Here is an 877,855-nt window from a genome sequence, read left to right as displayed (position 1 = left end):
AATACCTTCCCCCTCGGAACTAGCTTGATGACTTTACTATAGCAAAAAATCAGACTTTTCCACAAGCACAGGCGCCATCATAACATTCATGATCTCTCGAGGTGGTTTTTCCACAGCGATGAGCCACCTCTGATAAATATGTGGAAAAAACAGTAGAAACAGTGGAAAGCTTATCCATGGCTTGCAAAAAATGTCAAAAAAGGCTACACTAAATGACGATATGCCAAAGCGAACATTTCAACCACACAAGCGACATCGCGCCAAGACGCACGGTTTTCGAGCTCGTGTTTCGACCAAGGCTGGTCGCGCTGTTTTAAAGCGCCGTCGCCTCAAGGGTCGCGCCAAGATCGCTATCTAACTGTAAACTCCCGCCTCGCCTAATAGGGCGGGATTTTGCTATACTGGATCTATGTTACGTCACATTAACCGATTTCATGGTCACGGTAGTTTGCGCTATGTCTATACACGTGGGCGAGCGATTCGCTCGTCACAACTCACCATGAAATATATCGCCAATTCACGCCGCCACCATGGTCGGTTTTCGGTAGTGATTAGTAAAAAAGTGCTCAAGTCTGCCGTTAAGCGCAATCGTGTTCGCCGCCGAATTTACGAAATTATCCGACTCGAGTTGCCGCATATTCGGGGTGGGTTTGATGTTGTCATTATGGTGTTTTCGCCGGAGGTGTTACTGATGCCGCATGACGATCTGAAGACGGCAGTAAAGCAACTCTTTTCGCAAGCCGGGCTATATAAATAGCGCTACCTCTGGTATAATGGGCGTATGAATATATTTGATGTGGTTATTGTACAACCAATTTTTAATTTGCTGATGGCAATTTACGCGCTAATTCCAGGCGGTGATTTTGGGGTTAGTGTTGTACTATTTACAATAATTGTGCGGCTACTGCTGTGGCCACTGGTTAAGAAGCAGCTTCACCAAGCTAAAGCGATGCGTAAAATACAGCCTGAGCTTGCCAAGCTAAACAAAAAATACAAGAACAATCCACAGATGCGGGCGATGGCGATGATGGATGTGTATAAAAAGCATAATATCAAGCCGATGAGCTCTATTTTGGTGCTTCTTATTCAACTACCGGTACTGATCGCTATTTATCGCGTGGTGCAGATATTTGTGATGCAGCGATCAGAGCTCGCCAAGTATACCTACGATCTCATGGAGCAGTGGGGGCCGGTCAAGCACTTGATCGCTAATCCGGATCACTTTAATCAGAATTTCCTAGGACTGATGGATCTAACAAAGCAGGCATTGTCATCAAGCGGCGCGTCAATCGGGCTGCTTATCCTTGCCTTGGTGGCGGCTGTTCTGCAGTACCTGTTATCAAAGCAAATGTCGCCAAGTTCGGACAGCAAGAAGCGACTACGTGATGTGCTGATGGAGGCCGGTGAAGGCAAGAACGCCGACCAAACCGAAGTTAACGCCATTGTCACGCGCAAAATGATGAAGGTTATGCCGGTGTTTATGTTCCTTATTATGATCAGTCTGCCGGGGGCGCTGGCGCTCTACATGGCAACCTCAAATATCGCTGCTTATATCCAAAACGCCATTATTCTTAAGCAAGACGGTACAGAAATGCAACAAATTGCCGGCGAAAAGCGTTCGCCAAAATCTACGAGCAAGTCAGCAACCACGTCAGTGAAAAAATCAAAAGTCGCTTCGCAACGAGCGGCCACAGCGACTGAGGCGAACATTACGCGGATAAAGGCGAAGGATTAAGGAGGCTATATGGATCAAATCGCGACCATTGAATTTGTCAAGAAATATCTGGAGGACTTTCTGGCGTTCTTTGATCTCAATCTGGATGTTGATGTTAGCGTTGAAGACGATGTTATCAAGGCCGTTGTGCCATCGAGTGAGCGCAATAGCTTGCTCATTGGGCGGAATGCGGAGACGTTACGGAGTCTACAGACGGTGGTGTCAGCAATTTTGCGTAACCGTCAGGCGGCGCTGGTGCGAGTGAATGTTGATATTGCTGATTATAAGAAGCAGCATGCCGAAAAGATTGCCGACAAGGCGCGCGGCTGGATCGAAGAAGTGCGACGGACGGGCGAGACGAAAATTATTGAACTAAATTCGGCTGATCGCTGGGTGGTACACCACGTGGCGAGTGATTATAGTGATATTGAGACCCACTCCGAGGGCGAGGGGCGTGCGCGACACTTGGTGATTTCACAGAAGAGTTCTTAATCTTTGAAAACAACGTTAGTATAGAGCAGATAGTTCCAGATGAGGCTGGCGACAGTGGCGATGAGTTTGCTGGCGAATAGTGCTACCGGCTGACTGAGGTTAAAGCCAATGAAAATTGGCGCGAGTAGCGCAATAATGATAGTCTGAATTACCCAGAGACCAAACAGGGTGACGAGGGTAAAGAGGAGTAGCTGACGGCGAACATTGCCGGTGCGTGAGCGAAAGGTGAATGATCGATTGGCGACGAAGCTGAAACTAAAGGCGATGGTTGTCGAGATAATATTAGCTAATTCTTTCGGTGTGCTGATAAACCAGGTCAACATAAACAACACACCAAAATCAATGGTGGTGTTGATGGTACCGATGAGGAGGTAGCGAAGTTTGGTGGCATGGTTGGTGATGTAGTGTTTGAAACGAGCCATAATGATAAGTATAACCCATAAACCCTAGTTGGTGCGATGTTTTTTAGCGGCAATAGCCTCCTTGAAAGCAGCGATGAGGCGATCGGTATTATTCTGCCAGGAAATAGTATTGAGATGAGCCTGAACCGCAGTTTTCATATCAAGGCGTGCTTTTTGCGGGTCAGCGATGATAGAGAGCATTTTTTTCATGAAGTCGTCGGGATTTTTAGGCTGAGCGTAAAGAACCGCATTTCCACCAGCCTCGCGGAGCACAGGAATATCGGAGGCAACAACCGGCGTACCGCTAGTCAGCGCCTCAACAATCGGTATGCCGAATCCTTCGTAAATGGAGCTCATGCAAAAAAGGTCTGCTTGCTGATAAAATGCAGGTACATATTCCTGGGGAATGTATCCCGGGCGGATAATATGTTCACCTGCAGCTTGAGCCTCAGCGATAGCATGTTCAGTAGTCTCGGTCTTCCAGCCCTTACCACCAGCTAGCACTAATGAATACTGTTTGCGGATTTTGTTTGGTAGAGCGCGAAAGGCGGCAATCATTGTCGGTAAATCTTTGCGTGGCTCGAGATTGCCAATTGAAAAGATATACCGCTTGGTTGGTAAGTTGTATTTGGCGACGACGTTAATTGTACCCGGTTGAGAATAAATTGGGTCAGCTGGTATTGGTGTGACGATAATTTTCGAAGCTGGTACGCCGTATTCGGCGATAATTTCTGATTTGACTGACTCCGAGACGGTAATGATGAGGTCGGCTACTCGGGTTGCATGGGCGACACGGCGGCGTAAATGAGCTAGGTTGCGCCGTTCAATCGTCTCAGGAAAATAGAGATAGCCGAGGTCGTGAATAACGACGGCAGTGATAGCTGCTTTACTGGTTGTCCAGCGGTCAAAATTTGGAAAAATAGCGACGTCGACAGGTGATGACAAGAGGTCGTACGGTAGCGGCAAACCATAACTTTGGAGCTTGGCAAATAGCCGCTGGGGCATGAGCGTGTGTTTTTCATGCTTGATTGAGCTGTCTAGAATAGGGTCCCGATGCTTGCTCAAAAAATTAAAATAAAATGCCGAAACCTCAGTTTCTGGCGGTGAATAGCGAGCGAGGCTATTGGTCAACATACGAGTGTAATGACCAACCCCGGATATATTGGGAGCGGTGAGAGCGGCGGTTTCTACACGAATCTTCATAGGTATATTATAAACCGTTTTTATACAAAGGAATAAATTGTGTTTTAACGATAGTGTGAAAAACAAACGAGGCAAGATATTGACGGCGGGCAGCGGTGGCTAGACGTGCGCGAAGCTCGGGGTTAGAATATAGCTGCTCCATGGCATCATGTAGCGCCACTGAGTTCTTTGCGGGGACGAGGAGGCCGGTTTTATTATGATGAATAATCTCTGGATTGCCGCCAACGTCAGTGGCGATAATTGGTAGCTGGAGCATACTAGCCTCAACGAGTGAAACACTAAACCCCTCGTGGTATGTTGGATGAAGATATACGTCAGCGGTGGCAACTTCAGGGAGGGGGTCTGTTTGGTGGCCACGAAAGGTGACCGGTAACCCTTTGGTCTGTTTCTCAAACCGTGAACGATCTGGTCCGTCACCGATCAGAATGAGGCGCGTGTCGTGATGTGTAGCGTGAAGTCGTTTGAATGCAGCGATCGCTTCACTAACTCCCTTATCAACAACTAGGCGACCGGCGATACAGAACGTGAACGGGCGGCTTTTGATGGGTGTGTGTGTTGGTTTCTGGTCGTTGACACCATTATAGATAACGGTTAATTTACGATGAATTGGTGAGGTTAACGGCAGATTATCAGAAACGAGACGGCATTCACTCTGGCTAACGAGGGTAATTGCGTCGGCAAAGCGTGCCGCCCAAGCAACCAGCTTACCAGTCGGGTTTTTATACCATACGCCGAGCTGCTTCCAGACATGTTTGAGGTCGGCGTGATCAGTCCAGATAACATGGGCACCGATAAGCTTACCAGCGATTGACCCAGCAATAAAATCATCCTTACTCTGCAGGTGAACAACGTCAGCTTTGTAGCGATGAAATTGGATAATATAATACGACGTAAGCAGCAGTTGCCATAACACATATAGCGGTGTTAGTATAACTCGCCAGCCGCTCCAGTTTTGTCGAGACCACCACCAAGAGCGGTGATAAGTCAACCGTTCGTACTTAGCGTAGTCACAGAGTGCCGTGTGGTGACTAAAAATAACCGGCAAATGACCTATTTTTTGTAATTCTTGACCTAAGAACACTGGAAATCGCTCGCCACCACCAAAATCATGAGGTGCGGCATTTCGTACGATAACAACTCGTAACCGATTCATTTTACAAGTATATATCTTTTTGGTGTAATTTGGTATAATCAGGGAGTGAAACATCTCTTTGGTAATGAAAGAAATCGGGCAATTTTGCGCGCAATGGTTAGCACAGACTTTAAGGTTCGCTACCAAAATTCTGCCCTCGGATACGTATGGTCGCTTCTGAAGCCGCTGTTCATATTCGGCATCTTATATGTATTGTTTACCTATGCGTTCCCACAGGGCAGTAAAGGGATTGAATATTTTGGCGTCTGGTTATTGATTGGCGTCGTGCTATGGAACTTTTTCTCTGAGGCAACGATGGTAGGTACTCGTTCGGTAGTGGAAAATGGGCAACTAATTCGTAAAGTAGCAATCCCAAGACACCTCTTAGTGGTTGCCAGCTCCGTATCGGCGCTGATTAACCTTGGCTTAGGGATGATTGTGGTGATAATTTTTGCACTACTAAGTGGTCTAATGCCAACTTTGTTGTGGTTGCTACTAATTCCGATAATTGCTCAGCTATTTTTACTATCAATTGGCCTATCTCTGCTACTCTCGGCACTCTACGTAACGTTTCGTGATATCGCGTATATCTGGGAGATTTTGTTGCAGGCTGGGTTTTACGCCAGTGGTATTATTTTTGCCATTATTTATATGCCTACAGTCATCCAGAAAGTCGCGTTTTTGAACCCTGTTACGCAAATTATTCAAGACGCCAGGCATACACTGATGCCTAGTAACCCCGCCTCTCAGACAATTTGGCAAACATTTCATAATCCGTTGTTGTGGTTTATTCCGATTATGATAACCATCGGGCTGTTTGGGCTGGGGTGGTGGCATTTCCAGCGCAAGCAACGTTCATTTGCGGAGGATATTTAGATGACGAAGCCGGCTATTGTAATTAAGGATATACATAAAGAGTTTATATTGCCACAGACCAAAAACTCAAGCATTAAGCATGCCTTTGTTAATATTATCAAACGAAATAAAAAGACCGTCCAAAAGGTATTGGACGGGGTTAGTTTTACTATTAATCAGGGTGATTTTTTCGGGGTTGTTGGTCGGAACGGCTCAGGAAAAAGCACTATGCTTAAAATCCTCGCTGGTGTGTATCAACCGACGAGCGGTAGCATTCAGCTACATGGTAAGCTGACACCATTTATTGAATTGGGTGTTGGCTTTAACCCGGAGCTGTCTGGCCGAGATAATGTTTTTTTGAACGGAGCACTACTTGGGTTCACCCGCAAAGAGATGGAGGCGATGTATGATGAGATTGTTGCCTTTGCTGAACTTGAACCGTTTATGGATCAGAAGCTGAAAAATTATTCGTCAGGTATGCAGGTACGATTGGCGTTTTCAGTAGCAATCAAGGCGCGTAATGATATCATGATTTTTGATGAAGTGTTGGCTGTCGGTGATGAGGCATTCCAGTACAAGTGCATCGACATATTTGAGCAATATAAAGCCAGCGGCCAAACGGTCGTCCTGGTGACACACGATATGGAAACAGTCAAGAAGTTTTGTAATCGTGCTGTACTAATCCAAGACGGCACAATTATCAAAGAGGGAGACCCGGTGCGGGTGGCTGACGAGTATAGTCGGCTCAATCAAGCAGTGATTGACGCAAGTATTGATAGAAATCGGCAATATACTGGTAAAAATGTTGATATTACGATCCGTGACGCGACGGGTAAAAAACAGCGTAGCTTTAAGGTTGGCGAGACCATCTCGTTTGATATCGCTTGGCATCATGATAAGACACGAGCAATCATGGTTGATTTGTATCGCAAGGACAGTGATTTGGTATCGAATTTTATTACTAATCGTGAAGGGTTTGCTAGGCTACCGAAAGACAAAAAACTGACACTCGATATCGAAGCAAATTTAGGCCCGGGATCGTACTATGTTGACGTTAATCTTCTCAATCACGATGGGTCAGTAAAGTATGACGTTGCTTATCGTGCCGAGGAATTTACTATCACGAAAGACTTTTCAGTAGTTGGGCAGTCGTTTGGGGGATTAACATTGATTCCGCGGCAGTGGCGCCACGATCACAGATAGAAAAGGATAGCCCGTCCAATAGTTTGGTGATATTCTGTCTTCGTACTGCTAAGCTGCTGTTTTTGTTTTTCGACGTGATGGTCGAAGCTTAATCTTGATGATATCAAGCCCCCACTTAACAACGATCTTGGAGGCAGTGCGCCCGGTTGATGCCACGTTCCAAAGCTGACGGAGCCCCTTACCAACCTGTCCCTTTTGAAGCATACGATAGCCGATACGCATTAGTACAAACGTATAGGCGTGCTTGTGGCTAATTCCAAAATCATGGTTAATTGGATTTTTGATATAATAGGCGAAAGCACGTTTGATGTCGGCACGACTAGTGACCGTCGGCTGAACGATATCCCAGTTGCGAAGCGAAAACTTTTTAGCGAGACGATTTTGCTCATCGCGCCGTTTAGCCGAGATGCTGCCGTCACTAATGCGATAGCGGAAAACGGGGTAAGGTACGTTAGCAAGTTCACCGTGTTCGGCAAATTTACTAAACAGGTCATAATCCTCGGCTGGACAGGTGTCAGGGTAAAGACCAGCGTCAAGTGCCGCCTGGCGGCGATAAACAACCGATGAATGGCAGAATTGATTAAAAATGCAAAGACCAAGTCTGATATCTTCATTACGAGCAACGTTAAAAATAAAACCAGTCGGCACGCTGTCTTGGTTTATAATTTCTGCGCCTCCGCCAACCAGAACTAGGTTTTTATTTGCTTCAAGCATAGCAACCTGAGTTTTCAATTTGTGCGGCAACCACTCGTCGTCGCCATCAATACGGGCAATGTAAGTACCGCGCGCTTCGGTAATGCCGCGGTTGAGTGAGGCTACTAGGCCGCTATTTTTTTGATTAATGAGGCGAATGCGGCCATCTTCTTTTTGAAGGCGCTGAACGATTTTTTTTGTATTATCGGTTGAGCCATCATTAATAATAAGGTACTCGAAATCAGTAAAATCTTGTGACAGCACGGAGCGAATTGAGGACTCAATGTATGTTTCGTCATTATAGGTGGCGGTAATAATTGACACCAATGGTGGTTTAACTTGGGATTTCTGTGCATTCATACGGGATATTATAGCATCTTTATTGGCAAAAATATTGAAAACCCAGCGATTAACTGTTATGCTTAAGCTGATAGGATAAAAACAGGGGAAATAACACTATGCGAGTTAAACAAACAACGTCAAAGAAGACCAGGGCTATAATCATTAGTTTAGTGAGCGCGGTCGTCGTAATTACTATTGCGGCGGTTGTTTATGCAGTAACGCGACCACAACGAGCAGAGCAAGCTAAGGAGGGTGCTGCTTCATCCCAGACGAAAGAAAACGATAATAAGAGTGACGATAAGAAGGTTGATGACAATAAGACGAAACCAGAAGAGCGGGATGGTCGTAGTCCTGATAAACCAGCTGGCCCCAGCGAGCAACGCGGTTCAAAACAAGCAGTAACGCCGATTGTGAGCGGCTACGGCCTCAGTGGCGACGGCCAGCGCCTACAAATTGATGGTGGCGTTAACGCTATTGTCGAAAATGGCGGCAGCTGTACCTTCACGGTCTACTGGTCCGGTGGTCAAGTTTCGCGCCAAACTGGTGCATCCGCTGGTCCGAGCTCAACGAATTGTCGGATGGCCGAGATTCCACTATCAGAATTACCATCGGGCACTGATATGTCGATAAAAGTTACTTACTCATCAAGTGCATATATTGGAGAATCTACAAATGGGCCGTCGTTCCGCAAGGAGGGGTTACGGTGATTCAGTTACAGAGTATGAAACCGTCCTGGCTAAAGCGTGTCGGATATACACTGGCCGTCGTTGGTGTTGTTAGTCTAGGGATTATTTTTTGGCCAAAAACAGGGGCGTTGTCGCCATGGAGTCCCGGGCGAATTATTGATGACAATGTTTTTTATGATACTAATACATTTTCAAGCGTTCAAGATATTCAAAACTTTATCAACAGTCATACGCCAGCCTGCGATACATGGGGGACTGGGCCATCTGAGTATGGCGGAGGTACGCGAGCGCAATATGCAGCTAAACGCGGTTGGCACGGTCCACCATATGCCTGTCTGCGGGATTATCACGAAAATCCAAGTACGAAAGAGACCTCGTTTGAAAGGGGCGGCGGTTGGTTTGCTGGCGGTCTGTCGGTGGCCAATATTATTTGGAATGTATCAAAAGAATTTGGTATTAATCCGCAAGTAATGCTGGTGACACTAAAGAAAGAACAGGGGTCACTGTTTACTGATGTCTGGCCACTCAAGAGTCAGTATAAGTATGCTATGGGCTTTGCTTGTCCGGACAGCGGGCCGGGTAATACAGCGAATTGTTCAAACGAGTATGCCGGTATGTATAATCAGCTACGGATGGCGGCGCGCCAATTCCGGCTATATACTAATCGTCCGGGCGAATATCGCTATAAGGCTGGTCGGTCAAATTACATCCAGTATAGTCCAAACGCGGCCTGTGGCGGCTCATGGGTATATATCGAGAATCAAGCAACAGCCAACTTGTACAACTACACCCCATATCAGCCAAATCAAGGTGCCCTTGACGCCTATCCAGGGACGGCCCACTGTGGAGCATATGGTAATCGTAATTTTTGGCGCTTCTTTAATGAATGGTTTGGTTCGCCGCTGAAATCTGTGCGAATTGAATCGCCGCTGTCAGTGAGAACGGAGGGGACCGGGTCAAAACTATTTACGGACATGACAATAACCGCATCGTTTACTATCCGTAACGCCACAAATCAGCGCCGCGACTTGGGGACCATGGCGATAGCTGCCCGTGATAGCAAGTGGAATAACTATGACTTTGGTAGCCAACGGGTTATTCTTGAGCCATGGCAGACATATACCTACCGAGTGACAACTAAGTTAACCAAAGAGGAGAATTATAAATTCTGGATCACAAATTACCGTGAGGGCAACGGTTGGAGTAATAATTATCCAGAATCAGCTCCGGGCCATAGCCGCGAAGTGTCGACGTTTGTGCAGACGGCGCCAACAGTAACTTCCCCAGTAACTATTCAAAATCAACGGACACACGTTGGGCAATCAACACGGATTCGCTTCACGGTTAAAAATAATAGTCCGAAGCCAATCGACCTCGGTTATTTTGGCGCGGCAATTACTAGTCCGAGCGGACGAAATGCTGATGCCAGTTTTGATACAGTCAACAGCCTTGCGCCGGGTGCAACCTATGCCTATGACCAAGAGTTTATTCCACGAGAAAGTGGTCTATACAAGGCGCGCATCAGTGGCACTCTCGATAAGGGGATAACTTGGACCGAGGCGCAGTATCCGGTGCCGACACCAGCTAGTGCTGGTAATCGGGCGCAGTTCACCATTCTCCCCAACCCCACACTCACCCAGGGTATCACTTTCTCTAATCCCTCTCCACGTGCCGGTGAGCCAGTCACTACCACCTTTAAGATCAAGAACTTTGCCAGCCAACCCATCACTACCACTAACCGCACCTGTCTCATTATGCGCAACCAACATGGAGCAAACTATGATCTCGGCTGCCTCCAACCAACCACCATTCAACCTGGTCAAGAACAAGAATTCAAGACCACTCGTCCCTTTCCAGTTGGTGTCTACCGCGCCTACTTCTCCACCTTTGACGGCCGCACGTGGCACGAATATGCTGCTCCACCGCTTGAGACTGGTAATGAGGCGGTGAAGGGGGAGATGAGAGTGCTGCAGGATGTTGTCATGTCACAGGGGTTATCGATAACACCAGCGCCAGCGCGTGCTGGTGACAAGCTGACTGGCTCATTCACTTTGCGTAATCTTAGTTCGGCGGTGTCGCAGACTGATCAGCGCTTGTGCTACATTATTCGGGGTCCACGTGGTGAGAATCATGACCTTGGCTGTCAATCAACAAAAGGAATTGCCCCACAAAGTAGTGTACAGTTTTCGCTCGGTCGTCCTTTTAACAAACTGGGCACGTATAGAGCCTTCTTTGCGTTATACGATGGTAGCCGCTGGCACGAAGGGGTGGCGCTGCCAGGAGTGAACGGTAAGGAGGTGACCAGCTTATCGTTCACCATTCTCCCCAACCCCACACTCACCCAGGGTATCACTTTCTCTAATCCCTCTCCACGTGCCGGTGAGCCAGTCACTACCACCTTTAAGATCAAGAACTTTGCCAGCCAACCCATCACTACCACTAACCGCACCTGTCTCATTATGCGCAACCAACATGGAGCAAACTATGATCTCGGCTGCCTCCAACCAACCACCATTCAACCTGGTCAAGAACAAGAATTCAAGACCACTCGTCCCTTTCCAGTTGGTGTCTACCGCGCCTACTTCTCCACCTTTGACGGCCGCACGTGGCACGAATATGCTGCTCCACCGCTTGAGACTGGTAATGAGGCGGTGAAGGGGGAGATGAGAGTGCGCGAGTAGAGCGGACAATTATCGCTTAAGCATACGCCTAACTTCTGTCAAAAACCTTTTTTGTGAAAAATCACGTAGCGCCTGCTTTCGTAGAGATTGGGCGTTAGCAAACGCTGTCTTAGGATTGTCCAGAACAACAGTTAACGCTTCAGCGTAGGCTTTTGGATTGGTGATATCATCAACAATCTGTCCATATGTACCAACAAAGTCTGCCACTCCACCAACTCGCGCTGCTACGAGCGGCAATCCGCGCAGAGCTATCTCAATTGGCGTATTTGGCATGCCGTCAAAGAGCGATGTGTAGAGAAAGGCGTCATAGTTGTCAACAGGCAGTGACGGTACACCATTAAAGCCGCCGCGGTAATGAACCCGTGGATGTGACGGTAGTTTATGGGTGGGAAACTCGCTCGATGCGTCACCGTACATATCAATGTGGACATCATCAGGTAATAGATCAGCGATAGCTGCAACTAGTTGAGGTAATTTCTCTGGTGATAGGCGGGACGCCCAAAGAATACGCCTTTGACCAGCCAACTTTGCTATCGGTGTGTACGTGCTGCTATCAAGTGGTTGATGGTGAACGGTAATTGCATCCGCGTCATAAGCATATTCATTAACCCACATCGACTTGACGGCTTCATTATCGGTGGTTATCTCAGAGAGCAGGTGATAAATCTGTGGCAGATGACTGTGTGAAAAACCAAATATTCGTCCAGTTTCATCGGTGCTTTGGCTATAGGACGTAGCAATAACTTTTTTACCAGTGGCCTTGATATATACTGCGTGATCTCGCACAAAATCATAGGCTAGCTCTGAATTGAGGATATGGAGCACCGGCACGTGGATATTTTCGATCAGTTGCTCTAGCAGTCTATATTTTTGCTCTATCGGGAAGAATCGGGTAATTGTCCCAAACGGCACGAAATCTACGTCGATGTTAAGTCGTGGTCGCCACTCTGAGTAATTAGCGTCAACTTCATTTGTGGCAATAACCAAAACTTTCTTGCCGAGTGACGCAGCGGTGTTGGCGTAGTTAAGAGCAAATAGATCAGCACCACCACGCTTGAGCCACGGTACGAACAGCACATAATCATAGGTGTCGTTTCGTAAATCACGACATATTTGCCAATACGCCAAGCCAACACGATAATGATCATCAGTAATTGTGTGGTATACTGTCGGCAATGGATGTGGTGGAAAAATTAGTTTCTCAATATGATGTAATGCTCGCCATTCAGCATCAAGCCACGCTGGCAGCACCTCGGTCGCCGGTGTCGACTTCTTTTTTTTGAGCACATTGCGTCCGCGTCGGATAATTGCGAGCGGTCGCTTGACTAACCCCAGTGGGATGCGAGAACGAACCATCAATTCCTTAATGGTATTTTTCGTTTGGCGCCGCCGCTCTGAGGCAGGCGTGGCAACCGAGTCAAGCTTGATGGTACGAAAGTGCGATGGACTAAAGAGGGGGTGGGCGTGGAGCACTGAGCGGCTAGTTTTTTGGCGTGCCCATTCCGAGCCAGTGGCCTTACGGCGAACAAAGATAGCGGTTTCCGGAATGAGGACATTTTTGATACCATGCTGGATGAACTGGCAGCTCATAAACCAATCTTCATAGCCATATCCGGGGCTGTTTGGTGTGTATGGAAACTGGCGAAGTAAAGTACTTGGTGCAATAATGACCGAGTTCCATCGTCCCGAAAGTACGCTCAATAGAGTGTCGCGGTCTTTATTAGTGTAGCCAACTTTTTCAACAATGGCATTTGCCCCCTCAAACTCAATAGTATAGGCACTATGGGCAACATATTTACCGTAGGAGTGGTTTGTTAAAAATTGCACACCATCTCGTAGCCAGTTGGCACTCATCAAATCGTCGGCATCGATAAACGCAATAAAACGGCCATGCGCCTTGGTGATGGCACTATTGCGAGATTGAGCGAGGTCACCATGATTCCATTGGTATATAGCGATCGGCAGGGCGGTATAATTACTGAAGTAGCGAATAGTTTCTTCATCACCGCGGTCGATTGATACAATTATTTCGTAGGAAATATCGCTATCACGAAGCAGGCTGACAGCACGTTCAATGGAGCGCATAGTTTTATGAGCAATAAGGCCTTCGTGATGGGCGGTAACAATGATAGATAAAAGTGGTTTCATGACGCTATTATAATTTAGGTAGTCACTTTAGTCTATCGTTAAGTTATGATACTATATGGTAAGTATTATGGAGCGAAAAAAGAGCATACTGTTTTTTGGAGTTGTCTGGGGAGTTTTGTTTTTATCTTTCTTTGGTAATATTTTTGGAGTCGGTTTGTGGCGCGAATGGTTTGATGGCTTTCAGCGCGACTCATCGGCCATAGTAGAAAAGACGGCCCGTTGCAAGGAAAAATCTGGTTATAGCGGGCCGCTAATCGTTGCTAAAAATGAGGATTATAATTCAGTCATGACGACTGGGGATTGTGATGCCAGCCTGCTCAAACCGTATGCTTCGCAATACGGTCTACAGGCGAGAATAATTACCGCACTAGCACCAAACGATAGTGCGAAATTGCCGGTATATTTTAAGAAAGTTAATGCGGTTCTGTCTGCAGCCATGGCAGCTCTTATGGCTCTGGTAGCTCTTAGGGTTAGGAAATTATTTGGTTTTGTTGTTGCAGCAGTATTCGCGACACTGGTTGCATTTAGCCCGTGGATTGTCGGCTACGCGCAAAATATGTATTGGATAGAGCCACTCATGTTTGCTCCGTTTGCCTTTGCTTTTCTGAGTTACTCATACTGTAAATCATCGAAGAAAATGTGGCTATTCTACCTCGGTGAAACCATATTACTATTCTTAAAACTTCTGGGCGGCTATGAGTATATATCAACAATTGCTATATCTGTACTTGTACCAATCATATTCTTTGAGCTCGTCAATAATAAACAAAAAGTTATCAGCCTCTGGAAGCACGCCGTCATGACATGTATCGTGGTTGTTGTGGCCTTTGTTGGTGCGTACGCAACCAACTTTATGGCACTCTCTGATTACTATCACTCCTCAGACACCGCCCTCAAGATGATTAATGAGCGGGCATCGGAGAGAGGGCTTTCGGGAATTAGAAAGATGCGAGCTCATGCTATTGGTAACTTAAAGACGCTGCTACCTGAGTCATATACATTTGCCGATCGATTTATTAATATGGAGGAGCTGGCAAAAGATAAAGGATCAACATATCAGTATCTAGCAATAAACGCCGGCAATTATGTACTGTTGCCAGCATTAAGCTTGCCGCTATCGATCAAGGGGTATTTGGTGAGATCGTTCAGTCGATACTCGTTTGGGTACTTGTGGGGTATTTAGTGTTATTCTATCTTAAGAGGCGACACCCGTCTTTCAAGTATTATCGTTCATTCCTATGGTCGTTACACATTTCATTAGCTGGGGCACTGAGTTGGTTAATTCTTATGCCTGGACACGCTTTGCCTCACGCCCACATTAACGGTATCGTATTCTATATGCCGCTGCTTCTGTTTGTCTATATGGTAGTTGGCTTGTATATTGGTAACATAGTTAAAAAACGGAGAAAACGTGCGTAACAAAACGGTGATAATTGGCGGTGGTTTTTATGGATTGAGTGTAGCGCTGTACCTGTACGACACCTTGGGCGTCAAGAATATCGATATTTTAGAAAAAGAAAAACAGACGATGACTCGGGCGTCATATGTTAACCAAGCCAGGGTACACAATGGCTATCATTACCCGAGAAGTATTCTAACGGGATATCGTTCGGCAGTTAATTTTCCACGCTTTACGAAACAGTTTGGAGCGGCAATTCATTCAGATTTTAATAAATACTATGCTGTTGCCAAGCATCTATCCAAGGTTAATGCACATCAATTCAAGAATTTTGCGGATAAGATTGAGGCAGATATAGCGGTAGCTCCGCCAAACATTCAAAAAATGTTTAATAAAAATCTCATTGAAGAAGTCTTTAAGGTTAAAGAATATGCCTTTAATGCCCACGCCCTGAGAGACGACTTACTGCGGCAAATTAACGATCGTCCGGGGATAACGCTTCACACGGGCTGTCGCGTTACGATGATTGATGAAACGCCAGATGGACTGTGCGTTATTACTGATGGTGGCAAATTCAGGGGCGACTTCGTATTAAATTGCACGTATGCTAACATTAACACGCTCCATCGTGCATCAAATATACCGCTTGTTGGCTTGAAGCATGAAGTTACAGAAATGTGCTTAGTAAGTTTGCCGGAGCACCTAAAGGACTTTAGTATTACGGTGATGGACGGTCCGTTTTTCTCTATTATGCCGTTTCCCTCCAGGGGATTATATACACTCTCTCATGTCAGGTATACGCCGCACGAGTCATGGGTTGACAACGAGGATACGCCGGCTGAAAAAATTGACACGCACGCCTATCTCGACAAAAGTTCTTTCCAGAGTAATTATAAACAAATGTATAACGATGTGGTGCGTTTTATCCCAGCCCTCAAGGACATGAAATACGAGGAGTCGATCGTTGAAGTAAAGACAGTGCTCGTTAAGAGTGAAGATGATGATAGCCGTCCTATTTTGTTTAAGGCCCATTTGGGTTACAACGGGTATGTTTGTATAATGGGCGGTAAGCTAGATAATATTTACGATGTGTACGAGGAGTTAGACAAGCTATATGGCAAAAAATAGTTCGACTAAGACAAATAAAAAATCGAGTAAACAAGATATCTTTGTGTCGGTTATTGTCGTAACGCGCGACTTTGATGGTTTTCCCGACTATTGTCGCAGGCTCTCACAGAGATTAATGGGTAGCTACACAAATTATGAGATTATAATTGTCGATAATGATTTGAGTCAAAATAGTGTGGTTGCTGTTAGTGGTCTTCTTGATGAACTGCCATGTATGCGGCTTATCCGCCTCTCTCGACAATACACATATGATATCGCCATTATCGCTGGTCTTGAAGGGGCAATTGGCGACTATGCGGTAGTAACTAATCCCGCTATTGACGGTATAGAGGATGTAATGAACATTGTTGAGGCGAATAAAAAACACGATATCGTACAGGGTGTTGCCGACATAACCACAAAGCGCCTTCTGTCAAAATCTGGTATCGGTCGCAGGTTGTTTTATTGGTATAATCGCAAATACATCAATATAGATATTCCACTACAAGCAACATATCTTATATCTCTCAATCGTCGTGCCATACGAGCGATAACTCTATCAACTCGACATGATAGCCACATTCGGCACATGATCAGGACTATCGGCTATTCATATACCGAGTATACCTATTCACCTCTGGTTGATCCTGTAAAAAAACATGGCTTCGGGCGAGGGACACTAGAGGCGCTCGATATCATTACCAGCCACTCGACACACCCGCTCCGCTTTATGTCGTGGGTTGGGTTCTTTGCCAGTGTTGTAAATATGATGTATGCGCTTTATGTTGTGGTCATAGCTCTCACCAAAAAGAATGTTGCAGAGGGCTGGGTGTCGACGTCGCTTGAGCTATCAGGAATGTTTTTTATCCTATTTTTATTTATGGTAATTCTGTCTGAATACATTGGTAAAATACTAGTAGAATCGCGACGAGATGCCAGGTATTATGTGCTTGACGAGCTGAGCAGTACAACGTCACTAGCGAACGCAGAAAGGAAGAATATTACATCATGACAAAAGCTCCGACCAACAAGCAAGATCGTATCCGCCGAGATCATCCAGAGTGGGAGTTTCCAGACTTTGAGGTAAATGAAATAAACAAGAAAAAGCACAAATATTGCGTGTGCGTTTTCGTCATTAATGAGGGAGAGCGTGTTCAAAAGCAACTACAAAAAATGAAGCCGCTAGCAAAACAGATTGATATTGTAGTGGCTGACGGCGGTAGTACTGATGGTTCGCTTGAAACTGATTTTTTGAAATCTCAAGACGTGCGCGCTTTATTGACAAAGAAAGGCAAGGGCAAATTAAGCGCACAAATGAGAATGGCGTTCGCCTGGGCTCTTTCTGAGGGTTATGAAGGAGTGGTCGTTGTTGACGGTAATGGCAAGGATAGTGTAGAGAGAATTCCTGACTTTATTAAGCTGCTCGATCAGGGATATGACCACATTCAGGGTTCACGATTTATACCAGGCGGCAAGGCGGTAAATACGCCGCTTTCGAGAGAGATAGGCCTTCACCTAATCCATGCGCCGCTGATAAGCCTGGCGGCCGGCCAGAAGCATACCGATACCACAAATGGCTTTCGTGCGTATAGCGCAAAGCTACTCAAAGACCCGGACATTGCTGTATTTCGTGATATATTTCAAACCTATGAGCTTCATTACTATCTTGCCATAGAGAGCAGCCGCCGCAAGCAGTATAAAACAGCCGAAACACCAGTGGTACGAACCTATCCGAAGAAGGGCAAGACGCCAACAAAAATCAGCCCAATTAAGGGAAACATGCACGTTCTGAGGGTGTTATTCTATGCGGTGGTCGGAAAATATCGCAAGCATAAAAAATAGCTTCTCAAAATTTCACATCCAGTCTGCGTTAGTAGCAGTGAGTATACTAGCGCTGCTTGTCATTATTTTCTATCCCGGATATATGTCGCCCGACTCCATCAGCCACCTTGAGCAAGCCACGGGTGTAGCCCATCTCACCGATTGGCATCCGCCAGTGATGACGCGACTGTGGGGGCTTTTGATTGGGGTAACTGGTCACATCTCATCTATGTTAATTTTTCAGCTGATGCTGCTTGTCGCGGCTATGTTTATGTTATCGATTCTCGTGTATCGGCACACTCGTAATCGCGCATGGGCTCTTTCTACCTACATGATTTTGCTACTGCCTAATATAGTGAACATTGCTGGCGTCATATGGAAAGATGTTCAGATGGCATTCAGTCTGACGTTGGCGGTGATGCTCATCTGGTTCGCTATAAGTAGTAAAAAACCGTTAGGACGTATTGCTACATATGGGATTATCGGACTGGCGCTATTATTGATTCTCTATGCTGGCATGTTACGATATAACGCATTGTTTGCGGTGCTGCCTATCTTGTTTGTGCTACCGAGATTATTTACCAAGCGACTTCCTGTATGGAGCGGTCTTGCCGGTGTAATAATTGGTTTAGTGGTAACGATTGGTGCCACTGCTGTTATTAATCAGTCCAGTGAGAAAACCCATCCGATTACCGCCATACAACTTGATGATATAGTTCACGTTGCTAATTTTGATAGAGAACATCACGGTCGGTGGTCTATGTATAAAAAAATTCATGACACCTGTCGCGATAAAACAAAAGATATTATGAATTCTTATATCATATGTACAACGGCCACTCAGCGAGAAGCACTCAAAAATGAACATCAAGGTGTATTTAATGATTGGCTATCGACGATCATAAGACATCCAATAAGATATGCATCATATCGGTTGGCAACTTTTTCGATATTTCTCTTTCCGCAACCAGAGCGTATGTATATTTTTCAGTCTGGTATTGAGCAAAATCAGGTCGGTGCCGCGGTAAAGAATGAATATGCCATCAGTGGCCTAGCGGCATATGTTAAAGGCGGTGCTCAGGCGAATATCCCTCTGATTTTCCAGCCGTGGTTGTATCTTGCTGTCCTTGTCTTCATTTACTATAAGAGCAGGAGAATACGAGAACAGGTACAGCGACACTTTATCCGTGCAGTGGCCTTGTCGGGTCTTATATATATCGTGGCATACGTTCCTATGGCGGTGGCGGTTGATTATCGGTATATTTACTGGTCGGTCTTTGCAACGATATTGTCCGGACTATTCACGATAATATTAAGCCGACCAAAGAAAGAAGGCCGCCGCTCGTAGCTAGCGTTTATTAATCCCTTCGCATTTATTAGCGTTATGTAGGCAAAAGTTACTTTGATAGATATACAGGTTATTTTGGGCGGTGACCTCGCGGTAAGATACGTCTTGTATTTCCAGAGAAGCTCCCGGTATCAAACTATAAACTTTTGGCGAAATTCGTATGGATGAATCATTTGGTGCCAGTGCCACAGGGAAGCTCCAGCTCGTGTCGTATTGTGGTAGCGACACAGGATGTTTTTGTAGTGATGATCCAGATAATTCTAGGAGGTACCTCGGTAGTTTAGCGGTCATAGGTAGAACGCTTCTAGCGCTGTAGCGAACCGACACCTCAAACACGCGTATATTGTTTGCGGCACCAGCAGTAATGACATAATCTCCGTTTGTGTCTTTTTGTATGCGGTGTTTCGGATGGCTCGTCTTTTTCTGTGCCGCAGTACCCGCCCGGCGTTTCCACAAAACATGAGAATCATTTGTTGCAACGATAGTATAGTTGTCCTGAAGCGCTTTATAAAATTCCCAGTGACGAGTCCACAGCCACTCCTCATACTTAAAATATGAGGGATTTAGGGTTATGACGTAATCAGGCTTTTGTGTTATAAAATCTTGAGTGTAGTGATTTCTTCTGGCGGGGCCTAGGGCGTGTATAATATAGTCTTCACCCCCTGAAGATCCATTCTTCTGTTGGCGAATCGAATCATAAACACTGGTGTAGGTAGACCAGACACGTGCCCCCTTTTCAATATGTGGAGCAAAGGCCTCGAGGCGCTTCCTCCAGGCGGTGCTGACATATTCAGCATCATCAGTAGAATGCCTGGCCTTTCTTGACTCAGTAATAATGTGTCTTAGCGGTATCCAATCAATTTTTTGTAGAAATACCGCGGTGTTGTATCCTAGGGCGATGATGCTACCAAGCAATAACCCGAATGCTAAGACCGAGAAGCCTTTACTTTTAGCGCTAGGAGTCGATTTTTTTACTTGAATCAGGTTATATATTACACGAGTTACTATCGCCACAAGAATAACTCCCGCTGCTCGCTCTAGTGGTATGAGCTGCGCACTGGGTGCCCAGTAACCAGTGGCAGAAACAGCAAACACCACCAGGCCATATAGTAGCAAGATAGAGAAAACGAACGTTTCTTTTTTGGACAGTAGAGCTTTCTTTACACCAATTATATAGGCAACAACACCGCCGATAATGATGGGCAGCATGTAGAATAGCATCCTGTTGGTGAATAACTGATCAAGATTGCTTAATTGCAAAAAATTATTTGGTGGAGCACCAAAGTACCATCCTTGGTCGCCTGAAACTTCAACGAGTGCATAGTAAAGTGCCTCGTGTGCGTGGCCAAGCGTCATAATTGAAAGCACGACATATATGGCCAGTGCTACACCACATAACTCGCCAACAAATGCCAGCACCCGCTTTTTTATCATCTCTTTGGAACGAATATACTGAATCGCTCTGATGAGCACATAAGCAAGAATGAATGCAAGGCCTTGTTCGGTTCCGCAGGCGACGGAAATCCCCATGAGGGTATAGAGAATAGGATAATAAAAGTCGACTCTCGTCTTATGTTTACCGATGTTAACGCGCCAGTCTGGGTGCCATAACATAAAAGCCGCCGTGATGAATGGAAATGCTGTCCTAAGGCCTAGAAGGGAATTACCTGCCCAAATCGCATCGATGCACAGTAGTGAAATGACGGTAAATATACTTGTTGTAAAGACTGCTTTCTTTACGTTTCTGAAATAGGCCCAAAATAGCAAGAAAGACGAGATGAGGAATAGGAGCGGCGACAGCAACAACTTTGCGACCTCCACAGCAAACAAGTTGTGACCCATGATGTAGAACAAGGGAAAGTGAAGCAGGGGAACTCCTACCCCGTGAAAGAATGGAAAGTCTCGTGCTAAAACTTCACCATCAAGTAATCGACGGAGGGGGTTGTATAGCTGGAACGTCCCATTGGCCGCATAGGAATCCATCGCCAGGCCATTCCCGAGAGCTGCGAACACAGCGTAGCCTACGAAAACCAACAAGTGGGTAATACTTACAAATACTGCGGTAAAAAGCAGTGCTTGTTTAAGAGTTATCTGGCCTAAAATTTTAGGTTTCTTCATAGTGCCTAAACCATTCTATAATTGATAGTGCCGCATGTCCATACTGGCTATCGTTGTGTTTTATATAAAATCTGACATAATTGTAGCCAGGAGGAATATACTATGAAGACTGCCTTAATTGGGTACACTGGCTTTGTCGGTGGAAATATAAAGAGTCAACATGAGTTTGACGATTATTATAACAGTAAAAATATAGCTGATATTGAAGGTCAGGAATACGACCTGGTGGTGAGCGCTGCAAACCGTGCGGAGATGTGGCGGATTAATCAGGAGCCAGAGGTCGACCGGGCGGAGATTGAAGATTTTATTTCACATATTAAAAAAGCAAAGATTAAAAAGTTCGTGCTGATCTCGACAGTCGGTGTTTATAAAAACCCAAATGGTGCTAACGAAGATACACCCATTGAAACCGAAGGGCTTTTGCCATACGGAGTTAATAGGTATTATCTTGAGCAATTCTGTCGTGAGAACTTTGACACAACAATTGTTCGCCTGCCGGGGCTATTTGGCGATGGGCTGAAGAAGAATGTTATTTATGATCTGATGAACAATAACATGGTTGAGAAAATTCATGCTGATGGTATGTATCAGTACTATAATCTCGCCAATATTTGGCGCGATATCACCATTGCTTTAGAGAATAATCTGCCACTGGTTAATTTTGCGACGCCACCAGTCAGCACGCGGGAAGTCGCCAAGGTTGCCTTTGGTATGGAGTTTACTAACACGCCGGAGGGAGTAACACCGGCCTACTGGGATATGCACAGTAAATATGCTGAGGTGTATGGCGGCGAGGGCAATTATCTATATACAAAGGCAGAGGAGCTAGCTGGTATCAAGGAGTTTGTTGCAAAAAATAAGTAATCATGGTATAATGCGGGTATGAATTCGAAGGAGTCAATGAAGCTTGCTATCTCGAATATTGCTTTTGGTGAAGATCAACAAGAAGCACTGAAGCGTGTGTCGCAGTGTGGTGTTGACGGTCTTGTGGTTGCACCGACGATAATTTGGCCAAGCTTACCAGAGATTGCCAATCTCTCTGGGCAGGAGCTTAAAGATCGACTTGGGACTTTGAAGCGGAAAGCTGGAGAATATCGCAATCGTCTCGGGGATCTCGGTCTGGCGGTTGTTGGGCTGCAATCTTTGACATACGGAGTTGGAGAGAATGCGAAGATTTTCGGTACTGAAGAAGAGGGTAAAAATCTAACAGAACATCTAAAGAGACTAACCGACCTTGCTGGGTCACTCGGTGCAGACTCGATGTCATTTGGTTCACCGGGGTTACGCAACCCGGGAGAGCTTAGTGGCGAGCAGGCTATGGAGAGAGCGGCTGAACTGTTTGGCAGAGTTGCTATTGCGGCCCATGATAACGATACGCAGATAGCAATCGAGCCGCTATCAGGCTATGGCAACAAGTTCGTGGAAAACCTAAAACAGGCCAGGAAACTGGCTGATCGCATCGACCATCCGGGGTTTGGAATTCATCCTGATACAGCAGCGATGTATGGTGCTGGGGACATGCCAGAGGATTTGGCTTCACTGATTCATAACCATAGAGATAGTGTACGCGGTATTGATGCCAGTGCTCCGGAGCTGAAGCGGCTTTCACTTGCGCCGGAGGTTCTCCAAGGAGGCTATATGGATGCCCTCAGAGAGGCTAATTATGATGGCTGGGTATCAATCGAAATGAGAGGTCCTTTGAACCCGAAGGTTCTTAAGGAAGAGATCAAAATCTTCAAAAAGCAATGTGGTCTCGCGGCATAGCCCATAGGATAAATAGTGGTATAATTACCATATGAAACTAGCTATATCGAACATCGCATGGACAAATGAAGAAGAAGCGGACGTCGCCGCAAAGTTGCGGGAGCTTGGCGTGCGCTACGTCGAGATCGCGCCGACGAAGCGTTGGGATGATCCGACCAAGGCGACTCCCGAGCAAATTAACGAATATGTCGAGTGGTGGAAGGGATATGGCATTGAGATCGCAGCCTTTCAGTCGATGCTGTTTGCACGCCCTGACCTAAAGCTGTTTGAATCAAGCGAGCTTCGTGACGAAATGCGGCAATATTTGGCTGACTTTTTGCGACTAGCTGGAGATATGGGTGCTGGTCGATTGGTGTTTGGTTCGCCAAAGAATCGACAGCGCGGTGCGATGTCAGTAGAAGAGGCGGACGGTATCGCAAGCCGTTTCTTTGCTGAGCTCGGTGATGTCGCCAAGGAGCATAACACCATGCTCTGTATCGAACCGAATGCACCTCAATATAATTGTGACTACGTGACAACAGCAGATGAAGGCGCACGGCTGGTTCGTACGATTAACTCGGAGGGGATTGGCCTACATCTTGACACGGCATGTATGGCGCTGGCTGGCGATGATATTGGCGAATCGATACGAAACAATGGCGATATCTTGAAGCATTTTCACGTTAGCGCTCCGATGCTTGATCGAGTTTATGATCGAGACGATGTTGACTATCGCGCTGCAGCTGATGCGCTAAAGTCCATTGGCTATGAGGGTGTTGTGTCAATCGAAATGCGTCCGGGTGAACAGGGAGAGAACGTGAAGCGTGTAGAGGACGCAGTATCGTTTGTGCAAAGCGTTTTTGAAGTGTAAGAGGACTGATCTGTCATTGACAAATTAAACTTATATGTTAAAATGATAGTATGAGTAAAGTTAAGAGCCCTCCTATAGAGGGAGCACCAGTTGTTATGGTGACGGGAACAAAGTATAATTATAATGATCTCCGTCACGGCCTCGCACGCATGACTGTAAAGAGATGTGTCAAAGACCATGAGCTGCCATGCGTTGTGGTTGATGCGTCGCCTGATCCGCGTATTGCAAAGGGGCTCGGTCAGCTTGGGGCTACCGTAGTATGTGTTAAACCAGAAGAAGGAGGAATTCCCAAGCAGCGACAGATTGGTGCGAGGTGTGTACTAGATCAAGGTGGAAATAAAATTATCACCTCCGAGCCAGAGAAAACGGGTATGCCAGATTTTGCAGAAGAGATTAGTAGGATGCTGGGGGATGGTGACTCACAGGATGATAATTCAGGGGATGGCCACTCAGTTGTCATTATCGGACGGACGGAGCGTTCGAAAGAATCAATGCCGCCATTCCAGCGGCGTACCGAAGAATTGGCTGGCTGGGTGCTTGAACGTACGCTAGGTTTGCCGCCGGATGCGCTCGCTGGTCCACGAGGTTATAGTCGTCAAGGAATACAACATCTGCTGAGATACCCATCAGATAGACCGGGGATGAATAACTGGATTTATATGTATGATAATCCCCTAGCAGCAAGGGCTAATGGAGAGCGTGTTGGCGCAATTGAGGTTGACCTGATATATCCAGAATCGCAGGTTGAGCAGGAAACAGACAATCCTACTTTCGATAGGAAGCGATATGAACAGTTTGCACTCCAGCTTGACTATTTGCTGAGAAGGCCTGAGGTCAAACAGCCAGCTTATGACTTGCGCAATATGGTGCTAGGGAGGCTTGCGCTGATGTCAGAACAGCCAACGGATAAGGAAATAAAAGAATTCTTTAACACACTAGAAGCCGAAGCGAGGGGCTTTGGCTATAAGAACAACAAGGATACGCAGTACCTCAGTTTATAAATATTATTGGATGGACACAGAGTTCGCCAAAGAATAGGTGGTGTTTGTGCGCCTAACTCGGTATACTATATAGTATGATAGCTGTAATTATTGCCGGTGGTTCAGGCACGCGTCTCTGGCCACTCTCAACCTCTACTCAACCAAAACAACTTTTGGCGTTAACTAGTGAGCGCACCATGGTCCAACAAGCCTATGACCGGGCGAGAAAGCTCGGTGATACTATCTACGTGGTGACCGAGGCCAGCCACGCCGGGGCGCTGCGGGCACAGCTACCGGAATTGCCGGACGAGGCCTTTCTGATCGAGCCGGGACGGCGGGGGACAGCGCACTGTATCGTGTTTGCGCTGGATTATATCAATCGTCATCATGACCAGACTGAGCCGATTGCCTTTATTCATTCTGATCATAATGTGCGTGACACCCAGGGGTTTGCCCACTCGTTTGATACAGCAGCGCGCATTTCTCGTGAGCGTGGTTGTATTACGCTTATCGGCATTGAGCCGACCTTCCCGTCGACTGGCTTTGGTTATATTCAGCGCGATGGGGTGATTGATGCTCAAGCGGGCGTCTATAATGTCGAGTCGTTCAAGGAAAAACCTGATTACGAGACGGCGAAGCAGTATGTCGAGTCGGGAAATTATTTGTGGAATTGTGGCTACTTTGTTGGCTCGGTTGAGGTGTTTATGAATGAAATGCAGCGGAGTGCCCCAGATCTGTGGTCAAATTACCAGACGTTAGCGTCAATTGCTGACTTCGGTAGCGAGGCCTACAATCACGCGTACCTGGCGCTAGATAATCAAGTCATCGACATCGCCCTGATCGAAAAAGCTCATCAGCTGGCTATGGTATCGGCCAGCTTTGACTGGATGGATATCGGTAATTTCAAGGATCTACACGACGCGGTTACCAAGGATGAGGCGGGTAATTACGCATATGGTGACAACATTCATACCATCGACGTCGCCAATACCTATATTCGTAATGAGCAGCCAGACAAGCCGGTGGCGGTGATCGGCCTTGATAATGTAGTGGTGGTCAACACGCCAGACGGTGTGTTGGTGGCGCGGCGGGATGTGGCCGCCAAGTGTGGTGACATCGCAAAGCAGTTGCAAAAATAACCCAGCAGCCGAGCCACGACCTAAACGACTAGGGCATGCCTAATTTGAATGAGTTAGGATTATCCACTATGAGTTGGTGTCTTTACGGCCATACTGTTTATACACCGCCAGCGTCTGCTCGGCCATTCGCTGCCACGAGAAAGTTTTGACGTACTGTTTACCCTTCTTGATGAGGTCACGACGTCGCTTCTCGTCAGTCAGAAGTTCGTCAATTGCCCGCGCTATGTCCTCAACGCTATACGGATCAAAGTAGTGAGCCGCCTCACCATGTGTTTCTGGCAGGCAAGTAGCAGTGCTCGAGGCAACCGGTGCGCCGTGTAGCATGGCTTCGAGGCCTGGTAGACCAAAGCCCTCGCTTAGTGACGGGAAGCAATACACAGCTGTATGCTCGTACATCCAGCGCAGTTGCTCGTCCGACACAAAACCGGTGAAGACGACATTTGTAATACCACGTTCAGTAACATACGCCTCATGGCGAGCATAATTGCCGTCCTTTTTACCCGCTAATGCCAGTATCAACTCAGGATGCTTCTGCTGTAGTAGCACAAATGCATCGATCAGCCGCCGCAAATTTTTATGCGGCGTCGGCCGGCCAACATACATGATGAACTTTTTGCCAACCAGCTCTTTGACCGGATCATTGCCCTTTGGTAGCTCGTCAGCGGATTCAAGTGTCACGGTAATCTTGTCCGGACTGACCCCGGTAAAATCCACCAAGTCACGCTTGACGAATTCAGAGATGGTGATGATATGAGCTGACTTTCGGGCAACTTTTTTGTTGACCCATTTATAAATTTGCTGCTTCACCCAAAAGACTACCGGGTTCTTGTCGGGGTTGCTGAACCGAACGGTGGTCAGGTCTTGCATGGTGGTGACGACTGGGCTGGCCCGGTACCACACGGGCTGCTGAACCATCGCAAAATGCACGAGATCTGGGCGCAGCTCCTCCAGCTGTTTCTTAAAGCTACGTTGCTCGGCAAATGAAAATTCAGCAAATGGACAGGCGACTTTCTGAAAGCGTGGGTTATCAGCCTGCCAGCTGTCCATATCTTTTGGCTTGAGCAAAATGATGTAGTCATTTCGGTTGTCGATTTTTTGTAGGTAGTGAATCAGCCGTTCGACGTAACGGCCGGTGCTCGTCCGCAATGTACGAGCATCAATGGCGATGCGCATGAGCGCCCCTCCTTTCGTTGGTTACAATTTTCTTTATGGCAGTCGTAAAGGCATGTTCGGCAAATGGTTTAGCGGAGGTGGCGATGGCTCGCGGCGAGACTCGCTGGTCGGGCAGTGTTTGGAGCGTTGCCACCAAGCTCTCAACGGTTTGTTCGGCGAAAAACCAGCCGTTCTTACCAGGGTTGATATAGTCCAGTGCGCCACCAGCTTGATATGCTACCACTGGCAGTCCAGCGGCCAAGGCTTCAACTGGTGCTACACCAAAATCTTCGTGGGCGGTAAATAGGAATAGGTCAGCTTGTTGAATGGCGGCAGCCCGGGCCTCGTCACTGACGTAGCCAAGAAAGCGCGTCGAGTCACCCGCCAGCTTCTCCAGCCGCTCACGGTCAGGCCCATTACCCATGATGTCGAGCGGCCAACCGAGCTGCTGACAGGCCTGAATTACCAAGTCCAGCCGCTTCATCGGCACCAGGCGTCCCCACACTACGCAGCGTGGTCGGGCAGGTAGCGTCACGGAGCGCGGTCGGGTTTTTGCGAGTGCCATAAAGCTGGTTGTTTGCACCGGCGGAAAGACGACGATGCTGTCCCGGCCATAAAATTGCTTGATATCAGCCTGAATGGCGGTGGAATTGGCCAAAAAGACATCAACCCTCTGCGCCGCCTGATAATCACGCCGCCGGAGGGGTCGGACCAGCAGCCGCAAGCCCAGTCGCGCCAGCCACCGTGGTCGAAAGCTCGGTCGACGCAGGTATTCCTGATAGTGCCGCCAATAAAAATGCGTCGGCGTATGACAATAACAGATATGTCGTTGATCGGGGCGGGTGGTTCGGATAAACTTGGCCTCACCGTTACCAGAACTGGAGATGATAATATCAAATTGCCCGAGATCCAGCCGCGCAAACCATCGCTGCCTGAGCACCGGCAGTAGTCGCCTGAGCTGAGCAAATGGCCAATGCTGTAAATAACCAGTCACTACCTTGTTATCAAGTTTTTTTCGCCACGTTCTCGAGCAATACGAGGTATAAATTGGGGCGTCAGGATAGAGCCGGTGTAGCGCCAGGACAACCTGCTCGGCACCGCCACCATACAGCCAGTCATGAACGATCGCGATGGTCGGCTGGGTGCGCATCACGGCTCCTTCTTAAAGATGACCAGGCAGGTCTTGAGAAGAATGGTGATATCCAGCCACAAACTCCAGTTTTGTACATAATAGAGATCCAGCCGCCGCCGCTCTTCAAAACCGATACTGCGCCGCCCCGACACAACCGCTAGGCCAGTCAGGCCAGACTTGACCGTCAGTAGCGTGTGCTTTTTCTCGTAATTGCTCAGCTCGTGCGGCACCAGCGCCCGCGGCCCAACGAGGCTAATATCGCCCTTGATAACGTTAAATAACTGCGGCAGTTCGTCGAGGCTAAACCGGCGAATGAAACGACCGACTGGTGTGACGCGAAAGTCGTGGTTGAGCCTATCACCATTTTGCCGATATTCATCGATCAGCTCCGGTTTGCCAATCATCGCGAACACCTCCTCGTCAGTTTTGCCGTCAAACTTGGCGTAGTGCGAGCGAAATTTATATACCTTGAACGGGCGATTAAACTGGGTTAAGCGTCGCCGCTGCTGTCCATGCATCAGTACGGGGCCGCGCGGGTCGCCGAGCTTAACGGCGATTGCCACCAGTAGCATAATCGGCGAGGTAATGATAATGCCGATGGTCGCACCGATGAGATCCATCAACCGTTTGACCACGCGTCCGTAGCCGGTGGCCAGCGGCGTTGGGTGAATGTACGCTAGCGGCACGGAATTGATAATCTCGACCGTATGCCGTGCGGTCATCAGGCCATCGAGGGCTGGCGCTTGATAAAAATCGAGATAGTGCTGCTCGGCCAAGTTATAGTGCGCTTCGCTGCGAGCGGTGTCGGTCTGGATAATGGCGTCAATTTTATCGCGAGTCAAGGCCGATGCCAATGTCGAACGCCGCAAACCCTTGAGCCGTGGCGGGATTAGTCCGTCTTTAGAAATAATAGCACTGAGGTGAAAGCCGGTTGACGGATGGGCGCTAATAAACTCGGCCAGCGTCCGCGTCGATTCGGCGTTGCCGACCAGCGCCACGCGCTTGATGCCGATATTTTTGCGCAGCAGATGTAGCCTGACGATATTGGCAGCGCTACGCAGGATGAGCAAGATGACAAAGCTGATGATCAGCGCATAAATCACCACCATCTTGGCCGGAAAGAGCGGTGTGTTACTAAAGAAGCTAAAGGAAATCATCATCATGATGCCGCAAACCGCCGCCATACCCAGTCGCCAAAATTCACGCAGCGGATGAATATAGTGCTCACGGTCGTATAGCCCAAAAAACGAGAACAAGACAACCCACAGCGGCAGCATCAGCACAATCGACGTGATAAACTCCAGCGCTCCAATTTGCACATGGAAGGGTCGCGTGTCGAGTGATACGCGCATGATGTATGCCGCCGTGAACGCACCAACTAGCGCCAGTACGTCCAGCCCGATCAACACCAATTTGAAGTAAAAATCAGAGTTCTTCTTCATGACCTTTGGGGTGATTATACAAGAAAATACCAATCCATGCAAGGCAATGTACCGAGTTGATCAAGCTGCCAAAAAACCAAAAGTGGATAGCGATAGCCGTCGTTAGCAGTAAGGCAAATCGCCCCCATTGCTTTAGTAGCCATTGGCCGCTGCGCCATAGCGCGACGGTGAGCAGTACTAGTAGCGGTATCATACCGACAACGCCGATATTACTAAGCAGCAAAACGTAGAAAATATACACCGTATGATCGGTCGACACCGGCTGATGCAGCCGATGTTGGATAAAACTGCCGAGATTGCCAAGGCCAGTCCCAAAGAGTATGGTGCGCGGATTTGACGCCCAGGCTCGGAGCGCCAGTCGAGCGGCGTTGAGTCGGTCATTAGCTGAAGCGGTGACGAAACCCGATGGCTGGAAATTGGCTGATGGAGCGAGCGGGTTTGGCTGGGTGGTGGGCGGTGACGGTGATGATTGCGGTGCCGTGGTCTCGTTGGTTGGTGGTGCTTGCGGTGAGGGTGTGCCACCCGGCGTTGGGATGGTATTTTTTTGCGGTAATTTGATGCGGCCGAGCGACAACTGGTCGAGCATACTCACCGCGGTATTATAGGCAATGTGCGGTGTGTTGTGATAGCGAATCACCGCTGAGACCAGTAGTAGGGTACATCCAACCACGAATCCGGCCGTGATGATGCCGAGTTGACGCCACGCATCGTGATGAGATGCCCGCGCCGCGTCAGTAGTATTGTCCCTATTTCTCCCGCACCGCTGCCAGCAGCGGACAACGCCGTACACGATGCCTGCGCCAATTACCGCGATAAACGCGCCGCGCGAGAACGTCAGACTGATCGCCACGCTGCTACCAAAAACGCTCCAGCCTGCCAGTCGCCGTTCTCGCCAGCACAGTCCGACGAACAGGGCTGGTAATAAGCTGCTTGCTAAAAATTGCGGCTCAGCGGCAAATAGATTGATCCTGACAAAGCCAAACACGCCGGCGTGACAACCCGAGCAGAGCGTACCGAATGCCGTTGGTTCAATATGGGCGATGATGAGCTGCAGCACCGCTAACACACCGAACACAATGCCGCTCCACAAGCCAATTGTCATGAGGCGGCGCTGATCACTCGCCGATAATGCCCGGTACATCAGGGCAGCACATACTGCGGTTATCAGCAGCAATAAAAGCGATGCCGTATATAATGCGGTACGCGCTCGGACATAAGATAATAACAGCCCAACGATACTAGTGATAGCCAGCATGCCAATGCCGAGCCACCACCATCGCCCTTGGGGCCACAGTCGCTGGCGCACCATTATGCCAAGACCGCAGCCAACAACGCCGATCACCGCCACTTGATATAGTCCGATGCGAAACGACGGAAAATCGAGCATCGCCAGGCTGATGCTCGGCTGTAGTGACAGTGCGCCGCCAAACAGCACGGCGGCCAGTAGCCACACATATATCGTCGATGATACTCGCTTCACCTCTTTAGTATAGCGCAAATAATGCGGGCAGGTTATACTAAAAGCATGCAGCCAACAAAAAAGCAAAAAATACTGCTGGATTTTATCGATGGATTTATCAAGGGCAATGGCTATAGCCCGACACTGCGGGAAATTATGCGGGCGTTGGGGTATAAGTCGGTTTCAACGGTGGCAAAGCATGTTGATAATTTGGTGGCGGCTGGGATGTTAGATAAGCGCGACGGCGAGGTGCGGTCGTTGGTACCGCGGCAGGCAGAAAAAGAGGCGTGGTGGCAGAATTTAGTGAAGGAGATTAAGCAGCGGGAAGCGGTAGATAATGAGAAATCGCGCTCGGAGGCAGAAATCTTGAAAAAAGCCCTGGAAATTGTCCGCCGGTAACTTTACAACTGATTGAAAACTCGCTATAATACGACACGTATTCCGGGGTAGCTCAGCGGTAGAGCGGTTGGCTGTTAACCAATAGGCCGCGGGTTCGAACCCCGCCCCCGGAGCCAAGAAAAGACACTTCTACGGAGGTGTTTTTTCTTTGCTAGGTAAACGGTCACGAAGGGACGTCAAAGAGTCGAGCGGCTTACAGCGAAATTACAGATTGCTTAGCTATCATATACTCATCACTAACAGAAAGGATGATCATGAACAAGGTGAAAGCAAGCGAAATCAACTTAACCACTAACGAGGCACTGGTGTTGCAGCAAGTCTACGAAGACGGCGGTGACGATGCAGCCACGCTGGCAGCACAAATGGGCATGCCGCGCCGAACGGCGATGCATGTGCTGGCAGACTTGCGGCAGCTGGTTCAGCGCATTTGGCCGGAGGCGCAGGCGATAGTATACTAAGGAATATGAGATATATCTTGTTGCTTCGGGGTATCAATGTTGGCGGTAAAAATAAAGTTTCCATGAAAGACCTCACAGCAAGCCTCGAGGATCTGGGGTATCAGCATGTCGTCACTTATATCAATAGTGGTAACGTTATATTTGACACTGATGACGAACTGACGACAATCAAAGATGATATCGCTACCATATTAGGGCGTTTTCCATTTACTATCAAACACGTCATTTTGACGAAAGATGAGTATTTAAACGAAGTATCTAATCTGCCAGAGTGGTGGCACCAGCCCCTGGCGCGGAAAGATGTATTATTCTATACCGACGACATCGACCCTGAATATATCAAGGAGCGGATCGGTCAAATGCCGCTTCATGATGAAATCGTTCATTTTGGTAAAAAGGCGGTATTTTGGGGTAAATATAATGAGAAGGAATTTTTGCGTACCTCATACCATAAGTTACTAATGAAAGAAAAGTTTTACCCACTGATCACTATTCGCAATGGGCGAACATTTGATACGTTAGGAAAGATGCTGGGGTAGGCTATGCGGATTTTACAGATTGAACAGTATGAGTAAAGATAACGCAAAAGCAGTAATTTTTGATGGTGACGGCACGCTTTGGCGGCCTACTGGCGCGGATAAAAATTCCCGGCCAGATAGTATCTATAAAGGTGATCAGGTTGAGAAACATAGCCATAACAACTTAAGCTTAGTCGATGGCGTGTATGATTTCCTGAAAAATCTTCGGGCTTGCGGATATAAAATATTTATTGTTTCAGCCCACCCCGTCCCAGGACCAGAAGCACTTGAAGAGTTAAAAGCCAAAATTGTTAATCTTAATATCAAGAGGCTTGTTGATGGATTTTTCTGTTCGGACGGTAGCGATAGAAATGGCAAAATGTATGTGATACGAGATATCGTGCGAGATTTTAATCTTGATGCTAGAAATGTATATATGGTCGGCGACAGCTACTATTATGATTACGAAGCTGGTATTAACGCTGGGGTAAATAGTTTTTTCATAAAAAACGACTATTGCAAGCAGCCTGTACCACTACCAGATGATGTGCAGGTTATTGATGTGATTACGGATTTGGCGGTGGAGTAGTATCGTCCTAAGCGATCTGGTACTAGCGAGATAGATTGACCGCTAATTGAGTCATTGGCACACCGCCTACTCCCCGATCAAGTCAATCTTTGCTATACTATTTCATATGATGAAATTATTTTCACAACATCACCATCATCTCCACGTGTAAGCAGGAGGTGTCTTGTTGTTGTGGTATGCCTCCTGCGGGAGGTTTTTTGATTGATTAATTTTAGGAAAGGAAATATATGATACCAGATAAATTAAAGCCAGGCGATGAAGTAAGGGTAGTTGCGCCGGCGCGTTCGGCTAGCGATATTGACGAAAGAGTTTTAGATCGGGCGAAAGCGGCGTTAGAATCACTGGGTCTAAAGGTTACGTTTAGCAAAAATGCTTTTTCTCAGAGTCAGCGAGGTTGCCCGACGGACGACGAAAAGGTTGAAGATTTACAGGAAGCGTTTATGGACGAAAACGTGAGGTGTATTCTGGCGGCTATCGGCGGGTTTAATTCAAATCAGATGCTGGGTAAAATTAACTGGCAAATTATTAAAGACAATCCGAAGATCTTTGGTGGCTTTTCTGACATCACCGTTCTTAATCACGCTATTTTAGCTAAAACTGGGTTGGTGACTTATACGATGCCAAATTTCTATTGTTTTGGTTTGCCGCCGGAAAATAGTTATTCATTGGAATATTTTCAGCGGTGTTTGTTTGCAGATCAGCCGGCAGAACTTGTCGTTCAACAATCGGAGACATTTTACGATTTTCCGTGGAATTATGACGAAGTTTCGCCGCGCCAAGCTTTGGAAAATGACGGGCCGCGAGTTGTGCAGAGCGGGTCGGCTGAAGGGGTAATGATTGGCGGCAATTTGTGTAGTCTAAATCTGTTGAATGGTACGGAGTATTTTCCGAAAGTTGAAGGCGATGTTATTTTGTGTATTGAAGATGATAGCTACGACTCAATCACCGAAACGTTTGAGCGCCACGTGCAGGCGTTGATGCAACAGCCGTTTTTTCGTCAAGTAAAAGCAATTTTAGTTGGGCGTTTCCAGGGAGAATCTCGGGCGACCGACGATATGATTAGCGACATCATTCTTTCAAAGAATATCGATTCAAAAATTCCAGTGATAGTTAATCTTGATTTTGGTCACACCGACCCGAAGTTCACGTATCCGGTTGGCGGTAAATGTGAGGTTGTAGCGGAAGGTGATACTAAAATTGTCATTCGTTGTGACGATTAATTTCTTTTTGAGAGGGGTGTTTTCAGTAATTTTTCAGATCTATGTACTAAAGTCGAGAAAGAGGATAGTTAGCTAATGAGAATTTTACTAATAGAAGATGACACGGCGATTGCGCGGTTGCTGAAAGAGGGTCTGGAGGATGAAGTTTATGCGGTCGATGTGGCGCATGATGGCGATGAGGGGTATCGGACGGCGATGGCGGACGACTATGATGTGATTATTCTTGATGTGATGCTGCCGGAGATGAATGGTTATGAAGTTTGCCGGGCGCTACGTCAAGATGGCAATCAGACGCCGATTTTGATGTTGACAGCGCGTGATGCCGAGCGGGATATTGTCGAAGGCTTGGATATAGGTGCTGATGACTATCTGGCGAAGCCGTTTAGCTTTGAGGTGTTGTTGGCGCGTATTCGCGCTTTGCTGCGCCGTCCGAATGAGAAGTTGGAAGAAGTTTTGCGGGTCGGTGATTTGACGCTTGATCCGAGTTCGAAAAAAGTAATGCGTGCCTCACAAGAGATTAACCTGACTGCCAAAGAATACGGCGTCTTGGAATATTTGATGCGTAACGCCAGTAAGGTCCTGTCCAAAGAGCAAATTATCTCGCACGTGTGGGATTTTGATGCCGATGTGTTGCCGAACAATGTTGAGCTATTCATTATGTTTTTGCGGCGAAAAATCGACAAACCATTTGACTCAAAATTGATTCACACCGTCCCCGGCTTTGGCTATAAACTGGAGGATAAATCATGAAACAGCAGCGCGTCAGGCGGCTAGCGCTGAGCTATTTGGCGGTGATTATGACACTGTCACTGGTTTTTAGTGTGATTATTTATGCTATCACTTCTGTACAATTAAGTCGGCCGTTGCCGCCGAGCGAACACGCTCAGCAACTGCCAGAGCTTATCGAACGTCAGTTTAGTCGCCGCCTGGAGCGGCGCAACCGCGAGACGCGCGGGTCGGTGATCGTGTCGCTGGAGGCACTCAATAGCATGATGTTACTGGTTGGCTATTGGCTGAGTGTGCTGCTTGTCCCGAGCAGTTGGATGAGCAGCCATATGACGACTGGTTGTAAAATCCACAGGCCAGTGACGGTGATGCAGATGAACTGGACGATTGGCTGGCGGACTTGCGGCATAAGGGATTAATGGCAATCGACCAGTCTTATGGCGACGCCTGGGTACGACTAACTACGCGTGGCAAACGACTGGTGTAGCGAATTTGGCAGGAGGTGCAGGCAATGGCCGTTTAAGGTTTGCCTAATCTAAAGATTTTATTGTAGTTTGGTAGGCATGCCTAGCAGAAACACGTTTATAGGCTGTGCTATAATTTTACTATGACACCGTTGCTGGCTAGAAGTTAAGAAAAACTATAAAAAGATACAACACTGTAGGAATTATGAAAATCTGGCACTCAGGACGAGAATCAAAATTACTCGACGATATTATCGCCGGGCGGAAGACGGTTGAAGGTCGATTGAATCGCGGAAAGTTTGCCGAGTACCGAGTCGGTGATAAGATTCACCTGCGCCGCGATGTTCGCGATGCCGAAGGAATACTACACGACGGCGAACCAGATCAAGCACGCGTGGAGATTATCGCTATCCGCCACTACAATTCCTTTTTAGAAATGGTGCAGGCCGAGGGTTACCACCGTGTTATTCCGCACGCCACCAGTGCCGAAGCTGCCGCTGCCGAATACAACAAATATTATTCCGCTGCTGACCAAAAACATTATGGCGTGCTAGCAGTGGAAGTTCGCTCATTGCTTTAATCTTTCAGTATGACTATAATATACTGAAACCATAGAAAATAATGACTATAAAAGGAGTCGTTATGGATGATACTTCACCGCTGATGTTACACGGGCTGACCAAGCGCTTTGGTCATAAACTGGCAGTCGACAATGTGTCGCTGGAGCTACGCGAAGGCGAGGTATTTGGTTTTCTTGGGCCGAATGGTGCGGGTAAAAGCACGACGATTCGGTCGGTGATGGATTTCTTGAGGCCGACGGATGGCTGGGTAGAGTTGCTGGGCGGACAGAGCGTTGAGGAGCGAACGGCCCTTCATGATCAGGTTGGGTATCTAGCGGGCGACATCGCGCTGTATGAAACTATGACTGGTCGGAAATTGCTGAAGTTTTTGGCGCGGACAGGTCGAAAGGTTGATTGGTACTATGTTGATGAACTAGCTAAGCGTTTTGAGGCGGTGCTAGATCGACCAATTCGTCAGCTTTCCAAGGGTAATCGTCAGAAAATTGGTCTGATTCAAGCTTTTATGCACCGCCCGAAACTGCTGATTTTGGATGAGCCGACCAGCGGGCTAGATCCGCTGATGAAGCAGGTATTTTACGATTTGGTGCACGAAGTTTCCGAGCAAGGTGCCACGGTGTTTGTCAGCAGTCACGACCTGGCTGAAGTGCAAAAGATTTGTCACCGTGTTGGCTTTATTCGCGATGGAAAATTGATCGCCATTGAACACATCGCGACCATAAAGCACCTGTCAACACACCGCTACATTGTGACCTTTGCTAAAAAACCGCTTCTAACGGCAGCCAAAAAACTACCGTCCATCACCGACGTTCAACGTCGCGGCGACGAATACGAATTCACCGTCAAAGGTGACGCGGCAGAGTTTGTTTCATTCATCGCCGAACATAAACCAAAAGTCCTGCGCGAATCAGAACTAGAATTAGAAGAACTATTCATGCGGTATTATGAAGGCGAGGAGGCAAAGCGATGATGCGGCAGACGGTGCGGCAAAATTACAAATTGCCGCTGTTTTTGGGCGTTGGAATTAGCGTTGTGGCAGTATTGTTTTCAGCGTTGTTCAATAAATTTAGCGATCAGCTAAGCCCGTTCATCGACATGATGCCGGCTGGTATGAAAGCGGTGGTTGGCGATTTGGCGATTGGCACCACGCCAGAAGGCTGGCTGAGTATTGAGCTGTTTCCACTGGTGGCGATGGTCGGCGTGGTGATTACGGCGATTATTTTGGGTGCTGGGGTAATTGGTCGGGAAGAGGATTTAGGGACATTGGAGTTACTCCTCGCTAGTCGACGGACTCGCGTGATGATTGTACTGCAAAAATATGCGGCGATGGCGGGGTTATTGGTGATTCCTCCGATGTTGTTGTGCATGACGATTGCGCTCATTGGTCCGCTGTTCGACTTTCATCCAAACCTCACTCACGTTGCCGGGGCCTGTGTGAGCTTGTGGCTTTTGGGCCTTAGTTTTGGTAGTCTCACCTTTGTCACCCAGGCGGTGACGGGCCGGCGCGGGCTGGCTATTGGCGTTGGCAGCCTGCTTTTTCTAGCAATGTACGCCCTGTCGATTACTGCTAAATTGATTGAAAGCTGGAAAGCTTACGACGTTTGGTCGCTGATCCATTACTACAACATTCCGGGCAGTTTGATGGACGGATTGGACCTAGGAAAATTGGTAGTCTTAATCTTTGTGAGCTTAGCGGCGCTTGGCGTGGCAGCGATTGGCTTTTATCGGCGAGATACGGGAGTGTAATTCGTTATATGACTGACATAGATCTGTTTGATTATATGGCGCAATAGAACAGGTATATGGTAAATGTTATAATTTCCATATGGAAACCTTGCCTCGCCCTGATAAGTTGCTGACCGACAGATCATTGCAGTGTGCTGCAACGGAGCTCGGTGTCGATGTATCTGATTTACAAATTACCTCGGTGAGCGGCGGTTTTTCGCGTAATCGCCGCGCCTTGGTGTCGGCGGGCGATAAGACAATTTTTGTCAAAGAGGTTGATGTCGATTTACTGCCGGACGACGGCGAGCGGGAATTAGCTTGGCTGAAAAAAGATTATGAAGTGACGCGGTTATTGCAGAAACTTCACCCGCAATATGTGGCCGATTGGACTATGCTGGCTGGTGATGGACATGTGCTGATGACAACCAGTTATGCGTCAGCCGACGGCTGGCTATGGCAGCCGCCAGCGGAAAAATTTGTGGTGAAACGATATATTTTAGCGGTGGTAGCGGCAACTCGCGAGCTGGAACAAACAGAGTTACCATACGAGGTGATTGAGGAACTGCAGCTGCAACCATTTGTAGCGGCGGAGCTTGGCTTGGATGACGGCATTGATCGAATTATTACTGAGGCTGATATTCACCGTCAGTTGATTGATAATTACCGAATATTATTGCCAGAACAATCAGAAGTCAACCAGCAGCGCTGCCAGAAGATGATGGAGTTACTGAATAGGAATGATGGATTAGTCGATATTTCGGTACGTGCTAAACAATTCGCCAAACAGCCAGAGGATTGTTTTAATCATTCCGATGTACGCAGTGATAACTTGGCGTTTCATCCGCAAACTGGTGAGCTGAAATTGGTCGATTGGAATTGGGCTTCCTATGCGCCTCAGGGGTCTGGGGCGACGGAATTTCTGGTTGATATGGCGCGCCATGGTCAGGATGTAACACCATGGCTAGACGAACTCAATGCGGAGATGTTAGCGGCATTTGTTGGCTTTTATCTTATCCGTAGCCTCAAGCCGCCGCTCCAGCCGGGCGATACTCTTCGCCAAATGCAGGCGCTGTCAGCGGCCACCGCTTATGATTTACTGGAGCGCACGTGACGACCTCACTTATCATTCTCCGCGGTAATTCTGGCTGTGGTAAAACCAGCACGGCGCGCCTACTCCAGCGTCAACTAGGCTACGGCACGATGCTGGTGTCGCAGGATGTGGTGCGGCGGGAGATGCTTCGCGTGAAAGACAGTGAAAGCAACCCGGCAATTCAACTGATGTATGATCTATGCATGTACGGCAATAACGTTGGTTATACGGTGATTTTGGAAGGTATTTTGAGTAGTAAAAAATACGGCGCGATGCTGCATCGGCTGCTGAATGATTTTCAGGGCGAAAAGTTGATTTACTATTTTGACATATCGTTTGAGGAAACGGTGCGCCGCCACGCTACCAAGCCAAATGCTCATGAATTTGGTGAATCGAAGATGCGCCAGTGGTGGAAAGATCAAGATATTTTGAATGTACCGGGCGAGCAGCGAATTGGCGAACAGCTGACTCAGGCCGAAATTGTTGATATGATTCACCGCGACGTCTTAGCATTATCAGAGGGAACAAATACTTCCGCATCTCGCATGTAAATAATACAATGTATTTTCGTTGACAAACGCTATATATCGCGTGTATATTCTATATTAAGCACTACATATAGTGTTTTAGAAAATAAATAATGTTTTTTGCAACACAAGCCCCTCGGGGAGGTTGGGGCTGGTTTGCTATTACCATAATAAGGAGGGGTATGTACAAATCAATCAAAAAACGCGACGGTCGGACTGTCAAATTTGACCGTAAAAAAATCGAAAAAGCCATCGAGAAGGCGGGCCTGGAGACTGGCGAATTTGATGCCAAGCAGGCCGTCAAATTGACCGATAAGGTACTGGCGGTACTAGAAACCCGCAACCCAAAACGCTTGCCGGGTGTCGAGGATATCCAGGATGTCGTTGAGGATGTCTTGATTGATTCCAAGTTCAAGAAAACCGCCAAGGCCTACATTATCTACCGCGACCAGCACAAAAAGCTGCGTGAAATTACATCCAGCGCGCACGTCGATTTGATCGATAAATACGTTAACAATCTAGACTGGAAAGTCAAAGAAAATTCCAACATGGGCTATAGTTTGCAGGGCCTGAATAACTACGTTTCGGCGGAAATTACCAAGACCTACTGGCTGGATAAGATTTATTCGCCAAAAATCGGCCGGGCGCATAAAGAGGGTGATTTGCATATTCACGACCTCAATTTGCTGAGTGTTTACTGTGTTGGCTGGGATCTGATGGATTTGCTGCGCCAAGGTTTCACCGGTGTTAAAAACAAGGTTGCCTCCAAACCGGCTAAGCATTTCCGCTCGGCTCTTGGGCAGGTGGTCAATTTCTTCTACACTCTGCAGGGCGAGGCGGCTGGCGCTCAGGCATTCTCTGACTTTGATACACTCTTGGCGCCGTTCATTCGCGCTGACAAGCTGAGCTATGACGAGGTTAAACAGGCATTGCAAGAATTTGTCTTTAACGTTAACGTACCAACTAGGGTTGGTTTCCAGACGCCGTTTACCAACATCACGCTTGATCTAGAATGTCCAAAGCACATGGCCGGCAATCCGGTGATCATCGGCGGCGAGATGCAGGATACTAACTACGGCGATTACCAGGAAGAGATGAACATGCTTAATAAAGCATTGCTTGAGGTATTGTCTGAAGGCGACGCCAACGGCCGCGTCTTCACCTTCCCGATTCCGACGGTCAATATCACTAAAGATTTCAACTGGGATAATCCGGTCATTGAAAATCTTTGGGAAGCCAGCGCCAAGTACGGCATTCCGTACTTCTCAAACTTCATCAATTCCGACATGGATCCAGAAGATGCGCGCTCGATGTGCTGTCGCTTGCGCATCGATAATCGCCAGCTGGAGTATCGCGGCGGCGGTCTGTTTGGTTCGAATCCGATGACCGGTTCAATTGGCGTGGTGACGATTAACCTGCCGCGCCTAGCGCTGAAATCAAAGAACGAGAAAGAATTTTTCAAGGGTCTGGGCGAACTCATGGATATGGCGCGCGACAGCCTGGAGACCAAACGCAAGGTGCTGGAGCAGCTGACCGATTCGGACATCAGCCTGTATCCGTACACCAAGTTTTACCTGCGCGATATTAAAAAGCGCTTCAATGAGTATTGGAAGAATCACTTCTCGACGATTGGCTTGATCGGTACGAATGAGGCAGCGCTGAATTTGCTGGGCGTCGACATTGGTACCGAAAAGGGCAAGGCGTTCGCCGAGAAAACTCTTGATTTTATGCGCGATCGGCTGGTCGAATACCAGAAAGAAACTGGCAATAATTACAATTTGGAAGCAACGCCAGCTGAGGGTACGACTTACCGCTTAGCGCAAATTGACAAAGCCAGCTTCCCTGATCGAGCACACTTTGCTAATGGCCTGGGTGCGGCAGTCAAACATCCGTTCTACACTAACTCCAGCCACTTGCCAGTCAATTACACCGATGATTTGTTTGAGCTGATGGATTTGCAGGATAATTTGCAAACCAAATACACGGGCGGCACGGTGATTCACTTCTTCCTAGGCGAGCGTATGGATGATCCACAGACGCTGAAGAAACTGGTTAAAACGATTTGCGAAAATTATAGATTGCCGTACTTTACCTTTACGCCAAGTTTCTCAATCTGTGCTAACCACGGCTATATCGTCGGCGAACATCCGGCTTGTCCGAATTGCGGCGAAAGTACTGAGGTCTACTCGCGGGTGGTTGGTTTCTTGCGCCCAGTTTCCCAGTGGAATAACGGTAAGCAAGCTGAATTTGACATGAGGGAGCATTATGACGATGCCGCCGAACACCAGCGAGCTAGCGCCGTCGCTGTCCCAGCTTAAGGTGTCGATCGGCGGGATTCAGAAGCTGTCGCTGGTTGACTATCCGGGGCACGTGGCGGCAGCGCTGTTTCTGTCGGGTTGCAATATGCGTTGTGGCTATTGCCATAATCCTGAACTGGTACTACCTGAGCGGTTAGCGCCGAGTATCCCAGTTGAAGAGGCGATGATATTCTTAAAATCGCGTATTGGCCGGCTAGACGGCGTGGTGATTTCTGGCGGCGAGCCGACGGTTAACGAAGATCTGCCCGTGCTTTGCCGGATGATTAAAAAGCTGGGTTTTGATGTCAAACTAGACACCAACGGCACGCATCCTGACATGGTGCGCGGTATGGTCGAGGAGGGGACGATTGACTTCATCGCCATGGACGTTAAGGGGCCGCTGGAAAAATACGTGGAGATTGCGGCGCGGCCGATTGATCTGGAGGCGATCAAGGATAACGTGCGGCTGATGATTGATTCGGGAATTGGCCATGAATTTCGAACGACAATCGTTCGTGAGCAGCTGGAGGTAGCGGATTTTGAAAAGATTGGCGAGCTGGTTAGAGGCGCCAAGCGATTCGCTTTGCAGCATTTTCGCACCGGCACCACCATTAGTCCGAAGTTTGCCAACTATCACACGTTCACTGACGAAGAATTTAGGGCCGCCCAAAAAATAATGGAAAGGTATGTCGAAGAATGCGTGATTCACTAACTGTCGAAATTGTGCGCGTGCGCCAGGAAAACCCCGAGGTGACGACGCTGTATGTTGTGCGGCCATTCGACTTTATGGCGGGGCAATACATCACAGTGTTCATTGCGGGTAGTCAGGTGCGCGAAGGCAAGGCCTATAGTATTTCTTCGCGCCCGCACGAGGAATTGATGTCGATTACCGTGAAAAATGTTGGCGGTGAATTCTCGAGCTATTTGTGTTCGCGCCAGGTTGGCGATACGCTGCACATTAGCCAGGCGTACGGCGATTTCAACCCGCAAACCGAGCGACCATTGGTTGGCATCGCGGCGGGGTGCGGACTCAGCCCGATTTGGAGTATCTTGGCGGACGCCAAGCAGCCAACTTTTCTCTATTTGAGTCAAAAATCGCCGGAATATATGGTGTTCTCGGAGGAGTTAGCAGCGTCGAATATTACGGTCAAAAAGTTTAGCACGCGTCAGCAGGTTGAGGAACGAGACGGCTGGCATAATGGGCGGTTTGAGGTGGCGAACATTGTGAGTGAGGTGCCAAGTGAGGCGCACTTTCTGGTTTGTGGCAGCTTACCGTTTGTGCGTGATGTTTGGCAAAAACTAACCGCCGCTGGCATCGATGAATCACACATTTCAACGGAGACATTTTTTGAGCAATGATTGGGGCGATGACTACAGTAGAATTATCACCGACAGGAGCTAATGGTGATAATTTCGATGTGTTTTCGTCGTTGCGAGATGGTGCTATTGGTGAGGATTTTTCGTCTGGTGTTGGCGAAACGGTGGCTGATAATGTTGAGCAGTTTGATTTGGTGGCGGTCGCTAGTGGTGAAGAAGAACTACCTTCTACTGAGGAAGTATCGGCGTCAATTGGTCAAACGGCATGTGTGACATGTGTTGGTTGTCCATATCTTAGCCAGTGTGTAAAACCTCAGGCGTTAGCCATGAAGCGGGAGTCGGAAAGACAGGAGAATATATCTACTGATATGAATTCTGCGGGTGAAGAGGCGGTTCCTAATTTAATGGAAATGACACCAAAAGAAAGCTATCTGGAGAGATTATTAGCTCCAGATGACTTCGATAGTTTGGATGAAAGTGGACGCGGGGAATTGGTGATGGCGGGATATTCAGAGCCTATCGATTATCAAGAGTCTATTATTAAAAAAGTACCTGAGCCAGCGGCAGCAGAGACGAAGCCTATAGATTTAACAACTAAGACAGATGAGCCGACTGAGCAAATTGTGCAGCAGGAACGAGAAACCAAAACTTCAACTAACGAGCCGGTCGAAGTTTCGGGCGAGGATGTGGATACTGAAGCAGCAGAAACGCCATTCTTTGGATTAAAAATGGCTCCAGAAACTATCGCTGACGATATTAAAGATGTCGGGGAAGCTCTGTCAGAAAGTACTAGGAACGTGCTCAGCGATATATCTGGCGAGGAACATTTTACCGAGCCAACAGAGGAAAGTCGTCCGTCAATAGAAATAAAGCAGCAGACTTCTGTTATTGTCTCTGATACGGTAGACAAAGAAAATGAGCAGCTGGCATCTGAATCTTCAGATATACTGATGCAAACGAAAACGAGAACTGTGCCGTCATCGCCAGCGGTAAGCGAGGATACTCAAACTGGTGATGAGAATCGCAATTCGCTGAAAAATGAAACAGCTTATCATACGGCTAGCGACGATAAGGACACTGCTAGTGTTGTGGAAAATACATATGACGGCGATGATGCTGCTGCAGTGTCTGACATAAAACCATCATCAATTGAACATCCGAAAGAAAATAACGTTGTTGCGGCAGCGCCAAAACTGTCTGATTCTGAACCGAGACAAACGGCAGCAAGCAGCTTCACGTCAGCTTCTGAACAGCGGTTGGCGGCGCAATTTGATGCAACAGGGATAGATAAGCTGCCGTCAGGATCAATTGATGGTTCTAATGTAAAGCCGCTACAAAATACGCAGCCTCGTGAAGCTAAACTTGGCATGGCGGCAGATTATGATGACTCTATCCAAACTCTTGACGGCGCCAATAATGAACAGCCCGGTAACTTGACGCCGGACGTAGATGATGTGCCGCTATCTCAGGAGCGAACGGTCGCAGCTAGCGTGCCGGCGGAATACGATAAAAACGAGACGTACCAATCGCCAGACAGTTATTCTATTAGTCAATCTGGCAGAACACTGCAAGCTATATTGTCACAGGAGCAGATGCTTGTCGAAAGTAGCGAGAACTCTTTGATTATCGGCGACCGTGCCAACTTTGACAGTAATTTGGTACAGCCGAAGATTGATGATGTAGAAACAGATGTATTCGTAGCGAATGATGTGGTAAATACAACAAATAAAACTGATATGGCGGCATCTGTAGAAATGATAGACATTGCGTCGAATCTACCAGATAAACACACAGCAGTTGATAGAAATGGCGCTCAACTTGCCGTTGATCTGTCGCAGGAATTGGGTGATGAATTAGCGGTTGATACGGATGCGAGCGAGCCGCAAATTCCTGTCTTTAGGCAACTTGATTGCTATGACACCACCGCGGACATCGGTCGCAGTGAAGATAAGATTTGGGCTGAGGAAGAGGTATTTTTTGTGAAGCAGGATTTGCCGGGGGTAGAGCCAGAACTAACTTGGGCTGAAGCGGTGACGGTCGCGCCGATGGAAGCTATTATAGTGCGTGAAGAAGCCGATGATTTGAAACTCTCCTTAGACGACGAGATTGGTATTGATATGGATTCCGTGGAGCAGTTGGACAACTTCAAGACATCATCAGTTCCTGAAATCACCAATGATTATGAGCCAGTAGAGCATATAGCTATTCCTATCTCGCCGGCTATTGAACTAATACGTGATGTTGAGCTGGACGAGCTAGCAGTGGAAATTTCAGAGGAGCGTATCATGCCTCGCGAGGAACATGACAGTATAGCTATGGAAGCATCGGAAAAAAGCGCTTTACCGCGTGCGGATGATGAAGTTGAAACTATAATTACGGATACCAGCGATGTAGAGCCATCTATTGATTTACCTGAAACGCAAGAAGGACTTGCTGCTACTGAAGTATCTGAGGCAGTAGAATCTGAATTGGACGAACAGGATGATTTGGCGGTTACCGGCGCGGTTGACGGTTACGGTTATAATAACGAAACGAGTGCCGTGAGTGACAATGTTTTGGTCGTAAAAAGCCGTCAATCCTCTGGCCTATGGCCAGACGACAGCCGGCTCAATCCAGAAAATAATAAAATCTCAAAGGGTAGCAGCACTAGTATTGCTTCGTGGTTGACAAAATTAGTTGGTACAGTAGCAGTTTATGTGGCCTGCAGCAGGCGGGAAAGTAGACTTAGTCTGTGGTAGATGTCGTAGTATACCAACAAGATTTATATTATAAATATGAACATGAAAGAAATGATAAAAAATATCGTAAGGTGGTTGGTAAAAGTATCGGCAAACATTCCGTATATATTGGCGGTCGCGTTGGGTGTAGTATTATTTTTGACCTCTTTTATGATGGATGACGTTATAGTGCTTAAGAAGCTATCTGATTTACTGTTAGATTTGAGTGCAAGCCTCCTATCGATACCTATAATTCTCTATTCTTATGAGGTGGTAAAAAATAAAATTGATCATTCTCGCAATAAGGATATATCTGAATATGTAAAGATGAATGTAGATCGTGAAATCGTTACTTTATTAAAGAGTCTTGCTCCTCTGATTATGAAGGAAGATGCAAATACGTCTCGAGTATGCGAGCTATTAAAGATTACGAAGAGTAAAGCGATGAAATCCCTTCAGGATTATCATCCGCTGGTTTTTTATCTTGCTACGGACTGGGGGTGTATAGAAGACCGATTTATGGACATGATAGCAAGTGAATTAATCTATGATAATCTGTCTGTTGAAGAGAGAAATATATTTGTGAAAATAGTCAGAGAACTCAGAAACTTAGACTATCTTACCGATCCAAAGTTCTTTAGGGTTGCCGACAAAGAGGACGCTAAGCTATTTACTATTCAAGGCAGAAATATTGATCCAAGTACAAAATTTGAGGAAAGGTTTTTGTTGATGCGAAAAATGAAAATCGAAAACACGGCGATGGTTATTGGATTTAATGACATAAAACACGGTAAATATAAAGTATCACTTACAACTCCTATGATGGGAAGTGCGGCTGTGAATGAGAATATCGTTGAGAGTATACTCAATATACGATCCTACCTAGAGGTTTGGCTTGATAAGCGTGGTAATGAGATATTGTTAGATTCTAGGAATTTTCGTACCAGAAAGACAAAGAATAGAGATAGGCTTGAGAGACTAGAATAGCATGATTGATGTGAAATTTTAAGGTTTTGTGGACATTAGGTTGTTTATATTTTATTCAAAGAACAAAATGATGAACTGTTAGTGATAGTATGATTCTGCGAAATACGCTGTAGTATCGGTATGGATTTGTCTGGAGTGTATGAGAAGATTAAGTGTAAATTGCAATTTTGCTTGTGAGTTATGATATATAAAATCTAAATGGCTATGTCATATTACTATTATATAGTGAATAGGTAACAACGAAGCCATCTAATTTGTTGTGCTAAATGTCGCTGCTCTTTTAGTCTAGTCTGTTACAATAAGTATATGAAAGTCAACTCGCTGCTGTTGATAGCTAAAGAGGCATTTGAAGAGCGTATTGTGAGTTGTTGTGCTTATGACCAGATAATTCAGACGATAAGTTTATGTTACGGACGATCGTGGTGGAAAATCGTGCGTGCTCATCAGGTATGTTATGAGCAACTATTTCTATATATGGTTGGTATAGTGAGGATAATAAAAGCACGGGATATATGATGAAAGTACAGGATCGTCATCCCAACGACCGTCCCCGTGAGAAACTAGCGCGTTACGGTACGGCGCGGCTGAGCGACTTGGAATTGTTGATGGCGATTATTGGTAGCGGCAATAAGCAGGCGGATGTTGGTAAAATTGCGCGCGAGGTGCTGAAAATTTTGCGTCAAAAAGGCGGTGATGTTTCGTACGATGATCTACGCAGCGTGGTTGGCTTGGGCGAAGCGAAAATCCCGGTGATTCTGGCGAGCTTGGAGCTGGCGCGACGGTATTTGCTGGACAGCGACCAGCCAATTATTGACAGCCCAGAAAAGGCCGTCGAGCTACTGGCCGACATTCGCAACAAAAAGCAGGAATACTTTGTCTGCTTGACGCTGGACGGTGCGAATCGCCTGATTGCCAAGCGGGTGGTGACCATCGGCACGCTGACCGCCAGCCTGGTGCACCCGCGCGAGGTCTTCGCCGACGCCATCGCCGACCGCGCCGCCAGCATCATCGTGGCGCATAATCATCCGAGCGGGAGCTTGGAGGCCAGTCAGGCTGATAGAGAAGTAACAAACCGTTTGCGGCAGGCAGGTGAATTGTTGGGGATTAGTTTGGTTGATCATATAATTATCACGAAAGATCATTTTCAAAGCATAATTTGATTTTATTGATATAAAACCTCTATCAAGCATAGTATAATATTCCCATGACATCGGGGGATAATTTTAAAGAACAAGAACGTACTAAGCTTCACAATACTATTTGGAAAATTGCTAACGAATTACGCGGATCGGTCGATGGTTGGGACTTTAAGGCGTATGTGCTAGGTTTCTTATTCTATCGGTTTATATCGGAGAATTTAGCTAATTATATAAATGCCGAAGAGCGCAAAACTGGCGTGGCTGATTTTAATTATGCTGAACTGAGCGATGATCAGGCGGAGTTTGGTCGTGAGGATACGGTAAACGACAAAGGATTTTATATTTTACCAAGCGAACTGTTTGAAAATGTCCGTAAGCGCGCCAAAAATGACGAAAATTTGAACGAGACGCTCAGTAAAATATTCCGTAACATTGAGCAATCAGCTAAAGGTTTTGATAGTGAGGATGATTTTCGCGGGTTGTTTGACGACTTGGACGTCAATAGCAATAAACTTGGTCCGACCGTCACCAGGCGCAATGAGCGATTGGTGAAATTGATGAACGCCATCGGTGAATTAGAGCTTGGTAAGTTTGAGGATAATACGATTGACGCTTTTGGCGACGCATACGAGTATCTGATGACCATGTATGCTGATAATGCTGGTAAATCTGGTGGTGAGTTCTTTACGCCGCAAGAAGTGAGTGAACTTTTGGCAAAAATTACTGTTGTCGGCAAGACATCGGTGAATAAAGTGTATGACCCGGCAGCAGGCTCCGGTTCGCTACTGCTAAAGTTTGCGAAAGTTCTGGGTAAGGATAATGTCAGGCAAGGCTTTTACGGGCAAGAGATTAACATTACTACGTATAATCTTTGCCGTATCAACATGTTCCTGCATGACATTAATTATGAAAAGTTTAATATTGCGCATGGTGATACGCTGAAAGATCCGAAACACTGGGATGACGAGCCGTTTGATGCGATTGTCTCGAATCCGCCATATAGTATCAAATGGGACGGCGACAGTAATCCGACGCTCATCAACGATCCTCGCTTTAGCCCAGCTGGAGTGTTGGCGCCGCGCAGTAAAGCTGATTTGGCATTCACGATGCATATGTTGAGCTGGCTCAGCGAGAGCGGTACGGCAGCGATTGTTGAGTTTCCTGGCGCACTATATCGCGGCGGTGCTGAGGCAAAAATCCGTAAATATTTGGTAGAGAGTAATTATGTTGATGCCGTTATCCAACTGCCACCAGACCTGTTCTTCGGTACGACGATTAGCACTTGTATCCTTGTTTTGAAAAAGAGCCGGGTGACAAATGACGTATTGTTTATCGATGCTAGTGCTGAGTTTGTGCGAAAAGGCAATAAGAATAAGCTGAGCGAGGAAAACAGGCAAAAAATATTGGATAGTTTTACGAATCGGCAAAATATCGACTACTTTGCGAAAGTTGCTGCTTATGAAGATGTCGCCGCCAATGACTATAATCTATCAGTGAGTTCGTATGTTGAGGCAGAAGATACACAAGAAGTGATTAATATTACTGAGCTCAATGCTGACATTGCAAAGATCGTAGCTCGCCAGTCGGAGTTGCGCACAGAGATCGATGCGATAGTTGCGGACCTTGAAAGAGATAATGATGATGCGAGATAACGGCAATGTCATTGTCTACGTTGACGATAACGGTAAACCGCAAGTTGATGTCCGGTTTCAGGACGAGACGGTTTGGCTGACGCAAGCGCAGCTGGTTGATTTGTATCAGTCAAGTAAAGCGAATGTTAGTGAGCATATAAAAAATATTTTTGACGAGGGCGAACTTGATCCTGCAGCAACTGTTCGGAAATTCCGAACAGTTCGAACTGAGGGTGATCGTCAGGTAGAGCGTGAATTAGAATACTATAACCTCGACATGATCATCTCGCTTGGCTACCGCATCAGGTCAAGCATCGCTACGAAGTTTCGCATCTGGGCGACCGATCGTTTGCGGGAATATATCATTAAAAGCCTCAAGTTTTTGAGCGATTTTATAATAGTTCTAGATCGTGTAATCAATATGTTCGTATTGACATTTGTATACACGTTTGTTAGTATAATAAGTGCATCACCCCGTGTTGGATTTTCCTCAGCGGGGCTTTTTGTTATAGCGGAGGGACATAATGTCTAGAAATCTACGTAGTAATCAAAAGAAAGTATTTATAGATGGTGAAAATTTTCGCCAAAGGGTAGTTGAATTGTTATGTAATCAGGATGCTATCGAAGATAAAAACATAAACTTTTCACTAGACGTACGCGGTTTAATCGAGGATGTTTTAGGGATTAACGGCGTTGAAATCAATTACTATGCATCAGAAATTAAGATGCCAAGGGGCTATACTCCATCCACAAGGATTCAAGGGCGGGTGAATAAAATCAAGGAAAATTCACGTCGTTGGGTTGCAATGTTGAAGCAGCAAAATATTAATTATATCAAAGCTGGTAATTTGAAGGTGAAGGAGGGTAAGGAATGCAACCACTGCCACAAACCCCAAGAGATTTTGCAGGAGAAGGGTGTTGATGTCCGTATGGCTTTAGATATGCTCGAAATAGCATATAAAACGAAGAATGTAGATATTGTGTCTGTTAGCTCTGACGCCGACCTCTGTCCAAGCTATGATAAAATTAGGAAACATAAACGTAAAACAACCTATATTTGTTTTTCGGATAGCATCAATCGTGCAGTTGCTGCGGCAACAGATGAGACTATTACCATTACACCACAGAAAGTCATGAGCTATTTTCAGAAAGAATCGGCATGAAAAGTATTCAAATAGAAATAAAAAATGGTTATGGTATTGTTGATTTTAATCATGACTTTGTTTATGAAGATGGCAAGAACGGAAATTATTGTCATTTCTATGGTTTATATGCTCAAAATGGTACTATGAAATCATCATTTGCGAAGACACTCTCTAATTATAGTAAAGAAGAGGCGGTTGCTGATGAGATCTATCAAATACCTGGTAGCTGTGTTGTTTCGGGAATAAAAAGAGAAAACATACTTTCATATCCGAGTTACGATGGACGGGTGTATCTGTCTGAAAGCGCTACGCATCTTGTCGCCAATCAGGAAGCTAAGGATGTTTATGCTAAGGCTTCGAAAGATGTTATTGAAGCGTTTGGTAAACTAAAATCCAAAATCTCAGAGGTAACAAAAACGAAAGGCGACGATAGTGAAGCCATCATTGAAGACTATTACCGTAGATTTGTTAGTAAAGAGCAGGTGAATAGTGTTACGTTACCTGCGGTCATTACACTATTAAGGGCAAATATTCCTGAAATCAAGCAAGGTAAAATACAGTTTTGTGACATACCCTTAAATGTATTTAACAGCGATAATTTTAGGAAATTTATAACCAAGGAAAAATATCGCGGGACTTTTGGTAGATTGGTAAAAGCTTACGATGAAATGCGCTCCTCTCCTACGTATTTTAGGGAAGGGTTTGATTCAAGTAGTGCTAGTAAATTAATAAAAGCGCTTGAAAAATCAAAGTATTTTAATGCAAAACATGAAGTTGTATTAAGAGACAATGAAGATAGAGCGACAAAGAATATAAACAGTAAAGAAGAGTTAGAAAATTATCTCAAAACAGATCTTGATCGGATCATTGAAAAATATCCCAATCTTAGAGATGCGCTCAACCAACTTATAGCAGATTTTTCAGTTGGCACAAACGGCGAAGCCCGACGAATTATTGAGGATAAATCACGCAGAGACATATTGCTATTTATGGGTGATGAGGATCGATTTTACAAAAATATGTGGTTTGGTTATTTAAGCGGGTGTATTGAAGAGATTGAGAATCTACTGAAAGTTCATGATGATTCTAAATCAAAGATTGAAGAGGCCTTGGAAAAGGCAGATAAAGCTGATACAGAGTGGAAGGATGTCATTGATATTTTTAATGATCGGTTTAGTTCACTACCGTATAGGATAAATATTGCAAATAAAAAGGATACGATAGTAGAGGACTTGGTGCCGCCAATCTTTGAGTTTAAGTTTAGAAATCCACGCAATCCTAATATGCCATACAGGGAGCGTCCAGATAACTCAGGTCAATTAAGTATGCTTGGCAGGGTTTTAAGTAATGGCGAGCGTAAGGCACTTTATTTGTTAAATATAATTTTTGATGTAAAAAAGAAGCTCAAGGACGGTGTAGATACTCTGCTAGTTCTGGATGACGTCGTAGAATCTTTTGACTACAGAAACAAATATGCATTTTTTGAATATCTACAGGAACTGGCATCTCAAAACAGTCACTTATATATTATTTCACTAACTCATAATTTTGATTTTTTCAGGCTTGTGTATGAAAAGTTATATCCGAAAAACGAGGAGCAGTTTAGAATAGTTATTTCAGATGAGAATAATAACCTTAGTGCTGAAGAAATGTTTGATCCTCGTGTATTTGGAAATTATAAAAAAGATGCCGCCACATACAAGTCTGCCTGGGTGACAATGATACCATTTGCTAGAAATATTGTTGAGTTTCAGTATGACAAAACTCACGACGACTATAAAGAATTGACCAAGGCTCTTCATACCATTAGTAGTGATGTGACCGTAGGAGATATTCAGCAATGCCTACAGCTCATAATATCAGTTACTGGCACGCCATTCGATGAGTCTTTAAATATCCATGAGTCTATTATTCTGCATGCTAAAGAAGTAGCAGCTGACACATCCGATGGTTTTAGTCTAAAAGATAATCTAGTGCTGGCTATTGGTACGCGCTTGTGCATAGAGCGATATATTATCAGTAAGATATCAGAAGAAGATTACAGGAATGCTGTAAGCAAAGAGCGTGATCTAACTCGTAAGCTACTGATACTTTATAGTAACAACTGCTCGGATCCAAATAAGCAAACTTTATCAAAAATATTTAATAAAGCTGCGGTCATTGTTGATGGTACTATACATATTAACTCATTTATGTACGAACCTTTGGTTGATGTCGGCACGTGGGAGATGAAAAAGATGTTTAATGACATATATCACAGAACTAATCCCCTAGGAGAGTTATGAGCAAAATTGACGATTTGATTAAAGAGTTGTGCCCAGAAGGGGTAAGGTTTCAAGAATTGGGCAAGGTTGCTAAGTTCTGTAGAGGTAAGTCGCTTTCTAAGGCGGCAATTGGTACTGGCAATGCGCCAATTATTCTATATGGTGAAGCTATACACTACATATGGCAACTATATTGTTGACGTCGTTTCTCGTGCTGACTACAAAACTGCTATTAAAGGTACAGAGGTCGTCCGAGGCGATATTATTATGCCGATAACCAGCACCACTAAAGAAGCACAAATTGGCAAGGCTTCTGCGATATTGATGGACGAGAGTATATATTTAGGCGGTGATGCTATTGCTCTAAAGCACGACCAGGAGCCCGGCTATTTAGTACATTTGCTGAATAGTCAATGGTTTGAGCCTCTGAAAATGCGTGAACGCACTGGAACAACGGTATCTCATCTCTCGCCGAAAGGTATTGCAAAGATAAAAATCCCTGTTCCGCCTCTTGAGGTTCAAAAAGAGATTGTGCGGGTGCTAGACTCGTTTACAGAGCTAGAAGCGAGAAATAAGCAGTATGAATACTATCGCAATAACCTCATGACTTTCGATGAAAACACCAGTGGGGTACAGTGGAAAACACTGGAGTCGGTTTGTGAGTCTGTATCTGCAGGGGGGGATTTGCCAAATAATTATATGAAGGGAAATGCTCAGCCTACAAAAGAATTTCCATACCCAATATATTCAAATGGAACAGAACAGAATGCCTTATATGGATATTCAGACTCGTATAAAATTGATAAAAAGGCTGTTACAATTTCAGCCCGGGGTACTATTGGTTATCATGCGGTTCGCGGTGAGAAATTCACGCCAATTGTACGGTTGATTACTCTAATACCAAACACAAAGATAATTACTATAAAATTTTTAAACTATGCTCTTGATATTACTGAAATTGGTCACAGCGGGGGAAGTATCCCTCAGCTAACAGTGCCGAATGTTAAAAAAATAAATATTCCTGTACCGACGCTTGCGGTGCAGGAAAGGATTGTTTCGATCCTAGATAAATTTGAAAAACTCACCAACGATATTTCCATCGGTTTGCCAGCGGAGATTGAAGCCCGCCGTAAGCAATATGAATATTACCGCAATAAATTATTAACATTCAAAGGGTTGGAGTGCTCAAAATGAAGTATGATGTAATTGCTGAAAATAGCGACAGTACCGTCGTCAGCGACTATGTCTCGCCATACCAGCGGGCGACGAGTTATCAGAGCGAGGCGGAATTAGAGCGAGAGTTAATCAGGCAATTGCAAGCGCAGGCGTATGAATATTTGCCGATCAAGAGTGAGACTGACTTGACAGAGAATCTGCGCACGCAGTTGGAAAAACTGAATGATTACACGTTTACCGATGCTGAGTGGAAGCGGTTCTTCGCGGAGCGGATCGCCAATGGTAATGAGAATATTGCTGACAAGACCTTCAAAATTCAGGAAGATAGTACACAATTGCTACAACGTGATAACGGCGAGGTGATTAATATCCGCTTGTTGGACAAGACGAATATCCACAAGAATTGCCTGCAGGTAATCAATCAATACGAGGTGTCGGGTGTACGAGATAACCGCTATGATGTGACACTGTTGGTGAATGGTTTGCCGCTGGTGCATATTGAGCTAAAAAGGCGCGGCGTGCCCCTAAAGGAAGCTTTCAATCAGATCAATCGCTACCAGCGGGATAGTTTTTGGGCGGGTAGCGGGCTGTTTGAATATATCCAGTTGTTTGTGATTAGTAACGGCACTCATACGAAATATTACAGCAATACGACGCGCTGGCAGCATATCAATGAGGCGGGTAAATCGGATTCGCATCGCAGTAAAAAGACCAGTAATAGCTTTGAATTTACCAGCTGGTGGGCGGATGCTAATAATCGCCCGATTACCGATTTGATAGATTTTACAGCAACTTTTTTATCTAAACATACGCTACTTAATGTGCTGACGAAGTACTGTGTATTTACCAGTGATAAATTATTGCTGGTGATGCGCCCATATCAGATCGTGGCGACCGAGCGTATTCTGAATCGCATCCAGATTGCTACAAATTACAAAAAGCTCGGTACGATTGAGGCTGGCGGTTATGTGTGGCATACCACAGGCAGTGGTAAGACGTTGACTAGTTTTAAGACGGCTCAGCTGGCAAGCAGGCTCGACTATATCGATAAAGTGCTTTTCGTGGTTGACCGTAAAGACCTCGATTACCAGACGATGAAAGAGTATGACAAGTTCCAGGAAGGGGCGGCGAATAGCAATACCAGTACGCGGGTTCTGACGAGGCAATTGGGTGATCCGAATGCTAAGATTATTATTACTACTATTCAAAAACTCGACACATTCATCAAGCACAATCAAGGACACAAGGCTTTTGATGATCACATGGTTATCATCTTTGACGAGTGTCACCGTTCGCAATTTGGCGATATGCATCATGCCATCACCAAAAGTTTTCGTAATTATCATTTGTTTGGTTTTACCGGTACGCCGATATTTGCTGATAATGCGTCCAGCGGCGGGCGAGTTGATCTACGAACCACCGAGCAAGCGTTTGGCGATAAACTGCATACCTATACCATAGTCGATGCGATTACTGATAAGAATGTGTTGCCGTTTCGGATTGACTATATTCGGACAATTCGCGAGGCAGACGAGGTTGATGATCAACAGAAAGTGCGAGATATTGATCGTGAGCGGGCATTGAACGCTCCGGAGCGTATTCGTAATGTCGTGCAATATATCCGTGACCACTTTGATCAAAAAACCATGCGCAATGCCAAATATTACGCATTTACACGGCTGATGAATGTACATGAAGTTGCGTCGGCGCAAAATAGAGTGGCAGTTGAAGAGGCAAAAGATAAAATTCGGCTGAGCGGATTTAACTCAATTTTTGCGGTGAGCTCAATCGAGACAGCAAAACTTTATTATAATGAGTTTAAGCGCCAGCAAGCTGAGCTTCCTGAAGTTAAACGCCTGAAAATCGCTACGATTTATAGCTACGGAGCGAATGATCCTGATCTGGAAATGGACGGTATGGATGATGAAAATTCGGAAAATACCGATGGATTGGACGTCTCGTCACGTGATTTTCTGGAGGGTGTAATTCGTGATTATAATGCAACGTTTGGTACGAATTATGATACCAGTGCCGAGCGATTTCAGAATTATTATAAGGATGTGAGCCTGCGGATGAAGAATCGAGAGATTGATTTATTGATCGTAGTGAATATGTTTTTGACGGGTTTTGATGCCACGACGTTGAATACGCTGTGGGTTGATAAAAACTTGCGGATGCACGGGCTGATTCAAGCTTATTCGCGGACGAATCGTATCCTTAACTCAATTAAAACCTATGGAAATATTGTAACGTTTCGCAATTTGGAGAAGGCGACTAATGAAGCTTTAGCACTTTTCGGCGACAAAGATGCGAAAGGCATTGTGCTATTGCGTCCTTTCCGAGATTATTATGAAGGCTATGAAGACGCTGGAAAGAAAATGTCGGGCTATGTTGATTTGATTACTGAGCTAAAAAATAAATTTCCAGTGGGTGAGATAATTGCCAGCGAGCAGGAGCAGAAAGAATTCGTAAAGCTGTATGGTGCAATTCTGAGAGTAAAAAATATTTTGTCGAGCTTTGATGAGTTTATTGGAAAAGAAATTTTGAGCCAGCGAGATGTGCAAGATTATCATAGTATGTACATCGACCTCTACAACGAGCTGCGGCCGAAATCGGATGAGAGTAAGGAGAATATCAATGATGATTTGGTATTTGAGATGGAACTCATTAAACAAGTTGAGATAAATATAGATTATATCCTGGAGCTGATTCGGCAGTATCATGATAGTCATTTGAATAATAAAGAGATTTTAGTCGATATTGATAAAGCGGTTAACTCATCTATGGAATTGCGTAATAAGAAGGATTTGATAGAGCAGTTTATTGCGTCGCTCACGGTTGATAGTTCGGTCGATGGCGACTGGCAGGAGTTTGTGAAATCAAGGAAAATCAAAGAACTAGACCAGATCATTGATGATGAAAAATTAGATAAAAAAGCGACGTATACGTTTGTTGAAAATGCTTTTCGCGACGGATATATACAATCAACTGGCACAGGGCTGTCAGGGATACTGCCGCCAATATCGCGATTTTCGGCTGATGGAGAGCGCAGTAAAAAACGCGAAACGGTATTGGAAAAACTGAGGAATTTCTTTGATCGCTTCTTTGATATTTCGAGCGGGAAGCTGTAGGCTCTGATAAATTATAAAATGAGAGCCAGTTACAAGCCTGGCTCTCATTTTATTTTAGTGCTTCTCAGAATAGCCGGGCTGATTTTTTGAGATGTACGAATTGAGACCGTGCCCTTGTTGTGCTAGACTCTTCATCGTCTCAACAGCGTCAGCTCCTGCGCTCTCATAAGTGTAGGTGTATACAGTGTATTTTCCAGATTTGAACTGTACTGTAATACTCTCTTCTTCTATGCTGTAAGCAACTACATTTGAATTACCATTAATATTCTTATACGGTTTCATAAATGAATCTCCCTAATTATTTTAACTAACTTGCGCCGCCATTACCCGCCATATTGCGACTGGTTGATTTTATATTTGTGACTACTCGCAGGTAACACAAATTGACCACGTTATGAATCGATAACACAAGTCGACCCACCCTCCATAAAAGTGTTCACTATTGAGAATAGAGCACAGCTCTATATTTGTCAAGTTCACCCGAAAAATTATTGATATTTATGTAGTGGGTGTTGTATAATAAAACACATGCACCACATCCAAAAGAAATTATTAGAACTAGCAAAGACCAATAACTTGGCAGAATGTACATTGCGTAGAACAGCTGAACTCATTGGCGATCCAGATATGAGTCCTGGTCAGATTCAGCATCATCTATTGCAGCTTGAAAAACGAAACCTACTTTTTATAAACAGAAAGAATAAAACCCAACGGCTGGAATCACCAGTGGAGGACGATAGGTTTGTTTTAGTGCCAATTGTTGGCTCGGCAAGTTGTGGTCCGGCACTCAATTATGCCGAGGAATGCTATGAGGGGTTTCTAAGGATTTCTAAACAGCTATTGGGCAAGCAGACCGCACAGCTTAAAAACAGGTATATGGCAGTGAAAGCTGATGGTGAATCCATGAATAATGCTCGTATCGGCAAGTCAAAACAACCGATAAACAGCGGTGATTTTATTCTCGTAGATGTTACGCAAAAGTGTGCCGATGATGGGGATTATGTTTTGTCTATTATTGGCGGTATGGCTAACATAAAGCGTCTTAAAAAACATGAGGAATATATATCGTTAGAATCTGAATCTCTTACTCCCGAGAGGTTTCCGCCTATTATTGTCGATCAGTCAGAGAATTGTATGATTAATGGCAAGGTGATTGCTGTCTATAAAAATACAAGTGATTAAAGCGAGCCTGCTTGTCGTTGCAGGGGTAATTAATAGAAAGGATTGTAAATATGCGTCAAATAAAATGTCCGAATTGCGGTCAAGTATTTGAAATAGACCAAGCGAGTTACGCCGATATTGTTAAGCAGGTTCGCGATCAAGAATTTACGCGTGAGATTGCTGAGCGCGAGAATTTATTGCTTACAGATAAAGAAAACGCCGTACAATTAGCAGAGCAAAAGACTCGCAGCGAGCTCCAAAAGCTACTGTCTGAGAAAGAGGCCGAACTAGCAAGCTTGCAAGCAGAGAAGAAAGCAGAAGCTGCTCGAATTAACTCTGAGAAACAATCAGAAATATCATCGCTGAAGTCTGAACTAGAGAAAGCACAAGGCGATAAAGAGCTAGCTTTAGAGCGGTTACGCTCAGAAGCTGATAAAGAGTTAGCGCAAACTAAGTCGCAGAGCGATCAAATAATTGCGGACTTAAACGCAAAAATCAAGGCTTTTGAGACCGAGAAAGATTTGGAGGTTAACCGGGCGGTTAGCGCTGTTGAGCGTGAGCGCGATAATTTCAAGCTGCAGCTAGCCGCTAAAGAGAATGAGCGCCAGCTCGTTGAGTCAAATTTGAAAGACAAATACACGGCAGAGCTAAAATCGAAGGATGAACAAATTGCTTATTACAAAGATTTTAAGGCTCGTTTGTCGACCAAAATGTTGGGTGAGACGCTTGAACAGCATTGTGAGACTGAATTTAATAAACTGCGCGCTACAGCCTTTCCGCACGCATATTTTGAGAAAGACAACGACTCTCGTACTGGCAGTAAGGGAGACTATATTTTTCGAGAAAATGATGAATCCGGCAATGAGATTATATCCATCATGTTTGAGATGAAAAACGAAAATGACCAGACTGCCACTAAAAAGCATAATGCAGACTTCCTCAAAGAGCTGGATAAAGATCGTCGCGAGAAGAACTGTGAATATGCAATCTTAGTGTCATTACTTGAGGCGAATAGCGAATTATATAATGTTGGTATCGTTGACGTGTCGCACCGTTATCCAAAAATGTTCGTGATTCGACCGCAATTTTTTATACAGATAATTATGCTGCTGCGCAATGCAGCGCTTAATGCTCTGAAATATAAATCAGAGTTGGCATTGGTGCGTGCACAAAATCTGGATATTACGCATTTTGAAGAGGATATGGAGAAATTTAAGGCTGGTTTCGCGCGCAACTATGACTTGGCAAGCCGTAAGTTTACTGATGCTATTGAAGGAATAGATAAGACCATTAAGCAACTAGAGAAAACTAAGCAGGCGCTTTTATCGTCTGAAAATAATCTTCGTTTAGCTAATGATAAGGCTCAAGAATTAACGATTAAAAAACTTACCCGTAATAATCCAACGATGGCGGCAAAATTTGAGGAGGCGAGAAAAAAAGAGGAGAACTAATGGATACGACCGCACAGGTATATCAGTCAGGCGAGCCTCATACAAAATCGCTCTGCGCCCGCTGTTCCGGTTGCCTAAGTGCTTACAAGTGGTTTCCCGAGCGGCGGATTGAGGAGTGGCGCGATTATATCGCTCGGGCGGTGTATGGTGCTCCGATTACGCATGACAAAAACAGTAATCAATATGCAATTATCAGTAACATTGCGTATAATTTGCAATATCTGGATTATTTGAATCAGAATATTAAGGAGCAGTTTTTATCCCGCGTCTTGCTGGCACAGACTTTTAAGACGTTTGCGATTACGGCGACGCAGGTGGTTGAAGGTTTGCTATATCTGAAGATTATGAACAGTCCGTACGCGCTGCCGCCGTATGAAAAGATAAGTTTGACTGGCATGATTGAACTGGCGTGGCAGAAAAAACTGGTTATCACCGATAAAGATATGTATATCAACATGAATTGCCTGAAGAAGCGGCGCAATAAAATTCATCTGCATGCCGCGCTTGATATTTCTGATGCCGATTATGCCATGTTCGGGCGGCTGGGTTATTTGAACGATACCAAGATTATTGTCCGCCGGTTTTTGCAAAGGTTTTTTGAAATTGATGAAGCGACGCGCCGAGAGATTTTTCATTTTTGGAGGATACGCCAGACACCAACCATACGGTCGATAAATACAATCACGATTATCAAGACACTTTCCCGAGCGGCGTAAAAATATTTAAGGAGGACGTATGAATAGAACCGACAACTCTATCACAGCTGCCCGCGCCATCATCCGCATTGGCGATGCTGCCAGGAGTGCCAATGATTATAGTTTGCTGGGCGCGCTGTATGAGATGGTGAAGCAACTGTCACAGCATGGCGTTAAGGACGATGACGTCGATATGGATTTGTTGCTGGAATATGTCGAGGCGGCAGATGGTTGCGACTACTGCCGAGCGGGCGACAGTAAGCCGAGTGTTGACGAATTAACAACAAAAATCAATCAGCAGCTAGCACGTCGCGGCCAGGTGCAGGTGGAGGCGAGCGATCGGTCAGTGTTGAAGTTTGAGCCAGTGGTCCATCTGGTGACAGCGGCGTATGCTAAAAACGAAGATGGCGTGACGTCGGGCTTATCGATAGCACTGGTTGTCAATCAGGACGGTTCGGTGAATCTGCCGCGCGACCATTTTCTGAATGCGGAGCTGCTCGATTATTTCGATGAAAATCACCCAGTCGATTGGCGTTCAGCTGAGCACGACTTGCCGTCAAAGCTGCATGGTTATCATTTGGTAGCAGGTTCGGTGGAAGTACAGGAGATTTTGCCGCGGGAGCTGGAGGTGATATCGTTCTAGGGTGATTTTTTGAATACTATGATAAATTAAGTAAAGAAATGATGACAGAAAATATTATGCCGGTATTCATAGCTATAGCAGGAGGTTTTCTTGTTGAAGCGTTTTTTCAGCTAGTAAAATACAAGGATTCTCTTAATAACAAGAACCCAATAATATACACATCGTCAGCAGTTAACTATCTGTCAGTTCGACAATTTGTTAGTTATGGACGCAGGAAGTGGCTTAGCTACTTCCTGTTTCGAACACTTCCAGTTGCTGTTATAGTTCTTCTGGTGGTATCTATAGAGCAGCGCTATTTTAGGGTGGGTGAGCCTTGTGTTTATGCGCTTATATCAACAATAACTTCACTAATTTTTAGAGATTCTCTGGGGGTATTTAAAAAGAAAAAGTTTATTAGCGAGAGATTAATTTATGTCGCCAATGTTTTATTCGTAATATGCACAGGGTCCTTTATAGGAGTCATAAGTAATATTGTCGATTTGTCAATTATTGCACCAAGCAGCATCAATAGCTTATTCGACAATTTATGGTCAAGTATGGTTGTAGCCATGCTGGTTCTTTTATATTTTCGCATAACTAACATGGGTAATAGTCATGATGTTGCGGAAAACGAAAATAACATAGCTTTTACCAATTATGTCGTCAGGTCATTTTATGATATTTATAATAATTATCATGAATCTATAGACCTGTATTGTAAAGATGAATCATGTAATAAGCTTCTATTGTATTGCATATTGGTATACGAGGATATGAATAGGCCACGAGTAATTCGGAAAATAGAAAATGCTATAGTTACATTTTTCAAGTGTGAGCTTACGGTTGGTATTGCGCAGGTCAAATCTAAAAAGCCACTTACGGATATTGAAAGCATCAAGATTGCCGCCGGGATATTAAGAGATACTCGTGATTGTGATATGTATGATACTACAGAGGTAAAGAGGGCTATTGGAGCTTATAATTCAGGAGAAACCTACTCCCAGACTGTAGTTGAGATTATGAATATTGTTCGTCAATACTTTAGCGTAGAAGATATAGAGAAATAATAACTAGATAACCAATGAAAATCTCCATTCTCCTCAAACCCAACTCCCGTCACCGCGAAGAGGTGGTGGTTGGTGATGATGGCGTGTTGACGATTTACACTAAGGCGCCAGCCATTGAAGGGCGGGCGAATCTGGCGGCGGTAAAATTACTGGCGAAGTATTTTAGCGTGGCGCCATCAAAGGTAAAATTAGTGCGTGGCGCAGCTTCTAAATACAAGGTTTTTGAGGTGGACGTTTTAAAACGGGATAGTTGAATATATAATTGTTTTATGGATGAGCTGCGTGATCAGATAAGAAGTGAGCTTGCTAAAGTTAGTGATGGTAACTTGTTTGAAGAGTGTGTTGGCATAGCGTTTACAAATACAATACCAGGATTTACTCCAGTGTCTGGTCCTGGAGATTTTGGTAGAGATGGAGAAATCCCGGCTAAAGAGGTAGGCTGTCCACTTGCTTGTACTATTCAAGAAAATCTAAAGGCAAATGTATTAAAAACGATACGAAGCTATAAGAAAAGTGGTGGGAAAAGTACTTTTATATATGTAGCGACAAATCGAAAAATTACCAACAGTCAGAAGCAGAAGCTACGAGAAGCAGTTCGTAAAGAAGGTTTTGAGGTGGTAACTATATACGATGAGGAGTTTTTTGTTAATTACTTATATGCTCACTCAGAACTGCGCATGAAGTTATTAGGAATTCAAGGACGACTACCTGCACTTTCTAACATTGCAGTAAAATCTAGAATTTCTTTTGATAATTTACCACTAGTAGGTCGTGATGAAGAAGAAAAAAAGATCAGAAGCATAAAAGGCGATCGCATGATATCTGGTCAACCAGGGAGTGGTAAAACATATCTTGCTCAAGAATTTGCTTCGAAACGTAAAGGATTGTTTGTTATTGACTACAATCTATCACGAATAACAGATGAGATTAGGCAGCAAACTCCATGCTATATATTATTGGATGATGCGCACGATCATCGGGATATTATAGAAGGGCTTATGTATATCAGAAGTAATTTAGGTTTTTCTTTTGATATTGTTGCTATAACTTGGTCTTCGGAAGAAGATTCGATACGAACTTTATTAGGAGTTAGTAGTACTAATATTATTCAATTACAACCGCTAACACGGAATGATATAGTCAAAATTATTGATCTACGTGGTTTAATTGATGAATCTGATAACGTAAAACGTGAAATAGTAGATCAGTCAAAAGGAAAGCCTGGACTTGCTGTTGCTCTGAGCGGCTTATATATTCAGGATGATTGGCGAAAAGTTCTTCGGGGAGATTCGCTCAAAAATATTGTTGTAAATGGATTTCAGAATAGACTAGGAAAAGAAACCGCAACTATATTAGCTTTTATCGCTCTTGGTGGAGATGGTGGTATTAGTATGTCTAATCTGTCCAATAGCTGTGGCATTGGCATTGTTCAAATCAAAAACATACTCAATGAACTTGCTTACGGTGGAATTATCAATGTGAATCGTGACAAAACCATTATTGTCGAACCCGAGTCTTTACGATATCCATTAGTGAGAGACGCTTTCTTTACCGACCTTATGCCTCTTGATTTTGAGGAATATATAGATAAGTATCTTGATAAGAGCGAGGTTTTATCGGTTGTTTTAGCGGTTGTCCTTCGTGGAGCATCTGTTGATGCAGATAGGATAAAGGTCTATTTGAATTCATCAATTGATAATAAGGCATGGGCATTATACGCCGCATTAGGTAGAACAGAAGCCGAATACGTAGCTGAGTGTAACCCAGACGCTATATTTAAACAATCTAACATTACACTATATTGGCAACCTGAGATAACCGTTGGAGTGTTACTAGATAGGGCACGAGATGATAAGCGAGCACTTCGGCTGCTGCGAGACTGGGTTAAATCTGGGAGACCTGGTTTTAATAATGAAGCTTTTACAAGAAGAAAACTCCTTATTGAAATACTTGAATATAAAGTAAAATACGGCTATGACGATCTCCTATCTATTGGTGAGGCACTATCAATTTCTATAACACCGCACTATGAAACCTGTGAGTCTGATCCTGGTATGGGTGATACGATGAAATTTATTCAGGGGCATATACATCCTGATGAAATGAAAGAAATAAACTCTTTGAGAGAGCTGATCGTCAGTATTTATAGTAAAACGAAAAGTGACGTTGTATTTGCCAAAGCACTTGCGGCAATTGATAGCTGGATATATACCAGACAAAAACTGTCAGAATCAACGAATAAGATAATGAAAGAAACTGCAAAGAATTTGCTTATGGATATCTACGAGGCTTCATGTGGGCATAATCTTGTGCAGCGGCGTATTCGGCAGATGGGTTTGAAACTAGGCATAGATTTACATGTAAAGATACCTGAATATTATAATATACTTTTTCCGTATAAAACTTATTCTAATCTAGAGGGTTCAGATTTCCAAGACCACATGAACGCGTTAAATAAATTAGCCAAGGGTTGGATAGAAGAATCTCCCGTGGACTGTGCGGAAAGACTAAAATCTTTATGTATTGAGGCGGATAACGCGAGTATAGCTTATACAAACAATTTATATTGGATTAGTCAAGTTTTGGCTAAGAATATTCCTGATGATAGGTTAATTGAGTGGGCTAAAGCCTTTATTAGCTATACGTCATTAGTGCAAATAGTCTGGAGTATAGTGGATAAGATTGCAGAAATTAAAACCAAAGGATATGAGGGGTTTCTAAGGCAAACATTACTAAATGATATTTATAGACCTGCTGTAGTATGTGCTGTTGTAGAGCGTCTTGATATTAGTGAAAATTTTGCATTATTTGAAGAAGTATCTCCTTATTTTAATACTTGCTCTGATCAACTAGCGACGGCATGTTTGCAAGGTTGTCTAACTACAGATGTTCAGGTCTATATTCTTGAACATGTCAATGAGAATGCAGCCGTGCATATATGTGATTACATTATGTATAAATTTAATAATCAAAAAGAAGAAATTCCTAAAAATCTAAAGTTACTAGTGGAGCAGGCGGTTGTTAGCTACTCAATGTGTGATTATGAAACCTCATCTGTAGTAGGCCATATTCTAAGTCGTAATATTCAACTAATCAAACCGTGGTTTTTAGAAAAAATTAATAGACTATCAGATGGTTATGCGAAATCTCATCACATAGAGAATGTAGCTGTAGACTGCGTAAAACATTTAGAATTGGGTGATAGGAAAGATTTTTTGGTAAAAATAGACAACTCATCGGGCAATATTAACTTGGTTAATGCTTTAGTTGGTAGTAGTATTGAATTATATGCAATACTACTTAAAAATGGAAATGCTAATAATTTTCATTTATCTCCTCTAAGCTATATGTCTGAGTGGTGGGTAAAGTTTGCATTACAAGCTTTAGCTGCAGGTTACTCTTGTCAAGAAATAAAGCATAATAGTTATCTAACATCTTCGAGCTGGTCTGGTAATGAATCTGATATGTTAAAAGCGCAAAAAACTAAATTAGAGAAAGACTTTGACAAAACTGATGATGAGAATATAAGAAGTATAATACAAGAATATATAAATGATTTAGATATAAGAATAGAAAAGGTAATGATAGAAGAGCGAGAGAAGGAAGTCAGAGGTCTTTTATAGGTCTTATATCACGGATACCCAGCTCCTGCCGCCATATTGCCGAGTAGTCCCTGTACCGTTACAAACGAATATCCTTGCTGCTTCAGTGCGTTGAGGATGCACGGTACGGCACCGACTGATGTTTGGTGAATGTCGTGCATCAGGATGATGGCTCCGGGGCGAGCGCCAGCGACGGCGCGCGAGCAGACGATGTCGCTGTTGCGATCAGCCCAGTCGCGAGTGTCGACCGACCACAAGATTGACGACATACCGCGCAGGCGAAGTTGCTCTAGGACAACGCCGTTAACTGCGCCATAAGGCGGGCGCATAACAGTTGGTTTAACTCCGGTGGCTTGTTTGATGGCGTCATTGGTACGGTCAATTTCGCCGGCAATTTGGTCAACCGGTAGCTTAGGCAGTTCCGGGTGCGACCACGAATGATTGCCTAGTTGATGGCCGCGCGCATGCATGCGCCGCAGTACATCAGCTTGCGCGGAAACTTTGCTGCCGATCAAGAAAAAGGTGGCCTTAGCGCTATGCTGGTCTAAAATATCTAGCAGCTGCGCGGTGTACGGTCCTGGCCCGTCGTCAAACGTCAAGGCTATCACTTTACCCCCAGAATTCGCGGCTGGCGGCGCGGCGGGCGCTGGCTTTGGTTTTGGCTCGGGCGGCTTGGGAATGTTAGCCAGCTTCCGGGCTGTCGGATTTTGCAGATATTTGGCAACGGCAGCAGTCGGCACTTTGATGGTCAATTCACCGTAGGCTGACGGCAAGAGCGACGCCTGTCCAATTGGCCAAGCCAAGGTGTTACCATCATCAGTGATGGTGAAGTTCGATAACGCCTCCTTGGTGATCATCTCATCAAGATTCGCTTCTGGTTGCTGGCGCTGCCTGATGGTTTGCGCGACGTCGTGCCGGGCAGCTGTCACGATTGCCTTGATGGCTTCCTCTGATTTTTCAGTCAAATTATCCAAGTCAATCACCTCACCAGACTTCTTGTCAAACGTCCAAAAATGCGTTAGTGACACCGGATGCGCGCCGTGCATGTCTTGTTTAATATTGACGATGATCGACAGGGCGACGGAATTATTATGCGTAACTTGATAACTGATCGTCTCTGTCATTGGTCGGTCGAATGTCGGAGCGTTAGTGGCGGTGTGGCGAAAATCGCCGTCAGCACGGTCGATTACTCGGGCGATGAGTTTGTTGATTTTGGAATTGCTGGTGATTGGGTATTCGATCGAGACTTTTTCGTGTTTGGTGTCGCGCGTTACGAACTTGGAGCGGATGCCAGCATAGCGTGAATCGGCGAAGTAATATTTTTCATCTTCCAGGACCGTCGGGCGCTGCGCTGGTGGTTGTTTGGAGTGGAAGTAGAACAATACACCTATCGCGGTTACCACCAGTAAAAGCAGTGTGGTGAATAAAATACTGCTCAGCCCGGGTCGGTTCGCAGGAGCTGTATTGGTTTTTGACCCGCGACTGGGCCGAGCTGATTGTCGTTTTGCCGATGATTTTTGAGGCTTACTTTGTATTTTTTTGGTGGGCATCAGTCCGCTCCGCCGGCTTTCAAAATTGCCTTCAGTCCATTTTCGCCGCCCATAAATCCACTGGCGACATAGTCATTGACTACCATGTATGGTAGACCACTCACGCCAAGCGAGAGGGCTTTCTTGGTATTATTCTCAATCTCGTTTTGGTGCGGTTTCTTAGTCATACAATCAGTAAATTTTGCCTCGTCCATACCGACATTTTTGGCAGAAGTCAGGAAATATGCCAATGGCAGAGGCGGAATTTTTTGCGGTGTGGCGACGTTCTTTACGCCAATTCCCTTATCAAAATAATCACGTTTGATGCGCGGCACGATGTCGTGGGTATATTGCCAATATTTGTCTTGGTCGGCGGCACAGAACGCAGCGTGGGCGCCAGATTCGGTGTTGTTAGTGACCTCCTTGAGCAGCGTGACTACGCGGTGTTCATAACGAACTTTGCCTGATTTGATATAGTCATTCTTGAAAAAATTGGTGTTGGTGGCCGCTTCGACTTCGGCGCAAAACGAACAAAAATAATCAGTGTAATCGACGAACACGTGCTTGGCGCTCGCGGAGCCTTGCGACATTTTTTCATTCCACGGCTTGCCGTCACCAATGTGGCGATTTGGTGGGCGATTGACAATACCATAAATAAATAGTGCTACAATTCCCGTAATCATAATCCCCAGGATGACCCAAATAAGTGCTATGCCGGCTGTTTTTTGTCGATTCATAATTCCTCCTGTTTTGCTAATTCGGTATGCATAAAGGCGATTTGTCCAGATTTGTAGAGTGAAAAGAGGCTCAGAAGTAGCGCTAAGATCAGAACGAGAGTGCTGGCGACAGTGGCGGCAGTGGCTGCGGCGGCGCCTGAGAAGAATACGGCAACGAGCGGCAGGATGAGTGACGTGCCGCAGGGAACGCAGCCCAAACCGATAGCGGCAGCCACGGAGGCCAAGCCACTAAGCCCGACCTGTCTAGTGACCGACTGTTCACTACGCTTATTTTTCTTGGCAGTGAAAATGACGACGGTAATCGACAGACCCTGGAGGATTGACACCATGAGCAATAGTGCACCGTTTGGCGAGGTGAAACCTTGTTTGAATATGTCAATAAACATGGTTCCCAAAAGGGCAACCTTATCCAGTATTGGCAGCCGCGACATCATCAGCGGGCCGTAAAAATTAGCGTTGATGGCAAAGAAAATAATGAGCGCAAAAAGCAACGATAAAACAACTGCTAGTAGTAAGTATTGTGGCAAGCTGAGAATTTTGCCAATTCCCAACAGAGCTGACTTAACCGATCGCTGTTTACGGTATACCCGGCAAAATTGTGTCATGAACCTATTATACGCCAAAATTGAATAATAGTCTGTATTCTGGCGAGGTGGGCTACTGGTCGTGGCGGTTTGGTGGGGTGAGCTATCTGTGATGGGGCGGGTGCCGTGTCAATAGAGTGAATGGACGTTGTAATAGCAACTATACACCGAGTATATAAAACTCTTACAATAACTAAACACTGGGTGTATAGTAAGAGTATGAGCGTTCAATATACACTGTTAGGTTTTTTAGCGGAAGAGTCAAATTACGGCTATGAGTTGAAGAAAAAATATGACGGCTATTTTGGCAAAGATAAGCCAATTTTAACTGGTCAGATATATTCAACTTTGGCGCGGCTCAAACGCGATAACAAGGTCAAAGAGATTGCCGATACCAGCGAATCGGGCGGGCCGGATCGGGTTCGGTATGAAATTACCGATGAAGGCAAGCAGGATTTACAAGCATGGTTGGAATCACCAGAGGCGCCGTCACCACAGCTGCAAGCGACGATGTATATCAAAGCGGTGCTGGCCATTCTGAAGGACGGTGACGCGTCACCGTATCTGGATAACCAACGGCAGGCGCATATTCAGCGGATGCGCGAGCTGACAGCGCAGCGGCGCGATAGTAGCTTGTCGGACATGCTGCTGATCGACCATGCTTTGTATCATTTGGAGGCGGATTTGCGCTGGATTGAATTAACTATTTCGCGTTTAACGCGGCTAAAGGAGGAAATTTTGCATGAGCAAACCAATAATTAGCGCTAAAAATATTAAGAAGTCGTTCGGGCAAACGCACGCGCTGCGCGGCGTCAGCTTGGATGTCGAGGCGGGCGAGGTGCTAGCGATTATGGGTCCGTCAGGTTCTGGCAAGTCGACGCTGCTGCATAGCTTGGCGGCGATTACTAAGGTTGATAGCGGCGAGATTGATTTCGACGGACGGCGGATCGACAAACTGAGCGATGATCAGCGCAGTATTTTACGGCGCACCAGCTTTGGCTTTGTCTTTCAGTTTGGACAGTTGGTGCCAGAGCTGACAGCGCTGGATAATGTGGCGCTGCCGCTGCTACTGAACGGCGTCAAGCGTAAAGAGGCCTATCAACGGGCGAGAACATGGCTTAACAATGTTGAGCTGAGTGACAAGGCCGACAGTATGCTCGGTGAATTGTCAGGCGGACAAATGCAGCGGGTAGCGATTGCCCGGGCCATGGTGATTGAGCCAAAAGTACTATTTGCCGACGAGCCGACAGGTTCGCTGGACAGCCTGAACTCAGAAAAGGTCATGGAATTGTTCATCAAAACTGCCAAAGAGCACGGCACAACAGTCATCATGGTGACGCACGAGCCGACGATTGCTGCTTATGCTGACCGGGAAATTATCGTGCGCGATGGGCAGATTTCTGGTGTTGATATAGCGGTAAATACATCAAGCAAGCCCGGTAAAACCAATGCGGGGGCTGTCAAATGAGTGTCAGTTGGATGTTATTAAAAAAGTCTGGTCGCCAATCATTCGCGCGTCTGGGCTTGACTACGGTGGCGGTGGCACTGGGGATCGTACTGGTGTGCTACTTTACGGCTGGTGTCAACGGTCTAATGGGGCGTGCTAGTGGACTAGCAATTAATACGGCGGCGTATCAGGCGAGCCGTGGCGCACCTTCGCAAAAACCGATTGATGGCGTTGAACCACTGAAAGTTGGCGGTACCCGGCGCGGTGATGCGTCGAAGTGGCGCGGTCAGTACATCCAGTCTTATTCAATGTATAGTACGGCTAAATCGCCGCAGTTTGCTAAGCTGAAAACGCCGCGTCCTGGCGAATATTACTTATCAAAAGCGTTGGCTGATGCGGTCGCTAAACACCCAGAGGATAATATCTTGGCGCGTTTTGGTAAAAATACCAAATACCTCGGCGTAATTCCTAGCGAATATGTTGCCAGCCCGGATGCATTGATGATGGTACGTGGCGCGAGCGCCGAGGAAGTGGCCGAGAGCGATGCTTTTACCAAATCTCAGGGACAGCCATCATACTTTGCTGATGTTTATCGGACGGACGCTAACGGATTAAAATCGGATGCTAAAATAGACCCAGTTGCTGTCATTGTATTTGGCGTCGGCGGGACGATTCTGCTGTTTCCAATTGTCATTTTCGTGTCAGTAGCGACACAGCTGGGCGCCGCACAGCGCGAGAAACGCTATGCTGCTTTGCGGCTGATCGGCGCGACTAAACGGCAAGTATCGCGAATATTGATCCTAGAGTCGCTGTTGGCGTCGGTGGTTGGCGTGATCATCGGGCTGGGCGCGTTCTGGCTGATACAAGCGCCGCTGCAGGATTTCAAGATGGACGGCATGCGGTTTAATCCTAGTGATCTGGCGTTAACTGGCACGCAATACGCGCTGATTATCGGTTTGACGCTGGGGCTAACGATGTTTGTCAACTGGCGGCGGATGCGCCGGGCGCAGATTTCGCCGCTGGGCGTGTCGCGTTCGGTTGAAAAGGTAAAGAAATTGCGCGCTTGGCGGGCGCTGGTGCCGGCACTTGGTATCGCGTTCTTTGCTTGGCTGTCGTCGAAGCCAGGGCGGGATTGGCTGGCGGCTAATAAAGAATCAGCTCTGCCGTCGGTACTATTGATGGCGGCGCTGCTGCTGGTGATGTTCGGCTTGATTCTGGCTGGCGGCTGGCTGACTAATAAGCTGTCGCTGCTGGCAGCGCGCTGGGCTAATAACGCTTCAATGCTGATTGCCGGTAAGCGTACGGCGGTGCACTCGCGAACAATTTTTCGCAGCGTCAGCGGCGTGGTATTGGCGCTATTTGCGGGCAGCTTTTATCTGACGGCGACCAGCGGTATTGAAGGCTTAAACGCTCAAGCTATCAAGGATAACGGCTTTTCGCAATTAAAGCGCGGCACGGCAGTTGTTATCGGTCAGTCGTTACCGGGTGATATGACAGAGCAGCTCAAACAGAAAACTTACATCACGTCGGTGGCGATGATCTATCCGCGTGAGGACGGTGACGCGATTCGCTGCCAGGATTTGGCGACGTACACTGAACACACTTGCCCGAATAATGCCCGACCAGACCAATTTGCGCTGTTGAATTTTGATAAGCCGGTGGTCAAAAATGTGTCGCTAATTAACGATAAGGTTGATACGAACGGCGCTAAAGAATATTTGGTGACATTGAAATCAGACAATGATATCGAGAAGTTGCGAACCTTGGTGACGGCGAAAGCCAATCAGTACGATTTAACCTATGCAGTGAGCGGTACTGATGCCAAGAAGCCGCATATCAATCCAACGATTCGCGAGTTTGCCGACTTAGCCTATGTCGGTATCGGCGTGACGCTGTTCGTGGCGGTGGCGAGCTTGATCGTCTCGACGATTGGCGGGCTGATGGAACGCCGTCGCTCGCTGTATACGTTGCGGCTGGGCGGTATGCGCCTCGCTCAATTGAAGCGCTTGGTGATGGTTGAATCGGTGGCGCCGCTGCTGACCACCTCGATTCTGTCATGCGGTTTTGGCGTGTGGACGGGAGCAGTATTTACCAGCACATTCTCGACGACGCTGAAGCCAGTGCTGACGCCAATGTACTTTGCCATCGTTGGTATCGGCCTGGCGGCGGCTATCATTGGTATTTACTTGATCCTGCCGATGGTCGACAAGCTAACGCGGGCGGAAGCTAATCAAACCGAGTAGTTTTCTCGCGGAGGTAATCTAACGAAAAGCGTTCCAGTTGGCGGCTGGGACGCTTTTTCTTGCGCTGCATTGAACGAGACTTCCGGACGTTTGCAGTCAAATGCGGCCGTACGACGATGGGAGGATGTTAATCAGGGAAATAGGTGAAAATTAATTATTGTTTTTGGAACTTCACGCGGTCGTTAATTATATTCACTTTTACTGCCATGCCGTCATGAATTCGCCCGTCGATTAACTCCAGCGCTAATGGATCAAGCACTCGCTTTTGCACTAAGCGCTTGAGCGGACGGGCGCCAAAGGCCGGGTTATAGCCGTCGCGGGCCAACATGTCGCGGATACTATCGTCAAACTCTAGCATGATGTCGCGGCTGTCTTTAACTTGGCGGGCGACGCGTTTCAGCTGGACATCGACAATTGCTCGCATCGCCTCTGGTCGAATGCGGTCGAAAATGACGATATCATCGATGCGGTTGAGGAATTCTGGGCGGAAGTGCTGCCTGAGCACCTCAAGCATTTGATTATCGAGTGCCGACAAATCGTCGCCAGAAAAATCCATGATTGTCTGCGAGCCGACATTGCTGGTCATGATGATGACCGTGTTAGAAAAATCGACTGTTCGCCCCTGGCCATCAGTCAAGCGGCCGTCGTCGAGCACTTGCAAGAGTACGTTAAAGACGTCGGGGTGGGCCTTCTCGATTTCGTCAAACAGCACCACGCTGTAGGGGCGGCGGCGCACTGCTTCGGTGAGTTGGCCGCCTTGGTCGTAGCCCACGTAGCCTGGCGGCGAGCCAATCAGCCGAGCCACGGCGTGCCGCTCCATGTATTCGCTCATATCGATGCGGATCATGGCGTGTTCGTCGTCAAATAATTCGCGGCACAGGCTACGGGCAACTTCTGTTTTGCCCACGCCTGTGGGGCCGAGGAAGAGGAAGGAACCGATTGGCCGGTTGGTATCACTGAGGCCAGCGCGCGAGCGGCGGATGGCACTGGCGACTGCGGCGATGGCTTTGTCTTGACCAATTACTTGGGTGCTAATATGTTCCTCTAATTTGGCTAGTTTGCTGGATTCGGTCTCAATCAGTCGCTCCACCGGGATGCCCGTCCAGCGTGCCACTACGCTGGCGATGTCATCAGGAGTAACTTCTTCGCGCAGCAAGCGGTCAGCCGGCGGGATAGCCGCCAGTTCCTGGCGAGCGGCGACAAGCTTTTTCTCCAGCTCTGGCAAATCGCCGTATTTGATGCGGCTGGCGGTGGCTAGATCGGCGTCGCGCTCGGCGATTTCCAGTTGCGAGCGCAGACTATCCATTTTTTCAGTAGCGGTATTGACGGTCTGGAGGATATCTTTTTCGTGCTGCCATTTATTGTCAATCACTTCGGCTTGAGCCCGAAGGTCAGCGATTTGCTGCTTGATTTCCTCTGTGCGGGCCTTGGCGTGGTCGGATTTGTCTTTTTTCAGCGCGGCTTCTTCAATTTCCAGCTGCAAGCGGCGGTTATTCAGCCGGTCCAGCGCAATCGGCACGCTCTCCAGCTGCATCTTCAGAGCGCTGGTTGCTTCATCCAGCAAATCCACTGCCTTATCAGGTAAAAAGCGATCAGGCAGATAGCGGGTGGACAGCCGCGCCGCCGCCACGATGGCATCGTCAGAAATTTTGACGCCGTGATGGACTTCATACTTTTCCTTCAAACCGCGCAAAATCGCCACGGTATCGTCAAAACTCGGCTCGCCGACGTACACTGGCTGAAAGCGCCGTTCCAGGGCTGCGTCTTTTTCGACATGCTGGCGATATTCCGCCAAGGTTGTCGCACCGATCATGTGTAGTTTGCCGCGGGCCAGGGCGGGTTTGAGCATATTGCTGGCGTCCATGCTGCCTTCGGTTTTTCCGGCACCGACCATGGTGTGAATTTCATCAACGAACAAAATAATTTCGCCGGCGGCTTCTTCAACTTCTTTCAAAATTGCTTTGAGGCGTTCTTCAAACTGGCCGCGAAAGCTCGCTCCCGCCAATAAACTAGAAATTTCCAAAGAGATCAGCCGCTTGTCCTTTAGTGACGCTGGCACGTCGCCCTTGACGATGCGCTGCGCCAGAGCCTCGACGATGGCGGTTTTACCGACACCCGGCTCGCCGATGAGCACGGGGTTGTTCTTGGTGCGCCGGCTGAGAATTTGCATAGTGCGGCGAATTTCCTCATCGCGCCCGATGACCGGGTCGAGTTTATGTTCCCTAGCGAGCGCTGTGATATCGGTGCCGAATTTCTCCAGCGGCTGCTCAAGCTCTTCTTGCATATTTGGTGGCATAGGTCCTCCTTTGATTCTTTGGGCTTTTCCAAGTCCGTATTTATGATACGCCGCGGCAAGAGACAGAGCGGGGATAATTGATATGATTATCATAGCAAATTAGCACTCTCAGCGCAAGAGTGCTAACTTAGTTTACTGATTGATGGACCTGTCCTATACTGTCGGTATGAGTCGTTATATTTTGATGTCGATTCAAACCCGCTATGCCGAGAAAATTTTTCGTGGTGAGAAGCGGTGGGAGTTTCGTAAATCCTTGCCGCGCCACAGCAAAGACGATGAGCTAACCGTAGTCGTTTACTCGTCAGGGGGCGACCGAGCGGTTATTGGCGAATTTCGGGTTGGACGTGTCATGCGCTGTCCATTGGATGAGTTGATGCGGCTTACTGGGTATGATGCAGATGAGCAAGCCGTGCAGTGGTTTTCGCGCTATTATGCGGGGCGGAAACAGTGTGGCGCGTTAGAGATACTGGCGCCGGTGCGCTACAACCAGCCAATTTCTCTGGCGCGGTTGCGTCAATCTATGCCAGCATTTCGCCCGCCGCAAAACTTTAGGTATATTTGGCCGGGTAGTGAGCTGGCGGCGCTACTTAATGGCATTAGTGTGATGCGCCCAGATACTCCTCCCAAACCCTTAAAATACCGTCGCTAAACTCTGGCAAGATTTGCTCCTCATCAACCAATTCTCTGATAAACTCGTAATATGTTCGCTCTTTACTACGGATGTCGCTGGAAAAGAACAATCCTACGATCTCATCGTTATGCTGCTTGTCTAGTTCCTTATATATATTTTCAGCCGGGCGACCTGCACTTCGCGCTTGGGCTAATTGCTCGATAAATCCGTGATAACACTTGTACGCCGACCAATACTCCTGGCGATGCCGATGTTTGACATAACGCAGCGAACCTATCAAAATATCCAGATATTCATGCTGCCGGGGCGATTCTGTCCATGTTTTGACGGACTTTTTATCTGGTTGTTTGGCGTGGTTATTGTTGAACAGCAAGGCTGAGTTCGGGAATAATTTGGTTTGATTAGGCAAGGAAAAACCAATGTCAAGTTTATGAAACAAGCTCATACCGCTCAGGAAAAACGATCGGGCGATTTCATGATTGTTCTGAGAAATAGTGTACGTCGCAATAATACCAAACTGACCTTCGAGGGTTTTGCGCGTGTAGTCCTCGGCGCCAGTCGGAAAGCTGGTGATGGCTGTCATATCGATGTCGGAAAATTCATCGTCATCCAGTGTTGCCCGCGAGCCGAACATATACAATTTGTCGATATATGGATTGGCAGTCAGCGCTGTAAGTAGCTTTGGTGGTATGGGAATATTACACATCTGCTATAATAGTACTATTCCATGAATCATAGCAAAAGGGGTACTTCATGAACATTCTCGTTACTGGCGGTGCTGGGTATATCGGCAGCCACACTATCATCGAACTATTGGCGTCGGGTCACGGCGTGGTGGTGGTTGATAATTTATCAAATTCATCTGCCGAGAGTTTGCGGCGGGTTGAGGAGATTACCGGCCAGTCGGTGCCGTTTTATGAGTTTGACCTATGTGATCGGACACGGCTGGCGGAGTTGTTTAGGTCTGAGGCAATTGACGCAGCGATTCATTTTGCGGGCCTGAAGGCTGTCGGCGAGTCGGTGGAAAAGGCGCTGCTCTATTATCAGAATAATTTGGAAAGCACATTGACGTTGCTGGATGTCATGCAGGGATTTGACGTGAAAAAGCTGGTCTTTTCCAGCTCGGCAACGGTGTATGGCGACCCGGCGCAGCTGCCGATTACCGAGGATATGCCGCTGTTGGCTACTAATCCGTACGGGCAAACCAAGCTGATGATTGAACAAATTCTACGCGATGTGGCGGCGACCAAGCAGGGCTGGCAATTCACTTCACTGCGTTATTTCAATCCCGTCGGCGCCCATCCGAGCGGCCGTATCGGCGAAGATCCGTCGGGCATTCCGAATAATTTGCTGCCGTTCGTATCGCAAGTGGCGGTCGGCAAGCGCGATCACTTAAGCGTGTTTGGCGACGATTATGACACGCCGGACGGCACGGGTGTGCGCGATTATATTCACGTGGTTGATTTGGCGCGGGCGCATGTGGCGGCGTTGGAACATTTGGGTGATCCGGATGAATATAAAGTGTATAACATCGGCACTGGCCGCGGCACGTCGGTGTTGGAATTGGTGAAAGCGTTTGAAACATCGTCTGGTAAGGAAGTCCCATACCAAATCACGCCGCGCCGGCCGGGCGACATTGCCGCATGTTATGCTGACCCGGGATTGGCAGAGACAGAGCTGGGCTGGCGAGCGGAATTAACGATTGAGGACGCCTGCCGCGACGCCTGGAATTGGCAGAGCAATAATCCGAACGGTTATGAGACGTGATTCCCTTGACATACTTATTCAATCCGGCGGGGCGACTCGTCGGATTTTATATGGGCGAGACGTTTATTTATGAACTGCTCAAGATTCGCCGCTCGTAGTAAGTTGAGCGTTTGGCGAGCTCAGCATTGAGCTGGTCAATGCCGCCAAATTGTTCGACCAGTGTCTGGCGATTTGAGAACAAATTAGTACCCAGCCCCATACGGTCACCATCTACTGTCACGCCCAGTGCCGCCAGGGTCGACGGATACATGTCAAAGGCAGCGAATTGGCGGTTGGTGGTGTGAGTTGGCCGAACGGCGGGGTTGATGAAGGCGTTATAGACAGTTCGTTGGTAGGGAGCACCGGCAATCTTTTCTTCATAATATGGCGTCTGCATGCCGAGGTGGTCGCCGCTGATGATGATGGTAGTGTTAGCGTAAAATGGCTGTTGCTTGGCCCACTCGACGAAGGACGCGATTTGTTTGGAGGCGCAGGAATGAACATTGTCGTATTTCGCTTCAAATTGCTCCTTGCAAACGTCTTTATCCATCCAGCCATCGGTGAAGTGCGTGTCAACGGTCAGCATTTGCAGGTTGAATGGCTTGTCCGATTTGCTGAGGCGAGTGGCTTCATCGCGGGCAAATTGGAAAAGCTTTTTGTCTTCGTAGCCCCACCACACCTCGTAGTTTTGTGGGATTAAACCATGCTTTCGGGCATAGGTGAGGTCAATGATGTGGTAATCGCCGTGTTGCTCCAGTAGTTTATCGCGCCCGCCGAAGGCTTTGTTTGAGCCCATGAGGAATGATTGGTTGTAGCCGGCTTTTTCAAGCACTTGCCCAAGGGTATAAGCGCCCGGCAAGAATTTATTAAAATCACCCATGCCATTACGGTCGCGGTCACCGAACACACCGCCGTCTTTGAGTGGCACACCGGCGGATTGAGCGGTCATGCCTGCCACCGTCCAAGTGGTACCATGTGCAGGTAGGGCGCCGCCGAGGCCTGAGGCTCGGTGTGAAAAGGAGGTATTAGTTAGTGCCAATTTCTCCAGCTCTGGAATGACTGATTTGTCGCTCATGCCGCCGTTGGCTTTGGAGGCCGGTGTATTTTCCAGCGACTCGACGTAGATATAAATTAAGTTGCGTTTGGTGCTAGGAAACGTCAATTTGACGCCGCGCGGATCGACATAATGCTGATCATAGATCTTTGACGACTGGGCGAGGGCGATGACGTAGGCGGGGATGCTAAAACTTTGAACCAACAGTGCTAGGCTGATCATGAATAGGCCGCCTGCGTAATAGGCTTGGTGACGCAAGCGGAGCGGTCGTTTTTTCCAACGTAGTTTGAGAATGATTGGTAGTAGTAAAATGATGAGCAGCCCAATGACGTAGGGGATATTTTCCCAGACGGCTGAGGTAAAGCTGCTAGACTGCCCACCCGCCAGGCCGTTCTTGAAATAAAATAAAATCTCGTCAATCTTGGCGTCACGAAATTGCACAATTTTATAGCGGCTAGCGACAAAGAAAACGGCGCTACATAGTAATAGCAAGACGATAGCCACGCGAATGATAATGCGGTTGTTGGCGCCGCGGCCAGACGGAGAGGTGCTCATAATAATATTATACAACTTTTGGCTGGGTACGTGGGCTGGTTTGGGGGCTTATCATTTCTTCTCAAAGCGCGTATACTAAATAAGCATGAACAGAACGAAAACGCGACGCCGTGGGTTTGGCATTAGTTGGGGGATAGGCCTGGGGCTGTTTGTGGCGTTGATTGGCTTTATGGCGTTTGATATTTTGCAGCGCGAAGGTGGATTTGGTAAAAGTAATGATGTGTTGGTGATGGGCACCAACGCTGGATTCAAGCCGTTTGAGTACAAGCAGGGCAATGAAATTGTTGGCTTTGATGTTGATTTGGCAAAGGAAATTGCCTGCAGCGTGAATAAAGAGCTAAAGATTGAAGACATGGCGTTTGACGGATTGCTGCCAGCGCTGGAATCAGGGCAAATTGACATGGCGGTGGCTGGCATGTCGGTGACGCCAGAGCGTGCCAAAAATGCGTTATTTTCTGAGCCGTATTATTCAGCCTCGCAGCGGATCATTGTCAAAAAGGGTAGTCCGATTCGGAATCGACATCAACTGACGGGCAAGAAAATTGGTGTGCAGCTAGGCACGACAGGTGATACGCTGGCCAGGAAGATTGTCGGCGCTAACGTGTCGCAATTTCCAACCGCGCCAAGCGTGTTGACAGAGCTCAATGCTGGCGGCGTCGAGGCGGTTATTTTGGATGATGCGCCCGCGGCTCAATACACGACTGGCTTTCCAGACCTAGAAATTTTGCCGGGCGAGTTATCAAGTGAGCACTATGCAATTGCTATCAAAAACAATAATCACGACTTGCTAAAAAAAGTCAACCGAGTGTTGGCGGAGATGAAAAAGGACGGTCGGTATGACAATCTCATTCGCAAACATTTTGGGCCAAGGGCGCTTGAATCGATGAAGAAAAAGGAGCTTGAACCATGAATTTCCTGGAAGTGATTTTTGGCGACGGTCGGTGGCTCTATTTGTGGCACGGTCTAGAGGTAACCTTGGTATTGACCGTTTTGTCACTACTGTTAGGCACGGCCATCGGTGTCATCATCGCTCTCCTGCGAACCTCGGACGTGCGACCGTTTAAGTCACTCGGTCGCTATTCGTGGACCAAAGGGCTGAGCCGCTGGAATCCGCTGGCGTGGCTTGGCAAAGTGTATGTCGACATCATTCGAGGGACGCCGCTGCTGGTTCAGCTGTTGATTATGTACTACGTCGTCTTTGGTTCGTATCAGTTTATGCCGAAGATCTTTGTGGCAGCGATTGCCTTTGGTATCAATAGTGGTGCGTACATTGGCGAGATTATCCGCGGTGGTATCGAAAGTGTTGATAAGGGGCAAATGGAAGCAGCGCGTTCGCTGGGCTTTAGTCGTTGGCAGGCCATGCGTTTGGTGATTTTGCCACAAGCGCTCAAAAATTCGTTGCCAGCGCTGATCGGCGAATTCATCGCCCTACTGAAAGAGACGTCGGTGGTTGGCTGGATTGGGCTGAATGATATCATGCGCGGCGCTGACAATATTCGGTTTCAAACGGCCACGGCGTTTCAGTCATTGTTTGCCGCAGCGGTGATGTACTTGGCATTGACCGCGATATTTACCCGCGTGATGACGCGAGTGGAGAGGAGATTGAAAGATGGCAGTGAATAAGGTGAAGGAAGCGGCGCAGCCGAGCACCGAGCGCCCAGCGATCATTACGGTGGCTAACCTCAAAAAACAGTTTGGCAGTAACCGTGTGCTCAGGGACATTGACGTTGAAGTTCATGAAGGCGAAGTGGTCGTGGTTGTTGGTTCAAGCGGCTCTGGTAAATCAACCTTTTTGCGCTGCTTGAATTTGCTGGAGACGCCGACGGGCGGGCGCATTGTCATCGATGGTGTGGAAACGACAGCGCCAAAAGTCGACCTGAACGCCCTGCGCCAAAAAGTTGGTATGGTGTTTCAATCATTCAATCTGTTCCCGAACTTGAGCGTGCTGGATAATATCAAACTAGCACCGCGGAAATTACGCAAATTGTCTGACCGGGCGGCAACTCGCTTGGCGAAGAAATTACTCGCAGACGTGGGATTGGCGGACAAAGCCGGGGCCTTCCCTTCGCAGCTCTCAGGCGGGCAAAAGCAGCGTGTCGCCATCGCTAGAGCCCTAGCCATGGAGCCGGATATCATGTTGTTTGATGAGCCAACTTCGGCGCTTGACCCCGAGATGATTGGCGAGGTGCTGGATGTGATTCGTGAGGTTGCTGCCAAAGGTATGACCATGGTTATCGTCACGCATGAAATGAAGTTTGCGCGCGAAGTAGCTACGCGGATGATTTTCCTGGACAAGGGTGAGATCATCGAAAACGGTCCACCAGAGCAGGTGATGGATCATCCAGTGACCGAGCGGGCGCGGAAGTTTTTTGGCGTCAAGGATAACTAACAGGAGGTCCAGATGAAACATGCGAAAACAGCCAAGAACTATACCAAATGTATGCTTCTTGTTGCGGTAGTTGCTGGTATCATTGCCATCGTCATATGCGGTTGGTATATCTGGTCGCGCCCGCAGACGCCCGTATCACCACAACCGTCAGACGCCGCTCGTTTCAAGGCCGCTTACTCCCGCGTGGCTGATGACAATCGCTTCGTCTTTGCTTCGGCTGGTGAGGTTTTGGAGAAGTTTGAATCAGGCAGTGGCTTGATTTTCCTTGGTTTTCAGCAGTGCCCGTGGTGTCAGCAGTTAGCGCCAATCGTCGATGAAGCTGCCAAAGCCGAAGGGCTGGACAAAATTTACTATCTCGACATTCGCCATGCCCGCGAAACCAATGATGATACCTACAAAAAATTAGTTGAGAAACTAAAACCGCATCTTCGCACTGATGAGAATGGCCAACCGCGCGTGTATGTTCCTGACGTGACGGCACTGAAGGATGGTCGTGTGGTCGGTCATTTTCTCCAGGAGACTACCGCTGACGGCGAAAAGGCTACGCCTGATACTTATTGGACACGTGAGCGCCGCGCTCGGGCGGTCGAGCAGCTGAGGCAGATGATTCGGGCTATGCGGTAGTACGATATAGCTATTTTCAAAATAATAATTTTATGTTATAACACAAATATGGATACCGAGCGTGGAGCAGCATGTCGCCTTTTGGTTGAGACAACTAGAAGGCCGTTTTTGCCTGACATGTCAGAGCAAGTTGATCATATGTCCAGGGAGTTTTATCCAGAGCTTGATTTAGACAATAAACCATTGCTGTATGTTACACCGAACTTTCCCCCTGTCGCTACAGCTGAGCCACACAGAGATTTATCACGTGAAGGCTCGTCTCGCAACGGAGCATTTACCGTAAATGCGAAAACAGTTAGTGGCTCCAAGGAAGAGTTTGCTATTAAGCGGCTTCCACTGACAACTGCTCTTGCCGAGGTCGCCATGACCCAGTATGTTAGTACGCAGGGACTGGCCCCCTTCTCAATTCAAGCACTTATGATAGCAGGGAAGCCTAGTAGTTCCAAGGACCGTTCGGCATGGATCATGACTCGATTCGATGAAAAAGCGGTCAACTTTGAGGGTCTTGCATGGCGTGAAATGAACTCAGAGAATATCAAACAGCATTTAGTGGATGCTCTTCTGGCATTATCTGCGTTGCATAAAATACATATTGCTCACAAGGATGCTTTTATGCGTAATCTTGTCCGGCTGTCGGGTTCTGATGGTGATAATTCAGCGACTCGCTATATTGACTTTGAATATGCGAGAAGTTTTCGTGGTTATGTTGAGCAAGTTGATCATGGTGAGGATATTTTTCGCGCGCAAGGATATATCAATAGATCAGTTCAAGGTGACCTCCGGTCGTTACTTATTGACGCTATATCAGTTTTGGCGAATCAGCTCAACCAGTCTCCAGCCGATAGGTGGAAGCTATTAGAAAAATGTCTGGGCAGTTACCGAGAAGTGGTGTCTGCGAGTGAAAATTCACCCGCACTTAAGGAGGCGGCTGTTCATGCAATAACCACCCTACAGCGCGACTATATGTAGCAAATTATCCGAAAACTGGCTATAGTAAAATCTTTGGTAAATAGTCTCGGTGGGATTGTTACAATTCACTCATTATCTGAACATCAGTCGATTCATTAACCAGCCAGTTTAGGTCAACCTCTGTTAGGTAACTCGGCAAAATCCGTGTGGTTTTCGGATCGACAAAGCCGCATTCCGCCACTTCCTCGACGCCGTGCGATGTTTTTTCCAGATTGACGTGCTGGTAATCACGCCAGTTGGTGATGGAGAAGAAAAATTCGAGCTGCTCGGTAACGCCGTGTTTAGACGAGGGGTTGGTGTCGGTAAATTGTTGGATGAATAATAGCTTGCCAATGGTTGGTTTGACGCCAGTTTCCTCGATCATCTCTCGGCGTAAACCGTCCAGCAAACTCTCGCCCAGCTCCAATCCGCCGCCCGGCGTACACCAAAACTCTCGCCCCGCCCCGCTATTGGCGGTTAATTTCTGGCAAAAAATCTCGCCCTGATCGCTTATGATAATTCCGCGTACGTTAACTCGTCGCTGCATATAACCTCCTTTGCTTTTATACTTGCCAGAGGTTCTAGGTGGTGAACATACGCTTTAAATAATTACCGTGGTCGGGGTGATCCGATTTGAACGGACGACCTCACCGTCCCGAACGGTGCGCGCTACCAAGCTGCGCCACACCCCGACGCTAAAAATAGTATAAGCCGAGCGGGTAATTTTGTCCAATCGGGTTAGTGTTGGGTAGTATATAAAATAAACATCGGCCTTAGATGATAAAAGAGTAGTATTTCCATTCTGGATGAAGCCATCAGCTCGGTCGACACTCACACCGAAGTGCTCATCCAAAAAGCCATGGACAAGTTGATGCAGGGCAAAACCAGCTTCGTCATCGCTCATCGGCTGAGCACTATCCGCGACGCTGATTTGGTATTGGTCGTCCGCGATGGCAACATCATCGAGCAAGGCAAGCACGACGAGCTGCTGAAGAAAAACGGCTTTTACGCTGAGCTTTATAATAGTCAGTTTGCTGAGTGATGACAATGATAGATGATGCTTATAAACTTAATAAATATTACATAGTTACTCTTTGGTCAGTTAAGGTTTTTCTGCTAAGTTCATTGTAAGCTAAGAACAAATCAATCAACCAAAGTTAACTAAAAAAGGATTGTGATACGGTTGCGCCCTAGTAAAGTAATTTGAGATATAATATATTGTGAATTATGCGTATAACACTAAAAGATGTTGAGAATAATGTAAAACCTCTTGGTGATAAGTTGACCTACAACAAAGATTTTATATTTGATTTGCTAGCTGCCTACGGTCGAGCACCAGCCAACATTACACGTCTACGCAATGGTCAGCTCAATGTTGCTGAAGATAGGGTTAACGAGATCGCTCAGAAGGGAGTTGTCTATTTTAAACCCGTGGACGTTTCGGACAATGAATTATATGCGGTCGTTGACGACCTAAAGACTAGCCCCTCTATCGTTCGCTATAGTATTAGGTTTATTATTGTTACTAACTATAAAAAACTCCTTGCAATAGACACTAAGACAAGCGAGCCACTCGATATTGAGCTTCAGGAAATTGACAAGCACTACACATATTTTCTGCCCTGGGCGGGAATGGAGAAAACACAGTTTATCGCTGATAACCATGCCGATGTTAGGGCTGCCGAGAAGATGGCAAAACTTTTTGATATACTCGTTGCCCATAACAATTACAAGACTGCCGATGAGTGGCATAACCTTACGATATTTTTTACCCGTTTACTATTCTGTTTCTTTGCAGAGGATACTGGAATATTCCAAAAGAACCAATTTGTTGATGCTGTTGGATCGTACACACAAGAAGACGGCTCTGACATGCATGAGTTTTTACTGGTGTTATTTGAGGCATTAGACGATGAGGATAAATCAGTCTACCCAGCTTATTTAGCGGCATTCCCGTATGTAAACGGTCGGTTGTTTTCCAAAGACTTTGCTGTGATACCACAGTTTAATAAGCAGGCTCGTGATCTGCTAATTGAAGCTTCGAGCAAGCTCGATTGGAGCGATATTAATCCTGACATATTTGGTAGTATGTTTCAGGCAGTTATCCGCCCAGGAAAACGGGTTGGTCTGGGTCAGCATTATACTAGTGTGCCTAATATCATGAAAACAATTGAGCCATTATTTCTCGATGAATTAAAAGAAGAGTTTGATAGAGTATTTAACGACAATAAGAGGCTGGAGCGGCTACTGGAGAGGATCGGTAGCATAAAAGTGTTTGACCCAGCCTGTGGTTCTGGCAATTTCTTGGTTATCGCCTACAAAGAATTACGCAAACTTGAGCATGCTATTCTTGAACGGAAGGGTGAGCTAACAGGTATGATGCAGCAGGCTCTGCTTGGCTCTCGTGTAGATATTGAAAATTTTTATGGTATTGAGATTGACGATTTCGCTCACGAGGTTGCAATCCTTTCACTTTGGCTTGCTAAGCACCAGATGAATATGGAGTTTACTGAAAAGTTTGGCATCGACTTGCCTCTCATACCCCTGAAAGAAACTGGAAGTATCATACACGGTAATGCGGCCCGAATTGATTGGCAAGACGTGTGTCCAAATAGTGCCAATGATGAAGTGTATATTATTGGCAATCCACCTTATGTTGGTGCAAAATTACAAAATTCTACCCAAAAACGAGATTATGAATATGTGTTTTATGACGAGCCATACTCCAAAAATCTTGATTACATTGCGTTATGGTTTATTAAGGGTGCTCGATATATTGCTGGCTCAAATGCTCAATTAGCATTTGTCGCCACTAACTCTGTGACACAAGGTGAACATGTAGGGCTCATGTTTCCAAAGATTTTTGAGTATGGTGTAGAAATTGGTTTTGCGTACACTTCATTCAAATGGGAAAATAATGCCAAGCATAACGCGGGGGTAACAGTATGCGTTGTGAGTTTACGCAATCCAAGTACAAAACCTAAGTATATATTTACTGAAGGGGTCCAGACTCAGGTAGATAATATCAACGGATATCTTGCTGCTGGTCGATCAGATTTGTTTATCAATCGGCGAAATCACTCCATATCTAATCTACCAGATATGGTGTTTGGTTCTATGCCAAGAGACGGTGGATTCTTAGTATTGTCGCCAGCCGACCGCAGAATACTACTATCAGAGTCAAAGGAGTCCGCAAAATATATCAAGAAATATCTTGGAGCTGCAGAGTATATTCGCGGCATAGACCGATACTGTCTATGGATTACGAGTGATCAGTACGACTCAGCAAGTATGATACCTGGCATCAAACAAAGGTTAGAGAAAGTAGCTAACAACAGAGCTGGAAGTAATGCTAAAAGCACCCGTGACTACGCCAATCGACCATACCGTTTTGTACAAATTAGTTATAAACCGACCAGCTCAATAATCGTCCCTCGTGTTTCTTCAGAGCGTCGTGAGTATTTGCCGATAGGCTATCTAAGCAAAGACACTGTCATATCTGATGCCGCTAACGCTGTTTATGATGCTGAGCCATACATTTTTGGGCTGCTCTCAAGTCGCATGCATATGATGTGGGTACGCGCAGTAGCTGGTCGACTTAAAACAGATTTTCGATATTCTTCTGCTATCGTATACAACAACTTTCCAGTTCCAGTATTGACCGATATAGAAAAGGCTAATATCGAAGAAAAATCATTTGCTGTTCTGGATGCTCGCGAGAATCATCCAGAAAAGACTATTGCCGAAATGTACGACCCAGATAAAATGCCCGATGATTTGCGTCTTGCACATCAGGCGCTTGATGGCGTCGTGGATAAAATCTACCGCAAGAAACCATTCGAAAGTGACGAGGAACGCCTTGCATACATATTTAACTTATATGAAACTATAACATCAAAAGAGAGGTCTGCATGAACACCAAAAAACGGCCAGTAAATGTTATTAGTATTGAATATAATCAGACTGGCAATAGTGTCTGCACTAACAGCATGGGTATGCGCGAAATGCAACGGCGTGTGTATGAGCAACGTCACTCTAAATATCTACTCATAAAGGCGCCTCCAGCATCTGGTAAATCTCGTGCCTTGATGTTTGTTGGTCTAGATAAGCTATTCAATCAAAATCGTCGCAAGATCATCGTATCAGTACCAGAACGCTCTATAGGTGCTTCTTTTGAGACAACTGATCTGAAGTCACATGGCTTTTTTGCTAATTGGGAAGTTGACGATAAGAATAATCTGTGCACTCCTGGTGCTGAAAAAAGCAAAGTTGAAGCATTTGTGGCATTTATGAATAGTAATGATCCTATCCTTATCTGTACGCACGCTACGCTGAGGCTTGCTTTTGAAGCTTTGTCGCCAGACGCATTCAATGGTTGTGTATTAGCAATTGATGAGTTTCATCATGTATCATCAGATGTTGGCTCTAGCCGGCTTGGTAGTCTACTCCGAGATGTTATGAGTGGTAGTGATATACATATTATCGCCATGACTGGTTCATATTTCCGCGGTGATGCCGTACCTATTCTACTGCCAGAAGACGAAGCTAAGTTCTCACCAGTGACATTTAATTATTATGATCAACTAAATGGTTATGAGTATTTGAAATCACTAGGTATTGGTTACCATTTTTATCAAGGCCAATACACTTCAGCTATTCATGAAGTGCTTAACACTGATAAAAAAACTATTATACACATACCAAATGTTAATAGCGGTGAATCGACTAAGGATAAAATAGAGGAAGTTGGTCAGATCCTTAGTGTTATTGGCGAGGTGGTTTATCAAGACGATGATACGGGCATTATCCACGTTAAGCGACATGAGGATGGTAAGATCATCAAGGCTGCTGATCTTGTGGATGATACTGACCAAATAAAGCGTGCGAAAACCTTAACTTACCTGAGTCAAGTCGCTAAGGAGGATATAGGCGCTGTCGACATTATTATTGCTCTAGGTATGGCTAAAGAAGGTTTTGATTGGCCTTTCTGTGAACATGCTCTAACTATTGGTTATCGTGCATCACTGACAGAGATTATCCAAATTATTGGTCGTTGTACACGTGATAGTTCCAATAAAACGCAGGCTCAGTTTACTAACCTAATTACTGAACCCGAGGCTACTACTGATGAAGTGAAGCTATCTGTTAATAATATGCTAAAGGCTATCACGGGATCATTACTCATGGAGCAGGTACTCGCACCAAATTTTAAGTTCAAGACAAAGACGACTGGCGATGATGCTTCAACCCGTCCTAAGGGGATTATCAGTATTCGTGGATTCAAGGAGCCAAGCAGCGATCGAGTAAAACAAATTATCGAAACCGACCTTAACGACTTAAAGGCTAATATATTACAGGATGAAATCATCATTAAGGCCTCTGCTACTAATCTTGATCCACAGGTTACCAACAAGGTGTTAATCCCAAAGATCATCCGTGAACGATACCCGGATTTAACCGAAACACAGATAGAAGAGCTTCGCCAGCAAGTTGTGGTCGATTCAGTAATTAAGAATGGTGAGACAAAAGAGGTGGGCGATCGGCGTTTTATCAAGATGGCTGATAAGTTCGTCAATATTGATGAAATCAACATTGATCTTATTGACTCGGTAAATCCGTTCCAGAAAGCATTTGAGATTCTGTCTAAATCTGTAACCACTCAGGTATTGCGTGTTATTCAAGAAGCTATCGCTGCAACACGAATTGATGTAACTGAAGAAGAAGCAGAATTGCTTTGGCCAAAAATCAACTTATTCTATGAATTGCATGGCCGTAAACCAGATATTAATTCGCGAAATGAGCAAGAAAAGCGCATGGCCGAAGTATTGTCCTATTTACAGCGCAAAAAACGTGAAGATATAGCTTCAGGAGGTAGTAATGTCTGATAGGCTTAGAAGGATTTTTGATAGTGACGAACACGATTTACTTAAAATCAGTCCGCAAACACAGGCGTCCACTCCTGATGATAGATTGGCTGATGCATTTCTAGAGATCAACGACTTCTATGCTGAATATGGTCGTATCCCAGAAGTGAGTACCACTGACGTATATGAGCGCAAACTTGGTGTTCGGCTTCGTGCTTTAATTTTGGACGATGATAAAACTAAGATACTAGAGGGTCTAGATATCCATGGGCTATTAAAGCCAGTGCCAGCCCCCGAAACTCTAGATGAGATATTTGCTGGTGACAGGTTTGGTTTACTTAATGACCAAACTGGTATATTAACTATGCGTAATGTTCCAGCTAATATTAAGAAAGCTGAAAATATAGCGCGGGCACGTAAAAGTAGAGACTTTGCTAAATACGAGCAAGGGTTTAAGGATGTTCATTCTGGGTTAATATCTGGTGAACTATTGCGTAGTAGTATCAGCAGTGAATATCAGATATTGCCAGGCAGATATTTTGTATTTAATGGTCGGCTGGCGTATGTCGAAAGTCGTGACAATAACTTCAAGGTTAATGGCAAAGTTAACGCGCGCTTGCGTGTTATATATGAAAATGGCACAGAGTCTAATATTCTACTTCGTTCATTTGCACGAACGCTCTATCGAGCAAAAGAAGGTGCGAGAATCGTACCCGCTAATTATCAAACAGATTTGGAGTGGAGTGATGAGACGAACAATGACCAAGTGACTGGTTATATTTATATCCTAAGATCACTCAGTGAAGAACCTCAAGTGCAAAACCTACAAAACCTCTATAAAATAGGTTATACTACTGGCTCTGTCGAAAATCGGATAAAGAATGCGCAAAATGATCCAACCTATCTCAATGCGCCAGTAGAAACGGTCGCTAGATACAAGTGCCTCAATATGAATACTCAAAAATTAGAACACCTTATCCATCATTTCTTTGCCGAGGTAAGACTAAATATATCACTGAAATTACCAGATGGTACTAACTACACACCAAATGAGTGGTATATTGTACCGCTGGATGTGTTAGATAGAGTGATTGAATTGATTAGTAACGGCGAAATTGTCAACTACTATTACGACTCTGGTCTACATGACATAGTACTCGATAAAGATTAAAACGCCAAAGACTACACAAAATTTTCGATAATAGATACAATAGTTGTAGTAATTTCATCAGTTCAAAACGAAAGGTGGATGAAGAGTGAAAAAACGAACAGCAATTGATCTTTTCAGTGGGGCTGGTGGATTAACGCAAGGCTTAAAGCAGGCTGGTTTTAATGTTATTGGCGCCATTGAAAGTGTGCCAACCTACGCCGAAAGTTATCAAATGAACCACCCAAGGGTTAATCTCAAGGTTAGTGATATTACAAAGGTGGACCCGATTAAATATATGGAAGAGCTCGGCTTAATGAGTGGAGAATTAGATTTGCTAGCTGGCTGTCCGCCGTGTCAGGGCTACTCAACGATAGGTACTCGCAATAGAGGTCAAAGAAATGACCCGAGAAACGAGCTTATCTATGAGGTGTTTCGTTTTGCGACAGCGCTTCAGCCAAAGACTATCATGATGGAGAATGTACCAGCACTCAATAAGGATGTTCGATTAAAAAGATTAATTGAAGAGCTTAAAAATATTGGTTATCACGTCGACCATAAGGTATTAAAGATGTCTAACTATGGAGTCCCCCAGGGTCGTAGGCGTATGATTATGCTAGCTTCTCGACTTGATAATATAAAAGTTGTAAAGCAAGAAGTTGACGAAGATAAAGTAGTAACTGTTCGCGACGCTATATCACTTCTGCCAATTGCTGGGTTGAGTAATGATCCACTGCATGATGCCTTGAGTAATCCTACTGAAAAAGTGAAAAGACTTATTACTATGATTCCAAAAGACGGCGGTAGTCGTACCGATCTCAGTGAAGAATATCAACTTGAATGTCATAAACGAACGAATGGATTTAAGGATGTCTATGGTCGTATGGCGTGGGATAAGCCTGCACCGACTATTACGGGAGGATGTAATAACCCGTCAAAGGGTCGATTTTTACATCCAGAGGAAGATCGTGTTATTACACTTCGAGAGGCAGCGCTTTTGCAGACATTCCCTGTTAATTATAAGTTTTCGTTCAGATCGGGCAAAGCTGGTGTTGCTACGATGATTGGAAATGCTTTGCCGCCAGCATTTATTGAGTTTCATGCACGTAATATAATAGAGCATCTCAATACAACTTGTTTGTGTTAACTTTTTATACTATTTAGTGTTCAATAAATTATCTCTAGAACAATTAAATCACGAGCTCCGCCGCAAAATATCCAACACGCCAAATTTTCCAGTCAGCATAGCTTGGTCGATGGTGTGCGGCGTGAGGGCAGCGATGAGCTCTTTTGGTTTGGTGTCGCTTGGTAAGTCCAGTGTCGTGTTCAGCGCGTACACGTAAAATTGATAGCGGTGTGTGCCAAACGGCGGCTGCGGCCCGCCCCAACCAGGACGGCCCCAACTGGTAACCCCTTCGACGGCGCCTAGGGACAGTGACTCGCTAGTAATTTCAGTGGTTTTGCTCGGCAAATTCCAAACCGTCCAATGATAAAATCCATCGCGCCCAGGCGCATCAGGGTCATGGCAGACAACTACCAGACTTTTGGCGTCTGTTGGCACGTCGCTGATCTCGAGCGGCGGGCGTTGGTTGCCGCCGAGCTTGGAGTAAACTTTTGGTATTTTAGCGTTTTCGGCGAACGCAGGACTAGCAATTTTCATACTATGATTTTAGCATGAAGAGAAACTGGTATACTAATAGTAGTAATGATCACCGACCGACTCCTCGCCAAATATCCCATCATTTCCAATCAAGTTGACGCCAAAGAACTCGGCGTTTTGCTGCGGGAGCTGGAGACGGTGCTACGAAGCGGCGCGACTGGTAACGTTGTGGAGTTTGGTTGTTATGTCGGCACAACTAGTTTGTTCATTCGGCGGCTATTGGACGCCTATAATTTTGCTGGTGAGTTTCATGTTTACGATTCGTTTGCTGGCCTACCAGAAAAAACTCAAGCAGACAACAGCGCTGCCGGCGAGCAGTTCAAAGCTGGCGAATTGTTGGCGCCGCGCAAAACCTTCATCCAGAATTTTAAAAAGGCTGGCTTGAAACTGCCAATTATTCACAAAGGCTGGTTTGCTGATTTCACTCCTGAGGACGTGCCGGAAAGTATCAGTTTTGCGTTTTTTGACGGCGATTTTTATGAATCAATTGCCGATTCATTTCGCCTGTGCGACGGCAAGTTTCAGAAAACGGCGACTATCATCGTTGATGACTATGCCAATGAAGCCTTGCCGGGCGCCGCGCGGGCGGTCGATGAGTGGCTGAGGCGCCACCCGGCTCGGCTGACAGTCGAGTCGTCGTTAGCCATCATTCGGCGGTGAGCTAGCCTCTGGATGACGCTTGCGTTCTGGTCGGTATATGCTATATTGTTAGTATAACCATAAACAAAAAGGGGATGGGGGTATGGATCCATTACATATTACATCAGAAATTGGCCGACTCAAGGCGGTGCTGTTGCATCGTCCGGGCGAAGAATTAGAAAACTTAACACCAGACTACTTGACTGATCTGCTGTTTGACGACATTCCGTATTTGCAGGTCGCCCAAAAGGAGCATGATGCGTTTGCTGGGGTGCTGCGTGATCACGGTGTCGAGGTGTTGTATCTCGATCAGCTGGTGACCGAAGCGCTATATACTGATCAACTACGTGAGCAGTTTGTTGATGAAATGTTGGCAAATTCGAAGCAAGGGTCACGCCGCGTCACCAGGGTGCTGCGCCAGTTCCTGCTGGATCTACCGACGAACGCGATGGTGCGTAAAATTATGGCTGGTGTGCGCAAGGATGAGATCACGCTGCCGCCAGACCAGCACCAGCAATTGCATAATATGATTGAGAAAAATCACTATCCATTCTATCTCGATCCAATGCCAAATCTATACTTTACCCGCGACCCAGCTGCGACCATCGGTCATGGTCTGACGATCAACAAGATGCACTGGCCAGCGCGTCGCCGTGAGTCGCTGTTCATGCGCTACATCATTGATCATCATCCGCGGTTTGCTAATAAGAATGTGCCGGTGTGGTATGATCGTCACGAAAAGTTCTCAATCGAAGGTGGCGATGAGCTGGTATTGAGCAGTGAAGTGATGGCCATCGGCGTATCGGAGCGCACCACGGCTGAGGCGATTGAAAAGATGGCGACGAAACTGTTTGCTGGCTCTGGCTTTAAGAAAGTCGTTGCCATGGAGATTCCAAAGTCGCACGCCTTCATGCACCTGGACACGGTATTTACTATGATTGATCGGGACAAGTTTACCATTCATCCAGAAATCCGCGATCGTGGCGGCAAGATGAATTGTTTCGTATTGGAAAAGGTTGAGGGTCAGCCGTTCCCGCGCATTACGCATGAGACGGATCTCGAGCATGTCTTGCGAGTAGCCTTGGGCCTACCGAGCGTTACCCTGATCGAATGTGGCGGCGGCGATCCGATCGCAGCAGCCCGCGAGCAGTGGAACGACGGCTCCAATACCTTGGCGATTGCGCCGGGCGTGGTGGTGACGTATGACCGCAACTACGTCACCAACCAAAAACTGCGCGAGCACGGCGTTGAAGTTATTGAAGTCAGCGGTGCTGAGCTTGGTCGCGGCCGCGGCGGTCCGCGCTGTATGAGTATGCCGCTAGTACGGGAGGATGTATAATGGCACAAAGTTTGAAAGGGCGATCATTTTTGACACTGGGTGATTTTACCGCGGGTGACATTCGGTTGCTACTAACGACGGCGAATGAGTATAAGCGGATGAAGTACGCTGGTACGCCGCATCGGATTCATGAGGGCAAGAATATTGCGCTATTGTTTGAAAAAACCTCAACCAGGACGCGCTGCGCCTTTACGGTGGCGGCTAACGACCTCGGTATCGCGCCGGAATATCTTGGCAAGGACGATATTCAGCTTGGCAAGAAAGAGACGGTCGAGGACACCGCCAAGGTGCTGGGCCGGATGTTTGACGGTATTGAGTTCCGCGGTTTTGCACACAAAACGGTAGAAGATCTAGCGAAGCACGCCGGCGTGCCAGTATGGAATGGATTGACTGATAAGTTCCATCCAACGCAGATTCTAGCCGATTTTATGACTATCGAGGAGCACCTTGGTCGGCTGCACGGCGTCAAGCTGGTGTTTGTCGGCGACGGCCGCAACAATATGGCGAATAGTTTGCTGCTCGGCTCGGCAATTATGGGACTGGACTTTCGGATTTTAGCGCCGCGTGAATTGTTCCCTGAGGAGGGCCTCGTCCATCACGCGCATGAGCTAGCGCACCAGAACCACGGGCGGATTACTATCACTGATAATTTTGAGGAAGCCCTGCGCGGTGCCGATGTCGTTTACACCGATGTCTGGGTGTCGATGGGCGAAGAGGATAAGTTCGCCGAGCGCATCAATCAGCTGCGTCACTTCCAGGTTAATCGCGACATGCTGAACCTCACCGGCAATCCTGAAGTCAAGTTCATGCACTGCTTGCCGGCCTTTCATGATGCGTTGACCACGACCGGCCAGCACATCAGGGACGATTTCGGGCTAGAGGCGATGGAGGTGACGGATGACGTCTTCCGTTCGCCGAATTCGATCGTCTTTGACCAGGCGGAAAATCGTATGCATACCATCAAGGCGGTTATCGCTTTGACGCTGTAGATGTCTAATACAGGAGTAAAGGAGGCTCCGGACATGGTAGAAAAAATGAAAAAAGTAAAGAAAAAGCTTCTGCGCTCGCCGTCAGCATTCGCAGGACTGTTCTTAGTCATTATTATAATGGCCGGACTGACGTGGGTGATCCCGTCGGGCTCTTATGAGACTAAGAAAGACCCAGACAATCCGTCAAAGACGATTCGCGTGTCTGGTACATACAAAGAGTCGGAAAAGGTCAAAACTGAGAAAGGCGAAAACGGGAAGGAGACCGTAACAGGCGATGTTCGTCAGGGTGCATGGGATGTTGTTACTGCTCCAGTTAAGGGCATGGCCGAGAAACTTGATGTGATCATCTTTGTGATGATCCTTGGTGGTTTCTTGGGCGTAGTGATGAAAACTGGCGCGCTGGACGCCATGCTGGGATCTATGCTTTTGAAAATGAAAGGCAAGGAAAAGTGGCTGATTCCTATCTTGATGATATTTTTTGCTATCGGTGGTACCACCTACGGCATGCAAGAGGAAACAGTGGCGTTTTATGCGCTCATTATCCCGATCATGATTGCTGCTGGCTACAACGCGATGACAGCTGTTTTGGTGATTGTGCTAGGTTCGGGCGCTGGTTTAATTGGTTCGACGATTAACCCGTTCTCAACCGGTATTGCTGCCCGCACTGCCGATATGCCACTGGCTAATATTTTCCCAATTCAATTTACAGTGCTTGGGCTAAGTTTGATTGCGGCAATTATTTTCACCATGCGCTACGCCGCAAAGGTTAAATCTGGCAAATATGCCAAAGATGATCGCACAAAACCAACCGTTGCAACTACTTTGGACATGAATAATGTGCCAAAGTTTACCGGTACGCGTAAAGCGATTATGGCAGTCTTTGGACTAAGCTTTCTGATAATGGTTCTGTCGCTGATTCCATGGGAAGATTTTGGCATCAAAATCTTTAGCGATTTTCATGCATGGCTTGCTAGCCTGCCGGTCTTCGGTGCGCTGATGGGAGCAAGTCATAATGTAGCGCTCGGCAATTGGTATTTTAGTGAGATATCAGTTCTGTTCTTGCTGTCGGCAATTTTGGTTGGTTTTATTTACCGAAAAGAATTCAGAAAGCAGAACATAGCGTTGGTTGATACCTTTATAAAAGGTATTGGCGATCTGCTCCCAGTAGCATTGATTATTGCGGTGGCAACAGGTGTGTCGGTGGTGATGAATAATGGTGCTATTCAAGATACAGTCATTCACTGGGGCGAAGACCTACTGAAATCGGCGGGTAGCAGTGTTATTGGTATTTTGGCGTTCATATTCTATCTGCCAATGAGCGTATTGATTCCTTCATCGTCCGGTCTAGCTGCAGCAACCATGCCAATTTTAGCGCCGATTGCTGACCTGGTTGGCGCAGGCAAGGATATGATCGTGGCCGGTTATACGACGGCTGTTGGTTTGGTCAACTTGATAGCGCCGACGATTGCTTCGTTGATGGGCGGTTTGGCCCTAGCTGGCGTGTCGTACCGTAAATACCTGCTGAGAACGCTGCCGATTATAGTTGTGTTTGCGATAATCTGCATGGGCACTATTGCAGTGTTTGGAGTGTTGTAATTTATGGCACGAACCATTGTCGTCGCGCTTGGAGGCAATGCCCTGCAACGTCAGGGCGAGGCTTCGTCCCAGGCGCAGCAGCGAGTGGCTGACGAGACAATCGCCCAGCTCCTACCGCTGATTCAAGCCGGACACCGCGTAGCCATCGTCCATGGCAATGGCCCGCAGGTTGGTAACATCGTTCTGCATGAGGAAGCGATTAACACCGAAGCGGTGCCGAGCTTGCCGCTAGAAGATTCTGGTGCGATGAGTCAGGGGCTGATCGGCTTTTGGCTGCAGCAGGCGATGCACGATGCGCTGGCAACTCGCGGTGTGCATGATAAGTATGCAGTGAGTATCGTTACTCAGACGGTGGTTGATCAGGCTGATCCAGCATTTCAAAATCCGACCAAGCCGATCGGGCCATTCTATTCAGAAGAAGAGGCCAAAAAAGTGCAGGCCGAGCGTGGTTATACAGTACGTGAGGACTCGGGTCGTGGCTGGCGGCGCGTGGTGCCGTCACCGAAGCCTCAGGAAATTGTCGAGGCTCCCGTCATCAAGGCGCTGGTTGACGCCGGTGTGTTGGTGGTCTCGACTGGCGGCGGCGGCATTCCGGTGCTACGTGATGCATCGGGCCAACTGAGCGGCGTAGCTGCGGTAATTGATAAAGATTTTGGCGCGGCCAAGCTAGCGGATATGCTGGAGGCCGATACGCTGCTAATCCTGACGTCGGTTGATGCGGCCAAGATCAACTTTGGCCAGCCAACAGAGCAGGCGCTTGGCGAGGTATCGGCCGAGGAGCTGCAGCAGCACATTGATGCTGGGCAGTTTGCGGCCGGCTCAATGCTACCGAAGACCCAAGCGGCACTGAGTTTTGTGGCTGGTGCTTCGGGGCGCACGGCGATTATCACCTCGCTCGAAAAAACCGCTGATGCCATCAATGGTGTCGCCGGTACGCGCATCAAGAGTTAGCTCTCATATAAATAAACATTCAAAACCACCAGTCGGACAGCTCGGCTGGTGGTTTTTGATGATGGTCTCCGCAAGCTTATTGTCATCTAACCGGTACCAAAATATTTCAAATGAGCTATACTGAGTACATGATAGAATATCTGCATTCAACAGGTGAAGCAATTGCGCCGATTCAGACATTGCGTAGCGGCAGTTGGCTGCGCTGCGAGCGACCGACCGAGCAGGAAGTATCCGAGTTGCTGACGCTGGGAATGGACGAGGATATGATTAGTGACGCGCTCGACCCGCACGAGGTGCCGCGTATTGAGTTTGATGATGAGTGGACGTACTTGATCGCCCGGCTACCGGATACGGACGATGATTTTAATGATTTTACCACGCCAATTTTGTTCGGCATCCACAAGGAGTATGTGGTGACATTGTCGCGCGATAGTCTGGGTCGGCTGTGGCAGCCGTTTATCGATAAGACGCGGGTGCGGACATCGCGGCGGATTGAACTGGTGGTGGCGATGATTGAGGCGGTATCAAGTCAGTACCAGCGGCGGGTGGCGACGATCAATCGTCAGATGCGGGCGGCGACTGACGATATTCATACCTTGCGGGCGCGTGATATCGTCACCTTGACTGAATATGAGCGCAAGTTAAATGACTACCTGGATGCCTTGCTGCCGATGAACTGGGCGATTGAGCGGCTGATTGCCAATCGCAGTTTGCGACTCAAGGATGACGACAAGGATGACGTCGAAGATATTTCCATCGACCTTGAACAGGTAATTAGCCGTTGTAAATCGCTGCTGCGAACCATCACCAATGTGCGTGATAGCTACCGGGCGGTGATGGACACCCGCCTGAATGAGACGATTCGGCTGCTGACGGTGATCACGGTGGCGCTGACTATTCCAACCATGGTGGCCGGGCTGTATGGCATGAATGTGCCCTTGCCGGCCGCGGAGAGTCCGGTGACCTTTTGGGTGGTTATCGGCGGCAGTGCGCTGGCAGCACTGGCGATTGGCTATTATTTTTTGAAGCGGCGCTGAGATCCTCGGCGGGATGGCGCTTGTGCTTACCATTGTTTTTAGGTATAATAAAGCAACATGGACATCAAGAAACTAATTCACTTTTTTAAGGATAAATTAGCGCAGCTGCCGGCTATGCGCGAGCTGCACGATCCTGAGAATTCGCGGTTTGTTGCTTGGTGGAGTGAGGTGATGGCGACTGGCGAGGAAATGGGCGACGCCTATATGCACCGAGTGATGCGGATCGAGTTTTTGCCGGCGATCGTTTCCGAGGGTGGGGATAATTCTGAGGAATTTGCTCAGGCCTATCAGCGCGGCATGGACGAAGCGGAGGCCTTGATGCGGGCAACGATTGAAGGCCTCGAAAACCTCCAACGCAAAGCCGAAGCCGCCAAGCGTAGTCCCAAGCATGCTCACGAAGTGGTCTCGCCTTACGTTGCTCTCAGCGACGAGCAGGTCAAGCAAGTCACTCAGGCAATGCGCCTCGATCGGTATGATGGCCAGACGCAGCGGACGGTCAAGCGCCTCCTCGAGGAGCTCAAAAATGGTGGCAAGAACAAGGACGCCATCATTGATGCGGTGACGTGGCTGGCTGAGCAGCAGCCCGATGCATTGGTGGTGTTTCTGCTAGCGGCAAGTCACGCGGCGTAATGCGGCGACTCGGTTAGGCGTGGGCGATCCCGCACCAGACGGGCCAGGCTTATTCTGCCTTATTCTGCCAGTACGCCATACCCCAACAGTCCATCGTAGCGCTTATCGCGGTTGACGAACACGCGGATGCGGTTCATCTCGTTACCGCCAACAGTGGTTAGAACGCCGTCGTTATTTTTGAGGACGATATTCGTATGGTCGCCAAACACCGGTGAATTGCGGTAAATTGCCACGTCGCCGGGACGCGGTTGATAGCCAGAGCCTGCGGGCTTGAATCGACCGACCGCTTCGTAATATTCGCGCAAGGTAAACGTTCCTGGGATGCGTCAGCCGCCAGTGTGCGGATTCTTTAGCGGCGCGCCCGCCTGCTGCATGATCCAGCTCACAAAATCGGCGCACCACGCTTCACGGACGCCTTGGCTGAACTTGGTGCCGGCGGATTGTGCTTCGAATTCGGTTTTGGCTAGGCTGATAATTTTTTGCCGGGTCGGATGTAAATTTGTGGTATCAATCTGCGGGAATGTCGCCTCGCCGCGCGATGGATCAATGCTGCCGGCCACCCTCAGCGAGTGAAGTTTATGAGTAATTTTTGGCCAATACAGCGCACCGAGACTGATACAAACAGCGATTAATGGTATCAGCACCAGTGCAAATACGTACCGTTTCTTGAGGCGACTGCGCGGCCGCGTGATGGAGAGGTGGGGCTTCTTCGGCATATGGTTAGTATAACGGTATCGTGTCGGCTTGGCTAGTCCTCCCGGGTTGCATACCTCACGCAGAGTGTTATAATGACTAACTAAAGATAGGCTGGCAGGGAGTCATTCTATCGCTAAGGTATGCGGTGCTAAAACAGAGCGCGGAAAGGAGTTTGTATGGCTCAACCCGAACCAATCATAACAGTTGACCAACTCGTCAAGACGTACGATGGCAAGAATGTCGTCGATAGCGTGTCGTTTGAGGTCCAGAAAGGCGAGATCTTTGGCATCCTCGGGCCAAATGGTGCTGGTAAGACGACGACGCTAGAGATGCTCGAGGCACTGAGGGCGATTGATGGCGGCACGGCGATCATCGACGGAATTGATGTTGCTAAGGAGCCGAAGCACATTAAAAACATCATCGGCATCCAGCTGCAATCGACGATGTTTTATGACAAGCTGACTTTGCGCGAACAATTGAAAATGTTTGCCAGCCTGTACGGACAAACGGTCGACGCCGACGCGCTGCTGGCCAAGGTGCAATTGACCGACAAAGCCAAAAGCTATGTCGAGCAGCTCTCAGGCGGGCAAAAGCAGCGCTTCGCCATCGCGTCGACGCTGGTTAACAATCCGACGGTGCTGTTCCTCGACGAGCCGACCACTGGCCTCGACCCGCAGGCTCGCCGCAATCTCTGGGATTTGATCAAAGAGATTCGCGATGAAGGTATTACTATCGTGCTGACGACTCATTACATGGACGAGGCCGAGCTGCTGTGCGACCGTTTGGCGATTATGGATAATGGCAAGATCATCACCATTGATACGCCGCATAATCTGATCAAGCAGCTACTGGCGCGCGGTTTCAAGAAAAAGCAAGTTGTCGAGCAGGCCAATTTGGAGGACGTATTTATTGACTTAACAGGAAAGGCGATTCGGGATTAGTATGAAAAAATATTGGACTGGTGTATTCGGGCAAGTACGCGCCCAGCAAAAACGTTTCGTCCGCGATAAAATGTCGCTGTTCTTTACCTTCCTGTTTCCGCTCATCTTCTTGTTGGTATTCGGTTCGATTTTTAATAATCAATCGACCAGCTTTGACATTGCGATTATCAATAATTCGCAGACAGAATTTGCTAAAAACTTTGTCAAAGGTGCTAAAGAAAACGCCAAAGACTCGATTCTTAAAATCAAAGATGTCAAGGATATGGATGAGGCCCGTGAGAAGATGAAGCGTTCGGAACTGAACGGTATCATTGAACTGCCGAGCGATTTTGGCGAAGTGAAGGGTGAGGGCAGAGATGCTCGCCCGACTGGCACAATCAACGTTCTGTACGCCAAAGGTTCCGAGCAAACTGGTAGCGCCTTAACGGCGGTGATGAATCAGATTGCCAATGAAATAAATAAGCATTTGGGCCAGCCAGAGGCACCGCTCAAGGCTGCGGGCAAAGCGGTCGGCGACGAGCGGTTGAAGCCATTTGACTATACATTCACTGGACTGTTGGCATTTAGTTTAATGAGTATGGGCATCTTTGGTCTAGCCAACCAGATGCCGGCCGAAAAGCAGCGTGGCTCCTACCGCCGACTGCGTGCGGCGCCGTTTACCTCGGGTCAGCTGATTATTTCTATGGCGATTCACTACACGATTATTTCGCTGCTTAGCCTAACTATGATGGTTGTCGTTGGCATGTTGATGTTCCAATTTAATATGCGCGGCGATTGGGGGCTCTTTGTCCTTATGGCGGTGCTGGCGGCCTTTATGATGGTAGGCTTGGGCCTGTTGATCGGCGGCTGGGCAAAGAACGAAAATCAGTCCGCACCGCTGAGCAACTTACTGTCTTTCCCGATGATGTTCTTGTCTGGTGCATTCTTCCCGCTGTACATGTTCCCAGAGTGGTTACGCGGTGCCGCCCAGTTTATCCCGATGACGCCGATTACTGATGGTTTCCGTTTGATCATGACTGAGCATGCCAGCTTCATCGAGGCCCTGCCGCAAATCGGTGCTGTCGCCGCCTGGACTCTCGTTATTTACATCGCCGCGATCAAGCTGTTTCGGTGGGAATGAAATTTGAGAGTTGACGGTAGGGTAGCTACCGCTCCTGCTCTTGTCTTGTTAATCCAGACTTAATTCTATGTGCTGTTAGCCACGAATCGAGTTCAGTGTAAAACTTCTCAGGATTACAACCGAAGAATTGATGTCGCAATCGCGATGAAATACGCTCGTGTAGGGAATGTGGTTGGTAGATTCGCAGATGTTTGAGCGGTGCCATAGTTATCGTACTCGAAATTCCATCCCATTGAGCTATTGGTAAAATTGATACAAGTTTGTTATCAATTGATGGATCAATGTCGCAGGCCGATCCATTAATAAATACACGAAGTATAGCGTGTCTCTCGTTTCGACATTGACGTAGTTTAAGAATACGATCAGGTATTGGTAAATCCTGCCAATTAAATACGCCAATCAACAACTGGCTTGCTATGTCAACTTTTTGTAATTCTCGCTGTAAATACACGCATTTTTGGTAGCATGACCACATTCCATTATTACCACTTGTTCCGTATGGTAAGTCGCGGATCTTCTCGAATAAGATAACTGCTTTTTGAATATTCATAAGGCGAATGGTTGGGCTAATGTGCAGAATAATATTTTCATGATGTATAATAACACATATGAAGTGGCTTGATGATATTGTCGATCAGTTTCGAAATATGGATAAAGAGGTGCTCGTTTCCTCAGGTGCATCGCCATCGGGCGTGTATCATGTGGGGCATTTGCGCGAAATCGTTATCGCTGACGCCGTAGTGCGGGCGCTGAAGCAAGCAGGCATTCGGGCGCGCCATGTTCACGTCTCGGATAATTTAGATGCTTTTCGCAAAGTGCCAGTTAATCTGCCAGCTAACTACGAACAGTACTTGGGTATGCCGCTCTGTACGGTACCATCACCAGATGATCAATATGATTCGTGGGGAGATTTTTGCCTGAAGCCATTTCTTGATAGTGCTAATAAAATTGGCATCACCATGGACGTAGTCTATGCCAGCGATAAATATCGCAGCGGGTTTTTTGTGCCGGCCATCGAGCGCTCGCTGAGCCGCATTGACAAAGCTAAGTCGGCCATCCAGGAGGTATCGGGTCGGCAGCTGGATGATCAGTGGTCGCCAATTCAGATCATGGAGCATGGTCGGCTAAAAAATCGCCGATTCATCAGCATGGATAGCGATGCTAAAACGATCACCTATCGTAGTCATGATGACTCGGAGCACACAGTTCGGTATGACGACGGGCAAGTAAAGTTGGATTGGCGGCTGGACTGGCCGGGGCGGTGGTGGCTACTCGGCGTTGATGTTGAGCCGTTTGGCCGTGATCATGCGACGAAGGGCGGCTCGTACGATACTGGTAAGCGGATTGCTCGTGAAGTTTATGATATTGATGCGCCAGTACCAGTGCCATATGAATTTATTAATCGCACTGGTGATACGAAAAAGATGAGCGCCAGCAAGGGTACTGGCGTGAACGCACACGACGTTGTTGATATGCTGCCACCTGAGGTAGTGCGCTACTTTATCCTTCGATATTCGCCAGCCAAGCGGTTGTATTTTGACGAGACCGATAGTCTAGTGCGGTTGGTTGACGACTTTGCAGCGATGAGGCAGCATCCGCAAAATGAACTTGATGAACGGTTGCTATTCTTGTGTACTGATGGGTTGAACCAGCCAGCGGTTAGTTCAGTTCCATTTTCGCATCTAGTTATTTCATATCAAGCGGCTCTGTGCGACACAGCAAAAACGGTGGAGATTTTGCGGCGTAGTGCGGAATATGCGGACATTGTTGATGAGGAAGAGATGGTGATTATCACCGAGCTAGACTACGTCAGTCGGTGGCTGGATCAGTGGGCACCTGAATCGCTGAAATTTCGCCTCGCAGACAAGGTAAATCCAGATGAGTTTTCAGCAGAAGAAAAAGAATACCTGCGGCAACTAGCTGACGATATTGCCGAGGCGCCAGCCGAAGCTGACGGCAATTGGTTCCATCAAGCGATTTACATCTACAAAGAAAGCGGTTTGCTGCCGCCGCGGGAACTATTCACCACCATCTATCGCGTATTAATCGGCAAAGATTCCGGCCCGCGCGCTGGCTGGTTCTTGTCGATCTTGCCAAGAGACTGGCTGGTTGAGCGGCTGCGGCTGGTCAAGTAAGAGTTTTGGCGAGGCTGGGTTGGGACTGAGCTATCAGTAGCACTATAAGACGTGACAATAGATAAAGGAGACAGCATGACATTTGAAGAAGTACAAAAGTTAGTAATGAGTCACGTCTGTGCTCGTCAGTGGGATAAGACGAAGGATTCACGTGGTTTAGCAATTTCGTTATCGTTGGAGGCCAATGAGTTGCTTGAATATTTTCAATGGAACGACACGCATATTGGCACAAAAGAAGATATGGCAAGCGAGCTGGCTGACATCATTATCTATGCGATTCAATTTGCCGACCGATTTGATGTCAATATTTCCGAAGCGGTTGCTGCAAAAATTGCTAAACTAGATGAAAAGTATCCAGTTGAAATTTTTGAGATCAAAGACAAAGCCGAACAAAATCGCCGCTTGCTAGAGGCTAAGAAAAATTATAAAAAGGATACGACGCTGTAAGGCCGCTACCGTAGAATATCATTGCGGCTGTTTTGCATTGTAAGTATCAGGACAGCTTGGGTCGATAGACTTCACGGCACGGTGTCACTTGCGGCAGCTCGGCTTGACACCCACCGCCCATCCGGCGTAAAATATTGCACTTGGGTGCATAGTGTAAATCATATTGGGTAGTTGAGAACTCTTACATTTATGGGCTACTGATACTTGAATAACATGAAAGGTAACAAACAATGCTACACGAATTATCGATCAGAAATAAATTAATCGTCATGAGTGCGGTGATGAGCGCACTGTTTTTGGTGGCGCTGGATCAAACGATTGTCTCGACGGCGCTGGCGGCGATTGTCAAGGAATTTAATAGCTTTTCGTCGCTTGGCTTCATCGTGACTGCTTACATGTTGACCACCACGGTGACCGTGCCGCTGGCTGGTAAGTTGAGCGACATGTATGGCCGCAAGCCGCTGTTACTCGCCGGAGTGAGTATCTTTACCATCGGCTCGCTACTGAGCGGCCTGGCGCCGACAGTCGAGTGGCTGATTGCGTGGCGGGCGCTGCAGGGCATCGGCGGCGGTATCATCACTGCAAACGCCTTTACCATTGTCGGCGACCTCTTTCCGCCAAAGGAACGTAGTAAATGGCAAGGACTGTTTGGTGCGGTCTTTGGGATGAGTTCAGTAGCCGGGCCGTTAATCGGTGGTTGGCTGACAGATGGTGTGTCGCTATTTGGCATGGTCAGTGATTGGCGCTGGACGTTCTTGATCAATGTGCCGATCGGCGTGATCGCTACCGTGCTCATCATTCGCTACTGCCCGCAGATCAAGCATGACCGCACGCACAAGCCCGATTACCTCGGCGCGCTGTTTATCACCATTGCTCTGGCGACACTGGTGCTGGCGGTAGACAACACAGAGATGATCTTTAAGGGACTAATCGAGCGTGGTGTTAGCCTAGTGCTGATTCAGGGTGTGCTGCTGACGATATCAGTACTGGCGGCGCTGGGCTTTATTGTGATTGAGCGGCGAGCCAAACAGCCGATTCTGCCGCTACGGTTCTTTGCCAATCGGACATATAGTTTGATTATGGCGGCGGCTAGCCTGTTTGGCGCGGCCTTTATGGGGGCAATTTTATATCTAACACAGTTTAACCAGCAGGTGTTTGGCGCCACTGCCTCGCAGGCTGGGCTGATGCTGCTACCGATGGTAGCGGGTATTATGACGAGCTCGATCACGGTTGGCCGGCTTGTCGCTCGGACTGGCAAATATAAGCGCTGGATCGTCGGTGGCTTTGGCGTGACGGCGGCCAGCGTGGCGGCCCTGACTATCTTGCAGCCTGAGTCGCCATACTGGCATGAGGCAGTGGTGATGGCGCTGGCCGGGCTGGGCTTGGGGGCGGCGATGCCGATCTTGACCTTGGTGGTGCAGAATGAGTTTACGCAAAAAGACCTCGGTGCGGCGACCTCCAGTGTGCAGCTATTTCGTGGGCTGGGTTCGACAATTGGTGCGGCCGTGTTCTCTGGCGTGCTGACTGCTGGCATTGTGGCGCATGTCGGTGATCCTAATCAGCTGCCATATATTCAGAGTTTACAGCGCTCACCGGCTGCCCAGCAGATGCTGTCCGGCGAATTGAATGCTGACGTGCTGCTACGGCTAAATGCTCAAAAAGAGACGATCGCTCAGGCGGCAGCTCAAGGATTTGAGCGCTTGCCAGCACCGGCCCAGACCCGGGCAAAACAGCAGTTTAACCAACAGCAGGAGGAATTTACCGATGTTATTCTCCACGCCTTTGCTGATGGGCTGCATCAGGTATTTTTGATCAGTTCGGGGCTGATGGTTGTCGCGATGATTATGGTAATGCCGGTTCGGGAAAAGCGACTGCGCGGCTAATTGCCAGAGTGGTATTTTTTGGGGTATAATTTTCTCATGACGGTGGGCTACTTTGAGCGGCGATGTATGGGTGATTCGTTGGGGCGAACGCATCAGTTTCATCGTGGCGTCTGGGCGCATGTCAGCGGCACGCTGCGCCCAAGCGAACTCGCCGAGCAGTTTGGCCTTGACGAAAATATCGTCCGTGACGCGGCCGATGTGCGCGAACTACCGCGGATGGAATATAGCGGCGGCATTGAGTACGTCTTTGTGCGGCTGCCGCTCGTTCGGGACGACGCTATAAAGACCGCGCCGCTGCTGGCTGCTGTATCGAAAACCCAGTTTGTGACGATTAATCCTGCTAATAATTTCTCGCCGCAAGCCGCTGAGCCGTTTCTCACGACCACGACCGACAAGCCCGGTGCGCTCCTCGCAGCGACTATCGCTTGTGTGGTGGCTGCGTATGAGCAGCAGATCCATGACCTTGCTGGTAATATCGCTGCGGCCCGGCACCGGCTGTCGCGCCATGAGGTAAAAAATGCTGACTTTATCGAGTTTGTAGCCATCGAAGATAGCCTCAACGAATTTCATTCAAGTCTCGAGGGCTTAGCCAGCGTGCTCGGCCAATTGGCGCTCAATCGCCGTGGTCTGTTCACGGTGCGCGACCTCGAGGCGCTGGGCGATCTGGTGCTGCACGTCAAGCAATTACTCGTCATGGTCGCCGCCAACAGCCAGACCATCACCAGCATCCATAACGCCTATTCAACCATCGCCAATAATGTCCTCAACCAGCGAATGAAAGTCTTGACCGCCATCACCATTCTCCTGGCGATCCCGAATGTGTTTTACGGTATGTACGGCATGAATATTGCCCTGCCGTTTCAGGGCGAGGCGTGGGCCTATCCGGTGATTACCGGGTTTACGGTGCTGCTCATCGGCATTGTATATATCTTCGCCAAGCGGCTGCGCTTGTTTTGAGGTTGGCATCAGGGGTCAGACCAGAGGTAGTTCCCGCTTGACGTTCGTATCAGTCTTTGCTATCATGGCTGATGTGTCTCGCGCCGAAGCATATCGCTGCTTATCATAAAGTGGGCAATAAAGGTCGAAGCGCGTGAGGCTGCACTAGTACAAAGGAGTACGAAACACATGCCAATAGCAATCAATGTTGTGTCGACCAGTCGGCGCAAAAAGGTCGCAGTGGATGTGGTGTCTGCCAAATGGCAAACATACATAGCACAATAAGTGCGCATGTCCTAAAAAGGGACGGCATAAAAATCACCCCACAGGCACCGGGGTGATTTTTGCATTGGGTTTGTTTCGGCCAGTGGTTTCGGCTTGAGGTTAGCTTTTTGCTTTATCAACTGCGACACCGGCTTTTTTCAGGGCGTCTTTGACGGCGTTTTCGATAGAGCTAGAGTCGGTTAGATTGAGCTTATTGCTGTTGATGAAAAAGGTTGGCGTGCCATCAATTTGTAACTGTCGCCCGACTGCCACGTCAAAGTCAATTTTCTTCGTAACAGCACCGGAGGCTAGGTCAGCATTGAATTTATCAACATTCAGGCCCAGCTGCTTGGCGTAGCCACTGAAGACGTCGGTGCGTTCTTTGGCACGGGCATTACTCCATGCGCCTTGGTTGGTGTAGAGCAAGTCGTGCATCTCCCAGAACTTGCCCTGCAGCCCAGCTGCCTCGGCGACCGCCGCCGCCGCTCGGGCGTTTGGATGGAGCGACGGGATTGGATAATTACGAAAGACCAGCGCGACGTGATCCTTGTATTTCTCGGCCACGCGCTTGGCTTCTGGTGCAGCAGTGCGGCAGCCTGGGCACTGGTAGTCGCCGTATTCGATCATCAAGACTTTGCCATTGGTGTTGCCGATAGTGTGCTCACCGATGTCGCCAGTACGTGCTTCGGCTGGCATAACGCGCAGGGCGGCGTCGCGCGAGATATCACTGACATTCAAGCGATTCTGTGTTGACAAATAAATCATACCGCCGACGATAGCCGCGACAACGATTGCAAAGATAGCCCAGGTTTTTCCGTTCATACTTCCTCCAAATTAACTCTGGCTATTATAGCATAAAAAGTATACAATGAACAGCATGAGCGATATTTTGCTAGGAATCCTGTATGCCGTAATCCTCGTGCTGCTGCTCATCGTGATGGGTGTCCATCCGCAGGCCTCGTCACACAGTAAGTTTGAGCTGCAGCGGCGAGCGCGCCGTGGTGATCAGGATGCGCAGCATTTGTTGAAGCGACATGCGCTGATGCGGGATATTTTTTCGCTGCAGCGGGTGATCGCAGCGGTGCTGCTGGTGACGCTCAGTGTCATCGGTGTGGAGTTGTTTCATTGGCTACTGGGTATTATTATCTCGCTAGTGATCGCATTGGAGATAGGAGCAGTGGCGCGGATTTCATTATGGCAGCAATATTCCCAGCGGCTCTACGAGCGGTATGAGGGGCGAATTTTGGCGCTGATCGAGAAATTTCCGACGTTGTTTGCAATGATTCGCTCGGTGGCGCCGATGCCCAATGACGGCTATGATATTGAGTCAAAAGAAGAGCTCGTCACTATGGTCGAGCAGGCGGGCGAGGCGCTCAGTCGGGACGAGAAAAAGATGGTCATCGGTGTATTGTCGTTTGATACGGTGCCAGTCAAGGAAGTGATGACGCCGCGTAGCGTGATTGATACGGTGGATCAGGACGAGGTATTGGGGCCACTGGTGCTGGACGCGCTGCACAAGACCGGGCATAGCCGCTTTCCGGTGACCAAGGGCGATATTGATCATATAGTGGGGATGCTATATATTCAGGATTTATTGACAATTAACCGTTCGTCGACGAGCAAGCGGGCACGAACCGTCATGGAGAAAAAGGTGTATTACATCCGCGAGGATCAGACATTGCAACACGCGCTGGCGGCGTTTCTGCGAGTGCGGCATCACTTGTTCATCGTGGTGAATGAGTTTCGCGAGACGGTTGGTATCGTCAGCCTGGAGGACGTGCTTGAGCGGATACTGGGACATAAGATTGTTGATGAGTTTGATGCGCACGAGGATCTGCGGCGGGTGGCGCAACGTAATCCACGCCATAACAATCGGACAAAACATGTCCGTGACGTCGCATAATCCGGCCGATATGCTATACTAGAACTAATGAATCCGAACCAGACTAACCCCGAGCCTGATTATACCCAGCCGGTTGCGTATGATTCTGACGGTCGGCCGCTGTATCATCATCCGCCGGCTGACGTGACACCGCCACCGGTGACGACTGCACCGCCAATCGAGCCACAGCCAACCTCGCACGTCACCATCCAGCCAGAGATGATCGAGGGGCAGAATTTCAATCCACAGATTCGTGCCCAATACGCTAACGAACCAAATGTTGTTCATGCTGCGCGGCCGATTGAGCCGACCGTTCCCGCAGTCAGCCCAGAGACCAAGGCGCGTCACGACCAGTCCGTTCGTGATTATCCGCAGCTCAATCTCAGTGAGGGCGAGTATGTCATCCTCGACATCAAGCGTCACCCGATTGGTATGGTTATTCCTACAGCCATCACCCTCCTGTTGGTCGTGGTGTTGCTGGTATTTGCGGCCTCATTCTCGTCGCTAACCGCTAATATTCCGCTGTTTCCGGCGGTGAATCCGGGGGCAGTGCTGGGTATCGCGCTACTGCTCGTTGCCTTGGTGGTGCTGGGCGGCGCGATCACTCTGTGGGTGTATCTACAGAATCACTTTTTCATGACTAATGAAAGCGTCATCCAGGAAATCCAACAGAGCCTCTTCGTTCGGCACGAGCAGACAGTGAGCCTCGGTAGCATTGAGGACGCCAGCTTTTTCCAGGCCGGCATCGCCCAGACGATCTTTAACTACGGCACCATTCGCCTCAGTACTGAGGGTGAGGAGACGACTTATATTTTTCATTACGTGGCCAATCCCAAGCACCAAGTGGCCATCCTCAACAATGCCATCGAGGCTTTCAAGAATGGCCGGCCAGTCTGTTACGATTAGTTTGGTCACGATTTAGTTATTTGTGGCGGCTGTCTTTGACGAAGTCTGCCTCACCATCAAGCATGGCTCTGAGCGAATATGATTTACATTTACCGCTGTGGCAATTAGTCGGCTCGTAGCGATAGGCGCTGCCATTGTCGCCAAGCTTTTTACCACTCGGATCCTTGAGTAATTCCTTGTCCATGGTCGGTAGTGTCTCGTCGGTAATTTTTTCCGGATAAGAGCCGTGCTGCTTGTAATAGGCTTCTTCGAGGCTATAATGCATGGCATTAATAGCGGTTTTTTTCCGGTCGTTTTGGTGCTCGCGTTGGATCGTCACTAGCTGGGTGAACGCCACCGCCGTGGCTACACCGAGAAATATAATCGCTACCAACACCTCGATCACCGTAAAGCCTGCTTGTCGTTTCATGTTGTCCATTATAGCAAAGTTTCACCGCTCGCGGTAGGCGCTTGATTTATGGTATACTATACAGCATAAGATAACGGAGGGAGAGGTATGGCTAGCACAGCGAAAACCGATGACAAACATCAAACAGACGCCGCAACTGGTACAGCTCAGGCACCAGAAAAGAAGGTTGATGACGGGAAATTAAAAGCGCTGGGCCTGGCCATGGATCAAATCACCAAACAGTTTGGCGATGGCTCCATCATGAAACTCGGCGAGGCGCACAAAGTTGACGTTGAAGTGATTCCGTCGGGTTCGCTAAGCCTCGATTTGGCGCTAGGCGGCGGCTATCCAAAGGGTCGCATCATTGAAATTTACGGCCCCGAGAGTTCGGGTAAGACAACTCTGACACTGCACGCTATCGCCGAAATCCAAAAGCAGGGCGGCACAGCAGCCTTTATCGACGCTGAGCACGCACTTGACCCGAGCTATGCCAAGCGTTTGGGTGTGGATACCGAAAATCTGTTGGTATCGCAACCAGACAACGGTGAGCAGGCTTTGGAGATTACTGAAACCTTGGTGCGCTCAAATGCCGTGGATCTGATTGTGGTGGACTCAGTGGCGGCATTGACACCGCAAGCAGAAATTGATGGTGATATGGGCGATTCGCACATGGGTCTGCAGGCACGGCTGATGAGCCAGGCGCTGCGTAAACTAACTGGTATCATCAACAAGTCGAAAGCGACGGTGATTTTCATCAACCAGATTCGCATGAAGATTGGCGTGATGTTTGGCAATCCTGAGACCACGACGGGTGGTAACGCGTTGAAGTTTTACGCCTCGCAGCGGGTGGATATTCGCCGGATTGGGCAGATCAAGGTTGGCGATGACATCCTCGGTAACCGCACCAAGATCAAGGTGGTGAAAAATAAGATTGCGCCGCCATTTCGCATCGCTGAGTTTGACATTATGTATAATGAAGGTATTTCTAAAACTGGTGATATTCTGGATTTGGCAGCTACACATGGTATCATAGAAAAGTCAGGTGCCTTTTACAAGTATAACGGCGAGACCATTGGTCAAGGCCGTGATAAAACTAAGTTGTATCTGAAAGAAAATCCTGAGGTTCTGGCGGAAATTGACCAGAAGGTTCGGGAGAAAGTAAAAGAAGGAGAAAACTAGTGCGCGCAGCAGAAACCGCATATCCAGTCGAAAAACATATGGCATCAGTCAGCCTCGTCTTTGATAATGAGCAGAATGCGTATCTTCGGGACTTGTCAGAAACAATGAATCTTGACTTTGGTGAGTTTATCCCACATGTGACATTGATTAACGTGACTGAGCAAGATATGCCACGCCTCAAGGCGGCCGCTGCGGCGCTGCCGGTCCTCGGGAGGTTGGTGCTTGATGGAGTCAACTTCCTGCCAGATAAGGCGGGCTGTGTTTGGGTGGAGCTGCGCACGCAGAAAACTGCCTGGATGGTTGAGGCGCGCCAGCAATTACTCGCGGCACTGGATGGTATTCACCCAGGGCTGGATGTTGATGGGTTCCGCCCGCACATCACGCTTGGTTGCGTCGAGGCCGGTACGCTGGACGACGTTAATATGAGCGCTATTCCAGGGCAACTACCGGTCATCACTGAGCCGCGTGCCGCTGCTTGCTACAACGGCGTGCACGGTAAGGTTGTCGAAGTAGTCGAGTAGCCTCTGCCAGTAGCGAGCTCACCGTCTTCGCGTTATAATATTTTTATGAAAATCACTGACATCTCGCTTCAGGCTCGTGATAAAAACCGCGTTAACGTGAGTGTCGACGGCGAGTATCGCTTTAGCCTCGATGTCTTTCAGGTGGGCGAGCTGGGGATTAAAGTTGGGCGCGAATATACCGACGACGAATTGACAGCACTGGAGAACGAGAGTCAGTTTGGTAAGTTGTACGCGCGCGCTATGGAGTATTGCTTGGCGCGGCCGCGCTCGGTTAAAGAAGTGCGCGATTATTTGTGGCGTAAAACCAGGCCGACCAAAAAGCGCTCGCCAAAGACTGGTGAAATTACTGAGCGTCCAGGCGTGAAACCGGAAATTACCGAGCGGGTGCTGGCGCGGCTGATTGAAAAAAAATACCTCGATGATGAGAAGTTTGCGCGCTTTTGGCTGGAACATCGTTTTTTACAGAAAGGCACTAGTGTCAGGCGGCTAAAATTGGAACTAGCGCAAAAGGGGATTGACCGCGAGACGATAGAACAGTTAGTTAGCGAAAATATCCGCTCCGACGACGAGGAGCTGCAAAAAATTATCGCTAAAAAACGCCACAAATACGCCGGCGCTCAACAAAAATTTATGGCGTATCTGGCCCGTCAGGGATTTTCGTATGATGATATCCGGGCGGCGCTTGGTGGTGAGCCTGACGAGTAGGCGAACCGTGATCAGGCGCTGCGACCTAATTGCTCGCGCAGCCACCCGTCGATTGTCCCGGCACCCATACCGAGTACCAGCGCGCCGCGCGCTCGTTGCTGTTCAATCGTGTGCCATAGCGCCTCGTCTAGCTGCGCGATATGTACCTTGTCCGTTGTCAATTGGCGCGTCAATTCCTCCGGTGTCAGCACCGGCAGGTTTGGGTCTTCGCGGGTCAAATACGTCGGCAGCCAATATATCTCGTCAGCATGCATGAAAAGCTCATCAGTGTAGCGTTCACGAACTTCGTGCTGGCGAATATTTTGGTGTGGCTGGTAGACGAGCACCACGCGGTCATTTAGCTCATGAGCCAGCTGCAGCGTAGCGGCAATCTCCGACGGATGATGGCCGTAGTCGGTGTAGAGATTGTCAGCTAGCTTCTCAAAGCGCCGGCCGGTACCCGGAAAGGTGTTGAGTGCCGTGATAATCGCCTCAGTCTCAATCTCAAGGGCAGCCGCCTCTCGCACCGTCATCACCGCCCGTGCTGCCAGCGTGCCGTTATGCCGGTTGTGTTCGCCAGCCAGCGTTGTCTGGGGATCAGTCTGCTCAAGCACTGTTACGTTGGCCGGAGTAAATACGTCAGCGTCCTCTCGCCACGCGACCACCCGCGTCGACTGCTCGCCAAATTGCCGAAACGCCGCTCGGTAATCATCTGGCGTCGGAAAGGTGTCGGGATGGTCATAATCGACTGCGGTAATGAGGCTCAGCCACGGCGAAAAGTGAAGGAAATTACGATCAAACTCGTCGCATTCATACACCAAAAACTGACTGGCCGGATCAAACCGACCGCTCGGGCCAAAACTAAGCGTCGAGCCAACTAGGTAGCTCACCGGCACGCCGAGCTGCTGCAGGGTCCACACCAACATACCGGTCGTCGTCGTCTTGCCGTGCGTACCGGTGACGGCGATGAGCTTGAGCTGCTTGTCGGCGATAATCTGAGCGAGTAGCTCGTCACGCTTGCTGGTGCGAATCCCTAGCTGCCTGGCCAGTACCAACTCTGGATGATCCGCTGGCAAGGCCGCCGTATACACGAACCAGTCAAAGGGTGCCTGCTGATGTTCGCTATGTAAAAACTCGCCTGACTGGTCAAACGACACGGTGATCCCATCCCGTCTGAGTGCCTCCGTCATCAAGCCGGCCGCTCGGTCAGAGCCACAGACTTCGTGTCCAGCGCCGATGGCCATTTCTGCCAGTGGCCCAATCGCCACGCCACCAATTCCCGAAAAATAAATTCTCATAGCGTCATTATACCACTGACGCTAGCCCCGTGTCGCATTCACCCAGTATCTTTGGTATAATGGACTTGAGAAAGGTGGGGAATGGCAGATAAGCGAGGCACGCGTCGGGCGATCCGGCGGCTGGAAGAAATCAAGACATGGCAGCTGGTCATTTTGCTGGTGATGGCGTCGTTTGTTAGTGCGACATTCCTCAGGCTAAATAATATTGGCATGATCGAGCGCCGTGACGCCGTCATTAACGCCGACAAGGAGGGCGACGAGGGCGCGCTGGAGCGGCGGGTGTACGACTTGCAGCGCTACGTGGTCGCGCACATGAACGCCGATCCGGGACGCATCGCTCTGGAGCACTCGTACAAGCGGGCCTACGAGGCGGCCTGGAAAGAGTTTGAGTCAAAGTCGGCCTCTCGTTCCAGCAACGACACGGTCGCCAAAGTCCGCCAAGTGTGTGACGCTCGAGCACAGGCTGGCGGTTGGGGGCGATTTTATGCTACGGCCGACCCGCGCTACGTCAGCTGTATCAATGATGAATGGGCGAAGTACCCGGCTGCTTCGTCGCTTGACCTCAAATTTACACCGCCATCCACCGCGCCGTATTATCAGACATTTGTGCCGCCGCTCTGGTCATCGGACTTGGCGGGCTGGTCATTGGTGGTAACAGGGGTAATTGTGCTGATTATCATTGCTCGACTGGTGGCTTTGGCGGTATTGAAACTGCTGCTTCGATATCGTCAAAAACCGCTTTAGGCTTGACAGGGGTCAACAGAGGCGCTAATCTAGAATAGTATAATACTAACAGGAGGTATACGAATGGCTTATAAGCACACAAACTCAAAAGGCATTACATACTACTTGCATAAAACCGAAGTCACGCTGCGCGGTGGCAAAACGCAGACGATTTATTTTTTCGCCAAGGTTGAAAAGAACGCCAAGGGCGAGCCATGCGACTTGCCAGATGATCGGATCGTTACCGAAAATCCACGCAACGGCTTCTTGACGATCAAAAAGAAGAAATAAGCACTTGCATTATACACCTGGTTACCAGTACAATAGTATCAAACAAACAGGTGCCTCAAAGACTCTCGCTCATGCGGGAGTCTTTTTGTGGTGAGGGGGCTATGGAGCCAAGATAGTATTGCTTTTATGAGTAAAATGTGATATTTACTAATTATGAGTGAACTGTTGCAGACTGGTGAGCGGGGCCGTGAACTAACTGATGCGGAGTGGAAAAGGGTTGATGAACTTGTCGATAAAACAGGCTGTTCATATTATGGAGCGCGATGGGCACTTGGGCTTAAACCGCCGGCTGATCAGAACGCCCATGCGGTTGATGAGCGACTATCTGATCAGAATATCCCCGCGGATAAGAAGCCACGATCTCGCAAACGCAGTTATTTTGCAGCGTTTGATACACGCACGCAACAAGCCCATGACGCATCAGGACAGGGCCCGTTAACCGAGGAACAAAAACAGACAAATAGGGACGGAATTGTAATGGCGCGCGCTGCATTCAGGAAGGCGCGAGCGGCTTGACGGTCGGTAGTGGGGGGAATTGACGGCACTTCTCACTTGGCCGCTTTTACGGTATAATATCGCTCATGGGGGTGTAGCTCAGCGGTTAGAGCAGCGGGCTCATAACCTGTTGGTCGCTGGTTCGATCCCAGCCACCCCCACCACGAAATCACCCAAGTAAATGGAGGTAATATGGAGGATCCGAAGCTTCCAGAGACAGATCATATTAGTGCTGGTGGTGTTGATTTCAGCGATGCTCTGTGGGCGCTCGTAGAACGTGGAGCTACTGAAGAAAGCGCCACGCGTATTCTTTGGGATGCTATTGAGGATGGAGAGCTAGATATTGATAGTAGCGGCACACTGTCTATTCCTAAGCAATTGACAGGAGATGATTAAGAAAGAGAAAAATCAGCGTTCATTTGATATACACAACGATGCACCTGAGAACAAACTTGCAATGGGCAGAACGCCCGTTTGGTGACCCAGAGCGCCCGTTTAGTCGAGAACGAAGTCTCGTGGCTGCGCTCGATGTTGAGTGGACAAAGAATTTCCGGGTTCGGGGAGCATCAAAACCGTTTTGCTACTCGTGGTCCATCATTGACCTTGCACATTTTGATTCGCTGGAGGATCAGAGCCTACTTGAATTTGGGTTCAAGTCAGTCTATCTAGAATCAGAAGACGAGGTGCCGCGGCTTCTGGAGATGATCGAGCTAGATATCGCTTCCTTGCGGACATTATCCAGCGTGACCTTTGCAGGCCACCAACTCTGTGCCGATTTGTCAGTACTGAAACGGTCGTCGCCAATTGCGACGGAACAGGTGGATTGGCTATACGACAAGTGGAGAGAGCGGCGGCAAAACCAGGCGGTAATTGATACGAGGTACGATGTCGATCGTCTGACGCCGATAGCCAGTCGGCGCCTCGTCGATGTGGCTGAGGATCTTGGGCTTGACGTGACGCAGCCAGAGCTCGCGAAGGGCTCGATGACTAAGCTACACAAAACCTACCTCGAAACACATCAGGCGGATATCTTTGAAAAGCTTGCCGTACTCAATCTTCGCCACAGCTTATCGACGGCGCTCATTGCCGCCATATATCTCGATGCTGCGGTGCCACGTCCCTTGAATGTTAACAACCTCCTGAGCGACCATCTGGCATGTGAGTTTGACTATGTGAATTCTTCCGAGTTTATGGAACTAGTGCACTGAGTTTACTACAGGCGGTCGGAATGGACTGGTAATTTCGCTAGATTGCTACTAGCCCCCCTACCGCTTGGCCCTTACTAATGTTTAGCCATTTATGCTATGATCACCCAGTAAAATCATCTGCAGATCCGCCCATCTTGACTAACCCCGCCCGACCCCTCATAATATAGCCATACCTTCTGATAAAACCAACATGAACACGCTGAAACTCAAACGATTTTGGTACCACGTGCGTCACGATTATTTGACGCTGAATAATGTTGTGGTTGCGGCGGCGGCGCTGATCGCGCTGAGTTGGGCGTGGGGGTCGATTGAATCGATGCAGCGCAATTATGAATTGCAGCAGATGGTCGATCAAAAAAAGTACCAGCTGACGGTCGAGAAATTGCGCACTGAACTGTTGGCATATGAATCAAAATATTATGAAAGTGACGAATACCTCGATCTCGCAGTGCGCCAGCGCCTGGGCCGTGGCTCGCCTGGCGAAAAGTTGCTGATCGTGCCGTCAACCGACGCGGCCAAGCAGCAACCGACTGCCCATAATACGCCGCAAAAGCAACCGACCAGTAACTTCCAGCAGTGGATCAATTTCCTCTTTGGTGCGCGGCGGACGAGTCAGAACTTGCAAAAATAATTCGTGTTTGCTAAGATGGACAATGTGCCGCGGGGTAGAGCAGCCTGGTAGCTCGTTTGGCTCATAACCAAAAGGTCGTAGGTTCAAATCCTACCCCCGCAACCATGTTTATTGATTTTTCGGCCTCATGAGTTGAGGTCGTTTTTAATATCCTTAGCGTATTGATCTACCGACAAGTTTCGTCGATCCAGTCAAGATACGGCTGTGATCCAGCAGTGATATCAAATGAGATTATCTCTGCCACGTCATAGCTATGGAGTGACCTGACTACTCTTTCAATTGCTGCGAAGTCATCTTTGCGCGACTTGATAAGCATCAAGATCTCTGCATCGCATTCAAATTTTCCTTGCCAAGTGTAGGTTGACTGAACCGGCAGCAGCTGCACGCACGCGGCCAGTTTTTGCTCGACGAGGGCCTTGGCGATGTTCTTCGCTTCACTCTCTTTTCCTACTGATACCATGGTCATGGAGTATTTACTCCTTACCATCACGCTGCCAATTTCCCCGCCGCAATACGCACCGCCTCTGACCAGGCAACGAAGCAGTTTGGCGTGCTCATCAGTTGTTTGGCGGTCAGGCCGTGGCGGATGGCGAGGCTGAGGCCAGTCATCAAGTCGCTAGCGCCCGGTGCAACGATGGTGGCGCCGAGCAGGACGCCTTTTTTGTCGCTGATCAATTTGACGAACCCACTGCGTCGGTCGGTGATGTTGCTGCGAGCGGTCAAGGTCAGTGGCGCAAGGGCAATACTTACTTTCAAATCACGGCGCAGACAGTCGTCCTCGTCTAGTCCCGTTCGGGCGATCTGCGGGTCGGTGAATGCGATCGTCAAGCGCGGTGTATCGTCAAGCGCGATGAAATTACGGTGTAGTAGGTTATGTGCAGCGGTGCGGCTATGGCTGAGAATGGTATGTGTCTGCGCCTGAAGGTCGACGACGCTACCGGCCGCAAAGATGTGCCGTGCCGAAGTCTGCATCGCTTCGCTGACTTGAATGCCATGTTCGGTATATGCTACGCCCGCATTTTCTAGGCCAATGTCAGTTGTCGGCAAGCGGTCATCGGCGATGAGGATCTCGTCAACACGCACTGAATGCTGCTGGCCACCACGAGCGTAGGTGACGCGCTTTGCGATACCGTCTTTCTGGACGGCGACCAGCTTTGTCTGGGTGAGGATGTTCATGCCGCGCTGTGCCTTGGCATCAGCGGCGATCAGCTCGCCAACTTCTTGATCAAACTCGGGCAAGATGCGTCCGGCAGTTTCGGCGACATACACTTTGCTGCCAAAAGTCGAGAACAAATATGCCAGCTCCATCACCGTTGTGCCAGAGCCAACAACGAACAGTGTTTTGGGCGGGCGCTTGAGCGAGAGGATGGTTTGCGGTGTGTGATAAGCCACTTCGTCGAGGCCCGGGATGTGATCATCGCGCCAGGTTGAGCCGCTAGCGATCAGGAATTTGCGCGCGGATAGGTGGCGGCGGCTGACGGTAATCTCGTTGGGACTGAGAAAGTGGGCGCTGCCGGTAAAGACGCTGATGCCTTGTTTCTCGTAGTAACTGCGGTTGCCGCCGGTGCCAGTGCGCTTGATGGCGGTGTCTTTCCAGGCGAGCAGCGACGGATAATTATAGCCGACTGTGCTGGTGCGCAGGCCAAACTTGGCCGCTGTTTTGGCCTCGTGATAGACGTCAGCGGTATAGAGTAGGGCGCCAGTCGGAATGTCGCCCCAGTTTGGGGATTCGCCGCCAAAGGTACCGCGCTCAATGATGGCGACTTTCTTGCCAGCGCGCGCCAAGATGGTTGCGGCCGGTGAACCGCCAGCACCGCTGCCGATAACAATTACATCATAGTCAAAAGTTGGTTTTTGTGCCATGTGCCCCCTACATGATCGTCTTATGGTGTTGATAAACAAATGCTGCGTCGGTGTGTAGTTTCTGTAGCAGCTGCGTCGCGCGGTGTCGGATGTCGTTTGTGGTAATTTCTGGTCGGGTCTCACACCAGCTCATCACGCCGAGGGTGACTGACTTGGCGATGTCATCAGCTTGGCCTTCGGGTGTGCGGATACTCAGGCAGGTCGCCATGATAGAGTGGTGGAGTTTTGTCGGATCAAACTCTTCGCTTGGTCGCTTGCCGCGCTTGACAACATCAATAATTGGTCGGTTTGGGTGCCCTTCTGACATCAAAAACCTCCGTAGCTGACGATGCCAAGTACTCGATCAACGAATAAAAAGCCGCCCAAGATGATCAAGCTGCCGCCAGCTGTAAATTGTAAGAAACGTTTATGCGCCATCCGCCACTGTTGTAGACGGGCGAGGGAATGGCCGCTACCGACCAGCACCAAGACGACGACCAGTGATAGCAGCGATATGACGACGTAGAGGGCGATGGCGATAAGGCGCCACTCGGTTGATGGTAATAGGACCGTTGCTAGTCCCGCCGCCGCCATCGGCCCAATGATGAATAGTAATTCAGCTACCACGCTCGCCATCCCGAGACTAAAGGCCTCGGCGCTGTGACGCGTTGTTTTTGAGCGCTTTGATAGGTAGGTCGCGAAGCTGCGCGGCAACCACAAGGCCGTGCCCCCACCCCGTCGGTAGTACACTGCCCAAGTCGCCACGCCCAGTCCAACCATCAGCCCGCAGACGATGGCCGCCACCAGTTGCTCGGCCTGAGCGGCGTGATGAATGACCAGCGACAGATAGTAGACGATCGCTGATATCAGCAGCGCTGTCAGCACCAACACTCCACACACGAATCCATTCATCAGTCGCAATACTTTCCGGCGGGCGGTTTGCTTGCCGAGGGAATGGCCGCTGAGCAGGGTCAAGACGCTGACGCTGAGCTGAAAACTAGCGTGGATCAGTGCCGAGAAGGCGACGATGGCGAGTGATGAAATAATAGCCGGGGTCATGTTTGTGTAAAATCCTCTCCCTCCAGTTTATCACAAGCGGTTTGGCGAGGGAAGCCGATAGGTGATGTCGAGCGAGCGATTACGTGAGCTGTCATACTATTGCACTTATGTCAAATGTGTGCTATAGTAAAGTCACGGTTTAACAAACACAGAAAGGCAACAACATGGATATCACTGAGCACGAGCTCGGGCAGTTTTTAGATGCGGTCAATAACGACCAGCTACGGACATGGCAGCGCTGGCGGACGTGCGAGGAGCTACGTTCGTTGGTGATGCGGCGACTGGAGCTGCTGGACGAAGAAGGCGTGGAGCTGGCAGCTTAGCTCTGTGGCAGTACGGATCGGCCTTTGTTTGGGTAGCAGTTTGGTCTCATCTGACAGATAGGCTTTCGAGGCGGTTGAGATTTTGCGCCTCGTTTGGTACAATTGGTGACGTGTGGCACCGTAGCTCAGCTGGTTAGAGCGCAGGACTCATAAGCCTGAGGTCGGTGGTTCGGGTCCACCCGGTGCTACCAGAATTGTTTTTATCCGCGGTTTGTATAGACCGCGGTATTTTAATATGTGGATGACACATTGCGCACTCTATTGCAAGAGTTGACGATATGATGATATACTTGTGAAAATAATACTTAGAGTTGGCTCACGATATCTCACGTATCATCTGGGCGATTGCTCGGGCAAATCGCTCGTGACCCGCTGCTGTCCAGTGCAGCCCATCTACACCAGCTTCGGCACATACGTTAGCATCGAAAAACGCAACGTTGTGTTTAGTAGTATAGATTCGGATTTTTTCAGGCAGTGCAGCTAGTGTCGCCACGGCTGCCTCGTTAAAGTGCCACGCCGATCGCGGTACGATTGCCTCGTTGAACAGCCCAGCAGGGTCTGGAATGAGCGGCGCAACCAGCAGCGGCGTGACGTCTGATTCGTGACAATACGTGACGTAGTGCGCCAGTGCCGTCACGATCGCCTCAACTGGTCGCTGGTGGTAGAGCTGAGCATCATTTGTTCCCAGCATGATGATGACGATGTCGGGCTGATGACTGGCCAGGCACGGCGGAAAATACGTCCAGCCATTTCTTGACGGCTTGGCTGGGTTGGGATGATCAAGGTCAGTCCGCCGACCGCCTAGCCCCTCCTCGATGACATAATATTGGCGTGCCTCGTCCGCTAGCAGCGCCCCCAGTCGCCGCGGCCAGCGCACTGACTCGTCATATCGCGTGTTCGTATCGGGCCGCTGCCCAAAGGTGTTGGAATCACCAAAGCAGAGGATGGTTATCTCGTTCTTTTTATCCATAAAAATATTTTACCATTGCCACATGTTTTGTTGATAGCCATTACTTGTCTTTGTCATGACAACAGGCTGATTGCCGCCACTTGTTACCCGATATTTATCGACTTCTCCAATTTCTTCTAGAAGCGATATGGCTGTATGGCCAGATTCAATTGGGTACATGCTGCCCTGTTCGGCAGCAGCTTGCATTTTATCGTACTCAAGCCCTATTGACATCCAACGAGCCTCAGACTCTTCCCTTAGTTTACTTAACAGGGTTACCATGCGGTGAAAGCGTCGATCTGAAAAATCTTTCTCAGCAGAAGTACCAATCGTTGTAATCCTGCCCCCCCAACGAGACACCCGGCACCAATCTGTTTCATATGAGTTAAGAGAAACGCTCCATCTGCTTCGGCGATCTTTTTGTCGAGCGCATCATTTCCACGGTAGCTGTCACCATAAGCACTGCTAAAAAGTGTGTACAGCGCAAACCTTCCAAGCGCATTATCAAGCTCGGAGTTATTTATATGTTCAAGCTTGTAGTCATGACTATCGGGTTGTATAGACATGAACATATAATATTATATAATTTAATATTATACAATAGACTATAGGCTGTGTCATAATATCCTCATGAAGCGACTGATTGCGGTATCGGGTGGGGTGGACAGCGTGGTACTCCTCGACAGCGTATTGCGGCATGGGCAGGACGAGGTAGTGGTGGCTCACTTTGATCATGGAATTCGGGCAGAATCGGCGGCTGATGCGCGGTTCGTGGTGGGGCTCGCGAGCCGGTATAATGTGCCATATGTTACCAGGCGTGAAGAATTGGGCGCGGCAGCCAGTGAGGATACGGCGCGCCAGCGGCGGTATCAATTTCTCTTTAATGCGGCGGCACGCTGGGGCGGGCGCGTGACGACGGCCCATCACCAGGATGACGTGATTGAGACGATAGCACTCAATCTGCGGCGTGGTACGCGCTGGCGGGGCTTGGCGGCTATGGGCGATCAGCGGATTGAGCGGCCGCTATCGGAATGGACAAAGCAAGACATATATGATTATGCACTGCGCCACCGGCTGGAGTGGGTGGAGGACGCGACGAATCAGTCAAATGCTTATCTGCGTAATCAGCTGCGTCGGCAGCTTCATATGAAATTGACTGATCAGCAGCGGGCGGCGCTTGGTCAGTTATGGCACCAGCAGCGGCAGTTATGCCGAGAGATTGACCAAGAGACGCTGCGGTTGTCGCCACGCCTCAGCAGTCGTTATTTTTGGGCGCATATCCCAATTGAGCCGGCGCGCGAGCTGCTCCACCGAGAAGTGCAGCGACTGACTGGCGTGTCGCTGCTCTCAGCACAGCTGGATCGACTGTTGATCGCCATCAAAACTGGCCGAGCAGGAACGGTGTGGCAGCCAACCGCCAGCGTGCGGGTGAAATTATCCGTAAAAAGTGTTACAATAAAACGAGTGACTCGCTAGGACGAAAGAGAAAGGATTATGTGACGTATGGCAGGAAAGACGCCAAAGAATACTAAGAAAGGGGTCGGGCAGGTTGCTCGGCTGGGACTGTTTTGGGCAATCATTGTTTTTCTTGGGCTGGCAGTGTACGCGGCGCTGTCACCAAATAGCAACTTGAAGAATGTGGCATTGACCGATGTAGTGCGACGGGCAAATGCCGGGGAAATTGCCAAGATTGATATTCAGGGCAATGATCTGAAAATTACTCCCAAAGGCCAAAAACAGCCGACCGAGAAATCAGTCAAGGAATCCGGTAGTACGATTTATGAGCAAGGTTTGAACAAGGACGCCAAGGTCGAAATTAACGTTCTGCCGCCATCGCAAACCGGTGAGGTGCTGTGGAACCTGACAGTGATGATCGTACCGGTGGTGATCATCGTGATCTTCTTCATGTTCATGATGCGCCAGGCGCAGGGGCAGAATAACCAAGCGATGGGCTTTGGCAAATCAAAGGCGCGGCTGTACGGCGAGGACAAAGAGAAGGTGCTGTTTGAGGATATCGCCGGCAATGATAATGCCAAGCAGGACCTGCAAGAAGTCGTCGATTTCTTAAAGCACCCGAAAAAATACAAGGAGCTGGGTGCTAAGATCCCGAAGGGCGTCTTGCTAGTCGGTAATCCGGGTACCGGTAAAACCATGCTGGCGCGGGCGGTGGCTGGCGAGGCGGGCGTGCCGTTCTTCTCAATTTCTGGCTCGGAGTTTGTCGAGATGTTTGTCGGTGTTGGTGCCAGCCGGGTGCGTGATCTCTTTTCAAAGGCCAAGAAAAATGCGCCGTGCATCATCTTTATCGACGAGATTGACGCGGTGGGCCGCAAGCGCGGCTCGGGTATGGGTGGCGGACACGATGAGCGCGAGCAGACCTTGAACCAGATTCTAGTGGAAATGGATGGCTTTGACGGCGACACTAATGTGATCGTGCTAGCGGCGACCAACCGAGCGGACGTGCTGGACCCAGCATTGCTGCGGCCGGGTCGGTTTGATCGGCGAGTGACAATTACCCTGCCGGAGCGCAAAGACCGCGAGGCGATTCTGAAAGTTCATTTCAAGAAAAAGCCAACCGACGAGACAGTTGACCTCGATAAATTGGCCGCCAAGACAGCTGGCTCATCGGGGGCGGATCTCGCTAATATCGCCAATGAAGCAGCAATTATCGCTGCACGCCGTAACAAGAAGAAAATTACCAACGAGGAGTTGACCGAGGCGTTCGAGCGGGTGGCTATCGGCCCAGAGCGCAAAGCCAAGGTGATGAATGACCACGAGAAGGAATTGACGGCGTATCATGAAGCTGGCCACGCCATTGTTGGTCACGTCTTGCCAGACTCCGACCCAGTTCACAAGGTGACGATTATTCCGCGCGGCGGCACTGGCGGTGTAACCTGGTTCCTACCGCCAGAGGATAAGAGCTACACCAACGTCTATGAGTTCAAGGATATCTTGGCTCGGGCCATGGGCGGCCGAATTGCCGAGCAGATTATCTACGGTGATGATGGTATCACCACCGGCGCTGGCTCAGACCTGCGTAAAGCCACCGAGATTGCCCGTGATATGATCATCGAGCAGGGTATGGGTAAGGGCCTACGCGACCAAGTATTTCACGAAGACAACGGCGGGCTGATGTTTGATAAGATGACCCGCGAGCGGCCGTACTCGGATGAGACTGCTAAACTGATCGATCAGGAAGTGTCGCAGCTGATCACCGAGGCCAAACAACGGGCGATGCTGGTGCTTAAAGCCAATCGTCCGTTCCTCGATAAATTGGCTGAGGCACTGCTCAAAGACGAAACCTTGGAGGAAGCGGCGGTGGACGAGATTCTTTCAGGAACGAAACTGCCAAAGGAAGCAAAATTGCACGCATAAATTGTTATGGGGCGTGTTCGTAACGTTGTCAATAAGATCAATCAGCGGCTGACGGTCAAGTTAGCCGCCACGATTTTGGCGAGCTCGATGTTGCTGTCGAGCCTGCTAGGGCTGCTGCGCGATCGCTTTTTGAATGCGGCGTATTTCCCGAACGAGAAGGCTCACTTGGCTGGCTATCCGGTCGGGCTGGATGCCTATACGGCAGCGTTCATGGTGCCGGATTTTATGTTTGCGATTCTAGTGTCGGGGGCGCTGAGCGTCACTTTCATCCCGGTGTTTAATGAACGATGGATCAAGGGCAACAAGCAGTCAGCCTGGCAAATTAGCTCGAGCATGATTAATTTGATGGCATTGGTGACGCTGGTAACGAGTGTTCTAATCATCATTTTTGCTGATCCGCTGATGAAATATCTGATCGCGCCAGGGCTGAGCGAGGCTGGTCACGCATTGGCAGTCAGTATGATGCGAGTGATCGCGGTAAATCCGCTGATCTTTGCGGTGGCAGCGGTGATCGCTAGTATCCAGCAAGCGGTCGGTCGCTTCACCTTCTATGCGCTGGCGCCGATGCTGTACAATGTCGGGATTATCATCGGTACGCTATGGTTTACCAATGGCATTAATCTGTTCGGTTGGCAGATCTTTGATGGTGGCATTATGGGCGTGGCGCTCGGCGTGGTGCTCGGGTCGGTGCTGCAGCTCATCGTCAGTGCGGTTGGATTGATCGGCCTCGGTTTTGATTATGATTTCAAGATTTATTGGCGTAATCACGGCTTCCGCAAAGTTTTGTCGCTGCTACCAGCCCGCTCGATTGATCAGGGGATGGATTATGTGGTTAGTCTGGCCGAAGTCAACTTGGCGTCGCGGATGGGGGACGGTGTCATTCGTCGTTATAATCAAGCCTTGACGCTACACATGATGCCGATCAACCTCATTGGTGTCGCTATTTCCAACGCTGCCTTTCCGCAGCTAACTGAACGCCTTGCCTCAGAGCGGCCGGATCTATTTCGCAGAGACTTGCGGTCATTTCTCAGGACGGTGATCTGGATGATTATCCCGATTTGTGTGGTGACATTTTTCGCCCGTGGCTACGTGGTGCACTTTATCAATAATAATGGCGATCCGGTCATGGCGAACATTCTCGGCTGTTTGGTAATGGCGATTTTATTCAGGACGGTATACCACATGGTGGCGCGCGGATTTTATGCGCAGCAGGACACCAAGACGCCGATGTATGTGTCGATTTTTGCGATTGTGCTGAATGTGGCGCTGGCGGTGATACTTGGCTACTACGTGAAACTTGGCCCGTATGGTCTGGCGTGGGCACAGTCGGTCGTGGCCTTTGTCGAGGTGGTGATTTTGTGCGTCATTTTAGGGCGGCGCATGCCACAGCTGTTTGATGCGACGTTTGTCAAAGCGGTCGCCAAGATGGCGTTAGCCGCGGTGCCGCTAGCGGTGGCGTGCTACGTCAGCGTGTTGGTAATTCCGTTCCGGGCGTCGGATGACAGCTTTTTAGGGGCGCTGCCCAAGTTTGGGGCGATCACGATTTTCAATTTTGTCGTGTACGGTGCATTGTCCAAGTGGTTAAAGCTGCCAGAAATCGACCCGGTCTTGGCACGAATTAAACGGCTGCTGTTTTCGCGATTTGATATGAGCAAGTTGAGGCGCTGATGAAACCGCTGACTAGTATTCGCAATTTTTGCATCATCGCCCACATCGACCACGGCAAGTCGACGCTGGCGGACCGGATGATGGAGATGACGGGGACGGTGGAGAAGCGCGAGATGAAATCGCAGCTGCTGGATAGTATGGATTTGGAGCGCGAGAAAGGGATTACTATTAAGTTGGCGCCGGTGCGGATGAAATATGAATATCAGGAGGTGAAAGTGAGTGGCACATCACCGCTCCCATCGTCGAAGACTCTTGCAGCGTCTTCACGTCGGTCGCTAGACGCGGGTCCTGCCAGTCGATCCGCCCCTTCTTCTGAAAAATCAGAGATTTCTTCAGAAGCGGGCGCTACCCCATCGACTACTATCCGCTTAGCGCAGTCTGATTCTCGGGCTTGTGCAGATGTTGGCGTGAATGGGCTGGTTCAGTCAACTGTCTACGACCTCAATCTCATCGACACACCTGGCCATGTCGATTTTAGCTACGAAGTTAGTCGCTCGTTGCAAGCCTGCGAGGGTGCAGTGTTGGTGGTTGACGCCAGCCAGGGCATTCAGGCGCAGACGCTGGCGAATGTGTATCTGGCGATGGAGCAGGACCTCACGATTATCCCGGTGCTCAACAAGGTTGATTTACCCGCCGCTGATGTACCGCGCGTATCCAAGCAGGTGATCAATTTGCTGGGCTGCGATGAAAGCGAAATTATTCACATCTCAGCCAAAACTGGCCAGAATGTTGATCAGGTTTTGGAGGCAATTGTTGAGCGAATTCCAGCACCGACTGGTCAGCCAGATGACCCGACGCGGGCGCTGATTTTTGACAGTTATTATGATGATTACCGCGGGGTGATTTTGTACGTCCGAGTGGTTGACGGCCAGATTAAAAAGGGTGAAGCGATTCACATGATGGCAACTGGCGCCAATGGTTTGGCACTAGAAGTCGGCCATCTCAGTCCTAGCATGATCCCCGACCCATCGCTTGATACCGGTGAAATCGGCTACATCGTCACTAACCTGAAGACTACGCGCGAGGCGCGGGTGGGTGATACGGTAACCTTAAGTAAATACTGTAATCTGTAATTGATGATGAATAAATTTCCGTCAATAAAATTTACTAAATAGGTAAATAGCTAGTGTTTGATTGTAAAGATAAAACATGCTAGTATACTCGATATGAAAGAATCAAAGGAGATTTTTCTGGTGTCAGCAGAATTGCCTGGTTGCGGCAGCAGTACTATGACCCGCGCTATAGCAGAAGGGTGTCGCGGCGTAGATGGGGGGGGTGAGGTGTATGTTGTCAATATTGGTCAATCTATTCGACAGACACTTGGTGTAGAGACAGAAGAGCAGCTTAAAGAGAAATTAAGTCAGGTTAAGGACCCTGAGGCCTTTGATGCTCAGTTTTATCAAAATCTCCCAGAAGACAGGACTTGTGTCATTGATGGTAAGCTAGCAACTATAGCTGGACTTAGGTATATAGAACCTACCGATAGAGAGATAGTTACTGTAGACCTGACAAGTCACCCGCTGATTAGCGCTAAAAGGATAACTCAACGTGAGACCGGGCAATCTTTTCCTGAGACGGTATTGAACCGTGATAGTTTAAGAGGCCTATTAGCTCGATATGTGCTTATACAAGAAAGAGCAACTCATGATTCTGTAATGCGTTCACGGATGGAGAGTAGAGACCAAGGTCGGCGGCCTAATCGAACTCATAAAATTAATTCAGGAGAATTATCTTATCATGAGGCTGTAGGTCTTGTTGTGTCTGGCGAGAACGATAAGCAAGGTGTGCCAGACTGGGAACTGGAGGCTCTTTGGAAAACTGTGCGAGACCTGCAAATCGCTAGAGACACATTGGGGAGTAAGGTTCATCCAGCAGATGATAACCATTTTAGATATAACTTTGAGAGCATAAAGTATAAGATAGATAGACTTAGTATTATGGTGGCTGATACCGCAATCTCGTCTATCCGGCATGATATAAAAGATACTGTCATCGACGGATGGTCGAGCTTGATGATGAAACATACTCCAAGATTTTTTATTGATCATGGTGGCAATTTATCTGTAGACAATAGGTCTCAGCGATGGACTCCAGAACACTATAAAATAGCCGAAGCTTGGCCTATATTTAGCACTTTGCTAAAAGATAAAACTATCCTTGATCCTTTTGCTGGCGCAGGAACGTTGGTTAATTTACTAGCTTCACGAGAGATCCCTAAAGAGGTGTATACGACTGACTTGTCTTATGAAGACGGTAGAGAGCTAGAGGGGCTAGGCAAGTTTTATGCTCCTAAATTAAATCGCAAAATGTGGGAATTATTGTTTGATGATTTACCATCTTGGTATAAGCCTAGTCGCTCTATTATTAAAGAACCCATAGCTAGTGACGTACGAATACTACCGTTTGAAGATAAGACTATAGATTATATTGTTACTGATCCTCCGTATGGTAAAAATTGTTCTGGCGGGTGCGATTTGTTGGTAGATTCAATAAATGAGATGAGACGGGTTACTCGGGAGGGTAGTATATTGCTAATTCCAACAGATTGGGTAGATAAATTGCAGACTGCGGGTATAGAGGTCAAGCAGTTAACCCTGGATGTTTCACGGGGGTCGTCTAGTTTAGCGACTTGCTATGTTTATATTCCATCAAGTGTAAGTTAATTAAGATTAAAGAAGGAGAAACCATGAATCCACAAACAATAAGCTTAACTGAATTACAAAAACACCTCGATCAAACGTGTAAAGAAAAAGGATGGGATAAAAATTCTGTTACCGAAGTATTCTTATTGTTTACCGAGGAAGTTGGTGAGTTGGCGAAAGCAATTCGCAAAGAGACGGGATTTAAGGGTGAGAAAAAGCCTGACAATCACGACAATCTGCGCGAGGAGTTTGCGGACGTGTTGAATTATTTGATGGAATTGGCAAATCGGTTTGACGTCAATTTGGCGGAAGTGTATTTTGAGAAGCACAAGATCAACCAGACGCGGCAGTGGAAATAATATATACTATTATTGAAAGGTGCAGATGTAATAAAATGCACGAAATAGGTATTGATATATCTGTTGTTGGCAATTATGAGTAACTTCAAAAACTTTACAGAGAAAATTAGATGCCGCGTGATTCCGATAACACGCGACCGCCGCGTGTGGCTGGACGAAAAAGTTGTCGACGATGATTCGTATTGTATGTTTATGAATGGACGATCATACGAACTCGGTGAAGAATATGATGACTTTTTGTATGTCACTGCTGATAACTTTGCCGAGCTAGCAGATGTTATCCTCCGCGAGTTGTACGCGCGTGGATTTTCGTCGTCAGATTACAAATTAATCAACGAAAATCGTGTCCATCTGGACTATAGTTTTATAAGCGATGACACGCCTTGGATCGTCTGGCGCAATGTCGATGCGATAGTTACGGGCGACGTTACCGATGAAAACGATCATCGCCGCGACAAAACTAAACGCGGTCGGTGGATGAGCTACGCTGAATTGGTCCAGACTATTGGCAGGAATCAAGCTCATAAGATTTTTGAGCAGTTATAAATTAGACCGCAGTATGTAAGGAATAATTCGCCGAGAATAAGTGAGTGTGCAAGAAGCGATTTACTGTGCGTTTATACAAAAACACTGAGCTGATATAATAACACATAGTTATGACTGAAAATATCGCCATCCAGCCCCTCCCCGGCTACAAAGAAGTCAAACCCTTCGTCTACGCGGGCTTTTTCCCGGTTTCCAACGAAGATTATAATGATCTCAAGGAGGCAATCGAGAAGTTGAGCCTGAGCGATTCGGCGCTGCAGTTTGAGCCGGAAAATTCGCCAGTGCTGGGTTATGGCGTGCGGATTGGCTTCCTTGGCTTACTTCACATGGATATCATTCGTGAGCGGCTGGAGCGCGAGTATAATCTGGATCTGCTCGTCACTAACTTGAAAACCACGCGCGAAGCACGGGTGGGTGATACAGTGACACTGAAAAAGTCTCGAGAGCGTATACATGCCGCGTAGCCAGCTAGCTCTCACTGATCAAGACTGGCACCATCTTCACGTGCTGTGGGAATATCTTTGCGTTGAGAGTCGGCTACCGGCGCGGGCGGATGCTATCGTGATCGGTGGCGCGGGATCTATGATTGATAGCGCTGAGCGAGCGGCCGAGCTATATCATGCGGGAGTGAGTCAACGGATCGTGGTGTCAGGATTTGCTAATCCCTATCATGGGGCAACAGAAACCGAAGCAACGCTGCTGGGGCGACAGCTCCAATGTTTGGCGGTGCCGAACTCGGCAATCCTGTTTGAACACCACGCTGCTAATACCGGCGAAAATATCACTCGTTCGGCTCAGTTGCTGGCGGGGGCGGCAATCCAGGCTAAGGATATCATTTTAATCCATAAACCGTATATGACGCGTCGATTTTTGGCAACTGCCGAGGCTCAGTGGCCGTATCCGCGGCCGCGACTGTATGTAACTAGTCAGCCGACAACAGTAGAAGCATATTATCGCCTATACGAGGCAACTTATGGCAGTGCCGCCATGATGCTGACGTTGATGCTGGGTGATTATGAGCGGATAAAGACCTATCCTACCAAGGGATTTTCGACGCCTCAGCCGTTATCTCCCTCGGCGGACACGGCTTGGCAGGCGCTCGTGGCGCGTGGTTTTTTGCCGAAGGCGCAGTAGATCAGGCGCCTAAGATAGTAGAATAAACTATGATTATGGCGCATGGAGCAGCTCGATAGTACTAAGCGTAAGTATGATGACGAGATTGTCTTTCTCAAAGATAAAACAATCGGAGCAAAAAATGTTGGCGAGCGTGAAGTTGAACATGGTGAGCAGGGGTGATTTTTGTCGCTGCTGGTACGAAAAATATTTGAGGATAAAAATCAGTTAATGATAGCGGCGCGTATCAAGGCGCAGCTTACTTTTGTTTTGACGGCAAGGAGTTGAAGGATTTGCTGGATGCAGTACTGTAGAAGTGATGTAGCTTTTATAACCGAGGAGTAAACCATGAATCCACAAACAATTGGCCTAACTGAATTGCAAAAGCACCCCGCGGATACGTGTCGCGAAAAGGGCTGGGATAAAGTTTGGTCAACGTGGTGGAAGCATATTTCGAGAAGTACACGATCAAGAGAGTGTGCCAGCGGGATAAGTCTTCCGTACCAGCTGACTTGACTAGCAGGTAGTTTATTTGACAAAAAGTAAGCGCTATGCTATAATTTGATTTACTATGATGCTGGCAGGTTTTTGTATGAGCTTTCTCAGTTTTAAGATCCAGAAGGATTGGCGGCGTGTCATCTAGCGAGGCGCTTGTTCTGCCAGAAAGAATGGCGCAATATGTTGATGCTGGTCGATTGCGCGATAACTTTCATAATCATCCGGAGAGTCAGAGAGATTTATCAGGGGGCCAGCAGCTAGCTGTTCAGGAGATACGAGCATGTCTTGAGCAATTGCCACTTTTTCACTATACTGACTCAGGTGATTTCCCTGGGCGGTTCATGGAGAGGGGGATACTGCCAAGTAGTCGGTTATCAGGCTGTAGAACTAATACATACGGGCTTGATCGCCATTTTGGTCTTGACCAGTTCGTATTTTCGAGCCTTTATCTGAGAAATGCCTATCACTATGGCGCAAAAATGTTATCTATAGATCCACAGCTAAAAATAATAGACACCATGCTCGTCACGCCTCATGACTTAAACGATACGGTGCATACTGCCAAAACCGACCCGAATAACCTTAGTAAAGAAGATTGTAGAAAAATTGACGCGTATTTCGACTCGATGATGTTTGGGGCGGATTGGCTCGATATCCTTGCTCGTCAAGCGCTGGATTTATTTGTAGAGAAGATGCGGACATCTAGAGATGAGGTGGAAGAGGGCGTGGAAATGGCTCTTCTGCCACTAGGTTTTGATTTGTGCTATGGAGAGTGGAAGCACTATGGAGCAATTGATCCAGGAAATATTGTTGATACATATGATTGCTCTCGTGATATATTGGAAAATCCATGTGCCGACGATGATGTCATAAGCATGGCATGGCTGCCGCATGGTTTGGTGCTCAGTAAGTACCGTCTACTAGATGATGGAGCTGTGATGAGTACGTGGCATGATGTGCTTTCAAGCCACGATGTTGAAGGCGTAGACGTCAAGGCTCTGCGTCAGTTTTGGAAGCGTATTGGCGAGCTGGCGCTTTCATAAGTAATTTGTCAGTGAACCAATGTAAGCTATGGCGTGGCCTGATCGCTGAAAAGAGAGTTTTAAAGCTTGCGGCCAACCAAGCCTTGCTTGACAATAATAGCTTATGTTTTGTGTAGTCGGTGCTGTCGTATAATATTAGAAAGAAGGTATATGAAAAAGGCAGGATTATTTATGGTAGGTATCGTGAGGGCTGCCGTGCTGTCTTTTGGAATGACAATGGTGAAGCCAAGTACGACACACACAAATCCAGTAAACTATAGCAGAATATACAGGTCACGGGGCCAGTGTAAGATAGCCAGGACAAAGATGAACCGGTATACGGCGGCGTTAAAATGTGTTTGGGTACAGATTGGGCCTCCAGACGTGACGTTTTGGACGCTCTACTTCCGTTCACCAATTGGGGATATGATATAAGCGCATGTGCCACTACTAAGCGTATGATCCTTGGCTTTCCCGACCTTGCTAAGAAGCTACATGTGTGAGATATGACCATGGCGAAGATAGTAGTAGAGCTTAAAGAAGTCAGTGCGCTATCTGATGGTTACTTTCGAGTCTACGAGTTCTATAGTCCGGAGCAGCAGGCAATGATTATGAGAAAAGCACAGGAGAATGGGTTATTTGCGCCTCCATCACCAGAGGGATATGTCATGATAAGTACGGCAACAAAGCGCCTTGGGGTGAGTTTGAAATTGGTGAGAGATGCCATAGATTCACTGAACCTACAGCGTGAAATCTATAGATTTGTCGCTGAAAGTGGTCAGGTGAGAATTCGTGAAGGCTTGTCACCGGAGCAAGTTGATAAGATAGGTAAGTATCTCAGAAGTGAAGGCTATACGAAGTCGGCTCCTGAAGGGTATCGAGTAAAAAAAGAGATCATGCGTGAGTTACATTGTAGCGCCCCTCGATTTGATAGGGTAGTTGATAGTTTAATAAGGAACGACCCCAATTTTGGACAGCCGTCACGATACCGTGCTAAGGGGAAAGGCGGTGGTATGAGTAAAGCGTTAGGCTATTTCTACAGCCCCGAGCAACAGGCGAAGATTGGTGCAATGCTTGAGAAAATTCGCCAGGGCGCTCAATGATAAGATTACTGAGTTATATCCGAATCAATCACTGTCCAGCCCAGTACTACCAGCACTAGTTGCTCAGTGAGTTTAACAAATGGCGAAGCACGTAATATCAAATCGATCACTGAACCACCAATAGTTATGATTGACAAATAAATAATATTATGATAAAATTAAGACCATGAGTCAACTGAATTTTAATCGCTTGAGAAATGATATAGGAGAGTCTGTTGTCTATGATGTAGTCCCAGATTCAGAGAGAGAGGGTTATAAGTATTGGCGTGGCTTGAGTTTGGCACGATTGGCGCTGGAGCTTTCACGGGGTAATCGCACCTTTCAGTTTGGTGCTGATGGCGTCCATTTCGCAGATTTTCATTTATATGCGTACAATGTAGCACGTGACATTGCTGCTGGTGCAAGCCCTTTGCAGACTCAACCAGAAGATTGTTCCGCCATTCAGCAGACTATCGGCGAACGGTTTACCAGTAAAACACCCCACCCAGCACTAGTCGTTGCATATGCGCGACCAAATGCTTACACAGTACCATCAGATAAGGGTGAGTGTCGTGGTGTTAAATTGTATGGTCGACTGACCGACTTAGATGAGTATTCCCAAGAGTTTATTCAAGATTATTTTGGTCTCAGTTCACTTGCATCAGAAGTAAGCGAGCGGCGGCATTATATCATCTAGCAATTGATGGTATAATAATCCAAGTAAATGTCTCATATTACCGTCCAGCCCCTCCCCGGCTACAAAGAAGTTAAACCCTTCGTCTACGCGGGCTTTTTTCCGGTGTCTAACGAAGATTATAATGACCTGAAAGAGGCTATTGAAAAGCTGAGTCTGAGCGATTCGGCGCTGCAGTTTGAGCCGGAGAATTCGCCAGTGCTGGGCTATGGTGTGCGGATTGGTTTCCTAGGTTTATTACACATGGACATCATTCGTGAGCGGCTGGAACGTGAGTATAATCTGGACCTCATCGTCACCAATCCGAGCACGGATTATCAGGTCAGTTTAACTAACGGCGAGGAGCTGGATATCAAGTCAGCCAGCGAATTGCCCGATCCAGCACAAATCACCGAGGTTCGTGAGCCGTGGATTGATGGCGAAATTGTGGTACCGCAGGACTACATCGGTGCAGTGATTCAGCTGATTGTCACCAAGCGTGGTCGGCAGAAAAACCTCAGCTACATCGATGAGCGGGCGCTGATTTCCTTTACGGCACCGCTGGCAAATCTGCTGACGGATTTTTATGATCAATTGAAGTCGGTGACCAGTGGCTACGGCTCGTTTAACTATGAGCTAGCGGGCTATCAGCCGGAGGATTTGGTGCGCGTTGATTTCTATGTGGCGGGCGAAATGGTCGATGCACTCAGTGTGATGTGCCACCGCTCGGAGGCGCCAGGCTTGGGCCGGGAGATCGTCAAAAAGCTCAAAGAGGTGGTGCCACGCCAGAGCTTTGAAGTGGCATTGCAGGCGGCGATTGGCGGCAAATTCATCGCTCGCGAAAACATCGGCGCCTACCGCAAAGACGTCACCGGCTATCTCTACGGCGGCGACGTCAGTCGTAAGAAGAAGCTCCTCGCCAAACAAGCCCGCGGCAAAAAACGTATGAAACGCTTCGGCAAGGTTGACATTCCGTCAGAAGCGTTTACAATAATGTTGAGGAGAGATTAGTGAGAGTAAAAGGATTTAAGCCGCAAGAATGGCTAATTGATAACCTGTATCAGGCCTCAACGTTGGCTAATAAGAATGAGCGCCCTTATGCTGATAGCAATATTTCAGTTGAGGAAGTTAAAATTAGTGGTCTCAGACCAACCCAATATTATGCAATCGGATCGGGGGTAGAGAATCAATGGTGGTTGCGTAGAGCAACTCTTGAAGCCGGTGAAGACACACTGCGGATGGAGAAAGGGGGAATCATCATAGATGAGAAAAAAGGGGCTGGAGTGATGCTTCCGCCTATCGTTGAAGAATATGAGCATGAGGGCCTACTGCTTGTTGATGGGATGCATCGGACAACATTGGCGAGCTGTTTAGGCATGAAGACCATCTTGGCTGTAGTAGTGAGAGACATTAATCCTAAATTTGCCGTTCTACAGCGTCAATTGCCAAACGAATGGAGCGAAGTGGTCATGTTTCCAACACTTGAAGCTTTAAAGCGTGCTCGCCAGAATGGTTTTGTTCATCGCAGAAAAGGCTATGCACCGAAGAAGAAAAATGTAGCATATCGTGATTTTTCATCTTTCACTGGCAGAGGTAAAGATGAACGAAAATAAGAAACCAATTATCTATCTTGATATGGACGGCGTGCTGGTGGACTTTACGTCGGCCTTGACGAAGGTTCCGCCTGAGATGCTTGAGAAGTTTGCGGGTGAGTATGACAATATTCCGGGTGTTTTTGCATTGATGGATCCGATGCCAGGTGCTCTTGAGGCGGTAGACGCTTTGAAAGAAAAGTATGATTTATACATCCTGTCGTCATCGCCATGGGAAAATCCGACGGCGCTAGGCGATAAGCTGGCGTGGGTGAAACAGTATTTTGGCGGCGATGGGCCGGAGAATATTTTCTTTCGTAAAGTTATTTTTTCGTCGGTCAAACAGCTGAGCCGCGGTGATATCTTGATCGATGATCGGACGGCCAGGGGTGCTGCTGAGTTTGTTGGCTGGCACATTCATTTCGGTACTCCGCAGTTTCCTGATTGGCAATCAGTACTGGACGAGTTGCTCTAGCAGCTCGGCGGCGCGCTGCTTGAAATCACCGAGCATAACCAGTATAATGGTGACAGAATCAATCAGAGGAAGGAGAGTCATATCGACCAGCTGACCGTAATCATTTTCGGTATCGACATCTCCCAAAGGATGGGGTGGCGCTGATGAAGTTGATGAAGCTATTCAAAAAAGCTCGGCTCGGCAACCGTCGTAAGGGCGAGGTGTCAGATGTTGACGCGGAAGCATCAGTGTCGCGTCAGCGCCCGGTGGCTACTTCAGTACCCGCCGCATCTCCCACATCACCCGCGCCACGTTCTCCTCACTCCGCTCCGGCTCGGCGTCATAGTATTCAACGGCAAACTGTAGCCGCGCAGCCGGCTCGTCCTTCGGCTGCATCTCGCGTCGTGTCGCCGCAACCCGCTACTCAGTTACCTCGCTCGCGTTCTGCCGCTCCTCAAAAGACTCCCGCTCTCAATCCACCGGCTAAACCTCACCCTAAAAAACCAGCAGTCTTTCATGACATTATGCCGCCGCGTGGCGTCCAGCGCTCGCGAAGTGCATCATTTACCAAGCCGTCCGTCAAGCCTCAGCCGCCGAAGCACGCCCTCTCACCGTCACGCGCTTCACTGATCAAGCCCACTACTTCGGTGCCAGCTCCGGCCAAGCGTCCGCTCAATAAACTTTCTTCCGTTAAAGCTCAGCCGGTCAAACCGCTCTCGTCACATCCGCCGCACCCGCCGCTGACGAAGCCGCCGCTTTCATCTCAGACTCCGAGCCCGACTCGCCCGCTCAATCCTGCAGCGGCCGCACCTCGTGCTGACGCACCACGCACTGGCGCGCAATCGACCGTCAAGCGCCCACTATCCCAGCCGCACCAACTGCTAACCCAGCCAAAATTACCGCCACAGCCAAAGGAGCTGACTCACCCGCAAGCCACCGCTCATTCCCGTGCTCACATCGCTGTGCCGTCTCGTCGCCCTCAGCTAACGCATCGTCCGCCGCATATTCGGGCGATGGACATGGTACATAGATAAGAAGTCGCAGCTGCTCCCGGAAGCTTAGGCAATAATCTGGTATAATACTCATATGTCAGATCTTGAACGTGTCATCAGGGAATACCAGCCGACCGAAGCGGCCGTAGCGCTGGTGCGAGATACTAAAATTGCGCTACTGACCGGTATTTCCGGCGCGGGCAAGGATACGATCAAAAGACGGTTGTTGCGATCGCCGTCATTTCGTGATATCGTGTCGCACACCACGCGGGAGCCACGGGCAAATAACGGTCAGCCAGAGCGCGACGGCGTCGATTATCATTTTATTGATCAAGCAACCGCACTGACCATGCTCGAGCACCATCAGTTCATTGAGGCCAAGTTCGTCCACGGCAAGGTGTATGGTACCTCGACAGCCGAGCTGCAGTTAGCGCACGACCATCAGCAAACGGCGATCACTGATATTGACGTACAGGGTGTGGCTGAGTATGAGCAATTGGCGCCGGGTTGTATCGCTATCTTTATCGTGCCGCCGGATTATCCGACATGGCTGGAGCGATTGAAGCAGCGGTACGCGACGGAAGCAGAATTTCAAACGGCCTGGCCGAAGCGCCGCCAGTCGGCCATCGCCGAGCTCAGTCACGCGCTGGAGGTGCCGTATTACCACGTGATTATCAATGATGATTTGAGCCGAGCGGTGCGAGTTTGCGGCGAAATTATTGAGCGCGGTGACGTGTTCAATCGGCGTGATGACGAGGCGCGGTTGATAGCGCGGGACCTTCTTGATTATTTGATGGGTGAGGACGCAGTCTAGATGGCGACGAAGAAGTCGTCGTTTTCGCTGAGACGACCGTTTTGGTCGTTGTCGGGGTTGCTTGACCAGATCTTTTTCTTATTAGCCGGTGCGGCGTCGTTCTGGCTGGCGTGGCTCGTGTGGCGCGAGGGTTGGCATTCGGGCGGCTGGTGGATGGTTGGGCTGTTTGTGGTGGTGTGGCTGATTACGGCTTACCTGGCACTGCCGCGGCTGCATCGTATCCTGAGCAGCTTGTACGTACCGAATTATTTCATCGGGCGGACACGGACGGCGGACGGACTGCTGGGTGATCCAGTTAATCTAGCCTTGCGCGGCTCGGAGGCACAGGTCCATCAAGCGATGACCGCGGCTGGCTGGACGTTAGCGGAGGAAATAACCGTGCGTTCATCATGGCGGATGATGGTGGCAATATTGACGCGGCGTAGCTATCCGCAGGCGCCGGTCTCATCACTGTTTTTATTTGGTCGGCGGCAGGACTTTACCTACCAGCAGGAGGTTGATGGCAATCCCGGCAAGCGCCATCACGTGCGTTTCTGGCGTTGTCCACAAGGCTGGCTGCTGCCGGGCGGTCACCGAGTGGACTGGCTGGCGGCGGGCACGTACGACAGAAGTGTCGGTTTTAGTCTATTTACTCTGCAAATCACTCATAAGATTGATGAGAATACTGACATTGAGCGGGATTATATCGTCCAGTCGGCTTTGAAAGCGCGCGCCTCGATCGAGGTGACCACCTTGAAAGATTTTTCCACCGGGTATCATTCGCGCAACGGCGGCGGCGACACCATTCAGACCGATGGTGATCTGCCAGTGCTTGAGGTCGGGCGAGTGCGCGCCAACAAGTCATTGATAGAGGAGCGCGACGAGGTGATTCTCGATGCTACTTCGCACGAGGTGATGCCAGTAGCACACGACACATTGATACAGCAATTTTGGAGTCGGCGGCCGCCACAGATTGCGTTTGGCGTGGTGGCAATGTTTGCGGCGCTGGCGGTCAGTATCATCAACACTGTTGTTGAGTTACTTGCGATTGACCAATTTCATAGCCAGACGGTGGCTGAACTGATGGTGGATGGTCAGGTGAATGACGCGGCGGTGATTGCCAATTGGCTGATTGGTTCGTCGATTATCATTGGCGTGGTGTGGGTGATTACGACCATCGTGCTGGTGAGCCGGACATTTAGCGGTAGCAATCGATTGCGGCTGGTATTGATGATGATATCCGGGCTGGCAGTTATCGCTAATTCATTCACGTTGACCATCGGCAAGATAACCTGGTCGACAGCCAGTACGCTGCTGTTCATTGGGCTGAATATTGTAGCGGTGCTGATGTTTTCGTCAGATGCTGCCAGGCGATTTACGCGAGCGCGTAGCCAAGCCAGGCGCGCGGCAAGGTCGCATTAGCACTCGCCTTGCAAGAGTGCTAAATGTGCGATATAATAGGAGTATGACCGAACGTCAACAGGCGATTTTAGCTGCCATTATTGAGCAATACGCCGAAATTGCGGCGCCAGTTGGCAGCGTGACGCTAGCCAAGTTGTTTGGCGTGTCCAGCGCTACGATTCGCAGCGAAATGGCCAAGCTCGAGGAGATGGGATTTATTGAAGCGCCGCATACTAGCGCTGGTCGAATTCCTACGGATAAGGGCTACCGGTTGTACGTCAATGGCATCACCGATGCCCAGATGACGGAGCTGCCGAGCGGCATCGATCGCAGTGCGAGAGCGATCGAAGCGCATGTTAACTCGCACGTTGATACGTCTGATCGAGCGATTCGTAGTGCTGTCGATAGCCTGGTTGAATTGACTGGTAATTTTGGTTTCGCCTCGTTTGGTGATCATCTATATATGAATGGTATGACGCAGTTGTTTAGCCAGCCGGAGTTTGTCGAGGGTGATCACGTGCAAGCGATTGCCAGGTTGATTGATAATATTGAGCCGTGGCTACGTGAAGCGGCACCGAACCACCCGCTCAATGTGTTTATCGGCAGCGAAAATCCGATTGGTAAAAGTTCTGGAGCAACGTTGATTATTAGTAGGTTTTGTTCAAAGTTTAGTAATAATAGTTACATCGGCGTGATCGGTCCGACGCGGCAGAATTACCGTCGAACGATGGAGCTGGTTAGGCGAACCGGTGCGATGTTGGAGGAGGTATTGTAATGGCTGAATGGATTGGCGGACTACTGAGCGGCTTGCCAACGTGGCTAGTGGTGATTATTTTGATTATTATTTTCATGGCTATGATCGCGTTCTTTCCCTGCACATATGGCGACGAGCCGTTTTGGCCGTTTAGAAGGAGGAAAAAATGACGAAAAATAAGACCAAGAAAACTGAAGATTTGGAGCAGCAGTTGGGCGAGTTGACGTTGGATTTGCAGCGGACGCGGGCGGATTTTGAGAATTATCGCAAGCGTGTAGAGACAGAGAAACAGTCGGCGCACCAAATGGGCCAGGCTAAGTCCGTGATGAAACTGCTGCCGGTAATTGATACGATTGAGCGGGCGATTGCCAATGTGCCAGAGGAATTACAGGATAATGCCTGGGCGAAGGGTGTGGCTGGTTTGGGTAAACAGCTCGATAAGCAACTCAAAGAAATCGGCCTCGAGAAAATTGACGCTAAACCCGGTACGCTATTTAATCCCGAGCTGCACCAAGCTATTCAATTTGACGAAGAAGCAGAGGGCGACAAAGAAGTGATCGCCGAGGAGCTCCGCGCTGGCTATACGCTGGACGGCGCAGTGATTCGCGACGCGATGGTTAAGGTGACGCGCCAACCGTCAGCGCCAGAACAGGCGGAAACCGAACCAAACGCCGCCGCACCGGCGGAATAATTAGCAACTAGTAAAAACCTGAATTAGCACTCTTGACATGAGAGTGCTAATTATTTATACTGAAATAGTTGGCACTCGTGAATAAAGAGTGCTAAAATGAATATAAGAAAAACCAGATGTGATCAAAACAAGAAAGGGGAATCATATGGGTAAAATTATCGGAATTGACCTCGGTACGACCAACAGTGCCTTTGCGTATATGTTGGCGGGCAAGCCAGAGGTCATCGCTAATGCCGAGGGCAACCGCACCACGCCGTCAGTGGTAGCGATTAATAAAAAGGGCGAGCGCCTGGTCGGACAAGTGGCGCAGCGTCAGCGTGTGACTAATCCAAAGAACACCATTTACGGCGTGAAACGCTTTATTGGCCGTAAGTTTGATGACAAAGAAGTCCAAAAAGACCGTGGCCTTATGCCGTTTAAGATCGTCAAGAAGGGTGCGGGTGTGGCCGTGGAAATGGGTGGCAAGGAATACACGCCAGAAGAAGTCTCAGCCATGATCCTCGGCAAAATCAAGGCTGATGCCGAAGCCTTCCTCGGCGAAAAAGTCACCGAAGCAGTCATCACCGTTCCAGCCTACTTTGACGATTCACAGCGCCAGGCCACCAAAGACGCTGGTAAAATTGCTGGCCTGGAAGTTAAGCGTATCATCAATGAGCCGACGGCTGCTGCTCTGGCGTACGGCCTGGAAAAAGGCAAAAATGACGAGACCATCGTGGTGTTTGACCTCGGTGGTGGTACCTTCGACGTTTCCATCCTGGAGCTCGGCGACGGTGTGTTTGAAGTGAAGGCGACCAATGGTGACACTCACCTCGGTGGTGAGGACTTTGACAACGTCATTGTTAATTACTTCCTCGATGATTTTAAATCTAAAGAAGGCATCGACCTATGCAAAGACAATGCAGCTATGCAGCGTCTGAAGGATGAAGCTGAAAAAGCCAAGAAGGAGCTATCGACAGTCACTGAATACGAAGTTAACATTCCGTTTATCACCGCTGATGCTGACGGGCCAAAGCACTTTGAGTTGAGCCTAACGCGGGCTAAATTGGAAGATTTGGTGAAGGATTTGTTAGATCGCCTCGATGTGCCAGTCGAAAAGGCGCTGAAAGACGCTAAATTATCCAAATCTGATGTCAATGAAATCGTCATGGTTGGCGGTATGACCCGGATGCCAGCAGTGGTTGAGCGTGTCAAGAAACTGTTCGGCAAAGACCCAATGCAGGGTGTTAACCCAGACGAAGTGGTAGCTGTCGGTGCAGCCATTCAGGGTGGTGTGTTGGCTGGCGATGTCAAGGATGTGCTGTTGCTGGACGTGACACCACTGAGCCTCGGTATTGAGACGATGGGCGGCGTGTCGACCAAACTGATCGAGCGTAACACGACCGTGCCAACCAGCAAGAGCGAAGTGTTCTCGACTGCTGCCGACAACCAGCCGCAAGTGGAGATTCACGTCTTACAAGGTGAGCGCGAATTTGCCAATGACAACAAGAGCTTGGGCCGCTTTGTACTTGACGGTATCGCGCCAGCACCACGCGGCGTGCCGCAGATTGAAGTGACGTTCAATATTGACGCGAATGGTATCCTCAACGTCACCGCCAGGGACAAGGGCACTGGCAAGGAGCAATCAATTACCATCCAAAACTCTGGCAACATGAGCAAGGAAGATATCGAAAAAGCTCAGAAAGAAGCTGAACTCCACGCTGATGAGGACAAGAAAAAGCGCGAAACCGTTGACGCTAAAAACCAGCTAGAAAACGCCATCTACCAGGCAAAGAAAATGCCAGACGAGTTTAAGGATAAGATTTCTGACGACGACAAAAAAGCGATTGACGAAGCGGTCAAGGAAGCAGAAAAGCACAAAGACGCTGACGACAAAGACGAGCTAGAGGCGGCAGCCAAAGCACTGCAGGATACCATCATGCCAATCGGCGCCAAAATGTACCAGCAAGCTGCCGATGATAAAAAAGCCGACGAGTCTAAAGACGACAAAAAGTCTGACAAGGACGAGCCGGTCGAAGGCGAGGTGGTTGACGAGAAGTAATTTCGGTATCAGCTCATAACATAAACTACCCCCTTTCTATCGGGGGTAGTGTTATATTCTCATAGGCTCAACAGGCTTACACCGCCGCCAGTCAATTGTGCTAATGTGAAAGAGCCGCACCCTCCAACAAATCACTATACGAGCCAACCACTAAATCCATAGCCTTGATACCAAGTTCATGCATGTAGTGTGAGCATTGCTGCTCCAGCTCCTCGGCGTTTCGTTCGCCGTCGGTATCGATAGCTTCAATTTCAACAAAATTCCCGAGACCCTTAACGGTATCGATATGAAACTTGACATTGTCGATGAAGTAAATCTCGCGTTGCTTATCGACAACCACCCGTACACCGAGAGCCGCCGTCAGCACCTCGCCAATATTTGAGTCCGGCGCCACGGGTGATAAGTTGATGGTCGATTGCTTCGGCCCGTTGGTGTCCGCCCGCTGATAAAAGATAAGGTTATTTTCGATCGGCCCTTGACGTAGCTTTAGGCGTCCTTCGGGTACATCAAAATATGTGTCAATTTGATGGTCAGTCCCCTTAAAGTCTGCGCCATGTTCATGCAGATAGTGACGCACTGCTTCTTGATCGGCGCACCGAGCCTTGATTTCTGAATTGATAATTGCTGTCTGTTTCATAACACCTCCTATATTTAAGTATAGCACGGGCGAGGCTAGCACTCTTGCATGTCGAGTGCTAAAAGCGTATAATAAACACATATGAGTAAGCGCGATTATTATGAAGTATTAGGTGTGGCGAAAACCGCTTCTGAGGATGAGATTAAGAAGGCTTTTCGTAAGGCAGCGGTGAAGTACCACCCCGACAAAGAAGGCGGCGATGAAGCCAAATTCAAAGAGGTCAACGAGGCATATGAAGTCTTAAAAGACAAGCAAAAGCGCCAGCGCTACGACCAGTTTGGCCATGCTGGGGTCGGCGGTGCAGCAGGCGGTGGCTTTGGCGGCAATCCATTCGAAGGATTTGGCGGCTTTGGCGGGCAAAACGTGCAGTTTGACTTTGGTGGCGATGGCGGCATGTTTGGCGATATTTTTAGCCAATTTTTTGGTGGCGGCGCGACTGGTTCACGGGGCGGTCGTGATGTTGAAACCAATGTGACGCTGACCTTTGAGGAAGCGGTGTTTGGCACAGAAAAGAAGTTGAGCATAACGCTCGATGCTGAATGTGAACACTGTCATGGTGATGGCGTCGAGCCGGGCCATAGCTTGAAGACCTGTGAGGACTGTAAGGGCTCTGGTCAGCAGACTCGCGTCATGAACTCGATTTTTGGACAAATTCAGCAAGCAGTCACTTGTCCAACCTGTCATGGCCGCGGCAAAATCCCAGAGCAAAACTGTTCAGTCTGTGGCGGCAAGGGTACAACTCGCCAGCGCCAGGAGATTACGGTCAAGATCCCAGCTGGCATTGACGATGGCGCGACGATCCGCCTGCATGGTCGCGGTGAAGCTGTTCAAGGCGGCCCACGTGGCGATCTATACGTTCACATTCGCGTCAAAGCCCATAAGAAGTTCACGCGTGAAGGCGACATTATTCTGTCAGAAGAGCATATCTCAATGGTTGACGCGGCATTGGGTACGGAAATTGATGTGGAGACCGTGGACGGTACGGTGCGGATGAAAATCCCAGCCGGCACCCAGTCGGGGACAGACTTTAAGCTATCAGGCCACGGCGTGCCGCACTTGAGAAACGATGAACGCGGCCCGCACATTGTCGGTGTCATCGTTGATACGCCAACCAAACTGAGCAAGAAACAGCGTGAATTACTGGAGCAGTTTGATGGTGCGAGGAAGCGGGGGTTGTTCTCGTAGTTGGATTGATAGTAATCAAGTAAGTAGATGGAGCTATCTCTAAAAAGCAGCCATCGCAAAGGTGGCAGGCTCTATGCTAATATTGACAGATTGTGTTATTTTTCGTATAATTCGGGTGATATGAAAATCTTAATTCTTGCTGCAGGATCTGGCACTCTCCGGCGCCTTAGAGCGCTAGTTGATAGAGTTGGAGTTTGTCTAGTCGATGCTACGGTTGTAATTAGTACAATCCCTGACCTGTTTTTCTGTGTAGATGGTAACAATACCTGTATAGTCGACACTGTCAGCGGTCATGATGTTTCAGAATTTGATTTAGTAGTTTTTCGGGCTGTAGCTGAGAATGATAATGTATATTACGAGGAGGCCTTGGCTGTTGCTCTTTACTGTCAAAAGCACGGAACTGCCTTTATTGATGAATGCTTGTCTGGCGGGTACCTGAGGGCTCGTAAGTTGGCGACAATGATGAAATTATGGGCTGAGGATATATTTGTACCGACAACACTATTCGGATCAGCGCATGCCATGGCAAAAAATATTGATAAGGTAGGTTTGCCAGCGATCCTAAAAGCTACGGACGCGACTCACGGTAAGGATAATTATAAGATAGACAGTGTGGACGAGATTGCAACGATTATATCATCATGGCCTAAGAAGCGATTTTTGCTTCAGAATTTTATTCCAAATGATGGTGATTATAGAATACTGGTGGTTGGTGAGGAATTTAATATTGAACATAGACGAGCTGCCGCGGGTCGTCATGTTAATAATGAGTCGGCCGGAGGTACATCTACACCAGTAGATACGATGGAAGGTCTCGAGACAGCACTTGTTACTGCAAGGAAATCCGCTAGGGTTTTAGGGCTTGGTGTGGCGGGTGTGGATATTATAATAAGTCCCGATGGCACCCCGTATGTGATAGAAGTCAATCGCGCGCCGCAGATAACCTCAGATAAAGAGGCGATAGCCTGGGCAAATGGCCTGAAGGGGTTGCTTGGTGGATAGTGTCGGCGTGACCGAGAAAGTATCGGTAGGTAAGTACCGTAATATACCCGCAAAGATCGACACGGGGGCAGATGCGTCCGTCATATGGGCAAGTAATATCAAAGTTACTAGAGATGGTATATTGAAGTTCACACTTTTCGGAAAAGGTTCTCCCTATTATTCTGGAAGATTATTACGGCGTACCGATTTTGGGGTAGCAAAAATAAAGAGTAGTAACAGTACATGTCAGATACGTTACCGCACCCATCTTACCGTTGTGGTTGCTGGTAGAAAGATTCGTGCGCTCTTTTATCTAGCTAATCGTTCAGAGCAAAAATTTCCGATCCTCATAGGCAGGCGTACTATAGCTGGAAAATTTCTTGTTGATGTTTCTAAAAAAAATATTAAGCTCCAATCACCTAGAAAGACCGGGTTAAACGACGAACTGCGGAGTGATCCATATAATTTCCATAGAAAATTTATAAAAGGAAGAGAGGGCAAAAAGTGAAACAGACAACTCGGATTATTGCCATAGCTGGAACCAAAGGAAAGACTACATGTGTGCGCGCACTACATTATGCAATAAATGCAGTGCATGATGAAGCTGTCCTCGGCGTTGATACGCATAGGATTATGCTAGGGGGTGATCCGCTGATGTCGAAAGAAGATTTTACTGATTTATTTGGCCTTGGTACGGCTGTCGCTCCAGGTAAGGCTCTTTTAGCACTAAGGGGTCAAAAAAAACCAATAGCCGTGCTAGAGGCATCAGTTGGGGTCCATGATAAAGGCCTGGCTTACTTTAGTCATGAGATCGGTATATTTACTAATGTTTTTGATGATCATATCAAGCAGGAAGGCAAGATAACTAGTCGTCGTGAGCTAGCAAATGCTAAGGCGTCGTTTATTCTGCATAAGATTGCTGCATCTGGTACTGCTATATATAATGCTGACAACGACATGATAGCTGAACAGCTTTGCCAGATACCGAGCGACGATGTCATCCGTGTTGCATGCACGCTTGGGAAGAGTCGTGATTTCGAGGCTGACTATATTGCGACGATTCAAGATAATAAAATAGTAATTCTTAGCGACGGTCGTGAGTCCATGTCCGTCGACATAGAAACTATGCCATGGCTCTACCAAGGGAAACATCAACCCAGTCTGTATAATGGAATGTTCATATTGTCTGCTTTATGGAGATTCTACAAGGACGAGCCAGCACAACTCCAGAGGGCGATCAATGCTCTGACTGGGTATATACCGGATCCAAATGGTGCACGGATGGTGATTCGAGAAGCTGCGAATGGAACGAAGGTAATTATTGACTTTGCGCATGAGCGTGAGTCTCTTAAGCAGATCGCAGAATTTGCGCGCAATAGTATACCTGCGGATGGTAGGGTCATTGGTGTTCTGCGTATGAATAATGCAAGGGGAGATGATCACATCAAGAGGTCGGCTGATTATTTTGTAGGCTTTTATGATAAGTTGTTTATTTATGATATGGCTAGTAAGGATGGGGATAAAGGTCGAAAAGTGGGTGATGTCCCAAATATAATTGCTGAATCTGCGAGGGCAAATAATGTACCGGTGGAGGTTATTACCGATCATAGAGAAGCGCTTAACGCTGCACGACAGGAAGCTCTTGAGGGTGACGCAGTGGTCTATATCGTTCATAATCATCTAAATGCGTTGGCTGTTGTAGATGACATATTTCATGTAAAGGGAGCATGATATGAATATTGCAATCCTCAGTAACGGTAACATCAACTACTCCACCCTCCGACTCAGAGAAGAGGCCGAAAAACGCGGGCATCAAGTTAAGGTTATTAAGTATAAAAATTGCTACGTGTCAATTGATGAGCGGCATCCGAAAGTTATTTATCGTGGTAAGGAGATCGGTAATTTCGATGTGCTCATCCCGCGGATTGCTAGTTATATGACGCGCTACGGGACGGCGGTATTGCGGCAGCTAGAGATGGCGAATCCGCAGGCGTTTTTTATGAATCGGTCAATCGCCATTACGCGGGCGCGGGATAAACTGCGCTCGACGCAGTTACTGGCGCGGGCTGGTGTGGCGATCCCGAAGACGGTGTTCTCGCGTAATGAAACGGACATCGATGTGCTACTGGATGAGATTGGCGGTACGCCGGCGATTATCAAGCTGGCGCGCGGGACACATGGCAATGGCGTGGTGTTAGCCGAGACGATCAAGGCCGCCAAGTCGGTCATGCAGGCGTTTTATCTCAGCAATTCTGACGGCACAAACGTGCTGTTGCAGGAATTTATCAAAGAGTCGGCCGGCACCGATATTCGGGCGTTTGTGGTCGGTAGTCAAGTGGTGGCTAGCATGAAACGGCAGAGTTTGGACGATGATTTTCGCAGTAATTTACACAAAGGCGGTGAGGGAACGGTCGTCAAGTTGACGCCTGATGAACAAAAGATGTGCGTTAAGGCCGCCAAGGCAATGGGCCTGGTAGTGGCCGGCGTTGATTTTATGCGCTCAAGTCGTGGTGCATTGGTGCTGGAGGTGAATGCTAGTCCAGGATTTGGCATCGAAAAGGTGACGGGCCGCAATGTGGCTGGTCGGATTATTGATTATATTGATCGCAACGCCAAGCGCGGTAACAAAAAAGATAAAGTCGGCGCCTGAAGATAAACTTGCTATAATGGGAGTATGAATGCGAAGTCGGCGTCGATAGTGCAGCGGATCATCGTTTGGGTGATCGTACTCGGTGTGCTGGCCGGGGTCGGCTACGGCGTATGGGCGGTGTCGCGCCAGATGAATAAGACGTACACGACTGTTGATATTGGTAAGGGTACATTTCGAGTAGAGGTCGCTGATACGGACGAGACGCGGGCGCGGGGCTTGGGCGGTCGGCAGGAGCTGGGTAAGAGCGAGGGGATGTTGTTCGTGGCCGAGAAAGACGGTGATATACCAATTTGGATGAAGGATATGCGCGTCCCGATTGATATTATCTGGCTAGATGCCAAGAAAAAGGTCGTGCACGTCAAGCGTGATGTCTGGCCTGACAATGAGCCGCATGAGGTATATCACACGCCAGTTCCGGCGCGGTACGTGTTAGAGCTGCCGGCGGGTAGTGCCAAGGAGCATGGTATCAAGCCGGGCGTCACTGCGCGGTTTACGACGGAGGGGAAGCGATGAGTGTAGTGTTGTTATTTGGTGGTGTAGCCGTGGTGGTAGCGGCGCTAGCTTTCGTGTTAAACCGGCGATTTGGCGTGTTGGCGCTGGCACTAGCGGCTGGTGCACTGTTGGCAGAATTATGGGCGGAGTGGCTGGCCGGGGTGATCGGCGGGCTAGGTGTTAGTAGCGTAGTGGGATTGCCGAACGGTGTTATCGCGACGATTATCCTGACGGTGGGGCCGCTGGTGCTATTATTAGTTACTGGGCCAAAGGGGCCTGGCAAGTTACTGCGGCTAATCTCGGCAGTGCTAGTCGGCGTGCTAGCAGCGGCGATGCTGGTGCGGCCACTGGGCAAGTTTATGAGCTTGGATGCGGATGCGATGAAGACATACAAATTGCTGAGCGACTGGTGGCGCTATGCGGCGACCGTTGGGCTGGTAGCGGGGCTGCTTGATATGAGTGTGCCACTCAAGGCCAAGGCGCCCGCCTCCAAGAAAACAAAGCGTTGAAAATGCTGCTTCTCTGTGATAAAATGTGAAAAGTCGCGTTCTCGCTTCGTTGCGCTGCGCGTCATGTGCGGGCCCATAGCTCAGTTGGTTAGAGCACCTGCCTTTTAAGCAGGGTGTCCCGGGTTCAAGCCCCGGTGGGCCCTCCACGTGGAGTACAATCCTAGTTCATGAACTAGGATTTTTATTGTATCCATTTCAGGTGATTTGATGTAAGTCTGGCCGCGCTTCGCGTATACTAACAATATGAAGTCTCTCGGCCTCACTCAGCGTTTGCATGTGTCGTGGCTGTTGGCGGCGGCTGGTGTCGGCATCGTCATCGGCGTTATCAGCGTGATGCGAGCGCCGTACGGGTTGTTCGCTGGTTGGATGTGGTTAGTAGCGGGAATGGTATTGGCCCTAGCGGCGCTCGTTGGGGCGCGGCGCTGGCTGGTCGTAGTAGCCTTGATCGGCGGAGCGCTCATTGGACTGTGGCGAGGCAGTCTGGGGCAGGTCGGCCTAGAGCACTATCAAACGCTAATCGGTCAAACGGTGCGGCTGAGCGGGCGGGTACTGGAAGATCCTGATGTCGATAAAAAGGAGCAGACAGTGCTGCGCCTGGGTGATATCATGAGTAATGATCGGCGGCTACCTGGTAGTGTCTGGGTGGTGACGAGACATAACCAGGCGATTAAACGCAGCGACGTGGTCACTGTGCGGGGTGTGCTGAGCGATGGGTTTGGGGCGTTTGCGGCGCGGATGTCGCGGGCAGCGGTTGAACGAGTGACGCGCGAGCAGCCGGGCGACGTGGCAGTGGGCGTGCGTGATTGGTTTGCGGAGCGGGTGCGACGGTACGTGCCGGAGTCGGAGGCGGCGCTGGGCCTCGGGTTCTTGATGGGTTTACGGCGGGCATTGCCGCTGGAATTGATGACGGCGCTGCAGGTCGCAGGCTTGACGCACGTTATCGTGGCCAGCGGCTATAACTTAACAATTTTAGTGCGGCTGGCGCGGCGACTGTTCGTTCGGGTGTCGAAATATCTGGCGGCACTGAGTGCCGGTGTGATGATCATTGGCTTTATGGCGATGACCGGCCTCAGTCCGAGCATGTCGCGGGCCGGGCTGGTGGCGAGCCTCAGCCTAGCCGCGTGGTATTATGGCCGGACGATTCATCCGTTGGTGCTGCTACCAGTCGCTGCGGCGATGACGCTACTTATCAATCCGCAGTTTGGCTGGAATGACCTCGGTTGGCAATTGAGTTTCGCGGCGTTTAGCGGGGTGATTATCCTGGCGCCGCTGCTGCAGCGATACTTTTTTGGTACGAAGCCGCCCGGGGTGATCCGGCAGATTATCGGCGAGACGGTGTCGGCCCAGATCATGACGTTACCGCTGCTGGTAGCGTCGTTTGGTGTGATTAGTAACGTGGCGCTGATCGCGAATGTGCTCATTCTGCCATTGGTGCCGCTGGCGATGCTGCTGACCTTTGTGGTTGGTGTGTGCGCGGATGTGTCGGTGGTGGCTGGACTCGTCGCCGCGCCGACGACGTGGCTGCTCCAGTATATGGTCGGCGTCGCCACGTGGCTGGCAGGGCTGGACTGGGCGCAGCTGGAGGTGAACTTGAGCTGGCTATGGGTAATCATTACCTACCTCGTCATTATCGGGGCAATGTGGTGGATGCGGCGACAGACCGGGCTGCGGCTGCGTGAGAGTAATGTGGTTGAGTAGCCGTGGACGATTGTGGCAGGCTGCCGATCTCGCTCATGCTTGAGGAAACCTGATAAGTGTACTACTATCAGGTTATTCGGCTGATCACTTGGGACGGGTGGGTACAGGTTCAATCCTCGGGCGATGGCTAGAGAGGTATAACATTATTCAATCTGGAGGAATGAAATGGGCAAAGAAAGAATAGGTGGAGATAGCAGTAATCAAGGCCAGGATCTAGCAGCTTCATGGGAGAGGCTAGCAGCCGCATCGAATAATTATGGTGAGCAACAGCCTGATGAGGTTGAAGTCCGTGGGGATATGCAAGGTGGTGACGAGACGCAGGGGGAGCAAGGAGTAGCCGCTCCGATGACACTTGAGGAGTTTTGTCGAATATATACGACAATCGACAATGTATATAACGAATACAGCGATAAAACGCATGAGACCAAGCGAGGCGATCAGCGGCAACGCGCGGAAGTTTTAGCTAACCAAGAAAGACAAATTAAGGAAGCTCGGAAGGAGTTCGACAGGCGGTGTAGGGAAATTAGAGAAGCAGCGTCTGTGCAGATGCAGCAAATTCAGGAGTCAACGAAGGTCGCCCAGACCTTGGCTGTGATTAAAGAAGAAAGTTCGAAACGCATGAATGAGGCGATAGCACCCCTCGTTGCAGCCGATAAGGCTAGCGATGAGACGTTACGTCAATTTATTCATGACTTTGATGAGCAGCGGGAGCGAGGCGAGCTGACACCTGATGACGTAGAGTTATCGTATTTTGTGATGGCTATTGCCAAAAGGAACTCCCGACATCGAAAAGATGTCCTGCAGACCAACGCAGACCTTGAATGTGAGGAGGTTACTCCTCTGGATGCGGAGTTAGGCGAGGCATCTCCTGGGGTATATTTAACAAATAATTGTGAAGCTTTGTCAGGGGAGCGTCAGTATCCTGTTCTACAACCTCCGCTGGATGTGTTGGAGCGGAGGAGTGGGAATATGATCGAGGGATATGTCAGAGGTATACTACAGAAATATGTTGATAAGGGGATTATCTCTCGTCAGTATGGTGTATATATCAACAAAGAAGAATATCACGATGGTGTGCATATCTGGGAGGTACGCATAGAATCAAATTGTGGTGGCTTCGTTCTCTCAGAAGACACCACCAACCAGGTCGATAGTTAACCCCTCGTCCATTTTCTGCTATACTAAAAGAAACGAATTTTCTGGAGGCATAGACACATGGCAGGACACAGTAAATGGGCGACGACACACCGGCAGAAAGCGATTGTTGATGCAAAGCGTGGTGCGATTTTCACGAAATTGGGTAATCAAATTGCAATTGCGGCGCGTGGCGGTACCGATCCGACATTGAATGCAAGTTTAGCAATGGCCATTGAAAAAGCCAAGGCAGCCAACATGCCGAGTGCTAACATTCAGCGGGCGATTGACCGCGTGGCTGATAAAAGCGCGGCGGCACTGGAGGAAATTGCCTATGAAGGCTATGGTCCTGGCGGCGTCGGCATCATCATTGAGACGGCGACCGACAACCGTAACCGTACCTTGCCAGAAGTCAAAACGGCGTTGGTGAAGAACGGCGGGCGCATCGCTGACGCTGGTAGTGTGGCGTTTCAATTTACTCGCAAGGGTGTGATCACCGTAGAGGGCACGGGCGAAGAATTGCTACTGCAAGTGCTGGATGCTGGTGCTGAAGATGCGGTCGAGGAAGACGGCGAGATCATTGTTTACACGGAGTTGAAGGATTTGGCGAGTGTTAGAAATCAGTTGGCTGAACAGGGTTTGAAGGTGAAAGACGCCGAGCTGCGCTACATCGCTAACACGCCAGTTGAGATTGCTGATATGGAAACCGCACAGAAATTGATGAAGGTAGTTGATGCGCTGGACGACTTGGACGACGTGGTGAATGTGCATACCAATGCTGATATCACTGCGGAGTGACCTGCGTTTAGGCCATGTATTGACTATGTATTGAGCGCCCCCGACGGTGCTCTTTTTGCGTTTCGGAGGAATTTCTTTTACAATAATAATTAGTCAACATAAGCCAAGCAGGGAGTTCACGATGAAGGTTTTGACCCGCCTACTACTTATGTCAACGATAATTGCGCTGGTGTTTCAGCCGGTGGTAGCGTTTGCGAGTGACTCCCCGCCAGAGGCCACACCTCCTGCTAGTGACTTGACACCGGTTGCGCCAACGGACACGCCTGCGCCCCAGCCAGCCAATCCAGTACCCAGCCCGGCGGCTCCGACCAGGCCACTAGCCCCAGCGGCGGCCACGCCGGATATAGCTTCTGGCGGTACGTCTATGTCTACACCCGCTCCGTCAACACCGCCGGCAGACCCATCAACACCCACCCCGGTCAGGCCAACGCCTTCTGAACCTCCTGCACCGTCAGCCGCGGCTCGCGCATCAGCCAGGCTCTTGATCACCAAAGTCGGCCTCAATGCAGCGCGCGGTACCTACGTCGAACTCTATAATCTATCGTCAGGGCCAGCCAATATCGCTGGTTGGACGCTGCAGTATGTTAATCAGAAGGGACAGGTGACGACGCTCAAAACAATCTCGACCGACCTAGTAGTACCGGCGGGTGGGGCGTTGGTGGTCGGTGATAGACAGCTAGCTGATGAGCAGGCTGACCTGCGGTTTGATAGCAAGAAAGTGCTGGCAAAAACCGGCGGCTCTGTCAAATTGGTGATGAGTGATGGGCGGGTGTCGGATCTGGTTGGCTGGGGCGCGGCCTCAGAGCGTGAGGGCAGCCCGATTAAGCTAGGCGGCAAGCTACACGCCTGGCGCTGCCAAACAAATGGCGTGGTGACTGATACGGATAATAACGTCAGCGATTTTTCGGTCGGCGAGGCGCCGCGCCTTCGTGAGCTGCCAGCGTGCAGTGAGCCTGACGAGCCGCGTCCGCCAGTTGATCCGGCGCCACCGAGTAATCGCTGCAGCGGCTTGAAATTACACGAGATCGCGACCAATGTCGACGCACCGTTTATCGAGATTATTAATGCCGGGACCAGCGACCTCGACCTTACGGGCTGCACCATTCTCGTCAAAGGTCGGGGTAAGCACAAGGACACGACGCACACGTTCAGGGGTGTTGAACTGGCGGCCAGGGCGCTGCATGTCGTTCGGCTGGCAGAGACAAATCTCAAATTAACAAAGACCGGCGGCGGCGAAGTGTACGTGCTGGACGAGAGCGGCAATGAAATTGACCAGACATCATTTGCTGGCGCGGCCAAGGACTCGTCGTGGAGCCTGCTTGACGGGGAATGGAAGGTGACATTTTGCCGACACCGGCTCAGCCCAACGAATTCAAGCAGTGGCCAGATTGTAAGGCGGGCTATGTGCGTCACGAGCTCACGGGCCGTTGTGTCAAGGAGCCGGTGGAGCCAGTGCCGACGCCGTGCCGTCCGGGGCAGTACCGTTCACCGACAACGGGCCGCTGCCGTAATATCGTGAACGAGCCAGAACTCGCGCCGTGTAAGCCCGGCCAATATCGTTCACCAGAAACCGGTCGGTGCCGCAACATCAGCAAGCTCAAAACCCAAACGCCGTGTCGTGAAGGGTATTATCGGAGCGAGATAACCGGTCGGTGCCGGTCAATTGCAGCCGCGGCCGCCAAAACCCTAAAGCCATGTCCCGATGGTAAGTTTCGTAATCCCGCCACCGGGCGCTGTAAGAAAATTGCCGCTGATAGTGACGTGTTAAAGGAGTGTGCCGAAGGCTTTGAGCGCAATCCAAAGACGAAGCGCTGCCGCAAGGTCGCGCTGGCTACTGCACCGAAACCCGGCTTTGCGCCGGAGCAGGTCAAGCAGGTGACGGGCGCGATGTGGGGCTGGTGGGTGCTCGGCGGCGTCAGTCTGCTGGCGGTTGGTTATGCTGGCTGGCAGTGGCGCTGGGAAATTGGCCGGGCTGCTGGCTGGCTGAAACACGCTATCACGCGCGGCAAGCGATAATTTGGTGAGTAGCTCGTCGAGGTGGTCATCGCATTAATCACTGTCACCGGCCAGGTGTTATAATAAACACATGAGAATTATTGGCATTGATCCAGGGACTGGCATTTTGGGCTTTGGCGTGATTGACGCGAGGCAGGGCGGCTACCGGCTGGTGACGGCTGGCGTGATCAAGACGCCGGCACACACACCGCTAGACGAGCGGCTGGCGGAGATTTTTGATGGCCTGACGGAGATTATCGCTGAGACTAGACCTGAGGTGATGTCAATTGAAAAATTATTTTTTGCGCGCAACGTTACTACCGCTATTTCTGTGGCTCATGCTCGTGGTGTAGCAATGTTGACTGGGCATAAAGCGGGCCTCGTGATCAGTGAATACACGCCGCTACAGATTAAACAGACGCTAACTGGCTATGGCAAGGCTGATAAAAAGCAGATCCAAGAAATGGTACGCCTCAACCTAGGCCTTAGCCAGGCGCCTAAGCCAGATGACTGCGCCGACGCGCTCGCGGCGGCCATCACTCACGCAGCGATGACGCGCCCCAGCGTGGTATAATTGATATATGGTGCAATTAGGCAAGGGAAAACGAGCTCCGATAAAGAAGCAGCCGCCGCACATGGGTCGGTATGCCAATCTCGGTCAAGTCAAGGCAAAACCTGGTAAATTACCGCGTCAACACAAACACTTTTTGTGGTTTTGGCGGCTGAGCCGGCCGAAAAAAATTATGGTGTGTCTGCTGCCAATTCTACTGTTTTTGATCATCGTGCCGATTGCCAGCTATCTTTACTATGCCCGCGACATTGCTGATCAGGAGCGGCTGATGAACCGCAATAATACCGGTATCGTGCTGACCGACGCCAAGGATAAGGTGATTTATAGCGTTGGTAATGCCGAGCGGCGGAATTTGGTGCAGCTGAATGATATCTCCGAGAGTATGAAAAAGGCGCTGATCGCCAGTGAGGATAAGGATTTTTACAAGCACAGCGGCTTTAATATTTTCAGTATTTTCCGGGCAGCGATCACGCGGCACGGTGGCGGGTCGACCTTGACGCAACAGCTGGTCAAGAACAATTTGCTCAGCAATGAACATAGCTTTATGCGCAAGTACCAAGAGCTATTCATGGCTATCGCCATCGAGCAAAATTACAGCAAAGAGCAGATCTTGATGATGTACCTCAACTCGGTGTACTTTGGTGAAAATGCCTTTGGTATCGAGGAGGCGGCCAAGGTGTATTTCAATAAATCGCCAAAGGATTTAACACTGGCTGAGAGTAGTATGCTAGTTGGCGTGCTACCGGCACCAAGCCGCTATTCGCCGATCAGCGGTAATGCCGAATACGCCAAGCAGCGCCAAAAGACGGTGCTCGGTCGGATGCAGACCGAAGGCTTTATCACTGAGGAACAGAAGCAGCAGGCGGAAGCCACGCAGCTGGCATATACTGGCGGCGGTGCGGCTCACACAAATTCCGAAGCGCCGCATTTTGCCGAGATGGTCATCAAACAGCTCAGTGACAAATACGGTTACGAAAAAGTCATGCGTTCAGGCTACCGCGTCAAGACCTCGCTGAATCTCGACACGCAGCATCTCCTCCAGGAGAATATCACCAAACAAATGAAGCAGATCAATCGCCTCGGTGGCACCAACGCCAGCGGTATCGTCATTGATCCAAAAACTGGCGAAGTGCGGGCTCTGGTCGGTAGTGCTGATTACAATAATGCCGAGTGGGGTAAGGTCAATATGGTGACCACGCCGCGGCAGCCTGGCTCGAGCTTCAAGCCGCTGTATTATGCACAAGCGATGGCTGATGGCGTGATTACGCCGGCAACAATTTTTGATGATAAGTTAACCGACTTTAATGGCTACGTACCCTATAATGCTACCCGCCGCTGGAATGGTAAAGTGACGACGCGCAAGTCACTCAGCTGGTCGCTGAACATCCCGAGCGTTCTGATCATGCAAAAGTATGGCATCAATCGTTCCATCCAAGCCGCCAAGAAGCTCGGCATTAGCACACTCGACGAAAACAAAAATTACGGATTGTCACTGGCACTTGGCTCGGCTGAGGTGCGCCTGAGCGAGATGACTAATGCCTACGCGGCCTTTGCCAATGGCGGTACGCAGTACGAATCACTCAATCTCATCACCGAAGTTAGGGACAAATTCAACAAAAACGCTTCGTGGAAAACAGCCAATACGCGCCAAGCGATCAGTCAGGGTGGCGCCTATCTTATCTCCAGTATCTTGTCGGATAATGCCGCGCGGGCGGGGATGTTTGGTAGCAGCCTGACGGTGGGCGGTAAAACGGTCGCTGTCAAGACGGGTACCACCAATGATAACCGCGATGCTTGGACAATTGGCTATACGCCGCAATATGCTGTCGGCGTGTGGGTCGGCAATAACAACAATAAGGTCATGAACAGCGGCGGTTCGGATGTGGCGGCACCAATTTGGCGGGCGACGATGACCAAGCTGCTGGCAGGCGCGAAAACTGGTTTTGATGTGCCAAACGGCGTTGTCCAGCGAAACGTCTGTAGTAGTAATGGCGGCCTGGCTGATGATTCTAGCCCCGGTGCTTACAAAGAATATTTCCTCTCGAGCGCCCTCCCGACCGAGAAATGCGATCAGACCAAGCCAAAGATCGAGGTGTGTAACCTCGCGACCAAGCAAATGGAGTCAATTTTTGAAGATCAATTTGACGCCGCTAAATATTCCAAGAACGCTGCTGATTGTCGGCAGACGTCCACTACTAAGCAGATCACCGTCTGTGACCTAGCCACCAAACGTCTCATTACCATCAGCGAAGACAAATTTGATGCGACGAAACATTCGCGAAAGACTGCGTCGTGTGGTAGTACCGGCGATGACGACCAAAATCCGGGCGGCGGTAATGGCAGTGGCGGTGGCAGCGGTGGCGGTTCAGGCGGTGGCAGCGGCGGCACCTCGCCCGGCCCAACCAATCCTCCGGGCGGCGGAGACAGACGACCGTGATCGCCCACCTCTCTGGCACGATCGCTGAAAAGTTTGGCGCGGGCAGCATCGTGATTGACGTTCACGACGTCGGCTATGAAGTGAGCGTGTCGGCTGGTGATTTCGAGGCGGTGGCGCTGGATCAAGACGCTAAGTTTTATACCTATCATCATGTGCGTGAGCAAGCGGAAGAATTGTTTGGCTTTTCAAGTCTGGCAGCGAAGAAATTGTTTGAAATGCTGATCACCGTTCAGGGTGTCGGGCCGAAGGCGGCGCTAGCCATTCTCAGCCTTGGCGATGCGGAGCACGTACGCAACGCTATTGCTAACGCCGATAGCGCCTTCGTGCAAAAAGCTGCTGGTGTCGGCAAAAAAACTGCTGAGCGCGTGGTGGTTGATTTGAGCGATAAAGTTGGCCTACCGACGCAGTACGGCCGAGCGGCCGCGCCAGTCCAGACTGAATTGAATACTTCCGACGAAGCGTTAGAGGCACTAATGGCGCTGGGCTACACCTTGGCTGACGCCACCAAGGCGCTGGAAAATATCGATGTCAACCTGCCAACGGCACAGCGGGTGACCGAGGCGTTGAAGAAGTAGGGTCTCTTTATTTGAAATATTTAGTTCGTGATGTTGTTTATGGAGTTTGTGTTTTTGGATTCGTTGGGAGACACTTGAGGGGTGATTACTACTACATCTTAACGTAGGTCTCATTCTCAGGGTGCTATAATAGACATATATGGAAGATACAAAATTTTCTCTTAATCAAACGCCAATTAGCACTATTCTGGCCTGGGTAGAAAGCGGTGCAATTGCTATTCCGGAGATCCAGCGGCCGTTTGTATGGATGAGTTGGCAGGTACGCGATTTGATGGATTCGTTATATCAAGGCTATCCAGTCGGCTATATCATTACTTGGCAAAACCCAGACGTGAAGCTGAAGGATGGGTCGACGTCGCAGGGCAAACGTATTTTGATTGATGGCCAGCAACGTATCACTGCACTCAGGGCAGCGATTAGCGGGCTTGATGTGATAGATAAAAAATATAAGAAAAAACGGATTGCTATATCGTTTAATCCGCTGACTGAGGAGTTTCGTACTCGTACAGTTTCAACTATTCGCGGTAAAGAATGGATTAGCGATATTGCTGAAGTGATGGTAAACGGCTATGATACGCTGACGTTTGTTGAAGAATATGCAGAAAAAAATCCGTCGTTAACGCGCCAAGAGGTTAATACGCGACTTAACCGTTTGATCCAAATTAAAAATAAGCAAATTGGCGAAATCCAGCTTAGTCCGTCTTTGGATATCAATATAGTAAATGAAATATTTGTCCGAATTAATGCCAGCGGCGTTAATCTCAGTAATGCCGATTTTGCAATGAGTAAAATTGCGGTTTATGAGAACGAGCCGGGCGATGAAATGGGCATGAAACTCCGTAAATTTATTGATTATTTTGCACATCTGTCGGTTGCCCCCGAGCAGTTTGATATTATTAAGGAAAACGATACAGAATTTGCTAAAACTGATTATTTTACGAAAATATCTTGGCTTAAAAATGAAACAGACGACCTGTATGACCCATCATATAATGATATTATTCGGGTTGTTGGTTTGACGCAGTTTGCAAGGGGCAAACTTGGCGATATCGTGGCATTGCTTTCGGGCCGTAATTTTGAAACTCGCCAGGATGAAAAAGAAATTGCTGACGAGTCCTTCCGAAAGCTTGAGAAGGGTTTGTACCAATTTACAAACGAAAATAAATTTAAGCATTTTGTGCAAAACATTTTGCGCGGCAGCGGTTATGACGAACCTAGTATGTTGATTGCTCGCAATGCCGTTAATTACGCCTATGCAATGTACCTGCGGCTATTTGATATTGGCGAAAATCATGCCGAAGCTAATTCGCTAGTTCGTAGATTGCTGGCAATTTCGTTACTGACTGGTCGCCATTCCGGTAGTTTTGAAACTAAGTTTGAGCAGGATATTAAACGGATTCAAAATCCTGGAGATTTGGCTAAATTTGTTGCTACGCTGGAAAAGCAGGAATTATCTGATATATTTTGGAACTCAACATTGGTTGACGAGCTTGATAAGCCGACGATAAATAATCCGTTTTGGCACATGTTTGTTGCGGCGCAGAATAAATTACTAAAGCAAGGCTTCTTGTCGAAAAATAATATTGCCAGAGATTTGGCGACTGATGACGTGCATCACATTTTTCCTAAAAATTATTTAGTTAAGCATGGCTATGATAAAACTAAATACAATAGAATTGCTAATTTTGTACATCTGCGCAATGATATAAATATTTCAGTCGGAGATTTAGCCCCTCGCGATTACTTAAGCGATATTTTAAGTAATAAAAATGACCATCACAGTGATATTACTGGCGAGGATGAACTAAAAAGCAACTTTAGTGATAATGCAATTCCAATTTTATTAATGAAGGCGGTGGCCGTTGATTATGAAGAATTTTTAAAACAGCGGCAGCGACTGATGGCTAAGATGCTAAAAGAATATTACAGGAGCTTATAATGGCAATTCAAAGAATAGTCGATACCAGCCCGCATGACGACGATTCCGAGGAGCAGCGGATTGAAGTCAGTCTGCGCCCGCAGAGTTTTAATGAATATGTTGGCCAGGAGCGATTGAAACGTAATTTGCGCTTAGCGATTGACGCGGCGAAGAAGCGCGGTGAGCCATTGGATCATGTGCTGCTGTACGGCCCGCCAGGATTGGGCAAGACCACCATGGCGACAGTGATCGCTAACGAGATGGGGACAAATTTGCGCATCACCAGCGGCCCGGCCATTGAAAAGGCGGGTGATTTGGCGTCAATTTTGACGAATTTGGCGGACGGCGACATTTTGTTCATCGATGAAATTCATCGACTCGGCCGGGCAGTGGAAGAGATTTTATATTCGGCGATGGAAGATTTCAAGCTGGATATCGTCATCGGTAAAGGCCCGGCAGCCCGGTCAATTCGGTTGGATTTGCCGCGGTTTACGGTCATCGGCGCGACAACGCGGACGGGTAGTTTGGCAGCGCCGCTGCGCGATCGGTTTGGACATATTTACCGACTGGAATTTTACGAGCCAGAGGATATCGCTAAAATTGTGACACGGAGTGCAGCCATCCTGGAGTCGTCGATTCGGCGCGAAGCAGCGAACCTGTTGTCGACACGGGCTCGCTTGACACCGCGCATCGCTAATCGCCTGCTCAAGCGCGTGCGCGACTATGCCGACATCAACGGCGATGGCATAATTGATGTAAAAACGACAACGAGTGCTTTGGAAATGTTGGAAGTGGACGAGCTGGGATTGGACCCAGCCGACCGCAATTTACTACAGTCAATTCTGGAAAATTATGGTGATAATCCGGTGGGGCTGACGACCATTGCTGCGCTGACAGGTGACGAAGCGACGACGATTGAAGACTTTTACGAGCCGTATTTGCTACAAATTGGCTTTATCGAACGCACGCCGCGCGGCCGGCGGGTGACGCCAAAGGCGAAAAAACACATCAATATGCTATAATAACAGATATGAAAAAGAGAGTTTTGGCGATACATACCCCTGATAGTGTTGGAGAAATGACTACGGTGGCTGGCTGGGTGCATTCCCGGCGTGATCACGGTGGGCTGATTTTTATTGACCTGCGTGACCATACTGGGTTGGTGCAGCTAGTGATTAATCCTGAGCAGGCGGAAGCGTTTCGTTTGGCGGAAAGCCTGCGTGATGAGTTTGTGATTCGCGTCAGCGGTGTGGTGGCAGAACGTGGCAAGGGTCTGAAGAATCCAAATATCGCCAGCGGTAATGTGGAAATTGTAGTGGAAAACCTGGAAATTTTAAACCGTGCTGAAACTCTGCCAATCCAACCGTTTGCTGAGGAAAACCGAGCGGGCGAAGACTTGCGTTTTAAGTATCGCTACCTTGACTTGCGCCGTCCAAAGATGCAGGACATGCTGAAAAAACGTGCCGAAATGTACCGACGGATGCATCAATACATGGATGACCACGATTTCATCGAGATTCAGACGCCGATTTTGGCAAATTCTAGCCCCGAGGGTGCGCGCGATTTTCTAATCCCCAGTCGTTTGCAGGAAAATAAGTTTTACGCTCTACCGCAAGCGCCGCAGCAGTTCAAGCAGCTGTTGATGGTTGGCGGCGTGCCGCGGTATTACCAGCTGGCAGCCTGCTTCCGCGATGAAGATCCGCGGGCTGATCGACTGTACGGCGAGTTTTATCAGCTGGATTTGGAGATGAGCTTTGTGGAAGACGGCGAGGAAGTCCGCCAGGAAGTCGAGCCGCTGATACGGCAGCTCGCGACCGATTTTGCTGGCAAGAAATTGCTGGATTTGAGTGATCTGTCGGTAGGCGATGGCCAGCCGATTCCGCGCATTTCCTACCGCGACGCCATGGAGACCTATGGCTCGGATAAGCCAGATTTGCGCTTTGGCATGGAGCTGATTGAGTTGACCGATGTATTTGCCAACACTGAATTTGGCGTGTTCAAAAACGCCGCGTGTATCAAGGCGATTTGTGTTAAAAATGGCGCTAGCCTCAGCCGCAAGCAAATTGATCAGTTCACTGACATTGCTAAAAGTGAAGGGGCGGGCGGTTTAGCTTACATCACTTACCAAGATGGCGAGGCAAAATCACCAATTGCTAAGTTCTTGAGTGAAACAGAGCTTACGGCGATTCAGCAAAAAACTGGTGCGGCTGATGGTGACGCCGTGTTCTTTGGTGCTGACACTCGCCCAGTCGTCAACGCCGTGCTTGGCCGTCTGCGAAACGAATTTGCCACTCACTTCAACTTGAAAAAATCGGATGAGGTAGCCTTGGCTTGGATTATCGATTTTCCGTTTTATGAATGGGATGATCATGGCAAGAAGCTTGACTTTGGTCACAATCCATTTGGTATGCCAAAGGGCGGGTTGCAGGCACTGGAGTCGGCGAAGACTGACGCCGACAAACTGGCCATCGTCGCCGATCAATTCGACATGGTGATGAACGGCTACGAAATCTGCTCCGGCGGTGTGCGTAACCACAACCCAGCGGTGCTATATAAAGTATTCGATCTACTTGGCTTTAGCGAAAGCTACGTCGAGGAAAAGTTTGGCGCCATGCTAAACGCCTTCAAATACGGTGCACCGCCGCACGCTGGCTGTGCCTTTGGCGTTGACCGCATCCTCATGGAGCTCATCGACGAAACAAATGTCCGCGAAACCTTGGCCTTTCCAAAGAACGGTTCGGGCGTTGACGTGATGATGGACTCACCATCAACAGTTGATCCAGCGCAGTTACGAGAATTAGGACTATAACATACATCACGGCAGAACAAACTGCCGTGATTATTCTATAGTGACAGGCGAGTTATTTTTGTCGCTTTTTCTGGCTGATAAATTGTGCGATAAGACCAATGATAACAACCAGAACTGCAACGTAAAGCAACCCGTTAATCAACCAGGCGGCAAGGCGAAACACCATGCTCAATACCCAAGCGATGATGACCAGGACTGCGATACTGTAAATTAATTTAGGAAAAGACATGTATCCATTATACCATCTACCGCGAGCTAAGCATACCGTCAAACCACCCCTTGGTGTAGCAATCGCGAAAATTCCACGCTCCAGGGTTCTCGGTCTTGTAGCTCCAATAAAACCAAGCATCGACGTTTGCTGGTACGGCAAGTTGCGATTGGCAGTGGGTGTATTCGGTACTATCGCTGGCAACGCCTGGCGGCAGGGCAGCACTCCACTCGCCGATGATCAATGGCTGCTGCTGGGCATAATCGCGGTACTCGCCAGACCGTTGGTCAAGCACCTGACGGTGGTGAGTTAGCGATGTCGCTTGATTGTCTGTGTCGGAGAAGCACTGATAATGATGTATATCCAGCGTATTAGACCCGACGCGCCCCGACCACCAGGCTGGCTGATAGCAATCAGAGACTACGAGGCGCACATGAGGCGGCAATTTACTACGCAATGTTCGGCTCGTTTTGCGTGTCCACCACCACAACTGCCATCGTTCACGTCGGGTGTTCACCAGCGGTTCATTGAGCAGTTCGATGCCCCATAGAGCTGGATGCTCGCCGTATTCACTGGCGATATCCAGCAATATCTGTGTGGTTTTTCGCTGATTGGCGCGTTGATACCATTGAACGTTACCGGTATTTCCACTACCGCTGTGGTCGCTGGCGTTTTGAGCACCAGGTGCGGCGTGGAGGTCGAGTAGTACCTGTAGGCCATGGTGTTTCGCTGTGTCCATCAGCCAGTCAAGCTGCGGCTTTGTTGATATATACGGCGGTTGGTCCTCGAGCGCCCAGTAGCCAATCGGCAGCCGTAGTAGTCGTATGCCAGCTTGCGCCAGCCACTTGAGATCAGCTTCTTGGATGAATGTTTGTCGATGCTGCTGGATGCGCGCCTGGCCGTTCGCGGTTTTAGATAATTCATATTCGTTGGTCGCGTCCGTTCCAGCAAATACGCTTGGCGTCATCCATCGTTCGAGCACCAGCCAACCGCCCAGATTGATACCGGGCATAGCAGGTGAGGAAGAATGACCACTCATAGTTCTACTGTAGCATGAATAAATTGCCGAATCATAGCGAAACGGATATACTGGAGGTAATGTATGATCGACATGAAGTCAGTGTAAAAGTGGCGCTGTATAACAGTGATGGCAAGCGTGTGCTACTGATGTATTATCCGCACGATGATGGTTTTGGCTTGCCTGGCGGGCATATTGACGCTGGCGAAACGCCTGACGTGGCACTAGAGCGAGAGCTGCGCGAGGAGCTGGGTATAACAATTGACGCCACTCCAGCTGACTTTTATGTACGCGATCCGCATGATACCACTGCTAAAAACCATAAAATTATTCTTGGCTATACAGCCACGGTTGACGGTAATATTGAGTTACCGGACCGGGCCTGTGATGGCGGCGAGGAGCGCCCGATTTGGCTTGCTCGAGCGGAGATTGAAACTACTGACAAGCTCGCGCCAGGTTATCGGGACTTTGTGCTGAAGTGGTGGCCACAAGGACTATAACTGAACGCCCAACCACGCCGCCAATACATCACCAGCAAAGTAGGCCAGTCCAGCGGCGACCGCGCCGAGGAGCAAGGTGACGGTGGCTTCTCGCCATGGTGATTGATTACCGACTTTACCTTTAGTGAAACCAATCGCCAGGAAAGCGACCGCTGTCAGTGCGGAGCTAACATAAAATAGGCTGGTGCTTGGCGTTTTTAAGCTGGCGACCACGTCGACCAGGTAGGGTAATACTGGCACGCTACCCACGGCAACAAAGGCCAAAAATGTAACTGTGCCGATGATTTTAGGAGAGGCTCGCTTTTGCGTATCGCGGGCTGATTCTTCGTGCTCAGCGCTGGCTGCCAGGTAGGCACTGGCGCCCATCGAAAAGCCATCGGCGATGAGGTTTGCAATGCCTAAAATGAGGATAACCGCGCTGGAGATGCCGGCCCCAGCCGACGCTGCCACGACGGCAAAGGTTGTGACTGTGCCGTCAACCGCACCGTACACAAATTCTGAAATGTATCGTCTAAAAAATATTTTCATAACCGTGCCATTATAGCACAATTAGGCGTTGTCAGGCCTATTCGCGTATACTAAAGCAATGAATACTGATGATTTCCGGGAGTTGATCCACCAAAAAGGTCGTGAACTGTACCGACTAATGCCGTGGCGTGATCAGCCAACGCTCTACTATGTGCTGGTGAGTGAATTGATGTTGCAACAAACCCAGGTTGCTCGCGTATTGACGAAGTTCGGAGAGTTTACCACTGCGTTTCCAGACATTGAGTCACTGGCAACCGCCGAGTTGACTGAGGTACTACGTGCGTGGCAGGGGCTGGGCTATAACCGCCGCGCTCGATACCTCCACCAAACAGCGCGAGCCATCGCCGCTGGCGCTCCGGCGGCCACACTAAATGACCTCGTTGAACTACCAGGTATTGGCGTCAATACCGCTGGTGCCATCATGAACTACGCATACCAAGTGCCAACGCCGTTCATCGAAACCAATATTCGCACGGTCTATCTCAATCATTTCTTTGCCGATCAGACAGCGGTAGCGGATCGCGACATACTGCCCGTCGTTGAGCGAACGATGGACCGCGCCCAGCCGCGCCAGTGGTTTTGGGCGCTGATGGATTATGGCAGTGAGCTGAAGGCTCAGGGCAAGGGTAAATTGTCCGCTAGTCGCCACTACACCAAACAATCGCAATTCACCGGCAGTCTCCGCCAGATACGGGGCGAGATTTTGCGTCGGTATGTTGGTGGGCAGCCACTCGCTGAAATCACTGCTGAGTTGCAGGACGATCCACGATTTGCGGCGGCACTGGATGGCTTGCGGTGGGACGGCCTCATTAGCCGATGATATAAGTATTGACATTTTAAAACGTCTATGCTATCATAACAGCAGTCAATACGACGAACATAAAAATTATAATAATAAAGGAAGGGTATGGAAGATATGCAAACAGTTATTATACTGATGACTGCGGTGATTATTATTCACTCGGTGACGATTATCGTCTTGTTCGGTGTAATAATTGCACTATTGACGAAGCTCAAGCGCCTCGTTAATCATGCCGAGGCGACGGTATCTAACATCGCCCAGGCAACCGAGTGGCTGTCTCCAGTAAAATTGTTTACTGAAGTTGTGCAACTCTTTCGTAAAAAATAAATACATTATTTTGATTCATAAACCCAATAAAAGTAAAAGGAGATATATGAAAAAAGTATTAACAGTACTCGGTGCAGCAGCAGCAGGTTTTGCAGCCGGTATTTTAGCCGCGCCAAAAAGCGGTAGAGAAACTCGTGCCGATATCAAGAAAAAAGCTGGTGAGCTAAAAACAGCAACTGCCAAAATGACCAAGAAAGCTCAAGCTGCTGCAAAAGATGACGCCAAGACAGTCAAGGCTGGTGTCCAAAAGATAGGGGACATCGCTGCGGGGACTGCCCGTACAGTTAAGGCTGATACTGAGAAAGTAGGGGATGTTGTTGCCGAGACTGCTCGTACAGTCAAAGCTGATACCAAAAAGCATTTTAAGAAATAGTAGCAACAGTTTGACCTAAACGCAAAAACGCGAGATAATACAGAGGATGAAATACCTTCGTAATCTCGCGTTTTTTGTGTGTGGCGTTAGCCTGGTCGGTTTGGTAATATGGCCGCATATCGCCATGGCACAAACCACACCAAATTCACCGCCACTCCATCTAGTTCGCAGTCAGTGTCAGTCCATTCGTTCGACATTGCAGCGGATTCAGCATAACGATGCCTTGCTGCGGGTTAACGCCGGCCAAGCATACAACACGATATCGACTAATCTCATCGCCAAACTAAATAGCCGCTTGGCGCTAGCGCAGATCGATAGCTCGCGGATGGTGATGATCGCTCGCGACTACGAGGAGGCGCGCAAGGCGTTTGCCCAGCAGTACAATGAGTATGAGTCCAATTTGACGGCGCTGGTCAGGACAGATTGTACCGACAAACCGGGCGAATTTTACGCACAGCTGATCAAGACGCGCGACGCACGTCGACAGGTCAGTGAGTCGGTGACGACGATGAGTAAACTGGCAGCGGATTATCGCGTGGCGGTAGAGCAGCTCAAAGTGAAGCTATCGGGCGGAGGTGGTCGTGGATAAGTTTAAGCGACTCGGTCGCCGGATGGCCAGGTTAATTATGCAGCATAAGTTACCGACGATGGTAGTTAGCGTGATCGTGGTGTCGATCGTGCTCGTTGGTATTTCGATGCACTTGTATTACTCGTCAGACGCTTTCCGAGTGGACTTGAGTCGGCCAGATTATGTACCGTATCGAGCGCAGATTGATAATTCCAATAATCATAATCGAGACATGTTTGAAGCGCAGGGTGAGGTGACGGGCAAAGTGCTGGATGATTTTCTGCAAAAGTATAAGCAAGAAGAAAAGAAAGCCGATGGTGCGCGGGCATTTGCCAGCGATGTGTTGAGTGATGATCAGCTGGGCGTCAGTGGTAGCGGCAACGGCGCGGGCGGTACGACGACACAGGGTCAAGACGGTTCGTCAGAGTGAGTTATATTACTTTTTATGCGTTATCGCTGTTGGGATAACAGCTAGCTCAATCTCTTGTTTTTCAAATTCTTTGAGGAGCCGGCGGCGCATCTCTGAGGTAACCGCCCATTGATCGGATGGCTGGACCTTACCAGCAACGATCAATTCGACCGAGCGGCCGGTGATATCGCCGACGGAGACAAATTTTGGCGGTTCAATAATTTTCTTGTCCCAAGATTTTTCCTTGCTCAATTGCTGACCGGTCTCGTTGATGATATCAGCGGCGCGGCTAATGTCGGTGCTTGGATCGAGCTGCAAGGTAAAGCGCGACATACTATACCCCATCGTTTTGTTGATGACATGCTGGATGGTGCCATTTGGTAAGTAGTGCACATTACCGTCAGCATCGCGGAGCACGGTTGACCTGGTACCGACGCGCTCGACAGTGCCGCTCGCACCCATGACGTCAACGATGTCGCCGACGCGATATTGATTTTCAGCGATGATAAAGATGCCGGCCAGAAAATCTTTGACAAGTGACTGCGCACCGAACCCGAGCGCCACGCCGATGATGCCGGCGCTGGCAAACAGTGGTGACAAGTCAAAGTAGAATAACTTGCTGGCGACCATGGCGGCGATATAGGCAATGATGGTGATGCGCCAAAAACTACGAATCAGCTGCGTCAGCGTATTTTCGCGCTTTTCAATATCTTTGCGGTGCCACGAGCGGTGCTTGGCGGTGGAGTGGATCGCGTAGCGAATTGCCCAAGTAATGAAGATGCGGCCAAGATAATAAACGATAACCGCGCCAATGACGATACTGACCGTTTCAACCATCCGCTCGCTTACCAGCCAGCCTAGTCCATGCTCGGTCATCCATTCATCAAAGCGCGACGAATTTAACAGTTGTTTGATAAGCGTATCCATCATGAGTTTAGTATAATGAAAAGTATGAGTTTTGTCGATCCAAATCAATTCGTCATCACCCGGCGACGCAAGAAGTATAAATTTGCATTGTTTAACAATTCGCCGCTTTGTTTTGAGTGTGATGAGTGGAGACCACGGCCAATTGACGTGCTGGAGGTCGGTGCGGGAACGGGACTGTTTAGTGTCGAGCTAGCGGCGCGCCATCCCGAGCAGCGGTTTCTGGCGGTTGATGTCAAGGCCGATCGATTGCAAAAAGGGGCACGTGAGGCCGAGCGGCGTGGCCTCACGAACATCTGGTTTGTGCGGGCACGGGCGGATCAGCTGGGTGAGTTGTGCGAGGCTGGATCGCTCAGCCAGCTGTGGATTACCTTTCCTGATCCGTTTCCACGCCGGCGTTCTAGCGGTCGACGCTTGACGCATCCACATTTTCTAACACAGTACGCAAAGTTGCTTAATGAGGGCGGTGAGCTACTACTCAAGCACGATGATCACGACTTTTTCTGTTGGAGCTTGGAGCAGCTGGTGATGGCTGGCTGGCAGCTTCGGGAGCTAACGTTTGATCTGCACGAATCGGAGCGACTTGATGAGGAGAGCGATGCCCGAATCATGACAACCTACGAGCAGCGGTGGGTTGGCGAGGGGAAGGTGATTGGGTTTGTGCGAGCAGTCGACCATCGGATTAATGAAAGCCAAAGTGAGCCCTCATCCCCTCAAGCATTGGTTGGTTGCTGTTGAGCACGATATGCTGGCTCGGCCTCACTCAATAAATAGAGTAGATTTTCCGAGGGGTCGCAAAATTGCGGGCGTTCGTTAAGGTCACGCAGGATACGCCGACCGATACAGGTGGCAAGTGGGGTTGGTATCTCATAGACAACACTGTTGTCGGTGATAATGTCGGGCGACTTGGCGTAGATGCCCTCAATGATAATTACTTCTGCTGGGCTGACCATACCCTGTACATAAGGCTCCGCGGTTTGCCAATTCATGTGGCGATGGTATATCTCCTTATTATTAATGAGGTTCTGTAGATCGACGGCCATTGTTTCGGTGTCGTATACAAACGGGTCATCCCAGTGCTGCCATGGCTGATGATTATTGCGGTAATAAAGATAGGTTGCGCCACGGTGGTAGTCATCAGTCGACATAGTAATTGAGTTAATGTTGAGCTCATCCAGCCGCTTGCGGAGTTGTTTGACGATGGTTGATTTACCAGAGCCACTACGGCCAGCGATATGGATGATGTGCGGAGAATTTGTGGTAGAGGTAAGAATATCAGAAACAATATCATTGATGTCAAGCTCCGGCTGAATTGACAGCGCCTCGCGACCCTCGTGCTCACGCCGGAAGTCGTAGTGCGCCTGCCACTCGCTGGTGGCCATTGTTTCACCGGTTATTTCCATGAAGATATTACCAAACTGGTTAATGAATTGTTGTAATGATCCAGCATCTTCTAATTCAGCTTGTACCAGGCCGTCGTGTTCGAAAAAATCAATGACGACACCCGGCAGCGGTTCAGCGCGTAGTTTTCGGATAACTGGCGTTTCGTCGCTGCGGTAGTATTCATATAACTCGGGGCTAATGTCAGTCGTTACTTCTAATCGACGCAAACCATCGTTACTTCGAAGGCCGTTATCCTTGAGAGTTGCTTCATACTGCAGCTCGCCGGTATCACGCTTAAGGGTTGAGCGGAGTCGTAGGCTGAATGGCTCGTCTGGGTGCGATAGATAAAACTGTTCAATCGGCTCGGCTTCTTTGCGCAGATCGGTGAGTTTTTCCGGAAAGATAGCCATGAATTTACGCTCAGTCTCTACGGGCAATCTCCCTTCAAATTCGGGTGTGTGGATGAGTGATTCGATTGACATAAGCGTCGCTCCTTTAGTTGTGTTGATGACACTAGTGATTGTAGTGTAGAATTACTAGTATGAATAGCAAGTATAATTTGACTCAACTATGATTGACCAATTTATCCCCGAACATCACATCCAGAAGCATATCCTTGGCGTGTTGATGCATATGAAATATGCACGGTTTCGGGATATGCGGCCGCCAAAAGTGGATACTAATCTCTATACCTACCACTTAAATATATTGAAGAAGCGAGGATTCGTCATCAAGACGGATGATGGATACTGCCTCGGGCGGGAAGGGTTGTCGTATGTTGATAGAGTGAGTATTAAATCACTCAAAATTCGTACTCAACCAAAAATTATTACTATGATTGTCATCCAAAATACCAATGGCGATGTGCTACTCCAGCGACGCACTAAGCAGCCACATATCGACACCTGGACGCTACCATATGGCAAGTTACATATTGATGACGAGTCGGTCTTGGCCGCCGCTCAGCGGGAGGCGCGCGAGAAATTGGCGGTGGATAAGCTGCCGCTGACACACGCGGGTGATTGCTATATTCGTGTCCTTGTGGGGAAGGAAATATTATCATCAACGTTGGCGCACGTGTTTTATGGTGAGACTGATGAAGTCGTGGCGGGCAGAGAATTGGTGTGGGCCCGTCCGCATCGATTGGCGGATTATGACTTAGCGCCAGCGGTTGAGCAAATCGTAGCACGGACGTTCTTTCACGACCCGTTCTTTTTTGAGGAATTTGTGGCAGAATTAAATGAGGTAATTGAAAGGAGAGACTATGACAATTGATGAGTACGCCAAGAAAGCCATCGCGACACTGATTGGTACGCATGAGTATGGGGAGATTGATGCGCGACTAATGGCGCAAGTGCTTGGGCTAGTCGGCGAATCGGGCGAAGTGGCTGAAAAGTTCAAAAAGCTGGTTCGCGACAAGCAGGGAATACTGACAGACGATGACCGTACAGAAATTCTCAAAGAATTAGGCGACGTGTTGTGGTATGTTAATGCAGTGGCGCACCTGCTCGGTTCTAGCCTCGAGGAAGTTGCCCAGATGAACAACCAAAAGCTCGCCAGCCGCCAAGCCCGCCAGCAGCTGCACGGGCGGGGTGATAATCGCTGATCATAGCACGACGCCAAGGGACAGTAGTTTATCGGTTATTCCCATAATGATCGTTTGCTCAGTTTGCGCTTGTGTTGCTTGGCGCACTGCGAGGAGGGTATGCATGCCACAAGCCGCTGCTGCGTCGAGATTATTTTGATGATTGTCAATAAACAGTACGTGCTCTGGATGGTCAGATAGGCTTAATGCTGAGAGGGCAGATGTAAATGCACCTCGTTCAGGTTTGTGGTGACCAATCTGCCACGATAAAAGACATGGTCTAAAACCGTCATAAATACCTGCTTGCTGCAAGATAGCAGAGTGGCTCGGCATAGCATTGCTGAGGATACCGATCTGTAGTCCATGCGTTGTCAATGAACGTGCAAATGTGATGACATTTTGGAAGTATACTTGATGATCGCGGAAGCCACGAGTTAGCCGATCGTATTGCTCTGGGGATGGATGATCACAACCTAGCCTCCGTAGAAACACGCTCTCGTCTATGAAACCGCTTTCGTAGTCGTGCAAAGCTTTTGGCCATTGTTGGTCGAAATGATCGGGGTTGTGCAGGGCGTTTCTCAGGTCACTTTGGATGTCGTAGTCACTTACAAGTACACCACCAACATCAAAAAGGATTGCTGAAATTACTGAATCGTTCATGTCTGATATTGTAACATATACTACTTTTTCTCTTTTTATTGAACTCCCATACGATATGCGCTATACTCAAGCATAAGGGTAATTATGCGCATTTCTGACAGTAGTATTGAGAAGATTTTGCGCCAGGGTGAGGTAATTTCTGAGTCACAGCTGGCCGAGTTAAAGATGGAGGCGGAACGTACGCACCATTCATTGCAGACGATTATCTTGGAGCACAAAATCCTGAGCGAGGTACAGCTCGGGCAAAAGATTGGTGAATATATCAATGTGCCGTTTGTGACCATTGAGCCAAAGGATATCCCTGATGACGTCCTCAAACGGATCCCCGAGCACATCGCCCGTCAGTACAATGTCGTATTGTTTGCAGCTGATGATAACGGCGTCTTGAGTCTGGCGATGGAAGATCCCGACGATGTGCAGGCGCTGAACTTCATCCAGAAAGAGATTGGCTACAACATCAAGGTGTTCCTGGCGACAAAAAACAATATCCTTGACTGCCTGGAAAATTATCGCGGTAATATCACTGATGAGCTAGACGAGGTGGTGTCAATCCAGAGTGGTGCTGAATCAGACTCACAAAACGTCTCTGAGGAGGAGATTTCTGAGAATTCGCCGATCGCCCAGACGGTTAACTTGCTGCTGGAATATGCTATCAAGTCGGGTGCTTCAGACATCCACATTGAGCCGCGCGAGGATTTTGTCCAAGTGCGTTACCGAATTGATGGTGTGCTCAAGGAAGTAAATAAGTTGCCGCGCAATGTCCAAGGTGCGCTGGTTAGTCGTATCAAGATTTTGTCAAATCTAAAAATTGATGAACGCCGCGTGCCGCAAGATGGCCGCTTTAAGATCAAGGTTTCTGGTAAGCAATACGCGCTGCGTGTGTCGACGCTGCCGATCGCCGATGGCGAGAAAATCGTCATGCGTATTTTGGACGAGTCCAACCAGGCGGTTGCCCTCGATAGCCTCGGCTACTGGGGGTTGTCACTGAGTACGCTTAAGGACGCCATGGCGCAACCAAATGGTATGATCCTGGTGACCGGGCCAACTGGTTCGGGAAAGTCGACTAGCCTGTTTAGTGTGCTGTCAGAACTTAATACGCCAGATGTAAATATCTCGACCATTGAAGATCCGGTTGAATACAAGATTCCCGGGGTCAACCAGACCCAGACTAATTCGAAAGCCGGTATGACCTTCGCTTCGGGACTGCGCGCGCTGCTGCGTCAAGACCCGAACATTATCATGGTTGGTGAGATCCGCGACGGCGAGACCGCCAACCTCGGTGTGCAGGCAGCGCTGACCGGGCACTTGGTGTTCTCGACCCTCCACACCAATAACGCAGCGACCTGTCTGCCGCGTCTATTGGACATGGGAATTGAACCGTTCTTGATCGCTTCGACGGTCAAGGCGGTGATCGGCCAGCGCCTGGTGCGACGGCTATGTATGCACTGCCGTCAGCAGTATGTGCCAGATGCTGGGGAGCTGGCCTACATCGTTCAGATGTTTAATCTCAAACAGGGTTCGATGCAGCGACTACACGCATTGGAGCAGCAGGCGGCGGCTGACAAGATTGGTAGCAATACGCCGCTCGGTTCGACCGACGTGACGATTCAATATTTATGGCGACCAAATCCTGAGGGCTGTGATGAGTGCGGCCATAACGGCTTCAAGGGGCGCGTCGGTATCTACGAGGTTCTCGGTATTTCGATTCCGATCCAAAAGATGATCACCGCCAATGCCACTAGTAATGAGATTCAGCAACAGGCGATTACCGAGGGAATGGTGACAATGCAGACGGATGGTTTTGTCAAGTCGCTGCGTGGCGTGACAACGCTAGAGGAAGTTTTGAGAGCAACAAGGGAGCAATAAATGACAAAATTTAAATATATCGCAACTAAAAATAACAATCAGCCGATCAATGGCGAGCTAGAAGCCAGCAGTCGCGCCAGTGCTATCCAGCTCATTCAAGCTCAGGGTATGAGGTTGGTCGACCTCAAGGAGGCTGGTGACGAGAAGAAAGGTTTTCGTTTTGGGGGTGGCAAAAAATCAGTACCGACCGAGGAGCTAGTTAGCTTTACCAGGCAACTTAGCACCATGGTGTCTGCCGGTGTGCCGATTCTCAGGTCGCTCAACTCAATGGCCCAGCATGCCGAGAGTCCGCATTTTCGTGAGATTTTGAATGCAGTATCCAAGGAGATTGAGGGCGGTACCTCGTTCGCTGATGCGCTGAGTAAGCACCCCGAGGCCTTCAGCGATGTGTATGTGAACATGGTGCGGGCTGGTGAAACGGGTGGTATTTTGGACGATATTTTGAAGCGCCTGGCTCTGCAGCAGGAAAAGAACTCATCAATGAAAAAGAAGATCAAGAGCGCCATGACCTATCCGATGGTGCTGATCGTCATCACTATCGGGGCGTTCTTTGGCCTGATGATTTTTGTCTTGCCAATGATCGGCAAGACGATTAAGGATCTGGCGGGCGAGGACGCAGAGCTGCCGGCGCTGACGCAGATACTGATGAGTATCAGCCAGTTTATGGTGAGTTTTTGGTATATTATTTTCCCGTTATTATTTGGCGGTGTGTATGCGCTGCTTCGCTATATCAAGTCGCCAGGAGGCAAGGTTAAGTTCCATCATTTCGTCCTGAAAGCGCCGATCATCAGTAAGATTATTCGCAAGGTGGCGGTGGCACGTTTTACCCGTACCTTCTCGGCGCTGATCGGTGCGGGTGTGTCGGTATTAGAGGCATTGGAAGTGACGGCCCGGGCAGTCGGTAACACGGTGTACCAAGAGTCGCTGCTTGATGCTGCCAAGCGCATTAAGAATGGCGAGGTTTTGTCGCGGATTATCAATGAGCGCGAAGATCTCTATCCACCAATCGTTGGCCAAATGCTGGCGGTCGGTGAAGAGACGGGCCAGACGGATAAGGTACTGGTCAAGGTGGCGGATTTTTATGAGGAAGAAGTCGATGCGGCGATTAGCGGTTTGAGCTCGACGATTGAGCCGGTAATGATCGTCTTTATGGGCGGTATGGTCGGCTTGATCGCGGCGGCGGTGATGATGCCGATTACTGGATTAGCAAATCAAATTAAGGGATAGTTGGTTTTTCAAAATGCTTATGCTATACTTAACAAAAAGAAGAGATGTGGGCAAACGATAGTGGCAAATATTTTCTACAAGTCAAAGCCGATCATCGGGCTTGATATTAACAAGGCCGGCGTTCGGGTAATGTCAGTCGACATGGCACGGATGACGGTGCACGGATACGGCGCAATTGAGCTGGATCCGGCGAAGGACGAGAGCGATGACCGGGCAGAGTATCTCTGCGGCAAGATCAATCAAATGTTTGAAAAAAATATTGTCGGACGGCTCGGCAGTAACCGCGTGGTGCTGGGATTGCCAACGACCAAGACGTATGCGCGCACCTTTGCGCTGCCGATCAAGCAGGAAAATAAGATTGAAGAGGCGGTGAATCTCGAGGTTGAACAGTATGTGCCGATGCCGCTCGATTCGCTTTATGTTGATCATCAGATTATCAAGCGCGGCAAAGAGAACTTATCAGTCTTGATGTGCGCGGTGCCGCAAAAGATTGTTGACGAGCAGCTGGCAATTGTTGAATCGTGCGGTATTGAGGTGGCGATGATTGAGCCGAGCATCAATGCGGTGGCGCGACTGCTTGAGCGAACCAAAGAGGGGTCGCTACCGACAGTCATCGTTGACATCGGTCCGGCGACGGCCGATATCGCTATTCTTGATGCGGCAATTCGCGTGACCGGTGGTCTAAATATTGGTGGCAATACCCTGACACTTGATATCGCGAAAAAAATGAACGTACCACTTGAGACAGCGCACCAATTCAAGGTGCTTAACGGCCTCAACACTGGCCCGCGCCAAGAAAAAATTACCGAGGCACTAAAGCCGAGCCTGCAGCGGATCATCGGTGAAATCCAGAAAGTTATTCGCTACTACACCGATCGCTTCCCGGATGAATCGCGCCTTGAACAGGTGCTAATCGTTGGTAGCGGCAGTAGCGTGCCGGGGCTTGGTGAGTACTTTACGGGCGAGCTGACCTTACCAGCACGAGTGGCCAGTCCGTGGCAGTCGCTGAACTTTAATAATTTAGCACCGCCGGCCAAACAGCTACGACCGCGGTTCATGACGGCAGCTGGTTTGTCGCTAGTGCGAGCGGAGGAGATTTGGCATGATTAATCTATTGCCGCCGAAAGTTAAACGCGAGATTATCGCTGGCCGGTCAAATGTGATACTGTGGCGTTACTGCGTGGTGTCGTTGATCCTCGGCTTCTTACTCATCGTGGCGACAGCGGGCATCTACTTTATTATGGCGCACACTCGGACAACTGCTCGACAGACGATTGAGACGGGTAATCGTCGAGCGCTGCAATACCAAAAGGTTCAGCAGGATTATGAATCGTTCAGTGCAAACCTCAAGATTGCCAAGGCGATTCTCGATAAAGATGTGCGGTATTCAAAGGTAGCACTCAAGATCGCTCAGGCGATGCCGTCGGGGACAATTTTGCAAACGTTGACGCTAGATAGCAAGAAGCTCGGCACGCCGATGACTATCAACGCACGCGGTAAAACGTATGGCGATGCGCTGCGGCTCAAGGACAGTTTTCAGCAGTCAAGCCTCTTTAAGGATGTTAATCTCGCCTCGGCGGTGGCCGAAAAAGAAAACAAGGACGGTTACCCGATCAATATTACAATTAATGTGACGATGGTGCCGGAGGTTGCGAAGCAATGAGTGAGAGAAAACGAGAAAAAATGACACCGGCGGTGACCATGCGGATCGTCTTTGCGCTGTCGCTGGTACTGATCTTGGTCGGCATGGGAGGGGTCGTCTATTTTGGCTACACTATGCTGCAAGGTACTGCCGAGGAAGTTTCTAAAATTCAGACTGAGGCAAAAGCGGTTGATGCTAAAGTGCAGAATCTAGCGCGGCTAGAAAAAGAGATGGAGAAATATAAGGATAGTGTCGCCAAGGCACAACAGCTAGTAGCAGAAACGCAGCAGTATCAGTACCAGAACCAAATTATCAATGACCTCACGGCCTACGCCAATAAATCTGGTGTTGGTATCGCTGGGTTCACCTTCACATCAGGCTCGGCTGGAGCCAAGTCAAACTCGGGTTCATCAGGCACTTCGGGTACGAATAATAGCTCCAGTTCAAACAGCGCTGCCGGGCCAAAAAGCATGAAAGTGTCAGTCCGCCTCAACGAAAAAACAGACTATATGGCGCTGCTTCGGTTTATGCATTTGATTGAGCAGAACTTGATGCGGATGCAGATCGCTAGTGTCAGTATGTCCAAGACCGAGGGGACAGGTCAAGTGAATACACAAACCTTGGAAGTGGAGGTATATGTTCGATGAAAAACTCACCTGATATTTCACAAATCGGTACGCTAGTATCGCGGTTTTTCCATCGCTACCACGTTATCCTCTATACATTGACGGTGGTGGTTGGTGTATCGGTGGCAATTTTCCTGCTCTATAGCCTACTCGCCTCGTCAAATCCAAAAGAAGATACCATTCAGCAACAGACGACGCGATTTGACCAGAAGACAATTGACCAGATCAACAGTTTCCGCACACGCGATACCGCCAACACCAATTTTAGTCTGCCGGCGGGGCGGACGAACCTGTTTGCCGAATAGCGTGGATATCGCTATAATGTGAGAAGTATGCTAATTTCTGCTGAACGATTTGATAACGCACCGGTGATGAGCCTGCAGACTGGCTCGGAACTGGCACGGACATCGCGGGCGGTGATCGACCCGCGTAGTTTATCGATCGTGGCGTATGAGCTGGAGGGACCGACGCTTGATCAATCGCCGAGTTTACTACGGATCGCCGATGTACGGGAAATTGGGCCACTGGGTCTGATCATTGATTCGGCGGACGAGCTGATTATGCCGAGCGACGTCCTGAAGATCAAGGAAGTGTATGAGTTTCAGTTCGCACTAGTTGGTAAGCAGGTCATTGATGAAAAAAAGCATAAGGTCGGTAAGGTCATCGGCTATACGTTGGAGGCCGGTAATTTTGTCATTCAGCAGCTCCGGGTGCGGCGACCGCTGCTCAAGAGTTTTGGCGATACTGAACTGCTGATTCATCGTTCGCAAATTGTTCGTGTGACCGACGAACATATCGTTGTCAAGACGCCAGAGATCCGCCACAAGGAGCCGGTCGTGCAGCCACAAGCAACGTTCGAAAATCCATTCCGAAAGGCGCACCCTGCGGCCGAAGCTGACGGCAGCGACAGCAAATGAACCAAATTATTACCAGCACCGCAGCGATGCAGCGGCTGGGTCAAGTGATTGGGCGCAACCTGAAGGGTGGTGAGGTGATTGAGCTGGTCGGGGACATCGGCGCTGGCAAGACGACGCTAACGAAAGGTGTTGCCAAGGGGCTCGACATTATTGAACCGGTGCAGAGCCCGACGTTTACTATTTCCCGTGTGTACCAGTCACCGGGCGACTTGACGCTGGCTCATTATGATTTTTATCGATTGGGTGAGGCGGGCATTATGGCGGAGGAAATTCGCGAGGTAACCATGCAACCACAGACCGTGACAGTGGTTGAGTGGGCGGGTGCCGTCGAGCAGGTGCTGCCGGCCGATCGACTGACGGCGAGGATTCTAGCAATTGACGAGCAATCGCGGCGTGTCACACTGAGTGCTGGCGGGCCGACGAGCCAGACGCTCCTCGCGGCAATCAGCGCGGCGGACGAGGAGTTGGGGTGATTATTCTGCTCGATACATCGACGATGACGTGCCGTTTAACGATTATTCAGGGTGATACCTGGCGAGAGGTGGCTTGGGAAGCGGGTCGTGGTTTGGCCCGAGGGCTGCTACGATTTTTGGATGAACAGACCGGCGATATTCATCACATCAGTGGTATCGGCATCATGCGGGGGCCGGGTAGTTTTACAGGATTGAGGATTGGCTGTGCGGTGGCAAACACGTTGGCGGAGGGACTCGGTGTTCCGATCGTTGGCAGTAGTGGCGATCACTGGCGAGATGACTGCCTGGAGCGGCTGAAGCGCGGCGAAAACGACACGATTATTCTCCCCGAATATGGCGGCGAAGCTCACATCACGGCTCCGCGCAAATAGTGGTATTTTCATCCGCAATATCGTACAATAAAAGTAAGGCGGCTTTAGATTAGTGGCTTGGGCCGTTTTATTGCATCAGTTGAATATGGCTAGTCGTTGATACATTTCTCGGGGTGTATACCCGGGGCGATTGGTCAGAAAAGAAAGGAAATCATATGGTAGGAATAGTTATTGGCGGCTTGGTTGGCGCGGCACTTGGCGTGGGCGGTTTTTACGCCTATCAGCGAACAAGGCAAGCTAACGGCAAGTCACAAATTGAGCGTGACATCGCCGAGGCAAAAAGTAAGGCCAGCGACATTGTCCTGAAAGCTAAGGACGAAGCCTTAAAAATCGAAAATGAGCGCCGGCGCGAATGGCAAAAGACCGAGAGCCGGTTGGCGGATCGCGAGCAGACGCTGGATCGGAAATTGGACGAACTAGATAAGCGGGCGGAGAAGCTGCGCACGCACGAAGATGAGGTTGACAATCTCAAGGAAGAGATTCGCACTATTCGCACGCGTCAGCAGGAGAAGCTCGAGAAGATTGCGGGCCTAAAGAAAAAGGATGCTGCCGACAAGCTCATGCAAATGACCGAGCGCGATATCAAGAACGACCTGGTTAGCTTGGTGTCGAAATTACAACATGAGGCTATGGATGATGCCGAAGAACGGGCGCAGATGATCTTGCTCACGGCGATGGAGCGGATGAGCAGCGAGGTAACGGCTGAGCGAACAGTCACGGCTGTCAAGCTGACTGATGATGAGATGAAAGGTCGAATCATTGGCAAAGAAGGTCGCAACATTCAGGCGTTGCAGCGCGAAACTGGTGTCGATATTTTGGTGGATGACACGCCGGGTATGATTGTGCTCTCAAGCTTTGATCCAATTCGCCGGCAAGTGGCTCGCTTGAGCCTCGAGATGCTGATGAAAGATGGCCGCATCCATCCAGCGCGCATCGAAGAAGTCGTCGCCAAGGCGAAAAAACAGATCGATAAAGAAGTCAAGCAGGCTGGCGAGGATGCCATGCGCGAGACGGGCGTCGTCGGCATCCCGAAGGAAATGCAGCGACTGCTAGGTGAGCTGAAATTCCGAACGAGTTACGGGCAGAACGTATTGAAGCATTCCACCGAGATGGCTCAGATGGCTGGAATGATCGCTGAGGAAATTGGTGCCGATGTCCGCATCACGAAAATCGCGACACTGCTGCATGACGTTGGCAAGGCGGTGACGCACAAGATCGAGGGCAAGCATCACCACATCGGTGCCGAGCTAGCGCGCAAATACGGCATGGATGAGCGGATCGTTCACGCCATCGAAGCGCATCACGATGATATCGAGGCGACGACACCAGAGGCACTGATCGTGCGAGTGTGCGACGCTGCCAGCGCTGCTCGGCCAGGAGCGCGCAATATTTCGGCTGAGAACTTTGCTGAGCGGATGCGTGATCTAGAAAATGTAGCAACCAGCTTTGCCGGCGTTGATAAGGCCTATGCGATATCGGCCGGGCGTGAAGTGCGGGTGATTGTCCGGTCAGAGGACATTGATGATCTAAGCGCATTTAAGTTATCGCGCGATATTGCCACCAAGATTGAATCGACCATGCAGTACCCAGGTACCATCAAGGTTAACGTTATCCGCGAAACACGGGCGATCGAGTACGCAAAATGATAAAAAGTGGTTGGTTACCGTATGAGGAATGGCAGAAAGCGCAGGACACTCGGATCGCCAGCGCCGCGCTGCTGATCGAAAATTCAGCGGGCGAGCTGCTCACGGTCAAGGCATATTACAAGACGCATTGGAGTCTGCCTGGTGGTATGGTTGACGCTGGCGAAACGCCGCTACAGGCAGCACTTCGCGAAACCCAGGAAGAGGTCGGGCTGGTGGTTACTGAGGAGGAAGTTTCGTTTTTCGCGGTGGCGTCACGCTCCAGCGACAAAGGACTGGCGCATCAATATGTGTTCAGGGCAGTGCTGGATGATGAGCGATTGGAACGAATTGTCTTGCAGCAGTCGGAAATTGATGCCTATCAGTTCATGAGTCGCGACGCAGTGCTGGCAAGCAATGAAGGATTCGCGTGGTCGATACCACATTGGGCTCATCATCAGCCAGGCGGTTATGTCGAGACGCGAATCGTTGATGGCGATGACGAACGTCAAGAGGCGGTTACGCAATTCGTGGGATTTGGTTCGTAGGAAAAATAAACGGAGGAGGAATGATGGGAACATTGGTTATCAGTCGACACGGCGAGAGTGAATGGAATCTGCTCGGCAAGTGGACGGGCTGGACGGACGTGGGTCTCACGGAAAAGGGGCGGGCCGACACGGTGCGACTAGGCGCGCTACTCAAAGACATCAGGTTTGACGAGGCGTATACGTCGGCGCTGCAGCGGACGCACCAAACGCTGGACGCATTGCTTGAGGGGTGCGGTGAGGGCAGTTTACCAACGACACAGGCGGCCGAGCTGAACGAGCGTGACTACGGTGATCTGACCGGTAAAAATAAGTGGGAAGTCAAGGCGGAGATTGGCGAGGAAGCCTTCAACGGTATCCGGCGCGGCTGGGACTATCCGGTACCGGGCGGTGAAACGCTCAAAGATGTTTATGCGCGGGTCGTGCCATATTTTGAGCGGGAGATACTACCGAAATTACAGGCGGGTGAGAACATTCTATTGGTGGCGCATGGTAATTCTATCCGTGCGTTAATGAAGCACCTCGACCACGTACCAGAAGCAGATATGGCCCATGTGGAAATGCCGTTTGGTCAGTTACTGGTTTACACCTTTGAGCCGACGTCTGATCTACCGACGAATAAAGATGTGCTGTCGGTGGAGATTGAGGCGGTGAACGCGTAGCTGATTGCGTTACTCATGCGGCAACCGATTGGCGTAACGCCTGATGTCCGATCGCTGTTTTTACATGTGTTTTATATTCTTCAATTTTATCGTCTGGGCCCGTGTGCTTACCCTCAACGTCGCTCAGTTTAACTGTCGGCACACCATCAACCGCCGTGGCTTTCATGACGAAATTATTCGCCTTAACCCCGAGGTCGTTTGTCAGTGTTGTGCCCCAGCCAAATGTCACCTTGATACGATCCTTGAAATAATCAGCCAGTTTGATAATTGTCTCGATATCCAGTCCATCGCTAAAGACGATCGTCTTTTCGTGCGGATCAATACCGTGTTGTTCATAAAATGCAATCACCATGTCACCAAACTGCATCGGGTCACCAGAGTCATGACGCAGGGCTTGCCATGAAGCCATTTGCTCCGGCGTGAAGTCAGCGAAAAAGAACTCTGTCGTAAACGTGTCAGTTAAGGCAGTTGATAAACCTTTGCCATACAGTTGCTGCCAATCTTGGAGTACTTGATTGTGACCACTCAGTGGATTGTCACCAGCCTTGTCGGCCAGTGCCGCGTAAACCATCGGTAATTCATGTGCAAATGTACCAATCGGTCGTAAGCCAAGCTCATGCGCCAAATAAATATTTGAAGTGCCAACGAAATTGTCAGGCAGTTCACTGGCAACACGCTCGATGACGTGTTTCTGCCAGTCGTAGCTAAACCGTCGTCGAGTGCCGAAGTCAGAGAATTTAATATCTGGGCGATGTCGTAACATGCCAATTTTCTCGCTTAATCGGCGATCTCCTTCGGCGTATAGTTCTTTGAGCGAACTACCTTCGCGGGCAAGTTTATTCTGGAAATATAATTCGTTTAGTTCGCTCATGACCACTGTTTCCCAGAATGTGACCAGCGGCCATTTCCCCGTAGCACTAACTGCTAAATCGCCGCGCTTATCATAACCAATGTCAACAGGTGGCAGGGGATTGTCACGTAAAAAGTCAAGGTATTCTGGCGTGAATTGTGCTGTGCCGTCTTGATTTTGTAGGCTGGCGAGATAGGCGATCTCATTGGGCTGCCAGCCATTTGCTAATCTATCGAGTCGGTCACGTAATTCTTCTGCGCTTACAAATTCCGATAGCAGGGTAGGGGTGCGATTTTTCAAGGTAAAGGTGACCTCGGCATCAGGATGCTTGTCGTACTCCAGCTGCCCCATGGTCGCTTTATAATAATCTAGTCCCTGTGATAATTTAGGTTCACGGTTCATTGAACACTCCTTTTGATCATCATTTTAGCCTCACTGGTTGAAACCGCCAGGACGCGGGCCTCTTTCATGGCGGCTAAGGCCTCTTCTTCGTCAGTTGGTGTGAGTCCGACGGCACGGATAGCCTCTCGCAGTAGATAGATTGAAACTCGCGCATCGTCTCGGAAGTTGTTGGCAATATCCAGTGCAGTCGCTTTGACGCAAAAGTCAGTTGCGAGCCCGCCGAGAAATACTTTAACCTTCTCGCGAGGTGTTCGTGGTTTGATGATGGTCTCCAGCGTCTCGCCCGTGTCACTTTGACCCTCCCAGCCAGAGTACCCGCCACTTTGACCCATGCCTTTATTGATAATAATATCATTGGGCTGCACGTCAAGCTTATCATGAAAGGCAGCGCCGGTTGTGCCAGCGACACAATGAACTGGCCACTGGCCACCAAAATTACTAAAATGTGGTGTTTTAGCAGGGTGCCAGTCGCGAGTAAAAACTACCTGTCCATCATGGTGCCGCACCGTCTCGGCGATGGTATTGAGCGGGGCAACGACCTGTTCACCCTCGGCAACTGCTAGGCTGCCATCGATAAAATCATGCTGCACATCAACGGCAACAAGTACATTTCGAGTTGGTTTTACTGTTTCCATAGATTACCTCCTTACTTAATGTATAAACTACACTTACTGTATAGTCTAGCAACTAGTTATTGTGTAGTCAACACTAATTGGTAAAATAATATAAAAAATCGATACCCTATCCTGCCCCTGGCTTGGTGATATTAGCTAATCAAAGCTCCGCGATAACGTCTCGAGATTCTGGGAATTAAATTCGTATAGTTTTGCTGGACGGTGTGCGCCGTCACGCCACAGCTCGTTGGTTTCATGAATGAGGTTGAGGCTGAGGAATTTTTTGCGAAAATTACGCTTATCAAATTCACGATCAAAGATAATTTCATAGGCGTTCTGTAGTTGGGTCAGGGTAAAACGCCGCCCCAGAAATGCCGACACAGCATTCGTGTATGTTAGCTTGGCGATCAGTCGTTCTCTGGCGTATTCAACAATGCTGGCGTGATCATAAGCCAGCGGCGGTAGATTATGTACATCAAAAAATGTTGCATGTGACGTCGCCTCGTCGAGCATGATAGCGCGTCCACACCCGAGGTACGTCACTGATACAGCATGTCCTCGTGGGTCACGGTCAACTGTGTCAAAGGTGTAGAGTTGCTCAATGTAGCTCAAGTCACTTTCGACATCCACGCCTGTTTTTTGGGTAACAATACGTCTCAGTGCGGCTATCGTCGTCTCACCTTTGGCGTTGTATCCGCCGGGTAGCGCCCATTCACCCTTGAAAGGCTCATTGGGGCGCTTTAGGAGCAGGACTTCTAGAGTGTCGTTACTAATCTGAAATATCACTGCATCAACGGTGAGCGTCGGTGGAACGTATGGTTTCGTGTATTTCATACGATATATCTTACCCTGAAGCAGCTAGTTTGCCAAGGCAGACATTGTGCCCTTGAAGACTAATGTGAATTGTGTAATAATAGCTGGGAAATGAAAGGAAGAACCACTATAACCCCCGAAGAGAATCCAATGGGTCCGAGCGTCGTCATGCAGCCATCGAGAATAGTAAGTGTTTCAGGGTGCCCATCGTCGAAGGAGGCAGCCTTAAGAGAAAGGCACGCCGTGAGGGGCGCCCTGATAATCTTGACATTGATGACCAGATCCCTGGCCAAACCGTAGAGTCACCTCACCCGCAGCACGAGAGGGACCAAAGATTACTGGCAGCAGCGGCATTGCTGGCCGTTCAAGTTCGTCAACTGCCTCTAAGGCATCCGATGAGGGGACGATATGTGAACGCGCTTCAAGCCCTCATGGCTGGTGAATCAGGTGATGTGGGGAGGATAGCCTTCCTTACTACCAACCCCGTAGCAAAGACAAGAGAGGAACTCCGCTCATTAGCAGACACGGGGATTGCTTCGGTCGAGGTTGATGAGATTGGTTTGGCGCATTATTCATGTGCGGAATCCCCAGTAGAATAGCCACCATACCCATCATCTACCGGATCATCTCTGCGCTCTGCGATCTTGATCAGGGCTGCCATACTGATTCCTCGCTCGGCGAGTTCTTCTTCTGAGGTGAAAAAGTGGTCGCGACTTAAAAGCAATTCACCGATCCTTCGGTAACCCTCTTTCTTGTCAATGAGCCCCTGTTCAATCTGATCACCAATCTCCCGGCATGCCCTGGCTCTACGAATATTATCCTCCGAGACTACTTTATCCATACCGACAGTCTCATCAACTCCATAGGCCTCAGAAAGTCCTGAATGCACATAGACTTCAATCCCTCCTGGGGGATCCCACAATTCCTTCCCGGGAGGTGGCTCTGGCCAATCCATCCCCCATCTTATTGACCATTAAACAAAAGAGGATGGCTAATATTAATCGATAATCCCTAGAGCAATCGTCATCACACCAAGTACCACGTGGCTTATCGTTACGCCGATGAGGTTTGATGAGCGCTGGTACGCTCGGTACCAGAAAAGGCCGACGATGCTCATGACAACAACAGTGAGCATATCGCCGTAGATGATATGTGCGTAACCGAAAAGGGCGGCTGCTACGCCAAGCTCCAACGCCCGGTGTAGCCGTAGTTCTTGCAGCATACGGCTGAGGATGCCGCGGAATAACAATTCTTGCGCCGGGCACGAGATGAGAATATAAAATACATAAAACCCTATTCCTTCGGTTGGTGAGAATCGAGGTTTTTCGAGGAGCAGGAATAGCCCAGCCGCGATAATGAGGATTATGGTTATCGGCAGCACGGTTTTTAGCGAATAGATGGTACGTTGCCGCGTAATACCGATGTCACTATGCGTATTGCCGAGAATTCGCATTAATATATACATCATCACTGCACCGACTATAAGTGCCACGAATTTCATATTCCAAGGAATGACACCGATGCAAATGAGGATAGGCAACATGAGATACACGCAGACAATGGCATAGAGATATATCATTTGTCGGCGGTGAGTTGTGTGGGTGGTGTGATTAGTATTAGGCATGATAATGAGAGAGTACAATTATATATTAACTGAAATCACTAATTATTGCTGTATTTAATGTGTAAAGTGTGGTAGAATGGAGCGGAGTGAGTATCGAGATTAGCTTCTCGGGGTGTGGCGCAGTTGGCTAGCGCGCGCGGTTTGGGACCGTGAGGTCGAAGGTTCGAGTCCTTTCACCCCGACCACACTCATCTTGTTCGAACACGCGCCCTCGGAGTTCCGCTCCGGGGGCGTTTTTGTCGATGTAACAGGGGTGAGAGACACATCACCCGAACCAACAGCCGCCTCGACGGACGCGGCCCCGTCAGCCATGTTTTCGCTCTCTTTGGCTAGTTTCACGTTGCTACGTGACCTCAGTGACCCACCCTCGACGTGGTGGGACACCGTCCGAGCCGCGGGGCAAGAGCTCTGGATTCCACCCCCGGCACAGCGGGCCGCCTGGTGGAGTCGAGTCACGATCTCCCTCGGCTCAGCAACGGGCTGAAGGGTGTGCTGGTCATCATCGAGCCAGATCTGGGCATAGAAAGCAGTCAGAAGTTTACGTTTCACCCCCGGACTGGCCAGCTCATAAAACCTACCAGGGTCAGCCAGAAGGTCAAGGTAGGCCAGCACGGTATCGGCTTCACGACGCAGCTGCTCATCAGTGCACTCCAACTGCTGCCGAACCACAGCCCGACGCGTCTGAAGATCACGGAGCCTTTTACGTAGCTTCTTACCGACCAGCCCACCGTCCGCAGCCAGATCCAGCAGCCGTTCCTCCTTGACATCCAGGCGGCCCAGCTCCTTCTTCAACCGCCGCTTGGTTTCCTGTTCCGTGGCCTGATGATGCTCCAAGCTATCTGCCACCCGCTGCCGCAGCGCTGCAACCTCCTCGACGGGAATGCGCAGCGCAGTGACCTCACGCGCCAAGGCATCCTCAACCTCCGCGACCGGCAGGTGCGGCAAACCACAACCAGCACGATTGGTGCAGGTGTAGTACTCATACACCCGCCCAGCACGATTGACCGGCCGCGAATAGATCAACTGACTAGCCCGGCCAGCCCCGTAGCAGCGGCCGCACTGCATCAAACCACGCAGAAAATGGCTATGGCGACAGTCCCGCTGGTTACGGTGTTGTCGTACTTCCAGGACTCGCTGCACCCGCTCAAACAGCTCAGGGCTGATCAAGGCCTCGTGGCGGCCGGGATAGATCTCTCCCTTGAACGTCACCTTTCCGATGTAATACGGATCACGCAGGATCGCCGCCAACTGGCTGCGCGACAGCGGCCGCTGCGGCCAACGACTCGTCTGTCGAGTGGTCAGTCCTTGCTGTTCTAGAGCATCGGTGAGCGCCGTCAGGCTGTACTCTCCCGTGGCGTACTGCTCAAACGCCCACCGAATCAGCGGTGCGCGTTCTGGGTCGATATCAATGGTGTTGACCAACCGCCCGTCGAAGTCCTTGCGCACATTCAAGTAACCAAGTTTGGCCCGCCCGGTCGTGCCGCCGTTCTGGGCCTTGTGATGCATCTTGTTCGAGATGTCCTCGCCGCTTTGCCGGACCTGCACCTCGTTCATGATGTCAGTGATGGCCTCCATGGCATCAGCCATGTACCCCTCACCGAATTCCTCCTTGGCAGAGATGAGCTTGACGCCCATGGCCGCCAGGACGCGCTTGGCGATGGCGGCATCGGTGTAGTTGCGGAACGCGCGGGAGCGCATGTAGATCACCACGTAGCCGATTTGCGGGGTGGCTTCGACGTAGCGCAGCAGCTCGCGGAAGACCGGGCGTTTGGCGATGGACTGGGCAGAGTTGCCCGGCTCGACGAACTCGCGGGCGATGGGTGCGTTCAGGCGACGACAGCGCTTCGTGCCAACCTCACGCTGGGTGGCAATGGAGTTGCCGTCCTCGTCGATGTCGATGGCGGTGTTCATCTGCCGGGCTGTCGACACCCGCAGGTACAGCACCGCCTCCGACCCTTCGGGAATGTCGCCGCTGGTCAAGGGGACGACGCCGTCCAGACCCAGAAGTTGGTTGAAGTCCCCGAGGGAGGTTCGGCGACGTCGCCTGAACGGTGTCGTGACGGGGCTGGGTGGGCTGCTTGGTGACATGTGGCGTTCTCCTTTCTGCCTGATTTTGACTCATATCCTTCTTCTATTGACGCTCTCTTGGACGAAAAAGTCCAGCCTCCGCGGGGCGAGCAATGCTTTCCGACAGCCAGCAGCAAGCGAATTACCATCAAGAAAAGCAATATCTGCTGCCTCGTTCGGCAATGTTATAGATGTTACTGAGGCAGCTCCAGCCACGCCCATTCCCTGAATTGGAACTCGGATTTGCCTACCAGGATCACTTACTTGCCCAAGCGGCTTATATATTTTCATAGATACATAGCCCTCCTTTCGAGATGGTTGAGGAATTGGCGTTATCGAAGTTTTGGTTACGGCGGTTCTCGGAGTGTGGGAATGAGCGCCGCTGGGGTGGTGAAGACGAAGAGTCGGTCGGGTAATCTCCGATCGGCGGCGATAGCGGTTTTGAGTCGGGTGATGCGCTCCGGGGTAGGCATCACCCACAGCACCCGCGGAAAGACCTGGTGTTCTTGCTGGGCTTGGCCGGTGTGACGGTAGTCCTCGTAGGCGTGGCATTTACGCATCAGGACGGGAAGTGATTCGCTGGCCAGGTCGACCTCGAGGTACCAGTAGTCGCGGTAGGCGTGGTTGGCGAGGCTAAGCATCATGTCAGGCTTGAGGAGGGTGGTCACGCCGTGGGGCGTCAGATAGGGCCGCCAGGCTTCGGTCTCGATGGCGACCTGGGTGAGGTTGAAACAGCCGGTTTGTTCGGCCTCGACCAGTTGAACGTGGATGTCGGTGATGGTCAGGCTGTGTTGCAAGAACAAAAACGAAGGTTCATGGAAGCGCCGTCGCTTGCCGTCTGCGAGACGCTGCAATCGCTCCCCCACCACGTCCAGACACCAGATGAAGGCAGCCGAGCCATGGCGATCGCCGCCGATGCGTCGCTCCAGCTGAGTGAGCAGCCGCAACTTGAGCAGTCGCCCGAGGACGCGGGTGCAGGCCCGAGTGGCGGCAGATTGGGTGGCGTGCGTCGCGAAGTACAGGCGGCGCAGCTGCCCGGTAGTGGCGTAGCGATGGCGGTTGATGAAGTGGAGGATGTTCCAGTCTCGTTGGCTGAGGCGATCCGCAAGCTGATGCAGATCGCAGCGGCTGACGCGAGGCTGCTTGATCATCGGCGCCTCCCCACGGTCCCGGTTCGCAGGCGGTGGATGTCACATGCATGATGCATGACAGTCGTCTCCCGTATCGCGGCGATACGCCCCATCCACCGCGGTGATATGCAGCGGTTGACTGCTGCGGCCGGAGTAGCGACCGGACGGGAGAGCGGATGACCCAGCCTCAGGCGATAGCCGCTCATGAGGCCTCCAGATCGGTGCGCCCAAACGGCTCGTCGTCCATGTCTTTTCGCTGGTTGACCGGCTCGCTGTGTGGTGCCAGTGGCTCGTCGGTCACGCGACCGTAGCGGGCTTGACTCTCGGCGATGATGGCTGCCGGCGAGGCACATTGCTTGGGTGGCGGCAGGGTACGGCCGGAGAACCAACCGGTCTGCTGGCCACGCGAGAGCAGTGAGGCGTAGATCTCGTATGGGCCGAGCTGTGCAAAGTCTTCTGGTGCCAGGGCGCCGTCCTTGGCGAGGCTGGCGGCGTCGGCGGTGTCGAGGGTGAAGGCGATCTTGTTTCTGGCGTTGGCGTCGATGCTGGCCATGAGTTCGGGCGGCATCTGGCGTCGGAATTGATGCGCCAGGTGCCAGGCAACCTTGAGCGAGCGGGATTGCTCCAGGGCCTCACCCAGGTCGGCATTGAGTTTGAGAAAGTTCTGGGCCTCATCGAGGAACAGTGACACTGGCCGCCGGGCTTCGGGTGGCAGCGCGGCTTGGGCCAGGCTCAGCTGCCACAGCTGACTGACCACCAACGAGCCCAGCAACGCCGCCGATTGCTCCCCCAGCAGCCCCTTGTTCAGGGTGACGATGAGAACGGTGGGTGTCCGAAACACTTGCGACAGCTGGAACCGGGGACGCGGTTGGTCAAGAACCGCCCGCAGCCCGGGACGCAGCACGAACTGGCGCAGCCGGGACATGACCGGCCCAATGGCCTGTCCCTGCTGGGCCGGGCTCAGCGCCTCCCACTGTGCCCAGAATGATCCCAACCCCACCGGGTCGGTGATTCGCTTAGTCAACGACCGCCGGAATCCGGGATCGGTCAACAATTGGGGCAGCTGGACGATGGTGGCATCGGGCGCGTGCATCAGGGTTAGCAGCGAGGCATGTAGCACGTCCGAGGTACGCGGCCCGAACGCCGAGGGAAACAGCCCCCGGAACAGGGCCAGCAGGCTGTCGGCAACCAGCGGGCGGCGTTCTGGCGTCGTGGCCAGCGGATTGATACCCACCGGGTGATGCAGCATCGGGTCGATCACCACCACGTCGCGGTGGCGCTGGGGCGGCATCAGCGCCAGGGTGTCCATCGCCAAATCGCGCTTGGGGTCGATCAGGACGACGGAACGCCCAGCGGCCAGATCCGCCTTGATCAGGTGCAGCAGCAGGGTGCTCTTACCTGTACCGGTCGGGCCGAGAATATGGGTATGGCGACAGGCATCACCGATCGCGATACCGATCGGCTGGCTGGTACCTGGTGCCGTGCTGGTCGCAAACACCCGCTCAGCAGGCGGGTGGTAACAGACAGGTGGCGGGACGGGCTTGGGATGGGCAGCGGGCAACCCGGGCAGTTCGGCCTCGCCCTGTGGCCAGGCCGCAAACGCCAACGCTTCGGCAGGCGTCAAGCGCAGCGGCAGCCACAGCGGCGCCGACGCATTGTCGATGGCATCCGGTCGATCCGGTACCAGCCGCACCCGGGTGCCACCACTTTGTAGTTGACAGAAGGCCGCCAGCACCCGCGAAACGAGCAGACGACGCCGCAGCGGCGTGGCCGCCGAGGCACCGATCCGCACCACTGCCCGGAATCGGAACTGGTCGCATTTACCGCGCATCCGAGAACGCACCTCGGCGCTGGCCGGCTGCGGACCGTAAAAGAGTTTGCGCCACAACGGCATCGTCGGGTCCTCCGTGGCTGCGGTGATGATCTCCGGCGCCAGCGCCGCACCCAGCACCACCTGCACCACCAATACGTCATCGGTAGCGGTAGCACTGGCCAGGGCCGCCAGCAGCGCCGTCACCATCTGTTCGCTGCCATCCAGCGCCAAAGCCAATGAGCGCTGTCTGATCTGCACCCGCCCGCAGCGGGCAACCTCCGATCGCGGCCGCTTCAGATCGGTGACAACAACGCCGGGGATGAGTGGTGCGAGCAGACTCTCGATCTCCAGCACATCCGCGGTCTCAGCACCCAGCAGGTACCGCACTCGTCCGGCTTCGGCCCGTGCCTCCCACACCACCGCGCCGCGCCGGTCATCGCTGGCCAGTCGCGTCAACAAACCCACCGACCCGGCCATCGACAGCGGGCGTGGCCAATGAATCTGCCGCCAGCTGATCATGAGGCACTCCGTTCTGAGTTGGAATGAGACGCGGCAGCTCTGTCCGACGTGGCAGCGCGTGCATCGTGGTCATCCATCGCGGCTTGTTCCAGCACCGCCCGGGCCAGTGCGTCGTAGTCGATCTGGTCGCGGCGTTTGGTGCGCACACGAATCCGGCGGGGCTGGCGATCACGGCGACGCCTGATCTGACGATTAGTCATTGCTGACCTCCGTCTCGCGGTGTCGTATCGCTGGGCACCGAATATCCCGGGATCTGGATGTCAGCGTCAATCTGGTTTCCCCAGACAAACCAGCCCGGCTGGCGACGACGGGCGAACAACTCGAGGTAGGGGCCATCCGACAGTCGCTGGATAATGGCGTATTGTTCCTCCGGCTTATGGGAATGTTCCTGCACTGGGGCGTACAGCCACGTCCCCTGACCACGGAACTTAACCGGCGCCTGGCCGCGCGTCCCGAACAGCAGATGCTCCGTCTGGTTCCGCAAGTAAGCCCCCAAGCCCATCCGCGGTTTGATCCACGTCAGCGGCGACCGGTAGGTAAAACCCCACGCCTCCATGACGTCGATTCCTTCACGGATCCCTCCGTTGATAACCCACAGATACAAATGCGCGTTTGCCTCCGCCAGCTGAGCTACCGGCAACCGCTTGATTCGCTTCAGGCTCATTACCGGATAATGCGCCGATGCGCCATGGCGACCCTTCTGCCCAATATCCCAGGGCGGATCTGCCAGAATGGTGCGGAACACAGACGGCACACGACCAGTCCGGTTCGAAGGGTTAGTGATATTATTCATGAACTCCTCCTTTCCGCAGGCCGCGTGTGACCGCGTCACCCTGGACCTCGGATTCGAGATGAAAACACCGGGGCGACACGCGCTGGTCTACCCCTCGATTTATGACGGAATACGTTCTCGGGGGCAACCGTCCGGTCGGACACATTACGCCCGACCGGACAGGTCACATCCCTGGTACAACAGCAATTACGGGACACGAAAACTGCTGTTGTGAAATACACGACACCTACAATCCCCACCAGCACCGCGCCAGCCATCCGACCAGCCGCACTATCCCCACAGCCACCACGCAAACGATCAGGCAGATGACCAGCACCGGCCAGATAGCGCAGATGAGCTGTACCGCCCCGTAAAGCGCCAGCGCCGCCAGAAACAGGGAGAGGCACCAGCCAAAGAGCTTGTCCATGAGGGAAGACGGAAGGTCAGCCATGGCGGCCACGTTCCCGAGTTCCGGGATCGGTGAGCTCACTGCCAGCAGCCGCCAACAGCTGACTCACCGCCAAACTAGTGGCCTGCTGAATACGAGCCTCGGCCAAGGTTTGCGTGGCCGCCATACGCCAGCGCTGCTTCTCCCGCCGGCGGGCCTCGACCATATTCCGAAGACCCGCCAGCAACCACCACATTCCGGCAGCGCCGACCACGACGAGACCGACCAGCAGCCAGCTGGGCAATGCACCCACAATGCCGGAAAAATCCAGCAGCATTGCAGCGGAGATCAACGGGGTCATCACTGGACCCGCCGGGAGAAGTTGTGAACTTCACCGACCATGGCCAGGGTGTGGGCCTGCCCGATCTGCGCCAGCCGGAACGCCGCCGCCGGCACTGCTTCCGCCAGCTGGCCCTCCAACTGCGCCACCAACGCAGCGCCCTGCATAGCCCGCTGAGTCACGTGATCCAGCGCATCCAGCTTGGCCGACTCCACATGTGCCGCCGCAGCCAACCGGGCCACCTGCATTTCACTACTCGCCACCAGCCGAGACAACGCCCGACCTTGAGCCGTCCACACCGACGGCGCACCGCCGCCAGAAACCAAACCACCAGTAGTGGCAGAAGACGTAGGGATGAGATCTGACATGACATAACTCCTTCCACTCGCCCCGGGATGCCCGCTTTCTGCCTGTAGAAAACGTTCACTTTGGGAAGCAACCCTCAGGGGATGTCTTCGACGCTAGGAGCCGCCAGCTCCGGATACGAGACCCACGAGCAGAGTTGGAGTCAAACCGAGGCAGAATTGGAGCCCGAGGGGATAGAGACGCCTTGGAAGACGCCTCAACGTGACGTCGGGGTAAATCCCTCAGACGCAAGCAGTACCCGGCCAAACTAGGAAGGGGGTGACTACACCGGCCATGCCACGCTTCCAACCAGAAGACGTCCGAGCAGATCTGCTGTACCTACGTAAGGGCAGTGGCTACACCCCACAACGCCTGGCCTCTCGCCCAGCCTTGGTGAGTATCCTCGGCGGCGGCACAAACAGCGCCCACGAGCCCCAGTCAGTTCTGAAGGAACGCCTGATCTCTGCCATCTACTCCCTCCACGACGAAGACGCCACACTGCTGCTGGAAGTCTTCAATCTCGATCCGTCAACCACCAACACCACCTTGGCGGCACGACGCAGCGCAGCAGGGCACCGGCTAGGGATCGGTCGGGAAGCGGTTGCTGACCGCGACAGCGCCGCCATCGAGCGCCTTCTCCGGCAACTCCTCACCGGCTGGTACCCGAAATCCCCAGCCGGGATTCGTATCCCCGAACACCACAATGGCTTTGTCCAGCACGCCGTTCACGTCTCCACCTTCGTCCGTGACTGTCGTCACCTCGAGTCCATCCAGCGCTACCGCCTGTTCGCTCTATTCGATGACGTGGCCTACGTCACCATGGTGATGAGCTACCCCGAACCTCCTATCCCCCTTGGTCCTCACTGGCAGGTCCGTAGTCACCAACTCTCTGAAGGTTGGCAACACCAGTTCTGGCACCACACCCCGATGCGTCGCGGCCACACCTACGACTTAGCCTTCCGTATCTGCAACCCCGATCCCCAGGAGCCCTACTGGCTGACCGAAGAAAGCCTGGCGTTCCACGAGCCCACCCGCTTCGTCCGCTTTGATGTCACTTTCCTTGGACCCCAACCCCACCACGCCTGGGCCTTCCACGGCCTCACCGCCCTAGAACGCCCCGGCACCCCAGACGACCCCCACCACACCCGTACCCTCACCCTGACAAGCCATAACAACACCATCACCGCGGACTTCCACGACGCCTACGGCGGGCTGTACTACGGGATGGCGTGGGAGTGGTATACTGAGATGCAATAAGCAGGGAACTATTTAGATTAATTCTAAAGTAGTTCCATCCGAACAATTGCTGTCAACATTGCACCACCCCCAGCAGGACGGAGTTTAAGCGTAGCCGATTTTTGACACCAGCTTTATTCGCCAAACAACGTATTGCATATTTTGCAGGTAAGTGTAATTTTTGATTTTAGATCGGATAGGTTTCATATGTCGAAAGAATCTTCATCTAAAGAACCTCTCCCTGTTGTGATGAAATTTAGCGATCGCAATATGAGTTCTGCTCCCGATGGCACTATTCAGGAGCATTGCAAGGTGATCGAAATTGCAGGGTATTGCTGGTGGGCTTGGTGGCGCTCTACTGCTCCGGCAGATCAAATTCCTTACCATATCGAAGCTTTGTCGCAGCTCACAGCTTCCGGGCCAGTTGAAATTGGTTTTTTTAATTCTTCTTTGCAAAGGGCTTATGTGGCCCAAGTAGAGGAAGTAAGAACTGAAAATGGAAATTCTTTCATGAGCCCAGAACCTGACCACACCCCTTCATACTATAGGGGTCAGGAATACCCTGCTTGGCTTAAGTTAACAGGAATACAGCGAATCGACGGAAGTAATGTAAAACGCAACGAGTCAACTCCTCTCAGAAAAACGACGCAGATCGATGAATTAAAAAAAAGATTCAGAGAGTTTACCGCCTATGACTTAGGAATACACTGGCTTAATTCCCCAGAGGATCTCCAGGTTCTAAAGCTTGTAGAGATGGATAAGCTATACATGCTTCATCTATCTGATTTACATTTTGGCAGCCATCATCAATGGCACTGCGAGAGTCACCCGAAGCAATCTGGAATTACGCTGCTTCAAGGAATCAAACATTCTCTATCAGAGATCCAAGTTGACCCAAAAGAAATTGGCCCCATTGTTGTTTCAGGGGATTTGATTGACCAAGGCCCAGATAAAGGAGATTTTACAGAACCAGTCAACTTTCTAGGCGCGCTTTTTGAGCTCACAGGAAACAGTCCTAATAGCCTTGTAGTAGTCCCGGGAAATCACGACGTTCGTCGTTACCAAGCCAAAAATCAAGAAGAGGCTCCTAGAACTGATGATAGTCCACTCACCGATCGACAGAAGAGTGCTGAAACAGAATATCGAAAGTTTCTCAAAGCAATCTTTTATGAGGATCCGGGCATATCGCTCGTTCGCAAATTTAAATTGCCCGAGAATGACATAATGATTTTACAGGCAGACTCTACAGCCCTACGGGAACAAAGAGTTTCCGAGTTTGGCTGGTTTGGAACCGAGCCCCTGAAACACCTAATGACCATGAAAAGTGCACATGACAAAGCTGACGCAGTCAACCCTCTTTCTTTCATGGTTTTCCATCACCACCTACTGTCTTCCGTCGAAATCGATCATATCAAAAACTACGACGACAATGGCGGGAGGAAAGGCAGGCGCAGCATAGACGACAGAGGACCTGATGGTATAATATCAACTATGGTCGATCAGTCCAGAATTTTAGATCTTTGTACCCGGTGGAAGGTGCGGGGGGTTCTGTGTGGCCATCAGCATGCTTATAGCCACCGAGTGTTTGCTTCTAGAAGTGCTATCTATAGCACAAACAAAAATCCAAACAAAGATCCAAGCAAACCATTCTTTACTGAGATTTTTAGCGCTGGGTCGGCTGGATGCAGCTGGAGGCCAAAGGAATCTCATCTGTCGTTTAACTTGTTTAGGTTTGAGGGGCCTCGATTTAACTTCAGAACAGTCTCCCTACATCATACCCTTGGGAATGTAGAGGTAATTTATGAAACCGATCTTCCCACGGATGGTTACTTGACGAGGTGACTGCGAATGATATCTCTGCGTGATTCAATCTGTAAAGCTACTTCATCCATCGATGAGTATCATCGTCAAATCATTCGGGAAATCACCGACAACCCTCCAAGTAAACTTGCTAGTGGATTTAACGCGGCTGATTACTCTCCTTTAGGAGCTTTTCCGGGTATCGTTGCTGAACTACTTCAGCTCTCTGAAAAAATGCAGCCTGCGCTTATTCCTGGATTAATAGAAATTCTTCCTATTAGAATTGCCGAGGAAGACTTCGCGACATCTGAATGGTATTTCACTAAAGAAACATCAGACTCGCTTGCAAAAAAGGCGGCGCTCTGCTCATTGCCCGTGACGCTAGTCGGATGTCCGAGTATCGCTTTTTCTTTAAGTTCGCTTGGTCGACCAAGTAAATTGATTGACATTAGTCCGTGGATCAATCTCGATAAAAATATACGGCGATTGCATGAATCAGCCGATTCAATCAAGCTGGAAGAGCCTACTAAAGGGCAGTACTTTCTAGATCCTCCATGGCACATGGAAAGCTATGTTGGTTGGCTTGAAAATTTGCTCCCACAAATAGCTGTGGGGTCAATAGTCCATATTATTTTGCCGCGCCCTCTGTCGTCGAAATCATCAAAAGCAATCAGAGAATATGTCTTCAAACGTTTGAGCGGTTTGGGTTCATTTGATCCGTCTACTACCAGCGTGAGGTATAAGACTCCCTATTTCGAAAGGGGTTTGCTGTCAAATTGGTTTGACGATAATACAATTGACGACTGGCGAGAAGGGGAACTTCTATCCGTATCAATCGACGAGCCGGCACAGTGCCGCAACTACGACGTTGAAGCGACCCGGCTAATTCATAATTGGGAATATATCCGTATCGGTCGGAGAGTTATTAGGGTATCTCCCGTAATACCTTCACAGGGCGAGGTAGCAATAGAGAAAAAGCCTGAGCGTATGAGAAATCCAAGCCTATCTGAAATATGTTCACGTGGCTGGAATGTAATTTCATCTAATGGTTACGGGATGCGGATCTCTAGAGGCAAAAATGCTCTTACTCGAGAACTGCAATCCCGAGCCCTATTGGAAAACCGAGCTAACTGTGATAATATTATTCTATGGAAAGCAATTTCAGTTCTCCTTAAGGATACACATGAATAACGAAGCAAAAGGAATCACCGTAACGGGCACAGTTCATTACCAAGGAAAATATCTTTTAGTGCGACGGACTAGGGCCGATAATGAGGATCCTCTTGCCGGTTTCTGGGCGTTTCCTGGTGGGCGCGTTCAATTTTACGAAAATAGTAATGGTAAATTTGCTTGCGAAACGCTCACACAGGCGCTAGCTCGTGAATTGGCCGAAGAAGTTGGGTTAGAATTTGATAGTGCTTTCTACGTCGACAGCTACTCGTCCTTGGGGAAACGTGCGGCTGCACATTTTTGCGTCAATGCGCTTTCAGATAAAATCCAACTGAACGATGAACTTGAGGATTTCTGCTGGATAAGCTCTTCTGACGAAATGGCCAAGTTTTCCCCTATTATCCCCGGCCTGATAAATCATATGGCTTACATTGAACAGACACTTCGCGTGGTCCGCAATCCCTTTATTCCTATAGAAGTATTGGATCTTATGCCAGATCGCTACATCAATAAGTAATTTTTTGAACCTATTTAACAGCCATCTCCAAGTCTTTTTCTACCACGATGCTTATTCACAGAGGCTTATTCACAGGCGACGCGTCGACCAGCGAAATCCCTAGTCAGAGCGCACTTGAGGATGGCTGTGAATAAGCCTCACAGAATCCCGAAGATGATTCCTGCGATGGTGTTGACTGTGGTTGGTGGTGTCATAGGGTCGTAGCAACAGTGCTTGTCAGGGAGGGGGTTGTTCCTGACTTGGCTCATGTTTGGTGTTTTGGGGTTGGAGGGGGTGTTGGCTAGGGGTTTTGGTTGGTGTGGTGTGCACTAATCGGGGGTGTTTTAGCCTGTTGGGGTGAGTCCGTATGTGAGGACGGTGAAGACCGCGTCGGGGGCGACAGCGGTTCAGGTGGTGTGGTCGTCGTCTCGTGGATCGCGGTCGATGGATCACATCGGGTCGGCGCACACGCCGGAGGATGTTGAGGTGTTGAAAGCGGTGGCGCGGCAACGCATGATCGCTGCTGGCCAGGACGAGTTCGATTTCGGGGACGGGCGGCCACGACGGCGGGCGCTACCGATCCGGCGGTCGCGGGCGGGGCACTTGTGGAATGCTTTGTCGGTCGGGTTTGAACGGCTCGGGTTCGATACCGCCAGTGGCGGTGACGAGGTCTTCAAGCAGTTGGTGCTGGGCCGGTTGATCGAGCCGGCCAGCAAATTGGAGACCCTGCGGGTGCTCGAAGAGATCGGGGTTCGGCCTTGCGGCTACGCGACGGTGAAGCGTCGGCTCGCCGTGTATGCCGAGCCGGCGTGGCGGCAGCAGATAGCGTCCGCGTGCGCAGCGCATGTGGGGTTGGGGCCTGCCACCTTGGTGTTGTACGACGTGAGCACGCTCTACTTTGAGACTGATGCTGGGGACGGGTTCCGGGAACCCGGATACAGCAAACAACGCCGCTTGGAACCCCAGATCACCATCGGGTTGTTGACCGACGCGCGGGGGTTCCCGTTGATGGTGGAGGCGTTCGAGGGTAACCGTGCGGAGACGACCACGATCATCCCGTCGCTCCAGGCGTTCCAGGCCGCTCACGCCCTGCCGGAGATAACGGTGGTGGCTGATGCGGGCATGTTGTCTGATGGGAACCTGCGGGCGTTGTCCGGGGCGGGGTTGCGGTTCATCGTGGGTCAGAAGATTCCCGAGGTCCCCTACATCGTGCGGGAGTGGCTGAAGACTCATTCCGGCCAGCAGCCCCCTGACGGGCTGATCCTGACTCAACCCTGGTCGAGGGGCCCGGCCGGGGCAGCGGTGACAGAGACGATCTACTACCAGTACCGGGCCGACCGTGCACGCCGGACGTTGCGCGGTATCAGCGAGCAGGTCAGCAAGGCCGAACGCGTGGTCGCGGGGAAGATCCCGGTGAAACGGAACCGGTTCATCACCCTCACCGGCGCACAGAAATCGGTGAACCGGGACTTGGAAGCCAAAGCGCTGGCTGGCTGGAAGGGATACATCACGAACCTGGCTGACCCGAGGCCGGAGTACGTGATCGGCGCCTACCACCAGTTGTGGCAGATCGAGAAGTCGTTCCGGATGAGCAAATCCGATCTGAAAGCCCGCCCGATCTACCACCACTTGAAGGACTCGATCGAGGCCCACCTCACCATCGTGTTCGCCGCCCTCGCCGTCGCTCGCTGGTTGGAGGCCACCACCAAAGTCAGCTTGAAGACCCTGGTCAAAACACTACGCCGCTACCGAACCATCGACATCCAAGCCGGCGACACCATCGTCACCGCTGAAGACCCCATCCCCAACAACACCCAAACCTGGCTCAACGCCATCCACAACACACAGGAACAACACTAAATGAGCCAAGTCAGGTCATAGGGTCGTAGTAACAGTGCTTGTCAGGGAGGGGGTTGTTGGTGCGGCGTATGCTGCACGGTTACGGGACCGGGCGGCTATCGCTAAGAGGGTTGGTAGGAAGGTTGCTCGCTGCGGCGGACCGCGGACCGGATCGTGTGGATCGGTCTCTGTGGTATCTCGGGAGATACGCCGCAACGGTGGGAAGTGTGGGTATCAGCCCGTGTGGCAGCTGATGCGAAACACGCCTGAAACGCCGGACCAGACCGAAGGTCCGCAAGATCGATGCCGATCCGGTCCTCAAGGCCCGAGTGCTGGCGGATTTGAAGCGTTCCAGGACACCCCGCCAAATCGTCGGGAGACTCCGGGCGGAGGCTTGTGATGGCAGTCTTGAACCGTGCAAGGGCTCCCCGAGCGCTGAAGGGAGTAGTTGGTGTCCCACGAGGCCGTCTACACCAGGGTTCTATGCCCTCCCGAAAGGAGAACTGGCCCGTCACAGGCGTCATGCCTGTGCTCCAGACGCACCAGACGCCGGCCGCGTCACCCAGTAAGGCAACGCACCCATCCGATCGTGGGGATGGTCAGCATTGATGACCGCCCCGAGGATGTGGCTGATCGTAGGGTCCCAGGGCACTGGGAGGGTGACCTGATCATCGGGGCCCATGGCACCTCAGCGGCAGCGACCCTGGTAGAACGCACCACCCGGTTCGTGACGATCCTGGCTCTGCCATTAGGGAAGAACTCCGAGGGTTTGTGTGATGTGTTGATCGATCACAACCGACACCATCCCAGATGTGATGCGGGGTTCCTTGACCTGGGATCACGGTTGCGGAGATGGCCCGTCATGCCGCACTTACCCTGGCAACCGACATGAAGGTGTACTTCGCTCATCCTCGTTCTCCATGGGAACGGGGAACCAACGAGAACACCAACGGACTGAATCTGTGAGCATCCTGCCCCAAAGGCACCCAGATCACCACACACCAGCCCTACCACAGGCGCCATCGCCGAAGAACTTGGGTGGACGCCCCAGAACAGCCCTGGGATGGCCCAACCCCGACGCGAAGCATACGAACGCCTACTTGTTGCTTCCACCACTTGACACCAAGGCGTTCCACTCGATCAACTTCGAGTTGTTCATCACGTCTAATCCCGAACTCCACCACATACCCCTCGGCGCCGGACGCCAGCCCAGAATAGACCCCACAAATGCGAGTTCGACTCGTTGACCTACACCCAAAGCTCCTGCGCCGTTGTAGGGGCTCCCAAAGATCATTGAGGTGGGATATCATCTGACTATGGCCATCGACTTCGGAGCGTTGAAGCAGCCGCGTACTGCCGATAAACTCATCGACCCGCGCGACATCTTCAACGCGCTTCCTACCAAACCGCCCGGAATGAATTTCCTCCGGGGCCCACAGGATCAGGTCCTAGAGAAGTGGTTCGCTCGGCGGTCACAGCGAGACGTGGTGGTCAAACTCAACACCGGTGGGGGTAAAACTGTCGTCGGTCTGCTCATCGCCAAGAGTTCACTCGCCGAAGGTAACGGTCCCGTCGCCTATCTGGTCCCCGATAAATACCTCGTAGACCAAGTCATCGCCGAGGCCAACAAACTTGGTATCTGCGTGGTTAACGACCCCAAAACCTTCGCCTACTCCCAAGGGTCAGCCATCTTGGTTGACACCTTCCAGAAACTGTTCAACGGAAAGTCTGTCTTCGGCGTCGGCGGGAACGTTGGGCGATTGCCCTCAGTTCGCTGTCCTAACACTGTCATCATTGATGACGCCCACGCTTGCCTAAACAAGGCTGAGCAGGCCTTCCGGCTCGCTATCCCGAGCGAGCATGACGCCTACGACAAGCTCCTAGCGCTGTTTGAGTCAACGCTCGAAGATCAGTCGCCAGCCGGATTCGTTGCGCTCAAGGCAAAGTCGAGCAGCGGTGTTCAACAGGTCCCCTATTGGTCTTGGGCCGAGAAGCAGCGCGAGGTCATCACCACCCTGCAGCCCCTGACGACCGAAGACGACTATCAGTTCTCGTGGCCGCTCATCGCTGATGCACTGCCAATCTCCCGCGCGGTGTTTACCTCCGACGCACTTGAGATCGAAGCGCCGTGCCTGCCTTCCGACATCGTTACCGGGTTCAGCCAGGCCGAGCGCCGCATCTATTTGACGGCAACGCTCGCCGACGACGGCATCTTGGTAAGGCACCTAGGTGCCGACCCGAAAGCCGTGGCAGATCCGATAACGCCGGCCAATGCCGGCGATATCGGTGATCGTCTGATCCTCGTCCCACAGCAGACACACCCCACAGCAACCGACGATGAAATCCGGGACCTCATCGTCGACCTTGCCGCCACGCGCAACATCGTCGTAATCGTACCGAGCACGCGTAGAGCGGAGTACTGGCGGCCCTACGCCAAGTCTGTCCTAACCAAGGACACGTTGACGCGGGGCATCGACCAACTGCGTCAGAACCCCGACCTGGGTCTGGCCGTTCTCATTAATCGGTACGACGGCGTAGATCTCCCCGGCGACGCCTGTCACGTTCTCGTGGTCGACGGTCTTCCTGAGGCCATGTCAGGAACAGAACGAGTCGACCAGTCGCAACTGGCAGGCTCCGGCCTACTGGTGGCGCGACAGGTGCAGCGGCTTGAACAAGGGATGGGCCGTGCGACACGCTCCAACGACGACCACTGTGTCATCTTCCTGCTCGGCAACCGGCTGGCTGAGCGCCTGCACGGGAACGGAGCTCGCGACTGCTTTTCCCCCGCCACCCGCGCTCAGCTCGAGCTGTCCGAAAAGATCGCAGCGCAGCTGGAAGGTACAGGCCTGGATGCGCTGAAGGAGGCTGCCCTCCAGTGTCTCAACCGTGATCCAAAATGGTTAGAGATCAGCCGTACCACCCTTGCGCCGCTGCGATACGAGCAGGCCAACGTCAGTAAGCTATCGGTGGTCAGCCGCGAAGCCTTCGGACATGCTGTCGCTGGCGATTTCAACGCTGCGCTGAAAGCGATGCGGCGGGCAGTCGAAGCCGCGGACGGCTCGGCTGAGGAAGGCTACGTGCTGCAGCAGTACGCTGCCTACGAGCATCACATCAACCCTGTTCAGGCTCAGCAGACCCAGAAGTCGGCGAACCGGAAGAATCGCAGTGTCCTGCGCCCTATGGAAGGCGTCGAGTACGAAAAGCTGTCGGCACCGACGCTGGAGCAAGGCGCATCGGCATCAGCCAGCCTTCAACAACGCTACACCTCCGGCAACGAGTTGCGGCTCGGTGTCAATGCGCTGTTGGAGGACCTTTCGTGGAATGTGCGCGCCGAAGCTTTCGAACAGGCATGGCACAACTTGGCGGATCATATCGGCTTCAACGGCCAGCGTCCCGAGCGGGACACCGGCCGTGGACCAGACAACCTGTGGGCACTGACTGATAGGTCCTTCCACATCATCGAAGCTAAGAACCAAGTAAAGGAGTCGAACCCGGTCTACAAGAAACACGCCGAGCAACTCTCCAACGCGATGGACTGGTTCCGGCAGCTGTACGGCACGAAGACCGCTGCGACGCCAGTGCTGGTGCACGCTAACGCGGTATTCGACAAGAAGGCTGCCGTCCCGATCGGCTGTCGTGTCGTCACCAAGGAGAAGCTAGACTCCCTCCGCAGCGCCATGCATAACTATGCGATTGCTCTTGCTGCGAACGACACCTTCCGCGACGCGGCTGGCGTCGGGCAGTTACTCGCCTCGTTCGGACTTACAGCCAAAGACTTCACCAACAGGTTCACTTCACCAGCGCGACGCGATAACTGATCCTCCCGAGATAACGCGGAACCGAAGCGAGACCAGCAATGACCTGACGCACCAAGTTTCCCAGGGTTTGCGTGGCCAGACCGTAAGACTTCGCTACGTCACTAATCATGCGAGACTTCCCAATAACCTTCAAAACGATCCGCCGTCTGAACTCTTTAGGGGGTTATTCACGAGGGTTACCAGCTGAGTCTGTAGAGTTCTAGTTTTGTGATCGTTTGGATGATGTTGGGAAGTTCGTGGAGTGGTCCTCGGTAGCCGGTTTTGAGGATTTTCCAGTTTTTGAGTTGGGCGATGCAGTGTTCGATTCCGGCTCTGAGGCTGGCGATCGTGGCATTGAATGTTTTCTGCCACTGCCACCACTTGACCCCAAGGCTCGAACCTCCTACCTACCTACGCTGCTCGCCGATACGCTACACCCACCTTGGGTGCTGCCTGTTCAATCCATTCTTCATGGAGACCAAGTTGATGACCAATGGCGCTCTCTTCAATTTCACGCGCCTGTTGTTCGCCATATAGATGATCAATATGCCCGCGTACATCATCAATCTGTTGCTCGACTGCGTCAAACCGATTGTTCATACGCTTCTCAAGGGCATCCATATCATCTTTGATGAGGCGGTAGAGCTTGAGTGCTTGTTCATCATTCATGCTACGCGCTGATATCACGCCCCTAAGCCGCCGACTCAAGCCCCAGATGAGCCTCAACCACATGCAGCCGCTTGTCCAGCGCTCGCCATTTCTTGTCCTGAGTGTCCCAGCCAACTGTGTCGGCGTGCTCGCGAGAGTCTTCCTCGAGGAATAAGCGGGTGCGCAGCGAAGCCAGTTCAGCCTTGAGGTCACTTTGGGTGGCCATGACTTTCTTGAAATTATGATCGGTCTTCAGTTCAAACAGCTGGAAGATGTCGTCGCTGTTCTTGATGTCTTTGCGGATAGCGGCCTGGCCTTTCTCGAGATCGTTCAGGCGCTTGTCCATAGCTTCAAAGCGTTTGTCTATCTGCTCTGTCAATGTATTAATCTTCGCCAATATTTCGTCCATATAATATCCTCCTTGTATCTATTTTACCGCGAAATAGCCACCTTGGGCAATAGCATAAAGCCTATGCGGGCACTTCATTCTGGTATATAATCATAACCAGCAATGCCCCACCCAAATCCCGACAACAAGCCATCGCTTCACGCTCGTCTCCGCAAGACCAAAGCGGCGTTTCTCGCGACAGCGCTGACACTAGCTGGTGTGCTGCTCATCATGCTGAATGGCTGGCTTTCTGGCCTCAATCTCGGCGACTGGTCGTGGCTGCACGCACTGCCACTGGGCGAGCTAGGCGGCACGCTGTTTGGTGCCGGGCTCCTCGGTACGTTGTTTGAATACTCCTTCCGCAAAGATCAGGAAGCTGCCACCGCTCGCCAGTTCCGCCAGATCATTCACGATGAGGCGCCGGCGATGCGGGATGCGGTGATTGAGGGGTTTCGCTTCGACACGCAGGATCTCAGGCGGATTGCCACGCCCCGGCTGTTGGACGAGCTGGCGGTCAACAGTTTGGGCATGCGTTTTGGCGATACGGCCTTCGGGCGGGAAGTCTATGGGGACATTAAGCACCAGGCGATCACGGCCGAGGAGCGCTGGTATGACGCGCGAGTCGACGCGACCCTAGGTATACCTAGGGTTAGGAGCGTAGCTCCTAACCCTTTCTTTGACTTACTGGTCCGCTGGGAATACACCGTCGTGCCCAAGCACCGGTTCCGGAAGTTTGCTGTGGTCTCAGACCGGCAGCGATATGACCAGATGGTGGCTGAGCGTGGGGAGACGAGTGTGTGGTTCAAGCCATCCGGCACTGGTCTGGACGTGACCGACGAAGCGAGCTTCGCCCTGGTTGAGTTCAGCGTGAATGGTAGCCCGGTCTCAATTGAACGCACCGCCGATACACACAGTCAGATTTACACGGTTGACATTGGTGAGGATATCGTCACCGCTCAGCAGCCCGTGGTCATGTCGTTCACGTACCGGTCACGACTACGGCGGGACGGCCACATGGTGTACTTCGACATTGACCGGCCGGTTCGCGGGTTCTCGCTGGAAATGGACTACCGTGATACCGAGATCGCCCAGATGCTGCTGGTGGACCATGTATCAAGCACGCAGCGAGCACGCATCGCGAAAGCTCCCGAGGTGGCCGGCGCACAGTCATACAGCTTTAGCTATGACGGCTGGGTGCTACCGCGAGCAGGCATCACCTTTGTCTGGCAGCTGAAGAGCGAGCACCTGCCGCTGAAGAAGCAACGGGAGCGATCATCTGGTGCAACGCAGGACGATGCCCACCAAGCCCGAGCAGCCTGACAGGCATCGTCATCTACGCGTTGTGTAGGTTTACTGGATCATCCCTCGCCACCCATGAGCTGTCACCTCCCTCACTGTCTCGTTGGGACTCTTGTCATCACGCCACGAGGCCATGATGCGGCCGGTCAGTCGCCACCCATGGCGGTCTCCTTTCCGTCGGTCGTCCTAACAGGATACATCGTCACAGGACTTATCGTCTCTGGATACTCCGTCTTTGGGCGACTGGGATTGACAGGTGTCCAATCCTGCGCGGAAGCCGCCCCTGTCACCCGTGACCGGGGCCTTTGGCGACCGCGTTCGTGCCACCCGGGAGGCGAAGGGGCTCAGCCAGGAAGGCTTGGCCGAACGAGCAGGACTGCATTGGACCTACATCGGGCAAGTCGAGCGTGGGCAGCGCAACCTCAGCCTCCACAACATCCTGAAGATCGCCAGCGGCCTCGACGTGGATGCCGGGGAGCTGGTGCGGGGGCTAATAATGGAAGGGTAGCTCGACGGCCCACATCACTGATGCTCGTGACAATCCGCACGGGTTCTGTTTAGTGAAATTACGTGTTGCGCACTACCCTTATCTTGTGGATACCGAGTCCTGCCCCAAAAAGTCGTCATCCGGAACCGATCCGGAGAAAACTGAAGTGCCAAGCTTGCCGTATGCTGATATGGCCCGCAGGATTGTGGACTCTGAACCGGCTAAGAACGTGTACGCGCCAGTTGAATTACCGTCTTCTATCGTCGCCAAGAACTTGCCTTCTGATGAGCTTTCGCAAGCTCTCAAGGGGATTGCGGAAAAAGGCTTGCAATCTTTTGATCCTGGAGTCTTTAAGATGCAAGCCGGCGCCTTGGAAGCTATGCAGAATGTACTTAGGGATCAATCCAGCAAGTTTGCTAAATTGATTCAGAACGCCCTTCTGCCAGTTCTGCCCGATATCTCAGAAATTACGCGACAGTTTGTTGGGCGACAGAGCGTTTGGCTGAGAGTTTTTGAAGGTTTGGATTGGCAGGGTTTGACGGGGGCGCAGCTTCCCGAAAACCTGTGCAGACTGAAGGATTTTACCTTCTCGGAAATACAGCAGGTTATCTTTTGTGATGGGATTGCGTTGTATGGAGTGCCAGACGAGGAGGTTGCCGGAGGACTGCTGAGGGCTGATGATGCTGATAGCCGCCGTAAACTGCTTGTTTCGAAGTGGGCAGAGGTACGTGTCGCTTGCTGCCACAAGCTGCGTGAGGTGTCGGAGGTTCCTGAGCGTCGCGACCAAGCGGCGTATGCCTTGGAGATGATCTCGTCTATTGATCAGGGCTATTACGCGCCAGCGCAAGCGTTGGCGGCGTCGATGGTGGAAGCTCTGACGATTGAAATATTAGGAAAGGAGGAGCGGAAGAAATATACTAGTTACTCCACCATGGAGGACGCTCTCTCTGTGTATGACGACTTTCTTGTTAGGGAGTGGCTGGCGCTGTCCCCCATGTTTCAGGCGTTTCAAAAGTTCTACCCGGGGAGCGGTGACCCTATCCCAGCTCTATTTAATCGGCATGCAACTGTCCATACGGTCAGTGCTCAGCAATTTACGCAGGCCAATGCGATAACGGGTGCATTGTTTGCCGTGAGTCTGCTTTGCTATTTGTATGACGAGGCATCGGGCCGCGGCAAAAACTTGTAGATTCTCTCTCACGTAGCGTGATTTTGGGGAGAAGCCATGAGGCTCATTCATGGGCGACGCGTAAACCAGAGTACCCCTATTCAAAGCATACTTAAGGATAGCTGTGAATAAGCCTCAAGGTTCAAGTTGAGTTTTCCTGTAGGGAGTCCGAGACCTGCTTCAATGAGTACATCATTTCATCTTTGAGAGAGGGACACTCTTGCCATTCTAAATCAGGTACAAGATTATCCAAGATGTGCTGAACAAGCAGATCATGCTTGCAATTATTGCAAACAAGATAATGGTCACTCACTTCAAGACGAGCAAGTCTTGCAATAAGCGTCCTGTGAAAAACTCCTGAAAGGACATGTTCCTCGCGTATCCGGCTAATCTTTTGCCTCATGTAATAGCATGGCATAGCATTTCTAGTATACAGTATCTAGCTATCTATTCGAATGCCATTCGTTCACGAGAATCTCGCCGTACTCGTCAACCACAAAATGCCACTTGCCGGTTTTATCCTCTGGGTCAATGATAATGACGTCAGTGGTATAGCTGTCAGTGCTAACGCTATACCCACTCTTTGTGCGAACCCGAAGACCGTTATACATGCGCTCCTCTTTTCCTCGAGGCCCCTGCTTACCTTGACGATACTTGGGGCCGAAAAAATTATCAGCAGCAAGTTGGCCCAACAAAGCACGAATCTGTTGTTCCGTCTTCTTGGGTCGTCGCGACTCTCGATCTTTTGTTTCCCGCTCAACCCTTGCCTGTTCTTTTTCAACTACTCGTCGCCCAATCGAAACATAGCTCATGCGGTTCAAGGTCGAGTCACGCCAGTATCCTCCCGGAGAGCGTCCACTCTCAACACAGCCAAGGTCGTACAGCTGCTCCAACTCACGTTGGTGTTGGATCTTTCTCCCAAAGAAATCTAGTAATCCCATGCACGCATGGTACTCGGCCAGTCGTTGGGTCACACCAGAAGGTTCGAATTTAGTGATGGCCGGTTGGTAAACCTCCTAGTCAAACGTGGACTGAGGATTGTTGTGGTTACTCCAGCAGTCAATTGACATCAGCTGGCTGAGCCAGTTGCCGGCGACCGTAGGTACTTCAAGCGAGATTTAGCTCAAGGAGGAACCATCCACAATCACCCCTCATCGTGACTACCGTCACACCCCAGCCCCCATCTCCCGGAAGTTCCGCCTGAGCGCGGTGCGCGAGACGCCCAGCTGCTCCGACACCTGACGCATCGACGCGCCACGCTCGTGCAAGTGCATGGCTTGGGTGACGACCGCGGTCGGCAGGGACTTGCCGCGAATCTGCACCCCTTGCTCACGCAGCAGCTTGAGCATGCCGTTCTTTGACACACCATGTTCAGCACCAAGCTCCGCTGCCGTCGCTCCAGCACGGTAGCGTTTCACCACCTGGGCAATGGCCTCAGACGAAAGCCGGCGCCGCACCCGACGGGAATCCGAGGTGCCGTCCCGCTGCCCAGACTTGACGCAGCAAGGATATTCATCCATAGCAGCTATTACCGGCTTGGACGTCACAGCAACATCATTCGGTACGCGCACAGCATCACGCTCCGCCTCATGAGGCGCCAGCTGAGCCACCTCCTCGATCATCAGGGCAGCGTTAGCCGATGCGTTCGTCGGCAGCTGTTCCGCTACCTCGATCATCGCTGAGACACCAGCTGGTGCGTCCGTCGGCAGCGACCCCATCACCTCAGCCAACCGCTGCAGCTCCGGCAGGGTCGGCTGGATGAGGAACGAGGACTCATTCAAGGGGTAGGGGACGTAGCCGACCACACTCATCTTGTTCGAACACACGCCCTCGGAGCTCCGCTCCGGGGGCATTTTTGTCGCAGAAGGTTGCATGTGAACCTAATCTGGTTGGCTTATCGCCCTCGCTCCATCGCCACTCGCTGGGCATGCTCTGCGGTGCGGTCGATGGGTAGCGCGCTGAGCTTATCGGTATAACCTTTTCGCGTGAGTGCCGCGGTGATCAAAAAATCGGCGAGCCGTGGATTCTTTGGCAAGATTGGCCCGTGCAGGTACGTCGCCACGATATTATGTAGCCGTGCTCCCTCAATTTGGCCAGTCTCATCATTACCAGCGCCCCGCACCACGCGCCCGAGCGGCGACATTCCGTCATCGAGCAGCGTCTGGCCGCTATGATTTTCATAGCCAACGATCTGCCCAAACTCCTCGCTCTCGAGCGTGATGTTACCGATCAGGCGCTCTGCCTTGGCGTATGTCTCTAGTGGCAAAATCCCCGCACCGCGAATCACGCGTCCCTCGTGTGTGGTGAACGCTCGGCCAAACAATTGATACATACCACAGATCATCAACATCGGCACGCCGCTCTCCGCTAAGCGCCGTAGCTCATCTGCTCGTGCCAGCAAATCGTCCTGGATAAGTTCTTGCCCGGCATCCTGGCCGCCACCGCCGATGAAAATATCTCCCGTCGTAAAATCAGTTGCATCGCCCGGATTATGATCAATAATGCGCACCGTAAAGCCGCGCCACTCCAGCCGCTTTTTCAGCGCCAGCGTATTGCCCCAGTCGCCATAGAGATTCATATCGCGCGGATACAATTGAATAATCGTGATCGTCATCGGATGGCCTCCACATCGGTTTTGATTGATAATAATTTGCGCAGCCGCATCATCGCCGTGTAGGTACAGTAAATGTGCTTTGGCTGGCGTGGATGATGGGCTAGCAATTTCTCCAGCGCCGCCGCTAAATCCGGCTCGATGATTTCTGGCGTAATGTCGTCATACTCCAGCCGTAGCGCCATATCATGAGCGCGCACGCCGCTGACTACCGCCACCTGCTCGAGGCGTGAGACATCCACGTCCCACAGCCAACTAACGTCGCGTCCGTCAGCGTAATTATCATTGATGGCGATCATCGTATCGGCCGTCCCGTCGGCAAATGACAGCAGGCTAAGCCGAAAGCCACTCGGATTTTTCACGAGAATTAGCTCGATTGGTGTGCCGTCAATCACGATAGTCTCGCCTCGACCAAATGCTGGCGCTACGTCCGACAGGGCGCCCAGTAACGTCGTCAGCTCGGCTTTCTCTCCCGTAATTTGTCGGACCAAACTCAGCGCCGCTGCTGCATTCAATAAATTATATACGCCATTCAGCCGCATCCGCACTGCATGCTTGGCCCCATCAATCTGAAAGGTTGCCGTTTGCTTATCAATGTCAGCGAGCAGCACGTCGGCTGGGGCCGCCTGATTTGCCTGAGCTTGGCCGGTCTTGAGCGCATCGTCGGTCGGCATCAGTTCGAGCAGCTGGTCGGTCGTACCAAAAAACGCTACGCTGGCCGCCGTCTGTTGGTGTAGGCGGTAGATGCGCGGGTCGTCGCGGTTGAGCACCACGGTATCAGTGGTTGCCTGGGCGATTTTTGCCAAGAAACCAGCTGCCGTGTCGATCTCGCCAAACCGATCCAGCTGATCGCGCATGACGTTGAGCAGCAGGCTGTAGCGCGGCGGCACTAATTGAACAAACTTGACCGCCCAGGCCTCGTCAAGCTCCAGCACCGCGATGTCGGCATCCAGCCGCCCGCGCATATCGACCTCGCCGAGCAGCGCTGCCGCTACGCCGCGCGAGAAATTACTGCCCGTGCGATTGGTAAAAACCTTGAGGCCGGCCGCCTCGAGCAGTTCAACAACGATTTTAGTAGTAGTGGTCTTACCATTCGTGCCGCTGATAACCACCACGCCGCGCGGTACTTGCGCCAGGGTACGAGCGATAAAACCTGGATCAATCTTTTCGATAACTAACCCCGGGAGTGCCGAGCCGCCGCCGCGTAGTCGGGCAGCTTGTTTGACGGTTTTGCCGATGAGTGTACTGAGAATCTGTCGTGACATATTTCGTATTATACCGCGCCCAAGCAGTGTGCTACAATAGAACTATGTTTTTGGTGGGTATTTTCCAGTGGTGGTATGGCGCAGGCTGGCGGCGGCATATGCAGCGCGTTGGTCTCGGTGTGCTGCGGACGGCCGATTTTTTCTCAATCGGTTTGTTGGTGCGGACGCTGTTTGATCCATTTCGCCAAATTTCCGCAGGGCAAGTTCGTGCTCAGGCGCCGCTCGCTGTCAAGATACAGGCTTTTTTTGACCGACTGTTCTCACGGGCAGTTGGTGCGGTGGTGCGGCTTTTGGTGCTGTTTGCGGGGCTGGTGGTTATCAGCCTGCGGGCGGTGTGGGCGGTCGGCAGCATCGTGGTGTGGGCACTGCTACCCGTAACACCGGTGATAGGAATTATCTTGTGGCAGATGAGGGTTTTGGCATGAACGAGGTGCGACCGGAGTTTCGTTATCACAGCTTGCGGGCGCAAAAGGCACGGTTCACGGCGCGGTTTGGTACAGTTTGGCATGTGCTAGTGGTACTCGTCGCCGTTGCATTGGGCCTGGGTGGCGTTTGGCTATTGATCAAGCACGGGCCGATTGGTTGGTTGATGATTGGTCTGGTGGGGCCATTGGTGATGCTCAGTGTGTGGTGGCAGGGCGATCTCAAGACGATGGCGGTGAGCGCGCGGGCGGAGACGATTGATGATGTGATGGCGGCGGATGTGCTGGGCCGCCTGAGCCAGCGGCCGTCACCGAAAGAAATTGCCCTGGCGGTTGGTCAGTCGCGGGCCGGGCAATTCCTCGGAGTGCGGTTGGGCCTTACGCCAAACTTTTTGGCGAATATTGCTTCGGATGATCCAAATAACACGCCGGCCGTGTGGCAATCAGCGCTGCGAATTTGGCGTGACACCAATAGCCCGAAGGTAACAGGTGCGGTGCTGGCGGCGGCGATTGTTGAGCAATTTCCGAATCATGACGCTCTGCTAGCAAATCTAAAAATTGATTTTCGTGATGTATTGGGTGGCATTATGTGGTATGAACGCCTCGAGTCATTGATCGAACAGTTCAAGCAAAAGCCGCTTCACACCGGCGGTATCGCTCGCGACTGGTCGTTTGGCTATACGCCGCTCTTGAGTCGGTTCGCTCAGAACCTCAGCCTGCAGGTGTCGGGCGGGACGATGATCTCGCAGCTGGACGCTCATCAGGCGGCGCTGGAGCAGCTGATGACAATTTTTGGCTCGAATGGCCGGCAAAATGCAGCGCTGGTCGGGCTTGATGGGGCTGGCAAAAGTACGGTCGTGGCGGCGTTCGCCGAGATGCTCATTGACGGACATAAAACCGTGCCGTCGTCGCTGCTCTATCGGCAGATTTTCCTGCTGGACGCCTCGTCGCTGATTTCGGCGGCGGCTGGTCGGGGCGAGCTGGAAGGACTGGTGACGCAGATTCTCAACGAAGCATTTTTATCAAAGAATGTGATTCTGTGCCTCGATAATGCCCAGCTGTTTTTCGAGGAGGGCGTCGGTTCGGTTGATCTGAGTAATTTGTTACTGCCGATTTTGGAGGCGGGCAGGCTGCGAATTATCTTGACCATGGATAGTCAGCGCTACTTGCAGATTTCTCAGCGCAACGCCCAGCTGGCAACGGCGCTCAATACCATCGTTATCGAGCCATCATCGCCCGAGGAGACGGTGTGGATTATGCGTGATCAGCTGATCAGCCTTGAGCATCGCCACAAAGTGACCTACATGTATCAAGCCATCGCTGAAGCCTACCGCGTCGGTGAGCGGTACGTCCAAGACGTGGCGATGCCGGGTCGGGCGCTCAAGGTGCTAGAAGCGGCAGCTCATTATGCGTCGTCCGGGCTGGTGACGGCTCAGTCGGTTGATGACGCGGTCGAAAAAACTATGGGTATCAAGATCGCGACTGCCTCGACTGACGACGAACGGGAAAAACTCTTGAACCTCGAAGACTTGATCCATCAGCGCATGATCAATCAAACGCGTGCCGTCAGCGTCATCTCTGATGCGATCCGGCGAGCACGTGCCGGTGTGCGTAACCCTGATCGGCCGATTGGTACGTTTTTGTTCCTGGGCCCAACTGGTGTCGGTAAAACCGAGCTGTCCAAGGCGCTGGCGGATATCTATTTTGGTGGCGAGGGCAACCTCATCCGGCTGGATCTCAACGAATTTGTGCGGGCCGAGGACGTGGCGCGGCTGATCGCTGATGGGGCGAACGATCCGATGAGCCTGACTGCCCAGGTACAGAAGCGACCATTCTCGGTGGTGTTGCTTGATGAAATTGAAAAGGCCCACCCGCAGGTACTCACGACGCTTCTGCAGTTACTAGACGAGGGAATTTTACGCGACGAAAAGAACCGCGACATTAGTTTTCGTGATTGCTTAGTCATTGCGACGTCGAACGCCGGGGCCGAGAGAATTCGTGAATACATCGAGCGTGGCTACCAGCTGGAGCAGTTTGAGCAAACATTTATCAATGAGCTGATTAACGCCAATCTATTTCGTCCGGAGTTTCTCAACCGGTTTGATGAAATCGTGCTATTTCGTCCTCTGGGTAAAGAAGAGCTGCTGCAGGTCGTTGATCTCATTTTGACTGGTATCAATCGAACGTTGGCACCACAAAAAATCCAAGTCACCGTCGAAGAGGCGGGCAAAAAATTATTGGTTGATGCTGGCTACGACCCGCGCCTCGGCGCTCGTCCGATGCGCCGCGTGGTGCAGCGAGCTGTCGAGAATACCGTCGCCAAGCAGCTACTCGCTGGCTCTGTCGCGCCGGGCTCAACGACGATTATCACGGCGGAGCAGATACGAGCGGTGGTCGGCGACGTAGCTGACGGCGGTAGTATGGTATCTCCAGGTACAGGTGCACCGCCGATGTCACTCGGACAGTAGAGTTGCCAATACAATTTAATATTGTATAATAGGCACATGGCTAAGAGCGGTATGGATTTTTTCGGGCGCGGAAGTGAGGTTAGAGAGCGATCGCCCAGCTCAATCGAGGGGCTTGTAGAGAGTGGTCTTATTGATGAAAGTGGGCAACTAACCGAGCGGACACGTCGTGCCATACCGCGAGGGGGTGTGGAGATATTAACACCTATTAAGGTGCTAGAGGATGGAGAATTGGTTGACCCGAAGCTTTCAAGAGAGGTGCAGGATTCCTGTTTTGTTATCGCGGACGGGGTAATTGTAGGGGGGTGTTTTCTTGATCTCCCCGGGTCTGAGAGGGTTGAATATAACGGCCGCATCTCCAGCCAGGGCTTTGTTACCATATGCCAAGATCCTATGCTCGTGAATATCGTCGAGCAACTTGAAGATATAGCTCGGGAAGATCGACATACTAGGCTAACACTACGGGATATGGGTGCTCTCGGATTTGGCAGCTTTGTCGCTGGTGGAGGTATGTCATGGCTAGGTTCTGGCGAGCCATTTCTGACGACAGCTGGGACTGTTGTGGGTGGTGCGGCTGGGTCGATTGGTTTTCGACTGGCTGAAAGAAAATGGCTTGAGGGGCAGGTAGAACAACTTAGTCGGGTAATACATGAACGCCCCGACAACATTACCATTAACCTCGACCTTATTGACAAGGCGCGAGCGAGCAAGCCGTCACCGGTGGTATCTAGTCTGCAGTGGTTTTGGGAGACGAGCAGAGTCGACCCTAACTTTAGCTTTGATGCACAGATAATAACTATCAATAATATTATTCGGTTTATATTTAGAGATCCGCGATATAACTCGGACGCCCTTATGTTTGCCAAGAAGTGCCAAGAGTGCCAACAAGAGTATGACGCAATACGGCGTGAGCGAGCCGCACTGGAAGTTCGTACTAGCATGGGCATAAAAACTAACGATGGTCAATTGGACGCGCGTGAGAGTCATACTGATGAATATTTGGCGGACTGTTTCTTGCAGCTGTTCGATGGTGTGAAAGAGACACACGACCGACTAAAGCGGGAAGAACAGCAACGACAATCGCGGCGCGAGTTTGATGCCACGATAGAGCGCCTCACGACCGTTACCGAAGCAGAAATTGAGTATCAACCAGCGAAAGTATTTCATGATGAGTTGATATGGTCTCTGGGCGGAGAAACGCTGATGAGTTTTGGTGAAGGTGAGCAAGGCATCTGTATGCAAGCAATAGAATGGGCAATGGACTTTATTCATAAATTACCGCAGATGATCACCCCCAGTCTATCGATACACGAGGCGTATGATCATTTTCAAGGTACAATTAACGATATGACAAATGGCAAGTTGGCATTGCCAACAACTGAGCAATTCAAGTAAAAATACCCTAGCATCGACCAGGGTATTGTCTAGTATAGTGGTACCCCGCACAGGAATCGAACCTGCAACCTTTGGTACCGGAAACCAACGCTCTATCCAGTTGAGCTAACGGGGCATAACTAACGCGCTGATAGGAAAAGGTCCGGTAGGAATAGCGCGGAGTTCATGGTACACCCGGCAAGATTCGAACTTGCGACCTCTTGGTTCGAAGCCAAGTACTCTAATCCGCTGAGCTACGGGTGCATACAGAGGTATTATACCACGCACCGCGCCTAAATAGAAATGATATAATGTATCATATGGAGATACGAACAGAGATTCCGTTGCAACAATATACGACAATGCGCCTCGGTGGCAAGGCGCGCTTTATGGCATCGGCGACGTCGGTGAATGAAGTCAGAGAGTTATATAAAAGTGCCAAGGTGCAGGGTATCCCAATTTTTGTCTTGGGTGGCGGTAGTAATGTCATCGCTCGCGACGAAGGGTTTGAGGGGGCGGTGCTACTCAATCGGATTAAGGGATTTGAAGTGCTAACTGATGATGGCCAGACGGCAACGATCAAGGTTGGTGCGGGTGAAATATGGGACGAGATAGTCAAGCGTACGGTCGCCATGGGCCTGAGTGGTATCGAGGCGATGTCGGCCATCCCTGGGACAGCTGGCGCCGCGCCGGTGCAGAACGTTGGTGCGTATGGCCAGGAAGTCGCTGATGTGCTTACTGAGCTAGAGGCATACGATTCGCTGGCTGACCGGGTGGTGACCTTAGACGCAGCGGAGTGCGGATTTTCGTATCGGCATAGTATTTTTCGCGGTGAGGCGAGCGGCCGCTACTGCATTCTCTCAATTACCATCAAGCTCCATTGCGCAGCACCGAAACCGCCGTTTTACGCTGGTCTACAACGGTATTTGACCAACATGAACATCACGACCTTTACGCCGCAGGTGATCCGTGACGCGGTTATGGCGATTCGGTTTGATAAGCTGCCCGATCCGACCGAGCGACCCAACGCTGGTTCATTCTTCAAGAACGCGCTGATCGAATCATGGCAGCTGAATGAACTTCGTGAACAGTATCCGGATGCGCCGTCCTATGACATGCCGGACGGCCGACACAAGGTGCCGACGGGCTGGCTGATTGAGCAAGCTGGGCTCAAGGGGGCGCTACTACACGGTATGCGGGTACATGATAAAAACGCACTGGTATTGATCAATGAGTCGGCGACCAGCTACCACGATCTGGCGGCGGCACGTGACGCCATCATCCAGGCAGTCTACGATAAGTTCCACATCCAGATCCAGCAAGAACCGTTGGAAATTTGAGTCTCAAAACGCTTGCGCTTATGCATATTTCCGAGTATGATGGGGGTATGAAGGGACGGGGGTTTACGCTAGTCGAGCTGATCATTGCTATTGCCGTCATGGCGATTTTGCTGGTGCTTGCGACATTAAGTTTTCGTAATTATCAGGCGGCGGCACGCGATAAGGAACGTGAGGCCGATGTACTAGCCTTGCAGAACTACCTCGAGAGCGTCTATCCACGGGAAATTCGTGACAGTGCCGGTAACGTCATCAAGCCTGCTGGCGGCTATCCGGCGTACGTTTCTGGCGCCAGCGGTGCTGGCAAGATGACTGCGGTGCAGTTTGCAGCGGCGTTTGACGAACTGGGTGGTGCCGCCAAGACTGGCCCGCTGGATCGAGAACGCCTCATATCGGCGATTAACGGTACATTCGGTGTTAATCCGATCACTAACGTGGGTCAGCTGTTTGCCAAGAAGGATGATTACGAAAACACCAAGATTACTAATTATCCGAACGGTGCGTACGTCTACATTGCTGGGGTTTACGGTGGCGTGTGTGACGAGATAGGTACGGCCTGTCGGCGCTATACGATTTTTTATCATTTAGAAACAAAGGAGCCGGGTAAATGGCAAGTACTCAACAGCAAACGTCTCTAAAGCATGCGGGCGGTTTCACCGTTGTCGAACTGATGATCACCTTGATTATCGCCGGGATCTTTATAATGAGTGGTTACCAACTGTACGGGGCGGTGTTGGCGCGCAATACTGAGGCTCGCCGTACGTCGGAGGCCGCTAGTATCGGATACAGCATTCTGCGTGAACGCGGCCTATACAAAACGGTGTCCGAGGTTTGCGGTAGTGGTGCGGTCAAGACTGAACAGGTGACGCCACCAACCACACCGATACTACCGAGTCCGGTTCGTGCCCGAGTCGAGTATTGTAAAGTGCCAAACAGCGTCGCAGTGATTCGCGTCGCAGTGATTATTACTTATGGAACGCCAGCGCAGGAGGTGGTGCATGCGACGTACATTTCGGGCTAATTCTAATCGGCGACAGCGCAGCCGGGGATTTACGCTGATCGAGATCTTGGCGATTGCGCCAGTCATTATCTTGGTGCTGGCGGGTATCATCGGCCTAATTATCAACCTTACTGGCTCATCAATGATCACTAGTGCCAGGTCACAACTACAGAGCGATGTGCTAACGGCACTTGATCGGATTGAGGCGGACGTGCGGCTCAGTACTACGCTTGAGGGAACAACCTCGTCATACGTACGTATGCATAGTCTCGCCACCAGCGACAACCCCTACAGCCCGACGCGGCGTCTGATCCAAAAAAGTGATTGCGGTGTGGCGTGGGGAGCGGTTGCTATCGCTGATGCCAAGACCTATACCACTGAGTATTTCCAGAGCGGCTCGGAACTCAAGCGCAAGACGATGTACGATGGCTCATGTCCGAGTGCCAGTGACCGTATCTGGCAGCTGGACGGGGCAGTCGAGACAATCATCGACACCAGTACAGTGCTTAATTTCAATGTTTGCAAGATTAATGACGGTACGCTCAAGGTCAGCCTTGGGGTGACTAAAACCGTTGCTGGTGAAAACATTCAGTACTCCAGCCAGCGCCTCATCAAGTCAATCAATGTTCCTGCAAACGGCACTGCCGGCGCCTCGTGTCCATAGCGGGTTCGGGTGGGTCGTGTGGATAACGCCTGTTTCGAGCAGGAAGTGCTTTGAGGTACTACCTCTGTTTTTATGGCCAACGTGAGTCGAATCAGGGAATTATTCATAAAATGCTTGCGCTTTTATAATCGCTTTGTTACAATCAAGTTACAATAATAACTAACTAAAAATAGGGGGCAAATCAGAAATGATTTCTTCAAACAAAACTAAAGGTTTCACATTGGTTGAGCTCTTGATCGTTATCGTGGTCATCGCTATCTTGGCTGCTATTTCGATTGTGGCGTACAATGGTGTGACAAATAAGGCTCGGGATGATGAGCGGGCTTCAGACGCAAGGAGCATCCTGAATGCAGCGGCTTCGTATAATGCAGATAACGATAAGTGGCCAACCGTCGAAGAAGTAGTGAAGTACCAGACCATTAAACTTTCCGAGAAAGCGATAACCGGTCTTGGTGGTTCGGCAAGCCCGGTTACACCAGCGCCAGAACCAGATGATACTCATAAACATCTCTTTGGCTTTGCGCACTGCATGGATGGTACTGCCGTATCTGGTGTCAAAGTTACCTACTGGAAAGATGTTTTGGGTAATGGTGAGACCAACCACAAGATTGTCATGAAGACTGGTAAGTGCTCATAATCCCTGCAGGATAGGAGCTCTTAATATAAATAAAATAATCCCCGGCCAGTGTCGGGGATTATTTTATTTATGGTAACGTGTCTCTTTAGCAACCGCTGCCACTGCTTACTGTTTTCTCGTGGTGCTCATGACTACTAATGACCTCCTTCCAGTAAGTGACTTTCGCCCCAGTGAAATTCGGAGCAGTCCCGCACAGCTTGTATTGGTATTTATTCTTATCACCTGCACTTGGTGCCACAGTTCCAAGACGACTCTTTGTCTGATTTGAAAGTTTAACCGTGTTGAATGATCCTAGCTCTGATATTGTTGGCCAATGGGCATTCTCTGAGTTGTACACTGCAGCAGCGTTAATAATATCTCGTGCATCAGCCACTCGCTCATCATCCCGAGCCTTATTTGTCACACCATTGTACGCCACAATCGAAATAGCAGCCAAGATAGCGATGACCACGATAACGATCAAGAGCTCAACCAATGTGAAACCTTTAGTTTTGTTTGAAGAAATCATTTCTGATTTGCCCCCCAAGTTATTTAGTATTAGTTATATGGTAGCGGAAAACGCGCCGCAAGGCTAGTAGTTTGTTGCTTAATTTTTGCGTATTCTGTCGGGTCATCTGCGGTTATCGCTGTAATAATCCACTCGGCAATCTGTTTGACTTCCGCCTCCGTCATGCCGCGCGTCGTCACCGCTGGCGTACCGAGGCGCAGGCCGCTTGGACGGAATGGCGGTAGGGTGTCGTTCGGTATAGCATTGGCGTTGGCGGTGATGCCACTGGCCTCCAATCGCTCCTGAGCAGTCTTGCCGTCAATGCCGAAGCTACCATAGACATCTGCCAACACCAGATGGTTGCTGGTGCCGCCTGTCACTAATTTCAAGCCGCCGCGTTTCAATTCATCTGCCAGCACGGCCGCATTCTTTACGATTTGCTGGGCGTATTCCGTGAACTCTGGGCGGAGCGCCTCGCCAAAGGCCACTGCCTTGGCGGCGATGGTGTGCATGTGTGGGCCGCCTTGCGTGCCAGGGAAGACCGCCCGGTCGATCAGCGTTGGCAAGTTTTCCAAGGTTTTTTCTGGCCGTTTCAAAGGATTGCTAGCTATGCCCCTCGACAAAATCAAGCCGCCGCGCGGGCCGCGCAAGGTTTTGTGCGTGGTAGTGGTGATAACGTGAAAGCCATAGTCAAACGGATTTTTAGCCACGCCGCCAACGATCAGCCCAGCGATGTGGCTCATATCTGCCATCAGCATGGCGCCAACTTCGTTGCCAATCTCGGCAAACTTGGTGTAACCTAGCTCGCGCGGATAGGCCGAGAAGCCCGCCAAGATGATTTTTGGCCGATGTTCTAGCGCCAATCGGCGAATTTCTTCATAGTCAATTTCGCCAGTCTCGACATCCTTGATGCCGTAGCGGACGAAGGTATATTCGCGGGCTGAGCGGGTGACTGGCGCGCCGTGCGTTAAGTGGCCGCCGTGCGCCAAATCCATGGCCAGAATGGTATCGCCCGGCTCGCACCACGCATAATATACGGCCTCGTTGGCCTGGGCGCCGGAGTGCGGCTGAACATTAGCGTGATCAGCGCCGAATAGCTGTTTAGCGCGGTCAATCGCCAGCTGTTCAATTTGGTCGGTGTTTTCTTGTCCGCCGTAATAGCGCCGGCCGGGGTAACCTTCAGAATATTTGTTGGTAAAGACGCTGCCCAGCGCCTTGAGTACACTAGTTGAAACGTAATTTTCGCTTGGGATCATTTCGATCCCCAACTGCTGCCGTTTTATTTCTGCCGCAATCAAATCGGCGACCTGTGTATCTTGCATGACACTCCCTCCTTTTCCTCTATTATAGCACTTTACAACATATATCATGTGTGATATATTGTACGCTATGAGCATGAATGACTATCTCCAAAAAATCGGCGTTATTATCACCGAAAATCGTAATCGTAAAGGCCTCACCCAGACACAGCTAGCTGAGGCCATTGGTACATCACAAAGTGCCATTAACCGTATCGAGAACGGCGGTCAGAATATTAGCGTCGAGATGCTAATGAGGATTAGCGATGTACTCAATTGTGATATCGTTACGCTCAATCACTCAGGCAAGATGAACTTTCGGGTGCATGGCGGTAAAAAACTTTCTGGTGATATATCGGTCAAAACGAGCAAGAATGCAGCCGTGGGGCTGCTCTGCGCTAGCTTGCTCAACAGGGGAAAAACGACCTTGCGTCATGTGGCACGTATCGAGGAGGTTAACCGGATCATCGAGGTACTCAACTCGATTGGTGTCAGGACCCGCTGGCTGCGAAAGAACGACCTGGAGATTATACCACCTGCGCGGCTGAGGCTGGAGGATATGGATATCGCTGCCGCTAAACGCACGCGTACCGTGATCATGTTCCTTGGCCCGCTGCTTCATCAATATCATGATTTTCAGTTGCCATTTGCTGGTGGCTGTAATCTCGGCAAGCGCACGGTGGAGCCACATCTGTCGGGTCTGAAGCATTTTGGGATGCAGGTAGCGGCCGAAGGTGGGTACTATCATGCGCGCGTCGAGCCGACAACGGGCGATCGGATAATTTTATTGACTGAACGCGGCGACACGGTGACGGAAAACGTTATCATGGCGGCGGCTCTGTCACCAGACACCACCATCATCCGCAACGCCAGCCCGAACTACATGGTGCAGGATGTGTGTTTCTTCTTGCAGAAATTGGGCGTGACCATTGAAGGAATTGGTACAACGACGCTAAAAATCACGGGCCGGTCGCACATCAATACGACAGTCGATTATTACCCGTCTGAAGACCCGATCGAGGCGATGAGCTTTATCGCGGCGGCCGTGGTGACTGATTCAGAAATCACGGTGCGCCGGGCACCAATTGAGTTTTTGGAAATTGAGCTGGCAACATTGGCTGAGATGGGTTTGCAATATGAGTTAAGTGAGGAGTATGCAGCCAACAACGGTCGTACTCGCTTGGTGGATATCACGCTGAAACACTCCAAGTTGGTTGCGCCAAAGGACAAGATTCACGCGCTGCCGTTTCCGGGGATTAATATGGACAACCTGCCGTTCTTGGGGCTGATTGCGACCGTCGCTAAAGGCCGGACATTGGTGCACGACTGGAGTTACGAGAACCGAGCGATTTATTTCACCGAGCTGAGTAAATTGAATGCGCAGATCGAGCTGGTTGATCCGCATCGGGTGTATATCACTGGCCCGACCAGGTGGAAGCCCGCTGATGTTGTGGCACCGCCAGCGCTGCGGCCGTCGGTTGTGGTGCTGCTCGCCATGTTAGCGGCGCCGGGCGTGTCAATCCTGCGCGATGTGTATTCAATCAATCGCGGCTACGAGGAACTAGCACAGCGGCTCAATTCACTGGGTGCAGAGATTGAAGTTATCACCGAGTAGCTACGGAGTGTTCTGCCATCGGCTCTATTTGGTTGTGTGGCGGGCGGGAAACAGAAACTTGAGATAATCCTTGAGCATTCGTGCACCTGATATGATCGGTAGATAGGCTATGAGCTGGCGATGAATGTGTTGTATCAGCAGCTCGTCGTTAGCGATAATTTGTGCCGCCCGCCGCATATTAGCGTAGAGCGAGGTGGTTTCGTCCTCTGGACTTACACCGCTCACCTCGAGACAGGCAATTGGTTTAATGTCAGCAACACCACCGTCACTGGTAGAGATGAGCAGCTTGAGATTGGCGATGTCTTTTTCCCATGATGTACCGCAGGCCTCGAGGCCAATGATCGGCACGTTGATAGCAACGTCTGAGCCAATCGCCAGCGCTCGTCCCAGGGTCTCGTCGTAATCTTGAATGTAGTGGACGCGCTCACGCAGGACAGGGTCGCTATCGACGAGCTTGAGGATGGTCAGGAGCTGCTGATACATATCATGATCGCCCTGATGAACCTTACCGGCAAGAATGTAGTGAGCGTTGCTATCGAGCAAAATCTGCTTGAGCATCTCTGGGCGCTCAAATGCCAGGTGTGGTCGCTTGTAATTGGCAAATCGCCGTTTGAAGTCAAATACCAGTGCGCCTTCGGGTAGGTGAACTGGATTGTTGTATTGATCCTTGCGCCTTGCGAGAATTCTATTTAATTCCAGCCGACCAGTACGCTTAAGTGATCGAATAGTAGCGGCTGATAGCCCAGTGATTGCCTCTTGATACTGTTCGGTCGGCAGGCCAAATTTATCAAGTATGGCATGTTCACGATAAGCCTGCAGGATTTCCGGCAGTACCCATGTCTCGAGGTCAATGCCGTTGGTGATGGCGTGAAACTTGACCTTGTCGTTGTTGCGGTCGCGGAAATTTGCCACGCGGGCGTGCAGTTTACTGACGCCATTTTTGGCTTCGGTCAGCTCAATTGCCAACAAGTTTGGTCGCAAGTGGTCTCCCCGAAATTGCTCCATCAGCCAGCAGCGCACGGCGTTGCTTTTGAGGTTTGGCAGTACTAATTTTTCAAATTGCGAGCGGTGAAACTCTGGTTCAGCCGCCTGGAGTAGGGTGTGGTTGGTGTAGAGCGTGTGTTTGCGGACGTAAACGATTGCTTCATATAGGTTCATGCCATTGGCGCATAGTTCATCCAGTCGAGCCAACGCCGCAAAAATTGTCGCGGTTTCGTTGAGCTGGATGACGGCTGGCTTGATGCCGAGTAATTTCAAGGCTTTATAGCCGCCAAACCCAAGCGCTACTTCTTGGTACAGCCGGTGATCACCCGAGCCTTCGCCTTCGTATAACTGTCCAAAGTTTGGCTCTGAGATGGTAACAAATTGAGTCGAGCCAAGTGTCTTTTTGAAAATACTTAAACTAGCATCGGGAAAGCCGGCGGAGCTAACCGAAACCTCATCAATATAATGAAAGCCATACTCTTGAGGCGAGACCTTCTCAACGTATTCAGTTTGTGCGAGGTTGGTAATTTTTTGATGTGATTCGCTGCGGTAAAATGGCGTCACCACCACAAATGGCACTTCTAGCTTTTCGGCTACCCGCCGCGTGTCTGCCGCCAATACGCCCAGGCCGCCACCGCCTTTGATGCCGTTGGCTTTGTCATAAATTTCCATTGTCCAGTAAACGTACGGCCGTGACTCAGACAGTTGATGCGTTAGGTTGCTACGCTCAATCACGTCATAAAATTCGGAGGCGTCTTCAATGTCCTGTGGCTGGTATGGTGAAGTGTTTGTGTATGAATATGAATCCATGATGCCCTTTTTTGCGGATTGAAATTATCTTACATTGGTGCGGGTGGGGAGAATCGAACTCCCATCTCAAGTTTGGAAAACTTGCATACTAGCCGCTGTACTACACCCGCGAGCTTGCACTATTGTACCAGAAAGATGCTATAATGTGAACATGCCCTGATAGCTCAGCTGGATAGAGCAGAGGACTTCTAAGCCTAAGGTCGTAGGTTCGAATCCTACTCGGGGCGCCAGGAATGATCGAAGGAGGGTCATATGGATGCTAGTGGTAAACCGCGAATTTCGCGTCGGTTAGTTCAGCGGTTAATGGCGCATCGGCCACGGACGCAGCCGGCGTTTGGTAATACCGGTCGAAGTCGTCGAGTGAGCGACCGCAACTGCGATCGCCAGCGGATCGGGAATTATCAGTCATCAGCGCTGGGTGCGCGTGGTTATGTACCATCAGCAAGCACCGGCGATATAGCGGAAGACTATGACACGACTAGCGACGCTCCGCTTTCCAATCGTACCTTTGTGGGTAATCCACTGCGCCAAGCGGAGCCGTCGTCATCGGCACAAAATACACCGCCGCCTCGCCCCACTAGCGAGGGCGGTACCGGTTGTCCGTCACCATCATCGCCTCGATTTCAAGAGCCGCCTTCACGCGGCTATAATCCATTTTCATAAACAGTATGATTTACCAGGCATACTAAAAACCCCAGAAAAACTGGGGTTTGATAATTCCTTGGAGGGCCAGGAGGGGCTCGAACCCTCGACACCCTGCTTAAGAGGCAGGTGCTCTAACCAGCTGAGCTACTGGCCCAATCAGTCCAGATTATAGCATAATGAGTGGTGAAGGTAAACATAGCGTCGCACCTTTTGCTACGGACAATGCTTGGGGCGAATGATGGGGCTCGAACCCACGGCCTCCGGAGCCACAATCCAGCGCTCTAACCAACTGAGCTACATCCGCCAAGCTTCCCGATTATACCACAGGCGGCTACCATCCTCAAGGCGCTCGACGCGCCCATGCTGATTTGCTACAATCAAACAATGAAATCTCTCAATGGTGCAGAACTCGCGTCGTTTATCAAGCAGCGTCAGGCCAAGCAAGTGCGCATGCTCCGTCAAGCGCACCGCATTCAGCCGCGCCTCGCCATCGTCACCGATTCGGACAATCCGGTCATCGCTACCTACATGCGCCTCAAGCAGCGCTACGGTGCGGATATTTTGATTGAGGTAGAAATTTGTCGGGTGGCGACTCGTCAGCTACCGGAGACAATCACGGCGCTGAATCAACGTGATGACGTCCAAGGAATTATCGTCCAACTGCCGCTCGCTGAACCAGAGCGGACTGATCAAATTGTGCGGCTGGTGGCACCAGAAAAAGACGTCGATGGCCTTAATTCTGAGCGAACGCTGTTTGACCCGGCGACACCGATGGCCATCAATTGGCTATTGGCGGGCTATAGCGTGGAGCTGGCTGGTAAAAGGTTGGCTATTGTCGGGCGTGGGCGGCTGGTCGGTGCGCCGCTGGAGCGGATGTGGCGAGCGTCGGGGCTGGACGTAACGGTATTTAGTAGGGGTGATGATTTATCGCGACTACACGAATATGATGTCATCGTCACGGCAACTGGTGTGGCGGGATTGATCCAGCCGAATATGATCCGACCTGGTGCGGTGGTGGTTGATGCAGGAACCGCCTCGGAGGATGGTAAGATTGTTGGTGACGTGGCACCGGTGAATCGGACGCGCACCGATATTCACTTGACACCAGAAAAAGGCGGCGTCGGTCCGCTGACGGTGAGCGCATTGTTTGATAATGTCATTACGGCGTGCCTGCGCCGGGTCAATATCCGGTAGAAACTCACGGCTTTGTAATGACTGATTTGACCTGGGCGACAACTTGGCGCGGGGTGAGGTTGGCCTTGACGATGTAGCCTTGGATGCCGAGTGAGCGCATCTCGCGCGGAGCTTCTTCTTCGCCGAGGTTGGTCAGTACGATAACCGGTATTGTCTTGCCCCATGTGTGTGACCGAATATGTTGCAGGGCCTCAGCTCCATCCATTTCTGGCATTTGGATATCAAGCAGAATGATATCTGGGCGGAATGATTCAATTAACCTGACGCCGATAATCCCATTACTGGCTAGCCGCACGTCAAATCCGTCCGCCTCGAACTTCATTCGGTACATCTGACTGATTGTGGCATCATCTTCAATGATAGCAATTTTAACCATAATTGTATTATAGCAGGCAGTGGTGTATTGTAAAACTATTACTATAAAGGTGGGCAAGGTGATAGTAGAGCAGCGTAAAGGGGTGAATATTCAGTCAGGTCGTGGTGATTGGCCTAAGATACCGGCCGAAGCGCCAGGTCATGGCATAGAGATTGGTGTAGCTAATTGGCAGATTCATCAGGTGTCGATATGTGACCAATATCAGACATCATCACACGAGAGGATAACGGCGGAGCTAGAAAAGTTAGCTGGTATGGGCTTTCATGGTGATTGTGATCTTAACGCAGCGATTGGGCGCCAGCGAACGAGGATTGATGATACTAATCCAGCGACACACGAGTTGATCGCTCGGGTTCCTGGCGTCGAGAATTGGCTGGAACTGATACCGACAGCGTCGGCACTGGACTTGTTATATGATCCGAGTATTGAGCAATTAACGAATGGCAAACCAGTCTCGCCAGCGGTGCGCGACTGGGCTTGTAACATTTTGGATGCGCACGGTATTCGCAGTCGCGGTGAAATTGTTCAGGATATTCTTTCCAGGCACGCTATTGATCAAGCGTCTCCGGGCACCGCAGAACAGCAGTGGGTTAGTCTGGCTTGCGGTGCTGCTCAGCCGGTTTGTCATGCACTCCGGCACATTAAAGAGAGTGGTGGTACCATGCCGCGAGTCACACTGGTTGATCTCGATCGGTCAGCACTCAGTGCTGCAAAAGCGTATGCTCAGGAAATGGAAGTTGATCAGTTTACCGACGTTCGTTGTATGAATATTCTGCGTGCTCAGGGCGTAGCCCTGCCCGCAGTAGACGCTCAAATGAACGTAGCGGCTCGAGCACTGCGGCGGCAGGTTGGTCTTGAGGTGGCTACGTACGATGCAGTCGATGCCGTTGGAATTTTGGAGTATGTACCTGAGGTGCTTTCAGATGAAAGCCCGACGGCGTTGCAGGTTAATGCGGCAACTTTCCTAGCCAATGCTGCTCAACTAGTGAAGCCTGGTGGGCTACTGCTGGTTGGTAATATGCGTGATACGCATCCGCAGCTGGGATTTACGCTTAATGTTGTGCAGTGGCCACATATTCAGCCTCGGTCAATCGAAACAATGCAGCGGATTGTGGGGGTAGCGGGTTTGGGTGATTGGCAGGTCGATGTATATTGTCCTAATGACGGTGTCTATGCACTGTATGCTATGCGTAGACCAAAGGTTGGTGGTACACTAGAAATATGACGAGGGAGTGGGCATGGAGATAGCGGGGCTGATTATTGCCGGGGTGATGTCATTGGTATTTGGCCTTATGGTCGTGGCTCATCAACCACGCCAGCCGGCGACCAGATTCTTTTTTGTACTGACGGTTGGCATTGCGCTGTGGGCACTGGGTATTGCGGCGTTTTTAGCGACGAATGTACTGGCGGCGGCACTGATGTACCTGAGGATATATTACATCGGAGCAGCGCTGATCGCGGTAGCCATGATCTCGGTGGCGGCTCATATCGGCTCTCGACGAACAATGAAATGGTTACCGGCCACTGCTTGGGTGTTATTCAGTATCGTTGCTGCGGTGATTGTCGTGCGAGTTGACTGGCTGATAGCACAAGTGGTAGTGGATGAGCATACCGTCGTCATCCATCCGATCGGTTATTTCATCTATATGGCGTATTTCATACTGCTGTTTTTGGCGGCACTGGTAATTCTCGCGTATCAGGCTCGTCGTCGCAGTGCGCTTTTGGTGCGCTCTCAGCTACGGCTTATTTCTCATGCGTACGGGATTGCTGGTGGCGTGGGCATGGTATTTAATTTGTTACTACCAGCTGTCGGTCGCTACGATCTCATTTGGGCCGGTCCGCTGAGCACCTTTATTTTTATACCGTTGGCATACCTAACGATTGTTAAACATCGTCTCTTTGGTCTGAAAGATGCGGCGGTGCGAACGATTGCATATGCGATGTTGTTGAGCTTGTTAGCGATCGTATATTACGCGGCGACGTATATTATCTCGGCGATTGTCAGTGCGCTCAGCGGTCACGACATCGGTGGGATACCGGGCTTTTGGGGCGTGCTGGCAGCATTGTTTTTAGGGTTTTTGTTTCAACCGACCAAGCAGTTTTTTGATCGCCTGACCGACAAGTTGTTTTATCGACAGGATTATACCATTGAAAGTTTTATCAACGAGATTGGGCAAATTTTGCTGCACACAATGGGGCTGCGGCTGCTGACGACTCGATTAGCGGCGTGCCTGACGCGGCTCCTCAAGGCTCGTCAGGTGATCTTTGCGGTCTATGATGACGGGCGCTTTCGGATATTTGGCTCACGTGGACACACTCGTCCGCCGCAAGTGGACCTAACGGGATTGGCAGCGCAACACCAAATTGAACAACTTGATGACGTAGCGGTCGTCGAATCGCTGCCAGAGCAGCTACGGCGGACGATGAAACTACAAAAACTGGCTATCGTCATGACATTATCGCTGCAGGAAGACATCGTTGGTTTTGTGCTGATCGGCGAAAGTCAGAAAAATAACTATGTCGAGCGTGATCTCTCAATGCTTCGGGCGGTGCGCGGTGAACTAGCGATCGCCATTAAAAATGCTCAGTCGATGGAGGAGGTGAATGAGCTGAATGCCGAACTACAGCAGCGTGTCGAGGCGGCGACGCAGGAACTGCGGATGAGTAACCAGCAGCTACAGCGGCTAGACGAGGCGAAGAATGAGTTTATTTCTATGGCGTCCCATCAGCTGCGGACACCGCTAACCAGTATCAAGGGCTATCTCGATATGTTGCTCCAAGGTGATCTCGGCCCAGTTCATCCAACTCAGAAAGCTGTTCTGCGCGAAGCCTTTTCCTCGAGTGAGCGCATGGTACAACTGATCAATGACTTTCTCAGTATCTCTCGCTTGCAGACCGGAACATTCACTATGAATCGTCAGCCGGCTAACCTCGGTGATATTGTACAAAGTGAAATGGCTCTGCTGAAGATTGTGGCCAAGCAGCATAACATCACTCTTTCGGTGCGTATTGACGATGATGTTCCGACCTTGGCTATTGATGCTGAAAAACTCCGCCAAGTCATCATGAACATGATTGATAACGCAATCTTTTATTCTAAAGAACGAACGACGGTCAAGGTGTCGCTCTGTTGCGATACGCGGGAAGTGGTGTTTACGGTCGAAGACCAAGGTATCGGCGTGCCAAAAGCTGAGCAGTCTGGCGTGTTTGGTAAATTCTTTCGCGCTTCAAATGCTCGCAAGCGTCGTCCTGACGGCACGGGCGTTGGCTTGTTTTTGGCGCGTAAAGTTGTGTTGGAGCACGGTGGGGCGATGATTTTTACCTCGAAAGAAAACAAGGGCAGCACGTTTGGTTTTCGTCTGCCACTTGATAGGACGGCCGCGAACAAGAAAAAGGCGACAAGTCACTGAGAAAGTTTTACCGGAATAAACTAATGATGCCAGTGATGATCACAATGACGATGATGACTATTACTACGCCGATGCCGACACCACGCAGTAATTTTTTGCGTTCATATAGCCACTGACTGGCCGACGAGCGGCTGACCGCCTGGATGCGCGTGACACTGGGCCGAGTTGTTGCTGCGTCAACGCCAGAGTATTTCTTAGAGCGCTTTTTCTTCTGTTTTGCCATAATACTATTGTACCATGAAATGCCCCTCGGGGTGCGAGGGGCATCCACGTCAACCAGATTTATGATTTACACATGACGTCGACTGATGAGGTAGGCGACTCCAGCAGTGAGCAGGGCGCCAAGACCCAGTCCACCAACGAGCGTGTCGGTGGCGTTACCGGTCCGCGGTAGTTCGCCAACGGTCGTCGGTGCGGCAGGTGGGTTGGTGGCTTGTGCGCCACCTGAGGCTGATGGTGACTGCTGATTGTCGTTGGTCGATGGCTGCTTCGACTGGTCTGGCGTTTTTGGTTCAGGTTTTGGTTGTGGAGCTGGTTGGGCCGGGTTTGGTTGTTTTGGGTCAGCCGGTGCTGGCTTTGGTTGTTTTGGTTGTGGCGTTGGCGCTGGCTTTGGTTGGGGAGCCGGGACCTGCGGCTTAGTCACCTCTATAGTAGCGCTGCTGCAATTGCTATGACCCTCAAGCGAAGCCTGCTCGCTCTTGAGACAAGTTGTGCTGGTCAATGTGCCCGCGACGTATTGTTTAACGACCGCGTCAATAGTGAATGTTTTTGACTCATTTGGCTTGAGCTCACTAATCAATGTCTGCCAGGTATTATTCTGAATTGTGCCACCAGACGCCTTTAGATAGGTTACACCTTGTGGTGCGGCATTGGTGGCGTACGTATCCCGCAGCGTAACCGTCCCCGTGTTGATGACAGTTACCTGGTAAGTGAAGGCCTCGTTGACGGCGACTGTCTTGTGTTGCGCACCATTGACGGTAGTCTTGACGGCAAGCGCTAGAGTGATTTTCGGTGGTTTATCTGGCTTTGGTTCAGGTTTTGGTTGTGGTTTCGGCTCAGGCTTTGGTTGTGGAGCCGGGGTTTCGCCAGGGACTGTGGCCTGTTTGGTGCAGGCATCGCTGGTCACCGTCTCTTCCTTGCCGTTTACGTCAACGACGATAAAGGCTTTAACCGTGTACGTGCCTGGCGCGAAGCCCTTAAACTCGTTACCAGTTCGGTATACTTCTTTGCCGCTGGCGTCGTAGACTTTGTAAATTGTTGTCTTATAGGTTGCGCCACCATGAGCGGAATATTTGACTGAAAACTTGAAACTAGTAGCCGAAAACTGATCAATGCTGAGTGCATTACAGCTGTAAACTGGCGTAGGTTTTGTGTTCGTCGGCGCTTGGGTATTGGTGTTGGCGGAGTGATCAGAATCTAGCGCCCATAATGTAGTTGGCACTGCCGCTGTAACTGCGACTACCGCTAAAACGGCATAGTGGCGCAGCGATAGCGAGCGGAATAGTGATGATAAGTTTCGCATAGCTTCCTCCTTTATCCTCATAACTCTATGTAGCATACACCAAAATGTTGTAAAAGTCAATTTTTACCACAGCCAGCAGCCGCAGCTAATTCCTAGACAAAATATTGCCAATCTGCTACAATACGACCTGTTTGATGGCCTCATCGTCTAACGGTCAGGACACCAGGTTTTCATCCTGGCAATCGGAGTTCGATTCTCCGTGAGGTCACCAATATTTATAAGGATAGTTATCCCGTTTGAATTTGCAGTAGCTCGCTCAGTTTTGATAGCGAGCTATTTTTGTTGACGTCAAAACGTAAAAATACTCTGGTATAATAGACAGTAGGACACTTCAAAAAGAAAGGAGAAAATCCTCGAATGACAAAGACGACAGCCACGACTACAAAGAATAAACCTAAGAAACAAGCTGCATCTTCACCAGAGCGTAATATTCGATGTGAGGCAGTCATTGTCATTGAGGCGGCAATACTTGTTTGTTCAACGGGGGTATTCATAGGTCAACTACCGCTATTCTTTCAGAACCTTCAGGATATGCCGTTAGTACTGGCTGTCATTGGCGTAGCTATCGCATCACTCCTCGTTCAGGGTCTCATTGTCTTGAAGCAGTCCCGTCGAACTGACCAGTACCGGCAACGCATCGCTGCGCTTGCCATGGCTGTGGTGTATCCGGTGGTGCAATTCGTGGTATTGGCGCTGTTCTATATCTCTCAGGTTGGCCCATTTAGTTCAGCACTTCGAGAGGTTACCCGTGCGATATTTAGTGCTATACTAGCCTTTAATAACTCGCTCCCGGCTATATTGTTTATGGTGGCGTGTACGACTATTGGTTCGCTGTGGCTATGGAAGATTATCGCGATGCCTAAGGGAGCGTCATACTGGCAGCCGCGTTCAGCCGATCAACTATCTGAGGCGGAGAGAATCAAGCAGAGGCGGGGTCTGCGTTATCGCAATATTGGTCTAACCTTGATGGTGCGAGTGCCGTTCGCACTCATATGTGCGTTCATACTTGTCGTGACACTGTTGTATATTGCTCCTGCTACCATTCTCTTTGCGATGATTATGGCGATGTCTGCGGTGGTGCCACATGCAGTCATTTTGAGCTTTGTTGTTGGGCTGGTGTATATGCTAAAGGGTGAGGTGTATTACAAGATAAAGCATTGACAAATTATGAGAGGATCGCGTATAATGGAAACAAGCTTGCGCTCATACAGGGTATACGCCGTGTAGGCGCGCGGGCCTACCAGAACGGTCGCACGGATGCGGAAAACTAATCGTTTAGCAATATTAACTAATTATTAGGTCGACAATGCATCCTGTTCTTGTGCGAGAAGAAAGACTTAGTACGGTAGTCAGTGTTGATGGAGACATTGACACGGGAGAAGCGTTATTCGTAATCAAGTATCTGCCCGTCGGGGCAAAAAACTCAAGTTAAGCGCAGTATCGGCGTACGGTGGGATTTTTCTATTAGTTGTTTCATTTTTGGCATTGAGCTACCAAACGGGCGGGGTTGCCAGCCGGCAGGGCTCGGTGTCCGCCTCCCAACCGGTCGCACCGTCTGCTGGCCCAGCTCATGAGACGAATAAGGCCAATAAGGTCTCGGTAGACCAGCTAGCGGCTGCTAATGCGGTAACTGATCTAGCTGAGACAGTTAATCTGCCGACTGCGGGTGACTTGCGCGAAGCGACGGCAACACTGTCGATCAAAAAAGAACTGGCTCAGGGCGATACTGAAGTTATCTCCAAGCCACAAATCGTCCAGCCAGAAAAGTCGGCCCAGCGCGGTATCAAGACTTATGTCACTAAACAGGGTGATACGATCAATTCTATTGCCAAGAAGTTTAACGTGACAGCACAGACGGTACGCTGGGCGAACAATACGACATCTGATGCGGTTGAAGCCGGCAAGACATTGATTATTCCGATGGTTGATGGTGTGGTCTACACTGTTAAGGACGGCGACACCATCGAAAAATTGGCAGAAAAGTATAAAGCAAATCCTGAACGAGTGGCATTGTATAACGACTTGGCAAGTGGGGCGGCACTAGCTAAAGATACGCGGATTGTCTTGCCAGGCGGTGTGTTGCCAGAAAATGAGCAGCCAGGTTACGTGGCGTCGCGCTCGGGCCGTCGGGGTTATGCAGGGCGGACAACGGGCGGCGCAGTCAGTGGTGTCAGCTATGGTTACGCTCGAGCATCAGTTGGCAATCGATACGCTCTTGGCAACTGTACGTGGTATGTGTACGAGCGGCGAGCAGCACTTGGTCGACCAATCGGTAGTTTCTGGGGCAACGCAACGTCGTGGGCGGCAAGTGCTCGGGCAGCAGGTTTTGTTGTTAATCATACACCGGCACCAGGGGCAATCTTCCAGACGACATGGGGCGGTGGCGGTCTTGGCCACGTCGGTATGGTCGAGCGGGTTGAAGGTGGCACGATCTACGTTAGCGACATGAATTATGCTGGGTATAACGTCGTGACGCATCGAACAATCCCGATGTCTGAAGTTGGTCGGTATAACTTTATCCACTAGGATGTTCTAAGGCAACAAAGTGCCTCCGCTATCTCTCGGGGGCGCTTTTTGATATACTGAAATTATGTTTGTAGATACAGCGAAAGTGTTGGTACGAGCTGGCAAGGGCGGCAACGGCGCAGTCAGTTTTCGGCATGAGAAATATGTTGATAAGGGTGGTCCTGATGGTGGCGACGGCGGACGCGGCGGTGATGTGGTGTTTTTGGCGACCAAAGACCTCAATACATTGCTGAATTTTCGCTACAAGCCAGAACTAAAAGCAGAAAATGGCGGCGACGGTAGTAAGCGCAATAAACGCGGCAAGAACGGCTCGCCGCTGGTCGTCAAAGTGCCAATGGGCACACTGGTCAAGCGTGACGGCAAGGTGGTGGCAGACTTGACGGCAGACCAGCAACAAGCGGTCGTTGCTCGGGGTGGTGATGGTGGTTTTGGTAACGCGCACTTTACCTCAAGTACGCGCCAAGCACCAAAGATGGCTGAACTTGGCGAGGCGGGTGAAGAATTTGAGGCAGAGCTGGAACTAAAATTGCTGGCTGACGTTGGCTTGGTTGGCTTTCCGAATGCTGGTAAATCGACCTTCTTAAGCGTAGTTTCTAACGCCCGACCGGAGATTGCTAACTATGAGTTTACGACGTTGACGCCAAATTTGGGCGTAGCGGATGTGGATGATGGTTCAGTGTTGATCGCTGATATTCCGGGGCTGATTGAAGGTGCGTCGGAAGGTAAAGGTTTGGGTGACCAGTTCCTGCGTCACGTTGAGCGGACAGCCGTGTTACTGCACATGATTGATGCGTATAGTGATGACCCAGCGGAAAAATACCAGACCATTCGCCGCGAGCTGGAAAAATATTCTGAAGAATTGGCGGCGCGTCCAGAGATTATCGCTTTGACGAAATGTGAAGGATTGGATGATGAAATCATTGCTATGCAGTCGACAGCACTGCAGAATGTGGCGAACGGTTCGCCAGTAGTGGCGATTTCCTCGCAAACGCATGCTGGCGTGACTGAGCTGCTTCGTTTGCTGCGCCGTGAAGTTACTGAATATCGGGCACGTGAGGCGGAGATGGTTGAGGAGGAGAGCTATGATCTACCGGTAATCGCCCTGGATGCACAAGCAGCGTCTGACGCCTGGACGGTGGAGCGGGTTATTGGCGTGGAGCCTGAAAATGTAGACGGCGAAGATGTGGTCAGTTTCATTATCCACGGTGCTAAAATTGAAAAGTTTGCTCGCCGCACTAACTTTGATCAATTTGAATCGGTCAATCGCCTGCGAGATATCATGCGAAAAATGGGTATCGCTCACGAGTTAATTCGTCAGGGTGCAGTCGGTGAGACCGTAGTGCAGATTGGCGAATCGATGCCATTTACGCTGGTTGAGCAGTAAAAGAATCGATATATTAAAAGAATAGAGTAGGCTGCTGCTTTATCCCTGGTTGTTATAACGGGTAACTCGCAGAGCCGGGATATCAGTTAATACATAGTCACGATAAGGTGCAACACTGGATCGGCCGTGGCTTCTTTTAGGTAAAGGCCAACGGGTATCTGTGCCGGCTCACAAAAACCGAAGAGCAGAGGATTGTTGGTTGTATGTTATACTAGGATTGGCTAGGAGCGGGCTTATGAATGATACGATTTTTAAGAATAAGAAGATTCATCAGTCGACACTGTTAGTATACAGGGATGATAAGAAAATTGCAGAGCTATCAAAAGGTGGTATGACCAGCGATTCGCCATTTGTGATTGCGAGCATCTCAAAGCTATATACTGATGCACTAGCCTTCTGGCTGATTGATCAAAAACAGCTTAGCTATACTTCACGGTTGATTGAGCTATTACCGGCGACTATGGTTGGCGGCCTACCAAATGTCGATGGGGTAACGCTGCGGCATTTGATTGATCAGACATCAGGCTTTGCAAATTACGAGGTAGATAAATTACTAGACGGTACGGTGTTGTTTAAGGAAGTCTTGCGGCACGACCATCCAGTGAACGTAGAGGATGCGTTGAAAATGGTAGCCGAGTTGCCGCCAAAAGGTAAACCCGGTGAGCGTGCTTATTACGCCGATATCAATGCACTCCTAATCGGCGAGATCTGTCAGTGTGCTACTGGTAAGACATTGCCTAAGCTGCTTGAAGAAATTATCTGCCGACCGCTTGGCTTCACTAAGACGCACTACCATACGTTATCTGAAAAGGACATCATGCCGGTTTATAATGGCGACCGTATAGTCATGCTCCCGAAATATCTATCAACACAAATGGCACAGGGTGGTATAGTCTCAACTAATAACGAGTTAATGCAGTTCTTGCGAGCATTTTTCGGCGGCAAGTTATTTTCTCAAAAACACATTACTAATCCTACTTTTCGACCTATTCAATTTGTGCCGCTCAAGTACGGAAGCGGGATGATGCAACTCAAAATTCCGCGAATATTGTCTCCGTTTGTTCCAGCACCAGAGATTATCGGTCATAGTGGTATGAGTGGTAGTTTTGCTTTTTATTGTCCATCAAAGGACGTCTTTGTGACGGGTACAATTAATCAAATTAAGCATCGGCCATTTGAAGTAATATATCGGGCGATAGACAAGGGGTAGGGTTATATGGCGCGAACATTCTTCTTCTACGACCTCGAGACGAGTGGATTAAATCCGCGGCAAGACCGCATCATGCAGTTTGCTGGGCAGCGGACAGACATGAACCTCGAGCCAATTGGTGAGCCGTATAATCTGCTAGTGACGCTGAATGATGACACCTTGCCAAGTCCTGATGCGCTGATGGTAACCGGCATCACGCCGCAAAAAACGGTCGAGGAAGGCTACACCGAGGCGCAATTTGCCCGGATGTTGAGTGAGGAGATTTTCACGCCGGATACTATTGCGGTTGGCTTTAATAATATTCGGTTTGACGACGAATTTATTCGTCATTTGTTGTGGCGCAATTTTCATGATCCGTACGAATGGAGCTGGAAAGATGGTCGCTCGCGTTGGGACTTGCTGGATGTGGTGCGGTTGACCAGGGCACTGAGGCCGGAAGGAGTCAAGTGGCCGCTTGATGCTAAGGGTGAGCCAAGCAATCGCCTGGAACTCATCACCAGTGCCAATGGCATTGCGCACGAAAATGCTCATGATGCTCTGGCGGACGTGACGGCACTGATCGCTGTGACGAAATTGATCAAGCAAAAGCAGCCGCAGCTGTATGACTACTTACTAAAAATGCGTGATAAAAAATTAGTCCAGCAGCTGGTCAATGTGGACGACAAAAAACCGTTTGTCTATGCCAGCGGGCGCTACGATAAAGAATTTGCTAAAACTACGGTGGCATTTCCGCTGATAACCAGTCGAAACGGCGGCATATTTGTCTATGATCTGCGGTATGATCCGACACCGTTTGTTGGGTTGAGTGCGGAGGAATTGGCGAAGAAAATATTTGCTTCCTGGGAGGAGCGGCAAGCTGAGGACTTCGTCAAATTGCCAGTCAAAGAGTTGCAGTACAATCGCTGTCCGGCAGTGGCGCCGCTGGGTGTACTGGAGCAGGGCGATGGCTGGCAGAAGATTTCGCTTGACCTAGCAACTGTCCAAAAACACCAAAATATATTACTGGGCCACCCAGATTTTGCTGAAAAATTACGGACTATTTTTGAAAACAAGCCAGCCTTCAAAAAACTGCCCGATCCGGAAGCGCAACTATATGATGGCTTTTTGAATGACCGTGATCGCCTGCGAGTAGAAGCGGTGCGCAATGCCGATGAGCGCGAGCTAGCTGATTTTCATCCGGAGTTTCAGGACGAGCGGTTGGCGCCGCTGCTGCTCCACTACAAAGCGCGCAACTTTCCGCGCTCACTCAGCGAAGATGATCTAACGCAATGGGAAGCATGGCGGGCCCGACACCTGCAGGCGCAACTACCACAATTTATGGCGTCTCTGCAGCGGCTAGCCTCGACAGCGACCGATGAGCAGCAGTTTATCTTACAAGAATTGCAACTGTGGGCAGAGGCAATAGTGCCGACCGAGGAATAGGATGCGGTACCTGATTTATGGCGCGGGAACAATCGGTCTGACGTACGCGTATTTATTAACGGCACACCATGATGTTGATGTGCTAGCGCTGCCTGAGCGGTATGAGAAGGTGTCGCAAGGCGTGCCGCTTGCTATAAAGGATTTGCGCCAGCGTAACGATACGTATCAGTCGACAGTATTTCACCCACAGTGTATCACGTCGCCAGAAGGTTATTACGACGTTATACTAGTGACGGTGAATCGCTGTCAGCTTCAATCGGTACTACCGATGCTAGCAAAGTATCAGCCGAAGGCTAGGTGGATTGGATTTATGCAAAACAATTGGCATCTGGCTGGTGAGGTTGATCAATATATATCGCCTGATGATTATTTTATCGCCTTTCCTTCCAGTGTTGGCGGTGGGCGTGATGATCATGGCATAAAGGTTATTGTCTTTCCGACACCGACGCGGGTTGGTGGCATAAAGGCGGGAGCAAAGTTGTTTATGCAGCATTTAAAAGAGGCTGGTGTGGCAACTAGCTATGATGCTCATCTGCTTGATTGGATGAAGGTTCATTATCTCCAGCAGTCAGCGACCGCTGGCGCCATAGCTAGCAGCGGTAGTTTCTCGGCATTAACGCACGACCCAGGGGCGATTCGACGGCTAATTATGGCACTTCGTGATGGTATGTCCCTATGTCGTCATCAAGGTGTTGCAGTGTGGCGAGTTTTCCCCCTTAATGTATTATCAATAATGCCACTAAGGGTGGCAACTCCGATAATGCAGCATGCACTTCAACAGCCTGATGTTGTTGATATGGTAACAGGTCATATGAAGCACGGATTTGGTGAATGGCTGGCTGGATATGACGAGGTGCTAGCTGAGGGGAGGCGATTGGGCATCCCGATGACAGCGTGGCAATTATATAATTCGGCTGTTCAGCGCTATAAGTCGACTGCTTTGGCAGAGAAACAAATAGCAGCTGGGTAAAAGCCGGCCGCTTCGTGGTTACATTGACGCTAAACATCCACTTATCATCACAGGCACTTGGTATCAATTATTGGCGTGAGTTGGCGGCGGATATTGGTGAGCACCGTTTCGCTACTTGGGATAGTCTGGGTGCAAGATGAGGCAAAGAGCAGAAGCTGACGTTATAGAAACAGATCAGATTGAATAAGCGAGGCATAGCGTATTTAATTTGTTGCGACAGCTAATCGCGCAGTTGACTGATCATCCGCTTTCGTAGCAGTGTCAGTGTGTGTCACGTAGCGTTGGGTTACCACTAACCACGCGGCAACCATCGCTAGACTAACCTGTTGCGTTGCGGTGTGACGAGCTCGTGCTGCCAGGCGGACCTGTCGGTTGATACGACGTTGATCAAGTCTCCCGAGCATCTCGATACTATTCCAGAAGGTAATGCTGATCGACTTGCCCCAGACGATACATACCGGCACAATGATCATCCAAAACCCCATCATGACGGCCGCCGGTAGGATCATGCTAGTGAACGGAACTCGGCCTATCGTTACGAATGAAAACCACTCTTCGCGGGTCACATAGAACAAGGTTGCGACGGCAACAGCAATTCCACAGATGATCACAAACCTCTTCATGTATTTTACTATAACAGCCGATTATTATATTTGCAATCATAAGCATAATATGTTGCTACAAGTACAGCAAAGCATGATGTCAAGGGAGGTCACCTCACTCCCCGCGGCTGGAAAAATAAACGCCTATTCGGTATAATAGACCAGATATGCCAGAGGTAATTCGCGTCAAGGGCGCTCGTGAACATAATCTGAAAAATATTGACGTGGAGATCCCGCGCGATAAATTAGTGGTGATCACTGGTCTGAGTGGCAGCGGTAAGTCGTCACTAGCGTTTGACACGATTTACGCCGAGGGGCAGCGCCGCTACGTCGAGAGTTTGTCGAGCTACGCGCGGCAATTTTTAGGCATTATGGATAAACCGGATGTTGATAGCATTGAGGGCCTGAGTCCGGCAATTTCAATTGATCAAAAGTCAACCAGCCGTAATCCGCGTTCAACCGTGGCGACGGTGACCGAGATTTATGATTATCTGCGCCTCTTGTTTGCGCGGATTGGCACGCCGCATTGTCCGGCTCTCAAACCAGACGGTACGCGCTGCCATAAACCAGTGTCGCGCCGCACAGCCGAGGCGATCATCCAGGAGATTGCCAAGCAATATGATGGCAAGCGATTGCTGCTACTCGCGCCAATTGTCAAAAATAAGAAGGGCGAGTTTGCGCACATTCCAGAGCAGTATCGACGGTTAGGTTACGCCCGGGTGCGCGTGGATGGCGTGGTGTATGCGCTGGATGAGTTTCCGCAGTTACAGAAAAGTTACAAGCACAGTATTGAGTTAGTGGTTGATCGCCTGGCAATGAACAATGACCTAACTAGCCGGTTGAGTCAGAGCGTCGAGCAGGCGCTGGAGCTTGGGCAGGGGGTTGTCGAGGTGCTGGATGCTGATACGGATGAGTTGAAGATGTTTTCGCAGCGTTATGCCTGTGTTGACCATCCGGATGAGGAGATTCCAGAGCTTGAGCCGCGTCTATTTAGTTTTAATGCACCGCAAGGGGCCTGTCCGAGCTGTACCGGACTTGGCAGTCGATTGGAGGTCGATCCTAATTTAGTACTGAACGAAAACCTGACGATTGCTGAGGGTGCGATTCGGCCATACAACAGGATCAATGTCGATAACTTTTACATGCGCAAGATTTCGGCGGTAGCCGAGGCGCATGGTTTCAGTATCCGGACACCGGTCGGGCAGTTGTCTGATGAGGCGCGCCAGAAGGTACTCTACGGTACGGGCGATCAGAAATATCCAGTACAGCTTGGCAATGGGCGGCATTACGATACAACCTATGAAGGAGTGATTCCCAATTTGGAGCGGCGCTGGAAAGAAACCGATAGCGAATTTATGCGCAAGGACATTGAGCGGTTTATGCGCCAGCGGGATTGTTATGTTTGCGGCGGTGCGCGGCTAAAGCCGGTTGTCCTGGCGGTAACGGTGCAGGGCCTGAATATTATGGATATTTGCGACCTTGGCGTTGATGACGCGCTTGATTTGTTCACTCACAAGTTAACATTGAACGAGCAGCAAGCGATGATTGCGCGGCTTATTTTGAAAGAGATTACCGCCCGCCTCGGCTTTATGAGTAATGTCGGGCTGAATTATTTGGAGTTAGGGCGGGCGGCTAATACACTAAGCGGTGGCGAGGCGCAGCGAATTCGGCTGGCGACGCAGATTGGCAGCGGTTTGCAGGGCGTGCTATACGTGCTGGATGAGCCGTCGATTGGTTTGCATCAGCGCGATAATGACCGACTGATTGCTACGCTGAAGCGTCTGCGCGACCTCGGTAATACGGTGCTGGTAGTCGAACACGACGAGGATACCATTCGGCAGAGTGACTTTTTGATCGATATGGGCCTAGGCGCTGGTGTGCATGGCGGCGCGGTGGTGGCGCTGGGTTCTCCTGAAGAGGTAGCCAAATGTGCAGATAGCGTGACTGGCCGGTATCTGTCGGGTGCAGAAAAAATTGCCGTACCAAAACATCGCCGCCAGGTTGATGCGAGCCGTCAACTAATCGTCCGCGGGGCTCGCGAGAACAATTTGAAGCAGATCGACGTGGCGTTTCCCTTGGGCCTGATGACAGTGGTGTCGGGCGTCTCAGGTAGCGGTAAGTCGACGCTAGTCAATGATATTGTCGCCAAAGAATTAGCGGCACGGCTTAATCGGGCCAGCGATGTACCAGGGGCACACGATAAAATTGAGGGTATCAAGCAGCTGGATAAAGCCATCGTCATCGACCAGTCGCCAATTGGCCGCACGCCGCGCTCTAACCCAGCGACCTACACTGGTATTTTTACGCCAATTCGCGAACTGTTTGCCAGTACCCCCGAGGCTAATGTCCGCGGCTATAAAGCGGGGCGGTTCAGCTTTAATGTAAAGGGCGGCCGCTGCGAGAATTGTCAAGGCGACGGTATGATCAAGATCGAAATGCATTTCTTGCCGGATGTCTACGTCCAGTGCGACGAGTGCCATGGCCAGCGCTATAACCGCGAGGCATTAGAGATTAAATATAAAAATAAGACCATTGCTGACGTGCTCGATATGACAGTCGAGCAGGCAGCCGATTTCTTTGATAGTGTGCCTAATATCGCTCGGAAACTACAGACGCTGGTGGAAGTCGGCCTTGGCTATATCAAGCTTGGCCAGCCGGCAACTACCTTTTCGGGCGGCGAGGCGCAGCGGATTAAACTGGCGACGGAACTCTCCAAGCGCTCGACGGGCAAGACGATGTATATTTTAGACGAGCCGACAACTGGACTGCATTCTGCCGACGTTAAGCGGCTGCTGGGTATTTTACAGCAGCTGGTTGATGGCGGTAACAGTATGATCATCATTGAACACAATCTGGATGTTATCAAATCGGCCGACTGGATTATCGATATGGGGCCTGAGGGCGGTCTCGGCGGCGGTACGGTGGTGGCGAGCGGCACGCCAGAAGAAGTCGCCAACGTGCCAGAATCATTTACCGGTAGGTATCTGAAAAGTTTGCTGTAGTTGGACGTATAGCTACTAACGAGCAGGCTTTATCATGAAGGCTTATTGCTTTTTGCGGCGAGTTTTGCCGAGCAGGACTGATACTTGTTGGCGCAACGCCGCGCGAGTATGCTCCTGCTTGAGGGCGTGAATGATCATTGGCAGCACTGACAAGAAGATGATAATCAGTGCGGCGACTTCTATATTAACACCAGCGTCGGTGAGCGCCTTGCCAGCAAAGAATCCAAGGTAGGTGAAAAGCGTGGCCCAAATAACACCACCGATAATATTAAAAATAATAAAAGTTCGATAGTGCATCTTGCTAGCGCCGGCCACGATTGGCGCAAACGTACGCACAATCGGTACAAACCGTGCCAGCACCACAGTAAGTGAGCCATGCTTTTCGTAAAACTTTTCGGCTTGCACGAGATATTTCTTCTTAAAGAAGCGAGAGTTTTTGTGTTCAAATAATTTACGGCCAACTTTATGTCCAAATGCGTAACCGACACTGTCGCCGAGAATAGCCATTAATGAGAGCAGGAGCGCAAAGAAATGAATATCAATTGGCAAAATATGCTGCTGAACCATATAGCCAGCCGTGAACAGTAGACTGTCGCCTGGAAAGATAAAGCCAAAGAGTAGGCCCGATTCGGCAAAGACAACCAGCAAAATCGCGACAACACCAAAATGAACAATAAAATCAATAAACGCGTGCATCATATCATTATGCATTATAGCATACTACCTAGAGACTGTGCTGGTTAGGCGTCAATAAAGCCGCCAGATTGATGCTGCCACAGTTTTGCGTAGTGGCCGCCATGCTTAATGAGCTGATCATGCGAGCCATCCTCGACTATCTTGCCATTATGCATCACGATGATTCGATCAAGCTTGGCGATTGTTGAAAGTCGATGAGCAATGACGATTGAGGTACGGTTTTTCATCAGTGTCTTGAGTGATTTTTGGATTAGAACTTCTGACTCAGAATCAAGCGCCGAGGTCGCCTCGTCGAGGACTAAGATTGGCGCATCTTTCACGATGGCCCGAGCGATAGCGATGCGCTGGCGCTGTCCACCCGATAACTTTACGCCGCGCTCACCGACCAGTGTGTCAAAGCCGTCCTGCAGCTGAGTAATAAAATCATAGGCCCCCGCCTTTTTGGCTGCTTGTTCAATCTCGGCATCAGTAGCGTCGGCCCTGCCATAGGCAATGTTCTCGCGCACTGAACGATGAAATAGTAGCGGCTCCTGTGGCACGTAAGCGATCTGCGAACGGAGGCTGGCCTGTGTGACCTCGGCAATGTCCTGCTCGTCAATCATGATTGTGCCCGAGTCGATGTCGGCAAATCTCAGCAGCAATTTCGTCAGAGTCGTCTTGCCCGAACCACTAGAACCAACCAGCCCGACCTTTTCGCCTGGCGTAATATGCAGTGAAAAATTGTGGAACAAGGTTGCGCCTTTACCCTCGTCATGCGTAAAGGTCACGGTATCAAAATCAATGACACCGCGATCGACGTGAAGCTTTTTATCACTCTTGTCAACAAGTGATGTTGGTGTGTGTAATATCTCGACCATCTCATGGGCGTCACCGATGATCCGGTTATAATTTCGCATAATGCTATTCATATTCCACAGCTCACGGGCAACACTACCAGTGTAGGTGATGATTAAGTACACCGCTGCAACTGAAACGATATTATGCTGTGCTGCATAAATAGCGAACACGATAGCACCGATTCGGATGCTGGTATTTATTGTTGAGTAAACACTGCTGACAGTGAGGAACCCTCGCATGGTGGCCAGGCTAGCCTTGCGCCATGCACGATTCGTTTTATCAAATCGCTGCTGCTCGATTTTTTCAGCACTGGATGACTTGACAGCAAGCACATTTGACACCATGTCAGCGAGGTTGCCGCTTACTTTGTTGCTGGCCTCCGCCTCACGCCTACTTAATTTGGCCATCGGACGCGATCCAAAGAAGACGGCTACGCCAAAGATGATCGAGAACATGAATAGAAAGAGCGCGTACTGCCAGAGTAACATTGACAGGATAACAATTGATCCGGTGAGTGAGATGACCAGCGGCAGTACTGCCCATACTAGCTCATCCCAAAATCGCTCAACACAGCTACTGAGCTTGCTGTTTTGGCTGACGAGCGAACCGCCAAATTTGTTGGAGTGGAAAAACATGGTCTCGCCAGATAGCTTGGCGAATACCTTGTTTGCGATGTCGCGCTGCATAATGGTTTCTAGCGTCCACATCAAATACAGTACTATTCGCCACCCAATAATCTCTGACCATAGCTGACTTATGCCATAGAAAATTACCAATGTCCACACAGAGCCGGTCTGTAGCTGACCATGTTGAATCATATCCAGGAGCTGTGCGATAATCAGTGGCCCGACAATTGTGCCTACCACTAGGGTTAATGTAGTTATGATGAGAGCTAGATTGCGCCGCCATTTATATGGACGCGATGCTCGCCATAGTAATTGTAATGTTGTTTTTGCGTGTTGTTGTCGCAAGGTAAAACTCCTTAGATTTATATTTTGATATAAAGATAGGTCATCCACGATCTGCTATGGTGGGCTCGGGTGACCAAGACTCACGATAATAATACAAATTTCATTGTATAACAGAGGTGGGTTGGCTGTCAACTGATGGAAGAATGTTAGCGTACTATGAATAAAAGGTAGCCAAGGGAGCGTGACGTGTCTATGTCTCTACACTAGGGAAGTCGACTTCCCTAGTTTTTCTAATCTGATCGCGCTACACTAGAGCCAAAAGGAGACGATATGAGTTTTGAAGCAAAGATCCATGAGGCACAAACGAAAATTTTGCGAGAGTTGTTATTTTTGCCAGTGGCTAATTTCGCAACACTACAAAAAGCAAGCGGCCTGGAAAGCGATCATATCAAATTTCATATCAAACGGCTCGTTGAGCTAGGTTATGTGCAGAAAGTCGACGGCGGGTACTGTCTCTCGGTCAAGGGCAAAGAGTATGCGAATAAGCTTGATACTGATGCCGGTGTTATTGAGCGGCAGCCAAAGGTGGCAGTCATGCTCGTGATTGAACGTGAGCGTAATGGAGAAAAACAATATTTATTACAACAACGGCTCAAACATCCCTACTATGGGTTTTGGGGTGCGCCTACTGGCAAAGTGCGGTGGGCCGAGTCAATCGTCGATGCGGCCTCGCGTGAATTGACGGAGGAGACGGGGTTACGGGGTGAGTTTGTTCATTGCGGGGTATACCATGAACGTGTGCGCCATGCGCAAACAGGTGAAATTATTGAAGACAAGATCTTTCACCTGATGTTTTGCAAGGTATTTTCGGGTAAATTGGCCGTACAGTTTGAGGGCGGTAGAAATACCTGGCGTACACTCGATGAGATGCGTGATGAGCCAAAAAAGTACAAGAGTTTTTTGCGAGAAATCACGGCGTGTATCAATGGGTGAGGCGAGCTGACTGAAATAATATATGAATATGGTAGTGCGGAGTTCTAGGCCGCGGGCAGCACGTGCGGTATTGTGCGGGTCGTACAGGCGCGATATTGGCGGGCTGCGGCGCGCTTACGACGAGCTAGCCGTAACCGGCTGTCAGGTATTGTCACCGCGACGAGTGGACTTTATGGACGGTGAATTTGTTGTTGATACTGCAGAAGTTGGCCTGTCGCCTCGAGAGATAGAAAACTGGCATTTACGGGCTATTGAGCAGTCTGATTTTATTTTACTGCATGCCCCCAAAGGCTATGTTGGCATAAGTGCTGCGATGGAGATCGGTTATGCTCTCGCACTAAAGAAACCAATCTTTTCACGAACAGCACCGGTTGATATCATGCTGCGCGAACTAGTTTACGTTGTTCCGAGCGTGTATGATGTATTATGCACCTTGGGATTTCGTAGCTAATAAATAGATTTACGTCCATAACTTGCATAGGGTGTATAATAAAGTCTATGAACAAATCAATGACGATAGTAAGACGGGAAGTTTGCCGACTGCTTGGCGACGATACGTCAGGCCATAGCGACGATCACGTTGAGCGTGTGGCACGGCTAGCAGAGCGATTCGCGAATGAGCATAAAGAAGCGGCCTCGATGGACGAAGTGCTACTGACGGCATGGCTGCACGATGTTGATGATTATAAATTAGTTGGCAAAAAGCAGGCGGATAAACTTAATAATGCCACGTCAATTATGGCGAAAGCTGGTGTTGCGGCTGATTTGCAGGATGCGGTGCGTCATAATATTGCTCGGATTGGCTATAGTCGTTATCTACATGGTGTGCGGCCAGAGCGTCTAGCTGGTCAGCTGGTGTCTGACGCTGATATGTGTGATGCGATTGGGGCGTGCGGTATTGAGCGGGCGCTTATTTATGCAGTGAATCACGGTAGTTGTCGGATATTTGATCCAACTGTTTGGCCTGATGTGAACATTGATGCGCATCGATATAACGCCAATGGTGGCACGCATGATGGTGATAGCTTTATTAATTATTTCTTTGAGAAGTTGTTGAAGTTGCCAAAGATTATGATGACCGACCCGGGCCGAGACGAAGCGTTAGTTCGTCAGCAAACTATGGTCACCTTTCTTCGTGCCTATTTTCGAGAAAAGAATGCACCGGAGTGGGGCGATTTCCTGGAAGAATATCTTACTTCAATGGATGAGTAGAGGTATATTGCTCTTCCCAGGTCGTTATAGCCTGCCAAATTGTTTCGTTGATTGCGCTATACAGCTCAGCTACCGTGGCGATATCCGATGAAAACTCACCGTCTGCTTGTTCGGCTGATGCTGCATGTAATTCGTCAGCCAGTTTGTCGAACAGCAGCATACGTTGTTGAGTGTAGGTGACTAACGGCTTGATATCAAGAGCGATATGCTGCCGCCGTGAACTGTCTGTTTGGTAGGAGATCATATCAAGTGTTTCTAGGTAGCGTAGCCCGCCAGTAATGGCCGCCTTGCTAAAGCCAGTTTGCTCATGCAGGCTCGTGTGGCTATGGTGGTACGGTGGGGCGACAAGGAGGCAATGTATGATCGTTGCCGAGGCTGGCGGGATGCCGAGCGAGATCAAGGTGGCTATGATATTTTTTGAGTTTATATCCATGTGAACAATATATCACATAATATTGACGAAGGGTAGCCTGAAGCGTGAACAGTATAGAATGATTGTGATATACTAACGTGATGACCAGGCCGTTGCTATATGATGAAATCGATCAAGATAGTATGAATGCTTCGTTTCACGCTCGTGGTTGGCCGCCAGTCTATACCGCTTCACCCCGCTCACGTATCGTGCTGGTTGGTCAGGCGCCGGGACGAATAGCGCAGGAAACACGCACGCCATGGAATGATGCCAGTGGTCGCACGTTGCGTCAGTGGCTGGGGGTTACTGATGAACAATTTTATGATCCTGATTTGTTTGCTCTAATGCCAATGGATTTTTATTATCCAGGTAAGGCTGCGCATGGTGATTTACCGCCGCGACCGGAGTTTGCCAAAAAGTGGCATCCACGGCTGCTAGCACAGATGCCGGATGTGAGGCTGACGATTTTAGTTGGTGCTCATGCTCAGCAATACTATCTCGACAAGCAGGCGAAGCGCAACCTGACCGAAACAGTCGCGCATTATATGGAGTATCTGCCTCATTATTTTCCACTTGTCCATCCATCACCGCTTAACTTCCGCTGGCGGGCGCACAATCCGTGGTTCGAAATGAACGTCATTCCGATTCTGTCTGAGATGGTCAAAGAATTAGCACAGTAGTCAAGATCATGGTAGGGTATTCATACTAACATAGCTTCGCGGTCAATCTTTTTGTAGCACGAGGCCACTTCGTGTCGGTATGTATACACGCATAATGTGCTCGCCGTTATGTGGCGTCGTAAAGTAGCGGCCGTTAGGATCAACCCGGCCCTGCCCGCCAAACTGCTGGTCGTCGCTACTGAGCGCTACTCGGTATGACCCAGCCGCCGCTGGTACGCCGTAATCCGTCCACGACTGGCTGGGCGAGAAATTCATAATAAACAGCAGATTGTCGCGCATGAAACTAACCACGTGATCGTGCTGGCGAATGGTGAGGTAGTGAGTGCCTGGGTCGTCAACTGCTTGGATGATTTTCATCAGCGCCGCGTCAAATTCGCCCAACCATTGGTATTTGAGAAAACCATTGTCGCGTAAACTCCACTGGCGCCGCGCATATTTGAACGACCAATGATTACCTTGGCGCGGAAAGTCGATCCACTCGGGATGCCCAAATTCATTACCCATAAAGTTGAGGTAGCCGCCGCCGTGCAGTCCGGCGGTCAGCAGCCGAATTAGTTTGTGCAGGGCTATGCCACGCTCCACGGTCAGGTCAAGGTCGGCCTTATCCATATGCCAATACATTTCTTTATCAATTAGTCGAAAAATCAGCGTTTTGTCGCCAACCAAGGCTTGATCATGACTCTCGGCGTAGGTGATGACTTTTTCCTCTGGGCGGTGCGAGCTCAGCGTATGTACCAACTCGCCCAAATCCCAATCTTCGTCGCGCTTTTCTTTCAGTGTTTTAATCCAGAGGTCGGGCGCGCCCATCGCCAAACGATAATCAAAACCCAGGCCGCCGTATTCTGTCGGCGCCGCCAAACCCGGCAGCCCGCTCATTTCCTCAGCAATGGTCATGGCATCGGGGCGAACAGCGTGAATGACGTCATTTGCCAGTCTGAGATAGACCAGTGCGTCCTTATCTACATCGTCGCCAAAATAATCGTCATAGCTGGTGAAGCTTTTGCCCAAACCGTGGTCGTGATACAGCATACTGGTCACACCGTCAAACCGAAAGCCGTCAACGTGGTATTCATCCAACCACCAGCGGCAATTGCTAGCCAAAAAGTGCAGCACTTCCGGCTTGCCATAATCAAACAGCCGCGAATCCCACGCTGGATGGTCGTGAGCTTTGAAGTATTGCGTCGGGCTGCCCGCAAAATTGCCGAGGCCCTCGACCTCATTTTTAGCGGCATGAGCGTGGACGATATCAATGATAACGCGCAGTCCTAGTCCGTGCGCCGCGTCAACTAACCGCTTAAAATCATCGGGCGTGCCAAAGCGCGATGACACGGCGAAAAAATTACTAACATGATAGCCAAAACTGCCGTAGTACGGGTGTTCGGCGATGGCCATCAGCTGGATGGTGTTATAGCCGGCTTGTTTGACACGCGGTAGGATATTGGCGGTAAATTCATTGAAATTGGCAACCTTTTCCTCTTCGCTACTCATGCCGACATGAGCCTCGTAAATCAGCGGCACGTTTGGCGCAGGCGGAATGTCATGCTGCCACTGATATGGCTCATCAGGCTGCCAAACGACGGCTGAAAAATCCACCGAATCATCATCCTGGACGACGTAGGTGGCATATGATGGCAAGCGCCAGCCGTCGCCGTTAGGCCAATAGACGCGCAGTTTATATTTCTGGCCGTGGTGCAGCGCGTCTTTCGGCAAATCAACATTCCATTCGCCATGCGCGCCAGGTTGCAGGGCAAATTCCTCGCGCTCTTGCCAATCGGAGAACTCGCCAACCATCACTACGCGTGTAGCGTTTGGCGCCCATTCTCTAAAAATCCAACCATCTTGAGCGCGGTGCAGTCCAAAATGACGAAATCCCAGCGCAAAATCCGCCGGCGATTTTCCATCCAAAACCTTCTTTAACGTCGACGAAACATACGCCTCGCGGGCGTTGATGACGCCCTCATGCGGTGCTAACCACGGGTCAAGCTCAACCAGCGTTTTCTTGCTCATGGTTATAGTGTAGCGGAAAAAACTGATATAATCTATCAAATGAAACCATTTTCTTTTGAAATCACTTCGCGATTTGATGGCACGCTGGCGCGCACTGGCGTTATTCACACGCCGCACGGGGATATCAAGACTCCGGCATTTATCGTGGTCGGCACTAAGGCTAATGTTAAGGCGATGTTGCCCGAGATGGTGGCGGATGTTGGTGCGCAGGCGGTGCTGGCGAACGCCTATCATCTGTATTTGCAGCCAGGCCATCAGCTCATCGAGAAGGCTGGCTATTTGGGCAAGTTTATGCACTGGGGCGGGCCGACGTTCACTGATAGTGGTGGCTTTCAGGTGCTGAGTCTGGGTTCGGGTTTTAAGAAAGTTTTGGCGATGAGTACTGATGTTGATGAGGAAATTGCCATCGCTAAAAAATCGTCGCGCCACGCTTGGGTGGATGAAAATGGTGTGATGTTTAAATCGCACCTCGACGGCTCGTACCACAAATTTACGCCAGAGTTATCTATGCAGATTCAGGCGGGCATTGGCGCGGATATTACCTTCGCTTTTGACGAGCTGACCTCGCTGATTGATCCGTATGAGTATCAAGTGGAGGCTTTGGCACGGACGCATGCGTGGGCGGAGCGCAGTTTGGCGGAAGTGAAACGTCTGCGCAAGGCTCGTCCCGACAAGCCGTATCAAGCGTTATTTGCCGTGCTGCAGGGTGCAAATTACGAGGATCTGCGCAAGCAAACGGCTGCGTTTCTAGGTGCAATGAACTTTGATGGCTACGGCATCGGTGGCGCGCTGGAAAAGGAAACCATGGCGCAGACGATTCAGTGGGTCAATCAAATCTTGCCCGAGAACAAGCCACGGCATTTGCTCGGTATTTCTGAGCCGGACGATATCTTTGCGGCGATTGAGCAGGGAATTGATACCTTTGACTGTGTCAGTCCGACGCGCGTGGCCAGAAACGGCGCGGCCTACACGCCGTGTGGTCGAGTCAATGTTCGCGGCCAAAAATACCGCGAACTGTTTGAACCAATTATGGAAGATTGCGATTGCTATACTTGCAGGAATTATACTGCCGCCTATCTCTGTCATTTACTCCACGCCCGCGAATCTCTGGCTGGCACGCTGCTGTCGATCCACAATGAACGATTTATCGTCAAACTAGTTGATGATATTCGTGCCAGCCTAGAGGACGGAACATTTTACGAGTTTCGCGAGGCGTTTTTAGCGACGTACTATCGCCACTAGCGCGAGAGCATTATTCGACCGTCACGCTCTTGGCCAGATTGCGTGGCTGATCGACATCATGACCGCGCCTGACAGCCACGTGATAGGCTAGGAGCTGCGACACGACATTGAATAAGAGCGGCGTGAGGTGCGTCAATTTGGTTGAGACGCGGATAACGGTTTCGCCTGGCACCTTTTTCGTCGTATCGGTGATAACAATGGCATGAGCGCCACGAGTGTTCATCTCGATCAAGTTGCTCTGCGACTTCTCGTACAGCCAGTTGTCTTGGAGGTAGCAGACTTCAAAGAAACGATCATCGATCAGGGCAATCGGGCCATGCTTCAGCTCGCCAGCGGCATACGCTTCAGCATGAATGTAACTCACCTCCTTGAGTTTTAGCGCACCCTCCATAGCGATCGGATACAGCGTATCACGACCGATATAGAGTGCGTGATTGTAATCAGCATACGCCCTAGCGATGGAAGGTATCTCGGCACCTTGTTTATCGAGGACTTTTTGGATCTCGCTTGGTAGTATCGCTAATTCTTGCACAAATTCATCAATAAATTGTGGGTTGGTGCCCTTGGCATTGGCGAGCATGATACCAAAGATCGTCAGAGCGGCGACTTGTGAGGTAAAGGCCTTGGTGCTGGCGACACTAATCTCGGCGCCAACGTGCAAGTACACGCCGCCATCAACCGCTCGGGCGATTGTACTGCCGACGGCATTGACGACGCCGAGGCACTTGACGCCACGCCGCTTCAATTCATTCAAGCAGGCAAGGGTATCGGCCGTTTCGCCACTCTGGCTAACAATCATAGCGACCGAGTGCTCAGGTACATTGAATGCGCGGTAGCGTAGCTCGCTGGCAATCTCGACGCTGATAGTCACGTCATCGGTCAGTTGCTCGATAAAGTAGCTGGCCTGCACACCAGCAAAGTAGGCAGTGCCGCAGCCAACGATGATAACATGTTTGACTTGGCGTAGTTCATCATCGCTCATGTTGAGACCGCCGAGGCGCGCATATTTCTGTTCAGGCAGTACGCGGCCGGCCAGAGTGGAGGTGAGGCTGGTTGGTTGTTCATAAATTTCTTTGGCGAGGAAATGGTCAAAGCCTTGCTTCTGAATCGCCTGCATATCCATGTCGAGCATTTCGATTTTAACGTCAAGCTTCCGTGATTCGATTGTTTGTAACTCTAGTCCGTGCCGAGTGCAGCGGCCGATTTCACCATCGTGTAGATACACCACTTGATTGGTGTAGCCAACCAGCGCCGAGGCGTCACTAGCGATATATGTTTCGCCATCTCCGACGCCAATGATCAGCGGGCTGCCTTGGCGAGCCACGATAATTTCTTCGGGGTTCGTGGTGTCAAGCACTGCAATGCCATACGCTCCAACCACCATTTTCAACGCGCCAGTGACTGCTGTCAGTAGATCCGGCGAGTCACGCCGTAGATAGTCAATCAGGGCTGCCAACACCTCGCTATCGGTATCGCTCTTAAACTCGTACTCATGGCCAGAAAGCATCGTTTTAAGGTCTTGGTAGTTCTCAATGATACCGTTATGTACCAGATAAATCTCGCCAACATGGTGTGGGTGAGCATTGCGTTTACTTGGTTCACCATGCGTTGCCCAGCGGGTGTGTCCGATGCCGACCGTATCGCTCGTCTTATGTTGTCCGACAAGCTCTTCCAGCGCTGCCACCTTGCCTTTGGTGCGCAGCAGGGTTGGTGTGGCAGAACCCGACAGGGTGACAATTCCGGCGCTGTCATAGCCGCGGTACTCGAGCCGCTTGAGCTCGGCGACGAGGATGTTCTGCGCCTCGCGTTCACCAATATAGCCAACAATTCCACACATACATTATTTCTCCTTTAGCATTAACTGATACACATTCTTCAGTATACGACATCACAGAGAAAATAATAAACAAAAAGTAATAATTACAACAATCTACCCCTGTAAGAAACTGTTGTATATAATACAATCATCGATATTACCACTCAAAATGGACGCAGCATTTGGCGAGTATACTCGTCGCAACGTAGTGTCCACCAGTAGCGACCAACAAAGTTGGGAGCGGCAGTGACAGAAGTGTATGAAAGGGAGCGACACCGAGTTGGTGGCAGCACCCGAGTACGACACTAATGAGTGCGACGTAAACGATAACAAATTTTGTGCCACTAACGCTGAGCCTATCAAGGGTGCGCTTGACGTAGAAAAATGTGACACCGTAGCAGATCGCGATGAAGATAAATAGAAAGAATAATAGAAAGACGGCAGACTGTCCGCTGGCCTTGATAAATAAGGTGGTGAGCTTGATGAACATCCAGGTTGCTGCGAGCGCTATGGTTAGAAGGAAGGCAATACTTAAGGAGGGTAGCTTCGGTAGACTGGTTTGATGACGACGATCATACTCGGCATTTAGCTCCTGACGCTCGTCATACGATAATCGTTTTGGGTATACACCGGCGCGAACTGCTTCGGGTGTTACTTTCTTAGAAAAGATACTCATGCTCATAGTATAAACCCTATTTACAACAGTTTGCAAACCAGTTATAATCAAGAACATACGCCGTGAGGTCTGTTTAATGGACTGTACCCGCGTGAAAATATAATTAAGTAAAGGAGAACTTCTACAAATGGCAGATGCATTTGACCGAAGCAAGCCGCACGTGAACGTCGGTACTATGGGCCACGTTGACCACGGCAAGACGACACTGACCGCCGCAATTACGGCAGTGCTCGCAAAGCGCCTCCCAAGCGCAGTTAACAAACCAATTGCGTATGATCAGATCGACAACGCACCAGAAGAGCGCCAGCGCGGTATTACTATCGCCAGCTCACACCAAGAATACGAGTCACCAAACCGTCATTATGCACACGTTGACATGCCAGGCCACGCTGACTACGTCAAGAACATGATCACCGGTGCTGCCCAGGTTGACGGCGCGATCCTAGTGATTGCGGCAACCGACGGCCCAATGCCGCAAACCCGCGAGCACGTGCTGCTAGCAAAGCAGGTTGGCGTGCCAAAGATCGTTGTCTTCCTCAACAAGATGGACATGGCTGACGCAGATATGGTCGAGCTGATCGAAGAAGAAGTTCGCGAGCTGCTTGCTAAGAACGGCTTTGATGAGAATGCTCCAATTATCAAGGGTTCAGCTCTCAAGGCGCTAGAAGGCGACGAGAAGTACGAAGACGCTATCATGGAGCTGGTTGACGCGATGGATAACTACATCCCAGAGCCACCACGCGACATGGACAAGCCATTCATTATGCCAATTGAGGACGTCTTCTCAATCAAGGGTCGCGGTACTGTGGCAACCGGTCGTATTGAGCAGGGTGTTGTTAAGCTGAACGACGAGGTTGAAATCGTTGGTATCCGCCCAACTCAGAAATCAGTGGTGACCGGTATTGAGGCATTTAAGAAGTCTCTGGATCAGGGTCAAGCAGGCGACAACGCTGGTGTCTTGCTACGCGGTATTGAGCGGACTGACATTGAGCGTGGCCAGGTCTTGGCAAAGCCAGGCACCATTACGCCGCACACCGAGTTTGAGGCTGAGGTTTACATCTTGAAGAAGGAAGAAGGCGGTCGCCACACTCCATTCTCCAAGGGTTACAAGCCACAGTTCTACTTCCGCACCACTGACGTGACTGGTGAAGTTGAGCTGCCAGCTGACAAAGAAATGGTCATGCCAGGCGACACCGTAACCTTCAAGGTTAAGTTGCTCGCGCCAATCGCTATGGAGCAAGGTTTGAACTTTGCTATCCGCGAAGGCGGCCGTACCGTTGGTGCTGGTGTGGTAACAAAGATTAACAAATAGTCTTTACACTGCAACCCAAAAATCCCCCGGTTTCCGGGGGATTTTTAATGATATATTACTATGAGTATCTTGACAAAACAACAAGATAGCGTTACAGTAGAGAAGTTATCGCAATAAAAATTAGGAGACAAACATGAATAAACAGAAGTTGGTGGTCGTCGGTGCGGGCGGTATGGTCGGTGCGACAGCGGCATACGCCTGCGCACTACGGAGCGTGGTTGAGGAAATTGTGCTGATCGACCGCAACCCTGACTTGGCGTGGGGGCAGGCGGCGGATATCAATGATGCGATGGGGATTGATCGGTGTGTTGTGGTGCGGCCAGGCGATTATGATGATATCAAGACTGATGATATCGTGGTCGTTACTGCCGGTGCGCCGCAACAACCGGGGCAGACGCGACTGGAGCTGCTCGGTGTGAACGCTGAGATTATGCGTGGGACAGTTAGAAATATTATGAGAAACGGTGCTCGCCCGTATATCATTGTGGTGTCAAATCCGGTTGATGCACTAACGTATGTGGCGCTGAAAGAATCGGGCCTGCCAAAGAGTCGGGTGTTTGGCACGGGGACAACGCTTGACACGTCGCGGCTTAAATCATATATCGCGGATCAGCTAGATGTGCATAGTCGGGAGGTTGACGCCTATATTTTAGGGGAGCATGGTGATTCATCATTTGCGACAATCGAATCGGCGCAAGTCGGTGAGGTGCCGCTCGCTGATTATCCGGGATTTAAGCCAGCGATGGTCGACGGTATTGAGGAGCAAATTCGCCAGCGAGCGTATCGGGTAATCGAGACCAAGCGGTCGACGTATTATGCAATTGGTTTCGTTATCTCCAAGATTGTCTCGGCACTACGCTCGTCGTCACGCTCGGTCTATCCAGTCTGCTCACTGGTTGAGGGCGAGTATGGGCTGCACGATGTAGTGCTCGGCCTGCCATCAACGATTTGTGCGGATGGTGTGAAGATCTTGACTGGGTATCCGCTTAATGAGCGCGAACAGGCGGCACTGCGTCATTCGGCCAAAGTGGTGGCAGAAGCAATTCGTAGTTTAGAGTGATGTTTGACGGAATAAATATTATATGTTACAGTTAGATTATTATGGAAGAGTTGTTGCACAAAAAAGCGCAAAAATTAAAAGTTGAAACACTTGGTGAGTATATTAATTCGCTAGCAGGTGATATTTACGAGACCGCCTTGAATTTGTTTCCGGCTCGGACACTAGAGGAGATGCAAATTGTTATTGATGAGAACAGTGGTGACTTCAGGGGTGGTGAGGGTGAAACACGGAATGGTGAGAAAATTCCAATGATTGTCATCGGTACAAGGGAGACGCTGTCTAGTCCGAATCTTATAGCACGGATGTCGTCTCGACTGGGTGTGCCGCGTGAGCGACTTGAGGATGCAGAAATAGGTCGTCAAATCGTCGGGTTGATAGCGTTTTGTCATGAGTTAGGGCACGTAATCCAGCTTGACGAAAAGATAATGCAGGTTTTTGGTGAGATAGATAATACCATCGTACCTCTGCCGGTGGACTATACTAGTGAGCAATACCAAGAATATGTCCGGTCTGACCACGAAGCTAGTGCCGACTATATTGCAGCCTGTATTTTGGCGGCGAGCCGGTTGGGTGAAGCTATGGGTTATCGACCGCCGATTGAAGATGTCGCGCAGTGGCGTCAGTGGGTGGCAGCAAATCCGGTAGTTCTTGACTAGCCATACTTCAGGTATTGTGATATAATCGCCAAACAGTATTAATTTACTCCGAGAACTCGGCCATCCGCGAGGCACGGACGTGAGCAGAGGTTACGGAGTCGCACATAAAGGAGGAGCTATGGCTCAAGACACTGGTATCAAGATTCGTATTCGCCTGAAAGCGTACGACCATAAAGTCATCGACCAGTCAGCAAAACAAATTATTGATACGGCAATTCGCACCGGCGCGAGCGTGGCCGGCCCTGTGCCGCTGCCGACTCGTCGCAGTACCTACACGGTGGTAAAAAGCCCGCACGTCTATAAAATGGGCGGCGAGAGTTATGAGATGCGCACCCATAAGCGCCTCATTGACATTACCAATGCCACGCCAAAAACGATTGATAGCCTGCAGAATCTGAGCTTACCGGCTGGTGTTGACGCCGAGATTCGGATGTAATTGGTTGCTAATCCTACAGTAGAATTTACCACGATCCCGCTTGATAATCACAAGCGGGATTGCTTTTATTTAGAAAACGTAGTACGGTAGGAGTGTACTAAATAAATACCGTCTATGACGGTGGAGGGACGTATGGGAATACTAAAGAAAACGGTAACGGCGCTTGGGCTGTCGGCGACGGTGTTTGGCTTGGTGCTGAGTGGCGCACCAGTTGCGAATGCTACCGAGGGTGTTGTCTTCAGCGACGCAGTTGGCCTGAGCAAAGATGGCTCGTTGTGGCTATATCAGAACAATGCTATCCCGGGTTGGCCATTTAGTGGCGGCTCAACAAAGATCGGGCAGGGCTTTAACAAATACACAAACATTACATTTGCTGACATGGATGGCGATGGTCGTCCGGATATCGTTGCCTATTCAAAGAATCAAAAGGCTCAAGTATTCCGTAACAATGGCTCAGCAACGACGCCATTTGCTGACAAGCCAGTTGCGAGCGACATCGACCATCGTGGTGGCGCGGTATTTGCTAAATTGAACGGTAAGGATAGCCCAGTCTCACATGTTTATGTCGACGCTAACGGTAACTTGATGGCAGGCAAGGTCTATCTGCGCTACAAGAAGCTTGAAGGGACATATGATTTCGTGTCAGATGAAGCCCGTCAAATCGGTCACGGTTGGAATAATGTTCGATCGATTGTTGCTGGTGATTTGAATGGTGATGGTTATGATGATATCGTCGCAGTACGCCAGGACGGTACGATGTGGGCATATCTCAATCGTGGACGCGACAACAAGATGACAATGTTCGAGAGCGGTCGTCAAATCGGTCATGGCTGGAACGGGTTTGATACCATTATGCTCGGTGATATGAATACTGATGGCCTGGCGGATATTGTCGGTCGGACGAAAGACGGACGGTTGCTGCAATATACAAATAGTGGTAATATGAATTGGCCGTTTAGTAGTGGTTCAGCAGAAGTTGGTCACGGTTGGAATGGATTTAAGTCGGTCCACCTGACAAATATGTGGTAATTTATTTCTCGTAACCTAAACTTAGGGCAGCCTCGCTTTCATGCGGGGCTGCTTTGCTATGGTGCGCCTGGTATGATATGATAAAAAAGCTTATGGCAAAACAAAAATCGCGAACGTACGCTCGTAATCGCTCGAAGGCAAGTAGCATTACCAACCGCAAAGGTCGGGAGCGGCTGTATGAAAATGACAGCACCTTTTTCGTAAAGTTGGTGGTGTGTGTCGTACTGGCGGCATTGTGGTTGCGACTGAAGCAGCCGATCGAGCTGGGCGTGGTAGCGATCCAGGCGCTGCCGGTTGGACTGATTGTCGGCCTGCTTTTAGTGGTGTCGGTCGAGAAGTATCAATTTAATCGCAAGATTTGGTACGTGACGCTGATTTTAATGGCAATTGTGACATCATTTACGCCCGTAGGGATTATGATCTAGCCCGGGGTTATATTTAGCGAAAAACAGAGGCCGTAGAGTGCGATACCGGCCGCGACTGAGACATTAAATGACTCCTTGGCACCCCGCATGGGGATTTCGACGATGTGATCGCACCGCGCTAGAATGTCCGGCTCAATGCCATGGACCTCCTCGCCGAGGAGTAGGGCAAAGCGGGCTGGTGGCCGAAACGTATTGAGCTCTGTACTCGACGCTGACTGCTCTAGGGCAATCACGGGTAAGCGTTCCCTGTTGGCATTCTCTGCCAGCCACTGACGAATATCGGCTACGTAGCTAAAGGGCAGCATTGTTTCTGCGCCCAGTGCAGTCTTGTGAATCTGGGCGGTTAACTTTTCGGTAATGTGCGGCAGCCTTGGGTCGATAGACCGGGGGTCGGCTAATCGTAAATCGGGGTACGGCGTATAGCCGCTAAAGATAATCTGTCTGACGCCAAAGCCTTCGGCTGTTCTCATAATTGCACCGACATTGTACGTCGAGCGAATATTGTGCACGAGGAGGGTAATTTCTGGCATGATATCATTATAGCACTCGCCCAAGGATAAGCTTTTTGCTATAATAAGGTTGATGGATGAAGATCGAATTCAACAACAACGTCGCGATCAAGATGAAGACGCAACCCGGAAACGAGCGGCGATTTTAGGCCTACAATATCTGGATGCTCGCGAGTTTGAACAAACAATTCCGCTGATTCGTGATATTTTGACGATTGAAGAGATGTATAATGGACACGTTGTGCCACTGGCGATAAACCCTGACGAGCAGTCATATCGATTTGGCATTACGTCACAGACGCCACAATCATTAGTAGCGACGATGACTAATAACTACCGCGAGCAGGGCATCATTGCTAAATTCTTCCTGATATCAGCCTCGGGCTTTCGGTCGTTAATGCTGCGGTTTGATCCGCCAAAGAAAGTGATTTATGATAATATCGAAATCGCCAAAGAGGGCGACAGTGACACCCTCCAGCAGGTCAGCCAAACATTGGCGACCGTCGGCACAAACGACGTGTTTAACTACTTGATTGATCAGGCGGATCGGCTGAATGCTTCGGATATTCATATTGAGAATCAGCGCGACACCATTCGGGTGCGGATGCGCGTTGATGGCGCGCTGCACTCGGTGGCGGAGCTGGGCCGTGATCGTTATCGAGTTATCATGGCGGCACTGGCTTCGCGAGCAAATATTTCGACGGCGTCCAATGAGCCGCAGTCGGGGCACATGCAGCAAGAAATCCATCGTGACGGGGTATCACACCTCCTTAACCTCCGTGTCGAAGCAGTGCCAACCATGTATGGTCAAGACGTAGTGCTGCGCTTATTTAATTTTGACACCTCGATGCTGAACCTAGACTTGCTCAGTATCGGTGCAGCTGAACGGGCGCAAATTGATGAGATTATTTCTCATCCGCGTGGCCTGGTGCTGTTAGTTGGGCCAACCGGTTCGGGTAAGTCAACGACTTTGTACAGCATTCTCAATGCGCTCAATACGCCGGATCGTAAAGTGATTACACTGGAAGACCCAGTAGAAAATACCATTCCCGGCATTACGCAGATCCCGATTGATACGACGGCTGGCCAGCGGTTTGATGATGGGTTGCGTAGCGTGCTGCGCCTCGACCCGGACGTGGTGATGGTTGGTGAGATTCGTGATCAGGAAACTGCCAAGACAGCAATTCAGGCGTCGATTACCGGGCATCTAGTGCTGTCAAGCTTTCATGCTAACTCGACGTCAGCGGCATTTAGTCGAATTATTGATATGATCGGGCAGAATCCAATCTTTAGCTCAGCGGTGCGACTATTGATCGCTCAGCGGCTGGTGCGGCGGCTACACGATGAGAGCAAGGAAGAATATGAGCCAGATGAGGCGACACGCAATTGGGTAAAGGAAGTCTTGCGGGATCTACCGTCACATGTTGATTGTCCTGATCTTGATACGTTTAAACTGTGGCGACCCGTGGCGACCGACGAGGTACCGTTTGGTTACAAGGGGCGTATCCCGGTGATGGAACAGCTGGTGGTGACTGAGGAAATTCAGAAATTCCTACGTGGCGATATTGCCGACGTTCACACTGAAGCAATTGAGGCTACAGCCAAGAAACATGGCATGGTGACATTATTGCAGGCGGGCGTGCTGGCGGCTTTGCGCGGCGAGACGACACTTGAGGAAGTCAATCGAGTTATCTAGTGGATATCAGAAAGCCACGCTAAAGCCAGCTCTCCGACAGCTTCTATTGTGATCGTTAGCATGTGGCGAATAGGGTTATGTGATAACACGAGCGACGGTTGGCGCTACTCGCTCGTCAAACGGCGAAGGAATGACTTCCTCAGCAGTTGGGTTTTCGACTAGTCCAGCTAGCGCTTCGGCGGCTGCTAATTTATGCTGGTCGGTGATTTTTTTCACACCATGATCCAGGGCGCCGCGGAAGATGCCTGGGAAGGCCAAGGAATTATTGATCTGGTTTGGAAAATCGCTGCGGCCAGTGGCGATGACTGCTACACCCGCCTCTCGAGCGACGTCTGGCATGATTTCTGGAACTGGATTGGCTAGGGCAAAGATGATTGGATTGTTGGCCATTTTTTGTACCAATTCAGGCGTAAGTAGCCCAGCGCGCGACACACCAATGAACACGTCAGCATCAGTGATGGCGTCTTCAATTGAGCCAGCTTGCGAAGCGTCGACGTATTCTAATAGCGCAGTTTTTTCAGCATTCAAATCCGTGCGAGACGAGCCAACAATGCCGCGGCTATCTACCGCCACGATGTTCCTTGTGCCGTATAGATGTAGCAGCTTGATGATGGCCGTGCCAGCTGCACCAGCGCCAATGACCACAAATTTACAGTCTGCCAGGTTTCGTCCGGTTAATTTCGCGGCATTGATTAGTCCTGCTAACACCACGACCGCGGTACCGTGCTGGTCGTCGTGAAATACGGGAATGTCCAGCTCAGCTTTCAGGCGCTCTTCAATCTCAAAACATTTTGGTGCGGCGATGTCTTCGAGGTTAATTGCGCCAAAGCTCGGCGCGATTGCCTTAACCGTGGCAATAATTTCTTCTGGCTGGTGAACATCCAGTACAACTGGCACAGCGTCAACATCAGCAAAATGCTTGAACAGCAGTGCCTTACCTTCCATCACTGGCATGGCGGCTTTTGGCCCCAAATCGCCCAAGCCCAGAATCGCTGAGCCATCAGAAATCACACCGACCAAATTGTTCGTCCAGGTATACTTTGGCAGGTCTACTGGATTTTCGGCAATCGCTTGGCTGATCGCACCCACGCCTGGGCTGTAATAGGCGCTTAATTTATCGCGATCCAACTCCTCCTGGTCGCGTAAACTGGTGGTGATTTTGCCCTTATATTTTTTGTGTAATTCAAGTGCTAATTTATTGTAATCCATATTACTATTGTACTCTATCTGGTATTTTTTCTCCATCAATCCTGCGGTATCGATGTGATGGAAGGCGGGGTTAATATGAGCTTCCAAAGCAGTGGAACCGTTGCTATACTAGAGGTATGAATAAGAAGTATATCATCATCACAAGCATCATCACTGCTGCGGTTGTCGGTGGTGTAGTGGCGGCTGTGTTACTACTTCGCCCGCAGACTCCGGCCAACGAATCAACACCACAGCAAGGCACTTCACAAAAAGCTCCCGGCCAATCTGGTGGCTCAGTCTCCAAGCAGCCATCTGGCTCAGCACAGCCGGTGAATCCAGCCGTCGGTCGTTACGCTGATTATGTCGACGGCAATACCCGGGAACATGCTTACCGGAAGACAATCCTATTTTTCTACGCTCCGTGGTGTGGTGATTGCCAGGCGTTTGACAAGGTGTTGCGCGAAGGCCCAATCCCAGCTGGTGTGCAGATTCTGAAGGTTGACTATGACAGCCGTCAGGATCTCCGTCAAAAATATGGCGTGACCAAACAAAGCACCTTTGTCGAGCTAGACGATGATGACGATGATCACGACCATGACATCTGGGTTGGTTATGGTCAAGAGAAATCGATTAACGCCATTTTGAGGAATCTGTAGAATTAAGCAATTCGCGGTATCCATTATAACCGCTAGATCATCTTGTATAGTTTCATGTTCTATGCTAAAATACACTGAAGTTGTACAGAGTTAAATTATTCAAGCTTTGTTAGGTGTGGAGCCGCAGGGGTACAGCTGCGTGGCCAGCCGTGACAGGTTTGGAAGATAGGAAATATCATGAGTCATGAGTTTTGAGTTAATCAACAAAGTCAATCAAGCACAGAAAAAGCAAGCAGTTGTTGACGCCCGCAGCGGTGACACCGTTCGTGTTTACCAGAAGATTAAAGAAGGCAATAAAGAGCGTATCCAGATGTTTGAAGGTGTGGTCATCCGCACCGACAACAAAGGTTCGCACACCTCACGCATCACTGTTCGTAAGATTGCATCAGGTGTTGGCGTGGAAAAATCATTCTTGCTGCACAGCTCACTGATTGAAAAGGTGGAAATCGTCCGCCGTGCCAAGGTTCGTCGCAAGTTCCTCAGCTTCCTACGTAAGCGTTCTGGTAAATCAGCTCGCCTGACTGCCAAAAACTTTGACCGCGTGGCTGTCAACAACGTGCACGATGCCAAGGCTGAAGCGGAAGCTGAACGCCTGAAAGAGGAAGCTGCACAAGCTGCCGCTGCCAAGCAGGCTGAGAAAGATGCTGCTCAGGCAGAACTTGACGCCAAGGCTGCTGAAGTAGAAGCTCGCCATAAAGAAGCGTAATTGGTTTTGAGGTAAACAGACCGCCCTCTCTGGGGGCGGTTTTCTCATGGTATAATGCTAGTATGTCAATCTTTCATTATATTTCTGTGTTTGTCCCCGTGACTTTGGTATTTGCGGTGCCGTATATGTTGCGTCGCCAGGGTTTTACCGATGAAGTAAAGTGCCGCTGGCTGCTATACGTTGCGTGCGTGTTGTTTTTTATCTCGTGGTATTTGCCATCGCCGCTGATCGAGGGGCGAGACACTAGTTTTACTACGCATTTCGTGGGCGGCGGATTGTTTACGGGATTGTTGTGGATATATTTGGTGCTGGCGACGCGCTGGCGGGCGCACTGGTTGGTGATGGTGTTTTCGGTGTTTGCACTGGTGTCGGCGCTGGGATGCATTAATGAGCTGGCAGAATTATTTATGGTCAAGGTTGGTTTGGCGCGTATCAAGCTGGACGATACCAATTGGGATATCTTGGCAAATACGCTGGGTGCGGCGGCGGTGTGGCTGGGCTGGGTGGTCATGGGTTCGGACGTAAAAAAGGATGTGAAAAAGGGTAGGCGCGCGCATGATCCTCGGCATTGATGAAGTCGGACGTGGGCCGTGGGCGGGGCCGCTGGTGGTGGGCGCGGTGATTTTGGGTGGTGTCGAGATTGAGGGTTTGGATGATAGTAAAAAGTTGACTAAAAAACGCCGCGAGGCTTTGGATGAGGTGATTCGCGAGCAGGCGGCTGCGTGGGCGCTGGGCTGGGTGAGCGCTGGAAAATTGGACGAGGTTGGTATGAGTCAGGCGCTGCGATTGGCAACGCGGCGAGCGGTACAACAAATTCAGTCGCAGTGCAAGGAGAAGAATTTGGCATTTGATGAAATTATCATTGACGGAACGGTCAATTTTCTGGCGGATACGGCGCTGGAACAATATGTAACGGTGATGGCTAAGGCCGATGGTTTGATCCCGAGCGTATCGGCCGCGTCAATTATCGCCAAAGTGGCGCGCGACAATTTTATGGTCGAGCAAGATGTGGTCTATCCAGGGTACGGCTTCGCGTCAAATGCTGGCTATGGCGTGGCGAAGCACCGTATGGCAATTGAGCGGTTGGGCGTGACGCCACTGCATCGACTGAGTTTTGCGCCGCTACAGAAGTATGTGGAGGCGGGTTCGCTACCATCCTCCGACAGAGTACACTCTTCACTCGCATCTCCACCGGAGATGTCTTGTGAGCGTTCGGCTGAAACGTCCGCTACTCGCGAACGTTCCACAGCCTCTGTCGGAGGAGATAGCGAACCCGTTGCTCACCTATCCACTACTCGCGACATTGGTAATGCAGGCGAGCAAGCAGCAGCGGATCAGCTAGGGGCGGACGGTCATGAGATCATTGCTCGCAACTGGCGGACACGGTACTGCGAGATTGACATCGTCAGCGTAAAAGACGATGTGCTGTATTTCTCCGAGGTCAAATATCGCAACAATTCCAGATATGGTGATGGCTTGGCGGCGATTACTGCCAAAAAACAGCGACAAATGCGTTTTGCGGCGGAACTATTCATAGCAAAACATCCGCAATATGAGGGACGCGATATGTGTATGTTAGCTGTAGCTATTGATAGGGATTACAACGCCGAATGCCTAGTGGTGTAGGTTGTAATTTGGTAATATGCTGTTAGCTAGGGCCGGTTTATTACTGCACTTTCGATGGAGCAGTCTTTTATGGTGGCTTCAAATATATTGTTGCCAGCCGGCGTGTCGGTAACACGTGTTTTGAAGCCTGTATCGCCTTGAGAGCAAAGGGCAGTTATCTCAAGAGTATGTGGAAATAGCTCACCCTTTGGCGCAGGATTACCGTTTGGTTCATTTATGCCGGTAACTATGACATTGCCGCCACGGGGGCAACCAACAGTAACTACTCCGAGCCTTGGCTCTCCAGTTATATTATATTTGTAAGTTTCAGCACGTTCAATCTGCGGTACTGCTAACGAATCGTGGCCGCAAGCCACGGAGACAGTCTTGTGTTCGGTGGTTTTCTTCCCCGACGAGCAGCCTACGAGTCCAAATGCGGCCGTGCCAGCCATTAAGGCCCAAGCCACGGCCTTTTGCCCCAGCTCACGCACGGTGTCAGCTATCTGGTGCGGTGTATCTCTCCGGTCTCCCTGGCTACCAATAGTGTTGTGATTTCCCATAAGATCTCCTTAAATTGAGTTAATTTATTACCTCAAACACGCACCAACTCCACTCAGTGTGGTTAATGTTTGTTGGCGATTATACCACTCGATATTAAATAAGTCAACTGTAAAAGTGTATAACTCATATTACTTAATTAAGCGCATCAATAACCGCCGCCTGATCTCGCTCAATCAGTGCTACTCTGCCGGCAATCTCGCGGATGCCCAGATCAATGGTGCGGGTTAGGGCCGGTTCGGCGCGCAGCGGCTTAGTGAATTTGGTGAAGTCGTTTAGCTCATCGCGGGTCAACAGAGCGCTGGCGGCGTAGCGGATAAAATTATCGTAGCTTTTATCGCCGCCAAAGGTGTCTTTCACCCACGACCAATTTTCTTTCAGCCAGTTCCAGGCAATTTGCCGGTTTTCCCGCGTGCGGATCAGATAAATAAACCAACGGCTGGCGTCTTGCGGGCGGATAATATTAGCATCTTTTATTGCTACTAAAATTCGTTCGGCGGTTGCTGGATTCTTCGTCGAGGTCAAGCTTAGCGCGATGTCAACCTGCAGGTCGGCTGACGGCGTATTCTGATATATCGTAAAAAGCTTGTCAATCATTTCTGGCGTCTCAAAATGTCTGACATTGGCATTGATGATCAGCGGCCGAATTTCAGCTGGTAAATCACCTAGGTTAGTCTCATTAAAGCGTTGCTTGGCCTCCGCGAGTGCTGCTGAGTCCTCGCCGTATAACATCAAACCTAGCGCTGCCGTGCGCCGCTCGCGATCGTCATCAGACTCGCCGTCCTGCTCATCCCAGCCAAGTTCCATGAATGTATCGCGGGCAAATTCAACAGAAATCTGCTTTAGCCGAGCGCGTCCTGCTTCACTGTCATCGACGAATTTGCGTAATTCCACCAAATTTGTCCCGGCTTTATTAAAGACTCTTTCATTGGTCTCGTGCTGAAAAACGCGTGCCAGCGGCAGCAGCGCCGCCGAACTTTCTCGTCCAGACCGCGCTAACAACGTCATGTCTTGCAGTAAGCAAATTTTATCTAACGTCGATAATTCTGCCGCCTTTTCGATCAATCGGTCTCGCGTTGCTGAGTCGTAGTGCGTTACGAAATGTCCGTTCAGTCCGCAGTTTAGCCGAACATCGCCATTTGCCGTAAATGTTTTCTCGCGCTCGGTCAGAATATCATCAAGCGGCTGATTGGCGAACAGCGGAATCGGCCACAGGGCATCGGACGGCTGGTGATCGCCGATGAAAAATCGTTCTTGGCGTAAGGTGACAGTGGACTGCTCGCCAGAACTATCCTGCTCGACCTGTACAATCGGCAACCCTGGCTGAGAAATCCAGGCATTCATCAATTTAACAATCGGCTGTCCGCTGGCAGTTTCCAATTCTTGCCATAAATCGTTGCCAATAGTGTTTTTATATGCAAATTTTTCAAAATACGATTTTAGCCCAGAACGGAACGCTTCCTCGCCGATCAGCCGCCGTACCATCACTAATAGCCGTCCGCCTTTGGCATAGACAATCGCCGGGTCGAACAGGGTGCTAATCTCATCTGGGTGATTAACATCGGCCTGCACGGGCTGTACGCCGTCCAGGCTATCGCGCCGCAGTGCCGCAGTGACTTCACTCGTTGCAAAATCCTCCCACATCCGCCATTCAGGATGTAGCGCGTCGACTGCTACGTATTCCATCATATTGGCGAAACTCTCATTCAGCCACAGGTCGTTCCACCATTGCATCGTTACCAGGTTACCGAACCACTGGTGGCTGAGTTCGTGGGCGATGACGGTGGCGATGAAGCGCTTGGACGACTCCGGTGTTAATTTTGGGTCAGCCAGCAAGCAGCTTTCGCGGTAGGTGATTAGCCCCCAGTTTTCCATGGCGCCTGACGAGAAATCTGGCAGTGCCACGTGGTCTGATTTTGGCAGCGGATATGGCACGCCGAAATACTCATCATAAAAATCAATTGAGCGAGTAGCAATGTCTAGCGCAAAATCAAGAGTATCCTCGCTCTGAGCCGGTGTTGCCCAGACGTTTACCTCAACATCAGAGGCGGTATGAGTGGTCTTTTTGTGTAGCTCACCGACAACAAAAGCAAGTAGGTAGCTGCTCATTCGTGGCGTGGTGGCAAAAGTTGTTATCAGCGTGCCGTCCTTTTCGGATGATTCAGTGACGGGCATATTGCCAAGGACGGTTAGCTTCGGAGCAGTGACGAGCGTTACGTCATAGGTTGCTTTGGCAGCTGGCTCATCAACGCATGGGAATACCTCGCGGGCGTGGTGTGATTCAAATTGGGTGGCAAACAATTGCTTTTTGACGCCGTCATGCGTAAAGTAACACGGATACAGCCCGTGCATGGCGTCGGTGATAGCGCCAGAAAATTTGATGCAAACCGTGTGCTCACCATTGGACAACTCTGGGTACGACAGGCGTAATTCATCAAATTCACCGTGAGAAAACTCGGCTGGCTGATCGTCAATCAACGCTGAATGAATGGTCAAGTCTTTGGTGTGCAGCGAAATCAATTCACTAGTTGACTCGCCAGAAATAATTACCGAGCCAGAAAAAGATTTTTCTTCGGCGTGCGTCAGATCAAGAGTTAATGCGTAATGATGTGGCATAAAGGTGTCGAGTAGGCGTGGAACTGTTTTCATACTTTTATTATAATATAAATATGGCAACGAGGAAAATTAGACGGCGGCAGATAACGGTACTGCTTGTCACGGCGGTAGTGGGTGCAGTAGTGTGGGCGGTGCAGCTACAGCAGCCGCGGGTTGCGCCGACTTCGCCGTCTATGCAGCGGCAATTATTTGGTGATTCAAACGCTCAGGCGGAGTTAGCTAAACTAGAGGTTAAAGGTCGCGCATCCAAAACGGGCTATAGCCGCAAACAATTTAGTGATGGTTGGGGCAAAATGAGCGGCTGTTCGGTGCGCGAGGTGATCCTGGCGCGGGATCTAACGGAAACAAAAATTGATGATAAATGTCGCGTGTTGGCCGGGACACTACGTGACCCGTATACCGGCCGGACGATCAAGTTTCAGCGCGGGCCAGAGACTTCGTCGAAAGTACAAATTGATCACGTGGTGGCGTTAAGTGATGCGTGGCAGAAAGGTGCACAGCAACTACCACGTGAGGAACGAGAAAAATTGGCAAACGACCCGCTGAATTTGTTGGCTGCTGACGGTCCGGCCAACCAAGCCAAAGGCGATGGCGACGCGGCAACCTGGCTGCCTCCTAACAAACCGTTTCGCTGTCAGTACATTGAACGGCAGGTGGCGATCAAGCGTAAATATCGTCTGTGGGTAACAAATGCAGAAAAAGAGGCGATGGGTAAGGTGTTGGCTGGCTGCGGCTCGACGTAATGAGTTGAGCTTCCAAGGACTTGATTGGTTGCAAATATCGCCCAAACCGCTTATACTAAACCCATGAAGATTTATCTTGGTTCAGATCATTGCGGGTTTGCGCTGAAAGAAAAAGTATTTGCGTATTTGGCGAAAAGTGGCTACGCAGTCGAGGATGTCGGTGGTCGTGAGCTTAATCCTGATGACGACTTTCCACAGTTTGCGGCAGCGGCAGCGCTGCGAGTGATTGGTGATGGCGAGGATGATCCACGGGCAATTTTAATTTGCGGCGGCGGTCAGGGTATGTGTATGGCGGCGAATCGTTTTAAGGGGATCCGCGCCAGTGTTATTTGGGATGCACATGAGGCGAGGATGACGCGGCGTGACAATAATTCGAATGTATTATGCCTGCCGGCTAGGGTCCTCGAGGATAACGAAGCTGCCTGGAAGGGCATTGTTGAAACGTGGCTCAATACTGCATACGCGGATGCCCCGCGGTATAATCGGCGCAATGCGCAACTGGATGAAATCGTATGAGTAGTGTTATCGCCCCGGCAATTTTGGCAGAAAATGCCCAGCAATACAAAGAGCAAGTCGATAGAATTACCGGCTTTGCTGAGCGGGTGCATATCGATTTGACTGATGGTGAATTTGCGCCAACCTTTACGGTCAGCATCCCAGAATTATGGGCACCAGAAGGTTGGACGATTGATATTCACGCTATGGTGAACAAACTAGATGAGTATGTACCAAAGTTAATTGCACTGAGGCCGCACTTGATTATCATTCATGCCGAGGCCGAAGGCGACGTGTTGGGGGCACTCAAAGAAATTAAGCGCTCGGGTATTATGGCCGGGCTAGCACTGCTCAAGCCAACAGTGCCGCAAACCGTCGAAGAGCTTATCAAAGAGGCAGAGCATGTCCTGATTTTCAGCGGTGAGCTAGGTAAGTTTGGCGGAACAGCCAGCCTGATGCAGCTGGAAAAAATTCGGCTCGTCAAGATGATTAATCCGAATGTTGAAATTGGTTGGGATGGTGGTGTGATGGTTGACAATGCTTATAGCCTTGTTCAGGGCGGCGTGAACGTCCTGAACGTTGGTGGGACAATCCAAAAAGCAACTGATCCACCAGCAATGTTCGCTAAACTCCAGCAGGAAATTAGCAAGACGGGTGTGCTCGGGTAGTTTACCATGAGCCAACTCACGACTGGCCAGCTAGAAAAGAAGGCGCAAGAGTTACGGCAGCTGATTATTCGCCAAGTGACGGCTGCTGGCAGCGGTCATGTGGCAGGGCCGCTGGGGTTTGCTGATGTGATGGCAGTGCTGTATTTTCGGATTCTTAGATTGCGGCCAGAAGAACCGGATCGGCCTGATCGCGATCTGTTCGTCATGAGCAATGGCCATTATGCGCCGCTGCTATACGCAGCGATGGCGATGCGCGGATTTTTATCGGAATCAGAGTTAATGAGTTTGCGGCAGTTTGGCTCGCGGCTACAAGGCCATCCGGAGCGGGTGAAATTATCAGGGCTAGAGACGACCAGCGGGCCGCTTGGCTGCGGTCTCAGTCAGGCTGCCGGTATGGCGTATCATTTGCAGTATTTGCAGAATTCGGAGCGCTTCTTATATTGTAGTTTAGGCGACGGTGAACTTGATGAGGGTAATATTTGGGAAGTGGCGATGTTTGCAGCCAAGTATAAATTAGGCCGGCTAATAGCCATCATTGATCGTAATAATATTCAAATTGGCGGCGATACTGAGCAGGTCATGCCGCTGGATGATTTGGGCGAGAAATGGCGCAGTTTCGGCTGGCAGGCGCAGGAAATTGACGGGCATGACATGACACAAATTATCGCGGCGGTTGAAGTGGCGCAGGCAGTACGCGAGCAGCCGAGCGTGATTATCGCGCATACGATACCCGGGCGCGGCGTTGATTTTATGGAGGGTGATTATCGGTGGCACGGCAAGGCGCCAAATGCTGAGCAGGCCGCTGCGGCGCTGGCAAAATTGGGTCTATCAGCCGGGAAACAGTCGGAAGGAGCAGTAGGCGCATGAGTGTGTTGCGGGACAATTGGCGCGCGGGAAATACCGCGTCGATGCGGCTTAGTTTTGGCCATGGGCTAGTTCACACAGCAATGAACAATAGTCAAGTTGTTGCGCTAAGCGCCGACTTGGCAGAAAGTGTTGGCTTTGGCGAGTTTGCCGAGCAAATTGGTGCACCGCGATTTATTGAGGTTGGTGTGGCAGAGCAAAATCTGGTAACAGTAGCCTCAGGGTTAGCAGCGATGGGTAATATCCCGTTTGCGGCCAGTTATGCGGCGTTCAGTCCGGGGCGTAATTGGGAACAAATTCGGACGACGATTTGCCTGAATAACCAGCCGGTCAAGCTGGTCGGTTCACATGCCGGGCTGAATGTCGGTGCGGACGGGGCAACGCACCAAATGCTGGAGGATATCGCGCTGATGCGGAGCCTGCCAAACATGGTGGTCTTGGCGCCAGGTGATGCCTACGAGGCCGAAATAATGGCGGCAGTGATGGCGACTGATCCGCGGCCAAATTATGTGCGGTTGCCGCGGGCCGATATGCCGCTGTTTTTGGATGGGGAAGTGGCGATTAGCCAGGCGTCTGTACTGCGGCAGGGTACCGATGTGGCGTTACTAGGTACTGGCACGATGACCTATCAACTCCTCATGGCGGCAGAACAATTGGCGTACGCCGGCGTTCAGGCAGAAGTCGTGCATTTTAGCACTATTAAACCGCTGGACGAAGCAGCGGTCGTTGCCGCCGCCCAAAAATGCGGCCGTGTGGTGACAGCGGAAGAAGGGCAAATCGCCGGCGGATTTGGCAGCGCGGTGGCGGAAGTACTCGGCGAGAAATTGCCAGTCAAAATAAAGCGCATCGGCGTCCGCGACCAGTTCGGCGAAAGCGGCTCGGTAGCTGAATTATGGCAAAAGCATGGACTTGATGTTGAAACAATTGTCCGGCACGTAAAAGATAACCTGTCATTTATTTAGGCTGGCGCAGACGCCAGGGAATTTCTCGAGCGTCCACAGCTATACAGGGAATTGTCACGAGTGTCGCGATCTCCCATGCTGCTGCATAAGTAAAAATACCAAGTTCCCTCATCGGGATTGACCCTATGATGAGCCAAAAGATAAGGCCAGCATTTTGACGAAAACCGTACAAAAATAAATCGTAAAACCCCTTCGCCTCTTTTCATTTTCCGCCGCCGCTGCTATACTAACCATAAGTAGTATAAGGGATAAAGCGAGGTTATGGGACTGACAATTTCTGACATTCGGCGCAATACCACGCATGCGCGCCATTTGATGCAGCGGACACGGGCGCAACATTTTGCGGTCGGGGCGTTTAATATTGATAATCAAGAAACGCTGATCGCGGTAGCGCGCGCGGCGCAGAAACTCCAATCGCCGGTGCTGGTCGAAGTGTCCGACGCCGAGGTGAAGGCTATGGGTCTAGAAAACGTGCGCGATCTGGTGGATAATTATAAGGCTGAATATGGCATCGAGATGTATTTGAACTTGGATCACGGGCCAACGGTGGAGGGATGCAAGCGGGCGATTGACGCGGGTTATGAGTTTGTGCATATCGATATTTCCCAGGCAAATCACGATGCCTCGGACGAGGAAATCATTGCCAAAACTCGTGAGGTTGTCGAGTACGCCAAGTTCACCGGCGCGTTGGTGGAAGCCGAGCCGCATTATTTTTGGGGTTCGTCAAATGTCCACACCGAGGCGATTGACTATGAAGAAATTAAGAAAACCTTTTCCACGCCAGAAGGCGCGCGTGATTTCGTAGAGGCGACGGGAATTGACACTTTTGCGGCGGCGATTGGTAATTTGCACGGGTTGTATCCGGTGCCGAAAGTTTTGGATTTGGAATTATTAGGACGCATCCGCGAAGCGCTGCACTGCCAGATTTCGCTTCATGGCGGATCAGGCACGCCGCTGCATTATTTTGAGGACGCAGCAAAAATTGGCGTCTCTAAAATCAACATCAACTCCGACATGCGCTACGCTTTCCGCACCACACTGGAAAAAACCTTGCGTGAAAATCCAAATGAATATGCCATCGTTAAGCTGATGCCACCGGTGTACGCAGCCGTTCAGGAAGTAGTTGAGACGAAAATTCAGGCCTTCGGTTCAGCCGGAAAGGCGGTGGTGTAATGGCAAGAATTATTACTGTTGGTGCTGGTGTGCAGGATGTTTTTTTAAGCCAGTCAGACGCCTTGGCTCCGGTGTGCGACAGTCCAGAACGTTGTTTTGCTAAGTTAGAACTTGGTGCCAAGGCCGACGTCAACCAGATCCATTTTTCGACGGGTGGGGGTGCGACGAATGCCGCGGTAACCTTTGCCAGGCAGGGCCACGAAGTGATGTTTTTGGGCGTTGTCGGCCGTGATCCGGCTGGCCAAGCAGTGCTGGATGATCTGGACGCCGAGAATGTTGATACGCGATATGTTCGATTTTCCCAAAAATACAATACGGGCTACTCGGTATTGTTATTGGCGCCAAATGGTGAACGGACAATTTTGACGTATCGCGGCGCATCAACGCATTATCACGCGGCTGATTTTACCGTGGCGGATATTGAGGCTGATTGGTTGTATGTATCAACATTAGCAGGTCAGATGACGGTCTTGGATAAGGTATTTCGTGAGGCGCGAGCAGCTGGTATGAAAATTTGCTTTAATCCAGGCAAGCGAGAGCTAGCACAGCGCGAGAAGTTAATGGGACTGCTGGATGATGTGGAGGTATTGGCACTGAACAAAGAAGAGATGCAACAGTTAGTGCCGGGTGATGATCTGGAACAGCTGGTGCGGCGAGCAAAAGAGCTCGTGCCGGTGGTGTTGCTGACAGACGGCGTGAATGGCTCGATGGCGTCTGATGGTGTAACGATTGTCAGAGCAGCGATGTACGAGGATGTGCCAGCAATTGATCGGACTGGCGCAGGTGATGCATTTGCCAGTGGCTTTTTGAGTCAGTGGGCTCATGGCGCCCAGCTGAAGGACGCAGTAGTATTTGCCAGCGCAAATTCAAGCTCGGTCGTCAATCATATTGGTGCTAAAACTGGTATCTTATATCAAGGTGCGCGACTACATGCCATGCCACTAAGCGAAAAGGAGTTTTAATGTCAAGAAACTTAACAAAATTATTGGGTGATTCAGTGCGGACACGAGTTGCCGTGAGCGAGCTCAGACGAATGGCCGGTGACGATAGCGATGTGAGGTTGATTACTGAGATTTTAGCTCGGGCTCATTCAATTATCCGTGCACTGGGGCTTGATCCGGCGGACACGACGGGTAGAGAAGTGTATCAGGCGCTAATGGCTGCTGCGCCGCGGATTGATCAGGCAGCCTGGGCGAGAGCTAGCGACTGGGTGATGATGGATTTTGACGGGCAGGTTATCTCGTTTCATCCGGTGGATATCGTTGAAAATTATCATCATCAATTACCATACGGTCAGCATCGTATCGAATCTGGTAAGCGCGGGCTTGGCTATGAAATAACCCGTCGTTTTTCAGCCCATCCGCGCACGCACACGCCGACTGTTGAGCGCGTTGTCTGCGAGGGCGGGATTTGCTATGTTGCCTCGGCCGTCGGTGAGCCAGTCAAGTCAGCGTCGCCGTTCCAGCTACCGGTAGCCAACGCTAAACCAAAACGCCGCAAGTCAGCTGCCGTGCCCGTAAAATCTAAAAAATCTGCTAGCAAAAAACCTCATAAAAAGTCCCAGCAAAATACAAATACCCTGAAGAAATCCCAAAAAGTCTGAATTGACACGATAGGTGATCAGCAATAGGTCTTATTTGCTTGTACCAGCTCAATGATCTCGTCAACGCTATCGGTGATAGTATAAATATCCAGGTCTTTCTCAACGATAGCTCCCTCAGCCAGCATATGATTGCGGAAAAAGGCATCCAAATCGCTCCAAAATGCTGTGTCAAACAAGATCACTGGCGCGCGGTTAGCTTTTTCAGTCTGGATTAGCGTCAATATCTCCGCCAGTTCATCCAATGTACCGAAGCCGCCTGGGAAATAAATATAGGCATTAGCAAACATGGTCATGACGATCTTTCGCGGGGCAAAGTGCTGAAACTCAAACACCTCGGTAGCATACTTATTGACTTCCTGTTCATGCGGCAGGCGGATATTGAACGCGATCGACTCGCCGCCAGCAGCTCGCGCTCCCTCTTGGACGGCCTTATTAGCGCCTTCGTTGGCGGCGCCCATGATGCCGTGTCCACCACCAGAAACAATAGCGTAACCGAGCTTGGCTAGCCGCTCGGCTGTTTCTTTCGCGGCATGGTAATAGGCGCTATTCGGGTCGGTGCGCGCCGAGCCAAAGATGGTTATTGTTTTCTGATATTTTCGGAGAATTTCGTAGCCGCTCTGGATTTCGTCTTCCATCTTGCCAAGACGGAACATCGCAGCTTGTAGCTGTACGTCACGCGGAATACATGTATTTTGTGGAGTCATTGAAGTGCCCTTTTTGTTTTATCGCTAATAACTGGTCAACTATATCATGAAAATTTACCATTTGTCAATAATGCTACAATAGGAAATGTGAATCAATTTAATCTCGTTTCCAGGTATCAGCCGACTGGCGACCAGCCAACGGCGATTGCTCAGCTGGTGGGCGGTTTGGAGCGGGGCGAGCGCGAGCAAACACTGCTGGGCGTGACCGGTTCGGGTAAAACGTTTACCATGGCAAATATTATCGCCCGAGCCAATGTGCCGACGCTGGTGCTGGCACACAATAAGACTTTGGCAGCGCAGCTGTTTTCTGAGTTTAAGGAGTTTTTTCCGGATAATGAGGTGCATTATTTTGTCAGCTATTTTGATTATTATCAGCCGGAAGCCTACATTGCTTCGAGTGACACCTACATTGAGAAAGATTCAAAGATTAATGATGAAATTGATCGGCTGCGGCATGCGGCGACTTCGGCGCTGCTAACGCGACGCGACGTTATCATCGTGGCTAGTGTTAGCTGTATTTACGGCATCGGTTCGCCGGAGACGTATGCTGATATGGCGATTCAGCTGACGGTAGGCGAGCGGCGAGTCCAGGATAAGTTTATTCGCTTACTAACTGACATTCAATATAAGCGCAACGACGTTGATTTCGCGCGCGGTACTTTCAGGGTGCGTGGCGATGTGGTGGATATTTTCCCAGCTGGGCAGGACACGGCGGTGCGAGTGGAGTTTTTTGGCGATGAAGTTGAGAGACTCACGCGAATCGATCCGCTGACGGGCGAGATTTTGGATCAGCCAGCTAGCCTAACGATTTTTCCGTCCAGCCACTATTCAACGCCGCGCGAACGAATTGAAAAGGCCATCATCGGCATCGAAAAGGAGTTTGACGAGCGGCTCAAATGGCTTGGGTCACACGATAAATTACTGGAGGCCCAGCGCCTAGCTCAGCGCACCAAATACGACCTGGAGATGCTGAAAGAAACTGGCTTTGTCAAAGGTATTGAGAATTATTCGCGCTATCTGACCGACCGCGAGCCGGGCGAACAGCCAGCGACGTTGATTGATTATTTTCCAGACGATTGGCTGCTGCTGGTTGACGAGTCGCACATGACCTTGCCGCAAGTCCGCGGCATGTATAACGGCGATCGGGCGCGCAAGGAAGTGTTGGTGGAGCACGGGTTTCGCTTGCCCAGTGCGCTGGATAATCGCCCGCTGAGGTTTGATGAATTTGATCAGCATATTCATCAGGCGATTTATGTGTCGGCTACGCCGGGCGACTATGAACTGGCTCATTCGCCAAAGCCGGCCGAGCAGTTGATTCGGCCGACGGGGCTGCTTGATCCGCCGATTGAGGTGCGGCCAACTGAGGGGCAGGTTGATGATTTGATGGAGGAGATTCGCCAGACTGTTGCTAGCGGACACCGCGTACTGGTAACCACCTTGACCAAGCGTATGGCCGAGGACTTAAGCGCCTACTTGACCGACAATGGCGTGAAAACGGCGTATCTACACAGTGAAATTGACACGCTGGAGCGCGGCGATATCTTGAAAGATCTGCGGTTGGGTACGTATGATGTCTTGGTTGGTATTAATTTGCTGCGCGAGGGGTTGGATTTGCCAGAGGTCAGTCTGGTAGTGATTATGGACGCTGATAAAGAAGGTTTCCTGCGCTCTGAGCAGGCACTGATCCAGACGATTGGCCGGGCGGCGCGGCACGTGGATGGGCGGGTGCTGATGTATGGCGATACAATTACTGGGTCGATGCGGGCGGCGATTGACGAGACGAATCGTCGGCGGCACATTCAGCAGAACTATAACGAAGCGCACGACATCACGCCGCAAACTATTCAAAAGAAGATTGATGATGGCCTGCGCTCTATCATCCCGCAAAAAGAATCAGACAAAAAGCCAAAACTTGATTTGAAGAAGATTCCAAAGGACGAATATCCAACGCTAATTAAGGAGTTGACTGGTCAAATGGAGCTCCATAGCGCCAATCTAGAATTTGAAAAAGCGGCGGAGCTGCGTGATTTGATTGCAGAAATTCGCCAGACCATGTAGAATGAGGGTAGCATAAGCGGAGGTAATAATTATGACACAAAAGAAAATAGCATCAACACCAGAGATGGTGCAACCGGTACAGGACGCAGATGTTCCGCCAGTTCCACAGTATGCATCGCAGCCAACGGCGTATTACCCTCAGGCTACAGTTGATCCAAATCGCGGCAAGGCAAAGTGGCTGACATTTGAATATCTGCTGGCGATGGTATCAACAGTCGTTTCAGCGTTGTTATTTGCGCAGGTATTGGTGGCGTTGTTTGGCGCTTGGGTGAAGGTCAATGGTGCAACAACAACGACTTCGACTTCGATTGGTGGCTGGTTGGCTGACATATTGTCAATAAATATGGTGACACCAGGGACGGGTATCGTCATGGCGGGTGTATTGGCAACGCTATTTGCAGTTGTTGCGCTCATCACATTTGGTCGTGTCTCACGGGCTATCTCGGATCGCGACAACTACACTAGCCGGACAGCGTATAAAGTAGTAACATACGGCGCATTTGGTGCATTGATAATTCCAGCAATAGTGCTTGTAGCAAAAATAATAACAGTTCTCATTAGTTCACTACTGTTTATCGGTGCGGGCAGTGCCGATAGGGTGTATGGTGCGCTATATCTCGCAGAGTTTGTGCCATATCTCTTGGCATTAGGGGTAATCGGCGTGACGTTGTGGATGCTCAAGGGGATTATTTCTGGCCGTAACACATCTAAGACAATGTCTCTGATTTTGCTGGGTGCAACCGGAGCGGTACTGGTTGCCGGGGCGATCACGGCAGCCGTCCAGGTACACGATACCGGGTCGACATACACTAGAACCAATGTGCAGCGCAACATCCGTTCGACAATGTGCAATAAGTACGGAGTTGGATGTGACTAACAAAGCGTCTGGGTGGGATAAGGACGGTGGGTTCGTCTTGCCGACCGTCCTTGTAGCGAGCATTATGCTGCTGCTGATCTTGTTGGCTGGTCTCCAACTGGCGTCAGCGGCAGCTAATGCCTTGATGGAGCAGTATTATAATCAGCTGGCACGTGAAGCGGCTGAGGCCGGCGTGGTGCGGATGAATGAATGTATCAGTCGTGGCCATGACAGTGCCATTGCCTCGGGTGTGCGTCCAGGTACTGATTGCCGCGGCAACGGTACGGCGATTGACGTATTTCGTAATGACAAATTACGTTCGTATTTTATTGGTGAATACACCTCAACAACTAACCCGCGGCGTGCTGATGTCAAGGGCTACCTTGAGTTGATTCGAAAATCTGATGGCCGCCCGTATAAGACCTATATTTACAATTCACGCCAGCAAGCTATCCCGGAAGTTGATTTTAAGGGAACGCGCGCCAGTAAGCGTTGGTGGTGTATCGGCGGGTCAGTCTGCCTTGATTTTGGTGTGGGCGGGTCAAATAAACCGACGCCACACCCTCATCCAACACACTCAAGTGGCCCATCCCATGAGGGTTTAACAACGATTTCCGATCGTAATGGTAATTTGAAATTCTACTCTGACGGGCTTCGTATCTGGAATTCAGCGCGAAATATTATGCAGGTTGATAGCTCGGCTCCCGATGGCAATCCAACATGTGACGATGGTCAAACGGCATACTATAGTGAATCACCACAGGGATTGTGTGGCTCGCGTACTGGTACGCAGGCAGTGGTTGCCTTTCCAATCAACAAAGAGGAATCTAAGTATCTCGTAGTATCAAACTCGGCAAATGGTCGTGAGCGGGCAAAATTCGGTACGCTATACTACCACGTTGTTGATTTTACCAATGATCCACTCGGACGAGTGACGAAAAAGAACATGTCCATTGGCATGGCGGGCAGTTTTTCACGCAACTATTCTGGCGAGGCGATGAATGCCGTGCCGAATAATGCGGGAAATGGTGCGGTGGTGTATACCTATCGGCCGGGTTCGCCGAATCAAGTCTATGCCTTCAATATTTTCTCGACTGACAACGGAGCAACTATTCAGACACCAAATGCAGCAGTATATAATGTACCGTCTGGCCCGGCTCAGCCGTGTATCGTACAACCAAATCCATCAAGTCCTTCGCGAACGGGATTCGGCTCAATTAACTTTAACAACGAGGCTACCAAAATGTTAGTGTTTATGGGTGGTAGTGCCTGTCCAAATCGTAATGGTAACGCTGGAGTATTACACGTATTTGATATATCTGGGGCTGATACCAATATGACACCAATAGCTCACTGGTCAGTTGGCGTGCATAACAACAACCCACTTGACAGTAGCTTAGGATATGCTGCTGATTTCTCGCCAAATGGTGACCACGTCTACGTCTCGAAGTTATATATTGGTGAATTATTCCGCTATGATATAACAAGTCGTAATAGTAGCACTATTAAAGCGAGCGAGCGATTCATCGGCTTCACTAGCTGTGAGCATTTCAGGGACTGTGCGGTTGCCGACTCTCTACCAAACTCGTCAGTGCCGAATCAACCTAGCTGGATGGGTCCTGGCTTTGGTGGCGATGGCGGCGGACAAGTTTTACGTGGCCCGGATGGTCGAGTATATGTGGCAGATCGTGGTGCCAACAAGATTAGTTATATTGAACGACCAGACGCACCAAATGCGGCAACCGATGCAGCAACGGCGGCAGCTATCGGCTGGAACCGCGGTGGGTTATCGCTTGGTTCTGGGATCAGTAGGTATGGCCTACCACAGATGGTGACGCTCCATTCGCCGCGGCTGCTGAGTTATTAGGTTTTCCTCGAGACAGTGCTATAATAGACTTCATGACAACTATTTCTACCAGTGATATTCAGCACTTGGCGAGTTTGAGTAGTCTGGCATTAGCTGATGATGAAGTTGATGGACTGCGCCAGGATTTAGAAAATATAATTGGCTATATTGAGCAGCTCGGCGAGCTTGATACGGCGGGTGTGGAGCCAACTTATCAAGTGACGGGACTAGAGAATGTCTGGCGTGAAGATGAGGTCAAGCTGGGAATTTCTCAGGATGAGTTGCTTGAGATGGCGCCTGATAAACAGAATAATCAAGTGAAAGTGCCGCAGGTATTGTAATGAGTCGGATTAGTGATTTTACCGGAAAGGGCGCAGTCGAAAATGTTAAAGAAGCACTGCGGCGAGCGCGCGAAGTTGAAGATTATCACGCACTGCTCAGCTTGACAGAAGAGCGGGCGTTGAAGCGGGCCGAACTGGTGGATAAGGGCGAGGTTTCTGGGCGACTGGCTGGTGTGCCATTTGTGGTGAAAGATAATTTCTTAGCCTTTGGGGCGCCGACGACTGCCGCTGCAAAAATGCTCGAGAATTTTGAGGCGCCGCTCCAGGCAACAGCGGTTGAAAAATTAGAGGCTGAAGGCGCAATTTGCATCGGCAAGGCGAACTTGGACGCCTTTGCTCACGGCGGTTCGACGGAAAATTCAGCCTTTGGTCCGACTAAAAACGCTACGGATAAAACTCGAGTAGCCGGCGGTTCGTCGGGCGGCTCGGCGGTAGTGACGGCGCTTGACGTGGTGCCGTTTGCATTGGGGACAGACACTGGCGGTTCGGTTCGTCAGCCCGCCAGTTTTAACGGCGTGGTCGGCGTCAAACCAACCTACGGCGCAGTCAGCCGCTACGGCGTGGTGGCTATGGCCTCGAGCACGGACACGATTGGCTGTTTCGCGACGAATGCTGATGATGCTAATTTGGTGATGGAAATTATGGCGGGCCATGACGACAAGGATATGACGACGCTGCCTGACTTTTGGCGGAATCAGCCAGGCTTTAGAAAGAAAAAGATTGGTTTGGTCAAGCAATGTATGACTGACGACGTAGACACGGCAGTTCGCCAAAAAACGCTTGATTATGCCGAAAAATTGAAGCAGCTGGGCTATGAAATTGAAGAAGTGAATCTGGACATGATGCAATATTCGCTGGCGATGTACTATATTATTGTGCCGGCAGAATTATCGTCAAATCTGGCACGCTATGATGGTGTGCGTTATGGTCACCGAGCGGCTGAGGTAAAAACGCTGGCGGAATTGTACGGCCGCAGCCGTAACGAAGGTTTTATGACGGAGAATAAGCGGCGGATTATGATCGGTAGTTTCGTGTTGTCGAGCGGATTTTTTGATGCCTATTACATGCAGGCGCAAAAAGCGCGTACGCTGCTCATCAACGAGTTCAAAAAGTTGTTCACTGAGTACGATGCGCTGCTGACGCCGACGGCACCAACGCCGGCATTCAAACTTGGCGAGAACACTGGTGATCCGATCAAGATGTATCTGTCTGACATCATGACCGTGCCGGCTAGTCTAGCTGGACTGCCGGCAATTTCTGTGCCAGCTGGAAATAATGACGAAGGATTACCGATCGGCGTGCAGCTAGTTGGTAATTACCGTTCGGACGGAAGCCTGCTGAAACTGGCGGCGGAAGTGGAGGTCCTCTGATGGATGGATTGTTGATCGCACTGGTGGTAGCGGCGCTGGTGATCGGTGGCCTATTGATGCTATTCATTCAGTTGACGTCAAAACAAACGGAGAAGCTCGACCGGGAACTATACCGAAAAGTCTGGCAGGCGGTGCAGCGTGTGGCCGATACAAATAACCCCGATAGCCTGCAGATGGCGATTATCAAAGCTGACAAGTTGCTCGACCGGGCGATGCGCGAATACGGCGTTAGCGGTACGACGATGGGTGAGCGGCTCAAGGCACGGCGTGGTCTGTGGACGAATGAGGACGCGGTTTGGTCGGCGCATAAGCTGCGTAATCAAATTGCCCACGAAAGTCGGGTCACCATCACCACCCAGACATTCAAGCGGGCAATGGCCGCATTTGAACAGGCATTAAAAGATTTGGGAGCGTTATGATGAGTGTATATGATGAATATGAAATGACCATTGGTATCGAATGCCACGTCCAGCTGGCGACCAAAACCAAGCTGTTTAGCCCAGCTGATAACGACGCTCGCGACGCCGAGCCAAATAGTAAAACACATGAAATTGATTTTGGATTACCAGGCATGCTGCCGGTGCTGAATAAGCACGCCGTCGAGCTGGCGGTGCGTGCCGGCAAGGCGTTGAACGCGCCGATTGCTCGTGTTAGCCGATTTGATCGCAAGCATTATTTTTATCCTGACCTACCAAAGGGTTATCAGACCTCGCAGATGTATCAGCCGATCATTTTGGCTGGCTATGTTGATGCGCCGCTAGAGGATGGCTCGCTCAAGCGGGTGCGGATTCATCATGCGCACATGGAAGAGGATGCCGGTAAGCTGACGCACCACGACGGCTATTCGCTGGTTGACCTCAACCGCGCTGGTACGCCGTTGATTGAAATCGTCTCTGAGCCAGACATGCATTCTGCCGAGGAAGCCAAGGCATACGCTTCGGAGCTGCATAAATTGATGGTCTATGCTGGCGTGACGCACGGTGATTTGTATCATGGCAACATGCGCTTTGATGTCAACATCTCGGTGGCCAAGAAAGGCGCGACCGAGCTCGGCAAACGCGCGGAAGTGAAGAATCTCAATTCATTCCGCAGCGTCGAGCGTGCCGCTGAATACGAGTTTAAGCGTCAAGTTGACCTGCTGGAAAGTGGTGAGTCGGTGGTGCAGGAAACCCGCGGCTGGAATGATGACAAGCAAGTCACCACTTCGCAGCGCTCGAAAGAGGACGCTCAGGATTACCGCTACATGCCTGATCCGGACATTCCGCCGATTGTATTGACTGACGAGGAGATTGCTCACATGCAGCATTATATGCCGTTGATGCCAAGCCAGTGCCGAGAGCGGTGGGCCGATCTGGGGTTGGATCATTCGGTGATTACGACGATCCTCGGTCATCAGCCGCTCGCGATATTGCTTGACGCTATCAAGACGCTGACGGTACATAACGAGCAAGCCGTCCTTGATGAACTGGGGGTTGACAAGATAAAATATCAGCGGCTGGTCAAGCGGATCTTTAACTGGTTTGCTTCGACGCCGGAGGAGCTGATTGATATGGATCTCATCGGGGAGGGCTATGTCGGGCCGCGTCGGTTGACAGAGTTGTCACTGCTCGTTGAGAATAACGAGGTGAGTTCGACGGGCGGTAAGGAGATTTTCCTCAGTCTATTTGATCGACAATATCTCGAGCAGGGGCCGCGCGAGATTGCCGAGAGTAAGAATTTGTTGCAGGTGTCTGACGAGGGGGTTATTGCTGCCATTGTTGACGAAGTATTGAACGACCCAGCCTCGGCGGCATCCATCGCTGATATTCGCTCGGGCAAAGACAAAGCCATCGGCTACCTCGTCGGCCAAGTCATGAAGCGCTCTAAGGGCCAGGCCAACCCGAGCCTCGCCCAGAAACTAATCCGAGAGCGACTGTAATGAAAACATTCACGCGTATTCAGCCAACCACCACGCAGACTGTCGGCGATGCGTACAAGCGCTCGGCTGTCATCAAGCGGTATCAAACAAAGGATGGCGAACAGTATGAGTTTACAACCTTCTTTTCTGAGGAGTTAGTGTCAGTGTTGGTGGTGGCAGTGACGACGGATAACAAGATCGCTATGACCTATCAGTTTCGAGCTGGCCCGGAAAAGTGGCTCTATGATTTTCCCGGCGGTGACGGGGAGCCGGGTGAAGCAGTAGAGATGGTAGCGCGGCGTGAACTAGTGGAAGAGACCAGCTGCACGCCAGGGCGCTTTGAATATATTGGTGAATGCTATGAGGGCCCGTACATTAACATCAAGATTGCAGTGTACTTGGCGACTGATTGCGTGTACAATGAGGATGCAATCCACCTTGATGAAGCTGAAAGCAGCCAAGGCGCTGAATTACGGTTTGTTTCAGCGGCAGAGTTGTTTGCCATTGCTCGGGCGGGTGATTTATGTGTGACAGGGCCATTCGCACTTTTGTTTGATTATTTAGATAACCTACGACAGGAGGAACTATCATGAAAAAACCAACCAAAGCTATCATCGCCGCCGCTGGCTTCGGTACGCGGTTCTTGCCGCAGACCAAGGCCATGCCAAAAGAAATGATGCCGCTGATCGACAAGCCGATTATCCAATACGTTGTCGAGGAATTAGTCGAGGCCGGCATCAAAGATATCATTATCATCGGTAGCGCCAACAAACGAGCAATTGAGGATCATTTTGACAGGCCGAACGAGGAGCTGCTAGTCAATCTGCGGGCGGGCGGCGCCAAGAAGCAGCCACTGATTGACATCGTGAATAATTTGTCAGAAATGGCTAACTTTGTCTATATCCGCCAGAAAGGCCCGTACGGCAATGCCACACCGTTGACCTGCGCCGCACATTTGATCAATGGTGATGAGCCGGTTATTTATACGTTTGCTGATGACTTTATCGCTGCTAGTCCCAGCCGGTTCCGCCAAATGATCGCTGCGGCGCAAAAATTAGACGGCGCGGTGCTATCGTGCAAGAAGATTATTGATGATGCTGAATTTGATCGCTACGGCGTGGTTAACGGTGAGCAGGTTGCTGACGGTGTGATCAAGATGACGAACATTGTTGAAAAACCAGGCAAAGCTAATGCCCCGTCCGATCTTGCAAGCGTCAGTAGCTATTTGCTGCCGGGCGAGTTCTTTAGCTATCTCGAGAAAGCCAAGCATGCGTTTGATGGTCACGGTGAATTTACGGTGCAGCCGATTATGCAGAGCATGATTGATGACGGCCATAGTTTTTATGGCGTAGAAATCACCAACGGCACGTACTATGACACTGGTGATAAGCTGGAGTATCTCAAGACAGTGATCGATTTTGGCATGCGTGATCCGAAGCTTGGTGCGAGCCTCCGCGAATATCTAGTCAAGCGGCTTGAGGAAAATGGCGCCAACTAAATCGTCAAGAGAAAGTGGCCATGAGGACAAGAAGGCCGCCGACCCACGTCCCTCGGTAGCCCGCCGCGCCATTGATCGCATCAAGCGTGACAATGAAAACGGCGCTCGGCAGGCAATGATTGAAGACTTGTTTTTTGATTTTCATCGATCGCGGCGGCAGATCTATTGGATAAACTTTTGGCGCGGCTTTTTCTTTGGCATGGGTAGCCTCGTGGGCGTGACGGTGCTAATCATGGTATCAGCTTGGCTGCTCGGGCGGTTTGCTGATATCTTTCCGGCACTGGCGGATTTTCTCAATCAGTTGATTGATACCATGCAGCGCCGGCGCTAACATGCTATACTTGGTGGAGAAAGAGGAGGTGGCGCCCAAGGAGGCGTGATAGATAATGGCTACCAAACATACGACAGCTTCAGCTCAAGCCGCGGCCGCGTTGCAGCCGTCTGATTACGTACACCTACACAATCACACCCACCATTCGCTTCTGGATGGGCTGACTAAAATTCCTGACATGGTGGCGCGGGTGAAGGAGCTGGGTATGGAGGCCTGTGCCATTACTGACCACGGCACGATGTCGGGCGCAATTGAGTTTTATAAGGCAGCCAAGAATGTTGGTATCAAGCCAATCATCGGCATCGAAACCTACGTAGCAGCCCGCACTCGTCACGACCGCGACCCAGCTAAGGACAAGGCACGCTATCACCTGACGCTGCTGGCGATGAACCACAAGGGCTATCAAAACCTGATGCAGCTCAGCACCATCGCTAACCTCGAAGGCGTCTATTACAAGCCGCGTATTGACCACGAGCTACTCGAACAATACAACGAAGGCATCATCTGTATGTCTGGCTGTATTGGTGGTGAGTTGGGCGAGAATTTGCGCAATGATGATTATGAAAAGGCCAAGGAAATTGCTGGCTGGTACAAGTCAGTGTTTGGCGACCGATACTACATGGAACTTCAAGACCATGGCCACCCCGAAGCGCGCAGCCACTGGCCGGAGCAGAAAAAGGTCAATGATTACATTGAGCGCATCAGCGAGGAACTGGATATTCCGTGTGTGGTGACCAGCGACGGTCATTACCTCAATCACGAAGACCAGGAGGCGCATGAGATTCTGCTATGCGTTGGTACCGGTGCGTATTTGAGTGATGAAAAGCGGATGAGCTTGAAGGATTTTGAGCTGCATTTGACCACACCAGAAGACATCATTTCGCGGTGGCAAACAACCAATCCTCAGGCAATCGCCAACACCAAGGCCATCGCCGATCGGTGTGACGTGGAAATTAAGCTGGGTGATATTCTCATCCCGAAATTCCCAACGCCAAACGGTGAGTCCGAAAAAGAATATCTGGATCATCTGGTGTATAGCGGTATGGCGGCGCGCTACGCTGGCATGAAGCTGGAGGACGCCAAGAAATTGCCAAACGACGAGCTGCGTGCGATGTTGTCTGACGATCAAATCGAGCGGCTAGACATGGAGTTTGGCGTGCTCGACAACATGGGCTATAACGGCTACTTTTTGATCGTTCAGGACTTTATCAACTGGGGCAAATCTCAGGGGATTATCTTTGGGCCAGGGCGTGGTTCGGCGGCCGGTTCAATCATCGCCTATGCCCTAAACATCACCGATCTTGACCCGCTGCATTACGACCTGCTGTTTGAGCGATTTCTCAACCCCGACCGTATTTCCATGCCCGACATCGATATCGACATTCAAGATACCCGCCGCGGTGAAGTGATTGAATATTGTGCCAGGAAATATGGTTCAGAGCGAGTGGCTAACATTTGTACCTTTGGCACCATGGCGGCGCGCGCTTCGGTGCGTGACGTGGCTCGGGTGCTGCAGGTGCCATATGGCGAGTCCGACCGGCTGGCCAAGCTCATTCCGCCACCTGTGCAGGGTCGTCATGTACCGATTAAAAAGTCGCTCGAGGAAGACCCTGATCTCAAGAAAGAATACGAAAGTAATCCAACTGCCAAAACCGTCTATGACTTTGCCTCGCGGCTGGAGGGAACGATTCGCTCACACGGTGTGCACGCTGCTGGCGTGGTGATTGCGCCGGATGATTTGGTGAAATACGTGCCGCTCGAGATGGCGCAAAAGGGCGTGGTGGCAACGCAGTATCCCATGGGCCCGGTGGAAGAGCTCGGGCTGCTGAAGATGGACTTTTTGGGCTTGTCTAACCTGTCCATCATTAACAATGCCCTGCGTATTATTCGCAAAGTCTACAAAACGGATATTGATTTATCAACGCTGCCGCTGGATGATGAAGAAACCTACAAATTATTCCAGCGCGGTGATACCACCGGCGTGTTCCAGTTGGAGTCGGCTGGCATGAAGCGGTACTTGCGCGAGCTCAAACCAAGTGTCTTTGAAGACATCATCGCCATGGTGGCCCTGTACCGCCCGGGGCCAATGCAGTTTATCGACTCGTTCATCAAGCGTAAACATGGCGAGGAAGAGATTACCTATCTGCACCCCGGCATGGAAAACTCGCTGAAGAATACGTACGGCATCTTGGTCTATCAGGAGCAGTTTATGCAGATTTCCAAAGAGTGGTGTGGTTTTACCGGTGGTCAAGCCGACACCCTACGTAAAGCGGTGGGTAAAAAGAAAATCGACCTGATGAAAAAGGTCAAGCCGGAGTTCGTTGAGGGTGCGGTTAAGGTCGGTGGCGCGACCAAGGAAATTGCCGAGCAATTCTGGGACGCGCTGGAGGAATTTGCTAACTACTGTTTCAATAAGTCGCACGCGGCGTGTTATGGCTTGATTGCCTACTGGACGGCGTATCTTAAGGCGCATTATCCTGACGCGTTCATGGCGGCGCTGATGACTAGTGATCAGGACGACACCGAGCGCCTGGCCATCGAGATGACTGAGTGTAAGCACATGGGTATTGAAGTGCTCAACCCGGACGTCAATGAGTCATTCGTCGAGTTCGCGGTGGTGCCTGGTGAAAAGAAGATTCGTTTCGGCATGGCGGCGGTCAAGGGCGTCGGTGTCGGCGCGGTGGAAGAAATTATCCGTGCCCGCGAGGCTGATGGCCCGTTCAAGTCGGTCGAGGATTTTGCCAAGCGAGTGTCGACCAGCAAGTTTAACCGCAAGGCCTGGGAGTCGCTGATCAAAACTGGTGCCTTTGATAGTTTTGGTGATCGGTCTGATTTATTATTTAATCTTGATACCATTGTCGCCTTTGCTCAAAAAACTCAGAAAGAGGCTGCGTCGGGGCAGACTGACCTGTTTGGTATGCTTGGTGATGAGTCGGCTGATGTTCAGCCAACGATGCAGCTACAGCCGGCGCCGGCCAAACACACCAACAAAGAGCGGCTGATGTGGGAGCGCGAGCTGATGGGGCTGTATATTTCGGCGCACCCGCTCGATGCGTATGAAACATATCTGAGCGAGCAGGCGCAGCCATTAACGCAGCTGGTGCCAGAATACGACGGTCGCCTGATGACGATCGGCGGTATTATCACGACGGTGCGCACCATCGTTACCAAGTCAGGCAGCAAGATGGCATTCGCTGGGATCGAAGATAAGTTTGGCGAGGGCGAAGTTATCGTCTTTCCGAATTTGTATGAGCAAGTCGGCGCCAAGCTCGTCCAGGACGCTGTCATTCGGGTGACCGGCAAAAACTCGGCCCGTGATCGGGATGGTAATTTGGGCTCAGAGAGCAAGATGATTGCTGATGAAATTGAACTGATTTCTGACGATGACCTCCGGCAGTATCAATCGACTGGCCGTAAAATGGAAGCGCCAAAGATGAGTAGTAAGGTCAAGCAAGAGCGGCGTACGGCATTTCGAGCTCAAATGACTCAGCGAGCAGGCGCGGCCCGAGTATCGACAGCGAAAGGGACGAACATGAAGTCAACACCGGCCGACGCGACAAACACGCCACCGCATCCAGTAGCCACGCACGCCGTGCCCGAGACGGAAAAGCTATTTCTTCATATCAAAAACCCGAGCGACCATGATAAACTAGTGGCACTCAAGTCACTCTGCTCCGAATACGCCGGTGTGACCGATGTGGTGTTAGTGCTGGGTGAGGCAAATAAGTCTGCCATGCGCATGCCGTTTCGTGTTGAGGCTGGCGATCAGCTCATGAGTCAGCTGCGTCAGACACTGGGCGACGAGTGTGTAGTCTTGAAATAAAATTTGCGCGTACTTTATTGAACTTTTATCTCTCGTCGTCGCAGGAGCTTATTATACCAGCGAATCATACCGCGCCGTACTGGTCGGCCGATCATATTACCAAGCGATGCACCGATCGCGATGGCCACGCCGATCATGATAGCTCGCGCTAATATCGCTAGGGACAGTAAAAATTCAGGGTCGGTCGGTGGATTTTCGATCACCCCCATCAAGCCGTTGTAGAGCGACAAGCCCGGCACCAGCGGCACGATGCCAGCAGCGATAATGGCCACTGAAGGGAAGCGCCATAGCCGGGACACCAGCACTGCCGTCAATCCGACTACTGTCGCTGCGGCGCCGCTGGCGATGACAACTCCGAGTGACCCAATTAGCGTACTCGACACCCACCACCCCAAAACACCGACACCGCCGGCAATCAGCATTCCGAATAAACGCGCGTGATTGCCAGCCGCGAAACCAGCAGCAATAATCAGCGCCCCCAAGTATTGCGCTCGTATATCTGCCGCTAGCCCCAGCCGATCCGGCGTCGTTGGAAAGCTAATCCCAAATCGCTGAATGATGTATAGCCCGGTCATTACACCGACAACAATACCCATCGTCGCCATAGTTACCCGCAGCAGTCGGGCATTTGCTGTTACATAATATTCATCAATCGCATCCTGAAAAGCGCCAACGATCATCAGCCCCGCCACCAACAGCACGATACCGCTGATCACCAGCATCGTCGTATCAACTTGCCAGCCCAGCCAGCCATTCAGCCACTGGGCAGCACCCGCCGCCAGGGTGATTAGGAGTGCGGTAATGATTTGGAGGTAAAATGTTGCGAGGCCCCATTTGTCCAGAATCCTCATCGTCGCCGTCGCCACAAAGCCCATCACAAACGCCAGCCCGCTCATCAGAATTGAGCCGTTAAATAAAATCACCACGCCCATCGACACGCCACCGCCCGCCAGGCAGACGATCCAGCGTGAATGTTCCCGTCGATTTGTCAATAATTCCTCGGTTCGTCTCTCAGCCTCCGCTAGCGGCAAGTGATGGTCGCGAATCACGAGGGCGAGGTTTTGCAATGCTTGGATCGTTTGGTAATTGACATACTTCAACGTGATCGTTCGCACCAACGTGAGCGGTTCGCGCTCAGAGCCGCGATCTTGAGATATGGTGATGAGCGTTGAGCTGATATCAATGTGAACCCGTCGCTTACAGTACGTGCCAGTGATCCCCAACGCCATGTGCACGACGTCCCGTGCGGCCACTCCCATCGCCAGTAGTTCCTCGGCGATTGTCATCGTCATCCGCAGCGCTCGCATGTTCGGCGTCAGGCTCTCGTCGATTTTATCTAATTGCCAAATGGGTTCTGGCGTTGGTAATCGTGGAATTCGTCCCAGTGATCGCTTGATAAATTCAGGTACTTTTCTTTTGACAGTTGTTTTCACATCACTACTATAGCGCCTCTTGGCTAAAATGGAAATAGTTTAGCGGGTCGAGGCCTGCATGGGTGATACAATAAACTCATGGACGAACGGCAGATAGCTCAACTTGAGACAATAAAAAATAACGTGCGTGGTATATTAGGTGGCGATCCATCGGGTCACGCCGATGATCATGTCGAGCGGGTGGCGCTGCTGGCAGAGCGTTTTGCTAGCGAATGCAGCGAGCCAGTGGATTTGCAAGAAGTGCTGTTGACGGCTTGGCTGCATGACGTCGACGACTATAAACTAGTCGGCAAGGCGCAGGCAGAGAAATTGACGAACGCAGTCAATAGTATGGCGGAGGCGGGAGTGGCCGCTGACCTACGTCAGGCGGTATTAGAAAATATTGCGGCGATTGGTTATGGCAAACGGCTGGATGGGCAGCAACCGCAGCGATTGGCAGGGCAGCTAGTGTCTGACGCTGACATGTGCGATGCTATTGGTGCGGTTGGAATTGAGCGAGGGTTGATGTATGCCTGCCATCACGGCGGGCGGATTTTTGACCCCACGGTTTGGCCAAATGTTGATCTAGCGGCGCACGAATACGACGTTAATGGCAATACGCATGATACCGACGGCTTTATTAATCACTTTTTTGAGAAACTGTTGAAGTTGAAAGGCTTGATGCTAACGGAGCCGGGGCGAATAGAAGCGAGGAAGCGTCAGCACGTTATGGTTGATTTCCTTCGTGCCTATTTCCGCGAAAAGAATGTGCCGGAGTGGAGTGAGTTTTTGAAAGGGTATTTACTTGATATAACTAAGGCAAATGACTTACAATAGGCGGACAAGGACTATGGTATGAGTGAAGTTTCAGAAAATATATACTCGCTGCTGGTAAGACGCAGCATTCATGATAGAATGGAAGATCGCGAAGCTCCGTATAACGTTGTCGGCGGGCTGGGTCTACATGCAGTTACCAACGCTGCCGAAATTGATTGGGATAATCATGTCGTTTGTTTGCCTAATGACGTGTATTTACCGCGTCTACGTGATAACGGTACGGTGCGAGACCTTGATACATTAGTGCAAAGCACAGATAAAGCTGTTGTGAAGAGTTGTCGACAGGAAATTGCTGATGCTGTCGGTGATAAGTTAGTAATTTCAACCTTTGGACTTAATCCATACGAAAAGAATCGTCGCGGTATATTTGATTTCGTCGGCGATCGTTATGTTGATAATGAAGGTCGTCTATATTGGCGCCTAGGCGGTATTGAGACGGAAATTCCTTCATCTAGCCTTGATCAGTGGCTTGTGAAGAGAGATGGTGAGACAGTATGCGCTATCCTTAATCCAATTGCTCAATTAGGAGCGTACGGATGTCGTTCAATTACCGGATGGCGTCCAAAAGACAAAGAAAAAGTTGAGGAATTAGTAAATGTTATAATGCCAAACCGCAAAATTTCAGATATTCCGCAAGATTGTCGCGACCAGTATTATACATTCAGGGAGCAATTTAGAAAAGTTGCCGAAGCTAGAAAAAAGTTAGGCTGGTTTGGGCTAAAGGCTGGATTGTTATCATTCCTGGAGCGTCAAGAGTGGGCGGTACGACTTGCTCAAGGTGAGCTGGATAGCGTACTGAGTGGTTTTGTCGGCAAGACATGATCGCTTGATATAATGGTAGCTGTGAATCAACGGTTGCAGCAAAAACTCAAAACCCTACCCCGCACTCCCGGTGTCTATTTTCATAAGTCAGCCAGCGGCGAGATTATTTATGTGGGCAAGGCGGCGGTGCTGAAAAATCGCGTGCGCCAGTATTTTCAGGATTCGCGTGGGCGGGACAATAAAACTATGGCGTTAGTGACGGAAATTGCTGACACTGATTGGATTGAGACCGAGAGCGAAGTTGATGCGTTGTTTTTGGAAAGCGAGATGGTCAAGCGCTATATGCCGCGTTACAACGTACTGCTGCGCGATGATAAATCGCAGATGTATGTGCGAATCGACATGAAAAGCGAGTGGCCGACCGTCAGTTTTACGCGCAATCCAGCTGATGATGGGGCGGAATATGTTGGCCCGTTCTATAATGGCTTTGCTTTGAAAAAAGCGCTGCGCTATTTGCGGCGGGTTTTTCCGTATTTGACCAGGCAGCGCCGTCCGGGGCAGTCGAAATTGGATGAAGACTTGGGTCTCAGCCCGCGGCTGAGTGATGGGTCAGCCGCCTACAAAGCTACTTTACGCAAGCTCATCAGCTACATCAAAGGCAACCGTAAGGCTATCGCCGCCGAGTTGGAGCGCGACATGAAAACGGCAGCTGGGCTGCATGATTTTGAGCGGGCGGCTGATCTTCGCAATAAGCTGCGCGCCATGCAGGAGTTGCAGCGGCGGGTTTGTTTTGGCGACAAAGAATTCTTGGATATTTCTAAAGACAAGGCGCTGGCGGATTTGGCAAAATTGTTGGGCCTAAAAGGTATTCCAGCACACATTGAGGGTTACGATATTTCACATATGAGCGGGCGGCAGGTTGTTGCCAGTATGGTGGTATTTACCAATGGCGCGAGCGACCGGGCAGAGTATCGCAAATTCAAAGTCAGTGAGAAAAATGACGACACCGGCAATATGTATCAGACGATTTTTCGCCGGCTGAGTGAGCGTCATCTGAAAAGCTGGGGTCGTCCCGACCTGCTGCTCATTGACGGTGGTAAGGGTCAGCTGGCGGCGGCCATCAAAGCGCGTGATGAGCGTGGCGTCACTGTGCCGATTATCAGTATCGCCAAGCGCGAGGAAGAGTTGCTAGTACATAAGATTGGTTCGCAGATTGATACGGCGTTCATTGAGCATATTCAGTCGCAGCCACGGGTAGATATCGCGATTCACGAAGATGGTGATGTTTATATAGTGAATTTACACCCAAGTCAGCGTAACGCTGGCTCGCATTCAAAAAACTTACGAGCCAGTACCGAGCAAAATCGTAAAGAACGTCCGACGACAGACGAAAATATCCTTGTGACAACTGACATCGTCAAATTGTTCCAGCGCATCCGCGACGAGTCGCATCGCTTTGCGGTGAGCTACCACACGGCGCTCAAACGTCAGCAGCAAACAAAAAATCAGCTGGAGGAAATCCCTGGTGTGGGGCCAAAAACCCGCGCAAAATTGCTGAAAAAATTTGGTAGCATCAGCCGTATACGGAATGCCTCACTCACCGACCTGGAAAAAATCGTGGATAAAGAGCTAGCGAAAAAGATTATGCTTATGCTATCATCATAAGTATGAGTCGAAAGTATGGATTTACCGTCATAGAAATACTAATTGTCGTTGTGGTTATCGGCATCTTGGCGGGTATCGGTCTCGTCAGTTATAACGGGTGGCGAAAAGAGACGGTGCGTAAAGCCATAACGTCAGATCTACAGAATGCGCTATCAGCGGCGGAGCAGGAAAAAAACTTCAAAGGATCATACCCAACGACATTGCCGCAGTCGTTCAAGAGTGGCTCGCCAGATATCGTAATCACTGTACGGACAATCCCGCCGTCTGGTTCGACGCCAGCCGCGATCTGCATTGAGGGGACGAGTAGTCGCCAGCAGCTCCAGCTGCACATCAAGAGCACTGAGCGCAAGGTAGTCGACGGCGCCTGCTAGCATTATGATATAATGAAATGTAGTCATGAGACGACAATTTGCAATATTTTTTGTTAGGTGGGTACTTAATTCTGTTGGTATCTGGGTGGCGGTGCGGCTTCTCGGGACGAGTGAGCCAGTGGTCGAGACGACGGCAACGTTTGTCCTCGCTGGCCTCATCTTTTCGATCGTCAACTCTATCTTGAAACCAATCGTTGTCATTTTATCACTACCGGCGATCTTGCTCACGCTCGGTTTATTTACGCTGGTGGTGAATGGCATCATGGTGTATATATCATTGGCACTAGCACCGGGATTATCCATGAGTTTTGGCTCGTCAATTCTTGCCGGAATCATACTCAGTCTGGTAAACTATATAGTAAGTAGCGCCTTCGTTATCAAGCCGGCGCCAGAATAAGGAGAAAGCATGTCACTTGATACTATTTTGCCGTATGTCACATTAGGATCAGCCGTTTTGATGATCATTGCCATATTGTTGCAGCAGCGTGGCGCGAGCCTGGGCGCAGGCTTTGGCTCGTCGGGCGAGCTGTTCACCACGCGGCGAGGTTTTGACAAGAACTTGTTTGATGTGACTATTGTGTTTGCTGTTGTGTTCGTGCTGTCGATCTTGGCGAGTTTGGTGCTGCCGAGTCTGAAGGGCTAGGAGCGCGCCTTGGACACAAAAAAATCATCTTGGAAAAAATTTCTGCGACTGGACTTCGCAACAAAAGATCTTGATGGGCAAGCGCAAAAACTGACCAAGACGACCTTGCGTCACACGCATATGTTTATCTCTTCGCGCCTCGAACATTTGGCTGGAGTCAAGCGGCATGTCCTGGGGTGGATTTTTCTGGTTATTCTATTGATTACCATCAGCATGGTGCAGTGGCTGTCATTTCGTGAATTGTACGCTCATAACGCACCAGCCAGGGGTGGGTCGTACTCAGAGGGCGTGCTGGGGCCATTAGAGACACTGAACCCAATCTTTGCTCGTAGTAGTGCCGAAAAGTCAGCGGCCCGACTGATGTTTGCGAGTCTTTATAATTATGATACGACCGGACATATCAAGGGGGACCTCGCTGAGTCGGTCACAGTCAATGAGGCCGAGACTGAGTACACGGTCAAATTGCGCCGTAATCTCAAGTGGTCAGACGGAGCGCCACTGGATGCTCGCGACGTGGTGTTTACTGTTAATCTACTCAAGGATGCACGGACACAATCGTCAATTACTGGTTGGCAGTCGATCAACGTCAAGCAGGTTGACGAGCGGACAGTACAATTTACCCTGCCAGCCCCGTACGCACCATTCATGCACGCCCTCACCTTTCCGATTTTGCCTCAGCACAGCCTCAGTGAAGTTAATCCGGCCGAGCTACGTGAGCATGGTTATGGCAAGTCGCCCGTAACCTCTGGGCCGTTTGCTATGCGGATTCTACAGAATGCCAATGCTGATGGGTCGAAAAAAGTGCTTCATCTGGTGGCGAACTCGCAGTATCATCATGGCGCGCCAAAGCTGGATCGTTTTCAGCTGTATGTATATCCGACGCGGGACGAGATAACCAAAGGTCTCAAGACGAGTGAAATTATGGCGACACCGGAGTTGTCATATATGGCTCAGTCAGACCAGATCCGTCACATGTATGCCTCGCGGTCGTACGCTATTAACGATGGTGTCTATGCATTATTTAACACCCAGAGCGAAGTGGTGAGTTCGCGCAAAGTTCGACAAGCGCTGGTCCAGTCAATTAATACCCAAGCACTGCGCGAGAAGTTTGCCTTTGCCAAGAAGCCACTGCACGGCCCAATTTTTGACGACCAAGTGGACGGGCAACTGGCCGGTCGTTTGCCGTATGACACAGAAGCAGCGAAAAAATTACTGGACGAAGAAGGATGGAAGGTGGTCGGTAATCAGCGTAAAAAGGGCGAGCAGGTTTTGCAATTATCGTTCGTGACGCTCAAGGGTTCTGATTTTGAAAGTATTGCGCGTGAACTCGTAAAAGTCTGGCAGGAAACGCTGCATATCACCGTTGACTTGCGGGTGGTTGATCCAAATGATGCCTCGCAGAACGTTTTGCAGTCCGTCCTGCGGCCGCGCGGCTTTGACGTGCTACTGTATGAGTTGGTGCTGGGCGGTGACGCCGATGTCTTTGCCTACTGGCATTCGTCACAGGCTAATCAAAGTGGTCTCAATTTTGCTAACTATAACAGCGCGGTGGCCGATGATGCTCTCGCGGCTGGTCGCACCAAACAAAGCGCCAAGCAACGAGTTAGCAAATACCAAGCGTTTACTAAGCATTGGCAGTCCGATGTGCCAGCCCTCGCGTTATATCAAGTACAGCTGGACTATATCCACCTGCGCTCTGTGTCAGCTCTCGGTGAATCAGTGCGGCTGGTGTATCCTACTGATCGATTCGCCGACGTGATTTACTGGACAGTTCGCCAAGATTCAGTTTACAAAACACCGTAGTGTCAGGTATAATGATGACAGTCGTGCGGGCGTGGCGGAATTGGTAGACGCGCTAGCTTGAGGGGCTAGTGAGCATTATGCTCGTGGAAGTTCAAGTCTTCTCGCTCGCACCAAATGTAACAGAGCGGCGCGTTGGCGGAGCGGTTACGCAGAGGTCTGCAAAACCTTTTAGACGAGTTCGACTCTCGTACGTGCCTCCAGGATTGTCGATAAAAGCTCTCTTGGAGAGCTATAATATAAGTGAAAATATTGAGTGAAATAAAGTTGAATCTGCAACTGAATTTTTGTATTTTGCGAAAGGAGAGTATTGATTTATGTTTTCAATATTAGGTGCCGTATTATTTGGAATTATAGCAATTATGACTGTGCTTGTTGCTTGCGGCTTGCCTTTGGGCGAATTTACAATGGGTGGACAACATAAAATCTTGCCTAAGAACTTGAGGGTTGCGGCGGTCATTTCGGTGGCTATCCAAATTTTTGCCATGATAATTATTTTGCAAGCCGGAGGTTTTATTCCCCTGTGGCTGTCTTTTAAGGTTACTGAATATATTTGCTTCTTCTTTGCCGCTTATCTATCGTTAAATACTATTATGAACATCATTTCAAAAAGTAAGAAAGAAAAATATGTAATGACTCCGATTTCACTTATATCCACGATATGTTTTTGGATAACGGCATTTCAGATGTAGTATGTAAAATGGGGATAATCTACAGACAGTTTGTCTAATTGAATAGAATAATTTTTGAAACAGTAAATCGAGTTTGGCATGTCGGCCAACAAGACCAGTATCATTTATGTTTAGGTCAACCATTTACGCCATTTCGGTGTGTAGAGTCGTGACAGTATCATTTTAAAGCGTCTTAAGATAATCGTGTACGATTATTAAATGTATTGCCATCGTGGATGTGTACTATTTGTTTCATGGCTTATAGTATACTAAATCTATGAAACGACCTCCAAATGTTCAGCATATACTCCAGCTGATTAGTTCATTAATCGTGCCGATGTATTATATTCATCGTGATATCGTGCCGCCAAAACGATCACCACTGAGGGAAAATGATGCGGAACATTCCTGGGCTTTAGCATTGTTAGCGTGTGTGCTCGCTCCGCAGATTAATCCGAAATTAGATATTGGTAAAGTTGCCCAATTTGCCATTGTTCATGATGTTGTAGAGGTCTATTCGGGTGATGTATCGGCAATGGATAGCCAGGCGGCAAATTCATCTGAGCGAAAAATTCGTGAGGCAGCAGCGTTGGAGCGTATTCAATCAGATTTCTCATATATGCCATGGATCGCTGAAACGATTAAGGAATACGAATCTTTTTCTAGCGAAGAAGCATGTTTCGTCTATGCGCTTGATAAATTTATGCCGGTTGCCTATGACTATCTTGATGGAGGTGAGTATGCTCATCATTGTCGCACAACTCGTGAAGCGTACCAGTATCATATGATACCGCATCGCGAAAAGGCCCAGAGACATCCTGTTGTTGGTCGATATTATGATGAGGTGCGGGCGCTGCTAGATGCTCAGCTAGATCATTTTTATGATCCAGAAAATGTAGTATAATTGTTGTAGACGCGGGTGCTAGCTACATAATATTTAAAATTATGTTGCAGGGGGCTTGACGTCATGAATAATGGTAAATACGCGCGAGTGGCGGAATTGGTAGACGCGAGGGACTTAAAATCCCTTGACCAAAAGTCGTGCGGGTTCGATTCCCGCCTCGCGCACCACAATTGTTACAAAAGCCGCCGATAAAAGGCGGCTTTCGTTATGGATAGTTGAATTCTAGGGTGCCAGATCCAGATAAATTAGGTGTTTCGTCCGGTCATCTTTCGCCGAAAGATATAGATGGCGAGTGTAAAGATAACGGTGGTATAACACAAAACAATCAGTAGATGTGGTGTGATGACTTGCCAATTTCCCTCGATGCTACCTTTAATGGCAGCAACACTGTGGTAAAATGGCAGTGCTTCCGCAACCATTTTAAAGCCACCACCGATGAGATCAACCGGGACAAATACGCCCGACAGCCAGCCAGCGACATTGGTGAGCAGGGCGCCACATATACCGCCAACTGCTCGCTCGTTAATGAGACTGCCGAAGAATAACCCACATCCGACAAATAGAAGCGACGTTACCGTTGTAATAACGATTGCCCCAATAATATGCACTGAAAAGTCGAGCCCGATAAAGCAGGCGATAACGAGGGTAATCACTGCCTGCATGGTAGCAATGATAATCATCGGAATTGTGTATCCAATGATAAAATCTCGGGCTGTCATAGGCGAGGTAAACAGACGCATCAGGAATGATGAAGTTCGGTCTTTTGCTAGGAGCATACTTGAGAATAGTGCTAGGAATGCCGTACCGAACATTGCGATACCTGGTGCCAAATTTTTGATGGCAAACATAGTATTATTGGCTTCGGCGGGAATGCTGGCATTTATAATAGAGAGCAGTCCAAGCAAAACGAGTGGAAAGACTAATCCAAAGAATAGATTGATCGGATCGCGTACAACTTCTTTCGTACAGCGTTTAGCAAATAGTAATGATCTCATCGAATACCTCCTACAAGTGCTACAAACGCATCCTCGAGAGTGCGCGTATTGGTTTGTTTTTGCAGTTCTGCTACTGTACCGATTGCCACGAGCTTGCCGCGCGCCATAACGCCGACACGATCAGACAATGCTTCAATTTCCTCGAGATAGTGAGTTGTCAACAGCGTCGTCACTGTACCTTTGAGCAACTGGATCGCCTCCCATAACTCACGGCGCGAAAAAATATCAAGACCTAGCGTTGGTTCGTCAATGAATAATATTTTTGGATTTGAGATGAGCGCCATGGCGATCGACAGGCGTCGCTGCATGCCGCCAGACAAATGCTTAGCTTTTTTATGTTCGACAGTTTCGAGCTTGAATTGGCTTGCCATACGTGAGGCGCTCTCACTGGCGTTATGAGCAGATTGTCCGTAGAGTCCAGCGATCAGTTCGAGATTCTCGCGGACTGATAAATTACCAGCTACAGCAGTTTCTTGTGGTGAAACGTTGATCATCTGTTTGACTGCCTGAGGTTTTTCGGTAATACTATTGCCGAGTAAAATAGCATCACCTTGTGTTGGTTGGCTTAAGCAAGATAACATTTTAATCAATGTCGTCTTACCCGCACCATTGACACCAAGTAGTGAAAATAACTCACCCTTTTCAATTGATAGATTAAGGCTGTCGACTGCGACAAAGTCACCGTAGCGTTTTGTTAAGTTGGTCGCAGTGATTGCATTCATGATTTCATCTCCGTATCATTGAGTACGGCGGTGATTGTATCAATGACTTTATTCTTAGTCGGAATAGCAATTCCTTGCTGCTTGTCGCCGAGCATGATAAGTGTATCGCCAGGCTTGATATTAAAAATATCTCGTGCCTCTTTGGGTATCACAATTTGCCCGCGTTCGCCAACCTTGACTGTCCAAGCATGTCTACTCTTTAGTTTTGTCATATAATTCCTTTCTTTCATATAAATATGATTTATATGAATAAGTATACGACTATGATGAGCTGCGTGTCAACAATGAGTTGGCATGATTTTGCCACTATACGACCCGTGTGTATGGTATAATTATGTGTATAAGGTACTAACCATAAGGAGAATAGAACATGGATGCAGTAATAATAACTTTAATTATCGTCGGTGTCGTTATCGTTCTGATCGTGGCGTTTTTGATCGGTACATACAACGGTCTAGTAACGCTGCGTAACCGCGTCGAGGAAGCATGGAGTGATATCACCGTGCAGCTCAAACGCCGGACTGACTTGATTCCGAACCTAGTTAACTCAGTTAAGGGCTATGCTACGCACGAGAAAGAAGTATTTGAAAAGGTTACCGAAGCTCGTTCAGCCATTATGGGTGCTAAAGGTGTGGCTGACACTGCACAGGCTGAGAATATGCTGGAGGGCGCGTTGAAGAGTCTGTTTGCTGTCGCTGAGGCATATCCAGAACTAAAGGCTAATGAGAATTTCTTGCAGCTACAGCAAGAACTGGTTGACACTGAGGATAAGATTCAGGCATCGCGTCGCTTTTATAATGGCGGCGTTCGCGATCTGAACACAAGGATTCAAAGGTTCCCGGCTAACATGGTTGCCGGCATGTTCGGCTTCCAGGCCAAGGAGTTCTTTGAGGTTGCTGATCGAGCAAGCGTTGAGAATCCAGTTGAGGTGAAATTCTAGGGCGGGATAATCTTCGCCCAAACTAAACCGCTCGCCTATTTTCGGCGGGCGGTTTTTGGTATAATAACTACATGTATAGTGCAATTTCTCATAACAAGCGAAACACCGTATTGATCATGGCGGTGTTTGTGGCGATTATCGGCGTGATTGGTGTGCTGGTCGGTATGTATCTACGGAATTATTCATTATCGGTGATCATTGTCGGTTGTGCGCTGCTTTATGCGTGGTTACAATATTATATCGCTGGTAAATTGGCCATGGCGATGAGCGGTGCGCAGCAGATTGAAAAGAAGGATGCGCCGGAGCTGTGGCGAGTAGTAGAAAACCTCGCGATCGCTTCCGGCATGCCGATGCCAAAAGTCTACATTATTGACGACCCGGCACCAAATGCCTTTGCAACTGGCCGCGATCCAAAGCACGCTATCGTCGGTGCGACTACTGGGCTGCTAGAAATTATGGACAAGCGCGAACTCGAGGCGGTGATGGCGCACGAGATGAGTCATGTGCGTAATTACGATATTCGCGTTAGTATGATTGCCTTTGGGTTGGTGAGTGCTATTGGGTTGCTTGCTGATATCGCACTCCGGATGATGATATATGGCGATGATGATGACGGGGATACCAGCCCGGTTGTCTACGTCGTGGGTATTATAGTAGTAATCTTGGCACCGATTTTAGCAACGATTACGCAACTGGCAGTCAGCCGCCAGCGCGAGTATCTGGCGGATGCCTCGGGCGCGCTATTAACTCGTGACTCGGAGGGGCTGGCGATGGCACTGGAGAAGCTACAAAGTTATGGTCGGCCAATGCGCAGGCAGAGTACTTCAACAGCAAACTTGTTTATGAATAATCCGCTGCGCCCTGGCTTTTTCTCAAAGTTATTTAGCACCCATCCGCCGCTAGAAGATCGAATCGCACGTCTGCGAAGTAATGCAACGAAGATGTAATCATGACGAAGCCAACTGAAAAACAACACACCACGCGGCGTAAACGAGCAACTTCAAAAGCAGATAGTCGCGCCGCGGCAAAGAAAACAGTATCGTTAAAAGAGAGGCTTAATAAGGCTTGGCGGCGACTAACGCAGCGCCGCCAAGCCTTTCTCCGCCGTCGGCCGCACCGTAGTTTTCGAGTGACCAAGCGACGTGACTATCGTCGTTCGCTCAAGTTGCCAGGCTACTTTGCGCTGACCAAACAAGCATGGCAACTGATGCGAAAGCACTGGCGGATCTTCGTTGGATTGGCGGCAATATACGCAGTGCTGGGTGTGCTGCTGTCGGGGCTGATTTCGCAAGACACGTATCAGCAGCTAAAGGATACGATCAATGGAACGAATCAGGGGGGCGCCCTGGGCACTATCGTACCGACGTTAATGCTATTTGCTGGCGTGGTTACCAGTCAGCTTGGTGGCTCGACGAGTAGCGCTGGATCGTCGCAGCAGGTTATTGGCGCGCTGATCGGACTATATATATGGCTAACGACAATTTGGCTGGTTCGTGGTGTGACTGCTGGTAGGCGCCCAAAGATTCGTGATGGGCTGTATAATGCGGGCGCGCCGGTCATCGCCCTGTCGGTCCTAGTGTTTATCGCGCTCATTCAATTATTACCAGCAGCGATAGCGGTCATTATTTACGGAGCGGCGGACACGTCAGGCATGTTGCAGCAGACGGTGGTGTTGATGTTGGCGGCCAGCGCCACCATATTAATCGTCACCTTGTCGATATATTGGCTGACGAGTACGTTGTTCGCTATGGTAATTATTACCCTACCGGGGATGTATCCACTAGAAGCAGCGCGACTGGCATCGGACGTTGTACTAGGGCGGCGGATGCGGATCTTGCTGCGATTGATGTGGCTGCTGCTGGTGCTCGCCGTGGTTTGGGCAGCGGTGCTTATTCCGGTCATTACGATTGATGGCGCACTCAAAACGGTGATACCGGCGTTGAACTGGCTGCCGCTGGTGCCGCTCGTGGCGTTGATGTTGGTGGCGTTATCGATTGTTGCCTCGGCGTGCTACATCTATCTATTCTACCGAAAGGTCGTCGCTGATGACAGTGCGCCAGCTTGATAGGCAGGCGGCCGAGCAACGAATTGTCAAACTGCGAGATCTGATCAATGATTATCGCTACCATTATCATGTGCTTGACGAATCGATCATGAGCGAGGCGGCGGCTGATAGCCTGAAACATGAACTGTCGCAACTAGAAGAGCAGTTTCCTGAACTTATCACACCAGACAGCCCAACCCAGCGGGTGGCAGGAAAAGTGCTCAGTAAATTCGCTAAGGTTCAGCATCAAACGCGAATGATTTCGCTGCAGGACGTGTTTGACCGGGCGGAAGTTGCGGCGTGGATAGAGCGTATGCACAAAGTGCGTAGTGATATCACTGAAGAATTTTTGTGTGATATCAAGATGGATGGCCTGGCCTGCGCGCTAATTTATGAGGACGGTGTGCTGACGCGGGCAGTGACGCGCGGCGACGGATTAGTTGGTGAAGACGTGACTATGAACGTGCGGACGATTCAGAATGTGCCGCTGACACTGCGCGCCAACCAGCGATTCGCTCATTTTTTGCGCGGTCGGACGGAGATTCGTGGTGAAATTGTGATGCACAAGGCCGACTTTGCAGCATTAAATCAGCGTCGGCGAGCGGCCGGTCAGCCTGAATTTGCCAATCCGCGTAATTTGGCGGCGGGGACGATTCGTCAGCTTGATCCAAAACTGGTGGCAGAACGTCCGCTCAATTTTGTTGGCTATGACATTATTCGTGACAACCTCGAGGACACGCCGACGATTGCCTTTGGCTATCAGATGATGAACGAGCTGGGTATCACCACTAGTCGGCAGACGCAAATTGTCTATGGCTTGGACGAGGTGATGAGCTATGTTGACCATCTGGATGAGCTGCGTCAGTCGCTGCAGTTTAACACCGACGGAGCGGTCATCAAGCTCAACGACCGGCGACAGTTTGCCGAGCTCGGCATCGTTGGCAAGACACCGCGAGCGGCAGTAGCGTATAAATTTGCTGCCGAAGAAGCTACGACCATCATCCGCGATATCGTCATTTCCATCGGTCGAACCGGTGCGGCCACGCCAGTAGCGGTTTTTGACCCAGTGGTGGTGGCCGGTACGACGGTGCAGCATGCTAGCCTGCATAACGCTGACGAAATTGCCCGGCTGGATGTGCGCCGCGGCGATACGGTGGTGATTTTCAAGGCGGGCGATATTATTCCGCAGGTGCAAACCGTACTGAAAGAATTGCGACCGGCAGATGCTAAACCAATTGATTATTCGGCAGAACTGTCGCGCCAATATCCGGAGCTAGAATTTATACGGCCAGCAGGCGAGGCGGTGTATCGGGTTAAAGGTTTGAGCGGCCCGCTGATTTTGAAGCGGTCTCTGGCGCATTTTGCCTCCAAAGGCGCGCTGGACATTGATACGCTGGGCGAGAAAAATGTCGAGGCGCTGGTCGAGGCTAGGCTGTTTAATGACTTGGCGGATATTTACCGGTTGACGAAAGATGATTTACTGCAGTTGGAGCGTTTCGCTGAGATTTCCGCGCAAAAGCTCATTGATGCCATTGCTGCTAAGAAACAGCCAGCCTTGGAGCGGTTTTTGTTTGGTCTCGGTATTCGGCATGTTGGCGCGCAGACAGCGATTGATCTCACAAATCACTTTGAAAGTGTTGAGAAGCTCAGCCAAGCGACTATCGATGAGCTACGCGAAGTAGACGGAGTGGGCGAAATTGTCGCCGAGTCGATCGTGGCGTGGTTTGCTGATGAAGATAACGTGATGCTGCTCAAAAAATTTGCTGACTTGGGTGTGGCGCCACAGTTTAGCCAAAAATCCGACCGTCTGGCTGGCCAAAGTTTTGTCATCACTGGCACCCTGCAGTCGATGGGCCGCGACGTTGCTGCTGAAAAAATCCGTAATCTCGGCGGCACCTTCCAAACCGCCGTTGCAAAAGATACAACATATTTGGTAGCCGGTGGCAAAGTCGGCGCCAGCAAGCTGAAAAAAGCCGAACAATACGGCACCAAAATTATTGATGAACAAGCATTGTTAGAGATTATACAATAAGGAGGTAATAACCATGACTCAGCAATCACATCGCGCCCTCACTATCAAACCCGCCGACACGGTTGTGTTTACGGCGATGTCGAAGAAATATTTTTACATGAGATTTTTCGTCACGAAATTTGCGCTTGAGCAAGGCGTTGTGCCAATCAATCCATTTACCAGTTTTGACTACTTTTTGCTCGACGCGGTGGAGCGTGACACGGTGCGGCGCGCTAATAATACACTGGTGGCGCGCGCTGATGAGCTGTGGGTATTTGGCGACGTCGCTGATGGTGTGCGGGCGGAAATAGTTCAAGCCTGGCAGCAACATAAAGCCGTCCGATTTTTTGCGTTTCGTAACGACAAGCATATTTACGAAGTTGAGATTGGCGAATTGGTTTATGAAGACGGCGTTGAAACAGTAACTCAACGGAAGTAATGAGATGATCCGATTTTACTTACAAAAATTAGTGCGTGATAAAGTGGTAAAAAAGTGCCTGGATGATCCAGAATTTTTGCATACGGAATACCGGACATTAGACAAGCAAGAATTTCGCCGCGAGCTGCTCCGCAAGGTTCACGAGGAGGCGGATGAGATTCCGCTGGATGATAATCAGCGCGATGAATCGCTCAAAGAGCTGGCTAATTTGCAAGAAGTCGTTGATGCGCTGCGCCAGGCCTTTGGCTTTTCTATAGAGCAAGTTCAAGAAGAAATGGCGCGTAAAAAGCAGGATAATGGCGGCTTTGATAATCGGCACTATATTGAATACAATGATTTTACAGATGACAGTAGATGGGTGGAAATACTGCGTGCCCAGCCAGGGAAGTATCGTGAAGAAAAGAGCTAATATAAGAATATGGTAAAAAACGTTACGTTTATCACTAGCAATCAACACAAAGCAGATGCTCTAGCGCGTGTGCTAGATTTGCCGCTAGCACACCGGGCAGTTGATTTAATGGAGATTCAATCAACGAGCTTGGAAGAGATTGTTGAGCATAAAGTTCGCCAGGCGTATATAGTCGCTAAATGTCCGGTTCTAGTCGAGGATGTAGCGCTTGAGTTTACGGCGCTCGGTGGACTGCCAGGTCCGTTTATCAAGTTTTTTGTCGAGGCACCGAACGGTTTAGAGAATCTCTGTCGGATGCTTGATGGTTTTGGCGATCGATCGGCGGTGGCGGCGTGTGTGTTTGGCTACTACGATGGTGAGCAGATCAAATTGTTCCGTGCTGAACTTGGTGGCGTCATCGCCAAGCACCCTGCGGGCAACGGTGGTTTTGGCTGGGATAAAATATTTTGTCCGGATGGCTACGGCGGCAAAACACGCGCTGAACTTTATACTGACGAATATGTAGCCACGTACCCTACAATTAAACCAATTGATGCCGTCCGTCAATTTCTCATTACACTTGAATAAACACATGCTATTATTTATATATGAAAGTGATCTATCTAGCTGGCAAAAACCTCGACAGGGCGAATCGCGTTGCAAAAATCCTAGAGGATTCCGGCTATAGTATTCCGTGTAATTGGTACTATAATTACAAAGACGATGAGACAAACTTCAGTCCAGAAGACGAAGTTCAGGCTGTCCGTTCTGCTGATGTTTTGGTGTATCTATGGGAATCCGACCAGGAAAGCGCACGCTACGAAGTTGGCATGGCCATAGCACTTGGTAAACCAGTGATCGTTGTTCATGATGCCCCAAAATGGTTTCTACAACTGTCAAATGTTCATGCGGTATCACGGGATGAGGATATTATAAAGGCGCTGGGTGAGGTTGGTTGACGAAGGATCCTCTATAATAAAACCAGTGTGATATGGCTACACTTAAAATAAGAAGTGCTATAATAAGTCCCATGACAAAACACACCAATCTCGTGACTGGTAATCCACGTAAAATTGAAGAAGCGACGGCTACGCTTAAACAATACGACATAGCGGTGGAGATCATTAGTCTCGATATTGATGAGATCCAGCATCTCGATCCGCTAAAAATTACCGAGGCTAAGGTTCGGGCGGCGTACGAGAAAGTTGGAGAGCCGGTCGTTGTTAATGATAGTAATTGGGAAGTGCCCGCGCTCGGTGGCTTTCCCGGTGGTTATATGAAGGATATCGCACACTGGTTGACGCCCGAGGATTTTTTGGCTTTGCTCCGCGACAAAGATGATTGGCAGATTATTCTCCATGATATTGTTGCTTATTACGACGGGCATACTCTACAGACGTTTATCTTTGATCAGCCGGGGAAGTTTGTCGCTCCGCCGCGTGGCAAGAGTGGTGCGTCGGTTAACAAGATTATTACGATGGATGGTAGTAACGGCCTGACGATGTCCGAGGTGTTTGATCGGCGCGATCAAGGCCTAGCGGTTGAGACTGATACGCTGCAGCAATGGCATCAATTTGCACAGTGGTATATCACGCAGTAGCTAGTTTCTATGAAGTTCGCGCCATACTGGCAGTAATAAGCGTGGCGCCAATCACATCATCAACGCTGGAGCCGCGCGATAGATCGCTGATCGGCCGAGCAAAACCCTGCAAGATCGGCCCGTATGCATGGCCGCCAGCCAGGTGTTCGGCTAGCTTATAAGCGATATTGCCAGAATCAAGATCAGGGAAAACAAGGACATTAGCTCTGCCAGCAACCGGACTGTCCGGTGATTTTTTCTGGCCGATAGCCGGGACGATTGCCGCGTCTAATTGCAGTTCACCGTCAATGAGTATATCGGGCTGTTCTGTTTTGACGAGCTGCAGTGCCTGGGTGACGAGCTCGACACTGTCGCCACCAGCGCTACCTTTCGTTGAGTATGACAACATAGCCACGCGCGGCTTCCAGCCAAGTGATGCCGCACTATCCGCCGAGGCCACAGCAATTGCCGCTAGCTGCTCGGCGTTTGGCTGAATGTTCATGCCGCAGTCGGCAAAGAGTAGCAGACCTCGTTCGCCGCCCTGAAACTGTGGGACGTCTATCACGAAAAAGCTGGATGCATACCGAATATCAGGTGCCAGCCCAACAATTTTGAGTCCAGCTCGCAGCACGTCTTTTGTCGGATGGTCAATTCCAGCCACCATAACGTCAGCTTCGCCGCTCGTTAGCATCGTTGCACCGCGACTGATAGCGTCCTCTTTTCCATCAAGCAGCACCGGCTGCACCGCGCCGCTTTCTTCTAGTGCCCGCGCCGCCTGCTGGATGATGTGATTATCGCCCTCAGGAAATACCACGCGTGGCGGATTTGAAGCTAAAATTTTTGCTAAGTCTCGTATGTGCTGATTCATGAGTATAGTATAATGGAACTATGAACGAATTAACAATTGAACGCGCATCCCACATCACCGAATCTGATGTGGCAGACATCACTAACCTTATCGCGGCGCTTACCAGCAAGCCGCATCCAGCTGACGCCAAGCTGTTGCAGCAGATTATCGACTCGCCGAGTCATGTGTTGCTGTTGGCGCGGTTATCGGGCAAAGTTGTTGGCATGGCAACGGTGGCACTGCTACTTGGGCCGGCTGCTGGGCGTAAGATCTATCTCGATGACTTCGTTGCTGATCCGACTATCCAGGGTAAGGGCGTCGGCTCTCGACTCTGGGACGCTATTATTGACTGGGGCCGCGAGCAGGGCGCTTTGAAATTAGAATTCACATCACGCCCAGAACGTGAAGCGGCGCAGCAGTTCTACTTGAAAAAGGGCGCAGTCGTACGTAGCACTAACGCTTTTGCTAAGGAATTGTAGATAAATATCAGACAAACCCCTTGTGCTTTTTAACAAAAAAGCGCATAATATCGTCAGAGCTGGTACGCATAGGGGCGTTTCCTATGCTGCCATCCAAAACAAACACACGAAATTGCCCCGGGTGGGCGCGTAACAGCTCTTTTTTGTTCGTCAAGTAGCGCGTTTGACAGCGCTTATGGTATGATAAAGGGGATGTTCAAGAAGTCGTTTGAGAAAAAAATGATACGCTATGTCCGGCAATTTTTTGCCGATCATGCTGATGTCAAGTTGATCGCAGTGACCGGGAGTGCTGGCAAAACGAGTGCTAAAACAGCGATCGCCACCGTGCTGTCGCAGCAATTTGCTGTTGCCATGCACGCTGCTGAGCCAACGTCGCACTTACAAACCCTTCTGCAGATCATGGGCGTGCGCTACCCCGAGAATCGTCCGGAGGAGAAGTGGGGATTTTGGTACCGCCGCAAGATGATGCGAGCTGTCAAGAAACGTGCTCGCGCCGAGCATCCCGAAGCTCATGTCATCGTCCAAGAATTCAGCCCGATGCGGCCTGGTTTTAATGCGTGGTTTCAGCAGGTTATTTTGCCGGACATGGCCGTTGTGACGTCGGTAACCTCTGGCCGCATGCGGGTTGAGCATACCGTTGATGAGGTAGCCAGCGAGATGTTGACATTGGCGAATAATGCTCGCTTTGCGGCCATTAACCGCGATGATATCGATGGTCGATTTGCCGCATTTTTGACAAATCCTCAGATGACGACATACGGCACCAGCGAAGTCGCTGAGTATTATTTTGAGCAGCATGATTTCTCGCTGGAGCACGGTTATGTCGGCAAGATTATCGGCCCGGAATATCCTGATGGCATTGCGGTGATGCTGCCGCTGCTTGGTGAACATAATTTGCGGCCAGCCGTCGTGGCGATGCTCGCCGGGGTGCGGATGGGTATGACAAAGGAACTGATTGAAAAGGGTTTGAGCCAGCTAAGTTCGCTGCCGGGTCGGATGCAAGTGCTTCGTGGTGCGGATCAGACGATTTTGATTGACGATAGCTATAGCTCGTCGCCGCTGACGGCATTGTCAGCACTACAAACGCTGTATAGTCTCGAGGTGCCGCAGCGTATCGTGGTGTTTGGTAATATGAATGGGCTACGCAAGGATACGCAGGCCGGTCATGCGAAGCTCGGCGCTCAGTGTTCGCCAGACGAGCTGGATTGGGTAGTGACCGTCGGTGAGATGGCTAATCAATACCTGGCGCCGGTAGCACGTCGTCGCGGCTGTCAGGTCAAGGAGTGTCGTGATGCGCTGATGGCCGGCGGATTTGTGCGCGAAAAACTTCATGCGGGCGGCGTGGCTCTCTTCAAAGGTTCAAGTGGCGGTGTTTGGCTCGAGGAAGCGATTAAAATTAACCTACACAGCACCGAGGATGAGAAAAAATTAGTGCGCCAGTCACCTGACTGGATTAAGCGAAAAAATGAATTTTTCTCGCGCTTTCGCGGATAGTGATACAATGAAAGTATAACGAGGAGGAATATGGACGACAAGGGTACGAATAGCAAGAAAACACCAGCGGATAAAGCTGCTGCGTCAACACCGCCGGCAGCGTCGCAATCGACGGTCGCATCAAGCTCATCACAGTCGACAACGACTCCGCCTGCACAGGCTGATCAGCCTGCATCGACGCCGGCACGACCAGCATCGCCGACGTCGCAACCACCGATCATGAATTCGGTTATGCCGCCAAAAAAGAAAACCAGCCTCATCATCGGTATTGTTACCGGCTCGGTCGTATTGCTGCTGGCTATCGCTGCGGTACTATTGTACTTTTTCTGGTGGCAAGACCCGCAGAGGATGGTAACTGATGCAGTGGTTAATTCATTTCAGACCAAAAAGGTGGTTTCCTCGGGTAAACTCGTCATGAATCTCGGCAACGGTAATCGTATTGATGTCAAGCTCAAAGCCGCCACCGACGCACCAAAGTCAAAAACTGAAGCTACGATAAAGTTAGCTATTAACGGCATGGAGATCCAGCAAGACGTCATCCTCACAATGGTGGCTGACGGCAAAGGCACGATTTATATTAAGAGCGAACATCTAAAAGATATCGTGCGCCAGATGGTAGAGACGATCATCAAGGCTCGAAGCCGGGGAGTACTACCAGATACGCGGTCGACGATGATACGCGACCAGATCCTCAAACAGCTTGATGAAAAACTTAACAAAATTGAAGGCAAGTGGCTTAAGGTATCATTTGATGAGCTTGGAGCATCACATACAAACAAAGACACGTGCTCTCAAGAAATCTTTGATTTGATCAATGGTGACCAGCAGGTTCGTAGCGAACTGATCAACGCGTATCGCAAAAACAGCTTTGTGACGGTCAAAAAGGACGCCAAGGTCGAGCCGCGTGACGGTGTGCCTGGCTTTGAAATTGATTTAGCTTCGGACGGTAAAATGTCAGACAAACTACGCGCATTTGTCGATTCTCTGGGGGATACAAAACTTGGCAAGAAAATCAAAGAATGTTATGGCAACAAAGTATTCAATACAGCAAATAAAACTACGTCGTCAAAGAGATTGCCCACTATACGCATCTGGGTCGATCCGTGGTCACACCAGCTTAAAGCGATCGAAATCAAGGCGCGCGGCTCAGATGGCGACAAGGATCGGGATCTCACTATGGACATGACGTTCGACTACAGTAAGTCAGAGCAAATTGATATACCGTCAGACACCGATAATCTTAAATCAGTACTTCAGGATTTTGCCGGCTCATCACCAATACCGCCACCGTTTGCTAGGGGTGGTACCTCCACGGATGAGAACGATGAAGACACCGACACTAGCGTCGAGAGATGATATACTAAGGAGTATGAGACGCTACAATCCTACGGAAATTGAGAAAAAATGGCAAGATAAATGGGAGGCTGACGGTACGTATGTCACCGACCTTAGTGATACGACGCGCCCAAAGTATTATAGTCTCAGCATGCTTCCTGGTATCACTGGCGCGGGTATTCACATCGGTCATGGTCGGACGTTTCAGTTTGCCGACATTAAAGCGCGCCTCAAGCGCCAACAGGGCTATAATACTTATCATCCAATTGGTTGGGATAGCTTCGGGCTGCCGGTGGAAAATTACGCCATCAAGGTTGGTAAAACACCGCGAGTGGCGCATGACGAAGCCAAGGCTCATTTCATTGCTCAACTGAAGCGACTCGGCTTTAGTTATGATTGGTCAAAGGAGATTTCTACCGCTGACCCCGAGTATTACAAGTGGACCCAGTGGATTTTTACGCAGCTATACAAGCACGATTTGGCATACCAAAAAGAGCAGCCGCAGTGGTGGTGCGATACCGACAATACGGTGCTAGCTAACGAGCAAGTTGAGGGCGGCAAATGTTGGCGCTGCGGTAACCCCGTCACCAAGCGCAACCTCAAACAGTGGTTCTTCCGTATCACCGCCTATGCTGATGAGATTTTGGAGGCGACTGATGACCTAGACTGGACGGACATGGTCAAAACCATGCAGAAAAATTGGATCGGCCGGTCGGTTGGTGCGGAGGTTGAGTTTGCGGTTGAAGGCCGCGACGACGTCATAACTGTTTTCACTACGCGCCCCGACACGCTGTTTGGCGCGACGTATGTGGCGCTGGCGCCAGAACATCCATTAGTGTCTCAGCTGGTTAATGCCGACACGCGCCAAGCAGTTGAGGCTTATGTGATGGCGGCGCAGCAGAAATCTGACGTTGAACGCCAGGAAAATAAAGATAAAACCGGCGTATTTACTGGTAGTTATGCTATCAATCCAGTCAACGGCCAGAAAGTACCAATTTGGGTAGCAGACTATATCCTCGGTGGTTACGGCACTGGCGCAATTATGGCGGTGCCGGCGCATGATGAACGTGACTATGAATTTGCGAAAAAGTATGACCTACCGATTATCCAAGTAGTGGCTGAGTATGAGGAATTATCTGAAGGCCCGGGCGCAGTACGTGCTGACGTTGAGCAAATTAAACGACCGGTTGTCGATGCGATTGTTACTCGGGCTGATGGTAAGTATTTATTGCAGATTGAGGGAGGCGATCACGTACACTTTGTTGGCGGCGGCGTAGAGCCAGAAGATAAATCGCTGGAGGATGCGCTGCGCCGTGAAGTTCGAGAGGAGACGGGTTATATCAACATTGCGTCGATTCGCCAAGTCTCACCGATTATCGCGCGTAACGGCTATCGGCATACAAAAAATAAGAATCAAAAAACGTGGGGAGCTTTCTATGAAGTCATACTCGCTGATGACACACAGATAGAGAGCGAGATTGAGAGCGGTAAACATACTATTGAGTGGGTTGATAAGAATGAGGTTGAGAAGCGTATCAAATGGGAACATCACCTTTTCGGATGGCGTGCCTACCTCTCTGGACGAAAAGACGAATTCAGTACTAAAGAGGGTGTACTCGTCAACTCGGGCGCCTTTGATGGTGTACCGACGAGCGAAGCCCGCGAGCAAATCGTAGCGTGGCTGGAACAGCAGGGATCTGGTCGTGGTAAAACTACTTACAAAATGCGCGATTGGCTGATTTCTCGCCAGCGGTACTGGGGTGCGCCAATTCCGATGGTGCATGTCGATGGTTTTGAGCCAATTGCTGTAGCGGACGAATGCTTGCCGGTGATTTTGCCAGAAGTCGAGAATTTCAAGCCGACGGGTGGTAATACGTCGGTCCTAGCGCAAGTTGATGACTGGGTGCGTGTGTGGGTTGATGTTGAGACGGGCAAAACTGTGCCGATCACCGAGCCAAAGCCGGCGGGCGACAATTGGCATGAAGGCCGACGCGAAACTGACACGCTGGACGGCTATGCCTGCTCCAGTTGGTATTTCCTGCGCTATCTTGACCCGCACAATGACGCTCAGGCGTGGGATCCAGAGCTGATCAAATACTGGGCGCCAGTTGATTATTACAATGGCGCCGATCATGCGGTAGCACACCTATTGTATAGTCGTTTTTGGATGCGCTTTTTCTATAAACTCGGTCTAGTGCCGACGCCGGAGCCGTTCAAGCGGATGATGTATAACGCTTACATTATGGCGCCAGACGGTCAAAAGATGAGTAAGTCCAAGGGTAACGTCATCGACCCGATGGAGATTATGGACAGTGGTTACGGTGCCGATGCGCTGCGTGTTTACGAGATGTTCATCGCGCCGTACGATATGGATGCACCGTGGGATCCGCGCGGGGTACCGGGGACGTATCGGTTCTTAAACCGAGTGTGGAATTTGGTGCAGGAGTTTGTTGGGGCGGCTACATTACCTCCTCTGACAGAGGCTGTGAAGTATTCGCGAATAGCGGACGCTTCAGCCGAACGCTCGCGAGAAATCTCCAGTGGAGATTTGAGCGAAGAGTGTACTCTGGAAGAGGATGGTGATGTAGCCGCGGAGCTGTTGCGCCTCACTAACCTCACTATCAAGAAAGTCACCCGCGATATCGAGGACGAAAAATTCAACACGGCAGTGGCGGCGATGATGGAAATGGTTAATGGTTTATACAAGTTCAAAGAATCACATGGCATGCAAGCGTCAGAAACGTGGCGGTTTACCTTAGAAAGTCTGCTGCAAATCTTGGCGCCATTTGCGCCGCATATCACTGAGGAATTGTGGCAGGAATTGGGTCATACTGATACCATTCATGTCAATCACTGGCCGAAATGGGATGAAAAATATCTGGCGAGTGATGTGATGACTATCATCGTCCAGGTCAATGGCAAGCTTCGTGCTAAATTGGAATTACCAGCCGATACCGACAAGGATGCTGTTGAGCAAGCGGCGCTGGCTGATGAAAAAGTTTGCGCCTATCTCGACGCCCGGACACCGAAAAAGGTGATTTATATACCGGGGAAGTTAGTGAATATTGTTGTCTAGATATATTATACTGTTTAAGCATCAGGTAGCGATACTTTCTCGCTGTTAATACATACGAGGTTGTCTTTGTTGTTGGGATCTAGTCCTATTCCGGGCATGGCTTGGCCAGCAGTGCTTTCGGTTATGCAAATCCACGGTCCACTGTTCGGGTTGTCATTACGCCAGACGCCATCAGTCACAGCGATTTCTAGTTTCCCCGTTGACGTAAAAGTTGCTAAAAGGTTATCATCGGTAACTCCGCCGGTATCGCGTATCTGGGCGCCGCCTTCCACGATAAGGGTTCCGGTGTCGGTAATATGATTCATTGATTCCTTCTCGGCACTACCTAAGTGCTGAGTGGCAAGGTTGTGTCCAAATGTAATCATTACCACACCCACGGTCGCAGCGCCCACTTTAGCTAACGTGCCGCGCCACTTCGCTGCCTGCTCTGGTGTTTCTGGGGTTATCTCAGCGATCCAGTTGTGTAATAAATTGCTCATCGTAAAATATCCTTGCTTAGTGGTTGGGTATGATGTCTTTAATAATATCATAAACACTTAATAAAGTCAATAACTCACTGCCACCACCTCACATCCCCTTGAGAAATCTATCAAAAACCAGTATAATGAAGCCCAAGTGTTACGATAAACTGAAATAAAGGAGATTTTTCTATGGCACAACCAAAAAAGCAGAGCAGTCCGCGCAAGACCGGTCTGCGTCGCAGCCACTTGGTACTGAAATTAGCACGCCGCGTCAACGGGACGTCACCAGTGAAGGTCAAGACGACCAAACGTGAGACTGGTAGCAAGAGCACAAAGTAAACTAACACGAACAGGAACGTTTTTGTCATGGCTTCAAACCGTCATTTGGGACGAATCGTCGCGTTGCAGACGTTATACGAGATTGAGTTTCGCCAGGAAGTTGGCGACAGCGAGGTTGATGTCGCCGATATCTTGACGCGCAATCTTGAGAAATACAAATCGTCAGTCGATGATGTTAAGTTTGTACGAAGTCTGATCGATGGCGTCACCGCGCACAAGACGGCGCTTGATGCTAAGCTTCGTCCGCTGGCGCCAGAATGGCCAATTGAGCAGATATCGCGAATTGACCGGACAGTACTACGGCTCGGGCTGTATGAATTATTGTTTTCTCGGGCGGCGGTGCCACCAAAAGTGGCTATCAACGAAGCAGTGGAACTGGCAAAAACGTTTGGTTCGGATAACTCAGGGAAATTTGTGAACGGTGTGCTCGGCACGGCGTATCGCTCCCTTCAAGAGGATGCCGATGAAGACAAGCAGCTTTGATCATATCAAGAAATATTTTGGCGGTCGCAAAAAACCGTCAATCCAAGAAATAGTTCGCGAGCCAACCGCCGGCGGCGTGGTGTTTCGACGCAATAAAAAGGGTGATGTTGAGTTTCTGCTCTACCAAGACGCGCGGGATCGCTGGACAATTCCTAAGGGTCACGTTGAGCCGGGCGAGACAGCGCAGGCCGCCGCCAAGCGTGAGGTTGGTGAGGAAGCTGGCCTCAAGAACATCGAGGTGTGCGGTTGGCTGGGCAAAATTAATTTTCGCTACCGCCGACTCGATAAGTTAGTGTTGATTTCGCAGCAAGTGTACCTGATGAAGGCGCTTGATCCGGACGAAAAACTGCAAAAAGAAGACTGGATGAATGGCCTGGCGTGGTTTACCTTTCATGAGGCGCTGGACGAAATTGAGTATGAGGATATTGGCAAGCTGATTCTGCTCGCTATGAAACGAATCAGACAGGAGAATCTATAAATGAGCGGGATGAATACGGCGCCGTATCAGGAGTTTGCGCGCGAGAAGCTGGGATTTGAGTTTAATAACTTGGATCTGTTGATTACGGCTTTGACGCATCGTAGCTACGTTAATGAACACAGAAAATCAGTCCACGAGCATAACGAGCGGTTGGAATTCCTCGGTGATGCGGTGTTGGAGTTAGCGGTAACGGAGTATTTATTTACGCACTTTTCTGAGCCGGAAGGAGTTTTGACGGCGTGGCGGGCGGCACTGGTGCGGACGGAAAGTATCGGTGCGGCGGGTGATAAATTAGGTTATGGGCCGCTGATTCGCATGTCAAAGGGCGAGAAAAATGGATCGGATCGGGCGCACTTGCAGATTTTAGCCAATGCCTTTGAGGCGGTAATCGGTGCGATTTATCTGGAGCGCGGCTTTGACGATGCGCGCGATTTTATTCATAAGCATATTATCGTTAAGCTAGATGGAATTTTGGAATCAGGCAGCTGGCGTGATCCGAAGTCGTATTTGCAGGAAATTTCTCAGCGCGTTGACAATCAGACGCCAGTATATAAAGTTTTGAGTGAGGAAGGGCCAGATCATGATAAGGTATTTACGCTTGGGGTATTCGTTGGTGAAACGCTGATGGGGCGCGGCGTGGGTCCGTCCAAGCAGGTGGCTCAACAGCAAGCCGCCCGCCAAGCAATCGCTCGATATCGGGCAGCGAATTCTGAATAGTGATTATATCTTTTCTCAGCGTCTAACCGGTGTTATAATCAAAAGGATGAGTAACACAATTTTTAAACGTACCAAGATCCTAGCGACTGTCGGTCCGGCAACGATGAGTCAGGATAAAATTAGTCAACTTATGCAGGCCGGTGTCAATGGCTTTCGTCTGAATTTCAGCCACGGTAGTTATGATGAGCGGCGTGAGCAAATCGACTGGATCCGCACAGCCAGTCATGAGCAGGGTAAACCAGTTGCCATTCTCCAAGACCTTCAAGGTCCAAAAATCCGCCTCGGCGTTCTCAAAGACAACATGCTGACGGTGCGGGCTGGTGATATGCTGACGCTTGATTCGTCAATCACAGAACATGACGGGAGCTCCAATCTGCCTGTCCAGTATAACCTCGCTGAGAAAATGAAAGTTGGCGAGCCGCTGTATATGTTTGATGGCAAGATCAAATCAATCGTTCGTGAAATTGCTGGCCCAACGGCCATCAAGGTGGAGGTGCAGAATGACGGATTTTTGATGAGCCGTAAAGGGTTGAATCTGCCAGATACCGATTTTGGTGGTGACATCTTGACGCCAAAAGATATCGCCGATATTGAGTGGGCAGCCGATCAGGACTTTGATTATGTGGCGCTTAGTTTTGTGCAGACAGAGGACGACATTATCGATCTACGCTCGCGGCTGACGGCGCTGGGTTCGGATGCGTATATCATTGCCAAAATCGAGACCAAGTCAGCGATCTCTGATGAGCATCTGGAGGAGATTGTCAAGGCCAGCGACGGTGTCATGGTAGCCCGCGGCGACTTGGCGGTTGAGGCCGGGGCAGAGATCGTGCCAGTTATTCAGCGGCGTATTATCGCTCTCTGTCGCAAGTATTCTAAGCTCAGCATCGTCGCCACGCAGATGATGGGCAGCATGGTTGACAATCCTGAACCATCTCGCGCTGAGGTGAGTGATGTTGCCAATGCGGTCATCCAGGGTGCCGACACGGTGATGTTGTCTGATGAAACGGCTAACGGTAAATATCCGATCGAGACAGTGCAGGCAATGCGCCGGACGATTATGTACACTCAGGAGCACAGTGATGTCATGGCGGTTGAGTCGAGTGAGAAGCGCCGCAAGCATGACGCACTGCTAAGCTACACGGCGGCGCGGTTGGCTACTGAACTTAAGGCGCGAGCGATTGTCGCCGAAACTAGTACGGGTGCGACCGCGGTGAATGTCGGTGCCTTTCGGCCGAATATGCCGATCATTAGCGTCACTGATAGCCAAAAAACGGCCCAAAAATTAGCGTTAAGTTACGCCACGCGCTCATACGTTCGCCCAAGTGGTCTGGGTTCGGCGAATAAATTAGCAGAGGAATTGAAGGCCGAAGGTTACTTTGGCGAGGACCCAGTGACGTTGGTATTGGTTAGTGGCCATCAACCGGGCCGGCCGGGCAAGACCGATAATATCCAGATCCGGACAATGGAGTAGGACGAGAAAAGGGTGGGCAGATTTTTCAAGCAAACAATTCATGACGTTAATCTCCGCGGGCTAACCGTCCTGGTGCGGGTTGATTATAATGTGCCCTTGACTACGACTGGTGGGATCGCCAGTGACTTACGAATTCGTGCTAGTTTGCCGACTCTATGCTATCTATTAGAGCAACGCTGCAAGATTGTTTTGATGAGTCACCTCGGGCGGCCAAAGGGGGTCGATCCGGCATACAGTCTGCGTCCAGTGGCGCGCCGACTGGCTGAGCTGCTCGGGCGGCCAGTGCAGTTTATTGATGGCTGTGTCGGTGATAAGATTCGTCAAGCAGCGCGGCATATGGCAGCCGGCGACATACTGATGCTAGAAAATTTGCGGTTTTATGATGAGGAGTCGCGTGACGATATGGTGTTTGCCAGGGCAATTGCTCGGGCAGTGCGGCCGGATTATTTTGTGCAGGATGGTTTTGCGGTGGTGCATCGAGCCCACGCCAGTACCCACGCAATTACGCTCTGTGTGCCTGGACTGGCCGGTGATCTACTGGTGCACGAATATACCGCGCTAACCGCAGCGATGTCGCATCCAGCGCGACCACTAGTGGCGATTATTGGTGGTGTGAAGATTGCTGATAAGATTGCGCTGATTGAGCGGCTGATTGATAAAGCCGACACGATTCTCATCGGTGGGGCAATGGCCAATACCTTCCTCGCCTATCGTGGCCATAGGATGGGCCACAGTACGGTTGAGCCGGATCAAGAGCAAGTGCTTGCGGCTATCTACCGCCACGCTGCCGAGAAAGTTGGCAGTGAGCGGGTCGATCAGTTTTTGCGGCTGCCTAGCGATGTAGCGGTGGCTTTGTCACCAGAAGCATCGGGTGATAGCCATGAGGTGTCGGTTGATGGGATTGGCGACGATGAGATGGCGCTGGATATTGGTGCGGAGACGATGGCGCAGTTTGCCTCAGTGATTGCCTCGGCCAAAACAGTCATTTGGAATGGGCCGCTGGGGTATTCGACTAACTCGTTGTTTGCTCGAGGGTCGGCCCGGATAGCCGAAGCCATCGTACAAAATCACGGCGTTACTTCAATTATTGGTGGTGGCGATACGGCGGAGTTTGTCCTTGGGTGGGATGGGCATGACGGCAAGCAATTTTCGCATATTTCGACCGGTGGCGGAGCAAGCCTCGAGCTGATGAGTGGCAAAAAATTACCAGGTGTGGAAAGTTTACTAGACGCACACGGACTAAAATGATACACTAAACATAAGCATTATGACGCGAAAAACACTCATTATCGGCAACTGGAAGATGAACCTCACCATGCATGAGGCCAGCTTGTATTTACATAAGCTGATGGAGCAGCTGCCGGTACACCGCGACGTCGAGGTGGTGGTGGCGCCAACGATGTTGACGCTGCAAAGTTTGAGTTTGCAAATTAAGCGTCGGATCGTCAAGCTCGCCGCCCAGAATTGTTACTGGCGCGACCATGGTCCGTACACCGGCGAGGTGCCAGCGTCACACCTACACGGTATGGTTGATTATGTCATGATTGGTCACTCCGAGCGGCGACATATATTTATGGAGAGCGACAAGGATATTCGTTTCAAGGTGCAGGCGGCACTGCGTAATCGGCTTCAACCAATCCTCTGCATTGGTGAAACGGCGCACGAGCGGACGCTGGGCGAAACGCGCGAGTTGCTCCAGGATCAGATTGTAAATGGCCTGGCAAACATTACAGCTGAGGAAATAGACCACGTGGTGATTGCCTACGAGCCGGTCTGGGCGATTGGTAGCGGCGAGTATGCGCAGTCGAGTGACCTTGCCAAGGCGCTCAAGGTGATTCGCCAGCAAATTACGCATTTATTTGGCAAAGAAGCAGCCAAGGCGGTACGCGTGGTGTATGGCGGCAGCGTCTCGGTTGACAATGCTGGTGATTATCTGGCGGTGGCGGGACTTGATGGACTACTGATCGGCGGAGCGAGTCTGGACGCATATCAATTTACGGAGATAGTAAAAAAGGCGCATAAAGAATAAGGGGGGCTTATGTCAGACATTGATTTTGACGAACTTGATCGGGCAGTGACATCACTGATGCAGAAACGGGCGGAAAAAGAAGCGGCTCGGCAGGCGGCTGATGTTGATGCGGACGTGGCGACATCGACAACATCTGCGACTAGCGCCACTGAAGATGCGGTGAACGTGTCGTCGCCTGAACCTGGTCAACCTAGCGCCTCCGCTTCTCAGCTTGAGCCAGTGGTGACACCTCCGGTCGCGCCGCCAAGCCCTCAACCCAAGCCAGTTGCGCTGCAGCAGCCTGCGGTGTCATTGTCAACGCCACCGAGCGCGCCAGTGGCTGCCGCGCCGCAGCCGATTGAGAAGCTAGAGCCAACATCGACGCAGCCATCGCCACTCACGTCGCTGTCTTCGTCGGTAACACCAGTGGCCCCTGCTTCGTCAACCCCACCGTCGCCTGCCACCACACCATCAACGCCGATTCCGCCATTGACCATCAAGCCGCTAGCGCCTTCGTCACCGACCACTGCACCAGCATCGGCGCCAGCGCCGCTGTTGACGCCCCTGTCTGCGCCTGCATCTCCATCTCCAGCCATAGCAACCGTATCCGCATCCGAGCCAACGAGTACCGATACGAGCAAGCCACCAGCCCCAGCCGAGACAACACAATCATCAGCCTCATCAAACACTCCAAGTGCGCCGCCAGCGGCTGCAGCAACACCGACGCCGACTGCTGTCCCGATTTCTGTCACAAAGCCAGCGCCAAAGCCTGTCTCGAAGCTGACGCTTGAGCCGATACCGTCGTTCAAGACAACTTCGTCGCCTGTCTCGTCGCCTACCTCGACACCAGAACCATCGACTCAGCCAACAACCTCGGAGTCTAATAATGACCAGCCGCAAGATAAGTCACAGGGCGAACCACCGGCTTTGCCACAAAAATCATCTACCGAGACGACTTCGTCGTCGGCGGAGGTTAACGGCTTCCCACACGCTGCCTCAGAGACTAAACTGGCTGTGGTATTTCCAGATATCAAAACACCAGATAAAAAGGCAGACGACCAACCCGCCTCAGACGCGCCACAGGACAAGGCAGCCGATACGTCCGCGGCAAAACCAGCTGATGATTCTTCGGATACAAAACATGACGACGAGCCAGCTATCGCTCCATCGCCGGCCATTTCGCGTCGACCGTCTGGCCGTTTCATGGACGTTGTACATCCGTCGTCTGTCATGCGTGGACACGGTATTCATCAGCCGCGCACCGGCGTGACGCTTCAGCCGACTGGTTCGTATCTCTCCGGTCGGACTGGTAATGACGGCCAGCAGGGTGTTAACATGGTTGAAACTACTGAGGACGTGTCAAGTGATATGATGGCAGATGATAGCACCGCTCACTCATCGGTAGCTGATCGCGAGATCAAGCGTCGACCACCACGTCTCGTTCTGCAGCCCGATCCATCGCATGTGGCCGAAGGTCTGACGTCAGACAATGTGTCGCTCAATACCAAGGACGTGCCTGATTATGAATCAATGGCCAGTGAAGCCGAAGCTAGTACTGACAGCGCCTTTATCGAGGAAGGCTTACTAGCAGAGGACGCTCCGGCTAAGGCAGCTGATAGTGAAGGGCTGACCATGGATGAGTTGACGGCCGATGATGATCATCTGGTGACGGATGCGGCGGCTGGAGACGAGGTAGCAGAACATCGTGATGAGGCGGCTGATACTGACATTGCTGCTGATCGTACGAGCCTTGAAGCAACCATTGATGAAATTGAGGCCAGCGAGGTCAGTGAGCAACTCGACGCAGATGCTACATCGGTAGGCGCTTCGTCCAAGCAGTCCGCCGCTGATACATCGGAGCTAGACAGTGAGCTCATGGCGATTGAGTCGATGGACGAAAGTGATGCTGAGACAGTTGATGAGACGCCACATCGACCGCACACTCCGGGCGATATTCCTCAGCAATACACCGCCGGTGACGAGATCGCACCAGATCCAGAGCCGATGTTTGATGCGGCAGCCAGCCAGCCAGCCACCGGGGAAGCGCTCCAGCCTGATAAGAAAAAATCCGGCATCGGGACGATTCTATTGATCATTCTTTTTGCCCTTATCGGCGTTGGTGGCGGTGCGGCAGCGTACTTTTTCCTGCTATACTATAAGTAATGGACATCCTATCTGAACTCAATCCCGAACAGCGGCGAGCCGTCCAGCATGATGGCGGGCCGCTGCTTATTTTAGCGGGAGCGGGGAGTGGTAAGACAAAAACCTTAACGCATCGCATTGCCTATCTGATCAGCGAGCGAGGGATTTTTCCCAGCCGCATCTTGGCGGTAACCTTCACCAACAAGGCTGCTCGAGAGATGCGCCAGCGATTGGCTGATATGCTGGGCGAAGACGCCTCGGATCGACGCTTCATGCCGTGGATGGGGACATTTCATAGTATTTGTGTGCGGCTACTGAGGATAGACGGGATGTCAATTGGCCTCGGTCGTAATTTTATTATTTATGATGAAGATGATCGGCTGGGTCTGATCAAGCAGTTGATGAAATCGCGTGGGCTGACTGATCGCGATATCAGGCCACGCCGTATCGCTGCGGCTATTTCTGCGGCAAAAAATGACATGCTTTCACCCGATGAGTATATGATGCAGGCGGTCGGCCCCACTAAGCAGCAAATTGCCGAATTGTTTGCTGCGTACGAGGCCGCTATGCACCGGGCCGGGGCGCTCGATTTTGATGATTTGCTGATTAGGGCGGTGGAGCTACTGCGCCAGTCGCCTGATATTCGCCACAAATGGCAGCAGCAATTTCGCCACATTCTCATCGACGAGTATCAGGATACTAATGCGGTGCAGTACGCACTGATCAAGCTGCTAGTCGGTCCAGAGCGCAACCTCTGTGTGGTCGGTGATGATGCGCAATCAATTTATAGTTTTCGCGGCGCGGATTATACCAATATTCTTCATTTTGAGCGTGACTTTCCGGGTGCGGCAGTGATTAAACTAGAGCAAAATTACCGTTCAACGGGCGCGATTTTAACAGTGGCAAATAACTTAATCCAACATAACACCCAGCGCACCGACAAGAACCTCTGGACAGAAGCAGTTGGCGGGATGACGCCGCAATTATGGCAACTGTACAGCGAGGCTGAGGAGGCGCAAGCAGTGGCTGACGAAATTCATCGCCAGGCCAGGATGGGCCGAGCCTATAGCGACATGGCGGTGTTGTATCGCACCAATGCCCAGAGCTACGCCATAGAGCGCGCACTGCGTCAACGGCATATCCCCTACAAGATTGTGGGTGGCCTGCGGTTTCTGGATCGAGCAGTGGTCAAGGATGTGCTGGCTTATCTCAGATTATTATATCAACCCAGTGACCGCGTTAGCTTCGCGCGGATTGTCAATCTGCCGAAGCGTGGTATTGGCGCAGTGAGCGTGGCGAAATTTCTCGACTGGGCTGATCAGTCGGGCCGGAATATTATCGAAGGGCTGGTGGCGGTTGATGAGGCCGAAAGTTTGACTGCTCGCGCCAAGCAGTCACTGCGGGCATTCGGTCAATTGCTGCAAAAATTACAACAATTACTTGACAGTGCGCCGGCTGAGGTGATTGAACAAATTATTGAGCAGACTGGCTATGGTGAAGCAGTGAATGATGGCAGTGTGCAGGCTGAAGAGCGGCTGGAAAACCTCGGTGTTTTGGTGGCCGAGGCGCGCACCTATGCCGACGTGTCGACATTCCTCGAAGATATGGCGTTGATGTCGTCAAGCGATGACCAAGCGGACCAGGAAGTAACCTTGATGACGCTGCACGCCGCGAAGGGCCTGGAGTTTCCGGTGGTGTTTATGACTGGCTTGGAGGAAGGAATCTTGCCGCACGCACGGGTATTTGACAGTGGCAAAGCGGACGACATTGAGGAAGAGCGCCGCCTCTGTTACGTAGGGATAACGCGGGCCCGAGAGGTGCTGTTTGTGACCTGTGCTAGTTCACGGACGCAGTTTGGTCAGATTGGCTATAATCTGCCGTCGCGATTTCTCGATGAAATGGGGCTGATGAGTGGTGGTCTGGATGCACCTGCTGCGCCGCCAGCTGATGACGCATTTTATACTGATGATATCGGGATAGAGGTCGGTGATCGGGTGCGAAGCCCACAATTTGGCGTGGGCGAGGTGGTGGATGTTGATGGAATGGCGGTGACGGTGCAATTTGATAATGGTAATACGAAGAAGCTTAATGTAGAATTCGCCAGATTAGAGAAAATTTGATATAATATATAGCAGTTTGTGGCACTGCCCACGAGCGAGATTATGGAAAAGAGTTTATCTATTCGCTACCATTCAAAGAAGATTTTTCTGCTAATCGGTTTGTTTGTGCTTGGAGTGACACTGATCCACGTAGCGGATGCTGCCTTGGCGCAGAGTACCGAGCGTCCATCACGGAGCGACGGCCAGCGTCTGATGAGTGTTTATGACAAGGGAGTCGAGAAAACAATTATCACTCGGGCAAAAACGGTGCGCGAGGTGTTGAAGGCGGCGCGGATTGACATCGACGAGAGAAGAGATGTGGTAGAGCCAGCACTTAACGAGCAGTTGGTTGCTAGCTCATATAACGTTAATATCTTTCGGGCTCGGCCGGTAACGGTAGTCGATGGCCGGGCACGTATTCGGCTAACCACGGCCGAGCAAACCCCGGCGGCGATTGCCAAAGCGGCGGGGATCAAACTCTATAGCGAGGATATCGTCGATATTCATGCCGCCGAAAACGTGGTTGCCAGCGGCATGAATGCAGTCTTGACTATCAAGCGCGCGACGCCACTCCAGCTCAATCTCTATGGGTCTCTGGCTGAAGTGCGCACTCACGCGAAAACCGTTGGCGCACTGCTCAGGGAAAAGCATGTCCAACTAGCCAGTAACGATACCGTATCAATGCCGCTCGAGGCGCCGATTACTAGTGGGATGCGGCTGGATGTTTGGCGCAACGGTAAGCAGACGATTACAACTGATGAAGATGTCGCTTTTCCGATTGAGACAGTACGGGATGCCAATCGCGAGACGGGCCACAAGGAGGTGAAAGAGGCGGGCGAAAAGGGCCGGCGGATGGTGACTTATGAGATTGAGGTGCAAAATGGTAAGGAGGTGAGTCGTCGGGAGCTTGCTAGTCAGGTAACAAAACAGCCTAAAAAACAAATTGAAATTATCGGCACAAAGAATGCCGCTATGCCATATACTGGTGGCGGCAACAAAGATCAGTGGCTATCTTCGTCAAACGTCCCGCGTGACCAATGGGGTTATGCCGAGTGGCTGGTGCAGAAAGAAAGCGGCTGGAATCCAAATGCTCGCAGCCGGAGTGGCGCCTGCGGTCTCGCACAGGCACTGCCATGTAGTAAAGTACCAGGAAATCCGCTCAACCCAGTCGATTCGCTGAATTGGATGCATGGCTACGTGATGAGACGATATGGCTCGTGGGAAAAAGCGGTGGCGCACAGCAAGGCCAGAGGGTGGTACTAGTAATTATTAGATAAATATGGTATAATACGTCCGTTAATTAGGTATTAGAGCAGAATGATGAACTGGTGGAAATGGCACATAGAGAAAGACCGGCGGCCGGTTGTTCTATTGGGCTGCTTCATGACTTTCGTGGCTGGTGCGGTTGGCTTACTGCTATCTCAGCCTGTCCAAGCACAAGATAATCATGCCCAGTCGTCAGCGGAGCGGCTGGTGACGATTCGTGACCGCGGCCGCGAGCAGACGATCATGACCCGAGCACGCACCGTACGCCAGGCGTTACAGCTGGCGCGGGTAACAGTTGATGAGCGGCGTGACGTTGTTAAGCCAGACATTGATATGGAGCTGACAGGAACAACATTTACGGTGACAATTTTTCGGGCTCGGCCGGTAACGGTCATTGATGGTTCGCGGCGCTCACATATTACCACAGCGGAGCAGACGCCGCAGCGAATCGCCAAAGCGGCGGGGATCACGCTATATGTCGAGGATAGGGTTGAATTTATGACGAGCGATAATATGCTGCTGGATGGGACAAACGTGCTGATGAACATTACTCGTGCACCGCTGCGAACCGTGACCGAGGAGGTTGACATTGACTTTCCTGTGGAGCAGCTTAAGAATGCGAATCAGCCGATTGGTTTCAAGGAAATTAAGCAGCTGGGTGAAAAGGGTATTCGTACCGTGACTTACCAGGCCCAGGCCGAGCGCGGTGTTGAGATCAGCCGTAAGGAAATAAGTAGCCGTATCAGCAAACAGCCTAAAAAGCAAATCGAAGTGATCGGCACCAAGCCAAAAAATCCACTGACGAAGTCGAAGGGTGCGCATATCTTTACTGATTCACGCGGCGTGGCGCACCGCGAAACTTACTATGACCTACCAATGAATATCGTCATCAATGCCTGCGGCGGCGGTGGCTACACGGTGCGGGCGGACGGCGCCAAGGTGGATAAGGACGGCTATATTTTGGTGGCGGCAAATTATGGTAATTATCCGCGCTGCTCAGTAGTAGAAACCAGCATGGGTCCTGGTAAAGTGTATGATACCGGCGGTTTTGCGGCTCGGCATCCGCATGGGTTTGACCTAGCGACTGACTGGACAAACGGAGACGGTCGCTAGATGGCATCAACTCGCGGGCCAAAAAAAGAATTAGGCCAGCATTGGCTGCGCGACCCAGAAATCTTGGCAGAGATTGCCGAGGCGGCGGAACTTGGTGAAGATGATGTAGTTTTGGAAATTGGGCCAGGACTTGGTATGTTAACTAGTCGGTTGTTGGCACGAGCTGGGCGGGTGGTGGCGGTAGAATTTGACAGGGATTTGGCGCGCAAGTTACCGGGGCAATTTCCTGGCAAAAACCTGGAAGTGATCAACGAAGATATTTTGCAATTTGATTTGAATCAGTTGCCGGCTGGCTACAAAGTGGTCGCCAACGTGCCGTACTATATCACTAGCAAAATTGTCGAGAAGTTGATGACGGCGGAAAATAAACCGAGCTTGGCGGTGCTGTTGGTGCAGAAAGAAGTGGCTGAGCGCATCGCAGCGGAGCCTGGCGAAATGAGCGTTTTAGCGGTTAGCGCGCAGCTATTTGCCGAGGCAGAACTAAACATCGAAGTGCCGCGGCAGTTCTTCACGCCGCCGCCAAAAGTCGATTCGCAGGTGGTGGTATTGAGGACTCGCACCGAACCACTAGTCGCCCCTGAAGACCAAAAAGATTTTTTTCGTGTTGTTAAAGCCGGTTTTTCAGCCAAGCGTAAAAAACTGCGTTCTAGCTTGAGCGGCGGACTGGGCGTTAGTAAAGCTAGCGCCGAACAGTTGCTGAAAAAGGCTAACATTTCGCCTGATGTCCGTGCTGAGGATTTGGCGATTGACGATTGGCAGCGGCTGCTCAAAGAATGGCGGGCGCGATGATTGCGGCAGATCAGCCCGTCTGCTTTCCGTCTGATCTGCTCATTGCGGTTTCGTCGAAAGACGACGGCACTATGCTCAACCGTATTCGCGGTCGCCACGTAGCTGAGGTGCTGGACAATCGGTGGCGGTTTTGCGATCAAACTGGTGTTAAGTATGACGACGTTATTTATCACGTGATTTCATACAACCAAGCACAAACTTTTGATAATATTGCCGAAGTCACTGAAACTGACACGGTTAAATATAACAACGAGGGGATTTTTGCTGACGCGCTATATACCGAAACGGCTGGCATCGGCTTATTTTTGCCAGTGGCGGACTGTATCGCTACCGTCATTTATGATCCAAAGCGTCGGGCGCTTATGCTGGCGCATTTGGGTCGGCATTCAACGGTTGCGCAGTTAATGTCTCGGGCAGTTCAGCATTTTGTCGAGCGCGGCAGCCAGGCAAAAGATTTACAAATTTGGATGTCGCCAAGCATCACGCAGAAAAATTATCGTATGGATTATTTTGATCATACAAATGATACGAATTGGCGCAATTTCTGCCGTCAAACGGCTGACGGAATTTATCTGGACATGCAAGGGTTCAATCGTTCATTAGCCGTCCAGGCGGGCGTTTCTGGTAATAATATTTTCATCTCACCAATTGATACAGCAGATGATCCGCATTACTTTTCACATACCATCGGTGATACAGATGGCAGATTTGCGGTGTTAGTAGTGATGGTATAAAATAAGTTAGAGAACGGAGGATATTTATGGTGGTCAATTTAGAGAGCTACAGAGATATGCTCAAGCAACCGTGGGGTAAGATTCAGTATGAAATAACGTTTGCACAGCTGAAACACCTGAAAGGTTTAAAAATTTTGGATTTTGGTTCGGGTTTTGGGCTGGTTAGTAAGTTCTTGTCAACAAATAATGAGGTTGTTGCCGTTGAGCCCAACAGAGATATGCTCTATGCCGACAAGGATGTTGCTTACGAGAGATTATTGGGCGGCATTGAGCAGTTAGTAGAATTACAAGAGAAGTCATTTGATGTTATTATCTGTCATAATGTTTTAGAATATATTCTACCAGCTGATAGAGTGGACTATCTCAATCAGTTTAAGCGCCTCATTAAGGATAATGGACGTATCTCAATTATAAAGCATAATCAAGCGGGTAAGATTATGCAAAGTGTCGTCTTTTCGAATGATGTAGAGACGGCCCTCAGCTTGTTAAGCGGAAAAAGTTTTCATGCTACTTCATTCACACAGGGTAGTACTTATACGATAGATGAGCTTTTAGATATATCTGGATTACGGTTAGAAAAGTATATGGCAATCAGAACATTCTATGGTCTGCAGCCGAATGAATTTAAGTCAAGTGATGAATGGCTGGAAGAATTAACAAAGGTTGAACTAGCTGTGTGTGATTTGAAGCCATATAAAGATATTAGTTTTCTACAGCACGTGTGGCTCACGCTCCCCTCGGCTAACCTGCAATGAAGCGTTGGATGGTAATATTTGACAGGTTGCGCTGGATTATATTACGATGAAATGAAGAATAATAGCGCGTTTGGGGGTAGATATGACAACGCAAGCAGAAGGTAATACGAAGAAACCATTATTTGATAGTGCGGTCAGTGTTTTTGAGGTGAGTGATATCAAGGCTGCGATAGCTTGGTATGCGAAGTGGTTCGGCCAACCTGATGCTATACCAATGGAGAATACGGCCGAATATAAACTCACTGATACTGCTTGGCTGCAGCTGACCGTTGAGGATAGTCCTGAGCCAAGCAAAGGATCACTAATACTTGGCGTTGAGGATGCCCGGGCATATCGGTCTGAATTAATTGCATGTGGTATTGAAGTGGGTGAGATAATCGACTGGGGAGTTGTTTTGGTCTTTGATATTCATGATCCGGATGGTAATCGAATCTCCTTTGCTCAAGAGCAATAAGATCTCAGTTACAGAGTAATTTGTAGATAAGAAATCGACGAATCGCCACTGATTAACGGTGGCAATTACCCTTAAAAACTGCTATAATTCCCCTCATGACTAAACAACACGCCTACATCACTACTGCTATTCCTTATGTCAACGGTTTGCCGCACATTGGGCATGCCATGGACTATATGTTGGCAGATGTGTGGACGCGCTATCAGCGGCAAAATGGTCGTGAAGTACGTTTCCAGACGGGCGTGGATGAGCATGGCAATAAAATTGCTGCCAAGGCTGCCAGCCAAAATCAGACACCACAAGCCTATGTCGACCAAATGCATGGCAATTTCCAAAACATGATTGCCGAGTTGAATATTTCAGCGACGGATTTTATCCGCACAACTGACCCGCATCACGTTAGTGCGGTGCAGTATATTTGGCAGAAGCTGGCTGCGGCTGGCTATATCTACAAAGGTGCGTACGAGGGTTGGTATTGCCAAGGTTGCGAGGCGTTCGTCACCGACAAAGAGGCAGCTGAAAATAACGGCATTTGTCCTGACCATCAAGCGCCATACCAACGGCTGAGCGAAGAAAATTATTATTTTAAGACCGGCGCTTTTTCGGACAAAATTCGCCAGGCAATTGAATCAAACAAGATGAAAATTGTGCCTGAATTCCGTAAAAAAGAGTTCTTGGAATTGATGAAAGATGGCTTGAAAGATGTGTCAATTTCGCGTCCGCGCAAAAACCTCAGCTGGGGCGTGCCGGTGCCAGGTGATGACACGCAGGTGATGTATGTCTGGCTGGATGCGCTGAGCAATTATATTACTGTTATTGGTTATCCTGACCGAGCTGATGAATGGCAGGCGTTTTGGCCGGCAGATGTACAGGTGATCGGCAAGGATATCCTTCGTTTTCATGCCGGGATTTGGCCGGCGATGCTGATGGCGCTGGATTTGCCGCTGCCAAAGGTACTGTTGGTCCATGGCTTTATCAATGTTGGTGGTACCAAAATGAGTAAGAGTCTCGGTAATGGCGTTGGTCCCGCTGACATCATCCCGCATTATGGTGTCGAGGCCTTTCGCTATTATTTCCTGCGCCACGTGCCGACACAAGATGACGGTGACTTTACCTGGGAGAAATTTGAAGCGGCTTATAACGGCGAACTGGGCAATGACCTGGGTAATTTGGTGCAGCGAGTGGCCAAGATGGTACAGTCATACCAAGCCGGCGTCATTGGCGATGCGCCGCAAGCTGAACATGACATGGGCCCATACCGCCACTTCATGGAGAGCTTTGCCTTCAACCAGGCCATGGATGAAATTTGGCAGATTATCCGTGCGCTAAATCAATACATTGAGCGTGTCCAGCCGTGGCAAGTTGCTAAAAAACGCGATAAAGACCCAGAGGCGGAAGCCCATTTGGGCGAGATTTTGGCGCATGCCAGCGGTACGTTGCTTCAAGTATCCAACATGCTGCGTCCGTTCATGCCGCAAACTGCCGAGAAAATTCACAACATGTTTGCTAGCGGTGTTGTGCCATCACAGCTAACGCCACTATTCCCGCGTCTCTATCTCCATACGCCTGATCCGCGCGCACCAAAAGCAGAAACTCAAGGTAAGTAATGGCAAGTCCAGTAACTGAGAATAATACAGCGACAAGTTTGCGTTTGATTGATTCGCACTGTCATCTGCATGATACCGAGTTTTTCGCGGACAATCGCGAGGAATTATACCAGCAGTCAGTTGCAGCGGGTATCGGCATGATTTGCGTTGGCACTGACGAGCGCAGCAGCCGACAAGCAGTGGAGTTTGTCGCGAGTCGCGACTATACTTGGGCGGCGGTTGGCGTTCATCCGCACGACAGCAAAGATGGCTGGGGCGAGGTGGAGCGACTACTGAAAGCCAGGGCAGAGGATTCACCAATTGTGGCGATTGGCGAGATTGGACTTGATTATTATTACAATCACAGCCCGCGCGAGGTGCAAATTCAGGCGCTGGAGGCGCAACTGCAGCTGGCGGTGGATTATAATCTACCGGTTAGTTTTCATGTGCGTGATGGTGCGCCCGACCAGCCGTCGGTGTGGGATGATTTTTGGCCAATTTTTGATAATTTTCATGGCCTCCGCGGCGTGCTGCACAGTTTTACTGATACGCGCCTCAATTTGGAGAAGGGTTTTGTCCGCGGACTCTACGTTGGTTTGAATGGCATTAGCACGTTCACCAAAGACCAAGCGCAGCAGGAATTGTTCGCCTCGATTCCGTTGGAGCGATTATTATTAGAAACCGACGCGCCGTTCTTGACACCAAAGCCATTTCGTGGTAAGCTGAATAAGCCAGAATATGTGGAGTTGGTGGCAAAGTATTGGGCGGCGGAGCGCAAGCTGGTGCTTCGTGACCTCGAAAAGGTAGCGACCGATAACACGGTAAAACTTTTTGGCTTGTAACAGTGGAGAGATAATGAATCAGCAGCCAAGACCAGTCACAGAAATGATGTCGATTCAAAAGGCGCGGGCCGAAGCGCTGGATTTGGCGACGCAAGCACACCCAGAGCGATCACAGCGAGTGGCGCCGCGTCTATCCGAAGCGGCGGTGCGTGGTAGTGCCGAGGTGATTGATAGTGCAGCCGAGTCGGTAATGATATCGCTAGAGGAACGGCGAAGACTAGAAAAATTAGTTGAGGAGTGTCTGCAAACCGTTAAAGCAATTGGCGGGTGCATCGAGACATATCGAGCGGATTATAATACAATCGCGGAAAGCACATTCAATGCATCCGGCGCTATGCCAAAAAATCATAGAAATAATCATACCTTAGCAGCCTGAAAGGAGGTGCTTCATGCCAACGATTCTCAAAAAAGCCCTTGGTCTCGTCTTGGCGGATAACACGCGTCTTTTACGCTCATCTCAATCGGCGAAGCCAGCTCACGCCGCCTCGGCGCCAAAAGTCCCGAAATCGACGCGCTCGCTGCTGCGACTTACTCGTAAAGATCGGCCGCTGAAAAAATTAACTGAGCGCGAGCTGATTCAACTGGAGAGTGAAATTGGTGCAACGATTTTTGGTGACAAGCCTGACCACGTTGTCCGGCGGACGTTCTTTAACCTCGATAAAACGACGTGGATTTGGCACGAAGAAGTGATGAGTAAGGACGGCAAGCGCCACGAACTGACGACGCGCTACGAGGTGCAGCCGAAGGGCATCTTGAAAATTCAGCCTAATTATCAGTATAACTACCTCGAAGGGCAGGAATTACAAAACTTTGTGCTGGCAGTCAATGAATATCATGAACGAGTGGCGCGCCAACTATATAATCGTGATCCGAAAACTGGACAGCTGGTGTAGTCGCCGTCTGGGCTGCTTGGTATAATAGTATGTGTGGAATCCTCTATGATATATCTTGATCACGCTGCTGCCACGCCGATGGATCCGTTGGTGATTGAAGTGATGCAGTCGTATTTTTCTGAGAAGTTTTTTAATCCGTCCAGTCCGTATGCACCGGCGGTCACCGTCAAGCGTGACTACCGCGAAGCCAAGTCGCGCATCGCGCGGGTGCTGGGTGTAGGTGCGGATGAGTTGGTGATGACGGCTGGCGCCACGGAGTCAATCAATTTGGCTTTTACCGCAGTGGGTGGCGTGAGTTTGATCTCGGCGATTGAGCATAGCTCAGTTATCAATTCTGCAAAAGCGCGCTCGTCTGTTCGGCTCATTCCGCCGCTGAAAAACGGACGCATCGATCCGCAGGCTGTTAAAAAACTGTTAACGCCAGATGTTAGCTTTATAAGCATCGCGCTGGCGAATCATGAGCTCGGGTATATTCAGCCCATTGAAGAAATCGCGGAAGTTGTGAGGCTCGAGCGTGTGCGGCGCCAGGAAAATGGCGAATCAACACCGCTTATATTTCATACTGACGCCTCGCAGACCGCGGCGCTGATCGATGTGAAAATTAAGCGGCTGGGCGTTGATTTGTTGACACTATCGGCGGCAAAAGTTTATGGGCCGAAACAGGTTGGTTTACTATGGATACGGCCGGGCGTCAAGCTACGGCCAAATATCGTTGGCGGCGGGCAGGAGGCGGGACTGCGCAGCGGCACGGAAAATGTGGCTGGTGTGGTCGGCTTTGCTACGGCGCTGGAGTTAGCTGCCAAGCGTCGCAGCGGTGAAGTAAAACGTCTGCGAGGACTGCGTGATACGTTAGTAAAAAAGCTATTAGCGGCTTTCCCTGACATGATTATTTCTTCTGATCAGAAAAAATCGCTGGTTAATTTCCTCAATATTTCATTTCCTGGTGTTGACGCCGAGCGGTTAGTGTTTTTATTGGAAGCGCGCGGCGTGCTGGTGGCGACGGGTAGTGCCTGTGCGGCTAATTCGGGTACGCGATCACATGTTTTGGCGGCGATCGGGTTGAGTGATATGGCGATTGATGGTAGTCTGCGGCTGACGTTGGGGCGGCTGAACGATGAGACGCAAGTTATGCGGGCGGCGGACGAGATTATTACTGCAGTGCGTACGGAGCAGGAGCGAACGCGATGATTCATCGGTTAATAGGCTTGGTGTTAATTGCAGCTGTAGTCATCGTCGGCCTGAGCCATTATCTATCACCGGATGACTTGAAAGATTGTCCGCGTCCGGGTTCGGGGCAATGTCAAAAGGCAGGCGCGATCATTGTTATCAGCGGCGGCGACACCGAAGCGCGCACAGCTGAGGCAGTTAAATTATATCAAGCTGGCTGGGCGCCAACGATCATTTTGTCTGGTGCTGCAGCTGATAAATCCGGTCCGTCTAACGCCGCCGCCATGAGAAAACAAGCCGAAGCGGCGGGTGTACCGGCTACGGCCTTGGTGATGGACGAACGTTCAGAAACCACCAAGCAGAATGCCCAGGAAGTGGCGGGTATCATAGCGCAGCGTGGTATCAAACGCGTCATTCTGGTTACCAGCGGCTATCACATGCGGCGAGCGCTGGCTGAGTTTTCAGCGCAACTGCCGAATGTTGAGCTGCGGGCACGCCCAACAACGCACGACAAGCATTGGAGTGCATGGTGGTGGTTGACGCCGTGGGGGTGGTGGCTGGCAGTCGGCGAATTGCTGCGGATCGGTTTGTTTGCGCTGGGAGTGTCGCGCTGATGGCTCGGGTGTTCGTCGGTATGTCGGGCGGCGTTGATTCGTCGGTAGCGGCAGCGCTATTGGTTGAGCAAGGCCACGACGTCACTGGTGTCTATATGAAAAATTGGTCGGAAGATTTGCCGGGTATGCATTGTCCGTGGGCGGAAGATGTGGCTGACGCCAAGCGCGTGGCGGTGGGGCTGGGAATTGATTTTCAGGTGTTTGACTTTCAAAAAGAGTATAAGCAAAATGTTGTTAACTATATGATCCGCGAATACCAAGCGGGTCGGACGCCAAATCCTGATGTGATGTGCAATCAAGAGGTGAAGTTTAAATTATTTTTGGAAGCGTCGTTGGCAGCGGGTGCGGAGTGTATTGCGACGGGGCATTATGCACGAGTTAAACATGCAGTAGGTGGTGCAGCATTGGGTAATTCTGGCGCGGTTGCCTCACGCCATGGTGTTCACGCCGATTCGTCACTGTCGCCTGCGGAACTCACTGCGTTCAGACAGTCCTCGGCGATTCAGGACGAATCAACGTTCACGCCTGGGTTCGTCAAAGCGCCATCATTACCCAACGCTGCTCGCTTGCTTCGGGCGCACGATGACAATAAAGACCAAACCTATTTCCTCTACCGTGTGACGTCCGGGGCGTTAGCCAAAACCATGTTCCCGCTGGGTGATTTTACCAAGGCTGAGGTGCGCGAGATGGCCAAAGAGCGCGGGTTGTGGACCGCCAGTAAAAAGGAGTCGATGGGCATTTGCTTTGTTGGGCAAGTGGGGATTCGCGAGTTTTTGTCAGAATATGTTGAGACTAGCCCGGGCGATGTCATTGATCAGCCAACGGGCGCGGTTGTTGGCCGGCATGACGGGGCGATATTTTATACCCTGGGGCAGCGGCATGGCCTGAATGTTGGTGGCGGCTTGCCGTATTATGTTGTCGGTAAAGATATGGCCAAGAATGAAGTTTACGTGTCGCGCTCAATTGATGATGGTAATTTGTGGCGGAAAGAATTGACATTGACCGACGTTCACTGGATTAACCAGTCGCCAAAAGGCGATGCCTGTCAAGTTCGGGTGAGACATCGGGCGCCGCTCATTAATGCGGAGATTACGCGTGTAAACGATAATGCTGGTGAGAAAGTGACGGTTATCTTGTCCGAGCCGCAGCGCGCCGTCACCCCAGGTCAGTCAGCTGTGGTATATGACGGCGAGGAATGTTTGGGCGGCGGGATAATTCAAACAGATTGACGTACATAGCGAAATAGTGTACACTCTCTAGGAGTAATACATTAATCAAAGAGTTGTAAGAAAAGGAAGAAATCACACATGCTAGCAATTCGTTTGCAACGGTTGGGTCGCAAGGGTTATCCGGTGTACCGCCTGGCAGTACAAGAGGCGCAGCGCCATCCATCAAGCGGTCGTGTGGTCGCGTATGTCGGCAGCTACAATCCACACACTAAAGCAGCAAATATTCAGGCTGAATTAGCACAGAAATATTTGGACAATGGTGCCCAGCCAACACCGCGTGTTGTTAAGTTATTGAAAGAAGCTGGCGTCACCTTGCCAAAGTGGGTTAAAGCGCCAGCTGCTGATAAGCACAAAGCCATCCGCAATCCAGAGAAGCTTCGTAAGAATCAGCCAAAAGAAGAGCCGGCTCAGTCGGACGCTGACGAGCCAAGTGCCGAATAATACGACGTGATAAACTGAGACATTTCCCGCCCGCGATGAGAGCGGGATTTTCTTGACAATGGAGGGCTTAGTCGCGTATTATTTGAGGTAATAGTACAACGAAGTAACACGAACATAATAGGGGGTTTATGAAATATTTACAACGACGCAGGCGCTTGCTGCCGACGCTAACAGCAGGGGTTATGATGCTTGGTGTTGGTGGCCTGACGCTACTTGCGATGACGCAGCCAGCGAAAGCTGATGCGATTAACAACACGGATTTTGTTATGACGATCGACACCACGAAACCGGGCGTATCAAACACCGATCAATTTACTATACCGGTGACAGGCGGGGGATATAATTATACGGTTGACTGTAACAATGACGGTATTCCTGACGCTGTGGGCGTGACCAGTAGTCACACCTGCACATACAGCGACGAGGGTCGTCACACAATTCGTATCGGCGGTACATTCCCGCAGATTTATGTGAATAATGCCGGTGATCGTTTGAAAATCATGTCAGTTGACCAGTGGGGAACGGGTGCGTGGCGCAGCATGGACTCGGCGTTTCGGGGCGCTGAGAATATGGATGTCAAGGCGACTGACGTGCCGAACCTCACGAACGTAACGAGCCTGCAAGGTATGTTCGACACGGCTCACTCGCTCAAGGGTGAGGGTGCCAACTGGCAATGGAATACATCAAATGTGACGACAACTGCTAATATGTTCCATGGCGCCGGACAGTTTAACCAAAACATCGGTTCGTGGAACATGGGAAATGTGACGAGCGCTGGCCATATGTTTGCGTATGCAGGGGCGTTCAATAACGGCGGCAGTTCGTCAATTGCCAGCTGGAATACTGCAAAACTTGAATACGCTGATAGTATGTTCGAGTGGGCAAATTCGTTCAATCAGCCGATCGGGCTGTGGAATATGACGAAAGCACATGCTATGGTGCGGATGTTGGCTAATGCGCGGGCATTCAACCAGTCGCTGGCTGGCTGGCAACTGACCTCGCTACAAGATGTTACGGGGAATCCGTATGCTGGCGGGACGAATATGCTTGATAATACGGCGCTATCGGTGCAAAATTACGACGCGACGCTGATTGCCTGGAATAATGCAGTACTCAAGTCACCAGTGACGCTGGGTGCGGCCAGCCTGAAATATTGTACGGCGGAGGCGGCGCATGCAGCGCTGCAAAAGGCAGTGGCCGACAGTGGTCACGGCTGGACGATCAATGGCGATGCCAAGCAGTGCCCGACCTACACGCTGACGTTTGATACCGGCTCAGGCTCACCGGTACCATCTCAAACGGTCGCCTACACTGCCAAGGCGGTGCGGCCGGCTGATCCGACGCGGGCTGGCTATACCTTTGCTGGATGGTACGCTGATCCAACTTATCTGATGCGGTGGGACTTTAACGTCCATACGATGCCAAATTCTAACTTCACGCTATACGCTAAGTGGAACGCTGTGCCAACAGCGCCGGGTAATCCAGGTGCTCCTAACCAGCCGGGTCAGCCGAGTCAACCAGGGCAGCCGGGCGCTTCGCAAGGCCGAGCAGGCAGTCAACTAGCCGATACCGGTACGAGTTTGCTGGTAGCGATCGGGGCTGGTGTTGCTGCCATTATCAGCGGTGCAGTGCTGCTGATGCGGAAAAAACGTTCATAAAGATCCAGAGTATCTGAGGCGACTTGTGCTATAATTGCTCCTATGAACGCTCAAGAAATTCGCCTCAAATATCTCGACTTTTACAGCAAACAGGCTCATGCAGTCATCAAGCGCGCGCCGCTGATTCTAACCGACGACCCGACCACGCTCTTCACTGGTGCGGGCATGCAGCCAATGATTCCATATCTGCTGGGTGAGCCGCATCCTGAGGGTAAGCGAATCGCTGATTCGCAGACGTGCTTGCGGGCCCAAGACATTGATGATATCGGTGATAACCGCCACACGACGTTTTTTGAAATGCTCGGTAACTGGAGTTTGGGTGATTATTTCAAAAAAGAGCAGATCAACTGGATGTGGCAATTCTTGTCCGAAGAGGTCGGACTTGACATGAACCGGATTTATATCACCTGTTACATTGGTGATGAACGCTACGATATTCCTAAGGATACTGAGGCAGCGGAAATCTGGGCGGAGCTATACGAAAAAGCAGGCCTGAGCAGCGGTCAGGCCGATATTGGTTCGGAAGAAGCCGGTTATGCGCGCGGTATTCACCCGGGCGAACGGATTTTCTTCTATGATGGCAGTAAAAACTGGTGGAGCCGTAACGGTGGGCCAGAAACTACGCCGATTGGTGATCCGTGTGGGCCGGATAGCGAGATGTTTTATGAATTTGACTTTATCGAGCATGATCCAAAGTTTGGTGAGCATTGTCATCCGAACTGCGACTGCGGTCGCTTTATGGAGATTGGCAACAATGTCTTTATGGCCTATAAAAAGGTGGCGGACGGTGTGTTTGAGCCGCTAGAAAAGCCAAATATTGATCATGGCTCAGGCCTGGAGCGAATTGCGGCGGCCGTGAATAATGACCCCGACGTTTTCAAGATTAGCTTGCTGTGGCCAATCGTCGAGAAATTGCAGGATTTGAGCGGCAAAAAGTATGATTCACATACCGAAAGTATGCGAGTGATCGCTGACCACCTAAGGGCTGCTACCTTTATGGCGGTCGACGGCTGCGCGCCGAGCAATAAGGAGCAGGGGTATGTGATGCGCCGTTTGCTGCGCCGAGCGATTCGCTATAGCTTTGACCTGGGGATTGAGCAGAATTTTCTGGAGGAAGTCGTGCCGGTGATCGCTGACTTATATGAAGCGGACTTCCCAGAAGTTAAGGAGAGTCGCGAGAGTATCATCGCTGTGCTAGTCAAAGAGGAAAAAGCTTTCCGCCAAACGCTGCGCAAAGGTCTCAGGCAAATGCAGCATTATATCGACGACGGCTTGACTGGCGAAGAGCTATTTACGCTATATGATACGTTTGGCTTTCCGGTGGAGCTGAGTACCGAAGAGGCCTATAAACAAGGTATCAAGCTTTCTGATAATTGGCGCGCCGAATTTGATGCGCGAATGGCCGAGCAACGCCAACGTTCCAAAACTGCGCGCAAAGGGCAATTTAGCGGCGGCCTAGAGGGTCACGATCCGATTCATCTGAAATATCATACGGCGACGCACTTGTTGGGGGCGGCGCTGCGCAAAGTTCTGAAGGCGCCGGATTTGCAGCAGCACGGCAGCAATATCACGTCTGAGCGCCTGCGTTTTGATTTTAATCACGATAAATTGACGCCGGAGGAAAAGCAAGCGGTGGAGGATCAGGTTAATGCCTGGATCGACGCTGATTTACCAGTCAGCTTTGCCGTCTATCCGACTGATGAGGCACTAAACATGGGTGCAATCGGCGCCTTTGGTGAACGCTACGGCGATACGGTGAAAGTCTACTCCATCGGTGAAGGTGATAATGTCATCAGCTTTGAGGTCTGCGGTGGCCCACACGTCGAACACACCGGCATCTTGGCCGAGGGTAGCAAGCGCTTTACGATCACCAAAGAAGAGGCGAGCGCTGCTGGGATTCGGCGTATTAAGGCGATACTTGACTGAGGCTGGTTAATTATCCTCGTAAAAAACTAGCCAATCCACACACAAATGGTATATAATCATAAAGACTATGGTGTTAGATAGGCTTTTCAAGAAGACAGACAAAGATGAACACCAGTACCTGGTCGGTCTCGACATTGGTACGGAGTATATCAAGGCGCTGATCGCCGAGATCAAGGATGATGATATCGAGATCATCGGAGTTGGTCGGGCGCAGCAGAATCTGGGCGACATGCACCAGGGCGCGATTGCTGATATTGCCGGTGTGGTGACCAATTGCGAGGCGGCACTGACCGAAGCTGAGGATAAGGCCGGTGTTCAGGCCAAGCAGGTGATCATCGGCATTGCCGGTGAGCTGGTCAAGGGCGTGACCAACACAATTCGCTATCGCCGACCGCAGCCCGATAAACCGCTGGATGTTGCTGAGATGGAATTCATCATCGAGAAGGTACAGGAACGGGCGCAGGGCAAGGCGCAGGCGCAGATTGCGCTGGAAACTGGCAACGAGGATGTCGAGGTGAAGCTGGTTAACTCGGCACTGGTCAGCATTCATATTGACGGCTACAAAGTGTCGAATCCGATCGGCTTTCAGGGGCGGGACGTGGCAGTGCAGATTTATACGGCATTTGCACCAATGGTACATATCGGGGCGCTGGAAAAGGTGGCCGACGAGTTAGCGCTGGAGCTAATCGCCGTGGCGGCCGAACCATTTGCAGTCAGCCGAAGTGTGCTCGGTACGGATGCGAATTCTAATTTCACGGCGATCTTGATCGATTGCGGCGGCGGCACGACTGACATTGCGGTCGTCAATGACGGCGGCGTTGAGGGCACCAAGATGTTCGGTATCGGCGGACGGAGCTTTACGCGGATGATTGCGACGGACCTTGACCTAGGCTACAAAGAGGCGGAAAAGTTGAAGGTAAATGCTGATAAGGAATATATCAAGCCAACACTCAAGCGCAAACTTGATGGGGCGATTGATAAAACCCTTGAGGTATGGCTGTCGGGCGTTGAGCTGGCGCTCGGTGATTTTGACAGCGTTGATCACCTACCGAACCGAATTTTGCTGTGTGGTGGTGGTGCGAGCTTGCAGCAGCTCGTTGATGCACTGGCCAATCAGCCATGGTACAAGGAACTACCATTTACGAAAAAGCCAACCATTCAGCATATCAAGCCCTCTGATGTCATCGGTATCACTGACACAACTGGCGATATCACGGATCACACATTTATCACGGTAATGGGTCTGCTGCGAGTTGGGTATGATACAATGGTAAGTAATCAAGACGCTCATGGCTTGATGGATAAAGTTAACCGATTACTCAAAATATAGATGAATAAAGATGTTATTTACATTGACGTCGAAGATGATATCACTGCTATCGTTGGTAAGATAAAGGCGTCAAAGGAGCGGATTATTGCGCTGGTGCCACCCAAGCGAGTTGGTGTGCTGCGTAGCGCGGTTAATATGCGGCTGATCGCTCGGACGGCTACGTCGGTTGATAAGCGGGTGGTGCTGATTACCGGCGATACAGTTCTGTCCGGTCTAGCAGCAGCAGCCAAAATTCCGGTGGCCAAGACGCTCCAGAGCAAGCCAGAAATGGCCGAGGTTCCGGTGCTGAAGGTGGACGACGAAAATGACGTCATCGATGGGCGCGAGCTGCCAGTCGGCGAGTTAGAAAAGAGTGCGCAACCTGTTGATGAAACGGATAAAGCGATTGATTCGGCCATCGCTGATTCATCCAAAAAACAGGACGACGAAACGCCAAAACCGGCGGATAACGCTAACAAGAACAAGACAGCACCAAAAGTCCCGAACTTTAATCTATTTCGTAAAAAGTTTCTGCTGATCGGCGGCGCCGCGCTGCTACTCATTGGGTTTTTGGTATGGGCGATTTGGTTTGCACCGCACGCGCGAGTGATTATCACGGCCAAGACGACAACGGTGACGGTAAATAAGAAAGTGACACTCAGGACTGACGGGACGACTGATCCGGCTGCTGACGTGATCAAGGCGCGCCGGCAGGAGCAAAAAGCAGAATTATCCGTTGAGTTCTCGGCAACTGGCAAGAAGAAAGTTGGTGAGCGAGCCAAGGGCAAGCTACGGGTTGCGACTGATTCCATTAGCCTGCTAGATAAGACCATTCCGGCCGGGACATCAATCCGTACGAGCGGTGGGATGACCTTTACGACTGATAGCGCGGTGACGTTTAGCCGCTCCAATGCCTCGGGCTCAACGGTCATGGTGACGGCTGCCAATATCGGGGCGGAATATAACGGTGAAAGTGGTTCGGTATCGGGAATGCCATCAGGAGTTAACGCGACACTCGTTGGCGAGACTTCAGGTGGTAGTAGTCGTGAGGTGACGGTGGTTAGTAGCGACGATGTTAAGCGTGCCGGCGACTTATTGAACGAAAAAAAAGCCGACTCTCTTCGTGGCAAGGTCGAGCAATCATTTGGCGGATCGACTGTTACTATCAAAGAAAGCTATCAAGAACAGCGTAGTGCGCCAACTCCAAGTGTCGCCGTCGATAGTGAAGCGACTGGTGCAGTGACGCTTAAAACAGTGGTAACCGCCTCGATGGTTGGTATCGAAAAATCAGAGCTAAGCACCTACCTCAAGGCGACCGCCAACAAGGAACTAGAGGGCAAGCAGTCGCAAAAGATCTATAAAGATGGTGTTGATAGCGCGCAGTTTGCGCAGTTCAGTGGTCAGGGCAGCAACTTCATTGCTCACATCACTGCCAATGCCGTCGTCGGCCCAACCATTGATGAGGAAAAGGTCAAGGAGCAGTCGCGCGGTAAAAGTTATGGCGACATCCAGTCAGCACTCGAAGCCATCAAAGGTATCGAAAATGTTGATGTGAAATTCTCTCCGTTCTGGGTGCGCACCGTACCAAATGATACCAAACGAATAAGCATCGAATTCAAGCTCAATGAAAGCTAAAAACTTTCTAGCGCTAGATGTGGGCGAGAAGCGGATCGGTCTGGCGATGGCCGATTCGCAGGTGCGGATCGCGGTGCCGTTTGGCTGGGTGGCTCATGATGAGCGGGTCATGGAGGAACTGGCAGAGATTATGCTGCGGCACGACATCTCGCTGGTGGTGGTCGGTTATCCGCGTAACCAGTCCGGCGAGCCAACGCAACAAACAGAGTTCGTGGTTGATTTTGTCAGGCGGCTGGGTCAGCTGGACATTGATGCCGAGATCGCTTATCAGGATGAGTCGCTAACCAGCGTTCAGGCGGAACAGCGCCTGGCTGGCAAGATCAAAGATAAGGGTGACATTGACGCTGAGGCGGCGAGTATTATACTACAAGATTATTTGGAGGTGCACGGATGAAGAAGTTGAAGATTAAAAAACGGCGGTTGTGGCTCATTATCGTATCGGCAGTTGTCGCAGTGGCGGGTGTGGTGCTGCTTGGCAGCGTCATTTGGTACAAGCAAATGCTTCGTCCGGTCAACGCCGGGGCGCGGCAAAAAATCAGTGTCGAGATCGCTAGTGGCGACACAGCGCAGCTCATTGCCAAAAAACTTGAAGATAAAAAAATTATTCGTAGCGCCTTTGCCATGACAATTTACCTCAAGTTAAATAACGTTACCGGCACCTTCAATAAGGGCGTGTACAGCTTTACACAAGATCAAGATGTGGCGTCGGTGCTTAAGCATTTACTCGGTGGCAAACCGGATCGGCGTTCGGTACTATTTTATCCAGGGGCAACACTGCGCGATAAGACCTCGACGCCTGCCGCTCAAAAGACCGATGTTGCCAGCGCCCTCAAGCGGGCTGGCTACAGCGATGAGCAGATCACGGCCGCTTTTGCTGCTACTTATACCGGTACGGTACTAAAAAGTAAGCCAGCGACCGCCGATCTCGAGGGGTATATCTATGGTGATACATATTTTTTGCCGTCAGACGCCACCGCCCAGCAAGCCTTGCAGCGGGCCATCAGTGAGCTAGACCGGGTGGTAACTGAGAATAATCTCGAAAAGAAATTTGCAGCTCGAGGGCTGTCGCTGTATCAGGGGCTAACACTGGCTTCGATTGTTCAGCGCGAGTCAATTGGCTGCCCGGGTAAAGCGACCTGCGAGGACATGCGGCGGATCGCCAGTGTGTTTTATAACCGTCTCAAAAAGGATATGCCGCTCGGGTCAGACGTGACGTATCATTATGCCGCCGACAAGGCTGGCGTCGCTCGCTCGCACACGCTTAATTCACCGTACAATACGCGTATTCACAAGGGGCTGCCGCCTGGGCCAATTGCTTCGCCTGGTCTCGCGGCACTGAATGCTGTGGCCGATCCAGCCCAGGAGGATTACCTTTATTTCTTGAGCGGCGACGACAACGTAACTTATTTTGCTAAGACCGAGGCTGAGCACAAGGCGAACATTACCGCCCACTGCGCCAAAAAGTGCCAATTGCCATAGTTGCCCTCGGCAAATCGCCTATGCTATACTAGGAGTACAGTTAATTCCAAGGAGGGGCAGTATGTCAACGATAGATCAGCAATTTGTAGAATACGTAGTAAAGGCGCTGGTTGGACATCCAGAAGATGTCGTCGTCGAGCGTTTGATTGACGAAAAGGGAGTGTTGCTTACACTGACGGTCAACCCAGAGGATCTCGGTCGGGTTATCGGTAAGCGTGGCGGTACAGCCCAAAGTCTGCGGACGCTACTCAGGGCGTTAGGGACGAAAAATGATGCGCGCTACAACCTGAAAATTGTCAACAACGACGGCTTTACGAGTGCTAAACAAACTACGGCTGCCGCTTCAGATGATGATTCTGTGGACAACTCAACAGATGAAACTGTGGAAAATAGCTCTTCTTATGCAGAAAATGCTCGAAAAGAGCTTGCAGAACTGGATGATCTTGATATATAATCATAACTAGTTCAAGCACAGACAATATGCGAGAACAGCTCTATGCGAGCAATGGGTAACCATTGAGAGCCTTATTTGTGCTAAAAAACCGCCTAGCTAAAGGGCGGTTTTTTGGTGGTTTTTATGTGGGCACGGTATAATGAAGGATATGCGAAAATTTCAAGCCATTACCCTGTTTCCCGAAATGTTCTCTGGCGTATTTGAAAACTCAATGATGTGGAAGGCACAAAAGGATGGTATCGTTTCGCTCGAGACGGTGAACTTGCGTGAATTTGGTCTGGGGCCGCGCCGGCAAGTCGATGATACGCCATATGGCGGCGGCGATGGGATGCTACTAATGATCGAGCCGTTATGGCGGGCGGTGGAATTTGCCAGGTCGCGCGATGAGAGCGCGAAGGTTGTCCTGATGAGCCCACGTGGTCGGCGCTGGCGGCAGGCGATGGCGCGCATGGCGGCGGATGATGGCCGGGGGCTCATTATCATCTGCGGGCGATATGAGGGTGTTGACGAGCGCATTATGGAATTGGTTGATGAGCAGTGGAGTATCGGTGATTTTGTGCTGACTGGTGGCGAGCTGCCGGCGATGACCATTATTGATTCAATCGTGCGGCTGCTGCCAGGTGTGCTGGGCGGTGAAACATCAGCAGAGATTGAGAGCTTCTCGGACGGCAAGACGCTCGAGTATCCGCAGTACACTCGGCCAGAGGTATTTAATGGCCTACGAGTACCGGAAGTCTTGCTGAGCGGACACCATGGCAAGATCGCCGAGTGGCGCGAACAGCAGTCGCAAAAAGCGGAAACTGAGTGACGAGATAACCTTGTCCGACAACGGAAAATACCGCTACACACTCGTAACGGTATTTTGTTGTGGTGGATGTCGTAGAGCGAAAGAAACGTCAGTAGTGTTTGTTTTTGTATCGTTCGCTTGTTGTTACTGTACGTGTTTTTAATAAAAAAAGCAAGCGCTTTGGTAAATAATACAACAAGCTTGAGCTTTTTAGGGCGGGTCGGTATACTATATCTATGAAGAAAACATCAACCCAACGACCAATATCAGTCGTACACATTGTACGGTTAATTATTGCCGGATATATTCTCGTCATCGCCTTGAGTCAGCTATTCTCGTTTGATAAGTTTCCATCAATGCTCGCTGGACTGCCGGGCGTGATGGCGGTAGTGTGCGCCATCGTTCTCGTTGTCACAGAGGTTGGGGCGCTGCCGTTCTTACTTGCCATGGACGTGTCGGCTAGACTGAGAAAAGTAAGTGCCGTGATGGGCGTCGTGGCGCTACTGCTATTGACATTGCTGGAAGGTATGGCGTTTTGTCACGGAGTATCAATGATATTTGGGGCGACGTTTGACTTGCCGGGCGGTAGCTGGTCACTTCTGTTCCTGGCTGGTGTGTGGATTTTGGCGATATGGGCAAGCGGTTTTGGCCAGGGCGCGACAACCACGGTAAAATCTCAAGAAACATCAACTAACCATCAGGCTCATGCCAAACCAAAGCGCAAGAAAAAAGATTGACAACACGTCAATCCTTTTTCTTGGCTGGGGATGAGGGATTCGAACCCCCGAATGCCGGGACCAGAACCCGGTGCCTTACCACTTGGCGAATCCCCAACGCGTGTCTGATTATACTATGGATGATAAAGCGGCGCAAGTCGGCAGGCCGAGCTCGGGGTTTGACGCCGACGCCCAGCAGGGTATAATGGAGCTTATGGATATTTCATGGATCGTGAAAATTATTGCCGACGGGCTGGTGATCCCAGTGGTGCTGATCGGGATATATACGCTCATCCGACACGTACCGCGAGATCGGCGCCATCAAGTGTATACACGAGTGTTAATGGCGGGGCTGACGGCGTTCGTCGCAGCAAAAATTATCGGGTTGCTATATCAGCCATCAGGTCTCCGTCCGTTTGAGCTAGCGGGTGTGAGCGCCGGCGCCTCGTTTTTGGATAATCCGGGTTTCCCGTCCGATCACGCCCTGTTCACTATGGCTATCACGTTGGCGGTGTGGTTCGGCACGAAGTGTCGAGGGTGGGCCGTGGCCTGTTTAGTGATGACGCTACTGGTTGGTATAGGGCGAGTGGTGGCGCTGGTGCATACGCCGCTTGATGTGGCTGGGGGCTCATCATCGCCTGGGCGGGTATATTCTGGTACATGCCATTGCGACGGGTGTCACGCACTGCAAAATAGGGTTGCGGTTTTATCAAATTACTGCTATAGTTGTATCTATTGTGAAGTGGTTTGAGAAAGTTTTTCACGAGGAAGAATCAGACTATATGTTTCCTGTGACGCCGGCGGTGTTCTGGCGAGTTGTCAGCAGCGGTATGGTTGGCGGTGTCGTGACATGGCTGATCGCCCTGGCGCTTGATCGCTTTATCCTAAAGCAGATTATTTGCGGTCCGACGGCCGACCCGTCAATGTGTACGAACAGTGCGCAAATCGGTGCCTACGTTGCGCTGGTATTGGTCAGCGTTATGCTCGTACCGATTGTCGCTCTCAATCGAGTTCGGCGGCCGCTGCTCGTGGTACTCGCGGCGGTTGGTGCACTGTGGGGTGTTGGTGTCTCGACTGCTGAGGTGTGGTGGTTGTCGCTGATGGTAACAACCGTGGCGTTTGGCTTCGTATACGCAACCGCAATGTGGCTGAACCGGATCCGCGGCAACGTGGCGGCGATTATCTTTTTAGCTATATTTGTCCTGCTGGCGCGAGTTGTCTTGTCTCTGTAATCCCTGTACACTAAGAGTATGGAAGCCATTATTATTATTCTCTTAGTTATTATCGTTATGGGCTTGGGTGCGATGCTGTTTGTGCTGCAGTCGAAGTTAAGCGAGCTGAAAAATCAATCATCAGTTGAACTCATTAAAACTGACGTGGTGGAGCTGGGGCGAACTATCGCCAAGCTGAATGAATCGGTCAGCGATAAACTTGAGTGCAGCAATGCCCAGGTGCAAACTTCGGTGCAAAAGCAGTTGTCAGAAAGTGCCAAGCTGGTGGCGGACGTGACACAGCGGCTGGCAAAGCTGGATGAGACAAATAAGCGGGTGGTCGACGTGGCGACTGACCTGAAAACCCTGCAGAACGTGTTGCAAAACCCGAAGCAGCGCGGTGTGTTCGGCGAGTTTTACCTGGAGAGCGTGCTGGATAATGTGCTGCCAGCCAAGCAGTTTCAGATGCAGTACCGGTTCAAGGATGGCGAGATTGTTGATGCGGTTATCTTCCTGGACAAGGGGCAGATTTTGCCGGTGGACAGTAAATTTAGCCTGGAAAATTATAACCGGATGATCAACGCTGAAACCAAAGCTGAGCGCGAGCTGTGGCTGAACAAGGTAAAAGCTGACCTGAAGGGGCGCATTGACGAAACCAGCAAATACATTCGCCCGCGTGAGCATACCATGGATTTCGCCTTTATGTTCATCCCCAGTGAGTCGCTATATTATGACCTGCTGATCAACAATGTTGGTGCGGGCGGTTCGAGCCGCGATTTGATCGAATATGCCTTTCGTGACAAGCGGGTGATCATCGTCAGTCCGACTAGCTTTTTGGCGTATTTACAGACGGTGCTGCAGGGGCTGCGGAGCCTACAAATTGAAGAGCAGGCCAAAGATATCCAGGTGCGTGTCGGCCAGCTGGGTGTGCATATTAAGAAGTTTGATGAGCTGATGACCAAGATGGGCAAGAGTCTCAGTACTACAGTTGGGCACTATAATAATTCGTACAAAGAGCTGGGTAAGATTGATAAAGACGTGGTGCGAATCGCTGGTGGTGATCATCAAACGCAGCCAGAGCTGATTGATCGGCCGGCGCAGGAAGAATAATTGTCTCACCAAAAATCCCCGCCAAGCGGGCGGGGATACGGTAACTACCGAGGAAGAGAATTATTCTTCAACCTTATTGCGATAGCCAATCAGCAGGAACAAGTTACCGCCGAGTGCTGCGCCAACGAGAGTCGCGGCAATAACCTCGAGGCTGAGGCGGGTATACATTTTCTCTGTTTTCTGTGCTGGTGCTGAGGCGTTCTGTAGCTGCGAGTTAGTCTTTTCAGTCACTGCCAGGGCGACTGCTGGGTTCAGTGTTGCACCGTTGATATACACTTCGCGCGGATAGGTTCGCTGATCTTTTGATTGCTGTGTCTGCTGAGTCGCACTTGCTTGCTCCTGTTGGTACTTTTGGACAGCAGCATTTTGGGCGAGTGGTAGCAATGCACCGCTAACGACGAGGCCAAGTGTCAATGACATACCGATGACTACGGCTCTACTGGTATTCTTGAGATCGGTGCGTGACAGGGCAGCGCTCACCCCGAACATAAAGACCGCCATACCGACGAGCTCAACGGCAAAGATCGCCCACGAGAAAGTGGTAAATTGGTCAAAGTTAATGACGAAGCTGCCTGATGAAATTGCTCCCATCAAGACAACGGCAGCCATTGCGCCGAGGAATTGTGCTGCCCAGTAGAACGGCACGAGTATAGCTTGAAGCTTGCGCATCGTCCAGAGACCGAACGTCACGGCTGGGTTAATGTGTGCACCAGATATTGCACCGATACCGAGAACCAGCACGACAAGTGCGAGGCCAACGTAAAACGGCGTCATCATGTATGCCGAGAACAAGGCGACTAGTGTCAAGATGAACGTGCCAGCAACTTCGGCTAGTACAATGTTGACGAGATTGCGCGGTAGCTTGGCTTCTATTTTTTTACGTGGTGAGCTAGTCTTGACGGGTTTAACAGCAGTCGATTTGACCTCTGGTTTTTTCGTCTCGGCCTTGCTGGTGACGCGCGTTACGGTTGTTTTCGATGTAGCAGCTGCAGCAGTCGTCTTCTTTGGACTGGATTTTGCAGTCGCGGCCTTTTTAGTAGTCTTCTTCGTGGCCATAGTCCCTCCTTACTGTACTATTACTATCATTATAACATATCTGGTATAATCGACATATGGGATTATTTGTAAATCAACAAGATCGGCGCAGTGAACTACAAGAACGCATTGCGGCGGAACTGCGCGAGAAGGCCAAGGCGTCGGGCCTTCAGGAAAAAGCCAGTCTAGACGGCGTAGAGGATGTAAAATATTTGGAAGATACGAAGCAGACGACGACGCTGGCGCCGGCCTGGATTATAATTGTGATTATGGCGGCCGTGGTTGTCGGTATGTTTTTGATGCAGGGGCGATGACGTGGAAACGTTAGAGGAAGTTCGATCACTATTATTATCACGCGTAGCCGAGGCGGCTGAACCGCGCAGCGTATTGCGGAGTACGGAGCTGCGGGAACTATACGGCGCTATCGCGACATTGCCAGCCGAAGAACGCGGAGCGTTTGGTAAGAAAGTGAATGAGTTGAAGCAGGAATTGGAGCGGGCGATTGCGGCTCGTGAAGATGAATTGTCAAAGGTTGATCTACCACCAATTGACGTGACAGCGCCGATGGATGTGAATGCCCTGCGGCCTGAATTGCTGCCGGGTGAGCGGGGCACGATTCACCCGCTGAGCGCCGAGATTGAGCGTATTTCTGACATTTTCAATCGCATGGGCTTTGTGACGGAAGAGTCGCGTGAAATTGACGATCAATTCCATATGTTCGAGAGCCTGAACTTTCCGAAAGGCCACCCAGCGCGGGACGATTATGACACGTTCATGACTGAGGAGACTGATGCTAATGGCGACCGCTTGATCGCGCCAGCGCACACGTCGACCATGCAAAACCGCGTGCTGAAAAAATATCACAGCAATTTGGCAAAGGGCGAGGCGATCGCCGCCATCGTGCCCGACCGGGTGTTCCGCAACGAAGACCTGGACGCGCGGCACGAGCACACGTTCTATCAAGTTGAGGGCGTGTATGTCGCCAAGGGAGTCAATGTCGGCAACCTCATCGCCACCTTGCAGGAGTTTTTGCAGGAATATTATGGCAAGAAGTTGGATGTGCGCGTCAACCCGTTTTATTTCCCGTTCACTGAACCGAGTTTTGAATTTGCGCTGAGCTGCCCGTTCTGTGAAGGCAAAAAGCCGGATTGTAAAGTTTGCTCAGGCGAGGGCTGGATTGAGCTATTAGGCTGCGGCATGATTCACCCGAATGTGCTGAAAGCTGCTGACATCGATCCGAATGAATACACCGGCTTTGCTTTTGGCTGCGGCATCGACCGGCTGGTGATGATGAAATACGGCATCGAGGATGTGCGGCATTTTGAAAGCGGGAAATTGGACTTTTTGGAGCAGTTTTAATTTACGTTAGATTGACTGGAGATATGTGATGATTAAACGTAACGTATTTCTATACAACATTACCAATCGCGACGACGAGGGATATGGCAGCTACCTGTTTGAGGACGCTCTGCGTGATTTGATGAACCTCGAAGAAGACGACAGAAACTGGCAACATAATCCAAATGACGATGAGTCGTTTATGCGGCTCTTGCAGTTTGACAAGCTACATAAAACCAGTGAACTATCCAAATGCTATGCTGGCATCATTGCCGTGTACGGGTCAAACGTGATTACCATAGGCAGGGACGATGATGATCTCATCAGGCGTTATCCGCTGCCTGATGGGCAGCTGCCGGTGCAGGTAGTGCATTTCCTGTACTATGCTGACAAGGGAATTATGGCGTTAGAATATAACCGAAATGTTGCCACAAATGTAAAGATTTTAGCATATATTAATAATCAAGTAGTAAAACTTTCGCTCTCCGAAAAGACGGCATTTATCGGGACAGTAGTTTGTCATCCAGATGCCATCGAGCTAATCAGGCGGGCGCATCGTATAAAATCCGCGAAGATATTTGTTACTCGCGAAGCTATAGAGCACAATAATAAAATCAGCCAACTAGCGAAAAGTTTATTCTCCGCGTCCTCGATCGATAATCATACCGATACGCTCGGCGCGGTCGTCATTGATTTTCGGCCGAGTCGAGGTAAGTTCCTGTCTCCTGGTGCGTACATTGATCACTATGTGAAGGAGTTTCCGGGTGTCGAAAAGCAGGTCTACGACGTTGAAATTGAAGAGGGCATGGAAGTAACGTCGGTAAATATCATGCAGCCGCAGTTCAAGAATACAATTGAACTGCCAGACAGCAGCATCGAAGATAGAGAAGAATATGACAAGCAGGTGTTTCATAAAATACATGAAGTCTACAAAGCAGCAACAAGTGTCATAGCAGGGGTGAAGAATGTGGACTAGGCGATGGAGTTCTGTTGGGCTGGTGCTGATCATCCTGCTGCTGTTCTTTGGGGTGTCGCTGGGTATGCAAGAGATCGTGAAGGTAGTGAAACCTGATATCATGAAGGTTAACCCGTGGGATGTATTTGAGGGCATAATAACCATCCCATCGTATATCGTTATTGTGTTATTGGTGTTGTTGCCGTCGGGGTCTCGATATAACCTGAGGCTATCACTATTTCAGCGCTCCAGTTACGTGCGTGAGATCATTATCTCCGGTCTCCTGATCATTCTCGTGATGGCTGTAGTGGGATTTGTGGCGTACGACCCGACAGGCAGCCCGACCCGCAATCCTTGGAATGACTTTAATTGGGGTAATTATCTGAGCGTTATTTTTTGGGGAGTTATCATATTTTTGTATAATGTACTGCTGCGGTTGGGTGGTGGGGCGAGGCGTGGATTTGATAAAAACGTAGCTTGATTATCCCATGCAAATATCCCGATAAGGCCGCGTGACAACTTCTGCCGACTCAAGGCCGAGCTTGGCTTCAATGTCACTAATCATCGCTAGAGCACTAGTCTCATCATCTGACAAAACTTCAACTTCCACGAACGTTCCGGCGTTTTTAATTTCATCAATAGCTACCGTTGCTTTTGGAAAGTCTGGGGATTGGAATGATCGCCGGTATTTATTAACTTCAACGAGCTGCACCATACCGAGATTTGCCAGTAGCTGCTTGGCGATTGCTGCGTCACCGGGCTGAATCGGTAGGTTTGTCTCGGGCTTAATGATCACATCGTTTTTCGTATGTGTCGCAATCGTCGTCGCAGGCTTATATGTCACCTCAGCAAAACCATCGCGCTGGCGAATCCGTAAGCATTCAACCGTCTGCATAAAGTCGACATCAGGACGAGAATAATACGTATCAATTTCGTGGAGATTACTCTGCAGTTCAAAACCGAGTTCTCGCAACTGCTTGATTAATTCTTTTGCGTCACCAGTTAATTGGCGTTTGCGTTCGATTTCTAATGGTATATCCATGTGGCTATTATACGGTAGGTTGGTATTATTTGTATTAGTTTTTATCTCAAAAAAGCCAGCGATAAGACCCGGAAAGCAATTGTGCTGCCACCCGAGGAAGCCGAGCGCTTGAATTTTGTAATTAAATGATACAATATAGTTTATGAATGAACATATTTTAGCCAGCAGTCATGAAGTTACCTCGGATAAAAATCACGACCATGAGTCAGTGTCTCATCAAATTCGTGAGGTTTTTGAGAGGTATAACCCCATGTACTTAAAGGAGCGAGCAGTATTAGATACACTGTGTGAGTCGGCACAAGGTATTATATTGCCGTCTGATTTCTTTGATAGGGTAAACAATTCTTATGATGACGGAAGTCTGATTGGTATCAGAACTGAGGTGGGAAAAACATGTGACTCTACGGAAGCACTAGAGTTTACTGACAATATGAATGGGTTTGTCCAACATTGTCATACAGGTAATGCGAGCCTTGCTGATATCATGAAGTATACACTAACGTTAGCTCACTGTGTGCCAGAAACCATGAAGTATCTTGATGTATATTGGAGTGATCTATTCAAAAAATCAGATTCGCTCACTCGTGAAATAACCAGGGAGCTTCGTGGTGACTGTCGCACATGGTTCGGAGGGCATGAACGGGAGGTGGCGGCGCTACTGCATGGGCCATTGACGAAAATAGTTGCTGACGCTGAAATACTTGATAAGTATGGTACGGATATTTTGGTGAATGGTACTGACAGGATGGTTAATAGACTACTGGGTGATGTCGAGGGGAGTATCAGGAGCTTACCATTTAGCGAAGCATGTCGCAATAATCTACTTAAAAAGGTGAAAGATGAGATCCTAGCGACTCTGAACGACGAGGATAATCGTAATATTTGGCTTGGCGCGCTAAAAGACGGGTTGCGGGGTGAGATTAGTTGGGGTGAGCAGGGCGGTGGCCTTTTATTAAAACATAGTGGTTGGCATAGCTACGAATACGTCATTCAGTGGCTTAACAAGAGGCGGAAGGTGTTACCTGAGGACTGGGAAGGTGGTGAAGATTTTAAGCAGCACATCATGAGGCTTGAGCAGTGCGGTAAAGCGGTAGAAACTCTTGATGGCATTGCCAATGCTCAGCTCGAGGAACTTGGTATTAGACTGAGCGAGCCTGATCATCGGCTGCCAAAAATGTCGTGGAGATTTCCTGAGGGTTCGCGTGAGTGGGAGATTGCTAAATATTACGAAGAGGAGGTTGAGGTTGTTGGTTCACCAAAGGAGCTACGCCGGGTAGTTGAGAATATCGACCTGGCATATAGTGGATATGTAAGAGAGCGGTTTGCTGATACAGTGAGAGCAGTGAGTGACCCGCAGATGATAACTGATTGGTTAGTCAATGGGGGTCAGGGCGATATTCGGACGAGGACTAACCCTTTGCGGATGCTGCACACCACTCTTAAGATCTTGTTACCAGAGGAGTCGAATGATCTTGTAAAAGAGTTTGGTATTGAGGGGGAGGTGGAGAAGTTGCGACGATATAATCATGATATCTATAATCAACTTGGTGAAGAGGATTATCAGCAACTATCAGATGACAGCTTGGTAGCTGAAATTGCGTGCAGGATAATTGACGATATGTGTGGTGATGACCATGAGTTATACGATGCGATAATGGCGCACGCGGCAGCATGGGCGTACAGCCGAGTTCATAAGCAGAGGTTTTCTAGATCCTGCCCGAGCGATCATTTTGCTGTATTTATTAACCATACCGATAAGATCAAATTCCCTATAGATTTGCCTAATGGTGAGGCGGTATTGCGGGCAATATCCCCAGATGTAATTATCTTTGATAATTACATGCAAAGCTAATTTTACCGATTTAGCATAAGTTTGATATAATGGACGCATGAACCATACAATTTTCGACGACATTGTATCAGGCACTGTGAAATCATGGAGGGCTTGGGAGGACGAGCAGTTCCTGGCGTTTCTCACGCCGTTTCCAAATACCCCGGGGGTGACAGTGGTCATTCCAAAGCATAATCCGGGTGATTATATTTTTGCAATTGACGAGACGCTATATCTCGAGTTTATGCGAGCAGTGCGTCAAGTGGCGCGGCTGCTAGAACGGGCATTTGATACGCCGCGGGTGGCGCTGGTGTTCGAGGGGACGGGCGTAGCGCACGTGCATGCCAAGCTGTATCCGCTACATGGTGATTTGGCGGGGCGGACTGATGTCTGGGCAGAGAACGCAGAGTTTCACGAGAGCTATCGTGGTTGGCTGACGACGACCGAGGGGCCGAGGATGGACGAGGCCGAACTAGACCGGATTCAGGCGCAGATCATTGCTGCTCGGGAGTAATATTTAGTCAACAGGGCGAAATAATGAAGTGGCTCGGAGTTGTCGGTACGCGTGAAGTAAATGACACGATTCGCCGTGATATTGAGCGTTTTGTTGGTCAAAAGATTGCCGATGGCTGTGGGATTGTGTCAGGTGGTGCTACCGGTACTGATCACGAAGCGGCGCGGCTGGCGTATGAATGTGGTTTGGAAGCGGCACGGTTTCAGATATTTCTGCCGGTAAAGTTGGAGCTGTATTGCCAAGCATTGTATGATCGTGCGGTTGTCGGCAAATGCCGCCAGGATGACGCGGTTGCGACGGTCGCTCTTTTGCGCGATATTGCCAAAAATAGGCCAGGCGTACTGCACGATACCACCGAATTTACCGAAGTCAACGCCGAGTCATTTCACGCGCGCAACTGTCAAATTGTTGCTTTGGCAGATGAATTAGTGGCGTTTCGGGTTAATGGTAGCCCTGGCACAACGTTTACGATTGATCAAGCTCAAGCAAAAGGTATTCCCGTCAAGGTGTTTGACTACACCATTGATTAGAATGGTATACTGATATATATGAAAGTCAGCCTAAACATTATCAAACAATTGATTAATTTTGAATTACCGCCGGTGAATGAGTTGGTGGCGCGGGTCAATCAGCAACTTGGCGGTGTCGAGGAAGTGATTGATCTTAATGCTAAGTATGGCGGTGCGCAAATCGTCCGGGTGGTCGAATGCGCTAAGCACCCTAATGCTGATCGGCTGAGCGTGACCAAGATTGATGATGGCCGCGCAGTGGCGGACGTACCGCGTGATGAGAACGGGCTAGTGCAGGTGGTCTGCGGTGCGCCGAATGTTCACGCTGATATGTGGGCGATTTGGCTGCCGCCAAAAAGCACGGTGCCAGCGAGTTTTGATGACGACGAGCCGTTTGTACTGGACGCGCGACCGCTGCGTGGCGTGCTGAGTCAAGGCATGTTGGCGGCGGCGGACGAGTTGGCGATTGGTACAGATCACGAGGGAATTGTTGAGATTCATGAACGCGACGTGCCGGCGGGCGTTGAGCTAACAGCGGGTGCGGGTTTTGCGGAAACGTTTGGTTTGAACGACTTTGTGCTAGATATTGAAAACAAGATGTTTACCCACCGGCCAGATTGTTTTGGTCAACTCGGTGTGGCGCGCGAGATTGCTGGGATTTTTCATCAGCAGTTTACGAGCCCTGAGTGGTACAATGTGATTCAGAATTTTGCTGGCGGCGACGGTCTTGAGCTCGAAATATTCAATGAGGCGACTGAAGTAGTGCCGGTGTTTTCAGCGGTAGCCATCAAAAATATTGAGGTGCAGTCAAGTCCGCTGTGGCTGCAATGCCAGTTGGTGGCGATGGGCGGCAAGCCGATTAATAACATTGTCGATGCCACGAATTACATAATGCTCATGACGGCGCAGCCAACGCACGCCTATGATTATGACAAATTGCGCGGGTCTACACTCGGGGCGCGGATGGCTTGTGACGGCGAGAAAGTCAGTCTGCTCAATGGCAAGGAGTACGAGCTGACGACGGACGACATCGTCATTGCTGATGGCGAGGGCGTGATTGGTTTGGCGGGAATTATGGGCGGTGCTGACACTGAGGTTTCGGATGGCACGAAAAATATCGTTTTGGAATGTGCTAATTTTGACATGTATGCACTACGCCGCACCGCCATGCGTCACGGTATTTTTACTGACGCGCTGACGCGGTTTAATAAGGGCCAGTCGCCAGCACAAACAGATCCAGTACTCAAGCGACTCATGGGTATGGTTGGCGGTGAACAAGCCAGCCCCGTGCTGTTTAAGAATCATCAGTCTCTGCGCTCCGTATTGGCTGGCGGTACGCACTGGTGCGGCGGGTTGTTGGTGCCAAGTGGATTTGTTGAAGAGCGGCTCGGCGTAAATTTTGCTGATGGTGAAATGAATACGCTACTAGGAAACGTTGAGTTTTTCGTTGATGAAGGGCGCGAGTATGGCGAGGACGGCATGATGGTCTACAGCCCGTTTTGGCGCACTGATATTGAGCTGCCTGAGGATATCGTTGAGGAGGTTGGGCGGCTGTATGGCTTTGATAAGTTACCGCGCCAATTGCCAATGCGCAGCATCAAATCAGCGCCGAAAAATTTGCATCGTGAATTAAAAAATGCCGTTCGTCAAAGTCTATCACGAGCTGGCGCCAACGAAGTCTTGACCTACAGTTTCGTTCACGAGCGCATCCTGAAAAATGCCGAGCAGGACGTTACTCAGGCATATAAATTATCAAATGCCCTCAGTCCTGATTTGCAGTACTATCGCTTGACGGTGCTGCCGAGTTTGCTCGACAAGGTTCACGCCAACATCAAGGCTGGACATGATGAATTTGCCCTGTTCGAGATGGGCAAAGGTCACAGCAAAATGCATGGCCTAGGCGAAGATAACTTGCCGGAAGCCAGTCAGTTTACGGACATCGTCTACGCCGCCAAAAAGTCGGGAGCGGGCGCGCCATTTTACACGATTCGTCGCTTAGTTGAACAGCTGGCGCACGACCTTGGCACTGAGCTGGTGTTCAAGCCAATTGAAGAGGAGCTCAATTTCCCAGTCACGGCACCGTTTGACCAGTCGCGCAGCGCATTAGTCGAAACAACCGACGGAACGTTCATCGGCATAGTCGGCGAATTGAAACAATCAGTCATCAAGAACTTCAAACTGCCGGCGTACGTGGCGGCGGCGAGCTTGGACACGGCCGGCCTGGAGACTGTCTACGCCAAACGTGCCAGTCATTATCAGCCGCTCAGTCGCTATCCATCAACGACGCGCGATATCTCGCTCAAAGTGCCATCCGCTGTCAAGTATCAGCAGCTACTACAGACGGTGGACGAGGTTGTGCAGGACGTTGATATGGCGGTGCGACTTGAGCCACTCACTATTTACCAGTCTGAGGATGATGCGGCGCAGAAAACAATAACATGGCGGCTGACGTTTACCTCGCATGAGCGGACGTTAGCGGACAAGGACATCACGCCGGTGATGCAGCGGATTGAGCAGGCAGCCAAAGATAGATGGGGCGCTGAAATAGTCTGATGAAGCCGCTGATCCACATGCTCCGATATGCGCGCGGCATGGGCAGATACTACATCGGAGTTAGTATCAGCTCAGTTATCGTGGCGCTGACTGGCATTGCGGTGCCGTTCGTCATTTCGCGGGCGACCAGCTTGATGGTCGAAGTGGTTGAGGGCGGCAAGGTGGGAATTGAGCAGGCGATTTTCTTGGCGCTGGTGCTGCTGGCGCTTGACGTGACGAATACGATGGTGCGAAACCTTGGCGGTTACTGGGGCGACGTGATGGCCACGCGGCTCAAACAGCAGCTGTCGACGCGGTACTATCATCACTTGCTTGGCTTGCCGCAAAGTTATTTTGATGGCGAGCTGACCGGCACAATTATCAATCGCCTCAACCGCGCGATTACCGAAACGACGAACTTCCTGAACATGTTTGCCAACAACTTTTTCCAGATGCTGCTGACGACAGGTATCACCATCGGCATCGTTCTGATGTACAGTCTGGAGCTGGCGGCAATGGTGGTCATTATGTATCCACTATTTATGTGGCTGACGGCGCTGACCAGCAAGAAATGGCAGGCCTTTCAGAACCGTAAAAATCACGAGACAGATATGGCCAGCGGCCGGTTTGCCGAAGTCATTGCTCAGATCAAAGTCGTCAAAAGCTATGTCCGCGAGTCGCTTGAATATCGTCATTTTGCCAAGCGTTACCGCAAAACAATTGCCATCACGCGCAAGCAGTCTCGCTACTGGCACAGCATGGATATCGTGCGCGGCGTGGTGTTGTCGGTCATTTTCTTTATGATTTTTGCCTACATTTTTGTGCAGACGACCAAACGGCGCTTTTCGATCGGCGATATGGTGCTGCTGATCACGTTGATTAATAATTTGCGGATGCCGCTGTTTAACATGAGTTTCATCGTTGATAATTTCCAAAAAGCTCTGGCCGGGAGTCGGGATTTTGTTGGTGTGATGACGCTGCGCCCAGCGATCGAAGATAACCGTCACGCGTCGGAATTGGTGGTGAACCGCGGGGCAGTCGAGTTTCGCAATGTCTCGTTTCGCTACGCCTCTGCCATGCAAAAACCAGTGTTGACCGACATCTCGTTTACGCTTCGTCCCGGTGAGCATGTCGCTCTCGTCAGCGAGTCGGGTGGCGGCAAGACCACTTTAACGAACTTGCTGATGCGCTTGTACCAGCCAGATAGTGGTGAAATTACGATTGATGGTGTGGCCATTGACGCAGTGCAGCAAAAGAGTTTGCGCCGTCATATCGCCACGGTGTTTCAGGAGCCAGCGCTCTTTTCCGGTACAATTCGTGAAAATATCGCCTATGGCGCCGACGAGCCGACGGACGAGCAGGTAATCGCCGCTGCCAAGGCCGCCAATGCGCACGACTTCATCAGCGAGCTCGACAAAGGGTACGACACGCAAATTGGCGAACGTGGCCTCAAGCTATCTGGCGGTCAAAAGCAGCGCATCGCCATCGCGCGGGCAGTGCTCAAGGATGCGCCGATTCTCATCCTCGACGAGGCAACGAGCAATCTCGACAGCAAGAGCGAGCATCTAGTGCAGCAGGCGCTGGAGCGGCTAATGAAGGGGCGAACGACGCTGATTATCGCTCACCGGCTGAGTACCATCGCTACGGTGGATCGGATCGTGACGCTAAAATATGGCCGGGTCGACGAGATCGGCACGCCGAAACAGCTGGCAAAATCGGGCGGTATTTATGCTAATTTGCTCAAGCTACAGCGGACAGCCGGCGTGGGGATTGATGATGAGCTGGCACGTTATGACATTGCGGCCGAGAGGAAACATTGATATAATTTCAAGGTAAGATAAAGGAGGATTATGGCGACGAGGGGACAGCGACTCGGTATATGGATCATCACGGGGACATTAGCGATTGGGACAATTGGTGGGTTCATTGCCATGATGGTGCAGCCAGGCAATGACGCCAAAGATCAGGCTGAGCTGAAGCAGGCGCAAGAAGATTATAAAAAAGCAACCACGGAGTGGCAAAAGAAAGTTGACGCTCAGACTGCGGAATTGAACAGTAAATATCACGGCAAGTTTTCGGGGTTTAGTACGCGAGTCGGCGCCTTTGAGGCTGCTGGTGTGAAGGAGCTAGGCAAAGAAGATTTGATCGTGGGTGACGGCGCGGAGGTCAAAGATGACACCAAATTTGCGGTTTACTACATCGGTTGGAACGCCAAGGGTGAGATTTTTGATCAGTCAATCAACAGCGGTAAATTGAAAGCGCCGTTTGCGGTAAACGGCCCAGCACATACGTCGGTGATTCAGGGCTGGAAAGAGGGACTGATTGGTATGAAAATTGGCGGTGTGCGTGAATTGACAATTCCAGCGGACAAGGCTTACGGTAAGCAATCCCAGGGCGATAAGATTCCTGCTAATTCACCACTGAAATTCGTGGTTATGGCTATTGAAAGACCAGCGGAGATTCCACGGCCGGAGATGCCAGAAATTATCAAGCGATATTATAGGTCAAGGGGGTTGAATGTCTAAAGAGATTATCATTGTCGGTGCCGGTCCAAGCGCACTCACTGCAGCAATTTACCTGTCGCGCGAAGATGTGCCGACGACGCTATACGAACGCGGCGTGGTCGGCGGTATGGCGGCCATCACCGATCAAATTGACAATTACCCAGGCTTTGCTGAGGGCGTGACCGGCATGAAATTGGCGTCAGAATTGCAGCAGCAGGCTGAGAGGTTCGGCGCGAATATTGAGTATGGTGACGTGACGGCCCTGAAGCAAGTTGACGGCGAATTGGAATTGATGGTTGATGGCCAGCCGGTGCGCGCCAAAGCAGTGCTACTGGCGACCGGCTCAAATCACCGCAAGCTGGGCGTGCCAGGCGAAGACGAATTGTATGGCCGCGGCGTGCATTATTGCGCGACGTGCGACGGCGCATTTTACCGCGACAAACGCTTGATCGTCGTTGGCGGCGGCAACTCGGCGGTGCAGGAAGCGATCTTTCTAACTCGTTACGCCAGCCACGTTGACCTATTGGTGCGCAGCGAATTACGCGCCAGCGACGTCCTGCAAAAAGAGCTGCAAAAGTATGTCGATGCAGGCAACATAACCGTCCACATTGGTGCGACCACTGATGAAATTATCGTCAAAGACGACAAATTCTACGGTGTCAAATCGACCCAAAACGGCGAGCAGAGAGAATTTACCGCAGACGGCTTATTCGTTTTCATCGGCTTGATTCCAAACACACAGTTTTTGGCAGACTCAGGTGTTGAACTGGACCTCGGCGGACACATCGTCACCGACGAACATTTGCACACTAACATCCCAGGCGTCTTTGCCTCAGGCGACGTCCGTTCGGGCGCAACTATGCAAATTGCTTCGGCGGTTGGCGAGGGTGCGGTGGCGGCATTGCAGATTCGTGAATATTTACAAGAAAAAGCCAGAGAGGAGTAGGAGATGGCAGATTTTAATCAAGTATTAACCCCAGGGAATTATCAGGACGGCGAAATCACCGTTGTTGTAGAGATTCCGGCTGGGTCAAATCATAAAATTGAATGGGATCGGAAAGTCGGCGTCATGCGGCTGGACCGGGTTGATCCGGCGATTTTTGCCAAGCCGACTAATTATGGTTTCATCCCGCAGACGCTGGATGAGGACGGCGATGAGTTGGATGTGCTATTGGTGACGGATACGCCGCTGACGACCGGGCTGGTGGTCGAGGCGCGAATCCTTGGCGTGATGAAGTTTGTCGATGACGATGAGGTTGATGATAAAATTATCGCGGTGCCAAGCGACGATCGCCATAATGGCAACGCCATTCAGTCGCTGGAGGATTTGCCGGCGCAGCTGATTAAGCAAATTGAATTCCATTTCAATCACTATAAGGATTTGAAGAAGCCAGGTTCGACCATTGTTAAGGAATTTGCTGGCGTTGATGCCGCCAAGCAGGTCGTGGCGGCGGCGATTGAGCGCTGGAACGAGCAGGCGTAATACTACTATCTTGCAAAGCAAAGCGGCATTACGTCTCACCAAGAATCTGGTATGCGTGTTTGCCGCGGAATTGTCAGTCTCTTTGACAAGTCGATGGTTCTGCGGACGGCGTTGCCGGATGCATTCGACTTAGAGGAGATGACTGGAAGCCGAACCGCAGCAGCCGCTCCACCGTCCTTCGCCAGAGCACACTCTTCGCTCAAATCTCCACCGGAGATTCCTCGCGAGCGTTCGGCTGAAACCTCCGCTACTCGCGAACGTTTCACAGTCTCTAGCGGAGGAGGTGTCGCGGCTGCCAAGCCTCTGGGATGAGGTGTGAGTGTTTTGCTTACCGTCGAAACAGCGACGAAACGCCGTCAGTTAACCCGGTCAAATGTGCTAGCACGCCGCCGCTTTTTGACAGTTGCATACGCAGTTTGGTTTTGGCGTGCGGCGTGATGACCATATCGCGCCAGGCTGGTTTGGGCTTGGCAGATTTACTGGTCAATACTTCAACGACATCGCCGTGCTGTAATTCATAAGTGAACGGCTTCATGACGCCATTGACTTTAAATCCGCTGGCGTGCGCTGCGATGTCGGAGTGAATGCGGTAGGCATAATCCAGTGGGAAGGCGCCGCGGGGCAGATCATAAATATCACCTTTGGGCGAATAGACGAAGATTCGATCCTCAAACAACTTCATGCGGAATTTCTCTGAATCAAATGATTTACCCTCGCGTGCTCGGGCCGCTGTCTCCTGCAGATCGCGAATCCACGCCAAATCCGTCGGCAGCGCAGCGATTCGCCCTTGGCGGTAGGCATCGGACATCTTTTGTTCGTTATAATGAAAGCTGGCCGCCAAACCGCGCTCGGCGTATTCATGCATGTCTCGGGTGCGGATCTGGAACTCGACAATTTGCCCGGTCGGCGTTTGCACCGTCGTGTGTAAGCTCTGGTAGCCATTCGGTTTGGGGTTGGCGACGTAATCCTTGATACGCTCGTAAAACGGCTGGTACATCTCGTGCAGCACGCCCAGCACCAGATAGCCGGTCGCTAAATCATCAACGATGATGCGCAGGGCGATCAGGTCGTAAATCTTATCAATATCGCCAACGCGGTCGAGCTTCTTAAATAAGCTATATACGCTTTTTACCCGGCCGTCCATCTCAAACTGCAGACTCTCATTCTGGAGGCGCGCCGTAACGTCGCGGCGGACTTTGGCGAGTTTGCGCTGGCTTTTCTTTAGGCGGCTATCCATCAGGCTCTTAGTACGCTGAAAATCCTTGGGCATCAAAAATCGGAAACTGAGCTCTTCTAGCTGCACGCGCACCCGCCCCATATTGAGTCGGTCTGCTAATGGTGCAAACACTTCAATTGTCTCGCGGGCGATTTTCTTCTGCTTGTCGCGCGGCATATATTGAAGCGTGCGCATATTATGTAGTCGATCCGCCAGCTTGATAATAATTACCCGAATGTCCTCGCCGACTGCGATCATCAGTTTGGCGAGGTTATCTTTAGTGTGTGGCAGGTAGCTATCGAGGCTACGCATACCGGCGCGTGCCTGCGACACTTTGGTCACACCATCAACCAAAAAGGCGATATCGCGGCCAAACAAACTTTCCAATTCATCCAATGTCGCATCGGTATCCTCGACCGTATCATGCAACACGCCAGCGATCACCGTGTCGATATCCATGCCCCATTCCACTAAAATCCCAGCTACCGCCAGCGGGTGCGTGATGTAGGGTTCGCCACTCTTGCGTTTTTGCCCGGCATGTTTTTTAGTAGCGTAGTCAATAGCGCTATCTAACACCAGTACCGGCACTTCATCGTACTGTGGCGCCGCTAGATGTAGTAATTCCTCGCGCGTCATGGTTTCATTATACAACTTTGTAGTATAATTAGGAAAAAGCTAATGCTACTCGGGAGGGATAATTGTATGGCGATGACAAAAATAGCGATTAATGGTTTCGGGCGGATCGGGCGCAGCGCCTTTAAGATCGCCCGGGAACGCAGCGATGTGGAGATCGTAGCGATCAATGACTTGACAGATACCAAGACGCTGGCGTACCTGCTCAAACACGATAGTAATTACGGGGAATATGGCCGTCAGGTTGATTTTACAGAGGATGAACTCATCGTTGACGGGAAACCTGTCAAAGTGCTGGCGGAAAAAGATCCAACGAACTTGCCGTGGGGCGAGATGGATGTTGACGTGGTGATAGAATCGACGGGACTCTTTACAGATAAAGATGGCGCGGGCAAGCACTTGACTGCGGGCGCCAAGCGCGTGGTTATCAGCGGACCAACCAAATCCGACGGCGTCGATACAATCGTGCTGGGTACGAATGACAGCAAGATCAAGGGCGCGACGCCAATCATTTCTAACGCCAGCTGCACGACCAATAGTTTGGGTGCGGTGATGGCGATTCTGGATGCGGAATTTGGCGTGGAAAAATCAATGCTGACGACGGTGCATAGCTACACTGCCAGCCAGCGCCTACAGGATGCGCCCGCCAAGGACCTTCGCGAGGGTCGCAACGCGGCCGAGAACATCGTGCCGACAACGACGGGTGCGGCTATTGCCGTGACCAAAACCCTACCGCAGCTAACTGGTAAATTCGACGGTCTCAGTGTGCGCGTACCAACGCCGGTGGTGTCGCTCAGTGACGTGACGGCACTGTTGCGGCGCGACGTGACAGTCGAGCAGGTAAATGAAGCGTTCAAGAAAGCCGCCGCTGATAGTTTCTATCAAGGGATCTTGGGCGTCAGTGAAGAGCCGCTGGTCAGCCGCGACTTTATCGGTAATTCACATTCTGGCATCGTTGATCTGCCGCTAACCAAGGTCGTTGGTGGCAACATGGTGAAAATCATGGTCTGGTACGATAACGAATGGGGGTACTCTAATCGCCTGGTCGAGCTGGTAGCGGACGTCGGCCATTACCTCCAGCAGCCAGCGATGTAATAGTTATGTAATCATAAGTTCAGTTCAGTGATGTGAGTGGGGCGGGAGATACAAACAGTTGTATCAATCCCGCCCCGCACCTCTCAGTAATTACCTCCTTTCCGTCGTCGGGGAAGGTGGATGTAGTCATCCACCAACAGTGCGACAGCCACCACCCAGAGGATCGCGGTGGTCGCGACGCCGACGTAGCCTACCCATTCAGGCAGGGCGGCAATCGGCTTGTACAGCCACAGCAAGGATGAGTCCTTGCTGAGATACTGTATAGTACCTTTCGCTATCCAAAACAGTGAAGTTGTTCCGAAAATAGCGAACATAAGCCCGCTCACGGCCGTGAAGCCATCATCCCTGGAGGTCGCGGTGATTACGATCCCGAGAACAATGGTCACGCCGATGACAATAGTCAGCCCTGTCAGCATGATGAGGAGTCCTTTCCACTTTTTGAGGTGCGGCCGTTCCGCGCCTCAAGCCACCGTAGATATCCGATCTACGACAGCGAAGCGCAGTTGACAATTTACAATAAAAATTGTCAAAAGGCTGAGATATATATATCACTATTAGTAGAAAATGTCAATGCTTTTTGTCAAAGGGTGCATAGATAGCCATGCGCCGCTACCGCTCCTAGAGCCGTATACCCGTTCGCAGGCTGATATGGGTGAATGAGATGGCTGAACTTGACGCTGCCTGGCTGGATATGCTATACTGCTGACATATCCGGCCGATCAGGTCGGAGTTTTTCGTCTCTTGGGCGTTTGCAATGAAACGTAGTATAATAAAATAGCGTAAAGGAGCTAATATGGAAGATTTGAATATTAAGCAATTGACGTTGGCGGTGCGGACGATTGCCGAGGAAAAGAACCTGCCAGAAGAAACGGTTCTAGAGGTAATCGAGCAGGCTATCGCGGCAGCGTGGCGGCGTGATAACGGCACGCGCGAGCAGTTGGTGCGCGCCAGCTTGAATATCAACAGCGGCACGGCTGTGGTGTCGGTCGTCAAAACGGTGGTTGAAGAAGTCGAAAATGACGTCAATCAAATGAGCCTGGACGAGGCCAAGGCGGTTGACCCAGCAGCTGAGCTGGGCAGTGAAGTGACGGTCGAGACCCACAACGTGACGACGTTTGGCCGCGTGGCAGCCCAGACCGCTAAGCAAGTGATTTTGCAGCGGCTGCGCGAGGCAGAGCGCGAAGTGGTGCTGGCAGAATTTGAGGATAAAATTGGCACGGTGGTAACCGGTACAATTCAGCGGGTTGAGCCGCGCGTGGTGCGGATCGAGCTGGGCAAGGCAGTTGGTATCATGCCGCAGTCTGAGCAGATTCCTGGCGAGTATTACGGCGTTGGTCGCCGCGTCAAAGTATTCATCAAGGACATCGAACGCGAAGGTCGCGGTCCGCAGTTGATCTTGAGCCGTGGCAATGAAGAATTTGTGCGGTTCTTGTTCAGTCAGGAAGTGCCAGAGATGGAAACGGGCGCCGTGGAAATCAAAGCCATTGCTCGCGAGGCGGGTCGCCGCACCAAATTGGCGGTGGCATCGGCGCTGCCAGGTGTTGACCCAGTCGGTACCTTCGTCGGCGGTCACGGGACGCGCGTTCAGGCGGTGATGAACGAAATTGGCGAGCAGGAAAAAATTGATATCATTCCGTTTGAGGAAGATGCGGCTGGCTTTATCGCCAATGCCATGAGTCCAGCGGAAGTACTGAGCGTAACGGTCAATGAAGATGAAAAGCGGGCAACAGTGTATGTTAGCGAGGATCAGCAATCAGTGGCTATTGGCCGGGCTGGGCAGAATGTTCGTTTGGCAAGTCGGCTGACTGGCTATGAACTGGACATTGAGGCAAAGGCGGCTGCTAAGCCTGAAACGAAACCTCGCAAAAATATTGAGGACAGCTTGATGAGCGTGGTTGAGGAGGTGGCGGAATAGGCTGCCTCGTGAGAATCGCCGAAAACGAAAGGAGGGCGATATGCCGGAAGATTTTTCTGAGTTAGAATCTCGGCTGACTGATACCGCCAAGGCCAGCTTAGAGCGTGCCGGGCTGCTGGCGCATAATAGCGGCAGTCCGTATGTCGGTACCGAGCATGTGCTGCTCGGCGTGCTGGCGCAAAATTCGTCGCTGGGTGCGAAGATTTTGGCGGAGAGTGGTGTGACGCTGGATCGAGCGGAGTTGGCGCTAGGCTTAACCGCGCAGTCGTTCGTGGTGGTGGTTGTTCACAAAGGCATGAACGCCGAGGTACTGGAGACGATACGGACGGCTTGGCAGCTAGCGACGGAGTTTGGGCAGGAGCGCATCGGCACTGAGCACATTGTTTATAGCATGCTACTGCAGCACAAGGCTCGGGCGACGAAGTTGCTCAGTGATATGAATGTGGATCTGGAGGAGCTGCGCGGTACGCTAGAGGACGTGTTTGATCGGCAGCAGCTGGAGGCCATACAGGACGAGTCGAAGGAAGGTGCGGCGCCGCATGCTCGTCGGTCGGCCGATCTCAAGATCCTTGATCAGTATGGAGTTGATATGACGGAGCGAGCGCGGAGCGGACTGCTTGATCCAGTGGTCGGTCGGGAGGCCGAGACGGAGCGGCTGATCACGGTGCTCGGGCGGCGCGGTAAAAACAATCCAGCGCTGATCGGTGAGCCGGGCGTCGGTAAAACCGCGGTGGTCGAGGGCTTGGCACAGCGGATTGCCACGGGGACAGTGCCGGAGTTTTTGGTCGGTAAGCGGCTGATTCAGCTTGATCTGACGGCCATGGTCGCCGGTACAAAGTTTCGTGGTCAGTTTGAAGAGCGCTTACAAAAAGTCGTGACTGCAGCGCGTAATCATCAGGAGATCATGCTGTTCATTGATGAGCTGCATTTGCTGGTCGGCGCCGGCTCGGCCGAGGGGTCGATGGATGCGGCGAATGTTCTAAAGCCAGCGTTGGCGCGTGGCGAGGTGCGGGTGATCGGTGCAACGACATTTGATGAATATCGCAAGCACATCGAAAAAGATGCGGCCCTCAGTCGGCGGTTTCAGGCCGTGACGGTGGCGGAGCCAGATGAGCAGGCAGCGGTGGCCATGGTGCGGGCGCTAGCCGGCCGGCTGGCGACCCATCATCGACTGCGGATTTCTGATGAGATGATCGAGTTGAGCGTGGCCCTCAGCCAGCGCTACGTGACAGAGCGTCATTTGCCGGACAAGGCGATTGACGTACTCGATGAGGCGGCGGCGCTGGTTAGTACGCGGCGGCCGGCTAAACTGACCAAGCAACAACAATTAGCGCGGCGGATCAAACAGCTAGCGGGCAAGCTCGATGCGGCGGTCGAGGCTGAGCAATATCAACGCGCGGCTGAGCTAAAGGTTCGCATCAAACAGCTGGAGCAACAGGCCAAGCAGCTACCGGCTGACAATCCAGCATTGCCGGAGCTAACCGAGGATGACGTGCGGCGAGCGGTGGCGGCGATGGCTGGCGTGCCAGCGGAAAAAGTGACGGTGAATGAGCGCAAAGACCTGGCGGCGCTGGAACAGCGGCTGGGTCGGTCAGTGCTCGGTCAAGAGAAGGCCGTGGCGACACTGGCGCGAACCATTCGCCGGGCGCGAGCTGGGCTGAGTCGGCGGTCAGGGCCGCTTGGGTCGTTCATCTTTCTCGGGCCGACTGGCGTGGGCAAGACGGAGCTAGCTCGCGTGCTGGCACGGGAAGTATTTGGCGGCGACAATAGCTTGATCAAGATTGACATGAGTGAGTTCTCGGAGCGGCATACGGCCGGTCAGCTGATTGGTGCGCCGGCTGGTTATGTCGGCTATGATGAGGGTGGCAAATTGACCGACAAGGTTCGCCGGCAGCCGTACAGCGTGGTGTTGTTTGACGAGATCGAAAAGGCGCATCCAGATGTATTGAACTTGCTACTGCAAATTTTAGAAGACGGCAAGCTGAGCGATTCGCGCGGTCGGTCGGTGAGCTTCCAGCAGACGATCGTGATCTTGACCAGCAATGTTGGCGCCGAGGCAATGGTACGCGACGGTGAGCTGGGCTTTGGCTCGCATGGCGGCGATACTTCACGGGCGGACGATGTGAATGAGCGCAACGCTCGGGCGACGCGACGCGAGCTGGAGGAGTTACTGCGACCAGAGCTAATCGGGCGGTTTGATGCGGTGGTGCATTTCAAGAGTTTGACCCGGCCGGTGGTGGGTAAGATTTTTGATAATCTCGCCAGCGAGCTTAAAGAAGCAGTGCGAGCGCAGCAAATGACGCTGGTGATTACGTCAAGCGCTAAACGTTGTATCATAGACAACGGTTTTGATGAGCAGCGTGGCGCGCGGGTGCTCAGGCAGACGATTCAGACAATGTTGGCCGACCCGCTCAGCGATGTCTTATTGTCTCGTCAAGCCCGTCCCGGCGCGGTCTTGACAGCGACTGCAAAAAATCGTGAGGTAGTGATCAATGTTACGGCTGCGTAATCTCCTCGGCGTCGTGGTGTTTGTGGGGCTGGTGGCTGGCGGTAGCTGGCTGGTACTCAATCGCCAGCTAGTGCTGGATCATATCAGGGTCTGGCAGTATCAACCGAGCCAGGACATAGCAACATTGGCGCAACGGGCAACGATGACTGACAAGGCCAAATTTAGCTTTTATCTCGCCCAGCCGCGACTAGAAAACGCTGCGCAATTTAATCAAGATTGCCGTCGTGTCGAACAGGCCAGCCCGATCGTTGGCTGCTACGCTCACGCCAAAGAGACCATTCACATTTATAACGTGCAGAACGCGGAGCTAGATGGTATCAAAGAGGTGACGGCGGCTCACGAAATGCTGCACGTGGCGTGGTCGCGCTATTCGGTGGAGCAGCGTCGGCGGCTGGGCGAGCTACTGGAGGCGGCTTATACCAAGGTCAAGACCAAAAAGCTCGAAGAGCGGATGGCGTATTATGAGCGTGCTCAGCCAGGTACGCGCGCCAATGAGCTGCATTCAATTTTGGGTACAGAGTTTGCTGATCTCGGGTCGGAGCTGGAGGCGCATTATGCCGAGTATTTCAGTAATCGAGCGGCGCTGTTAAAATTGCATGCTCAGTATAATCAAAAGTTCACCAGTGCCGAGGCCGAGGCCGACGCACTGGCGGCCAGTCTCGATAAGCGGAAGCGCGAAATTGAGCAGCTAACGACGTCGTACAGTGCACGCATTAATGCCTATAACCAAGATGTAGCGGCATTTAATCAGCGGGCGACGACGGGTGGTTTTCAGACGCAAGCTGAGTTTCAGGCTGAGCGAACCCGGCTGAGCCAGCGCGGCCTGGCGCTTCGTCGTGAGCGGCAGACTATCGAGGGCAAGGTCGACACTTACAACACTGATGTCGAAAAATTGAACGCATTGGGGCGCAAGATTGACCAGCTAAATCAAAGCCTCGATAGTCAAAAGGCGGTCAAATAATGGCTCGAGCAAAATCGCAGTTCATCTGCCAGCAGTGCGGCGCCAGCTATCCGAAGTGGATCGGCAAGTGCGAAAATTGCGGCGAGTGGAATTCGCTGGTTGAGCAATTACCGGTTGATACGGGCGCGTCGGCGGTAGCCCGCAGCAGCGGCAAGGGCAAAGCACTCACCACGCTCAAACTCAGCGAGACGGCTACCGAGGCCAAGCAAGCGCGGCTGGCAACCGGCATCGCCGATCTTGATGTGGTACTCGGCGGCGGCTTTCTGCCAGGCGGCGTAGTGCTGGTGGCGGGCCAGCCAGGGATTGGTAAAAGTACCCTGCTGGCGCAGGTGGCGGCATTCATCGCTCGGCAGAAACAAGTACTCTACGTCAGTGGCGAGGAGTCGGTATCGCAGGTCAAATTGCGGGCTGAGCGGCTGGGCGCGGTCGACTCAGAGAACTTGCAATTGGCGTCCAGTAACAGCGCTGAAGACATCGCCGCCTCTATCCAGACTGGCCAGTACAACCTGGTGATTGTCGATTCCATCCAAACGCTGTCGTTGGCGGAGATTAGTTCAGCGCCAGGCTCGGTCAGCCAAATCACCAACTCATCCAACGTCATCATTCGCGCTGCCAAGGCCGCGAACACCGCGGTGATTTTGGTCGGTCACGTCACTAAAGAAGGCTCAATTGCCGGGCCGAAAGTTCTGGAGCATTTGGTTGATGTGGTGCTGAACTTTGAGGGTGATCGCTATGGCGGCTTTCGGGTGGTGCGGGCGCAGAAGAACCGCTATGGCTCGACGAATGAGGCGGCAATTTTCGAGATGCGTGAGGATGGCTTACGGATTGTAGCTAATCCGTCGGCTAGCTTGCTGGCGGAGCGGCAAAACCTCGACGGCTCCATCGTCCTGGCGACCATGGAGGGGGCGCGACCGCTATTGGTGGAAATCCAGGCGCTGGTCAATCCGACGAATTTTGGCTATCCCAAGCGGGCGGCCAGCGGTTTTGACCTCAACCGGTTGAACTTGTTGGTGGCAGTGCTGGAAAAGCGCACCAAGCTCAATCTCTCCGACAAGGATATTTACATCAATGTGGTCGGCGGTTTGAAACTCAGCGACCCAGCGGCGGACTTGGCAGTCGCCATGGCCATCGCCTCGGCCTCAGCTGGCCGCAAGCTCAGTGATGAAGCGGTGGTGTTTGGCGAAGTGGGCTTAGGCGGCGAAGTGCGCTCGGCTCAAGGCTGGCACACCCGTGTCAAAGAGGCGAAGAAGCTTGGCTTTACCTATGCCATTGCGCCAAAAACCCACAAGGACGCATTTGTGCGCGGCGTCGGCGATTTACGCCAGGCACTGATTGACTATTTACAATAACATTATTAGATAAAAGGAAATTATTATGGAAAAAACAATTGAACTTATCATCATTATCATGCTGCTGGCTATCATGGCGGAAATATATCTACTGGTCAAGCCGCGGCGGCACACAGGTAGCGGTACGCAGCTGCCGATTCTGGTTGACACCTCGGTGTTGATGGACGGCCGGGTGGTTGATCTGGCAAAGACTGGGTTCTTACTAGGGCAGATCATCGTGCCGCGTAGTGTGCTGATAGAATTGCAACTACTGGCCGACGGTGCTGATCATGCCAAGCGTGAGCGCGCCCGTTTCGGCATGGACGCCATGAAGGAACTCAAAGATGTGTTGGGCGGCTCGTTCACGCTACTTGATGATGCAACGCGCATTCCTGAGGGCGTTGATAACCGCTTGCTGCAACTCGCCAAGGAAATGAACGCTGCTATTTTGACGCTGGACTACAACCTAAACAAGGTGGCGCAAGTCGAAGGTATCCAGATCCTCAACATCAATGAGCTGGCCAAGAGTTTGCGGATGAGCTATTTGCCTGGCGATGAGCTGGTGCTTGAATTGACGCAAAAAGGTCAGGATTCTCATCAGGCCGTCGGCTATCTGCACGACGGTACAATGGTGGTAGTTGAGCAGGCTAAAAAATTCCTGGGTCAGAAAAAACGCATTGAAATCATCCGAAGCCTGCAAACTGATGCTGGTAAAATGATGTTTGCCAAGATTTGCGCTGAGCCAAAAGAAGCAAAAGAAGCGGCGCAACAGTCACCAGTTCAAGCCGCTCCCAAACAATCCAAGCAGCGCTCCACCGGTCGTCGGCCGCAGACCAGCAAGGCGGCGAAACCCGATGCCTCGCGCGCCGCAGCTCAAGGTCACCGTTCGGCTCGCCCCAAGACCCAGGCGCAGCGCGAGGCTGACTTGATCCGGATGGTTAATGAGCAATAGTCGCTAAGACTAAGAAGAAGTAAAAACCAGACTGAAGCGGTCTGGTTTTTATGTGTCACAGGGGGAAAGAGAGGCGGATTAGTCGGAGCTTGAGCTGCTGCCTACCGAGAAGCTGCCGCTGTCTGATGCAGTATAGTAGCCTTCGTCGCGGGCGATTGCTTGGATAATGTGCCGACCTGGTTTATCAACTTGGACACCGACCGAAACGCTGCCACCACTACCGGAGATTGACTCACTTTTGACGCTACGACCATCGACGAGGATGTCAATTGAAGTGAGCGGGAATGTGCCGTTGGTGGCGCGGGCGGTGATGGTGCGGCTGGAGCCAGAGCCAGAAAGCGATAGGCTGACACTTGGCTTGGCGTCGTCACATTTGTGCTTATCGTCATCAGCGTTGGCGTCGTAACCTTCAGGCGCTGAGTATGATGGTTTCTTGGTGAGCGGGTCAATGGTCTTGGTGACCTCAATTTCCTCGATGGCGTCAGCTGGCGTACAATTTGTCGCCTTTTTCTTGGAGACACGGTCAAACTTAATCTTTTCAGTAGTCTCGCCCTGTTTTTTATTCCACCACGATGGATAGAGCTCTTTGCCTTGCTGCTGGATGCCATTTGGCCGCTTGAACCAATCATTTGGCTTCCATTTGCCCTGTTTGGCATAAACCTCGTTGTGAGCAAACGACATGACGCTGCGCACCACCGGCATACCAAAGGCTGAGTTCGGGGTGTTGATGGTGCTGGTGTCGGAATTGCCGAGCCACATACCCATGACCAGCGCCGGGCTATAGTTAACGATCCAGACATCCTTGGCGTGGCCGTTTTTGTCGGTAGTACCAGTCTTGGCGGCGGTTCTAACGCCAGGCACATTCATTGCACCGTAACCGTGCAAGTCACGCGCCGCGTCCGCGTCACCCAAGATATCATTGATGATGTAGGCGACTTGCGGGTCGGTTGCCTGTTTGCTCTCGTCTTTCCATTTCTTTAGCGTATCGCCCTGGCTGTTGGTTACCTCGAGGACGTTGGTGCTTGGTTTGGCGACGCCCATGCGGGCAAAGGTGCCATAAGCATTCACTAACTCGGTCTGCTTCGTACCGCAGGCGCCAATGGCTGCTGACAGTCCGTAGCCGCCGGCCGCTTCTTCTTGTTGGCAATAATTGGTATTACCCATGTTGTGAATATAGTCAACGGTTGGTTTTGGCGAGCCGTTGCCTGCGATATACATTGCCTTGACCGCTGGGATATTACGGGAAAGCGCTAGCGAGCGGCGAATAGAAATACTTCCCATAAATCGTCGGTCCCAGTTGTTCAGCTTGGCGCCATAAATCTTGTCTATGTTCTCGTCGCTGAGGATTGAGCCTGAGCCGTAATTTTGCTGATTACTGCCGCGATTCTCAAACAGTTTGGCGTAGTCGAAAGCCTTGATGGTCGAGCCCGGCTGGATAAAGGCGGTGGCGGCGTTATCCTGCCCAAAGCCAGCATAATTGAAATCACGACTACCAACGAGGGCGACAATCTGTCCAGTCTGTGCGTCCTCAACCGTTGCCGCACCGTTACTAATGCGCACTCGACCCGGACGGCCCGATTCAAAGAAGGCTTTCATCTCTGTTTCGAGCTTCTCCTGAATCCTCCAATCCAGCGTCGTCTTAACGGTCAGTCCGCCGCGGCCAACGACCGCTTTGCCGAGTTCACGCTCCAGTTGATTGCGCACCATGAGCACGAAATGCGGCGCCTTGATGCCGGCTAGCTGCTCGGTCTCGGGCTTGATCTTGTCAAGGATCGGATACTGCTTGGCTTCTTTGGCCTGCGCTTCAGTGATGTAGCCCTGTTCCAGCATGTAGTCCAGCGTCGTGTGCTGGCGCGACAACAGCATCTTGCGGCCAGCGATATTGTACGGATTGAACGTGCTTGGGTTTTGCGGAATTGAAGCTAGCAGCGCTGCCTCGGCCAGAGTGAGATCCTTGGCGGACTTGCCAAAGTATGTTTGAGCGGCTGACTCTGCGCCATTGCGCCGACCGCCGTATGGTGCCTGGTTGAGATAGAGCGTGAGAATTTGCTCTTTGTTGTACATGCGCTCAACTTCAATCGCCAGGATGATTTCCTTGATCTTGCGTGGAATACCACTAAGGCCGCGTTTATCGGCGTCATCGGCAAAGAAGACTTGCTTGACGAGCTGTTGTGTCAGCGTCGAGCCACCCTGAACCTGCCGACCTGACGCTGTACTAAACATAGCGCGGGTCAGCCCGCTGATACTGATACCGTGGTGCTTATAAAAATCACGATCTTCAATAGCGATAGTCGCTTTCTTGAGATAATCGCTGATTTTATCAGCCTCAACCACTAGCTTATAGTTATCCGTACCCTTATCTTCCCAGAGCAGTGCACCATTGCGGTCGTAATATTTGGTGACCGTCGTCTGGACGCGTTTGGCGAGCTCACCCGGACGGATCTTGTCGAGGTCTTTACGGAAGTAGGCGAACAGACCGCCGATCAGAATAATCATCACAACGATGGCGACACCGAGAATTTTTAGCGCCATCAGGCCGCCGCGCTTAGAGAACCAGTACTTAAAGACGCGTTTGGGGTGGAGACGGTAAAAGAACCGCTTGACGGGGTGCTTTGGTAGGCTCGCCAGGTACTCTGCTTTTTCGCGGGAGCGCTTGTCCTTCTTTAGTCGACGCTTATTCGCCAAGTTTGCATAGACACTCAGCCGGTTTGCCGGCTTTGGGTGCGGACGTGACGGCGCTGGTTTTGCGCTGGAGCCCGACTGCTTATCTGAGGGTTTCTTGTTCACACTATCATTATATCACGCCTATGTTTCGCTTCAATCATAAAATTGCTATACTATTACCCAGAAAAGGAGGAATATGCAATTATCAGAGGAGCTACAGTGGCGCGGGTTTTGGAACCAAACCACATTCACCAATGACAAGCTTATCGATTCGGAGAATTTCACGCTCTATCTGGGGACAGATCCGTCGGCTGACAGTTTGCACGTCGGGCATTTGGCGGTCTACATGATGGTGCGGCATTTTTTGGAGCGCGGTCACAAGGTGTTTCTGCTGGTCGGTGGCGGCACCGGCATGATTGGCGATATGCGCGACACCGAGGAGCGGAGCCTGCTTTCGTATGCGGAAATTGAATACAACAAGCGAGCGTTGAAGACACAAGTGTCGCAAATTTTTGCGGGACGCGATTTTACCTTGGTGGACAATGCGGACTGGCTGGGCAATCTGGAACTGATTCCATTCCTCCGTGACATTGGCAAGAATTTCAACATGGCGGAATTGACCGCTCGCGAGTTTTTCAAAGCACGAATTAGTAACGGCAAAGGTCTGAGTTTTGCTGAATTTACCTACACCTTACTGCAGGGTTATGATTTTTGGCATCTGTTCAAGCATCACGGTGTCAATTTGCAAATCGGTGGTTCTGATCAATGGGGTAATTTGCTCTCAGGCGTGGAATTGATCCGCAAAAAAGAAAATGCCGAAGTTTACGCCATGACTGCGCCGTTACTCATCAACAAATCAACTGGGCGCAAATTTGGTAAATCCGAAGGTGGTGCCGTGTGGCTGGACGAAAACAAAACCAGCGTGTACAAGTTCTACCAATTCTGGCTGAACGTTGATGACGAAAGCGCCATCGAATACATGAAAATCTTCACCATGCTTGATCGTGATACCATTGAAGCTATCGCTGAAAACCACGCGGTCAACCCAGGTGCGCGCTCAGCACAGAAAGTCTTGGCGCGCGAAGTCACCGACATCGTCCACGGCGTCAATCGGCGCGAATCAGTGGAGCGGGTGACGGAAGTATTGTTTGGCGGCGGCGATTTTCGGCAACTGTTGGACGATGATTTGGACACCCTGGCCAAAGAAATTCCACGTGTTGATGTCGGCGTCGGCGTGATTGAAGCGTTGGTGGTCTCTGGTGCGGTCAGTTCTAACGGCGAGGCCAGACGCCTGCTCAAATCTGGCGCCATCAGCCTTAACGGCGAAAAACTGGCTAATGACCGAGCCATCAACAATCAATCTTTGTTGAAAAAAGGTAAAAATACGTTTATTCTAGTTGCAGAAAATATGGAAGGAGAGGAATAATGAAAAAAATTATCGGGTTTGATTTGGATGACACGCTAGCTATTACCAAGTCACCAATTAGCGATCGTATGGCAGATATCCTTGGTCGGTTGCTTGAAAACTATGAGATGTGTGTCATCACGGGCGGCACATTCCACCAGATTAAAAAGCAAGTGATTGACCGACTTGATGTTCAGCCCGAACTACTCCAAAAATTCCATGCAATGCCGACGTGCGGTACGAGGTATTATCGATTTGATGCTGCTGATAATGAATGGAAGATTCAATATGCGAACGATTTATCTGATGAGCAAAAAACTCAGATAACTGCAGTGCTGGAGGAGGTTGCTCGAGAGATGGGTATTTGGTGCGATAATCCTGCGGGTGAGATTATTGAGGATCGCCACAGCCAGATTACCATGTCGGCGCTGGGCCAACAGGCGTCGCCAGAGGATAAGTATGCCTGGGCGGAAAAGTACAAGGATGTCCGTCCGGTATATCGTGACAAGGTGGCGGCGAAACTACCAAATCTCGAAGTTAGGATTGGTGGTACGACTAGTACTGACATTACGCTGCCAGGAATTGATAAAGCCTATGGCATTGGTAAGCTGCTTGAGCTGAACGGCTGGTCAAAGGAAGAAGCGCTATTCTTTGGCGATAAATTACAGGAAGGCGGCAATGATTTTCCAGTCAAACAAATGGGCGTTGACTCAATAGAAGTAAGAGGTTGGGAAGACACCGCCTACGCGCTGGAAGGCATCAACGCCGTTTCCTAGATGAAACTAACCACCCCTCTCGCGCACATCAAAGGCGTCGGCCCCAAAACCGCCCAGGCGCTGTCGGCGGCGGGTTTGGAGACGGTGGCGGACGCCTTGGATTTTTTGCCGCGAGCGTATGATGATTATTCGGCGGCGGTTAACATTGCTGATCTTCAGCCGGGTAAAGTGACGGTGCGGGCGCGCTGCGAGTCGATTTCCACGCGGATTGTTCGCCGGGGCTTAAGGATCACCACGGCGGTGCTGGCGGATGATTCTGGCAAGGTGAAGGCCGTTTGGTTCAATCAGCCGTACCGCGAATCGCAGCTCAAATCTGATGCCGAGTTCATGTTCTCCGGTCAATTTGGCATGCAATATAATAGCTATCAGATCAGCAGTCCATCTGTTGAGCTCGCCAAGCAGACAGATGCGTCGGACGCCCAACATGCGTCGGGCATCCATCCGATCTACAAATCCATCAAAAACCTCCGCCCCAAAACCGTGCAGGATTTGCTGAAAAATTTGCGCCCTGTCATGGAATTCTTGCCCGAAACGCTGCCGGAGCACATCGTCCAGCGGCAAAAACTAGTTAGTCGTGCTGAAGCCGTCAGGTTTCTCCATGCGCCGAAAAATCATCAGGAAATCGCTTGCGGTCGTGAACGCTTGGCGTTTGAAGAGTTGTTTGAAATGATCTTGGCAGCGCAGTTGAATAAGCAGGAGCAAACCAAATTGACCGGCTGGCGTATCCCGTTCAATCAGCCGGTCGTCAAGCAATTTGTTGAGCAACTGCCATTCCCCTTGACCAACGCGCAGCGCCGCGCCGCCTGGCAGATTTTGCAAGATTTGGAGTTTGAGCATCCGATGAACCGCTTGTTGCAGGGCGACGTTGGCTCGGGCAAAACGGTGGTCGCTGGGTTGGTAGCGGCGGAGGTGGCGCAGGCTGGTTTCCAGACAGCCATCATGGCACCAACGGAGATTTTGGCGGCTCAGCACGCTAAGACGCTGGATGAGTTGTTATCGCCGTTTGGTGTGTCGGTGGCGCTGCTGACGGGGCATGTCAAGGGCGCTCAGCGACGGCAACTGCTGGATAATTTAGCCAACGGCAATATTAGCGTGGTGGTTGGCACGCACGCGCTGATTCAGGAAAAAGTGGCGTACCACAAGCTGGGGTTTGTGGTGATTGACGAGCAGCATCGATTTGGCGTCAAGCAGCGGCAGGCGTTGCTACAAAAGTCAGACTACATGCCGCATCTGCTAAGTATGACTGCCACGCCGATTCCGCGGAGTTTGGCGTTGACATTGTATGGTGAACTAGACATCTCGATTTTGGATGAGCTACCAGCCGGGCGTCAGCCGATTGAAACGAAAATTTGGTCGCCAGCTTCAGCGCCGAAACTCTATGAAACCATTGACCATGAACTGGCTCAGAGTCGCCAAGCCTACGTCATCTGCCCATTGATCGACGATAATCCCGACAATGATAAAAAGTCGGTCGAGGCGGAATATCACAAATTGGCGAAAACGATGTTTCATCATCGCCGCGTTGGGCTGCTACACGGTAAACTGCCGCCGGAGGAAAAAGCGGCGGTTATGCAGCAGTTTGCGGACGGCGACATTGACATGTTGGTGAGTACCACAGTGGTGGAGGTCGGTGTTAATGTGCCGAACGCTACGGTCATGCTCATCGAAAATGCTGATCATTTTGGCCTCAGCCAGCTTCATCAGCTGCGTGGGCGGGTTGGACGTGGCGAACACCAGAGTTTTTGTCATTTGATGCTGTCGAGTCACGACAAACCAAGCCAGCGCTTCAGGGAAATTGAGAAGTCACAAGACGGCTTTTACCTGGCGGAAGTTGACTTGAAGTTGCGCGGCCCTGGCGAGATCTACGGCCGAGCGCAACATGGCGCGCTGAACCTAAAAATTGCCTCGCTGAGCGACACGCCGCTGATTGCCCGTGCACAGACGGAGGCCGAGCGCTTTGTCAAAGAGGGGCAGGATTTGTTACAATATAACCATCTGGCGCGTGCCGTCAGTCGCTATCAGCGATTAACGACGCTAAATTAGAGAGATAAGTATGTATTCAGGAACCACATTTCACACCAAGTCAGGCAATCTGATGGGTGTTCATCAAAAAATTGATCGGGTCGCGCGGCGGCACATCGTGCAGCTGTTGCCGTCATGGTGCAACTTTCCGTCAAGCAGACAGATTTTGCATTTCGAGGGTAATAATGGCCCCGATGGTATCAAACGGAAAAGTCCGGCTGTTGATGAGCCGTGGCACTTCATTGACCCGCACGATCCGAATGACGTGGCGCTCCTCGAGATGGTTGAGCAACACATCACTAATCTGGCAGCGGCGCTGAGTGCTGATAACTGTGAGCGAGCAGCATTTGAGGCAGCATGGATGGCGCACGCGATCACTGATGGGTTAACGCCACCACATCATTTTCCACTGGAGGAGAAATTGGCTCAGCTGCGCGGTGAGGGTATGGAGACCCGTAATTCGCTGATCAAAAAGAGCCTCATGCCGGGCGAAACGGTGCTCAAAACCCTGCGCAATAACTGGGAGTTTTGGGGCGCAAAGGGTGTGATGACTATGCATCTGGCGTTTGAGGCGGGTGTCGCCAGCGTAGTGGCCTACCAACGGTTTGCCGCCGGCCTCCCGCAGCAGCACGACATTGAGGAGGTACGCCAGGCGGGCTTTCGGGCATTCTATCTCGGCTGCGTTCACGAGGTGGCGGATATGGCCATGTATGAAAAGTTCGCCAAGACTGGCTGGACGACGGAGCTGGCGCGGCAGACCAATCGTCAACTGATGCCGCTGATCATTCGTGCGGTGGTACTAGGCTGGCTGAGTGCGGTGTGGCTGGCTGAGGAGCAGCGTGCGCGTTAAGCTTATCGCTGGGGAATTTGGCGGACGATTCGTCCAGGCGCCGCCAGGCTCGACGACGCATCCCATGGGCGAGCGAGTCCGTTCGGCGATGTTCAATTCACTGGGCGAAACAGTCCGCGGTGCGCGGGTTTTGGACGCTTTTGCCGGCTCTGGCGCGATTGGCCTGGAGGCGCTCAGTCGCGGTGCTGAGTCAGTAGTTTTCGTGGAACGAGATCGAGTTGCGCAGCGTGTCATTGCCGAAAATATTAGCACCGTGGGCGCCAGCGAAAACGCTATTGTAATAAAAACAACGATATCAAATTGGCTGGAAAGCATGAGCGTAACAGAGAAGTTTGATATCATTTTTGCCGATCCCCCATATCACAACCCTCAGTTTTCCACAGTTTTGCGACTGATGGGGCTTCTCAAACCGGGTGGACATATGGTATTATCACACTCAGGAATAGGTGAGGTGCCAATTCAAAACGGAATTGTTGTGGTGGACAATCGTAGTTATGGGGGTGCGCACCTCACTTACTTCCGTAAGGAGATAAGTGGCTGACGCTGGCGAGGTGATGATGGAGAAACGGCGAGACGAACACAATCACTCGGCTCTTCGCCCTGAACCCCTACCGTTATGGACGAAAATGGCGGACGTAGCAATGCGGCCGCTGATGTTTATGTTGGGCGGTTTTCGCCGAGACAGTATGCAGGAGACCCACCCGTGGCATTGCCAGCGTGATATTGATCTGTCGCTGATAGACCCAGCGCTGACGGTGACGACGAATGGTGAGACAGACGAGCTACTACCGGGCCGCTTTTCATTTCTTTTTCATGCGCCAGGGCTCGTTGGCTGGCGGCATTATTGCGTGCTGCGGGCTAAGCCGCCATTCCATATTGGCTGGGTAGTGCGTGAACGTGGGAGTGGTCAGGTAAAGCAGTCAATAGTCCATCGTCTACCAATCGATGATCAATACGTGCGAATGTTGAGTGGTCCAGCACGCCTAGAGACAGAGTTTTTTGCGGTACATCCTGACGGAACGCAGATCGACTGGATATTATAGACACTGGCGTGCTCGGTGATAATAACTATCCAAAGGTACGATTATTATAAGGAGGAGGCGAGTATGAAAGAACAATTTGATAGTGAATCACCGCTGCGGCCACTCCCATACGGTCTATTAAAACGAATGGGGGACGTAGCGATATCGCCACTGCGGCTACTGGCGGCTGGAGGGCGTGCGTATGATATTAATCACTCTAGCCCATGGTCATGTCACGAAGTTGACCCGGATGCTGTTGATCCGAAGAAAGTACTTATCCTGCCAGGAGCCAAAGGCCAAAAACCAGGGCCACTATTTCAGGCGCCAGTTGCTGGCGGCTGGGATGAATATGGGGTGCTGCGACCTCGGTTTGAGGGTAGTGGTGATGAGCTTGACAAGTTGCTATTCTATATCGGCTGGGTGTCGGTGGCTGGTAAGGCTGAGTTAAATGATCGGCCAATTAAGGGGGCGGTACGAGTGCTGCGTGGTCCTGATCCAACGGCGTTCTTTGCGGTCAATGGTTTGGGTCAGCAGTTGAGGTTGAAGTGTATCGGTGCAGGGCGGCTCGGCCCGAATGGACTTAATAGATATGTTGCATCGTGGGCACAGCTGTACTAGCAGGGGATTACTGGCGGGGTGACAGGTCTAGCCTTGGTGAAGCACGGTAATTAACTGATTAGTTTGTCAATCGCTTTGGCAACCTCGGCATCGGTAAAGTTGATAGTCGACTTTTTCTTAATGAACAGTCTCAAGCTACGAATAACATCGGGTGACTTAATAGCCTTTCTCATGTTGTCTTCGGTTAGCGCATCAAAACGCTTCCAGTATTTATCCAAATCACCTCTGAGCACAGATTTCTTGGTGAGATTCACTAGGTGCTTTGCTGCAGTTCTAATTGTTGATAAATTGGTTAAGTCATAGGCAAAAATACGCTGTGAGCGAATCGGCTTTTCAAAGATAACACGGTGAAGCTCGACGCAGCGACCATTAGTTAAGATCACCCAATCAACGCCTTCGTTTGAGGCATAGTCAACAGCCTGTTTGAGGTGGCGCTCATTGAGGTCAATAGAGGTGGCCTTTGCTTCAACAATAAAATGAATTTTCTTATTTAGCTGCACAACGTAGTCAACATATGTACCACGAATCATATGTTCTGTTTTAATCTCGTCAATGAGAGTATATCCAAGCACCACACTGAGCAGGCTATTGACCATCAGGCGTGCCGTTGACTCATCAGCATTGAGGTTTTCTTTCTTTGTTAAATATTTTTTACGATACTCACGTAAAGCCTTTTCACAAGCTTTTTCTTGGAAGTCTGTAGCCATAGTTACCCTTCGTTATTAACTAAACTTGCAGATATTGTAGAACAGTATACTCAAACTGTAAAGACATAAGCAATAGCTACCCATTATTCTGCGGTAATAATAAAACCCCACAATATTTCTGAATTGTTAGCTGCTGATTATTATCGATGGTAGAGCAGTAGGAGTGGGTTGAGGCGATGATCTCGGTATGTTCTGGGATAAAAAAATGCTGTGGTGCATCAGCGAAGTTAATATAAATATAAGCCCGCTCGCTGCCCAGCTCTCGTTTGATACCGAGGACAAATCCATTACCAGCGTTGATCACTTCAAGCGTGCCGTGCTGCAATATCGGCATACTCCGCCGCAGGTGAAGCAGCCGTCGGTGCAGATGTAGGAGTGAGTCAGGGTGCATGGCTTGTGCTAGGACGTTGGTTTTGGCCATATTGGCGTGAACGGGTAGCCACGGCTTCGTGCTTGAGAATCCAGCAAACCGCGTATCATCCCATTGCATCGGCGTGCGCTCCAGGTCACGGCTGTCGATGGTGGAATTGGCGGGACTAAAATTATCCTGAATATCCTCAGCAGTCAGCTCGCCATTCGTCATGCCAATCTCGTCACCATAGTACATCACGCTAACGCCCGGCGTGAGCAGGTTGAGAAAATGCAAGGCCCGTGCTCGCTCTGTCCCGAGTCGCGAGGCAATGCGCGGCTGATCGTGATTGCCGACGCAGAAAAACGGCTTGGCTGAATCTGCCGCCTGCAGATAATTCTCAATCTTCTGTCCAGTATGCTCCGCGTGCCACTCGTCCTGGCGGTACTCCATGAAAAATGCCGACGCTTTCGGGTGGGTCGTCAGCACCTGGTGGTACTGCTGGTAAATATCGCCCAGCTTTTCGTCCGGATAAAATTCAAACACCATCTGCTTATCATCATATTCATCACAAACCGACGCCAGTTCATGCAGATATTCTTGAAAATGCGGCCCCATTTTACAGTGGTCGTGAATGAATGCGCCGTAGGCTTCAGGATCGCCGTGAAAATCAGGATTTGGCGAATCATTGCCAAACTCCGGATCTTTAGAAATACCCCAAATCGCGTCAACTCGCATGCCATCTACGCCCATATCAAACCAAAATCGCACCACGTTTTTCATCTCATCGCGAACCGCAGGATTATCCCAATTCAAATCCGGCTGTGTTTTCAGGAACGAATGGAGATAAAATTGATTGGTCTGCTCATCAAACTCCCATGAACTGCCACCCGACAGACTGCGCCAATTATTTGGCTCATTGCCATCCCGCCCGTCGCGCCAGACATAATAATCACGCTTGGGATTGTCCCGCGATGACCGTGCTTCCTGAAACCACGGATGCTGATCAGATGTATGGCAGGGAACGAGATCAATCATAACTTTAATGTCTAGGATATGGGCTTTTTCTAGCAGCGCCCGAAAATCATCCAGCTCGCCAAATGTCGGATCAATTTTCCGATAGTCAGCAATATCATAGCCAAAATCAGTCAGCGGCGAGACGAAAAACGGCGAAATCCAAATCGCGTCAACCCTCAGCCACGCCAAATAATCCAGCTTTTCGGCAATGCCATTCAAATCACCAATGCCATCGCCACTAGTATCTCGAAAACTACGCGGATAAATCTGATACAAAGAAGCAACATCTTGCCAAGTTTTCATGATTTAAGTATAAGCGAGATGGGGGATTTGGGCAAATGAGTGATGGGTATGGTGTTATTAATACAATCTATTCACATAGCCTGGTTGAAATGCTATAATTACCCCGTGAAGCATAAAACTAAGATAATTAAAGTTCTCCTATGGATATTCGGCGGTTTAGCTACTATCTTGCTAATCCTCGCTTTGATAAACATTGTTTTGAGCGGAGTTGAATACAATGGAATCAAAGACTCGTACGGTCAATATGTGCAGATTGATGGCGGGAGAGTGCACGTTGACATTCAGGGTAATGCTAAAAAAGTTGTCGTGCTGCTGCCTGGTCTTGGCGTCCCCGCTCCAGCACTTGAATTTAAGCAACTTGTTGATAATCTCAAAAAAGATTTTACTGTAGTCGTGTATGAGGGATTTGGCTATGGACTAAGTGACGATACGACAAAACCTCGCTCCACTGATAATATCGTATCCGAGATCCATCAGACTATCTCGAAGTTGGGGTATAAGAAATATTCTATAATAGCCCACTCAGTCTCTGGTTTATACGCATTGAAGTATTCCTTGACACATACTAATGAAGTTGAAGCGGTTGTCGGTATAGATACTTCGGTGCCTGAGCAGCTAAAGTCTATGCCATCAGATTTGCAGAAACAACAGGCAGCTTCGTCAATAACGACTGGCTTGTTGCGGTTTGCTGGCGGAGCGGGTTTAATTCGCGCCTATCTGGCCATAAACCCGAATGCTATTTCCGAGATGACGGGACGAACTTATACTGACGAGGAGCGATTATTAGCTAACAAACTTATGAACCGCAACTTTACGAGTAGCGCGGTACTTGATGAGACAGTGCGGTCTGATAGCGATAGTGGTGGCTTAAGTGCAACCTCCAAATTCCCCTCTGATATACCCGTTAGATTTTACTTGTCGAACCAGTCACAAGAGCTGTTTCCCAAATGGAAAGAAATACATATCGCACAATTACCACGCCCCAACGAATCGTTCGTTACGGTTTTAGGTGGCAGCCACTTCCTTTATAATACGCATGCCAATACGATAGCCAATGGATTTCGTTCGCTATTGAATGAGCGTTAAGTATATTTCTCCACTAGAGACTTCTAGTTTGCCAGACTAAAAAGAATATCCTCTGGGTATAAATATATAATTAGAAGATATAAATAAGCAAGACAAGGCTCGATTCATGGAGTTTGCCCTGGAGAGGGCTGCAGCGTACTTTACAGATTGGCTATAAACAAAAAAGACCTTTCAGAGCTTGAAAAGTCTTTCATGGTGCGGGTAAGGAGACTCTAACTCCTGGCCTCTTCCATGGCAAGGAAGCGCTCTAACAACTGAGCTATACCCGCATGTGGTTCACGGTTTATTGTAACAAAGCCGCGAATAAAATGCAATGTTTGGTGGCTCCTCCCAGACTCGAACTGGGGACACAAGGCTCTTCAGGCCTCTGCTCTACCAACTGAGCTAAAGAGCCACAAACTTGCTATCTCATTGTACTAAAGTTGCCGTTATCTGGCAAGCCGCTATTTCCGCACGTAATGCGCTACATAGTCAATTTCAATATCGGATACGGCTGGCGTGAGTGGATTAGGTACGCCGCCGTCAACGGTCTCGGTATGCTTATTAATACCATTTGGGTTCATTGCTCCAGCCTGCACACCGAGGAACATCTGCTTATCAGTGACATTCGGATGATTGATACGACCCCATTCTTTGCCGTCTAGCGTAAAAATGATATGATCCTTCTCGACAATAACGCCGTATGTGTGCCAGCCGCTCATATCATGATTATCAAGGGATACTTGCTTTTGCTTGTTGTCCGGATCCCAGTGGTACGTTGCCTCAACACGAGGACCATTGACGCGCCCCTCAGCGAAATCAATCTCTGGCGGCCAGCCTTCGTCCTTTGGCCAGAGAAGGAATGCGTAGCCGACACCTTTGGCTTTCGGGAACTTGGCACGAACTTCCCAGCGACTGCGTGAGGCGGTGAATACATCACCTGAGCTGGCGCCACCAGTACTCCACTGGCCGTTCTCGTACTGAGTACGAATTACCAGTTTGCCGTCTCGAGTGAACGAATTGCGTTGTGACATCACGCCCATACAGCCGTGGCCAACCGCTGGATCGCCCCAGCCGTACTGCACCCATTTAGTTTGCTTGATCGACGAGTCAAAGCCTTCAAAATAATCAATCTGCCAGCCATCAATTGCCGCCTGGTTTCGGTCGTGGTTCGCCGGGCCGCTGGGCTTTGATGGCTGAGGCTGGCTTGGAACGCTACGCTTGCGCCTCTTATTGCTAGAGTTATTGTTTGATGAGTTGTTGTGCGGCAGTTGATTAGTCTGCTCAGTTGAGCCATGAGGGTCGCGACGTTCGGGCTGTTGATTTGTGGTCTGGGCTTGATTCTGGCGCATCGTCTGCGTTACCCAATTGTGCTCAGCTGGCGTCGGCTTATTGTCAGTGTTTTGGTTGGGCTTGCTTGGTTGCTGATTATCGTTCGTGGAGTTGGTATCAGAGTGAGAGCGACTATCGGTACTCAATGAGCCAGATGAGCCAGTCGGCGACGTAGTTCGGTCAGCGTATTTTGTCGCTTGGGGCGGGGCGTTATTTACCTGCGACAAGAAGTGCAGTGCACCAAGCGACAAGCCGCCGATGACGATTAGAGTTGCTATGCTAGTTGTAACCAGTTTTCGCTTCGTCATATGTCTATTGTAGCGCACTAAAATTATATGTCAAACTTTTAGCGTAAGCGTCAAGAAAATGCTGCAATATCCTAGTGGTTTGACTAGAAATCATGTATAATAACTTCATTGCGGGTGTCGTATAACGGCTATTATGTGACCTTCCCAAGGTTGAGACGGGAGTTCGACTCTCCCCATCCGCACCAAGTTGATAAATAATCAAGTCAGTCTCGTCGCTCTACCGCAATCGTACACTGTGCCATCAATGCCACCGCTGCGCCAAGTGCTGCAAGTGTCGGTAGTAATAATGCACCTACCACGCCAGCAGTGACCGGGAATTCCATGATGCTTTCGCCTTTTTCGTTCTTGATGATAACGCGGCGGACGTTGCCTTCTTTGATAAGTTGCTTGACTTTCTCGACAACTTGATCGCCGTTGACGCTGAATTCTTCGGTATAGTTTTGTCTACTCATAATTGCTCCTTACTTTTTACTGCTCTTAGATAGTTTATTTATGATGACTTAGCTTTTTTGGGCTATATCTAGTATCTTGCGCCACAACTTTCGTGATTTATTAAGACTTGCTTGTAATGCGGTCTTATCTTCGGTCGAACCAAACTCTAACATATTTGTAATATTATGACACTGCCAAGCCATTATTTTCAAGTAGCGATAGCCACTTTGAATACATAGTCTGCTGATCGTGTATATCTATCGTACCACCTCACCACCTCTGCAACATCTCAACAGGCGTCCGCAGCTGTATGCCTAAGTGTATCCTTTCGTTGTTCGACCAGCCCCCGAAATGTCGCGACCGCCTCGTGCAACGAAGAAGCCAGGCAATCGCTGAACTTGGCAGAATAATGATTTAAGCGGCGCCCTTATCACTTTGAAGCGAGAAACTCATCGAGCGTATTTTCGACTTCCATCCACTTAGGACTCAGCCACATCACGTGCGATTCGGTATTATTGATGGAAAGCACGGCGTGCTTGATCTGCTTCGCGGTGTGAAGCGGATGGTCGAGCGGAACCGAACCATCATACTTACTATGCAGTATAAGCGTCGGTTGTGTGATAGTTTCGGGATTACCCTTCATCAAACGCCGACTAATGTCATTCATGAACCCACTGCCAGAGCGAAATTGCATAAACATCGACGCGATTGCATCGATAGACGACGGCGGGTAGCTAGCAAGCACGTCACGCGCGTCCAATGTCGTGAGTTGTTGAAACAAATAACTGACTATTTTTCGCGACCATCTGCGGAGCAGCCAGCGCATCACTGCCCACGTTATATGTTCGAGCACAGGATTAAACGCGATACGGGCTGCCATACGAGTACTTTGACTAGGCCATTTCTTGAAACTCACCGCGCTCATCAGGACGAGTTTATCAACGCTGTCGGGGTGAAGCTCGGCGAACCGCATCGCCGCTCTGCCGCCAGCCGATATGCCGACCAGGATGACACGCTCAATCCCGAGCTGCTCTAGCAACTCGTTTGTCGCCTGTTCGAACTCGCCATAGGTTTCGCTAAGCGCCGTATCTGTCCCACCATAGCCGGGTCGGCTGACGCTGAGGATTGAATAGCCGCGACTAACGAAGTAATCCTCACCCGTACGCATGGCGGCAGTCGTGTGACCGCCGTTCAAAATGAGAACCGTTAACGAGCCGTGCATGTCATGTCGATATTCGATCGTACCGCGGGACGTTTGAAGCAGCTCCATCATGTGCAATCAACCGTGCGAGGCGTGCTATTTCTTACCGCCACGAATCGCATCAATCAATTCAACAGGGAACAGCATCATCGTCTTTTGTGACGGTTCGGTCGAGATACGCTCCAGCGTGTTCAGCGTACGCAGATTAATGGCGCCTTGGGTTTTTGCCAGAATCTCGGCGGCTTGTGCCAGCGTTTCAGCAGCGGCTTTTTCACCGTCGGCGTTGATGATGTTAGCGCGGCGCTCACGCTCAGCTTCGGCTTGCTTGGCCATGGCACGCTTCATGTCGCCAGGCAGTTCAATGTTCTGAATCTTAACGTTCTCGACATCGATACCCCATTTGTCAGTTTCGGCATCAACAATTTCCTTGATCTGCTGTGAAATCTCCTCACGCTTGGCCAAGAGATCGTCCATATCGACATTACCGGTGACGTCGCGCAGGGCAGCCTGGGCAAATTGGCTGGTGGCGTAAATGTAGTTGGTCGTCTCCAGCACCGCTTTTGGGGCGTTAATCACTCGGAAATAGACCACCGCGTCAACGCCGACAGTGACGTTGTCCTTGGTGATGACTTCTTGTTTCGGCACATCAATTGGCGTCGAACGCACATCGACCATCATCATCGTCTGAAAAATCGGCACCACCACCCTTAGGCCCGGCTCGCGTACGCCAGTAAACTTACCCAGCGTCAGTACTACACCGCGCTGGTATTGGTTAACTACCTTAATGCCGCTCAGTACAAACATCAGTACGATGACTAAAATTACTGCTACTATTTCCATATTGACCTCCTGTTTATAAGGAAATTATACGCCACGTATAGAGCGGCTGGCAAGCGCCTCTTCGATCAGCTCATCAACCAGCGCTCGTGGACTGAGGCCCGAAGCTTCCCAGAGCTTTGGATACATACTGATGTTGGTGAAGCCGGGGATGCTGTTAATTTCGTTGAGAAAAATCTGGCCCGTCGGATCAAGGAAAAAGTCAACTCGCGCCATGCCGCGTCCACCGGTCGCTTGGTAGGCGGCCAATGCGAGGCGCTGCAGTTTTGTCGCCACCGACTCGTCAACGTCTGCGGGGATAACGACGCGTGAAGTGCTGGAGGCGCTGTACTTATCGTCGTAGCTATAAAACTCTTCGCCAGGAAGAATCTCACCAGGCATACTGACGCGGGCGGACGTACCGCGGCCGAGGACGGCTAGCTCGATCTCGCGGGCGGTGATCGCTTGTTCTATCAATACGGTGTTGTCGTGGCGAAAGGCTTCGTCAAGCGCGGTGGTGAATGCTTCGGCCGAGTGGACTTTGTTGACACCGACGGACGAGCCGGCGCGGGATGGCTTGATGAAAACAGGCGCACCAAGCTCACTAGCTATCTCGGCAAAGGTCGGTCGCGGCGCATCATTCGCTAGCGTTCGCCACGGCACAACCGGAACGTGAGCGCCGAGCGCCAGCCGCTTGGTCATGTCTTTGTCCATGGTGACAGCCGCCGAAAGGAGACTCGGGCCGACATAGGGAATATGAAGTAGCTGCGCCAGGCCCTGTACGCTACCGTCCTCACCATTTTTGCCGTGAAGCACCGGAATTATCAGGTCAATCGGCAGCGGGTCAACGCCGTCGATGAGCAGTGACCGCTGGCCGAGTTGTGGTGTTAAGTGTGGGCTCGGCTGATTGCGTGCCTCGATCGTCTCGACGAGCCGCCACTGACCAGCGCGGTCGATGTAGCATAACCTGACGTCGTAGCGCGTCATGTCCAGCGCCGCCAGCACGTTAGTAGCGGAATTGATCGAGACCTCGTGCTCGGATGACTCGCCGCCAAATATGAGGAGAACGCGTAATCTATCCATTACCCTAGTATAGCGCATCGTGCCTTGGTGGGGCGAATTTATGGCGTGATATAATAAAACGATGATGGCGAGTAACAGGAACGAAAGGCTTAATAGATCGCTGGCACCTGAGGTCATTGGCAGTAGCGACTCGGTGGTTGAGTATGATAAGCGTGAGGTCAGTGGTACCATGGGTGTGATTACTGGCATGCTGATAGCTCTGCCAAGCGAGGCGTGGCACAATGTTTTGCCAGAAGTTGGCCAGCAGCCGATAATTCTTGGTGGCATGGCGGTGGCAATAGGGGGGCTGTGGCGGATATCTCAGGCTGTCCGACTGCGCGAGTATAGCGAGCGTGAGCCTGAGTTCCTTAGGGAGGCAGTCGACAATCTGCCGCCACTAGTCGATACTATCAAAGATAGTAGCGAGCGGCTAGATGAGCTGCTTAGGGAGCTCGACCAAAAGCGATTGGCATATGAGATGGCGGTTAAAACTGGTCGTACATCGGCCATACCGCTCACCACTGATGAGGCGGAACGTCACGCGGCACTTGTGCGACTGACCAGTCACTGCTCTGGCGGCTCCGGTCTCGTCAATAGAGCAGCGGCGCAGGTTCTACACTGGGCTGGCTGCGCGTTGCCGCCGGAAATGACGGCGGCCGGGCGGTGCCGGTCTCGTCGCGAGGCTGGTCACGCGGGAGCAGACAACATGCATCAAACGACGCTGGGTATGTTGGAGCAGTATGTGCCGCTGGATGGGATGACATGGCGAGAGTACGTGGCGTCGCCGGAGTTTGCGGCAGTCTGCGGAAGCGCTCAGCAGATTGATCGAGGATTACGTCTGCAGGCAAAACCGCTCGGGCGGCGACCAGCTGATTGTTTTTCACACTTTTCGCAGTATCGGCCGCGAGAGGATAATTGGTGGTAATGGACGCGCGACAACCCCTGGCGGAGCAGATGCGGCCGCAAACCCTGGATGAAGTAATCGGGCAAAGTCATTTGCTGGGCGAGGGCGAGCTGCTTCGCCAAATTACCCGGCGTGGTGAGCCGGTCAGTTTGATTTTGTGGGGACCGCCGGGGACGGGCAAGACGACGCTGGCGCGGATCATCGCCCGCGAGGTTAATGCGGAGTTTGTCGAGTTGTCAGCGGTGACTAGCGGCAAAAAAGACGTCGAACGGGTGATTGAGCACGCCAGGCAAAATTGGAATTTGAACCTCAGAACAATTTTGTTTGTTGACGAAATCCATCGCTTCAACAAGGCGCAGCAGGACGCGTTTTTGCCGCATGTCGAGAGCGGGCTGATTACTTTGATTGGTGCGACCACCGAGAATCCGAGCTTTGAGGTGATCACGCCGCTGCTCAGCCGGACGCGGGTGCTGGTGCTCCACCAACTGACCAAAGATGAAATTATACTAGTGCTGAAGCGGGCGCTTAAAGTTTTGAAACAAACCAAGCGGGTGTCCTCCAAAGCTCTAGACTATTTGGCGGAATTGGCGGACGGCGACGCGCGGGTGGCGCTGGGCAATTTGGAATTGGCATTGAGCTTTGGCGAGAAAGTCACGCCCGAGGTGGTCAAGGCGGCGGCTCAGCGGCGTTTGCCGGGCTATGACAAAAAGGGTGATGCGCATTACGACGTCATCTCAGCGTTCATCAAATCACTGCGCGGTAGCGACGCGGTGGCTGCGGCGTATTATTTAGCGCGTATGATCGACGCCGGCGAAGATCCGAAGTTCATTGCTCGGCGGATGGTTATCTTTGCCTCAGAAGACATTGGGCTGGTTGGCAATGGTGCACTGAGTCTGGCGGTCGCCACCTTTGAGGCGGTGGAGCGTGTCGGGCTCCCGGAAGCCAAATACAATCTATTCCACTGCGCCATCGCTCTGGCGCGCAGTCAAAAGTCGCGTGAGATTACTGATCTGATGAATGAGGCCTTCGCTCTGGCGCGTCAATATCCCAACTCGCCCGTACCGCTGCACCTTCGCAACGCCGCCACCAAGCTAATGAAGGATCTAGGCTGCGGCAAAGATTACAAATGGCAGGCTGGTTTTCAGCACGAAAAGGGATTTCTCCCAGAAGACATTCCGCGTCCGACCAAGAATTAGCCTACTTTGGGCAGCGCTCATCAAACCGATCATACAGCGCCGCGTACACGCCGTTAGTCCAGCCAAAGCCGTCTTGCAGTGGATATTCACCACCACCGCCAATGCGTGACTCGCTATCAACATCATATTTCTCGATCATCTTGCCTTGATCAGCAAAGACGCGCTCGGTCGAAGCCAGCCAGCGCTTTCTAATTTCCTCTGCTAGCTCATCCAGCCCATACCGCTTCAAGCCGCAAACCGCCACCCACTGTAGCGGCGCCCAGCCATTTGGCGCGTCCCATTGCTGGCCATTGTCAACCAGCGTCATCCGCAACCCGCCATCGCGCAAAAACTCGCGCTCTAATTTCTCGGCCACGCGCTTGGCTTGTTTCTTGGTGGCGATACCGCTGTACAGCGGGAAGACGCCGGCCAGCGTGGCGTGGCTCGTCTGATGACCGGTGCGGAAATTATAATCATAGAAAAAGCCGTCGGTTTCATTCCAACAGTGCTGGCGGATGCTCTCGGCGCGGCGCTCGGCCAGACGGATGAAGCGTTTCTTGAGCGGCGCCTGGCGCAGTACGCCGTAACAATGGGCGATCGTCATCTCTAGTTCGTACAATAAACAATTCAGGTCAATCGGCACGAGGTCAGTCGTTTGAATCGTTTCGATGTCGTGCGGATCGCCAAACCAGCGCGAACTAAAGTCCCAACCACTCTCAGCCCCGGCTCGCAGGTCGAGGTAGACCTTGGTCTTGTTGGCGGAGCGGCTATTCCTGGCGGTTTCGATATCTTCGCGGCGACTTTCTGGGCGCGGCGTGGCCTTATCGTCGTAGTAGCGATTGAGCACCTGGCCATCAGGCATGGCTACCACGCGGTTGGTAGCCATAAAGTCGATGCTCGAAAGCTTGCGTTGGCCTTTCATCCAGAATTTGTATTCGGCCAGCAGCGAGGGGAAATACTCGAGATAGGTCAAGCTCGGGGCACGCCGGCCGGGTTTGCTGGCGAGGAGCTTGACCATCGCTGCAAAAAACGGCGGCTGGCTGCGACTGAGGAAGTACGTCCGATTGGCAGTCGGGATGAAATCAAAGCGCTGAATCATGTACACATAATTTTTCATCATGCCGTCGATCAGCTTCCACTTGCCGTCCGCCGCCAGACCCAGCATGATAAAATACGTATCCCAGTAAAATTGCTCAGCAAACCGGCCACCTGGCACCACGTAGTCGTGCGGCAGGGCAATCAGCGAACCCTTCGACTTGTGGGCGCGGCGGATGAGCAGCGGCCAGAGATTGGTGACGTGCTGTCTGGCAGAGTCAGCCTGGACAAAGCTCACCTTTTTGACCGGCGATTCAAATTCATAAAAATGCAGCTTCACAAATTCATCCAGCCGAAAGTTGGGATCACGTCGGGCCAGGCGATACTCCTGGAGTATGCGGGTGGCTCGCTTTCGCGGTACGAGATCGACGAAAGTTTTACCATCGGCAAACACGCGGTGTGACTGCACCTCATGAAACAACTGCCCGAGCTTTTCGTCGGGATCTTTGCGGTCGATCGGTGTGATGCGCTGGGCGGTGCGTGCTAACGTGCGCTTGATAATTGTTGTGGTTTTTTTGGGAAGCATATGGTTAAGTATAGCGTGTTACCGTGGGATAATCTATAGTAACGTTAAGTTTCTTATGTATTTTGTCAATCGGGAGTTTGTCGGGGTGGGGTCTACCGTTTGGCGGCACGCTTTCGCTCATTGGCGTCAAGGTAGCGTTTACGCAGGCGCAAGGATTTTGGCGTAACTTCCAATAGCTCGTCATCCTCGATGAAGTCGATGCATTGCTCCAGACTAAACTGCGTAAATGGCGTCAATTGCACTGTGCCATCGGACGATTTGGAACGCATGTTGGTCAGGTGCTTAGCTTTACAGACGTTGATTTCAATGTCTTCTTGGCGGTTGTAAATACCGACGATCATCCCAGCGTACACTTCCGTGCCAGGTCCGACCAAGAGTTCGCCGCGCGCCTCGGCCGCTTGCAGCGCATATGGCGTGGTGGTGCCAGCTTCAAAGGCGATGAGTACGCCGCCGCGGGTCTTTGGCAATTTGCCGCCCAGCGGTTGATAGCCGCACGGCAGGGAATTCATGATCACCGTGCCTTTGGTGGCGGTCAAGAGTACGTTGCGTAGGCCGATCAAAGCCCTGGTCGGCAGTACATAGGTCATGCGGGTAGCACCGCTAGCGGTGGTTTCTTGCGATTTCATTTCAGCGTGGCGCGCACCCAACTCTTGGCTGATTGCGCCGATGAATTCGCTGCTAATCTCGATTTGCAGTTCTTCAATTGGCTCTTTTTCGACGCCGTCCTCGGTGATGGTGACGACTTGCGGGCGGCCAACTTCAAACTCAAAGCCTTCGCGCCGCATGGTCTCGATCAGAACGCTCAGGTGCAGCTCGCCGCGGCCAGACACCGTAAAGCCGATGCCGTTTTCTTCGACGCGTAGCGCCACGTTGGTCTCCAGTTCTCGCCGCAATCGGTCGCCGATTTGCCGCGAGGTGGTAAACTCGCCCTCGCGTCCTTTCATCGGGCTGGTATTCGGGCCGAGGTACATGCTCAGCGTCGGCGCTTCGATGGCAATCGCTGGCAAGGCTTCGGGTTGTTCTTTGTCGGCAACGGTATCGCCAATGTGCGCTTCACTGATGCCAACCAGCGCTACAATGTCGCCAGCAAACGCCTCGTCAAGCTCTTCGCGGTTTAGTCCGCGGTAGCCAAAAACTTTCTCGATTCGCGCTGAGCCCGACACCTCGCCGTGCTTCATCAAACTAACCGCCAGACCGCGCTTGACCGACCCGCGAGCGATCCGCCCAATGGCATATTTACCCTGGAAGGTATCGTACTGCAAACTGGTCACCAGCATCTGAAACCCGCCGTCAGCCGTGACGCTTGGTGCCGGGATGTCATTGATAATCGCCTCAAAAATCGGTGTGAGATCGGCGTCTTCACTCGGGTCGGCAGGAATCTCCCGCCAGGCCTTGCCGTCGCGCCCGATAGCATAATAAATCGGATATTGCAGCTGACTATCATCAGTCGCTAGCTCCAAAAACAGATCGCTCAGCTCGTCTTCAACTTCAGCAATCCGCCTGGCTGGCTTATCAATTTTATTAATCACCACCACCGGCTTCAAGCCCAGTTCCAGCGCCTTACTCAGCACAAACTTCGTCTGCGGCATCGGCCCTTCCTGTGCATCAACGATCAGCAGCACGCCGTCCGCCATCTGCAGCGTTCGCTCGACCTCGCCCGAAAAATCGGCGTGCCCCGGCGTGTCGATGATGTTGATCTTATAATCACCGTAAAAAATCGATGTCTGTTTGGCAGTGATGGTGATACCGCGTTCGTGCTCCTGATCACCCGAATCCATGATCAGTTCTTGGCTCATCTCGGCCTGGTTGTCGCGGAATGTGCGCGACTGTTTGAGCAGCCCATCAACCATGGTCGTCTTGCCGTGATCGACGTGGGCAATAATGGCAATATTTCGAATCTTGCTAGCGTCCTTCATAAAAATATGGTCTGGGATTAACGGCAGACCTTCCTTTGGTGATTAATTGTAGCACAGATGGGCGAGGATGGGAAGGTTGGCTAGCTGAATTATCAGTGGTCATACCTATCTTTTATCTAAGCATCGTGTGACATTTCTCGCGGCATAAACCGCTCTTTGTACTTCCCAGCTAGCAGGATTGCCTCCCTCACATCGCCGAGCGCACGATGATTGTGGTGGTCGGTTCGTCGATATCGGCCCCGGCTCGTCCAAGCATCGGCCATTTCCTCGAGGCAACGCACGTCAAGTTGTCGGAATCCCAGACGCTCATACAGCGCGGGCATGCGCCTTGCGAGGATCTCGCGATCACATTGCAGATAATAGCCGCAGTGAATCAAAACAGCATTATTCGCGGTTTGCTGTAGCCAATTGAGTGCTTGCTTTTCGAGTGCGGACTCGTTGTATTTTGACGCGGAAATATCGTCCAGTAGACCATTTCGCGTGTGCATATCGACAACCGATTCGGGCATAAAATGTTCAGAGAAGCCATTAGGCTTGCAGGCTAAAGAAAACGGTTCGCCAATTTGCTTCAATTGGCGGTCGGTGATAATCGCCGCGACTTCAAGTATCCGCGCCGTATCAACATCGGTCGTCGTATACTCCAAATCCATCCAGACAAAGAGGCCGGGTGGAAGTGGGTCGTATTCGGTGTTGGTGTTCATGGTGATAGTATAACACTGGATTACGTTTGTGGTGGAGATGGAGGAGTCTCTAGGACTGTTACTGTGTGACAGACAGGTATACTCAAATGGTAGTAACCTCTTAAGTAACTCCTATTAATCAACTACTAGGGTCTGCTCGATCACTCAGTTTCTGGCGGGTCGATCCTGATGGCTTCAAAAAACTTACGACTCACCTTACGTCGATTCACCCCAGGTCGACGTTGAATAACGCGAATCATGTCTGCGCCAAGCTCTGGACCAAACCGAGCTAGCAAAGCACCCTCTGGGTCTGATCGTTGAAGCCTGATGTTTCTGGCTACTCCTCTGCAGGAAATTCTCATGTAGACGTCGCGATCTGGCGTTGTACCAAAGACTGTTACTTTCATGTCGCCCTTTGAATATACCGCCTTAACAGGGGGCTTTCGACCAGGTGAGCCATGCTTTGCCGTTTCTAAATCCTGCACTACCACTTCACGCCACTTCCTTGGAGCTCCATCCGTACCCGCCTTACTCTGCGACTGCTGATCTTCCAGCCATTCTTGCTCTGGTGATGAATGCCATTGTTCCTTCATACTGCTTTTTAATATAGCACAGGTATTCAAAAATTAGTAGGATGGGCTGGATTTGACCCACTCCACAGAGATGGTATCATATGACTATGCGGGGGATACTCTCTGGGAGTGTGTAATTTCGAAGACCCTGATTGATAAAACGGTTATATTGTAAGGAGGTCGTATGAAAATATCACAAATAGAAAAAGATCATGCGGCGGCATGTCTTAACCCTCAACCAAATAAGCCCTACGAAGAGCTTGTGGTTCTTCAGAGGTCAGATCGATCACGATCTATGGATGAAGGCAATGTGCTTGATTCGGATCCATCTTCAATAGAAGTAGAGGAACGGCATCTCTTGGATCTGCTAAGGCGTCAGGTTCAAGATTTGGTATACTCCCCGGGATCCATCAGCGCAAAGCAGACCGTACTGGGGGTGCTTGTTCATGGCATACCGATGACTCTTCTTGAGATTGCCTCATTGGCAAGAGGGGATATCCCCGAGATTCGACGTGACCTCAGTGTCTTGAGACAATTAGGGTTTGTCGAAGTAGACAGAAATCCGAAGGGCGAACTACTCTATCAGATAAGCCGACCCACGGAGAGCACACGTGCTGAACGGACTCGGGTGTTTATGGCAAAGCTCGCACTAGGCTGATCAAGGGTGTAGTTAATAGACCTCAATACGTGAAAGAACACTCACGCCCAAATTGGCGCCCCAGCCAGCCGTGTCCAGCCTTCATCGATGTTTATCCATTCTTCATCAGGCGGTGGGCCTTGTCCGACAGTGACGGTAGCTGCTGGCTCGACGTTGATTTGCAGTGGGATTGAGCCGAGATTAGTTTTGTGATGAGTCAGGCTGAGCGGCCCGTCAGGAATATATAGCTCTCGCTCAAATAAGTACTGGCCCCAGAGGATGCGAATAGTGTGCGGTTTGTTGGCGTTGCCAGTAGCAGGAGTAATTCGAATCCAAACCGGGCCCTTGTAGTCGTCTGGATGCTGACCGAATGTCCATGGCGCTGGGTGGCGGTTGAGGCGGTGAACGGTGTGTCGTGTTGCTGACTTAGACTCAGCCTGACTTTTCTCGAGACTGCCGAGCCGTCGGTCTATGCTATCAAGACGCTTGGTTATCTCGTTGAGGCGGCCATCTAAACTGTTGAATTTTTGCATAATACCAGATGGTGGGAAATACAGGGCTCGAACCTGTGACCTCACGAATGTGAATCGTGCGCTCTAGCCAACTGAGCTAATCTCCCATAAAATAAAACCTTGGTGCGGATGAAAGGACTTGAACCTTCACGCCGTGAGGCACATGCTCCTAAGGCATGCGTGTCTACCAATTCCACCACATCCGCATGGTTATTCGTTAAAGACGCGCAACCGTACGTTCAGGCGCATCTACCCCTCAATTATACATGACCCGCCGCGCCCAGGCAATACACTTTACGCTCCACCTCGACCGTGCTATCATGAAATTAACAGAAAAAGGGGGACTATGAATAAGGTTGCGACGTATTTGAATGAACATCTGACGGGTGAAGTGGTGACGCATGACGGTGCTTTGGCGGATGCGCAGCGGGACGGGAGCGTGCTTGCGCGCCGGCCGGAGCTGATCGCACGAGTAGCAGATACGAGTGATGTGCGCAAGATTTTGCGGTTTTGTTCGCAGCTGGCGGAGAAGGGCCACGTCTTGCCGGTGTATGCGCGCGGACACGGCACGGACGGTACGGGCGCGGCGATTGGGCGTGGCATTGCCATCGACATGTCGGCACATATGCATAACGTTGTCGGGATTGATGCCAAGCAGCAGCTGGTCCACCTCCAGTCGGGTATTTCTCACAGAGCGGCGCAAGCGGTGCTGTCAACGCATAAGGGTTTGGGCCTGCCGGAAATTTCATTGACGGGCGAGGACGGCACGATTGGTGGTGCGATTAGTACTGAAGCGGCTGGCATGCTGTCCTCGGCGTATGGTCTATTGAGCCAGTCGATTCACCAGATGGAAGTTGTCTTGTCAAGTGGCGATATCGTGCAGACCGGCCGGCTGTCAAAGCGCGAGCTGAGCAAGAAAAAGGGCCTGGCAACATTTGAGGGCGAATTATACCGTCAGCTGGATAATTTGATAACCGATAATGAAGCGCTGATCGCTCGGATTGATGCTAGCGCGCCAGAGATGGCCGGCTTTTCGAGTATCGCTCAGGTGCGGCAGCGCGACGGCTCGTTTGACCTCACGCCGCTGTTTGTCGGCGCTCAAGGCAGCCTCGGTATCATCGGCGAGCTAATCATGAAAGCTGACTTCATCCACCCAGAACTGACCGTGGTGAGCGCGGCGTATAGTTCAATGAATGCAGCGCAGGCGGCGGTTGACACAGCGCTCCAAGCGGGTGCCTCGACGGTCGAGCTGATCGACGGGCGGCTTTTCTCGCGGGCGGCGGCGCAGGGTAAAAAACTAGCGTGGGCGCCAAAAGAATGCTATCGCGGTGGCGTGGTAGTGGCGCTCTTTCACGCATTTTCAGACCGAGCGCGTAGCAAGGCCGCCAAGAAGTTACTGCGCGCGCTTCGTGGTGGTACAGCCGTGCAGGTTGAGCTACGCGACATGGAAATGAAAGAGGCGTTTACGCTGCATTCAGTGCTGACCTTGGCGGAGCATCCAACGGATGAGCACGGTGTCATGCCGCAGGTATTCTCGGGGATGTGGCTGCCGGGCGTGCAGCTGGACGGCTTTATCAAGTCGATGCGCGCACTCGAGAAAGAATATGGCGTGGCCATGCCGCTATTTATCGACGCGACGACTGGTATGATCAATAGCTATCCGGTATTCTCGAGCAAAAAGGTCAGTGACCGCCAGCGTATCCTCAAACTCTGCTCGGACATGGTGCGAATCGTGACTAGCCACGAAGGGTCGTTCGCAGGCTTTGGCGGCGAGGGTCGGCTCAAGGCGGCGTTTGTCCAGCCAACGCTCACACCGGAGGAACGTGACCTGTATGCAAAAATCAAGCACATCTTTGATCCAAAAGGCATCCTCGCGCCGGGTATCAAGACTGCTGTGCCGATGAAACAACTGGCAGAAGAATTAAATGCTTGGTGCCGGCTGGCGGGCTGAAACGGCTGGGCAAACTCCTTGCGGAGGAGCGGCCGGTCGTGTATAATACTCGGTAGTCACGCGGATGTGGCGGAATTGGTAGACGCGCTAGCTTCAGGTGCTAGTGTACGCAAGTACGTGAAGGTTCAAGTCCTTTCATCCGCACCAGAAATCATACGATGAGTCAGCGCTCATCGTTTTATATTGTTTGACTATAAAAACCGAGGATGTCTCCTCGGGGTATTATGCAGATATATGGTAAGCATGACAAGCAGACGGGATAGGGTTGCCTTAGGTGAGACAACGTGTGTTCCGCCGCTCACTTGTCATGCTTGGCCTGGTACTAAGTCAGGCCTTTGGCCTTGCGCAGCTCATTAATGAGCTGCGCTGCCGTCCCCGGGCCTCCGTTATCCCGGTCGTAGAGTCTGGGGTCCAGCTCTCGGTCGTTTGAGAAAAATACCTTCAACGGTCTCCCGAAGAGGTAATCGAAGGAGATGTTCCCACCCCTCCTCTTTTCTTCGTCGAGAAGCTCCTGCGCCATTTCGACGCTCAGCTCCTGGGGGCCATGAATGGCCGCGAGGATACCCATCCCAACGGGCCTGGAATTGTTAAAAAGCCTCGCGAGAACTTCTGCCGGTGAAATACCTTCGATGTTAACCATGTGAGTCATGGCATCTCTTTCTCCACATCTTTGGCGACATGCCATCCAATAACTGGACGTGTGCAATCCTATAACACACAAGATGAGGTTTCGCGCCTCTTGCCATAAAAGAAGCAAAATCTCACCTTGTGTCGTCTGCTTGTCAATGAACGCCTTTGGACAATAAGTCAAATTTATGTCAACAAAAGCTGATATATATATCACTTATATGAAAAAATGTCAATGATTTTTGTCAAGTTTTTCTGTTTTTTCATCCCCATTTGCTACAATAACAGAGATGCAAGATACGCGAAATGTGATTGACAAATTCAAGGGTCAGAGCGAGGCAGAAATCATGAAAGAGCTGGATGTCAAGGATCACGGCTTGGTGATTACTTTGGAGAACACCGAGCGGGATTTTAACATGGGGACGATTGTCAGGAGTGCTAATGCGTTTGGCGTACGGCAGATTTACGTCATCGGCAGGCGGCAATGGAACAAGCGCGGTGCCATGATGACGGATAAATATTTGCACGTACAGTATGTCGGTTCGACGGCGGAGTTTGTCGAGTTGATGAAGGCTGAAGGGAGAGAAATTATCGCGATTGACAATATCCCGGGCAGCGTCAATATGTCAGAGACGGCTTTGCCAAAGCGCGCGGTGCTGGTGTTTGGCCAAGAGGGTCCGGGAATCTCCGAGGAGATGGTGCAGGCGGCAGACAAGATAGTGGCTATTGAACAATTCGGCTCGACGCGTTCCATCAACGTCGGCGCGGCAGCGACTGTGGCTATGTATTGCTGGCTGCAGCAGCATGTGCTCGGTTGATACACTTCAAGCTCTCATTCGTCTTTATCATTGAAAAATTCGCCCCATTGTGCCACAATAAAAGCAACCATGAGCAATTTATCAACTCAGAGTTATAAGGGCGCGCGCGATTATTTCCCGGAGGATAAGCGCCTGCAAAACTATATCTTCAAGGTGTGGCACGCCACGGCGCAGAGTTTTGGGTACGAGGAATATGGCGCACCCTTGCTTGAGCCGCTGGATATTTACACCGCCAAGTCAGGGCAGGAGTTAGCGGGCGAGCAGACGTATCTATTCACCGATCGCGGTGGTCGCCAGGTGGCGATTCGCCCAGAGATGACGCCGTCGATTTCCCGCATGGTGGCCGGTCGGCGTCAGGAATTACCCATGCCAGCTCGGCTCTATTCTATCGCTAATTTTATGCGCTATGAGCGGCCGCAGCGTGGTCGGGAGCGCGAGTTTTGGCAATTGAACGCCGACCTGTTTGGTGCGGAGGGGCCGTGGGCGGACGCGGAGATTATCGAGTTTGGCTACCATAGCATCATGAACTTTGGTGCGCGCGAAGACATGTTTACGGTGCGGGTGAATAATCGCCAGTTGATCAATCAGTTGATGAGCGGGTTTCTCGGCCTTGATGTGATCGGCGCCCAGATGATGACGCGGCTACTTGATCGAAAGAATAAGATTTCGCCAGAAGCTTTCCGCGAGCAAGCCATCGAGATTTTCGGTTCAGAAGAGGCTAAGGCGGGCCTGCCAAAGTTGGCGCAGCTAATTAGCATGCGCAGTGTCGATGATCTGCCGGAGGAGTTGGCGGATAGCCCGAGTGTCCAGCAGCTTCGCCAGGTGATGACCCTGCTGCGCCAGAAAGGCATCGGCAATGCGATGTTTGACGTGACGCTGATGCGCGGGCTGGATTATTATACCGGTACGGTGTTTGAGTTTTTCGACAATTCGCCGGAGAATAATCGAGCGTTATTCGGCGGCGGGCGCTATGATGGGCTGGTCGGGCTATTTGGTGTCGAGCCGGTCGCCACAGTCGGCGTGGGGCTCGGTGCGACGACCATGCAACAGTTCCTCGAGGTGCACGAGTTACTACCAAAACTAACGACGCATACTGACGTGTATATCATCGCGGTGGATCCGGCGCTACTGGAGGGGGCCGATGCTCTAGCGCGGTCGCTGCGCAGCGAGGGAGTGCGGGCCGAGTTAGATTTCAGCGGGCGTAAACTAGACAAGCAGCTGAAAACCGCACTCAAAAAGAACATCCCATTCGTAGCGTTTGTCGGCGAAGAAGAGGTCGCTTCGGGTGTCTACACGATCAAAAACCTCATCGAGTCAACCGAACAAAAAGTTAGTCTCGAGCGAATGATCAGCGTGGTCAAAGATCGGCGCTATGACGGTGATGACGACGCGGCGTTTGAGATTTAGCGTCACCCCTGTTATAATAGGTAGTTATGAAGACTACCGTAAAGAAACTATCAGATACTAACGTTTGTTTGACAATTACGCTGGGGGCAGACGAGCTGAATACGGCCGAGCAGGTGGCGCTGACCAAGATGGCGCGCGACCTCAAGGTGCCGGGATTTCGTAAGGGTAAAGTGCCGGTCAGCGTGGCTGCTAAGCACGTCAATCCAATGGCGCTCCAGGAGCAGGTACTCGACAACGCCCTGTCCAAGGCGGTGGCTGAGGCCTTTATGAACGAGAAGCTGCAGGCGCTGGAGCGGCCGAGCGTTGAGGTCAAGAAATTTGTCCCCAATCAAGAGGTCGAGTTCACTGCCGAGGCGACCGTTGTGCCGCCGGTCAAGTTAGGCGATTACAAAAAGCTCAAGGCTAAGCCTCAGGCCGTCAAGGTTGAGACCAAGGACGTCGATGAAATCATCGAGCGGATGCAACAGAATTTTGTCGATAAGACCGAGGTCAAACGTGCGGCTCGAGAAGGTGATGAGGTGATCATTGACTTTGTTGGCAAGAAAGATGGCGTGGCGTTTGACGGCGGTTCGGCCAAGGATTTTGCCCTGAAGTTGGGTGGCGGTCAGTTCATCCCTGGCTTTGAAGAGGGTGTGGTTGGCCACAAGGCCGGCGAGACATTTGATCTTGACCTCGAATTTCCAAAGGATTACCACGCTGAAAATCTGGCCGGTGCCAAGGTGGTGTTTAGCGTAACGCTCCATAAAGTAAATGAGCTGAAGCTACCAGAACTCAATGATGAATTTGCCGCCAAGTGTGGCCCGTTCACCGATGTCAAAGAGCTCAAGGCCGACATCAAGCGCGAGATTACCGCGCAAAAAGAGCGCGAGGCCAAGGAAAAGCTCAAGGACGAGCTAGTGGCGGAACTAGCGGATAGCTCCAAGGTGGCACTACCAGAGCTATTGATCGACGATCAAATGCGGTCAATTGAACAAGATCTGATGCAGAATTTGTCATATCGCGGTCTGACAATGGACTCGTACCTAAAGGCGCAAGGTTTCAAAGATAAAGCCGATTGGCAGAAAAAAGAGGCTCGCCCGGCGGCCGAAAAGCGGGTCAAGGCTGGCCTGGTCTTGGCTGAGCTATCAAAGGAGCTGGGTGTAGAGGTTAGCCGCGAGGAGCTTGATAGGCAAATTTCCACCTTCAAGCAGCAATACGGCAAGGATGCCAAGCTGGCCGCCCGGTTCGATGATCCAAACGTCCACCGTGACATCGCCAATCGGATGATCACCGACAAGACGATCGACAAGCTGGTTGAGCTGAATAGTAAATAGCGACGACATAGCAATAAAATAATCTGAAGCAGGGGATGGCAAAAGGGTCGTCCCTGTTTTATTGACAAACCTACAATTAGCTGGTATAATGGCAAAATATGTGTGAATCCTCAAAGTCTGAGCGTCCAGAGTTGGAGTCTGGGCATCTCCAAGAGACAGACGGGAGCGACAAGAAGGTTAGCCGTCGCAGTTTTTTGGGAGGTATGGCGCTTGGTGCTGGATGCTTGGGCGCTGGAACTCTTATCGGTGAGGCTATAAAAAATCTAGGATCAGAACAAGGTCAAAATATACCGATACAGCGCAATAACGAGCGAAAAGCTCCGCCGCCGGGCTCGCTAAGTGTTGTCGTCGTGCAATTATTGCCAGAAAACGCCGAGCCTCATCAAGGCATTGAAAAAATTAGTTCTGGGGTACGAGATGCTCTTGGGCGTATCGCGCTAACGACTAGCCATCTATACCTTAATGTGCGGTTCACGCGGGATGGTCACTCGCCTGATACAACACGAATAACTGAGGACGGTAAACAACCTGCCTATGGTCAGCGTCTGCTTCAAGCGATTGGTCAGGCCCATGCTCGTAAAACGGAAAGTGATATGGCACTGGTTATCGTCGATTCTGCTGATACAGAAAAGGACTACTACGCTGGTCTAACCGTGTACGACGATAAATATCCTCCAGTTGCATTTGTGCGCGACGTGGGTGGCGTGTCCATTGGTACGATTGCACACGAATTAGGACATATGCTTGCTCCAGAGGGTGTCAAGCGCGGTCTTGGTCATGCCTGGGCCCTGCAGTCGTGGGTAAGACAAGATGGTGATAAGGAGGTAAAAGATTGGCGCCATAGTCCCCATGTTGCTCCTATTCAGGACATTATCGCCGCGGGGTATGGTCTGGAGAAGGATGACAGTGGAAAACCAAATCCCTATGCTTCACGATATAGCGTCATGGGAAATAGTGCATTATTTGATTCCATGGTAGATCCAACGATACCAATGTTCTCTTCCCCTGAGCTTGCCTTTCTCGATCCAACGCTGTCAATTCGCCATATCACAATGCCGTCAATGGGCACAGGCCAGATACCCATTAGCTACGGCGGGCCTGACCGAGCCGGTATTACTATAGACATCCCAGAGGATCATATACTACGCCAAATAGCTCCGAATGCAGATACACTTTTCATTGGCCCAATAGTCCGCTCAAAGCAGTGGAGTAACCCTATTGACCGGATGGGTGTCTTTGCGACATGGTCAGGAGGGCGTGATAGCGCCATATTAAATCCAAGTATATGGGATGAGAGTATTAAATATGGCGAGAATAGCTTTGAACATGTTGCGTATATTGATGAACAGCTCGGTATATTGGTCGCCGCTGGACAGCAATCGGGCCAGGTCTACGTCCGCTTAGTGCCGCTCCATACTGAGGAGGCGCAGGAGTTAATACGTGCGGGGCAAGAGCGGTTGATAAAAAGCCTCAATGTATAGGTTGATGGGCTATCCTTTACAGTAGCAGGCTCGGCTTATATAATATTGTGTATGCAGAAAACAACATCGTATCTCATCCCCACCGTCATCGAAAAGTCAGCCGACGGCGAGCGGGCGTTTGATATCTATTCGCGGCTGCTCAATGAGCGGATTATTTTCCTCGGCGAGGAGGTTAACGAGCATACTGCTAACAGCGTGGTGGCGCAGCTACTGCACCTGGCGTACGTTGATCCAGGGGCGGACATCTCGCTTTATATCAACAGTCCAGGCGGCAGCGTCTATGATGGTATGGCGATATATGACACCATGAATTTTATCAAACCGGACGTGGCGACCTATGGCATTGGTTTACAGGCCAGCATGGGTGCATTTCTGCTCAGTTCAGGCGCCAAAGGCAAGCGGTTTTGCTTGCCGCACGCCAAGGTGATGATCCATCAGCCGTCAAGCGGCACGCGCGGCAAGGTGACCGACATGGAAATTGACCTGAAGGAAACGCTAGAGGTGAAGGAGATGCTGGCCAAAATTATGGCCAAAAACACCGGCCAGAAACTCTCTAAAGTCAAGGCTGACATGGAGCGTGATTACTGGATGAGCCCAGATGAGGCTGTGCAGTACGGGTTGGTGGATAAGGTATTGAGTAAGCTAGCGTAGGATTTGACAGCTTTTATGGTGACTTCAGATCTATATTTCATAAATACCATCAAAACAGTTACCAGCACTATATAGTCCGGCCTGTCTCACGATTTCTCGCAAGTTATCTGGATTACGAGGCTGCTGGACGGCATCTGGCCATTCGTCGTTAACGCGCTGATATAACTCAAGTAGCTTTCCACCAAATTTTTTATTGACTAGTAGTTCTGCTTGATAACCGCGTCGCATGATTTCAGTTTGTCCTGTCAGGTAGTCCTTAAAGCTTGGATCAATCTCACTTAGCCGCATAGCCTGTCCGTCTATTGAAATAGCAGGATCAATTGACCGCGGCTTTAGCGGCGGTAGCCCGAGTGAAATACGGCCCATTTCCCGAGAGACTTCTTGTCTCGCTTTATCGTCCCTGGTAACTTCCACGTGTGGTGAAACGAGGCCAAACTCTTCTGAGGGGTGGCAATATGATCGCAGAGGATCGGGGAAGTCAGGGAACGATGAACTAACATTGGACAGTAAACAGCTTAAATCAAGCTGTCTGGCTGCAATGTATGTTTGGCGCTGATCAGAGGCGATAGTCTGCATCGTCCGAGACAATGCCCCACCGTCGCCAACCATAGACAAAGCAAACCGGAAATCTGAATCAATACCATATATCCGATCGCGTGGATGCACTGGATATCTTAGGTTAACACCATCGCTAAAGTAGCTCCCCAATAAAGCTCGCTTTACCGCTGTTTGTAGCAATTCTAGCTGGAGACGATGAACAGGTTGGCCCCAGTTTTCGGTTGGTAAAATACTATACCCAGCTGCAAATCGCCGCGCAAAATCTTCATTCGTCACCTCGAGCATATGCTGATCATTAATCCTAAAAAGTGACTGGGGATCTTGCAAGCTATATTCATGTAAATAGATATTAACAGCCTTGCCGGACCAGCGTAAAATTTCACGTAAACCGTAATCAACTCGGTCAACACATAAATCAGGTGATGGGCACTCTACCCAGTCGCTGATCTCTGGGAATACCGTCTCTTCAAGTGTTAATCCATATTCTTCCAGTAGAGTATCAATGCCAAATGTTTCCAGTAACTCCTGCAAATCCTGATCATGCAGGTCCTCTCCGCCTTGAATACCTTGAAACACCCAGTCACCCAGATGTGAAAAAGCGGTCTATCCGACATCAGAAAATAATGTCCTCAGCTCTAGAACAGTTCTTTGTCGGTCATCGAATCGATCATCACCCTCTGTCATCTTGCGAACAAATGCCAAACTCCCCCAGATATGCTGCCACCGGGAAAAATACGTCGTATTCGGTAAAGTTGCAAAGTGCGGCGGCAATGTTAACTGCTCGACCGCCTGAAGCCGGCGGAACAGCGGTGAGCGAGCTAACTCCATCAGTAGCGAATCATACGGCTGTCTATTGCCAATCTCGCAGTCCCCCCAGACAACATCATGGATCTGCATACTATCGCCATCAAGCTCATACACCGGCAATTGCAGTGCACCCATGACAAAATTATGTTGTCCTTCTGGGTCTTCTGGCAAAATATACTCCCTTATGGCAGTTCGCTGACGCATACTGTTTAGTATATAACTCCTGTGATGTAAATCAAAGCATAAGAACTGGTCATTAGCGTTATGAACCGTTGTTAAAACTACCGCCATTTTCGCTTGTGGTTATGCTGGGATATTGTCATAATTAAGAAAAGACGAGGAGGGGCTATGAGACAATATCTGAATACACTGCGGCAGGTTCGTGACAGCGGCGTGAAAAAAGGCGACCGCACTGGCACGGGCACGACGGAAGTGTTTGGCGTGCAAACGCGGTATGATTTGGTGGACGGCTTTCCAGCCATGACCACCAAGAAATTATATTTCAACAGCGTGGCACATGAACTGTTATGGTTTCTCAAAGGCACGGGTAACATTGAATATCTGGCGCAAAACGGCGTACACATTTGGGACGAGTGGCCGTATAAGAATTATTTGGAAAAAACCAGTCAGGATATTCCAGAGATCAACGGCAACGAGTGGCGCGCTGGCATGAAAGCGTTTATTAAAAAAATTGCGACCGACCACGCGTTCGCTGAGAAGTGGGGTAACTTGGGCCCGGTGTACGGCGTGCAGTGGCGGAAATGGCCAGACGGCAAGGGCGGGACGATTGACCAAATCCAAAACGCCATCGACATGATAAAACATAATCCGACGTCGCGGCGCAACATCGTCAGTGCCTGGAACGTGGCGGAAATTGACGACATCGCCCGAGCCGGTGGATTGCCGCCATGCCATACTATGTTCCAGTTCAATGTGCGGCCGGGTGAAAATGGCGAGAAAGATAAGCTGGATTTGGCGCTGACCCAGCGTTCGGCGGACATGTTCCTGGGCGTGCCGTTTAATATCGCCAGCTACTCCCTGCTGCTGTCGATGATCGCTCAGGTGACAGATAAACAGCCGGGTGAATTCGTCCATACCCTAAATAGTGCGCATATTTATACCAATCACCGCACGCAGGTTGATGAGCAGTTATCGCGCCGTCCGCTACCGCTGCCAAAACTGTGGCTGAATCCAGATATTAAGAATATCGACGATTTCACCATTGATGATATTCGCCTGGATAATTACGAGCATCACCCACCGATCAAGGCGCCGATTGCGGTGTAGCGTGTTCGGACAATTTGTTGGCGTACTAAATTATCCAAAGGTGTTTGGAGTTGATCCCAGCTAAATTATCCGACGATACATCACAAAATCAAAGTCATACTTATTCTCGGTGTCCGCGGGATGATGGACGCGGTTCACTTCTTGCCAGGTGGTCATGTCAATCTCTGGGAAAAAGGTGTCGGCATCCGGGAATGACGCGTCAACCTCGGTGGCGTAAATGGTGTCAATCTCTGGTGTGTTCAGCGCATCGCCATACACCTGCGCGCCGCCAATGATAAATACCGGGTAGCGCGACAGCGCCAGAGCGCTCGGCAGATTCATGGCGGTCAGCACGTCCTTGACGCCGGTCGGCCGCGAGGAAATAACGATGTTTTCGCGCTCCGGCAGCGGACGACGGCCAATTGACTCAAAGGTTTTTCGGCCCATAATGACGTCGCTACCTTTGGTTAGCCGCTTGAACTGCGCTAGATCCGCCAGTAAGCTCCGCCCCCACGGCAAATCACCACCTTGGCCGATAGCACGGTTGGTATCATAGGCAACGATGATGGCTTTCTCCATAACCCCAGTCTAGCATGATGTAAAATTTACGAAAAGCTTGCCCGAGCGGGCAAATATTGCCATAATAGAATCACTCGGGGGAGTGAGGTAAGATAAACAAGAGGAGGCGCGGCATGAGCGTGTATTCAAACCGGGAAATTTTGGCGGCGATCGAGGAGGGGACGATTGTCTGTACGCCGTTTACTCCGGACAATGTGTCCGAAGCCAGCCTGGATTTTACGCTGGGGCATTATTTTTATAAGCAGGAATTTGATGATCAGTCAAGCGTTTATAATCCATTTGACGAAGCGGAGGTGGCGCGGTATTTCAAGGGGCCGCTGATGGCGATACCACATGCCGAGTGGTGCGAACATAACGGCTTTACGCGGTTTCGTAATATTCCGGATGAGCATCCGATCATTGTACTGCGTCCTGGCGAGCGGATTTTGGCGCATACCCATGAGTTCGTGGGCATTCGGGCGCATGGCGGCGCGGCTGAGGTGAAGAGCCGCAGCTCGTGGGGCCGTAATGGTGTGGCGGTGTGTTTTGACGCGGGTTGGATCGACCCGGGTTATATCAATCGGATTACGCTCGAGATTTACAATTTGAACAAGCATGAAAGCGTGGTACTGCCAGTTGGCGAGCGCATCGGGCAATTAATTTTCCACCATACCGGGCCGGTTGATGGTGGCTATGCTGACGGGCGTGGCGGCATGAGCGGCAAGTATCAGCACACCGACGACCTCGCTGAGCTTATCCATAGTTGGCGGCCAGAAACGATGCTGCCGCGGGCGTTCAAGGATCGGCGTCATGCTCCGGCGATTATTAATGGCCTAGGCGAGGGTATCAAATGAACCGTCCCGGTCGATACATCGTCATCGAAGGCAACGACGGCACGGGCAAGTCAACCCAAGTAGCCATGCTGGCGGATTATTTTCAGGCGCGCGGCCGCGTCGTGTGTGTGGTCGAAGAGCCAGGCAGCGACGATCCAGAAAAGTCGACGCCGGTAGCCAATGAACTGAGGCGCATCGTTAAGAATGGCGACCTAGTACGTTCCAGTGAAATTAACCTAGCGTTGTTCTCAGCGGCGCGGCGGGAGTTGTGGCGCGAAAAGATTCAGCCAGCTCTGCAGCGCGGCGAGATCGTCCTCAGCGCGCGTAATTACATCTCGACACTGGCTTATCAGGGCTATGGCGATGGGCTGGATACGGAGGAGATCATGCGGATGACAAAGTTATTTACCGATGTGCGATATCTGCAGCCGGACGCGATGGTGGTCTTGACGCTCAGCGACACCCAGCGCCAGCAGCGCATCGCGGAGCGCGGGCGCATCACTCATCCTGATACATTTGAGTCGCGTGAGCAGTCGTTTCAGGACAGAGTTAACCACGCCTATGAGGCCATCGCCGCCGAGCGAAATATCCCGCTATTGTCAGCCACCGGCACGCCGAAGGAAGTGCACGAGTGGATTCTTGATAGCATTCGTGCCACAGGTACCGGCATAATTCGTTGATTTTCTCTTGCAATTCGTCGCCCCATGCGTCATAATGTGTCACAGTGAAGTAGTGTAGTTTTAGCGAGGGGCGAGCTTGATGGGCGGGCAAACCTCGGGCTCGTGCTGAGACTAAGAGATCTTCCGGCCGTGATCACCAATTATAATCAATGCGAGGAGTAACGCCTGTGGCTCAACAGACCACTCGTGGCGCGCGCGTCTTTTTCACTGGAACAGACAGTGCGATCGCCATGCCAAATCTCATCGCTCACCAAGAGGACTCGTGGCGCTGGTTCGTCGAGGATGGTTTGAGCGAAATCTTTTCAGAAATTAACCCAATTGACGACTACACTGGTCAGAAGTTGGCGCTGCGGTTCGGCAGTTATCATTTTGATGAGCCAAAGACCACCGATCAGTTTGCCAAGGAAAACAATTTGACGTTTGAAGCGCCACTGCACGCAACCGTTGAATTGACTAACAAAGTCACGGGTGAAGTCAAGGAGCAGGAAATCTACCTCGGCGATTATCCATGGATGACTGAGCGCGGCACCTTTATCATCAACGGTACGGAGCGCGTGGTGGTTAGCCAGTTGATCCGCTCGGCCGGTGTGTTCTTTACCGCTGACACCGTGGCTGGTCGTAACTATTACGGTGCCAAGATGATCCCAGGTCGTGGTGCCTGGCTGGAGTTTGAAACGGCGACTAATGGCACGATTTACGTCAAGATTGACCGCCGCCGTAAATTGCCAGTGACGACATTGCTGCGGGCTTTGGGTCATCCAAAAACTTCGGAAATTCGCGAACTGTTTGCCGACATTGATACGGGCGAGACCAGCTACATTCAGGAAACGCTCGAGAAAGATACTGCGCGTGGCGCCAATGAAGCGCTGATCGAAGTCTATCGTCGCCTGCGGCCGGGCGACTTGGCGACAGTTGATAATGCGCGCCAGATGATTGAGCGAATGTTCTTTGATTTCAAGCGATTTGATTATAGTCGAGTTGGCCGGTACAAGATGAACCAGCGCCTGGGTCTCGACGTTGCTAACACCGCTGAGAATCGTATCTTCCAGATGAGCGACCTAGTGGCCATCATCCGCGAGATTATTCGCCTCAACAACACCCAGGAGCCAGCTGATGACATCGATGCGCTGAGTAATCGCCGCGTCAAGTTAGTCGGCGAGCTGATTGCCCGTCAGTTCCGCGTCGGTATGCTCAGGATGCAGCGCAACGCCATGGACCGGATGAGCGTGGCCGATATGGAGAACGTCACGCCGAGCCAATTGATCAATGCGCGGCCAGTGGTAGCAGCAGTGCGCGAGTTCTTTACCAGCTCGCAGCTGAGTCAGCTCCTTGATGAGGTTAATCCACTGTCCGAGCTCAGCCACAAGCGCCGATTGAGCTCGATGGGCCCTGGTGGTCTGAGTCGTGAGCGCGCTGGATTTGACGTGCGCGACGCTCACCCAACGCACTACGGCCGCATCTGTTCGGTGGAGACGCCAGAGGGTGCCAACGTTGGTCTGGTGCTGAACTTGGCTACCTACGCGCGGGTCAATGAGTATGGCTTTATCGAGACGCCGTACCTGCGCGTCACTGATGGTCGGGTGACAGACGAAGTGGTCTATCTGGATGCCGCTCAGGAAGCCAGCGAAGTTATCGCTGATGCCGGGGCGCGCTTGAATGATGACAAGTCGTTCACCGACAGCCGCGTCAGCGCCCGCAAATTCCTCCAGCCAGGTCAGGTTGACGTCGAAGAAGTTACCTTTATGGACGCTGCTCACAAGCAGATCCTCGGCTCGACGGCGGCGCTGGTGCCATTTATTGAGAAAACCCGTGTTGACCGCGCCTTGACCGGCTCGAACATGCAGCGCCAAGCAGTGCCGCTGCTCACGCCAGAGCCAGCGGTTGTTGGTACTGGCATTGAGCAGGCGGTGGCCGAGAATAGTGGCCACCTGATCCAGGCCGAGGCTGATGGCGAAGTGGTGCGGGCTGACGCTGACGAAATTCATGTCAAGTACGCTGATGGCGTCAAGGTCTATACGCTACGGCACTTTGTCAAGAATAATGACGATCGCTGCTACAACCAAAAGGTTCGCGTAGCCCGTGGCGATACGGTCAAGCAAGGCGACATCCTCGTCGAGGGTGCGTCGATTGCCGAGGGCGAGATCGCGCTGGGACGGAACCTGACGGTGGCCTTTATGCCGTGGGGCGGCTACAACATGGAGGACGCGATTATCCTCAGCCGCCGCTTGGTGGAGGACGATCGCTTGACCAGTATTAACATCAAGGATTATAACGTGGAGGTTCGCGAGACCAAGCTCGGCCCAGAGATCGTCACCCGCGACATTCCGAATGTGTCGGAGGATAGTCTGCGCCACCTTGATGAAAACGGTATCGTGCAAATCGGTTCTGAGGTCAAGGCCGGTGACGTGCTGGTCGGTAAGATTACACCAAAGGGCGAGCAGGAACTCAGCTCTGAGGAGCGTCTGCTGCGCGCCATCTTTGGTGAAAAAGCCAAGGACGTGCGCGATACCTCGCAGCGCATGAACAATGCTGGTGGCGGCAAGGTCGTCGGTGTCAAGATCTTTAGCCGCGAGAATGGCCACGAGCTCAAGGCCGGCGTGTTGATGCAAATCCAAATCTTTGTGGCACAGATGCGCAAAATTGGCGTCGGTGACAAGATGGCCGGCCGCTTCGGTAACAAGGGTGTGGTCGCACGGGTACTGCCGGTCGAGGATATGCCATTCATGGAGGATGGTACACCAGTTGACGTGATCTTAAACCCGCTGGGTGTGCCGAGCCGCATGAACCTCGGTCAGCTGTTTGAAACGCACCTCGGTATGGCAGCAAAGGCCTTGGGCTACCGCGTGGCAACCCCATCGTTTGATGGTGTGCCGTCAGCGACGATTTCTGATGAATTAGAAAAAGCAGGATTTGCCCGCGATGGTAAATCACAACTCTTTGATGGTCGCACCGGTGAGGCGTTCGAGGAACGTACCACAGTTGGTGTCATGCACATGATCAAATTGCACCACATGGTGTCTGACAAGATTCACGCTCGTTCAACTGGCCCGTACACCATGGTCACCCAGCAGCCACTCGGTGGTAAAGCGCAAAACGGTGGTCAGCGCTTCGGCGAGATGGAGGTCTGGGCATTGGAGGCCTACGGTGCCGCTGCAACCTTGCAGGAAATGCTAACCATCAAGTCTGACGACGTCTATGGCCGTGCCAAGGCCTACGAGTCTATCATCAAGGACGAACCAATCGTCGGGCCGAAACTGCCAGAATCCTTCAACGTGCTCGTCAAGGAACTGCAGGGCTTGGGCCTTCGGGTTGACCTGCTTGATGAGGGTGGCGTGGTTGACGCTGAGCATGTCATTGCTTCAAGCGGCCCAGCTGATAAGACTGTGCCACAAGCCGTAAGCGACGACGATGACGACGACCAAGTTTACTTAGACGAATCAGACGACATCGGCGACATCGAGGCCGGCATGAGCGTACAAGATATTGACGAAGTAGAAGAAATAAAGGAGGAGGCGTAAGATGGCGCAATATTCATTTAACGCGACCGGAATTAGCGATTTTGATGCGGTGCGCCTAGCGGTGGCCAGCGCCGAGGACATCCTAAAGTGGAGTCACGGCGAGGTTCTCAAGCCAGAGACGATCAATTATCGCACCCAAAAGCCAGAGCGCGACGGCTTGTTCTGCGAGCGAATTTTCGGTCCAGTTAAGGACATCAATCCACACGATTCCAAGCTCAAGGGCGTGCGTTCACGCGAGGCCGCCGTCGATAAAAACGGCGAGCTCGTCACCAAATCGATCGTTCGCCGCGAGCGCATGGGCCACATTCAACTGGCCGCGCCAGTGGCGCACATCTGGTTTATGCGCGGCACGCCGAGCGCCATGAGTCAATTGCTCGGCATGACGGTTCGTAGCTTGGAGCGGATCGCCTACTTTGCGATCTATGTCATTCTCAAGGTTGATGAGATCACCCGCGACCAATACCTGGCGGATCTGGAGGCCGAGACTGAAGCTGGTCGGATGGCGATCAAGATGCGCTACGAGCAGCTCGCGGAAGCTGACGGCGCTGACATCAAGCAGCTAGCGAAGGAACAAAGCCGCGAGGTTGAGGAACTTAACGACAAGTACACCACAAAGAAATCACAGCTCGAGAGCCTCACCAAGGGTGCGCTGATCTCAGAGACGGATTACCGCAACTTGCCAGAGGAGTACGATGAGCTGATCGAGGTCGGCATGGGTGCCAGTGCGCTCAAGGCGCTGCTGGATGAAATTGATCTGTCAGAACTGATCGCCCAGCTGAGCGAGGAAGCCGAACACGCCAAGGGTCAGCGCGAGAAGAAACTGCTCAAGCGCCTGAAGATGCTCGAGAGCATGCAGGCTGCCGGTATTAAGCCATCCAGCCTCTGCCTGACGGTACTGCCAGTCATCCCACCGGACCTCCGTCCAATGGTCGCCCTCAGTGGTGGTCGGTTTGCAACGTCTGATTTGAATGATCTGTATCGCCGCATTATCAACCGCAATAATCGCCTGAAAAAACTGGTCGAGCTCAATGCGCCAGAAGTGATTCAGCGCAATGAAAAGCGCATGTTGCAGGAAGCCGTCGACGCCTTGATCGACAACGCAGCAGCGCGCGGTGGTCGGGCAGTCAGCTCGACTGGCAGCCGTCGTCGCCTCAAGTCAATCAGCGATATGCTCAAAGGTAAGCAAGGCCGCTTCCGCCAGAACCTGCTCGGTAAACGCGTCGATTACTCTGGTCGCTCGGTCATTGTCGTCGGCCCGAAGCTAAAGATCAATCAGTGCGGTCTGCCAAAACAAATGGCGCTTGAGCTATTCAAGCCGTTTGTCATCAGCTGGCTGATCAAGGGCGAATTTGCCCACAACATCCGCTCGGCGACTCGCTTGATCGAGTCGGGTGAAGCGGTCGTGTGGGATGCACTTGACGAGGCGATCAAGGGCAAGTACGTGCTGCTCAACCGCGCACCGAGCTTGCACCGCTTGTCAATTCAATCCTTCCAGCCAGTTCTCGTCGAGGGTAAGGCGATTCAGCTCCATCCGCTGGTCTGTGCTGGTTTTAACGCCGACTTTGATGGTGACCAGATGGCCGTGCACCTGCCACTTTCCGAGGAAGCGCAGGCCGAAGCTCGCGAGCTGATGAGCGCTACTAACAACCTATTGAAGCCTGCCGACGGTGCGCCGGTGCTGCACATCTCGCAGGACATCGTGCTCGGTAATTACTACCTGACGTATGACAAGCCGCAGGCGCAGACTGATAATGTCAAGGCATTTAGCTCGGTCTACGAGGCGGAACTGGCGTACGACAAGGGTGCTATCCAGCTGCAAACGCCAATTCGCATCTATGCTAAGGGCAAGCTGCGCCAGACAACCTTGGGCCGGGTCTTCTTTAACGAGATTTTGCCAGAGGACTTCCCGTACGACAACAATGTTCAGACCAAGAAGCAGTTGAAGAAAGTATTGGCGCAGATCTTCAACAAGTACGGCGCCGAGGAAACTGCCAAGATCGCCGACCGCATGAAGGGCCAGGCCTTCCGCTTCGCGACAACTGCGGCCGTGTCAACCGGTATGACCGACTATGTGCACTTTGATGAGATCGCTGAGTTCGTGGCTGAGGGCGACGCCAAGGCGGCCTTGATTTCTGAGCAATTCGACCAAGGTTTGATCACTGAGGATGAGCGCTACAACTTGACGGTCAATGCCTGGCGAAATGTGGACAATAAGATTACGACCTTCCTCCAGGATCAGCTGGCACATATGGACACCAGTATCTCGATGATGGTCAATTCTGGTGCTCGTGGTGATATCTCCAACGTCAAGCTCGCCAGCGCCATGATCGGTATCCAGGTCGACGCTGCTAACCGCGAGATCGAGCTGCCAATCCGTAGTTCGTACACTGGTGGTCTATCCAGCCTGGAGGCCTTCGTGGCGACCCGTGGTGCGCGTAAGGGTCTGATCGACACCGCGCTGAAGACCGCTGACTCAGGTTACCTGACACGCCGGTTGGTTGATGTGGCACAGGACGTCTTTACGGTTGAGGACGCTGAAGGTGACGACGAGGGCTATGCAATCTACCGTTCAGAAACCGAGGAAACGATGATCGACTTCTCGAACCGCTTGGCTGGCCGGTATGCCGCTGAGACGATTCCAGGTCACGTCAACAAGGACGAATTGATCACTCGGGAAATCGCTGACTCAATTGATGACGATGAAAGCGTCCAAAGTGTCAAGATTCAATCAGTCTTGTCGACCAACAACCTCAACGGCATCCCGCAGCGCAGCTACGGTGTTGATATGTCAACTGGTAAATTGGTTGATAAGCATCAGCCAGTCGGTGTTATCGCGGCTCAGTCAGTTGGTGAGCCAGGTACTCAGCTGACTTTGCGCACCTTCCACAACTCCGGTGTGGCTGGTGGTGACATCACCCAGGGTCTGCCGCGTGTCGAAGAATTGTTCGAGGCGCGCACACCAAAGGGTCAGGCGTTTGTTACGGAAATTGCCGGGTTAGTTGACGTTTGGGAGGATGGCAAGAAATACATCGTCCAAGTCACGCCAGAATCTGGTAAAGTTGAGCGTCTGCCGCTAGACGGCCGAACCATCATGGTCAAATCCGGTTCCAGCGTCAAGGCCGGCGACGTGCTAGCAACTGGCGAAGATGACACTCGTCCGCTGGTCGCACCATTTGACGGCGTAGTTGAAGCGGCGGAAGACACCTTGGTGATCGCCGCTGAAGCTGGCGCACCGGCTCGCTACGAAATCCCAGGCACCATGCAGCTGGTCGTTAAGGCTAATGACGTTGTCGAGGCTGGTGACCGCTTGACGGCTGGTTCATTGAACCTGCACGACTTGATGCGCCTCAAGGGAGTCGAAGCCACACAGCGCTACATCATCAACGAAGTGTTGCGTATTTACGCCGCTCAGGGTCAAGACGTGGCCGACAAGCACCTGGAGATCATCGTTCGCCAGATGTTCAGTCGCGTCCAAATCGAAGATGCGGGCGATAGCGACTTCGTGACCGGTGACATCGTCTCCAAGGCTGCGGTGGTGAACACCAACAAGCAACTAGCTGCTGAGGGCAAGAACCTCATCAGCTACACTCAGTTGCTGCTCGGTATCACCAAGGTGTCCATCTGGAGCGACTCATGGCTATCTGCTGCGTCCTTCCAGGACACCACTCGCGTGCTGATCAACGCTGCCGTATCTGGCCGCGCTGACCACTTGCATGGCCTCAAGGAAAACGTCATCATCGGCCGCAAGATCCCAGTAGGAACGGGCGCTGTCGAAGAGATGGAAACCGACGAGCCAAGCGAGGATGAGTTCGCCGACAATCAGGAAGAGGAATTAGTCGTGGCTGTATAAGCCAGCTAGCTTTCTTTCTCAGAAAACCGCTCCGATGGATAGGGGGCGGTTTTCTACTGTATTCAGTAGTGATAGACTGGTTATATAGATTGACAATAATATAATAAGTATGTACAATTACAAAATGTGTGGGCATTATCATAGGTAGAAAAATATAGGAGAAGATATGTCAGAACGCGGTCGTCCATTGATGTCGGCAGGAAATCGGGATATAGAAACTGCTTGGAAATACGCCCTGCGGTATGCTGGTGAAGGGGGGCATATCGCGACACTCCCGGAGATCATTGAAGCAAGAGAGGCGGCTCATAAGTCTTTCTATGGAAATCATCACGGTAAAATGGGGAGGGATGAAGTGCCGCTCATGAGGGCATGGAATCAGGCTTATACTAGTGCAAGTGGTGAATATGTCGGAACGGGTGCTGATCGTCGCCAAAAAATTATTGTAGCTCATGGTGTTGGCCCACTGTCTACACTAGACGGAATTACTGAAGCCTATGACTATGATCTTCAGGAAAACCCAGGAGGGGTAATTAGTACGGAGCAGTTTCGTAGTCTAGAGAATGGTAGCTATGGGGAGGTAAGGATTATTGATGCCGATGAATTTGTTCCCTCGGCTGGGCAGGTATATAAGGATGATGTCAATATTCCAGAAGTAACCGTGCTTGATAAAATAGACTATGAGAATTTTGTAAGGGAGAGACGCCTCGCTGCACATGGCGAGAGGCTACTCGACCTACATCAAGCTATGCGTGATCCATTAACAAGGATGCGTTTGGGCTCGCAGGCGTGTAGATATCTATGTACGCAGGCAAACCTAGCAGAAGACGTATTGAGACGAGCCGGGAGACTGATATATGGAGATCCTGTGCACATTATTGAACCTGTCTTCGAGACCAGGGGGCATGATTTAAGCGAACCAATGCCTCGTCATCTATCATATACAGAACATGTGGAACGAATTGCTGCTTTAGGGAGGAATGCCGCGGCGCATATACTTGGTATTGGAGATTTTCAAGCACTGTATGCGAGGTGGAACGAGATACTGGTTAGCCCATATTTTGCCGATTTAGGATCCTTTAGTAACTTTGTGGCTGTGCCAAAAGAAGCAGACACAGAAGCCGGTATCGGCAAACTACCTACAGCAGAAGAAATACTATCTGAAGACCCAGAACGGTTCATGCGGTCGACTGATGGAGAGAAGGTGTCGGTGATTACGCCTGTGCGGCTGGGTGACATTGGAGGAAAGACGTTCACACGTTACCCAAAAGATTCTCTAAAGGAACCATGTATGGACTCTAGTGACATGGAGTATCTGGTGAAATCATGTACTCCAGTTGGAGAATGTAAAACTTTTATGGTAGATGAGGAATTCTTTCTGCGTTATACACTTGATCAGGTGCGCAGAATAAAACCTCGTGGTGCAAATGCATACAGAATCGTTGATATTGGCAATAAGCATGAGCATAAGCCCGGCTACGCATTGGTAACAGTCCAGTTCTTCAAGGCTGATATCGACACGTCACGTCGTGTACCTCGTGCTGAGGAGATAAGTACTGACCTTGATAAACTGATGGATGCACATGGCGTGCGATATCAGAATAATAGCGATAGCTGATACGATACAACGCGGCGTGTAGTAGGCGTATTCCTCGTGTAAGAGATCTAAAGAGGACCGCCACTTGAAGTATCGGCTGAACCTGTGTTATAATGACCCTCAGAGTTTCCTCTTTTCGGAGTGCGCGGTGGTTTGAATGTGTACAGGCTGCGGGGCTCGGCAGAAAAGGTATAGACACGGGGCGGAGTTGCTGAATCCAAGCCGTAGGCGCTAAGAGAAGCTGTTTTTTGCGTGTAAAATCGCGCGCCAGTTCACTTAGAGCCATCAGGCGAAATCGCCATCATTAGTAAATCAACCAAGGAGAAATTGGATGCCAACAATCAACCAATTGGTGCGCAAACCGCGCCAAACGGCCAAGAAAAAGTCCAAGTCGCCAGCACTGGGTCGTATTCACAACGCCCTGAAAACGCGTTACTACGACCAAAATGCACCGCTCAAGCGTGGTGTTTGTGTGCGTGTGACGACCAAGACGCCAAAGAAACCAAACTCAGCGCTGCGTAAAGTTGCCCGCGTGAAACTAAACAACGGCTACGAAGTCTGGGCCTACATCGGTGGTGAGGGTCACAACTTGCAGGAACACGCTGTGGTCTTGATTCGCGGTGGTCGTGTGCCTGACCTCCCAGGTGTGCGTTATCATGTCGTGCGTGGTGCGTTGGACCTTCAAGGTGTTAACAACCGCAAGCGGGGCCGCTCGAAGTACGGTACCAAGAAAGGGGATAAGTAATCATGCCTCGTAAAGTTACCAAAAAACTACAACGTGAACTTAAGCCTGACCGCCGCTACCAAAGCGTGCTGGTGCAGCGTTTGATCAATAAGTCAATGCTGGACGGCAAGAAGCTGGCGGCTGAGCGTGCTGTTTATACCGCACTGGAAACTGCTGCTAAAAAATTGGATTCAGAAGATCCACTAGCAGTATTTGAGAAAGCATTGAAAAACGTTAGCCCAAACTTTGAAGTGAAGAGCCGCCGTGTCGGTGGTGCTAACTACCAGATTCCGTTCCCAGTTCAGGGACACCGTCAGCTGCATTATGCATTTAGCTGGCTGGTGCAATCAGCCCGCGCTCGGCAGGGTATGCCGTACTCGCAGCGTTTGGCATTGGAAATCGTTGACGCCTACAACGAAGCTGGTGCTGCCTTCAAGAAGAAAGAAGACACCCACAAGATGGCCGAAGCCAACCGCGCCTTTGCGCACTTTGCTCGCGGCTAATTGTCGGGAAAATGTACACTCAAAAATCGCTCTGAAAAACGGGCGATTTTTGTTATAATGAGGAAAACGAGGAGGGGTAAATGGCAAGTTTTTCATTTGATATTGTGTCAGAAATTGACAAAGCCGAGCTGAACAACGTATTCATGCAGGCAGAAAAAGAAATCCAAGGGCGGTACGATTTTAAGGGGACGAGTGCCGGGATTGACTGGCTGGACGATAAAAAAGGATTCAAGCTCACCGGCGATAACGACTGGCAGGTTGATGCGGTGCTGGATATCGTGCGCAAGAAACTGGCGGCCCGGGGTCAGTCGAGCAAAGTCCTCGACCTCACCAAAGAAAAAGTCACCTCAAACCTCAAAACCACGTGGGAAATTCCCTTCAAACAGGGCCTCGACCAGCCGACCGCCAAGCGCATTGCTGCCGATATTCGTACTAACGTACCCAAAGCCAAGCCACAAATCCAAGGCGACCTTGTCCGCGTTACTTCCGCCTCGAAAGATGAGTTGCAGAAAGTCATTAGCCTGGTGCGTAAAAATGATTATGACACGCCGCTGCAGTGCGTGAATTATCGCTAAGAGCTTTACGGTTATGGTTGCGTCAGTTGGTTTTTACGCCGTATGATTAAGGGATGACGACTGAGTCTAGCCCACCTGCCGCCCCGCTGCCCGAGAACCTTGCGTTACTTGATAAGGCTGTTTTCAATCAGCAAGTTGCCACTATTCTCCGCTTAGCTCGAGAACGAACGTCCGACATCCGAAAGCTCAGTCCTCATCAGTATCCAGAAGCCACTGTGCAGATTAACCAAGAACTATTTGCTGGGTTTATAGGCCAGCTGATGACGGTAAGCGGATGGGTACAACAATACACTAAAAATGGAGCAGAATACGTATATATTGAAGACCATAAACTCCAGTGTGCCGGTTGTCTGATTGTCGCGAACAAATCTAATCCAGAAATCGCACTTGGTGGTCTTGGCGTAACACCAGGGGATACCACGACTCAATATGTTGTTCCGCTGGATGTCCTTATCCAGTTTCCGCAGCTGATGGATATTGAACAGGCCAAGGCTATTTTACAGCTGTACACGCCTGAAGTCCTTGACTACCTGAATAATATACGACCAGTTGATCCAAATAATAATTGTATCGACTCAGCTCGGATGATCAAGGAGCTGGCAGATGTTCCGATTAATGAAATTCCTTTTGGGCGATTGTCAAATAGAGACCTCGACCGAGTGATCAAGGCGGTAAACATTCACTGCAAGGTACTGGCTTCGCTTGATCCATATATGCCGTATGACGTTACGTATATGGGCCCCGCTTTTCGCAACGAGGGGTGGGTTGGATTAGAGGCGAAAGGTGCGATGTATGTGCAGTCTGTCTCCCTAGAGGCTATCACGGATTCCGAAGGCTACAATTCTTTGGTGATGATGGTGCGTGCAACGCTCCTTGGTCGGTCTGACGCTCAAAACAAAGATTATCTACTAGTAGCCAAGGGAATACAATGGATTCAATCAGGTCGTAGTCAAATTCCGCGGTAAGATGAGGCTCATTCACAAAACGCCAATCATCTGCTATAATACAGCTCAAGCGTAGTTTTTTGGTGCGTAAAAATAGCTCCGGAGAATCTCGAACAATAACTATTTTTAACAAAGGAAAGACAAATGGCAGCAAACGTTCCATTACAAAACTTTAGAAATATTGGTATCATTGCCCATATTGACGCCGGTAAAACGACGACCACTGAGGGTATTTTGTACCGCACCGGCTTGACTCACAAGATTGGCGTGGTCAAGGGTGACGGCGATGGCGCCACCACCGACTGGATGGCGCAGGAAAAAGAGCGCGGCATTACTATTACTTCAGCAGCGGTGACCTGCTTCTGGAAAGACCACAAGATTAATATTATCGATACGCCGGGGCACATCGACTTTACCGCTGAGGTGGAGCGTTCACTTCGTGTCCTTGATGGTGCAGTGACCGTGTTTGACGGCAAGATGGGCGTTGAAGCGCAGTCCGAAACGGTGTGGCGCCAGGCCAACAAGTACGGCGTGCCGCGCATTTGTTTCGTTAACAAGATTAACCAGACCGGTGGTGACTTTTGGAAATCCCTGGAGTCGATTCACAACCGCTTGAGCAAACAAGCCTTCCCAATTCACATCCCAATTGGCTTTGAAAAGACCATCAACGGCGTAGTTGACCTGGTCGACATGAAAGCCTACACCTACGATGACTACACTGATCACGAGTTGAAGGTTGGCGATATCCCAGCTGATATGTTGGAGAAGGCAAAGAATGCTCGCGCCCTGCTGGTGGAAAATGCCGTCGAAGCCGACGATGAATTGATGATGAAGTTCCTCGACCAGGGTGAAGACGCAATTACCGTTGATGAATTGAAATCTGCACTGCGCAAGCGTGTGCTAGCCGGTGACTTCTTCTTGGTGACTGGCGGTGACGGCCGTGGTGTCATTGTCGAGAAGGTGCTTGACCTCATGGTTGACTATCTGCCAAGCCCACTGGACGTTGACGAAATTTGGGGTAAGAATCCAAAGACTGGCGACGAAGTGAGTCGCAAGCCAGATGAAAAAGAGCCAATGAGCGCCCTGGCGTTCAAGATCGCCACTGACCCATTTGTTGGTAAGTTGATCTTCATCCGCGTCTACTCCGGCGTCTTGAGCTCGGGTAGCTACGTCCTGAATACCACCACTGGTGACAAAGAGCGCATCGGCCGTATCGTACGCATGCACGCTGACAAGCGCGAGGAGATCGACAAGATCGGTGCTGGCGACATCGCCGCAGTGGTTGGTTTGAAGAACACTGGTACCGGTAATACCTTGACTGACCCAGCACACCCAATTGCCCTAGAGTCAATCGAATTCCCAGAGCCACCAGTGTCCATCGCCGTTGAGCCAAAGTCAAAGGCTGACCAGGAAAAGATGGCGCTGGCCTTGCAGCGTTTGGCTGAGGAAGACCCAACCTTCCGCATCCACACTGACGAAGAAACTGGCCAGACGATTATGTCCGGCATGGGTGAGTTGCACCTGGATATCTTGATCGACCGTATGAAGCGCGAGTTCAAGGTTGAAGCTAACATTGGCGAGCCGCAGGTGGCCTTCCGTGAGTCAATCAAGGGCCGCGCTGAAGTCCAGGGTAAGCACGCCAAGCAGTCTGGTGGTCGTGGTCAGTACGGTGACGTCTGGGTACGCTTTGAACCAAATGAGGCTGGCAAAGGCTTTGAATTTATCGACGAGATCAAGGGCGGTGTGGTTCCTCAGGAGTATCGCCCAGCTGTGATGAAGGGTATCAAGGAAACCTTGGAAGGCGGTGTGATCGCTGGCTATCCAGTGGTTGATGTCAAGGCGACGCTGTATGATGGTTCATACCACGATGTTGACTCCTCAGAACTAGCCTTCTCGCTGGCAGGTAGCTTGGCAGCCCGCGAAGGTATCAAGCAGGCAACACCAATTCTGCTCGAGCCGGTCATGAAAGTCGAAGTCACCACTCCAGAAGAGTTCATGGGCGACATCATCGGCGACCTGAACTCACGCCGTGGTCGTATCGATGCTATGGAAGATCTGATGGGCGGTGCTAAATTGGTCAAGGCCTTCGTGCCACTGGCTAATATGTTTGGCTACACCTCGGACATCCGCTCGATGTCGCAGGGCCGCGCAGCCAGCACCATGGAGCTAGCACAGTACGAGGAAGTACCACCAAACGTAGCGCAGGAGATTATCGAGAAGCGCAACGCCTAGGGCGCAGCGATAAACGATGCTAAATAATACCGCTCCTTATCGGGGCGGTATTACTGTTAGTTAGCTGAGACCAAAGGCTATTGTGTCTCGGTAGCTTCTCGTGCTGCCTCCTGCTGCGATTCCATGTACAAATTAAGGGCAATCTCTACAGCTTGTTGTATAGTTGGGTGTAGTCTCTCTAGATCCTCATATGATAGTTCACCATCTTCAACTTTTCTATATGTTAGTTGCCCGAACCACTCAAAGAACTTTCTCCTGTCTTCATCGGTTTCTGGATTTCTTGTGACCTTGTCATAATCTGGCCAAGCTTTAGCTTCTGATATCGTAGCCATGCTTTGCTCCTTTCGCTACTTTATTCAAACTGCCAAATTATAGCAGGTAATCAACGTCGTGTCAATAGCATAGACCAACATCCTACTACTGTTGACGCCGCAGACCAACGTGTGTTACAATCACAAGGTAATTTCTATTACGCGTAATATCAACTGTTCTCCTTGATGAATGAGCAGGTCTGGCTATGGGTAAAGCGCTTGTCATGAACGCCTCGCTCAGAACCCAGAAACCGCACGTCATCAGGAGTATTTAAGTGGGAGTGAGGAAAAGTGAAAACACTTCTCGGTACCAAACTTGGTATGACCCAGCTCTTGGCTGAAGACGGCAAAGCCATTCCGGTGACGCTGATCCAAGCCGGCCCTGTCACCGTGACTCAGGTGAAGACTGTCGAAACCGACGGTTACAATGCGGTACAGGTCGCTTATGGAGAGGGTAAGAACCTGAGCAAGGCCGTGGCTGGACACGTGAAGCCAGCCCAAGTGACCCCGAAGCACATTCGGGAATTCCGCGTCGACGAGATCCCTGAAGGACTCAAAGTTGGCGATGAAATCAACGTTTCCGCGTTCGAAGTCGGCGATTCTGTCGATGCGACCGGAACCAGCAAAGGTAAAGGTTTCGCTGGAACCATTAAACGCCACAACTTTAAGCGTCACCGCAAGACGCACGGTGGTAAAGGTAATACTCGTAAGCCAGGTTCAATTGGCTCAATGTATCCACAAAAAGTGTTCAAGGGTAAGACGATGGCTGGCCACATGGGTCACGAGCGCGTTACCGTCAAGAACCTGGAAGTGGCATATGTTGATCCAGAGACCAATCTGATCGGGGTGAAGGGCGCTGTCCCTGGGCCACGAAAAGGGCTGATCATTTTAGGAGGTAACAAGTAATGGCTGAATCAACCAAACTTCCTAAAGACATTTTTGCTGTTGACGTGCCAAACCATGAACTGTTGAAATTGGCATATGACAGCTATCTGGCAAATGCCCGCCTGGCAAGCGCCACAACCAAGCAACGTGGTGAAGTTTCCGGTGGTGGTAAAAAACCATGGAAGCAAAAGGGAACTGGTCGAGCGCGTTTCGGCTCAAGCCGTAACCCAATCTGGCGCGGTGGTGGTGTAGTCTTTGGTCCACGCGGCAACGAAAACTACACCAAAAAATTGTCCAAAACCGCCAAGAAAGTGGCAATTCGCCAAGCCTTGACGGTAGCCAATGAAGCGAAGAAGATCGTCGTCAAGGACATCAAGACGACTGGCAAGACCAAAGAGGTCGCAACCTTCTTGGCTGACAACAAGCTTGAGCGCCGCGTACTGATCGTCGTCGACGAAAAGACGCCAGAATTGATGCGTGCCACAAACAACATTCAGAACGTATTGGTGATTCGCGCGAGCTACCTCAGCGTCTACCACATTCTGAATGCGGATACTATTGTCATAACCCCGAAAGCTCTGCCAGTAATCACTGAGTGGCTGAGTAAGGAGGAAGCGTAATATGAAACAGATGACAATTATCCCACGCATTAGCGAGAAAGCCTACGCCGTGAGCGCCAACGGCGTCTACGTGTTCCGCGTTCCGCTCAACCTGAATAAAAACGAGATCAAAGCAGCAGTTGAAGCGCAATTTGACGTCACTGTCCTGAAGGTAAAAACCTTAGTGCAAGACGGCAAGGCTGTGCGTTTCTCACGAGGCAAAAACCGCTATCCTGGCACGACCACGCGCAAGGACTGGAAGAAAGCTTACGTGACGCTGAAAGATGGCGATAAGCTCGATGTGTTTGACGCAGTAGAGCAGCAGATGGAGGAGACCAAGTAATGCCAGTGAAAGCTTACAATCCAACCACTCCTGCTCGTCGCGGCATGACGAGTCAGGATTTGTCGGATATCACGACAAGAAAACCGCTCAAAAGTCTGATCAAAGCCAAAAAGCAAAATGCTGGCCGCAACAACCAAGGCCGCATCACCGTGCGTCATCGCGGCGGCGGCGTTCGCCGTCACTACCGTTTGGTGAACCACAATTTGCCGGCTGGTCTGACGCTGACAATTGAAGAAATTGAGTACGATCCAAACCGCTCAGCACGCATCGCTCGAGTGAAAGATCAGTACAATTTGTACCACTACGTATTGGCCGACACCTCGATGGTCAAGGGTAAGACGATTCAGACTGGCGAGACAGCGCCAATTGAGGCCTCAAACCGCCTGCCGCTGTCTGCTATCCCTGTTGGTACGATGATTTATGCTATTGAACTGACTGCCGGCAAAGGTGCACAAATGGTTCGCGCCGCTGGTGCCAAAGCTCGGTTGATGGCCAAAGAAGGCAATTACGCAACCATCAAATTGCCATCTGGTGAAGTTCGCAAAGTTCGCCTGGAAGCAACCGCTGCCATCGGTACAGTCGGTAACGTCCAGCACCAGAACGTCAAGATCGGTTCAGCCGGTCGCCGCCGCCGCAAAGGCATTCGCCCAACGGTTCGCGGTGTCGTCATGAACGCCGCAGATCACCCGCATGGTGGTGGTGACGGTGGTCGCCACGGTACTGGTAAAGCACCACGTACGCCATGGGGCCAATTGACGCTGGGTTATCGAACTCGCCGCCGCAAAGGCTCAAATAAATTAATCGTACGCACGCGTCACGACGCGAAGAGGAAGAGGTAAATCACGATGAGTCGTTCATTAAAGAAAGGTCCATTCGTCGATGTGAAGCTTGCGAAAAAAGTCGCTGCTCTCAGCCTTGACGATCGAACCGTTATCAAAACGTGGGCGCGCGCTTCGACTATCACCCCAGAAATGGTCGGTCGAACGATTGCTGTCTACAACGGTAAGATGCACGTACCTGTGCTAATTACCGAAAACATGGTTGGCCACAAACTCGGTGAGTTTAGTCCAACTCGTAAGTTCCGTAAGCACGGCGGAAAGGATAAGAAGTAATCATGGCTGATACAACTTATACTGTTCGCGCTTACGCCAAAGGTGTTGACCAAACACCACGCAAGGTTAGCTTGGTAGCTGCACTAGTACGCGGCCGCACCGTCGCTGACGCATTGGTTATCTTGGAACACGTGCCAAAACGCGCTGCTTTGCCAGTAAAAAAGGCAATCGACAGCGCCAAGGCAAACGCCATCAACAACCACGGTTTGGACGCTAAAAGCTTGGTGATTACCACGTTGAGCGTTACCACTGGTACGCGTCTACGTCGCTTTAAGCCAGCGTCAAAGGGTCGTGCTTTGCCGTTCCAGAAAAAGACGTCAAACATCTTGGTTGAAGTTACTGGCGTGGAGAAGCCAAAGAAAGCGCCTGCGAAAAAAACAGAGACCAAGGCTAAAGCAGAGACTAAACCTGCCAAGCCTGCAGCGAAAAAAGCCGCCGAAACCACGGCAAAAAAGGAGGAGAAGTAAATGGGTCAAAAAGTGAATCCAATCAACTTCCGCCTACAAGTTCACAAGAACTGGAGCTCTCGTTGGTTTACGGCCAATAAGAAAGAGTTTGCGGAGGCAATTCGCCAGGATCACGAAATCCGCGAATTGATTGAGAAGAAATTTGCCTCACGCCCAACCATCAATCGCATTGAGATTGAGCGGAGTGCCAACTTGATCACGGTAACCATTCACACGGCAAAAGCTGGTGTGGTGATCGGCCGTGGCGGCGCTGGCGTGAATGAATTGAAAAAGCAAGTTGAGAAAATTGTCGGTCAGGCGGTTCGCATCAACATCGAAGAAGTGCGCCGACCGGAACTAGCAGCCAAATTGGTGGCAGAGAACATCGCCCGCCAGTTGGAACGCCGCATCAACTTCCGCCGGGCAACCAAAATGACCGCACAAAACACCATGAGTGCTGGTGCTAAAGGTATCCGCATTGAGGTGGCTGGTCGTTTGAACGGTGCTGAAATGGCACGCCGCGAAAAGGTGATTGAAGGCTCAGTGCCACTGCACACCCTTCGCGCTGATATTGACTTCCACTGTGCTCGCGCCCAGACACCAGCTGGTATCATCGGCGTGAAAGTGTGGATTTATAAGGGAGAAAGGAGTCGCTAAATGCTGTTACCGAAAAAGACTAAATATCGCAAAGTGCGCATCGGTAAAAACCGTGGTCAAGCAACCCGTGGTAATTACATCGCGTTCGGCGACTTTGCACTGCAATCACAATCAAACGAGCGCATCAACTCCCGCCAAATCGAGTCTGCTCGTCAGGCAATGACCCGCTACATCAAGCGTGGTGGTAAGATTTGGATCCGGATTTTCCCACACACCCCAGTTACTCGCAAGCCACTTGGTTTGAAGATGGGTCAGGGTAAGGGTAATCCAGAGTTCTTTGTTGCTAAGGTAAAGGCCGGCACGGTGATGTTTGAAATGCAGGGCGTTTCCGAGGAAGTCGCTCGCGAAGCAATGCGCCTGGCTAGCCACAAACTACCAGTCAAATGTAAGTTCATCAAGCGGGAGGACGCATAATGGCTGAAGCAAAGAAACCTACAAAAGCAGCAGTTGTAAAGACCGTTGACGATTTGAAGAAGGAACTCGCCGAAAAGCGACATGACCTGCTTCAAGCAAAACGTTCTCACGCTGCTGGCGAATTAGTTAATCCAAAAGCGCTGCGTTCACTCCGCAAGGACATCGCACGCCTGCTGACACAAATTAACGAAAAGGAGAGCAAGTAATGGCCCGACGAACACTGATTGGCGTCGTAACGAGTGCCAAGCGCGACAAGACCATCACCGTGACGGTCACCAGCCGCGAAACGCATCCGCTCTACGGCAAACAGTACACCGTGACTCGCAAATACACTGCTCATGATGAGACCAATCAAGCAGGCGAAGGCGACAAGGTGCAAATCGAAGAGACTCGCCCAATTTCCAAGACCAAGAGCTTTATGCTGGTCAAGGTGATCGAGAAGTCTCGCGGTTCTATCAAACTAAAGGCTGAAGTTTCTGGCGAAGCTGAGGAAGAGACCAAGGAGGATGACAAATGATCCAACAAGAATCTCGCCTCAAGGTAGCTGACAACTCGGGTGCCAAAGAAGTATTGTGCATCCGCGTCCTCGGTGGTACCCGCCGCCGCTACGCTCGCGTCGGCGACGTGATCGTCTGTTCAGTCAAAGACGCCAGCCCAACCGGCAACGTCAAGAAGAAGTCTGTCGTTAAAGCTGTGGTGGTTCGCACCCGCGACCAAATCCACCGCAAAGACGGCTCAACCATTTGCTTTGATGACAACGCCGTGGTGATTATCAACGATGACAAGCAGCCAAAGGCTACCCGCGTCTTCGGCCCAGTGCCACGCGAACTACGCGACATGGGCTACATGAAGATCATCAGCTTGGCTCCGGAGGTACTCTAATGGCTCGTATTCACAAAGATGACACCGTAAAAATCATTGCTGGTAAAAACAAAGGTACGACCGGTAAAGTCCTGAAAGTTAACACCAAAGATCAGACTGTTTTGGTCGAAGGTGTTGGCGTCGGACACCGCCACGTCAAGCCAAGCCAGTACAATCCAAAAGGCGGCAAGAAAGATATCCACGTACCGATGGACATCAGCAAAGTCGCGCTGGTTGTCGACGAAAAGTCAGGCAAAACCAGCCGGGTTGGTTTAGTAAAGAACGCTGACGGCGGCAAAACTCGCGTCGCTCGCCAAGCAAAAAATAAGGAGATTAAATAATGGCAGAGAAGAAAACCGTCGTGCCAGCTCCTCGCTTGAAAGCCTTGTACCAGGAGAAATACCTGAAGGAACTGCAAGCCGAACTAGATCTAAAGAACGTGCACCAAGTGCCAGCTTTGGAAAAGATCATCGTGAGCGTTGGCACCGGCAAAAAGAAAGATGACAAGCGTCACTTTGAAATTGTCAAAAACACCGTTGCAAAAATCACCGGTCAGGCACCAGTTGCCCGCCAGGCAAAGAAGTCAATTGCTGGCTTTAGCATCCGTAAAGGCATGGGTGCACCAATCGGTGTGAGTGTCACGCTGCGCGGTAGCAGGATGTACGAATTCATGGATCGCTTGATCAACGTGGCCCTGCCTCGCGTACGCGACTTTCACGGCGTCGGTCTGAAGTTCGACAAAGGTGGTAACTATAACCTGGGTATCATCGAGCAGTCAATTTTTCCAGAACTAACCTTCGAGGAGACGCAGATTTTACACGGGTTGCAAGTAACATTTGTCATCAAGAACGGCAGTAAGGAAGCATCAAAAGCCTTGCTGGAGAAGTTCGGCATGCCGTTCGAGAAGAAAGGAGGCGTCAGGTAATGGCTAAGAAATCAATGGTCGCTCGCGACAAAAAGCGCCTGAAGATGATCGCAAAATACGCTGCGAAGCGCGCTAAGCTCAAAGAACTTGGCGACCTCATAGGTCTGCAGAAGCTGCCTCGCAACTCGAGCCCAACTCGGCACAAGAACCGCGACAGCATTTCCGGCCGTCCACGCGGCTACATGCGCCAGTTTGGCTTGAGCCGCATCAATTTCCGCGAAAAAGCAGCCAAGGGCGAAATCCCAGGCATAACAAAGAGTAGTTGGTAAGAAGGAAAGGAGATTCGACAATGTCTATGCAAACTACAGACCCAATCGCCGACCTTCTGACGCGCATTCGCAATGCGAAACTGGTTGGCAAGACGGAAGTTCGTGTTCCGTCCAGCAAGATGAAAAAAGTCATCGCTGAACAATTAGTCAAAAACGGCTACCTCGCAGATGTTAAACTAGAGGACGCCAAGCCTCGTGGCGTGCTGGTCGTGACCATCAACGAAGAGGGTACTAACAGCACTATCAACGAAATTACCCGCATCTCAAAACCTGGTCGTCGCGTTTACGTCGGCGCTAGCGAGATTCCAAAGGTGAAAAGCGGCCGTGGTTTGGTACTCATCTCAACCTCAAAAGGTGTCATGACTGGCGCTGAGGCAGCCAAGGCTAAGCTTGGTGGTGAGTTGCTACTGAAGGTGTACTAAGTCTAACACTGCTAGCTAAAAGAAAGGCGCTCGAGGAAATAATCTCCGGGCGCTTTTAGTTGTCTATCAAATACATCGGCACAACAAGCTAAGACCCCAGCAGTGTAGACAGCAGGGCAACTAAAAATATACAGGCGATTAGCGCGACTGGCATCATGCGCCTTAGGGTGGTCAAATCTTTTCGCCTCGTGGCAAAGTATGTAGCAAACATCAGTGCACACAGAGGGCTTAACGGTGGTGTGACGAGCAAACACAGAATGAAAATAATAGTATCAAATGATGAACCATTATAAATACCGAAAAAACCATTAAGCGGCACTCCCTTATCAATCACACCAGCAACAGCCACTGGTGGTAATGCGAAGATACTGGCGATAATTGCTGTCGCCTGCCACCACGTCAAACGATCGACAAACCGAGCCAGCCATCGTCGCTTTGCGGTGTCGCCTTGTGGTTTCGTTGCTTTATATTGAGGTTGTGGTATTTCACCCCGGGGCGGTGTAGTGTCCTGAGGTGTTCGTGGTGTTTGAGCAGAATCCTTATCCATGATGATATTACTATAGCACACGGTGGACGGCTCTTGTGCCCCTGATGTAATAGGCCAATTGTCTCGTGGTAGCGTGCCACTTCGCAAGAGCGGTTTACTTGCCAGTAAAATAATTTTATGGTATTATGTTAATATAATGACGGCGAAGACATACGGGACAGGGGAGTACACCCTTAAGAATTCATCATTAATTAATATGCTATTCGATGAGGCAGACAGGGAAGCGATAATGCGGCGGAAGATAGGTGATGTCCCTCATAGTATGTGTGCGATTAACAGTAGTATCGCTGGTCTACAAAGAATACGCTCTGGGCTAGAGCTTGCTCATGAGATAGACGGAATTAGCCAGATGATAGATCAACTAAGCGCAAAACGCTTTAGTTTAGCGCGAAAACAAGAAGCAGGGCAGTTGAGGCTTCAGCAGGCCAGGGATACCGGTCAGGAGAAGTTAGGGCTTAGGGTCGGAAAAAGGTTAGAGCAGGAAATCCGCAATGTACATAACCAGAACCGCAAAAATGGCAGCGCTACACCTAATGAAATTGCTGCGGCCGGTCTCGCGGCATATTTCTACGACGCAATAATATTCGACGACTTTACTAGATAATCAACCACAAGAAAGGAATAACCATGACTCATGAATCCCCAGAATCCCCAGAATTCACTATCAGCGGAAAAATTGGTAACGTTTTACACCGACCGCTAGCTAGCTTTATGGGCGTAGTGGCATTGTTTGCCTCTGGCTGCGGCCTGTCGGGATTGGACGCCAGGCCAGCCCCAGCGACTGTTACCGTGACCACGACGAACAGGCATCCGCAAACGACCGAGACGCCACGAGCGACACAAACTGTACGCGTCACTGAAACTGTGACGCCGTCCCCGTCAGAACCAACTTCGCGTCCGACAAAGACTACGCCTAAAGAGGGAGACATCGTCACTATTGGCGGGCAATTTACCTGTGCTAATGGTGGGGAGTTTGTTGGTGCGTGGGTGGAACGAGCGAATGAGGAAACACTAGAATCTGGTTGGGTGAAAACCGCTCCGACTAGCGACCGGTCAGTCGTTGATATTAAAAATCTACCTGTTGTCATAGGCGACAAGATTAAATTCTCTGTCGGCTGTGGCGGTACAAAGAAGGATTGGGATGCGGTAGGCTACACCCCTAATCACAGGGTAGCTAACGGTGAGGGTCTCTACGTCACTTGCGAGTCCAAGGATGGGGATAAAAACGGCCGGTGCGAGGTAAAAGAGAAGTAGTCTCTCGGCTAAACGCCCCGTTGTCTTGACACGTACTCGCCTCGCAAACTACGATATTCTTATGAAAAATCATAAGGACGTGTTCACGGACTAACGGTAGCTAAAAATGATCCCATTTCTGAAGCTTCCCGCTACTTCTAAAACTGACGTTATCACACTGCGAGATGTGTTCTATAACGATATGTTGCGGCTGTTTGTGTTTGGCGTCGTGTTATTAACATTGTTTTATGGCGTAGGTGCGTTGATGGCGGCTGCAGGCAATAATAAATATCCGATTGAATATTACACGCAGCTGTTTTTTGACTACACGCCGGTGGTGCGATTGATCATTCCGTTGGGATTTTGTGTAGCGGTAATGGGATTGAAACGAGATAAGCGATGGTGGTCGTGTTTGGCGGCGGCGGAGTTCATGTTTGTTGTTAACTTTAGTAATCAAACATATCATTTTGAGCTTAGTGGGATGCTGTCGCTCATTTCTGCCGTTTTATTAACGATTTGTGCATGGCGTTTGTGGGATTATTATGAGCTGCGGCGGGTGTATCATTATGATACACCACAGCTGACGCGGCCGGCACTGGGGGCGTACATCACGCTAGCGATAGCGTCCTTGCTCATGCTGATACCGCTCAGTTGGACGTCGTGGTTTTGGCGGTGAGTTTTGGTTTACTGGGCTTGGTTATTGGTGCCAGTGCGACCGTCATTCTTCCGTTTGTTATCTCGGTAATCACGCCGATGACTCGATTGTCTTTATTACCAATCGGCGCGAATGTTGCCCGTGTGCCCACCGGTGGCAGGCGCAGCGGATTCATGGTGTTGATAGGTATAGTGATCGTCTCGCCATATTCCTTGAGCTGCCAAAAACTGTCCGCCTCGATCTCAATAATAGTTACCGCGCTACTAATCAACAGGCCGTCATTATCTAGTCGCGTATATGTCTCGAGTGCCTCCAAGCGATCCTTCTGCGGCGTGTCTTTGTGAGCACGCTGCCAGATGTAGAAAAGTATGGACGCGATAAGCAGTGCAAAATTGAGCAGGTATACAACATAGGCTAGCATCGGCCCAAAAATCGCAGTCATCGTTCCATTGCGCGCCAAAATATACAGTAGTACCGTGGATACGGAAAGGACGACGAAGCTTATTTTTGCGATGAGGTATTTTGAGATCACAAGCATATATTAGCACACTTACGATGGCCTCATGATACACGCCTATGGGTAAGTAAACTACCAAAATAATTTGCGGTTAGTCAGTAAAGCTTTAGCATAAACCGGCACTGTGTATATATTGATATACGGCACACATATAGTATAATTGAGAGGCTAGATAATTTGTATTAAAGTGGAGTTTTCACTCTTTGGGAGAATAGCACATGCACGAGTTAACACAACCAAACGACAAAGACAGCCGTCTTGAGATACATGAAAGACCAATTGATCATACTGATACGACAAATCGTCTCAGTGCTACTGCTATCGTGAATACATTGGGTCCAGGATTAAACGTCGGGATGCTGACAATAGACCAGATGAACGCCATTCATGGCTATTATGATGATCTTTTCCAGAAACGGACTGAACTATGGCAAACAATATTTGACTCCAAGAAAATTCGACCGTACGGCCTTTCGGAGGATTTTTCAACCATAGGCGAAGCATATCGTGAGCTGGATGTGATCAATGGTGATCCGACGGAGCATATGCTATCACTTCAGAATACCTTCGCCCGTCATTGCGCAAACAGTCATCATGATCTTGTATTCAAGGGTTTAGATGTTAAGTCATATGGCTTAGACAGGCTGCTCAAAGAGGAGCCTGAGGAGGTGCGCGAATTTAATCTAGTAGCAGGTTCGTCAGTAGATGTGAGTCACGATAGAGATGGCGCTACATATGACTTAACCTTCGGCACCTATCTGGAGGGAATGCCTCTCAGTCAGTTCAAATGTAAGGGAATGGGGCGCAGCTACGAGCATGGAATTGTCGGCTACAATGACGCACAGCCCGCTACCGCCAAAACAATTGACGGACTTAGGAGGGCTGCACGTGTATTATCGGGTCTAACAGAATCTGTGAACGAGGAACTCTCCGATCAGCTGAATGAAGCGGGTATCCAGATTACAACTGATACAATATCTATCCAGGAAATTGGCGGTTTGGAAGAAAAGGTATTGGAAAGCTTTTACGGGCTAGAGGCAGATATGAAAGAGCGTCAGCAGATATGGCGCGATGAACTGATGGGTGCCGGAGGAAAAATTGAAACCGTCTCGAGACTCAGCACTAAGGCCATCCGTATGTTCGACTTCTTGAAAAACGCCGCTGGGACTGATCCTCAAAAGTAGGCAAAGTCCCCGAGAGTTGAATCGTGCTTATACCTTGCATTTCACCCCTAATCTATGCTAAAATACCAGGGTTAATATCAAATCACACGAAAGGTGAGTAATGAGTCTGAGTCGAATCGGAAAACTGCCGGTGGTTATTCCGGCCGGTGTGACAATCACGGTTGACTCTGGTGATGTGGTCGTAAAGGGCCCGAAAGGTGAATTGACACAATTCATCACGCCAGCAGTTGAGGTGAAAGTCGAAGACGGACAAGTCACGGTTCATCCCAAGGATGAGTCCAAAACTGCTCGCGCCCAGCACGGTCTGATGCGCGCGCTGATCAACAACATGGTAATCGGCGTAACCAAGGGCTACGAGGAGCGTCTGGAGGTCAATGGTGTCGGTTTCCGCGTGAGCTCCAGCAACAATGAGCTGGAAATGGCGTTAGGGTTTTCACACCCAGTCAAATACAAAGCCCCAGAGGGTATCACCGTTACCAATGAAAAGATGACCATCATCGTTAGCGGTATCAATAAACAGCAAGTCGGCCAAGTCGCTGCGGAAATCCGCGCGCTGAAGAAACCTGAACCATACAAGGGCAAGGGTATCAAGTATGCTGACGAGCAGATTTTGCGCAAAGCAGGAAAGACAGGTAAGTAATCATGACTGAGAACAAGAAATTACTCAACCGCGCTCTTCGCAAAAACCGCGTTCGCGCCAAGGTTTCAGGCACTGCAGAGCGCCCACGCCTGACGGTTACCATCAGCAACCTGCACGTCAGTGCTCAGCTGATCGACGACGTCGCAGGCAAAACATTGGCTGCCGCAACCACCGTTGGCACCAAAGCAAAAGGTACGATGAGCGAAAAATGTGCTGCCATCGGTACCGAAATTGCCAAGAAAGCAAAGAAAAGTAAAATTAGCGCAGTGGTCTTTGACCGCAATGGCCGCCAGTACGCTGGTCGCTTGAAGGCATTGGCTGATGCTGCGCGCCAAGAAGGATTGGAGTTCTAGTATGGCAGAGCAAGCTGCAAATACTACCCCACGCGCAGAAGGCCGCCGGCCTCGCAGTCCGCGTGGTGGTCGCCGCGATGACCGGCGAAATGTGCGTGATGACGCACCAAAAGAGTTTGAAGAATTGGTAATCAACATTGACCGCGTGTCCCGCGTGGTGAAGGGTGGCCGCCGCTTCCGTTTCAAGGCGTTGGTGGTTGTCGGCAACCGCAAAGATAAGGTTGGTGTTGGTGTGGCTAAGGGTGCCGACGTACAGGCTGCTGTCGCCAAGGCAACCTCAGTTGCCAAGAAGCACTTGATCACCTTGCCGCTCAGTGGCGAGACCATTCCGCACGACAGCGAAGTCAAGTTCTCGGGTGCCCGCGTGCTGATCAAGCCAGCCGCTCCTGGTACTGGTATCATCGCTGGTGGTGTGGTGCGACAGATCATCGGCGTAACTGGTGTCCGTAACTTGCTGACCAAATCGCTTGGTTCAACCAACAAGGTGAACATCGCCTACGCAACCATTGAAGCATTGAAATCATTGGTTCCGCGCGAAGAATGGCTCAACGCTCAGCCAGTCAAAAAAGCTGCTAAAAAGGAGGCTAAGTAATGAAATACAACGATCTCCAAGTTTCAGCAAACAAGAATAAAAAACGTGTTGGTCGCGGTATCGCTGCTGGCCAGGGTAAAACTGCTGGTCGCGGTACCAAGGGTCAGAACGCCCGCACTGGTAAAAAGCTTCGCGCCATGTTCCAGGGTGGTCAGCGCCCATTGGCTCAGGCTGTGCCAAAAGCTCGCGGTTTCAAGAGCTTGCGCACGCCAGCTCAGGTAGTCTACTTGGATCACCTGAACGCCTTTGACGGCAAAACCGTTGACAACGCGCTGCTGTTTACCGAAGGCTACATCGCCACGCCGTTCCACACGGTCAAGGTGATCGCTCGCGGTGAATTGAAAGCTAAGGTTGACTTGAAAGTACAAGCTGCGTCTGCTTCAGTCGTTAAAGCGATTGAAAAAACTGGCGGCTCGTTTGAGAAAGTCGCTACACCACTGCACCAAAGCATGAAAGAAGCCGAGGAAAGATAATTTTCTTTAGCGACTAGAAAATCCCCTTTGTAAGAGAAGGGGATTTTCCTTTGTCTTGGTGCGCCGAATTATTTTTCGCTACATTTCTGCGGTGCAACGAAATAAATCGTTACACGCCTGTTGGCCGTATCATCGCTAGCATCATGGGTGGCGACTATTGGATCAGAAACAGTAATCTTACGCTCTGGAATTCCATTAGATACCAAATCGTGCTTAATCTTATCGGTACGCTCCAAAGCCAGCTTTGAGCCCTCACCCGTCTCATTAGGGACCAGTTCAATCGAAAATTGCTATCAGTATTAAATTTGTAAAGCACCCCTAGCTTAGCCATTTCAACGTTGGAAGTTCCACGTTGGTATTGCGTTGAATCTGGCTTGAAGAGAATGCTACGAAACTTAAACCTGCCGTCCTCTAACACAAAATAGCCATCCTTTACGTGCGTATAGCCAGATCTCCGAAAATCCGCAGACGTTAGGCACTTTGTGGTCTCCGCAGATGAGCCTTGCTGATTGTCTTCATCCTCCCCATTGTCATTATTCTTATCAGGCTTGGTCGCTCGCTGACGTGAAGTTGTTGTATCAGCTGAAGAAGTGGAGTTATTCGACACAATAATAATTGTTATGATAATCCCGACTATCGCCAACACGCCGACAATCGCCAGCGTAATCCACAGCCATAGCTTACTTTTCTTTGGCGGATAATGTGGCGGTAATTCTGGGCTTAGCTGCGGCATTGGCGATGGAGTTACTGGAGTTTCGGGACGTTGTTGCATATGACACCTCAATCTTGCATTATTGTATTAATTCAATTATAGCGCATGTGCTTTTATGTTTTTAGTATGGAAATATTGGCCGCGGTCATGTATAATTAACAGAGTTAAGAATTGTTAGTGACTATGAGGGGCTAAAACATGAATTGGAGAATAATTTTCCGGTCGCTGAAAAATAAAGATATGCAGAAACGCCTGGCCATTGTGGTGGGCATTATTGTGGTGTATCGGATGCTGGCGCATATTCCGGTGCCGCTGGCGAATCCGACACAGATGAAAACGGCGCTGGCAGCGGCGCTGGGGCAGACTGACCTCGGCGGGTTCTTGAACTTGCTCTCAGGTGGTGCACTGGCGAGCTTTTCATTAGTGCTGGTTGGACTCAGTCCATTCATTACCGCTAGTATCATCACCCAGCTGCTCACCAAGGCCATTCCAAAGCTCGAGGAGCTACACAAGGACGGTGAATCAGGCAGGCGCAAGATCCAGCAGTGGACGCGGCGACTGACCATCCCACTGGCTATCGTCCAGTCAATCGCCTTTATCTTCCTGTTGCGCCAGACAGTGCTAGCTGGCGGTACGACCACGCTGAGTGATCCAACGATGCTCGAGTGGACAGTTGGCGTGACGGCGATGACAGCCGGATCAGTCCTGCTCATGTGGCTGGGTGAATTGATCACCGAGCAGGGTATCGGTAATGGTATCTCTATCTTGATTTTCGCTGGTATCATCAGCCAGATCCCGCAGATGCTCGGCTCACTCATTTCGTCACTTGGGAACACTGCGGCTGGCGGGCTGAACGTCTTTAACTGGTTTACTCTGCCAGTGAATCCAACCGTCTTTTGGCTGGTGGTGATCATGGCTATCGCCTCACTCATCGTTCTCTACTTCTTGGTAAAAATTAACGAAGCCCAGCGCGTCATTACCATCAACTACGCCAAGCGCGTTCATGGCAACTCCAGCTACGGCGGTATCAAGAGCATCCTACCGGTCAAGCTGATCGCTGCTGGCGTCATCCCGGTCATCTTTGCCGTTGCCTTCCTCAGCTTGCCGCAATTCATCGGCCAAGTCATGAAGGCCTCGGGCAATCCAGACCTGCAAAACACCGCCAACACCCTGATCACGTGGTTTCAGGCGCCAAACCCAGGCTCCTTTACCGGCAGTACCTGGGAGGCGTTCATTTACCCAACGCTGTACTTCCTCCTGGTTATTGCCTTTACCTATTTCTACACCGGGATCGTCTTTAACGCCAACGAAATCGCCGAGAATCTGCAAAAGCAGGGCGGCTTCATCGAGGGTATTCGGCCGGGCGAGCAAACCGAGAAATATCTGATGCGCACCGTCAATCGCTTGATCTTGTTCGGCTCAATCGTCCTCGGTATCATCGCCATCTTGCCGTTTGTCGCTGAATATTTGATGTATCACCTGGCGGCGATTAGTGGCTCACGTCTGTCAATCGGTGGTACTGGTCTGCTCATTGTGGTCTCAGTCGGCCTCGAGTCACTGCGTCAGCTCAACTCGCGCGCCCTAATGGTCACCTATGACGACTTTGACCCAGACGAACTGACCAAGAAAAAGTCGAAAAAACGACGCTCGTCCCTCTTGTAATCGCCAAGGCGATACGGTATAATTGACAACTGTAACTTATGGCGAGTCAAAAGGAAGTCATCAAGATGATTGGTAAGGTGGTGGAAGCACTGCCTAATACCCAATTTCGGGTGGAACTGGAGAATGGCCATAGTATCATCGCGCACATTTCGGGACGGATGCGCAAGAATTACATCCGCCTGGTGCCTGGTGATAGGGTGGAAGTCGAGATGACTCCTTACGATCTCACAAAGGGTCGCATCGTCTTTCGCCTCAAGGAGGAGCGACCAGCGCACGCGGTTCGAAACACGCGGCGCTCGTCATAATACTAACGATAATCTCGGGTTTACTCGGGAAGGGAGATTTCAGAGCACTTTATGAAAGTTCGTGCAAGTGTCAAGAAGATCGACAAAGATCCCAAGAAAGGTGACAAGCTAGTGCGCCGCAAAGGCCGCCTGCGCGTCATCAACAAGAAAAAACCTAAGAACAAGCAAAGGCAGGGTTAAGCATGGCTCGAATTGCTGGGGTAGTTATCCCAACAGAGAAGCAGGTGCAAATTGCGCTCACCTATATTTATGGGATTGGGCCAAAGCACGCTTCGAGCATCCTTGCGGCGGCTAAGATTGAGCCGACCACTCGGGTGAAAGATCTCACCGAGGCTGAAGAAAACAAGATTCGCGAAATTATCGACAGCGAATACACCGTCGAAGGTGATCTCCAGCGCTTGGTAACGAATAATATTAAGCGCTTGAAGGATATCAACGCCTATCGCGGTCTTCGCCACAAAGCAGGACTGCCGACACGCGGACAGCGGACTCGTACGAATGCACGAACTCGCAAGGGTCGCGCCATCGCCGTGGGCGGTACACAACCAAAAGCAGCAAGTAAGACCTAAAGAAAGGACTAAGAAATGGCAGACGCAAAATCTACCAAGAAGAAGCAGCGCCGATCAGTCCCAGCTGGTCAGCTGCATATTCAAGCAACATTTAACAACACCATTGTTACCTTTTCTGACAAGAAGGGCAACGTGTTGACTGCTTCATCAGCTGGTGCATGTGGTTTCCGTGGTAGCAAAAAAGGCACCGCCTATGCTTCACAGGTTGCCGCTGAGAAAGCTGCTGAAGCTGCGAAAACTCAGTATGGTTTGAAATCAGTTGACGTTTTCGTCAAAGGTGTCGGCTTGGGCCGTGACGCCGCTATTCGTGCGGTTGGCGCTTTCGACATCTCAGTAGAAAGCATTAAGGACGTAACTGGCGTGCCTCACGGCGGTGTTCGTCCACGAAAGGCAAGGAGGGCATAATTATGGCACGAGATAATTCACCGATTGTCAAGCAAAGCCGCCGCGAAGGTTATGCGCTTCATCCAAAAGCACATAAGGTTTTGGCGCGAAAATCTGGCATCCCAGGCCAGCACGCGCACGGCCGCCAAAGTAAGCCAAGTCTGTATGCTACGCAGCTGCGCGAAAAGCAAAAAGTTCGCCGCCTGTATGGTTTGGTTGAAAAGCAATTTGCGCGCCTGATGAATGAAGCAACTCGCGCCCAAGAAGGTTTGGCAGGCGAGAACCTATTGAAGCTGCTGGAGCGCCGGCTGGATAACGTGGTGTATCGCTCTGGGTTCGCCGTATCGCGCCGCGCCGCCCGCCAGTTGGTCAGCCACGGTCACTTTGAATTAAACGGCCGCCGCGTCGATATCCCATCGATTCGTGTTAAGGCTGGTGATGTTATCACCGTTCGTCCAAAGAGTACCAAATCTGAGTACTTCACGCGGATTGATGATGTGATCAATAATTCAATCCAAGGCCCGCTGAGCTGGCTGAAGAGCGATAGCAAGAAGCTGAAGATTGAAGTGACTGGACTGCCAAAGCGCGAGGAAGCAGAAGCTGACATCAACGAGCAATTAATTGTTGAGTATTACTCACGATAAAAGAAGGGTTAGGGAAGAATTATGGCAAAAGCAATTTACAATCCAGCACTCGCGAGCGTTGATGACACCTCTGCGACCAGTGCGACCTTTCTGATTGAGCCGATGCACGCCGGCTATGGCAATACGCTTGGCAACTCCTTGCGCCGGGTGCTGCTCTCGAGCATTCGCGGCGGCGCGATCGTTGCCTTTCGTATCGAGGGTGCGACACACGAGTTCACCACCGTCGAGGGCGTCAAAGAAGATGTCGTTGACATCATGCTGAACCTAAAGGGTGTGCGACTCCGCGTTCACACTGACGAGCCAGTTGAGCTGCGTCTGGAAAAAACTGGTGGTGTTATCACCGCTGGCGACATCCAAGCAAACGGCGAAGTAGAAGTTGTTAACCCAGACCACATCATCGCTACCATCGATGATCCGAACAAGACCGTCATCATGGACTTGGTGGCAGAAGCTGGCCGTGGCTATCAGACGATCGAGGAGTCGAGTACTAATCGATTGCACTCCGACATGATTGCGCTCGATGCTATCTTTACACCGGTGCTGCGCGTTCGCTATAAGGTTGACTCGACACGCGTTGGCGACGAGACCAACCTCGAGAAGCTGGCGCTGACGGTTGAGACTGATGGTACATTGACACCGCGCGAAGCATTTGAAGAGGCAGCGGCTATCCTCGTCAGCCAATACAGCGCACTGGCAGGCTCGACTGTGGTGGCTGGTGCGCCAGCACTGGGCAACGACGAGTCGGATGATTCGGAACTTGACATGTCGATCGAAGAATTAAACCTCAGTGCCCGCACCACCAACGCGCTGATTAACAATGAAATCCGCACCATTCGCGACCTGGTGACGTTGACCGAGCAAGATTTGCGAGAATTGAAAGGCTTTGGCTCAAAGGCGCTGGATGAAGTACGTGACAAGATGGCGGAGTTGGAGTTTTAACTATGCATAGACACGGATATCAAGGGCGCAAGTTCGGCCGTGAGCGTGATCAACGACGAGCCTTGCTGAGGGGCCTGGCAACCAGCCTGGTCGAGCACGGCAAAATCGAGACCACCTTGCCGAAAGCCAAAGAGCTGAAGCGCCACATTGAAAAAATCATCACCAAGGCGAAGAAGGGCGATTTGGCAAGCCGCCGCCAGGTGATCACAGCACTCAGCACTCGCGCTGCTGCCTACAAACTAGTTGATGAAATTGCCCCACAGCTGAGCGGTCGCACCAGCGGACATGTTCGCGTTGAGCGCACCCGCCTACGTGTTGGCGACGGCGCGCAAATGGCAATCATCGAGTTTGTCGACGACATCAAACCAATGCCAAAGGAGGAGAAATAAGATGAAGACCTATTCACAAAAACCATCTGACGTTTCTCGCCGCTGGGTATTGTTTGATGCAAGTGAACTGCCACTCGGACGTTTGGCAACTGAAATTGCTAAATACCTGACCGGTAAATACAAGCCAACCTACACACCACACGTTGATGGTGGCGACTACGTCGTAGTTATCAACGCCGCAAACACTGTCGTTACTGGCTACAAGGAAACTGACAAGTACTACTACCGTCACAGTGGCTTCCCAGGCGGCATCAAAGAAACGCAGTTCAAAGAAATGCGTGAACGCCACCCAGAACGAATTATTGAAGAAGCTGTCAAAGGCATGTTGCCAAAGAACAAATTGCAAGCAGAGCGCCTCAAGCGCCTCCGCGTATTTGCCGGCAGCGAGCATGCTCACACAGCACAAACCCCAGAGAAAGTTGAGGTAAAGTAATATGGCTACTGATACCTATTTCTACGGCTTGGGACGACGCAAAAGTGCCTCAGCAAGCGTTCGCTTGCTTCCTGGCAAGGGTACCATCACCATCAACGGCAAAGCAGCCGCTGAGTACTTGGATGGCAACAAAACCTTGCTCGCCGAAGTAACCGATCCACTAGCTATCGTCAGCAAGCAGAAGGAATACGACGTTACCATCTTGGTCAAAGGTGGTGGTCTCGCTGGTCAAGTTGACGCCATCAAGCTTGGCATCGCTAAAGCATTGACGGCCGCTCACGCTGATCTGCGCCCAGTCCTGAAGAAGGCTGAGCTGCTCAAGCGTGACCCACGCGAGAAAGAGCGCAAGAAATACGGTCTGCGTTCCGCCCGCAAGCGCGAACAATTCTCCAAGCGTTAAAACAGAGGAGGGACCAACTATCAAAAATACTCCGTCTCATGTGCAGGCGGAGTATTTTCATAGTATACTAATATAATGTTTGATCGATTAATCCACCGCTGGCTGCGCGTCCCGTACACCCTGAATGTGCATTATTTTTGTCGCCCAGATAACCCAAAATCTACCATTCTACTTATCCATGGGCTGGGCACATCGTGGCGTACCTGGAAACCGCTAGAACCATATTTGCCCAGAGATACGCAAGTTATCGCCATTGACATGCTAGGATTTGGCAATTCACCAAAACCCGACTGGAAATCATACAACGCTCACGACCAGGCCACCAGCATCGCCGCTACGCTACGCCACGAATCAATCACTCATCTTGACATCGTCATTGGCCACTCTATGGGATCGCTGGCCGCCGTAGAGCTCGCTAAAAAATATCCAAAATTAGCTCAGTCACTAATCCTATGCAGCCCGCCAATATATCACCCTAAGATTGACGAGAAAATCCATCATCCAGAAAAAATATTACGGGCCCTATATAGCCTTATCAACAAGCATCCGAGGAGCTCAAAACGTCTATTACAGTTTGCCGACCGACATAATATATGGCCCGACGCGGGATTTAAGGCCGACAAAATTACTGCTAAATCCTTCCTGACCGCTCTAAACGCCGCAATTATCAATCAAACCACGATGGCTGATATATCACAATTGAAACTGCCAATCACTATTCTGTCTGGCAAGCTCGACCCACTGATCGTTGAGCGGAATTTGAAGAAACTAGCCAAAGAGCATAAGAACATCGCCCATCGGTCAATGACCATGCAGGGACACGAAATAACGGATACATACGCTGAGCGTTTGTCCGGACTAATCAAGCAGCACTTTGCGGGCGAGTATCCGTCAAAATCTACAAGTCGCACAAAAAGATTAAGAAAATGATCTATAATTGAGATCGGGTCCAAGCCCAGACTATCGTATCAATAAATCTGTATAGCGATGCCAAGTAGCGTATACTAACAACATAAGTCATCCCCATAAAGTCAAAGGAGACCGCATGACAGCAGCAAAACAAACCATCGGCGTTATCGGTTCGCTGGGCGATTTGGGTTCGCAATTGGTACGGCGCGCTAAAAAGTACGGCTTTCTAGTCCGCGAATTTGACATAGCCGACCGCCATACTAGCGTAGAAGAATTATCCGATTGTGAAATTATCCATGTGTGCGCGCCCTTGGAAAATTTTATCGTATCGCCCGTAAGGGGACTGATAATTTTACACGATAGCGTTATGGACACCAGCCGCCGATTTAACGATCAGCTTGACCAGAAAGCTGCCGTCGTCCATTTGCTAATGAATAGCGCTCAGCGAGCGGTTGTCGCCAGCGACCAGCCAAATGCCGAGGCGGCAGCCAGCCATTTGCAGCAATTAGGATTTAACCCAATTTCTATGCCGGTCGATAAGCATGATCGAATCATTGCCCGATCGCAAGCGCCGCTGGCACTGCTTTGCGACGCGCTACTGCCTGAATTGTTCCAATTGGATAAAGAGGGTCTACTGACGCCGTCGGGCGAAACGCTGGCAGAAACCTTACGCTCCCGCACGCTCATTTGGACGCCAGCCACCCGCCGAGCAATCTTGCGCAATCCTCAACTGCGCGAACTTATTAGCGAACTGTCGAATATCCTAGACCAAGCGCAGCCGCCAGATAAATAATCCTCCAATCCAAACCATATACTTCCTGTCAAATGCTATACTAAATAGCATGAACCAAGAACCTCCATATTATAATCTACAGCGTAGACACCGCCCGCGCTGGATTGGTATTTTATTAGCATTTTTACTGGGTATCCCCATGATAATTGGCCTATGGCTGCTGCTGTGGCGGTGGAACTACGTGTCGTATTTAACTGGGCCCATCGGCGCGGGCATCGTCTACCTAATATATAGTTTCATAACCCAGGAAGAAAGACCGCCGCTCCTTGATATCATTTTATTAATCTCAGCCTCTATACTCGGCACGGTAATCGGTTTCGCTGTTTGTCTGGCTGAATCGCTGCATATTTATACTAAAATCGGGTTCTTAGCAATGGTAGAATTTATCGTTTCGCCGCCAACATGGACAATATTATGGAAAGCAAATCCGATGGCTGTCCTCTCGCTCTTATTTTCAATCGGTTTATCTATTTACATCATTTTATGGGTTTGGCGCATATCCAAGCGAGCTGTTTTATAGAATATTTGCGGATTTTAGCCGTTGGCGTTATAATCACCCCATGACCATAAAACGGCAATTCATCAGCACCGCCTGGCAAAGCACGCGTTTTCGCCGCGGCTTATTGAATTGTTCGTAAATTTCCTTCTGAAAATACCAACCATGACTAGAGGCCGCGCGCGGTCTTTTTTATATAACCCAAAGGAGGAATTATGAAACAAAGAATAATTACCATCGGCGGCATGGGGCCGCAGGCAAGCCTGGAACTACACCGGCGGATGATTCAGCAGGCGCTGGCAAACGGCGCGAAGGATGGCGCAGATTTTCCGCATATAGTTCATTTGTCGCTGCCAGTTCCTGATTTTATCGCCAACGAATCGCGGCGCAACGAAGCCTTGGAAATTATCATAAACGAACTGAAAAACATTGGCGCGTCGATGGACGATGTTATCATAATTGCCTGCAATACCGCGCATTTACTACAGCCAGATATTGAACGGCAGCTGAATATTCGCATAACTTCCATGGTGGATGCCGCAATTGATTACGTTAGCCGCCATCATAAAACAATTCGATTGCTAGCGTCGCCGACGACCATCCGCACTGGACTATATGACAAGCCGTTGAAAGCCGCCGGAGTAACCGTATTAACGCCGGATAAGGACGAAGAACAAGCGCTGGAAGTGATAATTCGCGCAGTAATTTCTGGGCAAACAATATCTCAGTCAGCGCTGGATAAAATACCAATAATAACCCAATCCGAGCAGGCAAACGCAGCAAACTATATCAATAATTACCCCAGCAGTCCGCCGGCACTATTAGGCTGCACCGAACTATCCTGCGCCTTCGCCGAAAAACCAAACACCATTGACCCAATGAACATTTTATTACGTTACTTAACCACCAAAGGAGTGTTATAATGAATACAATGAAACCATCCAAACCCGTCATCCTCACTGGCGTGCGCGCCAACAATGATATTCACATTGGCAATTATTTTGGCGCCATTTTGCCGATTGTCGATATGTCGAAGCGCCGCTCGGCCGATTTTGATATCAATCTGTTTATCCCGGATCTACACAGCTTTACCACGCCAATCGACCACAGCAAGTTGTATGACAGCATTCTCAGCAACGCCCGGATTTATACCGCCGCGGGGCTACCGCTGGACAACGAGGCCATTCATTTGTACCGCCAAAGCCACGTCCCAGCCCACAGCGAGCTGGCGTGGATTCTAGACTGCTTCACCGGGTTTGGCGAAATGAGCCGAATGACGCAGTTTAAGGATAAATCCGACAAGCTTCACGGCGATCAGATTTCCGTCGGCCTGTTCAACTACCCGGTCCTGATGGCCGCCGACATCTTGCTTTACGGCGCCAGCTACGTGCCAGTCGGCGACGACCAAACGCAGCACTTGGAGTTCACCCGCGACATCGCCGAGCGGATGAACCGCAGATTTGGCAACTTATTCATCGTGCCCAAACCAGTCGCCCAGCAGCATCAATTCTTCGGCAACGACCAAGGCCTGAGAATCAAAGATCTGGTCAACCCAACCAAAAAGATGAGTAAATCCGACGATAGTGGCAAGGGCGTCATTTTCCTTGGCGACGAGCCAGAGGCAGCGCACAAAAAAATCATGAGCGCCACCACCGACTCACTGGGCACAGTGCAGTACGACCGCGACAACCAACCGGGCATTTCCAATCTACTGGAAATCTTGACCCTGGTACGCCAAGACTCCGGGCGAGACGTCAGCTTGGAGCAAACCATCAGCGAATACGCTGGCATGGAGCGCTACGGCGATTTCAAACGAATTGTGGCTGATGAAGTGGCAGGATTCTTGGCGAATTTCCAGGCGCGTCTGGCGGCAGTTGATAAGCAGGCAATTGAAAGTAAGCTAGAATCCAGCGAGCACGCCATGAGCGTCGTCGCCAACGAAACCTTGCTCCGCGTCCAAACGGCTGTGGGGCTACGGAGGTAGCAGGCGATGGCAAGTTGTCTCACCAAGCGGGGAATGCCGCCACATCAAGCGCCGCAGATGTCTAGCCGCCCAAACCGCAGAGGACACGCCGCGTGAAGATTTCGCCGCGCACTGTCCTTAAAATCGCCAGGCTATATCAACTGGCAGACGACAACACGCCCGTCAAAGCCCTGCGCCACCTGAAAGTTCAGACAGACGAATCGCATATCGTGGCTGAGTTTATCTTAAACAAGCAGCATTTCGCCGTGCTCTACGGCTCAATCGTCGATGAGGAATCAATTGACGAGCTGTGGCCTGACAAGCCAGCCAATGCTGAGATGTTGCCAAACCCGCTTGACCCGAGCTGCACCGAAACGCCGTTTCAAGGCAAATTTGTCATCATGCTCCACATCGTGCCGACCAAGCAGCGCCTGGACGTCCACTTATCCACGGACTTTGACCCGTCGATTTCGCGTAGCCTCTGGCAGAAATATATCAAAGCTGGTTACGTCTCGGTCAATCAGCGCGTAGTGACGACGCCAAAGTTTGAGGTCGATGAGACTGACGAGATTGCCGTCAAGCTGCCAGAGCAGGAGCAGGCCAGTGCGGAGCTGCCAATATTATACGAAGACGATGACGTAATTGTAGTCGATAAACCCAGCGGACTGCTGACCCATGCCAAAGGTGGACTGTCGACCGAGCCAACCGTGGCGGAAATTATTCGTCCCCAGACTTCGTTTGCCTCGGACACCGACCGTCCGGGCATCGTCCATCGGCTCGACCGCGACACCTCAGGAGTGCTGATCATCGCTAAAACTGCTGAAGCCGCCGCTCATTTACAGCGGCAATTCGCCCAGCGCACCACCAAAAAAACCTATCTCGCAGTAACTGACGGCGCACCAAAACTAGCCGCCGCAAAGATCGACCTGCCAATTGGTCGCAACCCATCCGCGCCCAGCACCTTCCGCGTCGATCCGAATGGCAAACCCGCCCAGACAAACTATCGGGTTTTGGCAGCGGCTAACGCCAAAGCACTAATTGAACTTAAGCCTACCACCGGACGCACCCATCAACTCCGCGTCCATATGGCATACCTAAACACGCCAATTCTCGGCGACCGCGTCTACGGCAAGCCAAACGCCAGCCGCCTGATGCTTCACGCCCACAAACTAGAAATTACACTGCCATCTGGCGAGCGAAAGACCTTTGAGGCGGCCATTCCAGCAGAGTTTCGACAATTATTCCCGAGAGTTGCCGCAACCCCGAACGAGCCCGGCGAGGCCACTCATGACTAACACCCGCCCGCCACGCACACCAGTGGTGGCGCATTGCGACCGCGCTACACTGCGCCAACTTGCTGAGCGACTGCCGCAGGCGGTGATCATCACCGCCGAGCGTGGGCTGGACGGCATGGGCACCGCCGAATACTTAGCAACGCTCACACCATCAGAGGTGATTCGACTGCAGCCAGTGGAGGCAAAAACCACGATCACGACTGAGCAGATTCGCACCATGATCGCTATGCTGCGCACGCACGCCACGGTTCGCCGCGTCATCATTATCAATCCAGCCGACCACATGAGCGAGGCGGCCCAGAATGCGCTTCTCAAATCCTTGGAAGAGCCGAACGCCAACACGCATTTTTTGCTGGTGACCGAGAACGAGCAGCAGCTCCTGGCCACCATTCGTTCGCGCTGTCAGGTGCTGACCCTGCACTGTACCTCGCCAGTACAGGACGAGACGCTGCTTGACGCCACCTCGCTCACCGCCAGCGAGCGGCGCCAAATCCTGTTCCTGGCCGCCGGCCGGCCACTGCTCATCCGTCAATTAGCACGCACGCCGAAACTACTGTCCGAATATCAAGCCATCGCCACTGACGCCAAATGCATCCTCTCTACACCGGGCTCATACGGAGCACTGCGCACGCTGCCATCCTACTTCACCGACCGTGCCAAAGCCCTCCAGCTGATCGACATCCTTCTCACCATGGTAGCGTTTCAGATGAAAACTCAACCGAGCCCTTCGCACCAACCCCTCCTTGATCGGATCATCACTGCCGAAACGCGGCTGACGCACAATGGCAACGTGCGGCTGGCACTGATCAATATTGTGGTATAATGGATGCATATGTCTGGATTATTAGTTATCCTGCTGGTTATGGTGTGGGCAGTTTGGTATCAGCCGTCAGTCGGCGAAGCACAAAACTTACCAGTTAAATTGTCAGAGAAACTTGACAAGCTCTGGGCTATCGCTCAAGAGTCGCTGCGTGAAAACAAATATCTGCGTGCCGAAAAGGCACTCCTAACCATCCTGCGCGTCGATGAGAAAAATGCCACAGCCTACAATCGCCTGGGGATTTTGTATGCCAAGCAGCGTGCCTACAAGGACGCCATCGAGTGCTTTGAAATCGCCCAGAGCCTCGAGCCGAGCGCCTCGAGCCTACACAATGTCGGCCTCATTTACTACGAGACACAGGATTACGTCAAGGCGGCGCTGGCGTTTGAGCAGGCGCTTGATATGGAGGCCAGTCATGCCGCCCGGCACATCGCCTACGCCAAGGTTCAGGAGAAATTAGGTAATACGAAGAAGATGCTGGCGGCGCTAGAAAAGGCCGCTGAGCTCGAACCGACGCCGCACACATTGAACACGCTTGCTCAAGCCTACGACAGCGCCAAGCAGCCCGAACAAGCCGCCAAACTTCGCGAGCGCGCCACGGCCATGCTCACACCCGACAAGCCAGCCGCCGTCCCGCGCCGTTCGCCACACCCAGCTCATCCTCAGCAGCCACGCCAGCCGCGGCAACAATCACGAAAAGTGATCATGTAGACCTTGTCTTGGGCTGCAAAACTTGCTACAATCGTTCAAGATGCCGATTTAGCTCAGCTGGTTAGAGCAGCTGTTTTGTAAACAGCAGGTCCTGGGTTCGAATCCCTGAATCGGCTCCAAATACACGCCGGAATCGTGTAGTGGCAATCACAGGAGACTGTAAATCTCCCGCCGTCAGGCTTCGTAGGTTCGAGTCCTACTTCCGGCACCAAAACAGGACAAAACTGTGAGCCGCGCCGCTGGTCACAATAACATCACCAGCAAGGTATAATAAATCCATGAGCCAGCTATCTATAAAAAACAAGTTCATTAGCACTGTTCGTGCCTATCCCCTAGCGTCATTTTTTATTCTCGCATATCTTGGGTCGTGGATTGGGTGGAGTCCGTGGTGGTTGTCGCAGACAGGTGTCGGGTTGCTACCGTATGAGCTGCCACGTTCTGCGGTTGCCGGCATCAATCAGCTCGGGCTTATTGCGGGGCCGCTGGTTGCAGTGTTTGTTGTTACTCGCATTGCGAGTGGACGCAAAGGAGTAAAGCAACTACAAAAGAGCTTTACGCAGTGGCGAGCGCACCCACTGGCATATATTCTCGCATTCGCGGCAATTCCTCTCGCGATTTGTGCGGCGTATTTCCTCTTTGGTGGTGTCGGGATTTCGTCCGACATATCGCCTGCGATTATCACGACGCTGCTCGTCACATTTGTCATATATCTTGCTGGTGGTCCGATACAAGAAGAGGGCGGCTGGCGAGGCTTTGCTCTTCATCGTTTGCAGCAGCGGTATCACCCGCTAGTTGCGGCGGTTATTTTGGGAGTTGTGCACTGTCTATGGCATATACCATTATTCTTTACTTCCGAATGGGACACAGCACGTAGTGGTGTTTCGCAGTTATGGGCGTACCTTGTACTAGTGGTGAGTATGTCGGTCGTGATGTCATGGCTCGTCAACAAGGCGCGCGGCAGTGTGTTTCTTGCCATACTCGCGCACAATAGCGTCAACTGGTCGCTCTTTGTTGTCGCAACGCTCAGCGGCGTTGCTATCGCCAACAACTGGCCTGCTGCACTCAGTCTGACAGTGCTAGCAATTGTGGCGATTGTTGCGACACGTGGGCGACTTGCTTTTGAAGAGAGCAATAAGTAATAGCTACGCCATATCTGGTGTATATGCGCTAGATATAGCGTATCTCTGGGATTACTTCTTCTTGCTTACCAATTCTTCATTAAACCTTAACACCAACTCTACCCACTCCCTAAAGTCCTTTCGCTCTTCGCCGTCGAGGTCGATATAACCTTTGATCGGACGATCGATCTTTCATGATTGTCGGGCGCGCGCCCTTTCGTTTCAGTGCATCCTCGTATACATCCGCGCCGATACGCACCATGATGTTGTCTGTTTTGCTACCACCAACGCAAGCGCACATTTTGTTGTTGACCATAAAGGCAATACCACCATACATCTTGATTTCGTGCGTGTCGGGCAAATGTGCGAGGTCTAGCTGCACTTGGTCGGCGATGGCTTCATTATACGGCATAGCTACATCAGCCCAATCACCAGTGCCATACCGATGAATACGCCGAACGCACTCGCAGTAATGGCGATAGCCGTCTCAGAGTTCTTTCTGGCCTTCTTTTGATATAATGAAACTATGGAAGAGAAAAGGGTAACGCCAGAGGAAAGAAAAACGCCTATTGGTAGGGTTGGATACCTTATCATAAACTCAACAGACAGTAAAGAATCGGCAAAGTTCTGGAGTGCCGTAACCGGCAGAGAGCTGGGTGATGTCTCACCGCCATACATTGATCTACCATCGACTAATAATGAGGATGGGGTAACAATTAGTATCCAACAAGTTCCCGATCAAGAATCTCTCGGGATGCATATTGATATTGTTGTCGACGATATTGATGAAGCTATTCAACAAATAATCGACCTTGGCGGAAAGCTCGTAGAAGAAAAGTCGGAAGGCAACTGGCGCTGGGTAGTTATGCGAGACCCCGATGGAAATACGTTTTGTCTAGTGACTAACTAGCAACTATAGGTAAAGTTGACTTTACTCATAAACAATGCTATAATTTCGAGCATGTTAGAGCTTATCAAGCGAGGGCTGATCACCTGGAACGAGCAGAAAAATCAGCGCCTCAAGTTACAGCAGGCCTACGTCGCCCTAGCTATCATTAGCTTGACTGTCGGCGGCGGGCTAATCCTGATCAGTAATTCGGCCGCACATCTGGCCGCCTCAATCGCCGGTATCGTCGGCGTGGTCTTCTTGGTCAACAGCGTCGCCTGGACAGTACTGGACGCCATCATTACGCCGCGCTTGCCGCGGCCAGCCAAGCCAACCCGAGCGCGCGCCACAAAATCCACCCGTACTTCACGCTAAGTTGCTCACCAGCTCCCAACATGCTATTATCAAATCATGAAACGATTTCCATTTGCTAAAACACTCAAAGCACTCTATAAACCATTACCGCGCATGCCCAAGCAGTCGCGCCAAGCGGTCGCCGACAACCTCTGGATTGTCGCTGCAATGTTGGCGGTGGTGGCTGCTTTGTCACTAACCTCAGCCCTATCACTTCTGTCGCAGGCTGACCGCATCTCGCTCTTTGGCGTTTCTATTTTTGTACCCAACATCGTTCTCATTCGCCTGCAGCAGATCATCACGCTGATCTTTGCGATCACCGAAGTCGTCCTCTTCGGACTGGCCATCTCACCGCTACGACGCAAGCAAACCCGAGGCTGGCTCTTTACTACCGCTGGCATTGTCGTTACGTTCCTTGCCACCGTTGTCACCTTTATTCTCAGCTTCTTCACTCATTACTACGACGTTGCGAGCGGAGTCGTCGCTATCGCCCTGGTCGCCGCTATGGGCTATGTGCTTAGCGAAATCGAATCTGAGTTTGACTCAGCCAAAGCTAACAAGCCGACAGCGCACAAAGAAGAGCCCAAAGAAACAACTGCGCCAACCGCCCCTGAAGCCACCGACAAGCCAGATCAGGTCGAGGCAGAGAAGTAGTCTGAGAACGCCATCGTCTTTGCACGGCCACGTGAATATGGTACAATACGAATGTTGCCGCGCCGTTTTCGGGCGTAGCCGGTGTACCGCGATAGCTTCTACGCGTGAAACGTGAACATACGTAGAGCGCGCATGCCGCAGGCGATGGTGTAATGCCGCGATAGCTCAGTTGGTAGAGCGCATCCATGGTAAGGATGAGGTCTCGGGTTCAAGCCCCGATCGTGGCTCCATTTTGATTTTTAGATTATTTGTACTAAACATGGATAAGCAATCGTCTGCCGCCTACATGCAACACATTCGCGACCTTACGGCTGATTATCCACGTTTTGAAGATGGACGAATTAACTATACTGATGAACGTGTGTGTTTTGTGTTAAACTGTGTTGTTGTCTCGGGCGATCAAGTCCTCCTGACTAAACGTAGCGCTGAGGTTATCGCCTATCCGGAGCTGATTAACGGCATATCCGGTTTTATCGACAACCCTAATCTTAGTATTGAAGACATCGCGTATAGTGAACTAGCCGAAGAGGTCGGCATTTCAAGGCAACATATTATCAATATGAAGCTCAGCCGGCCATTTGTACAGATTGACCAGCAACTAGATCGTGAATGGCATGTTGTTGCCGTCCTCGTTGAACTAGCAGGTACCGTTACGCCCCGGCTTAATTGGGAAAATAAATCCGCTGCCTGGTTTAATCTCAAAGAAGTTCCCAAGATGAAGCTCATGCCGGGTTTTGCCGAAACAGTGGGAGCAGCGTTAGCAATGCACCACTTATAGGTTATAATAAACATATGCTTCAAGACCTCACGCGCCAACTCGAAACGCTTGCCCAAGGCAACGAATCCTACGCTGTCTTTAACCATCGTATCGTCAACACCAAGATGCCGGTCATCGGCGTGCGCGTGCCGGATTTACGGCGGTTGGCGAGGAAATTAGCGCCTAATATGAGCGCAGCGGACATTAGCAAATTACTAACAGCCAAGAACGAATCATTTGAATACGTGTTGCTATGCGGGCTGCTGATCACGCACGCTCGGCTCGATGACCAGACGATGATTGATCTAGCCAAGCAATATCTGCCACACGTTGATTCGTGGGCGCACATCGATATATTTGTAGAGAAAAAGCGACGCTTTGCTGGCGAAGTGTGGTGGGATTTTGCACTAGAATGCTTGCAGAATGAAGACGAGTTCACGGTGCGCTACGGCGTGATTTCGCTGATGACTAATTTCCTAGACGAAGCACACATCGATCAGGTTTTCGCAGCGCTGCGAAACGTTAAACACGACGGTTATTATTACGTCAAAATGGCGCTGGCCTGGCTATATGCTACGACGGCAGTACACTTTTTTGAGCTAACGCTGGCTGAATTAGAAAATGAGCATATCGACACCTGGACGCGCAACAAAGCTTACCAAAAAATGCGCGAATCGCGGCGATTCACTCCCGAAGAGCAACGTATCATTAGGCAACAAAAAGGAGGACGCCAATGACCAGCAAACCAACCATTTCAGCAGCGGAAATTACCAAAGCGCTGGATTTTCGCCATGCCTGCAAGAAATTTGATGCTGATAAAAAGATTTCTGACCAAGATATGGAGCTGATCCTTGAGGCAATTCGCCTCACGCCAACCTCGTACGGTTTTGAGCAATTCGACGTCATCGTCGCCCAAGATCAGCAGCTGCGCCAGGATCTGAAAAAATGCGCGCCGATTAACAAGCCGCGCTTTGATGCCAGTCATTTCCTGATTTTTACCGCCAAGACGGCCGACGCGCTTAGCGACCACATCGATCACATACTCCGTGATGTAAAGCGCATGAATCTGGTCGAGCGCACCGCCTACAAGACCTTCTGGAAGCAGTGGGCCAAGAAAGATTTCAAGCTGATGGACGCGCCTGACGGGCTGCACCAGTGGTCAGCGCACCAGGCATACATCGCCCTCGGCTTTGCCATGCTGGTGGCAGCGGAGCGGGGGATTGACTCGTGTCCGATTGAGGGATTTTCGATTGATCAAGCGACAGAGGTACTGACAACCCACCAGCTCATTGACCCAGCCAAAGATCTGCCGGTTCTCATGCTGGCGCTCGGCTACGCCAGCCGGAGTGACCGGCCACACCCGCGCAGCCGCCGGCCACTTGATGAGATGGTACGCTGGTATTAGCGCGGGGGGCAAGAGCAATTTTCCTTGTCAGCACCCCTAGCGTTTCCTAATTATCTGTGCTATAATCGGTCAAGATTGTAAATAAACGTAACGAGTAAAGAGATGGCAAAGAAGAAGAATACGAAGCGGAAGTTGATTGGTTTGGTCAGTAATTTGAGCGGCCACCGCACGTACTACACCACGGTCAACACCCAAAACCGCACCACAAAAGGGCAGGGCAAGCTGACGCTCCGAAAATACGATCCAGTGGCCCGCCAGCACGCAACCTACACCGAGACCAAGAAAAACCTCGGCCGCAACGAGGTCAAGCCGCGCAAGGGCTAATGACATCAAGCGAAAACCACCCCCTCAGACAGGGGTGGTTTTTTATTTGTGGCAAACGACCAAATCAGCAGGCCAGTTTAATTTTCATGCGCTGACCTCAGCGCTGGGCCACGATCATATCGAGCAAGGTATTGACATATTCAGCCGAAGCCACCACCGACGACGCGTTATGCTCACTTACCGCGCCAGTTTTGGCAATGCGCCGCTCACGGATCAAGTCAACGATTCGCTCTGCTCGCGCCAGCTCTCCCGTCTCGATATAATATTGCGCCAGCCACAAACTAGCGACCACGCTACTATCTGGATCATCCGCCCGTCGCTTGAACAGACCGTCAACCGCCGCTAATGTTTGTGTCGCCTCACTAACTAGTTGCTTGGTCCAGTCAGCCTCGCCCTCAACGCCAAACATATAGGCAGCATACACCGCATCCATCGTCACCTCATCAGCATCACGCCCCGCCAGCTGCGTGCTAATATCGTCAGCGCAGGTCCGCCACTGCACCGCATTGGCTGGGTCGTCATGCTGCTGCGCGAGTTCGCTCGCTTGCTCCAGTGCTGCGCGTGACAACCGCCAAACGAACGTCGCGTCGTCGTCCGCCGCCAGATTATCCCAATTATCCGTCACAAATGTCGCTACCTTGGTGGCCACCGATTGATATAGCTGCCGCGAGCGCTCCATGCCAACTCGCGACGTCGCAAATTGACAGAAGATAAATAGTACCGCCGCCGCGTCCCTCAAGCGCATTGGCGGCCGGTCTTGACGCCACGCAGTATCAGTCGCCACTGGCTCGCCATCCGTATAATATGCTGGCGCGAAGTAACCATCAGCCTCAAATATCCGCCGGCAAGCCTCGAAAAACATCGCCGCCTCATTGCCATAGCCCAGCCGAATCAGCGGCCACAGCGCGAACGCTGCGTCGTATAGACGACACCCGCCCGCCGAGTCATCAGTGAGTATCAGTCCGGATTCATCCACGTGAGCCCGCAGGGTTAGCAGGGAATTAACGAAAGTCTGGCGGTAGGCTGGCGGCAATTTCTGTACTGCGCGAAAACCGGGACTCAGCCACTTGTGCCAGGCATCCGTCGTCCGCACCAAGCTCCGCACCAAGCCGACATTACGCGTCTTTTCGTGCAGCCCTAGCGCTTCCTTGATCGACGTCCCGGCCGCCAACCAGTAGGTACAGCGATCCGACGCCAACGCCGCCAGCCGCAGCGAGCAGCCCAGCACCGAGTCAGTCATGCCATACTCATGCGGACAGCCCGCTAGTTCGCCATCCTCCCCGTCGCGCCACGCTCCATCCAGCCCATCGCCAAATCGCCCGACCGTCCACCGATCGAAATCACGCCCATCAAATGTCCGTAGGCCAACGGCAAACGCCCGTCGCCCACGATAATGTAGCAGCGCCCGCGAGGCCTCAACATACTGCGCCGTGTCAATCGCTTGACCATCATCGTATAGCCGGAACGCCTGATGCAAAAACAACCTCACCTGGCGTGTCTCAGTCCGCAGATTGACCACGTGAATATTACGACCAAATACATTAACCTTGCTATCAACGAAATCATCGCACTCCAGCACCAGCCCCAATCGCTCATGCTTGAGCACCGTGTGCGCCACCAGCGCTCCCTGCGGCAATCGCATCGTCACCCGCCACGCGCCATCATCAATCCACGAAAACTCGCCGTCCACCCACACACCGATCCGATGCACGGCTTGTCGATTCTGAACTTCGCGGCCAACGTGCGGGAATGACAGTGAACTCACTCGACCAAACTGATCGAGCTTAATCGCCAACGTACTATTTGCCAGCAATACCGACATCAAAACCTCTCGTACCGATGCGCGCTCAGCCGCCAGCGCACATCGCGAATTGCGTTGACATAATAGAGGAAAGCCTCGTACGGCGAATCATACGGGCTGAAATAGGCGTGGACGTCGCCATCAGTAAACCACTTGGTGCACATATAATAGAAATGATCAGACGACTGCAGCCGCCGCCAATCGGCGATCAGCTGCTCATCGCCACTCCTCAGTACGTCGGCCTCCAGCTCGTACAGATACCGCAGCGCCTCTTTCTGTAAATCATTGCCATTCCACGCTGTCAAATCGCGCTCGCTATCCGCCCAAGTCACCGTCTCTGGCATACTAATATCACCGACCGGCCGATGCGCCGCCAACGCTTCAGACACCGTATAAAACGTATTACCGCTAACCTCGAACCACGAGGCAACAAACTGATCAAAAAAGCTAAAAATACCGCTATCCGACCACTGGTGCTCACCAAAGGTTTCATAATCCATGAATAAATTAACCAGCGGTGCCTCGGCCGTCGCCTCCATCAACCACGTCCGATATTTTTCTGCCGTCAGCGGCCAACCCGCCCACGACCGATTACTAAACCGAAAGGCGATATCGTCACTCAGTCGATAATTCTTGAGCAGCAGTCCAATCCTGTCCGTGCCGACTGGCCGATACACATAATTCGGACTGCGCCACTCCAGCACCTCGTCCCAACCTTCGGCCAGCACACCGCTAAAACCAGCCGTCTCCGCCCACTTGGCGAGGTCGTCATTGTACGCTAGCTCGGTATTTGCGAGCACCGTGGTCTCGACGCCAAACAGCTGGCGCAGTTTCTGCTGGTGACGGCGAATTTGCTCCTCAAACTCGGGTCGTGAATAAAAGAACGCTAGGCTGTGATAATACGGGCTTGATAACAACTCGACCTTGCCAGTGGCAACCAGCCGCTTAAAGCTCTCGATCACCGCTGGGTTAAAGCGCTCCGCTTGCTCGAGGAACACACCGCTGATGCTTAGCGACAGCTTGAAATCACGATGCCGCCTGAGCAGTTCCTCTAGTAGAGCATTCATCCGTAGATATGACTTCTCGGCAACTTTATGAAAAATTAACTCGTTGTTTTGGGCTGGATCATTCGTCTCGAAATAATCATGCCGCGTCGCCACATCAAAAATACTATACCGCCGCACTCGCCATGGCTGATGCACGTGAAGATAGAGGGTGATACCCCGGCTCATGCCCACCTCCTTTCGGCCGATGCTTGATACAGCGCGACACACCGCTCCGCAGCATCCTGCCACGACAGCCGAGCGTACTCATCCTTGACATTGCGCTTTAAGGCCGACTGCAAGCCTGGCGAGCGCGCAATATTGACGATCTCATCTGCCAGCTTATCAACATCCCAATAATCAAACCGCATGATGTTATGGAGTACCTCGCCAACACCCGACTGCTTGCTGATGAGCAGAGCCGTATCGTGATGCGCTGCCTCCAGTGCCGTCAGCCCAAACGGTTCTGACACCGAACTCATGATGAATATATCAATCAGGTAGTAGGCATCGCGCCACTGCTTGCCACGAACAAAACCAGTGAAAATTACCCGGTCACTAACACCTAGCCGTGCCGCCAACGCTACCAATTCATCCCGCTGCTCGCCGTCACCCGATAGCAAAAATGCGATCTTGTCGTAGCGCTCTAACGCTCTAGCTGCCGCCCGCACGAAGTAGGTCAGCCCTTTCTGTACCGTCAGCCGTGTCAACGCACCAACGATGGTATAGCCATCAGTCTTGAGATCCTCGAGGTATTTGTATGTCGCCGTGTCGTACTCATGCGGCGGCAGGTCAGCCAGGTCGATCGCATTATATACCACCTCAACTTTATCTGGCGGTATGTGATAATTCTTGACAATCATGTCCTTGGTGATGTGACTAACCGCGATAATTCGATCAGCCATCATCAGCCCCTGCTGCTCAATCTCATGCACCAAGGGATTACCCGAATGTTCGCCCGAGCGATCAAACTCAGTAGCATGCACATGAACGATCAGCGGAGCACCCGACACCTCCTTGGCGATCACGCCAGCCTCCATCGTCAGCCAGTCGTGAGCATGAATGGCGTCCGGTGGATACATCCGAGCGAACTGCCTGACAAACTTGCCATAGCGGCGCTGTAACCGACGCATCGGTTCAAGTTCGTGCCCACCCGTATCCTCGACTTCTGGTGCGACCCCGTGATCATACGCCCCGAGATCATGATAACCCGGCGGTAGCGGCGAGGCCGCGTGAATGTTCATATGAGTAATATTCGGATGCGCCGCCGAGTAGGGCACGACAAAATCAATAGCAACACCGTGCGCCGCCAATGCCTTTGACATCTGGTAACACGCCACACCAAGGCCGCCACAATTGTGCGGAGGAAGCTCCCACCCTAGCATCAAAATTCTCATCTTATTCCCAGTATAGACCGCCGCTTATGCTTTTTCAAGCGCATCTGGCATTTTTTTCACGAGATCAAGGCATTATTTTCACAAGCGGTGAATTGATATACGCCGTCAACTCTACAGCAAGCCATCAAAAAACGACTTTCATCAAGTCGTCACACCATAAATCGTGGCAGGGGCAGTAGGAATCGAACCTACCTCTGCGGTTTTGGAGACCGCCATTCTAGCCGATGAACTATGCCCCTATCGTCTCGCTGAGCGGGTTAGCGTATCTATTATAACAGAAAAAAATATTCTGCAAACTGACCCAAACTAACCATTTTGAAAAAATATGATATAAGTTATTGACAAAATAATGCTTGTGTGATAATATTGGGGAAACAACCAGTGAGGAGGATGTTATGAAATTAAGTACAAAGCTTAAGATCGTGGCGCTGTCGCTGGTCGCTGCTTTCGGAGCAGGACTGGTCTACTACGCCAACGCAGAAACAATTGACAATACCCGCGACTGTGACAAGTACGCCGTGGTGTATTGTGGTACCATGTCGGTACAAGAGATGCGCGAACGATATTTCAACAAAGGCGTATCAACAATTTACGGTGCGTTCGGTATTTCCTACGAGATGCTGAGCGGCAACTACGTTAATGGTGCAGTCTACCGTAACGGCGAGGTTCGCCTCGATAACGGCACCGTTGTCGCCACCAATGCCCGGACAGCCATCCGTAATATTAGCGGTGGTACACCGATCTCAGGCACCAACGCCAAGGTCGTCCCAGCCAGCCGCATGAGCAGTGCACAGCAAGCTTTCATTCGGCTTGATGAACAGGGTCGCTTTAAGTTCGCCATCATGACGCCATGTGGTAACCCGGTTGTCGCCACCAATGTTGTTGTGCCACCAAAACCGAAACCACAGCCAGTGGCTACTTGTAAAGCACTTGACCAGCCAGTTATTAATCGCCAGACTAACACGGTCGCCCTAAAGGCTCACGCAACAGTCGAGAACGGTGCAACCGTTAAGTCATACACCTTTAGCATCACCGATGCTTCAGGCAAGGAAGTCTTCTCACGCAGCAACACTACTTCAGCGCTGACCAGCGAGACCAGCGCTACCATCAAGGAAGCGGGCACTTACACCGCTCGCGTCACAGTCACGACCAGCCTTGGTGATCGCACCAGCAACGACTGTATCAAGCAGTTCACCATCCAGCCAGAAACGCCGAAGGCTAACCCTGGCATCAAAATCGAGAAAAAAGTTGATGGCGTCGAGCACAAGACCGTCCAAGTTGGCAACGAATTCCCATACCAGGTAACCGTCACCAACACCGGCAACGTTGATCTGAAGAACGCTGTTGTCACTGACAATGCACCACAAGGCGTCACCTTCCTGCGAGCATCTGAGGGTACCATCCAGAACAACACCTGGAAAGCAACAATCCCTGAGCTCAAGCAAGGCGCCTCAAAGACCTTTACCATCACGGCAACCATCAAAGAACAAGTCGCTGGCAAGGTCGTCAACACCGCCTGCGTTGACACCCCAGAGATTCCTGGCGACAAAGATGGCTGTGACAACGCAACGGTCGATGTACCAGAAAAAGTCGAGGCCTGCAACGTTCAAACTGGTGTTATCGAAAAAGTCGAAAAGGGCAAAGAGAACACGCCACCATACACCACTGATCTGAGTAAATGTGAAAAGATCAAGGTCTGTGACGTCACTACCAAGACCATCCGCGAAGTCACCAAGAAAGAAGCTGAAGACACTAAGCGGTTCGTCGGTATCGACAGCGAAGAGTGTAATCCAAAGCCAACCACCCCAACCCCACCAACACCAACCGCACTACCACGAACTGGTATGACCGACATGGTACTCGGTGGTCTGGGCATCGGTGCACTGGTTACCTCAGCTCTAGCATACGTCGCCAGCCGACGCCACCTGTAAGAGACTGACCGCTCCGAGAATCTAATTCTGAAGCGCGAGGTTTCAGGCGAGAATCCCCCTTGGATAAGGGGGATTTTTTGTGTATACTAACATATATGAAACCTTTGCAACTTTCTTCTCCTCACATCATTGCCATGGTTGGCGTGCCGGGGGCGGGCAAGTCGCAATTCGCGGCTGAGTTTTCTGAGATGTTTCATGCGCCGCATTTGGACTCTGGTATCTTAGCGGCATTATCCGATGATGAGGCGGCCGTTAATTATGCGAGCGGCACTCTGCTCAAGGAATTGATGAAGACCCATCAAACCATCGTGTTTGAAGGGGCAACGGAGAAGCGAGCCTGGCGGGTTGAGCTCGCCAAGACAGCCCGTGCTGCTGGTTATAAGATTCTCTTTGTCTGGGTGCAAACCGACCTCGCGACTGCCAAAATGCGCTGGCTCAAGGCCAACGATAACGACGAGGCGGCATTTGATGCCAAGATCAAACAATTCTCATCGCCGCACCCCAGCGAGCCATGCGTCGTCATCAGTGGTCGTCACACCTATAACACCCAAGCGCGCACCTTGCTCAAGCGCCTGGCCGACGTGCGCCCGAATACTACAGCCGCTCCGACCCAACCGCAGGCTGCTCAGGCTGATACTCCCAAACGCCGTCCGCAACGTCCAGTGTTCAGTCGTATTCGCGTTAGCTAGGAGCTATACATGCCAACGATTACTGACGCTGAATTTGGCGAAATCACGGTGAGGCGCTCGCACTTGGCGCGTCAGGTGTCACTGAAAGTCGCGCCAAACGGGCAGCTGCGGATCAGCTTGCCGACGTACGCACCGCTGCTCGCCGCAAAAACGCTTATCAAGTCATCCCGGCCGCGTATTCGCGAACTCCTGAGCGAGCATCAACAAGGTCACTACTACACGCACGATCAATCAATTGGTAAAAGTCATCACCTGATCATCGAAACCCAGCCCGCGCTCACCGAACCCATTATCAAGCGCTCCGGCACCCGCATCCTTGTCAAGCTGCCGCCTGGCACCGACATCGCTACTCCAGCCATCCAGCAGCGCATTCGTGAAGTCGTCATCATAGCGCTACGCAAAGAAGCCAGAAGTTACCTGCCGCGACGGCTGAAATTCCTGGCCGAGGAACACGGCTTTTCCTATCAAACCGTCAAACTGACGCACGCCTCGAGCCGTTGGGGCAGCTGCTCGTCGCGCGGCACGATTAGCCTGAACATCGCACTGATGAACCTGCCGTTTGAGCTGCTTGATTATGTGCTGATTCACGAACTAGCTCACACCCGCCAGATGAATCACTCCGACGCGTTTTGGCGAGAGGTTGCGGCCATCGACCCAGCCTACAAAACGCACCGAGCGGCACTGAAAAACCATACACCACACGTGTAGCATGTGCTATACTAAAATCATATGAGACAAGGGATGGGCAGATGGCGCATGGGGCGCAGTCAGCAGCGCGTACGCGACGAGGTGAAGGTCGCGCCAGAGCATAGCCAGATGATGACGTTGGTAAACAGCTTGACCGACGCGGTGCTAAGTACTGACGCTCACGGCGTCATTACGATTTATAATGCGGCAATGATTGGCCTACTGGACACCAATGCCACGCTGCACGGTCATCACATCAGCGAGACATTTCAATTGCAAACGCTCAGCGGTACACCGATCGACGTGTTTGAGGAGCTCAGTAAGTCGCCGTCAATCCGTACCCGTGACGACCTGATCATGCCACTCAGCGATGGCGATCATTTGCGACTGGAGGCGACCTTTGCGCCGATTTTGGGCGGCAGTTCCAGTACTGATGGCTACGTGTTGATTCTGCGCGACGTCACCAAGATAAAAAGCCTCGAAGAGGAGCGTGATGAGTTCATCAGTGTTGTCAGCCACGAACTGCGCACACCGGTAGCCATTGCCGAGGGAGCGCTTGATAACGCTCGACTGCTCGCCGAGAAAGGCTACACCCAAAAGGTGCATGAGGCGCTGGTGGCGGCGCACGATCAAGTGATGTTCCTCGCTAAAATGATCAATGACCTTGGTACCTTATCGCGCGCTGAACGTGGGGCGGCGGACGAGACGGAGACGATTAATCTGATGGAGCTGGCCAGCACGTTACACAGTGAGTTTGCGCCGCGAGCGGCCGAGAAGGGGTTGCGGTTTGACCTCGATGTGAGTGCGCAGATTGGCGTAATCAAGGTTTCGCGGCTGTACTTGACCGAGCTACTACAAAACTTTATCATCAACGCCATCAAATACACGCCTCATGGCGGGATGACGCTGCGGATGCACCGGCGTAACGGCGTCGTGCAATTTGCGGTAATCGATACCGGGATAGGCATCGGCAAGACTGACCAAAAAAGATTTTCCAGCGATTTTACCGAGCCGAGGATTATCGTACCCGCGAGACCAGCGGCACCGGACTGGGACTGTACGTTGCGGGCAAGTTGGCGCACAAGCTCGGCTGCACCATCTCTGTCAAAAGCCGACTCAATCATGGCTCAACGTTTAGCTTTGAGCTGGCCGACCCGCCCACGTCCGCGTGAGACCGCCCTTGCAATCACGGCCCGGACACGCTACAATAGACTTGACAGTCTGCTAAGAAGCAGACTTTTAAATTGGGAGAAACTATGGCACAAAAAAACGCAGCAGGATCAAAGACGAGGGTTCGCCGCATCACCGCGAAAGATGACGAGACGAAGCAGCCGTCACCACATAAACCAAAATCAACCGCACCCACCAAAAAAACCACCAGTAAGACCGCCAAAAAACGGTGACAGCGACCAGCACCTCACCAAAGCAACCAAAAACCACGGCCAAAAAATCAGGCGACGTTGGTTATTTCAAGGGCGCGTGGCAGGAGCTCAAATTGGTGCGCTGGCCGACTCGCTCAGCCACCTGGAGCATGACGGCGGCAGTGCTGGTATTTACGTTGATCTTTGTGGTGCTGATCTTGCTGCTTGACGCCGGCTTTAACTGGGGCTTTAATCAAATTTTGAAATAGGAAAGGGAATTTATGTCATCAAATCGCTATGATTCAACTCGCGCGTGGTACGCCATTCACACCTACTCGGGCTATGAGGAAAAGGTCGCTGAGTCCATCCGCCAGCGCATCAACGGCGTCGACATGGCCGACAAAATCTTCGACGTCATGGTGCCGAAAGAAAAGCAAATTCAGATCAAAAACGGCAAGCGCAAGGTTGTCGATGCCAAGATCTTTCAGGGCTACGTGTTGGTCGAAATGAAGCTGACCGACGAGACCTGGTACATTGTCCGCAACACGCCGGGCGTAACTGGCTTCGTTGGTGCTGACACTACGCCAACACCGGTGTCTGACAAAGAAATTACCAAGATCAAAAAGCGTATGGGCGTCGAAGAGCCAAAGCATCAGATTGATTTCTCGGTCGGCGAAGTGGTCTCCATCATTGACGGGCCATTCAAGGGCTTTGATGGCTCAATTGCAGAAATTGACGCTATCAAGGGCAAGATCAAGGTCATGGTCAGTATGTTTGGCCGCGATACGCCAGTCGAGTTGGACGCACTGCAGGTCAAGAAAGTCTAGCCGCCTGATCATCTGGCCGCGCGGCGATACACCACCAAGCTACCAGACATCCTTGGCTTCAACTACCTCGCTACTTTTGGCGAGGTAGTGTTGCGTAGCAAAGAGGACCAGCGCCACCGTAATTACTCCGAGTAGCACCGCCGCGATCGGCCACTGCCTAGCATCATACATCGCCATGATCAGCACCGGCACCGTTCCGATGCCACACGCCAATATCTTGCCGAACAACAGGGTTGCCAGCGTCACTTGGCTGTGACATAATCGAATACTGCGCTTCAGTAGATACGAGCCGCAGCGCCCCAGCCAATACGGTAGCATCACCACCACACCCAACACCGCGACTGTCATCACCGACATCAACATCAGCTGCACGACCTGCAACATAAACGGTACTGCACGAGGCGTCGTATCAATCGGCGTAGTGGGCGGGGTGGGTGCCGGCTGGACTGTCTCTGGCGATACACCGAGCTGCATGAGTAGGCCACTACGCGCCAGCCACAACAACCCAGCACCGACGATAACCGCATAAGTGAAAATCAACAGGCTGTAAGCGAGCGCCCCAAACATGTTGATCAGGCGACGAATTGGCTTGATGCTGCGAGCGTTCATGCTTGTATTCTAGCACAATTTTCGTTATAATACAGTGGTTACGCACGGAAAAAATAAGAGGAAACTATGGCAAAGAAAGTTATCGGTAATCTAAAACTACGCATCCCTGCCGGACGAGCAACCGCCGGGCCACCAGTCGGCTCAACCCTCGGTCAGTGGGGGCTGAACATGATGGATTTCATCAATCCATTCAACGACGCCACCAAAGATATGATGGGCAAGGACGTTATCGTCCACATTCAGGTGTTTGAAGATCGCACCTTTACGTGGAAATCGCTTGGCCAGCCAGTCGATGATATGATCCGCGAAAAAGCCGGCATTCAAAAGGGTTCAGGCAAGCCGCACGCCGAGAAAGTTGGCACAATCACTCGCGCACAGCTTCAGGAAATTGCCGAAGCAAAAATGGATCAGCTAAACGCCATCGACATCGAGGGCGCGATGAAAGTCGTTGCTGGTTCCGCTCGCTCAATGGGCGTAGAAGTCGCCGCCTAATTTACACCTGTTCGTCTAAAATTGCTCCCTGCCGTGGGAGCAATTTTATTGTGGTATAATCATTTGGTGATCACCAAAAACTTACTTGATACTGTCGTTATCGAGGCGCTACGAGCTGACAAACTCGTCGTGGCGCCAACTGACACCATTTATGGCCTGCTCGCTCGAGCTGATAGCCCGAGGGCAGTTGATGAGCTGTACCGCGTACGCCAGCGTGACCGCACCAAATCCTGCATCATCCTGCTTAGTAGCGCCGACAACATTCCCGAACTCACCACCAAGCAGCGGTATATCTATGACCAGCTGTACTGCGAACGGCCGACCACTATTGCTGCCAGGGTCAGCCCCGACTTTATGCCACACCTAGTACGTACTGACGCAACCTTGGCATTTCGTGCCGTACCACCAGACACAGCATTATCTGAGCTGATTCGACTGGTCGGTCCACTGCTCGCACCAAGCGCTAACCCCGGCGAGCAACTACCAGCCGCCACAATCAACGAGGCGATCGCGTATTTTGGCGATCAGGTGGCTGTCTACGTTGACAGCGGGGAAGTGACAGGGGTAGTGCCTTCACGGATCATCAAATTTACTGACGACGGGCAGCTGGTTGCCTTGCGGCAATAACTTCTACTACAGCCAACCAGGCGCCCGACGTCTTGTCTCGTAACCTATGAACTACGACTGCTTGAACGGCCGCACCAGCTCTAGCTCCGGTCGCATCTCGGCAATGCGCATCAGTTCGTTGTACTTGGCGATGCGCTCTGAACGCGACATCGAGCCAGTCTTGATCTGGCCCGTACCGAGCCCGACCGCCAGATGAGCAATTGTCACGTCCTCGGTCTCACCCGAGCGGTGGCTCATCACCGTATTCCAGCCGGCCTTTTTCGCCATCATCACCGCCTGAATGGTCTCGCTCAATGTGCCGATTTGATTTGGCTTGATCAAAATCGCGTTACCAGCCTTTTCAGCGATCGCCCGGTCCAGCCGCATCACATTCGTCACCAACAAATCATCACCGACCAGCTGCGTCGTCGAGCCAAGCTCCGTCGTCAGCGTCTGCCAGTCATGCCACGCTCCTTCATCCAGCCCATCCTCGATCGACACCACCGGATATTCAGCCCGTAGCTGCTTATACATCTTGATCATACCATTCACATCGAGCGTGCGATGCTCCGTCTCCAACCGATACTGGCCATTGCCTTCATGGAATTCACTCGAGGCTACGTCAAGCGCAAAGGCAAAATCCTGCTCCAGTTTATAGCCAGCCTGTTCAATCGCTCGCGCCAGCAACTTGACCGGCTCCATATTGCCACCGCGCACATGCGGCGCGTAGCCGCCTTCGTCACCAACAGTCGTCGGGTAGCCCTCGGCCTTGAGCACTTTCGCTAGCGCGTGAAACACCTCGGCACTCATCCGCATCGCATCCTCAAACGTCGACGCACCGACTGGGATGATCATGTATTCCTGAATATCCGTCGCACCAAGCGCATGCTGCCCACCGTTCATCACATTGATCATCGGCATCGGCAGGCTCATCGTGCCGGCATTCGCCAGCTGATTGACATAGACGAAAAGCTCAATACCCTTAGACTCAGCCGCCGCCTTGGCAACCGCTAGGCTGACCGCTAGGATGGCGTTCGCCCCGAGCCGCCCCTTGTTTGGCGTACCGTCCAGCTGCCGCATCCGCTCATCAACCCGATGTTGCGCAAACGGATCCATGCCGCGCAGCGCCCGCGCGATCTCGACATTAACATGCTCGACCGCCCGTAGGACGCCCTTGCCACCATACGCCAAGTCGCCGTCACGCAGCTCGACCGCCTCGTGCGAACCAGTACTGGCGCCCGACGGCACTGCCGCCCGCCCGAACGAGCCATCGCTCAGCCGAACATCAGCCTCCACCGTCGGATTACCCCGAGAATCTAAAATTTGTCGTGCGTGAATGTCTGTGATTGTGATATTATTCATACCTTTAGTATAGCAGAGAAACCGTATGCACCTAAATAAGGTTAACGTAAGCTACGGCGAAAGATACGGCGAAAGCTAGACAACACGTTACCGAAACCGCTGCGCTGTTGCCCTCTAAGAATGTATGCTTCTTCCCGGCTAAAAGAGCCAGGCTGGTTTACGATATCACTATCACAGAATAAAGCACTGACCGTACTCCGCCTGCCAACCCCCGTAGCTGCAACTGGTCCATCACAGACCTGTGTCATATCATCAGCAGTTTTCTGAGCTGCCTCAGCAATCTCTCCTAGTCGCGCTAACTTATTAGCGGTATCTTGACGATCCCTTCCCAATACATTAGCCGCTAGATACTGAGCCTCGGCCGGGAACTGCCCAGCAACCTTGTCCAAACGTTCCTGTGCCTCCATGATCTGCTCCGCCCACGGCTGCAATCTTGACGCAGCATTAGAAAGTTCGGCTTGTAGACGACACAGTGTTGGACAGTTCGAGCAGCGCTCCGGTACACGCAACTCCGGTGAGATAACCCCACCCTCTAGGCCAGCACCCTTAATAATACTCTCGAAATCATTTTCATGTCCACCACCCGGGTAATTACTTTCAAATCTACTCATGTTCATACAATACCATATTTAATCTATTTTTACAATATATCCGTCGTACTTCGCCACCCAAGCAGCTCATGCTTGCCCCAACAACAGTGGTAGTATATAACTAATCCCATGGAACACGACCGACTAAAAGCGACTCGAATAGATTTACTCTCAGAGCTGCACAGTCCATCATTTTGGCGCAATGTCGCAAGCATCAACCGAGACCTCGCCGCATATAGCAGTGAAAAACTAAGCGACATACCGCCAGAGTATCACCCCGACAAACTAACGCAAGATTTCTCGACATGCTATTTTGACCCACAGTGCCTCGGCGAAGCGGCCACTGTCACAATCGCTCACGAATTACCAGACGGCGGACTTGGTGTTGAACAGACGAATGGTGAGCTAGGGCCGTTTACCTATACAACCGTTTCGACTGAAGAGTGCGTTGCCGGAGTTAGTATCACCACCAAACAACGCGTCGTCGCACTAGCAATTGGCGACAAAGCCATCCCTCTGTCACCAGAAACCCTACTACAACTTGATGTCGACAAATTGACCTCAAATGAAAAACCCCGAAATACATTCTCTTATATTTTGAACCAAGTCCGTGAAATTGACGTCCTACTGGCGAAACGACGCTATCAGATCGCTTCGCCCGAAGAGCAGGCCATGCTCATCCAAAATACGCTTGATAATATCAACAACTATCTTGACGTCATCGCTAACGATAATACTGTGTCAATCGTAACGCTACACCCCAGCCTAAGATATGATAATGACACTATTAACGCTCAATGTATTTCTGTAACAATGGAGGACAATTATCCATATTTTGAAATAGTCGACCTTAATGGTATGTCTCACGCCATCTCGCGTGATAATGTCATTAACATTGAAATAACTGATGAACCGGTCGACGCCAACGAAAACATCGACGTTATTGATTTCTTAAATAATGAGGTAACGCGAAATATAATACATAAAATTGAAGACACGGCAGCTTATTCTGATGAAGATGATTTTAACAAACTAATAAAAGATCTAGAGGCTGTCGTCGGTAGCGATTTTTGCGAAAACGGTGTATTTTCTGGACAAGGCATTGTATACCGACAAGCTCCCTTAGGTGATATCCGCAGCGAGACAGCCTCGTTTACCCAGTTGCGATCCGAAGGGTTTGATGTGCTCGAGGTACATGGCAGAAGACGATTGGCTATCGTCCTAGAAAATATTGATGAGAAATCACCCGATGATTTACTCTTTATCATTCCTGACAGCATACATCTTAACACGTGTATTCGTCAGGATGATCCAGATATCACACCTTCTAAACCCGACCACGATTTGATTGATAATTTACATAACACTGCGACTCTTGCGACCGAGCTCATTAAGAGCAACGAGTTCATAAACACCTGTCTCTGGCAACAGCAAAAAATGCTCGAAGATGTTATCGACGAGGCGCGATCAGAGCTGTGCCATATTTTTAATGATCTGTACCGAGGAAATTTGGTATCCTGTATGGTGAACAAGTATTGGGCAATTGACATCAATATTTACGAGTCAGGCTCATACTCACCAGAGGAAATCGCCGAGCTACCGGCCGCGATATCTGAACCCGGCGAAGAGCCATTTGAGATTTGCGGCGACACCATTAGCCTCGTCATACCAGAGATGGCCAGGCACCAGGAAAAGATAACGTCAATAGCAGATTTCCCGCTCAGTCACGGTCAGCCAATGCTACGAATCAAAGACGCGAGCGGTAAGGGACTTGTTTATTTTGTACCGATCAAGAGTATATCTGGCATTATGCCTTTCACCTGGAGTGACGAGACAAAAGACTAGTCGTAAACACCTGATTATGCTATAATTTCACCATCATCAAATCAATGCTGGGAGGCAGATTCGCCCGAGAGGTCGCGAGTCGCCGCTTGTACCACAGAAAGGATTAGTATGGCCAAGAAAGCCGAGCTGCTCGAAAAAGCAGCAGAACTACAACTAGCAGTCAGCGACAAGAACACTATCGCTGAGATTGAAGCGGCAATTGCCGAAGCTGAGTCAGGCGCCCCTGAGAGCAGTAAGCCGCACGACGTCAAAGATAAAGACGTTATCGCCGAGCGCGAAGCCGTTGTTGCCAAGGCCGGCAAACGCAGTCAAAAAGCCCTCGACGAGGCTGCCGAGAAAGCCGAAAAGGAAGCCCGCAAAGAAGCAGGCGACACCACGCCGCAATCCGACGATGCCGAAGCACATGCCAAGAAAGGCCCAAAGCCAATCACTCGCCCACGCCTGGAACGCCGCGGCAAGAAATACCAGGAAGCTGCGAAGAAGATTGAGAAAAATAAACTGTACAGCCTTGACGAAGCGCTGAAACTAGCCACCGAGACCAGCCCAGTCAAGTTCGACGCCAGCGTTGAAATTCATGTTCGCCTCGGTGTTGATCCACGCCAAGCCGACCAAAACATTCGCTCGACCGTAGCGCTACCACATGGTACCGGCAAGGACGTTCGCGTGGCAGTGTTCGCACCGGAGACCGAACATGCTGCTGCCAAGAAGGCTGGTGCTGACATCGTTGGCGACGAGGAATTCCTAAGCCAACTCGACAAGGAAGAACTGAACTTTGATATCTTGGTCGCAACACCGCAGTATATGCCAAAGCTTGGCAAGTACGCCCGGTTGCTCGGCCCGCGCGGTTTGATGCCAAATCCAAAGTCCGGCACCGTTGCCACCGACGTCGCCAAAGCCGTGTCTGAAGCCAAGGCCGGCAAAGTCGAGTACCGCGTCGATAAGCAAGCCATCGTCCACTTGTCAATCGGCAAGGTTTCGTTTGGCGCTGACAAACTGGCGGAAAACACCCGCGCCTTCCTCGCTAGCCTGAACGCCCAAAAGCCATCCAGCCTCAAGGGCATTTATGTCAAATCTATCGCCGTCGCCACCACTATGGGGCCGAGCGTAAAAGTTGAAACTAGTTTGTAATATTGGTTTCGCGCGCGACGCACCCAAAATAGAATAACTCCGCCCAAGATATCCGGTGGAGTTATTCTATGCCAATGTTAACCTAAACTGCTCCGCGAGCCTACTTCACCATACTTTTCAAGCTATCTGCAGTGAAACTTCTGTCATTGTCTCCGTTACCGGCAATTGTTTCCTTGGTCAAACTGTATTGGCCTCTGCCGCTATACTTTGCAATTGCTGTTCCGCCAGATAGCGGATAATATTTACTATCACGCCCACGAGAAGCAAACACTAGAATATGATCACCTTTCTTTAGGGTCGGTACACCCTCTAGGACGTAATTAGTTCCGTTCACAGCACCACCCATAAGAGCAATAGTTGCCGACTTAACTCTAGCATCCCCCTTGATAACTCTTGTCAGCTCAATGACATAGTCAGTGTGCACATCTGGTGGCACATTCTCATCAGCCACGTCGCGAACTGACCGTACTGTTCCGTTGTCCATAACCACCGCTTCTGCCACCAGCGAAGTCTCTTTTGCATTGATCATTGACTCCACAGACCCGTAGACAGGATGCATAGTAGACATCTGCACTGTCCGCATTGGCGTATTTTTGCGAGTATTAACCTGATAAAATGATATTAGATATAGGACAATAGTAACAGCCAATAATAACACTGCTATCATTAAGATAGACGCTTTTTTCTTGTTCACCAAACTATCTCCATGACGATTATTTTTATTCATATTACCCTCTTTTCTGGCGTACCAATTAATTATATAGATTATTTATCTGACCTCGGTCGTACGGCATCGGCGTATTGTACCAAGGAAATGTAAAGTTTCCTCCAAAACCGCGACAAGTACCATTGTGTATATTAGCATTAATAGTTTTCTCATATATTCGCCCTCCTTTATGATAAAACTACCATCCCATGTCTCGAGTTTATTATAGCGCTTATAGTTTTCCAAGGTTAGCCAGTCAAGCCCGTGTTAAGGTGCGTTCTTTATATCGTAACAGCTTGATTATGCAATTGATAACCACGAAGCATACGGCGTCTGGGGGTACGACACCATTCGTAAGAGATGTGCTATCTAGAAACCGTAGAAATAAACGCACTCGTCAATGCCCATACAAAAATCCATTAAAATAACGCCAACATTATCTTGCATCCCGTTGTCATTTCTGCTACAATTCTAATGAACATTACCAAAGACAGCGCGCGACCGAAGGGAACTGAGGTATAAAAATGCCGCCGAGGGATGAAACGAACAGTTTTATTTGACGTCTTTGGTAGTGCGAGAATCAAAGACGTCTTTTTGATTCTCCATTACCGCACGTTAACAAATTGGCGAAAAGAATGAAATTAACTCAATCAAAGAAAGGATTTTTATGGCAATTTCACGCGATAAAAAACAAACTTTGGTTGCTGAACTAACAGAGCTTCTGAAAGACGCCAAAGGTACGGCATTTGCGCGGTACCAGGGGCTGAGCGTGGCTGAATTGCAAGAGCTGCGCAAGGCTGCTCGTGAGGCAAACGTCGTCATCAAGGTGGTCAAAAACCGCTTGGTGCGCGTAGCATTGCAGGGCGTCGACACCTACAAAGAAACTGACACTGACCTCTTGGTTGGCCAGTTGGTCTACGCCATCAGTGCCGAAGACGAGGTCATGCCAGCGAAAGTTTTGGACACGTTTGCAAAGACGCATCCAGCACTGCAGTTGGCTGGTGGTTTCTCAGGTGAAGGCCTCGGCATCAACGAAGCTGACATCAAGGCGCTGGCAGGCTTGCCAAGCAAAGACCAGCTTGTCGCCGAAGTGGTGGCACAATTGCTCTCACCAGTCCACGACACTGTGGGCGCGCTTGGCGGCAATTTGCACGGACTTTTGGACGGCATCGAAGCCAAAGCTGCGGCTTAAGTTTAGCAATCAATCATCTCGAGTTATTCGGTCTTCATAAGTCTCCGTACAGCGATTGCAGCCCGAGCGCCATTCAAGGCGCCCGGCGCGAAAAGAGGAGGCGTTGAAGATTGGATGACTCGAGATGATAAATAATTAATAATCTAAGGAGAATACCATGGCTGATATTAAGAAATTGGCTGAAGAACTGACCAAGTTGACAGTTCTGGAAGTTAACGAATTGAAAAATCACTTGAAAGATGAATACGGCATCGAGCCAGCTGCTGCAGCTGTCGCTGTTGCTGGTCCAGCTGCTGGCGGTGACGCTGCTGCGGCTGACGAAAAAACTGAGTTCACCGTTACCTTGAAGGACGCAGGTGCTCAAAAAGTTGCAGTCATCAAGGCTGTTAAGGAAATCACCGGCCTAGGCCTCGGTGAAGCAAAAGCTATCGTTGACGGCGCTCCAGCACCAGTCAAAGAAAAAGTTTCAAAAGACGACGCTGAAGCTGCAAAGAAGACTTTGGAAGACGCTGGCGCTAGCGTTGAGCTCAGCTAATTTCATTCTGAACATGACGCCAATTTGTTTTCGAAATCATTATGCCGCCCTATACCATGGGCGGTATTTTGATTGCAAGGGTAAAAATTACCACATTTTTGCCTGACTATCTGTTATCCTTGTGGAAAGACAAGCCGTTAGCCGATGCGAATAGGCAATGGGGCTTGCACACTCACATAATTAGTGCTATATTACACTCACGTACTATCAAAAATAGACAAGGAATGCGAGCCATATGTCTGATTTACCGGAAAAGCAAGTGAAGCGCCTCAGGACGCTCATCCAAGAAGCAGAAACCAACTTAGCGGCGGCCAAGGAGCTGCTGATCAGCATCGTTGGTGACGATGGGCAAGTCGTCACGCCGAAAACTTCGTCGGACGATGTTGCCGGCAAGGTGATCGAGGGTGTGTTTGACGGCCAAATGATGATGGGGCCTGATGGCAAGAATTATCCAATCCCGGCGAACTACGCCTCGAAGTCCAAGCTCGTCGAGGGCGACATCTTGAAATTAACCATCGCCGAGGACGGCAGTTTTATCTACAAGCAAATCGGCCCGGTCTCGCGCAAACAAGTCATCGGCACGCTCGTCCAGCACGACGGCGTTTACTACGTCGAAGCCAACGGCCGTGAATATCGCATCCTGCTTGCCAGCGTCACTTTCTTCCGCATCGAAGTCGGCGACCAAGTCACCATCATCATCCCTGATGACAATCCGGACGCCACCTGGGCAGCTGTCGAAGCGCCGCTATAGACCGTTTTGACATTTGAAGCCGTCCCGGGCGGTTACCCGGGCGGCTTTTGATATAATGGTGCTATGTCTGGGGAGTTTTTGCTAAGCTACGCCAGCTTTGATACCGAAAACCGGCCATTTCTGGAGTGGCAGGTTGACGGCAAGACTGAGCGTGGTGATGTTTTGGGGCAGGAGTTGTCACTGGTGTTTGATTTTTCTGCTAAATACTGCACGGGCTGGGTGGATTTTGAGAATCATTGCGGCCAAGTGTGCCCAGAGCAGGCAATAGCGGAGACAAAATATGAGAACTGCATCAAATGCCGTGACCGAAGAGGGTTTAATCCAGCATTTTATTATGCTAACTCGCTGTCAGCCCGGCAGGAAAAGATTAATCAAAACCCGCACTTCGTCTATCTGGCATATTTTGCGCCAGGAGTTATTAAAGTCGGTATCTCACAGGAAGAGCGCGGCATTCGGCGGCTGCTGGAGCAGGGAGCGCGCCTGGCGCTGAAACTGGAGACGTTTGCTTCGGCGTTAATCGCCCGGCAATATGAAGCGAAAATTGCCGGGCTGGAGGGCATCATGGAAACAGTGGCCGCCAGCAAAAAACTAGAGCTGATCAAACACCCACTGGACACTGCGGCAGCAGAAAAAACCTTGGCTGATGCATTGGTGCGCATTCACCACCAATTGGGGCTGGATTTCCCAAACCGAGAATTCATCACATGTGAAGATTATTTTCACACGGATGGCCGCGACCTTAGTAGTGTGATTGACATGACAGGGAACAGTACCATGGCCGGCACAGTCGTCAGTACCATCGGCCCGATCCTCATCACCGACTACGACGGACAGCTACTGGCGTATAACGTGAAAAAATTTATTGGCTACCAGGCGCAAACAGTTGACGGCGCCATTGACATAGAAATACCCAGCACGCAGCTGGCGCTGTTTTAATGCGTGTTCGCGAGGCGAGTCGTCTTTAGATCAACCGCCAAACAGCTTACTAATCCTGTACTTTGCGCTATAATATATAAGTAATGAGTCAGGCACTGTACCGCAAATATCGCAGTCGTAGCTTGGACGAGGTGTTGGGGCAAGATCATGTGACCAACATTTTGCGCCGAGCGTTGGAGCAGGGGAGAATCGCCCATGCATATTTGCTGACGGGTCCGCGCGGCGTGGGGAAAACCAGCGTAGCACGAATTTTGGCGCATGAGATCAATCAGTTGCCGTACGACGAGGAAGCCTCACACCTGGACATCATCGAAATTGATGCCGCCAGCAATAACGGTGTCGACGACATCCGCGCCCTGCGCGAAAAAGCGCAAGTCGCACCCGTTTCCGCACCGAAAAAGATCTACATCATCGACGAAGTCCACATGCTGTCCAAGCCTGCCTTCAACGCACTATTAAAGACGTTGGAGGAGCCGCCAGCACATGTGGTATTTATCTTGGCAACCACCGACGCCGATAAGTTGCCAGCTACCATCCTCAGCCGCGTCCAGCAATTTTTCTTTCATCCCATCTCAGTCGATGTCATGGCACGCCAGCTGATGGCTATCGCCGAAAAAGAGGGCTTTGCCATCGAGGCGGACGCTGCTCGGCTGATCGCTGAGCGCTCGCGCGGCGGGTTTCGCGACGGCATCAGTATGCTTGATCAATTGTCAGCATTAGCCAGCGCTGATAGGCCGCTAAGCGCGTCGGACGTTGCCCAGTACCTGGGGCTAAGCACCACGGAGACGCTGGAGAACCTGCTTGAGCTGTATCAGCAGCGTGACGCGCCTGAGGCGCTGAGCCTGCTGGGCGAGCTGGAGCAAGCTGGCACCGATCCGATCGTCCTATCTCATCAATTATTGTCACTGCTGCGAGCACGATTACATCAGCGGCCAGAGTTAATTACATTGGTCAAGCAGCTAATCGAAGTTGACCGCCATCCGCATCCGGATTTGAAATTATTGACGATATTTATGGATGGAGCTGGAGGTATAGCTCATAAATCACCCGAGGTCGCACCCACGTCGACCGCGAGCCCGACTGCTGCAGTCAAGCCGCCAGTAGCCATTTCCAAATCGCCAGCGGATAAGGCGGAGCCGCCGGCATCTGATACAGAAACACCAGCCGCGCAGCCGGCAGAAAATTCATCAAAGACCGCTTTGAAAACTCAGCAAACTAATAACTCTACAGACAAGACAACCACAGACACCGCTACCCCAGCAGACAATCAGCCGGCATCAGACAATCCGATAAGCTCCGCTACAGACATCGACTGGGATAAGATTATCGCTCTAGCTAAAGAGCAGTCATTCGCTGTTGCGACATTGTTGCAACAGTGCGGTTGGCGGCGAGATGGCAACACCTTAACCCTGTATGCCGGCAATGCCTTTGCTAAAAAGAAGCTGGACGACGCGAAGAATCGCCCGCTTATTGCGACAATTGTGCAACAAGTTGCCGGCACCGAACTGGATATTGCGACAATCGGACAAAAAGCTCCGCCCAAAGACGCCAAACTCGCGGAAATTGCCGAGCTAATGGGCGGCGGTGAAGAAGTTAATCTGGAGGAATTATCATGAGCGAAAAAACACAAGCTGATACCCTGGCGGGCAAATTACCGCCCCAAAACTTGGACGCCGAAAAAAGCCTGCTCGGCGCAATTCTCATCGACGAGGAAGTCCTAGCCGACGCCTCGGAAATCGTCAAGCCGAACGACTTTTACGATAAAAACCACGGGCTGATTTTCGCTGGTATGATGCGGCTATTTGAAAAGCACAAGCCGGTTGACCTCTTGACCTTGACTGATGAACTAAAGCGCAAGGACGAACTGGAACTCATCGGCGGCTCGGCGTATTTGACGGAACTCACCAACTACGTGCCAACGGCAGCGCACGCAGCGGCATACGCCGAAATGGTGGCACAAACAGCGGTGCGGCGGCGCCTCATCAAGGCCAGCAGCGGCATCACCGAACTCGGCTATGACGAATCGACGACGACCCAGGAATTATTAGAAAAAGCCGAGGCCGAGTTATTCAGCGTCTCCGACCAGTCGTTGAAACAGGATTTGGTCAGCCTGGAAAGTATCTTGACCGACAGCTTTGACCGTATCGAGGAGCTGCACCGCAACAAGGGCAGTCTGCGCGGCATGCGAACTGGCTACCGCGATCTAGACACTATGACGGCGGGGCTGCAGAAGTCGGATTTGATTATCCTGGCAGCGCGTCCAGCCATGGGTAAGACGACGCTGGTGACTAACCTGGCGTACAACGTGGCGACGATTGAGAAAAAGCCGGTGCTGTTTTTCAGCCTGGAGATGAGCAAGGAGCAGCTGACCGATCGTATGCTGGCGGATGCGGCCGGCGTTGATAGCTGGAATATTCGCACCGGCAATCTAAGCGGCGATGATTTTGAGAAATTATCCGAGGCCATGGGCGAGATGGCCGAAGCGCCGATTTACATCGATGATACACCGGGCCTCAGCATTCTCGAGATGCGCACCAAGGCTCGCCGTTTGGCACATGAGGGTGAAATTGGCCTGATCATCGTCGACTACTTGCAGCTGATGCAGGCTACTAACAATCACAACGGCAACCGCGTTCAGGAAGTGTCGGAAATTTCCCGTGGCCTGAAGCTAATCGCCCGCGAGCTTAACGTGCCGCTAATTGCCCTGAGTCAGCTGAGCCGTTCGGTCGAGTCGCGCACGCCACCAATTCCACAACTGGCCGACCTGCGTGAGTCTGGCTCCATCGAGCAGGACGCCGACATCGTCAGCTTTATTTACCGCCCAGGCTACTACGAACCGGACAACCCAGAAGTCCAAAACATCACCGATCTGATCATCGCCAAGCACCGTAATGGTCCGGTCGGCAAGATTCAGCTCTACTTCCATCCGGAGCGCCTGCGTTTTATGAGCCTTGATCGCAAGCATGACTAGAATTGTGCTATAATCAATACCAATGAAAAAGCACAAACTCGCCGACTCGGCTGTCTATCGCTGGCGCTATTGGCTGGGCTACATGGCGCTGATCGTGCTATTCTGTGCGGCCATCACCGCCGCTAGTTTGTATGCTCCGGGCGGCGTGACCGAGGCGGAAATTGAGGCGCTTAATACCACTAACGCTATTTCGCCGAGCCATCTCGGCTCGTTCGCGCAAACCAACTTGCCATTCCACCTCCTGCAGCGCGGTCTGTTCAGCGTATTTGGCGTCACCATCTATACCATCAAGTTGCCGTCGCTCATCCTGTCGTTCATCGCCGCCGTCGCCGTGTTTTTCCTGCTGCGGCGCTGGTTCAAGCCTAATGTTACCATCCTGTCGCTCGTCATCATGACGGTCACCGGCCAGCTGATCTTCTTTGCCCAAAGCTTCACGCCGCACATCCTCTACATCACCTATGCTGCGCTCATCCTCCTCTTTGCTAGCCTAATCGTTCAGCGCGCTAAAGGCTCAGCCTTGTGGCGGCTGCTATTGGCGGCGACGGTCGGTCTGAGCCTGTTTACGCCGTATTTTTGGTATATTCATCTGACACTGCTACTGGTAGCGCTGATCCACCCGCACACCCGCTACGCGCTACTCGCCAGGCGCAATCGCTTCAAGTGGCTACCAGCGATCATTGTTCTCGCGCTCACGAGCGCACCGGCAATGTTCCTCGCCGCGACGCATCACGATCTACTCAAGTCACTGATTGGTATTCACAGCCTCAGCTGGGCGCTGGTCGATAATTTACGATTGCTGCTCTATCATTATTTCTGGGTCAAGCCAACCGTTGTCGGCGGTCAGATCGCACCAGTGCTCGACTTTTCGGCGCTATTTCTGATCATGCTTGGTCTGTTCAAAACCATCCAGCACCACCACACCGCGCGTTCATACATGATCGGCGTCTGGCTGCTACTAAGTTTACCGCTGCTGGTGCTGCAGCCATCGATGACCAGCATTATCATCTTGCCGCTATTTATCCTGCTGGCCGTTGGTGTCGAGGCGCTGCTCAATCAATGGTATTCACTATTTCCGCGCAATCCTTACGCCCGCATCACTGGCTTATTGATGCTGATGGCGCTCATCGGCGTGATGGTCCTCTCGGGCCTCGACCGTTTTACCAATGGGTATCGCCATTTCTCGGGCGCTGTACATGAATTTAGCACCGATCTGCCACTACTACAAAAAGCCATCGCCAGCAGGCAAAACGTCGTTCTCGTCGCCAACCCGCACGAGGCGCCGCTCTACGAAACCGTCGCTCGCTATAGCAAGCACAAGCTCACCGTTAACCAACCGGCCGCGGAGGGTGCTACGCTCGTCATCACCCGCGCTGAACAAATGGCACACCCGAACACTGACGGCTGGACGCTCGAGCGTATCGTCACCAATAGCCACGCCGAGCAGGCTGATCGCTTTTACCTCTACAAATCAGCGAAAAAATAGCGTATAATAAAGAAGTAAATTCAAGGAGGAATTAATAATTATGGCGTTTGACCAAGTCAAGATGTTGCAGCAACTGCGCAAGGCCCAAAAACAACTCGGCAAAGAAATCATTGAAGTAGAAGCCGGCGACGGTGCGGTGGTCGTCCAGATCACTGGTGAGCTGAAAATTAAGTCGATCAAGATTAATCCAAAAATGGTTGACCTCGATAATATCGAGCAGCTGGAGCACTGGATCCAAATCGCAATTCGCGACGGTCTAGCCAAAGCACAGGAAGTTGCTGCCGAGACGATGAAACCGCTGATGGGCGGGCTGGGCAACTTGCCGTTCTAATGAAACCAACGATTTTGCCGACGGCGCTGACGACGCTAATTGATGAGTTTGGCGGGCTGCCTGGTGTCGGACCACGAACCGCTGAGCGCTATGCCTATGCCGTACTTCGGCGTGACGCCAGACGGGCCGAGCAGCTAGCGCGAGCGCTGGACCGACTGCATACACGCGTCAAGACCTGTCCGGTCACGTTCGCCTTGATTGATCATGATCAAGAGGTGTCGCCGCTCTATCAAGACGAGTCGCGCAATCGACGCTTGATCTGCGTAGTCGAGGAGCCACTGGACATCGTAGCACTGGAGCGGACGGGGCAGTATAGCGGTACCTATCACGTGCTGGGCGGCGCAATTTCGCCAATTGATGGCATCGGCCCGGAGCAACTGCACATCCCCGAGCTCATTGAGCGCATCAAGCATGACAGCGCCGAGGAGTTGATCATCGCTACCAACGCGTCGGTCGAAGGCGAATCAACCGCGCTCTTTTTGCAGCGCTACCTCCAGGAGGCCGGCCTCACCATAACCATCTCGCGCCTCGCCCGCGGCATCCCCGTCGGCGTCGACCTCGAATACGCCGACCAAATTACGCTGACGCATGCGCTGGAAGGACGACGAACGCTGTAGCTTGCTAAGGCCATCCTGCTTTTGCTACAATACAACCATGAAACCAGAGGTGGGGAAGGTGTGCGCTGAGGATATCGCGGCATTTTTAGCGAAATTTGACGACGTCGAGGAAGCAATCAACGCAATCCGCAGCTTTGCCCAACCGGCGGTGTCGGCCGGCTTAGTTGACTTACCTCCAATCGCCAAATCAAATCCAGTCGCCAAGGCTATGACGCCGCCCGCTGCCGCGCCAGAACGTTCCGGCCGCCGCCATATCGCCGTAACCGACCTCGCCAAATCTTACCGCGTCGGCCGCCAGACCATCCCAGCGCTCGGCGGCGTTAGCCTTGATATTTTCGCTGGCGAATTCGTGGCTATCACTGGCGCTAGCGGCTCGGGCAAAAGTACTTTATTGCAACTCATCGGCGGACTCGACAAGCCGTCCACTGGTCAAATCCTCATTAACGACCAGCCGCTCAGCCGCTTGTCCGACCGGCAACTGTCGCGGTTTCGATCGCGTGAAATCGGCTTTGTCTTTCAATCATTTTATCTGCAGCCATTCCTAACCCTGTCTGCCAATCTGGAAATTCCTGCCATGTTTGCCCGCATCAAGCCCAAGCAGCGCCGAGCCCGCGCCCAGGAACTCGCCGAATTGGTCGGACTAGCAGACCGGATGCACCATTTGCCGCGCGAACTTTCCGGCGGTCAAATTCAGCGCGCTGCCATCGCCCGCGCCTTATTCAATCGCCCGAATATTTTACTCGCCGACGAACCGACAGGCAATCTGGACAGCGCCAACTCCGACCGCATCATTGACCTATTTCACCAAATCCGCCGCGAACTCGGCACCACGGTCGTTATCGTTACGCATAATCCAGATATCGCCGCAGCAGCCGATCGTGAAATCCGCCTGAAGGACGGGAGGATAACCGATGCTTAGAATCACCGATTCGCTGCGACTGGCTGGCACCAAACTCCGAGTGCGGCGTATTCGCTTGGCTATCACTGTAGTCGTGTCTGGGCTGCTTTTTGCGGCGCTGCTGGCGGGGCTGACTATACTAATGGGCGCTCAGCGGAGCGTCGAGGAATTTGATCGAGGCAGCCTGAATAGCCGCTATCTGGTGGCGCAAACCGCCATTCGGCCAAATAATATTGAATTTACCTCGAACCTAACTGCCCGCGCCGAAGCCGAGCGCACGCAAATGATCAAGGACAAGCAGGCGCTGGCCGCCCGCCTCGGCCTGCCATACGACCCCAAATCCGAACCGCCAATCATGCAGTCGTTTCCTGACAGCCAGCCGTACCCGAACGACCAGAGCGTCATCGTCCAGCGGCTTATTCGCCAGGAGACCGCCAAATTACCGCGCCTCACAGCGGACGCACAGTGGCAATTTGCCCGCACCCGCGGTGCCGTGCAGCAGTTTAGTATTCAATCAATCGCTGCCAATGGCATGCTGAATTATATGGAGCGGGGAATTGAGTCGTTTGACGACAAGCGCCAGCAAAACAACCAGCCGACCCCGCTGGAAGAATTTAAGCAGCAATTCGGCAGTATAACCACCATCGACCAATCATTGCTGGGCGGCTATCTGCTGGCTGGTGCCAGCGCCAAACCCAGCGAAATTCCGCTGATTATCCGCTACCAGGACGCCGAAGTGCTGCTTGGCCTCAAGCCGCTGGATAAAAATGCCAGCAATGACACGCAACTAGCACGACTCAAAGAATTGCGCCAAAAAGCCGGGCAGCTGACATTCAGCGCCTGTTATCGCAACCCGACTTCGCGAGCGTTACTGCAAACCGCCAAACAGCAAATCCAAGCCGCCGCCAATCAAGCTAAGAAACCATCCGCCGATTATGTCAAGCCAGACCGCGAATACGCCATGCCGTCCGCTGACTCCTGCGCCGCGCCGGCTGTTGTTAAGGATAATCGTTCAGCCGAAGCCAAGCGCACCGAGGCTAACCAGCGCCAATTTGATCAGACTTTCGGCTCAGCCCAGCCCGAACCCGCCCAGGCCAAATTTACTTTCCGTGTCGTCGGTCTGATGCCAGACGGTATTGAAGCCGCCCAAAGCGACATCGGCAGCTTCTTGCAGCAATTTTTAAGCACCCGCCTGTCATACACCTGGATCATGCCGCGCGGCTCAATGACCACCGCGGCGCAAACGGCACTTGAATCGACTATTCAAACCGCCAACAATGATCAAGGCGGCGCCAATAGAGACGAGACACTAGCTATCTATGAATTCAGCGACCCCAAAAAAGCTCGCAGCTACCTGGCAGCCGCCTCTTGCGGCGAAGGAGCTGCGCAACCCGAACCCACCGGAGCCTCCAAAACCCAAAAATCTAATAAATCAATCTGCCTGCCGCGCTACGTAGTATTCGCGTCGCCCACCGGCAGCAACTCGCTCGTCAATTACGACGCCATGGAACGCCTCAGGCCAATCATCATGTGGACGTTCATCGGCGTGACGATCATCGCCACCTTTATCTTGCTGATTATCATCTCCCGCACCATCGCCGACAGCCGCAAAGAGTCCGCAGTTTTTCGAGCGCTCGGAGCAACGCGGCTTGATATTAGCCAAATTTATTTCGTCTACACCATGATCGTGGCGCTGCTTACCGCGCTGTTCAGCATCGCCGCCGGACTAATTGTCGTATATATTGCCGACAATGTGTTCGCTAGTCAAATCACCGCGACGCTGCGCATCGCCATGACGCCGAAAGATTTGGCGACAACCTTCCATTTTTGGACGATTGACTGGATGGTCATCGGCGCGGTCGCCCTCAGTATCATCGCTGCCGCCGTGCTGGCGTGCCTGATACCACTCATCCGCAACACCCGCCGCAACCCGATCAAAGACATGCGCGACGAATAGCCCCGCCACTCCATCGAAACTCCCATCTGCTATAATAAGACTATGTTTGATACCGCCGAGCAACTCATCCAATCTGCCAATAACATCGTTATTATCCAGGCCGAAAACCCTGATGGCGATAGCCTGGGTTCTAGCTTGGCGCTGGAGGAAGTGCTGAGTGATTTGGGCAAGACCGTGACGCTGTATTGCCCGGTCGATATCCCCAAATATCTGCGGTACATCCGCGGCTGGGACAGGGTAGTTGGCGATTTTTCGACCCGTGCCGACCTGGCTATCATCGTGGATACCAGCGCTGACGTATTACTCAGTAAGGTCTTGGAAACACCAGGCGTACGACACTTTTTGGAAACGCACCCAGTCTTGGTTATCGACCACCACACCGCCGAGTCAACGCTGAGCTTTGAGCACACCATGCTCTCTGATACCGTAGTGGCTACTGGGGAATTATTGTACCAATTGTTCACGCATGCTGGCTGGACTATCAACCAGCAAGCGGCGGAGAATTTGCTAATCGCCATCATGTCTGACAGTCTGGGTCTCACCACGCCAAATACCACCGCGTCGACCTTTCACGTGGCTGGTGAATTGACCGAGCTGGGCGCATCCAATGCCGAAATTGAAGAGCGGCGGCGCGAATTTATGAAGAAATCGCCAGAAATTCTGGCATACAAAGGTAAATTGATCGAGCGAATCGAATATTTACTGGACGGACAATTGGCGCTGGTACACGTGCCATTTGAGGAGATTCAACAGTACAGCGACGCCTACAACCCCGGCGCGCTGATCGGCGATGAATTGCGACTGGTCGATGGCGTGGCGCTCAGCTGCGTCATCAAAACTTATCCCGACGGCAAACTAACCGCCCGCCTGCGCGGCAACCTACCAATCGCCGACACCGTGGCTGGCTACTTCGGCGGCGGCGGCCATCCGTACGCGGCCGGCTTCCGCGTGTACGAGGATTATGACGAGGCCGTGCGAGAATTGGTGACGGCGACGGATAGGGCTTTACGAGAAGCGGAGCAAAACTAGTCATTCCTTATGAACATGCCACAAAACTATCCACTTTTCTTGCTATAATTACGGTTACCATATGAACAATTATTCAAATATCCTCTTCCCTAAAATAATCAACAAAGCATTCCCAATTCTCGACGGCGCATCATATATTCGCCAGCTGGCGTCGCTTGTGCCACTCTGTCCCGACACAGCGTTTCATTTGTTTGACGATAAAAATGGAGGCTTTTTCGCGCTGGTAATGACAGATTATCCCGACCCGCTTTATCAGAGTGAGGAGTTGAAGCAGATTTCTGGCGAATACGAGTTTGAGTTTACGTACCTCATCAAGCCATATACAAACAACCAGCATATTGAAATTCGTCCAAATGACGATATTGATAACGACTTTTTCGTTTCAGACCCGAATAGTTATTATCGGTATTATCTGGCGGCGACCAAGCAAAAGCTGGATCGGTGATTTTCGCGTACATAGCGCGGAAAGCGGCCACCGATAGCGAATGCGAGCTATCATCGCTACCCAAATTTATTTATAATCATAACAGAGGTGAGAGAAAATATTATATCACATTTTTGACAAAATCCATTGACATTTTATTCTATTAGTGATATATATATATATCAGCTTTCAGCTCAAGGCTACAGTCTTAGGGCGGAAGTCGCCCTTTAGCTTTGAGCTTTCTTCTCGAGGAGGATGTATGTCCAGATCTGAGCTCGCCGTCTCCATAATGGCTACTGTTTTCTTTGGCGTCATCGCCCTATGGGGGTGGCTAAGTGGATCCTGCACTAACCTCGACCCCTGCAAGGGGGTGCGGAACTGCACCGAAAACGACGGTTGTTTCGGAACGTGGGTGTTTACCCTAGCGGCCCTAATCGGGGCCCTCGCAGTATGGGTGGAGGTGAGGGGGCGCCTTAAAAAGTAAAGGGTGCCCACCGAAAATAGCTCGCCGTATGCGCTCAATCTGATTGAGGTAGGATTTCTATCTCTCGGGTTGAAGAACTCGCATGCAGCTTGAGCTCGTTCGGTGGGCTATTTTCATTGGAGATAGTTGTTACTAATTGAGACCTATTCGCCCGCTCATTCTGGGCGATTCGTCTTCGTCCGCTCATCAGCCGCCTCTACCATATCAGCGAACTTCCGACCAGCGCGGCGAGCCAGCCACCACTGAACCAGGGCAACGGGGATGACTACGGCGATGCCCGGCCAGAGCAGGGCAACATTTGGCATAGTAAAGTCAAAGAACTGCCTGAGTGGCTCAATGCCAAAGCTCACCAGAGTAACGAACAGCACGCCCGCCATATACAGTGTCCGCGCCAGATGCGCCCGCTTATCCAGGACCACACCGAGCATCGGCCCGACCAAAAACACCAGATAAATCCCAAAGAATGTGGCTGTTAGGACCGTCATCGTCGCTGCCTCGGCCGCCTGATTTGGATGCAGCGTCACACCTGACCAATAGGTAAACGCCACCGTCAGGCCCGTCAGCAGTGCGATCGGCGCCACCGCCTGCAAGGTGTCTCGCCAGAAATGCGCTGGATTAACCCGGTGGCGCGGACGTGGTGGAAACAGCGTCCACATGATCGTCGGCATAGTCACTAGGAAAATATTGAGAAAGGTGATGTGCCGCGGCGCGTACGGATAATTCAACCCGACCAGCATGGTACTCAGTAGCAGCACCACGCCGTAAATAATCTTATGAAAGAACAGGGTGGCGATCACTTCGATGGCTTGCATGATCCGATTACCCAGCTTCATACCAATCGGCAGAGACGTAAACGAATTATTCAATAAAATTATATCCGCCACCCGCCGCGACGCCGGAGCTCCCGCATACATCGCCACGCCGAGGTCGGATTTTTTCAGCGCCAGCGCGTCGTTGACGCCGTCGCCGACCATGCCGGTGAACTTGCCGGACTGCTTGAAATGAGCGATCAGCCGCTCCTTTTGCTCTGGCAGCACGCGGGCAAAAATTGTGTGTTCATCAGCGGCCTTATTGAAGGCTTTGTCGCTGAGACCCGCCAATGCCGAGCCAAGGATGGCCTTGTCCGGGTTATCGATGCCCGCTTCACGCGCGATGTGCTGAACGGTGCGCGGATTATCACCAGAAATCACGCGAATGACCACGCCTTGCTCCTGGAGGAACTTGACCGTATCAATCACGCCGTCGCGCAGGGAATTACGCAAAATCACCGCGCCAATCGCCCGCCCAGAACCATCCGGCAGATCCTTGAGCTTCACTGTTTCATCGTCAAATTCCGCCAGCATCAGCACCCGTAGGCCGCTGTCCGCCCACTCGTCCAGCTGGCGCTGGAGCATGGCGTCAACCGGCGCTAACTTGGCCACAAACTCCGGCGCTCCCATCATCAATGTCCGCGCCGCGCCGTCGACCTTCGCCCGGACGCCCGCCATCTTGCGCGCCGAGGAAAAGGCCATCACCTCGATGATTTCCGCGTGCTTCGGCGGCGTGATTTCCGCTAGGATCGCTTGCCCGGTGATATTGCCGCCGCTGGTTTCATGGGCAATGAGGGCCGCCAGCTCGGCAACGTCCGAAGCAGCTTCAGATAATTTCATCTCCGAAAATCTACGCTCTGGGCTGCCCGCGGTCGCTTGGGCTGCGGATTTTTCTGAGTCAGCTATTGCCAAGCCCATCGATACACCCGACTCATCAAACGCCACCACCCGCTCCAGCGTCACCTCGTCGCTGGTCAGCGTGCCAGTCTTGTCCACCGCCAATAAATTCAGCAGTGCCATCGCCTCGATCGCCGCCAATTTCTGCGGCAACACCTTGGCCTGCGCCAGCCGCAGCGAGCCGAACGCCAGCAGCAGGGAACTAGCCAGCAGCAGCCCCTCCGGTACCACCGTTACCGCCGCCGAGGTAATCGTCTTTAATATAATCACCACATCATCGCCCGAGAAATAATACACTATAAAAATCAATGCCGCCAACACAATCGCGCCATATGTCAAGAAAGTGATCGCCCGCCAAATCGCCACCTGCAGCGGTGTCAATTCCGGTTTGTAGCGCTTCAGGACTTGGCTGATGGCGCCGGCTTTCGTCTGGTCGCCGACCGCCGTGACCCGCGCCGTGCCTTCGCCCGCCAACACCGTGGTTGCCGCCAGCACCGTGTCGCCAACCGCCTTCTCAATCGCCGCCGACTCGCCAGTCAGCATACTTTCATTGAGCTCCAAGCCCCTCGACATCGTCACCGTCGCGTCCGCCGGCAGCTCATCACCAGCCTGTAGAATGATCTCATCACCCACCACCAGCGAATCATACGGCACTTCCACCGCCTGGCCATCACGCAGCACCCGCGCCCGAGGCGCGCTCATCAGCTCCAGCCGGTGCAGCACCCGTTTGGCACGAATTTCCTGAACGATGCCGATCAGTGAATTGACCACGATCACCACCGAAATAAACCAAGCATCGCGGTACTCGCGCACATAAATCAGCGCCCCAGCTAGCAGGAAAATCGCCAGCACAATCGGCGACAGTAAATTTCTCTTGATAATATCCAGATAATCTCGCATTATATTGCCTCGCTTCTTTTGTAATGTAATCGCGCGCCGACACGATAGCCGCCGCGGGCGTCCGGGTCAAATTGGTATATTTCGCCACGCTTGACCTCCGATATGACGACCAGGGCTGGATTATACGGCACTAGCGTTCGATAATATATCAAGTCATCCGGCGAAGTCACATTCATCCCCGGAAAAACCGCCTGAAACTTCTCGGTCGCCACATCGTCAAAGTAATTCGGCTGGTGTTTTGGCGGTACGAATCGCTCCGGCCGCAAGCCCATTCGCCGCACCAACCGCTTGACATCGCCCAGCGTCATGATGGCCCGCGCTGTGATGTAAGCCAACAATTCGCCCGTCCTATCAAGCACCACCGTCGCCTGCGCCGTGCGACTGACATCGCTCATCGGCAGCACGACCGACTGGATCTCGACCGTCAGTCCAAACTGATCATCAATCAGCGCCGCGAGCGCCCGTTCATCGTGCATACCTACTATTTTACCATTGTTACCAGCGCTTGTGCCAGCGTGCTACAATTGACTCATGGATTTTCACACTCGCTATGCCAAGCTGAACGCCAATCAGCGCCAAGCGGTCGATTATATTCACGGCTCGCTCTTGGTGATCGCCGGGCCGGGCACGGGCAAGACCGAGCTACTGAGCATGCGCACCGCCCAGATTTTGCGCCAGACCGACACACTGCCGGACAGTATTTTGTGCCTGACCTTTACCGAGAGCGGCGCTGCCAACATGCGCCAGCGCCTGCGCCAGATCATCGGCGAGGATGCGTATAAAATTGCCATTCATACTTTTCATAGCTTTGGCACGGAGGTTATCAATCAACACCGAGAATATTTTTTTCACGGCGCTGATAGTCAGCCGGCGGATGAACTGACACAGCACCAAATTGTGACAGGGATCCTCGAGGGGCTTGATTGGCGTAATCCGCTGAGCGCTAAAAACAACGGCGAATTCGTCTACACCAGCGAACTAATCCGAGTCATTTCTGAGTTCAAGCAGAGCGGCCTCACGCCGGCGGAGCTGCGGGCGATTACGGCGGATAATCAGCGCGTCATCGCTGGCATTGCCCCTGACATTCAGCAGGTATTTGCGGCCAAGATTTCTAAAAAAACCATTGAGTTATTTGCGCCGCTGGCGGAGAAGATTACCGAGAGAATTGGCGAGGGAAATTCTGTTACAACCAGCGGGGGAGGCGCTACAGAGCTTTCTGAAAATGCTGCCAATTCAGCACTGCATCACGCCGAACCGTCCGCCAATTTGCCGTCCTCCATCACCCCATACGCTCAGGTCCTGGCGCTCAGCATCGCCCATGCAGCCCAGGAGGCAATTTATACCAACTCCACCAAACCGCTAACCGCCTGGAAAAACAAGTGGTGCGAAAAAAACGCCGCCGGCGAATTCGTCCTGAAAGATTTCGCTGCCAGCGAGAAACTATCCGCCGCCATTGACGTCTACGAAACATACGGCAACGTCCTGGCCGAGCGCTCGCTGTTTGACTACGACGACATGATTTTATCGGTTATTCAAGCCTGCGAATCCCACCCAGAACTACGCGCTAACCTTCAGGAGCAATTTCAGTTCATCATGGTCGACGAATTTCAGGACACCAACCTGGCGCAGCTGCGGCTGCTATTCGACCTGACTGGCGATGAAGACAATCCCAACATCATGGCGGTCGGCGACGACGATCAGGCGATTTTCAGTTTTCAGGGCGCCGATGTTGGCAATATCCAGCGCTTCCGGCAGCGCTATCACGACCCAAAAATTATCGTGCTGACGGACAATTACCGCTCGGCGGCTGACATCCTGACGGCAGCGCGCAGGGTGATCACCCAGGGGGCGGATCGCTTAGAAAACACCATTGACGGCTTGTCAAAGCAATTGACGGCGCATGCGTCTGGTAGCGGCGCGCGGGTTCAGGTGCAGGAATTTACCTCGGCGAGCGAGGAGCGGGCAGGGGTGGCCAAACAAATTGCCGAGCTGATCAAACGCGGCGAAAACCCAGCGCATATCACCGTCATCGCCCGCCATCACAAGGAGCTGATCGAGCTGCTGCCGTATCTGTACCGTCAGAACCTGATGGTCAATTACGAGCGCCATGACGATATTTTAGAGCAAGACATCATTCAGGCGCTGGACAAGCTAGCACGAGTCGTCATGGCGATTCATCAGAACAATCTTGACGTCGCCAATAGCCTGCTACCAGAGGTCATCGCCCATCCGGCATTCGGCTTTTCAGCGCTGGATATTTGGCGGCTCAGCCTCCACGCTTATAAAAATCGAGAGCTGTGGCTGGAGAGTATGCTGGCAAGCAGCACTTTTCGGCCATTTGGCGAGTGGCTGCTGGAGCGGGCGAAGGACGTGCCAAATCTGCCGCTGGAGGAGCAGTTGGATAAGTTGCTAGGGCTGGAAGCCGGAACTATCCCTATCGACTCCGTACAGCGATTGCAGCCCGAGCGTCCTCAGACGCCCAGCGCGAAAAGAGGAGTCGATAGGGATAGTTCCGGCGCTCACTCTGGCAGGGAACTCTTGCAGTCAGCCGACGAAGAGTCTTCACTTAATTCTCTCGCCGCCCACTACTTCTCGCCCGAAGCCCTCGCTCAAAATCCCGACGCCTACCTGACCACGCTCGAGAGCCTGCGCACGCTGCGCCAAAAATTACGCGACCGCACTACCGACGAAACCCCGACGCTGGCGAACTTTTTAGAATTCATCGACCTGCACCGCTCGACCAAAACCCGCCTGACGCACATCCGTCCCCAGGCCAGCGCCCTCGGCGGCGCCATCAACCTGATGACCGCCCACAAATCCAAGGGCCTAGAATTCCCGCACATCTTTGTCATCGGGGCAATCGACAGTGCCTGGGGCGAGAAAGTCCGCTCGCGCTCGCGGCTGATTCGCTATCCCGCCAACCTCCAACTCCAGCCCGCCGGCACCAGCTACGACGAGCGGCTGCGGCTATTCTTCGTGGCGATGACCCGCGCCAAAACCACCTTGACCATGACCTATTCTCAAACCAACGACGCCGGCAGCGACACCATGATCGCCAGCTTTCTGACCGACCACACGCCGACGATTATCCCCGCCGCCGACACGCCCGCAGCGCAAATTACCGTGGCGCAAACCGACTGGAGCACGCGGCTGAGCGCACCGATGAGTGCGGAGCTCAAGGATATACTGGCGCCGACCTTAGAGACTTACAAACTTTCCATTACGCATCTCAATAATTTCCTCGATGTCTCGCGCGGCGGCCCGCAGAACTTTTTGTTAAATAATCTGCTGCGCTTTCCGTCCGCCAAAAGCCCCGCCGCCAGCTATGGCACCGCCATTCACGCCAGTCTCCAGCAGCTGCACAATCTGCTGCGCGCCGACCACCGCCTACCGCCTACCGAGCGCATTCTCCACTATTTCCGTACATCGCTCGAGACCCAGCATCTGCTGCCCGACGATTTCGAGCTGTATCTGGACAAGGGCACGGCGGCACTGACGGCGTTTCTGGACGCCAAATCGTCCGAGTTTCATGACACCGAGCTCGCAGAACTCGATTTCGCTCACCAAGGCGTCGTCGTTGGCGGCGCCCGCCTGACCGGCAAGCTGGACGTCGCCGACATTGATAAGCATAATAAAACCATCTTCGTGACCGATTACAAGACCGGCAAGCCATCGCACTCCTGGAAGGGCGCGTCTGATTACGAAAGAATCAAGCTCCACAAATACCGCCAGCAGCTGATGTTTTATCAACTCTTAGTCACGTCATCACGCGATTATGGCAATTTCACCTTCACCGGCGCCCGCCTGCAGTTCGTCGAACCGGACATAAAAACTGGCGATATCCTCAGCCTGGAGGATACGTTCTCCGAGGAGGAATTAGCTGAATTTGCTCGGCTTGTCGGCATCGTCTGGCGTAAAATCACCACCCTGGAACTGCCGGATATCTCTGGGTATTCGGCGGATTATAAGGGTATGGTGCAGTTTGAGGAAGATTTGTTGACAGAGATCGTGTAGGCAATCTTGACAAAAGCTATTGACATAGCTTGCTATTATTGATATATATATACTTGCTTTTGTTCATGGAGCTAATTTCCGGTAAGGTGTCGCGAATGACACTGAACCCTGACCATGCTTCGCACAAAAGCATGGCCTGAAAAGGGAATTAGCTCTTTTTCTATGCCGCAACCGCGGCAGGGAGGGGGTGAAAACCCTTGTTCGGCAACTACGAAGGCTCGTCCAGTGCGTCAGGCTGGACGAACCCAATCTGGGTGCAGTGTAAGCACTGCTCCCAGAAAAATAACATTAGCTCGGTCCCACGGGGAAACTCGTGGGCTTGCCACGCGTGTGGTAAGTTGAATTGATGTAATGTTATGACGGTCGAGGTCTGTGCGACCCCGAAACCCGCCAGTCGTGAACTGGCAAAGGGCGTCCGTCCGCCCACAAGGATGTGCCCACTAGGGGGCCAGGGCGGGTTCGACTCCCGCCACATCCACTGAGGGTAATGCGTCGCTCAATAGCGCGCGGCGTATGGCAGACTGACAGCCCCCACAGCCTGTCAGTTTGTTGCGAGAACAACGTTGTTTTCCACCTTCACTCTTCCCAGGAAAGTCCCGGGAAGGATCCCCCGAAAGGGGGAGAAAGGAGGTATCTATAAGATAGGTAACCTCCGCCCCGCGACCAGTGACTCCGGGAGAACGAACAATTCACCTGGTCGCGGGGCCTTAAACCTCAGGACTCGCGAGTTTCACTCGTCGCTAGCAGCCCCTCCGGGCCGTTCCGAGCAGAACCGCTTGAGTCCACCACCCCGCGTCATCGTTGACGCGGGGATTTCACCTTTTTTGGGGGGATGATTGTCGGGCAGGGGTAGCCACTTGTACATCCAAAAACCCTAGCTACCATACCATCAGACTCCGAAAAAACATCATGCTATTTGACAAACATCATGATGTTTTGGTAATATCACGACATGAACGCAGCGCAATTACTCCAAGAAATTCTGATGCGGACAGGCCTTACCCAAGAACAACTGGCGCGTCGCCTAGATGTGCCAGTGCGTACACTCAACGCCTGGGTACACCAACACATGTCGCCGCGCGCCAAAAACCTGGCGAATATTCAGCTATTACATCAAGAGATGATCGGGCAGGACACCATCGACGAGGCGAAGCGCCTCGCTACCGAACGTGCCGCCCAGGCCAGCCGCATGACGATCCGGACACTCCTGGCGAATCAAGAATTACTTGACATCCTGACGCTCCACTTGACCTACCACACGAACACGATCGAGGGTAGCACAATGACCCTAGCAGACGTCGCAGAGGTGCTGAACGATGATAATCGCGTCCTCGCCAACAAGACAGCGCGCGAACAGATAGAGGCCCGTAACCACCGTACTGCGCTCTATTTTCTGCTGGATGCCTTACATGAAAAAGGGGCACATTTTACGTGGAGCGAAGAGCTGATCTTGCAAACGCACGTCCGGCTGATGAATACGCTGGTGTCCGACGCCGGACTCTACCGCCGGCACGGTGTGTGCATCACGGGTAGTCGCGTCACAACAATAAACCATCTGTGGGTTGCTGAAGCGATGTCCGAGTGTATTGACGAAATGAACGAGCTGCCCAAAACAGAGCCGATAGAATGGCTGGCCCGTACTCATGCGACATTTGAAAAAATCCATCCATTTAGCGATGGCAACGGTCGCACCGGGCGACTCTTGCTCTTTGTCCAGGCCCTGCAACTGGGGTTGGTGCCGCCCCTCGTCACCAAAGAGCGCAAGCGAGCGTACTATACCTATCTGGAGCGAGCGCAGGTTCGCGGCGAGCTGGAGGCGCTACGTCTATTTATCGCGGAAAGTATATTGTTTAGCAAAGGGCTGACAACATGAATATGACATGTTGGGACAATCTACCGCAGCCATTTTTCATCTTGGCGCCCATGGAAGCCGTCACGGACGTGGTATTTCGTCATGTCGTGAAACAGGCGGGCGCGCCCGACGTGTTTTTCACTGAGTTTGCCAATGCCACTGGCTGGGTGCATGCTGGCGACAAGGCTATCGCTGGGCGGCTCATCAAAACCGACGATGAGCATCCGCTAGTCGCCCAGATATGGGGTGGTGAGCCAGGCGACATGGAACAATTTGCGGCTCACTGCGCGAAGCTCGGCTTTGACGGCATTGACATCAACATGGGCTGTCCCGCCAAATCCGCCATCAAAAGCGGGGGCGCAGCACTGATCCGCCGACCCGACGTGGCGATCGCTGCTATCGCTGCCGCCAAAACTGCCGGCCTGCCCGTCAGCGTCAAAACCAGGCTGGGCTATACGTATGTTGACGAATGGCGCGAGTGGCTGACGACTATTTTACAGCAAGATATTGTTAATCTAACCATCCACCTCCGCACCAAAAAGGAGATGAGTAAAGTCCCAGCGCACTACGAGCTCATCGACGATATCATTGCCCTACGTGATGACATCGCCCCACAAACGCTACTAACCATCAACGGCGACATCCGCGACCGCGCCCACGGCGAGAAGCTCGCCCGCCAGCACCCCGGTCTCAACGGCATCATGATCGGGCGGGGAGTTTTCAGCGATCCGTTTTGCTTTAGGAAAGGCGGAGTGTCTTCGGAGATCGAGGATAAGCGGGTGATAGTCGGTGGGGCAGCACCCACTTCTGAACAAATCTTTGATTTTTCAGAAGAAGGGGCGGACCGACTAGCAGGACCCGCGTCTAGCGACCTACGTGCCGTCGCAGACGGCGACGACGGGAGCGGCAATACTAAATCAGAACTTATATATCTACTACATTACCACCTCGACCTCTTTGACCACTACCAGCCAACCCTCGGCCGCCCCTACGAAACCCTCAAACGCTTCTTCAAAATCTACATCCGTGACTTCGACGGCGCCAAAGAACTACGCGACCAGCTAATGCACACCAAAAGCACTGACGAAGTCCGGAAAATTATTGAAAATATATAGATATTATGATATAATGCGGAATATGCACGATCGTATGAAGTATGGTTTGTCCTATGTTTATACACGAGATGTTACATCGGACACTATAAGAGAGTGGTTGCCAGAGGGAGTAATACTACTATCCCAACTGCCAAAGTTAGGCCAGCCAACATCAAGTGTTCAGATCCATGAAATACCAGACTACGCAAAGGGTAGAAAAGACAGTGTTCATCGCGTCAAGTTTGGCAATATGATAATACCAGAACAATCTAGCGCCCTAACCACCCAACCGGTCGCCATCAAACCAGTTGAGTCCGCAAGACACGCCGTCCGCGAATATAAAGCAGAAAAATATCTTAATAAAGAGGGAGAGCAGCTAGCTTTTCGGACGTTGGGATTTACTAAAACAGGAGGTAATTTCAGCACTATCACTGAGTTTGACCAGGGAGTTGTGAGCTATGACAATATCCTTCTGCAAGAATCACACAAACCAACAGAGCCAAAGATAGCAGAAGCCCTCACGGTCGCCGCGCAAACATTAGTTATTTTAAATAGCAAAGGCTTGGTACACGGCGATTTTCAGGTAAAGAATACCGCGAGCGATATTAACGGTAGAACACGTATTATTGACCTCACAACAATAGGGAAGCTGCACGACATGGAGGATGTGTCTGACGACATTCTATTATATGCAGAATCTCTCACCCGATTTGGTACCCAACTATCTCCTGTCAGCCAGCAGCAATTTGATGACCACTTCCTACACATCTATGAAAAAAATATACCCGATATTTTTCCGATACAGAGACAGCTAGAAGCAAAGATGGCTACCTCTGCTATACGTAGCAGCCTCGACATCCTGATTGGACCGAGCGCAACCTAATATCCTAATGTCGTCGCTTACGCCGATGCAAATCTGCCACCTTTAGCCGTACCATGTGCCGGTCGATGAGCTGTTTGGCTTTCTCGCGTTCGACTTGGTCATCGGCTTCGTCGCGGGCCTTGATGGCGCGCTCCAGTGCCGCCTGAGTTTCCGCCTCGATAATGTCGTCGCCATGGTCGGCCTCGTCCACCAGGATCTGCACCGATGAATAATCAATCTTCACCACGCCGCCGGAAATTGCGAAATACTCCAACTGATTGTCAGAATCTTCTTGGCGCCGGCGCACGGTGATCACGCCGTCCTTGGCCACTGTCACCAGCGGTTCGTGGCTCGGCAGCACCGAAATCTCACCGTCAATCGTCGGGATGGTCACCGAGTAGACCGCCTCATCCAGCTTGACACCACCGAGCGTTACTAGCTTCAAATTCATCAGGCTAGTCCTTCTTTGCCTCTGGTTGCTTTGCGCTTTCAGCATCACGGGCTACTTGGTCAGCCAAGGTACCTTGCACCATGTAGAACCAGCTTTCTGGCTTGTCGTCGTATTTACCAGCCAAGATGTCAGCAGCATCGCGAATGGTGTCCTCTAACTTAACGTACACACCTGGGTTACCAGTAAATTTCTCAGCCACGTGGAATGGCTGCGCCAGGAAGCGCTGGATACGGCGCGCCCGAGCAACGATTTGCTTCTGGTCATCCGACAATTCTTCCATACCGAGGATGGCGATGATGTCCTGCAATTCCTTGTACTGCTGCAGCACTCGCTGCACTTCGCGCGCCACGCGGTAGTGTTCCTCTCCGACGATTTCTGGATCCAACGAATTAGAGCTAGAATCCAGCACGTCGACAGCAGGGTAGATACCAATTTCCGTCAAAGCACGGTTCATCACGATGGTCGCATCCAAGTGAGCGAAGGTTGTCGCTGGCGCTGGGTCAGTCAAGTCGTCAGCCGGCACATAGACCGCTTGAACAGAGGTAATCGAACCCTTTTTCGTCGAAGTAATGCGCTCCTGCAGAGCACCCATTTCTTGCTGCAAGTTTGGCTGATAACCCACAGCGCTTGGCAAACGGCCAAGCAGTGCCGATACCTCAGCACCAGCCTGAGTGTAGCGGTAAATATTGTCGATAAACAGCAGCACGTCCTTACCTTCGTCACGGAAGGCTTCAGCCATCGCCAAACCTGACAGCGCCACACGCAAACGTGCTCCAGGCGGCTCATTCATCTGGCCAAACACCAGCGAGGTCTTGTCCAGCACGCCCGCTTCTTCCATCTCATAGTAGAGGTCATTTCCTTCACGGGTACGCTCACCAACACCGGCAAATACCGAGTTACCGGAGTGGAACTTAGCAATATTGTTAATTAGCTCGGTGATCAGGACAGTTTTACCAACACCAGCACCAGCAAACAGACCGGCTTTACCACCTTTGGCCAGCGGCGCGATGAGGTCGACAACCTTAATTCCAGTTTCCAAAATCTCCGTCTTGTTCGACTGCTCGCTCAGATCCGGAGCAGGGCGGTGAATTGGCGCGGTTTTACCCTTTGGCTGCGGCTTTTCGTCAATCGCTTCACCAACCACGTTGAACATACGCCCCTGAGTCTCGGCGCCCACCGGCACAGAAATCGGCGCACCAGTCGCCACCACTTCCGCACCGCGAGCCAAACCGTCGGTCGACGACAGAGCAATCGTCCGCACGGTGTGCTCGTCCAGGTGCTGAGCTACTTCCAAAACTAGCGTCTCTTTGCCATTCTTGACATGCAACGCGTCATAAATTGCTGGCAATTTAACATCGCGCGGAAACTCCACATCGACCACCACGCCAACGATTTGAATAATTTTTCCTAGTGTTTTACTCATCAATTTTTCCTCCGCACTTCCTTTGTATTAATCTCACTTTTCATATTGCGTCTACGCCTCCTGATAATCCATAATTATATCCAAAGGATAACTCTTATCCGACAGCGCTCGACGAGCTGGTTCTATCATATCATCAGGAAAACGCAAGTTTAGCTTCTCTAAAGCCTCTAACGTCACGAAGTCAACCTGCTGAATCCCTTCTTCGCGCGCGACAGGAGAATCATCGGCAATGTGTCCCAGAAAAAACACAACCAGCGACATGCCAGAATCAGTATTTTTCAGCAGCACCGACAGAACACCGTCAATTGCAACTGTGTAGCCAGACTCTTCCTTCGCTTCGCGTACCGCCGCCTCCACCAAACCTTCGCCCGACTCAACATGCCCCGCCGGAAAATTCCATGTACCTAATTGCCCGTAGTTATCTTTGCCCTCTTGAACAACCAATAGCTTACCGTCTTTTACGACAACAGTACTGACGAATAGGGTTGTGTTATTCATCATTGTTCCATCGCCTCCACGCCGCCAGAAATTTCGGCCAGCTCTTGGGTAATCGCGCCTTGGCGGGCTTTGTTCATCGCCAAGGTTAGATCATCCACCAAATCGCTGGCATTATCCGTCGCATTCTTCATAGCCATCATCCGCATAGAGTGCTCGCTCGCGCGGGCATCTAGTAGCGCCTGGAACAGCCGCGCACCCGTCAGACGATAAACCACCGCATCCAACACCTCTGGAATGCTCGGCTCGTACTTGGCGTCAGAAATCGTATTTGATACCTCGCTTGGATCGATCAATGCTTTGGTACCCGCCGGCAGCAAGCGCGACAGCTCCGCCGTCTGCACCATGCTATTGACAAATCGCGTGTACACCAGCGTCACCGCGTCAACCTCGCCATTCTCAAACATACTAATGGCAGTATTCAAAATCGTGTGAAAGGTGAGTCCAGACGGCTGATCTGGCAAATCCTCGTACGTACCGATAATCTTCGTATCCTTCAGGCGCGAGGCAAATTGCGAAGCTCGGCGGCCAATCGTCAAGGTCAAATTCTCGATGCCACGCTCATCATCACGCTTCAGCAGCTCCAGATATTTTTTCAAGACGTTGGTATTGTACGCGCCAGCCAGACCCTTGTCGCTAGCAATGACGATAATTAGGCGTTTGGTAATTTTGCGGCGCTTAAACAGCGGGTGATTGTCGGTCGCACCCTGGCTGGCTAGGTAGCTCAGCAATTCCTCGGCCGCCATGGTGTAGGGAGCCGAAGCCTTGTCCGCCTCTTGAGCGCGACGCATTTTGCTGGCCGCCACCAATTGCATCGCCTTGGTGATTTGCTTGGTCGAATCCACCGAGCGAATACGATTTTTCAGCGCACGAGTACTCGGCATGGATTACTCCTCGAACCCTTTCGCTGCCACTTGGGTTGCCTCGTCGATGACCTGGAGCTGCTCGTCAGTCGGTTTGGCACCCTTATTAAGTTCACGCATTGCGTCTTTATTATTTTTCCAAAGTTGTGTCAATAGGGCAGCCTGCGCTTCCTTGATCTTAGCGACTGGCACGTCGTCAAACGCGCCGCTAGTCACCGCATGAATACTGACAAATTGCTCCCAGACGCTCATCGGCTGGTACTGTGGCTGCTTCAGTAGCTCAGTCAGACGTTGGCCGCGATCGATTTGCGCCTTGGTCGCATCATCCAGGTCCGAACCAAACTGAGCGAAACTAGCCAGCTCACGGAACTGGCTTAAGCCCAATTTCAAGTTACCACCGACCGATTTAACCGCCTTCGTCTGAGCAGCACCACCGACACGGGAAACCGATAGACCAGCAGAGATGGCTGGGCGGATGCCCTGATAGAACAGGTCAGTCTCCAGGAAAATCTGACCGTCAGTGATGGAAATCACGTTGGTTGGAATATACGCCGAGATGTCGCCAGCCTGCGTCTCGATGATTGGCAGAGCAGTCAATGAACCAGCACCCAACTCGTCCGACAACTTGGCTGAACGCTCGAGCAGGCGAGAGTGCAGGTAGAACACATCACCAGGATACGCCTCGCGTCCCGGTGGACGACGGAGCAAGAGCGACATCTGGCGGTAAGCCACGGCGTGCTTGGTCAAATCGTCATAAATCATCAGTGCGTGGCCACCGTTGTCACGGAAATATTCACCCATGGCCGTACCAGCGTACGGCGCCAGGTACAGCAGGGAAGCCGCATCCGACGGGCTGGTCGCCACCACGATGGTTTGCTCCATCACGCCTTCTTCTTTCAAGCGGTCAACCAGCCGGGCAATCTTTGATAATTTCTGTCCAATCGCCACGTAGACGTTGACCACACCGGTCTTTTGCCGTGCCTGGTTGATCATGGTGTCGATAGCAATCGCCGTCTTTCCCGTCTGACGGTCACCGATGATCAGCTCACGCTGCCCGCGACCGATCGGGAACATGGCGTCAATTGACATGATACCGGTCATCAGCGGCTCATGCACCGACTTACGGCCCATCACGCCGATGGCTGGGCGCTCAATCAGCCCGCGTTGCTTCGTCTTGATAGCTGGTCCACCATCAAGCGGCCGACCCAGCGGGTCAACCACCCGGCCAAGCAGCTCCTCGCCAACTGGTACATCCAGCACCGCACCCTTGCGGTGAACGCTGGCGCCAGCTTTGACCTTCTCCTCGCCGCCGAGAATCACCGCACCGATTTCATCTTCCATCAAGTTCAGCGCAAACGCCTCCACCACGCCGCCATCAGTCTCAATTTCTAGCACTTCGCTGTAGCCAGCTTTACTGAGGCCGTGCACCCACGCCACGCCGTCGCCGACGCGGATGACCACACCAGCGTCCTCTAGTCCTTCCGTCGCCTCCAGCTGCGCGATTTTTTCCCGCAGGCTTTTGGCTAGTTCTGTCACATCAATCTTGCTCATTTTTCCTCCTAGATTTTCTTCGCCCGCAAGTCGTTTAGTTTCTTGGCAATTGTCGCGTCCATCACTTGAGTCGGCGTGGTAATCTTCACCCCGCCGATCAACTCGGAACGGATGATTTCGCGCAGGCGCACCTGAACGATGCGGTCGCTCGGAACTTCCGTATCAGGAAGTTCGACATGCTGAGCGGCGTGGTCGCTACCATCTGCTTCGGGTACGCGGGCTTCGCTCCGGGCGTCCTTTCCGGACGCTCGGGCTGCAGAGCGACCCTCTACAGATGTCAGCGACTCCATACCCGAGTTAGATGATAGTAGTCGTTTAATCGCATCCTTTGTCGCCGCGTCCAGCGGTGTTGCGCTTTCCACCGTCGCCACAATCATCCCGCGCTCAGCCAATTTCGCCTCAATATCCTGCACCAACAGATCAACCTCTCGCTCGCGCCGCTCGTGGACGATCAGCGCCGCTAGCTCATCAATCACTGCTGCGTCGCCCTTGAGCAACCGCTCGGCCGCATGCTGCGCCAACTTTCGCCGAAGCGTCCGCGCCATGATCAGGCAACCTCCTTGACCGCAGTTGCGATCAGCGTGGCGTCTGTCTTAGCATCAACCTTTTCGTTCAAAACCTTGCCAGTTGCCTCAGCCACCAACTCCAGCGTTTCATTGTGCAATGCTTTCTTGGCCTGCTCAACTTCCTTAGCAATTTCCGCCTGCGCCGCGCTAACGATGGTCTCAGACTTGGCAGTCGCCTTAGCCGCAGCTTGCTCGACGACCGAGGCCGCCTCCTCGCGCGCTGCCGCCACGATATCACTGGCCTCCGCCCGAGCTTTTCGCATCAACTCGTTGGTCATTTTTTCAGCCTTATCAGCGTTATCACGCGCCGACTGCGCCGCCTTTTCGGCTGTGCGCATGTCTTTTTCGCGCTTGTCGAGCATCGCTGCCAGTGGCGGATACACCCACTTGCGGAGAATCACTAGCAAGATTAGAAACGCCACCGTTTGTAACATCAGCAGCTTCCAGTCAATACCCAGCGAACTGAACAAGTCAGCCTTTTCGGCCGTGTGCGCTTCGGCACTCGCAAATTGTGTCAATATAGTCTCCACAATTTACCCCTCAAATTACATAACTTTGCCGACGATAGCCGCCACGAAACCGATGATCGCTAGGGCGTCGATGAACGAAATACCGAGGATCATCATGGTGCGTAGATCGTTAATTTTCTCTGGGTTGCGGCCAGCCGCGTTCATCGCTGCCGCGCCGACGATACCAGCGCCGATCGCTGCCAGCGCAGCCGGGATGGCGTAGGTGAGTGCAAATGCTAATTCTTTCATATAATTTCTCCTTTATTTAATACTTTACTTTTCTAATCATTCGCCGCCGCGAGTTTCGTCGTATCAGCAGGTGAATGAGCATGATCAGTCGGCTCGTGCGTGTCGTGGTGAGCCAGCCCCAGCGAAATAAATACCGTTGACAACATAAAGAAAATGTACGCCTGAATACCACCGATGAACAGCTCAAACAGATAAAATGGCTGCAGGGCCGCCGGCGAGATATACTGTGTCAAAAAGGCGATCATGATCAACAGTACTTCGCCGGCCAATACATTACCAAACAAACGGAAGCTCAGCCCAAGCAGGCGCGAGAACTCTGCCACCAGCTCCAGAATGCCGACAAACGCCATAATCGGATCGCGCAGTGGATTAACAAAGTAGCGGCCCATATTACCCCTAAAGCCAAGGTATTTGAAGGCGTACACTTGTGCTGCGATAATCGTCACGATAGCCAGGCCAAACGTCATATTCAGGTCGGCCACACCACCACGAAACAGCGGCGTACCATGACTACCCACAGTAATCGGCCCGACGATCGGTAGCAGCCCCAGCCAATACTGCGCCACCACGAAAAAGAATATGGTGATGCACAGCGGCGCTACTCGACGCGCCCATGTCTGGTCAGGGATGACTTGGCAAACCGTATTGTACAGCCCATCAAATGTCCAGTGTACCAGCCGCGTCGCAAAATTATGCTTTTTCTTGCCTAGCACTGCCGCCCGCGTCCGAAACATCAGCCACACCAAAACGATCAGTCCCAGCGCGCCAAGCATGTGCGAGTTAGTGATCGACACACCTAAAACATTCGCTACTTCATCAGCCTTGACTGAAATGTGCGGACCGGCACTGGCAAATCGTTGCATCATATGTTTTTACGCTCCTTTTTTCGTTTCACACGCCCCAGCTGCTTATTTACCAGCAAGTACGCGCCCAAAAAGCCAAGCACCACACCAGCAAACATCAGCCACGGCTTCAAGCCAAACACGCTATCCAGCCATACACCCAGCAGCGTACAGCCGATGCTCGGCACAAACATCCGCCACGTTGTGTCGCCGATCGTCCCGAGAATAACCCGAGCCGCCGCCACTTCCGTCGCTGTCGTCACGCCATTCTCAATATCTGGTCTCTCAGCCATTACTCTGTCACTATAGCAACATGCTATACTCTTGACAAGATGCCACGGCGAAATTACCCGAAAAACCAACCAAAATCGGCCCGAACGCTCATCAAGCCGACGCTGACAACTACCGATCACGACACCTGCCGGCGCAAGCGTCGCTTCGCCACCGAGCAGATCGCCAGGCGAGCGGCTGATACGCAGGAGCTGATGTCACCAAAGCTGGAACTAGACGTGTATTATTGCCGGGGGTGTGACGGCTGGCACTTAACGAGTCGGGCGTCCCGAGACTAGATGGCATTGCCGAGGCACCGATGCTTATGCTACAATAGAGAAAAGCCATAAGGAGGGAAGTTATGAGCGAAGATAACACGGCCAATCACCAAGACGCTAAAGTCACCGTCTATAGCACCAGCTGGTGCGCATTCTGCCACACCGAGATGGAGTGGTTGAAAAAACTCGGCATTGATTTTGTCGCCAAGGACATTGAGGCTGATCCAAGCGCCAAGGAAGAATTGCTCAGTAAAAACGGCGGCAATTTCCAGGGCGTGCCAGTGACCGATGTTTGCGGCGAGGTCATCCTCGGCTTTGACCGGCCGAAACTACAGGATGCGCTGAAGAAGAATGGTTTGATGAGCGAATAACTATCGCTAATTTACGTATCAAAAACCTGCTGCTTAGGGACTTACTGACGGCAGGTTTTTCATTAGCGCACTCCTTATGCTGCGCCGATTTGCACCACTTCGCCACCGATTTCTTGGCGGAAATAATTGTCGTGACTGACGTAAAGGATGGCGCCAGAATATTTCGCCAGTGCCGTCTCCAACTCCTCAATGCTTGGTAAATCAAGATAGTTGGTTGGCTCGTCCAAAATCAGCAGCTGCGGGTCATTCGCCAGCATAGCAATGATCTGAAAGCGAGCTTTCTGGCCACCCGACAAGCGCGCCAGTGGCGTCATCCGGTCCGCTTCGGTAAACAGATAATCAGCTAGCAATTGGCGGATTTTGGTATCAGAAATCGGCAGGTCACGGCTAAGGTATAATTTCTCAATCGCTACCTCCAGCGGATCCGCCAAATACCGCTCATCAATTTCTTGCTCATACACACCCACCCGCACCTGCGGATCGAGGAAGAGGTTGCCAGAGTAGAGGATAGGGGCAGCAGGTACGACACCTCCTCCGCCAGAGACTGTGAAACGTTCGCGAGTAGCGGACGTTTCAGCCGAACGCTCGCGAGAAATCTCCAGTGGAGATCCAAGCGAAGAGTGTACTCTGGCGGAGGACGGTGGAGTGGCTGCCGCAGCTCGGATTCCAGCCGTCTCCTCCAAGTCGAATGCATCCGGCAACGCCGTCCGCAGAACCATCGACTTATCGGAGAGGCTGGAATCCGAACCTCCTCGCTGCCCCAACAGCATCCGAATCAGTGTCGTCTTGCCAGCACCATTACGGCCGCGCAGCTCCACCGCTTCGCCCTCACGCAGATCAATATTTACCCCTTCAAACAATATCCGCTCACCAACCCCAACCGCCGCGTCCTCAACTCGCACCAGCACGTGCTGACTACGACTGGCTGCATCCTTCATCGAGAGCCGAATATTGCGCGCCTTGAACTTGCCGTAGCGCTCAGCCGACTTATAATCAAGCTGCCCAGCCGACTCCTTATCGATCCAAAACGTCGGCTTGTCCATCTCTGATAATTCCGCCAGCTCGGCCCGCGCCTCATTCTCCAGCCGCTTAAACTTTTGGATGGTGCCGGGGTTGCGCGACTTTTCCTTTAGCCGCTGATAATCCAGCACCTTTTGTTTGAGGTTAGTCATCCGCTTCTCGACCTGCTCAAAATTATTCATGCCCGCCGCCGTCGCCTGAGCATTTTGCTTAAGGTAAGCATCATAATTACCGCGGTAGCTGACCGCTCGGCCGTCTTTGAGCTCAATGATCCGATCCACCCGACCCAGCACATCACGGTCGTGGGTGATAATCAGCATGGCCTGGCGCGGCTGCGAGCTCATCCAGTCGATAAACTGCTGCTTGGCTACATAATCCATGTGATTAGTCGGCTCGTCAATCAGCGCCAAATGCGCCCCCGCATGCATAATCTTCACAATCTCCACCAGCCGTTTCTGACCGCCCGACAGGGAACCAAGCGGCCGCTCGCCACACCCGCTCAGCTGAAAATTATCGAGCTCTCGAGCAATCTTCTCCTCAATCTGATAAAACCCTTTCTGGTCAAATCGCTCCAGCGCCTGCGTGTACTCCTCAATCTTACGCATATTATCGCCCATGGTCTCAGGGTATTCATCGATAATTTTCTTTAAGCTCGCATATTCTGGCAACCCCGACAAAATGTAGCTCAATACCGTCTGATCGCCCAAACCATGATGCTCCTGCGCCGTACTGGCCACGGTGATGCCACGGCGAAAAATCACCTCGCCAGTATAGTCCGTGTCCGTTCCCGCCAAGACTCCAAACAACGTCGACTTGCCGACGCCATTACGGCCAACCACACCAACCTTCTCGCCATCATCCACGCTAAACTTGACGTCGCGCATCAACGTCTTGTCGCCAAAACTCTTCTCGGTGATGTGAATGTCGGCTATCATGCTTGGGATATTGTAGCATATTACCCCTATGACTGAGATGATGGACCGTTCTTGAATTGACAGAGTCGCATCTGGCACAAACGCAAATATGATATGATACTGTTATGGGTATACACGACAAACTGCCAACAAACGCAGCAAAAACACCGGAAACGATAGAAACCATCATGAAAGGATATGAGTCGCGCCTCGATGATATCTTTACTGAAGCCCGGGACATACTAGATAATCCAGAAATGTGTGAATCCCGAAAAATTACGATAAACAATCTAAAGCGCATGACAGCTCTCATCCTGTACGCCAGACACCGCATCCCAACGGATGAAATTACCGAGAATATGAACGGGGCGATCGAGGGCTTCGTTTGTGATCGTGATGCTGACGGCAACCTGATTGAGGGTACGCTCAACAACACGATGCTACAGCTGATTGTTGATATACATAAGGCCAAAGACAGGACGAATAGAAAGAATCGGGCTTGGAAAGATCAGTGGTCAAATGATATCAAACAGCTAGGAATGATAGCTGCCGTGCGAGTCAGCGCTCTGACGGATGAACCACCTCTAACGGTTGATGATCATTAAAATTCATTATGCTATTGCATTTATACTTAAACAATGTTATAGTATAAAACTATGAATAGAGAGACGACACCACAAGAGCTACATACTACGATTATCCCTCCTGAAGAGGAGGCGACCCCCGAGAGTCAGAGTGCCGATATTTATAAACTCTGCCATAATATAGATCTCCAAACCCGCACATATGCAGATAATCTGAGGGTGGTCCAGTCAAACCTCAATATTCTGATAAGTGTAGTAAGCTGGACTGAGCAAAGAGTTGTCGCACGAAGCATTGCCAAAGGAGCTAAACAGGAATTTACTAGCGATAGAGTTGGATCAGACAATGCATACGATGCGCTCTGTCACTATGAACATAGCGATGGCCCCCAAGATCAATTATATAATCTCGTTGACGCGCAAATGAGAGAAATACTATCTAGCACTAGTACTGACGAGGAGCGTCGTGAGAAACTTCACGACCTAACCAACTTGCTGCTTGATTGCAAGGGTCGCATTCAGCACACATTAGACGAATTATCAAAGAAGTCGCATAACGATTCCGAAAATGACCCTATTGAGCCGTATATAGATTGGGACCTCGCTGAAGCCCCAGCTCACGTGCTACAATAATCACGTGACCAAGCCCGCCAAGACCAAAAAACCATCCACTCAAGCCGTCGTGAATCGCCGAGCGCGATTTGACTATGAGTTGGGCGAGGAGGTTGTGGCTGGGCTGGTGCTGACAGGCATGGAAGTACGCGCCGCCAGGGAAGGGCACGTGCAGCTGAAGGGGGCGTTCGTCAGTCTGCGAAATGGTGAATTGTGGCTGAATAATGCTAGTTTTTCGCTGCGATTGAACGTTCACGGCCAGGCAAATACTCGCAGCGTTGATACTTCAGTGCGGAAATTATTAGTCAGCAAACGCCAATTAGCGCGCTTTTCTGAGGCAAAAAAGCAGGGCATGACCATCGTGCCGACCAAATTATTAACCAGCGGCAAGTTCATTAAAGTAGTCATCGCTCTGGCCAGAGGTAAAAAAACCTACGACAAACGCGAAACCATCAAGCGTCGCGATCAAGATCGCGAGACGCGGCGGCAGCTTTCTGGGCGATAACTCGGCGATATAATTTCTCTAATTTGCGAACCTGGCGGCGCTCGGTAAACGTGGCCGCTAATTTTTTGCTCTCGGCGCCAAACCTTGCTCGGCGGGCCGGCGAACGGAGCAGCGTAATGATAGCATCCGCCATACTCTTGGGCCTATTTTTCACGAATATACCGTTCACGCCGTCACGCACTACCTCTGATACTTGCGTGTCAATGATGATAATTGGCTTGCGGGCGTGCGCCGCTTCGTGTAGCACCCAGCCCTGCGTATCCTTGAGTGACGGGAAGCAAAACACATCCAGCGCCTGATAGGCTACGCCTAATTCCTCGCGCGGCAGAGCGCCGGTAAAGATGATCCGATCAGCGTACTTGCTCTCGGCTGCCATCGCCTCAAGCTTTTTGCGGTATTCAAAGTCGCCGACGAATAGCAATTTGGATTTGGGGCGAGCCTTGGCGACGTACTTGTCAAAGGCCTGGATCAAAATCGGCAAGTTTTTCTCTTCGCCCAGCCGCCCAATGAAGCCAAATACTTCATCAGACGCCCGTAGACCCCACTGCGCCCGAAAGGCCTTGAGCTGAGCCGCCGACGGCCGCGGCAGAGCATTAACACCATTTGGCAGCAATGTCAAATCGTACAGATGATCATCGTCCTGCCAGCCACTAAGCTGGGCGACGCTTTTGCGGCTGAGGGCGATGACGGCGTCGGCTTTGCTGTAGAGAATAGTGATGACGCACTCGATGATGGCCCGGTTCCATTTGGTGATACCACGCGGCCGATATAGCTTGACCAGTTCAAATAAATCACGACCCCTCAGTTTAATCGACAGAGGTAGCACCACGCCAGCCAGCGTCAAAATCCCCGGCAGTACCGCCGGATAGTGCTCGGCAAATTCGTACATGTCGGTGCAGTGCTGGATGACCAAAGGGATCTGCTGCTTGTGCGCTACGCTAACACCCACCAGCCCGATTTGCGACGGCGTAAAGATGTGCACGATGTCCAGCTCCAGCTCTTTGATGCGACGCTGCACCGCCGGCGGGAAAAACACCGACGTATCGTAATCATCAAAAAACGCGCCCTTGATCGACGGGAATCGGATGATATGCGAATCTGGGTCTTCGTTAAGTAGCTCGGCCTGCTTGGCCGGATTCATCGACTTGGCGGGGCAGAACACGTAGACGTCGTGGCCCAGCGCCTCGAGCTCGCGCTTGAGCGATTCGACCACAAAAACGATGCCGTTAATCGACGGCCGATAGGTATCGGTGAATAAACCTACGCGCATACAATTCCGCCATTATATCACAAGATGGTATAATAGGGTAAGTTATGAGGAGACAGCAGCGACTGCGGATCGCATTGGTGACTGACGATTTTTATCCGGCATCCGGCGGTATCGGACGGTCGATCCAGACGCAAATTAGCGAATTGGTTAGCTTGGGGCACGAGGTAACCCTGCTCGCGCCGCGACATTTTTTGGAGCGGCCAACTGGCTGCAAAACCGTTGTCGTCCCCTCATTCTACATCCCGGGCACGCCCTCGCACATGTGCGTCCTCAAGTGTGGCCGGCGTAGCGCCTGGCGTATCTGCCGCCAGCACCGCTTTGATATCATCCACAGCCAGACGGAGCGGGGCGGCCTGATGTTGGCGGCACGCATCGCCAAAGAGCAGGGCATCCCCCACATCCACACCTTTCACGCCAATCTCGCCGGCACTCACACGTCGCAGCCATTCGGTGCGTTTTGGGGGTCGATGGCGTATCTATTTTTGATCAATCCAATGATTTCGATGATCGCCGATAAACGGCTTGACCAGCCAGTATTCTTTGCACCAAAAAGCCCCGACGCACCGGGGATCTTGGCCCGATTTGACTGGCACACCATGGCGACCGTTGCCTCGCGCGTCGATGCCTTTACCGCACCGGCTGACTTTATGACCCAGCGGATCAGCGACTGCGCATCGTGGCTGGACGAGCGCTCGCACATCGTACCGACCGGCGTTAATCCTAATCTCAGCCATGCCATCGCCCATACAGAACGCCACCGCACCGACCGCACCATCCGCTTTTTGAGCGTCTGCCGCCTGGCACCCGAAAAGCGCGTTGACGCCATCATTCGCGCCTTTGTTCAAGCCGACCTACCGAACGCCGAGCTACACATCATCGGTGACGGCAAACAGCTCAAGCTCCGACTGCTCGCCGAAAAGCACCAGGGCATTATCTTTCACGGGCATGTCTCGTGCGTCAAGCAGATGGCCGAGGCGTTCGTCAATGCCGACGTCTTCGTCCTCGCCTCGCACGGCTTTGATACCCAGGCCATGACCATCGGTGAAGCGGTGACTGCGGGACTGCCGATCATCTACTGCGACCCGCGATTGACCGTCGGCACCACGAAAGATAACAGTATCCTGGCGCGCGACCCGTCAGTCGAGCAATTGGCGGCCGCGATGCGTCAGATGGCCGACGATACACGGCGCCGTCAGATGGCCCGCGCCTCATCCCGCCTAGCATCTGAGCTCAGCCCAGAACATATGACCAGCCAATATCTAACAATTTACCGCGACTTGATAGCGCGTACGGTATAATAGGCGTATGCGATTATTTTCCTGGAACGTCAATGGCATCCGCGCCGTCATCAATAAGGGTGAGTTTGCCAGCTTCCTGCAAACCTACGATCCGGATATCTTATGCCTGCAAGAAACCAAGGCTGCCCGCGACCAGGTAGAAATTGATCTGCCAGAGTATCACGAGCATTTCTATTCAGCCGCCAAAAAGGGCTATTCCGGTACGGCAATTTTCTCGAAAATCCGGCCGCTGCACTGGCGCGACGGGCTGCCGCTAGCTATCGTCGAGCGGTTCAATTTGACCGGCGATCAGTATGGCAATCCGGCGGACGAGGGGCGTATCATCACTGCCGAATTCGACGATTTTTGGGTGGTGACCTGCTACACGCCAAATTCGAAAGGGGATTTGAGCCGGCTGAAATTACGTCATGAACAATGGGATCCGGCAGTGCTGGCCTATCTGGAGGAATTGGAGCTAGTCAAGCCAGTACTATACTGCGGCGATATGAACGTGGCGCATCAAGAAATTGACCTGGCAAATCCAAAGCCTAATGTCGGCAAGCACGGCTTCACTGACGAGGAGCGGGAAGGCTTTCAGAATTACCTAGACGCTGGATTCACTGACACCTTCCGGGCGGCTTTTCCTGACAAGACCGAAGCTTACACCTGGTGGACGCACTGGGCCAACGCCCGGGCGCGCAACGTCGGCTGGCGGATCGACTATTGGCTGGCGTCGCGCGAAATCGCCGGGCGCGTCAAAAATCCACAAATCCACCCCGAACAAATGGGCAGCGATCACTGCCCAGTGAGTATTGAGGTTGAGGTATGAAAATCGCCAAACGCTCAGGAAAACGTAATCTGCTCATCGGCCTGGGCGCCGTGCTGATCATCGCCAGTAGCGCTGTAGTGACTTATTTCACCCTCCGTCACTTCAGCCCGCCGCACGCCGCCACCCAGCAGCCAATTAGCAAAGAGCAGCCCGCGCCAACGCCCAAAGAAAAAGCTCCCGACAGCCAGAAACCTCCAGTGCCAGCTGCGCCGGGCCTTGCTCTGCCAAACGCTACGCCGATCCCCGCCCGCATTGTCAACAACGCTGATGACGCTGATCTCTGGAAAATTGCTAACAAATCTCGAGCCTTCGCCAATCCTCGTTACCAGCCCAGCGACCTCCGCCCAGTCAGCGTGCCGACATTACCCGGCCGCGGTCAGGATGAGCGCTCGCTCCGCGCTGTGCTCATGCCTGATCTCGAAAGGTTAGTCGCTGCTGCCCGCGCCGCTGGCGTCACCCTCCGCGTCGGCTCGGGCTACCGCAGTTACGCCACCCAAGCCTCACTCTTTGCCAGCTACGTCCGCCGGCACGGCGAGGCCGCAGCCAGCCGCTTTAGCTCCCGCCCCGGACACAGCGAGCACCAATCAGGCCTGGCGGTTGACTTCGCTGGCGCCGACCAAACCTGTTGGGTAGATGATTGTTTCGAACGAACCGCCGCTGGCAAATGGCTCGCCGCCCACGCCCACGAATACGGTTTTATTCTGCGCTATCCGAAGGGTAAGGAATCGATTACCGGCTATCAGTACGAGCCATGGCATTTTCGCTACGTTGGGCGGGAACTAGCGGGCGCTCTGCATCAGTCGGGCTTGACGATGGAGGAGGCTTGGTCGTATATTGAAGAGGCAATGACCAAACTCAAACAGCGAGGAACACAATAAATGAAGCACGGGGTGGGACGCGCAGTCGTGGCCATGGTTTTGGCGGCCTGGACGACACTGACACTACTGATGATCAATGGCGGCACGCAGCTCGTCAACCAAACGTCGGCGTCAGTCGCTAATTCGCCGCTGTATAATTTTCAGCCAGTCACCATCCGTCTTGACCGGACCAATCGCGACTTGACCTTTCCGTCGTGGAAATATTTACAGACCAGGAAAATCTGGTCGTACGTTTCGGGCAAGCAGGGCATCGACCCAGCCTTTGAGCCGCCGCTGACTGATATTACTGATGGTACGCCGAGCTGGATAGAGGATAAGCGCGTGCAACCGATGGTCAAAGAACCGCTAGAACAACTACGTCAGGCCGCAGCCACGGCCAAGCTACCGGTCCTCGTCTCTAGCGCCTACCGCTCCGGCACCGCCCAAGCCAAAGTCCGCACTGAAACCACCGCCAAAAACGGCGCCGCCCACACCGACGAATATGTCGCCAAGCCTGGCCACAGTGAGCATCAGCTGGGCCTAGCGGTTGACTTAACCAGCTTTTCCGAGAAATGCAAGGCCCGCTTTAGCGACTGCGCGCTTGATCCAAAAACCGCCGACTGGCTAGCCGCCCACGCTCACGAATACGGCTTTATTCTGCGCTATCCGAAGGGCAAGGAAAAAATCACCGGTATCGCTAACGAAGCCTGGCACTTTCGCTACGTCGGAAAAGACCTGGCCAGCCTCATCCACGAATCAGGCCTGACCTTTGACGAAGTGTACCAAAACATGGTCAAATTACGCGACAATGCATCAGTTGCCAAGTCGTCTGCCTCATGATACAGTAAGCTATTGCGAGAAAGCCAAAAATACGAGATAATCAAGCGATGAAGCAGCAGAAATTCGCAGTTTTTGACATCGACGGCACGCTCATTCGCGGCGGGCTGTACCGGCAATTGGTGCTCGGGCTGATTGATGCTGGCGCCATCCCCGAAGTCCACGCGTCGATTATCCAGCAGAAACTGCTCAGCTGGAAGCGGCGAGAGTCAAAAGACGCCTACGACGAGTACGAACTGAGTTTGGTCAATGCCATCTCTCGTTCGCTGGCTGACATCCCGACCGCAGTGTTTGACGAGGTGGTAAGTAGCATTGTCGAGAGGGAGCTCGACCACGTTTACACCTACACGCGGCATCGCCTGCGCGAGCTAAAGCAGGCGGGCTATTTTCTGATCGCTATCTCTGGTTCGCAGCAAGAGTTAGTCGAGCCATTTGCTAAAAAGTACGGCTTTGATGCCTGGGCGGCTCAGACTTACGAACGGCGTGGCAACACTTTTACCGGCATAATTGCCACCAAAACATATACCAATAAAGATAAAATCCTCCAAAGAATCATCAATAAGCACGGGCTAACGCTCACTGGTAGTTATGCCTTTGGTGACAGCGAAGGCGATCGGCACCTCCTGGCGATGGTTGAACATCCCGTCGTGTTTAATCCGACGGAAAAGCTGCTTGAAATTGCCAAAACCAACGGCTGGCCAATTGTGCTAGAGCGTAAAAGCGTGGTGTTTGAACTCGAGAAAGGCGAACGTGGATACCTTTTGGCGCAAGCAGGAAAAATCTAAGCCGCTGTTTCCCGACGTTGAATGGAATCGGCCAGAGCGCCGCGACCAAGCCGGGCGGCTGGGGATCGTTGGCGGTAACAAGCTCGGCTTTGCGGCGGTGGCGACCAGCTACCAGGCAGCACGCGACACCGGGGCGGGCGAAGTGCGAGTCTTGCTACCTGACACACTGCGCCGCACCGTGCCAGCAGCGATGACCGACGCCCTGTTTGCGCCGACCAATCCGTCCGGCGGTCTCAGCGGCGCGGCAGCAGGCGAATTGGCCGCCCTCGGTGAGTGGGCTAACGTCATGCTGCTAATCGGTGACGCCGGCAAAAATAGCGAAACGGCCGCGCTGTACGAGCAATTTGTGTGCCAGTACCACCGGCCAGTCGTGCTGAGCCGCGACGCCATCGACCTGGTACAAAACAGCTTTCCCACCATCCTCGACAATCCCCACGTCGTCTTTGTCGCCTCATTTGCCCAAGTGCAAAAGCTCTTTCGCAGCGTCTACTATCCAAAAATCCTGACATTCAGCATGCAGCTGGCGCAGTTAGTCGAGGCGCTGCACAAATTCACCATCACCTATCCGGTCACATTAGTAGTTTTTCATGCCGATCAACTGGTCATCGCACGGGGCGGGGAAGTCATCACCCAAGCCTGGACCGAGCCGATGCAGCTATGGCGCGGACAAACCGCCACGCGCGCCGCCAGCTACCTCTTGTGGTCGCCGGAGGCACCACTGGCAGCCATCAGCACCAGCATGGCCGCTAGCGTATAAACCAGGGCGGTTCCCACCAGCTCTTGACGATTTATAAACTGCGCGGTATAACAAGGATAGCTATGTCACGAAAATGTCTGATTTACCATCCTGTGGCTGAATTTCCTCTGTCAGATCCAGATTTTACTCAAGAGATACAGGAACGATTTAGTAGACTGAATGACAACCCCATAAAACCAACGCAACCCGAGGAGCGTCATCTTACTATCCTAGGCGCACGAGAATACCCAAAGGTCCTACATCCATCTAGACTGCGCATTCATCTACCAGAGCAATCACAAAAGAACCTTGAGCTCAACGTAGTTGGTGCTCGTATGTTAGGAGAGTGTGCACTCACTCTGGTATTCAACGACCTCAGCCAAACTTTACCGCGGGAAGAAAGACGACGTATCAAGCAAGCATTTATAGAAGCAGGGGCTACCACTCCTCACCATAAAAAATTCAAGCCACACGTCACCATTGCCAAGATTCCCAGGGGGATTAGTAGACGACATGTGATTCGCTGGACAGAAAATATGCTACCGACAGACCCAACCGTCATCGTTGGCGGTATCACGCAGAACAATCTCTCGGGGAGAGAATTTAACGAACAGTCCCTCATCGAGTTTGATTTTAGTAATGAGGGTCATTTTCTCGATCTACAGGTTGCTGACTGTATGCTTCTGCCGCCACTAAAACAAAAGCCAGAGAAGAAAGGGTGCGGACATCATTCTCATTCTTAACATTAGCTTCTCGTAAGGTATTGCCATCAATAAAATTCCCGCTACAAAAACGGGAATAAAATTAAACAAACTGAGGCGACCTCTGGTACCGCGGGCCGGACTTGAACCGGCACGAGCGATTGCTCACCAGATTTTGAGTCTAGCGCGTCTACCAATTCCGCCACCGCGGCACGAGAGAACGCCCCAAGTCATCCGGGGGTAATTATACCACGGCCGCTACTACATCAGCAAGAGCCCGGATACTTTATCTTTCCGGCGTTTTCCCGTATAATAAGAGGTGATGAATCCTCATGACGATCAGTTTGGCAGGCGAGTGGGAGCGCCAATCTCGAGTCAGCCTCGTCCGCTTACGCCGCCGCCACGTGATTATTCCGGCTCGCAAGCTGCTGCCGCCAACGTTATTCGTGATCAAATTAATGCTATTTACGGCGGTCGCGGCACCGAATCAACGCCACACACCACACCGGTGGTTCAGCCGCGCCCTATAGAGCAGCCACATCCAGAACCGACCGAGCGCACCACTGTCACGCCGCCACCGCGCACACCAAGCCCGCACGCCCTGAACACCGCGCCACCGACCACGCAGCCGGCCCAACCAGCCGCAGCGTCATCTCCCGCTCATCCCGCTCACATCACCGAGTCACCTCAGCCCCAACCAGCGAACAAGTCAACGGACAAGCCCACCGTCGCGCCACCAACCACACAGCCGCAACCGGCCGCCCCGGCCAAAACTCCCACTCATCAGCCGCAAATCACCGCCGATCAGTGGAAGCAGTACCACAGCTCGTGGCAAAAATACTACCAGATGTACTACGAGCGCTACTATGCCTCGCACCTTGATCAAAAGCAGCAGGAGTTTAACCGGCTGGTCCAGTCTGCTCGCAACGCTAACACCGCCGCCGCGCCGGCCATGACCGATATGCTGTCCGCCCAAAGCCCCATCAAGCGCCTCCGTGCCCAGATCCAGCAGACCGTCCGCGACAAGGCCAAAAAAGTCACCAAGTCACGCCATTTCATCCCGGCACTCGCCGGCGTGTTGGTGCTACTGGCGTTCGTCTTTTTGCAGTACAACCGCGTTCTGTTCGGCATCGCCGCCGCCTACACCACCCCGGGCAATGTTGATCCACAAAACATCATTGTCAATCCAGCAAGCAATGCCGCTGTCGGCCCCGACCCACGGCTGATCATCCCTAAACTCAACGTTGATGTACCGGTCATTTATGGCGTCAACGCGGCCGACCATAACGCTCAAATGAAAGCAATGGAGAAGGGCGCTGCTCACTTCGCGATCGCTGGTGCTAACGCCGTGCCCGGCCAAGTTGGTAATGCCGTCTTCTCGGCGCACTCTTCTAACGATGCCTTCGCTGCCGGTGACTATAAGTTTGTCTTTGCCCAAAACGAAAAGCTCGTCAAAGACGACATCATCTACATGCACTACCAGGGCAAGCGCTACACCTACGCCGTCACCAAAAAAGAAGTCGTCCTGCCGAACGAGGTCAGCCGTGTTCAAATTCAGACCGACAAGCCAATGCTCACCCTGATTAGCTGCGTACCGCTCGGCACCGCTGAAAAACGCCTCTTGGTCTTTGCCGAGCAAATCAGCCCCGACCCATCTGGCGCTACCAAATCAACCGAGCCAGTCACCACGCAGTCCGGCGCTATCCCCGGCAAGCCATCGCCAACACTACTGGAGCGATTATTTGGCGCCAAGGAATAAAGCACAATAAGATTCAGATTAGCACTTAGCGCTTGATCGTCATGCGCAGCCGTGACATCGTTACCGTGCCGTTATCGGCTCGGCGGAAAGCATACAGCCAGTCGCCGTCGTGCGACAGTGACGCATCGAACCCTTCGCTGGCCTCCAGCATCGTCGATTGATTAGCGCCGTCGAACTCGCGCATCACCAGCTTGCCGCCCTCGACGCTCCACACATGATAATCATCCAGCCAATCAAGCGTCGTCCCCGTCGGCAGCGCCGTATCGTGCGACACCGATTGCCGCTCAATGTCATAACTCATAAAACCAGCCCCCGTGCGCATCAAGACAAACCGCCCGGTACCGCTCAGGTCAAGTTCAGCTAATTGCTCGCCGGCAGCGATCGACTTGACGCGGCTCAGTAATTTTGATGCCGACGAGCTCGACCCGTCCAGCGCCGCGCCCATGTGCAGCGTCACTGCCGAGCCAACGCCGACCACCAGCACGTCTTTATTATCATAGCGCGAAAACTTAATCATCAACGGCGTCGAAGCCTCTGCCTCAGTCTGTCGCCGCACGACCACTGGCTCAGTCCAGTCCTTGCGCCAAATGCCCGCCAGCTGCAGCTTGCTCGTGCCATTCGTCCCAACGTAGGTGATATAATCCGTACCATACACCGAGAACGATTGCACATGACTGATCAGCGGCGCAGAAATCGTCGCCGCGTTTAAGTCCGCTCGCCGTAATTCGCCACTTGACTGCAGTACATAGAGTTCATTGCCGCTCTCACCAAGGAAGCGCACGTCTTTTAGTTCCAGCCCGATCACTTTCGCGATATCAACCACTGTTTTATTCTCGCGGTCGACTTTCAGCCACTGGACTTTTTCGCCTTGGCCTTCGACCACGTAGGTGTGTTTGAGAATGGCGTAGCGATTACCCGAATCCCACTCAACAATCTTAAACGTGTGCGCCGTCGCCTGGCCGCCGTAACCCGCCACCACCGACGTATCCAATGTTACCTCATTAAACTTTGGCTTATCCGAATCGCGCAAATCGCCCCAAACGATCTTTGGTGCATCGGTCGCTTGCATCACGCCCAGCATGAACCGCCAATTTGGCGAAAATCGCACCGAGGCCAGCGACGAAAATTCCTTGACCGAACTCACCACCCGCTCACTCGGCACCAGCCGCGCATATGATAGCCAGGTCAGTGTCCCGGCCTTAACCTCGACGACCTTGCGCCACTCGTCATAGCCATCCAGGCGCATGGAAAATTGATGCTGCCCCTCAGGAAGCATGCCTTTAATATGCGTCTTGCCGAGCTCCATGCCATCGACCGACACCCGTGCGCCTTGTGGCCGCGAATCATACTGCACCAGCGCCCGCTGCTCAACCGTCTGCGTCTTAAGATTCAGCTGATAGCCAAGCGTATGAAAAATCAAAATAAATGCCAGCGTACACACCGCCAGCACCATAATGGTATAAATCAGTGTCCTCCGAGCAAGTTCTAGACCACGCTTTTGTTTTCGATACATAATGAGAGATTATACCACATTTCGCCCCTTGCAAAAAGCATGTCCTCTTTGTACAATAAAATATAAGCATTAGGAATACGAGGGGTTCATGAACAAACAAATCATCCATAAAACCGTCCATAAAACTGCCGGCCAAAAATCAACGACGCTCAGTCGCCGCCACGTCGCCGCACCATCGCACGCCAAGCGTCGCCTGGCCAGTCGCCTCGACATCACGCGCGACACCTCCGTCCCGATGAGTGTTCATGTCAATAAATTTGCGCCGAGCGTGCCGAGTGTCCAGCTGCAGCCAATCAAGCGTGATCGTCCCGCCGAACCACATCCAACCGTCGTGCGCGCTCAAGCTCGTGCTGCCGAGCAGCCTCATCGGACCACCCGAACTGCAACTCGCCGCAGTCCAGCCACGCCGCATCATCACTCAACTCGTATCGTTAAACCAAACCAAGCTCCAGCCAAGCAGCATCCAGTAACCCTCGCACCCAAGCCAGCCGCCGTTCTCAAAAATGAAGCCATCACCGAAGCCCTACAGCGTGCAGCTACTCCACAAAAAGCGCCGCGCCGCAGCAAAAAACCAAAGAGCCGCATCGGTCGCTGGCTGCAAATCGCCTCCGTCGGCCTGGCTATCATGCTGATCGGCGGTTATTTCACCTACCTCGGTATGCCCAACATCTCCACCCGCATCGCCGCCATCCAATCTGGTGTTAACGCCAAATACCCCGGCTATCGACCGACTGGCTATGCCCTCAGCGGCCCAATTACCTTCAAGAGCGGGGAAGTCCGCATGAAATTTGCTTACGCTGACGGCGGCCAATCCTACACCATCACCCAGCAAAAAAGTTCGCTCAATTCCGCCGCCCTCAAGGAAACCCTGACCGCCGAGGGCGGCGACGTCCAGACCACCACTGCCGACGGCCTGACTATTTATAGCACCAACCGAACAGCCAGCTGGATCAATGGCGGCGTCCTCTACCAGATCTCCCTCGGCGGAGCCTTGTCAAATGAGCAGGTCACCAAAATCGCCACTAGTTTATAATCACCCCCGCAAGCACCGCAGGCACCCCTCACGTTTACCAGTCCAACCGCCTCGTGCTATAATCACCCCATGACTACACGCACTCGTTTCGCACCCTCGCCAACAGGGTTCTTGCACGTTGGCGGCATTCGCACCGCATTATTTGCTTTTCTCGTCGCCCGGCAGGCTGGCGGGCAATTTATCTTGCGCCTCGAAGACACTGACAAGGTTCGCGAAGTCGCCGGCAGCCGCGAGCATCTCATCGCCAGCCTCAAGGCACTGCACCTCGACTATGACGAAGGCCCGGACATTGGCGGGCCACACGGGCCGTACATCCAAAGCCAGCGGCTTGATCATTACCGCCAGTGGGCACAGAAATTAATCGACGCTGGTCGTGCCTACGCTGATCCCTACACGCCCGAGCAAATCCAAGCGTTTCGTGACGCCGCTCAGGCCGAGAAGCGCGCCTTTCGCTACCGTGATCATCGCCCCGACAATCCACCGGAGTGGGACGGCACCACGCCGCTGCGCTTCAAGGCTGAGCCCAAAAGCTACACCTACCACGACGAGGTCATGGGTGACGTCACCACCAGCCCCGAGGTCGTTGACGACTTCATCCTCATCAAGTCTGACGGCTACCCGACCTACAATTTTGCCCACATCATCGACGACGCCGAGATGAATATCACTCACGTTATTCGCGGCCAAGAGTTCATCTCGAGCATGCCAAATTATCTGGCACTCTACGAAGCGCTGGGCTTGCCGCGGCCGGTTTTCGCACATCTGCCACACATCATGAACGAGCAGGGTAACAAGAAATTAGGCAAGCGCGACGGCGCCAAGGACGTGCTGGATTATATCCGTGATGGCTATCTGCCAGAGGCGCTGGATAGCTTTATCGCCACCATGGGCTGGAACGACGGCACCGAGCAAGAGACCTTCACCATGAGCGAATTGACCGCCAAATTCAGCCTCGACCGCGTGCAGCGCTCCGGCGCTCGCTTTGACGAAAAACGACTATTGTGGGCTAATGGGCAATTTATCCGTTCGCTAGCACTAGACGATTTAGTCCGGCGGGCCAACGATTTTTGGCCAGATAGTGCAGCTGCGGCAGATGAGGATTATCGCCAGCGCGTTCTGGCCCTGGCGCAAGACCGCTTAAAAACCCTGCGTGACCTCGGCGGATTTGGCTACTTCTTTGCGGAGCCCGAGATTAACATGGAGCTCATCGACAGCAACAAACAACTCAAGAAATTGTCTGAGCATGAGCGGCGCGAATTGCTAGAGACTGCCCACCAGGAGCTCGCTAACCTCACCGACTGGACACCAGAGTTAGTCCAGACTCGGCTGAACGAATTGCTAGAAATTACCGGCCAAAAGCCCGGCATTCTCTTTAGCCTCATCCGTATCGCCATCACATGGGCGCCGTTTAGCCCGCAGCTGAATGACACGCTGGCGCTGATCGGCCGCGAGCGCACACTGGCGCGGCTTGAGCGGGGAATTGACGCGTTCTCGGCGGGCGTGAGTCTATCATAATTGCTACGCCATAGACACCAACTGGCCAGCACACTGCTCCGTTTACCACCGCATGTCGCTTATGCTATACTAAACCCATGCACATCAAGAATCCTCGCCCAGCCACCGCGGCCCAAAAACCGACGGTAACATCAGCTAAACTTGAGCCGGCATCACCAAACGCCCCGGCCAAAAAACGCTTGTTTGCCCAGTGGTGCAAGAAGCACTTGTGGGCGATTGTCCTGATTACCGCTTCGCTGGTTATCGCTGGTATTTTCATCGTCGCTATCAATTCTGTCCAGCACGACGGTGGTCTGCCGTTTTTCGCCGCCAAGAAAAAGCCAACCAAATTCTACTCACCACTCACCGGTCTCGAGGTCGCTGATGAAGCAGCCACCAAGCAGCCCGTCACTGGCGTCATGATCGAGAACAGCCCCGATGCCCGGCCACAGTCCGGCTTATCAAGAGCTGGCATCGTCTACGAGGCGGTTGCCGAGGGCGGCATCACCCGCTTCCTCGCCGTTTATCAGGGTGCCAAGCCCGGCCTCATCGGCCCAGTTCGTAGCCTCCGCCTCTATTACCTCAGCTGGGGCGCACAGTATCAAGCCTCCATCGCCCACGTCGGCGGCAGCCCGAACGCTCTCAACACCGTCCGCAGTAGCAGCTACCGCGACATCGACCAATTCTTTAACGGCGGCAGTTATTGGCGGGCCAGCGACCGCCGCGCTCCGCACAATGTCTATACATCCGGCGAGAAACTTGATGCTCTGAACGCCAGCAAAGGCTTCAAGGAGTCATCATTTACCGGCTTCAAGCGTGGCGATGGCAAGCCAGCCGAAACACCGAACGCCACTACCATCCAGCTCAATTTTAGCAGCGGCACCTACAACACCGCTTACGCCTATGACAAAGCGACCAACACCTACAAACGCTCGCTAGCTGGCGCACCGCACGCCGACCGGGAAGGCGGCCAGATCGCCCCACATGTCGTCATCGCCCTCGAAGCGCCCGTCGAGCGACGCGTTGGGCCGGACGGCTACGAGGACACCGTCACCATTGGCTCGGGCAAGGCCACCGTCTTCCAGAACGGCACCGCCGCCACCACCACCTGGAAGAAAGACAGCCTCACCGCACCGCTCAAACTGCTTGACGAAAACGGCAAAGATGTCACTCTCAATCGCGGCCAAACATGGATCGGCGTCTTTACGCCCGGGCGGGGATCCGTCACGTGGCGATGATAGCTGGCGGCACGTCGATCTGTAACTTTCGACGATACCACCGGCGCATGTTGTTCGCTTGTGCACTAGCCGGGCAGGCAGCCGTAGCGCTCATCGGCGGTGTGATTCTCAGTGTCACCGGCGTCACCTCGTGGAGTCACCCGACGTTCTGGCTAATCACTGGCACGATTTTCATTGTCGGCAGCCTTTTTTCGACCATGTTGATCATCATTGCCGGTCGGCCGCTGGATAATATCTTGACCGCCTTGATTCATAAACGCGGCGAGCGCACCACCACGCCTCTACCAAATCCGAACGCCGAGCAATACGCCAAAACCGGCTTCAAGACCGTCCTTGAACTCATCTACGACGAGCCGACTCAACCCGCACCACCGCCAAGCCCCGACGCGCTGCTGACCCAAGCGCTCAATCACACCAGCTGCGGCATCGTTGTCCTCGATCCCGCTAAGCGCATCATCTCCGCCAACAAGGCTGCACCAATTGCCACTGACGCCGACGGCCAGCCGTATCTGGCGCTGGATTTTCTCAACGAGCAGTCGCTCGACGCCTGGCTCAGCGACGCTGACGCCCGCCAAGTCTCCGCCGAGCGCACCTGGCGCCATGTTGCCACCACCAACGGTGCCTTCAAAAAAACTCGCTTCTTTGACATCATCGCCTCCTACCAAAAAGATGCACCCGGCGAAACCATCATCATCCTCATCGACCGCTCAGCCCAGTACCTACCTGAGGAAGAAGACCTCAATTTCATCTCCTTCGCTGCCCACGAACTCCGTGGCCCGATCACCATCATCCGCGGCTATCTCGACGTCCTCGCCGAGGAACTGGCCGGCCGCCTGAAGGGTGACGAACCGCAGCTACTGGCGCGGCTGACGGTCTCCGCCAACCGCTTGTCTGGTTATATCAATAACATTCTCAACGTCGCCAAGTTCGACCGCCACCACCTCAGCATCCACCTTGCCGAGGACTCGCTGTCTGACATCTATGGTTCGATCGCCGACGACATGCAGCTGCGCGCATCGACGCAGCACCGCTTGCTCAACATCAGCATCCCAAGCGACCTACCGACCGTCGCTGCCGACCGCTCCAGTATCAGCGAGGTCATCTCCAACCTCATCGACAACGCCATCAAATACAGTTTCGAGGGCGGCACCGTCTCGGTCAGCGCCGAACAAAAAGGCGACTTTATCGAAGTCTCCGTCGCCGACAACGGCGTCGGCATGCCACCGAGCGTCGTCAAAAATCTATTTCACAAATTCTACCGCTCGCACCGCAGCCGCGAAACTGTCTCGGGCACCGGCATCGGCCTCTACATCTGCAAGGCGTTTATCGAGAGCCATGGTGGCCATATCACCGCTCGCTCCAAGGAAAACGAAGGTTCAGTCTTTTCATTCACCGTGCCACTCTACGCCGCCGTCAAGGATAAACTACTCGAGGACGGACAACTGAATCGCAATCTAATCCGCCAAGGCGGTGGCTGGATAAAAAATCACGCTATGTATCGAGGATAAGAGGAGGGAAGTATGGCGATCAAAACAATCTTGTGCGTGGAGGACGACCGCTTTATCGGCGAGATGTATGTGCGCAGCCTGCAAAAAGCCGGCTACGACGTGACCTGGGTGGTCGATGGTAATGACGGGTTGGTCATGGCTCGGAGTCAGCCGTTTGACTTGATCATCCTTGATTTGATGCTGCCTGAACAGCGCGGCGACCAAATTCTAGACGCTCTGCGCTCTGATGACACCGACTTGATTCCAGAGAGCAAAATCCTCATCATGACCAACTTTGAACAGGACGATGCCACCAAATCCGCCATCATGAACCGCGTCGACGGCTACCTCATCAAGGCCGACATCACGCCCCGCAAGCTGATCGACGTCGTCAACAAGATGGGCTAGACGCCCCCGGCTAACCATGCTATAATGACCCGGTAGCTTTAACGCGGCCCTATCGTCTAGCGGTTAGGACACTGGGTTCTCATCCCAGCAACCCGGGTTCGATTCCCGGTAGGGTCACCATAAAGGGATTTGTATTCTGTTCGGATTTGAAACAGCTCGTTTACCTCTGGTGGCGGGCTATTTTTGTGGGTTCCAAAGTTTATTTGTTCGTAGGTTGGAAGTTTGTTGAATATAGCACCGAAAAAGGCGGCTTTTCGCAGTGGATTACAGAGGTCGAGTAGTAGTTCTGGCAGGTGTTCCAAAATATATTTTGCATATTGCAAAACTTGGTCAAATTCGGCTTGTAAATTCGGCTGCCTAGCAATTTCTTCATCCAGCTCTGCTAATTCTTTTTCGACGCTAACAATATCCTCTTCAAGATATTTTAGGGCCGTCTCGCTTGTGACAATACGCATCCGATTAACGGTTGCCTTGATTTGGCTTTGCAAGCTCTCGCGGTGCTCTAGGCGTTGCCTACTAGCATCAATCTGCTTGGTCTGACGTTCGCGCCACAATTCAGCGATAGCGGCGATAACATCGTCAACATACTCTGGCTTGATAGTAATAGCCCTCACAAAGTCTTCTATCGTCTTATCAAATTCAGGCTTCGACACACGGAAGTAATGACCATCGCGACTGCAGTGATAGGCTGGATAGTGTTTACCTAGCTTGCCACGAGTAGCGCTACCAGATAGTGTCTTACCGCATTTAGGACAGGCGACTACCTGTTTGTATGGATAATCTGGATTATAAATTTGTTTATTTTTCAAATGATCCGGAGCTGCCTTACGTTTAATAGTGATATTATCATGGCTATCAACCTCCACGAAGACTCGGCCGCGATTAGCTTCATTGAATAAATCCACGCTGACAAGCCCATCAAACTGCGCTTTAACTGGCTTATCATGTGTCCATTTTTCTTTAATAATACCGCAATATACCAATTTACTGGTGTATTGATCAATCATTTTGGCGGTCATTTTTCGGCCGCCAATCTGTCGTTTAATTTTCGTTCGGTCATATTTGTCACGTACAATCGTCACGCGAGAACGAAAGCCCATAGAATTAAGCTCATCGGCAATTTGCTGATTTGTATAAACATGCGCAGCGCGCATCTCAAACAGTCTGATAATAAACTTTGCCTCATTCCTATCAGGCTTAAGAATAGTCCTCTTGCCATTTTTAGTATCAATTTTGACACTGCGGAATCCATAGTGCGGGCGTCTCATCCAGTAGCCAAGCTGCGTGTAGCGAATCTCCGCGCCAATCATACGGCTCATAATGTCGCGCATCTCGTCCTTAGCTCGTTCAGCTTCAAGATACTCAGATTTTTGTGTTGGATTAAACTCACTCCAGTAATATTTGAACCCGGTATGCTCAAGAGTATTAATTTGCTGCTTACCGATAACACCATACATATCTTCAAGGGCAATGCCTAGCCGAGTCAGTTGTCGCTTCAGCGGTGAATAATAATCGCCACCACCGCGCGTGAAACGGTCGATTGATTTAATCAGCACGACCTGAAAACCTTTGCTTTTGTCTTTGCATGCGTCGATTACTTTTTGCATCGGCTGCGTTTCGTGCGATGCCGATTCAAGCAAAATAATCGTCTCGGTGATTATGATATTGTGCGCCTTGGCGTAAGCTTCGCCTTGCTCACGCTGTGCCTCCGGAGAATCACCGTCAAGACCTTGCTTATCCGATGATACGCGTATCGCTAGCAGTCCGATTCGCGGTTGGCTTGTTGGCGACATGTCCCTTATCCTCCAAAATAGTGATTAATTTTTGAGCAAAAGCTCCATCTTCCAAAATCTTCTCAACGACAAGATTGGCAACTAGTTTAATCCGTTGCTCAATCGTAAATGAAAATTGCTCCGCTAGCGGCGCTTTTGATTTATTCTTGCTACCTTTTGGCCGTGCCATACACCCTCCATGTCACGACTTGCTAATAACGCTAGTTAGTCATTCTTGGCCGTACGCTGCTGTGGTCGTCCGCGCCCACCACGCTTTTCCAAATCTTTTTCTATCAACACCCTCAGCTCCTTGTCGCCAATGTCCGCCAGAGCTTTTAGTACAAGCTCTGTCAGGCTGATGCCCTGGCCGTAAGCTACCGCTTTAGCGCGATTTCGTACGGCCTTTGAGGTGTCTATTTGTAGCTGAATTCGTCCTTGATTCATGTAGTATTATTATACTACAAAATTACCGATGCTTCAAAAAATTGATACCAGTTCATGACTACCTATTTAGTTATTAACGAGCCGGCTTCTATTAATAAAACCTACTTTAATTGTACTACTTGTAGTACAAATTATCAACAGTTTTTGCTAATTTCTTTTATAAAAATATGCCGAATATCGATATACAGTATAATTTATCTATTTTTATCTGTTATAATTTGTATTTTTTCTTCCTTTTTTATATAAATATAATAGAAATTATGTGAATGGGCAAAAGGGGAAGTGGTTACATGAAAGTAGATAATAGGTCGGTGTTACGTCAAGGACAGATTGAGATACTAGGGCTGTTATATAAATATCGATTTGGCAGTCGTCAGCTCATAGCAGAAAGCTTAAAGGTAAAAGCTGGGTCAAATATCTATGAGAAGCTCAACGTCCTAATAAAGCATGGTTTCGTAGCAAAGAGGTATGACAAAAGTCTGAGGCTCCAAGGCTTGCCGGCCGCGTACTATCTAACACCAAAAGGTCTCAAGACACTCCAGTCGCTTGATGCCTGGAACTACATTACAGAAGCAACCATACGATCAAGCTATCATGACAAGAATATTAGTCAATCGTTTATTAACCACACGCTGGATGTGTATAGCTATACGAACATGCTAGTGAAAACATATTCTACATTAAAGGTATTTACACGTCGAGATATGTCTCGCTATAGTTATTTTCCAAACAATCCACCAGATGCCTTTTTGTCATTAAAAACAGGTGAGGAAATGACTCCGAAGCGATTTTTCTTTGACTTTATATCAGACGATACACCGCGCAGCGTTATCGCAAAGCGCATTGCTCAATACATGCAATTTTTCAGCGATGGTGAATGGGACGCTACAAACAGTCAGATTCCAATTCTGCTGTTCCTGACAACAAAACCAGCCATTAAAAAGCACCTGATGCGCTCCACTCGTGCAATTCGCGGCACCTTTGACATGGGGGATGAGGTATCTATTTATGCAGCAACTATAGACCAACTTCTAAGTGCGGAATCTGGTAGAATATGGGAAGATATTGATAGTGCAGACGGCCTTTCCCCATTAGATGAGTTACACTGACTTTACGGTTAATAGATATTCGGCCGCACGACGATTGCAAGCAAGCCGTGCGAGCCTTGTAATGGTCGTGCGAAAGCCGTCACGTAGCCTTCATGACTAGGCCTTATTTTGTCAGAAGTGCAGCAGATGGCGCGTTCTGTTTGTTTCAAACAGTGCGCGACAGATGATGTAATTTTGCAAAATAATATACAAGTAGTCAACTAAACAGATAGTTATCTCAAAGAGATGGCGTTCATTCTTGCATCCGATCATCTTGACTGCGCTCTCTGGAGTGCATGTTAAGTGAGCGGGGGCAAGTATGAACGCTCTATCAGTTTCACAACGACCAAGGGAGCATCTTAATATTCCGCCCAACCTCTTTAAGACGGCGCCACCTTAAAACGCATACTGGGGCGTATACCAGGCGCATATTTTAATATTTTACCTACACATAAACCAATAATTATAACTTGAGGATTTTTACTATTAATGAGACGCGCGATACAACACCAGCTATCAATGTTTTTATTGACCAAGGAGACAGTTCTTGGCTATAATAACGTTAACAATAAGCTTTATTATGGAAGATAACAATATAAATACTATGATTATACGGCCTGGAAGGGGGAGCACGGATCCAGATAGCGATAAATCAATTATCATTAGAACTACGGATATAGTCAAAGAATACAAAATTGGTAAACAAAAAATCAGGGCCGTTGACAGTGTTTCGCTGGAAGTCAATAAAGGCGAATTCATTGCTCTTGTTGGCGTGAGTGGCAGTGGTAAGAGTACCCTACTGCATTTACTGGGCGGATTAGACAAAGCTACCTCTGGTGAGGTTGTCGTCAATGGTCAAGAAATTCGTAAGATGAGTGACCGTCGATTGTCACAATTTCGTAACCAAACCATTGGATTTGTTTTTCAGTCATTTTATTTGCAACCGTTTTTGACATTACGTCGTAATATTGAAGTCGCCTCAATGCCACAACGTATGAAACGTGCGGAGCGTAAACAGCGCATTGAAGAATTAGCACGGCAAGTTGGCTTATATGATCGACTAAATCATCGCCCACGTGAACTTTCGGGTGGGCAGATTCAACGTGCCGCCATTGCTCGGGCGCTGCTTAATAGACCCGCTATCATTCTGGCTGATGAGCCAACTGGCAATCTCGACTCTGCGAATAGTCGTGATATAATCCAACTATTTCAGCAGATTCGAGAACGATATGGTACGACGGTAATTATCGCTACACATGATACTGAAGTCGCAGCTCAGGCCGACCGCGTCATTACGCTAAAGGACGGGAGGCTTTATGATCAAGCTAACTGACGTTGGAGTATTGGCTTTCACGAAGCTCCGTGCTCGTAAATTACGGACGTTCCTTACTGTTTTATTGGCAAGTATGTTGTTTGGTGTTTTAATTACTGCTTCGCTCGTTACTCATGGGTTATTTCAGGGCATTGACTCATTTCGTAAAGAAGGATTAACAGGTCGGTATATTGTGAGTGTGATGAATGCGCCATCCGACACGAGTGAATTCTCCAAAACGATGCGCGATTCCAAGCTGATCGCTGAAGCAAAAAAGCGCTATGAGGTGCTGGTCGCGCAAAAAACTGCCGAAGCGAAACGACTTGGCTTAGGGTATTCTTACGTCAATGATCAACCACCGTATTCACAAGATGCTGCTGGTGTAACGCGATTGTCTTTTAACGACCAAAATGGCATCGTAGCTCAATTGCTAAAAGAAAAATACAGTACCACTCCTGCCTTTGATGAAGTGAAATTGTCTCAGCTTGCCAAACAGTACGGCGCAATTAAAACTTTTACCGAAGAATCGTATGCTATCAAAAAGAGATCGTCATTGTCCCCTCTCATTGATGGCAAGGAGGTGTTTCACGACTCTTCAAACGAAGCAGAAGTGAATACTCATTATGTAAAACCCCCGATTAACACTTCAGGCATAACTCTGGCACCCCCTGAAACGACAAAAGGGATCGTACTGCCTGATAATGCAGGTTGGAGACCTGATGGATCAAGCTTACCAGTTATTCTGCCACAAAATGTTATTGAGCAGCTATTAAAATTAGAGAAATTACCAGCAAGTGCTAGCGCTGCCGAAAAATTTGAACGTCTCAAAATTATCCGTAATAACATTACTAACTTAAGCTTCAAAATGTGCTATCGAAACAGTGTTTCGCAGTCATTGATACAAAAAACGCTACAACAAAAGAAAGAAATTGTCGCTAACCAAAGCAACAAAAATTATCAAAAACCAAGTTTGCTGTATACTCTGCCTGATCCTACGAAATGTGAAAATGCCACCATTACCCATGACTCGCGTACAGCTGAAGAGAGAAAACGGGCAGTGAATCAAAGACTTTTTGATGCAAAATTTGGCAAAGAAACAGTGGCTATTAGCAAATTTATCACTTTCAAGGTGGTTGGAATGTCGCCTAGGAGTGAGGTGCTCAACCCAGAGCAAGAACAACAACGTGAAAAATCCCGCACTACCAACGACATACTTGCTGAGATGCTACGTACAGAGGGAATTGGACAAGCCATACCGCGTACACTATATAACCAGCTACCTAACAAAACTAACTACGCTGACTTATTAACCTACGAGCCCCTCTATCTAATGGGTAATGAGGACAATAAGCGTCGTTTTGTCGAATTTGCTAGCGCCAGTGATGCACAGAAGTTCATCGACGAACAGGGTTGTACAGTTCAATACGATAACTCGTGTAAGCCAATTGGCCGGCCGTACCAAGCTAGCCTAGCATTTAGTAATAGCGCCGCACTAGACAATATGCAAAATATGTTTAAGAAGTGGTCGGTCTACGTTATGATAGGTGTCGTAACGCTGGCGGCACTCATTATGTGGATTACGATCGGCCGTACAATTGTTGATGGCAGACATGAAACAGCAGTATTCCGAGCTATTGGCTTTAAGAGAATTGATATTGTACTCGTATATATGCTTTACGCGATAATTTTATCCACTTTAGTAGCTGTATTTGCTGGTATCATCGGCTTCACGGGTGCATATATACTGGATAATCAATTCGCACCACAACTTACAGCGCAGGCCCAATATGGATTTGGTGCAATTAGCTCAAATAATAGTATACGTCTCGTCGGTATAGATCTACAACAAATACTCTTCATCTTACTAGCGTGTATTCTCACTGGTCTGCTTAGCGTTGTGCCGCCGCTCGTACGTAATATACGTCGCAGCCCAATTAGCGACATGCGAGAATCTTAGGCAGGATCGCGACTCCCAGTAAGCTTTATTCTCAAAAAGAGCTAAAGGCTATTGCAAAAATATTTCCAATGAGAGTATAATCATAAACGCAATCATTCCCTACTCACGAGAAAGGAAGAGTAATGAGGAATAAGATGGTTGCGCTTCTCGCAGCGCTGTTCGTTGCGACCGGAATCTCGGTCGCGGCACCACCGCAGGCCCGCGCTACCACCTACGGTAGCACCGTGCTCTGTAGTGGGGGAGTAGTCGAGTGGAACGACTCGGCGGTCGTTGGCATCTGGATCTCCCAGCCGGGAGGACGTTCCGGGTGGGCCAACTTCTCTCGAGTTGACCGGTGGACCGCCAACTGGAGTTTCGATTTCCCTAACGACAGTCCGTACCAGATTCGTGTCGGCTGTGGGGGAAATCCCGGCCGGTGGCAGACCACCAACGTGGGAGCCTACGTAAAGCCGTCCCTGTCAAGTCACGACTACATCTGTGACGTGGGACGCGGCTTCTGCATCGCGTCGTGAGAAGAGACCTGAGCATGTCGGTAAACTGCTCACTTAAACTATCGGCGTTACTATTAGTTATGCGTAGCTTCCTGCATCTGACAAAAACATCAAAATACACGAAAATAACTATCAGAGACGTTTTCGTTACTGATTTCTTGCGTCTGATACTGTCGTTGACTGTTATGATGGCGCTAGTGTACGGAATTGGTTGGCTAATTGGTAGTGCTGATCCTAAACACGGGCACCTCAGCTATTATGTACAAGTCTTTTTTACAGGAAATCCTCTTGTCGAGTCTGTTATGGTCGCTGCAGCATGCGCTACCGCTGTCGGTCTTAAGCCTTCAGTACGATTCTGGTCGACCACTGGCATTGCCATCTTTATCTCGCTACTTGATGCACCGAACTTTCTTTGGCACCTTGATGTTAGCGGCTATCTAAGTATATTCGCCGGTATCGGTCTAATGGTTTGCGGATGGCGACTTTGGGATTACTACGATGTAGCTCAAGTTAATCGTTTGACCGAACCGTATCTGACGAAACCAGCATTGATAGCATATATACTAGTTGGCGTATTGTCATTAATCCTACTGATACCTTACGGCAACTAACTCTATATTACCCTCAGACAGAAGATGGCGCGTCCGTTATATTTGCAGTATACTCACTATAATTCTATAATTATAGTGGTGATTACCTTATTTTATCTCAGAGGAGCGATCGCAAAAGATTTAATCTAATAAAAATCATTTCTGACAATAGATAATTCAGCCAACCCGCATTGTCAGAGCGTCAACTATTGAAAGGGTCGTCTATGGCAAAGTGTATGAGAAAAATATCGTCCGACATACTATCAAGCATTCTATTTCGTAAATGGACATTTTCGATCGTTCAATCACTTGGTGGTGACACAAGGCGATACTCAGAGTTACACCGCTCTCTTCCGGATATTACTCAAAAAGTTTTAACTGAGCATTTAAGAGCCCTTGAGCGCGCCGGCATCGTCCGGCGCTTTTTCTATCCAACAATTCCGCCGCGAGTTGAGTATCAATTAACAGACATGGGCCTTGAGCTATTGGAACTCGCGAAGCATATCTCGGTATGGTGTGATTCTCACTATAGCGAGGTGCGTAAACATCAAAAGGAATATGACAGAAAAGATCGTCACGTAGAGTTTAGCTCATAGGTTGCGATTTTTTGCAATCGTATCAAGAATTTCACGATGTCGTAGTTTTTCTTGTTTCTGTTTGCGGCCGCTACGGCGTAGTAGTCTATACGGGATAAATAAAACGCCAAAAATAATATAAATAATGACATACCAAATAGAAACAATCACCCAAGTAAATACGATAAGGATGATTGCCATGGGAATTGCTACAATCTTTAGTGCGCCCCTAGTTTCAGTTATGTGCCAAATGCGCTTCGCTGAGCCAATAAAAGAAAGTGGCGAAGCTAGTATAATCTTCTCAGACTGCAACTTGTTCATAATTTTAGTATAATAAGACAACGTATCTGTGTAAAGCGACCTCTCCTCCATAGGACGCTAAGTGACATTTTCCTCAGTTAGACACTTACTTACCTAAAAGAAACTAACAGACTGAAATCGCACTAAAGCACTTAGAGGTGCCGTCTTGTCAACCGTCACCCTAGCTGCTAACGTAAAAATAACAGAGACAAACAATGGGTTTAATCTCTGAGGAAGGGAGTTAGGGGTGCCAGGGAAAATCTATTATATAGCAGCAGCAATTGTCATAGTTGGCCTGCCGTTTGTAGTTATGGACGTAGCGTCAGCCGCTCCGGCTGGGGTAGGTAATGTAGAAAACTTTATCAGAAGTATCATACAGGTGATTGCGGGGCTTGCTGGCCTAGTCGCGACTGGATTCTTCGTTGCCGGTGGATTCACTTATATCACCAGTTCTGGTAATCCCGAACAGCTTGATAGAGCCAAGCGAACAATTACCTGGTCGGCAATCGGCTTGGCGATCGTCATAGCCGCATTTGTTTTAGCGAATATCGTGACGACGTTAGCGCGACAGTCATTCGGAGGATAATCCGCCGATGTTAGAGTTTGGCGACGCTCTAATGAATAGTCTGATGCTGTTTGCAGATACGACTGGCGCGATAAAAACTGTACGTGACTACGTTCTGCCAACAGTGAAGATCTTATCCGGTATTGCATCATTAGTCTGTGCTTTCTTTTTGGCACACGCCGGATATATCTATATGACCAGTAATGGCAAACCAGACCGCATGGAATACGCCAAAGATATTGCTAAAAAAGCTGTGATAGGGCTAGTTATCGTACTCGCCGCTGTCACGATTGTCTCAATTCTAACTGGATCGTATAAAGCTCCCCAAGATCCAGGTAGCGCAACCCTGCCAAATCTACAAGCCGTCACACCAAAGTCTGAAAATAATGGGCTCATCGAAATGATAGTTAAGGCCATAACAGGGCTATTGGCAATGATTATCAACGCTATTGCTTCACCGTTTCTCAACGCACTTGAGTTCTTTACTAAATCAACACCACTCATGACAGGGAATAAGACTATTTTTAATCTATGGCTAGCCATGGTCGGAATTGCTGATGTATTACTGATCCTAACCATAGCATTAATCGGTTTTCATGTAATGAGCGCTTCGGGTCTTGGTCTTGATGAGGTTGACGTCAAACATCTGTTACCGCGAGTGGCGGTAATATTTTTACTGATGAACACCTCAATATTCTTAATTGATAGCATCATTAGTTTATCAAATGTCCTCATATCGGCGGTAGATCAAATTTCCGGTGCCTCAACCGTATGGGGTACTCTTATTAAAGTCGTTGAGAAAACATCGGGCCAGGGCGTTGCCGCCTTGCTCATTATGGTGGCATTTTTAATCTGTTCAGTTATATTGCTGGTGTATTATGTCATGCGCTTAATTACTTTATTTATAGGCACAGTATTATCGCCGCTTGTTAGTATGTTGTGGCTTATCCCTGGCTTTCGTGATTTTGCCGAGACATCAATGAAAACATTTTTATCGACCATTTTTGTTTTGTTTGTGCATGTAGTTGTTCTACAGCTCGCAGCCTCACTCTTCTCCGGTATGGCGACTGTCTCTGGAAATAATGCGCTACCCGACACGCTAATGGCTATGATAGCAGGCATCGCAACGATCTTAACTCTATTAAAAGTTCAAGGCGTTATGATGCAGTTTAGTTTTGTCAGCATGGGTGCCCGCAATATGAAAAAAATGGGCGGCCAATTTATGAACGGCATTAGCCATATGACAGGTGCTGGCTCAAGGGTCGTAAATAAGACGGCTCAGCGCGTCAAGAACACTACCTATACTGCCAAGAAAGCGCGTATTCATTCCACTGTAGAAACGGTTGCTCGTCAAACAAAATCGCCCATAAAGGTGAATTACCTGAATAAAAGAGGTGATGCTGAAATAACATACGCCGTAAATCCACGTAGCAAAAATAGCACGACCGTGGTTACTACGCCTGAGACAAAACCACTAAAAACTGGTGCGACTTATCGGGCTAGATCAAGCAAAACTATAGCAAAATCTCGAGGTAAAAAATCATGAAGACAACTGTCGTGCCCGCACAAGTTACTACAGTTGAAGATCGCATCATTGGTCGTCTGGGGTTTTCGCAGATACTACTTTTGATTATTCCTGTATTTTTTAGTGCCGGCACTTTTACTTTGTTACCACCAATATTGGAAAGCGCGTTGTACAAATATATTTTAATAGCCATCCTGCTATTGATATGCATCGTTCTATCTATAAGGATTCAAGGAAGAATTGTAGCCTTGTGGTTAATAATGATCTTGCGCTACAATACTCGTTCAAAATATTATGTGTGCGATAAAAATACAACTACCCTAAGAGAACGATATTCGGATATTAATCAGACAGAAAATACTGTGGCTCCAGTCTCAGAAGTGAAACATCACACATCTGAGTTGGCGATTGCAGACTCAATAAAAGTTCGTAGGGTCATTGATAATCCAGCTGTAAAGATGCGTTTTGAAACCGATAAGAAAGGAGGCTTTCATGTTCGGCTTACGGAAGTCGACCGCCAAATCAAGTGCGCGCCAGCAAATCGCAATCAAAGGGGTACGTGATGGTATTTTGTCGCTACCTGATAACAATTACCGATTAATCCTGTCTGTTTCAGCACTAAACTTTGAGCTAAAAAGTGACGAGGAGCAAGATGCGATTATTGATACTTATGAAAGTTTCCTTAATTCTATTGGCTGGCCGATCCAGATTTTAGTACGTACTCGCGAGATAGACATGGATGACTATCTAGAAAACTTAAATAATCGACTGAGCGGTGAAACGACACAAATTTACCGTGATCAGTTAAAACATTATGGCGAGTTTCTTCACTCGCTTATTACAAATAATAAAATTTTAACACGGCATTTTTACATAATTGTGCCGTATCACCCGAATGGAAACACTGATTTTGAGCTAATACAAGAACAGTTGAAGTTAAGGACGGACATCGTGTCTAAGGGTATAGCGCGACTTGGTATGCGAACTGATATGCTCAATAGTTTAGAAGTCCTAGACCTGTTTTACAGCTTTTATAACCAAGCTCAATCAAAAATACAGCCACTTACTGAGCATATACTACAGGCCATTCACTCGGAATTAGTAAGACATGGAGCAAAATATGATGATCAAGGACGGTAAGCTCTCAATAAATCCTAAGCAACTCGCGAGTTCGCTATATGCGCCTATCTTACGTCGTAAGCAGCAAAGAGCCGCTCGAAAAAAGGAGCTAGATATTATGTTCGGCGAGCAGGACATGCTTGATACGCTATCGTATGCTGGGCTAGAGGAGAATGTTGACCACCTTTGCATTGATGGCACATACATCCGTACATTGTATATTTCAGGCTATCCATTTGTAGCCAGTTCCGACTGGATGGATAGCCTGATTAACTTTAATCACAACATTGACATCAGCTACCACCTGCACGAGGTTAATGCGCATTTGGCGCTACCAAAACTAAACCGTAAAATTACAGAGCTAGAGTCGACACGCCGTGCTATGATACGTGAAGGACGAATTATTGGCTCGGAAATAATAGACCCCCTTGAGTCGGCGATTGATCTTCGTGATAAGATTCAGCGTGGTCAGGAAAAGTTATTCCAGATGGCAATTTATGTAGCAATTCGTGCTGAGAGCAAAGAAGAATTAGACAAAACGACAAAGCTCCTAGAGGCAAATTTATCAACTCGCTTATTTTATTCCAAAGTTGCGCGCTACCAGCAGCTTGAAGCATTGCAGTCGATTTTACCGCGTGCAGAAGATCAACTGGCTCAAAAACGTAATCTTGACAGTTCAAGTGCGGCTTTAGCTTTTCCGTTTATGTCTTCAGAGTTAGTGCAGGAATCTGGTATCCTTTACGGGATTAATAAGTCAAACAACTCACTCGTCATTCTAGACCGGTTTAGCCTGCATAATGCAAATTCAATCACCTTTGCTCAGTCCGGTGCCGGCAAGAGCTACGCTACCAAAGTCGAGATTTTACGACAACTCATGCAGGGAACTCGTGTTATCGTAATTGATCCGGAGCGTGAATACAGGCGACTAACCGACTCTGTGGACGGTACGTATATCAAGCTATCGGCCAAAAGCAAGCAAAAAATCAATCCTTTTGACTTGGCCACGACATGTCATGAAGTGGAAGCTTTATCTGAGCACGCACAAGATCTTATGGATATCATTAGTCTCATGGCCGAAGGTTTAACGGCACGCGAAAAGGCAGCTACCGATAAAGCAATCATTAAGGTATATCGACAGACTAAAAAGCAGCAGCCATTACTTGAGGATTTATATGCTGAGCTACGAAAACTGGGACAGCTAAAGTTGTGTGAGAAGTTAGAAAAATACATCTCTGGATCATTGGCGGATGTATTCAATGCGCAAACCAATGTTAAACTTGATAACCGCCTCGTTATCTTTGACATAAAAGATCTTCCAGAAAATTTGCGCCAGATTATGATGCTAATCATATCTAACTTTGTAAAGAATCAGGTTATGGCAAAACCTGAAAAGCGCCTGCTGGTTATTGATGAGGGCTGGATTTTACTGCAGCACGAGGAGTCTGCGCGATTTGTGGCAGGATTGGTGCGTCGAGCGCGTAAATATTACTTGGGGGTTTCGATTATCTCTCAGCAAGCAAACGATTTTCTAAAAAGTGAGTATGGCAGGGCGATCGCTTCACAAAGTGCCTTACGCATCTTAATGAGACAAGATACAACTACTATCAAAGGCGTTGTTAACGAGTTTAATCTCAGTGAGTACGAGCAAAGCTTTTTACTAACATGTGAGCGTGGCGATGCGCTGCTCATTGCTGACCAGAATCATGTTGCTGTTAAAATTGTCGCAGCGGACAAAGAGCACCCGCTTATCACGACCGATCCACGGGAGCTGTATTCATGATAAATAGCCCCGTTTCAATATTTGGAGTTGGTAGTAGTTTTCGACCCAAGAGAATTCTCACGCTCATCATAGCGATTATTGGTTTTATCCTGCTAATGCCAATGGTTGCTATCTTTTCTCTTGGCCTTCCGGCGCTGAGTTTCCTAGCGAATGCACCGAGTGCAAAGGCGGCTGAAGAGCGCGGATTTTATAATGGTGGGGCAATGCCTGACAATACCTACGCCTGGGGCAATTGTACCTGGTGGTCGTACGCCATGCGTAAATGGGCCGGTAGTCCAATTCCAAACAACTGGGGTAATGCAAATACATGGGACGACTATGCACGACGTGATGGTTATATAGTTAATCATACACCTGCGGCTGGTGCAATATTCCAAACTGATGCCGGTGGTTACGGCTACGGGCACGTAGCCTATGTTATAGCGGTCAATCAAATCAGTGGCGAATGGAAAATTTCTGAGATGAATGCTAAAGGGCTCAATGTTGTTTCTCAGCGCACTTTCACAAAAGAAGCTGCCAGCTCGTACAATTTTATACATAACAAACTAGGAGTGCAGCAGTGGAACCCACAGCCGATTACGTTGTCACCACCTTATGGGTTGGGTCGATAGTATTAGTCGTGCTCAGCGCTATCGTTGTTGTAGTGCTGCTGTTCTTGTTGATCCGAATCGCAGTTAATCGTCGCTATCTACGAACACGCAGCACGGTGTGGCTCGAAATTGTACCCCCGGCCAGCGCCTCCAGGACTCCTGAAGCTACAGAGCAATTATTCTCGGTAGTTCACGGTACTAAATCTACTCGAAGCCTCAAAGATCGTTGGCTTGATCGTAAACCGGTGATGAGCTTTGAAATTACTTCAACGCGCCATGGTGGCATACGCTACTTTATACAAGCCGAGCAAAAACATATTGATATACTACAAAAATCCATAGTTGCGTATCTTCCAGATGTAAAGGTTAGACAGGTGAAACGAACTATTAGTGAACCAGATCTAGTACTTGAATATAAGCAAACCAGTCATTATGTATTGCCACTAAACTTAATGTCAAAGCCCGAGCGGCATGATCCTCTTAGTTATGTAACAAGTGCTATGTCTGGTCTACAAAATAATGAAGAGATAACTTTGCAATTGGTTGCGATACCAGTTCATTTACGCGAAGCGGAGATACTGTCTCATAAAATTTTAGATAACGAAAATATCTTGCAGCAAGTGAATAGTAAAAACTTTTCTATCGCTGGTAAAGTAGCTCGGGTTATTGGTCGAGTGTCGTCCGGAGTGACGGGTACGGCTAGTGAAGTATATGCTGGCATTACGACAAATCACCGTGCAGCATATAATATGCAGCGTCAGAACTATTATCAAATCCCACGGAAGATTATCCGAGAAGATCGTCCAACGCGAGTATTGAGCGCGTTTGAACTGGAATTGATGGAGACAATGCATCAAAAAGTTACTAAACCACTATTTCAGGTTTCGCTGCGTATCTTGATCAAAAGCCCTCAGGTAAAACATTATGCCGGAGCAATTAAGTCCGCTATTGCTGGCTATAGCGTACCGCCATACCAAGCGCTTAAGCCTAAACTGCCTCTACCGATCCTATCAACAATTCGTTGCCACACTGCCATAGCGCGACTGCCTTCACTATTTCGTAAATCAAGTATCATTTTAGCCTCAACCGAGCTCGCCAGCTTATATCATTTTCCCTTAAGCTACGCCAATAAGACCGACAATCTCGTTACATCACTCAGCCGAACACTACCAGCACCAATTTCTTTGAAAAATAATCAAGATTTTTCAGTTATCATTGGCGTAAATTATCATCACGGAATTACCACCCCAATCGGTCTAACCAATGCAGAGCGTGAACGACATCAATACATAGTCGGCGGCACCGGAAGTGGTAAAACGACAATGCTGCAGTATCAAATTGTGCATGACATGAAAAATGGAAGGGGTCTAGCGGTTATTGATCCTCATGGAGACATGGCCGAAACGATATTACGACACGTGCCGCGAGAGCGCATTAAAGATGTGATATACTTCAACCCTGATGACTTAGAATATCCAATTGGCTTGAATTTATTGGAATTATCTCCTGGTTTAACTGGCACTGAGTTGATGCGCGAGAAGGATTTGATAACCGAGTCTGTTATTTCAGTCTTTCGTAAAATTTTTAGCGATGAGGATTCGGGCGGACATCGGATTGAATATATACTAAGGAACGCCATACAAACAGCACTCACTCAGGACAATGCTACATTGTTTACGGTCTTTGACTTGCTTAACGATCCAAAATATCGCCGTAGGGTCATCAAGACAATTGAAGACTCTAACTTGCTTAATTTTTGGAAAAATGAATTTGGCAAAGCTGGCGATATGCAGAAAGTAAAAATGGCAGCAGGGATTACGGCGAAAATTGGACGTTTTCTATTCTCAGCATCGGCACGACAGGTTCTTGAACAACCAAAATCAACGATTAATTTTGACGAGATCATTAACTCGGGGAAGATACTTATCTGTAATGTGTCGAAAGGCTTACTCGGTGAGGATACGTCTGAGTTATTTGGTATTACCATACTTGCGAAGCTTCAGCTCGCAAGTCTGCGGCGCGCCCGATTGCAGCAATCGGAGCGTCGCGCGTTCTATATTTACGTCGATGAGTTTCAAAATTTCGCCACAACCTCATTTGTGCAAATGCTATCTGAAAGTCGTAAATATAAAGTTTTCATGATCATGGCAGAGCAGTCTACTTCACAGCAAAGCGACCAGCAGACGGTCAATATAATTCTAGCTAATGTCGGCACGATTGTTTGCTTCCGGACCGGAAATCCGCAAGACGAGCAGCGCCTCCTACCGATGTTTAGCCCATATATTGAGTCAGGCGAAATCAGTAATCTGCCGGCATACAATTACTACGTGCGGCTAGTCGCGGTGAACGCACAAGAGCCGTTGTCTGGCGAGACATTATTACTAGAAGATGAGGGCGACAAAACTGTACGAGATGCCGTTATTGCACATTCACGGAGGTATTATGCAAGAGAGCAAAAAAATGCAGATAACAAAAACCGACATACTATAGAGAAAAAACAAACAGTAAAAAATAAGGGTACGAAGAAAAAAACAGTACCAATGATAGACGATTGATTTGCAGTAACTTACAGAATAACAACTGCGCTATAATAAGTACTAAGCATATGAGAAAAATAAAAGATAGAGCAAAGCAGCAAAGAATAGCGCGCAAGAAACATCGCCAAGAGTTAAGGGCGAGACATTCTCGTGGAGATAGGCTTTTGAGGTACAGCCGACGGTTGCGTGAAAAAGGCACAAAGAATATATCCTACACGTCAATGGATGCTCCAACCGATTTCTCTATATTAGACAACAGAGACAGTGTAATTAAATACTTCAATACCGTAAAACGCATGCTGGATCAAGAAGAATATACACAGATGAACTTGCACAAGATAACCTCTATTGATCTTCCTACACTATGCTTACTGGGTGCGTTTATGCTAGATAGAAATACAAAATCAAAATACCTAGAGGTAACAAGCCCTCTTTCAAATTCTGCAGCGTACAGATTTTTCGAGGAAGCACAATTTGAAAATATGATTATTAAAAAGAGGAGGCCAGACTTTAACAGTGGGGTGTTCTTATCACGAAGAGAAGATGAGGTAAACAAAGAGGCAATTGGCGATATATTAACGAAAACTGTTGATTATTTTGGAGAAAGCAATCAACAAAGACTACGAGACCTTCCTCCAATAATTATTGAGATCGTAACAAATACCGCAGATCACGCCAATCCAGATAGCAGCTACACCCTCCCTTGGATCGTTAACACGTATGAAACCAAGAATAACAACGGAAACAAGGTTAAACAATACTGCATAATAGATATGGGCGTTGGTATTTACGAAACTCTAATCGATAAGGCTAACAGCCAGCAGCAAGGAAGATCGCCATGGTGGCATACGATAATCAAGCGAGAAAGCTCTCAAGGCGAGTTCTTTAGGCAAGCTATACCAAACGGACTGCAAAGCCGCACTACTTTACCGCAGAGGGGTAAGGGTATAAAATATATATACGATACAGTAAGCGGTGACGATATGTATAAAAGATTTGAGATAATTACAAACAAAACTAAGGTTAACCTAGTTAATATTGGTAGTATTGAGAAGGATTCATCTGAAAACCTGTCAGCAACAATATACTACTGGGAGGTTTGTGTTGAGTAACAGAATAAAAATAAGCGTTAGCGACTTCACAACCCTACCGGGCGCCAGATATAAAAGCGACGGTGACGGTTCTGCTGAGGAGTTTTTTGATAGTTATATTAAACAACACCTCAATGATAAAGAACTTATACTTATTGATTTCGACAATACTTGGGGGTACGCATCTTCATTTCTATCAGAGCTTGCATTAGAGATATCACAACAGTGCAAACAGGACGGTCTGGATGTACGAGAAAAGATAAAAATCAAAAGCGATGACGAGCCTGGATTAACGGAGAGGTTCTGGGGCTATATTGATGAAAGTATCGATATCAACAATTAAGAGTTTCTCGTTGACTACTGTATGGGTTCTCATAGGAATTCTAATTGGAGCTGTAGGGTATCACTTTTTGTTTAATTATAAACTCATGTCTATCGATACAAAAGTAGACCTAGGATCTGTTATTGCTCTATTGGCATTGGCAATATCAGTCTCTGTAACACCTTTTATTATAGATAGAAAGTTAAATAATCAACGAAGTTATGAGGCAATGGTTTGTGGAGAGATTGAAGAAGTCATTAGATTACTGGAAGCTGTCGATAGCCTCTACCTTGAAACATACGCCAAAGAGAGCATAAGTGAAGAGAATGTGAAGCAACTACGTAGATTAATACGTAAAATACAAAATAGGATAGACACTATATCAAGAGAATCAAGCCCCCTGTTGACCGATTTTAAGGATAATATAGGGTCCCCGTTCGACAGAAGTGCATATCCAGCCTTAACCGATAAGTTTCAGAAGGGGGCGCAATTATCCGAAAGCGACTATCTAGGCGCCTTCAGTCAAATAGAGTCTACGATTAGTGCTTTGAAAACAAAACGCTATAGAATATATATCGCTAGCTAAACTAGAGTTGCTTTATTAATCGTTCTTGCGTTTTGTCTTATATTTCTCTAGAGACCCCTCAAAATCAAACCCCTCGCTCTTACTCGCGACATGCGCAAATCGCTGCATAAACTTCAGAAATCCGACCGCGTATTCGCGGTTGGCATTTTCTGGGTCGTGAAGCTCCAGGTAATGGATCGTTTTCTGGATCGTTTCTTCGTCTTCGTACAAATGAAGATTCTTGATCGTCTCCTCGTCGTTCATAATTATTTCACCTCCATAAATTTATTTAAGCCGATAAAATCTATCAACATTTCCGCCTCAAGTACAGATGTTGTCCTTCTCATTATCTCACAACTGTCGCGATATGAGAGAATATTTAGGCTGCCTTCGTAAATAACTTCTCTATCAATGATGGCTAATTTGCGGTGATGTTTGACTGTAAAAAGCACTTCGACGCCTACTGATTGTAGTAAACTCAGAGACTTTTGGGCTTGTAGCCTGTATATTTCGTCGTGTTCTTCAAGTGGTTTGGTGTTAAGTAATATTGTCACGCCGCGCTTTTTGAGCCGGTGAAATATTGGAATAAATTTTTCGACTCGGACAGTTCTGAGAAACGGACTTTCGATGATAATGCTTTTTCGGGCTTTTCGTAAATCGCGCATAAGTTGGTTATCGAAAGTGTTTTGGTCGTAGAGTTTTGAGTTTGATTTCCGTAAATTAAACATCACGCTCCTCCAAATCAGGCAAATACACATCGCCATTTTTAATGGCCATACCCAGCTCCTTGAAGCGATCTCGCAGCGCAAACATATCGCGAAAAAGGAGTTCCATATTTATATTTGTAGGCTCACCATACAGGGATGTATATTCCGTTCGGATTTGAAACAGCTCGCTTACCTCTGGTGGCGAGCTATTTTTGTGGAGTCTGAGCTACAAAGACCACCCACACTCCTCATCAAAAATCCCGCTGGTAACGTTCTATTTCCGCGGCAATGAAAGAAACATGTTGTAGGACTGCTTCACCATACTACGCCTCAAATCTCTGAAACTGGTCATATTCACACTTTTTTTCTATAATATGCCCATGGGCAAAATTTATCTTCACATCGCCAATGCTAATCATATTTTTAACGACACCGACTGTTTCATATTTCGCCAGGCAACTAAAAAAGCCGAGGTATTTATCTCAGAAATGTTTCAACAATTCAATTATAACGTCGATATGGTCGTGATTACTCCGTCTTTCTTATTACCAACCATCACCGAGGACGGAATTGCAGGTAGAACACATAACTCGCGTCTCATTATGCTGTCTGTTAATAAACATCAGCACCAAATTAACGAAGATTTTGTTTTTGAGACAATATGCCACGAGTTGGCACATTCTTTGCGCTGGGAGAAAGTTCCAGAATATGCCGAGACAATGTTTGATGGTATGATATTGGAGGGATTGGCGGTCGTACTTGAAGAGGAAGCGATGAACAGGTTTAAGCAGTATAATAAACAGTTCTTCCTGCGTAAAATACAAAATACCAAACAAAAAGAAGTTAACGCTATGGTAGCGACACTAAAAAACAACTTTAACAACACGGCTTATGACTATAATACAATATTTTATACTGGCAATGATAATTTACCACGCTGGACAGGCTATAAACTAGGTTATTACTTCGTGAAACAATATTTACTAAAAACCAATCAAACGATTGCACAAGCAACTTTTGCTAGCTATAGAGATTTCACTCCGGATATTGAAAAGTCCCCATCGTGATATGCGTAACGACGGGGACGGGGGCGTAGTTTTAGCTACGTCTTATCTTCGTTGTAGTATCGGCATCACTTGCCGCAGCCACTGCCACAGCTGCTGCCGCCTCCGCACCCGGAGCCACAGCTACCGCCAGCACAACCGCTACCACCACCGTTACCACAGTTTCCACCGCCGGAACCGCCGCCACAGTGACTTCCGCCACCACTGGCCATGATTCGCGACAGTGGAGACACAGCCACTGTAATGGTCGAGAGAGTTTCGGTGTACATGTAAATCACCTCCTTTCTGTTTGGATTCGCGAATCCATCAAAACACAATCGCATATCAGTGTAAAATGGACTCAAGCAAAGTAGTGTGGCATAAGACTGTCGCCTCGTGCCACCCCAGTCAGAGAATGATGAGAATAGTGTCCAGTGCCAAATCCAAAGCTAATTGGTATCAGCTTGCAACTCAACACCTTAGCTACTTTCAGTATCGAGTGTTTCTCAGAGACATCCACCGCAACAATCTCCAGCTCCTTTTTCAAGGTATCAATTGATGCTGTTGGTACAGGAACTCTGTCCAAAGTTTTACCTCCGAACAGAAACCTCACATACTCATGGTATTGCTTTGATTGAGCGTAAAGCATCTCATGATCAAGAACACTATGAACATGACGTGGAATCAGTCTTCGTGGCTTCTGAGCGTTTAACCCATAGATCAAACGAGACTCAGCCTCCTGAAAAGCCTTGATAGTGGCTTCCTCAAACGTATCAAGCGAGCTGGATGCGCCACTTACGAAACAGGGGTACGAATCAGAAATTATTACCACCTCAATGATAATAACCCCTTTCTGGCTCAGATCAAGTACAACTATGTTGTACCCTCGGTCTTTCCAGTATTCCATTCTGTTTCGCAAATGAGTTGGCAAAACCGCAGGATCCAACTTATGCGGACTGCGCTTTTCGTACCAGCTTCGCATCAAACCGTCACGCTCAATGAGCTCTAGGAGACCTCGATTAACAGCCTCTTCGAAATTAGTATAGGCGGCGAACCCCGAAGAGCAGGTATCCACTACCAACTTTCTACCAAGGTTTTCCATGGAATAAAACACCAAGTCGATCGGTACGAATACCGCCTCTCCTTTGTGATTTACTCCTCTGATCCACTCAATTTCCAGATCCTCATTGAACTTTTGCAAATGCGGAAGCCGGATATACTGCGCATCAGTGAGAGGCGCAGCAACTCGAGGATCAAGCCACGGACCTGGAAGGTTTTGAGCCGATGAATAGACATCGTAGAATACGTCTGTTGAACGCTGTCTCTCATAACCTTCGGCTATGGCCTTAAGCCTCGCATCAGACCACGATGTCGATATCCCACTTGCGATTTGACCATTCTGTGCAACGGACAAAAACTGGAAATATGACTTGCCGTAGTCATTGGATAGTGTGTTGTCGGTAAGCCAGACGCGACGAACTGGCTTTACATCTCCGACAACTTCATCCTCTAGCCGAGAGAGCAAAGATCGTTCTGTTCTTACTTCTGCACCAGCAGATTTACCAAGCGCAATTGCAAGGAATAAGAGACAGCCCTCAAGTTGCAGCTCATCAGAGACTTCTTTTTCTCTCATGCCCCCGAGAAGACAGGTATCCATGCCAGATTCTATCGCCCCAAGGGCAATATTCTGAGCAATTTCACCCGCTTCAATAGCCATAAAGCGATACCCCAAGTTTGAGTACTTGTACGGCTGGCGATTTGCATCGGCAGCAATCACAAGCATCACGCTCGCGCCAAAGGGCAACCCTACGGCATTAAATGCATGAGAAATCCGCTGAAAATCAGGAGTTCCGTTAAATAGTATAAGACGATCACATTCACTATCGTACTCATAATATCCAGCCGGAAAATCCTTTTGATCTTCTAGGGCAATGACAAATATCTTCATCGGATAAAGATTGCCCGCGGAAGGGACTGCATGCCTCTCAAAAGAGTAGCCAACATTCAGCAAGACGCCAACCTCTTCAATAGATAGAGGCTCGCCGGTGAAGTTTCTACAGCTAGAGCGAAGCCTCTGAAGCTCCGTAAGCTTAGAGAGGTTATCTTCAGCGGTGAATGAGAATTCGACACCCTCCTTGATTTTCATACGCGGAGACTTGACATGACTCATAACTTCTTTATCCGTAATATCAGAAGGATAGGTCATGGGGTTTGCACTGATTGCGTGAAAGTGTTTGTATACCTCACAACTATCAATGACAATACCGAGCGAATTCAAGTCATTCAAGAATCCTATCGTGAAATTTTCATCAATGCTTGAGAGCTGTTCGGCAATTGCATGAATGGGGTTCATTCCATTGCACAATTCCAGAATACTCCAAGCAATCGGTGCTATTTCAGATCCCAAGAAGATCTCTCGGTCGGACATAATGAACTTAATGCCATCATCTTTCGGGATACCCGGAACCGCGAGAAGCGGCCTCTTGAGCATTTACAAATACCTCCTTACTTTGGATAGTACAACGATGTGAAAGAACGGAGCCAGTAGACACTCTGCGTGCGCAAAGAACAGCCTACGACCCCTACGTAGGAATATAACATAAATGCTATTTATTGTCATCATTTCATCTGTAAAAATATAAATCTGCTAGTTATTGTGTGTGGAACTATTATTTTTACTAACATATGCTTAGTAGCAAATGGCGGTCCCTAGGGTCAGACGATTATTCGGAAAACGTGTTCGTGAGCTTCGCAAGAAGAGCGGTTTTTCGCAGGAGCAACTAGCAGATAAAGCCGGGCTTCATCGAACGTATATAGGGGCAATAGAACGTGGCGAACAAAATATTTCAGTCGATAATATTGACAGGATAGCCAAAGCGCTAAAAGTCTCCATCCCCACCTTATTTACATAAATATACTTTTCTGCTCCTAAGCACTAAAGACCTGTCGACCAACCGCGGAATCTATGGCTATTTTGTGTTATAACTAAAATAGTAACTTTACGGCAGACTATCTTATACAGAACATAATCATGACAATCCGCCCCTTCCACCCCAAAGACCGCGCCGCAATCGACAAGCTGGCGATTAAACTACACGCGCATTTTGCGCAGGTTGACGACACAGCGGAATCGCTGCCGTTCGCTAGCCCGCGAGACGCGCACGGCTACATGCAGCGGATGATTGACGATAGCGAGGATATGGACGGCGCGATATATGTTGCCGAGGAGAATGGCCAGGTGGTCGGTTTTATTCAGGGCGTGATTATTGATCATCAGCCTGGTCAGGACGCCGTGTTCGATGCGGTGCATGCGCCGCGAAAAGACGGCTGGATCGGACTGCTCTATGTCGAGCCAGAACAGCGAGGCAGCGGTATCGGGCGAGCCTTGCTGGATGAAATGAAGCGCTATTTTCAGAGTAAAAATTGCGATACGCTGCGGCTAAAAGTGCTGAGCGGCAACCAGCGCGCCATAGCGTTCTATGAAAAATATGGCTTTACTGCTCGTGAAATAGAAATGATAACAAAACTGCAGTAGGTTTTTCGGGATCTCGGCTTGAAGCGGCGCCCCACCGCGCGCTATACTGATACTATGGCCCGCGAAATTCTTACCATTGAGCATCTCAGCAAGACGTACGGCTCGGGTGATAGCGCCACGCGTGCGCTCAAGGACGTCAGTTTTTCGATTCGTCACGGCGATTTTCTAATGATCACAGGGCGCAACGGTTCGGGCAAATCGACCTTTATGCATCAGGTGGCGATGTTGGACCGCCCTGATAGCGGCACGATTTGGTTTGATAGTAGGGGTGATGAGACACCAGCGATAGAGATCACTCAGCTGCCAGAAAAACAGCGAATTGAACTGCGCCTGCGCCAAGTTGGCTATATTTTTCAAGAGTACGCCCTGATTCGTGAACTCACCGCCCTAGAAAACGTCATGTTGCCGCGGCTGATGTGGTGCTCGGCGAAGATTGCTAAGCAAAAAGCTCTGCAAGAACTGGATCGTGTTGGCCTGAAGGACAGAGCGCGCCACCTACCATCGCAATTATCTGGCGGCGAACAGCAGCGCGTGGCGATTGCCCGGGCGCTGGTCAATGAGCCGCACATTATCTTTGCCGACGAGCCGACGGCTAACCTAGATACGGTTGCTTCAAAAAATGTCATGGAAACGTTGAAGGAAATTAACGCCAGCGGCATAACCTTGGTGATGATCTCGCATGAAGCTGATGAACTAGCCTATGCCAAGCGGCAAATCGTGTTTGAAAACGGCAAACTAAAAGGCGAGCGCAAACCTTCAGCCGGGAGGCTACTATGAGCCAGTCCCGCAAAACGCAGGAAACGCAAACGTCGCGCCAGCCCAAGAACAATCTGTGGCGCGAGTTCTTGCTAGGCTGGCGATTGATGCGGCAGTACATCGTGCGCGGCCGTAAGTGGACGCTGGGCCTGACGACGCTGCTAGTGGCGGTGGCGTTCATTAATCTAGCCTTCATATCGTCGCTGCTAGCTGGCGTCACCTCGGCGATTGAATCGCAGATCAAGAATCTGATGGTCGGCGAAGCCTATATCGATGTCAAAAAGCCCGGCGAGTACATCACCAATGTCGATGACAAGCTGGCCGAGATCAAACGCATCGACGGCGTGACGGCGGCTGACAAAATCCTGGCTGTGCCGGCGGTATTAGGATATAACGATGACAAGCAAGTACAGGCTCGGATCAATGTCGTTAATCCGCGAGACTTTCGCCAAACCCTGGAGGTCGCTAACCGCGTGTCGGATGGAACGTTTTTGGCGAGCGATGACGAGATTGTGCTGGGTAGCCGGCTGCTCGAGAGAGGTTCGCTTGAGGGGGTTAAAGTTGGCGATCGGGTAACGATAAATATTAACGGTAAAAAGGTCAACGTTAAGGTCGGCGGTATTACCTCGACGAAGTTCTATAATGCAGATATTCAGGCGTACATCTCGCGCGGTTTATGGCGCAAGCTCACCAGCGGCATACCGAGCCGTTTGGCAGCTGGCGAGAACGATGCCAGCATGATCGTCGTGCGCACCAGCCGCGGCAAGGAGGCGTCGGTGCAACGAGCGCTTACTGACCTGAACTATCCGGGCCTGCGCGTTCACGATTGGCGCGACGGAGCGACGGTTATGGATACGATTACCGGCAGCTTTCAGTCGCTCAACGCTATTATGCTGATAGTCGGCATTATCATTGCGGCGGTGACGATCTTCATCGTGATTTACGTTGACATCATCAACAAGCGGCGGCAAATCGGCATTCAGCGGGCGATTGGCATCAAGCCGCGAGTGATCGTCTTTAGCTATGTCCTACTAGCGCTATTTTATGCGGTGTGCGGTATAGCGGTCGGCTTGGCAATTTTCCTCGGTGGACTAGTGCCATATGTGGTGGCACATCCATTCAGTCTGCCAATTGCTGACGTGACGCTCAACATATCGTGGTGGGAATTGCTATTCCGTGCTGAGGTTGTGCTGGTAGTCGCCATCATCAGCGGTGCCATCCCCGCCATCATGGCCTCGCGGATGAAAATGCTCGAGGCGATTTTGGGGAAGGGCTGAGCGCCCTCAGGGCAGCCAAATACGTACCATGCTTGACTTGCCGTGACGTGGCTCAATGTGGGTATCATTTTTGCTCATCTCGGTCTATAATACAAGCATGAAGTGGGCGGGGGATATTTCACAAGTCGGCGAATTGTCACGATTTTGGCTGCGGCGACTATGCGAGGCGGCCTTGTTCGTCGGGCTGGTCATCGTCCTCCTCTACGCTTGGGCGCGCTTTATCCCGACCGGCTACCGGCTACCCATCGGCGAAGCCATCACCGACCTCGCCGCCGCCATCAGCGCCCTCGTCAGCCTCGCCGCCCTCATCCTCTGTCTGTGGCTACCGCGCCGAGCCATCACCGCCGTATCCATCGCCGTCTATGGCCTGATCATCCTTGCCGTCGGCTCGCTCGTTGCCACCAGCGGCTTTCTAGCCTCGCCATTCGCCGCCGCTTGGCTCAGCGCTGCGGTATTCGCCGGCTTCTTTGGCTGGCCCGTCGTCCTCGGCACCAGCCTCCTCGTCGTCACCGCCATCACCACTGCCGCCATCACCCAGCACGCCAGCCTCATCGCCACGATTGGCGCCCTATTTTTTGGCCTGGCGCCACTAGCTCTTGGCTTTATCATCTGGCGCCATCAGCCGCGCGTCAGCAAGCTCGGCGACATCTCTGAACTTCGCACCAAGCTATCCACCGCCGAGGGCACCTCTGACATTGTCATCAATACTATCGACGACGGCGTGCTAGCCATCTCGCGCGAGGGCAATATCGAGCTGATCAACCCTTCGGCCCAACGGATCATCGGCTGGAACCAAGGCGACGCCCTCGGCCTCAAATGGCAAAGCGTCATCCAACTAGTCACCGCCGATGGCAAAGACGTCACCGTTACCGAAAACCCGGTCATGCAGTCACTGATCAATAATCGGCCGGCACACTCCGACAAATTACTCCTCCGCACTGCCTCGGACAAGCAAATTCTCGTCTCCATCGTCGCCTCACCGGTCGGCAAGGACAACGAAGGTATCATCGTCGTCTTTCGCGACATCACCAAAGAAAAAGCCGAGGAGCGCCAGCAAGCCGAATTCATTTCTACCGCCAGCCACGAAATGCGCACCCCCGTTGCCTCCATCGAGGGTTATCTCGGCCTGGCCCTCAATCCAGCCACCGCCCACATCGACGACAAGGCGCGCGATTTCATCACCAAGGCCCACGCCTCAGCCCAGCACCTCGGCCGACTGTTCCAGGACCTGCTCGACATCAGCCGCGCCGAAGACGGCCGCCTCAAGAACGAGCCACAGATTATCAATATCACTACTTTCGTTGGCGAGATTTTTGAGGGCCTGGCGCCACGCGCCGCCGAAAAGGGCCTCGTCTGCACCTTCCGTCCAGACGCCGCCGCCACTGTCCAGCCAGCATACTACGCCAACGTCGATGCCGATCACCTCCGCGAAGTTGTTTCTAACTTGATCGAAAATGCCATCAAGTACACGCCCGACGGGGAAGTAGTCGTAGACATCACTGGCGATGACAAAACGATCACCATCAGCGTCCAAGACAGCGGTATCGGCATCCCCGCCGAAGATGTGCCACACCTCTTTCAAAAGTTCTACCGCGTCGATAATTCCGACACCCGCGAGATCGGCGGCACCGGCCTCGGCCTGTATCTCAGCCGCCGCCTGACCGAGGCAATGTCCGGCCGCCTATTCGTCATCAGCGAATACCGCAAGGGCAGCACTTTCTTTCTCGAGATTCCTCGCACTCGAACCGACGAGGCCATGCGCCAATTACCAACCACCCCCGCGCCTGCTGCTCCACCACTGACCGCCGAACCGCCAACCGCTGTCGCCGTCCAGCCAACCGTCCCGATCAACGCCACCCAACCGGACGCCGCTGATACCGTCCTGACTAAGCCAGCCACGCCGCCGGTGCCGCCGCCGAATTTTAGCCCGCTGCCGCTGATGTTCACGCCACCACCTGAACCAACCACTCCCGCGCCCGCCATGCTATCCACACCGCCCGATCCAATCCACGAGCCTCTTGCCACACCCACACCCCCTGAGCCAACCGCTACACCCACGCCATCAGCACCGCTCGCCGCCCCAGAACCAGACGCTGCCCAACAAAAACCATAACCACTATAGTATTTTGGTGCAAACTTCGGTATAGTAGAGGTAGTTATGACAAAGATTTTACTAGTAGAAGACGACAAAAGCCTGCGCGAGATTTACGGCGTCAGGTTACTAGCTGAAGGCTACGACATCGTTTCGGCGGGCGACGGTGAAGAGGCCTTAGCTATGGCCATCAAAGAACGCCCGGCCTTGATCGTCAGTGACGTGATGATGCCCAAGATTTCTGGCTTTGACATGCTGGATATCTTGCGCTCGACCACCGAGACACGCGACGTCAAAGTCATCATGATGACCGCATTGTCATCCGAAGACCAACGGCAACGCGGCGAAGCTCTCGGCGCTGATCGCTACCTCGTTAAGTCGCAAGTTGGCATCGAAGACGTGGTGCGCACTGTCCACGAAGTACTCGGCGACGTGCCAGAACCGACTCCCGTCGCGCCCGAGCCGGCCGCAGAGCCCGTAGCAGCTGACGCGCCGTTGAAGACACCGGCCACCCAGCAAGACGCTCCGGCAGTCACCTTGCCATCACCGACAGAGATAGCAATTGCAACCCACGTTGTCACTCCGGCACCGACCGCACCAATAACTCCGACGACCCACGATGATTCAGCCATCGCACCTGCTCAAGCTAGCCCAGACAATTCGATCCCGCCAGCAACCGACCCAGCACCGTTCGTCCTACCGAGCGCCCCATTGGCACCGACGGCTCCGTCCGCATCGACTGAGCAAACCGCCGGCGAGCCAGTGACATCAACCGACCCAGCGCCAACTCCAGCACCCGAGGTAGAGCAACCTCCGGTCTCTGACCCAGCGCCGTCCCCATCCCCTGAGGCGGCACCGACCACCTCGGCCGACACCTTGCCACAGCCAACAGCACCGGCCTCATCACCATCGCCGCGGCCGACCAGCCTCGGTGGTGAGCGGGTGATCCAGCCGCTGAGCCAAGAACCACAGCCCGACATGTCCAAGATGATGGAGCAGGAGCTCAGCGACCAGCTCGAGTCTATGCAGGCCTCGCCGCAGCCAACGCCAGATTCAAACGACTTCACGCTGCCGACGCCTAACGCTATGGCTGAGCCGCACGGCGACCTGACGCTTGATGCACTCGAGCCGCTGCCGACGCCAGCCGATGACCAGCCACTTGATACTGGTACCGCGATCAATGCCGAGCTCGCCAACGCGGCAGCATCACAGCCACAAGATGACGATACGCCATTCGTCCTGCCCACCCCGGCACCGATGCCGACCGACCCAGCTCCAACGCCTGAAGGAGAGCCATCCCCCGCGACAGAGCCAGCACAGCCAACCACACCCCAGCCACCGACCAACGCCTTTCCACCGCAACCGCCAGTAGTCTCCTGATATGACGACACCGACGCAAGTATCCGATTTTACCGATTCATCCGCCCAGCGCCTCAACAAATTCGTGGCGCTGGCGCTCGGTGTGTCGCGCCGCCAGGCTGACGAGTTGATCGAGCAGGGTAAAGTCACCGTGAACGACCAACCTGCCACGCTGGGTCAACGCGTCACCACAACCGACATCATTCGCTACGGCAACAAACCGCTCACCGCCCAAACCCACCAGCTCATCCTCCTCCACAAACCCGTCGGTTACCTCTGTTCGCGTGCCTCTCAAGGCGGTGTACCGACCATTTATGAATTATTACCAACCAGCCTCCATCACCTCAAACCCGTCGGTCGCCTCGACAAAGACAGTTCGGGCCTCATCCTCCTCACCAATGACGGGGATTTTGCCCATCAGATGACACACCCATCGTTTTATAAAATTAAGCGCTATCTGGTGACGCTTGACCAGCCACTTCAGCCACTTCACCGGCAAATGATCAATGACTTTGGCGTGCAGCTGCCTGACGGGCCCAGCCGCTTGACACTTGAACGCCAGCACGAGGATGACAACCGCCGCTGGATTGTCCAGATGAGCGAAGGCCGCAACCGCCAAATCCGCCGCACCTTCGCTGCCCTCGGCTACACCGTCACCAAACTCCACCGGACAGACTTTGGTAATTACAGCCTCGGCAGTATCAAGCGCGGGGAATTTAGTGAAGGGCCACTGACTCACTAGACCTCCCCAGGCGCCAAAAATGCATATAATACCATATTTTTGACAAAATCCATTGACATTTTGTTCTATTAGTGATATATATATATATCAGCTTTTGCTCAGAGTCATTGTCTAGGGCGAGAGTCGCCCTTTAGCTTTGAGCTTTTTCTTCTACCGAAAGGAAAGATTGTGAATCAGTTTGCGCCGATGATCATTATGATCGCGATCCTCCTTGTGGGGGCGACCATCGCGGCAACGGCCGCGGTCTGCACCGTCACCGACGAATTGAGATTCCGGGGAGCGGGGATCCTCTTTTGGTTCGCGGCCACACTATTCCCGCTACTCCTCGCCACCTGGGCAAGAGGGTGGGGGTTCGTCATTGCGATGACGATCTACATCGTCATCGTGATCGCCCCTGCGGGGGTGATCACGATGCTGAGTCTCTTCGACATCAAGAGAAAGGAGGCTTCAAAGAGATAGGGCTAACGCCCACCGAAAATAGCTCGCCGACTGGGCTCAAACTGGTTGAGATGCATCACTTGCATTTCCTGGGTTGAGACATATCCAGTTCTGGTTTGAGCTCGTTCGGTGGGCTATTTTCATTGCCTCCCACCAAAATCCCGTGCTATACTACCACCATGTGTATGCCCGCTGTTAATCCATTTTCACCCGGTGTTCCGTATCACTGGAAGGAAAGCTACGTAGATTTCAATCACCCGTTCGCTCATCCACAGGATTTCGTGATGTTCATCATCACGCCGGTTCGCGAGCGTGACATCTGTCTGCTTGACAAAACACAAGCCTACATCGCTGAGCCGCACGTCATCCCGCTGGGGCAGGAGCCAAAGTTCGGGCTGAATTTGTATGCGTTAGGCATTGAAGTCGTCATCTTGGCTGGACTCATACTATTCACCATCATCGCCCGGCGTCAGGCAAAACGCACCGAGAAATCATCGACCAAGCACGCCTGGCGCGGCAGCAGCTACCTGGCATTTTTCCTGGCGGCCCTCTTCGTCGGCTGCATCGTCTATTATTCGCTATACCGCTTTGGTCTAGTCGGATCCAGCATATAACGCTTATCCTCGCCAAATCCTCACGCCTCTGGTATAATAGGCGTAATTATGTCTCATAAATTACCTACCGTCGCCATCATCGGCCAAGCTAACGTTGGCAAAAGTTCATTGTTCAACCGCTTGACGCGCGCCCGCACCGCCATCGTCGCCCGCGAAGCCGGCACCACCCGCGATAATGTTGTTGGCAAAGTATCATACAAACGCCGCGCCTCATCTCCTGACGAGGCAAGCCAGGCTGAATTCTGGCTCATCGACACCGCCGGCCTCAAACCCGCCGAAGATGAATTCGAAGCCACCATCCAAGACCAAATCGCCGATGCCTCCGCCGCGGCCGATGTCATTCTCGTTATGGTTGATTCTACCGTCTATCCATCAGACGCTGATCGCCAACTCGCCAAAAAAGCCCTCAAAAGCGGCAAGCCCGTCCTCCTCATCGCCAATAAAGCCGACCTCAAAGGCTCACTCCACACCGACGAATTCAAACGCCTCGGCATTAAAACCATCATCAAAACCTCCGCCGAACACAGCATCGGCATCTCCGAATTACTTGATGCCATCGCCGATCTCATCCCGCCAGCCACCGACACCGCGCCTGACGACATCATCCGCGTCGCCTTGATTGGTCGTCCAAACGTCGGCAAAAGTAACTTGTTCAACACCTTGGCGGGCAAGCAGCAAGCCATCGTCGCCAACGTTGCCGGCACCACCCGCGACGTCAACCGCGTCCAAGTCCGCTACCACAGCCAGACCATCGAGCTGCTGGACACCGCTGGCATTCGCCGCCAGGGCAAGCAAGAAACTGGCATCGAAAAATTCTCCGTCCTACGCACCATGCAGGCTATCAACGAAGCCGACGTCTGCTTCCTCTTGATGGACGTCAACGAATTGAACGTCCAGCTGGATCAACGCTTGGCCGGCATCATCGACGAAGCAGGCAAGGGGCTGGTCCTGGTTGTCAGCAAATGGGACTCCGTCGAAGGTAAAGACGCCTACACCCGCGACGAACTAGCGCCGCAAATTAGCTATCATTTCAAATTCACCCCCTACGCACCACTGATCTTCACCTCATCAGTCACCGGTCAAAACGTCGCCAAATTATTCGACCTAGCCCTCGACATACATAAGCGCCGCCGCCAAGAATGCAAGACCCGCGTCATCAACGACCTCTTACAAAAAGCCGTCGCCGCTCATCCGCCAGCCGGCCTGAAGAACTCACATCCAAAACTACGCTATATCGTCCAGACCGATATGGCACCGCCATGGTTCGTCATCTACGGCAGCAACCTCAAATTCGTCCACTGGAGCTACAAACGCTACTTGGAGCGCACCCTGCGCGAAGCCTTCAACTTCGCCGGCACGCCCATCAAACTATCTTTCCGCGACGAAAAACAGCTGAGAGCCAACCGCGAACGCGTCGCCCGCGGCCTAGAACCGGTCACCAAAGCATACAAACAGGCCAAAAACGCTGAAAAAGGCATATAATACCACATTTTTGACAAAATCCATTGACATTTTATTCTATTAGTGATATATATATCAGCTTTTGCTCAAGGTTACGTCTAGGGCGGAAGTCGCCCTTTAGCTTTGAGCTTTCTTTCTCAAGAAAGGATAAAGGTATGTCCAAGCGTGAATTCGTCGTGTGGGCAATCGTCTTCATTCTCATCCTCGTGTTGGGGGTCTGGCTGATTAGCAATAATGTATGCCTCGGCCCTAACGGGTATCTAAGAGATTGCGAGCAAGATGATAACCACCTGGCTGCGTGGGTATACATTATTGCGGGGGTCATCGGAAGCACTGCAACAATATGGCAGGCCATAGTACAACATAGAGAGAAGTAAGTAGCGGGGGCTGCCCACCGAAAATAGCTCGCCGACTGGGCTCAAACTGGTTGAGATGTACTGATTGCATCTCCTGGGTTGAGATATATCCAGTTCTGGTTTGAGCTCGTTCGGTGGGCTATTTTCATTGGAATGGGAATGATTTCACTATATCTCTCGATAATCCGCCTCGGTGGCAACTCGCATAATTTTTTGGACAGCCTCAATCATAGGGGCAACTGTCTCAATCTTTGGTTCAAACTGATCTAACTCACGTAGGTTCACCCACCGATATTCAGAATACTCATCATTGAGCATAATTTCACCGCCAATAAACCGGGCATAATAATGTGGCAGCACCATGGCCTGTCCATTGGTTTTGACAAAATATTCATTAACACTGATGCTCGTCACCACCGCAATTTTAGCAGCCGAGCCAATTTCCTCGTTCTTCTCCCGCCGAAGACCATTCACCAGGCCACCATCCGTCGACTCCAACTTGCCGCCAATAAACGAGAACACGCCATCATAATCAGCCTCCCCGCAGCGCCTAGCGAGCAGCACGGCAGAGCCGTCTTGACTGAATAGCACTATTTTTTGACAGTACTGAAACAAGGTTGTATCCATATATCACCTTTCTCGCCTTACACTTCTTAGGATCATCATACCATAGGTACGGGCAGATCTCACAGCCGCCTAGATAACGCCTAGAGTGCGATGGTAGCATTCAGTTGCGACAGGGCAGGGCCGCTCGCCAATCTCTGCTTTTTCCTGTAAAATAAAGGCAATGAAGCTCCACAACACCCTCACTCGCCATAAAGACAAACTACAGCCACTCGACGGACAGACGGTTCGCATGTACACCTGCGGGCTGACGGTGTATTCGCAGCCGCACATTGGCAATTGGGTCGGCTATATTTACTGGGATGTATTGGTGCGGTTGCTGCGCTGGCAAGACATTCCAGTGATTCGCACGCAGAATATCACCGACGTTGGGCATTTGACTAGCGATGATGATAATGGCGAGGACAAGATGGAGAAGGGCGCTCGCCGCGAGGGCACGACCGCTTGGGACGTGGCCGAGCAGTATATCACCATCGCCGAGCACGAAGCCTACGAGGTATTGAAGCTAGTGCGGCCCGACCATTTAGTGCGGGCAACAGATTATATCCAGCAGCAGATTGAATTTGCCAAGGGACTAGACGAGAAAGGATTTCTATACAAGATTGACGGCGACGGCATGTATTTTGATACGTCGCGGCTGCCGGATTATGGCAAATTGGCGCGACTGGACGTGGCGGGTCTAGAGGCCGGCGCGCGGGTCAGCGTGGCAGGCAAGCGCAGCATCACCGACTTCGCCGTCTGGAAGTTTTCACCAACAAGCGCCAAGCGCGATATGGAATGGGACAGTCCATGGGGCGTCGGTTTTCCGGGCTGGCACCTCGAATGCTCGACAATTGCCCGGGAAACGCTGGGCGATGCAATTGACATTCACACCGGCGGCATTGACCACATTCCGGTACACCATACCAACGAAATCGCTCAGAGCGAGAGCTTGACCGGACAGCAGTTTTCTCAAGTGTGGCTACACAATAACCACATAAAAGTCGACGGCCGCAAGATGAGTAAATCCCTGGGCAACATCATCACCCTTAGCGATATCACCGCCCGCGGCTTTAGCCCAATGGCTTTCAAGCTGGCGATTCTCAGTAAGCATTACCAGACCGAGGGAAATTTCACCTGGGAGATTTTGGAAGCAGCCCAGGCGCGGCTGGATCATTGGCGCGGCTATGCGGCGCTGCGACACCAGACGCACGACACGCTGGACGATGACGATGATAAAGACGAGCAAGAGGGCACGGTGTCGCTATTAGCAGCGCGGCAGGCGCTAATTGAAAAGCTGAATGATGATTTGGATACGCCAGGGGTCTTGGCGCTGATCGATGAGGCGTTCTCACAGCTGGATCATGCGCCGTTAGAAAAAATCCATCGCGGCGGTCTGCTGCAGCTACTCGAAGTAATTGACGAGGTTTTGGGTCTAGAGCTAATGGACACCGCGCCAGACATTGACGATGAAGCCAAACGGCTTATCCTCGAGCGCCAGCAGGCTCGCCGCGCCAAAGATTGGCAGGCTGCCGACGATATTCGCGCTCAACTCGACGAAAAGGGCATCGCGCTACGCGACACCCCATCTGGTCAAGTTTGGTCGTACCGATAATCTCTCGGCCGCTTACTCAGCTGGCTTCGTCTCAGCAACTTTTTTGAGCGCCTTTTTTAGCGGCGAGCGGCGAGGCGGCGCCTGCGGCTCGCGATTATGCGCCAGATAATCATCCATCAGCACCTTGAGCGATCCAGCGATCGGAATGGCCACCACACCACCGACCAAGCCGCCAACATACAGCCCCACCGTCACCGCCACCAAGATCGCCAGCGCCGACAGCTCGACTTTCTTGCCCTGAATGACTGGCGCGATAAAATTATTCTCAATCTGCTGGTAGATCACAAAATAGATGAGATAAATAACGCCCGCCGACACGCTATTGAGCATCAGCATCAGGCCCACCACCACACCAGCGATCGTTGCCCCAAACATCGGGATCAGGCTGAGTAGGAACACCAGCAGAATCGTCGGCATCGCCAAGTTGGCTGCGATCTCCGGAATAAACCAGCTCATGCCAAACACGAACGCCCCGGCACACAGCGAGCCGATCCCCGACACCGTCAGCTGCCCGACGATGTAGCCAGTCACCACATTATAAATCTTGCCGACTAGCATCTTGTGATGATCACGCCGCTGCTCATCCCGATACAGCCGCCACAGCCGCTCCATCCATTCCTGACCCTCCAGCAGCATCAAGAACGTCAGCACCAGCACCAGAAAGGCCGATGCCAAAAATGATGCCAGCGAGCCAATACTACCGAGAATATTCGCGCCGAAACTCGCCGCCCAACTGGATGCCTGACCGCGGATATTATTCATCAGCGAATCAATCTGCGGCTGCAAGCCATTCTGCTCAACGAAACCCTTCAGCCCGTGCCACTGCTCGTTAACGCCGTTAACCAGCCCCGGCAGCGTCTCGGCAAACTTGGCCGATTGCTGCACCAGCGGTGGCACCACGAACCAAATCACACTAGTCAAGATGATGATCAGCAGCATAAAAGCCAACGCCGTCCCGCCCAGCCGACTCTTGCCGGGCAGCCACGACGCCAACTTACGCACCGGCGCGTTCAGTGCCAGTGCCAGAAACAACGCCGTCCCAAGTACCATCAGCGCATCCCGCGCCGAATAAATCATCAACCCCGCCAGCCCGAATCCGATAACCACCAGCCAAAACCGCACAAATGTTTTAGTGTCTATTTCAATGCGTACTTTCATAATCTAAACTTTATCAGCTTTTCGCTTCATCCGCAACGCCGACAGAGATAACTTGCTGTCATATGACATCGCGCCGTAGCGGAAAATCCGCACCGCCAGCATCATGATCAGTACCGCAGACACCACCAAGACCGCCACGCCGATCAAGGCCTCAACGAGCGACAAATTGCCGACCGTATTCCTAATCATCAACGGAATTGGTGCCGTAAGCGGAAAGTACGACATAACCATCGAGAACGTTGACTCTGGGTACGAGACAAATACTGACGCGGCATACAGCGGCCCAAACAGCAGTATCATCACCAGGCCAACCCACGAACTCGCCTCCTTGGCGGTCGGCATCATTGCCCCCATAGCTACCAACAGACCAGTCAGCATGGTAAAGCTCGCACCAAACAGCGCAACAGCAACAGCGATTCTCGTCGGATCAAACACAATTTGCGATAGATCAAAGTTAGACAAGTGCAGCTGCGAACCAAATCCAAAATAGCCAATCAACACCGGCACAACGATAACCATCCCCTGAATTAGCGATAGAGCGATCAACGCCCAAATCTTGCCGATAATCAACGTCCTGGCCTGCACCGTTGTCAGCAACATCTCCACAGTGCGGTTTTCTTTCTCCTCGACAGTACTCGTCAGCATCTGATTACTAAAGAAGGCAACGAGCATATAAAACAGCACCAGGAAGAACCCTGGCACGATCATCTCGTTCACACCGCCGCTTTCTTTACCGTCTTTATAAGTCTTGAGCGATGAATTAACTTTCTGCTTGATCACTGCCGCTTCCGATCCGGTGACCTTGCTATCAACCGACTGATTCAGTAGTGTGCGGACAACCGCCTCGTACTTATTGTTCTCAAAAACCCCCGTATCTTGGCCGTATATCCTGATCGTGTCCTTCTCAAGATTCTTCGGTATATAGAAATAAGCATCCGTCTGACGGCGTTTGACTTTTTCGATACCTTCAGCTTCGGAGTCGACTGATTGGACTTTCATCACCGCCGCGACTTCCGGCTTGATTAGCTTTGAATGATCTGTCATAGTAATGCTAAATTTTTGTTCTTGAAGCTTATCGGCCGCCTCTTTGGTCGCCTGATTTGACCAAATAACAATACCGAAAACCAGCCCAATCATGACCGGAAAACCCAGCGCTATCAGCCAAAAGGTTGGCTTCTTCAAGGTACGCAGCACCTCAAATTTGAATACCATCCCGAAATTATGCATCTTACTCATGACGTACCTCCTGTTTCTCGCCGCCATAAACCTTGACGAAAATATCATCCATTGACGCACCGCCGAACTGCTTTTTCACTTCTGCTAGTGTACCGTATGCCGCCGCTCGACCGTCTTTTAATAGAATCAGCCGATCACATAGCCGTTCGACCTCTTCCATCTGGTGGGTGACAAATATCACCGTCGCGCCAGCCTTGCGTCGCTCTTCGATGATGTTCATTAATAGTCGGCGATTGACTGGGTCAAAACCCTTAGTCGGCTCATCCAAAATAAGCAGTTCTGGGTCACCCATGATGGTCACGCCCAGCTGAATTTTTTGCTGCTGGCCGCCTGATAATTTATCCAGCCGAGTTTTTGCCTTGTCGCTCAAACCAACTCGCTCCAAATAATTCATGGAGAACGTGCGCGCTTCTTCTTTGCCGAGTCCCTTCAATCGACCAAAATAAATCATGGTGTCGATGACTTTTTCTTTTTTGTACAAGCCGCGCTCCTCCGGAAGATAGCCTAGCTTGACGCTATCTTCGACCGTGTACGGCTTGCCATCAACCAGTAGCTCGCCGGCCGTCGGCTCGTATAGCCCCAGTAGCGCCCTGAGTGTCGTCGTCTTTCCCGAGCCGTTGCTACCTAAGAATCCAAACACCTCGCCGCGCTGCACCTCAAAACTAAGGTCTTGGATGACCACCTTGTCACCAAACGCCATCTGAAAATGACGAATCTCGACAATCGGTCGCTGCTGTTTTGCTGTGTCTCGTCCCATATATCTCCCTTTCTTTCTGCTTATTATACACTATGTGGGTGGAGCAGGGGCATAAGGCACTATATCTTATTTTCGCTCTACTCCCTCGGCGCTCCGACTTATCGCCGCTACAACTTCACGCTCTACTCCGTAATGCATAGCTATACCAACCGCGCAGCGCATGACGTCCTGAATCTCTTTGATGAGATTATCATACTGCGGCTGGCCGTGTTTGCGGCGCTTGACGCCCATACCTTCAAGGTGGTTAACGGCGCTAGCGAGCTCGCCACTCTCCTCGCACAACCGCGATACGCGCTGGAATATGTCAGCACCATGAGGGAACTTCGCATCAAGAGCCTGACAAATGATTAGTAGATTGGTAAATGTTTTATCGTCCAGATGCATTGATTATAATTATAAGCCTATATACTGTGTTGAGCAACTCCAGGTATGAGATACTCACTATACACACTAGCAAAACATTATATAATATACTCATGCGCCTCCTCATCATTGAAGACGAACCAAAGATCGCCCGGATTATCGCCGAGGCCTTACGGCGTGAGCATCACGCCGTGGACGTGACGCATGACGGAGACGAGGGGCTGAATATGGCGATGAGCGAGCCGTACGATCTATTGGTCGTTGATCGGATGTTGCCGGGGCTGAGTGGCACAGACATCGTGCGGACAGTACGCGGACAGGGCAAGGATATGCCGATTCTGCTGTTGACAGCACTGGGGACAACTGAAGATAAGACGTTCGGCCTGGACAGCGGTGCTGATGATTATCTCGTCAAGCCCTTCGCCATCGCCGAGCTCACCGCCCGCGTGCGAGCGCTCCTTCGCCGCCCGCCAATTCAGCAACCGGACACGCTCCAGATCGCCGATCTCGTAATTGACCAGACAACGCAATCCGTCACTCGCGCCGGCACCTCGATCGACCTGACCAGCAAGGAGTACGCGCTCCTCGAATACCTGGCGCGCCACCCCGGCCAGACGCTTAGCAAAGACAAATTGATCGCCCATGTGTGGGATTTTGATGCCGATATTTTACCCAACAACGTCGAGGCCTATATCAAGCAGCTACGCAAGAAAATCGACAAGCCATTTCGCCGGCCACTGATTCACACCGTGCGCGGCTTTGGGTATAAGTTGGAGGCTGGCGAGTGAAATTATTTTTTCAGCAACGCTCAAGCTCGCCGGCTGGTACTTGCTCATTCTGATGACCGTCAGCTTGCTATTTAGCGGCATCATCTTTCAAGTTGCCAGCTCCGAGCTCGACGTCCAGCTGAATAACTGGAGTAAGCATCATAAAACTGATAACAACACCGAAACCACCATCATCCGCGACCACCCGTCAATCTCGACCACCAATTTGCTGATCAGCCTCGGCTATCTCAACCTCATCGTGCTCATCGGCGGCGGCGTCTGTGCCTATATATTGGCCCGGCGGACGCTTGAGCCGATTGAGGCAGCACATGACGCTCAGTCGCGCTTTACCGCCAACGCCAGTCATCAGCTGCGCACGCCACTGGCCGTCATCAAAGCTGAGGCCGAGCTGGCATTGTCCGACCAGCGCGCCAGCAAGGCATCGCTTCGCCAGACACTCCAGAGTACGCTCGAAGAGACCGACCGCCTGACGCAGCTGACCGAGACGCTGCTCAAACTATCGTCTGCCAATCGACAATTAGAAACCACGACTGAGACATTCGACATCACCGACCTCACCAAAAAGCTGATCACTGAACGCAAGGCCGATGCGCGCACCACGCTAATCACCGACGAGGCCATCACCCTGACCAGCCATCGCCTCATCGTCCGCGAACTGATCGCTATCATCCTCGACAACGCTCTGCGCCACAGCCCGCGTAAGTCCCGTGTCCAGGTTGACATCAAGGCTGCCCATCACCGCATCACCGTCTGCCTGACGAACGATGGCCAAATCGCGGCGCGCGACTTGCCGCATATTTTTGAGCGATTTTTCTCTAGCGATCAGCGAACTGGCGGCTACGGCCTCGGTCTCAGTCTCGCCAAGCAACTAGCCGGCGCCCTCGGCGGCCAACTCACCGCCGCCAGCCGCAAAGGCACGACAACGTTCACGATTTCGCTGCCAAAAACCCTGTAATTTACCTCTGGTGGCGTGACTTTTTTTGACATTTTTACAATTTTTCAGCTAATTTTCAGAATGCCATGGTGTAATAAGTTACGGTGAGGTGAGCCTCACCAGAAAGGGTAAGGATGAATACGACAACATATCTCAGTAAAAAAGGCTTCAAAGAATTACACAAGCAAATCAACGAACTCGAAATCCGCGAAAAAGCACTCTCGGCTGAACTACGCGACATCGGCCGCGCCAAATCTCGCGACGACAAACTCCGCCGCAGCGACATTATCATGAATCTCGAAAACGTCCATGGTAAGCTCACCGAGAAACGCACTGCGCTCAAGACCGCCAAGCCGCTGCCGCGTAAGCGCGATCGGCTACGCATCGCCATTGGCTCGGTGGTTGATCTCATCGATCAGCAGGGCCAGCTCTTTCGCTACACCCTCGTTGACAGCCTCGAGGCTGATCCGTCTGACGGCCGCATCTCGGTCGATAGCCCCCTCGGACAAAGCCTCCTCAACCGCCACGCCACCGAAACCATCTCTCTCGGTCTCGGTCGCACCACCCGGCGCCTGCAAGTGGTCGGCGTCCACTAACGCGCCCCAATTTGACGCTGACCACGCGCCCCATGCCGCTCGTTTACCACGGGCGGCATTTTCGGTATACTACTTATATGACATCAACGATTCTTATTGTTGAAGACGAGCCCACCTTACGCACTGGCACTGAGCAGTTTCTCCGCCAGCGCGGCTTTACGGTACTGACGGCGACCAGCGGTGAGGAAGCGCTGCAGAGATTTGCTGGGGCAGATGTGATTATCCTCGACATTATGCTGCCAGGGATGAGCGGTATCGAGACGCTGCACCAAATTCGCCAGACCAGCGACGTGCCGGTGCTGATGCTGACGGCGCTGCACGACGAGCCGACGCAAGTTGCTAGTTTTGACGAGCTGGCGGATGACTATATGAGCAAGCCGTTCTCGCTGGTGATTTTAGAAAAGCGGATCAAGGCGCTACTTCGCCGACAGCAGTCTGTCAAAAAAGCCTTGTGGCAGCGCGGCCTGGCCTCGGTTGATTTTATGGCCTATCAGGGATTTTATGATGGTAGTGACGCGCATCTCAAACCCAAGGAAGTGCAACTGCTCAAGCTGCTCGTCGATAATCCAAACATGGTCTGGAGCCGGCAAGCTATCATCGACAAGTTGTGGCGTGATGACGAGGTGCCGTTTGATCGAGTGATCGACGTTTACATCAAAAATCTGCGTAAGAAATTGCACCTGGATTGCATTATCACGGTGAAGGGGGTGGGCTACCGCTATGAAGAATCTTAAATTATTCCCCAAAACCTTTTTGGTGTCAATCGGCCTATTCGCGGCGTTAATTATCCTGGTGCATGTGCTGGTCTACACCTTGATGCCGCAATTTTATTTGCAGCAAAAAGAGCGAGAGGCGGCGAATAATCTCACGGCGCTGACGACCAAGCTGCGGGGCAAATCCACCGAGGAAATGCGCCGGATCAGCCAGGAATTTGCTCAGGTGAAAAATGTTAATATCACGCTGACAATTGACGGGCGTGATCAGTATTTTCAAGGTTTTCAATCGATCAACATCGTGACGGACAGCGGTAAATCGGTCGATACCAGCGTGGTGAAAATCGCTGATGGCCAAACGGTCGATCCGCGCTCGGTGATTTTGCGGCAGGGGAGTGTGACGAATAGCCAAGGCCAAACGATTGCGGTCAAGCTGTTGGCCGACGTGGCGCCTGTTACTCAGGCCAAGCTCGCTACCTTGCAGGTATTGCCATATACCATGCTCGGCTCGTTGCTGGTAGCGCTGGTGTTTTCGTACATCTATAGCCGTTTTGTGACGCGGCCGATTCGCCAGATGGCGGCGGTGACGACGACGATGCAGCAGCTGGAAAAGGGTGCGCGATACCCAGTGAATAGCCGTGATGAAATCGGCGTGCTGGGGCGAAATATTAATGAACTCTATCAAAATCTATGGCAAACGATTCGCTCGCTGGAGCATGAAAATAAGCGGATCACGCAGCTCGAGAAAGAGAAGATTGCCTTCCTCCGTGCGGCTTCGCATGAGCTGAAAACGCCGTTGGCGGCCCTCCGGATCATGCTTGAAAATATGCAGCTGAACATTGGCGAGTATAAAAATCGCGATCAGTACCTGGCGGAATCGGTGGCACAGGTTGACCGCTTGGCGGCAATGGTGAATGATGTCTTGCGCTCTGGCAGTGTTGCCGAGCAAGCTTTGCGTCAGGAGAAACGATTGAGGATTGATAAGCTAGTCGCTGAAGTGGTTGAAGATTATGTGTTGCTGGCAAAAACGCGCGGCATGACTTTCGCGGTTGACGCACACCCAACGACCGTGCGTGCTAACCGCGACATGATGCGCCACGTCATCTCGAATTTGGTATCAAATGCAGTGCGCCACGGCGATGCCAGGAGCGTGATAAAAATTACTTGCAACCAGAATGAGCTGGCTATCGAAAATGCTTGCAAACCACTCACCAAACAGCAACTCCAGCGCGTCTTCGATCCGTTTTATCGCAGCTCTGACGGCGCGAAGCAGCACGCTGACAGCAGCGGCATTGGCCTCTACACCGTGAAAATGCTACTCGATACCAAGGGCCTGGACTATGACTTCACGCCGCATGGGCGGGGTATGCGGTTTGTGGTGAGGTTTGAGTAGGAGGATGTAATGGACAGAGAGCTAGAGAAAATGAGTTTGGAAGAATTGTGGCAATTATTCCCCATATTTCTTGTAGAACACAATAGAGAATGGGCACGCTGGTATGATGAGGAAGTGAAAGCCATCTCCTCATTGGTGCCAGAAAAATACATAACACAAATATCTCACATTGGTAGCACGGCCATCCCAAATATACAGGCAAAGAATATAGTAGATATATTGCTTGAAGTCCCGTCGGAAAAAGAATTAGAGCCTGTAAAAAATATCCTTGTTGAAAATAATTGGTTGTGCATGAGTGAGAAAGCAAAACGAATCTCATTGAATAAGGGATATACCAAACAGGGCTTCGCGGATAAGGTATTTCATCTCCACATTAGGGTTGCGGGGGATAATGATGAGATCTACTTTAGGGATTATTTAATTGAGAATGGCGACATTGCCAAACAGTACGAGAAATTGAAACTAAAACTTTGGAAGGAATTTGAGCATGACAGAGATGGATATACTGATGCAAAAAGCGATTTTATCAGAAAGTATACTAAAATAGCTAGAGAAAAATACGGGTCCAAGAATAGGTCTTCCTAAATTGTGCATATTAAAGTCGTCAAACAGACTCTCAACTCCTGCTTTACATAAAGATTCCGCCGTCAGCATATCTCGCTAAAGCACCAGCCGTCTGTGCTACAATTAAATCATGAAGATTGTTGATTCAATAACCCTCGCCGAGCTTCGCCCGATGGCCGAGAGAATGTACGGCACGATGGTCAAAGCGGATGTCGATATTGCTAAGAAAATTGTGTTGATTGATATGGACATGCATGCTGATGGCGAGGCGTATTTGCTAGAACGCGGATCGCAACAAGCAGATCTATGGGGAATCAACCTACATCCGGACAAGTTTGGTACTGATGAATTTATCGAGTTTGATAGCATGATAAACATCCGTCCGCGGCAAAATAATCCGTCGCGCGATGTGCTCGACCCAGCGGTGCGGCAGCAAATTATCGATATCATCGCCGGAGTCGTTCATGAGTGAACACGTCTTTGATCGGCAAAAGTGGCAGAGCCTAACGATATTTGAGCAAATGGGCAACATCGGCTCGGAGGTCGGGCGAGCGTTTGCCGCCCGGCGCCGCGGCGATACGGCTGCAATGACTGGCGCCTGGCAGCGCGGCTTGGACTTATTGGACGCCACCGCCGAGCAACTCGCCCGCCAAAAATCGCCAAAACTCCGCGAAGTCCTGCGCGCCCGCGAACTATTCGCCGGCATGGAGGACGAATCGTTGGAGGATTACTTTATGTGGTTTGCTATAGCGGCGCGGAAATATAGGTAGATGTAACGATAGGTTTTCTATCGAGCAAAGGCAAGCGTATATTTACACCCCTGTATCTCATCTGTTACAATAACGACACTAGACTTCTATTTTGATAGCCGACCGCGTAGTAAAATTAATACCAGGAGGGGAAGTGAAAACTATCTACATTGATATCGGATCGTCAACTATCAAAGTGTACGCTGTCGAAGAGAAAGCCGTAAAGCTCCAAGAAACGAAAAGTCTACCGTTTAAAAAAGAAATTTCTCCCGACGCCGGCCTATCAGAGAATCTCAAGAAAGAATTAATTGACTATGTCAACTCAGTTAAAGATAAATATGAAGCTGATAGAATCAAGGTTTTTGCAACCGCTGTCTTTCGCAAACTAAGTATGCCAGCCTATCGACGTCTAGCGGACGACTTCTTTGAGCAAACTGGTTTATGCTTTACCGTCGTTCAGCATGAACTTGAGGGGTTTTATTTAGAGCAGGCTTTGTCTTCTGAGTATATATCGAACACGCCACTGCTGCTAATCAACATTGGAGGCGGATCGACGGAACTAGTTATCAAAGAAAGCGGAAATATCGTTGAACGATATAACTTAGATATTGGCGTTGGCACTGTATTGCAAGATTTTCCATTTTTGAACGAAAAGCACTCGCAGCATAGTTTGCGTGACGTTGTTGATAGTATAAAAAACAAGTTACCAATCATCGAAAGCACTACTCCAGTGGCAATCTATAATGGTGGTGAATTAACTTACATGAAGCTGGTCGGATATAATTTAAAGCCTAATGATGTATTTGATGATGCAGATCACCCAAACATGATTACTCCAACCGATTTTGCAGCAAAAAATGAGGAGGTGTATGCAAAGATATCTATCAACGAGCTTGAGTCTTTGATGTCAGACGATCCGTTGTGGATGCATGGCGCACGAGCCTGCTCGGCAATCGCACAAGCGGTCATTGAGCAGTTTGGCGTTGAAAAACTAGTGCCTTCAGACTCTAATATGATTCACGGTACCGCTAAGCAAGAGTATCGTTCAGTTGTTCTATCTGGCAGTTTCCGCAAGCATCTGCCGCACATTCTGGAAATTAAGAAGACGTTATCGAAACGTGGAGTTGAAATTCTCAGTCCAAGGTTTGAAGAACCAAAAAACCCAGGCGAAGAATTTGTTGTATTCTCTGGCGAGGAAGGAATGTCTCCACTTGAGCTAGAGCGATATCATCTAGACATGATAGACAATTGTGATGCACTGATTGTTTGTTCTGTTGGCGGCTATGTCGGTGCGTCAGCACTGATTGAAATCGGCTATGCACAGGCAATAGGAAAAAGGATTATATTTACCGAAAAGCCAGAAGAGTTCATGTTGCAAACCCTGCCCGCTGAATTTGGTTTATGAGAGAGGCATACGTTGTAGGATTTGGCGGTGCTGCTGGTAGCGGCAAAACAACAGCTGCTAATATGTTGTCAGAAATTGCTCGGCCAATGCAATCGGAGCACTTTGAGTTTTCAGACTCTATTATGCAAATCGGGAGATCACTACTTGCTGATATATCAAATGATCAGAACTCTCGGACAGAAGACTACAAGGATATATTATCAGATAAACTAAGTGAATACGGGATGAGCGTATCGTCCGACCAAAATATTCCACAATTATCAGATGCTTATATAAAATCTCTACGCTCTGGTGAATTAGCTGAGCTAACGCATGAGACAAAGAATCAACACCGTCCATTGCTGGAGTGGCTCGGCAGAAGCGCCATCGTTATGGTTTCTCCAACGGTTTGGGGAGATATTTTAAGATACAATGTAGATACCTCCCTACAAGCAGGCAACAGACTTATCACGATTGGCGGTGTACGGACAATGGCAGATAGGGCTTTAATACGTGAACTCTCTGGAGCGATGGTCAGAATGGTCAGAAATCTTTCGGGAAAGGTACAGCTTGATACAGAATATCAATTATCAGAATGGTCAGCAGACTATACTGTCTTTAATGAAAACACTAAAGATGAATTATTTGAAGAAATCAGTCGAGTTTGGGTTGATATTGTTGAGAATAATACACAGGATATCGCGTAATAAATCAAATAACACAATCGTCCTAGTGTTATCTATCAGCATATCACACATCTAGACCCGCATCTTATTGTAGATGCTAAAATAAAACCGCAACCAACATCCGCGCGCTGTTTCACAACAAGGAGATGTTCGTGATCTGAGAGAAGTTGCTTGTATTAACTCCATCATTTTATACGACCAGATCAATACATCTGGTCGCTCTTGATGTTATGATATAGAAAGGATTATTCATGACAAAAAGTAAAACGATTTACTTCATCACCTCTAATCAGCGCAAGTTCACTAGCCTTCAGGAATTGCTCCAGCCGCTTGGCATTGACCTGCAGCAACTTGATTACGATTTTGACGAAGGGCGGGGGCTGGATATTCAAACAATTGCCAAGGATAAACTGGCGCAAGCTAAAAAAGCTTTTCCAAACAAGCGCCTGATCGTTGATGATCGCGGTTTTTTCATCCCGGCTTTGAAAGGTTTTCCGGGGCCGTTTGTTAAATTGCTACTGGATAGTTTTAGCTATCCCGGCATCATCAAATTAATGCAAGGTGAAACTGATTGTAGGGCTATATTTTCTTTTGCGGTTGGCTATTTTGACGGTGAGAAAGACCACATTTTCGTAGCCGATGAAGAGGGATTTATCATTGACGAGCCACGTGGCGATAAATTACATGGCTGGACGGAATTGCTATATATTTATGGACACTCGAGCTTTCCTGGCCGCAGCTTGGCAGAGCTGAATGATGAGGAGTGGCAAGAATATTTGGCGGCGATTGAGGCGGTTGATGGATTTGTAATGCTGAGAGATTATCTAGCAAAAACATAAGACACCCCAACACCAAAACAGAAGCATAAACCACCCAAAAGCAATGGGCGGCTTTTACGGCGCAAGGCGGAATGTCTCGCGCCTTAGTAGTGGTTACGGTCTGTACTTGTACCAATTTGACAGCTATAGCCATAAATTACGCATGTATAGCGATAGATAACTTGTATTATTGTATAGGGTATAAGACAATAAGCTCATGCACCGATGTAAGAAATCGTTAGCCGCTGTGGCTATCCGTAAGGCTAAAACAGGCGATTTTGATTTCGTTTTTCGCCTGATGACAGAAGCGCTTGAACCATTTTACGATGGCGATCATCAAGCTCATGCACAGCGGATTTTTACTACGCATATCAATAATAACATCGATTCTGTCGGGCAGTTTTCACTCGGGCAATACATGTTTATTGCAGAAGTTAATTATCATCCTGCTGGAATGATTCATCTAGTTGTCAAGAAGCAGGGGACAGTTAAAATTAGTCCGCTCATCGTTGCGCCAGAATATCGCGGTAAATTTGGCATTGGCAGTAAGTTACTTCGCCATGCTGAGGATTTTGCTCGCAAACACTACGCTCGGCAACTCTACTGTACAGTGGCTGCCCAAAACCAAGCCACGTTCAAGTTTCTATTGCGCAAAGGCTTTCATCTGGCTGGTAAGGCGCAAGATCATTATAAACCTGGTATCGACGAGTGTATGCTATACAAGCCGCTGAGTCAGAGCACAACTCCTGGCTTGTCAGATATTTCAATCGTCCCGTTTGACGAGAAAAAGCATACCGCTGCGACGAGACGGCTGATTTTGTCGCAGGTGGGCAGTAGTTTTTACGGCGTTAATAATGCATGGATTGATACACTGTTTGCTGGTTATCGACGGCGTGAGGGTCGAAATGTCGATACGAAATATAAGCTTATTTTTATCGCTGAGCAGGATAGAAAGGTCGTTGGCGTTGTCGGCGCAACTCCAAAGAAAGGCCAGCCGATTAAAATCATGCCATTGGTAGCGAAATCAGAGACTGTTTTCGAAGTACTGGTAGCTAACTTGCCACAATTATTAGCTGGTTATAGTCGTAAGCTATATGTCCATCTCATTCCTGAGCCGTGGCAGATAGCTTGTTTGCAGCGACACGGCTGGACGATTGAAGGCTTATTTCCCGAAGGCTATGCACTAGACGTCACTGTTCAGCAGTGGGGATTGCGCATCAAAAAAAGAGATATTAAAAAGGCCAGAAACAGCGTTCGGTCGAAACCTTAGGCTTGTCTGACTATGGTGATAGTCCAATTATAACTAAAGTGCACAGCTAGCGTCAACCTACTAGCCGCATACCACAGCAGGATGTATAATAAACCTAACAATAAATCATAAACAGAGGAATATATGGAAATCAAACCCCTAGACATCGTATCTATGATAGGTATTATTATCGTAGTATCAAGTAGCGCCATCTCTATGCATATTGCCGCAAAAGCTGGCAAGGAACAGAGAGCTAAGCAAGAGAAAGACGCTAAAACTAAAAAGACAGAACCAAACAATCCCGCAGCAAGCACAAGCGAACTCCGCGCCGAACTGGATGATTTGAAAAAACGGGTTGCAGTGCTTGAGAAGAAATAGGTAATCACAACCTAAAAATGTCGTCATCTATTAAGACATTTTGTCCTAAAGTATAACGACAGAATAAGTATTTCTAAAGTGTTAAATGTACATTTTTGTCCTCATCTCTTGATTAGTGAAAAATAATCCGTTGCGATTTCATCACCCATTTCACATTCCCTTCACATACCCTTGCTACACTGACATAGAACCAAGAAAGGAGATCTATGTCATTTTTGCAACGTGCCTGGTTGTATATCACCAGGAAAAAACTCAAAACGCTGATTTTGCTGGCGATTTTGCTATGTATGTCGACGATTATGCTGAGTGGATTTGCCATCAAGCATTCGACCGACGCGGCGGCGCAGTCGCTAGACAAAACGCTCAAGGCCGGCTTCACGCTGGGCAATAATCCGCGCACCAATCCGGGAACAGCCCGCGGTTCGGGAACGGTGTCGAACAAAGACATCGACGCAGTGAAGAATCTGGAAGGCGTGACGGACTATGTCAAACGCCAGAACGCCACGGTCGATTTTATCAATACCAAACTGGTGCCACTACCGAGTGGCGGCAGCGGCTATGATGCCGATAAAGACAAACAGTTTGGCAACGCCGCCACCATCATCGGTGTTAATAAATCTGAGTCCGAGAAAAAGTTCCGCGCTGAGTCGCTCAAGCTCATCGCTGGCCGGCACATCACCGAGAACGATTCGCACAAGATTTTGGTGCACGAAGATTTCGCCAAGGCCAACAACCTGAAGCTTGGCAGTAAAATTAAGTTAAAGGCCAATCAATACGACACCGACAACGAGCATCCGTCCAAGGACGAGGTTGAAGTAGAAATCGTCGGTATATTTAACGGCAAAAACCCAAAGCAGGCGACCTATCAGGTGGAGTTGTTCGAGAATTTGTTCCTGACTGACCTTACGACAACTCGCCAGCTGAATGCCTATACCGAGCAAAATGAGATTTACCAAGATGCCACGTTCTTCACCAAAGGCACTAAGCAGCTGGATGAGGTGATGGCGCGAGCAAATAAATTGCCGGTCAATTGGCAAAAGTATCAATTGAATAAGAATAGCCAGGAACTAGCCGGCGTGACTGGCGCGGTAAACGGCGTGTACGGTCTGATCGACGGCATGTTGTGGGCGACGGCGCTGGTCAGTGTCGCAGTGATTGGCATGGTGCTGTATTTGTGGATGAATGAGCGCAAGCGCGAAGCGGGCGTGCTCTTGGCGACGGGCGTGCCGCAGTCAAAGATTGTGTTGCAATATATCGCTGAGCTGGTGATGATCGCGGTGTTGAGCTTCGGTGCGTCGTACTTTACCGCCGGGCTAATTGCCCAGCAAATGGGCGATCACGTGGTGTCGCAGGCAGCGCAGAATGCCACGCGTCAAGCGGGCAGTTCCTTGAACGGTGCGTCGCTTGGTGCTGACGCTGACTCGGTGACGTCATCGCGGACGCTGGACAAGGTGACGGTTGGTGTGCAGCCGACGGATCTGCTGGCGGTGTGGGGCGCTGGACTGGCGGTGATTATCGTTGCGGTGCTCTTGGCCTCTCGACCGATTACCCAGTCAACGCCAAAAGAATTACTAACCGAAGTGGACTAGGGGCAAATGATGACGATTATCAAACGAGCCTGGACGGCTGTGGCGCGCAAACGGCGTCGCAGCCTGACCATCGCCCTGATCATGACGCTGATTTTCACGCTGCTGATCGGTACGCTGACAGTGCAGCAAACGATGGCACAGCTGAAGCAATCGGTCGAGCGTAATATCCGTGCCGGCTTTAGCATCGCCAGCAAGCAACCTTCGGGCGAGGTGCCGATGGAGACGGCACGACAGGTGCAGCGCCTAGATAAGGTCAAAGCACATAATTTCCAATCAGAAACTACCGCGGGACTGCCAGGCAAACAATTGATCGACACGGCAGGCAGCGGTGTACAGCTGGATTCTGGAATCGCTGGCGAGGCTAAAGTAACGGGTGTGACACAGAGCGATCTGCTCGGCGAGTTCACCGGTCGGTTCTACCAACTGGAGCAGGGCAAGCACTTGACCGAGCGCGACCAAAACGCGGCCCTCATTCACAAAACCTTCGCCGAGAAAAATAACATCAAGCCAGGCGACAAGCTGGACATTACCAAAGACGGCCGGCGAGTAACGGTGACTGTCGCAGGAATCTTCAGCGGCAAAGGCGAAAAGCCAGCGGTCTTGCAGTCCGACATGGCGGAGAATCATCTCATCACCAACTTGGCTGCGGCGCAGCAGCTGATAGGTAGCCAGCAGTTGACGCGGGCGACATATTTCGCCGAAAATCCACATCAGCTGAAGTCGTTAACGGACCGCGTCAAAAGCTTACCAAACATCGACTGGCAAAAATTTAGCCTGACTGACAACGGGGCGGTATTCGCCGGCGTTCTCCAAAACATCGCTGGCATTCAAAACATCTTGACGATTGCCACCATCGGCGCAGCCGCGGCAGGATTGGCGGTGTTGTCACTGGTGCTGGTGTTCTGGGTGCGCGGTCGCTTGCATGAAATCGGCATCTTGCTATCCATCGGCACGTCGAAGCGGCAGATTATCGGGCAACTCTTGGCGGAACTCGCCATCATCGCTTTCGTGAGCTCGGTGCTCGCACTCGCCATCGGCTCGATTGCCTCATCGCAAATTTCTACCGCTCTCACGGCGCAAACCGACCAAAACCAGCGCGTAGAAAAAACCGTGGTGCAAGCTGCGCCAGTGGCGACCTATCTGCAGGCTTTAGCTTTCGGCTACGTAGTCGTTCTGCTATCAGCCATCGCTGCCACCGCGCCAATCATGCGCCAATCACCAAAGCAAATTTTAGCAAAATTAAGTTAGGAGTTATCATGTCATTACTTACTTTACGCGATATCATTTACTCATACGCTGACGGCACTAGCAATGTGCTCAACGGCATCAATTATCAATTTGAAAAAGGCAAGTTCTACGCCATCGTCGGTAGTTCTGGCGCCGGTAAATCGACACTGCTGGGACTGCTAGCGGGGCTAGACACACCGACTGGCGGGCAGATTTTGTTCGACGACGAAGACATCGCTGAGCAAGGTTACTCGCGTCATCGTAAACACAATATCTCGCTGGTGTTTCAGAATTATAACCTGATCGATTATCTGACGCCGCTGGAAAACTTGAAGTTAGTTAATTCCAAGGCCACCAACGAAACGTTGCATGCCATGGGTCTGGATGACGATCACATTCACCGTAATGTCATGAAACTTTCTGGCGGACAGCAGCAGCGCGTAGCGATCGGCCGGGCGTTGGTGTCCTCCGCACCGATTATCTTGGCAGACGAGCCAACTGGTAACCTGGACGAAACCACCGCCGCCGACATCATCGACATCCTGCGCCGGGCCGCTCACGAAAACGACAAATGTGTCATCGTCGTCACCCACAGCAAGCAGCTAGCCAAAGAGGCGGATGTGGTGTTGAAATTGAAGGATAAGAAACTGAAAGCGTAAAAATAGCTTCCAAAAAATACACGTTTTTAATATAGCTCGAAAGAGCTATATTTTTATAGTTCCGAACCCCTAAATAAAGTTGGTGAGTGTATAATAATTAACATCATGAGAGTTAACTATTTACAATTATCGAATATCCTGAGCTTCAAATATGAGGAGGATATAAACAATGCTTTTAAGATTGAATTCAATCCAGATCTTAATATTATTATTGGAGAAAACGGATCTGGTAAGTCAACAGTTTTAGAGACTATGAATTTTGTCTTTACGAGAGCTTTATTTAAGCGTATAACTAGCAGATATAATGATAATCCTTCATATGTCACACATAGCAAACAAGCTACAGTTGAAGTTGATGATAGTTACTCCAATAGAACATTAGGTCTTAGACTTCAGCCTAATTGGAATTCAGAGAAAGAGCAGCAAAATGTAAGAATATCAATCACACTTGATGATATTGACAGAGATAATATCGACCATATCGTAAACAACCATAGTCGTATAGAAAAGATTCTTAACAGTTACTCAACTATAAAAATACCTAAGTTTTCCGCCTTAGACAGAGATGTAAATGTTGACATAAATATTATATTTCAGCACACTAAATACGAAGCAGGCGCTACGTATGAGATCATCTACGCTAATTCAGTGCCAGAACACGTACAGTTTTATCTAGAATATTATCATGCAATTAATGAAGCTATCGATATACATAACCAAGAAAATACAGATGATATAATAGAACCGCTTGGAAGTACTTTTTCTATGCTATCAGCTTTCCGTGACTACAGTAATTTTGACTCTCAAACGTCTTTATATACTGGCAGTGATCCTTTAGATAACACGCTAAAGAATGCAAAAAATCGCCTAGTCCCCTCTAGTATTAACGAGCGACCATCAGGCGAGCCTGCTATATTTAATTTTATAAAACTAAAACTTGGTGAAAAACACCTTAGACTAATACAGGAAGGTAAAAATATCGACGACGCCACTGTCGCTATAAACAGCTTGCCGCTGATTACGAATATAAATGAAAGGCTCAAATTATTAAATCTAAAGCTTTCTATAAAACCGACAAATATACGAACGTGGTCGTACGAATTTAGATTCCGTGATATAAAAAATGACCGAGAGCTGGGTGACATAAACAGTCTTAGCGCTGGACAAAAATCGATTATACACTTGATATTTGAGGCGTACGGTCGGGATGATGTAAATGGTGGTCTTATTATTATTGATGAGCCAGAGATTCATTTACACTATCAGTTCCAATCTAAATATCTAAAAATACTTAAAGACTTAGCAAAAGAACAAAAAATTCAGTGCATTCTTGTAACACATTCCGAGGGCTTCATAAGTGACGACACGATAAAATACATAAAACGGTTCTCTCTAAATGAAGAGCGTAATTCTGTGGTACATACACCTGAAATAGCAGAAGATCAGAAGGGCCTTATAAAAATACTAAATAATACGCAAGCAGCGCGAGTATTATTCTTAGATAAAGTACTTCTGATTGAAGGTCAAGATGATGAATATTTCTTTAGAGATGCCGTAAAAAGATTGCAGCCAGAGCTTAGCCAAGACATCTCTATATACGAAACACGCGGCAAAGATAGCATACCGTCATTTAAGTCCTTCTTTGAATCTTTCGGGCTAAAGGTATATGTCATTAAAGACTTAGATGCTACAGGAAAAGATTTTTATAATTCCACCGTGTCATTCAGAAATACTGGAGAAGCCAGAATTATCAAATATAGAAGAGACCACCCTGACCTAGACCAGCAAATAGAGTCAAGATATTCATCCGACGAGTTTTATCTGAAGAAAGGAGCCATCGAACAGTATACTGGAAAGGAAAAAGGAATTGATCATGTAATTGATTTTTGTGAAAATAATATGGATAATTTTCTAGACAGCGATGACGACAAAGCAAAGGAGATTCGTAAAATCATAGATTTAATCGCAGATAAAGATGGCGATTCGACGCATTGATAATTATAAGTAATAGAGTCGTCACTCACAGCAGGCAGCTGGCTAAAGAAGCGGATGTGGTGCTGAAATTGAAGGATAAGAAGCTACGGGCATAGCGTCAGGCCTGGTGCGGCCCACGTCACTTACGGTACGTGGAGCGACCGAATCGACTGACGATGATCAACTCATGCAACCCCCATCTCAAGCAAGAGGTGCGCGAGGCAGAAGCCGGAGGCGCACCTTTTTGCCTGTAATTAACTGTCGCAGAATAGCGACCTCAGCTATACCGGGTACAATGACTACCTACTATTTCAAGCTACGTCCCGAACCTCAAATTTCCTCCAAACCACACTTCACGCTATAATAACCATATGCATTTTTATCAATCATCAAGCGACGAGGCACTGCGGCGACTGGGTTCCTCGAGTAGCGGCCTGAGTGCGGCCGAAGTCCAGCGCCGCCAAAAACGCTACGGCCTCAACATCATCAAAGTCCAATCCGAACCGCTCTGGCGCATCATCCTCGAGCCATTTCTCGATATCTTTATGCTCGTCCTGCTCATCGCCGCCATCATCAGCCTCTGGCACGGAGAAGCAATTGACGCCATCATCATCTTCGTCATCGCCGCCATCTCGGCCGTTATTTTCTACATTCAGCGCTTCTCAACCGACCGCGTGCTGCGCAGCCTGTCCCGCCACGACGCCCAAAAAGTCGACGTTCACCGCGTTAATCGTACCACGCGCGTCGACGCCAGCCAGCTGGTTCCGGGCGACGTCGTCTCGCTGGCTGAGGGCGAGAAAGTCCCCGCCGACATCCGCCTCATCCGTAGCGCCAATTTGCGGGTGGACGAGGCACAGCTGACCGGCGAATCACTGCCAATCTCCAAACAAACCGACGCACTCACTGGCAATAAAGAAATGTACGAGCAAACCAACATGCTGTTTCAGGGCTCATTCGTCGTCAGCGGCACCGGCACCGGCGTGGTCGTTGCCACCGGCAATCAGACCGAGTTCGGTAATCTCGCCATGCTCTCCAGGCGCGAATCAACCCAAAGCCCAGTCCAGCGAAAAATCGACACCCTGATCACCAGAGTCATCGCCGCCGTCTCGGCCATCGCCCTCGTCGCCTTTGGGCTGAGCTTGCTGCGCGGCATGGATGTACTAGAGAGTCTGCGCTTTGTTATGGCCCTAGCGGTGAGTGCCGTGCCGGAAAGCTTGCCAATTGCAATTTCTGTGGTGCTGGTCTTAGGGATGCGGCGGATGGCCGCCAAAAAAGCGCTGGTGCATCAGATGCGCGCCATTGAGACTATCGGCGTCATCACCACCATCGCCACCGACAAGACGGGCACACTGACCAAGAACAAGCTGACCGTTCAGCAAACGTGGACGCCGGACGAGGCGACAGAGAACATTGACCACATCATCGGGCTGGTGGTCAACCGCGCTCACGCCAAGAGCCACGATCCGCTGGATATCGCCCTCAATGAATACGCCCGCAAGCAGAGCGCCAGCCCGCGCCACGCGCCAGTTCGCGACCTGCCATTTAGTCAAGCCCACGCCATGTCCGCCACCATCTGGCATCACGGCCGGCAGTTTCGCTTGTATGTCAAGGGTGCGCCCGAAGCCATCCTGGCAGCGTGCCGTGTGTCGGCCCACACCAAAAAACGCGCCCAGCAGATGCTTGATGAGATGACCGCCCGCGGCTACCGGGTGATCGGGCTGGCGACAGGCGAGCTGGATGAGGCAATTGATAGCTTTGATCAGCTCGGCAAGCAGCGCCTGACACTTGCTGGCTTCGTGGCCGTGGCTGACGTGCTGCGACCAGAGGCGCCGCGAGCTATCCGGGCCGCCCTGAAGGCGGGCGTGTCGGTGCGGATGATCACTGGCGATCATTTCGAGACGGCCTATCAGATTGGCCGGGAACTTGGCATGGTCGAGAGCCGCGACGAAGTGTTCGATTGCCGTAACATGGCCAAGCTGTCCGATGATCAGCTGGACGCCATCGTCACCAAAACCAAAGTCTTCTCCCGCGTCATCCCCGAGCAAAAATACCGTCTGCTGACCATTCTCAAAAAGCATCACATCACCGCCATGACTGGCGACGGCGTCAATGACGTGCCGGCGCTGACCAACGCCCATGTCGGCGTGGCTATGGGCTCAGGCTCGCACATCGCCAAAGACGCTGGCGATATCATCCTGCTCAACGATAATTTCAAGACCATCATCGACGCCATGCGCGAGGGCCGCACCATCATCGCCAACATTCGCCGCATGCTGTTTTATCTGCTGTCGACTAATACTGGCGAGCTGATCACTATGCTCGGCGCGCTGCTCATCGGCATCAAGACGCCGCTAGAGCCAGTGCAAATCCTCTGGGTTAATCTGGTGACCGACACCTCGATGGTCATTCCGCTTGGCCTGGAGCCAGGCGAAAAGCAGGCCATGAACCGCCCGCCAGAGCGCCCCGACGCACCGATTCTCAGCCACCAAATGATCTGGCGTATGGTCATCGTCGCTGCCACCATGTCAGTCATCGCACTGGCTGTCTATATCTTTTTCGAGAAGCATTACGGACACGATTACGCGCAAACACTGGCCTTTATCTCGCTGGTGGTCAGCCAGTGGGCCAACGCCTTCAACGCCCGCTCCGACAGTGAATCGATCTTCACCCGCCTCAAGGTCATGAACGCCAGTTTTTACGCCGGTATCAGCTTGTCGATCATGTTACAGCTGCTCGTCTTCTTCGGCCCACTTGGCACAATCCTTCACATCACGCCGATCAACTTCTGGCACGGCGCACTCATCGGCCTGGCCTCATTCATCATCCCGATCACCACCTGCGAAATACACAAGTGGCGAAGTAGGAGGAATGACCATGCCTAAACTCAAACATATCCGAGCCGCCTACCGCGTGTCAGTCAAGGGACTGATTTATGATGACGGAAAGTTACTATTCGTCCGCGAGAGGAGCGATACGTGGGATTTACCCGGTGGCGGGCTGGAGCACGGCGAGGGCATAGCCGAGGCCTTGCGGCGTGAGTGCCGAGAAGAGCTGGGAGCTGAGATAGAAATTACAAGCGCAGCGCCAATCATCATCCCAACATGGAGCAAAAAGTTCGACACCCCGGTGCTTATCATCGCCTACCAGGTTCGCCTCGTGTCGCCACCCACAACCACGACAGATGTCAGCGAGCTGCGGTATATTGGGGCCAATGAGCTAGAGCAGGTTGAACTTGACTCGACATTGTCGGCCAATATAGATCAGTTTTATATATAGAAACGACGTGGTAGCCGGCATAACAATACACGACGTCGATTGAACCGGAAACAAGAGGGAATTTAGAATAATTAGAATAATTACGTGTCTTTGCTTGAATCATTTTTACGATTTCACTCGTAAATGGCTGGGCCGGAGGGATTCGAACCCCCGAATGCCAGGACCAAAACCTGGTGCCTTACCACTTGGCGACGGCCCAATACCAAGGATTAGTGTAGCATAATAATCACGCAATTACCAGCCTTGCGATCGGGCCCAAAACGCGCTACAATCATCATATGCATAAGCAGCATGGCTTTACTATCGTCGAAGTTATTATCATCATCGTGGTCATCGCGATTCTCGCCACGCTGGGTGGCCTCGTGTGGCGCAATGCCTATAACACCGCTCGCGACAATGAGACCAAGTCAAATATCTCGATGCTCAAAGAGGCAATCGAGAAATATCGCTCGGATAATGGCGAATACCCGTGGCCAACGGGCGCCTGTGCCATTTATAACACCGCTAATATGAAAATTTGTAATGGTGGTGAGCTCGGCGCACTCCTCATTCCACGCTACATCAAGCAGCTACCGAAAGACCACGAAGGCCGCGATTATTGGTATCTCGCAGCCACTGACACGACCCACGCTTCCAGCGTCGTGCCGACCCGCTACGCCATAAAGGTACCGCTCTCGGATGGCACCACCTGCCGCACTGGCCGCAATATGCAGAACGGCTGGTTTGGCGGTGTGCCAGAGTGCAACTTCTAATCTGTTATAATAACTCTTGATGAAGCGACAGAGTTTCGAGACGCTGACACTAGAGAAAATTGTTGGCGGCGGGCAAGCACTAGGGACGCTGGCTGACGGGCGTAAATGTTTTGTATGGGGCGGACTGCCTGGCGAGACCGTCGCCGTTCGCATTACCAAAAAGAAATCACACTTCGTCGAAGCGGTCGTCGAGGAAGTGGTCTCGCCAAGCTCCGACCGTATCCAGCCGCGCGATCATGATAGTTATCTTTCGACCAGTCCTTGGCAAATCATGCCACTAGAAGTTGAACAAACATACAAAGCAAAGTTGATCGACGACGCGTTCGCGCTGCATAATGTTACATTACCGGCGGCGATTGACATTTATTGCGACAATGTTGCATATGGTTATCGCAACAAAGTTGAATTTAGCTGGTATAGCGAATCGGTGGTATCCCAAGCGGTATCTCAGAAAAAATCTGGGCTTGTCTCGGGTCCCGAATTATTTTCTGATAATAACCAAGAGATAGACGCGGATAGCGACCGTGAAGAGTCGTCTATTGACACGCTTGATTTAGCATTTTTTCGCCGCGGCAGCAAAGGTAAGATTGTTGTTGATGGCACAAGTTTGGCACGCCCAGAAATCAACAGCTTAGCGCGTGCGATCCGCGATTTACTGCGCCATAAGCGCGTCGCGGCTCGCCAGCTCAAGACCTTGCTCGTCCGCTGCGATCAGTCGGGAAGTTGTGTATGGCAGTTGTATGTCAGGGATCGCTTGCCCGAAATAATTACCGCTGATGAAGCCGCCAAGCTACCGGCTCAGGGCGGGGAAATTATCTATTCCGATCCGCGCTCGCCAGCCAGCCGCATCACCGAGCGCTTGGCGCGTTTCGGTAACACCACCTTGACTGATGCTATCCTTGGCATACCATTCCGCTACGCCTGCGAAGGCTTTTTCCAAGTCAACATCCCGGTTTACGAGCAGGCGCTGCGCGATATGCGGGAATGGGTACCGTACAATAAGGCGCGCCAAGAGCGCCAGCCGGCTCAGTTAGCGGCACATGACGACACCGATAGTCAACAGCGAGCAATATCTCAGAAAAAATCTGGGCAACTTCACGTGGGTCCCGGATTATTTTCTGATGATATTCGAGCTGTCAAATTATCAACCATCGACCTCTACGCTGGCGTCGGCACCATCGGCCTGACCATTGGCGGCGACAACATCACGCTGGTGGAAAGCAACGCCGATGCCGTCCGCGAAATGCAGCGCAACATCACCGAACTTGGTCGCACCGACGCCCGCGCTGTCCTCGCCCCCAGCGAACAAGCCCTCGATTACATTACAGGCAAGGAAATCGTCATCGTCGACCCGCCGCGCGCCGGCTTGCATTCCGACGTTATTGCGACATTGTTGCAACAGCTGCCGCCGCGCATCCTCTATCTCAGCTGCAATCCCGTCACCCAAACCCGCGACATCGCCTTGCTCCAGCAACGCTACCGCATCGCTTGGCACCGTGGCTACAACTTTTTCCCGCGTACACCGCATATTGAACACTTAGTTGTTCTTGACAAAATTTCATAATCTTATCACATTTTTGACAAAATCCATTGACATTTTGTTCTCGTATTGATATATATATATCAGCCTTTCGTGCAGTTTCGCACTGGGTTCGCATTTGACTCGTGCCATGTGTCAAATGTGCCGTTTGCGAGAAGGTCCATTCTCGCCCGACTCCAAAAGGAGTTTACTATGGCAACTGGACGTCCCCAAAAGGGATTGAACAGCAACAAGAACCATCACGACAGCCTGAGCCAGAGCGGTAGCCAGCGGTTCGGCTTCGGTGGTTCTCCCAGCACGTTGCCGAAGACCACTATCAGCAGCGTGCTCACCCCCAAGTCGTCGACCCCGAAGGCCGACGCTCCTAGGTCGCTGACCAACCGTAGCGACTCAGGAACCTCGAACGACAAGGCTCCGTTCAAGAGCTTCTGAGTTCGAGAAGACTCCGCCCTGGCAGTGCAATCTGTTGGAGCGGGGTACTCACCCTGCTACAATAAACCCATGATCCACAAACTATATTCTGCTTACAACTTGCCAGCCGACCATGATGTCTGCCATTTGTTTGAGCATTTGGTTATTCGGCGGTTCTTACGAGCGGCAGAAAAATCTGGCAATGAGCGCGCCTTTATTGGCGAATTACATGGCACAACATCCGAATCGAGCGTCTTTTTTGACATTGCGTTCTTTACTCGCGAATCAATTACGCTATTTGAAAAAGTCATCGCTGACGTAAAGCCGTTTGACTTATCCATGATTAACGAATCTGTCGCTCACATTGAAGCGGAGATGAAAGCAAGCGTCGTCATCTGGGATAAAGCGGAACTATACAAACAACTGGCGCGCTGCCAAAAAGCTTTCGCTGGTCGCCGTTCCACCAGACCTGACAAAATTACCGAACCAGTCAAAAGCCCGCCGCTAGAGATTGATTATCAGCCGGATAATTTCATAGACATCACGCTGACGATTGAGGTTCCCGACGCCAGCGAACAGGCAACCGCCGCCTTTTTCTGCATGTATCCGATACTACTCGACCTAGCGCGCAATGCATGCCTCGACCGAGCGCCGGTCTATCCATCCAGCCATGGCGAATTCACCGCCTACCATGACGGCAATTCGGTCAGCCAAACCTACACCGTGAAAAAATCTTTCGATTGGCAAAATGCAGGCAAAACAGCGCAGAATTATTTACGAGCGTTTGACCCCACCCCGCATGTCGACCACCTAAACAACCTCGCCAAAGCCTTCAAAACTGACCCGTTCTACAACCCCGCGCCAATTTATTTTTACCAGAAAACCGCCACGCCGCTAACAAAGCATGAGCTAGCGAAGGCTGTCACCGCTGCAAATTTGCAGACGATTTTGAGAGCGATAACGGTGACCATCTCCGCTGCGAAACATCTAGGCGAGTCATAATTAGCGACCCAGCATAGCGCGGGGAGAGCGGGGTAGTCACTCACAGAAAACACCGGCTACTATTTTCTATAAAAAGTTATCTATGATCATAACAGAGGTGAGAGAAAATATTACACCACATTTTTGACAAAATCCATTGACATTTTGTTCTATTAGTGATATATATATATCAGCTTTTGTTGACGAGTTGAGTGAACCCTTGTCCGAAAGTGTAGTTTGACAAGCAGAGAAAGTTTTGATTTGAGATGGGATGTTGCGGTGCGTCACAAGAAGCACCAAAACACCCCATCTCGAGTCGACCCATTCGGGTGTCGACCAGTGTTTTTCACACGAGCATCCGCTCGGGTGGGGAGGAAGAGTATTATGCCCAACTATAAGGTTATTTCAATTAGTATAAAGTTCAATGATGGCACTAACCTGCTTAGCGCCATTATTGACGCGAAGATGCTTGCTCAATTGCACGACCGGGAGGGGCAGACTGTGGTTAGGTTCAAGTTCAATAAGCACACCATCCAAGTATGTTCCAATTCCGATCCAATCTCCATAACGAAGGCTCTCATGAAAGCAAAGCAAGGGGGACCATTGGACCGTGACCTACCTGTACATGACTCAAAAGGAGGTGATTGATAGATATACACTAGTTACGAACTGGCGGGCAAAGTTAACTTTCCTCCACCTTCTGCTTGTCAGTTCGCTCCATAGATGCGTGTCTATGCTGATGAGTCGGAAACGACGAAAGCGAACAATTTATTCAAACATCACTAGTTGCACCGCCAAAGCTTCACGGGTAATCTCATCCGCCCGTTCGCCGATGAATACGATTTTTGCCGCCTCCTCAGGCCTGGCATTAGTTAGCTGAATCTGCTGCTCGGTTGCCTCCACATGCTGGCGCGCGCCGTTGTCGTTGATGAAGCAGCCCTTCATTCGCCGTAGGCCATACGCCGCAAATAATTCCGGCCATACTTTCTCCAACGTCGTCGCCGTAATTTTCATGCCCGAAACATCCAGTACCGCATACGTCGGATTATCCGGCACCGCCAGCTCGCCGTCATACGTATCAAAAAACGCCAGCAGTCCCGACGGCGTGGTTAATTTACTGAGTTCAAACCGACCGTGCGGCGCGCTGAGCACCTTGGCGTAGGGCAGGGCGCGGCGTTTCATGTCGTATTCAGCTCGCTCGCTATCGTTCAATAAATCTTCCTTAGTCACTAAAATCACGTCTGCTGCTTGCAGTTCAACTTCGTGCGCTGGCTCAATCCCGCGCAAAATCTCGTGCGCATCGATCACATAAAAACTCTGCATCAACTCATACTTATTGAAGATTTGTGCATTAATCAATTTCTCGACCAAGTTCATCGTTCGCGCCACGCCCGTCGCCTCGATAAACACCGGAGCAGGTGAATTCCGGCAAAAGTCCAGCAGCATCCGCGTCAGCGCATGCTTCGACGAACAACAAACACAATCGCCAGCCAGCGTCGTCACCATCTCCGCCAATCCCTCCAGCCGATAGCCGTCGACATTTTCATTGGCGTATTCATTTTCAATCACCCGCGCGCCCTTATAGTCACTTTGTTGCAATAAGAATTCCAACACGCTGGTCTTGCCGGCACCCAGCGAGCCATTCACCAAATAAAGCGGTACTTTGTCAATGACCGCCCGCGCTTCGTCAAACGCCGCATTAACACTAAATTCCAAATCATCATCGCGTTTCGCCATACATCTATTATACGCCATCGCGGCCCGGGTGCTATACTAAGGCTATGAAAGTCATTCTGGCCCTTGGCAATCCTGGCGAAAAGTACACCTACACTCGGCACAACGCTGGCTTTTTAGTGATTGACCAGTTGGCGGCAGGGCAGAGTGCACATTTTAGCAATAAGCCCAAATTTTTTGCGGATATTGCCGAGCTAAATAATGTCAAGCTAGCCTCAACCGCTAACGCAAAGTCGCGCACCGCTAGTCCGCAGGAAAAAGTTCTCTTGGTCAAACCAACGACGTACTACAACGAAGTCGGCATTGCCGCGCGAGCGCTCATGGATTTTTATAAGCTGACGCTTGATGATCTCCTGATTATTCATGACGATACGGCGCTTGATTTTGGTAAAATTCGTGTCCGCAAGGGTGGTGAAAGCGCTGGCAATAACGGACTGAAGTCACTGCACCGACATGTTGGTAGTGACTTCTGGCATATTCGCATCGGCACCGACAACCTACTACGCAGGCAAATCGGCGATGTTGATTTCGTCCTCAGCAAGTTCAACGCCGATGAACGAACAATTCTTCAGAACTGGGTTATTCCAGAGTCAATTAACCTAATCGAGAAGTTTCTTAACGAAACAATTGAACCATTTAGTATAAAACTTTAGTGGCCAAATCCTAGTGTTTACTGTCGTTTTTTAGGCACAATTTTTGATACGCTATGTTTTATTTTCTGCTCAGCTTGATGAATTTTAGTCATCGCTACTTCTTGCAGCCTAATCGCTCGCACCTCCAGCATGCTACTGCCAACCGCCAAACTCACAAACAATAGCCCCAGACCACCCGTCGCCCATTCCGGCAGTTCCAGATGAAACAGCTTAGCAATCATCATCATACCCAGCGCCATAATCGCCCAGTGCGCACCGTTTTCCAGATATTTATACTTGCCAAGCACGCCCGTCCGCAGCAAATACACCGTCAGCGACCGCACCCAAATCGCGCCGGCGCCCAAACCCGCCACGATCAATAGCACGCTGCTGGTGATAGCAAACGCGCCGATGACGCCGTCGAAGCTGAAACTAGCGTCCAGCACCTCCAGATAGAGCAGGCTAGCGAAGGCTGCCCAGCCGGTCTTGACCTTGACCGATTTAGCATCGTCCTCATGAAAGAATGAGCCGAACAGCTCCAGCCCGATGTGCAGTATAATCCCCAATACCGACGATACCAGCACCAGCGCCCGATGCGGCGGCTCAACCGTGAAATATAGCACCGCCGCCACGCTAAGCATCAAACACACCTTGAAATTCTCAAACCGCCCGGCCTTAGCCATCCACGGCTCGACATGCCGCACCCAGTGCACGCGCTTGTTATAATCAATGAAATAACTGAGGCCAATCATAATCAGAAACGCACCACCAAAAGCATCAATCATCGGCGAGGCTTCGTGCAAGATATGACCGTATTCCGCCGGCCTGTGCAGCGCCAAATCAACCACTTCCATAAATCCATGACCGCTCGCCACCATCACGATGATAATCGGCAGCACGAACCGCACCACGAACACCGCCACGAAAATCCCAACTGTCAAGAATACCTTTTGCCAAACCTGGCTCATGCTGGCTAGCACCTTGCTGTTAATCACCGCGTTATCAAAGCTAAAGGTAACCTCGAGCACCACTAAAATTACGAACAGCCACAACCCATTAAGGCCTAGTTGGGTAAAAATCAGCCCGCCCAACGCCAGCGTCAACAGCGCCGAAAACCAAAAAATCCGAAATGGGTGATGCGAGTGTAGCCAATGTTTCATACTAAGTCTCAGTATACCACGCTGGGCAGGTAGTAGTATAATAGAAACTATGCCGTCACTACAGACAATATATCAGCGCGCTGGCGCCTGGTTCAAAAACCACAGCGATGCAATCCGATGGACTATCGTCGGCTTGTTTGGCATCGTTGTGATGCAGTATGGTTTACAAATTGACCTCTGGCTAATCGCCCATCCACCGCACACGTGGGCCGAGACGTTGGCGCCATTGGCACAGGATTTCCTGACACTAACATGCAGCGTCATCGTTGAGGCCACACCGTTTCTCATCATCGGCATCATTGTTTCCGCTCTCATCCGCCGCTTCCTACCGCCAGACCGATTGCTGAAAATCCTACCCAAACACGTGCTCATCCGCCGCATTCTCCTCTCGCTCGTCGGCATCGCGCTGCCAGTCTGCGAGTGCGGCAATGTGCCAGTCGCCCGCAGCCTCCTGGCGCACGGCCTCAAGCCCGCCGACGTCATCAGCTTTCTCTTAGCCGCGCCGATCCTCAATCCGATCACTATCATCGCCACCATGACCGCCTTTAGCTTTGAACCGCGCATGGTCTGGTGGCGCATCGGCTTTGGCTTTCTGATCGTCCAGCTGACCGCTCTGATCGTCAGCTTCATTCACCCGAGGCACGTCCTCCAGCCGTCATTTGCTGCCTCCTGCACTGACCGTCATCCAACGACCTTTCGCCACATTCTCGCTGATTCTCGCAACGAATTTTGGCAGCTCACCACCATGCTCGTTCTCGGCGCCATGATCGCTGCCGCCACCCAAGTCTTCGTTCCGCGCTCCATCATCAACGCCGTCGGCGGCGACATCATCCTGTCGGTCATCGCCATGATCGGCCTCGGCTTTGTCGTCTCTATCTGCTCCAGTGTCGATGCGTTTTTTGCGCTGGCTTATGCCCGTATCTTCACCAACGGCTCCGTCCTCGCCTTTCTGCTGACTGGCCCGATGATCGACATCAAGCTCATTCTCCTCATGAGAAGCACCTTCCGCCCGCGCTTTATCCTGCTAGTCATGCTCATTATTTTCAGCCTGTCGCTGGCGACAGGGATCGGAGTCAATCTATATGCGCGCTAAACTCGGCCCACTACTGCGCGCTGGCGGCGGGCTACTCGCCTGTGGCTACATCATCCTCATCGCCGTCCGCGGCCAGCTCGGCTTTTACATTCATCCGCGCTACCATTTGCTTGCCGTCGTAGCGACCGTGGCTGGCAGCATGTTACTAATCATCGATATCATCTTGCAGCTACGCCATAACCCAGCAGGGAAGCGACGAGCCTCCACTGGCGCGACAACCACGGAGCATCCAGCAAAACCGCGGCGCAAGATCCCTATACTTTCAATCATCACCGCCGGCATCCTCATCCTGGCCATCATCCTGCCACCGCGCCCGTTGTCCTCATCCAGCGCTGCCAATCGCGCCACGTCCGGGCCGACCAGCACAACTGGCCGCTGCGACAAACCAGAGCCGCTTGATGGCAAGCCCGTTTCCATGAACCGTTGGCGTAGCGCGTTTGATGACTGTCCGAATGACAGCTTTTTTGACGGTGTAACCATTGACGTCACTGGCTTCGTGGCGCGCGACCCAAGCGGCTTTTACGACAACCACTACTTCGAGCTCTCACGCTTCGTCATCAGCTGCTGCGCTGTCGACAGCACCCCGATCAGCATTCTCGTTAAATCCCCAGACGCCGAGCGCTACCGCAACAACCAATGGCTACGCCTAAGCGGACAGATCAAGCGTGAGCTATCCGGCGGCAAAGCCGTCTACGTCCTCACTAACCCCACCATCACCCCAACCACCGAACCAGCCAATCCATACGAATTCCTCGGCGTGTAGCTATGTATCACTATTGCAACAATGTCTCAATTAGTGCTACGCTTCGTTACTGCACGGGCTTGTACACAAAGACTGAATTAATCACCTCATCTGTCGGATGATATTCCTCCATCAGCTGCACACCCTCAAAAGCGTGAGCATCAAATCCTGGATAGAGCAGGGTGCGCGCCCCGTACGCCCCGCGCGCGATCAGTCGCCCGTCTGGTTTAAGTGCTGGTCGTACATGATCAACAATTGCTTGCTTTTCCGCCAGCGTCTCGCCGGCCAGCCCCGCCACATAAATCGCATCATATCGCCCCTCATCCAGTGCCACCGACTGACCCAGACCAGTCACAAATTTACCCGGCCAATCAAGCACCGCCGCAAGGCCGCGTGATAACTCAATTGCCTCGTCCGACGCGTCAACATGCGTAATCTGTGCTCCTGTTAGCTGATGTAGCCACAATCCTGTCAGCGGCAACGGCCCGCTACCGATCATCGCAACCTCCGAGGAGTCACACAGCCACAGCCTAGCTCGCCTCAGTAGTCCAATCTCACGCCGCGTCAACTCTTTATAATTTTCATGATACGGAAATTCTTTTAGTTCTGACCATGGGTTATCCGCCTTCGTGATACGCCTCGACCAGTGTCGCTCCAGTTCTCCTTCGGCTACCGCGCAGCGCCGCTGCACCTGATGGCGGATATCCTCGTCGCACAGTAGTGGTTCTTTACCATGCGCCACCACCGTCTCAACTAATTTGGTAAATTCCGCATTAACTTCCTCAGAAGGCGTGAGCTGCGGCAAGCTCAGCACTCGTTTAATACATTCATTCATAGCTCATCAGTATGGCGTATTGTATAGCTTATTGCAATTTTGTCGCAATAAGTGCTACAATTGCGACATGGATACCTTACGCGACATCTTTCGCCAAGCCGACCTTCGCCTGACCAAATCACGCTGCGAAGTCTTTACGGCACTCGAATCCATCGACGTGCCACTGACCATCGCCGAAATCGCCAAGCGCTGCCCGAACACTAACCGCACCAGCATCTATCGCATCCTCGAAACCTTTCACGAGCTCCACGTCATTAACACCATCCACATCGGCTGGAAAGTCCGTTATGAGCTCGCCGAGCCATTCATCGCGCATCACCACCACCTCTACTGCACACGCTGTCATAACGCCGAACCGCTGGAGACACCAGAGCTAGAACGGCTCATTGCCTTGATCGGTCAGCGCCATCACTTCCGTGTCGAGCGCCACCACTTTGAACTCGAAGGAGTGTGCCAGGCCTGCATGGCAGCTGGTAATACACAGCCTGGCTCAACCAAGACGACGAGCCAAGCCTAGCCGACCGCCAGCAGCAGCCATCTCAATTCCAACGAACCACACGGGGCCCGATATCTCTCTCACAAACTACACCTCAAGCTTCGCCCGTAGCATGTCGCGCTCACGCGTCAGCGTCCGGTAGCGCTTAAATGCGCTCATCAGTTCGTTGCGCGCGGTCGCGTCTAGGTCAAAAATCGCGAGCAGCACCGAATCAATTTCCTTGACCGCCCGCTGCGCCTCTGACAAATTCGCCACACCCGGCACCGTGTCGAGGTACTCCTCGCGAATCGCTTCGGTCTTTTTCTCATATAGCGCCAGCCGCTTCGCTGGGCTCTCGGCCGCTTTTTTACTCAGCCGACCCAGCGCCTTTTCATACTCCTGTCGCGCTGCCAGCACCGTCACATAATCAATATTCAGCCCGAACAGCCGCGCCGCCAAGCCACCGCGCTCCTGCTCAATCGCCGTCATTTCTCGCTCAATCGCCGCCAAGCGCCTCGTTACCTCGCGCCGCAGTTTCTTGACCTGACGACCGGCCCGCAGCCGCTGCCAGCATCGCACCAGAGGTCGCGCCTGCTTGTCCACCACAGTCACACCGACCTCAGAGAGCACCGCCCGGTACAGTTCGTACCGCATAAAATCTTCAACCTGCTGCCGACAGACCTCGATTGGCTGCTGGGTAAACGCCAGCGTCCGTCGATACGGCTTTTTCTCTCGCTTTAACGTAAACTGCGACCCCGCAAAGGCTAGTCGCTCCTCCTCGAGCCGCACTGGTATCATCATGGCGATCAGTCGTTGCTGCGATGACGCCTCAGCCAGCAAATCCTCCTGCAAGGCTTGTTGCAACATTGTCGCATTATGCGCCGAGGTGATCGTCTCTAGCCTTGGCAAACATTCGTCTCGCCACGCCGTCAACATGTCGTGCATTGTGCGCTTGCTACGATTCAGCACCCGCGCGTCTCGTCGAAATCGTCGCGGCACACGTGCCAAGACGGCGGCCGCTTGGGCTCGAAACACCAACGGGCGTTCTTGGCTTAATTTGACTAAGGTACCGTGCTCAATTATCTGCGTCATATGCCTTCACTATACTATTTTAGAGACAAAAAGTCAATATTATGCTCACGCATATCCAACCAAAATTTTACTTTCTAGCAAACCGTCCCACGCCAATTCGCACCCAATCCTCACTCAGATACTACAAGCTCAGGTCAAAAACCCAACTAAAAAAGCGCCAGGTAAGGGTGGGCATCACCTGGCGCTTTGTTACCCTTCAACCCACCCGAGCTCCCGTCTCAGTGAAGCGTCGTGACTAAAACTCCAAAAGTCCGCGCCTGATTATAATATCAACACCATCCAGTGCTCACCTTAACAGAGGTCGCCTTCAAAAAAGGGCAGTTAAAGGGGTTAGTATGCGCGTAACGTTGAATCGCAAAAAGTGGAGGGTAAGAATACTTAATGCCATTGCGCGCAACCTAACATATTAGTTAGAATAGGGGGTATAAGGTGCTTTTGATTAGCACTTCGGCTAACCAATTGCTCCTGATTATAGCAAGCATTTGACAACATGTCAATACTTTTTATCACAAAAGTCATGGAAATCAATAGAATCCGTCCAGATGAGCATAACTTTACCCAGAGGTTGGCAAGTATTGCTAATCCGCCGAAAAGCTTGTGTTTCATGGGAAATTTGCCAGATAGCGGCGCACCGGTCGTGGCAATCGTTGGCTCACGCAAACCCTCGGCGTACGGCCGGGAGGTGACCGAGCAGCTGGCGAGCGACCTAGCAAAAGCCGGCTGTATCATCGTCAGTGGCTTGGCGCTCGGTATCGACGGCATCGCCCAAAGGGCCGCTCTCAAGGCTGGCGGCACGGTCATCGGCGTCATTCCCAATGAACTGCCTGACATCTCGCCGCAAACCAATTACAAGTTAGCCATGAACATCATCAAAAATGGCGGTGCTATCCTATCCGAGTGGAAAAAAGGCGACGGCAAAATCGTCAATCGCTGGAGCTTTTTAGAGCGCAACCGCTTGGTTTCTGGCCTGGCTGACGCTGTCATCATCACCGAGGCCGCCGAGCGTAGCGGCACGCTGAACACCGCTGCCCACGCCTTGTCGCAAGGCCGCGACGTCTTTGCCGTGCCGGGTAACATCACCAGCCCGCTGTCTGCTGGCTGCAACGCGCTACTCAAACAAGGTGCCCTCGTCGCCACCACTGCCACGGACATTCTCAACGTCATCGCCCCATCAACCGCTCGATCGGCTACCGACCAAGCCGTCATCCCCCTCGGTGAAACCCCAGCCGAAAACACCATCATTGACTTGCTCCGAACTGGCCTCAGAGACGGCGACCAACTACAGCAACAATCCGGCCTCAACCTAGCCGACTTCGCCACAGCGCTAACCATGCTAGAGATCAACGGCGTGATCAAGCCGCTCGGGGCGAATAATTGGACACTTAACTAGTATCAACAATGCGTCTATGCTCGTGGCGCTTCTGCCACGATGCTATGCTAGTCTCAATGAATAGAGAATTATCAAGGCCCAATACAACCATTGAAACGTGCCATAATCCAGACACCCCTATCGACCCAGAGGTATCAGACGACATACTCACGCTACCTAATATCGTTACTACAGTAGGTGGACTATGCAGCATATACGGCATCCAAAACGCTGACACCGTTAAGGGTATCGCCGCCTTGGTCGTTGGCGAACTGTCAGACAAGGCTGATGGAGCACTAGCGAGACGCCTCCATCAGCAATCAAAACTCGGTATCAAGCTTGACCCCATCAGAGATAAAGTGGTCGCCGCCACTGCACTCCTAAAGATAGTAGAAGATGGTCTCGCCTCAAAGACTGTCGTTGCATCTATGACCAGCCTCGAGGCGACCAAAGCAATAGCCACGCTCATAGCGGAACAAAAGCACCGCCAACTCCCCAGCCAGGCCGAACCGCTCCGACCAACACAGGTTGGCCGCATCAGTGGCGCCCTCGTGTCGACCGCGACATTATTATACATACTCAGCGGCTCGGTAGAGTCATTTGGCCACGAGAAAACAGCAAAGGTACTCCGTAGCCTCGGTGACGGAGTATCTAAAATATACTTACCAGTTGCCGGCCTAGCAGCCGCTCAATATATGATACGTGCCGCCAAACTCAGTAAGCAAGTCAAGGAAGAAATACGCCAACAGCAATAAGAGGCTCTCGCGCCCAAACACCCTCGGCGGTTGTGGTTGCGAGGTGATTTGATATAATATAGAGTTATGAAAAATCTCGTCATCGTCGAGTCGCCAGCCAAAGCCAAAACCATTGAGAAATATTTGGGCAAGGATTTTCATGTCTTGTCAAGCGTGGGGCACATCCGCTCAATTGTCAAAAAAACCAAGGACGGCACGCCGCCGATTGATGTGGCGAATGATTTTTTCGCCGTGTATGAAATCGATCCCGAGAAGAAGAAAGTCATCACCGAGCTGAAGAAAAACGTCAAGGCCGTTGGCAAAGACAACGTCTGGCTGGCCACCGATGAAGACCGCGAAGGGGAAGCCATCGCTTGGCACCTCTGTAAAGTGTTGGATTTGCCGATCGAGACGACCAAGCGCATCGTCTTTCACGAGATCACCAAGGACGCCATCACCAGCGCTATTAAGAATCCACGCACTGTTGATATGAATCTGGTGCAAGCCCAGCAGGCACGGCAGATTCTCGACCGATTAGTTGGTTTTGAGCTCAGCCCCGTGGTCTGGCAAAAAGTGCCAGGCGGTAAGTCGGCTGGTCGCGTCCAGAGCCCGGCAGTGCGGCTGTTAGTCGAACGCGAACGAGAAATTATGAAATTTGCAGGCAGCTCGCAGTTCAAAGTAACCGCCATATTCATCCACGACAACCAAGAATTCAAAGCCGAACTCAACCAGAAATTTGATTTCGAAGAAGCTGCTCATGAATTCCTAACTAGCCTCAAGCCAGTCACATTCACCGTCAGCGATATCTCAAAGACGCCTGGCACGCGCAACCCAGCCGCGCCGTTTACGACCTCAACCTTGCAACAAGAGGCCAACGCCAAGCTTGGCTTCAGTTCCAAAGCCACCATGGCCTCAGCCCAGCGGCTCTACCAAGACGGTAAAATTACCTACATGCGTACTGACTCGGTCAATTTGAGCGGGCAGGCTATCGCCAGCGCCACCGATTTCATCAAGCGGCTGTACGGCCCGGATTATTCGACTGTGCGCAAATTCAAAACCAAATCCGCCTCCGCCCAAGAAGCCCACGAGGCCATCCGCCCAACCGACATCACCCGCGAAACCGTCACCTCAAACGAGTACGACCAAAAACTCTACGACCTCATCCGCCGCCGCACCCTGGCATCGCAAATGTCGGCAGCGAAATTGGAGAAGACAACAGTGGTAATTTCTATCGGCGGCGCTCAGACGTCTCATAAAACAATCCGGGACCCGAGACAATCCCAGATTTTTTCTGAGACGCCGCTCGCGCCAGATGCGCCAGCAACAGCGACACCTTCTGCGCTGGGGGCTATGGAGTATTCGCGAATAACGAGTGCTCCAGCCGAACGCTCGCGTAGTATCTCCAGTGGAGATATAAGCGAAAAGAGTACTCCAGCGCAGGAGTGTGGCGCTGGTGATGCCGATTTTGCTGATGATGTCCGAGAGGTGACCGCAACAGACCTACACTTCGAAGCCAAAGGCGAAGTTATCACCTTTGACGGCTTCTTGCGTGTCTATGGCGGCGGCAAAGACGAACTCTTGCCAAAACTCCACACCGGCGACACACTTAAAACCCACGACATCACCGCCCGCCAAACCTTCGCCCGACCACCAGCCCGCTATACCGAAGGCTCACTGGTTAAAAAACTCGAAGACCTCGGCATCGGCCGACCAAGCACCTACGCCACCATCATCGACACCGTGCAGACCCGCGGCTACGTCGAAAAAGGTGACAGCGAAGGCCAGCCGCGCGACGTCATCGTCCTCAATTACAACGGCGAAGAAGTCAGTCGCGACATCGTTCAGGAAAAAACCGGTTCCACTCGCGGCAAGCTCATCCCAACACCAAGCGGGGAACTAATCGCCGACTTTTTGACCGACCATTTCACACAAATCGTTGACTATGATTTCACTGCCAACGTCGAGACCGAATTTGACAAAATCGCCGCCGCTGACCTAGCCAAAAGCGCCATGCTCAACGGATTTTACACGCCGTTTCACAAACTGATTGAACAGTCAGGCGGTATCGACCGCAGTAAAGTCGGCGCTAACCGTGAAGTCGGCATCGATCCAAAATCTGGCAAGCCAATCCTGGCTCGCTTTGGCCGCTTTGGCCCGATGTTGCAACTGGGTGCCACTGACGACGAGGACAAGCCGCGCTTTGCACCGCTACCGAAGGGCGCGAAAATCGAAACCGTCACCTTAGAGCAAGCACTCGAAATGTTCAAGTTGCCGCGCGTCGTCGGCCAAACCGAAGACGGACAAGACATCAAAGCCAACATCGGACGCTTTGGTCCGTACATCCAAGTCGGCAAGCTCTTCGTCTCCATCAAACCTGAAGACCCGCACACCATCACCCTAGAAAAGGCCCGCGAACTCTATGCCGCCAAACTCCAGGCTGAGGCCGAGAAAAACATCGCTGACTTTGGTGATGGCGTCAAGGTCCTCAAGGGCCGCTTCGGTCCATACATCACCGACGGCACGAAAAACGCCAAGATTCCCAAAGACACCGACCCAAAAACCGTTACACACGAGCAGGCCCTGGAGCTCCTGAAGACCGCACCCGCAAAACCCGCTCGCCGCGGCCGCACGTCAACCAAATCATCCAAATCTCCGAGGAAAAGCAGCCGCTCAAAGAAGTAATTGACCCGCAAAATAACTCAATCAAGCCACATTTTATTAGTGCTGTATAGACCACATTCCCATAATTCACAAAATTAAAAACTATCACACCATTTCATTGCAAAAATTGTTAAATACATGCTATAATTATGGCGTACTATACGACTTGCTTGACACGAAAGTGTTTTATTGTATAATAGCAATATCGTCATATATCAACATAACTTCTGAGGTGAGGCAGAGAGGATTTAACATAAAGCCATGAGCGACACACAAGAACAGAGCGCACCAGACAAGCAGCTTCGGCAAGCGGCCGAGGATGTCTTGGCGCAGATTCCGCAGGAGCGTGAGAAAGAGATTATTAGCCGTCGCTTTGGTTTATATGGCAATAAGGAGACACTGGAGCAGATCGGCGACATGCTCGGAATCACTCGTGAGCGTGTCCGCCAGCTCGAGAAGGCTATCCTCGTTCGCCTGCGCTTGCTGGTGGCCGATGGCGGTATACCAAACGCCTCAGCGGCCGAAAAGATGGTCACCTCACACCTGTCAGAAATGGGCCGGGCGGCGCCACTACATAATCTCGCCAAGCATGTCCTCGGCCGGGATGTCACCGATAGCGAACGATCACACGTCGCCTTTATCGCCGAGCTCAATCCGTCGGTCAACATCATCACCGAGAACGATGACTATTACCACTCAGCCATCATCGGCACGCCAAACGACGAGAAGAATATCAAGAAGCAAGTCGAAGAAATCGTCAAAGCCATCAAACAGCACGGCCAGCCAGTCACCGCTGAGGAACTACACAAAACGCTCAATTACGAGCACCCATCCAACATCGCCGCGCTCGCCTCAATCAGCAAGAAACTAGCTCACCTCCGAGGGCTGTGGGGCCTGATCAAGTGGCCGCTCGTCAACCCAAAAACCATTCGTGACAAGATCTTCGTCATTCTCGACAGCAACGGTCAGCCAATGCACTTTTCGGACATCGCTAAAGCCATCAAGGACAGCGACTTCAAACGCAAAGATGTCACCATCCAAGCCATTCACAACGAACTCATCAAAGACAAACGCTTCGTCCTGATCGGCCGCGGTATTTACGCCCTCGAGTCGTGGGGTTACGCTCGCGGTACCGTCGCTGACATCATTGCCAGCGTCCTACGCGAGGCCGGCGAGCCGCTGCACCGCGATGAAATCGTGAAGCGCGTCCTCGACAAGCGTCAAGTCAAAGAAACCACCATTCTGCTCAACTTGCAAGCCAAACCGCAATTCCAACGCTCCGCCAAGGCCACCTACATTCTGGTCAGCGAAGCCTAGGTTTGCATTTATCTATAAGGGGTGAGATAATGAAATAGCATGGAAATTATCTCTTCGATGATTAGTTTTTTAACGCAGTGGTACGTCTGGATACCCATCACAGCCGTGCTATCATTTTTGACGTGGCGCAACTATCAGCGGGCCGACGAATTCGAACCGACCGAGAGCGTGTTATTAGTGCTCGAAATTCCCAAAGCCAACGACAAGAAAGAGCTAGCCGCCGAGCAGCTGTTCGCCAGCCTACACGGCATCTTGCGCGACAAACGCGAACTCAAACTATCGGGCGGTCGGCAGGAGCATATCAGCTTTGAAATCGCCTCGGTCAACGGTCAAATTCGTTTTTACGTCTGGGTACCCCGAACGCTACAAAGTTTCGTCGAGGGACAAATCTACGCCCAATACCCAACCGTTCAAATCCACGTCGCCAGCGAAGATTACACCGAGCACGAGCGCGAGCACTCCACCGTGTACACCACCGAGCTAACCTTGACGGCGCCAGAATTCTTGCCAATTCGCACCTTTCAAACCTTTGAAGTCGATCCACTGGCGGGGATTACCGGTACGCTGGCCAAGCTAGAATTGACCGGCGAGGAACTCTGGGTGCAGGTGCTCATCAGGCCGATCGCCGACAGCTGGCAACAGTCTGCTGATCGCTGGATCGCCAGCGTCAAGAGTGGGCATAAACTCATTCCCGGACTCGGCGGTGGCGGTCTGCAATGGATTGGTACGCTACTGGAGGCTCTCTGGAAACCACCAGGCCAGGGAAGTGATGGCAAAAAAGCGCCCGAGCTATCTGAGCGTGACAAGACACGCGTCTCTGAGGCAGAGAAGAAAGCCACTAAATTAGGCTATGACGTCAAGATCCGCCTGGCGTACCTTGGCGAAGATCAAACCAGCGCCAAGCTACATATGCAGGCGCTGGTCGGTGCTTTTAAGCAATTCAACTCAACCAACCTCAACGGCTTTCGCGCTGTCAAGGGTGCGTTCGGCAAGGAGTTTCTCGACAAGTACCGCAAGCGCGCGTTTTACGGCGATGGCTACATCCTGAATATCGAAGAACTGGCCTCCGTCTTTCACTTGCCGCACACCAATGTCGAGACGCCAAACATCGTCTGGGCCAGCGCCAAAACCGCCGAGCCACCGTCCAAGCTGCCTGTCCTAACCGGCAGCGACGCTAATGACGACCAAATTTCCGCCTTTGGCGTCACTAATTTCCGCGGTATCAACCACCAGTTCGGCATGCTGCGCTACGACCGCTCGCGCCACGTCTACATCATCGGCCAGACGGGGGCAGGCAAGTCGGGATTGCTCGAATTATTCGCGCTCAGCGACATCTTTCACAATCAAGGCTACGCCATCATCGACCCGCACGGTGATTTTGCCATCAACAATATGAAATTCATCCCCGGCTCACGGCTAAACGACGTCGTCTATTTCAACCCAGCCGACACCGCCTATCCGCTTGGCTTCAACCCGCTAGAAGTCACTAACCCGAACCAAAAAACCAACATTTCATCAGAGGTCATCGGTGTTCTGAAGCGTATGTTTGGCGAGAGTTGGGGACCACGACTGGAATACATCTTGCGCTACACCATCTTGGCACTGCTCGACCGGCCAGAAACAACCATGCTCGACATCACCCGCATGCTAACTGATAAAAACTTCCGTAAAGAAACGTTGGGCTATTGCCGTGACACCGTAGTCCTGCAGTTCTGGAACGTCGAATTCGCCAGCTGGAACGACAAATTCATCGCCGAGGCCGTCGCACCAGTTCTCAACAAGGTCGGCGCCTTTACCGCCAATCCCATCATCCGCAACATCATCGGCCAGCCCAAATCCACCTTCAACATCCGCCAAATCATGGACGAGGGCAAAATCCTCATCGTTAATCTATCCAAGGGCCTGATCGGCGAAGACAATGCCGCCATCCTCGGCTCATTCCTAGTCACCAAGATTCAGCTGGCCGCCATGAGCCGCTCGGACATCCCAGACATCCGCGACCGCCGTCCATTCTATCTTTACGTCGACGAGTTCCAGAACTTCGCCACCGATTCATTTGCCACCATCTTATCCGAAGCCCGCAAGTATGGCCTCAACCTGACCGTCGCCAACCAGTACATCTCACAAATGAACGAAACCGTGCGCGACGCGGTGTTTGGTAACGTCGGTACCATGATCTCATTCCGCGTCTCCGCTGACGACGCACCAATTCTCGCCAAGCAATTTGAACCGAATTTCGAAGCCGTCGACCTCTTGCAGATGCACAATCGCAACTTCGTCATCAACATGGTCATCGGGGGAGAGAAGACCCCAGCTTTTTCCGCGCGCACTCTCGAGCTCCCGCCGAGCCAAGCCGACAACACGCCGCACATCATCGAACATTCACGGCGCATGTACTCGCGAAACAGGGAAGACGTCGAGCAAGAAATTGCCGCCGTCATCATGCCGCCACGCCCGCAAAAGCAGCCCACCCAGCCGCGCCCACAAGCCGTCGCCGCAGCTGCACTAGCCCAGCCCGTTCAGGCAGCCACTAGTCAACCGGTGCAGGGAACCACGGCCACTAACACCCAACACCCCGCACCACAACCTGAACCCGTCGCACCCGTCACAGACAGTGGCGAAGTCATCTTGCAAATCCGCGGCAACAGCGCATTTGAATCAGCAGCCACCGACACCACCACACCAAAGAAACGCCGACGACGACGGAAGAAGAGTGCTGCATGATATATAATAATTAAGCCTCTCGACAAAAATAGAAAACTTCTACACGGTAAAACAGCCCCAAAGACAGCATAAAAACTACACAAATAACTAATAACTAAGCCAAATTAAAAGCTGGCTTGGTTATTATTTTGGCACTAAAATACGCTATTTATGCTTATCGCAAGCTATGCCGTCGCCGTCTCTATCAAGGTGCGGTGCATATCCAGGCTCACCCCGGCGCATGTGGCTATAACCAGCGGCGCGTGCCTCTTTGCAATTACGGAAATGAATTTCTGCCGGAGCTGGCTGCGGAGCGGCAGGAGTAGGGATAGCTTGACGAGGTGCAGGCTGCGGTCGCGCTTGCTGCTGTCGCTGCCGAGCTTTAGCTACGGCAACCGCTGCCTCTTCTTGCTTTTTCTTCTCCTCAGCGTCTCTCTTGGCCTTCTCGGCGCGTTCTTTTTCTTCCTGCTTGGCTTTTTCTAATTTGGCAATACGTTCAGAGAATGGCGTACGTTTGCCGTCTGGTAATTTACCAATATCTGACTTGGCGCGAGATATATTTTCATCACTCGATTGTTCTTCGGCTTTTTTGACTGATTCCTCGGCGCGCTTGAGAGCTTTTTCTAGCTCTTGTTTGTCATAATCAGCTTTTGTCTGACGATGAATCTTAATGGTCTTATCGCCGCGACGCTTACCATCAACAATAGAGATAGAAATATCGCTATCACCCTCTTTGATGTCTTTAATCTCATACTTGACACTACCAGCTGCGTCTTTGTGATCATGAACCTCAATCTTATTTTCCGATATTTTTACTTCAGCAAACGAACTAATGCCCGATATTTTAGCGGATATCTCACGCTTATTCGTATGATAATCAAGTTTAATGTTTTCATCCACATTGGAAATAATGATAGGAACATTGTCCTTCTCGAGGCGAGATTGTTCCACTGCATTGCTGATATGTCCTATAACGGCAAGGGTAACGACAACTCCGCCAAAGATAAGCCAGCCACGCTTATGCTTTTTAACAGCGGGCTTACTCTTATTTTCCTTATCTGTTTGTTTAAAATTTTTTCTGACCACTGATATCTCCTGTCAATTCAACATAGCAGGGAACTCATTTGTCCCGTTATTGCTTGGTACACCCCTGATGGACGACGACTTGCGGGGCGTTAGCAATCTAGAATCTGCTTACAGACACAAGTCCTATTAGTAATCCATCGGGAACTCACCTATAAATATATCATAAAATACATTAAACGTAACTTGGTTTCCAGTGATCCCGCCCCTAGCTAGCAAATGACGTAGAGCCGCCCATTGTCATAGAGCTTGACGATGGCCACTCATAAATCGCCTTGACCACCAAAAGCGCAGTTGCTCTTTGTTAGCTCAATTATGAGCAGCACAAGTATACTCCTACTCCTGCTGCAATTTAAGGCAGGCTAGTGGAATAGCGAAACTATCAAATGAAAAAACTCTACCCTTGTCATTCAAAAATCAATGCTTGAAAATGATAGAACAAAAAGCGAACTTGTCATATTGAGCTTTCCGCCCCAAGACTCATGTATAAGCATGCACAGACTTTATTATAATAATTATTAGGAATACAGTTAATTACTGGCAATAAATGAGAATAAAGACAGAAGCGTTCAATCACCATAAAACATAAAACGCCGAGGTAAGTAAAACAAAGTTTTCAATAAATTCCGCAAAACCGCATTCGGTAGATTTATCCGTCAATCACGGTAACAGCACGGGGCATCCAGTAAAGGGCAGTCAAAGCTAGGCTAGCATTACATACAAAACAAAAAATATTATCGCGAAGAGACGATAGAGCATGCGTCTTTCCGTAGATAATTTAATGTCGCACAAGGTAGCTTTTACGTATTATAGTTATTTCGATACGCTAGACTTCAAATATCCACACTTAATATACCATTGATAACTTTTTCGCCTAACACCTCTTGCGGCGGGGGATCTCCTCCGGGTTTTCACCGCACTACGGTGAGTGCTAATACCAGGATACGTTCAAGCTACCATAAACAGAACGGGCCACACTAATCACTTTCGACTTTCAGCCGGGGGAGTTTGGGATGCCTCCAGCGCCAGCGTCGCCTCCGTCTCTCAAATAAATATCGCGAGCTAGGCCTTACCAAACTAAACGTTGTTACAATCTAGGCGTAACTCGTAGACTTTTCCACATCACAAGGCACCACCCAGCATGGGCATATGCGCTTATACGAGACCATGCACGACAAACACAGCATCCCGCTGGTTAAGCCTACAAATATTTGACTTTTTTCCTATTTTATTCCCCTGCTCTATTTTTCCACAAGCACCTTATTTGATTTTTTGCTATTTTGATATTATAACTATGTTTTTCTTAATCCTCTGATAAACGAACAAAAAGCGAACTAGCGGAGTAATGGGCTCCGTCTCTACCCTATTGGTGGCTCGACCTACAACCCGCGCGAACGAGTAATTCACCCCTGCCCGCTACTTATAAAACACTCGCTGATTGACGCGCACATCGATATATGCAGGAGCCGCGCCACTACTCTGGAAGAACGCCATGGCCTTGACCGCTTGCGCTACCTGCGCTGCCGCCTCCCTGTCGGTGGTCATTTTAATGCTATATGGACGGCCCTTGATTGACAGAAGCGCCTGGCGGACGGTGTTTTGCGGCAGGATAATTTCCGTAACCTCTAGCTGGTGCTCACGAAAGCCGGCGACAGCTTGACCAAGAAAGCTAAGGAAATGGCGATTGATAACCTCCTGGCCGGCGGCAGTCGGCACACCGCTCTGGTCTTTGACGATGACTGACGGCGAGCTCGCGTAGGTGGTCGAGAATGTCACGCCTGCATCGTCAACAAAATAGCTTTTATCACCAGAAGTCCACTGGACGACTGGCTGGCGAAAGGTAAGTTTGAGGCGCGGCCTGACGAGCTGATCGGCCTCGAGGCGAACCGTCTTGACCTCCGGGGCTTTCTCGAGGAAAAAACTAGCCAGCGACTGGTGATTCAGTACAAACAAGAATCGCTCGACCGGACGTGCACTGAGATATTCATCAATGAGGCGGTGGTAGCGATCGGCCTCTTTGGCGCTCGCCGCATCTGGCGTTTGCACTGATACCGTGACGGTACATTGCCACGCAAGTAGGGCGGCGATAATAATCACCAGTACACTACTCAATAGGACGATCCACCGCATCTGGCGACGTCGAGATTTCGCATGCTGAACCGTGCGCTCTGAGGTCTCGACCGGCGAGGCAGTGTGGCGGGTGTTGAGATTGCGATTACGGCGATAGGCTGTCTCGAATGAACTATCCTCGTTAATTAGCGCTGCTTGACGACGAGCCGCAATTTCGCGGCGTGTGGTCGGCGTAGATTTTGCCCGAGAAAAGGGTAATTTCACCGACGTCTCCCCTGTCGACGAATGACGGTGAGGAGCATCGCTGCCATGTCTTTGGCGGCGTTGGGCTTGGCAAATGTACCGATGTTTCGCCCGAGGCCGGCCAAGATCCGCGGTGACTTGACGAGGCCAATGACCTTCTTGCTCAGCACCTCTGGCGTCTGTTCTAGCGTTGATTCCTCAATGATCACTGCCGCCAGCGCGTCCTGATACACCTTGGCATTCTTGAGCTGATGCCCAGCCGTCAACATACCATTCGGCACGATCACCGCTGGCTTATGCAGCGCCGCCAGCTCCAGTAGCGTCGTCGCACCAGCCCGCGCCACCACCACATCCGCTGCCGCCAATACTTCGGCCATACCATGATTAACAAACGCTTCTAGTCGCCAGCCCGCCCGGCTATCAACACGCTCCTTCAGCTCGTCAAACTGATGCTTACCAGAGATCAAGAACACCGACGCCTCAGCCAGCAGCTGCTCGCGCGTGGCTACCACCGCTTCGTTGAGGCGCGCCGCTCCCAGTCCACCGCCAGTCACCACCACCAGTGGCCGCGCCGGATCAAAGCCAAACTTCACCTTTAGCTGCCGCCGCTCAGCCGCGCTGTATGGTCGAAATTCCTCAGCCACTGGGATGCCGACATACTCTGCCTTGACATCAGGATAATTATAGTGCTCCAGCGGCGCCCCGGTGCCGATCTTGGCAGCAAATGGCGCCAGTAGTCGATTGGTCAGTCCCGGATGCGCATCCGAATCATGTAGCACCAGCGGAATTTTCAGCAGCCGCGCTGCATAGCCAACCGGCAGGCACACGTAGCCGCCCTTGATAAAAATCACATCCGGCCGCCATCTGAGCAACTTACAAAAGCTCTGAATAAACCCAACCCCCACCAAAAAGATATCGCGCAGATTCGGTAGTAAAATTGACGGTCGAAGATGAAACGTCATGCTTTTACCATGGTAGCGGCGGATCTTGCCAGCAATAATCAGCTCAACCGGGACCGTCTCGTCAAATTTACCAAAAATACCGCGAGCGCTAGCGCCAAACTTCCGATCACACCAAAACCGCAATTCGTGATCACCCGATGAGCGCAACTCCTTACACACTGCCACGACTGGCGTAACGTGTCCGCCCGAGCCGCCGCCGACCGCCAAGATCTTTGCCACTTCCCTCTCCTTCCATTAATGGTTTGTGCGCCGTGTAGGCTGACAGTTGAAATGCCAGACCCAGCGCCGCTGCGATAAATAACATGCTGGTGCCGCCATAGCTGAGCAGCGGCAGCGAGATGCCAGTCATCGGAATAATCCCCGTCATCGAGCCGATATTCATCAGCACATGCGACGCCACCCAGCCAAACACGCCCGCAACCACCAGCCGTAGATGTATATCAGCCAGCCGCGACGTCACCTTAAGCAGGCTCAGCAGCAACGCCGAAAACAGTGCCAAGATAACCAACAGACCGACGAAACCAAATGTCTCGCCCATCACTGCAAAAATTGAGTCGTTAATCGCCTCCGGCAGATAACCTGTCGCCTGCACACTTTTACCAATGCCGAGACCCAATAGGCCGCCCGAACCGATGGCGATGCGGGCCTGCTGGATGTGATAATTATTTTCATCCCGGCTGGCTGATTGATGCGTATCACCCTGAATAAAGGTCATCACGCGCTCAATGCGGTGCGGCGATGAGAACGTCAGCACCAACGCCGCAGCCGCGATCACCAGCACGATGCGTCGCAGTAGCCGAGCGTCCATCCCCGACACCGCTAACACCGACAGTACCAGCGCTACGAGCGACACACCCGTTCCTAAATCTTTCTGCAGCACCACCACCACAAACATTGACACCGCCATAATAATACCAAGTGGGATCAGCGTCTCGTTGACATCGTTGAGTTTGCCTTGGCGCACCCGCTTGGCCAAAAACCCAGCCACAAACAGTAGCAAGCCAAATTTCAATAACTCCGCCGGCTGAAAACTACCCAGTCCACCCAGATAAAACCAGCGGTACGCGCCGTTGGTGTCCGATGCAAATGGCAGATGCAGCAGTGCCCCGCAAACCACCAACAAGAAACACGCCGCCAAGCCCGCCAGAAACAGTCGCTTGGCCCACGCCTCGGTCAACCACCGATACGGCAATATCGCCGCCACACCAAACGCCACCACAGCGGTAATGACGCTGGCCAGCTGCTTATTGAAAAAGAAAGTGTCGCTATAATTCGCGCCGTGCGTATGATTTAACACATTCGCCCGCTGCGGCCCCAGCGCATACATCACCACCAACCCGAGCATCAGTAACAACCCCATGTACAGCACGATCTGATACATCGGCCGGTGTCGACGCACCGCCTTGGCGGTTGAGGTGGCAGTGCGGTTACGCAATATGACCCCCCGCCAGCGCCAGCATCACGCCGATAAACGCCATCACGCAGCCAATCACCCAAAACCGCATCGTCACCTTGGTCTCCGGCCAGCCGCTGGCCTCTAGGTGATGATGGATTGGCGCTGACAAGAAAATTTTGCGCTTAAAGAGTTTCTTGCTCACAATCTGGATCAAGCTCGAACCCGCCTCGATCACAAACAACAACCCAATCACCGGCAGCAGCAGCAATGAATTAGTCAGCATTGCCACCACCCCCAAACTTACCCCGTAAGCAAAACTACCAACATCGCCCATGAAAAACCGTGCTGGATAGATATTAAACCAGAGATAACTCAGCAGCACACCAACTACCGTGAAGCAAAATCCCGCTAGCAGCACCTGTTGCTGCAGCAAGGCAATCACCCCGAAGGCCCCAAAGCTAATCCCCAACAGCCCACCGGCCAAACCATCCATGCCATCAGAAATATTAACCGCATTGCCAGTCGCCACCACCGCAAAGGCAAACAGCGGGATGATCAGCCATCCAATCGCCACGTCGCCCATGAACGGCACGTGAAAACTTGCCACACCGAGCTTAGTATAGAAAAACCAGCCAAGGACGATACCGATAAGCATAATCAGCGCAAATTTCACCGGACTGCGTAAGCCGGCCGCACCACCGCCCAGCCCGCGTAGATTAATAATGTCATCAATGAGCCCAACCGCGGCACCGCCGATCAACGCCGCTAGTGGCAGCCATGTCTGCGCTCGATCTAAATTACAAGAGAACGTCACCACAAAAATCGAAATAACACCGATAACTCCAGCCATCGTTGGAATATTTCGCCGCAATTTTGCCGCTTGGAATTTAGCAAAAACCTTCAACTCTTTGCCGTCGGTACTCTCCGAGCGCTGCCGCTTCCAAAACCGATATCGATAGGCAAAAAACGTATAAATTGGCGTCAGAAACATCGCCAGTAAGAACGCCCCGACACTGAGCAAAAATACGTGCGTTAATTCGTTGGTCATTGTTTGTAAAGCAGTTGCCATGGCTATCCCTTCGGTGCTAATTTCATATAATCAATCATCCAATTGGAGACATCAGTAAAAATTGGTGCAGCGTGAATGTTACCCTGTAAGTTCTTGCGCTTGCCAGGCGCCGCCACGCGTACCATTATGACATACTCGGGGCGATTTGCGCCACCATAGCCAATATACGTCGCTACCGTTTCGTCCATGGTATAGCTACCATTGATCAGCGTCTCTGAGGTGCCGGTCTTGCCGCCGACATCATAGCCGGGCTTATCTTTATCGGGCATACGCTGATTGAGAACCGCCCGCGCTGTTGACAGCATGCCGCGCATCGTGGCTGATGACTGCTCAGAAATAGTCCTGCGCAGCAGTGAAGCAGCCGAAGGCCTCAAACCGCCATTCGCATCCACCGTTCCAGCTACCACCGTCGGTCGAAAATACTGCCCGCCATTCACCACCGAACAAAACGCACTGGCTGCCTGCACCATCGTCGCATTCATACCCTGCCCAAACGTAATATTCGCGTAATTCACCTCCGCCCCCGGCCGATTCGGCGTATAGAGTAGCCCCGGCGCCTCCGCTAGCTCAATCCCCGTCGCCTCACCGAACCCAAATTTGTCGTGATAATACTCATACAGCGTCTGCCGCGCACCCGGGGTGATCGTCGATCCATCGCCCAGCCGCCGCGCAATCGTGATCATGCCGACGTTGAGCGAATTATTAAACGCACTCTGCATACTCGTCGTGCCGCTAAGCCCCCTCAATGCATTACAAATTTTCCGATCCCCCACCTCAGTACAATCAGTGTTTGAGTACGTTGACTGCGGCGTCACCACACCCTTATCAATCCCCGTCGCCATACTGAACGTCTTGACAATGGAGCCCGGCTCAAACGGCAGCATTGTCGTCGCGTTACTAAACACTGCTGCGTCTTTTTGCTTGGCGTACTCGGCCGGATTATACGTCGGATAATTAGCCATCGCTAGCACCTGCCCATTATTCGGATTCATTACCATCACGCTGCCCTCGGTCGCGCCGGCCTTGTCGATCCCTCGTTTGAGCGCTTCTTCGGCGTGACTCTGCACATTGCGATCAATCGACAACGCCACATTCTCGCCCGACTTCGCCTCGACACGCACATTGTCTTTACTCAGCGTCAGCGGCACATTACGCACGTCCGCCACTGTTTTGAGTAGGCCATCACGACCCTTCAGCCTATCATTCAGCGCCCCTTCAACCCCGTACTGACCCTTGCCCTCGGCATTGACGAAGCCCAGCACCTGCGCCGCCAGTTGCCCCTCCGGATAGTTGCGAATCGACCCCTTTTGATACAAGATACCGACAAAATCCTTGGCCTTTAACTTCTCGGCCTGGGTGCGCGTGATGTTACGCGCCAGCACTTCGTAGCGAGAGGTAGTGCGCTCCAGTCGCTTGGCTGCGTCGCTCACCACCTCGCCACCGGCAATTTCCTGTAGCGCCGCGATAATCTGCTGGCGCTGCTCCTGCTTGACCGTCTGCGGATCAGCGATAACCGTATAGACCGTCTGGTTGAGCACCACGGGAGCGGGCGCGCCGCCATCCATCATATATAGCTTGCCCCGCTCGGCCGGAATGACGAAGTGCCGCTGCTGACTGGCCTGAGCCAGCGACACGTATTCGCTGTGTTTAATGATCTGTAAATAAAACAGTCGCATCACAAAAATCGCCATCATCCCCAAAAGAATGATAGCGAGTACGCCGGTTCGAGATTGCGTTAAGTGACGTTTCATACCGCTTGTCCTATTGTACCACTTTTACCCCTAGGCTAGCGAGCGTAGTTCGTCTGTGTCGGTGTTTTCATCGCTGAGGCGACGTTGCTGTGCTTGACCTTTTCGAGCGCCGTCAGCCGTGCATTCTGCACCTCTAGCTCTGACTTTTTCGTCGCCAGCTCATTCAGCTGTGAGTCCAGCCCCTCCGCCTCGTAGCCATAGGCCGTCGTCTTGGTCGCCTGCGTCAAGTACACCAGCCCCAGCACCATAATCATCAGCGCCACCAGCACCGTATGTGCCACTGGCCCGAGCTTGGTCTGTGATCGAAAACGGGTGGCGTTCTGGTTACGGCGAAGCTGCGGCCCAGGACGACGCGGAGTAAATGTGGTGGATGAGCGTGTGTGCATAAATAATTTCTGTGTGTGTTTAATTTGTTACGGTTTAATGCTTTTGGTGGCGCATCATAACGACACGGGAAGTACAGCCGGTCGGCCCGCCCTTATCGCGAAAGAGCGAGCCACCGAGCTTGCATACTTTTTCCGGGAAAACTATCAAGCGAGCTTACTTAGTCGCGGCGTACCGCAACGGTCTCAGCTACTTCTGCGTCCTGGAATTGTACTTTGATGTGGATTGGCATGGTGTCGCCCTCCTTTTTTGTTTTATTTTTTCACGGCGTAGCGAAACTGAGCGCTTCGACTGCGCGGATTGTGAGCATCTTCTGTTCCAGACACCGGTTTTTTCTCTGGGATTATCAGCTCGGCCTCGTAGCCAGCAGACGCTTGCTCCCAGAAATATCGCTTGACCAATCGATCCTCCAAGCTATGAAAACTAATTATTCCGACTCGCCCGCCCCGGTTAAGGAGGCGTGGCAGTAGCGGCAATAATTCTTCAACCAGCCGAAGTTCGTGATTGACTTCAATGCGCAGTGCCTGAAAGGTGCGAGTCGCCGGATGATGTTTCATCCCGCCACGACCGACAGTGTGCTTGATCAGATCAGCCAGCTCGGTCGTTCCCCGAATCAGCCGTGCTTTGGCGATTGCTTGCGTAATCCGCCTAGCCCGCCCGGGACTTTCCTCGCCGTAACGAGTTATCAGCCGCGTCAACTTATCAACCGAATACGAATTGACAATATCCGCTGCTGTAGTTTCCGTCCGATTATCCATCCGCATATCCAGCGGCCCGTCAAACCGAAACGAAAAACCTCTCTCTGCTCTGTCAAGCTGCGGTGACGACACCCCCAAATCAGCCAAAATCACGTCAAATGTACGTCCCTGCTTGACCAAATCCTGCGCTGCGCTCACAAAATCCTTGTGAATTAGCGTGGCGCCTTTTTCAGCCAAATCGCCCAGCGTGTTAATCGCGTTATCATCGCGGTCAACCAGCACTGCGCCCAAGTAATTATCCGTCCTCTGTAAGAATTCCCTAGCGTGGCCGCCGTAGCCAGCCGTCAGGTCGAGATACCTCTCGCCTCTGGCTGGCCGCAACCTATCCAAGGTCACCTCCAGGAGCACGGGAACATGAATCGGTTCGCTCACTCGAAGCGTCTCCGACTGTGGTGGATGTTCTTTAATACTCATCATTGCTTTATTGTAGCAGTCAGGTGCAAGATTTTCGAGATTTATCTCCGTACAGCGATTGCAGCCCAAGCGACCTTGAGTCGCCTGGCGCGTAAAGAGGAGTAAATCTCGACAAATCGCCGCGGCTGACACCACAACGTATAGCAATGCTCGAGATCACCTAACTGGATATTTAATTCTGGCTGTTTTGTATTTGTGTTTTGTTTGTTTTTGTTGTCTAAGAGTGGAAATGTGATGATTGTCAGTGACAACCATAGTTTCCAAAAGAGACTTATGTGTGAGGTGGAGTTTTTTGGGAGGTGTTTTGAGGAAAGAACGTTGCCGTTTTTATCGTGGAGCAAATTGCCACCTGCCATCTTCAAATACCCAGATAGTTGATCTCGAGAGGTTTCCAAATTGTTAAAGTACTGACCCCGGCTAATCAATCCGCATTCTCAGCCGCCATCAGCCGAAAATACGCGCCCGCCCGCACCGCCACGACTTCCCGGTCAATACCAGCATAGTCGAGTAGATGCTGTTCAATCGTCACTCGCCCCTGTTTCTGGTCGAGCGCCGAGGCGGTTTTACCGCGGCGAAACTTGACGTTCAGGTCGGCCACGCGCTCATCCAGAATACTTCCGGTCAGCGCGCCCTCCACTTCCCGATCCCAGACTTGCTGTGGATACAAGTGAAGATAGTTGCCAAACCCGCGAGTCAACACGACGCCGGATGCAAACTCTGCCCTGAGCTCGGCCGGGATCGTCAAGCGCCGCTTGTCGTCCAACTTTCGCTCAAAGTAATCTGTCTGCACGTCGCCCTTCCTCCGTGGTAGATTAGTTGGTTTTTCGTAGTGGATGTTTGTTTTGGTTGGTGATTTCCATCAACTTTCGTTCCACTGACTCCACTATACTACCCACAACTACCCACATGCAAGCCTTTTTACCCACTTTCTACCCATTTCCCTACCAAATAAAAACTTTTCCACGATTCTGTGGAAAAGTCTAGTGGTGTGGTATAACGGCGGAGCGCTACTTTCTCTAGCATGTCGCTTTACATTCGAATCTAGGGTTATGCGAAGCTGGTCACTATTTTCGCAGCTTCTTGATCACCGCCGCAAACCAGCGTGCGCTTGGCCGCACGGTCCGGGCCATGGTCTGCCGATCGACTGCCACCAGACCAAACTTTGGCCAGTATCCCTTGTCCCATTCAAAATTATCAAGCAGGCTCCAGTGTAAATAACCGATCAGCTTAATATCGCGCTTTAGCGCCTCGTGCATCGCCTTGATCGTCTCGGTCAGCCACCACTGCCGCTGACTATCAGTGCCATCCGCCAGCCCATTCTCGGTAATCATAATCGGCAGTCGATAGCGTTCGGCCACGTCCTCCAGTAAATACTGCAATTTATCCGGCTGCATATCCCAGCCGAGATCGCTGACCTTCAGATACGGGTCATGTGCCCGATAGCCATAAATCCGCCGGGCAAAGTAATAATTGATCGCCAAGAAATCACTGTGCCGCCGCACTCGACGCAGCACCCATGTGTTCAGGAAATAATGTGCCACCCGCGCACTAGCACGACTGAGAATCGCGTCATCGCCAGGATAACAATAGATCAGATGATGCGCCATCGATACTTTCCACTTTTTGCGAGCACGCGTCAATTTGTACACTTTTTTATGCGCCGTAACGAGGTTGCATAACACGCGCAGTAAGTCACGCTTGCGAGTTTTATTCGGCGGCCAATGCCCTTCGAGATAACTCTCGCCAGCGTACACGGTCGGCTCGTTAATCGTCACGATCCACTCGATGTCGCGCCCCAGCTCGCTCAAGACTTTTTCAACATAATACACAAAATATTTGATATTGCGCCGCTTTTCAAAACCGCCCTTGGCCATAAACCATTCCGGCAGCGTAAAGTGAAACAGCGTCACCACCGGCGTAATACCCATTTTCTTCAACGTCCGCAGATACGTCCGATAGTGAGCAATCGCCGCTGCATCCCACGCGCCCTCTTGCGGCTCAATTCGTGCCCATTCAATACAGAATCGAAAGGCATTCATGTTGAGGCTCTTGAGAATCGCGAAATCTTCCTCATAGCGATGGTAATGATCGACGCCCCGCCCCGATACGTAGTTGTCAGGCCTGATCGCCTCTTTTTTGATGCGCGGCCAGCTGTCAATATCACCAAATTGATGCGGTGCCTGCACGGACAGCCGCTTGGCATGTTCAAGCTCCCACGTCGTCCACTGATTCACCAGACCACCCTCGACCTGATGTGCCGACGTCGCTGCACCCCATAAAAACTTCTTCGGAAACACGATGCGTTCAGATTGCTTCGTTGTCATCAAAATATATTATACCAAGTTATTGGCCAAACTGCCAGCCAAGCGTCACTGCACCACATCCTCCCCAAAATGTTTCTGCAGCCGCATCCTAATCGAGCCTTCGTGGCGGCCGAGCTTTTGGCTAAGCTGCTGGATGGTTGCACCTTGCAAGAACTCCTGCTTGAGGATGTCGTCGTCGGCTTTTTCCCACGGCATATAGGCTTTGGGATAGGTTTCGCGCATTTTGGTAATTTTTTGCTGCCAGCTGCCGGATTTGGCAGATTTTTTCGGCGCTGACTGCTTTCGCTTCATTTCCTCCAGCATTGGACGATAGTGCTTGGCTGCTTCACTACTTGCCTGCTGCAACACCTCGTCAATCGCCAGTGCATCAGGCGAGACCGCCAGCGCCTTGCGGTTAATGCCATAGAGATACAGATTATCAAGATCACGCACCCGACTCAGCGCCACGTAGCCCATACCTTCGACAAAGGCCTTTCTCAGGTCAATTTTTGCCGCGTCCAGTGTCATGCCCTGGCTTTTATGCACCGTGACAGCCCACGCCAGGCGCAGTGGCACCTGGGAAATACTCGCCCGCTTACGCTCACCGTCACGCAGCTCCCACACATCCGGTACCATGGTTACCTGCTGTCCACTACGAAACTCCACTATCGGATAGTCCGTCAGCGGCTCAAAATCCACCACCGTGCCGATGCTACCATTGGCGTACAATTTCTGCGGCGAATTTTTCACGGCCATCACCAACGCACCCAATTTCAACACGAGTTCGCTCGGCGCCAGCACTGACCGCTGCAGACTCTCGACATACACCTTTGAACCCATCGTTGTCTGCTGATACGCTCGCTCCTCGCCCGCCAGCTCCGCCAGCTTCTGGCTGTTGATGGCGTCAACATCAACATTGACGGTATGTAGCTCGGTGATATCACCGTCAGGCAGCTCGACCTCCGTCCGCGCCAGCAGCGTCTCGGCATGATGCCGCCTAATATCGTCATTTCTCAGCGCTGTCAAAATCTCCAGCAGCTGCTCGTCACTCTGCCGATACTGCCGCTCCAGATATAGCACCGCCGGCTGTAACTCCTGCCATGCTTCCGAATACACCACGAAGCCGCCGCCCTGCCCACCCGGACGATTAATCGGCGGTAATTGGAAAAAATCACCGCTCATCACTAGCTGCACGCCGCCAAACGGCTGGTCGTTTTCCCGGACACCACGCAGCACCCGATCGACCATATCCAGCCGAAAATCATGCAGCATGGAAATCTCGTCAATCACCAGTACATCGGTCTTGGTAATCACCTCACGCCGCGTTTTTGACAGCCGATCAAAAAAGTTGTTCGGGAGGTGATCGCTAACGCCAATACCACTCCAACTGTGAATCGTATTGCCGCCCAGATGCGTCGCCGCCAAGCCCGTCGTCGCTGTTACCGACACCTTTTTACCCTGGTCACGCGCCTGTGCAATAAAAGTATTCAGCAGGTGCGTTTTGCCCGTCCCAGCCGCACCCGTCAGCAGCGCCGACCGACCGCTCATTAAAATCGCCAGCGCTAATTCCTGATCCATGCTTAACCTCGCGGCGGTTCGCCCTCTGGCTCGCCCAGCAGTTTTTTTGACTTAATCTCGTAGCGCTTGCCAGTAATTTTACTCTCAATGTAATCCTCATTGATCAAGTTCACAAACATGTCGAGGTCATTGCCGTCCATAATGATAATCGCGCCGTTATCATCGCTCATTAGCTCCAGCTGCATCTCATCAGCATAGTCCAGCACCTGCTCTTGTTTGACCTCGCCGATCTCCAATTTTTGCAACTTATTGATGGTCTTTTTGCGCTCCTTGACCAGTGCATTCAGGTCCAGCCCTTCAGGAAAACTCAGCTTATATTGCTTTTCAATTTCCGCCACTTTCTTATCGGCAATCACCTGCTTCTTGTACTCATAGCCAAACATCCGCTCAAATTTCGAAGGATTGAAGGCAAAAATATCCTGACCGATGATCAGCACCTGGTTATCATCTGGCACCTTAAAACCGACTTCCGCCTTAAACGCACCAAACTTGCCGTCAGAAAACTCCCACGCCAGTGCACTTTTCAGCGTCTGTCCCTGCTGAATTAATTTAGCCGTGTAAAATATTTTTTCTGGATCATTCGGGTCAGTAAACCGCGCGATCAGCCCTTTCATTCGCTTAAACTCATGCTCGGTCTCTGAAAACTCCATGATGTCGCCACGCTCATGCTCAATCAAATGAATCAACGTTTCAGCTCGCCCAACCTTCTCTAGGTCGGTTCTCAATAGCACGTTGTCTTCCGCTTCGCTCAGCTCATAATCCCGCACACTGAGGCCAGTACCCGCCCCCAAATTAACGTGATTGATATAATCAAACAAAAATAGCGGCCGAAGCTGCTGCTCGACATCACCCTTCAAAGGCATAAAATGCGGCGTGTAATTTTTATTAAATAAGAACAGCTCTATCTGTAAATCGTTCTTTTTCGCATCAGTTTGATTCGCCCACAAAAAAATATCAGTCGTTTCCCTCACTTCTTCCATGGGGGTAATTATAGCAATTTTTGACCTAAGTAGCTAGATTGATGCTTATCCAAAAATTCGGTTACCAATTTTACGTCGCGCCTGCGCCAGTAACTTAGATCCAAACACTAATTCGTGTGGATTATTAAAACGCTCCAATTTTTCCGGACTCTCTGTCAATAGAATGCCGAGCGCTAACGCGGCCATTTCCAAGCACCGGTCTGTCTCTTGGCGCCCAAAAGTTGACTCTAATCGCTCAGTTCCATCAATCTGACCAACAACCAAGCCAAATCCGTCCCTTACTTCCGGTGCATTCCACCCCGATACTGTACCCGTCTCTGAATACATTTCAGGCGGCAATTGCATGAGCTTATTTTTAGTTGGACCAACTTTAGCTGCTAATGTGTCATGAAGGCCGCCATCGCTCACGCCCCCCTGACACACAAAATATCATCCTCACACTTCATTGCAGTTATCACACCAATTCTCGCCATTGAGGGCAGCTCGGGGAACTCAAAGAAAGTTGTTAAATCAAATTGAACATGCTGCGGCATTTTATCTTTGTAGAACATGTGTTGATACTACCATATTTTTATATTATTGTCAATTATAGCCGCTCGCCCAGCCGCGCCCGATTGGCCCACTCATCCGCCAGCTCATTCCCTTCGTCGCCCTCATGACCACGCACCCAGCGGAGCTCCGCCTGCGACTGCACATATAACTCGTATAATTCCTGTACGATATCCAGATTTTTAATCTCACCGCTCTTCTTTGTCCAGCCGCGCTGCTGCCAACCCGGCGCCCACTTGGTCACCACATTGATCCAAAATTCACTGTCAGTATAAATCACACATGGCGCGTCGTCCGCATCCTGAAGCGCCGCAATCAGCGCCTTGCCCTCCATACGGATGTTAGTCGTCTCGCCGTCCTCTGAACCCAAAATCCACGGCTGAAGATCACGAATCACCGCAAAGCCACCCGGGCCAGGATTGGGACTAGCCGAACCGTCAGTGTAGTAAATTGTCATACCCTGATTATACATAGTTTGCCGAACCTAGGCGAGTTCATGCTGCAGAAAGTGCCACAAATCCTCTAAAAATGCATCACGCGCTGGAGCTGAACGCTCGTTTACCATGAGATCATGGCTAGCGTAGTCGCGCCGCTGATGGATCTGCTTGAGCAGCTGAGACATCGTTTGAGCAATGGAATGCTTATCTTCATCAGAGACTGGGTGTTGCCGCTCTAACTGACGAATATATTTATAAATAATGTGCGCCACTTCCCCCGTTCGTGAGCGCTGCCGCTCGGCCTTGGTGACAAACTGCACTTCGACCGGTACGCCCTTGTCTAGCTCTGGATGATCCATCAGGAAGGTCACTTTAGAAACCTGATATTTCTGGCCACGCTGCTTTACACTTTCATCATCTTGAATGGCAAACTCGCAGCGTCCTATATCAAACCCGTGTTGCCACATTTCCCAGCGCACGGCATTAACATAATCAACCGTACCCTGCACATATATTGCACTGGATTTGCTATTGGCCTTTTTCAGCTGAAACGCTGGGTTCATATCAATTCGCTGCTGCAAAAACGCCACAAAATCACGTGCCTGATCCTTGACCGTATCTGATATAACGGTCAGGCCGAGCACGTCCATCGGCGTATACTCCGGTTTGTCGTTCTGGCGCGCTTCATGCACCTTGGCCGCCCACGACCCCACGGTTTTCAGGCGATATTTTCCCTCTACTTCCTTACCGTTTTGTGCTAAGAAATCTCCAATGTGAATCGACCGATTCGGGCATGATTCTTCGCTACGCGGACCGACCACTGCTTTGGTCTTAACTTTCTCAGTACCAAAAATTGTATTAACTAAATTGCGGACACCAACCTGGCGAATTGTCTCATACTGCTCGCGGATCTCCTCAATGAGCTTACGCTCACCCTGCCCCTTCAGCCGAATGATATGCGCCTGTGAACGCAGGCTTGCCGCCAGCCCGTCAAAGCCCATCACTTCACACAGCGGTGCATAGAATGACTCCGCCTCCAAGACATCCTGTAATTTAGCAGACTCACGTGATGATGACGGATGGCACATATTATCAAGTAGCTCACAGGCCTTGATGATCACCGCCTCGATATTGGTCTTATCCAAAAACTCAGCCACCTGCTCCACATCAACAAATGGCTCGATCTGCCGCCATGCTTCAGCCGGTACCGAACCTTCGTAACGATCCGTGATAATCTCTCTGATATTTTCAGGAATAGTATTAGCCACCTGTAGTCGGTGCCGGCCAGAAACCTCTTCTACTAGAATAAAGTCCGCTAGTAGCGACGCTACATATGAACCCTGCTCGCGCGTCATCCCAGTTTTAGGATTCGTAAATACATCGGCCAGAGCCAAGCCAGCAGCCTGTCGACGTTCCGGTGTACACTTCTGGCTATCTCTGTTATGAAAGCGGTCAACCACGTCATGCAGCAGCACGGCATGAATCGCCTCGGGCGGTAGTTTCAAACCGGCAAACTCCTCCACCAGCTTCATCGTTCGCTCAGCATGCGCCGCCAAATCCTCTCGTTCCTTCACGCCTTCACCCCTAAAATACTCCTCAAGTGCCGACTGAAAAGGAAACTCGAGGGATGGACGCTCAAGGTCGATCATTTCTTCAAATTTTTGCGGTGCGCTCAGCTCTCGTTGCTCATCGCATGAAGGATATAATTCACTCATAATCCAGTCCGTTGTCAAACTGGGCTATTATAACAGATGATGTATATTTAGTCAATAAAATAGGTGCCGGCGTCAGGATACGCATTGTACTGTTTCAGCGACATACTCTGGCAATACGCCCCCGCGTCAAAGATCACTAGCTTATCGCCAATTTCCGCCCGGGCTAGCTGCCGCGATGCGAGATTCTCTGGGTTGCTGGGCGCTGGTGTCAAGATATCGCCCGTCTCACAGCAGTGCCCCACCACGATGTATTCTCGCTGCTCCTCGCGACCCGCGAGTACCATCATCTCGTGCTGCGCGCCATACATCCCTGGCCGCGTGATGTCATTCATACCGGTATTAAGGCGCAAAAATGTGTGACCATCCGCACCAGTATCAACGATATCCACCACCTCCGCAACCAACACGCCAGCATGTGCTACCAGCCAGGTTCCGGGCTCAATTTCTAGATGCAGTCGCCGCCCAGTTTCCTCAGCAAACTGAGATAATTTCCGAGAAAACACCTCGCAAATGACCGCCAAATCCGCCTCTTGTTCATCACCAAACCGATGTACCTTAAAACCGCCACCAATATCCAGAGTGGTCACCTCCGGCAGCCGCCCAACAAGCGCCAGCGCCGCATCCATCGCCTCGCCCCACAACCGCGGATCAGCACCCGAACCAATGTGAATATGCAGCCGATCAATCGTTATGTCGTGACGCCTCGCTAGCTCCACTGCCTGCTCGGCATAGGCATGCCACAAGCCAAAGCTGGAATTAACCCCACCGGTCATCGTCCGATTATTATGCCCCGAACCTATGCCAGGATTGAGCCGCAGGCCGACCGTATTTGGGCAGTATGGACTCGCCGCAACCAGCTCTAATTGACGAAGCGACGTCGCCACGTAACGTACGCCAGCCTGGAGCAGTTCATTGAGGTTGTGCGCTGGCTGCTGGCTGGAGAGGCTGATCGTTGGGCCACTCACTCCCTGCTTGAGCAGCAGCGCTGCCTCGTAGCTTGAGCTGGCATCAAACTGCAACCCCAACTCATCAAACAGTCGTATAATCTCAGGATGTGAATTTGCCTTGGCCGCGTAACGCACCGTCAAGCCGAACGGCACCTGGCACGCTAGCGCCTGCTGAGCCCGTTCCTTCAACATCCGCCTTGAATATACAAAACTCGGCGTATCAAGCACCTCGGGCAGTTGATCAATTGGAAAGTTTATACCCATCCACTATCTCAGGAATTTGACTCAATGCTGTCGCTACTGGCCACGCTAGATGTTCTGACGCCGTAACGCCGTTATATTCCGCTGTTTGAATAAATCGCACGCCATCAGGCAGATCACCGCCAATTGGCTTATCATCAACCATCCATACCTCGCCAGTCGGACACTGCTCGCGGAAATACTCGCCTTTTGGCTGCAATGTAGTGATAATCTCTACCCCTTCAAGCGACGGACACAACGCCGCCTTGAACCGCTGGTAATTCGCCGGCCCATAGGTCAAGACATGCACCGTTCCACGCTGCCTGGCCCAGGCTACCACCTCAGCCACTCCGTCGTATTCCATTCGCCCATCAGCCAGTGCCGACTGAAGCAAGAACGAGAACGCCTCCTCATCATCAAGTCCCGCCGCCCGCACATGCGCCGCGAAATCATAATAGTATGCTTTCTCAGTGCGCACATGAAAGTCAGTCCGCCGCGCCAGCTCTGCCTCGCTGTCAATGCCAAACTGCCGCCCAAGCAGCCCCCACTCTGCCTTGTCCAACTCACTCGTCCGAAACAAGGTGCGATCAAGATCAAGAACTAACTTCAAACTCATGAAAAGTAGATCCTCATTAGTTCTCGCGCGATTTTATCGCTGTCGTGACGGATCAGACTACGCAGCGCCGCCAGCGGATCGGCCTTTTTATTATGCTGACGAATGCCATTAGCGATCAGGTGCTTGCCCGAGGCGTAGTAATGCTTTTTCTTGAGCTCCGCCTCGTCCCATTCCACCAAATACTCACCATTGTGCGCGTACTTATCAAGCAGTTCCTTTGGCGGACGATAATTGTTATACAGCACATAGTCCATGCTCACCCCGGCAAACCGCTCAATCTCATCGACAAAGTCCGCCACCGTAAAGCCGTCGGTCTGCGTCGGCTTGGTCACCAGATTACAGACATACACCTTCTTGGCCTTGGTCTCGGCCAAAGCCCGCGTCACACCGCGCACTAGTAGCGCTGGCGCCAAACTACCGTACAATAACCCTGGCGCTACCACCACGAGGTCAGCATCCAGAATCGCCCGCCGAGCCTGTGGATTGATCGTTGCTGGCGGGCTGAGTTCCAGCCACGGCCGCTCATCGCCTGGAATATTCGTCACCTCAATGGCATGCTCGCCCTCAACGACCATACCATCACGCAGCCTCAGCGATAACTTGGTATCGTCCAGCGTAATCGGAAATACCCGCCCATTAACGCCGAGCACCTCGCTGGCTGTCTCGACCGCTTGCGAAAAGCTCCCCGTCATCTTTTCCAGCGCCGCCATGAATAAATTACCAAATGCATGCCCCTTCATGCTACCCTCGTCAAACCGGTAATTGAACAGATCGCGCACCTTTGGCGAACTGCTCAGCGCCACCAGGCATTGCCGCACATCACCCGCCGGCAACACACCCAGCTCATCGCGCAGCATGCCCGTCGAGCCACCGTCATCAACCATATTGACCAGCGCCGTGATACTATGGGTATATTTTTTTAAACCCGACAGCAGCGTGAAACTACCAGTTCCGCCGCCGATTACTACAATTTTTACTCCAAAATATTCTCTATCCACTTCGTACGTCATGCCCGCATTATAGCACTTCAGCGAGCTTAGACCAACGTGCCCTTTGGTAGCGGCCACTCGAGGAACGTCTGATGCTGCATGTTAACGGCGGTCAGTATATGTTCAGCCACCTTGGCCGGGTCATTGAAAAAAGCATAATCATCCGGTCGGTTCCCCCGCCAAAACGGCGTTTTCATCGCCCCGGGCAAGAACAGCGCTACACGAATCGGTAAATGCTGCTCATCCGCCTGCAGGGCCAAGCTACGGGCCAGCCCTGCCTGGGCGTGCTTGGTCGCTACATACACCGCTTCGTCCCCGCGAGCTTTGATACTGCTGGTCGAGCCGATTACCGTTAGTGTAGAGCGTATCCGCTGCTGCGCCATCCTATACCAGGCCCACTGCACCAGCGGCAACGGACCAGCGAAATTAACCTCCGCCATGGAGCGCGCGTCAGGCTGATCCTCGAAATTACCGCGCCAGCCATAGCCCGCCGCCCAGACAAATTGCTCAATAGCATCGCCGCCCAAAATCTGCTCAATCCGCGCCGGCGCTGCCGCTACTTGCTCGGGATAATACACATCCAACGGGAAGCCCTCGCCGTGCTCTCGGGCATTATGCGTCTTCCCCAGCACCAACACGCGTTTATCGCTTTTTCTGAGCTGCCGCGCCATCTCCAGTCCAAGTCCACTCGTCCCACCAAGAATAATATGCATGTGGTTATTATAGCAGGAGAAATGATGGACTGTAAAATACCAAGCGCGGGCACCCCAAATATCGAAGCGGCGTCCAAGCCGACGAGTCCAGATATATTTATTGACACACCTGCGAATGACACTTCAGCCAATTAGCAATCGCATCAATATCAAGCTGATCTGTCGCGACACGGACAGCGAAATTTTCTAGTTCACCTCGCTGTGCTGTAAAATTATACCCTTTCACCTCCAGCAAAGTCAGTCCAGCGAGCATTGCCGTCCGCTTATTGCCATCAACAAATGGATGGTCACCAATAATCCCGCGCATCAATGCCGCTGCCTTGGTAAATACTGTTGCGTATAATTCCTCGCCAAATACCACCTGATGCTGCGCCGACACCACGGATTCTAGCCGACCAATATCACGCACACCATCTGAGCCGCCATCCCTAATAAGCACCAGCGCATGAAGCTGCAGAATCTGCTCGAGAGTCAAACTAACCATTAGCGCTTCGCCAAGTGAGAAAAGTCCTCTTTGTATCGCTCAAGGAGCGAATTTGCAACCTTTAATACTTTATCACCATCGGCTGCCACTGTCCGCTTGCGTATCGTAACCTCAATCTCGTCACCATCATGAACACCCAGTGCCCGTAGCTGCCTAGCCGGCAGCGTTACGCCGCGACTCGAACCAATCTTGATAACCTTCTGAATCGTAGTGATTACCATGCAAACATTATAACAAAATTATAATTTTATTGCAATATTAGCGAAACCAAATCAATATTTACCGCACGATTTCCTATACAGCTGCCGCCATTTCATATGCGCCCTATACGCTCGAGCTGGCGCGTCAACTTCGCTTTTCTGAAGCAATAATTCCTCAGGATCAACGAACATCACTTCATCACCCTCTTCGCCCGGTATAAAATCAAAATTCTCTGGCCAGACGCGGCAATAAAAACAGATTTGATTGGCATCAATCCGCTCAATATACATCTCGTCCGACGCGTCAAAAAGTTGATAACGCAAATCGCCCTTGTAGCCAACTTCTTCAAGTAGCTCGCGTTTCAGTGACGACTCAATCGTCTCGCCAAAATCCATGCCACCACCTGGCAAATCCCAATACGTCCGATCAATTTCCTTGACGACCAAAATCTGCCCAGCATCGTTATAAATCAAGGCTTTGAGCGAAATGCGATACAGACAATCCAGATGATCTATGCCGTCTAGATTTTGCGTAATGATATATCCTTTGGTAATTTTTGTCATGAAAGTCATTATACTACACCTGAACGCCAGATAGCTGATACCATTTCACCTACAGTATATTCTGTCTTTCCAATATCCATGATTAACTACTCATTGGGTGTTAACACGTTGGGATTATCTAATTGTGATACTCTTTTATTTTACTGGCATATTCAGTCAAAAGATTCTTTGAATAAATTTTTTCATTTTTTGAATTTCTAACTTCTTTCCAAAGAATAGAAGCTACTTTTAATTTGTTCGAATAGTTGCGGCTATTTTCATCTGCACAGAAATCCTTTAAAAATTGATTCCATTGACAAACCGAATTATCATACTTGGCATAATCCGACTCTCCATAATACACCTTCAGCATATCTTTGATTGTAAATTTGCCATCCTTTTCTCTTTTTACTTTCCTCCAAGCTGTTGCCATATTAGCAGTAAATTTAAAAGGTGTAATACCTGTTACGGCGGAGAAATATTCTCTAAATTTTACGTTAAAGGAAAACCCACATTCAAGTAATGGCGTATCTAAGGTAATATTTTCAACTTGCTTCTTTTCATTTTTTATTGATGACTTTTTAATCAAATTACCCTTAAAGTACTGCTCAATAATGTGATTGAGTTCCTGTTTTGTACCTTTGTACTCTAATCCTAATGACTTGCATATCTGTGAAATTTCTTCACGATACCAATAGTATTTATTAAACTCGTCAAACGATGTGATTTTATCAAACTCAGGTCTACTTTCTATCATTATTTTACCTCCTTAAACCCAATTTACTTTTTCATCTCTAGTATCTATAGCTCCTCAACCTTCACTCGCCTCTGCTCCGTCGTATCTCGCTCGCGCACGGTGACGGTGCCGTCCTCCAGCGTCTGGAAGTCGATGACCACGCAGTGCGGCGTGCCGATTTCGTCTTGGCGGCGGTAGCGTTTGCCGATGTTGCCGTTGTCGTCCCACATCACCCGGCCTGGGTTGGCTTTGGCGAGCTGGGCGTAGACTTCACGGGCTTTTTCCACCAATTCTGGCTTGTTTTTGAGTAGCGGTGAAACGGCAAATTTGACCGGCGCCAAATGCTCTGGCAAGGCCAAATACACCCGCTTTTCACCGTTTTGCTCGTCCTCACGGTACGCGCCCGACAGTACCGCCATCAGCGCCCGCTCCACACCAAAGCTCGGCTCGATGACGTGCGGAACAAATTTTGTGTTCGTTCCCTTGACGGTGTACTCCATACTCTTGCCACTGGCGCGCTGGATGTTCATCAGGTCAAAATCGGTCCGATACGCGATGCCCATCAGCTCCTCGCGGCCGATCGGATAGTCATATTCGATATCAATCGTCTTTTTGCTATAGTGTGCCCGATCCTCCGCCGGCACGTCCAGCTCGTGAATGTGCTCTGGTTTCAAGCCCAATTCTGCCAAAAACGCATGTGTCGCCGCCAGCAGCTCATCAAATGCTTCCTGCCAATGCTCAGGATCGACGAAATACTCAATCTCCATCTGCTCAAACTCCCGAGAGCGGAAGACGAAGTCGCGCGGCGCAATCTCATTACGAAAGGCCTTACCCTGCTGAGCGATGCCAAACGGCAAGTTCGGATAGAAACTATCGACGACGTTTTTGAAATTGGTGAAGATACCTTGGGCGGTTTCGGGGCGGAGATAGGAAATCGACTGTGGATCGTAGGTAATCGCTTTCATGCCATTAGGACTACGCTTACCATCGACGCCCCCCGTCAACTCATCAATTGCCAGCTCATTTTGCCCGCTAGCACCGACAAATGTCTTGAACATCATGTTAAACTGTCGCGGCTCACTAAAATTACCTCGCGTACCACAGTTAGGACATTTAATCACTCTGAGTACATGCGACCACTCTTTCAGCCCAAAATCACTGGCCTCCTCGAGGTCAATCTCACTTGGACCAAGCTCCATGTCCAGTATTTTCTTGAACAAATCGGGCTCTTTTTCTTTGATCTCGTCATAGAAATTCGGCGCCGTGGCATGCTCGCGATACCATTGGATCTTGTCGGTGAGAGCCTCGTACTCGTCCAGTTTTTCCTTCTGGTCTTTGAGCAAGTGATCTTCACGAAAGCGCGCCTTGCAGTGGTTACACTCTACTAATGGATCAGAAAACGTATCTACATGCCCACTGGCCTGCCAGACCTTCTGATTCATCAAAATCGCCGCATCAACGCCATACATGTCGTCGCGCTCGTCAACAAACCGGCGCCACCACAAATTCATGATATTACGCTTCAGTTGCACACCCAGCGGACCGTAATCCCACGTACCGCTCAGGCCGCCATATACATCCGACCCCTGATAAATAAAGCCGCGTCGCTTACACAGGCTGATAATATCTTCCATTTTTGCTTGACTCATCACACAACCTTTCCCCATGTTGGCAACATGGCGATTCATTAACTAAGGTTTATTATAGCATGCTTGACGGTCGCTATTTATTGTGCAACAATCGCACATAGGGAGTATCAATGGTGTTATGAGTCAGGAACAGTACAACACATCGTCTACAGATAAAATTTTTCCAGATTCCCCTGCAATACGTCACCCCCAGGAATACTCATTGGAGGAGGTCCGTAGATTACTAGAGATTTCTGATAAATACGAAGGAGCGGATGATAGAGCTAGAAGCATAGTCGCCGAAGGGATCCGCGTCACTGGTTTCGCTGCTTTTAGCTCCACAAGCCCGCTAACAGCTCAGGAGCAAGGTAAAATTAGAGAATACTTTGGGCAATGGATGCTACTCAGAGATCAACTCTCAGGACTCATCACCCCCTATGAACACAATACTTTTCTCTCGGCAAAGCGTAATTTTGACTCTGCCTGCACTAGTGAAGTGTCCGACCAAGTAAAGGAGGCCTTTCTAGATCAAGCACTAGAAGATGCTCACAGTGTTTACGCCAGTCAGACTGAAAGAACAGATACTTCTTTTAGTTCCGTCCTCAATAAAATACTCCTAGCGCGCACGTTACGCGATCTCGCCGCGATGGGTCGATTTGATGACGACGCTAAAAGAAGCGCGGTTGTCCTGCTCTGGGAATGTGCCGATGAGATTATCAAAATAAGTAAGCCAGATCTCGAGGTGGAATATTGCAAGGAGTCCTATTTACATGAGATTGAATATTTCCGTGGCCAATACTCGGAAGAGATAGAGATTAACCCCGAAGAGAACCCCGATATTTCAACACATAACATACTCACCAAGCTTAATCAGTCGGATATTGAGTCCGGGCAAAACCCTAATACTTTCATGGAATCTGCCTTCTCCCCCCTACGGAAAGCAATTGTGAAGCATGCTCTACAAGACACAGTTACACCGCGGCATGCTGCCTAGCTACCAGCCAGCAACTAGCGATGACCGGGCCGAGGCCGCCGATGTGGGTGAGATTTTCTAGCGGCTTGGCCTGGATGAGGCGCAGCAACTTGATATGATCGGCCGTCAGGTCACCCTGCTCGCTTGGCCTTAGGGCTTTTTCGCTTGGATCGTACATGTATGATTTATTGCTCGTCAGCATCCGCCCGGCCACGTCAGTGCGTAGATTCAGCTCGTCGCCCAGCAGCCCGGCGTACTGCATATAAAACCACGTCTCGACCAGCAGCCGATCAACCGCCGGCCGATCAAGCCACGCCAACACCTGGCTAAGCACCGCGAACCACTCCGGCCCATCAACGGTCTCGGTCGCCTGCGCCACCAGCTTGAGCGCTTGGTAAGCGAACTGCATCCGCTCATAATCCTCGAGGATATGCCGATAAAACGCGCTGAGCCTGGCGCTGGTCAGCAGTCCCAGCTCGCCGCGGCCCGAACGAATCACCACATCGCACAGCGCCAATAGTTCAATGCCACCGGCCAGCTTACTCCGCTCGCGACGCACCCCCTTGGCGATCACCGCCCGCCGCCCCTGGGGCGTTAGTAACTGCAACACCCGATCAGCCTCCGCATAATCCGTCCGCCGTAGCACGATCGCCTTGAGCCGCTCACCGTCTTTCATTCAGTCTCCTCGCCTAGCACGCTGAGCGCGGCTCGCACGTCGTCGGGCGTCATTCGCGCCTTATCGAGCACCGCCCGCACGCCAAATGGCCGCAGCTGATCAGGGTCAAGCACTACATTACTACACACCACCACTGGCAACCGTGACAGATCCTCGTGGCTTTGCAGTTCATTCAGCAGCGCCATCCCCGTCTCACCCGCCAGCAGCATATCGAGAATCAAGCCATCCGGCCGCCACTCATCAAGCATCGCTATCGCCTGTCCAGCCGCCACCACTGTCCGGGCCGTATACCCCGCCTCCAGCGCATACCGCTCCAGCACTGCCGCCCACTGCGGATCATCCTCGATGATCAGGAGTTTTTTCATAATAAGCTCATCTGCTCGCTGAGCGGCACATCAACATAAAACGTCAGCCCGTCTCGGTGGCGTATCAGCCCGATCTGCCCGCCCATCGCCCGCGCGAACGTTGCAGCGATATACACTCCGAGACCACTGCTATCCGGCCGAGTTCTGACTGATTTGTGCGTGGTCATCTCATCCACCAGCTGCCGATACTCAGCCAGGCTCATCATCGGCCCAAAATCCCGTACACCCAGCCGCACCATCGTCCCCGCTTGACGCATGGTCACGCGAATTGCTGCCCCAGCCTCGCTATAGCGCATCGCATTATCGAGAAAATTCATCATAATCCGCCCAAGCAGCAATGGATTAGCCACCACCAGTCGCTTTTTGCCCGCCCGTGGCCACGTCACCCGTCGGTCATACAGCCGCAGCATATCGCGCGACTGGTGCGCCAATTGGGCTAGCAGCGCCAGTGGATTAACCGGCTCCAGTGGAAACAGCGTTGGCTGCACATTCACGGTATGCGCCAAGTCCTGTACTAAAGCCAGCGAGCGCTCCGCCGTCAACGTCAACCGCCGCTGCATCAGCTGCGCCTCGGCTGGACTGAGCTGGCCATCCTCGATCAATAAACTCATCTGCCGAATCAACGCCAGCGGCGCCTTCAGCTCATGCGCTGCCACCGCTATGCTGGGCATCGCGGCAAACTCCTTATCACTCCACTGTGGCTGCGCCATATACCTCTAGTATAGCAAACCGAGGCGCCAAAAAGAACTGCTCCTGCTTGGCATTATTTCACGGATACTGGCCGCAGCCAAGAGAGATTACTGGACAAATTTCACCGTCTTAAGGATGGCCTCAAAATCTGGCTTAAACGTATCAGCATCGGTTGAAAAACGCAGCGTCTTGTCGCGCACCTTCATCAGCACCACCGAGCCGCGCAGATCCTTGCTAAACGCACCGTCAATGCGCGTGGCGGTGTTACCGTTGTATTCGACGCTACTCGAGGTCAAGTCGCCTTTTTTCAGCAAGCTGGCGTACTGATCTAGTGTCTTATTAAAGTCACTGTTAAGGATCTCGAGGCGCAGTGCAAACTTGTTTGGGTTATTGCTGTTTGTACTCGTTGGTGGCACGATGACTGGATGGAGATATGCCTTGTAATCGCCGCGATCGCTGCCGTCAGCCGCTACGTAAACACTCCAGGTTTTTGGATACATAAATGAGACGCGGCCGTACTGCTCGGGGCCGACGAATTCAATGCGCGGGTTTTTGGCTTCTTCATTAAATTTCTCGCGGTCAGCCTTTGATTGCTCTTCGCGCGCCTTGGCCGAAGCTACCGCCATCCGACTCTCGACCGCAGTTTTTTCCTGTGAATATGCCAGGTACGCCCAAATCGCTGCACTACCAGCCGCCACGAACAGCACAATCGCACTAATCGCCACAATCATCCAGCTATTAACATATCCCTGTTCCATCTCTGTTTTTCTACTCATATGCATCAGTATAGCTTATGCTTCGGGCGATGTAAAGCCTCCCGGCAGCCGATAGAGAAAATAGCCGTGGTATTCTTTTGTCGGCTGCGTGCCGGGGACAGAAAATCCGTAGCTCACGAAAGTCAGCGGCTCGGTCTGAGCGGCTGCTTGACGCTCGGCCAGCTGAAACATTTTTGCGATATCGCGGCCATCGCCAAAGGTGTACATCACCGTCACCTTGTCAAGCACCGGCCGCCGCCAGATATTCGCCCAGTGCACCTGCGCGCCCGGTAATTTTCGCAGCCGCCAGCGCGATATTAGCACCAGGAATGGATTAATCTCATAGCCAATCGCCCGCGCACCCTGCTGGGCTGCCGCCATCAGCACCACACCGTCGCCCGATCCGATGTCAAGCACTACGTCATCCTTCCCGATCGATAGCGCCTCGGCAAATAACCGCTGCACTTCGCGCGACCGTGACGGCACATACGGCGCACCGATCAATGCTGGCAGCGCAAAGATCATCAGAATCGCGCCACCAAGCCACAGCAGCCATATCACGCGCTAAAATCCTCGCTAAGCACTGTAATGTCGTGCTGCATATCGTCCAGCGCCGCCGCAATCTCCTTCGCCAGCTGCTGCGCTTCAGTAAACCGCTGCTTAGCCTCGTCCAGATTAAAGTCATCGCCCTGAAACCACGCAATTCTCTCGTTCAGCTCCGCCATCATCTGCTCAATCGTTTTCTCATTCGTTTTATCGTTTTTCACTACTCTCAATCCTCGCTTTCATAATCATATCTTTTGTTGTAATCTTCACAATACTACCAATTTGACGATCGCCGCTGATCATCGCATACCCGCGCCGCAGTACCATCTCCGGATCGTATTCAGCAATCATCCGTTGTTGCGACAATACCATATTTTTAGCAATGTCAACGCGGTGCGACCACTGTTCGAGCGCCACTTGTTGCAACATTGTTACGTGAAGGCGTTGCTCCGTAATCTGCCGCTGAATTACCTCCGCCACGCTGCCCAGCCGCAACGCTAACTGCCGCCCCACCTCGTGTTTATCCGGAAATAGCAGCTGCGCGGCATTGCTCGGCGTGGCCGCCCGTCGATCAGCCGCCAAATCGCACAAACTTTCGTCAACCTCGTGCCCGATACCAGTCAGCACCGGCACGCGGCTGCCAGCCACCGCTCGCACCAGACATTCGTCATTAAAGCTCGCCAGGTCCTCGGCGCTACCGCCGCCGCGAATCAGCACGATCACCTCCGGCGGCTCCGCCAGCTGGTTGCAGTGGGCAATCGCCCGCACCGCCTGATCAGCCGCGCCATCACCCTGAACCTTAACATTAGCCACGATAAACCGCACCCCGCCCCAGCGCTCACCAGCAATTTTCATAAAATCCGCATAGCCCGCCGCCTGGGTGCTGGAAATGACCGCCACGCGAGCAGGATATGGCGGCAAGGAGCGCTTCCGTTCCGTATCAAACAGCCCTTCGGCCGCCAGTTTCGCCTTGAGTAACTCGGCGCTGCGCTTGAGGTGCCCCGCACCCAGCGGCTTGACCTCCTGTACTGTCAGGCTAAACTTACCCTTGGCAGTTAGCTTGGCCGAGGCTCGCACCACCACGCACATCCCTTCCTCAATCGGTGTCCTGAGCTGCCACGCCATCATGAAACAATTGACCGCACTCTCATGGTCCCTAAGCGTAAAAAAGACAAATTTTTGCTGACGCACCGTGAACTCAGCAACCTCGCCCTCAATCTCAACAACCGGGACAGCGGTCTCCAGCACCTGATTGACGACCGCTACAAAGTCACTAACGCTAAACCGCGGCGCCATCGTCGTCATCTGGCCGCCCATATTTGATCAGCGCGTGCTGGTAGAACATATACCCAAAGACAATTGTCCCTGTTAGTAAAATCACCCGCGTCAGTACAATCCCAGCGATAGCGACGTCCGGCGCCACACCGGTCATGCTCAAGAAAACAATCATAATCGCTTCGTACACGCCCGCACCACCCGGTGTAAAGGCCACCAAGCTAGCCAGCCCCGCCACGCCGTAGCCGATGATCAGCACCGCTGGATTAACCGATACACCCAGCGCCCAAAAGGCTACGATGAACATCAGCACATCGAAAATGGCATAAATCGCGCCCCAGACCAGCGGCTTGATGAGCAAATACCGATGCTCTGACAGCTCCACGAAATCATCATGCATCTCAGCAAAAAACGCTTCGATTTTCGTCGAAACCAGCAGCCGCTTGATTTTGCCCAGTGTCGCCCACCGCACTACCGCGTTGATCAGCCGCGACACCCGCACCGCCGTGTTGTGCATGCGCTTTCGCGACGAGAACATAAAAATCAGCCCAAAGGTCAGTGCCAGCACCACCAGCACAAGGAAGAAACTTGACGTCACGATGTAGCGGTTGACCTGCCCGTCAATTGACAGGATCAATACCGCCGCGATCAATAGCACCATCAGCGACAAAAAGCCCGTCACGTAACGGATCACCTGAGCAAAGGTCGAGCGCGCCGAGCTGACGCCGAGCTTGTGCATCCGCCACGTCGTGTAGGAAATACCGCTGACGCCGCCTGACGGAAAAATGTGATTAACCAGATTCAGCTCCAGCGCAATCCGCGTCTGCTCAAACCGTGAGATATGCCCGATCAGTTTTTTGTCGCGAAGATAGGCAAAAATCATCTCGCCGCCCGCGAAATACACGATAATTTGAAACGGCAGCAGCAACATCAATAGCCAGATATTTGCCCGGCCGAGCAGCTCCCACGCCCGCATCAGTTCCGCACGCGACAGAAAAATGATCAGTACCAGCACCGCCAGCGTCACGATACTCATGATCGTCCGCGGTGACTTTAATGCCTCCAAAAGTTGCCGTATCCCTTTTGATACCATATCGTCAATTATATCACGCGGTTTTTGCTATAATCAAACCATGTATATCGCCCTGCTTGGCCGCCAGCCAGAGATCTCGCTCGCCGAACTTGCGGCGGTGTTTGGCGCAGACTACATCAATCGCATCAGCCAGCAGTTTGCCGAAGTTCAAACGTCTCAATTTGACATTACTACCTTAGGCGGCACCATCAAATGTGCTAAAGTGATCACCGAGCTGCCAGCCAGTCGCACTGACAAGGCCTCACTCCTCGCTGCCTCGCGCTTCATCACCCAGCATTATCAAGCCAAATGGGCGCATTCGCCGCATAAAATCACCCTCGGCCTCAGCGCTTATAATCTAAATGTCAGCGCCCGCGACGCCCAAAAAACCGGCCTCATCCTCAAATCATCCCTGAAAAAATCTGGCACCAGCCTCCGTCTCATCCCGAACGACCAGCCCGCCCTCTCCACCGCCACCGCGCACAATAACAAGCTTGGCGGATCACCCCATAAAGTCGAGCTACTCCTCGTCAAGACAACCGACCGCCGCCTGATCATTGCCGAGAGCCGCGGCGTCCAAAACATCACCGTCTACACCCGCCGCGACCGCCACCGTCCCAAGCGCGACGCCTTCGTCGGCATGCTGCCGCCTAAACTGGCGCAGATTATGCTGAATTTAGCACTGGGCGCTGGATCGCTGACTCGTCAAAGACCACACGACAATTCTGTGACAAGGTCGGCTTCCAGCCTCTCTGACAAGTCGATGGTTCTGCGGACGGCGTTGCCGGATGCATTCGACTTGGAGGAGACGACTGGAAGCCGAGCTGCTGTAACAATCCTCGACCCCTTCTGCGGCACCGGCACCGTCCTGCAAGAAGCGTTGCTCGCTGGTTACGACGTCGTCGGCACCGACCTCAGCCAGAAAATGGTTGACTACACCGCCGAGAATCTGTCGTGGCTACAATCGACCTTCACCACGCCCAGCCACCCTATTGGCCGCGTTATTGACATTCATCAAGCCGATGCCACCACACACCACTGGCCAGATAGCCAGCACCTCACTGCCGTCGTCTGCGAAACCTACCTCGGTCAGCCCTTTTCCGCACCGCCCGCACCCCAAAAATTAGCAGAGGTTGTCGGCAACTGTAATCACATTATCACTGGCTTCCTCACTAATATCCGTCCGCAGCTAGCTCCAAACACGCCGTTATGCATCGCCGTGCCAGCGTGGTACGACGCATCCGGCCGGGCCACTCATCTGCCGCTAATAAAAAACCTCCAAAAACTTGGCTATCACCAACTCAACCACATCCCGCTCATCTATCGCCGCCCCGACCAGGTCGTCGCCCGCGAGCTACTGATCTTGCTGACTAGCCGAGCACCGGACGTTTAAGCCGTAACGCCGGATCATAGTCTGCGAGCTGCCCCAAGCGACCCACCAATTCCTTTTCCAAAAGATCAAGCTGCGCTTGACGCGCCTCTGCTGCTTGCTTGGCCGCAGAAGGAGCGATCGCCTCCTGATGATACTGCTGACACATCGCCAGTAGATCCCTAGCGCCCAGACCAATCCGCCGCTGATTCAACGCCACAAGTAAAAATGCCAATGCCAGCCGCGCCTGCTCGGTCATTTCCGTCGTCATCTGTTGATCGGTATCGGCAAACACCTCCCGCCCGATCTGGCTCAATAGTCCGTCCACCATATTTGCCCCAATTGACGCATACGGCCCCTCGCCCGCAGCATAGTGCGCCAGCGGCTCGGAAAGCGCCACCTCAATCTTTACCATTGCACCACTCTCACGCTGCATCATCGCTGCGATCGTCTCTTCTGAGGTTGTCTGGCCATTGACGCCGCGCTCAGCAACCTCTGCCGCCGCCGTCTGTACCGCGTGCAATGCCTGCAGCGTCTCCATCACGAGGCGTTTCTCGAGATTCGTACACAGCACCACAGAATGCCACTGCGCCAACAGTACCCAAGCCACCCAGTAGTACCGTTCTTCTATTTACTCGCTCGCCAAACCAAGCCTCTCTTTTCGTCATATTCTGCTCGTTCATAGCCCCTAGTTATATAACACCCGCCTAATCAAGTAAAGCCCCTTGACTTTTTATCAGCCGTCACTTATACTGGTACGGATTAGGTTTAGAAAATTTAAGGAGTTTCAATGTCAAAAGTCAAAGCTGGTGGCTCAAGTAAAAACATCCACAACAACCCTGGCCAACGCCTCGGCGTCAAGCGTTTCGGCGGCCAAAAAGTTAACGCCGGCGAAGTACTCGTCCGCCAAACAGGCGCTACCAAGGTCGCCGGTAAGGGCGCATACATGAGCCGCAACTACACCATCCACGCTGCTAAGTCCGGCGTCGTTACCTTTAAGCGAGTCAAGAAAACCAAGTTCACCGGCAAAACCGAGCGACGAACCCAAGTTTGCGTTGGCTAGTCAGCACTATTCTATGACCTGCTATCCCGGCGTCCAGATTGCACCCATTTGATTACACCCGTTCATTTAGCTGCCTATCCCGCTACGCTAGTAGTATTTGAGCGGCTAGTTTCTCCAGGCAGCTACGACACGCCCAAATGATGCTTTACTCGCGCTACCACGTCGCCGATCACCACCTGTGACTTGACGAGATATTCATCTACGCCCAGCGCCTCTGCTCGCTCTCGGTCTTTTTGCTGGCTCAGCGCCGTCAGCATGATCACTCGCACATTGGTCGTTTCTGGCGTATTGCGCAGGATATCAAGTACGTCAAAGCCGCTAATTTTCGGCATCATAGCATCCAGCACGATCAGATCTGGCCGAAACGCCACCGTTGCCGACAGTGCGTCCTCGCCATTATGCACCTCACGAATCTCAAAGCCCTCCAGCTCCAACCGCGACCGATAGACTGCCGCCAGTGCCGTGTCATCTTCAACTAATAGTATTTTTTTCCTGTGTTGCATATCCTTGCCCTCCTTTTTTGAGTCTAGACACTCTTTGCTTTCTCTAACTGTGGGTCACGCCCATTATCCGCCGCCCCCGTCGTCATCTCGACCTTGACATCCGGCTCGATACCCGACTTATCAATATTCTTGCCATGCGGCGTATACCAGCGCGCCTCGGTCACTTTTAGAACCGAGCCGTCCGCCAGATCAATCGGCCGCTGCACACTGCCCTTACCATAGGTTTTTTCACCAACCAGCGTCGCCCTGCCGTAATCCTTGAGCGCCCCCGCCACGATCTCGCTGGCGCTGGCACTACCACCGTTAATCAACACAACCGTCTTGATATCACCGAGGAGTGGCTGGCCGGTCGATTTCTCCGTCGAGACAACCTGCTCGCCGCGCCGCTGCGTCATCACCACCTGATTATTCAGCCACAGCCCTGCTAACGCCTGCGCGGCCGCCACCGTACCACCAGGATTTCCCCTGAGGTCGAGGATGACTTTCCTAACACCTGCCGAGCGAAACTCCTCGGCGGCTTGGCGCGCCTGCTTGCCGGTGTCATCATTGAAACGGCTCACTGTCAAAATACCAATCTCACCATCAATCTTCCACTCAGCAGCCGGCGCAACGACTTTCTCGCGCGTCACCGTCACATCTTTACGCTCGCCGCCACGCGACAGCACCAACTTGACCGTCGTGCCAACATCGCCACGAATGCGCTGCACCACTTGATCAACCGGCATATCAGTCACCACCGTGTCATTGACCTTGACGATGACATCGCCAGCTTTGATGCCCGCCTTTTCGGCTGGGCTATTTTTGAGCGGCCGGATAATCGTCGGCACGTTATGCCGCTTGGCAATTTCCGCCCCGATACCGCCACCAATATTGCCCGACAAGCTCTTTTCAAACTCCTTGGCCTCATCCGGATCCATGTACGCCGTGTGCGGATCGCCCGTCGCTGCCACCATACCGCGCGCCGCCCCACGCGTAAGTGCTTGCTCATCCAACGTACCGTCATAATGAGCCTTTAGCTCACGGTACACGCGCTGCACCGTTGATACATCCAGCGACCCCGTCGCTGTCCTGAGGCCAAACAGCGACCCGACCTGCGCCATAATTAAATCCGACCGCGTTCCGGCCACAAAACTCACAATCGCAATCAGCAGCCCGCCCAAAAACAAGCGAGCCCGCCTTCCTACCCTCCGTTGCTCTGTCATATATCTATTGTACACAAAAACCCCCGCTGATGCGAGGGTTTTATTGACTCATCGTGCTATTAAAAATATACGTAGGTTAGGCCCGAGGCTGAACGCGTATACTTCCGATACAGACCGTCCCACGCCAAGTTATAGTCACTGACCGTAATTGTGCCGTCACCATTAACCGACTCGACGTACATCACGTGTCCATAATAGCCAACATTCATGACCGCTGCCGCGCCAGCCTTTGGTGCCGAACCGCTCTGGATGCCGTATCGCGCCGCTGTTGATGGCCACTGATTAGCGTTACCAGCCCCACCAAAGTGTGGCACAAACCGACCGGTACTGTGGATCTTCCAGGCCACATAGCTCACGCATTCGCGCGTATATAGGCCCCATGGATCGACGTAAGCATCCAGTGGTGCGTTTGCCCAGACGCCTGGATAGCCGCCACCACCCGGGATACCACCCGGAATTGACACCCCGCCAAGCGCTCGTCGGTTAGCCGCCGCTTGCTCTTCGCGTAGTTTCGCTGCTTGGTTATTCCGCTGCGTCGCCAGGGCCGCGTAGGCATTTTGGTCATTCTTGGTGTCATTAACCAGCTTGGCCTGCTCTGCCTGCTTGGACGCTAGTTGTGTCTGCTGAGCCCTCTGGTCTTTGAGCACATTCTCAACTGACTTTTTATTCTCTTCCAGTTTAGCCTGCAATGCCTTAATTTCCTTGATCTTATCGTTCAGCGATGATCGCAAACTACTACGCTGCTCCTGCTTATCAACATAATCGCCGATTGACTTGGAACTAGCCAGCATCTCGAGCGGCGAAATCTGATCATCAAGGTAAATATCCGACAAGATTTTACCCATGACCTTGCGGTTCTTTTCAATCGCTAGCTTGTTCTTAGCAATCTCCGCAACCAATGCGTCGTGCTTTTGCTGACTCTTGGCAATTTCCGCCCGAATCGAATCAATCTGCGCGTTAATGCGCCCCAGCTCCTCCTCCAACGTCGCCGCCATCGTCCCGAGACGATTGGCCTCGTTCTGCGCCTGTTGCGCCTGTTGGTTGAGAGCGTTAATTTCCGCTTCATAGTCACGCGCGAATACGTGTGGGCCGAGCTGGAACACGCCAGCGCCCAAAACAACAGCACTAACCGCCACGAGAGCTGCCCGTGTGGCTCGTGATGTCGAAACTGGTGTGGTGGACCGTATCTTCATTGCTTTTTATTTTAGCACAAGCGACATATGGACGTCAAGCGCCTTGGCTCAGTAAATATTCAGGGGTCAGCGACAAAATAGCTTATAATTTTAAGTATTTGCGCGTCGCGATCAATGACGAGACAATGCCAATCACCGCACCGATCATAATCATCGCCAGCACCACCAGTCCAGCATACGTGGTACTAATATTCATCAAGTTATCCATCGGCAGCCGCACCGCCAGCTTGTCGTGTGCCGAAAACAGCAATAGATACCCGATTCCTGAGGCCACCAGCGCCGCGATAAATCCATACATGATCGCCTCAACGATAAACGGCCCACGAATAAATCCGCGATCGGCACCGATCAGCTTCATCATCTGGATCTCATCTTTGCGGTTAAAAATTGCCATCCTGATGGTGTTAAACACCACCAGCGACGAAATCACCACAAACACCACCGTAGCAATCGAGCCAGCGATACTGGCAAACCGTACCCAATCACCGATGGCGTTGATCGCCTCACGTCGATCGCCGATGAACGACGGTTCTTTGGTCGGGTCTTTATGCTTCTTATACAGCTCGTCGTTTTTCGTAAACTCAATCAGTGGTCGCTGGTCGTTCAAATCCTTGAGCGAGGCCCGCAGCGACGCCGGCATTTCATTGCTTGATTCTTTGATCGCCTCAAGAAACGCCGGGTCATTCTTGTGCTGCTCAATCTGTTCTTGCCGCGCCTGCTCTGCTGAAATATACGTTACCTTTTCGACATTGTGGAGCTTACTCAGGCGCGATATCAACTCATCAATCACCTTTTGCTCGGTTGAGCCTTTGAGGAAAATTGACATATCCGCCTTGCGTGAAATTGTATCGACTGAGTCAACCAGCACTTGGCGGGCGGCTATAGTGAGGGCGATGATCAATAGCGTCACCGCCATCACCGCAGTCGCTGCAATCGTCAACCAGGTGTTACGGCTAAAATTATTGATACCATACCGGCACATTCGCCAGAACGTCAGCACTCGACGGCGACGCTGCCGCGTGCGCTTAAGGACTTTGGGATCGACGCGCGCCTTGGCGGCGGCTTTACGTGAAATATCGGTCATTGCTTGTAACTCCCCTTGGCTTGATCAGAGGTGATTTTACCGTGATCAATGGTGATCACCCGGCGTTTGAGCTTATTGACAATATCGACATTGTGCGTGGTCAGCAGCACCGTGGTGCCGTATTTGTTAATCTTTTCCAGCAAGCGCACAATATCCCAGCTATGCTTGGGGTCGAGGTTACCGGTCGGCTCGTCCGCGATCAAAATCTTTGGCTGGCGTACCACCGCCCGGGCAATTGCCACCCGCTGGCGCTCACCGCCAGATAGCTGGTGCGGGAAATTCTTTTCCTTGCCTTTCAGCCCCACCAGCTCGATCACCTTTGGCACTGTTGATTTGATCTCGCGGTTAGTCATCCCGGCAATCTCCAGCGCGAAGGCTACATTCTCAAACACCGTCCGGTTTGGTAGCAACTTGAAATCCTGAAACACCACGCCAATCTTGCGGCGTAGCAGCGGGATATGCTTGTCCTTGAGCGTATCATAATCAATCCCACCGACGACAATCTTGCCACCAGTCGGCTTCTCCTCGCGAGTCAGCAGCTTGAGTAGCGTCGACTTCCCCGCGCCCGACGTTCCGACCAAAATCACAAACTCGCCCGGTTTGACATGAACACTCACCCGATTCAAGGCCGGCTTGTTGTCCTTGCCATATGTTTTGGTAACCCTATCTAACAAAATCATTTCCATTAGTATAGCAGATTTTTTACGATGGCGCGAATCAGCGCGACGAACCATGCTACACTAGACATATGAAACCTTCAGCTACATTACTCAATCGCCTCAGTATCATGTTTATCGCCCTCAGTATCATTGGAGTCGGGTTAATGATTATCAGTAATATCAGCGTGCCACTCCTGCCGGATACGTTTGACGCGGCGCGACCGCAAGACACCTGGTCGTGTTGCGAGGCTCCTGGACAAACTGCTAACGCTCTACGCTGGCCACTCTTCCTGGTCGGTGGACTATTCCTATTTATCAGCATCGTCTGGGGTATATATTACCTCGGACGTGGACTACGACAGCTCGTGGGGCAATCACCTGATGAGTCAGCGCAACCTGTACGGCGCACCTATAGGATACTGGAGATTGGCTTGCGACTATTGGCGCTACTTATGGTCATGTCGCTTGGCGCCACGCTTATATGCCTATTCCTCACGCCCCACGTCACGCTACTACAAGACATAGCACAACACAGCGGTATTTTCGTATATATCATGTACACTGCGACTGGGCTGCTCCTGGCTACCGGCTGTCTCGCCTTACCGCTTTATACGCTTATTGGCACCAACCGCTGGCAGAACAAGGCAATTACCGATAAAAATCGATGGCTCGCACGCCACACGTCGACACTGGTATGGTACGGCCTCGCCATGGTGTGCTTTCTGGTGGGTACATGTGCGTGGCTCTATTACATCATCGGCGATGACACTAACCGAAAATATCCGATCGACGTTCTCGTCAGGCAAGCTGCTTGGCCATTCGGCGTACATTTCCTGTCCGTCATGGTCATCAGCCTCATCGCCTTTGCCGTGATGATCACCATTGCTGTCTTCCGTCAGCCGCGCGACTCACGCAAATAAGCCGCCATAAATTCATCAATATCGCCATCCAGCACCCCTTGGGCATTACGATTCTCGTGCTTAGTGCGCGTATCCTTGACCAGTGTGTATGGGTGCAGGACATAATTTCTGATCTGGCTGCCCCAGTTGGCTGACTCGCCAGCCCTGAGGTCAGACAGCGTTTCGGCGTGCTGCTCCAGCTTCATCGCCAGCAACTTGGAGCGCAAGATTTTCAGCGCTGTCTCTTTATTCTGAATCTGCGAGCGCTCGTTCTGAATCGCCACCGTGATTCCCGTCGGCACGTGCGTCACCCGCACCGCCGAATCAGTGGTATTCACACCCTGGCCGCCCTTACCGCCCGAGCGATACACATCAATCCTCAGATCATTCGGGTCAATCGCAATTTCATCCGGCGTATCAATCTTTGGCAGCACCTCCACCAACGTAAAGCTAGTCTGGCGCAAATTATCAGCATTGAACGGACTGAGGCGCACCAGCCGATGCACGCCATTTTCTGAGCGCAATTTTCCATAGGCAAACGGCCCAGAAATTTCCAACACCGCCGTCTTTATCCCCGCATCATCATTGGTTGAGCGCTCCAGCGTTTCGGCTTTCATCCCTGACTTCTCCGCCCAGCGTAGATACATCCGCTCCAGCATGGCCGTAAAATCCTGCGCATCCAGCCCGCCTACGCCGGCCGAAATTCGCACTACCGCCTCGCGGTTGTCGTATGGGCCGCTGAACAGCAGATCAGTCTTGCGCCGGGTAAACTCCTGCTCCAGCGCCGCCACCTGCGCCTCAAACTCCGGCAGTAGATCATCGTCGCCCAGCTCCATCAACTCAGCGATATCCGCCAGTTGCACCCCCAGTGTCTGCCACGGCTCAACTGTCTGACGCAAGCTAGCCGCCTTTTTCGCTAAGGCCTGCGCCTCGTCCGGATTATGCCAAATCTCCGGCTGATTAAGCCGCTCGTCCAGCGCCGCCATCTCCTGCTCCAGCGCCGCAAAATCCAGCGCCGCCTTGGCCTGTTCTACTTCTGACTGCAGGGTTTGGATGCGTTTTTTGAGTGGTTGCATGGGTACTATTGTAACAATTTTGCTATACTTTTTGTATGAAGATTGGCATATTTGATACGGGAACTGGCGGCAAATTAGTAGCAAAGAGGCTGAAAAAATTACTGCCGCAGCATTCGTACATCACGGCGATCGACCGCGAGCACGCACCGTACGGCAATCGTTCACCGGAAGAGATTATCACGCTAACCGATGCTGCCATTCAGCCGCTGCTATCATGCGACATTATTGTTATAGCATGCAATACCGCCACGACCAACGCGATTGGCTCGCTGCGGCAACGTTACCCAGATGTATGCTTTATCGGCTTTGAACCGATGATCAAATCGGCCGTCATCCTGACCAAATCACATCATATTACCATGCTGGCGACAAACGCCACCAAACACAGCCAGCGTCTGCGTGCGCTTATCAGTGAATATGCTGCTGGTATTCATATTGACACACCAGATACTCGCACGTGGGCGCGCATGATCGATCAGGGTTTGACTGATGACATCGCACTTGGTGAAGTAGCAACCAGTGTCGCACATGGCAGTGATATTATCATCCTCGGCTGTACACATTATTTGGCACTTGAGAAACGATTGAGTCATCAGTTTCCTCACTGCCTCATTATTGAACCTACCGTAAACATCGCTAAACGTATTAGTGATTTCGCCAATTAACTGTTATACTACCCCTATGAATCAAGATATCGCTACCATCCTCGTAACTACTGAACAAATTAATGACGCGGTGGCGCGGCTGGGTCGGGAGCTGACTAACGAATACCAGGACAAGAATCCGCTCGTCATCGGCGTACTGCGCGGTGCGGCGCCGTTCATGATTGATCTGGTGCGCGCCATGGATTGCTATATGGAAATCGATTTCATTGACGTCTCTAGCTACGGCGACGCAACTGAATCATCCGGCGCGGTCACTATTCTCAAAGACATTGATAGCGACGTTACTGGGCGGCATATTTTGTTGGTCGAGGACATCGTCGATACCGGCCGAACGTTGGAAAAATTGCTAGAATTATTCGCTGGTCGCGGTGCGGCCTCGGTCAAAGTCTGCTCACTACTCGACAAACCCGAACGACGTATCGCCAACGTCGCCGCCGATTACGTCGGCCTGTCCGTCCCTAACGAATTCGTCGTCGGCTACGGCCTAGATTTCCGCCAACAATACCGAAACCTACCGTATATCGGAGTGTTGAAGCCTGAGGTGTATCAGGGATAAAGCTTCTCCACCGCCGCCACAAACTGCTCGCCGCGGTCGACGTAATTTTTGAACATACCAAAGCTGGCGGCCGCTGGACTGAGGATGACAACATCGCCCGGGCGAGATAATTGACTGGCTTGGGCAACGATATCCACCATCGTTGTCTGACCGAGCACCACTGTTGTCGCCGTCACCGACGCTTGATGCAGTGACTGCTCAATCTTCGCCGCATTCGCCCCGATAATGATCACCGCCCGCACTATTTGCTTGACAATCTCCGCGGCCATTTCATCATAATCCGCCCCCTTGTCGTACCCGCCGACGATCAGCACTTTCGGTGCCTCAAACGCCCGCAGCGCTGCAATGGCACTGCCTGGCGTGGTAGCGATACTGTCATCGTAATACTTCACACCGTTTTTCTCAGCAACAAATTTTAATCGATGCGGCAATCCTGTGAAACTCTCTAGTCCAGCCGCGTACTGCTCGTCAGTCACTGTGATCGGCAATTCCGTCACTGCGCTCATCGCCGCACACGCATTCTCGAGGTTGTGCGCACCCGGCAGCCGCAAATGATCGGTGCGACAAATCCGCCGATCTTGCACGCAGAAGTAGCCGTCCCGGATATACACCTGATCCTCGTCGGGGGTAGCATAGCGGTACGCGAAATTTAACTCATCATCTCCGCAGTATTCACTACATGTCTCACAGTCACACCCATACAACGGCCTATCAAGTAGTGTGGTGGCTACCTCCCGTGAGTATTTATTCGTTGGGTGATATAAACATATACCATCCTGTTGGTGACGATGAATATTCTTCTTGGCATCGAGGTACTCGGCAAAATCCGTATGTACCTCCAAATGATCCGGCTCGATCATCAATACCACGGCAATGGTCGGCGATTTCTCGAGATCCCACAGCTGAAAACTCGATAGTTCGTACACAACGAAGTCATCCTTTGTGATGCTTGGCAGCGCGTCCAGTGCCGGCACACCGATGTTCCCAACCAGATGCACCGTCTGACCGGCCGCCCGCAAGATTGCCGCGATCAGACTACAGGTCGTACCCTTGCCTTTCGTCCCCGTGACACCGATAATCGGTGCTGGGCATTTGTCAAAAAACTCATTGGTCGCCGACCATATTTTGCCCGACGTTTTGAGCAGCCGCGGCGGCACACCCGGTGCTCGCACCACCATGTCGGCATCCTGCAGCTGCTCGGCGAACACCGACTCGCCAGTCCGCACTGCCACGCCATCCGGCACATCTTCAACCGCCTTCTGGTCAGCAATCACAAACTCAGCATCAGGAAAAGCCTGCTGAAAATATCTCAAACTTGATATACCCTCAAGGCCATAGCCAGCGATAATGATCTTCATAGCTTCTATTATACCATCAAGAACTTCGAGATATTGGAACATCTAGCGCTGAATTGACTACATCTCTCTCCTGCAGCTTCTTACCCCACTCTTTACTAAGAGTATCAAAACTAACTCGGGCAACCACATACGATTCCGCTTTATGCCGACGTAGCTCTACGTTAACAGCAACTGGAGGGATTAATCCGGAATCTATATGGGGTTGAAGGCGATGCAAAAGATCGTCTCGGATATAGTCGACGATATAGTCACCAGTAACCTGCGGCACAAAATCATAGCGTAGCAAAGGCCTGCGTGGGAACCGGGATGAAACTGTTGGGTTTTTGTCATCGCTGTTTTGATTAACAAATATAGCCCGCTCTTGACTGGCAACACTAGGGTATATTCCATCCCCTTTCTGCCGATCCTCCAGGGCGCGCTGGCGTACAACTCGTGCAAACTCAGCAATTTTGGAGCACCAATGCAATATAGCGAGGTCATCTGGCTGTAAAATAACCTCATCGTTCTCTGGAGTTAACTTTTCAGAACCAGCGGTACTATGCTGCGAAGCATCACTCCGAATCGCGTGTTCGCCTATCTCTCGCAACACTGCATCACTAACGGCCTTCTCTTTAACTCCTTCATCAATTTGTCGTGGATATACGTTAGCCCTAAAAATTACCGAGCCATACGGAAGCGCCGGAAGCCGATCGTCATAGGACGACTTAACTGTACGCGCTTCAATGATAATACTCTCGGGAATAAGCCCAGAGTCGACATACGGCTGAAGTCGCTTTCTCATATGGATTTCGATAAGTTCCTCCTCATCCTTTGGACGCAACGAATTCCTATTAGTCTCAGTCGCCTTGCATACTTCATATAAACAAATCGCATCATCCCTATGCCTATTGTTGAGATTGTCGGTATAATCAAGGGGCATACTCGCCACAAGATGAACAGCGGAAGGATCGATAGGCCGCGAGCCATTTATAATACTCCTGCGCAGATCACGCACTTCACGATAGATCGTACTGACGAGTGCCAACACATTTCGACCCTCTAGTATGCGGCCCTTATCAATATCCCGCTCTAGTGTTTCAGCAGCCGCATCACTACGCTCCTGATCAGCAATCATCCGCCCGAGCAGCTCCGCTCGCTCCTGCTCCGATATTGCTGGACCAAGATCGGTCTCTACTAGATTATGTTCATGCATGTTCTACTCCTCTCGCATTGCGACTAAATAAACCGGCTATTCCAAAGACAGTCCACTCACCTCAGTCCAACTGAATAACCCCATAGTAATGGTAATACACAAGGGTTATCTTTCTCAAGCATAAGCGCAGGAAGATCCCGCCTAAAACAGCCCCTCGAGCTTCTTCTGCAGTCGCCCGAGCAGCTCTTTATCGCCGCTACTCACGCCAGCAAGCACCCAGGTATTTGCCGCAAAAAACTCTCGCGCCACCCGAACGATTTGATCGGCAGTCACTGCCAAAATCGCTGTCGGCACGCCCTCATAATTCTTGACGAAATCATCGGCAAAATAACGCCCGGTATAAAAATTACTGATTTGGGCCACCGTCTGTGCCCCCATCTGGTAACGGCCCAGCGCATACGATTTGGCATTCTCGATATCCTCTGAGGTGATCGTTCCGTTCAGCACTCGGCGCAGTTCGCGCACGATGATATCGAACAGCGCCTCTGCTGTCTCGAGGTTGACCTGGCCGCCAAAGTCCCACGCCGAATCATAAAACCCGACCGAAGTGTCGCTGAACACACCGTAAGCCAGCCCCTTCTTGCGCGCCGCCCCGAAAATCCGCGAGCTCATCGTCCCGGTCAAGATATGATTCAAGCAGCCCATAGCGTCAGAATCCTCATCGCTCAGCTCACGCGGCAGATTCATCGACCAGCCAAATGTCAGATTCGAGGCCTCCTTGCGGCGGACAAAAATCGGCGCGGCACTCGACAGGTTATCGTGCGGAATAGCAAATCGCTCGCCCGGCTCTAGCTGCCACTGCTCCAGCGATTCACGAATCGTCGCCATCCGCCCGGTCAACTTGCCGGCCACCACAAACCGCATATTATTGAGGGTATGTGTCCGCCGATGATGCTCCTTGATGTCTTTTAGGGTAATCGCGTCAATCGTTTTCAGCCGCTGATTATATGTCAAAATATCCTCGCCCAGTGCTTGCTGAACCCGCGGCCACATCACGCGGTTGTGGTTATTGAGATAGCCGGTCAGCTCGCTCCGAACGTTACCTTTCTCGGCCTCTAGTTCTTCGGCATTAAAGCGTGGTGTGGTGATCGCCAGCCGCTGTAATTCCAAAATCCGATCCCATTCAAAATCCGCGCAGGCCGCCTCGTACACCATTGAATAATCAGAGGTGAACGCATTATGATAGGCGCCATTCTTGGTAAACTCCTGCTCATACGCGTGCTCCGAACGAAACTTCTCATTCGCCCCAAACGCCATATGCTCCATGATGTGCGCCGTCTCGTAGATATCCTTGTCGCGAACGTAGCGGTTGCCCGCTCGAAACTGCACCTGAAAGCTCATCACTGTCGCGTCCGGCACATCAATAAACAAGCCTTTCGCGCCGTTTTTCAATTTTATTTCTTTGACCGTATGTTTCATCTGTCTGTCGCTCTCTGCCCACCGGTTTTAGATTTATTTGCGATTCTTTTTGCGGTTTTGGCGCTGCGCTTTTTTCTTCTTGCGTGCTTGGTTTTTGGCACGGTTCGACTCGGCGTTTGATTTGCCCTTTTTCACCGAAAAGTCACCGTCGCGATTTTCCTCGCCCGCACCAACTTCATTAACGCCACGCTCAACTGCGCTTTCCACTAGGCGCGTTAGCTCGGTATCATACTCATCATCCTGCGACTGGCGAATCACTGCGTCAGATTTATGAATATGAAAAATTGTGTTCAGAACTTCGTTACGCAGATTTTCCTGGAGGCTGGTGAACAATTTTTGTGACTCCGCCCGGTACTCTACCAACGGATCGCGCTGCCCAACGCTGCGCCAGTGAATGCCTTCGCGTAGGTGTTGCATATTCTCTAGGTGCTGCATCCACAGGGTGTCGAGCACCGCCATATACACCTCGCGCTCCACACCGCGCAACTCTTCAGTACCGATTTCTTCATCTTTTTCCCGGTAGGCCTGGTGTGCTAGTTTCAGGGCTTTTTGGAGGCGTGGACGGTCTTTTTTCTCGCGGCCAACCTTGCGCACGGCCGCCTCATCGACCGGAAAGGCCGAGGTAAATTCCTCGATAAACTTCGGGTTGTTTTTGGTCGGTAGCGTCACTAGCTCTTTGACTCTGTCTCGCAACAACCGCTCAATTTCCGGCTGGATATTATCGCCTTCAAGGATTTTTCGCCGCATCGTGTAGACCACACGGCGGTGACGATTAATCACGTTGTCGTACTGAACAACATTTTTGCGCGTATCAAAGTTGTAGCCCTCAACGCGCTTCTGGGCTGCCTCCAATGTCTTTGACACAGCGCGGTTTTGAATTGGCGTATCTTCGTCCACGCCCAGCCGATCCATCAACGCCGCGATGCGCTCGCCCTGGAAAATTCGCATCAAATCATCTTCGGTTGACACATAGAACTGCGTCTCGCCCGGGTCGCCCTGACGACCGCCGCGACCGCGCAGCTGATTGTCAATGCGGCGTGACTCGTGCCGCTCCGAGCCGATCACCACCAAACCACCCAATTCCTTGACGCCCTTGCCCAGCTTGATGTCGGTACCACGTCCGGCAATGTTTGTCGCTAGCGTAATCGCGCCCTTCTCACCAGCCTTCTCGATGATGGCAGCCTCACGCTCATTGTTCTTAGCGTTCAAAATCTCAAACTTAATGCCTTCTTTTTCCAGATATTTAGCAATCTGCTCGTTCTTAGCAATCGAACCAGAACCAACCAGCACTGGCCGGCCTTGCTTGTGATAATCTTTGATGGCTTCAGCCACCGCCTTCAGTTTGCCCTTTTCGGTCTTGAAGATCAGGTCTTCTTTATCGTCGCGAATAACTGGCTTGTTCGGCGGAATTTGGATGACGTCCAGTGAATAAATTTGTTGGAACTCCTCCGCCTCGGTGAACGCCGTACCGGTCATACCGGAAAGTTTATTGTACAAACGGAAATAGTTCTGGAACGAAATGGTCGCCAGCGTCATGCTCTCCTCTAGTACTGGCACGTTTTCTTTAGCCTCAATCGCCTGGTGCAAGCCTTCGTTGTAGCGGCGTCCTTGCATCAAACGACCGGTGTGTTCATCGACGATGATCACTTCGCCGTCATTGGTTACCACATAATCTTTGTCGCGCTTGAACAATGTTTGTGCTCGCAGCGCTTGGTCCATGTGGTAAACGCTGCGCACGTGGTCTGGCGTGTATAAATTTTTTATTCCCAGCAGTTTTTGGACTTTCTCCACGCCCTCGTCGGTCAGCGCCACGCTGCGGCGCTTTTCATCCAAAACATAGTCCTCTGGCACTAATTTACTGGCAACTTTAGCGAAAGTATAATAATTGTCAGGGTTCTCCGCTGCTGGCGCCGAGATGATCAGCGGAGTACGCGCTTCGTCGATCAAAATTGAGTCCACCTCGTCAACGATGGCGAAGTTCAGCTCGCGTTGCCTGAGCAAATCAACGTCGTTAACCATGTTGTCGCGCAGATAGTCAAAGCCAAACTCGTTGTTAGTGCCGTACGTAATGTCGGCCGCGTAGGCTTCTTTACGAGTGACCGGACGGAGCTTGCGCATGCGCGGATCGTCGTGATGCTCATTATCATACTCTTTGTCGTACACAAACGACGCTTCGTTGATGATCACGCCAGTGGTCAGGCCTAAAAAGTCATACACCTGGCCCATCCAGCCAGCGTCGCGCTGCGCCAGATAATCATTGACGGTCACCACATGAACGCCTTTTTCCTCCAGCGCATTCAGATAGGTCGGCAGCGTCGCCACCAAGGTTTTACCTTCACCGGTCTTCATCTCGGCCACATTGCCCTCATGAAGCACCATGCCGCCGATTAGCTGAACATCGTACGGACGCTCGCCGATGACGCGCTTGGCTGCCTCGCGCACCACCGCAAAGGCATCCGGCAAAATCGTATCCAGTGTTACGTTTTTCTTCGTCAGACGCTTTTTCAGCGCCTCCGTCTGTGCCCGCAACTCCTTGTCCGACAGTTTTTCATATTTTTCGGACAGACCGTTAATTACGTCAACTTGCTTACGCAGCCGCTTCAAAATCTTCTTCTGCGGATCGCCAAAAATCTTACTCAGCGCCTTTTGTTGTGTCATTGCCATAAACTCAAAACTCCCTCACTTTCAGGCATTTTCAAAACTGTATACAATTATACCGTGCAGGGCTGGAAAATTAAAGGGTGTTTGGGCACGGAGTTAGCCAGACCGCGCTGGCGCAATATCGCCCATCAGAGAACGCAAGCCTACAATCTCAGTCCCTTTCGATGCATTACAGTAATCGACTACCAGCATATAATCCCTAGGTCCAATCTCCCAGCCAACACACGGAGCATAGGTATCGTTGCCGACGACGAACCTACCTGCCGCCCAAGAGCGAGTATCGGTATCCACTGGCAATATACCCTGGCGAATACGGTGCACTTGATAGGCAGCATAACAGACTACTGGCACAGCCGACCCATATTGTGTTATCTGATCGTAGGATAGACCACACTCCTCTGGTTCTTCATTATTAAATAACATGAAAGCCGTCCATTTATTATCACCTACAGCCGTCAGTCGCCAATTGTCTACCGTGTCTTTCATTATACCATTCCAATTAGAAACCACTCCCCCTTCCATGCTCCAGTCACAACCAATTCTCTCAAACGTGTCCTGTGGCAACGTTAGTGGCGCCACTACCAAGTCATACCCTGGCCACATCCTTTTTAGTTCTGCTAGCCAACCAAAATCAATACCACCCTGCGCCAATTCATCTGGTGTCGGTACATCAATACCTGCCTCAGCAAAAATTGCTTTATAATCCTCAAAATCTCGCTTAAATAGTTCTTTAATCTCTGGGTTCGCTATAACTTCCAGCGCGCCAAAGCCAATCTCACTTTCCTCCCTAGCCTTCCTAACAGCGCCATCAAGCGCGCCAAATATTACCGCAGAACCAATATTTTTACCAGTATGAACTTGCCCCTCCTGAGCTCGCCCCCATGCGTCCTCGGCAGCGGTGAGAATTTCCGGTGGAAGAATTTCAGGCATACTCATATACTCTGCCCTAAAAGCCAATCAGCTTTCATCTGTCTCCTCGTTATCTCCTGCTTCTTCCGATGTATTTCTCAGCATTTCCTCCGGCAGCAAATCATGATACTCAAGGATATGATGCATTACTTTGCGGTCATTCGGGTTCTTGATGCCATCCAGGAATGTTTGACAAGCCCGCTTCAGCGACACCACTCCATAACTGCCGGCAACTTTTCGTAAAATATCCACCATGGTACGCGGTGCCAACACTGTTTCCTCCAAACCAGGACGATTATCGACCATTCTCTCTGTATCAATGAACTGATCGTAGCCTTCGCCATTGGTGCCGCTAAATATCTGTTGGCTCAACCGAGCTGCCCTCACGAAATTCTCAAAATCCCCCTCATCAATATCTGGCGGCAACTCGCCTCGTTTCGTCGCCACCGCCGCCATGGCCAGCTGAGCATTCTCACGCGGATATTCGTCATAGCCCTTGTCGTGGTCAGGGTAACGCACGCGATTGATATTTGCCCCAAACCGGTTTTGGAACTCAACGCTCAAATCATCCACGCCCTTGTAACGTTTTGACTTTTCATTCGCCGTGGCGATGATACAAAAGCCCGGTTGAACCTTAACAACCCGCCCAGAATCTTCCTGTACCGTAAATCTATCGCCTGGGCGCAACTGCATAATTTTGTTCAAGCGTTTCAACAGTTCTGGTGGCATGGCGTTAATTTCATCAAGGATAAGCGGCTTACCCTGCTCCATGGCACGGATAATCGGCCCCGGCACAAACTCGCTAACACTCGCACCGTTTTTCTCGCGCAGCTCTTGCTTACCCATCAACTGGTAACTATTGACGTCACCATATGCGCTGACGAACTCAGGTTCAACCCCAAAATACGTCTGCACCATATACTCCGCCATGGCAGTTTTGGCACCGCCCGTCTCACCGACGAACAACGTTGGCTCACCCCGCATCATAGCCGGCAGCGTCTCGTCAATGATTGTTTGCATCTGTTCAGTCATCAACAAACCACTGTTCAGTTGTCGTTTCCACTCACGGACTTGTAGACGAGTCACTTCCTCCAAAAACTGCTCCCTGCTACTATTTGGCGGAATATCGATATTCTCATCAACCTCGGACAACTGCTTTTGCCATGCAGCTATTTTTCGCCTCTCGCCTGCCGTCAAAGAACGGCCTGTTTTCGCCGCCCTACTACGCAAGTTTGCCATCTGCTCGCTAATATGCTGTTTTCTGTTCTGGGCATGCAAAAACCCAGCTGCCGCACGGGTTGCCGCCATTTGTTCACCACGATATTCCTCGTCAAACCGCTCCATCAACCCGGTATCTTTGCGTAGCTCATGTAATTTCGCATGATACATGTACCATTCTTCCAGATTGTCGGCTACATCAGGGTGCTCATCCTTAAAGCTTTCCCAGCGCTGCAGCTCCTCGTCACTTGTGTCGCGCGGCATCTGCTCTTCCCAATTCGGCTCCGCCAAGCCCAACAAAAAGTTCTCACTAATTTCACTGACGTCTATATCCGGCTCCTCCAAATCTGTCCGGCGCCTCGACTCATTGATACGCGCAATATGTGGCGCCGCCAGTCGCTCCAAGAGCTGCCGATCTCCTATGGCCACTGCCCGCCAGTCAGCCCTAACTGCCTGCATACTTTCCTGCAGACCAGTCATCAACTCCACAACACCATCCACCGTTCGATCATCCATGTCTGGAGAATAATAACTTTCTGAAACGCGAGGCTCGAGCCGTAATTCGGTTTCAGTCATGACAGGTTTTGATTCAACTGTTTTCATAGAGTATGTTGGTATTTTAATTATATAGCCCGTATTATATACTATAATCATAAGGTTTGTAAAGAAAAATGACTGAAACACTACAGATACCAGCAAGTGATATAGAGCCACCGGAATTGACACCCGAGCAAGAAGCATTGGTCGAGGAATTCCGAGTTGCCCTTGATGATGCTGAAAAGTTTTTACTAGATCAAAAACCAGCAATCTGCCGGTTGACTGGTCTAGAAGTACGGGCTGTGATTGGCAAAGGCTGGGCTACGTATCCTGAAACTGGCTTGGTTACCATCGATCCGTTATTCTTTATCGAAAAAGGCTATTCAGCCAATCACTGTGTTTTTGCCATCCTGCATGAACTAATGTCACATGTACGCGATATCAAGCGTGATCCCGTATTCGCGGCGCGGCAACATGCATTCATCATGAGTGGCAAAGACCCCCAGGAGCAGCAAGCACGGAGCATTTTCAATAATATCCTGACCGATATCCACGGTAACAAACAGATCATGAACATGCTACCTGCCATGCGAGAGGTCGGTGCGGATCTTTATGATAATCGCCTATTTCCGACAGAGCGAGATGGCGAGATAATTGATTACACCAACATACCAATGCACCTACAATTCCTCTATAAAATCATCCGCCAGGAGATGATACCAGGTAGCGAAACGCCTGTTCGCCAAGAAGTCGATGAAGCCATAGACCAGCTGCGCAACTTTCAGAGTGGACAGGTTGACCTCATCTCGTTCCTGACTGATCCTGGCGCAAGGGGTTCTAATGGCAAGAAACTCTCCGGCAGTGACCGTTTTGATTATTGGCTCACGCAGATTTGGCCAAAATACGAAGCTCTCATGAAATTAGACAAACAAGAGGCAAAAGACGCCCAACAGCAAAACAACAACCAGCAAACTAACAGCAACACCACCGAGCAGCAAGATACTGACCCATCACAAAACGATAATACTAAACAAGACAGCAATCCATTTGCGGACGCCTATGCCGATTATTTCGACAACAAGCATCCCGAGCCATTCAGCCCCGAAGAACACGAAAAAATCCATAACGCTATCGACAAAGCTGCTCAAGAAAAACGCCACGAAACCATGACACCCGAACAGCGAGAACGCGCCCGTCAGATAGCGGCCGACCGCCGCTACCAAGAGCAGACTGGACATTCACTACACAAAAAGCAGCATTACGATAACGAAGTCAAGCGACTACATGGGCAGATTGATCAGATGCGCCAAGTCTTTCGATCAGTCTTGAATGAAGTCGTTACCACCCGCCGCGGTCTCGGTCACCGCGCTCACCAAGATGGCGATATCCTCGACCCTAACCGCCTGGTGCAAACCATCACCGATATCAAGAGTGGCATCGCACCAGAAGCGTTCCAGCGCTATGAAACCGTGCGTGGGCGGGCGGAACTAAACTGCAAGACCGACTATTTCTTTGTGTTTGACTGCTCTGGTTCCATGGGCGGTGCGCCTGCAAAAGCCGCCGCCAGTTGTGCCGTCATCATGCTAGAGGGACTCGCTGGTATGGAACGTGACATCCGACAACTGGAAGAACAACAAAGTATTGATTTGTCCGATCTATCAATCCGCACATCATTATATACATTTGGCAGCAACGCAACATGCCACAAGCCGCTTGGTAGCAGTCTCAGTGATAAACAGCGGCTTGATACATACGCGGCTGTCACCGCAGCCGATGCGGGCGGTACAGCGGATTATTTAGCTCTCCAGGAAATTACTCATCTGCCCCATGACCATGATCGCCAGCGAATCATTGTCGTCGTAACTGATGGCGCAAGTAATAACCCCGACGCCACCCAAGCAGCCATCAGCCAGCTTCGCCGTGACCAGAACACCGTAGTATACGGCGTATCTATTGGCTCAGACGCCGCTGAGCAGCTGTACGCCCCGAACGCCAAACTTATCAACGACCCTAAAGACCTGCCAAATGTGTTACAATCATTTATAGAAACAACGATTCAAACATAAAAAGAATAACATATGGCTAATCTCAATCTACTATCACCAGACATTCAAGCCGCGGCGAATAATGCTTGGCAGAGGGCTCAGGAAAGACAAGAGGCTCAGTCTCTCGATACCACCAGTCAGGGTTTTGGTTCTGCAGCACTCCTAGATACCCTCAATACTAATGTAAAAGAAGCTAGGGGGAAAGGTAAAGCCGGATTTAGCAAGCTGGAAATTATAACCGATCTAGAAACAAAGCAGGCTTTTGAAACAGCTTTTGCCCTATCCGAGCGTTTGGTTGGCCACATCGGTCTTTCAGCGCCAACACCAGAACAAATGGTGTCTGTCGGTGTTAACCTTCAATACCTAGCCGAACAATTTGAACTCACGGAGGAAGAAGAAGGTGTCGCCCCACACGTTGTTCTGGCGCCCCACGGTCTTGGCAAGCAAAACTGGCTGGCCATCGCTCGAAAAATGACTAGTGATACGAATATACCAAACAACCCCCTACAAATTAGAGAGCATGACCATGGATTACATATTGATCGGAGTGTTAAAGATAGTGCTTGGCATAGCTCAGACCAAGTACCGACCTCAACAACAACCCCAGCATTAAACAGGTTGCCGACTCACCAAGATAAAAGTCACCCAAATATAAAGTGGACTCTTCGCCTCCTTTCTGGCAGAGAACAACCAAATCGCACCTTCATTTCCTACCAACAGAGCCAGGAGCAGACTCCCCCCATAGAACACCAGACCCTGGCCGAAGGTTTAACTGATAAACTTACCGCTATACTAGCTGGCGATAAGCCAACCGATGAGAACTACTATTCGCTGTGTCAGCAGCCCGACCCAGATGCTACTCAAATCCTATCTATTCACTCAAACGTACACTACGGTCTAATATATATTAGCTGGGTAAAAACCTATCACAGAGACAGAGAGGTTGGTATTCGCTCCCCGATTGGCTAGTCAGCACCCCTACTGCTCGCGCTGGAAACCGCGCTTGAACCGTGCCAGTACGCCGCGGCTGCTGCCAACGTGCGCCAACACATCATCCTTATACTTACGTAGCTGCCCATTCAGCTTCGCCTCAACGATATCCACTGCTGCTAGCACGTTCATCGTCGAATCTTTAGCGGTGATCTTCTTGTCCGGTACATTGATAATCACTTCAACCTCATACTTGTTGCCGCCAGGATTATCGATCTGCTTGATCTTTACATCAGCGGTCGCGCTCTTGCGGGCATGTCGCGGTAAGTACTTGCCCAGCGCACCGATTTTGCGCTCGACGTATTTCTTTGTGGTGTCCGTCAACTCGTATTTGACACCGGTAATGGTAATATCTTTGATCATAATTCCTCCTTTTACTTATACCCTAGCGCGGCAAAACAACACCCGCGTCCTTCGCCATTTTTAGTAATTCTTCGTTAATCACGAGCAGCTTTTCTTTCGACGACATTTTGGCAAAGCTGGCGCTCATAAATGATTTGTTCGGCTTGCCGTAAATAACATCGTATATCTCTTTAATGTCGTTCGTCAGTGCCTGTAGTCTGCCTTCAACCACGCCATCAGCGATCGCGCCCTTGATCCATTGCTTGTCATCGTTCGTCAGTGCCATATACCCTCCTAGGCTCCATTATATCATCTCGCGGCCGTTCATATATGGACGAAGTGCTTCTGGCACCACGACATCACCCTCGGCGGTCTGGTAATTCTCGATTATCGCCACCATACAGCGCCCCAGCGCAAAGGCCGTCGCGTCATTCGTGTGGATCAATTCAACCCCGTTATCCGTACGCACCCGCGTCATCAAGCGACGCGCCTGATAATCCGTCATGTAATCAGCGGTATGCGTCTCGCGGTACTTGCCCTGACCTGGTAGCCAGACTTCCATATCGACACCGCGCGCATTTGGCTTGCCAATATCAGCGGTGCATTTCATCAGGACATGGTACGGTAGCTTGAGATGAGCCAAAAGCCATTCTTGAATCGCGATAAATAGCAGGTGCTCGTTATAACTATCCTTCGCCTCGGTGAAGCTCTCCATCTCCAGCTTATCAAACTGATGCATCCGAATCAGACCCTCCATGTCCTTGCCGTACGTCCCCGCTTCTTTTCGGAAACTGGTGGCAAAACCCAAGTATCGTAGCGGTAATTGCTTGGCGTCAAAAATCTCACCCGCGTGCATGCTGCCGAGCACATGCTCAGCGCTCCCCTGTAGCCACAGCTCCTCGCCCTCGATCTTGTAGCGATCGTCACTCGGCTGGAGGCGATCCATCTGATCATACGGTTCGGTGCGGATCATCAGTGGCGGCAGCACTGGGGTGAATGGTTTTGTATTGACATCAAGGCCAGCCTTTTCGGCGATCTCTTTGATCACCGCTGGGTTCGTGAGAGATGTGATCACAAACTGGATAATCGCCTGTTGCAACAACACCAAATCCCCCATGATATAAGCAAAACGAGCACCAGCAACCTTGGCGGCCCGCTCTTTGTCGAGCCAGCCTTTTGCCTCGGCAATTTCGTAGTGATTTTTCGGCGCAAAATCAAAGGCTGGAATATCACCGACTACCTTTACTTCAACGTTTTCGTCTTCACTGAGACCAACTGGCACGTCGGCGTGCGGCATATTAGGAACCTGCTTTAGTAGCGTTATGTAGCGTTCCTCGACCTCGCTCAGCTGAGCCTCGAGCCCGCTCAGCTTGGCCTTGATCGCCTTGCCCTGCTCAATCAAACTTGGCTCAGGCTTGCCGCCCTTCATTTTAGCAGCAATCTCATTACGCTGCTGACGCAGCTCGTCAACCTGGCGCTGCATCTCGCGACGCTCGTCATCTAATTGCAACAATGTCGCAATAGACACGTCGCACCCCTTGTGTTTCGCCGCAGCCTGCACTGCCTCGGCGTTATCTCGAATAAAGCGAATATCTAACATGGTATCATTGTAGCAGATATACGATAATTTATCTCGCTAACTTGACCGCTAACTTCACTAGTTTGAAAGCTTGGTAATTGTCAGGCTTGCATCGCTGAGTTGCACGCCCTGGAGGTCTGATACGACAATCAACTTTAGCTTGGTACCAGCTGTGGCCCGCATCATCCGTGAATATGGCAGCGTCGAACGACGGACACCAGCTTGGTTAGATGACCACGTGCCCTCTGGACGATCACCGTTCACATCATTAACAATTTGGTAAATGTTACGCATCGGCGAGTTGTCAACGGTACGAATACTGGAACGGATGAAATACACACCGTCGCTTGGAATGGTATACGTGTGATTCACTGGATCCCAGGTGCCACCGCCGGTATTCGTGGTGATCGTTGTCATCGGAATAGCTGTATAAGTGTCAGCATTAACATTCACCGCCGTGATGTTACCATTACCGACACCGATCGAGCCAGCAAACATCGTTTCTTGCGGCAAACTTCTCCACGCAACATCACAATCTGCCGCTGATTTTTTCATCAGTACCTGACCAATTGACCCACCAGCCGGAATATTTGATCCGGTAAACGTCAGTCCAATATTTGGTGTACCATTACCCGTAACGTTGAGCTTGGTCGAACATGGCTGAGTACTATTTGTCACATTGACTGTTGCATTTGCACCAGCTTCACCCTTTTGTCCTTGAGGACCAGCGTCGCCCTTCGGGCCTTTAGCTCCAGGTGCACCGGCATCTCCCTTAGCTCCTTGCGGGCCGGCAGGGCCAGTTTCACCCTTAGCCCCTGGCTCGCCTTTGTCACCCTTAGCACCCTGAAGACCCTGTGGCCCCGCTGGACCAGTGTCACCTTTATCCCCCTTAACACCTGGTATACCCTGGGGACCGGGCAGGCCCTGAGGACCTACTGGGCCGGTGTCGCCCTTGTCGCCTTTTTGACCTTGAGTACCTGTCGCTCCAGTATCACCTTTAGCGCCTTTGAGTCCTTGCGGGCCGGCGGGACCGACTGGACCGGTATTACCTTTGGCTCCCTGAGGACCTGCAGGACCTTGTGGGCCATCATTACCTTTTTCGCCTTTCTCACCTTTTTGGCCTTGGGGACCAGCTGGGCCTTGCGGGCCGGCAGGGCCAGTTTCACCCTTTTGGCCTTGGGCACCGGCAGGCCCCTGAGCACCTTGTGCGCCCTGGGCACCCGTTGCACCAGTGTCACCTTTTTCACCTTTCTCACCCTTGTCACCTTTATCGCCTTTAGCACCAGCGTCCCCCTTTTCGCCTTTAGCGCCGGCATCGCCTTTGTCACCTTTTTGTCCTTGCTGGCCGGTGTCGCCTTTGGGACCCTGTGGGCCAGCCGGACCGACGACACCATTGGCATCGCCCTTCTCGCCCTTGTCACCCTTTTGGCCCCGTGGACCAGCTGGACCCTGAGCACCGATGTCACCTTTTGGCCCGGTCGCACCGTTTTTACCATTCGCCCCATCACGGCCGTTAGCTCCACGCTGTCCTGTACTTACGCCGTTTTTACCGTCTTTACCAGCGGCTCCGGCCTCACCAGTGTCACCTTTGTCACCCTTGTCGCCTTTCTCGCCCTTATCACCTCGCAACTCAGAAAGAGAGACAATATCCTGCCAGTCGCCGTCCATAAACTGCCACTGCACCTTGCCATTGCTTTGGCGCAGGCTAATCTGATCTGGACGAACCCCCTTGTAAAAGCGATTACCGCCGCCCCACGGCCACCACCACAGCAGTAGAATGATCAGTATCGTGACGATAAATAAACATATTACCAGTTTACGACTCGCATATGTTTTATCTGAGCGCTCGTTCATATTGTATTATATCCCCTATTTGATCTTGCTATACGCCTATCTACCGTGATTATAGCATGAGCATATTCTAAAAGCCATAATTTTTATCAAAAATCGCGGGTAATTACGACAGGTCAGCCACAATTAAGTAGTATGGGCTAGTCATTCCCTCGCCATCAACCAACACTTCGCCTTGCTCAGGCTTATCCCCAGTCCCGAGATGGTGTGCATCAGCGTCGACTTGCCCGAACCAGATTTGCCTAAAATCGCTACACTCGCCCCAGTGACCATACACTTTTAACGGCGCGAGCTAGACCGCGCTGATCGCGCCGCTCATCAGCAAAACAATGATCAGACCGCCTAGCCCGACTCGATACCAAATAAATAACGAGAAGTCATTCCGCGCCACAAACTTGAGTAGCCATGATATCGCAATGTAGCCGACCACAAACGACACGATGGTCGCAAGTCCCGTCGCTACCCAGCCAACGCCGCCAGCAATGTGCTTTGAGGCAGTCAGCATCTCCAGCAGCCCCGCCGCCACCAGCGCCGGAATACCGAGGAAAAAGCTCAACTTCGTCACCGTTACTCGGTCAAATCCCCGCAGCAGCCCCACCGAGATCGTTGCTCCCGACCGACTGATACCCGGTATCAAGGCCAGGCACTGCCCCACACCAATCGCCAGCGTATCTCGCCACGTCGTTTGCTGCTCGCTGCGGTGACTGGCCTTTTCTGAACGCTTATCAGCCCACCACATTACCAGACTCCAGCCAATCAACGCTACCGCCACAAACCACAAGCTACGCAGCACCGTCTCGACCTGATCCTTAAACAGTAGTCCAATCACTGCGATCGGCACCGAACCAATGATAATCGCCCAGCCATACACATAATCAAACTGTCGCCGTGCCCGCTTCCACCACAGCCCGCGCCACCACGCGCTTAGCACCCGCCAAATATCGCTCCAAAAATAGATGATAGCTGCCAAGATCGCGCCGATCTGAATTACTGCCGTGAACGCCGTCAGACTCGGATCGTCAATTCTCATCCCCATCAATTTCTCGACGATCGTCAAATGTCCCGTCGAAGAAACCGGCAGAAATTCCGTCACGCCTTCAATGATGCCGAGGATGATCGCCTGCCACCACGCCACTACTTAATAGCTCCTTCTCATCCCTTCAGTGTAGCAGCTCAGTAAGCATTCGCCAACCTCCGCGTTCACTATGCGTTGCTTGATTGTGGTGCGGGCGATGGCGACAGCGGCCCAGACACGTGCAATCGCACAAACCCGAAGCAGTTGACATCAAGCTCTGGCGAAAAGCCAAACCACGTTGTACGACAGCGACTACGCTGGTTTTCAACTCTGAGCACGAGCTTATCACCGTCACGCACCGCCGACACTTTTGGCTGCTGGCGCTTGCCCTTGAGGTCTATATAGCGCAGTTCAACCTTGATATCACCTCGGGTCGTATCCCCAAAATGTAACGACACATCCTCGCCCTCGACGTGGACATACTTCACGCCCTTCATATCACTTGGCAATTCAACCGGCACGACTTTTGTCAAGCGCTCCTCGTCACGTGCTAGCTCATTCGCCATACCTACACCAAACAGCGTCATTCCCGAAACCGATAGTGCTCCCACAACTAGCGCCACCACCGTCATAACCACCGATAGCCGCTTTAATGTCCACGTGAAAGCGCTGTGGCTCAATATCGCGCCCAGCCATACCGCCGCCACGCCACCAACGAGTAAGGATGCCCACAGACCCCACGCCCACGGCTGTGCATAGAATCCATCAAGCAGACCAATCACCGCGATGCCACTGACCGCCCCCACGATGAGTGCAATAAATAATCCCAGCGTTACCATGAGAATACCAACACCAAGAATAAATCGAAATACTTTTGCTGCCGTATGACCCGTGTTACTATTCCGCCCTACGGATGGCTCATTCCGACTGGCCTGACGCTTCAGCGAATCAAACGTTACCGCCTTGCCGCGCATCTGGAGCTTATCAGAGGCAGTCCGCGCCTCTGGAACTGACAGCCACATCACAATATAAATCAGTACCGCTGCACCAAAGGTAATAAATGGCGAAAAAATGAACAATAATCGTACCCACAAAGGATTGGTTCCCCAATAGGCAGCAATGCCTGCACATACGCCACCAATCAGCGCATGCTCCGTATCACGCATCAGCCGTCGCTCCGAACGCTCTGAACGCTCGGGCTCGTCATCGGTCTCCACCACCTCGTCATCATCCGAAAAATCACGCGGTTCGCCCATTTGTTTCTGCACCGCCAAAACATCATCGTGACTAATGACACCGTCCTTCGACACACCGCGCTCCGCCAAAAGCTCCACCATTCGCGCTTCAATTTCTTGCATGGCTTCCGGCTCGGCATGCATGTTTTTCTGAATTAAATTAAGATATTTCTCCAATGATTTTTTGGCATCAACTTCCACGCTAAACGGCGTCTTTGCCAAATGAATTCTGGTTATTTCTTTCATCGCTTTGCTCCTTTCTCGAGATCTTTTAGCGAAGTGTTCAACATTTTTATACGATTTTTCAATTCATCCACCAGCTGCGCGCCCACGTCAGTGAGCGAATAATATTTGCGCGGCGGACCTTGCTCGCTTTCCTGCCATTCGTGCTGCAAATAGCCGTATTTTTGCAAGCGGCTGAGCAGCGGATAAATCGTACCCTCCACTACCATTAAGTCCGAATCACTCAATTGCTTGACGATGTCGCCGGTATATTGCGGCTGCTTAGCACACACCAGCAGTACACAATACACCAGAAAGCCTTTGCGCAGCTGAATCGCCAAGCTCTCCGCGTAAGCACTAACGTCCATACTTCCCTCCTTTCGGTACGGTCGAATGTTCAATCCGCCCGTCTTTAATTATAATCTGATGATCGCATTTTTTCGCCAAATCAGCGTCGTGTGTCACCACAATCAACGTCACACCCTTTTGCTTGTTATAATCAAACAATAATTCTTCTACTTTCGCGCCCGTTTCACTGTCTAAGTTACCAGTCGGCTCGTCAGCAAAAAGGATTTGTGGATCACCGACAATTGCCCGAGCAATCGCCAAGCGCTGCTTTTGCCCGCCCGACAAGTCTTTGGCGCGATTCTTGCGCTTATCGTACAAATCCACCGCCTTAAGCGCCGCGTTGATTTTATGCACTCGCTTTTTCCGTGGCAGCCGCGCAATTTCCAGCGGCAAACTGACATTGTCAATCACGCTTTCATTGCCCTGGACGAAGAAACTCTGGAAAATAAAGCCAATTTTTTTAGCACGGAATTCATCGACACGCTTTGGCTTCAGTTGCAAAATATCTTGTCCATCGATAATCACTTGACCTTTCTGCGGCTTATCCAACCCTGAAATGGCATGCATCAATGTCGATTTTCCTGAGCCGGATTTTCCTAAAATTGCCACGCTGGCTCCTGTTGGAATGGTTAAGCTGACATTTTTCAGGGCTATGAATTGGTTTTTCTTTTTACCGTAAATCTTCGTCACATTTTTCAGTTCAATCATGATACTTCTCCTATTCAGTCCTTAATGCCTCAATTGGGTCTAGCTTTGTTGCTTTGCAGCTCGGCAGCCAGCCAGAAATTACTGCCATCACCACTAGTCCAAATACCAATAGCCCGATTTGCAGCGGATTGATAACCAGTAGGTTTGTCCCTGCCCCCAATCCCAAAGCATTAGTAATCATAGGGTTTAACAACGTCACCAAACTTGCCAGCCCAACACCAATCAAGCCACCTAACAAACCGACCCATGCCGCCTCATAGCGGAACAACTTACCAATATCACGACCACGCATCCCGAGCGCTTTCATCAAACCAATTTGACTGGTTCGCTCCAGTACCGAAATATACATAGTGTTCACAATTCCAAACACACTAGCGAGCAGCGCCAATCCGCCAAATGCCGCCAGCGCCACCTGCGCTACATTAACCATCGTTAGTAGCGCCTTCCGAATATCCTGAATTGAGTATGCATTATAATCTTTGCCGATCACGTCTTTAGCAGTATCAACATTGCTCTCGTTATCCACCATAGCAATCGCCGTTGAGTACTGGTTTGGCTGGCTCTTGTCATGACTGAATTCATAGATAGCCTTAGCATCAGCCGTCGAGATTCTCAGCATTGGCTCATAAAACAAAATGGTGTCTGATTTTTTGTCGACTGCCGCAATCTTGAACGACACCTCTTTGGCGACATTACCACCCTGCGCTGCACTACGCACACCCAAGGTTATTGTTTGGCCAATCGCCGACTGCGCATCTTTGAAACCCAACTGTTTCACATAATCATTCGGGATGATAATCTCACCTGGCTTTGGCATAAAATCTTCCAAAGTTCCCGCCGCCAATTCTGCCCGAGTCCTGTCCATTTTGACAGCCACTGTCAATGCAAATTTTTTATCACTGGCTGAGCTTTTAGCATACGCCACGCCATCAGTTGAATATGCTGGCGTTACCGTTTTTACGTGCGGTGTTTGTCTGATCTTCTCCAGGTCCTTGTCGTTGAGCGAATATTTGCTGCGTGCAGCCAATGCTTTATTCTTGTCAGCCTCTTCTGCCGAACTACCATATTCTGGTAATTCCTCTTTCTTTTCCGACTCCACCTTTTTACCAACCATGATTACTTTTTTATCACCAGCCGCATCAACGATACTGTTAGTATACAGCCGACCACCCTCACCAGCCATCAGGGCCAAACCAATCGTGAACGCCCCGACGGAAATCGCCAATGCCGTCAAAATCGTCCGACCCTTTGACTGGCGAAGGTTTCGCCTCGCCCGATTGATGATATCGATTCTTCTCATGCTATACTCCTTATAGTTTTGTTATGTATAGTACTATGTTATACAAGGTACTATAAAAAGTCAAGTACTTTTGACTGATTTGCTACCTAAATAGCTGTCTACCTCTTAGATTTCTTTGGTTTTTTATTTTGCTCTTACAGCATAAGGCATAATCTCTCGTCTCATTCCTCGTCGTATTCGTCCTCAATTTCCTGGTCCAAAATCTCTTCAATCACGTCCTCCAATGTGATGATGCCCAGCTCCTTCTCATCATCCATCACCACAAACAAATGATTGCGGGTTTGGATAAATCGGCTGAGCACCGTGTCCAGCCGCGACCGCGCATCAATGTCATGGATCTTATCGCGGTACAATTGACTGATTGGCAGTGGCAGCTCGCGCCCCACTACATCTTTGACATACAAAATTCCTACCAGCCGCTCATCATCACACACCGGGATCCGCGAATGCCCAGCATGCTTGATCTGTGCCAGCAGTGTCGCATCCAACTCATCATCCAACTCCACCGTAAACACCTCATCCATCGGCGTTACCAAATCGACAGCTGTCTTTTTACTGAATTGCAGCGCGCCCGAAGCAATCCGGCTTTCATCGTAATCAACCGGACTGTCCGACCGCTCAGCATGCTCGTGAATGATCTGTTCCAACTCCTGATGCGAATACAGCTGCGGCGTTTCCTTGCCTAGCCAGCGATTGAGCAGCTTGGACATCGGCTTCGCCAACGGCCAAAATAACACATAAATCACATCCAGCAGCCAAAAGAAATGCCGCACAAAACGGTAGCCGCGTTGAGTAAAAATCGCCTGCGGCAAAATCTCGCCAAACATCGTGATCAGTAATGTGGCAATCAACCCGCCAACCACGCCGTTCGTCATATTACCCAGCAAAATCGACATCGCCGTATTGACGCCAACGTTACCCAGCAAAATACAAAAGATCAGATAATATCCATCTTTGCGGTAGCGGTAGACTCGTGCAGCAATTGCGTCGCCCTGCCGGGCCTTGCGCCGCAAATCATCGGGCCGCGCCATCATCAGCCCAATATTAAGACCCGAAAACGACCCCGACAGCACCAGCAGCACCGCCGCCATCGCCAATAATAAAACATCAGACACGGTTACCAGCCGCCGCCTCCGCCGCCTCCGCCTCCGCCGCCAACGAAGCCGCCGCCAGTTGAGCCGCCAGAGGTCGAAGAGTAATCACTGGCGCTACTAGCCACGCTCGACAAGCTGTTCATTCCAGCCGCAAACGCCGCCGCATTGAACGCGCCTTGGCCACTATACCAATCCGGCTGTTCGCCGACCTGCTCATAGTACTTACCCAGCTGCGCACTCCATTCTTTTTCCTGCCCAAACAACACCGCATATGGCAATACCCGCTCGTACAATTTCACCAATTGTTTCTCGTCAGCCGCATCAACTTTTACTTTTTCTGCACCCTCAGGACTCTGCAGCATCTGCAAACGCTCGACCTCAGCCACGCCAATGTACCTCTTCAGGCCCGCCAGATGCCGCCTGAGCGCCAGACCCTTGTCAGTCAGCACCTTACCAAACGACAGATAAAACACCATCCCCGCCAACACCAAGAGCACCGGCGACAACAATAGCACCGCAAAAATACTGATAATTATCGCGTACCGTCGAAATCGTCGGGTATGCTGCGGCTCGCGCGCTTGCAAACCATAGTCGTCAATGAGCCGCCCCTTCATTTGCTTTGCGCTATAGCGTACTCGCGCCGCGTATCGCGCATTGTTACGCAGCGTTTTTAGATTTAACCGCTTACCAACTTTCGGCGAGGAGCCAAATATATTCCTCAGCATTTCTTGCTCCTCGGCCAGGAGTTTGCCCGGAGCTTGTATCACTTTCACTTCGTACTCGGCTGTTCGCCATGTCGTACGCGGCTTCACCTCGATAACCTGAATGTAGTGGCGCACCGCCAGGTCTATCATTTGTGCCGCCATCACCGACCCCTTGACCATATGAAACGGCTGCACCAGCTTGGCCGACGTCGTCACGCTCGTACCTCGCGGTGGCAAATACTCCGGCGGAATTGGCTCCAGTTCTTTACGGCGACCAATCGACCGATAATAAGCCACGATGATCACCCCCACCAATATCAGCGCCACCGCCAGCAACACCAATTGTAATTTCGCCCACCAATCAATCAGCTGTTCCATGAATGACATCTGATACGCCGCAAACGTCCCCGGCGCAAACCCGACCGCGATCGTCACGCCCGCCTTCTTTGGCAGTGCACGGGCTGTCGCCGTCAACGTATCGCCCTGTTCACGCACCTCGCAGCGCTGGCTACTGCCGAATATTCCCTGATAACACTGGAGGCCCGTTTGCTTAGCATCCACCAGCTCGGGACTCAGCTTGAGCGTCACCGATGCTGACTGAATTGGCACCTGCCAAGCAGTGCCGATCGCATCCCAATAAAACTCCTGTTTACCCGTATCGTGATATAATTTCGTCACGTCCCGCTGCGTATAGGTAATGACATAGGTCTTTTTGCCCTTGACGTAGGTGTCTTTGTTGCCAATTCTCAGCTCATCATTATGCCACCTATACTCCAGCGGCGCACCCCGCTCATCCGTCACTGACTCCAGCGTAAAGTGAGTCGGATGTCCGTTATACTTCTTGACAAACACTGGTGCAATGCCATGGTTCTGCCGCGGCGGAAAATCCGCAGTAATGGTCAATTTGGTACGCAGTGTCGAACGCTGTTCACTATCACGCCCCAGTTCCATGTCGACAGTATAATTACTAATCGTAAAGTTATTTGCCGCCTGTGCCGTTGACCCGAACCCAACCAACAGCACAATCACCGCGACCATCCCAAAGAAAAACCGCTTCATATGTTAATTATATCACTTATTACTGATGCGCTTTTAATAATATTATCGCCAATGGCCTTGCAAAGATGAAGTATTTATTGGATAATGGAGAACGATGTTCAAGGATACGCTGCTAACAAGAGATGAAACCCCGACGCCCCCAGAGACCTCGACGTCCTCATGGGAAGTGGACTCGCCCGATGGCTGTGACGACCCAGGTCAAGCAAAGAAGCTCTACCATAATGCTCATTCGTGGATAGAAGAACTAAGGAGCAGGACGGAACCCCCGGCCTACCCACTCCGTGCCCTAATGGATGTGGTCAATGTGGCTGATTTACTCCGTGAAAAATATCCAGAGGAAGCATACGCTCTCGAGGACGCGCTCAAGGAATTGGAGCGTAAACCTGGTGGGCTTTCTAAAGAAATGCAAAAGCGTCTCGGCCGAGTAACTCTAGCAATATATAACTTTTATCATCCAAAAACTGACGCTACACCAGCAAAAACGATCATGGAGCAGTTTAACCAGCAGAACTTACCAGTGCAAGATGATATCATACTCCAAGGGTTATCTGAAAGTGGGTCTCAGCGACTGATGCTGAAAAAAGTACGGAAACAAGCACGTCAAGCTGTACAGAAGAAATTAGAAAAAACGACGAGGCAGCGCATATTTAGAAAGCAACATACACTGTCACGCATACTATATTGCATCTTTCGTAACATATTTTAAGTAACAAACTGTCGCAAATATCGCCCCAAGACTCTACCGCAGCGCCACAACTGTATACGCTAACTCACCCTTTGGCGTGCTGATCGTTACCGTATCACCAACTGTTTTTCCCATCAACGCCTGGCCAATCGGCGACTCATTCGAGACCTTCCCTTCTAGCGGATCCGCCTCGACCGGCCCAACGACGGTATAAACCACTGTCTTACCGTTCGCCTCCAGCTCCACTGTACTACCCAGCACCACCGTCGAACTACTGCCAGCCTGAATGATGCTCGCATTCTGCAAAATTGTTTCAATCTCGGTGATGCGCGTTTCTAGCAGCCCTTGAGCCTCGCGCGCTGCGTCATACTCTGCATTTTCGCTCAAATCGCCAAAATCCCGCGCTGCCGCGATTTTATCAGCGATCTCACCGCGCCGACTTTTCAGCTCGTCTAGCTCTCGTTCTAGCTCACGTTGGCCACTCTCAGTAATCTGATATACCTTATTCATGTTACTCTCCTCACTCCATATATAGCGTCTACAAAAACAAAAAGTGCTATATATAGCGCTTATCCATATGGTTATTTAAGTCTCTACGAGTATAGCAATCACCCAAAACCATGTCAATACATGGCGGAGCCCCTGGTGCAATCCGGCCTCCGTCGCACATATCAGACAATGTGATCACCCGCGCTCCAAACAAAAGGCGACGAGTTGCTGATAATCCAGCTTCTTCGTCTCGCCAGTCGCCCGCTCGGTCAGCTCAAATAGTCCGTCACCATCAATTGCCCGATCGCCAATCGTAATCCGCCATGGCAGACCCATCAACTCCGCATCGGCGAACTTGACGCCTGGCCGCTCGGCCCGATCGTCCAGCAACACTGCCACGTTCTTTTCCGCCAGCTCGGTATATAATGTACTCGCTAGCTCCTGACCCTTATCACCAATCGCCACCACATGAACCTTGAACGGTGCGATATTCTCCGGCCAGACCAACCCCTTATCATCCGACATTTTTTCGGCAACCACACCCATCACCCGCGTGATGCCAATACCGTAGCTTGCAAGGTAAATCGGATGCTGCTTGCCATCTTCACCGGTGTACATGATACCCATCTGCTCAGCTTTTTCGGTACCAAATTTAAATATATTGCCCACCTCCGCACTGACAACTGGCAGTAGATCATCTCTACTGATACCCAATTCCTTGGTAGCATCATCCAACACCTCTTCGTTGACAGCCACCGTCTGGTCAGCATTGACGTACAGCGTATCCTCACCCGCTTCACATATCGTCTGAAACTCGTGACTAAACTTAGTAAACGCCCCACCGCCAGCAAATGTCACAAATGTACTATCACCAATGCCAAACCGCGCATAGCAGCGCTTATACGCCTCGATAACCCGCTCATAATACTGATCCATGTCCTGCTGTGTGGCGTGCAGGCTGTACATATCCTTCATGACAAATTCACGGCCACGCATAATACCGCTCTTTGATCGCAGCTCATTGCGCAACTTGGTCTGAAACTGATACACACTAACCGGTAGATCCTTATAGCTTTTAACATATTGTTGCATCATTTCCATAATCGCTTCTTCGTGGCTCCAGGCTAACCCCAGCTCAGTGTCGTCTTGCAAGCGAGTTTTGAACCACACATCGACCACTTCATCACTCCAGCGACCAGTCGCCTCCCAGGTCTCGCGGCGCTGCAAATTTGTCATGATCAACTCTTGGCCACCAATCGCATTCATCTCCTCACGGACAATTTGTTTGATGTTTTCCAGCACACGCAGCCCCAGTGGTGTATACGCATATACGCCCGCCATCACCTTATACACAAATCCCGCCCGGATGAGGAGCTGCGCATTTTTCGACACTTCGTCCGCCGGTGCGGTCTTGGCCGTTTTGGTAAATAGTTGACTCGTTCGCATCTTATATTCCTCCAATGAGCGGCAGCAGCGCCGACTTTAGTTGCTCTAAAAGATTTGGATTAACGTATAACGCATAAAAGGCGATGCTGTTTTTCGCGATATGCATCAAAACTGGCACCCAGATCGCGCCGGTATACTCCCGCGCTAGGCTCATCACGATACTCAGCACAAAGGTGTCTACCGCGACCGCCCACTGCAGCGACCCGCTGCCTCCCCACAAATGCGCTGCCCCAAACGTCAGGCTGGTGATCAAAACCGCCATCCAAACTGGTGCCGTCCGCCGCAATTTACCATACAAATAACCGCGAAAGAGTAGTTCTTCCGCCACTGGCGCCAATACTGCTATCGTCATAAATGCCGCGATATATTGCCACTGGGTACCGAGCATTGACTGCGAGAATGGCAGTGCTTGTGGCTGGTGAATATCAATTGCTATCAGTTTAGTCACCACTGTTAAAAACACCGCTGAACAAATCGTGTATACAATAAAGGCTGCCGGTGTAATCACCACGTCCCACCACGACGGCCAATCGGTCACTCCCATTTCTTTCAGCGTCGTCCGGCGGCGACGGACATAAAACGGCAGGCCTACCACCAAGGTCACCGCCAGTACATACACAACGACCGAGCCCGTCGCGTTCAGCAGCACCTCATTCACCGAACCAAGCGGCACGCCGACCCGATGCAATACCCACACTAGGCCAAGTACAATTAACTGCGCCATCCAAAACGCCGCATACGTCCACACTGGCAGCGCGATGAGCAGCCACCAATTATTTTTATTCAGCCGCCCCTTTGTCGACTGGGTTTTTTCACTTCTCGCCCGCTTTCTCATATTTTATCCCCTTAATACCTTCGTGATGTCACTCCACGTCACTAAAACCGTCAGCGCCATCAGTACCAAAAAACCAATGCCCTGAATCGTTTCCTCACGCTCTTTGGTCAATTTTTTCTTGAATAATTTAAAGCCCGCCATTGTGAACCACCGCCCGCCGTCCAGCGCCGGAATTGGCAGCACATTCATCACCGCTAGCGTCAGCGAAATGATTGCCGCCAGCAATAAAATCTGCGTCACACCAGAACTCAGCACTGACGGAAACAGCACACCCAAGATACCAACCGGCCCGGCCACGCTTTCACCAACTGCCGCTAGATCAGCCTTGGCCGCCTGGCGAGATTCTGGCGAGCCAACTAATTGCCCGACCGTCCCGTTAATCGTTTTTATGAGAATTGAACCAACGCCCGCCACCGTCTCATACGTCAATTGCCCCGTGGTCACCACTGCTGCGATCGGCGCCGACCAAGTACTGTGAATCGTTTCTGTCTGTTGCGGGCCGACACCGAGATAGCCGCCATTTTTTGCTTGGTCGGCAGTTTGCAATTTAACCTGCTTGGTGAGTGTCTGACCGCTGCGCACCAGCTCAATCGTCACCTCGCGACCAGCCTGTGCTTTCGTCGCTGCTGACAGTTCGGCTGGTGTTGCCACATTATGATCGCCGATCTTTCGCACCTCATCGCCACGCTGAAGGCCAACCTTTTCTGCCGGCGAGCCTGGTGTCACTCGCGCCACCGTCAGTGTTGAACGCTCCACCCGTGAATCAAATGGCAGCACTGCCTGCTGTGGTAAAATTTTTGGCATCCCCACGAGCGCCAATATTATGAACAGCACGACGGCCGTCAGCCAATTCATCATCACGCCGGCTAATAAAATCTTGGTCTTTACCCAAAAAGTAGCGCCGCCATACGTCCCCGCGCCTTCGGCCGAATCGTATTCACCCTTCAGCTTGACGAACCCGCCGAGCGGCAGCCAGTTTAGACTAAACACCACATTCTTGCCGAGAAAGCTCTTTTTAGGCCGCCATTTTTTCGCAGCCGGTGGGAAGCCGATACCGAATTCCTCAACCACCACACCATTGCGCCGCGCCACGATCGCGTGCCCCAATTCATGCACCACTACCAATAAAACTAATATGATCAGCCCAACCAAAATTCCAATGAACACCATTATTACCCTCCAAAGCGCCGATTACGTTTTTTGTACTCCTCCAGAATGAACTCCACATCTTTTGTTGTCATGTCTGGCCAGTTTTTCTCGATGAACATTAGCTCGCTATATGCCGCCCGCCACAGCATGAAATTACTCAATCGCTGTTCGCCGCTTGTTCGCACGATAAGGTCACACGGTGGCACTTCCGGTGCATACAAGTTCTGAGCGATCAGTTCTGGCGTCACCTCTTCGGCTACCACACCCGACTGAACAATTTTTTTAACCGCATCGGCAATTTCCAAATGCCCGCCGTAATTAAGGCACAAAAGCAGCTCGCCGCCCGTCAAATTCCGCGTTCGCTCCTCGGCTCGCTCAATCGCTTTTCGCAAGGTCTCTGACAACCCCTCGCGTGAACCAATCACCCGCATCCGCACATTGTGCTCCAAAAATATTGGCACGTCTGACTCCAGCACCTTGAGCAGCAAACCCATCAAATGCCCGACCTCCTCCTCGGAGCGCTTCCAATTTTCTGTACTAAACACATACGCGCTGGCATACTTCACGCCGCGACGCAACGTCTCCAGTAGCACATCCTTCAGGCTGTTGTATCCCGCAAAATGCCCCTCATAAGCCGGCAGCCCGTGTTTCTTCGCCCAGCGGCGATTACCGTCAACGATAAAGCCAACGTGCCTCGGCAATTCTGTTTTTTCACTCATGTTTCGCCCTCCACTCATCAATCAACCTCACATCCTGTATATCTTTTTCGCGCCCGCGCCAGTTTTTCCAGCGCCGCAGAAAATCTAGATTGACAAACTTCACACCGTCATATTCCACCGCGTAGTCTAGTAACTCGTCGTACTCAACGACTCGCCCATCAATCTCCCAGCCATCCCAGATCTCGGCCGATCCATCACGCTTCACCAAATACTGGCGTTGATTTTTATCAAGCTTTTCGGCCCAGCCACCACTACGAGCAATTTCTTCTAATACCGCTTGACCTGCCGCCACATCAATATCAGCAGACTGACGGATTCCTAGTTGATCCAAAATACCGCTGCCAATGATAATCATCTGATCCAGCGGCAGCCCTAACTCTTTTACGCGCTCGGCAAATGTCTGACTCATCAAACCGTCAACACGTCCTTTTCTTTTGCCTTAAACGCTTCGTCAATTTGTGCCTGCACCTTACTCATCAGCGCGTCAATTTCTTTCTCAACCCGCTTGAGATCGTCCTCGCCGAGTTCCTTGGCATCCTTCATCCGCTTGGCCTCTTTCAATGCGTCCTGCCGAATCGTCCGCATAGCGATCCGCGCTTCTTCGACCTTTTCACTGACTTGCTTGACTAGTTGCTTGCGGCGCTCCTCAGTCAGCGCTGGCACTGGCACGCGCACCACCCGTCCATCATCGGACGGATTAAAACCCAAACTCTGGTTGTCGCGAATCGCTGCCGAAATTGCCGTAATATTATTCGGATCAAACGGCGTCACCAGTAACATCTGCGCCTCCGGTGCTGTCACATTTGCCACTTGATTGAGCGGCATCCGCGCCCCGTACGCCTCCACCATCACGCCATCCAGCATCCCAGCATGCGCCCGGCCAGTCCGTACTTTTTTCAGCTCGTCCTGAAAATGACCAAACGCCTGCGCCATTTTATCCTCATATGGTTGTGTGTCAAACATATTTCCTCCCGTTATCTGTCATCCATTATAACAGACTAGTGGCAAGGTTGTCTGCTTGACTTATCCAAACATTCATGCTAAAATTAAAACGTTAACGTATAACTAAACAAAAACTTAGAAGATGGCCTACGATATTGAGCGACTAACGCAAACTGGAGAGACGGAAGCGTCACCGCTTAGTCCTGAGGAAGTTGCAGCACGCAACGGTAACTATAATGCAAAACTTTACGGTAATCTCCCGGATGGTATCAACGAGCCTACTGGCGACGTGAAAACACCAGGCGACCAAGATGAAAGTCGTCAGTTCTTCGGTGAGGCTACCGCGATCGCCGCTGAAAAAGACAACACTCTTGATGCCGATAAGGAACACCCCGACGGCTTCAAGACCGTAAAAGTTAGATACGAGGGACAAGAATTCACCATCCGCCGTGCAGAAGACTGGTATATGGAGGAGCACCCCGAAACACCACGAGTAACCATTGAATTTCCGCCAATGCCTATTGATTACTTGGGCGTCACTGGCACTCACCATGTCAAGCTCATCGAGAGCGCGCCCGACACGTGGGAATGTGTCATCAAAAACGATATTACTAGTGGCAGCGAGCAAGACCTACCGCCCGAATATAGAAATATGCAACGTCCCCTTTCGCTGCATGAAACCCACATTAAACATAGCATTCTCTCTCATCCAGAGCTCATCGATCCAGAAGACCAAAAAAATCTCCAACGGGTAGCCGATCCATATGCGGAACTAACCTCGCCAGAAGCCGCGTGATATAATTATCGTTAGTGATAACACACATTAAACTATATCATTTTCGCTCCTACAGCCTCTATGAGACAACGCTCGCACCGGGCGGTACCGTCATCATTGGACCAAACGGTACCGGCAAGACAAACTTGCTCGAAGCGATATACGTCGCCCTCCGCGGCAGTAGCTTTCGCGGCAGCCTCACTGATTGCATGCAGCACGACCAAGCGCAAACCATCATCCACCTCGAAACCGATAACACCTCTCGGCGCCTCCAACTTCTCCGCACGGCTGACGGCACGATAAATAAAGAATTTACGATTAACGATAGCCGCAGCAAACTCCTTCCCCGTAAACATCGCCTGCCGGTCGTTCTGTTTGAGCCGAGCGAGCTACGACTCATCTCTTCCTCGCCATCGCGGCGGCGGGATTTTCTGGATGGTATGCTGTCGCGACTGGATGCTCAATACGAAGCCACGCTCCGTGCCTTTCATCGAACCTTGCTCCAGCGCAATGAACTACTAAAACATCCCCACGAGACGACCCAAAACTGGCGTGATCATCTCTTTGCCTGGGACATTAAGTTCGTCCAGCTAGCGACCCACATCGCCCAAGCCCGCGCTGAGTTCCTGGCTAAACATGAGATGACGCTGAGTAATGTATATGCAGCGCTGGCAGGACGCAAGACAGCTTTTATGGCCGCCTATCAAGCCAGTGTGTCGCTTGATCAATATGAACAAGCACTTCTCGACCACCTGCAGCGCGCCCGCGACTATGAAATCACCACAGGCCACACCTCGGCCGGCCCGCACCGCGAAGATTTTGCGATTTTCCTCCATAATCAACCAGCCATCAAAGTCGCCTCGCGCGGCGAAATGCGCACCATTATGCTGGCTTTCAAACTGCTCGAGCTGGAACTGCAAACAAAAGCTAGCCGATCACGGCCGCTCATCCTGCTAGACGATGTCTTTTCCGAACTAGACGCAACCCGTGAAAAACTTCTCCAAGAAACCATCCAACATCATCAATTCGTGGTCACCACCACCGACGCCCGCCACCAGAGAGATGATTGCCGGATAATCTCAACACGCTAAAATCCCGCCATTTTGGCGGGATTTATCATGCTGAGCCAAAGCGTAACGATGTTACTCGCTCACGCCCAGCTCAATTCGCCTGAACTGACGCACCACGATGTTCTCGCCGAGTTTAGCGATCGCTTCCTTAATATGCTGCTCAACTGTCTTAGAATCGTCCAAGATGTATGCCTGGCTCATCAATACCTGTTCGACAAAGTGCTTTTTCAATTGACCTTCAACGATTTTTTCACGCATTTCTTCAGGCTTGCTTGCCAATGCCTCGCTGGCCATTAGCTCTGTCCTAACCCGCTCCATTTCCTCAGCCGGAATATCCGCCTCAGAAACATACTTCGGACTCATGGCCGCAATCTGCATAGCGATTTCGTGCGCCAACGTCTTAAAATCATCCAGTCGCGCCACGAAGTCGGTCTCACAGTTCACTTCAACCACCACGCCAATTCGGCCCGAGTGCACATAACCCTCAATCAAGCCTTCGCGCGCCTCGCGGTCGCCTTTTTTCTCAGCCTTGGTCAAGCCTTTTTTACGCATCGCCTCCAGCGCCTTGTCAAAATCGCCATCAGTCTCGACCAGCGCCTTCTTTGCATCAGTCAAGCCCACGCCAGTTAATTCGCGCAGTTTTTTAATGTCATCGACAGAAACTCCCATCCTATTTCTCCTCTTTTTTCACTGGTTTTTCTTCAGCCTTCACGCTACCCGCGCCCTCAGCTACGGCCGCCGTGAAGTAGTCCAGCAGCTGCTGGATACTCTTGATCGCATCGTCATTGCCCGGAATGACGTAGTCGATGCCCGTTGGATTAACATTGGTATCAACCACGGCAAATACTGGGATGCCCAGGGCTTCCGCCTCGCGCACCGCATTCGCGTCAGTCAACGCGTCAACCACGACCACGGCGCCTGGCTTACCCATCAAGTTCTTGATGCCACCATATTTGAAGTTCAAGTTATCAATTTCTTCTTGAAAACGCTGCACCTCTAGCTTGTTGTAGCGCTTCTCGAGATCACCCGAGGCCATACGCTTCTCGAGGCTCTTCAGCTTCTTGATCTGCTGAGCAATTGTTGCACCATTGGTCAGCATACCGCCAATCCAGCGCTCAACCACGTACGGCTGGTTGATGCTCTCGGCCGCTTGACGTACCACGTCCTTGGCTTGTTTTTTCGTACCGACAAATAGTACCTTCTTACCGCTAGCGGCGATTTTCGTCAACTCCGGCAGCGCCTTCTCTAGTGCCTCAGCCGTCTTTGCCAAATCAATAATATGACTATCCTGGCGTTTTGAATGAATATACGGCGCCATCTTCGGGTGCCAGCGGCTGGTTTTGTGTCCAAAATGAACACCAGCTTCAAATAAAGCTTTTATGTCTACTGTTACAGACATTAGGTTACTCCTTTTCCTCGCCCGCCGCTTTTGGAGCTGCGACGGGCTGTGTCGTTATATTTAGTTACCCCGTCATTTTAACACGAGTCGACACCAAAAGCAACCGATTACTGAGCAGGGCGAGACGCCATGAACTTGTCTAACTCTTGCTCAAGCTGGAGTGCCTCATCGCTTGAAGAAGAGAGCTTTTGAACAATAAGTCGATCCTTCCCCGGTTTCACAACCTGCATCTCGACAGATTGACCATTCTCCTCTGTCGGATCGTTACGACGTAATTCTGACTGAACGACATCACCACTCGTTTGAGCAATCTCAAAATAGTTAATTGCGTCGCCATCCACAAAAGCACCAAACACACAGTTTTCACCCCACGCTAAGTCCTTTGCAGTTATATCTGGCGCTGACTCCTCAATAAGGTTTCCCACTACTTTAAACAATAAGATCGAGCCAACCTTTGGCCCATCTCTCCCAACGGAACCAGGTCCATAGGCATCAAGCGCCACAACTGAAGTATTTACTTCCATTGGCACAACAAAAGAATCGTCGGCAACACGTTCGTGGGGGCTAAACAGTTTTACATTAACAGTATCGCAAACGCTAGGAGATAGCTCCACTTCAAAGGCCTTTTCAAGCGCCCTACTAAGACGCGATAATGGGTTATCGCTAAGAATGTTTATGTTGCTCTTCTCGCAGCCATCCGGGTGATCTAGTATTTCACCAACAACTTGCGCCTTTTCTTTTTCCTTATTGCGCCGAAACGCCTCTTCTGTTAATCGGTTAAAGTTGTGTTTACCCCAAATCGTTGGCTGCTTTCCCTTATCCATGTCGTATAACTCCTTGGTTTCTTAGATATCGGAGTCAACTATACTCTCTCTCTCTTGATTTGTCAAGTACATAACAATATTTTTTAATAATTTACAAGCATAATTGTTGAACAGCCCTTACCAAACAGCGGGGGGCAGCTCCATCATGCGACTACGCTGACGGCAGTATTTGCAATACCCGTGCTTTTTTGCTAAAATACCAAGGTTATGAAAAGCAGTATTCACCCACAGAACTATCGCCCGGTCGTATTTAGCGACGATCAAGCGGGCTTCGCGTTCTTGACACAGTCAACAGCGCAAACTACGGATACCATCGTTTGGGAAGATGGCAAAACTTATCCACTCGTCAAGGTGCACATCTCTAGCGCCTCGCACCCATTCTTCACCGGCGAAGAAAAGATCATCGATACCGAAGGTCGTGTTGACCGGTTCAAGGCGCGCCAAGCAGCCGCCGAGGCTCGCAAGACAGCCCTAGCAAACAAAGCCAAGAAGGCTGCCGCCAAAAAAGCCGCCAAGGTAGCAGATGATGACGCAACAGACGACACGAAGAAGAAAGCAACGACGTCTAAAGTAAAAACTAAGAAGGTTAAGAAATAGCCCTAACTCATTAATACTTTTGATATCGCGTAATAAGCTCCGCCAAAGCGGAGCTTATTACATTAGATTGAATTTAAGTTATGCTGTACTAACTCTTTCTAGATTTTTCTAGTTTACGGTCAAAGTGCTCCATCATGTGCTCAAGTCTCAATAAATGAGCAAACTCCCCTACATCCTCTCGATATAGAGTACCCGGTTTCCGCACTCCATTTTCATCAGTAGCAACATGTTCAGCAGTACCATCTGGAGAAAACCACCATATTTCACCATCAGTTTTTGTAACCACATGGTCACCAGTATACTCGCGGCCGCTCTTCTCCCTTTGTAAGTGATTCGTAAGGCGCACTTCCTTGATCACACCCGTTCTAGGATCATAAGAGGTTGACACACGAACACGCCTAGGGTCGGAATCAGTACCTCCAACATCACGTGTCTCAACCATGCCAATAATTTGCCCGCCATCCTCTTGCTTCGTCGCAATAAAATCACCGTAGCACGAAACTTGCTCTACCTTCACATTTTGATCTAGAGACGGAAGGTCGTACATAGCTGGTAGCCATTGCTCTGTCGACTTGTCGCCTTTGTCCCTTCCCGACATATACTCACTGGCATTTGTAAACATCTTAGCGACAAATTCAGGGGACCCCACCTTTGTCTCTGGGAGGCCTGAGCCATCTTTCAGTTCTGCTATACGCGGCCCCTGAAGGGCCACCCTCGCCAACTTCCTTTCTTCTTGCTGGCGTGTATGTTCTGCATTTTCTTTTAGTGCCTCTCCCCAGGCTGTATCTACATCATGAACCCGCCCAAAGTTTGTCCCGAAGGTTTCATTGACCATACGTCGTGTTGCTCGTAATAATTTGCCCATACTTTTTATTTTCCTTATCTTTGCTACTGCAATACGTGATGTACCAATGGTCTACATATTACTCTATTTTTCTTTATTTGTCAAGTATTTTATCATACTATCGGTATTTTACTAGTAAGCCCGCCACCCCCCACCAATATGCTATAATAATCCATATGACAAAAATCTCTCTCGACCTCGAGGCGTTGAAGGCGGAGCGGGCAGCGCTGGGTGATTTTTTGGCGCGTCCCGACGCGTATGGCTCGCCGGATTTCACAAGTAAAAATAAGCGGTTCTCAGAACTGGAGACGCTTATTGCCAAGGGCGAAGAGCGAGCAACGTTAGAGCAAAATCTACGTGACGCCAAAGAATTAGCGAATGATGGTGGCGAATTGGCAGAATTAGCGAAAGCTGAAATCACTGAGACTGAAGCGCGTCTGGCAGAGCTGGAAGAAGAATTATTCATCCTGCTGACACCAAAAGACCCAAACGATGAGAAAAACATCATCATCGAGATTCGCGCTGGCGCTGGCGGCGACGAAGCCTCATTATTTGCGGCGGAGCTGTACCGCATGTATCTACGCTGGTGCGAAACCAATGGCTATAAAACCGAGCTTATCAGCGAGTCCGCTAACGATTCCAGCGGGTACAAAGAAGTCATTTTCATGGTCAAGGGCGACGCGCCATATGCCAAATTGAAATTTGAAGGCGGCGTCCACCGCGTCCAACGCGTCCCAGTCACTGAAAGTCAAGGCCGTATTCATACCAGCACCGCCACTGTCGCCGTCTTACCCGAAGCCGAAGAAACTGATGTTGAAATCAACCCGAACGACCTGCGCGTAGATATTTACCGCTCCAGCGGCCATGGCGGCCAGAGCGTCAACACCACCGACTCGGCGGTACGCATTACTCACCTGCCAACTGGCATCATAGTTACCAACCAAGACGAGAAGTCGCAGATCAAGAACCGCGAAAAAGCCATGAGTGTGCTGCGTTCGCGGCTGCTGCAGATGAAAATTGACGAAGAAAACGCCAAATTAAGCGCTGAACGGCGTTCGCTAGTCGGCACTGGCGACCGCTCTGAAAAAATCCGCACCTATAACTTCCCGCAAGACCGCATCACCGACCACCGCATTCACTACAGCCGCAGCAATATCCCCGCGGCAATGAACGGGGATATTGACGATTTGATTGAGCAATTGCAGCGGTATGAGCGGGAGTTGAAGGCGAAGAATGCGGAAGTTTAATAAGAAACCCTATTCTGCAAAACCGCGCTTGATGTCATCATATCGTTTATGAAACTCTCCCAGCCCAATACTACGTATGGAGTCGGGTACCACGGCGACAACTGCACCACCACCTTGAAGAGCTACGTCCACATCTTTCATCAGGATATCGGTGATTCTTCTAGTTGTCAACCTCTTTGACCCTTCTTTTCTGCGAATTAACCCGATTTTTTGCAAATGTCGATCTTGAAAATACTCCCTCTTAGCTTGTTTATTAATAAGTAGTTTAATCTCATCTGGGTCTATCGTCTCATAACATGACAGCCCCAGCTGATTAGCTGCTTGCTTCATCGCATCTACTCTATTATTATCTTTCACTATTTGCACCGAGGTCCAGGGGTGAGATAAAAATAATGATACTGACGACTCACTCGTAGACGTAGCGTCTATACGCCTATTAAATACATGATGCGACCACCCATCCTCTTCTGCCACCCCACGGACACACTCTTCTTCTGGATCATGGCGATACCCCTTTAGATAGGCCCCTAAGGACGCTGCAGCCAAAGTATCAGCTGTAGCCAAAGTATAAATTACACCTTCTTTTACTTCTTCAATATTAAAGTGCATACCACATGCATACGCAAGAGCACCCAAAGCATGAGCTATAATAGCCTGCTTACAGAATCTTTCTCTGGAAACTAAACCCCCCAGCCCGTACAATGAATTTTTCTTGTGTAGGTCAAGTCTTCCGTCTATTCTATCCTTAACGTAACACAATTCATTCTGTAACGTAGTATCAGAATTGCAGCAATAGTCGATCCCTACGACCATATTGAATTTCTTACCACCATCATCGTTTTCCACATGTCCTAGCTCCTTGCTCTTCAAGTATAAGGAATTTTTCGCACCAGTGACAGTCAGCGATAAATCGCCCCAGTGATCTTCCGGTATTTCAGCATACCTGAGATATTTTTTTAGGCTTTCTTCAGAAACGTCAACAACTTCACCAGGTATCAGCCCGGCAACCAACTTGTGATCAAACTGGATCGTTGGAAAATCGTGGTCAATACTCACCAAGCCTTCACAAGAAGGAAAATCTACTCCCAATTTGTTCACACGCTTACTCATATATCTCAATCCTTTCCGTACTCTCTAATAACCACGCTAGCTATGAAATTCCTCTTCAATGGTGTACAATTTAGCATATAATGCAAGGAAAGTCAACAATATCATCCTGGCTAAAGAATGCCGCCAGACAGTTAAAAGCTATCGGCATCACATCGGCGCGGTTGGACGCCGAGCTGATATTAGCTAACACTTTACGGAAAAACCGGACGCACCTTCACGCACACCTGGATGAGGAGATTGATCCGCGACGGGTTGACATCGCCGAGGCTAGGCTGAGCCTGCGCCTTGACCGAGTGCCGCTGGCATATATTTTGGGCTGTAAGGAATTTTACGGACGGAAATTTACCGTTTCGCCGGCCGTCTTGGTGCCGCGGCCGGAGTCGGAGGAGATGATTACCCTGTTCTTGGCGCTGACAGCCGGTGAAATCGCGCCAAAGACGCTGATTGATGTTGGTACTGGTTCGGGCTGCCTCGGCATTACAGCGGCGTTAGAGCGACCGTCCCTGCGGGTTATTCTATCTGACATTAGTCCACGAGCCATAAAAGTTGCCGAGAAAAACGCGAGCAATTTGCATGCACGAGTGACACTGCAGCAACAGTCACTCCTTTCTGGGCAGATTGAACCGGTGGATTATATCTTTGCTAATTTACCGTATGTTGACCAGTCCTGGGAGACTTCGCCAGAGCTGCGCCATGAACCCGCCGAGGCGTTATTCGCAGCGAATAATGGGCTGAGGTTGATCGAGACACTGATTGAGCAAGCGCCGCGCCACATAACAGCGGGCGGTCTGCTCTTTCTAGAGGCCGACCCGCGACAGCACCAGGCAATTCTCCATCAAGCAAGGCACCACGGCTTTCACGAGGTAGAGACGCGCGGCTTTATCATCGTCCTACGCTTTGTAAGCACCAAGCGTTAGCTTGACCTTCTGTTCCTTGCCGTCGCGCAGGATAGTCAGCTCTACTGTCTCGCTCGGCAAGAACTCAGAAATAAGACTGCCGAGGCCGCCCTGCTCGCCGATTAGCTTGTCGTTTACCTTGGTAATGACGTCGCCGTCCTTGATGCCTGCTTTATCTGCCGGCCCGCCAGCGACGACCGCCGATTTGTCGCGTGAACCACCGACATAGGCGCCGCTTTTGGCGGATAGTTTATACTCGGCACGCACTTCAGGCGTAATAGCGATATATCGCACGCCGATATACGATTTCTGAATCTTACCAGATGCCAACACGCTGCGGACTAGCCCCTTGGCAGCACCGATCGGAATCGCAAAACCTACGCTTTGTGCATCTGAAACGATCGCTGTGTTGATACCGATAACCTGGCCCGACATATTGAGAAGTGGCCCGCCAGAATTACCCGGATTGATCGCAGCATCGGTCTGGAGCAAATCAGTCAAGCTCTCGGCTTCGCCGCTCCGCTCGCTAGTAGACGCCTGAACTGGCCGACCCTTGCCCGAGATAATACCCATCGTCACGGTATTTTGGTAACGACCCAATGAGTTGCCGATTGCAATCACTTTCTGACCGACACGAACGGTACCTGAGTCACCCAGGGTGGCCGCTGGCAGATCATTAACGCCGTTAATCTTGAGAAATGCCACGTCGTTGAGTGGGTCAGCTCCAACAAACTTGACATCAGTATATTGTGTGCCGTCACTGCTCACAATTTCAACACGATCAGCGTCCTTGACAACATGTTTATTTGTCAAAATATAGCCGTCCTTACTAATGATAATGCCTGTACCAGCGCCCTGCTGCACGTCACTATACGAAAAGGATCGACCGTTTTTGGTTGTAACAATTGAGACTACGCTTTTAGAAACACGCTGCACCACCTCGCTAACATCGGCTTCGTCTCGTGATATAACCCGATTGCCATCAGCCACCGGCTGTGGAGATTGCTTCGTCAACTGAAGCGTTAACCACGACCCAAATGCCGCTGAACCAAACGCCAGCCATATGCCCGCAATGATACATATACTTATCAGCGCAATCTTCTTGCGGCGGTTCGGTTTTGGCTGGTTGGTTAGATTCGCTTCTTGCTCCATAGGTTTACTCCAATTTTATAATTTATAGTGTCACCGAGTTAAAGAATAGTAAGATAGTCAGGATGAGTGCCGACGCCAAGATAGCTGGGCCAGCAACTTCAGCAACAACGATCGTTTTATGCTTATGCCAAGAAGTATAAACACGCTCAGCTACGAATGACAGCAGTATAAAGATAATCGTCGCCTGTGGTAGTTGCAGCGCGTTTACCCCAAGCAGCGCATAGCCAAACGTCCAGTAATGCGCCAGCCAGCCAATCTCCGCAAACACCAGCCCCCAGGCTAGACTAAGTACCGTGATCTGCTCCTCACGAAACGTCGATAGAAAATGCCGAGCCGTACCATAGCCAATAATTAGCGCACCCAACACGACCACCGCGGCCGGCCATTCATGTGACACTGCAAACAGCGCTGCTGTACCGATAAACACCGCGAGGCCCGCCTGCAATGTCATCTGCCAGCGCTTTGACAGCGGCTTGATGGCGACAAGCCACGCTGCATAAAATACCGCCAGTGCGATTCGTAGCTCCAACGTCGCCTGCGGCGCGTACATCAGCGCCACCACACCGAGACCAACCACTACGTCAACCAGACTTCCTTGAATATTCGTTAGCCAGAACTTAGGGCGCACCGACAATGTCCGCCACTTACTTAGTAGCACCAACACAATCGCCGCCAACGGATAATGAATTTCCTGCGACATCCAGAACAAGACTGCCACCATCCCTAGATTGAGCGCGTAATAAGCGATATTACTGAGAAGCGACCGTCGCCTGGCTGTTTTTTTCAGAAACTCCATTGCCACCCTATTATACCAAATTACGGCCCGATTATCACCACGAAGTCAGCTTCGGCTGGCAGGTTGAATGGCGGTTTGCCTTCGGTTAATGTTACACCATGCAGTTCTTTAATCTTGTTGGCAGAAGCCTGCTTAGACTTGCCTGACTCCAGCTGATAAACCTTATACTTTTCGGTAATTTTCTGTGGTGAATTGCCGACGCTCACCACGTTGAGCGATGCCGCCTTTAGGCGATCAGCTTCGGATTTGGCGGCTCCGACCACGCCACTGCCATTGAGCACCAGGACGCGCGCCTTTTCCTTAGCGAGTGCATCACCGTATATTTCCACCTTGATAAACGATCGAATTTGCGAATAATCAAACTGGCCAGCCGTTGGCACGACCACACTGGCGCCACCAACACTACTCGTACCGAGCAAGACATTATTTTTTTCAATAAAGCTGAGGCGGTGGATATCAGAATCTTTTATCTTGGAGGCAACATCCATCACCGTACGAACTTCCTTGGCGTCAACGTTAGTGCGTAAGTTCTTGCCCATGGCGTCCATCAGCGCCGTCACCTTGCCAAGATCAGTTAGCGTGCCCGTCGAGGCCGCCTTGTTCTTGAGCGCCATCAGCACCAACTGTTGGTTTTTCTCGCGGTCAAAGTTCGACTTATCCAGCCCATACGAACCGCCCAGCGCACCACGTGCTCGCGAGAAATACAACGCCTTGTCACCGTCCATCTCATTTGGCCCATTCTTGAAATGAATGTAGTGCCCCGTCGGACAGCGTCGTTTCCGCTGCTCTGCCGACAGACCCTTCTCCCGACACATCCAGTCAACACTTGGGTCAAACACACCGCGCGGATCATCACTCTGTACGTTTACCGTCACGCCGCCAACTGCGTTAACAGCGTCCTTGATCACTTGAGCATTCACATGCGCCACATACTGGAGGTCCATACCAAAGATCTTGCCAACAAACTCGCGACTGGCCTCCATCCGCTTTCTCTCGGCTTGCTCATCATTACCCTTGGCAATACAGTCAAAATACTCATTGATCTTGCCTGCGCTACCAGAATTACAAACCCGCCCAAATTGCACATATAGGTCGCGCGGAATACTGAACATATAGGCGTCGTGTTTCTTCTGATCAATACTGAGCACCATCATCGAGTCAGTCAATGTCGCACCCGGATGATCCGGATCATCATCTGTCGTACCGAGGATCAGCATATTGCTCCGCCCGTGTGCATCCATTTTCAGCGGTTGATTCTGAAACAAGTCAATCAGATTACCGCTACCAAACACTCGCCCCGCATTGACCCACGCCTTGTACAGCAAAAATCCGCCCACCAGAATTATCAGCGCTACGATCACTAGGATAATAATCTTTAGCTTGCGACGTTTTTTATGCGATTTCTTGCGCTTTTCGCGAGGTGTTTCGGGCTTTTGGAGGTCAAGATCTTTGAGCGAATCGCTGATATCTTCGTCAATATCAGCAGTTGACGAAGTCGCGAGGCGCACCCGATCAGCTTGTGACAGTGACTGGCGCGGCAATTGGACCGGCTGCTGTCCAAGTACCTGCGGGGTAGACTGCTCCGCCCGACGAGGATGAGCGGCTACCTGCTCCGGCGACACACCACCCAAACGAGACCGCTGAACCCTCCGCGGTACAAATCCATCGACCGAATTCCTATTTGAAATTTTCACTACTCCTTATTATAGCACACTTCTCTATCGATCAAGCTTTTGGTTTTCGCCGCCAAACCATGTATAATAAGGCGGATGGATGCTCACTTTCTCGATCGACACCCGCGCCTGAGGGACAGTCTGGGGCTGATTATTTTTGTGGTCGGAGTGATCATCGGAACGATTTTGATCAATACCTTTGTTTTTCGTAGCTTTGGCGTGCAGGGGCCGAGTATGGAAAACACCATGCACACTAACGACCGCCTGATCGTCGACCGACTATCAGTCACGATCAAACAGTTGCAAAATAAACAGTACATCCCCCAGCGCGGTCAAATTATTGTCTTTAAGAATCCTAATTACAATCCGACCCTAGGTCACGATGAATATATCGTCAAACGGGTAATTGCTTTCGCGGGTGAACGTGTCACCATCAAAAACGGCGTCGTCACCGTTTATAACAGCGAACATCCGAACGGCTTTAATCCCGATACAACCGTCAACAAAAACGAACCAAAGTCACCCACCTCCGGCGATGTCGACACCAAGGTGTCCGAGGGGACGGTTTTCGTGATGGGTGATAATCGTGAGGGTAATTTTTCGTGTGACTCGCGTAACTGCATGGGCAACATTCCGCTATACGACATTGTTGGGCCGGTCATCGCCCGCATTTTCCCCTTCACACAGATCAGAGGGTTTTAAATAATCAGCCAATCAAGTCACGGATCCGCTCAAAATCCGCTCGGTCTCTGAACGGGATGATAATCTGACCGGCACCGCGTTTACTAGTGCGAACCGTAATGTCAGCGTGAAGTTTTTTCGACAGGCGCGCTACTGACGAGGCATGCAGTGGCTCGACCGGCTTTGGAGCTGGCGCGTGGCCCGACGGCCGCTGTGCTCGCTTCCAGGCGGCAATCATCTGCTCAAGCTTGCGTACACTCCAACCCTGATCAATCGTCTGCTGCAATAAATCCTCTGCCACGTCATCTGGTAGCCCCACTAATGTTCGCGCCTGCCCTTCAGAAATCTTATTTTCAAACAGCGCCGTCCGCACCACGCTCGGTAATTTCAAGAGGCGCAGCGTATTACTAATGGCACTGACCGATTTACCGCCGACTTGTTGACCGATTTGCTCCAAGGTCATATTAAACTGGTCGCGCAGTTTCATATACGCCGTCGCCGTCTCTAGCGGATTGAGGTCACGTCGCTGCAAGTTCTCAATCAGCGACACTTCTAATCGATGCTGATCGCTTAAACTGCGAATGATGCTCGGCATCTCTACTAATCCAGCCAATTGCGCTGCTCGCCAGCGCCGCTCGCCAGCCACGATCATAAACTGCGCCCCACGTGGCGTCACGACGATCGGCTGCACTACACCGTGCCGACCAATTGAATTGGCCAACTCACGCAGTGCCTCCTCATCAAAGAACCGCCGCGGCTGGTCTGGATCTGGGATAATGTCTGTGGTAGGCAGCTGGCGTAATTGCGACATTGTCGCATCTTGACCAGCCGTTGGGTCAAAGGCCTCGTCAAACAAATTTGTCGGTATCAGCGAATCAAATCCCCGCCCAAGTCCCTTTTTCATCCTTCAATCCTCTCGATAATTTCTTTGGTCAGCGCGTGGTAAGCCCGTGAACCCTTCGAGAAACGATCGTACACGCCAACCGGCACGCCATGACTTGGCGCCTCAGCGAGGCGAATGTTACGCGGAATCGTCGTCTTAAAAATCGTATCAGCAAAATGCTTTTTTATTTCATCATATACCTGACTCGACAGGGTCGTTCGCGAATCAACCATAGTGGTCACCACGCCGAGCAAGCGTAGATGCGGATTGAGCCCCTTGCGAACCAACTTCATCGTCTCCATCAACTGCCCCAGCCCCTCGAGTGCATAAAACTCTGCCTGTACTGGCAGCAAGACATACTGTGCTGCGATCAGCCCATTCACGGTCAGTAGACTCAAACTCGGCGGGCTATCGATGATCACATAATCATACCCAGCGAGACTCGCCAGCGCCTGGCGCAGCCGCACAAACCGCCCCTCGGCTTGGGCCAGTTCAACCTCGGTATTTGCTAGGTGCGGCGTGGCCGGTGCGATCGATAGGTTCTTGATGTCGGTCTGAATAATTATATTATTCAAGGCTGCCTGACCAGTCACCACCTCGGTCATCGTTATGCCCAACTCTTGCTTATCAATGCCAAGGCCACTAGTGGCATTTCCCTGCGGATCAAAGTCAACGATCAGCGTCCGCTTACCGGCTTTTGCTAAAAAATACGCCACATTGATTGAAGTCGTCGTCTTGCCGACGCCACCCTTTTGATTTGTCACCGCAATAATCTTCGTCATCGATACCCCTTCTGCTTACCTCATTGTACCATAGTTTCGGCCATAAAAATACCGCCCTCATCGCGGGGCGGCATGCTAATTCATCAGTTATTTGATCGAGGTAATTTCAATCCTAGTGTACTTCTGGCGATGACCAGTTTCTTTGTGGACACGTTTCTTGCTCTTGTAGCGAATGACGCGGATTTTATCGCCTTTGACTTCTGCTTCAACGACCTTTGCCTTCACCACCACACCTTTGACGGTTGGTGTGCCAACTTTTGTTTTATCACCATCAATCACTAAAAGTGCGTCGAGAGTGAGTTCTTTTGTGCCTTCAGGGAGGAGATCCACCAAGAGGGACTCTTTTTCGCTGACAATGTATTGTTTGCCAGAGATTTTTACGACTGCTTTCATTTCGTTCCTTAAAAATTAGTTTTCAATCTGTTTCATTGTACCAGAGATGCTGCGATAAATCAAACCCGCCAGATCACCGGTCCGAACCAATTCTCTCCAGGAAACACCGTTCGATCACAGCAAACCATTTGTCGTTTGTACATATCCTCGCCCGCTATAGCCTGCGTCACCACGACCGTTCTGTCATCCCCCTTGCGAGCAATGTCCATAAGCCCCTGCGCCACCCCGCTAACCGTTTGCGGAGAAAACCTAGATTCCGGTATGCGCTTTTCCAGTTCAAAGCGCGTCACCCGGTCAGTCCCAAAATCACCGGTAATTCCGTCTGTACAGCAAACTATCATGTCTCCCCGCCCAACCTCAACGGAGCCATACTGATGCTTTCTATCAATCAGATCATAACCGAGAGCCTTATCCAAAACGTTACCCTCACCATCATCTCTCGTTAGCTGATACCACTTTCCATCACGTCGCAGATAGATACGGGAATCACCGATATTGACCCATACAGCAAACGTTTTTCCATCGTGCTTCACCATTTGTGCGACGCTTGCAGTGGTTTCGCCTAAAGATGGATCTTTCCGTATGATATCAGAAATTACATTCAAACTGGCAGTAAGCTCTATACTCGCATACTCAGGAGCTTGGCTACGAATTTCCTGAGGATTGAACTTACGATACATCTCCTCTAGTAGTTTGGCTACCTTACGGGCTGCCGCTCCGCCGCCCCTTATACTACCAATACCATCAAATACCGCCGTTATTCCATATTCAGGTAACACCAAATGTGCGTCCTCACCATGGACGGCCCGCTCCGACACATCACTTTCAAAACCGCCAACTGACCGTAACCGCCCATTTGTTAATGGAACGTTCCGTATTTCCTCTGGGTGAGGAAGCTCCTGTATGGTGCCATTACGAGAGCCGGCATCTTTCACATGGATGACATCACCTTTTTTACAAAACACCACATGACCATCTTTACACAATCGCGAGACTGTATTTAGAGGGTAGCCATCCGCCCCTTCGGGCATTCCTAAGTCCTCCCTTCCGATCCTGACCGTCTGGCTTGGCGGTAGCGGGATAGAATCTAACCGGTAAGGGGACACCAGACTGATAGCAGAATGAGGGTTATTTCCTTTCTGTACAACTCCAACAGCAACCTCTCCGAGATATAAACGAGCAATTAATTGACCATTGATAGTTTTTTCACCCATACGCTTATCCAGATCACTAACACTACCTAGATACCCGGCATTCAAACCTGTCGGTATCTCACTACCATGGCCGTCGCGAGGCACTACTCCTCTTACGGTATCAGTCTTGATAGAAAAACCATACAACTCACGCATGGATGATATAATACCACTAAATTACTTCTTTATCAATATCTTCATCCAGACCCTCTGCGCTGGTATTGGATGACAGGATTGTAATGCACCCAGTCCAGCCTAAACCCTATCTATCGGCAATATTAACAACGTCAGCACGATCCCACCGTGGTCGCCGCATACGCCGTACAACCCTTGCCAGTATCAACAATTGTCCACGAGAATATGCGCGAAAAGGCATTGCTAATACGAATCTGATATTCACCAGCTGCTACATGTGAACATTACCAAACTGCCTGTCTGGCTAGTTGGCGTTATGCTCAATCAGACCTCACACGAACACGACCCCGACCGACCGCACACCACATTATTTGCGTGCAACCAGCCCTCGACATTACCGCCGTCCAAATGCATACCTACCGCTGGTACAACCTTGACGACACCGCCGGCCCGAGCATAATTACTGATCGCATCGGTCAACTCATACTCACCACGCGGCGATATTTCAACATTGGCGCAGGACTGGATAACTTTCTTGGTCAGGACGTATTTACCGATGTTCGCAAAGTGGCTTGGCGCCTCTTCTGGCTTTGGCTTTTCCACGATCTCGACAAAATTACCAGCCTCGTCTATCACAATCGCCCCGTACCGACTAATGTCATCGCCCGGCACTTCCTGAGCCAGCAGGCTACATTGACCGTCTGGCGTCGCCGCCAATAGCCGCGCCACTTCGCTTGAGCCGTCAGCATTATACATAAAGTCATCACCCATCAGCACCACCGCCGACTCACCATCCTCGAGATAATCAGCCGCCAGGGCTACCGGTACTGCTGAGCCATACTTGCCATAGCTCGGCTGCGTCACAAAGTGAAGCTTCGCATCGATCGGCGCCACCAGAGCCAACTTATCGTCCTTGCCCTTGCTCCGCAAATAATCGTTGAGCAAAATATTGCTCCGATAATAGCTCTCTAACTGTGAACTCTGCTCGCCAACCACAAAAATCAGCTCACGCACGCCGGCCGCCAAGCAGTCCTGCACCACATAATCAATCAGCGGTCGATTGCCAATCGGCAGCATACATTTTTCAATTGATTTAGTAATTGGTAGCATCCGCGTACCCCAACCAGCGACCGGAATAATAGCTTTGGTAATCATATCTCCTCCTTACATCTTGAGTTCTTTATGTGATTTCTGCAAAATATCCATCATCTCCCCGTAGCGCATCTCGCCAGTGGAAATTTTGGCATAGAGATAAACAATATTATCTACCACCTCAATATTAACCTTAATATCCTGATCATACAACCACGCCATGAAACTTGGGTTGAGCAGTTCAAAGCTCGTCACCTGATTTTCATCGGTGGCGTATACTTGGTAGCGCTTGTTAAAGTCACCCCATTCCAGTTCTACTTTTTTATAACCCGACGGCGCCCTGAACCGCTTCAGGAAGCGCGAATCCCGACGCTCCACCAAAATCCCGCCATACGACTTTGGTAAATTAACCTGTCCAATAATGTATGTAGTCGCTGAATCAGTATTTGAGGCGTCAGCCACATAGGTGTATAGCTGCACCAATAAATTGCCCGTCCAGAATCCAATGATATGGTTATTGATGTCAGTACCCTTAAAGCCGCCCTTAAACAATTCACCGCGGGTCGGTAGCAGTAACCGCCCCCAGTCCGGACTGAAGTACATGTCGTATTGCGCTGCAAACTGCTGCATAGAGGCAACAAGCTGGGCAGTATCTTCCGTTTCCTGATCAATACTATCTAGTAGCCAGCCATCACCCGAGCGCACAAAGTTCCACTGCTCACCAAACTCGCCCGTGTCACGATGCAGCACCGCACCGCTCGCCGCGTCAACCAGCTCATCATTTGCCGAGGCAACAAAACTCACACTCACGCAGTCATTCTGATCATTCGCATCATCATACGCCCGGGTGATAATCGCTTCACTGATCGCCACATTCTTCATGCGATTGACTCGCCCCATCTGTTGTAGGGCATACAACATTAGTCCAATGTGCCGCGCATAATTCGGCGTGACGTACTGCTGAATTGATGGCAGATCCATCCACTCCCAATCATACTGAAACCGATTAAACACCGTTGTTGCATAATTGACAATACCCTGTTCGTTCCAGGCGCTGTCCTGAGCCGCCGCTTGCCGGACGGCTTGCTGCGCGGCCTCACTGCCCTTGCGAAAACGGCTGATCTTGTCTGTGAACGCCCCGATGATCGCACCGACCAATGCCGAGATAGCCACCAGAGTAAATATAACAACACCGCCGAGTAGGTAGAACAAGCTAGCGAGTAGACCGGCCAAAAACCCGACCGCTATGGCGGCCATCTTTGACTGAGTGGCTCTTTTCACAAAACCACTTACCGAAATTGCAATTACCATCGGTATCCCGAAAAGGACAACGCCACCACCGCCGCCAGAACTTGACCCGCCGCCACCGGCTCGCGCAAAAAAGAGTAACTGACTGAGAACTGCTAAATTACACATAGACCCATTGTACCGCGTTGTATGGCGATCGCCAAGGTCATGAATGTCCGATCGGCGCGCAGCCGAGCAAACGCTTGTCACGCATTAGTTTTGAGGTAGTAACTTTTATCCTGATGACTATTTTACAACAACAAGAGCAATCTCGAGCTCAGCCCCTTCAACCGTCACTGTCGACTGGTTGTCATGCACCTCGCCAAACACCGCCAGCGTCTCAGTAGCAATCGCCTCAGCATGCTCATCAGTCGCTTGGCGGAGCTGCTCGTCACTCGTCGTCAGCTGCAGCATAATTCGATCGTCCACTTGCAATCCCGCCTTCTTGCGCGCGCTTTGGACGTGGCGAATGACTTCACGCATCAGACCTTCGCGTTTGAGTTCGGGCGTTAAGTGCTTGCTAATTTCGATCCAACTCTCTGGCTTGATCGCGCCCTCGGTCACATCATAGTCCGCCAAGTGCTCGTCTAAATTCTCAATCCAGCGAATTTCCTTAACATTTAGCTCCTCGGCCATAATCTGCTCGTAATACTCAGCCAATTTCGCACCCGCATATGCCGCAAACTGCAGCGGTTGGCGAACCTTAATTGATGCTTGATGCTCATCTTGCTTCATACGCAAACTAAGACCATTGTTGATCAATTCACGCGTACGGGACATGTCGGCCAACACCTGCTCATTCACCTCACCCGCCGGCAACCAATCCTTCAAATGAATCGACTCATCATCACCCGTCAGATTATGATACAACTCCTCAGCCAAAAACGGTGTAAACGGCGCCAATAGGTAGCTCAGGCGCACCAGAACATAATGCAGCGTGCGGTAGGCATCGTTCTTATCGCCATCATCTTCAGACTTCCAGAAGCGGCGGCGGCTGCGACGAACGTACCAGTTGGAAGCATCGTCGAGTAATGGCAAAATAGGGCTGAGTGCATCGGGGATATTGTAGGTATCCATGTGACGCTCAACTTCTGCCACTAGCTGATGCAGCCGACTGACGATCCAGATATCCAGCGGATTCGTCAACTCGCTCAGCGGATCTTTCATCTCACCATCAAACTCCCAGCCATCAACTTCCGCGTACATGGTGAAGAAATCATACATATTCCAAATCATGCTGAGCTTGCGCGCCACGTCGCCCACGTCCTTATCATGCAAAGCAAAGTCTTCACCGTTGAGCAGCGGACTGCTCAGCAGCAGGAAGCGCAAGGAATCAGCACTGAACTTATCCATCAGCTCGTTCGGATCAGTAAAGTTACCCAGGGATTTACTCATCTTGCGGCCGTCATTGCCCGCCACTACACCGGTGGTGATGACGTTGCTGTAGGCGTTTTTATGCTGCTCACCCGCCTCGCAAAAGGCACCAATTTCCGCCAAAGCAACGTTGACGGCATGCACATAGTAGAACCACGCCCGCACCTGGCCAATGTACTCAACGATGAAGTCCGCCGGGTAATTCTGCTCAAACTTGGCCTGGTTTTCAAACGGATAATGCAGTTGTGCAAACGGCATACTACCGCTCTCGAACCAGCAATCGAGCACTTTATCAATGCGGGTAAATGTCTCGCCTTCAATCGTAAAGGTGATATCGTCTACCCACGGGCGGTGGTAATCCTCGAGCTCCACGCCGCTGAGCTCTTTGAGCTCTGCGTAGCTGCCAACCACCTTCACCGTGCCTTGATCGCCCTTCCACACCGGCATGGCGGTGGCCCAAAAGCGATCGCGACTGAGGTTCCAGTCTGGTGCTTGCTCAATGTTCTTGGCAAAACGACCGTGCTTGAGGTGGTGCGGGAACCAATTGATATTCTCGTTCTGCTCCAGCATCAGCGGCTTTTGCCCCTGGATGTCGAAGAACCACGACGGAATCGCCCGGTACATGATGCGCTGTTTGCTACGCGGGTTGAACGGGTATTCGTGACGAATGTACTCAATCTTCCACACCACACCCTTTTCTTTCAGGTCTTTGGCGATGAACTTGTTATTGTCCCACACCTCGAGGCCTTTGTAATTGGTATCGGTGTAGTAGCCGTTATCATCGATGACGTGGAAGGCGCTAATGCCGTGGCGCTTGGCCAGCTCAAAGTCGTCCTCACCATAAGCCGGCGCGATGTGCACGATGCCCGTACCCGACTCGTGCGACACGAAATCCGCCGCGTAGATGGTGTGAATCTTGTCATTCTCTGGCCAAGTAGAGCCGGTATCGAGCGGTTGGTATTTTTTACCCACTAATTCACTGCCTGGGAAAGTACGCAGCACGTCGTAATCAAGTGACTGATGCTTTTCATCCTGCAGGGTGCGCTCGAGGGCTTCTTCGGCAAGGATGAACTTTTCACTTAGCGGCAGTGTAATCTCTGGCGCCAAACTCTTCTCCGTCGCAAAGAAGTGCCCCTTACCGGGTTCATGTTGCATCACTGCGTCAAGCTCTGTGCCAAGCTGCGCAAAACCCTGGTTAAGCACCTCAGCATCGTCCGAATAGACAATAGTTGGCCGCCGATCAATCTTCCGTCGCACCTGAGCAAGATCAACCGCAAGGCCAACATAGCCCGATTCTTGCTTCCATTGCTCATCACTACTATTCGACACACCATACGCTGGCGCGATCATCGTCAGCGATGCAACCGTCACATTAGCATCCTGCAGATACTTCAAGAACGTCGCTGCACCGAGCGAATGCGTCACCACATGCGCATTGGCAAAGTCATATTGTGCCAACCGCTCTACATTTTCTGCTAAGTCTGGACTATCGGGGTTGACATGATCAATAATCGTCACCGCATACCCCTGTTGCTCAAGCTGCTGCTTCAGCTGCGGGTAGTACTCACGTGACGCGTAGGCATGCTTACCCGAGAGCAAGAACACATTTTTTGTACCCTTTGGTACCTTTACTTCGCAGTACGTCATCTCCGGGTTGACCGCCAGCATCAGGTTGGCTGGCAGCGTCCATGGGGTGGTCGTCCAAGCCAAAACAGCAGCGTCTTCATCATCCAGCTTAAACTTCACATACACACTCGGGTCAGTCACCGTTTGGTAGGCATCGTTGTCCATAGTCACCTCAGCCTTGCTGACAGGGGTAGCGAACTTGGTGTCGTACATCAAAACCTTTTCACCTTCGTAAATTTTGCCGGCTTCATACAGCTGTTTGAAGGCCCACCAGACGCTCTCCATAAAGTTCTTGTCCATGGTGCGGTAGGCACCCGCAAAGTCCACCCAGCGACCGATGCGGTCGATCACGCCCTGCCACGTCTCGCTGTTGGCCACCATGCTTTCGCGCGCCTTGGTGATGTATTTTTCTAGGCTAATGGTCGGCAGTGGGTTACCGTCTTTATCAAGTGGCGCTAGTTGATTATATACAGCGTCCGGATAACTACTCACTTCGAGACTATATAGCAACCAGTTAACCCCTGTTTCGGTAGAAATATGCTCACCAACTCTTTGAAATCCATTGCGCTCATACAAATTCACCAATTTAGGTTGATGCTCGCCAACCTCTATACGAATCTCTTTGACCCCCTCCTGCTTACTTAAGCGAACAGCTTCTTTTAACATTGCATTCGCATAACCTTGCTTTTGGAATTCCGGCAGTACCGCCATTTTGTAGAGATAACCAACCGATGTGCCTTTATCCTTTTTGCCTGCAAAAAAATTATAACTATCCTTGTCACTTATGACGACGCTCCCTACTAACTTATCGTCATCGTAAGCTACATAAAAATTATCTCTCCCAAATTCTTCTGCTAATTTATCTGGCGTTAGATTGTTGACATCCCAGCTACTGCTACCATAGCCTCGCTGCCCCATCCATCCAGCAACTTTAGTAATAACCTTCGTTGCGTTATCGAAATCATTTACCAGTTTGACTCGCTTGACACTACTCGTCACAATCTGCCGCCGATCCACAATATTCATCTGTTTTTCGACGAAATTCTCCGCCGGCAGGCCATGACAGTCCCAGCCCCAGCGGCGCTCCACGCGCTTGCCCTTCATGGTGTGGTAGCGCGGCACCGCGTCCTTAACGATTGAGCTCAGCAGCGTACCGTGATGCGGCACCCCAGTGATAAACGGCGGTCCATCATAAAAGACATAGGCGTTATCCGCCGGCCGCTGCGTTACCGACTTTTCAAACGTCTGGTCATCCTTCCAGCGCTGCACCCAATCCTTTTCATATTCTGCCGCTCGGCGGCGTGTTCCGTGTTTGAATTTCATACTTTTCCTCCTTATCTACCTTACGTTCACTGCTTTGCTTAAATTGTCTATTCAAGTTTCCCTATTCCCTGCTCATCATTCTTTTAGTTTCCTCATCGCCTCCACTATCTCCTCATGAACGATTCCATTGCTTAATACCGCCCCGCAAATATCCTGATCATACCGCTGCTCCCGGCCGAAAAGGTCAGTCACCTTGCCGCCAGCTTCCCCGACGATAACTTTTGCTGCCGCAATGTCAACATTTTTACCCTTCGTACCAGCGAAGACTGACGCCGCAAACTCACCGCGCGCCACTAAGGCTGCTGCGTGCGTCGCGCTTCCTGGCGCTGTAACATATGCGCCCTTCTCGTACGTTAACTCGTGAATCACCCGCATAACATCCCACTCTGCACTCGGCCACCAATCCACGTTCATCTTAGTCATTCTGCCAAAACCCCTCTTATTTACGTAAACCTGTTTACCATTCATAAACGCACCCTGGCCACGCACCGCCCAATACAAATGATGACTAAACGGCGCATAAATCACACCGACTTCCGGTTGGCCATCAATTACCAGTGCTAACGAGAACACCGATACTGGTAACTCCATCGCAAAAGGCACCGTGCCATCAATCGGATCACACACCCACACATAGTCCGAGCCACGGCGAGCACTCGCTTCTTCACCGTCAATATCATGGGATGGGTATCGCTCAGCTACTCGCTTGATCACAAGCTGGTTGATTTCCTCATCGGCAATAGTCACAATTGTGTTGTCCGCCTTGAGATGAGCGTCCGGTTTTTTACCAAAATATTTTTGCATAATGTTGCCCGCTTCGTGCGCTACACTTTTTGCAAAATCAAGCCATTCTTGTTGTTGGTTGGTCACGATTTACTCCTTAACAATATATTCCTTAGTGTCATCATCACTGCATCATCCAGCACCCGCACTCGATCCCTATGCCGATCACTATACCCAAGCGCACCCTTCTGATTTGTATAGAGCGTTATGTGCGGAATGATAAACTCTGCCCGCGGGATCAGCTCACGAATTGCATCACGCCAAGTTTCTAGTTCATCCCATCGAGCGAGCCCGATAATCGTTTCACGGCCAGTCACGTCATCCTTTAGCTTAAGAAAATCACCGGTCAATTCTGGCTCTGTAGTCATTGCTGCACCAGCTTGACACGACACCTGTTCCAGCCACCCATGACCAGCCTCATCGAGCCCGTACTCCTCACGCACCGCAAATAACGACAAATGGAATTCATCATCTTTGAGCAACAACCCCGCCACTTGACGCGGAAAGTCTATCGCACGCACCAAATCAGTCGTATCATACATGATATAATCATGCGTCCGATCAATGACAAAACTCGTAATGCGATTATCCTGCGGTATAATGCTCATCCTCTCTCCTCCATAGCCTTGCGCAACCTACCGTGTGCATTTCGCAATGGCGCGACTGTGTTGAGCTCAATTATCCGTGCCATAGTATACTCTCGTCCGCTCGTCTTCGTCCGATACCATACGACGCGGTAGAGGTCGTCTTCTGATGTCTGCTCGATCAGTTGGTCAATCGCTGCCACCGTTTCATCAAGCTTTGTCAGTACGGCACTATACGCTATATCAGCATATTGCATATAGAACTTTTGCGCTACCGCACCATAGCCAGTGGTAATAATCGTCGGCACCATATGAGTCTGATGATATGCACTGCCCCACTCTAGCACCGTGGTAGCCCACCCTAGTAGGTAGCTGGCTAGCTGGTGAGGATTCATCATCGTGCCTTTTATCTGCCCCGGAAGCACCAGCTCATCCGCCCAGGGAGCGGCTGCCTCGAGCAGTGGCCACAGCGCCGCACACTCGTGGCGAATGGCGTGCTGCAAGGCTGACTTGTGGGCTGGTATCGGCATACTACTCCTTATATAAAATAAAATCACCTCTTTTGACTTCGAGAATCCGCTGGAGGTGTTTCAAGCGGACGGTACCATCTCGATTCCAAAAGAAGTGATTCTTCCGTGGGTTTTGCCGAGTTAACTGGCATCCACGCACTCTTTTAGCGCTCAATTTTCACTTTGTCGCAGCGAGTCGCGGCGGGGTCTAATCTCAGTTGATTCAAAATCATACCGATTTCTTCCCGCAGGCTTCGCAGTTGATAGCCGCTCATTTCGCGCCGGTATCGCCAAGATGATCATTCACCTGACACACGCGAAAACGCCCTACGACAATTGTAGCGCGTTTTCGACGGAATTACTAGATACTACCATCTCAGGCCATCTATGATCTGGTTGAATTGCTCATTAATCTTTGCGTCATCCTTTGCCCGACGTAGCTTATCCAGGCATTCCTGTACGATAGAGGAATATGTTCTCTCAGTTTCACCATCACCCAACCAACAGTTTTGACAATCCTCGTCGGGAAACTCACGCAGATAATCTAATGTTTTTATCAGACCGACCTCAAAACTATTAGCATATCGTTGGGCATAAGCCAATGCCTCAGGTGAATGATTCGCCTGAATTACTTGCACAGCCTTATTAGTTATCCGCACAATTACATTTTCTATGCCAGCATCTACATATGGCCAAGGCTCTAATAGCCTCTCATCATCAGCGTCGCCCAAAAATACAAACTCCGGCAAAACATTTTGTGTATAATACGTAACGGCATCCTTGAGGTCTTTATAGACTCCCATTGCCTCTTTGGCCTCAATAAATTCCCCATAGGTATTACAAAATTTATGATATCCTTCATCCTCAAGTTTTTGGTATCTTTTAGATAAAGCTTCGGGTATATTGATCTGCGCCGCCTCATCAATCTGTATAAACTTTTCTATTTCTTCCCCTACCCGGCTCTGGAGCTTATTTCTATCAGCATCAGCAACGCCTTCACGATACTGACCCGTACAGCCCTTCGCAATTGCGCTTCGGGTCGTCTTCAAAACATCTACTACTAGTCGAAGGTCATCACCTGGTTGTAGGTTCTCCACATACTGTACAAATTTACCAACATCCTCCAGTGAATCACCCGGAACGACCGGATAAATTTTACCGTCACCGACCATGGTCTCGCTAGAACTACCGATCATCGCCATTGAGCCGCCCCCGTCCGCCAGCCGAACACTCGCATCACCAAGAATTTCTGCATGCTGTAGACATTGGATATCAGCCTTGATACGATTCTTGCTAGTCTGATCCGATAAAGCCTCTTCGAGACTACCACTGTCTACCTCGGCTGCTTTGGCTTTGTTTGTTGCTATTATAGCAAGTACTAGGTCTCTAAATGGACTTAACTCCCTTGTTGTGCTCAATGATTCCATCATAGGCCTCTTTCACCAATGATACCGGTGGTATCGAATGCTCCTGTCGTGGCGATAGATGATCATGCATTATTTTTACCTAATTCCTTTTTTCTTGCTTTACTGAACTATCCAAATAATACTCTATATATCTATATTTGTCAAGTTTATAATGCTTCTGCCGCACACTGTCCTTAAAACATAAAAGCCAGTAGAATTCCCCACTGGCTTTTTGTATGGTAAAAAGCTTATTTAACTTCCAAGCCGCCCAAAATACACTCACCCCTCAGATAGATCGTCTTTTTAGCAGAAGACTTCGGCGCAGTTTTATTCTCACTGCCACCCAAAACACCACGCACCTCATTTTTAACAATCACGTCGTCAGGCAAACTAATGCTGGCGCCGCCACAAAAGGTAAAGACGTCGATGACTGCACCATCCTTGATCTTCGCCTGGCGCAAATCCAAATCTACGCCGCCAAATACCGCTGTCACCGAGCCGCCAGTATAATCGCCTTTCACCCGCGATTCTTCACCGTAAAAAATTGCAACTTTTTCACTATCACCATCATCAGCCACCCGCTTTTTAGGCTGCCGACGGCCTGAACCAATACCAAATACGACCGACAAACCAATAGCAATCAGTATTACCGGCCAGAATGATTTCCACGTACCAATATTAATTACACCATAAGCACCCAGCCCGATCAACACGCCAACAGCTATCAATAACAGCCCCCACACCCAGTCTATCGGTCTGCGATAACTGAATAATAGTATCAATAAGCCAGCAAAGGCCCAAAAAGCGCCCCAAAACAGAGGCCAGCTATTAAAGGTAATAACTCCGAGATTCCGCAGCAGCAGAATCCCGCCGAGCGCCACGATGGTAATGCCCAAAAACGCTCTGACGAGAAAATTTTTCTTCATATGCCCAGTATACGGATACCAGCACCATTATTCAATACACCTACTCTTAATTTATACAAATAGCTCACGCCCGAATGTTGCCAAAATAACAACAACGATCACAACGGTCACTAGCGCCAACAGGAACGTGTCAAATCCCCGGTCGACAAATTTTCTCATACGCCTACCGCCAACCATCCTAGTCACCACATTATATCTCGTCAGTCCGTAACAGACCAGCAGCATACCCGCATCCAGCGTCAAACACCACGGACACAACGCACCAATCTCAACATAACTCATATAAAACATCCAACCAGCAAACAGAAGGCCCGCCACCGCGCCAAGCTGCGCGCCCCACATAAACCACTTCGGAAACTTCGTGCCCGCTAGCAGCGCCACCGCAATTGTCACCATCACCGGCAGCGTCATCATACCGATAAAACTATTAGGAAAGCCGAGTAGTGTCGCCGACCAATGGTTTGCCACCGCCGAACAGCTTATCACCGAATTCAAGTCGCAGTTCAATGCAGCATGCGAATTTTTAGCAAGCGTCAGCGCCTCGATCGACAGTACAAACGAGGCCAACAAGCCCAAACCGCTGCCGAGCAGCAGCGCTAATACCGCGAGCTGCCGGCGTTTTGAATCTTTGTTCGAGAGCCACTTACGCAGCATGTCAAACATAAAAACTCACCTCACTAATCGTCGGTAACGGTAATCCGCGCCACATGTTCTGCATCTGGCTATCAGCGCTTAGCGCGATAACAGTCGGGTATTCAACGATGTCGTATGTCCGGCAAAAATCGCTGCCCTCAGCCGAATCTGGGTCAAGCTCTTCAATCGTGTGCCCCGTCTGCCGACTAAAGTCATGGAGAAAACTGATAACCTGGCGCGCGTAATCACTTTCTGCCCGATATACGACAACGACTCGCATTATTCTTGTCCTTTCTGGCGACGCTGTTCCAATATCTTGACGAAATCATCCAGCGTCTCAAACTTCTGAAACACGCTGGCAAAACGTACGTACGCCACCTCGTTACGCTTGGCTAATTCATCCAGCACAAACTCGCCGATCTGCCGCGACGGTACCTCTGAGGCGCCCAGAGCATACAATTTATCTTCAACCGCCGTAATAATCGACTCGACTTCCTCGTCGGACTTGAGAAATTTGCCAACCGACTGGCGCACCGCATGCGCGAGCTTAACTCGGTCAAACAGCTCACGACTACCGTTTTTCTTGATCACAATGAGGTTTGGCTTTTCTACTCGTTCATACGTAGTGAAACGCCGTCCATCCGGCGTCTCGCGGCGGCGGCGAATCGCCACGCCATCAGAAACCTCTCGCGACTCGATCACGCGGCTATCACCAATGTTAAATCCGCTCATTTATTCCTCCTTGTTCTTTTTGCGGCGGCGAAGGAAGGCTGGCGTATCATCTTCGTCCGCCTCATCCTCAGCTGGCTGATCCCAGATGTTATTTTCCTGCTCAGCCGTAAAGTCCGTCGCTCCGCTCTGCTCACTGAGCTCCAGATCAATCCCTTCAACCACCTCATCATCAACTTCAGTCTCTGATTCATGCGACGCTTCACTCGTCAAACTCACCTCGTGATCATGATAGGTCTCACTATCAAACCCGGTGGCGATAACCGTGATGATCACCTCGTCTTCGAGTTCTGGCTTGAGCGTCGCTCCAAAGATAATATTGGCATCAGGACTGACCGCACTGGTAATTACCTCAGCCGCCTCCTGAATCTCCGCCATGCTCATGTCATAACCGCCGGTCACGTTAAACAGCACACCCTTCGCGCCGTCAATCGACACCTCGATCAGCGGACTCTCGATTGCTTGTTGAGCGGCCTGCACCGCACGGTTCTCGCCATCGGCCCGACCGATCCCCATCAGCGCCGAACCAGCCCGACTCATCACCGCCTTGACGTCAGCAAAGTCGAGATTAATCAAACCATGCTCGGTAATCAGCTCGGAAATACCCTGCACACCCTGGCGCAGCACGTCGTCAGCAATCTTGAACGTCTCGAGCAGCGGCGTCCGCCGATCAATCGTCTGCAGCAATCGGTCATTCGGAATAGTAATCAAAGTATCAACCTGTCGGCCCAAGTGAGTAATTGCCCAGTCTGCATTCACCCGACGCTTCTCGCCTTCAAAACTAAACGGCCGCGTCGCCACGCCAACCACCAGGATGTCCATCTCGCGCGCAATCTCTGCCACGATATGCCCAGCACCCGATCCGGTGCCACCACCAGCACCAATCGTCACAAACACCATGTCCGCACCCTCGAGCGCCTGGCGGATCTCCTCGCGCGACTCATTGGCTGCCGCCTCACCAACCATCGGATCAGCACCGGCACCCAACCCATTGGTGGTAGTGTGCCCGAGATGAATCTTGACATCTGCCTTGGAATTGTGCAGCGCCTGAGCATCAGTGTTCATGGCGATAAACTGCACGCCAGCGAGCCCCGCATCTTTCATCCGATTGATGGCCGAACCACCAGCTCCACCGACACCGACAACTTTGATACTGGCAAACGTTTGAACTTCACTTGGTGTAATCTGCGGCATTTTCCTCTCCCTATCTTTCTCTTATCAAGTATACCATCTTTGTCTACTAGCTCCTACTTAAACCTCGCTAGCAATCGACTAATCATCCCGCCGGCTTTCTTTGTCACCGAACCCACTTTGCTCTGCGCGTGCTCAGCCCGCTCGGCCCCTGCCCCGTCAATGAGCATCAGACCAATTGCCGCTGCAAACTCCGGCCCATTCGCCTCGTCGCTGACGCCTGCATATCCTGCCGGCACGCCTAGTTTAGCCGCCACGCCGAGGCTATTTTTCGCAAATTCGACCAGATCCTTAACCTTGGCGCCACCACCAACCAGCACCACACCACTTGGCAGCCGTCCGATACCGCCGGCCCGCTTCAACTCTTTGGCAACCAGCTCGAAAATCTCCTCGTAGCGCGCCTCGACAATCTCATCAATCTCACTTTGTTCAAATGTATACACCTGTTTGTCGTATTTGGTATCAACGCGACCAGCTTTACCGCCGCCCAGCCGGGCGTGCGCCAATTTGACCGCCTCAGCGATCTCCGGGTCAGTCTTTAGCCCAATCGCCACATCATTTGTCACATTCTGCGCCCCCATGGGGATCACCGCCACATGCTGCAAGTCGCCCTCTTCAAATACTGCCACACCGGTCGTGCTACCGCCAATGTCGATAACCGCCACGCCGTTCTCAATCTGCGACTCACTGAGCACCGCTCGCGCCGCTGCCAACACGCTCGGTGTCAGGCTCGAGGCAGTGACATTCGCCATCTCGGCCGACCGGCGTAAATTCGCCACATACGGCGTCAAGCCCGAGACCACATTTGCTCGTAGTTCCAGACGCGTGCCGCTCATCCCCACCGGATCCTTAATGTTGTCCTGCCCATCCAACCGATAGGCATGCGGCACAATCTCCAAAATCTCTCGATTCGCCGGCACCTTCCCAGTGGTTGCTACCTCTTCAATCCGCAGCACATCCTCGTCTGTCACTTCACCGCCGCTCATCCCCACCGCGATCATACCATCGGCCTTGGTGCTCAGAATGTGCGACCCATTGACGCTCAGCGCCGCTGCATTAATATGATGACCACTCATGCGTTCGGCCGCCTCGAGCGCCTTGTCAATCGCTGCCGCTGGCCCCGTCAAGTTCGATACCGCACCTTTACGCATACCGCTATTCTCGCTGACGCCAACGCCAACAATGTTCGGCAACCCCGACTCCCCGATATGTCCGACCACGCAGCGCACGATCTTCGTACCAACATCAATTCCTACCACATATCGAGATTGTTCTTGCATATGCTTAGTATACCAGATGGCCTAGAGTGTCGTCAAAATCTCCGCACCCGTCTCAGTAATCAACACAGTATGTTCAAAATGCGCACCCAGGCTGCCATCCTTCATGCTAATCGTCCAACCGTCGTCCTCAGTCACAATTTTCTCACTGCCGAGGCTGGCCATTGGCTCAATAGCAATCGTGTCACCTGCGTGCAGCACCGGCCCGGTACCGCGCCGGCCATAATTTGGGATCTCCGGGCTCATGTGCATTTCCAGCCCCACACCGTGGCCAACCAGCTCGCGAATGATACCCAATTTGGCTCTCTTCAACACTGCTTCTACGCCCGCCGAAATATCGCCAACGCGCGTTCCCTCGCCAGAAATCGCATCAATTCCCGCATACAAACTCTGTTCTGTCGCGTGCAGCAAATGCTTCTTAGCGCCGCGCGGCTCTTCGTCAATCACCATAGTAAACGCACTGTCCGTTTTCATGCCACGGTAGCCAATCACCAGATCAAAACTCACCACATCGCCCTTTTCAAACACATAGTCTGTCGGGAACGAGTGCACCAATTGCTCATTGGTCGACACGCAAATCACCCCTGGGAATTTCACCTCATCCGTCAAATACGTTGCTTCCGCGCCGAAATCCTTAATTCGCCCAGCCACAAACTCATTAACATCCAGCTCGCTCATGCCAGCCGTTACCTTCCGGCGCAACTCGTCATAAATCGTCGCCAACATCCGCCCACATTCGCGCATATCCTGCATCTGCTGCGGCGTTTTCTCACCCGTAATTAAAGTTGACATGCGTGCGCTACCTCTTCATAAATCCGGTCATGCACTTCGCCAGCCGTCCCGACACCGTCCAGATGGACAATCCGTACCCCCGCCTCAGCAAAAATCCCCAACACCGGATACATTTTTTGCCGATAAATCGTCATTCGCCGGGCAATCGCCTCTGGCGTATCCTCCAACCGACCGCGCTTTTCTAGCCGCCGCATAATCTCCGCCTCCGGCACTTCCAGTGAAATCACTGTATCAATCTTCTCATTCATCCGCGCCATGTACTCATCCAGCCACGCCGCCTGCTCCTTCGTCCGCGGAAAACCATCAACGATAATATTCGAATATTTCTTATCGCGCGCATCCTGCACCGCCTGTTCAAACACTTGGTAAATCAATTCATCGCCCACCAACTCGCCCGAGCGTAAAATATCGATCACCACCGGATCATTACTGCGGCGCAGCATCTCGCCAGTCGACAGCCACTTCCAGCCCTGACGCGCCGCCAACATCTGCCCCTGCATACTTTTACCAGCTCCCGGCGGCCCAAATAATAAGATCATTCTTTACTCCTTTTTCTGTGTTGTTATTATTTTGCTAGCGTTTCTTTGGTAATTTTCGCAATCAAGGCGCCGTCAGCCGCATTGCCGGCTTTAGTCTTCACCGCGCCAATCACCTGACCCATCTGCTGCATCGTCGCACCCAAATCAGCAACCGCTGCCTCGACCATTACCCGAATCTCGTCCTCGCTCAGCTGTTTAGGTAAAAATTCCTGTAAAATTGCCGCCTCTTTCTCCTCTGACTCGGCTAGTTCCGCCCGGCCATTTGCTCGGTATAACGTGGCACTTTCTTTACGTTTTTTGACTTCGCGGGCAATAACTTTCTCGACTTCTGTATCACTCAAACCCTCGTCGCGCTTACCGAGCGACACCTCCTCATTAAGAATTGCCGCCTTCAAACTACGCAGGACATCACCCCGAAAGCGATGCCGCCCTAGAAGAGCGGCTTTCATCTCATCAGCAATACGCGCTTTCAGCGCCGACATTAACGCGTTGCCCCCATGCGCATCCTGGCTGTTTTCTCGGCCCGGCGCTCACGGCGAATAATCGCTTTCTTGCGGCGCTCAACCTTGGAAATCGGCTTGGCAAATCGCATCACCGACTTTGCCCGCGCAAGGACACCGCTCTGCAGCACCCTGCGATTAAAGCGACGAATCACATTCTCGTTCGCTTCCTTCTGATCTTTACGTGTAACTTGAACCATACTTTTTGCATTATAACAGATGAGAAAATATTTGACAAATTAGCATCTAAGATCGGTTAGACTGAGCACGAAAAGACGCCACCCGATATTTATCCGTGCGGCGTCCGGCAACTAATTTTAGCCCAGCCAACTAAAGCTGCTCTCCTTCCGCGGTTTGGCTATCTTTTTTGTATGTTGCCTCAAACGCACCTCTTTCAATAATATATCTTTCTTTTTCACCATTACTGTTCTCAATTTGACTTTCTACAATTATGCAATTAGCCCCACCTGTCTGTTGACCACCCCACGGCGCATCAATGACAATCTCTTTACCCTCTGGGTTCTCCATACACTTCACAACATTTTTAGGCAAATACTTACCATTAGCAGCTACACCATTCTCTTCCGTAAGTGGCTCATAGAGGTTATGAAAATCTTTGGCATTTATAATATAACGCTCGCCTTTCTCGCCCGTAACGATTGCATCACCAAGATTCGCTATATTAACCGTCTCAACTCGCTCTGTTCCGTCTTCTTCTGTGATAACTGTTTCTACCTTCTGAGTGGTTTCTGAAATCTCAACCTCAATAGCCTTATTGGGATCTTTGATCTTACTATAAGTATCTTTTACTTTAGAAAAATCTAATGTAGATAAGTCCAGATGAACTGGTCCATTCTCCCTACCGACCTCGGCCCAATTAGCAGCGTTTGGATTTGGACTTCCATTGCCATCGGTATGTTCATAATTTTGTGTCATGTTTATTTCCTTCTTGCGTTTAGCAAACTTTATATTATGGGCTCATATTACTCTTTCTCTCGTGATTTGTCAAGTTGCTGACATTACTCGAGAGAAGTGCGTATTTTCGATACATAACACCGTTGCTAATTTCACAACGAAAAACCTACTGCACTCAAGCGACTAGTTGTCACCTCCAGATAAAAGTTGTAATTATCACATCAATCTAATAAAGTTACGTGCAACAGCCGCCCCTCAACCGTCCGCGCTCCCTGCCATTCGTTAATAGTCGGCTGGAACCACGTCACCACCTCGTCGCCTGGCTCGCGGAAGAATTCCTCTGATGCGTTGAACGCCAGCATCTGCAACACTTTACCATTTTTATCACGCAGCGCTAATTTAACGTGCTGCCCGTCCGCGCCCATCCGTCGCGCGTTCAAAACTGATGCCCTGGTAATTTTTAGCACTGGTTCGGGATTACCATTGCCAAATGGCTCCATTTTCGCCAAATTTTCTATCAATTCTTCAGTGATTTCCGAAAAATCACCGATTTCCACATCAGCTCGCGGCAGCAAATATCGCTCTTGGTTTGTAAGCTGCAGCGAATCATAAAACTCATTCACGCGACGACGAAAATCACCAATCTTTTCAGTCTCCAGCGTCACGCCAGCCGCCGCTCCGTGCCCGCCACCTTTGATAATAATGTCATCCGCTGCCCGCACGGCATCTGCCGCTGAAAAATCACCAAAACTGCGCGCCGAACCCGTTGCTTCCTCGCCGCGCTCGCCAATGATAAATACCGGCTTTTTATATTTCTCCACCAGCTTCGACGCCACAATGCCGATAACGCCGTGATTCCAGCCATCACTACTGACCACCAGCACCCGATCACCAGCCAACTGCTCGGCTTGTACACACGCTTCCTCAAAAATCGCATCCTGAATACCGCGCCGCTTACCGTTCAATTCCTCCAGTTTTTCGCTCGCCTCCAATGCCGCCAATCCATCGCGCGCCACCAACATATCCAGTGCATGCTGCGCCGTTTCCAGCCGACCCGCCGCATTCATTCGCGGACCCAAACCAAACCCCAAATGCCTAGCATTGACCTGCTCTGGTTCAATACCCGCCACTACCATCAACGCTTTCAGTCCTGGGCGTTGTTGTTTCTTCAACACCTCCAAACCCCAATACACATTTGCCCTATTTTCATCAGCCAACGTCACAATGTCGCACACCGTCCCCAACGCCACCAAATCGAGCAGCCATTTTTCATAGCCGTCAGGCAACCCATCCAGTTCAGTCTGCAGTGCCTGCACCAACTTAAACGCCACGCCCGCACCACACAAATCACGAAATGGATAAGTATGTCCTGGAAATTTCGGATTCACCGCTGCCACGCTTGGTGGCGGCGTTTCGGCCACGTTGTGATGATCCGTCACCACCGTATCAATCCCCAAGCTAGCGGCATATGCGATCTCCGCATGGCACAAACTACCAGTATCCACCGTCACGATCAAATCCGCGCCCATGTCGCACACCTTGTCCACCGCACCCATGGTCATGCCGTAACCCTCAACAAACCGGTTCGGGATGAAAGCGTCAACATCCTCAAAACCAAACTTACCAAACGCGTCCAGCAGCAGCGCCGTAGCGCTCAACCCATCAATATCATAATCACCGTAAATGACGATTTTTTCGCCCTGCTGCCGCGCCCGTTTCAACCGCGCCACCGCCTTCTCCATGTCCGGCAGCAAAAACGGATCATGTTTCACCGCCATATAATCCGGCCGCAAAAAAGCCTCGCGCGCCGCCCGCGTCGTCAGGCCGCGCGCTGTCAAAATCCGCTCAAATAAGGTCATCAATCTCTATCAACCGAGCCGCGCTTCGGCCGGGCCGCATGTTGCTGCGACTTAATCACCATGCTCTGTAATTCCTTGAAAATTGGGAACTGCTTGTTCGTAAAGTATGCCCGCGAATTGCCTTGCTTCTCACTCCTCAGGAAACCAACCTTCTCTAGCCGCTTGAGCTCGCGCTGAATATTACCCGGATCTTCCTTAATCAGCTTCGCTAGGCCACGTACGTGCGTATGAAAATCAGGATACTTGGCATACACAACTACGATTTTGCGTCTCACTCGTGATGTAATAAAAATGTCAAGCATTCTCTCCCCATATTCCCTTTCGCTATCACTCAGTGTATCACAATTTTACAACACCCGACAAGCTTTTTTCGACAATTATACGCCCTACCCTTCAGCATACGTGCTTACACCCTAAAACGCTCATGATTATATTCAACCAGCCAGCGCGGTATAATAAAGCAAGACATGCACTACTATTTGGTATCACCGATCAAGATCATTCGTGCCGATGCGCACTCGTTTACCTATGCACACCCTGAGCAGCTGCCAGTCGGTGCGCTGGTCGTTATAGAAGTTGGCTCGGCTCATTGCGTTGGTGTCATCATGTCAGCAGTCGTTAAGCCTGAGTTTACGGTTAAAGAAATTGTCCAGATTTTAGATGACGCTCCCGTGCCGCTACCGCTCATCCAAACGGCTCTGTGGATGAGTAGCTATTATTATACGCATCTCGCGACCGTCTGGCAAACCATTCTGCCACGCGGTTTGACGAAAAAGCGCCGCCACATACCCGCACGCGCCACCAGTCCGCAGGCCTCACGACCACCGATGACAGCCCTCACGCCCGACCAGAGAGCCGCCATCACCACCATTGACGACATGCTTCCTGGCAGCGCCCTGCTACATGGCGTGACTGGATCTGGCAAAACACGTGTCTATATTGAGCTCGCCCGGCGGCTGATGGACGAGGGCTTGTCGTCAATTATCCTGGTACCAGAAATTGCCCTCACCTCACAACTCGTTACCGAATTTGCGAGGTATTTCGACAATATTATCCTCACCCACTCGCGCCAGACCGAAGCCGAGCGGCACGTGACTTGGCAACATGTTATTAATTCACGCGACCCGCTCATCGTCATCGGCCCTCGATCGGCCCTGTTCATGCCCGTCCAGCAGCTGGGCCTCGTCGTCATTGATGAATGTCACGAACCCAGCTTCAAACAAGAACAATCGCCCCGCTACTCAGCGCTGCGCACTGCGGCCATTCTCGCTCGCCAGCATGAAGCCAAGCTCGTTCTCGGCAGTGCCACCCCTACGATCAGCGATTATTTTCTGGCAAAAACCGCTGGCCGGCCTATCATCGCTATGCCCACGCCCGCCCGTTCAGACGCCGTCAAGCCACGCATCTCGCTGGTTGATATGACCAAGCGCACAAACTTTACTCAGCATTTCTTTCTCTCTGATCAACTACTCTCGGCTATCACCGGCTCGCTGAATGACGGTAATCAAGCCCTCATTTTTCACAATCGCCGCGGCACTGCCGCTATCACCCTATGTGAACAATGCGGCTGGAATGCTGGCTGTCCGCGCTGCTTCGTGCCGCTCACCTTACACGCCGACCAGCACCAGCTCCTCTGTCATATCTGCGGTTTCACTGCAACCGTCCCTACCAGCTGCCCCGAGTGTCGTCATGCCGATATCATTCATAAAGGCCTCGGCACCAAGCGCATCGAGGCAGAATTACGCAAGCTCTTTCCCGCAAGCACCATCGCCCGCTTCGATGCCGATACAAGTACCCACGACGCGGCCGATAAGCGCTACAATGAGCTCAAAAACGGTTCAATTGGCATCATCATTGGCACCCAAGTGATCGCCAAGGGCCTCGATCTACCGCACCTACGCACTGTTGGTGTCGTCCAAGCTGACGCCGGGTTGACACTGCCTGACTTTTCCTCAAGCGAGCGCACCTTTCAGCTGCTGGCCCAAGTCGTTGGCCGCGTTGGCCGCTCCCATCACGCCACCGACGTCATCGTCCAGACCTTTCAGCCGGATCATCCCGCCATCCGCGACGGACTCGCTCAAAATTATGCTGATTTTTACACCCGCGCTATCGCGCGGCGACGCGCTACTGGATTTCCGCCATTTGTCTATCTGCTCAAATTAACCTGCGTCTACAAAACCGAAGCCACCGCTATCCGCAACGCCAAAAAGCTTGCCCAGACACTGCAAGCGGCTGCCCCGGCCGACGTACACATCCTCGGCCCAACACCGGCATTTTATGAGCGAGTCCGCGACACGTACCGCTGGCAGCTCATTCTCAAAAGCCCCCGCCGCAGCGACCTCGTCAGTCTCCTTGACCTCGTGCCACCGACTCATTGGCAGGCTGAGCTCGACCCGACCAGCCTCCTCTAGCCACATATGCTATAATGATCACAATGACTAAAGACGATATCATTGCTCTACCAAATCCGCATCTCCGCCAAAAATCAGCTAAAATTCACGTCATCACCGACGAGGTGCGTCAGTTATCAGCCGATATGATCGCGGCCGCTCTTGACTGGGAAGATTCTCGCCCTCATGAAATCAGCGCTGCCCTAGCTGCCATCCAGGTTGATCATCTCGAGCGCGTCATCATCGTCCGCAGCGACTTTGACGACAAAGCCACTCGCGAATTCACCACCCTGATCAACCCCGAAATTGTCAAATACGAGGGAGAAATTGTTGCCGATTTCGAAGGCTGCCTCAGCGTCAAGCACGTCTACGGCAAAGTCCCCCGCCATTCTAAAATCCGTGTCAAGGCTCTTGACCTTGATGGCAACGAGATTCGCCTCAAGGCCGAAGGTTTCCTCGCCCGTGTCATCCAGCACGAGATCGATCACACCAACGGCGTCGTCTTTATCGACCATATCCGCGACCAGCACGACGCTTTTTACACGCTCGATGATTCTGGTGAATTACAGCCGCTTGATTATGAAGCCGACATCAAAGATAATGCTCAGCTGTGGGACTAACGTGTCGCCAATCATCTTTTTCGGCACCGAAGCGTACAGCCTAATTGCCCTTAAGGCAATCTACGAGGCAGGATTTCCCATTCGCGCCGTCATCACCAAACCCGATATGCGTAGCGGCCGCGGCCATAAGCTTACCGAACCACCAGTCAAGACCTTTGCCCGCCAACATGGCATCCTCGTCTGGCAGCCCAACAAACTCCGCGACATTATCCCCGATATCACCGCCCTCCAGCCTGTCGCTGGCGTCCTCGTCGCCTACGGCAAAATTATCCCCCAGTCAATCATTGACCTCTTCACTCCTGGTATTATTAATCTCCATCCCTCGCTACTACCAAAATGGCGTGGCCCTTCGCCCATTGAGGCCGCCATTGCACACCAAGATACAGAAACCGGTGTTTCCATTATGCAACTTGACGCCCAGATGGATGCTGGCCCAATTTACGCCCAACACCGTCACCCGCTCACCGGCACTGAAACCAAACCGCAGCTATATGATGAACTGTTTGCCGCCGGCAGCGACCTGCTCGTGCGCACGCTGCCAAGCATCCTCGCCGGTACGCTCCAACCGACCCCACAAAACGACGCCGATGCCACGTATTGCCAGCTGCTTTCCAAGGATATGTCGCTCATTGATCCTGCCACCATGACCGCCGCAGCCGCCGATGCCCATGTGCGGGCGTATCTCGGCTTTCCACGTAGTCGTCTGCGCATTCATGACCGTGAACTCATTATTACCAAAACTCGTGCCTCAGACGCCCCAGAATCGCCGCTGAGCGTTAAGTGCTGTGATGGACGATATCTTGCCGTCCTCGAGCTGATTGCCCCGAGCGGCAAACAAATGACCGCAGAGGCGTTTCTCCGCGGCCATCAAGGCTAAGCTAATGATCTAAGGCAGCTAAAGCTCGCTCTAAGCTTGCCCCGGCGCCGAGGATGCACTCATACCGCCTAAAATAGCCTCGCGGTTAGTTATAATCTCCTTCTTCAGCTCGTCCATTGTTGCCGCCACCACGTCGCGATAATCAGGCCGGTTTACCTCCAGCCACTTCGTCGCCGCAAACTCATCTTTTAGACCCGGATTATTCGGATCAGCCTTGGTCGCCTGCACCAGCCGCTGGAACATTGGCTCCTGCTGGTAATTTGGTGCGTGTTTGGCGAGAAACTCATCTACCGCGCCCGGCGCCTTGTCGATAATGTTCGCAAACTCATCCAGCTGCGCGTCACTCATCCCCTGACTCAGCCGCTCGCCGACCCGTAGCTCCAACTCACTGTAAATATGCTGCAAAAACGGCTTCTTCTGCTCATCTGGCAGTTGGTCTAGTCCTAATTCTTTCAAAAAATTATCATCTAGTTGGAACATATCGTCTCCTCGTTTATGGTTCCCGTTCTCTCTATACTAGTATAGCAGCATCCTGATCAGAATGCTACTATACCTCATGGAGCTATTCGACGACCTATGCGTCCAACCGACTTTTTAGACGAGCAATTTCATCCTCCAGTATTGCCTGGTATAGCTGTCCAGCCTCTGGTATATGAGTTTTTAGCCACTCACCGACAACGCTAGGATCACCATCATGTGCGTCAACGAGCTTATTTAATTCCTCATCTTGTTCTTCCGTTAATAGCTCATCGCTAACGCTAGCAAATTGGACCTCAACCGCACCAACGAGGTTGTGGAGAGTGCTCTGCTTAATCTCATCACTCGCACCAGTAATGCCTAACTGCTCAAATATTTGTTCGTGTGTCATTGTTTGTGTTCTCCTATTGTTTTAATTTCTAAACCTTAGTAACATCTTTCATAGCCTCAATGGCTCGCACCGCTTCATCACTAAAGCGCACACTCGTGTTAACATTCCAAGCCCCAAACTGCTGGTCGCCAGCTTTTCCCGTAAACATATCTACTGGGTTATTGTTACCGTCGACAAAAACATTATCCTGACCAACCTTTTTTGCAAGCTCATTCAGAATATCCGTCGGATCACCCTTTTCAAGCTTGTAGCCAAGATGTTGCAACTGATCGCCAACCACGCTCTCTGGCGCACCGTTCGTGTTAACCTCGGTAAGGTGAGGCTGAGCGGGCGGGGTCTCTGATGAAACTGTTGGTGGAACATTTCCAGCACTATCACCGCCTCCAGTTTCTGACTTTGGATTTTCAACGTTGCCACTCCCGCCGGCACTTCCTGATCCCATCAAATCCGTAGAAAATTTAATGGCCGCAGCTAGCGCCACCGCACCCAACACTGGCCTGGTAAGACGCTCGGTACTCTTGCCAGCCTCAATTGATGTCTCATATAGATGCGTACCGACGATATCACGAGCACCCGGCTCCCAATCAGAACCCTCTTTTTGCGCCTCCTCAGTCCGAGCCTGCATAGACTCTAAGAATCGTTGATGATATACGTCCGCCACAGCCTCGGCTTTATATTCTTTATTCAGCGGATTTTTATCTTCTGGACTAACTTTCATGTTGGCATTTCGCTTGTTGGCCAAGCCGCGAAATACACCAGCGCCAGCCCCAGCAACGGCAATACCAAGCGGTATATTAAACATCGCCGTTACGCCACCAACTGCACCAGCAGTCAGATAGCCCAGACGTCGCAACCACTTGCTCATTGGACGACGACGGTTGCCGTCCTCATCTTTGCCGCGATCCATCTGCAGACGCGCAATTTCTTGGACATTACCGTAATGCTCTGCTGTAAAGAACTGGCTACGCAAACCGCGTACTTCCTCTTTTGTTAGATTGCCATGATCAATCTCCTGACCGAGGAAGTTGTGCCGGTCAACGTCAACCTGCGTCAAGGCTGCTTCGTAGGCTGCCGCTGCCTCCTGCTCTTCTTTAGACGGGCGCGTTAAACGATCGGCGAGCTTAGCACCCCATCGACCGGAACCTATCAATAATTGTGCAACCTTACCGTTTGGATTGATGCGTAGTCCATGGCTCTTCTGTTTACGAGCCATAACTTCTTGGAAATGCTCACGTGCAGCTTCATAGCGCCTAATATGCTCAGGATATGTGTATCGTTTCTCACCAGTAGCAGGGTCTACCTCATACGTATTCTCAAAGAAATCGCTCATGCGAGTCATAGCATCGCTGATTCTCTCCTCGGCTGGGCGTGGATTATCCTCACCACTACCATCAATCTTCTCTATGATTGCCTGAATAGCTTTGCGTGCCTTTGCCTTATCCTCAGCAGAGGCGTCTGGATCACTGAGAACTCGCGAAGCCTCGCCCATTAGCTTAACGGCTTCATTTATGAGATCTTTACCACCCTCACCACTACTACCTTGGCCTTCTGGCCCCTTGTTGCCTGCTGAGCCCCCTTCCGGACTTTTCTTGGCTGGCGGCAAAGCAAGAGGAGACTTATTATTCTTGCTACTCGGACCTGGCTCTAGAGCCGGTAATGTATTCAGAGGAGATGGGCTGGATTCACCTTGTGACTGGCTCGTCTGATCTCCCTTTTGTTTATCAGCCTTATAATCCTCATAATTCTTAGCAAAAGCGTCCTGTGCCTGACGTAGTGCCCGCTCGGTAATCACGGCTTCTGCCGACCAAGTGCCACGGGCCCTACCACCGGTGCGGTCTTGCAGTTCTTGTTTAAGGCTATCAATCTTATCACCACCAAGCTCACCATACAACTCAGTAAGCGCACGGTGCTCATTCTGTAAACCAGCAATTTGCTGATTATATCCGACAATCTTGTCACGGTAGATGTCATGACCACCATACTTCTCGACGAGCTGAGGAGAAAGTTGCTTGTTGGCTTTATATTCTTTCGTGGTCGCCCGCTTTGAGGCAACGACCTCATTCATTTGCTCAGAGATAGAAGAAAACTTGCTAGCAAACTCCTGCATTGCTGCATTAGGGGCTGGAATCTGTTCTGGCGAGTTGGCGACCCGTTCCGCAGATCGCATAGTATTGCCGCGGCGAGGCATATTTCTTTCTGACATGTGGTGGTTTCCTTTCAGAGATAAGCGACTAATTTAAATTTAAATAGTTTGACTATCTCATAAAATATATGTTTATAGCTTAGACTTTAGCAGATTTATAGAAAAAAGTCAATAGAAAATCGTCCAATATACTAAAATTACCCACAGTGACAAGTTGTTACAACGTCTTCTTTACCAGTTCCCGCGTAAAGAACTCCAGTGTATCACCTTCTTCGACAACGACTTTTCGCGTAGTTTTGAGGCTGAGTCCACACATTTCACCCTCAAACACCTCTTTGGCTTCCTGATGTTGACGCTGGACGGACGATACTTCAACCTCGGCAATGTGCTCATCGCCACGCTTCAGGCGCGCCAACAGGCCCTTATAAACCTTACCCGTCATCATTTCGCCACCAGCGATCACTTCTTCGCGCACCGTTCGGAACACGCCCTTAACCCTCAGCTGGCCGACCTCGGTCTCGACGACCTCTGGGGCCAGTAATGCCTCCATGGATTGCTTGGCATTATCAAGCAGTTCATAAATTACCCGGTATAGTCGCACCTCAACGTGCTCACGCGCTGCCAGGCGTTTCACCGCTGGCGGCAGATCGACATTAAAACCATAAATGACCGTGTTCTCGCCAACCGCCAGATGAATGTCATTTTCTGAAATATTACCAACCCCACTACCGATGACATGTAGATCCACCAAGCCGCCTGTATCAATCAATTTCAGGCTATCAATCACCGATGTGAGCGACCCCTGAACATCAGCCTTGACGAGAACATTGAACGACTCAGCGTCATGCTGCTGACTCATCATTTTCAAAATATCCGAGCTGGTGACATTGGTACTGGCGGCCATTTTTTCCTGCTCTAGGCGCACCGCCTGCGCCAGATGCCGTGCTTCTTTCTCGTTTTTGGCCAACCGAAAGCTATCACCAAACTGCGGTAGCTCCTTAAATCCAGTTACGTTAACCGGTGTGCTCGGGCCGGCCATTTTCATTGTCTGACCACGAAAGTCCGACATTGTCCGTACTCGACCGTACGCCGTGCCGGCCACCAGATAATGCGCTGGTTTCAGCTGACCGTGCTCGACGAGTAGCCCAACCACTGCGCCGCGCCCGGTTTCCATATGCGCCTCAATCACCAAGCCTTCTGCCGGCACATCCTCATCCGCCCGCAGATCTTCCATGTCTGCCACCAGTAGCACCATATCCAGCAGCTTATCCAAATTCTGGCCAGTTTTAGCGCTGACTTCCACCATCACCGTGTCGCCGCCCCACTCCTCAGGATTAAGGCCATGCTCAGATGCCAGTTGCGTTTTTACCAGCTGTGGGTTGGCGGTATCTTTGTCAATTTTATTGATCGCCACCACGATTTTCGCATTAGCCGAACGGGCAAACCGAATCGCCTCGACCGTCTGCGGCTTGACGCCATCGTCCGCCGCCACCACAATGATCACCACGTCAGTCAGCACCGCACCGTGTTGCCGCAATGCTGCAAACGCCTCGTGCCCTGGTGTGTCGAGCAGTGTAATCATCCGCCCGTTGCGCTTCGTTTGGTAGGCGCTGATGTGCTGCGTAATGCCACCGGCTTCGCCTGCAGCAGTCTTGTTACCCAAAATCGCATCTAGCAGGCTCGTCTTGCCGTGATCAACATGCCCCATCACCGCCACAATCGGTGGGCGCGGTACTGCCCTTTCCGACAGTGTATGCTCCACACGCGCATGACCAACGGCCGCCTCCTTTTTCTTGAGCGTCACCTCAAGACCCAGTTCTTCAACAATAATTGATGCTGTTTCAAAGTCCAGCCGCTGATTAATCGTCGCCGCGATACCATTCTTAAACAGTTCGCCAATGAGCGTTGTGACTGGTAGATTCAAGGTAGTAGCGAGCTCTCCGACGGTTACTGAATCTGCAATTGCGACAATCTTTTCTGTCATCTGCTCGTGCTCCTTTCATCGCCGGCGTGACACCTCGGCGAACTGTTTACGTTACTCTTTTTCTATAGGCTATTTTTTCTTGCTGCCAGCCAGCGACAGCGAAATCTTGCGATTATCTTTATCAATTTCTAGCACGGTAAAGGTCTTGCGCTCATTCAGTGTAAAGACTTTCTCCGGGTCAGTCCCATCGCCACCCAGCTCCGAAACGTGAACGAGAGCCTCGACAGCTGGACTTAGCTGCACAAATGCACCAAACGGTGTAATCCGTGTGACTGTACCTTCGACGTCCTCACCCGACTTAAACTGCTCCACTTCATCCAGCCATGGGTCCTTCGTCAGTTGCTTCATACTCAAGCTGAGACGCTCCTTGTCGATGGCGATAATCTTTGCCTCCACAGTCTGGCCAACCTTGACGTAATCACTCGGATTGTTGACCCGCTCCCAGCTAATTTCTGAGATGTGAATCAGTCCCTCAATTCCCTCAACGTTCACAAATACGCCAAAGTCTACCACGCCAGTCACGATACCCTTGACGGTATCGCCGACTGACAACTTCTCGAACCGCTCCGCCAGGCCCTCTTTGATGGCTTCTTTTTCAGAAAAGATGAGCTTGTTCGCCTTGCGATCAGCATCCAAAATCCGAACGCGAATCTCTTTGTTGACCAGTACGTTAAGCCGCTGCAAGATCTCGTCCTTGTCATTTGAACCAACTCGCGGATAATGCTCAGCCGATAGCTGCGATACCGGCAAGAAACCGCGCACCCCTTCATATTCAGCCAACAGACCACCACGATTGGCGTCGTACGGTGTCACCGTTACAATTTCACCGCTCTCCAATTTGGCGGCGACCTCGTCCCAGCCACGATCGCGCGCCGCTTTACGCATGCTCAAAAGTGAATAACCGTTGTCCAGCTCAACCTCGACAACACTCGCAGTTACCTCGTCACCTTCTGCGTAATTGTTCGACATACTCACCTCACGGCGCGGCACCAAGCCAACGCCCAAAGGCCCCAGATCAATCAGAACTTCATGTTTCTTTATTGATAAAATAGTTCCGTGCACAACCTCGCCCGTGGTCAGTTGTTTCACGGAGTCGCTCGCCTGAGCAAGCAGATCGTCCATGGTCAATGGATTCGCCATACGTCCAAATAGACTCCCGTATTACGTTAATATTCTTATCCAAGCGGCCTGCCAAAACAGCCACCTCTTGGAGGTCTCGCTTTATTATATCGTAGATAACGCCTTGAGTAAAGAGAAGGAAGCTAAACTACCAACATTGACCGGCGATAAGCAAAGCCCGCAGCCACAATCAGCCCCAACACGAAGCCAACTGCCAACGAGTCAGCCGGCCCAGTTGCTGGTAAGCGGGATGACTCTCGGCTATTGCTTTGAGCTGGCGGCGTTGGTTGATTCTGCGAGGGTTGTTGAGACTGCTGCTGCGCGGACTTATTTGACTCAGCTGAAGAAGTGTCTTTTTTCTCATCGCTATTCTCGCTCTTCTTTTTGTCGGCCGGTTTATTGTCAGTTTTCGTGTTGTTCGTCTCTTTTTGCCGCTCACTCGTCGCAGCATTTTCCGTCGATGAGGCGGCCTGGTTCTGTGCTGATAATTGTCGCAATCCGTATAACGTTGCCAAAGCGATCGCCGCCAAAATAACCCCTACAATCACGTAGATTACAACATATCCTCGCTGGCGGTTCTGCTTCATACTATTATCTCCCTGATGTTACTAATACTTACTGTACCATATTGTCACCGCTCTCGTAAAGGGGTATACTAGCTTCATGATTATTGCGATTGATACTGGAGGCACAAAAACATTAGTCGGACGATTTACCGACAACGGCACACTAGAGACGACAACTCGGTTTGCCACCCCAACAGACATTACGGCGTATATCAAACAAGTCGTTGACACCATCACCGTGATCGCCGAGGGCGCACCTGTTACAAACATCTCGATCGGTCTACCCGGCACCGTTACTGACGGTGTCGCTACATATTGCATTAACCTCGGCTGGTGCGAGGTGCCCATCCGCGACCTCCTGGCCGAGCACTTTCCCGACGCCCAAATCATCCTCGAAAATGACGCCAACCTCGCCGGCCTCGCCAGCATACGTCGCCTTGAACCACAACCAGCCTGCGGCCTCTACGTCACTATCGGCACAGGCATCGGCACCAGTATTATCCTCAACGGCACCCTCCACCCCAGCCTACGTAGCAGTGAAGCTGGTCATATGCAAGTTGCGTATCAGTCAACCATCGATTCGTGGGAAAACCTCGCTTCCGGACGAGCGCTCAGTCAACAGTTTGGTGAATTATCGGACGCAACACCGCCCGAAGCTTGGTTTGAGGCTGCCAAGAGACTCAGCTTAGGACTGCAGGCGTTGATCGCTGCTATTCAGCCAAACGTTATCGTTATCGGCGGCGGTGTCGGCCGCTACACCGATAAATTCTCTGCATCATTAGCTGGACTTATCACCGAGAAGCTGCCATCATTTATCACCTGCCCGCACATCGTTGGTGCAGCACATCCCGAGGAGTCTGTACTCTATGGTTGCTACGATAACGCTATCGCCCATCGTTAAGCAGCTGACCAGCGATTACCCAGAGTATCAGTTCCAGGCTGGCGATGTTTTTTCGTGGTCACACCATTCACGGACTATCACTTATATTAACGAGGCGTCACCAGCCGCTACTGCCCAGCTACTCCACGAAACTGCCCACGCCATCCTAGACCATCATCACTATACTCGTGACATCGACCTCATCGCCATGGAACGCCAAGCCTGGGAGCTAGCTGTCCATCACTTAGCCCCGCACTATAACATTACTCTAGCCATGAATGACGACGTCGTTCAGGATGCGCTCGATAGCTACCGCAAGTGGCTACATGCCCGCAGCACGTGCCCAACATGTAGCGCTGTCGGCATAGAAATCGCCAAGCACCACTATCGCTGTCTCCACTGTGCTAGCAACTGGCGCGTCAACGAGGCTCGATCCTGCGAACTCCGCCGCTACCGCAAATAGCCCTCTACGAAAAGAGGGCTATCGCGCATTTTAAGCAACTTGGCTACGCGGCCAGTGTCACGTCGTCTTGGGTCGTTGCCTGTACTGTTGATACCGTCGTTGCTGGATTAACGGTTGTCGTGGCCGTCGTCGTTACCTTACGCCGACGAGAAATGCGACCACCTTTAGCACCAGCGATCCGCGCCAGAGCTGGGTTTGCCGCAAAGCCACCGGTCCGTCCGTTCCGACCGCCCTTCGCGCCGATCTTGGCATAAAAGTCTGGGTCACGCGCTAAGTTTTTCGCTGCCGCTTTCATACCACCAATTTTTGTACCTGCCATGTGAGTTTTCCTCCCTAATTAAAAAGATTTCCACATCATCTACTATGGAAACCCTCGCCTTTATATATCACACATGATATGTGTTATATATACATCTTATCATACTGCTCATACTTTGTCAACATTTACATAAGCTATTTTTATTGTGAATAAAATATTGCAATCAGCGGTTTACTTCGCTATAATAAGACCTGTCACACCGTGTGACGGCACCTGTTGGAGCTTAGAAATGATGAGTTCCACCACTCAAAAACCACCCTTTCTGCGAGATGGGTGGTTTTTGATTGTGAAAGGAATTTCACTAATAGCTAAAATTGCCTACATCGAAAATTACCCCGACGACGAGAAAAATACGTATACTCATCTTCAACTTTCCGACTACAAAGCCCGCGTCCATAGAGCTAGCTCAATAACAAAGACGCGGGGCCCCTGACTATACCGTCCTCACTTCAGTACCGATTAATGCACCGCCAACAGCTGCGCCGCCGGTCCAGCACCAGCTGTCATCGCCACAAACTGCGCTCTCGTCCAATAGAGTCGTCCTGCGATCGGGTCATTAACATAGAACCCGAGCGGATCGTGCGGCTCACCGCGAACCCCAACAATGAGGCGTACATGCATCGGTATTGGCCCGCTGACCGTCCGACCTGACGGCGTCCTCCAACTATCAATTTTTGCACCAATCCGCCATACACCCCACGCAATGACTGGATTACCATTGTGAATTTGCTGTGCTACGAAATTCGCATTGGCGCCATATGCCACTGACGTCCTGCGACCATACTGACCAGCCGCCCGCGCCACCGGACCAGCGTATACACCCCAGCCCGTTCCCGCACCTTGGTTACCGTTTACGTCGCCCACAAACTGCGCATTCGGATCGTCCCACTCATTTGTCGCCTTATCTCGCGGTCGTGGACGGTACCCGAAACGCTGCAAAATGTTCCAATCATTATCATGTACACCACGATATGCCAAGGCCATACGCAGCGAGGCCGCTTCGCAGCTTTGGGCGTACGCCTGACGATAGAATGGTACGTTATTGAGTTTGACGACCCGTGAATTAGTTGTGAACGATGTCGCAATTCGCTCTACGCTCGGCAGTCCAAACACTGGCTGCACGCCTGGCTCTACCCAAACCTGAACTTGCCGCTGAAAGCCCATATTGACCACCCGAGCAACCATCGTATTACCACGCCAGGAAATACTCTGAACTGTACCAGATGAAGTCCTGAGACGATCCTGGGCGCTCTTGTGGTCAACCACCTGGTCAAAGGTTATCCGTACATCCTGCACCGCTTGATCAACCGTGGTTCGCCACGGGGACGCCCCCACACCACGCACGTGCCCATTAGTGGTAAATGTCTTTTTTACTTCCTCGACGAGAACACCTCCACGAGCTGTCCGTAGGCCTTTCGGGATGGTATATGTGTACGTTTTACCTGGCTCCAATTTATCCGCCTTGAATACGTACTCGGTATCGCTCCGCCACGAACCATTACCAGCCGTGTCAACCGCTATATTTGGCCGATCCTTTGCATCAATTGCTTCCTGAAATGTCAACTTCAATTCGTCTGATGGCGTCACTGAATGCTCTTTAATCGGTGAACCAATCGCTGGTAGCGGCGCACTTTTCACCGTAAAACGTTTTAACTCTTCCTTCTGGGCCTTATCGTATAACTTGAAGATGTACTGCGTGTCAGGCGCTAATAGGCCAGCGTATTTCCACGAAAATGTTTGATCATCAGACGACTCACGCTTCAGTACAAGCGCTGGCTCAGTCGTTAATTCTAGATCGCGTAATTTACCCGCCCGTGACCCTAAACGCACCGTCAACGCTTGATCCATCGCGATCACTTCTTTGCCATCCAGTGATGTCGTATCCACTCGTGGTGCTTTTTGCGTCTTGAACGATACATCATGGATTGTTGCATTACCAAACAGCGAACGTCTCGCCCCCGGGAACGCCACGGTGTAATTTGTATCAGCTGCCAGTGGCTGGTCGGGCGTAAACTCCATCTCAAAAACGCCGAACAATTGTCGCTTTTCGTGCCACACGCCACGCACTTCTGGTGTAATCTTCGGTTTTACTTCGCCCAGTTGCTGACTAAACTTTAGGCGAACTGGACGGTCGACTTCCTGCAGGGCTTCATCGGACACACGCTCGACGCTGACATTGCCACGTGTTGTAATAACAAATAACGTCCCAACTACTATCACTGCCAAGGCAACGATACCGCCACTAATAATAACCCACGATTTTGGCCGCCTTAACCAAGACGCACACATCGCCACAAATCCCCTACGCTCCGACCTCAGGGACTCTGGCTGTTCTGTTTGTTTTTTATCCATTTCCTCATCATTATATCATACTTATGCTACTCGCAAGCACCTCTGGCAAAAACGAAAAAAGACTCCCTATTCGGAAGTCTTTTTTATAATTCGGCACCGTGCTAGTTTCCCACTTTCGCAGTATAATCGCCGCTGGGGAGCTTAACTTCTGTGTTCGGAATGAGAACAGGTGTTTCCTCCTCGCCATGGGCACCGAAGGAGGGGGTTACGACGCTTGGTTCCGCATATACTCCGCGGTGGGCCAAACCCCTTTCTTCGATGTCCAGTTTACTGCACGGAATTGAATTGTTAATTGACTGGCACTTACTGAAAAGCACCAATTACTAGTTAAGTCTACCTTATCCGCGAGCGTTATGCAAGCATAAACGCTAGCAGACAAGGACATAAAAAGGCAATGGGACTATTAGTACGCTTTAGCTCCATGCATTGCTGCACTTCCACCTTGCGCCTATCAAACAGATAGTCTTTCTGTGTCCTCATAGGGAAACCTTATCTTGAGGTTAGTTTCGCGCTTAATATGCTTTCAGCGCTTATCTAGTCCGCACATAGCTACTCGACAATGCAGCAGGTGGCCACAATCGATACACCAGAGGTGCGTCCGCCCCGGTCCTCTCGTACTAGGGGTAGATCCTCTCAAGTTTCCTATCGTCCATACCGGATATAAACCGAACTGTCTCACGACGTTCTGAACCCAGCTCGCGTACCACTTTAATCGGCGAACAGCCGAACCCTTGGAAGGTGCTCCCCCTCCAGGATGTGATGAGCCGACATCGAGGTGCCAAACAGCGCCGTCTATGTGAACTATTGGGCGCTATAAGCCTGTTATCCCCAGGGTAACTTTTATCCGTTTGCGCTGTCGATCCCACATTCATGTACAAATGTACGTACAGCGGATCACTTGCTCCGACTTTCGTCTCTGATTGGAATGTACTCCTCACAGTCAAGCTGGCTTATGCGCATACACTATCACTTCGATTTCCATCCGAAGTTAGCCAACCTTTGAACGCCTCCGCTACTCTTTAGGAGGCAACCGCCCCAGTTAAACTACCCACCATACACGGTCCGCTAACCGGATAACGGTCAGCGTGAGAACACAATCACAACAAGGGTGGTATTTCACTTGGTGACTCCACAAATACTGGCGTATCTGCTTCAACGTCTCCCACCTATGCTACACATGTTGAAACCGTATTCAATGTAAAGCTGTAGTAAAGCTCCATGGGGTCTTTTCGTCCTGGTACGGACAGACGGCATCTTTACCGCCAATGCACTTTCACCGAGTCCTTCGCTGAGACAGTGCCCACATGATTACTCCATTCGTGCGGGTCAGAACTTACCTGACAAGGAATTTCGCTACCTTAGGACGGTTATAGTTACCGCCGCCATTGACTAGGGCTTCAGTTCGCACCGTGAAGCGCTCCCCTTAACCTTCCAGCATTGGGCAGGAGTCAGCCCCTATACATCCACTTTCGTGTTAGCAGAGACCTGTGTTTTTGATAAACAGTTCCGTGGGCTCTTTTGCTGCGGCCCCCACATCGTTAGATGTCAGAGATTCGCGTTCAAAAGAACAATTCATTGCTCTATCTCAGAAAATTCGTTTTGTGATTAAAAATGTACTCTTTAACCTATTATTCACTGAGTGAACGCGGCTGATATCCACCGAAGTGGGGGCAGACCTTATCCCGAAGTTACGGTCGCTGTATTGCCGAGTTCCTTAGCGAAGGTTCGCTCGTAAGCCTGAGTCTACTCGACTCGAGCACCTGTGTTGGTTTGCGGTACGGGCGGCTAAGTCCACGCGTACACCTGCTTTTCTAGCCAGGGCTTTCACCAAAATCGCGACTCCGAAGAATCACTTTCACTCCCTTTGCGTTCCCGCTCGGTTGGACGGATAAACCATGAATCCGCTTCGATTACTTCCCCGTGAACAGTGTACAAAACTTAACCGGTTCAGGAATATTAACCTGATGTCCATCGCCTACGCTCTGCGCCTCGGCTTAGGCCCGACTAACCCTGAGATGATTACCATGGCTCAGGAAACCTTGCTCTTACGGCCGAGAGGATTCTCACCTCTCTTATGGTTACTCATTCCAGCATTCTCACTTCCTACCGCTCCACCGAACCTTCCGATTCGACTTCACTGCTGATAGGAACGCTCCTCTACCACATTCAGTATCTATCTCAAAACCACACGTTAGTGTAGCCATCCCTTTAAGAAGTTCTTATTTTTTTAAGTCACTTATTAAAGGGCAAGAAAGATACTGAATATCCATATCTTCGGTATAACGTTTTAGCCCCGTTACATTTTCCACGCAAGATCTCTTGACTAGTGAGCTGTTACGCACTCTTTAAATGAATGGCTGCTTCTAAGCCAACATCCTAGCTGTTTAAGAAATCTCACCTTGTTTCCCACTGAACGTTAATTTAGGGACCTTAGATGATGGTCTGGGCTGTTTCCCTTTCGAGCACCGATCTTAGCACCGATGTTCTAACTGCCGTGGTTACACACATGGTATTCGTAGTTTGTTAAGGGTGGGTACAGTTGCCCGCCCCAGTCCTTTACAGAGCTCTACCCCCATGTGCTACTAACACGACGCTAGCCCTAAAGCTATTTCGAGGAGAACCAGCTATCTCCGAGTTCGATTGGCATTTCACCGCTAACCACAAGTCATCCAAACACTTTGCTGCGTATCCTGGTTCGGTCCTCCACCACCTGTTACAGTGGCTTCAACCTGCTCATGGTTAGGTCACCCGGTTTCGGGTCTAATCCTTACAACTAAACGCCCTATTCAGGCTCGCTTTCACTGTGGCTCCGTCAATTGACTTAACCTCGCTGTAAAAATTAACTCGCTGGATCGTTCTACAAAAAGCACGCCGTCACCGGACAAGCCGGCTCCGACTCCTTGTAGGCACTAAATTTCAGGATCTATTTCACTCCCCTCCCGGGGTTCTTTTCACCTTTCCATCGCTGTACTAGTTCACTATCGATCGTATATTATATTTAGCCTTGGCTGGTGGTCCAGCCAGATTCAAACAGGGTTTCTCGTGCCCCGTCCTACTCGATAAAACATACATAAGGTCAGCGTCGTTTTCGCGTACACGGCTTTCACGCTCTTTGGCTAGTCATTCAAACTATTCTGCTAACCACGCCATTTTCTTACCTTACTACCAGTTGATAGCCTGGTATCGCAAATCAGATTATTTGAACGAATTCAAATGCTCTGACTTGGTCATATGTAATATCACAACCCCTTATTAAGTATTCGTCTATCAACTTATTTGCCTAAATAAATAGGCAAAAACTTAAAAGGTTTGGGCTGTTGCGATTTCGCTCGCCACTACTTTCGCAATCGTTATTTACTTTCTCTTCCTCATCCTACTAAGATGTTTCAGTTCAGATGGTTCCCGCTCGCTTGCCTATGTGTTCAGCAAGTGGCAACATGACATGACTCATGCTGGGTTTCCCCATTCGGAAATCCCCGGATCAAAGCTTGTTGACAGCTTCCCGAGGCTTATCGCAGTCTTCCACGTCCTTCATCGGTAATATACGTCTAGGCATCCATTTAGTGCCCTTGAGTACCTTTTTATGCATTGACTTAACTAGTAGTTGCTACCTTGCAATTACCTGTTACCGTCAATTAAAAACTCAATTTCTTTTACTCTCAAATTGTTAATGATCATGCCTCACGCTTGAGTGCACATCTCGACCCGTCAAAATAACGTAATCTAATCTACACTCAACGATATTATCACCACTGCCCTCGCACGTTTTTGCAGTGTGTTGCCAGAGGTTCTCCTGAACATTCGCGTAACTAGTAATCAACTATACAGCAGCTGTAGTTGTTTTGCAAGAGTTTTTTCAAAGTTTTTTCGACTTTTTTGGCTTTTTTCTAAAATCAGCGCCAACCGCTTCGGAAACACTAGAAAAACCATCATTTTTTAGCAATTTTACCAACTCACGATTTAGCCGGCCAACCAGCTGTGGCCCCTCAAAAAATAGCCCGGTAATCAACCCAACCAAGCTAGCGCCAGCCTTAATTTTGACGTACGCATCCTCAGCCGAAAACACTCCGCCTACGCCAACAATTATTAACCTGTCGCCATAGTTCCTATAGGCATGACGAATAAGCTCCAGGCTATGCTCGCGCGTCGGCTCGCCGCTCAGCCCGCCGCGAATTTCATCAGTCAGCGGATCTTTGATGTCAATTTTACTACGGTCTTTTACCAAATTAGCCACCGTCACACCCTGGACGTTATGCTGAACGATAACTTTTAGTAGTGAATCGAATTGTTCTACATCGTACAAATGCGGCATTTTCACCCAAAACGGCACGTCACGCGGCACACTATCAAGTGTTGTCAACAAGACATCAAGCGACTCTGTCTCAATAAATGGCTCTTTCCCGGCGTTGGGACAGGATATGTTAATTTCTACAACACTCGCCAATTTGTTGTCATTAATATATTCTGTTGCTTTTTTCACATCGTTAATAATCGCTTCCTTCGTTAGTCGAGTACCCATACGCTCACGTGTTGTTTTATTCGCTACAACTGCCACTGACACAACTGTTGGCATGTTATCCAACCGCCGTCGATTACGACGAATATATCGACTAATCTTTCTGAGACCATAGTTTGGCATACCAGCATACACTACCACCGACTTTGTCTTCGGCAAACGATGAAACCATGGCCGCCGATTCCCCTTTCTCGGCTCTAGCGTCACCGATCCGCCCGAAGCAAACCCAAAGCCAACATCCTCCATCAGCGGCGACAGCTGGGCATTTTTATCAAATCCTGCCGACAAGCCAATCGGATTACAAAAAGCAATGCCGCCCACCTCCTGTCGGAGCGACTTATCCTGAAAACTCCATGACTTACGAATGGCCCACCGAACAGGCGGCAACGCCTGTACCACACGACCACAGAAAACGATCAGCTTATGCGTAAAGTCTGGCGTTAGCAAAAATAATAACGGTTTGATAACATGCTTATACATCTACTTACAGTATAGGGTAATTATCTATTAAAAGCGATATTATCCGGGTTTATATTCCATGAGGCAGCATTCATCCGAAACTTCCTGGCATCGTAATCAGCCTCCTTGATGACTCGCTGCCTATGATCTGTTAATGACTCTTCGCCATCCAACCCTACTGGATTTTCCCCAACCGCAAAACCAGGAGCGATGGCTAATGGGATAGCTCCCGTTTCCCTACCTTCAAAAGCACTCTCATACTGAGAATAAACTTCTTCAACTATCCTCAGTAATTTGTCTTTAGACTCCTCAAAGCCATAAAATACTATCGGATCTCGTCTTGTTTCCAGTCGCCCAGCGGCTAGTCTAGCACAATAATCAACTGCCTTGTCTACAAGGTGCTTGGTGTAACCACTTGGCGCCATAATCTTTGCCTGAAAGCGAAGCCCCTCTCTTGTAGCTTTCGCAAAAATCTTTTTATAGATATCAAGGCTATCTCGTAACTGAGGATTAAGATATATTCTTACCGTTGGGTATTTGTTAGGGTTTTTACCATCTTCCTGCAGAAACTTCAAAGAGTTATGCTGCATCCAAAGCAGACTGCATTCATCTGCCAACATTCTTTCCTTTATTCGATTACCCCCACCGTACCGCTGTCGATATTTGTCAGAAAAAGCATAGAGCTCTTCGATATGCCGGCGCACTCCTGTCCTATAAAACTCGACATCATCGGGGTCGTTCACTGACGTCTCGGTATCAAGCCGCCCCAGCACCTCTTCTATAGAATTACCCGGCATCTTTCTTGCCTCATCAAACGATCGAGGGAGTCCAGCGTATCGCTCCGCAGAAAACGCATTGAGCGCGGTGCCCCCCATCGCCTGTTTTTCATGGGCGATCTCATGTGCTAACTTATAAAAATCTGCATCGTTAAGGTTCTGATCAAACGCAAGGTGCGCAATAGTACTCTTGTTAGTGTCGTCAAGATCACCGTAGGCAGAAAACTGCTGCACAAAACCTAAGCGTTCACCATATGGGTTACTTTTTAAATTATGTTTATTCTTTACCATATACGTTTGGTATAGTAGCATAGTTTACCGCATATGTCAATCTCGACACCTCTAAATAAAAACACCCCCAAACGGGATGATTGTCTATCTGGTGGGCGACAAGGGACTCGAACCCCTGACCCTCTCGGTGTAAACGAGATGCTCTAGCCAACTGAGCTAGTCGCCCTTATCAAAAACGTGATGGGTAATAGGATTACCCTCCAAAAGGTCATTATATCTCACTCTACTCAATACAATGACGTTATGGTGGGCGATGAGGGACTTGAACCTCCGACCTCGTCATTATCAGTGACGCGCTCTAACCAGCTGAGCTAATCGCCCTCATTGCAGTCTTGGTGGAGTGTCGTAGACGTAAGCCTACTTCACCCCATATGGTGGAGGCACAGGGACTCGAACCCTGGACCCCCTGCTTGCAAAGCAGGTGCTCTAGCCAACTGAGCTATGCCCCCATCTCGCCAAGACTTTATTCATTGTACCGTATCTTTTTTATTCTGGCAAGTGTATAATGGAGATATGTATTATAAATTTACCTTTGGATCTTTTTTTGTCGGCCTCATCGTTTTGATTATCGGCGCCGTCATGACTGTCTACCACCAAAAGTTAGCGGACAATCTCGCGAGCGGCATCAGTAGCTACGAGCGCTTCAAGTTCTGGGGTCTGGTCGTCTGTGGAGTTGGCTTTGGGATTATGCTGTGTCTCCACACTATCCCGCTAGGCTGGCTGGCAGAATCGCTATTCGGTCGCCGATAGTTCCGCAGCCATCGCCTCGCCATATTACGTTCTATCTATACTCAAGTAGACAGCCACGTGAAAGGCCCCGTCATTAGTCATAGACGACAAAACACCCTCCAAACAGGAGGGCGTTTTTATATTAACAACTTGATTGTGCAATTCATCAATCGGTTTATCGTAGAGAAGGTTTTGAACTTTGTCTCGTCCCTAGAAGGACTACTGTAAATATGTAAGCTCAGCATATTTACGAGACCGACCTAGCTCAACTTGTGATTACTCGACAAATTGGCATCTATTCTCCCTAGAAAGGAGGTAATCCATCCGCACCTTCCGGTACGGATACCTTGTTACGACTTAACCCCAATCATGCCCCCCACCTTAGGCCGACGAATCGGACTTCGGGTGTTGGTCACTTTCATGGTTTGACGGGCGGTGTGTACAAGACCCGGGAACGTATTCACCGCAACTTGCTGATTTGCGATTACTAGCGATTCCGACTTCATGGAGGCGAGTTTCAGCCTCCAATCCGAACTGGGACTAGCTTTGATGCGATTTGCTTCACCTCGCGGCTTCGCTGCGCATTGTACTAGCCATTGTATTACGTTTCTAGCCCAGGACGTAAGGGAAATACTGACCTGACATCATCCCCTCCTTCCTCCCCGTTACCGGGGCAGTCCAAGTAGAAAAATACAACTACTTGCAAGGGTTGCGCTCGTTGAAGGACTTAACCTAACATCTCACGACACGAGCTGACGACGGCCATGCATCACCTGTCACAGGGTTCCAAAAGGCACAGTCTACTTTCGCAGACCTTCCCTGGATGTCAAGCCCTGGTAAGGTTCTTCGGTTATCATCGAATTAAAGAACATAATCCACCGCTTGTGCGGGTCCCCGTCAATTCCTTTATGTTTTAGCCTTGCGGCCGTACTCCACAGGCGGGATACTTAACGCGTTAGCTTCGCTACTGAAGGGGTCGATACCTCCAACAGCTAGTATCCATCGTTTACGGCGTGGACTACCCGGGTATCTAATCCGGTTCGCTCCCCACGCTTTCGTGCCTTAGCGTCAGAAATGGCCCAGTAACCTGCCTACGCCATCGGTGTTCCTTCTTATATCTACGGATTTCACTCCTACACAAGAAATTCCAGTTACCTCTACCATTCTCGAGTTTAACAGTTTGAATAATAGTCTGTATGGTTGAGCCACCAGGTTTCACTATTCACTTATTAAACCGCCTACGCAACTCTTTACGCCCAGTCACTCCGGATAATGCTTGCACCCTACGTATGACCGCGGCTGCTGGCACGTAGTTAGCCGGTGCTTATTCATGAGTTACCGTCATATTCTTCACTCATAAAAGAAGTTTACAACCCGAAGGCCTTCATCCTTCACGCGGCGTTGCTCCATCAGGCTTTCGCCCATTGTGGAAGATTCCTCACTGCTGCCTCCCGTAGGAGTCTGGACCGTGTCTCAGTTCCAGTCTGGCTGATCATCCTCTCAGACCAGCTATGGATCGTCGGCTTGGTAGGCCATTACCCTACCAACAACCTAATCCAACGCAGGCTTCTCCCAAAGCGGATAAATCCTTTAATCCGAAGACCATATGCGGCATTAGCTACCCTTTCGGGCAGTTATTCCTCACTTTGGGGCAAATTCCTACGCGTTACTCAGCCGTTCGCCGCTCGCCGGCATTCTGCACTATCAGTTCGAAGTCACCCCAGACACTCATCTCTTTCAAAATGATGCGGCTGATTTCCTTTGGAAATCCCCGCGTCCAGGCTTCAAGTTGATAGTGCAGAACCCGCTGCCGCTCGACTTGCATGTGTTAGGCACGCCGCCAGCATTCATCCTGAGCCAGGATCAAACTCTCCGTTAAAAATCTACTTTGTATCAAAGTATTAAGGCTCTACAAAAATATAAACTGACGATGATATTGCACAATCAAATTGTTAAAGACCATAGTCGGGTTTGTGTACCGCTTTCGCTTCACCTAACAAATTAGCGTGATTGTCGCTTGGCTCGCACTCCAGCAACCAGACTGATATTCATCTTACCTGATATTAGTGGTCAGGTCAAGGGTTATTAGCAATTATCTTGTAGCGAAAATTACAACAAAGGTTACAACCGTGCCCACGGCCGCCCCGACAAGCATTTCTGGTAGCGTATGACCATGTGCCACCCTAATCGTTGACAGCTTTGGATAATCTTTTCGCACCACTCTATTGAGCAAGTCACCTTGCTGTCCAGAGGAAAATCGCACCATCACCGCATCATACAATACGATTGCCGCGAACCATGCAGCCAGGCCGAACAGCGGACTTCCCCACCCCTGGTAGTGACCGATGGTCAGCGCAAGCGACACCACCGTTGCACTGTGAGCACTCGGCATACCACCTGAAAACAATACCGGCGAACGAGGGTTCGACTGCGTAACTCGACGATTGCGGCCAAACAGCCGGGCCAGATGCTTTGATGACTGCGCTACAAACCACGCGATGCCCGGTATCAGGATGTATTGCATCGGCACCTGGCTAATCCTCCTCGTCTGGACGTTTCTCCATTAGGCCAATCGACGACACCGCATCGCCATCACTCAACCGCATAATCGTCACACCCTGCGTTGTTCGACCGAGCAACTTGATGTCACTTAAGCCCAGACGAATTGTTTGACCATTTTGCGATACCAACAGTGCTTCGTTCATCGTCGGATCAATCGTCTGTACTGAAATGATTGGGCCAGTCTTTGCCGTCACAATTGCCGCCTTTATCCCTACACCACCGCGCTTATGACTTGGGAAGTTAGTCACTTTCGTACGCTTACCAAAGCCCTTTTCGCTAATGACCAGCAGCGTCTGTTCATCGCTGGTAACGATATCCATACCAACAACGCAATCGTTCGGACGTAGACGCACCCCGCGTACGCCACGAGCCGCTCGACCCATCGGCCGAGCATCCTGCTCGTTAAAACGAATCGCTTGACCAGCTGATGTTGAAATAATTACATCACTTTTGCCATCTGTTTTCTTGATCCAGCGCAGCTCGTCACCATCGTCTAACTTAATAGCAATGAGCCCGTTCGTCCGGATATTGGCATAGTCGCCAAGCGGAGTCTTCTTCACCGTACCATGCTTAGTTGCCATAAATAGGTAGCCCTGGTCACCAGCGTTCTTCTCGTGTTTAATGATAGCGGTGATCTTCTCTTCTGGCTGTAGCTGGAGCAGGTTCACCGCCGCCACACCTTTGGCACTGAGACTGGCAGCTGGTACTTCATACGCCTTCAGGCGAAAAATTCGACCTCGATTCGTAAAGAACAACAAATAGTCATGGGTGTTTGCTGGCACCACCTGGTCAATAATATCCTCCTCTTTGGTGGTCATGCCGCGCTTACCCTTGCCACCACGGTTTTGCTTGCGATAATCACTGAGCAGGGTCCGCTTGATGTAATTCTCGCCGGTTAGTAAAATGACCGCTTCCTCATCTGGAATTAGCTCCTCATCAGAGAACTTACCCAGTTCATGGTTGATAATTTTACTACGCCGCTCGTCGCCGTACTTTTCCTTCATCTCTAGAAGCTCAGCCTTGATAATATTCAAAATCTCTTGCTCGTCGGCCAAGATAGCCTCTAACCTTGCGATCAGCTTCAGAAGTTCGCGAAGTTCATTCTCGACCGCTTCACGCTCAAGTCCAGTCAGGCGTCGCAGCTGCATTGCCAAAATAGCCTTGGCCTGGATCTCGCTGAGTCCAAACTTAGCGCGCAGATTCTTTTCCGCTTCATCCTGGGTTTTTGAGGCACGAATCGTCTTGATCACCTCGTCGATATGATCCAGTGCAATCTTGTAGCCCTCCAGAATATGCGCTCTTGCCTTGGCTTTTTTCAGCTCAAACTCAGTACGGCGGCGCACCACAGATTGTCGGTGCTTAATAAATTCGCTCAAAATATCGTGCAAGCCTAAGATCCGTGGCTGCATGGTATTGACCAGTGCCAGCATGTTGTAATTAAAACTTGTTTGTAAAGCTGTTAATTTATACAGCTGGTTCAGCACCTTCTTTGGATACGCATCTTTCTTCAGCTCGATGACAATGCGGACTTTGCCCCGAGAACTTTCATCGCGCAGGTCAGCCAGTTGTACTCGCTTTTCTTTATGCAATTCACCAATCTTTTCAATTAGTGTTGCTTTATTTACACCATACGGGATCTCTGTGACGACGATCTGATGTCGCCCCTTCTTGGTCTCCTGAATCTCCGCCACCGCCCGCATCATTACACTACCGCGACCAGTCGCATATGCCTGACGCATCGGCGCACCTCCATAGACAATCGCCCCCGTCGGAAAATCCGGACCCTTAACGTGCTTCAGTAAATCATCAACCGTCGCTTCAGGATTATTGATCAGCTCAACCGTCGCATCCACCAACTCGCCCAGGTTATGCGTCGGGATACTCGTCGCCATACCAACAGCGATACCAATCTGACCGTTCAGTAGTAGGTTTGGTAATTTTGCTGGCAGCACGATTGGCTCACGCTCTGAACCATCAAAGTTATCCTTGAAATCAACCGTTTCTTTCTCGATGTCAGTTAGTAGTTCTTCAGCTGGCTTGTCGAGTCGCGCCTCAGTATAACGGTGAGCGGCTGGTGGATCTCCGTCCATTGAGCCAAAATTTCCCTGGCCCTGCACCAAGGTATAGCGCATCGCCCAATCTTGCGCCAGACGCACCATCGAATCATAAATCGCTGAGTCACCATGCGGGTGATATTTACCCATTACATCACCGATGATGCGCGCTGATTTGACGAATTTCGCAGTACTACGATTACCGTTTTGGTTCATTGAATACAAGATACGGCGATGCACAGGCTTTAGACCATCGCGTACATCTGGTAATGCCCGGTCAACGATGACACTCATCGAATAGCGGAAGAAATTATCTTGCATCACATGTTCGAGTCGACGTCGCTCTAAGCCTGTTGGCATCTCGGTTACCATGTCCGGCGTCGCCTCAATTGACTCGTGGTCACTGGTTGATTGTATCTGTTTGTCCTGATCACTCATGATTAAATATCCAAATCCTCCAAGTTAGCATTTTTTGCCCAGCTTTGAATAAAGTTTTTGCGCAAACTCACGTCATCGCCCATCAACCGCGTAAAGATCGCATCCGCCTCTTCGGCGTCTTCCACACTGACTTGAATCAATACACGATTTTCTGGATTCATCGTTGTCTCCCACAGCTGGTCGGCATCCATCTCACCAAGACCCTTAAATCGTGAAATTGTCACGCCAGCCTGCTTGGTGACATCTTGTTCATCATCGATTGCTGTACCACGACTTTTCTTATCGGCAATTAGGCTCGCCAATACTTTGTCTTTTTCATCCTCATCATACGCATAAATCTTCTTCTGCCCACGGTTGATTGAGTATAGCGGTGGTTTGGCAAGATACACATAGCCACCCTCAACCACCTCCTTCATATAGCGGAACAGGAAGGTCAGAAGCAACGTCGCGATGTGACTACCGTCAACATCGGCATCAGTCATGATGATAATTTTGTGGTAACGCAAGCCATTAATATCAAACTGATCACCGATACCGACACCAAATGCCTGGATCATTGCCACAATCTCTTTGTTAGCAAACATTTTATCAAGTCGCGCCCGCTCAGTATTCAACACCTTACCGCGGAGTGGCAAAATCGCCTGTGTTTTGCTGTCGCGACCCTCTTTGGCCGACCCAGCCGCTGAATTACCCTCGACGATGTAAATTTCACTATCGCTCGGGCTCTTGCTCGAGCAATCCCACAACTTACCCGGCAGCCCCATACCATCAAGTGCGCCCTTACGGATCACATTGTCACGAGCTGCTCGCGCCGCCTTACGCGCCCGAGCCGCCAAGGTCGCCTTGCCGACAATTTTCTTAGCAATACTCGGGTTTTCCTCAAGATAATACGCAAAATACTCGTTCATCACCTGCTCGACATAGCGGCGCATTTCTGGATTACCAAGTTTGTTCTTGGTCTGACCTTCAAACTGTGGATCAGGCAACTTGACTAAGATAATTGCCGTCAGACCCTCACGAATGTCGTCACCGGTCAGGTTATCTTCCTTTTCTTTCAGCAGGCCATTCTTACGCGCGTAGTCGTTGATAACCCTCGTTAAGGCTGAGCGAAAACCGATCAAGTGCGTACCACCATCTGGTGTTAACACGTTGTTGGCGAACGGCTTTACTGTCTCAATGTAAGTATCATTATACTGTACGGCAATCTCTACCATGCAATCTTCAACCTGTCTCTCAACATAAAAGACATCGTTTGATAAAATATCTTTACCAATGTTGAGGTGCTTCACGTAGCTCTGAATACCGCCCTCAAAGTAAAATGACTGTCGCTCACCTGTTCGATTGTCGATAACCGAGGTGTGCACGCCTTTGGTGAGGTATGCCTGGTGGCGCAGATAACTAACCACCCACTTATAGTCAAACTCCACCGTCTCCTTAAAAATCGTTGGATCTGGGTAGAATATTATGCGCGTTCCGGTTGACCGATCAGTTTTACCAACCTTCTTCAGTGGTTCAGCGATACCACCAGTTGCAAACACCACGCGGTACAGCTGACCATCACGCACTACTTCAGCGATCATTTTGGTTGAAAGCGCGTTTACCACGCTTGAGCCTACGCCGTGGAGTCCAGATGACACTTTGTAGCCGCCGCCGCCAAACTTACCACCAGCATGCAGCACTGTCAGCACGGTTTCTAGAGTAGACAAACCAGTTTTTGGATGTTTATCAACCGGAATACCGCGCCCATCATCAGTCACCTGCACACCACCGTCTTCTAACAGCACCACCTCTACTCTCGTCGCATGGCCCGCGATTGCCTCGTCAATTGAGTTATCAGCGATCTCCTTAATCAAATGGTGAATACCATCATACCCCGTGCTACCAATGTACATTCCCGGCCGCTTACGCACCGGTTCGAGACCCTCCAAAACCTGGATTTGCGAGCCATCGTAGGCTTGCTTATCTGTTTGTTTAGCCATGCTTCCCTCACTATTTCTGATTTGTCAGCTATTTACAACTCCCCCATTATACCGCAAAAAAAGTGTTCACTCAAGCTATTTGCGTAAAAGCGATCACTGTGCTATAGTGGAGACGGAATTTTTACGAAAACATAAAACTAATGGAAAATAAGGAACGGCATGTTTAAGAAAATCGTCTCCCACCTCGCGTTTAGCCCAAGCCTCATCCAAGAGCTCGGCTTTTACGCGAAACGCCTCCACAAAGAGGAAATCACTCGCAAAACCGGTCTCATTCTGACCGCCCTAGCGCTCATCGTGCAGTCATTTGCCGTTTTTCAACCACCTGAATCTGCCAATGCCGCCAATGCTTCAGACCTTGTTTATGGCGGTATTCATACGAAATCACAGCTGCTCGCCGCGTGGGACAATAACTCGCAAAATTATCGTGACATGCTGCAGCACGCTGGCATCACACGCGAGAACTTGGCGAGTGCTCGCGACTCTGAGATCAGTACTCGCAGCAGCGGCCGCGATAATGGCTGGCAGTCCTGGAGCCGAGTTTCACGCTTCGGCCTTCAGCGCGGAGAAGTCCAGTTTCAGGTTGGTAGCCTGACGCTATATTCGCGACCAATGGCTGAATTTGACACCGGGCGCAACCGCAGCGGCTCAGGCTCATGGTATAAATCATTTGTCGGTACGACTAGCGAGGGCAAACCGTTTGCTATCATGAAGGCCTGTGCTAACATTATGCTCAAAGAATTGCCAAAACAAAAACCGAAACCAACCGCCGCCTGTAAATTACTCGAGCGGCCCGTCGTCACCGACCGTACCAAGGTCTCGATGACAGCGTATGGCGATGTCCAAAATGGTGCGACTATCGCTGGCTATACCTTTATCATTAAAAACTCAGCCGGCACCGAGGTGCTCCGCAAACGTGTCAATACCACCGCTACGAGCACGTCATTACAGCACACACTCGACAAGGACGGCACGTATACCGTGTCCGTTATTGTCCACACCAGCCTCGGTGACCAGACGAATAGTGCCTGTGCTTCGACCGTTACGATCAGTCCAAAACCACGCTGTCCACTTAACCCAAGCCTACCGATAGACCATCCCGACTGCCAGCCGTGCCCAGGCGACGCCACAATTTGGGTCAAAGACACAACCTGTAAAGCCCAGGTTACCCGCACCAAGGCGGCACATAACCTGACCTCTGGCGGCGATGCCACCAAGAAAAAAGCCAACGCCAGCGACCGCATTGAGTATAAGCTAACCGCTAAAAACGAAGGCAAAGCTCCAGCAACAGTTGATCTGAAGGACGAGTTATCCGATGTACTAGAATATGCCGATATCTATGATAATGGTGGTGGCACCTTTGATAAGGAAAAGCGCACCCTTTCTTGGCCACGAGTCACCCTTAAACCAGGCGAGCAAAAGGTTATAACCTACGTCGTCCAGCTCAAGGGTCAACTTTCGGCTAAGCCACGCGGCACCAGCGACCCGTCATCGTATGACTGCCGTATGACAAACGTCTTTGGTACCAGTGTCGAAATCGTTGTCAACTGCCCAACGCCAAAGGTCGTCGAGCAGACCGTCGCTACCCTGCCGCGAACCGGCCCTGGAGAAAACATGTTATTTGCCGGTATCATTGCGGCTGTTGTAACCTTCTTCTATTGCCGCTCACGACAACTGAGTAAAGAGGTCCGCATCATTCGCCGTGATATTACAGCGGGAACGTTATAACATAGGGAGGGTAAATATGTCAGAAAAAATTCATGGGGCTAATCCAGAGTTAACAGAGAACGCTCGCGAACTTGAGCGGTCAGCCGGCGAAGTAGAACGCTCAGCGGCTGAAAAATTAGAGGAGCGGGCTGAACGAGCCGTCGAACAGCAACACGAAGGTATCGACAAAGCTCACCGTGAGGCATTAGAACAAGCCGAGACAAGCCAAACCGCTGAAACGGAGAAGCCAGCAGCCTCAGAAACACCTCGCCAGATCACCAAAGCCGACCGTACTGACAGCTACCGGAAAACCATGGAAAAGATGCAAAGCGAACTACCGCCAGCGTCACGCACCTTTAGTAAAGTCATTCACAACCCAGCTGTTGAAAAAGCCAGCGAAGCTATCGGTAGCACCGTCGCACGCCCGAACCTCATTATTGCCGGCGCACTCGGTGCGATTGCCTCAGTTATTGTCTACTTCGTTGCCCGGCATTACGGCTACGTTCTCTCTGGATCAGAAACGATCATTCTCTTTGGTTGTGGTTGGGTTATCGGCGCCATTATTGAGTACGCCCGCGTTGGTTTCCTCAATAAAAGATAGCTTGGCCCACGCCTAGCGTAGCTTAATTGATACCTCGCCATTATCGTTATTATCACCACGCAGGTCGAGGCGGTTTTGCGGCTCTGCCTGCTGCAGTTCTGCCGCCATTCTATCAGCAATTGATAGCGGCGCGGCCTGCGCAGCCACATCCGAACCAGTCACTGTTGGCGCAGACGCCGGATGTCGATCCAGCGATCGTGAATTATCATGATGGGGGATATCTATCGGCTGCCCCGATAGCCCGTTCAACGAAGTACCAACTCCCTGCGGCGTCTGGCCAGCTGGCGGGGCTGGCATAGCAATACCTTGTGGCGCAGCGCCTTGTCCAATCTGTGGCGGCCGTATAGAAGCCGACTGCGATTGTGTGCCCGCCAAGCCTGAGGTCGGCGACGCTAGTCGCGACGGAGCTGGACGGCCTGGCTGTGGAGCTAGCGGCGATGGCACGCCCAACCGAGACTGCCCCGCACCCGGAGCAGCAGCACCCACAGCCCCTGGTTTACCACCACCAAGTTGTTGACGTTTTGACAACCACTCGTCCAGGAAAGACGAACCGCTCTTTGTAGCCGGCCGATTGAGTGATGGGCCAGTCGGCGAAGCCGCTGGCTTTTTATTGCGACCAAGCCGCTCAAAGATCTCTTTCTCAACCACCGCGCGTGGTTTGCCGTACTTTGCTGCCGATAGTCGCACCAACGCATCACGAAGCTGATTGTTAACCTGACCCATCGGTGGCACCCAGTTCATGCTAAACGGCGCCGACGGCACATTATTGATCATCACCGAAGCGATCGACTGGAAATTTGGTAGCTTTGATAAATCATCAATATCAAACACTGGCTGAAACTTCTTAACCATCAATTCCGCGTCGGTGATACCAATACGCCCCGAGATAACCGTACCAATGTTACCAATAATGGCCTCACGAATCTTCTCCGTTAGCTGTGTCATAAACTGGTTACCCATTATCAGGCTCAGCTTATATTTTCGCGCCTCGGACAAAATTGATTCAAAACTATCAGTTGCAAAGTTCTGCACCTCGTCAACATATAGCGAAAAGTCTTCACGCTGCTCCTCGGGTATATCAGCCCGGGACATAGCTGCCGCCTGGAACTTCATGATAAAGATAATTCCTAGCAGCTTGGCATTGAGCTCACCAAGCTTACCTTTCGACAGATTAACTAGCAGAATCTTTTTATTATCCATAATCTCACGGATGTTAAACCCTGACTTCGTCTGGCCGATGATATTACGCATTGAATCGTTAGAGATAAATGGGCCAAACTTCGAGACCACCCACGATATCACTTCACCGGCCTCATTTGATCGTTGCGAGGCCGGGAACTCCTTTGTCCAGAAATCAATCACCTGCGGATCGGTGACGTACTTCAGCTTACTCTTCACGAATTCTGGGTCAATGAGACACTTTGGCACATCAATAAATGTTCCACCCGCCGGATCCGCCATTAACAGCAGCGCACAGTTACGAAAAATATGCTCAAGCCGTGGCCCCACAATACCGGTATGCCCCGGATCGTACAGCCCATACAGCATGTTAATCGCCTCCTGCACCAGAAAGTCCTTTTGATCCGGACTGTCGAATTCAAACATATTGAGACCAATCGGGTTTTCCATATCGGCGGGGTTGAAATAGATAATATCTTCCACTCGCTCTTTCGGCACCTTCCCCATGAGCGACTCGACCAAATCACCGTGCGGATCAATCAGCGCAAACCCTCGGCCATCCATCATGTCTTGATACGCCATATTTTCCTGCAATACCGACTTACCAACACCAGTCTGACCAATGATGTAAACGTGGCGGCGGCGATCCTTCGTACCGATACGAATTGGCTTTTTCGTACCACGAAATTCATTGTAACCAATCAATAATCCCTCATCCAAAACGTCAGTTGGCCCATCAACCTGCTTGGACATCTGCCGCTTAACCTGTGAAGTTGGGATGGCAGTTGCGCTCGGCAAGTGAAACAGAGTCGCCATCTCGACACTATTAAGGATATTACTGCGAATATGCTGCGGGAAAAACCGCATAATATACGCCGTAGTCATTTCCTCAATATTATTTGTCAGCGAAAAACGAAAACCGTTATTGCGTGGCGAGTCAAACATCGCAAACGCAGCGATAATATTTTTAAGCAGCACCTGTGAACGAGCGGCAGTATTTGATGAAATTACCACTCGCACCAATACCTCATACGCCGGATAACGCGTCTTCTCGCTAACGGCATCAACCTCTGCCTGCTCGAGTGACGATAGCTGTTTATCCTCAGGCTTGATCTCACCTTCTTTTTCTTTTGCCGACTGTGGTGGTTTCCACAACGCCTCAAAAATGTCCCCGACCATTGAGATATCAACGCCCGCCACCTTCGTTGATTTCTTGCCCTTGTTCTTCTTCATTTTCTCAACATGCTCTTCTGAGGCACGCGACCAACCCTCCCGCGCCGGCCGAACCAAGAACTGTAAGCCAATACCATCGTCTTTTGTCGCCGCCGACATGGCATTCAGTAGCGCCCGCGACGCGTCTCGCTTTGACTCTTGGTAGGTTGCGATAGGATAGACGAACGACTTACGGAGCGAGAATTCGCCGCCAATTGTCCCGCTCATCTTGCCAATTTTACTAAACACATTCGTATCAGCCACTTCTTCCAACCGCGCCGCCGGATAAGCTGCCGCAATCGCTTGGCGAATCACATCGACCAGCACCGTCGGTACCACGGCATAATAATGCACCAAACCACCACGCGCAATAATCTCAAACGACAAATGGCGCTGCCCGTAGAGTCGACTCTTAAATCCTTTCGTTGCGGTACTTGATATAATGTTATACATCACTTGCGCTTGGCTGAGAATTTCTTCCGTTAGATCACGCTGGTCACGACTTGCCCCATCAATATCTTCACTTGATGGCGGCAAATGAATTAGCAGCGGCACCATTTTCAGCCCGCGCTCATAATTTTTTGCTTCGCGCAGCATCTTGCGATACTGCAGCGTGACAATCGTCACACCGATTGCCAATACTACGACGACAATAAAACCAGTAATTAACGGTCCGCTATCCATATTCCTATCCGTTCGATTGGCCCATCTCCCTGTTGTACCTCTTTTTGAGGTAGTCGGCCTGTAGTTGCGCAATTACCCGCGCTCGCTCGTACGGATCATCCCTTGTCAAAGTAATAATCCGTTTCAATTTGTCAACCCACTCCTTTTCAATCAAATCATCATCACCAGCTATCAGCGGCGTATCGTCAGTTGACGTCGTCGACGACGCGGGAGCCTGCACCACTGGAGGCGCTGGCACCGGAACAGTCGGCAGTACTGTTGCTGGCATCTGTGAGTTCGCCACATTCACCGCTGGACGTTCGGCGGAACGTCTCTCAGCCTCTACCTGATTTGTATCACCATCCAGCCGAAGCTCACCGCTTGAAGCAGGCGGTAAACTCTCAATCGGTGGACGCACCTGAGGCAACTCTGGATTCATACCTATATTGTACCACGTTACCGATAGAGTTCCTACGCTCTAAAATCGTTTGTGTATGTAAAAACAACCAAGGCCCAAAAAAAGCACCAGGAGCAAGATATCCCATGCCGTGACACCGCCAATTGATTGCATGCCAAGTAAGATAACCGGTATAAGCCCGATGATACTCGCATAATAATATAATTTCAACGGCGTTACCGAGGCCAAGCCACGATACATATTATGTCGAACAACACGCATTGCCACACGCCTCGCCGCGACCATCACTAAATAACAGCACGACGCAGTTGCTACATACAGACACACAAAAAACGCCAGGACGCCCAACGGACCAACGCTCATTGGCGTCACCGTGTGCACCAATACGACATCTGCTGTCACAGCCAGCGCCGCGACTATAGCAACATACCGACACTTCATACTCACACTATATCATAGACTAAGGGAGCCCAGGCGACGAACCATTATATGATCAAGTGAACCATCCGCCGCACTCAATAACTATTAGGGCGCGGTCACCTGTTCAAAGTCCGCCGCTCAGGGCAACTGACCGCTCCGAATTTCGGAGCATGTCCTTGCGCAACGTTCCTCATCCTGCACATCCAGTAGTCTCATTGCTAATCCTATAACAAGGATTAACTGGATGCGCAGTGGTACTAGTTATGCGCGCGCTCAACGCGTCACGGTATAGCCACTAACTGAACGTTAGGCTATAAAGTTCGGCGGAGCATCGGCAACACTATGGCCGAATAATTTTTTATTATTCCGGCTTCATACTGCTGCCGACTATACGCCAAACGACATGCACTACTGCGGACTGAGCCATATAAGCTTGTTAATGTTGTTATTGTTATATTCAGTTTTTTGCTTTTTATTTTCTCAAAAGCTTGTACCAATACTATCATGTATATGCTTATCGGTCAATACTTTGCATAAAAAATATGTTGTATTTATAACATTTTTATAATAATCTTTATATATTTTCATCTGTTATATTCTATAAAATGTTTTATACACAACATTGTAATATAAACATATGCTTGCTGTACCGCCCGCTAATTCATAGTTCTTGTATAGTCACCCCATACGACATCATGAATCCAACAAATAATCTAGTAATTGATCCAGCTCGCTGAACGTTTATACAAATAAAATACCAAAACAACCAAGCCCTCAGCATATCCCGTTTCGCCATCTCGCGGGTAGGACACCGGCCGTGTGCGGCACCAACTAGGAACTACTAGGGTTCAACCGTCTCGTCCGGCAACAACCTATATTTTTCATCAAACTGCTTCACTAACCCTCTAAATTATGTGGTATTTTTTACCTAGATTTTTTCTCAAAAATTATTGACATAACCATTTTTATCATTTACTATAGGGGTAGCTTCTGAATAAAAAAGTTATACACAACTTGTCGGGAGCCAAAAATAAACAGCACACGTAAAACTCCACTTTTTGAAAACAACCACTACTCGCAGGTGGTTGTTTTCGTCTCCTGGCAACACGCTCGAGCTGCATTCTCACTGATTACGATAAAAAATAATCGACCACCCTGGGTCGATATATCACTATATGGTGGAGCTGCCGGGTACCGCCCCCGGGTCCAACTGGTATCATGACATTCGTCTACGAGCATAGGTTCTTTTAATTTATTTTATAACGTTGCTCGGCTTAAAAATAAACCGAAAAAACCAAGCTTCGTTACGCGGAGAAAGTCCCGCATGTCCGCCGCTTCCGAACATGCAGCCAGCAACATATATATGACGCCCTAGGCTTTGCCTGTTGCCGCAAAGCAAGGACGGTCGCTTAAATTAAGCAGCGACTGGTGCAGCAGCCATCGGAGTGAAAACGCTCTTTAAGCTAGCAAATACACCTGCAAGTTTAGACTTTGCAACTAAAACATACGTTACGCGTATCGTCGGCCCGCAGAATACCTTGATAAAGTCCAATTGTCGAAAGCTATATCAGCCCCATCAATCCGCCTTAATTATAACAACCTTCCCTTTTCAAGTCTAGCCATCTATGCTTTACTAGGTATATGGTTAGCAAGGTAGTTTCAGCGACGCCATATGGCTTTCACGGTCAGCTTATTGAAATTGAAGGCGACATATCACGAGGACTACCTGGACTACAAATCGTCGGACTTGGCAACAAAGCAATTGATGAATCGCGTGATCGCGTTCGCAGTGCCATCAAAAACTCGCTGCTCGATTTCCCAAAAGGTAAAATTACCATCAATCTCGCCCCGGCGGAACTGCCAAAAGACGGTACGCAATTTGACCTACCAATAGCCCTCGCAATTCTCTGTCTCGGCAAACAACTTCCTCAAACCGCCCTAGAGGGAGCGCTATTTGCTGGTGAATTGGCACTCAATGGTAGTCTTCGCCCCATTCGCTCGGCCATCACCATCGCCGAAACCGCCAAACAACACGGTATCTCAACCATATACCTACCGGCCTCCAACAGCAAACAAGCCCTGCTCATCCCCGACATTACTATTATCCCCATCAATAATCTAACGGAATTATTCCTCCACCTCAAACAAGAAAAACTCATCCAACCCGCAGTAAAAACAAAGCAGCAATATCGCCAAAAGAAACGCGGCATCATCATTGATGACATCCGCGGACAAGAGCAGGCCAAGCGAGCCGTCGCCATTGCCGTCGCGGGTAGGCACAATATTTTGCTGTCCGGACCACCGGGATCCGGCAAAACCATGTTAGCACGCGCACTCAATTCGCTCCTACCGCCGCTATCTGACACTGAGATTATCGAGGTGACAAAACTCCACAATCTTGACGGCAATCAAGTTAGTCATGATATCGTTATCGACCGACCATTTCGCACACCACACCACACCGCAAGCCGCATATCAATGATTGGTGGTGGTGCAAAGGCCACGCCCGGCGAAATTAGTCTCGCGCACCACGGCACACTTTTCTTAGACGAATTATTAGAATATCCACGAACTACATTGGAGTCGCTTCGTCAGCCGCTTGAGGATAAGCAGATCATAATTTCCCGCGCCCAAGGTAAATACTACTACCCCGCCAATTTTATGTTAGTTGCCACGATGAACCCTTGTCCATGTGGTTATCTGGGCGATCCAGAAAAAAGTTGCCGTTGCTCATCGACACAAATCTTGAACTATCAGAAACGATTATCTGGCCCGCTCCTTGATCGTATTGATCTAACAATCAATGTTTCCCGCGTCGCACATGAAGATTTGTTGTCCCGTAAGTCATCGTCGGATTCACAACAAAAACAGTTTGAAAATATGATTAAGGTAGCCCGTACACTACAAACTAACAGATACAGTAATAGTAATAAATACAACGCTGATATAGATAGTAGTAGCGTTGATAAAATAGCTGCACTAACGGCTGAGGCCAAGCAATTTCTCCTTGCAGCCGCCAAAAAGCTTGACCTAAGCGCTCGTGGCTATTTCAAAGTTATCAAGGTCGCTCGCACTATCGCTGATCTTGAGTCATCACTAGAAATAACCATTCCTCATGTCGCCGAAAGCCTACAATACCGGCAGATTATCCCGACCTAGCGCTTGAAATCCACCCTTATACCTGATACAATGACTGATGAAATTAATCTAAAATTGCTTCAAAAGGAGAGCTAGGAGATTAATAAATCAATTCGTATCAACGGAGCGATCCGTGCTCGGGAACTGCGCGTTGTTGGTTCTGATGGTGAACAGTTGGGGATAATGCCCCTGCGCGACGCCCTTCAAGCGGCGGAGGATGCGGGACTTGATCTCGTTGAAATATCACCAAATGCCAATCCACCAGTCGCCAAAATTCTTGACTGGGGCAAGTTCCAATATCAGAAGATCAAAGACCAGCAGCGCAACAAGCGCGCGGCAAAAGTCGGCGATCTCAAGCAAATGCGCTTTGGCCTGAAGATTGGCGCTGGCGACCTCGAAGTCAAGCTGCGCAAAATACGAGACTTTCTCGCCAATGGGCACAAGGTCCGTATCCAAGTCGTCTATAAAGGTCGCGAGATGGCGCATAAAGAAATCGGTTACGAATTGATCCAAAAAATCACTGATCAGCTTGAGGAAGAGGCAATTCTAGAACAAAAACCTCAGATGGCTGGTCGCAATCTGAGTGTGGTAATAAGGAGTAAATAATGCCAAAACTAAAGACCCACAAAGGTACCGCAAAGCGCATTAAGTTAACGAGCTCTGGCAAGTTAACTCGTCAACGTGCATTTGGCGGTCACTTCTTAGCCAAGAAGTCAAAAAGCCGTAAGCGGGCAATTAATACAACAGCAAAAGTAACAGGCTCAATGGCAAAAAATGCCCGACGAGCGATGGGAGTTTAATCTATGAGGGTAAAACGAGGCGTCCCTGGACACGCAAAGCACAAGAAAATTCTAAAAGCCGCTAAAGGCATGCAGCACAATCGAACTCGTAGCTTTCGCTTAGCAAAGCAGGGGGTAATTAGAGCTCTGCAATATGCCTATCGTGATCGACGCAACAGAAAACGAGACCTCCGCAGCCTGTGGATTACCCGGATTAACGCAGCCGCTCGCCAAGAGGGCACAACGTACGGCAGGCTCATGGCTGCTCTCAAGGCAAAGAATATTGAGCTTGATCGAAAAGTGTTGGCAGAGTTAGCCGTTAACGAACCTACGGCCTTTACCGCAATTGTTAAAGCAGCACTATAAGAAAGTGCTTTCAGTAAACTAAAACCTTCTCCGCTGAGAGAAGGTTTTAGTTTACAGCCTACCGATAAGCCGGGTTCTGTCGCGAGCGATCATCTATCTAGTTTACCTGTTGCCAGGTAAATCAAGCGGTTATCGGCCTACGAGCGGACAACTCATTTGTAGGCCTCCTTGCAGTCGACAGGGTTTACCTCTCCTCTATGTCACCACCGAGGACTGTAAGCTCTTACCTTACTCGTTTCACCTTTTCCTTTGTGTCTATTGCCACAAAGGTAGTTTTGTTTCTGTGGCACTTTCCCTAGGGTTACCCCCGGTCGCCGTTAGCGACTGTCGGTGTCCTTTACTGCCCGGACTTTCCTCTTGGCTTCACTGCCAAGCGATCGCTTAGTAGGCTGCCCTATTATTATACATCATAAAAGCCCCAAGCAGTGCAAGCGCGTGATATTCCCCCGCATAAATGCAAGGTGGGTATCCGCAACCAGTCACCACGATGACTGACCATTAGGACTCCCTATCATATGATGTTAGGAAAATCATATGCGCCCGCTTACCTGAGGCTATCTCTATTATACACCAAAAATCACGCAAAAGAATTGGATAATACCGTTCGTAGCGAACGTCATAATTCGCCCAATTGCCGCCTGTCCAATCATAACAATGATAAACACCACCATTACCCCGTAGCGCTCAATCCACTCCATGCCACGGCGCACACCCTCTGGAGCAAGCGCGTACAGCACCCGCGACCCATCAAGTGGTGGCAGCGGCAACATATTAAACACGAAAAAACCTAAATTAACCAACACGACGAGGCTAATGATTTGCCCCACTAATGTATTTTGAATCAGCCCGCCGCTAGTAATAACCCCGCTGATGACACCCACGCCAAACGCTAAAAACGCTAAAAACAAATTAGTCAGTGGCCCAGCAAACGCTACAAACGCTGCGCCCCATTCACCGTGTCGCACGCGCTGAGGATTAAATGGCACCGGCCGAGCACCACCAAAAATTGGCAGTCCCAACACAGCCAGCAATAGTGGCAATAAAAGCGTCATGAACGGATCAATATGCTTCAGCGGGTTTAATGTCAGCCGCCCCTCTGCCTTGGCTGTGTCATCTCCAAGGAAATAGCCCATAAACGCATGCATCGCCTCGTGTAGCGTCATTGAGACGAGAATAACCACCAAGACCATACCTAAATATGCCAAATCCATGATTACCATTATAACACCTTGACTAATTATAGAAATACCGCTACAATACGATAGATTGTTTAGTTAATATAAAGCGAGGTTGGAAATGGCATCACGATGCGAACTAACCGGCAAGGGCAAGCAATACGGTCACAACGTTAGCTTTTCCCTTCGCCGTACCAAGCGCACTTTTAAGCCAAACCTACAGAAGAAAACTCTTGTAGTAGATGGTCAAAAAGTCACGTTGGTTCTGAGTACTCAAGCAATTCGTACTCTTAAAAAGAAAGGGCTGTTACGCCCAATACAGACAAAAACCGCCTAAGCTCGAACCCCCTCCAAATAAGGAGGGGGTTTATTAGTGCAACGTATCGACCAGCCTAGCTCCGCGCGACAGTAATGATTGAGAGTTGTTCGGGTAAAGATGTCACTCCCTTCACCTTCCACTTTGGCCCAGCGTCAACAGTCTCCACGCCCATTTCGCTAACAAACACCGACAGGTCGTCTTGCGGCACTTCGTAGTGTAGCGCGCCATCAGCATAATGCACTGGGATAACTACTTTCGGCTCCAGCTGGCGTACCATATGAGCCGCAGATGTCGCGTCAAGCGTGTAACCACCACCGCCAACCGGTATCACAACAACATCAACGACACCAATCTCCTCTAGCTGAGACTCTGACAATTTTGGGGCAACGTTACCTATAATCACAACACGCACACCACCAATTGCTAAACGGTAAATCGTTGATTTTTTAACATCAGTTTCCGTATCAATGTATCGCCAGGCTGCCACCCCTCTCAGAGATACGTCGCCGACCTCATATTCACCCGGACCGCTGAAGAGTAACCGTGGTGTTACATTACTTGCGGCAAATCTATCCTCTGACAATATCTCAACATCCTGCCCCCCGAGATTATCCTTAAGACCAACCAGCGATAACGCTGGATCAAACGCAATTTTTACCATTTTCGTTGTAAAAATAACGTTATTTGCACCTTTGTATTCTACTTCAAACATATACGTCTCCTTATCCTAGTATGCTCTCTACATCTACCACAACCGAGTGCTTACTATTCATTATTTCCATCACAAACTTATCTCTAACGCTCAGACGATAGTAAAAATCATCATAGCTCATTACAGCATAATTCAGCTCTCTCCCCTCGGCTTTTTCAATTTTCTTAATGGCGACACCCACTCTCGACTCCGATAGCCGACCAACTAACAATATATCAACCCGACTCGTCGATCCATGCACTAACGCGCCGGCAACTATAGCGATCTTCAGTCCGGACAGCCGAGCAATATCGCCCACCCACGGTATACTGTTCTTTTTGTTATGGTCGGTTTGCTCACTCGGTCGCTCATCAGCAAAAATCATCTTTAGTGGCGTGAAGTATGCATACTGCTGATTCGCAGCGTAATACAATTTATTGTCATAATTATTCGAAACAATGACTCCGACTCTGAGCATATTTGATAGTTCACGCCGCACCGAGTTAATTTGCTCGCCGATCAATCGCGTAATCTCTCTAACATAAAACGATTTTTCAGGGTTCGCTAAAAACAGGTGTAGTAACTTCACCCTCGTTTTTGAGCCGAACAGCGCATCAATCATGTATTAAAAATTGTACCATAAATTTTACGCCTGAGCCAAAAGTTGTGACAAATAGTGTTCAGCAGAGTCAAGCGTCGCCCACATGATAAACGGGTTACGCCGCAGCCACGTCATCTGTCGCTTCGCCAACTGCCAATCAGCTACAACAAATTGCCGCTTTAATTCACTTTCGGTAATATTTTTATTCAAAAACTCTCGAACCAACGGATAGACATTACCTGTCATGGCCTCATTATCCCAGCCATATTTTCGGGCTAACAACATTGCTTCATTCACAACATTATTTAAAAATAATTGTTCAGATCTGAGCACAATTCTTGTTCGTAATATTTCCTTATTTGTTGCTATACCTACAACGATACTATTATCTCTAGTCATAAAGTTATATCTGTTATTTTTACTTTTTTGTTCAATAGCACGTATAAGATAGCGTTTATTCTTGTTATTCTCTGGTAATTTTATGTTGTATTTATAACAATAATATTGTAGTTCGGCTACTGTCCTTTTTTCTAGCTCACGCCGTAAAGCAGAATCAGGAGGATCTCCAAATTGAAAATTAAAAATTACCGCATCAATATAGAGACCCGTGCCGCCGACAAGAAATGGTAAACACCCCCGAGAGCGAATTTCACTTATTTTTTGCAGAGCATACTCCTTAAACTGTGCGGCGCTAAATGTCTCGCCCGGACTAACTAAATCAAGGCCCCAATGAGGCACTACTTCTCGCTCAGCCATAGTTGGCTTTGCCGTACCAATATCCATGTCTCGATATATTGTTCTGCTATCGGCACAAATTATTTCGCCATTATATTGTTTTGCTAGACGAATCGCTAGCGAGGTCTTACCACTAGCAGTCGGCCCCGCGATAACAACTAGGGGTAATTTTGCTTTTATAGTTTCGGCCGCCATCGTCGTTCCTCAAAATCAATTATCCGCCACCTCTCATCGCAATAAATACCATCTTGTTCAAGTAGCTGCCTTTGCACACCTTGCCCACCCGGAAAACCTACCGCCAAGCCACCTTTCGCGTTCACTAGGCGATGCCACGGCAAATTCTCTGGGCCACCATGCGCTATCCCGCCCACAGTTCGCGCTGCGTGCGGGTGTCCAGACAGTGCTGCCAGGTCACCGTACGTCGTCACCTTGTCGTCAGGTAGCTGCGCCATGAGAATATAGATCCGGTCTCGCAAGCTAGCTATTGGCAATTCGCTCAATTTCCACCTCCACTTCTGACCACGAACGGCATCGCACCACTCTATCCGGCAAACTATCTGCTCTATTCCAAGTATAATCACCAAATAAGATGGCATTACGACCAGTCTCGGAAACAGCTAAACAATGTTTCAACTGGTCATCAATTAAAACATCGGCATTAATTTGCGTGATTAACTCGGTTTTTGTCAGTTTATGAGAGCCCTCGTGCACTGTATCCCATAGGCCAGAGAAGTAGACCGCAGAACTGGCGAAAATCCCTGGAAAATGCTCCTCGATCCAAAGCAGCGTATCGCTTTGCACCTGCAAGCGACGCGAAGTAGCCACCATGAGATGATGCACCTGCGACATGTTTCTAAGCACCTCCTCCGCCCCCCCTATATGAGCATATCCCTTTATCGCACCAGAGTCGTGAAAGACATGAGCACGCCGTTCTGCCTCCTCGCTATCAACATGCCACATCTCTGACCAATGTTCGCTATAGTCATCAACCCTCAATCGTGTGCCCCACCGTTCATTGCTAAACGCCACAAACCCGATTGCATTTTCTGCTAGAACATCGTCGATATCAATTGCAATTCTTAGCCTACGCACAAGATTACAGTCCCCGTACATACTCAGCTAGCTGTTCAAGCGGAATTTGCTCTTCACCCGCATGCGTCCTGATGCTTACGACACGTGCTATCTGATCCTTTGGCCCAACAATAATCTGTATTGGTATTTTTACAACAGTCGCCTCACGAATCTTTTTCCCGAGGGATTCATTACGACTATCTATTGTAAATCTTACATCGTTGTATTTTATTGGTTTCATTAAGGTCACCTCTGATAAAATCGATGTAATTTTATCAACATAGTCTGAGACGGTGTCATTAATCGTTAGAATGCGTACTTGTTCTGGCGCCGCCCAAAACGGGAACCAGCCACCCGTGTGTTCAATGAAGACACTCAAGAATCGTTCAATCGACCCGAGCAGCGCACAGTGAATCATCACAGGTGTTGTAAAATTACCATCAATCTCGGTATACTCTAAGCCGAACCGTTGCGGCTGCACGAAGTCCAGTTGCACCGTCGCAACTTGGTGCTCACGTCCGATCGCATCGGTTGCCATAAAGTCGATCTTTGGTCCGTAAAAAGCAGCCTCACCTTCCTGCTCAAAATAATCCAAACCAACTTTTTCAACGGCTGATTTCAACTGATTTTGTGCGGAAACCCACAGTTCACGTTCGCCCAAGTACGCATCAGAATCGTCGCGATAACTTAGTCGAACCCGCAGTTTCATATCAATAGTACCGTATAATTCCTGGGCAGCGGACAGCAAATTATTGATTTCTTGTTCAATTTGGTCTGGACGACAAAAGACATGACTGTCATCCTGAGTCAGCGAGCGCACACGATTCAGACCGCCAAGCTCACCGGTTTTCTCGTCACGATAATCAGTGGTCGTCTCCAAGTAGCGCACCGGCATATCGCGGTAGCTACGAGGTTGTGAAGCAAAAATCTGCGTATGGTGCGGGCAGTTCATCGGCTTTAACGCCATTTCATCACTGGTTTCCTGACTTTTAACCAAAAACAGCTCTTCGCCAAATTTGGCCCAGTGGCCTGACGTTTCATACAGGTCCTTTTTGGTAATATGCGGCGTCCAGACTTTTTCAAAACCAAACCTCTGACGCAGCTGATTTGAGTATTGGGCCACGATATCGCGCAAGATAGTTCCACGAGGTGTAAATAACGGCAGGCCTACACCCACTAACGGTGAGGTTGTATATAGATCAAGTTCCCTGCCTAGCTTTCGGTGATCACGTTGTTTGGCTAGCTCTAATTTCTCCAAATATTCATCCAGCTCTTCCTGCGTGGCAAAAGCCACACCGTATAATCGCTGCATTTGAGGATTCTTTTCATTACCACGCCAATAGGCGCCTGCAACTCGCATCAGCTTAAACGCACCGACCTGACTGGTGTTTGCAATATGGGGTCCACGGCACAAGTCCTTAAACGATCCGTTTGTGTAGAATGAGACTTCATCAAGCGCACTATTACCTTCAGCAATTGTACCCATTTCTGCAGCGTCCAGATCTTTTGCTACCGTTGTCCCGGCACGTTTTAGGTCATTAAGGAGTTCTTCTTTATACGGCTGATGGCTGTCTTTGGCCCATTGAATTGCTTCATCAATCGGGTATTTTGTGCACACAAAATCTTGCTTTTCGGCAATGATCCGTCGCATTACCTTTTCAATTTTATTGAACTGCTGCTCACTGATCTTCGTTTCACCAAGATCAATATCGTAATAAAACCCATGCTCAACGACCGGACCGACTCCGAATTTGGCATCTGGCCATAATCGCTGCACGGCCGCCGCCATAATATGCGCCAGGCTGTGTCGCATTGCATAGAGTTTATCTTCACTCATAAAACCTCCTTTAAAGTAATTATAAAAGCACGCCCAACGCATATAGCGTGCGTGCCTCGGTCCTGGGGACAAGCCAGGAGGTTCCACCTTGGCGATGACTCTTGCTCCGGCTGGTTTCGTGCGCCGCAACCGCTTTCACGTTGCTCGAGAGGTGGTTAGTCTCCGTCCTCGCTACTCTCACCGTAGCATAGTTAAAAGCTCTGGGCAACCTTTATCGTATTTACTAGGTAGCGGATCCGTAATGCTACGCCAAGAAACGACGTGACGGCCGACCCCTACACTCTCCGCAAGAGGTAATTGCATTCACCACTAATTCCTGCTATTATTGGGAATAGACGGGCGATTAGCTCATTTGGCTAGAGCGCTTCATTGACGTTGAAGAGGTGAGAGGTTCGAATCCTCTATTGCCCACCATTATTGCATACAACCCTCGCAGTGCGGGGGTTTTAGTTTTTTCTATTTTACACATTTTCATATACTTTTCCACTAGTATTTTTTATAGCGATATGTCAATATATTGATATGATTTGTATAAATTGTTTTCACGATAAAACTACTACCAAAAACTCCCGCAAGCACACGAAACACCCCAGCGTCTGGCGGCGACGGGCCTGTCCAGAATGTGGTGCAGTCTTTACGACATACGAACGGGCTACGCTAGACGGGCGCATGGTGCTAACACACGACGGGTCAACCACCCCTTTCAATCTAGGAAAGCTCATCATAAGCATTAGCCGTAGCTTTCAACATAATAAGCATGCTGCAGCACATGACAGCTACTTCCTTGCACAAACTGTGCAGGAACAGATTATCAAGCAAGGTAAGCCGCTATCTACACAAATCATCGCTCAAATAACACACATGATTCTCCAACGTTACGACCCGGTAGCGGCACTCCAGTACGCCGCCCAGCACCGACTCATCACTTCTCGGCGACGCGGGAGGCCTTCGACCGTTTACGTGCAGTCGCCTTCTGGCGAGCATTAATCGCCGCTGTGGCTTTTTCGGTGACGTCAAACTTATCAAGATACCGCCCAACTAACAGACGGGTCTGTGCAGTGAATGCTGCGGCGGAGCTATAGACAATGGCCGTCACCGGCATCAGCACCCACTGCAAGAGCATCCAGATATTCCGGCGGCGCGTGTAGCGAATTGGACGTGACGGTAAAAGCTTGAAGGCACTAAAAATCGCTATCGCCATACCAATTAGCGCAATTTGCTGCAGCGTGCTCACCGTATCAGGCAATTGATGCGCGGCGACACTACGGGCGGCCTCGGCATTAATGATAAGTGGTACCCAGCCACCAAAAGCGATCAGAATTGAAACACAGGCTAACGTCACGTGTCCATCAAGCAACCTGACAAATCGCGAAAAGCCAGCCCAAAATGGTACATTACGCTGCTTGGTAAAGACCCGTTCGCCAACATACGCGACATCAGATGCTCCATACGCCCAGCGACGAAGCTGAATAAACTGCGCTTTGAGCGTTTTCATATACGTGGCTGACAATACCGCGTCTTGATAAATCGGTACATGGAGTGGTACGACCCCGTAGTTACCACCAAAATAGAAATAACTGCGCCAATATTGGTGGCCATCTTCGACGATCGTTCGAACACTCCAGAAGTCCATCTCAACGAGCGCATCCATCGGTTGAGCATGTGAAGCAAAATTACGTAGCGAATGAGGGCGCATTGAGCTAATAATATTCCAAAATGAGTTACCCGTCGCGACCACACGCATCGGCGCCGGCACGTCCCAAATGTTACTAGTGAATAGGCAAACTGGTTGATATGAGTAGTGCTTACGGTCCTCGCGGACGATATATTCGTATGTCAGGTAATCAAAGTAGGTTTCATGTGGCTTGTTGTCACAATCCATCGTCGTAACAATAACGTTACTATACGGAATATGCTGCTCCTTGAGCCACCCCTTCAGCCAGCGCCCGGCATGCGTAATATTGCCACCCTTGCCGATCACCTCATTTGGAATGTCTTTTGGATGCTTGACAATGTGAAAGGCGTGAAAATACTTGCCATAGCGTTTTTGTAGTGTCTTGGCAGTTGTGTCAATATCCTTACCGCCCCGCTCCTCATACGCAAACACCATAATCATGTGTTTTTTGTCGTACGTAGTGGCAATCACTGATTGAATGGCTGGCTCAATCACCTCAATACTCTCATTGTAGGCGGGCATGATAACTGCGTTATAAATTTCCGACGGCTTCGGGAAAAACCCTGGCTGCGCGGAAGCGATGAGGCGTAAGTTTTCTTTATGCTGCGTAAAACCAACCTCCTTATGTCGTTGGTCGCGAATACGTGCATATACCGCCTGTGCGTCTTCAAGATCTTCAAGACGCGCATGCCAATCAATCAGACTCGCTTTATCCATTTTGGCGCGGCCAGCAACCATATGATACGTGATACCGACAACGCGTACCATCATCGACAGAATAATAATGAGCAGATAGAGCGACGCAATCAGCGGACTAAACATCGACAACACGATAAGAAGAATAACCGCGCCATAGCTTAACAGACCCGGCAGGACTTCCAAGAATCGATAGAATGGCTTTCGTTTACCAAGTGGTATCTCTATATCCATAACCCTACACCACCGACGCAATTACGATTATTGAGTAAGCAAACAGTGCTAGCATAACTGATATAGCAATTGTGAACCAAAGGAACGCCAACGCTAAATCACGACGCTGGACCGCAGCAAGCTTGGCACTCAACATAATGTGCCCAACCGTAATCATAAGCTGCAGCACGCCGTACGCCCAGAGTGAGTACCAGTGACCGCGATACAGCCCCGTCACACTAAACGCACTGTGCTGAACAATGACCTGAGTTTCCTTGGGTTTAATAGTAATAGCAAAGGAGATAATGATTACTAACGCCAACAAGACATTAGCAACGACGAGACCAAACAGCCAGCGATCTTTCATCATCTGTCGTAATGTGCTTGTGATATGCTTCTTCATATTACTCTGGAGCCGCTGACCGGATTCGAACCGGTGACCTACGCTTTACGAAAGCGCCGCTCTACCAACTGAGCTACAGCGGCATGCCTCCCCAAGGATTATAGCAGATGGACGAGGCTTTCGCAAAGATGACGACGGATAACGGAAGGCTATTTTTGCTCACTTGATTTTTGTTCGGCCGGCTGATCAAGGTGGACATAATAAGTGACTTTTTTACCATTGATCAACTTATCAAAATTAGTTTTGAACGTCGTCAGTGGAATCTTGAGATATGAATAAGTGACCGAACTATCGTCTCGCGAGCGTGGCTGAACAAAGTAGTAGCCATCGCCACCGAGCGGTTTAATAACCCCAGAGATCGTACCATCTGCAGTTTTAATCGCCGCCTCGGTCAAGCCACCGTCTTTGTTGGTCTTCGGAATAACAGTCTCTGGCATTACTTGTACTCGTTCGCCTAACGCCGCCGCGACATCCGTCAACGATTTACCGGCCTTGAGCTGCGCTTCAACTTCCTTAACAAGGTTGGCCGCCGCTTCATCAACAGCAAACGACACTTCCCAGCGCAGCAGCGATGCCCTAATACCATCACGCGCCTCATCAAGCGACCAGCCTATCATATCTTTTACCGCCGAACGGTAGGCTTCTTTTGACAGGCCGGCATCCTTTTGCTGGCGGTCCATCTCTTCATCAACTCTTCGATCATCAACCGATATACCCTTTTCTCTCGCTAACTTGCGCACATATGCATCCTGCACCGCTTGGTTCATGGCTCGCTGCCGCTGAAAAGCAACTTTATCACCAGCCTGATCTTGACCCTGAGTCTTAAGCACCGCCATATTACCGCGATTATACAGTAAATAATCGCTATAACGCACAAATTCCCCTTCAACTGAACCGGCCGGTAGCGGCAAAATTTTGGTAATGCGATATGCTAAATCGCTCGTGTCCTTCCAGACATAGAGCTGAAGATATAATAGAACAATCACCGTCACCAGCCCAGCTATACTAATAAAAATCGTGTTCCAGACTAGTTTATGCTTGGAATACTGTATCGGATATTTGTGTTTACGCCCACCAGCCAGCACCTTTTCGCGATGCTCCGCGACCGTGTCATTGGTAATCCGTGACGGCAGTGAACGCTTGTCCTTTTTTTTACCCTTCGTTGTTTTCTTTAGCACGATCACTCCTTTCAGCGGCGAGGTCCACCGCATCTTGCAGCTTATTATAAATCTTATCTGGGTGTTCAACATTTTTGATAACAAGATCACCAACAAATGTCTGAATAACTATTGTACCAAATTTGAACATTTCGCCCGTAAAACCAGGCACAACGTAGCTGATATTCTGGACTTTTGCTAGTTTAAGTTCAATTACATCCTTACCAAAAAAACCATGCTGCGTTATCTGGCGAAGTCGCTGATTTGTCACAATATAATACGTATAAAACCACATCAAAAAATGATAACCAAACAGAACGAGTCCAAAAATAAAGCTACCGAGAAACACCCATAAAAGATTAAGATTATCCTGCCAGATAAGATACGGCAGTGCGCCAATCGTCATCGGAACGAGCAGCAAGTAAAAACCCTTGCGCATGGCAATAATATGTCGACGAAACACAAACAACAGCTCCTCGCCATCGCGCTGACCATCAAATGCTTTGGTTGATTTGACTTTCTTTGTCATAACTCTTTGGTACCCCGGGCAGGAGTCGAACCTGCAACCTTATCCTTAGGACGGATCTGCTCTATCCAGTTGAGCTACCGAGGCATACATAAAAACTACCCGTGTCAATTATAGCACGGGTAGTTTTGAGTGACGAGAATGCTATCGAGTAAACTTTTCGTTTAATGTGACATAGTCCATCAATTCTTCGGGCTTAAACCAGTGAGCGACTTCCTGCTCTGCCTCGTCAGGATCACCCGACGCATGGATCAGGTTTGGCACGCCCTTCCGACATTCGTTAGCATAGCCAAAGCTAACATGTGAATAGTCACCACGAATCGTACCCATGTCGGCAGATTTCGGTTCAGTTGGGCCGACAATTTTACGCACCACGGCGACCGCCTCAACCCCCTCAAGGACCATAGCGATAACTGGCCCGTCCATCATCATATCAAGCGTCATCCCAAAGATTTCTTCACCACGGCGCGTTACCATCTTGCCAATCGTTTCGTAGTGCGCAAAGTAGTGCTCACGACCTGGGGCCACCATCTTGACACCGATAATCTTGAGGCCAACGCGCTCAAATCGCTGCAAGATTTCACCGACGATTCCCCGCTGTACTGCATCAGGCTTGAACACAATCAGTGTTCGCTCAATGCCACACATATTCTTCTTTTTTGACTCAGCCATACGCCTCCTTCGTGTATTATTTTCTTCATCATAGCAAAAAGTATTCATTTGATAAACGGTATAGATGTTGTTAAAATTAAACTATGTATTTCTCCGAAGCATTAGCAGATTTCCTGGAGCACCTAGAAGTTGAGGGTGGCCGTAGTCCTCGCACCATTGAGAACTACAAATTATACCTTGAACGCTTCATTGATTTTGCTGGTGATATTGATGTTGCAAAAATAACATCAGAGACAATTCGTAAGTATCGCCTCTGGTTAAACCGTTATAAAAATAGCAACACCGGTGAAGAATTGTTGTTAATTACACAAAACTATCACTTGATCGCCCTACGTGGATTGTTGACGTATTTATCACAACGGGATATCTCTTCGCTAGCTGCCGACAAGATTACCCTACCAAAAACCGTTCGCAAACAAGTCACATTTCTTCACTACGACGAGGTGGTACGACTAATTGAGCAGATCCCCCTGGACAATGAACCGGGCCTTCGCGACCGAGCAATCATTGAGCTTTTGTTTTCGAGCGGACTGCGCGTGTCGGAACTTGTTAACTTGAACCGTGACCACATCAATCTCGCTCGACGCGAGTTTATGGTGCGCGGCAAGGGCCAGAAAGACCGGCCCGTATTTGTCTCAATGTCCGCTGCCGAGCACGTCAAAAATTACCTTGACGCGCGGCATGACAACCTGCCGGCTCTATTCATCAGCTATAGCAGGCGCCTAGCAAAGCCATCAGTTTCTGGCGATTATCGTCGGCTGAGTGCTCGCTCGATCCAGCGGATGGTATCGCACTATGCCCGACTTGCTGGCATCACCAAGCACGTTAGCCCGCACACTATGCGTCATAGCTTTGCCACCGACCTTCTGATGAATGGAGCGGACCTACGGGCGGTACAATCGATGCTTGGTCATAGCAATATCGCCACGACCCAGATTTACACACACGTCACCGACCAGCACCTCAAAGACGTCCACGAACGCTTTCACAGTGATACGAGATAGACCCCTAAGACACTACGGCCGACAGTTACCCGACGTTACGCTGCCTTCGGTCACCGAAAAGTCTTTACAGAGGCTGTTCTCAAGGTCAATAGCATTTTCAGGATACGGGAAATCGTCACCTATCTGGAGACGCGCCTCAACCCGTCGAAACACATTACTGGCACGACCAGTCGCATCGACCGCCGGCTGAACACCATCAAACTTGACCGGTTCTGCACCATTATATAGGGCAATTCGCACGTGTGACATGCGATATAGCGGTGTCAGACGCAAGAATGAATTAACGCTGGCGGCGGCCGTAACAGGTGATATATCAATTGTGGCTCGGCACGAATAGCCACTATTCGCAAAATCTGGAGAACAGCTCACCGGTGTCGGAGCATTGTTAAACTGCCCACCGCCGCCCGCTCGTGGTAGATTAATTGCCGATACACCTCCGTTCGTCGGCCCGGGGACACTCAGCGTCCGTGGATAGAGGAACATCGTCGCAACGCGAGAGCTATCAAGACTAGCAAGGTCGAATGTATCGCCTGGAAAAATCATCTGAGTGCGTAGTAGCGCGGGTGCGGGACGAGACGGCGACTCATCCCAGTCACTGTACGCTGGCAGCGAGGTTGACGCCGAGGCAGCATTTTTTACTCGTCCAGCAGCCACGTTACCGTTCGCATCCTCTTTAGTGAACCACTCGAGGACAATTTTATTAAATTCAGCTTTGGCTTTCAGTGGTACGAGACGAGATGATCCTTCGGGTATGCTAACCAGGAAATCTTCCGTATCCATCGTAATATTGACACAGGTATAGGCTTGGTTGAACTCTTTACCGTCCCCTGAGCGACGCGACTGAATCAGCGTCTCGTTAGCGGCCACATTGCCAGCGACACCTGCGCGTGCGACTACTTTACAGTCATTGGGTAGTCGTAGCTGCTCGCAGGCCCTGCCTCCATTATCTCGTTTTTGACAAGCACGTACGACTCGCTTAGCGTCTTCAACACCAGACAGGGCCGCATCGTACGCACTTTGTGACAGTTCGTTGTTCAGAGCCTGTCGCTGATCAACCATTATGAGCCGCATGAAGCCGAGCATCAAAACCGTTAGTAACAGTGTCGCAAAAATCACTGCAAATAACGACACCGCACCTGATTGATTATTTCTCGCTATTTTATCCATTTGTCCTCACAATCATCTCAAAGCTATTTATCGCGCAAAAGTCGAGATTCTCACTGTTATCCGCCGGTGGCTTACAGGTGCCATTGGCTGTATTAACCGCCTCAAGCTGGCTGGTTCCAAGGACAAATTCCAAACGATACAGACTGTCTGCCCCGCTATCACCCGCCACTCGCGCTGCTTTCATTTGATGAATTGCCAGAACCACATCATTTGACCCGGCTGGCTTGAGAAGATGTGTCACTTTATCCGTCGCGACCGTTGACATATACGCCCCCGTTGTTTGATTTTTTTGGCACAGCATACCATCTGGGTCAATCACTCGAGCAAAATTAATCGGACGACCAGAATGCGGCCCACCAACCTCGGTAATAATACCCGCACCGGCCTTCACTTCTCCAGAGACAACCTTTGGTACATTCCAGACATATGAATAGTCACCCAGACAGAGTCGGCCGCTCCGATCGGCACCACCCGCCTGCACCATGACAACGGCCGAATTAGCATTACCACTTATCTTGCCGGCATTTGCCTGCAAAAAGTCGCGCCGCAAGCTATCGCTAATTTCGCGGCCGGACTGATTGATACTTTTGAGCGTGAGACCTCGATTATACAGCTTGCCAGCCTGGATCGCTATCGTAGCAATCGCCAGCAGCAACACCGACACAAATGCCATCGCCAGCATCAGTTCAATCAAGGTAAACCCGTATCGTCTATACCGCTGTGTCATACATCCTCACAATCGTCCCCGTGGTCATTGGCCGGTCAGTCCCCACACTCATCCAGCAGGCCTGAATATACGCATCATAGGCGCGGCCGCCTTCAACACGCACCAGCTGAATTGAAATACCTAAAGAAATTGGATTTCGGGCAGTTGAAATCTTGGCATATGTCGGCGATAATTCATACTTATTAGTAATCAACTGAAAGGTGTTTTTGCTGGGCGCTAGGGCAAATCCCCCACTCGGCATTACCTCTGGACATCGATTAACATTCAATAGCGAATTAGCGTGGTCAATAGTCCGACCTTTCATCGCGTCCCAGAGGGTAGCAAATGAGCTGCCGGCTTGAGATGACTTGTCGTGAATGTAGCGCAGCATTTCTGCTTGACTATCAATCTGTTGCCGCACAAGCGTCAACTCTAATGATCGCTGCGCCATAGCAATACCACTGTTCATAAGTGCCATGATGCCGATCGCCAGCATGCTAAACATCGCTACCGCCATCACCACTTCAATGATCGTGTCACCCCGCGCGCTATGCCGTCGCTTCATTATCGCACCCCTTTGTTGCATGACCAACCGTCACGGCCTCGCTCGAGCCAGCCTTTGCCCCCAGAAAGACTGACAGCCTCTGGCCAACTGACCAGCCAGTATCATAGATACAAAACTCTCGCTGCCGCAGCTGTAAATCGGCCGTATACATACCGCCATTCGGCTGCATATTGCGAATAAAATTATTAATATTAGCTGGTGAATATGGCGCATCATTCGTGCGTACGATAACCTGCCCGCTATCTGGATCGCGGTATATTAATAGAGCCAGTTCTCTACCAATGGTATTAGTTGCCGTGAGCGAGCGTACCTGCGCACCCCAGCCAACCGTATAGGTATTTGCCTCACTCTCACTATAGCTATACGTCCACACTCCCGAGCGTTTCAGAGCATACAGCGGATAGGCGGTAAATGAACGTGCCTCGGAATTCGTCGACTTGACATAGCGACCAACGACAACGCAATTCGACTGGCCCCGAGCTCCGTCGTTTGTTGCACCCTTAACAGGACATGTGTCGCGATCGCCCCGATCATTCTCGATGCTAATCACTCGGCTATACTGATCACGAATAAAGCCGGCAAACGATTGAACAGCGTCATGATATTGTTGTTGGCGCAATGCAGCACTCACGCCAGCTAACAAGCCAACGGTCAACAGGCCAGTGATCGCCAAGAACAACACCACTTCAACGATTGTAAACCCGGATTGCCACCGTTTCATATGCTCATTATTATAGCATAAGCACTATCAAATCACGATAAGCCAATCCACAATCCTGGCACCAAAAAACCACGAGATAAGAAAGCCAACGATTAGTAGCGGCCCGAATGGGATTCGCGCTCCACGCTGCACTGTGCCTCGAAGCATCCCCGGCAGTACCAGTAGCGTACCGAGTAAATTTGCTAAAAAGAGCGCAAGAAATGCTAGCCGCCAATCCATCAAAAAGAGGGCGAGACCGAGCGTCAGCTTGACATCACCAAATCCTATCCAGCGACCACTCGACACAACGTAGAGCAATGCGTACACGCCACTGAGAATGACGACCGCTGCCATCAGTCCAAGCACTCCGCCCGGTAGCTGACCAGTCGCCACGTGAATCCCAGCAAATAGTACTCCCAACATCACGAACGGCCAATTCGCCACGTCCGGGAGCAAAAACCACCGCTTGTCATACACGAACAGGAACGCTAGATATGATAGCCCCATCAGTATAATTGCGACCTTCGTTATCACTAGTGGTGCCGTAAACGTCATCATGCCATGCCACGTCACTGCCACAAACAACCCGACCATCGCCACTTCGAGCCCCAGCTCCATCCAGCCAATCGGCGCCTGGCAGTACCGACAGCGACCTCTAGCGGCCAGCCAGCTCACCACTGGCAACAAATCATACCAGCGTAGCTCGTGCCCACAGGAAAGACACCGCGATCGATCGTCCTTGAGAGGCTTAAGTAGCGGCTTCAGGCGGCGGAGCTCCCGCGTATCAACCGGTCCGCCGGCCTGCTTGTCTTCAACGAGCTGCCGAGCACGGACTCGCCACACCTGAGCACCGATAAAACTTCCCATCACTGCGCCAAGCATTGCCACACCCACCAGTATTGTCACTACCATCATACTGTTAATGGTAACAAGAAATCATAAAAAAAGCAGCCCCCTGATGGTAGGAGGCTGCTAATAATTCGTTGTCTTTGGCTAGTTTTAGTTTTGGTTGTCTTTACAAAACGCACCGCTTCCTTCCAGCTGCACTTTGACGGCGAACGAGCGCGGCGAACCACTTTTGGCAACAATATTTTCGCCATCACATTGAGCGCTCGTGGCATAGACCATCTTCTCGGTCGTTGCCGAACCCTGCTGAGCGACACCAGTTACCACGCTGTAATTATTGCCTGTCTGCGGATCCTTGAATTCACCGTTGCCACGCTTCATATACGAATCAAGGAAGCTATTAATCGATCCTGTATCGGTTTTCGGAATACTTCCTTTGTTATTCGTCGCGTAACTATTCACCTGCGAGACAAACCGAGTCACGTCACTGCGTCGTTGTGTGTCGCGCTGGCTGCGCTGCAAGGCCGGCCATGCCAAGAATACCATCAAGAATATCAGCCCAGCGATTGCCAGCACCAACACGACCTCGATGATTGTGAATCCTTTATTTGCTTTTTGCTGAGCCATGAAGTTGCCCACCTTTCTGTGACTTAACTTTCTCTTGCTATTATACTGTACTGCTTATGGATTGTCTAGAGGCTAATGTCTCCGACCAGATTATAAATTGGAAAGATTATCGCACCCACCATCACGCCGGCCACGACCGCCAAGACCACCATCAGCACCGGTTCAATCGTCGTCGTGATCGCCTTGATCTCCTCATCCAGCTCATCTTCGTAAATCTGCGCACACTTGCCCATCATCTCGTCGATTTTACCCGACTGTTCGCCAATCTTGATCATCTGCGGCACCATTGGCAAGATATAATCCTCATTTTTTAGGGACACCGACAGCGCCTTGCCGCCCTTCACCTTTTCACTGGCACGCTCAATGCCTTGACGGATAATCGAATTATTGACCGCCCGAGCGGTGATGCGCAGCATGTCCAGCATCGCCACCCCGCTATTAAGAAGCGTTTGACCGGTACGAGTAAAGCGAGCCATGTACAGCTTGCGGAACATAGCGTCAAACACTGGTATGTTCAGCTTGAACGTATCTTTAGCGCGAATACCAGCCTCGGTTTTGAGATACTGCTGAAAGAAATACAAACCGATACCAAGTAAAATCACCAGCGCCCACCAAAACTGCGCCAAAAAACCAGCAACGCTGACCATGGCCTTCGTTGTAAACGGTAGCTCTTTATGTAAGCTACCATACAGTCCTTCGACCTGCGGCACTACCATCACGAGCATGAATACCACCACCGCGATGATCACCAGCAGCACAATCGCCGGATAGACCATGGCACCACGCACTTTGCTAAGCATCGCTGTATCCTTTTCTTGCTGTGATGCTATACGCTTCAGTGCTTCGTCCAATGTTCCTGATACCTCACCAGCCGCCACCAGCGCCACATACACGTTGTCAAATACTTCTGGGTGCTTCTCAAATGCACTTGATAGCTGCCGGCCGCCCTCAATATCAGAAATTATCTCCTGAATGATACTCTGCATCTGTTTATTCTGAGTTTGCTCCAGCACCGTATGCATGCTCTGCGCCAGCGGCAACCCCGCACCAATCAACGTCGCTAACTGCCGCGTAAAGACGATCTTGTCCTTGGACGATATTTTATTTGACAATCGCTGAAAGAAGCCCTCACGCTCATCTTGAAGCTCAATTTTCAGCGGCACGAAGCCCTGAGCGCTCAGCAATTTCGCCGCGGCAACCTCGCTCTCAGCCTGCACAACCGACTTGGTAATCTTTTGCGTGGCTGAATCCCTGGCCTCATAATGATATTTTTTCATGCACTATCCTCGAATAAGCCGCTCAAACTCCGCTAGATCAACCGCAAACTCACGGGCACTATCATACGTAATCGTACCGTTTTGTACCAGATTTACCAGCGTCCGATCCATGGTCTGCATGCCCTGATCAGCACCCGTCTGAATGACGGCATCCAGCTGATGGCTCTTGCCTTCGCGAATAATGTTACGCACCGCTGGATTAGCAATCATGATCTCGGCCGCCACCACCCGACCGCCACCGATAGACGGCACCAGCCGCTGCGAACAAATTGCCATCAGGATGTTTGATAGCTGCGCCCGAATTTGCGGCTGTTGGTGCGGCGGAAAGACGTCGATCATACGGTCAATCGACTGTGCCGCCGAGTTGGTGTGTAGCGTCGCAAACACCAAGTGCCCGGTCTCGGCAATGGTAATCGCCGCCGAGATTGTCTCGAGGTCGCGCATCTCGCCAATCAGCACCACGTCTGGGTCTTGGCGCAGGCTAGAGCGCAGCGCCGCTGAGAACGAATAGGTGTCATAATGAACCTCGCGCTGCACTACCACTGACTTCTTTGACTTGTGCGTAAATTCGATCGGGTCTTCAATGGTAATGATGTGCTGCGACTTTTCAGCGTTAATTTTGTCGACCAGCGCCGCCAGCGTCGTCGATTTACCAGAGCCAGTCGGCCCCGTCACCAACACCAGACCGCGTGGAAAGTCGGCAAATGTATTGACAATTGGCGGCATGCCCAGCTCCTGCGCAGTCTTGATCTCGTTTGGAATTAAGCGCAGCGCCGCCGCCAGGTTGCCCCTCTCATGAAAGGCATTCACCCGGAATCGCCCCAGTGTACCGAATGCAAACGAAAAGTCAAACTCCTTGTCCTTGAGCAAAATTTGCCGCTGATCCTCATCAAGAATCTGAAATACCAGCCGCTCCACGGTCGCCTCATCAAGCGGCTGCGTGCCCGTTGCTGCGACCAATGTTCCGTCAATACGCAGCATCGGTGGCAGGCCCACTTGAATGTGAAGGTCTGAGGCTCGCTTTTTGACCACCTCTTCTAGTAAAATCTCGATGCGTAATTCTTGATTGTTCATAATCGTCCCCCTTTTCTTTTATGCTGTATCGGCTGCTACCCGATTTACTTCCTCTAATGTTGTCACGCCACTGAGCGCCTTGAGATAACCATCTTGACGCATCGTTATCATGCCTTGCTGAATGGCAAGCCGCTGAATCTCGGCGCTCGTTGCCCGCTTGACAATCAGGTTTTGAACTTCCTCAGTGACGTCCATCACCTCGTACAAACCACATCGTCCTGAGTAACCTTGCGGCGTCTGCGGCATATCGCGGCCCCTGACTAAAGTATAAGCGGCTTGACCAGATAATGGCAAGGCCTTGTAGCCCAAATCCTGTGACACGGTCGGTATATCAGCCTGGGTTTTTGGCAGGAGGTGGCCAACCGTTGACTGAATAGTTTCCGTTTCAAGTGGTGACGATTGATATGAATCATATTTTGGCGCCACTCGCCTGACCAGCCGCTGCCCGATAATGGTGTTCACGGTACTAGCAATCAAGAACGGTTCAATCCCCATATCCAACAGCCGCGGCAGCACACCCGCTGCCGAATTGGTGTGCAGCGTCGAGAAGACTAAGTGTCCAGTCAATGCCGCTTGCACCGCCAAGTTCGCTGTCTCGGTATCGCGGATCTCACCAACCATCACCACGTCGGGATCCTGCCGGAGAATTGACCGTAAGCCCGATGCAAACGTCAGTCCAACATCAGCGTGCACCTGAATCTGATTAACGCCGTCAATCTTGTACTCCACCGGATCCTCCAGCGTCACAATATTGATCGAGTCGTCCTTGATTTCCTTGATCAGCGCATATAGACTAGTCGACTTACCTGAACCGGTCGGCCCAGACGTCAAAATCATTCCGCTCGGCCGCTTGATGCCTTTTTGGATGGCCCTCAGTGCGCGCCCAGCATACCCCATATCAGTCAAATCAAACGAGTTACCTGTCTTATCAAGCAGACGAATCACCACCTGCTCTCCCCACACCACCGGCGAAATCGCAATACGCAGGTCAACGTCCTTGCCGGCCACATTGACCGCGAACTGACCATCCTGCGGAATTCGATGCTCATCAATCTTGAGATTTGATAGAATTTTAATGCGGCTAACCAGCGCTGGTTCAATACTTTTTGGTAGCTGCATAATTTCCCGCAACACGCCATCAACACGACAGCGAATTTTCAACGCCTTTTCTAATGGCTCAATGTGTACATCCGAGGCATGGCTCTTTACTGCATACTCCAGGATCGTGCTAAGCGCCCGCGAGATCGGCGAATCTTGAACGATCGTCACGATGTTCTGCGATGACTCATCCAGTGCTTCGCGCTGCGAGTCTTCCGCTGCCTCATTGACCGATGATAAGTCTGTTCTGTACTGACCAAGGACGTGACGGATACTTTCTTCGGAGGCCATAAATACCTTGAGCGGTCGCTGGATACGATTTGCTAGGTAGTCAACCGCCTGAACATTATTAGCATCAATCATCGCCACCGCCAAGCGCCCCTGCACCTCGGCCAGTGGTACCGCCATAAATCGCTCGGCAACATCCTCCGGCAGCAGGTTCAAGATGTGCTGCTCAATCACGCTGCTTGCGAGATTAACATACGGTACACCGGATAATTGCGCCACCGCATGCACCAATAATTCATTCTCCAAAAGGTGCTCCTCAGTTAGCAGTGACAGTAGCGGCTTACCCGATTCGCTGGCGCGTTTTTGCGCCTCCTTAACAACTGATCGCTCAATCAAGCCCTCGCTCGTCAGCAAGCCAATCAATTTTCCCTGCATATCATCCGTCAGTAGCGCCATATCACCTCCGCGCTAACTACCAGTCGCTTTGCCAACAATTGCTTCCACCGTTGGGTTAATAGCTTCACGATTAAATACTGTCTTATCTGGCTGCTCAATATCTGGACTAATTTTTGATATCGTCTGCACTTCCACACCCGATGATGGTACGCGCAAGAACGGAATACTACTGGCAACAAAATATGCCACCACAACGCCAAGGCTAGCTATCAACACGATCATCGCTATATCGCTCTTCTTCATGGCTTGATCACCTTCTTTCCTAATCCAACTTTTTGCGCCGGCTCAAAATAGGCCTTGCCAGAGATATCCATAGTCATCTTGCCATCCTCGCTGGCCTGCATCTCAATCTCGGTAATATTGATAACCCGAATTGATTTTTCAAAGCGCGTTAACAGCTCCTTGAGGCTTGATGACGTACCGCTCACTGTCATGGTGAAACTCACCGCCGAGCGACCATCACCAGCGTCCTCTTGCTCCGCACCCGACTCATTCGCCGTATAGTGGACCGAGATGCTTTCTAGTGACAGACCGGCGATGCCATTGACGAACTTCTTCTGGATGGATGCACCAAGCGCATCGGCATTCGCACTAGCCGGCAGCGCATCAAGAATCGTTTGCAATGGACTACTACTATCCGTTAACTTCACTGAGTTAAGTGCTTCATTCGCCTCTAGTGAGCGCACATTATCTTTGAGCGACTCGGCCGCCTTTTTATTATTCTCCAGTGTATTGATGGTGTCTTGCTTCGCGAGTACCACTGCGCCATGAAACAAAATCTGCCGCACGAGGAAGAACGACACCACAATCGCCACCCCGCTAACAAATGCCGCCCCCGCCACGAACAGAAACATGGTTTTCTTTGATGAATCAATCTGCTGGCGCTTACGGATGGCAACGTCTTTGTTTTCAGGCATTAGTTTTTCTCCTTATTTGAAGCATCTTTTGGCTTCTTGGCAAATAGGCTCTCTGGCACCCCCAGCCGCGAATCAGTCACATCAACTTTACCGTTTGGCGTCGCAATCACCACTGAGCCGCTCGTTTTTGAGAACAATTCTGCCGGATAGGTAAACGTGAACGAGAAGCGCAACACCTTCTTACCGTTGGCATCTTCACCAAAGCTGGCCTCGCCCGCCTGCAGATTCTCAGCCAGCGGCTGTTTAACCTCTTGCCCGTTTTGTGTTGTCTGTACAGTCGTATTGGTAATTGTCTTTTTAAATATCTCCAGCGCGATATAGCCATTCTCGGCTGATCCCTCAATGGTAATTGTCCGTGACTCTGGTTTGAGCTTTAGCGTCGCGATTTTAATACTATTTGGCGCCACCGGATTGACCGCCGTCATCACGTCAAATAGTCGCGAGTCAGCCTGACGCTCACTTGATAATTTGTTGATTGTTGCCAGCTGATGCTGAATAGTTACTAACTTATCGAGATCTTCAATCGACGTCAGCTCGCGCGCTTTGTTCTTGATTGTTCCATCATGCAGCGCCTCCAAGGCTATCTGACCACCAAAGATTAAGCCAAGCGCAACCGCCACCCCGACCGCGATCATGCCGACGGTTATCGACATCGCGGTGACAGCGTTACGCATCATTTTTGCCCGAAGTAACTCGCGCTTGACATCAGGAATCAAGTTAATCTCAATCACGATCCATTCCTCCGCTGCGCTAAACCAACGACCGTCGCAAACTCCGAGGCAATTGGTGCTAATTTTTGCTGATCGGCCTGCCCAAGACTGACATGCTGCCACGGATCAGCCGTAGTCGCTGGTATACCAGTCTTGTTAGCAATGTAATTATCCATCATCGGTATCGCTGCGCCAAAGCCCGACAGCAGAATTCCTGACACGGAAATACTCGGGTAGCGCGTCTGGAAGAACTTGATTGATTTGGTCAGCTCAGCCGCAAAATTATCCAGCACGCCGTCAATCGCCCTGAGAACTTGCCCCTCAAGCCGGTCAGGTGCCAAGCCAAACTTGATAATAAACTGGCGAGCCTGATCATCCTGCACGTTGAGATTTTGCACTGCCGCCCGCACCAACGCTTGCAGTCCGCTCGGCACCGTGCGCACTAGCCGCGGCATATCGCCATAAATGACTGCCAAGTCAGTCGAATGTTCGCCCATATCCAAAACTAGCTTTGCGGTTGCTCCATCAGTCGGCGCTAATGCCCGAAGCATCGCGATCGGATCCGGTTCCTCAGCGACCACATTAAAGCCAAGACCTTCAATAAACTCAAGCCGTTCCTCGACATAACTAATCGCTGCACTCGTCAATAGTACCTCATACTGGCCCTGCTCGCGCAAGCTGTCGCCGAGTAGCGCCCAGTCAACCTTGGCATCCTCAATCGCCATAGGAATGTACTGATCGACCTGGTATTTCATGGTCGCCTTTAGCTCTTGGTCTGACACTTTTGGTACATCAATAATCGCCGTAAAGGTCTTGCTCGACGGTAAGCCAATCGCTACATTTTGCGTCTTGATACCGCTCTGTCCGACAGCAGTCATGATCACTTCACCAAGCTTACGCTGCGCCTCTGGTGAATCACTACCTGTAACCTTCGGGTCGACAGGCGCATAACCATAGTGCAGCAGATTCCATCCGTTGCTCGTTCGCGCCAGCTGAACGACACGCACCGCATTCGTCCCGATGTCTAATCCGAAAAAGTCGCCCAGCCCTTTTGCTATTTTCATACTATTCTATTATACATAAGCATTTTAAAATGTAAAACCCTTAAAAACGCGGCGGCAATTCCTTTAGATGCATCGTTTTGATAGCCCCTGATTCTTTCGACCGCTCATTTCCCCACAAATATGCATCGGCACGCAAATTCAATATTTCCGCCGGCTCGCCTGGATTATTGCCAGAGGTATCGCCACCCTTCGTGAATGTACGACGCAAAAAGAGGTGCTTCGCGATAATCGGACCGTTAATCCGCAACTGTTTTTCACATGTCTTCGCATCCAGCCCCGACAGCCACTGACGACTATCACGAACTATGGTATCACAGGTGTTAATTGTACCATTCTTGGCCACCAGCCAAGCATCAAGCTGCGTCACATTCGGCTCAATGATAATATGCCGAGCGCTGATAATCAACTGCGGTAGATCCCGAGCCGCCGAATAGTTACCGCCCTCCTGCTTTACGTCACCCTTGATAGTCACCACGCCGTTCGATTTGATAACAATTTGCCGGCCACGCTTAATTTCTCCACCGGTAATCGTCAGGTTGCCAGCCTGATACACGCCACTAGTCACGTCGCTCATAGACACCGCCCCAGACAAATTTCCTGTGTTCGTAAAATAGGCATCAGGTGTGCGTACGGTCGGCATCTTGTCGCGAAAATTACCAAACGGGGTGTTAGTGTTTTGAAATGTCAGATCATTATATTGCCGTGCCTCAATCGCCCCCGTTCGCCCTGTCGGCGTAGATGATAGTCCTGCTCCCGAAGAAGAAATAATTTGTCCAGGCGCACTAATGGCATATTCCGCCCACGACCCGTATAGTCGCGGCTCCCCCGGCACCGGCTGCCACCCCTTTGGCGCATACACACCGAGCAGCCACCGAGCAGCCGCATTAGCATTGGCGAGGCTAGTTGGAGCAATCGCATCTTGCACCTCTAGAGCAATTACATTATCACCAGCTCGTAAATAATCCGCGATGATTCTCCTCATCTCGACACCAGACGACGCTTTCGGATTGGCAAAGACTGGCTTGCCATTAATATACACCGCCGCATAATCATCAACCGCCAAACGCAAGTACAGTCCCGATCGTCCGTCGTTCAACAAATCCAGCTGACGAATCTCTTCAAGCTGCTGGCTCGTCAGCCGGAATTTCTGCCGAAATAGCGTTACGCCAGACGACTTCACGTAATTTTCACCATTGGTATCAGTTTGCGGCGCATTGTGACGCCGGGTCAGTGTCTCTTTCAACTTTGTCTCGTCCTTACAACGCGCACCCCAGAGCGGCTTCGACTGGCCGCCTTGATCATATAACGGCTGCCGAAACGCTCCATCGGTTGCCCACGTAGATGTTCCTGACTCTTTGATGACACCACCGCATTCGGCAAACTCAGCCGCCCCAGCCGCGCCCGATCGTTGGGCAGGTACACCAAATGGTACTTTCGTCGTGGCATTAGCATCCGTCGCCCAGCCACCATACGCTCGTGGATTAACATATGCTCCGCCCGCTAGACCACCGCTATTGGCCGCTACCACGTCGTCAAACCAACTCGGTGCTGGCGTTGCCGAAGATGTGCTATTTTCACCGTCCGGTGCCGTCCATGTTGACACCGATCCGCTACACTTATCCTGACCGACTGTCCGATTGCCGGACATCGGTGATGGCATCATCATAAACCCACCATAATTAAATGTCCCGCCAATACCATCGACCACTGTCGTAGCATTTGCGTTCACACGACAGTCAGATCCACCATCCCCGGCCGTTGGCCAACTACTAATCCGCTCTGATGTCCCGCCGATCTGCTCTCTCTCGCCAACCGGATATTTCTCCCATGGCATGTGATACGACGTGGCTGGGTCATAACTACTGCCGCCCGGTGGCGTTGTCGTACTTGCTGCTAGCACCACCCTCTCGACGTGAGTTACGTCAGGCGCTACTTGCGCCGTCACGCTGATATAATGACGCCAGATATACACTCCAAGGCTTCCGAATACCACTAACCCAACGGCACCAACCCCGATCCACCACCTTTGGGTTTTTAACTGCAGCGCCATCTATCGCCTCACCCTCGTCAGTGATGTCCTGACTTCCGCATTATTATTACCCGCACTGCCGTCTATCCCGACACCAACTCGCACATCCGCCCCCCAGAACTGAACTTTTGGCCGTCCGGCAACCTTTGCACAATCTACCGCATAGCGAAACGTACTGGTATTCACATGTTGGTTGTATGTACTCACAATAGTCATATAGCACAACTGGTCGCCAGTCGTCATCGTCACTCCGCTCAAGTTATCCTTGCCAAGCGGAATTTCCAGCCCACCTCGCTGGATAATTGTTCCCGCGCCATTACGTGCCAAATTATTTGATGTACAATCTGCCACCTGCAAACCCGGTCGACTATTTTTAATCGTGTTCTTGGCGATATAACAATCCCAATCACCCACTAAATTACCCGGCGAACGTCTATCATACGGTACGACAACCCCCTCACCGCCTGGCACGGTATAATTTCCACCGCCCCTTAACACAAACCGCACCACAGCATAATTCGCCCGATTTGACCGTGTCGATCCTGTATGATTAATTCGCGCGGTCACGCCACTCACCTCAATCGTTCCTTCATTAATATAATCCGGCGCCTGCACCTCCGGTCGCAACTCATAATCATACGGCACCGACGCACAGGCATTCGATGAGACCCCCCAGCCGTCAGTATTCCACGCACCCGGCAGCCATAAAATCTTTTGACATACTGTTTTACCGACATCATCCTGCGTCACAATCCCCTCAGCTCCAAAGACACTGTTATATGGTTTAACGTCGTTCGGTGCATAAAAGGTGTTCCATGGGCTAGCACTACGCGTATACGGCGACGCCCACGCATGATGCGTTGTCGTACCATTAACATCCTGATTAATTCCTATGCGCTTTAGGGTATAGGGAGGAATCGTGTACGAAGAATTATTCCGTAGATAATGAAAAAAACGTACGCGCTGTCCTGGCGCAGCGGTCGCGTTTTGCACTAAACTGCCACCATTGATTGACACTCGCGATTGCCCTTCAACAGTCCATTGGTTTGGCGCCTGCTCACGCTTAATCCACACCTCGACATCTTGTGTCGCACAAGCACCGCTACCGCCTGGACTACTATAGAAACAGCGCCGCACCTGCAAAATGATACGGCCGGAACTTCCTGGCGCAACTACACCAGATATGTCAATTCCATTTACTCGAATACTACTACCGCCATCAACCCAGTGGTACGCGCCCGATGGATGCGTCCCACGATCAAGCGTACCGCCAGATAGTAATGTCCGACCATTCTGACTAACCGTTACATTTGTCGCCCACACCCGTGCTCGCGACTGACCGTTGCCATTCACTGACCCCCTCAAGTCAAGTGATAATGACGTCGCATTCCAGCTAACGGTGTTAATAACATCATTCGTATACGACGTCCCAGGCGACGACATCCACATCGCACCGCACCGCGTTCCGCCGCCCTTACAGATATATTGCACCGCAAACCGTTCACCATCATTGCGCGCATTAATACACATCAAATGTCGTCGACCGCTCAAACCGCTACAGTCCACCGCCTCTGCTCTATCCACACCAATAATCGCCAACGTCGATGTGACAACCACAAGTGCCAGCATATAGCCAATAACAAGCCGTAGTCCGACCCTAACCCTGACCCGGTGTACCATCCTTATTCCCCGCACCCGCATCAGCCTTACCGATCTCGACCAGTGCTTTTACCGTATCCTGATTAATGCCCAGTCGATAAAACGGCTCGACCGCCTGACGCATCTTCATCGAGTTGACCAACCCTTGATGAATCTGATCAATCCGCTGGCGATCATTCCGTAGCGATGCATCGTGAAGCACAATATAGTGACACACCGCATCGTCACCCGGACCACCACGCTCTGAGATCTTCTTCACCAGCCCCTCAAGCGCTGTCGGACCATACCCATTTGGCGCAGCGATAATTGACCGATATTCTTTTATCATATCCTCGCCACATATCATCTTAGCGGTTGGCGCGATGTCTTGACTCGGCTCTTTTAGCCCAACATGCAATCGTCCCATCACCATCATGATAACGGCGACTATCGCCCCGACACTTAACACGATACCCGCTATCATAAATATTCGCGAGACAATAATCTTATTCATACTGCTTATTCTAATACATATTATATACTGAGGCAAGTTTGTGTAATTTGTTATAATACACGATATGAGTCTATCAATCGGAATCGTCGGCCTGCCAAATGTCGGTAAGTCGACCATATTTAATGCACTTACTAACAATAATATTCTAGCGGCTAATTACCCGTTTGCCACCATTGAACCGAATACTGGCATCGTACCGGTTCCCGATGAGCGGCTCGATGTGCTCGCAAAACTGTATGATACGCAAAAAATTATCCCCGCGACCGTAACGTTCGTCGACATCGCTGGATTGGTAGCTGGCGCCTCAAAAGGAGAAGGGCTTGGCAATAAATTCCTGCACAATATTCGCGAATGCGACGCCATTATCCACATCGTTCGCGCCTTTGAAAACTCAGATATATTACGACACGACAATACTCCGATTGACCCTCAGGCCGACATTGACATCATCAATACCGAACTTATCCTTGCCGACATCCAAACCATAGAACATCGTCTACCTCGTCTCCAGAAAGAAGCCAAAGCCAAGCCGGAGGCACGACAGGTGGCTACATACCTTGAAACGCTCCTGACGTCACTTAATTCAGGTATGCCGATAGCATCCATAGAAAATATCAAATATGAGATAATTAATGATCTTCATTTACTCACTGCCAAGCCAATTATTTATACATTTAATGTTGACGAGGCGGGGCTCGGCGACCATGCCCTGCAGGAAAAACTTGCCAAACTCGTCGCGCCAGCCCGAGTATTATTTATTTGTGCCAAGCTTGAAGAAGAGCTCAGAGAATTGTCAAATAATGACGCCTTGGAGCTACTTGATAGCTACGGGGCTTCCGAAACCGGATTGTCGCAGCTTATCCATGCCGCGTACGACACACTTGGTCTACAAAGCTATCTCACGGCAGGTCAGAAGGAAGTTAGAGCATGGACAATACATAAAGGCTGGACGGCGCCACGGGCTGCTGGCGTCATCCACTCAGACTTTGAGCGCGGATTCATCGCTGCACAAGTCATTAGCTACCACGACCTTGTTGCCGCAGGTTCAGAAGCTAAGGCCCGTGAAGCGGGTAAAATACGTACTGAGGGTAAAAATTACATCATGCAGCCTAACGATGTCGTCGAATTTCGGTTCAATGTCTAACATTATTGTATATTATACTACGTTTATTTAAGTACAACGATGCCCTTTTTACTACAGCTATTACCTCTGTTATTTTTTAGTTGTAACTTATAAAAGCGCTCAACGTTACCCTTACCGCCAGCGATGGTGCTATCCTTTTTATCAAGAACTACGAAGTACTGTCTTGCCCATTGTTCAAAATCGGTCAGGATCTTTCGTCGTATAGCAGCATTTTTTACAACACCCTTTTGTACCAAATGACGCCCTGCCTCGAACTGCGGTTTTACCATCGCTACAAGCACCGTCGCACTGCCCATCAGCCGTTTTGCAACGTGTGGTAGAATGTCGCGCAGACTAATAAATGACACGTCTCCCACGATAATGTCTGGTGGACAATCAAGCTCAAAGTCACGAATGTCTGTCTTTTCGTGTAATATTATGCGCCGATCGTCACGCAGTCGATGGTGCAACTGATTCGTGCCCACATCAACAGCATACACACGTCGGGCGCCATGACGCAGCGCAAAATCAGTAAATCCACCAGTACTCGACCCTATGTCCAGCACTGTTTTCCCCTGAAAGTCCAACCGAAAACTATCCGCCACGCCCGCTAGCTTGAGGCCTGCACGCGAAACGTACCGCTCACGAGTCAGCAATGTAATGTCTGCTGTCTCATTAACGAAACATCCGGGACGCGTCGCCACCCTACCATTGACCATGACTTGCCCTAAGCCTATCCAATTCTCTGCTTCTGAACGCGATTCAACCAACCCGCGTTCTAGTATCATTTTATCTAATCGCTGCTTCATGTCACTTCTCATTGTAGCCTGAATACATATTTTTCTCAATAACTAACGATCTACTGCGATAGCGAAACTGCTGTTATAAATACATCAATAGTTATTCTCTTTTTTACCTATGGGCCGATCTTTACTATCGTTAATTCTACGTTAACTAAAATACAACGTTGTATACTACGCATCAGTGTAATTTATACATCAATAGTTATATTTACCCCTGTAGTGGCCAAGAAAACTCTCACCATTATCGCAAATAGACCCATATTTTCATGAAAACAACTGTCGTATGTATCACCAAAAACACCCTACCAGCTATACATACATTACGTTGTATTTTTAGCATCAATACCTAAAATCTCGTTCCATTCTTTGTCGTTATTTGATGTATTCATGACAACAAAAAGCGTCGCCCGAACACCCTGGGCGACGCTTCCGGCAAGAAGGCCCTTTTGTTATTTTTTGCGCTCTCGATATTCACCCGTCGCTGTGTCAACACTGACAATATCGCCCTGTTTAATGAATGCTGGTACCTTAATAACAAGGCCCGTCTCAAGCGTTGCATCCTTAAGTACGCTTGAGGTTGTATCGCCCTTCACGACATCTTCGGTATATGTAACTTCGAGATAAAGATTTTTTGGTAATTCAACATTAATCACTCGCCCGTCAAACACCTGGAGATTCAGCTCACAACCTTCTTTCAAATAATTTTTTGCCTCATCTACCACATCATTAGACAGTTCAAATTGTTCAAAACTTTCTGGATCCATGAAGCAGAACATATCTCCGTCATGATATAAATATTGAACAGTCTTGCTAGTCACCTCAGCTGGCTCTATTTTGTCTTGACCCTTAAAGGTCTTCGGGATGACACTTCCATCCAGTAAGTTTTTCAATTTAACGTTCACAATAGAACCTCCACGCCCCATAACCTTCTGTCCATATTCAATGACGCGATATGGCTTACCGTCAATCTGACAAACCGTACCTTTTTTAAGATCTGTCGGCTGATACATGTTATTTTTCCTTTCCTATAACTATTAAGCTACCGTTCTTAATTCTAACATTCTTTCGGACGGTAGAGTATTTCTCGCTGACTGAACATATTTTTTACTCAAATATCCCACAGTGGGCTTAGTAGCATCATAATACTATCTCGTATCAAAAATAAAACACGCTGTACAGCAGCCCACAAACAACAGTGGCCCGCGCCTTACCCTGCACAGACCACTCGACTTTCTCTCTTATCTATAAATACGTTCGGGGTTAGAGAGTTCCCTCAACACGTATACTTTTATTGCCCTTGCGATACAAACGGCAGCAATGCTAAGTGCCGAGCACGCTTGATCGCCACTGCCAAGCTACGCTGCTGCTTGACACTGAGACCCGTCTTCGCTATCGGCTCAATTTGACCATACGCATTAACATAGCGCATTAATGTTTTGACATCCTTATAGTCAAAAACCGTTGGGGTATCTTTCTTTAATCGTTTTGCCATTTTGTTCTCCTTTAGAACGGTATCTCGCTAAGATCGATCGGTTTATCATCAATATCCGCTACGGTCTCAGCCTGCTTGGTATTAGTATTACGTGATGCGGTTGTATTCGCGCTATCACCGCTCGGGGCGTCAAGGAATGTTACGTCGGTCGCCGTCACTTCAATACGCGAGCGGCGCTTGCCGGTTTCTTTATCATCCCAGCTGTCCTGTCGCAACCGACCCTGCACCAACACGCGGCGGCCTTTTGATAGGTACTGCATCACCAGTTCGCCCAATTTTTCCCACGCGGTAACGTCGAAAAAATCAGCTTGATCATCCTGTCCGGCACGATCAACCGCGATACTAAAGCTAACAACTGTCCGACCAGATGGCGTTGTTCGCTGCTCTGGATCGCGCGTTAACCGTCCCAGTAAAATAACTTGGTTGATACTTCGTGCCATGATGACCCTCCTTTTTTATTATGTATCGCGTCGAATATTAGGCTTCTTTATCAGCCGCCTCGGTAGCGGCCTTAGCTTCGCGCTCTTTCTGCTCAGCAAGCGCCCGACGTGTCTTCTCGTCGGTCTTAACCAACAAATAACGAAGTACCTCGTCGGTGATATTCAGAACATTTGATATCTTGAGCGGTGCACTGCTTGGCAACTTCACCTCAAAGTAAACATACACCGCAAAGTCTTCACGGCGAATTGTATAGGCTAGTTTTTTCTTGCCCCAATTGTCTTCTTTGGTAATTTCGCCACCATTGGTAGTGACGAGCGACCGGACCTTGTCTAGGGCCGCATCCAGATTTGCTTCCAAATCTGGATGGACTAGAACGGTCAGTTCGTATTCGTTCATGTTTCCTCCTTTGGAATCCATTACGGATGGTTATGTTATCGCACATAACCTTAGGTTATTATTCCTCCGTATTATACGGTAATCTAATGCAAAAGTCCAGTGATGCACCCCGCCAGACCATGCTACAATAGGGTTCATGCGTATCGCCATTCAAGGACAAGCTGGATCATTTCACGAACAAGCAGCAAAACAATGGTACGGACCTGACGCTACCATTGTTCCGTGCGTGACCTTTGGTGATGTCTTTCAAACCTATGCTCACAGTAAGGCCGACGCCGTTGTCGTGGCAGTGGAAAATACCATTTATGGCACCATCAACGAGACCTACCGTCACATCGAATCTTGTAGCGCTCCCATCGTCGGTGAAGTGACGCTTACCATTCAACAAACCCTCATCACCAATCCAGGCACAAAACTTGAAGATATCACTGCTGTCTATTCACATCCTGTCGCTCTGTCGCAATGCCATCAATTTCTCCAAGAACGCCTGCCACAAGCCACACAAATTGAATATTTTGATACCGCTGGCGCTGTCGAATTTATCAAACAACAGGGTTCACCACACCTAGCGGCCATTGCTAGCGAAACCGCTGCCCAACTATACAATATGCCAATTCTCAAACACCACATCCAAGATGCTCAGGACAACATCACGCGTTTCCTGGTCCTTGACCAGATAACCACGGCGACCGACGCTGATCGAGCAACGCTTGTGGTGACCACCGCCCATCAGCCAGGCAGCCTCCTTGAAATACTCCGCACATTCGCCGATCAGTCCATTAACCTCACCAGCCTACAATCCCAGCCCATCGTCGGCCAGCCGTGGAACTATAAATTCTTTATGACCGTTGACGCTGCCGGCCCGTCATTACATCGCGCCATTAATAAAATTACCTCAACTGGCCACAAAATAACACTACTTGGTGAATATCTGGCGGCACGTTAGTTTACTGAGAGGGCAAGATATCGGATATATCACCATCGGTCGCGAGCCGATCAAATAGGCTTTTTGCCGCATCATATACCTTAGCACTCTCCACGGCCCGACCATTAATCTCTCCCTTAGCCGGTACCGCCGCTATGCTTTCATAATCTGGTCTCGATGGCGAGACAGACTTTGGTGAAACGATTGTAATTTCCTTAGTCTCCGACCAACCATCAGCAGTCTGTCTGTGCGACCATTCCACTTTCGTCGGTAACACGCCTTCTAGAGCCGGTAGTAGTGCTTCTGGAGATTCGATATGCTGATGTGCCACAGGTTCTGGAGACAAAAAATCCAACCGCCACGTTATCCGATCCGTCTGTCTACTCTTTGCGCCGACCTCAATTATATCAGTGGTAACTTCTACTGCGATCTCACTTCCACCAAACCTTTTGTCGCCTTGAGCAACATCAACCGATACAACGTGTCCCTTATCATCTGTAATTGTTATTGACTGCTGTTTAGGCCTATTGTGATCATCATAATAATCTTGGCGAACGAGTCGAGCGGCATTACTATCAACCGACTTCCCTGCAGCAGTAAGCACTCGTCCAGCAACATCGCGCGCAGACTGGACTATATTGGGATCCTTTAAAAAGACCTCTGCCTCTCGACGGCCTTCGGTGTCTGGTGGCGTAAGTGTAATTTCTTCCACTCTCGAACTATCATTGGACTCTTTGGATGTTCCACCATCGGTATTTTCTACTGATGGTGCGGGCGGAACATCGTGTGACCGGCCAAGACTATACCCAAGTATACCCGATACGGCTAACGTGACTGCAGCAACCCCCAGCACAAGAAGCTTTCTTAACTTGTCGCCTTTACTATCAGGAGATAATTCTCCATTATTTCTACAACTTATGTGCGCCATGTAGCCATCCTTCCACATACAAATCAACTTCTCACTTAGCGTATTATAACCTATAAAATAATTATGTCAAGCTAGCTATTGCCCTAGCTCATCGACACTTGAGACCAAAACATCACGAGCTTTTGAGCCGTTCGCTGGACCGACAATGCCACGCTCTTCCATCTCTTCAATCAGTCGCGCTGCCTTGCCGTAGCCAATCCGTAGCCGCCGTTGCAGATAGCTGGTAGAGGCCTTGCCGCCCTCAATCACCACTCGCACCGCGTCCATAAATGCTTCGTCTTCACCATTGCCGCTAAAATCAACTGCTATGCCGCCCTTACCATTTAGTTGTACCGGCTGCGCCACCACCTCATCATTGTACTGCGGTGCTGACTGCATCCGCAGGTGATCAGTAATTTTATTGACCTCATCATCGGTCACCCACGCACCTTGAATGCGCTTTGGCTTGCTCATACTCGGCGTATACAGCAGCATATCACCCTGACCAAGCAGCTTCTCAGCCCCAATTTGATCAAGAATGGTCCGCGAGTCAACCTGCGACGCCACGGTAAAGCCGATACGCGCCGGCACGTTCGCCTTGATCAAACCAGTAATCACGTCAACGCTCGGCCGCTGCGTTGCCAAGACCAGGTGGATACCCACCGCCCGCGCTTTCTGCGCCAAGCGAACGATCAGCGCCTCGACGTCGCGTGCCGCCACCATCATCAAATCGGCTAGCTCGTCAATTACGATAACGATGTACGGCATCGCCCCGTCTTCGTGCTGTTGAATATTGCCATCGGCGTCCGCTACCGGGATTTTTTTAGCTCGCGTAGCTAGCCGTTGATTATACCCTTTAATATCGCGAATCTTCTCGGCCGCCAACAGCTTATAGCGCCGCTCCATCTCATTGACCGCCCATTTCAAGGCCGAAATAGTCTTTTCTGGCTCAGTAATCACCGGAGTCAGCAAATGTGGGATGTCTTCGTACGGTGCCATTTCCACCTGCTTCGGGTCAACCAAAATCAACTTCATATCGCTTGGACTGTTGCGATATAGCAAACTCGTCAGCAAGGTGTTAATCATTACCGACTTACCAGAACCAGTCTGTCCAGCGATCAACATATGTGGCATTTTATTCAGTTCACCGACCACTGCTTCACCAGAAATATCTTTACCGATAGCGAAACTCAATGGTTCACGAGCATTCTTCCATTGTTTAGAATCCAGAACGCCATACAGCCGCACATCAGCCGCTCGGCGATTTGGCACCTCAATACCAACGGCTTTTTGCCCAGGAATTGGCGCTTCAATCCGCAAGCTCTGCGCCGCTAAATTCAAAGCAATATTCGTCTCCAGCGCCGTGATGCGTGTCAACTTCACACCACTCGGCGGTCGCAAGGTATACTGCGTCACTTTCGGCCCAATATTTGCGTCTTCCATCTCCACATCGATATTGAACTCTGCTAGGGTATCGTGAATAATCTGTGCGTTTTGCCGAATATCACCAGCGTCAGCTGGACTTTGCTTTTTCTCTAGCAGATCAAGGCTCGGCGCCTGCCAGTTCGGGTCGTGTGCCGCCACTAGTGCTGCTTGCTCCTCAGCTGCCTTGTCCCGCGCCACGCTACCGCGCAGACTGCTCAGCGGTGACGTCCTTCTGTCCTTTGGCGTGACTGGATCGACGGTTGGGACACCGGCATTGAGCTTGATGTTGCTCGATGATTTGGCGCTGGCCGCATCCTCGCGAGCCGCCTTCTTCATGACTGCCGCATTGTTATCCTCCTCGGAGTGGTCGCGCTTGAACGCCTCGGCTACTTTCTTGATCACCGTAAACGGCGACGTCTGGGTAATAAATAACGCCGTGATGACAATGAGCACCACATATATCAAAGCAGCGATGCCCGGGTCGACCATGGCACTCATCGCTCGATTAGCCGTATCGCCGATGAACCCACCAGCCTCCGGCCGAGCTGGTGTTTTTACTAGCCCAAACAGCCCTGACAGCCACACTACTTCGAGGATGGCTGCTAATTTCATCGCCAGCGGCAACCGATTATTCTCCGCGCGGAAAATCTCCACAGCAATATATATTAGCAAAATCGGCAGCCCATACATCGCGTAACCAAGCATGCTCAGAGTCGCCTTATGTAGCCACTCCAGCACCGGACCACCAACACCGAACCACGCCACCACTAACAGGAGCGACAACACGACGAGCAGCACCGCGCCGACTTGCGCCCAAAAGCCGCTCGGCACATCATGCTTTGGAGCTGTGGAAACTGATTTCTTGCGGGTAGATTTTCGTTTTTTTGGCATAACTATTTTTATTATATCACTTTACCGACATTCACATTGTAGCATATTTTACAACAAATAGCAAGCGTGGCTAGTACGCGCGCACTCGGCCGACCTCTCGAGCCTTGGTATCATTCGCCTCGGTGTCTGGCACCTGGCGGCGCGGGAAACGGCGGCGCGGCATAGTTGGCAGAGTCATTTTCGGTTCCGCCGCTGAAGCGATGGTAGGTTTTTTGCTGCGCACCGGTGTCTTTGCAGTAGAAGCATTCGAAGCAGTAGTCGGTTTTACCGTTTTCAAACCGCCGACTTCGTTAATTACCGGGATGACAATCGGCGTCCGGCGCGTCTGGTCGTACAGAATGTGCGTAACTTCGTCCTTAATCTCTTTTTTCACCACGTCAAGATCATACTTACCAGCAAAACTGCGCGCTGCCTTCTGCTTCAAGTACTGGCGAATCATATTCATCAATTCCTCGGAATCGCGTAGATAGATGAAACCGCGGGAAATAATGTCTGGGCTGGTTAGTAACCGTCCCGTGCCACGCTGTACCGTTAACACCACCACAAACATACCTTCCTGAGACATATGGATGCGGTCTTTTAACACCACCTCAGAAACGATAGCGCCCGTATCGTCATACATCACACCGCCAACTTGAATTCGACCGGCTTTCTTAGCCTGCCGTTCAATATCAATTTCAATAATGTCACCAGCGTCACACACAAAGATATTCTTCCTAGGAATACCGCACTCTTTTTCTGCCAGCCGAGCATTGTAAACCAACATGTGAAATTCGCCGTGAATTGGCATATAGTACGTTGGGTTCAGGGCGTTAATCAACTTAACGTGATCGTCGTAGTAACCATGACCCGACAAATGCAGCGGTCCAATCCCCGTCAAGTGTGTCTTGCCGTTCTGAATCACATCAGAACCTTCGCGCATCAAGCCATCAACTGTTCGCACCACGTTTTTCTCGTTGCCCGGAATTGGGTTAGAGCTAAACACCACCACGTCAGAGCCTTTAATCTTCATGTATTTATGCGCGCCAGTCGCCATGCGGCTCAACACGGCATTAAATTCACCCTGCGAACCAGTACAGACCACGGTGATTTGGTTATCCGGCAGCTTGATGATATCCTCCATCTTCATGACAGTGTCTTTCGGGATCTTGATAGTTCCCGAGCGCAGCGCCACTTCCAAGTTCTGAATCATTGAAAAGCCGGCAAATGCCACCTTGCGGCCGTGCTTGTGTGCTTCTTCCAAAATCAATTGCAAGCGGTGCACCTGTGATGAAAAACAGCTTAAAATCACCCGGCTGTTACTAAATTTATCCATCACCTGACCGATGGAATATTGAATATCAAACTCCGTGTGCGTGTGCGTCCCCTCTGATTCACAGTTGGTCGATTCATTCATAAACATCAACACGCCCTCTTTGGCGGCAATCTCTGTCATACGCTCAAGATCAAACTTCTGGCCGTCAACTGGACTTTCCTCAAATCGCCAGTCACCAGAGTCAATCACTACGCCCAGCGGCGTCCGAATGATCACCGCCGTCGAATCAGGGATGGAGTGGTTCACCCGCACCAATTCAACCGAAAAGTGCTTAGACACTTGAACAATTTCATGACTCAATGGATCCATCACTCGAAAGTCTGGCTGAAAATCGGTGTCCGCATCAGCCATCGACTTATCCAGCATGCCGATAGTAAATTTCGACGCATAGACCGGCGCTGGAATTCGGTGGATAAAGTGCCGGAAGGAACCGATGTGATCGAGGTGTCCGTGAGTGAACACGTGCGCCTTGATCTTGTGCTTATTTTCCTCGAGCCAGGTGATGTCTGGCGTAATGTAGTTGATACCTGGATAATCGCTGCCCGGAAACAGGAAACCCATGTCCACAATGATAATCTCATCGTCATACTCAATGGCGTTCATATTTTTACCGATGCCCATTTCGCCGACACCACCGATTGGGATAATCCTCAACTTTGGCTTGCCGCCGCGGACCCGTTTTGGCTGCATTTTGGCGCTAAATTGCTCACCGCCATAGCCGTTGTAAACTGATTTGTTGACCGGAATATCAATCACGTGCTGCGACGCCCTGAGGTTAACATTCTCGCTCGTCCGCCGCTGCGCCCGAAACACCTCGCCCTTGCGAGTGGTGGTGCTATTCATCACCGCCGTATTACTTTTTTTTGTAGCTGGTCGTTTTGACTGATCATCACCCTTCGGCGTTGCGAGTCGTCTTTGGCCCATGCGTATTGTTCTCCTTTTATAAAAATATACCTTGCAAAATTAGAATGACAGGCGATAGACACGGAGCAACGTACGACAAATCTATCCCCTAACAATTGCGTCCATTATAGCACGGGGCGCTAACTCTTGTCAAAAATAGCTCAGGCGCTCGCCTGGGCGGCCAATTGCGCCGCCCGCACAAAATCATCAATTAACGTCTGCCGTAATGCTCCATTATACAGCGCTGCTGCCGGATGATACAGCGGAATCACCAAGAACTTCAAACCGTTGAATTGTGCCCAGCGCGGATTACCATGATCACGCGAAATCGCCAAGTCGGGAATGAATGCCATGCCGCTATGCCGACCCAATGTGATGACTACCTTTGGCTGAATAATTTGCAATTGGCGCATCAAATACGGCCAAAAAGCGCGCTTCTCCTCCGGCAGCGGGTCACGATTGTTTGGCGGCCGATATTTAACGATATTGGTGATATAGACATCTTGACGACGTAACTGGGCTGCGGCTAACATCTCGTCAAGAAATGTACCAGCTGCCCCAACGAATGGTTTGCCCTGAAGGTCTTCGTTTTTTCCCGGCGCTTCACCGATAAATATAATGTCTGCGTCAGCTCGGCCATCACCCATCACCAGCTGCGTCGCCTGCAGCGCCAAGTCATGACAAATATCACCAGCGATAATCTCTGCCGCCAAAACCTCCAGTTGCGCCGCCTCATCCATATTTCTATTATACAAAACACCTCGTCACTATGCGAGGTGTTTTGCTTGCTGCCGAGGCGAAAATTACTTTTCAGCTTTTTCTTTCACTAGATTGATGAAGTCTTTTTCGTGCTTCTGCAAATTTGATTCTTGGATTTTCTTGGCAAAACTGGATAGCGGGTTTGATCTGCCTGACGACAGGCGCGGTGCCTGAACACTGTAATCTTTATTGGCGCGTGCTACAAAGAAATCACCTAACGCCTTGTAATACTCCTTCATCTGCTTACCAAAGTCCTGCACTTCTTTTTGCTCTGATTTGGTAATGTTATCGAGTAACTGATAGCAGCCGCTCATTTTTTCATCGTAGAGCTTCCTAACTTCATCTGCTGGCTTACCGATATAGCTAAAATAGCTCGGTGAACACTTCTTGGAGAAGTCTTTCATATCTCCTATCAGATTGGCGATGGCAAGCATATTTGGGCGCACCTTCTCATAGGCAGTCTTGTACTCGCCAAAGGATTTTTTGGTCTCCTCGTCGCGCATAATCTTCGATGAATCAAGCTTCTTCATCATCGAATCAGCACGTCCCACCGCCTCTTCAATCAGCTTCTTTGCGTTATCAGCATTCGACGACTTGAGTGCCGAGTTGAGGCTGTTACCGTCAAACTCCTTCAGTGTCTTAGCAGCTTCTTGGTAGTCGGCTTTTGATGGCCCACCAAGGAATATAACAGCCAGCACAATGCCAACCACGATAACTATCAAACCTATTGAACCGCCAATGATACCCCATAGCGCGCCCTTGCTCAACCCTTTCTTGGGCTGCATCGGTACACCTTGCTGCAGTGGCTGCTGTGGTTGCGGCACCGGTGGTACTGGCTGCGAGGGCGCCGGAGCAGTCTGCTCGGTCGCCACGGGCGATGTTGCTGTCGGTTGTGGTACGTTCTTATTATTTTTGTCGTCCATAATCCCCCTCAATTACTCTTACATTCTCATTGTATCGTATTTTGCTAAAAAGCAAAAGTTATAACCCGATCATCGTCAAGTTAATTTTACCGCGTTCATCGATACCGGTGATTTTCACGCGAACGGTTTGTCCTTCCTTGACCACATCAGTCACCTTAGCCACGCGGTGATCGGCCAGCTTCGAGATATGCACCATCCCGTCAACTCCCGGCAGAATATTCACGAACGCTCCGAAATCTTTGATACTGACCACCTTGCCTTCGTAAATTTTGCTAACCTCTGGCTCTTCGACCAGGCTTTTAATCCAGGCAAGTGCTTTCTCGATCGATGCACCGTCTGGACTGGCGATAGTAATCAAGCCGTCTTCCTTGATATCAACCTCAGCGCCAGTCTCGCTGGTAATTTTATTAATCACCTCGCCGCCCTTGCCGATGACCGCGCCGATTTTATCTGGATCAATTTTTAGCTTTTCAATCCGCGGCGCGTACGGGCTAAGTGTCTCCCGCGGCGCTGGCAGCACACTCAACATATGCTGCAAAATATGCGCCCGACCAGCCTTACTCTGTTCAATCGCTTGGCGCAGCACTGTCACCGACAAACCATGCACTTTCATATCCATCTGCAGCGCGGTGATGCCCTTGGCTGTACCAGTCACCTTGAAATCCATATCGCCGGCAAAATCCTCAGCATCGGCAATATCGCTCAGTACGTACGGCGTATCACCGTCCATCATCAGACCCATGGCAATGCCGCTAACCGGCGCCGAGAGAGGCACGCCAGCATCCATCAGCGCCAGACAGCTTGAACAGGTCGCTGCCATCGACGTCGAACCGTTCTGGCTCATGATTTCGGTGACACTACGGATGGCGTATGGGAAGTCTTCTTCACTCGGCAGCACCGGCGTCAAGGCGCGCTCCGCCAAATAGCCGTGGCCAATCTCGCGCCGGCCCGGACTGCCCATCCGCTTAACCTCGCCAACCGTATAGCCCGGCGCATTGTAATGATGCATATAGCGCCGCTCGCCGTCGTTAACCTCCATAGTATCAACCAGCTGCGCGTAACTCAGCGGCGCCAAAGTCACAATGTTCATACCCTGCGTCACGCCGCGGGTAAACAAGCTCGAACCGTGTGCTCGTGGCAACAAACCAACCTCTGAGCTGAGCGGGCGGATTTCCGTCAATTTACGACCGTCTGGACGCATATTATCCTCGACGATACCGCGGCGAACATCTTTATGCAACGCCAAGGTAAATGCTTCATCGTATTCGTCGCGCACTTCGTCGTACTCCTCAGCATTCAAACCCAACTTTTCGGCCATCGCTTCGTGGAATGCCCAGCGAATCTCGTTAACTACCTCGTTGCGCTCCGGGTACGGCCGGCGAATTTTCTCGCCTAATTTACCGTCAACCCATTCGTCAGCCGTCTGCTGGATAGCTTCGTCAGGTAAAACTAATTCATATTCCTGCACAGCTGGCGCCACTTTAGCTGCCAACTCTCGCTGCAAGTCAATCGCCGGCTGCATCATCTGGTGCGCCCAGGCCATCGCATCGACAATTACCTCTTCTGATACTTCCTTGGCACCAGCTTCCACCATGGTGATGCCGCTCTCGATGCCAGCCACCACCAGATCCAAATCAGATTGCTCACGCTCCTCCGGCGTCAAAAAGGCCTTAAACTCGCCATTCACGCGACCCACCCGCAGGCCCGCCACCGGCCCGTCAAACGGCGTCCCAGTGAGCATCAAGGCGCTCGACGCCGCAATCATCGCCACCACATCCGGACGGAAATCCGGATCCATACTTAAGACCGTCGCCACCACTTGCACTTCTTGGCGGTAGCCTTTCGGGAACAGCGGCCGAATCGGACGGTCGATCAACCGGCCGATCAGCACCGCCTCGTCACTCGGCCGGCCCTCGCGCTTGATAAACCGCGAGCCAGAAATTTTGCCTGCCGCATAAAATCGTTCTTCATAATCAATCGACAGCGGGAAATAATCCAGCTGCACCGGCTGGCTACCTACCTGGGCACTGCCCAGCACCACCGTATCGCCATAGCGCACCAGCACACTACCAGTCGTCCGAAAACCGACGCGGTTGACTTCCAGCGTCAACGGCCGCCCGCATAATTCAGTAGTAACCGAAAAAATCTCCTTACCACTTGGATTAATAATTGCCATAGATCCTCTCTTTCTCGCAAAGACAGTAACAGGTGTATGCATGCTGGTTTACTATCAACACACCACACATCCATCACCGTCTGCGGGTTATATTCGTGCTTTCTATTATATCACAGCGCCGCATGCTTTAGAGGAAGCCAGCCCGACCAAACGCATCCCGAACCGCAGCGAGCTGCTCACTTACTCGGTCCAAAACCTTTGGCGTTGGTAACAACACTTCCGGTGAGCTACCGCCAGCCGCACCAATGACTTGTTGTATCACATTAAAACTCTCCATTCCCGGCAGCATAGCAGTCCACTCATACGGCTGCTCACTAGTTGGCGCTGTCGGTTGCCTCTGAGATACTGGCACAAAGGATAGCATCAGCTCTTCCGGATCAATTTCATACAGTATATCCCGAAAGGCACGTTCTGTCGGTAACCCTCGCCTCGATACTCCCCAAACCGCCATCAGCTCAGCGATCTTAGCTTCGGGTTTGCCCGCCAACAGCTCAAACGCGACGGCTACGCGCACCCTACTATCATCACCCAAATCCGAAGAGACTCCCGTGCCTATCACTGCTCGCTCAGAATGACCGGCCTTACGCAGTAGCGCACTCCCCGTCATAAAACCGCGCTTACCTCCGCCTCGAGAGACAGATACCGATGCGGGTGGTGGTAATATCGGCGGCATTTCGCTCGTAAACACAGGCGCACCCTCAATACATCGCCGAAACATGTCACGGGCTTGACCATATATCTCATACGCCCTTTCAAGGTCAAGCTTCGAGGCATTCGTCTCTACCGATAGTATCCGTTGACTTTCATCGCCACGGTTCATAAGCAGCCCACCAGTCGTAGCCGCCACTGCTCCAGCCGCACCAAACAACAGACCGCGCCGACTTATCCTTGATGGCTCTGCATTTATGTTTCTTACCATACCGAACTCCTATTTGCACAAATACTCATGCGCACTTGAGCACTCAGCCTCAATAACATTTTGTTGAGTAACCGTATGTAGCGCCAGCTTATAGAGCATAAACATTGCCTCCTTAAGATCGGTAAGGTGCTCTTCACCAGCTGCTGACTCCAGGGTAGCAAGTTTGTGACTATCAATATTGGTATCCTCAAATAACATCCCAAACAGCCGCTGAACCGATGTGAGGAGCTCTCCTCCCGCCAGCTTCAACCGTTGTCGCGGTGGTTTGCTTAGCACAACCGAGCCCAACAGCTCGTCCTTCTCAAACATTTCATCAGGAAAGAAGTACTGCCAAAAATTATTGACAAATAGTTTTTCGGATGTATCAGAGCCGTCTTGCGACGGATCCATACCGTTTTTCCAAAAGTCATCCGCATTCGTAAACCTTGGGCTATGGTCATCAGCACTTGGCTCTTCCAACTTCTCGAGATGCAGCGGGCCATCACTTAATCGTCCCCCATCCGGACCAATCTGCTTCTTAACAGCAGCCACAACTTCACTGACTCTTGCCGCTTGCTTAGCCACATCTGGCGGTAATTTATCAGCCTGCGGTGCATATTCACTCATAATCTGTAATTTAGCATAAAAACTATAAAAAGTCAAACAGCACCCCAAAAAACAGATCGGCTCATCCCAATAAAACAACGGCTCATGCTGCTAGGCTGACCCGCCCATGCTACAATTAACAAGTGAAGCAGACAACCCACGTCAAAAACCGCCGCCGATGGCTCAGTATGAGTCTGGCTATCATCATGCTCGCTGGCGGCGGCTACACGCTCATCACGGCGTTTAGTCCATTCTTTCGCGCTCAGCTCATTGATCCAACGCATAACGAAACCACCCAGCTTCTCGCCGTTACGCCAGAAACCAAGATCACCGAGGACCGCCTCTATATTCCCAAAATTGACATTAACGTGCCGTACGCTACTGGCGGCGCCGAGACTATGGAGCGGGGTGCGTGGTGGCGTCGGCCAGAGAATGGCAATCCAGTCGACGGCGGCAACTTCGTCTTGTCGGCCCATCGATTTATCATGGGCTTGACGCCGCAGCAAACTATCCAAAAATCACCATTCTACAATATTGATAAACTACGCATTGGCGATGAAATAATCATTGACTACCGTGGCAGGCGCTATACCTACGTCATATCTCAGTTATTTGACATCAAGCCGGATGCCGTTCACATCGAAAACCGAACCAACAAGCCACAGCTTACCCTCTATTCATGCACCCTCGGCGGCGCGGCTGACGGCCGGACAGTTTTTGTAGCTACGCCACGTTAAATCAAAATACCCACCTCGTGATATATCAAGGTGGATATCCGTACAACTACCCGGCGCGACTATTTACGCAGACCCAGGGCAGCCACAACCGCTTTATAACTCTCAAAATCAGTTCGCTCCAGGTATCTGAGCAGGCGCTTACGCTTGCCAACCATCTGGATTAAGCCACGGCGTGCCATGAAGTCGTGCTTATTCGCCTTCAGGTGCTTGGTGACCTCTTTGATACGAGCCGTCAAGATCGACACCTGCGCCTGCGGGCTGCCAACGTCGTCCTTATTGACCTGAGTCAAAGCAATTGCTTTCGCTTTATCGTCTTTGCTAATCATAGCCTCGTCATTATACCAATGCTACGCTAAAAACGCAAATCAGCTGCATTTGCTAAAATGTCTGCACGTAATTATACGCTGGCTTGCCGGTGGTCGGCACGGCTGCGCCCGGAATGTTACAGGTCGCCTTGACCGCATTAACCTGGGCCGACTCCTGCGGCTTGGCAGAATTAAGGGCCGCAAATACCGCGATACCTGTCACCTTGCCGGAGGTATCTTTGCACGGATACCAAACAAAAATATCGTTTGGATTTGACGCGTTCTTGCTGCTGACACCCTCGCGATACCCCGGCTGGATATACTGTGGTACAAGTGAGTCAACGCTATTAGCGTTGTTGAACGTCCCCTGTCCTGACGGCAGCGTTCGTTTCTGTGTGTCATATATCTGCAACGCGTCCCCAGCGATCTTGACGATGGAACGGATCTTGGTATCAGTAGCGTCCTGGCGCACGCCCGAATACGCCACAATACCGATGGCCGCTAAAATTGCAATTACGACCATCACAATTAATAGTTCAACGATTGTAAAACCTGTCTGCCTACCCATGCTCTGATAATAGCACTTCAAGACGAAATCCCAAAATCCGCTAATGGTTTTGCCTGAGCGACGTCATATTCAGCGATAGCCTGGCGGCGTAGCTGGCGGCAGTAGGCCCCTGTTCCTAGCTTCTGACCAATATCAACCGCTAAGCTCCGAATATACGTACCACTCGAAACATACGCTCGAATCACCAAACGAGGATACTCATAGGCGACAAGCTCCAGGGCATAGATCAACACGATGCGCTCTGGCATATCGACCGGCTGACCCTGACGTGCCAGCTGATAGGCCCGACGGCCATTGATCTTGATAGCGCTAAATATCGGTGGGCGCTGTTTAATTTCACCCTCAAACGTACCGAGTACCGCTTCAACCTCACTGCGAGGCGGCTGCCGCTCCGACACGCGAGTCAGTTCACCCTCAGGATCACCGGTCGTCGATATCTCGCCAAGTATCAGCTCCGCTTCATACCACTTATCAAGCTTCGTAAAGGTATCAGCCTCACGGCACTTCTTGCCCGTCACGATAATCATCAGTCCCGTAGCGAACGGATCAAGCGTACCAGTATGGCCAACTTTCACTTTTTTGCCCGCCGCCTGACTGAGCACCCGCCGCAACCGCGCTACTACTCCAAAACTCGTCATGCCAGCTGGCTTATCAATGAGCAGCACCTCATCCATGGACTATTTTTGCCCCGGGATCTGGAACTGGGACGGATTAAAGGTGCGCGGCGGCGCCGGGGCGGATGGCACTGAAGGCGATGTGTTCAACGCTGGCAGTCCACCATCGGCAGCACCGACCGGAGCTGGTGGCAGCGGTGGTAAACCTGATCCTGAGAAGTCAGAGAAATCAGGCAGCGGTGGCAAGCCATGCATCACATTAGACTCAATATCAGCGAGCGTAGCCGGAGCAGACGACACTGTCGGTAGCGGCGAAGATGAAACTACCGGAGCAGGCGAAGCCGCGGGTTTAAGCGGCGGTGCAGCAGCCAGCGCCTCGGTAATTGCCGCGCGGGCGTCGCGCTCAGAATCTGGCAGCGATGGCGGCGCGGTAGATTGAGTCTGCTTGTCAGCCAGCGCCTGCGTCTCCTCTTTTAGCGCGGCAATGACCGCTTCGTCTTTATTGGTGGTCGCAAACGGGTCAACGCTCGGCGGTTCATCAGACTTCCCCATGGCGGCATTCAACGGCGATTCGCCGAGGGCCGGCCGCGACGCACCAACATAGGTACCGTGATGCAAGATAGTCTTGTTTTGATCAGTGTCAAGATCGCGGCGCTTATCCTCAGCCGCCCGCTCCGTCGTTGCGTTCAACGTTCCACCCAGGAGTGGTGTAGCCGTTTCTGGCTCAGCCGACACTGACGCACTGATTGGTTGCGATGTCGATGTCGCACTGCTCCGCCCGCTCGTCACTGACGCCGCCCGAAGGCGATCAAGCTGCGCCGTGGCCGCGCGGGCCGCTGCATCCTGCTCTTCGGCCCGAGTCTGCTTGGCCACATCATCAAGGCTACCCCGCCGCTCGTGGCTAATCGACAACGCGCCATCATCTCTTTTTGACTCAGCTGGCTTCGAGCGTTTTCCCCGTTCAACCTTAAAATTAGCACCATCCTGGCCGTCATTATCCTGCGTCTCATCATCAGCTGCATCGGCCGCCTGCTTTGATTGCTCTGGCTCTGAGTGCTCCTCGGCTTTAATCGCCTGCCCCTCAGCCAACTTGGTAGCAATCAATTGCTGGTTCGCGCCAACCGCCATCAGCTCTGCCGCCAACGTCATCACCCGCGACGAGGTTAGGTTATTACTGAACCGCTCCGTCGCCGCCACAACACCGGTCAGCAGTGCTGTTGCGATCTGCTCATCCATGGTCACTTTCGGTGTTCGTAACTCATCAATCAGGTCAACCAGCATCTCGCTCACGCCTGATGCCTTATCATCATGCCAATCAACCGTCCCGAGACTACTCCTCACCATACCAGCAGTCACCGTCGACACCACTGCATCATGCAAAATCTTGCCATGGGCCGTCAACGCCTTGTCGAGATGATCCTGACTCTCAACATTCAACGCAAGCACCAATTCAATGTTATAATCGCCCTGCGAAAACTCTAAATCAGCCTCGGTAATTGTCGCCCGGTACGGCGTGATAAAAATCTTCACCGCATCATCAACCACCTTGTAGCGCAGATGATCGGCCTTTTCCTTATCGAGCGCGATGATAAAATCACGCAGGCTGTCCGCTGTAGCTTCAAACGTCTCATCCGGCTCGAGGAACGAAATCGCCGGCGGAACTTTGCCACTAAAAACAGCCGTGGCGTGCTTGCCCAGTTTATTCAGGAAAATTGTTAGCCCCAGCGCTGCCGATAGCTCGTCCACCGATGGATCAGCGCTCACCGTCACCAAGATATTAGTCACATCTTTGATGCTCTGAATAATCTGCTGCTTTTGTGACTGGCTCGCCATTGTTGTGTCCCTGTTTATTTTTGTTTATACCTTTGAGTCACATTATACATAAGCATTTCAGGAAAGTCAATAGATTATCGTCAATGCGAGCCACTCTTTACTTTTATTGGGTTTTTCTGTATAATCCATCCTTGATTAGCGAAACAAATTTATAGAGGTAAAGGAAATCTATGCCAATCATCAAATCCGCCATCAAACGGGCCAAACAAACTCTAAAGCGCCGCGAGCGCAATATCGGTATCAAGCGCGACATCAAGTCAGCCGTCAAGGCCTTTATGGCCGAGCCAAGCGCCGCAACACTAGCTGCTGCTCACAGTGAGCTTGACACTGCTGTTAAGAAGAACCTGCTGAAGAAAAACACTGCCGCTCGGCGCAAGAGTACCCTCTCAGCTATCGCGAAAAAAGCCGGTGTTAAGCTTGAAGTAACCAAAAAACCAGCTGCCAAAACCCCAGCAAAGACAGCGGCAAAAACCACTGCCAAGTCAACCGCTACCAAAAAATCAGCTGCAAAAAAGCCAGCTGCCAAAGAGGCTAATTAGCCATTCACGATTGCATCAACAATACTCCCGTCGGTTGGCGGGAGTATTTTACTATGTTATGTTATATGTCTAGCAGTATCAACCAGCGCCACCTCAACCAATAGCCACGGCGACACGCGGGTCGTTTTCATCTGTTCATCAGCCTGCGCTAAGGCAGAGTTAATTACCGCAAGTTGCGCCGGTGTCGTCCGCCTTGCATACGGCGCTACCTTTCGCAGTGCATACGGATGGGCTGCAAAATCACGAGCCACCGCCCCCGTGTCACCGCCAGATAGCACCAGCGCGTTCAGCTGCACCAACTGTGAGACCAATAGCCCCAGCGTCTGGTACGCCCCATCATCACCGTTCTCCGCCTCGAGATAGGCAATGATCGCGCGCACTTTCCCCCAGTCGTCATCCAGCATTGCCGCAAACAACTCAAACGCACTTTCAGCCGGAGCTAGCGGCACCAGTGCATTAATTAACTCATCATTCAGTTCGCCAGCCAGGGCCAACTGCTGCAACACCAGGTCAAGCCGTAGCTGATCAAACCCCAACCGATCAATCAGTGCCGTCGCCTGCGCCGCTGTCAATACTGCCCCATGCACCTTGGCTCGCTCAACACACCACGTGCTCAGCTGCGGCTTTTGGCGTTCAGTGAAATAAGCGTATTCCCTTACCTCGGCATGACTTTTCAGCCACTTATACGTTTTTGTACGCTTATCAAGCTTCGTCTCCAGAAGGACAACCGTGGTCGCCGTATCACCAAGCAACTCCGGCAAATCACGCCATAGCGCCGTATTCTGACTCGCATCAGTAATGATCACCGCCTGCTCTAGCATGAACAGGCTCTGCCCCATCACCACTTCACAGATCTCGGCGGCCGTCAGTTCTTCACCGTCGCGCCGTACTACCTCCATATCACCAACCAGCGCCGCAAGCGCTGCCCGTTTTTCAAATTCGTTGTCGCCATAAAAGAGATAGATCACGACTTAATTATAGCAAATACCCCCCTAGGTAATAGCTTTTGGTATACTGATTTATTCTTCCGCTTTAGGCGGCTTTTGCATAATCTCTTTATATGCAGCTATCAACGTAGTTATTTGCTCATTAGATAAACCATTACGCTGCAATTTCTCTATGCAGTATGCGTATTCCCCGCCACTAGCCTGATCAGTCATCTCTTTCATAGCAAGGCCAGCAATATCATACGCTACCAATGCTGTTTGCACCGCAGAAAGCCCACCGCCAGTTTCCATAAATATGCGGTCATAAAACTCACGAGATTTCTCATATGGATCGCCTGTTTTATTAGCAGCAGCCTGAGCATCCATTACCCGCTCCACCTGTTCTGGTGAAACATCCTCACCACCAAGTGCTTCATTGAGAAAACCAAACCAAGGCGAGTGGGACGTCTCATCAAGCACCAGCAGATGGTCTGCGATCATGTCTGTTTTATCGGTGCCATCCATCACGCGTTGAGAATCCAGCTCAGGTGACGCACACATTATCACAAATATTTCACCCGCAATACGCTTTGCAAGGTAAACCCGTAGCTGAAAATCAATCGCCGCAGCCAGTGCTAACTTATCACCTCGACACTCATTAAGAGCTGAAATATCTAGCTTGCTAAAATCACCGTTTTCTACATCTTGTCGGTAGACCTCAAAGACAGCATCCTCTCTTTTGGACGACTCTTCATCACTCAATCCCAGCTGATAAATTGTGTTCACGCCATGCTTCTCTAGCATGTTATTGATCCAAAAAGCAACATTATCTCTAACCTCAGAAGCATGCTCTGCTTTCTCTACTAGGGCCTCCAGTTCAGCATCCACGTCATCTGGATCACCCAATATCTCCGACCGCTCCCAATCCGACTCTTTACCAAATTGACCATTGCGTGGTGGTTGATCTATTCCTGCCATATTCCTGTAATATACACTATAAATAACTATTTGTCAAATACTGGTGGCTTCTGGCACACTGGACACACATGCGTACCACGACCGCCGACTTTTAGCTTAATGACCTCTTGGTCGGGGTGACGATGACAGGCCTGACCTTCGCGGCGAAATACACGAGCAAATGTCAGATAATTGCCTTTCCGGCCCTCAGCATCAACATAATTTTTATCCGTCGAGCCGCCCTGATCAATACTTAACTGCAAAATTTGCCGCAGCTCATTAAATAATGTATTCAGCTGCTGATCGCTAACGTTTTTTACCCGCGTTTGCGGATGAAGACGTGCCGCCCACAACGCCTCGTCAGCATAAATATTACCAACCCCGGCGATCACCGCCTGGTCAAGAAACGCCGGCTTGATCATCGAATTTTGGCGGCGGCGAATCCGTTGGATAAAGTCCTCGGCGCGTGTATTGGGATCAAGCGGTTCTGGGCCAACTTTTTGCATGAACGGTAAATTTTTCACTTCATCAGTCGGTAATAATTTCATCCAGCCAAATTTGCGCTGATCGTTAAAAAACAGCCGCGACCCGTCCACAAAATCAATCTGCACCCGCGTCGACCGGTCCGGCAGCTCGCCGATTAAGCTGTCGTTTGGATGCCCGCCAGCGAAGTCGTCGATCTCGCGAGCGGTATCCGCAGAAAAATCTTGGGCAACGTTACGTGGGCCCCGAGATTTTTTTGGGGATACCCGAGCGCCATGGCTAGAACCTTGGCGAAAAACTAGCTGCCCCGTCATCTTCAAATGCACCACCAATGTATAACGAGTATCCAGATCAATCATCAGCACCTTTGCCCGCCGCCGCACCGCCGTCACCCGCGCGCCGTACAAAAATTGTTCAACGTCAGCCGGCGCATTCGGAAAACTCTTCGGCGAGTCAAACACTGCCACTCGCGCCACCACTCGGCCCGGCAACAGCTCCGCCAACCCGCGGCGAACCGTCTCGACTTCGGGAAGTTCCGGCATAGGACGCTCCTAAAACTTAAACAGCGTATCCCGCTGGTACAGCCCGATAGAGGTGGCCATTTTGCTACCGTCAGGGATTTGCTTGATAAACATATCGACAATTTCCTCGACATTAGCAACCGCCGAGCCCTTGGAGCCGCCACAATCTGACGTCCATAGTGCCTTGATCGCTGTTCCATTCATCAACAATTCAAATTTATACACCTTGCCGGTCGCACAAATACCGCGCAGGTCATTTTGCTCATCGCTCAGCTGCCGGCCCTCCATCATCTTGCGCTTGTCCAGTGCGTACACCAACTCTTCATAGGCCTTGGCGTTATTATTCAGCTGCTTGGTGTTCAGCTGCTTCTCAATATACCCCTCATACGTCGTCATCACCCGCGACGACGGCGCAATAGTTATTTGATACGAACGGAATTTTTCATTAGCGACAATCGGGCCACGCACTGTCAGCCTGACCGATCGACCTTCGTCGGTTTGTAGTAAGTCGCTTTTTTTCTGCTCAGTTGTTTCTGGCTGCTGTTTTTGCTCATTGCCACCAAATATCGACCGGCTGATGCTGATAATCGCGACGATGGTCACGATGGTGATAATAATAACGAGCAAAATTGGCACAAACCGGGAAAAAGAATTAAACGAATTATACGTACGCCTCATGGGTTGATTATACCATATTCTGCCAGTTTTGCATTTATTGCCTCGGCTACACCTCGTCCCAGTGCAGCCCTACGCCGACATCCACTTTTAGCGCAATCGGCAGTTCCGGACAAATACTTTCCATTTCCGCACGCATCATTTCGCCGACTTGCTCAGCATCTTCCGCTCGACACTCCACCAAAATCGAGTCGTGAACCTGCAAAATTGGCTCGGCCAGCCCAGCCAATTTGTCCTCCAGCCGAATCATCGCCAGCTTCATCAAATCCGCTTCCGTGCCCTGAATTGGCATATTCATCGCCGCCCGCTCGGCCGCCGAACGCACCATAAAATTGCTCGACTTGACGTCGGGCGTTGGCCGCCGCCGGCCAAAATAGGTCTCAACAAATCCTTGTTCGCGCGCTTGAACTAAAATTGTATCCAAATAGTGGCGGATTGGCTGGCGCACCGTAAAATAGTGTTCAATAAACCGCTTCGCCTCAGTAAAGGTCATACCGGTAGCTGCCGCCAGCCCGTGCGGACTCATGCCATACAGTACGCCAAAGTTGATCACCTTGGCCGCACGACGCTGTGCTTTTGTCACCTGCTCCATCGGCACACCGTAGGTCTCGGCCGCCGTCTTGGTATGAATATCAACGTCGCTATTAAAATCGTTAATTAACTGTTCGTCACCCGCCAGCACCGCCGCCAGTCGCAGTTCAAATTGCGAATAATCGGCACCAACAAACACCTTGCCCTCACTCGGCACAAACGCCTGGCGAATTTTCCGACCTAGTTCCGTGCGCACCGGAATGTTCTGTAGGTTAGGATTTGTGCTGCTCAGCCGCCCAGTGCTGGTGACGTCTTGATTAAACGTGGTGTGAATCCGCCCGTCCTCGGCCACCAATTTCGGCAGCGCTTCAATGTAGGTACTGATCAATTTAGTCAGCTCCCGGTACCGCTCAATTAGCTCAATAATTGGGTGTCGGCCACGCAGTTTATCCAGCTCTTTCTGCCCCGTTGAATAGCCCGTTTTACCTTTTTTGATACCGGTCGTCGGTAGCTGCAATTTTGTAAATAACACCTCAGACAACTGCGCCGGACTAGCAGCGTTGAACTCACGCCCAGCCATCGCATACATTTGTTGTTCAAGCTGACCAACCTCCGACCTCAGCTCCTCACCCATCCGCTCAAGCAGCGCCGTGTCCAGTTTCATACCACGCTTTTCCATCTGAAACAGCGGCCAAATCACCGGAAAATCAAACTCGCGAAGCACCCTGGCAATCTGTTGATGCGTCGCCATATAATCCTGCTGCTGGCGGTAAATCTGGCGTAGTCGTGCCAGCTGCCGCGACGCGGAATTATCCTCAGAAAAATCACCGGCCAGCGCTGCCATACTACGATCGCGCCTGAGTGGATCAATCAAAAACGCCGCCTGCCCAACATCCCAGACCTCATGAAACCGCACCGTCACGTTATGGGCGTCTAGCGTGTGATACAGTACCTTGACATCCGCCGCGATCACCACGCCCTGCGCCAACGGTTGCCAAATCGACCAGCCAATTTCACTAACCTTTGCGCGCCACGCCACGCCAGGCTTGGAATTAATATACACCGTGTCCGGCTCTAAGGGGTCAATATAGATAATATTTTCCGCCTCAAACAGCGGCTCAGCCGGCAAATCTTCGACGCGCGGCAATTCCAGTTCCACCGTCTCTACTACCTCATCCACCGCCTGCATCGTCTTTGGCAGCCGCCCGATCAGCGAATGAAACTCCAATTTCCGCAAAATTTCCGCCACCCGAGCAAAGTCGCAGTCGTTAACATCCGCCACCTCCCAGTCCAATTCCACCGGCGCGTCCGTCCAAATTTCTGCCACTTGCTTGGTCAAATACGCCGACTCGCGGCCCGCTTCAAGCTTTGTCCGCAAAGCGCCTTTTTGCTCGTCCAAATGTGCATACACCCCGTCCAGCGTGTCATATGCTTGCAATAATTTCACCGCTGTCTTTTCACCAACGCCCGGCACGCCCGGCAAATTGTCACTCGAATCACCTTTCAGCGCTTTCAAATCCAAAAACTGGTCCGTCCGAATACCATATTTTTGTTCAAAATATTCCGCCGTAAATTCCTCAATATTCCTCAGACCATTTTTCATGGCGTACACTTTGGTGAGGGGCGACACCAATTGCAGCGCATCCAAATCCGATGTTAGCAGACAGGTTTGCACGCCGCGCGCCTCCGCTTGCTTGGCAAACGCACCCATGATATCGTCCGCCTCATAATCATCTAGCTCATACAGCGGCCAGCCAAAGGCGTCCAGCAACTCCATCAAAATCGGAATTTGCTGATAAAAATCATCGGGTGCCGGTTTGCGACCCGCCTTGTACTCTGGATATAATTCTCGCCGCTTACGAATGTTGGTGCCGCGCTTGTCCCACGCCACCGCCACATAATCCGGTTCCAATTTCTTAATCAGCTCAATAGCCAAACTCACAAACCCATACACTCCGCCAGTCAGCGTACCGTCCGCCGTACTCAGCCCCGGCATGGCATAATACCCTCGGTAAAACACTGATTTTCCGTCGATAACTGCCAAACGCTTCATATATTTAATTATATCAAAGTCTAGCCCTAGCCTCATAAGGCTTACCGTATATACTTGCAAAAAGTTAAATTATATGCTAGAATAATTACCATGGAAGATAGTAAAGATACATTACCACAAAGACAAACAATAGAAACCGGAGATCGCACGAAAGGTTCGTCTCAAGATCTTGGCAAGGTTGCCCTGGAGGCTGCCCAACCAGACGGTCAATATACAAAGAAACGCAAGGACAGCCTTGATGGTGTCGATATCGAAGATTTGATGCAGCCCACCCATGTAGATCAAAATGCTGCTAGGCTGGCAGCCGCAGAGCAAGCCGTGTACACGAACGACCTTCATGATCTTGAAGATCCTCAGGGATCTAAATAGTCAACTAATTAATAATCCGGCAGGCGACGAGCAGCTCATAAAAGATCAGTGTAGCCGGCCAATAGCTACACCCGTTTGCCAACCGGCTAAGAAGTTGTTACAATAATCCCCATGAGTACAAGCGAACATAGCTGCAAAATCATCGCCCTGGTCGGTCTGGCCGGCAGCGGCAAAAGTTCGGCGGTCGAATATTTCACCAAAAAGGGCATTCCAAAAATTTACTTTGGTGGCATCATCTACAAAGCCATGGAAGAGGCCGGCATTGAACCAACGTGGGATAATCAACAAAAATTCCGCGAGGAAATTCGCCGACGCGAAGGCAAAGATTTCGTGGTCAAGCGCGTTGTCAAATCCGCGCATGACTTGATTGACGCTGGTCAAAAACTCATCGTCCTGGACGGTTTGTACACCTGGAGTGAATATAAAATCCTCAAGCACGAATTCCCTGGTCAGATGTCCGTCATCGCCGTTGTCACACCAAAACACCTGCGCTATCAACGCATGGCCAAACGCCCCGAGCGGCCGATGCAGCCACGCGAAGTTGACCAACGTGATTGGTCGGAAATTGAAAATTTGGAAAAAGGCGGGCCAATCGCCATTGCCGACTATTTCGTGACAAACGACCGCGGACTGGACGAGCTATACGCGCAGCTGGAGGCCGTCACTCACCACGAGCATTTTTGCAAGGCACCTGAACAGTGCTAAGCCCTGTGAAAGGATATCATTGTATCGCTCATACTTGCATAAAAGTATGCTATATGCTATAATTTGGTTCATGAGCAAAGCAGAACTACCTACACCCGAGCAAACATTAAACGCCGAACCACTCCCGGAGAAAAAGGTGCGAAGTATAGGCGACACCACCGTGCAGGTAAGCAGCGGCGAAGCTGACCAGTCAAGTCAAACACCGCCCATGGAATCCCGTTCTTTCACGAAGCCAGTAGAGACAGGAGGTGTACCACCACTGGATCTACGAAAAGTCCCGTCCACAGAGTACACATTAGTCCGCGAAAAAGCAGTAGCTAAGCAGCGGCAAGAATGATAGTTAGCTCAAATACTCATACAACTTCTTAGCATCTTTGTGCTTCCTCAGCTTCGCCAAAGCCTTCGCTTCAATCTGACGAATTCGTTCACGCGTCACGGCAAATTGTTGGCCGACTTCCTCGAGCGTATGGCTTTTGCCGCCATTGTCCAGCCCGAACCGCATACGCACAATCTTTTGCTCGCGATCAGACAGGCTCGACAGCACCTCGGCGACCTTTTCCTTCAACAGCTGATTAGTCGCTGATTCTTCTGGCGAAATCGTATCTTCATCCTCGATGAAATCACCCAGCACCGAATCTTCCTCGTCACCATCACGCCCGATGCCAGCATCCAAACTCGACGTCTCTTGCCGAATTTTATTGATGTACTCAATTTTTTCTGGCTCCATGTCCATTTCCTTGGACAGTTCTTCTATTGTTGGCTCGCGGTTCAGCTCCTGAGTAAGCCGTCGCTGCGTCCGCACCAGCTTGTTAATTGTCTCGATCATATGTACGGGGATGCGAATCGTCCGCGCCTGATCAGCGATCGCCCGGGTAATCGCCTGGCGAATCCACCACGTCGCGTAGGTCGAAAACTTAAAGCCCTTGTCCGGATCAAACTTCTCCACGGCGCGCAGCAAGCCAGTATTGCCCTCCTGGATCAAGTCCAGAAAATCCAACCCACGGCCCGAATACCGCTTGGCGATCGACACCACCAAACGCATGTTCGCCTCGGCCATCTTGTCCTTGGCCTTCTTATCGCCCTCAATGATCCGCCGTGCCAGCTCCATTTCCTCGTCCGAGCTTAACAGCGGGATTTTACCAATCTCACGCAGATACAACCGCACCGAATCGTCCGAAATGTCATCCAGATACTGGCCAGCGCTCAACGCCTCGAGATCTTCTATCTCCTCGTCATCATGTACCGCCGTCAAATCTGGCTCAAGTGGATCGTCATTGGTCGGGGTGTATTGCTGGTCGTTGTTCACGCATTCTCCTTAATCAGTGCGTTCAGCTGCTGCCGCAAGATGCGCGCCCGCGCCTCATCGCTGAGCTCCTCAGCCTCACGCAAATCTTCTAATAATTGTTGTTTTTTTGTGTCGCGGTGTTTACGTATCAATTGCTTTACCAAACGCGCCATTTCACTGTCCAGAGCTTCTGGTTCCCAGTCCATGTAGCGGCGTTCACTTTTTAACTGTACTATTTTCACATACTGCTCAAATTTTTGCAAGGGGCGTGGCAACTTTTCTCGATCAAGTAGCGGCTCAGCTTGCAGCGCCGTCACCACTGCTCGAGCTGGCTCATCCAAGCTTGCCGCCTCAAGCGCCCCAACCCAGCGCCGGGTCGACGGCTGACTGAGCGCTAGACCAACGATGATGTCCGCTAATTCATCACGAGGTTTACCTGGAGTCACCTTTTCAACCTTTGGTTTTTTGAGCTGAGCAGGCGGCGTTGATCTCTCAGCGCCAAGCTTTGCCCGCAAGGCCGCGAGGCTAGCGCCAGTTTCTTTAGAAATCACCGTCAAATAATGCTCTTGTTCCACCGGATCTTTTAGGCCGCGCACGATTCTCAGTGCAGTTGTCGAAAACCGCCGCTTGCCTTCGGCCGTCGCCAAATCTTCCATCTCGGCGTGCCGAGCGATCACCCAGTCCACCGCCGGCTGCGCCCGCTCAACCGCCGCTTGCCATAACGCTACGTCTTTTTGGATCAATTCGTCTGGATCTTTTACGTCATCCGGCAGGCTCACCACCTCTAATTCCACACTAATTTCCTGCGCCAAATTGATCGCCCGCTCCGTTGCGCTCACGCCCGCCCGGTCGCCATCAAACGCCAAACGAATCCGCCCCGCCAACCGGCTCAGCGCCTTCAGATGTTGCAGTGTCATCGCTGTCCCCGCCGTCGCCACTACGTTTTTAATGCCAGCTTGATGGCTACTAACCACATCCAAATTCCCCTCGACAATCACCGCCGCGTCGCTTTTACGAATCGCCTCTTTCGCCTGATACAGCCCAAAAATATGGCGCGATTTATCAAATAGCAGTGTCTGCGGCGTATTCAGATACTTTGGCGCCCTGGGGTCATCACGAATAATTCGCCCCGTAAAGCCAACCACCTCGCCGCTGCCGTCGCTCAAGGCCACCATCATCCGCCCCCGAAACAAGTCGCCGCCAAACCGATTCACCAGCCCCGCATCAGCCAGTTCTCGGCGCGAAAACCCCCGCTTCTCCAGCGCTTTGGTCAGCGCATCGCCCTGATCCGGCGCATAGCCAATGACAAAATCACCGATCGTCTGCCGATTCAGCCGCCGTTTTTTCACCGCGTATTCCAGTGCCGCCGAATTTTTCACCAAATTTTGCTGATAAAAATTCGCCGCCAATTTCAGCGCTTCCCGCGCCCGCGCCCGCCGTTTGGCCGTCCGTCCATCACCATGAGAAAACAAACTCAAATCTACGCCCGCCTTGCGCGCCAAATGCTCCAGTGACTGGCGAAAATCCATCCCCTCCACCAGCATCACGAACGTAAAAATATCGCCACCCTTACCCGAAGAAAAATCATGCCAAATCTGTTTTTCCGGACTCACCATAAAACTTGGAGTCCGCTCATCGGTAAACGGACTCAGCCCCTTCAGGTTACGGCCCGCCCGCTTCAGCTGAACATATTCACCGATCACATCCTCAATATTCAGCCGCGCCCGCACTTCTTCCTTGGCATCATTCATGATTTTTATTATATCACTCTTTACCTCTGTTGTTGTTTATGCTTTAATGGGTATATGCAGCCACACAATGACTATGACGTGCCAACCGGTATCGATTATCTCAATCAAATTTCTGCACCGCCAGCGCCGCAAGGCTTTGATAAAAAGTCAAAGATTATCTTGCTCGTTCTCGGTATCATCGGACTGCTCGGTCTGGTCTTTATCATCAACGCCGCCCAAAACGCCTCCCGCGGCCCCTCATTAAATAATCTCATTGCTCGTCTACAAAAACTCCAAACCGTCTCCGAGAAATTTACTTCCCGCCTCAAATCCAGCCAACTCCAAGACGCCAATAGCTCGCTCACGGCCGTACTCACCACTGCCAATAAGTCCATCGAAACACTGGCCGCCGCCCAGAATATCGACGTCAAAAAAGACCTCAAAAACATCACCGCGCTCGACCCACCAACAAAACTCGAGGAAAAATTTGAGGAGGCCTATCTCAACGCCGACCTCGACAACACCTATGCCTACACCATGAATACCGAGCTGGCTGATACGCTGTTGATGATGAATCGCATCAAGGAGGGCTCGCGCAGCAAGAGTACAATTGAATTTCTCGAAAAAACTATTTCCGACCTCACCAACGTGCGTAAACAGCTCATGGCGATCACCGGTGATTCGGAAAAATCATAAGTTTTATTCACTCTGTCACCAGCTGGAACAAATCAGCGCTACTTTTCTCAGCGATTAACCCCTGCTGCCTTACTTACTCCGCCACCAGCTGATAACTTAGCCGCGCCAAATCAAAAATTTCTTCATCACTCAATTGTCCCGAACAAATGATGGTATTCCAATGCTTCTTATTGAGGTGATAGCCCGGTAGCACTGTTTCGTATTTTTCCCGCAAATTCTCAGCCAATAACGGATCACATTTCAGACTGACCCTGAGCGGCTTTGAGCCTTCCGCCACTAATGCTACCATTTTCCCCGCACCGTCATTACTCTTGCCAAACTTATACACCGCAACATCCTCGCCAAACGGATAATCCAGCCACACACCGGGCAAACTGAGGATAAACTCTTCAAATTGTTTATGGGTCATACTCTCAGTATACAATCACAGCGTCTTAAGAGCAATTTTCTCAGCAATGTCCCGCGTCGCGCCAAATCGACTCGCGGCATTCACCGCCACAGCCGCCATACCGCGAAGCGCCGCTCGTGTTCGCGCCCTGAGAATATCTCGCCTTGTCAAACCCTTTTGTTGATCCCGCTCTGATTGCCGCGCTAATCGGATTGCCCGGCCCGCCAGCGCCAAGCCTCGCTGCTTGTCACCCACTAGACTTTCAATCATACTCCAGCGAGATACCATATTTATTTCATACTGGTCAGCGTCCTCTTCTTTAGAAAGCTGATTTACTTGTGCCATGTCCTGCTCGGCCTGCCGCGTCATGAGCCGCGCCTTATCTGCCAACGCTTCATCCCGACCCTCCGCTAACAGATACGCCCTTAAAGCAAACACACCAACATACGATGCCGTGGCCGACCGCTCGCGTAGCGTCTCAACTCCAGAATTCTCATTGACCGCTGTATCGTGAATATCATATGCCTGATCAATATAGTTGAGCGCCGCGTCAGTTTGACCCAAGCGATCGCTCGCGGCGGCCATATTGCGATATACCTCCCCTAGCAGCGGCTCGTTACCCCCGCCATGCAACTCCTCCGTTGCCAGCGCATTCTCGCCAAGCCGCACAGCCTCATCAAAATGACCGCGCGAAATCTCATTCGTTAGCCCGGTCATATATTGCTGTAGCTCAGAACTCATTGCACACATTTTCGTCAACTCCTTTTATCAGGAGATTATCAGATAAGTACACTCTTGTCAAATAACTCAGCGACCATGAATATGCCAGCTGGTAGACCTAGTTCTTCACTTTCTTCAAATAATATTGTAATTCTTGAATACTACCGCGAATATCCTCCAGCGCCCGATGATCCTCTGGTTTAGCAAACTTTTTGCCGTACTTGCCCTCAAACACCACTTTCCAAGCACTGACATCCAGCATCCGGTAGTGGAGGCGTTTCGAAAATTTCTTGAACCAATGGTCAATAAAGCGCCGGTCTTGATGGATCGAATTGCCCGCCAATAAAATTGGTGTGTCATCGAAATGCTCATCCAAAAATGCTAGGATATCGCGCTCGAGCTGCGCCTTGGCTGTCTTGGTAGTCTTGTTTTGCGCCATCAACTGCTCACGCGCAGCCGCACCGTCACCGTACCAAAACGACTTATTCTTATCAAATCGTGCTTGCATTTTCTTGCTGCACCAATGCGCCGCACCCTCAAAACGAGCAATCTCGGTGAATTCCCAGTCGGTCACAATCATCGCCACCTCAATCGGAAAATCGTCCACCGGATCTAGCCCCGTCATCTCCATATCCAGCCATAAAATTAGTTGTGGCTTGAATTTCGCTTTCATGTTTCTATTTTACCACTTTTTGGCAGCGTGCTACACTAAAGTCATGACCAAACGTATCCTTCTCAAATTATCCGGCGAGCAGCTCCAGGGCGAGTTCGCCAGCGGCTTTGATCCCAAGCGGGCTCGTTGGATCGCCGAACAAATCAAACCAGCACTAAAAACTGGCGCTGAAATCGTCATCATGGTTGGCGGCGGTAATTACGTCCGCGGCAACCAAATCATCGGCCACGGTATCCAGCCCGTCTCAGCCCACAATATCGGCATGCTCTCTACTCTAATGAACGCCATCGCTCTAGCCGACGTTTTTAATGACGCCGACCTACCGACCCGCGCGCTCTCTACTGTTGAGGTCAATCAATTCATCGACCAATACACCTTCCGCCGTGCTCTTAGTCATATCAAAAAGGGCCGTATCGTCATCGTTGCCTGCGGCACTGGCCGGCCCTTCCTGACTACCGATACCGCCGCTCTCAACCTCGCCCTAGAGATGCAGTGCGACATTGTGATCAAAACAACGAAAGTCGACGGCGTATATGATAAGGATCCGGTGAGATTTCCAGACGCTGTTAAGCTTGATCAGCTATCATACCAGGACGTCCTCACTAACCCCGATATCGCCGTCATGGACAAGGCCGCTATCGGCCTGGCTATGGACGAGCACATCCCAGTTGTCATCTGCGACCTGCTCACCGACGGCAACATCGCCCGGGCCGCTCGCGGCGAGACAGTCGGTACACTGATTTCCTAGCCTGCTGAGTACGGTACGCATCTTGTTCCAGCATGAATCGTTTTACAAAAAAATCCGCCGTATTTATCCGGCGGATCTGTTTTTAAGGCCCAATTAGTCTTTTTTCTTGTCTAATTTATCCAGCTTCAAAAAGTGAATAATCGCATACACCACAAACGCCACCGCTAACAAAGTGATCAGCGAGCTAACAAACGCACCGTACAGGAATTCACCCTTGCGACCAGCAATCTCAACAGAGAATGATGCTGCCTGCAGGCCTTCCTGCGAGCCGACAATCAGCTGCACCAGCGGGTCGATGAACGCCGTCACCAACTTTTTCACGGTATCGCCAGCCGCTGTACCGATCGCCAGACCGACAGCCAAGCCAACCACGCCCTGCTCGCGAATAAATGTCATAAAACCGCCGCCATGACCTTTGACTGCTGCTGCCTTTTCTTTCAGTGCTGCCACGCTTGGTTTTTTCACAATTGATTTCTTAGCGGTCGTCTGTTTAGTAGTCGCCTTTTTGGCTACTTTTTTCTCTGCCATAAAAACTCCTTTGCGTTAAGTAATATCTTGATTGTAGCATAAAACTTTACAAATTATCTAAAAGTTTTCTGGCTGCAGCGAGTTTACCGTTGCGCAGGCTATTTGGTGGATTTTCCTCGTATAGTTTAATAGCCCGCCAGGCAAGTTCCTTGTTTTCTGTCTGTCTAGCAATTTTTCGCATGATATCTGGCAAAAATAACTTATTTTTCGATTTGTCGTCTGGGACCAGGCTCTCGTCCACCATAGCCGCCAAATCGATTACTTCGTCATATTTTCCTGCCAATATTAGCCGACGGCACAACTCATCGACTTCCTTCAGGCCATTTCGCGAGTCAACATCAAGATATAACCCTGATAATTCCGACAGCTCTTTACTCGCTGTTTCGATATCACCCGACCCCACTTGTCGGGCAGCATTGTACTGCTGAATCAACAACATACGCCCCGGTACTGAGGGTAATGTTAAGAATTGTAATATCCGATTTCGAGGCTTATGTTCATGAGATTGTGCTACGTCAATAGCATCAAATGATAGCCATGGCCTTGAGCTCATAAACTTTTGCCTATCGATCGACGGTGGTAGTCGTTTCAAGAGTTCCCCTGAAAAAAATGTATTCACTGCCCGCAACTCACCCATTGCTAGCTGGTCAAGCGGGTTGGGCGCACCGCTGCCAATTACGCCGGTCATATCACAACATAGCTCCTCCGTCGCCACATCGAGCAAAAAAGCTCGCCTACTACTCCAATCAAATAGTGTCACCATGGCATGCTGATTCGCATAACTGACAAAATGCTCAATGCCGAGCTGCTCCAGACACTCTGACGCAATAATGACATGGCCAAAACAATTTGTAGCCTCACGATTGGCAACTTTAGCTGCATCGAGTGGTGGTGAGTCAGCCAAAGTCGGAGCAAAATCCACCGTTTGTCGTACCACCCGTGCTATGTCCACTGCCGCCTTCGTTGCAGCATCATACGTCTGCGGAGACTGTTCATACACCGCACGAATCAACTTCAGCTGCGCTGCGAGTCTAATAAAAGTTCACGTCGTAGTCCTGGCTCAGCCTTAACTAATTGCCGTTTAGGCGTCATCAAATTAGCAGAAAGATACTCTTCCATCTCTGATGTATCATACAATATTTACTAATATTTTACAATTTATCAGGGGCGACGATACCAAGAATGGTGAGTCCCGCCTTCAAGATATCAGCATACACCGCCACCAGACCGACGCGGTGCGCTTCTTTATCGCTGCCGACAACTTGATTTTTCTCGTAATAGCGGTTGAACTCCTGCGCCAGTTCAAACAGGTAGGTGCAAATATGATGCGGCTCCAAACTCTCAGTAGCGCGGTTAACCGCCCCCGTATATTCACTCAATTTCCTGACCAATAGCCGATCTTCGTCGAATAATTCCTTCGGAAATGCAACTGCTTGCTCAGATTTCGCCAAAATTCCTCGCGCCCGAGCGTGTGCATATTGCAGATAGCTACCGGTGTTACCTGTCAGACTGACCGCGTCATTGATATCAAATACCACGTCGCTACCAATTTTCACCTTCAAAAATTGATAACGCAGCGCACCCGCCACCACCTCGTCAGTCGGCTCACCGCCAGCTTGGGTGATGGCTTTCTTGAACTCGTTAAACAGCCAGTCAATGGTAATCACCTCGCCGGTACGCGAACTCATCTTGCCGGTTGTTAATTTGACCAGGCCAGTCGCATAATTAAACAATTTACCTTTCAATTCTGGAATTGCCAGTTCACTAGCCGCGATCACCCCACGGAAATACGCCGCCTGCTCTTCGCCGTTGACAGTAATCGATAAGTCCAAGTTTGGATAATCTTGGTGCTTTAGCTGAATTAACCCCATGTCGTGCGCGCCGTACAAACCGTTACCGTGCGAACCGATGAATACGTTATCAAACGCACCATATTGACTGCCCTTGAAAATATATGCACCATCAGACTTCGTAAAGACCTCTGGGGTTTTTGCTTTGATCAAGGCTTTGCCTGGCACTTCAGTCTCGCTCTCGACATAACGCCGCTCAATTGGCACATTACCCAGCCGCGCCACATTGGCATCAATTTCATCAAAACTCCAAGCCTTACAAATCTCATACACCTGCTTGTACAGCGGATCATCCAGCACAAACGATTGCTTGGCTAGTTCATCAATTTCTGCTCGCGCCTCCGGCGATTCCTTAGCTGCTCGTGCGCCTTCGACGTACATACGGCTCATAAATTCATTGCGCTTGTCAGCCGGAATAGCGTCTAGCTTACTGACATCGCCGTCAATTTCGCGAAGAATTGCCCACATACTCTTGCCGACATGCGTGCCGACGTCGCCATGGTAACTCACTCGGTGTACCGACGCACCATCCACCGCCAGCAAATTCGCCATGGTGTCCGCCAAAATCGCATTCAGCGCATGGCCAATGTGCATGGCCTTAAACGGATTTGGGCAATTGGTTTCAATGACCACTGTTTTTCCTGCACGATTAGTCGCCGGTCGCACTTTCAATGACTCAAGCACCACTTGGTCACTTAACGTCACGTTGATAAAGCCCGGCCCAGCCACGCTAACCTCACTCAACTCCTGGTGGCCGCGCAGCTCTTCAGCAATCGCCTCGGCAATCTCACGCGGATTTTTGCCCAGTGGTTTCGCCAACTGCAGCGCCACGTTCGTCGCAAAGTCACCAAACTTTGGATCGGGACGCGTCAACTGCACCGATACATCTTGATCAAAAAGTTGCTTCACCGCCTGAGAAATAATCTGTTCCATACCTTCCAGTATAGCAGACGGCAAGCAGTTTTACTCCTGACCCATTTCTTCCAGCTGCAGCAGCGTCACCGAACTCGGACTCGAGCCCTTGACGTGACGCAAAACATACCCAAGCGCCGAGGCATCGTCATGACTCAGCGTCGTCTTATCAAGCGGATCCTGCATTTCAATTGTTTCTTCAGCCATTTTTATTCCTTTTTATTTTAGGTACTATCTGGCTGTATGTTAGCATAAGTTTTTTACTTTGTCAAGCTAGCTCGAATCAGCCCGTCAAATAGCGGATGCGGGCGGAACGGACGCGACTTAAATTCAGGGTGAGCTTGCGTAGCTACGAAATACCGATAACGGGGCGCTTCGACAAATTCCACCAGCTGACCGTTCGGCGACGTGCCAGAAATCACGAGGCCGCCCCGCTCAATCGCTTGAACAAAATCTTGATTCACCTCGTAGCGATGGCGGTGCCGCTCAATTACCTCTATTTTACCATACATTTTAGCCGCAAGCGAACCAGATTTCAGCACCGCCGGATAATCGCCGAGGCGCATCGTACCGCCGGTCGACTGCTTGCCCTGCTGGCCATCCATGATGTACACCACATTCGCGCCAGTCTCAGCGCCAAACTCTTCACTGTTAGCATTCGCTACGCCGCCCAAACGCGCCGCCGCAATAACCGCCGCCTGCAAACCGAGACAAATTCCTAGATACGGCTTGTTGTTTTTTATACAATATTCAGCCGCCTTGATCTTACCCTCCACGCCGCGTGTACCGAAACCACCCGGCACCACGATAGCGTCAACGCTGGCAAAATCAGCTTCGCTCGCCGTCTCGGCATTAATCCACTTGATAGAAATCTCGCTTTTGTTCGCCCAAGCGGCAGACTTTAGCGCCTCGGTCACCGATAGGTAGGTATCAGAATTATCAATGTATTTAGCCACCAGGCCGACGGTTACCCGCTTGGCATATTCAGTAGTATCGCGCTGAGCCAGACGTTTCCATCGCTGTAAATTCGGCTCTACTGAATTGTCGGTAAATTCGCCCAATAACTTGCCCAAATCACGGTACACCGTCAATGGTACTTCATATACCGTATCGACATTTGGCATCATAATAATTCCCTCACGGCGCACGCCAGACGAAATAGCAATTTTTTCGCCGATACTGCGCGGCGGCTTGTCATGACCCTCAGTCCGGACTGCCACCACATCCGGCATAATGCCAAAACCGCGAAGATCCGCCAGCGCATTCTGAGCCGGCTTGGTCTTATATTCGTGCGACGCCTCCAAAAACGGCACGTACACCACGTGCACAAACAGGCAATTTTCCCGCCCCACATCCAGCGCAAAACCGCGAATCGCCTCGATAAAACTCAGGCCTTCGTAGTCGCCGACCGTACCGCCAATTTCCACGATGTGGACGTCGCCCTCGGCCGCCTCGCAGATAGCCGCCTTGATAGAATTAGTCAAATGCGGCACCATCTGTACCGTCTGGCCGCCAAATTTACCAACCCGCTCATCGGCGATCAAATCGCGCAGCAGCCGACCCGACAGCGTAGTGTTTTTCCGCGTTAGTTCCAAATCCAAAAACCGCTCGTAGTGGCCCAAATCCAAATCGGTCTCGGCACCGTCTCTGGTCACAAAGCACTCGCCGTGCTCTTTCGGGTTCAGCAGTCCAGCATCAACATTCAGATACGGATCGCACTTTTGTGCCGACACAGCGATGCCTTTAGCCTGCAGCACCGCACCGATACTTGCCGCCGTGATCCCTTTACCTACACCAGACAACACGCCACCAGTTACGAAAATAAACTTCCTCGTCATTGCTTCTCCATTATTCTAATTAAAAGAGGCGCCGAATTGACGCCCTTTTATTTCTACTCACAACCATCGCAAATCGTCAGACTTGCCGGATCAATGGGCGCAGCAACACTACTATTCGCCTTGGCCTGCTCGTCAGCTACCGCCTGCGCTGCCTGCATCGCCGCATCAATAGCACTCAGCTTTTCTTCCAGAGACATGTCATCAGTAATAATTTGGGCTGCATTCATTCTTATTTTCCCCTATATTTAGTATAGCCTTATGGCTATTGTACGCTAGTGATAGCGCTTACGCAATAAAATGCAGCCGATTTTCCGTTGTGGTTTTTTCATCAAGCTGGCCAATCGGCATAGCGTAAAACTGCGGCCTGTCAACTTGGGGCATAAAGTTGCCCAGCTTCTTGGCGTACGCCTTCTGAGCAGCCGCCAACTCCGCTTCGTCAACGATTTCCCGAACAGTTGTCGTCAAAAATACCGCATTTTTCTGGTCATCCCAAACCACAAACTCTGCCTTGCCGGTACGAAAGGCGTTGTGCGCGTGACGTGATGTTGGATCTGACACCCAAATGATCATGTCATCCAGCCGCGCAAAATGCAGCGCCGTTACCAGCGGTGTGCGGTCACGATTGACCGTCGCAAGCGCCCCTACCTCTACCGTATCTAAAATCTTTATTGCTAATTTGTTCATCGTAACTCCTCGCTAGTCCTATTTCGTGGTATTTACTTCATAGCTGGTATTAGTGCTTTCAAAGAAATTGACCAACTCCAAAGTGTCGTTTGCGGTAGCCATCCATTTGGCGGGGTTGGCCACATTGTACTCCGGCTCAAACCCAAGCTCGACCAGGCGGCGGTCGGTCATGTGCATGACGTATTGATTGACATAATCAGCGTTCAAGCCCAGGATTCCCTTTGGCAGCATATCCTTGTTGTACTCTTTCTCCAGCTCAACCGCCTGCAAGATAAGGTTGCGGATTTCCTCAGCAAATTCCTGGGTTTGCAGTTCTGGGTTTTCGTCCAAAATAGTCAGCAGCAAATTAATACCAAAGGTCAGGTGTAGGTTCTCATCCTTGGTGATCCAGTCTAGCAGCGTACCGACATTGCGCAGCAAGTTGCGCTGGCGGAAACTCATGCCGACCATAAAGCCCGAGTAGAACCAAATGCCTTCCAGCACAATGTTATAGGCCACCAGTGAGCGGACAAAGTCTTTTTTACCCTCCAGCGTGTAGATATCAAGGTTTGGATCGAGCATCACATCCAGGTGCTTGTTCTGGAAATCTGCCTTGTCAGCCAGCGATTTTTTGCCAAAGCCCGCCGCGTAAATCTCCTCACGATCAAACGGAAACGTCTCGATGATGTATTCAAAGGTCATGAAGTGGTTGGCTTCTTCCCACATCTGTTTTGACAGATAGAGCTGCGCTTCAGCGGCGTTAACATATGGGTAAATACCAAATGCTAGCGACTTGTTAATCAGTAACTCGTTTGGATTAAGGTAGCTAATTACCGTTTTGAGCGCATGCTTTTCCTCGTCCGATAATTTTTCAAAATCCGCCAAATCCTGTACCAACTGCACCTCGTTAGGAAACCAGGTATTAGCCACTGCTTGGTTGTATAAATCGTATGCCCATGGGTAACGAATTGGGTGCAAGCTTAGCCCATCGCGTAGTCCCGAGCCTAAGATTCCCATTATGCTACCTCCTCAATCGGCAATTCATCCTGTACAGTGCCGGGCAGTGCCTCTTGTACATAATACCGTAGGCCATCCCAATCTGTACTTTGTGTTTCTGTCGATGGACCAGCTCCTTCAAGTCCTGGTAATGTTTCCATATTATTCCTCCTTTATTTTATTTATTAACTTTGGCAAATCCAAACCCGCGCGTTTTAGCGCCAGTTCGAATCTTCTGTTCTGCTAATTTTTCCACCGACACTGTGGTCTGCTCTGATTGATGACGCGGCTTAACGTGCAAGTAGTAAGTCGTTTTCAAACCGCGCCGCCAGGCTTCAGAGTAAATCTCCACATATTCATCAATATCGCGAGTTTCAAGATACATATTGCGGCTAATTGCCTGATCAACCCATTTTTGAGCCCGGGCCGCCACTTCAATGAACGCATATGGGCTTAATTGGAAGCTGGTTTTATACACATCTTTCAGTTTCTGCGGAATAGCGTCAATGTGTTGAATATCACCTTGGTTAGCAAAGACTTCTTCCTTGATGTCATCCCACAGGTTCAGCGCCTTGAGGTCACGCACCAGGTTGTTGTTCACCTCCAAAAACTTACCGTTCAACGTCGAGCGGCTAAAAATCTGCGCAAATTGCGGATCAATCCCCGGCGTCGTTCCCGCCACATGACCGATGTTAGCAGTCGGGGCGATAGCCATCAGCGTGGCATTACGCACACCTTTTTTAACTTTTTTACGCAAACTATCCCAGTCCAGGCGCGTTTTGCGATCAATCTTTACCTTTAGCTTGCGATTATCAGACAATGCATCTAATGTATCAACCGGCAGCAACCCCTTGCTCCAGCCGCTACCGTTATATGTCGGATAACTACCGAGCTTTGCTGCCAAATCCGCCGACTGGTCGATGGCGTGGTAGCTGATGAATTCCGTCAATTGATCGATTAGCTCATACGCTTCGTTCGACTCATAGCAGTAGCCGAGCTTTTCTAACACATCGGTAAAGCCCATAACGCCGATACCAATTGCCCGCGTCTGCTGATTTGAGTGCATCGCCTCTGGAATTGGCGTCTGGGTGATGTCCACCAGGTTATCGAGCTGGCGCGTTGCTGCCCGTGACGCCTCTTGCAAACGATCCCAATCCCAAGTCTTATCCTCACGCAAAAACGCCGACAGATTGATACTAACCAAGTTACAGGTGGCGATATTATCCTTGTCTTGAGGTAAGGTGATTTCCGTACAAAGGTTGGACAAATGAATTGTACCGGTGTTATTATTCAGCGCCCGCACATTGATAGTGTCCTTCCAGGTTAGCCATGGGTGGCTAGTGGCCTGCAGACTAGTCAAAATCTGCTTAAATTGCTGGCGAGCTGACGTCTTCTCAAAAACCCGCAGTTTACCAGCCTCCGCTAATTTGACATACTCTTTGTAGCGTGCGGAAAATTCCTCACCATACAACTCTGGCAAATCTGGCGTTTCCGCTGGATCGAACAGATACCAATCTTGGTGTTTTTGCACCCGCTTCATAAATTCATCAGATATAAATACCGCGGTGTTAGCAAAGCGTGTACGCATGTACGGGTCGCCGGAATTGGAGCGCAAATCAATAAATTGCCCAAAATTAAGATGCCAGTTCTCCATATAAATGGCTGCTGCACCCGCCTTTTTACCCTTACGGCTAACCGCAAACAGCGCCGTATCAATCATCTTCATAAAGGGAATCGGGCCGGTTGATTCGGTATTGGTGGTCTTAACTGGGCTACCAGCTGCCCGCAACTTAGTAAAACCGATGCCGATACCGCCAGTACCCTTGGCGATAAACATGGTGTCGCGCACACTCTTGGCAATTGATTCCATATCATCGTCGACATTTAGTAAAAAGCAGTTAGAGAGCTGCGGGAAGGAGCCGCCAGCATTGACCCGCGTCGAGCCACCCGGCAGATATTCTAACTTACTCATATGTTCATAAAATTCAATCGCGGCCGCAGTTGGATCTGGCTCGTTATAGCTAAGTCCCATAGCGATGCGCATATGCGTAAATTGTGGCGTTTCCAGCGGGTCGCCGCTTTGCTTGCGCAAGGCATAGCGGTTTTTATTGGTCATCACACCGAGGTATTTACTGAGATCGTCGCGCTCTGGCCGTAATGCTTCACCCAATTTTTTCAAATCAAACCGACCATCACTCATCCGCTCATCAAGTAAGCCATCTTTGACCGCCGCTTTAACAAACTTCGGAAACTCCCGTGCATGCAATTTCTTTAATTCGTCTGCCGTCTCGTAATCGCCCAAAATGCTCTTATAGATAGTCTTTAGCAGCAAGCGGGCTGCGATTTTATCATAATCTGGATCATCCTTAACATTCTGTAGTGTCGTCTGGATGACAGCCTGGTCCAGTTGCTCGGTGGTAATCCCGTCAAATAGCGTCAGTTGCAACTCGGTCGCCACCTGCACCACCTTAGAAACCTGATCTGGCAACCCGTCGCAGGCCTTCAAAATCGCCGCGTTAATTTTATTGGCATCAAACGGCTCTTTCGTCCCGTCGCGTTTGATGACGTTAATTTGTTGCACCTATTTCCCTCCTTGATGCTCAGCAAAACTACCGCCGACCTCTCTGCGGTGGCGACTGACACCTCTCGTCTATTTGCTTTTTGTTTAGTACCCTCTACACATTTAGTGTATGTATACTATGATAAAGCACTAGATGTGGCGCGACAAGAGGATTTGTGAATTTTACAATGAAAACAGCTCGCTAACTGATTACTCTCCGCTAACGAGCCACAGAGGCAATCATTAGTAGTCACCCCTCGGGCATATCGGCGAGGATATCGTCCGGTGATCACCAGCTAATATCGACGTCTTGTATGAGCAGTATCCATAAAATCATACACAAACTCTCCGCTTCGTGGTAGGAAGCAGAAGGCTTCGCTGTTAGAGGTGGCGCTTAGTGGTTGGTCGCCGGGAGCATAGCGGAGGATACATTTAGCATCGCTGCTGGTCGCAGCATCAAACGTCGGTCGTGCTGAACTGGCCACTTCGTTACGCATGCCGACAAATGGTAGCTCCACGCCGATTTCTTTGTACGATTTCCAATCCGTGCAGCGATATGGCTGAGCGCAGTTGGCGAAGGGCTGGATGGTCAGCAGGCGCTGACGAATGGAGTCATCGGTAATGACACCAAATAGCGAGCCGTACGGATGCTCGCCGCGGGTTATATATAGAAATGGATGCTCTGAGTGGATAACGCGGGCGGCCTTGACCGTTGACATATCAAAGCGACTGAGGAATACTTCGCGTGGCTCATAAACTTTGTAATTAGGGTGCAGCGTAACGAGAAAGCCTGCCCCAACATAAATCAGCACAACAACTGCGGCGACAATGGTGCACTTGACGAGGCGGCGATGGCGATGGTAGAACTCTTCGAGCATGGATGTTACTATTGTAAATTAATAGCGTACTTGATCAAGAAACTGACCCCTGGCTACACCCTTATGTGCCGCCTCAAAAAGCTCAGCATCAACCTTCTTTGATGTCGTGAAACGCGAGCAAAGACCGGGCATACTGAATTCCTCCTTCGTTACGAGAAATCGTTAGATACTCCTGAAAGATTTTTACGACCTGGCTGTGCACCGTTAGCCCATGTACAATCAGTTTATTGGTCAGGCCAGTGTTAATGGCATTGAGAGCATAAACTCCACCGTCAACTGCATCCATACCATAGTACATCTTAGCAATTCCGGCGTTGATACAGGCTCCAATGCACATCAAGCAAGGCTCAAGAGTTGAATACAACACAGCGTTTGAAGCCACACTCCAAATTCGATGTCCAAGACATTCAATCATTGAGTTCTCTCCGTGACATGCAGGACCTCCGCGAGCAACACGGGTCTCCCCAATAGCAACCACTTTCCCGTCAACCGCCAAGACACAGCCAATGGGGTTCTCGCCATTCTGCATCGCGCTACGAGCCGCACCCAATGCACGCTCCATTAACCGAGAATCGTATTCATTCATCATTGACCACCGTACAAATTTCCACAAGTCACTCTTTCAAACCCTAGAGACGAGTACATCTCCTCCACTGGAGAGTCCGCTTCAGTCTGCAGCAGAATTGTAGGATTGTCGTGCTTAAACCGCGCGTTTACCTCACGCACTATTGCTTTTGTAGCAAGAGAGCCGTAACCTTTTCTTCTGGAATCAGGGGCTGTTCCTACCGAGTAGATCGCCCCAACATCTGGCCCAATCAGGGCCGAGCCGACTGCGACACACCGACCGTCTACCGTAACCTTGCTATGTACAGCATGAATCAACGGATGCTTGGGCTCCTGTTGTGCATACGACCGCACATATGCAAAGGGTAGCCCAGAATAGCCAATCTCCCCACCATCCTCGTCGGGAGTGCCATACGCAGCCTCGAAGACCATCAGCATATCCTTATCGGGCCGAGCCACGATCGTGATGGAAGCTCCCGAGGAATCGGTGGTGGAATAGCCTGTTAGCGCAGTGTTGTTGACCAAGACCATCCATGCTTCACGAGATTCCAGAGAAAAGGACATGTCGTTAAGCGAATCCGTAGTCCAGATGTTGAGAGGATATCCGTACTGCCTACAGTAGGTGGATATCTGCGCCATGTCCCCCTTCGAAGGTGCCCTCCCATCAACGCGGTAAGCGTAGTTCCAGTAGCAGTCGTCGATTCCCGACTGCCCTTGGGCATACCACCATCCATTCCCAATCGAATGAATCCCACGCAAAAAGACGCCAACGTTTGCTTCATTGTGGAATGTAACGAGTTTTGGTAGGATCATAATTTCCATTCTATTGATGGCGCTGAGAAATAAGTATCACTCTGGCGGAAGGACGGGGATTCGAACCCCGGAGACCCCGTGAAGAGCCTACACACTTTCCAGGCGTGCCAGTTCAACCACTCCTGCATCCTTCCGTGATGCATATTATAACAGAAAGTCCGCTAGCGGTTGCAACCGGAGCGGCTTTTTGTCTATAATAAAAAGCAATGATGAACGATCCTTCAACGCGAATTAAACTTACTAATGTAACGAAACGATTTGGCTTCGGTGACGCCGAGCAGGTGGCGCTGGACAACGTCAATCTCGAGGTCAAAAAGGGCGAGTTTATCGCCATCGTTGGCCCATCCGGTTGCGGCAAGACGACCCTACTCAACATCCTCGGATTGCTCGACCATCCGTCAGAGGGCGAATATTACCTCGACAATAAATCAGTCGAGGATCTGACGGCGACCCACCACGCCACAATTCGTTCGCGCGATATCGGCTTTATTTTTCAACATTTCAATCTCATCCCGCGCCTGACGGTGATTGATAATGTTGCCCTGCCGCTCACCTACAAAGGCATCAGCAAAACCAAGCGCCTCCAAGAAGCCAGCCGGATTTTACGCAACTTCCATCTGGGCGAGCGCGAATATTATCTGCCACATCAGCTATCCGGCGGCCAGGTTCAGCGCGTGGCAATCGCCCGAGCACTGGTCAACAGTCCGTCAATTATCCTGGCCGACGAGCCAACCGGCAACCTCGACTCCAAGTCCAGCCACATCATCATGGAGGAGCTGTCCGATATTCACCGCCGAGGCAACACGATTATCATGGTGACGCACAATCCAGAGCTGTTGTCCTATGCCAGCCGGGTGATTTCTATGCTCGATGGGCGCATTGATACCGATACGCACCATATCAAGAAGATCTTTAAGCAAAAGCTGGGCGGCGATGACCAGCCAGCAACTCCAGCTAAATCAACTCCATCACATACAGCAACCGCCAAAGACGCAAACGATGAGTCGGAGGAAAAAGCCAAGCCAACCGAGCCAACAAAGACCACTCCCGAGAAGCAAATGGCTGAACAGCCGGCCATGGCGACTACTCCCGACAAACCTGCTAGCCCAGTGAAATCCCCGGATGACCTCCCGCCAAAGCGACCGCTTGGCGCCACTTCAACCAAAACAACCGCAAAGACCACAAAAACCGATACTGAACAGAGTAAAAAATCAGCTGACCCTAATACTGCGAAAAGTTCTAGCGCGCCAACCGACAAGCAACTCACCCCTAAATCCGATAAAGCCGACGATGCAAAAACCGATGCCGCCAAATCAACGAAGAAACCAGCCAAAAAAGAACGGAAAGCTACGAAAAAGTCATGAAAATGCTCCTCAATAATCACTTCGAGAACGCGACTGAATCGCTCAAATCAAATAAAGTCCGCACCTACTTGTCGATTTTTGGCATCATGGTCGGCATCGCCAGCATCACCATTATCCTATCACTGCTGACTGGTACGAGTCGCCTGTTTGGCGATCAGTCCGCCAAGATCTCTGACACTACTGCGCTAATTCGGTCTGGTAGCGAGGCGCGGCCAGATTCATTGCTGTCACTCAGCTCCGGACACGCCGCCCAAATGGTGAACACACTGACCGAGCAGGACGCCCGAGAAATTGCCAAGGCGACCAACAACAGCGCCGCACCGCTGGCAACGTTTCGCACGAATATATCGACACCGGACGGCAAGACTAAACTAGAGCGCACCACCGTTATCGGTAGCTCAGGCGAACTGGCGAAACTCGCCGGCCTCAAGTTGCGCGAAGGACAATTCATCGACGAGGCCAACGGCGTCGTGATCGGCAAGCAGCTGTCAATTGACCTATTCGGTACTGAAAAATCCCTCGGCAGCGTCCTCAAGCTCCGCGGCGAGACACTGACAGTCGTCGGCGTCCTCGACGAGCCGGAAACTGCGCCTAGTTACCTCGGTGTTGATTTTAATCGCTCCATCATCCTGCCGCTGGCCGTCAGCAAAAAGTTCACCCAAAACACCGCCCAGATCCAGCAAATCCTCATCACCGCCGACAACGGTACGGCGCTGCAAACCAAAATTGATGCCGCCAAAAAAGTCCTCGCCCAGCAGCATCAGGGCGATACCGACTACCACACCTTGGTCGGTCAAGCCATCACCGCACCGAATTCACACCTGGTGAACGCACTATCAACAGCTATGGCGGTCATCGCCGGCATCTCGCTACTGGTCGGCGGCATCGGCATCACTAACATCATGCTGGTTTCGGTTGCCGAACGCCAGCGCGAGGTCGGTATCCGTAAAGCCGTTGGCGCCACCAACCGCACTATCGTCGCCCAATTCCTCATCGAATCAGCCATCATCGGTCTATTTGGCGGCATTCTCGGCTACGTTATCGGTCTCGGCGCGTCATTCCTCCTCGGTATGTACCTACCTTTCACTCCGGTTCTTGAATGGCAAGCAGCCGCCCTAACCATCGGCGGAGCGCTCATCATCGGTATGCTCTTTGGCATCTATCCAGCCAGCCGCGCTGCTGGTAAAGACCCAATCGAAAGCCTGCGCCACTAATTCACACAAATCCGCCACGACCTTCAATGGGCTCTAAAATAAAAGCGACGCCCCGCTCCCCGGGCGCCGCTTTTCATGTTCTAGATCAAACTGACTTACGACAATTCTTTCTTTAACTGCTCAACCAGCGCCACTGGCTCTGGATTGACCCCGTTGAGAATGCCCGCGTAAATACTGACAATCTCACCCAGCGCCAGCCCCCACAGCAGCTGCTCAAGCAGCGTCTCGCCCTGTAGCTCGACTACTTCGGCCTTCGGGCGCATACCCGATAGCAACCGATCGGTCAGCTCCATCCGCTCCCGAATTCGCGAACGCTCAAGGCTGCTCCGAAAATCCACGACCTTATACGGCTTATCGACTGGATGTGATGACCAGCCGATGAACTCATTGTGGCTGAACTCCGGATATTGGTTCCAAAACGCCACGTTTTTCGCCGACTCGTTAAAGCTAATCTTCCACTTATACGCTAACGGCCATGTCAATTCGCCCGCATAAAACACCTGAGTCGAGCCAATCAGTTTGAGCGCCAGTTGCTTAGCATAATTATCTGCCGTCGGTACCTCCTCGGCCCACTGGCTCAGTTGGTCTTTCAGCCACACACCACTGGCTGCGACCGCGTGGTACAGGCTATCGTCGATCACTTCAAACTGGCTGAGCAGCTTTAGCAGCCCGCGCAAATGATAAATCGTTGACATCCGCGGCTGGCCACCCGACGGGACACGCACCCGCGGCACGTTGTCCGCCTCGGCCGCCGCAAACAATTTCCCACCCGTCGCCATCACCGCCAACTGACAGCCACGCTCACGAGCCTGCTGATAACAGCTCATCGTCTCCTCGGTGTTGCCCGAGTGGCTGATAGCAATAACCAGTGTTTTTTCATTCACAAAATTCGGCAACTGATAACCCTTTGTCACTTCAAGTGGCACCGTGACCTGATCAGCTGTCAGCACCTTGACCATATCCGCCGCCAGCGCCGAGCCGCCCATACCCGCCAGCACCACACTGGTTACTTCACCAGGGATCGCCGGTAACTCTACTTCGGCCGCAAAGTCCGTCTGCGTCGTCACTGCCACTGCGCTCGTTCGTGTACTACCCGGATCACGCTGCGCTAAAAGATTTTTATCGTCAAGCATCTTGAAATTCCTCCTTTTCCTGTGTTACAGTATAGCATAGAAAGCAAGCATAATCGTAATGTGAAAAGAGGTGGGGTATGACAATTCAAGACAGCGGACAAGTCAACAGCGATCAAGATCTAGCCAACGTGCTGGCGGGTGTCTCTGGTGGCAGTGATGACAATCTACGTTTTGAAGAGACCGGCACCCAAGACGCTGACACGACCAGCCGCCCAACCAAGCCACAGACCGGCGCCGCACCAACATCACGACCAACCACCGACAGCACTAGTCGGTCATATACCACGCCGACCGATATGTCGCTTGATGATATCAAGCAAAATGCCCTTAGCGAGCTTCGGCCACTGGTCGGCAAACTCAACGTCTCGCCCGAGGAAAAGTTCGACACCTACCTCCTGCTACTGCGCTCGACTGACGACACCTCGCTAATCGCCCCAGCACACGAAGCTGCCATCGCCATCCCCGACGAAACCCGCAAAGCCCAGGCGCTGCTTGATATTATCAAGGAAATTGATTTCTTGTCGCAGGGCTGAGAACTGCAGCCGTAAGGACAATCTAGCAACGAACTCAAAGTCATTAAATACTCACACAAGTAATATAAAATGTCCCGCACCAAACGGGACATTTTACTGGTAGAAGTAAGAGGCTTACATCATCCCCATGCCCGGCATGCCGCCAGGCGCAGCTGGAGCTTCTGGCTCTGGTACGTCGACGACCAGTGCACCCATGGTTGCTGCAGTTGAGGCGATGGATACCGCGTTCTGCACCGCTTCCTTGGTGACGCGCGCTGGGTCGATGACGCCAGCTTTTTTGACATCCACCAATTCGTTCTCAGGCTTCATCACATTAACGCCAAAGCCTGCTTTACCCGCCTCGACTTGCGCCAGGAGTGCGTCGGCGTTCAAGCCAGCGTTACGCATAATCTGCAGGAACGGCTGCTTCAGGGCGTCCTTCAGAATCTGCCGGCCAGCCGCGATACTGTCTGCACCGCTCACTTTCAGGCCGCCAGCCAAATTCACCAAGGTGACGCCACCGCCAGCAACGATTCCCTCAGCCAAGGCTGCCTTGGTCGCTGCGACTGCGTCGTCCACGCGGAATTTCTTTTCGTCAATCTCCGTCTCGGTCGCACCGCCGACTTTGATGACGGCTACCTTGCCGCTCAGAGCAGCTGCTCGCTTGTCGAACTGTTCTTTTTCGTATTCGCTGGAGGCGTTGTCGGACAGAGACTTAATCTCAGCAATTCGCTCCTTAACACCAGATGGCTTGCCCGCGCCCTCAATGATAGTGGTTTCGTCTTTACCGACAATCACCTTGCGCGCCGAACCCAAGACCTCCAGGCCAGCATTCTCAAATGTCAAACCATGATCCTCAGAAATCACTGTTGCGCCGGTCAGTACCGCGATGTCGCGCAAAATCTCCTTACGGCGGTCGCCAAAGCTTGGTGCCTTGACCGCCACGGTGTTAAATACACCCTTCAGTTTATTCAGCACCAAAATACTCAGCGCCTCGCCTTCGACTTCATCAGCGATCAACACCACGTCCTTCTTGCCGCTTTGTGCCAATTTCTCTAGCATCGGCAGGAACTCTTGCACGCTGGAAATTTTCTTATCGGTGATCAAAATTGCTGGTTTTTCATACACCGCCTCTTGCCGACCAGTGTCGGTGACGAAGAATGGACTGACCCAGCCCTTGTCCAGGCTAAAGCCTTCAACGACCTCAGCCTCCAACTCCAAACCTTGGCCAGCCTCGACTGTCACCACGCCGTCTTTGCCAACTTTCTCGATGACACCAGCGATCAATTTGCCAATTTCCGCGTCACCCGCCGAAATGGTTGCCACCTCGGCCACGCGCTCAGACTTGCCCTCAATTGGCTCAGCTAATTTATTCAGCTCTTTGACGATTTCTGCACCAGCCTGCTCGATGCCTTTGCGTAGTTCCATCGGGTTGTGTCCCGCCGCGATCAACCGGTTAGCCTCCTTCAAAATCGAATAGGTCAGCACCGTCACCGTCGTGGTACCGTCACCAGCCTGCTTGTTCAGGTTCTTGGCCGCTTGTTTGATCAAATCCGCACCAACCTTGTAGCCCAGCGTCTCATCATCATTCTCTGGCAGCTCAATACCTTCTGCCACCGTTACGCCATCGTGCGTTACCGTCGGCCCGCCAAACCCCTTGGCAATCACCACATTACGACCCTTTGGTCCGTAGGTTACCTTGACTGCGTTATACAGCGCCTCGGCGCCACCCAACACGCGAGCGCGCGCATCGTCATCGTAAAAAACTTTTTTTGCCATACTAAAAACTCCCCTTTTCTCAAACAACCGTTGCTAAAATATCTTCCTCGCGGACGATCAAATATTCCGTACCGTCAATTTTTACTTCTGAAAATTTATAGCTATCGTGCAATATTCGATCGCCCACCTTCACATTCTTGACGTCGCCGCCAACTGCTTTGACCTCAGCCACCACCGGCTTCTCCTTGGCATTGTCCGGCAAATATAATCCGCTGGCCGTCTGTGTCTTCGCCTCCTCGCGCACCGCTACCACGCGGTCACCGAGAGGCTGAATAGGTGTATCCATATCATCCTCCATTTCGTTAACAATACACCCATTGTACCGCACCAAATTAGCACTCGTCAAGGGCGAGTGCTAGAAGATATGACTAACCCCACGGTCAATGCTATACTATATCCATGAGACTCTTCAAAACCCTCATCTCGCGCATTCTCGCCCGTTCTGTCACTACGTTCTTCCTGCATAATCCGCACATCAAGCTCGTTGCCGTCGTTGGCAGCGTCGGCAAAACTACTACCAAATCAACCCTCGTCAGCGTCCTAAACTCCAGTTATAAAGTCCGCACCAACCGCGGCAACTTCAACGCCGAGTTTAGCGCGCCGCTGGAAATCCTCGGTGTCGATTCACCACGGAATCCCCGCTCGGTATGGAATTGGCTATCGGTCCTGAGGCGAGCCCGCCGCGCTGCCCGTCGCCAGCATGACATCAACGTTATCGTCCAAGAATTTGGCGTTGACCATCCCGGCGAGATGGCTGCGTTCGGCCGCTATATTCGCCCTGACATCACCATCGTCACCGCCATCGCACCCGAGCACATGGAGTTTTTTGGCTCACTAGAAACTGTCGCCCGAGAGGAATTTGCCCTCGCTGAATGTAGCGAAAAAGTGATCTACAACCGCGATGACATTCGCCCCGAGTTCGTGGACTTCGCTGATTGCGGCCAAGTCATTTCCTACGGCACTGAGCCGGGCGCTGACTACCAGATAGCTATCGGTAAATTTACCAGTGGCAAGGGCTTTCAGTGCCGGCTCATCCACGCCGACCAAACCTCGCGTTCATTCATCATTCCTGTTGTCGGCGCGCATCAACTCCGTGTTGCCGGCGGCGCAGCGGCGGTGGCGTTAGAGCTTGGACTTGACATTGAATGCGTGATGACTATGCTCGAGAATTTCACGCCAGTCAGCGGCCGCATGAATATCTTGCCCGGCATCAACGACGCAACCATCATCGACGACTCGTATAATTCCAGCCCCCTTGCCGTAAAATCTGCCCTGGCAACCCTCTACCAGCTGCCCGCCAAAACAAAGATCGCCGTCCTTGGCGACATGAACGAGCTAGGCCAGACCACGGCTGCCGAACACGCCGCCGTTGGCGCGCTATGCGACCCAAAGCAGCTTGATCACGTTATCACCGTTGGCCGCTTGGCCGAGCAATTCCTCGCTCCAGTTGCTCAGCAAAAGGGCTGCACCGTCACTTCGTTCGCCAAGGCCACCGAGGCCGCCAAGCTCCTCGCTCGCCTGGCCAATAAAGACACCACCTTCCTCTTCAAGGGCTCGCAGGGCGGCATCTACCTCGAAGAAGCCATCAAGCCGCTCCTCAAAAACCCCGCCGACAGCCAAAAGCTCGTCCGCCAGTCAGACGCGTGGCTTGAAAAGAAACGGCAATTTTTTGAAAGCGACCATTGATGACTGAAAATGCTCCATCAAAAAAATCAATTGCCACTCGCATTGTGCGCTGGCTTATTTACGGTCTGACAATTCTCGTTTTTGTACTTGCAACTGCCCATAATGACCACCTACACAAGCTCAACTCCGACCAATTTGGTCCGCCTGACTATTATTATGATTACTATCTGCACGACTCAATGTGGTTCATGGTGGCCATGCTTATCACTTTGCTGATGATAGGGATAACGGACCGGTCAATCACCGCCCGCCATCAGGCCCTACGCAATCGCTGGCCGCTTGTCATAACGGGCATCCTGTTTTACCTCGCAATACTGATAATGCTCCTCGACATGACAATCGGTGGATGGGGTATTCCGGGGCGTTGCGGTAGCGGATTTTCCATAGGTAACTGCTTTCTAGCTGATGGACTGGGAGAGTTTGTATACCTATTCTGCGCGCCGCCACTTTTCATCTGCGGAACATCTCTTATGATTATCAATCGCCGCACCAAGTACCGCCAGAGTCGTAAAAAATTACTGCGATAACTTATAAAGGAACGCCAGCCAGAACAATGCCGCTACCGCGAGGCTACTGAACGCACAGAGTTTATATATACCCTTCAGCCACACCACCATCCACACCCCCGCCGCCGACAACAGCATTGGCAGCGCCATTGCCGCTATCTCAGTAACATGGTATTCACGAATCCACCACGTATCCCATCGCGCCATAACAAAGAGCAGCACGCACAAAGCTATCGGTGCGACTACCAGCAAAACTACTGCTGTATCGCTTAAGTATGGCTTGTCCGTCGTCGCTACATTGTCTTTCATAACCTACCCCTCATGATAAATCGGCTGTGTTAGTTAATCAACCTATCGCCACGACCAAGTAGCCACCAAATAGTAATGAAATTTCCCGGTCGTGTCCTTGGTGTTCTGACGTACTTGTTGGCTCATCTTCACAACTCACCCTATCAAACCCCATTAACGATTCACTCTGAACAGCTGAATACTTGTCAATATTATAGCGACGATACCAACCATGAGTCCGGTTCTCGCCCAATTAGAAAGCCCTTCAAAACCGCCCCCAAACAAGGATGTCTGCAGTAGGAACAAAAATGACACGGGGATAAATAGCCATAAAACAGCCGCCAGATGTGAAAGTGGAAAATTCTTTCTTCTATTCGCAGAAGTAAACAATAATAACAGACTAATCACGGCCGCAATACATTCTATAATCAGCCCTATTTGATATGTATCACCTCGCACCACGAGTAGCGGCATGGTAGCCATGACGGCCGTCAATAATATATTCTGCGTTATCTTTATCTTTTTATTCTTTTTCACAACTTACCCCCTTTGGTAGTTTATTTAGTTTTATTAATCTTCATGGTGTGATTAACCATGCGCTACTTCACCGTCCCCCTGCGAATGGCTGTGAAAACCAAAAATAATGAAAACATCCTTCTGCCAGTGCAAATGTGCATACGATGAGCAGCACTACGGCAATGGAGCGTAGACTTTTTATAAAAATTACCGTGAGCAGGTTTATAGCTATACCGATCACACTTACCCACACAAGAATGATCCCTAACAGTGAGTTAACTTGCCTCGGATTCATGTCTAGATTCGGTATTCCCGCGAATAGGCAAAATGCCATTACCGCCAATAGACATGTATAAGTTGTCGTGGCGTATTTTACAATCTTATTTTTCTTCACAGCCCACCTTGTTGAGCATAACACATTTTACTTTCCAAGCTCACTAGAACCGTATCTCTTTTACAGCCTCGGACAAAAAATATCCAAAAACGAGTAATAAGCTGGCGACGATACTGGGTACACAACAAAATTTATAACCCCCAGAAGCTCTCACTAAAATGACAATGCCCGCTATCATAAATATAACACTCAAAGCTAGCAACGAGCATTGTGCAACAAATATACTGACACCATCAGCCAATAGCGGACCGATTATGTAGTATTCTAGCAACAATATTAACATTGGGACAATAATTGATAATCCCACAATTATTTTCTTATTCTTCACGGATCAACCCCATTTCCAGTTAACTGCCAGATAATAATGAAAACCACCGACCAAGCCAAACACGATACACAACATTAGCAGGACAACAGCCAAGGTCCTCAATGTTCTAAGCCTTGTTGCAATAATCACATTTATAATAACCCCGGCCACACCCAACCACCATATAGTCGCTCCCAGCAACATCCTGTCGTATCTTGAGGCTGTATCAAGGTTTGGTATGCCTAGAAACTGGCACAATCCTAAAACCGACAGCATACCAGTATACAGCATGATTGAGTACTTTATAACTTTCTTATTCTTCACAACTTGCCCCCTTCGGTAGTGTATTTAGTTTATCAATGCCTAGTTCAAAATCGAAACCTTAAGCTACCGAGCTCATGTATAAGAAATAACAAAATCACAATAAGCAACCCAGTAACAGCAGCCCATATCCATCGAATTTTATTTTTTACAATAATCGCCAAACAAGCAGAGCCCATAAATAATACTACTGAACCAGTTGCCATGATCTTGATGAGAATATCCGATGTAGAATCGGAAATATATACTCCGCTATACCCGTAAACAAGGCAGCCACACAACACTATCGCCAGTATAGCAAAGAAAATCTGAGCGACTGTCACGGTCCCGACTTTTGATGTATTGTCTTTATTCTTCACAACCAACCCCCTTCGGTAGTGTATTTAGTTTTATTAATCCTCGTAGCTTATACTCTTTTGATCCGGGTTTTAGTGCTGGCGATAGGTAATCTTCTGGTTTTAGGGCGTAGCACTTCTCGTTTATATCTTTGGCGAGAACGATTGGCGTTCCTTTTTTGATGTCACCATCATCTTCTTTCATAACGACCAGTTTATTGAATGCAAGTCCGCGCGTCTCTTCGCTTAAAGTATGTCCAACCAGCGCGTCAGCATTGTTCTGGTTTTTTGACTTGTCAACGTAATCGTTTGTGACGCCAGTTAAGTTAGCTGCTCGCGTATTGCGAAAGAGATAAATCCGATTCTCATCTTCGCCAAGCGACGACTTGCCGTTGCGAGCAGTGTAGAGGATGGGGTCGGTAATTTCAGGGTCGCAGGCGTCGTCGATGCCATCAAGGTCTTCGTCTTTATTAGCAGCTTGAGTGAAAGCTCCGCAGGGTTGAAGTTTGTCCGGCGTGCCGTTTTCGTCGATATCCTGGGATTTTGAGACCATAGCCATATATTCTCCTCTTTTTCCCACCGCTAAAAACGTATATCGCTATATAAGTCCCAGCCAATCCAATAAGTTAAGATTGCGACAAAAACAAGAACAATAAACACCCAGATAAGTCGTTGCCACCATTTTTTAAGTAGGAGGACATTTACAAGCGAGCACAAAATTACTACTCCTGCTATAATTTTATAGAGCATAGAGGTTTGGTCACTTATTAGATTCGCTACCATCCAGCTATATAACCAGAATACGACTAGAAGTCCGGCAAAAGTTTGAGTATACAGACCAGCCACCCGTATTTTTTTACTGATAGATTTTTTATTTATTAACTTACCAGATATATTATCATTAACTATTTCTTTATTCTTCACAACTCACCCCCTTCGGTAGTCTATTTAATTTTATTAATCCTCGTGGTTTGTAACCGTTTGATCCTGGCCTCAATGCGGGCGACAAATAGTCTTCAGGCCCCAAAGCGTAGCACTTCTCGTTGATATCTTTGGCTAAAACTATAGGCATGCCTTTTGAAATATTATTGTCTTTATCGTCTTCTTTTGCGATGACAAGTTTACTAAAGGAGAGGTTTTTGGTATCTTCTGTAAGACTGCTGGCAATGAGTGCTTCGGTATTATCTTTGTTACTTGATTTGTCAATATAGTCATTGTTTACACCTGTTAATTTCGCTGCTCTAGTATTGCGAAAGACATAGATTTTACCTTCGTCTTCATTAAACTCTGATTTACCATTGCGAGCTGTATAGAGAATCGGGTCGGTAACTTCAGGATCGCAGGCATCGTCGATGCCGTCAAGGTCTTCGTCTTTCCCCGAAGCTTTCAAAAAGGCTCCACATGGTTGATTAGCGTCTTTTACTCCATCATCGTCAAGATCTTCCTTATCTTTGCCCGTTACTAGCAGTGTCTGAGTAATCTTGATATCCTCGCCACTTACGGATTTGCCATACACAAATAGGGTGTGATAGCCGGCGGGAATGTTGTCTGGAATAGTTATCGTTTCCCTCATAGATCCGTCGCTTGACACAGTATAGCTGCCCAGGTCCACCGGCTTAGATCGAATCTCGACACGAGCCGAACTACCAGGTTGCAGCGAGCTCTTTGCCAGCGCAACTCTCTGCTTGCTGCCTTTTGAAGGTTTGGAGTTTGCTAGCATTGTAGTATTCACAGACGAAGGTGCACCTTTGTCAAAATAGATTGATGAAGGTGCGTTCACTGATTCATCGCCAGCAGTAGGGTATTTGCTATAAGTCGATAAATCCTCGTGATCAAGTTGTTTTGCTATCTCAGTAAATATCTTAACATGACCAAGCTTGTTTGGATGGTAACTTTCTTGCTCACCCAAGCCTACTATACCTGTCATGTAGATCTGATGCTTCTCACACATCTTACCACCGTTCAGTGCTTGTGAAATATCTACATATTTTACACCAGCTTTGCGCGCAGCAGCTTCGATTACTTTGTTCATATACTGAGTAGCGCGGACTATCATGCGTCGCTCATCCAGGTCTATAGCTCCAGCATTCAGTCCACATGCGGCTGGCTCTGTATCTGTGATAAATTGTGGATATCCTATTGCATATATTTTTGATTTAGGGCTTGCAGCTTTTAACTCTTTATATAGTCCGACAAGGCGATCAAATTGACCCTTAATCTGCGACCCCAGGGTGTTCATCTCGTCTTTGGCCCAATCACACGTTCCTATGCTTTTAATATAATGAACGCAATCCTTAATCTTTTTACCAAACCCCACATCATTCCCTCCCGCCGTCAGCGTGATCACCTTTGGTTGGTATTTCTTTACGAACTCGATTTGCTTGACGCGCCCTGGAATCATCTCGTTGAGCGCCATCTTCTGCAGTGTTCCTTTATTATCATAGCCATGCAACCGCCCGAGCGGGCTGTCCTGCCCTTCATAGCCGCCCGAATTGTCCCAATTCATGTCATACACCGTCGCCCCACTACACGCAACCGACGCCCACGCCGCCGACGGGCCGCTACCCAGCCCCATCCAATTCGCCAGCTTGTACGGATACGAACGCGTGCTGACATGGCACTTTTCCTTCGGCGCACCCTTCGCCTTATCTTCATTCACATCCGTCCACTGGCGATAATACTTCCGGCCAGTCACCGGATTTTTGTCAGTGTCACCTTCGCCGCTGGAGAAGGAATCGCCAAGGGCAAGGTACGTAACATTGCGTCGATCGCCAGGAATCGGTTTACTCTTATAGCCGTCTGGATATTCGACGTTGAAGGTTGAGGTGAAAAGCTTTCTGTGCTAATCCTCGCGTATATGAACCTCCGACACTTGATACTGTGAATATCCCCATAAAAAAGCGGGGTCACACTGATTAGTAAAATTCTGAAGAAGTCGCGGACTAGCAATAACTGCCGAATGTAGTCTTTCTGAGCCGTTAATTCCCTTAGAGCGAACTATACTAAATGATCTCCAAGAGTCCTCCCCAAGGAAGAGTCCCCTGAAGGCTCCCTTGGTTTCTGTCCAATACACACTTATCAAATATGGCGATAACGGCTTTATGCTATTTCTCTGGTCGTAAACAACCACATAATCACCGTAAGCCATTGCCCTACGTAGGCTGGCAACTGCATCTTGATGATAGGGGCGCTCATAGTAACGGCTCTGGTGTTCAAACAAGGTTATCCATTGATTAGAGTAATCGCTTGTAAAAGAGCCGCATGATTTGCCATAATAATTATTAATATAGTTGATCAGTTTCTTCGTTGTTATTTTATCTAATAAATCTTCGTATTCGGACGTCTCAGGTTGCCACTTCGCGCCCGGATCATCCGAATTTATTTGAAGACCACTGTAGTTTTCAGGATAAACCGTCCGAAAATTAGATGAGAGGAGCTTGTTGTGACCAATCTCATCTATTGCAAATTGACTAGTACTGCCGCTAGTGTAACCTAAGAAAAATTCGGGTATACAATAATTTGAATTAATTTGCTGCAGTGCTGGACTCGCTATGCTTGCAAAATATAGTTGCTTGTGCGACCCCGCCTTCCGCTGGACTACGAGTCGACGAACCTTGTTGACTTGTTGAAAACTAAGCTCAAAATCATCCCTACCATCTTCGGTCCAATACACAGCAGCCAGCGAGGCACTAGAATTGTTATTGTGATTGTTCTTTTGTGTATAAATCACCGCGTACGCACCAGCTGGTGAATTGATGGCTTTTTCAAGACTTGCAACAGCTTCAGGGTGATGCGGATTTGCAAAAGATTTTTGTCTTTTAAAAGAATAAAACCACTTCTTCGCATAATCATCCGTCGGTGAGCCGCATGTCTTACCATGATAATTATCCACATAGTTAATCAGAGTCTTCGTCGTCACTTTCTCGACCAGATCATCATACTCAGAAGCCGCTCCAGCCGTCGCCGGCACTGCGATGCACACCGCTAACGTAGCTCCCATAACACTAACAATACGTTTCCACATAAGCGCCCCCTCCGCTATGCTTATGTCAAAATTGTATCAGACCGCCCCACGCTCGACAAGAAACCAGCCACTCGCCTACTCAAACCGTCGCCGCAGCGCGATGATGTCCATCCGCGCTAAGTCCTCAGCGGGCAGCTGCCGCATATATGCAATTACCCGTGCTGCCAGCGCCGGATCAGGACAATCGGGCCTCGTTGATGGCTGCCGACCAGCCTGCAGTGCCTCCAGCGCTGTTCGCATCTGCCGCCAAAAGGTATAATAATCAAGCTTGATCTTGACATGATGACCACGAGCATCTTCGAGCACAAAGCCCTCAACCCGCTCACCCTGCCACCGATACGCCATACCGTGAAGCTGATCAAGCCACGCCGCAAACTCGCTCCACGATGAAAACTCCGCCGCCAGACGCTTGCTGTTCGCCCCGATCTCGCGCGCAAATCGCTCCCGCTCCTGCTGGTCGACCGCCCCGTATACAACCTGCCGCTTGACGATATCGAGCAGCACCAACTTGTTCGATTCATAGGCGATAATATGTGGGTCGAATTGTGGCAGCACCACCTCAAACAATAGACACGCGTTATGCCGGCGCAGATAGTCACTGATATACGGTAGCTGGTCTCGAAATTGCTCCAAAAATTCCCGCCGAAAGGCCGCCGCATAGTCACCCTCGGTCGTCGACTTTGACGCCATCACCAGCCCGCCCGCCGCCGAATCATACCCGACTAATCCTAAAAATCCATTCTCCTTCACCCACGCCCGCGCCGGAAAGACCATCGTCTGCTCCAGCGCCGCTAGTTCAGTATCGCGCCGCTCGCCAATGTTAAAAAACTTATCATAGGCCCGAATCACGATCTCGTTCGTCAGCGTATTGAGAAACAGTCCGCGCGCCCGCATCGTCTGCGTCGTCCATGCTTGGCGATAAAATGCCTCGGGCTTGAAATTAAACGAGCTGATGTCCCCTGGCAGGATTGATTCACGAATGTAGCGATTCTGTCGCAGCTGGCTTAGGAACGCTGCGTTTTCCGGATACAGCCGCGCTGCTGCTCGTTGGTTTTGAATAGCGATCGGCGTCATGCCGTTCTCGTCCAGCCGCACTGTTCGCAGCTCACCGCCAAACTCAACCTTTCCCTCCAAATTGTAGCACCGTTCGTTGTACCGTGTAGGATAATTCTGCCTGTTGCGATGTCCATGAATCTGAAACGTCGCGTCATCAGTCTGCGCCATAAATGCATCATCCACCACCCCAACCTCATCATACGCCCCCACGCCATGGATCAGCTGACTGGTCGCCATCAGCGGTAACTGCTCCGGCAATGTACTGAGCCCGCCATGCGTCACCAAGACGGTTTGGCCTCGAAATTGGTACAAAATATATTGATCCATCCGCCGCATCAGCCGCGCTACCTTGCGCTTATCAATGCCTGCCGCCTCCAGCTGTGGCTGGGTTTGTTCGCTAAATACCCGCGCCGCAACCGGTTGATCGGTCGCCCACTGCCAGAGATACAGCTCATGATTACCCTCGACGAACCGCACGTTTGGTCGGTCAAGCAACTCGTCACAAACAAATCGTATCACCGCATCATTCTCCGTACCGCGATCCAACAGGTCACCGACAAAAATATACAGTTCATCGTCCCGAAGCGGATACCGCTCGAAATATTCCTTCAGCGGCGTAAAACACCCCTGGACATCGCCGATGTGATGAATCGCCCGATACCTATCAACGTTCTCTGGCTGATTAGTAAGCAGTTGATTCACCTCCTTGGCTGTCCGCACCACCGTCACCCATTTCGGCAGCGAACTCTGCTGCAGCCGCCGATGCATACGCTCAAGTACGCTACTCGGCACCACCTTATAGCTCGGCCGCTCTTTATTACGCTGCTGACATACCGCCAGCGGCACATCAGCAAAATCAATCACCACCAGACGGTAGCGATATTTCCGACACAGCTCGCCATACGTCTTGAAATAATTCGGCGTCGTGTGTGTTGCATCAACCACCGTCGTCTCACCCCGCGTCATCCGCTGCTCCAGCATCTCGTGTAATAGCCGCCACACCATTGCGTCTTGACGCGATGGCATAGTCGTCTGTCCGTCAATCATCAATTGCGGCGACGCCAGCATCAATCGTATCGCGTCCGGCGACAACGTATAATTATCAAGCCTCTGCTCCGCGAGAAACGTCGACTTACCAGAACCGGGAATCCCTCTGGTTACCAGTAGCAGCCGCATGCCTCACGCCGCCCGTTCCCGACCAACGATCTCGCGTACCACCTGGCCATCATTCCACGGCAGCCGCTGACCATTGACGATCCGATACTGCTCGTGGCCCATACCGGTGATCAGCACCATATCACCCTTCTTGGCGCAGCCGAGCGCCCGCTCAATCGCCTGGCGCCGGTCGGCAATTTCCGTCGTTTTCGCATCGCCGCGACCGCGCTCAATTCCTTCCATCAACATTCGCCGGATCTGCTCTGGATCTTCGTTATAGCTCTCCTCGTCAGTCAGGAAAATCCGATCTGCCCCGCGTGCCGCGATCTCACCCATAATCGGCCGCTTGCCCCGATCACGATCGCCACACGCCCCGAACACCAAGATCACCCGCTGCTTGGTGATGCCGCGGGCCGCCGCCAGCAGTTTTTCCAGCGCATCCGGCGTATGAGCATAATCAACGATCACGTCATAGCCCAGGCCCTCGACCGCTCGCTCAAACCGCCCCGGCACGGCCTCGACATTAGCCACGCCTTCCTGGATATCCTCCAGCTTGACACCCAATAGATACGCCAGCGTCGTCGCGGCCGTCATATTCATCACGTTGAACTCGCCCGGCAGATTCGTCGCCAACTCCAAGTGTGTCTGATGATCCAGCACTACGTCGGCCTCGGTGCCCTTGCGGTACAACTTGACATGGGTAATTTTTGCCTCAGCCTCTGCGCTTCGACCGTACGTCATCTTTTGCTCACTAGCAACAAACTGATTGAAATAATCATACCACTCATCATCGCGATTGAGCACGATAAACCGTGGGTGCAGCTGAAACAGCTTGCTCTTGGCCGCTGCGTACTCTTCCATCGTCTTGTGATAATCGAGGTGATCCTGCGTCAAATTCGTCATCACCGCTGCCTCGATCGGCACGCCGTCCAGCTTGTGCTGATCCAGCGCATGACTCGTCACCTCCAGCACCACGTAGTCGGCGTTCGCCCGCTTGGCGTCGCGGAAAAACCGCTGCATCCGCGCCGTACTCGCCACCGTAGCGTTGAGGTCGTTAAGTTTTCGCTTGCCCGCCACTTCGATCACCGCCGTGGTGAACATCGCGGTCGTGAAATGAGCTTCCTTCAAAATCTCATTGATATAGCACGACGTTGTCGTCTTGCCATTCGTCCCAGTCACCGCGATCACCCTGAGGTGCTTTGACGGATTACCATACCGCGCGCTAACCAGCTTGACACGCAACCGCCGATACCCATTCTCTAGCCGCCGCAGCATTCCGCCCGGCAGCACCTTCCTCACAAATTTCACCAATGTGGCTTTCATGTCCCTATTTTACCACTTATATTTGCTATAATAAAAGCAAATGAGGATTTTGGGAATCGAGTCCAGCTGCGATGAAACAGCGGCGGCGGTCGTTGAAGACGGCGAACGCTTGCTTTCTAATGTGGTCAATTCCCAAATCGACATCCATGCCGAATACGGCGGCGTTATCCCGGAGATTGCCGCCCGCAGCCACCTAGAGGTTATTAACCCGGTCATCAAAAAAGCCCTGTCTGATGCCGATTGCACCTGGGACGATATCGACGCTATCGCTGTCACCTACGCACCCGGCCTGATCGGCTCGCTGCTCATCGGCACCCTCGCCGCCCGCACCCTCGCCATCATTCACAATAAGCCGCTCTACAAAATACATCATGTCGAGGCGCATGTGTATGCTAATTTTATTACGAAACAAGGATCTCATCACATTATTGACAAGTCAAAAACTGTCGAGCCAACCTCAGCAGTCGTCTTTGAGGAGGCTGTGACGGGCGCGTCAAGCCCCGTCAGCCGAACGCCACGGGCTGGCGAAGCCACCCGTAAAGAGTACTCCGAGACAGACGCCCCTATCCCTAGCCGGCAACTGGCAACCGTCTCCTCTGCGCCGAATGCATCCGGCAGCGCCGTCCGCAAAACCATCGGCACCGATGAGAGGTCGCCAGCTTGCCTTAACCTTATCCTGCCGCACCATCAACCCGCTTTCCCCCTCCTCGCCCTCATCGTCTCTGGCGGGCATTCGCAGCTCGTCCTTTTCCAGAATCACGGCGACTACCAGCTCATCGGCCAAACCCAAGACGACGCCGTCGGCGAGGCGTTTGATAAGGTTGCCAAAATCATTGGCCTGCCCTACCCTGGCGGCCCTGCTATTGCCAAAGCAGCCGAGCTCGGTGATCCCCACGCTTTTCACCTGCCCATCGCCAAGCTCGCCGGCGAGTACGATTTCTCCTTCTCTGGCCTCAAGACAGCCGTTCTGAGGACCGTTCAGCGCGAGGTGGGCAAAGACTTCACCTTTCCGTCGCACGAGCTTCCAGAGCTAGTAAACGACAGTCTAAGGCATAATATGGCAGCCAGTTTCCAGTACACCGCCGTTAAAACCCTGGTCGATAAGACTAAAAAAGCTTACGACAATTTCCAGCCTGCCTCCGTCGTCATCGCCGGTGGCGTCGCCGCCAATCAAGAATTACGCCGCCAATTGCGTGGGGTCTTACCAATCGATATCGAGTACGCACCGATCCAGCTCTGCACCGACAACGCCGCCATGATCGCCACACTCGGCTATTTCCGCGCTCAAATCGACCAGCCTGCCGACCCGTACGACCTAGAAGTCCAACCAAGTTTATCAATGACAGCAATCTAACGTTGTGAGGATTACAACATGAATCAACATTTTTTACAATCAACCGCCTGGCAAGCCTTTCAAGAATCGCTCGGGCGCACCACCTTTCGCGATAGCGGCCCGGGCTGGGAATATTTGGCTATTTTGGAGCGCAGCACTGGCAATTCCCGCTTGTATTGTCCGTACGGCCCAACTGCTGCTGACGAACATTCACTGGCAGCAGCTCTTGATTCCCTAGCTCAGCTTGGCAAAAAGCATCATGTCACTTTCCTGCGCGTTGAGCCAACCAACCCTAACTTTACCACGCATCTCAAATCTCACGGCTGGAAAAAGGTTACCTACCAAAAGCTCCAGCCGGAACATTCACACGTCATTGACCTAACACAACCGCAAGACCAGCTGATTGCCAATATGGCGCAGCCAGTTCGTAATGTGTACCGCAATTATCATAAAAAAGGCGTCGCCGTCCACCGCTCGACCGACCCGCACGACATTGATATCTTACTGAAATTCGTCCACCACGTCGCCCAGCAGCGCGGCATCACGCCGCACCCTGATAGTTATTTCCGTCAGCAAGCCGCTACCCTCTTCCCGCTCGGTGCAGCCACGCTGTACTACGCCACGCTTGACGATCAGCCCATCGCCGCTGCTCTGTTTTACCACAGCAGCGACACGCTATATTACGCCCACGCTGGCGCCTCGTCAGACCCAGCTCACCGCAGGCTCAACGCTGGCACTGCCCTGCTGGCCGAGGCAATCATTGACGCTCAGCGGCGCGGATTAGCCAAAGCCGACCTCTACGGTATCGCCCCCGACGGTGCCGACAAAAACCATCCATGGGCTGGCTTCACCAAGTTCAAACGCTCATTTGGCGGACACGACGTCACCTTTGCCGGCGCTTGGGATTTGCCATTACAGCGCAGCCGCTACTGGCTGTACCGCGCCTACCAAACGCTGCGTTAAAACGCCCCTAGCCAGGCATCATCTACGGTTTTGCCGCCCCTTTTTCTGTGGTATAATTGGCTTGGTAATATAAATGCGTGGAGAGATAGTTTGCACATATTGCCCGCCAGGTTTTCACGTGAAAAATCTTGATGGCGACAATGCTCACTTTTCACGTGAAAAGTAGGGATCATTCATGCAGCTAGCCAAACAATATACACCAAACGATTACGAACCAAACATTTACGCCATGTGGGAAACCAGCGGCGCATTAGAGCCGACCGGTGTCGGCAAACCGTACTCTGTCGTCATGCCGCCGCCCAACGCCAATGGCAACTTGCACATTGGCCATGCCCTAGACATGAATTTGAAGGATATTATGATTCGCTATCACCGCATGAAGGGCGATGATGCGGTATTTATTCCTGGGGCAGATCATGCTGGCTTTGAGACATGGGTAGTTTATGAAAAAGAGCTAGCCAAACAGGGAAAAAGCCGCTTTGACTTTTCACGTGAACAACTGTACGATCAGGTTTGGACATTTGTGGAAGAAAAACGCGGCAACATGGAGTTGCAGCTGCGCGCTCTGGGCGTCAGCGCTTCTTGGCAGCATTTGACCTTTACGCTGGACGATAAAGTCATCGCTACGGTGTATGAGACATTCAAAAAAATGTGGGATGACGGGCTCGTTTACCGCGGCGAGCGGATCGTTAATTATTGCACCAAACACCAAACCAGCTTCGCCGACATCGAGGTTGAGCATAAAAATGAAAAAGGGAAGTTGTGGCAAATCGCTTACCCGACGCTGGATAAAATCAGCGAAATCGTAGTCGCCACCACGCGGCCGGAGACCATGCTAGGCGACGTAGCAGTAGCCGTCCATCCGGACGATGAACGTTACAAACATCTCATCGGCACACGAATTTTATTGCCAATCACCGACGAGGAAATCCCGATTATCGCCGACGAGTACGTCGATATGAATTACGGTACTGGCGCGGTGAAAATTACACCGGCGCACGACCCGAACGACTTCGAGATGGCCCAGCGCCACAACTTGCCGCTCAAACAAATCATCAGCCAAGAGGGTACGATGGTCAACGTACCGCCGCAATTCTTAGGCCTGACGCCAGCAGAAGCCCGCACTCGTGTATTAGCAGCTCTGGAATCTTTGGAGCTGCGCCGCGGCGAAACAGACATTGAACATGCCGTCGGACATTGTTACAAGTGCGGCAGCGTCATCGAGCCGATGGTTAAGGAGCAGTGGTTTATTAAAATGCAGCCGTTGGCTCAGCCAGCCATCGAAGCCTTAGAGAGGGAAGAGGTTACCTTTTATCCAGCCGCCAAGCGCAAAGAGCTTATCGCTTATCTCAAGCAACTGAAAGATTGGAATATCTCTCGGCAAATCCCGTGGGGCATCCCGATTCCAGCATTTGTTAATGAAAGCGATCCGCGCGATTGGATATTTAACATTCGTACCGACGAACGAAAGATAGTTGTAAATGGTACAACATATATCAGAGAAGAGGATACCTTTGATACTTGGTTCTCATCTGGACAGTGGCCGTACATCGTTACCGATTACCTAAACGGCGGGGAACTAGCCAAGTATTTCCCAACCAGCCTGATGGAAACTGGCATGGACATTATGCGGGCGTGGGTAGCGCGCATGATTATGCTCAGCCTGTACCGCACCGGCAAACTACCGTTCAAGGACGTCTATTTGCACGGTATGGTTAACGACGAACATAATCAAAAAATGTCCAAATCCAAAGGCAATGTCATCAACCCAATGGAGCTAGTCTCAGAATTTGGCTCGGACGCCACCCGCATGGGCATCATCGCTGGCCGCGCGCCGGCCCAACATCAAGCCTTCAACAAGGGCGCGGTCATCGCTGCTCGCAACTTCTGTAATAAGCTGTGGAATATCGCTCGTTTCGTCGAGGCACAAATCGGCGATGAACACCAAATCGTTGGCCTAGAGCCGCAGACGCCGGCCGACCACTGGATTATCCGCCAGCTGAATGACGCCGCCAATAACGTCGCCGTCCGCCTGGAGCAGTACCGCTTTTCTGAAGCCGCAGACACGGTCTATCACGCCATCTGGGACGACTTAGCTGATTGGTACATCGAATCGTCAAAAACCGCTATCAACCGCCCATTACTGTCATGGGCGCTGGCAACCAGCTTGAAAATCGCTCATCCATTCGCGCCATTCGTCACCGAGACAATTTGGCAGACGCTTAATTACACCGATGGCATTTTGATGCGCGACCACTGGCCAACCCCAGAGAAGTTCGACCCTATCGCTGCTGAGCAGTTTGAACAGCTGAAGACGCTGGTCGCCGAAGGTCGCTGGGTAATCGCTGAGTTGCCGGGTAATAAAAAATACCGCTTGTTATACGGCAATGACAGCCTCATCGCTGATAATCAAGACACCATCAAACACCTCATACGTCTGGAGTCAATTGCGCACACCGACCAGCCACGGGGCCTTAGGTTAGCGGCAGCAAACAGGGAAGCATGGCTGGATATTGACGAGAAGACGCTCTATCAGCACCAGACCGATCTGGAAGTACGGCTAAACGAAGCGCGACGAACCCTGTCAAACCTTCAAGCACGGCTGGATAATCCAACTTACGTTGAAAAGGCGCCAGCCTATCTCGTTGAGGAAACTCGCCAACAGCTAGCTGAGCAGGAAAAGCTCATCCAGCGCTTTATCAGTGAGCTCGAAGTCATCAGCTCACGCTAATCGGATCGACCATCAGTCGATGCCCGTCAATATCACCATCACCACCGCGGCTGACGAGTTTGGTGTGTATATGCTTACGATCAGCGCTACGCGGTGTCGTCCGCGGGTGGGTTTGCCCGTCTTTTAGCGCCCCCGAAAAATCATGATGGTCAGAGTGAGTATGCGGTGAGGAATGGGGCTTAGCGTGGTGGTCGTCATCGACCTGATACGCATCTTTCATAACCCGCCACGCAGAAATAACCGCTTTGTCAACATTCGTGTCATGCAAAAACACGCCGAGGCTGGTCGATAGGCCGAGTGCCATGGTGGCAGTAGTGAGAATGTGTGATAAATATTTCATATTATTTTTATGTTTATTTCTATGGATCTGGCCATAGCAATGTTAGGATAATAGCATAAGGTTTTTAATTTGTCAATAATATTTCCTGATTTAGATGGTGCCGTCGGCCCAAAATTCTATCCGATACCCACTCCGCGTACTAACAAAACAATAAAATACGTCCCGGATAAACCGAGACGAGAGCGGCATAACTCTGGCGGAGGAGGGGAGATTCGAACTCCCGCTACAGGTCTCCCCGTACTAACGATTTAGCAAACCGTCCCCTTCAGCCACTTGGGTACTCCTCCATGAGCTAAAAATAGTGTATCATAGAAGTAGTGGCCTGACTAGCCCTGTGGCTGGCAGGCGGGCCACAAAACTTGACAATAAACCCAAGAAAGAGGATAATAACGCGCATGAAGAGGTTTTTCGCAAGTATCGTTAGTATCATGTTGACCATCGGTGTCGGCACGGTAGTTTTGAGCACTCCAGCGTTCGCGCTCGGCGAGGGCGGCGTCACTCGTGGCATCAATGACGCGCGTGGCGACGGCGTGCCAACCAACTTAACTAACGGTGACAGCTCGTTGGTGAAAAAAATTATCAACATCATGCTCTATTTCATCGGTATCCTCGCTGTGGTAATGCTGATTTTTGGTGGTTTTCGCTACGTTGTTTCTAGTGGTAACAAAGACGCGGTCACCTCGGCAAAGAACACCATTCTCTATGCGGTCATTGGTCTGCTTGTCGCCCTATTTGCTTACGCCATCATTCAATTTGTCCTCAATACCGTAATTGGTCTTGGCGGTAATTCTACCGACGTATAGCAGATCATACCGCTCGTGGTATACTAGACATATGGAAGAGCAGCCACACGCAACCGACACTGAAAACACCCAGCAAGACGCGGCCCAGCCGATGACTGACTTATCGCAGCCCATCGCCTGGCAGGCCCCCGAGGGCGTACAGGCTCACCGCACGACCGGCTGGTATGTCGCTGTTAGTTTCGTGGTGCTTGCCCTGATGGCGCTGGCGATCTTTGTCTTTCGTAGCTGGACGTTCGCGATTTTGTTGCCGATTATGGCGGTGGCGCTCGTACTACTTCGATCCAAGCCATCGGTGATGGTCAATTACGCCATCAGCCCCAAGGGCGTTTACGTCGCCGACCGTCTGTATGATTTTAGTGAGTTTCGGGCCTTTGGGCTGGGTCAAGACGGCGATCAGCACTCGGCAATTTTACTGCCCGTCAAGCGGTTCTCGCCAGCACTGACCATCTATTTTTCTGAGGCCGAGGGCGAGACCATCGTCGACATGCTGGGGGCGCGGCTACCGATGCAAGAAATCGCGCCAGATGCGCTGGAGAAGCTCATTCGGATCATCAGGCTATAGCTTGCCCCGAGTTAACAGGTGTGCTAGAATACAAAAGTTCATTGCCGCTGGCATTGAAAGTTCTTTATATTTTTGTTATAGCCAATCGGATTTCCGAAAGGCTGTATGCACCCGTAGCTCAGCTGGATAGAGCGTTGGCTTGCGGAGCCAAAGGTCGTACGTTCGAATCGTGCCGGGTGTACCACATTAGCTTTATGGAGAGATGCAGGAGTGGTTGAACTGGCCGCTCTCGAAAAGCGGTATGGGGCAACCCATCGAGGGTTCGAATCCCTCTCTCTCCGCCAGAATCCAGTCGCTACGATTAATTGGAAGGGTGACCGAGTGGTTGAAGGTACCGGTCTTGAAAACCGGCGTGCGCTAACACGTACCGAGGGTTCGAATCCCTCCCCTTCCGCCAGACACGATATCATGGGAGAAAGATTAGAAACATTAGCCAAACGGGGGGTCGCTATAATAGCGGCCCTCGTTTCATTAGCGCTATCGGCATCCAGCCGCCCGAGCATCTCGCCCGAGCAGGCGAAGCACACCTACGTCGTCGGCATGGGTGATTCAGTCGCCAGCGGGGCAGGGCTAGGAAATTACGACGACACAACAACAGAGTGCCGGCGCTCACCAGAAGCTTATGCGCGGCAACTCGAAGCGTCTGGCATTCCCCCGGGTAACATTACCCTCGTGGCCTGTCGCGGCGCCGGGCCAGAGCATATCTCTAACCAGCAGTTTGACGACCAACCGCCGCAACTCAACGCCCTTGGCCCCGAAACCGATATCGTCACCCTGACACTTGGCGCCAATATGGTTGACCTCAACGTAGTGTTCGATGCCTGTTTGCACGAACGGTGTGGTACACACAGCGAGATGTATATCGATGTCTTTCGCCGACTGTACTCAGACGAATATCGTCAGTCGCTCGAGCAAGCCTACCGCTCTATCCTTGAACATGCCCCCAACGCCCAGCTATACATCAACCTTTATACCACGCCCATCCAGCCACGCAACATCTGTCCAACGATTATCAATAACGACACCGATCATTTTGTCTCTAGTTTTATTGAGACAGTTAATCAAGCCATCCGCAACGTCGTAGCCAACATGCACGAGCCACGCATCACTCTGGTCGAGCCGCCAAGAGATGTCGATGCTTGCGCCACATTCGGCCTTGGTGTGGTGGCCGAGGGTGACGATGTAGGTCATCCGACCGCTTATATTCACCGCCAAATCGCCAAAGCGACTGCCGAAGCTATCTTGCACAATAATAACGCTCCGCCGAAGGCCCACACGTGAAAATCACCATTCTTACCGTCGGCAAGCGGCACGATCCCTGGGTAGAGCCGGGCATTAGGCGCTTCTTAGAGCGCCTCAGAGCGCCATTCGCCACAGAAATGATCATCATCCCACATTCCGGCCAAATCGGCGACAGAGCACGCCAGGACGAGTCAGAGCGCCTAATGTCTCGCCTCAAACCGTACAACTTCGTTATTCTCCTCGACGAGCGCGGTCGCAACCTGAACTCACCAGAGCTATCGCGGCTCATCCTCGATCATACTGATCAACACATTGTCATTATCATTGGCGGGGCCTATGGCGTCACCGAGACGCTTTACCGGCGAGCCGACATCGTTTGGTCACTATCGCGCCTGGTGTTTCCGCACCAGTTGGTACGGCTCATTCTCGCCGAGCAGCTGTACCGTGCCCAGGAGATCGCTCGAGGTAGTTCGTATCATCACGACTAGGGTCTGGTCGCGTCTTTGTAGTAGTCTTTTTATCGTTCCCCTGGCGAGCGATAACCCCCACACGAATATCCCGCGCACCAGCCGCTCGTAGCATTTGGGCTGCCGCCTTGATCGTTGAGCCAGTAGTGAAAATATCATCCAAAATCAGATAGGGAGTATCCGCCCTGACATCACTCGCGCGGAAAAACCACTGCGCCTGCTTTCGACGCTCAGCCGCCGAGCGAGCATAATGCTGCGTTACATTTGTCTGTCTGACTAGTGGCCGTTCGACCCTCAGGCCTCGCCGCCGAGCAAACTGCCGGGCGACCAGCAACATATGATCATAGCCGCGCTTACGAATGTTGGTAGGAGCTGTCGGCACCGGCACAACCACCGTTGATGCATCGTATTCTGGGAGCAATTCGTCTAGAAGCCTAGCTAATACACTACTAATAGCACGCACACGATGAAACTTATAATCATCAATCAGCCGCGCCACCACGCCTCGTCGCCACAAGACACAGTCGAGCGCCTTATAGGGCAGGGTGTGTCGCCGACACATATTGCCACTAGCGCACGGCTGCCCACAAATAACGCAGACTCGACAATGATGCCGCTTTACCGCCTCAAGACACGACCGACACAAAAGCGAGCCAGTCGCACCACAACCATAACAATAATGCGGCGCGATATATGATAATAGCGTATCAATAGGCATTTTTCGCTTTTTCGCCTTTCACTCTTGATTATAGCGCACATAACCGTTATACTAATAGATGATATTGTCAATCAGCCTATAAAGGCGGAGGAAACATGGCACGCAAAAACGACGATTTGTTAATCGAAGATGAGCTAACCGCAGCTTTCTTGAATGATGATCTGGCTAATGACGCGCCGCAACCAGCCGCACCCGCAGCAACACCGGCTACCGCAGCGCCCACTCCTGAGGATGACTGGGAGGATGAGGCCGATGATTTGATGGGGCAGCTGGCGGTCGATGTGTTTGAATCAGAAACCGAACTTATTATCAAGGCCCGGACCGCCGGCGTTGATCGTAACGACCTAGATGTCAGCATCTCCGACGGCATCCTCACGATCAGCGGTACCCTATCAAGCGGCGACGAGACCGACGTCAAGAACTGGCACATCCAAGAATGCTACTGGGGCGAGTTTAGCCGCACCCTGGCGCTACCCGTCGCGGTCAACGAAGAGGGCGTCAAGGCCGAACTCAAAGACGGCGTGCTCACCATCACTTTCGAGAAAATTAAACAAGAACGTGCCAAGAAAATCCAGGTTCTCTAATTCAAAAGACGAACCAGTGTTTAATTGTTAAAACCGCAATAAAAACTAAACCCCCGGAAGCGCCGGGGGTTTATAAAGACCTAACGTGATCCCTACGAGCCAACGCCAGTGGAAGTAACCAGTACGAAGTTAACGATAGCATAAGCAAAGATCGCCACCACCAGACCAATCACCGCGTACATGATGGTATTTTTGGCGGTAGTCACCTTACTCGAGTCACCAGATGAAGTCGTGTAAAGGATGCCGCCCCAGATCAACATAATCACCGACAGAATACCAACAAAGTAGAGGATGCCATTGACAACATTCTTAACAAGATCATTTGGCCTATCAACACCGTTAGCGGCACCGTCGCCCTTGGCGGCATCTGCGCCATTTCTAAGGTTATATTGTGCGTTCGCCACCGGCACTGTCGCAAATGCCAGCACCGTCACAGCGAGCACACCAGCGATGATAACTTTAAGTTTGTTCATTTATTGCTTCCTTGTTTAGGGTTAATGTCATTTCAGCTGTTATTCTATCATCATTTAGCTACTTAAACAAGCCAAAGACCCAGTTAACGATAGCGTACGACATGACCACCACAACGATACCGATCACCGCGTACATGATGGTGTTTTTAGCAGTGGTCGCTTTCTGGCTATCGCCTGACGAGGTAATGTACTGAAAACCGCCCCAGATCACAACGATAACCGCCACCGCACCGACGAAATAAAGAAAGATATTAACCACCTCGCCAATAGTGGTACCGATAGGCTTCGTACTCATCTCCTGTGTTCGAGCTGCATCCAAACCGCTCTTAAATTGGGCCGACGCGGATGGCAGGGCGATCGGCATGACGACAGCCACGGCAGCAACCGCTAATGACAAGACGGCGGCTACGAGGGTTTTTCTATATCGTTTCATACATTTCTCCTTTTTTCTTATATTTTGCCAAACACAAAATCAACAATGGCATACGATAGAAGCGCTACGGCGACACCAATCACCGCGTACATGATGGTCGACTTGGCAGTTTTAACCTTATTAGAGTCGCCGGCCGAGGTCACATACTGAAAGCCACCGATGATGATCATGATGACAGAAATGGCGCCGAGGATGAGCAAGATAGCATTGATGAGATTCTTAAACAGCGGCTGCACCGTCGCGCCACGGTTTTTACAGACTTCACCGCTAGAGCCCGAGCAGGCGCCGTAAATGTCGACGCTCTGGGCGGATACGCTTGATGCCACCACTAGTGGGGCAACGAGCGCCGCTATCACACCGATACTGACTACGAGTTTTTTCATATTGCCGATCCTTTCATGCCACTAATGACAAAGTTAGTAATGAGAAATGCGGAGAGAATGATAATAATGCCGATAACGGTACCGAGGATGGTATTTTTCGCCTTGGTAAGTTTGTTAGTGTCGCCGCCCGAATTGGCGTAATTGATACCGGCCAGCACCAACATCAAAATCGCGATCGCCCCGGCAAAGAAATACACCGTATTGAGAATGTTACCCAGTGCATCCGCCGAAGCACTGTTCGTCGGAATGCCCAGCGAATCTGGCGACCCCAATACACCGGCTACAAATCGCATCATGACCGTGGCAACCCCAATCCGTCAGCCACGACATTCACCAGCGCCACCGAGGCAATAGCAATCACTAGGCCGATCGCCGCATTAATCACCGTCTTCATACCATTAGCCATCTGATTCGCATCACCGCTACTGGTCAGATATAGAAAGCCGCCGTATATCACAAAGCCGACCGTCACAAAGCCCGCCAGCTGCAACAGATCCTCGACAACATTCAATATCGCCCGCCAGATAAAGCCGTTGAGCGTGGCGTAATTACCCGGGTCGTTTTGGGCGCGCTTATCGTTATTGTCGACAATTGCTTTAAGGTTACAATCCGACTTGGTCAGCCCATCGTACCACGGCTTGAGTGTCAAGATATTGCCACCACAAGCTGCGCTGGCCGGGGTTGCCTGAACCACCGACAGCATCAGCGACCCTGCAACCATTAGTCCAAGCGCAATGACAATATGTTTCATCAGAACACCCCTCCCGGGATCAGGAAGTTAGTGATAGCCACAAAAAACGCGAATATGATGAGGCCGACGGCAGTGTTGACCCAAAGCTCTTTGGCCTTTTTGATATTGTCTGGGCTGCCGCCAGACGCAGAGTAGAGAATACCGCCATATATCACCGTACCGACTGCCAAGATGCCGATACCAGCAGTCATGATCTGGATAACCATTTTGATGATACCGAGAATAGCAGCATCGCCAGTCGCCCCGCCGCAGTTGATAATCGAGGTCGGTGCATCGCCACATTTACTCTCGGCAAATGCAACACCGCCAAATGACATAACGCCGCAGGTAATAGCTACGAGGAGGGCAGTAGTAATGAGAATATTTCTTTTTGTCATAACAATCTCTTACCCTAAATTGTAAAATAGTGGCAGGAAAAATGCAAACGATTTCTTGAAAAAGCCATAAAAGTTTGCTATCATACGGAAAGTTATGCGCCCGTAGTGAAGTTGGCCTATCACGCCTCCCTGTCACGGAGGAGATCGCCGGTTCGAATCCGGTCGGGCGCGCCAGAATGAGAAATGAGAATGTTACTACCCGAGCAGCCCATCTTTGTAGAGCAAGGGCTGTTTTTATTTACTTTATTGCCGTTAGGGTGTTGCTAAATTTACAGAATGTGTTACAATGATACTATTCAGAGTTTAACTTATCTACTCTGAGGTGGATTAAAACTACTCTATAACTGACCACTGGCCAGAGAAAGGACTCCAAGCGTTATGGCACGTTCATGTGAAAGCTATGACCCAAGTAATTCAGATAATGTAAGGGAAGAGTTATCTCTTTGGGAGAGAACCAAGGATGGGGTTAAGAAGGTTGTCGTAAAATGTATGGCCGGCGTTGCCATCGTAGGCACCGCGCTAGGTGTTACAGGCTGCGGTAGGGGCGATCGTATAGCAGTACCGGAGCAAAGCCCATCATCAAGCGCTTCACTAGACCCATCAGAGTCACCATCTGCCTCACCATCACCGTCTGAGACTGTTGATCCAGAAGTGGCAGCACGAATGCGGGCCAGAGAAGAATACGACGAACAAGTAAAAAAAATTGATAAAATACCGTACGACGAATTCATTAAGCTACCGCCAGAGGAGAGAAACAAGATTCTCCAAGCAGAAATCAACTACTTGGAGAAGTCTGGCCGTACGGAAGATAAGACAGAGCCCATACTCTACCCGAAAGACAGTCTACCCTTTGGTGACTACTATAAGAAGTCACCTGCGGACCGAGATCCAAAAAAGATGCTCACTGATCCGTTTCTTGCTGTCCAAGCTGCCCTCTACGGGAGGTTTACTTACACGAATAAAGACATAAAGCAAAACTACGAGGATTATGCTAAAAAATTAGCATCAGAAGCCTTTTTGAATCCCCAAATGGACATGGACAAGCTGCTTGAGGAGATGCGGGCCGGCAAAATCTCGGATGAAGAGTATTTCGCTAAACGTAAAGTAATGGAGCTCATTCATAAAAGAGCAGAGCAGATTAGGTCTAACTCCGGTAGTTCCGAAGACGATGTCGAGCTCTGGAAAATAAAAGACATTGAGGTCTTTCCTGCCAGCCAGTCGGATGTAGTGGTTGATCCCAAAACGGGCAAGTCGCTTGAGACGCATATTACGCACTTCTATTCCTACGACGGGAATAAAAGAGGTTCTACACCGGACGGCCAATTCTACAAAATTGTTTCGGATCCAACAGTGAATAGGTGGAAGATTGCAGGATCTTCACACTCAGGCCCTATTCTTTCTAAATAGCGTCAATGACGCATCTGACAAAAGAAGAGCTAGTTTTTAGCTCTTCTTTTGAATTACTAGCAATAGCGTGGTAATATATTCTCATAATGCTTACGCAAAAAAAGACCCCGCATCAACGTATTCGCATTACCTTGGTTGGGCTGGCCGCACTGTTAGTCGTTCCGATGCTCATGACGTTTTTTGCATTGTCACCGACCGCTAACGCGGCTCGGGCGCGTCTTGATCATTCTCCATATCTCGCTCAAGTCAAACAGCTCCTACTCGCACGCGCCATGCATGGTTGTATCGTTGGCGGTGCTGGGTTTGACGGAAATCTTACCTCCGCAAAGGTTGCGAGTGGCGACTGGGGTGGTGCCATTACTACCACTGTCGGTCCAATTCTTGACGGCGATGATGACGGGCTATTTGATTGTAAGCAAGTGGTATCTGCTGCGCGAAACGCATTCGGCTACAGTTCTTTTACTGATATGTTCTGTGCGCTAAAAGGTGAATGGCGAGATAACGCCAACCTTGACTGTACCAGCAATATTACCAAGGGCGAGTACAGCGGCGATAAGTGGAATATACCGAGAGACAGAGGAGTATATGCGATCCAAGTCCTTGAAAAAAAGGCCGGCAAAAGCCTGAAATTCGACTCAGCATTAGTCAACTACTCTATGGCAATGGCGGCGCTCTTGTCGGGCCAAAAGATTGGCTGTAAAGCCGAATGGCGAGGATACGATAGCGGAGATGACGCCGCAAGTAATGACATAAAGGCCGATCAGCGTAACAAAAAAATAGCCGTTGCCCTAGCTGATGGTACGGTAGCTTATGGATACTATTATATACCCGACGCAAATAAAAGTGTCCCCCTATTTAGCGGGGCGGGAGCGCCTTATACCGCTCCTGGCGGCATAGACACAAAAATGTCATGTGGGCGAATCGCGCAATGGGCATCAGACAATGCTGAAGCAGCCGCAAAGTCAGCAAAAACCGAGGCCGCTGATAACACTCGTAAGGCCATCTATGACGCCCTCCTAAAAAAATGCATCGAGAAAAGCGGCGGAGGCGCCGGAGGGCCAGCGGAGCAAATATGTAAACAACAAGTTGACAGCTGGATGAGTGCCTGTAAGGATAAGCTGCCGTCAAGTGGCGCTGTGGCGAGTTCTGAGGAGTACGTCAAATGTATTGCTGAGCAATCAAAGTATAAGGATAAAGAGATCAGCGACGCCCTCTCTGGCATCTCCGCCGACACCCCCTCTGGCCAGAGCGGAGGCGACGAGAAAAAGCCAGAGTGTGCCGTCAAAGACCTCGGTTGGCTCATTTGTCCAGTCGTTAATTTCTTGTCTGATATTTCAGACGCAGCTTTCGCCATGATCGCTGACAACTTCCTAAAGATTGAGCCGGATCTTGCCTCTGGGGGTGAAGTACAGGCAGCCTGGGGAATTATGCGTAACATTGCCAATGGTGCGTTCATCATTATGTTTCTGGCAATCATCATCTCTCAGCTCACCGGCTTTGGCATCTCGAACTACGGCATCAAAAAGATGCTGCCACGGCTCATTGTCGCCGCAATCCTGGTGAATGTATCAATTTACATCTGTCAAATTGCCGTTGATCTGTCTAACATCCTCGGCTATAGCCTGCGTGCTGGCATTGGCGGCATTGGCGACGAGATTACCCGAGCAAATGAGATCTTTCAATCAGGCCAGGGGCGTGGTACATGGGGGGGCTTTGCGCTAACCGTCCTCGCCGCAGGCACAGCCGGGATCCTCGCCCTCGCGGTTTTGATCGGAGCGCTTGTATCTGGGCTGGTTGTTATGGCGACCATTGCTGTGCTACTCATCGCCCGTAAAGCACTCATCGTCATCCTCATTGTTATCTCACCGCTGGCTTTCGTTGCCTTTCTGCTACCAAATACCGAAAAATTATTTAGTAAATGGCGCTCAATCTTTGTGGGGCTACTCATGGTCTTTCCGACAATCGGCCTGCTGTTCGGCGGTGGCATACTAGCGGGGGCCATCGTTAAGGCCGGGGGTGGAAACGACATGATCATGCAGATTGTTGGCGAGCTAATCAAAGTCCTACCGCTCATCGCCGTGTGGAGTGTCCTTAAGAAAGCCATCGACGTCGCCGGGTCAATCAGCCAGCACATCAACAACGCCGGTGGTCGCCTCGGTGGCGGCGCCAAAAACTGGGCAAAGGATAGGTATGCCAATTCACGACTTGGTCAGATGCAAGATTTTCGCAAGAAGCAAGTAGCGCGCCGTAAACAGCTCATGCGGGCCGGGGCCTGGAAGGGTAGCGGACTTATGGATCACATATGGAGAAATCGAATGTCTGGGCTTAATGAGAAATTCAACAGGAGCAGGTTGGCAAATAATAAATTCCTCGGAGCAGGCAAAGACGTAAATTACGGCATCCGGAGTGCGGCCGCGGGTCAAGATGCCGTGGACAAAGAAGAGCTCGAGGCAGCAGAAGATCTGCTTGCCTACCAGTTCAATGGTGATGCCGCCGCTGCACTGAGAAACGCCGGGGACAATGAGATACTTAAACATGTTGCCTTTAAGAAATTAGAGTCAACTGGTAAGCACGGCGCCGAACAAATGTACGAGTATCTCCAGGGTGGTGGAACTATCAGCAACCGCCGCATGGCAGAAACCCTTACTAGGATGAAAGATGACCACGCCGGCCTGTTTGAAATGGGTAGAACGGCCATCGACCAGATGGAGCAGGACGGAACAACCTCGGTCAGCTTTAGTCAGCAACAAATGGCCGAGTTGACCGCCAAGGGAGTTAATGGGTTAAGCGATGAAAAATTGGCGCGACAGGCATCCAGTGCAATTAAGGTTGCTGGTGAAACTGAGTTTACCAAGGGGGGTCAAAGAATGGTCGGTATTTCCGCCGACAGGGCAGCCTCAGTGCTTGACAATAAGCGCGTCAACACCTCGATATCAGGCAGCGCCCGTAGGGAGCTCGAGAGTATACGAAACAACAGCGTAGGAACCGAAGAAATCAGAATACCCCACGACACTGCATCGTCAAACAATATTACCGAAGCAATTCCGTCAGATACCCCGATGGGGCGGACATTCGTCGCCGGAACAGGGAGGGGGCCAGCTCCACCGCAATCCCCGCCTTCAGCACCGCCAAATAATCAAAATAATCGCAACAACAATCCACCCGCCGCTAGCTAAACCCATTGACTTTTCTCTATAAAAATGCTACCATTACCAGTAATGGAGTGGTTACGTTCACAAAAGCGATCGTCGATGCGATGGTTGCAATGGTTTATATTGCTGGCGGTGGGCCTCCTAGTCAGTATTTTTTTGAGTACGGTCGTAACCTCGGGCCAGGCGCTGGCGGCGGACGCGAAGTGGGATAGTAGCAAAATATCCTACGACAACGAGACATTTGAGCGAGTTTCCGACGTCGACAAACTAAAGGCCCTCAACTTAGGGTCTGACCAAGTGGTCTACATGTCAAAGAAAACTGTGGCCAATAATCAAGACGTCCGCGTAATTCACTTTCCGTCAACAGGCGATCTCGGATCAATGACCTCAGTGTCCCTAACAACATTCACGTACACTTCGCCAAACACTTACACAAAGAAAGAATCAACCACATTATCAATTGACCCACCGAGCCAAAACTCTGCGTCTTCGTGTGAAGTTGCTGGCGGTATCGGCTGGATCCTTTGTCCCGTTTCGGCGTGGTTAGCTAGCTCCATCGACTGGATGTTTGGGGTGCTTAAAAGCTTCCTCGTGGTACCGCCGCTTCAGACGGGTAATCAGACCAGTGGCATCTTTCTGGCTTGGAATATCGTTCGCAATATCGCCAACGGTATCTTTATCGTCATGTTCATAGTCATTATTTATTCACAAGTTACTTCTATGGGCATCTCCAATTATGGCATCAAAAAGATGTTGCCTCGCTTAATTGTCGCGGCGGTACTAGTCAATTTGTCGTTCCACGTCTGCGCCATACTCCTCGACCTGTCAAACATCGCCGGAAGTGCACTCCAAGACATGTTCATGAATATTCGTAACACAGTCGCCACCCTGGGCGGATCTGCACCAGCATCTGAACCAATGACCTGGCAAGAGGTCACCTTCCAGATTTTGGGAGGCGCTGCCGGCGGTGCGGCGCTGGCTGCCGGAATCGTCATGCGGGCCGAGCTACTTCCTTTTATTGTGCCACTTTTGTGTGGTATTGGACTCGTTATTCTTCTCGTTGTTATCATTATGGCCGCCCGTCAGGCGTTAATTGTTATTTTGATTATCATTTCACCGCTGGCTTTTGTGGCTTACTTGTTGCCAGGCACAGAAAAGTGGTTTGACAAGTGGAAGGATATCTTCTTGACGATGTTGATATTCTTCCCGGGGTTTGCGGCAGCCTTTGGTGGGGCACAGCTGGCGGGCTCAGTCATTATGCAAAACGCCGCGGGACCGAACGGGGCAGTGATGTATATCCTCGGTATGGCGGTCCAGATCGCGCCACTCGCCCTGACGCCGTTAATGATCAAGTTGGGTGGCGGACTCCTCGGCAAATTCACCGGCCTCGTTAATGACCGCAGCAAGGGCCTATTCGACCGATCTAAAAACTGGGCAAAAGAGCGGAGCGAAATTACTAAACACAAAAAATTCAACAAACATCCAGACAGCAAATTTACCCCAACGGCATGGCGACGCAGACTGGCGCAGTCATCGCAAAATCGTAAGGATAAGCTCAAAGAGTTGCAAGATGAATCTGATGTCATACGAAAGGGGACTGGTTCCTATGCTAAGATTGATCAATACCGACGGATGGTTAACGAAGACAAAAAGGCTATCGAGGGTCGGCTAGAGGCCGCTTGGGGCAATCATCTGATGTCTAATTCCGCCGCCTTTGACCGATACGCACAAGCACAATCATGGTCTGAGCAGGCTGAGGCTTCTAAGGGAGCGGCTGACACTTATTATAAGTCGATGCGGGCACTCAAGCCTACCCAGACCAATGAGTTGTCTTCGTCATTCCAAGAAAGCTTGGAGCGTGCCCGAGGAGCGGCGCAGCAAGTGGCTCTCCAGGGCCTACAGAACGCTTCATCGCAGCGTGTTGCCGATGATCGATGGGCAAATGAACTGAAAGAAAACGAGACGATGCGCAATCTGGCTGGACAGGTCGAACAAATATACTTCGGTGACAGTCGCGGTGCTGATCGAGCAATTGCCATGGCAGAACAAACGCTCAGCAATGCCTACAACGAAGGCGTCGAGAGCGCAAATCGCTTGCTTGATCGATACAATGCCGATGAGTTTGACATGGTAGATATGGCTCTTGGTGCTATCGGTAGCGAGGTCAAAGGCATTACCGTTACCAGGGATGTCAAGGCTGCGTCGCTTCGTCGTGTTCTTGGCGGTAAGAACATTAAGGCCATCAAGTCGTTGACCAGCCAGCTTGACTTTGCCCACCTTGACGATGCCCTTGCCCAAGAAGCTGGCGACGCTCTCAAGAACAACCCGGCACGACCGTTCTGGATCGGATCTTCAATTGCTAATAAGATTAAGATTAATAATATGCCATGGTCTGGCCAAGAGTTTATCACCCAAACAACCATCAAGGCGCTTAGCGAGGATAAATTATCGACCGAAGGCCTGGTCACGCAAGACGCTGTCTATCTTAACACCTTGGCCGATATGATTGAAAACTCCAGCTTCCGAGGACAAATTTCACAACAGCATCTTCAGATTCTGCGCGATCGAATAAATGAAGTACGGACGACTCCACAATATAGTGGTCGTATTGGTGAAAGTATCGGTGCAATTAAGCGAATGGAGGCGGCCCTTTCGTATCTGCCGCCAACAGAAACCTAAGCTAATCTGCTATAATAATACCCAATGGCCGTCTACAAAGTTCCCCAGGATGTGGAAGCTGATGACAAGCTGCTCGGGCCGTTTAGCTTCAAGCAGTTCATTTTCTTGATCATCGCGGTCGGAATGGTTGCGCTAGCATGGGGCCTATTCTCGGTGCTGCCGCCACTGGCGATCATCCCGGTGCCAATTGCGCTATTTTTTGGGGCATTAGCCTTACCACTGCGCAAGGATCAGCCAATGGAGGTTTATCTCGCAGCAGTTATTTCATTTATACTTAAGCCCAAGCAACGACTGTGGCGAGCCGATGGTATTGAGCGAATGGTCGAAGTCATTGCTCCGCGTATTGAGGAAAAGCAATATAGCAAGGGGTATGACCAGGCAGAAGTTAATCGCCGACTGTCATATCTGGCGACACTGGTAGATACACACGGCTGGTCGGTGCGTGGTGTCAGCAACCCAAACAGCTCGGTGGGGGGAAGCTCAATGCAAGCAGACTGGTATAACGAGGCTCAGACCGCCCAAGATCCACTGGACCCGAGTAGCAAGACAGCCCGCGCCTTTGAAACACTGATTGAGCGGGCCGACGAAAAGCGTCATGATGACATTGTCCAGCAAATGCAGCGAGCCCAAACCACCCCGACTACCCAGACCGCCCAAGACGACCAAGCCCCCTCACCGCAACCCTCGACCTTCAACCCCTATCCAACTATGCAGCAGTCTATCATCACGCCCATCAGCGAGCAGACGACCGCGACGGCCCACACCGACCAGGCGCCCCCTAGCACAGCACCCGTCTCGCCTGCTATAATGGACTTAGCGCGTAATCACAGCGATCTGTCAGTCGCCTCGCTCCAACGAGAGGCCGGTCGCATCCAAAAAGAACATGATAAGGAAGTCGTGATTTCGCTTCACTAGGTGGGATATCTATGCAACCAGATCAGCAACAGCAACCATATCACTATCCACCAGATGCAGCCACTGCACCACAGTTTGGTGCACCGTCAAATTTGCCGACCACGCCGGGGGTCATTGCCTCTGGGCCTGACCCAGTCTCCGCAGAACCAACCTCACCGTACGCTCAGTTTCCTGATCAATTCAGCCCGCTGCCACCATCGCAATCGCAAACACAAGCACCAACCCAGCCGACGCCAAGCACGCAACCCGCGGCACAACCAACCCCCAACTTGCCGCCCGCACCCGAGCCCAACCAGCCACAGCCAGCCCCGCAACAGCCCGCCAAGCAGCCAACTAACCAGGCAAAACCTCAACAAAAAGGCCCAACCAGCACCCAGAATACGCTGCTATTTTCTGAGATGCGCGAGAACATGATTATCATGAACGACGGCAGCTTTCGGGCGATTGTTCAATGTCAGTCGATCAACTTCGATCTGATGAGTGGCCGCGAGCGGGAGGGAATTGAATTTAGCTACCAAAACTTCCTTAACTCGTTATATTTTCCGGTTCAAGTGCTCATTCGCTCACGACGCGTCGACATCGGACCATACATCGACCGCCTCGTTGACATTCGCCGCAACCAAGACAATATGCTCCTCAACGTGCTGATGGATGACTACATCAACTTTATCGATGTCCTTGCCCAGGAGGCTAATATTATGGATAAGGATTTTTACATCGTGGTACCGTATTATCAGAGCGGCGACATGCAAGTTATCAAGCAGCAGGCCAAGGGTCTGTTCGATAGCTTTTTTGGCGGCAAGAAAGACAATGTCGTCACCAAGATCGAGCAGACCGCCTACGAAAAGGCCAAGGATGAAATTAAGAACCGAGTTGATTCGGTAATGAGCGGGCTGTTTCAGATGGGCGTGAAGAGTTCGCAGCTTAACACCAAACAGCTGGGCGAATTATTCTACAGTTCATACAACCCTGACGTGGCACCGCAACAACCATTGAGCGTTGGCGCCGATGAGCTAGCAACGACCTATGTCCGCAAGGGGCAGGGCGAATCGCCACATGGGTATGGAGGAGCGCGACATGGCTAGAAAAAAGAAGTTAGACGCTATTGATATCGCCGCTCAACAGCGGGCCCGCGAGCAGGCCGAGGTAGAGCAGGCATTTCTCACCGGCGTGAGAACCTTACGCGACTTTATTGCCCCGAGTAGTCTCGAGCTCAAGTCTGACCACTTCCGCCTCGGCTCAAAGTACGGCCGCACCATGTACGTCTACGGGTATCCGCGCGAGCTATACACCGGTTGGCTCAGCTCGGTGATCAACATCGACGAGGTGCTGGATATTAGTATGTTCATTTACCCGGTTGACACCCAGGTGGTACTCAACAACCTGCGCAAGAAAGTGACTCAGCTCGAGGCCAGCCTCAGTATCAATTCCGAGAAGGGCAAGGTGCGCGACCCAGCGATGGAAGCGGCATTGCAGGACGCCGAGGAACTGCGCAACCAGCTACAGATCGGCTCGGAAAAGTTCTTCCGCTTTGGCCTTTACATCACGATTTATGCCGACAGTATTGATGAACTCAACTTTATCCAGCACAAGATCGAGACAATTTTTGGCCAGCAGCTGGTGTTCTCTAAGGTTGCCTCGGCCCAACAAGAGCAGGGCCTCAATAGCACCATTCCACAGCTGACCGACCAGCTCCAGGTTCGCCGCAACATGAATACCGGCGCTATTTCTACCAGCTTTCCGTTTACCTCGGCCGATCTAACTGACGGCAAGGGTGTGCTATATGGTATTAATATGCATAATAACGGCTTGGTAATTTTTGATCGCTTTTCTCTCGAGAATGCCAACATGGTGGTGTTCGCTAAATCTGGTGCTGGTAAGTCGTTCACCGTCAAACTGGAGGCACTGCGCAGTATGATGCTCGGCTCGGACATCGTGATTATCGACCCAGAAAACGAATACCAGAAATTGTCCGACGCCGTTGGCGGCAGCTACATTCGACTCAGCCTCAACAGCGACACCCGCATCAATCCGTTTGATCTGCCGCGAGTAATTGATACCGATGAGGCAGACGATGCACTGAGGGCGAATTTAGTGACGCTGCATGGGTTGTTGCGACAGATGCTGGGTGGTTCGCAGACGACAGCGGGTGGACAGATTATCGCCGGACTGACGGCCGCTGAAGAGGCTGATATTGACCAGGCGCTGATCGACACCTACGCCCGCATCGGCATCACCGCCGACCCATTGACACATCACTCGACACCGCCAACTATCGCCGACCTCTACGATACGCTGCTTCATATGGGCGGCACCGGGCCAAGCCTCGCCCAACGGCTCCGCAAGTTTACCTCGGGTACTTTCGCTGGTATCTTTAGTCAGCAATCAAACATCGATATCAATAACACCATGGTGGTCTTTAATATCCGCGATCTCGAGGACGAGCTACGACCGATCGCTATGTACATTGTGCTCAATCACATCTGGAACATTACGCGTACCGACCAAAAACGGCGCATGCTCATCGTCGATGAGGCCTGGCAGCTGATGCGCTACGACGACTCTGCCAACTTCCTGTTTTCTCTCGCCAAGCGCGCCCGCAAATATCAGCTCGGTCTCACGACCATCACCCAGGACGTCGAGGACTTTATGGGTAGCAAGATGGGCCGAGCCATTGTCGCTAACTCGTCGATGCAGCTGCTGCTCAAGCAGTCAACCAGCGCCGTTGATGTCCTTTCCAGTGTCTTCAAACTAACCGAGGAAGAGCAAAAACGCCTCGCCAATTTCCCCGTGGGGCAGGGGCTATTCTTTGCCGGACAAAACCACGTTCACATCCAGATTCAGGCCAGTGACACCGAATATGAACTTATCAACACCTCGCCGATCTCTCGACACCAGCTACCATCAGAGACACCGCTCGGCGGGTACGGGGCAGTGTAGTATAATTGGAGGCATATGGCAACAGCAACAAAACCGCCGCGATTTGACACCACGACCGACTCTGATGCTGATGGACGAGCAAATCCGTTTGAGCTACATGATGATTCATCGGAGCGACTGAATGCTGGTGAGCAAGCAGAGCTTGACCAGATAGAAGCGGGACTAAGGGACGATGGCTTTGACCTCGACAATAGTCAGTTTGATAAGCAAAAAAAACAAGAAACTAGCGCCAATGCTGCTCAAACGCTAGCCGATCTGGAGAATGAATTTAACTATCCCGACGCCCAGGCTCAACAAGAGAGTAAGGCACCTTCTAGAAGCAGAAACTTCATGAAAAGACTCAAAAAAAATAAGGGTGCCTCCTTTGCTGTCGTTCTCATTCTCGGGGCGTTTGGTATAGCCGCACCGTTTGCCGTTAACTTATTTAAGCTCAACTCCCTGTTGGAGCCCATTATTGGTAAGGTGACCAAAGTCCCCGAGCACGCCATTGAGCAGCGATTTGAGTATCTTGTCACGCGCTGGCTATCTATGAGAATTATGAAAGAGGCGTATCCAGGTGATAAAAACCTAGTTTTTTGCGCCGGTGGTGGCCTGTTGTGTCACCTCGGATCAACTAAATACTCCGACTGGTTTACCAAGCAACTAGACGCAAAATTCGAGAAAGAGGGTAGAAAAATTAAAACAACCCTCAACGCAACCGGTAAATCGAGCTTGGGAGGCAAGGCTACTAGTTTCACGGTGTCGCTAGAAAACATCGGCAAGGATCTTAGCTCTCTCACACGCAACGTATCAAAAGAGCTAAGTGGACACAAGGAGGCCAGGCGCTTTGTTAATAATATGGTCAAGCAGGCCCATGGTAAAAATTATGTCCTCCGCTATATATCAAAAAAAATTCTCATGCGTAAATATGGCATTAAGCGCTTCAATATTATCCCTGACAAAACAGCCAAAAACCTGACGGAAGTCTCCGCAAAGATTAAGGCGTCAATCATCAAGGGGCTTGTCGGTAGAGTGTCCACGAGGATGACTGCCTACATCGGCTGCCTCCAGGGGGCAAATGTCGCAACTTGTAAGCAGCTGCTTGATAAGCTAGACTTTGATATTGATAAACGAATAAAGGAGGCCGAGGACGCGGTCAACTCATCAAAGGAGGGATCCGAAGAGCGCAAGCGAGCCGAGGCACAACTCAAAAAGGCCCAGGGTAGCAAGGCATCGCTCGAATCAGCAAAAAGCGTTATCAACGGCGAAGTAGATGGTTCACTCGGAAAGGTTATCTCAAAAGAGCTCATTAAGAAAGTACTGGGGCCAATCGCTGTTGTTGGTTGGATTGATATGGCGTTTAGGGCGGTTGGTGCAATTGACGGACGGGTGCTTGAGGCTATCTTCTACGATGCTATGACACAGGCGGTTACAGCATTTGCCTTTAATGAAGACTCCAGTCCAATGGTTGCCGCCGATCAGATTAAGGACGGTAGTGCAGATATGAACACTCTCGCCGTTGCAAGTAAAATGTTTGACGGAGCAGAAAGGTCGCCGCTATTCCAGCTATTCCAGCTTCCTTCGACAGAATCAGCTTCGCCAATGCTCGCTAGCTTGTCGAAAGGTATTACAAGAAAGTGTACAAACGAAGCCGGAGAGGAGGTAAACACCAAGCTGCCACCGGGCGAGTCAATTTGTCCTGAGAATAAAATGGTTCGTGATTTTACAACGATAAAAAACAATCCTTGGTGGAGGGGATTGGCGTCAGTTGCCGGTTTTTGGAATAGTTCCATCGGGCAAGCTTTTAAGGCGCTGGATGACATCACCTCGACAATAACCGGCCCCCTTTGGGATCTTGTCAAACATCTTCCGGGTGTTAGTTTTGGTGTAGAAAAACTACAGCAACTCGTCCAGTGGATGATTGGTCAAATAATCCCCCTTCCATCGCTTGGGGTTGGAGCATCGGGTGTATCAAACTATGAGGCGCTTGCTGCCGCCCTACACTCAACCAGCAACGAATCTATGGCGCACGGACAGAACAAAGACAACCCGTCCGGTAAGACCGATGGTGCTGGCGGAGCTGCCCTATCCGACGAACAGTTAGCGTCAATTGTTCAGCACAAGAACCGCCAAGAAAAAGAGGAATTCGACGCACAGCCAATGCTCGCAAAACTATTCAACCCATCCTTGCGGGGTTCTATAGCTAATCAGCTCCTGGCAAAAATACCAACCAATGGCTCGTCGGCGCTACAATTCCTCCTTAATACCCCCTCGACTATAGTTAATGGCACCACAAAAAAAGCAAAGGCCGGTACGGCAGACATACACACCCTCAAGGCGTTCGGTATTCCAAATTACGGTTATGCCGACAGCTCAACCTTTAGTGCCGACCCGGGTACTTACACCCAAGAATACTGTGCCGCTAGCGCCAAGGCCAGGGAAGACAGCCTCAGTCTCGAAGACGGCGAGCTACTCCACACCTATAAAAAGACTGATCCATGTGCTCTTGAAAAGGTCGTTGGTGGAATGCTGGCAACAGCTGCCGACGATAAGGAGAGTAATCTCTATATAGAAGAGGCCGGCAACAAGAAAGACGAGCAGTCATCAGGGCAGTCCGGGTCTAATGATAGCGGAAACCTCAGTGGTGCACCAAGCCGTGACGGGTGGGTGTGGCCGATGAATCAGAAGGTTGACCCAGGACCATGCTGGGGTCGTAATGTCGGATCACTGGGTGTACACGCAGGAATGGATATGAACTCTACTGTAGTGCAAAACGTTTATGCTGCACACGACGGTGAGGTTGTTTGGGCGAAAAACTATGGAGCAGGGGGTAATGCCGTGCGCATAAAAACTCCTGAGGGTATCTACTACACCTATCAGCACTTAACGAGTTACAGTGTGTCTGCTGGTCAATCCGTTAAGGCGGGTCAGGTAGTTGGGGTTGGTGGTCTAACCGGTAGACTTAGTGTCGCAGGTTCAACAAAAGTTCATCTACACATGGTGGTATCGCGTTCCGACGACCACCCATCATATGGATCGCTTAAGAATTCCTTTAACCCGATGGACGTGTTACCAAAAGAAGCGCCAAATAATTATAAGTGTTACTAGAGGCAACCTATGAAGAAATATCGCAAAACCACCCTCAGACAACACCTATATCAGCTTGGTATTCTTTTGAGCGTAGCCTGTCTCGTCATAACAAACTCAGCATCACCGGTGTCGGCGCTTGACGAAAAATCTTACCTGAATAATTCCATATATTTTCTGAGCAAAAAAGACGAGCAGTGTACCCCGGGACAATCCAATAGTCAGGGCTACACAACTATCGGCGAGGAGGTAGAGGTGGGCGTTTCTATTTATGGCGGCACGTGGGACGGCAAAAACCTCAAGCGCAACCCCGGAGATGATAATGGTAATTCGCTAACCGGAAAACTTAATGGTCGTACGACATTTGCTGAACTGAGCAACGCAAGAAGTCTGGACTTTAAGGCGCTCACCGACGCCCTTAAGGCTCCTGAAAATATGCGCACCCCGGCTAATCACGCCTGGAAGGGCGGGCTCAAACCAAAGGCTAAGCTAAAAATAACCTATAACGGCAAGACTATTGTTATGGAAAAGGGTGACGTCGGTACTGGAGGTGGCAATGTTGAGGGTAAGGTGCGTGCCGTTGACCTGTGGTATGAAACAGCAAAATTACTCGACTTTAGGGTTGGTACGGGAGTTGCCAAGGTGCAGCTAGTTAGCGACGATACGCCAGTGACCCCCCTCGACGGACAGCCAGTAACAACCTCGCAAAACACAAATATTCCGATGTCTGTTCCTGACGGGTCGAGCACTGGTGAGCGTGTATTTAAGTTTTTACTCAACAAAGGGCTGTCACGCAATCAAGCGCTCGGTATCGTCGCCAACCTTATGCAAGAGTCTGGTGGAGGAACACTTGATCTAAAACCGGATCTACAAAACCACATCGGTGCATACGGCATTGCCCAATGGCTCGGAAATAGACGCACGGGCCTTCAAGAATTCGCCAAAAAGAACGGGATGACCGAGAAAGATTTTGTGGCGCAGGTTAATTATTTATGGGACGAGCTCAACGACAGCAAAAAACCCTATAAAAGCACCGTTCTCGACCCCATCAAGGCTAGTACCACTCTCGTTGAGGCTGTTACGATTTTTCTAGAAAAATTTGAGGTTCCGTGCCTACCAGGTCGTTGCGCAACAGAGATAGCCAAGCGCATGGCTCACGCGGCAGTTGCCGAGTCGAAATTAGCCGGCGTTAATGGGGGTGGGGGCTCAACCGAGGAAAAGTGTGAAAATGATAGTGCAAGTGGCGCAGTAAGCTCTAGCGGGTACGCCCTGCCGATTATTGGTCACGACAAGAATCCCAAGCACCTCAATTGTACACCACGCATGTCGTCAAACCCTTGCCATCACGATGGGACGCCAGCCTTTGACCTCATCGCAAAACCAGGCACAAAAGTTGTTGCCATCACTGATGGCGTTATAGACTCAACAAAGCCTTACACAATAGGGGCCGCCGCCTCAGACCCTAAATGTAAATCAATTCAGTTCAAGGGGGATGATGGCTGGTATTATTGGTATGGGCACACCACCATAGACGCTCCAAAAGGTACCCGCTTTAAGGCAGGGCAGGTTATGGGGGTAGTCGGTAGTGTAGCATGCGGAATGGGCGGAGCATCACACCTGCATATCGACAGAGGCTCTCCAAAAGGAAGAACAGCCGGAGAAAAGAATCACCGAGACGATGGATTTGTCTCATTAATGCAAAAACTGCTTAAGGAGGCAGGGGACAAGGGTAGTAGTCCAAATCCAGCACTATGATATCATTCATGAGAAATTTATCACCCACGGCAAAAATAGTTCTTATTTTTATATTTTTTGCAACGGCAACAGCGACCCTATCCCTATCTATCCAGAGATTACTCGGCGACCATGGCGCTAACGATCCGCACGAAGACTCCACTGTTCACGATAGTACATTAAAAATTACCAACTCTGACGACCCCTTCCAAAAAGCCAACATCTCGGCAATAAAAGGCCGAATTCTCAACGCTATATACAAACGCCATTACGATGAAACCGGAAAAATCGAGCGACGGGCAAAAATTGATGGCGGTATCCACAGAAGCAACAAGAACTATAACTTTAAGATAGTATTCCAGCCTAGTAATATACGCTACACTGTCAAATTGACAGTAATAAACCTTGAGCAATTCAATTACACTATTGATATACAGAAAGGGTAAATAATACGTGATTGTCTTTAAAAAACTCACCATAGACGACATTATGAACATAACTATAATTGTTCTATGTGCTGCATCACTAATCGGTATTATTATGCTTGTATTTTCATATTTTCACACGACACCAACCAACCTAACTAGCCCGATAGTAAAAAACGCCATACGCATGGATAATGTTATCCGTGACGGACGAATTCGCTATTACAACGGTAATACATTTGCCGAAATATCGCCATCATCGTTGCAGGTACAAAAAATCGTTAATTTTGATATGCTTCTTGGTGTTTCATCGATCACATGGCTTAGGAGCGGGGCAATCATAACGTTTGCAAATCTACCGTCAAACCCCTCAATCCGCCAAGATATGGATGCTGCGCTCAATAAGGTGCGTCGTGAAAACCCTGAGGTAAATATCGTTGAGAGTAACGCCTATTGGCATCTCGACTTCAAGAGTAGTAAAATCTCCCTCCTTACATATAGCGAGAAAACCAATCCACTCCATTACGATAAAAATACTGGACAAATATTTTTTTATGACCTACCGATACCAAATGCCACCGTATTTGGGACTATCAATCAAGATGGAAACATTCGCCGTGCAATATATACAACTGACAGCAGCCAAGAAAAAGTAATATACGAAAACGGCGACTTACTGTATTTCTTGTCAAGTCTTGAAAGCAGCAAACTCACGCTGAAGTCATACAACAAAAAGACCAAAGCGGTTACTGAACTCGTGCGAGATGTCTTTGACTCTGATACCGACCTCGCCTATGCCCAAGTGGCCATGGGTGACGGCAAGCTGTTCTATACGGATGGTGACGGACGGCACAATTTTATAAAGGCTATTGATGTCAACTCTAAAAATAAGTCCGTTATTCTCAAGGAGTCATATGCGTCACACTTCTATTTTGGTGCAAATTCTATGGTTGACGTTATCGAGAACGGAAAGATGTCGGCGACGATTTATAAATATGATATGAAACTTCAAAAAGAAGCCGCCCCACGACGCCTTGTCTCTAGTAATGCCGTCCTCGGCGAGAATGTTATTTACAATAACGATGTTCTGTATATAAAAGACGGACCCAATATCTATGACATACTTCACGCGAGAAAAAGAGACTTTTCAGCTGAGCAATTTGAAAAATCCTTCCGTAGTGACAATGCTTATCTCGATCGTGATATTTTCAACCAAAAACTCATTGATAATAGCTATAGCTTATTTATAGCAAAGGGCTCCCTAAAGGACGAATATCAAAAGGTGAAAAAACACCTCGAATCGAAGGGGCAAAATATTCTTGACTTTACCATAGAGCCGAGGCTTGGTAGCCAAGCCACATTCGACCTCTAGCGCTTCAACGGCATAACAATATGCATACAATCTGGCGTAGGGGTCTGCTCGCGGATGACGCATGGCGACAGCTTACCGTTAAACGAGAAGGTGACGGTCTCGCCATCAGTGGCGCCGAGCGACTCAATCAGATAGCGAGAATTAAGCGTAATTTCGCCGTCGCTTGACACCTCGGCGCTGGCCTCAGAGGTATTCTCGCCAAGCTCCGAAGCGATTGAGTGGATTGATAGTAGCGCCTGCTCGTGACTAGCCGTGAGGGTAATACCGCCACCCGATTCGCGCGCAAATAGACTAGCGACCTTGGTGATGCGCAGGAAATCAGCCTTCTTAATCACTACATCGGTCTCGGCGAGTTTAGGGATCAGTTGACGATAGTCGGGAAACTTACCGTCGATCAGCCGACTCACGATCTCTAAATGATCCGTCCGAAACCCAACCTGCGTTTCATCAAAAAACAAACTCACATCACTCGTCTCGGTGTCGAGGCTTCGCAATAGCTCTTGTAGTGTCGATGCCGGCACGATGGCCGTAATTTCGCCATCAAACTTCATCAGCCGCTTCTCCGCTAGCCGATAACCGTCCGTGGCCGCTAGATACAACTCACTATTATAGGTATGCCAGTACACACCAGTTAACACCGCCCGCGTGGCATCACTAGACGTCGCGATAATGGTTTGCGAAACTGCCTTTTTTAGCTCATCCGTACTCATATCCAGTCGCACCGCCGTCTGCTCGTCCACTGTCGGCAGCTCCGGAAACTCGTCTGCTACGACGCCATTGATAACCGATGAAAACTTGTCTGCGGTCAGGTGTAGATGCTCATCCTTAACCTCCAACTCGACCGTACCACTTGGCAGGCTGGCGACAAACTCGCTCACTAGTCGGGCTGGGATAGTTATCGAGCCGGGCTTCTCGACCTTGGCGCCAACATACTGAGTGGAAGCGACCTCCAGATTCGTTGCCGCTACGACCAGCCGAGAGCCATCGGTTCGTAGTAAAATATTGTTCAGTATTGCTAGTTCGTTACGACTAGCGGCGATGCGCCCAACGCTAGCGAGGGCTTTGGCGAGGTTTTCTTGGGTGACGGTGAGCTTCATATTCTTATTATAAATCCTTTCTTAATTTTATTCAGCGGTTAGTAATAATAGGCGCTGTGGAAACTGGGTAAATATTGTGTTCAGACAGAGGTAGTAGCGGTATTGTGTCAGTGGAAAAGACGGTGGATTTGCTGGGTATGGTGTCGTGGACAAGACGCCGATTATCCACGTGATGCTGCTTGGCCCATTTGATAACAACTAGATTAGTGGATAGTCGTTCACACGTTTGTCGCTGGTTATACGCACGTTTTACCCAGGTTTTACACATAGAGCTTGTCTCGGATGTCGTTAATTTGTTCACGAATATTGACGCTGATGAGCATCTCCTTGCTAATTTTGTCGACCGAATGAATGGCGGTAGTATGATCTTTGCGACCAAGTTCCTGGGCGATTTTTGGAAAACTCATCTTGAGCTCGCTTCGCAGCAGGTACATGGCAATTTGGCGTGGCTGCATGATGTATTTATCGCGCTTTGGCGAACACACGTCCTTGACCTCAACACCAAAGTGGCGAGCGGTTTTGTCGATAATTTGCTTGGCGGTGATATGTTGCGGGCGAGAGCGCTTGATATTACCAAGCAGTCCCTCGGCGGTTTCGGTATCAGGCGTGATGTTCTGCATCTCGGCATAGGCAAGGAGTTGATTGAGCGCCCCCTCAAGTTCGCGGATATTGGTCTTGAAATTAGTGGCGAGGTATTCGACGACATCGGCGGACAACTCCACATTACTCAGGCCGGCCTTGGCAGTAACGATAGCGCAGCGAGTTTCATAATCAGGCATCTGCACGTCAATCGTCATACCCCACTCAAAGCGACTGCGCAGGCGGTCGGTCAGGGTAGGGATACTTTTGGGCGGCTTGTCAGAGCTGATAATGATCTGCTTGTCGTGTTGGTGTAGGTCGTTAAAGGTGTGGAAGAACTCGTCCTGAGTTTTTTCCTTGTTGGCGATAAACTGCATATCGTCAACGATCAAGACATCGACGTTACGATACTTGTCGGAAAATCCTTTTTTCTTGAAGCGAATTGAGTCGAGGAATTCACTCACAAAGGTCTCGGTGGTAGTATATAACACGCGGGCGGAGGGTTGGCGCTTAATAATCTCGTTACCAACGGCCTGCATCAAATGGGTTTTACCAAGCCCCGAACCACCATAGAGATAAAGCGGATTGTATTTGGTGCCAGGATTAGCGGCAATCGCTTGACAGGCGGCGTGCGCCAGGTCATTGCTCGAGCCAACGATAAAGTTGTCAAAGGTGTAGCGTGGGTTGAGGTTGGTTGTCGATTTGTTAGCTTGTTTAATAATTGATGGACTGGTCGCAGTTGAATGTGGCTCATCGCGATTGAGGCGTTGTCTCCGAGTAGCCACCTTTTTTGGTCGAAAATGAATCGTCGAGACCGCAAGGCCATTTCGTTTCAAACCGTCAGCGATGCGCTGATAATATCGTTTTTCTAGTTGTGTTAACACGAAAGGGTTGGGTGACAGGACGGCCACTTCGTTATCAGATATAATGTCAAGCTCGGTCGACTTAAACCAGGTCGAAAATGACGATGGCGGAATTGAAACTTCAATTTCACCCAACACTCCCTGCCAAATAGCTTGACTATTCAC

867 protein-coding genes, 43 tRNA genes, 3 rRNA genes, 2 other RNA genes and 13 pseudogenes are annotated in these 877,855 nt (G+C 50.7%); 555 read left to right on the top strand and 373 right to left on the bottom strand.

Annotated elements, in window-relative coordinates:
- The first annotated feature begins 220 nt into the window (after positions 1-220).
- From FBF29_04640 to FBF29_04625, 4 genes are read left to right on the top strand one after another with little or no spacing between them, the layout of a single operon-like run.
- Positions 221-358, top strand: a complete 138-nt coding sequence (locus FBF29_04640; GenBank protein ID QJU07944.1) for a 50S ribosomal protein L34 — start codon at positions 221-223, stop codon at positions 356-358.
- Positions 359-409: 51 nt separating this feature from the next.
- Positions 410-757: a ribonuclease P protein component gene (gene rnpA / locus FBF29_04635; GenBank protein ID QJU07943.1), complete on the top strand. Its 348-nt coding sequence runs from the start codon at positions 410-412 to the stop codon at positions 755-757.
- Between the two features lie 24 nt (positions 758-781).
- Complete coding sequence (locus tag FBF29_04630; GenBank protein ID QJU07942.1) at positions 782-1,735, top strand: YidC/Oxa1 family membrane protein insertase; 954 nt, start codon at positions 782-784, stop codon at positions 1,733-1,735.
- A gap of 9 nt (positions 1,736-1,744) precedes the next feature.
- A complete protein-coding gene (locus FBF29_04625) occupies positions 1,745-2,206 on the top strand; it encodes a KH domain-containing protein (protein ID QJU07941.1) in 462 nt (153 codons plus the stop codon).
- Here the strand turns inward: FBF29_04625 and FBF29_04620 are convergent.
- From FBF29_04620 to FBF29_04610, 3 genes are all read right to left on the bottom strand, one after another.
- On the bottom strand, positions 2,203-2,571 hold the full coding sequence (locus FBF29_04620) for a GtrA family protein (protein ID QJU07970.1): 369 nt from the start codon (positions 2,569-2,571) through the stop codon (positions 2,203-2,205). The genes FBF29_04625 and FBF29_04620 overlap by 4 nt on opposite strands.
- Before the next feature lie 81 nt (positions 2,572-2,652).
- A complete protein-coding gene (locus FBF29_04615) occupies positions 2,653-3,810 on the bottom strand; it encodes a glycosyltransferase family 4 protein (GenBank protein ID QJU07940.1) in 1,158 nt (385 codons plus the stop codon).
- A 7-nt stretch (positions 3,811-3,817) separates the two neighbouring features.
- On the bottom strand, positions 3,818-5,017 hold the full coding sequence (locus FBF29_04610; protein ID QJU07939.1) for a glycosyltransferase family 4 protein: 1,200 nt from the start codon (positions 5,015-5,017) through the stop codon (positions 3,818-3,820).
- Between FBF29_04610 and FBF29_04605 the strand changes: the two genes are divergently transcribed.
- Both FBF29_04605 and FBF29_04600 read left to right on the top strand, forming a co-directional pair.
- On the top strand, positions 5,009-5,818 hold the full coding sequence (locus FBF29_04605) for an ABC transporter permease (protein ID QJU07938.1): 810 nt from the start codon (positions 5,009-5,011) through the stop codon (positions 5,816-5,818). The two genes, FBF29_04610 and FBF29_04605, sit on opposite strands and share 9 nt — an antisense overlap.
- Entirely contained in the window at positions 5,819-7,000 is a 1,182-nt protein-coding gene (locus FBF29_04600) for an ATP-binding cassette domain-containing protein (GenBank protein QJU07937.1), read from the top strand. It begins immediately after the preceding gene.
- A gap of 48 nt (positions 7,001-7,048) precedes the next feature.
- Here the strand turns inward: FBF29_04600 and FBF29_04595 are convergent, their stop codons facing one another.
- Positions 7,049-8,053, bottom strand: a complete 1,005-nt coding sequence (locus tag FBF29_04595; GenBank protein ID QJU07936.1) for a glycosyltransferase family 2 protein — start codon at positions 8,051-8,053, stop codon at positions 7,049-7,051.
- Positions 8,054-8,151: 98 nt separating this feature from the next.
- Between FBF29_04595 and FBF29_04590 the strand changes: the two genes are divergently transcribed.
- Positions 8,152-8,742, top strand: a complete 591-nt coding sequence (locus tag FBF29_04590) for a hypothetical protein (GenBank protein ID QJU07935.1) — start codon at positions 8,152-8,154, stop codon at positions 8,740-8,742.
- The gene (locus FBF29_04585) at positions 8,739-11,402 is read left to right on the top strand and encodes a hypothetical protein (GenBank protein QJU07934.1); all 2,664 of its coding nucleotides are present in this window, start codon (positions 8,739-8,741) and stop codon (positions 11,400-11,402) included. Before FBF29_04590 ends, FBF29_04585 begins: the two co-directional genes overlap by 4 nt.
- A gap of 9 nt (positions 11,403-11,411) precedes the next feature.
- On the opposite strand, the gene FBF29_04580 is transcribed toward FBF29_04585, so the two are convergent.
- Complete coding sequence (locus FBF29_04580; GenBank protein QJU07933.1) at positions 11,412-13,550, bottom strand: glycosyltransferase; 2,139 nt, start codon at positions 13,548-13,550, stop codon at positions 11,412-11,414.
- 67 nt (positions 13,551-13,617) lie between these two features.
- On the opposite strand from FBF29_04580, the gene FBF29_04575 reads away from it, so the two are divergent.
- The 5 genes from FBF29_04575 (at position 13,618) to FBF29_04555 (ending at position 19,225) form a co-directional block, all read left to right on the top strand.
- On the top strand, positions 13,618-14,733 hold the full coding sequence (locus FBF29_04575; protein ID QJU07932.1) for a hypothetical protein: 1,116 nt from the start codon (positions 13,618-13,620) through the stop codon (positions 14,731-14,733).
- A 228-nt stretch (positions 14,734-14,961) separates the two neighbouring features.
- Positions 14,962-16,077, top strand: a complete 1,116-nt coding sequence (locus FBF29_04570; GenBank protein QJU07931.1) for an FAD-binding oxidoreductase — start codon at positions 14,962-14,964, stop codon at positions 16,075-16,077.
- Positions 16,064-17,068 (top strand): glycosyltransferase, encoded by a 1,005-nt coding sequence (locus tag FBF29_04565; GenBank protein ID QJU07930.1) that lies wholly within the window; start codon positions 16,064-16,066, stop codon positions 17,066-17,068. Before FBF29_04570 ends, FBF29_04565 begins: the two co-directional genes overlap by 14 nt.
- Entirely contained in the window at positions 17,065-17,898 is an 834-nt protein-coding gene (locus FBF29_04560) for a glycosyltransferase family 2 protein (GenBank protein QJU07929.1), read from the top strand. The genes FBF29_04565 and FBF29_04560 overlap by 4 nt, the downstream gene beginning before the upstream one ends.
- Positions 17,861-19,225, top strand: a complete 1,365-nt coding sequence (locus FBF29_04555; GenBank protein ID QJU07928.1) for a hypothetical protein — start codon at positions 17,861-17,863, stop codon at positions 19,223-19,225. Before FBF29_04560 ends, FBF29_04555 begins: the two co-directional genes overlap by 38 nt.
- Here FBF29_04555 and FBF29_04550 read toward each other — a convergent pair whose 3' ends face one another.
- The gene (locus FBF29_04550) at positions 19,226-21,343 is read right to left on the bottom strand and encodes a hypothetical protein (GenBank protein ID QJU07927.1); all 2,118 of its coding nucleotides are present in this window, start codon (positions 21,341-21,343) and stop codon (positions 19,226-19,228) included. It lies immediately after the preceding gene.
- A gap of 102 nt (positions 21,344-21,445) precedes the next feature.
- Here FBF29_04550 and FBF29_04545 point away from each other — a divergent pair, with 102 nt between their 5' ends.
- From FBF29_04545 to FBF29_04525, 5 genes are all read left to right on the top strand, one after another.
- A complete protein-coding gene (locus tag FBF29_04545; protein QJU07926.1) occupies positions 21,446-22,207 on the top strand; it encodes an NAD-dependent epimerase/dehydratase family protein in 762 nt (253 codons plus the stop codon).
- 18 nt (positions 22,208-22,225) lie between these two features.
- Complete coding sequence (locus tag FBF29_04540; protein ID QJU07925.1) at positions 22,226-23,107, top strand: sugar phosphate isomerase/epimerase; 882 nt, start codon at positions 22,226-22,228, stop codon at positions 23,105-23,107.
- 31 nt (positions 23,108-23,138) lie between these two features.
- Complete coding sequence (locus FBF29_04535) at positions 23,139-23,957, top strand: sugar phosphate isomerase/epimerase (protein ID QJU07924.1); 819 nt, start codon at positions 23,139-23,141, stop codon at positions 23,955-23,957.
- Between the two features lie 50 nt (positions 23,958-24,007).
- Positions 24,008-24,958, top strand: coding sequence for a hypothetical protein (locus tag FBF29_04530; protein ID QJU07923.1), 951 nt, complete (start codon positions 24,008-24,010; stop codon positions 24,956-24,958).
- Between the two features lie 74 nt (positions 24,959-25,032).
- Entirely contained in the window at positions 25,033-26,076 is a 1,044-nt protein-coding gene (locus FBF29_04525) for a mannose-1-phosphate guanyltransferase (GenBank protein ID QJU07922.1), read from the top strand.
- Between the two features lie 66 nt (positions 26,077-26,142).
- Here the strand turns inward: FBF29_04525 and FBF29_04520 are convergent, their stop codons facing one another.
- The 4 genes from FBF29_04520 to FBF29_04505 are packed head-to-tail and all read right to left on the bottom strand — an operon-like array spanning position 26,143 to position 31,282.
- Entirely contained in the window at positions 26,143-27,249 is a 1,107-nt protein-coding gene (locus FBF29_04520) for a glycosyltransferase family 4 protein (protein ID QJU07921.1), read from the bottom strand.
- Positions 27,233-28,378 (bottom strand): glycosyltransferase family 4 protein, encoded by a 1,146-nt coding sequence (locus FBF29_04515; protein ID QJU07920.1) that lies wholly within the window; start codon positions 28,376-28,378, stop codon positions 27,233-27,235. Before FBF29_04515 ends, FBF29_04520 begins: the two co-directional genes overlap by 17 nt.
- On the bottom strand, positions 28,378-29,802 hold the full coding sequence (locus tag FBF29_04510) for a sugar transferase (GenBank protein QJU07919.1): 1,425 nt from the start codon (positions 29,800-29,802) through the stop codon (positions 28,378-28,380). The genes FBF29_04515 and FBF29_04510 overlap by 1 nt, the downstream gene beginning before the upstream one ends.
- Entirely contained in the window at positions 29,786-31,282 is a 1,497-nt protein-coding gene (locus FBF29_04505) for a hypothetical protein (GenBank protein ID QJU07918.1), read from the bottom strand. Before FBF29_04505 ends, FBF29_04510 begins: the two co-directional genes overlap by 17 nt.
- A 21-nt stretch (positions 31,283-31,303) precedes the next feature.
- On the opposite strand from FBF29_04505, the gene FBF29_04500 reads away from it, so the two are divergent.
- From FBF29_04500 to FBF29_04425, 16 genes are all read left to right on the top strand, one after another.
- On the top strand, positions 31,304-31,660 hold the full coding sequence (locus tag FBF29_04500) for a hypothetical protein (protein QJU07917.1): 357 nt from the start codon (positions 31,304-31,306) through the stop codon (positions 31,658-31,660).
- A gap of 41 nt (positions 31,661-31,701) precedes the next feature.
- Positions 31,702-31,776: transfer RNA gene (locus FBF29_04495), tRNA-Asn, on the top strand.
- Between the two features lie 138 nt (positions 31,777-31,914).
- A complete protein-coding gene (locus FBF29_04490) occupies positions 31,915-32,118 on the top strand; it encodes a hypothetical protein (GenBank protein QJU07916.1) in 204 nt (67 codons plus the stop codon).
- A gap of 5 nt (positions 32,119-32,123) precedes the next feature.
- Positions 32,124-32,657: a DUF1697 domain-containing protein gene (locus FBF29_04485; protein QJU07915.1), complete on the top strand. Its 534-nt coding sequence runs from the start codon at positions 32,124-32,126 to the stop codon at positions 32,655-32,657.
- A gap of 28 nt (positions 32,658-32,685) precedes the next feature.
- A complete protein-coding gene (locus FBF29_04480; protein QJU07914.1) occupies positions 32,686-33,225 on the top strand; it encodes a hypothetical protein in 540 nt (179 codons plus the stop codon).
- A 227-nt stretch (positions 33,226-33,452) separates the two neighbouring features.
- Entirely contained in the window at positions 33,453-34,445 is a 993-nt protein-coding gene (locus tag FBF29_04475; GenBank protein ID QJU07913.1) for an LD-carboxypeptidase, read from the top strand.
- 75 nt (positions 34,446-34,520) lie between these two features.
- Positions 34,521-35,195 carry a response regulator transcription factor gene (locus tag FBF29_04470; GenBank protein ID QJU07912.1) on the top strand — a complete coding sequence of 225 codons (675 nt, stop codon included), beginning with the start codon at positions 34,521-34,523 and terminating at the stop codon, positions 35,193-35,195.
- On the top strand, positions 35,192-35,590 hold the full coding sequence (locus tag FBF29_04465) for a hypothetical protein (GenBank protein ID QJU07911.1): 399 nt from the start codon (positions 35,192-35,194) through the stop codon (positions 35,588-35,590). The genes FBF29_04470 and FBF29_04465 overlap by 4 nt, the downstream gene beginning before the upstream one ends.
- A gap of 250 nt (positions 35,591-35,840) precedes the next feature.
- The gene (locus tag FBF29_04460; protein QJU07910.1) at positions 35,841-36,215 is read left to right on the top strand and encodes an ASCH domain-containing protein; all 375 of its coding nucleotides are present in this window, start codon (positions 35,841-35,843) and stop codon (positions 36,213-36,215) included.
- A gap of 41 nt (positions 36,216-36,256) precedes the next feature.
- On the top strand, positions 36,257-37,183 hold the full coding sequence (locus tag FBF29_04455) for an ABC transporter ATP-binding protein (protein ID QJU07909.1): 927 nt from the start codon (positions 36,257-36,259) through the stop codon (positions 37,181-37,183).
- The gene (locus tag FBF29_04450) at positions 37,180-37,959 is read left to right on the top strand and encodes a hypothetical protein (protein QJU07908.1); all 780 of its coding nucleotides are present in this window, start codon (positions 37,180-37,182) and stop codon (positions 37,957-37,959) included. Before FBF29_04455 ends, FBF29_04450 begins: the two co-directional genes overlap by 4 nt.
- A gap of 79 nt (positions 37,960-38,038) precedes the next feature.
- Positions 38,039-39,049, top strand: a complete 1,011-nt coding sequence (locus tag FBF29_04445) for a hypothetical protein (protein QJU07907.1) — start codon at positions 38,039-38,041, stop codon at positions 39,047-39,049.
- The gene (locus FBF29_04440) at positions 39,046-39,579 is read left to right on the top strand and encodes a uridine kinase (protein ID QJU07906.1); all 534 of its coding nucleotides are present in this window, start codon (positions 39,046-39,048) and stop codon (positions 39,577-39,579) included. Before FBF29_04445 ends, FBF29_04440 begins: the two co-directional genes overlap by 4 nt.
- 158 nt (positions 39,580-39,737) lie before the next feature.
- Entirely contained in the window at positions 39,738-41,873 is a 2,136-nt protein-coding gene (locus tag FBF29_04435; GenBank protein QJU07905.1) for a ribonucleoside triphosphate reductase, read from the top strand.
- Positions 41,821-42,564, top strand: coding sequence for an anaerobic ribonucleoside-triphosphate reductase activating protein (locus FBF29_04430; GenBank protein ID QJU07904.1), 744 nt, complete (start codon positions 41,821-41,823; stop codon positions 42,562-42,564). The genes FBF29_04435 and FBF29_04430 overlap by 53 nt, the downstream gene beginning before the upstream one ends.
- Positions 42,549-43,211, top strand: coding sequence for a hypothetical protein (locus FBF29_04425; protein ID QJU07903.1), 663 nt, complete (start codon positions 42,549-42,551; stop codon positions 43,209-43,211). Before FBF29_04430 ends, FBF29_04425 begins: the two co-directional genes overlap by 16 nt.
- Positions 43,212-43,695: 484 nt before the next feature.
- On the opposite strand, the pseudogene FBF29_04420 reads toward FBF29_04425, so the two are convergent.
- A pseudogene (locus tag FBF29_04420) lies at positions 43,696-43,905 on the bottom strand (type I restriction-modification system subunit M).
- Between the two features lie 214 nt (positions 43,906-44,119).
- Here FBF29_04420 and FBF29_04415 point away from each other — a divergent pair.
- The 9 genes from FBF29_04415 to FBF29_04375 all read left to right on the top strand — a co-directional run bounded on the left by FBF29_04415 (position 44,120) and on the right by FBF29_04375 (position 57,359).
- The gene (locus FBF29_04415) at positions 44,120-45,907 is read left to right on the top strand and encodes a hypothetical protein (GenBank protein ID QJU07902.1); all 1,788 of its coding nucleotides are present in this window, start codon (positions 44,120-44,122) and stop codon (positions 45,905-45,907) included.
- Positions 45,908-45,943: 36 nt separating this feature from the next.
- Complete coding sequence (locus tag FBF29_04410; GenBank protein QJU07901.1) at positions 45,944-46,873, top strand: hypothetical protein; 930 nt, start codon at positions 45,944-45,946, stop codon at positions 46,871-46,873.
- 515 nt (positions 46,874-47,388) lie between these two features.
- A complete protein-coding gene (radC, locus tag FBF29_04405; GenBank protein QJU07969.1) occupies positions 47,389-48,033 on the top strand; it encodes a DNA repair protein RadC in 645 nt (214 codons plus the stop codon).
- A 44-nt stretch (positions 48,034-48,077) separates the two neighbouring features.
- The gene (locus FBF29_04400; GenBank protein QJU07900.1) at positions 48,078-49,664 is read left to right on the top strand and encodes a type I restriction-modification system subunit M; all 1,587 of its coding nucleotides are present in this window, start codon (positions 48,078-48,080) and stop codon (positions 49,662-49,664) included.
- Positions 49,654-50,175 carry a cell filamentation protein Fic gene (locus tag FBF29_04395; GenBank protein QJU07968.1) on the top strand — a complete coding sequence of 174 codons (522 nt, stop codon included), beginning with the start codon at positions 49,654-49,656 and terminating at the stop codon, positions 50,173-50,175. The genes FBF29_04400 and FBF29_04395 overlap by 11 nt, the downstream gene beginning before the upstream one ends.
- The gene (locus FBF29_04390) at positions 50,168-50,806 is read left to right on the top strand and encodes an NYN domain-containing protein (protein QJU07899.1); all 639 of its coding nucleotides are present in this window, start codon (positions 50,168-50,170) and stop codon (positions 50,804-50,806) included. The genes FBF29_04395 and FBF29_04390 overlap by 8 nt, the downstream gene beginning before the upstream one ends.
- A complete protein-coding gene (locus FBF29_04385) occupies positions 50,803-53,073 on the top strand; it encodes a hypothetical protein (GenBank protein QJU07898.1) in 2,271 nt (756 codons plus the stop codon). Before FBF29_04390 ends, FBF29_04385 begins: the two co-directional genes overlap by 4 nt.
- Positions 53,074-53,193: 120 nt before the next feature.
- Positions 53,194-54,246, top strand: a complete 1,053-nt coding sequence (locus FBF29_04380; protein QJU07897.1) for a restriction endonuclease subunit S — start codon at positions 53,194-53,196, stop codon at positions 54,244-54,246.
- Positions 54,243-57,359, top strand: a complete 3,117-nt coding sequence (locus FBF29_04375) for a type I restriction endonuclease subunit R (protein QJU07896.1) — start codon at positions 54,243-54,245, stop codon at positions 57,357-57,359. Before FBF29_04380 ends, FBF29_04375 begins: the two co-directional genes overlap by 4 nt.
- Positions 57,360-57,413: 54 nt before the next feature.
- Here FBF29_04375 and FBF29_04370 read toward each other — a convergent pair whose 3' ends face one another.
- Positions 57,414-57,641 (bottom strand): hypothetical protein, encoded by a 228-nt coding sequence (locus FBF29_04370; protein ID QJU07895.1) that lies wholly within the window; start codon positions 57,639-57,641, stop codon positions 57,414-57,416.
- Positions 57,642-57,887: 246 nt separating this feature from the next.
- Here FBF29_04370 and FBF29_04365 point away from each other — a divergent pair, with 246 nt between their 5' ends.
- Genes FBF29_04365 through FBF29_04335 form a run of 7 tightly spaced genes read left to right on the top strand, consistent with a single transcriptional unit; the run spans position 57,888 to position 65,978 of the window.
- Complete coding sequence (locus FBF29_04365) at positions 57,888-58,541, top strand: hypothetical protein (protein ID QJU07894.1); 654 nt, start codon at positions 57,888-57,890, stop codon at positions 58,539-58,541.
- A gap of 50 nt (positions 58,542-58,591) precedes the next feature.
- Positions 58,592-59,971 carry a DUF2130 domain-containing protein gene (locus FBF29_04360; GenBank protein QJU07893.1) on the top strand — a complete coding sequence of 460 codons (1,380 nt, stop codon included), beginning with the start codon at positions 58,592-58,594 and terminating at the stop codon, positions 59,969-59,971.
- Complete coding sequence (locus FBF29_04355) at positions 59,971-60,687, top strand: hypothetical protein (protein QJU07892.1); 717 nt, start codon at positions 59,971-59,973, stop codon at positions 60,685-60,687. Before FBF29_04360 ends, FBF29_04355 begins: the two co-directional genes overlap by 1 nt.
- A gap of 19 nt (positions 60,688-60,706) precedes the next feature.
- Positions 60,707-61,309, top strand: a complete 603-nt coding sequence (locus FBF29_04350) for a hypothetical protein (GenBank protein QJU07891.1) — start codon at positions 60,707-60,709, stop codon at positions 61,307-61,309.
- 38 nt (positions 61,310-61,347) lie between these two features.
- On the top strand, positions 61,348-62,355 hold the full coding sequence (locus FBF29_04345) for a hypothetical protein (protein QJU07890.1): 1,008 nt from the start codon (positions 61,348-61,350) through the stop codon (positions 62,353-62,355).
- 14 nt (positions 62,356-62,369) lie between these two features.
- Positions 62,370-62,609 carry a DUF167 domain-containing protein gene (locus FBF29_04340; GenBank protein ID QJU07889.1) on the top strand — a complete coding sequence of 80 codons (240 nt, stop codon included), beginning with the start codon at positions 62,370-62,372 and terminating at the stop codon, positions 62,607-62,609.
- A gap of 15 nt (positions 62,610-62,624) precedes the next feature.
- The gene (locus tag FBF29_04335) at positions 62,625-65,978 is read left to right on the top strand and encodes an ATP-binding protein (GenBank protein QJU07888.1); all 3,354 of its coding nucleotides are present in this window, start codon (positions 62,625-62,627) and stop codon (positions 65,976-65,978) included.
- Between the two features lie 8 nt (positions 65,979-65,986).
- Here FBF29_04335 and FBF29_04330 read toward each other — a convergent pair whose 3' ends face one another.
- From FBF29_04330 to FBF29_04320, 3 genes are read right to left on the bottom strand one after another with little or no spacing between them, the layout of a single operon-like run.
- The gene (locus FBF29_04330; protein QJU07887.1) at positions 65,987-67,507 is read right to left on the bottom strand and encodes a hypothetical protein; all 1,521 of its coding nucleotides are present in this window, start codon (positions 67,505-67,507) and stop codon (positions 65,987-65,989) included.
- A complete protein-coding gene (locus FBF29_04325) occupies positions 67,507-68,223 on the bottom strand; it encodes a hypothetical protein (GenBank protein QJU07886.1) in 717 nt (238 codons plus the stop codon). Before FBF29_04325 ends, FBF29_04330 begins: the two co-directional genes overlap by 1 nt.
- On the bottom strand, positions 68,220-68,828 hold the full coding sequence (locus tag FBF29_04320) for a hypothetical protein (GenBank protein ID QJU07885.1): 609 nt from the start codon (positions 68,826-68,828) through the stop codon (positions 68,220-68,222). Before FBF29_04320 ends, FBF29_04325 begins: the two co-directional genes overlap by 4 nt.
- A 198-nt stretch (positions 68,829-69,026) precedes the next feature.
- Here FBF29_04320 and FBF29_04315 point away from each other — a divergent pair, with 198 nt between their 5' ends.
- Genes FBF29_04315 through FBF29_04305 form a run of 3 tightly spaced genes read left to right on the top strand, consistent with a single transcriptional unit; the run spans position 69,027 to position 72,497 of the window.
- On the top strand, positions 69,027-69,569 hold the full coding sequence (locus FBF29_04315; GenBank protein ID QJU07884.1) for a PadR family transcriptional regulator: 543 nt from the start codon (positions 69,027-69,029) through the stop codon (positions 69,567-69,569).
- Entirely contained in the window at positions 69,550-70,275 is a 726-nt protein-coding gene (locus tag FBF29_04310) for an ABC transporter ATP-binding protein (protein QJU07883.1), read from the top strand. Before FBF29_04315 ends, FBF29_04310 begins: the two co-directional genes overlap by 20 nt.
- On the top strand, positions 70,272-72,497 hold the full coding sequence (locus FBF29_04305) for an ABC transporter permease (protein ID QJU07882.1): 2,226 nt from the start codon (positions 70,272-70,274) through the stop codon (positions 72,495-72,497). Before FBF29_04310 ends, FBF29_04305 begins: the two co-directional genes overlap by 4 nt.
- Positions 72,498-72,651: 154 nt before the next feature.
- On the opposite strand, the gene FBF29_04300 is transcribed toward FBF29_04305, so the two are convergent.
- Positions 72,652-74,886, bottom strand: coding sequence for an AAA family ATPase (locus FBF29_04300; protein QJU07881.1), 2,235 nt, complete (start codon positions 74,884-74,886; stop codon positions 72,652-72,654).
- Between the two features lie 49 nt (positions 74,887-74,935).
- Here FBF29_04300 and FBF29_04295 point away from each other — a divergent pair, with 49 nt between their 5' ends.
- The gene (locus FBF29_04295; protein ID QJU07880.1) at positions 74,936-75,442 is read left to right on the top strand and encodes an ASCH domain-containing protein; all 507 of its coding nucleotides are present in this window, start codon (positions 74,936-74,938) and stop codon (positions 75,440-75,442) included.
- Here FBF29_04295 and FBF29_04290 read toward each other — a convergent pair.
- Positions 75,390-76,130 carry a hypothetical protein gene (locus tag FBF29_04290; protein ID QJU07879.1) on the bottom strand — a complete coding sequence of 247 codons (741 nt, stop codon included), beginning with the start codon at positions 76,128-76,130 and terminating at the stop codon, positions 75,390-75,392. The genes FBF29_04295 and FBF29_04290 overlap by 53 nt on opposite strands.
- Before the next feature lie 47 nt (positions 76,131-76,177).
- Between FBF29_04290 and galE the strand changes: the two genes are divergently transcribed.
- Positions 76,178-77,191: a UDP-glucose 4-epimerase GalE gene (gene galE, locus FBF29_04285; GenBank protein ID QJU07878.1), complete on the top strand. Its 1,014-nt coding sequence runs from the start codon at positions 76,178-76,180 to the stop codon at positions 77,189-77,191.
- Between the two features lie 67 nt (positions 77,192-77,258).
- On the opposite strand, the gene FBF29_04280 is transcribed toward galE, so the two are convergent.
- A complete protein-coding gene (locus FBF29_04280; GenBank protein ID QJU07877.1) occupies positions 77,259-78,779 on the bottom strand; it encodes an LTA synthase family protein in 1,521 nt (506 codons plus the stop codon).
- 85 nt (positions 78,780-78,864) lie between these two features.
- On the opposite strand from FBF29_04280, the gene FBF29_04275 reads away from it, so the two are divergent.
- Genes FBF29_04275 through FBF29_04255 form a run of 5 tightly spaced genes read left to right on the top strand, consistent with a single transcriptional unit; the run spans position 78,865 to position 82,761 of the window.
- Positions 78,865-79,689 carry a basic amino acid ABC transporter substrate-binding protein gene (locus tag FBF29_04275; protein ID QJU07876.1) on the top strand — a complete coding sequence of 275 codons (825 nt, stop codon included), beginning with the start codon at positions 78,865-78,867 and terminating at the stop codon, positions 79,687-79,689.
- Complete coding sequence (locus FBF29_04270) at positions 79,686-80,402, top strand: amino acid ABC transporter permease (protein ID QJU07875.1); 717 nt, start codon at positions 79,686-79,688, stop codon at positions 80,400-80,402. The genes FBF29_04275 and FBF29_04270 overlap by 4 nt, the downstream gene beginning before the upstream one ends.
- A 40-nt stretch (positions 80,403-80,442) precedes the next feature.
- On the top strand, positions 80,443-81,168 hold the full coding sequence (locus tag FBF29_04265) for an amino acid ABC transporter ATP-binding protein (protein QJU07967.1): 726 nt from the start codon (positions 80,443-80,445) through the stop codon (positions 81,166-81,168).
- A 12-nt stretch (positions 81,169-81,180) separates the two neighbouring features.
- Complete coding sequence (locus tag FBF29_04260) at positions 81,181-81,792, top strand: hypothetical protein (GenBank protein QJU07874.1); 612 nt, start codon at positions 81,181-81,183, stop codon at positions 81,790-81,792.
- Between the two features lie 48 nt (positions 81,793-81,840).
- The gene (locus FBF29_04255) at positions 81,841-82,761 is read left to right on the top strand and encodes a hypothetical protein (GenBank protein ID QJU07873.1); all 921 of its coding nucleotides are present in this window, start codon (positions 81,841-81,843) and stop codon (positions 82,759-82,761) included.
- A 58-nt stretch (positions 82,762-82,819) separates the two neighbouring features.
- On the opposite strand, the gene FBF29_04250 is transcribed toward FBF29_04255, so the two are convergent.
- The gene (locus tag FBF29_04250; protein QJU07872.1) at positions 82,820-83,287 is read right to left on the bottom strand and encodes an NUDIX domain-containing protein; all 468 of its coding nucleotides are present in this window, start codon (positions 83,285-83,287) and stop codon (positions 82,820-82,822) included.
- A gap of 68 nt (positions 83,288-83,355) precedes the next feature.
- Positions 83,356-83,432: transfer RNA gene (locus FBF29_04245), tRNA-Pro, on the bottom strand.
- 107 nt (positions 83,433-83,539) lie between these two features.
- On the opposite strand from FBF29_04245, the pseudogene FBF29_04240 reads away from it, so the two are divergent.
- From FBF29_04240 to FBF29_04220, 5 genes and pseudogenes are all read left to right on the top strand, one after another.
- Positions 83,540-83,782, top strand: a pseudogene (locus FBF29_04240) (ABC transporter ATP-binding protein).
- Between the two features lie 185 nt (positions 83,783-83,967).
- The gene (locus FBF29_04235; protein ID QJU07871.1) at positions 83,968-86,655 is read left to right on the top strand and encodes a class I SAM-dependent DNA methyltransferase; all 2,688 of its coding nucleotides are present in this window, start codon (positions 83,968-83,970) and stop codon (positions 86,653-86,655) included.
- Positions 86,652-88,625: an ATP-dependent helicase gene (locus FBF29_04230; protein QJU07870.1), complete on the top strand. Its 1,974-nt coding sequence runs from the start codon at positions 86,652-86,654 to the stop codon at positions 88,623-88,625. The genes FBF29_04235 and FBF29_04230 overlap by 4 nt, the downstream gene beginning before the upstream one ends.
- Positions 88,618-89,775, top strand: a complete 1,158-nt coding sequence (locus FBF29_04225; protein ID QJU07869.1) for a GIY-YIG nuclease family protein — start codon at positions 88,618-88,620, stop codon at positions 89,773-89,775. The genes FBF29_04230 and FBF29_04225 overlap by 8 nt, the downstream gene beginning before the upstream one ends.
- Before the next feature lie 85 nt (positions 89,776-89,860).
- The gene (locus FBF29_04220) at positions 89,861-90,898 is read left to right on the top strand and encodes a DNA cytosine methyltransferase (protein QJU07868.1); all 1,038 of its coding nucleotides are present in this window, start codon (positions 89,861-89,863) and stop codon (positions 90,896-90,898) included.
- A 48-nt stretch (positions 90,899-90,946) separates the two neighbouring features.
- On the opposite strand, the gene FBF29_04215 is transcribed toward FBF29_04220, so the two are convergent.
- Positions 90,947-91,411 (bottom strand): YbhB/YbcL family Raf kinase inhibitor-like protein, encoded by a 465-nt coding sequence (locus FBF29_04215; protein QJU07867.1) that lies wholly within the window; start codon positions 91,409-91,411, stop codon positions 90,947-90,949.
- Positions 91,412-91,456: 45 nt separating this feature from the next.
- Here FBF29_04215 and FBF29_04210 point away from each other — a divergent pair, with 45 nt between their 5' ends.
- The 7 genes from FBF29_04210 (at position 91,457) to FBF29_04180 (ending at position 98,592) form a co-directional block, all read left to right on the top strand.
- Entirely contained in the window at positions 91,457-92,071 is a 615-nt protein-coding gene (locus tag FBF29_04210) for a hypothetical protein (protein QJU07866.1), read from the top strand.
- 82 nt (positions 92,072-92,153) lie between these two features.
- A complete protein-coding gene (gene arcA / locus FBF29_04205) occupies positions 92,154-93,389 on the top strand; it encodes an arginine deiminase (protein QJU07865.1) in 1,236 nt (411 codons plus the stop codon).
- Positions 93,389-94,378 (top strand): ornithine carbamoyltransferase, encoded by a 990-nt coding sequence (gene argF, locus FBF29_04200; protein QJU07864.1) that lies wholly within the window; start codon positions 93,389-93,391, stop codon positions 94,376-94,378. The genes arcA and argF overlap by 1 nt, the downstream gene beginning before the upstream one ends.
- Positions 94,379-95,974, top strand: a complete 1,596-nt coding sequence (locus FBF29_04195) for a YfcC family protein (GenBank protein QJU07863.1) — start codon at positions 94,379-94,381, stop codon at positions 95,972-95,974.
- A 3-nt stretch (positions 95,975-95,977) separates the two neighbouring features.
- The gene (gene arcC, locus FBF29_04190) at positions 95,978-96,925 is read left to right on the top strand and encodes a carbamate kinase (protein QJU07862.1); all 948 of its coding nucleotides are present in this window, start codon (positions 95,978-95,980) and stop codon (positions 96,923-96,925) included.
- Positions 96,926-97,035: 110 nt separating this feature from the next.
- Positions 97,036-97,962 carry a magnesium transporter CorA family protein gene (locus tag FBF29_04185; protein ID QJU07861.1) on the top strand — a complete coding sequence of 309 codons (927 nt, stop codon included), beginning with the start codon at positions 97,036-97,038 and terminating at the stop codon, positions 97,960-97,962.
- A 57-nt stretch (positions 97,963-98,019) separates the two neighbouring features.
- On the top strand, positions 98,020-98,592 hold the full coding sequence (locus FBF29_04180; GenBank protein QJU07860.1) for a hypothetical protein: 573 nt from the start codon (positions 98,020-98,022) through the stop codon (positions 98,590-98,592).
- 59 nt (positions 98,593-98,651) lie between these two features.
- Here FBF29_04180 and FBF29_04175 read toward each other — a convergent pair.
- Positions 98,652-99,239: pseudogene (locus FBF29_04175) on the bottom strand (CHAP domain-containing protein).
- A 225-nt stretch (positions 99,240-99,464) separates the two neighbouring features.
- Here FBF29_04175 and FBF29_04170 point away from each other — a divergent pair.
- Entirely contained in the window at positions 99,465-100,229 is a 765-nt protein-coding gene (locus FBF29_04170; GenBank protein ID QJU07859.1) for an ABC transporter ATP-binding protein, read from the top strand.
- 1 nt (position 100,230) lies between these two features.
- Positions 100,231-101,349 carry an ABC transporter permease gene (locus FBF29_04165; GenBank protein ID QJU07858.1) on the top strand — a complete coding sequence of 373 codons (1,119 nt, stop codon included), beginning with the start codon at positions 100,231-100,233 and terminating at the stop codon, positions 101,347-101,349.
- Positions 101,350-101,374: 25 nt separating this feature from the next.
- Here FBF29_04165 and FBF29_04160 read toward each other — a convergent pair whose 3' ends face one another.
- Positions 101,375-101,899: a hypothetical protein gene (locus FBF29_04160; GenBank protein QJU07857.1), complete on the bottom strand. Its 525-nt coding sequence runs from the start codon at positions 101,897-101,899 to the stop codon at positions 101,375-101,377.
- Between the two features lie 58 nt (positions 101,900-101,957).
- On the opposite strand from FBF29_04160, the gene lysS reads away from it, so the two are divergent.
- The 4 genes from lysS to FBF29_04140 all read left to right on the top strand — a co-directional run bounded on the left by lysS (position 101,958) and on the right by FBF29_04140 (position 106,771).
- Positions 101,958-103,484: a lysine--tRNA ligase gene (lysS, locus tag FBF29_04155; protein ID QJU07856.1), complete on the top strand. Its 1,527-nt coding sequence runs from the start codon at positions 101,958-101,960 to the stop codon at positions 103,482-103,484.
- Between the two features lie 75 nt (positions 103,485-103,559).
- Positions 103,560-103,931, top strand: coding sequence for a nucleotide pyrophosphohydrolase (locus FBF29_04150; protein ID QJU07855.1), 372 nt, complete (start codon positions 103,560-103,562; stop codon positions 103,929-103,931).
- Between the two features lie 230 nt (positions 103,932-104,161).
- Positions 104,162-105,814 (top strand): MFS transporter, encoded by a 1,653-nt coding sequence (locus FBF29_04145; GenBank protein ID QJU07854.1) that lies wholly within the window; start codon positions 104,162-104,164, stop codon positions 105,812-105,814.
- 36 nt (positions 105,815-105,850) lie between these two features.
- Complete coding sequence (locus tag FBF29_04140; protein QJU07853.1) at positions 105,851-106,771, top strand: magnesium transporter CorA family protein; 921 nt, start codon at positions 105,851-105,853, stop codon at positions 106,769-106,771.
- 363 nt (positions 106,772-107,134) lie between these two features.
- On the opposite strand, the gene FBF29_04135 is transcribed toward FBF29_04140, so the two are convergent.
- Positions 107,135-107,836 carry a hypothetical protein gene (locus tag FBF29_04135; GenBank protein QJU07852.1) on the bottom strand — a complete coding sequence of 234 codons (702 nt, stop codon included), beginning with the start codon at positions 107,834-107,836 and terminating at the stop codon, positions 107,135-107,137.
- 46 nt (positions 107,837-107,882) lie between these two features.
- Here FBF29_04135 and FBF29_04130 point away from each other — a divergent pair, with 46 nt between their 5' ends.
- Both FBF29_04130 and FBF29_04125 read left to right on the top strand, forming a co-directional pair.
- Positions 107,883-108,917, top strand: coding sequence for a CBS domain-containing protein (locus FBF29_04130; GenBank protein QJU07851.1), 1,035 nt, complete (start codon positions 107,883-107,885; stop codon positions 108,915-108,917).
- A gap of 27 nt (positions 108,918-108,944) precedes the next feature.
- Complete coding sequence (locus tag FBF29_04125) at positions 108,945-109,802, top strand: PH domain-containing protein (GenBank protein ID QJU07850.1); 858 nt, start codon at positions 108,945-108,947, stop codon at positions 109,800-109,802.
- A gap of 16 nt (positions 109,803-109,818) precedes the next feature.
- Here the strand turns inward: FBF29_04125 and FBF29_04120 are convergent, their stop codons facing one another.
- On the bottom strand, positions 109,819-110,220 hold the full coding sequence (locus FBF29_04120; protein ID QJU07849.1) for a type II secretion system protein: 402 nt from the start codon (positions 110,218-110,220) through the stop codon (positions 109,819-109,821).
- A gap of 78 nt (positions 110,221-110,298) precedes the next feature.
- Between FBF29_04120 and recA the strand changes: the two genes are divergently transcribed.
- Genes recA through FBF29_04105 form a run of 3 tightly spaced genes read left to right on the top strand, consistent with a single transcriptional unit; the run spans position 110,299 to position 112,595 of the window.
- Entirely contained in the window at positions 110,299-111,369 is a 1,071-nt protein-coding gene (gene recA, locus FBF29_04115; protein QJU07848.1) for a recombinase RecA, read from the top strand.
- The gene (locus FBF29_04110) at positions 111,369-111,890 is read left to right on the top strand and encodes a 2'-5' RNA ligase family protein (protein ID QJU07847.1); all 522 of its coding nucleotides are present in this window, start codon (positions 111,369-111,371) and stop codon (positions 111,888-111,890) included. Before recA ends, FBF29_04110 begins: the two co-directional genes overlap by 1 nt.
- Positions 111,891-111,935: 45 nt before the next feature.
- On the top strand, positions 111,936-112,595 hold the full coding sequence (locus tag FBF29_04105; GenBank protein ID QJU07846.1) for a hypothetical protein: 660 nt from the start codon (positions 111,936-111,938) through the stop codon (positions 112,593-112,595).
- An 11-nt stretch (positions 112,596-112,606) separates the two neighbouring features.
- Here the strand turns inward: FBF29_04105 and FBF29_04100 are convergent, their stop codons facing one another.
- On the bottom strand, positions 112,607-113,872 hold the full coding sequence (locus tag FBF29_04100; GenBank protein ID QJU07845.1) for a hypothetical protein: 1,266 nt from the start codon (positions 113,870-113,872) through the stop codon (positions 112,607-112,609).
- Positions 113,873-113,953: 81 nt separating this feature from the next.
- Between FBF29_04100 and FBF29_04095 the strand changes: the two genes are divergently transcribed.
- The 8 genes from FBF29_04095 to FBF29_04060 all read left to right on the top strand — a co-directional run bounded on the left by FBF29_04095 (position 113,954) and on the right by FBF29_04060 (position 117,325).
- The gene (locus FBF29_04095; GenBank protein QJU07844.1) at positions 113,954-114,616 is read left to right on the top strand and encodes a hypothetical protein; all 663 of its coding nucleotides are present in this window, start codon (positions 113,954-113,956) and stop codon (positions 114,614-114,616) included.
- Between the two features lie 63 nt (positions 114,617-114,679).
- Entirely contained in the window at positions 114,680-114,886 is a 207-nt protein-coding gene (locus FBF29_04090) for a hypothetical protein (protein QJU07843.1), read from the top strand.
- 153 nt (positions 114,887-115,039) lie between these two features.
- Positions 115,040-115,402 (top strand): hypothetical protein, encoded by a 363-nt coding sequence (locus tag FBF29_04085; GenBank protein QJU07842.1) that lies wholly within the window; start codon positions 115,040-115,042, stop codon positions 115,400-115,402.
- Positions 115,403-115,469: 67 nt separating this feature from the next.
- Positions 115,470-115,545 (top strand) — tRNA-Met (locus FBF29_04080).
- 28 nt (positions 115,546-115,573) lie between these two features.
- On the top strand, positions 115,574-115,777 hold the full coding sequence (locus tag FBF29_04075; protein ID QJU07841.1) for a hypothetical protein: 204 nt from the start codon (positions 115,574-115,576) through the stop codon (positions 115,775-115,777).
- 38 nt (positions 115,778-115,815) lie between these two features.
- A complete protein-coding gene (locus FBF29_04070) occupies positions 115,816-116,589 on the top strand; it encodes a hypothetical protein (GenBank protein ID QJU07840.1) in 774 nt (257 codons plus the stop codon).
- A gap of 190 nt (positions 116,590-116,779) precedes the next feature.
- Positions 116,780-117,220 (top strand): hypothetical protein, encoded by a 441-nt coding sequence (locus tag FBF29_04065; GenBank protein QJU07839.1) that lies wholly within the window; start codon positions 116,780-116,782, stop codon positions 117,218-117,220.
- Positions 117,221-117,248: 28 nt separating this feature from the next.
- Positions 117,249-117,325: transfer RNA gene (locus FBF29_04060), tRNA-Met, on the top strand.
- Between the two features lie 61 nt (positions 117,326-117,386).
- On the opposite strand, the gene FBF29_04055 is transcribed toward FBF29_04060, so the two are convergent.
- From FBF29_04055 to FBF29_04040, 4 genes are read right to left on the bottom strand one after another with little or no spacing between them, the layout of a single operon-like run.
- Entirely contained in the window at positions 117,387-117,707 is a 321-nt protein-coding gene (locus tag FBF29_04055; GenBank protein ID QJU07838.1) for a divalent-cation tolerance protein CutA, read from the bottom strand.
- Positions 117,707-119,083 carry an FAD-binding protein gene (locus FBF29_04050; protein ID QJU07837.1) on the bottom strand — a complete coding sequence of 459 codons (1,377 nt, stop codon included), beginning with the start codon at positions 119,081-119,083 and terminating at the stop codon, positions 117,707-117,709. Before FBF29_04050 ends, FBF29_04055 begins: the two co-directional genes overlap by 1 nt.
- 7 nt (positions 119,084-119,090) lie before the next feature.
- Positions 119,091-119,390, bottom strand: a complete 300-nt coding sequence (locus FBF29_04045) for a hypothetical protein (GenBank protein ID QJU07836.1) — start codon at positions 119,388-119,390, stop codon at positions 119,091-119,093.
- A complete protein-coding gene (locus FBF29_04040) occupies positions 119,390-120,121 on the bottom strand; it encodes a hypothetical protein (protein ID QJU07835.1) in 732 nt (243 codons plus the stop codon). The genes FBF29_04045 and FBF29_04040 overlap by 1 nt, the downstream gene beginning before the upstream one ends.
- Before the next feature lie 437 nt (positions 120,122-120,558).
- Here FBF29_04040 and FBF29_04035 point away from each other — a divergent pair.
- Positions 120,559-120,635 (top strand) — tRNA-Met (locus FBF29_04035).
- Between the two features lie 125 nt (positions 120,636-120,760).
- Here FBF29_04035 and FBF29_04030 read toward each other — a convergent pair.
- The 3 genes from FBF29_04030 to FBF29_04020 are packed head-to-tail and all read right to left on the bottom strand — an operon-like array spanning position 120,761 to position 121,959.
- Positions 120,761-121,414 carry a hypothetical protein gene (locus FBF29_04030; protein ID QJU07834.1) on the bottom strand — a complete coding sequence of 218 codons (654 nt, stop codon included), beginning with the start codon at positions 121,412-121,414 and terminating at the stop codon, positions 120,761-120,763.
- 9 nt (positions 121,415-121,423) lie between these two features.
- Positions 121,424-121,627 (bottom strand): hypothetical protein, encoded by a 204-nt coding sequence (locus tag FBF29_04025; GenBank protein QJU07833.1) that lies wholly within the window; start codon positions 121,625-121,627, stop codon positions 121,424-121,426.
- A gap of 41 nt (positions 121,628-121,668) precedes the next feature.
- Entirely contained in the window at positions 121,669-121,959 is a 291-nt protein-coding gene (locus tag FBF29_04020) for a hypothetical protein (protein ID QJU07832.1), read from the bottom strand.
- 64 nt (positions 121,960-122,023) lie between these two features.
- On the opposite strand from FBF29_04020, the gene tilS reads away from it, so the two are divergent.
- From tilS to dnaK, 22 genes and pseudogenes are all read left to right on the top strand, one after another.
- Entirely contained in the window at positions 122,024-122,869 is an 846-nt protein-coding gene (gene tilS, locus FBF29_04015) for a tRNA lysidine(34) synthetase TilS (GenBank protein QJU07831.1), read from the top strand.
- A 27-nt stretch (positions 122,870-122,896) separates the two neighbouring features.
- Positions 122,897-124,765 (top strand): ATP-dependent zinc metalloprotease FtsH, encoded by a 1,869-nt coding sequence (gene hflB / locus FBF29_04010; GenBank protein QJU07830.1) that lies wholly within the window; start codon positions 122,897-122,899, stop codon positions 124,763-124,765.
- Between the two features lie 36 nt (positions 124,766-124,801).
- On the top strand, positions 124,802-126,433 hold the full coding sequence (gene murJ, locus FBF29_04005; GenBank protein QJU07966.1) for a murein biosynthesis integral membrane protein MurJ: 1,632 nt from the start codon (positions 124,802-124,804) through the stop codon (positions 126,431-126,433).
- Positions 126,433-126,633 (top strand): annotated as a pseudogene (locus FBF29_04000) (GTP-binding protein LepA). The gene murJ and the pseudogene FBF29_04000 overlap by 1 nt, the downstream one beginning before the upstream one ends.
- Positions 126,634-126,873: 240 nt before the next feature.
- Positions 126,874-127,506: pseudogene (locus FBF29_03995) on the top strand (GTP-binding protein).
- A 93-nt stretch (positions 127,507-127,599) separates the two neighbouring features.
- Positions 127,600-129,096: a hypothetical protein gene (locus tag FBF29_03990; protein ID QJU07829.1), complete on the top strand. Its 1,497-nt coding sequence runs from the start codon at positions 127,600-127,602 to the stop codon at positions 129,094-129,096.
- 23 nt (positions 129,097-129,119) lie between these two features.
- A complete protein-coding gene (locus tag FBF29_03985) occupies positions 129,120-129,434 on the top strand; it encodes an RS21-C6 protein (protein QJU07828.1) in 315 nt (104 codons plus the stop codon).
- A 117-nt stretch (positions 129,435-129,551) separates the two neighbouring features.
- Positions 129,552-129,980: a hypothetical protein gene (locus FBF29_03980; GenBank protein QJU07827.1), complete on the top strand. Its 429-nt coding sequence runs from the start codon at positions 129,552-129,554 to the stop codon at positions 129,978-129,980.
- A gap of 110 nt (positions 129,981-130,090) precedes the next feature.
- Positions 130,091-130,366 (top strand): annotated as a pseudogene (locus FBF29_03975) (GTP-binding protein LepA).
- A gap of 67 nt (positions 130,367-130,433) precedes the next feature.
- Positions 130,434-131,114, top strand: a complete 681-nt coding sequence (locus FBF29_03970) for a YdcF family protein (protein QJU07826.1) — start codon at positions 130,434-130,436, stop codon at positions 131,112-131,114.
- Between the two features lie 611 nt (positions 131,115-131,725).
- Entirely contained in the window at positions 131,726-132,634 is a 909-nt protein-coding gene (locus FBF29_03965; protein QJU07825.1) for a hypothetical protein, read from the top strand.
- Positions 132,635-133,119: 485 nt separating this feature from the next.
- Positions 133,120-133,716 (top strand): hypothetical protein, encoded by a 597-nt coding sequence (locus FBF29_03960; GenBank protein QJU07824.1) that lies wholly within the window; start codon positions 133,120-133,122, stop codon positions 133,714-133,716.
- A 166-nt stretch (positions 133,717-133,882) separates the two neighbouring features.
- A complete protein-coding gene (locus tag FBF29_03955; GenBank protein QJU07823.1) occupies positions 133,883-134,392 on the top strand; it encodes a hypothetical protein in 510 nt (169 codons plus the stop codon).
- A gap of 27 nt (positions 134,393-134,419) precedes the next feature.
- Positions 134,420-135,379 carry a GTP-binding protein LepA gene (locus tag FBF29_03950; GenBank protein QJU07822.1) on the top strand — a complete coding sequence of 320 codons (960 nt, stop codon included), beginning with the start codon at positions 134,420-134,422 and terminating at the stop codon, positions 135,377-135,379.
- The gene (locus tag FBF29_03945) at positions 135,379-135,981 is read left to right on the top strand and encodes a hypothetical protein (GenBank protein QJU07821.1); all 603 of its coding nucleotides are present in this window, start codon (positions 135,379-135,381) and stop codon (positions 135,979-135,981) included. The genes FBF29_03950 and FBF29_03945 overlap by 1 nt, the downstream gene beginning before the upstream one ends.
- Complete coding sequence (locus FBF29_03940) at positions 135,968-136,435, top strand: hypothetical protein (GenBank protein QJU07820.1); 468 nt, start codon at positions 135,968-135,970, stop codon at positions 136,433-136,435. Before FBF29_03945 ends, FBF29_03940 begins: the two co-directional genes overlap by 14 nt.
- 503 nt (positions 136,436-136,938) lie before the next feature.
- The gene (locus FBF29_03935) at positions 136,939-137,448 is read left to right on the top strand and encodes a hypothetical protein (protein QJU07819.1); all 510 of its coding nucleotides are present in this window, start codon (positions 136,939-136,941) and stop codon (positions 137,446-137,448) included.
- 52 nt (positions 137,449-137,500) lie between these two features.
- Positions 137,501-138,220: a hypothetical protein gene (locus FBF29_03930; GenBank protein ID QJU07818.1), complete on the top strand. Its 720-nt coding sequence runs from the start codon at positions 137,501-137,503 to the stop codon at positions 138,218-138,220.
- Complete coding sequence (locus FBF29_03925; protein QJU07817.1) at positions 138,221-139,621, top strand: hypothetical protein; 1,401 nt, start codon at positions 138,221-138,223, stop codon at positions 139,619-139,621.
- Between the two features lie 43 nt (positions 139,622-139,664).
- On the top strand, positions 139,665-140,375 hold the full coding sequence (locus FBF29_03920; protein QJU07816.1) for a transcriptional regulator: 711 nt from the start codon (positions 139,665-139,667) through the stop codon (positions 140,373-140,375).
- 145 nt (positions 140,376-140,520) lie between these two features.
- Entirely contained in the window at positions 140,521-141,045 is a 525-nt protein-coding gene (locus FBF29_03915) for a nucleotide exchange factor GrpE (GenBank protein ID QJU07815.1), read from the top strand.
- 145 nt (positions 141,046-141,190) lie between these two features.
- On the top strand, positions 141,191-143,083 hold the full coding sequence (dnaK, locus tag FBF29_03910; GenBank protein QJU07814.1) for a molecular chaperone DnaK: 1,893 nt from the start codon (positions 141,191-141,193) through the stop codon (positions 143,081-143,083).
- Between the two features lie 100 nt (positions 143,084-143,183).
- On the opposite strand, the gene FBF29_03905 is transcribed toward dnaK, so the two are convergent.
- On the bottom strand, positions 143,184-143,720 hold the full coding sequence (locus tag FBF29_03905) for a CYTH domain-containing protein (protein ID QJU07813.1): 537 nt from the start codon (positions 143,718-143,720) through the stop codon (positions 143,184-143,186).
- Positions 143,721-143,801: 81 nt separating this feature from the next.
- Between FBF29_03905 and dnaJ the strand changes: the two genes are divergently transcribed.
- The 19 genes from dnaJ to aspS all read left to right on the top strand — a co-directional run bounded on the left by dnaJ (position 143,802) and on the right by aspS (position 163,472).
- Positions 143,802-144,905, top strand: coding sequence for a molecular chaperone DnaJ (gene dnaJ, locus FBF29_03900; protein QJU07812.1), 1,104 nt, complete (start codon positions 143,802-143,804; stop codon positions 144,903-144,905).
- A gap of 27 nt (positions 144,906-144,932) precedes the next feature.
- Entirely contained in the window at positions 144,933-145,907 is a 975-nt protein-coding gene (locus FBF29_03895) for an ATP-grasp domain-containing protein (protein QJU07811.1), read from the top strand.
- A complete protein-coding gene (locus tag FBF29_03890) occupies positions 145,897-146,394 on the top strand; it encodes an ATP-dependent zinc protease (GenBank protein QJU07810.1) in 498 nt (165 codons plus the stop codon). The genes FBF29_03895 and FBF29_03890 overlap by 11 nt, the downstream gene beginning before the upstream one ends.
- Positions 146,364-147,617: a hypothetical protein gene (locus FBF29_03885; GenBank protein ID QJU07809.1), complete on the top strand. Its 1,254-nt coding sequence runs from the start codon at positions 146,364-146,366 to the stop codon at positions 147,615-147,617. Before FBF29_03890 ends, FBF29_03885 begins: the two co-directional genes overlap by 31 nt.
- Before the next feature lies 1 nt (position 147,618).
- Complete coding sequence (locus FBF29_03880; protein ID QJU07808.1) at positions 147,619-148,536, top strand: RimK family alpha-L-glutamate ligase; 918 nt, start codon at positions 147,619-147,621, stop codon at positions 148,534-148,536.
- Positions 148,537-148,560: 24 nt separating this feature from the next.
- A complete protein-coding gene (locus tag FBF29_03875) occupies positions 148,561-149,049 on the top strand; it encodes a DUF192 domain-containing protein (protein QJU07807.1) in 489 nt (162 codons plus the stop codon).
- A complete protein-coding gene (locus FBF29_03870) occupies positions 149,046-149,537 on the top strand; it encodes a hypothetical protein (GenBank protein QJU07806.1) in 492 nt (163 codons plus the stop codon). Before FBF29_03875 ends, FBF29_03870 begins: the two co-directional genes overlap by 4 nt.
- A gap of 69 nt (positions 149,538-149,606) precedes the next feature.
- Positions 149,607-149,683 (top strand) — tRNA-Lys (locus FBF29_03865).
- 97 nt (positions 149,684-149,780) lie between these two features.
- Positions 149,781-151,235 (top strand): ComEC family competence protein, encoded by a 1,455-nt coding sequence (locus tag FBF29_03860; GenBank protein ID QJU07805.1) that lies wholly within the window; start codon positions 149,781-149,783, stop codon positions 151,233-151,235.
- A gap of 165 nt (positions 151,236-151,400) precedes the next feature.
- Complete coding sequence (locus FBF29_03855; GenBank protein QJU07804.1) at positions 151,401-152,393, top strand: hypothetical protein; 993 nt, start codon at positions 151,401-151,403, stop codon at positions 152,391-152,393.
- 57 nt (positions 152,394-152,450) lie between these two features.
- The gene (locus tag FBF29_03850) at positions 152,451-153,167 is read left to right on the top strand and encodes a YebC/PmpR family DNA-binding transcriptional regulator (GenBank protein ID QJU07803.1); all 717 of its coding nucleotides are present in this window, start codon (positions 152,451-152,453) and stop codon (positions 153,165-153,167) included.
- Positions 153,168-153,288: 121 nt separating this feature from the next.
- Positions 153,289-154,686, top strand: a complete 1,398-nt coding sequence (locus FBF29_03845) for a hypothetical protein (GenBank protein ID QJU07802.1) — start codon at positions 153,289-153,291, stop codon at positions 154,684-154,686.
- On the top strand, positions 154,572-155,183 hold the full coding sequence (locus FBF29_03840) for a hypothetical protein (protein ID QJU07801.1): 612 nt from the start codon (positions 154,572-154,574) through the stop codon (positions 155,181-155,183). The genes FBF29_03845 and FBF29_03840 overlap by 115 nt, the downstream gene beginning before the upstream one ends.
- 70 nt (positions 155,184-155,253) lie before the next feature.
- A complete protein-coding gene (gene ruvC, locus FBF29_03835; protein QJU07800.1) occupies positions 155,254-155,736 on the top strand; it encodes a crossover junction endodeoxyribonuclease RuvC in 483 nt (160 codons plus the stop codon).
- Between the two features lie 7 nt (positions 155,737-155,743).
- Complete coding sequence (locus FBF29_03830) at positions 155,744-158,170, top strand: PBP1A family penicillin-binding protein (GenBank protein ID QJU07799.1); 2,427 nt, start codon at positions 155,744-155,746, stop codon at positions 158,168-158,170.
- A complete protein-coding gene (gene ruvA / locus FBF29_03825; protein ID QJU07798.1) occupies positions 158,167-158,745 on the top strand; it encodes a Holliday junction branch migration protein RuvA in 579 nt (192 codons plus the stop codon). Before FBF29_03830 ends, ruvA begins: the two co-directional genes overlap by 4 nt.
- A gap of 139 nt (positions 158,746-158,884) precedes the next feature.
- Positions 158,885-160,684, top strand: coding sequence for a DUF262 domain-containing protein (locus FBF29_03820; GenBank protein QJU07797.1), 1,800 nt, complete (start codon positions 158,885-158,887; stop codon positions 160,682-160,684).
- Positions 160,684-161,685 carry a Holliday junction branch migration DNA helicase RuvB gene (gene ruvB, locus FBF29_03815; GenBank protein QJU07796.1) on the top strand — a complete coding sequence of 334 codons (1,002 nt, stop codon included), beginning with the start codon at positions 160,684-160,686 and terminating at the stop codon, positions 161,683-161,685. Before FBF29_03820 ends, ruvB begins: the two co-directional genes overlap by 1 nt.
- Positions 161,686-161,693: 8 nt before the next feature.
- On the top strand, positions 161,694-163,472 hold the full coding sequence (gene aspS, locus FBF29_03810; protein QJU07795.1) for an aspartate--tRNA ligase: 1,779 nt from the start codon (positions 161,694-161,696) through the stop codon (positions 163,470-163,472).
- Between the two features lie 245 nt (positions 163,473-163,717).
- Here aspS and FBF29_03805 read toward each other — a convergent pair whose 3' ends face one another.
- Positions 163,718-164,719: a hypothetical protein gene (locus tag FBF29_03805; protein ID QJU07794.1), complete on the bottom strand. Its 1,002-nt coding sequence runs from the start codon at positions 164,717-164,719 to the stop codon at positions 163,718-163,720.
- Between the two features lie 59 nt (positions 164,720-164,778).
- On the opposite strand from FBF29_03805, the gene FBF29_03800 reads away from it, so the two are divergent.
- The gene (locus FBF29_03800) at positions 164,779-165,198 is read left to right on the top strand and encodes an NUDIX hydrolase (protein ID QJU07793.1); all 420 of its coding nucleotides are present in this window, start codon (positions 164,779-164,781) and stop codon (positions 165,196-165,198) included.
- On the opposite strand, the gene FBF29_03795 is transcribed toward FBF29_03800, so the two are convergent.
- Positions 165,193-165,726: a hypothetical protein gene (locus tag FBF29_03795; protein QJU07792.1), complete on the bottom strand. Its 534-nt coding sequence runs from the start codon at positions 165,724-165,726 to the stop codon at positions 165,193-165,195. The two genes, FBF29_03800 and FBF29_03795, sit on opposite strands and share 6 nt — an antisense overlap.
- A 58-nt stretch (positions 165,727-165,784) precedes the next feature.
- On the opposite strand from FBF29_03795, the gene FBF29_03790 reads away from it, so the two are divergent.
- The 5 genes from FBF29_03790 to FBF29_03770 all read left to right on the top strand — a co-directional run bounded on the left by FBF29_03790 (position 165,785) and on the right by FBF29_03770 (position 168,226).
- Positions 165,785-166,546 (top strand): A/G-specific adenine glycosylase, encoded by a 762-nt coding sequence (locus FBF29_03790; GenBank protein ID QJU07791.1) that lies wholly within the window; start codon positions 165,785-165,787, stop codon positions 166,544-166,546.
- An 87-nt stretch (positions 166,547-166,633) separates the two neighbouring features.
- Positions 166,634-166,855, top strand: a complete 222-nt coding sequence (locus FBF29_03785; protein ID QJU07790.1) for a hypothetical protein — start codon at positions 166,634-166,636, stop codon at positions 166,853-166,855.
- Between the two features lie 46 nt (positions 166,856-166,901).
- Complete coding sequence (locus FBF29_03780) at positions 166,902-167,228, top strand: hypothetical protein (protein QJU07789.1); 327 nt, start codon at positions 166,902-166,904, stop codon at positions 167,226-167,228.
- 46 nt (positions 167,229-167,274) lie between these two features.
- On the top strand, positions 167,275-167,817 hold the full coding sequence (locus tag FBF29_03775) for a hypothetical protein (GenBank protein QJU07788.1): 543 nt from the start codon (positions 167,275-167,277) through the stop codon (positions 167,815-167,817).
- On the top strand, positions 167,810-168,226 hold the full coding sequence (locus FBF29_03770; protein QJU07787.1) for a hypothetical protein: 417 nt from the start codon (positions 167,810-167,812) through the stop codon (positions 168,224-168,226). The genes FBF29_03775 and FBF29_03770 overlap by 8 nt, the downstream gene beginning before the upstream one ends.
- 6 nt (positions 168,227-168,232) lie before the next feature.
- On the opposite strand, the gene FBF29_03765 is transcribed toward FBF29_03770, so the two are convergent.
- Positions 168,233-169,135, bottom strand: coding sequence for a mechanosensitive ion channel family protein (locus FBF29_03765; protein ID QJU07786.1), 903 nt, complete (start codon positions 169,133-169,135; stop codon positions 168,233-168,235).
- Positions 169,136-169,147: 12 nt separating this feature from the next.
- Between FBF29_03765 and trmB the strand changes: the two genes are divergently transcribed.
- Positions 169,148-169,867: a tRNA (guanosine(46)-N7)-methyltransferase TrmB gene (gene trmB / locus FBF29_03760; protein ID QJU07785.1), complete on the top strand. Its 720-nt coding sequence runs from the start codon at positions 169,148-169,150 to the stop codon at positions 169,865-169,867.
- On the opposite strand, the gene FBF29_03755 is transcribed toward trmB, so the two are convergent.
- Positions 169,843-170,994, bottom strand: a complete 1,152-nt coding sequence (locus FBF29_03755) for a hypothetical protein (GenBank protein ID QJU07784.1) — start codon at positions 170,992-170,994, stop codon at positions 169,843-169,845. The two genes, trmB and FBF29_03755, sit on opposite strands and share 25 nt — an antisense overlap.
- A gap of 88 nt (positions 170,995-171,082) precedes the next feature.
- Between FBF29_03755 and FBF29_03750 the strand changes: the two genes are divergently transcribed.
- Together FBF29_03750 and FBF29_03745 are read left to right on the top strand one after the other, a co-directional pair.
- Positions 171,083-171,787, top strand: a complete 705-nt coding sequence (locus FBF29_03750; protein ID QJU07783.1) for an NUDIX hydrolase — start codon at positions 171,083-171,085, stop codon at positions 171,785-171,787.
- Positions 171,777-172,118 (top strand): hypothetical protein, encoded by a 342-nt coding sequence (locus FBF29_03745; protein ID QJU07782.1) that lies wholly within the window; start codon positions 171,777-171,779, stop codon positions 172,116-172,118. Before FBF29_03750 ends, FBF29_03745 begins: the two co-directional genes overlap by 11 nt.
- On the opposite strand, the gene FBF29_03740 is transcribed toward FBF29_03745, so the two are convergent.
- Positions 172,119-172,757: a hypothetical protein gene (locus tag FBF29_03740; protein QJU07781.1), complete on the bottom strand. Its 639-nt coding sequence runs from the start codon at positions 172,755-172,757 to the stop codon at positions 172,119-172,121. It lies immediately after the preceding gene.
- Positions 172,758-172,841: 84 nt separating this feature from the next.
- Between FBF29_03740 and FBF29_03735 the strand changes: the two genes are divergently transcribed.
- From FBF29_03735 to FBF29_03680, 12 genes are all read left to right on the top strand, one after another.
- Entirely contained in the window at positions 172,842-174,623 is a 1,782-nt protein-coding gene (locus tag FBF29_03735) for a type II/IV secretion system protein (protein QJU07780.1), read from the top strand.
- Positions 174,624-175,850, top strand: coding sequence for a type II secretion system F family protein (locus tag FBF29_03730; GenBank protein ID QJU07779.1), 1,227 nt, complete (start codon positions 174,624-174,626; stop codon positions 175,848-175,850).
- 60 nt (positions 175,851-175,910) lie between these two features.
- Positions 175,911-176,960 (top strand): pilus assembly protein PilM, encoded by a 1,050-nt coding sequence (locus tag FBF29_03725; protein ID QJU07778.1) that lies wholly within the window; start codon positions 175,911-175,913, stop codon positions 176,958-176,960.
- Positions 176,953-177,513, top strand: a complete 561-nt coding sequence (locus FBF29_03720) for a hypothetical protein (protein QJU07777.1) — start codon at positions 176,953-176,955, stop codon at positions 177,511-177,513. The genes FBF29_03725 and FBF29_03720 overlap by 8 nt, the downstream gene beginning before the upstream one ends.
- A complete protein-coding gene (locus tag FBF29_03715; GenBank protein QJU07776.1) occupies positions 177,510-178,139 on the top strand; it encodes a hypothetical protein in 630 nt (209 codons plus the stop codon). Before FBF29_03720 ends, FBF29_03715 begins: the two co-directional genes overlap by 4 nt.
- Entirely contained in the window at positions 178,136-178,423 is a 288-nt protein-coding gene (locus FBF29_03710; protein ID QJU07775.1) for a hypothetical protein, read from the top strand. The genes FBF29_03715 and FBF29_03710 overlap by 4 nt, the downstream gene beginning before the upstream one ends.
- Before the next feature lie 27 nt (positions 178,424-178,450).
- Complete coding sequence (locus tag FBF29_03705) at positions 178,451-179,035, top strand: hypothetical protein (GenBank protein ID QJU07774.1); 585 nt, start codon at positions 178,451-178,453, stop codon at positions 179,033-179,035.
- Positions 179,032-179,508: a tRNA (adenosine(37)-N6)-threonylcarbamoyltransferase complex ATPase subunit type 1 TsaE gene (gene tsaE, locus FBF29_03700; protein QJU07773.1), complete on the top strand. Its 477-nt coding sequence runs from the start codon at positions 179,032-179,034 to the stop codon at positions 179,506-179,508. Before FBF29_03705 ends, tsaE begins: the two co-directional genes overlap by 4 nt.
- 23 nt (positions 179,509-179,531) lie before the next feature.
- Positions 179,532-179,879, top strand: coding sequence for a hypothetical protein (locus FBF29_03695; protein ID QJU07965.1), 348 nt, complete (start codon positions 179,532-179,534; stop codon positions 179,877-179,879).
- Between the two features lie 155 nt (positions 179,880-180,034).
- Entirely contained in the window at positions 180,035-181,525 is a 1,491-nt protein-coding gene (gene rny, locus FBF29_03690) for a ribonuclease Y (GenBank protein QJU07772.1), read from the top strand.
- The gene (locus FBF29_03685; protein QJU07771.1) at positions 181,522-182,049 is read left to right on the top strand and encodes an NUDIX hydrolase; all 528 of its coding nucleotides are present in this window, start codon (positions 181,522-181,524) and stop codon (positions 182,047-182,049) included. The genes rny and FBF29_03685 overlap by 4 nt, the downstream gene beginning before the upstream one ends.
- 20 nt (positions 182,050-182,069) lie before the next feature.
- A complete protein-coding gene (locus FBF29_03680; protein QJU07770.1) occupies positions 182,070-182,708 on the top strand; it encodes a 2,3-diphosphoglycerate-dependent phosphoglycerate mutase in 639 nt (212 codons plus the stop codon).
- Positions 182,709-182,721: 13 nt separating this feature from the next.
- Here FBF29_03680 and pncB read toward each other — a convergent pair whose 3' ends face one another.
- From pncB to FBF29_03665, 3 genes are all read right to left on the bottom strand, one after another.
- Positions 182,722-183,960, bottom strand: coding sequence for a nicotinate phosphoribosyltransferase (gene pncB / locus FBF29_03675; GenBank protein QJU07769.1), 1,239 nt, complete (start codon positions 183,958-183,960; stop codon positions 182,722-182,724).
- A complete protein-coding gene (locus tag FBF29_03670; GenBank protein QJU07768.1) occupies positions 183,957-184,595 on the bottom strand; it encodes an isochorismatase family protein in 639 nt (212 codons plus the stop codon). The genes pncB and FBF29_03670 overlap by 4 nt, the downstream gene beginning before the upstream one ends.
- Positions 184,596-184,730: 135 nt before the next feature.
- Positions 184,731-185,408, bottom strand: coding sequence for an NUDIX hydrolase (locus FBF29_03665; protein QJU07767.1), 678 nt, complete (start codon positions 185,406-185,408; stop codon positions 184,731-184,733).
- A gap of 389 nt (positions 185,409-185,797) precedes the next feature.
- Between FBF29_03665 and FBF29_03660 the strand changes: the two genes are divergently transcribed.
- Positions 185,798-185,986 carry a hypothetical protein gene (locus FBF29_03660; GenBank protein ID QJU07766.1) on the top strand — a complete coding sequence of 63 codons (189 nt, stop codon included), beginning with the start codon at positions 185,798-185,800 and terminating at the stop codon, positions 185,984-185,986.
- Here FBF29_03660 and FBF29_03655 read toward each other — a convergent pair.
- Both FBF29_03655 and FBF29_03650 read right to left on the bottom strand, forming a co-directional pair.
- Positions 185,956-186,228 (bottom strand): hypothetical protein, encoded by a 273-nt coding sequence (locus FBF29_03655; GenBank protein QJU07765.1) that lies wholly within the window; start codon positions 186,226-186,228, stop codon positions 185,956-185,958. The genes FBF29_03660 and FBF29_03655 overlap by 31 nt on opposite strands.
- A 156-nt stretch (positions 186,229-186,384) precedes the next feature.
- Complete coding sequence (locus FBF29_03650; GenBank protein QJU07764.1) at positions 186,385-187,011, bottom strand: CPBP family intramembrane metalloprotease; 627 nt, start codon at positions 187,009-187,011, stop codon at positions 186,385-186,387.
- A gap of 108 nt (positions 187,012-187,119) precedes the next feature.
- Here FBF29_03650 and FBF29_03645 point away from each other — a divergent pair.
- Positions 187,120-187,196 (top strand) — tRNA-Pro (locus FBF29_03645).
- A gap of 637 nt (positions 187,197-187,833) precedes the next feature.
- Entirely contained in the window at positions 187,834-188,328 is a 495-nt protein-coding gene (locus FBF29_03640; GenBank protein ID QJU07763.1) for a hypothetical protein, read from the top strand.
- Positions 188,329-188,490: 162 nt separating this feature from the next.
- On the opposite strand, the pseudogene FBF29_03635 reads toward FBF29_03640, so the two are convergent.
- The 4 genes and pseudogenes from FBF29_03635 to FBF29_03620 all read right to left on the bottom strand — a co-directional run bounded on the left by FBF29_03635 (position 188,491) and on the right by FBF29_03620 (position 192,540).
- Positions 188,491-189,099: pseudogene (locus FBF29_03635) on the bottom strand (recombinase family protein).
- Positions 189,100-189,129: 30 nt separating this feature from the next.
- The gene (locus FBF29_03630; GenBank protein QJU07762.1) at positions 189,130-189,369 is read right to left on the bottom strand and encodes a hypothetical protein; all 240 of its coding nucleotides are present in this window, start codon (positions 189,367-189,369) and stop codon (positions 189,130-189,132) included.
- A gap of 56 nt (positions 189,370-189,425) precedes the next feature.
- Entirely contained in the window at positions 189,426-190,229 is an 804-nt protein-coding gene (locus tag FBF29_03625; protein ID QJU07761.1) for a hypothetical protein, read from the bottom strand.
- Positions 190,230-190,410: 181 nt separating this feature from the next.
- Positions 190,411-192,540, bottom strand: a complete 2,130-nt coding sequence (locus FBF29_03620; GenBank protein QJU07760.1) for a type IV secretory system conjugative DNA transfer family protein — start codon at positions 192,538-192,540, stop codon at positions 190,411-190,413.
- Between FBF29_03620 and FBF29_03615 the strand changes: the two genes are divergently transcribed.
- Positions 192,539-192,724 carry a hypothetical protein gene (locus tag FBF29_03615; protein ID QJU07759.1) on the top strand — a complete coding sequence of 62 codons (186 nt, stop codon included), beginning with the start codon at positions 192,539-192,541 and terminating at the stop codon, positions 192,722-192,724. The two genes, FBF29_03620 and FBF29_03615, sit on opposite strands and share 2 nt — an antisense overlap.
- 12 nt (positions 192,725-192,736) lie before the next feature.
- On the opposite strand, the gene FBF29_03610 is transcribed toward FBF29_03615, so the two are convergent.
- Entirely contained in the window at positions 192,737-193,333 is a 597-nt protein-coding gene (locus tag FBF29_03610; GenBank protein QJU07964.1) for a methyltransferase, read from the bottom strand.
- A gap of 101 nt (positions 193,334-193,434) precedes the next feature.
- Between FBF29_03610 and FBF29_03605 the strand changes: the two genes are divergently transcribed.
- Positions 193,435-193,686 (top strand): hypothetical protein, encoded by a 252-nt coding sequence (locus FBF29_03605; GenBank protein ID QJU07758.1) that lies wholly within the window; start codon positions 193,435-193,437, stop codon positions 193,684-193,686.
- 69 nt (positions 193,687-193,755) lie between these two features.
- On the opposite strand, the gene FBF29_03600 is transcribed toward FBF29_03605, so the two are convergent.
- On the bottom strand, positions 193,756-194,061 hold the full coding sequence (locus FBF29_03600; protein QJU07757.1) for a hypothetical protein: 306 nt from the start codon (positions 194,059-194,061) through the stop codon (positions 193,756-193,758).
- Entirely contained in the window at positions 194,061-194,408 is a 348-nt protein-coding gene (locus tag FBF29_03595; protein ID QJU07756.1) for a hypothetical protein, read from the bottom strand. Before FBF29_03595 ends, FBF29_03600 begins: the two co-directional genes overlap by 1 nt.
- Before the next feature lie 271 nt (positions 194,409-194,679).
- Between FBF29_03595 and FBF29_03590 the strand changes: the two genes are divergently transcribed.
- From FBF29_03590 to FBF29_03570, 5 genes are all read left to right on the top strand, one after another.
- Positions 194,680-195,642, top strand: coding sequence for a hypothetical protein (locus FBF29_03590; GenBank protein ID QJU07755.1), 963 nt, complete (start codon positions 194,680-194,682; stop codon positions 195,640-195,642).
- Between the two features lie 186 nt (positions 195,643-195,828).
- Entirely contained in the window at positions 195,829-197,463 is a 1,635-nt protein-coding gene (locus FBF29_03585; protein ID QJU07754.1) for a hypothetical protein, read from the top strand.
- Positions 197,464-198,466: 1,003 nt separating this feature from the next.
- Positions 198,467-199,108: an NUDIX domain-containing protein gene (locus FBF29_03580; GenBank protein QJU07753.1), complete on the top strand. Its 642-nt coding sequence runs from the start codon at positions 198,467-198,469 to the stop codon at positions 199,106-199,108.
- A gap of 423 nt (positions 199,109-199,531) precedes the next feature.
- Complete coding sequence (locus FBF29_03575; GenBank protein QJU07752.1) at positions 199,532-200,947, top strand: IS1634 family transposase; 1,416 nt, start codon at positions 199,532-199,534, stop codon at positions 200,945-200,947.
- A gap of 1,295 nt (positions 200,948-202,242) precedes the next feature.
- A complete protein-coding gene (locus FBF29_03570) occupies positions 202,243-204,744 on the top strand; it encodes a DEAD/DEAH box helicase (GenBank protein ID QJU07751.1) in 2,502 nt (833 codons plus the stop codon).
- Here the strand turns inward: FBF29_03570 and FBF29_03565 are convergent.
- The 4 genes from FBF29_03565 to FBF29_03550 form a co-directional block, all read right to left on the bottom strand.
- The gene (locus FBF29_03565; GenBank protein ID QJU07963.1) at positions 204,716-204,883 is read right to left on the bottom strand and encodes a hypothetical protein; all 168 of its coding nucleotides are present in this window, start codon (positions 204,881-204,883) and stop codon (positions 204,716-204,718) included. The two genes, FBF29_03570 and FBF29_03565, sit on opposite strands and share 29 nt — an antisense overlap.
- Before the next feature lie 37 nt (positions 204,884-204,920).
- Entirely contained in the window at positions 204,921-205,070 is a 150-nt protein-coding gene (locus FBF29_03560) for a transposase family protein (protein ID QJU07962.1), read from the bottom strand.
- 64 nt (positions 205,071-205,134) lie between these two features.
- A complete protein-coding gene (locus FBF29_03555; GenBank protein QJU07750.1) occupies positions 205,135-205,392 on the bottom strand; it encodes a hypothetical protein in 258 nt (85 codons plus the stop codon).
- Between the two features lie 22 nt (positions 205,393-205,414).
- Entirely contained in the window at positions 205,415-205,780 is a 366-nt protein-coding gene (locus tag FBF29_03550; protein QJU07749.1) for a hypothetical protein, read from the bottom strand.
- 102 nt (positions 205,781-205,882) lie between these two features.
- Here FBF29_03550 and FBF29_03545 point away from each other — a divergent pair.
- The 3 genes and pseudogenes from FBF29_03545 to FBF29_03535 all read left to right on the top strand — a co-directional run bounded on the left by FBF29_03545 (position 205,883) and on the right by FBF29_03535 (position 208,734).
- Positions 205,883-207,001: pseudogene (locus FBF29_03545) on the top strand (hypothetical protein).
- 313 nt (positions 207,002-207,314) lie between these two features.
- Positions 207,315-207,566, top strand: coding sequence for a helix-turn-helix transcriptional regulator (locus tag FBF29_03540; GenBank protein QJU07748.1), 252 nt, complete (start codon positions 207,315-207,317; stop codon positions 207,564-207,566).
- An 85-nt stretch (positions 207,567-207,651) separates the two neighbouring features.
- Positions 207,652-208,734, top strand: coding sequence for a hypothetical protein (locus tag FBF29_03535; protein QJU07747.1), 1,083 nt, complete (start codon positions 207,652-207,654; stop codon positions 208,732-208,734).
- Between the two features lie 422 nt (positions 208,735-209,156).
- Here FBF29_03535 and FBF29_03530 read toward each other — a convergent pair whose 3' ends face one another.
- The 4 genes from FBF29_03530 to FBF29_03515 form a co-directional block, all read right to left on the bottom strand.
- Complete coding sequence (locus FBF29_03530; GenBank protein QJU07746.1) at positions 209,157-209,654, bottom strand: hypothetical protein; 498 nt, start codon at positions 209,652-209,654, stop codon at positions 209,157-209,159.
- A 225-nt stretch (positions 209,655-209,879) separates the two neighbouring features.
- Entirely contained in the window at positions 209,880-210,587 is a 708-nt protein-coding gene (locus FBF29_03525) for a hypothetical protein (GenBank protein ID QJU07745.1), read from the bottom strand.
- Between the two features lie 20 nt (positions 210,588-210,607).
- On the bottom strand, positions 210,608-211,327 hold the full coding sequence (locus FBF29_03520) for a glutamine amidotransferase (protein ID QJU07744.1): 720 nt from the start codon (positions 211,325-211,327) through the stop codon (positions 210,608-210,610).
- Positions 211,324-212,589 (bottom strand): DUF1727 domain-containing protein, encoded by a 1,266-nt coding sequence (locus FBF29_03515; protein QJU07743.1) that lies wholly within the window; start codon positions 212,587-212,589, stop codon positions 211,324-211,326. Before FBF29_03515 ends, FBF29_03520 begins: the two co-directional genes overlap by 4 nt.
- Positions 212,590-212,633: 44 nt before the next feature.
- Here FBF29_03515 and FBF29_03510 point away from each other — a divergent pair, with 44 nt between their 5' ends.
- Genes FBF29_03510 through FBF29_03500 form a run of 3 tightly spaced genes read left to right on the top strand, consistent with a single transcriptional unit; the run spans position 212,634 to position 216,871 of the window.
- On the top strand, positions 212,634-213,014 hold the full coding sequence (locus FBF29_03510) for a hypothetical protein (protein ID QJU07742.1): 381 nt from the start codon (positions 212,634-212,636) through the stop codon (positions 213,012-213,014).
- Positions 212,990-215,479 (top strand): ATP-dependent Clp protease ATP-binding subunit, encoded by a 2,490-nt coding sequence (locus FBF29_03505; protein QJU07741.1) that lies wholly within the window; start codon positions 212,990-212,992, stop codon positions 215,477-215,479. The genes FBF29_03510 and FBF29_03505 overlap by 25 nt, the downstream gene beginning before the upstream one ends.
- A gap of 36 nt (positions 215,480-215,515) precedes the next feature.
- Positions 215,516-216,871, top strand: a complete 1,356-nt coding sequence (locus FBF29_03500) for a hypothetical protein (GenBank protein ID QJU07740.1) — start codon at positions 215,516-215,518, stop codon at positions 216,869-216,871.
- 38 nt (positions 216,872-216,909) lie between these two features.
- On the opposite strand, the gene FBF29_03495 is transcribed toward FBF29_03500, so the two are convergent.
- Both FBF29_03495 and FBF29_03490 read right to left on the bottom strand, forming a co-directional pair.
- Positions 216,910-216,986: transfer RNA gene (locus tag FBF29_03495), tRNA-Arg, on the bottom strand.
- 51 nt (positions 216,987-217,037) lie between these two features.
- Positions 217,038-217,114, bottom strand: a tRNA-Arg gene (locus FBF29_03490).
- 56 nt (positions 217,115-217,170) lie between these two features.
- On the opposite strand from FBF29_03490, the gene murB reads away from it, so the two are divergent.
- From murB to FBF29_03465, 5 genes are all read left to right on the top strand, one after another.
- On the top strand, positions 217,171-218,190 hold the full coding sequence (murB, locus tag FBF29_03485; GenBank protein ID QJU07739.1) for a UDP-N-acetylmuramate dehydrogenase: 1,020 nt from the start codon (positions 217,171-217,173) through the stop codon (positions 218,188-218,190).
- 20 nt (positions 218,191-218,210) lie between these two features.
- The gene (locus FBF29_03480) at positions 218,211-218,825 is read left to right on the top strand and encodes a prepilin-type N-terminal cleavage/methylation domain-containing protein (GenBank protein QJU07738.1); all 615 of its coding nucleotides are present in this window, start codon (positions 218,211-218,213) and stop codon (positions 218,823-218,825) included.
- On the top strand, positions 218,795-219,208 hold the full coding sequence (locus FBF29_03475) for a prepilin-type N-terminal cleavage/methylation domain-containing protein (GenBank protein ID QJU07737.1): 414 nt from the start codon (positions 218,795-218,797) through the stop codon (positions 219,206-219,208). The genes FBF29_03480 and FBF29_03475 overlap by 31 nt, the downstream gene beginning before the upstream one ends.
- Positions 219,186-219,851, top strand: a complete 666-nt coding sequence (locus FBF29_03470; GenBank protein ID QJU07736.1) for a hypothetical protein — start codon at positions 219,186-219,188, stop codon at positions 219,849-219,851. Before FBF29_03475 ends, FBF29_03470 begins: the two co-directional genes overlap by 23 nt.
- A 187-nt stretch (positions 219,852-220,038) precedes the next feature.
- Positions 220,039-220,488 carry a type II secretion system protein gene (locus FBF29_03465; GenBank protein ID QJU07735.1) on the top strand — a complete coding sequence of 150 codons (450 nt, stop codon included), beginning with the start codon at positions 220,039-220,041 and terminating at the stop codon, positions 220,486-220,488.
- Between the two features lie 85 nt (positions 220,489-220,573).
- Here FBF29_03465 and FBF29_03460 read toward each other — a convergent pair whose 3' ends face one another.
- Both FBF29_03460 and FBF29_03455 read right to left on the bottom strand, forming a co-directional pair.
- Positions 220,574-220,996 (bottom strand): type II secretion system protein, encoded by a 423-nt coding sequence (locus tag FBF29_03460; protein QJU07734.1) that lies wholly within the window; start codon positions 220,994-220,996, stop codon positions 220,574-220,576.
- A 29-nt stretch (positions 220,997-221,025) separates the two neighbouring features.
- A complete protein-coding gene (locus FBF29_03455) occupies positions 221,026-222,297 on the bottom strand; it encodes a serine hydroxymethyltransferase (GenBank protein QJU07733.1) in 1,272 nt (423 codons plus the stop codon).
- Between the two features lie 67 nt (positions 222,298-222,364).
- Between FBF29_03455 and FBF29_03450 the strand changes: the two genes are divergently transcribed.
- Entirely contained in the window at positions 222,365-223,888 is a 1,524-nt protein-coding gene (locus tag FBF29_03450) for a UDP-N-acetylglucosamine 1-carboxyvinyltransferase (protein QJU07961.1), read from the top strand.
- Positions 223,889-223,912: 24 nt separating this feature from the next.
- On the opposite strand, the gene FBF29_03445 is transcribed toward FBF29_03450, so the two are convergent.
- Positions 223,913-225,682 (bottom strand): hypothetical protein, encoded by a 1,770-nt coding sequence (locus FBF29_03445; GenBank protein QJU07732.1) that lies wholly within the window; start codon positions 225,680-225,682, stop codon positions 223,913-223,915.
- 35 nt (positions 225,683-225,717) lie between these two features.
- Positions 225,718-225,792, bottom strand: a tRNA-Gly gene (locus FBF29_03440).
- Positions 225,793-225,835: 43 nt separating this feature from the next.
- Between FBF29_03440 and FBF29_03435 the strand changes: the two genes are divergently transcribed.
- Together FBF29_03435 and FBF29_03430 are read left to right on the top strand one after the other, a co-directional pair.
- A tRNA-Arg gene (locus FBF29_03435) sits at positions 225,836-225,912 on the top strand.
- A 22-nt stretch (positions 225,913-225,934) separates the two neighbouring features.
- The gene (locus FBF29_03430; GenBank protein ID QJU07731.1) at positions 225,935-226,345 is read left to right on the top strand and encodes a hypothetical protein; all 411 of its coding nucleotides are present in this window, start codon (positions 225,935-225,937) and stop codon (positions 226,343-226,345) included.
- Positions 226,346-226,404: 59 nt separating this feature from the next.
- Here FBF29_03430 and FBF29_03425 read toward each other — a convergent pair.
- Both FBF29_03425 and FBF29_03420 read right to left on the bottom strand, forming a co-directional pair.
- Positions 226,405-226,481 (bottom strand) — tRNA-Lys (locus FBF29_03425).
- Positions 226,482-226,554: 73 nt separating this feature from the next.
- Positions 226,555-226,631: transfer RNA gene (locus tag FBF29_03420), tRNA-His, on the bottom strand.
- 56 nt (positions 226,632-226,687) lie between these two features.
- Here FBF29_03420 and FBF29_03415 point away from each other — a divergent pair.
- Complete coding sequence (locus FBF29_03415; protein QJU07730.1) at positions 226,688-227,521, top strand: bifunctional 5,10-methylenetetrahydrofolate dehydrogenase/5,10-methenyltetrahydrofolate cyclohydrolase; 834 nt, start codon at positions 226,688-226,690, stop codon at positions 227,519-227,521.
- 4 nt (positions 227,522-227,525) lie between these two features.
- On the opposite strand, the gene FBF29_03410 is transcribed toward FBF29_03415, so the two are convergent.
- Complete coding sequence (locus FBF29_03410; protein ID QJU07729.1) at positions 227,526-227,897, bottom strand: response regulator; 372 nt, start codon at positions 227,895-227,897, stop codon at positions 227,526-227,528.
- Positions 227,898-227,955: 58 nt separating this feature from the next.
- On the opposite strand from FBF29_03410, the gene FBF29_03405 reads away from it, so the two are divergent.
- Entirely contained in the window at positions 227,956-229,122 is a 1,167-nt protein-coding gene (locus tag FBF29_03405) for a class I SAM-dependent methyltransferase (protein ID QJU07728.1), read from the top strand.
- 13 nt (positions 229,123-229,135) lie between these two features.
- Positions 229,136-231,307: a hypothetical protein gene (locus FBF29_03400; protein QJU07727.1), complete on the top strand. Its 2,172-nt coding sequence runs from the start codon at positions 229,136-229,138 to the stop codon at positions 231,305-231,307.
- Between the two features lie 7 nt (positions 231,308-231,314).
- Here the strand turns inward: FBF29_03400 and FBF29_03395 are convergent, their stop codons facing one another.
- Both FBF29_03395 and FBF29_03390 read right to left on the bottom strand, forming a co-directional pair.
- On the bottom strand, positions 231,315-231,530 hold the full coding sequence (locus FBF29_03395) for a hypothetical protein (GenBank protein QJU07726.1): 216 nt from the start codon (positions 231,528-231,530) through the stop codon (positions 231,315-231,317).
- 66 nt (positions 231,531-231,596) lie between these two features.
- Positions 231,597-232,865, bottom strand: a complete 1,269-nt coding sequence (locus tag FBF29_03390) for a DUF11 domain-containing protein (protein QJU07725.1) — start codon at positions 232,863-232,865, stop codon at positions 231,597-231,599.
- Between the two features lie 100 nt (positions 232,866-232,965).
- Between FBF29_03390 and FBF29_03385 the strand changes: the two genes are divergently transcribed.
- The 7 genes from FBF29_03385 to FBF29_03355 all read left to right on the top strand — a co-directional run bounded on the left by FBF29_03385 (position 232,966) and on the right by FBF29_03355 (position 240,341).
- Positions 232,966-233,040 (top strand) — tRNA-Glu (locus FBF29_03385).
- A gap of 146 nt (positions 233,041-233,186) precedes the next feature.
- On the top strand, positions 233,187-233,990 hold the full coding sequence (locus FBF29_03380; protein QJU07724.1) for a hypothetical protein: 804 nt from the start codon (positions 233,187-233,189) through the stop codon (positions 233,988-233,990).
- 324 nt (positions 233,991-234,314) lie between these two features.
- Positions 234,315-235,355: a LysM peptidoglycan-binding domain-containing protein gene (locus FBF29_03375; GenBank protein QJU07723.1), complete on the top strand. Its 1,041-nt coding sequence runs from the start codon at positions 234,315-234,317 to the stop codon at positions 235,353-235,355.
- A gap of 64 nt (positions 235,356-235,419) precedes the next feature.
- Complete coding sequence (gene obgE / locus FBF29_03370; GenBank protein ID QJU07722.1) at positions 235,420-236,739, top strand: GTPase ObgE; 1,320 nt, start codon at positions 235,420-235,422, stop codon at positions 236,737-236,739.
- A 235-nt stretch (positions 236,740-236,974) separates the two neighbouring features.
- Positions 236,975-237,949, top strand: a complete 975-nt coding sequence (locus tag FBF29_03365) for a beta-lactamase family protein (protein ID QJU07721.1) — start codon at positions 236,975-236,977, stop codon at positions 237,947-237,949.
- 6 nt (positions 237,950-237,955) lie between these two features.
- Positions 237,956-239,371, top strand: coding sequence for an exodeoxyribonuclease I (gene sbcB, locus FBF29_03360; protein QJU07720.1), 1,416 nt, complete (start codon positions 237,956-237,958; stop codon positions 239,369-239,371).
- A gap of 1 nt (position 239,372) precedes the next feature.
- Positions 239,373-240,341, top strand: coding sequence for a ketopantoate reductase (locus FBF29_03355; protein QJU07719.1), 969 nt, complete (start codon positions 239,373-239,375; stop codon positions 240,339-240,341).
- A 203-nt stretch (positions 240,342-240,544) separates the two neighbouring features.
- Here FBF29_03355 and FBF29_03350 read toward each other — a convergent pair whose 3' ends face one another.
- Positions 240,545-240,964 carry a hypothetical protein gene (locus FBF29_03350; protein ID QJU07718.1) on the bottom strand — a complete coding sequence of 140 codons (420 nt, stop codon included), beginning with the start codon at positions 240,962-240,964 and terminating at the stop codon, positions 240,545-240,547.
- 146 nt (positions 240,965-241,110) lie between these two features.
- On the opposite strand from FBF29_03350, the gene uvrA reads away from it, so the two are divergent.
- Positions 241,111-243,945: an excinuclease ABC subunit UvrA gene (gene uvrA / locus FBF29_03345; protein QJU07717.1), complete on the top strand. Its 2,835-nt coding sequence runs from the start codon at positions 241,111-241,113 to the stop codon at positions 243,943-243,945.
- A gap of 42 nt (positions 243,946-243,987) precedes the next feature.
- On the opposite strand, the gene FBF29_03340 is transcribed toward uvrA, so the two are convergent.
- Together FBF29_03340 and FBF29_03335 are read right to left on the bottom strand one after the other, a co-directional pair.
- A complete protein-coding gene (locus FBF29_03340) occupies positions 243,988-244,641 on the bottom strand; it encodes a DedA family protein (GenBank protein ID QJU07960.1) in 654 nt (217 codons plus the stop codon).
- A 44-nt stretch (positions 244,642-244,685) separates the two neighbouring features.
- Positions 244,686-246,449, bottom strand: a complete 1,764-nt coding sequence (locus FBF29_03335) for an ABC transporter ATP-binding protein (protein QJU07716.1) — start codon at positions 246,447-246,449, stop codon at positions 244,686-244,688.
- Between the two features lie 270 nt (positions 246,450-246,719).
- Here FBF29_03335 and FBF29_03330 point away from each other — a divergent pair, with 270 nt between their 5' ends.
- Genes FBF29_03330 through FBF29_03320 form a run of 3 tightly spaced genes read left to right on the top strand, consistent with a single transcriptional unit; the run spans position 246,720 to position 248,594 of the window.
- Positions 246,720-247,382, top strand: coding sequence for an NUDIX hydrolase (locus FBF29_03330; protein QJU07715.1), 663 nt, complete (start codon positions 246,720-246,722; stop codon positions 247,380-247,382).
- 28 nt (positions 247,383-247,410) lie between these two features.
- Complete coding sequence (locus FBF29_03325) at positions 247,411-247,833, top strand: hypothetical protein (protein QJU07714.1); 423 nt, start codon at positions 247,411-247,413, stop codon at positions 247,831-247,833.
- A gap of 47 nt (positions 247,834-247,880) precedes the next feature.
- Positions 247,881-248,594, top strand: coding sequence for a hypothetical protein (locus FBF29_03320; protein QJU07713.1), 714 nt, complete (start codon positions 247,881-247,883; stop codon positions 248,592-248,594).
- Here the strand turns inward: FBF29_03320 and FBF29_03315 are convergent.
- Positions 248,575-249,027: a hypothetical protein gene (locus tag FBF29_03315; protein QJU07712.1), complete on the bottom strand. Its 453-nt coding sequence runs from the start codon at positions 249,025-249,027 to the stop codon at positions 248,575-248,577. The two genes, FBF29_03320 and FBF29_03315, sit on opposite strands and share 20 nt — an antisense overlap.
- Positions 249,028-249,107: 80 nt before the next feature.
- Between FBF29_03315 and FBF29_03310 the strand changes: the two genes are divergently transcribed.
- Positions 249,108-249,686 carry a uracil-DNA glycosylase family protein gene (locus FBF29_03310; GenBank protein QJU07711.1) on the top strand — a complete coding sequence of 193 codons (579 nt, stop codon included), beginning with the start codon at positions 249,108-249,110 and terminating at the stop codon, positions 249,684-249,686.
- A 42-nt stretch (positions 249,687-249,728) separates the two neighbouring features.
- Here FBF29_03310 and FBF29_03305 read toward each other — a convergent pair whose 3' ends face one another.
- The gene (locus tag FBF29_03305) at positions 249,729-251,693 is read right to left on the bottom strand and encodes a 1,4-alpha-glucan-branching enzyme (protein QJU07710.1); all 1,965 of its coding nucleotides are present in this window, start codon (positions 251,691-251,693) and stop codon (positions 249,729-249,731) included.
- Between the two features lie 39 nt (positions 251,694-251,732).
- Between FBF29_03305 and tgt the strand changes: the two genes are divergently transcribed.
- Positions 251,733-252,935 (top strand): tRNA guanosine(34) transglycosylase Tgt, encoded by a 1,203-nt coding sequence (gene tgt / locus FBF29_03300; protein ID QJU07709.1) that lies wholly within the window; start codon positions 251,733-251,735, stop codon positions 252,933-252,935.
- Positions 252,936-252,945: 10 nt separating this feature from the next.
- Here tgt and glmS read toward each other — a convergent pair whose 3' ends face one another.
- Together glmS and FBF29_03290 are read right to left on the bottom strand one after the other, a co-directional pair.
- Positions 252,946-254,772, bottom strand: coding sequence for a glutamine--fructose-6-phosphate transaminase (isomerizing) (glmS, locus tag FBF29_03295; GenBank protein QJU07708.1), 1,827 nt, complete (start codon positions 254,770-254,772; stop codon positions 252,946-252,948).
- Between the two features lie 136 nt (positions 254,773-254,908).
- Positions 254,909-255,427 (bottom strand): hypothetical protein, encoded by a 519-nt coding sequence (locus FBF29_03290; GenBank protein QJU07707.1) that lies wholly within the window; start codon positions 255,425-255,427, stop codon positions 254,909-254,911.
- Between the two features lie 127 nt (positions 255,428-255,554).
- Between FBF29_03290 and tuf the strand changes: the two genes are divergently transcribed.
- The 6 genes from tuf (at position 255,555) to FBF29_03260 (ending at position 260,345) form a co-directional block, all read left to right on the top strand.
- Entirely contained in the window at positions 255,555-256,739 is a 1,185-nt protein-coding gene (gene tuf / locus FBF29_03285) for an elongation factor Tu (GenBank protein ID QJU07706.1), read from the top strand.
- A 133-nt stretch (positions 256,740-256,872) separates the two neighbouring features.
- On the top strand, positions 256,873-257,799 hold the full coding sequence (locus FBF29_03280) for an L-lactate dehydrogenase (protein QJU07705.1): 927 nt from the start codon (positions 256,873-256,875) through the stop codon (positions 257,797-257,799).
- A 41-nt stretch (positions 257,800-257,840) separates the two neighbouring features.
- Complete coding sequence (locus FBF29_03275) at positions 257,841-258,455, top strand: hypothetical protein (protein ID QJU07704.1); 615 nt, start codon at positions 257,841-257,843, stop codon at positions 258,453-258,455.
- 118 nt (positions 258,456-258,573) lie between these two features.
- Positions 258,574-258,891 carry a 30S ribosomal protein S10 gene (gene rpsJ, locus FBF29_03270; GenBank protein ID QJU07703.1) on the top strand — a complete coding sequence of 106 codons (318 nt, stop codon included), beginning with the start codon at positions 258,574-258,576 and terminating at the stop codon, positions 258,889-258,891.
- A gap of 114 nt (positions 258,892-259,005) precedes the next feature.
- Positions 259,006-259,920, top strand: coding sequence for a hypothetical protein (locus tag FBF29_03265; GenBank protein QJU07702.1), 915 nt, complete (start codon positions 259,006-259,008; stop codon positions 259,918-259,920).
- Between the two features lie 92 nt (positions 259,921-260,012).
- Positions 260,013-260,345 (top strand): hypothetical protein, encoded by a 333-nt coding sequence (locus FBF29_03260; GenBank protein QJU07701.1) that lies wholly within the window; start codon positions 260,013-260,015, stop codon positions 260,343-260,345.
- On the opposite strand, the gene FBF29_03255 is transcribed toward FBF29_03260, so the two are convergent.
- A complete protein-coding gene (locus FBF29_03255) occupies positions 260,342-260,875 on the bottom strand; it encodes an RNA methyltransferase (protein ID QJU07700.1) in 534 nt (177 codons plus the stop codon). The genes FBF29_03260 and FBF29_03255 overlap by 4 nt on opposite strands.
- A 52-nt stretch (positions 260,876-260,927) precedes the next feature.
- Here FBF29_03255 and FBF29_03250 point away from each other — a divergent pair, with 52 nt between their 5' ends.
- Positions 260,928-262,550, top strand: a complete 1,623-nt coding sequence (locus FBF29_03250; GenBank protein QJU07699.1) for a type II/IV secretion system protein — start codon at positions 260,928-260,930, stop codon at positions 262,548-262,550.
- Between the two features lie 75 nt (positions 262,551-262,625).
- Here the strand turns inward: FBF29_03250 and FBF29_03245 are convergent, their stop codons facing one another.
- On the bottom strand, positions 262,626-263,759 hold the full coding sequence (locus FBF29_03245) for an NADP-dependent malic enzyme (protein QJU07698.1): 1,134 nt from the start codon (positions 263,757-263,759) through the stop codon (positions 262,626-262,628).
- A 116-nt stretch (positions 263,760-263,875) separates the two neighbouring features.
- Between FBF29_03245 and FBF29_03240 the strand changes: the two genes are divergently transcribed.
- The 4 genes from FBF29_03240 to FBF29_03225 all read left to right on the top strand — a co-directional run bounded on the left by FBF29_03240 (position 263,876) and on the right by FBF29_03225 (position 266,726).
- Positions 263,876-264,394: a thioredoxin family protein gene (locus FBF29_03240; protein ID QJU07697.1), complete on the top strand. Its 519-nt coding sequence runs from the start codon at positions 263,876-263,878 to the stop codon at positions 264,392-264,394.
- A 184-nt stretch (positions 264,395-264,578) separates the two neighbouring features.
- Positions 264,579-265,100, top strand: a complete 522-nt coding sequence (locus tag FBF29_03235) for a 50S ribosomal protein L19 (protein QJU07696.1) — start codon at positions 264,579-264,581, stop codon at positions 265,098-265,100.
- Positions 265,101-265,162: 62 nt separating this feature from the next.
- A complete protein-coding gene (locus FBF29_03230; GenBank protein QJU07695.1) occupies positions 265,163-265,672 on the top strand; it encodes a hypothetical protein in 510 nt (169 codons plus the stop codon).
- Positions 265,656-266,726 (top strand): ribonuclease HII, encoded by a 1,071-nt coding sequence (locus FBF29_03225; GenBank protein QJU07694.1) that lies wholly within the window; start codon positions 265,656-265,658, stop codon positions 266,724-266,726. Before FBF29_03230 ends, FBF29_03225 begins: the two co-directional genes overlap by 17 nt.
- A 26-nt stretch (positions 266,727-266,752) precedes the next feature.
- On the opposite strand, the gene FBF29_03220 is transcribed toward FBF29_03225, so the two are convergent.
- Together FBF29_03220 and FBF29_03215 are read right to left on the bottom strand one after the other, a co-directional pair.
- Positions 266,753-267,265 carry a hypothetical protein gene (locus tag FBF29_03220; GenBank protein QJU07693.1) on the bottom strand — a complete coding sequence of 171 codons (513 nt, stop codon included), beginning with the start codon at positions 267,263-267,265 and terminating at the stop codon, positions 266,753-266,755.
- 133 nt (positions 267,266-267,398) lie between these two features.
- Positions 267,399-269,912, bottom strand: coding sequence for a M1 family metallopeptidase (locus FBF29_03215; GenBank protein ID QJU07692.1), 2,514 nt, complete (start codon positions 269,910-269,912; stop codon positions 267,399-267,401).
- A 20-nt stretch (positions 269,913-269,932) separates the two neighbouring features.
- Here FBF29_03215 and FBF29_03210 point away from each other — a divergent pair, with 20 nt between their 5' ends.
- The 8 genes from FBF29_03210 to FBF29_03175 all read left to right on the top strand — a co-directional run bounded on the left by FBF29_03210 (position 269,933) and on the right by FBF29_03175 (position 276,387).
- The gene (locus FBF29_03210) at positions 269,933-270,622 is read left to right on the top strand and encodes an HNH endonuclease (protein QJU07691.1); all 690 of its coding nucleotides are present in this window, start codon (positions 269,933-269,935) and stop codon (positions 270,620-270,622) included.
- Between the two features lie 63 nt (positions 270,623-270,685).
- Positions 270,686-271,138 (top strand): RpiB/LacA/LacB family sugar-phosphate isomerase, encoded by a 453-nt coding sequence (locus FBF29_03205; GenBank protein QJU07690.1) that lies wholly within the window; start codon positions 270,686-270,688, stop codon positions 271,136-271,138.
- Positions 271,135-271,785, top strand: a complete 651-nt coding sequence (locus tag FBF29_03200; GenBank protein ID QJU07689.1) for a hypothetical protein — start codon at positions 271,135-271,137, stop codon at positions 271,783-271,785. Before FBF29_03205 ends, FBF29_03200 begins: the two co-directional genes overlap by 4 nt.
- Before the next feature lie 6 nt (positions 271,786-271,791).
- On the top strand, positions 271,792-272,652 hold the full coding sequence (locus tag FBF29_03195; protein QJU07688.1) for a transketolase: 861 nt from the start codon (positions 271,792-271,794) through the stop codon (positions 272,650-272,652).
- Positions 272,649-273,611 carry a transketolase family protein gene (locus tag FBF29_03190; protein ID QJU07687.1) on the top strand — a complete coding sequence of 321 codons (963 nt, stop codon included), beginning with the start codon at positions 272,649-272,651 and terminating at the stop codon, positions 273,609-273,611. Before FBF29_03195 ends, FBF29_03190 begins: the two co-directional genes overlap by 4 nt.
- A 261-nt stretch (positions 273,612-273,872) precedes the next feature.
- Positions 273,873-274,784 (top strand): class II fructose-bisphosphate aldolase, encoded by a 912-nt coding sequence (locus tag FBF29_03185; GenBank protein QJU07686.1) that lies wholly within the window; start codon positions 273,873-273,875, stop codon positions 274,782-274,784.
- On the top strand, positions 274,784-275,746 hold the full coding sequence (locus FBF29_03180; protein QJU07685.1) for a sugar kinase: 963 nt from the start codon (positions 274,784-274,786) through the stop codon (positions 275,744-275,746). The genes FBF29_03185 and FBF29_03180 overlap by 1 nt, the downstream gene beginning before the upstream one ends.
- Complete coding sequence (locus FBF29_03175) at positions 275,746-276,387, top strand: hypothetical protein (protein ID QJU07684.1); 642 nt, start codon at positions 275,746-275,748, stop codon at positions 276,385-276,387. Before FBF29_03180 ends, FBF29_03175 begins: the two co-directional genes overlap by 1 nt.
- A gap of 17 nt (positions 276,388-276,404) precedes the next feature.
- On the opposite strand, the gene FBF29_03170 is transcribed toward FBF29_03175, so the two are convergent.
- Positions 276,405-277,091, bottom strand: coding sequence for a TIGR00730 family Rossman fold protein (locus tag FBF29_03170; GenBank protein QJU07683.1), 687 nt, complete (start codon positions 277,089-277,091; stop codon positions 276,405-276,407).
- Positions 277,092-277,178: 87 nt separating this feature from the next.
- Here FBF29_03170 and uvrB point away from each other — a divergent pair, with 87 nt between their 5' ends.
- The 11 genes from uvrB to FBF29_03115 are packed head-to-tail and all read left to right on the top strand — an operon-like array spanning position 277,179 to position 291,111.
- Positions 277,179-279,149, top strand: a complete 1,971-nt coding sequence (uvrB, locus tag FBF29_03165; protein QJU07682.1) for an excinuclease ABC subunit UvrB — start codon at positions 277,179-277,181, stop codon at positions 279,147-279,149.
- Between the two features lie 31 nt (positions 279,150-279,180).
- Positions 279,181-280,026, top strand: coding sequence for a hypothetical protein (locus FBF29_03160; GenBank protein QJU07681.1), 846 nt, complete (start codon positions 279,181-279,183; stop codon positions 280,024-280,026).
- Positions 280,019-281,872: a hypothetical protein gene (locus FBF29_03155; GenBank protein QJU07680.1), complete on the top strand. Its 1,854-nt coding sequence runs from the start codon at positions 280,019-280,021 to the stop codon at positions 281,870-281,872. The genes FBF29_03160 and FBF29_03155 overlap by 8 nt, the downstream gene beginning before the upstream one ends.
- A gap of 32 nt (positions 281,873-281,904) precedes the next feature.
- Complete coding sequence (gene gatC / locus FBF29_03150) at positions 281,905-282,192, top strand: Asp-tRNA(Asn)/Glu-tRNA(Gln) amidotransferase subunit GatC (GenBank protein ID QJU07679.1); 288 nt, start codon at positions 281,905-281,907, stop codon at positions 282,190-282,192.
- Positions 282,192-283,562, top strand: coding sequence for an Asp-tRNA(Asn)/Glu-tRNA(Gln) amidotransferase subunit GatA (gene gatA / locus FBF29_03145; GenBank protein ID QJU07678.1), 1,371 nt, complete (start codon positions 282,192-282,194; stop codon positions 283,560-283,562). Before gatC ends, gatA begins: the two co-directional genes overlap by 1 nt.
- Positions 283,562-283,981 (top strand): hypothetical protein, encoded by a 420-nt coding sequence (locus tag FBF29_03140; GenBank protein ID QJU07677.1) that lies wholly within the window; start codon positions 283,562-283,564, stop codon positions 283,979-283,981. Before gatA ends, FBF29_03140 begins: the two co-directional genes overlap by 1 nt.
- Entirely contained in the window at positions 283,978-285,480 is a 1,503-nt protein-coding gene (gene gatB / locus FBF29_03135; GenBank protein ID QJU07676.1) for an Asp-tRNA(Asn)/Glu-tRNA(Gln) amidotransferase subunit GatB, read from the top strand. Before FBF29_03140 ends, gatB begins: the two co-directional genes overlap by 4 nt.
- Complete coding sequence (locus FBF29_03130; GenBank protein ID QJU07675.1) at positions 285,480-286,052, top strand: NUDIX hydrolase; 573 nt, start codon at positions 285,480-285,482, stop codon at positions 286,050-286,052. The genes gatB and FBF29_03130 overlap by 1 nt, the downstream gene beginning before the upstream one ends.
- A complete protein-coding gene (locus FBF29_03125; GenBank protein QJU07674.1) occupies positions 286,049-286,957 on the top strand; it encodes a UTP--glucose-1-phosphate uridylyltransferase in 909 nt (302 codons plus the stop codon). Before FBF29_03130 ends, FBF29_03125 begins: the two co-directional genes overlap by 4 nt.
- Entirely contained in the window at positions 286,944-287,288 is a 345-nt protein-coding gene (locus tag FBF29_03120; GenBank protein ID QJU07673.1) for a hypothetical protein, read from the top strand. Before FBF29_03125 ends, FBF29_03120 begins: the two co-directional genes overlap by 14 nt.
- Before the next feature lie 55 nt (positions 287,289-287,343).
- Positions 287,344-291,111 (top strand): DNA polymerase III subunit alpha, encoded by a 3,768-nt coding sequence (locus tag FBF29_03115; protein QJU07672.1) that lies wholly within the window; start codon positions 287,344-287,346, stop codon positions 291,109-291,111.
- 14 nt (positions 291,112-291,125) lie between these two features.
- On the opposite strand, the gene FBF29_03110 is transcribed toward FBF29_03115, so the two are convergent.
- The gene (locus FBF29_03110) at positions 291,126-292,544 is read right to left on the bottom strand and encodes a threonine/serine exporter family protein (GenBank protein QJU07671.1); all 1,419 of its coding nucleotides are present in this window, start codon (positions 292,542-292,544) and stop codon (positions 291,126-291,128) included.
- Positions 292,545-292,622: 78 nt separating this feature from the next.
- Here FBF29_03110 and FBF29_03105 point away from each other — a divergent pair, with 78 nt between their 5' ends.
- The 12 genes from FBF29_03105 to FBF29_03050 all read left to right on the top strand — a co-directional run bounded on the left by FBF29_03105 (position 292,623) and on the right by FBF29_03050 (position 300,343).
- Positions 292,623-293,360, top strand: coding sequence for a phosphohydrolase (locus FBF29_03105; GenBank protein ID QJU07670.1), 738 nt, complete (start codon positions 292,623-292,625; stop codon positions 293,358-293,360).
- 18 nt (positions 293,361-293,378) lie between these two features.
- The gene (locus FBF29_03100; GenBank protein QJU07669.1) at positions 293,379-294,182 is read left to right on the top strand and encodes a hypothetical protein; all 804 of its coding nucleotides are present in this window, start codon (positions 293,379-293,381) and stop codon (positions 294,180-294,182) included.
- Between the two features lie 21 nt (positions 294,183-294,203).
- Entirely contained in the window at positions 294,204-295,787 is a 1,584-nt protein-coding gene (locus tag FBF29_03095) for an excinuclease ABC subunit UvrC (GenBank protein QJU07668.1), read from the top strand.
- Positions 295,788-295,789: 2 nt separating this feature from the next.
- Positions 295,790-296,158, top strand: a complete 369-nt coding sequence (locus FBF29_03090) for a prepilin-type N-terminal cleavage/methylation domain-containing protein (protein QJU07667.1) — start codon at positions 295,790-295,792, stop codon at positions 296,156-296,158.
- Positions 296,159-296,183: 25 nt separating this feature from the next.
- Positions 296,184-296,555, top strand: a complete 372-nt coding sequence (locus FBF29_03085) for a phage holin family protein (GenBank protein QJU07666.1) — start codon at positions 296,184-296,186, stop codon at positions 296,553-296,555.
- 9 nt (positions 296,556-296,564) lie between these two features.
- Positions 296,565-296,801 carry a preprotein translocase subunit SecG gene (gene secG / locus FBF29_03080; GenBank protein ID QJU07665.1) on the top strand — a complete coding sequence of 79 codons (237 nt, stop codon included), beginning with the start codon at positions 296,565-296,567 and terminating at the stop codon, positions 296,799-296,801.
- A gap of 9 nt (positions 296,802-296,810) precedes the next feature.
- Positions 296,811-298,604, top strand: a complete 1,794-nt coding sequence (locus tag FBF29_03075; GenBank protein ID QJU07664.1) for a peptide ABC transporter substrate-binding protein — start codon at positions 296,811-296,813, stop codon at positions 298,602-298,604.
- A gap of 25 nt (positions 298,605-298,629) precedes the next feature.
- Positions 298,630-298,717 (top strand) — tRNA-Leu (locus FBF29_03070).
- A gap of 13 nt (positions 298,718-298,730) precedes the next feature.
- A tRNA-Cys gene (locus FBF29_03065) sits at positions 298,731-298,804 on the top strand.
- A gap of 114 nt (positions 298,805-298,918) precedes the next feature.
- On the top strand, positions 298,919-299,293 hold the full coding sequence (locus FBF29_03060; protein QJU07663.1) for a hypothetical protein: 375 nt from the start codon (positions 298,919-298,921) through the stop codon (positions 299,291-299,293).
- A gap of 256 nt (positions 299,294-299,549) precedes the next feature.
- Positions 299,550-300,176 carry an HD domain-containing protein gene (locus tag FBF29_03055; GenBank protein QJU07662.1) on the top strand — a complete coding sequence of 209 codons (627 nt, stop codon included), beginning with the start codon at positions 299,550-299,552 and terminating at the stop codon, positions 300,174-300,176.
- An 81-nt stretch (positions 300,177-300,257) separates the two neighbouring features.
- Positions 300,258-300,343: transfer RNA gene (locus FBF29_03050), tRNA-Leu, on the top strand.
- 78 nt (positions 300,344-300,421) lie between these two features.
- Here the strand turns inward: FBF29_03050 and FBF29_03045 are convergent.
- The 3 genes from FBF29_03045 to FBF29_03035 are packed head-to-tail and all read right to left on the bottom strand — an operon-like array spanning position 300,422 to position 302,105.
- A complete protein-coding gene (locus FBF29_03045; GenBank protein QJU07661.1) occupies positions 300,422-301,171 on the bottom strand; it encodes an ABC transporter permease in 750 nt (249 codons plus the stop codon).
- Positions 301,168-301,893: an ABC transporter ATP-binding protein gene (locus tag FBF29_03040; GenBank protein ID QJU07660.1), complete on the bottom strand. Its 726-nt coding sequence runs from the start codon at positions 301,891-301,893 to the stop codon at positions 301,168-301,170. The genes FBF29_03045 and FBF29_03040 overlap by 4 nt, the downstream gene beginning before the upstream one ends.
- On the bottom strand, positions 301,890-302,105 hold the full coding sequence (locus tag FBF29_03035; protein QJU07659.1) for an AbrB/MazE/SpoVT family DNA-binding domain-containing protein: 216 nt from the start codon (positions 302,103-302,105) through the stop codon (positions 301,890-301,892). The genes FBF29_03040 and FBF29_03035 overlap by 4 nt, the downstream gene beginning before the upstream one ends.
- 158 nt (positions 302,106-302,263) lie before the next feature.
- On the opposite strand from FBF29_03035, the gene FBF29_03030 reads away from it, so the two are divergent.
- The 9 genes from FBF29_03030 (at position 302,264) to FBF29_02990 (ending at position 309,315) form a co-directional block, all read left to right on the top strand.
- Positions 302,264-302,833 carry a LemA family protein gene (locus FBF29_03030; protein ID QJU07658.1) on the top strand — a complete coding sequence of 190 codons (570 nt, stop codon included), beginning with the start codon at positions 302,264-302,266 and terminating at the stop codon, positions 302,831-302,833.
- A gap of 71 nt (positions 302,834-302,904) precedes the next feature.
- On the top strand, positions 302,905-303,780 hold the full coding sequence (locus FBF29_03025; protein QJU07657.1) for a protease: 876 nt from the start codon (positions 302,905-302,907) through the stop codon (positions 303,778-303,780).
- Positions 303,781-303,782: 2 nt separating this feature from the next.
- Positions 303,783-304,898, top strand: coding sequence for a hypothetical protein (locus FBF29_03020; protein QJU07656.1), 1,116 nt, complete (start codon positions 303,783-303,785; stop codon positions 304,896-304,898).
- A complete protein-coding gene (gene ligA / locus FBF29_03015) occupies positions 304,879-306,909 on the top strand; it encodes an NAD-dependent DNA ligase LigA (GenBank protein QJU07655.1) in 2,031 nt (676 codons plus the stop codon). Before FBF29_03020 ends, ligA begins: the two co-directional genes overlap by 20 nt.
- A gap of 13 nt (positions 306,910-306,922) precedes the next feature.
- Positions 306,923-307,327 (top strand): hypothetical protein, encoded by a 405-nt coding sequence (locus FBF29_03010; GenBank protein QJU07654.1) that lies wholly within the window; start codon positions 306,923-306,925, stop codon positions 307,325-307,327.
- A 4-nt stretch (positions 307,328-307,331) separates the two neighbouring features.
- Positions 307,332-307,736 (top strand): hypothetical protein, encoded by a 405-nt coding sequence (locus FBF29_03005; protein ID QJU07653.1) that lies wholly within the window; start codon positions 307,332-307,334, stop codon positions 307,734-307,736.
- Positions 307,737-307,745: 9 nt separating this feature from the next.
- The gene (locus FBF29_03000) at positions 307,746-308,303 is read left to right on the top strand and encodes a non-canonical purine NTP pyrophosphatase (GenBank protein QJU07652.1); all 558 of its coding nucleotides are present in this window, start codon (positions 307,746-307,748) and stop codon (positions 308,301-308,303) included.
- A 20-nt stretch (positions 308,304-308,323) separates the two neighbouring features.
- The gene (locus FBF29_02995) at positions 308,324-308,674 is read left to right on the top strand and encodes a hypothetical protein (GenBank protein QJU07651.1); all 351 of its coding nucleotides are present in this window, start codon (positions 308,324-308,326) and stop codon (positions 308,672-308,674) included.
- A gap of 32 nt (positions 308,675-308,706) precedes the next feature.
- Positions 308,707-309,315, top strand: coding sequence for a hypothetical protein (locus FBF29_02990; protein QJU07650.1), 609 nt, complete (start codon positions 308,707-308,709; stop codon positions 309,313-309,315).
- Positions 309,316-309,322: 7 nt separating this feature from the next.
- On the opposite strand, the gene FBF29_02985 is transcribed toward FBF29_02990, so the two are convergent.
- Positions 309,323-310,162, bottom strand: coding sequence for a phosphate acetyltransferase (locus FBF29_02985; protein QJU07649.1), 840 nt, complete (start codon positions 310,160-310,162; stop codon positions 309,323-309,325).
- A 20-nt stretch (positions 310,163-310,182) separates the two neighbouring features.
- Between FBF29_02985 and FBF29_02980 the strand changes: the two genes are divergently transcribed.
- The 4 genes from FBF29_02980 to FBF29_02965 all read left to right on the top strand — a co-directional run bounded on the left by FBF29_02980 (position 310,183) and on the right by FBF29_02965 (position 316,525).
- Positions 310,183-310,620 (top strand): GNAT family N-acetyltransferase, encoded by a 438-nt coding sequence (locus FBF29_02980; GenBank protein QJU07648.1) that lies wholly within the window; start codon positions 310,183-310,185, stop codon positions 310,618-310,620.
- Positions 310,621-310,800: 180 nt separating this feature from the next.
- The gene (locus FBF29_02975; GenBank protein ID QJU07647.1) at positions 310,801-312,114 is read left to right on the top strand and encodes a hypothetical protein; all 1,314 of its coding nucleotides are present in this window, start codon (positions 310,801-310,803) and stop codon (positions 312,112-312,114) included.
- A gap of 30 nt (positions 312,115-312,144) precedes the next feature.
- A complete protein-coding gene (locus FBF29_02970) occupies positions 312,145-313,470 on the top strand; it encodes a hypothetical protein (GenBank protein QJU07646.1) in 1,326 nt (441 codons plus the stop codon).
- Positions 313,439-316,525, top strand: coding sequence for an NUDIX domain-containing protein (locus tag FBF29_02965; GenBank protein QJU07645.1), 3,087 nt, complete (start codon positions 313,439-313,441; stop codon positions 316,523-316,525). The genes FBF29_02970 and FBF29_02965 overlap by 32 nt, the downstream gene beginning before the upstream one ends.
- 14 nt (positions 316,526-316,539) lie before the next feature.
- On the opposite strand, the gene FBF29_02960 is transcribed toward FBF29_02965, so the two are convergent.
- Positions 316,540-317,004, bottom strand: a complete 465-nt coding sequence (locus FBF29_02960) for a hypothetical protein (protein ID QJU07644.1) — start codon at positions 317,002-317,004, stop codon at positions 316,540-316,542.
- Positions 317,005-317,352: 348 nt separating this feature from the next.
- Between FBF29_02960 and nusB the strand changes: the two genes are divergently transcribed.
- The 31 genes from nusB to FBF29_02805 all read left to right on the top strand — a co-directional run bounded on the left by nusB (position 317,353) and on the right by FBF29_02805 (position 348,591).
- A complete protein-coding gene (gene nusB / locus FBF29_02955; protein ID QJU07643.1) occupies positions 317,353-317,808 on the top strand; it encodes a transcription antitermination factor NusB in 456 nt (151 codons plus the stop codon).
- A complete protein-coding gene (locus FBF29_02950) occupies positions 317,783-318,286 on the top strand; it encodes an NUDIX domain-containing protein (protein QJU07642.1) in 504 nt (167 codons plus the stop codon). The genes nusB and FBF29_02950 overlap by 26 nt, the downstream gene beginning before the upstream one ends.
- Positions 318,287-319,003, top strand: a complete 717-nt coding sequence (gene rnc / locus FBF29_02945; GenBank protein QJU07641.1) for a ribonuclease III — start codon at positions 318,287-318,289, stop codon at positions 319,001-319,003.
- Between the two features lie 46 nt (positions 319,004-319,049).
- Positions 319,050-320,474, top strand: coding sequence for a pyruvate kinase (gene pyk, locus FBF29_02940; protein QJU07640.1), 1,425 nt, complete (start codon positions 319,050-319,052; stop codon positions 320,472-320,474).
- 12 nt (positions 320,475-320,486) lie between these two features.
- On the top strand, positions 320,487-321,722 hold the full coding sequence (locus FBF29_02935; GenBank protein ID QJU07639.1) for a phosphoglycerate kinase: 1,236 nt from the start codon (positions 320,487-320,489) through the stop codon (positions 321,720-321,722).
- A gap of 16 nt (positions 321,723-321,738) precedes the next feature.
- Complete coding sequence (locus FBF29_02930) at positions 321,739-322,503, top strand: triose-phosphate isomerase (protein QJU07638.1); 765 nt, start codon at positions 321,739-321,741, stop codon at positions 322,501-322,503.
- 9 nt (positions 322,504-322,512) lie between these two features.
- On the top strand, positions 322,513-324,645 hold the full coding sequence (locus FBF29_02925) for a hypothetical protein (protein QJU07637.1): 2,133 nt from the start codon (positions 322,513-322,515) through the stop codon (positions 324,643-324,645).
- Positions 324,646-324,650: 5 nt separating this feature from the next.
- Positions 324,651-326,744, top strand: a complete 2,094-nt coding sequence (locus FBF29_02920) for an ATP-dependent DNA helicase PcrA (protein ID QJU07959.1) — start codon at positions 324,651-324,653, stop codon at positions 326,742-326,744.
- Between the two features lie 18 nt (positions 326,745-326,762).
- The gene (locus tag FBF29_02915) at positions 326,763-327,986 is read left to right on the top strand and encodes a DUF348 domain-containing protein (GenBank protein QJU07636.1); all 1,224 of its coding nucleotides are present in this window, start codon (positions 326,763-326,765) and stop codon (positions 327,984-327,986) included.
- A gap of 54 nt (positions 327,987-328,040) precedes the next feature.
- Positions 328,041-329,102, top strand: a complete 1,062-nt coding sequence (locus FBF29_02910) for a hypothetical protein (GenBank protein QJU07635.1) — start codon at positions 328,041-328,043, stop codon at positions 329,100-329,102.
- Positions 329,103-329,891: a ribosomal RNA small subunit methyltransferase A gene (rsmA, locus tag FBF29_02905; protein QJU07634.1), complete on the top strand. Its 789-nt coding sequence runs from the start codon at positions 329,103-329,105 to the stop codon at positions 329,889-329,891.
- A complete protein-coding gene (locus FBF29_02900) occupies positions 329,855-330,625 on the top strand; it encodes a polyphenol oxidase family protein (GenBank protein ID QJU07633.1) in 771 nt (256 codons plus the stop codon). Before rsmA ends, FBF29_02900 begins: the two co-directional genes overlap by 37 nt.
- A gap of 26 nt (positions 330,626-330,651) precedes the next feature.
- Positions 330,652-331,380, top strand: coding sequence for a class I SAM-dependent methyltransferase (locus FBF29_02895; GenBank protein QJU07632.1), 729 nt, complete (start codon positions 330,652-330,654; stop codon positions 331,378-331,380).
- 82 nt (positions 331,381-331,462) lie between these two features.
- On the top strand, positions 331,463-331,834 hold the full coding sequence (locus tag FBF29_02890; protein ID QJU07631.1) for a VOC family protein: 372 nt from the start codon (positions 331,463-331,465) through the stop codon (positions 331,832-331,834).
- Between the two features lie 95 nt (positions 331,835-331,929).
- On the top strand, positions 331,930-333,441 hold the full coding sequence (locus tag FBF29_02885; protein QJU07630.1) for a methionine--tRNA ligase: 1,512 nt from the start codon (positions 331,930-331,932) through the stop codon (positions 333,439-333,441).
- Entirely contained in the window at positions 333,441-334,262 is an 822-nt protein-coding gene (locus tag FBF29_02880) for a TatD family deoxyribonuclease (protein QJU07629.1), read from the top strand. Before FBF29_02885 ends, FBF29_02880 begins: the two co-directional genes overlap by 1 nt.
- A 13-nt stretch (positions 334,263-334,275) precedes the next feature.
- Positions 334,276-334,638 carry a hypothetical protein gene (locus tag FBF29_02875; protein QJU07628.1) on the top strand — a complete coding sequence of 121 codons (363 nt, stop codon included), beginning with the start codon at positions 334,276-334,278 and terminating at the stop codon, positions 334,636-334,638.
- 13 nt (positions 334,639-334,651) lie between these two features.
- Positions 334,652-335,155 carry a hypothetical protein gene (locus tag FBF29_02870; protein QJU07627.1) on the top strand — a complete coding sequence of 168 codons (504 nt, stop codon included), beginning with the start codon at positions 334,652-334,654 and terminating at the stop codon, positions 335,153-335,155.
- A 45-nt stretch (positions 335,156-335,200) separates the two neighbouring features.
- Positions 335,201-336,343 (top strand): cysteine desulfurase, encoded by a 1,143-nt coding sequence (locus tag FBF29_02865; GenBank protein ID QJU07958.1) that lies wholly within the window; start codon positions 335,201-335,203, stop codon positions 336,341-336,343.
- On the top strand, positions 336,340-336,936 hold the full coding sequence (locus tag FBF29_02860) for a YdcF family protein (GenBank protein ID QJU07626.1): 597 nt from the start codon (positions 336,340-336,342) through the stop codon (positions 336,934-336,936). The genes FBF29_02865 and FBF29_02860 overlap by 4 nt, the downstream gene beginning before the upstream one ends.
- Positions 336,936-338,165: a tRNA-specific 2-thiouridylase gene (locus tag FBF29_02855; GenBank protein ID QJU07625.1), complete on the top strand. Its 1,230-nt coding sequence runs from the start codon at positions 336,936-336,938 to the stop codon at positions 338,163-338,165. Before FBF29_02860 ends, FBF29_02855 begins: the two co-directional genes overlap by 1 nt.
- Before the next feature lie 78 nt (positions 338,166-338,243).
- Complete coding sequence (gene rpsP / locus FBF29_02850) at positions 338,244-338,606, top strand: 30S ribosomal protein S16 (protein ID QJU07624.1); 363 nt, start codon at positions 338,244-338,246, stop codon at positions 338,604-338,606.
- A gap of 128 nt (positions 338,607-338,734) precedes the next feature.
- Positions 338,735-340,264, top strand: coding sequence for a BspA family leucine-rich repeat surface protein (locus FBF29_02845; protein QJU07623.1), 1,530 nt, complete (start codon positions 338,735-338,737; stop codon positions 340,262-340,264).
- Positions 340,265-340,306: 42 nt separating this feature from the next.
- Complete coding sequence (locus tag FBF29_02840) at positions 340,307-342,190, top strand: alanine--tRNA ligase (GenBank protein QJU07622.1); 1,884 nt, start codon at positions 340,307-340,309, stop codon at positions 342,188-342,190.
- 67 nt (positions 342,191-342,257) lie between these two features.
- Positions 342,258-343,520: a hypothetical protein gene (locus FBF29_02835; GenBank protein QJU07621.1), complete on the top strand. Its 1,263-nt coding sequence runs from the start codon at positions 342,258-342,260 to the stop codon at positions 343,518-343,520.
- Complete coding sequence (locus tag FBF29_02830; GenBank protein QJU07620.1) at positions 343,521-345,134, top strand: hypothetical protein; 1,614 nt, start codon at positions 343,521-343,523, stop codon at positions 345,132-345,134. It abuts the gene before it with no gap.
- Positions 345,124-345,528, top strand: coding sequence for a Holliday junction resolvase RuvX (gene ruvX / locus FBF29_02825; protein QJU07619.1), 405 nt, complete (start codon positions 345,124-345,126; stop codon positions 345,526-345,528). The genes FBF29_02830 and ruvX overlap by 11 nt, the downstream gene beginning before the upstream one ends.
- Positions 345,525-346,613, top strand: coding sequence for an endolytic transglycosylase MltG (mltG, locus tag FBF29_02820; GenBank protein ID QJU07618.1), 1,089 nt, complete (start codon positions 345,525-345,527; stop codon positions 346,611-346,613). The genes ruvX and mltG overlap by 4 nt, the downstream gene beginning before the upstream one ends.
- A 61-nt stretch (positions 346,614-346,674) precedes the next feature.
- Entirely contained in the window at positions 346,675-347,067 is a 393-nt protein-coding gene (locus tag FBF29_02815; protein QJU07617.1) for a KH domain-containing protein, read from the top strand.
- Positions 347,068-347,203: 136 nt separating this feature from the next.
- Positions 347,204-347,875 carry a tRNA (guanosine(37)-N1)-methyltransferase TrmD gene (trmD, locus tag FBF29_02810; protein ID QJU07616.1) on the top strand — a complete coding sequence of 224 codons (672 nt, stop codon included), beginning with the start codon at positions 347,204-347,206 and terminating at the stop codon, positions 347,873-347,875.
- Positions 347,876-348,090: 215 nt separating this feature from the next.
- Positions 348,091-348,591: a hypothetical protein gene (locus FBF29_02805; protein ID QJU07615.1), complete on the top strand. Its 501-nt coding sequence runs from the start codon at positions 348,091-348,093 to the stop codon at positions 348,589-348,591.
- A 21-nt stretch (positions 348,592-348,612) separates the two neighbouring features.
- Here the strand turns inward: FBF29_02805 and FBF29_02800 are convergent.
- Positions 348,613-348,687: transfer RNA gene (locus FBF29_02800), tRNA-Gln, on the bottom strand.
- 19 nt (positions 348,688-348,706) lie between these two features.
- On the opposite strand from FBF29_02800, the gene FBF29_02795 reads away from it, so the two are divergent.
- Genes FBF29_02795 through FBF29_02785 form a run of 3 tightly spaced genes read left to right on the top strand, consistent with a single transcriptional unit; the run spans position 348,707 to position 350,891 of the window.
- Positions 348,707-349,321 carry a phosphatase PAP2 family protein gene (locus tag FBF29_02795; GenBank protein ID QJU07614.1) on the top strand — a complete coding sequence of 205 codons (615 nt, stop codon included), beginning with the start codon at positions 348,707-348,709 and terminating at the stop codon, positions 349,319-349,321.
- Positions 349,308-349,802, top strand: a complete 495-nt coding sequence (locus FBF29_02790; protein ID QJU07613.1) for a hypothetical protein — start codon at positions 349,308-349,310, stop codon at positions 349,800-349,802. The genes FBF29_02795 and FBF29_02790 overlap by 14 nt, the downstream gene beginning before the upstream one ends.
- A gap of 18 nt (positions 349,803-349,820) precedes the next feature.
- Positions 349,821-350,891: a DNA recombination protein RmuC gene (locus FBF29_02785; GenBank protein QJU07612.1), complete on the top strand. Its 1,071-nt coding sequence runs from the start codon at positions 349,821-349,823 to the stop codon at positions 350,889-350,891.
- 60 nt (positions 350,892-350,951) lie between these two features.
- Here the strand turns inward: FBF29_02785 and FBF29_02780 are convergent, their stop codons facing one another.
- Positions 350,952-351,947, bottom strand: a complete 996-nt coding sequence (locus tag FBF29_02780) for a hypothetical protein (protein ID QJU07611.1) — start codon at positions 351,945-351,947, stop codon at positions 350,952-350,954.
- A 56-nt stretch (positions 351,948-352,003) separates the two neighbouring features.
- Between FBF29_02780 and FBF29_02775 the strand changes: the two genes are divergently transcribed.
- The 4 genes from FBF29_02775 to FBF29_02760 are packed head-to-tail and all read left to right on the top strand — an operon-like array spanning position 352,004 to position 354,700.
- The gene (locus FBF29_02775) at positions 352,004-352,240 is read left to right on the top strand and encodes a hypothetical protein (GenBank protein ID QJU07610.1); all 237 of its coding nucleotides are present in this window, start codon (positions 352,004-352,006) and stop codon (positions 352,238-352,240) included.
- A 1-nt stretch (position 352,241) separates the two neighbouring features.
- Positions 352,242-353,285: a phenylalanine--tRNA ligase subunit alpha gene (gene pheS / locus FBF29_02770; GenBank protein QJU07609.1), complete on the top strand. Its 1,044-nt coding sequence runs from the start codon at positions 352,242-352,244 to the stop codon at positions 353,283-353,285.
- A gap of 28 nt (positions 353,286-353,313) precedes the next feature.
- Positions 353,314-354,240: a hypothetical protein gene (locus FBF29_02765; protein ID QJU07608.1), complete on the top strand. Its 927-nt coding sequence runs from the start codon at positions 353,314-353,316 to the stop codon at positions 354,238-354,240.
- Positions 354,230-354,700, top strand: coding sequence for a hypothetical protein (locus tag FBF29_02760; protein ID QJU07607.1), 471 nt, complete (start codon positions 354,230-354,232; stop codon positions 354,698-354,700). The genes FBF29_02765 and FBF29_02760 overlap by 11 nt, the downstream gene beginning before the upstream one ends.
- Here FBF29_02760 and cyaB read toward each other — a convergent pair whose 3' ends face one another.
- Complete coding sequence (gene cyaB / locus FBF29_02755; protein QJU07606.1) at positions 354,701-355,261, bottom strand: class IV adenylate cyclase; 561 nt, start codon at positions 355,259-355,261, stop codon at positions 354,701-354,703.
- 142 nt (positions 355,262-355,403) lie between these two features.
- Between cyaB and FBF29_02750 the strand changes: the two genes are divergently transcribed.
- Genes FBF29_02750 through FBF29_02715 form a run of 8 tightly spaced genes read left to right on the top strand, consistent with a single transcriptional unit; the run spans position 355,404 to position 364,634 of the window.
- The gene (locus FBF29_02750; GenBank protein QJU07605.1) at positions 355,404-357,113 is read left to right on the top strand and encodes a hypothetical protein; all 1,710 of its coding nucleotides are present in this window, start codon (positions 355,404-355,406) and stop codon (positions 357,111-357,113) included.
- A 37-nt stretch (positions 357,114-357,150) separates the two neighbouring features.
- Complete coding sequence (locus FBF29_02745; GenBank protein QJU07604.1) at positions 357,151-357,606, top strand: HIT family protein; 456 nt, start codon at positions 357,151-357,153, stop codon at positions 357,604-357,606.
- A 23-nt stretch (positions 357,607-357,629) separates the two neighbouring features.
- The gene (locus FBF29_02740; protein ID QJU07603.1) at positions 357,630-358,136 is read left to right on the top strand and encodes a hypothetical protein; all 507 of its coding nucleotides are present in this window, start codon (positions 357,630-357,632) and stop codon (positions 358,134-358,136) included.
- Positions 358,137-358,154: 18 nt separating this feature from the next.
- Positions 358,155-360,668 (top strand): phenylalanine--tRNA ligase subunit beta, encoded by a 2,514-nt coding sequence (gene pheT / locus FBF29_02735; protein ID QJU07602.1) that lies wholly within the window; start codon positions 358,155-358,157, stop codon positions 360,666-360,668.
- Entirely contained in the window at positions 360,668-362,467 is a 1,800-nt protein-coding gene (locus tag FBF29_02730; GenBank protein ID QJU07601.1) for an ABC transporter ATP-binding protein, read from the top strand. Before pheT ends, FBF29_02730 begins: the two co-directional genes overlap by 1 nt.
- A 30-nt stretch (positions 362,468-362,497) precedes the next feature.
- Entirely contained in the window at positions 362,498-363,172 is a 675-nt protein-coding gene (locus FBF29_02725) for a hypothetical protein (protein ID QJU07600.1), read from the top strand.
- Positions 363,165-364,097 (top strand): thioredoxin reductase, encoded by a 933-nt coding sequence (locus FBF29_02720; protein ID QJU07599.1) that lies wholly within the window; start codon positions 363,165-363,167, stop codon positions 364,095-364,097. Before FBF29_02725 ends, FBF29_02720 begins: the two co-directional genes overlap by 8 nt.
- Positions 364,098-364,100: 3 nt before the next feature.
- On the top strand, positions 364,101-364,634 hold the full coding sequence (locus FBF29_02715) for an inorganic diphosphatase (protein QJU07598.1): 534 nt from the start codon (positions 364,101-364,103) through the stop codon (positions 364,632-364,634).
- Positions 364,635-364,962: 328 nt separating this feature from the next.
- On the opposite strand, the gene FBF29_02710 is transcribed toward FBF29_02715, so the two are convergent.
- Positions 364,963-366,486 carry a bifunctional (p)ppGpp synthetase/guanosine-3',5'-bis(diphosphate) 3'-pyrophosphohydrolase gene (locus tag FBF29_02710; protein QJU07597.1) on the bottom strand — a complete coding sequence of 508 codons (1,524 nt, stop codon included), beginning with the start codon at positions 366,484-366,486 and terminating at the stop codon, positions 364,963-364,965.
- Between the two features lie 66 nt (positions 366,487-366,552).
- Here FBF29_02710 and gap point away from each other — a divergent pair, with 66 nt between their 5' ends.
- Entirely contained in the window at positions 366,553-367,578 is a 1,026-nt protein-coding gene (gene gap, locus FBF29_02705; protein ID QJU07596.1) for a type I glyceraldehyde-3-phosphate dehydrogenase, read from the top strand.
- An 83-nt stretch (positions 367,579-367,661) separates the two neighbouring features.
- Here gap and FBF29_02700 read toward each other — a convergent pair whose 3' ends face one another.
- Positions 367,662-367,994, bottom strand: coding sequence for a hypothetical protein (locus FBF29_02700; GenBank protein ID QJU07595.1), 333 nt, complete (start codon positions 367,992-367,994; stop codon positions 367,662-367,664).
- A 377-nt stretch (positions 367,995-368,371) separates the two neighbouring features.
- Between FBF29_02700 and nusA the strand changes: the two genes are divergently transcribed.
- Genes nusA through FBF29_02675 form a run of 5 tightly spaced genes read left to right on the top strand, consistent with a single transcriptional unit; the run spans position 368,372 to position 375,243 of the window.
- A complete protein-coding gene (gene nusA, locus FBF29_02695) occupies positions 368,372-369,493 on the top strand; it encodes a transcription termination/antitermination protein NusA (GenBank protein QJU07594.1) in 1,122 nt (373 codons plus the stop codon).
- Between the two features lie 40 nt (positions 369,494-369,533).
- Positions 369,534-372,002 carry an ATP-dependent Clp protease ATP-binding subunit gene (locus FBF29_02690; protein ID QJU07593.1) on the top strand — a complete coding sequence of 823 codons (2,469 nt, stop codon included), beginning with the start codon at positions 369,534-369,536 and terminating at the stop codon, positions 372,000-372,002.
- The gene (locus FBF29_02685) at positions 371,986-372,963 is read left to right on the top strand and encodes a hypothetical protein (GenBank protein ID QJU07592.1); all 978 of its coding nucleotides are present in this window, start codon (positions 371,986-371,988) and stop codon (positions 372,961-372,963) included. Before FBF29_02690 ends, FBF29_02685 begins: the two co-directional genes overlap by 17 nt.
- On the top strand, positions 372,963-374,312 hold the full coding sequence (gene radA, locus FBF29_02680; GenBank protein QJU07591.1) for a DNA repair protein RadA: 1,350 nt from the start codon (positions 372,963-372,965) through the stop codon (positions 374,310-374,312). The genes FBF29_02685 and radA overlap by 1 nt, the downstream gene beginning before the upstream one ends.
- 25 nt (positions 374,313-374,337) lie before the next feature.
- Positions 374,338-375,243 (top strand): hypothetical protein, encoded by a 906-nt coding sequence (locus FBF29_02675; GenBank protein QJU07590.1) that lies wholly within the window; start codon positions 374,338-374,340, stop codon positions 375,241-375,243.
- A gap of 78 nt (positions 375,244-375,321) precedes the next feature.
- On the opposite strand, the gene FBF29_02670 is transcribed toward FBF29_02675, so the two are convergent.
- Complete coding sequence (locus FBF29_02670) at positions 375,322-378,030, bottom strand: penicillin-binding protein (GenBank protein ID QJU07589.1); 2,709 nt, start codon at positions 378,028-378,030, stop codon at positions 375,322-375,324.
- Between the two features lie 73 nt (positions 378,031-378,103).
- On the opposite strand from FBF29_02670, the gene FBF29_02665 reads away from it, so the two are divergent.
- The 7 genes from FBF29_02665 to FBF29_02635 all read left to right on the top strand — a co-directional run bounded on the left by FBF29_02665 (position 378,104) and on the right by FBF29_02635 (position 384,600).
- A complete protein-coding gene (locus tag FBF29_02665) occupies positions 378,104-379,333 on the top strand; it encodes a tyrosine--tRNA ligase (GenBank protein ID QJU07588.1) in 1,230 nt (409 codons plus the stop codon).
- Complete coding sequence (locus FBF29_02660; protein ID QJU07587.1) at positions 379,333-380,088, top strand: HAD-IIB family hydrolase; 756 nt, start codon at positions 379,333-379,335, stop codon at positions 380,086-380,088. Before FBF29_02665 ends, FBF29_02660 begins: the two co-directional genes overlap by 1 nt.
- Positions 380,089-382,131 carry an ATP-dependent DNA helicase RecG gene (gene recG / locus FBF29_02655; GenBank protein QJU07586.1) on the top strand — a complete coding sequence of 681 codons (2,043 nt, stop codon included), beginning with the start codon at positions 380,089-380,091 and terminating at the stop codon, positions 382,129-382,131.
- Between the two features lie 10 nt (positions 382,132-382,141).
- Positions 382,142-382,960: a hypothetical protein gene (locus tag FBF29_02650; protein ID QJU07585.1), complete on the top strand. Its 819-nt coding sequence runs from the start codon at positions 382,142-382,144 to the stop codon at positions 382,958-382,960.
- Complete coding sequence (rsmD, locus tag FBF29_02645; protein ID QJU07584.1) at positions 382,950-383,501, top strand: 16S rRNA (guanine(966)-N(2))-methyltransferase RsmD; 552 nt, start codon at positions 382,950-382,952, stop codon at positions 383,499-383,501. The genes FBF29_02650 and rsmD overlap by 11 nt, the downstream gene beginning before the upstream one ends.
- Positions 383,494-384,003, top strand: coding sequence for a hypothetical protein (locus FBF29_02640; protein QJU07583.1), 510 nt, complete (start codon positions 383,494-383,496; stop codon positions 384,001-384,003). Before rsmD ends, FBF29_02640 begins: the two co-directional genes overlap by 8 nt.
- Before the next feature lie 63 nt (positions 384,004-384,066).
- Positions 384,067-384,600, top strand: coding sequence for a hypothetical protein (locus tag FBF29_02635; GenBank protein ID QJU07582.1), 534 nt, complete (start codon positions 384,067-384,069; stop codon positions 384,598-384,600).
- Positions 384,601-384,650: 50 nt separating this feature from the next.
- On the opposite strand, the gene FBF29_02630 is transcribed toward FBF29_02635, so the two are convergent.
- Together FBF29_02630 and FBF29_02625 are read right to left on the bottom strand one after the other, a co-directional pair.
- Positions 384,651-385,307, bottom strand: coding sequence for a hypothetical protein (locus FBF29_02630; GenBank protein ID QJU07581.1), 657 nt, complete (start codon positions 385,305-385,307; stop codon positions 384,651-384,653).
- Positions 385,308-385,383: 76 nt separating this feature from the next.
- Positions 385,384-386,976, bottom strand: coding sequence for an alpha-amylase (locus FBF29_02625; protein ID QJU07580.1), 1,593 nt, complete (start codon positions 386,974-386,976; stop codon positions 385,384-385,386).
- Between the two features lie 42 nt (positions 386,977-387,018).
- Here FBF29_02625 and FBF29_02620 point away from each other — a divergent pair, with 42 nt between their 5' ends.
- The gene (locus FBF29_02620) at positions 387,019-388,062 is read left to right on the top strand and encodes an alpha/beta hydrolase (GenBank protein ID QJU07579.1); all 1,044 of its coding nucleotides are present in this window, start codon (positions 387,019-387,021) and stop codon (positions 388,060-388,062) included.
- 193 nt (positions 388,063-388,255) lie between these two features.
- Here FBF29_02620 and FBF29_02615 read toward each other — a convergent pair.
- From FBF29_02615 to FBF29_02605, 3 genes are all read right to left on the bottom strand, one after another.
- Positions 388,256-388,331 (bottom strand) — tRNA-Gly (locus FBF29_02615).
- A 49-nt stretch (positions 388,332-388,380) separates the two neighbouring features.
- Positions 388,381-388,456, bottom strand: a tRNA-Phe gene (locus tag FBF29_02610).
- A 49-nt stretch (positions 388,457-388,505) separates the two neighbouring features.
- Positions 388,506-389,393, bottom strand: coding sequence for a glycosyl hydrolase family protein (locus FBF29_02605; protein QJU07957.1), 888 nt, complete (start codon positions 389,391-389,393; stop codon positions 388,506-388,508).
- 398 nt (positions 389,394-389,791) lie between these two features.
- Between FBF29_02605 and FBF29_02600 the strand changes: the two genes are divergently transcribed.
- A tRNA-Gly gene (locus tag FBF29_02600) sits at positions 389,792-389,866 on the top strand.
- Between the two features lie 18 nt (positions 389,867-389,884).
- Here FBF29_02600 and FBF29_02595 read toward each other — a convergent pair.
- From FBF29_02595 to FBF29_02580, 4 genes are all read right to left on the bottom strand, one after another.
- Positions 389,885-390,133, bottom strand: coding sequence for a DUF4342 domain-containing protein (locus FBF29_02595; protein ID QJU07578.1), 249 nt, complete (start codon positions 390,131-390,133; stop codon positions 389,885-389,887).
- A gap of 410 nt (positions 390,134-390,543) precedes the next feature.
- Complete coding sequence (locus FBF29_02590; protein ID QJU07577.1) at positions 390,544-391,386, bottom strand: alpha/beta hydrolase; 843 nt, start codon at positions 391,384-391,386, stop codon at positions 390,544-390,546.
- 24 nt (positions 391,387-391,410) lie between these two features.
- Complete coding sequence (locus FBF29_02585; GenBank protein ID QJU07576.1) at positions 391,411-392,154, bottom strand: slipin family protein; 744 nt, start codon at positions 392,152-392,154, stop codon at positions 391,411-391,413.
- A 24-nt stretch (positions 392,155-392,178) separates the two neighbouring features.
- Positions 392,179-393,213 (bottom strand): D-alanine--D-alanine ligase, encoded by a 1,035-nt coding sequence (locus tag FBF29_02580; protein QJU07575.1) that lies wholly within the window; start codon positions 393,211-393,213, stop codon positions 392,179-392,181.
- 61 nt (positions 393,214-393,274) lie between these two features.
- Between FBF29_02580 and FBF29_02575 the strand changes: the two genes are divergently transcribed.
- Together FBF29_02575 and FBF29_02570 are read left to right on the top strand one after the other, a co-directional pair.
- Positions 393,275-394,117, top strand: coding sequence for a hypothetical protein (locus tag FBF29_02575; protein QJU07574.1), 843 nt, complete (start codon positions 393,275-393,277; stop codon positions 394,115-394,117).
- Positions 394,117-395,292, top strand: a complete 1,176-nt coding sequence (locus FBF29_02570; GenBank protein QJU07573.1) for a replication-associated recombination protein A — start codon at positions 394,117-394,119, stop codon at positions 395,290-395,292. Before FBF29_02575 ends, FBF29_02570 begins: the two co-directional genes overlap by 1 nt.
- Position 395,293: 1 nt before the next feature.
- Here the strand turns inward: FBF29_02570 and treF are convergent, their stop codons facing one another.
- The 4 genes from treF to FBF29_02550 all read right to left on the bottom strand — a co-directional run bounded on the left by treF (position 395,294) and on the right by FBF29_02550 (position 400,081).
- A complete protein-coding gene (gene treF, locus FBF29_02565) occupies positions 395,294-396,892 on the bottom strand; it encodes an alpha,alpha-trehalase TreF (protein ID QJU07572.1) in 1,599 nt (532 codons plus the stop codon).
- Positions 396,893-396,984: 92 nt separating this feature from the next.
- Positions 396,985-398,808: a translational GTPase TypA gene (typA, locus tag FBF29_02560; protein QJU07571.1), complete on the bottom strand. Its 1,824-nt coding sequence runs from the start codon at positions 398,806-398,808 to the stop codon at positions 396,985-396,987.
- 116 nt (positions 398,809-398,924) lie between these two features.
- Entirely contained in the window at positions 398,925-399,509 is a 585-nt protein-coding gene (locus tag FBF29_02555) for an oligoribonuclease (protein QJU07570.1), read from the bottom strand.
- A gap of 140 nt (positions 399,510-399,649) precedes the next feature.
- Positions 399,650-400,081 (bottom strand): hypothetical protein, encoded by a 432-nt coding sequence (locus FBF29_02550; GenBank protein ID QJU07569.1) that lies wholly within the window; start codon positions 400,079-400,081, stop codon positions 399,650-399,652.
- A gap of 163 nt (positions 400,082-400,244) precedes the next feature.
- Here FBF29_02550 and FBF29_02545 point away from each other — a divergent pair, with 163 nt between their 5' ends.
- The gene (locus tag FBF29_02545) at positions 400,245-400,718 is read left to right on the top strand and encodes a hypothetical protein (GenBank protein ID QJU07568.1); all 474 of its coding nucleotides are present in this window, start codon (positions 400,245-400,247) and stop codon (positions 400,716-400,718) included.
- Positions 400,719-400,759: 41 nt separating this feature from the next.
- Here the strand turns inward: FBF29_02545 and FBF29_02540 are convergent, their stop codons facing one another.
- The 3 genes from FBF29_02540 to FBF29_02530 form a co-directional block, all read right to left on the bottom strand.
- The gene (locus FBF29_02540) at positions 400,760-401,230 is read right to left on the bottom strand and encodes a hypothetical protein (protein QJU07567.1); all 471 of its coding nucleotides are present in this window, start codon (positions 401,228-401,230) and stop codon (positions 400,760-400,762) included.
- A gap of 9 nt (positions 401,231-401,239) precedes the next feature.
- Positions 401,240-401,316, bottom strand: a tRNA-Val gene (locus tag FBF29_02535).
- Positions 401,317-401,330: 14 nt separating this feature from the next.
- A tRNA-Leu gene (locus tag FBF29_02530) sits at positions 401,331-401,415 on the bottom strand.
- Between the two features lie 596 nt (positions 401,416-402,011).
- On the opposite strand from FBF29_02530, the gene FBF29_02525 reads away from it, so the two are divergent.
- Together FBF29_02525 and FBF29_02520 are read left to right on the top strand one after the other, a co-directional pair.
- Positions 402,012-403,160 carry a hypothetical protein gene (locus FBF29_02525; GenBank protein QJU07956.1) on the top strand — a complete coding sequence of 383 codons (1,149 nt, stop codon included), beginning with the start codon at positions 402,012-402,014 and terminating at the stop codon, positions 403,158-403,160.
- A 60-nt stretch (positions 403,161-403,220) separates the two neighbouring features.
- A tRNA-Leu gene (locus FBF29_02520) sits at positions 403,221-403,307 on the top strand.
- A gap of 175 nt (positions 403,308-403,482) precedes the next feature.
- Here FBF29_02520 and FBF29_02515 read toward each other — a convergent pair.
- Complete coding sequence (locus FBF29_02515) at positions 403,483-403,800, bottom strand: hypothetical protein (protein ID QJU07566.1); 318 nt, start codon at positions 403,798-403,800, stop codon at positions 403,483-403,485.
- Positions 403,801-404,077: 277 nt separating this feature from the next.
- Between FBF29_02515 and FBF29_02510 the strand changes: the two genes are divergently transcribed.
- From FBF29_02510 to FBF29_02490, 5 genes are all read left to right on the top strand, one after another.
- The gene (locus tag FBF29_02510) at positions 404,078-404,605 is read left to right on the top strand and encodes an RNA methyltransferase (GenBank protein ID QJU07565.1); all 528 of its coding nucleotides are present in this window, start codon (positions 404,078-404,080) and stop codon (positions 404,603-404,605) included.
- Between the two features lie 69 nt (positions 404,606-404,674).
- On the top strand, positions 404,675-406,012 hold the full coding sequence (locus FBF29_02505; GenBank protein QJU07564.1) for a histidine--tRNA ligase: 1,338 nt from the start codon (positions 404,675-404,677) through the stop codon (positions 406,010-406,012).
- A gap of 26 nt (positions 406,013-406,038) precedes the next feature.
- On the top strand, positions 406,039-407,325 hold the full coding sequence (gene tig / locus FBF29_02500) for a trigger factor (GenBank protein QJU07563.1): 1,287 nt from the start codon (positions 406,039-406,041) through the stop codon (positions 407,323-407,325).
- 98 nt (positions 407,326-407,423) lie between these two features.
- Positions 407,424-408,806, top strand: coding sequence for a twin-arginine translocation signal domain-containing protein (locus FBF29_02495; protein QJU07562.1), 1,383 nt, complete (start codon positions 407,424-407,426; stop codon positions 408,804-408,806).
- A gap of 51 nt (positions 408,807-408,857) precedes the next feature.
- Complete coding sequence (locus tag FBF29_02490; GenBank protein QJU07561.1) at positions 408,858-409,457, top strand: ATP-dependent Clp protease proteolytic subunit; 600 nt, start codon at positions 408,858-408,860, stop codon at positions 409,455-409,457.
- A gap of 30 nt (positions 409,458-409,487) precedes the next feature.
- Here the strand turns inward: FBF29_02490 and FBF29_02485 are convergent, their stop codons facing one another.
- Together FBF29_02485 and FBF29_02480 are read right to left on the bottom strand one after the other, a co-directional pair.
- Positions 409,488-410,591: a hypothetical protein gene (locus tag FBF29_02485; protein QJU07560.1), complete on the bottom strand. Its 1,104-nt coding sequence runs from the start codon at positions 410,589-410,591 to the stop codon at positions 409,488-409,490.
- Between the two features lie 27 nt (positions 410,592-410,618).
- Positions 410,619-411,026, bottom strand: a complete 408-nt coding sequence (locus FBF29_02480) for a hypothetical protein (protein QJU07559.1) — start codon at positions 411,024-411,026, stop codon at positions 410,619-410,621.
- Positions 411,027-411,170: 144 nt separating this feature from the next.
- On the opposite strand from FBF29_02480, the gene FBF29_02475 reads away from it, so the two are divergent.
- Entirely contained in the window at positions 411,171-412,109 is a 939-nt protein-coding gene (locus FBF29_02475) for a thymidylate synthase (protein ID QJU07558.1), read from the top strand.
- Between the two features lie 60 nt (positions 412,110-412,169).
- On the opposite strand, the gene FBF29_02470 is transcribed toward FBF29_02475, so the two are convergent.
- On the bottom strand, positions 412,170-412,667 hold the full coding sequence (locus tag FBF29_02470) for a dihydrofolate reductase (protein QJU07557.1): 498 nt from the start codon (positions 412,665-412,667) through the stop codon (positions 412,170-412,172).
- Between the two features lie 113 nt (positions 412,668-412,780).
- Between FBF29_02470 and dcd the strand changes: the two genes are divergently transcribed.
- The 10 genes from dcd to fusA all read left to right on the top strand — a co-directional run bounded on the left by dcd (position 412,781) and on the right by fusA (position 428,099).
- Positions 412,781-413,500: a dCTP deaminase gene (gene dcd, locus FBF29_02465; protein QJU07556.1), complete on the top strand. Its 720-nt coding sequence runs from the start codon at positions 412,781-412,783 to the stop codon at positions 413,498-413,500.
- On the top strand, positions 413,497-414,159 hold the full coding sequence (tmk, locus tag FBF29_02460) for a dTMP kinase (protein ID QJU07555.1): 663 nt from the start codon (positions 413,497-413,499) through the stop codon (positions 414,157-414,159). Before dcd ends, tmk begins: the two co-directional genes overlap by 4 nt.
- A gap of 149 nt (positions 414,160-414,308) precedes the next feature.
- A complete protein-coding gene (locus tag FBF29_02455; GenBank protein QJU07554.1) occupies positions 414,309-417,677 on the top strand; it encodes a DNA-directed RNA polymerase subunit beta in 3,369 nt (1,122 codons plus the stop codon).
- A 1-nt stretch (position 417,678) separates the two neighbouring features.
- Positions 417,679-421,527, top strand: coding sequence for a DNA-directed RNA polymerase subunit beta' (gene rpoC, locus FBF29_02450; GenBank protein QJU07553.1), 3,849 nt, complete (start codon positions 417,679-417,681; stop codon positions 421,525-421,527).
- Between the two features lie 166 nt (positions 421,528-421,693).
- Positions 421,694-423,142: a hypothetical protein gene (locus tag FBF29_02445; protein QJU07552.1), complete on the top strand. Its 1,449-nt coding sequence runs from the start codon at positions 421,694-421,696 to the stop codon at positions 423,140-423,142.
- A 310-nt stretch (positions 423,143-423,452) separates the two neighbouring features.
- Complete coding sequence (locus FBF29_02440; GenBank protein QJU07551.1) at positions 423,453-423,866, top strand: 30S ribosomal protein S12; 414 nt, start codon at positions 423,453-423,455, stop codon at positions 423,864-423,866.
- Positions 423,867-423,868: 2 nt separating this feature from the next.
- On the top strand, positions 423,869-424,348 hold the full coding sequence (gene rpsG / locus FBF29_02435; GenBank protein ID QJU07550.1) for a 30S ribosomal protein S7: 480 nt from the start codon (positions 423,869-423,871) through the stop codon (positions 424,346-424,348).
- A gap of 80 nt (positions 424,349-424,428) precedes the next feature.
- A complete protein-coding gene (locus tag FBF29_02430) occupies positions 424,429-424,923 on the top strand; it encodes a YajQ family cyclic di-GMP-binding protein (protein ID QJU07549.1) in 495 nt (164 codons plus the stop codon).
- 53 nt (positions 424,924-424,976) lie between these two features.
- Positions 424,977-425,888, top strand: a complete 912-nt coding sequence (locus FBF29_02425; protein QJU07548.1) for a hypothetical protein — start codon at positions 424,977-424,979, stop codon at positions 425,886-425,888.
- 123 nt (positions 425,889-426,011) lie between these two features.
- Positions 426,012-428,099 (top strand): elongation factor G, encoded by a 2,088-nt coding sequence (gene fusA, locus FBF29_02420; GenBank protein QJU07547.1) that lies wholly within the window; start codon positions 426,012-426,014, stop codon positions 428,097-428,099.
- 77 nt (positions 428,100-428,176) lie between these two features.
- Here the strand turns inward: fusA and FBF29_02415 are convergent, their stop codons facing one another.
- Complete coding sequence (locus tag FBF29_02415) at positions 428,177-428,431, bottom strand: hypothetical protein (protein QJU07546.1); 255 nt, start codon at positions 428,429-428,431, stop codon at positions 428,177-428,179.
- Positions 428,432-428,701: 270 nt separating this feature from the next.
- Here FBF29_02415 and FBF29_02410 point away from each other — a divergent pair, with 270 nt between their 5' ends.
- The 15 genes from FBF29_02410 to rpsH are packed head-to-tail and all read left to right on the top strand — an operon-like array spanning position 428,702 to position 435,343.
- Positions 428,702-429,316 carry a 50S ribosomal protein L3 gene (locus FBF29_02410; protein ID QJU07545.1) on the top strand — a complete coding sequence of 205 codons (615 nt, stop codon included), beginning with the start codon at positions 428,702-428,704 and terminating at the stop codon, positions 429,314-429,316.
- Positions 429,316-429,915, top strand: a complete 600-nt coding sequence (gene rplD / locus FBF29_02405) for a 50S ribosomal protein L4 (protein ID QJU07544.1) — start codon at positions 429,316-429,318, stop codon at positions 429,913-429,915. The genes FBF29_02410 and rplD overlap by 1 nt, the downstream gene beginning before the upstream one ends.
- Position 429,916: 1 nt before the next feature.
- Positions 429,917-430,237: a 50S ribosomal protein L23 gene (locus FBF29_02400; protein ID QJU07543.1), complete on the top strand. Its 321-nt coding sequence runs from the start codon at positions 429,917-429,919 to the stop codon at positions 430,235-430,237.
- Complete coding sequence (gene rplB / locus FBF29_02395) at positions 430,237-431,076, top strand: 50S ribosomal protein L2 (GenBank protein QJU07542.1); 840 nt, start codon at positions 430,237-430,239, stop codon at positions 431,074-431,076. Before FBF29_02400 ends, rplB begins: the two co-directional genes overlap by 1 nt.
- 6 nt (positions 431,077-431,082) lie before the next feature.
- Entirely contained in the window at positions 431,083-431,349 is a 267-nt protein-coding gene (gene rpsS, locus FBF29_02390) for a 30S ribosomal protein S19 (protein ID QJU07541.1), read from the top strand.
- Between the two features lie 2 nt (positions 431,350-431,351).
- Entirely contained in the window at positions 431,352-431,816 is a 465-nt protein-coding gene (locus tag FBF29_02385) for a 50S ribosomal protein L22 (GenBank protein QJU07540.1), read from the top strand.
- Entirely contained in the window at positions 431,817-432,452 is a 636-nt protein-coding gene (gene rpsC, locus FBF29_02380; GenBank protein ID QJU07539.1) for a 30S ribosomal protein S3, read from the top strand. It begins immediately after the preceding gene.
- Positions 432,453-432,866 (top strand): 50S ribosomal protein L16, encoded by a 414-nt coding sequence (rplP, locus tag FBF29_02375; protein ID QJU07538.1) that lies wholly within the window; start codon positions 432,453-432,455, stop codon positions 432,864-432,866. It begins immediately after the preceding gene.
- Positions 432,866-433,072, top strand: a complete 207-nt coding sequence (gene rpmC, locus FBF29_02370) for a 50S ribosomal protein L29 (GenBank protein ID QJU07537.1) — start codon at positions 432,866-432,868, stop codon at positions 433,070-433,072. The genes rplP and rpmC overlap by 1 nt, the downstream gene beginning before the upstream one ends.
- Positions 433,072-433,383, top strand: coding sequence for a 30S ribosomal protein S17 (rpsQ, locus tag FBF29_02365; GenBank protein QJU07536.1), 312 nt, complete (start codon positions 433,072-433,074; stop codon positions 433,381-433,383). The genes rpmC and rpsQ overlap by 1 nt, the downstream gene beginning before the upstream one ends.
- Complete coding sequence (gene rplN / locus FBF29_02360; GenBank protein QJU07535.1) at positions 433,380-433,748, top strand: 50S ribosomal protein L14; 369 nt, start codon at positions 433,380-433,382, stop codon at positions 433,746-433,748. Before rpsQ ends, rplN begins: the two co-directional genes overlap by 4 nt.
- Positions 433,748-434,068, top strand: coding sequence for a 50S ribosomal protein L24 (gene rplX, locus FBF29_02355; protein ID QJU07534.1), 321 nt, complete (start codon positions 433,748-433,750; stop codon positions 434,066-434,068). The genes rplN and rplX overlap by 1 nt, the downstream gene beginning before the upstream one ends.
- The gene (gene rplE, locus FBF29_02350; protein QJU07533.1) at positions 434,068-434,652 is read left to right on the top strand and encodes a 50S ribosomal protein L5; all 585 of its coding nucleotides are present in this window, start codon (positions 434,068-434,070) and stop codon (positions 434,650-434,652) included. Before rplX ends, rplE begins: the two co-directional genes overlap by 1 nt.
- Complete coding sequence (gene rpsN / locus FBF29_02345) at positions 434,652-434,921, top strand: 30S ribosomal protein S14 (GenBank protein ID QJU07532.1); 270 nt, start codon at positions 434,652-434,654, stop codon at positions 434,919-434,921. Before rplE ends, rpsN begins: the two co-directional genes overlap by 1 nt.
- Positions 434,922-434,941: 20 nt before the next feature.
- Positions 434,942-435,343: a 30S ribosomal protein S8 gene (gene rpsH, locus FBF29_02340; GenBank protein QJU07531.1), complete on the top strand. Its 402-nt coding sequence runs from the start codon at positions 434,942-434,944 to the stop codon at positions 435,341-435,343.
- An 88-nt stretch (positions 435,344-435,431) separates the two neighbouring features.
- On the opposite strand, the gene FBF29_02335 is transcribed toward rpsH, so the two are convergent.
- Entirely contained in the window at positions 435,432-435,890 is a 459-nt protein-coding gene (locus FBF29_02335) for a hypothetical protein (protein ID QJU07530.1), read from the bottom strand.
- Positions 435,891-436,152: 262 nt separating this feature from the next.
- Here FBF29_02335 and FBF29_02330 point away from each other — a divergent pair, with 262 nt between their 5' ends.
- The 3 genes from FBF29_02330 to FBF29_02320 all read left to right on the top strand — a co-directional run bounded on the left by FBF29_02330 (position 436,153) and on the right by FBF29_02320 (position 437,799).
- Positions 436,153-436,494: a hypothetical protein gene (locus FBF29_02330; GenBank protein ID QJU07529.1), complete on the top strand. Its 342-nt coding sequence runs from the start codon at positions 436,153-436,155 to the stop codon at positions 436,492-436,494.
- A gap of 23 nt (positions 436,495-436,517) precedes the next feature.
- A complete protein-coding gene (locus FBF29_02325; GenBank protein QJU07528.1) occupies positions 436,518-437,144 on the top strand; it encodes a hypothetical protein in 627 nt (208 codons plus the stop codon).
- A 106-nt stretch (positions 437,145-437,250) separates the two neighbouring features.
- Positions 437,251-437,799, top strand: a complete 549-nt coding sequence (locus FBF29_02320; protein ID QJU07527.1) for a hypothetical protein — start codon at positions 437,251-437,253, stop codon at positions 437,797-437,799.
- Here FBF29_02320 and FBF29_02315 read toward each other — a convergent pair.
- Positions 437,771-438,316 carry a hypothetical protein gene (locus FBF29_02315; GenBank protein ID QJU07526.1) on the bottom strand — a complete coding sequence of 182 codons (546 nt, stop codon included), beginning with the start codon at positions 438,314-438,316 and terminating at the stop codon, positions 437,771-437,773. The two genes, FBF29_02320 and FBF29_02315, sit on opposite strands and share 29 nt — an antisense overlap.
- 197 nt (positions 438,317-438,513) lie before the next feature.
- On the opposite strand from FBF29_02315, the gene FBF29_02310 reads away from it, so the two are divergent.
- The 5 genes from FBF29_02310 (at position 438,514) to rplO (ending at position 441,537) form a co-directional block, all read left to right on the top strand.
- Complete coding sequence (locus tag FBF29_02310) at positions 438,514-439,479, top strand: hypothetical protein (GenBank protein ID QJU07525.1); 966 nt, start codon at positions 438,514-438,516, stop codon at positions 439,477-439,479.
- 106 nt (positions 439,480-439,585) lie between these two features.
- A complete protein-coding gene (locus FBF29_02305) occupies positions 439,586-440,119 on the top strand; it encodes a 50S ribosomal protein L6 (GenBank protein ID QJU07955.1) in 534 nt (177 codons plus the stop codon).
- Positions 440,120-440,121: 2 nt separating this feature from the next.
- A complete protein-coding gene (locus FBF29_02300) occupies positions 440,122-440,472 on the top strand; it encodes a 50S ribosomal protein L18 (GenBank protein QJU07524.1) in 351 nt (116 codons plus the stop codon).
- 1 nt (position 440,473) lies between these two features.
- The gene (locus tag FBF29_02295) at positions 440,474-441,064 is read left to right on the top strand and encodes a 30S ribosomal protein S5 (protein ID QJU07523.1); all 591 of its coding nucleotides are present in this window, start codon (positions 440,474-440,476) and stop codon (positions 441,062-441,064) included.
- Positions 441,064-441,537: a 50S ribosomal protein L15 gene (gene rplO / locus FBF29_02290; GenBank protein ID QJU07522.1), complete on the top strand. Its 474-nt coding sequence runs from the start codon at positions 441,064-441,066 to the stop codon at positions 441,535-441,537. The genes FBF29_02295 and rplO overlap by 1 nt, the downstream gene beginning before the upstream one ends.
- A 154-nt stretch (positions 441,538-441,691) precedes the next feature.
- Here the strand turns inward: rplO and FBF29_02285 are convergent, their stop codons facing one another.
- On the bottom strand, positions 441,692-442,309 hold the full coding sequence (locus FBF29_02285; GenBank protein QJU07521.1) for a hypothetical protein: 618 nt from the start codon (positions 442,307-442,309) through the stop codon (positions 441,692-441,694).
- 138 nt (positions 442,310-442,447) lie between these two features.
- Between FBF29_02285 and secY the strand changes: the two genes are divergently transcribed.
- The 21 genes from secY (at position 442,448) to FBF29_02180 (ending at position 456,100) form a co-directional block, all read left to right on the top strand.
- Positions 442,448-443,911: a preprotein translocase subunit SecY gene (secY, locus tag FBF29_02280; protein ID QJU07520.1), complete on the top strand. Its 1,464-nt coding sequence runs from the start codon at positions 442,448-442,450 to the stop codon at positions 443,909-443,911.
- A 38-nt stretch (positions 443,912-443,949) separates the two neighbouring features.
- Positions 443,950-444,216 (top strand): translation initiation factor IF-1, encoded by a 267-nt coding sequence (gene infA / locus FBF29_02275; GenBank protein QJU07519.1) that lies wholly within the window; start codon positions 443,950-443,952, stop codon positions 444,214-444,216.
- Positions 444,217-444,267: 51 nt separating this feature from the next.
- Complete coding sequence (locus FBF29_02270) at positions 444,268-444,396, top strand: 50S ribosomal protein L36 (GenBank protein ID QJU07518.1); 129 nt, start codon at positions 444,268-444,270, stop codon at positions 444,394-444,396.
- 2 nt (positions 444,397-444,398) lie between these two features.
- Complete coding sequence (gene rpsM, locus FBF29_02265) at positions 444,399-444,785, top strand: 30S ribosomal protein S13 (GenBank protein ID QJU07517.1); 387 nt, start codon at positions 444,399-444,401, stop codon at positions 444,783-444,785.
- 15 nt (positions 444,786-444,800) lie between these two features.
- Entirely contained in the window at positions 444,801-445,190 is a 390-nt protein-coding gene (gene rpsK / locus FBF29_02260; protein ID QJU07516.1) for a 30S ribosomal protein S11, read from the top strand.
- A gap of 2 nt (positions 445,191-445,192) precedes the next feature.
- Complete coding sequence (gene rpsD / locus FBF29_02255; protein QJU07515.1) at positions 445,193-445,813, top strand: 30S ribosomal protein S4; 621 nt, start codon at positions 445,193-445,195, stop codon at positions 445,811-445,813.
- Between the two features lie 21 nt (positions 445,814-445,834).
- Positions 445,835-446,752, top strand: coding sequence for a DNA-directed RNA polymerase subunit alpha (locus tag FBF29_02250; protein ID QJU07514.1), 918 nt, complete (start codon positions 445,835-445,837; stop codon positions 446,750-446,752).
- 2 nt (positions 446,753-446,754) lie between these two features.
- Positions 446,755-447,141, top strand: coding sequence for a 50S ribosomal protein L17 (locus FBF29_02245; protein ID QJU07513.1), 387 nt, complete (start codon positions 446,755-446,757; stop codon positions 447,139-447,141).
- Position 447,142: 1 nt separating this feature from the next.
- The gene (gene rplM, locus FBF29_02240) at positions 447,143-447,574 is read left to right on the top strand and encodes a 50S ribosomal protein L13 (protein QJU07512.1); all 432 of its coding nucleotides are present in this window, start codon (positions 447,143-447,145) and stop codon (positions 447,572-447,574) included.
- Between the two features lies 1 nt (position 447,575).
- Positions 447,576-447,974, top strand: a complete 399-nt coding sequence (gene rpsI, locus FBF29_02235) for a 30S ribosomal protein S9 (protein ID QJU07511.1) — start codon at positions 447,576-447,578, stop codon at positions 447,972-447,974.
- Between the two features lie 75 nt (positions 447,975-448,049).
- The gene (locus tag FBF29_02230; GenBank protein QJU07510.1) at positions 448,050-448,904 is read left to right on the top strand and encodes an alpha/beta hydrolase; all 855 of its coding nucleotides are present in this window, start codon (positions 448,050-448,052) and stop codon (positions 448,902-448,904) included.
- Between the two features lie 115 nt (positions 448,905-449,019).
- Entirely contained in the window at positions 449,020-449,676 is a 657-nt protein-coding gene (locus FBF29_02225; protein ID QJU07509.1) for a hypothetical protein, read from the top strand.
- 49 nt (positions 449,677-449,725) lie between these two features.
- Positions 449,726-450,196 (top strand): solute carrier organic anion transporter, encoded by a 471-nt coding sequence (locus FBF29_02220; GenBank protein QJU07508.1) that lies wholly within the window; start codon positions 449,726-449,728, stop codon positions 450,194-450,196.
- A gap of 191 nt (positions 450,197-450,387) precedes the next feature.
- Positions 450,388-451,095: an aspartate/glutamate racemase family protein gene (locus tag FBF29_02215; GenBank protein ID QJU07507.1), complete on the top strand. Its 708-nt coding sequence runs from the start codon at positions 450,388-450,390 to the stop codon at positions 451,093-451,095.
- Complete coding sequence (gene trpS / locus FBF29_02210; protein ID QJU07506.1) at positions 451,095-452,156, top strand: tryptophan--tRNA ligase; 1,062 nt, start codon at positions 451,095-451,097, stop codon at positions 452,154-452,156. Before FBF29_02215 ends, trpS begins: the two co-directional genes overlap by 1 nt.
- 92 nt (positions 452,157-452,248) lie before the next feature.
- Positions 452,249-453,430 carry an RluA family pseudouridine synthase gene (locus FBF29_02205; GenBank protein ID QJU07505.1) on the top strand — a complete coding sequence of 394 codons (1,182 nt, stop codon included), beginning with the start codon at positions 452,249-452,251 and terminating at the stop codon, positions 453,428-453,430.
- The gene (locus FBF29_02200) at positions 453,423-454,253 is read left to right on the top strand and encodes a hypothetical protein (GenBank protein ID QJU07504.1); all 831 of its coding nucleotides are present in this window, start codon (positions 453,423-453,425) and stop codon (positions 454,251-454,253) included. The genes FBF29_02205 and FBF29_02200 overlap by 8 nt, the downstream gene beginning before the upstream one ends.
- Positions 454,254-454,256: 3 nt before the next feature.
- The gene (locus FBF29_02195) at positions 454,257-454,961 is read left to right on the top strand and encodes a tetratricopeptide repeat protein (GenBank protein ID QJU07503.1); all 705 of its coding nucleotides are present in this window, start codon (positions 454,257-454,259) and stop codon (positions 454,959-454,961) included.
- A 42-nt stretch (positions 454,962-455,003) separates the two neighbouring features.
- Positions 455,004-455,080 (top strand) — tRNA-Thr (locus FBF29_02190).
- 7 nt (positions 455,081-455,087) lie between these two features.
- Positions 455,088-455,172 (top strand) — tRNA-Tyr (locus tag FBF29_02185).
- Between the two features lie 67 nt (positions 455,173-455,239).
- Positions 455,240-456,100, top strand: coding sequence for a CPBP family intramembrane metalloprotease (locus FBF29_02180; GenBank protein ID QJU07502.1), 861 nt, complete (start codon positions 455,240-455,242; stop codon positions 456,098-456,100).
- A 109-nt stretch (positions 456,101-456,209) separates the two neighbouring features.
- Here FBF29_02180 and FBF29_02175 read toward each other — a convergent pair whose 3' ends face one another.
- Positions 456,210-456,491, bottom strand: coding sequence for a TfoX/Sxy family protein (locus tag FBF29_02175; GenBank protein ID QJU07501.1), 282 nt, complete (start codon positions 456,489-456,491; stop codon positions 456,210-456,212).
- 114 nt (positions 456,492-456,605) lie between these two features.
- On the opposite strand from FBF29_02175, the gene FBF29_02170 reads away from it, so the two are divergent.
- The 8 genes from FBF29_02170 (at position 456,606) to rpmG (ending at position 460,459) form a co-directional block, all read left to right on the top strand.
- On the top strand, positions 456,606-456,989 hold the full coding sequence (locus FBF29_02170; protein QJU07500.1) for a hypothetical protein: 384 nt from the start codon (positions 456,606-456,608) through the stop codon (positions 456,987-456,989).
- A 51-nt stretch (positions 456,990-457,040) separates the two neighbouring features.
- A complete protein-coding gene (locus FBF29_02165; GenBank protein QJU07499.1) occupies positions 457,041-457,340 on the top strand; it encodes a hypothetical protein in 300 nt (99 codons plus the stop codon).
- 36 nt (positions 457,341-457,376) lie between these two features.
- Positions 457,377-457,973, top strand: coding sequence for a hypothetical protein (locus FBF29_02160; GenBank protein ID QJU07498.1), 597 nt, complete (start codon positions 457,377-457,379; stop codon positions 457,971-457,973).
- A 154-nt stretch (positions 457,974-458,127) separates the two neighbouring features.
- Positions 458,128-458,203: transfer RNA gene (locus FBF29_02155), tRNA-Thr, on the top strand.
- Positions 458,204-458,232: 29 nt separating this feature from the next.
- Positions 458,233-458,751: an NUDIX domain-containing protein gene (locus FBF29_02150; GenBank protein QJU07497.1), complete on the top strand. Its 519-nt coding sequence runs from the start codon at positions 458,233-458,235 to the stop codon at positions 458,749-458,751.
- A 14-nt stretch (positions 458,752-458,765) separates the two neighbouring features.
- On the top strand, positions 458,766-459,467 hold the full coding sequence (locus FBF29_02145; GenBank protein QJU07496.1) for a DNA alkylation repair protein: 702 nt from the start codon (positions 458,766-458,768) through the stop codon (positions 459,465-459,467).
- Positions 459,464-460,135, top strand: a complete 672-nt coding sequence (locus FBF29_02140; GenBank protein ID QJU07495.1) for an NAD(P)H-dependent oxidoreductase — start codon at positions 459,464-459,466, stop codon at positions 460,133-460,135. Before FBF29_02145 ends, FBF29_02140 begins: the two co-directional genes overlap by 4 nt.
- Positions 460,136-460,237: 102 nt before the next feature.
- On the top strand, positions 460,238-460,459 hold the full coding sequence (rpmG, locus tag FBF29_02135; GenBank protein QJU07494.1) for a 50S ribosomal protein L33: 222 nt from the start codon (positions 460,238-460,240) through the stop codon (positions 460,457-460,459).
- 97 nt (positions 460,460-460,556) lie between these two features.
- Here rpmG and FBF29_02130 read toward each other — a convergent pair whose 3' ends face one another.
- The 4 genes from FBF29_02130 to FBF29_02115 all read right to left on the bottom strand — a co-directional run bounded on the left by FBF29_02130 (position 460,557) and on the right by FBF29_02115 (position 464,939).
- Positions 460,557-462,281, bottom strand: a complete 1,725-nt coding sequence (locus FBF29_02130) for a hypothetical protein (protein ID QJU07493.1) — start codon at positions 462,279-462,281, stop codon at positions 460,557-460,559.
- On the bottom strand, positions 462,281-463,498 hold the full coding sequence (locus tag FBF29_02125) for an alpha-amylase (GenBank protein ID QJU07492.1): 1,218 nt from the start codon (positions 463,496-463,498) through the stop codon (positions 462,281-462,283). The genes FBF29_02130 and FBF29_02125 overlap by 1 nt, the downstream gene beginning before the upstream one ends.
- On the bottom strand, positions 463,489-464,700 hold the full coding sequence (locus FBF29_02120; GenBank protein QJU07491.1) for a glycosyltransferase family 4 protein: 1,212 nt from the start codon (positions 464,698-464,700) through the stop codon (positions 463,489-463,491). Before FBF29_02120 ends, FBF29_02125 begins: the two co-directional genes overlap by 10 nt.
- A gap of 164 nt (positions 464,701-464,864) precedes the next feature.
- A tRNA-Trp gene (locus tag FBF29_02115) sits at positions 464,865-464,939 on the bottom strand.
- 156 nt (positions 464,940-465,095) lie between these two features.
- On the opposite strand from FBF29_02115, the gene FBF29_02110 reads away from it, so the two are divergent.
- The 5 genes from FBF29_02110 to nusG all read left to right on the top strand — a co-directional run bounded on the left by FBF29_02110 (position 465,096) and on the right by nusG (position 470,195).
- Entirely contained in the window at positions 465,096-466,631 is a 1,536-nt protein-coding gene (locus FBF29_02110; GenBank protein QJU07490.1) for a DUF11 domain-containing protein, read from the top strand.
- A gap of 95 nt (positions 466,632-466,726) precedes the next feature.
- Positions 466,727-467,320, top strand: coding sequence for an ATP-binding protein (locus tag FBF29_02105; protein QJU07489.1), 594 nt, complete (start codon positions 466,727-466,729; stop codon positions 467,318-467,320).
- 9 nt (positions 467,321-467,329) lie between these two features.
- Positions 467,330-468,028, top strand: coding sequence for a M48 family metallopeptidase (locus tag FBF29_02100; protein QJU07488.1), 699 nt, complete (start codon positions 467,330-467,332; stop codon positions 468,026-468,028).
- Positions 468,029-468,049: 21 nt separating this feature from the next.
- Entirely contained in the window at positions 468,050-469,597 is a 1,548-nt protein-coding gene (locus tag FBF29_02095) for a hypothetical protein (GenBank protein ID QJU07487.1), read from the top strand.
- Positions 469,598-469,649: 52 nt separating this feature from the next.
- The gene (gene nusG, locus FBF29_02090; GenBank protein ID QJU07486.1) at positions 469,650-470,195 is read left to right on the top strand and encodes a transcription termination/antitermination protein NusG; all 546 of its coding nucleotides are present in this window, start codon (positions 469,650-469,652) and stop codon (positions 470,193-470,195) included.
- A gap of 39 nt (positions 470,196-470,234) precedes the next feature.
- Here nusG and FBF29_02085 read toward each other — a convergent pair whose 3' ends face one another.
- The gene (locus FBF29_02085; protein ID QJU07485.1) at positions 470,235-470,804 is read right to left on the bottom strand and encodes a hypothetical protein; all 570 of its coding nucleotides are present in this window, start codon (positions 470,802-470,804) and stop codon (positions 470,235-470,237) included.
- 66 nt (positions 470,805-470,870) lie between these two features.
- Here FBF29_02085 and rplK point away from each other — a divergent pair, with 66 nt between their 5' ends.
- Together rplK and FBF29_02075 are read left to right on the top strand one after the other, a co-directional pair.
- Complete coding sequence (gene rplK, locus FBF29_02080) at positions 470,871-471,296, top strand: 50S ribosomal protein L11 (GenBank protein QJU07484.1); 426 nt, start codon at positions 470,871-470,873, stop codon at positions 471,294-471,296.
- A 21-nt stretch (positions 471,297-471,317) separates the two neighbouring features.
- Positions 471,318-471,923, top strand: a complete 606-nt coding sequence (locus FBF29_02075; GenBank protein ID QJU07483.1) for an L-threonylcarbamoyladenylate synthase — start codon at positions 471,318-471,320, stop codon at positions 471,921-471,923.
- A 51-nt stretch (positions 471,924-471,974) separates the two neighbouring features.
- Here the strand turns inward: FBF29_02075 and FBF29_02070 are convergent, their stop codons facing one another.
- Positions 471,975-473,264, bottom strand: a complete 1,290-nt coding sequence (locus FBF29_02070; GenBank protein QJU07482.1) for a phosphopyruvate hydratase — start codon at positions 473,262-473,264, stop codon at positions 471,975-471,977.
- Positions 473,265-473,305: 41 nt separating this feature from the next.
- On the bottom strand, positions 473,306-473,875 hold the full coding sequence (locus FBF29_02065; GenBank protein QJU07481.1) for a hypothetical protein: 570 nt from the start codon (positions 473,873-473,875) through the stop codon (positions 473,306-473,308).
- A gap of 108 nt (positions 473,876-473,983) precedes the next feature.
- Here FBF29_02065 and FBF29_02060 point away from each other — a divergent pair, with 108 nt between their 5' ends.
- Together FBF29_02060 and FBF29_02055 are read left to right on the top strand one after the other, a co-directional pair.
- Positions 473,984-475,699 (top strand): hypothetical protein, encoded by a 1,716-nt coding sequence (locus FBF29_02060; GenBank protein ID QJU07480.1) that lies wholly within the window; start codon positions 473,984-473,986, stop codon positions 475,697-475,699.
- A gap of 441 nt (positions 475,700-476,140) precedes the next feature.
- Entirely contained in the window at positions 476,141-476,827 is a 687-nt protein-coding gene (locus FBF29_02055) for a 50S ribosomal protein L1 (GenBank protein QJU07954.1), read from the top strand.
- Positions 476,828-476,927: 100 nt separating this feature from the next.
- Here the strand turns inward: FBF29_02055 and FBF29_02050 are convergent, their stop codons facing one another.
- Positions 476,928-477,554 (bottom strand): hypothetical protein, encoded by a 627-nt coding sequence (locus tag FBF29_02050; GenBank protein ID QJU07479.1) that lies wholly within the window; start codon positions 477,552-477,554, stop codon positions 476,928-476,930.
- Positions 477,555-478,200: 646 nt separating this feature from the next.
- Here FBF29_02050 and FBF29_02045 point away from each other — a divergent pair.
- From FBF29_02045 to FBF29_01985, 13 genes are all read left to right on the top strand, one after another.
- Positions 478,201-478,725, top strand: coding sequence for a 50S ribosomal protein L10 (locus FBF29_02045; GenBank protein ID QJU07478.1), 525 nt, complete (start codon positions 478,201-478,203; stop codon positions 478,723-478,725).
- A 157-nt stretch (positions 478,726-478,882) separates the two neighbouring features.
- Positions 478,883-479,260: a 50S ribosomal protein L7/L12 gene (locus FBF29_02040; GenBank protein ID QJU07477.1), complete on the top strand. Its 378-nt coding sequence runs from the start codon at positions 478,883-478,885 to the stop codon at positions 479,258-479,260.
- A 235-nt stretch (positions 479,261-479,495) separates the two neighbouring features.
- Positions 479,496-480,011 carry a hypothetical protein gene (locus FBF29_02035; protein ID QJU07476.1) on the top strand — a complete coding sequence of 172 codons (516 nt, stop codon included), beginning with the start codon at positions 479,496-479,498 and terminating at the stop codon, positions 480,009-480,011.
- A 63-nt stretch (positions 480,012-480,074) separates the two neighbouring features.
- On the top strand, positions 480,075-480,947 hold the full coding sequence (locus tag FBF29_02030; protein ID QJU07475.1) for a DUF2797 domain-containing protein: 873 nt from the start codon (positions 480,075-480,077) through the stop codon (positions 480,945-480,947).
- Positions 480,948-481,030: 83 nt separating this feature from the next.
- Positions 481,031-482,563: a DNA polymerase III subunit gamma/tau gene (dnaX, locus tag FBF29_02025; GenBank protein QJU07474.1), complete on the top strand. Its 1,533-nt coding sequence runs from the start codon at positions 481,031-481,033 to the stop codon at positions 482,561-482,563.
- Positions 482,560-483,918, top strand: coding sequence for a replicative DNA helicase (gene dnaB / locus FBF29_02020; GenBank protein QJU07473.1), 1,359 nt, complete (start codon positions 482,560-482,562; stop codon positions 483,916-483,918). The genes dnaX and dnaB overlap by 4 nt, the downstream gene beginning before the upstream one ends.
- A gap of 22 nt (positions 483,919-483,940) precedes the next feature.
- Positions 483,941-485,401 carry a glycosyltransferase family 39 protein gene (locus FBF29_02015; GenBank protein QJU07472.1) on the top strand — a complete coding sequence of 487 codons (1,461 nt, stop codon included), beginning with the start codon at positions 483,941-483,943 and terminating at the stop codon, positions 485,399-485,401.
- 40 nt (positions 485,402-485,441) lie between these two features.
- Positions 485,442-485,732, top strand: coding sequence for a YbaB/EbfC family nucleoid-associated protein (locus FBF29_02010; GenBank protein ID QJU07471.1), 291 nt, complete (start codon positions 485,442-485,444; stop codon positions 485,730-485,732).
- Positions 485,732-486,349 carry a recombination protein RecR gene (gene recR / locus FBF29_02005; GenBank protein ID QJU07470.1) on the top strand — a complete coding sequence of 206 codons (618 nt, stop codon included), beginning with the start codon at positions 485,732-485,734 and terminating at the stop codon, positions 486,347-486,349. The genes FBF29_02010 and recR overlap by 1 nt, the downstream gene beginning before the upstream one ends.
- Before the next feature lie 37 nt (positions 486,350-486,386).
- Positions 486,387-487,268 (top strand): ABC transporter ATP-binding protein, encoded by an 882-nt coding sequence (locus tag FBF29_02000; protein ID QJU07469.1) that lies wholly within the window; start codon positions 486,387-486,389, stop codon positions 487,266-487,268.
- Positions 487,261-489,204 (top strand): ABC transporter permease, encoded by a 1,944-nt coding sequence (locus FBF29_01995; protein QJU07468.1) that lies wholly within the window; start codon positions 487,261-487,263, stop codon positions 489,202-489,204. The genes FBF29_02000 and FBF29_01995 overlap by 8 nt, the downstream gene beginning before the upstream one ends.
- 42 nt (positions 489,205-489,246) lie before the next feature.
- Positions 489,247-490,233, top strand: coding sequence for a hypothetical protein (locus FBF29_01990; GenBank protein QJU07467.1), 987 nt, complete (start codon positions 489,247-489,249; stop codon positions 490,231-490,233).
- A gap of 61 nt (positions 490,234-490,294) precedes the next feature.
- Positions 490,295-490,678, top strand: a complete 384-nt coding sequence (locus FBF29_01985; GenBank protein QJU07466.1) for a hypothetical protein — start codon at positions 490,295-490,297, stop codon at positions 490,676-490,678.
- Between the two features lie 618 nt (positions 490,679-491,296).
- On the opposite strand, the gene FBF29_01980 is transcribed toward FBF29_01985, so the two are convergent.
- Entirely contained in the window at positions 491,297-493,747 is a 2,451-nt protein-coding gene (locus FBF29_01980) for an HAD family hydrolase (protein QJU07465.1), read from the bottom strand.
- Positions 493,747-494,223, bottom strand: a complete 477-nt coding sequence (locus FBF29_01975) for a hypothetical protein (GenBank protein ID QJU07464.1) — start codon at positions 494,221-494,223, stop codon at positions 493,747-493,749. Before FBF29_01975 ends, FBF29_01980 begins: the two co-directional genes overlap by 1 nt.
- Before the next feature lie 55 nt (positions 494,224-494,278).
- On the opposite strand from FBF29_01975, the gene FBF29_01970 reads away from it, so the two are divergent.
- The 4 genes from FBF29_01970 to FBF29_01955 all read left to right on the top strand — a co-directional run bounded on the left by FBF29_01970 (position 494,279) and on the right by FBF29_01955 (position 501,590).
- Complete coding sequence (locus FBF29_01970) at positions 494,279-497,761, top strand: ATP-dependent helicase (protein QJU07463.1); 3,483 nt, start codon at positions 494,279-494,281, stop codon at positions 497,759-497,761.
- Positions 497,762-498,713: 952 nt separating this feature from the next.
- On the top strand, positions 498,714-499,634 hold the full coding sequence (locus FBF29_01965; protein QJU07462.1) for a hypothetical protein: 921 nt from the start codon (positions 498,714-498,716) through the stop codon (positions 499,632-499,634).
- On the top strand, positions 499,631-500,728 hold the full coding sequence (locus tag FBF29_01960; protein ID QJU07461.1) for a tRNA-dihydrouridine synthase family protein: 1,098 nt from the start codon (positions 499,631-499,633) through the stop codon (positions 500,726-500,728). The genes FBF29_01965 and FBF29_01960 overlap by 4 nt, the downstream gene beginning before the upstream one ends.
- A 22-nt stretch (positions 500,729-500,750) precedes the next feature.
- Positions 500,751-501,590 (top strand): hypothetical protein, encoded by an 840-nt coding sequence (locus tag FBF29_01955; protein ID QJU07460.1) that lies wholly within the window; start codon positions 500,751-500,753, stop codon positions 501,588-501,590.
- 4 nt (positions 501,591-501,594) lie between these two features.
- Here the strand turns inward: FBF29_01955 and atpC are convergent, their stop codons facing one another.
- Genes atpC through FBF29_01905 form a run of 10 tightly spaced genes read right to left on the bottom strand, consistent with a single transcriptional unit; the run spans position 501,595 to position 508,811 of the window.
- Entirely contained in the window at positions 501,595-502,020 is a 426-nt protein-coding gene (gene atpC, locus FBF29_01950; GenBank protein ID QJU07459.1) for an ATP synthase F1 subunit epsilon, read from the bottom strand.
- A 4-nt stretch (positions 502,021-502,024) separates the two neighbouring features.
- On the bottom strand, positions 502,025-503,443 hold the full coding sequence (atpD, locus tag FBF29_01945; protein ID QJU07458.1) for a F0F1 ATP synthase subunit beta: 1,419 nt from the start codon (positions 503,441-503,443) through the stop codon (positions 502,025-502,027).
- 51 nt (positions 503,444-503,494) lie between these two features.
- A complete protein-coding gene (locus FBF29_01940; GenBank protein ID QJU07457.1) occupies positions 503,495-503,944 on the bottom strand; it encodes an NUDIX domain-containing protein in 450 nt (149 codons plus the stop codon).
- A complete protein-coding gene (gene atpG / locus FBF29_01935) occupies positions 503,941-504,822 on the bottom strand; it encodes an ATP synthase F1 subunit gamma (protein QJU07456.1) in 882 nt (293 codons plus the stop codon). The genes FBF29_01940 and atpG overlap by 4 nt, the downstream gene beginning before the upstream one ends.
- A 3-nt stretch (positions 504,823-504,825) precedes the next feature.
- Positions 504,826-506,352, bottom strand: coding sequence for a F0F1 ATP synthase subunit alpha (locus FBF29_01930; protein QJU07455.1), 1,527 nt, complete (start codon positions 506,350-506,352; stop codon positions 504,826-504,828).
- Positions 506,353-506,360: 8 nt separating this feature from the next.
- Positions 506,361-506,897 (bottom strand): F0F1 ATP synthase subunit delta, encoded by a 537-nt coding sequence (locus FBF29_01925; GenBank protein ID QJU07454.1) that lies wholly within the window; start codon positions 506,895-506,897, stop codon positions 506,361-506,363.
- 2 nt (positions 506,898-506,899) lie between these two features.
- A complete protein-coding gene (gene atpF / locus FBF29_01920; GenBank protein QJU07453.1) occupies positions 506,900-507,448 on the bottom strand; it encodes a F0F1 ATP synthase subunit B in 549 nt (182 codons plus the stop codon).
- Positions 507,449-507,463: 15 nt separating this feature from the next.
- A complete protein-coding gene (locus tag FBF29_01915; protein ID QJU07452.1) occupies positions 507,464-507,676 on the bottom strand; it encodes an ATP synthase F0 subunit C in 213 nt (70 codons plus the stop codon).
- Between the two features lie 32 nt (positions 507,677-507,708).
- A complete protein-coding gene (locus tag FBF29_01910) occupies positions 507,709-508,542 on the bottom strand; it encodes a F0F1 ATP synthase subunit A (protein ID QJU07451.1) in 834 nt (277 codons plus the stop codon).
- A complete protein-coding gene (locus FBF29_01905) occupies positions 508,539-508,811 on the bottom strand; it encodes an AtpZ/AtpI family protein (GenBank protein QJU07450.1) in 273 nt (90 codons plus the stop codon). The genes FBF29_01910 and FBF29_01905 overlap by 4 nt, the downstream gene beginning before the upstream one ends.
- 39 nt (positions 508,812-508,850) lie before the next feature.
- Here FBF29_01905 and FBF29_01900 point away from each other — a divergent pair, with 39 nt between their 5' ends.
- Together FBF29_01900 and FBF29_01895 are read left to right on the top strand one after the other, a co-directional pair.
- Complete coding sequence (locus tag FBF29_01900; GenBank protein QJU07449.1) at positions 508,851-509,087, top strand: hypothetical protein; 237 nt, start codon at positions 508,851-508,853, stop codon at positions 509,085-509,087.
- A 62-nt stretch (positions 509,088-509,149) separates the two neighbouring features.
- A complete protein-coding gene (locus tag FBF29_01895) occupies positions 509,150-509,437 on the top strand; it encodes an NrdH-redoxin (GenBank protein QJU07448.1) in 288 nt (95 codons plus the stop codon).
- 74 nt (positions 509,438-509,511) lie between these two features.
- Here the strand turns inward: FBF29_01895 and FBF29_01890 are convergent, their stop codons facing one another.
- Entirely contained in the window at positions 509,512-511,392 is a 1,881-nt protein-coding gene (locus FBF29_01890; protein QJU07447.1) for an ABC-F family ATP-binding cassette domain-containing protein, read from the bottom strand.
- Positions 511,393-511,496: 104 nt separating this feature from the next.
- Here FBF29_01890 and FBF29_01885 point away from each other — a divergent pair, with 104 nt between their 5' ends.
- Genes FBF29_01885 through smpB form a run of 3 tightly spaced genes read left to right on the top strand, consistent with a single transcriptional unit; the run spans position 511,497 to position 513,069 of the window.
- Positions 511,497-511,976 (top strand): hypothetical protein, encoded by a 480-nt coding sequence (locus FBF29_01885; GenBank protein QJU07446.1) that lies wholly within the window; start codon positions 511,497-511,499, stop codon positions 511,974-511,976.
- Between the two features lie 51 nt (positions 511,977-512,027).
- Entirely contained in the window at positions 512,028-512,585 is a 558-nt protein-coding gene (locus FBF29_01880) for a hypothetical protein (protein QJU07445.1), read from the top strand.
- A gap of 4 nt (positions 512,586-512,589) precedes the next feature.
- On the top strand, positions 512,590-513,069 hold the full coding sequence (smpB, locus tag FBF29_01875) for an SsrA-binding protein SmpB (GenBank protein ID QJU07444.1): 480 nt from the start codon (positions 512,590-512,592) through the stop codon (positions 513,067-513,069).
- On the opposite strand, the gene FBF29_01870 is transcribed toward smpB, so the two are convergent.
- Positions 513,017-514,339 carry a glycosyltransferase family 4 protein gene (locus FBF29_01870; protein QJU07443.1) on the bottom strand — a complete coding sequence of 441 codons (1,323 nt, stop codon included), beginning with the start codon at positions 514,337-514,339 and terminating at the stop codon, positions 513,017-513,019. The two genes, smpB and FBF29_01870, sit on opposite strands and share 53 nt — an antisense overlap.
- A gap of 44 nt (positions 514,340-514,383) precedes the next feature.
- Here FBF29_01870 and FBF29_01865 point away from each other — a divergent pair, with 44 nt between their 5' ends.
- The 7 genes from FBF29_01865 (at position 514,384) to FBF29_01835 (ending at position 520,403) form a co-directional block, all read left to right on the top strand.
- Positions 514,384-515,637, top strand: a complete 1,254-nt coding sequence (locus FBF29_01865) for a glycosyltransferase family 4 protein (protein QJU07442.1) — start codon at positions 514,384-514,386, stop codon at positions 515,635-515,637.
- Positions 515,638-515,644: 7 nt separating this feature from the next.
- Positions 515,645-516,445: an exodeoxyribonuclease III gene (gene xth, locus FBF29_01860; GenBank protein QJU07441.1), complete on the top strand. Its 801-nt coding sequence runs from the start codon at positions 515,645-515,647 to the stop codon at positions 516,443-516,445.
- Positions 516,442-517,323 carry a D-alanyl-D-alanine carboxypeptidase family protein gene (locus tag FBF29_01855; protein ID QJU07440.1) on the top strand — a complete coding sequence of 294 codons (882 nt, stop codon included), beginning with the start codon at positions 516,442-516,444 and terminating at the stop codon, positions 517,321-517,323. Before xth ends, FBF29_01855 begins: the two co-directional genes overlap by 4 nt.
- Positions 517,324-518,142, top strand: coding sequence for a D-alanyl-D-alanine carboxypeptidase family protein (locus FBF29_01850; GenBank protein QJU07439.1), 819 nt, complete (start codon positions 517,324-517,326; stop codon positions 518,140-518,142).
- A gap of 47 nt (positions 518,143-518,189) precedes the next feature.
- A complete protein-coding gene (locus tag FBF29_01845; GenBank protein QJU07438.1) occupies positions 518,190-518,924 on the top strand; it encodes an HAD-IB family hydrolase in 735 nt (244 codons plus the stop codon).
- Positions 518,890-519,681, top strand: coding sequence for a hypothetical protein (locus tag FBF29_01840; protein QJU07437.1), 792 nt, complete (start codon positions 518,890-518,892; stop codon positions 519,679-519,681). The genes FBF29_01845 and FBF29_01840 overlap by 35 nt, the downstream gene beginning before the upstream one ends.
- A 62-nt stretch (positions 519,682-519,743) precedes the next feature.
- Complete coding sequence (locus FBF29_01835) at positions 519,744-520,403, top strand: hypothetical protein (GenBank protein QJU07436.1); 660 nt, start codon at positions 519,744-519,746, stop codon at positions 520,401-520,403.
- A gap of 83 nt (positions 520,404-520,486) precedes the next feature.
- Here the strand turns inward: FBF29_01835 and FBF29_01830 are convergent.
- Positions 520,487-520,573 (bottom strand) — tRNA-Leu (locus FBF29_01830).
- Positions 520,574-520,683: 110 nt separating this feature from the next.
- On the opposite strand from FBF29_01830, the gene FBF29_01825 reads away from it, so the two are divergent.
- A complete protein-coding gene (locus FBF29_01825; GenBank protein ID QJU07435.1) occupies positions 520,684-522,120 on the top strand; it encodes a sortase in 1,437 nt (478 codons plus the stop codon).
- Positions 522,121-522,145: 25 nt separating this feature from the next.
- Here FBF29_01825 and FBF29_01820 read toward each other — a convergent pair whose 3' ends face one another.
- Positions 522,146-523,633, bottom strand: coding sequence for a PEGA domain-containing protein (locus FBF29_01820; protein QJU07434.1), 1,488 nt, complete (start codon positions 523,631-523,633; stop codon positions 522,146-522,148).
- An 88-nt stretch (positions 523,634-523,721) separates the two neighbouring features.
- Between FBF29_01820 and FBF29_01815 the strand changes: the two genes are divergently transcribed.
- The 6 genes from FBF29_01815 (at position 523,722) to FBF29_01790 (ending at position 529,413) form a co-directional block, all read left to right on the top strand.
- On the top strand, positions 523,722-524,666 hold the full coding sequence (locus FBF29_01815) for a DUF4367 domain-containing protein (protein ID QJU07433.1): 945 nt from the start codon (positions 523,722-523,724) through the stop codon (positions 524,664-524,666).
- A gap of 69 nt (positions 524,667-524,735) precedes the next feature.
- Complete coding sequence (locus FBF29_01810; GenBank protein ID QJU07432.1) at positions 524,736-526,181, top strand: glutamate--tRNA ligase; 1,446 nt, start codon at positions 524,736-524,738, stop codon at positions 526,179-526,181.
- 77 nt (positions 526,182-526,258) lie between these two features.
- The gene (locus FBF29_01805; protein ID QJU07431.1) at positions 526,259-527,398 is read left to right on the top strand and encodes a DUF3048 domain-containing protein; all 1,140 of its coding nucleotides are present in this window, start codon (positions 526,259-526,261) and stop codon (positions 527,396-527,398) included.
- Entirely contained in the window at positions 527,350-528,906 is a 1,557-nt protein-coding gene (locus tag FBF29_01800; protein ID QJU07430.1) for a HAMP domain-containing histidine kinase, read from the top strand. The genes FBF29_01805 and FBF29_01800 overlap by 49 nt, the downstream gene beginning before the upstream one ends.
- Positions 528,907-528,918: 12 nt before the next feature.
- Positions 528,919-529,293: a response regulator gene (locus FBF29_01795; protein ID QJU07429.1), complete on the top strand. Its 375-nt coding sequence runs from the start codon at positions 528,919-528,921 to the stop codon at positions 529,291-529,293.
- Positions 529,294-529,338: 45 nt separating this feature from the next.
- A tRNA-Glu gene (locus tag FBF29_01790) sits at positions 529,339-529,413 on the top strand.
- 1,334 nt (positions 529,414-530,747) lie between these two features.
- Here FBF29_01790 and FBF29_01785 read toward each other — a convergent pair.
- The 3 genes and pseudogenes from FBF29_01785 to FBF29_01775 form a co-directional block, all read right to left on the bottom strand.
- Positions 530,748-531,086 (bottom strand): annotated as a pseudogene (locus FBF29_01785) (hypothetical protein).
- Entirely contained in the window at positions 531,028-531,255 is a 228-nt protein-coding gene (locus FBF29_01780; protein ID QJU07428.1) for a hypothetical protein, read from the bottom strand. The pseudogene FBF29_01785 and the gene FBF29_01780 overlap by 59 nt, the downstream one beginning before the upstream one ends.
- Before the next feature lie 35 nt (positions 531,256-531,290).
- On the bottom strand, positions 531,291-531,509 hold the full coding sequence (locus FBF29_01775; GenBank protein QJU07427.1) for a hypothetical protein: 219 nt from the start codon (positions 531,507-531,509) through the stop codon (positions 531,291-531,293).
- A 266-nt stretch (positions 531,510-531,775) separates the two neighbouring features.
- Here FBF29_01775 and FBF29_01770 point away from each other — a divergent pair, with 266 nt between their 5' ends.
- From FBF29_01770 to FBF29_01750, 5 genes are all read left to right on the top strand, one after another.
- The gene (locus tag FBF29_01770) at positions 531,776-532,618 is read left to right on the top strand and encodes a hypothetical protein (protein QJU07426.1); all 843 of its coding nucleotides are present in this window, start codon (positions 531,776-531,778) and stop codon (positions 532,616-532,618) included.
- A gap of 583 nt (positions 532,619-533,201) precedes the next feature.
- Entirely contained in the window at positions 533,202-533,930 is a 729-nt protein-coding gene (locus FBF29_01765) for an ABC transporter ATP-binding protein (GenBank protein ID QJU07425.1), read from the top strand.
- Positions 533,914-535,866, top strand: coding sequence for an ABC transporter permease (locus tag FBF29_01760; protein ID QJU07424.1), 1,953 nt, complete (start codon positions 533,914-533,916; stop codon positions 535,864-535,866). The genes FBF29_01765 and FBF29_01760 overlap by 17 nt, the downstream gene beginning before the upstream one ends.
- Before the next feature lie 571 nt (positions 535,867-536,437).
- A complete protein-coding gene (locus tag FBF29_01755; GenBank protein QJU07423.1) occupies positions 536,438-536,968 on the top strand; it encodes a hypothetical protein in 531 nt (176 codons plus the stop codon).
- A gap of 203 nt (positions 536,969-537,171) precedes the next feature.
- Positions 537,172-537,543 carry a helix-turn-helix transcriptional regulator gene (locus FBF29_01750; protein QJU07422.1) on the top strand — a complete coding sequence of 124 codons (372 nt, stop codon included), beginning with the start codon at positions 537,172-537,174 and terminating at the stop codon, positions 537,541-537,543.
- Here FBF29_01750 and FBF29_01745 read toward each other — a convergent pair.
- Positions 537,538-537,843 carry a hypothetical protein gene (locus FBF29_01745; GenBank protein ID QJU07421.1) on the bottom strand — a complete coding sequence of 102 codons (306 nt, stop codon included), beginning with the start codon at positions 537,841-537,843 and terminating at the stop codon, positions 537,538-537,540. The two genes, FBF29_01750 and FBF29_01745, sit on opposite strands and share 6 nt — an antisense overlap.
- Before the next feature lie 226 nt (positions 537,844-538,069).
- On the opposite strand from FBF29_01745, the gene FBF29_01740 reads away from it, so the two are divergent.
- The 10 genes from FBF29_01740 (at position 538,070) to FBF29_01695 (ending at position 547,937) form a co-directional block, all read left to right on the top strand.
- Positions 538,070-538,408, top strand: coding sequence for a hypothetical protein (locus tag FBF29_01740; protein QJU07420.1), 339 nt, complete (start codon positions 538,070-538,072; stop codon positions 538,406-538,408).
- Positions 538,409-538,415: 7 nt separating this feature from the next.
- Positions 538,416-539,933: a hypothetical protein gene (locus FBF29_01735; GenBank protein QJU07419.1), complete on the top strand. Its 1,518-nt coding sequence runs from the start codon at positions 538,416-538,418 to the stop codon at positions 539,931-539,933.
- Positions 539,930-540,475 carry a hypothetical protein gene (locus tag FBF29_01730; protein QJU07418.1) on the top strand — a complete coding sequence of 182 codons (546 nt, stop codon included), beginning with the start codon at positions 539,930-539,932 and terminating at the stop codon, positions 540,473-540,475. The genes FBF29_01735 and FBF29_01730 overlap by 4 nt, the downstream gene beginning before the upstream one ends.
- Positions 540,405-541,052, top strand: coding sequence for a hypothetical protein (locus FBF29_01725; protein QJU07417.1), 648 nt, complete (start codon positions 540,405-540,407; stop codon positions 541,050-541,052). The genes FBF29_01730 and FBF29_01725 overlap by 71 nt, the downstream gene beginning before the upstream one ends.
- Positions 541,021-542,811 carry a DUF87 domain-containing protein gene (locus FBF29_01720; protein ID QJU07416.1) on the top strand — a complete coding sequence of 597 codons (1,791 nt, stop codon included), beginning with the start codon at positions 541,021-541,023 and terminating at the stop codon, positions 542,809-542,811. Before FBF29_01725 ends, FBF29_01720 begins: the two co-directional genes overlap by 32 nt.
- Entirely contained in the window at positions 542,808-543,422 is a 615-nt protein-coding gene (locus FBF29_01715) for a CHAP domain-containing protein (GenBank protein ID QJU07415.1), read from the top strand. Before FBF29_01720 ends, FBF29_01715 begins: the two co-directional genes overlap by 4 nt.
- 8 nt (positions 543,423-543,430) lie before the next feature.
- Positions 543,431-545,956, top strand: coding sequence for a hypothetical protein (locus FBF29_01710; protein ID QJU07414.1), 2,526 nt, complete (start codon positions 543,431-543,433; stop codon positions 545,954-545,956).
- 50 nt (positions 545,957-546,006) lie between these two features.
- Positions 546,007-547,050, top strand: coding sequence for a hypothetical protein (locus FBF29_01705; GenBank protein QJU07413.1), 1,044 nt, complete (start codon positions 546,007-546,009; stop codon positions 547,048-547,050).
- Positions 546,974-547,372 (top strand): DUF4325 domain-containing protein, encoded by a 399-nt coding sequence (locus FBF29_01700; GenBank protein QJU07412.1) that lies wholly within the window; start codon positions 546,974-546,976, stop codon positions 547,370-547,372. The genes FBF29_01705 and FBF29_01700 overlap by 77 nt, the downstream gene beginning before the upstream one ends.
- A gap of 85 nt (positions 547,373-547,457) precedes the next feature.
- Complete coding sequence (locus FBF29_01695) at positions 547,458-547,937, top strand: hypothetical protein (protein ID QJU07411.1); 480 nt, start codon at positions 547,458-547,460, stop codon at positions 547,935-547,937.
- A gap of 15 nt (positions 547,938-547,952) precedes the next feature.
- Here the strand turns inward: FBF29_01695 and FBF29_01690 are convergent, their stop codons facing one another.
- Together FBF29_01690 and FBF29_01685 are read right to left on the bottom strand one after the other, a co-directional pair.
- The gene (locus FBF29_01690) at positions 547,953-548,180 is read right to left on the bottom strand and encodes a hypothetical protein (protein ID QJU07410.1); all 228 of its coding nucleotides are present in this window, start codon (positions 548,178-548,180) and stop codon (positions 547,953-547,955) included.
- A gap of 2 nt (positions 548,181-548,182) precedes the next feature.
- Positions 548,183-548,680: a hypothetical protein gene (locus FBF29_01685; GenBank protein QJU07409.1), complete on the bottom strand. Its 498-nt coding sequence runs from the start codon at positions 548,678-548,680 to the stop codon at positions 548,183-548,185.
- A 317-nt stretch (positions 548,681-548,997) separates the two neighbouring features.
- On the opposite strand from FBF29_01685, the gene FBF29_01680 reads away from it, so the two are divergent.
- Positions 548,998-549,690, top strand: coding sequence for a hypothetical protein (locus FBF29_01680; protein ID QJU07408.1), 693 nt, complete (start codon positions 548,998-549,000; stop codon positions 549,688-549,690).
- 65 nt (positions 549,691-549,755) lie between these two features.
- Here the strand turns inward: FBF29_01680 and FBF29_01675 are convergent.
- A pseudogene (locus FBF29_01675) lies at positions 549,756-549,890 on the bottom strand (TIGR04222 domain-containing membrane protein).
- 137 nt (positions 549,891-550,027) lie between these two features.
- Positions 550,028-552,157 carry a hypothetical protein gene (locus FBF29_01670; protein QJU07407.1) on the bottom strand — a complete coding sequence of 710 codons (2,130 nt, stop codon included), beginning with the start codon at positions 552,155-552,157 and terminating at the stop codon, positions 550,028-550,030.
- Positions 552,158-552,365: 208 nt separating this feature from the next.
- On the opposite strand from FBF29_01670, the gene FBF29_01665 reads away from it, so the two are divergent.
- The 10 genes from FBF29_01665 to der all read left to right on the top strand — a co-directional run bounded on the left by FBF29_01665 (position 552,366) and on the right by der (position 561,961).
- A complete protein-coding gene (locus tag FBF29_01665) occupies positions 552,366-552,578 on the top strand; it encodes a helix-turn-helix transcriptional regulator (protein QJU07406.1) in 213 nt (70 codons plus the stop codon).
- Positions 552,579-552,697: 119 nt separating this feature from the next.
- The gene (locus FBF29_01660; protein QJU07405.1) at positions 552,698-553,201 is read left to right on the top strand and encodes a GNAT family N-acetyltransferase; all 504 of its coding nucleotides are present in this window, start codon (positions 552,698-552,700) and stop codon (positions 553,199-553,201) included.
- Positions 553,202-553,255: 54 nt separating this feature from the next.
- The gene (locus FBF29_01655; GenBank protein ID QJU07404.1) at positions 553,256-553,978 is read left to right on the top strand and encodes an ABC transporter ATP-binding protein; all 723 of its coding nucleotides are present in this window, start codon (positions 553,256-553,258) and stop codon (positions 553,976-553,978) included.
- Positions 553,975-555,234: an ABC transporter permease gene (locus FBF29_01650; GenBank protein ID QJU07403.1), complete on the top strand. Its 1,260-nt coding sequence runs from the start codon at positions 553,975-553,977 to the stop codon at positions 555,232-555,234. The genes FBF29_01655 and FBF29_01650 overlap by 4 nt, the downstream gene beginning before the upstream one ends.
- A 97-nt stretch (positions 555,235-555,331) precedes the next feature.
- The gene (locus FBF29_01645; protein QJU07402.1) at positions 555,332-557,347 is read left to right on the top strand and encodes a PAS domain-containing protein; all 2,016 of its coding nucleotides are present in this window, start codon (positions 555,332-555,334) and stop codon (positions 557,345-557,347) included.
- Between the two features lie 45 nt (positions 557,348-557,392).
- Positions 557,393-558,706, top strand: a complete 1,314-nt coding sequence (locus tag FBF29_01640) for a response regulator (GenBank protein QJU07401.1) — start codon at positions 557,393-557,395, stop codon at positions 558,704-558,706.
- Between the two features lies 1 nt (position 558,707).
- Complete coding sequence (locus FBF29_01635; GenBank protein QJU07400.1) at positions 558,708-559,427, top strand: rRNA pseudouridine synthase; 720 nt, start codon at positions 558,708-558,710, stop codon at positions 559,425-559,427.
- 168 nt (positions 559,428-559,595) lie between these two features.
- Complete coding sequence (locus FBF29_01630; protein QJU07399.1) at positions 559,596-559,886, top strand: hypothetical protein; 291 nt, start codon at positions 559,596-559,598, stop codon at positions 559,884-559,886.
- A gap of 158 nt (positions 559,887-560,044) precedes the next feature.
- Entirely contained in the window at positions 560,045-560,479 is a 435-nt protein-coding gene (locus FBF29_01625; GenBank protein QJU07398.1) for a hypothetical protein, read from the top strand.
- A 48-nt stretch (positions 560,480-560,527) separates the two neighbouring features.
- Positions 560,528-561,961, top strand: coding sequence for a ribosome biogenesis GTPase Der (der, locus tag FBF29_01620; protein ID QJU07397.1), 1,434 nt, complete (start codon positions 560,528-560,530; stop codon positions 561,959-561,961).
- Between the two features lie 503 nt (positions 561,962-562,464).
- Here der and FBF29_01615 read toward each other — a convergent pair.
- On the bottom strand, positions 562,465-562,923 hold the full coding sequence (locus tag FBF29_01615; protein QJU07396.1) for an NUDIX domain-containing protein: 459 nt from the start codon (positions 562,921-562,923) through the stop codon (positions 562,465-562,467).
- Between the two features lie 160 nt (positions 562,924-563,083).
- Between FBF29_01615 and FBF29_01610 the strand changes: the two genes are divergently transcribed.
- Positions 563,084-564,514: a cysteine--tRNA ligase gene (locus FBF29_01610; GenBank protein QJU07395.1), complete on the top strand. Its 1,431-nt coding sequence runs from the start codon at positions 563,084-563,086 to the stop codon at positions 564,512-564,514.
- A gap of 12 nt (positions 564,515-564,526) precedes the next feature.
- On the opposite strand, the gene FBF29_01605 is transcribed toward FBF29_01610, so the two are convergent.
- The 4 genes from FBF29_01605 to FBF29_01590 all read right to left on the bottom strand — a co-directional run bounded on the left by FBF29_01605 (position 564,527) and on the right by FBF29_01590 (position 568,049).
- Positions 564,527-565,672 carry an AI-2E family transporter gene (locus FBF29_01605; GenBank protein ID QJU07394.1) on the bottom strand — a complete coding sequence of 382 codons (1,146 nt, stop codon included), beginning with the start codon at positions 565,670-565,672 and terminating at the stop codon, positions 564,527-564,529.
- Between the two features lie 3 nt (positions 565,673-565,675).
- A complete protein-coding gene (locus FBF29_01600) occupies positions 565,676-566,956 on the bottom strand; it encodes an ABC transporter permease (protein ID QJU07393.1) in 1,281 nt (426 codons plus the stop codon).
- The gene (locus FBF29_01595; GenBank protein QJU07953.1) at positions 566,901-567,608 is read right to left on the bottom strand and encodes an ATP-binding cassette domain-containing protein; all 708 of its coding nucleotides are present in this window, start codon (positions 567,606-567,608) and stop codon (positions 566,901-566,903) included. The genes FBF29_01600 and FBF29_01595 overlap by 56 nt, the downstream gene beginning before the upstream one ends.
- A gap of 123 nt (positions 567,609-567,731) precedes the next feature.
- Positions 567,732-568,049: a hypothetical protein gene (locus FBF29_01590; GenBank protein QJU07392.1), complete on the bottom strand. Its 318-nt coding sequence runs from the start codon at positions 568,047-568,049 to the stop codon at positions 567,732-567,734.
- 92 nt (positions 568,050-568,141) lie between these two features.
- Between FBF29_01590 and FBF29_01585 the strand changes: the two genes are divergently transcribed.
- The 20 genes and pseudogenes from FBF29_01585 (at position 568,142) to FBF29_01490 (ending at position 587,005) form a co-directional block, all read left to right on the top strand.
- Positions 568,142-568,816 carry a response regulator transcription factor gene (locus FBF29_01585; GenBank protein ID QJU07391.1) on the top strand — a complete coding sequence of 225 codons (675 nt, stop codon included), beginning with the start codon at positions 568,142-568,144 and terminating at the stop codon, positions 568,814-568,816.
- Complete coding sequence (locus FBF29_01580) at positions 568,788-569,771, top strand: HAMP domain-containing histidine kinase (GenBank protein QJU07390.1); 984 nt, start codon at positions 568,788-568,790, stop codon at positions 569,769-569,771. The genes FBF29_01585 and FBF29_01580 overlap by 29 nt, the downstream gene beginning before the upstream one ends.
- A 113-nt stretch (positions 569,772-569,884) precedes the next feature.
- Positions 569,885-570,346 (top strand): hypothetical protein, encoded by a 462-nt coding sequence (locus tag FBF29_01575; protein QJU07389.1) that lies wholly within the window; start codon positions 569,885-569,887, stop codon positions 570,344-570,346.
- 77 nt (positions 570,347-570,423) lie between these two features.
- Positions 570,424-571,080: a response regulator transcription factor gene (locus FBF29_01570; protein ID QJU07388.1), complete on the top strand. Its 657-nt coding sequence runs from the start codon at positions 570,424-570,426 to the stop codon at positions 571,078-571,080.
- A complete protein-coding gene (locus tag FBF29_01565; protein QJU07387.1) occupies positions 571,067-572,452 on the top strand; it encodes a HAMP domain-containing histidine kinase in 1,386 nt (461 codons plus the stop codon). Before FBF29_01570 ends, FBF29_01565 begins: the two co-directional genes overlap by 14 nt.
- 9 nt (positions 572,453-572,461) lie before the next feature.
- Positions 572,462-573,037, top strand: coding sequence for a GrpB family protein (locus FBF29_01560; GenBank protein ID QJU07386.1), 576 nt, complete (start codon positions 572,462-572,464; stop codon positions 573,035-573,037).
- 109 nt (positions 573,038-573,146) lie between these two features.
- The gene (locus FBF29_01555; GenBank protein ID QJU07385.1) at positions 573,147-573,488 is read left to right on the top strand and encodes a hypothetical protein; all 342 of its coding nucleotides are present in this window, start codon (positions 573,147-573,149) and stop codon (positions 573,486-573,488) included.
- Positions 573,481-573,786, top strand: a complete 306-nt coding sequence (locus FBF29_01550) for a hypothetical protein (protein ID QJU07384.1) — start codon at positions 573,481-573,483, stop codon at positions 573,784-573,786. Before FBF29_01555 ends, FBF29_01550 begins: the two co-directional genes overlap by 8 nt.
- A gap of 88 nt (positions 573,787-573,874) precedes the next feature.
- Entirely contained in the window at positions 573,875-575,170 is a 1,296-nt protein-coding gene (locus FBF29_01545) for a hypothetical protein (protein QJU07383.1), read from the top strand.
- Positions 575,167-575,856 carry a hypothetical protein gene (locus tag FBF29_01540; protein ID QJU07382.1) on the top strand — a complete coding sequence of 230 codons (690 nt, stop codon included), beginning with the start codon at positions 575,167-575,169 and terminating at the stop codon, positions 575,854-575,856. Before FBF29_01545 ends, FBF29_01540 begins: the two co-directional genes overlap by 4 nt.
- A 230-nt stretch (positions 575,857-576,086) precedes the next feature.
- On the top strand, positions 576,087-576,674 hold the full coding sequence (locus FBF29_01535) for a hypothetical protein (GenBank protein ID QJU07381.1): 588 nt from the start codon (positions 576,087-576,089) through the stop codon (positions 576,672-576,674).
- 196 nt (positions 576,675-576,870) lie between these two features.
- On the top strand, positions 576,871-577,923 hold the full coding sequence (locus FBF29_01530) for a GNAT family N-acetyltransferase (protein QJU07380.1): 1,053 nt from the start codon (positions 576,871-576,873) through the stop codon (positions 577,921-577,923).
- Positions 577,924-578,046: 123 nt separating this feature from the next.
- Positions 578,047-578,280, top strand: coding sequence for a hypothetical protein (locus tag FBF29_01525; protein QJU07379.1), 234 nt, complete (start codon positions 578,047-578,049; stop codon positions 578,278-578,280).
- 206 nt (positions 578,281-578,486) lie between these two features.
- Complete coding sequence (locus FBF29_01520; protein QJU07378.1) at positions 578,487-579,869, top strand: ABC transporter permease; 1,383 nt, start codon at positions 578,487-578,489, stop codon at positions 579,867-579,869.
- A gap of 6 nt (positions 579,870-579,875) precedes the next feature.
- Positions 579,876-581,117 (top strand): ABC transporter permease, encoded by a 1,242-nt coding sequence (locus tag FBF29_01515; GenBank protein ID QJU07377.1) that lies wholly within the window; start codon positions 579,876-579,878, stop codon positions 581,115-581,117.
- Positions 581,118-581,125: 8 nt separating this feature from the next.
- Positions 581,126-581,755, top strand: a complete 630-nt coding sequence (locus tag FBF29_01510; protein QJU07376.1) for an ABC transporter ATP-binding protein — start codon at positions 581,126-581,128, stop codon at positions 581,753-581,755.
- 105 nt (positions 581,756-581,860) lie between these two features.
- Positions 581,861-583,750 carry a hypothetical protein gene (locus FBF29_01505; protein ID QJU07375.1) on the top strand — a complete coding sequence of 630 codons (1,890 nt, stop codon included), beginning with the start codon at positions 581,861-581,863 and terminating at the stop codon, positions 583,748-583,750.
- 17 nt (positions 583,751-583,767) lie between these two features.
- Positions 583,768-583,845: pseudogene (locus tag FBF29_01500) on the top strand (ABC transporter ATP-binding protein).
- 255 nt (positions 583,846-584,100) lie between these two features.
- A complete protein-coding gene (locus FBF29_01495; GenBank protein QJU07374.1) occupies positions 584,101-586,611 on the top strand; it encodes a cation-transporting P-type ATPase in 2,511 nt (836 codons plus the stop codon).
- Positions 586,598-587,005 (top strand): NUDIX hydrolase, encoded by a 408-nt coding sequence (locus tag FBF29_01490; GenBank protein ID QJU07373.1) that lies wholly within the window; start codon positions 586,598-586,600, stop codon positions 587,003-587,005. Before FBF29_01495 ends, FBF29_01490 begins: the two co-directional genes overlap by 14 nt.
- A gap of 124 nt (positions 587,006-587,129) precedes the next feature.
- On the opposite strand, the gene FBF29_01485 is transcribed toward FBF29_01490, so the two are convergent.
- Positions 587,130-587,204 (bottom strand) — tRNA-Gln (locus FBF29_01485).
- A 79-nt stretch (positions 587,205-587,283) separates the two neighbouring features.
- Between FBF29_01485 and FBF29_01480 the strand changes: the two genes are divergently transcribed.
- The 4 genes from FBF29_01480 to FBF29_01465 all read left to right on the top strand — a co-directional run bounded on the left by FBF29_01480 (position 587,284) and on the right by FBF29_01465 (position 590,710).
- Complete coding sequence (locus FBF29_01480) at positions 587,284-587,757, top strand: prepilin-type N-terminal cleavage/methylation domain-containing protein (GenBank protein QJU07372.1); 474 nt, start codon at positions 587,284-587,286, stop codon at positions 587,755-587,757.
- Positions 587,758-587,776: 19 nt separating this feature from the next.
- Positions 587,777-589,321, top strand: a complete 1,545-nt coding sequence (locus FBF29_01475; protein QJU07371.1) for a class I SAM-dependent RNA methyltransferase — start codon at positions 587,777-587,779, stop codon at positions 589,319-589,321.
- Positions 589,322-589,489: 168 nt separating this feature from the next.
- Positions 589,490-589,729 (top strand): hypothetical protein, encoded by a 240-nt coding sequence (locus FBF29_01470; protein QJU07370.1) that lies wholly within the window; start codon positions 589,490-589,492, stop codon positions 589,727-589,729.
- Positions 589,730-589,798: 69 nt separating this feature from the next.
- Entirely contained in the window at positions 589,799-590,710 is a 912-nt protein-coding gene (locus FBF29_01465) for a hypothetical protein (GenBank protein ID QJU07369.1), read from the top strand.
- A gap of 747 nt (positions 590,711-591,457) precedes the next feature.
- Here the strand turns inward: FBF29_01465 and FBF29_01460 are convergent.
- Complete coding sequence (locus tag FBF29_01460) at positions 591,458-592,444, bottom strand: hypothetical protein (protein ID QJU07368.1); 987 nt, start codon at positions 592,442-592,444, stop codon at positions 591,458-591,460.
- Between the two features lie 26 nt (positions 592,445-592,470).
- Between FBF29_01460 and FBF29_01455 the strand changes: the two genes are divergently transcribed.
- Positions 592,471-593,076 carry an aminoacyl-tRNA hydrolase gene (locus tag FBF29_01455; GenBank protein QJU07367.1) on the top strand — a complete coding sequence of 202 codons (606 nt, stop codon included), beginning with the start codon at positions 592,471-592,473 and terminating at the stop codon, positions 593,074-593,076.
- 17 nt (positions 593,077-593,093) lie between these two features.
- Here the strand turns inward: FBF29_01455 and FBF29_01450 are convergent, their stop codons facing one another.
- On the bottom strand, positions 593,094-594,215 hold the full coding sequence (locus FBF29_01450; protein ID QJU07366.1) for a DUF475 domain-containing protein: 1,122 nt from the start codon (positions 594,213-594,215) through the stop codon (positions 593,094-593,096).
- A gap of 49 nt (positions 594,216-594,264) precedes the next feature.
- On the opposite strand from FBF29_01450, the gene FBF29_01445 reads away from it, so the two are divergent.
- The gene (locus FBF29_01445; GenBank protein QJU07365.1) at positions 594,265-595,308 is read left to right on the top strand and encodes a permease; all 1,044 of its coding nucleotides are present in this window, start codon (positions 594,265-594,267) and stop codon (positions 595,306-595,308) included.
- Positions 595,298-596,071, top strand: coding sequence for a TIGR03943 family protein (locus FBF29_01440; GenBank protein ID QJU07364.1), 774 nt, complete (start codon positions 595,298-595,300; stop codon positions 596,069-596,071). Before FBF29_01445 ends, FBF29_01440 begins: the two co-directional genes overlap by 11 nt.
- Before the next feature lie 46 nt (positions 596,072-596,117).
- On the opposite strand, the gene FBF29_01435 is transcribed toward FBF29_01440, so the two are convergent.
- Entirely contained in the window at positions 596,118-596,885 is a 768-nt protein-coding gene (locus FBF29_01435) for a methyltransferase domain-containing protein (protein QJU07363.1), read from the bottom strand.
- Between the two features lie 67 nt (positions 596,886-596,952).
- On the opposite strand from FBF29_01435, the gene FBF29_01430 reads away from it, so the two are divergent.
- Positions 596,953-597,402 carry a transcriptional repressor gene (locus FBF29_01430; GenBank protein ID QJU07362.1) on the top strand — a complete coding sequence of 150 codons (450 nt, stop codon included), beginning with the start codon at positions 596,953-596,955 and terminating at the stop codon, positions 597,400-597,402.
- A gap of 66 nt (positions 597,403-597,468) precedes the next feature.
- Here FBF29_01430 and FBF29_01425 read toward each other — a convergent pair whose 3' ends face one another.
- Positions 597,469-598,452 (bottom strand): hypothetical protein, encoded by a 984-nt coding sequence (locus FBF29_01425; GenBank protein ID QJU07361.1) that lies wholly within the window; start codon positions 598,450-598,452, stop codon positions 597,469-597,471.
- A gap of 490 nt (positions 598,453-598,942) precedes the next feature.
- Between FBF29_01425 and dprA the strand changes: the two genes are divergently transcribed.
- The 5 genes from dprA to FBF29_01400 all read left to right on the top strand — a co-directional run bounded on the left by dprA (position 598,943) and on the right by FBF29_01400 (position 607,257).
- The gene (dprA, locus tag FBF29_01420; protein QJU07360.1) at positions 598,943-599,842 is read left to right on the top strand and encodes a DNA-protecting protein DprA; all 900 of its coding nucleotides are present in this window, start codon (positions 598,943-598,945) and stop codon (positions 599,840-599,842) included.
- Positions 599,843-599,850: 8 nt separating this feature from the next.
- Positions 599,851-600,576, top strand: coding sequence for a CDP-alcohol phosphatidyltransferase family protein (locus tag FBF29_01415; GenBank protein ID QJU07359.1), 726 nt, complete (start codon positions 599,851-599,853; stop codon positions 600,574-600,576).
- Between the two features lie 66 nt (positions 600,577-600,642).
- On the top strand, positions 600,643-603,237 hold the full coding sequence (gene topA / locus FBF29_01410) for a type I DNA topoisomerase (GenBank protein QJU07358.1): 2,595 nt from the start codon (positions 600,643-600,645) through the stop codon (positions 603,235-603,237).
- A gap of 240 nt (positions 603,238-603,477) precedes the next feature.
- Entirely contained in the window at positions 603,478-604,533 is a 1,056-nt protein-coding gene (locus FBF29_01405; GenBank protein ID QJU07357.1) for a hypothetical protein, read from the top strand.
- A 39-nt stretch (positions 604,534-604,572) separates the two neighbouring features.
- On the top strand, positions 604,573-607,257 hold the full coding sequence (locus FBF29_01400; GenBank protein QJU07356.1) for a DUF87 domain-containing protein: 2,685 nt from the start codon (positions 604,573-604,575) through the stop codon (positions 607,255-607,257).
- Positions 607,258-607,401: 144 nt separating this feature from the next.
- Here FBF29_01400 and FBF29_01395 read toward each other — a convergent pair whose 3' ends face one another.
- From FBF29_01395 to FBF29_01280, 24 genes are all read right to left on the bottom strand, one after another.
- Positions 607,402-608,328, bottom strand: a complete 927-nt coding sequence (locus tag FBF29_01395) for a hypothetical protein (GenBank protein ID QJU07355.1) — start codon at positions 608,326-608,328, stop codon at positions 607,402-607,404.
- A gap of 1,407 nt (positions 608,329-609,735) precedes the next feature.
- Entirely contained in the window at positions 609,736-610,653 is a 918-nt protein-coding gene (locus tag FBF29_01390; GenBank protein QJU07354.1) for a hypothetical protein, read from the bottom strand.
- The gene (locus tag FBF29_01385; protein QJU07353.1) at positions 610,650-611,813 is read right to left on the bottom strand and encodes a hypothetical protein; all 1,164 of its coding nucleotides are present in this window, start codon (positions 611,811-611,813) and stop codon (positions 610,650-610,652) included. The genes FBF29_01390 and FBF29_01385 overlap by 4 nt, the downstream gene beginning before the upstream one ends.
- Positions 611,746-613,029, bottom strand: coding sequence for an FtsW/RodA/SpoVE family cell cycle protein (locus FBF29_01380; GenBank protein ID QJU07352.1), 1,284 nt, complete (start codon positions 613,027-613,029; stop codon positions 611,746-611,748). The genes FBF29_01385 and FBF29_01380 overlap by 68 nt, the downstream gene beginning before the upstream one ends.
- Positions 613,022-614,059 carry a phospho-N-acetylmuramoyl-pentapeptide-transferase gene (gene mraY / locus FBF29_01375; protein ID QJU07351.1) on the bottom strand — a complete coding sequence of 346 codons (1,038 nt, stop codon included), beginning with the start codon at positions 614,057-614,059 and terminating at the stop codon, positions 613,022-613,024. Before mraY ends, FBF29_01380 begins: the two co-directional genes overlap by 8 nt.
- A 2-nt stretch (positions 614,060-614,061) precedes the next feature.
- Positions 614,062-615,810: a penicillin-binding protein 2 gene (locus FBF29_01370; protein ID QJU07350.1), complete on the bottom strand. Its 1,749-nt coding sequence runs from the start codon at positions 615,808-615,810 to the stop codon at positions 614,062-614,064.
- Positions 615,811-615,845: 35 nt separating this feature from the next.
- Positions 615,846-616,196 carry a hypothetical protein gene (locus FBF29_01365; GenBank protein ID QJU07349.1) on the bottom strand — a complete coding sequence of 117 codons (351 nt, stop codon included), beginning with the start codon at positions 616,194-616,196 and terminating at the stop codon, positions 615,846-615,848.
- 252 nt (positions 616,197-616,448) lie between these two features.
- Entirely contained in the window at positions 616,449-617,366 is a 918-nt protein-coding gene (gene rsmH / locus FBF29_01360) for a 16S rRNA (cytosine(1402)-N(4))-methyltransferase RsmH (protein ID QJU07952.1), read from the bottom strand.
- A gap of 421 nt (positions 617,367-617,787) precedes the next feature.
- Entirely contained in the window at positions 617,788-618,201 is a 414-nt protein-coding gene (locus FBF29_01355) for a hypothetical protein (GenBank protein ID QJU07348.1), read from the bottom strand.
- A 229-nt stretch (positions 618,202-618,430) separates the two neighbouring features.
- The gene (locus FBF29_01350; GenBank protein QJU07347.1) at positions 618,431-619,690 is read right to left on the bottom strand and encodes a glycoside hydrolase family 1 protein; all 1,260 of its coding nucleotides are present in this window, start codon (positions 619,688-619,690) and stop codon (positions 618,431-618,433) included.
- A 45-nt stretch (positions 619,691-619,735) separates the two neighbouring features.
- On the bottom strand, positions 619,736-621,247 hold the full coding sequence (locus FBF29_01345; GenBank protein QJU07346.1) for an ATP-dependent endonuclease: 1,512 nt from the start codon (positions 621,245-621,247) through the stop codon (positions 619,736-619,738).
- Between the two features lie 2 nt (positions 621,248-621,249).
- The gene (locus FBF29_01340) at positions 621,250-622,227 is read right to left on the bottom strand and encodes a DUF4868 domain-containing protein (GenBank protein QJU07345.1); all 978 of its coding nucleotides are present in this window, start codon (positions 622,225-622,227) and stop codon (positions 621,250-621,252) included.
- Positions 622,228-622,272: 45 nt separating this feature from the next.
- Positions 622,273-622,650 carry a hypothetical protein gene (locus tag FBF29_01335; GenBank protein QJU07344.1) on the bottom strand — a complete coding sequence of 126 codons (378 nt, stop codon included), beginning with the start codon at positions 622,648-622,650 and terminating at the stop codon, positions 622,273-622,275.
- A 163-nt stretch (positions 622,651-622,813) separates the two neighbouring features.
- The gene (locus FBF29_01330; protein QJU07343.1) at positions 622,814-623,233 is read right to left on the bottom strand and encodes a ribonuclease HI; all 420 of its coding nucleotides are present in this window, start codon (positions 623,231-623,233) and stop codon (positions 622,814-622,816) included.
- Between the two features lie 27 nt (positions 623,234-623,260).
- The gene (locus FBF29_01325; GenBank protein QJU07342.1) at positions 623,261-624,928 is read right to left on the bottom strand and encodes a hypothetical protein; all 1,668 of its coding nucleotides are present in this window, start codon (positions 624,926-624,928) and stop codon (positions 623,261-623,263) included.
- 47 nt (positions 624,929-624,975) lie between these two features.
- On the bottom strand, positions 624,976-626,139 hold the full coding sequence (locus FBF29_01320) for a diaminopimelate decarboxylase (GenBank protein ID QJU07341.1): 1,164 nt from the start codon (positions 626,137-626,139) through the stop codon (positions 624,976-624,978).
- Positions 626,117-626,731, bottom strand: a complete 615-nt coding sequence (locus tag FBF29_01315; GenBank protein QJU07340.1) for a hypothetical protein — start codon at positions 626,729-626,731, stop codon at positions 626,117-626,119. Before FBF29_01315 ends, FBF29_01320 begins: the two co-directional genes overlap by 23 nt.
- Entirely contained in the window at positions 626,728-627,741 is a 1,014-nt protein-coding gene (locus FBF29_01310) for a YvcK family protein (GenBank protein ID QJU07339.1), read from the bottom strand. Before FBF29_01310 ends, FBF29_01315 begins: the two co-directional genes overlap by 4 nt.
- Before the next feature lie 26 nt (positions 627,742-627,767).
- Positions 627,768-628,433: an SDR family oxidoreductase gene (locus FBF29_01305; GenBank protein QJU07338.1), complete on the bottom strand. Its 666-nt coding sequence runs from the start codon at positions 628,431-628,433 to the stop codon at positions 627,768-627,770.
- Positions 628,434-628,530: 97 nt separating this feature from the next.
- Positions 628,531-628,917, bottom strand: a complete 387-nt coding sequence (locus FBF29_01300) for a type II toxin-antitoxin system death-on-curing family toxin (GenBank protein ID QJU07337.1) — start codon at positions 628,915-628,917, stop codon at positions 628,531-628,533.
- Positions 628,917-629,138 (bottom strand): hypothetical protein, encoded by a 222-nt coding sequence (locus FBF29_01295; protein ID QJU07336.1) that lies wholly within the window; start codon positions 629,136-629,138, stop codon positions 628,917-628,919. The genes FBF29_01300 and FBF29_01295 overlap by 1 nt, the downstream gene beginning before the upstream one ends.
- Positions 629,139-629,189: 51 nt before the next feature.
- A complete protein-coding gene (locus FBF29_01290) occupies positions 629,190-629,690 on the bottom strand; it encodes an NUDIX hydrolase (protein ID QJU07335.1) in 501 nt (166 codons plus the stop codon).
- 109 nt (positions 629,691-629,799) lie between these two features.
- Positions 629,800-630,417, bottom strand: coding sequence for a hypothetical protein (locus tag FBF29_01285; GenBank protein ID QJU07334.1), 618 nt, complete (start codon positions 630,415-630,417; stop codon positions 629,800-629,802).
- A gap of 44 nt (positions 630,418-630,461) precedes the next feature.
- Complete coding sequence (locus tag FBF29_01280) at positions 630,462-632,063, bottom strand: glycine--tRNA ligase (protein QJU07951.1); 1,602 nt, start codon at positions 632,061-632,063, stop codon at positions 630,462-630,464.
- 100 nt (positions 632,064-632,163) lie between these two features.
- Here FBF29_01280 and FBF29_01275 point away from each other — a divergent pair, with 100 nt between their 5' ends.
- Positions 632,164-633,018 (top strand): hypothetical protein, encoded by an 855-nt coding sequence (locus FBF29_01275; GenBank protein QJU07333.1) that lies wholly within the window; start codon positions 632,164-632,166, stop codon positions 633,016-633,018.
- On the opposite strand, the gene recO is transcribed toward FBF29_01275, so the two are convergent.
- From recO to FBF29_01235, 8 genes are all read right to left on the bottom strand, one after another.
- The gene (gene recO, locus FBF29_01270; GenBank protein ID QJU07332.1) at positions 632,996-633,673 is read right to left on the bottom strand and encodes a DNA repair protein RecO; all 678 of its coding nucleotides are present in this window, start codon (positions 633,671-633,673) and stop codon (positions 632,996-632,998) included. The genes FBF29_01275 and recO overlap by 23 nt on opposite strands.
- Entirely contained in the window at positions 633,670-634,038 is a 369-nt protein-coding gene (locus FBF29_01265; GenBank protein ID QJU07331.1) for a response regulator, read from the bottom strand. The genes recO and FBF29_01265 overlap by 4 nt, the downstream gene beginning before the upstream one ends.
- Positions 634,035-634,748 (bottom strand): HAMP domain-containing histidine kinase, encoded by a 714-nt coding sequence (locus FBF29_01260; protein ID QJU07330.1) that lies wholly within the window; start codon positions 634,746-634,748, stop codon positions 634,035-634,037. The genes FBF29_01265 and FBF29_01260 overlap by 4 nt, the downstream gene beginning before the upstream one ends.
- Before the next feature lie 87 nt (positions 634,749-634,835).
- Complete coding sequence (locus FBF29_01255) at positions 634,836-635,504, bottom strand: hypothetical protein (protein ID QJU07329.1); 669 nt, start codon at positions 635,502-635,504, stop codon at positions 634,836-634,838.
- A gap of 15 nt (positions 635,505-635,519) precedes the next feature.
- The gene (locus FBF29_01250) at positions 635,520-636,044 is read right to left on the bottom strand and encodes a hypothetical protein (GenBank protein QJU07328.1); all 525 of its coding nucleotides are present in this window, start codon (positions 636,042-636,044) and stop codon (positions 635,520-635,522) included.
- Entirely contained in the window at positions 636,041-636,250 is a 210-nt protein-coding gene (locus tag FBF29_01245; protein QJU07327.1) for an exodeoxyribonuclease VII small subunit, read from the bottom strand. The genes FBF29_01250 and FBF29_01245 overlap by 4 nt, the downstream gene beginning before the upstream one ends.
- Positions 636,237-637,346 carry an exodeoxyribonuclease VII large subunit gene (gene xseA, locus FBF29_01240; GenBank protein ID QJU07326.1) on the bottom strand — a complete coding sequence of 370 codons (1,110 nt, stop codon included), beginning with the start codon at positions 637,344-637,346 and terminating at the stop codon, positions 636,237-636,239. Before xseA ends, FBF29_01245 begins: the two co-directional genes overlap by 14 nt.
- Entirely contained in the window at positions 637,309-638,397 is a 1,089-nt protein-coding gene (locus FBF29_01235; protein ID QJU07325.1) for a flippase-like domain-containing protein, read from the bottom strand. Before FBF29_01235 ends, xseA begins: the two co-directional genes overlap by 38 nt.
- On the opposite strand from FBF29_01235, the gene FBF29_01230 reads away from it, so the two are divergent.
- Entirely contained in the window at positions 638,303-639,769 is a 1,467-nt protein-coding gene (locus FBF29_01230; protein QJU07324.1) for a methyltransferase domain-containing protein, read from the top strand. The genes FBF29_01235 and FBF29_01230 overlap by 95 nt on opposite strands.
- Here the strand turns inward: FBF29_01230 and FBF29_01225 are convergent.
- Positions 639,747-640,355, bottom strand: coding sequence for a hypothetical protein (locus FBF29_01225; protein ID QJU07323.1), 609 nt, complete (start codon positions 640,353-640,355; stop codon positions 639,747-639,749). The genes FBF29_01230 and FBF29_01225 overlap by 23 nt on opposite strands.
- Positions 640,356-640,535: 180 nt before the next feature.
- On the opposite strand from FBF29_01225, the gene FBF29_01220 reads away from it, so the two are divergent.
- Positions 640,536-640,808: a 50S ribosomal protein L27 gene (locus FBF29_01220; GenBank protein ID QJU07322.1), complete on the top strand. Its 273-nt coding sequence runs from the start codon at positions 640,536-640,538 to the stop codon at positions 640,806-640,808.
- 122 nt (positions 640,809-640,930) lie between these two features.
- Here FBF29_01220 and FBF29_01215 read toward each other — a convergent pair whose 3' ends face one another.
- The 5 genes from FBF29_01215 to ftsE form a co-directional block, all read right to left on the bottom strand.
- Positions 640,931-641,311: a response regulator gene (locus FBF29_01215; GenBank protein QJU07321.1), complete on the bottom strand. Its 381-nt coding sequence runs from the start codon at positions 641,309-641,311 to the stop codon at positions 640,931-640,933.
- A gap of 23 nt (positions 641,312-641,334) precedes the next feature.
- On the bottom strand, positions 641,335-642,513 hold the full coding sequence (locus FBF29_01210; protein ID QJU07320.1) for a S41 family peptidase: 1,179 nt from the start codon (positions 642,511-642,513) through the stop codon (positions 641,335-641,337).
- A gap of 59 nt (positions 642,514-642,572) precedes the next feature.
- Positions 642,573-643,706 carry a CHAP domain-containing protein gene (locus FBF29_01205; protein QJU07319.1) on the bottom strand — a complete coding sequence of 378 codons (1,134 nt, stop codon included), beginning with the start codon at positions 643,704-643,706 and terminating at the stop codon, positions 642,573-642,575.
- 82 nt (positions 643,707-643,788) lie between these two features.
- The gene (locus FBF29_01200; GenBank protein QJU07318.1) at positions 643,789-644,790 is read right to left on the bottom strand and encodes an FtsX-like permease family protein; all 1,002 of its coding nucleotides are present in this window, start codon (positions 644,788-644,790) and stop codon (positions 643,789-643,791) included.
- Positions 644,787-645,476: a cell division ATP-binding protein FtsE gene (gene ftsE / locus FBF29_01195; GenBank protein ID QJU07317.1), complete on the bottom strand. Its 690-nt coding sequence runs from the start codon at positions 645,474-645,476 to the stop codon at positions 644,787-644,789. The genes FBF29_01200 and ftsE overlap by 4 nt, the downstream gene beginning before the upstream one ends.
- A gap of 62 nt (positions 645,477-645,538) precedes the next feature.
- Here ftsE and FBF29_01190 point away from each other — a divergent pair, with 62 nt between their 5' ends.
- Positions 645,539-646,369: a hypothetical protein gene (locus tag FBF29_01190; protein ID QJU07316.1), complete on the top strand. Its 831-nt coding sequence runs from the start codon at positions 645,539-645,541 to the stop codon at positions 646,367-646,369.
- On the opposite strand, the gene FBF29_01185 is transcribed toward FBF29_01190, so the two are convergent.
- Entirely contained in the window at positions 646,345-647,424 is a 1,080-nt protein-coding gene (locus tag FBF29_01185; protein QJU07315.1) for a peptide chain release factor 2, read from the bottom strand. The two genes, FBF29_01190 and FBF29_01185, sit on opposite strands and share 25 nt — an antisense overlap.
- Positions 647,425-647,459: 35 nt before the next feature.
- On the opposite strand from FBF29_01185, the gene FBF29_01180 reads away from it, so the two are divergent.
- A complete protein-coding gene (locus FBF29_01180) occupies positions 647,460-648,089 on the top strand; it encodes a hypothetical protein (protein QJU07314.1) in 630 nt (209 codons plus the stop codon).
- A 16-nt stretch (positions 648,090-648,105) separates the two neighbouring features.
- Positions 648,106-648,645, top strand: coding sequence for a hypoxanthine phosphoribosyltransferase (gene hpt / locus FBF29_01175; protein ID QJU07313.1), 540 nt, complete (start codon positions 648,106-648,108; stop codon positions 648,643-648,645).
- On the opposite strand, the gene murD is transcribed toward hpt, so the two are convergent.
- The 6 genes from murD to FBF29_01145 form a co-directional block, all read right to left on the bottom strand.
- Complete coding sequence (murD, locus tag FBF29_01170; GenBank protein QJU07312.1) at positions 648,636-650,045, bottom strand: UDP-N-acetylmuramoyl-L-alanine--D-glutamate ligase; 1,410 nt, start codon at positions 650,043-650,045, stop codon at positions 648,636-648,638. The two genes, hpt and murD, sit on opposite strands and share 10 nt — an antisense overlap.
- The gene (locus tag FBF29_01165) at positions 650,020-651,195 is read right to left on the bottom strand and encodes a hypothetical protein (GenBank protein ID QJU07311.1); all 1,176 of its coding nucleotides are present in this window, start codon (positions 651,193-651,195) and stop codon (positions 650,020-650,022) included. The genes murD and FBF29_01165 overlap by 26 nt, the downstream gene beginning before the upstream one ends.
- A gap of 141 nt (positions 651,196-651,336) precedes the next feature.
- Positions 651,337-652,614 (bottom strand): insulinase family protein, encoded by a 1,278-nt coding sequence (locus tag FBF29_01160; protein QJU07310.1) that lies wholly within the window; start codon positions 652,612-652,614, stop codon positions 651,337-651,339.
- Between the two features lie 33 nt (positions 652,615-652,647).
- Positions 652,648-655,272: a preprotein translocase subunit SecA gene (secA, locus tag FBF29_01155; GenBank protein QJU07950.1), complete on the bottom strand. Its 2,625-nt coding sequence runs from the start codon at positions 655,270-655,272 to the stop codon at positions 652,648-652,650.
- A 99-nt stretch (positions 655,273-655,371) separates the two neighbouring features.
- A complete protein-coding gene (locus FBF29_01150; GenBank protein QJU07309.1) occupies positions 655,372-656,205 on the bottom strand; it encodes a hypothetical protein in 834 nt (277 codons plus the stop codon).
- Between the two features lie 27 nt (positions 656,206-656,232).
- Positions 656,233-658,143 carry a hypothetical protein gene (locus tag FBF29_01145; GenBank protein QJU07308.1) on the bottom strand — a complete coding sequence of 637 codons (1,911 nt, stop codon included), beginning with the start codon at positions 658,141-658,143 and terminating at the stop codon, positions 656,233-656,235.
- Here FBF29_01145 and FBF29_01140 point away from each other — a divergent pair.
- Both FBF29_01140 and FBF29_01135 read left to right on the top strand, forming a co-directional pair.
- Positions 658,074-660,005 carry a VWA domain-containing protein gene (locus tag FBF29_01140; GenBank protein ID QJU07307.1) on the top strand — a complete coding sequence of 644 codons (1,932 nt, stop codon included), beginning with the start codon at positions 658,074-658,076 and terminating at the stop codon, positions 660,003-660,005. The two genes, FBF29_01145 and FBF29_01140, sit on opposite strands and share 70 nt — an antisense overlap.
- A gap of 12 nt (positions 660,006-660,017) precedes the next feature.
- Complete coding sequence (locus tag FBF29_01135; protein QJU07306.1) at positions 660,018-660,953, top strand: hypothetical protein; 936 nt, start codon at positions 660,018-660,020, stop codon at positions 660,951-660,953.
- Between the two features lie 9 nt (positions 660,954-660,962).
- Here FBF29_01135 and raiA read toward each other — a convergent pair whose 3' ends face one another.
- The 12 genes and pseudogenes from raiA to FBF29_01075 all read right to left on the bottom strand — a co-directional run bounded on the left by raiA (position 660,963) and on the right by FBF29_01075 (position 672,431).
- Positions 660,963-661,337, bottom strand: coding sequence for a ribosome-associated translation inhibitor RaiA (gene raiA, locus FBF29_01130; protein ID QJU07305.1), 375 nt, complete (start codon positions 661,335-661,337; stop codon positions 660,963-660,965).
- A 22-nt stretch (positions 661,338-661,359) separates the two neighbouring features.
- Positions 661,360-661,602 (bottom strand): hypothetical protein, encoded by a 243-nt coding sequence (locus FBF29_01125; GenBank protein QJU07304.1) that lies wholly within the window; start codon positions 661,600-661,602, stop codon positions 661,360-661,362.
- 18 nt (positions 661,603-661,620) lie between these two features.
- Positions 661,621-662,916, bottom strand: coding sequence for a serine--tRNA ligase (serS, locus tag FBF29_01120; GenBank protein ID QJU07303.1), 1,296 nt, complete (start codon positions 662,914-662,916; stop codon positions 661,621-661,623).
- Positions 662,917-662,973: 57 nt separating this feature from the next.
- Positions 662,974-664,749, bottom strand: coding sequence for a hypothetical protein (locus FBF29_01115; GenBank protein ID QJU07302.1), 1,776 nt, complete (start codon positions 664,747-664,749; stop codon positions 662,974-662,976).
- A gap of 103 nt (positions 664,750-664,852) precedes the next feature.
- Positions 664,853-665,019 (bottom strand): annotated as a pseudogene (locus FBF29_01110) (ATP-binding cassette domain-containing protein).
- Positions 665,020-665,038: 19 nt separating this feature from the next.
- On the bottom strand, positions 665,039-665,881 hold the full coding sequence (locus FBF29_01105; GenBank protein QJU07301.1) for an undecaprenyl-diphosphate phosphatase: 843 nt from the start codon (positions 665,879-665,881) through the stop codon (positions 665,039-665,041).
- A gap of 68 nt (positions 665,882-665,949) precedes the next feature.
- Positions 665,950-667,242: a PspC domain-containing protein gene (locus FBF29_01100; protein QJU07300.1), complete on the bottom strand. Its 1,293-nt coding sequence runs from the start codon at positions 667,240-667,242 to the stop codon at positions 665,950-665,952.
- Positions 667,239-667,586, bottom strand: coding sequence for a PadR family transcriptional regulator (locus tag FBF29_01095; protein QJU07299.1), 348 nt, complete (start codon positions 667,584-667,586; stop codon positions 667,239-667,241). Before FBF29_01095 ends, FBF29_01100 begins: the two co-directional genes overlap by 4 nt.
- Positions 667,576-668,274: an ABC transporter ATP-binding protein gene (locus FBF29_01090; protein ID QJU07298.1), complete on the bottom strand. Its 699-nt coding sequence runs from the start codon at positions 668,272-668,274 to the stop codon at positions 667,576-667,578. The genes FBF29_01095 and FBF29_01090 overlap by 11 nt, the downstream gene beginning before the upstream one ends.
- A 10-nt stretch (positions 668,275-668,284) precedes the next feature.
- A complete protein-coding gene (locus FBF29_01085) occupies positions 668,285-669,574 on the bottom strand; it encodes an ABC transporter permease (protein QJU07297.1) in 1,290 nt (429 codons plus the stop codon).
- A 161-nt stretch (positions 669,575-669,735) separates the two neighbouring features.
- Entirely contained in the window at positions 669,736-670,689 is a 954-nt protein-coding gene (locus tag FBF29_01080) for a DUF21 domain-containing protein (GenBank protein QJU07296.1), read from the bottom strand.
- A 2-nt stretch (positions 670,690-670,691) separates the two neighbouring features.
- The gene (locus tag FBF29_01075; protein QJU07295.1) at positions 670,692-672,431 is read right to left on the bottom strand and encodes a DUF2207 domain-containing protein; all 1,740 of its coding nucleotides are present in this window, start codon (positions 672,429-672,431) and stop codon (positions 670,692-670,694) included.
- A gap of 94 nt (positions 672,432-672,525) precedes the next feature.
- Between FBF29_01075 and FBF29_01070 the strand changes: the two genes are divergently transcribed.
- A complete protein-coding gene (locus FBF29_01070; protein ID QJU07294.1) occupies positions 672,526-673,137 on the top strand; it encodes a hypothetical protein in 612 nt (203 codons plus the stop codon).
- 33 nt (positions 673,138-673,170) lie between these two features.
- Here FBF29_01070 and greA read toward each other — a convergent pair whose 3' ends face one another.
- The 7 genes from greA to FBF29_01035 all read right to left on the bottom strand — a co-directional run bounded on the left by greA (position 673,171) and on the right by FBF29_01035 (position 678,717).
- On the bottom strand, positions 673,171-673,626 hold the full coding sequence (gene greA / locus FBF29_01065; GenBank protein ID QJU07293.1) for a transcription elongation factor GreA: 456 nt from the start codon (positions 673,624-673,626) through the stop codon (positions 673,171-673,173).
- 174 nt (positions 673,627-673,800) lie between these two features.
- Positions 673,801-675,051 carry a prolyl-tRNA synthetase gene (locus FBF29_01060; GenBank protein QJU07292.1) on the bottom strand — a complete coding sequence of 417 codons (1,251 nt, stop codon included), beginning with the start codon at positions 675,049-675,051 and terminating at the stop codon, positions 673,801-673,803.
- A 1-nt stretch (position 675,052) separates the two neighbouring features.
- Positions 675,053-675,886 carry a CPBP family intramembrane metalloprotease gene (locus FBF29_01055; GenBank protein ID QJU07291.1) on the bottom strand — a complete coding sequence of 278 codons (834 nt, stop codon included), beginning with the start codon at positions 675,884-675,886 and terminating at the stop codon, positions 675,053-675,055.
- Between the two features lie 3 nt (positions 675,887-675,889).
- Entirely contained in the window at positions 675,890-677,056 is a 1,167-nt protein-coding gene (locus FBF29_01050) for a PDZ domain-containing protein (protein QJU07290.1), read from the bottom strand.
- Between the two features lie 2 nt (positions 677,057-677,058).
- A complete protein-coding gene (uppS, locus tag FBF29_01045) occupies positions 677,059-677,754 on the bottom strand; it encodes a di-trans,poly-cis-decaprenylcistransferase (protein ID QJU07289.1) in 696 nt (231 codons plus the stop codon).
- Positions 677,747-678,163 (bottom strand): hypothetical protein, encoded by a 417-nt coding sequence (locus tag FBF29_01040; protein QJU07288.1) that lies wholly within the window; start codon positions 678,161-678,163, stop codon positions 677,747-677,749. The genes uppS and FBF29_01040 overlap by 8 nt, the downstream gene beginning before the upstream one ends.
- A complete protein-coding gene (locus tag FBF29_01035) occupies positions 678,163-678,717 on the bottom strand; it encodes a ribosome recycling factor (protein QJU07287.1) in 555 nt (184 codons plus the stop codon). The genes FBF29_01040 and FBF29_01035 overlap by 1 nt, the downstream gene beginning before the upstream one ends.
- Positions 678,718-678,838: 121 nt before the next feature.
- On the opposite strand from FBF29_01035, the gene FBF29_01030 reads away from it, so the two are divergent.
- Together FBF29_01030 and recF are read left to right on the top strand one after the other, a co-directional pair.
- Positions 678,839-679,492 carry a hypothetical protein gene (locus tag FBF29_01030; protein QJU07286.1) on the top strand — a complete coding sequence of 218 codons (654 nt, stop codon included), beginning with the start codon at positions 678,839-678,841 and terminating at the stop codon, positions 679,490-679,492.
- A 14-nt stretch (positions 679,493-679,506) separates the two neighbouring features.
- On the top strand, positions 679,507-680,562 hold the full coding sequence (gene recF, locus FBF29_01025) for a DNA replication and repair protein RecF (protein ID QJU07285.1): 1,056 nt from the start codon (positions 679,507-679,509) through the stop codon (positions 680,560-680,562).
- Positions 680,563-680,613: 51 nt separating this feature from the next.
- On the opposite strand, the gene tsf is transcribed toward recF, so the two are convergent.
- The 3 genes from tsf to FBF29_01010 form a co-directional block, all read right to left on the bottom strand.
- Positions 680,614-681,210 carry a translation elongation factor Ts gene (tsf, locus tag FBF29_01020; GenBank protein QJU07284.1) on the bottom strand — a complete coding sequence of 199 codons (597 nt, stop codon included), beginning with the start codon at positions 681,208-681,210 and terminating at the stop codon, positions 680,614-680,616.
- A 1-nt stretch (position 681,211) separates the two neighbouring features.
- Complete coding sequence (rpsB, locus tag FBF29_01015) at positions 681,212-681,940, bottom strand: 30S ribosomal protein S2 (GenBank protein QJU07283.1); 729 nt, start codon at positions 681,938-681,940, stop codon at positions 681,212-681,214.
- Positions 681,941-682,047: 107 nt separating this feature from the next.
- The gene (locus FBF29_01010; GenBank protein ID QJU07282.1) at positions 682,048-682,764 is read right to left on the bottom strand and encodes a hypothetical protein; all 717 of its coding nucleotides are present in this window, start codon (positions 682,762-682,764) and stop codon (positions 682,048-682,050) included.
- A 207-nt stretch (positions 682,765-682,971) separates the two neighbouring features.
- Between FBF29_01010 and FBF29_01005 the strand changes: the two genes are divergently transcribed.
- Positions 682,972-683,361, top strand: coding sequence for a type B 50S ribosomal protein L31 (locus FBF29_01005; protein ID QJU07281.1), 390 nt, complete (start codon positions 682,972-682,974; stop codon positions 683,359-683,361).
- Positions 683,362-683,449: 88 nt separating this feature from the next.
- On the opposite strand, the gene FBF29_01000 is transcribed toward FBF29_01005, so the two are convergent.
- Positions 683,450-684,226: a hypothetical protein gene (locus tag FBF29_01000; GenBank protein QJU07280.1), complete on the bottom strand. Its 777-nt coding sequence runs from the start codon at positions 684,224-684,226 to the stop codon at positions 683,450-683,452.
- Between the two features lie 155 nt (positions 684,227-684,381).
- Between FBF29_01000 and FBF29_00995 the strand changes: the two genes are divergently transcribed.
- Entirely contained in the window at positions 684,382-685,452 is a 1,071-nt protein-coding gene (locus FBF29_00995) for a peptide chain release factor 1 (GenBank protein QJU07279.1), read from the top strand.
- A 9-nt stretch (positions 685,453-685,461) separates the two neighbouring features.
- On the opposite strand, the gene FBF29_00990 is transcribed toward FBF29_00995, so the two are convergent.
- The gene (locus tag FBF29_00990) at positions 685,462-686,562 is read right to left on the bottom strand and encodes a hypothetical protein (protein QJU07278.1); all 1,101 of its coding nucleotides are present in this window, start codon (positions 686,560-686,562) and stop codon (positions 685,462-685,464) included.
- Between the two features lie 80 nt (positions 686,563-686,642).
- Between FBF29_00990 and prmC the strand changes: the two genes are divergently transcribed.
- On the top strand, positions 686,643-687,479 hold the full coding sequence (gene prmC / locus FBF29_00985; GenBank protein QJU07277.1) for a peptide chain release factor N(5)-glutamine methyltransferase: 837 nt from the start codon (positions 686,643-686,645) through the stop codon (positions 687,477-687,479).
- On the opposite strand, the gene FBF29_00980 is transcribed toward prmC, so the two are convergent.
- Genes FBF29_00980 through FBF29_00970 form a run of 3 tightly spaced genes read right to left on the bottom strand, consistent with a single transcriptional unit; the run spans position 687,453 to position 691,100 of the window.
- The gene (locus FBF29_00980; protein QJU07276.1) at positions 687,453-688,610 is read right to left on the bottom strand and encodes a PDZ domain-containing protein; all 1,158 of its coding nucleotides are present in this window, start codon (positions 688,608-688,610) and stop codon (positions 687,453-687,455) included. The genes prmC and FBF29_00980 overlap by 27 nt on opposite strands.
- Positions 688,611-688,632: 22 nt before the next feature.
- Positions 688,633-689,406 carry a hypothetical protein gene (locus FBF29_00975; GenBank protein ID QJU07275.1) on the bottom strand — a complete coding sequence of 258 codons (774 nt, stop codon included), beginning with the start codon at positions 689,404-689,406 and terminating at the stop codon, positions 688,633-688,635.
- A gap of 20 nt (positions 689,407-689,426) precedes the next feature.
- A complete protein-coding gene (locus FBF29_00970) occupies positions 689,427-691,100 on the bottom strand; it encodes a LytR family transcriptional regulator (protein QJU07274.1) in 1,674 nt (557 codons plus the stop codon).
- 75 nt (positions 691,101-691,175) lie between these two features.
- Here FBF29_00970 and lepB point away from each other — a divergent pair, with 75 nt between their 5' ends.
- Positions 691,176-691,781 (top strand): signal peptidase I, encoded by a 606-nt coding sequence (gene lepB / locus FBF29_00965; protein QJU07273.1) that lies wholly within the window; start codon positions 691,176-691,178, stop codon positions 691,779-691,781.
- Positions 691,782-691,785: 4 nt separating this feature from the next.
- Here lepB and FBF29_00960 read toward each other — a convergent pair whose 3' ends face one another.
- The 24 genes from FBF29_00960 to FBF29_00845 form a co-directional block, all read right to left on the bottom strand.
- On the bottom strand, positions 691,786-692,664 hold the full coding sequence (locus FBF29_00960) for a ParB/RepB/Spo0J family partition protein (GenBank protein QJU07272.1): 879 nt from the start codon (positions 692,662-692,664) through the stop codon (positions 691,786-691,788).
- The gene (locus FBF29_00955; protein ID QJU07271.1) at positions 692,661-693,425 is read right to left on the bottom strand and encodes a ParA family protein; all 765 of its coding nucleotides are present in this window, start codon (positions 693,423-693,425) and stop codon (positions 692,661-692,663) included. The genes FBF29_00960 and FBF29_00955 overlap by 4 nt, the downstream gene beginning before the upstream one ends.
- 87 nt (positions 693,426-693,512) lie before the next feature.
- Positions 693,513-693,818, bottom strand: coding sequence for a 50S ribosomal protein L21 (gene rplU / locus FBF29_00950; GenBank protein QJU07270.1), 306 nt, complete (start codon positions 693,816-693,818; stop codon positions 693,513-693,515).
- 59 nt (positions 693,819-693,877) lie between these two features.
- On the bottom strand, positions 693,878-695,167 hold the full coding sequence (locus FBF29_00945; GenBank protein ID QJU07269.1) for a hypothetical protein: 1,290 nt from the start codon (positions 695,165-695,167) through the stop codon (positions 693,878-693,880).
- A 303-nt stretch (positions 695,168-695,470) separates the two neighbouring features.
- Positions 695,471-696,301, bottom strand: a complete 831-nt coding sequence (locus FBF29_00940) for a UTP--glucose-1-phosphate uridylyltransferase (GenBank protein ID QJU07268.1) — start codon at positions 696,299-696,301, stop codon at positions 695,471-695,473.
- Between the two features lie 9 nt (positions 696,302-696,310).
- Positions 696,311-697,654 (bottom strand): DUF3137 domain-containing protein, encoded by a 1,344-nt coding sequence (locus FBF29_00935; GenBank protein ID QJU07267.1) that lies wholly within the window; start codon positions 697,652-697,654, stop codon positions 696,311-696,313.
- 117 nt (positions 697,655-697,771) lie between these two features.
- Positions 697,772-701,848: a GNAT family N-acetyltransferase gene (locus FBF29_00930; protein QJU07266.1), complete on the bottom strand. Its 4,077-nt coding sequence runs from the start codon at positions 701,846-701,848 to the stop codon at positions 697,772-697,774.
- Between the two features lie 75 nt (positions 701,849-701,923).
- Positions 701,924-702,721: an inositol monophosphatase gene (locus FBF29_00925; protein ID QJU07265.1), complete on the bottom strand. Its 798-nt coding sequence runs from the start codon at positions 702,719-702,721 to the stop codon at positions 701,924-701,926.
- Positions 702,715-703,239, bottom strand: coding sequence for a hypothetical protein (locus FBF29_00920; protein ID QJU07264.1), 525 nt, complete (start codon positions 703,237-703,239; stop codon positions 702,715-702,717). Before FBF29_00920 ends, FBF29_00925 begins: the two co-directional genes overlap by 7 nt.
- Positions 703,236-703,745, bottom strand: coding sequence for a ClbS/DfsB family four-helix bundle protein (locus tag FBF29_00915; protein QJU07263.1), 510 nt, complete (start codon positions 703,743-703,745; stop codon positions 703,236-703,238). The genes FBF29_00920 and FBF29_00915 overlap by 4 nt, the downstream gene beginning before the upstream one ends.
- Positions 703,746-704,092: 347 nt before the next feature.
- Entirely contained in the window at positions 704,093-705,154 is a 1,062-nt protein-coding gene (locus FBF29_00910) for a hypothetical protein (GenBank protein QJU07262.1), read from the bottom strand.
- A 224-nt stretch (positions 705,155-705,378) separates the two neighbouring features.
- Positions 705,379-706,056 carry a hypothetical protein gene (locus FBF29_00905; GenBank protein QJU07261.1) on the bottom strand — a complete coding sequence of 226 codons (678 nt, stop codon included), beginning with the start codon at positions 706,054-706,056 and terminating at the stop codon, positions 705,379-705,381.
- Between the two features lie 51 nt (positions 706,057-706,107).
- The gene (locus FBF29_00900) at positions 706,108-706,719 is read right to left on the bottom strand and encodes a vitamin K epoxide reductase family protein (protein ID QJU07260.1); all 612 of its coding nucleotides are present in this window, start codon (positions 706,717-706,719) and stop codon (positions 706,108-706,110) included.
- Positions 706,712-706,969 (bottom strand): hypothetical protein, encoded by a 258-nt coding sequence (locus tag FBF29_00895; GenBank protein QJU07259.1) that lies wholly within the window; start codon positions 706,967-706,969, stop codon positions 706,712-706,714. The genes FBF29_00900 and FBF29_00895 overlap by 8 nt, the downstream gene beginning before the upstream one ends.
- Positions 706,969-707,421 carry a transcriptional repressor NrdR gene (nrdR, locus tag FBF29_00890; GenBank protein ID QJU07258.1) on the bottom strand — a complete coding sequence of 151 codons (453 nt, stop codon included), beginning with the start codon at positions 707,419-707,421 and terminating at the stop codon, positions 706,969-706,971. The genes FBF29_00895 and nrdR overlap by 1 nt, the downstream gene beginning before the upstream one ends.
- On the bottom strand, positions 707,422-708,612 hold the full coding sequence (gene ftsZ / locus FBF29_00885; protein ID QJU07257.1) for a cell division protein FtsZ: 1,191 nt from the start codon (positions 708,610-708,612) through the stop codon (positions 707,422-707,424).
- 53 nt (positions 708,613-708,665) lie between these two features.
- Positions 708,666-709,889, bottom strand: coding sequence for a cell division protein FtsA (ftsA, locus tag FBF29_00880; protein QJU07256.1), 1,224 nt, complete (start codon positions 709,887-709,889; stop codon positions 708,666-708,668).
- 21 nt (positions 709,890-709,910) lie between these two features.
- Positions 709,911-710,678: a type I methionyl aminopeptidase gene (gene map / locus FBF29_00875; protein ID QJU07255.1), complete on the bottom strand. Its 768-nt coding sequence runs from the start codon at positions 710,676-710,678 to the stop codon at positions 709,911-709,913.
- On the bottom strand, positions 710,666-711,217 hold the full coding sequence (locus FBF29_00870; GenBank protein QJU07254.1) for an oxidoreductase: 552 nt from the start codon (positions 711,215-711,217) through the stop codon (positions 710,666-710,668). Before FBF29_00870 ends, map begins: the two co-directional genes overlap by 13 nt.
- A 26-nt stretch (positions 711,218-711,243) precedes the next feature.
- Positions 711,244-711,699, bottom strand: a complete 456-nt coding sequence (locus tag FBF29_00865) for a GatB/YqeY (GenBank protein ID QJU07253.1) — start codon at positions 711,697-711,699, stop codon at positions 711,244-711,246.
- Positions 711,699-711,917, bottom strand: a complete 219-nt coding sequence (locus FBF29_00860) for a hypothetical protein (protein ID QJU07252.1) — start codon at positions 711,915-711,917, stop codon at positions 711,699-711,701. Before FBF29_00860 ends, FBF29_00865 begins: the two co-directional genes overlap by 1 nt.
- A 130-nt stretch (positions 711,918-712,047) precedes the next feature.
- On the bottom strand, positions 712,048-712,653 hold the full coding sequence (locus tag FBF29_00855) for a hypothetical protein (protein ID QJU07251.1): 606 nt from the start codon (positions 712,651-712,653) through the stop codon (positions 712,048-712,050).
- A gap of 200 nt (positions 712,654-712,853) precedes the next feature.
- Entirely contained in the window at positions 712,854-714,491 is a 1,638-nt protein-coding gene (gene recJ, locus FBF29_00850; protein ID QJU07250.1) for a single-stranded-DNA-specific exonuclease RecJ, read from the bottom strand.
- A complete protein-coding gene (locus tag FBF29_00845; protein QJU07249.1) occupies positions 714,491-714,793 on the bottom strand; it encodes an ArsR family transcriptional regulator in 303 nt (100 codons plus the stop codon). The genes recJ and FBF29_00845 overlap by 1 nt, the downstream gene beginning before the upstream one ends.
- 165 nt (positions 714,794-714,958) lie before the next feature.
- Between FBF29_00845 and priA the strand changes: the two genes are divergently transcribed.
- From priA to fmt, 3 genes are read left to right on the top strand one after another with little or no spacing between them, the layout of a single operon-like run.
- Positions 714,959-716,902 carry a primosomal protein N' gene (gene priA, locus FBF29_00840; GenBank protein ID QJU07248.1) on the top strand — a complete coding sequence of 648 codons (1,944 nt, stop codon included), beginning with the start codon at positions 714,959-714,961 and terminating at the stop codon, positions 716,900-716,902.
- Between the two features lie 23 nt (positions 716,903-716,925).
- Complete coding sequence (def, locus tag FBF29_00835) at positions 716,926-717,501, top strand: peptide deformylase (protein QJU07247.1); 576 nt, start codon at positions 716,926-716,928, stop codon at positions 717,499-717,501.
- Positions 717,482-718,378: a methionyl-tRNA formyltransferase gene (gene fmt / locus FBF29_00830; protein ID QJU07949.1), complete on the top strand. Its 897-nt coding sequence runs from the start codon at positions 717,482-717,484 to the stop codon at positions 718,376-718,378. The genes def and fmt overlap by 20 nt, the downstream gene beginning before the upstream one ends.
- A gap of 30 nt (positions 718,379-718,408) precedes the next feature.
- Here fmt and FBF29_00825 read toward each other — a convergent pair whose 3' ends face one another.
- The 6 genes from FBF29_00825 to FBF29_00800 form a co-directional block, all read right to left on the bottom strand.
- Positions 718,409-718,858 (bottom strand): hypothetical protein, encoded by a 450-nt coding sequence (locus FBF29_00825; protein QJU07246.1) that lies wholly within the window; start codon positions 718,856-718,858, stop codon positions 718,409-718,411.
- Between the two features lie 94 nt (positions 718,859-718,952).
- Positions 718,953-719,246 (bottom strand): hypothetical protein, encoded by a 294-nt coding sequence (locus FBF29_00820; protein QJU07245.1) that lies wholly within the window; start codon positions 719,244-719,246, stop codon positions 718,953-718,955.
- A gap of 28 nt (positions 719,247-719,274) precedes the next feature.
- The gene (locus tag FBF29_00815) at positions 719,275-721,449 is read right to left on the bottom strand and encodes a hypothetical protein (GenBank protein ID QJU07244.1); all 2,175 of its coding nucleotides are present in this window, start codon (positions 721,447-721,449) and stop codon (positions 719,275-719,277) included.
- Between the two features lie 157 nt (positions 721,450-721,606).
- Positions 721,607-723,373, bottom strand: coding sequence for a translation initiation factor IF-2 (locus FBF29_00810; GenBank protein QJU07243.1), 1,767 nt, complete (start codon positions 723,371-723,373; stop codon positions 721,607-721,609).
- 69 nt (positions 723,374-723,442) lie between these two features.
- Positions 723,443-724,513, bottom strand: a complete 1,071-nt coding sequence (locus tag FBF29_00805; protein QJU07242.1) for a S1 RNA-binding domain-containing protein — start codon at positions 724,511-724,513, stop codon at positions 723,443-723,445.
- Positions 724,514-724,635: 122 nt separating this feature from the next.
- Positions 724,636-725,079: a hypothetical protein gene (locus tag FBF29_00800; protein QJU07241.1), complete on the bottom strand. Its 444-nt coding sequence runs from the start codon at positions 725,077-725,079 to the stop codon at positions 724,636-724,638.
- 76 nt (positions 725,080-725,155) lie between these two features.
- Here FBF29_00800 and FBF29_00795 point away from each other — a divergent pair, with 76 nt between their 5' ends.
- The gene (locus FBF29_00795; protein ID QJU07240.1) at positions 725,156-725,959 is read left to right on the top strand and encodes an ROK family protein; all 804 of its coding nucleotides are present in this window, start codon (positions 725,156-725,158) and stop codon (positions 725,957-725,959) included.
- Positions 725,925-726,401: a hypothetical protein gene (locus FBF29_00790; protein ID QJU07239.1), complete on the top strand. Its 477-nt coding sequence runs from the start codon at positions 725,925-725,927 to the stop codon at positions 726,399-726,401. The genes FBF29_00795 and FBF29_00790 overlap by 35 nt, the downstream gene beginning before the upstream one ends.
- Before the next feature lie 43 nt (positions 726,402-726,444).
- Here FBF29_00790 and FBF29_00785 read toward each other — a convergent pair whose 3' ends face one another.
- The 9 genes from FBF29_00785 to FBF29_00745 form a co-directional block, all read right to left on the bottom strand.
- Positions 726,445-726,720: a hypothetical protein gene (locus FBF29_00785; protein QJU07238.1), complete on the bottom strand. Its 276-nt coding sequence runs from the start codon at positions 726,718-726,720 to the stop codon at positions 726,445-726,447.
- Positions 726,721-727,179: 459 nt separating this feature from the next.
- Positions 727,180-729,072, bottom strand: coding sequence for a hypothetical protein (locus FBF29_00780; protein QJU07237.1), 1,893 nt, complete (start codon positions 729,070-729,072; stop codon positions 727,180-727,182).
- 88 nt (positions 729,073-729,160) lie between these two features.
- Positions 729,161-729,269 (bottom strand): 5S ribosomal RNA (gene rrf / locus FBF29_00775).
- Between the two features lie 191 nt (positions 729,270-729,460).
- Positions 729,461-732,652 (bottom strand): 23S ribosomal RNA (locus tag FBF29_00770).
- 276 nt (positions 732,653-732,928) lie between these two features.
- Positions 732,929-734,068: a dihydroorotate dehydrogenase (quinone) gene (gene pyrD / locus FBF29_00765; GenBank protein ID QJU07236.1), complete on the bottom strand. Its 1,140-nt coding sequence runs from the start codon at positions 734,066-734,068 to the stop codon at positions 732,929-732,931.
- Positions 734,069-734,088: 20 nt separating this feature from the next.
- Complete coding sequence (locus FBF29_00760; protein ID QJU07235.1) at positions 734,089-735,114, bottom strand: hypothetical protein; 1,026 nt, start codon at positions 735,112-735,114, stop codon at positions 734,089-734,091.
- Positions 735,115-735,203: 89 nt separating this feature from the next.
- Positions 735,204-735,280, bottom strand: a tRNA-Val gene (locus FBF29_00755).
- Positions 735,281-735,358: 78 nt separating this feature from the next.
- Positions 735,359-735,435, bottom strand: a tRNA-Ile gene (locus FBF29_00750).
- A gap of 51 nt (positions 735,436-735,486) precedes the next feature.
- A tRNA-Ala gene (locus FBF29_00745) sits at positions 735,487-735,563 on the bottom strand.
- A gap of 64 nt (positions 735,564-735,627) precedes the next feature.
- Between FBF29_00745 and FBF29_00740 the strand changes: the two genes are divergently transcribed.
- A complete protein-coding gene (locus tag FBF29_00740; GenBank protein ID QJU07234.1) occupies positions 735,628-735,864 on the top strand; it encodes a hypothetical protein in 237 nt (78 codons plus the stop codon).
- 284 nt (positions 735,865-736,148) lie between these two features.
- Here the strand turns inward: FBF29_00740 and FBF29_00735 are convergent.
- The 4 genes from FBF29_00735 to gyrB all read right to left on the bottom strand — a co-directional run bounded on the left by FBF29_00735 (position 736,149) and on the right by gyrB (position 742,876).
- Positions 736,149-737,725 (bottom strand): 16S ribosomal RNA (locus tag FBF29_00735).
- A gap of 210 nt (positions 737,726-737,935) precedes the next feature.
- Positions 737,936-738,367 carry a divergent PAP2 family protein gene (locus FBF29_00730; GenBank protein QJU07233.1) on the bottom strand — a complete coding sequence of 144 codons (432 nt, stop codon included), beginning with the start codon at positions 738,365-738,367 and terminating at the stop codon, positions 737,936-737,938.
- Positions 738,368-738,377: 10 nt separating this feature from the next.
- The gene (gyrA, locus tag FBF29_00725; GenBank protein ID QJU07232.1) at positions 738,378-740,897 is read right to left on the bottom strand and encodes a DNA gyrase subunit A; all 2,520 of its coding nucleotides are present in this window, start codon (positions 740,895-740,897) and stop codon (positions 738,378-738,380) included.
- Positions 740,898-740,899: 2 nt separating this feature from the next.
- On the bottom strand, positions 740,900-742,876 hold the full coding sequence (gene gyrB / locus FBF29_00720; GenBank protein ID QJU07231.1) for a DNA topoisomerase (ATP-hydrolyzing) subunit B: 1,977 nt from the start codon (positions 742,874-742,876) through the stop codon (positions 740,900-740,902).
- 159 nt (positions 742,877-743,035) lie between these two features.
- On the opposite strand from gyrB, the gene FBF29_00715 reads away from it, so the two are divergent.
- Both FBF29_00715 and FBF29_00710 read left to right on the top strand, forming a co-directional pair.
- On the top strand, positions 743,036-744,601 hold the full coding sequence (locus tag FBF29_00715) for a hypothetical protein (protein QJU07230.1): 1,566 nt from the start codon (positions 743,036-743,038) through the stop codon (positions 744,599-744,601).
- A gap of 16 nt (positions 744,602-744,617) precedes the next feature.
- The gene (locus FBF29_00710) at positions 744,618-745,181 is read left to right on the top strand and encodes a hypothetical protein (protein ID QJU07229.1); all 564 of its coding nucleotides are present in this window, start codon (positions 744,618-744,620) and stop codon (positions 745,179-745,181) included.
- Positions 745,182-745,673: 492 nt separating this feature from the next.
- Here the strand turns inward: FBF29_00710 and FBF29_00705 are convergent.
- From FBF29_00705 to ssrA, 4 genes and pseudogenes are all read right to left on the bottom strand, one after another.
- Positions 745,674-748,256 (bottom strand): annotated as a pseudogene (locus FBF29_00705) (ATP-binding protein).
- A gap of 4 nt (positions 748,257-748,260) precedes the next feature.
- A complete protein-coding gene (locus FBF29_00700) occupies positions 748,261-748,674 on the bottom strand; it encodes a hypothetical protein (GenBank protein QJU07228.1) in 414 nt (137 codons plus the stop codon).
- Positions 748,675-748,713: 39 nt separating this feature from the next.
- The gene (locus FBF29_00695; protein ID QJU07227.1) at positions 748,714-749,094 is read right to left on the bottom strand and encodes a hypothetical protein; all 381 of its coding nucleotides are present in this window, start codon (positions 749,092-749,094) and stop codon (positions 748,714-748,716) included.
- A 1,155-nt stretch (positions 749,095-750,249) separates the two neighbouring features.
- Positions 750,250-750,648: a transfer-messenger RNA gene (gene ssrA / locus FBF29_00690) on the bottom strand.
- 66 nt (positions 750,649-750,714) lie between these two features.
- Between ssrA and FBF29_00685 the strand changes: the two genes are divergently transcribed.
- From FBF29_00685 to rplT, 4 genes are all read left to right on the top strand, one after another.
- Complete coding sequence (locus FBF29_00685; protein ID QJU07226.1) at positions 750,715-752,232, top strand: ATP-binding protein; 1,518 nt, start codon at positions 750,715-750,717, stop codon at positions 752,230-752,232.
- 90 nt (positions 752,233-752,322) lie between these two features.
- Entirely contained in the window at positions 752,323-752,817 is a 495-nt protein-coding gene (locus FBF29_00680) for a translation initiation factor IF-3 (GenBank protein ID QJU07225.1), read from the top strand.
- The gene (gene rpmI / locus FBF29_00675; GenBank protein QJU07224.1) at positions 752,817-753,011 is read left to right on the top strand and encodes a 50S ribosomal protein L35; all 195 of its coding nucleotides are present in this window, start codon (positions 752,817-752,819) and stop codon (positions 753,009-753,011) included. Before FBF29_00680 ends, rpmI begins: the two co-directional genes overlap by 1 nt.
- Positions 753,012-753,014: 3 nt before the next feature.
- Entirely contained in the window at positions 753,015-753,356 is a 342-nt protein-coding gene (gene rplT / locus FBF29_00670) for a 50S ribosomal protein L20 (protein ID QJU07223.1), read from the top strand.
- A gap of 49 nt (positions 753,357-753,405) precedes the next feature.
- On the opposite strand, the gene rnpB is transcribed toward rplT, so the two are convergent.
- Together rnpB and FBF29_00660 are read right to left on the bottom strand one after the other, a co-directional pair.
- Positions 753,406-753,749, bottom strand: an RNA gene (gene rnpB, locus FBF29_00665) — RNase P RNA component class A.
- A gap of 170 nt (positions 753,750-753,919) precedes the next feature.
- Positions 753,920-754,576: a site-2 protease family protein gene (locus tag FBF29_00660; GenBank protein ID QJU07222.1), complete on the bottom strand. Its 657-nt coding sequence runs from the start codon at positions 754,574-754,576 to the stop codon at positions 753,920-753,922.
- Between the two features lie 76 nt (positions 754,577-754,652).
- Between FBF29_00660 and rpmB the strand changes: the two genes are divergently transcribed.
- On the top strand, positions 754,653-754,868 hold the full coding sequence (gene rpmB, locus FBF29_00655) for a 50S ribosomal protein L28 (protein ID QJU07221.1): 216 nt from the start codon (positions 754,653-754,655) through the stop codon (positions 754,866-754,868).
- Positions 754,869-754,923: 55 nt separating this feature from the next.
- On the opposite strand, the gene FBF29_00650 is transcribed toward rpmB, so the two are convergent.
- Genes FBF29_00650 through FBF29_00625 form a run of 6 tightly spaced genes read right to left on the bottom strand, consistent with a single transcriptional unit; the run spans position 754,924 to position 759,785 of the window.
- Positions 754,924-755,562 (bottom strand): Zn-dependent hydrolase, encoded by a 639-nt coding sequence (locus FBF29_00650; protein QJU07220.1) that lies wholly within the window; start codon positions 755,560-755,562, stop codon positions 754,924-754,926.
- Positions 755,563-755,572: 10 nt separating this feature from the next.
- Entirely contained in the window at positions 755,573-756,163 is a 591-nt protein-coding gene (locus FBF29_00645; GenBank protein ID QJU07219.1) for a transcriptional regulator, read from the bottom strand.
- Positions 756,164-756,187: 24 nt separating this feature from the next.
- A complete protein-coding gene (gene miaA, locus FBF29_00640) occupies positions 756,188-757,072 on the bottom strand; it encodes a tRNA (adenosine(37)-N6)-dimethylallyltransferase MiaA (GenBank protein ID QJU07218.1) in 885 nt (294 codons plus the stop codon).
- A complete protein-coding gene (locus FBF29_00635) occupies positions 757,054-757,377 on the bottom strand; it encodes a cysteine methyltransferase (GenBank protein QJU07217.1) in 324 nt (107 codons plus the stop codon). The genes miaA and FBF29_00635 overlap by 19 nt, the downstream gene beginning before the upstream one ends.
- A complete protein-coding gene (locus tag FBF29_00630) occupies positions 757,355-757,990 on the bottom strand; it encodes a hypothetical protein (protein QJU07216.1) in 636 nt (211 codons plus the stop codon). Before FBF29_00630 ends, FBF29_00635 begins: the two co-directional genes overlap by 23 nt.
- The gene (locus FBF29_00625) at positions 757,974-759,785 is read right to left on the bottom strand and encodes a threonine--tRNA ligase (GenBank protein QJU07215.1); all 1,812 of its coding nucleotides are present in this window, start codon (positions 759,783-759,785) and stop codon (positions 757,974-757,976) included. Before FBF29_00625 ends, FBF29_00630 begins: the two co-directional genes overlap by 17 nt.
- A gap of 337 nt (positions 759,786-760,122) precedes the next feature.
- On the opposite strand from FBF29_00625, the gene FBF29_00620 reads away from it, so the two are divergent.
- Positions 760,123-760,199: transfer RNA gene (locus FBF29_00620), tRNA-Val, on the top strand.
- Positions 760,200-760,307: 108 nt separating this feature from the next.
- Positions 760,308-760,772 (top strand): hypothetical protein, encoded by a 465-nt coding sequence (locus FBF29_00615; protein ID QJU07214.1) that lies wholly within the window; start codon positions 760,308-760,310, stop codon positions 760,770-760,772.
- On the opposite strand, the gene FBF29_00610 is transcribed toward FBF29_00615, so the two are convergent.
- The 7 genes from FBF29_00610 to FBF29_00580 form a co-directional block, all read right to left on the bottom strand.
- On the bottom strand, positions 760,708-762,390 hold the full coding sequence (locus FBF29_00610) for a glycosyltransferase family 2 protein (protein QJU07213.1): 1,683 nt from the start codon (positions 762,388-762,390) through the stop codon (positions 760,708-760,710). The genes FBF29_00615 and FBF29_00610 overlap by 65 nt on opposite strands.
- 4 nt (positions 762,391-762,394) lie before the next feature.
- Positions 762,395-762,772: a hypothetical protein gene (locus FBF29_00605; protein ID QJU07212.1), complete on the bottom strand. Its 378-nt coding sequence runs from the start codon at positions 762,770-762,772 to the stop codon at positions 762,395-762,397.
- A gap of 7 nt (positions 762,773-762,779) precedes the next feature.
- A tRNA-Thr gene (locus FBF29_00600) sits at positions 762,780-762,855 on the bottom strand.
- A 66-nt stretch (positions 762,856-762,921) separates the two neighbouring features.
- Positions 762,922-764,022, bottom strand: a complete 1,101-nt coding sequence (locus FBF29_00595; GenBank protein ID QJU07211.1) for a hypothetical protein — start codon at positions 764,020-764,022, stop codon at positions 762,922-762,924.
- Entirely contained in the window at positions 763,925-764,458 is a 534-nt protein-coding gene (locus tag FBF29_00590; protein ID QJU07210.1) for a PH domain-containing protein, read from the bottom strand. The genes FBF29_00595 and FBF29_00590 overlap by 98 nt, the downstream gene beginning before the upstream one ends.
- A 7-nt stretch (positions 764,459-764,465) precedes the next feature.
- Positions 764,466-764,542: transfer RNA gene (locus FBF29_00585), tRNA-Arg, on the bottom strand.
- Between the two features lie 57 nt (positions 764,543-764,599).
- Complete coding sequence (locus FBF29_00580) at positions 764,600-765,103, bottom strand: nucleoside-diphosphate kinase (GenBank protein QJU07948.1); 504 nt, start codon at positions 765,101-765,103, stop codon at positions 764,600-764,602.
- 107 nt (positions 765,104-765,210) lie between these two features.
- Between FBF29_00580 and FBF29_00575 the strand changes: the two genes are divergently transcribed.
- On the top strand, positions 765,211-766,131 hold the full coding sequence (locus FBF29_00575) for a hypothetical protein (protein QJU07209.1): 921 nt from the start codon (positions 765,211-765,213) through the stop codon (positions 766,129-766,131).
- Between the two features lie 12 nt (positions 766,132-766,143).
- On the opposite strand, the gene FBF29_00570 is transcribed toward FBF29_00575, so the two are convergent.
- From FBF29_00570 to FBF29_00495, 16 genes are all read right to left on the bottom strand, one after another.
- Entirely contained in the window at positions 766,144-767,298 is a 1,155-nt protein-coding gene (locus tag FBF29_00570; protein ID QJU07208.1) for a hypothetical protein, read from the bottom strand.
- The gene (locus tag FBF29_00565; GenBank protein QJU07207.1) at positions 767,291-768,025 is read right to left on the bottom strand and encodes a prepilin-type N-terminal cleavage/methylation domain-containing protein; all 735 of its coding nucleotides are present in this window, start codon (positions 768,023-768,025) and stop codon (positions 767,291-767,293) included. Before FBF29_00565 ends, FBF29_00570 begins: the two co-directional genes overlap by 8 nt.
- Entirely contained in the window at positions 768,009-768,569 is a 561-nt protein-coding gene (locus tag FBF29_00560) for a hypothetical protein (protein ID QJU07206.1), read from the bottom strand. The genes FBF29_00565 and FBF29_00560 overlap by 17 nt, the downstream gene beginning before the upstream one ends.
- Positions 768,553-769,290 (bottom strand): type II secretion system protein, encoded by a 738-nt coding sequence (locus FBF29_00555; GenBank protein QJU07205.1) that lies wholly within the window; start codon positions 769,288-769,290, stop codon positions 768,553-768,555. Before FBF29_00555 ends, FBF29_00560 begins: the two co-directional genes overlap by 17 nt.
- A gap of 27 nt (positions 769,291-769,317) precedes the next feature.
- Positions 769,318-770,184 carry a hypothetical protein gene (locus FBF29_00550; protein QJU07204.1) on the bottom strand — a complete coding sequence of 289 codons (867 nt, stop codon included), beginning with the start codon at positions 770,182-770,184 and terminating at the stop codon, positions 769,318-769,320.
- 84 nt (positions 770,185-770,268) lie between these two features.
- Positions 770,269-770,742 (bottom strand): type II secretion system protein, encoded by a 474-nt coding sequence (locus tag FBF29_00545; GenBank protein ID QJU07203.1) that lies wholly within the window; start codon positions 770,740-770,742, stop codon positions 770,269-770,271.
- A gap of 65 nt (positions 770,743-770,807) precedes the next feature.
- Positions 770,808-772,019: a type II secretion system F family protein gene (locus tag FBF29_00540; GenBank protein ID QJU07202.1), complete on the bottom strand. Its 1,212-nt coding sequence runs from the start codon at positions 772,017-772,019 to the stop codon at positions 770,808-770,810.
- Positions 772,020-772,022: 3 nt separating this feature from the next.
- Positions 772,023-773,093, bottom strand: a complete 1,071-nt coding sequence (locus FBF29_00535; protein ID QJU07201.1) for a type IV pilus twitching motility protein PilT — start codon at positions 773,091-773,093, stop codon at positions 772,023-772,025.
- An 18-nt stretch (positions 773,094-773,111) separates the two neighbouring features.
- Positions 773,112-774,875 carry a type II/IV secretion system protein gene (locus FBF29_00530; GenBank protein QJU07200.1) on the bottom strand — a complete coding sequence of 588 codons (1,764 nt, stop codon included), beginning with the start codon at positions 774,873-774,875 and terminating at the stop codon, positions 773,112-773,114.
- 12 nt (positions 774,876-774,887) lie between these two features.
- The gene (locus FBF29_00525; protein ID QJU07199.1) at positions 774,888-775,118 is read right to left on the bottom strand and encodes a hypothetical protein; all 231 of its coding nucleotides are present in this window, start codon (positions 775,116-775,118) and stop codon (positions 774,888-774,890) included.
- Positions 775,115-775,792 (bottom strand): hypothetical protein, encoded by a 678-nt coding sequence (locus FBF29_00520; protein QJU07198.1) that lies wholly within the window; start codon positions 775,790-775,792, stop codon positions 775,115-775,117. The genes FBF29_00525 and FBF29_00520 overlap by 4 nt, the downstream gene beginning before the upstream one ends.
- A complete protein-coding gene (locus FBF29_00515) occupies positions 775,792-776,523 on the bottom strand; it encodes a hypothetical protein (GenBank protein QJU07197.1) in 732 nt (243 codons plus the stop codon). Before FBF29_00515 ends, FBF29_00520 begins: the two co-directional genes overlap by 1 nt.
- The gene (gene pilM, locus FBF29_00510; GenBank protein ID QJU07196.1) at positions 776,520-777,566 is read right to left on the bottom strand and encodes a type IV pilus assembly protein PilM; all 1,047 of its coding nucleotides are present in this window, start codon (positions 777,564-777,566) and stop codon (positions 776,520-776,522) included. The genes FBF29_00515 and pilM overlap by 4 nt, the downstream gene beginning before the upstream one ends.
- A 40-nt stretch (positions 777,567-777,606) precedes the next feature.
- Entirely contained in the window at positions 777,607-779,616 is a 2,010-nt protein-coding gene (locus FBF29_00505) for a hypothetical protein (GenBank protein ID QJU07195.1), read from the bottom strand.
- Complete coding sequence (locus FBF29_00500) at positions 779,617-781,275, bottom strand: hypothetical protein (protein QJU07194.1); 1,659 nt, start codon at positions 781,273-781,275, stop codon at positions 779,617-779,619.
- Positions 781,253-781,747 (bottom strand): hypothetical protein, encoded by a 495-nt coding sequence (locus tag FBF29_00495; GenBank protein ID QJU07193.1) that lies wholly within the window; start codon positions 781,745-781,747, stop codon positions 781,253-781,255. Before FBF29_00495 ends, FBF29_00500 begins: the two co-directional genes overlap by 23 nt.
- Before the next feature lie 64 nt (positions 781,748-781,811).
- Here FBF29_00495 and ychF point away from each other — a divergent pair, with 64 nt between their 5' ends.
- Positions 781,812-782,891, top strand: coding sequence for a redox-regulated ATPase YchF (ychF, locus tag FBF29_00490; protein QJU07192.1), 1,080 nt, complete (start codon positions 781,812-781,814; stop codon positions 782,889-782,891).
- A 23-nt stretch (positions 782,892-782,914) separates the two neighbouring features.
- Here the strand turns inward: ychF and FBF29_00485 are convergent, their stop codons facing one another.
- The 5 genes from FBF29_00485 to rpsF form a co-directional block, all read right to left on the bottom strand.
- Positions 782,915-783,691 (bottom strand): TlyA family RNA methyltransferase, encoded by a 777-nt coding sequence (locus FBF29_00485; protein ID QJU07191.1) that lies wholly within the window; start codon positions 783,689-783,691, stop codon positions 782,915-782,917.
- 431 nt (positions 783,692-784,122) lie between these two features.
- A complete protein-coding gene (efp, locus tag FBF29_00480) occupies positions 784,123-784,683 on the bottom strand; it encodes an elongation factor P (protein ID QJU07190.1) in 561 nt (186 codons plus the stop codon).
- Positions 784,684-784,961: 278 nt separating this feature from the next.
- Positions 784,962-785,165 carry a 30S ribosomal protein S18 gene (gene rpsR / locus FBF29_00475; protein ID QJU07189.1) on the bottom strand — a complete coding sequence of 68 codons (204 nt, stop codon included), beginning with the start codon at positions 785,163-785,165 and terminating at the stop codon, positions 784,962-784,964.
- A gap of 11 nt (positions 785,166-785,176) precedes the next feature.
- Positions 785,177-785,605, bottom strand: a complete 429-nt coding sequence (locus FBF29_00470) for a single-stranded DNA-binding protein (protein QJU07188.1) — start codon at positions 785,603-785,605, stop codon at positions 785,177-785,179.
- Between the two features lie 37 nt (positions 785,606-785,642).
- Positions 785,643-786,023, bottom strand: coding sequence for a 30S ribosomal protein S6 (rpsF, locus tag FBF29_00465; GenBank protein QJU07187.1), 381 nt, complete (start codon positions 786,021-786,023; stop codon positions 785,643-785,645).
- Positions 786,024-786,138: 115 nt separating this feature from the next.
- Here rpsF and FBF29_00460 point away from each other — a divergent pair, with 115 nt between their 5' ends.
- Complete coding sequence (locus FBF29_00460) at positions 786,139-786,948, top strand: hypothetical protein (protein QJU07186.1); 810 nt, start codon at positions 786,139-786,141, stop codon at positions 786,946-786,948.
- A 1-nt stretch (position 786,949) separates the two neighbouring features.
- Here FBF29_00460 and FBF29_00455 read toward each other — a convergent pair whose 3' ends face one another.
- From FBF29_00455 to FBF29_00420, 8 genes are all read right to left on the bottom strand, one after another.
- Positions 786,950-787,855 (bottom strand): hypothetical protein, encoded by a 906-nt coding sequence (locus FBF29_00455; protein QJU07185.1) that lies wholly within the window; start codon positions 787,853-787,855, stop codon positions 786,950-786,952.
- 75 nt (positions 787,856-787,930) lie between these two features.
- Positions 787,931-790,150, bottom strand: a complete 2,220-nt coding sequence (locus FBF29_00450) for a hypothetical protein (protein ID QJU07184.1) — start codon at positions 790,148-790,150, stop codon at positions 787,931-787,933.
- A gap of 70 nt (positions 790,151-790,220) precedes the next feature.
- Positions 790,221-792,389 carry a ribonuclease J gene (locus tag FBF29_00445; GenBank protein QJU07183.1) on the bottom strand — a complete coding sequence of 723 codons (2,169 nt, stop codon included), beginning with the start codon at positions 792,387-792,389 and terminating at the stop codon, positions 790,221-790,223.
- A 140-nt stretch (positions 792,390-792,529) separates the two neighbouring features.
- A complete protein-coding gene (locus tag FBF29_00440) occupies positions 792,530-793,108 on the bottom strand; it encodes a uracil-DNA glycosylase (GenBank protein ID QJU07182.1) in 579 nt (192 codons plus the stop codon).
- A 63-nt stretch (positions 793,109-793,171) separates the two neighbouring features.
- On the bottom strand, positions 793,172-794,050 hold the full coding sequence (locus tag FBF29_00435; protein QJU07181.1) for a hypothetical protein: 879 nt from the start codon (positions 794,048-794,050) through the stop codon (positions 793,172-793,174).
- 58 nt (positions 794,051-794,108) lie between these two features.
- Positions 794,109-796,226: a polyribonucleotide nucleotidyltransferase gene (pnp, locus tag FBF29_00430; GenBank protein ID QJU07180.1), complete on the bottom strand. Its 2,118-nt coding sequence runs from the start codon at positions 796,224-796,226 to the stop codon at positions 794,109-794,111.
- 127 nt (positions 796,227-796,353) lie between these two features.
- On the bottom strand, positions 796,354-797,145 hold the full coding sequence (locus FBF29_00425) for a hypothetical protein (protein QJU07179.1): 792 nt from the start codon (positions 797,143-797,145) through the stop codon (positions 796,354-796,356).
- A gap of 9 nt (positions 797,146-797,154) precedes the next feature.
- Positions 797,155-797,751 (bottom strand): hypothetical protein, encoded by a 597-nt coding sequence (locus tag FBF29_00420; GenBank protein ID QJU07178.1) that lies wholly within the window; start codon positions 797,749-797,751, stop codon positions 797,155-797,157.
- Positions 797,752-797,873: 122 nt separating this feature from the next.
- On the opposite strand from FBF29_00420, the gene FBF29_00415 reads away from it, so the two are divergent.
- Entirely contained in the window at positions 797,874-798,467 is a 594-nt protein-coding gene (locus tag FBF29_00415) for a sortase (protein ID QJU07177.1), read from the top strand.
- A 59-nt stretch (positions 798,468-798,526) separates the two neighbouring features.
- Here the strand turns inward: FBF29_00415 and rpsO are convergent, their stop codons facing one another.
- From rpsO to FBF29_00395, 4 genes are read right to left on the bottom strand one after another with little or no spacing between them, the layout of a single operon-like run.
- A complete protein-coding gene (gene rpsO / locus FBF29_00410; protein ID QJU07176.1) occupies positions 798,527-798,793 on the bottom strand; it encodes a 30S ribosomal protein S15 in 267 nt (88 codons plus the stop codon).
- Positions 798,794-798,845: 52 nt separating this feature from the next.
- Positions 798,846-799,340, bottom strand: coding sequence for a prepilin-type N-terminal cleavage/methylation domain-containing protein (locus FBF29_00405; GenBank protein ID QJU07175.1), 495 nt, complete (start codon positions 799,338-799,340; stop codon positions 798,846-798,848).
- A gap of 17 nt (positions 799,341-799,357) precedes the next feature.
- Positions 799,358-800,014 (bottom strand): tRNA pseudouridine(55) synthase TruB, encoded by a 657-nt coding sequence (gene truB / locus FBF29_00400; protein ID QJU07174.1) that lies wholly within the window; start codon positions 800,012-800,014, stop codon positions 799,358-799,360.
- Positions 800,015-800,017: 3 nt separating this feature from the next.
- Entirely contained in the window at positions 800,018-801,787 is a 1,770-nt protein-coding gene (locus FBF29_00395; GenBank protein ID QJU07173.1) for a hypothetical protein, read from the bottom strand.
- 170 nt (positions 801,788-801,957) lie between these two features.
- On the opposite strand from FBF29_00395, the gene rpsT reads away from it, so the two are divergent.
- Positions 801,958-802,326, top strand: coding sequence for a 30S ribosomal protein S20 (gene rpsT, locus FBF29_00390; protein QJU07172.1), 369 nt, complete (start codon positions 801,958-801,960; stop codon positions 802,324-802,326).
- Between the two features lie 56 nt (positions 802,327-802,382).
- Here the strand turns inward: rpsT and FBF29_00385 are convergent, their stop codons facing one another.
- The 5 genes from FBF29_00385 to polA are packed head-to-tail and all read right to left on the bottom strand — an operon-like array spanning position 802,383 to position 808,508.
- The gene (locus tag FBF29_00385) at positions 802,383-803,294 is read right to left on the bottom strand and encodes a hypothetical protein (GenBank protein ID QJU07171.1); all 912 of its coding nucleotides are present in this window, start codon (positions 803,292-803,294) and stop codon (positions 802,383-802,385) included.
- Positions 803,295-803,345: 51 nt separating this feature from the next.
- A complete protein-coding gene (locus tag FBF29_00380; GenBank protein QJU07170.1) occupies positions 803,346-804,230 on the bottom strand; it encodes a hypothetical protein in 885 nt (294 codons plus the stop codon).
- A gap of 26 nt (positions 804,231-804,256) precedes the next feature.
- Positions 804,257-805,234, bottom strand: coding sequence for a bifunctional DNA-formamidopyrimidine glycosylase/DNA-(apurinic or apyrimidinic site) lyase (mutM, locus tag FBF29_00375; GenBank protein QJU07169.1), 978 nt, complete (start codon positions 805,232-805,234; stop codon positions 804,257-804,259).
- Between the two features lie 9 nt (positions 805,235-805,243).
- Positions 805,244-805,891 carry a hypothetical protein gene (locus tag FBF29_00370; protein ID QJU07168.1) on the bottom strand — a complete coding sequence of 216 codons (648 nt, stop codon included), beginning with the start codon at positions 805,889-805,891 and terminating at the stop codon, positions 805,244-805,246.
- A 46-nt stretch (positions 805,892-805,937) separates the two neighbouring features.
- Positions 805,938-808,508, bottom strand: a complete 2,571-nt coding sequence (gene polA / locus FBF29_00365; protein QJU07167.1) for a DNA polymerase I — start codon at positions 808,506-808,508, stop codon at positions 805,938-805,940.
- Positions 808,509-808,562: 54 nt separating this feature from the next.
- Between polA and FBF29_00360 the strand changes: the two genes are divergently transcribed.
- From FBF29_00360 to FBF29_00350, 3 genes are all read left to right on the top strand, one after another.
- The gene (locus FBF29_00360; protein ID QJU07166.1) at positions 808,563-808,841 is read left to right on the top strand and encodes a hypothetical protein; all 279 of its coding nucleotides are present in this window, start codon (positions 808,563-808,565) and stop codon (positions 808,839-808,841) included.
- Between the two features lie 111 nt (positions 808,842-808,952).
- Positions 808,953-809,546, top strand: coding sequence for a dephospho-CoA kinase (locus FBF29_00355; protein QJU07165.1), 594 nt, complete (start codon positions 808,953-808,955; stop codon positions 809,544-809,546).
- Positions 809,547-809,616: 70 nt separating this feature from the next.
- The gene (locus FBF29_00350) at positions 809,617-809,883 is read left to right on the top strand and encodes a hypothetical protein (protein QJU07164.1); all 267 of its coding nucleotides are present in this window, start codon (positions 809,617-809,619) and stop codon (positions 809,881-809,883) included.
- Between the two features lie 3 nt (positions 809,884-809,886).
- On the opposite strand, the gene rpoD is transcribed toward FBF29_00350, so the two are convergent.
- Both rpoD and dnaG read right to left on the bottom strand, forming a co-directional pair.
- On the bottom strand, positions 809,887-810,852 hold the full coding sequence (rpoD, locus tag FBF29_00345) for an RNA polymerase sigma factor RpoD (GenBank protein QJU07163.1): 966 nt from the start codon (positions 810,850-810,852) through the stop codon (positions 809,887-809,889).
- Positions 810,849-812,582, bottom strand: a complete 1,734-nt coding sequence (gene dnaG, locus FBF29_00340) for a DNA primase (GenBank protein QJU07162.1) — start codon at positions 812,580-812,582, stop codon at positions 810,849-810,851. The genes rpoD and dnaG overlap by 4 nt, the downstream gene beginning before the upstream one ends.
- 54 nt (positions 812,583-812,636) lie before the next feature.
- Between dnaG and FBF29_00335 the strand changes: the two genes are divergently transcribed.
- Positions 812,637-813,257: a hypothetical protein gene (locus tag FBF29_00335; protein ID QJU07161.1), complete on the top strand. Its 621-nt coding sequence runs from the start codon at positions 812,637-812,639 to the stop codon at positions 813,255-813,257.
- Positions 813,258-813,330: 73 nt separating this feature from the next.
- Here the strand turns inward: FBF29_00335 and FBF29_00330 are convergent, their stop codons facing one another.
- The 3 genes from FBF29_00330 to FBF29_00320 all read right to left on the bottom strand — a co-directional run bounded on the left by FBF29_00330 (position 813,331) and on the right by FBF29_00320 (position 815,038).
- Positions 813,331-813,666, bottom strand: a complete 336-nt coding sequence (locus tag FBF29_00330; GenBank protein QJU07160.1) for an MmcQ/YjbR family DNA-binding protein — start codon at positions 813,664-813,666, stop codon at positions 813,331-813,333.
- Positions 813,667-813,681: 15 nt separating this feature from the next.
- Complete coding sequence (locus tag FBF29_00325) at positions 813,682-814,386, bottom strand: hypothetical protein (protein ID QJU07159.1); 705 nt, start codon at positions 814,384-814,386, stop codon at positions 813,682-813,684.
- Between the two features lie 97 nt (positions 814,387-814,483).
- On the bottom strand, positions 814,484-815,038 hold the full coding sequence (locus tag FBF29_00320) for an oligoribonuclease (protein QJU07158.1): 555 nt from the start codon (positions 815,036-815,038) through the stop codon (positions 814,484-814,486).
- A gap of 43 nt (positions 815,039-815,081) precedes the next feature.
- Between FBF29_00320 and pyrH the strand changes: the two genes are divergently transcribed.
- On the top strand, positions 815,082-815,786 hold the full coding sequence (gene pyrH / locus FBF29_00315) for a UMP kinase (protein ID QJU07157.1): 705 nt from the start codon (positions 815,082-815,084) through the stop codon (positions 815,784-815,786).
- Positions 815,787-815,879: 93 nt separating this feature from the next.
- On the opposite strand, the gene FBF29_00310 is transcribed toward pyrH, so the two are convergent.
- From FBF29_00310 to FBF29_00260, 11 genes are all read right to left on the bottom strand, one after another.
- Positions 815,880-816,314 (bottom strand): hypothetical protein, encoded by a 435-nt coding sequence (locus tag FBF29_00310; protein ID QJU07156.1) that lies wholly within the window; start codon positions 816,312-816,314, stop codon positions 815,880-815,882.
- Between the two features lie 46 nt (positions 816,315-816,360).
- Positions 816,361-817,314: a hypothetical protein gene (locus FBF29_00305; protein ID QJU07155.1), complete on the bottom strand. Its 954-nt coding sequence runs from the start codon at positions 817,312-817,314 to the stop codon at positions 816,361-816,363.
- Positions 817,315-817,465: 151 nt separating this feature from the next.
- The gene (gene argS, locus FBF29_00300; GenBank protein QJU07154.1) at positions 817,466-819,097 is read right to left on the bottom strand and encodes an arginine--tRNA ligase; all 1,632 of its coding nucleotides are present in this window, start codon (positions 819,095-819,097) and stop codon (positions 817,466-817,468) included.
- Between the two features lie 239 nt (positions 819,098-819,336).
- The gene (locus FBF29_00295; GenBank protein ID QJU07153.1) at positions 819,337-820,914 is read right to left on the bottom strand and encodes a CTP synthase; all 1,578 of its coding nucleotides are present in this window, start codon (positions 820,912-820,914) and stop codon (positions 819,337-819,339) included.
- 285 nt (positions 820,915-821,199) lie between these two features.
- Entirely contained in the window at positions 821,200-821,598 is a 399-nt protein-coding gene (locus FBF29_00290; GenBank protein QJU07152.1) for a pyridoxamine 5'-phosphate oxidase family protein, read from the bottom strand.
- Positions 821,599-821,616: 18 nt separating this feature from the next.
- The gene (locus tag FBF29_00285; protein ID QJU07151.1) at positions 821,617-822,594 is read right to left on the bottom strand and encodes a ribonucleotide-diphosphate reductase subunit beta; all 978 of its coding nucleotides are present in this window, start codon (positions 822,592-822,594) and stop codon (positions 821,617-821,619) included.
- Between the two features lie 157 nt (positions 822,595-822,751).
- Positions 822,752-825,136 carry a ribonucleoside-diphosphate reductase subunit alpha gene (locus tag FBF29_00280; GenBank protein QJU07947.1) on the bottom strand — a complete coding sequence of 795 codons (2,385 nt, stop codon included), beginning with the start codon at positions 825,134-825,136 and terminating at the stop codon, positions 822,752-822,754.
- A gap of 293 nt (positions 825,137-825,429) precedes the next feature.
- Positions 825,430-826,011: a hypothetical protein gene (locus FBF29_00275; protein ID QJU07150.1), complete on the bottom strand. Its 582-nt coding sequence runs from the start codon at positions 826,009-826,011 to the stop codon at positions 825,430-825,432.
- A gap of 88 nt (positions 826,012-826,099) precedes the next feature.
- The gene (locus tag FBF29_00270) at positions 826,100-826,600 is read right to left on the bottom strand and encodes a nucleoside deaminase (GenBank protein QJU07149.1); all 501 of its coding nucleotides are present in this window, start codon (positions 826,598-826,600) and stop codon (positions 826,100-826,102) included.
- Positions 826,597-827,397 carry a GNAT family N-acetyltransferase gene (locus FBF29_00265; protein ID QJU07148.1) on the bottom strand — a complete coding sequence of 267 codons (801 nt, stop codon included), beginning with the start codon at positions 827,395-827,397 and terminating at the stop codon, positions 826,597-826,599. The genes FBF29_00270 and FBF29_00265 overlap by 4 nt, the downstream gene beginning before the upstream one ends.
- A 33-nt stretch (positions 827,398-827,430) precedes the next feature.
- Positions 827,431-827,522, bottom strand: a tRNA-Ser gene (locus FBF29_00260).
- Positions 827,523-827,597: 75 nt separating this feature from the next.
- Between FBF29_00260 and FBF29_00255 the strand changes: the two genes are divergently transcribed.
- A complete protein-coding gene (locus FBF29_00255; GenBank protein ID QJU07946.1) occupies positions 827,598-828,752 on the top strand; it encodes an ATP-binding cassette domain-containing protein in 1,155 nt (384 codons plus the stop codon).
- Entirely contained in the window at positions 828,749-829,966 is a 1,218-nt protein-coding gene (locus FBF29_00250) for an ABC transporter permease (protein QJU07147.1), read from the top strand. Before FBF29_00255 ends, FBF29_00250 begins: the two co-directional genes overlap by 4 nt.
- Positions 829,967-830,061: 95 nt before the next feature.
- Here FBF29_00250 and FBF29_00245 read toward each other — a convergent pair whose 3' ends face one another.
- The gene (locus FBF29_00245; protein ID QJU07146.1) at positions 830,062-831,099 is read right to left on the bottom strand and encodes an SIS domain-containing protein; all 1,038 of its coding nucleotides are present in this window, start codon (positions 831,097-831,099) and stop codon (positions 830,062-830,064) included.
- 77 nt (positions 831,100-831,176) lie between these two features.
- Here FBF29_00245 and FBF29_00240 point away from each other — a divergent pair, with 77 nt between their 5' ends.
- Positions 831,177-831,632: a hypothetical protein gene (locus tag FBF29_00240; GenBank protein QJU07145.1), complete on the top strand. Its 456-nt coding sequence runs from the start codon at positions 831,177-831,179 to the stop codon at positions 831,630-831,632.
- 114 nt (positions 831,633-831,746) lie between these two features.
- Here FBF29_00240 and groL read toward each other — a convergent pair whose 3' ends face one another.
- Together groL and FBF29_00230 are read right to left on the bottom strand one after the other, a co-directional pair.
- Entirely contained in the window at positions 831,747-833,390 is a 1,644-nt protein-coding gene (gene groL / locus FBF29_00235) for a chaperonin GroEL (protein QJU07144.1), read from the bottom strand.
- A 19-nt stretch (positions 833,391-833,409) separates the two neighbouring features.
- Positions 833,410-833,676 carry a co-chaperone GroES gene (locus tag FBF29_00230; GenBank protein QJU07143.1) on the bottom strand — a complete coding sequence of 89 codons (267 nt, stop codon included), beginning with the start codon at positions 833,674-833,676 and terminating at the stop codon, positions 833,410-833,412.
- 113 nt (positions 833,677-833,789) lie between these two features.
- Here FBF29_00230 and FBF29_00225 point away from each other — a divergent pair, with 113 nt between their 5' ends.
- Both FBF29_00225 and FBF29_00220 read left to right on the top strand, forming a co-directional pair.
- A complete protein-coding gene (locus FBF29_00225; GenBank protein QJU07142.1) occupies positions 833,790-835,076 on the top strand; it encodes a UDP-N-acetylmuramoyl-tripeptide--D-alanyl-D-alanine ligase in 1,287 nt (428 codons plus the stop codon).
- Entirely contained in the window at positions 835,076-835,603 is a 528-nt protein-coding gene (locus FBF29_00220) for a hypothetical protein (GenBank protein QJU07141.1), read from the top strand. The genes FBF29_00225 and FBF29_00220 overlap by 1 nt, the downstream gene beginning before the upstream one ends.
- On the opposite strand, the gene FBF29_00215 is transcribed toward FBF29_00220, so the two are convergent.
- From FBF29_00215 to FBF29_00170, 10 genes are all read right to left on the bottom strand, one after another.
- Positions 835,592-835,891, bottom strand: a complete 300-nt coding sequence (locus FBF29_00215; protein ID QJU07140.1) for a hypothetical protein — start codon at positions 835,889-835,891, stop codon at positions 835,592-835,594. The two genes, FBF29_00220 and FBF29_00215, sit on opposite strands and share 12 nt — an antisense overlap.
- Positions 835,892-836,044: 153 nt before the next feature.
- Entirely contained in the window at positions 836,045-836,407 is a 363-nt protein-coding gene (locus FBF29_00210) for a hypothetical protein (GenBank protein QJU07139.1), read from the bottom strand.
- Between the two features lie 704 nt (positions 836,408-837,111).
- Positions 837,112-837,411 carry a hypothetical protein gene (locus FBF29_00205; protein QJU07138.1) on the bottom strand — a complete coding sequence of 100 codons (300 nt, stop codon included), beginning with the start codon at positions 837,409-837,411 and terminating at the stop codon, positions 837,112-837,114.
- A 44-nt stretch (positions 837,412-837,455) separates the two neighbouring features.
- Positions 837,456-837,767 carry a hypothetical protein gene (locus FBF29_00200; GenBank protein QJU07137.1) on the bottom strand — a complete coding sequence of 104 codons (312 nt, stop codon included), beginning with the start codon at positions 837,765-837,767 and terminating at the stop codon, positions 837,456-837,458.
- Positions 837,757-838,302, bottom strand: coding sequence for a hypothetical protein (locus FBF29_00195; GenBank protein QJU07136.1), 546 nt, complete (start codon positions 838,300-838,302; stop codon positions 837,757-837,759). Before FBF29_00195 ends, FBF29_00200 begins: the two co-directional genes overlap by 11 nt.
- 23 nt (positions 838,303-838,325) lie before the next feature.
- The gene (locus FBF29_00190) at positions 838,326-838,667 is read right to left on the bottom strand and encodes a hypothetical protein (GenBank protein ID QJU07135.1); all 342 of its coding nucleotides are present in this window, start codon (positions 838,665-838,667) and stop codon (positions 838,326-838,328) included.
- On the bottom strand, positions 838,657-840,522 hold the full coding sequence (locus FBF29_00185; GenBank protein ID QJU07134.1) for an SGNH/GDSL hydrolase family protein: 1,866 nt from the start codon (positions 840,520-840,522) through the stop codon (positions 838,657-838,659). The genes FBF29_00190 and FBF29_00185 overlap by 11 nt, the downstream gene beginning before the upstream one ends.
- A 63-nt stretch (positions 840,523-840,585) precedes the next feature.
- A complete protein-coding gene (locus tag FBF29_00180) occupies positions 840,586-841,767 on the bottom strand; it encodes a hypothetical protein (protein QJU07133.1) in 1,182 nt (393 codons plus the stop codon).
- A 75-nt stretch (positions 841,768-841,842) separates the two neighbouring features.
- Positions 841,843-843,999, bottom strand: a complete 2,157-nt coding sequence (locus FBF29_00175) for a phosphatase (protein ID QJU07132.1) — start codon at positions 843,997-843,999, stop codon at positions 841,843-841,845.
- 3 nt (positions 844,000-844,002) lie between these two features.
- Positions 844,003-845,301 carry a UDP-N-acetylmuramoyl-L-alanyl-D-glutamate--2,6-diaminopimelate ligase gene (locus FBF29_00170; GenBank protein ID QJU07131.1) on the bottom strand — a complete coding sequence of 433 codons (1,299 nt, stop codon included), beginning with the start codon at positions 845,299-845,301 and terminating at the stop codon, positions 844,003-844,005.
- Positions 845,302-845,341: 40 nt separating this feature from the next.
- On the opposite strand from FBF29_00170, the gene FBF29_00165 reads away from it, so the two are divergent.
- The 3 genes from FBF29_00165 (at position 845,342) to FBF29_00155 (ending at position 850,328) form a co-directional block, all read left to right on the top strand.
- Positions 845,342-846,655, top strand: a complete 1,314-nt coding sequence (locus FBF29_00165; GenBank protein ID QJU07130.1) for a tRNA (adenosine(37)-N6)-threonylcarbamoyltransferase complex transferase subunit TsaD — start codon at positions 845,342-845,344, stop codon at positions 846,653-846,655.
- Between the two features lie 18 nt (positions 846,656-846,673).
- Positions 846,674-847,597 (top strand): peptidoglycan bridge formation glycyltransferase FemA/FemB family protein, encoded by a 924-nt coding sequence (locus tag FBF29_00160; GenBank protein ID QJU07129.1) that lies wholly within the window; start codon positions 846,674-846,676, stop codon positions 847,595-847,597.
- A 175-nt stretch (positions 847,598-847,772) separates the two neighbouring features.
- Positions 847,773-850,328, top strand: coding sequence for a valine--tRNA ligase (locus FBF29_00155; GenBank protein ID QJU07128.1), 2,556 nt, complete (start codon positions 847,773-847,775; stop codon positions 850,326-850,328).
- Here FBF29_00155 and FBF29_00150 read toward each other — a convergent pair.
- Both FBF29_00150 and FBF29_00145 read right to left on the bottom strand, forming a co-directional pair.
- A complete protein-coding gene (locus tag FBF29_00150) occupies positions 850,315-850,668 on the bottom strand; it encodes a hypothetical protein (GenBank protein ID QJU07127.1) in 354 nt (117 codons plus the stop codon). The two genes, FBF29_00155 and FBF29_00150, sit on opposite strands and share 14 nt — an antisense overlap.
- Before the next feature lie 194 nt (positions 850,669-850,862).
- Positions 850,863-850,955, bottom strand: a tRNA-Ser gene (locus FBF29_00145).
- A 108-nt stretch (positions 850,956-851,063) separates the two neighbouring features.
- On the opposite strand from FBF29_00145, the gene FBF29_00140 reads away from it, so the two are divergent.
- From FBF29_00140 to FBF29_00110, 7 genes are all read left to right on the top strand, one after another.
- Entirely contained in the window at positions 851,064-851,471 is a 408-nt protein-coding gene (locus FBF29_00140; GenBank protein QJU07126.1) for a hypothetical protein, read from the top strand.
- Between the two features lie 31 nt (positions 851,472-851,502).
- Positions 851,503-852,033, top strand: coding sequence for a hypothetical protein (locus FBF29_00135; GenBank protein ID QJU07125.1), 531 nt, complete (start codon positions 851,503-851,505; stop codon positions 852,031-852,033).
- 107 nt (positions 852,034-852,140) lie between these two features.
- Positions 852,141-852,217 (top strand) — tRNA-Arg (locus FBF29_00130).
- 12 nt (positions 852,218-852,229) lie between these two features.
- Positions 852,230-852,317, top strand: a tRNA-Ser gene (locus FBF29_00125).
- A 23-nt stretch (positions 852,318-852,340) separates the two neighbouring features.
- A tRNA-Ser gene (locus tag FBF29_00120) sits at positions 852,341-852,430 on the top strand.
- 11 nt (positions 852,431-852,441) lie between these two features.
- Positions 852,442-853,314, top strand: coding sequence for a hypothetical protein (locus FBF29_00115; GenBank protein ID QJU07124.1), 873 nt, complete (start codon positions 852,442-852,444; stop codon positions 853,312-853,314).
- Positions 853,311-853,763: a 23S rRNA (pseudouridine(1915)-N(3))-methyltransferase RlmH gene (locus tag FBF29_00110; protein ID QJU07123.1), complete on the top strand. Its 453-nt coding sequence runs from the start codon at positions 853,311-853,313 to the stop codon at positions 853,761-853,763. Before FBF29_00115 ends, FBF29_00110 begins: the two co-directional genes overlap by 4 nt.
- Here the strand turns inward: FBF29_00110 and FBF29_00105 are convergent.
- Entirely contained in the window at positions 853,696-854,460 is a 765-nt protein-coding gene (locus FBF29_00105) for a ComF family protein (protein ID QJU07122.1), read from the bottom strand. The genes FBF29_00110 and FBF29_00105 overlap by 68 nt on opposite strands.
- A gap of 95 nt (positions 854,461-854,555) precedes the next feature.
- On the opposite strand from FBF29_00105, the gene FBF29_00100 reads away from it, so the two are divergent.
- Positions 854,556-855,044, top strand: coding sequence for an Hsp20/alpha crystallin family protein (locus FBF29_00100; GenBank protein QJU07121.1), 489 nt, complete (start codon positions 854,556-854,558; stop codon positions 855,042-855,044).
- Between the two features lie 92 nt (positions 855,045-855,136).
- Here the strand turns inward: FBF29_00100 and FBF29_00095 are convergent, their stop codons facing one another.
- Genes FBF29_00095 through FBF29_00070 form a run of 6 tightly spaced genes read right to left on the bottom strand, consistent with a single transcriptional unit; the run spans position 855,137 to position 857,461 of the window.
- The gene (locus FBF29_00095) at positions 855,137-855,517 is read right to left on the bottom strand and encodes a hypothetical protein (GenBank protein ID QJU07120.1); all 381 of its coding nucleotides are present in this window, start codon (positions 855,515-855,517) and stop codon (positions 855,137-855,139) included.
- A 58-nt stretch (positions 855,518-855,575) separates the two neighbouring features.
- Positions 855,576-855,950, bottom strand: a complete 375-nt coding sequence (locus FBF29_00090) for a hypothetical protein (protein QJU07119.1) — start codon at positions 855,948-855,950, stop codon at positions 855,576-855,578.
- Positions 855,951-855,967: 17 nt separating this feature from the next.
- A complete protein-coding gene (locus FBF29_00085; protein ID QJU07118.1) occupies positions 855,968-856,333 on the bottom strand; it encodes a hypothetical protein in 366 nt (121 codons plus the stop codon).
- Complete coding sequence (locus FBF29_00080; protein ID QJU07117.1) at positions 856,330-856,629, bottom strand: hypothetical protein; 300 nt, start codon at positions 856,627-856,629, stop codon at positions 856,330-856,332. The genes FBF29_00085 and FBF29_00080 overlap by 4 nt, the downstream gene beginning before the upstream one ends.
- Positions 856,626-857,084 carry a hypothetical protein gene (locus FBF29_00075; GenBank protein ID QJU07116.1) on the bottom strand — a complete coding sequence of 153 codons (459 nt, stop codon included), beginning with the start codon at positions 857,082-857,084 and terminating at the stop codon, positions 856,626-856,628. Before FBF29_00075 ends, FBF29_00080 begins: the two co-directional genes overlap by 4 nt.
- Positions 857,084-857,461, bottom strand: a complete 378-nt coding sequence (locus FBF29_00070) for a hypothetical protein (GenBank protein ID QJU07115.1) — start codon at positions 857,459-857,461, stop codon at positions 857,084-857,086. The genes FBF29_00075 and FBF29_00070 overlap by 1 nt, the downstream gene beginning before the upstream one ends.
- A 96-nt stretch (positions 857,462-857,557) precedes the next feature.
- Here FBF29_00070 and FBF29_00065 point away from each other — a divergent pair.
- The 11 genes from FBF29_00065 to FBF29_00015 all read left to right on the top strand — a co-directional run bounded on the left by FBF29_00065 (position 857,558) and on the right by FBF29_00015 (position 875,151).
- Positions 857,558-857,635 (top strand) — tRNA-Asp (locus tag FBF29_00065).
- A 204-nt stretch (positions 857,636-857,839) separates the two neighbouring features.
- Positions 857,840-858,868 carry a hypothetical protein gene (locus FBF29_00060; GenBank protein ID QJU07114.1) on the top strand — a complete coding sequence of 343 codons (1,029 nt, stop codon included), beginning with the start codon at positions 857,840-857,842 and terminating at the stop codon, positions 858,866-858,868.
- Between the two features lie 86 nt (positions 858,869-858,954).
- Entirely contained in the window at positions 858,955-862,044 is a 3,090-nt protein-coding gene (locus tag FBF29_00055) for a type IV secretion system protein (GenBank protein QJU07113.1), read from the top strand.
- A 42-nt stretch (positions 862,045-862,086) separates the two neighbouring features.
- Positions 862,087-864,699, top strand: a complete 2,613-nt coding sequence (locus tag FBF29_00050; protein ID QJU07112.1) for a hypothetical protein — start codon at positions 862,087-862,089, stop codon at positions 864,697-864,699.
- A gap of 24 nt (positions 864,700-864,723) precedes the next feature.
- On the top strand, positions 864,724-865,614 hold the full coding sequence (locus FBF29_00045; GenBank protein QJU07111.1) for a PrgI family protein: 891 nt from the start codon (positions 864,724-864,726) through the stop codon (positions 865,612-865,614).
- Positions 865,615-866,261: 647 nt separating this feature from the next.
- Positions 866,262-866,699, top strand: a complete 438-nt coding sequence (locus FBF29_00040) for a hypothetical protein (protein QJU07945.1) — start codon at positions 866,262-866,264, stop codon at positions 866,697-866,699.
- The gene (locus tag FBF29_00035; protein ID QJU07110.1) at positions 866,692-868,554 is read left to right on the top strand and encodes a DUF87 domain-containing protein; all 1,863 of its coding nucleotides are present in this window, start codon (positions 866,692-866,694) and stop codon (positions 868,552-868,554) included. The genes FBF29_00040 and FBF29_00035 overlap by 8 nt, the downstream gene beginning before the upstream one ends.
- 15 nt (positions 868,555-868,569) lie before the next feature.
- Positions 868,570-871,641, top strand: coding sequence for a hypothetical protein (locus FBF29_00030; protein ID QJU07109.1), 3,072 nt, complete (start codon positions 868,570-868,572; stop codon positions 871,639-871,641).
- Positions 871,642-871,650: 9 nt separating this feature from the next.
- Entirely contained in the window at positions 871,651-873,375 is a 1,725-nt protein-coding gene (locus FBF29_00025; protein ID QJU07108.1) for a M23 family metallopeptidase, read from the top strand.
- An 8-nt stretch (positions 873,376-873,383) separates the two neighbouring features.
- A complete protein-coding gene (locus FBF29_00020; GenBank protein ID QJU07107.1) occupies positions 873,384-873,800 on the top strand; it encodes a hypothetical protein in 417 nt (138 codons plus the stop codon).
- A gap of 7 nt (positions 873,801-873,807) precedes the next feature.
- On the top strand, positions 873,808-875,151 hold the full coding sequence (locus FBF29_00015) for a hypothetical protein (GenBank protein QJU07106.1): 1,344 nt from the start codon (positions 873,808-873,810) through the stop codon (positions 875,149-875,151).
- Here the strand turns inward: FBF29_00015 and dnaN are convergent.
- Complete coding sequence (gene dnaN / locus FBF29_00010) at positions 875,148-876,248, bottom strand: DNA polymerase III subunit beta (GenBank protein ID QJU07105.1); 1,101 nt, start codon at positions 876,246-876,248, stop codon at positions 875,148-875,150. The two genes, FBF29_00015 and dnaN, sit on opposite strands and share 4 nt — an antisense overlap.
- A gap of 260 nt (positions 876,249-876,508) precedes the next feature.
- Entirely contained in the window at positions 876,509-877,855 is a 1,347-nt protein-coding gene (gene dnaA, locus FBF29_00005) for a chromosomal replication initiator protein DnaA (GenBank protein QJU07104.1), read from the bottom strand.

Source organism: Candidatus Saccharibacteria bacterium oral taxon 488 (genome assembly GCA_013099015.1).
Taxonomy (GTDB): Bacteria; Patescibacteriota; Saccharimonadia; order Saccharimonadales; family Saccharimonadaceae; genus Nanosynbacter.
Note: the sequence above shows the minus strand (reverse complement) of the source record. Positions and strands in the feature narration are given on the sequence as shown.

What these genes read in the sequence shown, in the direction of transcription:
- FBF29_04640 (QJU07944.1), top strand. Translation starts at nt 221, where the DNA reads ATGCCAAAGCGAACATTTCAACCACACAAGCGACATCGCGCCAAGACG.
- rnpA (QJU07943.1), top strand. Translation starts at nt 410, where the DNA reads ATGTTACGTCACATTAACCGATTTCATGGTCACGGTAGTTTGCGCTAT.
- FBF29_04630 (QJU07942.1), top strand. Translation starts at nt 782, where the DNA reads ATGAATATATTTGATGTGGTTATTGTACAACCAATTTTTAATTTGCTG.
- FBF29_04625 (QJU07941.1), top strand. Translation starts at nt 1,745, where the DNA reads ATGGATCAAATCGCGACCATTGAATTTGTCAAGAAATATCTGGAGGAC.
- FBF29_04615 (QJU07940.1), bottom strand. Translation starts at nt 3,810, where the DNA reads ATGAAGATTCGTGTAGAAACCGCCGCTCTCACCGCTCCCAATATATCC.
- FBF29_04610 (QJU07939.1), bottom strand. Translation starts at nt 5,017, where the DNA reads ATGTTTCACTCCCTGATTATACCAAATTACACCAAAAAGATATATACT.
- FBF29_04600 (QJU07937.1), top strand. Translation starts at nt 5,819, where the DNA reads ATGACGAAGCCGGCTATTGTAATTAAGGATATACATAAAGAGTTTATA.
- FBF29_04595 (QJU07936.1), bottom strand. Translation starts at nt 8,053, where the DNA reads ATGAATGCACAGAAATCCCAAGTTAAACCACCATTGGTGTCAATTATT.
- FBF29_04590 (QJU07935.1), top strand. Translation starts at nt 8,152, where the DNA reads ATGCGAGTTAAACAAACAACGTCAAAGAAGACCAGGGCTATAATCATT.
- FBF29_04580 (QJU07933.1), bottom strand. Translation starts at nt 13,550, where the DNA reads ATGAAACCACTTTTATCTATCATTGTTACCGCCCATCACGAAGGCCTT.
- FBF29_04575 (QJU07932.1), top strand. Translation starts at nt 13,618, where the DNA reads ATGGAGCGAAAAAAGAGCATACTGTTTTTTGGAGTTGTCTGGGGAGTT.
- FBF29_04565 (QJU07930.1), top strand. Translation starts at nt 16,064, where the DNA reads ATGGCAAAAAATAGTTCGACTAAGACAAATAAAAAATCGAGTAAACAA.
- FBF29_04560 (QJU07929.1), top strand. Translation starts at nt 17,065, where the DNA reads ATGACAAAAGCTCCGACCAACAAGCAAGATCGTATCCGCCGAGATCAT.
- FBF29_04555 (QJU07928.1), top strand. Translation starts at nt 17,861, where the DNA reads ATGCGGTGGTCGGAAAATATCGCAAGCATAAAAAATAGCTTCTCAAAA.
- FBF29_04550 (QJU07927.1), bottom strand. Translation starts at nt 21,343, where the DNA reads ATGAAGAAACCTAAAATTTTAGGCCAGATAACTCTTAAACAAGCACTG.
- FBF29_04545 (QJU07926.1), top strand. Translation starts at nt 21,446, where the DNA reads ATGAAGACTGCCTTAATTGGGTACACTGGCTTTGTCGGTGGAAATATA.
- FBF29_04540 (QJU07925.1), top strand. Translation starts at nt 22,226, where the DNA reads ATGAATTCGAAGGAGTCAATGAAGCTTGCTATCTCGAATATTGCTTTT.
- FBF29_04535 (QJU07924.1), top strand. Translation starts at nt 23,139, where the DNA reads ATGAAACTAGCTATATCGAACATCGCATGGACAAATGAAGAAGAAGCG.
- FBF29_04530 (QJU07923.1), top strand. Translation starts at nt 24,008, where the DNA reads ATGAGTAAAGTTAAGAGCCCTCCTATAGAGGGAGCACCAGTTGTTATG.
- FBF29_04525 (QJU07922.1), top strand. Translation starts at nt 25,033, where the DNA reads ATGATAGCTGTAATTATTGCCGGTGGTTCAGGCACGCGTCTCTGGCCA.
- FBF29_04520 (QJU07921.1), bottom strand. Translation starts at nt 27,249, where the DNA reads ATGCGCATCGCCATTGATGCTCGTACATTGCGGACGAGCACCGGCCGT.
- FBF29_04515 (QJU07920.1), bottom strand. Translation starts at nt 28,378, where the DNA reads ATGCGCACCCAGCCGACCATCGCGATCGTTCATGACTGGCTGTATGGT.
- FBF29_04510 (QJU07919.1), bottom strand. Translation starts at nt 29,802, where the DNA reads ATGAAGAAGAACTCTGATTTTTACTTCAAATTGGTGTTGATCGGGCTG.
- FBF29_04500 (QJU07917.1), top strand. Translation starts at nt 31,304, where the DNA reads ATGCGGGCAGGTTATACTAAAAGCATGCAGCCAACAAAAAAGCAAAAA.
- FBF29_04490 (QJU07916.1), top strand. Translation starts at nt 31,915, where the DNA reads ATGAACAAGGTGAAAGCAAGCGAAATCAACTTAACCACTAACGAGGCA.
- FBF29_04485 (QJU07915.1), top strand. Translation starts at nt 32,124, where the DNA reads ATGAGATATATCTTGTTGCTTCGGGGTATCAATGTTGGCGGTAAAAAT.
- FBF29_04480 (QJU07914.1), top strand. Translation starts at nt 32,686, where the DNA reads ATGAGTAAAGATAACGCAAAAGCAGTAATTTTTGATGGTGACGGCACG.
- FBF29_04475 (QJU07913.1), top strand. Translation starts at nt 33,453, where the DNA reads ATGATACCAGATAAATTAAAGCCAGGCGATGAAGTAAGGGTAGTTGCG.
- FBF29_04470 (QJU07912.1), top strand. Translation starts at nt 34,521, where the DNA reads ATGAGAATTTTACTAATAGAAGATGACACGGCGATTGCGCGGTTGCTG.
- FBF29_04465 (QJU07911.1), top strand. Translation starts at nt 35,192, where the DNA reads ATGAAACAGCAGCGCGTCAGGCGGCTAGCGCTGAGCTATTTGGCGGTG.
- FBF29_04460 (QJU07910.1), top strand. Translation starts at nt 35,841, where the DNA reads ATGAAAATCTGGCACTCAGGACGAGAATCAAAATTACTCGACGATATT.
- FBF29_04455 (QJU07909.1), top strand. Translation starts at nt 36,257, where the DNA reads ATGACTATAAAAGGAGTCGTTATGGATGATACTTCACCGCTGATGTTA.
- FBF29_04450 (QJU07908.1), top strand. Translation starts at nt 37,180, where the DNA reads ATGATGCGGCAGACGGTGCGGCAAAATTACAAATTGCCGCTGTTTTTG.
- FBF29_04445 (QJU07907.1), top strand. Translation starts at nt 38,039, where the DNA reads ATGGAAACCTTGCCTCGCCCTGATAAGTTGCTGACCGACAGATCATTG.
- FBF29_04435 (QJU07905.1), top strand. Translation starts at nt 39,738, where the DNA reads ATGTACAAATCAATCAAAAAACGCGACGGTCGGACTGTCAAATTTGAC.
- FBF29_04430 (QJU07904.1), top strand. Translation starts at nt 41,821, where the DNA reads ATGACGATGCCGCCGAACACCAGCGAGCTAGCGCCGTCGCTGTCCCAG.
- FBF29_04425 (QJU07903.1), top strand. Translation starts at nt 42,549, where the DNA reads ATGCGTGATTCACTAACTGTCGAAATTGTGCGCGTGCGCCAGGAAAAC.
- FBF29_04415 (QJU07902.1), top strand. Translation starts at nt 44,120, where the DNA reads ATGCAAACGAAAACGAGAACTGTGCCGTCATCGCCAGCGGTAAGCGAG.
- FBF29_04410 (QJU07901.1), top strand. Translation starts at nt 45,944, where the DNA reads ATGAACATGAAAGAAATGATAAAAAATATCGTAAGGTGGTTGGTAAAA.
- radC (QJU07969.1), top strand. Translation starts at nt 47,389, where the DNA reads ATGAAAGTACAGGATCGTCATCCCAACGACCGTCCCCGTGAGAAACTA.
- FBF29_04400 (QJU07900.1), top strand. Translation starts at nt 48,078, where the DNA reads ATGACATCGGGGGATAATTTTAAAGAACAAGAACGTACTAAGCTTCAC.
- FBF29_04395 (QJU07968.1), top strand. Translation starts at nt 49,654, where the DNA reads ATGCGAGATAACGGCAATGTCATTGTCTACGTTGACGATAACGGTAAA.
- FBF29_04390 (QJU07899.1), top strand. Translation starts at nt 50,168, where the DNA reads ATGTCTAGAAATCTACGTAGTAATCAAAAGAAAGTATTTATAGATGGT.
- FBF29_04385 (QJU07898.1), top strand. Translation starts at nt 50,803, where the DNA reads ATGAAAAGTATTCAAATAGAAATAAAAAATGGTTATGGTATTGTTGAT.
- FBF29_04380 (QJU07897.1), top strand. Translation starts at nt 53,194, where the DNA reads ATGCGCCAATTATTCTATATGGTGAAGCTATACACTACATATGGCAAC.
- FBF29_04375 (QJU07896.1), top strand. Translation starts at nt 54,243, where the DNA reads ATGAAGTATGATGTAATTGCTGAAAATAGCGACAGTACCGTCGTCAGC.
- FBF29_04370 (QJU07895.1), bottom strand. Translation starts at nt 57,641, where the DNA reads ATGAAACCGTATAAGAATATTAATGGTAATTCAAATGTAGTTGCTTAC.
- FBF29_04365 (QJU07894.1), top strand. Translation starts at nt 57,888, where the DNA reads ATGCACCACATCCAAAAGAAATTATTAGAACTAGCAAAGACCAATAAC.
- FBF29_04360 (QJU07893.1), top strand. Translation starts at nt 58,592, where the DNA reads ATGCGTCAAATAAAATGTCCGAATTGCGGTCAAGTATTTGAAATAGAC.
- FBF29_04355 (QJU07892.1), top strand. Translation starts at nt 59,971, where the DNA reads ATGGATACGACCGCACAGGTATATCAGTCAGGCGAGCCTCATACAAAA.
- FBF29_04350 (QJU07891.1), top strand. Translation starts at nt 60,707, where the DNA reads ATGAATAGAACCGACAACTCTATCACAGCTGCCCGCGCCATCATCCGC.
- FBF29_04345 (QJU07890.1), top strand. Translation starts at nt 61,348, where the DNA reads ATGATGACAGAAAATATTATGCCGGTATTCATAGCTATAGCAGGAGGT.
- FBF29_04340 (QJU07889.1), top strand. Translation starts at nt 62,370, where the DNA reads ATGAAAATCTCCATTCTCCTCAAACCCAACTCCCGTCACCGCGAAGAG.
- FBF29_04335 (QJU07888.1), top strand. Translation starts at nt 62,625, where the DNA reads ATGGATGAGCTGCGTGATCAGATAAGAAGTGAGCTTGCTAAAGTTAGT.
- FBF29_04330 (QJU07887.1), bottom strand. Translation starts at nt 67,507, where the DNA reads ATGCCCACCAAAAAAATACAAAGTAAGCCTCAAAAATCATCGGCAAAA.
- FBF29_04325 (QJU07886.1), bottom strand. Translation starts at nt 68,223, where the DNA reads ATGAATCGACAAAAAACAGCCGGCATAGCACTTATTTGGGTCATCCTG.
- FBF29_04320 (QJU07885.1), bottom strand. Translation starts at nt 68,828, where the DNA reads ATGACACAATTTTGCCGGGTATACCGTAAACAGCGATCGGTTAAGTCA.
- FBF29_04315 (QJU07884.1), top strand. Translation starts at nt 69,027, where the DNA reads ATGAGCGTTCAATATACACTGTTAGGTTTTTTAGCGGAAGAGTCAAAT.
- FBF29_04310 (QJU07883.1), top strand. Translation starts at nt 69,550, where the DNA reads ATGAGCAAACCAATAATTAGCGCTAAAAATATTAAGAAGTCGTTCGGG.
- FBF29_04305 (QJU07882.1), top strand. Translation starts at nt 70,272, where the DNA reads ATGAGTGTCAGTTGGATGTTATTAAAAAAGTCTGGTCGCCAATCATTC.
- FBF29_04300 (QJU07881.1), bottom strand. Translation starts at nt 74,886, where the DNA reads ATGATAATCATATCAATTATCCCCGCTCTGTCTCTTGCCGCGGCGTAT.
- FBF29_04295 (QJU07880.1), top strand. Translation starts at nt 74,936, where the DNA reads ATGGACCTGTCCTATACTGTCGGTATGAGTCGTTATATTTTGATGTCG.
- FBF29_04290 (QJU07879.1), bottom strand. Translation starts at nt 76,130, where the DNA reads ATGTGTAATATTCCCATACCACCAAAGCTACTTACAGCGCTGACTGCC.
- galE (QJU07878.1), top strand. Translation starts at nt 76,178, where the DNA reads ATGAACATTCTCGTTACTGGCGGTGCTGGGTATATCGGCAGCCACACT.
- FBF29_04280 (QJU07877.1), bottom strand. Translation starts at nt 78,779, where the DNA reads ATGAGCACCTCTCCGTCTGGCCGCGGCGCCAACAACCGCATTATCATT.
- FBF29_04275 (QJU07876.1), top strand. Translation starts at nt 78,865, where the DNA reads ATGAACAGAACGAAAACGCGACGCCGTGGGTTTGGCATTAGTTGGGGG.
- FBF29_04270 (QJU07875.1), top strand. Translation starts at nt 79,686, where the DNA reads ATGAATTTCCTGGAAGTGATTTTTGGCGACGGTCGGTGGCTCTATTTG.
- FBF29_04260 (QJU07874.1), top strand. Translation starts at nt 81,181, where the DNA reads ATGAAACATGCGAAAACAGCCAAGAACTATACCAAATGTATGCTTCTT.
- FBF29_04255 (QJU07873.1), top strand. Translation starts at nt 81,841, where the DNA reads ATGGATACCGAGCGTGGAGCAGCATGTCGCCTTTTGGTTGAGACAACT.
- FBF29_04250 (QJU07872.1), bottom strand. Translation starts at nt 83,287, where the DNA reads ATGCAGCGACGAGTTAACGTACGCGGAATTATCATAAGCGATCAGGGC.
- FBF29_04235 (QJU07871.1), top strand. Translation starts at nt 83,968, where the DNA reads ATGCGTATAACACTAAAAGATGTTGAGAATAATGTAAAACCTCTTGGT.
- FBF29_04230 (QJU07870.1), top strand. Translation starts at nt 86,652, where the DNA reads ATGAACACCAAAAAACGGCCAGTAAATGTTATTAGTATTGAATATAAT.
- FBF29_04225 (QJU07869.1), top strand. Translation starts at nt 88,618, where the DNA reads ATGTCTGATAGGCTTAGAAGGATTTTTGATAGTGACGAACACGATTTA.
- FBF29_04215 (QJU07867.1), bottom strand. Translation starts at nt 91,411, where the DNA reads ATGAAAATTGCTAGTCCTGCGTTCGCCGAAAACGCTAAAATACCAAAA.
- FBF29_04210 (QJU07866.1), top strand. Translation starts at nt 91,457, where the DNA reads ATGATCACCGACCGACTCCTCGCCAAATATCCCATCATTTCCAATCAA.
- arcA (QJU07865.1), top strand. Translation starts at nt 92,154, where the DNA reads ATGGATCCATTACATATTACATCAGAAATTGGCCGACTCAAGGCGGTG.
- argF (QJU07864.1), top strand. Translation starts at nt 93,389, where the DNA reads ATGGCACAAAGTTTGAAAGGGCGATCATTTTTGACACTGGGTGATTTT.
- FBF29_04195 (QJU07863.1), top strand. Translation starts at nt 94,379, where the DNA reads ATGTCTAATACAGGAGTAAAGGAGGCTCCGGACATGGTAGAAAAAATG.
- arcC (QJU07862.1), top strand. Translation starts at nt 95,978, where the DNA reads ATGGCACGAACCATTGTCGTCGCGCTTGGAGGCAATGCCCTGCAACGT.
- FBF29_04185 (QJU07861.1), top strand. Translation starts at nt 97,036, where the DNA reads ATGAGCTATACTGAGTACATGATAGAATATCTGCATTCAACAGGTGAA.
- FBF29_04180 (QJU07860.1), top strand. Translation starts at nt 98,020, where the DNA reads ATGGACATCAAGAAACTAATTCACTTTTTTAAGGATAAATTAGCGCAG.
- FBF29_04170 (QJU07859.1), top strand. Translation starts at nt 99,465, where the DNA reads ATGGCTCAACCCGAACCAATCATAACAGTTGACCAACTCGTCAAGACG.
- FBF29_04165 (QJU07858.1), top strand. Translation starts at nt 100,231, where the DNA reads ATGAAAAAATATTGGACTGGTGTATTCGGGCAAGTACGCGCCCAGCAA.
- FBF29_04160 (QJU07857.1), bottom strand. Translation starts at nt 101,899, where the DNA reads ATGAATATTCAAAAAGCAGTTATCTTATTCGAGAAGATCCGCGACTTA.
- lysS (QJU07856.1), top strand. Translation starts at nt 101,958, where the DNA reads ATGAAGTGGCTTGATGATATTGTCGATCAGTTTCGAAATATGGATAAA.
- FBF29_04150 (QJU07855.1), top strand. Translation starts at nt 103,560, where the DNA reads ATGACATTTGAAGAAGTACAAAAGTTAGTAATGAGTCACGTCTGTGCT.
- FBF29_04145 (QJU07854.1), top strand. Translation starts at nt 104,162, where the DNA reads ATGCTACACGAATTATCGATCAGAAATAAATTAATCGTCATGAGTGCG.
- FBF29_04140 (QJU07853.1), top strand. Translation starts at nt 105,851, where the DNA reads ATGACGGTGGGCTACTTTGAGCGGCGATGTATGGGTGATTCGTTGGGG.
- FBF29_04135 (QJU07852.1), bottom strand. Translation starts at nt 107,836, where the DNA reads ATGAACGGAAAAACCTGGGCTATCTTTGCAATCGTTGTCGCGGCTATC.
- FBF29_04130 (QJU07851.1), top strand. Translation starts at nt 107,883, where the DNA reads ATGAACAGCATGAGCGATATTTTGCTAGGAATCCTGTATGCCGTAATC.
- FBF29_04125 (QJU07850.1), top strand. Translation starts at nt 108,945, where the DNA reads ATGAATCCGAACCAGACTAACCCCGAGCCTGATTATACCCAGCCGGTT.
- FBF29_04120 (QJU07849.1), bottom strand. Translation starts at nt 110,220, where the DNA reads ATGGACAACATGAAACGACAAGCAGGCTTTACGGTGATCGAGGTGTTG.
- recA (QJU07848.1), top strand. Translation starts at nt 110,299, where the DNA reads ATGGCTAGCACAGCGAAAACCGATGACAAACATCAAACAGACGCCGCA.
- FBF29_04105 (QJU07846.1), top strand. Translation starts at nt 111,936, where the DNA reads ATGAAAATCACTGACATCTCGCTTCAGGCTCGTGATAAAAACCGCGTT.
- FBF29_04100 (QJU07845.1), bottom strand. Translation starts at nt 113,872, where the DNA reads ATGAGAATTTATTTTTCGGGAATTGGTGGCGTGGCGATTGGGCCACTG.
- FBF29_04095 (QJU07844.1), top strand. Translation starts at nt 113,954, where the DNA reads ATGGCAGATAAGCGAGGCACGCGTCGGGCGATCCGGCGGCTGGAAGAA.
- FBF29_04090 (QJU07843.1), top strand. Translation starts at nt 114,680, where the DNA reads ATGGCTTATAAGCACACAAACTCAAAAGGCATTACATACTACTTGCAT.
- FBF29_04085 (QJU07842.1), top strand. Translation starts at nt 115,040, where the DNA reads ATGAGTGAACTGTTGCAGACTGGTGAGCGGGGCCGTGAACTAACTGAT.
- FBF29_04075 (QJU07841.1), top strand. Translation starts at nt 115,574, where the DNA reads ATGGAGGATCCGAAGCTTCCAGAGACAGATCATATTAGTGCTGGTGGT.
- FBF29_04070 (QJU07840.1), top strand. Translation starts at nt 115,816, where the DNA reads ATGCACCTGAGAACAAACTTGCAATGGGCAGAACGCCCGTTTGGTGAC.
- FBF29_04065 (QJU07839.1), top strand. Translation starts at nt 116,780, where the DNA reads ATGAACACGCTGAAACTCAAACGATTTTGGTACCACGTGCGTCACGAT.
- FBF29_04055 (QJU07838.1), bottom strand. Translation starts at nt 117,707, where the DNA reads ATGGTAAGGAGTAAATACTCCATGACCATGGTATCAGTAGGAAAAGAG.
- FBF29_04050 (QJU07837.1), bottom strand. Translation starts at nt 119,083, where the DNA reads ATGGCACAAAAACCAACTTTTGACTATGATGTAATTGTTATCGGCAGC.
- FBF29_04045 (QJU07836.1), bottom strand. Translation starts at nt 119,390, where the DNA reads ATGTCAGAAGGGCACCCAAACCGACCAATTATTGATGTTGTCAAGCGC.
- FBF29_04040 (QJU07835.1), bottom strand. Translation starts at nt 120,121, where the DNA reads ATGACCCCGGCTATTATTTCATCACTCGCCATCGTCGCCTTCTCGGCA.
- FBF29_04030 (QJU07834.1), bottom strand. Translation starts at nt 121,414, where the DNA reads ATGGATAAAAAGAACGAGATAACCATCCTCTGCTTTGGTGATTCCAAC.
- FBF29_04025 (QJU07833.1), bottom strand. Translation starts at nt 121,627, where the DNA reads ATGTCAATAGGGCTTGAGTACGATAAAATGCAAGCTGCTGCCGAACAG.
- FBF29_04020 (QJU07832.1), bottom strand. Translation starts at nt 121,959, where the DNA reads ATGTCTATACAACCCGATAGTCATGACTACAAGCTTGAACATATAAAT.
- tilS (QJU07831.1), top strand. Translation starts at nt 122,024, where the DNA reads ATGAAGCGACTGATTGCGGTATCGGGTGGGGTGGACAGCGTGGTACTC.
- hflB (QJU07830.1), top strand. Translation starts at nt 122,897, where the DNA reads ATGGCAGGAAAGACGCCAAAGAATACTAAGAAAGGGGTCGGGCAGGTT.
- FBF29_03990 (QJU07829.1), top strand. Translation starts at nt 127,600, where the DNA reads ATGAAAGAATCAAAGGAGATTTTTCTGGTGTCAGCAGAATTGCCTGGT.
- FBF29_03985 (QJU07828.1), top strand. Translation starts at nt 129,120, where the DNA reads ATGAATCCACAAACAATAAGCTTAACTGAATTACAAAAACACCTCGAT.
- FBF29_03970 (QJU07826.1), top strand. Translation starts at nt 130,434, where the DNA reads ATGCCGCGTAGCCAGCTAGCTCTCACTGATCAAGACTGGCACCATCTT.
- FBF29_03960 (QJU07824.1), top strand. Translation starts at nt 133,120, where the DNA reads ATGACCATGGCGAAGATAGTAGTAGAGCTTAAAGAAGTCAGTGCGCTA.
- FBF29_03955 (QJU07823.1), top strand. Translation starts at nt 133,883, where the DNA reads ATGAGTCAACTGAATTTTAATCGCTTGAGAAATGATATAGGAGAGTCT.
- FBF29_03950 (QJU07822.1), top strand. Translation starts at nt 134,420, where the DNA reads ATGTCTCATATTACCGTCCAGCCCCTCCCCGGCTACAAAGAAGTTAAA.
- FBF29_03940 (QJU07820.1), top strand. Translation starts at nt 135,968, where the DNA reads ATGAACGAAAATAAGAAACCAATTATCTATCTTGATATGGACGGCGTG.
- FBF29_03935 (QJU07819.1), top strand. Translation starts at nt 136,939, where the DNA reads ATGCCGCCGCGTGGCGTCCAGCGCTCGCGAAGTGCATCATTTACCAAG.
- FBF29_03930 (QJU07818.1), top strand. Translation starts at nt 137,501, where the DNA reads ATGTCAGATCTTGAACGTGTCATCAGGGAATACCAGCCGACCGAAGCG.
- FBF29_03925 (QJU07817.1), top strand. Translation starts at nt 138,221, where the DNA reads ATGGCGACGAAGAAGTCGTCGTTTTCGCTGAGACGACCGTTTTGGTCG.
- FBF29_03920 (QJU07816.1), top strand. Translation starts at nt 139,665, where the DNA reads ATGACCGAACGTCAACAGGCGATTTTAGCTGCCATTATTGAGCAATAC.
- FBF29_03915 (QJU07815.1), top strand. Translation starts at nt 140,521, where the DNA reads ATGACGAAAAATAAGACCAAGAAAACTGAAGATTTGGAGCAGCAGTTG.
- dnaK (QJU07814.1), top strand. Translation starts at nt 141,191, where the DNA reads ATGGGTAAAATTATCGGAATTGACCTCGGTACGACCAACAGTGCCTTT.
- FBF29_03905 (QJU07813.1), bottom strand. Translation starts at nt 143,720, where the DNA reads ATGAAACAGACAGCAATTATCAATTCAGAAATCAAGGCTCGGTGCGCC.
- dnaJ (QJU07812.1), top strand. Translation starts at nt 143,802, where the DNA reads ATGAGTAAGCGCGATTATTATGAAGTATTAGGTGTGGCGAAAACCGCT.
- FBF29_03895 (QJU07811.1), top strand. Translation starts at nt 144,933, where the DNA reads ATGGAGCTATCTCTAAAAAGCAGCCATCGCAAAGGTGGCAGGCTCTAT.
- FBF29_03880 (QJU07808.1), top strand. Translation starts at nt 147,619, where the DNA reads ATGAATATTGCAATCCTCAGTAACGGTAACATCAACTACTCCACCCTC.
- FBF29_03875 (QJU07807.1), top strand. Translation starts at nt 148,561, where the DNA reads ATGAATGCGAAGTCGGCGTCGATAGTGCAGCGGATCATCGTTTGGGTG.
- FBF29_03870 (QJU07806.1), top strand. Translation starts at nt 149,046, where the DNA reads ATGAGTGTAGTGTTGTTATTTGGTGGTGTAGCCGTGGTGGTAGCGGCG.
- FBF29_03860 (QJU07805.1), top strand. Translation starts at nt 149,781, where the DNA reads ATGAAGTCTCTCGGCCTCACTCAGCGTTTGCATGTGTCGTGGCTGTTG.
- FBF29_03855 (QJU07804.1), top strand. Translation starts at nt 151,401, where the DNA reads ATGGGCAAAGAAAGAATAGGTGGAGATAGCAGTAATCAAGGCCAGGAT.
- FBF29_03850 (QJU07803.1), top strand. Translation starts at nt 152,451, where the DNA reads ATGGCAGGACACAGTAAATGGGCGACGACACACCGGCAGAAAGCGATT.
- FBF29_03845 (QJU07802.1), top strand. Translation starts at nt 153,289, where the DNA reads ATGAAGGTTTTGACCCGCCTACTACTTATGTCAACGATAATTGCGCTG.
- ruvC (QJU07800.1), top strand. Translation starts at nt 155,254, where the DNA reads ATGAGAATTATTGGCATTGATCCAGGGACTGGCATTTTGGGCTTTGGC.
- FBF29_03830 (QJU07799.1), top strand. Translation starts at nt 155,744, where the DNA reads ATGGTGCAATTAGGCAAGGGAAAACGAGCTCCGATAAAGAAGCAGCCG.
- FBF29_03820 (QJU07797.1), top strand. Translation starts at nt 158,885, where the DNA reads ATGGAAGATACAAAATTTTCTCTTAATCAAACGCCAATTAGCACTATT.
- ruvB (QJU07796.1), top strand. Translation starts at nt 160,684, where the DNA reads ATGGCAATTCAAAGAATAGTCGATACCAGCCCGCATGACGACGATTCC.
- aspS (QJU07795.1), top strand. Translation starts at nt 161,694, where the DNA reads ATGAAAAAGAGAGTTTTGGCGATACATACCCCTGATAGTGTTGGAGAA.
- FBF29_03805 (QJU07794.1), bottom strand. Translation starts at nt 164,719, where the DNA reads ATGAGTGGTCATTCTTCCTCACCTGCTATGCCCGGTATCAATCTGGGC.
- FBF29_03800 (QJU07793.1), top strand. Translation starts at nt 164,779, where the DNA reads ATGTATGATCGACATGAAGTCAGTGTAAAAGTGGCGCTGTATAACAGT.
- FBF29_03795 (QJU07792.1), bottom strand. Translation starts at nt 165,726, where the DNA reads ATGAAAATATTTTTTAGACGATACATTTCAGAATTTGTGTACGGTGCG.
- FBF29_03790 (QJU07791.1), top strand. Translation starts at nt 165,785, where the DNA reads ATGAATACTGATGATTTCCGGGAGTTGATCCACCAAAAAGGTCGTGAA.
- FBF29_03785 (QJU07790.1), top strand. Translation starts at nt 166,634, where the DNA reads ATGGAAGATATGCAAACAGTTATTATACTGATGACTGCGGTGATTATT.
- FBF29_03780 (QJU07789.1), top strand. Translation starts at nt 166,902, where the DNA reads ATGAAAAAAGTATTAACAGTACTCGGTGCAGCAGCAGCAGGTTTTGCA.
- FBF29_03775 (QJU07788.1), top strand. Translation starts at nt 167,275, where the DNA reads ATGAAATACCTTCGTAATCTCGCGTTTTTTGTGTGTGGCGTTAGCCTG.
- FBF29_03765 (QJU07786.1), bottom strand. Translation starts at nt 169,135, where the DNA reads ATGATGGATACGCTTATCAAACAACTGTTAAATTCGTCGCGCTTTGAT.
- trmB (QJU07785.1), top strand. Translation starts at nt 169,148, where the DNA reads ATGAAAAGTATGAGTTTTGTCGATCCAAATCAATTCGTCATCACCCGG.
- FBF29_03755 (QJU07784.1), bottom strand. Translation starts at nt 170,994, where the DNA reads ATGTCAATCGAATCACTCATCCACACACCCGAATTTGAAGGGAGATTG.
- FBF29_03750 (QJU07783.1), top strand. Translation starts at nt 171,083, where the DNA reads ATGATTGACCAATTTATCCCCGAACATCACATCCAGAAGCATATCCTT.
- FBF29_03745 (QJU07782.1), top strand. Translation starts at nt 171,777, where the DNA reads ATGACAATTGATGAGTACGCCAAGAAAGCCATCGCGACACTGATTGGT.
- FBF29_03740 (QJU07781.1), bottom strand. Translation starts at nt 172,757, where the DNA reads ATGAACGATTCAGTAATTTCAGCAATCCTTTTTGATGTTGGTGGTGTA.
- FBF29_03735 (QJU07780.1), top strand. Translation starts at nt 172,842, where the DNA reads ATGCGCATTTCTGACAGTAGTATTGAGAAGATTTTGCGCCAGGGTGAG.
- FBF29_03730 (QJU07779.1), top strand. Translation starts at nt 174,624, where the DNA reads ATGACAAAATTTAAATATATCGCAACTAAAAATAACAATCAGCCGATC.
- FBF29_03720 (QJU07777.1), top strand. Translation starts at nt 176,953, where the DNA reads ATGATTAATCTATTGCCGCCGAAAGTTAAACGCGAGATTATCGCTGGC.
- FBF29_03715 (QJU07776.1), top strand. Translation starts at nt 177,510, where the DNA reads ATGAGTGAGAGAAAACGAGAAAAAATGACACCGGCGGTGACCATGCGG.
- FBF29_03710 (QJU07775.1), top strand. Translation starts at nt 178,136, where the DNA reads ATGAAAAACTCACCTGATATTTCACAAATCGGTACGCTAGTATCGCGG.
- FBF29_03705 (QJU07774.1), top strand. Translation starts at nt 178,451, where the DNA reads ATGCTAATTTCTGCTGAACGATTTGATAACGCACCGGTGATGAGCCTG.
- tsaE (QJU07773.1), top strand. Translation starts at nt 179,032, where the DNA reads ATGAACCAAATTATTACCAGCACCGCAGCGATGCAGCGGCTGGGTCAA.
- FBF29_03695 (QJU07965.1), top strand. Translation starts at nt 179,532, where the DNA reads ATGACGTGCCGTTTAACGATTATTCAGGGTGATACCTGGCGAGAGGTG.
- rny (QJU07772.1), top strand. Translation starts at nt 180,035, where the DNA reads ATGGTAGGAATAGTTATTGGCGGCTTGGTTGGCGCGGCACTTGGCGTG.
- FBF29_03685 (QJU07771.1), top strand. Translation starts at nt 181,522, where the DNA reads ATGATAAAAAGTGGTTGGTTACCGTATGAGGAATGGCAGAAAGCGCAG.
- FBF29_03680 (QJU07770.1), top strand. Translation starts at nt 182,070, where the DNA reads ATGATGGGAACATTGGTTATCAGTCGACACGGCGAGAGTGAATGGAAT.
- pncB (QJU07769.1), bottom strand. Translation starts at nt 183,960, where the DNA reads ATGAACCGTGAACCTAAATTATCACAGGGACTAGATTATTATAAAGCG.
- FBF29_03670 (QJU07768.1), bottom strand. Translation starts at nt 184,595, where the DNA reads ATGGAAACAGTAAAACCAACTCGAAATGTACTTGTTGCCGTTGATGTG.
- FBF29_03665 (QJU07767.1), bottom strand. Translation starts at nt 185,408, where the DNA reads ATGAAATACACGAAACCATACGTTCCACCGACGCTCACCGTTGATGCA.
- FBF29_03655 (QJU07765.1), bottom strand. Translation starts at nt 186,228, where the DNA reads ATGGATAAAGTAGTCTCGGAGGATAATATTCGTAGAGCCAGGGCATGC.
- FBF29_03650 (QJU07764.1), bottom strand. Translation starts at nt 187,011, where the DNA reads ATGCCTAATACTAATCACACCACCCACACAACTCACCGCCGACAAATG.
- FBF29_03640 (QJU07763.1), top strand. Translation starts at nt 187,834, where the DNA reads ATGATGCTCCAAGCTATCTGCCACCCGCTGCCGCAGCGCTGCAACCTC.
- FBF29_03630 (QJU07762.1), bottom strand. Translation starts at nt 189,369, where the DNA reads ATGAAAATATATAAGCCGCTTGGGCAAGTAAGTGATCCTGGTAGGCAA.
- FBF29_03625 (QJU07761.1), bottom strand. Translation starts at nt 190,229, where the DNA reads ATGATCAAGCAGCCTCGCGTCAGCCGCTGCGATCTGCATCAGCTTGCG.
- FBF29_03615 (QJU07759.1), top strand. Translation starts at nt 192,539, where the DNA reads ATGAGGCACTCCGTTCTGAGTTGGAATGAGACGCGGCAGCTCTGTCCG.
- FBF29_03620 (QJU07760.1), bottom strand. Translation starts at nt 192,540, where the DNA reads ATGATCAGCTGGCGGCAGATTCATTGGCCACGCCCGCTGTCGATGGCC.
- FBF29_03610 (QJU07964.1), bottom strand. Translation starts at nt 193,333, where the DNA reads ATGAATAATATCACTAACCCTTCGAACCGGACTGGTCGTGTGCCGTCT.
- FBF29_03605 (QJU07758.1), top strand. Translation starts at nt 193,435, where the DNA reads ATGACGGAATACGTTCTCGGGGGCAACCGTCCGGTCGGACACATTACG.
- FBF29_03600 (QJU07757.1), bottom strand. Translation starts at nt 194,061, where the DNA reads ATGACCCCGTTGATCTCCGCTGCAATGCTGCTGGATTTTTCCGGCATT.
- FBF29_03595 (QJU07756.1), bottom strand. Translation starts at nt 194,408, where the DNA reads ATGTCAGATCTCATCCCTACGTCTTCTGCCACTACTGGTGGTTTGGTT.
- FBF29_03590 (QJU07755.1), top strand. Translation starts at nt 194,680, where the DNA reads ATGCCACGCTTCCAACCAGAAGACGTCCGAGCAGATCTGCTGTACCTA.
- FBF29_03585 (QJU07754.1), top strand. Translation starts at nt 195,829, where the DNA reads ATGTCGAAAGAATCTTCATCTAAAGAACCTCTCCCTGTTGTGATGAAA.
- FBF29_03580 (QJU07753.1), top strand. Translation starts at nt 198,467, where the DNA reads ATGGTTACGGGATGCGGATCTCTAGAGGCAAAAATGCTCTTACTCGAG.
- FBF29_03575 (QJU07752.1), top strand. Translation starts at nt 199,532, where the DNA reads ATGGATCACATCGGGTCGGCGCACACGCCGGAGGATGTTGAGGTGTTG.
- FBF29_03570 (QJU07751.1), top strand. Translation starts at nt 202,243, where the DNA reads ATGGCCATCGACTTCGGAGCGTTGAAGCAGCCGCGTACTGCCGATAAA.
- FBF29_03555 (QJU07750.1), bottom strand. Translation starts at nt 205,392, where the DNA reads ATGAATGATGAACAAGCACTCAAGCTCTACCGCCTCATCAAAGATGAT.
- FBF29_03550 (QJU07749.1), bottom strand. Translation starts at nt 205,780, where the DNA reads ATGGACGAAATATTGGCGAAGATTAATACATTGACAGAGCAGATAGAC.
- FBF29_03530 (QJU07746.1), bottom strand. Translation starts at nt 209,654, where the DNA reads ATGGGATTACTAGATTTCTTTGGGAGAAAGATCCAACACCAACGTGAG.
- FBF29_03525 (QJU07745.1), bottom strand. Translation starts at nt 210,587, where the DNA reads ATGCAACCTTCTGCGACAAAAATGCCCCCGGAGCGGAGCTCCGAGGGC.
- FBF29_03520 (QJU07744.1), bottom strand. Translation starts at nt 211,327, where the DNA reads ATGACGATCACGATTATTCAATTGTATCCGCGCGATATGAATCTCTAT.
- FBF29_03515 (QJU07743.1), bottom strand. Translation starts at nt 212,589, where the DNA reads ATGTCACGACAGATTCTCAGTACACTCATCGGCAAAACCGTCAAACAA.
- FBF29_03510 (QJU07742.1), top strand. Translation starts at nt 212,634, where the DNA reads ATGTTTTTGGTGGGTATTTTCCAGTGGTGGTATGGCGCAGGCTGGCGG.
- FBF29_03500 (QJU07740.1), top strand. Translation starts at nt 215,516, where the DNA reads ATGGCTAAGAGCGGTATGGATTTTTTCGGGCGCGGAAGTGAGGTTAGA.
- murB (QJU07739.1), top strand. Translation starts at nt 217,171, where the DNA reads ATGGAGATACGAACAGAGATTCCGTTGCAACAATATACGACAATGCGC.
- FBF29_03480 (QJU07738.1), top strand. Translation starts at nt 218,211, where the DNA reads ATGCATATTTCCGAGTATGATGGGGGTATGAAGGGACGGGGGTTTACG.
- FBF29_03475 (QJU07737.1), top strand. Translation starts at nt 218,795, where the DNA reads ATGGCAAGTACTCAACAGCAAACGTCTCTAAAGCATGCGGGCGGTTTC.
- FBF29_03470 (QJU07736.1), top strand. Translation starts at nt 219,186, where the DNA reads ATGCGACGTACATTTCGGGCTAATTCTAATCGGCGACAGCGCAGCCGG.
- FBF29_03465 (QJU07735.1), top strand. Translation starts at nt 220,039, where the DNA reads ATGATTTCTTCAAACAAAACTAAAGGTTTCACATTGGTTGAGCTCTTG.
- FBF29_03460 (QJU07734.1), bottom strand. Translation starts at nt 220,996, where the DNA reads ATGATTTCTTCAAACAAAACTAAAGGTTTCACATTGGTTGAGCTCTTG.
- FBF29_03455 (QJU07733.1), bottom strand. Translation starts at nt 222,297, where the DNA reads ATGCAAGATACACAGGTCGCCGATTTGATTGCGGCAGAAATAAAACGG.
- FBF29_03450 (QJU07961.1), top strand. Translation starts at nt 222,365, where the DNA reads ATGAGCATGAATGACTATCTCCAAAAAATCGGCGTTATTATCACCGAA.
- FBF29_03445 (QJU07732.1), bottom strand. Translation starts at nt 225,682, where the DNA reads ATGGATTCATATTCATACACAAACACTTCACCATACCAGCCACAGGAC.
- FBF29_03430 (QJU07731.1), top strand. Translation starts at nt 225,935, where the DNA reads ATGGATGCTAGTGGTAAACCGCGAATTTCGCGTCGGTTAGTTCAGCGG.
- FBF29_03415 (QJU07730.1), top strand. Translation starts at nt 226,688, where the DNA reads ATGCTGATTTGCTACAATCAAACAATGAAATCTCTCAATGGTGCAGAA.
- FBF29_03410 (QJU07729.1), bottom strand. Translation starts at nt 227,897, where the DNA reads ATGGTTAAAATTGCTATCATTGAAGATGATGCCACAATCAGTCAGATG.
- FBF29_03400 (QJU07727.1), top strand. Translation starts at nt 229,136, where the DNA reads ATGGAGATAGCGGGGCTGATTATTGCCGGGGTGATGTCATTGGTATTT.
- FBF29_03395 (QJU07726.1), bottom strand. Translation starts at nt 231,530, where the DNA reads ATGGCAAAACAGAAGAAAAAGCGCTCTAAGAAATACTCTGGCGTTGAC.
- FBF29_03390 (QJU07725.1), bottom strand. Translation starts at nt 232,865, where the DNA reads ATGCTACATAGAGTTATGAGGATAAAGGAGGAAGCTATGCGAAACTTA.
- FBF29_03380 (QJU07724.1), top strand. Translation starts at nt 233,187, where the DNA reads ATGACAAAGACGACAGCCACGACTACAAAGAATAAACCTAAGAAACAA.
- obgE (QJU07722.1), top strand. Translation starts at nt 235,420, where the DNA reads ATGTTTGTAGATACAGCGAAAGTGTTGGTACGAGCTGGCAAGGGCGGC.
- FBF29_03365 (QJU07721.1), top strand. Translation starts at nt 236,975, where the DNA reads ATGAATGATACGATTTTTAAGAATAAGAAGATTCATCAGTCGACACTG.
- sbcB (QJU07720.1), top strand. Translation starts at nt 237,956, where the DNA reads ATGGCGCGAACATTCTTCTTCTACGACCTCGAGACGAGTGGATTAAAT.
- FBF29_03355 (QJU07719.1), top strand. Translation starts at nt 239,373, where the DNA reads ATGCGGTACCTGATTTATGGCGCGGGAACAATCGGTCTGACGTACGCG.
- FBF29_03350 (QJU07718.1), bottom strand. Translation starts at nt 240,964, where the DNA reads ATGAAGAGGTTTGTGATCATCTGTGGAATTGCTGTTGCCGTCGCAACC.
- uvrA (QJU07717.1), top strand. Translation starts at nt 241,111, where the DNA reads ATGCCAGAGGTAATTCGCGTCAAGGGCGCTCGTGAACATAATCTGAAA.
- FBF29_03340 (QJU07960.1), bottom strand. Translation starts at nt 244,641, where the DNA reads ATGCACGCGTTTATTGATTTTATTGTTCATTTTGGTGTTGTCGCGATT.
- FBF29_03330 (QJU07715.1), top strand. Translation starts at nt 246,720, where the DNA reads ATGAGTTTTGAAGCAAAGATCCATGAGGCACAAACGAAAATTTTGCGA.
- FBF29_03325 (QJU07714.1), top strand. Translation starts at nt 247,411, where the DNA reads ATGGTAGTGCGGAGTTCTAGGCCGCGGGCAGCACGTGCGGTATTGTGC.
- FBF29_03320 (QJU07713.1), top strand. Translation starts at nt 247,881, where the DNA reads ATGAACAAATCAATGACGATAGTAAGACGGGAAGTTTGCCGACTGCTT.
- FBF29_03315 (QJU07712.1), bottom strand. Translation starts at nt 249,027, where the DNA reads ATGGATATAAACTCAAAAAATATCATAGCCACCTTGATCTCGCTCGGC.
- FBF29_03310 (QJU07711.1), top strand. Translation starts at nt 249,108, where the DNA reads ATGACCAGGCCGTTGCTATATGATGAAATCGATCAAGATAGTATGAAT.
- FBF29_03305 (QJU07710.1), bottom strand. Translation starts at nt 251,693, where the DNA reads ATGAGCAAGAAAACGCTGGTTGAGCTTGACCCGTGGTTAGCACCGCAT.
- tgt (QJU07709.1), top strand. Translation starts at nt 251,733, where the DNA reads ATGAAACCATTTTCTTTTGAAATCACTTCGCGATTTGATGGCACGCTG.
- glmS (QJU07708.1), bottom strand. Translation starts at nt 254,772, where the DNA reads ATGTGTGGAATTGTTGGCTATATTGGTGAACGCGAGGCGCAGAACATC.
- FBF29_03290 (QJU07707.1), bottom strand. Translation starts at nt 255,427, where the DNA reads ATGAGTATCTTTTCTAAGAAAGTAACACCCGAAGCAGTTCGCGCCGGT.
- tuf (QJU07706.1), top strand. Translation starts at nt 255,555, where the DNA reads ATGGCAGATGCATTTGACCGAAGCAAGCCGCACGTGAACGTCGGTACT.
- FBF29_03280 (QJU07705.1), top strand. Translation starts at nt 256,873, where the DNA reads ATGAATAAACAGAAGTTGGTGGTCGTCGGTGCGGGCGGTATGGTCGGT.
- FBF29_03275 (QJU07704.1), top strand. Translation starts at nt 257,841, where the DNA reads ATGGAAGAGTTGTTGCACAAAAAAGCGCAAAAATTAAAAGTTGAAACA.
- rpsJ (QJU07703.1), top strand. Translation starts at nt 258,574, where the DNA reads ATGGCTCAAGACACTGGTATCAAGATTCGTATTCGCCTGAAAGCGTAC.
- FBF29_03265 (QJU07702.1), top strand. Translation starts at nt 259,006, where the DNA reads ATGACGGTGGAGGGACGTATGGGAATACTAAAGAAAACGGTAACGGCG.
- FBF29_03260 (QJU07701.1), top strand. Translation starts at nt 260,013, where the DNA reads ATGGCAAAACAAAAATCGCGAACGTACGCTCGTAATCGCTCGAAGGCA.
- FBF29_03255 (QJU07700.1), bottom strand. Translation starts at nt 260,875, where the DNA reads ATGCCAGAAATTACCCTCCTCGTGCACAATATTCGCTCGACGTACAAT.
- FBF29_03250 (QJU07699.1), top strand. Translation starts at nt 260,928, where the DNA reads ATGGATGAAGATCGAATTCAACAACAACGTCGCGATCAAGATGAAGAC.
- FBF29_03245 (QJU07698.1), bottom strand. Translation starts at nt 263,759, where the DNA reads ATGGATTACAATAAATTAGCACTTGAATTACACAAAAAATATAAGGGC.
- FBF29_03240 (QJU07697.1), top strand. Translation starts at nt 263,876, where the DNA reads ATGAATAAGAAGTATATCATCATCACAAGCATCATCACTGCTGCGGTT.
- FBF29_03235 (QJU07696.1), top strand. Translation starts at nt 264,579, where the DNA reads ATGAGTTTTGAGTTAATCAACAAAGTCAATCAAGCACAGAAAAAGCAA.
- FBF29_03230 (QJU07695.1), top strand. Translation starts at nt 265,163, where the DNA reads ATGTCAATCTTTCATTATATTTCTGTGTTTGTCCCCGTGACTTTGGTA.
- FBF29_03225 (QJU07694.1), top strand. Translation starts at nt 265,656, where the DNA reads ATGATCCTCGGCATTGATGAAGTCGGACGTGGGCCGTGGGCGGGGCCG.
- FBF29_03220 (QJU07693.1), bottom strand. Translation starts at nt 267,265, where the DNA reads ATGGGAAATCACAACACTATTGGTAGCCAGGGAGACCGGAGAGATACA.
- FBF29_03215 (QJU07692.1), bottom strand. Translation starts at nt 269,912, where the DNA reads ATGAAAACAGTTCCACGCCTACTCGACACCTTTATGCCACATCATTAC.
- FBF29_03210 (QJU07691.1), top strand. Translation starts at nt 269,933, where the DNA reads ATGGCAACGAGGAAAATTAGACGGCGGCAGATAACGGTACTGCTTGTC.
- FBF29_03205 (QJU07690.1), top strand. Translation starts at nt 270,686, where the DNA reads ATGAAGATTTATCTTGGTTCAGATCATTGCGGGTTTGCGCTGAAAGAA.
- FBF29_03200 (QJU07689.1), top strand. Translation starts at nt 271,135, where the DNA reads ATGAGTAGTGTTATCGCCCCGGCAATTTTGGCAGAAAATGCCCAGCAA.
- FBF29_03195 (QJU07688.1), top strand. Translation starts at nt 271,792, where the DNA reads ATGAGCCAACTCACGACTGGCCAGCTAGAAAAGAAGGCGCAAGAGTTA.
- FBF29_03190 (QJU07687.1), top strand. Translation starts at nt 272,649, where the DNA reads ATGAGTGTGTTGCGGGACAATTGGCGCGCGGGAAATACCGCGTCGATG.
- FBF29_03185 (QJU07686.1), top strand. Translation starts at nt 273,873, where the DNA reads ATGGGACTGACAATTTCTGACATTCGGCGCAATACCACGCATGCGCGC.
- FBF29_03180 (QJU07685.1), top strand. Translation starts at nt 274,784, where the DNA reads ATGGCAAGAATTATTACTGTTGGTGCTGGTGTGCAGGATGTTTTTTTA.
- FBF29_03175 (QJU07684.1), top strand. Translation starts at nt 275,746, where the DNA reads ATGTCAAGAAACTTAACAAAATTATTGGGTGATTCAGTGCGGACACGA.
- FBF29_03170 (QJU07683.1), bottom strand. Translation starts at nt 277,091, where the DNA reads ATGACTCCACAAAATACATGTATTCCGCGTGACGTACAGCTACAAGCT.
- FBF29_03160 (QJU07681.1), top strand. Translation starts at nt 279,181, where the DNA reads ATGACACAAAAGAAAATAGCATCAACACCAGAGATGGTGCAACCGGTA.
- gatC (QJU07679.1), top strand. Translation starts at nt 281,905, where the DNA reads ATGACAACTATTTCTACCAGTGATATTCAGCACTTGGCGAGTTTGAGT.
- gatA (QJU07678.1), top strand. Translation starts at nt 282,192, where the DNA reads ATGAGTCGGATTAGTGATTTTACCGGAAAGGGCGCAGTCGAAAATGTT.
- FBF29_03140 (QJU07677.1), top strand. Translation starts at nt 283,562, where the DNA reads ATGGATGGATTGTTGATCGCACTGGTGGTAGCGGCGCTGGTGATCGGT.
- gatB (QJU07676.1), top strand. Translation starts at nt 283,978, where the DNA reads ATGATGAGTGTATATGATGAATATGAAATGACCATTGGTATCGAATGC.
- FBF29_03130 (QJU07675.1), top strand. Translation starts at nt 285,480, where the DNA reads ATGAAAACATTCACGCGTATTCAGCCAACCACCACGCAGACTGTCGGC.
- FBF29_03125 (QJU07674.1), top strand. Translation starts at nt 286,049, where the DNA reads ATGAAAAAACCAACCAAAGCTATCATCGCCGCCGCTGGCTTCGGTACG.
- FBF29_03120 (QJU07673.1), top strand. Translation starts at nt 286,944, where the DNA reads ATGGCGCCAACTAAATCGTCAAGAGAAAGTGGCCATGAGGACAAGAAG.
- FBF29_03115 (QJU07672.1), top strand. Translation starts at nt 287,344, where the DNA reads ATGGCTACCAAACATACGACAGCTTCAGCTCAAGCCGCGGCCGCGTTG.
- FBF29_03105 (QJU07670.1), top strand. Translation starts at nt 292,623, where the DNA reads ATGGACGAACGGCAGATAGCTCAACTTGAGACAATAAAAAATAACGTG.
- FBF29_03100 (QJU07669.1), top strand. Translation starts at nt 293,379, where the DNA reads ATGAGTGAAGTTTCAGAAAATATATACTCGCTGCTGGTAAGACGCAGC.
- FBF29_03090 (QJU07667.1), top strand. Translation starts at nt 295,790, where the DNA reads ATGAGTCGAAAGTATGGATTTACCGTCATAGAAATACTAATTGTCGTT.
- FBF29_03085 (QJU07666.1), top strand. Translation starts at nt 296,184, where the DNA reads ATGAGACGACAATTTGCAATATTTTTTGTTAGGTGGGTACTTAATTCT.
- secG (QJU07665.1), top strand. Translation starts at nt 296,565, where the DNA reads ATGTCACTTGATACTATTTTGCCGTATGTCACATTAGGATCAGCCGTT.
- FBF29_03060 (QJU07663.1), top strand. Translation starts at nt 298,919, where the DNA reads ATGTTTTCAATATTAGGTGCCGTATTATTTGGAATTATAGCAATTATG.
- FBF29_03055 (QJU07662.1), top strand. Translation starts at nt 299,550, where the DNA reads ATGAAACGACCTCCAAATGTTCAGCATATACTCCAGCTGATTAGTTCA.
- FBF29_03045 (QJU07661.1), bottom strand. Translation starts at nt 301,171, where the DNA reads ATGAGATCATTACTATTTGCTAAACGCTGTACGAAAGAAGTTGTACGC.
- FBF29_03040 (QJU07660.1), bottom strand. Translation starts at nt 301,893, where the DNA reads ATGAATGCAATCACTGCGACCAACTTAACAAAACGCTACGGTGACTTT.
- FBF29_03035 (QJU07659.1), bottom strand. Translation starts at nt 302,105, where the DNA reads ATGACAAAACTAAAGAGTAGACATGCTTGGACAGTCAAGGTTGGCGAA.
- FBF29_03030 (QJU07658.1), top strand. Translation starts at nt 302,264, where the DNA reads ATGGATGCAGTAATAATAACTTTAATTATCGTCGGTGTCGTTATCGTT.
- FBF29_03025 (QJU07657.1), top strand. Translation starts at nt 302,905, where the DNA reads ATGTATAGTGCAATTTCTCATAACAAGCGAAACACCGTATTGATCATG.
- FBF29_03020 (QJU07656.1), top strand. Translation starts at nt 303,783, where the DNA reads ATGACGAAGCCAACTGAAAAACAACACACCACGCGGCGTAAACGAGCA.
- ligA (QJU07655.1), top strand. Translation starts at nt 304,879, where the DNA reads ATGACAGTGCGCCAGCTTGATAGGCAGGCGGCCGAGCAACGAATTGTC.
- FBF29_03010 (QJU07654.1), top strand. Translation starts at nt 306,923, where the DNA reads ATGACTCAGCAATCACATCGCGCCCTCACTATCAAACCCGCCGACACG.
- FBF29_03005 (QJU07653.1), top strand. Translation starts at nt 307,332, where the DNA reads ATGATCCGATTTTACTTACAAAAATTAGTGCGTGATAAAGTGGTAAAA.
- FBF29_03000 (QJU07652.1), top strand. Translation starts at nt 307,746, where the DNA reads ATGGTAAAAAACGTTACGTTTATCACTAGCAATCAACACAAAGCAGAT.
- FBF29_02995 (QJU07651.1), top strand. Translation starts at nt 308,324, where the DNA reads ATGAAAGTGATCTATCTAGCTGGCAAAAACCTCGACAGGGCGAATCGC.
- FBF29_02990 (QJU07650.1), top strand. Translation starts at nt 308,707, where the DNA reads ATGGCTACACTTAAAATAAGAAGTGCTATAATAAGTCCCATGACAAAA.
- FBF29_02985 (QJU07649.1), bottom strand. Translation starts at nt 310,162, where the DNA reads ATGAATCAGCACATACGAGACTTAGCAAAAATTTTAGCTTCAAATCCG.
- FBF29_02980 (QJU07648.1), top strand. Translation starts at nt 310,183, where the DNA reads ATGAACGAATTAACAATTGAACGCGCATCCCACATCACCGAATCTGAT.
- FBF29_02975 (QJU07647.1), top strand. Translation starts at nt 310,801, where the DNA reads ATGATAAAGGGGATGTTCAAGAAGTCGTTTGAGAAAAAAATGATACGC.
- FBF29_02970 (QJU07646.1), top strand. Translation starts at nt 312,145, where the DNA reads ATGGACGACAAGGGTACGAATAGCAAGAAAACACCAGCGGATAAAGCT.
- FBF29_02965 (QJU07645.1), top strand. Translation starts at nt 313,439, where the DNA reads ATGAAGACACCGACACTAGCGTCGAGAGATGATATACTAAGGAGTATG.
- FBF29_02960 (QJU07644.1), bottom strand. Translation starts at nt 317,004, where the DNA reads ATGAGCAATTTATTACACAACTGGATCGCTGAGATAACCCCAGAAACA.
- nusB (QJU07643.1), top strand. Translation starts at nt 317,353, where the DNA reads ATGGCTTCAAACCGTCATTTGGGACGAATCGTCGCGTTGCAGACGTTA.
- FBF29_02950 (QJU07642.1), top strand. Translation starts at nt 317,783, where the DNA reads ATGCCGATGAAGACAAGCAGCTTTGATCATATCAAGAAATATTTTGGC.
- rnc (QJU07641.1), top strand. Translation starts at nt 318,287, where the DNA reads ATGAGCGGGATGAATACGGCGCCGTATCAGGAGTTTGCGCGCGAGAAG.
- pyk (QJU07640.1), top strand. Translation starts at nt 319,050, where the DNA reads ATGAGTAACACAATTTTTAAACGTACCAAGATCCTAGCGACTGTCGGT.
- FBF29_02925 (QJU07637.1), top strand. Translation starts at nt 322,513, where the DNA reads ATGTCAGACATTGATTTTGACGAACTTGATCGGGCAGTGACATCACTG.
- FBF29_02910 (QJU07635.1), top strand. Translation starts at nt 328,041, where the DNA reads ATGATGAACTGGTGGAAATGGCACATAGAGAAAGACCGGCGGCCGGTT.
- rsmA (QJU07634.1), top strand. Translation starts at nt 329,103, where the DNA reads ATGGCATCAACTCGCGGGCCAAAAAAAGAATTAGGCCAGCATTGGCTG.
- FBF29_02895 (QJU07632.1), top strand. Translation starts at nt 330,652, where the DNA reads ATGGTGGTCAATTTAGAGAGCTACAGAGATATGCTCAAGCAACCGTGG.
- FBF29_02890 (QJU07631.1), top strand. Translation starts at nt 331,463, where the DNA reads ATGACAACGCAAGCAGAAGGTAATACGAAGAAACCATTATTTGATAGT.
- FBF29_02885 (QJU07630.1), top strand. Translation starts at nt 331,930, where the DNA reads ATGACTAAACAACACGCCTACATCACTACTGCTATTCCTTATGTCAAC.
- FBF29_02880 (QJU07629.1), top strand. Translation starts at nt 333,441, where the DNA reads ATGGCAAGTCCAGTAACTGAGAATAATACAGCGACAAGTTTGCGTTTG.
- FBF29_02875 (QJU07628.1), top strand. Translation starts at nt 334,276, where the DNA reads ATGAATCAGCAGCCAAGACCAGTCACAGAAATGATGTCGATTCAAAAG.
- FBF29_02870 (QJU07627.1), top strand. Translation starts at nt 334,652, where the DNA reads ATGCCAACGATTCTCAAAAAAGCCCTTGGTCTCGTCTTGGCGGATAAC.
- FBF29_02865 (QJU07958.1), top strand. Translation starts at nt 335,201, where the DNA reads ATGATATATCTTGATCACGCTGCTGCCACGCCGATGGATCCGTTGGTG.
- FBF29_02860 (QJU07626.1), top strand. Translation starts at nt 336,340, where the DNA reads ATGATTCATCGGTTAATAGGCTTGGTGTTAATTGCAGCTGTAGTCATC.
- FBF29_02855 (QJU07625.1), top strand. Translation starts at nt 336,936, where the DNA reads ATGGCTCGGGTGTTCGTCGGTATGTCGGGCGGCGTTGATTCGTCGGTA.
- rpsP (QJU07624.1), top strand. Translation starts at nt 338,244, where the DNA reads ATGCTAGCAATTCGTTTGCAACGGTTGGGTCGCAAGGGTTATCCGGTG.
- FBF29_02845 (QJU07623.1), top strand. Translation starts at nt 338,735, where the DNA reads ATGAAATATTTACAACGACGCAGGCGCTTGCTGCCGACGCTAACAGCA.
- FBF29_02840 (QJU07622.1), top strand. Translation starts at nt 340,307, where the DNA reads ATGAACGCTCAAGAAATTCGCCTCAAATATCTCGACTTTTACAGCAAA.
- FBF29_02835 (QJU07621.1), top strand. Translation starts at nt 342,258, where the DNA reads ATGGTGTTAGATAGGCTTTTCAAGAAGACAGACAAAGATGAACACCAG.
- FBF29_02830 (QJU07620.1), top strand. Translation starts at nt 343,521, where the DNA reads ATGAATAAAGATGTTATTTACATTGACGTCGAAGATGATATCACTGCT.
- ruvX (QJU07619.1), top strand. Translation starts at nt 345,124, where the DNA reads ATGAAAGCTAAAAACTTTCTAGCGCTAGATGTGGGCGAGAAGCGGATC.
- mltG (QJU07618.1), top strand. Translation starts at nt 345,525, where the DNA reads ATGAAGAAGTTGAAGATTAAAAAACGGCGGTTGTGGCTCATTATCGTA.
- FBF29_02815 (QJU07617.1), top strand. Translation starts at nt 346,675, where the DNA reads ATGTCAACGATAGATCAGCAATTTGTAGAATACGTAGTAAAGGCGCTG.
- FBF29_02805 (QJU07615.1), top strand. Translation starts at nt 348,091, where the DNA reads ATGAAGAAAACATCAACCCAACGACCAATATCAGTCGTACACATTGTA.
- FBF29_02795 (QJU07614.1), top strand. Translation starts at nt 348,707, where the DNA reads ATGGATGATAAAGCGGCGCAAGTCGGCAGGCCGAGCTCGGGGTTTGAC.
- FBF29_02785 (QJU07612.1), top strand. Translation starts at nt 349,821, where the DNA reads ATGGAAGCCATTATTATTATTCTCTTAGTTATTATCGTTATGGGCTTG.
- FBF29_02780 (QJU07611.1), bottom strand. Translation starts at nt 351,947, where the DNA reads ATGGCCACGAAGAAGACTACTAAAAAGGCCGCGACTGCAAAATCCAGT.
- FBF29_02775 (QJU07610.1), top strand. Translation starts at nt 352,004, where the DNA reads ATGGGATTATTTGTAAATCAACAAGATCGGCGCAGTGAACTACAAGAA.
- FBF29_02765 (QJU07608.1), top strand. Translation starts at nt 353,314, where the DNA reads ATGATTAAACGTAACGTATTTCTATACAACATTACCAATCGCGACGAC.
- FBF29_02760 (QJU07607.1), top strand. Translation starts at nt 354,230, where the DNA reads ATGTGGACTAGGCGATGGAGTTCTGTTGGGCTGGTGCTGATCATCCTG.
- cyaB (QJU07606.1), bottom strand. Translation starts at nt 355,261, where the DNA reads ATGGATATACCATTAGAAATCGAACGCAAACGCCAATTAACTGGTGAC.
- FBF29_02750 (QJU07605.1), top strand. Translation starts at nt 355,404, where the DNA reads ATGAATGAACATATTTTAGCCAGCAGTCATGAAGTTACCTCGGATAAA.
- FBF29_02745 (QJU07604.1), top strand. Translation starts at nt 357,151, where the DNA reads ATGAACCATACAATTTTCGACGACATTGTATCAGGCACTGTGAAATCA.
- FBF29_02740 (QJU07603.1), top strand. Translation starts at nt 357,630, where the DNA reads ATGAAGTGGCTCGGAGTTGTCGGTACGCGTGAAGTAAATGACACGATT.
- pheT (QJU07602.1), top strand. Translation starts at nt 358,155, where the DNA reads ATGAAAGTCAGCCTAAACATTATCAAACAATTGATTAATTTTGAATTA.
- FBF29_02730 (QJU07601.1), top strand. Translation starts at nt 360,668, where the DNA reads ATGAAGCCGCTGATCCACATGCTCCGATATGCGCGCGGCATGGGCAGA.
- FBF29_02725 (QJU07600.1), top strand. Translation starts at nt 362,498, where the DNA reads ATGGCGACGAGGGGACAGCGACTCGGTATATGGATCATCACGGGGACA.
- FBF29_02720 (QJU07599.1), top strand. Translation starts at nt 363,165, where the DNA reads ATGTCTAAAGAGATTATCATTGTCGGTGCCGGTCCAAGCGCACTCACT.
- FBF29_02715 (QJU07598.1), top strand. Translation starts at nt 364,101, where the DNA reads ATGGCAGATTTTAATCAAGTATTAACCCCAGGGAATTATCAGGACGGC.
- FBF29_02710 (QJU07597.1), bottom strand. Translation starts at nt 366,486, where the DNA reads ATGACGCGCGAGGAATTACTACATCTAGCGGCGCCACAGTACGATGAA.
- gap (QJU07596.1), top strand. Translation starts at nt 366,553, where the DNA reads ATGGCGATGACAAAAATAGCGATTAATGGTTTCGGGCGGATCGGGCGC.
- FBF29_02700 (QJU07595.1), bottom strand. Translation starts at nt 367,994, where the DNA reads ATGCTGACAGGGCTGACTATTGTCATCGGCGTGACCATTGTTCTCGGG.
- nusA (QJU07594.1), top strand. Translation starts at nt 368,372, where the DNA reads ATGGAAGATTTGAATATTAAGCAATTGACGTTGGCGGTGCGGACGATT.
- FBF29_02690 (QJU07593.1), top strand. Translation starts at nt 369,534, where the DNA reads ATGCCGGAAGATTTTTCTGAGTTAGAATCTCGGCTGACTGATACCGCC.
- FBF29_02685 (QJU07592.1), top strand. Translation starts at nt 371,986, where the DNA reads ATGTTACGGCTGCGTAATCTCCTCGGCGTCGTGGTGTTTGTGGGGCTG.
- radA (QJU07591.1), top strand. Translation starts at nt 372,963, where the DNA reads ATGGCTCGAGCAAAATCGCAGTTCATCTGCCAGCAGTGCGGCGCCAGC.
- FBF29_02675 (QJU07590.1), top strand. Translation starts at nt 374,338, where the DNA reads ATGGAAAAAACAATTGAACTTATCATCATTATCATGCTGCTGGCTATC.
- FBF29_02665 (QJU07588.1), top strand. Translation starts at nt 378,104, where the DNA reads ATGCAATTATCAGAGGAGCTACAGTGGCGCGGGTTTTGGAACCAAACC.
- FBF29_02660 (QJU07587.1), top strand. Translation starts at nt 379,333, where the DNA reads ATGAAAAAAATTATCGGGTTTGATTTGGATGACACGCTAGCTATTACC.
- recG (QJU07586.1), top strand. Translation starts at nt 380,089, where the DNA reads ATGAAACTAACCACCCCTCTCGCGCACATCAAAGGCGTCGGCCCCAAA.
- FBF29_02650 (QJU07585.1), top strand. Translation starts at nt 382,142, where the DNA reads ATGTATTCAGGAACCACATTTCACACCAAGTCAGGCAATCTGATGGGT.
- FBF29_02635 (QJU07582.1), top strand. Translation starts at nt 384,067, where the DNA reads ATGAAAGAACAATTTGATAGTGAATCACCGCTGCGGCCACTCCCATAC.
- FBF29_02630 (QJU07581.1), bottom strand. Translation starts at nt 385,307, where the DNA reads ATGGCTACAGACTTCCAAGAAAAAGCTTGTGAAAAGGCTTTACGTGAG.
- FBF29_02625 (QJU07580.1), bottom strand. Translation starts at nt 386,976, where the DNA reads ATGAAAACTTGGCAAGATGTTGCTTCTTTGTATCAGATTTATCCGCGT.
- FBF29_02620 (QJU07579.1), top strand. Translation starts at nt 387,019, where the DNA reads ATGGGTATGGTGTTATTAATACAATCTATTCACATAGCCTGGTTGAAA.
- FBF29_02605 (QJU07957.1), bottom strand. Translation starts at nt 389,393, where the DNA reads ATGCGCCAGAATCAAGCCCAGACCACAAATCAACAGCCCGAACGTCGC.
- FBF29_02595 (QJU07578.1), bottom strand. Translation starts at nt 390,133, where the DNA reads ATGAGTAGACAAAACTATACCGAAGAATTCAGCGTCAACGGCGATCAA.
- FBF29_02590 (QJU07577.1), bottom strand. Translation starts at nt 391,386, where the DNA reads ATGATGGAGCTGCTTCAAACGTCCCGCGGTACGATCGAATATCGACAT.
- FBF29_02585 (QJU07576.1), bottom strand. Translation starts at nt 392,154, where the DNA reads ATGGAAATAGTAGCAGTAATTTTAGTCATCGTACTGATGTTTGTACTG.
- FBF29_02580 (QJU07575.1), bottom strand. Translation starts at nt 393,213, where the DNA reads ATGGATAGATTACGCGTTCTCCTCATATTTGGCGGCGAGTCATCCGAG.
- FBF29_02575 (QJU07574.1), top strand. Translation starts at nt 393,275, where the DNA reads ATGATGGCGAGTAACAGGAACGAAAGGCTTAATAGATCGCTGGCACCT.
- FBF29_02570 (QJU07573.1), top strand. Translation starts at nt 394,117, where the DNA reads ATGGACGCGCGACAACCCCTGGCGGAGCAGATGCGGCCGCAAACCCTG.
- treF (QJU07572.1), bottom strand. Translation starts at nt 396,892, where the DNA reads ATGCTTCCCAAAAAAACCACAACAATTATCAAGCGCACGTTAGCACGC.
- typA (QJU07571.1), bottom strand. Translation starts at nt 398,808, where the DNA reads ATGAAGGACGCTAGCAAGATTCGAAATATTGCCATTATTGCCCACGTC.
- FBF29_02555 (QJU07570.1), bottom strand. Translation starts at nt 399,509, where the DNA reads ATGAACACCAACACCGAATACGACCCACTTCCACCCGGCCTCTTTGTC.
- FBF29_02550 (QJU07569.1), bottom strand. Translation starts at nt 400,081, where the DNA reads ATGAAGGAACAATGGCATTCATCACCAGAGCAAGAATGGCTGGAAGAT.
- FBF29_02545 (QJU07568.1), top strand. Translation starts at nt 400,245, where the DNA reads ATGAAAATATCACAAATAGAAAAAGATCATGCGGCGGCATGTCTTAAC.
- FBF29_02540 (QJU07567.1), bottom strand. Translation starts at nt 401,230, where the DNA reads ATGCAAAAATTCAACAGTTTAGATGGCCGCCTCAACGAGATAACCAAG.
- FBF29_02525 (QJU07956.1), top strand. Translation starts at nt 402,012, where the DNA reads ATGCTGTCCTCGGCGTATGGTCTATTGAGCCAGTCGATTCACCAGATG.
- FBF29_02515 (QJU07566.1), bottom strand. Translation starts at nt 403,800, where the DNA reads ATGGTTAACATCGAAGGTATTTCACCGGCAGAAGTTCTCGCGAGGCTT.
- FBF29_02510 (QJU07565.1), top strand. Translation starts at nt 404,078, where the DNA reads ATGCAAGATACGCGAAATGTGATTGACAAATTCAAGGGTCAGAGCGAG.
- FBF29_02505 (QJU07564.1), top strand. Translation starts at nt 404,675, where the DNA reads ATGAGCAATTTATCAACTCAGAGTTATAAGGGCGCGCGCGATTATTTC.
- tig (QJU07563.1), top strand. Translation starts at nt 406,039, where the DNA reads ATGAAGACTACCGTAAAGAAACTATCAGATACTAACGTTTGTTTGACA.
- FBF29_02495 (QJU07562.1), top strand. Translation starts at nt 407,424, where the DNA reads ATGTGTGAATCCTCAAAGTCTGAGCGTCCAGAGTTGGAGTCTGGGCAT.
- FBF29_02490 (QJU07561.1), top strand. Translation starts at nt 408,858, where the DNA reads ATGCAGAAAACAACATCGTATCTCATCCCCACCGTCATCGAAAAGTCA.
- FBF29_02480 (QJU07559.1), bottom strand. Translation starts at nt 411,026, where the DNA reads ATGCGTCAGCGAACTGCCATAAGGGAGTATATTTTGCCAGAAGACCCA.
- FBF29_02475 (QJU07558.1), top strand. Translation starts at nt 411,171, where the DNA reads ATGAGACAATATCTGAATACACTGCGGCAGGTTCGTGACAGCGGCGTG.
- FBF29_02470 (QJU07557.1), bottom strand. Translation starts at nt 412,667, where the DNA reads ATGGAGAAAGCCATCATCGTTGCCTATGATACCAACCGTGCTATCGGC.
- dcd (QJU07556.1), top strand. Translation starts at nt 412,781, where the DNA reads ATGAGCGTGTATTCAAACCGGGAAATTTTGGCGGCGATCGAGGAGGGG.
- tmk (QJU07555.1), top strand. Translation starts at nt 413,497, where the DNA reads ATGAACCGTCCCGGTCGATACATCGTCATCGAAGGCAACGACGGCACG.
- FBF29_02455 (QJU07554.1), top strand. Translation starts at nt 414,309, where the DNA reads ATGCGAGGAGTAACGCCTGTGGCTCAACAGACCACTCGTGGCGCGCGC.
- rpoC (QJU07553.1), top strand. Translation starts at nt 417,679, where the DNA reads ATGGCGCAATATTCATTTAACGCGACCGGAATTAGCGATTTTGATGCG.
- FBF29_02445 (QJU07552.1), top strand. Translation starts at nt 421,694, where the DNA reads ATGTCAGAACGCGGTCGTCCATTGATGTCGGCAGGAAATCGGGATATA.
- FBF29_02440 (QJU07551.1), top strand. Translation starts at nt 423,453, where the DNA reads ATGCCAACAATCAACCAATTGGTGCGCAAACCGCGCCAAACGGCCAAG.
- rpsG (QJU07550.1), top strand. Translation starts at nt 423,869, where the DNA reads ATGCCTCGTAAAGTTACCAAAAAACTACAACGTGAACTTAAGCCTGAC.
- FBF29_02430 (QJU07549.1), top strand. Translation starts at nt 424,429, where the DNA reads ATGGCAAGTTTTTCATTTGATATTGTGTCAGAAATTGACAAAGCCGAG.
- FBF29_02425 (QJU07548.1), top strand. Translation starts at nt 424,977, where the DNA reads ATGACGACTGAGTCTAGCCCACCTGCCGCCCCGCTGCCCGAGAACCTT.
- fusA (QJU07547.1), top strand. Translation starts at nt 426,012, where the DNA reads ATGGCAGCAAACGTTCCATTACAAAACTTTAGAAATATTGGTATCATT.
- FBF29_02415 (QJU07546.1), bottom strand. Translation starts at nt 428,431, where the DNA reads ATGGCTACGATATCAGAAGCTAAAGCTTGGCCAGATTATGACAAGGTC.
- rplD (QJU07544.1), top strand. Translation starts at nt 429,316, where the DNA reads ATGGCTGAATCAACCAAACTTCCTAAAGACATTTTTGCTGTTGACGTG.
- FBF29_02400 (QJU07543.1), top strand. Translation starts at nt 429,917, where the DNA reads ATGAAACAGATGACAATTATCCCACGCATTAGCGAGAAAGCCTACGCC.
- rplB (QJU07542.1), top strand. Translation starts at nt 430,237, where the DNA reads ATGCCAGTGAAAGCTTACAATCCAACCACTCCTGCTCGTCGCGGCATG.
- rpsS (QJU07541.1), top strand. Translation starts at nt 431,083, where the DNA reads ATGAGTCGTTCATTAAAGAAAGGTCCATTCGTCGATGTGAAGCTTGCG.
- FBF29_02385 (QJU07540.1), top strand. Translation starts at nt 431,352, where the DNA reads ATGGCTGATACAACTTATACTGTTCGCGCTTACGCCAAAGGTGTTGAC.
- rpsC (QJU07539.1), top strand. Translation starts at nt 431,817, where the DNA reads ATGGGTCAAAAAGTGAATCCAATCAACTTCCGCCTACAAGTTCACAAG.
- rplP (QJU07538.1), top strand. Translation starts at nt 432,453, where the DNA reads ATGCTGTTACCGAAAAAGACTAAATATCGCAAAGTGCGCATCGGTAAA.
- rpmC (QJU07537.1), top strand. Translation starts at nt 432,866, where the DNA reads ATGGCTGAAGCAAAGAAACCTACAAAAGCAGCAGTTGTAAAGACCGTT.
- rpsQ (QJU07536.1), top strand. Translation starts at nt 433,072, where the DNA reads ATGGCCCGACGAACACTGATTGGCGTCGTAACGAGTGCCAAGCGCGAC.
- rplN (QJU07535.1), top strand. Translation starts at nt 433,380, where the DNA reads ATGATCCAACAAGAATCTCGCCTCAAGGTAGCTGACAACTCGGGTGCC.
- rplX (QJU07534.1), top strand. Translation starts at nt 433,748, where the DNA reads ATGGCTCGTATTCACAAAGATGACACCGTAAAAATCATTGCTGGTAAA.
- rplE (QJU07533.1), top strand. Translation starts at nt 434,068, where the DNA reads ATGGCAGAGAAGAAAACCGTCGTGCCAGCTCCTCGCTTGAAAGCCTTG.
- rpsN (QJU07532.1), top strand. Translation starts at nt 434,652, where the DNA reads ATGGCTAAGAAATCAATGGTCGCTCGCGACAAAAAGCGCCTGAAGATG.
- rpsH (QJU07531.1), top strand. Translation starts at nt 434,942, where the DNA reads ATGTCTATGCAAACTACAGACCCAATCGCCGACCTTCTGACGCGCATT.
- FBF29_02335 (QJU07530.1), bottom strand. Translation starts at nt 435,890, where the DNA reads ATGGATAAGGATTCTGCTCAAACACCACGAACACCTCAGGACACTACA.
- FBF29_02330 (QJU07529.1), top strand. Translation starts at nt 436,153, where the DNA reads ATGTGTGCGATTAACAGTAGTATCGCTGGTCTACAAAGAATACGCTCT.
- FBF29_02325 (QJU07528.1), top strand. Translation starts at nt 436,518, where the DNA reads ATGACTCATGAATCCCCAGAATCCCCAGAATTCACTATCAGCGGAAAA.
- FBF29_02320 (QJU07527.1), top strand. Translation starts at nt 437,251, where the DNA reads ATGATCCCATTTCTGAAGCTTCCCGCTACTTCTAAAACTGACGTTATC.
- FBF29_02315 (QJU07526.1), bottom strand. Translation starts at nt 438,316, where the DNA reads ATGCTTGTGATCTCAAAATACCTCATCGCAAAAATAAGCTTCGTCGTC.
- FBF29_02310 (QJU07525.1), top strand. Translation starts at nt 438,514, where the DNA reads ATGCACGAGTTAACACAACCAAACGACAAAGACAGCCGTCTTGAGATA.
- FBF29_02300 (QJU07524.1), top strand. Translation starts at nt 440,122, where the DNA reads ATGACTGAGAACAAGAAATTACTCAACCGCGCTCTTCGCAAAAACCGC.
- FBF29_02295 (QJU07523.1), top strand. Translation starts at nt 440,474, where the DNA reads ATGGCAGAGCAAGCTGCAAATACTACCCCACGCGCAGAAGGCCGCCGG.
- rplO (QJU07522.1), top strand. Translation starts at nt 441,064, where the DNA reads ATGAAATACAACGATCTCCAAGTTTCAGCAAACAAGAATAAAAAACGT.
- FBF29_02285 (QJU07521.1), bottom strand. Translation starts at nt 442,309, where the DNA reads ATGCAACAACGTCCCGAAACTCCAGTAACTCCATCGCCAATGCCGCAG.
- secY (QJU07520.1), top strand. Translation starts at nt 442,448, where the DNA reads ATGAATTGGAGAATAATTTTCCGGTCGCTGAAAAATAAAGATATGCAG.
- infA (QJU07519.1), top strand. Translation starts at nt 443,950, where the DNA reads ATGGCGAGTCAAAAGGAAGTCATCAAGATGATTGGTAAGGTGGTGGAA.
- FBF29_02270 (QJU07518.1), top strand. Translation starts at nt 444,268, where the DNA reads ATGAAAGTTCGTGCAAGTGTCAAGAAGATCGACAAAGATCCCAAGAAA.
- rpsM (QJU07517.1), top strand. Translation starts at nt 444,399, where the DNA reads ATGGCTCGAATTGCTGGGGTAGTTATCCCAACAGAGAAGCAGGTGCAA.
- rpsK (QJU07516.1), top strand. Translation starts at nt 444,801, where the DNA reads ATGGCAGACGCAAAATCTACCAAGAAGAAGCAGCGCCGATCAGTCCCA.
- rpsD (QJU07515.1), top strand. Translation starts at nt 445,193, where the DNA reads ATGGCACGAGATAATTCACCGATTGTCAAGCAAAGCCGCCGCGAAGGT.
- FBF29_02250 (QJU07514.1), top strand. Translation starts at nt 445,835, where the DNA reads ATGGCAAAAGCAATTTACAATCCAGCACTCGCGAGCGTTGATGACACC.
- FBF29_02245 (QJU07513.1), top strand. Translation starts at nt 446,755, where the DNA reads ATGCATAGACACGGATATCAAGGGCGCAAGTTCGGCCGTGAGCGTGAT.
- rplM (QJU07512.1), top strand. Translation starts at nt 447,143, where the DNA reads ATGAAGACCTATTCACAAAAACCATCTGACGTTTCTCGCCGCTGGGTA.
- rpsI (QJU07511.1), top strand. Translation starts at nt 447,576, where the DNA reads ATGGCTACTGATACCTATTTCTACGGCTTGGGACGACGCAAAAGTGCC.
- FBF29_02230 (QJU07510.1), top strand. Translation starts at nt 448,050, where the DNA reads ATGTTTGATCGATTAATCCACCGCTGGCTGCGCGTCCCGTACACCCTG.
- FBF29_02225 (QJU07509.1), top strand. Translation starts at nt 449,020, where the DNA reads ATGACAGCAGCAAAACAAACCATCGGCGTTATCGGTTCGCTGGGCGAT.
- FBF29_02220 (QJU07508.1), top strand. Translation starts at nt 449,726, where the DNA reads ATGAACCAAGAACCTCCATATTATAATCTACAGCGTAGACACCGCCCG.
- FBF29_02215 (QJU07507.1), top strand. Translation starts at nt 450,388, where the DNA reads ATGAAACAAAGAATAATTACCATCGGCGGCATGGGGCCGCAGGCAAGC.
- trpS (QJU07506.1), top strand. Translation starts at nt 451,095, where the DNA reads ATGAATACAATGAAACCATCCAAACCCGTCATCCTCACTGGCGTGCGC.
- FBF29_02200 (QJU07504.1), top strand. Translation starts at nt 453,423, where the DNA reads ATGACTAACACCCGCCCGCCACGCACACCAGTGGTGGCGCATTGCGAC.
- FBF29_02195 (QJU07503.1), top strand. Translation starts at nt 454,257, where the DNA reads ATGCATATGTCTGGATTATTAGTTATCCTGCTGGTTATGGTGTGGGCA.
- FBF29_02180 (QJU07502.1), top strand. Translation starts at nt 455,240, where the DNA reads ATGAGCCAGCTATCTATAAAAAACAAGTTCATTAGCACTGTTCGTGCC.
- FBF29_02175 (QJU07501.1), bottom strand. Translation starts at nt 456,491, where the DNA reads ATGCCGTATAATGAAGCCATCGCCGACCAAGTGCAGCTAGACCTCGCA.
- FBF29_02170 (QJU07500.1), top strand. Translation starts at nt 456,606, where the DNA reads ATGGAAGAGAAAAGGGTAACGCCAGAGGAAAGAAAAACGCCTATTGGT.
- FBF29_02165 (QJU07499.1), top strand. Translation starts at nt 457,041, where the DNA reads ATGTTAGAGCTTATCAAGCGAGGGCTGATCACCTGGAACGAGCAGAAA.
- FBF29_02160 (QJU07498.1), top strand. Translation starts at nt 457,377, where the DNA reads ATGAAACGATTTCCATTTGCTAAAACACTCAAAGCACTCTATAAACCA.
- FBF29_02150 (QJU07497.1), top strand. Translation starts at nt 458,233, where the DNA reads ATGGATAAGCAATCGTCTGCCGCCTACATGCAACACATTCGCGACCTT.
- FBF29_02145 (QJU07496.1), top strand. Translation starts at nt 458,766, where the DNA reads ATGCTTCAAGACCTCACGCGCCAACTCGAAACGCTTGCCCAAGGCAAC.
- FBF29_02140 (QJU07495.1), top strand. Translation starts at nt 459,464, where the DNA reads ATGACCAGCAAACCAACCATTTCAGCAGCGGAAATTACCAAAGCGCTG.
- rpmG (QJU07494.1), top strand. Translation starts at nt 460,238, where the DNA reads ATGGCAAAGAAGAAGAATACGAAGCGGAAGTTGATTGGTTTGGTCAGT.
- FBF29_02130 (QJU07493.1), bottom strand. Translation starts at nt 462,281, where the DNA reads ATGTCGGTATTGCTGGCAAATAGTACGTTGGCGATTAAGCTCGATCAG.
- FBF29_02120 (QJU07491.1), bottom strand. Translation starts at nt 464,700, where the DNA reads ATGAGAATTTTGATGCTAGGGTGGGAGCTTCCTCCGCACAATTGTGGC.
- FBF29_02110 (QJU07490.1), top strand. Translation starts at nt 465,096, where the DNA reads ATGAAATTAAGTACAAAGCTTAAGATCGTGGCGCTGTCGCTGGTCGCT.
- FBF29_02105 (QJU07489.1), top strand. Translation starts at nt 466,727, where the DNA reads ATGAAACCTTTGCAACTTTCTTCTCCTCACATCATTGCCATGGTTGGC.
- FBF29_02100 (QJU07488.1), top strand. Translation starts at nt 467,330, where the DNA reads ATGCCAACGATTACTGACGCTGAATTTGGCGAAATCACGGTGAGGCGC.
- FBF29_02095 (QJU07487.1), top strand. Translation starts at nt 468,050, where the DNA reads ATGAGACAAGGGATGGGCAGATGGCGCATGGGGCGCAGTCAGCAGCGC.
- nusG (QJU07486.1), top strand. Translation starts at nt 469,650, where the DNA reads ATGTCATCAAATCGCTATGATTCAACTCGCGCGTGGTACGCCATTCAC.
- FBF29_02085 (QJU07485.1), bottom strand. Translation starts at nt 470,804, where the DNA reads ATGAACGCTCGCAGCATCAAGCCAATTCGTCGCCTGATCAACATGTTT.
- rplK (QJU07484.1), top strand. Translation starts at nt 470,871, where the DNA reads ATGGCAAAGAAAGTTATCGGTAATCTAAAACTACGCATCCCTGCCGGA.
- FBF29_02070 (QJU07482.1), bottom strand. Translation starts at nt 473,264, where the DNA reads ATGAATAATATCACAATCACAGACATTCACGCACGACAAATTTTAGAT.
- FBF29_02065 (QJU07481.1), bottom strand. Translation starts at nt 473,875, where the DNA reads ATGAGTAGATTTGAAAGTAATTACCCGGGTGGTGGACATGAAAATGAT.
- FBF29_02060 (QJU07480.1), top strand. Translation starts at nt 473,984, where the DNA reads ATGGAACACGACCGACTAAAAGCGACTCGAATAGATTTACTCTCAGAG.
- FBF29_02050 (QJU07479.1), bottom strand. Translation starts at nt 477,554, where the DNA reads ATGAATAAAAATAATCGTCATGGAGATAGTTTGGTGAACAAGAAAAAA.
- FBF29_02045 (QJU07478.1), top strand. Translation starts at nt 478,201, where the DNA reads ATGGCAATTTCACGCGATAAAAAACAAACTTTGGTTGCTGAACTAACA.
- FBF29_02040 (QJU07477.1), top strand. Translation starts at nt 478,883, where the DNA reads ATGGCTGATATTAAGAAATTGGCTGAAGAACTGACCAAGTTGACAGTT.
- FBF29_02035 (QJU07476.1), top strand. Translation starts at nt 479,496, where the DNA reads ATGTCTGATTTACCGGAAAAGCAAGTGAAGCGCCTCAGGACGCTCATC.
- FBF29_02030 (QJU07475.1), top strand. Translation starts at nt 480,075, where the DNA reads ATGTCTGGGGAGTTTTTGCTAAGCTACGCCAGCTTTGATACCGAAAAC.
- dnaX (QJU07474.1), top strand. Translation starts at nt 481,031, where the DNA reads ATGAGTCAGGCACTGTACCGCAAATATCGCAGTCGTAGCTTGGACGAG.
- dnaB (QJU07473.1), top strand. Translation starts at nt 482,560, where the DNA reads ATGAGCGAAAAAACACAAGCTGATACCCTGGCGGGCAAATTACCGCCC.
- FBF29_02015 (QJU07472.1), top strand. Translation starts at nt 483,941, where the DNA reads ATGAAAAAGCACAAACTCGCCGACTCGGCTGTCTATCGCTGGCGCTAT.
- FBF29_02010 (QJU07471.1), top strand. Translation starts at nt 485,442, where the DNA reads ATGGCGTTTGACCAAGTCAAGATGTTGCAGCAACTGCGCAAGGCCCAA.
- recR (QJU07470.1), top strand. Translation starts at nt 485,732, where the DNA reads ATGAAACCAACGATTTTGCCGACGGCGCTGACGACGCTAATTGATGAG.
- FBF29_02000 (QJU07469.1), top strand. Translation starts at nt 486,387, where the DNA reads ATGAAACCAGAGGTGGGGAAGGTGTGCGCTGAGGATATCGCGGCATTT.
- FBF29_01995 (QJU07468.1), top strand. Translation starts at nt 487,261, where the DNA reads ATGCTTAGAATCACCGATTCGCTGCGACTGGCTGGCACCAAACTCCGA.
- FBF29_01990 (QJU07467.1), top strand. Translation starts at nt 489,247, where the DNA reads ATGTTTGATACCGCCGAGCAACTCATCCAATCTGCCAATAACATCGTT.
- FBF29_01985 (QJU07466.1), top strand. Translation starts at nt 490,295, where the DNA reads ATGAACAATTATTCAAATATCCTCTTCCCTAAAATAATCAACAAAGCA.
- FBF29_01980 (QJU07465.1), bottom strand. Translation starts at nt 493,747, where the DNA reads ATGCGAGATTATCTGGATATTATCAAGAGAAATTTACTGTCGCCGATT.
- FBF29_01975 (QJU07464.1), bottom strand. Translation starts at nt 494,223, where the DNA reads ATGCACGATGAACGGGCGCTCGCGGCGCTGATTGATGATCAGTTTGGA.
- FBF29_01970 (QJU07463.1), top strand. Translation starts at nt 494,279, where the DNA reads ATGGATTTTCACACTCGCTATGCCAAGCTGAACGCCAATCAGCGCCAA.
- FBF29_01965 (QJU07462.1), top strand. Translation starts at nt 498,714, where the DNA reads ATGAACGCAGCGCAATTACTCCAAGAAATTCTGATGCGGACAGGCCTT.
- FBF29_01960 (QJU07461.1), top strand. Translation starts at nt 499,631, where the DNA reads ATGAATATGACATGTTGGGACAATCTACCGCAGCCATTTTTCATCTTG.
- FBF29_01955 (QJU07460.1), top strand. Translation starts at nt 500,751, where the DNA reads ATGCACGATCGTATGAAGTATGGTTTGTCCTATGTTTATACACGAGAT.
- atpC (QJU07459.1), bottom strand. Translation starts at nt 502,020, where the DNA reads ATGAATTTGAAGCTAGTAACGCTCGGTGGTGTCAAGCTGGATGAGGCG.
- atpD (QJU07458.1), bottom strand. Translation starts at nt 503,443, where the DNA reads ATGAGTAAAACACTAGGAAAAATTATTCAAATCGTTGGCGTGGTGGTC.
- FBF29_01940 (QJU07457.1), bottom strand. Translation starts at nt 503,944, where the DNA reads ATGATGAATAACACAACCCTATTCGTCAGTACTGTTGTCGTAAAAGAC.
- atpG (QJU07456.1), bottom strand. Translation starts at nt 504,822, where the DNA reads ATGCCGAGTACTCGTGCGCTGAAAAATCGTATTCGCTCGGTGGATTCG.
- FBF29_01930 (QJU07455.1), bottom strand. Translation starts at nt 506,352, where the DNA reads ATGAGCAAGATTGATGTGACAGAACTAGCCAAAAGCCTGCGGGAAAAA.
- FBF29_01925 (QJU07454.1), bottom strand. Translation starts at nt 506,897, where the DNA reads ATGGCGCGGACGCTTCGGCGAAAGTTGGCGCAGCATGCGGCCGAGCGG.
- FBF29_01915 (QJU07452.1), bottom strand. Translation starts at nt 507,676, where the DNA reads ATGAAAGAATTAGCATTTGCACTCACCTACGCCATCCCGGCTGCGCTG.
- FBF29_01910 (QJU07451.1), bottom strand. Translation starts at nt 508,542, where the DNA reads ATGATGCAACGATTTGCCAGTGCCGGTCCGCACATTTCAGTCAAGGCT.
- FBF29_01905 (QJU07450.1), bottom strand. Translation starts at nt 508,811, where the DNA reads ATGGCTGAGAGACCAGATATTGAGAATGGCGTGACGACAGCGACGGAA.
- FBF29_01900 (QJU07449.1), top strand. Translation starts at nt 508,851, where the DNA reads ATGCCACGGCGAAATTACCCGAAAAACCAACCAAAATCGGCCCGAACG.
- FBF29_01895 (QJU07448.1), top strand. Translation starts at nt 509,150, where the DNA reads ATGAGCGAAGATAACACGGCCAATCACCAAGACGCTAAAGTCACCGTC.
- FBF29_01890 (QJU07447.1), bottom strand. Translation starts at nt 511,392, where the DNA reads ATGATAGCCGACATTCACATCACCGAGAAGAGTTTTGGCGACAAGACG.
- FBF29_01885 (QJU07446.1), top strand. Translation starts at nt 511,497, where the DNA reads ATGGGTATACACGACAAACTGCCAACAAACGCAGCAAAAACACCGGAA.
- FBF29_01880 (QJU07445.1), top strand. Translation starts at nt 512,028, where the DNA reads ATGAATAGAGAGACGACACCACAAGAGCTACATACTACGATTATCCCT.
- FBF29_01870 (QJU07443.1), bottom strand. Translation starts at nt 514,339, where the DNA reads ATGCGCGTAGGTTTATTCACCGATACCTATCGGCCGTCGATTAACGGC.
- FBF29_01865 (QJU07442.1), top strand. Translation starts at nt 514,384, where the DNA reads ATGAGGAGACAGCAGCGACTGCGGATCGCATTGGTGACTGACGATTTT.
- xth (QJU07441.1), top strand. Translation starts at nt 515,645, where the DNA reads ATGCGATTATTTTCCTGGAACGTCAATGGCATCCGCGCCGTCATCAAT.
- FBF29_01855 (QJU07440.1), top strand. Translation starts at nt 516,442, where the DNA reads ATGAAAATCGCCAAACGCTCAGGAAAACGTAATCTGCTCATCGGCCTG.
- FBF29_01850 (QJU07439.1), top strand. Translation starts at nt 517,324, where the DNA reads ATGAAGCACGGGGTGGGACGCGCAGTCGTGGCCATGGTTTTGGCGGCC.
- FBF29_01845 (QJU07438.1), top strand. Translation starts at nt 518,190, where the DNA reads ATGAAGCAGCAGAAATTCGCAGTTTTTGACATCGACGGCACGCTCATT.
- FBF29_01835 (QJU07436.1), top strand. Translation starts at nt 519,744, where the DNA reads ATGTCACGAAAATGTCTGATTTACCATCCTGTGGCTGAATTTCCTCTG.
- FBF29_01825 (QJU07435.1), top strand. Translation starts at nt 520,684, where the DNA reads ATGAATCCTCATGACGATCAGTTTGGCAGGCGAGTGGGAGCGCCAATC.
- FBF29_01820 (QJU07434.1), bottom strand. Translation starts at nt 523,633, where the DNA reads ATGTATCGAAAACAAAAGCGTGGTCTAGAACTTGCTCGGAGGACACTG.
- FBF29_01815 (QJU07433.1), top strand. Translation starts at nt 523,722, where the DNA reads ATGAACAAACAAATCATCCATAAAACCGTCCATAAAACTGCCGGCCAA.
- FBF29_01810 (QJU07432.1), top strand. Translation starts at nt 524,736, where the DNA reads ATGACTACACGCACTCGTTTCGCACCCTCGCCAACAGGGTTCTTGCAC.
- FBF29_01805 (QJU07431.1), top strand. Translation starts at nt 526,259, where the DNA reads ATGCACATCAAGAATCCTCGCCCAGCCACCGCGGCCCAAAAACCGACG.
- FBF29_01800 (QJU07430.1), top strand. Translation starts at nt 527,350, where the DNA reads ATGGATCGGCGTCTTTACGCCCGGGCGGGGATCCGTCACGTGGCGATG.
- FBF29_01795 (QJU07429.1), top strand. Translation starts at nt 528,919, where the DNA reads ATGGCGATCAAAACAATCTTGTGCGTGGAGGACGACCGCTTTATCGGC.
- FBF29_01780 (QJU07428.1), bottom strand. Translation starts at nt 531,255, where the DNA reads ATGGCACGGCCAAAAGGTAGCAAGAATAAATCAAAAGCGCCGCTAGCG.
- FBF29_01775 (QJU07427.1), bottom strand. Translation starts at nt 531,509, where the DNA reads ATGAATCAAGGACGAATTCAGCTACAAATAGACACCTCAAAGGCCGTA.
- FBF29_01770 (QJU07426.1), top strand. Translation starts at nt 531,776, where the DNA reads ATGGGCAAAAGGGGAAGTGGTTACATGAAAGTAGATAATAGGTCGGTG.
- FBF29_01765 (QJU07425.1), top strand. Translation starts at nt 533,202, where the DNA reads ATGATTATACGGCCTGGAAGGGGGAGCACGGATCCAGATAGCGATAAA.
- FBF29_01760 (QJU07424.1), top strand. Translation starts at nt 533,914, where the DNA reads ATGATCAAGCTAACTGACGTTGGAGTATTGGCTTTCACGAAGCTCCGT.
- FBF29_01755 (QJU07423.1), top strand. Translation starts at nt 536,438, where the DNA reads ATGCGTAGCTTCCTGCATCTGACAAAAACATCAAAATACACGAAAATA.
- FBF29_01750 (QJU07422.1), top strand. Translation starts at nt 537,172, where the DNA reads ATGGCAAAGTGTATGAGAAAAATATCGTCCGACATACTATCAAGCATT.
- FBF29_01745 (QJU07421.1), bottom strand. Translation starts at nt 537,843, where the DNA reads ATGAACAAGTTGCAGTCTGAGAAGATTATACTAGCTTCGCCACTTTCT.
- FBF29_01735 (QJU07419.1), top strand. Translation starts at nt 538,416, where the DNA reads ATGTTAGAGTTTGGCGACGCTCTAATGAATAGTCTGATGCTGTTTGCA.
- FBF29_01730 (QJU07418.1), top strand. Translation starts at nt 539,930, where the DNA reads ATGAAGACAACTGTCGTGCCCGCACAAGTTACTACAGTTGAAGATCGC.
- FBF29_01725 (QJU07417.1), top strand. Translation starts at nt 540,405, where the DNA reads ATGTTCGGCTTACGGAAGTCGACCGCCAAATCAAGTGCGCGCCAGCAA.
- FBF29_01720 (QJU07416.1), top strand. Translation starts at nt 541,021, where the DNA reads ATGGAGCAAAATATGATGATCAAGGACGGTAAGCTCTCAATAAATCCT.
- FBF29_01715 (QJU07415.1), top strand. Translation starts at nt 542,808, where the DNA reads ATGATAAATAGCCCCGTTTCAATATTTGGAGTTGGTAGTAGTTTTCGA.
- FBF29_01705 (QJU07413.1), top strand. Translation starts at nt 546,007, where the DNA reads ATGAGAAAAATAAAAGATAGAGCAAAGCAGCAAAGAATAGCGCGCAAG.
- FBF29_01695 (QJU07411.1), top strand. Translation starts at nt 547,458, where the DNA reads ATGTCTATCGATACAAAAGTAGACCTAGGATCTGTTATTGCTCTATTG.
- FBF29_01690 (QJU07410.1), bottom strand. Translation starts at nt 548,180, where the DNA reads ATGAACGACGAGGAGACGATCAAGAATCTTCATTTGTACGAAGACGAA.
- FBF29_01685 (QJU07409.1), bottom strand. Translation starts at nt 548,680, where the DNA reads ATGGCGATGTGTATTTGCCTGATTTGGAGGAGCGTGATGTTTAATTTA.
- FBF29_01680 (QJU07408.1), top strand. Translation starts at nt 548,998, where the DNA reads ATGCCCATGGGCAAAATTTATCTTCACATCGCCAATGCTAATCATATT.
- FBF29_01670 (QJU07407.1), bottom strand. Translation starts at nt 552,157, where the DNA reads ATGCTCAAGAGGCCGCTTCTCGCGGTTCCGGGTATCCCGAAAGATGAT.
- FBF29_01665 (QJU07406.1), top strand. Translation starts at nt 552,366, where the DNA reads ATGGCGGTCCCTAGGGTCAGACGATTATTCGGAAAACGTGTTCGTGAG.
- FBF29_01660 (QJU07405.1), top strand. Translation starts at nt 552,698, where the DNA reads ATGACAATCCGCCCCTTCCACCCCAAAGACCGCGCCGCAATCGACAAG.
- FBF29_01655 (QJU07404.1), top strand. Translation starts at nt 553,256, where the DNA reads ATGGCCCGCGAAATTCTTACCATTGAGCATCTCAGCAAGACGTACGGC.
- FBF29_01650 (QJU07403.1), top strand. Translation starts at nt 553,975, where the DNA reads ATGAGCCAGTCCCGCAAAACGCAGGAAACGCAAACGTCGCGCCAGCCC.
- FBF29_01645 (QJU07402.1), top strand. Translation starts at nt 555,332, where the DNA reads ATGAAGTGGGCGGGGGATATTTCACAAGTCGGCGAATTGTCACGATTT.
- FBF29_01640 (QJU07401.1), top strand. Translation starts at nt 557,393, where the DNA reads ATGACAAAGATTTTACTAGTAGAAGACGACAAAAGCCTGCGCGAGATT.
- FBF29_01635 (QJU07400.1), top strand. Translation starts at nt 558,708, where the DNA reads ATGACGACACCGACGCAAGTATCCGATTTTACCGATTCATCCGCCCAG.
- FBF29_01625 (QJU07398.1), top strand. Translation starts at nt 560,045, where the DNA reads ATGTGTATGCCCGCTGTTAATCCATTTTCACCCGGTGTTCCGTATCAC.
- der (QJU07397.1), top strand. Translation starts at nt 560,528, where the DNA reads ATGTCTCATAAATTACCTACCGTCGCCATCATCGGCCAAGCTAACGTT.
- FBF29_01615 (QJU07396.1), bottom strand. Translation starts at nt 562,923, where the DNA reads ATGGATACAACCTTGTTTCAGTACTGTCAAAAAATAGTGCTATTCAGT.
- FBF29_01610 (QJU07395.1), top strand. Translation starts at nt 563,084, where the DNA reads ATGAAGCTCCACAACACCCTCACTCGCCATAAAGACAAACTACAGCCA.
- FBF29_01605 (QJU07394.1), bottom strand. Translation starts at nt 565,672, where the DNA reads ATGAAAGTACGCATTGAAATAGACACTAAAACATTTGTGCGGTTTTGG.
- FBF29_01600 (QJU07393.1), bottom strand. Translation starts at nt 566,956, where the DNA reads ATGATATTTTCGTCAAGGTTTATGGCGGCGAGAAACAGGAGGTACGTC.
- FBF29_01595 (QJU07953.1), bottom strand. Translation starts at nt 567,608, where the DNA reads ATGGCGTTTGGTGACAAGGTGGTCATCCAAGACCTTAGTTTTGAGGTG.
- FBF29_01590 (QJU07392.1), bottom strand. Translation starts at nt 568,049, where the DNA reads ATGCATCTGGACGATAAAACATTTACCAATCTACTAATCATTTGTCAG.
- FBF29_01585 (QJU07391.1), top strand. Translation starts at nt 568,142, where the DNA reads ATGCGCCTCCTCATCATTGAAGACGAACCAAAGATCGCCCGGATTATC.
- FBF29_01575 (QJU07389.1), top strand. Translation starts at nt 569,885, where the DNA reads ATGAATACGACAACATATCTCAGTAAAAAAGGCTTCAAAGAATTACAC.
- FBF29_01570 (QJU07388.1), top strand. Translation starts at nt 570,424, where the DNA reads ATGACATCAACGATTCTTATTGTTGAAGACGAGCCCACCTTACGCACT.
- FBF29_01565 (QJU07387.1), top strand. Translation starts at nt 571,067, where the DNA reads ATGAAGAATCTTAAATTATTCCCCAAAACCTTTTTGGTGTCAATCGGC.
- FBF29_01560 (QJU07386.1), top strand. Translation starts at nt 572,462, where the DNA reads ATGGACAGAGAGCTAGAGAAAATGAGTTTGGAAGAATTGTGGCAATTA.
- FBF29_01555 (QJU07385.1), top strand. Translation starts at nt 573,147, where the DNA reads ATGAAGATTGTTGATTCAATAACCCTCGCCGAGCTTCGCCCGATGGCC.
- FBF29_01550 (QJU07384.1), top strand. Translation starts at nt 573,481, where the DNA reads ATGAGTGAACACGTCTTTGATCGGCAAAAGTGGCAGAGCCTAACGATA.
- FBF29_01540 (QJU07382.1), top strand. Translation starts at nt 575,167, where the DNA reads ATGAGAGAGGCATACGTTGTAGGATTTGGCGGTGCTGCTGGTAGCGGC.
- FBF29_01535 (QJU07381.1), top strand. Translation starts at nt 576,087, where the DNA reads ATGACAAAAAGTAAAACGATTTACTTCATCACCTCTAATCAGCGCAAG.
- FBF29_01530 (QJU07380.1), top strand. Translation starts at nt 576,871, where the DNA reads ATGCACCGATGTAAGAAATCGTTAGCCGCTGTGGCTATCCGTAAGGCT.
- FBF29_01525 (QJU07379.1), top strand. Translation starts at nt 578,047, where the DNA reads ATGGAAATCAAACCCCTAGACATCGTATCTATGATAGGTATTATTATC.
- FBF29_01520 (QJU07378.1), top strand. Translation starts at nt 578,487, where the DNA reads ATGTCATTTTTGCAACGTGCCTGGTTGTATATCACCAGGAAAAAACTC.
- FBF29_01515 (QJU07377.1), top strand. Translation starts at nt 579,876, where the DNA reads ATGATGACGATTATCAAACGAGCCTGGACGGCTGTGGCGCGCAAACGG.
- FBF29_01510 (QJU07376.1), top strand. Translation starts at nt 581,126, where the DNA reads ATGTCATTACTTACTTTACGCGATATCATTTACTCATACGCTGACGGC.
- FBF29_01505 (QJU07375.1), top strand. Translation starts at nt 581,861, where the DNA reads ATGAGAGTTAACTATTTACAATTATCGAATATCCTGAGCTTCAAATAT.
- FBF29_01495 (QJU07374.1), top strand. Translation starts at nt 584,101, where the DNA reads ATGCATTTTTATCAATCATCAAGCGACGAGGCACTGCGGCGACTGGGT.
- FBF29_01490 (QJU07373.1), top strand. Translation starts at nt 586,598, where the DNA reads ATGACCATGCCTAAACTCAAACATATCCGAGCCGCCTACCGCGTGTCA.
- FBF29_01480 (QJU07372.1), top strand. Translation starts at nt 587,284, where the DNA reads ATGCATAAGCAGCATGGCTTTACTATCGTCGAAGTTATTATCATCATC.
- FBF29_01475 (QJU07371.1), top strand. Translation starts at nt 587,777, where the DNA reads ATGAAGCGACAGAGTTTCGAGACGCTGACACTAGAGAAAATTGTTGGC.
- FBF29_01470 (QJU07370.1), top strand. Translation starts at nt 589,490, where the DNA reads ATGGCAACTGGACGTCCCCAAAAGGGATTGAACAGCAACAAGAACCAT.
- FBF29_01465 (QJU07369.1), top strand. Translation starts at nt 589,799, where the DNA reads ATGATCCACAAACTATATTCTGCTTACAACTTGCCAGCCGACCATGAT.
- FBF29_01460 (QJU07368.1), bottom strand. Translation starts at nt 592,444, where the DNA reads ATGGCGTATAATAGATGTATGGCGAAACGCGATGATGATTTGGAATTT.
- FBF29_01455 (QJU07367.1), top strand. Translation starts at nt 592,471, where the DNA reads ATGAAAGTCATTCTGGCCCTTGGCAATCCTGGCGAAAAGTACACCTAC.
- FBF29_01450 (QJU07366.1), bottom strand. Translation starts at nt 594,215, where the DNA reads ATGAAACATTGGCTACACTCGCATCACCCATTTCGGATTTTTTGGTTT.
- FBF29_01445 (QJU07365.1), top strand. Translation starts at nt 594,265, where the DNA reads ATGCCGTCACTACAGACAATATATCAGCGCGCTGGCGCCTGGTTCAAA.
- FBF29_01440 (QJU07364.1), top strand. Translation starts at nt 595,298, where the DNA reads ATGCGCGCTAAACTCGGCCCACTACTGCGCGCTGGCGGCGGGCTACTC.
- FBF29_01435 (QJU07363.1), bottom strand. Translation starts at nt 596,885, where the DNA reads ATGAATGAATGTATTAAACGAGTGCTGAGCTTGCCGCAGCTCACGCCT.
- FBF29_01430 (QJU07362.1), top strand. Translation starts at nt 596,953, where the DNA reads ATGGATACCTTACGCGACATCTTTCGCCAAGCCGACCTTCGCCTGACC.
- FBF29_01425 (QJU07361.1), bottom strand. Translation starts at nt 598,452, where the DNA reads ATGACGCAGATAATTGAGCACGGTACCTTAGTCAAATTAAGCCAAGAA.
- dprA (QJU07360.1), top strand. Translation starts at nt 598,943, where the DNA reads ATGTCAATACTTTTTATCACAAAAGTCATGGAAATCAATAGAATCCGT.
- FBF29_01415 (QJU07359.1), top strand. Translation starts at nt 599,851, where the DNA reads ATGCGTCTATGCTCGTGGCGCTTCTGCCACGATGCTATGCTAGTCTCA.
- topA (QJU07358.1), top strand. Translation starts at nt 600,643, where the DNA reads ATGAAAAATCTCGTCATCGTCGAGTCGCCAGCCAAAGCCAAAACCATT.
- FBF29_01405 (QJU07357.1), top strand. Translation starts at nt 603,478, where the DNA reads ATGAGCGACACACAAGAACAGAGCGCACCAGACAAGCAGCTTCGGCAA.
- FBF29_01400 (QJU07356.1), top strand. Translation starts at nt 604,573, where the DNA reads ATGGAAATTATCTCTTCGATGATTAGTTTTTTAACGCAGTGGTACGTC.
- mraY (QJU07351.1), bottom strand. Translation starts at nt 614,059, where the DNA reads ATGGCAACTGCTTTACAAACAATGACCAACGAATTAACGCACGTATTT.
- FBF29_01370 (QJU07350.1), bottom strand. Translation starts at nt 615,810, where the DNA reads ATGAAACGTCACTTAACGCAATCTCGAACCGGCGTACTCGCTATCATT.
- FBF29_01365 (QJU07349.1), bottom strand. Translation starts at nt 616,196, where the DNA reads ATGCACACACGCTCATCCACCACATTTACTCCGCGTCGTCCTGGGCCG.
- rsmH (QJU07952.1), bottom strand. Translation starts at nt 617,366, where the DNA reads ATGAGTATTAAAGAACATCCACCACAGTCGGAGACGCTTCGAGTGAGC.
- FBF29_01350 (QJU07347.1), bottom strand. Translation starts at nt 619,690, where the DNA reads ATGACAACGAAGCAATCTGAACGCATCGTGTTTCCGAAGAAGTTTTTA.
- FBF29_01345 (QJU07346.1), bottom strand. Translation starts at nt 621,247, where the DNA reads ATGGATCAGGAATTAGCGCTGGCGATTTTAATGAGCGGTCGGTCGGCG.
- FBF29_01340 (QJU07345.1), bottom strand. Translation starts at nt 622,227, where the DNA reads ATGGAAGAAGTGAGGGAAACGACTGATATTTTTTTGTGGGCGAATCAA.
- FBF29_01330 (QJU07343.1), bottom strand. Translation starts at nt 623,233, where the DNA reads ATGACAATTTACTACACTGACGGTTCGGCTAGTCCCAATCCTGGCCCG.
- FBF29_01325 (QJU07342.1), bottom strand. Translation starts at nt 624,928, where the DNA reads ATGAGTGAATTATATCCTTCATGCGATGAGCAACGAGAGCTGAGCGCA.
- FBF29_01320 (QJU07341.1), bottom strand. Translation starts at nt 626,139, where the DNA reads ATGGGTATAAACTTTCCAATTGATCAACTGCCCGAGGTGCTTGATACG.
- FBF29_01315 (QJU07340.1), bottom strand. Translation starts at nt 626,731, where the DNA reads ATGAGTTTGAAGTTAGTTCTTGATCTTGATCGCACCTTGTTTCGGACG.
- FBF29_01310 (QJU07339.1), bottom strand. Translation starts at nt 627,741, where the DNA reads ATGACGTACGAAGTGGATAGAGAATATTTTGGAGTAAAAATTGTAGTA.
- FBF29_01305 (QJU07338.1), bottom strand. Translation starts at nt 628,433, where the DNA reads ATGCATATTATTCTTGGTGGGACGAGTGGACTTGGACTGGAGATGGCG.
- FBF29_01300 (QJU07337.1), bottom strand. Translation starts at nt 628,917, where the DNA reads ATGGTTAGTTTGACTCTCGAGCAGATTCTGCAGCTTCATGCGCTGGTG.
- FBF29_01295 (QJU07336.1), bottom strand. Translation starts at nt 629,138, where the DNA reads ATGGTAATCACTACGATTCAGAAGGTTATCAAGATTGGTTCGAGTCGC.
- FBF29_01290 (QJU07335.1), bottom strand. Translation starts at nt 629,690, where the DNA reads ATGACTTTCATGACAAAAATTACCAAAGGATATATCATTACGCAAAAT.
- FBF29_01285 (QJU07334.1), bottom strand. Translation starts at nt 630,417, where the DNA reads ATGATAGAAAGTAGACCTGAGTTTGATAAAATCACATCGTTTGACGAG.
- FBF29_01280 (QJU07951.1), bottom strand. Translation starts at nt 632,063, where the DNA reads ATGGGGAAAGGTTGTGTGATGAGTCAAGCAAAAATGGAAGATATTATC.
- FBF29_01275 (QJU07333.1), top strand. Translation starts at nt 632,164, where the DNA reads ATGAGTCAGGAACAGTACAACACATCGTCTACAGATAAAATTTTTCCA.
- recO (QJU07332.1), bottom strand. Translation starts at nt 633,673, where the DNA reads ATGAAAGACGGTGAGCGGCTCAAGGCGATCGTGCTACGGCGGACGGAT.
- FBF29_01265 (QJU07331.1), bottom strand. Translation starts at nt 634,038, where the DNA reads ATGAAAAAACTCCTGATCATCGAGGATGATCCGCAGTGGGCGGCAGTG.
- FBF29_01260 (QJU07330.1), bottom strand. Translation starts at nt 634,748, where the DNA reads ATGGCGCAGCCACAGTGGAGTGATAAGGAGTTTGCCGCGATGCCCAGC.
- FBF29_01255 (QJU07329.1), bottom strand. Translation starts at nt 635,504, where the DNA reads ATGAGTAGAAAAACAGAGATGGAACAGGGATATGTTAATAGCTGGATG.
- xseA (QJU07326.1), bottom strand. Translation starts at nt 637,346, where the DNA reads ATGGGCGGCCAGATGACGACGATGGCGCCGCGGTTTAGCGTTAGTGAC.
- FBF29_01230 (QJU07324.1), top strand. Translation starts at nt 638,303, where the DNA reads ATGATCAGTACCAGCACCGCCAGCGTCACGATACTCATGATCGTCCGC.
- FBF29_01235 (QJU07325.1), bottom strand. Translation starts at nt 638,397, where the DNA reads ATGGTATCAAAAGGGATACGGCAACTTTTGGAGGCATTAAAGTCACCG.
- FBF29_01220 (QJU07322.1), top strand. Translation starts at nt 640,536, where the DNA reads ATGTCAAAAGTCAAAGCTGGTGGCTCAAGTAAAAACATCCACAACAAC.
- FBF29_01215 (QJU07321.1), bottom strand. Translation starts at nt 641,311, where the DNA reads ATGCAACACAGGAAAAAAATACTATTAGTTGAAGATGACACGGCACTG.
- FBF29_01210 (QJU07320.1), bottom strand. Translation starts at nt 642,513, where the DNA reads ATGACAGAGCAACGGAGGGTAGGAAGGCGGGCTCGCTTGTTTTTGGGC.
- FBF29_01205 (QJU07319.1), bottom strand. Translation starts at nt 643,706, where the DNA reads ATGAAGATACGGTCCACCACACCAGTTTCGACATCACGAGCCACACGG.
- FBF29_01200 (QJU07318.1), bottom strand. Translation starts at nt 644,790, where the DNA reads ATGACCGATATTTCACGTAAAGCCGCCGCCAAGGCGCGCGTCGATCCC.
- ftsE (QJU07317.1), bottom strand. Translation starts at nt 645,476, where the DNA reads ATGGAAATGATTTTGTTAGATAGGGTTACCAAAACATATGGCAAGGAC.
- FBF29_01190 (QJU07316.1), top strand. Translation starts at nt 645,539, where the DNA reads ATGAAACCTTCAGCTACATTACTCAATCGCCTCAGTATCATGTTTATC.
- FBF29_01185 (QJU07315.1), bottom strand. Translation starts at nt 647,424, where the DNA reads ATGCAACCACTCAAAAAACGCATCCAAACCCTGCAGTCAGAAGTAGAA.
- FBF29_01180 (QJU07314.1), top strand. Translation starts at nt 647,460, where the DNA reads ATGAAGATTGGCATATTTGATACGGGAACTGGCGGCAAATTAGTAGCA.
- hpt (QJU07313.1), top strand. Translation starts at nt 648,106, where the DNA reads ATGAATCAAGATATCGCTACCATCCTCGTAACTACTGAACAAATTAAT.
- murD (QJU07312.1), bottom strand. Translation starts at nt 650,045, where the DNA reads ATGTTCCAATATCTCGAAGTTCTTGATGGTATAATAGAAGCTATGAAG.
- FBF29_01165 (QJU07311.1), bottom strand. Translation starts at nt 651,195, where the DNA reads ATGCATGAACATAATCTAGTAGAGACCGATCTTGGTCCAGCAATATCG.
- FBF29_01160 (QJU07310.1), bottom strand. Translation starts at nt 652,614, where the DNA reads ATGAAACATACGGTCAAAGAAATAAAATTGAAAAACGGCGCGAAAGGC.
- secA (QJU07950.1), bottom strand. Translation starts at nt 655,272, where the DNA reads ATGACACAACAAAAGGCGCTGAGTAAGATTTTTGGCGATCCGCAGAAG.
- FBF29_01150 (QJU07309.1), bottom strand. Translation starts at nt 656,205, where the DNA reads ATGCCTGAAATTCTTCCACCGGAAATTCTCACCGCTGCCGAGGACGCA.
- FBF29_01140 (QJU07307.1), top strand. Translation starts at nt 658,074, where the DNA reads ATGACTGAAACACTACAGATACCAGCAAGTGATATAGAGCCACCGGAA.
- FBF29_01145 (QJU07308.1), bottom strand. Translation starts at nt 658,143, where the DNA reads ATGCTTCTTGCTCGGGTGTCAATTCCGGTGGCTCTATATCACTTGCTG.
- FBF29_01135 (QJU07306.1), top strand. Translation starts at nt 660,018, where the DNA reads ATGGCTAATCTCAATCTACTATCACCAGACATTCAAGCCGCGGCGAAT.
- raiA (QJU07305.1), bottom strand. Translation starts at nt 661,337, where the DNA reads ATGATCAAAGATATTACCATTACCGGTGTCAAATACGAGTTGACGGAC.
- FBF29_01125 (QJU07304.1), bottom strand. Translation starts at nt 661,602, where the DNA reads ATGGCACTGACGAACGATGACAAGCAATGGATCAAGGGCGCGATCGCT.
- serS (QJU07303.1), bottom strand. Translation starts at nt 662,916, where the DNA reads ATGTTAGATATTCGCTTTATTCGAGATAACGCCGAGGCAGTGCAGGCT.
- FBF29_01115 (QJU07302.1), bottom strand. Translation starts at nt 664,749, where the DNA reads ATGAACGAGCGCTCAGATAAAACATATGCGAGTCGTAAACTGGTAATA.
- FBF29_01100 (QJU07300.1), bottom strand. Translation starts at nt 667,242, where the DNA reads ATGAAAGAAATAACCAGAATTCATTTGGCAAAGACGCCGTTTAGCGTG.
- FBF29_01095 (QJU07299.1), bottom strand. Translation starts at nt 667,586, where the DNA reads ATGGACGTTAGTGCTTACGCGGAGAGCTTGGCGATTCAGCTGCGCAAA.
- FBF29_01090 (QJU07298.1), bottom strand. Translation starts at nt 668,274, where the DNA reads ATGATTGAACTGAAAAATGTGACGAAGATTTACGGTAAAAAGAAAAAC.
- FBF29_01085 (QJU07297.1), bottom strand. Translation starts at nt 669,574, where the DNA reads ATGAGAAGAATCGATATCATCAATCGGGCGAGGCGAAACCTTCGCCAG.
- FBF29_01075 (QJU07295.1), bottom strand. Translation starts at nt 672,431, where the DNA reads ATGAAGCGGTTTTTCTTTGGGATGGTCGCGGTGATTGTGCTGTTGGTT.
- FBF29_01070 (QJU07294.1), top strand. Translation starts at nt 672,526, where the DNA reads ATGTTCAAGGATACGCTGCTAACAAGAGATGAAACCCCGACGCCCCCA.
- greA (QJU07293.1), bottom strand. Translation starts at nt 673,626, where the DNA reads ATGAATAAGGTATATCAGATTACTGAGAGTGGCCAACGTGAGCTAGAA.
- FBF29_01060 (QJU07292.1), bottom strand. Translation starts at nt 675,051, where the DNA reads ATGCGAACGAGTCAACTATTTACCAAAACGGCCAAGACCGCACCGGCG.
- FBF29_01055 (QJU07291.1), bottom strand. Translation starts at nt 675,886, where the DNA reads ATGAGAAAGCGGGCGAGAAGTGAAAAAACCCAGTCGACAAAGGGGCGG.
- FBF29_01050 (QJU07290.1), bottom strand. Translation starts at nt 677,056, where the DNA reads ATGGTGTTCATTGGAATTTTGGTTGGGCTGATCATATTAGTTTTATTG.
- uppS (QJU07289.1), bottom strand. Translation starts at nt 677,754, where the DNA reads ATGAGTGAAAAAACAGAATTGCCGAGGCACGTTGGCTTTATCGTTGAC.
- FBF29_01040 (QJU07288.1), bottom strand. Translation starts at nt 678,163, where the DNA reads ATGAGTCAGACATTTGCCGAGCGCGTAAAAGAGTTAGGGCTGCCGCTG.
- FBF29_01035 (QJU07287.1), bottom strand. Translation starts at nt 678,717, where the DNA reads ATGTTTGACACACAACCATATGAGGATAAAATGGCGCAGGCGTTTGGT.
- FBF29_01030 (QJU07286.1), top strand. Translation starts at nt 678,839, where the DNA reads ATGGCCTACGATATTGAGCGACTAACGCAAACTGGAGAGACGGAAGCG.
- tsf (QJU07284.1), bottom strand. Translation starts at nt 681,210, where the DNA reads ATGGGAGTTTCTGTCGATGACATTAAAAAACTGCGCGAATTAACTGGC.
- rpsB (QJU07283.1), bottom strand. Translation starts at nt 681,940, where the DNA reads ATGTCTGTAACAGTAGACATAAAAGCTTTATTTGAAGCTGGTGTTCAT.
- FBF29_01010 (QJU07282.1), bottom strand. Translation starts at nt 682,764, where the DNA reads ATGGATAAGGGAAAGCAGCCAACGATTTGGGGTAAACACAACTTTAAC.
- FBF29_01005 (QJU07281.1), top strand. Translation starts at nt 682,972, where the DNA reads ATGAAAAGCAGTATTCACCCACAGAACTATCGCCCGGTCGTATTTAGC.
- FBF29_01000 (QJU07280.1), bottom strand. Translation starts at nt 684,226, where the DNA reads ATGGGCAAATTATTACGAGCAACACGACGTATGGTCAATGAAACCTTC.
- FBF29_00995 (QJU07279.1), top strand. Translation starts at nt 684,382, where the DNA reads ATGACAAAAATCTCTCTCGACCTCGAGGCGTTGAAGGCGGAGCGGGCA.
- FBF29_00990 (QJU07278.1), bottom strand. Translation starts at nt 686,562, where the DNA reads ATGAGTAAGCGTGTGAACAAATTGGGAGTAGATTTTCCTTCTTGTGAA.
- prmC (QJU07277.1), top strand. Translation starts at nt 686,643, where the DNA reads ATGCAAGGAAAGTCAACAATATCATCCTGGCTAAAGAATGCCGCCAGA.
- FBF29_00980 (QJU07276.1), bottom strand. Translation starts at nt 688,610, where the DNA reads ATGGAGCAAGAAGCGAATCTAACCAACCAGCCAAAACCGAACCGCCGC.
- FBF29_00975 (QJU07275.1), bottom strand. Translation starts at nt 689,406, where the DNA reads ATGGAGTTTCTGAAAAAAACAGCCAGGCGACGGTCGCTTCTCAGTAAT.
- lepB (QJU07273.1), top strand. Translation starts at nt 691,176, where the DNA reads ATGGATGCTCACTTTCTCGATCGACACCCGCGCCTGAGGGACAGTCTG.
- FBF29_00960 (QJU07272.1), bottom strand. Translation starts at nt 692,664, where the DNA reads ATGAAAAAGGGACTTGGGCGGGGATTTGATTCGCTGATACCGACAAAT.
- FBF29_00955 (QJU07271.1), bottom strand. Translation starts at nt 693,425, where the DNA reads ATGACGAAGATTATTGCGGTGACAAATCAAAAGGGTGGCGTCGGCAAG.
- rplU (QJU07270.1), bottom strand. Translation starts at nt 693,818, where the DNA reads ATGAAAGCAGTCGTAAAAATCTCTGGCAAACAATACATTGTCAGCGAA.
- FBF29_00945 (QJU07269.1), bottom strand. Translation starts at nt 695,167, where the DNA reads ATGCGTGAGTTGTATGGTTTTTCTATCAAGACTGATACCGTAAGAGGA.
- FBF29_00940 (QJU07268.1), bottom strand. Translation starts at nt 696,301, where the DNA reads ATGATTACCAAAGCTATTATTCCGGTCGCTGGTTGGGGTACGCGGATG.
- FBF29_00935 (QJU07267.1), bottom strand. Translation starts at nt 697,654, where the DNA reads ATGTGTAATTTAGCAGTTCTCAGTCAGTTACTCTTTTTTGCGCGAGCC.
- FBF29_00930 (QJU07266.1), bottom strand. Translation starts at nt 701,848, where the DNA reads ATGAAATTCAAACACGGAACACGCCGCCGAGCGGCAGAATATGAAAAG.
- FBF29_00920 (QJU07264.1), bottom strand. Translation starts at nt 703,239, where the DNA reads ATGAGCATTATACCGCAGGATAATCGCATTACGAGTTTTGTCATTGAT.
- FBF29_00915 (QJU07263.1), bottom strand. Translation starts at nt 703,745, where the DNA reads ATGCCGATACCAGCCCACAAGTCAGCCTTGCAGCACGCCATTCGCCAC.
- FBF29_00910 (QJU07262.1), bottom strand. Translation starts at nt 705,154, where the DNA reads ATGATGGAATCATTGAGCACAACAAGGGAGTTAAGTCCATTTAGAGAC.
- FBF29_00905 (QJU07261.1), bottom strand. Translation starts at nt 706,056, where the DNA reads ATGAAGAAAAATTTTCTCGTCAGAGCGTTTTTGGGCATTACCATCGTG.
- FBF29_00900 (QJU07260.1), bottom strand. Translation starts at nt 706,719, where the DNA reads ATGTTTGACATGCTGCGTAAGTGGCTCTCGAACAAAGATTCAAAACGC.
- FBF29_00895 (QJU07259.1), bottom strand. Translation starts at nt 706,969, where the DNA reads ATGCGAGTCGTTGTCGTATATCGGGCAGAAAGTGATTACGCGCGCCAG.
- nrdR (QJU07258.1), bottom strand. Translation starts at nt 707,421, where the DNA reads ATGAGCGGATTTAACATTGGTGATAGCCGCGTGATCGAGTCGCGAGAG.
- ftsZ (QJU07257.1), bottom strand. Translation starts at nt 708,612, where the DNA reads ATGCCGCAGATTACACCAAGTGAAGTTCAAACGTTTGCCAGTATCAAA.
- ftsA (QJU07256.1), bottom strand. Translation starts at nt 709,889, where the DNA reads ATGCAAGAACAATCTCGATATGTGGTAGGAATTGATGTTGGTACGAAG.
- map (QJU07255.1), bottom strand. Translation starts at nt 710,678, where the DNA reads ATGTCAACTTTAATTACGGGTGAGAAAACGCCGCAGCAGATGCAGGAT.
- FBF29_00870 (QJU07254.1), bottom strand. Translation starts at nt 711,217, where the DNA reads ATGATCTTATTATTTGGGCCGCCGGGAGCTGGTAAAAGTATGCAGGGG.
- FBF29_00865 (QJU07253.1), bottom strand. Translation starts at nt 711,699, where the DNA reads ATGTCGGCGCTGAAAGCGCGTATTGCTGATGAGATGAAAGCCGCTCTT.
- FBF29_00860 (QJU07252.1), bottom strand. Translation starts at nt 711,917, where the DNA reads ATGGTTCAAGTTACACGTAAAGATCAGAAGGAAGCGAACGAGAATGTG.
- FBF29_00855 (QJU07251.1), bottom strand. Translation starts at nt 712,653, where the DNA reads ATGACACAAAATTATGAACATACCGATGGCAATGGAAGTCCAAATCCA.
- recJ (QJU07250.1), bottom strand. Translation starts at nt 714,491, where the DNA reads ATGACCTTATTTGAGCGGATTTTGACAGCGCGCGGCCTGACGACGCGG.
- FBF29_00845 (QJU07249.1), bottom strand. Translation starts at nt 714,793, where the DNA reads ATGCTTGACATTTTTATTACATCACGAGTGAGACGCAAAATCGTAGTT.
- priA (QJU07248.1), top strand. Translation starts at nt 714,959, where the DNA reads ATGCACTACTATTTGGTATCACCGATCAAGATCATTCGTGCCGATGCG.
- def (QJU07247.1), top strand. Translation starts at nt 716,926, where the DNA reads ATGACTAAAGACGATATCATTGCTCTACCAAATCCGCATCTCCGCCAA.
- fmt (QJU07949.1), top strand. Translation starts at nt 717,482, where the DNA reads ATGCTCAGCTGTGGGACTAACGTGTCGCCAATCATCTTTTTCGGCACC.
- FBF29_00825 (QJU07246.1), bottom strand. Translation starts at nt 718,858, where the DNA reads ATGTTCCAACTAGATGATAATTTTTTGAAAGAATTAGGACTAGACCAA.
- FBF29_00820 (QJU07245.1), bottom strand. Translation starts at nt 719,246, where the DNA reads ATGACACACGAACAAATATTTGAGCAGTTAGGCATTACTGGTGCGAGT.
- FBF29_00815 (QJU07244.1), bottom strand. Translation starts at nt 721,449, where the DNA reads ATGTCAGAAAGAAATATGCCTCGCCGCGGCAATACTATGCGATCTGCG.
- FBF29_00810 (QJU07243.1), bottom strand. Translation starts at nt 723,373, where the DNA reads ATGACAGAAAAGATTGTCGCAATTGCAGATTCAGTAACCGTCGGAGAG.
- FBF29_00805 (QJU07242.1), bottom strand. Translation starts at nt 724,513, where the DNA reads ATGGCGAATCCATTGACCATGGACGATCTGCTTGCTCAGGCGAGCGAC.
- FBF29_00800 (QJU07241.1), bottom strand. Translation starts at nt 725,079, where the DNA reads ATGAAGCAGAACCGCCAGCGAGGATATGTTGTAATCTACGTGATTGTA.
- FBF29_00795 (QJU07240.1), top strand. Translation starts at nt 725,156, where the DNA reads ATGATTATTGCGATTGATACTGGAGGCACAAAAACATTAGTCGGACGA.
- FBF29_00790 (QJU07239.1), top strand. Translation starts at nt 725,925, where the DNA reads ATGGTTGCTACGATAACGCTATCGCCCATCGTTAAGCAGCTGACCAGC.
- FBF29_00785 (QJU07238.1), bottom strand. Translation starts at nt 726,720, where the DNA reads ATGGCAGGTACAAAAATTGGTGGTATGAAAGCGGCAGCGAAAAACTTA.
- FBF29_00780 (QJU07237.1), bottom strand. Translation starts at nt 729,072, where the DNA reads ATGGATAAAAAACAAACAGAACAGCCAGAGTCCCTGAGGTCGGAGCGT.
- pyrD (QJU07236.1), bottom strand. Translation starts at nt 734,068, where the DNA reads ATGTATAAGCATGTTATCAAACCGTTATTATTTTTGCTAACGCCAGAC.
- FBF29_00760 (QJU07235.1), bottom strand. Translation starts at nt 735,114, where the DNA reads ATGGTAAAGAATAAACATAATTTAAAAAGTAACCCATATGGTGAACGC.
- FBF29_00740 (QJU07234.1), top strand. Translation starts at nt 735,628, where the DNA reads ATGTATTATAAATTTACCTTTGGATCTTTTTTTGTCGGCCTCATCGTT.
- FBF29_00730 (QJU07233.1), bottom strand. Translation starts at nt 738,367, where the DNA reads ATGCAATACATCCTGATACCGGGCATCGCGTGGTTTGTAGCGCAGTCA.
- gyrA (QJU07232.1), bottom strand. Translation starts at nt 740,897, where the DNA reads ATGAGTGATCAGGACAAACAGATACAATCAACCAGTGACCACGAGTCA.
- gyrB (QJU07231.1), bottom strand. Translation starts at nt 742,876, where the DNA reads ATGGCTAAACAAACAGATAAGCAAGCCTACGATGGCTCGCAAATCCAG.
- FBF29_00715 (QJU07230.1), top strand. Translation starts at nt 743,036, where the DNA reads ATGTTTAAGAAAATCGTCTCCCACCTCGCGTTTAGCCCAAGCCTCATC.
- FBF29_00710 (QJU07229.1), top strand. Translation starts at nt 744,618, where the DNA reads ATGTCAGAAAAAATTCATGGGGCTAATCCAGAGTTAACAGAGAACGCT.
- FBF29_00700 (QJU07228.1), bottom strand. Translation starts at nt 748,674, where the DNA reads ATGAATCCAGAGTTGCCTCAGGTGCGTCCACCGATTGAGAGTTTACCG.
- FBF29_00695 (QJU07227.1), bottom strand. Translation starts at nt 749,094, where the DNA reads ATGAAGTGTCGGTATGTTGCTATAGTCGCGGCGCTGGCTGTGACAGCA.
- FBF29_00685 (QJU07226.1), top strand. Translation starts at nt 750,715, where the DNA reads ATGGTTAGCAAGGTAGTTTCAGCGACGCCATATGGCTTTCACGGTCAG.
- rpmI (QJU07224.1), top strand. Translation starts at nt 752,817, where the DNA reads ATGCCAAAACTAAAGACCCACAAAGGTACCGCAAAGCGCATTAAGTTA.
- rplT (QJU07223.1), top strand. Translation starts at nt 753,015, where the DNA reads ATGAGGGTAAAACGAGGCGTCCCTGGACACGCAAAGCACAAGAAAATT.
- FBF29_00660 (QJU07222.1), bottom strand. Translation starts at nt 754,576, where the DNA reads ATGGTAATCATGGATTTGGCATATTTAGGTATGGTCTTGGTGGTTATT.
- rpmB (QJU07221.1), top strand. Translation starts at nt 754,653, where the DNA reads ATGGCATCACGATGCGAACTAACCGGCAAGGGCAAGCAATACGGTCAC.
- FBF29_00650 (QJU07220.1), bottom strand. Translation starts at nt 755,562, where the DNA reads ATGTTTGAAGTAGAATACAAAGGTGCAAATAACGTTATTTTTACAACG.
- FBF29_00645 (QJU07219.1), bottom strand. Translation starts at nt 756,163, where the DNA reads ATGATTGATGCGCTGTTCGGCTCAAAAACGAGGGTGAAGTTACTACAC.
- miaA (QJU07218.1), bottom strand. Translation starts at nt 757,072, where the DNA reads ATGGCGGCCGAAACTATAAAAGCAAAATTACCCCTAGTTGTTATCGCG.
- FBF29_00630 (QJU07216.1), bottom strand. Translation starts at nt 757,990, where the DNA reads ATGTACGGGGACTGTAATCTTGTGCGTAGGCTAAGAATTGCAATTGAT.
- FBF29_00625 (QJU07215.1), bottom strand. Translation starts at nt 759,785, where the DNA reads ATGAGTGAAGATAAACTCTATGCAATGCGACACAGCCTGGCGCATATT.
- FBF29_00615 (QJU07214.1), top strand. Translation starts at nt 760,308, where the DNA reads ATGATTTGTATAAATTGTTTTCACGATAAAACTACTACCAAAAACTCC.
- FBF29_00610 (QJU07213.1), bottom strand. Translation starts at nt 762,390, where the DNA reads ATGGATATAGAGATACCACTTGGTAAACGAAAGCCATTCTATCGATTC.
- FBF29_00605 (QJU07212.1), bottom strand. Translation starts at nt 762,772, where the DNA reads ATGAAGAAGCATATCACAAGCACATTACGACAGATGATGAAAGATCGC.
- FBF29_00595 (QJU07211.1), bottom strand. Translation starts at nt 764,022, where the DNA reads ATGTTGAACACCCAGATAAGATTTATAATAAGCTGCAAGATGCGGTGG.
- FBF29_00590 (QJU07210.1), bottom strand. Translation starts at nt 764,458, where the DNA reads ATGACAAAGAAAGTCAAATCAACCAAAGCATTTGATGGTCAGCGCGAT.
- FBF29_00580 (QJU07948.1), bottom strand. Translation starts at nt 765,103, where the DNA reads ATGTGTGGCATTGAGCGAACACTGATTGTGTTCAAGCCTGATGCAGTA.
- FBF29_00575 (QJU07209.1), top strand. Translation starts at nt 765,211, where the DNA reads ATGTATTTCTCCGAAGCATTAGCAGATTTCCTGGAGCACCTAGAAGTT.
- FBF29_00570 (QJU07208.1), bottom strand. Translation starts at nt 767,298, where the DNA reads ATGGATAAAATAGCGAGAAATAATCAATCAGGTGCGGTGTCGTTATTT.
- FBF29_00565 (QJU07207.1), bottom strand. Translation starts at nt 768,025, where the DNA reads ATGACACAGCGGTATAGACGATACGGGTTTACCTTGATTGAACTGATG.
- FBF29_00560 (QJU07206.1), bottom strand. Translation starts at nt 768,569, where the DNA reads ATGAAGCGACGGCATAGCGCGCGGGGTGACACGATCATTGAAGTGGTG.
- FBF29_00555 (QJU07205.1), bottom strand. Translation starts at nt 769,290, where the DNA reads ATGAAACGGTGGCAATCCGGGTTTACAATCGTTGAAGTGGTGTTGTTC.
- FBF29_00550 (QJU07204.1), bottom strand. Translation starts at nt 770,184, where the DNA reads ATGATGGTAGTGACAATACTGGTGGGTGTGGCAATGCTTGGCGCAGTG.
- FBF29_00545 (QJU07203.1), bottom strand. Translation starts at nt 770,742, where the DNA reads ATGGCTCAGCAAAAAGCAAATAAAGGATTCACAATCATCGAGGTCGTG.
- FBF29_00540 (QJU07202.1), bottom strand. Translation starts at nt 772,019, where the DNA reads ATGAAAAAATATCATTATGAGGCCAGGGATTCAGCCACGCAAAAGATT.
- FBF29_00535 (QJU07201.1), bottom strand. Translation starts at nt 773,093, where the DNA reads ATGAACAATCAAGAATTACGCATCGAGATTTTACTAGAAGAGGTGGTC.
- FBF29_00530 (QJU07200.1), bottom strand. Translation starts at nt 774,875, where the DNA reads ATGGCGCTACTGACGGATGATATGCAGGGAAAATTGATTGGCTTGCTG.
- FBF29_00525 (QJU07199.1), bottom strand. Translation starts at nt 775,118, where the DNA reads ATGAAGAAGAGCGATATAGCGATGATCGTGTTGATAGCTAGCCTTGGC.
- FBF29_00520 (QJU07198.1), bottom strand. Translation starts at nt 775,792, where the DNA reads ATGCCTGAAAACAAAGACGTTGCCATCCGTAAGCGCCAGCAGATTGAT.
- pilM (QJU07196.1), bottom strand. Translation starts at nt 777,566, where the DNA reads ATGAAAATAGCAAAAGGGCTGGGCGACTTTTTCGGATTAGACATCGGG.
- FBF29_00505 (QJU07195.1), bottom strand. Translation starts at nt 779,616, where the DNA reads ATGGCGCTGCAGTTAAAAACCCAAAGGTGGTGGATCGGGGTTGGTGCC.
- FBF29_00500 (QJU07194.1), bottom strand. Translation starts at nt 781,275, where the DNA reads ATGGTACACCGGGTCAGGGTTAGGGTCGGACTACGGCTTGTTATTGGC.
- FBF29_00495 (QJU07193.1), bottom strand. Translation starts at nt 781,747, where the DNA reads ATGAATAAGATTATTGTCTCGCGAATATTTATGATAGCGGGTATCGTG.
- ychF (QJU07192.1), top strand. Translation starts at nt 781,812, where the DNA reads ATGAGTCTATCAATCGGAATCGTCGGCCTGCCAAATGTCGGTAAGTCG.
- FBF29_00485 (QJU07191.1), bottom strand. Translation starts at nt 783,691, where the DNA reads ATGAGAAGTGACATGAAGCAGCGATTAGATAAAATGATACTAGAACGC.
- efp (QJU07190.1), bottom strand. Translation starts at nt 784,683, where the DNA reads ATGTATCAGCCGACAGATCTTAAAAAAGGTACGGTTTGTCAGATTGAC.
- rpsR (QJU07189.1), bottom strand. Translation starts at nt 785,165, where the DNA reads ATGGCAAAACGATTAAAGAAAGATACCCCAACGGTTTTTGACTATAAG.
- FBF29_00470 (QJU07188.1), bottom strand. Translation starts at nt 785,605, where the DNA reads ATGGCACGAAGTATCAACCAAGTTATTTTACTGGGACGGTTAACGCGC.
- rpsF (QJU07187.1), bottom strand. Translation starts at nt 786,023, where the DNA reads ATGGATTCCAAAGGAGGAAACATGAACGAATACGAACTGACCGTTCTA.
- FBF29_00460 (QJU07186.1), top strand. Translation starts at nt 786,139, where the DNA reads ATGCGTATCGCCATTCAAGGACAAGCTGGATCATTTCACGAACAAGCA.
- FBF29_00455 (QJU07185.1), bottom strand. Translation starts at nt 787,855, where the DNA reads ATGGCGCACATAAGTTGTAGAAATAATGGAGAATTATCTCCTGATAGT.
- FBF29_00450 (QJU07184.1), bottom strand. Translation starts at nt 790,150, where the DNA reads ATGCCAAAAAAACGAAAATCTACCCGCAAGAAATCAGTTTCCACAGCT.
- FBF29_00445 (QJU07183.1), bottom strand. Translation starts at nt 792,389, where the DNA reads ATGGGCCAAAGACGACTCGCAACGCCGAAGGGTGATGATCAGTCAAAA.
- FBF29_00440 (QJU07182.1), bottom strand. Translation starts at nt 793,108, where the DNA reads ATGGATGAGGCGGCGCAACTGGAGGTTTTGGCGGCAGAGATTATCGCT.
- FBF29_00435 (QJU07181.1), bottom strand. Translation starts at nt 794,050, where the DNA reads ATGGACGACAAAAATAATAAGAACGTACCACAACCGACAGCAACATCG.
- pnp (QJU07180.1), bottom strand. Translation starts at nt 796,226, where the DNA reads ATGGCAATTATTAATCCAAGTGGTAAGGAGATTTTTTCGGTTACTACT.
- FBF29_00425 (QJU07179.1), bottom strand. Translation starts at nt 797,145, where the DNA reads ATGGTAAGAAACATAAATGCAGAGCCATCAAGGATAAGTCGGCGCGGT.
- FBF29_00420 (QJU07178.1), bottom strand. Translation starts at nt 797,751, where the DNA reads ATGAGTGAATATGCACCGCAGGCTGATAAATTACCGCCAGATGTGGCT.
- rpsO (QJU07176.1), bottom strand. Translation starts at nt 798,793, where the DNA reads ATGATTAGCAAAGACGATAAAGCGAAAGCAATTGCTTTGACTCAGGTC.
- FBF29_00405 (QJU07175.1), bottom strand. Translation starts at nt 799,340, where the DNA reads ATGGGTAGGCAGACAGGTTTTACAATCGTTGAACTATTAATTGTGATG.
- truB (QJU07174.1), bottom strand. Translation starts at nt 800,014, where the DNA reads ATGGATGAGGTGCTGCTCATTGATAAGCCAGCTGGCATGACGAGTTTT.
- FBF29_00395 (QJU07173.1), bottom strand. Translation starts at nt 801,787, where the DNA reads ATGGCGAGCCAGTCACAAAAGCAGCAGATTATTCAGAGCATCAAAGAT.
- rpsT (QJU07172.1), top strand. Translation starts at nt 801,958, where the DNA reads ATGCCAATCATCAAATCCGCCATCAAACGGGCCAAACAAACTCTAAAG.
- FBF29_00380 (QJU07170.1), bottom strand. Translation starts at nt 804,230, where the DNA reads ATGGCAGGAATAGATCAACCACCACGCAATGGTCAATTTGGTAAAGAG.
- mutM (QJU07169.1), bottom strand. Translation starts at nt 805,234, where the DNA reads ATGCCGGAACTTCCCGAAGTCGAGACGGTTCGCCGCGGGTTGGCGGAG.
- FBF29_00370 (QJU07168.1), bottom strand. Translation starts at nt 805,891, where the DNA reads ATGAGGCGTACGTATAATTCGTTTAATTCTTTTTCCCGGTTTGTGCCA.
- polA (QJU07167.1), bottom strand. Translation starts at nt 808,508, where the DNA reads ATGAGGCTAGGGCTAGACTTTGATATAATTAAATATATGAAGCGTTTG.
- FBF29_00360 (QJU07166.1), top strand. Translation starts at nt 808,563, where the DNA reads ATGGAAGATAGTAAAGATACATTACCACAAAGACAAACAATAGAAACC.
- FBF29_00355 (QJU07165.1), top strand. Translation starts at nt 808,953, where the DNA reads ATGAGTACAAGCGAACATAGCTGCAAAATCATCGCCCTGGTCGGTCTG.
- FBF29_00350 (QJU07164.1), top strand. Translation starts at nt 809,617, where the DNA reads ATGAGCAAAGCAGAACTACCTACACCCGAGCAAACATTAAACGCCGAA.
- dnaG (QJU07162.1), bottom strand. Translation starts at nt 812,582, where the DNA reads ATGAATGATGCCAAGGAAGAAGTGCGGGCGCGGCTGAATATTGAGGAT.
- FBF29_00335 (QJU07161.1), top strand. Translation starts at nt 812,637, where the DNA reads ATGCAGCCACACAATGACTATGACGTGCCAACCGGTATCGATTATCTC.
- FBF29_00330 (QJU07160.1), bottom strand. Translation starts at nt 813,666, where the DNA reads ATGACCCATAAACAATTTGAAGAGTTTATCCTCAGTTTGCCCGGTGTG.
- FBF29_00325 (QJU07159.1), bottom strand. Translation starts at nt 814,386, where the DNA reads ATGAGTTCTGAGCTACAGCAATATATGACCGGGCTAACGAATGAGATT.
- FBF29_00320 (QJU07158.1), bottom strand. Translation starts at nt 815,038, where the DNA reads ATGAAAGCGAAATTCAAGCCACAACTAATTTTATGGCTGGATATGGAG.
- pyrH (QJU07157.1), top strand. Translation starts at nt 815,082, where the DNA reads ATGACCAAACGTATCCTTCTCAAATTATCCGGCGAGCAGCTCCAGGGC.
- FBF29_00310 (QJU07156.1), bottom strand. Translation starts at nt 816,314, where the DNA reads ATGGCAGAGAAAAAAGTAGCCAAAAAGGCGACTACTAAACAGACGACC.
- argS (QJU07154.1), bottom strand. Translation starts at nt 819,097, where the DNA reads ATGGAACAGATTATTTCTCAGGCGGTGAAGCAACTTTTTGATCAAGAT.
- FBF29_00295 (QJU07153.1), bottom strand. Translation starts at nt 820,914, where the DNA reads ATGACGAGGAAGTTTATTTTCGTAACTGGTGGCGTGTTGTCTGGTGTA.
- FBF29_00290 (QJU07152.1), bottom strand. Translation starts at nt 821,598, where the DNA reads ATGAACAAATTAGCAATAAAGATTTTAGATACGGTAGAGGTAGGGGCG.
- FBF29_00285 (QJU07151.1), bottom strand. Translation starts at nt 822,594, where the DNA reads ATGGGAATCTTAGGCTCGGGACTACGCGATGGGCTAAGCTTGCACCCA.
- FBF29_00275 (QJU07150.1), bottom strand. Translation starts at nt 826,011, where the DNA reads ATGCTCGAAGAGTTCTACCATCGCCATCGCCGCCTCGTCAAGTGCACC.
- FBF29_00270 (QJU07149.1), bottom strand. Translation starts at nt 826,600, where the DNA reads ATGATGAATGAATACGATTCTCGGTTAATGGAGCGTGCATTGGGTGCG.
- FBF29_00265 (QJU07148.1), bottom strand. Translation starts at nt 827,397, where the DNA reads ATGGAAATTATGATCCTACCAAAACTCGTTACATTCCACAATGAAGCA.
- FBF29_00255 (QJU07946.1), top strand. Translation starts at nt 827,598, where the DNA reads ATGAACGATCCTTCAACGCGAATTAAACTTACTAATGTAACGAAACGA.
- FBF29_00250 (QJU07147.1), top strand. Translation starts at nt 828,749, where the DNA reads ATGAAAATGCTCCTCAATAATCACTTCGAGAACGCGACTGAATCGCTC.
- FBF29_00245 (QJU07146.1), bottom strand. Translation starts at nt 831,099, where the DNA reads ATGCTTGACGATAAAAATCTTTTAGCGCAGCGTGATCCGGGTAGTACA.
- FBF29_00240 (QJU07145.1), top strand. Translation starts at nt 831,177, where the DNA reads ATGACAATTCAAGACAGCGGACAAGTCAACAGCGATCAAGATCTAGCC.
- groL (QJU07144.1), bottom strand. Translation starts at nt 833,390, where the DNA reads ATGGCAAAAAAAGTTTTTTACGATGACGATGCGCGCGCTCGCGTGTTG.
- FBF29_00230 (QJU07143.1), bottom strand. Translation starts at nt 833,676, where the DNA reads ATGGATACACCTATTCAGCCTCTCGGTGACCGCGTGGTAGCGGTGCGC.
- FBF29_00225 (QJU07142.1), top strand. Translation starts at nt 833,790, where the DNA reads ATGAGACTCTTCAAAACCCTCATCTCGCGCATTCTCGCCCGTTCTGTC.
- FBF29_00220 (QJU07141.1), top strand. Translation starts at nt 835,076, where the DNA reads ATGACTGAAAATGCTCCATCAAAAAAATCAATTGCCACTCGCATTGTG.
- FBF29_00215 (QJU07140.1), bottom strand. Translation starts at nt 835,891, where the DNA reads ATGAAAGACAATGTAGCGACGACGGACAAGCCATACTTAAGCGATACA.
- FBF29_00195 (QJU07136.1), bottom strand. Translation starts at nt 838,302, where the DNA reads ATGGCTATGGTCTCAAAATCCCAGGATATCGACGAAAACGGCACGCCG.
- FBF29_00180 (QJU07133.1), bottom strand. Translation starts at nt 841,767, where the DNA reads ATGTGGAAACGTATTGTTAGTGTTATGGGAGCTACGTTAGCGGTGTGC.
- FBF29_00175 (QJU07132.1), bottom strand. Translation starts at nt 843,999, where the DNA reads ATGCGGCTGCTACTGGTAACCAGAGGGATTCCCGGTTCTGGTAAGTCG.
- FBF29_00170 (QJU07131.1), bottom strand. Translation starts at nt 845,301, where the DNA reads ATGAAAGCCACATTGGTGAAATTTGTGAGGAAGGTGCTGCCGGGCGGA.
- FBF29_00165 (QJU07130.1), top strand. Translation starts at nt 845,342, where the DNA reads ATGAGGATTTTGGGAATCGAGTCCAGCTGCGATGAAACAGCGGCGGCG.
- FBF29_00160 (QJU07129.1), top strand. Translation starts at nt 846,674, where the DNA reads ATGAATCAACATTTTTTACAATCAACCGCCTGGCAAGCCTTTCAAGAA.
- FBF29_00155 (QJU07128.1), top strand. Translation starts at nt 847,773, where the DNA reads ATGCAGCTAGCCAAACAATATACACCAAACGATTACGAACCAAACATT.
- FBF29_00150 (QJU07127.1), bottom strand. Translation starts at nt 850,668, where the DNA reads ATGAAATATTTATCACACATTCTCACTACTGCCACCATGGCACTCGGC.
- FBF29_00140 (QJU07126.1), top strand. Translation starts at nt 851,064, where the DNA reads ATGAAGAGGTTTTTCGCAAGTATCGTTAGTATCATGTTGACCATCGGT.
- FBF29_00135 (QJU07125.1), top strand. Translation starts at nt 851,503, where the DNA reads ATGGAAGAGCAGCCACACGCAACCGACACTGAAAACACCCAGCAAGAC.
- FBF29_00115 (QJU07124.1), top strand. Translation starts at nt 852,442, where the DNA reads ATGGGAGAAAGATTAGAAACATTAGCCAAACGGGGGGTCGCTATAATA.
- FBF29_00105 (QJU07122.1), bottom strand. Translation starts at nt 854,460, where the DNA reads ATGCCTATTGATACGCTATTATCATATATCGCGCCGCATTATTGTTAT.
- FBF29_00100 (QJU07121.1), top strand. Translation starts at nt 854,556, where the DNA reads ATGGCACGCAAAAACGACGATTTGTTAATCGAAGATGAGCTAACCGCA.
- FBF29_00095 (QJU07120.1), bottom strand. Translation starts at nt 855,517, where the DNA reads ATGAACAAACTTAAAGTTATCATCGCTGGTGTGCTCGCTGTGACGGTG.
- FBF29_00090 (QJU07119.1), bottom strand. Translation starts at nt 855,950, where the DNA reads ATGAAACGATATAGAAAAACCCTCGTAGCCGCCGTCTTGTCATTAGCG.
- FBF29_00085 (QJU07118.1), bottom strand. Translation starts at nt 856,333, where the DNA reads ATGAAAAAACTCGTAGTCAGTATCGGTGTGATAGCGGCGCTCGTTGCC.
- FBF29_00080 (QJU07117.1), bottom strand. Translation starts at nt 856,629, where the DNA reads ATGATGCGATTTGTAGCCGGTGTATTGGGGTCGCCAGATTCGCTGGGC.
- FBF29_00075 (QJU07116.1), bottom strand. Translation starts at nt 857,084, where the DNA reads ATGAAACATATTGTCATTGCGCTTGGACTAATGGTTGCAGGGTCGCTG.
- FBF29_00070 (QJU07115.1), bottom strand. Translation starts at nt 857,461, where the DNA reads ATGACAAAAAGAAATATTCTCATTACTACTGCCCTCCTCGTAGCTATT.
- FBF29_00060 (QJU07114.1), top strand. Translation starts at nt 857,840, where the DNA reads ATGGCACGTTCATGTGAAAGCTATGACCCAAGTAATTCAGATAATGTA.
- FBF29_00055 (QJU07113.1), top strand. Translation starts at nt 858,955, where the DNA reads ATGCTTACGCAAAAAAAGACCCCGCATCAACGTATTCGCATTACCTTG.
- FBF29_00050 (QJU07112.1), top strand. Translation starts at nt 862,087, where the DNA reads ATGGAGTGGTTACGTTCACAAAAGCGATCGTCGATGCGATGGTTGCAA.
- FBF29_00045 (QJU07111.1), top strand. Translation starts at nt 864,724, where the DNA reads ATGGCCGTCTACAAAGTTCCCCAGGATGTGGAAGCTGATGACAAGCTG.
- FBF29_00040 (QJU07945.1), top strand. Translation starts at nt 866,262, where the DNA reads ATGGATGACTACATCAACTTTATCGATGTCCTTGCCCAGGAGGCTAAT.
- FBF29_00035 (QJU07110.1), top strand. Translation starts at nt 866,692, where the DNA reads ATGGCTAGAAAAAAGAAGTTAGACGCTATTGATATCGCCGCTCAACAG.
- FBF29_00030 (QJU07109.1), top strand. Translation starts at nt 868,570, where the DNA reads ATGGCAACAGCAACAAAACCGCCGCGATTTGACACCACGACCGACTCT.
- FBF29_00025 (QJU07108.1), top strand. Translation starts at nt 871,651, where the DNA reads ATGAAGAAATATCGCAAAACCACCCTCAGACAACACCTATATCAGCTT.
- FBF29_00020 (QJU07107.1), top strand. Translation starts at nt 873,384, where the DNA reads ATGAGAAATTTATCACCCACGGCAAAAATAGTTCTTATTTTTATATTT.
- dnaN (QJU07105.1), bottom strand. Translation starts at nt 876,248, where the DNA reads ATGAAGCTCACCGTCACCCAAGAAAACCTCGCCAAAGCCCTCGCTAGC.